Source organism: Pseudomonas sp. Lz4W, assembly GCF_000346225.2.
Taxonomy (GTDB): domain Bacteria; phylum Pseudomonadota; class Gammaproteobacteria; order Pseudomonadales; family Pseudomonadaceae; genus Aquipseudomonas; species Aquipseudomonas paraversuta.
Map to the genome: position 1 here is coordinate 2739691 of NZ_CP017432.1, position 705310 is coordinate 3445000.

620 protein-coding genes, 7 tRNA genes, 2 rRNA genes and 5 pseudogenes (2 of these 634 running past the window's edge) are annotated in these 705310 nt (G+C 59.1%); 287 read left to right on the top strand and 347 right to left on the bottom strand.

Annotated features, from left to right (window positions below):
• Positions 1 to 147 carry the 3' end of a FecR domain-containing protein gene (locus tag B195_RS12580; protein WP_003445867.1) on the top strand. 795 nt of this gene lie to the left of the window's left edge, so the window shows 147 of its 942 coding nt (coding positions 796–942); its start codon lies beyond the left edge, outside the window; its stop codon occupies positions 145 to 147.
• A gap of 114 nt (positions 148 to 261) precedes the next feature.
• Positions 262 to 2664 (top strand): TonB-dependent receptor, encoded by a 2403-nt coding sequence (locus B195_RS12585; RefSeq protein ID WP_003445872.1) that lies wholly within the window; start codon positions 262 to 264, stop codon positions 2662 to 2664.
• A 76-nt stretch (positions 2665 to 2740) separates the two neighbouring features.
• Here B195_RS12585 and B195_RS12590 read toward each other — a convergent pair whose 3' ends face one another.
• Positions 2741 to 3004 (bottom strand): hypothetical protein, encoded by a 264-nt coding sequence (locus B195_RS12590; RefSeq protein ID WP_003445874.1) that lies wholly within the window; start codon positions 3002 to 3004, stop codon positions 2741 to 2743.
• A gap of 338 nt (positions 3005 to 3342) precedes the next feature.
• Between B195_RS12590 and B195_RS12595 the strand changes: the two genes are divergently transcribed.
• From B195_RS12595 to B195_RS12605, 3 genes are all read left to right on the top strand, one after another.
• A complete protein-coding gene (locus B195_RS12595; protein WP_003445877.1) occupies positions 3343 to 3813 on the top strand; it encodes an arsenate reductase ArsC in 471 nt (156 codons plus the stop codon).
• Between the two features lie 9 nt (positions 3814 to 3822).
• Entirely contained in the window at positions 3823 to 4521 is a 699-nt protein-coding gene (gene arsH, locus B195_RS12600; protein ID WP_003445879.1) for an arsenical resistance protein ArsH, read from the top strand.
• A 280-nt stretch (positions 4522 to 4801) separates the two neighbouring features.
• Positions 4802 to 5596, top strand: coding sequence for a transporter (locus B195_RS12605; protein WP_255401995.1), 795 nt, complete (start codon positions 4802 to 4804; stop codon positions 5594 to 5596).
• Positions 5597 to 5689: 93 nt separating this feature from the next.
• On the opposite strand, the gene ycaC is transcribed toward B195_RS12605, so the two are convergent.
• From ycaC to B195_RS12655, 10 genes are all read right to left on the bottom strand, one after another.
• The gene (ycaC, locus tag B195_RS12610) at positions 5690 to 6316 is read right to left on the bottom strand and encodes an isochorismate family cysteine hydrolase YcaC (RefSeq protein ID WP_003445884.1); all 627 of its coding nucleotides are present in this window, start codon (positions 6314 to 6316) and stop codon (positions 5690 to 5692) included.
• Positions 6317 to 6722: 406 nt separating this feature from the next.
• Entirely contained in the window at positions 6723 to 7376 is a 654-nt protein-coding gene (locus tag B195_RS12615; RefSeq protein ID WP_003445885.1) for a hypothetical protein, read from the bottom strand.
• Positions 7377 to 8375: 999 nt separating this feature from the next.
• Positions 8376 to 10190 (bottom strand): gamma-glutamyltransferase, encoded by a 1815-nt coding sequence (gene ggt, locus B195_RS12620; RefSeq protein WP_003445887.1) that lies wholly within the window; start codon positions 10188 to 10190, stop codon positions 8376 to 8378.
• 161 nt (positions 10191 to 10351) lie between these two features.
• On the bottom strand, positions 10352 to 11017 hold the full coding sequence (locus tag B195_RS12625; protein ID WP_003445889.1) for a methionine ABC transporter permease: 666 nt from the start codon (positions 11015 to 11017) through the stop codon (positions 10352 to 10354).
• Positions 11014 to 11760, bottom strand: coding sequence for a methionine ABC transporter ATP-binding protein (locus tag B195_RS12630; RefSeq protein WP_003445891.1), 747 nt, complete (start codon positions 11758 to 11760; stop codon positions 11014 to 11016). The genes B195_RS12625 and B195_RS12630 overlap by 4 nt, the downstream gene beginning before the upstream one ends.
• Positions 11757 to 12572 (bottom strand): MetQ/NlpA family ABC transporter substrate-binding protein, encoded by an 816-nt coding sequence (locus B195_RS12635; protein ID WP_003445894.1) that lies wholly within the window; start codon positions 12570 to 12572, stop codon positions 11757 to 11759. Before B195_RS12635 ends, B195_RS12630 begins: the two co-directional genes overlap by 4 nt.
• 14 nt (positions 12573 to 12586) lie before the next feature.
• Entirely contained in the window at positions 12587 to 13624 is a 1038-nt protein-coding gene (locus B195_RS12640; RefSeq protein WP_003445896.1) for an isopenicillin N synthase family oxygenase, read from the bottom strand.
• A 229-nt stretch (positions 13625 to 13853) separates the two neighbouring features.
• Entirely contained in the window at positions 13854 to 15227 is a 1374-nt protein-coding gene (locus B195_RS12645) for a tripartite tricarboxylate transporter permease (RefSeq protein WP_003445898.1), read from the bottom strand.
• On the bottom strand, positions 15224 to 15682 hold the full coding sequence (locus tag B195_RS12650; protein WP_003445900.1) for a hypothetical protein: 459 nt from the start codon (positions 15680 to 15682) through the stop codon (positions 15224 to 15226). Before B195_RS12650 ends, B195_RS12645 begins: the two co-directional genes overlap by 4 nt.
• 146 nt (positions 15683 to 15828) lie before the next feature.
• On the bottom strand, positions 15829 to 17115 hold the full coding sequence (locus B195_RS12655; protein ID WP_003445902.1) for a hydroxymethylglutaryl-CoA reductase, degradative: 1287 nt from the start codon (positions 17113 to 17115) through the stop codon (positions 15829 to 15831).
• Between the two features lie 125 nt (positions 17116 to 17240).
• Between B195_RS12655 and B195_RS12660 the strand changes: the two genes are divergently transcribed.
• From B195_RS12660 to B195_RS12700, 7 genes are all read left to right on the top strand, one after another.
• Positions 17241 to 18614, top strand: coding sequence for a PLP-dependent aminotransferase family protein (locus B195_RS12660; protein ID WP_003445906.1), 1374 nt, complete (start codon positions 17241 to 17243; stop codon positions 18612 to 18614).
• Between the two features lie 211 nt (positions 18615 to 18825).
• On the top strand, positions 18826 to 20124 hold the full coding sequence (locus tag B195_RS12665; protein WP_003445909.1) for an amidohydrolase: 1299 nt from the start codon (positions 18826 to 18828) through the stop codon (positions 20122 to 20124).
• 167 nt (positions 20125 to 20291) lie between these two features.
• Positions 20292 to 21524, top strand: coding sequence for a tyrosine-type recombinase/integrase (locus B195_RS12670; RefSeq protein WP_003445911.1), 1233 nt, complete (start codon positions 20292 to 20294; stop codon positions 21522 to 21524).
• Between the two features lie 805 nt (positions 21525 to 22329).
• Positions 22330 to 22896, top strand: a complete 567-nt coding sequence (locus B195_RS12675) for an HNH endonuclease signature motif containing protein (protein WP_003445913.1) — start codon at positions 22330 to 22332, stop codon at positions 22894 to 22896.
• 102 nt (positions 22897 to 22998) lie between these two features.
• Positions 22999 to 23178 (top strand): hypothetical protein, encoded by a 180-nt coding sequence (locus B195_RS12680; protein ID WP_037001807.1) that lies wholly within the window; start codon positions 22999 to 23001, stop codon positions 23176 to 23178.
• 945 nt (positions 23179 to 24123) lie between these two features.
• The gene (locus B195_RS12695; RefSeq protein WP_003445918.1) at positions 24124 to 24540 is read left to right on the top strand and encodes a hypothetical protein; all 417 of its coding nucleotides are present in this window, start codon (positions 24124 to 24126) and stop codon (positions 24538 to 24540) included.
• A 103-nt stretch (positions 24541 to 24643) separates the two neighbouring features.
• Positions 24644 to 25687, top strand: a complete 1044-nt coding sequence (locus B195_RS12700; RefSeq protein WP_003445920.1) for a hypothetical protein — start codon at positions 24644 to 24646, stop codon at positions 25685 to 25687.
• A gap of 848 nt (positions 25688 to 26535) precedes the next feature.
• On the opposite strand, the gene B195_RS12705 is transcribed toward B195_RS12700, so the two are convergent.
• The gene (locus tag B195_RS12705) at positions 26536 to 27210 is read right to left on the bottom strand and encodes an MgtC/SapB family protein (RefSeq protein WP_003445922.1); all 675 of its coding nucleotides are present in this window, start codon (positions 27208 to 27210) and stop codon (positions 26536 to 26538) included.
• Between the two features lie 179 nt (positions 27211 to 27389).
• On the opposite strand from B195_RS12705, the gene alr reads away from it, so the two are divergent.
• Positions 27390 to 28619 (top strand): alanine racemase, encoded by a 1230-nt coding sequence (alr, locus tag B195_RS12710; RefSeq protein WP_037001820.1) that lies wholly within the window; start codon positions 27390 to 27392, stop codon positions 28617 to 28619.
• A gap of 252 nt (positions 28620 to 28871) precedes the next feature.
• A complete protein-coding gene (locus B195_RS12715) occupies positions 28872 to 30974 on the top strand; it encodes a TonB-dependent siderophore receptor (protein ID WP_003445926.1) in 2103 nt (700 codons plus the stop codon).
• 524 nt (positions 30975 to 31498) lie between these two features.
• Here the strand turns inward: B195_RS12715 and B195_RS12720 are convergent.
• A complete protein-coding gene (locus B195_RS12720) occupies positions 31499 to 31951 on the bottom strand; it encodes a carboxymuconolactone decarboxylase family protein (RefSeq protein WP_037001808.1) in 453 nt (150 codons plus the stop codon).
• Positions 31952 to 32063: 112 nt separating this feature from the next.
• Here B195_RS12720 and B195_RS12725 point away from each other — a divergent pair, with 112 nt between their 5' ends.
• The 4 genes from B195_RS12725 (at position 32064) to B195_RS12740 (ending at position 37143) form a co-directional block, all read left to right on the top strand.
• The gene (locus B195_RS12725; protein ID WP_003445930.1) at positions 32064 to 33464 is read left to right on the top strand and encodes a PLP-dependent aminotransferase family protein; all 1401 of its coding nucleotides are present in this window, start codon (positions 32064 to 32066) and stop codon (positions 33462 to 33464) included.
• A gap of 168 nt (positions 33465 to 33632) precedes the next feature.
• Positions 33633 to 34163, top strand: a complete 531-nt coding sequence (locus B195_RS12730; RefSeq protein WP_003445934.1) for a sugar dehydrogenase complex small subunit — start codon at positions 33633 to 33635, stop codon at positions 34161 to 34163.
• Entirely contained in the window at positions 34156 to 35778 is a 1623-nt protein-coding gene (locus B195_RS12735) for a GMC family oxidoreductase (RefSeq protein WP_003445936.1), read from the top strand. Before B195_RS12730 ends, B195_RS12735 begins: the two co-directional genes overlap by 8 nt.
• A 3-nt stretch (positions 35779 to 35781) precedes the next feature.
• Positions 35782 to 37143: a cytochrome c gene (locus tag B195_RS12740; RefSeq protein ID WP_003445938.1), complete on the top strand. Its 1362-nt coding sequence runs from the start codon at positions 35782 to 35784 to the stop codon at positions 37141 to 37143.
• Positions 37144 to 37544: 401 nt separating this feature from the next.
• On the opposite strand, the gene B195_RS12745 is transcribed toward B195_RS12740, so the two are convergent.
• From B195_RS12745 to B195_RS12765, 5 genes are all read right to left on the bottom strand, one after another.
• Positions 37545 to 38870 carry an OprD family porin gene (locus B195_RS12745; RefSeq protein WP_003445946.1) on the bottom strand — a complete coding sequence of 442 codons (1326 nt, stop codon included), beginning with the start codon at positions 38868 to 38870 and terminating at the stop codon, positions 37545 to 37547.
• Positions 38871 to 38938: 68 nt separating this feature from the next.
• Entirely contained in the window at positions 38939 to 40141 is a 1203-nt protein-coding gene (locus B195_RS12750; RefSeq protein ID WP_003445947.1) for a 3-oxoadipyl-CoA thiolase, read from the bottom strand.
• On the bottom strand, positions 40134 to 41693 hold the full coding sequence (locus tag B195_RS12755; RefSeq protein WP_003445956.1) for a 3-hydroxyacyl-CoA dehydrogenase: 1560 nt from the start codon (positions 41691 to 41693) through the stop codon (positions 40134 to 40136). The genes B195_RS12750 and B195_RS12755 overlap by 8 nt, the downstream gene beginning before the upstream one ends.
• A gap of 27 nt (positions 41694 to 41720) precedes the next feature.
• Entirely contained in the window at positions 41721 to 42908 is a 1188-nt protein-coding gene (locus B195_RS12760; RefSeq protein WP_003445966.1) for a CaiB/BaiF CoA-transferase family protein, read from the bottom strand.
• Positions 42909 to 43001: 93 nt separating this feature from the next.
• The gene (locus B195_RS12765; RefSeq protein ID WP_003445968.1) at positions 43002 to 44729 is read right to left on the bottom strand and encodes an acyl-CoA dehydrogenase family protein; all 1728 of its coding nucleotides are present in this window, start codon (positions 44727 to 44729) and stop codon (positions 43002 to 43004) included.
• Between the two features lie 113 nt (positions 44730 to 44842).
• On the opposite strand from B195_RS12765, the gene B195_RS12770 reads away from it, so the two are divergent.
• From B195_RS12770 to B195_RS12780, 3 genes are all read left to right on the top strand, one after another.
• On the top strand, positions 44843 to 45733 hold the full coding sequence (locus B195_RS12770; RefSeq protein ID WP_003445970.1) for a LysR family transcriptional regulator: 891 nt from the start codon (positions 44843 to 44845) through the stop codon (positions 45731 to 45733).
• A gap of 183 nt (positions 45734 to 45916) precedes the next feature.
• Complete coding sequence (locus tag B195_RS12775; protein ID WP_003445975.1) at positions 45917 to 47350, top strand: MFS transporter; 1434 nt, start codon at positions 45917 to 45919, stop codon at positions 47348 to 47350.
• A complete protein-coding gene (locus B195_RS12780; protein WP_003445976.1) occupies positions 47351 to 49033 on the top strand; it encodes an amidohydrolase in 1683 nt (560 codons plus the stop codon).
• Between the two features lie 558 nt (positions 49034 to 49591).
• Here B195_RS12780 and B195_RS12785 read toward each other — a convergent pair.
• Together B195_RS12785 and B195_RS12790 are read right to left on the bottom strand one after the other, a co-directional pair.
• Entirely contained in the window at positions 49592 to 50866 is a 1275-nt protein-coding gene (locus B195_RS12785; protein WP_003445983.1) for a glucarate dehydratase family protein, read from the bottom strand.
• Entirely contained in the window at positions 50863 to 52248 is a 1386-nt protein-coding gene (locus tag B195_RS12790) for an MFS transporter (RefSeq protein ID WP_003445984.1), read from the bottom strand. The genes B195_RS12785 and B195_RS12790 overlap by 4 nt, the downstream gene beginning before the upstream one ends.
• A gap of 106 nt (positions 52249 to 52354) precedes the next feature.
• Here B195_RS12790 and B195_RS12795 point away from each other — a divergent pair, with 106 nt between their 5' ends.
• Both B195_RS12795 and B195_RS12800 read left to right on the top strand, forming a co-directional pair.
• Positions 52355 to 53257: a LysR family transcriptional regulator gene (locus B195_RS12795; RefSeq protein ID WP_003445985.1), complete on the top strand. Its 903-nt coding sequence runs from the start codon at positions 52355 to 52357 to the stop codon at positions 53255 to 53257.
• Between the two features lie 185 nt (positions 53258 to 53442).
• Positions 53443 to 54537 carry a lactonase family protein gene (locus B195_RS12800; protein WP_238143929.1) on the top strand — a complete coding sequence of 365 codons (1095 nt, stop codon included), beginning with the start codon at positions 53443 to 53445 and terminating at the stop codon, positions 54535 to 54537.
• 21 nt (positions 54538 to 54558) lie between these two features.
• Here the strand turns inward: B195_RS12800 and B195_RS12805 are convergent, their stop codons facing one another.
• Both B195_RS12805 and B195_RS12810 read right to left on the bottom strand, forming a co-directional pair.
• Complete coding sequence (locus B195_RS12805; protein WP_003445987.1) at positions 54559 to 55854, bottom strand: EAL domain-containing protein; 1296 nt, start codon at positions 55852 to 55854, stop codon at positions 54559 to 54561.
• A 118-nt stretch (positions 55855 to 55972) separates the two neighbouring features.
• The gene (locus B195_RS12810; protein ID WP_003445988.1) at positions 55973 to 56377 is read right to left on the bottom strand and encodes a helix-turn-helix domain-containing protein; all 405 of its coding nucleotides are present in this window, start codon (positions 56375 to 56377) and stop codon (positions 55973 to 55975) included.
• Between the two features lie 80 nt (positions 56378 to 56457).
• Between B195_RS12810 and B195_RS12815 the strand changes: the two genes are divergently transcribed.
• A complete protein-coding gene (locus B195_RS12815; protein WP_003445990.1) occupies positions 56458 to 56952 on the top strand; it encodes a DUF2938 domain-containing protein in 495 nt (164 codons plus the stop codon).
• Positions 56953 to 57870: 918 nt separating this feature from the next.
• Here the strand turns inward: B195_RS12815 and umuC are convergent.
• From umuC to B195_RS22875, 3 genes are all read right to left on the bottom strand, one after another.
• Positions 57871 to 59145, bottom strand: a complete 1275-nt coding sequence (gene umuC, locus B195_RS12820; protein ID WP_003446002.1) for a translesion error-prone DNA polymerase V subunit UmuC — start codon at positions 59143 to 59145, stop codon at positions 57871 to 57873.
• Complete coding sequence (locus B195_RS12825) at positions 59135 to 59563, bottom strand: LexA family transcriptional regulator (RefSeq protein WP_003446004.1); 429 nt, start codon at positions 59561 to 59563, stop codon at positions 59135 to 59137. Before B195_RS12825 ends, umuC begins: the two co-directional genes overlap by 11 nt.
• 301 nt (positions 59564 to 59864) lie before the next feature.
• Positions 59865 to 60239: a hypothetical protein gene (locus B195_RS22875; RefSeq protein ID WP_148666177.1), complete on the bottom strand. Its 375-nt coding sequence runs from the start codon at positions 60237 to 60239 to the stop codon at positions 59865 to 59867.
• Positions 60240 to 60431: 192 nt separating this feature from the next.
• On the opposite strand from B195_RS22875, the gene B195_RS12830 reads away from it, so the two are divergent.
• The 4 genes from B195_RS12830 to B195_RS12845 all read left to right on the top strand — a co-directional run bounded on the left by B195_RS12830 (position 60432) and on the right by B195_RS12845 (position 64131).
• Complete coding sequence (locus B195_RS12830) at positions 60432 to 61223, top strand: ABC transporter permease (protein ID WP_100917183.1); 792 nt, start codon at positions 60432 to 60434, stop codon at positions 61221 to 61223.
• Between the two features lie 69 nt (positions 61224 to 61292).
• Positions 61293 to 61889 carry an ABC transporter ATP-binding protein gene (locus tag B195_RS12835; RefSeq protein ID WP_238143930.1) on the top strand — a complete coding sequence of 199 codons (597 nt, stop codon included), beginning with the start codon at positions 61293 to 61295 and terminating at the stop codon, positions 61887 to 61889.
• A gap of 54 nt (positions 61890 to 61943) precedes the next feature.
• Entirely contained in the window at positions 61944 to 63050 is a 1107-nt protein-coding gene (locus tag B195_RS12840; RefSeq protein ID WP_003446009.1) for an LPS biosynthesis protein, read from the top strand.
• Positions 63043 to 64131 carry a polysaccharide biosynthesis/export family protein gene (locus B195_RS12845; protein WP_037001841.1) on the top strand — a complete coding sequence of 363 codons (1089 nt, stop codon included), beginning with the start codon at positions 63043 to 63045 and terminating at the stop codon, positions 64129 to 64131. The genes B195_RS12840 and B195_RS12845 overlap by 8 nt, the downstream gene beginning before the upstream one ends.
• A gap of 107 nt (positions 64132 to 64238) precedes the next feature.
• Here B195_RS12845 and B195_RS12850 read toward each other — a convergent pair whose 3' ends face one another.
• Together B195_RS12850 and B195_RS12855 are read right to left on the bottom strand one after the other, a co-directional pair.
• Positions 64239 to 65372, bottom strand: coding sequence for an alpha/beta fold hydrolase (locus B195_RS12850; protein WP_003446011.1), 1134 nt, complete (start codon positions 65370 to 65372; stop codon positions 64239 to 64241).
• Positions 65373 to 65535: 163 nt separating this feature from the next.
• Entirely contained in the window at positions 65536 to 66648 is a 1113-nt protein-coding gene (locus B195_RS12855) for a right-handed parallel beta-helix repeat-containing protein (RefSeq protein ID WP_003446012.1), read from the bottom strand.
• A 613-nt stretch (positions 66649 to 67261) separates the two neighbouring features.
• Here B195_RS12855 and B195_RS12860 point away from each other — a divergent pair.
• Positions 67262 to 68194 (top strand): CatB-related O-acetyltransferase, encoded by a 933-nt coding sequence (locus B195_RS12860; protein ID WP_158525125.1) that lies wholly within the window; start codon positions 67262 to 67264, stop codon positions 68192 to 68194.
• A 246-nt stretch (positions 68195 to 68440) separates the two neighbouring features.
• Here the strand turns inward: B195_RS12860 and B195_RS12865 are convergent, their stop codons facing one another.
• A complete protein-coding gene (locus B195_RS12865; RefSeq protein ID WP_148666178.1) occupies positions 68441 to 70057 on the bottom strand; it encodes a glycosyltransferase in 1617 nt (538 codons plus the stop codon).
• A 497-nt stretch (positions 70058 to 70554) separates the two neighbouring features.
• Here B195_RS12865 and B195_RS23190 point away from each other — a divergent pair, with 497 nt between their 5' ends.
• From B195_RS23190 to kdsB, 6 genes are all read left to right on the top strand, one after another.
• Complete coding sequence (locus B195_RS23190) at positions 70555 to 71511, top strand: CatB-related O-acetyltransferase (protein ID WP_100917169.1); 957 nt, start codon at positions 70555 to 70557, stop codon at positions 71509 to 71511.
• 240 nt (positions 71512 to 71751) lie between these two features.
• Positions 71752 to 72147: a pantoate--beta-alanine ligase gene (locus B195_RS12875; RefSeq protein WP_003446016.1), complete on the top strand. Its 396-nt coding sequence runs from the start codon at positions 71752 to 71754 to the stop codon at positions 72145 to 72147.
• 103 nt (positions 72148 to 72250) lie between these two features.
• On the top strand, positions 72251 to 73273 hold the full coding sequence (locus tag B195_RS12880; RefSeq protein ID WP_238143931.1) for a CDP-glycerol glycerophosphotransferase family protein: 1023 nt from the start codon (positions 72251 to 72253) through the stop codon (positions 73271 to 73273).
• On the top strand, positions 73273 to 75522 hold the full coding sequence (locus tag B195_RS12885; protein WP_003446018.1) for a hypothetical protein: 2250 nt from the start codon (positions 73273 to 73275) through the stop codon (positions 75520 to 75522). The genes B195_RS12880 and B195_RS12885 overlap by 1 nt, the downstream gene beginning before the upstream one ends.
• A 126-nt stretch (positions 75523 to 75648) precedes the next feature.
• Entirely contained in the window at positions 75649 to 76491 is an 843-nt protein-coding gene (gene kdsA / locus B195_RS12890; protein WP_003446021.1) for a 3-deoxy-8-phosphooctulonate synthase, read from the top strand.
• 29 nt (positions 76492 to 76520) lie between these two features.
• A complete protein-coding gene (gene kdsB, locus B195_RS12895) occupies positions 76521 to 77807 on the top strand; it encodes a 3-deoxy-manno-octulosonate cytidylyltransferase (RefSeq protein WP_003446024.1) in 1287 nt (428 codons plus the stop codon).
• 103 nt (positions 77808 to 77910) lie between these two features.
• Here kdsB and B195_RS12900 read toward each other — a convergent pair whose 3' ends face one another.
• Complete coding sequence (locus B195_RS12900; RefSeq protein ID WP_003446027.1) at positions 77911 to 78843, bottom strand: SIS domain-containing protein; 933 nt, start codon at positions 78841 to 78843, stop codon at positions 77911 to 77913.
• A gap of 242 nt (positions 78844 to 79085) precedes the next feature.
• On the opposite strand from B195_RS12900, the gene B195_RS12905 reads away from it, so the two are divergent.
• The 8 genes from B195_RS12905 to B195_RS12940 all read left to right on the top strand — a co-directional run bounded on the left by B195_RS12905 (position 79086) and on the right by B195_RS12940 (position 89616).
• On the top strand, positions 79086 to 80162 hold the full coding sequence (locus tag B195_RS12905) for a phosphotransferase (protein WP_235972470.1): 1077 nt from the start codon (positions 79086 to 79088) through the stop codon (positions 80160 to 80162).
• Between the two features lie 147 nt (positions 80163 to 80309).
• On the top strand, positions 80310 to 82331 hold the full coding sequence (locus B195_RS12910; RefSeq protein WP_037001845.1) for a capsular polysaccharide biosynthesis protein: 2022 nt from the start codon (positions 80310 to 80312) through the stop codon (positions 82329 to 82331).
• Positions 82271 to 83584 carry a capsule biosynthesis protein gene (locus tag B195_RS12915; RefSeq protein WP_003446031.1) on the top strand — a complete coding sequence of 438 codons (1314 nt, stop codon included), beginning with the start codon at positions 82271 to 82273 and terminating at the stop codon, positions 83582 to 83584. The genes B195_RS12910 and B195_RS12915 overlap by 61 nt, the downstream gene beginning before the upstream one ends.
• Positions 83581 to 84357 (top strand): SDR family NAD(P)-dependent oxidoreductase, encoded by a 777-nt coding sequence (locus B195_RS12920; protein ID WP_003446032.1) that lies wholly within the window; start codon positions 83581 to 83583, stop codon positions 84355 to 84357. The genes B195_RS12915 and B195_RS12920 overlap by 4 nt, the downstream gene beginning before the upstream one ends.
• On the top strand, positions 84350 to 85864 hold the full coding sequence (locus B195_RS12925; protein WP_003446033.1) for an LTA synthase family protein: 1515 nt from the start codon (positions 84350 to 84352) through the stop codon (positions 85862 to 85864). Before B195_RS12920 ends, B195_RS12925 begins: the two co-directional genes overlap by 8 nt.
• Before the next feature lie 3 nt (positions 85865 to 85867).
• On the top strand, positions 85868 to 86446 hold the full coding sequence (locus tag B195_RS12930; RefSeq protein ID WP_003446036.1) for a GNAT family N-acetyltransferase: 579 nt from the start codon (positions 85868 to 85870) through the stop codon (positions 86444 to 86446).
• On the top strand, positions 86443 to 88569 hold the full coding sequence (locus tag B195_RS12935) for a capsular polysaccharide biosynthesis protein (RefSeq protein WP_003446037.1): 2127 nt from the start codon (positions 86443 to 86445) through the stop codon (positions 88567 to 88569). Before B195_RS12930 ends, B195_RS12935 begins: the two co-directional genes overlap by 4 nt.
• Positions 88570 to 88572: 3 nt before the next feature.
• The gene (locus B195_RS12940) at positions 88573 to 89616 is read left to right on the top strand and encodes a phytanoyl-CoA dioxygenase family protein (protein WP_003446039.1); all 1044 of its coding nucleotides are present in this window, start codon (positions 88573 to 88575) and stop codon (positions 89614 to 89616) included.
• 74 nt (positions 89617 to 89690) lie between these two features.
• Here B195_RS12940 and B195_RS12945 read toward each other — a convergent pair whose 3' ends face one another.
• Together B195_RS12945 and B195_RS12950 are read right to left on the bottom strand one after the other, a co-directional pair.
• Entirely contained in the window at positions 89691 to 91040 is a 1350-nt protein-coding gene (locus tag B195_RS12945) for an aminotransferase class I/II-fold pyridoxal phosphate-dependent enzyme (protein ID WP_029612964.1), read from the bottom strand.
• 20 nt (positions 91041 to 91060) lie between these two features.
• On the bottom strand, positions 91061 to 98572 hold the full coding sequence (locus B195_RS12950) for a type I polyketide synthase (protein ID WP_037001868.1): 7512 nt from the start codon (positions 98570 to 98572) through the stop codon (positions 91061 to 91063).
• A 947-nt stretch (positions 98573 to 99519) separates the two neighbouring features.
• Between B195_RS12950 and B195_RS12955 the strand changes: the two genes are divergently transcribed.
• Complete coding sequence (locus tag B195_RS12955; protein ID WP_003446052.1) at positions 99520 to 100038, top strand: GNAT family N-acetyltransferase; 519 nt, start codon at positions 99520 to 99522, stop codon at positions 100036 to 100038.
• A 192-nt stretch (positions 100039 to 100230) separates the two neighbouring features.
• Here B195_RS12955 and B195_RS12960 read toward each other — a convergent pair whose 3' ends face one another.
• From B195_RS12960 to B195_RS12985, 6 genes are all read right to left on the bottom strand, one after another.
• Positions 100231 to 101109 (bottom strand): serine hydrolase, encoded by an 879-nt coding sequence (locus tag B195_RS12960; RefSeq protein WP_037001870.1) that lies wholly within the window; start codon positions 101107 to 101109, stop codon positions 100231 to 100233.
• A 212-nt stretch (positions 101110 to 101321) separates the two neighbouring features.
• On the bottom strand, positions 101322 to 102965 hold the full coding sequence (locus B195_RS12965) for a GMC family oxidoreductase (protein ID WP_003446056.1): 1644 nt from the start codon (positions 102963 to 102965) through the stop codon (positions 101322 to 101324).
• 221 nt (positions 102966 to 103186) lie between these two features.
• Positions 103187 to 103372 carry a hypothetical protein gene (locus tag B195_RS22995; protein ID WP_003446057.1) on the bottom strand — a complete coding sequence of 62 codons (186 nt, stop codon included), beginning with the start codon at positions 103370 to 103372 and terminating at the stop codon, positions 103187 to 103189.
• A gap of 111 nt (positions 103373 to 103483) precedes the next feature.
• Entirely contained in the window at positions 103484 to 105190 is a 1707-nt protein-coding gene (locus tag B195_RS12975; protein WP_158525126.1) for a glycosyltransferase, read from the bottom strand.
• Positions 105191 to 105554: 364 nt separating this feature from the next.
• On the bottom strand, positions 105555 to 106856 hold the full coding sequence (locus B195_RS12980; RefSeq protein ID WP_003446059.1) for an SGNH/GDSL hydrolase family protein: 1302 nt from the start codon (positions 106854 to 106856) through the stop codon (positions 105555 to 105557).
• Positions 106857 to 107562: 706 nt separating this feature from the next.
• Complete coding sequence (locus tag B195_RS12985; protein WP_083912800.1) at positions 107563 to 109236, bottom strand: glycosyltransferase; 1674 nt, start codon at positions 109234 to 109236, stop codon at positions 107563 to 107565.
• A 1191-nt stretch (positions 109237 to 110427) separates the two neighbouring features.
• Here B195_RS12985 and B195_RS12995 point away from each other — a divergent pair.
• Positions 110428 to 111240, top strand: coding sequence for a hypothetical protein (locus B195_RS12995; RefSeq protein ID WP_003446062.1), 813 nt, complete (start codon positions 110428 to 110430; stop codon positions 111238 to 111240).
• A gap of 203 nt (positions 111241 to 111443) precedes the next feature.
• Here the strand turns inward: B195_RS12995 and B195_RS13000 are convergent, their stop codons facing one another.
• The 8 genes from B195_RS13000 to B195_RS13035 all read right to left on the bottom strand — a co-directional run bounded on the left by B195_RS13000 (position 111444) and on the right by B195_RS13035 (position 118230).
• Positions 111444 to 111875 (bottom strand): fimbrial protein, encoded by a 432-nt coding sequence (locus B195_RS13000; protein WP_236010179.1) that lies wholly within the window; start codon positions 111873 to 111875, stop codon positions 111444 to 111446.
• Between the two features lie 92 nt (positions 111876 to 111967).
• Positions 111968 to 112453, bottom strand: a complete 486-nt coding sequence (locus B195_RS13005) for a fimbrial protein (RefSeq protein ID WP_003446065.1) — start codon at positions 112451 to 112453, stop codon at positions 111968 to 111970.
• A 14-nt stretch (positions 112454 to 112467) separates the two neighbouring features.
• Positions 112468 to 112989: a fimbrial protein gene (locus B195_RS13010; RefSeq protein WP_003446066.1), complete on the bottom strand. Its 522-nt coding sequence runs from the start codon at positions 112987 to 112989 to the stop codon at positions 112468 to 112470.
• A gap of 10 nt (positions 112990 to 112999) precedes the next feature.
• Positions 113000 to 113179, bottom strand: a complete 180-nt coding sequence (locus B195_RS13015) for a hypothetical protein (RefSeq protein WP_029612784.1) — start codon at positions 113177 to 113179, stop codon at positions 113000 to 113002.
• A 39-nt stretch (positions 113180 to 113218) separates the two neighbouring features.
• Positions 113219 to 113968 (bottom strand): fimbria/pilus periplasmic chaperone, encoded by a 750-nt coding sequence (locus B195_RS13020; protein ID WP_029612786.1) that lies wholly within the window; start codon positions 113966 to 113968, stop codon positions 113219 to 113221.
• A gap of 114 nt (positions 113969 to 114082) precedes the next feature.
• Positions 114083 to 116644 (bottom strand): outer membrane usher protein, encoded by a 2562-nt coding sequence (locus tag B195_RS13025; protein WP_003446070.1) that lies wholly within the window; start codon positions 116642 to 116644, stop codon positions 114083 to 114085.
• 256 nt (positions 116645 to 116900) lie between these two features.
• Entirely contained in the window at positions 116901 to 117428 is a 528-nt protein-coding gene (locus tag B195_RS13030) for a fimbrial protein (RefSeq protein WP_003446072.1), read from the bottom strand.
• 502 nt (positions 117429 to 117930) lie between these two features.
• Entirely contained in the window at positions 117931 to 118230 is a 300-nt protein-coding gene (locus B195_RS13035) for a hypothetical protein (protein ID WP_037001848.1), read from the bottom strand.
• On the opposite strand from B195_RS13035, the gene B195_RS13040 reads away from it, so the two are divergent.
• The 4 genes from B195_RS13040 (at position 118229) to B195_RS22880 (ending at position 124363) form a co-directional block, all read left to right on the top strand.
• Positions 118229 to 118855 (top strand): response regulator transcription factor, encoded by a 627-nt coding sequence (locus B195_RS13040; RefSeq protein ID WP_003446074.1) that lies wholly within the window; start codon positions 118229 to 118231, stop codon positions 118853 to 118855. The genes B195_RS13035 and B195_RS13040 overlap by 2 nt on opposite strands.
• A 64-nt stretch (positions 118856 to 118919) precedes the next feature.
• A complete protein-coding gene (locus B195_RS13045) occupies positions 118920 to 122069 on the top strand; it encodes a transporter substrate-binding domain-containing protein (RefSeq protein WP_003446075.1) in 3150 nt (1049 codons plus the stop codon).
• A 133-nt stretch (positions 122070 to 122202) separates the two neighbouring features.
• Positions 122203 to 123099, top strand: coding sequence for an EAL domain-containing protein (locus B195_RS13050; protein WP_003446084.1), 897 nt, complete (start codon positions 122203 to 122205; stop codon positions 123097 to 123099).
• A 487-nt stretch (positions 123100 to 123586) separates the two neighbouring features.
• Positions 123587 to 124363 (top strand): hypothetical protein, encoded by a 777-nt coding sequence (locus B195_RS22880; RefSeq protein WP_148666179.1) that lies wholly within the window; start codon positions 123587 to 123589, stop codon positions 124361 to 124363.
• Between the two features lie 286 nt (positions 124364 to 124649).
• Here B195_RS22880 and B195_RS13055 read toward each other — a convergent pair whose 3' ends face one another.
• Positions 124650 to 125738 carry a hypothetical protein gene (locus B195_RS13055; RefSeq protein WP_003446085.1) on the bottom strand — a complete coding sequence of 363 codons (1089 nt, stop codon included), beginning with the start codon at positions 125736 to 125738 and terminating at the stop codon, positions 124650 to 124652.
• A 725-nt stretch (positions 125739 to 126463) separates the two neighbouring features.
• On the opposite strand from B195_RS13055, the gene B195_RS13065 reads away from it, so the two are divergent.
• Both B195_RS13065 and B195_RS13070 read left to right on the top strand, forming a co-directional pair.
• On the top strand, positions 126464 to 127231 hold the full coding sequence (locus B195_RS13065) for an NAD(P)-binding domain-containing protein (protein ID WP_003446087.1): 768 nt from the start codon (positions 126464 to 126466) through the stop codon (positions 127229 to 127231).
• A 667-nt stretch (positions 127232 to 127898) separates the two neighbouring features.
• Entirely contained in the window at positions 127899 to 129215 is a 1317-nt protein-coding gene (locus B195_RS13070) for an MFS transporter (protein WP_003446089.1), read from the top strand.
• Positions 129216 to 129400: 185 nt separating this feature from the next.
• On the opposite strand, the gene B195_RS23240 is transcribed toward B195_RS13070, so the two are convergent.
• The 3 genes from B195_RS23240 to B195_RS13085 all read right to left on the bottom strand — a co-directional run bounded on the left by B195_RS23240 (position 129401) and on the right by B195_RS13085 (position 131091).
• The gene (locus tag B195_RS23240) at positions 129401 to 129781 is read right to left on the bottom strand and encodes a hypothetical protein (protein ID WP_369826234.1); all 381 of its coding nucleotides are present in this window, start codon (positions 129779 to 129781) and stop codon (positions 129401 to 129403) included.
• Between the two features lie 215 nt (positions 129782 to 129996).
• Positions 129997 to 130548 (bottom strand): hypothetical protein, encoded by a 552-nt coding sequence (locus B195_RS13080; protein ID WP_037001850.1) that lies wholly within the window; start codon positions 130546 to 130548, stop codon positions 129997 to 129999.
• A gap of 240 nt (positions 130549 to 130788) precedes the next feature.
• Positions 130789 to 131091, bottom strand: a complete 303-nt coding sequence (locus B195_RS13085; protein ID WP_003446094.1) for a hypothetical protein — start codon at positions 131089 to 131091, stop codon at positions 130789 to 130791.
• A gap of 7 nt (positions 131092 to 131098) precedes the next feature.
• Between B195_RS13085 and B195_RS23095 the strand changes: the two are divergent.
• A pseudogene (locus B195_RS23095) lies at positions 131099 to 131242 on the top strand (integrase); the annotation flags it as partial.
• Between the two features lie 76 nt (positions 131243 to 131318).
• Here the strand turns inward: B195_RS23095 and B195_RS13095 are convergent.
• Together B195_RS13095 and B195_RS13100 are read right to left on the bottom strand one after the other, a co-directional pair.
• Positions 131319 to 131392 (bottom strand) — tRNA-Cys (locus B195_RS13095).
• A 213-nt stretch (positions 131393 to 131605) separates the two neighbouring features.
• Positions 131606 to 132169 carry a helix-turn-helix domain-containing protein gene (locus B195_RS13100; RefSeq protein ID WP_003446096.1) on the bottom strand — a complete coding sequence of 188 codons (564 nt, stop codon included), beginning with the start codon at positions 132167 to 132169 and terminating at the stop codon, positions 131606 to 131608.
• Positions 132170 to 132280: 111 nt separating this feature from the next.
• On the opposite strand from B195_RS13100, the gene B195_RS13105 reads away from it, so the two are divergent.
• The 7 genes from B195_RS13105 to B195_RS13135 all read left to right on the top strand — a co-directional run bounded on the left by B195_RS13105 (position 132281) and on the right by B195_RS13135 (position 139456).
• On the top strand, positions 132281 to 133192 hold the full coding sequence (locus B195_RS13105; RefSeq protein ID WP_003446097.1) for a DMT family transporter: 912 nt from the start codon (positions 132281 to 132283) through the stop codon (positions 133190 to 133192).
• A 179-nt stretch (positions 133193 to 133371) separates the two neighbouring features.
• Positions 133372 to 136302, top strand: a complete 2931-nt coding sequence (locus tag B195_RS13110; RefSeq protein ID WP_003446100.1) for a monovalent cation/H+ antiporter subunit A — start codon at positions 133372 to 133374, stop codon at positions 136300 to 136302.
• Positions 136302 to 136646, top strand: coding sequence for a Na+/H+ antiporter subunit C (locus B195_RS13115; protein ID WP_003446102.1), 345 nt, complete (start codon positions 136302 to 136304; stop codon positions 136644 to 136646). The genes B195_RS13110 and B195_RS13115 overlap by 1 nt, the downstream gene beginning before the upstream one ends.
• The gene (locus B195_RS13120) at positions 136643 to 138328 is read left to right on the top strand and encodes a monovalent cation/H+ antiporter subunit D (RefSeq protein ID WP_003446105.1); all 1686 of its coding nucleotides are present in this window, start codon (positions 136643 to 136645) and stop codon (positions 138326 to 138328) included. Before B195_RS13115 ends, B195_RS13120 begins: the two co-directional genes overlap by 4 nt.
• Entirely contained in the window at positions 138325 to 138813 is a 489-nt protein-coding gene (locus tag B195_RS13125; RefSeq protein WP_003446107.1) for a Na+/H+ antiporter subunit E, read from the top strand. The genes B195_RS13120 and B195_RS13125 overlap by 4 nt, the downstream gene beginning before the upstream one ends.
• Positions 138810 to 139088, top strand: a complete 279-nt coding sequence (locus tag B195_RS13130) for a K+/H+ antiporter subunit F (RefSeq protein WP_003446108.1) — start codon at positions 138810 to 138812, stop codon at positions 139086 to 139088. Before B195_RS13125 ends, B195_RS13130 begins: the two co-directional genes overlap by 4 nt.
• Entirely contained in the window at positions 139085 to 139456 is a 372-nt protein-coding gene (locus B195_RS13135; RefSeq protein WP_003446109.1) for a Na+/H+ antiporter subunit G, read from the top strand. The genes B195_RS13130 and B195_RS13135 overlap by 4 nt, the downstream gene beginning before the upstream one ends.
• A gap of 97 nt (positions 139457 to 139553) precedes the next feature.
• Here B195_RS13135 and B195_RS13140 read toward each other — a convergent pair whose 3' ends face one another.
• Both B195_RS13140 and B195_RS13145 read right to left on the bottom strand, forming a co-directional pair.
• Positions 139554 to 141044, bottom strand: coding sequence for a DASS family sodium-coupled anion symporter (locus B195_RS13140; RefSeq protein ID WP_003446112.1), 1491 nt, complete (start codon positions 141042 to 141044; stop codon positions 139554 to 139556).
• Between the two features lie 163 nt (positions 141045 to 141207).
• The gene (locus B195_RS13145) at positions 141208 to 142239 is read right to left on the bottom strand and encodes an Ldh family oxidoreductase (protein ID WP_003446114.1); all 1032 of its coding nucleotides are present in this window, start codon (positions 142237 to 142239) and stop codon (positions 141208 to 141210) included.
• Between the two features lie 133 nt (positions 142240 to 142372).
• On the opposite strand from B195_RS13145, the gene B195_RS13150 reads away from it, so the two are divergent.
• The 6 genes from B195_RS13150 (at position 142373) to B195_RS13175 (ending at position 147638) form a co-directional block, all read left to right on the top strand.
• Positions 142373 to 143248 (top strand): MurR/RpiR family transcriptional regulator, encoded by an 876-nt coding sequence (locus B195_RS13150; protein WP_003446115.1) that lies wholly within the window; start codon positions 142373 to 142375, stop codon positions 143246 to 143248.
• A gap of 13 nt (positions 143249 to 143261) precedes the next feature.
• Positions 143262 to 144011, top strand: a complete 750-nt coding sequence (locus B195_RS13155; protein WP_003446117.1) for a transporter substrate-binding domain-containing protein — start codon at positions 143262 to 143264, stop codon at positions 144009 to 144011.
• Positions 144012 to 144116: 105 nt separating this feature from the next.
• Positions 144117 to 144836: an ABC transporter permease gene (locus tag B195_RS13160; protein ID WP_003446119.1), complete on the top strand. Its 720-nt coding sequence runs from the start codon at positions 144117 to 144119 to the stop codon at positions 144834 to 144836.
• Positions 144833 to 145543 carry an ABC transporter permease gene (locus B195_RS13165; RefSeq protein ID WP_003446120.1) on the top strand — a complete coding sequence of 237 codons (711 nt, stop codon included), beginning with the start codon at positions 144833 to 144835 and terminating at the stop codon, positions 145541 to 145543. Before B195_RS13160 ends, B195_RS13165 begins: the two co-directional genes overlap by 4 nt.
• A gap of 48 nt (positions 145544 to 145591) precedes the next feature.
• Positions 145592 to 146833 (top strand): FAD-binding oxidoreductase, encoded by a 1242-nt coding sequence (locus B195_RS13170; RefSeq protein WP_003446121.1) that lies wholly within the window; start codon positions 145592 to 145594, stop codon positions 146831 to 146833.
• A gap of 79 nt (positions 146834 to 146912) precedes the next feature.
• Positions 146913 to 147638 (top strand): amino acid ABC transporter ATP-binding protein, encoded by a 726-nt coding sequence (locus B195_RS13175; RefSeq protein ID WP_003446122.1) that lies wholly within the window; start codon positions 146913 to 146915, stop codon positions 147636 to 147638.
• 185 nt (positions 147639 to 147823) lie between these two features.
• Here the strand turns inward: B195_RS13175 and B195_RS13180 are convergent, their stop codons facing one another.
• Positions 147824 to 149860: an NADPH-dependent 2,4-dienoyl-CoA reductase gene (locus tag B195_RS13180; RefSeq protein ID WP_003446124.1), complete on the bottom strand. Its 2037-nt coding sequence runs from the start codon at positions 149858 to 149860 to the stop codon at positions 147824 to 147826.
• Positions 149861 to 150070: 210 nt separating this feature from the next.
• Between B195_RS13180 and B195_RS13185 the strand changes: the two genes are divergently transcribed.
• Both B195_RS13185 and B195_RS13190 read left to right on the top strand, forming a co-directional pair.
• The gene (locus B195_RS13185) at positions 150071 to 151201 is read left to right on the top strand and encodes a carbon-nitrogen hydrolase family protein (RefSeq protein ID WP_003446126.1); all 1131 of its coding nucleotides are present in this window, start codon (positions 150071 to 150073) and stop codon (positions 151199 to 151201) included.
• A gap of 4 nt (positions 151202 to 151205) precedes the next feature.
• Complete coding sequence (locus tag B195_RS13190; protein WP_003446128.1) at positions 151206 to 152246, top strand: AraC family transcriptional regulator; 1041 nt, start codon at positions 151206 to 151208, stop codon at positions 152244 to 152246.
• A 255-nt stretch (positions 152247 to 152501) separates the two neighbouring features.
• Here the strand turns inward: B195_RS13190 and B195_RS13195 are convergent, their stop codons facing one another.
• From B195_RS13195 to leuC, 20 genes are all read right to left on the bottom strand, one after another.
• Positions 152502 to 153356, bottom strand: a complete 855-nt coding sequence (locus B195_RS13195; protein ID WP_003446132.1) for a DUF2242 domain-containing protein — start codon at positions 153354 to 153356, stop codon at positions 152502 to 152504.
• 316 nt (positions 153357 to 153672) lie between these two features.
• Positions 153673 to 153749, bottom strand: a tRNA-Asp gene (locus B195_RS13200).
• Between the two features lie 102 nt (positions 153750 to 153851).
• Positions 153852 to 153928: transfer RNA gene (locus tag B195_RS13205), tRNA-Asp, on the bottom strand.
• A gap of 56 nt (positions 153929 to 153984) precedes the next feature.
• Positions 153985 to 154060, bottom strand: a tRNA-Val gene (locus B195_RS13210).
• A 112-nt stretch (positions 154061 to 154172) separates the two neighbouring features.
• Positions 154173 to 154943 (bottom strand): SDR family oxidoreductase, encoded by a 771-nt coding sequence (locus B195_RS13215; protein WP_165439751.1) that lies wholly within the window; start codon positions 154941 to 154943, stop codon positions 154173 to 154175.
• A 5-nt stretch (positions 154944 to 154948) separates the two neighbouring features.
• On the bottom strand, positions 154949 to 156160 hold the full coding sequence (locus B195_RS13220) for an O-succinylhomoserine sulfhydrylase (RefSeq protein ID WP_003446136.1): 1212 nt from the start codon (positions 156158 to 156160) through the stop codon (positions 154949 to 154951).
• A 78-nt stretch (positions 156161 to 156238) separates the two neighbouring features.
• Positions 156239 to 157744, bottom strand: coding sequence for an amidophosphoribosyltransferase (gene purF / locus B195_RS13225; RefSeq protein WP_003446138.1), 1506 nt, complete (start codon positions 157742 to 157744; stop codon positions 156239 to 156241).
• A 41-nt stretch (positions 157745 to 157785) separates the two neighbouring features.
• A complete protein-coding gene (locus B195_RS13230) occupies positions 157786 to 158343 on the bottom strand; it encodes a CvpA family protein (RefSeq protein WP_003446140.1) in 558 nt (185 codons plus the stop codon).
• Between the two features lie 106 nt (positions 158344 to 158449).
• A complete protein-coding gene (locus B195_RS13235; RefSeq protein ID WP_003446142.1) occupies positions 158450 to 159067 on the bottom strand; it encodes an SPOR domain-containing protein in 618 nt (205 codons plus the stop codon).
• Positions 159051 to 160358 carry a bifunctional tetrahydrofolate synthase/dihydrofolate synthase gene (gene folC, locus B195_RS13240; RefSeq protein ID WP_003446144.1) on the bottom strand — a complete coding sequence of 436 codons (1308 nt, stop codon included), beginning with the start codon at positions 160356 to 160358 and terminating at the stop codon, positions 159051 to 159053. Before folC ends, B195_RS13235 begins: the two co-directional genes overlap by 17 nt.
• Positions 160355 to 161275: an acetyl-CoA carboxylase, carboxyltransferase subunit beta gene (gene accD / locus B195_RS13245; protein ID WP_003446146.1), complete on the bottom strand. Its 921-nt coding sequence runs from the start codon at positions 161273 to 161275 to the stop codon at positions 160355 to 160357. Before accD ends, folC begins: the two co-directional genes overlap by 4 nt.
• A 271-nt stretch (positions 161276 to 161546) precedes the next feature.
• Positions 161547 to 162170, bottom strand: a complete 624-nt coding sequence (locus tag B195_RS13250) for a phosphoribosylanthranilate isomerase (RefSeq protein WP_003446148.1) — start codon at positions 162168 to 162170, stop codon at positions 161547 to 161549.
• A 59-nt stretch (positions 162171 to 162229) separates the two neighbouring features.
• Entirely contained in the window at positions 162230 to 163054 is an 825-nt protein-coding gene (gene truA / locus B195_RS13255; protein ID WP_003446150.1) for a tRNA pseudouridine(38-40) synthase TruA, read from the bottom strand.
• 176 nt (positions 163055 to 163230) lie between these two features.
• The gene (locus B195_RS13260) at positions 163231 to 165591 is read right to left on the bottom strand and encodes a FimV/HubP family polar landmark protein (RefSeq protein WP_003446152.1); all 2361 of its coding nucleotides are present in this window, start codon (positions 165589 to 165591) and stop codon (positions 163231 to 163233) included.
• Between the two features lie 85 nt (positions 165592 to 165676).
• Positions 165677 to 166687 carry an aspartate-semialdehyde dehydrogenase gene (locus tag B195_RS13265; protein ID WP_003446154.1) on the bottom strand — a complete coding sequence of 337 codons (1011 nt, stop codon included), beginning with the start codon at positions 166685 to 166687 and terminating at the stop codon, positions 165677 to 165679.
• Between the two features lie 156 nt (positions 166688 to 166843).
• Entirely contained in the window at positions 166844 to 167956 is a 1113-nt protein-coding gene (gene asd, locus B195_RS13270) for an aspartate-semialdehyde dehydrogenase (protein WP_003446161.1), read from the bottom strand.
• A gap of 68 nt (positions 167957 to 168024) precedes the next feature.
• Positions 168025 to 169107 carry a 3-isopropylmalate dehydrogenase gene (gene leuB, locus B195_RS13275; protein WP_003446163.1) on the bottom strand — a complete coding sequence of 361 codons (1083 nt, stop codon included), beginning with the start codon at positions 169105 to 169107 and terminating at the stop codon, positions 168025 to 168027.
• 67 nt (positions 169108 to 169174) lie between these two features.
• Positions 169175 to 169942 carry a class I SAM-dependent methyltransferase gene (locus tag B195_RS13280; RefSeq protein WP_037001876.1) on the bottom strand — a complete coding sequence of 256 codons (768 nt, stop codon included), beginning with the start codon at positions 169940 to 169942 and terminating at the stop codon, positions 169175 to 169177.
• Between the two features lie 88 nt (positions 169943 to 170030).
• Positions 170031 to 170675, bottom strand: coding sequence for a 3-isopropylmalate dehydratase small subunit (gene leuD, locus B195_RS13285; protein ID WP_003446167.1), 645 nt, complete (start codon positions 170673 to 170675; stop codon positions 170031 to 170033).
• Between the two features lie 10 nt (positions 170676 to 170685).
• The gene (gene leuC, locus B195_RS13290; protein WP_003446169.1) at positions 170686 to 172104 is read right to left on the bottom strand and encodes a 3-isopropylmalate dehydratase large subunit; all 1419 of its coding nucleotides are present in this window, start codon (positions 172102 to 172104) and stop codon (positions 170686 to 170688) included.
• 133 nt (positions 172105 to 172237) lie between these two features.
• Between leuC and B195_RS13295 the strand changes: the two genes are divergently transcribed.
• From B195_RS13295 to B195_RS13305, 3 genes are all read left to right on the top strand, one after another.
• Positions 172238 to 173131 (top strand): LysR family transcriptional regulator, encoded by an 894-nt coding sequence (locus B195_RS13295; protein ID WP_003446171.1) that lies wholly within the window; start codon positions 172238 to 172240, stop codon positions 173129 to 173131.
• A gap of 63 nt (positions 173132 to 173194) precedes the next feature.
• A complete protein-coding gene (locus tag B195_RS13300) occupies positions 173195 to 175813 on the top strand; it encodes a bifunctional diguanylate cyclase/phosphodiesterase (protein ID WP_003446173.1) in 2619 nt (872 codons plus the stop codon).
• Between the two features lie 202 nt (positions 175814 to 176015).
• Positions 176016 to 177197: an acetyl-CoA C-acyltransferase family protein gene (locus B195_RS13305; protein ID WP_003446174.1), complete on the top strand. Its 1182-nt coding sequence runs from the start codon at positions 176016 to 176018 to the stop codon at positions 177195 to 177197.
• 102 nt (positions 177198 to 177299) lie between these two features.
• Here the strand turns inward: B195_RS13305 and B195_RS13310 are convergent, their stop codons facing one another.
• Entirely contained in the window at positions 177300 to 178166 is an 867-nt protein-coding gene (locus tag B195_RS13310; RefSeq protein ID WP_003446176.1) for a pirin family protein, read from the bottom strand.
• Between the two features lie 1280 nt (positions 178167 to 179446).
• On the opposite strand from B195_RS13310, the gene B195_RS13315 reads away from it, so the two are divergent.
• Positions 179447 to 181882 (top strand): TonB-dependent siderophore receptor, encoded by a 2436-nt coding sequence (locus tag B195_RS13315; RefSeq protein ID WP_003446186.1) that lies wholly within the window; start codon positions 179447 to 179449, stop codon positions 181880 to 181882.
• Positions 181883 to 182016: 134 nt separating this feature from the next.
• On the opposite strand, the gene B195_RS13320 is transcribed toward B195_RS13315, so the two are convergent.
• From B195_RS13320 to B195_RS13340, 5 genes are all read right to left on the bottom strand, one after another.
• Complete coding sequence (locus tag B195_RS13320) at positions 182017 to 183843, bottom strand: glycoside hydrolase family 15 protein (protein ID WP_003446187.1); 1827 nt, start codon at positions 183841 to 183843, stop codon at positions 182017 to 182019.
• Positions 183836 to 184636: a glucose 1-dehydrogenase gene (locus B195_RS13325; protein WP_003446188.1), complete on the bottom strand. Its 801-nt coding sequence runs from the start codon at positions 184634 to 184636 to the stop codon at positions 183836 to 183838. Before B195_RS13325 ends, B195_RS13320 begins: the two co-directional genes overlap by 8 nt.
• 200 nt (positions 184637 to 184836) lie before the next feature.
• On the bottom strand, positions 184837 to 186093 hold the full coding sequence (gene hcnC, locus B195_RS13330; protein WP_003446189.1) for a cyanide-forming glycine dehydrogenase subunit HcnC: 1257 nt from the start codon (positions 186091 to 186093) through the stop codon (positions 184837 to 184839).
• A 1-nt stretch (position 186094) separates the two neighbouring features.
• Complete coding sequence (gene hcnB / locus B195_RS13335; protein ID WP_003446190.1) at positions 186095 to 187492, bottom strand: cyanide-forming glycine dehydrogenase subunit HcnB; 1398 nt, start codon at positions 187490 to 187492, stop codon at positions 186095 to 186097.
• Positions 187489 to 187806 carry a (2Fe-2S)-binding protein gene (locus tag B195_RS13340; RefSeq protein WP_003446191.1) on the bottom strand — a complete coding sequence of 106 codons (318 nt, stop codon included), beginning with the start codon at positions 187804 to 187806 and terminating at the stop codon, positions 187489 to 187491. Before B195_RS13340 ends, hcnB begins: the two co-directional genes overlap by 4 nt.
• Positions 187807 to 187986: 180 nt before the next feature.
• Here B195_RS13340 and B195_RS13345 point away from each other — a divergent pair, with 180 nt between their 5' ends.
• Both B195_RS13345 and B195_RS13350 read left to right on the top strand, forming a co-directional pair.
• Positions 187987 to 188850 (top strand): LysR family transcriptional regulator, encoded by an 864-nt coding sequence (locus tag B195_RS13345; RefSeq protein ID WP_003446192.1) that lies wholly within the window; start codon positions 187987 to 187989, stop codon positions 188848 to 188850.
• 128 nt (positions 188851 to 188978) lie between these two features.
• Positions 188979 to 190223, top strand: coding sequence for an AGE family epimerase/isomerase (locus tag B195_RS13350; protein WP_003446193.1), 1245 nt, complete (start codon positions 188979 to 188981; stop codon positions 190221 to 190223).
• Positions 190224 to 190309: 86 nt separating this feature from the next.
• On the opposite strand, the gene B195_RS13355 is transcribed toward B195_RS13350, so the two are convergent.
• The 6 genes from B195_RS13355 to B195_RS13380 form a co-directional block, all read right to left on the bottom strand.
• Complete coding sequence (locus tag B195_RS13355; protein ID WP_003446196.1) at positions 190310 to 192742, bottom strand: TonB-dependent siderophore receptor; 2433 nt, start codon at positions 192740 to 192742, stop codon at positions 190310 to 190312.
• Positions 192743 to 192844: 102 nt separating this feature from the next.
• Positions 192845 to 193822, bottom strand: coding sequence for a FecR family protein (locus B195_RS13360; protein ID WP_003446197.1), 978 nt, complete (start codon positions 193820 to 193822; stop codon positions 192845 to 192847).
• Positions 193819 to 194331 carry a sigma-70 family RNA polymerase sigma factor gene (locus B195_RS13365; RefSeq protein ID WP_037001887.1) on the bottom strand — a complete coding sequence of 171 codons (513 nt, stop codon included), beginning with the start codon at positions 194329 to 194331 and terminating at the stop codon, positions 193819 to 193821. Before B195_RS13365 ends, B195_RS13360 begins: the two co-directional genes overlap by 4 nt.
• A gap of 168 nt (positions 194332 to 194499) precedes the next feature.
• The gene (locus B195_RS13370) at positions 194500 to 195246 is read right to left on the bottom strand and encodes an SDR family oxidoreductase (protein WP_003446200.1); all 747 of its coding nucleotides are present in this window, start codon (positions 195244 to 195246) and stop codon (positions 194500 to 194502) included.
• Between the two features lie 86 nt (positions 195247 to 195332).
• Positions 195333 to 197408, bottom strand: a complete 2076-nt coding sequence (locus B195_RS13375; protein ID WP_003446202.1) for a bifunctional diguanylate cyclase/phosphodiesterase — start codon at positions 197406 to 197408, stop codon at positions 195333 to 195335.
• 117 nt (positions 197409 to 197525) lie between these two features.
• A complete protein-coding gene (locus tag B195_RS13380) occupies positions 197526 to 198419 on the bottom strand; it encodes a LysR family transcriptional regulator (protein ID WP_003446211.1) in 894 nt (297 codons plus the stop codon).
• A gap of 163 nt (positions 198420 to 198582) precedes the next feature.
• Here B195_RS13380 and B195_RS13385 point away from each other — a divergent pair, with 163 nt between their 5' ends.
• The 6 genes from B195_RS13385 (at position 198583) to B195_RS13410 (ending at position 204850) form a co-directional block, all read left to right on the top strand.
• Positions 198583 to 200124 carry an MFS transporter gene (locus B195_RS13385; RefSeq protein ID WP_003446212.1) on the top strand — a complete coding sequence of 514 codons (1542 nt, stop codon included), beginning with the start codon at positions 198583 to 198585 and terminating at the stop codon, positions 200122 to 200124.
• 157 nt (positions 200125 to 200281) lie between these two features.
• On the top strand, positions 200282 to 200965 hold the full coding sequence (locus B195_RS13390) for a response regulator transcription factor (RefSeq protein WP_003446214.1): 684 nt from the start codon (positions 200282 to 200284) through the stop codon (positions 200963 to 200965).
• Positions 200943 to 202331 carry a HAMP domain-containing sensor histidine kinase gene (locus tag B195_RS13395; protein WP_010656928.1) on the top strand — a complete coding sequence of 463 codons (1389 nt, stop codon included), beginning with the start codon at positions 200943 to 200945 and terminating at the stop codon, positions 202329 to 202331. The genes B195_RS13390 and B195_RS13395 overlap by 23 nt, the downstream gene beginning before the upstream one ends.
• Positions 202332 to 202552: 221 nt before the next feature.
• Entirely contained in the window at positions 202553 to 203359 is an 807-nt protein-coding gene (locus tag B195_RS13400; protein ID WP_003446218.1) for an ABC transporter substrate-binding protein, read from the top strand.
• A 75-nt stretch (positions 203360 to 203434) separates the two neighbouring features.
• Positions 203435 to 204163 carry an amino acid ABC transporter permease gene (locus B195_RS13405; protein ID WP_003446219.1) on the top strand — a complete coding sequence of 243 codons (729 nt, stop codon included), beginning with the start codon at positions 203435 to 203437 and terminating at the stop codon, positions 204161 to 204163.
• Between the two features lie 3 nt (positions 204164 to 204166).
• The gene (locus B195_RS13410; RefSeq protein ID WP_003446221.1) at positions 204167 to 204850 is read left to right on the top strand and encodes an amino acid ABC transporter permease; all 684 of its coding nucleotides are present in this window, start codon (positions 204167 to 204169) and stop codon (positions 204848 to 204850) included.
• 95 nt (positions 204851 to 204945) lie between these two features.
• Here B195_RS13410 and B195_RS13415 read toward each other — a convergent pair whose 3' ends face one another.
• The 4 genes from B195_RS13415 to B195_RS13430 all read right to left on the bottom strand — a co-directional run bounded on the left by B195_RS13415 (position 204946) and on the right by B195_RS13430 (position 209486).
• Positions 204946 to 205281 carry a DUF3325 domain-containing protein gene (locus B195_RS13415; protein WP_003446223.1) on the bottom strand — a complete coding sequence of 112 codons (336 nt, stop codon included), beginning with the start codon at positions 205279 to 205281 and terminating at the stop codon, positions 204946 to 204948.
• Between the two features lies 1 nt (position 205282).
• A complete protein-coding gene (locus tag B195_RS13420; protein ID WP_003446224.1) occupies positions 205283 to 206821 on the bottom strand; it encodes a PepSY domain-containing protein in 1539 nt (512 codons plus the stop codon).
• Entirely contained in the window at positions 206818 to 207108 is a 291-nt protein-coding gene (locus B195_RS13425) for a hypothetical protein (protein WP_003446231.1), read from the bottom strand. The genes B195_RS13420 and B195_RS13425 overlap by 4 nt, the downstream gene beginning before the upstream one ends.
• A 119-nt stretch (positions 207109 to 207227) precedes the next feature.
• Entirely contained in the window at positions 207228 to 209486 is a 2259-nt protein-coding gene (locus B195_RS13430; protein ID WP_003446233.1) for a FepA family TonB-dependent siderophore receptor, read from the bottom strand.
• A 348-nt stretch (positions 209487 to 209834) separates the two neighbouring features.
• On the opposite strand from B195_RS13430, the gene B195_RS13435 reads away from it, so the two are divergent.
• The 4 genes from B195_RS13435 to B195_RS13450 all read left to right on the top strand — a co-directional run bounded on the left by B195_RS13435 (position 209835) and on the right by B195_RS13450 (position 212525).
• Positions 209835 to 210176 (top strand): FKBP-type peptidyl-prolyl cis-trans isomerase, encoded by a 342-nt coding sequence (locus B195_RS13435; protein ID WP_003446235.1) that lies wholly within the window; start codon positions 209835 to 209837, stop codon positions 210174 to 210176.
• Between the two features lie 40 nt (positions 210177 to 210216).
• On the top strand, positions 210217 to 211323 hold the full coding sequence (locus tag B195_RS13440) for a DUF1615 domain-containing protein (protein WP_037001888.1): 1107 nt from the start codon (positions 210217 to 210219) through the stop codon (positions 211321 to 211323).
• Positions 211324 to 211449: 126 nt separating this feature from the next.
• Positions 211450 to 211851: an MbcA/ParS/Xre antitoxin family protein gene (locus B195_RS13445; protein ID WP_003446239.1), complete on the top strand. Its 402-nt coding sequence runs from the start codon at positions 211450 to 211452 to the stop codon at positions 211849 to 211851.
• Positions 211851 to 212525, top strand: coding sequence for an RES family NAD+ phosphorylase (locus B195_RS13450; protein WP_003446243.1), 675 nt, complete (start codon positions 211851 to 211853; stop codon positions 212523 to 212525). The genes B195_RS13445 and B195_RS13450 overlap by 1 nt, the downstream gene beginning before the upstream one ends.
• A 34-nt stretch (positions 212526 to 212559) precedes the next feature.
• On the opposite strand, the gene B195_RS13455 is transcribed toward B195_RS13450, so the two are convergent.
• From B195_RS13455 to B195_RS13470, 5 genes are all read right to left on the bottom strand, one after another.
• Positions 212560 to 213162: a hypothetical protein gene (locus tag B195_RS13455; protein WP_003446245.1), complete on the bottom strand. Its 603-nt coding sequence runs from the start codon at positions 213160 to 213162 to the stop codon at positions 212560 to 212562.
• 711 nt (positions 213163 to 213873) lie between these two features.
• Positions 213874 to 214113 carry a DUF4225 domain-containing protein gene (locus B195_RS13460; RefSeq protein ID WP_083912805.1) on the bottom strand — a complete coding sequence of 80 codons (240 nt, stop codon included), beginning with the start codon at positions 214111 to 214113 and terminating at the stop codon, positions 213874 to 213876.
• A gap of 496 nt (positions 214114 to 214609) precedes the next feature.
• Positions 214610 to 214771, bottom strand: a complete 162-nt coding sequence (locus tag B195_RS22935) for a hypothetical protein (protein ID WP_156428477.1) — start codon at positions 214769 to 214771, stop codon at positions 214610 to 214612.
• Complete coding sequence (locus B195_RS13465) at positions 214768 to 214992, bottom strand: hypothetical protein (RefSeq protein ID WP_003446247.1); 225 nt, start codon at positions 214990 to 214992, stop codon at positions 214768 to 214770. The genes B195_RS22935 and B195_RS13465 overlap by 4 nt, the downstream gene beginning before the upstream one ends.
• A gap of 40 nt (positions 214993 to 215032) precedes the next feature.
• On the bottom strand, positions 215033 to 216409 hold the full coding sequence (locus tag B195_RS13470) for a PLP-dependent aminotransferase family protein (RefSeq protein ID WP_003446248.1): 1377 nt from the start codon (positions 216407 to 216409) through the stop codon (positions 215033 to 215035).
• Between the two features lie 85 nt (positions 216410 to 216494).
• On the opposite strand from B195_RS13470, the gene B195_RS13475 reads away from it, so the two are divergent.
• The 6 genes from B195_RS13475 to B195_RS13500 all read left to right on the top strand — a co-directional run bounded on the left by B195_RS13475 (position 216495) and on the right by B195_RS13500 (position 220746).
• Positions 216495 to 217460, top strand: coding sequence for a threonine dehydratase (locus B195_RS13475; RefSeq protein ID WP_003446249.1), 966 nt, complete (start codon positions 216495 to 216497; stop codon positions 217458 to 217460).
• Between the two features lie 56 nt (positions 217461 to 217516).
• Entirely contained in the window at positions 217517 to 217918 is a 402-nt protein-coding gene (locus B195_RS13480; protein WP_003446250.1) for a hypothetical protein, read from the top strand.
• A gap of 125 nt (positions 217919 to 218043) precedes the next feature.
• Positions 218044 to 218370: a hypothetical protein gene (locus B195_RS13485; RefSeq protein ID WP_003446251.1), complete on the top strand. Its 327-nt coding sequence runs from the start codon at positions 218044 to 218046 to the stop codon at positions 218368 to 218370.
• Between the two features lie 119 nt (positions 218371 to 218489).
• Positions 218490 to 219044 (top strand): UPF0149 family protein, encoded by a 555-nt coding sequence (locus tag B195_RS13490; RefSeq protein WP_003446252.1) that lies wholly within the window; start codon positions 218490 to 218492, stop codon positions 219042 to 219044.
• A 102-nt stretch (positions 219045 to 219146) separates the two neighbouring features.
• Positions 219147 to 219827, top strand: coding sequence for a hypothetical protein (locus tag B195_RS13495; protein ID WP_003446253.1), 681 nt, complete (start codon positions 219147 to 219149; stop codon positions 219825 to 219827).
• 67 nt (positions 219828 to 219894) lie between these two features.
• Positions 219895 to 220746 (top strand): CAP domain-containing protein, encoded by an 852-nt coding sequence (locus B195_RS13500; RefSeq protein WP_003446254.1) that lies wholly within the window; start codon positions 219895 to 219897, stop codon positions 220744 to 220746.
• Between the two features lie 78 nt (positions 220747 to 220824).
• Here B195_RS13500 and mqo read toward each other — a convergent pair whose 3' ends face one another.
• Entirely contained in the window at positions 220825 to 222471 is a 1647-nt protein-coding gene (mqo, locus tag B195_RS13505) for a malate dehydrogenase (quinone) (protein WP_003446255.1), read from the bottom strand.
• 839 nt (positions 222472 to 223310) lie between these two features.
• Here mqo and B195_RS13515 point away from each other — a divergent pair.
• Positions 223311 to 223670 carry a hypothetical protein gene (locus B195_RS13515; RefSeq protein ID WP_003446259.1) on the top strand — a complete coding sequence of 120 codons (360 nt, stop codon included), beginning with the start codon at positions 223311 to 223313 and terminating at the stop codon, positions 223668 to 223670.
• A gap of 6 nt (positions 223671 to 223676) precedes the next feature.
• Here the strand turns inward: B195_RS13515 and yghX are convergent, their stop codons facing one another.
• Both yghX and B195_RS13525 read right to left on the bottom strand, forming a co-directional pair.
• On the bottom strand, positions 223677 to 224561 hold the full coding sequence (yghX, locus tag B195_RS13520) for a YghX family hydrolase (RefSeq protein ID WP_003446261.1): 885 nt from the start codon (positions 224559 to 224561) through the stop codon (positions 223677 to 223679).
• A 65-nt stretch (positions 224562 to 224626) separates the two neighbouring features.
• Positions 224627 to 226819 carry a GAF domain-containing protein gene (locus B195_RS13525; protein ID WP_003446263.1) on the bottom strand — a complete coding sequence of 731 codons (2193 nt, stop codon included), beginning with the start codon at positions 226817 to 226819 and terminating at the stop codon, positions 224627 to 224629.
• A gap of 263 nt (positions 226820 to 227082) precedes the next feature.
• Between B195_RS13525 and B195_RS13530 the strand changes: the two genes are divergently transcribed.
• Complete coding sequence (locus B195_RS13530; protein ID WP_003446265.1) at positions 227083 to 227553, top strand: hypothetical protein; 471 nt, start codon at positions 227083 to 227085, stop codon at positions 227551 to 227553.
• 5 nt (positions 227554 to 227558) lie between these two features.
• On the opposite strand, the gene B195_RS13535 is transcribed toward B195_RS13530, so the two are convergent.
• Entirely contained in the window at positions 227559 to 229562 is a 2004-nt protein-coding gene (locus B195_RS13535) for a sigma-54-dependent Fis family transcriptional regulator (RefSeq protein ID WP_003446273.1), read from the bottom strand.
• Between the two features lie 202 nt (positions 229563 to 229764).
• Here B195_RS13535 and B195_RS13540 point away from each other — a divergent pair, with 202 nt between their 5' ends.
• From B195_RS13540 to B195_RS13550, 3 genes are all read left to right on the top strand, one after another.
• Positions 229765 to 230772: a Gfo/Idh/MocA family oxidoreductase gene (locus B195_RS13540; RefSeq protein ID WP_003446275.1), complete on the top strand. Its 1008-nt coding sequence runs from the start codon at positions 229765 to 229767 to the stop codon at positions 230770 to 230772.
• Between the two features lie 11 nt (positions 230773 to 230783).
• Entirely contained in the window at positions 230784 to 231578 is a 795-nt protein-coding gene (locus B195_RS13545; protein WP_003446276.1) for a TIM barrel protein, read from the top strand.
• 145 nt (positions 231579 to 231723) lie between these two features.
• Positions 231724 to 232650, top strand: a complete 927-nt coding sequence (locus tag B195_RS13550) for a sugar ABC transporter substrate-binding protein (RefSeq protein WP_003446277.1) — start codon at positions 231724 to 231726, stop codon at positions 232648 to 232650.
• Between the two features lie 9 nt (positions 232651 to 232659).
• Here the strand turns inward: B195_RS13550 and B195_RS13555 are convergent, their stop codons facing one another.
• A complete protein-coding gene (locus B195_RS13555) occupies positions 232660 to 233565 on the bottom strand; it encodes a LysR substrate-binding domain-containing protein (protein WP_003446278.1) in 906 nt (301 codons plus the stop codon).
• Positions 233566 to 233723: 158 nt separating this feature from the next.
• Between B195_RS13555 and B195_RS13560 the strand changes: the two genes are divergently transcribed.
• Entirely contained in the window at positions 233724 to 236795 is a 3072-nt protein-coding gene (locus tag B195_RS13560; RefSeq protein WP_003446279.1) for an FAD-binding and (Fe-S)-binding domain-containing protein, read from the top strand.
• A 136-nt stretch (positions 236796 to 236931) separates the two neighbouring features.
• Here B195_RS13560 and B195_RS13565 read toward each other — a convergent pair.
• Both B195_RS13565 and B195_RS13570 read right to left on the bottom strand, forming a co-directional pair.
• Positions 236932 to 237007, bottom strand: a tRNA-Asn gene (locus B195_RS13565).
• A gap of 64 nt (positions 237008 to 237071) precedes the next feature.
• A complete protein-coding gene (locus B195_RS13570) occupies positions 237072 to 238268 on the bottom strand; it encodes an amino acid aminotransferase (protein ID WP_003446280.1) in 1197 nt (398 codons plus the stop codon).
• Between the two features lie 334 nt (positions 238269 to 238602).
• On the opposite strand from B195_RS13570, the gene uvrB reads away from it, so the two are divergent.
• Positions 238603 to 240618, top strand: coding sequence for an excinuclease ABC subunit UvrB (gene uvrB / locus B195_RS13575; RefSeq protein ID WP_003446281.1), 2016 nt, complete (start codon positions 238603 to 238605; stop codon positions 240616 to 240618).
• A gap of 114 nt (positions 240619 to 240732) precedes the next feature.
• Here the strand turns inward: uvrB and B195_RS13580 are convergent, their stop codons facing one another.
• Positions 240733 to 241155, bottom strand: coding sequence for a RidA family protein (locus B195_RS13580; protein ID WP_003446282.1), 423 nt, complete (start codon positions 241153 to 241155; stop codon positions 240733 to 240735).
• A 148-nt stretch (positions 241156 to 241303) separates the two neighbouring features.
• Here B195_RS13580 and B195_RS13585 point away from each other — a divergent pair, with 148 nt between their 5' ends.
• Positions 241304 to 242455: an MFS transporter gene (locus B195_RS13585; protein ID WP_003446283.1), complete on the top strand. Its 1152-nt coding sequence runs from the start codon at positions 241304 to 241306 to the stop codon at positions 242453 to 242455.
• 178 nt (positions 242456 to 242633) lie between these two features.
• Here the strand turns inward: B195_RS13585 and B195_RS13590 are convergent, their stop codons facing one another.
• Positions 242634 to 243656, bottom strand: a complete 1023-nt coding sequence (locus B195_RS13590; protein WP_003444890.1) for an NAD(P)-dependent alcohol dehydrogenase — start codon at positions 243654 to 243656, stop codon at positions 242634 to 242636.
• Between the two features lie 105 nt (positions 243657 to 243761).
• Here B195_RS13590 and B195_RS13595 point away from each other — a divergent pair, with 105 nt between their 5' ends.
• The gene (locus B195_RS13595; RefSeq protein WP_003444892.1) at positions 243762 to 244643 is read left to right on the top strand and encodes a LysR family transcriptional regulator; all 882 of its coding nucleotides are present in this window, start codon (positions 243762 to 243764) and stop codon (positions 244641 to 244643) included.
• Between the two features lie 340 nt (positions 244644 to 244983).
• On the opposite strand, the gene B195_RS13600 is transcribed toward B195_RS13595, so the two are convergent.
• The 3 genes from B195_RS13600 to B195_RS13610 all read right to left on the bottom strand — a co-directional run bounded on the left by B195_RS13600 (position 244984) and on the right by B195_RS13610 (position 249050).
• The gene (locus tag B195_RS13600; protein WP_003444894.1) at positions 244984 to 247401 is read right to left on the bottom strand and encodes a TonB-dependent receptor; all 2418 of its coding nucleotides are present in this window, start codon (positions 247399 to 247401) and stop codon (positions 244984 to 244986) included.
• 159 nt (positions 247402 to 247560) lie between these two features.
• The gene (locus tag B195_RS13605) at positions 247561 to 248532 is read right to left on the bottom strand and encodes a FecR family protein (RefSeq protein WP_003444895.1); all 972 of its coding nucleotides are present in this window, start codon (positions 248530 to 248532) and stop codon (positions 247561 to 247563) included.
• Positions 248533 to 248555: 23 nt separating this feature from the next.
• Entirely contained in the window at positions 248556 to 249050 is a 495-nt protein-coding gene (locus B195_RS13610) for a sigma-70 family RNA polymerase sigma factor (RefSeq protein ID WP_003444897.1), read from the bottom strand.
• Between the two features lie 187 nt (positions 249051 to 249237).
• Here B195_RS13610 and B195_RS13615 point away from each other — a divergent pair, with 187 nt between their 5' ends.
• Entirely contained in the window at positions 249238 to 250005 is a 768-nt protein-coding gene (locus B195_RS13615; RefSeq protein ID WP_003444899.1) for an ATP-binding cassette domain-containing protein, read from the top strand.
• Positions 250006 to 250020: 15 nt separating this feature from the next.
• On the opposite strand, the gene fhuF is transcribed toward B195_RS13615, so the two are convergent.
• From fhuF to B195_RS13670, 11 genes are all read right to left on the bottom strand, one after another.
• Positions 250021 to 250785 carry a siderophore-iron reductase FhuF gene (gene fhuF / locus B195_RS13620; protein ID WP_003444901.1) on the bottom strand — a complete coding sequence of 255 codons (765 nt, stop codon included), beginning with the start codon at positions 250783 to 250785 and terminating at the stop codon, positions 250021 to 250023.
• 85 nt (positions 250786 to 250870) lie between these two features.
• Positions 250871 to 252220: a lysine N(6)-hydroxylase/L-ornithine N(5)-oxygenase family protein gene (locus tag B195_RS13625; RefSeq protein ID WP_003444902.1), complete on the bottom strand. Its 1350-nt coding sequence runs from the start codon at positions 252218 to 252220 to the stop codon at positions 250871 to 250873.
• Positions 252221 to 252293: 73 nt separating this feature from the next.
• Positions 252294 to 256352, bottom strand: a complete 4059-nt coding sequence (locus B195_RS13630) for a non-ribosomal peptide synthetase (RefSeq protein ID WP_003444903.1) — start codon at positions 256350 to 256352, stop codon at positions 252294 to 252296.
• A 1-nt stretch (position 256353) separates the two neighbouring features.
• The gene (locus B195_RS13635; protein WP_100917170.1) at positions 256354 to 268668 is read right to left on the bottom strand and encodes a non-ribosomal peptide synthetase; all 12315 of its coding nucleotides are present in this window, start codon (positions 268666 to 268668) and stop codon (positions 256354 to 256356) included.
• Positions 268665 to 273665 (bottom strand): non-ribosomal peptide synthetase, encoded by a 5001-nt coding sequence (locus tag B195_RS23100; protein ID WP_238143967.1) that lies wholly within the window; start codon positions 273663 to 273665, stop codon positions 268665 to 268667. The genes B195_RS13635 and B195_RS23100 overlap by 4 nt, the downstream gene beginning before the upstream one ends.
• Before the next feature lie 37 nt (positions 273666 to 273702).
• Positions 273703 to 276390: an amino acid adenylation domain-containing protein gene (locus B195_RS13645; protein WP_003444921.1), complete on the bottom strand. Its 2688-nt coding sequence runs from the start codon at positions 276388 to 276390 to the stop codon at positions 273703 to 273705.
• 48 nt (positions 276391 to 276438) lie between these two features.
• Complete coding sequence (locus tag B195_RS13650) at positions 276439 to 279585, bottom strand: amino acid adenylation domain-containing protein (RefSeq protein ID WP_003444923.1); 3147 nt, start codon at positions 279583 to 279585, stop codon at positions 276439 to 276441.
• Positions 279586 to 279595: 10 nt separating this feature from the next.
• Entirely contained in the window at positions 279596 to 284068 is a 4473-nt protein-coding gene (locus B195_RS13655) for a condensation domain-containing protein (RefSeq protein ID WP_003444934.1), read from the bottom strand.
• 49 nt (positions 284069 to 284117) lie between these two features.
• Positions 284118 to 285098, bottom strand: a complete 981-nt coding sequence (locus B195_RS13660) for a TauD/TfdA family dioxygenase (protein WP_003444936.1) — start codon at positions 285096 to 285098, stop codon at positions 284118 to 284120.
• A 39-nt stretch (positions 285099 to 285137) separates the two neighbouring features.
• Positions 285138 to 285896 (bottom strand): thioesterase II family protein, encoded by a 759-nt coding sequence (locus B195_RS13665; protein WP_003444937.1) that lies wholly within the window; start codon positions 285894 to 285896, stop codon positions 285138 to 285140.
• An 870-nt stretch (positions 285897 to 286766) separates the two neighbouring features.
• Positions 286767 to 288419 (bottom strand): cyclic peptide export ABC transporter, encoded by a 1653-nt coding sequence (locus tag B195_RS13670; RefSeq protein ID WP_003444944.1) that lies wholly within the window; start codon positions 288417 to 288419, stop codon positions 286767 to 286769.
• A 193-nt stretch (positions 288420 to 288612) separates the two neighbouring features.
• Here B195_RS13670 and B195_RS13675 point away from each other — a divergent pair, with 193 nt between their 5' ends.
• From B195_RS13675 to B195_RS13690, 4 genes are all read left to right on the top strand, one after another.
• The gene (locus B195_RS13675; RefSeq protein ID WP_003444946.1) at positions 288613 to 289524 is read left to right on the top strand and encodes an ABC transporter substrate-binding protein; all 912 of its coding nucleotides are present in this window, start codon (positions 288613 to 288615) and stop codon (positions 289522 to 289524) included.
• Positions 289517 to 291505, top strand: coding sequence for a Fe(3+)-hydroxamate ABC transporter permease FhuB (gene fhuB / locus B195_RS13680; protein WP_003444948.1), 1989 nt, complete (start codon positions 289517 to 289519; stop codon positions 291503 to 291505). Before B195_RS13675 ends, fhuB begins: the two co-directional genes overlap by 8 nt.
• A gap of 161 nt (positions 291506 to 291666) precedes the next feature.
• A complete protein-coding gene (locus tag B195_RS13685) occupies positions 291667 to 292686 on the top strand; it encodes a GNAT family N-acetyltransferase (protein WP_003444950.1) in 1020 nt (339 codons plus the stop codon).
• A 100-nt stretch (positions 292687 to 292786) separates the two neighbouring features.
• A complete protein-coding gene (locus tag B195_RS13690) occupies positions 292787 to 294958 on the top strand; it encodes a TonB-dependent siderophore receptor (RefSeq protein ID WP_003444952.1) in 2172 nt (723 codons plus the stop codon).
• A gap of 183 nt (positions 294959 to 295141) precedes the next feature.
• Here the strand turns inward: B195_RS13690 and B195_RS13695 are convergent, their stop codons facing one another.
• From B195_RS13695 to B195_RS13725, 6 genes are all read right to left on the bottom strand, one after another.
• Positions 295142 to 295345, bottom strand: coding sequence for an MbtH family NRPS accessory protein (locus B195_RS13695; protein WP_003444954.1), 204 nt, complete (start codon positions 295343 to 295345; stop codon positions 295142 to 295144).
• 107 nt (positions 295346 to 295452) lie between these two features.
• Entirely contained in the window at positions 295453 to 296772 is a 1320-nt protein-coding gene (locus B195_RS13700) for an MFS transporter (RefSeq protein WP_003444956.1), read from the bottom strand.
• 786 nt (positions 296773 to 297558) lie between these two features.
• Positions 297559 to 298989, bottom strand: coding sequence for an efflux transporter outer membrane subunit (locus B195_RS13710; RefSeq protein ID WP_003444958.1), 1431 nt, complete (start codon positions 298987 to 298989; stop codon positions 297559 to 297561).
• On the bottom strand, positions 298986 to 300050 hold the full coding sequence (locus B195_RS13715; protein ID WP_003444959.1) for an HlyD family secretion protein: 1065 nt from the start codon (positions 300048 to 300050) through the stop codon (positions 298986 to 298988). The genes B195_RS13710 and B195_RS13715 overlap by 4 nt, the downstream gene beginning before the upstream one ends.
• Positions 300047 to 301594, bottom strand: coding sequence for an MFS transporter (locus B195_RS13720; RefSeq protein ID WP_003444960.1), 1548 nt, complete (start codon positions 301592 to 301594; stop codon positions 300047 to 300049). The genes B195_RS13715 and B195_RS13720 overlap by 4 nt, the downstream gene beginning before the upstream one ends.
• Positions 301595 to 301784: 190 nt before the next feature.
• Positions 301785 to 302693, bottom strand: coding sequence for a LysR family transcriptional regulator (locus B195_RS13725; protein WP_037001729.1), 909 nt, complete (start codon positions 302691 to 302693; stop codon positions 301785 to 301787).
• A gap of 344 nt (positions 302694 to 303037) precedes the next feature.
• Here B195_RS13725 and B195_RS13730 point away from each other — a divergent pair, with 344 nt between their 5' ends.
• The 11 genes from B195_RS13730 to kch all read left to right on the top strand — a co-directional run bounded on the left by B195_RS13730 (position 303038) and on the right by kch (position 313962).
• On the top strand, positions 303038 to 304138 hold the full coding sequence (locus tag B195_RS13730) for an FUSC family protein (protein WP_003444962.1): 1101 nt from the start codon (positions 303038 to 303040) through the stop codon (positions 304136 to 304138).
• A gap of 471 nt (positions 304139 to 304609) precedes the next feature.
• Positions 304610 to 304912, top strand: a complete 303-nt coding sequence (locus tag B195_RS13735) for an urease subunit gamma (protein WP_003444963.1) — start codon at positions 304610 to 304612, stop codon at positions 304910 to 304912.
• A 54-nt stretch (positions 304913 to 304966) separates the two neighbouring features.
• A complete protein-coding gene (gene ureB, locus B195_RS13740) occupies positions 304967 to 305491 on the top strand; it encodes an urease subunit beta (RefSeq protein WP_003444964.1) in 525 nt (174 codons plus the stop codon).
• Positions 305492 to 305565: 74 nt separating this feature from the next.
• Positions 305566 to 307284, top strand: a complete 1719-nt coding sequence (locus B195_RS13745; RefSeq protein ID WP_003444965.1) for an urease subunit alpha — start codon at positions 305566 to 305568, stop codon at positions 307282 to 307284.
• Positions 307285 to 307391: 107 nt separating this feature from the next.
• The gene (ureE, locus tag B195_RS13750) at positions 307392 to 308078 is read left to right on the top strand and encodes a hypothetical protein (protein ID WP_003444967.1); all 687 of its coding nucleotides are present in this window, start codon (positions 307392 to 307394) and stop codon (positions 308076 to 308078) included.
• 21 nt (positions 308079 to 308099) lie between these two features.
• Positions 308100 to 308786: an urease accessory protein UreF gene (locus B195_RS13755; RefSeq protein WP_003444968.1), complete on the top strand. Its 687-nt coding sequence runs from the start codon at positions 308100 to 308102 to the stop codon at positions 308784 to 308786.
• 79 nt (positions 308787 to 308865) lie between these two features.
• Positions 308866 to 309513: an urease accessory protein UreG gene (ureG, locus tag B195_RS13760; protein ID WP_003444969.1), complete on the top strand. Its 648-nt coding sequence runs from the start codon at positions 308866 to 308868 to the stop codon at positions 309511 to 309513.
• Positions 309510 to 310472: an urease accessory protein UreD gene (locus B195_RS13765; protein ID WP_029612920.1), complete on the top strand. Its 963-nt coding sequence runs from the start codon at positions 309510 to 309512 to the stop codon at positions 310470 to 310472. Before ureG ends, B195_RS13765 begins: the two co-directional genes overlap by 4 nt.
• Before the next feature lie 144 nt (positions 310473 to 310616).
• Positions 310617 to 311609: an urea transporter gene (yut, locus tag B195_RS13770; protein ID WP_003444971.1), complete on the top strand. Its 993-nt coding sequence runs from the start codon at positions 310617 to 310619 to the stop codon at positions 311607 to 311609.
• Between the two features lie 27 nt (positions 311610 to 311636).
• Positions 311637 to 312695 (top strand): HoxN/HupN/NixA family nickel/cobalt transporter, encoded by a 1059-nt coding sequence (locus B195_RS13775; RefSeq protein ID WP_003444972.1) that lies wholly within the window; start codon positions 311637 to 311639, stop codon positions 312693 to 312695.
• A 91-nt stretch (positions 312696 to 312786) separates the two neighbouring features.
• Positions 312787 to 313962 (top strand): voltage-gated potassium channel protein, encoded by a 1176-nt coding sequence (gene kch, locus B195_RS13780; RefSeq protein WP_003444973.1) that lies wholly within the window; start codon positions 312787 to 312789, stop codon positions 313960 to 313962.
• 77 nt (positions 313963 to 314039) lie between these two features.
• On the opposite strand, the gene crcB is transcribed toward kch, so the two are convergent.
• Complete coding sequence (gene crcB, locus B195_RS13785) at positions 314040 to 314435, bottom strand: fluoride efflux transporter CrcB (protein ID WP_003444974.1); 396 nt, start codon at positions 314433 to 314435, stop codon at positions 314040 to 314042.
• A gap of 15 nt (positions 314436 to 314450) precedes the next feature.
• Positions 314451 to 314831, bottom strand: coding sequence for a CrcB family protein (locus tag B195_RS13790; RefSeq protein WP_003444975.1), 381 nt, complete (start codon positions 314829 to 314831; stop codon positions 314451 to 314453).
• 182 nt (positions 314832 to 315013) lie between these two features.
• Here B195_RS13790 and B195_RS13795 point away from each other — a divergent pair, with 182 nt between their 5' ends.
• Positions 315014 to 315289 carry a hypothetical protein gene (locus B195_RS13795; protein ID WP_003444976.1) on the top strand — a complete coding sequence of 92 codons (276 nt, stop codon included), beginning with the start codon at positions 315014 to 315016 and terminating at the stop codon, positions 315287 to 315289.
• Here B195_RS13795 and B195_RS13800 read toward each other — a convergent pair.
• From B195_RS13800 to B195_RS13810, 3 genes are all read right to left on the bottom strand, one after another.
• The gene (locus B195_RS13800; RefSeq protein WP_003444977.1) at positions 315286 to 317649 is read right to left on the bottom strand and encodes a DNA polymerase II; all 2364 of its coding nucleotides are present in this window, start codon (positions 317647 to 317649) and stop codon (positions 315286 to 315288) included. The genes B195_RS13795 and B195_RS13800 overlap by 4 nt on opposite strands.
• 14 nt (positions 317650 to 317663) lie before the next feature.
• Positions 317664 to 318017: a hypothetical protein gene (locus B195_RS13805; protein WP_003444978.1), complete on the bottom strand. Its 354-nt coding sequence runs from the start codon at positions 318015 to 318017 to the stop codon at positions 317664 to 317666.
• Between the two features lie 86 nt (positions 318018 to 318103).
• Positions 318104 to 318802 (bottom strand): FadR/GntR family transcriptional regulator, encoded by a 699-nt coding sequence (locus B195_RS13810; RefSeq protein WP_003444979.1) that lies wholly within the window; start codon positions 318800 to 318802, stop codon positions 318104 to 318106.
• Between the two features lie 327 nt (positions 318803 to 319129).
• Between B195_RS13810 and B195_RS13815 the strand changes: the two genes are divergently transcribed.
• Genes B195_RS13815 through B195_RS13825 form a run of 3 tightly spaced genes read left to right on the top strand, consistent with a single transcriptional unit; the run spans position 319130 to position 323475 of the window.
• Positions 319130 to 320470, top strand: a complete 1341-nt coding sequence (locus B195_RS13815; protein ID WP_029612923.1) for an MFS transporter — start codon at positions 319130 to 319132, stop codon at positions 320468 to 320470.
• Positions 320471 to 320498: 28 nt separating this feature from the next.
• Positions 320499 to 321848, top strand: a complete 1350-nt coding sequence (gene gudD, locus B195_RS13820) for a glucarate dehydratase (protein ID WP_003444981.1) — start codon at positions 320499 to 320501, stop codon at positions 321846 to 321848.
• Between the two features lie 43 nt (positions 321849 to 321891).
• Entirely contained in the window at positions 321892 to 323475 is a 1584-nt protein-coding gene (locus B195_RS13825; RefSeq protein WP_003444982.1) for an aldehyde dehydrogenase (NADP(+)), read from the top strand.
• A gap of 499 nt (positions 323476 to 323974) precedes the next feature.
• Here the strand turns inward: B195_RS13825 and B195_RS13830 are convergent, their stop codons facing one another.
• The 10 genes from B195_RS13830 to B195_RS13875 form a co-directional block, all read right to left on the bottom strand.
• On the bottom strand, positions 323975 to 324385 hold the full coding sequence (locus tag B195_RS13830) for an SRPBCC family protein (RefSeq protein WP_003444990.1): 411 nt from the start codon (positions 324383 to 324385) through the stop codon (positions 323975 to 323977).
• Positions 324386 to 324508: 123 nt separating this feature from the next.
• The gene (locus B195_RS13835) at positions 324509 to 325339 is read right to left on the bottom strand and encodes an amidohydrolase (RefSeq protein ID WP_003444991.1); all 831 of its coding nucleotides are present in this window, start codon (positions 325337 to 325339) and stop codon (positions 324509 to 324511) included.
• Between the two features lie 27 nt (positions 325340 to 325366).
• On the bottom strand, positions 325367 to 326656 hold the full coding sequence (locus tag B195_RS13840; RefSeq protein WP_003444993.1) for an MFS transporter: 1290 nt from the start codon (positions 326654 to 326656) through the stop codon (positions 325367 to 325369).
• A gap of 122 nt (positions 326657 to 326778) precedes the next feature.
• On the bottom strand, positions 326779 to 327510 hold the full coding sequence (locus B195_RS13845) for a GntR family transcriptional regulator (protein WP_003444995.1): 732 nt from the start codon (positions 327508 to 327510) through the stop codon (positions 326779 to 326781).
• Between the two features lie 123 nt (positions 327511 to 327633).
• Complete coding sequence (locus B195_RS13850) at positions 327634 to 327939, bottom strand: NIPSNAP family protein (protein ID WP_003444997.1); 306 nt, start codon at positions 327937 to 327939, stop codon at positions 327634 to 327636.
• A gap of 166 nt (positions 327940 to 328105) precedes the next feature.
• Complete coding sequence (locus B195_RS13855) at positions 328106 to 329065, bottom strand: isoaspartyl peptidase/L-asparaginase family protein (protein ID WP_003444999.1); 960 nt, start codon at positions 329063 to 329065, stop codon at positions 328106 to 328108.
• On the bottom strand, positions 329062 to 329838 hold the full coding sequence (locus tag B195_RS13860) for an amino acid ABC transporter ATP-binding protein (RefSeq protein ID WP_003445001.1): 777 nt from the start codon (positions 329836 to 329838) through the stop codon (positions 329062 to 329064). Before B195_RS13860 ends, B195_RS13855 begins: the two co-directional genes overlap by 4 nt.
• Complete coding sequence (locus B195_RS13865; protein ID WP_003445003.1) at positions 329835 to 330932, bottom strand: amino acid ABC transporter permease; 1098 nt, start codon at positions 330930 to 330932, stop codon at positions 329835 to 329837. Before B195_RS13865 ends, B195_RS13860 begins: the two co-directional genes overlap by 4 nt.
• A gap of 2 nt (positions 330933 to 330934) precedes the next feature.
• The gene (locus B195_RS13870) at positions 330935 to 332089 is read right to left on the bottom strand and encodes an amino acid ABC transporter permease (RefSeq protein WP_003445004.1); all 1155 of its coding nucleotides are present in this window, start codon (positions 332087 to 332089) and stop codon (positions 330935 to 330937) included.
• Between the two features lie 13 nt (positions 332090 to 332102).
• A complete protein-coding gene (locus B195_RS13875) occupies positions 332103 to 333140 on the bottom strand; it encodes an amino acid ABC transporter substrate-binding protein (RefSeq protein WP_003445005.1) in 1038 nt (345 codons plus the stop codon).
• A 155-nt stretch (positions 333141 to 333295) separates the two neighbouring features.
• Between B195_RS13875 and B195_RS13880 the strand changes: the two genes are divergently transcribed.
• On the top strand, positions 333296 to 334165 hold the full coding sequence (locus tag B195_RS13880; protein ID WP_003445006.1) for a LysR family transcriptional regulator: 870 nt from the start codon (positions 333296 to 333298) through the stop codon (positions 334163 to 334165).
• A gap of 170 nt (positions 334166 to 334335) precedes the next feature.
• A complete protein-coding gene (locus tag B195_RS13885; protein WP_003445007.1) occupies positions 334336 to 336039 on the top strand; it encodes an amidase in 1704 nt (567 codons plus the stop codon).
• Between the two features lie 1088 nt (positions 336040 to 337127).
• Here the strand turns inward: B195_RS13885 and B195_RS13890 are convergent.
• Positions 337128 to 338402: a Zn-dependent hydrolase gene (locus tag B195_RS13890; RefSeq protein ID WP_003442402.1), complete on the bottom strand. Its 1275-nt coding sequence runs from the start codon at positions 338400 to 338402 to the stop codon at positions 337128 to 337130.
• Positions 338403 to 338449: 47 nt separating this feature from the next.
• Positions 338450 to 339937, bottom strand: coding sequence for an NCS1 family nucleobase:cation symporter-1 (locus B195_RS13895; RefSeq protein ID WP_003442400.1), 1488 nt, complete (start codon positions 339935 to 339937; stop codon positions 338450 to 338452).
• 598 nt (positions 339938 to 340535) lie between these two features.
• Between B195_RS13895 and hydA the strand changes: the two genes are divergently transcribed.
• Genes hydA through preA form a run of 3 tightly spaced genes read left to right on the top strand, consistent with a single transcriptional unit; the run spans position 340536 to position 344676 of the window.
• Positions 340536 to 341975, top strand: a complete 1440-nt coding sequence (gene hydA / locus B195_RS13900; RefSeq protein WP_003442398.1) for a dihydropyrimidinase — start codon at positions 340536 to 340538, stop codon at positions 341973 to 341975.
• Positions 341976 to 342033: 58 nt separating this feature from the next.
• Positions 342034 to 343401: an NAD(P)-dependent oxidoreductase gene (locus B195_RS13905; RefSeq protein ID WP_003442396.1), complete on the top strand. Its 1368-nt coding sequence runs from the start codon at positions 342034 to 342036 to the stop codon at positions 343399 to 343401.
• Entirely contained in the window at positions 343402 to 344676 is a 1275-nt protein-coding gene (preA, locus tag B195_RS13910; RefSeq protein WP_003442393.1) for an NAD-dependent dihydropyrimidine dehydrogenase subunit PreA, read from the top strand.
• Between the two features lie 77 nt (positions 344677 to 344753).
• Here preA and B195_RS13915 read toward each other — a convergent pair whose 3' ends face one another.
• Positions 344754 to 345374 carry a TetR family transcriptional regulator C-terminal domain-containing protein gene (locus B195_RS13915; protein WP_003442391.1) on the bottom strand — a complete coding sequence of 207 codons (621 nt, stop codon included), beginning with the start codon at positions 345372 to 345374 and terminating at the stop codon, positions 344754 to 344756.
• Between the two features lie 143 nt (positions 345375 to 345517).
• On the bottom strand, positions 345518 to 345874 hold the full coding sequence (locus B195_RS13920; RefSeq protein ID WP_003442389.1) for a hypothetical protein: 357 nt from the start codon (positions 345872 to 345874) through the stop codon (positions 345518 to 345520).
• A 252-nt stretch (positions 345875 to 346126) separates the two neighbouring features.
• Between B195_RS13920 and csrA the strand changes: the two genes are divergently transcribed.
• Positions 346127 to 346321, top strand: coding sequence for a carbon storage regulator CsrA (gene csrA / locus B195_RS13925; protein ID WP_003442387.1), 195 nt, complete (start codon positions 346127 to 346129; stop codon positions 346319 to 346321).
• A 284-nt stretch (positions 346322 to 346605) separates the two neighbouring features.
• Positions 346606 to 347145: a DUF1269 domain-containing protein gene (locus B195_RS13930; protein ID WP_003442386.1), complete on the top strand. Its 540-nt coding sequence runs from the start codon at positions 346606 to 346608 to the stop codon at positions 347143 to 347145.
• A gap of 52 nt (positions 347146 to 347197) precedes the next feature.
• Here B195_RS13930 and B195_RS13935 read toward each other — a convergent pair whose 3' ends face one another.
• A complete protein-coding gene (locus B195_RS13935; RefSeq protein WP_003442385.1) occupies positions 347198 to 347518 on the bottom strand; it encodes a YbjQ family protein in 321 nt (106 codons plus the stop codon).
• A 297-nt stretch (positions 347519 to 347815) separates the two neighbouring features.
• Between B195_RS13935 and ppnN the strand changes: the two genes are divergently transcribed.
• The gene (gene ppnN / locus B195_RS13940; protein ID WP_003442384.1) at positions 347816 to 349189 is read left to right on the top strand and encodes a nucleotide 5'-monophosphate nucleosidase PpnN; all 1374 of its coding nucleotides are present in this window, start codon (positions 347816 to 347818) and stop codon (positions 349187 to 349189) included.
• A gap of 64 nt (positions 349190 to 349253) precedes the next feature.
• Here ppnN and B195_RS13945 read toward each other — a convergent pair whose 3' ends face one another.
• A complete protein-coding gene (locus tag B195_RS13945; RefSeq protein WP_003442383.1) occupies positions 349254 to 349787 on the bottom strand; it encodes a DUF3087 family protein in 534 nt (177 codons plus the stop codon).
• Between the two features lie 112 nt (positions 349788 to 349899).
• Positions 349900 to 350370 carry an Lrp/AsnC family transcriptional regulator gene (locus B195_RS13950; RefSeq protein ID WP_003442382.1) on the bottom strand — a complete coding sequence of 157 codons (471 nt, stop codon included), beginning with the start codon at positions 350368 to 350370 and terminating at the stop codon, positions 349900 to 349902.
• A 124-nt stretch (positions 350371 to 350494) separates the two neighbouring features.
• On the opposite strand from B195_RS13950, the gene B195_RS13955 reads away from it, so the two are divergent.
• Entirely contained in the window at positions 350495 to 351688 is a 1194-nt protein-coding gene (locus tag B195_RS13955) for a methionine gamma-lyase (RefSeq protein WP_003442381.1), read from the top strand.
• Positions 351689 to 351762: 74 nt separating this feature from the next.
• On the opposite strand, the gene B195_RS22940 is transcribed toward B195_RS13955, so the two are convergent.
• Together B195_RS22940 and B195_RS13960 are read right to left on the bottom strand one after the other, a co-directional pair.
• Positions 351763 to 351903, bottom strand: a complete 141-nt coding sequence (locus B195_RS22940) for a hypothetical protein (RefSeq protein WP_156428478.1) — start codon at positions 351901 to 351903, stop codon at positions 351763 to 351765.
• A gap of 108 nt (positions 351904 to 352011) precedes the next feature.
• A complete protein-coding gene (locus B195_RS13960; protein ID WP_003442380.1) occupies positions 352012 to 352932 on the bottom strand; it encodes a LysR family transcriptional regulator in 921 nt (306 codons plus the stop codon).
• 310 nt (positions 352933 to 353242) lie between these two features.
• Here B195_RS13960 and B195_RS13965 point away from each other — a divergent pair, with 310 nt between their 5' ends.
• The 4 genes from B195_RS13965 to metC all read left to right on the top strand — a co-directional run bounded on the left by B195_RS13965 (position 353243) and on the right by metC (position 357064).
• Positions 353243 to 353974 (top strand): DUF969 domain-containing protein, encoded by a 732-nt coding sequence (locus tag B195_RS13965; protein WP_003442379.1) that lies wholly within the window; start codon positions 353243 to 353245, stop codon positions 353972 to 353974.
• The gene (locus tag B195_RS13970; RefSeq protein ID WP_003442378.1) at positions 353971 to 354921 is read left to right on the top strand and encodes a DUF979 domain-containing protein; all 951 of its coding nucleotides are present in this window, start codon (positions 353971 to 353973) and stop codon (positions 354919 to 354921) included. Before B195_RS13965 ends, B195_RS13970 begins: the two co-directional genes overlap by 4 nt.
• A gap of 8 nt (positions 354922 to 354929) precedes the next feature.
• Entirely contained in the window at positions 354930 to 355571 is a 642-nt protein-coding gene (gene pcp, locus B195_RS13975) for a pyroglutamyl-peptidase I (protein WP_003442377.1), read from the top strand.
• Positions 355572 to 355894: 323 nt separating this feature from the next.
• Positions 355895 to 357064 (top strand): cystathionine beta-lyase, encoded by a 1170-nt coding sequence (gene metC / locus B195_RS13980; RefSeq protein ID WP_236010230.1) that lies wholly within the window; start codon positions 355895 to 355897, stop codon positions 357062 to 357064.
• A gap of 54 nt (positions 357065 to 357118) precedes the next feature.
• On the opposite strand, the gene B195_RS13985 is transcribed toward metC, so the two are convergent.
• Together B195_RS13985 and B195_RS13990 are read right to left on the bottom strand one after the other, a co-directional pair.
• Positions 357119 to 357580, bottom strand: a complete 462-nt coding sequence (locus B195_RS13985; RefSeq protein WP_003442375.1) for an Lrp/AsnC family transcriptional regulator — start codon at positions 357578 to 357580, stop codon at positions 357119 to 357121.
• 34 nt (positions 357581 to 357614) lie between these two features.
• Positions 357615 to 357995, bottom strand: coding sequence for a RidA family protein (locus B195_RS13990; protein WP_003442374.1), 381 nt, complete (start codon positions 357993 to 357995; stop codon positions 357615 to 357617).
• A 269-nt stretch (positions 357996 to 358264) separates the two neighbouring features.
• Here B195_RS13990 and B195_RS13995 point away from each other — a divergent pair, with 269 nt between their 5' ends.
• The 7 genes from B195_RS13995 to B195_RS14025 all read left to right on the top strand — a co-directional run bounded on the left by B195_RS13995 (position 358265) and on the right by B195_RS14025 (position 370180).
• Positions 358265 to 363337, top strand: a complete 5073-nt coding sequence (locus B195_RS13995) for an RHS repeat-associated core domain-containing protein (RefSeq protein ID WP_003442372.1) — start codon at positions 358265 to 358267, stop codon at positions 363335 to 363337.
• A gap of 389 nt (positions 363338 to 363726) precedes the next feature.
• On the top strand, positions 363727 to 364536 hold the full coding sequence (locus B195_RS14000; protein ID WP_003442370.1) for a response regulator transcription factor: 810 nt from the start codon (positions 363727 to 363729) through the stop codon (positions 364534 to 364536).
• A 104-nt stretch (positions 364537 to 364640) separates the two neighbouring features.
• Complete coding sequence (locus tag B195_RS14005; protein WP_003442368.1) at positions 364641 to 365756, top strand: ABC transporter ATP-binding protein; 1116 nt, start codon at positions 364641 to 364643, stop codon at positions 365754 to 365756.
• A gap of 39 nt (positions 365757 to 365795) precedes the next feature.
• Positions 365796 to 366938, top strand: a complete 1143-nt coding sequence (locus B195_RS14010; protein WP_003442367.1) for a PotD/PotF family extracellular solute-binding protein — start codon at positions 365796 to 365798, stop codon at positions 366936 to 366938.
• 30 nt (positions 366939 to 366968) lie between these two features.
• Positions 366969 to 367886, top strand: a complete 918-nt coding sequence (locus B195_RS14015) for an ABC transporter permease (RefSeq protein ID WP_003442359.1) — start codon at positions 366969 to 366971, stop codon at positions 367884 to 367886.
• A 1-nt stretch (position 367887) separates the two neighbouring features.
• On the top strand, positions 367888 to 368715 hold the full coding sequence (locus tag B195_RS14020) for an ABC transporter permease (RefSeq protein ID WP_003442357.1): 828 nt from the start codon (positions 367888 to 367890) through the stop codon (positions 368713 to 368715).
• A complete protein-coding gene (locus B195_RS14025; protein WP_003442355.1) occupies positions 368708 to 370180 on the top strand; it encodes an aldehyde dehydrogenase family protein in 1473 nt (490 codons plus the stop codon). Before B195_RS14020 ends, B195_RS14025 begins: the two co-directional genes overlap by 8 nt.
• 43 nt (positions 370181 to 370223) lie before the next feature.
• Here the strand turns inward: B195_RS14025 and B195_RS14030 are convergent, their stop codons facing one another.
• Positions 370224 to 371051: an aminoglycoside phosphotransferase family protein gene (locus B195_RS14030; protein WP_003442352.1), complete on the bottom strand. Its 828-nt coding sequence runs from the start codon at positions 371049 to 371051 to the stop codon at positions 370224 to 370226.
• 15 nt (positions 371052 to 371066) lie between these two features.
• The gene (locus B195_RS14035) at positions 371067 to 371756 is read right to left on the bottom strand and encodes an HAD-IA family hydrolase (protein WP_003442351.1); all 690 of its coding nucleotides are present in this window, start codon (positions 371754 to 371756) and stop codon (positions 371067 to 371069) included.
• A gap of 170 nt (positions 371757 to 371926) precedes the next feature.
• On the opposite strand from B195_RS14035, the gene B195_RS14040 reads away from it, so the two are divergent.
• Positions 371927 to 372280 carry a hypothetical protein gene (locus tag B195_RS14040; RefSeq protein ID WP_232286852.1) on the top strand — a complete coding sequence of 118 codons (354 nt, stop codon included), beginning with the start codon at positions 371927 to 371929 and terminating at the stop codon, positions 372278 to 372280.
• A 153-nt stretch (positions 372281 to 372433) separates the two neighbouring features.
• Here the strand turns inward: B195_RS14040 and B195_RS14045 are convergent, their stop codons facing one another.
• The 4 genes from B195_RS14045 to B195_RS14060 form a co-directional block, all read right to left on the bottom strand.
• Positions 372434 to 373219, bottom strand: a complete 786-nt coding sequence (locus tag B195_RS14045; protein WP_010656331.1) for an enoyl-CoA hydratase — start codon at positions 373217 to 373219, stop codon at positions 372434 to 372436.
• 395 nt (positions 373220 to 373614) lie between these two features.
• Complete coding sequence (gene catA, locus B195_RS14050; RefSeq protein ID WP_003442346.1) at positions 373615 to 374544, bottom strand: catechol 1,2-dioxygenase; 930 nt, start codon at positions 374542 to 374544, stop codon at positions 373615 to 373617.
• 51 nt (positions 374545 to 374595) lie between these two features.
• Positions 374596 to 374886: a muconolactone Delta-isomerase gene (gene catC, locus B195_RS14055; protein WP_003442344.1), complete on the bottom strand. Its 291-nt coding sequence runs from the start codon at positions 374884 to 374886 to the stop codon at positions 374596 to 374598.
• A gap of 10 nt (positions 374887 to 374896) precedes the next feature.
• Positions 374897 to 376045 carry a muconate cycloisomerase family protein gene (locus B195_RS14060; RefSeq protein ID WP_003442342.1) on the bottom strand — a complete coding sequence of 383 codons (1149 nt, stop codon included), beginning with the start codon at positions 376043 to 376045 and terminating at the stop codon, positions 374897 to 374899.
• Positions 376046 to 376167: 122 nt separating this feature from the next.
• Here B195_RS14060 and B195_RS14065 point away from each other — a divergent pair, with 122 nt between their 5' ends.
• Together B195_RS14065 and B195_RS14070 are read left to right on the top strand one after the other, a co-directional pair.
• Positions 376168 to 377052 carry a LysR family transcriptional regulator gene (locus tag B195_RS14065; protein ID WP_003442340.1) on the top strand — a complete coding sequence of 295 codons (885 nt, stop codon included), beginning with the start codon at positions 376168 to 376170 and terminating at the stop codon, positions 377050 to 377052.
• Positions 377053 to 377241: 189 nt separating this feature from the next.
• Entirely contained in the window at positions 377242 to 377478 is a 237-nt protein-coding gene (locus B195_RS14070) for a hypothetical protein (RefSeq protein WP_003442339.1), read from the top strand.
• Between the two features lie 86 nt (positions 377479 to 377564).
• Here B195_RS14070 and B195_RS14075 read toward each other — a convergent pair whose 3' ends face one another.
• Positions 377565 to 378137: a chorismate mutase gene (locus B195_RS14075; protein WP_003442337.1), complete on the bottom strand. Its 573-nt coding sequence runs from the start codon at positions 378135 to 378137 to the stop codon at positions 377565 to 377567.
• 259 nt (positions 378138 to 378396) lie between these two features.
• Here B195_RS14075 and B195_RS14080 point away from each other — a divergent pair, with 259 nt between their 5' ends.
• On the top strand, positions 378397 to 378942 hold the full coding sequence (locus tag B195_RS14080) for a DUF4410 domain-containing protein (RefSeq protein WP_003442335.1): 546 nt from the start codon (positions 378397 to 378399) through the stop codon (positions 378940 to 378942).
• Between the two features lie 293 nt (positions 378943 to 379235).
• Positions 379236 to 379868: a hypothetical protein gene (locus B195_RS14085; protein WP_003442334.1), complete on the top strand. Its 633-nt coding sequence runs from the start codon at positions 379236 to 379238 to the stop codon at positions 379866 to 379868.
• A 249-nt stretch (positions 379869 to 380117) separates the two neighbouring features.
• On the opposite strand, the gene rclC is transcribed toward B195_RS14085, so the two are convergent.
• Both rclC and B195_RS14095 read right to left on the bottom strand, forming a co-directional pair.
• Positions 380118 to 380693: a reactive chlorine resistance membrane protein RclC gene (gene rclC / locus B195_RS14090; protein WP_003442333.1), complete on the bottom strand. Its 576-nt coding sequence runs from the start codon at positions 380691 to 380693 to the stop codon at positions 380118 to 380120.
• A 178-nt stretch (positions 380694 to 380871) separates the two neighbouring features.
• The gene (locus B195_RS14095; protein WP_003442331.1) at positions 380872 to 381213 is read right to left on the bottom strand and encodes a carboxymuconolactone decarboxylase family protein; all 342 of its coding nucleotides are present in this window, start codon (positions 381211 to 381213) and stop codon (positions 380872 to 380874) included.
• A 109-nt stretch (positions 381214 to 381322) separates the two neighbouring features.
• Between B195_RS14095 and B195_RS14100 the strand changes: the two genes are divergently transcribed.
• Positions 381323 to 382228, top strand: a complete 906-nt coding sequence (locus B195_RS14100; RefSeq protein ID WP_003442329.1) for an AraC family transcriptional regulator — start codon at positions 381323 to 381325, stop codon at positions 382226 to 382228.
• A gap of 174 nt (positions 382229 to 382402) precedes the next feature.
• Here B195_RS14100 and B195_RS14105 read toward each other — a convergent pair whose 3' ends face one another.
• Positions 382403 to 382990: a TetR/AcrR family transcriptional regulator gene (locus B195_RS14105; RefSeq protein ID WP_191985184.1), complete on the bottom strand. Its 588-nt coding sequence runs from the start codon at positions 382988 to 382990 to the stop codon at positions 382403 to 382405.
• A gap of 149 nt (positions 382991 to 383139) precedes the next feature.
• Here B195_RS14105 and B195_RS14110 point away from each other — a divergent pair, with 149 nt between their 5' ends.
• The 5 genes from B195_RS14110 (at position 383140) to B195_RS14130 (ending at position 388239) form a co-directional block, all read left to right on the top strand.
• Positions 383140 to 384240 carry an alkene reductase gene (locus tag B195_RS14110; protein WP_003442325.1) on the top strand — a complete coding sequence of 367 codons (1101 nt, stop codon included), beginning with the start codon at positions 383140 to 383142 and terminating at the stop codon, positions 384238 to 384240.
• A 39-nt stretch (positions 384241 to 384279) separates the two neighbouring features.
• Positions 384280 to 385068, top strand: a complete 789-nt coding sequence (locus B195_RS14115; RefSeq protein ID WP_003442323.1) for an SDR family oxidoreductase — start codon at positions 384280 to 384282, stop codon at positions 385066 to 385068.
• 82 nt (positions 385069 to 385150) lie between these two features.
• Positions 385151 to 386020, top strand: a complete 870-nt coding sequence (locus B195_RS14120; protein WP_003442321.1) for an alpha/beta fold hydrolase — start codon at positions 385151 to 385153, stop codon at positions 386018 to 386020.
• 46 nt (positions 386021 to 386066) lie between these two features.
• Positions 386067 to 387065 (top strand): NADP-dependent oxidoreductase, encoded by a 999-nt coding sequence (locus tag B195_RS14125; RefSeq protein ID WP_003442319.1) that lies wholly within the window; start codon positions 386067 to 386069, stop codon positions 387063 to 387065.
• Positions 387066 to 387339: 274 nt separating this feature from the next.
• Entirely contained in the window at positions 387340 to 388239 is a 900-nt protein-coding gene (locus B195_RS14130) for an alpha/beta fold hydrolase (protein WP_003442318.1), read from the top strand.
• Positions 388240 to 388464: 225 nt separating this feature from the next.
• Here B195_RS14130 and B195_RS14135 read toward each other — a convergent pair whose 3' ends face one another.
• Both B195_RS14135 and B195_RS14140 read right to left on the bottom strand, forming a co-directional pair.
• Positions 388465 to 388839, bottom strand: coding sequence for a tautomerase family protein (locus tag B195_RS14135; protein WP_003442316.1), 375 nt, complete (start codon positions 388837 to 388839; stop codon positions 388465 to 388467).
• Between the two features lie 6 nt (positions 388840 to 388845).
• A complete protein-coding gene (locus B195_RS14140; RefSeq protein WP_003442314.1) occupies positions 388846 to 389181 on the bottom strand; it encodes a carboxymuconolactone decarboxylase family protein in 336 nt (111 codons plus the stop codon).
• Positions 389182 to 389289: 108 nt separating this feature from the next.
• Between B195_RS14140 and B195_RS14145 the strand changes: the two genes are divergently transcribed.
• The gene (locus B195_RS14145; protein ID WP_003442312.1) at positions 389290 to 390174 is read left to right on the top strand and encodes a LysR substrate-binding domain-containing protein; all 885 of its coding nucleotides are present in this window, start codon (positions 389290 to 389292) and stop codon (positions 390172 to 390174) included.
• A 105-nt stretch (positions 390175 to 390279) separates the two neighbouring features.
• Here B195_RS14145 and B195_RS14150 read toward each other — a convergent pair whose 3' ends face one another.
• Both B195_RS14150 and B195_RS14155 read right to left on the bottom strand, forming a co-directional pair.
• On the bottom strand, positions 390280 to 391911 hold the full coding sequence (locus B195_RS14150; protein WP_003442310.1) for a sensor domain-containing diguanylate cyclase: 1632 nt from the start codon (positions 391909 to 391911) through the stop codon (positions 390280 to 390282).
• Positions 391912 to 392269: 358 nt separating this feature from the next.
• Positions 392270 to 394669, bottom strand: a complete 2400-nt coding sequence (locus tag B195_RS14155; protein ID WP_085994786.1) for a membrane-bound PQQ-dependent dehydrogenase, glucose/quinate/shikimate family — start codon at positions 394667 to 394669, stop codon at positions 392270 to 392272.
• Between the two features lie 871 nt (positions 394670 to 395540).
• On the opposite strand from B195_RS14155, the gene B195_RS14160 reads away from it, so the two are divergent.
• Complete coding sequence (locus tag B195_RS14160; protein ID WP_003442307.1) at positions 395541 to 396833, top strand: carbohydrate porin; 1293 nt, start codon at positions 395541 to 395543, stop codon at positions 396831 to 396833.
• Positions 396834 to 397162: 329 nt separating this feature from the next.
• Here the strand turns inward: B195_RS14160 and B195_RS14165 are convergent, their stop codons facing one another.
• The gene (locus B195_RS14165; RefSeq protein WP_029612571.1) at positions 397163 to 398266 is read right to left on the bottom strand and encodes a GlxA family transcriptional regulator; all 1104 of its coding nucleotides are present in this window, start codon (positions 398264 to 398266) and stop codon (positions 397163 to 397165) included.
• A 372-nt stretch (positions 398267 to 398638) separates the two neighbouring features.
• Between B195_RS14165 and B195_RS14170 the strand changes: the two genes are divergently transcribed.
• From B195_RS14170 to B195_RS14185, 4 genes are all read left to right on the top strand, one after another.
• Entirely contained in the window at positions 398639 to 400468 is a 1830-nt protein-coding gene (locus tag B195_RS14170) for a DUF1302 domain-containing protein (protein ID WP_238143933.1), read from the top strand.
• Between the two features lie 28 nt (positions 400469 to 400496).
• Positions 400497 to 401801 (top strand): MFS transporter, encoded by a 1305-nt coding sequence (locus tag B195_RS14175; RefSeq protein ID WP_003442301.1) that lies wholly within the window; start codon positions 400497 to 400499, stop codon positions 401799 to 401801.
• A gap of 66 nt (positions 401802 to 401867) precedes the next feature.
• Positions 401868 to 402965 (top strand): M14 family metallopeptidase, encoded by a 1098-nt coding sequence (locus tag B195_RS14180; protein WP_003442299.1) that lies wholly within the window; start codon positions 401868 to 401870, stop codon positions 402963 to 402965.
• Positions 402966 to 403024: 59 nt separating this feature from the next.
• A complete protein-coding gene (locus B195_RS14185; RefSeq protein WP_238143934.1) occupies positions 403025 to 404662 on the top strand; it encodes a CapA family protein in 1638 nt (545 codons plus the stop codon).
• A 219-nt stretch (positions 404663 to 404881) separates the two neighbouring features.
• Here B195_RS14185 and B195_RS14190 read toward each other — a convergent pair whose 3' ends face one another.
• Complete coding sequence (locus B195_RS14190; protein WP_003442295.1) at positions 404882 to 406279, bottom strand: glutamate decarboxylase; 1398 nt, start codon at positions 406277 to 406279, stop codon at positions 404882 to 404884.
• 163 nt (positions 406280 to 406442) lie between these two features.
• Here B195_RS14190 and glsA point away from each other — a divergent pair, with 163 nt between their 5' ends.
• The 3 genes from glsA to B195_RS14205 all read left to right on the top strand — a co-directional run bounded on the left by glsA (position 406443) and on the right by B195_RS14205 (position 409995).
• Positions 406443 to 407396, top strand: coding sequence for a glutaminase A (gene glsA, locus B195_RS14195; RefSeq protein WP_003442294.1), 954 nt, complete (start codon positions 406443 to 406445; stop codon positions 407394 to 407396).
• A gap of 14 nt (positions 407397 to 407410) precedes the next feature.
• Positions 407411 to 408988, top strand: coding sequence for an amino acid permease (locus B195_RS14200; RefSeq protein ID WP_003442292.1), 1578 nt, complete (start codon positions 407411 to 407413; stop codon positions 408986 to 408988).
• A 383-nt stretch (positions 408989 to 409371) separates the two neighbouring features.
• Positions 409372 to 409995, top strand: coding sequence for a hypothetical protein (locus tag B195_RS14205; protein ID WP_003442289.1), 624 nt, complete (start codon positions 409372 to 409374; stop codon positions 409993 to 409995).
• A 149-nt stretch (positions 409996 to 410144) separates the two neighbouring features.
• Here B195_RS14205 and B195_RS14210 read toward each other — a convergent pair.
• From B195_RS14210 to B195_RS14230, 5 genes and pseudogenes are all read right to left on the bottom strand, one after another.
• Positions 410145 to 411367: pseudogene (locus tag B195_RS14210) on the bottom strand (multidrug effflux MFS transporter).
• A 17-nt stretch (positions 411368 to 411384) separates the two neighbouring features.
• Positions 411385 to 412677 carry a beta-ketoacyl-ACP synthase II gene (gene fabF / locus B195_RS14215; protein ID WP_037001512.1) on the bottom strand — a complete coding sequence of 431 codons (1293 nt, stop codon included), beginning with the start codon at positions 412675 to 412677 and terminating at the stop codon, positions 411385 to 411387.
• Positions 412678 to 412743: 66 nt separating this feature from the next.
• Positions 412744 to 415836: an efflux RND transporter permease subunit gene (locus B195_RS14220; protein ID WP_003442283.1), complete on the bottom strand. Its 3093-nt coding sequence runs from the start codon at positions 415834 to 415836 to the stop codon at positions 412744 to 412746.
• On the bottom strand, positions 415833 to 416939 hold the full coding sequence (locus B195_RS14225; protein WP_003442279.1) for an efflux RND transporter periplasmic adaptor subunit: 1107 nt from the start codon (positions 416937 to 416939) through the stop codon (positions 415833 to 415835). The genes B195_RS14220 and B195_RS14225 overlap by 4 nt, the downstream gene beginning before the upstream one ends.
• Positions 416940 to 417019: 80 nt before the next feature.
• Positions 417020 to 417634 carry a TetR/AcrR family transcriptional regulator gene (locus B195_RS14230; protein ID WP_003442276.1) on the bottom strand — a complete coding sequence of 205 codons (615 nt, stop codon included), beginning with the start codon at positions 417632 to 417634 and terminating at the stop codon, positions 417020 to 417022.
• 90 nt (positions 417635 to 417724) lie between these two features.
• Here B195_RS14230 and B195_RS14235 point away from each other — a divergent pair, with 90 nt between their 5' ends.
• The 5 genes from B195_RS14235 (at position 417725) to B195_RS14255 (ending at position 421891) form a co-directional block, all read left to right on the top strand.
• The gene (locus B195_RS14235; protein WP_003442273.1) at positions 417725 to 419173 is read left to right on the top strand and encodes an efflux transporter outer membrane subunit; all 1449 of its coding nucleotides are present in this window, start codon (positions 417725 to 417727) and stop codon (positions 419171 to 419173) included.
• Positions 419174 to 419355: 182 nt separating this feature from the next.
• Entirely contained in the window at positions 419356 to 419946 is a 591-nt protein-coding gene (locus B195_RS14240) for a trans-aconitate 2-methyltransferase (protein WP_083912787.1), read from the top strand.
• Between the two features lie 129 nt (positions 419947 to 420075).
• The gene (locus B195_RS14245) at positions 420076 to 420645 is read left to right on the top strand and encodes a DJ-1/PfpI family protein (protein ID WP_003442267.1); all 570 of its coding nucleotides are present in this window, start codon (positions 420076 to 420078) and stop codon (positions 420643 to 420645) included.
• Between the two features lie 425 nt (positions 420646 to 421070).
• A complete protein-coding gene (locus B195_RS14250) occupies positions 421071 to 421265 on the top strand; it encodes a hypothetical protein (protein ID WP_003442264.1) in 195 nt (64 codons plus the stop codon).
• A gap of 344 nt (positions 421266 to 421609) precedes the next feature.
• Positions 421610 to 421891: a hypothetical protein gene (locus tag B195_RS14255; protein ID WP_003442260.1), complete on the top strand. Its 282-nt coding sequence runs from the start codon at positions 421610 to 421612 to the stop codon at positions 421889 to 421891.
• Here B195_RS14255 and B195_RS14260 read toward each other — a convergent pair.
• Complete coding sequence (locus B195_RS14260) at positions 421888 to 422349, bottom strand: anti-virulence regulator CigR family protein (RefSeq protein WP_003442257.1); 462 nt, start codon at positions 422347 to 422349, stop codon at positions 421888 to 421890. The two genes, B195_RS14255 and B195_RS14260, sit on opposite strands and share 4 nt — an antisense overlap.
• Before the next feature lie 109 nt (positions 422350 to 422458).
• Here B195_RS14260 and B195_RS23105 point away from each other — a divergent pair.
• Both B195_RS23105 and B195_RS14270 read left to right on the top strand, forming a co-directional pair.
• A pseudogene (locus B195_RS23105) lies at positions 422459 to 422946 on the top strand (site-specific integrase); the annotation flags it as partial.
• Positions 422947 to 423230: 284 nt separating this feature from the next.
• Positions 423231 to 424528: pseudogene (locus B195_RS14270) on the top strand (tyrosine-type recombinase/integrase).
• Here B195_RS14270 and B195_RS23110 read toward each other — a convergent pair.
• The 4 genes from B195_RS23110 to B195_RS14290 all read right to left on the bottom strand — a co-directional run bounded on the left by B195_RS23110 (position 424525) and on the right by B195_RS14290 (position 427884).
• Complete coding sequence (locus B195_RS23110; RefSeq protein WP_369826390.1) at positions 424525 to 424647, bottom strand: hypothetical protein; 123 nt, start codon at positions 424645 to 424647, stop codon at positions 424525 to 424527. The pseudogene B195_RS14270 and the gene B195_RS23110 overlap by 4 nt on opposite strands.
• A gap of 328 nt (positions 424648 to 424975) precedes the next feature.
• A complete protein-coding gene (locus tag B195_RS14280) occupies positions 424976 to 426094 on the bottom strand; it encodes an MFS transporter (protein WP_037001522.1) in 1119 nt (372 codons plus the stop codon).
• Between the two features lie 119 nt (positions 426095 to 426213).
• Positions 426214 to 426933, bottom strand: a complete 720-nt coding sequence (locus B195_RS14285) for an alpha/beta fold hydrolase (RefSeq protein ID WP_003442251.1) — start codon at positions 426931 to 426933, stop codon at positions 426214 to 426216.
• 27 nt (positions 426934 to 426960) lie between these two features.
• Entirely contained in the window at positions 426961 to 427884 is a 924-nt protein-coding gene (locus B195_RS14290) for a LysR substrate-binding domain-containing protein (RefSeq protein WP_003442248.1), read from the bottom strand.
• A 506-nt stretch (positions 427885 to 428390) separates the two neighbouring features.
• Between B195_RS14290 and B195_RS14295 the strand changes: the two genes are divergently transcribed.
• Entirely contained in the window at positions 428391 to 429767 is a 1377-nt protein-coding gene (locus B195_RS14295) for an MFS family transporter (RefSeq protein ID WP_037001507.1), read from the top strand.
• A 62-nt stretch (positions 429768 to 429829) separates the two neighbouring features.
• On the opposite strand, the gene B195_RS14300 is transcribed toward B195_RS14295, so the two are convergent.
• From B195_RS14300 to B195_RS14310, 3 genes are all read right to left on the bottom strand, one after another.
• Entirely contained in the window at positions 429830 to 431284 is a 1455-nt protein-coding gene (locus B195_RS14300) for a sodium:alanine symporter family protein (RefSeq protein ID WP_003442242.1), read from the bottom strand.
• Between the two features lie 166 nt (positions 431285 to 431450).
• Positions 431451 to 432269, bottom strand: a complete 819-nt coding sequence (locus B195_RS14305; RefSeq protein WP_037001505.1) for an alpha/beta fold hydrolase — start codon at positions 432267 to 432269, stop codon at positions 431451 to 431453.
• 159 nt (positions 432270 to 432428) lie between these two features.
• A complete protein-coding gene (locus B195_RS14310) occupies positions 432429 to 433322 on the bottom strand; it encodes a LysR family transcriptional regulator (protein WP_003442236.1) in 894 nt (297 codons plus the stop codon).
• A 105-nt stretch (positions 433323 to 433427) separates the two neighbouring features.
• On the opposite strand from B195_RS14310, the gene B195_RS14315 reads away from it, so the two are divergent.
• The 14 genes from B195_RS14315 (at position 433428) to B195_RS14380 (ending at position 446311) form a co-directional block, all read left to right on the top strand.
• Positions 433428 to 434093: an RraA family protein gene (locus tag B195_RS14315; RefSeq protein WP_003442233.1), complete on the top strand. Its 666-nt coding sequence runs from the start codon at positions 433428 to 433430 to the stop codon at positions 434091 to 434093.
• Complete coding sequence (locus B195_RS14320; RefSeq protein WP_003442230.1) at positions 434093 to 434755, top strand: RraA family protein; 663 nt, start codon at positions 434093 to 434095, stop codon at positions 434753 to 434755. The genes B195_RS14315 and B195_RS14320 overlap by 1 nt, the downstream gene beginning before the upstream one ends.
• On the top strand, positions 434755 to 435393 hold the full coding sequence (locus B195_RS14325) for an RraA family protein (RefSeq protein WP_003442227.1): 639 nt from the start codon (positions 434755 to 434757) through the stop codon (positions 435391 to 435393). The genes B195_RS14320 and B195_RS14325 overlap by 1 nt, the downstream gene beginning before the upstream one ends.
• On the top strand, positions 435390 to 436604 hold the full coding sequence (locus B195_RS14330; protein ID WP_003442224.1) for a pyridoxal phosphate-dependent aminotransferase: 1215 nt from the start codon (positions 435390 to 435392) through the stop codon (positions 436602 to 436604). The genes B195_RS14325 and B195_RS14330 overlap by 4 nt, the downstream gene beginning before the upstream one ends.
• A gap of 173 nt (positions 436605 to 436777) precedes the next feature.
• Positions 436778 to 437317, top strand: a complete 540-nt coding sequence (locus tag B195_RS14335; RefSeq protein WP_003442221.1) for a thiamine pyrophosphate-binding protein — start codon at positions 436778 to 436780, stop codon at positions 437315 to 437317.
• Positions 437305 to 437901 carry a thiamine pyrophosphate-dependent enzyme gene (locus tag B195_RS14340; protein WP_003442218.1) on the top strand — a complete coding sequence of 199 codons (597 nt, stop codon included), beginning with the start codon at positions 437305 to 437307 and terminating at the stop codon, positions 437899 to 437901. The genes B195_RS14335 and B195_RS14340 overlap by 13 nt, the downstream gene beginning before the upstream one ends.
• Before the next feature lie 66 nt (positions 437902 to 437967).
• Positions 437968 to 439131, top strand: a complete 1164-nt coding sequence (locus tag B195_RS14345; protein ID WP_003442215.1) for an acyl-CoA dehydrogenase family protein — start codon at positions 437968 to 437970, stop codon at positions 439129 to 439131.
• A gap of 74 nt (positions 439132 to 439205) precedes the next feature.
• Positions 439206 to 440408: a CaiB/BaiF CoA-transferase family protein gene (locus tag B195_RS14350; RefSeq protein WP_003442212.1), complete on the top strand. Its 1203-nt coding sequence runs from the start codon at positions 439206 to 439208 to the stop codon at positions 440406 to 440408.
• Between the two features lie 62 nt (positions 440409 to 440470).
• Positions 440471 to 441220, top strand: a complete 750-nt coding sequence (locus B195_RS14355; RefSeq protein WP_003442209.1) for an electron transfer flavoprotein subunit beta/FixA family protein — start codon at positions 440471 to 440473, stop codon at positions 441218 to 441220.
• A 15-nt stretch (positions 441221 to 441235) separates the two neighbouring features.
• Complete coding sequence (locus tag B195_RS14360) at positions 441236 to 442165, top strand: electron transfer flavoprotein subunit alpha/FixB family protein (protein WP_003442206.1); 930 nt, start codon at positions 441236 to 441238, stop codon at positions 442163 to 442165.
• A gap of 25 nt (positions 442166 to 442190) precedes the next feature.
• Positions 442191 to 443036, top strand: a complete 846-nt coding sequence (locus B195_RS14365; RefSeq protein ID WP_003442203.1) for a MaoC family dehydratase N-terminal domain-containing protein — start codon at positions 442191 to 442193, stop codon at positions 443034 to 443036.
• A complete protein-coding gene (locus tag B195_RS14370) occupies positions 443033 to 443848 on the top strand; it encodes a CoA ester lyase (protein ID WP_003442201.1) in 816 nt (271 codons plus the stop codon). Before B195_RS14365 ends, B195_RS14370 begins: the two co-directional genes overlap by 4 nt.
• Positions 443849 to 443909: 61 nt before the next feature.
• Positions 443910 to 445301, top strand: coding sequence for an aldehyde dehydrogenase family protein (locus tag B195_RS14375; RefSeq protein ID WP_003442198.1), 1392 nt, complete (start codon positions 443910 to 443912; stop codon positions 445299 to 445301).
• 95 nt (positions 445302 to 445396) lie between these two features.
• Complete coding sequence (locus B195_RS14380) at positions 445397 to 446311, top strand: transporter substrate-binding domain-containing protein (RefSeq protein ID WP_003442195.1); 915 nt, start codon at positions 445397 to 445399, stop codon at positions 446309 to 446311.
• A gap of 170 nt (positions 446312 to 446481) precedes the next feature.
• On the opposite strand, the gene B195_RS14385 is transcribed toward B195_RS14380, so the two are convergent.
• From B195_RS14385 to thrS, 9 genes are all read right to left on the bottom strand, one after another.
• A tRNA-Pro gene (locus B195_RS14385) sits at positions 446482 to 446558 on the bottom strand.
• A 78-nt stretch (positions 446559 to 446636) separates the two neighbouring features.
• Positions 446637 to 446993: a MerR family transcriptional regulator gene (locus B195_RS14390; protein WP_003442193.1), complete on the bottom strand. Its 357-nt coding sequence runs from the start codon at positions 446991 to 446993 to the stop codon at positions 446637 to 446639.
• Entirely contained in the window at positions 446974 to 447276 is a 303-nt protein-coding gene (ihfA, locus tag B195_RS14395) for an integration host factor subunit alpha (RefSeq protein ID WP_002553164.1), read from the bottom strand. The genes B195_RS14390 and ihfA overlap by 20 nt, the downstream gene beginning before the upstream one ends.
• Before the next feature lie 3 nt (positions 447277 to 447279).
• On the bottom strand, positions 447280 to 449658 hold the full coding sequence (pheT, locus tag B195_RS14400) for a phenylalanine--tRNA ligase subunit beta (RefSeq protein ID WP_003442190.1): 2379 nt from the start codon (positions 449656 to 449658) through the stop codon (positions 447280 to 447282).
• 26 nt (positions 449659 to 449684) lie between these two features.
• The gene (gene pheS, locus B195_RS14405; RefSeq protein ID WP_003442187.1) at positions 449685 to 450701 is read right to left on the bottom strand and encodes a phenylalanine--tRNA ligase subunit alpha; all 1017 of its coding nucleotides are present in this window, start codon (positions 450699 to 450701) and stop codon (positions 449685 to 449687) included.
• Positions 450702 to 450810: 109 nt separating this feature from the next.
• Positions 450811 to 451167 (bottom strand): 50S ribosomal protein L20, encoded by a 357-nt coding sequence (rplT, locus tag B195_RS14410; protein WP_003442184.1) that lies wholly within the window; start codon positions 451165 to 451167, stop codon positions 450811 to 450813.
• 28 nt (positions 451168 to 451195) lie between these two features.
• On the bottom strand, positions 451196 to 451390 hold the full coding sequence (rpmI, locus tag B195_RS14415; RefSeq protein ID WP_003442181.1) for a 50S ribosomal protein L35: 195 nt from the start codon (positions 451388 to 451390) through the stop codon (positions 451196 to 451198).
• Between the two features lie 59 nt (positions 451391 to 451449).
• Entirely contained in the window at positions 451450 to 452001 is a 552-nt protein-coding gene (gene infC / locus B195_RS14420) for a translation initiation factor IF-3 (RefSeq protein ID WP_171970586.1), read from the bottom strand.
• Positions 452001 to 453923: a threonine--tRNA ligase gene (gene thrS, locus B195_RS14425; protein ID WP_003442175.1), complete on the bottom strand. Its 1923-nt coding sequence runs from the start codon at positions 453921 to 453923 to the stop codon at positions 452001 to 452003. Before thrS ends, infC begins: the two co-directional genes overlap by 1 nt.
• Before the next feature lie 363 nt (positions 453924 to 454286).
• Here thrS and B195_RS14430 point away from each other — a divergent pair, with 363 nt between their 5' ends.
• Both B195_RS14430 and B195_RS14435 read left to right on the top strand, forming a co-directional pair.
• Positions 454287 to 454589: a hypothetical protein gene (locus tag B195_RS14430; RefSeq protein ID WP_003442172.1), complete on the top strand. Its 303-nt coding sequence runs from the start codon at positions 454287 to 454289 to the stop codon at positions 454587 to 454589.
• 292 nt (positions 454590 to 454881) lie between these two features.
• Positions 454882 to 455094, top strand: a complete 213-nt coding sequence (locus B195_RS14435; RefSeq protein WP_003179963.1) for a cold-shock protein — start codon at positions 454882 to 454884, stop codon at positions 455092 to 455094.
• A gap of 70 nt (positions 455095 to 455164) precedes the next feature.
• On the opposite strand, the gene B195_RS14440 is transcribed toward B195_RS14435, so the two are convergent.
• Positions 455165 to 455473, bottom strand: coding sequence for an I78 family peptidase inhibitor (locus tag B195_RS14440; RefSeq protein ID WP_003442169.1), 309 nt, complete (start codon positions 455471 to 455473; stop codon positions 455165 to 455167).
• A gap of 160 nt (positions 455474 to 455633) precedes the next feature.
• Positions 455634 to 455939: a hypothetical protein gene (locus B195_RS14445; RefSeq protein WP_003442167.1), complete on the bottom strand. Its 306-nt coding sequence runs from the start codon at positions 455937 to 455939 to the stop codon at positions 455634 to 455636.
• A 162-nt stretch (positions 455940 to 456101) separates the two neighbouring features.
• On the opposite strand from B195_RS14445, the gene B195_RS14450 reads away from it, so the two are divergent.
• On the top strand, positions 456102 to 456302 hold the full coding sequence (locus B195_RS14450; protein WP_003442163.1) for a hypothetical protein: 201 nt from the start codon (positions 456102 to 456104) through the stop codon (positions 456300 to 456302).
• A gap of 17 nt (positions 456303 to 456319) precedes the next feature.
• On the opposite strand, the gene B195_RS14455 is transcribed toward B195_RS14450, so the two are convergent.
• From B195_RS14455 to B195_RS14485, 7 genes are read right to left on the bottom strand one after another with little or no spacing between them, the layout of a single operon-like run.
• Positions 456320 to 457348: a nucleoside hydrolase gene (locus B195_RS14455; protein WP_003442160.1), complete on the bottom strand. Its 1029-nt coding sequence runs from the start codon at positions 457346 to 457348 to the stop codon at positions 456320 to 456322.
• A 22-nt stretch (positions 457349 to 457370) separates the two neighbouring features.
• Positions 457371 to 457775, bottom strand: coding sequence for a D-ribose pyranase (rbsD, locus tag B195_RS14460; protein WP_003442157.1), 405 nt, complete (start codon positions 457773 to 457775; stop codon positions 457371 to 457373).
• The gene (gene rbsK / locus B195_RS14465; protein ID WP_100917173.1) at positions 457772 to 458692 is read right to left on the bottom strand and encodes a ribokinase; all 921 of its coding nucleotides are present in this window, start codon (positions 458690 to 458692) and stop codon (positions 457772 to 457774) included. Before rbsK ends, rbsD begins: the two co-directional genes overlap by 4 nt.
• A 10-nt stretch (positions 458693 to 458702) precedes the next feature.
• Complete coding sequence (locus B195_RS14470) at positions 458703 to 459737, bottom strand: LacI family DNA-binding transcriptional regulator (RefSeq protein ID WP_003442131.1); 1035 nt, start codon at positions 459735 to 459737, stop codon at positions 458703 to 458705.
• Between the two features lie 3 nt (positions 459738 to 459740).
• Positions 459741 to 460718 carry an ABC transporter permease gene (locus B195_RS14475; protein ID WP_003442129.1) on the bottom strand — a complete coding sequence of 326 codons (978 nt, stop codon included), beginning with the start codon at positions 460716 to 460718 and terminating at the stop codon, positions 459741 to 459743.
• Positions 460715 to 462268 (bottom strand): sugar ABC transporter ATP-binding protein, encoded by a 1554-nt coding sequence (locus tag B195_RS14480; RefSeq protein ID WP_003442127.1) that lies wholly within the window; start codon positions 462266 to 462268, stop codon positions 460715 to 460717. Before B195_RS14480 ends, B195_RS14475 begins: the two co-directional genes overlap by 4 nt.
• A 55-nt stretch (positions 462269 to 462323) precedes the next feature.
• Entirely contained in the window at positions 462324 to 463277 is a 954-nt protein-coding gene (locus tag B195_RS14485) for a sugar ABC transporter substrate-binding protein (protein ID WP_003442126.1), read from the bottom strand.
• Between the two features lie 416 nt (positions 463278 to 463693).
• Here B195_RS14485 and B195_RS14490 point away from each other — a divergent pair, with 416 nt between their 5' ends.
• From B195_RS14490 to lpxO, 5 genes are all read left to right on the top strand, one after another.
• The gene (locus B195_RS14490; protein ID WP_003442123.1) at positions 463694 to 464770 is read left to right on the top strand and encodes an asparaginase; all 1077 of its coding nucleotides are present in this window, start codon (positions 463694 to 463696) and stop codon (positions 464768 to 464770) included.
• A 204-nt stretch (positions 464771 to 464974) separates the two neighbouring features.
• Complete coding sequence (locus tag B195_RS14495) at positions 464975 to 465226, top strand: DUF1654 domain-containing protein (RefSeq protein WP_003442121.1); 252 nt, start codon at positions 464975 to 464977, stop codon at positions 465224 to 465226.
• A 4-nt stretch (positions 465227 to 465230) separates the two neighbouring features.
• Positions 465231 to 465920, top strand: coding sequence for an endonuclease (locus B195_RS14500; RefSeq protein ID WP_003442120.1), 690 nt, complete (start codon positions 465231 to 465233; stop codon positions 465918 to 465920).
• Positions 465921 to 466050: 130 nt separating this feature from the next.
• Positions 466051 to 466776: a GntR family transcriptional regulator gene (locus B195_RS14505; protein WP_037001474.1), complete on the top strand. Its 726-nt coding sequence runs from the start codon at positions 466051 to 466053 to the stop codon at positions 466774 to 466776.
• A gap of 228 nt (positions 466777 to 467004) precedes the next feature.
• The gene (gene lpxO, locus B195_RS14510; RefSeq protein WP_003442116.1) at positions 467005 to 467904 is read left to right on the top strand and encodes a lipid A hydroxylase LpxO; all 900 of its coding nucleotides are present in this window, start codon (positions 467005 to 467007) and stop codon (positions 467902 to 467904) included.
• Positions 467905 to 468019: 115 nt separating this feature from the next.
• Here the strand turns inward: lpxO and copD are convergent, their stop codons facing one another.
• Positions 468020 to 468871, bottom strand: a complete 852-nt coding sequence (copD, locus tag B195_RS14515) for a copper homeostasis membrane protein CopD (protein ID WP_003442114.1) — start codon at positions 468869 to 468871, stop codon at positions 468020 to 468022.
• Between the two features lie 4 nt (positions 468872 to 468875).
• On the bottom strand, positions 468876 to 469250 hold the full coding sequence (gene copC / locus B195_RS14520; RefSeq protein WP_003442112.1) for a copper homeostasis periplasmic binding protein CopC: 375 nt from the start codon (positions 469248 to 469250) through the stop codon (positions 468876 to 468878).
• Between the two features lie 135 nt (positions 469251 to 469385).
• Between copC and B195_RS14525 the strand changes: the two genes are divergently transcribed.
• On the top strand, positions 469386 to 469931 hold the full coding sequence (locus B195_RS14525) for a histidine phosphatase family protein (RefSeq protein WP_003442110.1): 546 nt from the start codon (positions 469386 to 469388) through the stop codon (positions 469929 to 469931).
• 1 nt (position 469932) lies between these two features.
• Here the strand turns inward: B195_RS14525 and bkdR are convergent, their stop codons facing one another.
• Positions 469933 to 470421, bottom strand: coding sequence for a Bkd operon transcriptional regulator BkdR (gene bkdR / locus B195_RS14530; RefSeq protein WP_003442107.1), 489 nt, complete (start codon positions 470419 to 470421; stop codon positions 469933 to 469935).
• Positions 470422 to 470627: 206 nt separating this feature from the next.
• On the opposite strand from bkdR, the gene B195_RS14535 reads away from it, so the two are divergent.
• From B195_RS14535 to lpdA, 4 genes are read left to right on the top strand one after another with little or no spacing between them, the layout of a single operon-like run.
• Complete coding sequence (locus tag B195_RS14535) at positions 470628 to 471860, top strand: 3-methyl-2-oxobutanoate dehydrogenase (2-methylpropanoyl-transferring) subunit alpha (RefSeq protein ID WP_003442106.1); 1233 nt, start codon at positions 470628 to 470630, stop codon at positions 471858 to 471860.
• A gap of 4 nt (positions 471861 to 471864) precedes the next feature.
• Positions 471865 to 472920: an alpha-ketoacid dehydrogenase subunit beta gene (locus B195_RS14540; protein WP_003442104.1), complete on the top strand. Its 1056-nt coding sequence runs from the start codon at positions 471865 to 471867 to the stop codon at positions 472918 to 472920.
• Entirely contained in the window at positions 472921 to 474201 is a 1281-nt protein-coding gene (locus B195_RS14545) for a dihydrolipoamide acetyltransferase family protein (RefSeq protein ID WP_003442102.1), read from the top strand. It abuts the gene before it with no gap.
• Positions 474202 to 474203: 2 nt separating this feature from the next.
• Positions 474204 to 475592, top strand: coding sequence for a dihydrolipoyl dehydrogenase (lpdA, locus tag B195_RS14550; RefSeq protein WP_003442100.1), 1389 nt, complete (start codon positions 474204 to 474206; stop codon positions 475590 to 475592).
• A 236-nt stretch (positions 475593 to 475828) separates the two neighbouring features.
• Here the strand turns inward: lpdA and B195_RS14555 are convergent, their stop codons facing one another.
• Positions 475829 to 477469, bottom strand: coding sequence for an AarF/ABC1/UbiB kinase family protein (locus B195_RS14555; RefSeq protein ID WP_003442099.1), 1641 nt, complete (start codon positions 477467 to 477469; stop codon positions 475829 to 475831).
• A 173-nt stretch (positions 477470 to 477642) separates the two neighbouring features.
• Between B195_RS14555 and B195_RS14560 the strand changes: the two genes are divergently transcribed.
• Entirely contained in the window at positions 477643 to 479019 is a 1377-nt protein-coding gene (locus tag B195_RS14560) for a nucleobase:cation symporter-2 family protein (RefSeq protein WP_003442097.1), read from the top strand.
• Positions 479020 to 479125: 106 nt separating this feature from the next.
• Entirely contained in the window at positions 479126 to 479449 is a 324-nt protein-coding gene (locus B195_RS14565) for a DUF6388 family protein (RefSeq protein ID WP_003442095.1), read from the top strand.
• 42 nt (positions 479450 to 479491) lie between these two features.
• Here B195_RS14565 and B195_RS14570 read toward each other — a convergent pair whose 3' ends face one another.
• Genes B195_RS14570 through B195_RS14590 form a run of 5 tightly spaced genes read right to left on the bottom strand, consistent with a single transcriptional unit; the run spans position 479492 to position 484241 of the window.
• A complete protein-coding gene (locus tag B195_RS14570) occupies positions 479492 to 480091 on the bottom strand; it encodes an ATP-binding cassette domain-containing protein (protein ID WP_003442093.1) in 600 nt (199 codons plus the stop codon).
• Positions 480084 to 480890 carry an ATP-binding cassette domain-containing protein gene (locus B195_RS14575; RefSeq protein WP_003442091.1) on the bottom strand — a complete coding sequence of 269 codons (807 nt, stop codon included), beginning with the start codon at positions 480888 to 480890 and terminating at the stop codon, positions 480084 to 480086. Before B195_RS14575 ends, B195_RS14570 begins: the two co-directional genes overlap by 8 nt.
• Complete coding sequence (locus tag B195_RS14580; protein WP_003442088.1) at positions 480890 to 481696, bottom strand: ABC transporter permease; 807 nt, start codon at positions 481694 to 481696, stop codon at positions 480890 to 480892. Before B195_RS14580 ends, B195_RS14575 begins: the two co-directional genes overlap by 1 nt.
• Positions 481693 to 482676 (bottom strand): ABC transporter permease, encoded by a 984-nt coding sequence (locus tag B195_RS14585; protein WP_003442086.1) that lies wholly within the window; start codon positions 482674 to 482676, stop codon positions 481693 to 481695. The genes B195_RS14580 and B195_RS14585 overlap by 4 nt, the downstream gene beginning before the upstream one ends.
• Positions 482661 to 484241: an ABC transporter substrate-binding protein gene (locus B195_RS14590; RefSeq protein ID WP_003442084.1), complete on the bottom strand. Its 1581-nt coding sequence runs from the start codon at positions 484239 to 484241 to the stop codon at positions 482661 to 482663. Before B195_RS14590 ends, B195_RS14585 begins: the two co-directional genes overlap by 16 nt.
• 285 nt (positions 484242 to 484526) lie before the next feature.
• Here B195_RS14590 and B195_RS14595 point away from each other — a divergent pair, with 285 nt between their 5' ends.
• The gene (locus B195_RS14595) at positions 484527 to 485018 is read left to right on the top strand and encodes a hypothetical protein (RefSeq protein ID WP_003442082.1); all 492 of its coding nucleotides are present in this window, start codon (positions 484527 to 484529) and stop codon (positions 485016 to 485018) included.
• Here B195_RS14595 and B195_RS14600 read toward each other — a convergent pair.
• Positions 484990 to 485775, bottom strand: coding sequence for an HNH endonuclease (locus tag B195_RS14600; protein ID WP_003442081.1), 786 nt, complete (start codon positions 485773 to 485775; stop codon positions 484990 to 484992). The genes B195_RS14595 and B195_RS14600 overlap by 29 nt on opposite strands.
• A 173-nt stretch (positions 485776 to 485948) precedes the next feature.
• Positions 485949 to 487280: a PLP-dependent aminotransferase family protein gene (locus tag B195_RS14605; protein ID WP_003442078.1), complete on the bottom strand. Its 1332-nt coding sequence runs from the start codon at positions 487278 to 487280 to the stop codon at positions 485949 to 485951.
• 98 nt (positions 487281 to 487378) lie between these two features.
• On the opposite strand from B195_RS14605, the gene B195_RS14610 reads away from it, so the two are divergent.
• Positions 487379 to 488275: a DMT family transporter gene (locus B195_RS14610; protein WP_003442077.1), complete on the top strand. Its 897-nt coding sequence runs from the start codon at positions 487379 to 487381 to the stop codon at positions 488273 to 488275.
• 11 nt (positions 488276 to 488286) lie between these two features.
• On the opposite strand, the gene B195_RS14615 is transcribed toward B195_RS14610, so the two are convergent.
• The 6 genes from B195_RS14615 to B195_RS14640 form a co-directional block, all read right to left on the bottom strand.
• Positions 488287 to 489618, bottom strand: a complete 1332-nt coding sequence (locus tag B195_RS14615; protein ID WP_003442076.1) for an LLM class flavin-dependent oxidoreductase — start codon at positions 489616 to 489618, stop codon at positions 488287 to 488289.
• Between the two features lie 83 nt (positions 489619 to 489701).
• On the bottom strand, positions 489702 to 490466 hold the full coding sequence (locus B195_RS14620; protein ID WP_003442075.1) for an ABC transporter ATP-binding protein: 765 nt from the start codon (positions 490464 to 490466) through the stop codon (positions 489702 to 489704).
• Positions 490467 to 490491: 25 nt separating this feature from the next.
• The gene (locus B195_RS14625) at positions 490492 to 491277 is read right to left on the bottom strand and encodes an ABC transporter permease (protein WP_003442072.1); all 786 of its coding nucleotides are present in this window, start codon (positions 491275 to 491277) and stop codon (positions 490492 to 490494) included.
• Positions 491274 to 492179: an ABC transporter permease gene (locus tag B195_RS14630; protein ID WP_003442069.1), complete on the bottom strand. Its 906-nt coding sequence runs from the start codon at positions 492177 to 492179 to the stop codon at positions 491274 to 491276. The genes B195_RS14625 and B195_RS14630 overlap by 4 nt, the downstream gene beginning before the upstream one ends.
• 3 nt (positions 492180 to 492182) lie before the next feature.
• Positions 492183 to 493286 (bottom strand): ABC transporter substrate-binding protein, encoded by a 1104-nt coding sequence (locus tag B195_RS14635; protein ID WP_003442067.1) that lies wholly within the window; start codon positions 493284 to 493286, stop codon positions 492183 to 492185.
• Positions 493287 to 493322: 36 nt separating this feature from the next.
• Complete coding sequence (locus B195_RS14640; protein ID WP_003442065.1) at positions 493323 to 494234, bottom strand: TauD/TfdA family dioxygenase; 912 nt, start codon at positions 494232 to 494234, stop codon at positions 493323 to 493325.
• Between the two features lie 482 nt (positions 494235 to 494716).
• On the opposite strand from B195_RS14640, the gene B195_RS14645 reads away from it, so the two are divergent.
• On the top strand, positions 494717 to 495772 hold the full coding sequence (locus B195_RS14645) for a fatty acid desaturase (protein WP_003442063.1): 1056 nt from the start codon (positions 494717 to 494719) through the stop codon (positions 495770 to 495772).
• A 79-nt stretch (positions 495773 to 495851) separates the two neighbouring features.
• Entirely contained in the window at positions 495852 to 496997 is a 1146-nt protein-coding gene (locus tag B195_RS14650) for an EstA family serine hydrolase (protein ID WP_003442062.1), read from the top strand.
• Positions 496998 to 497390: 393 nt separating this feature from the next.
• Here B195_RS14650 and B195_RS14655 read toward each other — a convergent pair.
• Positions 497391 to 497478: transfer RNA gene (locus B195_RS14655), tRNA-Ser, on the bottom strand.
• A gap of 123 nt (positions 497479 to 497601) precedes the next feature.
• Here B195_RS14655 and B195_RS14660 point away from each other — a divergent pair.
• The 8 genes from B195_RS14660 (at position 497602) to B195_RS14695 (ending at position 502134) form a co-directional block, all read left to right on the top strand.
• Entirely contained in the window at positions 497602 to 498273 is a 672-nt protein-coding gene (locus tag B195_RS14660; protein WP_003442061.1) for a Bax inhibitor-1/YccA family protein, read from the top strand.
• 110 nt (positions 498274 to 498383) lie between these two features.
• Positions 498384 to 498776: a sulfurtransferase complex subunit TusD gene (gene tusD / locus B195_RS14665; RefSeq protein ID WP_003442060.1), complete on the top strand. Its 393-nt coding sequence runs from the start codon at positions 498384 to 498386 to the stop codon at positions 498774 to 498776.
• A gap of 1 nt (position 498777) precedes the next feature.
• Positions 498778 to 499140: a sulfurtransferase complex subunit TusC gene (gene tusC / locus B195_RS14670; protein WP_003442059.1), complete on the top strand. Its 363-nt coding sequence runs from the start codon at positions 498778 to 498780 to the stop codon at positions 499138 to 499140.
• Positions 499140 to 499418, top strand: coding sequence for a sulfurtransferase complex subunit TusB (gene tusB / locus B195_RS14675; protein WP_003442058.1), 279 nt, complete (start codon positions 499140 to 499142; stop codon positions 499416 to 499418). The genes tusC and tusB overlap by 1 nt, the downstream gene beginning before the upstream one ends.
• On the top strand, positions 499415 to 499750 hold the full coding sequence (locus tag B195_RS14680) for a TusE/DsrC/DsvC family sulfur relay protein (RefSeq protein WP_003442057.1): 336 nt from the start codon (positions 499415 to 499417) through the stop codon (positions 499748 to 499750). Before tusB ends, B195_RS14680 begins: the two co-directional genes overlap by 4 nt.
• Entirely contained in the window at positions 499747 to 500748 is a 1002-nt protein-coding gene (locus tag B195_RS14685) for a glycosyl transferase family protein (RefSeq protein ID WP_003442054.1), read from the top strand. The genes B195_RS14680 and B195_RS14685 overlap by 4 nt, the downstream gene beginning before the upstream one ends.
• A gap of 88 nt (positions 500749 to 500836) precedes the next feature.
• Positions 500837 to 501835, top strand: coding sequence for a glutathione S-transferase family protein (locus B195_RS14690; protein ID WP_003442052.1), 999 nt, complete (start codon positions 500837 to 500839; stop codon positions 501833 to 501835).
• A 71-nt stretch (positions 501836 to 501906) separates the two neighbouring features.
• Positions 501907 to 502134: a YheU family protein gene (locus tag B195_RS14695; protein WP_003442050.1), complete on the top strand. Its 228-nt coding sequence runs from the start codon at positions 501907 to 501909 to the stop codon at positions 502132 to 502134.
• Positions 502135 to 502152: 18 nt separating this feature from the next.
• On the opposite strand, the gene B195_RS14700 is transcribed toward B195_RS14695, so the two are convergent.
• On the bottom strand, positions 502153 to 502485 hold the full coding sequence (locus B195_RS14700; protein ID WP_003442048.1) for a YnfA family protein: 333 nt from the start codon (positions 502483 to 502485) through the stop codon (positions 502153 to 502155).
• Between the two features lie 201 nt (positions 502486 to 502686).
• On the opposite strand from B195_RS14700, the gene B195_RS14705 reads away from it, so the two are divergent.
• A complete protein-coding gene (locus B195_RS14705) occupies positions 502687 to 502845 on the top strand; it encodes a DUF3309 family protein (RefSeq protein WP_177412975.1) in 159 nt (52 codons plus the stop codon).
• A 71-nt stretch (positions 502846 to 502916) separates the two neighbouring features.
• Here B195_RS14705 and B195_RS14710 read toward each other — a convergent pair whose 3' ends face one another.
• The 4 genes from B195_RS14710 to B195_RS14725 form a co-directional block, all read right to left on the bottom strand.
• Positions 502917 to 504995 (bottom strand): LTA synthase family protein, encoded by a 2079-nt coding sequence (locus B195_RS14710; protein WP_003442044.1) that lies wholly within the window; start codon positions 504993 to 504995, stop codon positions 502917 to 502919.
• Between the two features lie 565 nt (positions 504996 to 505560).
• Positions 505561 to 505752 (bottom strand): PLDc N-terminal domain-containing protein, encoded by a 192-nt coding sequence (locus B195_RS14715; protein WP_003442042.1) that lies wholly within the window; start codon positions 505750 to 505752, stop codon positions 505561 to 505563.
• An 85-nt stretch (positions 505753 to 505837) separates the two neighbouring features.
• Positions 505838 to 506368 (bottom strand): hypothetical protein, encoded by a 531-nt coding sequence (locus B195_RS14720; protein ID WP_003442037.1) that lies wholly within the window; start codon positions 506366 to 506368, stop codon positions 505838 to 505840.
• A gap of 70 nt (positions 506369 to 506438) precedes the next feature.
• Positions 506439 to 506972 (bottom strand): ankyrin repeat domain-containing protein, encoded by a 534-nt coding sequence (locus tag B195_RS14725; RefSeq protein WP_003442036.1) that lies wholly within the window; start codon positions 506970 to 506972, stop codon positions 506439 to 506441.
• A gap of 313 nt (positions 506973 to 507285) precedes the next feature.
• Between B195_RS14725 and B195_RS14730 the strand changes: the two genes are divergently transcribed.
• Complete coding sequence (locus tag B195_RS14730; protein WP_003442035.1) at positions 507286 to 507564, top strand: DUF3509 domain-containing protein; 279 nt, start codon at positions 507286 to 507288, stop codon at positions 507562 to 507564.
• A 111-nt stretch (positions 507565 to 507675) separates the two neighbouring features.
• On the opposite strand, the gene B195_RS14735 is transcribed toward B195_RS14730, so the two are convergent.
• The 3 genes from B195_RS14735 to aroC form a co-directional block, all read right to left on the bottom strand.
• Complete coding sequence (locus B195_RS14735; RefSeq protein ID WP_003442034.1) at positions 507676 to 508221, bottom strand: acireductone dioxygenase; 546 nt, start codon at positions 508219 to 508221, stop codon at positions 507676 to 507678.
• Positions 508222 to 508312: 91 nt separating this feature from the next.
• Positions 508313 to 509467, bottom strand: a complete 1155-nt coding sequence (locus B195_RS14740) for an MFS transporter (protein WP_003442033.1) — start codon at positions 509465 to 509467, stop codon at positions 508313 to 508315.
• 34 nt (positions 509468 to 509501) lie between these two features.
• Positions 509502 to 510593 (bottom strand): chorismate synthase, encoded by a 1092-nt coding sequence (gene aroC, locus B195_RS14745; RefSeq protein WP_003442032.1) that lies wholly within the window; start codon positions 510591 to 510593, stop codon positions 509502 to 509504.
• Positions 510594 to 510736: 143 nt separating this feature from the next.
• Between aroC and B195_RS14750 the strand changes: the two genes are divergently transcribed.
• Both B195_RS14750 and B195_RS14755 read left to right on the top strand, forming a co-directional pair.
• A complete protein-coding gene (locus B195_RS14750; protein WP_003442029.1) occupies positions 510737 to 511735 on the top strand; it encodes an alpha/beta hydrolase in 999 nt (332 codons plus the stop codon).
• A gap of 59 nt (positions 511736 to 511794) precedes the next feature.
• Positions 511795 to 512586 (top strand): hypothetical protein, encoded by a 792-nt coding sequence (locus tag B195_RS14755; RefSeq protein WP_003442026.1) that lies wholly within the window; start codon positions 511795 to 511797, stop codon positions 512584 to 512586.
• A gap of 45 nt (positions 512587 to 512631) precedes the next feature.
• Here the strand turns inward: B195_RS14755 and prmB are convergent, their stop codons facing one another.
• The gene (gene prmB, locus B195_RS14760) at positions 512632 to 513540 is read right to left on the bottom strand and encodes a 50S ribosomal protein L3 N(5)-glutamine methyltransferase (protein WP_003442023.1); all 909 of its coding nucleotides are present in this window, start codon (positions 513538 to 513540) and stop codon (positions 512632 to 512634) included.
• 273 nt (positions 513541 to 513813) lie between these two features.
• Here prmB and B195_RS14765 point away from each other — a divergent pair, with 273 nt between their 5' ends.
• The 6 genes from B195_RS14765 (at position 513814) to B195_RS14790 (ending at position 517472) form a co-directional block, all read left to right on the top strand.
• The gene (locus B195_RS14765; protein ID WP_003442020.1) at positions 513814 to 514404 is read left to right on the top strand and encodes a cysteine hydrolase family protein; all 591 of its coding nucleotides are present in this window, start codon (positions 513814 to 513816) and stop codon (positions 514402 to 514404) included.
• A 143-nt stretch (positions 514405 to 514547) separates the two neighbouring features.
• Positions 514548 to 514868 carry a hypothetical protein gene (locus B195_RS14770; RefSeq protein ID WP_003442017.1) on the top strand — a complete coding sequence of 107 codons (321 nt, stop codon included), beginning with the start codon at positions 514548 to 514550 and terminating at the stop codon, positions 514866 to 514868.
• Between the two features lie 63 nt (positions 514869 to 514931).
• Positions 514932 to 515489 carry a Smr/MutS family protein gene (locus B195_RS14775; RefSeq protein WP_003442014.1) on the top strand — a complete coding sequence of 186 codons (558 nt, stop codon included), beginning with the start codon at positions 514932 to 514934 and terminating at the stop codon, positions 515487 to 515489.
• Between the two features lie 77 nt (positions 515490 to 515566).
• Positions 515567 to 516112: a GTP cyclohydrolase I FolE gene (gene folE, locus B195_RS14780; protein WP_003442011.1), complete on the top strand. Its 546-nt coding sequence runs from the start codon at positions 515567 to 515569 to the stop codon at positions 516110 to 516112.
• Positions 516113 to 516212: 100 nt separating this feature from the next.
• A complete protein-coding gene (locus tag B195_RS14785; RefSeq protein WP_003442008.1) occupies positions 516213 to 516584 on the top strand; it encodes a glutathione S-transferase N-terminal domain-containing protein in 372 nt (123 codons plus the stop codon).
• A gap of 156 nt (positions 516585 to 516740) precedes the next feature.
• The gene (locus B195_RS14790; protein WP_003442005.1) at positions 516741 to 517472 is read left to right on the top strand and encodes a hypothetical protein; all 732 of its coding nucleotides are present in this window, start codon (positions 516741 to 516743) and stop codon (positions 517470 to 517472) included.
• A 121-nt stretch (positions 517473 to 517593) separates the two neighbouring features.
• Here B195_RS14790 and B195_RS14795 read toward each other — a convergent pair whose 3' ends face one another.
• On the bottom strand, positions 517594 to 518196 hold the full coding sequence (locus tag B195_RS14795; RefSeq protein ID WP_003442001.1) for a glutathione S-transferase family protein: 603 nt from the start codon (positions 518194 to 518196) through the stop codon (positions 517594 to 517596).
• An 11-nt stretch (positions 518197 to 518207) separates the two neighbouring features.
• A complete protein-coding gene (locus tag B195_RS14800) occupies positions 518208 to 519374 on the bottom strand; it encodes a PLP-dependent aminotransferase family protein (protein WP_003441999.1) in 1167 nt (388 codons plus the stop codon).
• Positions 519375 to 519456: 82 nt separating this feature from the next.
• On the opposite strand from B195_RS14800, the gene B195_RS14805 reads away from it, so the two are divergent.
• The 3 genes from B195_RS14805 (at position 519457) to B195_RS14815 (ending at position 522172) form a co-directional block, all read left to right on the top strand.
• Positions 519457 to 519897, top strand: coding sequence for a MarR family winged helix-turn-helix transcriptional regulator (locus B195_RS14805; protein ID WP_003441996.1), 441 nt, complete (start codon positions 519457 to 519459; stop codon positions 519895 to 519897).
• Between the two features lie 230 nt (positions 519898 to 520127).
• Positions 520128 to 521477, top strand: a complete 1350-nt coding sequence (locus B195_RS14810) for an NCS2 family permease (RefSeq protein ID WP_003441995.1) — start codon at positions 520128 to 520130, stop codon at positions 521475 to 521477.
• 68 nt (positions 521478 to 521545) lie between these two features.
• Positions 521546 to 522172: a LysE family translocator gene (locus B195_RS14815; protein WP_003441992.1), complete on the top strand. Its 627-nt coding sequence runs from the start codon at positions 521546 to 521548 to the stop codon at positions 522170 to 522172.
• Between the two features lie 127 nt (positions 522173 to 522299).
• Here B195_RS14815 and uraH read toward each other — a convergent pair whose 3' ends face one another.
• Positions 522300 to 522653 (bottom strand): hydroxyisourate hydrolase, encoded by a 354-nt coding sequence (gene uraH / locus B195_RS14820; RefSeq protein ID WP_003441977.1) that lies wholly within the window; start codon positions 522651 to 522653, stop codon positions 522300 to 522302.
• A gap of 372 nt (positions 522654 to 523025) precedes the next feature.
• On the opposite strand from uraH, the gene puuE reads away from it, so the two are divergent.
• From puuE to B195_RS14860, 8 genes are all read left to right on the top strand, one after another.
• The gene (gene puuE, locus B195_RS14825; RefSeq protein WP_003441974.1) at positions 523026 to 523955 is read left to right on the top strand and encodes an allantoinase PuuE; all 930 of its coding nucleotides are present in this window, start codon (positions 523026 to 523028) and stop codon (positions 523953 to 523955) included.
• Positions 523952 to 524467, top strand: coding sequence for a 2-oxo-4-hydroxy-4-carboxy-5-ureidoimidazoline decarboxylase (gene uraD / locus B195_RS14830; protein ID WP_003441971.1), 516 nt, complete (start codon positions 523952 to 523954; stop codon positions 524465 to 524467). Before puuE ends, uraD begins: the two co-directional genes overlap by 4 nt.
• Positions 524468 to 524528: 61 nt before the next feature.
• Entirely contained in the window at positions 524529 to 525524 is a 996-nt protein-coding gene (gene alc, locus B195_RS14835; RefSeq protein ID WP_003441968.1) for an allantoicase, read from the top strand.
• Between the two features lie 115 nt (positions 525525 to 525639).
• Positions 525640 to 526143 carry an ureidoglycolate lyase gene (locus B195_RS14840; protein ID WP_003441966.1) on the top strand — a complete coding sequence of 168 codons (504 nt, stop codon included), beginning with the start codon at positions 525640 to 525642 and terminating at the stop codon, positions 526141 to 526143.
• 49 nt (positions 526144 to 526192) lie between these two features.
• Entirely contained in the window at positions 526193 to 527482 is a 1290-nt protein-coding gene (locus B195_RS14845) for a urate hydroxylase PuuD (RefSeq protein ID WP_003441964.1), read from the top strand.
• A gap of 84 nt (positions 527483 to 527566) precedes the next feature.
• Entirely contained in the window at positions 527567 to 528931 is a 1365-nt protein-coding gene (locus tag B195_RS14850; RefSeq protein ID WP_003441961.1) for a nucleobase:cation symporter-2 family protein, read from the top strand.
• Positions 528932 to 529041: 110 nt separating this feature from the next.
• Positions 529042 to 529827: an outer membrane protein OmpK gene (locus B195_RS14855; RefSeq protein ID WP_003441959.1), complete on the top strand. Its 786-nt coding sequence runs from the start codon at positions 529042 to 529044 to the stop codon at positions 529825 to 529827.
• Positions 529828 to 530185: 358 nt separating this feature from the next.
• Positions 530186 to 530971: an outer membrane protein OmpK gene (locus B195_RS14860; protein ID WP_003441958.1), complete on the top strand. Its 786-nt coding sequence runs from the start codon at positions 530186 to 530188 to the stop codon at positions 530969 to 530971.
• 19 nt (positions 530972 to 530990) lie between these two features.
• Here the strand turns inward: B195_RS14860 and B195_RS14865 are convergent, their stop codons facing one another.
• Complete coding sequence (locus B195_RS14865) at positions 530991 to 531593, bottom strand: TetR/AcrR family transcriptional regulator (protein WP_003441956.1); 603 nt, start codon at positions 531591 to 531593, stop codon at positions 530991 to 530993.
• A 116-nt stretch (positions 531594 to 531709) separates the two neighbouring features.
• On the opposite strand from B195_RS14865, the gene B195_RS14870 reads away from it, so the two are divergent.
• Positions 531710 to 532909, top strand: a complete 1200-nt coding sequence (locus tag B195_RS14870) for an MFS transporter (protein WP_003441954.1) — start codon at positions 531710 to 531712, stop codon at positions 532907 to 532909.
• Here the strand turns inward: B195_RS14870 and B195_RS14875 are convergent.
• The gene (locus tag B195_RS14875; protein ID WP_003441952.1) at positions 532899 to 533840 is read right to left on the bottom strand and encodes a DUF808 domain-containing protein; all 942 of its coding nucleotides are present in this window, start codon (positions 533838 to 533840) and stop codon (positions 532899 to 532901) included. The two genes, B195_RS14870 and B195_RS14875, sit on opposite strands and share 11 nt — an antisense overlap.
• A 133-nt stretch (positions 533841 to 533973) precedes the next feature.
• Between B195_RS14875 and B195_RS14880 the strand changes: the two genes are divergently transcribed.
• The gene (locus B195_RS14880) at positions 533974 to 534579 is read left to right on the top strand and encodes a TetR/AcrR family transcriptional regulator (protein ID WP_003441950.1); all 606 of its coding nucleotides are present in this window, start codon (positions 533974 to 533976) and stop codon (positions 534577 to 534579) included.
• Positions 534580 to 534773: 194 nt separating this feature from the next.
• Here B195_RS14880 and B195_RS14885 read toward each other — a convergent pair whose 3' ends face one another.
• On the bottom strand, positions 534774 to 535214 hold the full coding sequence (locus tag B195_RS14885; protein ID WP_003441948.1) for a heme-binding protein: 441 nt from the start codon (positions 535212 to 535214) through the stop codon (positions 534774 to 534776).
• A gap of 267 nt (positions 535215 to 535481) precedes the next feature.
• On the opposite strand from B195_RS14885, the gene gcl reads away from it, so the two are divergent.
• The 7 genes from gcl (at position 535482) to B195_RS14920 (ending at position 544300) form a co-directional block, all read left to right on the top strand.
• Positions 535482 to 537257 (top strand): glyoxylate carboligase, encoded by a 1776-nt coding sequence (gene gcl / locus B195_RS14890; protein WP_003441945.1) that lies wholly within the window; start codon positions 535482 to 535484, stop codon positions 537255 to 537257.
• Between the two features lie 56 nt (positions 537258 to 537313).
• The gene (gene hyi / locus B195_RS14895) at positions 537314 to 538096 is read left to right on the top strand and encodes a hydroxypyruvate isomerase (protein ID WP_003441941.1); all 783 of its coding nucleotides are present in this window, start codon (positions 537314 to 537316) and stop codon (positions 538094 to 538096) included.
• 135 nt (positions 538097 to 538231) lie between these two features.
• A complete protein-coding gene (locus tag B195_RS14900) occupies positions 538232 to 539122 on the top strand; it encodes a 2-hydroxy-3-oxopropionate reductase (RefSeq protein ID WP_003441938.1) in 891 nt (296 codons plus the stop codon).
• A 157-nt stretch (positions 539123 to 539279) separates the two neighbouring features.
• Positions 539280 to 540191 (top strand): urea transporter, encoded by a 912-nt coding sequence (locus B195_RS14905; RefSeq protein ID WP_003441936.1) that lies wholly within the window; start codon positions 539280 to 539282, stop codon positions 540189 to 540191.
• A gap of 39 nt (positions 540192 to 540230) precedes the next feature.
• Positions 540231 to 541052 (top strand): ion transporter, encoded by an 822-nt coding sequence (locus B195_RS14910; protein ID WP_003441923.1) that lies wholly within the window; start codon positions 540231 to 540233, stop codon positions 541050 to 541052.
• A gap of 93 nt (positions 541053 to 541145) precedes the next feature.
• Positions 541146 to 542150, top strand: a complete 1005-nt coding sequence (locus B195_RS14915) for a sulfate ABC transporter substrate-binding protein (RefSeq protein WP_003441920.1) — start codon at positions 541146 to 541148, stop codon at positions 542148 to 542150.
• A 212-nt stretch (positions 542151 to 542362) separates the two neighbouring features.
• Positions 542363 to 544300, top strand: coding sequence for a DNA topoisomerase III (locus B195_RS14920; protein ID WP_003441919.1), 1938 nt, complete (start codon positions 542363 to 542365; stop codon positions 544298 to 544300).
• A 15-nt stretch (positions 544301 to 544315) separates the two neighbouring features.
• Here B195_RS14920 and B195_RS14925 read toward each other — a convergent pair whose 3' ends face one another.
• Positions 544316 to 545158 (bottom strand): PhzF family phenazine biosynthesis protein, encoded by an 843-nt coding sequence (locus tag B195_RS14925; RefSeq protein ID WP_003441918.1) that lies wholly within the window; start codon positions 545156 to 545158, stop codon positions 544316 to 544318.
• A gap of 173 nt (positions 545159 to 545331) precedes the next feature.
• Between B195_RS14925 and B195_RS14930 the strand changes: the two genes are divergently transcribed.
• Entirely contained in the window at positions 545332 to 546054 is a 723-nt protein-coding gene (locus tag B195_RS14930) for an SDR family oxidoreductase (RefSeq protein WP_003441917.1), read from the top strand.
• A gap of 47 nt (positions 546055 to 546101) precedes the next feature.
• Here the strand turns inward: B195_RS14930 and B195_RS23115 are convergent, their stop codons facing one another.
• From B195_RS23115 to ccmA, 12 genes are all read right to left on the bottom strand, one after another.
• Positions 546102 to 546233: a putative transporter small subunit gene (locus B195_RS23115; protein WP_003441916.1), complete on the bottom strand. Its 132-nt coding sequence runs from the start codon at positions 546231 to 546233 to the stop codon at positions 546102 to 546104.
• Complete coding sequence (locus tag B195_RS14935; RefSeq protein WP_003441915.1) at positions 546215 to 547900, bottom strand: sodium:solute symporter family protein; 1686 nt, start codon at positions 547898 to 547900, stop codon at positions 546215 to 546217. The genes B195_RS23115 and B195_RS14935 overlap by 19 nt, the downstream gene beginning before the upstream one ends.
• 364 nt (positions 547901 to 548264) lie before the next feature.
• Positions 548265 to 548660 carry a hypothetical protein gene (locus B195_RS14940; protein WP_003441914.1) on the bottom strand — a complete coding sequence of 132 codons (396 nt, stop codon included), beginning with the start codon at positions 548658 to 548660 and terminating at the stop codon, positions 548265 to 548267.
• A gap of 84 nt (positions 548661 to 548744) precedes the next feature.
• The gene (ccmI, locus tag B195_RS14945; RefSeq protein ID WP_003441913.1) at positions 548745 to 549947 is read right to left on the bottom strand and encodes a c-type cytochrome biogenesis protein CcmI; all 1203 of its coding nucleotides are present in this window, start codon (positions 549945 to 549947) and stop codon (positions 548745 to 548747) included.
• Positions 549940 to 550416: a cytochrome c-type biogenesis protein gene (locus B195_RS14950; protein ID WP_003441910.1), complete on the bottom strand. Its 477-nt coding sequence runs from the start codon at positions 550414 to 550416 to the stop codon at positions 549940 to 549942. Before B195_RS14950 ends, ccmI begins: the two co-directional genes overlap by 8 nt.
• Entirely contained in the window at positions 550413 to 550949 is a 537-nt protein-coding gene (locus tag B195_RS14955) for a DsbE family thiol:disulfide interchange protein (protein WP_003441908.1), read from the bottom strand. Before B195_RS14955 ends, B195_RS14950 begins: the two co-directional genes overlap by 4 nt.
• Positions 550946 to 552934 carry a heme lyase CcmF/NrfE family subunit gene (locus B195_RS14960; protein WP_003441907.1) on the bottom strand — a complete coding sequence of 663 codons (1989 nt, stop codon included), beginning with the start codon at positions 552932 to 552934 and terminating at the stop codon, positions 550946 to 550948. The genes B195_RS14955 and B195_RS14960 overlap by 4 nt, the downstream gene beginning before the upstream one ends.
• A gap of 3 nt (positions 552935 to 552937) precedes the next feature.
• Positions 552938 to 553393 carry a cytochrome c maturation protein CcmE gene (ccmE, locus tag B195_RS14965; protein WP_003441905.1) on the bottom strand — a complete coding sequence of 152 codons (456 nt, stop codon included), beginning with the start codon at positions 553391 to 553393 and terminating at the stop codon, positions 552938 to 552940.
• Positions 553390 to 553566, bottom strand: a complete 177-nt coding sequence (gene ccmD / locus B195_RS14970; protein WP_003441903.1) for a heme exporter protein CcmD — start codon at positions 553564 to 553566, stop codon at positions 553390 to 553392. The genes ccmE and ccmD overlap by 4 nt, the downstream gene beginning before the upstream one ends.
• Positions 553563 to 554321, bottom strand: a complete 759-nt coding sequence (locus tag B195_RS14975; RefSeq protein ID WP_177412974.1) for a heme ABC transporter permease — start codon at positions 554319 to 554321, stop codon at positions 553563 to 553565. The genes ccmD and B195_RS14975 overlap by 4 nt, the downstream gene beginning before the upstream one ends.
• Positions 554322 to 554405: 84 nt before the next feature.
• Complete coding sequence (gene ccmB, locus B195_RS14980; protein WP_003441898.1) at positions 554406 to 555074, bottom strand: heme exporter protein CcmB; 669 nt, start codon at positions 555072 to 555074, stop codon at positions 554406 to 554408.
• On the bottom strand, positions 555071 to 555706 hold the full coding sequence (gene ccmA / locus B195_RS14985; RefSeq protein ID WP_003441897.1) for a cytochrome c biogenesis heme-transporting ATPase CcmA: 636 nt from the start codon (positions 555704 to 555706) through the stop codon (positions 555071 to 555073). The genes ccmB and ccmA overlap by 4 nt, the downstream gene beginning before the upstream one ends.
• A 191-nt stretch (positions 555707 to 555897) precedes the next feature.
• Between ccmA and B195_RS14990 the strand changes: the two genes are divergently transcribed.
• Together B195_RS14990 and B195_RS14995 are read left to right on the top strand one after the other, a co-directional pair.
• Positions 555898 to 557469, top strand: a complete 1572-nt coding sequence (locus tag B195_RS14990) for a flagellar hook-length control protein FliK (RefSeq protein ID WP_003441896.1) — start codon at positions 555898 to 555900, stop codon at positions 557467 to 557469.
• Positions 557466 to 557786 (top strand): EscU/YscU/HrcU family type III secretion system export apparatus switch protein, encoded by a 321-nt coding sequence (locus tag B195_RS14995; protein ID WP_003441895.1) that lies wholly within the window; start codon positions 557466 to 557468, stop codon positions 557784 to 557786. The genes B195_RS14990 and B195_RS14995 overlap by 4 nt, the downstream gene beginning before the upstream one ends.
• 261 nt (positions 557787 to 558047) lie before the next feature.
• On the opposite strand, the gene B195_RS15000 is transcribed toward B195_RS14995, so the two are convergent.
• From B195_RS15000 to B195_RS15245, 50 genes are all read right to left on the bottom strand, one after another.
• Positions 558048 to 558440, bottom strand: a complete 393-nt coding sequence (locus B195_RS15000; RefSeq protein WP_003441894.1) for a DUF2802 domain-containing protein — start codon at positions 558438 to 558440, stop codon at positions 558048 to 558050.
• Positions 558441 to 558923 carry a chemotaxis protein CheW gene (locus tag B195_RS15005; protein ID WP_003441893.1) on the bottom strand — a complete coding sequence of 161 codons (483 nt, stop codon included), beginning with the start codon at positions 558921 to 558923 and terminating at the stop codon, positions 558441 to 558443.
• Between the two features lie 69 nt (positions 558924 to 558992).
• Positions 558993 to 559766, bottom strand: coding sequence for a CheW domain-containing protein (locus tag B195_RS15010; protein ID WP_003441892.1), 774 nt, complete (start codon positions 559764 to 559766; stop codon positions 558993 to 558995).
• Between the two features lie 84 nt (positions 559767 to 559850).
• Positions 559851 to 560639 carry a ParA family protein gene (locus tag B195_RS15015; RefSeq protein WP_003441891.1) on the bottom strand — a complete coding sequence of 263 codons (789 nt, stop codon included), beginning with the start codon at positions 560637 to 560639 and terminating at the stop codon, positions 559851 to 559853.
• A 50-nt stretch (positions 560640 to 560689) separates the two neighbouring features.
• Positions 560690 to 561580 carry a flagellar motor protein MotD gene (gene motD, locus B195_RS15020; protein WP_003441890.1) on the bottom strand — a complete coding sequence of 297 codons (891 nt, stop codon included), beginning with the start codon at positions 561578 to 561580 and terminating at the stop codon, positions 560690 to 560692.
• Positions 561581 to 561582: 2 nt separating this feature from the next.
• Positions 561583 to 562323, bottom strand: a complete 741-nt coding sequence (locus B195_RS15025) for a flagellar motor protein (RefSeq protein WP_003441888.1) — start codon at positions 562321 to 562323, stop codon at positions 561583 to 561585.
• Positions 562323 to 563453, bottom strand: a complete 1131-nt coding sequence (locus B195_RS15030; protein WP_003441887.1) for a chemotaxis response regulator protein-glutamate methylesterase — start codon at positions 563451 to 563453, stop codon at positions 562323 to 562325. Before B195_RS15030 ends, B195_RS15025 begins: the two co-directional genes overlap by 1 nt.
• A 48-nt stretch (positions 563454 to 563501) precedes the next feature.
• The gene (locus B195_RS15035) at positions 563502 to 565676 is read right to left on the bottom strand and encodes a chemotaxis protein CheA (RefSeq protein WP_003441886.1); all 2175 of its coding nucleotides are present in this window, start codon (positions 565674 to 565676) and stop codon (positions 563502 to 563504) included.
• 70 nt (positions 565677 to 565746) lie between these two features.
• Positions 565747 to 566535, bottom strand: coding sequence for a protein phosphatase CheZ (locus tag B195_RS15040; protein ID WP_003441885.1), 789 nt, complete (start codon positions 566533 to 566535; stop codon positions 565747 to 565749).
• Positions 566536 to 566555: 20 nt separating this feature from the next.
• Positions 566556 to 566927, bottom strand: coding sequence for a chemotaxis response regulator CheY (locus B195_RS15045; RefSeq protein WP_165439717.1), 372 nt, complete (start codon positions 566925 to 566927; stop codon positions 566556 to 566558).
• A gap of 207 nt (positions 566928 to 567134) precedes the next feature.
• Positions 567135 to 567878: an RNA polymerase sigma factor FliA gene (gene fliA / locus B195_RS15050; protein ID WP_232286857.1), complete on the bottom strand. Its 744-nt coding sequence runs from the start codon at positions 567876 to 567878 to the stop codon at positions 567135 to 567137.
• Positions 567875 to 568705 carry a flagellar synthesis regulator FleN gene (gene fleN / locus B195_RS15055; RefSeq protein WP_003441882.1) on the bottom strand — a complete coding sequence of 277 codons (831 nt, stop codon included), beginning with the start codon at positions 568703 to 568705 and terminating at the stop codon, positions 567875 to 567877. The genes fliA and fleN overlap by 4 nt, the downstream gene beginning before the upstream one ends.
• A 119-nt stretch (positions 568706 to 568824) precedes the next feature.
• A complete protein-coding gene (flhF, locus tag B195_RS15060; RefSeq protein ID WP_003441881.1) occupies positions 568825 to 570138 on the bottom strand; it encodes a flagellar biosynthesis protein FlhF in 1314 nt (437 codons plus the stop codon).
• Positions 570139 to 570149: 11 nt separating this feature from the next.
• Positions 570150 to 572279, bottom strand: a complete 2130-nt coding sequence (gene flhA, locus B195_RS15065; RefSeq protein ID WP_003441880.1) for a flagellar biosynthesis protein FlhA — start codon at positions 572277 to 572279, stop codon at positions 570150 to 570152.
• Positions 572280 to 572498: 219 nt separating this feature from the next.
• Positions 572499 to 573068, bottom strand: a complete 570-nt coding sequence (locus tag B195_RS15070) for a hypothetical protein (protein WP_003441879.1) — start codon at positions 573066 to 573068, stop codon at positions 572499 to 572501.
• Between the two features lie 72 nt (positions 573069 to 573140).
• A complete protein-coding gene (flhB, locus tag B195_RS15075) occupies positions 573141 to 574277 on the bottom strand; it encodes a flagellar biosynthesis protein FlhB (RefSeq protein ID WP_003441878.1) in 1137 nt (378 codons plus the stop codon).
• Positions 574278 to 574279: 2 nt separating this feature from the next.
• On the bottom strand, positions 574280 to 575062 hold the full coding sequence (gene fliR / locus B195_RS15080; RefSeq protein WP_003441877.1) for a flagellar biosynthetic protein FliR: 783 nt from the start codon (positions 575060 to 575062) through the stop codon (positions 574280 to 574282).
• Complete coding sequence (gene fliQ / locus B195_RS15085) at positions 575063 to 575332, bottom strand: flagellar biosynthesis protein FliQ (RefSeq protein WP_003441876.1); 270 nt, start codon at positions 575330 to 575332, stop codon at positions 575063 to 575065. It lies immediately after the preceding gene.
• 24 nt (positions 575333 to 575356) lie between these two features.
• Positions 575357 to 576100: a flagellar type III secretion system pore protein FliP gene (gene fliP, locus B195_RS15090; protein WP_003441875.1), complete on the bottom strand. Its 744-nt coding sequence runs from the start codon at positions 576098 to 576100 to the stop codon at positions 575357 to 575359.
• The gene (fliO, locus tag B195_RS15095) at positions 576100 to 576540 is read right to left on the bottom strand and encodes a flagellar biosynthetic protein FliO (RefSeq protein ID WP_003441874.1); all 441 of its coding nucleotides are present in this window, start codon (positions 576538 to 576540) and stop codon (positions 576100 to 576102) included. The genes fliP and fliO overlap by 1 nt, the downstream gene beginning before the upstream one ends.
• Positions 576541 to 577005 (bottom strand): flagellar motor switch protein FliN, encoded by a 465-nt coding sequence (fliN, locus tag B195_RS15100; RefSeq protein ID WP_003441873.1) that lies wholly within the window; start codon positions 577003 to 577005, stop codon positions 576541 to 576543. It abuts the gene before it with no gap.
• 58 nt (positions 577006 to 577063) lie between these two features.
• Positions 577064 to 578032 carry a flagellar motor switch protein FliM gene (gene fliM, locus B195_RS15105; protein WP_003441872.1) on the bottom strand — a complete coding sequence of 323 codons (969 nt, stop codon included), beginning with the start codon at positions 578030 to 578032 and terminating at the stop codon, positions 577064 to 577066.
• A 9-nt stretch (positions 578033 to 578041) separates the two neighbouring features.
• Positions 578042 to 578533 (bottom strand): flagellar basal body-associated protein FliL, encoded by a 492-nt coding sequence (fliL, locus tag B195_RS15110; protein WP_003441871.1) that lies wholly within the window; start codon positions 578531 to 578533, stop codon positions 578042 to 578044.
• A gap of 185 nt (positions 578534 to 578718) precedes the next feature.
• Complete coding sequence (locus tag B195_RS15115) at positions 578719 to 579990, bottom strand: flagellar hook-length control protein FliK (RefSeq protein WP_003441870.1); 1272 nt, start codon at positions 579988 to 579990, stop codon at positions 578719 to 578721.
• Between the two features lie 77 nt (positions 579991 to 580067).
• Positions 580068 to 580430 (bottom strand): Hpt domain-containing protein, encoded by a 363-nt coding sequence (locus tag B195_RS15120; RefSeq protein ID WP_003441860.1) that lies wholly within the window; start codon positions 580428 to 580430, stop codon positions 580068 to 580070.
• A gap of 30 nt (positions 580431 to 580460) precedes the next feature.
• Positions 580461 to 582158, bottom strand: a complete 1698-nt coding sequence (locus tag B195_RS15125; protein ID WP_003441857.1) for a fused response regulator/phosphatase — start codon at positions 582156 to 582158, stop codon at positions 580461 to 580463.
• On the bottom strand, positions 582155 to 582457 hold the full coding sequence (locus tag B195_RS15130) for an STAS domain-containing protein (protein ID WP_003441855.1): 303 nt from the start codon (positions 582455 to 582457) through the stop codon (positions 582155 to 582157). Before B195_RS15130 ends, B195_RS15125 begins: the two co-directional genes overlap by 4 nt.
• A gap of 136 nt (positions 582458 to 582593) precedes the next feature.
• Positions 582594 to 583046 (bottom strand): flagellar export protein FliJ, encoded by a 453-nt coding sequence (fliJ, locus tag B195_RS15135; RefSeq protein WP_003441852.1) that lies wholly within the window; start codon positions 583044 to 583046, stop codon positions 582594 to 582596.
• 6 nt (positions 583047 to 583052) lie between these two features.
• Positions 583053 to 584411 carry a flagellar protein export ATPase FliI gene (fliI, locus tag B195_RS15140; RefSeq protein WP_003441848.1) on the bottom strand — a complete coding sequence of 453 codons (1359 nt, stop codon included), beginning with the start codon at positions 584409 to 584411 and terminating at the stop codon, positions 583053 to 583055.
• Complete coding sequence (gene fliH / locus B195_RS15145; protein WP_003441846.1) at positions 584401 to 585168, bottom strand: flagellar assembly protein FliH; 768 nt, start codon at positions 585166 to 585168, stop codon at positions 584401 to 584403. Before fliH ends, fliI begins: the two co-directional genes overlap by 11 nt.
• On the bottom strand, positions 585169 to 586191 hold the full coding sequence (fliG, locus tag B195_RS15150) for a flagellar motor switch protein FliG (RefSeq protein ID WP_003441844.1): 1023 nt from the start codon (positions 586189 to 586191) through the stop codon (positions 585169 to 585171).
• Positions 586184 to 587965 (bottom strand): flagellar basal-body MS-ring/collar protein FliF, encoded by a 1782-nt coding sequence (fliF, locus tag B195_RS15155; RefSeq protein WP_003441841.1) that lies wholly within the window; start codon positions 587963 to 587965, stop codon positions 586184 to 586186. The genes fliG and fliF overlap by 8 nt, the downstream gene beginning before the upstream one ends.
• 15 nt (positions 587966 to 587980) lie before the next feature.
• Positions 587981 to 588313, bottom strand: a complete 333-nt coding sequence (fliE, locus tag B195_RS15160) for a flagellar hook-basal body complex protein FliE (protein ID WP_003441837.1) — start codon at positions 588311 to 588313, stop codon at positions 587981 to 587983.
• A 234-nt stretch (positions 588314 to 588547) separates the two neighbouring features.
• Positions 588548 to 589927: a sigma-54 dependent transcriptional regulator gene (locus B195_RS15165; protein ID WP_003441834.1), complete on the bottom strand. Its 1380-nt coding sequence runs from the start codon at positions 589925 to 589927 to the stop codon at positions 588548 to 588550.
• Positions 589928 to 589932: 5 nt separating this feature from the next.
• Complete coding sequence (locus B195_RS15170; protein WP_003441830.1) at positions 589933 to 591099, bottom strand: PAS domain-containing sensor histidine kinase; 1167 nt, start codon at positions 591097 to 591099, stop codon at positions 589933 to 589935.
• 239 nt (positions 591100 to 591338) lie between these two features.
• Positions 591339 to 592814 (bottom strand): sigma-54 dependent transcriptional regulator, encoded by a 1476-nt coding sequence (locus B195_RS15175; protein ID WP_003441828.1) that lies wholly within the window; start codon positions 592812 to 592814, stop codon positions 591339 to 591341.
• A 176-nt stretch (positions 592815 to 592990) separates the two neighbouring features.
• The gene (locus tag B195_RS15180; RefSeq protein ID WP_003441825.1) at positions 592991 to 593284 is read right to left on the bottom strand and encodes a hypothetical protein; all 294 of its coding nucleotides are present in this window, start codon (positions 593282 to 593284) and stop codon (positions 592991 to 592993) included.
• 24 nt (positions 593285 to 593308) lie between these two features.
• Complete coding sequence (gene fliS, locus B195_RS15185) at positions 593309 to 593698, bottom strand: flagellar export chaperone FliS (RefSeq protein ID WP_003441822.1); 390 nt, start codon at positions 593696 to 593698, stop codon at positions 593309 to 593311.
• Between the two features lie 96 nt (positions 593699 to 593794).
• Complete coding sequence (gene fliD / locus B195_RS15190) at positions 593795 to 595156, bottom strand: flagellar filament capping protein FliD (protein WP_003441819.1); 1362 nt, start codon at positions 595154 to 595156, stop codon at positions 593795 to 593797.
• Between the two features lie 95 nt (positions 595157 to 595251).
• Complete coding sequence (locus B195_RS15195; protein ID WP_003441816.1) at positions 595252 to 595602, bottom strand: flagellar protein FlaG; 351 nt, start codon at positions 595600 to 595602, stop codon at positions 595252 to 595254.
• 73 nt (positions 595603 to 595675) lie between these two features.
• The gene (locus B195_RS15200; RefSeq protein WP_003441813.1) at positions 595676 to 597406 is read right to left on the bottom strand and encodes a flagellin; all 1731 of its coding nucleotides are present in this window, start codon (positions 597404 to 597406) and stop codon (positions 595676 to 595678) included.
• Positions 597407 to 597693: 287 nt separating this feature from the next.
• Positions 597694 to 598623, bottom strand: coding sequence for a ketoacyl-ACP synthase III (locus tag B195_RS15205; protein ID WP_003441810.1), 930 nt, complete (start codon positions 598621 to 598623; stop codon positions 597694 to 597696).
• A gap of 354 nt (positions 598624 to 598977) precedes the next feature.
• Positions 598978 to 600567: a flagellar hook-associated protein 3 gene (locus B195_RS15210; RefSeq protein ID WP_003441807.1), complete on the bottom strand. Its 1590-nt coding sequence runs from the start codon at positions 600565 to 600567 to the stop codon at positions 598978 to 598980.
• Positions 600568 to 600581: 14 nt separating this feature from the next.
• Positions 600582 to 602630, bottom strand: a complete 2049-nt coding sequence (flgK, locus tag B195_RS15215) for a flagellar hook-associated protein FlgK (protein WP_003441804.1) — start codon at positions 602628 to 602630, stop codon at positions 600582 to 600584.
• 10 nt (positions 602631 to 602640) lie between these two features.
• On the bottom strand, positions 602641 to 603894 hold the full coding sequence (flgJ, locus tag B195_RS15220) for a flagellar assembly peptidoglycan hydrolase FlgJ (protein WP_003441801.1): 1254 nt from the start codon (positions 603892 to 603894) through the stop codon (positions 602641 to 602643).
• Positions 603895 to 603904: 10 nt separating this feature from the next.
• Complete coding sequence (locus B195_RS15225) at positions 603905 to 605017, bottom strand: flagellar basal body P-ring protein FlgI (protein WP_003441798.1); 1113 nt, start codon at positions 605015 to 605017, stop codon at positions 603905 to 603907.
• A gap of 18 nt (positions 605018 to 605035) precedes the next feature.
• Entirely contained in the window at positions 605036 to 605731 is a 696-nt protein-coding gene (flgH, locus tag B195_RS15230; RefSeq protein ID WP_003441795.1) for a flagellar basal body L-ring protein FlgH, read from the bottom strand.
• A gap of 16 nt (positions 605732 to 605747) precedes the next feature.
• The gene (gene flgG, locus B195_RS15235; RefSeq protein WP_003441792.1) at positions 605748 to 606533 is read right to left on the bottom strand and encodes a flagellar basal-body rod protein FlgG; all 786 of its coding nucleotides are present in this window, start codon (positions 606531 to 606533) and stop codon (positions 605748 to 605750) included.
• Between the two features lie 52 nt (positions 606534 to 606585).
• The gene (locus B195_RS15240) at positions 606586 to 607326 is read right to left on the bottom strand and encodes a flagellar basal body rod protein FlgF (RefSeq protein ID WP_003441790.1); all 741 of its coding nucleotides are present in this window, start codon (positions 607324 to 607326) and stop codon (positions 606586 to 606588) included.
• Positions 607327 to 607612: 286 nt separating this feature from the next.
• Positions 607613 to 609169, bottom strand: coding sequence for a sigma-54-dependent phenylalanine hydroxylase transcriptional regulator PhhR (locus B195_RS15245; RefSeq protein ID WP_003441784.1), 1557 nt, complete (start codon positions 609167 to 609169; stop codon positions 607613 to 607615).
• Between the two features lie 305 nt (positions 609170 to 609474).
• Here B195_RS15245 and phhA point away from each other — a divergent pair, with 305 nt between their 5' ends.
• The 6 genes from phhA to B195_RS15265 all read left to right on the top strand — a co-directional run bounded on the left by phhA (position 609475) and on the right by B195_RS15265 (position 613667).
• On the top strand, positions 609475 to 610266 hold the full coding sequence (phhA, locus tag B195_RS15250) for a phenylalanine 4-monooxygenase (RefSeq protein ID WP_003441781.1): 792 nt from the start codon (positions 609475 to 609477) through the stop codon (positions 610264 to 610266).
• 56 nt (positions 610267 to 610322) lie between these two features.
• On the top strand, positions 610323 to 610679 hold the full coding sequence (locus B195_RS15255) for a 4a-hydroxytetrahydrobiopterin dehydratase (protein WP_003441779.1): 357 nt from the start codon (positions 610323 to 610325) through the stop codon (positions 610677 to 610679).
• The gene (locus tag B195_RS15260) at positions 610679 to 611875 is read left to right on the top strand and encodes an amino acid aminotransferase (RefSeq protein WP_003441778.1); all 1197 of its coding nucleotides are present in this window, start codon (positions 610679 to 610681) and stop codon (positions 611873 to 611875) included. Before B195_RS15255 ends, B195_RS15260 begins: the two co-directional genes overlap by 1 nt.
• 171 nt (positions 611876 to 612046) lie before the next feature.
• Positions 612047 to 612178, top strand: coding sequence for a hypothetical protein (locus B195_RS23165; RefSeq protein WP_255401987.1), 132 nt, complete (start codon positions 612047 to 612049; stop codon positions 612176 to 612178).
• 84 nt (positions 612179 to 612262) lie between these two features.
• Positions 612263 to 612439 carry a hypothetical protein gene (locus B195_RS23010; RefSeq protein WP_003441776.1) on the top strand — a complete coding sequence of 59 codons (177 nt, stop codon included), beginning with the start codon at positions 612263 to 612265 and terminating at the stop codon, positions 612437 to 612439.
• 40 nt (positions 612440 to 612479) lie between these two features.
• Positions 612480 to 613667, top strand: a complete 1188-nt coding sequence (locus tag B195_RS15265; protein ID WP_003441767.1) for an MFS transporter — start codon at positions 612480 to 612482, stop codon at positions 613665 to 613667.
• A gap of 35 nt (positions 613668 to 613702) precedes the next feature.
• Here B195_RS15265 and arfB read toward each other — a convergent pair whose 3' ends face one another.
• From arfB to B195_RS15305, 8 genes are all read right to left on the bottom strand, one after another.
• Positions 613703 to 614116, bottom strand: coding sequence for an alternative ribosome rescue aminoacyl-tRNA hydrolase ArfB (arfB, locus tag B195_RS15270; protein ID WP_003441766.1), 414 nt, complete (start codon positions 614114 to 614116; stop codon positions 613703 to 613705).
• 87 nt (positions 614117 to 614203) lie between these two features.
• Positions 614204 to 615625 (bottom strand): amino acid permease, encoded by a 1422-nt coding sequence (locus tag B195_RS15275; protein ID WP_003441764.1) that lies wholly within the window; start codon positions 615623 to 615625, stop codon positions 614204 to 614206.
• A gap of 660 nt (positions 615626 to 616285) precedes the next feature.
• Entirely contained in the window at positions 616286 to 617482 is a 1197-nt protein-coding gene (gene rluB, locus B195_RS15280; RefSeq protein ID WP_003441763.1) for a 23S rRNA pseudouridine(2605) synthase RluB, read from the bottom strand.
• 144 nt (positions 617483 to 617626) lie between these two features.
• Complete coding sequence (locus B195_RS15285; protein WP_003441761.1) at positions 617627 to 617818, bottom strand: DUF1289 domain-containing protein; 192 nt, start codon at positions 617816 to 617818, stop codon at positions 617627 to 617629.
• A 99-nt stretch (positions 617819 to 617917) separates the two neighbouring features.
• A complete protein-coding gene (gene scpB / locus B195_RS15290; RefSeq protein ID WP_003441759.1) occupies positions 617918 to 618874 on the bottom strand; it encodes an SMC-Scp complex subunit ScpB in 957 nt (318 codons plus the stop codon).
• Between the two features lie 12 nt (positions 618875 to 618886).
• On the bottom strand, positions 618887 to 619585 hold the full coding sequence (locus tag B195_RS15295) for a ScpA family protein (protein WP_165439780.1): 699 nt from the start codon (positions 619583 to 619585) through the stop codon (positions 618887 to 618889).
• 128 nt (positions 619586 to 619713) lie between these two features.
• A complete protein-coding gene (locus B195_RS15300) occupies positions 619714 to 620343 on the bottom strand; it encodes an L-threonylcarbamoyladenylate synthase (protein ID WP_003441755.1) in 630 nt (209 codons plus the stop codon).
• Between the two features lie 13 nt (positions 620344 to 620356).
• Positions 620357 to 621220: a PHP domain-containing protein gene (locus B195_RS15305; protein WP_003441754.1), complete on the bottom strand. Its 864-nt coding sequence runs from the start codon at positions 621218 to 621220 to the stop codon at positions 620357 to 620359.
• 84 nt (positions 621221 to 621304) lie between these two features.
• Between B195_RS15305 and B195_RS15310 the strand changes: the two genes are divergently transcribed.
• The 5 genes from B195_RS15310 to B195_RS15330 all read left to right on the top strand — a co-directional run bounded on the left by B195_RS15310 (position 621305) and on the right by B195_RS15330 (position 624976).
• A complete protein-coding gene (locus tag B195_RS15310; protein WP_003441752.1) occupies positions 621305 to 621907 on the top strand; it encodes a septation protein A in 603 nt (200 codons plus the stop codon).
• A 1-nt stretch (position 621908) separates the two neighbouring features.
• Positions 621909 to 622208, top strand: coding sequence for a YciI family protein (locus tag B195_RS15315; protein WP_003441750.1), 300 nt, complete (start codon positions 621909 to 621911; stop codon positions 622206 to 622208).
• Positions 622209 to 622289: 81 nt separating this feature from the next.
• On the top strand, positions 622290 to 622967 hold the full coding sequence (locus tag B195_RS15320) for a response regulator transcription factor (protein ID WP_003441747.1): 678 nt from the start codon (positions 622290 to 622292) through the stop codon (positions 622965 to 622967).
• 167 nt (positions 622968 to 623134) lie between these two features.
• The gene (locus tag B195_RS15325; RefSeq protein WP_003441736.1) at positions 623135 to 623563 is read left to right on the top strand and encodes a Spy/CpxP family protein refolding chaperone; all 429 of its coding nucleotides are present in this window, start codon (positions 623135 to 623137) and stop codon (positions 623561 to 623563) included.
• 78 nt (positions 623564 to 623641) lie between these two features.
• Complete coding sequence (locus B195_RS15330) at positions 623642 to 624976, top strand: HAMP domain-containing sensor histidine kinase (RefSeq protein ID WP_003441735.1); 1335 nt, start codon at positions 623642 to 623644, stop codon at positions 624974 to 624976.
• Between the two features lie 112 nt (positions 624977 to 625088).
• Here the strand turns inward: B195_RS15330 and B195_RS15335 are convergent, their stop codons facing one another.
• Positions 625089 to 625649, bottom strand: a complete 561-nt coding sequence (locus B195_RS15335; protein WP_003441733.1) for a nitroreductase family protein — start codon at positions 625647 to 625649, stop codon at positions 625089 to 625091.
• A gap of 118 nt (positions 625650 to 625767) precedes the next feature.
• On the opposite strand from B195_RS15335, the gene B195_RS15340 reads away from it, so the two are divergent.
• The 3 genes from B195_RS15340 (at position 625768) to B195_RS15350 (ending at position 629038) form a co-directional block, all read left to right on the top strand.
• A complete protein-coding gene (locus tag B195_RS15340) occupies positions 625768 to 627222 on the top strand; it encodes a TrkH family potassium uptake protein (RefSeq protein ID WP_003441731.1) in 1455 nt (484 codons plus the stop codon).
• An 83-nt stretch (positions 627223 to 627305) separates the two neighbouring features.
• Positions 627306 to 628067, top strand: a complete 762-nt coding sequence (locus B195_RS15345; protein ID WP_003441729.1) for an AraC family transcriptional regulator — start codon at positions 627306 to 627308, stop codon at positions 628065 to 628067.
• Between the two features lie 77 nt (positions 628068 to 628144).
• Positions 628145 to 629038, top strand: a complete 894-nt coding sequence (locus B195_RS15350; RefSeq protein ID WP_003441727.1) for a DMT family transporter — start codon at positions 628145 to 628147, stop codon at positions 629036 to 629038.
• Here B195_RS15350 and B195_RS15355 read toward each other — a convergent pair.
• Positions 629032 to 629319 (bottom strand): SelT/SelW/SelH family protein, encoded by a 288-nt coding sequence (locus B195_RS15355; protein ID WP_003441726.1) that lies wholly within the window; start codon positions 629317 to 629319, stop codon positions 629032 to 629034. The two genes, B195_RS15350 and B195_RS15355, sit on opposite strands and share 7 nt — an antisense overlap.
• A gap of 70 nt (positions 629320 to 629389) precedes the next feature.
• Here B195_RS15355 and B195_RS15360 point away from each other — a divergent pair, with 70 nt between their 5' ends.
• The gene (locus B195_RS15360; RefSeq protein ID WP_003441724.1) at positions 629390 to 631573 is read left to right on the top strand and encodes a patatin-like phospholipase family protein; all 2184 of its coding nucleotides are present in this window, start codon (positions 629390 to 629392) and stop codon (positions 631571 to 631573) included.
• 79 nt (positions 631574 to 631652) lie between these two features.
• Here the strand turns inward: B195_RS15360 and B195_RS15365 are convergent, their stop codons facing one another.
• Both B195_RS15365 and recQ read right to left on the bottom strand, forming a co-directional pair.
• Positions 631653 to 632087 carry a MarR family transcriptional regulator gene (locus tag B195_RS15365; protein WP_003441722.1) on the bottom strand — a complete coding sequence of 145 codons (435 nt, stop codon included), beginning with the start codon at positions 632085 to 632087 and terminating at the stop codon, positions 631653 to 631655.
• Positions 632088 to 632206: 119 nt separating this feature from the next.
• Positions 632207 to 634336 (bottom strand): DNA helicase RecQ, encoded by a 2130-nt coding sequence (recQ, locus tag B195_RS15370; RefSeq protein WP_003441720.1) that lies wholly within the window; start codon positions 634334 to 634336, stop codon positions 632207 to 632209.
• Between the two features lie 272 nt (positions 634337 to 634608).
• On the opposite strand from recQ, the gene B195_RS15375 reads away from it, so the two are divergent.
• Positions 634609 to 635199 carry a YecA family protein gene (locus B195_RS15375; protein WP_003441718.1) on the top strand — a complete coding sequence of 197 codons (591 nt, stop codon included), beginning with the start codon at positions 634609 to 634611 and terminating at the stop codon, positions 635197 to 635199.
• A 37-nt stretch (positions 635200 to 635236) separates the two neighbouring features.
• A complete protein-coding gene (locus B195_RS15380; protein WP_037001476.1) occupies positions 635237 to 635602 on the top strand; it encodes a YbaN family protein in 366 nt (121 codons plus the stop codon).
• A gap of 80 nt (positions 635603 to 635682) precedes the next feature.
• On the opposite strand, the gene B195_RS15385 is transcribed toward B195_RS15380, so the two are convergent.
• A complete protein-coding gene (locus B195_RS15385; RefSeq protein ID WP_003441714.1) occupies positions 635683 to 636291 on the bottom strand; it encodes a tRNA-uridine aminocarboxypropyltransferase in 609 nt (202 codons plus the stop codon).
• A 16-nt stretch (positions 636292 to 636307) separates the two neighbouring features.
• Positions 636308 to 637201: a LysR family transcriptional regulator gene (locus B195_RS15390; RefSeq protein WP_003441713.1), complete on the bottom strand. Its 894-nt coding sequence runs from the start codon at positions 637199 to 637201 to the stop codon at positions 636308 to 636310.
• 282 nt (positions 637202 to 637483) lie between these two features.
• Between B195_RS15390 and speB the strand changes: the two genes are divergently transcribed.
• The 4 genes from speB to B195_RS15410 are packed head-to-tail and all read left to right on the top strand — an operon-like array spanning position 637484 to position 641818.
• Complete coding sequence (speB, locus tag B195_RS15395) at positions 637484 to 638434, top strand: agmatinase (RefSeq protein WP_003441711.1); 951 nt, start codon at positions 637484 to 637486, stop codon at positions 638432 to 638434.
• A 9-nt stretch (positions 638435 to 638443) separates the two neighbouring features.
• The gene (locus tag B195_RS15400; RefSeq protein WP_003441709.1) at positions 638444 to 638869 is read left to right on the top strand and encodes a nuclear transport factor 2 family protein; all 426 of its coding nucleotides are present in this window, start codon (positions 638444 to 638446) and stop codon (positions 638867 to 638869) included.
• A gap of 21 nt (positions 638870 to 638890) precedes the next feature.
• Positions 638891 to 640402: a cytosine permease gene (locus B195_RS15405; RefSeq protein ID WP_003441707.1), complete on the top strand. Its 1512-nt coding sequence runs from the start codon at positions 638891 to 638893 to the stop codon at positions 640400 to 640402.
• A 36-nt stretch (positions 640403 to 640438) separates the two neighbouring features.
• On the top strand, positions 640439 to 641818 hold the full coding sequence (locus B195_RS15410; protein ID WP_003441705.1) for a sodium:solute symporter: 1380 nt from the start codon (positions 640439 to 640441) through the stop codon (positions 641816 to 641818).
• Between the two features lie 122 nt (positions 641819 to 641940).
• Here B195_RS15410 and B195_RS23170 read toward each other — a convergent pair whose 3' ends face one another.
• Together B195_RS23170 and B195_RS15415 are read right to left on the bottom strand one after the other, a co-directional pair.
• Positions 641941 to 642066 (bottom strand): PA1414 family protein, encoded by a 126-nt coding sequence (locus B195_RS23170; RefSeq protein ID WP_003441703.1) that lies wholly within the window; start codon positions 642064 to 642066, stop codon positions 641941 to 641943.
• A 127-nt stretch (positions 642067 to 642193) separates the two neighbouring features.
• Entirely contained in the window at positions 642194 to 643096 is a 903-nt protein-coding gene (locus tag B195_RS15415; protein WP_003441701.1) for a LysR family transcriptional regulator, read from the bottom strand.
• Between the two features lie 104 nt (positions 643097 to 643200).
• Here B195_RS15415 and B195_RS15420 point away from each other — a divergent pair, with 104 nt between their 5' ends.
• A complete protein-coding gene (locus B195_RS15420; protein ID WP_003441699.1) occupies positions 643201 to 644382 on the top strand; it encodes an MFS transporter in 1182 nt (393 codons plus the stop codon).
• Here B195_RS15420 and B195_RS15425 read toward each other — a convergent pair.
• The 3 genes from B195_RS15425 to B195_RS15435 all read right to left on the bottom strand — a co-directional run bounded on the left by B195_RS15425 (position 644330) and on the right by B195_RS15435 (position 646591).
• Positions 644330 to 645259, bottom strand: a complete 930-nt coding sequence (locus B195_RS15425; RefSeq protein ID WP_003441696.1) for a DMT family transporter — start codon at positions 645257 to 645259, stop codon at positions 644330 to 644332. The genes B195_RS15420 and B195_RS15425 overlap by 53 nt on opposite strands.
• 69 nt (positions 645260 to 645328) lie before the next feature.
• Positions 645329 to 645733 (bottom strand): DUF2177 family protein, encoded by a 405-nt coding sequence (locus tag B195_RS15430; RefSeq protein WP_003441694.1) that lies wholly within the window; start codon positions 645731 to 645733, stop codon positions 645329 to 645331.
• A 21-nt stretch (positions 645734 to 645754) separates the two neighbouring features.
• Positions 645755 to 646591, bottom strand: coding sequence for a S1 RNA-binding domain-containing protein (locus B195_RS15435; protein WP_003441692.1), 837 nt, complete (start codon positions 646589 to 646591; stop codon positions 645755 to 645757).
• A 356-nt stretch (positions 646592 to 646947) separates the two neighbouring features.
• On the opposite strand from B195_RS15435, the gene B195_RS15440 reads away from it, so the two are divergent.
• Complete coding sequence (locus B195_RS15440) at positions 646948 to 647127, top strand: hypothetical protein (protein WP_003441690.1); 180 nt, start codon at positions 646948 to 646950, stop codon at positions 647125 to 647127.
• A gap of 188 nt (positions 647128 to 647315) precedes the next feature.
• The gene (locus B195_RS15445) at positions 647316 to 648038 is read left to right on the top strand and encodes a TorF family putative porin (protein ID WP_003441688.1); all 723 of its coding nucleotides are present in this window, start codon (positions 647316 to 647318) and stop codon (positions 648036 to 648038) included.
• 22 nt (positions 648039 to 648060) lie between these two features.
• On the opposite strand, the gene B195_RS15450 is transcribed toward B195_RS15445, so the two are convergent.
• Positions 648061 to 648453: a hypothetical protein gene (locus tag B195_RS15450; RefSeq protein ID WP_003441686.1), complete on the bottom strand. Its 393-nt coding sequence runs from the start codon at positions 648451 to 648453 to the stop codon at positions 648061 to 648063.
• A gap of 201 nt (positions 648454 to 648654) precedes the next feature.
• Entirely contained in the window at positions 648655 to 650001 is a 1347-nt protein-coding gene (locus tag B195_RS15455; protein WP_003441684.1) for a DEAD/DEAH box helicase, read from the bottom strand.
• Between the two features lie 192 nt (positions 650002 to 650193).
• Here B195_RS15455 and B195_RS15460 point away from each other — a divergent pair, with 192 nt between their 5' ends.
• The 4 genes from B195_RS15460 (at position 650194) to B195_RS22885 (ending at position 653766) form a co-directional block, all read left to right on the top strand.
• Positions 650194 to 651462, top strand: coding sequence for a mechanosensitive ion channel family protein (locus B195_RS15460; protein ID WP_003441683.1), 1269 nt, complete (start codon positions 650194 to 650196; stop codon positions 651460 to 651462).
• A 150-nt stretch (positions 651463 to 651612) separates the two neighbouring features.
• Complete coding sequence (locus B195_RS15465) at positions 651613 to 652446, top strand: hypothetical protein (protein WP_003441681.1); 834 nt, start codon at positions 651613 to 651615, stop codon at positions 652444 to 652446.
• A complete protein-coding gene (locus tag B195_RS15470; protein WP_003441679.1) occupies positions 652410 to 652901 on the top strand; it encodes a hypothetical protein in 492 nt (163 codons plus the stop codon). Before B195_RS15465 ends, B195_RS15470 begins: the two co-directional genes overlap by 37 nt.
• Before the next feature lie 568 nt (positions 652902 to 653469).
• The gene (locus B195_RS22885) at positions 653470 to 653766 is read left to right on the top strand and encodes a hypothetical protein (RefSeq protein WP_127196221.1); all 297 of its coding nucleotides are present in this window, start codon (positions 653470 to 653472) and stop codon (positions 653764 to 653766) included.
• A 14-nt stretch (positions 653767 to 653780) separates the two neighbouring features.
• Here the strand turns inward: B195_RS22885 and B195_RS15475 are convergent, their stop codons facing one another.
• From B195_RS15475 to B195_RS15485, 3 genes are all read right to left on the bottom strand, one after another.
• The gene (locus B195_RS15475; protein WP_003441677.1) at positions 653781 to 654341 is read right to left on the bottom strand and encodes an alpha/beta hydrolase; all 561 of its coding nucleotides are present in this window, start codon (positions 654339 to 654341) and stop codon (positions 653781 to 653783) included.
• 37 nt (positions 654342 to 654378) lie between these two features.
• Positions 654379 to 655239: a carboxylate/amino acid/amine transporter gene (locus tag B195_RS15480; protein WP_003441675.1), complete on the bottom strand. Its 861-nt coding sequence runs from the start codon at positions 655237 to 655239 to the stop codon at positions 654379 to 654381.
• Between the two features lie 251 nt (positions 655240 to 655490).
• Positions 655491 to 656090 (bottom strand): FMN-dependent NADH-azoreductase, encoded by a 600-nt coding sequence (locus tag B195_RS15485; protein ID WP_003441673.1) that lies wholly within the window; start codon positions 656088 to 656090, stop codon positions 655491 to 655493.
• Between the two features lie 178 nt (positions 656091 to 656268).
• Here B195_RS15485 and B195_RS15490 point away from each other — a divergent pair, with 178 nt between their 5' ends.
• The 3 genes from B195_RS15490 (at position 656269) to B195_RS15500 (ending at position 659899) form a co-directional block, all read left to right on the top strand.
• Positions 656269 to 657192 carry a LysR family transcriptional regulator gene (locus tag B195_RS15490; RefSeq protein ID WP_003441671.1) on the top strand — a complete coding sequence of 308 codons (924 nt, stop codon included), beginning with the start codon at positions 656269 to 656271 and terminating at the stop codon, positions 657190 to 657192.
• 162 nt (positions 657193 to 657354) lie between these two features.
• Positions 657355 to 657924 carry a peptidylprolyl isomerase gene (locus B195_RS15495; protein WP_003441669.1) on the top strand — a complete coding sequence of 190 codons (570 nt, stop codon included), beginning with the start codon at positions 657355 to 657357 and terminating at the stop codon, positions 657922 to 657924.
• 142 nt (positions 657925 to 658066) lie between these two features.
• Positions 658067 to 659899: an ABC transporter ATP-binding protein gene (locus B195_RS15500; protein WP_003441666.1), complete on the top strand. Its 1833-nt coding sequence runs from the start codon at positions 658067 to 658069 to the stop codon at positions 659897 to 659899.
• A 173-nt stretch (positions 659900 to 660072) separates the two neighbouring features.
• Here B195_RS15500 and B195_RS15505 read toward each other — a convergent pair whose 3' ends face one another.
• On the bottom strand, positions 660073 to 661179 hold the full coding sequence (locus B195_RS15505) for a GNAT family N-acetyltransferase (protein ID WP_003441663.1): 1107 nt from the start codon (positions 661177 to 661179) through the stop codon (positions 660073 to 660075).
• 264 nt (positions 661180 to 661443) lie between these two features.
• Between B195_RS15505 and B195_RS15510 the strand changes: the two genes are divergently transcribed.
• The gene (locus B195_RS15510) at positions 661444 to 662736 is read left to right on the top strand and encodes a putative porin (RefSeq protein ID WP_029612602.1); all 1293 of its coding nucleotides are present in this window, start codon (positions 661444 to 661446) and stop codon (positions 662734 to 662736) included.
• A gap of 68 nt (positions 662737 to 662804) precedes the next feature.
• Here the strand turns inward: B195_RS15510 and B195_RS15515 are convergent, their stop codons facing one another.
• From B195_RS15515 to hrpA, 4 genes are all read right to left on the bottom strand, one after another.
• Complete coding sequence (locus tag B195_RS15515; protein ID WP_003441658.1) at positions 662805 to 663038, bottom strand: anti-sigma factor; 234 nt, start codon at positions 663036 to 663038, stop codon at positions 662805 to 662807.
• Positions 663032 to 663640, bottom strand: a complete 609-nt coding sequence (locus B195_RS15520) for an RNA polymerase sigma factor (protein ID WP_003441656.1) — start codon at positions 663638 to 663640, stop codon at positions 663032 to 663034. The genes B195_RS15515 and B195_RS15520 overlap by 7 nt, the downstream gene beginning before the upstream one ends.
• Positions 663641 to 663732: 92 nt before the next feature.
• A complete protein-coding gene (locus B195_RS15525) occupies positions 663733 to 664854 on the bottom strand; it encodes a beta-ketoacyl-ACP synthase III (protein WP_003441654.1) in 1122 nt (373 codons plus the stop codon).
• Positions 664855 to 665030: 176 nt separating this feature from the next.
• The gene (gene hrpA, locus B195_RS15530) at positions 665031 to 668945 is read right to left on the bottom strand and encodes an ATP-dependent RNA helicase HrpA (RefSeq protein ID WP_003441652.1); all 3915 of its coding nucleotides are present in this window, start codon (positions 668943 to 668945) and stop codon (positions 665031 to 665033) included.
• 349 nt (positions 668946 to 669294) lie between these two features.
• Here hrpA and B195_RS15535 point away from each other — a divergent pair, with 349 nt between their 5' ends.
• Positions 669295 to 670197: a DMT family transporter gene (locus B195_RS15535; protein WP_003441650.1), complete on the top strand. Its 903-nt coding sequence runs from the start codon at positions 669295 to 669297 to the stop codon at positions 670195 to 670197.
• 67 nt (positions 670198 to 670264) lie between these two features.
• Here the strand turns inward: B195_RS15535 and B195_RS15540 are convergent, their stop codons facing one another.
• The 3 genes from B195_RS15540 to cysK all read right to left on the bottom strand — a co-directional run bounded on the left by B195_RS15540 (position 670265) and on the right by cysK (position 673641).
• Complete coding sequence (locus tag B195_RS15540; protein WP_003441648.1) at positions 670265 to 671128, bottom strand: DMT family transporter; 864 nt, start codon at positions 671126 to 671128, stop codon at positions 670265 to 670267.
• A 333-nt stretch (positions 671129 to 671461) separates the two neighbouring features.
• Positions 671462 to 672400 carry an aspartyl/asparaginyl beta-hydroxylase domain-containing protein gene (locus B195_RS15545; protein WP_003441646.1) on the bottom strand — a complete coding sequence of 313 codons (939 nt, stop codon included), beginning with the start codon at positions 672398 to 672400 and terminating at the stop codon, positions 671462 to 671464.
• Positions 672401 to 672666: 266 nt separating this feature from the next.
• The gene (gene cysK, locus B195_RS15550; RefSeq protein ID WP_003441644.1) at positions 672667 to 673641 is read right to left on the bottom strand and encodes a cysteine synthase A; all 975 of its coding nucleotides are present in this window, start codon (positions 673639 to 673641) and stop codon (positions 672667 to 672669) included.
• A 206-nt stretch (positions 673642 to 673847) separates the two neighbouring features.
• On the opposite strand from cysK, the gene B195_RS15555 reads away from it, so the two are divergent.
• Both B195_RS15555 and B195_RS15560 read left to right on the top strand, forming a co-directional pair.
• Positions 673848 to 674693, top strand: coding sequence for a MoxR family ATPase (locus B195_RS15555; protein WP_003441642.1), 846 nt, complete (start codon positions 673848 to 673850; stop codon positions 674691 to 674693).
• A gap of 21 nt (positions 674694 to 674714) precedes the next feature.
• Positions 674715 to 675893: a VWA domain-containing protein gene (locus tag B195_RS15560; RefSeq protein WP_003441640.1), complete on the top strand. Its 1179-nt coding sequence runs from the start codon at positions 674715 to 674717 to the stop codon at positions 675891 to 675893.
• 48 nt (positions 675894 to 675941) lie between these two features.
• On the opposite strand, the gene B195_RS15565 is transcribed toward B195_RS15560, so the two are convergent.
• The 6 genes from B195_RS15565 to B195_RS15590 form a co-directional block, all read right to left on the bottom strand.
• Positions 675942 to 676862, bottom strand: a complete 921-nt coding sequence (locus B195_RS15565) for a biotin-dependent carboxyltransferase family protein (RefSeq protein WP_003441639.1) — start codon at positions 676860 to 676862, stop codon at positions 675942 to 675944.
• Positions 676859 to 677563, bottom strand: a complete 705-nt coding sequence (locus B195_RS15570) for an allophanate hydrolase subunit 1 (RefSeq protein WP_003441637.1) — start codon at positions 677561 to 677563, stop codon at positions 676859 to 676861. Before B195_RS15570 ends, B195_RS15565 begins: the two co-directional genes overlap by 4 nt.
• Positions 677560 to 678312, bottom strand: coding sequence for a 5-oxoprolinase subunit PxpA (locus B195_RS15575; protein WP_003441635.1), 753 nt, complete (start codon positions 678310 to 678312; stop codon positions 677560 to 677562). Before B195_RS15575 ends, B195_RS15570 begins: the two co-directional genes overlap by 4 nt.
• A 159-nt stretch (positions 678313 to 678471) precedes the next feature.
• Positions 678472 to 679005: a DUF2937 family protein gene (locus tag B195_RS15580; protein ID WP_003441633.1), complete on the bottom strand. Its 534-nt coding sequence runs from the start codon at positions 679003 to 679005 to the stop codon at positions 678472 to 678474.
• A 12-nt stretch (positions 679006 to 679017) separates the two neighbouring features.
• A complete protein-coding gene (locus tag B195_RS15585; RefSeq protein WP_003441631.1) occupies positions 679018 to 679794 on the bottom strand; it encodes a class II glutamine amidotransferase in 777 nt (258 codons plus the stop codon).
• Between the two features lie 36 nt (positions 679795 to 679830).
• On the bottom strand, positions 679831 to 680325 hold the full coding sequence (locus B195_RS15590; protein ID WP_029612604.1) for a hypothetical protein: 495 nt from the start codon (positions 680323 to 680325) through the stop codon (positions 679831 to 679833).
• 100 nt (positions 680326 to 680425) lie between these two features.
• On the opposite strand from B195_RS15590, the gene B195_RS15595 reads away from it, so the two are divergent.
• Positions 680426 to 682471: a S9 family peptidase gene (locus B195_RS15595; protein ID WP_003441627.1), complete on the top strand. Its 2046-nt coding sequence runs from the start codon at positions 680426 to 680428 to the stop codon at positions 682469 to 682471.
• 47 nt (positions 682472 to 682518) lie between these two features.
• On the opposite strand, the gene B195_RS15600 is transcribed toward B195_RS15595, so the two are convergent.
• Positions 682519 to 682815 (bottom strand): hypothetical protein, encoded by a 297-nt coding sequence (locus tag B195_RS15600; protein ID WP_003441625.1) that lies wholly within the window; start codon positions 682813 to 682815, stop codon positions 682519 to 682521.
• 82 nt (positions 682816 to 682897) lie between these two features.
• Between B195_RS15600 and B195_RS15605 the strand changes: the two genes are divergently transcribed.
• The 3 genes from B195_RS15605 (at position 682898) to B195_RS15620 (ending at position 684647) form a co-directional block, all read left to right on the top strand.
• A complete protein-coding gene (locus B195_RS15605; RefSeq protein ID WP_003441622.1) occupies positions 682898 to 683584 on the top strand; it encodes a spermidine synthase in 687 nt (228 codons plus the stop codon).
• Positions 683585 to 683636: 52 nt separating this feature from the next.
• Positions 683637 to 684011 carry a YajD family HNH nuclease gene (locus B195_RS15610; RefSeq protein ID WP_003441620.1) on the top strand — a complete coding sequence of 125 codons (375 nt, stop codon included), beginning with the start codon at positions 683637 to 683639 and terminating at the stop codon, positions 684009 to 684011.
• Between the two features lie 165 nt (positions 684012 to 684176).
• A complete protein-coding gene (locus B195_RS15620; RefSeq protein ID WP_003441617.1) occupies positions 684177 to 684647 on the top strand; it encodes an RNA methyltransferase in 471 nt (156 codons plus the stop codon).
• A gap of 1 nt (position 684648) precedes the next feature.
• Here B195_RS15620 and B195_RS15625 read toward each other — a convergent pair whose 3' ends face one another.
• The 8 genes from B195_RS15625 to B195_RS15660 form a co-directional block, all read right to left on the bottom strand.
• Positions 684649 to 685698, bottom strand: a complete 1050-nt coding sequence (locus tag B195_RS15625) for an AI-2E family transporter (protein ID WP_003441615.1) — start codon at positions 685696 to 685698, stop codon at positions 684649 to 684651.
• Between the two features lie 73 nt (positions 685699 to 685771).
• On the bottom strand, positions 685772 to 686590 hold the full coding sequence (locus B195_RS15630; RefSeq protein ID WP_003441613.1) for a DUF4892 domain-containing protein: 819 nt from the start codon (positions 686588 to 686590) through the stop codon (positions 685772 to 685774).
• Between the two features lie 144 nt (positions 686591 to 686734).
• Positions 686735 to 687589 carry an alpha/beta hydrolase gene (locus B195_RS15635; protein WP_003441611.1) on the bottom strand — a complete coding sequence of 285 codons (855 nt, stop codon included), beginning with the start codon at positions 687587 to 687589 and terminating at the stop codon, positions 686735 to 686737.
• Positions 687590 to 687655: 66 nt separating this feature from the next.
• Positions 687656 to 688459, bottom strand: coding sequence for an alpha/beta fold hydrolase (locus tag B195_RS15640; RefSeq protein WP_003441607.1), 804 nt, complete (start codon positions 688457 to 688459; stop codon positions 687656 to 687658).
• 112 nt (positions 688460 to 688571) lie between these two features.
• A complete protein-coding gene (locus B195_RS15645) occupies positions 688572 to 689015 on the bottom strand; it encodes a hotdog fold thioesterase (protein WP_003441605.1) in 444 nt (147 codons plus the stop codon).
• Positions 689016 to 689092: 77 nt separating this feature from the next.
• Positions 689093 to 689542 (bottom strand): phosphohistidine phosphatase SixA, encoded by a 450-nt coding sequence (gene sixA / locus B195_RS15650; RefSeq protein ID WP_003441601.1) that lies wholly within the window; start codon positions 689540 to 689542, stop codon positions 689093 to 689095.
• Entirely contained in the window at positions 689539 to 689871 is a 333-nt protein-coding gene (locus tag B195_RS15655; protein WP_003441597.1) for a DUF4389 domain-containing protein, read from the bottom strand. Before B195_RS15655 ends, sixA begins: the two co-directional genes overlap by 4 nt.
• An 18-nt stretch (positions 689872 to 689889) precedes the next feature.
• Positions 689890 to 690915: an NAD(P)H-dependent glycerol-3-phosphate dehydrogenase gene (locus B195_RS15660; protein ID WP_003441594.1), complete on the bottom strand. Its 1026-nt coding sequence runs from the start codon at positions 690913 to 690915 to the stop codon at positions 689890 to 689892.
• A gap of 265 nt (positions 690916 to 691180) precedes the next feature.
• Between B195_RS15660 and B195_RS15665 the strand changes: the two genes are divergently transcribed.
• From B195_RS15665 to fabB, 3 genes are all read left to right on the top strand, one after another.
• A complete protein-coding gene (locus B195_RS15665; protein ID WP_003441591.1) occupies positions 691181 to 693079 on the top strand; it encodes a response regulator in 1899 nt (632 codons plus the stop codon).
• Positions 693080 to 693437: 358 nt separating this feature from the next.
• Positions 693438 to 693953, top strand: coding sequence for a 3-hydroxyacyl-[acyl-carrier-protein] dehydratase FabA (gene fabA, locus B195_RS15670; RefSeq protein ID WP_003441588.1), 516 nt, complete (start codon positions 693438 to 693440; stop codon positions 693951 to 693953).
• Between the two features lie 11 nt (positions 693954 to 693964).
• Positions 693965 to 695185 carry a beta-ketoacyl-ACP synthase I gene (fabB, locus tag B195_RS15675; protein ID WP_003441586.1) on the top strand — a complete coding sequence of 407 codons (1221 nt, stop codon included), beginning with the start codon at positions 693965 to 693967 and terminating at the stop codon, positions 695183 to 695185.
• Between the two features lie 116 nt (positions 695186 to 695301).
• Here the strand turns inward: fabB and B195_RS15680 are convergent, their stop codons facing one another.
• Positions 695302 to 696258 (bottom strand): amidohydrolase family protein, encoded by a 957-nt coding sequence (locus tag B195_RS15680; protein WP_191985185.1) that lies wholly within the window; start codon positions 696256 to 696258, stop codon positions 695302 to 695304.
• A gap of 185 nt (positions 696259 to 696443) precedes the next feature.
• On the opposite strand from B195_RS15680, the gene B195_RS15685 reads away from it, so the two are divergent.
• Both B195_RS15685 and B195_RS15690 read left to right on the top strand, forming a co-directional pair.
• On the top strand, positions 696444 to 696860 hold the full coding sequence (locus B195_RS15685; RefSeq protein WP_003441577.1) for an OsmC family protein: 417 nt from the start codon (positions 696444 to 696446) through the stop codon (positions 696858 to 696860).
• A gap of 72 nt (positions 696861 to 696932) precedes the next feature.
• On the top strand, positions 696933 to 697793 hold the full coding sequence (locus tag B195_RS15690; RefSeq protein ID WP_003441574.1) for a pirin family protein: 861 nt from the start codon (positions 696933 to 696935) through the stop codon (positions 697791 to 697793).
• Positions 697794 to 697808: 15 nt separating this feature from the next.
• On the opposite strand, the gene B195_RS15695 is transcribed toward B195_RS15690, so the two are convergent.
• Complete coding sequence (locus B195_RS15695; protein WP_003441573.1) at positions 697809 to 699128, bottom strand: Na+/H+ antiporter family protein; 1320 nt, start codon at positions 699126 to 699128, stop codon at positions 697809 to 697811.
• 1456 nt (positions 699129 to 700584) lie between these two features.
• On the opposite strand from B195_RS15695, the pseudogene B195_RS23245 reads away from it, so the two are divergent.
• Together B195_RS23245 and B195_RS23250 are read left to right on the top strand one after the other, a co-directional pair.
• A pseudogene (locus B195_RS23245) lies at positions 700585 to 700731 on the top strand (HAMP domain-containing protein); the annotation flags it as partial.
• A 102-nt stretch (positions 700732 to 700833) separates the two neighbouring features.
• On the top strand, positions 700834 to 701589 hold the full coding sequence (locus B195_RS23250; RefSeq protein WP_369826391.1) for a methyl-accepting chemotaxis protein: 756 nt from the start codon (positions 700834 to 700836) through the stop codon (positions 701587 to 701589).
• A 45-nt stretch (positions 701590 to 701634) separates the two neighbouring features.
• Here B195_RS23250 and B195_RS15705 read toward each other — a convergent pair whose 3' ends face one another.
• From B195_RS15705 to B195_RS15715, 3 genes are read right to left on the bottom strand one after another with little or no spacing between them, the layout of a single operon-like run.
• Positions 701635 to 702954 carry an ATP-binding protein gene (locus B195_RS15705; protein WP_003441570.1) on the bottom strand — a complete coding sequence of 440 codons (1320 nt, stop codon included), beginning with the start codon at positions 702952 to 702954 and terminating at the stop codon, positions 701635 to 701637.
• Complete coding sequence (locus B195_RS15710; protein WP_003441568.1) at positions 702951 to 703619, bottom strand: response regulator transcription factor; 669 nt, start codon at positions 703617 to 703619, stop codon at positions 702951 to 702953. Before B195_RS15710 ends, B195_RS15705 begins: the two co-directional genes overlap by 4 nt.
• Positions 703619 to 703933, bottom strand: a complete 315-nt coding sequence (locus B195_RS15715; protein WP_003441566.1) for a PepSY domain-containing protein — start codon at positions 703931 to 703933, stop codon at positions 703619 to 703621. Before B195_RS15715 ends, B195_RS15710 begins: the two co-directional genes overlap by 1 nt.
• A 209-nt stretch (positions 703934 to 704142) precedes the next feature.
• Here B195_RS15715 and queD point away from each other — a divergent pair, with 209 nt between their 5' ends.
• The gene (gene queD / locus B195_RS15720) at positions 704143 to 704499 is read left to right on the top strand and encodes a 6-carboxytetrahydropterin synthase QueD (RefSeq protein WP_003441563.1); all 357 of its coding nucleotides are present in this window, start codon (positions 704143 to 704145) and stop codon (positions 704497 to 704499) included.
• Between the two features lie 166 nt (positions 704500 to 704665).
• Here queD and rrf read toward each other — a convergent pair.
• Together rrf and B195_RS15730 are read right to left on the bottom strand one after the other, a co-directional pair.
• Positions 704666 to 704781, bottom strand: a 5S ribosomal RNA gene (gene rrf, locus B195_RS15725).
• 155 nt (positions 704782 to 704936) lie between these two features.
• Positions 704937 to 705310, bottom strand: a 23S ribosomal RNA gene (locus B195_RS15730); it runs 2525 nt beyond the window's last position.

The window sequence follows — 705310 nt, forward strand, 5'->3', positions numbered from 1 at the left end:
CGCTGTGCCCCGTCCGTTGCCAGCCTGCGGTTGAGTGGTGCATTCCGTATCGACGACACCGATACCATTCTGGAAAACCTCAGCCAATCCCTGCCGGTCAGCGTACGTTTCGTGACGCGTTACTGGGCCAGTGTCGAAGCGGCCTGAAGTTTTTTGCGAATTATTCCCATCCCGGGTTGCCGATTCCTATTTTCGTTCGGCCATGTACAGAAAGCAGCGTTTACGACTGCTTGCCTGCCCTGCCAACGGAAGGAAACCTGTATGTCACGATTCACCCTCAACGCCGCCCGGCCGCTTGCGCATGCCGTTCACCTGGCTGTGGCGCTTGGTGTATTTTCGGCCTTGAGCCTGGCGCCAACCCATGCGCTGGCGCAAAACCAGACCCACACTTACCAAATCAATGCGGGCTCGCTCGGCGCGGCGTTGAGCCTGTTCGCGACAGCGGCCAATGTCACGCTATCGTTCAACGCCGAGCAGACCCAAGGCATGACCACACCGGGATTGAGCGGCACTTATAGCACCGACGAAGGCCTGGCACGCTTGCTCGCGGGCAGTGGCTTGCAGGCTCAACGCCAGGCTAATGGTGCTTATGTGCTGGTGCCCGTGCCCAAGAGTGATGAGCTGCAATTGGGCGCTACAACCATCTCCGGCCAGGCCCTGGGCTCAATCAGCGAAAACACCGGTTCCTACACTACCAGCTCCATGAGTACCGCGACCAAACTGGCGGCCTCCATGCGCGAGACGCCGCAATCGGTCACGGTAATCACTCGCCAACGCATGGATGACCAGAACATGCAGTCTCTGGAGGACATTTCGACATACACCCCAGGCCTGACCATGCGCAAAACCGGTGGTGAGCGCCCTGAGTTCTATTCCCGCGGTTCTGCCATCGACAACATTATGATCGACGGACTGCCAGTCGCGTATGACAGCGACACCCTTGGCACCTCGACCCTGGCGATGTTCGACCGGGTTGAAGTTGTGCGCGGTGCGTCGGGCCTGATGCTCGGTGCCGGCAACCCGTCCGGCACCCTTAACCTGATCCGCAAACGGCCCACTGTCGAGCCGCAAGTTTCTGTCACCCTGGGTGCCGGTTCATGGGACAACTATCGCACCGAAATCGATGCCAGCAGTGCCCTCAATTCCAGCGGTTCGATCAGGGGCCGCGTAGTCGGTGCCTTCCAGGACAAAGACAGCTTTACCGATGGCTACAGCAGCAAGCGCCAGTTGTTGTACGGCATCACCGAGTTTGACCTGAGTGAAGCCACTACCCTGACCCTCGGAGCGTATTACAACCGTGAGGACAACCCGGGGGCCGACTGGTCAGGCATTCCGACCCGTGCCGATGGCACGTTCCTGCCAATATCCCGTTCGACGCGCATGAGCCCGAACTGGACCTACTGGAACAAGAAAAACACCAGCGCATTTGCCGAAATTGAGCACCGCTTCGACAACGACTGGAAACTGCGCCTCAATACCACGTGGCTGCGAGGCGACCTGGACATGCTGGGCACCAGTTTCTATCGACTGGATCCCAGTGCAGATCAGTTGAACCTGAACGTGGGCCGCTACACCTACCAGCACACGCAAAAAAGCGTCGACGGCTACGTTTCCGGCCCCTTCACCCTGCTTGGTGCCACCCACGAACTGGTGCTCGGTGGCAGTTATCGAAATGATAAAACCGACGATGGCCCCGGCGGTGGTTTCCTCAACGACCCGAATATCGTGCTCGATCCATCAAACTTCGACTATCACGGCGTAGAGAAACCGGCTATCAACTACAACTGGTCACGCAAGGGCAAGGTCGATCAATACAGCACTTACGCCACCGTACGCTTCCATCTGCGCGACGACCTAAAACTGATCCTCGGTTCACGCCTGGACTGGTACGAATACGAACAGAACACTATTTCCGGCGATTACACATTCGGCGCCGACTACAAGGCGACGCGGGAATACACCCCCTACGCCGGCTTGATCTACGACATCAACGATACCTACTCGGTGTACACCAGCTGGACCAGAATCTTCCAGCCGCAAGCGAACGTGGACTTCCAGGGCAGCCTGCTGCCGCCGGTCACCGGCACCAACCGCGAAATCGGGATCAAGGGCGAGTACTTTGACGGTGCGTTGAACGCCAGCCTGGCCTACTTCCAACTGAACCAGGAGAACCTCGCCCAAGGGCTTGATGCCTGTGCCGAGGGTGTTGCTTCCTGCTCCGTGGCCTCCGGCGAAGTGGAAACCAAAGGCGTCGACCTTGAGCTGCAAGGCATGCTTGCCCTTGGCTGGCAGGCCTCGGCGGGCTACACCTATGCCGGCGCCAAGAACGTCAAGGGCGGCAGCGGTCGCTTCGACAGCGACACGCCATACAACCTGCTCAAGCTGTCCACCACCTATCAATTGCCGGGCGATCTCGAAAAATGGTCGATCGGCGGTTCATTCCGCAGCCAGAGCAGCACATACACAACCTACGGCGTATCTCAGGGCGGCTACAGCATCGTCGACCTGATGACCGGCTACAACGTGAACAAAAAACTCAAGGTGCAAGCCAACCTGAACAACGTGTTCGACAAGCATTACTACCAGAGCATCAGTAACCCGGCGGGCGCAAACATCTTCGGCGACCCGCGTAACGTGGCCGTGACCATGAAGTGGAGCATGTAAGCTACGCACTTCTGAGAATGACAACATCCTGCTTGGGCAGGTGTTGTCATCCGGACGCTGAACCGCCCCGTATTCTCTAGACACCTTGCAAGCTCATTGCGTAACGTGCTTGGTCACGCGCTGCCAGCCACTGCTCAAGGGCAAAGCGCTTGCCCTGCTCGCCCGGCACTAACGCGGCATTGGCCAGATTTGTGCGCTCTGTTTGGAGGGCGGCGTCCTTGGCGGCCAGTCGCCGTTCATAAGCGTTGGCCTGCCATGCCCATGCGGCCCACGCGCTGCCAGCCATCAGGGCCAGGATGATCAGCAGCCCCCCGCCCCACTTCGCCGCATCGATCTTCACGCCAACACCTTGTGCGCCCGGGCGTACAGCGCCTGCCGATAGGCCGCGCCATCCTGGCCAACGTTGATGCGTTAATACCTGCTCAACAGCAGCCATTCCTGAAGGTGTGGGTTCGACCAAAATGGACGTTCAAGCGCTGGAGATGCGCAGGCGCATACATTCATGTATTGCCATAATATATGGAAATGCATATATTCGTTTATCCATATGTTTCGAGCTTTGAAGTGATGACTTCAAGGGCGGTACTCTGCTGACCTTCCCGGTTTAGTTGATCAGCCTTTGTGCCCTGGCTCGGCGCCTCAGCCTCTGACGTCCGCCTGAAGCGGAAGGATAAACCCATGCGAATTCTGTTCATGTGCACGGCCAACAGCTGCCGCAGCATTCTTTCAGAAGCCCTGTTCAATCACCTGGCACCGCAGGGTTTCGAGGCAGTGAGCTCCGGGAGTTTGCCCAAGGGCCAAGTGCTGCCACGCAGCCTGTCTACCTTGCAGCAGGCCGGCATCTCGATCGACGGTTTGTACAGCAAAGGTAACGACGCCTTCGAAGGCCAGCCGCCGGATATCGTGATCAGCGTCTGCGACAAAGCCGCAGGCGAAAGCTGCCCGGTGTATTTCGGCCCGGCACTGAAGTCCCATTGGGGTCTGGAGGATCCGTCCGAAGTGACGGGTGATGAATCTGCGATTGATGCTGCCTTCCGCGCCACGCTAGCGCATATCGAACGACGCTGCAAAGCCTTTCTCGAACTGCCCCTCAACCGCCTCAGCCGCGACGAGCTCAAAACCGAGCTCGATCGGATCGGCGTGCTTTAAGGAAAATGTATGTCTGAACATCTACCCAATCTGGACCTGACTCTGTTCGACGGCTCTCAGGCTTCTACGTCGGCATCGCACAAACCGCGCATCTTGTTGCTCTACGGGTCGACCCGCGAACGCTCCTTCAGCCGCTTGCTCGTGGAGGAAGCCGCGCGCTTGCTTGAGCACTTTGGTGCTGAAACACGCATCTTCAACCCATCGGGGTTGCCGTTGCCTGATGACGCCCCGGTGGATCATCCCAAGGTGCAGGAATTGCGTGATCTGGTGTTGTGGTCGGAAGGCCAGGTTTGGTGTTCTCCGGAACGCCACGGCGCGATGTCGGCGGTGTTCAAGGCGCAGATCGACTGGGTTCCGCTGGAGCTCGGCGCAGTTCGCCCCACCCAGGGCAAAACCCTGGCGGTGATGCAAGTATGTGGAGGTTCGCAGTCGTTCAACGTGGTCAATCAACTGCGCGTATTGGGGCGCTGGATGCGTATGTTCACTATCCCCAATCAGTCCTCGGTACCTAAGGCCTACATGGAGTTCGACGAAGAGGGACGGATGAAACCTTCGCCTTTTTATGACCGCGTCGTCGACGTGATGGAAGAGCTGGTGAAATTTACCGTACTGCTTCGCGACCGACAGGAGTTTCTGGTGGATCGCTATTCAGAGCGTAAGGAATCGGCCGAACAGTTGATGGCCAGGGTCAACCAGCGCTCAATCTAAGAGGTCGGCCAGTTGCGGCCCTTCACGCAAGCCAGCGGCGAAAAACGCAAATTGGCCTACGCTACTTCTCAGTGCGTTTCTGACTCGATTGCTCTACTCGTAAGAATCATCATCGTTCGCCTGAAAGAGCCCCCTGATGACAACAAACAGACTGATTGGCTTTATTGCCCTACTTACTGCTTGCACCGCCCACGCTGATGACGGTGGCATCAGTTTCTGGCTACCGGGCCAATTCGGCACACTAGCGGCGGCGCCCACTGCCCCGGGCTGAAGCCTGCCACTGGTCTATTACCACGTTAACGCCAGCGATGGCGGCAGCAAGCCATTTCCCAGGGGCGGCCGAACCACACTTGGGCTGGATGCGAAAGCTGATTTGTTATTTGCCAGTCCCACCTACACATTCGCCGAGCCGTTGCTCGGGGCTCAAGCGGCGATCTCGATGGTAGCCGCCGTTGGAAGGTCCGAAGCCAGCGTTGATGCAACATTGAGCGGCCCCCGTGGCAAAAGTTTTTCCGGTGGCACGGACGACAGTTTAAAGGGTGCAAGCGACGTTTACTTGCTGGGTACCCTGAAGTGGAACCACGGCGTGCACAATCTCATGGCGTACAGCATGGGTAACCTGCCGGTCGGTGCCTATGACCCTGACCGCCTGGTGAACATCGGGCTCGGCCATGCCGCGCTGGACGCCGGCGGTGGTTACACCTACTTCGACAAAACCAACGAGTTTTCCGTTGTGGCGGGCATGACCTACAACTGGAAGAACCCGGACACCCATTATAAAAATGGCATCGACGCCCACCTGGATTGGAGTGCTTCGCACTTCATCACAAGCCAGACTCAGTTGGGCGTGGTTGGCTACTTCTTCAATCAGATCACAGGGGATAGCGGCAGCGGTGCCACCCTGGGCGACTTCAAATCAAAAGTCAGCGCCGTAGGGCCTCAGGCCGGGCATTTCTTCAAGGTTGGCAAAGACCTCTGGTACGTCAACCTCAAAGGCTACTACGAGTTTGATGCAAGGAACCGTCCGGAGGGCTGGAACACCTGGTTATCTTTGGCCATACCTTTGCCTGGTTAATCGTGTTGCGTAACTGTCTGCTTCGGGGCGGTTGGCTTGGCGATTCTGAGTAACTGGCGTCAGTGGGCCCATTGGAACCCACTGACGATTGATTTACTTGGCCGTGGTGAGCTTGGTATAGCTAGTGATCAGGTTTCTGTAGTCAGGAATGTGGTTTGAAAACAACGCCCCCAGTCCTTCCACATCATTGCGCCAGTCTCGATGTAGCTCACAAGCCAGACCGAACCAGGTCATCAATTGGGCACCAGAGCTGGACATACGATCCCATGCCGAGTGCCGGGTGATTTCGTTGAATGTTCCGGAAGCATCTGTGACCACAAACACGTCAAAGCCTGCCTCCAGCGCAGAAAGTGCCGGGAACGCGACGCACACTTCGGTAACAACCCCAGCAATAATCAGCTGTTTTTTACCTGTAGCCTTGATTGCTTTTACAAAGTCTTCGTTATCCCAGGCATTTATTTGCCCTGGACGGGCGATGTAAGGCGCATCAGGGAAAATTGCCTTTAACTCAGGGACTAACGGGCCATTGGGACCGTCTTCGAAACTGGTTGTCAGAATCGTAGGAAGGTTGAAGTACTTGGCAAGATCGGCCAAAGCCAATACGTTATTTTTGAACTTGTCGGGGTCAATATCACGCACCAGAGACAGCAGGCCTGTTTGATGATCGACTAACAATACGGCAGCTTGATCTTTGTCCAGACGTTTGTATTTGACAGACATTCGATTTCTCCTAGACCACTGTGAAAGCCAAGGCAGCCTCCACGGTAAAGTTAGTTTCCTGTGAGTACGTTAGTGTCTTGCGTACCCTTGGAGTCCAGCTCTTCGTGATGCCTGACCACCTCCCGAGCTCCGATGTAGCGCTCGGGCGGCAGCTGATAATGAGTCATCGCGCGCGTGAACCTTAGCCTACTCGCCAGCATCTGGACGATTGCAACCCATAGTGACTGGCTGCAGTCGGCCCGAAGCCTGCGTGCATGGGTTACAGCTCAAAACTTGGGCTATCTTTCTGCGACTCAACTGCAAAAGGTGATCCAGTAAGCAAGCATGCCTTATGAGTCAGTCGCCCCATCGCCTGAACCTTTTCGCACTGATATTGCCCGGTGCATGGGCAACCACAACTCTGCGGCTACTGCGCTGAACATGATGTGCTGCTGATGGGTGCCTGGAACAACAAACCGGATCGCGGGAGCAGTGCGATCATTTGATCAAAGGCCGCCACCGCATATCTGCCATCAAGGCTTTTCACGGTGGGCATTTGTGCAGGAAACCCGAATCGCACTCTGCCGGGGAACACTTCATCCATAGCTGAGTACCAGCCAAGCAGAGCTTGCTGGAGGCGCACGTGCAGCTCGAACTTGCTCCGGCGGCGGGTGGTGTCGGACCTGGCTCGCTCGCGTGCGAGCCGAGGATCTATGGGGCCGACAATGTAACAGTCAGCAAAGCCGATACGTCCTTGGGCGATCGTTTCTCTTGTGGCCTCCAGCTCTATTCGCCAGTCGTGTTCGCTCGCCTCGCCGATCTGCCAAAGAGTCCAAATGTAGTGGAGCTTGAGGGGGTCACTGTCACACACCGCCCATGAATAAGCGGCCTCCATGGCCAGCGCCGTTTGCCAGCGATCCACGTTTCGCTCTGCCCAAAAAGCCGCTGCACCGGCTGGATCTTTTATCCGGTCCGGCTCGTTCTCAAAACGGCCGTTTTCAGGGATGACATGCTGCCCTCCATGCTGGGCGCACCAGGTGGTTTTCCCGCTGGCGCTGATACCTTCAACAACCACAATCATCGTTATGCCTACTCCGTTAACTACGCCATCCCTGCATGCAAATAAACCTGTAGAAAACAGTGCAGATCATTGCAATCAAGCTTCAATCAGATATGAAGGTTCCCATAGAACAACCAGCGCCAACGACAGCCTGTCGCTAACTGCCCGATCCCTCACGGGAGGTCGCATCGGAGTGTAATCTGAATGTCGTCCGGCAGATCGCACTCCGATGCAGACCTGGAAGCCTTGGCAAATTACCCAATTCCCCCCAGTTCAATGACCCCGGGTTTACGAGGCAGTCGTGGCTTTGTGCGGGAGGCCATGGTGCCGCATGCCGCGCCCAACCTGTGGGAGCTGGCTTGCCAGCGATGGCGGTGGGTCAGTCAATACATCCGGCAATGACATTACGCCATCGCGAGGCAAGCTCGCTCCTACAAATGCTGCTATCGCCCCTCCTCTGTGGGAGCTGGCTTGCCAGCGATGGCGGTGAGTCAGTCAATGTATCCGGCGCTGACATTGCGCCATCGCGAGGCAAGCTCGCTCCTACAAATGCTGCTATCGCCCCTCCTCTGTGGGAGCTGGCTTGCCAGCGATGGCGGTGGGTCAGTCAATACATCCGGCGCTGACATTGCGTCATCGCGAGGCAAGCTCGCTCCTACAAATGCTGCTATCGCCCCTCCTCTGTGGGAGCTGGCTTGCCAGCGATGGCGGTGGGTCAGTCAATACACCCGGCAATGACATTGCGCCATCGCGAGCAAGCTCGCTCCCACAAATGCCGCTATCAACCTGTGGGAGCTGGCTTGCCAGCGATGGCGGTGGGTCAGTCAATATATCCGGCAATGACATTGCGTCATCGCGAGGCAAGCTCGCTCCTACAAATGCTGCTATCGCCCCTCCTCTGTGGGAGCTGGCTTGCCAGCGATGGCGGTGGGTCAGTCAATACATCCGGCGCTGACATTACGCCATCGCGAGGCAAGCTCGCTCCTACAGTGGAGCTCCGCTCTTGTTCAACTACCAGCCTCAATCGCCCAATGCTGTACCTTCGCGGCGGGGATCGGCACCGGCGGCCCAGCCGTTCTGATCACGAACGATGATCTGGGTCCCGCTGGTCATTTCGATGGCGGACACCTCATGCCCGCGATCTTTCAACTGCTGTATCAGTGCCGGGCTGACTCGTCCGGCCTCGACCTCGGTGTCCACATTGCGACTGCCAAAGTTGGGCAGCCCGATGGCGTCCTGCGGGTTGAGCTTCCAGTCCACAAGCCCCACCACCGCCTTGTTCACGTATTCGATGATCTGCGAACCGCCAGGGGAACCAATGGTGGCAACCAGGGCGCCGGTGTTGCGATCAAACACCAGGGTCGGCGCCATTGAAGAACGTGGTCGCTTGCCCGGCTCGATACGGTTGGCAACCGGTTTGCCGTTTTCATCCGCAACAAAGGAAAAGTCAGTGAGCTGGTTGTTGAGAATGAAGCCGTTGCTCATGACATGTGAACCAAACGCCGATTCAACCGAGGTGGTCATCGAAATGGCGCCCCCCTGATCGTCGACAGCCGCTATTTGCGAAGTCGAAATGCGCAGCGGCGAGCGATCAGGCGCCAGCGCGAGATTGATTCCCGGTGGTGTACCGGCTTGCGCACGGCCCATGCTCTTGTCACCGATCAGGGTCGCCCTGGCCTCCAGATAGGCTCTGTCGGTCAGGCCTTTAACGTTCACCGGAACGAAGTCGCTGTCCGCCAGGTACTGCGCACGGTCGGCATAGGCCAGACGCTCGGCCTCTGCCATCAGGTGCACTGCAGTGGCCGTTGGCTGCAGGCCAACAGGAGGCATGGTGGCCAGGTCCAGGGCGGCAGATTTGCGTTGCAAGGCATCAAGAATGCCCAGTGTCTGCAACACGGCAACGCCACCGGAAGAAGGCGGCGGCATGCCGCACACACGCCACTGTTTGTAATCACCACATACCGGGTGACGCTCTTTGGCCCGGTAGCCACTGATATCGGCTAACGACAACGAACCCGGGTTGGGATGGGCGTTGACCTGATCAACCATCCCTTGTGCAACTGCGCCCTGATAGAACGCATCCACGCCCCGATCGGCAATGGCCTGGAGGGTTAGTGCCAGTTCCGGATTCTTCAGCAACGTGCCCACCGGCAAGGGCTGACCCTGGGCCGTGAGCAGGTATTTGGCCAGTGCCGGCGACTGGGCGATGAACTTGTCAGAGGCGATTTGCGCGTGCAAACGGGGAGACACCGGAAAACCGTCTCTGGCCAATTGGATCGCAGGCTGGAACAGCTCATTCCAGGGCAATTTGCCATGTTGGGCATGGGCCATTTCCAGCGCCCTCAGCACTCCAGGCACGCCCACCGACAGCCCACCGATCTGGGCGTCGGCAAAGGCCATCGGCTGGCCGGCCGGATTGAGGAACATGCGCCCGTCGGCGCCGGCCGGTGCCGTTTCCCGGCCATCGAAGGCCTGCACTTTGTGTCCGTCCCAATACATGATGAAAGCACCGCCGCCGATGCCGCTGGCCTGGGGTTCAACCAGGGTCAGTACCGCCTGCATGGCAATGGCCGCGTCGATCGCAGACCCGCCTTTGCGCAGCATCTGCTGTCCCGCCGCGGTTGCCAGCGGGTTGGCTGCCGCAGCCATATGACGCGCCGCATGCACAGGGACCATATCGTTGCGATAACCAGAGCCAATCTCGGGGGCAGGCGGCAATCCGGAGGTTTTTTCAAGCTCCGGACTCTCGCTGCGGCACCCCCCGATCAAGAGGGCCAGAGCCGACAAACCAATCACATAAAGATTATTTTTTTTAGCACACAGGGTAATGGTCAAAAGGGCTTCCTTCTTCCTTGCTTGGTAATGCGCGGCCCAACGGCCTGAACGCAAACCCTCAAAAGTCGCGACTTGAGAGGTACGGCTGGACGTGATCCTGCATCACATCGCCAGCCTGGCAAAGAAAAAATTATGGCCTGAGACTGCCTGCCCTCGATCCTTCAGCGCCGATGGGCCAGTGACCGCACCAGCCCGTCACCCAGGCTTTGCACGCTCTGTACCAGAATCACCAGCACCACCACCGTGGCCACCATCACCTGATTATTGAAGCGCTGATAGCCATAACGGATCGCCAGGTCACCCAGGCCGCCACCACCAATGACCCCGGCCATGGATGAAAAGCCGATCAGCATCACCAGGGTCAGGGTAATGCCCGCCAACAAGGCCGGCAGCGCTTCGGGCAATAGCACCTTGAAAATCACATGGCCAATGTGGCCGCCCATCGCCAGGATTGCTTCGATCCGGCCCTTGTCCACTTCATCCAGCGCGTTCTCGACAATCCGGGCAAAAAACGGAAAGGCCCCGATGGTGATCGGCACCACCGCAGCCGTGCTGCCCAGGGTGGTGCCCACCAGCAACCGGGTCAGCGGGATCAGGGCAATCAGCAGCACCACAAAGGGCAACGAGCGCCCCAGGTTGATCACCGCCCCCAGCACCCGGTTAAGGCGTGGCAAGGGAAACAACCCGTCGCGACGGCTGATGAACAGCAGCACCCCCAGCGGCAGGCCGATCAGCACGGTGAAGAGTGCGGCCAGCAGCACCATGTACAGGGTTTCGCCAGTGGCGGTGAGCAACAGTTGAAGAATGTCATGCCAGTCCGTTTTCATCCTGCCCTCACCACTTGCAGACCCGGAGCCAGTAAACGCCCCAGTTTTGACGACGGGTCAGCCTGCAACTGCACCAGGCTGCCGCTCTCCACTATGCGTCCGGCGGCCAGGGACACTGCGCTGTCGCAAATGGCCTTGACCACCTCCAGTTCGTGGGTGATCAACACGATGGTCACCCCCAATTGCCGGTTGATATTGCGCAGCAATTGCAGAATCGAATCCGTGGTTTCCGGGTCCAGAGCGCTGGTGGCTTCATCCGACAGGATGTAAGCCGGGCGTCCAGCCAGGGCCCGGGCAATACCGACCCGCTGTTTTTGCCCGCCGGACAGCTGCGATGGAAACGCCTGTGCCTTGTCGCTCAGGCCCACCAGATCCAGCAACTCGCGGACCCGGCTGTGGCGCTGCTCTTTACTCACCCGGGCAATCTCCAGGGGCACGGCCACGTTGTCGAAGACATTGCGTGAGTGCAGCAGATTGAAACCCTGAAAAATCATGCCGATGCGCTGACGCTGACGGCGCAGTTCAGCGTCAGACAGGGCCGTCAGGTCAGCACCATCCAGCAGAATGCGCCCGGAGCTGGGGCGTTCGAGCAGATTGAGACACCGCAGCAACGTCGACTTGCCCGCCCCGCTACGCCCGAGAATCCCGAAAATCGCGCCATCGGCAATGCTCAGCGACACCTGATCCAGCGCCGGCGGCTGCCCGGGCGCGTAGGTTTTGCTCAACTGCTCGACGACAATCATGGCTTGCTGTCCGGGACCGCGACCGCAAGCACCGAGCCCGAGAAAGTGTCGTTGATGTACTTGGCAACCTCTGGGGAAGTCAGGTCTTTGGCCAGCTGTCTGATTCGCGGGTCGTCCTGCAGTTTCGGGACGGTCACCAGAATATTGGCGTAGGGGTTACCCTCGGCTTTCTCCAGCCCCAGCGCATCCTTGGCCGGCACCAGGCCTGCTTCAAGCGCGTAGTTGCCGTTGATCACCGCCAGGTCCACATCATCCAGGGCGCGGGGAATCTGCGGCGATTCGATTTCCAGGATCTTCAGCTGTTTCGGGTTTTCGGCAATGTCCTTGAGCGTCGCCTGATCGCTGGCCGGGTCATTGAAACCGGACTTGAGCTTGATCAGCCCGTTGTCCTGCAGCAGGTACAGTGAGCGACTGAGGTTGGTGACGTTGTTAGGCACGGCGACCGTACCTTGTTGCGGCACCTCGGCGAAGGTCTTGTGACGATGGGAATAAATCCCCAGTGGCTCGATATGCACCGTGGCCGCCACCACAAATTTTTGCCCGAGGGCCTGCTCCTGGGTTTTCAGATACGGCAGATGCTGAAAATAGTTGGCATCCACCTCACCATGGGCCAGCAGCTCATTGGAGTTCACCCCATTGGGGATCTCGATCACCTTGAGATTCAACTGCGGATCGATTTTTTGTACATACGCCAGGATTTGCGCATGGGGTACCGGGTCCACTGCCACCCGCAACGGTTCCTGGGCCAGGGCACCGAAGGAAGTCAGCAACGCGCCAAGCACAGCCAGGGTCAAGCCAGTTTTTTTGAACATGGTGCAGTCCTTAATCAAGCGCTCAGCGCGTTGGGAATCAGGGCGTCGGCGTAGTAGCGCCGGGCAACATCAGGGTGCGAGCGCAGGCGGCCCTTGAGATAGTTCCAGCCCACATCACGGAACAACGGGTTATCCGGATCGCTGACCGGTCCCCGCGCCTCACGCAGCAATACCGTGGGCAATGGATACAGCGGCACCACGGCATCCAGTTGCGCGCCGAGGAAGAATGCAATCGACAGCCGCTCACTGCCCACGGGCGGTGACACCACCCGGTGCACCGTGGCACGCAGATAGCCGTTGGTGGCCAGCTCCAGCAGCTCACCGATATTCACCACCAGGGTGTTGTCCAGCGGCAGTGCATCGATCCAGCGCCCCTCTTCAATCTCCACTTGCAGACCGCCCTGGCGGTCCTGCAGCAGAAAGCTGAGGAAGCCCGAATCCTTGTGCGCCCCCACCCCCTGATTGCTTTGCTCTGGCGCCTGTCCCGGATAGCGCATCAACTTGACATGCTCATTGGGCTTATCGCCGTACAAGCGGTCGAAAGCGTCCTGCGGTAGCGACAACGCCTCGGCAAAGGCCCGCAGCAACCGCAGTGACATGCCGGTCATGGCTTGCTGCCAGTCAAGCAGCAACGGTTTCAGTTCGGGCAGCGCCGCCGGCCACTGGTTAGGGCCTTGCAGGCGAGCCCACCAGGGGCTGTTGTCAGCGCTGGGCAGCACTGCTCTTTCGGCGCCCACATCGAACTGCTCACGCAGATCGGGCTGACCCCGGGTGATCTCGGAAGCGGCGCGGTTGTAGCCGCGAAAGTGCGGTGAATTGATCATGCCCACCGCGGTTTTTTCGCTCTCCGGCAAGGCAAAAAATTGCCGGGCGCTGGCCTGTACCTGCTGCAACAACCCGCTGTCGATGCCATGCCCGGTCAGATAGAAAAAACCGACATCCCGCGCGGCGTGGCGCAGATCGTCAAGAAACCCCTGACGCTGGAGCGCACTACCGTCCAGCAAAGACAGATCCAGAATCGGCAAGGCGCTAATGTCCCGTGTATACGGCATGGCTCACTCCCCCCAAGAATCAACAAAAAGACGTTTACCGGTTTGTACCGGCGATGACTTAAAGCTAAACGATCTTAAAAAGAGTCAGCCAATAACTTATTCGCATTACCTTAGGCATAAAAAAAGCCCCGGGCGGGGCTTTTCGAATTTATGATTTTTTGCCCTTCCAACCTGTAGGAGCGAGCTATTTCAAGACCAGGAGCTCGCGAGCAAGCTCGCTTCTACAGAGTCATAGCAGCGCCGGCACGGTCAGTACGGCGGTGTAGTAGCCCATGAACTGCACACCGATGTTGAAGCCCAGAAAACGCGAGAGGAACCCGCCCAGCAGCCCCACGGTGACGATCACCAGCAGCCCCAGCAAGCCGCCTTCCCAAATGCCGATCACCAGTATCAGCCCCACAAAGGTGGCGATTACCGCCTCGTGGCTGATCTTGCGCGTGACCCAGGAAGCCGCACGGTAGGCGTAGTTCATGGTGAATGGATAGGCGATCAGAATCGCAACGATCACCGCCAGCATGCCGTAGCCGAAAAACTCCCAGGTGCTGAGCAGCGTGTGCAGGTTGTGCACCTCACCGGTGGCCGAGTCCACAGTAAAGCGTGGCGGTGCATTGAACAGCGGTGCTGCCGGGCCCGCCGCCACCGGGCTGAGGGGCAGTCCGAAGGCAATCAGCGGGATCAGCGCTTCGGCGATGTAGGTCGACTCCGTCACCCCGTTGCGCGCAGTGATCACCGTGGTCAGGCGATGGTAGACATGCTTGATTCTGGAGCCGACCAGTTCCCCCAGAATCACGGTCATGGCCACCGGGCTGAAGACAAAGGTGGCGCTGGAAATTACCGCAGTGATGGCGGTCCAGCGGCTTTGCTGGCTGTCGAGCACCTTCAACGGATTGGGGAAGTAGCCACCGGCGCTTTTGACATCCGGTGACAGGGAGAAAGTGCGCACTTCGCTGCGACGCATGCTGCGGCGCTCGTCAGGTGCAAGCAAGGCGAACAGGGCCGCGATCAACGGGCCTATGGCAATGCCCAGAAAGTAACTGACGCTGAGCTTGACCCCGAATTGCCCGGTGAGGGCTTGCAAACCGAGGATGATCAGCACAAAGGGAATCAAGGCCAGTACGGCCGCCAGCCGGCCCTTGGAAAACCAGGCAATGGCAATCGCCGCCGCCAGGAAAATCCACGGCGCACTGCGCTTGATGGCATCGCCGAACGGCGCCAGCATCACCGCGAACAACACGGCCATCGGCACCGCGATCAAGGCGGCGATCACCGCCCCCGAGATCATCTTGCGCAAGGCGATATGCGGCACCCCGAGCTTGCGCAACAGGTTGGCTTCGCGCATCAGCGGTGTGGCCAGGGTGTCGCCGGGGATACCCAGCAGTGCAGTGGGCACGGCGTGGGTCATGTGTTTGGCCACGGCGCCGGCGAGAAAAAAGGTCAGCACGCCGGGGGCCGGAACCCCGAGCAACACCACCAGCAGGGTCAAAGGGGCCAGGGTCGTGGTTTCATCGCTGCCGGAGATCAGCCCGATACCGGCAAAAATCACTGCGCCCAAAATGCCCATGCCCAGGGCGATAACAATCTGCTCCAGCAAGGGCGCGATCATGACCGGCTCCCACTGACACTCAGGCCACTGGCCGCATCAGCGACCGGGGCTGCAGCCAGGTCCTTTTCATAGTTGGCGAACAGATCGTAGAGGTCCATTTCCCGAAGCTCGGCCACGGTTTCTGGCGGCAAGTCAGCGAGCCGCCCGAGGTCGCCGAACTCGTTCTGCAATTCCACCAGCACTTGCGCGCGCCATGCCGGGTCAGCCTGATGTTCCACCACATGGCGCTTGGGTTTAAACAGGGTGGCACTGATGGCCCCGCCTGCCAGACAGCCGAGGATGCCCACCAGCATGGCGTAGGCCCGTGCCATCTGCGCCGACTCCACCCACATCAGCAGAAAGTGCTGGGCGACGAAAAATGCGCTGAGGCTGACCACTGCGCCAATGCCAATGGCGTACACCAGGTGACGGGCATCGACCGTGTCGCCCCATACTTCGTAGAGTTCGGGTTTCAAAGAGTTCTCCCACTTTTATTGTTATGGAGATGAAGAGATGGCGCCTACCCCGGCAGGGGCCATCTTGTCTGTAGGAGCGAGCTTGCTCGCGAGCTTTTTCAACCCGGCGACCAAGAGCTCGCTCCTACAGGGTTGGCGGGGCAGTCCTACAGCCCGCGCTTGTGTTTGAGCAAGGTGGCCGCATGGTCGGCACGCACATCACCGGCCTCGACCATTTGTGCCACCAGCCAGCTCACCTCTTCGCCACGGGCCCCCGCAGACAGGGCGATGTTGCGGGCGTGCAAGGCCATATGTCCACGTTGAATGCCTTCGGTAGACAGCGCCCGCAATGCGCCGAGGTTTTGCGCCAGGCCTACGGCCACGGCAATTTCGGCCAGTTCCTGGGCAGTCTTCACCCCCAGGATGCGCAACGATAGTTGGGCCAGCGGATGGGTTTTGGTGGCGCCGCCCACCAGGCCCACAGGCATGGGCATTTCCAGGGTGCCCACCAGATTGCCTGCGGTGTCTTTTTCCCAGGTGGTCAGGGAGCCGTAATGACCATTGCGACAGGCATAAGCGTGGGCACCCGCCTCCACCGCCCGCCAGTCATTGCCCGTGGCAACGATCAGCGGGTCGATCCCGTTCATGATGCCTTTGTTGTGGGTGGCGGCGCGGTAAGGGTCAACCACCGCAAAATTGTAGGCATCGAGAATGCCCTCAATCACGTCCTCGCCCTTGAACGAAGCCGTGGTCAGCAACTGCGGTGCCACGCGGATCTGGGCCCGGGCCAGACGCAGGTCGGCGAGGTTGGAAAGAATCCGCAGCCGCACCTTGCCGCCGGTGATCTCTTCCATCAACGGAGCCACGGCCTCGGCCATGGTGTTCACGGTGTTGGCGCCCATGGCATCGCGTACATCGACGATCAAGTGGGCAACCAGCATCGGCCCGCGCGGGCTTTGGGCGAAGGTATGCACCTCGATATCGCGGCAACCGCCGCCGAGCCTGTTGAGCAACTGATCCTTGCGGTTGGCCAGCTCGATGATTTCGTCCTTGCGCCGCATCAGACTCAGGCGGGCGTTGTACGGGTCCGGAACCTCGACAATCTGTACCTGGGCCCGCATCAGCGGTAGCGAACTTGAAGTCTGAAAGCCCCCGGCCTCGCGCGCCAATTTCGCCATGAAGGACGCCGCAGCCACCACCGAAGGTTCTTCCACCACCATCGGCACTATCACATCGCGGCCATTGATCTGGAAATTGCTGGCAACCGCGTAGGGCAGTTCAAAGGTCCCTATGACGTTTTCGATCATCCCGTCGGCGACTTCCAGCGCCAGTGCACCCGCATCGCTGAGCAGGGCAACGTCCTCGGCGCTCAGTTTGAGCACCTCTTGCAAGTGCCCCAGACGCGCGGACGGGGTCATGCTGCGGAACATCGGAAGGCGCGAATCAAGGCTCATAAACAAATCCTGTGGTCTTTATTGTTTGACCTGCACCCTAATTCGCCTTGGCCCCGGGTAAAAGGTACAGTTCGGACAAACAGTACCCAAGCTGTACCCTCCTCTGATTTCTGAGACTCCGGACCATGACGCGCCTGACACTCCCCCAGCAACTGGCTGCTTCGTTGTGCGAGCAAATCGGCAATGGGACCTATCGCGCCGGGGATCGGTTGCCGTCGCTGCGCGAATGCATGCGCCTGTTCGGCCACTCGAAAAACACGGTAATCAATGCCTACGAATCGCTGGCGTCCCAGGGGCTGGTCGAAGCCCGCCACGGGCAGGGATTTTTCGTGCGTCAGGGGGCGCTTGCCAGCCACGAAGCCGACGAACCCTTGCCCTACGCCAGGGCCATGGACACCGTCTGGCTGATGCGCCAGCAATTTGTCCGCGAGCCGGGGCATTCGCCCCTGGGTGAGGGCTTCCCGCCGGTGGAATGGCTGATGGATATGCGCCTGGACAAATTCACCCGACAGATCATGCGCACCGGCGTCAGCACGCTGTTTCGCTATGGCAACCGCCTGGGCAATGCCGGCTTGCGCCAGCATCTGGTGCAGAAACTGGCCAGCTATTCGATTAACGCCACACCCCGGCAAATCGTCACCACCCATGGCGCCAATCACGCACTGGACCTGATCATCCGGCGCTTCATTGCCCCCGGCGATACGGTGCTGGTGGAAGACCCCGGCTACTACCCGCTGTTCGGCAAGCTGCAACTGCAAGGTGCGCGCATGCTGTCGGTACCGCGGCGAGCCGAAGGGCCGGACATCGAAGTACTGGAGCAGCATCTGCGCCTGCACAAGCCCAGGCTGTTCTTCATTCAATCGGTGGGGCACAACCCCACCGGCTCCGATATCTCGCCAGGCATCGCCCATCGCCTGGTGCAACTGGCCCAGGCGCACAACTTGATTCTGGTGGATGACGATGCACTGGCCGACTTCAAGCCGGCTTCGGCCATCAAGGTATCGGCACTGGATCAGCTCAGGCACTCGCTGTATGTGGGCAGCTTTTCGAAATCGGTCTCGGCGGCGCTCAGGGTCGGTTTCATCGCCGGCAGCAAGGAACTGATAGACGAACTGGGTGACCTGAAGATGCTGTTGCATACCAGCTCATCGGAGTTCTGCGAGCGCACGGTGGATGTGATTTTGACCGAGGGGCATTTCCTGCGGCATCTGATCCGCCTGCAGGAGCGGCTCAAGGCTGCGACGGCGGCCGGCCTGCAGATGCTCGACGAGATCGGCGCCGAAGTATTCTGCCGTCCGGAGCAGAGCCTCTACCTGTGGGCCAGGTTCAAGCACATCGACGATGCCCGGGAGCTGACCCGGCAGCTGCTGCCCAAGGGTTTCATGATCGCCCCGGGGCACATCTTTTCCCCCGAGCAGTCGCGGATCAACCCCTGGACCCGGCTCAATGTGGCGTACCTGAATGACCCCTTGCTGATGGCCGTATTCAAAGACACCTGAGCAACATCGCGGCCCCTGCAGGAGCGAGTTTGCCCGCGATGGCAACGATGGTGGCCCGGCGCCAATGCCCGGTAATCGAACACTATCGGCCGGCTGCCTTTGAACCCCTCAGGGCAACCACATACCCTGAGCGGATCCACAACAACAAGAAGTGAACAGCATGCCCATGCCGCTACGACCTGGCCTCTTATACCTTGCATTGATCAGCGCAATGACTGCCACCACCACCCAGGCCGCCGACCTGAGCTGGGTTGACCCGGCGGTCGCCTCGGTCAACCAGGACGTCATCGATCTGCGCCACACCATTCACCAGAACCCCGAACTGGGCAATATGGAGGTTAAAACCGCTGCACTGGTGGCCGATCGGCTCAAGGCGCTGGGGATCGAAGTGCGGACCCAGGTCGGTAAAACAGGCGTGGTCGGTGTGCTCAAGGGCGGCCTCCCCGGGCCGGTGGTTGCACTGCGTGCCGATATGGACGCGCTGCCCGTCAAGGAAATGAACGACCTGCCCTATGCCAGTAAAGCCACCGGCATACGCCTGGGCAAAACCGTGCCGGTGATGCATGCCTGTGGTCATGACACCCATACCGCCATGCTGTTGGGTGCCGCCAGGGTACTGGCCGAGCATCGGGACCAGGTGGCCGGTACCGTGGTGTTTCTGTTCCAGCCGGCCGAAGAAGGCGCCGCCGATGTGGATGACTCGCAGACCGATACGCTGATCGGTGCCCAGGCCATGATCCGTGACGGCGCACTGGACGCGCCCAAGGTTGAAGCCATTTTCGGGGTTCACGTGATGGCGGGCTACCCCACCGGGCACCTGTACTACAAGGCCGGCACGGTGCTTAACAGCAGCGATCAGTTCCGCATTACCCTCAACGGTCAACAAACCCATGGCTCGGCACCCTGGAGCGGAGCCGATCCGATTGTTGCCAGCAGCGCCGTCATTGGTGGTCTGCAGACCTTGGTGAGCCGCCGTGCGGATCTGAGCCAGGGCATGGCCGTGGTCAGTGTCGGAACCATCAATGGCGGCTCGGCCAGCAACATCATCCCGCAGTCAGTCGAGCTCACCGGGACCATTCGCAGCAACAGCCCGGCGATCCGCGACACCATCCTGAAAAAAATGCCGCCACTGGTTCAGGGCATTGCCAGTGCCTATGAGACCCGGGGCGATCTCTTGCTGCTCAACCATACCCCGGTAACCGTCAACAACCCGGGCCTGACCGAGGCCATGGTGCCGGCACTGGAGCTGGCAGCACCGGGCAAGGTTGAGCGGCTGCCCGCCTCGCTGTCGCCCAGCGAAGACTTCTCGTATTACGCGCAAAAGGTCCCGGGGCTGTTCGTGTTTCTGGGGGCCACTCCCGCAGACCAGGACATGGCCTCGGCCCCCAACAATCACAGCCCCTACTTCACCGCCGATGACGCGACCCTGGCCACAGGGGTAAAGGCGCACGTGCAGTTCGTGCTCAACTATCCACCGCGGCATCAAAGGCCAGTAAACATGAGTGATTGAACCCAATGATGACTGCATCCCTTAAGTCCCCTGTTAGAACTCTGTTAGACCTTGCCACACCTTGGGTCTACCGTAGGGAATCTGGCCGGTACTCACTTAGGGTACGATTGAAGGGCACTAAGAGGACCTATACGCTTTCCCTTAAGACCACTGGACGCTCTACCGCTATGACCATCGCTAAACACCTTGTGAGCACCTTGAAGGCGTTTCACTTGGATAACCCTGAGGCATCATGGGATGACCTTAAAGCTCGCCTGATAGACATCGCTGAGGGTGCCCTATGGTCTCCCTCTGAGGACCCAATGGGTCTCGTATGGTCTGACCTCTCAGAGGACCTACAGGAGATCGCTAAGACGATGCCCTTAACGTTGGCTCAAGCGAAGGCCTTAACGGCTGCCCAAGAGGTCCTCAGAGGCTCTCAAGGCCGTATCCATGGGGATCTTAAAGGCCTTGTGGGGACCTTGGAGATGCTTAAGGGCCCTGAAAGGGCACCAACCGTACAGGCGTCTGTCCCTGCCTTGATCTGTAAAGCACCTCTGAGCTTTAAGGACCTCTCTGAGTCCTACCTGAAAGAACGCGGCGGTGACCTCTCGGTCTCTTCCCTGAAGGGATTCAATAGCAACACTACGACCATCGCTGAGGCTCTCAGTGAGTTGGACCTTAGGGCACACACTCGGGCTGACCTTGTGGGACTCCGTGAGAGCCTGCTGGTGGGTCGTAAGGCTTCCACTGTGAACAAGCTACTGGTCCACCTGTCTTCTGTCCTTACATGGGCTGTGAGTGTGGGTGAGCTGGCTGCCTCCTATGACAAGAAACTGACCATCCTTAAGGGCTCTGATAGCAGCCGTGCTGCATTCTCTGAGGACCAGCTACAGGCCTTGAAGGTGTCCGCTAAGGGCACACAATGGGAACAGGTAGCATTGGCCTTAGGTATCGCCACGGGGGCTCGCATTGGGGAACTCCACCAGTTGACCGGTAAGGACTTCTATAAGGTCAATGGGGTGTGGGCCATGAGCATTAATGATGATGGGGATAAGACCCTTAAGAACTCCTACAGTCGCCGCATGGTCCCTGTGGTGGGCATCCCTGAGGAAACCCTACAGGCCCTCTCTGAGACCACTGGGCCCATCTTTAAGCCTGCCTATACACGGTTCTGTTACATCCTTAACAACCTCATTAGGGCCACTCTGGGGACCACCACTAAGGGCTCCCTGTCGTTCCACTCACTGCGCCACTCACTGGCGTCTGACCTTAAGGCCTCAGGGTGCCCATTGGGGACGGCACAGGAGATCCTTGGGCACTCATCAGGGTCCATCAGCTATGACCTGTACGGTGGTGGCGCTGGGGTAGACCTTGAGAGGCTCGTCAAGGCTCTGTTGGTGGTCCGCAAGGCCGACTGATAGGCATGAGGTGGGTGAGACTGAAGGGTGCCTTAGGGTGCCCTTTCTTGTGTCTGAATCACCTCTTTAACACCATCACTCTAAATACCCTCACTTAGAGGGGAAGAACTCATGCCAATCCCCACCAGTGCCAGCCAGTGACCTCAAAGGTTGCTGAGCTGAGCAAGGCTTGAGCGTACAGTGACCACCATATCCAGACTCTCAAGCACCTAAGCAACGCTCCTAAGGGAGACCGTTGGGTCCAGCACTGGGGACCACCATAGCGATTCTGTCTGTCTGCCCTGAATGGGGTGTGATGGACCCTTGATAGGTTTGGGCCTCCTATCACTGATCGCATGGTCACAGGGCCTTTTACTTAAAGACCTTAAAGATACTCTAAGAGCAACTCTTTATATTATTCATTATATTAATCTTTAAGAAAGTAACTCTTAAAGACCATTAAGATAAAGAAACTGGCTCTATCGAACACAATTAAAAGAGCAACTTAAAGTCCACTCTTAGTCTCGCCAAGTCCAATCACTGGTCTTAAGGGTCTACCCGTCGAGGTCCTTAGAGGTGACTGCCCGGTCCTTAACTTAACTGAGATATCCAATCTGGCCTCAAAGATGACCAACTTAAATCCCCTCACTGAAACGGGAAGGATGCACACACATTCTTTACCTCTCAACTCACGACCTGTCGCAGGGTCATTAAATCCGTCAAGTCTTTCTGAATGCTCCTTGAGCCAATGTCGATGCCCGTAGTGGGGTCTTGACGGTCGGCAATGGGTGCGAACTTAGGGAGCATTCAAAAAGGAATCACTACCATGACAACTACTTCTGCTGTCAACTTCCACGAGCTGTTTGTAATCGACCCAACCTCTGAGTCTGGCCTTAAGTGGCTGGTCTCCGGCACAGGTCGGCGCCCTGATCTGCGCGTGGGCTCTAAGGACACTATGGGTTACTGGAAGGTCTGCTATAAGCGCAAGGCCTACATGGTCCACCGTATCATCTGGGAGATGGTTAACGGTCCTATCCCGGCTGCCCACGTTATCGACCATCGGAACGGTGATGTGACTGATAACCGCCGCGCTAACCTACGCCTCGCCACGACCATGCAGAACGGTCTGAACCAGTCAGGTAAAGGTAGGCGCTTCCTGCCTAAGTCTGTGTCCCTGTCCGATGTTGGTCAGGTGATTGTCACCGTGGATAAGGTGCGATTGATTAAGTCGTTCTCCATATTCAATGACGACTCCAGCGAGCTGATAAACAACGCCATAGCAATCGCCCATGACGCCATCCTTGAGGCACACGGTGAGTTTGCCAACGTGTCCAGCTTCTACAGTGCTGTCCCTGATGAGGCCGTTATGGGTCCCGATACAGGTCACCCCTGAGTCACCTTTAAGAATGCCCTGAGGCCCTTACGCCTTGGGGCTTTCTTTGAGTATCCGACTCTAAAAGTCTAAGAACCTCGCCTATACAGGAGACACCTGACCATGACAGCCGACCAATACCGCTATGCCCAACACAACACCCGTACAGGAACCCTATCGAGGTCTGAACGGAGCCGCCTTTACCTGTTCCTGAAGTTGGACCTTGAAGGTGCATCCCTTGAGGACATCAGGAAGGTCATTGAGAACCACGGCAAGGCCCGCAAGGCCTGCAAAGCAAACTAACCATCAGTCACTAAGGAGAACCTTGATATGACCTTTATAGAGCGCCTTAACACCATCGCTGCATCACCAGTAACTCGGGGCCGACTAATCGCCTTACGTCACGTTTGGCAGGCACCAATGCACCGACCACCACTTAAGGACCTTGAAGGTTTCGGGGTCAACTTAGAACGCCTTCAAGAGTACCTGACGAAGACCAACCCGGTACTGCTGAAGTTCGTAGACCTGATCATTGAATCGGGCCTGAGCTTAGATGCGGTCCTTATGGTCCCGTTAAGTATCCCTCTTGTTCGGTCCCACTCAATTTATATCGACATGCTCAAACTTGGGAGATCAACTAATGGGTCTAATAACCAACACTCTCACAATGGCTAACGCTGTAGGCCGTGAGGAAAGCAAGATAAGAGCCTTGACCATAGATGTGCTGGGTCGACTTGAGAGCGCCGGACTGGTGACCTGTGAGAACCCTGATGGTGTAAACCGAGTGTGGACCCACAAGGTCCCCGTTAAGGGTTCCTGCTGGCTGGCCCGTGAGATAGACCGTCGAGATGGACGTGGGAGAGCCGCTAAGGCCATTGAGGTAAACGAGCTGGTCCTTATGTCGATCATTACGTTAACCCACCGTGAGGACCATAGAGCGTCCCTTGCAGCGCTGATTGTAGGGTGACCGTAGAGTGGCCCTTAATGGTCCCTTTACCCCTCTTTAACACCATCACTCTAAATACCCTCACTTAGAGGGGGAGGACCCATTCTTTTCCCGACATTTGCCGTCCGCCATCGGCATCCAGTAGGTTCCCGCAAAGATCCACCACAACGAACCTAAACCAAACCTTAAACCAGAACCCATAAGAAAGACTTGAGGACACAGGGCGGCTTACTCCTTTGCCTCTGGTCTCTGTGCGCCTATGCGGCAAGTCTTCCTTATGTGTCTAATAGGAGACACTTACTATGAAACTGAATATCCAAAACAAAACCCCTGAGACTGTTGAAGTTCAAGGTCAAAACGTAACCATCGCATTTGCTGAGGGTGTAATGCTCTCGGGTCTTATGGCTGGCTGTGGATTCAACCGCATTAAGCAAGCAGCGATCATTGACCAATATATGGAAGCTGGTTTGTCTGTTGCTGCCTTCCCGGACATTGCCCGCAGTGTTGCCCGTGACCGTGCAGAGCAACGCCAACTGCAAGCCCGTCGTGAGCAAGAAGCTCGTGAACATGCTGAGCGGTTCGCCTCGTATGCATCTCCAAGTGCCCTTGAGGTCGCCCGTCGTCGTGCCAAGCGTGAAGCCCTTGAGGCCGAGATGCGTGCCCGTGGCGCTGCTGTACGTGCTGCCAATGGTCGTTCGACGTGGAACTCTTGGGACTGACCCCTTGAGTGACCTGATGACCCACATCGTTTTGCCTATGGTGACGCTGGCCCTTGCTGGCGTCTCTCTGAGCCCTTTCAAACTATCTTAAGGAGAACCCTATATGAACGCTTTCAAGACTACTGATCACCGTGACACCACCGACCGCCAGAAGGCTGTTACCCACTTCGACCAAGCCACTTGGGAAGACGGTACGTCCATCCAGTACAACACTCAGGCCACTATGCAAGGTCAGACCACTGACGTTAGCGTAGCCGTTGAGGCGATCACTGAGGCCCTTGACGAACACTTCAATGGTGGCGCATGGGAAGCTGAAGCCCACGAGGCAATCCCTTGTGAGGTCCGCCCAAAAGGCACTGAGCCAACCCCTGTGCAACTGGTCAACATGGCTAACCGCAATGTGGTGTTTGATCCTCGCAACTCCATCTATGACCGCTCGACCATCACTGAAGGTGAAGCTGTTGTCGGTGACCTGATCTTCACTGAGCCGACCAATACGGCTGCTCTCTTCTCGTCGCGCCTGACCCTTTTGGATGCCCATTTGGTCGCTGGCTTCACGTCGGCCTCTCTGGGTCAGATGACGGAGAAGTGGATGAAGGACTTCGAGAAGGACTGCGGTTCGACCATTGCGGACATCCTGATCAAGTCACCGTCGACCGAGAAGGTCACCATGACGGAACCCTCTAAGCTCCCCCGTGAGCGCGCCGAGGACATCATTGATGGTCTGACCGTCCACATGAACCAGTCCGTGGGTAACTCCCTGAGTGAGTTCGTGTTGCTGATGCACCAGTCTGAGCAAGGTGTCTTGGAGCGTGCTGCACACCGTGCTGGCGTAGAAGGTATTGATGACCTGCTGGGCTGCCGCACTCAGTTCTACTCGGGCACCAACCGTGGGATCTTTATGCTCCCTAAAGGCTTTGCCGCTCTGTCGTTCCGTCAAGGCAGCGATGGCGCTGTATGGCAACTCCACGCGACCCGTAACCCAGCCATCCAAGGATGGGACATTGAGGTAGGCGGTGTGGCTGACGTGATGGCTCAGGCCAAGGTCAAACTAAAGCTGGCTAACCCGGTTGACCCTAACGAGAAGCTGCAAGTTGAGCTTGTGGAGTTCCCATTGATCACTCAACTGGTCTTCACAGCCAAGTAAGACGATGTACCTACAGGGTCCCTTAAGGACCTTGTGGGCTTTGATAGGTCCTCTTAAAGGACACCGGGTAGCTATAAGGTTTCACCATCCCATATCTCAAGGACCCTGCGAGAGGACCTATCAAAGCCTACGTGAATCAGTACACAGACAACCCACTGGGCTGACCTTCTGGACTCCCTAAAGGGTCAGTTATCTTCTGCACATGAAAGCCCAGGCCAACACTGTGACCTAAAGGACCCTTTGTCTACGCCGTCACTGCTTAAAATGTGCTGGGAATGGCCCTGCTTAACTCTCAGATTTCACACAGGAGCGCTCTATGGACGCCAAGATTACACGGTTGGCTGTCCTTAAAGCCCTCTTGAAGTCTCCCGCAACGTGGAAGCTCATGGGGCTGGCCCTGACTCTCTATGTTCTGACCTATGGGGAAACCATATCGGACCTCTTAGGTGAGCTTGCTGGAACCCTTTAGGGTGTTGCCTTAATGGGTCACTTAAAAGTGCCTTAACGGAAGGCCACAGGGTCTACCAGAATATGACAAGAATTTTCCTGCACTGACCCTAAGCTCTTAGCGCTGTGAGGTTCCCCCCGGTGGGTGGCCGGACCCAGCCGTCTCGCAGGCACGATAAGGACCCACATGATGCGCGCGATAAGGACCCCAGTGAATTCTACAGGGGATTTCAGTCGAGACCCGATGGGATACCATAGGGTCGCCTGTTAGGGCCCGTTAGACATCGTTAGAAGTCCATGACACTATGGGCCCTCAACGGTGACCTGATGGATACTTGCAGTTCGTGCTCAATTATCCGGGGCGAGCCAACAGCAAGTCGTGACCGCTGCAAAACCGCAGGTTACTGAACAGACTGCTCTTCAGTAACCTGCGGTATGCCGAGGATGTCGTTGACGATGGCGTTGTACTCCAGCCGGGACGTGTTCCTGAACTCGATGGTGACGATTTCCGTGTCATGCACCGGCCCACGCTCAGTCACCAGATGCTTGATGTTATCGGCCCGGGCGCCCAATACCTCCTTGAGCCGGCTCATTGTCAGCGTAGCGGTCGGCGCCACCAGCCTGACCACATGCACCTTCAGGTAATCGCGGTACTTGCGCTCCAGCGGCCCGAGAATTGCCAGAATCACCAGGATCAAGGCTGCGGCCGCCACCGACAAGGTATACAGCCCGCCGCCCACCGCCAGGCCAATGGCGGCCACTGCCCACAAGCTGGCCGCGGTGTTCAGGCCCCTGATCACGGCACCACGCTGCAAAATTGAGCCCGCACCCAAAAAGCCGATGCCGGTCACCACCTGTGCCGCGATCCGTGAAGGGTCCAGCTGGGTACCGGGCATGGTCAGGGCCTGCTGGAAACCAAAGGCCGAGACCATCATGAACAGGCAGGCGCCGGTACACACCAGCATGTGGGTACGCAACCCTGCGGACCAGAACAGATGCTCTCGTTGCAGCCCGATCAGACAGCCCAGCAAGGCCGCCAATAACAAACGTAAACACATCTCCGGATCTGAAATCATCGCCCGCGTCCCCCCGCAAACTTTCGAGCATAGCCAAGCTTTGGGGATCGGCCACAGATCATCGGCATCACGACACAATGAGACAGATCCGCGGCCAGGGGAGTGACTTTAGCCAGCGTCAAATCTAGTATCGCCCCGCCCTATTACCTCCCTAAAAATAAAGTATGGAAACGCTGATGATGCCCTTCACTCGCACCCTGCTCGCCCTCTCTCTGGGTATGGCTCTGCTGCAAAACCCGGCCTTCGCCGCCCCGCCCCTGTCGATGACCGATGGTGTGGCACAGGTCAGTACCCAGGACAGCAATGCCTGGGTCGAAATCAACAAGGCTGCCTTCGAAAACAATATCCGGGTGCTGCAAGCCACTCTGGATGGCAAGTCGAAAATCTGCGCCGTGCTCAAGGCCGATGCCTACGGTCACGGTATCGGTCTGCTGATGCCGTCGGTGATTGCCATGGGCGTTCCCTGTGTCGGGGTTGCCAGCAACGAAGAAGCCCGTGTGGTGCGCGAAAGCGGCTTCAAGGGCCAGTTGATCCGCGTACGCACCGCCGCCCTCAGCGAGCTGGAAGCAGCGCTGCCGTACAACATGGAAGAACTGGTGGGCAACCTCGACTTCGCGGTCAGGGCCAGCCTGATTGCCGAGCAACACGGTCGCCCGCTGGTGGTCCATCTGGGGTTGAACTCCAGCGGCATGAGCCGTAACGGCGTGGAAATGACCACCGCCCAGGGGCGCCGTGACGCGGTGGCCATCACCAAAGTGCCGAACCTTGAAATACGGGCGATCATGACCCACTTCGCCGTCGAGGATGCCGATGACGTGCGCGCCGGGCTCAAGGCTTTCAACCAGCAGGCGCAGTGGCTGATGAACGTCGCCGGGCTCGATCGCAGCAAAATCACCCTGCACGCGGCCAACTCGTTCGCCACCCTGGAAGTGCCGGAGTCGCATCTGGACATGGTCCGCCCCGGCGGCGCGCTGTTCGGTGACACCGTACCGTCCCACACAGATTACAAACGGGTGATGCAATTCAAGTCCCACGTGGCCTCGGTCAATAGCTACCCCAAGGGCAATACCGTCGGTTACGACCGCACCTACACCCTGGGTCGTGACTCGAAACTGGCCAACATCACAGTCGGTTACTCCGACGGTTACCGTCGTGCGTTCACCAACAAAGGCATTGTGCTGATCAACGGCCACCGCGTGCCGGTGGTGGGCAAAGTATCGATGAACACCCTTATGGTTGACGTCACCGATGCCCCGGACGTGAAAAGCGGTGATGAAGTGGTGCTGTTCGGCCAACAGGGCAAGGCGCAAATCAGCCAGGCAGAGGTCGAAGACATCAACGGCGCGCTGCTGGCCGACCTGTACACCGTATGGGGCAACTCCAACCCGAAGATCCTGATCGACCAATAACAACCTGAACCCTGAACCCTGAACCTGTAGGAGCGAGCTTGCCTCGCGAGCTCTTGGCGATTTATGCGCCACGTACAAAAAGCTCGCGAGGCAGGTTCGCTCCTACCGTTGGGTAGACCGCAGCATGATCGCCCCTCCGGTAAACGCGAATCGTAAAGATTGGTAAATGGCATTGATTGTTATTTGCGAGAATGTAAAAATTTGTAACCAATTCTCGTTTACGCAGTTCCATGCCCGGAGTATTCGCAGATCATGCGCAAAATGTTCACCCTGCCCACGTCAGCCCTCACCCTGATCGCCCTGGGCATTCTCAACAGTGCCGTTGCCGACACCCTGGACCTGCCCACCACGAGCATCACCGGCGACGGTGAAGACGCGCCGCAGGGTTATCAGGCCAGGCCGAATGCCAGCACCACCCGCCTGAACCTCAGCGCCGGGCAAACCCCTCAAGGCGTGACCAGCATCAAGCGCGAGCAACTGGATGACTTCAAACTCAACAGTATCCGCGACGTGCTGGGCAGCACCCCGGGGGTCAACGTGCAGAAGATCGAGACCGATCGTACTTACTTCACCGCCCGCGGCTTCGACATCACCAACTTTCAGTACGACGGCATGGGTATGCCGTTGAACGGCGGGTTGCTGGTGGGCGATATCGACATGGCGCCCTATGAGCAAGTGGACATTTTGCACGGCGCCAACGGCCTGATGACCGGCAGCGGCAACCCCTCGGCCACGGTCAACTTTGTGCGCAAGCGCCCCACCTATGACACCGAAGCCAAGGTCAGTGTCAGTGCCGGGTCCTGGGACAAGCGCCGCGTCGACCTCGATGTCTCAGGGCCTCTGACCGACTCGGGAAATGTCCGTGGACGGGTGATTTATGCCAACGAGACGGGCAATTCCTACCTCGACCGCTATTCCCGGGAGAAGAATATTTTCAGCGGCCTGCTGGCCTTCGACCTGAGCGATAGCGACACCCTGACCCTGGGCATCGAAGACCAGAAGAGCAATGCCAACGGCGCCAGCTGGGGCGCGCTGCCGCTGACCGATGCCAGCGGCAAGGCGCTGCACTACAGCAGCACCCGTTCCAGCATCGCCCAACCCTGGGTGTACTGGGACGTGCATACCACCCGCGCCTTTGCCGAGTGGCAACACAGCTTCGCCAATGACTGGAAGTCGACGCTGACCCTGACCGCCATGGAGCACCGCGAAGACACCGACATGTTCTACGTGTATGGCAACAGCGGCTCGGCCACCGGGTTCACCGGTCTTGCCTCCAACTACAAGGGCAAGACCCGCGAGCTGGATGGCGACATTTCCTTCAGCGGGCCTTTTACCCTCGGCGGTCGTGAACACCAACTGACCTTCGGCGCCAACGTGGCCCGCTCGCGCACCCAGGAGACCTCGCTGTTTGGCTCCTCGTCGTACTACACCGACGTCTCGCTGCAAGATGCCCTCAACGGGGTAATTCCCAAGCCCACCTACAACATCGCCAATGCCGCTGATACCTCGAACTACACCGACCGGCAGAAAAGTGTCTATGCCGGCACACGTTTGAGCCTGGCCGACGATCTGCACCTGATCATCGGGGCGCGCATGCTCAGCGCCGACAGCGACGGCGAGAACTACGACTCGGCCCGGGATGTGAGCATCCATGGCAAGGTCACGCCCTATGCGGGCGTGGTTTACGACCTGACCGAGCAATACTCGCTGTATGCCAGCTACACCGAGATATTCAATCCCCAGTACTACCTCAACACCCAGGGCAAAGTGATCGACCCGCTGCAAGGCAAGAGTTACGAAGCGGGCATCAAGGGCCATTTGCTGGATAACAAACTGGATGTCAGCGCGGCGGTATTCCACACCAGGCAGGACAACGTGGCCACCTATGCCGGCTTTAATCCGGCGCTGGGCGGGTATCTGTATGACGGCATGTCCTACAAGAGCGACGGGATAGAGCTTGAGGCGTCCGGGGAACTGGCGCCGGGCCTGCAAATCAGCGGCGGCTACACCTATGTGTACATCACCGATGCCGACAATGACCGCGGGCGCAAATTCATCCCGCGCAATGCCCTGACCTCATCCATGACCTACAAACTGCCGATGGCGCCGAAGGTCAAGGTGGGTGGCAGCCTGAAATGGCAAAGCAAAATCGAGAACGACGATGCCCCGGCGGCCAACCAGGCGGCCTACGCGCTGGTGGGCCTGATGGCCAGCTACGACATCGATGCGCACTGGAGCACCCAGCTCAACCTGGACAACCTCACCAACCGCAAGTACCTGCAAAGCGTGCGCTACGGCCAAAGCAACTATGGCGATCCGCGCAACGTGACGGCGTCGGTCAGCTGGAAGTTCTAAGAAAGGCCTGGCCGACCCCATCGCCGGCAAGCCGGCTCCCACACAAGCCAGTTCTCACTGGTGGAAGGCACGCCTCCTCCTGTGGGAGCTGGCTTGCCAATGATGGAAGGCATCCCTCTTCCTGTAGGAGCTGGCTTGCCAGCGATGGAAGGTATCCCTCTCCTGTGGGAGCTGGCTTGCCAGCGATGGAAGGTATCCCTCTTCCTGTGGGAGCTGGCTTGCCAGCGATGGAAGGCATCCCTCTTCCTGTGGAAGCTGGTTGCCACTGATGGAAGGTATCCCTTCTCCTGTGGAAGCTGGTTGCCACTGATGGAAGGCATCCCTCTCCTGTGGGAGCTGGCTTGCCAGCGATGGAAGGCATCCCTCTTCCTGTGGGAGCTGGCTTGCCACTGGTGGAATGCATCCCTCTTCCTGTGGAAGCTGGCTTGCCAGCGATGGAAGGTATCCCTTCTCCTGTGGGAGCTGGCTTGCCAGCGATGGAAGGTATCCCTCTTCCTGTGGGAGCTGGCTTGCCAGCGATGGCATCAACCCCGGGCCGCTGCCGGGGTCATGCGAAAGGCCACACCGAAGCGGTTGAAGGCATTCATCAGGCCGATAGCATAGGTCAGGTCTGCCAGTTCCTGGTCGCTGAATTCGGCGGTTGCCCGTTCATAGTCCGCATCGCCAACGCCGGTTTGCTCGACCCGGGTGACGCTTTCAGCCCACCTCAATGCAACCCGTTCCCGTGCGCTGAACAACTCCCCCCCTTCCTGCCACACCGGCACCAGCACCAGTTTTTCCACGGCCATGCCGTGCTTGAGCAAATCCCGCGAGTGGAGATCGATGCAGTAGGCACAGCCGTTTATTTGTGAAACCCGCAGATACACCAGGTCGATCAGGGCTTTGGGCAGGCTGCTGTTTTGCACACAGGCATAGACATTGGCAAATGCCCGGTTGCCCTCCGGTGACGCCTTGGAGTAATCGATACGCTGACTCATGAACTGTCCTTGCAGTGGCACATTAGGTGGGGCCATAGTGCCGATTCTTGGCCCTGCCCAAAAGAGCCAAGAATCGTCTTTATCCATAGGCCATGATTCCTTCAGGCAGACCATGAAAACCACCGCGCCGCGCATTTCCCCCCTGGATCCGGGCTCCAGCGAACCCATCTACCGTCAACTTTATGAGCATTTGCGCGCGGCCATTGCCAGCGGCTCGCTGAAACCCGGTGAACGGGTACCCGCAGCACGGGCTCTGGCCAAAGAGTTGGGCCTGGCCAGAGGCACTGTGGACAGCGCGTATTCACTGCTGACCGGCGAAGGCTATCTGCAGGCGCGGGGTCAGGCAGGCACAGTCGTGACACCGGGGATCAGCCTCAATCCCGGACCGCTACCTGCCCTTGCCGCAACCAGCCCGGCCCTGCCCCGACTACCGGCAATCATGCCCTTTCAAATGGGCCTGCCGGCGCTGGACGTTTTCCCGCGAAAAACCTGGGCCCAGATCAGTGCTCGGTGCGTGCGCAGCGCCACCATCGAGGACATGGCCCTGCCTTCGGACCAGGGCCTGGAATCGTTGCGCACCGCCATTGCCGGTTACTTGCAGGTTGCCCGCGGGATTAGCTGCACGCCGTCCCAGGTGTTCATCACCTCGGGCTATCGGGACAGCCTGTCGCTGATCGCCCATGCCTTGCTCAAACCTGGGGAGCAGGTGCTGGTGGAAGACCCGGGGTATCCGCCGACCCGGCAGTTGCTCGAAGCCCTGGATATACAAACGGTCCCCGCCGCTGTGGATCAGGACGGCATGGCCCTGCCCGACGACATGGGCCAGGGATACCGGGCGGCCATTGTCACGCCGGCCCATCAAAGCCCGCTGTGTGTATCCCTGGCACTGCCGCGCCGCCTGCAATTGCTGGCATGGGCCAGCCGGCAACAGGCCTGGATTGTCGAAGACGATTACGACGGCGAGTACCGCTACAGCAGTCGTCCGCTGCCGGCACTCAAAAGCCTGGACCGCGATGGCCGGGTGATTTACAGCGGCACCTTCAGCAAAGTGCTGTTCCCCGGGCTACGCCTGGCCTATCTGGTGGTACCCGAAGCGCAAATCCAGCGTTTCGAAAGCATCAGCCAGGTTTTTCGCAGCGGTTGCCCGCCACTGACCCAGGCCATCGTCGCGGCCTTTATGAGCCAGGGCCACTTTGCCCGGCATATCCAGCGCATGCGCAAACTCTATGGCGAACGCCGGGCCATGGCCGTGAGCGGGTTGAGCAAAGTGCTGGGCGAACACATCCGGATTGATGCCAACCCCGGAGGCATGCATCTGATCCTGCGCCTGGCAGATCCGCAACCAGACCGGTTACTGGTACAGCGCATGCGCCAGCACGGCCTGTTCGCCGAAGCACTGAGCGAATGGAGCCTGCAGAGCACACCTCAGTCGGCTCTTCTGCTCGGCTTTGCCAACATCCCGTCACAAGCCAGCGCCGAAGCCCTGGGCCAGCGCATTCTGGCACTTATGTAGCAGCGGCCAGGGCACTGAAAGAATTAAAGATAGTTAGCTAAACATTTGTTATTCTTGCCTCCCCCTACCGCTGGCGACTAACCACCGCCAGCGTCCCCCCGCGCCATCACTTCGCTGATTGCGCAAGCTTCACTCCTATAACGAAAACCTGCCACGACAGGAAGTACCATGAATTGCCTGAATGAACTGAAGAAGCCTACGCGGCGCGTGCTGCTGCAAGGGCTCTTGACTGCTTATACCGCGTCCCTGATTCCCTTCGCCCTGGCCGAAACGGTCGACACGCCAGAACAAGGTGCCTTTGTGGCGCTGTCAGCGATCATCGCCGGGCGTCAAAGCCTCGATCCGGTGCTGGCCGGCATGCTGTACAAAGCCCTGGTTGAACAAGACCCCGGTTTTCCCCAGGCGGCCAAAGAGCTGCTGGCACTGATCAATCAACGCCAGATTGATCCCATGCAACTGCAAAAGACCCTGGACGACGAAAAATCCTCCCTGGCCAGCGTGCCGCGCAAAGTGGCCATGGCCTGGTTCATGGGCGTAGTCGGCAGCGGCGCCCAGGCCCGTTGCCTGGCGTACGAGCATGCACTCAATGCGCAGATCGTGGCTGACGTGCTCAAGCCACCGACCTATGCCTATGGCGCTTATGGAAGCTGGGCTCGCAACCCGACAGTCGAATTGAAAAAAGAGGTAAACAATGTCTGATCAACTGTCCGCGGACATCGTCATCATCGGCTCGGGTATCTGCGGCGCCATGGCTGCCACTCACCTGCTCAAGCAAGGCGCTTCGGTACTGATTCTCGAAGCCGGCGGTCCTATCGATCGCGGGCGTGTGGTGGCCGCGTTCCGCAACTCGACACGTAAAAGTGACTGGATGTCGCCCTACACCTGTAGCGACATTGCCCCGCACCCGATCTACAAGCCCACCGACAACGGTTATCTGGTCCAGGGCGGCCCTTACCCGTACCCGGCCGAATACATCCGTGGCGTCGGCGGCACCACCTGGCACTGGGCAGCGCAGGCATGGCGCCTGGTACCCGGCGACATGCGGATCAAGACCCTCTACAACCTGGGCGTCGACTGGCCCATGAGCTACGAAGAACTCGACCCTTTCTATCAGCAAGCGGAAGAGATCTGGGGCGTGTCAGGCGCCGAAAACACCGGTTCACCCCGCAGCCAGCCGTTCCCGATGGAGCCCGTGACCGAACCCTACGCCATGCGCCGCATCCGCGAACGCCTGGCCCCGGCGTTCCCGGTAGTGGGTAACACCACGGCCCGTAACAGCCGCGCCTATGACGGTCGCCCGGCCTGCTGTGGCAACAACAGCTGCCAGCCGATCTGCCCGATTGACGCGCAATACCATGGCGGCATCGCGATCCAGACCGCAGTGGACGCAGGCGCCCAACTGCAGGTCAACGCCGTGGTTTACCGCATCGAACATGATGACAAGGGCCATATCGTGGCCGTGCACTACTTCGACGCGGACAAACAGTCGCACCGGGTCACCGGCAAGACTTTCATCCTCGCGGCCAACGGCATCGAAAGCCCGAAACTGCTGCTGATGTCTGCCAGCGACAAGTACCCCAACGGCCTGGCCAACAGCTCGGGCATGGTGGGTCGCAACCTGATGGACCACCCGAGCACCTCGCTGACCTTCGATGCCGATGAAGAACTGTGGCTGGGTCGCGGCCCGCAAAGCCCCAGCTCGATCAATACCATGCGCGATGGCGAGTTCCGCTCTGAGCACGCCCCGTATCGCCTGGATTTCACCAATATTTCCCGGGTCAACAGCGCCACTGACGCGCTGATCACGGCCGGGGTCTACGGTGCCGAATTCGAGAAGCAGTTGCGTCACCGCGCCGCCTTTGAAATGAGCCTCAAGGACGTGTTGGAAGTACTGCCCAACCCTGAGAACCGCATCAGCCTGAGCGACCAGAAAGACAAGCTGGGGCTGCCAAAACCCAAGGTCAACTACGCCATCGACGAATACACCCGCAAGGGTGCAGCGCGGTCCCACAAAGACTTCGCCCGGATTGCCGAAATGATGGGCGGGACCAATCTGCGCTACAGCGCCGAAGGCAGCTTTGCCAACAACCAGCACATCACCGGCACCATGAGCATGGGCATCGACCCGAAGACTTCGGTCTGTGACAGCTATGGCCGTACCCACGACCACGACAACCTGTTCATTTGCAGCACCGGGGTGATGCCGACCTCCGCCACCATGAACTCGACCCTGACCGCTGCGGCACTGACCTTGCGCACTGCGCAACACATCCTGCCGAACCGGATCATTGCCACTGAACAGGGACGGGGTTGAGCCATGAACTGGAATCTTGTTTCCCTTAGCGCGCTGATGCTGCTGGCACTCAACGTCAATGCTGCCGATGACGCACAGATCAAACGTGGCCAGTACCTGTCCACCGCCGGTGACTGCGTCGCCTGCCACAGCGTGCCCGGTGGCAAACCCTTTGCCGGCGGTCTGGCGCTGCCTACGCCGATCGGCGAAATCATCGCCACCAACATCACCCCGTCGAAAACGGCGGGTATCGGCAACTACAGCCTGGAGCAGTTCAGCGATGCCCTGCGCAAGGGTGTGCGTGCCGACGGCCAGCATCTTTATCCCGCCATGCCTTACACCGCTTACGCCAAAGTCAGCGATGAAGACATCAAGGATATGTACGCCTACTTCATGAACGCCGTGGAGCCGGTGGACAGCCCGACCAAAGCCACCGAGCTGCCGTTTCCGTTCAACATTCGCCTGTCCATGGCGGCGTGGAACCTGTTGTTTCTCGACAACAGCACCTTCGTTGCCGATACCGGCCGCGACCCCGAGTGGAACCGTGGCGCCTACCTGGTTCAGGGCCTGACCCACTGCAGCACCTGCCACACCCCGCGCAATCTGCTGATGGCCGAAGTTTCGTCCAAAGAGCTGGCCGGTGGTGATGTAGGGACCTGGCACGCGCCGAACATCACCTCCGACCTCAACAGCGGTATCGGTGGCTGGGACAACGCGCAGCTGGTGGCGTACCTGAAAACCGGCGAAGCCCGGGGCAAGGCACAAGCTGCCGGGCCGATGGCCGAAGCGGTGGATCACAGCCTGCAGTACATGAACGACAGCGACCTCAAGGCAATTGCCGTTTACCTCAAGGCCCTGCCTGCTCAGCACAACCCGGCTGACAGCAAACCGGTGTATGCCCTTGGGCAAGCCACCGACGAGCTGAACAGCATCCGTGGCGTAGAGTTGCCGGCTGATGGCGACAAAATGACCGGTGCGCAGATCTACGATGCCTACTGCAGTTCCTGTCACCAGGCCCAGGCCCAGGGCAGCTTTGAAGGCGCCCTGCCTTCGTTGCTGCACAACACGGCGGTCGGACGCAGTAATCCGGCCAACCTGGTCATGGTGATTCTGGAAGGCGTGAAACGTGGCGCTGACGGTCAGGACATCCGCATGCAAGGTTTCGCCAAGACCCTGAGTGACCAGCAGGTAGCGACACTGGCCACTTGGCTGACCGAGCATTACGGCAACCCGCAGGTCAAAGTCAGCGCCGCCCAGGTCAAGCAAACCCGCGCAGGCGGCCCCGTCTCGCACCTGGCCGCACTGGCCCAGGGCGCGATTGCCGCCGGCGTCATTGTTTTGATCCTGCTGCTGGTATGGCGAGCACGTCGCAAACGCCGGGGTTAAGCCCAAACTTGTTCGCGATGGCCTAACCGCCATCGCTGGCAAGCCAGCTCCCACAGATCACCCTTTGTGGGAGCCGGGCTTGCCCGCGATGGCAGCACCGCGGGCCGGCAGTCATGTCGAATTGTCTGCATCGCTGGCAAGCCAGCTCCCACAGGTACCGGGGAGCCGCACCACTCCACCCTTTGTGGGAGCCGGGCTTGCCCGCGATGGCAGCACCGCGGTCCGGCAGTCATGCCGAATTGTCTGCATCGCTGGCAAGCCAGCTCCCACAAAGCCCGGGCGTTGTATACAACCTGTAGGAGCGAGCTTGCTCGCGAGCTTTTCAACACCGCAACAAAGAGCTCGCGAGCAAGCTCGCTCCTACAGGTTACTGGCCGCTCCCTCAAAGCTCGCGCCTACGTTCAGAACAACGCTAGGCTATAGCTGAGAATCAATCGGGTCTGGTCCTGATCGGGGGCCGCCTGCGAACGCAATGTTGCATACCGCGCCCCGAGCCCCAGCCCTTTGAACGTCCCCTCCTGGATCACGTAATCGAGCAACAGATCGCGTTCCCATTCCTTGTGCTCATCCCCTGAAACGGTGCGGATCCCGTCGCCCTTGAGGTAGACCATCGACGCCCGTAAACCCGGGACACCAACAGTGGAAAAATCATAGGCGTACTGCCCGAACCAGGTGTTCTCACCGGCCCGGTTGAAACTGGTCAGCAAGCGATCGGTAAACAGGTACAGGCTCGCACCTCCCGCGCCCTTGTCGGGCAATGAGCCCTGATTGAGCTGCACGAAGTTGCTGGCATCCGAAACGCTTTGATAACCACCGGTCAACCCATGGCCACCCAGGTTCCAGGTGAACATCGCACTCCAGGTGCGGTTGTCGATTTCACCTCTGCCATCGCGGGTATAGCCCCCCACCCGATAGCCGTCAGAACGACCACCGCCGCTGCCGTTCGCCCCGCTCGACCCGGTGTCGAAGTAACGCAGGTCGGTCTTGATCGACTGCCCTTCACCCAGTGCCCAGGTATGCTGCAAGCCGAAAAACTGCTGGGTGTAGTAGTTCTCCAGGTTGGCCGCGTAGTACTGCAGGAGCAGATCGCGGCCGGCCTTGTAATCGGCGCCGGCAAACACAAAGTCATTGCTCTGGCGCGTTCCGCCCGCCACGGCCAGCCCGGTGCGGTCACTTGAACCGCGCCCGGTGGCCTGTTCAATACGCCCGGCCGTAAGGGTCAGGTTGTCGAGGTCATGGCTGGTGAGCTGTACACCTTCAAAGGTTTGCGGCAACAGACGGCCATCGTTGGCCACCAGTACCGGCAATTTGGGCTGCAGAGTACCCACCCGGGCTTCGGTTTGCCCCAGCCGCACCTTGCCGGTCAGGCCCAGACGGCTCCAGTCACTGGCAACCCCCTGGCCATCGTCCGGGATCATGCTGCTGCCGCGATGCCTGCCTGCACCGCTGTCCAGGGTCAGGCCTTGCAGCACCAGGGCATCCACGCCAAACCCCAGGGTCCCCCGGGTAAACCCCGAGGTGAAATTGAGCATGAAACCCTGGGCCCACTCCTCGGTTTTAGCCTGCCCGGACGGTCCGCGCTGGTCGCGAAAGTCATGGCTGAAGTACAGATTGCGCAAGCCCAGGCTGGCATGACTGTCGCTGACAAAGTCGGCGTGTGCGGCCTGGCCGACCGCACAGCTCAAGGTCCCCAGAACCAGGCAGGACAGGGGTGAAGGTGTATTCATGGCAAAGTTTTCCCTTGGGCGGTTACACGCCCTGTTTTTATTTTAGGTTCGAGGGTATTGCGAAAAAATCACACGCGCTCGATCACCATCGCCACGCCTTGGCCGACACCTACGCACAGGCTGACCACCGCATAACGCTGTTGCTGACGCTGCAAGGTACGGCAGGCACTCAGTACCAGCCGCGCACCCGATGCGCCCAGCGGATGGCCCATGGCAATTGCCCCGCCGTTGGGGTTGACCCGAGGGTCGTCGAAACTCAGTTCCAGGGCCTTGAGGCACCCCAGCACCTGTGGCGCGAAGGCTTCATTGATTTCGATCAGATCGACTTGCTCCAGGCCGATACCGGCCCGCTGCAACGCCACCACTATCGCCTGGTGCGGACCAATCCCCATGATCCGTGGCTCTACCCCGACCACCGCCGAGGACAGAATCCGCGCCATCGGCGCCACGCCATGGGCAAGGCCAATCTCTCGGTTGCCCAGCACCAGAGCGGCCGCGCCGTCGTTGATTCCCGAAGCGTTGCCTGCAGTGACCACCCCGCCCTCAAACAGGGGCTTGAGCCGCGATAACGCAGAGAAGTCGGACTGGGCCCGTGGATGCTCGTCGACACTTACCTGACGGGACTCACCCTTGCGCGCAGAAGGCACGTCTACAGCCATGATTTCGTCGTCCAGCACCCCTGCCAGCAAAGCCGCCTGATAACGGGACTGGGAGCCGGCGGCGAAGCGGTCGGCCTCCTCGCGGCTGATGTCGTACAGCCGGGCAAGGTTGTCGCCGGTCTGCGGCATGCTGTCATTGCCATAACGCTGTACCAGCCGGGGGTTGGCGAAACGGGCACCGATGGTGCTGTCCGCGATCTCCTGGCTGCGACTGAACGCAGTCTCGGCTTTGGAAATAACCAGTGGCGCCCGAGACATGCTCTCTACCCCGCCCGCCAGATACCAGCGACCCTCACCACAGGTAATGGCCCGGGCGGCATCGATCACTGCCGACAGACCACTGGCGCACAGGCGGTTGACCGTCTGCCCCGGCACCGTCATGGGCAAGCCGGCACTGAGCAAAGCATTGCGCGCCAGGTTGCGGCTGTCCTCGCCGGCCTGGTTAGTGCAGCCCAGAATCACGTCTTCCAGTGCTTGCACGGGCAGGCCCGAGGTCTGCACCAGACGGGCCAGCAGCTCACCCACCAGATCATCCGGGCGCACCGCCGACAGGCTGCCGCCATGGCGGCCAAAAGGCGTTCGCAAACCGCTGTAAACATAAGCCTCAAGCATGATTTATCTCCTGCTGAACAAGGTGGGCTGCGGGCAGCGGGTTTTCCGTCTGGCACAGCGCGATTCCCAGTCGCGCCCGGCGCCGCAACCAGCCGCTGGGGCGATAACGCGGGTCGCCGGTCAAGGCATGCATGCGCTGCAAAATCTGCAGCACCCGCCCGACGCCCAGCAGGTCGCCCCAGGCCAGTGGCCCCTGCGGATAACCAAGACCCAGGCGCACCGCGCCATCAATGTCAGCCACCGAGGCAATGCCCTGCTGGGCGATGTCGCAACCCAGATTGACGATGCAAGCCAGGGTGCGCTGCAGGATAAAACCGCAGCTGTCACCGATTACCACCACCGTGGCGCCATCGGCACTGAACAGGGCGTGGGCGACGTGTTGCATATCGACCCGGGTCACCGGAGTGGGCATCAGGCATCGCAGGTTATCCAGTTCCAGCAAGGTGTCGACCGCCACCGTGCGCGCCGGATCGGTGCCATGGCGCAGGGCCGACTCGGTGCAGTCATCACCCAGGGGCGCCAGCAGGCACAGGGCCTCGGCAGATGGCTGCGGACCATGCTCGATCCTGGCCCCCAGTTGCTCGAGCAACCTCAGCAGCCGGATTTTGCCGGTTTCATCATCACCTGCCACCCACACGGGCGGGATCTGCTTGCAGTCCGGTACCGGCTGGGCAAAGCGTGGCGCACCCGCCTTGCCCTGGTAACGATAAAAGCCCTGCCCGCTCTTGCGCCCCAGGTGCCCGCCCGCCAGCATCTGGTGCAACAGCGGATGGGGCCGGTAGCGCGGTTCCTGATAAAACTGGCGATATACCGATTCCATCACCGGCAGGCTGACATCCAGGCCAATCAGGTCGAGCAATTCGAACGGCCCCATCGCGAACCCGGCGCCGACCCTCAGCACCGCATCAATCAGGCCCGGCGGCGCCACCCCTTCACTGAGAATACGCAGCGCTTCGGTACCGAATGCCCGTCCGGCGTGGTTAACGATAAAGCCCGGCGAGTCCTTGCAGATCGCCGGACAGTGGCCGACATGGCGCACCAGCGCCTGTAACTGATCAATCACCTGCGGCGCGGTGGCGATACCGCCAATCACTTCGACGATGCGCATCAGGGGCACCGGATTAAAGAAGTGCAGCCCAGCCACCCGCTGCGGATGCGCGCAGACCGAAGCAATTGCCGTGATCGACAGAGACGAGGTGTTGCTTGCCAGCAGTGTCGCCGGATCGAGCAGCGCATCCAGTTGCCGGAACAGCTGCTGCTTGGCTTCCAGGTCCTCGACTATGGCCTCGATTACCACCTGGCAATCGTCCAGTTCCTGCAGGCTGTTGACCACCTGTACCCGATCCAGCGCCGCGCTGGCCGCCTGGGGGGTGATCCGGCCTTTTTGCCGGAGCATGGCGAAGGTCGACGCCAGTTGTTCCCGGGCGTTGGTGGCAGCACCCGGGCGCGTATCGAACAGCGATACCTTCAACCCGGCTTGAGCCATGACCTGAGCAATGCCCTGGCCCATGGCGCCCGTGCCGACCAGACCGATGGGTTGTTGTAATTGCATGCGCAGGACTCCGGTATTGGTAAGGAATCAGCCGCGCACAATGCCCGCGGCATAAAGTTTTTCGATCATCTGCGCGTCCAGCCCCATGCCCTGCAACACCTGGCGGGTGTCCTGCCCCAGGGCCGGAGGCGCGCTGCGATAGGTGGCCGGGGTACGCGAGAGCTTCACTGGCGAACCAATGCCGCGATAGTCACCGATCTCCACCAGCAGACCGCGATGCAAGGTGTGCGGGTGCGCAACCACGGTGTCGATGGTGGCAATGGAGCCGCAGGGCACACCGAGCTGGATCAGCTGCGGCGCCAGCGTCGCCCCGTCGTGCCGGGCCAGGAGCTTTTCCAGCGCCTGTTTCAAGGCCTCGCGGTGCACCGAACGGGCGCCGTTGTCGATAAAACGCGGGTCTTGTGGCAAGTCCCCGGCGCCCAGTTGTTCGCACAGTCTGGCAAACTGCCGATCGTTGCCCACGGCCAGAAAAATCGGCTCGCTGGCGGTGCGGTAACTGTCATAGGGCGCGATATTGGGGTGGGCATTGCCGGTACGCTGCGGAACCTTGCCGGCCGCCAGATAGTTCGGCACATGGGGGTGCAGCAATGACACACCGCAGTCGTAAAGGGTGATGTCCAGCGACTGGCCCAAACCGCTGCGATGACGTTCATTGAGCGCCAGCAGCACCCCCGCCAGCGCATTGAGCCCGGTGACCATGTCGACGATAGGCAGGCCAATGCGCAACGGGCCGCCATCGGCTTCGCCGTTGACACTCATCAGCCCGGCCATGGCCTGGATCACTGCGTCGTAACCTGGCAGGCCGCCCAGCGGGCCGTCGCCGCCAAAACCGGAGATCGCGCAGTGGATCAGCCCGGGAAAGCGCTGGCTCAGGACATCGGCGTAATCAATTCCCCAGCGCTTGAGGGTACCGGGTTTGAAGTTCTCGATCAGGACATCGGCGTCCTCCAGCAATTGCATCAGCAACCCGATGCCTTCGGGGCGGGACAAGTCCACTGCAATCCCCTGCTTGTTGCGATTGACCCCGCGGAAATAGGACGCGTCGTCACCCTCGAACGGCGGGCCCCAGCCGCGGGTTTCATCGCCGCTCAAGGGTTCCAGCTTGATTACCTCGGCGCCATGGTCGGCCAGCGCCTGAGAACAATAAGGGCCGCCCAGTACGCGGCTGAGGTCGATCACTTTGAGGCCGTCGAGGGCCCCTTTGGGAGTGCTCATAGATACGCTCTGATGAATATCGAATTCAATCTGATTTCCTGTAGAAACGAGCTTTTGCGCGGTATTTCCAAATGCTCGCGAGCAAGCTCGCTCCTACAGGGTTTTGGGTAACAGCTGCAGGGCGTCGGCTTGCGTCAGCGGGCTTTCATTGGCCAGACGCGCCAGCAGGCCGGCCTCGATTTCCGGCTCCGGGCTCAGCGGGTCCCGTGGCAACAGCTTGTGTTGCAGCAACAGGTGCGCCAGAGCCAGACGCCGGTAATCACCCGCCTGCCGGCTGCTTTCCCAGGCCATGAATATCGCCGTGGCAATGTGATAGAGCGCGCTGCCCGCCAACCGCACCTGCTCGTCCCGTTGCTCATGGGCCACCTCGGCCACTCTGGCAACGGTGCGTTGCAGCACGCCCTCGAACAGACGCTGGCTGGCCGCAGGCAACTGCGCTTCGGCCAGCAGGTTGGCGAGAAACAGCTGCAAGGGTTCCAGCGCCTGCTCGCGGGTCACGGCACGGGCGATATCCAGCGCCACGATATTGCTGGTGCCTTCCCAGATCGAACCCAGGTGGGCGTCGCGTACCAGTCGGGCATCGCTCCATTCTTCGATGTAACCCACACCGCCACGCACTTCCATGGCATCGCCGGTGACCCGGCGGGCGTCGCGGCAAGCGCGGAATTTGATCAGCGGCGTGAGGATGCGCACGCATTTGCGGGCGGCCTCGTCGCCGGCATCGGCCTTGGGCAGCAGCGTGGCAATTTGCATGAACATCGAACGAGCCTGTTCGGTGGGCAGCATCATTTTCAGCAACTGGCGCTGCATCAAGGGCATTTCGATCAGGTGCCGGCCAAAAGCCCGGCGGTTACGGGCAATGTACAGCGACTCGTTGATACCCCGGCGCATCAGCCCGGCCGCACGTACGCCGTTGGACAGACGCGACATGTTGATCATGTCGGCCATCTGCTGGAACCCGCGCCCGACCTCCCCGATCAGATACGCCGTGGCGCCCTCAAGGGTGATTTCGCCACTGGCCATGGAGCGGCTGCCAAGTTTGTCCTTGAGCCGTTGAATCCGGTAGGCATTGCGCGAGCCGTCCGGGCGCAGCTTGGGCAGCAGAAACAGGCTGACCCCTTTCATGCCCGATGGCGCATCGTCGGGACGGGCCAGCACCATGGCCAGGTCAGCATCGGGGTTGGAGCAAAACCACTTTTCCCCGAACAACTGCCACTCGCCATCGATCTGCCGGGCCCGGGTTTCAGTGCGCGACACATCGGAGCCTGCAGCCTGCTCGGTCATGAACATGGCGCCCTGGAACAGACTGTCGAAATCCTGGGACACCAGCGACGGCAAGTAACGCGCCTGCAGTTGCGGGGAGCCGAACTTGCGCAGGGTGCGGGTCAGGGAATCGGTCATGCTCACCGGGCAGCACAGGCCGAACTCGGCCTGTACAAACAGGTAGGTCAGCGCGTATTTCGACAGCGCCAGTGTGCCGTCCTCACGGTGGCTCATGGCAGCCAGGCCCAGTTCGGCGTAGGCCACCCGCTCCAGCGCGACGAAGTCCGGGTGTTTTTGGATGCTTTGCAGGTCTTCACCACGGCGGGTGCGGGGCAACAGTTTCGGCGGATTTTTGTCGGCCGACAGCGCCAGCAGATCCAGTTCGCCACCGGCTCTGGCGCCCAGTTTGCGCCAGATCGGCAGCCAGTGGTCATAGACCGCGGCTGGCAGATACACCTTGAGCAGCGCGGCCAGCCCGGCATCGCAATCGAACAGGTTAAGCCCCCGGCTGTCGGGGATATTCAAGGGGTCGTAGGCGCGGTCTGGCTGGGTATCCATGGCAGTTCTCCTGATTCTTGTGGTCCAAGAGTAGGGTCGCCATCGATAAGTATCTAATACAAAGTTAATCAACTACGATAACCAAAAATTATCGTAAGCCGAGGCCAATCCCCATGGATCTCAAGCAACTGCGTTACTTTGTAGCTGTGGCCGAAGAGCTGCATTTTGGCCGAGCCGCCGCCCGCCTGTTTATCTCCCAGCCAGCCCTGAGCTTCGACATCAAAAAGCTCGAAAGCCAGCTCGACATTCAGTTGCTCAACCGCAACAACAAGTCAGTGAGTCTGACCAATGCCGGTCAGGTGCTGCTCGACGAAGCCCGCTACCTGCTGCTGCGGGCCGAACAGGCCAGGCACCTGACCCGGCGCTCGGCCCAGGGTTTTGTCGGGCGCCTGAGTGTCGGCTTCGTCAACTCGATCCTGCATCGCGGCCTGCCACAGGCGGTCAGGATTTTCGAGCAGCAGCACCCCGACACCGAAATCGTATTGATGGAAATGAACAGTGCCGAGCAGGTCCAGGCCTTGCAGCGCGGGCAGATCGATATCGGCTTCGTGCACCGCAGCAAATTCCCCGAAAGCATCTGCTGCGAGCCGGTGCTGCGCGAGCCGTTCCTGTGCTGCCTCCCCGACTCGCACCGGCTGGCGGGTCAGGAGCGAATCGATCTGCAGGACCTTGCGGACGAAGATTTCATTCTGTTCCCGCGCAACGTGTCTCCCCACTATCACGACCTGATCATTGCCCACTGCGTGGCCGCCGGTTTCAGTCCGCGAATCCGCCATGAAACCCGGCTCTGGCAAACCGTGGTGTCTATGGTGGCCTACAACCTGGGCGTGGCGCTGGTACCCCAGACCCTGGCTGCAACCTGGAAACAGGGGGTGCACTATTGCCAAATCAACGGCAGCGGCGCGCACTCCGAAATTCATGCCATTCGCCAGGCCACGTTGCCCTCGGCGGCGGCACAAAGCCTGCTGGAGCTGTTCAAGGCCCAGCAACAGAACTGCCGCTAAAGCCTTTCGACGATACGAAATCACGTATCAAACAATAAAATTTAATCATTATTTTTTTCAATTCTGCCTGTATAGGCTCCAGCCATCAGACCTCCTCGCCCGCCTGGAGGCTGATGTGCCGTGCAAGCCTCTCCAGGTGTTCGGGAGAGGACATAGACCAATAATAATGAGCAGGAAAAAACTATGAATGCCACCCAGGAAGTTGCCGCCCACAAAAGAGCCCGCAAGGCCGGAGTGGCCTCGTTCATCGGTACGACCATCGAGTGGTATGACTTTTATGCCTACGGCATTGCCGCTGCTCTGGTGTTCGGCAAAGTGTTCTTTCCCGCCGACCTGAACCCCGGCACCGCCACCATGCTGTCGTTTCTTACTTTGTGGGCCGGGTTTATCGCGCGCCCCATAGGCGGCATTATCTTCGGTCACCTGGGTGACAAGATCGGGCGCAAGACCACCCTGGTCATCACCCTGGTGATGATGGGCGTGGCCACCACCTGCATCGGCCTGTTGCCCACCTATCTGCAAATTGGTATCTGGGCCCCGATCGCACTGGTGGTGCTGCGGGTCATTCAGGGAATCGCGGTGGGTGGCGAATGGGGCGGTGCCATTCTGATAGCCAGCGAGAATGCGCCCAAGGGCAAGGGCATCCTGTATGCCGCTTTCGCCCAGCAGGGGTCCCCCGCCGGCAACCTGCTGGCGACCATCGTGTTCTTCGCCCTCAGCGCCCTGCCGGTCTCGGACTTCATGCTCTGGGGCTGGCGCATTCCGTTCCTGCTCTCCGCAGCACTGGTGATCGTCGGCATGGTGATTCGTCTCAAGCTCGAAGAGTCGGATGACATGAAGCGCCTGATGGAACAAAAGAAGACCGTCAAACTGCCCGTTGTGGCCGTGCTGCGCGACCACTGGCGGATTGTGCTGCTGTGTGCCGGCGTCCTGCCGATCATCCATGTCACTTACTTCAAGAGTACCTTTGCCCTGTCCTGGGCCACCAAGGAACTGGGCTACGCCCAAAGCACCTTTCTCAGCGTGATCATCATTTCTCTGGTGGTGCAGTTCCTGGTCCAGCCGTTCGGCGCGGTGCTGGTGTCAAAGATCGACATGCGCAAGGCCGTGGCCTTTATGGTGATCCCGGAGCTGTTGCTGATGCCGGCGATGTTCCTCGCGGTGGAAACCAAAATCTACTGGATCGCCGTGCTCGGCATGTGCCTGGCGACCATTCCCCATTCGATGTTTTACGGTGCAGTGGGCGGCATCCTGGCCCGGGCCTTCCCGACCAAGGTGCGCTACAGCGGACTGTCGGTCTCCTATCAACTGTGCTCATTGCTGGTGGGCGGTGCGACCCCGGTGCTGGCCCAGGGCATTCTCAACTCCACCGGCAGCATCATAGGCGTGGCGATTGCCTCGGCCTGCTACGCCCTGGTTTCGCTGGTGTGCATGCTGATGCTGCTCAAGCGTATTGGCCATACGGCCTCAGAACTGTCGACGGCCGAGCAGGCCGATGCCGATGAACTGGCACTTGATAGCGGCCCGGCACCCCGGTCGCAGCCGCGTACGGCGACAGACACCGGGGCAAAAAATGTCCTGACACCCATCGCAGCCACCCATACACCGGGGATTTGAATGAACGCCAACTATCTGCTTGCAGTGCTCGCCACGCTGACCGTCAACGCCAGCGCCGATCCGGCCAAAGTCGACGCCCAGGTGGTCTATACCAATGCCAATGTACTGACCGTGGACAAGGACAACAGTACGGCCCGGGCCGTTGCGGTGCGCGACGGGAAAATCCTCGCGGTGGGCGAGTCCGACGCCCTCGCCCGCTACATCGGGCCCGACACCCGGGTGGTGGATCTGCACGGCAAGACCATGATCCCCGGGATCTATGATGCCCACAGTCATTTTGCCAGTTCGAAAATCACCGGGACCTTTGTCGCCGACCTCAACAGCCCGCCCATCGGCGATGTGCGCAACATCGAAGATATCGTCGCGCGCCTCAAGGCCCAGCAGGCCAAGGTCGGCCCCGGGGACTGGATCAGCGGCGCCGGCTATGACGACACCCTGCTGGCCGAAAAGCGCCACCCGACCCGTGCCGATCTCGACCGGGTGTCCAGCACCCGGCCGATTTACATCACCCATGTCTCGGGGCATCTCACGGTCGCCAACAGTGCCGCTCTGGCCCTGGCCGGCATCACCGCCAGTACCCCCAACCCGCCGGGCGGGGTGATCCGCAAGGATGCCGACGGCCAGCCCAATGGCGTGCTGGAAGAGTCGGCCCTGGCCCTGGTGGGCAAACTGCGCCCGGCCCTGACCGAGCCCCTGCAACGGGAAGGCATCCGTCTTGCCGGCCAGTGGTATGCCGCCCACGGCGTGACCACCGCCAATCACGGCGCCGGCACCACCCCGGCACTGCTGAAAATGCTTGAAGATGCGGTGCAGGCCAAAGAATTGCCTATCCGGGTGATGACCTGGAGCAGCCTGGAAACCATGGACGCGGTGGACCAAGTTGCGCTGCCCAGCGGCATGATCAAGGTCGGCGGAGTCAAGGAGTTTTCGGACGGTTCAATTCAAGGCTATACAGGCTACCTGAGCGAGCATTACCACACCCCGTTCAATAACGACCTGACCTACCGCGGCTTCCCCCGTTTCAGCCGTGAGGAGCTGGCAGCCCGGGTGCTGGCCGTGCACAAATCCGGGCGCCAGATGATGATCCATGCCAATGGCGATGCGGCGATCGACGATGTGCTTTATGCCTATCGCAAGGCCCAGGAAACCTACCCGAGGGAGGATGCTCGGCAAGTGATCATCCACTCGCAGATGATGCGCGAAGATCAGCTCGACGAGGTCAAGCGACTCAATATAATTCCTTCGTTCTTCGTGCTGCACACCTACTACTGGGGCGACCGCCATCGCGATATATTCATCGGCAAGGACCGCGCGGAGCGCATCAGCCCCGCCCGTTCCGCCCAGGACAGAGGCCTGCGCTACACCATCCATACCGATACCCCCATCGTGCCGATGGAGCCGATGCGCCTGATCTGGTCGGCGGTGAACCGGGTGACCACCGGCGGCAAGGTGCTGGGTGCCGCGCAGCGTGTACCGGTGGCCGATGCCCTGCGCGCCACCACAATCAACGCGGCCCGGCAGAACTTCGAAGAGCAGGAGCGCGGCTCGATTGAGGTCGGCAAATACGCAGACCTGGTGGTCCTGTCGGACGACATTGCGACAGTCGACCCGATGAACATCAAGGACATCAAAGTGCTGGAAACCATCGTCGAGGGTAAATCCGTGTACCAGGCTCACGACTGATATTACTGGCCGCTCCCACCAAGCCCGGGCGTTGCACACAACCTGGATTACCCCGCGGTGGCCTCACCGCCATCGCTGGCAAGCCAGCTCCCACAGGTACCGGGGAGCCGCATCACTCCACCCTTTGTGGGAGCCGGGCTTGCCCACGATGGCAGCACCGCGGTCCGGCAGTCATGTCGAATTGTCTGCATCGCTGGCAAGCCAGCTCCCACAATGCCCGGGCGTTGCGCCCAACCTGGATTACCTCGCGATGGCCTAACCGCCATCGCTGGCAAGCCAGCTCCCACAGGTACCGGGGAGCCGCACCACTCTACCCTTTGTGGGAGCCGGGCTTGCCCGCGATGGCAGCACCGCGGGCCGGCAGTCATGCCGCGGTGCTGCCATCGCTGGCAAGCCAGCTCCCACAGGTACCGGACAGCCGCACCACTCCACCCTTTGTGGGAGCCGGGCTTGCCCGCGATGGCAGCACCGCGGTCCGGCAGTAATGTCGAATTGTCTGCATCGCTGGCAAGCCAGCTCCCACAATGCCCGGGCGTTGCACACAACCTGTAGCAGCGATCAAAAGCGCGGTTTGACTGCCTTCCACTCAGGCTTGTAACGCTGCATCTGCTTCACGTCATCGCGCTGGCGAATGCCGCAGCTGAGGAACTGGTCATGCAATCTGGCCAATTGCCCGTAGTCCAGTTCCAGCCCCAGACCCGGAGCCCGCGTGACTTTCACGCAACCGTCGACAATCGGCACTTTGCCACCCTTGATCACCTCTTCGTCCGGCTCCTGCCAGGGGTAATGGGTGTCGCAGGCATAGTCCAGGTTTGGCACCGAGGCCGCGACATGGGCCATGGCCATCAGGCTGATGCCCAAATGCGAGTTGGAGTGCATGGACACGCCCAGACCAAAGGTCTGGCACATTTTGGCCAGCACCTGGGTGTCACGCAGCCCGCCCCAGTAATGGTGGTCGGCCAGCACAATCTGTGTGCTGTTGAGGGCCACGCTGCGGCGGAACTCATCGAAGTCGGTGACCACCATGTTGGTTGCCAGTGGCAAGCCGGTGCGCCGGTGCAATTCGGCCATGCCCTCCAGACCCGGGGTCGGGTCTTCGTAATACTGCAGATCGTCACCCAGCAATTGCGCCATGCGAATGGCCGTTGGTAACGACCAGTTGCCATTCGGATCAATGCGCAGCGGGTAGCCGGGAAAAGCTTTTTTCAGCGCCTTGATGCACGCCACTTCCTGCTCCGGGGGCAGTGTCCCGGCCTTGAGCTTGATGCTTTTGAAGCCGTAGTCCTCAATCATGCGCCGGGCCTGGGCGACGATTTGTGCTTCGTTCAGTGCCTCGCCCCAGGCGTCGGCCTTGTAGGGTGAATCAATATGCTCGGCGTATTTGAAGAACAGGTAGGCACTGAAGGGAATCTCATCGCGCACCGCGCCGCCGAGCAGGTCCACCAGCGGCACCTTCAGGTAATGCGCCTGCAGGTCAAGAAACGCCACTTCAAAGGCCGAATAGGCGTTGCTCACCGCTTTGCTGGCATGGGAGCCGGGGGCCAGTTCCGCCCCCGCCATGCTCCGCGGTTTATTGGCCGCCACTGTGGCCTGCACAATGGCCCGCAACTGATTGAGATTGAACGGATCGAGACCTATGAGTTGCTCCTGCAACTGCTGCTGGATGGCCAGTGCCGGAGCATCGCCGTAGCTCTCGCCCAGGCCAATGTAGCCATTGTCGCTCTCGATCTCGATGATCGAGCGCAGGGCAAAGAGTTCATGAATGCCGCTGGCATTGAGCAGCGGCGGGTCCCGGAAAGCGATGGGGGTGACAGTGACGCGTTGGATTTTCAAGAAGCGGCTCCTGCTGGATCAGTTTTCAAAGGGTTATGCCGGGACGGGGTAATGGCTGCGCAGGCCTCGGGCTGGCTGGCAAGGGACTGATTGCGCGGGGTCATACGGACAAAAAAGATCACCGCTGCCGCCACCAGTGAGGTGGCCGCCAACCCGTACAGGCCGCCTTCGATAGAGCCGGTGCTCTGCTCCAGAAAACCGAACGCGGTGGGCGCCACAAACCCGCCCAGATTGCCGATGGAGTTGATCAGGGCAATTACCGCGGCAGCGATGCGCGCATCGAGGTAGCCCTGTGGAATCGGCCAGAACAAAGCCGAGGCGGCCTTGAAGCCAATGGCCGCAAAACAGATGGCAACGAAGGCGAATACCGGCCCGCCGATGGTGGACATGAACATGCCCAGCGCCGCGATTACCAGAGTCAGCGCCACCCAGGCCTGCTGGTGTTTCCATTTGCTGGCCAAAGCTGCGAAGCCGTACATCGCGACGATGGAAATCAGCCACGGAATCGAGTTGAACAGCCCGACTTGAAAGTCGCCGAAGCTGCCCATCTTTTTGATCATGCTCGGCAGCCAGAACGTCGCACCATAGATGGTCAGGGCAATCGAGAAATAGATAAAACAGAACAGCGCGATCTGTTTGTCGGCCAGCAATTTGAACATCGACGGCCTGACCGTCTGCACGCTTTCCCGGGCCTGCTGCTCCAGTGCAATGGCCCCCAGCAATGCAGCCTTCTCTTCTTCGCTCAGCCATTTCGCCTGGCGTGGATGCGACTGCAGCCAGAACCAGACGAAGGCACAGAGCACGATCGAGGCAAAGCCTTCAATCAGGAACATCCATTGCCAGCCATGCAGGCTCATGCCGCTGACATTGAGCAGCGCCCCGGACACCGGCCCCGAGATCACCGAAGCAATGGCCGAGCCGCTGAGAAAGATCGCCATGGCCTTGCCGCGTTCGGTCGACGGCAGCCATTGGGTGAAGTAGTAAATGATCCCGGGAAAGAACCCCGCTTCAGCGGCGCCGAGAATAAAGCGCAATACATAGAAACTGGTTTCGCCGCGCACAAAGGCCATCGCCATTGCCGCTGCGCCCCAGGTAAACATGATGCGTGTCAGCCAGGCGCGGGCGCCATAGCGTTGCAGCAGCAGGTTGGAGGGCACTTCGAATATCGCGTAACCAATAAAGAACAGCCCGGCCCCCAAGCCATAGGCGGCAGCGCCAATGCCCAGGTCGGTTTCCAGGTGGCTGCGGACAAAGCCGATATTGACCCGGTCGATGTAGTTGACGATGAACATCACCACAAACAGGGGCAGGACATGACGCTTGACCTTGGCCGCGGCGCGGGCAAGCACCGTGGGGTCTGGCAGACTCTGGAGGGTATTCAAGGGGGACTCCCGATCATTGTTTTTTTAGGGACAGGGCGATCATGGACGCGGACATTGTTCCCGGTCTAATCTAACTTGGCACTGGATTGATACCGGAATTAGATCAATGTTCGAACTGACCCAACTGCGTTGCTTCACCACGGTGGCCACCGAGCTCAACTTCCGGCGTGCCGCCGAGCGGCTGAATATGACCCAGCCGCCCCTCAGCCGACAGATTCAACTGTTGGAGCATCACCTGGGAGTCGAGCTGTTCACCCGTACCACCCGCAGCGTCGCCCTGACCGCTGCCGGGCGGGCATTTTTCATCGAAGCCCAGAACTTGCTGGAACGCGCCCAACAAGCCGCAATCACCGCGCGGCGCTTCGCTGAAGGCGACATTGGCACGGTCAACATCAGTTTCGTCGGTAGCGCAGTGTATGAATTTTTGCCCAAGGTCATCGCCGAGGCCCGGCTCAAGCAGCCCCAGGTCAAAATTGATCTGTCAGAGATGAACACCTATCAGCAACATGAAGCGTTACGCGCGTGGCGCATCGACCTTGGCATCGCCCGCGCGCCCCTGCTGGAGCCCGGCTACGCCACTGAATGCCTGGTGCGCGAGCCGTTCGTGCTGGCGGTGCCCGGTAGCCACCCACTGGCCAGCGCTGCTAGCGTGAATGTCAAAGACCTCGATGCACAGCCCTTCCTGATGTACTCCCATGCCGCCTACCCGCCCTTCAACGAACTGCTGACCGGCACCCTGCGCTCTGCCCGCGTGACCCCGCAGTACGTGCAGTGGCTGGGCTCGTCACTGACCATTCTGGCGCTGGTCAATGCGGCGATGGGCCTGGCCCTGGTGCCGCGTTGCGCCTCCAGCGTGGCGTTCAAGAATGTGGTGTTTCGCGATATCGATCTGGGCGAAGGGGTGCAGAGCGAACTGCATCTGATCTGGCGCGAAAACAATGACAACCCGGCATTCGCGATGTTGCTGGAAGGGATACGGCGGGCAGCGCGGGACGGCTGGGGCCTGTAGGCATTGAGGGACAAGACGCTACCGGCGATGCACCCTGACGGGCACCGCAAGCACCCATAAACTGATTGACAGGACAATGATAGCCACCTAACAATCCAACCAAGAGGTACGACAACATACAACAATAAGGAAACCTTCTGATGCTGCGAGCTACGCCCCTGAAAACCTTGACTGGCGCCGTGCTTATGAGCCTGACTCAGCTGAGCTGGGCCAGTACCTATGTCTACGTGTCCAACGCCACCGATGGCACCCTGAGCAGTTATACGTTGACTGCACAGGGTCAACTGCAGCCCCTGGCCACCACCGAAGCCGGCCCGGGGGTGATGCCCCTGGCCCTGAGCCCCGATCACAGCAAGCTCTATGCGTCCATTCGCGGCAAACCCTATGCCATGGCCACCTTCGCCATCGATCCTGAAAACGGGGCGCTCAAGCACCTGAAGAACTCGACCGTGGCCGACAGCCTGGCCTATATCTCAACCGACAAGAACGGCCACTACCTGTTTGGCGCCTCGTACGGCGAGGATCTGGTCAGCGTCAATTTGATCAATGCCGACGGCATCGTGACCGATGACGTGCAGCAGGTGATCAAGACCGGGCCTAACGCCCATTCGATCATTGTCGATGGCACCAACCGTTTTGTGTACGCCGCCAATCTGGGCGCCGATCGCCTGCTGGAGTTCAAATTCGATGCCGCCAGCGGCAAACTCACGCCCCTGGGTCAGGTTCAGTTGCCTGAAGGCAGCGGTCCGCGTCATCCAGTGATTTCGGCAGACAACCGTTTCCTCTATTTGCTTAACGAAATGGCCGGCAGCGTCACCACCTTTGCCATCGACCCGAAAACCGGACGCCTGACCGAGCTCGGCGATGTCAGTGCAATACCGGCGGACTCCGGCCTGGTACGCGGTGTCGCCCGCCCGATGATCAAACCCGGCCAGCCGACCCCGCCGCCACTGGCGTCCAATCTGATCTGGGCCGCCGATATCAAGCTGACCCCGGACGCACGCCACCTCTACACCTCCGAGCGCACTGGCAGCACGGTCAGCGTGTTTGCCATCGACAGCAAGACGGGGCTGCCCGGCTTTGTGCAGAACATTAAAGTCGAGCAACAACCACGGGGCATTGCGCTAGATCCATCGGGACAATGGTTGCTGGTGAGCGGGGAGAAAAGCGCGCAGGTCGGGGTGTACGCCATTAACCCTGAAGACGGCACCCTCTCGCGCCACGCCACTGCACCTTCGGGCAAGGGCGCGAACTGGGTGCAGGTGGTGAGCTACCCCTGATATTGCCCGGGCAGCGAGCCTTCAGATAAAGCTGCGGGGTTCACGCAACAAGGGTTCCAGTTCTCTTGCGGGTAACGGCCGGCAAAACAGGAACCCTTGCAACTGGTCGCAACCGTTGTCGCTCAAAAACGCCAGCTGATCGCGGGTTTCCACGCCTTCGGCGATGACTTTCATATCAAGACTGCGGGCCAGTTCAATGATGGTGCGGGCAATCGCCGCATCCTGCGGGTTACGGGTGATTTCGCGGATATAGGAGATGTCAATTTTCAGCTTGTCGATGGGAAAACGCACCAGCGAAGCCAGGCTCGAATAGCCCGTGCCAAAGTCATCGATGGAGATGTTGATCCCGATTTCCTTGAGTTTTAACAAGCTGGCGATGGTGCGCGGCGTATTCACCATCAGCGAGCTCTCGGTGAGCTCGACTTCCAGCCATTTGGCGTCAACCCGGTGCGCGCCGAGGGACTGCTGAATGTCATGGATCAGGTCGCCCTCGAGCAACTGCTGGGCCGATACGTTCACCGCCACCGGCACCACATCCAGACCGGCGCGCTGCCAGTTGGCAATTTGCCGGCACACCGTGTCGATGACCCACTGCCCGACCTCGGAGATGAGCCCCAGGCTCTCAAGCACGGGAACAAAAACCCCCGGCGAGATAGTCACCAGCCCCGGTCGGTACCAGCGCAACAGCGCCTCCACCCCGCAAATCTGACCGTCAGCCAGACCGATTTTGGGTTGGTAAACCAAATCCAGAGCCTGCTTGCGCACCGCGTCGCGCAATGCCGCTTGCATCTGCTGCTGCTCGATATCCAGCGCTGTGAAATGCTCGATCGCACTGGTGCGGTTGATCTCGGTACTGGCCTTATGACTCAGACCGAACCCGGAGGAGTCTTGTTCAACATGCCGTTCCAGCACAGGGTCAACCCGAAAATCGCCAAATGCCTTGAGCCTTAACTGGTTACGCACCCGCACCCACAGTTCGGTATTGGACACCGGCTTGCTGAGGAAGTCCTCGGCCCCGGCCTCCAGGCCAGAGATGCGGGCACTTTGATCCCCGGGCTCGGAAAGCATGATGATCGGGATATTGGCGGTCAAACTGTTGCTCTTGAGCTGGCGGGCAACTTCATAACCATCCATGCCCGGCATTTTGATATCCAGCAGGATCAGATCCGGTATGTGTTGCTGTGCGACAGTCAGCGCTTCTGCGCCACAACTGGAGGTAAGCGTGTAGTAACCCTGATTGAGCAACAGGGTGTCGAGCAAGGTGCGCATCTGGACTTCATCGTCAACGATCAACAGTGTGGCGGGCACAGTGGACATGTAAAGCCCTCAAGGGAAGAGGCTGTTTCTACCTCGCGGACTGCCTTGTCCATCGTTGAGAATCGCCGGTTAGAGAATGAGTAAAGCACCCTTGAGGGCATTACTCCACGGGCTCATCTCAATGTTTTGATCCTCCCCTGGCGGCAGTCTCCAGCAGCTGCTGAAAGCTCGGGCACTCCACATGACTGGCCGCAGGGCAGACCGCTGCACGCCTCAGTTCATCCCGTGCGGCACTGAGCCGGACAATCACCTGCTCCAGCTCATCGGCCTTTGCCAACAGCTGCGCGCGATCAAGCGCCGGCCTGCCATCGGCGCTGACCATATGTGCGATGTCATCCAGTGAAAAAGTCAGTGACTGGGCGAGCGCGATCAATGACAGTTTTTCCAGCACATCCGCGCAAAACACCCGGCTCAAGCCCCGTCGTCCTATGGAGCGGATCAGCCCTTTCTCTTCGTAGTAGCGCAAAGTCGATGCCGCGACACCCGAACGCCTTACCACCTCTCCAATGACCAGCTCTTTCATGCTTGACCTCAAGTCGGCTTGAACTTGCACACTTGTCAATTCAAGCAATCAGAAGACACGACAGGCAAGGGATAATTGAAATGACCATGGTTGAAATCATTATTAACGCAGCCGCCCTGGGTATAGGCGCGACCCTGTTCATGGACCTTGTGGCCGCGATCAAAACCCGCGCCTTCAAGATCCCGTCCCTCGACTACCGGCTCGTCGGCCGCTGGCTGGGGCATATGCTGCAGGGGCAATTCCGTCACACCTCGATTGCAGCCGCCGCCCCAACCCACAATGAACGCCTTGCGGGCTGGGTTTTTCACTACCTGACCGGCATCATTTTCGCCGCAGCACTGGTGGCCGTTGCCGGCAGCGCCTGGCTCCAACACCCGAGCCTGCTGCCCGCCCTGATTACCGGCGTCATCAGCGTCGCTGCGCCCTGGCTGATCATGCAACCCGCCTGGGGCATGGGCATTGCTGCTGCAAACACCCCCAAACCCTGGGTGGCGCGACAAAGAAGCCTGGTCACCCACCTGACCTTCGGCCTTGGGCTGTATATAACCGGCCTGGCCTTGGTCAAATACCTCTAAGACAGCAACCAACACCGATCACCTTTTGTGGGAGTCGGGCTTGCCCGCGATAGCTGCACCGCGGTCCGGCAGGCATGGCGAGTTGTCTGCATCGCTGGCAAGCCAGCTCCCACAGATCACCCTTTGTGAGAGCCGGGCTTGCCCGCGATGGCAGCACCGCAGTCCGGCAGGCATGTTGAGTTGTCTGCATCGCTGGCGAGCCAGCTCCCACAGATCACCCTTTGTGAGAGTCGGGCTTGCCCGCGATGGCAGTGCCGCGGTCCGGCAGGTATGTCGAGTTGTCTGCATCGCTGGCAAGCCAGCTCCCACAGATACCGGGGAGCCACACCATTCCACCCTTTGTGAGAGTCGGGCTTGCCCGCGATGGCTGCACCGCGGTCCGGCAGGTATGTCGAGTTGTCTGCATCGCTGGCGAGCCAGCTGCCACAGATACCGGGGAGCCACACCACTCCACCCTTTGTGGGAGCCGGGCTTGCCCGCGATGGCTGCGCCGCGGTCCGGCAGGCATGTCGAGTTGTCTGCATCGCTGGCAAGCCAGCTCCCACAGGTACCGGGGAACCACACCACTCCACCCTTTGTGGGAGCCGGGCTTGCCCGCGATGGCAGTGCCGCGATCCGGCAGGTATGTCGATTTGTCTGCATCGCTGGCGAGCCAGCTCCCACAGGTACCGAGGAACCACACCACTCCACCCTTTGTGGGAGCCGGGCTTGCCCGCGATGGCAGCACCGCAATCCGGCAGGTATGCCGAGTTGTCTGCATCGCTGGCAAGCCAGCTCCCACAGGTACCGGGGAACCACACCATTCCACCCTTTGTAGGAGTCGGGCTTGCCCGCGATGGCTGCACCGCGGTCCGGCAGGTATGCCGAGTTGTCTGCATCGCTGGCGAGCCAGCTCCCACAGATAGCGGGGAGCCGCACCTACGACACCCGCCACAGCTGATCCAGTCGGGTGGTGTAGCCCTGACTCATCAACTCCCGGCGCATGCCCCAGGCTGGATTCACCGGCACGCTGGCAGCCCGTAGCGTGCCCCTGCCCCAACGCTGATTAATCGCATCCAGCACCGACATCACCCGGGTCGCCTCCGCCGGCTGATTAAGCGCAAACAAATCATCGGAGAACTCTCCCGGCTGGCGCAGGTCCAGCAACATCACTTCAGCCTTGCTGTACCTGAAACCCGGCTGAAACACGCTATCCACAGCATCAACCGCGGCCTTGGTCAGCAGCCGTACATCATCGGTCGGGTATGGCAATGTCACTACCACCCCCTTGGCATACTTGGCTTCGTCAGGGTTGAACATGCCCGTGCGAATACTTACCCGCACCTTGGTGCAATAGGAGTTCTGCGCGCGGAGCTTTTCTGAAGCCCGCATCATATAAGTGGCCACCGCCTCTTTAATTGGCGCCACGCTGGTCAGACGCTTGCCAAACATGCGACTGCAGCAGATTTCCTGCCTGGGAGGATCAGGTTCGTCCAGCTCCAGGCACGGCGTGCCCGACAGCTCCCGGGCGGTTTTCTCGATTACCACACTGAACCTCTTGCGCAACATCCACGGCTCAGCGCTGGCCAGGTCCATGGCCGTGCGAATCCCCATCCCCTGCAGATGAGCCGTCATCCGCCGCCCTACTCCCCACACCTCGCTCACCGCCGTATTACGCAATACCCAGTGCCGCTGATGCTCACCACACAGATTGACCACCCCGCCGGTTTGCTCCTGTAAGCGTTTGGCCGTGTGATTGGCCAGCTTGGCCAGGGTTTTGGTGTGCGCAATCCCGACCCCGACCGGGATCCCCGTGCACTGCAGGACACGGCTGCGCAACTGGCAACCCATGGCGCTGGCATCGGCAATACCGGTCAAATCGGCAAAACACTCATCGATGCTATAGACCTCCACCGCCGGCACCTGCGCCTCGATCAGGCTCATCACCCGCTCGCTCATGTCGCCATACAGCGCATAGTTCGACGAAAATGCCACGATACCCAGCTGCTCCAGCCGGTGCTTGATCTGAAAGTACGGCTCACCCATCTTGATGTGGGGTTTGGCGTCATAACTGCGGGCGATGACGCAGCCATCGTTATTGCTCAGCACCACAATCGGCACTTTCGCCAGATCCGGGCGAAACACCCGCTCGCAACTGGCATAAAAGCTGTTGCAATCGATCAGGGCGAACACCGGATCGCACTTAATGGCCATGGTTGCGCACGCTATAGGTGATCACGCCCCAGATCGAAAGGTCATCGCCTTCCATCACATAGCGATCCGGGTATCTGGGGTTCTCTGAACCCAGAATGACCCTCTTGCCCCGCAGGCACAGACGCTTGCAGACCGGATCATTATTGAGCAGCGCGACCACCACATGCCCGTGGGCAGGCTCGATGGAGCGGTCAACCACTGCCACATCCCCGGCAAAAATCCCGACGCCCTGCATGCTGTCGCCATCGATCGTCACCAGATAAACATGCGGAGCCCGCACGTTAAGCACTTCATCCAGCGAGATTTGCTTATCCATATGATCCGTCGCCGGTGACGGAAACCCGGCAGGAATCTTGAACGAGCACATCGGCAGGCGAATGCCACCTTCAGCAAGAGGACCCAAAACAGTGAAGCCCATGACACGCGCCCTTTAGTTGACTGTATGTATATACAGTTAACTGTGTAGAGCGAATCCGGTCAATTGTTCAGGCCGAGATTTCGACGGATGGATCATGGCCACACCCCGGGCATCAGCCTTCAAGCAACGTAGTGGCCCGACTGAGATCGATTGCTGGGGGACCAACACAACACGGTTCCATGTACCGCAGACAGCAGTTGCGGGCTGTCATTTCCCCAAACGCAAAAATACCCGCGCAGACGGTCTATCCTCAGTAAGGAGCAAGGCGCAGGGGCCGTCGCAAGTTTGTAACTTTCGAGGGTTATACGGGTAGTACAGCAAAAGGAATCCAAAAATGATCTGGATCACCGTTATTTGCACTGTCGTCACCGTCACCCTCCTTGGCGCCCTGATAAATGCCTGGCGGATCCACCTCAATAAGAACGTGGAACTTCACTGACAGACGGGCACCCGTGAAAACTGCGACCGCAGTCATGCCGGCAGCCGAACTGTCTTTCGCTACACAGCAAAGCCTCAGCGCAAACCTGTTTTTCTCAAAACGGGCAATGACACCCAATAAATTCAAGAAAAAAACAACTCGAATCCAGCCCCGGCAGTGGTTTTTGGATATTGCGCTGAACTCTTTATAATTTCTTGTGTCTCGAGAAATCACCCGCCGCTTTAATATGCGATTCACAATAATTTTAGGAGCTGTCCTGTATACAAAGGCGCTTCTTTATTGACGCTCATACTACGAAACGATTAATCTCCCTGCCCCCAGAACATGGAAGACTCTCGAATCCCGGCTTTACCGCGCGGGGTTCTGCATTTCCTGAAAATGAATTCCCCGGCGCATTCATTTGCGCGGCTCTGCATTGCGGTAAACATATTGAAGCCTCGATCCTCGCTCCAGATTCAAAAATCGGTGATCTTCGCCCTGGTGCTGCGCGAAGCCCGGGCACGTTTTGGCGTGCGCCGCATGGGCGCCGTATGGACTCTCATCGAGCCCATATGCCACCTGCTTATCTTCAGTATTTTATTCGCGGTCATTCGTGGACGTACCGTCGCTGACGTTGAGTACCCGGTATTTGTCCTGGTCGCGATGGCTCCCTTCCTGCTCTACCGCAACACCGCCTTGCGCCTGATGGACAGCCTGCGGGAAAACCGCTCGCTGTTTGGCTACAAGCAAATCAAGCCTCTGGACACCTATGTCGCCCGGGTACTGGTGGAAACCTGCATCAGTGCCACGGTGTACGCGATTCTGGTATTTGCTTTCGCGTGGTACGGCTTCGACATGTCGGTGGCCAACCCGCTGATGTGGGTGACGACACTGGCCGTGGGCCTGTTGTTTGCGTTTAGCTTGGGCATGGTACTGGCATTGATCACCCATGCCCTGCCCAGCCTGAAGGTGGTCATTCGCATGGCCTTTTTCCCGCTGTATTTCATTTCCGGCGTACTGGTACCTGCTGCTTACCTGCCACAAGCGATGATGCCGGTGTTGCTGCTAAACCCTTTCCTGCACATTGTCGAGCTGATCCGCGCTGAGGTCTTGCCGCACTACACCCCTGTGGATGGCGTGTCGGAAGGTTACGTGATCTGCATCACGATAGTGCTGCTGTTTATTGCCATGGGTAGCTATCGCGCACGCCGCTTGCACCTGGTTTCCACGAAGAACGGATGAGTACAGGCCAACGTGTTCGAACTTAGAAACGTTACCAAATCCTACTTGACTCCGAAGGGACGTCGGTATGTGTTCCGCAACCTCTCGTTGTCGATTCCGCCAGGCAAGAATATCGGCCTTATCGGACGCAACGGTGCAGGCAAATCGACCCTGATGCGCCTGCTTGGCGGTGCCAATATCCCTGACTCCGGGTCCGTTGCTACAGACAGGAGTATTTCCTGGCCGGTAGGCTTGACGGGCGGTTTTCAAGGCAGCATGACCGGCCGGGAAAACATCAAGTTTGTCTGCCGCGTCTACGGAGCAATGGGCGACGACATGCGCGACAAGATCCGCTACGTTCAGGAATTTGCCGAAATCGGCGACTGGATCGACGAGCCCATCAAGACCTATTCCTCCGGAATGCGCTCTCGAGTGGCCTTTGGCCTGAGCATGGCCTTCGATTTTGATTACTACCTGATCGACGAAGTGATGTCCGTCGGCGATGCACAGTTCAAACGTAAATGTGCCGACGTATTCCAGGAAAAATTACAGCAGTCAAAAGTCGTGCTGGTGACCCACAACATGAATGAAGTTCAAAAAATCTGCGACATCGTACTGCTGGTTCGCAATGGCGAGATCCAGGTTTACGAAGACGTAGCCGAAGGCATCAAAGCCTACAACGCCTGACTTCATACTCTCTTTTATAAAGCAGAACCGTTCGACTTCAAGGATGCATCACATATGAGCAGCAAGGGTAAACTCAGACGCTGGCGCCTGGCTATCGGCCTGGTGATTTTGCCAATGGTACTGGCGGCCATTTACTACGGCATATTCGCCGCCGATCGCTATGTCAGCAGTGCACAGGTCGTCGTTCGTCAGGACGGTGGCAACCAGGCCGCCGCCATGCCTGGCCTGGCTACCCTGCTGACCGGCACCAACCCCGCGTCCAGGGAAGAGACGCTCTACCTGCGCGAATACATCGGGTCAATGGACATGATGTTGTTGCTCGAAGAGCGCCTGCACTGGATCGAGCAATATGCCGCCCAGCGCAGCGACATGTTCTTCTGGCTCAACAAGGACGCCTCGCGCGAAGACCTGCTCAGCTACTACCAGCGCATGGTAACCGCCCACTACGACGAAACTACCGGCCTGTTGCGGGTTGAAGTGCAAGCCTTTACCCCCGAGCTTTCGGAGCAAATGCTGCGCACCATACTTTCCGCCAGCGAGAACTTCGTAAACGAAGTCAGCCACAGCATTGCCCGCGAACAAATGACCTTCGCCAAAAGTGAGCTGGAAACCGCAAGGCTTCAATACGCCGATCGTAAAGCCGAACTGATCGACTTCCAGAACACCAACAAAGTGCTCGATGGCGCAAACACTGCACAAAGCCGTGCCACCATCATTTCCGACCTCGAAGCCCAGCACACCAAAGAACAGGCCGTGTTGACCGAGATGCAGTTCAAGCTTCGCGCCGATTCGCCGCAAGTGAAACAGCAGAAGCAAAGGGTTAGCGCCATCGCCCAGCAACTGGCCAAGGAAAAACGCCTGCTGGTGTCGTCAACGGACGGCTCCCAGCTGAACGTAGTCGCCTCAGCCTTCCAGCAACTGACACTGGATGCAGGCATCGCCGAAGCCAGCTACAAAACCGCAGTAGCTGCGCTCGACAATGCACGGATTGAAGCCAGCAAAAAGATCCGCACCCTGGTGACGGTCGTAAGCCCGAACACCCCGCAACAGGCACTGTACCCAGAGCGTCTGTATAACCTGGCAACTATCTTGCTCGGCCTACTGATGCTGTACGGCATTACTCGCTTCATCCTGGCTTCGATCGAGGATCACCGTGATTAAATCCCTTACTCTCTCCCACTCGTTCCACCTGAAACTGGCAACAGTGGCCCTGGCGATCCTCGGCCTCTCGGGCTGCAGTGGCGTGATATCCGGCGCTGGCCCTTACAAGGGTGCCATCGAGTCCGAGAACACGACCTACAATCTGGTGGAGATCAACGCCAACACCATCGCACCTTATATGCGTGGTGCCGTGCGCCCGATGCAAGCCAACATCGCAAAACCGCTCGCCCCCTCGGCGCGACTGATGCCCGGTGATGTCCTGAGCATCCTGATCACCGACAACGCACCGGAGGGCTCGGCGCTATTTGCCCCGCTGTCCACTGGCGGCACTCAGCTTAAAACACGCATCAACGACCAGGGCACGATTTCACTGCCCTATGTAGGCCAGCCTTTTGTGGCAGGCCTGACCCTCACCCAAGTTGAGGCATTGATCGTCAAGCAGCTCAAAGGCATGACCACCGACGTGCAAACCCACGTCGAACTGGTTGGCGACCTGTCAGGCTCGGTACTGGTTGCGGGCGCAGTCAAGTCCCCGGGGCGCTTCAGCACCCTGCAAGGGCCTTTGACCTTGCTCGATGCCGTCAACCAGGCGGGCGGACCGGTAATGGAACCGCATCTGGTCAACGTTACCGTGCGTACCGGTAGCCAGGTTCAACAGTTCAATTACGAAGACATTCTGGCCGGCAACAACATGGTGCTGCGCCCGAACTCGGAAGTCATACTCGAACGCGCCCGTCAGCGCTTCGTGGCCATGGGCGCCGTGGCTGAGCCAGGACTGAAAGATCTGCCAGCGCAAAATACCAGCTTGCTGGATGCCCTGAGCAGTGTCGGCGGATTGAAAGAAGGCAGCGCCAACCCTGAAGGCGTATTTATATTCCGCATGGGCGAAGGCAAACAGGCCAAACCTACCGTTCTGCGCCTCGACATGCGCGACCCGGCAGCGATCTTCTATGCTCGTCAGGTCGTGATCAAGCCGGATGACACCATCTATGTCACCAACTCGGCAGTGCATGAATGGCAAAAAATCATCAGCCCTGTTGTGCAGACGATGATGCTAGGCCGAGTAACAGGTATTCAGTAAACGGAAAAATACTGCCGTTAAACAAAAACGCCAAGACCCTAGGTCTTGGCGTTTTTGTTTGGAGAAATCCATTACAGCCCTGAAAAGGTATGGCGATGCCGTAACAATCAGGCCGCCAGCTTGGCCAGACGAGGTTCTATTTTCTCTGCATCCCCGCCATGCTCAAGAGCTTCGAGCAAGTACTGCCTTGCCATCTGAAGATTCCCCTCTCTCGCATATATATCCGACAGCATCATCAACACAGTGTGAGCCGTTGGATTACGTTTCAGATAGGCCATAAAGTGCACTTTCGCATACCCATGGCGCTTATTAAGCATCAATGCCCGGCCGAGACGATAACGCGCCCCCATGTAATGCGGTGCCGAGCCGACAGACATAAGCAATGGCGCCAGAGCCTCTTCTATCCGCTTGACCTCCAACAAACTTGTGCCCAGCAGATAGTTTGAGTATTCATGCCTTGGATCAAGCTTGAGCGCAACGGCTGCTTCGAGCTCAACTTTTAGCCAGTCCTTTTCCTGGAAGGCCAGAAACGTTTTATAGAGCGCCCTGACCAGAGGCCCGTTACTCACCGAGGCACCGGCCTCGATAATTTCCGGCAGCGGCTGATCGTCGGCCCACAGGGCAATAAACTCAGACAAACCATAATGATCTTTAATAAAAGGCGCACCACCATGACCAACACCCGTCAAGGTAATGGTCTTAACTTGCTTCATGTCCTGAATATGCGCAGCTGAAAGCAAATCAAGAGAGTCACACTCGCCTGCAATTTGCAAAATTTCAACTTTCGAGGCCTCAATCAGCGGACGCAGATCGGGAAATGCAAGGGGAACATTTTTAGGCATTCGCTTCAGACTGCGACTGCCCTTAATCTTCAGCTTGGTATCGTAACCAAAGGCCAGCACTTTTGCATCCAGGGCAGCGCCATATAAAACCGCACCATAACCACCCATGCTGACGCCCACAAAAAACACCTCGTCAACTTGTAAGTATTGAACAAGGGACTTTAGCTTTTCTACGGTGCCTTCATGGCTGTCACCAAAACCGGGGATCCCTTGTTGGTACCATTCGTTCCGACCGTTATTAAAGAACAACAAGTGAGACGACTGGGCATTCGCAACGTGCCAAAAATCAAATTTCCCGTCGGTTTTATCTGTACCCGCCAAAAAAACCATGAGACGCCTGGAGCCTGCACGCTCAACGATCTTGAAATGCTTACCTTCCATCTCCGAAAACGTGTCCATACCAACAAACCTATTATTTAATAAAAGTCGAGACCTGGAATGCATCTCTCATACGCACAAGCAGTTCACAGGCGTGTGAGCACCTGCCCTCACTCGACAAAGGAGACCTCCCCCCGAGAAGGTCTACCTTTTTACATCAAAACGGCAGGTTTCTCTACCGTCGTCACTTACCTTCAGGGGAACACTCAACGGTGTCATTACCTTCGACTGTGTTGCCTTGCGTGTTCTGGCCATCCGGTTTTTTTGTATATTTATAAGGTTCGAGCACAGGCTCTCGACTGGCGCCGCCAATACGATTCCTCATGATTTTATTGTTGTCACCCTCAACGCGAACAGCCGTCTTGGTATGACAAAACACATTATCCTCAACAACATTATTATTGGCGTAATCCTTGTAGTACTTTCCACTCGGATCCACAGCTGGATCACCGCATCCCCACTTGCTCAAGTCCTTACCTTGACGCGAGGCAATCCAGACACCGACACGTTCATTGGTAAAGGTATTATTCCGGACGGTATTAAAATCACTTGACTGCCAACGAAGTGCAGACTTTCCGGACAGAAAGTTTTCCCCGCAGTTTTTGTACATAAGTACCCCGCCGCGCGTATTCCCTATGAACCGGTTCCCCTCAATCGTATTATGCGCCGAGGAGTCAACGGACAAGCCTTCACGCTTCCCCGCCTTACCATTGCCCTGAATGGTGTTGTTGACAATATTCAGGCGCTGCGTCCCCTGCTCCAGATAGACACCGACGTTACCTGAGTCTTGAATAGTGGAGTTTTTTAGCGTGGAGTCCGTCGTATAGCTGTCAAAATACACACCACCACGACCGCTGTTTAACACAGTGACATTGTCGATCACAATATGACTGGGCGCCACGTCATAGTTCGCATTCCGGTCGGCAGAAAGGTCTTTGATACGAAAGCCGGAAGTAATACTGATGCCACGATTTTTGAAATTCTGAATACGGCAGTTTTCAACCGTTACATTCTCGATCTTCTTTTTACCCCCACCAATAACAATACCAATAGGGATATTATTCCCACCGTCCAGCGTAGCGCCCTTGCAGTTCAGATGCGTATTACTCGCAGGTAGACGCAAAGACTGGGTATAGGTACAAGAACCGTCCAGCTCGACCTGACCGCTCAACGCATTCTGCGCCGGCAGCCGGCAGGCCGCGCCTTCCCCGGCAAAGACTACAACCGGGCAAGTGACCAATAACGAAAAAAAACAGTTCAGACTTCGTTTCAATCCAGAACTTTTTTTCATTTTCATTGTCTCCGCTCAATGCCGCATAAGGAATTATTAGAATACACTCTGAAAAGCAGAGGCGTACCCCTTAAACATGGAAATTTGACTGCAACCCCTCCATTTTGCAATGAAGTCTCTGGTGGCGACCACGAATAAAATAACACCACCCCTCTACACGACCGATGCAAATCGAACGTATTCGGGACGCCGTTGAGATTGCAGTCAATTAGAATATTTACATGAGAACCGATGAAGATTCCGGGAACTTTTCAGTTCGACACATGTCTCTCGAAGTAATACCGCGACATGCTTTAATAGAACCGAAATCGCCCCGTCATCAGCACCCTTATTGCCCAGAATGGTTTTGCCGACCAAGAAGCAACCCGCCAGACCTGATCAGAACGAACAAGCCTCCCCGCGCGCCCTCCAACCCGCCACCCGACGAGGCAACAGTACTGCCGCCCAGTCACAGAACAGGCAACAGGCAACGCACCTCCTGCGCTTTCTCCGCCTTAACTCTGGAATTTTTTCCGAAAATAAAATAACATCCACCGCTTTTGAATGCATTGAACAACAGTCATACAAGACTTAGTTGAAAACCAAAGCATCTCCAACCATAAGTCATCCGGAGTCAGACTTGAACAGTTCCAGATATAAAAGCAAAAACATAATTGGCCCCGGCTGCAGGATATCGGAAGAAGCTACCCTCGTTGCCCCCGTACGGCTATACGGCGTAGTTGTGGTAGACAAGACTTCGACAATTGGCAAGTACACCTACATCGGAACAGGCTCATACGTACAACACACCCATATCGGCAACTATTGCTCGATAGCTCGAGACATTGAGATTGGTGCTAAAGCCCACCCACTGACCATGTTGTCATCGCACTCATTCCAGTACAACAACAACCATTTCGCCAATCAACCCGAATATCAAATAACCAAAGTAAAACAACCTCGCAAGAGGGACCATGTGACAGAAATCGGTAGTGATGTCTGGATCGGAACAAAATCCGTAATACGCGGAGGCGTCAAGATCGGTCATGGCGCAGTGATTGGCTCAAGCTCCGTCGTTACAAAAGACGTTCGACCTTACGCCATTGTCGCCGGAGCCCCCGCAAAAGAAATACGAATGCGCTTTGATGAGGACACGGTTTCGCGCCTGCTGGAGTCGCGCTGGTGGGAACTTGACCCTACCGACATGAACGGAGTCGACTTTAATGACATTGATGCCGCGCTCAACGAGATAGAGTCCCGCCGAGCCTTTTACAAGAAATTAATAAGCCAGTCACTGCTCACCACCCTCAAAAATTCGTCCACCAGCAAAAATGGCGTCATTTGGTTTGATATCGAAAAGTCATATGCAGAGCCAGAAATCCTGCGGGACTTTGACAGCGTGAACATCATCGAGTCAGGCTTCGGATCAGGAAATTTCAAGATTGAAAAGGCCTGGCATAACCCGGAAAAAAATCATTTCGCACTGAAAATCAATGGCGTCCCAAAAACCATTCCAGCAGGGACCGTGACCTTCACCTTCAAAAAAAACCCCGATCCCCAAGCTAAAAACTAACCCCAACACCCACGAAATGCAGTCACGCTACTGACTGCAATGACAAGCACCTGCCAAGTGCCATAAGCCAGCCCCTTAAATCACCAACCATGCACCACACAACCAAAGGGGCGAGGCATCTACTGCAACAGGGTCATCACCTCATCGAGAGCGAGTTACCAGAGTCAGAGGCAAGCATGGAATCAAACTCGCTCAACACCTGAAGCAAAAAAAAGATCCCCATCAACCAAGAGAGAGATCCCGCGCTCAAGAAAAGATGAATTTTATCGCGCGACTTGCAATCACACCCCGAAAAGAAACACCGTCCTTCATCAAGCGAAAGCGGTACCGCCCTTTAACCTCATCGAGAGCCATTTCGTCGATTTCGTACACCCCCGGAAGCACTTTGGCCACCCCCCCCATAAACTCACGCTCAGCAGAAACCTCCAGCACCCAGGCCTTCCTGGCCAATCGATAGGATTCGGCACACTCATCACTGACCCCTTCTGGCAGATAAATCCAGCCGACCTTACTTGACACCCTGTTCAGGAGAATTTCTCCTTCGGGCCCGGCATAACCTTGACGCCCGGTTGGCCCGCCCGCCAAGCCATCAAACAAATCAAGCCAAAGCTTAACGATCGCTTGAGACGCGAACCTTTGCGCACTGAGCTTGCCTTTACTACCCATGGACGAAACCAGAGCACTATTACTGAGCAACAGATTGATTTTTTCAACAAACTCATCTTCGGTATCTACGATAAACCCATCCTCCCCATCAGCCACAATCTCCTGTGGCCCATAGTTGGTTCGCGTAGAGACCAGCGGAGTGCCATACCCCAATGACTCAGCAAAGCTGATACCAAAGCCTTCAGTAACCGACATGCCCAAACTGACACTGGCTCGCCTGAAGATGCGGGATACACTGGTTGCAAACCCCATCACCTGAATGGAGTCCTGCATACCGAGCTTGAGAATCAATGCCTTTATCTCTTCCTCCTGATCTCCCGACCCCCAGATCTCCAGGCGCGCATCAGGGTTTATCGCTACAACTTTGGCGAACGCACTGACCATCGACTTGATACGCTTGACACCGTGAAGCCGCGACACGATGACAGCTAGATTAGCCTCACGCAGAACCGGCTCTTCCTGCGATTCAAGCGTGATCAGGTTGCCGATCACTGAATATCGCCCTGACGGAAACTGCAGCTGCATGTCGTGAAGCTGTCCCCGGGTCAAAAGAACCAGCCGATCACAGTTAGAAATCCCCCTGATAACACCGTGGTATTTCGGTGCAATAGCACCACCGACGCGGTACGGCTTAAGCAAATGATTACTGTGCATCATCAGCACCCTGTAAATATCATCGCCCTCTATGCTGCACACCGCATCCGCAGCACCAATTGAATCGGCAACGATAAAACTGGGCAAACACTCGACCGACAGGCACTTCAACCAGTATGCGTGGGCCGAGTCGAGCGAATTGAACTTGAGCGGCCTTTTACCGGGCATGGAAATCAAAACCATCACGCCACCCGTCAAATGATTCTGGAATTCCTCTAAATATACATAGCCCTTGACCGTCATATATCGAACAACACTGATATTCGCGCCATTAATATGATCAATGCGCCGGACGACCTTAACTTGCAGATGTTCAATATTCGAATCATTACGCGCTGCAGCGCCTGCACTTATAACTTCCAGAGCCTTGCAGGCAAACCACTTATAAAAATTAACAACTTTAAGTGTTTCAGGAATACGGCCCTGCTCAACAAGGTTGCCGATGGTTGCGTCCAGCCGCTCATCAAAGTCAAGTACGGCTATCCGCGCACTCACTCCCGCCTCTGCCAGCGCAGCGGTTCTGCCCAGCGAAACACGCGTCACCCCCCCTCCCTGCTCCGCCAACTCATACAAGACAGATATTACTTGCCGCACAGCAACCCCCTTTTAACCAAAACCACCCAGACCATCCATATCTCTCTATGGCTAGAACTTTTCGCACCAAAAACACCCAGCACTTTATCAGGACGCACCAGAGGCGACCACTCTATCCACTTGGCACGATAGTACTCAAACGAAGTTAATGGACTGCCCCGCTCAACCCTATGTCGGGATGGAACAACTCTGATTAACACCTTCATATAACGCTACCTTGTATGCACCAACACAGCGCTCAACGACTGCAATTACAGTTGCACCAGGCACCACCCCATCTACCTCATACATATCTTGACACACGCAGGACACACCGATAAAATCCGCGGCTTGCCAACCCCACACCAAAACATCTTAGAAGCACCCAATGAATATCCCTGGATAATCATGTAGCGGCACTTAAACATCTAAATGATGGCATTGCAATATTACGGAGCGCGTGGATTTTGGAAAACACTTTGATATCGAAACTTGCCAATATTTCTCCGGAAGCCATTTTAATGGAGCCAGTGAAACTTTATGGCGCTGTCACTGTCAACGCGAAAGCTCTGATAGGCAAGTACACCTACATTGGCAACGGCGGCTATGTTGGCCGGGGCGTAACTATTGGTAATTTCTGCTCCATCGCACGCAATGCCGAAATCAGCCCCATCAACCACCCAACCGATTACCTGAGCTGCCACCCCTTCCAATACAACACCAATCACTTCACCGACTTTAAAGACTACTCGACTCATCAGCGAGTAAAGGGCCCCACTGCCAACCCGGCAGTGATTGGCCACGATGTCTGGATTGGTGCCGGAGTGATGATCTGCCAGGGCGTAACTGTCGGTACTGGCGCCGTCATTGCCGGCGGCGCAGTGGTCACAAAAGACGTACCACCTTATGCCATCGTGGGTGGCATTCCCGCTCAAGTCATCCGCTATCGCTTCGACGAAGCAACCATTGAACGGCTTCTGGCCAGCCAGTGGTGGGATCTTGAACCTAAAGACATGATTGACGTCGATTTCACTAACGTGTCAGAAGCACTCGACAAGATCAGCGCAATCAAGCTGCATATGGGTCTGAAAAACCGCAGCGTCCTCGCTGGCACAGTCTCCAACTCTGCAAGCGGTACAAGCTCTGGCATTGTCTGGCTCACCACGCCTACTGCCTATGCAGACATGAATGCCCTGGACCGCTTTACCTCGATTGAGGTGGTTTCGCACGAAGCCGGATCAGGCAGCGCCTCACCATTGGTTGCGCCAGGCGTTTATCAGATCCAGAACACATCATTCGATGCAAAGCGTGGCTGGTATCGTCTGACTTTCCTCGTGGATGGCAAGCCTTTCAAAGGAAAGCTGGCCCGCAAAAAATTCAGCTTTAAACTCGGCACGACTTATGCTCGTGGCAGCGCAGAATAAAACCCATATCCGAACCACAAGAGCCCCCGGTAGAATGGCGGGCTTTTGTAGATGCTGCATGCCGGACCTTTTAAAAAGTGAGTCGAGCGCAGGCGCCACAGAATCAACACCCGACACTGAAGATGCCTGCATCCTCGCTGAGAAACGACGATTCCAAAAAGCTGAGCTTTCAAGACCAAGGCCTACCCCCCCTTTCTACCCGCCCCATGCGACGCAACCGCTTACGCGATAAGGATATATATGAGAACTATCATCACCTTCGGTACCTTCGACGTGCTGCACATCGGTCACGTAAAAATCCTGCAGCGCGCTCGCGCCCAAGGTGACCGGCTTGTTGTGGGTATCTCTTCGGATGCGTTGAACTTCTCGAAAAAACAACGCAACCCGGTTTACCCTGAAGGCGAACGTCGCGACATCATCGCCTCGCTCGGATGTGTGGACGAGGTTTTCATTGAGGAGTCTCTTGAGCTCAAAGGCGAGTACATCAAAGAGTTTGGCGCTCACGCTCTGGTCATGGGCAATGACTGGGAAGGACGCTTCGATGAATTCAAATCCCTGTGCGAAGTTATCTACCTGCCGCGCACAGAAGGTATCTCCACTACCCAACTGATCGCAGAGATCAAAAAGTATGGGTAAGTCACCCAGAATTGGTTTCGTTGGGTGGAACCCGTTTCAATTTCTTCACATTCAGAAGCTGGCCAGCACCTTCCCTGGCGCATGCTTTGTGATTGAAAAGCGAATGGATTTCATCGCTGAATTCAGTGATGACATCCTGAAAAACCCCCACACTCCGATAATGGTGTGGGATCGCGCGCAAATGGCCACACTCGATGGAGTCTTCGACATCATCGTTTGCCAGACGCCTTTTTCACGCATCGAAGTGTTTGAAAAATCAAAAATAGCCATGATCCAGTATGGCTATGCCAAAGAGCCGCATAACTACGGCCCATGGCGTGCGTTCGCAGATCTGTGCCTGACTTACGGCCCTTATGCTTCAGAGCGTATCGATTATTTCAGCCCGACGGCTTCCGTTGGCAATCCTCGTTACGATGACTGGCATCTGGAGAGTTTTCATCAGGCCGCCAAATCAAAACACGCGGCGAAACTGAATCCGAACAAAAAAACAGTGCTGTATCTGCCAACCTGGGGCGATCTGTCCAGCGTTGACCAGTTCGTGACCTCTATTTACGACCTGGCGGATAACTACAATGTTTTGATGAAGATGCACCACAACACCGAACTGCTCGAAAGCGCGCGCAAAGACAAGATGGACATGGGTGCCATTTGCCATTTCGGGGCCAATGACGACCTGCTGGAGCTGCTGTCCATCTGCGATGTCGTCATATCCGATTACAGCGGCGCAATCTTTGACGCGATGTATTGCAAGAAACCCATCGCACTGCTGGATACCGACCTGTCCGACCAGATGGGCGGTAAAAAAATCGACGGCTACAGCCTGGAGTATTCGCGCCGGAGCGAGCTGGGCCTGACGATCAAAACACCCGAGGCGCTGGCAGCCGGCATCACAGAGCTGGCCGAAAACAGCGAACAATACGTCCAGCTGTATGAACCGCTGCGTAGCTCTCTCTTTACCGACACCAAGGACTCATTGAGCCTGGCCCGGGATGCGCTGATAAAACTGTGGAACGGCGAGTTCACACCTACTCAACCTCAATCCTACGTGCGCAAGGAATTGAAAGAGTTCTACAAAACCAAGCGAGAGCTGGCGATCGCCAAGAAAAAGAAGAGCGTGAAAAAATAATGATATCCATCCAGCGACACATCATTGTTAAGGCAATCTTCCTGCTTTCAAAAATGGGGGCTCATCGTGCCAGCCTGGCTTGCACAGACAGATTGCTCCGGCTGAATGTCTCCTTGAGTCAATTGCGCCAGGCGGTAGTCACGGCCAATCTGCATAACAACCAGGCATCGGCACTGCGCTACGCGAACAGCGCGATTGAAAAGTACCCGTCCAACTCGTTCGGCTACATTGAAAAAGCCAAGATTCTGGCCGGTCGCGGCGACGAAGAAGAAGCCGTCGAAACGCTGAAGCTAGCCCCCTCGTGCAGCCAGGTTTCCGAAATACTCGCGCTTTATCGCTCGCCCCTGTTTGCACAACAACCTAAAGAAACCTTTTCCAAACCCAAGCCACTGGTTTCCACCAGCGACCTGGAAAAGTCATTTCTGCTGGCCGGTAACGACGAATCGTGGCTCAACATCATTGCTACCCAGGCTCATCAGGCTATCAAGTCCGACCCACTGAACCTGACCAACTTCAGCATCCTGACGCGCGTATACAGCCAGCTGAATCAGCATGAAGCACTGATTGAAACGATCAACTCGTTTCCCGAACACGTGTCATCAACACTTAACTACCGCCTGATGCTTTCCAAAGCCTATCAAATGGCGCGCAATCAAGAAGCGGCACTTGATGTGCTGCTGGCGGCGCAAGTCAATTACCCCTCCGAACGCAAACTGCTGATGCGGATCAGCGACATGTTGCGTGACGATGCTCAGGTCGCCCGCGCCTATTCCTATCTTTGTGCGGCCCAAGCCTGTTATCCGGCCTATGGATCAGTCAAGCGCCTGTCCTTCGAGATTGATCACGCGCTGTACGATGATGCGCGCAACACATTACTGGGCATTCTGAGCTTTCCTCGCGAAACGCTGATGAAGTTCATGCCCATGATTAACCGCGCGACACCTTTCTTTCCTGATTTGTACGAAAGAACCCAGGCTGCGCGAAATCTGGCCCAGTCACTGCTCTCAGCGGAAAAAGGCAAGAAAGGCATCAACCCGAATGAGCAGGTCAAGGTTGCAGTGAAGTGTCGCTGGCTCCACGAAGCACAGCAGATCATTGACCGGAACAAGAACGGCACCCAACCCGTTTCCGAGGAAAATCAGGCCTGGCTGGATGCCGTGATCCGGAATCTGGGTAAATCCCGAGTGCTTGCTGACATCGCCAATACCAACGAGGTGTCTCAGCATTTGTACGGTTGGAGCAATGGTTCGATCGTCGACATCGAACCCGACACCATGGATCTTTCGAAAGTCGTCGAAGTCTTTATTCCAACGGTCTTTTTCGCTGCCCCAAACGAAGAAAAACCAAGCTACGCGACTGTTCGCGAATTCCTGTCAAACGTGTACGGATACCTTCTGGCTCGTAAAGACCTGATTCTGGTACCACGCCACCAATGGAACTGGAGGAACTGTGATCCTCGAATTCCAGGCGCACGTATTGTCAGCTACCACACCAATGCCCCGCTGAACGCCGATCACCTGCACATCCAGGAAGTTCCGCTGGCAGGTCGATGCAGCATGGACCACCAGGGATTTGCGGGCTACTCCTCACTCGCCACGATCCATGCTCCGATTGAGCAATCGACTGCCGGTGTCGCAACAGAGGTGCTGGCGGCGAATGAAGAAGGGTTACGCGAAGCTTATATCCATCACAACGTCTCCAAATATGCGCAGAGCGCGGAGCGCATCACGTACACAGATGATTATGTTTTCGTAGCCCTGCAGATACCCACCGATACCGTTGCCGCCCTTGCCGCAATCACAGGCGCAGAATTGGTGCGTACTGTCGCCGAGTACTATGCCGGCACGACAACAAAAGTGCGGGTCAAGCGCCACCCGTATTGCAACAGCATGACGGTTCAAAAAACACTCGAAGCCCTTTCAAGCAGTGGAGCCATCGAGATGTCAAACGCCTCGGTCCACGACCTCATATCGGGCGCGAAAGCCGTATTTACCGTCAACTCCGGCGTTGGTCTGGAAGCGCTGCTGCATCGTCGGCCCGTTGTTGTCACAGGCGAATGTGATTACTCCTACGCCGTTGCTGCATACCCGCGCAGCATTGACGAATTGAAGACTCGCCTCAACAGCGAGCTCGTTTATGACGCGCAGCGTACCCAAAATCTTCTTCATCACTACGTTAATGCGTATTCGATGGCAGCCAATGACGAAGCCGGCATTCACAACAATCTCGCCCGCTGGTTAAACGGCTAAGCGCGATTTATGCCAGACCCGGTAGGGTTTTTTCATACCCGCGACGGGTGTCAGACACACGTGTTGTGATCTGACATCCGTACATTGCTTGACCTTTTTCATAATTTTCAAAATGGACTTGTAACCATGATCAAAATCACCCCTGCAATCGAATGCTCCAACAATGCCCCTTTCGTGCTGTTTGGCGGCATCAACGTTCTGGAATCCCGCGACCTGGCCATGCGCGCCTGTGAAGAATACGTGCGCGTGACCGACAAGCTGGGCATCCCGTATGTATTCAAGGCCAGCTTCGACAAGGCTAATCGCTCATCCATTCACTCGTACCGTGGCCCGGGCATGGAAGAAGGCCTGCGTATTTTCCAGGACGTCAAAGCGGCATTCGGCGTACCGGTCATTACCGACGTCCACGAAATTTATCAGTGTGCACCTGTCGCCGAAGTGGCAGATGTACTGCAATTGCCTGCGTTTTTGGCCCGCCAGACCGATCTGGTTGTCGCGCTGGCCAAGACTGGCAAGCCGGTCAACATCAAAAAGCCTCAGTTCCTGAGCCCGTCGCAGATGCAGAACATCGTGCACAAGTTCAAGGAAGCCGGGAACGACCAACTGATCCTGTGCGACCGTGGCACCTGCCTGGGTTACGACAACCTGGTCGTCGACATGCTCGGTTTTGGCGTGATGAAGCGCACATGCGACAACCTGCCGATCATTTTCGACGTGACCCACGCCCTGCAACAGCGCGATCCATCGGGCGCAGCGTCCGGCGGTCGTCGTGAGCAAGTGGTTGAACTGGCACGTGCAGGCATGGGCGTCGGCCTGGCCGGCCTGTTCCTGGAAGCTCACCCGAACCCGGATCAAGCCAAGTGCGATGGCCCAAGCGCCCTGCCGCTGGATCAACTGGAGCCGTTCCTGGCCCAGATCAAAGCACTGGATGATCTGGTCAAGTCGTTCCCAGCACTGAACATTGGTTAAACCGGCTTTCTGAAGCAAGGATTCTGAGCATGGCACGTACAGAACAACGGGTCGCGATTGTTATTCCGGCCCGCTACGGCTCGACTCGTTTGCCGGGTAAACCGCTCGCGGATATCTGCGGTAAACCAATGGTGCAGCATGTGTACGAACGCGCGCTGCAAGTGGCGCACGCTGACGTGGTTGTCGTGGCAACCGACGACGAGCGTGTGGCCCAAGCCGTAGAAGCGTTTGGCGGTCAATACATCATGACCTCTGCGGATCACCCGTCAGGCACGGACCGCCTGGCAGAAGTCATGGCGAAAGTTGACGCAGATATTTACATCAACCTGCAAGGCGACGAGCCGCTGGTTCGCCCGGCGGATATCGACGCCCTCGCTACAGGCATGCTGGCCGACGCACAGGTCAAGGTCGGTACGCTGTGCCATGTGATCGATGCTCACGAAGCCGCCAACCCCAACACCGTGAAAGTGGTGTTGGCTCACAACGGCAATGCACTCTACTTCAGCCGCTCGCCCATCCCATACCCACGGGATGGCGAGGAAGCCAGCTACCTCAAGCATGTCGGCGTTTACGGTTATCGTCGCGACGTGTTGGCGGACTACACCGGCCTGCCGCAAGCGATGCTGGAAAACGCCGAAAAACTTGAGCAACTGCGGCTTTTGGCTGCCGGCGTGTGCATTCGGGCATATGTTGTCGAGCCAACCGGGCCGGGTGTTGATACACCCGAGTGCCTGGAGCAGGTACGCGCACTGATGAGCGGAAAAACACCGGCGCCTCGCACTACGCTGAACGACATTCGCCTGGTGATTACCGACGTGGACGGCGTGCTGACCGATGGCGGCATTTACTACGACGCCACTGGCGAATGCCTGAAGCGTTTCCATGTGCGGGATGGCATGGGCATGCGTCTGCTGGAAGAGAATGGCGTGCGCGTAGCGGTGTTGTCCGGCCGTGACTCGCCCACGCTGCGCAAGCGCGTTGCGGATCTGGGCATTACCCTGTGTCAGTTCGGGGTGAAGGATAAACTGACTGCATGCAATCAGTTGATGGCCGAAGCCGGTGTCAGCGCTGCGAACACAGCGTGCATTGGTGACGACTGCATCGACCTGCCGGCTTTCGCAGCGTGCGCGCTGTCGTTTGCGGTCGCCGATGCTCCGGTGTACGTAAAGGCAGCTGCTACTCACGTACTCACGGCAGCTGGTGGCACGGGCGCTTTCCGCGAAGTGGCAGACAGTATTTTGTTTGCCCAGGGCAAGGACGCGGTATTGGGTACTGCGGCAGGTTATGCGCAGGTCATGGCCAAGATGGCGCAATAAGCCTACAGCTTGTGTCTGAAAAAAAACGGGGCCCTGGCAGGCCCCGTTTTTTTTATTCAACAGCGCCAGGCAGTTACCCATGCCCGACGCAGCTACACATCAATCAGTCGAAAATTTCAACCACACCCACGATCTCATTGGCGTGATTGGTCACGGCCAGGGCGCGGATTTTTTTGTCGATCATGTAGGCTTCCGCTTCGGACAGCTGCGACTCTTCCCTGATGGTGTGCGGGTTACGCGTCATGAACTGGTCAACCGTGCTGCCAGTGACGCCCTGGTTCTGCAGCAGTGCACGACGCAGGTCGCCGTCAGTAACGATGCCCACCAGCACACCCTGGTCCAGAACCACGGTCAGCCCCATGCGGCTTTCGGTCATGACCAGCAGGCAGTCGTGAAAACTGGTGGCCGGGGACACGATAGGTGCCGGGGAGTGCATCACATCGCTGACGCGAGTCAGCAATTTACGGCCCAGGCTGCCGCCCGGATGGTAGCGGGCGAAGTCCATCGGCTTGAATTGAATGGCTTCGATGATGGCGACGGCCAGTGCATCGCCCATGGCCATGGTGGCCAGGGTTGAAGTGGTCGGAGCCAGGTTGTTAGGACACACTTCGCGTTCGACGGAAATGTCGAGCCAGATGTCTGCATGCTTGGCCAGGGTCGACTTGCCATTCCCGGTCATGGCAATGATTTTGTTGCCAAAGGATTTCAGGCTCGGAATCAGCTTGATCAGCTCTTCGGTCTCACCGCTGTAGCTGATCAAGATCAGCACATCAATCGGCTTGAGCATGCCCAGGTCGCCGTGGAAAGCTTCAGCCGGATGCAGGAAGAAACTCGGGGTGCCAGTGGAGGCGAAGGTCGCGACCATTTTTTGACCGATCAGGCCAGACTTGCCCATGCCGCAGACCACTGTACGTCCTTTACAGCCGAGAAGCAGTTCGACAGCGCTCTGAAATTCACCATTGAGACGGTCAGCCATTTGGGTAACAGCTTGCGCCTGGGCGATGAGGGCTTCTTTTGCGATAGCGAGGTGATTCATCTTTTTGACTTTCGTCCTTGAAATGATGGAATTGGAGGGGCGGAGAATTTTAAGGGTTTTGTAACAATTAGCAAACTCACGATACATACGCCCGTTTAGTTTTGTTGATTGGAATTCTGTTCAGCCAAGAAAAATCGGTCTGACAAGTAAACTTTTCGTTGTACCTGAGTTCTCTATCACTCAGCATATTGCTACCAATACCGCAGTAAGTCGGACGTACGGCATTCGCCTAAGTTGAAACCATGAATTCGGATCTACACCCTCTGCAGGGTCGCAGAACACTTTACCGTTGGCAGCACGGTCAGTTGCAGGACCATTTACGTGCGCTATTGCCACAATGGCGAATACAGCCACTGACAATCGTTAGCCAGGATCTGGACTCCAATGCCTCTTTCGTCAACTACGTGCGCCACCATCAGATAACTGATCCCGGCACGGGTATGACCGTGGAACTGGTCGAAAAGTCCATTCGCAAGATGTTTTTTATTGGCAGCCAGGAAGCACGCTTTTATCGGCAGCGGGACATGCTCAATGCCAGCACGCAGTTTCAATACCCGGCCTGCCTGGGAGTGATTGAAACGCCGTGGGAAAGCCTGATCTTTACTGAATTTGTGCGCGGCAAGCCGCCGCGCATGCCAAACATTGCACCGCAACTGGCCCTTGGCATTGCCGAACAGGAAGCACTGAGCCACGACTACCTGAGCCGCCAATCCGCACACAAGGCCCCCCTGCTCTGGAGCATGGACTTTTACCGCCCGTGGTTTCTGCTGCGTCCGCGGTTCAACTTTGCACGCTGCCTGCCCGAACTTGAGCGGCTCGGACAGAGCGATGAGCGCTTCAGCGGCCTGGCGGACAAATTCAAGCCCTTCACTCCGCTGCTGGCACGGCTGAGCAAGGCAGCGCGTCGTAGCCCCAAATGCATTAGCCACATGGATTACCTGCGCAAGAACCTGTTTGTCGACAAAGGCCAACTGCTGTTGATCGACTGGAGCGAGGTCAAGGTAGGACGCGTCGGTTTTGACGGCGGGGCCTACTTGAGTGCGCTGTTCCGACGAAAGGATATGCCGCTGTTCCTCAAAGCCCAGCAGCAGTTTATAGACACTTACCGCCAGGCACTGCCCGCGCATTTCAACCCCGATGATGCGCTACGCAACCTTCACTATATATTCCTGCTCAATGCTTTATTTCACTGCTTGCGCTCAGAAACCATCAGCGAGTACCAAGAGAAGAAACGCATGCCTTTGCTGCGACAAAAGTATGACTACCTGCTCGGACTACTGGATAAACAAGAGCAAATCGCCACCATACACCCTCTCTGATTTTAGGATTTTTCCTACATACAACTGATAAAAATCAGGCTACCCGACCTTGATTTGTATTAATATCCGCGCTTCATATTTTGTCGTCCAGCCCTGCTCGACGGCTTATCCCGCAAGATACTTCCAACGGATTTCTGTTTCACGCTTATGGATGAAGCTATTCCTCTACCGCGCTTGCTAGTCCTGTCCAAAGGCGCTCAGGGCATACCCACCCTACCCGCGCTGCTGCCCGATTACGTGCTGCGAAACGGCACTGTGGCCGACATTCGCAAAGCCGATTGCGTGATGGCCTGGGGACGCAAGCCGAGCGCAATCAAAGCCCTGGCAATAGCCTCGCGCGCCAATTTGCCGGTCGTTACCCTGGAAGACGGTTTTTTGCGCTCCATGGGGCTGGGCGCTGATGAGCCGCCGCTGTCGCTGATTGTTGATGACCTGGGTGTTTATTACGACGCCAGCGCGCCCTCGCGCCTGGAACAGTTGATCGCTACCCCGCTCAGCCCGGCCGAAGCCATACGCGCCAGAGCGCTGCAGCAGCTATGGCAACAACAGCGGGTGTCCAAATATAACGACGCACGCATCGAACACCCTGAACTGCCTGATGATTGCGTGCTGCTGGCGGATCAAACCTTTGGCGATGCATCACTGCAAGGTGCCGACCCGCAAGCGTTCAACGCAATGCTCGAGGCGGCGCTGGAGCGCTACCCCACCAGCACAGTGCTGCTCAAGGTTCACCCCGACGTGGTCGCGGGCCGCAAGCAAGGGCATTTTGATCTGGCGGCACTGGCAACCCACCCACGGGTGCAAGTACTGGCGAACCATGTTCATCCGGCCGAATTACTGCCGCGCATGCGGGCCGTATATGTGATGACTTCGCAACTGGGCTTCGATGCCCTGCTGTGGAATGTGCCCGTACATACCTGGGGCATGCCGTTTTATGCCGGCTGGGGACTGACACAGGATCGCTTGCCACCACCTTCACGCCGCCACCCGGTCAGCCTTGAGCAACTGGTGCATGCCAGCCTGGTGCGCTATGCACGCTACGTCAGCCCCGAAACCGGGCAGTCATGCACGCCTGAGGTGCTGATGCACTGGCTGGGTCTGCAGCGCCGCCATCGCAGTGTGTTGCCGGCCTCGGTGCAGATGCTGGGCTTCAGCCGCTGGAAAGAACCGCTGGTCATGTTGTTTTTCAAGGGCTCGGCCATTCAGTTCGTCAAACCCGAGCTGCCCTTTGACCCGCTTCTGTCTACGGTGTCCTGGGGCTGTAAGCACGACACTGAACTCACGGAACACCCACACCCGGTGAGCCGGGTTGAGGACGGTTTTCTACGCTCGGTCGGACTCGGCGCGGGCAAGACCAGGCCTCTGTCCTGGGTCGTGGACGACCTGGGTATCTATTACGACGCTACTCGCCCGTCGCGCCTGGAACGCATCTTGCTTGACGATCCCTTTGAAGATTCGTTGCAGATGCGGGCACAGGCCCTGCGCGAGGCTATTTGCCGTACAGGGGTGACCAAATACAACTTGCCCGGCGAGCCCTGGGTGCGACCTGCCGAAGCCAAACGGGTGATTCTGGTCACAGGGCAAGTGGAAGACGATGCATCGATCCGCTTTGGCGCCAACCGCATCCGCAGCAACCTGCAATTGCTGCAGACGGTTCGCGAACGCAATCCCGATGCCTGGATTTTGTACAAGCCACACCCTGAAGTACTGGCCGGTACCCGTGCCCGTGGCAGTGACGAAGCGCAAACGGTGGACTGGTGTGACGAAGTAATCGGCAACACGCCGCTGCAGCACCTGTTTGAAATAGTGGATGAGGTGCATGTCCTGACCTCCCAGTCCGGCTTTGAAGCCTTGCTCCGCGGAGTGCCTGTAACCACCTATGGCCAGCCGTTCTATGCCGGCTGGGGCTTGACCCGAGACGAAGACCTGCATCCGGGTGTACAAGCACGACGCACACGGACCCTGAATCTGGATCAACTGGTGGCGGGTACATTGTTGCTGTACCCCACCTACGTCAGCCGCATTACCGATTGCTTTACCACCGCCGAGCAGACTCTTCACGAACTACAACACTGGCGCGCGTCACCGCAGCCTGGAGCAACTACCAAATGGCAGGATTTGATACAGCGCTTGAACAGTTTGTTGGGCAAAATGCGCCTGAGAAACTGAAGGCGCGCGTTCCAAATCCTTTGGTTGGTCCTGATTCTCGCAGTTTTCTGTTTCTACAAGGCGTCAGCTCTCCGTTCTTTGCGCGTCTGAACAAAACGTTGCGCGATAATGGCCAACAGGTGCAATGCGTCAATTTCAATGTGGGCGACGTGCTGTACAGCCCTGGCGCCCGTACATTTTGTCTGGCCCATGCAGCGGAGCTGGAGTCGTTTTACAGGCAAACATTTCACAGCCTTGGCGTCACCGACCTGGTGCTGTTCGGTGACTGTCGCCCCGTGCATCTCCCCGCCATCGCACTGGCGCGCAGCGCGGGCATCAGGGTTCATGTGTTCGAGGAGGGTTATTTCCGCCCCTACTGGGTCACCCTGGAACGCGGCGGGGTCAACAACCACTCGCAACTGCCCAGCGACCCGGACTGGTACCGGGAAGTCGGCAAGTTCGTTCCGCGCTACGACAACGGTACTGCGTTCAAGCAGTCGTTTGCAGCCCGCGCCACCCACGACGTGCTGTATCACTGCGGCGGCGCGCTGAATAAATTGTTCTTTCCGAACTACCGTACCCATGCCCCCTTCACGGCTGCCACCGAGTACGCAGGGTATATACGCCGTGGCGCGCGCCTGCTGCTCGCCGGGGCCCGCGATGACGCCGTGGTGGAAGAAGTGGCCCGCGAGCGCAACCCGACGTTCCTGCTCCCCCTGCAACTGGACAGTGATACACAGATCAAGGATCACTCCCCTTTCAACAACATGTCCGAAGTGATCGACCATGTGCTGGCTTCGTTTGCCGCCCATGCGCCAGGGGATGCACGGTTGGTGGTCAAGGACCATCCGCTGACACCGGGGCTGGTGAACTATCAGCGCATCACCAAAACCCTAGCCAAACACTATGACGTGGCCGACCGGGTGGACTTTCTCGACAGCGGGCATATGCCCACGCTGTTGTCGCATATTGCCGGGCTGATCACGATCAACAGCACGGCCGGCGCTTCGGCACTGTTGCACCAGCGACCGACTTTCGTCCTGGCCAACCCGATTTACGCCCTGCCCGGCCTGACGCAACCCGGAAAACTTGAAGATTTCTGGACCCATCCGGTCAAGCCGGACATGACCCTGTTTCATCATTTCCGCAATACGGTGATCCACACCACGCAGATCAATGGCGGTTTTTACTCGCGCAGTGGTATCGACATGGCCGTAAACAAATGCCTGGACGTGCTGATGGCAAAAACATCGAGAATCGAAAACTTCCTATGACCCAACGTTCTACCCCCCGCTGTATTTTCATCACTGGCGCTACTGGCGGCATCGGCGGCGCACTGGCTCCGGCCTATGCCGCACCAGGGGTGACCCTGATCCTGCAAGGCCGTCGCCTGGACCGTCTGGAAGAAATGGCCGCTGAATGCCGCGCTTTCGGCGCCCGTGTATTGCTTGAGCCGATTGACGTGCGTGAACTCGATGAATTGCGCGCCATGGTTCGCCGCATCAGTGACGCCGAGCAACCCGATCTGGTGGTGGTCGGTGCCGGAATCAATATCGATATCGGTGCTCAGGGCCAAGGCGAGCAATGGGATGAAACCCGCGCCTTGCTGGAAATCAACGTGATGGCTGCTTTCGCCACGGTGGAAGCCGCCTTGCCCGCAATGCGCGCCCGTGGCCATGGGCAGATTGCGCTGTTCAGCTCCCTGGCCGGGTGGCGCGGCTTGCCGGTGACGCCCAGCTACAGCGCGAGCAAAGCTGCGATCCGCGTGTATGGCGAAGCCATTCGCGACTGGCTGGCTCCGGAGGGCGTGAAAATCAATGTGATAGTGCCCGGTTATGTCGAGTCGAAAATGTGTTTTGAAATGCCCGGGCCCAAGCCATTTCTATGGAGCGCTGAAAAAGCGGCCAATCGTATCAAGCGCGGTCTGGCGGCAAATCAGGCGCGTATCAGCTTCCCCTTTCCGCTGAACCTTGGCACCTGGCTGCTGGGGGTGATTCCACAGCGCCTTTCTTCGTTTATCTTGCGCGGTCTGAATTACAGTGAGTGAGTTTTCCATCCTGCACATCAGTATTGTCGGCCTGCTGCTGACCATTGTTCTCGAACGCCTGCTGATTCCGCGACCCGCCCTGCGCCGCCCCTTGAGTTGCTGGTTGCTGCACACCGGTGTCTGGTGCGTAAGCCTGGCGGTGCTATACGCTTTGACCGCGCGCCCGCTGTTCAGCGCAATCAATGTGGTACTGGGGTGGTTGTTGATCGTGATGGTCAGCAACGCCAAGTACCACTCGCTGCGCGAGCCATTCGTGTGTGCCGATTTCGAATACTTCAGCGACGCCGTACGCTTCCCGCGCCTGTACCTGCCATTTTTCGGCATCGGTAAAGCCGCGCTGCTGGCAACCGGTTTTATCGCCTACCTCTGGGCAGGGCTGACCTTCGAGCCGCAAGTGGCCGGGGGCCGGCTGGATTCGCTATGGCTGGGGCTGGGCGGATTGATCCTGCTGAAACTGGGCCATCGCTCCAGCGTACCGAGCTTTGATGCCAACGCCGATATTCAGCGCTGGGGGCTGGTGGCCTGCCTGTGGCGCTATTTTTGGGCCGCCCGTAAACCGGTTGATCCGGCAGCGCTGGCCTCACCGTACAATCAGGGCAATATCGCAGCGCCTGCCGCGCCATTACCCGACCTGGTATCGGTGCAGAGCGAGTCTTTTTTTGATGTGCGTGAACTGTGGTCCGGCGTCAAGCCTCAGGTATTGACCGAGTACGATCGCCTCACGCAAGAAGCTCTGGCGCGTGGCAAGCTGCAGGTTGCCGCGTGGGGGGCCAATACCGTACGCACCGAATTCGCTTACCTCACGGGTATACCCGGTGAACGCCTGGGGGTTCACCGCTTTAATCCATACCGTGTGCTGGCGCGCAAGGGCTTGCCGAGTCTGGCCAGCCACCTCAAGACACAGGGCTATCGCACGGTGTGCATTCACCCGTTCCATGGCAGCTTTTATGGACGCAACAAGGTGTTGCCCGCGCTGGGTTTCGACGAATTCATCGACATACAAAGCTTTGATGAGTCACAGAAAGCCGGGCCGTTCATTGGCGATTGCGCCGTGGCGGACAAGATCCGCGAACTGCTGCAAGACCCGACCCGCACACAACCCCTGTTCATCCACGCCGTGACCATGGAAAACCATGGGCCGCTGCACCTTGAACAGGTTGAAGCGGCGCAGTTGCCGACCTGGTTTGACCAGCCACTGCTGCAAGGCATGGATGATCTCGCCCCCTACTTGCGCCATATCGCCAATGCCGACCTGATGCTCGGCAAGCTGCGCACGACCCTCCTGGAACAACCCAACGAAGCACTGCTGTGTTTCTTTGGCGATCATGTGCCGATCCTCCCCGATGTCTATCAAGCCATTGGCGAACCCGTGGGCGACACCGACTACCTGATATGGTCCAACCGCCGCCCGCTCAACGTCACCCCAAGCCCGCTGCAGGTCGACAGGCTGGCCTGTCATTTACTGGCCTGCGCTGCTCAAACACCCTCCACCCGCGGAGCCGCGTGAGGCATGGTCCCCATCGTGCAGGGTTCGAGCCTGACGCCGGACCTGCTCACCGATCCCGGGCTGTCACGCCTGGTGACAGAAGGCCGGGGCTCGCTGGCCTTCATCATCGGTAATGCCGCCTGCCGCCAACGCCTGCTTGGCGCCAGCATTCATTGGGACCGCATACTGCTGGCCTTTGAAGATGGACAAGCGGTGGGCTATGCCGCACTCAAGTATCACATGCGCGGGCCGTTTGCGTTGCGCGTCAAACCTTTTGTTCGCGAATTTGGCTGGCTCAGCGGCACACTGCGGTTCGCCGCGTTCTGCCTGAGCGAGTGCCGAGAATGGCGCTACCCGTTCCTGCTGTATGGCTTGCGGGTCAGCAGGTCGGCACGCAATCACGGCATCGCCAGCGCGCTGCTGCAGGCGTGCAGCAAACATGCCGCGACCCAAGGGTTCAGGGCTGTTTATCTGGAAGTACCGCTGGCCAATGACCGCGCTCGCCACCTGTACCTGCAAAACGGCTTTAGCCTGCTGCCCAAGCGCTGGGTACCATGGCCGCCCGTGCGCACCATGCGCCGTTATGTGGAGACTCAGCCGTGAACGGTCTGGACACCCCTTTCATGCCTTTGCAACCGTTGGTTGAAGGGCCCGGCTGGATCGGCATTATGTCGCAATGGGTGGCGTGGAAGGTCCTGCATTTACCGCAATTTCTCGCCCCGGAAGGGGAGCCTTTCTGGCTCTGGCAGCGCGGGCAACGTGCGCCCAAAGGCCTGAAAGCTATCGCCGGCATCGGCTATAAACAATCATCGGCTCATGCGCGGGTGCTGTGCCAGCGCTGGGGCCTGACCTACATCGCACTGGAAGACGGCTTTCTGCGCTCTTCGTCACTGGGTATCGAAGGCGACACACCGATGTCGATGGTGGTCGACCCGGTGGGCATCCACTACCTGGCAGATCGCCCTTCCCTGCTGGAAAACATTCTTCAGTCCCCCGACAGCCTTCGCCCTGACGAACTGCAAAGCGCCCGCCAGTTGATCGAATTGATGCGCCGTACCGGCATCGGCAAATACAACAACGCACCCGACCTCGACCCCGCCGATCCGCTGGGTCGCGAGCGGCCATTGATATTGGTCGTGGATCAAACCGCCGGGGATTACTCGATCCCGGGCGGCGGTCTGTGCGAAGCCGATTATGTACGCATGCTTGACGTGGCCATTAGCGAAAACCCGGACGCCGAAGTCCGTGTACGCATTCACCCGGACTGTATTGGCGGGCAAAAGCCCAGTTGCCTGCTCGCCGCAGCAACCGCAAGGGGCGTAGCGTTGGAGAGTCGGCCCGTGTCCTGGGCTTCGTTGGCACGGCGTGCGCGCCGGGTGTACATCGGCACCAGTCAGGCCGGGCTTGAAGCCTTGATTCAAGGCGTACCCGTGACCTGCTTCGGCCTGCCTTTTTATGCAGGCTGGGGCCTGACGGACGACCGCATGCCAATCCCGCGGCGTCGGGCACGACCAGATCTGGTGCAACTGGTGGCAGCCGCTTACATACGCTACAGCCGCTATGTCGATCCACTCACCAGCCTGCCGACCGATGCCCTGACCATTGCCCGTCAGCTGGCGCGGCAAAAAGCACAGGATGCCGAGTTTGCCGGGAACATCACGGTGCTCGGGATCAAACGGCATAAACAGCACAACCTGCGGCGTTTTTTCAGTAGCCGCTGGGGTCAGTTGAAGTTCAGCGCAGACAGCCCGATGCTGCTGGCAGAAGTGGCCGCCCAGAGCGGCACCTTGCTGGTATGGGCGGCCCGCGAACCGGCCAGCCTCAAGGCCCGGGCGCAGGCCTCGAACGTACCGGTGTTGCGCATCGAAGATGGTTTTCTGCGTTCCAACGGGTTGGGCTCGCTCAACGCCCCGGCGCTGTCACTGGTACTCGACCGCAGCGGCATTCACTACGATGCCAGCGCGCCTTCCGACCTCGAAACCCTGCTCGAACAGGGTGCTTTTGACCCCGCTACGCTGGCTGAAGCCGCCCGTTTGCGGGAACGGATCGTGGCGCTGGGCGTCAGCAAGTTCAACCTTAAAAGCAACGCCGATCACCTGGTACGGGCACGTCCGGGCCAGCGCCGGATTCTGGTACCCGGCCAAGTGCAGGACGATGCCTCATTGCGCTGCAGTGTCACCCACCTGCACGACAACCTGGCGCTGCTCAGGCATGTGCGCAGCAACGCTCCGAATGCCTGGATCGTGTACAAGCCGCACCCGGATGTCGAAGCGGGCAAGCGTCAGGGCAACCTGAGCGAAATGCTCTTGCACGAACTGGCGGATCAGGTGTTGCCCGGTGCCGACATCGCTCAGCTTTATGCCCAGGTCGATGAAGTGCATACCATCAGTTCCACGGCCGGCTTCGAAGCCTTGCTGCGGCATTTGACCGTAGTGACCTACGGCACCCCGTTTTATGCCGGTTGGGGGCTGACCCAGGACTCGCAGCCCTTGACCCGCCGAACCCGGCGCCTGAGCCTGGATGAGTTGGTCGCCGGCGTCCTGTTGCGCTATGCGCGCTACGCCGACCCGCACACAGCTTTGCCCTGCGATGCCTGGCATGCCCTGGCATGCCTGTCGAACCCTTCCCCGCCACGCCTGAGACTTCAGCCGCGTGTTCGGGCACTGCTCAATTACACCCGGACCATGCTCGGATTCCCCCGTGCAGCGGTTCCGCTAAAGGATTAGTCCATGCCTGCTTCATTAAAGGATCTGGGCCGTTATGCAGCGCTGCCATGGCATTGCCTGCAACTGCTGACCCACGCTAAATCGTTCGAAAACAACCCGGTGTTGGGCAGCCCCCGACTCAATGCCATGGGCTTGCACGTGCAACGTCGCCAGATTGCCATGGCCATGGCGGCCATGCGCCGCCGGGCACTGGCATCGCGAATGAACCCGGCCGAACAGGCAAGCTTCGAGGAGCAGGGATTCTTCGTGCGCGAGAACGCCCTGCCCGCCGAGCAATTTTCGGCCTTGCGGGCCGAACTGGGTGACTTGCGCAGCACCGGCTGGGAAATGCGTCAGGGCAAGGCGGTGACCCGCCGAGTAAGCCTGGACCAGGACGTGCTGGCACAAAACCCGGCCACCGCAGCCTTTATCGCTGACCGCAGCGTGCGTGATCTGATTTCCTATGCTTCATCCAACACCGGTGGCATCACCTATCAACTGCAGTCGATCGTGATCGATGCGGTGAATCCCGAGGAAGACCCGCAAACCCGCCTGCACACCGACACTTTCCATCCGACTGCCAAGGCGTGGTTGTTTCTGGATGACGTGGCCGACGATCAGGGGCCGTTCAGCTATGTGCCGGGGTCCCATCGCCTGACGCCCGAGCGATTGGCCTGGGAGTATCGTCAGAGCCTGGGCGCAGCCTGTTCACCCGAGCAAATGCACCGCGAGGGCTCGTTCCGGATTTATGAGAATGAATTGGCCGGGCTGGGTTTGCCGCCACCGCGGCGTTTCGCGGTACCCGCCAATACTCTGGTAGTGGCTGACACATCGGGTTTCCACGCCCGCTGCCCGAGTCTGCGCCCGAGCCACCGGGTGGAAATCTACGCAAGCCTGCGCCGCAACCCCTTTATCCCGTGGCGCGGCGCCCACCTGTTCGCCCTGCCATGGATTGCCAACCACCATATGCGCTGGGACATTCGTCTCAAACGCATGATGGGGTTTGATAAACGCAGCCATTGGCGGTTCATCGAACAGCTCAATGCCTATGAGAAGCCCTTTATCTAGCCTTTTTTGCGCCGCCTGAACCACCAGCCAGGCGGCTTGCTGCACAGCGTTTCAAGGTGCTGCAAGCCGGCAGCTCAATCCAGCCGTGCCAGCTCTTCTGCCACGATGGCCACGGTACGGCTGATCTGCTCTTGCGTGTGCTCACAAGACACAAAGAAGCGCACCCGCGCGGTTTTCTCCGGCACCGCCGGATAGAGGATCGGCTGAGCGTTGATCCCCCGTTCAAACAGGGCGCTGGACAGTTGCCCCGCCTTGAGCGAGCTGCCGGTAATCACCGGTATCACGGCCAGCCCGGTGCTGGTTGCCGTATCCAGCCCGGCCTCCCTGGCCAGTCGCAAAAACTGCTCGCCACGGGCCTGAACGGCCTGTACTCGCTCATGGTCGTTGATCAGGCAGCGCAGCGCCGCCAGGGCCGACGCAGTGACGGACGGAGGCAGGCCCACACTGTAGAGAAAACCGGGCGCCAGAAACTTCAAATGCTCCACCAGCGCCGTATTACCCGCAATGTAGCCACCGCAGCTGGCGAGGGTCTTGCTCAGGGTTCCCATCCAGATGTCTACGTCATCTCCGGCCAGGCCGAAGTGTTCACGTATGCCCCTGCCTGTCGCGCCCATGACACCCAACGAATGGGCCTCATCGACCATCAGGAAGATTTTGTGCTTGCGTTTGAGCTCGACAAATCGCGGCAAGTCCGGATAGTCGCCGTCCATGCTGTAAATGCCTTCGACCACCACCAGCACCCGTTCAAAATGCTGACGTTGTTCACCCAGAATGCGGTCCAGCGCTTGCCAGTCGTTGTGAGCAAAGCTCAGGCGGCGGGCACCCGAAAGCTGAATGCCCTGCAACACGCTGTTATGCACCAACTCATCATGCAGCACTAAATCCCGCGGACCGAACAGATAGCCGATGGTGGTGACGTTAGTGGCATGACCGCTGACAAACACAACAGCGTCATCAACTTCGTAAAAGCTGGCCAGCTCACGCTCCAGCTCGCGGTGCAACGGTCGATCACCGGACACCACGCGGCTGGCCGACACCGAAGTGCCGTAACGATCTATAGCGTCCTTCGCCGCCTGAACCACCACCGGATGCCCGGAGTAGCCCAGGTAGTTGTAACTGGCGAAGTTCACATAATCCTGGCCACCAATACAGGTTTGGGCACCTGCCAGCCCGTCATGCAGACGGAAAAACGGGTTTCCCAAGCCCATGCGTGCTGCACTTTGTTGCAGGAACTGCATCTGCTGATAGCCGGGATACAGATCGAAACGGTAAAACGCCTCGGGAACTTTCAGTGCCGCCTGCTGCGCTTGCTCAAGGGTCGCGCCATTACTGTCTCCTGCGCCGTTGCGACGGCGCTCCAGTGCTTGCTGGATCAAACGCTGCTTGATACCCCCACTCAGACCCCCGGGTGTTTTTGCACTTATCTCACTCAAGCAGGTATCACTCACTGAATCAATCGGTTAGGTGTTGCAACACTTTCGGCCACTGCGGCCACTTGTTCGTGGGTCATGTGCGTGCCGTGACTGGCCAGCACACTTTCGGCCATGGCAGCAGGTGCCGACGACTCGTTGGCCGGGGCCTCACCGCGCAGCAGGCTCAAAATACGCACGCTGAGCTTGTCTATGCTGGAGCTTTCGCTGAGCTCCATGACCGGCAGACGAACGCCAAAGCGCTCTTCCAGGGCCACGATCAGTTCGACACTCATCAATGAGTCCAGCCCCAGTTCCTGCAACGGCCGCTGTGTGTCCAGGCGCGCTGCGGGCAGGCGCAGAATTTCACAGACTTCGTGCTTGAGCAGTTCAGCAAAGCGCTCCAGCAGTTGGGCATCGTCCAGCTCCACAAGCATGCGCTGTATGTCTTCGGCGTCGTTATCGTCTTCCTGATCACCGCCGTGGGCGCGCACCAGTTCCAGGAAACGCGGGGACGCAGCGCTCGGCAGGAAACGCGATAAGGCTTTCCATTCCAGCTCCAGCACGCCAGTGCCGTCATCGCCGTTGAGCAACATCTGCTCCAGGTGCGACAACGCGACTTCGGCCCGCAGCGCAGCGCCGCCCATACGGCTTTGCAGCGCATCCTTGATCTGTTCGTTGCGGGCCAGAAAGCCGACATCGTCAATCGCGCCCCACAGCACGGCGGTGGCCGCCAGCCCTTGAGCACGGCGATAGCGGGCCAGCGCTTCAAGCCAATGGTTGGCCGCCACATAGTTGGCCTGTCCAGGGTTACCGAACAGAGTGGTGGCCGAGGAGAACATCACAAAGAAGTCCAGCTCCAGCTCACGGGTGAGTTGGTGCAGGTATTGCGCGCCCTTGGCCTTGGGTTCCAGCACGCGTTGCAATTGCTCGGCGTCGAGATTACGGATCAGGCTGTCATCGATGACGGTGGCCGCGTGCACCAGGCCCCGTAACGGATACGCACTGGTTGCGATGCGTTCAAAGACACTGCGCAGCTGAGCTTCATCGGTGATGTCGCACGCCACCGCCTGCACATCGATGCCTTGTGCATGCCACAGTGCCAGACTTGGCTGGACCTCGAGACTGGCCGCACCACGGCGGCCCAGCAACACCAGATGCCGCGCCCCCTTGTCCACCAGCCACTGTGCGGTACGCAGACCAAAGCCACCGACCCCGCCCGTGATCAGGTAAGTCGCTTCGCCACTGAGTTGCAGCCCCTTTGCAGGCTGGGCACGGGTTTCCACCAAGTGCTCGATGGGGTTGCCATAGGTCACGACGATCTTGCCGATCTGACGGGCCTGCTGCATGTAGCGGAATGCTTCGACCACTTGATTGGCGTCGAACTCGCGGTACGGCAGCGGGTGCAGGATGCCTTGCTCGAACAACTGCATCATGTTCCCGAACAGGCGTCGGGTCAGGTCCGGACGCTCGCTCATCAGTTGGTCAGCGTCGATGCCGAAGTAGCTGATGTTGTTGCGGAACGGGCGCAAGCCGATACGGGTGTTCTGGTAGAAGTCGCGCTTGCCCAATTCCAGGAAGCGGCCGAACGGTTTAAGGATTCGCAGGTTACGGTTGATCGCCTCACCTGCCAACGAATTGAGCACGACGTCGACACCACGTCCGCCCGTCACTGCCAGCACCTCATCGGCATATGCCAGCGAGCGGGAATCGAAAATGTGCTCGACGCCCAGCAAGCGCAGGAAGTCGCGCTTTTCGTCACTGCCGGCGGTAGCATAAATCTCGGCACCGCACCATTTGGCGATTTGAATCGCGGCAATACCGACACCACCCGCAGCACCGTGGATGAGGATTTTTTCACCCGGTTCCAGACGTGCCAAGTAATGCAAGGCGTAGTACACGGTGAAGAACGTACTCGGAATAGTCGCAGCCGCTTCGAACGACATGCCAGCCGGGATTTTCGCCACCGCGTTGGCGTTGGTCACCAGACGGTTAGCAAAACTGCATGGACCAAAGCCTACGACCCGGTCGCCCGGAGCAAAATCGCCCAGGACTTCAGCGCCCTTGCCTTGCACCACACCGGAAAACTCGAAGCCCAGGGTCGGGCCGGAGAAACCATTTTCAATGGCTTCATCGGACAACAGCCCCAACGCAAACATTACGTCACGGAAGTTCAGACCGGTGGCGCGCACGGCGATATCCAGCTCGTCCACGGCCGGCACAGCTGGATCGCGTACTTCCCAACGCAGGTTGCGCAACTGACCCGGCAGGTCAAAGCCCAGGCTGATTCGAGTGTCCTTGCCGTCTACTGCCTGGGCCTTTTGCGTCAGAACCCGCAGACGCGGCACATAACGTTGACCGTCAGCCGTGATTGCCATCTCGGTTTCGCCATCGGCATGCAACAGCGCAGGGATCACGCTGAGCAAAGGCGCGTTGAGTGCCAAGTCCAGCAGGCGGATGCGGCAGCTTGCAGACTCATTGGCCAAGGTCCGGCCAAAGCCCCAGAAGGCCGCATCGGCAATGGCGTTCACATCCGATGCGGGTTCGGCACCGTACCAATGACCGGCCGCACCACGGCTGAGCAGCCAGCAAGTCGGGGCCATTGCCAACGACTCGCAAGCCTGAACCAGCGCGGCCGCCTGCATGCAGCGGGCACCTTGTGCGTCCAGACCCTGTGCCGCGTCAAGCCCGGCCAAGTGCACAACATGTTCAGGGGCCTGAGCCAGCGCAAGCAATTGCTGCGCCACGGCCCGGGCATCGCCCGGCACCAGCAGGTTCACCACCTGGCCTTGCTCACGCAAGGCCGCCAGCAGTTGTTCAACGCCCCCATGCTGCTGTTCCGCCAGCAGCGCCCAATGCTGCACAGCCACTTCAGGTACAACCTTGCCCGTGGCTTCGCCTTTGCCGGCGAGCAACAGATAGCTGCCGCAGGCATTGCCCGGCAACGCCTCAAGGGTGTGGCTCAGGGTCAGGCCGTGACGTTGCAGTTCAACTTGCCAGAATGACGGACGCTGCTGTCGCGACAACGCCTGCTCAGGACCTTCCAGCCACCAGTCACTGCGGGCACCGAACACAAAGTCAGCACAGCGCGTCGGGTGCTGCGCCAGCACCACCACTTCGCCATGGGGGTTGAGATGGCTTGCAGCCTGGCGCAGCGCCTCGCCCACGGCATCCAGTGGCGCCAGATCGCTGGGCACCAGCACCCAGTCAAAGTTGCTGGCATCACTGAGTTGAGCAAAGTCAATCAGGTTCAGCGCCGGGCAATCTGCCCGCAGCATCTGCGCCAACTCAGGCTCTTGCACGCAGTAGCTATAGTCGACGCGATCAAAATCGATCCCGGCGTACAGTGACTCGGCAAACGACGGCCCGCCCAGGCCCAGCTCCAGCACCCGCAGACGCTGCCCGTCAGGCAACGCTGCCAGGCGCTGCGCGAGGGTATCGCGCACACCGGCCAACAAACGTTGTTGGCCAGCCGAACCCAGTACCTGTCGCAGCAGCATGGCACCACTGGTTTCGCGGGGCAGCAACTGCTCAAGGGTCTGTTGCCCGTCAAGCAATGCCCGCAAATGGCGACCGATGCGGCCCACCGAATGAATCAGTTGAAAATGCTCCGGATAGCTCTGGAACAGTTCTTGCCAAATAGCCTGGCTGGCAGGACGCTCACCGCTGTCGACGATGCTCACACCGCCGCCGGCATCGCGGCTCAGGCTGCCGTCTTCCAGGCCCTGACGCAGCAAGGTGCTCAGATAGTGGCTGGAAACACCATCCTGTTGCGACCACAGGCTGATTTGCTCAGCGCTGAGTTGACCACCCGCCTGCTCGATCAGGTCCTGCACGAAACTGGCGCACAATACATCCAGCAATGGCTCGACTTCGTTCAGGTAGCGCAGCTGCGCTGGCTCATCACCCAGGGTCTGAAAATGCGTCAGTAACGGCGAGCTGTCGATGGCAACCCGCTGCACCGGCGTGACCTGGCCAGGAGCAGCCATGCCCACGTGGGCCATGTGCTTGATATCACCGTTGCGGTCACGCTGCAGACGCACACCGCGAAAGCGCGCGTCCTTTATCGACAACACGGCAGCGCCAGTGGCGTCGAACAGGGTGAAATCCACCAGTAACGAATGCTCAGTGCGTTTGAGCTGGCGCACCTCGGCCAGGCACGGCACGCCGCCCGCCTTGCTGTAGGCAATACGCCCCAGCTTCACTGGAATAAACGCCAACCCCTTGTTCGTGCCGGGCTGGCCCACCAGCAATTCGGTAATCAGCTGGAACGCGCCATCCAGCAATGCCGGGTGCACGTACAGGTCGTCCATTTCAGGACGGATAACCTCAGGCACGCTCAATTGCGCGAGGATGCGGGCCGGCTCGACCCACACTGCCGCGACGGTTTGATAAGCCGGGCCGTAGTTCAGGCCCACGGCACAGGTCAGCGCCAAATGCTGTGCACCGGTAAAGTCCGCCGGGCGTGACGGCAAGGCCGGTGCACGCCCGTCCAGCATCACGCCTCGGGCTTCACCGGGAAGACGCGCCACCACGTGCTGTACCCATTCTTCGTGCTGGGCATGGCCGCGGGAAGCAATGTGCAAGGTGCCATCAGCCGGTTCGATATTGATGCGGATTTTTTTGCTGGCGTCATGGCTGAGTAGCAGCGGGTTATGAATTTCCAGCTCTTCGATGTCGACGAACTCGCCCGGCTGGTGCTGCAAGGCCGCCGCCAGCGCCAACTCGCTAAAGCCTGCACCAGGAAACAATACCGCTTCACCGACCTTGTGATCGCCCAGGCTAGGGAACAACTGGGTATCGAGGCGGTTTTCCCACGTCAGCGCACGATCAGGCAGCAAGTGACCCAACAAAGGGTGCACACGCTTGCGTTGCAGTACCCCGAGCGACTCGGCGCTGACCGGCAGGTAGAAGTGTTCGCGCTGCCAGCTGTAGTTCGGCAGATTCACGTGGCGCCCGGTCACCGGGAAATGCGTTTGCCACTGCGGTTGCGCACCGGCAATCAGCAGTTTGGCAACGCTGCGTTCCAGCAGGAAAACGCTGTGATCCTTGCGCAACAATGTGCCAATCACCTGGCCTGAGCGCTCGGCGCCCGTCAGTGCATCAGCCACATAGGAGCGCAAAATCGGGTGCGGGCCCACCTCGACAAACAGGTTGAAGCCCTGCGCCACCAGTGCATCCATCGCGCCCTGGAACAACACCGGCATACGAATGTTCTGCCACCAGTAGTGGCTGTCCAGACTCTTACCGTCCAGCTCGCCGCCAATCACGGTGGAATAGAATGGAAGAGTGGTACTGCGCGGGCGAATGTGCGCCAGATCAGCAATCACTTGCTGCTCTATAGGGTTCATGCTCGGGGAGTGGAACGCGTAATCCAGATCCAGCAGGCGGATAAACACCTGGCGCTCGCTCAGCACTTGCTCAAGCTGAGTCAAGGCTTCCAGCGGACCTGCCACCGTGGCGCCACGGCTGCTGTTTTCGCCCGCGATCACCAGTTGCTGGTCCAGCCCAAGTTCCACCAGCACTGCCGCAGTCGCTTCGGCGCACAGGCCGACAGCGGCCATACGGCCAGTACCACGGGTCAGCCCTTGCAAACGACTGCGATGGAAAATGACTTGAGTCGCGTCTTCCAGGCTCAGGGCACCACTGGCCCATGCGGCCGCTACTTCACCGACGCTGTGACCGATCACGGCGCACGGATGAAAACCTTGCGCCGCCAGCACGCGGGTGACTGCCACTTGCAAGGCAAACAGCGCAGGCTGAGCGATCTCGGTACGCACATAACGGTCGTCGCCGTTTTCACCCAGCAGCTCGGCCCGCAGCGAATAACCGGCCAATGGCTGGAACAGTGCATCGACTTCGGCCACGGCCTGTTCAAACACAGGGTCGCCGAGCATCCCCCGGCCCATGCCTTGCCATTGCGAACCGTTACCCGAATAGATAAAGACCGGGCCCTCGGCGTTGTCCAGGGCCTGACCTGCCTCGACCACTGAGCTCAATTCGCTCAGGCTCGGATCCTGGGCGTAGTCGGCCAGAGCTTGCGCAGCCTGGGCACAATCGGAGCCAATCAACAGCAGGCGATGGGTGTGAGCATCACGGCGAAACAGGGTTTGATAGGCGACGTCGTAAAAATCGGCCTCAGGCCTGGACGCCAGATAATCAGCGTAATCCTGAGCCGTAGCACGCAAGCCTTCGGCGTCTTTGGCGCTCAGCATCAACGGCAGGCGGCGCACTGGCGTTGACTCGCGGGAGGCTGCGACAGGCTCGGCACTTTGCAAAATAACGTGAGCGTTGGCGCCGCCAAATCCGAAAGAGTTGATACCGACAGTCAGTTGCCCTGCAGCTTTGAGTGGCTGATTGGCGGTGACTACCTGCAGGTTCAGGTCGGCAAACGGAATCGTCGGGTTGAGTGCGTCGCCGCCGATGGTCGCGGGTACCATCCGCTCATTCAGGCAGTTGAGGGCCTTCATCAATCCCGCCACACCCGATGCTGCCTCGAGGTGCCCAAGATTGCTTTTAACAGACCCTATCGGCAGCGGGTTACCGGCGCCACGGGCCTGGCCCAGTGACTCGCCGATGGCCCGACTCTCAATGGGGTCACCGACTGCGGTTCCCGTGCCATGGGCTTCAAGGTAATCCAGTTGCGAAGGGTCGATGCCGGCCTTGGCGTAAACGCCTTTAAGCAACGCTGCCTGAGCATCGGCGCTGGGCAGCGTCAGACTCGACTTGCGGCCATCGGTATTCACAGCGCTGGCCGCAACCACGGCCAGAATCGGGTTGCCATCAGCCAGGGCCTGCTCATAGTCCTTGAGCAAGAACAGTCCACCGCCCTCCGAACGCGCATAACCATCACCGTTCTGATCGAACGACTGGCAACGCCCCGTACGCGACAGCATTGAGGCCTTGGCAAAAATCATGAAGCCGAACGGGTGCATGTGCAGGCTGATACCGCCGGTCACGGCCTGGTCGATATCACCACTGAGAATTGCCTGACACGCCTGGTGGAAGGCAACCAGTGAAGAAGAACATGCGGTGTCGATGGCCATGCTCGGGCCACGCAGGTCATAAAAGAAGGACAGACGATTGGCGGCAATACTCATGGTATTACCAGTGGCCGTTGCCGCGTCGATGGATGCCATGTCATCGACCACACGGTAAGCCTGCTCGACGCTGGCAATACCCAGGTAAACGCCACAATTGCTGCCCCGCAGGCTAGACGGTTTAACCCCTGCGTTTTCGAAGGTTTCCCAGCACATTTCGAGCAACATTCGCTGTTGCGGATCCATCATCATGGCTTCGCGTGGCGAAATGCTGAAAAAGCCCGCATCAAAAGCAGTGATATCGCCCAGAGAGCCCGAGGCGAAGGTATACGTGGAGGCCGGACTGGCTTTGTCAGGATGTAAAAACTCGGCATGTTCCCAGCGGGAAGCATCGACCTGGGTCACCAGATCGCGCCCCTCTATCAGGTTCTGCCAGAAACTGCTGGCCGTGGAACCGGGGAAACGGAAAGAATTACCAACAATTGCTACCTGCCTACGTTTTGTCAAAACCATTCCTTAAAAATACTCATGACCACCATCCCATCCTATCGATGGCTGCATGCCGAGCATGTTCATTGCCGGCAAGTTGTGGAGCGTCGCCTGGAGGTTGTCGATATATTCGCGACTGACTTGCTGCACACACGGGACGAATAAAATCTATTGTCGTACTACTTTTAGGATTATTCCTAGATACATTTTGAATAATACTCGATCCGTGGCATCAGGGAAAACGTCTTGAGCACTGCGCGATGACTTCCCGCCCAGTGACACGCAGCAGGCAGACCAAAGCCCCGGCGGCACTGGACAAGCCGGTGAAGCGTCGAACTCCCTGACTTTCCCGCGCCCATAAAAAAACCCGCAGACTTGAATCTGCAGGGTTTTGAAGGTGCAGGTCGAAGCCGCAATCGAACCAGCACCGGCGATTTTCGATCCACAGATATTATCTTGAAAATCAGCCAGTTATTGAAGAAATCCAGCCCATGAATGGAGCAGATTTGCGAGCCGCTACGTCAGGCTGATCGCTGCGGCCAGTCCAGAGGCAGGTGTTTGTGGACAGTCGGGGGGGGGCTTTTGATTGCCGGGGGGATTCACATGCCGGCCATGGCACTGCTGCCATCATTTTGCTCGAGTTTTTCACCGGGCTTGATTTCAGTAAACATGCCAACTCCTTTGAACACCGGTAAGTAAGTCACTTTAAAAAGTAGCATATAGCCATACTGCAAACTTATTTAGCTCAAGACGTTTTGACTTGCCTGCCATTGCAACGAATGACAGGGATCAGGCATCTCCCGCCTCAACAATGGGGCGTTTTTTCGTAAGCTCGGGTTGTGATGAGTTCAGTGATCACCACAAGCACTCAACTTGATCATCCGGGCGCATGGTGCCTCCAACTATTATTCAATACTGGTTTTCCAGTATGACCGCCCTCCCATTCACATCACCAAGGACGACCCATGCCCGCGATTATCCGCCTTGCTGTACCGGAAGATGCACAATGCCTGCCCGCCATTGAAATCTGCGCAGCTCAAGCATTTCGCATGATTGACGAGTTGAGCTGGCTGGCTGATTCGCCCCCGATGTCCATCGAGCGCCATAACCAACTCATAGCGCTATCGACATGCTGGGTTGCACTTGATGCAGAAAGTCGACCGCAAGGATTTCTCAGTGCTGAGCGCCACGGCAATGATCTTCACATCCATGAATTATCAGTGATGCAATCGATGCAAGGACAAGGCACAGGGCGGCATCTGATTGAGGCCGCGAAGGATTATGCACGGTCAAACCGACTGGGTTTCGTGACGCTCACGACGTTCACAAACGTGCCATGGAATGCACCATTTTACGCCCGCACAGGCTTTCGGACTAAAGCTGCCACAGATCTGGACCCGAGGCTGGCGGCGATATTGCGCGAGGAGTACAGGTACGGATTCGCCCCGCACAGCCGCTGTGCCATGGTCTGGCCAGTGACTTGAATACAACCCTTTGAGGCTTCCTGGAGGCGCGGGCAATGTGAACGGCACAGTTTATTACTGGTAAATCAGCAAGTTATTGCCAATCAAATGCCGCAAAAGCTTTAGCTTGATGCGCCTGAACCCCGAGCCTGTTATGCAGTGATACGGCGATTATGAAGTTGGCGCCCAAAGGACTTGGACAACGTCATGCTCCTACCGCAAATCTTGTAACAGTTGCCCAACAACGAGGGCTTCGACAGCGCCTTCACTGGTGCCAGTGCAAAAAACAGCGCAACAAGCCGATGAATCACCTTTGCAGGTACGATACACAGCAATGACGCTACCAGGGCCGCAACCTGTATGTCCGCTGAGGGTAAAGCCCCCTTCGATCGAACCCAGCATCAACCCCAGGCCGTATCCCGGCGTCATCCATGGACGTCCCGGAATCGGGCCACCCAATGCTTTTGCTATCTGCATGTCCTGGAGCAAGCCCGAAGGGAGCAAATGCCCCGCGAGAAGCCGGTCGAGGAATAGTGCTGCTTGCGAAACAGGGCCGATCAGCAAGCCATGATAAACCCAGCCGGGGTCATAACTTGATGTGCTCCCAAGGCAGGAATCGGGTAAATCTGCCCGGGTTCTAGCGAAGCGAACGTTCGAGAGGCCCAGCGGCTTCAGTGTGTATCGACTCACTGCCTCTTCGAGCGACAGATCAGTCACCTGTTCAATAAGCCTGCCGATGAGCAGGTAGCCAACATTCGAGTAACGCCAACCGGCTCCGGGGCTATATCGAAGCCGGGCACCATCAAGGCGCTGCATCATCTCGTCGACTGTCCAGGCGGCCTCACCGTTGGCGACGGCGGCATGATAATCCGCAAGTTCGGCATAATCGGCGAGCCCTGCTTCATGTCGAAGCAGTTGTCGCAACGTGAAAGGCTGATCAAGAATCGAAGCGTCCAGTGCGACCCGGCCATCACGCACCAATGACAAGGCGGTAGCGGCCAGGACGGTCTTCGTAAAGCTCCACCAGGGCACCGCCGGCTCTGATCGACCGGACATTGATTGCTGACCATTTGATACACGTGAGCTCAGCATTGACTTCCCTGAATTGTTGAGCAGATTGACAGCCCAACAAGATATCCCATTCACCTCCACGCGGGAGGGTGAAAAGTCAGGCTCCGGCTTTTGCAATGTTCTGAGTGACTGGATTGTTTGGGCCAACCCGACATGGACATCCATCAGGTGATTCAGCGATGACTCCCACGCCCCTCTTGCACCATTTGCCAGCAGACTGAAGACAGTAGACGTCACAGATGCAGAGGCGCCAGCGGCGCGTGCCCCAAGACCAGATCGGCGCCCTTGTCGCCAATCACCACGGTCGTGGCATTGGTATTGCCGCAGATCAGATTGGGCATGACCGACGCATCGATTACCCGTAAACCCTGTACCCCGCGTACACGCAGATCAGGCGTGCAGACGGCCATCGGGTCATCAGCATGCCCCATACGGCAGGTGCCCACAGGGTGATAGGCAGTGGTGAGCAAAGGCTCCATCCAGTCCAGCCATTGTTTGTCGGTCTGCACCTGCGGGCCGGGTCGGACCTCAGTGTCGATCAATCCGGCCAGCGCCGGCTGTTTCGCCATGTCCCGTAACCAGCGCAATGACCAGATCAGCGCACGACGGTCACGCGCGTCGTGCAGATAGTTCATGGTGATCGCCGGGTGTTGATCCATGTCGCGGCTTTTGAGTCGTACATGGCCGCGTGAGAACGGCCGCCCCTGAAAGGGCCCCAGCGTCATGCCCTCGAAACGGTCCGGTTGCGCGGCCTTGTCGCTGTCGCCATCGCTCTGGCCGGTCATCGGCAGGCCGAATACCTGAATATCGTTATACGCCAGATCGGGATCGCTCTTGAGGTAGCAGCCGAATTCCGCGGGCGGGCTCGTCATCGGCCCGGTGCGGCTCGCCAGGTAACGCAGTACCGAGCCCGCCAGGCCCACGCCACGGAACCGGCTGTTCATCCCGCACACGCCCGGTTTTAACCTCCAGCACAACGGCGCACTCACGTGGTCCTGCAGGTTTTCGCCCACCCCGGGCAAGTCCACCACAACCGGGATACCCAGGGCCTGTAACTGCGAAGCCGGCCCGACGCCCGAGACCATCAGCAACTGAGGCGACTGTACGGCCCCGGCGCACAGCAATATTTCGCGCCGGGCCTTGGCGAGGTGGCGGCTGCCATCAGGCAGGCTGTATTCCACGCCGGTTGCGCAGAGCCCTTCAAAAACAATCCGCTGCACCATCGCCCGCATCACCAGATTAAAATTGGGTCGGCGCAGGGCCGGCTCGATCGCATTGCTGGCAATCGAGGAGCGCCGACCGTCACGGAAATTGACCTGAAAGACTCCCGCACCCTTGGCCTGACCATCATTGAAATCGTCGACCCGTTCCAGGCCCGCCTGTACGGCGGCGTCAACCATCGAGTGCGTCAACGGGTGCACTGCCGGCAGGTCGCTCGCCGAAAGCGGACCGCCCCGGCCATGCCAGGCATTATGAATGCGCTGCTGATCTTCGGTTCGCACAAAGTGCGGCAACAGCTCCGGCCAACTCCAGCCCGTGGCGCCCGCCGCGACCCAATCGGCGTAATCTTGCTGGTGCCCGCGAATATAGATCATGCCGTTGATCGAGGACGAGCCGCCGACGAGCTTGCCCCTGGGCATCTTCATGCGGCGGCCGCCGGCATACTTTTCCGGCTCGGTCTTGTGCATCCAGGAAAATCTGGGGCTGTACGTCATTGCTCCCCAACCTGCGGGCATTCGGACTAAAAAATGCTTGTGACTGCCGCCGGCCTCCAGCACCAGCACCCGGTAGCGGCCGTCTTCGCTGAGACGCGCCGCCAAGGTGCCGCCCGCCGAGCCGGAGCCCACCACGATAAAGTCAAAGGCGTCCGTCAACATTGATCTCCTTGTCATACGTTTAAAAAGCCCCCCTGCACTTCGCCGGATCGGCTCCTGCATGAACCCGGAGCCCGGGCCTTTCAATCCTTTCACAACCACCCCTGTCGGTACTTACCTCTTTCGGACTAACCGGGCTCAAGAGCACAGCGTGGGCCACCTGCCAGCGCATGGTATTTTCCACGGAATATTGCCAACACTCTGCGAAGGCTGAATAAAAGGCTTTACGCAGCTTGCCGCAAGAAACCGCAGCCGGTGTTCGAGGCCCTGGCTTCGCCATACTCGACATGGTTAGTCCGGCCGGCGAACTGGATCAGGCCACGCTCACGATGTTTCTGACCGGCGCCATCAGTCCGGGGCGTATTGCCCAAGTGCTTTGCCAGGGAGCCGGTGCTGCGTGGTAATGGCATTGCTTATCTCCAGGCAAAAAAAAGCCTGCACTCGGCAGGCTTGATGTTTATAGACAACACTGGGGGGGGGCAAGATCACATGAGCAAGCACCTACACCCACACAACGGCCCTTAACTGAGCAGTTTGAACGTCAGCGACTTTAGTGGGATGACACCTTTATGCTGTCGCCCGCCATGAGCAATCTTAATGGCATACCTGAATGAACCAGGTTCATGAGTTATGCTATGAACTCGGTAGACCCCCGGCTCAAGCTTGGAGTACTGGTCGTTGAACACTTTTGTCCTGTCTATACGAACGATCTCTACCCGCCTAACGCAATCAAGCGGGCGTCCGGCAATTTCGCTGGCAGAGATAAAAATACTCCCGGAACTACTGGAGTTAGTATTTTCAAATACGGTTCTCTCGCCAAAATCATTGTTATAGCTTTCTCCGCCGCTCAAATTTTTGACAAGCCCCAACCACTTTTGGCCTACCAAATCTGGCGAATAACGGTTTGAACTTTCAATTCCGCCTTTTGCCAAATAATCAAACAGTGAATTATCCTGCGCCAACTTAACGATTTTTGCAGCACACTCCTGCTCGCTATTCACAAGAAAACCGTTTTCACCGTTTTGAATAATTTCTTTAGGCCCATAATTGGCGTCAAACGAAATAACAGGTGTCCCAACAGACATCGACTCTAGCAAACTGAGTCCAAAGCCCTCTGACAACGAACTTGACAGCGACGCACGAGCCCGCCTGAAAACGGTGTCAGGGTTCCGCGTGTACCCCTTCATGAAAACACTACCTGAAAGGCCCAGCTCCAGAATCAACGCTTTTAGTTCACCCTCTAACGAACCGCGCCCCCAAATCTCCAGCACCAGTTCCGGATCACTCTCGACGGCAAGTTTGAAAGACCGGATAACACGACCAATACTCTTTACTGCGTCAAGCCTTGCAACCACCACAAACAGCTTCGGCTTTCTTTTGACAACAAAATCGTCTTTAAATATAGTTGTAGAATTTGGTATTACCGATATTTTCTGACTGTCCCCAAACTGCCGCCCTATGTCTACTTTCTGGCTCTCCGTCAACAGCACCAGGGAGTCACAGACCTTGGCATTATCAATGATCAGCTGACTTCTAGGTTTAACAGAGCTGCCATACACATAAGGATCGGAAAAGTGATTGCCATGCAGCGTCAGGACCTTTGAGGTCTTTTTAGACTTAATATTTGTTACCACATCACTGGCTGTGGAGGCATCTGCAATAACTACTGTATGAGAGCCATTCTCAGAAAGTTCTTCGAGCCAATGTGTACAAGCGTCTTCTCTTGCCTTGAATGTGTATGTCAGGGCAGGCGAAATATTCAATTGAAATGAAACCGAATTTCCGGCCTTGTCCAGAAGTTCACGAGCAAAGATGACCCCTGCACTATTGAAAAACTCAACGGACTGGAGCTCCGTCGCCCCGATGAACCTGGACCGGCGCACTGGAACCGGAAGCGCAGGCGTAACGGAGAGCTTGCTCAGCGGCGGTTTTTTCTTAAGCTTTGCGAGAGACTCAGACAAAGCGCCGTAATAGAAAAACAAATTAAATACAAGAACGTCCGGGTCAAGCCTGCCATCTCGTCTCAGCACTTCGACTGAGTTGGCCAACCCCGAATCATAATCAATTGACACAACATATGAATTCAGCCCACTTCTTCCAAGCACCCCAGCTCTATTGAGCGCTGCTCGCGTCACGCCGCCAGCCGTAGCAGACAATCTATTAAGAACCGATATCACTTGAGTGCCAGTAAGATCCGACCCTTTCCTTCCCAGCAATGCACCAAACATCTGCCCGCGCCCCCCCTGATCCATAGGTAATCAATCATTATGCCATCACTCCAGCCTAGGGCACAGCCACCAAAGCTTAATCCCCTCGCCAGGCGTTGATGAGGTTGTCTGTGACTACCCAAAAAATGTCGCCAAAAATAATTTTGAGCAACAACTAATATGGGCAGTCAACCCTGAGACCACTCACTCAACTGCCCCCCCCCATTACCACCACGTGCAGGCTACTCATTGCTTTTAAGCGCTCAAAATCACTGCACAATGGCGGTCGGAAAACTAGAAGGCACCGTTAAGAGGAGCGCTCACACAAGCCGTGAAATGTCTACCTTGCAGGGCGCGCAACTAAACAGATAATGCCCAAAAAACACTACGCCTGGTCTTGGTGTCCGGAGCTACCTTTATCGAGCAAACCCAAGGCTGCAGCACCGACAAAAGGCGCCATAGCCTTGTAGTAACCGTGCTGCGACGCACCGGAAGGGTGAATTGGATCTGCCCAGTTTCCTATTATGAAACCATCATTCCCGCTATCACTGGCGGGTACTTCGTATCCGCATTCAGGATTCGTCATTGCCCACAAAGGCGCCACGCTCAAGAGCGGATCACCGAGATCCTTTGCACAGGCACGCATCGCCCTGATGATTCTGGCGTAGCTATAAGTCCACAGTTTATTTCTAGCACTCGCAATCGCAGTCGCAGGAAGCGTCCTGATGATTCGAGCATTTGGCCAGGCGGTACGAATTTGACTATGGATAATCCTGTCGTTGTCATAGATGCAATCGTAAACATCGGATGTTGACCTATCTCTAGCGTCATTGGTGCCTAATGCATTGATAACAACATCAGGTGTATCGAGACCAAATCTGGCTTGGTAATACTCACAATCAAATACATACCCGTTGCGGACAAGATCAGCCGAGTCATCAGGCTTCGCGAGGCGTATGAAGGGGTTGTAGGTAACTCGCCCCCCCTTGCCCATCTCCAGAAACCCGGCCTCTTCACCTTCTGCAATTGGAAGGGCACGATCATTGATGGCAAAGGTATAATCTCCGCTTTCCCAGCCCGAGCGCCCCTCGCTTAAAAGCCCATCCGACAGGCCTTCCACACTCATGCCTTTGAGGAGCCCAACCATCTGTGGATCAAACCCTAGCGCGCGCAAAGACTCACTTAACAACCTGGCGCCATCACGATTAACAATACTGTCGCCGATCATCAATACTTTAATTGAAGTACCAGGCTGTCGAGGGACGCGAATAATGTTCAACGTCATGAAACGACGATCATCCACAGCATCAGACGGCCTTAAGTTGAGGACCGCCTTGCCTCCAAGATCTTGTGCTATTGGAAGCGCAGCGCCCATGTACGATCCCGAGGAACTTAATCCACTCAGAGTAAATACAACATCACTCGCAAGCTCTCTGCGGGTCAAGATATTTACCGGATAGATGAATGAGTGCTCTGCATCAGCCACTGCCACTGTCGGCTCGAATAGCAGCCCGCCTCTAAAAGGGTGATGACCCTTAACAGGAGGCGCTATGATCTTATCTGGCTCAGGTAACGCGCGGATTTTACGCAGCAGATGCACCGAGAGGGCAATCGCAACACATGATGTAATCCCAACGACAGCCAAAAATACAATTACAACTTCATCGAACAACAGAAAATCTTTCATCTAGCAGTCTTGCCCTTTTAAGAGATGAAACTTCAGGCAAGAGGAGAACAATACATGGAATATCTCCATGACGTTCAAGTCTAACCCTATGCCAATAATAGCAATACGCCACTGCATTGTAACTGACAATCCCTTATCTTTTAAAATTCGAGCAAAAAAAGCTATCAGCGACTAGGTATCGACGAGGCAGCAAACCACAATGCTGAGACTCATGGGCCTAGAACGAATCAGCAATTACCGCAATCTGCGAATCCATCAACTTTGTCAAGCAATGCCCCCCATAGGCGATATAGGCAGCGTGCCGGGCGGAGCACGTAAACTCGCCAACGGTTTAAACACAAACCTGGCAAATGGTCCGAGCTCAAGAGGCGATACTGCGATGAGCTGAAAAACCACCCGTACTGTCGGAGCTACAAAATATTTCACACCACCGAAGCTTGACGCTCACCTATGCGACCCAAGACCAGTCGACCAACGAAGCTGTGGATCTCAAGAAGATCCTTAACGGCAATTCAAGGCAAGAGTCAGGTCATTTTCCGCTGGCGCCCCCAGATGACCGCCACCTCTTGCGGGGCCTAAGCACTACTAATTCCTCTTTTCCTGCAAATTTTGGCCTACGCCCCGCTCTGCGACTCAAGCTCAATGAAAACGGGCTGAGGGACATGCTGCGGGGCGGCGCCAAAGATAGGCCGGCGAAGGGTAAGTATCAGGATAAAAGCTTGAATTCGACAGAATATCTTGGAACAACACCCTTATATACATTAGCCCCCTGAGCAAACTTCAGCAGTACACGCCCATCGTCTTCAAATTGAAGATGATGAATATTATATACACCCGGCTCAATCAGGCACGCCGCACCGCCTACCTTTTTCGATCGATCAACCCTGACGACCAGAAGCCTCCGGTAAATCGACAACTCCTCCTTGGTATACGACGTAAGTATAATATTTCCACCGACACTTGAAGCGGCATTACGAATACTGACAGAACCACTTGCCGTTTTCGCCCTCCATTCAGGCGCGGTCAACTTATGTATTAAACTGACCCACTTATCCGCCACCTTTGAAGGACTATGTTCATCAGCCGTTTCCACCCCAGCTGAAGACATCGACGCATGATTGACATCGTCTGCAGCCAGGCCAAGAATTTTTTCAGCCATTTCCTGCTCATCGCCTACCAAATAACCATTCACGCCATTTTTAATTAACTCTACCGGACCATAATTCGAAGACAGCGATATGACGGGACATCCAAATGCCATTGATTCAAGGATACTTAGGCCAAACCCTTCCGAAACCGAAGCGGATAGCGAAGCCCTGGCCTGAACAAAAACTTCAGACACCGGATTTGCATAACCTCGCAGGACGACCTGCTCACTCATGCCACTAGCGTCGATGAGAGCCTGGATATGCCCTCCCCTGCTTCCATGCCCCCATATATCCAGGCAAAGACTGTTATTTTTGGCCAACGCAATCTTGAATGCCCTGATAACCAATTCAATATTTTTAACGGATTCCAAGCGCGAAACAACGACAAATGTGTTGCCAGAGCGCGTCAACGGCGGCGGAGTATCCTTACTCACCGAGTTAGGTATCACTGCCAGATTATTTAGACTTGGGAACTGATTGACCAAATCCACCCTCTGGGCATCAGTTAAAACAACTAATGCGTCACAAAACCTGGCATTACTAATAATTTTCCCACTTAGACCTGTGACTTCACTGCCGAACACAAAGGGCCTGGCAAAATGATTGCCATGTAACGTCAGGACTGTTCTGGCATTGACTGCCGTTACCTTGGACACCGCATCAGATCGACTCGAGGCATCTGCTATAAAAATAGTGAATTCCCCGTAGCTCGATACCTCGTCAAGCCAATAGATATAAGCGTCATCCCTTGTCAAAAAATTGACTAGTTCTCTGCCCGGAATATCTAGCTGAATACTTACCACTTCACCGGTCGCATCCACTATTTCCCGTGCAAACACCCAGCCTTCCGAGTTCAAATACTCATTTGAGCGAAGTCCCGAAATCCCTACATACCTGGAACGCCTTGAAAACTCAGCCCCTTCCGGGTCAGCAAAATAGTCTGAAAGAGCCCCAGCCCCCACACCAGCCCTGGAGAGTTTTGCAAAGTAAATGAAAAAATTTAAAATTCCGACCGTACTACCCAGTCGCTCATCACTGCGCAGCGCTTTGATCGAATCAAGCAAGAGGGGATCATACTCTACCGTGGCTATTATCGAGCGAAAGCCGCGCTCAGCAAGTGATTTTGCCCTGGCCAAGGAAACTCGGGTTACTCCCCCCGACTGTGATGAAAGCTTATTTAAAACAGATATTATTTGAATATTATTTGGACGATCGAACAATAAACCGGACACTTAAGATCTTCCCTGAATGGTGTGATTTAGCATGCATTATGGCTAGATTGGGATCATAGGGGCAATAGCAGGCCGCCCATCATCCTTTTAACTCCTTGCTTTGTGGGGTTAAGCCTGTGGGTACCTGCTGAAGCTGACCACCCCAAAGGCGCAGAGCCGATTCGCCAACCCCGACTAATCGACCTGCTTCGATGAAGCTGTAGTTTTGCTTTAGTACGAGCTCCTCAACCTCGCGTTAAATTTCAGCTATAAAGACACGACGTAAATTGGTCATCTGACACCTCGATAGGGCGAGTATTGTCGTCTAAATGAGCGGCCGGAATCATCAGGCCACTATCCTTAAGCGTCTTCGTCAGACAAATTCAGGCAATAAAAAACCCGACACATGGGTCGGGCCCTTAAGGTAATCAATAGCGATTGGGTCAGGATATAGACGTATTCAAATCAAGGTAGTCATGACCTGACCAAGTCATCTGAATTAACCGAGCACCTTTGAATCCTTTGGACTCGCTGAGGTATCCAGCCTGCTTACACAAAGCCACGAGATAAAGGCACTCAGGCTCCTCCAGGGACTTACCGCTACCGCTAGCGGTCCACTTTTCCGCAAGATGATTAAACTGAATACCCTTATGATCAGCGTAAGCCTGCACCAGGGCCAAAAGATGCTTCACATGTTTCAAATTTCTTCTCATTCCAACTCCACTTACTTTTCCATCCGCAAAAATGCGGAAGCGCAGCATAACAGCACGGTATTAGCATGCACATAAAGTAAAAAATACAGCTTTCAGTTGGACCAAGATAAGTTCATAGCGCATAAATAACACGCATCAGCTAATTTACGAGGCAGTCAAGCGGTATCAATAAAAATTTCTTAGGCGTCAAATATCTCAGTGGCATGGATAACTGGACTACCCCAGTCTGGACACCTGACTTATCTATAGTGAATGGATATGCGCTCCCGCATGACTGGAAAAAGGGATTTTCCGCTTGGGATGATGTGAATCCATCGACCTCCACTTTGTTAAAAGCAAACCTACAAACTCCAACGGTTACCTCAAACCGCTCGCCAGACTACCTTTAACAGCCTTCAAGCCACCCTTGAAATCTAACGGCTGACGGCTAGTTTTTTCCTCAGCATCACCGTCCCACCCATACGTTTATCAACGATGCTTACCATGGAGAGGTTCAATTATGATTGCCCCTAAAAAAATCCCCACCCGCTCAAAAAAGGCTGGCGCGCACTTTGGGCCTGTTTGCCAATGTGTACCGGCACATAACCGGTGGAGCCCGGAAACCCAAAAGCAATTGGGATACCTGTCGAAGATGGGATTTAAATCCGAGTTCGTAGAGGTGGTGCCAAAAGGCTTCATCATCGAGCCAAACGGCCGCAGTATTACGGGTCAACACGTCGAGGAGTTATGGCAAAACTACCAAGAAAGTGAAGAGCATAAAAAAGGTCGGGCTTACATGGCTCCAGACCCTTGGTACATTGCCTCTCCCGCGGCAGTGAGCAACGTCAAAGTGTTTGTTGAAGATGTTTTCAATGCAGGATGGAAAGACTTTATCCCGGCGGCGCTAAACGAATGGAACAACCCCGACCTGGAGTCTTGTATCAATATTCAGTTTGTCGATACTCCCGATGAAGCCAACTGCCAGGTGTACATGTACTGGGCAGAGGACGGCCGTCTGGGTGAAGCCCAATGGCCATGGGGCTACGAGATCGGCGTGGAAATCGCTATAAATAACTTCTATTATGCGCAGTTCGGACCTGAAATTTATTACAACACCATCGTTCATGAAATGGGGCACGCCATGGGCCTGACGCACTCAGGAGGCGAGGATAGCAGCTTCCCAGTTGGTTTCCCTGACCTGTTAGTGCCCGGTACCAGCCCCGAGCCGAACCCCAATGACGTGATGTACACCTCCGGCCATGAGTGGAAAGGCTTTTCTGCTGATGAAAGAAAGGCGATCAAGCATTTGTGGCCAGCCTCCGGTAAACGTTGACGAGGTTGAGGGGCATATCCAAACGTGTGATATGCCCCTCATGTCCACCCCTGACTTGCTGCCGCCTAAAATCTGTTACTTAGCTGTTTGGGCTTGCGGGCCAATATTAGCCTAGGGCTGCGTATTACCAACTACCGCAAGCGGACGCTTGTAGCCTTTGCCGTCGATGCCAGACATACGCCGCCAGCCAATCACTAACAGCCTTATTCATATTCCAGGTTGAACGTGGCAATGCCACTGAACGGCCCACGCTCAATAGTCTTGTTGGCAATTGCATCGGGTTCACCCTGCACATAGGCCTGAACCGTCACAGTGTTATTCCCGTTAACCAACCGGACGCCCTGGCCGGGCTTATTCAGCGGCAACTTCTGACCGGCCGGGGTTTCCATGCCGATGGCAATGCCTTTGGCCTGGCTGGCAGCGTCGATCGCCAGCAATCCGCTCAGATGCGGGTTTTCAGTACCCCTGAAGGTCACCTTGACCGTTCTGCCCAGACTCACATCGCACTTCGCCAGGCGTATATCAACTGGCTGGCCGTGGGTGCGCTGGTTGGTATACAGGTACTTGTCTATCACCGTGCCGAAGTCCAGTGCCACGCTCTCGCCCCCTGGCGCAATGACGCAGGGTTCTGCCACCAGGACGCCGTGTAACCGAACATTGTCAGCCTGCGCCGGCGGGTTTAGCAGCAACACTAGCGCCAGGACATATACATGCCTGGTGCGCCGGCTCATTGGTACACCGCCCGCAGGGTCGCAGTGGCCTCAAACGGCCCTTCTATCAGCGTTGCTCCTGCCCGTTTGATCGGCACGGCCGACAGAACCGGCGGGCTGGCCAGCCTGATGGGGATCGGCTTGTTCAATTCAAAGGGCACGCCGTTTTGCTGGATCTGGATCGCCAGGTCGGTCACGTTGCTGCTCACTGCCGCGGCATCGTAATCCGCGGGGGTACCCATGATTTCCAGGGTCATGTCCCGGGCACTCACACTGGGATCACATTTGATCTGGTAATTCATCACTTGCAGATAGTTAACGCCATCCACTTTTTTCACACCCACCCGGTTACCAAAATCAACATCCACCTGGCCGTCGTTATTGATGGTGCATGGTGGCGGCTCAATCAGAGTACCGGAGAATTTCATATTGTCCGCCGCCATGCCCGGCGCACTCAATGCGCTAATAGCGAGTAACAACAGCATGCCTGCATAAAGCTTCATCACGTCGCACCTGTTCACCGGTACTCCACCTTCATGACTGCCCCCGCTGAGAAAACACCACCACTCAGAGTGGCGCCTGGACGCTTGACCGGTACCGCTTCAATTTGCGGCCAGTCCGGGTAGGTGAAGCCCTTAGAGCTGTTGATCGGCAGGGCTGTCCCGTTACTTGATATCGCAATGCCGAAGTCGGTGATGTTGGTCGTCAATACGTCGTGGTTAAACGCCGCGCCCGTGCCTTCTATGCGGATATTCATCGCACTGGGTGCATCAGGCGGGCACTTCACCGTGTACGGCACCGGCATTTTTTTATAGTTACCGTCTACCAGCGTGGTCAGCACGTCATTGCCGAAGTTGACTTCCATAAGCATGTTGCTGTTGATCTCGCACGGCGCTGCCGTGAGGGTGACCGTGACGTTGATGGTGCTGGATGAGGCCGCCAGAGCCGGGTGAGCTGTCGCCCCCAATGCGAACAGAGCGGCGTACAGGGCAACGTAGAGGACACGCCAGGTATACGGGCATGATTTTTCACTGGCCATAGCGCTCCCGTTACTCATATCGCATGCTCAGTCGGGCTATACCGGCCCTCGCTTGCGCGACCCGGGTGGCGTCCATGCTTTGCGGCTGAACAGCCTGGTTTGCCATGCCCATCTCCAGTGTCCGGGAACTGTCTGTCAACGCACCATACCCACGCAACACGCCGGTACTGCCTTTAGTTTGCTGTTGCATGTCTGGCTCCTTCATCGGGTCATGACACCGTTACGCCGGTTAAAATTCTTTCTTGGCGGGCTCGGCCTTGCATTCAGTTCCGCTACAGGTGAACTGCAGTTGCGGGCGACCGCCGTAGTCATTGACGTAGGTGAGCACCGGGTTCAGGCCCAGCACGGAAACCCCCAGGTTCAGAATCTCTTTTCCCTGTGGCGCCACCATCACCGGCTCAAACCCCACGGCGCCGGCGGGGCCGGGTTTGCTGCCGGCGTCGACTATCGTCACGTAATACGGGGTCGGGTTATTCACCTGGTATTTTTCGCCCTGCTTGCTCAACGTCAGTTGTTCCTGCCAGGGCACCATCCCGATGGTTGCGCCCAGCGCCTTGGGCCGATAAAACAGCTTGATGCGCGTCTGCAGTGCCAGCTGCAGGGTGTTGGGCTTTTCGCTCTTGGGCGGGATTTCACGCAGGTTGAAATAGAACAGCGTCTCGCGGTCCTGCACTAACTGATGGGCGGCCGGTAAGGCCTGAATCTTGACCTGGCTTTGAGCCCCCGGCTCCAGACGCTGCAGCGGAGGGAGTACGGTCAACGGGCTGGTAATCTTGTTGCCCTGCGCATCTTCCACCCAGCCTTGTGCCAGGTAAGGCAGTGTCTTGTTGTCATTGCTGATACTGAGGCTGATGGACTTTTCGCCACCGTTAAACACTGCCCGGGTACGGTCCAGCGCCACGGCCGCCTGCACCTGTTGCAGGCCCAGCAGGCCTAACAACAAGCCTCCAGTCACGCGAAAAAAAGGATTACTACACATGTTCATCTTTTATTACTCACTGTTTGTATCTCTGTAAAAACTTCAAAGGCAGGCCGCTAAAGAGAAGGCCGCAATGGCCTGCCACAGGGCAGCCGGTGTAGTTGTTGCAAGCAGTCAACCCGCTGCTTTCTCTGGCGAATCGCCAGCGGGTATCCGGGTGCACGGCAACACCAGCTCTGCCATGCTGCCCTCGGCAATCTGCGCAGGCATCTGCAGCGCACACCGCGCCTGGCCATTCCAGTGCACGCTCATTTGCTCGCCAGGGTTGATGCCGCTGAGGTAGGCGTTGCCATCGTCACTGACGATGCCCACCTCCTGCTCCTTGTGGTTTTTCACCGTGGCACCAAACGGAACGCTTGAACCATCGCCCAGCTGGATCACCACCATCGCTTTCTCACCGGACACCACCTCGAACCGTCGATAGCCAATAGCCCCTTCGGTCAAGGTGGCTTGCGTCACCGAGCGCCCTACTTCGGCGTTTTCCGGCAACTTGTTAACGTCAATGCTGAGCTGGTTGCGGTGATAACTGTTGACGTCGGTGACCACTGCTTTACCAAACCTGTTGGTGCGGATGGCTGAGCCGTAGCCCGAGATAGGGATGTCCGCGACGCCGTCGGTATCGACCAGGATTCGAGTGCCGCCAACCATGTTCGAGCGGTGCAGCGCAGCGCCTTTCAAGGTGGCCGTTGCCCCGCCTTGCAGCGACATACCCACCGAGGCATACCCCCCCTCCTGGTAGCTGGTGTTGGCATTGACCCGCGCCAGAGTTCCGTCATGGGTGTAGAAACCACTGGCGGTGGTGCCGTTACTGTTTCTGCCGCCATTGAGCTGATAGCTGTCGGCATTAGCCAAACGATCGTAATAGCCCACCTGATGACTGTTGGCATCGCGGTCATAGCTGCCGCTGTAGCTAACGGAACTGCTGCCGCCACCCAGTGGCATTGAGAACGAAACATACATGCCGTCATCATTGGCACCGCTGTACTTGTTGCGGTACGCCGTCATCGACAGGCTTATGCCCCTGAACTGACCGAAGCTCAGGCTCTTGGACAAGGTAAAGGTGTACCGGTCGTTGGCCTGGGTATCCCAATAAGTCTGATGGTCGTAGTTGAGGTAGGTACTCAACCCGCTGTCGCTGAAGTTCTGCCTGAAACTGATGTTGTACAGTTCTTTGCTGTTTTCATTGCGGGTGCCGAAGTTACGGGCATCCAGATAATCTCTCATGGACATGTAGTCCTTCTCCGAGAAGCGATACCCGGCAAAGGTCACCTGACTGTCGTATTTGTCGAAGTTTTTCGAATAGCGCAGCCGGTAAGAAGCACCGCTAAGTGTGTCTTGCGCCAGTTGAGGCAGTCGGGCCCGCGACTGGGTAATGTCAAACGACAATGCCCCAAAGGCCATCAGGTCCCGCCCTACCCCCAGGGCCAAGGCTTTGTAATCACCGCCTTCGACACCGCCGCCGTAAATCGACCAGCCGTTGCTCACCCCCCACGAAGCCTCACCGGTGATAAACATGGGCCCATCGGTACTGTGGCTGAAGTCCGAGGGGCGACCGCTGCTGACCTTGTAACGCACCGCCCCTGGCCGGGTCAGGTAGGGAACGCTGGCAGTATCGACGGTAAATGTCTGCACGCTGCCATCTTGCTCTTCTACCCGTACATCCAGTTGCCCGGAAACGGCATCGTTAATGTCTTGAATACGGAACGGCCCCGAGGCGACCTGGGTTTCATACAGCACCCGGCCCTGCTGGGTGATCACCACTTTGGCGTTGGTTCGTGCCACGCCTGCCACTTCGGGGGCATAACCACGCAGGTTAGGCGGCAGCATGCTGTCATCGGTGATCAGGCTGACGCCGGTAAAGCGAAAGCTGTCAAAGATGTCGGAATACAGGAAGTTTTCACCCAGGGAAAACTGCGCCCCAAGGGTCGGAATAGCCTTGTAGGCGTAGTAGCGGCTCCAGTCCCAGCTATTGCCCGGGCCCTGACCATTGCTCCGATGATCCAGCCGCGTTTGCCAGTCGGCACGTAGCCGCCAGGCGCCCATGTTAGCCCCCACGGTGCCGTTACCGCTCAGGTTGTAAGAGGTACCACCGCCATGCTCCTGGCGCTGGCTTTGGCCATTCATGTAATAGTCAACGAACAGCCCGGGGATGCCTTCGTCCCAACGCGACGGCGGATCCCAAGTGTCTACGGCATATTCGAGATAAGCCTGCGGTATGTTTACCATCAGGCTGGAAGTGCCCAATTCAGCACGGGCTGTTGCACCCGGCAGACTGTCCAGTGACAGGCATTGCCCCTGGTGCCACCACGTGAGTTTTTTGTTGATGTCCGGTATTAAACCAAACTGCTCCACCAGCGTCGGACTGAGACAGGCGGAACTCTCATTTGCATCCTGTTCTGAGGGATAAAAAACCACAGACTGTTCAGGCAGTTCCTGCCTGTTGATACGTACGAGCATCGTGTAATCGCCCGGCATGATATAAGCGCCACGGGAAAACTGGCCCAAGTCCATATTTTCGCGATCTTTAACATCCAGAACGTCAATATTGAATTGCACTTCCTGTGCGCTGGCTTGATACCCGACGCAACTGAATACACAGGTTATGGAAATGCCCAATATGCGCGGACGAAAAGGTGCAAGTGCCCAGTTCGGTGCACTCACGATTGAGGAGCCCATATCATTTATATTCACACCAAAAAGTACGCCAGCCACTGACGAGACATGACGCTCACTCAACCACCACCCACAAAAAAGCACAGGACTTGATTAAACGTCTCAGTTCGTGCTTTTTGTTGATTACCGAGTCAATGCCGAGAGCCGCTCAAATACCGCGACTTGCGCCAAGCCCTGTAGTTGGTAAAGCTCATTATTCAGATCAAAGATGCATGTGGGATGCGCCCACATGCATAGCCAAACCGGGCCCGGGAGCCGGTTAGTTATAGGACAGCATGAAGTTGGCCACACTGCTGAACTCACCCGGAATGATGGTCGTAGCATCACCACCGTTACCTTTGAGGTAGGCACTGAAGGTCAGAGTGGCGTTGGAGGCCCCGATACTTACCAACTGACCAGCAGTGGCTGTACCCAAGGTGATCGCAGTACCGTTACCATCGGTCAACGCAATACCCGCACCACGAGCGTCACCGGTAATACCGAGCAAACCACCTTGGCCTGCTGCACCGTTAAAGGTTGTTTTGACCGTGGCTGCAGTATCCAGACTGCATTTTTCCAGGCGAATTTCAAAAGGCTTCGGGGCTGAGTTGCCACCATCAACCAGTACCACGTTAGAGACCGAACCCAGCTCAACCGTCTGATCAACAGAGTTCGGATCAATAGAGCAAGGCGCATCAATAATAGAACCGGTAAACCGGACTACGCCATTACCTTCGTCTGCAGCCTGTACCGTTGTGATAGTACCGAGTACCAGCGCGGCTGCCAGAGCGATTTTATTAAGTTTCATATTAAGGATTCCTTTATGACAATTATAAGTTTGCGACCAAGCCTCTAGCTACAATCCTTTAATAGAGACAGTGCCCCATCAAAGTGGCGCACAATGGCATGCGGTCAAAGCCCCCGATATATCGATATCGTTGAACTTCGACCAGTATAAGAGTCAGGCCCATCAAGGTAACTGAGACGCTTCTTGAGGCAGACCGGGAAATTTCTCGATCGGTATCGGCGCTTTTTATATAACCCTTTTAAACCAGGGTATCGCGAGGCGAAACAACAACCTGCTTTGATAAACTCATTCGCGCAAATTATAAAACACACCAGAGCCGGAGGCGGCTTGCAGAGCCCCAGAAGTGAAGCCTCACGGACTTTCGCCCTGCACCGTTTATTGAGCGCCCCGGCATGCCCGATAGACAAAGCGGGGACTGTTACAGGCGCAGTCTTAATGCCTCTACCCTTGCGCGCAGCCTGCACCGGGAAAAGATAGCGTCCCGGCACAAATCAGCTAGCGTCTACTGGACAGTTTCTTTTGTTGCGCTGACTCGTGCTGATGCATTCAAGGTGCCTGCGCGCCAGCCAGAAATATCTTGCTTGCAGGCAAGAATGCTCTCGCCGATCAGCAGCACAAAGCTTGGTGACCATCGGGGCGGCTCCTGCAATAATCCCCCATGTAACAAAATGTAATATTTTATATACCCGGAAAATTCGAAAATGCTCAGCCAAGTCTTGTTCAGACTGAGCGGGTTGAGCGGTTGCTGTAGCCAGTCATAGTTGTCCTCCCGATGCATGCCCACAGGTGAGTCAAGATTCATGAGTAAGACAGTATTGATCGTCGATGATCATCCGGTTATTTGCATGGCCATCCGTAACGCTCTCGATGAGATCGGGTTCGAGACCGTTGGCGAGACGGCCGATGGGGTCGATGCCTTGCAAATGATCGATTCCCTTAAGCCAGACCTGGTAATTCTGGATATAAGTCTTGAAAAAATGGACGGGCTTACGGTGTTACAACGAATCGCCCGGGAAAAACTCGATACCCGGGTGCTCGTATTCACCTCACAGATGAAAGAGGCTTATGCCACTCGCTGCTTTCAAGCCGGAGCGAGTGGATTTGTGAGCAAACACGAACCTATTAGCCAACTGATCAAGGCGATCAATACCATCGCCGATGGCTATGTGTTATTTCCAAGGGATGCCATGCCGATCTACTCTGGCGGTGCTCAAACAGTTACCGCGGGCGACCTGGGCAATCTTACAGATCGCGAGATGCAGATCCTGAAGTTGCTGGCCGAGGGCTACTCCAACCGTGACATCGCAGCCAAACTCAACCTTAGTAGCAAGACGGTCAGCGGCCACAAGGTCAACCTTCTGATGAAACTCAGCGTGACCTCAGTGGTCGAGTTGGCGAACATTGCCAAACAGCACAACCTTATTTGACCTTGACGTGAAATCGACAATATCCCGACTCGGCGCCTTCGTTCTACTCACTATTTTGTCCTGTATGCCGGTCAGGTCCGAGACGGGCGATCTACAGCCCACCGCGCGACAACAACTGGATAACATTAAAGTCCAGCCCGACGATGTTGAGCGGGCCTGGCTCGATCAAAAGCAAGCGCTGATAGTCGGCGTGACCAGTGATTCCTTGCCGCCGTACCGCATCTTTAGTGAACACAATAGCTTTGAAGGACTTACCGCGGATTACCTGGCTGCTTTGCAGAGCGAACTGGCGATCGAGATCAAGGTGCGCCCGTTCACCACGGCCAATGCCGCCTTTGACGCCCTGCGTCAGGGGCAGATAGATCTGGTGGCCACCGCCACCTCGCAGGAGGCCAGCCATTTTGGCGTGCAACTTACGCCACCTTACGGGCAGTCAGAGCTGGCCCTCTTCGCAGACGGGGGGGATCTTCACGAATACAGCATCAGTGACCCCAAATTGCGCATCGCTGTGGCCAACAGCGCTGCGCTCTCGATGTACAGGCGCAACGGCGGCCAGGGGGCTTTCATCATGTATGCCACCCCCCTTGCAGCGATGGCATCGGTACTGACCGGTGATAATGACGTCTACCTCGGTGACACGCTCTCGACCTACTACCTGTCCAGCCAGCTATTCAGTGTGCAGTTTGAAATCAACCAGAGCACGCGCCTGCCCAAGGTGGATCTTTCTTTTGCCCTTGCAGCCAACAATCCGGTACTGGCTGGCCTCCTGAACCGCGGGCTGGGAAGTATCACGCATCGCCAGATGAACAATGCCCAGTATTTCTGGGGCGACTTTGAGAGTGGTGATCTAAGTGATTTTCGCCTGCACCTCAGCAACGCGGAACGCACCTGGATCAGCAATGCCGGGGTAGTCAACATTGCGATCAGTGAAGATCTTGCCCCTTACGCTTTTTTCAACAGCAATGGTCGCTTGAATGGCATTGCTTCAGATTTATTGGGCATCATTCGGCGAAAGACCGATATTCACCTCAAGATTATCCGTGTCAGCTCGTTGAGCGAAGTCAACGCTTTGCTGAACACTGGCAAGGCAAGTCTTGGCATCTTGACAGAGCCCAGTGAGTCTTCACTGTCATATCTGCATACCCGAACTCTGGCTGTCGCGCCCTACCTGTTTGTGATGCGCCGCAATGATCAAGCTCAGCTGGAAGCACAAAGCACTGCACCCGTAGCAGTTGCAAAAGGCTATCTGCAAAATGCGCTGATTGCCCGGCAATATCCCCATGTACGGATAGTCAATACCGAAACCATGGGCGAGGCGTTCAATCTTGTCCGTGACGGTAAAGCTGATTTTGTCCTGGCACCTGCCAACGTAGCGCGCTACTACCTCTCCTACAAATACGAATCAAGCCTGAAAATCGGCGGCATCCTCAATGTTGAGGATGCAAAAATCGTGTTCGCCGCCCCTGGAAACCATCCGGAACTGATCTCGATCATCAACAAGGCCATGATTGAAATCCCTCCGCGCAAGAACCTGCAGATCATCGGACTCTGGCGCGCCAATTCAGCTACCGATGAAAAGTACTGGGAAGGAATCGCCTCTAGTATCTGGAGATCTTTCGAGGTATTGGGCGCCCTGCTGGTGGTAGCCGGCCTGCTGATTGTGGTTCAACGCCGTCGCATTCTGAGAAAACGTCACGACCTTGAGCAGCGACAATTACTGCTGGACGAACTGCAGGTCGCCAAGGAGTCCGCGGAAAAGGCCAGCCGAAGCAAATCAGTCTTCCTGGCCACCATGAGCCACGAAATCCGCACCCCCCTCAACGCTATCATCGGCATGCTGGAACTGGTGCTCACTCGCAAGGACAACGCCGAACTCAACACGCAGTCCGTACACATAGCCTACGAGTCAGCGAATCACCTGTTAGCCCTGATCGGCAGCATTCTGGACATATCGCGCATCGAATCAGGAAAGCTTAGCCTGTCGCCTGAACCCACCCGCATCAAGGAACTACTGGAATCGACAAGCAATGTATTTTCCGGCCTGGCCCGGCAGAAACGCTTGTACTTGCGCCTGGACATCGCCCCGCTGGCCACGGAGCTGGTTTGGGTGGACGCGCTGAAGGTCAAACAAATCATCTCCAACCTCCTGAGCAATGCGATCAAGTTCACCGAACAGGGTGGCATCGAAATTCGTTGCCAGGTCAGCCCCGCGAGCAAAACCTCTCTACAGGTTGTTATAAGCGTGAGCGACACCGGGGTTGGCATCCCGGCGGCGCAAATTGATCAGATATTCAACCCCTTCTTTATTACCCGGGATGCGATCAACGATCCCAATGCTGGCGCTGGCCTGGGCCTGGCAATCTGTAAAGAGCTAAGCAACTTTATGGGGGGGCATCTGGAGGTAGAAAGCGATACGAAGTTCGGCACTCAGATGACATTCAGCATAGTGCTTGAGTGCGTCAGTGCCGAGACCCATGTCACTTCCCCGGTGTCCGGGTCGACTGCGGACAAAAGCCTCGATGTAGCCTTGACCCTATTGATTGTCGAGGACCACCTGCCGAGCCAGTACCTGTTGTACCAGCAACTCTCCTACCTGGGTCATCGTGTGGTAACCGCCAGCAATGGCCTTGAAGGCCTGGCGATGTGGCAAGAAAATGAAATCGACATTGTGCTCACCGATGCCAACATGCCGCAGATGAGCGGTATCGAAATGACCCAAAGCATCCGCCGGCTGGAGCAATCCCGGGGCGTTCGCCCGTGCATCATCATTGGACTGACCGCCGATGCCCAACGCGAAGCGCTTGAGCGCTGCCTGGCCAGCGGTATGGATCATGCGCTGACCAAGCCAATCACCCTGGCCGACCTGAACCGCTGGATCCCCAAGCTCGACACAGACGAGCAACAACTCAAAAATTTGCCGTCGTCGACGAGCACTATCCACGCGGCCTTGGCCGAACAGGTGATCGAAAGCAACAACAGCGAACTCGAAGCCTTGCAACGTGCATTGGACAAGGAAGACCTGAAGGAAATGGAACGCGTTGCGCACAAGCTCAAAGGCACCGCGTACATGCTCAACCACTCAGGACTACTGGAACAATGCATTGAGGTCGAAGAACTGTGCGCTGATGGAATGATGTCCATTAATACACTTGAAGCTGTGACGACCCTGATGCAGTCACTGGAGGCAATCAACCAGGCACTGCGACCGAGCTGATGTTCCGGGCTGGCGCCGAGAGTTATCTGCGCGCAGTTCCAGAAAAATCTCGGCAAAAATACAGATTCGTCTTTCGTGTCGCCAGGGTGAGGTCGCTTAGGCTCAGAGGCATACCCATTCAGGCTGCCCCACCATGCAAAAAACCTCATTGCACGCGCTCGTTGCGAGCCACACCTACCAACCAAAGCAAGCTCTGCAAAACCGGCCGGACAGTTCAAGCGCTCCGAAAAAACCAGCCCGACTGCCCAGTGCCGGGGAGGTAAAACGTGGTCTTCTACGCAGAGAGTTCAATGCGTACCTACAACCCAAATTCGATTTGCACACTGGTCAGGTCGACTCGGTGGAAGTCCTGGCACGCTGGCATCACCCTCTGTATGGCGTACTCAATCCAGCAACCTTCATTGCACTGATGGCCCGTGAAAAATGGCTCGATACACTGCTATTCGAATTGTTGGAGCAGAGCCTGGCCTTTCAGCTAAAGCTACTGGAACAAGGCAGATTCATAGGCATGGCATTCAACCTGTCTCTTGATCAATTGATGAGTGATGCACTCATCGAACGCCTGGAGACCCGCTTGCGCCAGCACGCGCTGCCACTCTCGTCCCTCACCTTCGAAATCACCGAGGACGGGGCCGGCGAAGCTTGCGCTACCAGCGTTAAACAACTGATTCGCCTGCATCATTTAGGTGTACGGCTGTCAATTGATGACTTCGGAACGGGCTATTCGTCACTCTTGCGCCTTTGCCAGGTACCGTTCAGTGAAATCAAACTGGCTGAAGAATTCACCCGATTTATCGATGGTCCCGGCCGGTACATTGCAGCCATTCGCCACACTGTAGCGCTGGCCGCCGAAATGGGCATGCATCTGGTAGTGGAGGGTATTGAAACCGCAGCTCAGCACGATCAGCTGTATGGGATGGGAGTCCAGTTTGGTCAGGGGTTTTTGTGTGCTAAACCGATGCCGATCGCTGTATTCGAAAACTGGATACAAAACCCATACCCATGCTCCCGGTCAACCGCAAGAACCTGATTCAGGACAGCCCTGACTTTCGGGCAGGAGTCAGCAGGCACAGCGAAATTCTGCTGTGACAAGGCGCTATGTTGGTGAGCAGAATTTGGCGAATGATCTACTCGTGAAAGAGTGGCGCTTTCGCGCCTGGTTCTGCAGTGCCAGAACCCGGTTTTTTCAGACAGCCTCTGCAATGCTGATGTTTGAAGCACGATCGGTAGCTCCCTATGTCAATCAAGAAATACCTTGCCCTGTCTAAAGAATTGTCTCGGATCCTTGTGCTCACCTGACTCGTATAATTGGCAGCCGCCCCTTGCCGCTACGGAGCGACATGCAAGGTGAGCCGGACGTGATATCTCGACAACATATTGAGCGCGGTTTGATCAGCGCAGCGCAAACTGCTATTTGAAATTTGAACAACATTCCACTCGAAATTCGATAGGGCACCGAGAACTATTAAACAGGTACGCAACACTGATTATCGATTGCTTAAAAACCAAGGAAGCTCATGTATCTATCAATCCTGAATGCCGTATTAATCATGCTGCTGCTCGCCCCTCAACAGTCAACGGCAGCTATCATTCGGGTGTCTGAAACAGGGCCTGGGTGTGGAAAACCAATGAGAGCAGGTTTATGTACCGGAACCATCTTATCCATCGACATCATGAGTGGTGAGATCAGGGATATTAATAGTAACAATCCCGTGCCGGGTTATCAGTTCTTCAAACTTTCGCGCCCCTACGCTTTTTTTGAATGCAACACGACTGGCACATCAGGTTGCCCTCGTCTTAATTTCATATGCCGTACTGAAGCAGAGGCAAGAGCCACACTTCAAAGCCTGGTGGGTGCTTCCATAAATCGGGTCAGTGCACCTGTGACAACTCGTGAATCTCTCGACTTCCGTTGTTTGAAGCCCGGAAGCTATGGTTGGTTCCAGCTCTCATACGATATTGCGACGACCCCTCCCATCCCACCGCCAGTCACATGCTCAGCAACTGCGACCAGCATATATTTAAGGGGTACAACCACTGAAGTTAATGCAGGCGGGGCTTATACTTATATCGAGTGCAGCGAAAACACTACCGTCAGCCTGCAGATCCCCAATCAGGGAGAAGTAGATTTGACAGGCGCGGGTACAGTTGTACTGGGTATCGCCGACGGCGGCTCTTCTGCAACACTCGATGTTCGAGGTTCCAGCCCGGTATGGATAAAGGCTTCTTACAAGGGACGTAAACCGCCTGGAACATATAGTGGATCGACAATACTTCAACTTAATGTTCTTTGATTCATTTAGTGAATTGGCGGACAAATTCTTTCTGAGGGTTTTGCACAACACGACACATCGCCGGCAGGTCGCCGTTACTACCATTAAGTATTTCCATCGAATGCAGTAAATACAGTGCTCGGCCGCCTGCAGGTCTTAGACGTGGCATTCGCAGGGTGGAAAAATGGCGATGTCGGCCTTTGGAAATCTCCAGGCAATAAAAACCCCGCTCGAGGCGGGGTTCAATCAAAGGGTCAGCGCTGGATCTACTGCCGTGCCTGCGAACGATTGCCCACAGGTTCAAGGGTCAGGAAACAGCTTCCAGCGCAGCTTTTTGCGCCTTGGCAATGGAGCGGCTGCGTAGCCAGTTGAAGCAAATAGCGAGAATCAGGGCGAAGCCGACATAGCCCAACAGTGGGTAAACAGTGCCTACCAGCTTGCTGAAGCCACCCAGGCTCAAGGCCAGGCCTATGCATACCGTGACTGCGCTAATCAACTTGAAGCGGCTGGTTTCAGGCTTGGCGAAGCGGGCGCTGAATGCAAAGAACATCCCCACCGCCGTGCTGTAGACCATGCAAACCAGTGCCACCGACATCACCACCGAAAGGATCGGCGAGATACGCCCTGCCAGTGCCAGGGAAGGCATTTCGATGCCTTCCAGCTGGTTGATGTTGGCAAACAGGCCGATGTTCAACAGCAGGATCAACGCACCCAGACCGAGACCACCGAGTACGCCACCCAGTGCGGCAGCCTTGGGTTGCTTGGTCATGCCACCAATGACAGCCAGCATCGGGAAGCCTACGGCGATGTTGAAAGACGCGTACAGCAAGGCGCCCACAAACCAATTGCCAGAAACTGTTTCGTTGTTCTCACGGGCAACCGCGTCGAGGGTCTCGATCGGGGCGTTGTAACTGAAGATCGAGTAAGTGGTGATGATAAGCACCATCGCCAACAGGAAAGGCATTACCGCGCTGATCAGGTCGATGATTCGCTTCACGTTCATGCACAACGTGGCGATCACCAATACCGTCATCAATACGCCACCGAACAAGGGCGGCAGATCGTACTGCTGGGCAAAGATCGAACCGCTGCCGGCCAGCATCACTACACCGACGCCGTACAGGAAGAAGGACAGCACCACATCGACGACCAGGCCGATGCGCGCACCGAACAGAATGTAGAGAACCTCCTTGTGCGAGCTCGCCTGCATCTTCGAACTCATTCGAGCGATCTGCATGCCGAGGAAGGCAAACATCAGGCCGCTTACCAGAGTGCCGACAATACCTATAAGCCCATAGCCGGTGAAAAACTGGAGTACCTCCTGCCCGGAGGCAAAACCACCACCAATCACGACGGACATGTAAGCAAGGGCAATCTGGATCGATTGTTTATTCATTAAACTATTTCTCATTCTTAGACTTATTAGATGCATGGAAATAGAGATGCAGTGCCGGCCTCTTCTTTCCATGGAACGACTCGCTCTGGGCAGCAGCGCAAATCAGTGCGATTTGTTGTGCTGCCCGGGTGTACGGACGCCGCCCGCAGTATAAGAACTGTCGGGCAGCTTTTTTCACCATATAAGCCGTTATATCCAGTGATAAAACTCGGTAAAAATACGTTTAGCACCACTAATCTCTCAAACATGGCGATAATGACCGCACAACCACCTGAAACATTCAGAAACAAGTAGTGATTTATAAATCAAGGACTTAGCGCACGACCACAGAATGCGCGGCCAGAGACTTGGCGCCCGCAGGCGAAAGGGCCGGTCAGGCACCGCGTGTACCTGTTCTGGATCAGACTTTGGATACCGTTGTCGCAGGCGGGGTTAAGCATGCGATCGCTGCGGCTGCGCGATTACAACCCAGTAATGCCGACAAGCCCGGATCCGCTCCCCGCAGAGACGACTCGCCCATGCCGAGTGAGCGACTGGCTTGGGTGAAGCTGTAATTTTGCTTGAGTACGAGGTCAGCGGCAGAGGGCTGAAGATGTCCAGGTGCTCTGGGCAGCGTTTCATGATTGGCCAGAGATGAAGGCTTTGGGTCGACTGGCCCTCCGGGGCAGGCTGCCACCCAGTTATCGTGAGACACTCTCTATTTGCTCAACACAGGAGAAGGTAGCGTGCTGAACATTGGAATTCTGGGTGTTGGCGAACTGACGGAGAAGATCGTTATTGGTTTGCGCCGAAGCGGATTTTCCGGGAGGGTTTTGCTTTCACCGCGCAACAATGATCGTGCCCGAGAGCTATGCAGGCTCTGGGCCTGTGAGATTGCGCAGAACAACCAGGGTGTGGTCGATGACAGCGACCTGTTATTTCTGGGCGTGCGACCCGATGCTGTTGAGCAACTTGCCAATGAGGTACGACTCAAGCCCGAACAGACGCTGGTTTCACTCGTAGCGGGTATGAGTATCAGCGAGCTGGAACAAAGCTTTCCCAAAGCTCGGCACGTGCGGGCGATGCTGTCCTATGCCGCTCAGATCAACCAATCAACTGTTGTCTTGACCCCAGGCGGCCAGCCTCATGAGCGCTTGCTCGGCGCCCTTGGATCATTGGTCGTGATCGACCAGGAGGACGCATTTGAGCTCGCCACCGTTGCGGCGTGCATGAACGGCTGGTTTTATTTCTTCCTCGGTGATCTTCAGGAGTGGTTTACCGGGAAGGGCCTCTCCCATGAACAGGCAGCACAGTTGGTGATGGGCAATATGCAGGATTGTCTGTCCAGTGCACGGCACCAACCTGACGTCAGCCTGGAAGTTCTGGGCGGTAGTATTGCAACACCTGGTACCTACACTTACGCCGGGTTAGAAAAGCTTCGAAAGAATGGGGCAATGCTGGCTTGGAGAGAGGCATGTGATGAGGTGTTCGCGCGCCTGAAAAAGGACGCTTAGCATCAGCGTTCGCTGATGCCTGCTCATGGCCGATAGTGTTGAAAACGCCCGGAAATCGACCGGTGAGAACTCCGTTTCTGCACGCGGCGACGAGAAATCTGAGGCTGAGAGCCTCAGTCAAAAGTAAGGATTTCAATCTCGGATTGCATACGCCTCTGCCGTGGAACCCAAGGCCGACTTTACAACAGGATCGGCCGAAAGCAGCCTGACCGGACTACAAGACAGGTCGACACCACCCTCCCCTTGTAACAGGACTCCTACTTGTCCAAACATTATGGTTATCCAGGATGACAGCATCGGGGATGACTAAAAGTTATCACTCAATCAGCAAGTGTCATTAGGCAGCAGCCTTTGGAAAAAATACAGTAACGCCCACGCGGTTTCTGAAGAACCGCCTACAACAATCGGGCAAAGTTCGGGTTACTTGGATAGCGCTGCCAGCCGAGACCAAATTCACCAGCAGAAAGTAGACGATCAGGCGGTCCGACCCACAACCCTAAGATTTTTTCAGTGGGGGGGTTAAAGGTGGTCGCACGAAGGCAGACAAGGCCGGCGATCGTTCGGAATGTTTCTACAAGGGCACCTGTCGCTTTGCGCGTAAAGGCAGGTGCAGTGGCACTCTCATGCTCTGTGCAACACCTTAAAAACAATAACCAATAGGTGCACCATGACTGCTGAAACCCTCTCGAGCGCGCAATCGCGGGTCGAATTGCTGGACGATGTCCTATACCGCAAAGTGAACTGGCGGATCATACCGCTGTTTATTATTTGTTTCCTGTTTGCTTACCTGGATCGCGTCAATATCAGCTTCGCCAAATTACAGATGCAAAGTGATTTGGGATTCAGCGACACCGTTTATGGTCTTGGCGCGAGCCTGTTTTTTGTCGGCTACTTTCTGTTTGAAGTACCGAGCAATATTCTGCTTCACAAGATCGGTGCCCGGGTCTGGATTGCGAGGATCATGGTGAGTTGGGGCATTGCCTCGGCGTGCATGATGTTTGTGAGCGACGAGTTCTGGTTCTATACCCTGCGTTTTCTTATTGGTGTAATGGAAGCAGGGTTTGTGCCGGGCGTACTGTACTACTTTACCCAGTGGTATCCAGGTAATCGCCGGGGTCGGGTCAATGCCTATTTCAAGAGCTCGATCTGCCTGTGCGGAATCGTCGGAGGCCCCTTGGCGGGCTTCATTCTGGGGCATTTCGACGGGATGTATGGCATGGCAGGGTGGAAGTGGCTGTTCCTGCTTGAAGGTTTGCCTTCGATAGTACTAGGCGTTGTGGTGCTGTGGCTGTTGAGTGACAAGATCGAAGATGCGTCGTGGCTAACGGCAGACGAAAAGCGCGTGCTGCTTGAGCGTATGGCGAGCGAGCCCAAACCTGATTCCTCCAGCCGCTTTTCGGATATCTGGAAGCACCCGGTCACCTACGTGATGTCGGCCATTTACCTTTGCCTGGTCATGGCCTTGACCGGCTTATTGTTCTGGATGCCGCAATTGATCAAAAGCGCCGGGGTGGCGGATACCTTCGATATTGGCTTGTTGACTATGATCCCGTATCTGATCGCGGCGGTAGGAAACCTGCTGATTGGCAGCAGCTCGGACAAACGTGGCGAACGTCGCTGGCATATGGCCGGTTGCGCGTCATTGACTGCTGGGGGGTATTTACTCTGCGCTTGGTTTCCTGGTCAGCTGTTGCCCCTGATGGCTGGGATGAGCATGATTCTCACCGGGATCATTGCCTGGATGCCGATTTTCTGGACCATTCCACCGCGTTTTCTCACAGGGCTGGCGGCCGCAGCCGGGATCGCCTTGATCAACTCATTGGGCCAATTGGGCGGAATTATCGCCCCCTTCATGGTAGGGCGGATCAAAGACCTGACGGGTAGTGCAACGCCTGCCCTGTACATGCTCAGTGCCGTCTGTGTACTGGCCACTGTACTGGTGATCTGGGGGATCCCTGCCCGCTACTACCAAGTTAAGCAATGAGCCGTTCAATTGGGTTGGACCTGGAGCCCCATCTGCTGATTTGAGTCTCCAGTTTTCGGACCATGCACACAGAAGCCTTGTGCACTTTTCCTGTGCCCCAAGGCCGCAAACACAGGAAGGAACTAACCGGCCTCGGACTGACTCAGCACAGTGCCGGTTGGACCTTTTACGTAATTGCATGGACTTCACTCCCAGCTGCTTCTGAAAGGCCGCTGTGAATACATTTGCGGGCCAGCTATTGGCCGCTTGCTGACGTCCATAACGCCGCCGGCGCCGGTGGTGGCTTGCACTCCTCCACTACCATTTGAGCCGATGGCGTCGAGCTGGACTGACAGCCGCAGGTCAGCAGTAGCAAGGCGATCACGCAGGCGTGCCTGTTTGGTTTGTTCATCGGTCAGGGCTCGGTAACGGGCTTGGTCGCTGGCTGCCAGCCAATGCTCCAGGGCAAAGCGTTTATCTTGCTCCTCGAGGACCACTGCTGAGTTTGCATTGGCCATATTCGCTAACTCCAATTGATACGCAGCGCTTAGGCCGACCAGTTGTTTTCCGTAGCGCCAAGCGTCCACTTTCCATAACGACCTTGACCAAAAAAAAGCTAAAGCGTTGGCGTTGACCTGTTGCCAGCCAACGAAGGACTTTGATTGGTACTCGGTGGGAAACGCGGTGGGGAATGTGAAAAACCAGGGGCCCGAGCTGGTCAGGCCGCTGAAGTCTTAACACGGGAATTTGCAGTGGCAGAGGTACTTCGCAGATTTAATGCATACTTCTTAACAGACTCGCTTTAACGCCCTTTTTTTACTCCATAACAGAATATATGCCCGTACTTATTTCCTGGAGTACCATCAGGCTTTAATGTCTCCTCAGCACATCGGTAGCCAAGTTCGACCATTCTGCTTTTGGCTACATTCCTGTACTGAGTGGAACCAGAATAAAAAACAGTCTTTCCGCCTGGTTTCAAAAGTTTGTCAGCTGCATCGATCCACAAACGTATATGCTGATCCGAAAAGGGCTGAGCCGGCCCGCGATTAAGATACTCAAAATCAACTTGATCAAATCTTCCGTAGCCATACTGGCCTAACTCGGTCCCCTGAAACGTTACCAGATCAATGACCAGATCAGCACCCGCATCAGCGCTAACGTCCAAAGTAAAGTCTCTACTGTGGGCCCTACCCAGAGAGCAGGCAATGCCAGGTATCGTCATTGCACCGCTTCCCATGGTTACGTGCTGGGGAGTGGTGCCACAACCGACTATGAGCACTTTCCGAGAGTTGGCCGGCCGGCCCAGATATTCGAGTACTGACCAACGACCACGCACTGCACTATCCAAAGGCATCAATATTCCTTAGTTTAAAAATAACACTCTAAAAAACTATTTACACATCATTCAAACACCAACAAGCGCGAGCACGGTACAGCAAGCAAACCTCAACACAATAAGAACACTCCTAAACACCAAGCCTCTAGTTGGCTTTTGGTTATAACTGATACCCAACTAACGTCCTGAAACTGCAGGCATTAGTGCGATATCGATACTTGGATTGAACGCTTAAGCTCCCAGTGTCAGTCACTACTTTCATTTCTTGCCTGAAACCTCTTTTGCGAAGGCCTGACAAGCCTGCAGCGCGATCAGTCCTTGATCGTCGTCGCCGGTGATCCCGATAATTCGTTGAGCATGCTCTGGGGCAAGTTGGGCTCTCGCGGTTCCATAAACCACGCCGCCGGCGCCGGTGGTGGCTTGCACTTCTCCACTACCATTTGAACCGATGGCGTCGAGCTGGACTGACAGCCGCAGGTCAGCAGTAGCAAGGCGATCACGCAGGCGTGCCTGTTTGGTTTGTTCATCGGTCAGGGCTCGGTCAACTTCTTCAGCCCTCACTCGTACTGCGCAGTTTCGTGATATCAGGCCAAAGGCTGCGTCGGGAGTTGCAGATATTTCGGAGGCGAGCGCGCTTCTTGGGCACTCAAAAGAATGGATTACGGAACGGGTTTACCGGCGTATCGGAGCAGTCGCCAAGCCCGCAAAGTGAAGTAGTTATGCAACACTTCACTTTCCTGCGGCCAATAAAAAACCCCGCAGACCTTGATCTGCGGGGCTTTCGAATGTGGAGGCCGAAGCCGGAATCGAACCGGCGTGGGCGGATTTGCAATCCGCTGCATAACCATTTTGCTATTCGGCCAATTGTGCGTGACGCTTCATGAGAAACATCAAATACAAAGGTTGCTGCTGCGATTTTATCGCTACAAGCATTTGATTCTTCAGCGATTCAGGTTGTTGCCCCGAGCTGATGGCGCGCATTATGTACTAGAAGATCGAAGCTGGCAACCCCCTGAATTCTAATAATTTTTAGTTATTTGACCAGCCCTCGCCATGGCTCGCCCGACGCCTGCGCTCATATCACTACGTTACGGATAAAGCGCACAACCACGTCGCCTTCGTTTCTGTAGGAGTGCGGTTTGTTGCTGGCGTACATGTAGAACTCTCCAGCGCTGAAACGTAATGCCTGTTCGCTTATGACCAGGGTCAAACACCCTTCGAATACGTACAGCTGTTCACTCCAACCCTCGGCATCGGCTTGGGACTGGTATTCCTCGCCCGGTTCCAGCGTCCATTCCCACAGCTCTACTTCTCTTGAAGCTACAGCCTTGGCTAATAACACGGCCTTGCTTCCCGGGGCGGTACCTGTCCAGGCCACTTCATTGATGCGGCTCGGGTCAGCAGAGCCCGGTGCCTGGATCAAGTCGCTGAAAGCAACATTGAGCGCTTCGGCGACCCGGTCCAGGGTGCTGAGGCTGACGTTCTTTTCGCCCGCCTCTATAGCTACCAGCATCCGCCGACTTACTCCCGACAACTCGGCCAGTGCACTTTGGCTGAGGTGTGCGACCAGCCTCAGGCGCCGGACGTTCTGGCTGACGTGTTGTAACACCGACGCACGTTGTGAATTTTCTTTGGGCACTATATTGCTCACCTTGTGGGACTGCGCAGTATACTGCTCAGCTTTGACGCATTGTGCGTCTCTCTTCCGGCAGCGTGCAAGGCTATGACAACGTTGAAACCTTCAAAATTGATGTCTTTGACCTCCCGTTTCAGCAAGGCCGAACGTGTGCTGGTGCTGATTACCATGGTTTGGGGCGTCACTTTTCTATTAGTGCAGCATGCACTGACGTCCAGCGGACCGATGTTTTTTGTGGGGCTGCGCTTTGCTGCCGCAGCGCTGATTGTTTCTCTGTTTTCAATTCGCAGTCTGCGCGGCATTACCCTGTTTGAACTCAAGGCCGGGGTGTTTATCGGGGTGTCTATCATGCTCGGTTATGGCTTGCAGACCATTGGCCTGCAGTCTATTCCCAGTAGTCAGTCGGCTTTTATTACAGCGTTGTATGTACCTTTCGTACCGCTGCTGCAGTGGTTGGTGCTGGGACGCCGACCCGGGCTGATGCCAAGTCTGGGTATTGTCCTGGCGTTCACCGGGCTGATGCTGCTGTCAGGCCCGAGCGGTGCGTCCCTTGACTTCAGCCCTGGCGAGATCGCGACACTGATCAGCGCCATCGCCATAGCGGCAGAAATAATCCTGATCAGCGCCTATGCTGGCAAAGTCGATGTTCGACGGGTCACGGTGGTGCAACTCAGTACTGCGTCGATTCTGGCTTTCCTGATGACTATTCCTACCGGTGAGACCGCTCCCGATTTCTCATGGCTTTTGTTAGCCAGCGCCGTAGGCTTGGGCGCTGCAAGTGCGGTAATTCAGGTAGCAATGAACTGGGCCCAGAAGAGCGTTTCCCCCACCCGCGCCACGCTCATTTATGCAGGTGAACCGGTGTGGGCCGGCATCGCCGGACGTCTGGCCGGGGAGCGTTTGCCGGGTATCGCTTTGTTGGGTGCGGTATTGATTGTTGCAGCGGTGATCGTCAGTGAGTTAAAAACAAAGGGTAAAGCGCCCGACCCGTTGGAAGACAAGCAAGGCAATGAAGCATGCGACTGAAGCGCACGCGCTGATACTGAAAGCAAAGACTCACACTCTGGAGTGTCCATACAGGGAAGATGCCGCGCCGCGCCACTTGCGTTTGCACACATTTTGTAGGATTCATCTACAGCTTCTTTGTTGGTGATATACAAGTCGCCACGTATGATCGCTCACAAACTCCTGCAGATTAGAAGCCTATGTCCCTGATAGTTCTACTGCTTCTGCCATTTATCGGCAGCTGTCTGGCGGCTGTTTTGCCGCACAACGCACGTAACAGTGCATCACTGCTGGCCGGTCTGATTGCTCTGATCGGTACCATTCAAGTAGCCCTGCTCTATCCGCAAATTGCCCATGGCGGGGTGATTCGCGAAGAGTTCATGTGGCTGCCCAGTCTCGGCCTGAATTTTGTGCTGCGGCTGGACGGTTTCGCCTGGCTGTTCTCGATTCTGGTGCTGGGCATCGGCACGCTGGTGTCGCTGTACGCCCGTTATTACATGTCACCCGAAGACCCGGTGCCGCGCTTCTTTGCTTTTTTCCTGGCGTTCATGGGCGCCATGCTCGGCCTGGTGGTGTCCGGCAACCTGATCCAGATGGTGTTTTTCTGGGAGCTCACCAGCCTCTTCTCCTTCTTGCTGATTGGATATTGGCACCACCGCTCAGATGCCCGACGCGGCGCCTATATGGCGCTGATGGTTACCGGTGCGGGCGGATTGTGCTTGCTGGCGGGGGTCATGCTGCTTGGCCATGTCGTCGGCAGCTACGATCTGGATGCAGTGCTGGTCGCCGGCGACAAGATTCGCGCCCACAGCCTGTATCCCGTTCTGCTCCCGCTTATCCTGATCGGCGCCCTGAGTAAAAGTGCGCAATTCCCGTTTCACTTCTGGCTGCCCCACGCGATGGCAGCACCCACTCCGGTTTCGGCTTATCTGCACTCGGCAACCATGGTCAAGGCCGGGGTGTTCCTGCTCGCCCGGCTCTGGCCCTCCCTGTCGGGCAGTGAAGAGTGGTTCTGGATTGTCAGCGGCGCCGGGGCCTGCACCCTGGTGCTGGGCGCCTACTGCGCGATGTTTCAAAACGACCTTAAAGGCTTGCTGGCCTATTCAACCATCAGCCACCTTGGCCTGATTACCCTGCTGCTGGGCCTCAACAGCCCACTGGCGGCGGTCGCTGCGGTGTTCCACATTCTCAACCATGCGACCTTCAAGGCGTCGCTGTTCATGGCGGCAGGCATCATCGACCACGAAAGTGGCACTCGGGATATTCGCAAGCTCAGCGGCCTGTTCAGACTCATGCCCTATACCGCGACCCTGGCCATGGTGGCCAGCGCCTCGATGGCAGGTGTACCGCTGCTTAACGGGTTTCTGTCCAAAGAGATGTTCTTCGCCGAAACCGTGTTCATCAACTCCACGGCCTGGGTTGAGATTGCCCTGCCCGTAATCGCAACCATCGCCGGTACATTCAGCGTGGCCTATGCCCTGCGCTTTACCGTTGATGTGTTTTTCGGTCCGCCTCCCACCGACCTGCCCCTGACTCCCCACGAGCCGCCACGCTGGATGCGGGCCCCGGTGGAACTGCTGGTGTTCACCTGTCTGATGGTCGGGATCTTCCCGGCACAAACCGTCGGCCCGTTGCTGGCGGCTGCCGCGCAACCGGTGGTGGGCGGCGAACTGCCTGAATACAGCCTGGCGATCTGGCACGGCCTGAATGCACCGATGATCATGAGTCTGATCGCAATGTCCTGCGGCATCCTGCTGTATGTGGTGCTGCGTAAACAGCTCAAACTCGGCCGTTATCCGCTGCCGCCGCTAATCACGTATTTCAATGGCAAGCGTTTCTTCGAGCGCTGCCTGGTGGTGATCATGCGCTGGGCGCGCCGCATTGAGCGACGCATCAGCACTCAGCGCCTGCAAACCCAGCTGTTCGTGTTGATTCTGGCTGCCGTGATCGCGGGCCTGATTCCGATGTTCTACAGCGGCCTGAGCTGGGGCGACCGGCCGAAAATACCGGGGTCGACTGTATTCGTGACCCTCTGGCTGCTGGCAATAGCCTGCGCCCTGGGCGCCGCCTGGCAAGCCAAATACCACCGTCTGGCAGCCCTGACCATGGTCAGCGTGTGCGGCCTGATGACCTGTGTGACCTTTGTCTGGTTCTCCGCACCTGACCTGGCGCTGACCCAGCTGGTAGTCGAAGTGGTCACCACGGTCCTTATCCTGCTCGGGTTGCGCTGGTTGCCGCGGCGGATAGAAGAAGTCTCGCCACTACCGGGGACATTGCGCAAAGCGCAGATCCGCCGTTTGCGTGACTTGCTGCTGTCGGCCGCAGTCGGCGGCGGTATGGCCATGCTGTCCTACGCCATGCTCACCCGCCAGACCCCGAACGACACGTCGTCTTTCTACCTGAGCCGGGCTTTGCCGGATGGCGGCGGAAGCAATGTGGTGAATGTGATGCTGGTGGATTTCCGGGGCTTCGACACCCTGGGTGAAATCACCGTGCTGGCAGCCGTGGCACTCACTGTTTTTGCCCTGCTGCGTCGCTTCCGCCCGCCCAAAGAGAGCATGCAGCTACCTTCCCAGCAGCGTCTGCTGGCCAAGGACGTAATGACCGATCTGGTCAACCCGCGCAGTGCCAGCGACACCGCCCTGGGCTTCATGATGGTGCCCGCGGTGCTGGTGCGCCTGCTGTTGCCGATTGCCTTCGTGGTGTCGATGTATCTGTTCATGCGCGGCCACAACCAGCCGGGCGGCGGCTTTGTAGCCGGCCTGGTGATGTCCGTGGCGTTCATCTTGCAATACATGGTGGCAGGCACCCAGTGGGTCGAGGCGCAAATGAGCCTGCGGCCGCTGCGCTGGATGGGCACCGGCCTGTTGTGCGCCACCCTCACCGGGCTCGGCGCAATTCCTCTGGGCTATCCGTTCCTGACCACCCACACGGCACACTTCAGCTTGCCGCTGCTGGGTGACATCCATATCGCCAGCGCCCTGTTCTTTGATATCGGCGTTTATGCCGTCGTGGTCGGCGCCACGCTGCTGATCCTCACGGCACTGGCTCACCAGTCGGTCCGGGCCCATCGCCCGAGCAATCAGCCTGCCTCTCAACCCGCCACTCAACCCAGGACGGGAGCTGCCTGATGGAAGAAGTCATCGCTATCGCAATCGGCGTACTCGCCGCGTCCGGAACCTGGTTGGTGCTGCGCCCGCGGACCTTCCAGGTGGTCATGGGCCTGTGCCTGCTGTCGTACGGGGTCAACCTGTTCATTTTCAGCATGGGCAGCCTGTTTATCGGCAAGGAGCCGGTGATCAAGGACGGTGTGCCCCAGGACCTGCTCAACTACACAGACCCGTTGCCCCAGGCCCTGGTACTCACCGCAATCGTCATCAGCTTTGCCATGACCGCCCTGTTTCTGGTGGTCTTGCTGGCCTCCCGGGGCCTGACCGGTACCGACCACGTCGATGGCCGGGAGCCTAAAGAATGAATTTGATGCCGCATCTGATCGTCGCGCCCATTCTGTTACCGCTGCTCACCGCAGCCTGCATGCTGTTGCTGGGAGAAAAACGCCGCCCGCTCAAAGCCCGGATCAACCTGATCTCGACTTTTATGGGCCTGGGCATCTCCGTGCTGTTGTTGTTATGGACCCAGCAGCAGCCGCTGCCGTCAGCGATTGGCGTGTACCTGCCCAGCAACTGGCAAGTACCGTTCGGGATCGCCCTGGTGGTTGATCGCCTGTCGGCGCTGATGCTGGTGTTGACCGGCATCATCGCCAGCTGCGCGCTGCTGTTCGCCATGGCCCGCTGGGACCGCGCCGGGGCCAGCTTCCACGCACTGTTCCAGATCCAGCTGATGGGCCTGTACGGTGCCTTCCTGACCGCCGACATCTTCAACCTGTTCGTGTTTTTCGAAGTATTGCTGGCCGCCTCCTACGGACTGATGCTCCACGGCTCCGGCAAGGCCCGGGTGTCTGCGGGCCTGCACTACATCTCGATCAACCTGCTGGCATCATCCCTGTTCCTGATCGGTGCGGCATTGATTTATGGCGTCACCGGCACCCTGAACATGGCCGATCTGGCGCTGAAAATCCCGCTGGTGCCCGAGGCAGACCGCGGCTTGCTGCATGCCGGCGCCGCCATTCTGGCCATCGCCTTTCTGGCCAAGGCCGGCATGTGGCCGCTGAACTTCTGGCTGGTTCCGGCCTACTCGGCAGCCAGTGCCCCGGTCGCCGCCCTGTTCGCGATCATGACCAAAGTCGGCATTTACACGGTTCTGCGCTTGTGGACCCTGCTGTTTTCCGGTCAGGCCGGAGCGTCGGCCTACTTTGCCGGTGACTGGCTGATATACGGCGGCATGGCGACCATCGTCTGTGCTGCCATTGCCATACTGGCCGCCCAACGCCTTGAGCGGATGGCCAGCCTGAGCATTCTGGTGTCGGCGGGCATCCTGCTGTCGGCCGTGGGTTTCGCCCAACCCAACCTGACCGCTGCCGCGCTGTTCTATCTGGTCAGCTCCTCCCTTGCCTTGTGCGCCTTGTTCCTGCTGGCCGAGCTGATCGAACGCTCGCGCTCCTCCAACGAGATGCTGCTTGAGGACGATGCCGGGCAACTGCCCGCCCTGATGGAGTCGTTGAATCCGCCGCGGGGCACCAATCTGGATGACGAGCAAAAAGCCGTGGTCGGCCAAATCATTCCCTGGACCATGGCCTTCCTGGGCCTGAGCTTTATCGCCTGCGCCCTGTTGATTATCGGCATGCCGCCGCTGTCCGGGTTCATCGGCAAGCTCGGCCTGCTCAATGCCCTGCTTAACCCGGCGGGCCTGGGTAACACCGCTGACGCTCCAGTCTCGACCGCTGCCTGGGGCCTGTTTGCGCTGCTGATCTTCTCGGGTCTGGCCTCTTTGATTGCCTTCGCGCGCATGGGTATCCAGCGCTTCTGGACACCCATCGAGCGCCCGTCGCCGCTGCTGCGTCGCTTCGAATACCTGCCCATCGTGTTGTTGATCGGACTCTGTGTGGTCCTGACGTTCAAGGCCGAGCCCGTATTGCGTTATACCCATGATGCCGCTGACACCCTGAACAATCCCGAGCGCTATGTGATGGCCGTTATCGGCACCCGCCCGGTACCCGGCCCCGAAGCCAAAGCGGCGCTACAGGAGGTACAACCATGAAGCGCCTGTTTCCGGCTCCCTGGCTGTCACTTGCGCTGTGGCTGCTGTGGCTGGTGCTCAACCTGTCATTGAGCGCCGGCAATCTGCTGCTTGGTGCTGCGCTGGGCTTTCTGGCCCCGTTGATGTTCGCGCCCCTGCGGCCGCTGCCCATCCATATTCGCCGGCCCGGCGTGGTCATCAAGCTGTTCTTTGTGGTGGGCCGCGATGTGGTGGCATCCAATATCGCAGTCGCCCGGGGCGTGCTCATGGCCGGCAAGAAACCGCCCCGCTCACGCTTCATCAAGATCCCCCTGGATCTGCGCGATGCCAACGGCCTGGCCGCCTTGTCGATGATTACCACCGTGGTGCCCGGCACTATCTGGTCGGAGCTGGCGCTGGACCGCAGCGTACTGCTGCTGCATGTGTTCGACCTGGATGACGAAGCGCAGTTTATCCGGCATTTCAAAGACACCTACGAACGCCCCCTGATGGAGATCTTTGAATGAGTGCCCTGCTCTCCAATGCCATCCTCACCAGCCTGTTCCTGTTCAGCCTGGCGATGGTCCTGACCGTGATCCGGCTGTTCAAGGGGCCGTCAGCCCAGGACCGGGTTCTGGCGCTGGACTACCTGTATATCCTCGCCATGCTGGTGATGCTGGTACTGGGTATCCGTTATGCCAGTGACACCTACTTTGAGGGCGCACTGCTGATTGCCCTGTTCGGCTTTGTCGGCTCTTTTGCACTGGCCAAATTCCTGCTGCGTGGCGAGGTGATCGAATGAATTCAGTCAGCGAGTTATCGCTCTGGATCGAAATACCGGTGGCAGTGCTGCTGGTTCTGAGCAGCCTGTTTGCCTTGTGCGGTGCTATCGGGCTGCTGCGCCTGAAAGACTTTTTCCAGCGCATGCACCCGCCGGCACTGGCCTCGACCCTGGGCGCGTGGTGCGTGGCACTGGCGTCGATCCTGTACTTCTCGGCACTCAAATCGACACCGGTGCTGCACGCCTGGCTGATCCCGATTTTGCTGGCGATTACCGTACCGGTGACCACCTTGCTGCTGGCGCGCACCTCGCTGTTCCGCAAGCGCATAGCGGGCGAAGATGTACCGCCCGAAGTCAGCAGTGGCGGACGCAGCGAAGGCGGAAACTAACCCGGGCCTGGGGGAGCGAGCTTGTCTCGCGATGTTTTGGGCGTCGCGAAGAAGAGCTCGCGAGCAAGCTCGCTCCTACAGGTGAGCTCGCTTCTGCTTACATCCAGCCCAGCCAGTTCCAGTAGGTTGCGCCAAACAGCAGCATCAGCAAATAACCCACCGCCGTGACGATCAACCCGACCTTGGCGAATTGTTTGGCGGTGAAGGTTTGCGTGCCCAGGCACACCATGTTTTGCGGAGCGTTGATCGGCAGGATAAACCCGTAGCTGACCACAAAGCCCAGAAGCATGGTCATGCCCAACCGGTTGAATTCACCCGGCAAGGTTTGCAGCACCGCAATCAGAATCGGCAGCAAGGCCGAGGTCAACGCAGTCGCACTGGCAAACCCCAGGTGAATCAAAATCAGGAACGCCCCCAGAATCGCAAAGATCCCCAGCGGTCCCACTTGATCCAGCCCGGTGTGGTTCACCACCTGCGCCCCCAGCCATTGCCCGGCCTGGGTGGTGAGCAAGGCGGTACCAAGACTGATCCCGACCCCGAATACAATCACCGTGCCCCAGGGGATTCGCGACTGCACGTCTTTCCAGGTCATCACTCCAAAACGCGGCAACAGCAAAAACACCAACCCGGCGTAGGTGGTCGAGGTGGTGTCGAAACTGTGCAGCTTGCCTTCGGTGGCCCAAGCCAGCAGCAAGGCCACAGAGACCGCCATCAGACGTTTCTGTGGCCCGGTCATCGGCCCCAGTTCGGCCAGGGACTTTTCGACCGCTTCTTTGCCGCCGGGAATGCTGTCGCTTTCGGGAGGCAGCAACTTGAGCACCACAAACAGCAACACCCCCGACATGATGATGGCCCAGGGCGCCCCGGCAATCAGCCAGTCGAGCCAGTTCACCCGCGCGCCTAGCATCTTGTCCATAAAACCCACGGTCAGCAGGTTCTGCGCTGCTGCGGTTTGAATCCCGACGTTCCAGATACTGGTGCCCTGGGCCACCACAATCATGATTCCTGCTGCGATATTCGAGCGCTTGTCCACACCAAACGCCAAGATCACCCCCATCATGATCGGCACCACACAAGCGCTGCGGGCCGTGGCGCTGGGTACCACCAGGCTGAGCAGGATGGTGACCGCAATCGCCCCCAGCAGGATGCGTCGGGTGCTGGTACCGATACGTGACAGGGTGACCAGGGCAATACGCCGGTCCAGCCCGGTATGGGTCATGGCCGCCGCGATAAACAGCGCACCGGCCACCAGCGCCAGCGCGGCATTGGAGAAACCGGTCAGGGCCATGGTGATGCCGGCAGAAGTGCCGTAAAGCTGCGACGGGTCTTGCAGGGTGGGCGCCATGCCAATCAGAAACGCCATCAGCGACGTGATCATGATGGCGCTGGCTTCATAGGACACCGCCTCGGTGATCCACACCACCACGGCAAACGCCAGAATCGCCAGCATGCGGTGGCCGGCAACCGGTAGATCGGCAGGCAATGGCAGCAGCAAAATACCTATCATCACCAGGACCGCAATCACCAGGCCTATGGGCAGTTTTGCTTTCGCCGTTACAGGCTCCGGGGTGGTTGCAGGGGCATTCATGGCCAGTTCCTTATGCTTGAAGTCCTGTGCAGCATAGGCCCGTGGCGCAAGGGAGGTGTTGATGCTTGTCAGCTGTATCTATATGCAGGAGCGAGCTTTTGGGTCGTAACGACCAAGAGCTCGCGAGCAAGCTCGCTCCTACGGGGTTTGGGTGTGCGGGGTATTACTGCGCCAGTGCGCGCAATCTGGCCAGTTCTTCGGCAGCCATCGGGATCCCTTCGCCCACCGATTTGGCGCGCTCGATAAAGCGCCGGTCACCCGGCATACGCTCAAGACCCACGGCATGCATCTGGCGCACCAGTTCTGCGCTGCGCTGGGCGAAGCTGTTACCGCCGGACTTGGTCGGGTCGATGACGATCAACAGTTGTCCGGTCCAGGGGGTTTGCGCACCGGGGTGTTGCTTCCAGTCGAACTCGAACGAGAAGTTGCCACCGGTCAACGCTGCCGCCAGCAGTTCGACCATCATCGACAGCGCCGAACCTTTATGCCCGCCGAAGGGCAGCAAGGCACCTCCGTCCAGAATCTCTTTCGGGTTTTGCGTCGGCTCGCCATGCTTGTCCACCCCCATGCCGGCCGGCAGGCTGTGGTCCTTGCGCGCGGCAATTTGTACATCGCCGTGGGCAATGGCACTGGTGGCCAGGTCAAAGACGATCGGGTGGCCGCCGGCACAGGGGGCGGCGAAGGCAATGGGGTTGGTACCGAACAGCGGCTTTTGCGCACCATGGGGCACCACGCAGGTCATGCTGTTGACCACGCTCAATGCCACCAGGCCTTCTTCGGCAAACGGCTCGACATCGGGCCAGAGCGCCGCAAAGTGATGGGAGTTGCGGATCGCCAGCACTGCAATCCCGGCACTGCGGGCCTTTTCCACCAGCAGTTCACGCGCCGCTGCCAACGCCGGCTGGGCAAAGCCGTTGGCCGCATCGACGCGGATAAAGCCCGAGGCCACGTCTTCAACCTGCGGCACGGCCTGGCCGTCGACCCAGTTACTTGCCAGGGAGGCCAGGTAACCCGGGATACGGAACACACCGTGGCTGTAGGAACCGTCGCGCTGAGCCCGGGCGCAGTTGTCTGCCAATACCTGCGCCACGGCCCGGGAGGTGCCGTGACGCTCAAAGATCTGTTGCAGCAAGGCGGTCAGTTCGCTGAGGTTCAGCGACTCCATAGCCTGGGACGAGGTAGCGGGCTGGGACATTCTGGCGCTCCAATCTAGTTATTTTTATGCTCGGCCAACTATCCTGCGATGACAGTTATCTGTCAATTCTTGACTTAATGACAGAAAACATTCACTTTCTGCAACGCGCTGAAACAACAACAGGAAAGCAGCCGTGAGCCAGTCGATTAAACAACGCCTAGAAAGCAGTCTGTCAACCGCCGCCCCTTCGGGCCGGGCGATTGCCAGTTATATGCTGGCCAACCTTTACGAGCTGCCGTTTCAGACCGCTGCCGACATTGCCGCCAGGCTGGGTGTCAGCGAGTCCAGTGTCGGGCGCTTTTGCCGCGCGCTGGGCTACAGCCATTTCAAAGACCTGAAGAACGATCTCAAGGATGACCTGGGCGACGGCCCGTGGCTGGTGGGTGATCGTCTGCAGGAATTCCGCCAGCAATCGAGCCAGGGGCCCCAAGGGTTACCGCGCAGCTTTGAGCTGGAAGTCGGCGCCCTGGTCAAGGTTTACGAATACAGCCTCACCCCGCAATGGCAAGCCGTAAGCCAGCGCCTGGCCACCCGGCGCAAGGTGTTCGTGGCCGGGTTCCAGACCGAACGCGGGATCGCCGCGTCCATGGTGCATTTGCTGCAATACCTGCGCGATGGCGTGCAACTGGTGGACGGCGCCGCCGGGCATTACGCCGACGTACTGCTGTGCCCACCCGAGGACTGCGCCCTGGTGGTATTCGAGGCCCGGCGCTATTCGCGCCACGCCCAACTGTTGTGCCGCAAGGCGCGCGCGGCTGGCATTGCCGTCACCCTGGTGACCGACACTTTTTGCGACTGGGCCGAGCAGAACGCCGACGAAGTGTTTCGTGTACCGACCGAATTCAATCTGTTCTGGGAATCCACCGCAGCGATGCTGTCGCTGGTGCACCTGCTGATCAACGAAGTGTGCAAACAACTGGGGCCGGACGTGGAGAAGCGTCTTGAGGCTACCGCGGCCTTACACAATGAGTTCGTGGGCTACACATCCTCACCCGGATCAAAACAATAAAACGAGGTGCTAGATGAAACACGTCATTCGCTTTGCCAGTGCATGTGCAATGGTTGTCGCCTTCGCGTCCAACGCCCAGGCCGACAAACTGACAATCGCCACGGAAGGCGCCTACCCTCCGTTTAACTACGTTGACTCCGACAACAAGCTGCACGGCTTTGACGTCGATATCACCGAAGAAGTGTGCAAGCGCATGGGCGCCGAGTGCACCATCGTGGCCCAGGACTGGGACGGGATCATCGCCGGCCTGATGGCGAAGAAATACGACGCCATTGTCGCGTCCATGATCGTCAACGAAGAGCGCAAAAAGAAGATCGCGTTCACCAATCACTACTACCGCACTCCGCTGTCCATTGCCGTGCCCAAAGACTCTGACATCACCGATGCCCAGTCCGACTTCGCCGGTAAAACCGTAGGTGCCCAGAGCGCCGCCACCCAAAGCATCTATGCCGAAGAGCACTACAAAAAGGCTGATCTGAAGCTGTATCCAACCCTGGATGAAGCCAACAGCGAGCTGGAAAACGAACGGGTCGATGTGGTGATTGCCGACAAATTCCCGCTGCTGGAGTGGGTCAATAAAACCGGCAAGGACTGCTGCAAAATCATTGGTGACGTCAACGGCACCATGGCCGATGCCTCGATTGCGGTACGCAAGGAAGACAACGCCCTGCGTGAGCGCTTCAACAAGGCGCTGGACGAGATCGTTGCCGACGGCACCTATAAAAAGATCTCCAGCAAGTACTTCGACTTCGACATTTACTGAGTCGCCCGCCCTCGGTTGAGGGCCTCCCTGCCAATGACCCGGCCCTGCGCACCTGGCGTGCGCGGCGGCTGAATTTCGGCCCTTTTTTTGCCCGGGGATTCGAGCATGCTCGATCAACTCTCACTTCTTTCCTTCGCCAGTGGCGGCTGGGGCTCGGCGCTGCTTGCCGGCTCGCTGGTCACCATTGCCCTGGCCCTGAGCTGCCTGCCCATCGGTTTACCGCTGGGCCTGCTCGTGGCCGTGGCGGCCCGTTCCAAAAATCGCTGGATGCGGGCCTGGGCAACAACCTTCTCTACGGTATTCCGTGGCCTGCCGGAACTGCTGACGCTGCTGATCATTTATTACGGCTGCCAGATCGCCGCGCAAAAGATCCTCGCCCTGATGGGCTACGACGCACAGTTCACGATCAATACCTTCGTCGCGGCGATGATTGCGTTCAGCCTGGTATTTGCCGCGTTTTCCAGCGAGATCTGGCTAGGGGCATTCAAGACCATTCCCAAGGGCCAATTCGAAGCGGCCTCGGCGCTGGGCCTGTCGAAGTTCACCACCTTTCGCAAAGTGGTGCTGCCACAACTGGCGCGCATCGCCCTGCCCGGCCTGTCGAACAACTGGCTGTCGCTGCTTAAGGACACGTCCCTGGTGTCGACCATCGCCCTGGTGGACCTGATGCGCCAGACCAACCTGGCGGTCAGCGTCACCAAGGACCCGATGCTGTTTTACACCGTGGCCTGCTTCATCTACCTGTTTTTCTCGGCGATTTCCGGGCGTCTGTTTGCCTTTCTTGAGCGCCACTTCAACCGCCATATACGGAGCGTGCAGCCATGAGCCTGGCGGAACTGCAAAACATGTTTCTCAGCCCCGAGCTGCTGGAACGCTACGGCCCGCGCTTTATCGACGGGCTGCTGGTGACCACCAAGCTGGTGGCGATTTCCTTCACCCTGGGCGCGGTGCTCGGCCTGCTGATTGCCCTGGGCCGCTTGTCCGGCAACCGCTTCCTGCGCAGTTTTACCGGCGCCTATGTGTACTTCTTTCGCGGTTCACCGCTGCTGGCACAGCTGTTCCTGCTGTATTACGGCCTGGGATCGTTCAAGGGTTTCTGGCAAGACGTCGGTCTGTGGTGGTTTTTCCGCGATGCCTGGTTCTGCACCCTGCTGGCCTTCACCCTGAACACAGCGGCCTATCAGGCCGAGATTCTGCGCGGCAGCATTCTGTCGGTAGCCCAGGGCCAGCGTGAAGCCAGCAAGGCATTGAACCTGTCGCGCTGGACCACCTTTCGCAAAATCATCCTGCCGCAATCGCTGCTGGTGGCCATCGGCCCGCTGGGCAATGAATTGATCCTGATGATCAAGGCCAGTGCCATCGCCTCGCTGGTCACCATTTACGACTTGATGGGGGTCACCAAGATGGTGTTCTCCCGCAGTTTCGACTTCCAGGTCTATCTCTGGGCCGCCGTGCTGTACCTGGTGATCGTGGAAATCGTGCGCCGCAGCCTGAAATTCATCGAAGGCCGTCTCGGACGGCATTTGCAGTAAACCCATTTTTCGGGCTGCAAATACGGCCCTCGTCTCAAGGATTTGTTTATGCATTGCGACACTATCGTTCTGGGGGCCGGCATCGTCGGCGTCAGTACCGCGTTGCAACTCCAGGCACGCGGGCGCAGCGTGGTGCTGCTCGACCGCGCCCAACCGGGTAGCGGCACCAGTCATGGCAACGCCGGGCTGATCGAGCGCGCCAGTGTTATCCCTTACTCGTTCCCGCGGGAAATCACCCGCCTGCTGCGCTATGGCCTCAATCAGCAATCGGACGTGCGCTACAGCCTCAGACACCTGCCCAAAGCCGGGCCGTGGCTGATGAAATACTGGCAGCAGTCGGGCAGCAAGGGGCTGGCCCATGCCACCCGGGCCATGCTGCCGCTGATTGAACAATGTGTCAGCGAACATGATCTGCTGGCCGAGCCGGCGGGCATGGGTCATCTGATCCAGGACAGCGGCTGGATCGAGGTTTACCGCACCGCGGACGACTTCGCCAAGGCCCAGCGTGATGCCGCCGATTTGAGCGAGTTCAAGCTCAACTATCGGGTACTGGACCAGCAACAGGTGCACGCGCTGGAACCCGGCCTGCATACCGATGTGATCGGTGGCATTCACTGGCTCGACCCCAAGACCGTCAGCGATCCGGGCGGCCTGACCCGGGGCTATGCCGAACTCTTTATCAAGCGCGGCGGCACCTTTGTGACCGGCGATGCCACCAGCCTGCGGCAAACGGCCGGGCAATGGCAGGTCGAGAGCAACAAAGGCCTGATCATCGGCAATGAAGTGGTGATTGCACTCGGACCGCAAGCCCGGGAAATTTTCCAGCCGCTGGGCTACCGGATTCCCCTGGCGATCAAGCGCGGCTACCACATGCATTACGCCGCCAAGGACGGTCATACCATGCAGCATCCGATTCTCGACTCGGTGGGCGGTTATGTCCTGGCCCCCATGGTGGGTGGTATTCGCCTGACCACAGGGATCGAATTTGCAGACAGTGATGACCCGATCAACGAAATCCAGCTACGCCGTTGCGAAGAGCGTGCCCAACGCCTGTATCCGCTGGGTCAGCGGGTGGACGCCGAACCCTGGCTCGGCCGCCGCCCCTGCCTGCCGGACATGTGCCCGGTGATTGGTCCCGGCAGCCGGCATAAAGGTTTGTGGTTCAACTTTGGCCATGCCCACCACGGCCTGACACTGGGCCCGGTCAGCGGCCGCCTGCTGGCAGAGATGATGACCGGCCAGACCCCGTTCACCGACCCGACGCCCTACAGCGCCGAGCGCTTTAACTGATCACTGGAGACGCACCATGCACGCTCAACCTGCTTACGTTCATAATCCTGTGTCGCCAGTCACTGACAACCGCAAGGTGGTGGTGGATATCGCCGGTCTGAACAAGTACTACAGCGCCTTTCATGTACTCAAAGGTATCGACCTTAAAGTGCACGAAGGCGAGCGGATCGTACTGTGCGGGCCATCGGGTTCGGGCAAGTCGACCCTGATCCGCTGCATCAACCGCCTGGAGATCGCCGAGCAAGGGCGGATTCTGGTGAACAACACCGACCTGTCCCAGGCCACGCGCGAAGCCGCCCAGGTGCGCAGCGAAATCGGCATGGTGTTCCAGCACTTCAACCTGTTCCCGCACATGAGTGTGCTGGACAACTGCATTCTGGCGCCGATGTCGGTGCGCGGCCTGTCGCGCAAGAAGGCGGTTGAACTGGCGCAGCACTTTCTGGAGAAGGTGGGCATTGCCATTCAGGCCAACAAATACCCGAGCCAGCTGTCGGGCGGCCAGCAGCAGCGCGTGGCGATTGCCCGGGCACTGTGCATGGAGCCGAAAATCATGTTGTTTGATGAACCGACTTCGGCGCTGGACCCGGAAATGGTCAGCGAAGTGCTGGATGTGATGGTCAAACTGGCGGGCAGCGGCATGACCATGCTCTGTGTCACCCACGAAATGGGCTTTGCCCGCCAGGTGGCCGAGCGGGTGCTGTTTCTGGATGGCGGCATGATCATCGAAGATTCACCGCCCGAAGACTTCTTCAACGCCCCGAAAAGCCCGCGGGCCAAAGCCTTTCTTGCACAGATAGTGCACTGACAGACAATTGCCTGTTCCTCTGCAGGAGCGAGCCCTGTGCGTTGCAACGCTCGCGAGCAAGCCAGCTGACAGCACATAAAGTGGGCCCGCTCCCGCTGCAGGAGCGAGCTTGCCTCGCGATACCGACGACCCGCTCATTCAAATGCACCGCAGCGATGTCATCGCGAGGCAAGCTCGCTCCTACCCTACAGCTGTGCGGCCAGACGCGAGCCCTGGTTGATGGCGCGCTTGGCATCCAGCTCGGCCGCGACGTCGGCACCACCAATCAAATGCACGTTCTGCCCGGCGGCAATCAGGCCGTCCTGCAGCTCGCGCAACGGGTCCTGACCGGCGCAGATGACGATGTTGTCCACCGGCAGCACTTGGGGCTCGCCTTCGCCAATCCGGATATGCAAACCGTCGTTGTCGATGCTCAGGTATTCAACGCTGTTGAGCATTTGCACCTGTTTGTTCTTCAGACCGGTGCGGTGAATCCAGCCGGTGGTCTTGCCCAGACCGTCGCCCACTTTGCTCACCTTGCGTTGCAGCAGGAACACCTGACGCGCCGGGGCATGCACCTCGGGCTTGATCCCCGCAACGCCGCCCCGGGCCTCCAGCCGGGTATCGATGCCCCACTCTTTCCAGAACGCTTCGCGATCCAGACTGGTGGCAACCCCTTGTTGCACCAGGAACTCGGACACGTCAAAACCAATGCCACCGGCGCCGATCACGGCAACCCTGGCGCCCACCGGCTTGCGCTGAAGAATCACATCCAGGTAGCTCAGTACCTTGGGGTTGTCGATGCCCGGTATGGCCGGGGTGCGCGGAGCAATCCCGGTAGCCAGTATGATTTCGTCAAAACCGCCTGCCAGTAATTGCGCTACGTCGACACGGGTGTTCAGGCAAACCTCAACCCCGGTGGTCTGCAGCTTGCGACCGAAGTAGCGCAGGGTTTCGAAGAATTCTTCCTTGCCCGGTACACGCTTGGCCACGTTGAACTGGCCACCAATCTCGCTGGCCGAATCGAACAGTGTCACTTGATGCCCGCGCTCGGCAGCCACGGTCGCTGCCGAAAGCCCCGCAGGCCCGGCACCGACCACGGCGATTTTCTTCACCGCAATGGTTGGCAGGTAGTTGAGCTCGGTTTCGTGGCAGGCTCGGGGGTTGACCAGGCAGCTGGTGAGCTTGCCGCCAAAGGTGTGGTCCAGGCATGCCTGGTTGCAGCCGATGCAGGTGTTGATTTCATCGCTGCGGCCAGCAGCAGCCTTGTTGACGAACTCGGGGTCGGCGAGGAACGGTCGCGCCATGGACACGATGTCGGCGTCGCCGTCAGCCAGAATCTGTTCGGCAATTTCCGGAGTGTTGATGCGGTTGGTGGTAATCAGCGGCACGTTGACCGAGCCACGCAATTTGGCGGTCACTTTGCTGAAGGCACCACGGGGCACTTTGGTGGCAATGGTCGGAATGCGCGCTTCGTGCCAGCCAATTCCGGTGTTGATCAAAGTCGCACCGGCCTGTTCGACGGCCTTGGCCAGTTGCACGATCTCGGACCAGACACTGCCTTCAGCAACCAGATCGAGCATCGACAGGCGATAGATAATGATGAAGTTCGGCCCCACCGCTTCGCGCACCCGGCGCACGATTTCCACCGCCAAACGCATGCGGTTTTCATAGCAACCGCCCCAGCGGTCGGTGCGATGGTTGGTGTGCGCGGCGAGGAACTGGTTGATGAAGTAGCCTTCGGAACCCATGATTTCAACGCCGTCATAGTTGGCGCTTTGAGCCAGCCTGGCGCAGGTCACGAAGTCGCTGATCTGCTTCTCGATGCCTTCTTCATCCAGTTCTTTGGGGGTGAACGGGTTGATCGGCGCCTTGATTGCGCTCGGAGCCACCTGACGGGGGCTGTAGGCATAACGCCCGGCATGGAGGATCTGCAGGCAGATCTTGCCGCCCGCATCGTGCACCGCCCGGGTCACCACCAAATGCTTTTCTGCCTCTTCGGCGGTACTCAGCTTGGCCGCGCCACTGTACACGCCGCCTTCGTCGTTGGGGGCAATGCCGCCCGTGACCATCAAGCCGACCCCGCCTTTGGCACGCTCGGCAAAATAGGCCGCCATGCGCTCAAAGCCACCGGGTTTTTCTTCAAGGCCGGTGTGCATGGAGCCCATCAGGCTGCGGTTGCGCAAGGTGGTAAAACCCAGATCCAGCGGGGCCATCAAATGCGGGTAGTGAGAGGCAGTCATCGGCGAGCTCCACAACAGGATAAATCACGGAACGCGGGATGCTCTGTGGCTCCCGTCGTTTATGCCAGCCACAGTAAAGATACCTCCGGGCTCACTCAATGACTCAAAGTGACAAATTGCTAACCTAAATGCGCAGCCCCCCTTGGCAAGCCGGGACCAGCACCCTACCCTAGTTGCCGAATCCCGCCCAAGGCTGTTGCTCTATTTCCAATGCGTAAATTATTTGCCTGCACCTTAATCGTCACCCTCATCGCCGCTACCGCCGGCTACTGGTTCTGGGCCCAGCAACGCGAGGTGGGCCACTACCTCTCGGACCTGCGCATCGAGCTGACCCTCAACGACGGCGTCAACCACGACCGTGGCAATCTGCTGGGTATCGAGCCGGACCTGTCACCCCGGGACTACCAAAGCCTGGATCTGGTGCGCCTCAAGCTTGCGGCGTATCTGGACAAAGCCCGGGATGCCGGACTGCTCAACGACAAGACCATCGTCGTGCTGCCGGAACACATCGGCACCTGGCTGGTGTTTCGCGGCGAAAAGAATGAGCTGTATCAGGCGGCCAATCTTGCGCAGGCCATGGACTGGCTGGTACGCAGCAACCCGCTGGCCTTCGCCAGTGCCTGGCTTCGCGCCGAGGGCGACAGCCGGGCCAACGATGCTCATCTGCGAATGAAAGCCAGGAGCATGGCCCGCGATTACCAGACCCTGTTTGGCGGGCTGGCCAAAGAATACGGGGTGACCCTGGTGGCCGGCAGCATCGCCTTGCCGGAGCCACGCATCGAGAACGGCAAACTGCTGCCCGGCTCAGGCCCGCTGTACAACAGCAGCATTGTGTTTGGCCGGGACGGTATGCCCCTGGGTACGCCGCAACGCCAGTTACTCCCCACTTACGAAGAACAAAGCTATATCCAGCCAAGCCCTGAACACCAATTGAACGTGATCGACACACCGGCCGGTCGCCTGGGCATTCTGGTCGGCAGCGACAGCTGGTATCCCGAGAACTACCGCACATTGAACGAGCAAGGGGCGCAACTGATCGCTGTCCCCGCGTTCATGATTGGTAAAAACACCTGGGATCAACCCTGGGGCGGCTTTAAAAGTGTCACGAGCCCCAGTGAAATCAGCCTCAAGCCCGGAGAAGTCAGCGAAGGCGAAGCCTGGCACCGGCTGACGCTGATCAGCAGCGTCCCCAGCAGTACAGCCGAAGCCGGCATCACGGTGTTCTCCCGTGGCAAATTCTGGGACAAGCACAGCGTCGGCTGGGGGTTTGTCAGCCGTAACGGGCAAACCAGCCCGGACCAGCCCGGCAGCGGTGCCCGCTTGCTGAACCTGTGGCTGTAAACCTGTGAAACCGCTGCCGATGCGTCTGGGGGATCTTTCAGTCGGGTTTGTTGAATGCCTGGCCGACGCGGTGCGCAGTTATGGCCACGACCCTCTGCCTTTACTCGCTCAATACGGACTCGATCCGGCCCGCCTCGGGCAACCGCTGGCGCGACTGTCGATCCCGCGCTACATGCGCCTGGGGCACGCCGCGATTGCCTTGACCGGCGACCCGGCCCTGGGTTTGCGCATGGGCCAGATGAGCAGGCTGCCCCAGACCGGCCTGGCCGGTGTAACCGCAGCCCAGGCACCCACGGTACGGGAAGCGGCACGCACGCTGATTCGCTTTGAAGCCCTGTATGCCTCCAACTATCGCGGCCAGTCGAGCCTGCACGAAGACGCTCAGGGCGCCTGGCTGCGCTTTTATTCCATCAGCCCGTATAACGCCTACAACCGGTTTGTGGTGGACTCGATCATTGCTGGCTGGCTGCAGCAGCTGTCATCTGTTGCGGCCCGGCCTTTGCTGGGTGAGCACATCGATATCGAGTTCAGCGAGCCGGAGTATGCCGAGCGCTACGCCATCCTGAGCCATACCTCGGTGAGCTTTCGGGCCGAGACCAACCAACTGCGGCTGAACCACGCCAGTCTGGATCTGCGTAACCCGCAGCACTGCCCCACAACCTGGGCATTCTTGCTGCAACTGTGCGAGCGCGAACTGGAGCAATTGACCCGAACCCGCAGCCTGCGCGAGCGGATTACGCAAATGCTGGGGCCATTGCTCAATGGCGGGCGCGAACCCGATCTGGAGGAAGTGGCGGTGCGCCTCAAGCTGCCAACCTGGACCTTACGCCGCAAGCTGGCAGAAGAAGGCACGCAGTTCCGGGCGATTCTCAACGATACGCGGCGTGACCTCGCCATGACCTATATCCGCGATACGGAACTGGCCTTTGGCGAGATTGCCTACTTGTTGGGGTTTGCCTCGGCAGAGGCCTTTCAGAGGGCGTTCAAGCGCTGGAACGCGCAGACTCCGGGAGAGTTCCGTCGTCGCCAGCGCAACACTGCATGAGGCGGTCCAGAGCCTAAAGCTCGGTTGCGTCGTCCGCAGGTTCCAGCGGGTCCAGCTCAAAAGCCTGATACTCAAGCAACTCTTCCTGATAGTCGTCCATTGCCACATCCCTTTTCGTTCTATTGGTTCAAGTCATGCCTGAGGGGCGCTGAAAGTGAGTTTAAAGCGCTCCCATGAAGGAAAAATGACACCTTGCGAGCACTCGACTTCACTGACTTTTTAAACGTAGCAGAGTTCATGGAAATTACTGCACGCTTATTGTGCCGGCAGCGCCTCTGGCACAACGGGTAGAGGGGTGATCGCCGGTTCCGGCGCAGGCACTGCGGGTGCGGCGGCTTTTTCAGGCGCCGAAGGTGTGGCCGGCGGTGTGGCTGGCGGTTCGACCGGCGCCGGAGCAGGCACGACTTCTGCCGGCAGCACCGGGGCGCTCTCCACTGGCGGTTGCAAGCTGGCAGGCTCGGCAGCCGCAGGCACCTCGACTGGCGCAGCCGGCTTGGGGGCCGCCTCGACCTTGGCCGGGACAACTTCAGGTACACCCAGATCGGTCTTGGGCTTTTCCGGAATATGCGCAGCCTTTTTCACTTCCTTGGGCAGGAACACTTCCACCAGCGCGAAAAAGCGATCATAGAACTGGGGCGAAGACACGGTTTCGCTGGCCACTTTCACCATCGAGTCATCGGAGGAGCCAATCGGCATCGACACCGAACCCAGCACCCCCACCCCGAGGCTGGCCGAGTTGTTGACCTTCTTCAGTGCGTAACGATCCTGCAGGGCGTTGGCAAACATGGTGGCGTGATGCTCCGAGCCGCCGTCGTCTGCGCAGACCACGTTAAAGCTGATCTCCAGATGGCTCTCGCCGGTTTGCTGGAAGCTCTTGTGGCCACTGATCATTTTTGCATCGTTACTGGTGATGATGTAGCCCTGGCTGAGCAAGGCGCGTCGTGCAGCTTCGCACGAGGCTTTATCGGTCACCGGATAATTACGCGAAAACGTTCCCGAATCATCGAAGTTCTCATGCTCGTAGATGGCTGTTTTCTTCGACGAGCAACCTGCGAGTCCGGCCAGCAAAAGGACGGCAACCAAAGCGCGCAAGGGGAATGACTTAAGCATTAAAGATCCTGAAGAGAACGGTGACGGGACGTATTGTGCATCAGTTGGCATTTTTTGCGCGCAGTTTGATTCGATCACATTGGCGCAGCAAGGCTGAAACCGCCCAAACCTGTAGTCGCTGCCAAAGGCTGCGCCCAGGGCCGCAGGGCCTTCCCTTGTCATTGAGACATGCAAAGGGGTCGCTTCACCGCCCTTCGCAGCCTACGGCAGCGACTGCGGAGCACGCAGGGTCATGAAGAAATCCGGGCACAAAAAAAGCGACCCTAAGGTCGCTTTCTTTGTAGCTCCAGAGAGTTCAAGGGCTCTGGAGCAAATATGGCGCAGCGGACGGGACTCGAACCCGCGACCCCCGGCGTGACAGGCCGGTATTCTAACCGACTGAACTACCGCTGCGTATCGCTCGGACTTGCGTCCGTTTGAAACTTTTAAAACCTGTGACTGAAAAGCTTCGGTGCTTTTCAAGCCCAAGCCAGGAAAACCTGACCTGTACAAATATGGCGCAGCGGACGGGACTCGAACCCGCGACCCCCGGCGTGACAGGCCGGTATTCTAACCGACTGAACTACCGCTGCGCGTCGGTTGGTTGTTCTTTTCAGAACCACCTTTCTCTTTCGAGAAACTCAAGAAGTGGTGGGTGATGACGGGATCGAACCGCCGACCCTCTGCTTGTAAGGCAGATGCTCTCCCAGCTGAGCTAATCACCCTTTGCTTCGTTGAGGCCGCGAAATTTACGCAGGTATTGAACCTAAGTCAAGGACAAGGTTGAGTTTTTTTCAAAATAAGCAAAAAACCCGAACCTCGCTCTCGCGGACTGCTTTATTCCCCGTAAACCATTTTCTTGCTCATGCCGCCGTCGACCACAAACTCCTGCCCCGTCACAAATCCGGCATTGCGCGACAGCAGCCACGCAACCATGGACGCAACGTCTTCCACGGTGCCTGCACGCCCTGCCGGGTGCTGGGCGTGATCCGTGTCGGTGAGCGGCTGCGCACGCCTCACAGAGGGGTCCCGGGCGTCAATCCAGCCCGGGCTGACCGCGTTGACCCTGATCTCCGGCCCGAGGCTGATGGCCAGCGCATGGGTCAATGCCAGCAAACCGCCCTTGCTCGCCACGTAAGCCTCGGTATCGGGCTCGGATTGACGGGCACGGGTGGAAGCCAGATTAACGATCGAGCCACAATGCGCACGCAAGTAAGGCGCGCAGTGTTTGGCCAGGAGCATGGGACCGGTGAGGTTGACCGCCAGCACACGGTTCCAGTGCTCCAGATCGAGGCTTTCCAGGGTCATGTTGTGCGGGTCGGCAATTGCCGCGTTACTCACCAGCGCGTCCAGACGTCCGAACTGCCCCAATACCTGGGCCACGCAACCGATGACATCGGCCTCGACCGACACATCCATGGTCACGAACCAGGCATTTTCACCCAGCACCCTGGCCACTTTAGAGCCCCGTGCACGGTCGATGTCGGTCAGCACTACCTGCCAGCCTTCACTGACCAGCCACGCGGCGATCCCCAGGCCAATGCCCCGCGCAGCGCCGGTTACCAGCGCCACACGGCCATTACCGGCAACAGGTACCTCAAGGATCATATCGTTCACAGTGCGGCCAGGCCTCGCGCCAGATCTGCTTGCAGGTCGGTGACATCTTCCAGGCCCACGGCGATGCGGATCAGACTGTCCTGAATGCCGGCAGCTGCACGCTCCTGCGGCGCCAACCGGCCATGGGAGGTGGTGGACGGATGGGTGATGGTGGTCTTGCTGTCCCCCAGGTTGGCGGTGATTGAAATCAGGCGCGTGGCATCGATAAAGCGCCATGCGCCCTCTTTGCCGCCCCGGACTTCAAAACTCACCACCGCGCCAAAACCGCGCTGCTGACGCTGGGCCAAGGCATGCTGCGGGTGGCTTTTGAGACCGGCATAGTGGACCTTCTCAATCCCGTCCTGCTGCTCCAGCCACTCAGCCAGGGCCTGGGCACTGGCACAGTGGGCACGCATGCGCAGATTCAAGGTTTCCAGCCCCTTGAGGAAAATCCAGGCGTTGAACGGGCTCAGGGTCGGCCCTGCAGTACGCAGGAAGCCTACGACTTCTTTCATCTGCTCACTGCGACCGGCAACCACCCCGCCCATGCAACGACCCTGGCCGTCGATGAATTTGGTGGCCGAATGCACAACAATGTCGGCACCCAGCTTGAGCGGTTGCTGCAAGGCAGGCGTGCAGAAGCAATTGTCGACCACCAGCATCGCGCCCTTGGCGTGGGCAATCTCTGCCAGAGCCGCAATATCCACCAGCTCGGCCAGCGGATTGGAAGGCGACTCAACAAACAGCAATCGGGTATTGGGCTTGATCGCCGCGTCCCAGCCAGCCAGTTCAGCCAGCGGTACATAGTCGACCTGCACGCCGAAGCGTTTGAAGTATTTCTCGAACAGGCTGATGGTTGAGCCGAACACGCTGCGCGAGACCAGAATATGATCGCCGGCACTGCACAGACTCATGACCACTGACAAAATTGCCGCCATGCCGGTCGCTGTCGCCACGGCCTGCTCCGCCCCTTCGAGGGCCGCCATGCGCTCTTCGAATGCTCGCACCGTGGGGTTGGTGTAACGCGAATAGACGTTGCCCGCCACCTCGCCCGAGAACCTGGCTGCTGCATCTGCGGCGGTGCGGAACACGTAGCTGGAAGTCAGGAACATCGCATCACCGTGCTCGCCTTCCGGCGTACGGTGCTGGCCAGCACGCACAGCCAAGGTATCGAACGCTACGCCCTCGAGGTCGCTATCCAGCCGTCCCGCATCCCAATCCTGACTCATGCTGCCCACTCCTTGCTGTGTATTTGCTTTGTATTGGAGAAACGCAAACCGGCCCATCAGGGCCGGTTTGGTGAACACTTAGTTGTTGTACAAGCCTATCGTTGCACCGACACCTTGAGCAACCACCTTGGAAGCATCGTTGCGCGCACGCTCGATTCTCTCCAGATAGTTGTCATCGATATCGCCAGTGACGTACTTGCCGTCGAACACTGCGCAATCAAACTTGTCGATCTTGATTTTGCCACCACCCACCGCTTCGATCAGGTCAGGCAGGTCCTGATAGATCAGCCAGTCGGCGCCGATCAGCTCGGCCACTTCCTGGGTGCTGCGATTGTGCGCGATCAGTTCGTGAGCGCTTGGCATGTCGATGCCATATACGTTCGGGTAGCGCACAGCCGGAGCTGCCGAGCAGAAGTAAACATTTTTCGCGCCGGCTTCGCGGGCCATCTGAATGATCTGCTTGCAGGTGGTACCGCGCACGATCGAGTCATCCACCAGCATCACGTTCTTGCCGCGGAACTCAAGCTCGATGGCGTTGAGCTTCTGGCGCACGGACTTTTTACGCGCAGCCTGGCCCGGCATGATGAAGGTACGGCCGATGTAACGGTTCTTGACGAAGCCTTCGCGGAACTTGACGCCCAGGTGGTTAGCCAGTTCCAGCGCAGCGCAGCGGCTGGTGTCCGGAATCGGGATGACCACATCGATATCGTGATCCGGGCGCTCGCGCAGGATCTTCTCGGCGAGCTTCTCGCCCATGCGCAGACGGGCCTTGTATACCGAAATGCCATCGATGATCGAATCGGGACGCGCCAGGTACACGTGCTCGAAGATGCACGGGGTCAGTTGCGGGTTAACAGCACACTGACGGGTGTGCAGCTGGCCGTCATTGGTGATGTAAACCGCTTCGCCCGGCGCCAGGTCACGGATCAGGGTGAAGCCCAGCACGTCCAGGGACACGCTTTCGGAAGCGATCATGTACTCGACGCCTTCGTCGGTATGACGCTGACCGAAGACGATAGGACGAATGGCATTCGGATCACGGAAACCGACGATACCGTAGCCGGTAATCATCGCAACCACGGCGTAACCACCGCGGCAGCGGTTGTGTACGTCTGTGACCGCTGCAAACACGTCTTCTTCGGTTGGCTGCAATTTGCCACGCTGAGCCAGCTCATGGGCAAATACGTTAAGCAGCACTTCCGAATCGGAATTGGTGTTGACGTGGCGCAGGTCAGATTCGTAAATCTCCTTGGCCAGTTGTTCAACGTTGGTCAGGTTGCCGTTATGCGCCAGGGTAATGCCGTATGGCGAGTTGACATAAAACGGCTGGGCTTCAGCTGAAGTCGAGCTGCCTGCAGTTGGATAGCGCACATGGCCAATGCCCATGTGCCCGACCAGACGCTGCATGTGTCGCTGATGAAATACATCGCGAACCAGCCCGTTGTCCTTGCGCAGGAATAACCGGCCTTCATGACTGGTCACAATACCGGCAGCATCCTGGCCGCGGTGCTGGAGGACGGTTAGCGCGTCATACAGCGCCTGATTGACGTTCGACTTACCGACGATACCGACGATGCCACACATGCGACGCAACCCCTACTTAATGGATCTGAACTGAACACCGCTTACCTGGCCAGATTGGCCGGCAAGAGATGCTCCTTGAACGGAATATCAGCAGGAACGCTGATACCGCTGGCCAACCACTGGCTACTCCACCCCAAAATGAGATTTTTCGACCAATCGGCAACCAATAGAAATTGTGGCACGAGCCTTGACCCCTGCCACCATGAGTCTTGCTGTACCGGCCCCAGGCTTAACAGCCCGACCGCCACAACCACCAGCAACGCGCCACGCGCAGCGCCGAAGGCCATGCCAAGAAAACGATCGGTCCCGGACAGTCCGGTGACGCGAATCAGTTCGCCGATAAGAAAATTGATCATTGCGCCTACCAGCAAGGTGGCGACAAACATGATGGTGCACCCAACGATAACGCGGGCGGAAGGTGTTTCGATATAACCGGTGAGGTATTGAGACAGTGAACCGCCGAACATCCAGGCGACGACCCCGGCAATGATCCAGGTGCACAGCGACAGGGCCTCTTTAACGAAGCCGCGCTTCAAGCTGATCAAAGCGGAGATGGCGATAATTGCAACGATCGCCCAGTCAACCCAGGTAAATGGCACAGTTCAGCCTACGGACAGATAAGGCGGCGCATTTTAGCAGAGCGCCGCCGCTCAGGTAAGGCGATTTATCAGTGCTTTGGCAATCAGGTGACACCTTTTTACCGACTCAGCCACGCTCAGGCTGAAAGCGCACCACAAAACCCTTGAGATTTTGCTGCTTGCCGAGCAGATCGCGCAGGCGATCGGCCTCTGCACGCTCAAGCAATGGACCGACAAAAACCCGATTCATCCCGCCCGAAGATCGGACATAAGCGTTATAACCTTGATTTCTAAGGGTTTTCTGCAGGTTATCAGCGCTTGCACGATTGGACAGACTGACCAGTTGCACCGACCAGCTAATGGGCAAGCCGTTAGGATCGAGACGTTTTTGCGTGGTATCGAGCTTGGCAGGTGCCTGCGCAACCGTTTGAGCCGGCGTGACAGCCGGTGGTTTTGGCGCCGTAACCACAGGCTTTGCCACCGCAGCTGCCGGTGCCTGCTGCGTGACGACTTCCTGCTCAGGCGGTGCAGGCTCTTCAGCGATTACCTGCGGCTCGGGCACCGCAACCGGCTCTACCTTGACCTCGGGCATGACCGGCATCTGGGGCGCAGTCGGCGCATCGACCTGAATCTGGCGCTGCTCATCTTCGCGCGAGAACAGCATCGGCAAGAAGATCACGGCCAGCGCCACCAGTACCAGGGCGCCCACCATCCGCTGCTTGTATACCTTATCCAGCAAAGCCATTTGCAGCCTCCTCCGTGGCACGCCGCTGCAACCACTCGAGCGCTTCAGCGACGCAATAAAATGATCCGAACAACAGGATTTCGTCTTGCCCGGTAGCCTGCTCGCACTGTGCCTCAAGTGCCGCCTCGACACTGGCGAAAACCGAGACCCGAGCCCCCAGATCCTGCAGCGAGCCCTGAAGCTCAGCCGCCGGCCGGGTCCGCCCGGTATTCAGCGGTGCTACCGCCCAATGCGCGACCACTGGCGCGAGCTGTGACACTACGCCATCCAGGTCCTTGTCGGCCAGCAGGCCGAATACCGCCAGACGCCTGCCCGCTATCGGACGCTGCTGCAGACGCTTGACCAGATACTCCGCTGCATGGGGGTTATGGCCCACATCAAGCAGCATATTCAAGGTTTTTCCGTGCCAGTTGAACTGCCGACGATCCAGCCGACCGGTCACTTGCGTACCCTGTAACGCTTCAATAATTCGTTCAGGCTGCCACGGCAGACCTGTCAATGCATAAGCCTGCAACGCCAGTGCTGCGTTTTCCATCGGCAAATCCAGCAGCGGCAAGTCGCGCAACTCCACCACCTGCCCTGCCGCATCCCGGCCCTGCCAGTGCCAGACGCTGTCAGCAGTGGCCAGGTCAAAGTCACGACCACGTACAAACAGCGGGCAACCCAACTCTGCAGCCTTGTCGAGCAAGGGTTGAGGCGGGTTCAAGTCGCCACAAAGAGCAGGCTTGCCCGGGCGAAAAATGCCGGCTTTTTCGTAAGCCACGGATTCACGGGTATTACCAAGGTATTCCACGTGATCCACACCGATACTGGTGACCAGTGCCAGGTCCGCATCTACCAGATTGACCGCATCCAGTCGCCCGCCCAGACCGACTTCCAGCACCACGGCGTCAAGTTGCGCACGCTCGAACAGCCAGAAAGCCGCCAGCGTGCCCATCTCGAAATAGGTCAGTGAAGTCTGGCCCCGGCCAGCTTCCAAAGCGCTGAAGGCTTCGCAAAGCTGCTCGTCCGAGACCTCAGCGCCGTCGATCTGCACACGCTCGTTGTAGCGCAGCAGATGAGGAGAGTTATAAACCCCCACTTTCAGACCTTGCGCCCGCAGCAAGGACGCTACAAACGCACAGGTCGAACCCTTGCCGTTGGTGCCAGTAACCGTCACCACCCGAGGCGCGGGCTTTTGCAGGCCCATGCGGTTCGTTACCTCGCGCGCGCGATCCAGGCCCATGTCGATGGCAGATGGATGCAGCTGTTCAAGATAGGCGAGCCACTCGCCAAGGGTGCGCTCAGTCATATGTTTGCAGGTACCGGCGGAACAACGATTGCTTCAACAGGCGGCGCCACGAACACAGGCGTAGGCAGGCCCATCATTTGTGCCAGCAGGTTACCCAGACGCGGGCGCAGCTCCTGGCGGGCAATGATCAAGTCGATTGCACCGTGCTCCAGCAGGAACTCGCTGCGCTGGAAGCCTTCTGGCAGTTTTTCACGAACGGTCTGCTCGATTACACGCGGGCCGGCAAAGCCGATAAGGGCTTTAGGCTCAGCCACGATTACATCGCCGAGCATCGCCAGGCTGGCCGAAACGCCGCCATAGACCGGATCGGTCAAGACCGAGATAAACGGAATGCCTTCTTCGCGCAGACGCGCCAGTACCGCAGAGGTCTTGGCCATTTGCATCAGGGAGATCAGGGCTTCCTGCATCCGCGCACCACCGGAGGCTGCGAAGCAGACCATCGGGCAGCGGTTTTCCAGCGCATAGTTGGCGGCACGTACAAAACGCTCGCCAACGATGGCGCCCATCGAGCCGCCCATGAAGGAGAACTCAAACGCAGACACTACCACCGGCATGCCCAGCAAGGTGCCACTCACGGAGATCAGGGCATCTTTTTCGCCGGTCTGCTTTTGCGCACCGACCAGACGGTCCTTGTACTTCTTGCTGTCACGGAATTTCAGACGGTCTACAGGCTCCAGATCGGCGCCCAGTTCGTTACGACCATCGACATCCAGGAAGATATTGATGCGGGCACGTGCGCCGATGCGCATGTGGTGATTACATTTGGGGCAAACGTCCAGGGTCTTTTCCAGCTCCGGACGATAAAGCACAGCGTCGCAAGACGGGCATTTGTGCCACAGGCCTTCAGGTACCGAGCTCTTTTTGACCTCGGAACGCATGATCGAAGGAATCAGCTTGTCTACCAACCAGTTGCTCATGCTTTCTTTCTCCAGTACCGGTGGCCAGAACGCTTGGGTTCAGGCCCCGTGTATGCCCTTGAGCTAAATTCATTAGGTATGCGGCGATGATTACCGGGGAGAAGCGGTCAGCACATGGCAAACCAGCGTAACCCCCGGACCCTCAGCCTTCCCGACAACACGCCCCAGAGCGGCCGCCAGTTTAATTTCTGCCCGTCGAACCACCGGGCCCGCCTGCTTTATACAGCGGTAATGATGGACGGTGGCAGACTGCCAACCGTCACATCGGGCATCAGTTTGTTGCCCGTACTGCCTGCATGAAGGCCCGAATCCTGTCGTGATCCTTGATGCCCTTGCTCTTTTCCACCCCGCCACTCACATCAACGGCATACGGCCGCACCTGAGTAATGGCCCGGGCCACGTTCTCGGCAGACAAGCCGCCTGCGAGAATAATCGGTTTGCTCAAATCCTGCGGTATCAATGACCAGTCAAAGGCCTGGCCGGTTCCCCCGGGCACCCCTTCAACGTAGGCATCCAGCAAAATACCGCTGGCACCGGCATACGCCTTGCAGGCGCCAGCGATGTCATCACCCGCCTTTACCCGCAACGCCTTGATATAGGGACGGTGGTAGCCCTCGCACTGCTCAGGGGTTTCATCGCCGTGAAACTGCAGCAAGTCCAGCGGTACGGCATCAAGTGTTTCGTTCAGCTCACAGGCCGTGGCATTGACGAACAACCCGACTGTGGTCACAAAAGGCGGCAAGGCGGCAATGATCGCGCGCGCCTGCTGCGCCGTTACTGACCGCGGACTTTTTGCGTAGAACACAAAGCCGATGGCGTCAGCCCCGGCACTAACAGCTGCCAGTGCATCATCTATGCAGGTAATACCGCAGATCTTGCTGCGAACGGCTGACATGTCGAATACACCTCAAGAAACGCGAAAGCCCCGGATGGTAACAAATGCTCATCCGGGCGTCAGCCGTCCAGTTCGGTAAAACCGGTCAAGAAATGTGGACCGATGTAACGTTGCGGCAATTGGAACTCATCGTGATATTCAACTTGCACCAGATACAGGCCATAGGGATGCGCTGTCACGCCACCGGAACGACGGACCCGGCTCTCCAGCACTTCCTTCATCCATTCCACCGGCCGCTCGCCAGTGCCGATGGTCATTAGCACCCCGGCGATGTTGCGCACCATGTGATGCAAAAAAGCACTGGCACGAATATCCAGCACAATCATCTGTCCATGACGTGTCACGCGCAGGTGATGCATTTCCTTGACCGGCGATTTGGCCTGGCACTGACCCGCACGAAAAGCGCTGAAGTCGTGCACGCCCAACAGGTAGCGCGCGGCCTCGGCCATCCGCTCGACATCCAGCGGGCGATGGTTCCAGGTAATTTCCTGATTCAGGTGCGCAGGGCGAATCTGATCGTTGTAGATCACGTAGCGGTAACGCCGGGCGATGGCTTTGAAGCGTGCATGAAAATGCGCCGGCATGACCTTGGCCCAACTGACACTGATGTCATGGGGCAAGTTGATGTTGGCGCCCATGACCCAGGCTTTCAGGGAGCGCTCGGCCATGGTGTCAAAGTGCACCACTTGCCCGCAGGCGTGTACACCCGCATCAGTGCGGCCTGCACAAAGCAATGAAACCGGAGATGCGGCGACTTTCGACAAGGCATTTTCCAGGGTTTCCTGGACCGTCAGCACACCACTGGCCTGACGTTGCCAGCCGCTATAGCGCGAGCCTTTGTATTCAACGCCCAGCGCGATTCGGGAAAAGCCTTCGGCGGCCATTTCGGCTGCCGGGTTATCTATATTTGCCAAGGTGCTACAGCCTGCTCGTAAACGCAAAGTCGGCCATTATAAGGCGCACCCGCAAAGACGCCACGAAACAAATCATGGCGGAGATAAATCAGCATCGGGTTAACAGATCAAGGGCCGGCAAGCCGGCCCCCACAGGTGACAGCAGATCAAGGCAAGCGCGACAACAGCTCCAGAGCTTCAGCCTGCTGCTCCGGGTTACCCTCCTCGACAACTTCGGTCAGGATATCCCGCGCGCCCTCGTCATCACCCATATCGATATACGCCTGGGCCAGATCAAGCTTGGTCGCCGTTTCATCGGCGCCCGACAAGAAGTCAAACTCGGGCTCGTCGGCAAAGGACGGGACTATCGATGGCTGCTCAAGGCTTTCGGACAAGCGCTGCAACTCCGCATTGACCTTGTCCAGCTCAAGCGCAAAGCTGTCCGGCTCAGCGGCCGGCGCAACCGGTTCGTCAGCCAGGGACAAATCGAAATCAGGCGGCAGGTCCAGATCGAAGTCGGACGTGTCGCTACCCGACGTCTCAGCCTGCTGCTTGAGCACGTCTTCAAAGCTCTGCTCGTCACCGGATTTCTTCTCGGGCGGCAAATCGGCAGGCGACGCCGCTTCAAGGTCATCCAGACTCAGATCAAAGTCCTGATCGAACTCGTCAACGGCCGGCCTGGCCTGTGGCTCAGGCTCCACTTCGCGATCATCGCGCATCATCTCTGTGACAAACTGCGCCTGTAATTGCGCAGCAACCGCAGCCGTGGCGATACCGGCTGCCAGTGCCATGGCCGGATAGCGATGCTTGAGCTGTTCAACCTCAGAATGATTCTTGCCGTTGGCAATCAGCTGCCGCTCCTGGGCAACAAAGGCATCACGCTCGCCCAGTTCACCATAGACCTGCATCAACTTGAGTCGCAGATCACTGCGTTGCGGCTCTTGCTCGATTGCACCTGCCAGCAGTTGCTCGGCCTCTTTGAGCTGACGCTGCTCAATCAACTGTTCAGCCTGGACCAATGCATCGGCCTGCGGGCTGACCAGCGTCTGAGCAACCACCACTGGCGCAACCGGAGGTACCACCAGTGCTGCCGCAGCTGGTGCCGCAGCTGGTGCCGCCTCGAGCTTGACGCTCGGCGGTGGAACTTCAAGCCCTTCGAAGCTGCTTTGCGGCATGTCCAGATCAGATGGGAACTCGGCCTCTTCCTCAAGCTCACGGGCCATCCGCGCATGCCTTTGCGCCGCCTGCAGGGCTTTACGGCGACGCACCAGCAGCAGCGCAAGCAGCAACAACAAGACCGCCGCGCCACCGACCAGACCCAGTAGCCAAGGGCTGTGCAACAAGTCCTGGATGCTGCGCTCTGCACGCGGAGTGGCACTATCGTCCTGCGCCGGAGCTGGCGGCACCGCCGTCGCCGGCGCACCTTCATCTGCCGGCGCGATGTCAGCTTCCGGAGCGTCCACAGCCTGCCCCGGCAGCGGGACCGCTATCGCCGCTGCCGGATCGACTGGCGCCGAACTGTCAGCCTGCAGCTTGGCCAATTGATTGTTTTTCAACTCGATCAAGCGTTGCAGCTTGTCCAGCTGGCTTTGCAAATCCTGCATCCGGCTTTGCAGCTCGGCATTTTCCCGCCGGGCCGAATCCAGCCCTTCCTGGGTCGTCGCCAGCTTGTCGCTGATATTTTTGGCATCGCCAACTGCACCCTTGCCATCGGCAGCGCTCGCCGCAACCAGGCTCAGGCTGTCACTACCGCCAGCCTTGGCAGGACTGGTAGCCGCAACCGGCTGCCGACCGGTCGCATCCAGCTGCTGGGCCAATGGCGTGGTACGACGCCCATTACGCCAGTCGGCATTCTGGGAAGCGACTTCATTGATGGCCTTGCCTTGGGACAGCTGGACACTTTGCGCTGCATCCGGCATGCGCAATACCTGACCGGTCTTGAGCCGATTGATGTTGCCGTTGATAAAGGCATCAGGGTTGAGCGCCTGAATCGCCAGCATGGTCTGCTGGACCGAGCCGCCATTGCGCGCCTTGGCCGCGATTTCCCACAGGGTGTCACGGGACGTGGTGGTGTATTGACCTGCATTTGCAGGCGCGCCAGAGGCAGCCGCAGCGGTTTGAGGAGAGAACTTGGCCGGGTCCAGCAATACGCTGTAGTCCCGCAGCAAGCGGCCGCTTGGCCACATCACCTGCACCAGAAACTTTACGAAGGGCTCGGACAAAGGCTGGCTGGAAGTGACGCGCAGCACGCTTTTGCCGTTGGCATTGATTACCGGCGTAAAACGCAGATCATCCAGGAATGCCGGACGCGGCACCCCGGCCTTGGTGAATTCGTCAGGCGGTGCCAGGCTCGGCACCACTTCAGCAGCGGTCAGATCCTTGACGTCCAACAACTCGATTTCAGCCAGCAGAGGCTGGTTCTGAGTCGACTTCAGGGTCAGCTCTCCGAGCCCGAGCGCCTGCGCCATACCGGATGACAGCGCCGAAGCGGCGGCGATTGCTAACACTAATTTGCGAACCTGAAGCATAGCCTCTTCCTTATTGGTACAGGCCTCGTCCCCCGAGGCCTGTATAGCTTCTGGAACCCTGCTGGAAATTGACGCCAAGTATCTTTTACAGAATATCTTTAATCAACAACTCAGCCAGTTGCACGGCATTCAAAGCGGCGCCTTTTCTTACGTTATCTGACGTCATCCAGAAATTAAGTTCAGAAGTGTCGTCTACAGCATGGCGCACCCGGCCGACATAAACCACGTCTTGTCCTACCGCATCGCCCACCGCCGTAGGATAGTCGCCCGCCTCTACCAGCTCGATACCTTCAGCGGCTTCAAGCGCCGCATTCACCGCATCCAGATCCACCGGCCCGGCAAGTTGCACGGCAACACTGAAGCTATCGCCAAAAAATACCGGAGCTTGAATGCAGGTCACCGAAACTTTCAGCGCGGGCATAGCCAACACTTCACGCAATTCTGTTACCAGGCGTTTTTCCAGTGGTACATGGCCTTGTGCATCAGGCTTGCCCACTTGCGCCAAGAGGTTAAACGCCATCTGGCGATCAAAAAAACTGGTCTCCAGCGGATGCAGATTCAGTAGTGCGGTGGTCTGACGCGCCAGCTCGGAAACCGCTTCACGGCCTTGGGCAGAAACTGCCAGACATGCCGTCACGTTGACCCGCTGAATATCCAGCAAGCCGCGCAGGGGCGCCAACACTACGGCAAGAGCGGTTGCCGACGGGCTCGGGCTGCTGATTTGCAGCGGCTTTGGCAACCCGGCCAATACTTGGGCATTGGCCTCGGGCACCACTTGCGGGGCCTGGGCCTCGGGCAATGCGCCCGACAAATCAATAATCGCGCACCCGCCAGCGCGGGCCTTGGCGGCAAAGCTCAGGGTCACGGCGGGGCCGGCAGCGAAAAACACCAGCTGCACTTTGCTGAAGTCAAACTCATCGACTTCACGCACTCGGACGTTTTTGCCCCGAAAAGGCACCGAATGCCCGGCTGACTCGCTGCTGGCCAGCAAATGCAAATCAGCGACCGGAAAATTGCGCTCTTCGAGAATTTGCACAATGGTTTCGCCGACAGTGCCGGTGGCGCCGACGACGGCGATATCAAAGGACTGGTTCATGCATCTACCTCAGGCGAAACGTGGGGAGCGGCACTGTACCGGGCGCAACCTTTGCAGGCAACGGACAGTGCCCGCCAGCGCGGCAGTAAAAAGCGCCACTCATTAAAAAGCCCGCCTCTCTTGCGAGAGGCGGGGCGTGGCTGCAACCAGGGCGGATTAACGCTCCAGCAGAATCCGCAGCATGCGGCGCAACGGCTCGGCCGCACCCCACAACAACTGGTCGCCCACGGTGAACGCACCGAGGAACTGCGAACCCATGTTCAGCTTGCGCAGACGGCCAACCGGCACATTCAGGGTACCGGTTACCCGGGTAGGGCTCAGTTCCTGGATGCTGTCTTCACGATGATTGGGCACCAGCTTGACCCAAGGGTTGTGCTGGCTGATCAGACCTTCGATGTCGGCAATTGGCACATCCTTGTTCAGCTTGATGGTCAAAGCCTGGCTGTGACAGCGCATTGCACCGATACGCACGCAGATACCATCCACCGGAACCGGGTTCTTGAAGCGACCCAGGATCTTGTTGGTTTCGGCCTGGGCCTTCCACTCTTCGCGGCTTTGACCGTTTGGCAGCTCTTTGTCGATCCACGGGATCAAGCTACCGGCCAATGGCACGCCGAAGTTCTCGGTCGGGTACGCGTCGCTGCGCATCGCTTCAGCGACACGACGGTCGATATCGAGGATGGCGCTGGCCGGATCGGCCAGTTGATCGGCCACAGCAGCGTGGGTCGAACCCATTTGCTTGATCAGCTCGCGCATGTTCTGCGCGCCGGCACCGGATGCCGCCTGATAGGTCATGGCGCTCATCCACTCCACCAGACCGGCCTCGAACAGGCCGCCCAGGCCCATCAGCATCAGGCTGACAGTGCAGTTGCCGCCGATGTAGTTCTTGGTGCCCGCATCCAGCTGCTGGTCAATCACCCGGCGGTTGACCGGGTCCAGAACGATCACTGCGTCATCCTGCATCCGCAGGCTCGACGCTGCATCGATCCAGTAACCTTGCCAGCCTGCCTCACGCAGCTTGGGGAACACCTCAGTGGTGTAGTCGCCGCCCTGGCAGGTCAGGATTACATCGAGGGTTTTCAACTCTTCAATGTTGTAAGCATCCTTGAGCGGGGCGATATCCTTGCCCACAGACGGACCCTGTCCACCGACATTGGAAGTAGTAAAAAACACCGGCTCAATAAGATCGAAATCCTGCTCTTCCAGCATCCGCTGCATGAGCACAGAACCAACCATACCGCGCCAACCGACCAGACCTACACGCTTCATCACAACGACACCTTTAACAAAAAGTGGGGTCGTTACTTCCACCAACAGGAAGTAACGGGCCAGAGAGATTACAGATTCTGTAGCGCCGCGACTACTGCATCGCCCATTTCCTGCGTTCCGACCCTGGTGCAACCCGCCGACCAGATGTCGCCGGTACGCAAGCCCTGGTCCAGAACCAGGCTCACGGCCTGTTCAATGGCATCGGCAGCGGCGGTCTGATTGAAGCTGTAACGCAGCATCATCGAGACCGACAAAATGGTTGCCAGCGGGTTGGCAATGCCCTGCCCCGCGATGTCCGGCGCCGAACCGTGGCATGGCTCGTACATGCCCTTGTTGTTGGCATCCAGGGAGGCCGACGGCAGCATGCCGATGGAACCGGTCAGCATCGACGCTTCGTCCGACAGGATATCGCCGAACAGGTTGTCGGTTACGATCACATCGAACTGCTTGGGCGCACGCACCAGCTGCATCGCGGCGTTGTCGACGTACATGTGGCTCAGCTCGACGTCCGGGTAGTCCTTGGCCACTTCCTCGACCACTTCGCGCCACAACTGGCTGGAAGCCAGCACGTTGGCCTTGTCCACCGAGCACAGCTTTTTACCGCGCACACGGGCCATGTCGAAGCCGACCCGGGCGATACGGCGAATTTCGCTTTCGCTGTAGGGCAGCGTGTCATAAGCCTGACGCTCGCCGTTTTCCAGCTCACGGGTGCCACGGGGGGCGCCGAAGTAAATGCCGCCGGTCAATTCACGAACGATCAGAATATCCAGCCCGGCAACGATTTCCGGCTTGAGGCTCGAGGCATCTGCCAGTTGCGGGTAAAGAATGGCCGGACGCAGGTTGCCGAACAGACCCAGTTGCGCACGGATTTTCAGCAGGCCGCGCTCAGGACGGATATCACGCTCGATCTTGTCCCATTTAGGGCCACCCACGGCACCCAGCAACACCGCGTCGGCGGCACGGGCGCGCTCCAGGGTCTCATCCGCCAGGGGTACGCCGTGCTTGTCGATGGCTGCGCCGCCGAGCACGTCATGGGTCAGTTCGAAGTCGAGCTGGAACTTGTCATTGGCCAGCTCCAGTACTTTTACTGCCTGGGCCATGATTTCCGGACCAATACCGTCACCTGGAAGAATCAGAATCTGCTTGCTCATGGGTCTCTCGCTACCTGTCAGTTGATCCCCCCTGAGGGGTATCCATAATTTTTATTGTCTGGTGCTTTTATTTTTCACACCAAAGAACCAATACGTCGGTACTAAACGAACCATCAGGTTCGATTTCAAAATAATCGCGCACTTCAGTGCCCATGGATTGCTGCAACTCGCGAATGGCCACGCTCATGCTCACCGGTGTACGCATGCGCTCAATCCAGGAGCCGAACTCTAAACGCAAACGCTGACGCTGTGTGCTGCGGGTATGCAAACCGGCCTCACTGACCTGGCGCAGCCACTCGCCTGCAGAATAATCACGCACATGACTGGTATCGCGCAGCACCTCGACACTTTGCAGATAAGTATCGAACAGCGGGCTACCGGGCGACATCACGTCGATAAAAGCCGCCACGCCACCGGGTTTGAGCACCCGCCGCACTTCGCGCAAAGCCTGGCCCAGGTCGCTCCAGTGGTGAGCGGAATAACGGCTGAGCACGTAATCGAACTCGCCATCGGCAAACGGCAGACGCTCCGCCGCACCGCGCTGGGTGCTGATATTGTCCAGCCCGCGATCCTGGGCGGCGGCGCTGACGACATCGAGCATTTGCTGCGACAGGTCGTAGGCCACCACCTCGTTAACCAGCGCCGCCACATGAAAGCTGACATGACCGGCACCGCAGCCCAGATCCAGTACCCGGGCATCCTGCTTGCCGGACAGCTCGGCCTGTAGCAGGCCGAACTCGGTGCCTTGCGCATGCACGGCACTGCTCAGATAGGCCGAGGCCTGTTCACCGAACTGCTTTTGTACAACCTGACTGTGACGGGCGCTGCTGCTCATGTTGAAGTCCCTTGTTTGATGGGCTGCCCTGATCGCTGCAGCAGCGATCAGGGCCGGCATTACGCGATTGCTGTAGGAGCGAGCTGATTCAAGCGTCGCGAAACAACCAGGGCTGGCTCGCACGGTGCTTGCTTTCAAAGGCGGCGATGGCCACATCGTCCTGCAAGGTCAGGCCGATATCGTCCAGGCCGTTAAGCAGGCAATGCTTGCGGAAGGCATCGATCTCGAATTTCAGCACCTTGCCATCCGGACGCGTCACGGTTTGCGCCTCAAGGTCGATACTGAGCTGATAACCCGGCTCGGCCTCGACCTGGGCAAACAGTTCATCGACCTCGGCGTCGCTCAAAATGATCGGCAACAGGCCATTTTTGAAGCTGTTATTGAAGAAGATATCGGCATAGCTCGGCGCGATGATGCTGCGAAAGCCGTATTCTTCCAGCGCCCAGGGCGCGTGCTCACGGCTGGAGCCGCAGCCGAAGTTCTCACGGGCCAGCAACACGCTGGCACCCTGATAACGCTCGGCGTTGAGCACAAAGTCCTTGTTCAACGGGCGCCGGGAGTTGTCCTGGTACGGTTGCCCGACATCCAGGTAGCGCCACTCGTCAAACAGGTTCGGACCAAAGCCGGTGCGCTTGATGGATTTCAGAAACTGCTTGGGAATGATCTGGTCGGTATCCACGTTGGCCCGATCCAAGGGAGCGACAAGCCCGGTGTGCTGAGTAAAAGCTTTCATGCGCAGCTCCTTAAACCAATTCGCGGACGTCGATGAAACGACCGTTTACAGCGGCGGCGGCGGCCATCGCCGGGCTCACCAGGTGAGTACGACCACCGGCGCCCTGACGGCCTTCAAAGTTACGGTTGGAGGTCGAAGCGCAGTGCTCGCCCGACTCCAGGCGGTCCGGGTTCATGGCCAGGCACATCGAACAGCCCGGTTCGCGCCATTCAAAACCGGCCTCCAGGAAAATCTTGTCCAGCCCTTCGGACTCGGCCTGGGCTTTAACCAGACCCGAGCCCGGCACCACGATCGCCTGCTTGATGGTGGAGGCCACTTTGCGGCCCTTGGCGACCACTGCCGCAGCGCGCAAGTCTTCGATCCGCGAGTTGGTGCACGAACCAATGAACACGCGATCCAGCTGGATATCGGTGATCGCCTGATTGGCGTTCAGGCCCATGTACTTCAAGGCACGCTCGATCGAACCACGCTTGACCAGGTCAGCTTCCTGCGCCGGATCGGGAACGTTCTGATCCACCGCCAGAACCATTTCAGGGGAGGTACCCCAGCTGACTTGCGGCTTGATCTGCGCCGCATCGAACTTGATCACGCTGTCGAAATGCGCGTCGGCATCGGAAACCAGATCCTTCCAGGCTTCCACGGCCAGATCCCACTCGGCGCCCTTCGGTGCAAACGGGCGACCCTTGACATAGGCCACGGTCTTTTCGTCCGCTGCAACCAGACCCACGCGGGCACCGGCTTCGATGGACATGTTGCAAATGGTCATGCGCCCTTCAACCGACAAATCGCGAATCGCACTGCCGGCAAACTCAATGGCATGACCATTGCCGCCTGCGGTACCGATTTTCCCGATCACTGCCAGCACGATGTCCTTGGCGGTCACGCCGAACGGCAATTGACCTTCAACCGAGACCAGCATGTTTTTCATTTTCTTGGCCACCAGACACTGGGTGGCGAGCACGTGCTCCACCTCGGAAGTGCCGATACCGTGGGCCAATGCGCCAAATGCACCATGGGTCGAGGTGTGCGAATCACCGCAAACCACGGTCATGCCCGGCAAGGTCGCGCCCTGCTCGGGGCCGATCACGTGAACGATGCCCTGGCGGATGTCGTTCATTTTGAATTCGGTGATGCCGTACTCGTCGCAATTGTCGTCGAGGGTTTGCACCTGCAAACGGGAAACCTGGTCGGTAATGGCCTCAATCCCGCCCTTGCGCTCCGGCGTGGTCGGTACGTTATGGTCCGGGGTCGCGATGTTGGCATCGATGCGCCAAGGCTTGCGCCCGGCCAGACGCAGACCTTCAAAGGCCTGCGGCGACGTCACTTCATGAATGATGTGACGATCGATGTAGATCAGCGCCGAGCCATCGTCGCGCTGCTTGACCAAATGCGAATCCCAGAGCTTGTCGTAGAGCGTTTTGCCGGCCATCAGACGGTTTCCTCATCAGCTACTTTTCTGTGCCAATAACCACTTGGCTTGTGAGGTCGATCCTATGGCGTTACAGTTAATAACTCAAATTCATAATTTTCATGCTTTGGATAACCAACAGGAATTCGAATAGATGGATCTCGCGAATCTCAATGCTTTTATCGCTATTGCTGAAACCGGGAGCTTCTCCGGGGCTGCCGAACGCCTGTTCCTGACCCAGCCGGCGATCAGCAAACGCATCGCCAGTATCGAGCAGCAACTCAAGCTCAGGCTGTTCGACCGGCTGGGCCGCGAAGTCAGCCTGACCGAGGCCGGGCGGGCCTTGCTGCCGCGGGCCTACCAGATCCTCAACGTCCTGGACGACACCCGCCGGGCGCTGAACAACCTCAACGGGGAGGTCAGTGGCCGCCTGACTCTGGCCACCAGCCATCATATTGGCCTGCACCGCCTGCCGCCCCTGCTGCGCGAGTTCACCCGCACCTACCCGAAGGTCGCGCTGGATATTCAGTTCCTGGATTCAGAAGTGGCCTACGAAGAAATTCTCCACGGCCGCGCCGAACTGGCGGTCATCACCCTGGCCCCGGAGCCCCATTCGCTGATTCGCGCCGTGCCGGTGTGGGATGATCCGCTGGACTTCGTAGTCGCCCCAGAACACACCCTCACCCGCCGTTCGAAGGTCAGTCTGGCCGACATTGCCCACCATCCGGCAGTGTTTCCGGGCGGTAATACCTTCACCCACCATATTGTCCAGCGCCTGTTTGAAGCCCAGGGCCTGACGCCCAATATCGCCATGAGCACCAACTACCTGGAAACCATCAAGATGATGGTCTCCATCGGCCTGGCGTGGAGCGTCCTGCCGCGCACCATGCTCGATGAGCAAGTGGCATCGATCGAGTTGCCCGGCATTCAACTGACGCGCCAGCTAGGCTACATCGTGCACACAGAAAGAACCCTGTCCAATGCCGCACATGCCTTCATGAAACTACTGGATGCCCAGGTCGACAGGGGTCACAGTGAGCAACCCTGAGATCGCTCCAGCGGTTCAGAAGCAAAACCGTCTCAATGGATCGAGATCCAAGGATCGCAGTCAATGCCATACCAGAGATATACCAGCCTCCCCCTAGACGGTTTGACTGAGGTTGACCCGATATCGCTGGAACACGGCAGGCAAAACAACGGGTCAGCGCAGCCCTGGTACTGGGACATTGAAACGGGGCTCATCAACAATGCAAGCCATCGGCGCACACGCCAGCAAGCGCTCAACAACTCAGAACAGCGCTTCGCCACACTCTTTCATTTATCGCCCCACATGGTGCTGCTGGTGCGCATCGAAGACGGGTTGATCAGTGAGGCCAACCATTGGTTCGAGAGCCTGCTGGGCTGGCCGTTAAACCAGGCAATCGGGCGTACGACCATCGAACTGGGGATCTGGCCAGATCCCCGGCAGCGCAAACAATTCATCAAGAACATACGCAGCAAAAATGCCTCGGTGAGTATGGAAGTCTGCCTGCAGGGCCGTGATGGACAACTGCACGACGGCATCCTCAGCGCACAAAAAGTCGAACTGGAGGGCGAGGCCTATCTGGTCAGTACCTTCCTGGACACCCGCAAAAGCAAAGAAGTCGAGCAAGCCTTGATCGACAGTCAGGAGCGCCTGGACCTGGCGCTGGACTCGGCACAACTGGGTACCTGGGACTGGCATATCCCCAGCGACAGACTCTACGGCTCGGCCCGTGCCGCCCAACTGCACGGCCTGCCGGCAGAACCGTTCAACGAGTCATTCGAAGCGTTCTTCGACGGTGTGCCCGAAGCCGAGCGTGACAATATGCGCGACACCTATCGCACACTGCGCGAAGGCCCCGCCGGGAGTTATCAACTGACCTATCGGGTGCCCGGCGAGAACGACACTTCACGCTACATAGAAAGTCGTGCCCGGCTCTATCGCGACGCTGAAGGTCTGCCCCTGCGCATGGCCGGGACCTTGCTCGACATCACCGAGCAAGTGGAGCGCGAACAACGCCTGAGCGCCTCCGAAGACAAATTTGCCAAGGCATTCCACTCCAGCCCCGATGCCATCACCATCAGCGAACTTGCCACTGGCAACTATCTGGAAGTGAATGACGGCTTCAGCCGGCTGACCGGATACAGCAGCGCCGAGGTGATTGGCCGCAGCCCTTACGAACTGGGGATCTGGGGGCATAGCTCACAGCGTCAGGCATTACTCGACGAGATCAAGGAAAAGGGCCGTATCCGCAACCGGGAAATACTCGGGCGCTCCAGACGTGGCGCCCTGCTCAACCTTGAGATATCCATCGAACCGATCACCCTTAATGACACCCCCTGCCTGTTGCTTACTGCCCGCGACATCAGCCAGCTCAAAGCGGCCCAGGCCCAGGCCAGCCACCTGGCCTACCACGACCCGCTGACCAACCTGGCGAACCGCTCGTTGCTGCTGGAGCGCCTGAACCATCAGACCGAGCTGCTTGAACACCATGATCTGCGCGGGGCGCTGTTGTTTCTGGATCTGGATCACTTCAAACACATCAACGACTCGCTCGGGCATCCGGTGGGCGACTCGGTGCTGAAAATCATCACCGCCCGGCTCGAAGCCAGTGTCCGCAGCGAAGACACCGTGGCACGCCTGGGCGGTGACGAGTTTGTAGTACTGCTGACCGGTCTCAAGGGTTCGCTGCAAGCAGTCACGCTTAATGTTCTGCGTACTGCCGACACCTTGCGCGAGCTGCTGGCCGAACCCATGTTTCTCGATGGCCAGCGCCTGCAAGTAACCCCCAGCATCGGCATTGCCTTGCTGCCCGACCACGGGATCACCGCGACAGACCTGCTGAAACGGGCCGACATTGCCCTGTATCGGGCCAAGGATTGCGGGCGTAATACCAGCCAGCTATTTGATTTTTCCATGCAGGCTGCGGCCAGCGAACGCATGAACATGGAAAGCGCTCTGCGCACAGCGTTGGCACGCAACGAGTTCAGCCTGCACTTTCAGCCCCAGGTCGACGCCCGGGAAAACCGCATCGTCGGCGCTGAAGCACTGCTGCGCTGGCAGCACCCGCAACTGGGGGCACAATCCCCGGCCGATTTCATCAAGATCCTCGAAGACAGCGGCCTGATTCTGGAAGTGGGCGCCTGGATTCTCGATGAAGCCTGCCGTTCGTTCGGCAAATTGTTGCGCGAAGGCCTGATCGACCCCCAGGCATTCAGCCTGTGCGTCAACATCAGCCCCCGGCAGTTTCGCCAAAGCGACTTCGTAGAACAGGTCAAGCGCAGCCTGTTGCACCATGACCTGCCCTGCTCGATGCTCAAGCTGGAAGTCACCGAAGGCATCGTGATTCAGAATCTGGAAGACACCATCGCCAAAATGCAGGCGCTCATCGCGTTGGGAGTGAGCTTTGCGATGGACGACTTCGGCACGGGCTACTCCTCGCTGACCCATCTCAAACGCCTGCCTGTGGACACCCTGAAAATCGACCAGTCGTTTGTGCGCGACGCCATTAACGCCCCCAACGATGCGGAAATCATCCGCGCCATTGTTGCCATGGCCCGCAGCCTGAAAATCAAGGTGGTGGCCGAAGGCGTCGAACAAGCGGCCCAGCTCCAGTTTCTGCAGAGTATTGGTTGCCATCTGTACCAGGGCTACCTGCACAGCCGGCCGGTGCCTCTGGCCCAGTTCCGCAAACTGCTGCAACACTGACCCCACCTGAAAACCCCGAAACCCCTGTAGGAGCGAGCTGTTCCAACCCGGCACGAAGGGCTATCGGGCACGTTCGCTCCTGCATCCCATGGCCCACATCCCATGAAGAGCGGATTTACCCTGCAAACGGACTACTCTGTGCCCCCTGGCCCCATGAAATAATCCAGCCTGTTACGAGTCAGAAAAATAATAAGGACCTACCATGCAAACCTCCGAGATTTTCATCCTGGGCGCCCGGCGCACCGCCATCGGCACCTTTGGCGGTGCACTCAAGGACGTTGCCCTGTGCGATCTGGCCACCACCGCAGTCAAGGCCGCCCTTATCGCTAGCCAGGTCGACCCGCAACGCATCGGCCACGTGGTGATGGGCAACGTGATTCCAACCGCCCCCCAGGACGCCTATCTGGCACGAGTGGCTGCAATCAACGCCGGCATCCCCAAGCAAACCCCCGCGTACAACGTTAATCGCCTCTGCGGCTCGGGCCTGCAGGCGATCATTTCTGCAGCCCATACCCTGATGCTCGGCGATGCTGATTTCGCCATCGGCGCCGGGGCCGAGTCCATGAGCCGCGGCCCGTACTTGCTGCCATCCGCCCGCTGGGGCGCGCGTATGGGCGATGCCCAGGTGCAGGATTACATGCTGGGCATTCTCCACGACCCGTTCCACGGTATTCACATGGGGATCACTGCCGAGAATATTGCGCAGCGCAACCATATCAGTCGCGAGGTACAGGACGCCCTGGCGCTGACAGACCAGCAGCGTGCCGCCCACGCCATCGCCCAGGGTTATTTCGACAGCCAGATCGCTGCCGTCGAGGTTAAAAGCCGCAAAGGCAGCGTCTTGTTCGACGTTGACGAACACCCGCGGGCTACCACCCTGGAACAGCTTGGGCAAATGAAGCCGGCGTTCAAAAAAGACGGCAGCGTGACGGCCGGTAACGCCTCGGGGCTCAACGACGGCGCCGCTGCGCTGGTGTTGGCCAGTGGTGCCGCGGTCAAGGCTGACAACCTCGCGCCTGTTGCACGCCTGGTGGCCTATGCCCACGCCGGGGTAGAACCTGAACTGATGGGGCTGGGCCCCATTCCGGCGACTCGTCTGGCGCTCAAGCGCGCAGGCTTGAAGATCGGCGACATGGACGTGATTGAAGCCAATATCGCCTTTGCGGCCCAGGCCTGTGCGGTGATGCAAGAACTGGAAATGGACCCGGCCCGGGTCAACCCCAATGGCTCAGGTATCGCTTTGGGCCATCCAGTGGGTGCCACCGGCGCGATTATCGCCAGCAAGGCCATCCACGAACTGCACCGGATAAAAGGCCGCTATGCGCTGGCCACCATGTGCATCGGTGGCGGTCAGGGCATAGCGGTTATTTTCGAGCGAGTCTGAACCCGTAAATGACCGTAGTCGCTGCCGAAGGCTGCGATGGACTGCGTAACGAAGGTCCTGCGGCCCTTGTCGCAGCCTGCGCCAGCGACTACGGCTGGCTTGTTACACCGGCATCCGGCCAAATTTCCCCGACTGGAAGTCGATGAAGGCCTGATGGATTTCAGCTTCGGTGTTCATCACAAACGGACCGTGCCCCACAATCGGTTCGTCGATGGGCTCACCGCTCAAGATCAACAGCACCGCATCGTTATTGGCCTCAAGACGAACCTGAGACCCGTCGCGGGCAAACAGCGCCATTTGTCCTTCGCGCACCACTTCCTGGCCATTGACCTCAACCGCACCGTGCAGCACCACCAACATGGTGTTGCGGCCCTGATGCAGATCGAGGGTGGTCGACTTGCCCGCGTTCAAGCGGATATCCCACACGTCGATCGGGGTGAAGGTACGGGCCGGGCCGCGCTGGCCGTCGAACTCGCCGGCGATCAAGCGCAGCCGGCCGGCACCGTCCTTGAGCGCCAGTTCAGGAATGTCGCGGTCGACGATACCCTGATAGCCAGCCTCCGCCATCTTGTCTTTGGCCGGCAGGTTGACCCACAGCTGCACCATTTCCAGGGTGCCGCCACTGCGGGCAAACGCCTCGGAATGGAACTCTTCATGCAGGATCCCCGACGCAGCGGTCATCCATTGCACATCACCGGGGCCGATAACCCCGCCATTGCCGGTGGAGTCCCGATGCTCGACTTCACCTTTGTAGACGATGGTTACCGTCTCAAACCCACGATGGGGATGCTGGCCTACACCACGACGCTCGGTAGTGGGCGTGAATTCCGCAGGCCCGGCGTAATCAAGTAACAAGAACGGGCTGACGTGTTCACCCATGCTGTCGTAGGAAAATAACGTACGAACCGGAAAGCCATCACCGACCCAATGCGCACGTGGAGCCGTATAGACACCCAGAATGTTTTTCATGTTGCACCTCCTGTAAATCATGGCAACAAGGATAGATTCGTATCACCCATAAGACTAGACGGTATAAATAGCACTCAGCGTTCCATATATAGAACGACCCTGCCACCCATATCCCTGTATGGCTCCGATACAAACCCGGGCCCGCATCGCTGGCAAGCCAGCTCCCACAGCAGCAGTCCCCACATACTCCTGCAGGAGCGAGCTTGCCTCGCGATGGCTCCGACACAAACCCGGGCCCGCATCGCTGGCAAGCCAGCTACCACAGTAGCTGTCCCCACATACCCCTGTAGGAGCGAGCTTGCCTCGCGATGGCTCCGATACAACCCCGGGGCCCGCATCGCTGGCAAGCCAGCTCCCACAGAAGCTGCCCCCACATAACCCTGCAGGAGCGAGCTTGCCTCGCGATGGCTCCGACACAAACCCGGAGCCCGCATCGCTGGCAAGCCAGCTCCCACAGTAGCTGTCCCCACATACCCCTGTAGGAGCGAGCTAGCCTCGCGATGGCTCCGATACAAATCCGGGGCCCGCATCGCTGGCAAGCCAGCTCCCACAGAAGCTGTCCCCACATACCCCTGTGGGAGCGAGCTTGCCTCGCGATGGCTCCGATACAAATCCGGAGCCCGCATCGCTGGCAAGCCAGCTCCCACAGAAGCTGTCCCCACATGACCCTGTAGGAGCGAGCTAGCCTCGCGATGGCTCCGATACAAACCCGGGGCCCGCATCGCTGGCAAGCCAGCTACCACAGTAGCTGTCCCCACATAGCCCTGCAGGAGCGAGCTTGCCTCGCGATGGCTCCGACACAAACCCGAGGCCCGCATCGCTGGCAAGCCAGCTCCCACAGAAGCTGTCCCCACATAACCCTGCAGGAGCGAGCTTGCCTCGCGATGGCTCCGACACAAATCCGGGGCCCGCATCGCTGGCAAGCCAGCTCCCACAGAAGCTGCCCCCACATAACCCTGCAGGAGCGAGCTTGCCTCGCGATGGCTCCGACACAAACCCGGAGCCCGCATCGCTGGCAAGCCAGCTGCCACAGTAGCTGCCCCCACATACCCCTGTAGGAGCGAGCTTGCCTCGCGAGCTTTATATCGAGCCCTGATTGATTGCCGAGCGAATGCGGGAATCTTGAAAAGCTCGCGAGGCTAGCTCGCTCCTACAGGGTTTGGGGATTGCTCTGCAAAATCAAATCCAGCCAATTCAGTCGCTTGTTTCCGGTTTAACCCGCGTGCTGCGTCTTATAACTATTCGCATCAATCATTCCCCTCCCGGAGCCTCGGCACGCAATGCAACGATCCAATTTGAACCGTACCCTGTTAAGCAGCGCACTGCTGGCCTCGGCACTGCTGGGCACACCCATGGCTCTGGCCGCGCCGGTCGTGTTGAATATCCCGGCACAACCGCTGGCCAGCGCCCTGAACGAGTTCGGCAAGCAGACCAGTCTGCAAGTGCTCTACAGCCCGGATCAGGTACAGGGGATCAGTTCGCACTCCGTCTCGGGCTCACTGGAGCCGATCAAGGCTCTGGAAGCCCTGCTGCAGGGTAGCGGCATTTCATACCAGCTCAATGGCGACACGCTGATTCTCAATGTCGCCCAAGGCCAAGGCCAGGGCCTGGAGTTGGGTGCCACCACCATTTCCGGCCAGGGCCAGGGGGCGTTGCTGACCACAGAGGACACTGGGTCCTACACCACTGCCGCCAGCAACAGCTCGACCAAACTGCCGTTGTCGATCCGCGAAACCCCGCAGACCGTGACCGTAATTACCCGCCAGCTCATGGACGATCAGGCGGTCCAGAGCATCGGCGATGTGCTGCGTAACGCGCCGGGCATTTCGACCCAGGCCTACGACAGCGACCGCATGGAATATTCGGCCCGCGGCTACGCCATCACCAACTTCCAGTACGACGGCGTGAACGCCCGCTATGACGGGGTGTTCGATGAGGGCGCGACCAAGGTCGACATGGCCCTGTATGACCGGGTTGATATCGTCAAAGGCGCCACCGGCCTGCTGTCCGGCTCCGGCGAACCCTCGGCTACGGTCAACCTGATCCGCAAAAAACCGACCCGCGAATTCAAGGCGTCGGTGACTGCCAGCGCAGGCTCCTGGGACAACTACCGAACCGAAGGCGATATCTCCGGCCCGTTGAATGAAGACGCCAGCGTGCGCGGGCGCCTGGTCGGGGTGTATCAGGATGCCGATTCGTATCTGGATCACTACTCGAAAAAGAATGATGTGTTCTACGGCATCCTCGAAGCCGATATCACTCCCGATACCCTGCTGACCTTCGGCATGGACTATCAGAACATCAAGCCCCGCGGCTCGTCCTGGACCGGCAACCCCTACTACTTCTCCAACTACAGCAAGACCGACTTCAGTCGCTCGTTCAACCCGGCCACCGACTGGAGCCGTCGCGATGTAGTCGCGCAGACCACCTTCGCCTCCCTGGAACACCGCTTTGCCAATGAATGGAAAGTCAAAGGCAGCCTGACCCAGCAAACCAACGACCACGACACCCAACTGGGATCGGCCGGTGGCGGCATGCCGGACCCGGTCACCGGCGACGGCATGTTCTTCTACTGGGGCAAGTGGGAAGGTCACCGGGTGCAAAACACCTTCGACCTCAATGCCAGCGGCCCCTTCAGCCTGTTTGGCCGCGAACATGAACTGGTGGTCGGTGTTACTTCGCAGACCTCCCGCCAAACCGGGGCAACCTTTGATGCCAGTGAATTCGGCAAGGTCCCCGGCAGCATCTTTGACTGGAAGGGTGATTACCCGAAACCCTACTTCCCGAAAAACGGCAAATACCAGACCAACGAAAACCAGAACAGTGCTTACCTCGCTGCGCGCTTCAGGCCGACCGACGACCTGTCGCTGATTCTCGGCAGCCGCGTGAGCGACTTCCAGTACAACGACACGCGCACGTACTACGTGCAAACCCCCACCTTCAGCGACAACAAGACCACCTCCAAACAGCACGGCAAAGTCACGCCCTACGCTGGCGTGGTGTATGACCTGAACGACACCTACTCGGCGTACGCCAGCTACACCTCGATTTACAAACCGGTCACCGAGCGCAGCAAGTCCGGCACAACCCTGGCGCCCACCGAAGGCAACAGTTATGAAATCGGTTTGAAGGGTGAATACTTCGACGGCCGCCTGAATGCCAGTGCCGCGGTGTTCCGCACCGAGCAGAAAAACCTGGCCGTCTATGCAGGCATCGACGCTGCCAACCAGACCTACTATGAGTCCGTCGACGGAGCGACCACCAAAGGCATCGAATTCGAGCTGGCCGGTGAACTGATGCCGGACTGGAACCTGATGGCCGGTTACACCTACGCCCAGACCAAAACCGCAGATGGCGGTCGTCTGTACGGCTACCCGCTGGAAACCACCAAGCCTGAAAACGTGGCGCGGGTATTTACCACCTACCGCCTGCCGGGGGTGTTGAACAAAGTTATCGTGGGCGGTGGTGTCAACTGGCAGAGCCCGTTCTACGGCAAGATCTACAACGATGCCAAGGGTGACTACGACATCATCGAGCAGCACAGTTACGCGCTGGTCAACCTGATGACCCGCTACGAGTACAGCGATCACCTGAGCTTCAACCTCAACGCCAACAACCTGTTCGACAAGAAATACCTGTCGGGCCTGGGCAACTTCAGCACCACCTACTACGGCGAGCCGCGCAGCCTGATGCTGACCAGCAAATACATCTTCTAAAAGCCGGCCCCGCATCGCTGGCAAGCCAGCTCCCACAGGTATTGGGTGCAGCGCAAGCCGTAACCCTGTAGGAGCGAGCTTTTCAAGACGCAGAGCTCGCGAGGCAAGCTCGCTCCTACAGGGTCAGGGGTGGGTCAGGGCTGCCACTGGGGCTTTTGGTGGTCGAGCTTTCGGTCCAGAAAGCTCGCCGCGCTGATCAGCGCCAAATGGGTCAAGGCTTGCGGGGTATTGCCCAAATGCCTGGCATAAAGGTCGAACTCTTCGGCATACAGCCCCAGCGGGTTGGCGTAACGCAATAACTGTTCAAATTCCAGATGCGCCTTTTCCACTTGCCCGGCCCTGGCCAGGCATTCCACGTACCAGAAGGAACAGGCGGCAAACGCACCTTCTGTGCCTTGCAGGCCATCCAGGCCACTGTCGTCATTGCGATAGCGATAAACCATGCCATCACGCACCAGACTCTTTTCAATGGCCGCAAGGGTCGCCAGCCAGGCCGGATCTTTCGCTGCGACAAAACGCACCAGCGGCATCAACAACATCGAACCATCCAGCGCCGTGCCGCCCTTGTACTGGACAAAATGGCCGCGCTCGGCATTCCAGAAGTTCTGCCAGATGTCAGTGTGAATCTCTTGCCGGGTCTCGTTCCAGCGGGAGAACGGCGCAGGCAACGAGCGCTTGGAGGCCAGGCGAATGGCACGATCCAGCGCCACCCAGCACATCAGCCGGGAGTGCAAAAAGTGATGCTTCTCGCCGCGCATCTCCCAAATCCCCACATCCTCCTCCTGCCAGGTCACGCACACGTGATCGACAATCTGGGTCACATGCTGCCAACCCTCATGGCTGATGGCCTCGCCGTATTTGTTGGTCAGGTACACCGCGTCCAGCAGCTCACCAAAAATATCCAGCTGCACCTGATCAAATGCGCCGTTGCCAATCCGCACCGGCCTGGCGCCGCCGTATCCGGACAAGTGGCTCAGTTCTACCTCGGGCAAATCATTGCGGCCGTCAATGCTGTACATGATGTTCAGCTTCAGGGGCTGGTCGCAGCACTCCCCTACCCGGCCACGCAGCCAGCGCATAAAGCCATTGGCCTCATCGACAAAGCCCAGGCGCATAAAGGCATAAACCGTGAAGGACGCATCACGAATCCAGGTATAGCGGTAATCCCAGTTACGCTCGCCCCCCGGGGTTTCCGGCAAGCCAAAGGTGGCGGCCGCAATGATCGCGCCCTCCTTGCGCGAGGTCAGCAGCTTGAGGGTCAGGGCCGAGCGGTTGATCATTTCCCGCCAGCGTCCGCGATAGATCGACTGTGCGATCCACTGCCGCCAGAATTGCAGGGTGCGCTGTAACGCCAGGTCGCTGGCGTCCACTTTCACCCGCTCATCGTCAACTGCGCCCAGTACAAACTCGGCCGTTTCGCCCTCCGCCAGGGTGAACGTGCTACAGGCCGCTTGATCCGCAACCGTCAAGGGAACACTGGAGGCCAGTCGAAGACCGGGCTGCCCCTCGGCGTCGAAGCACACATCCTCACCATCGGCACGGGCTTTGGTGGCCGCGCGGGCGTAGTCATGGCGAACCGCGCAGCGCAGCAAAAAGGTGGCGCTGCCGCTGACCACGCGCACGCGGCGCATCAGTAGCGGCAGTTGATCATCGTGGTCACTGACCGGCAGCAAATCGGTAATTTCCACCACCGCTTGCGGCGCCAGCCAGCGGGTCTGCAAAACGTTGGTGTCGGGGAGGTAAATTTGCTCGCGGCGGGCATCGGCTATCTGCGGGGCCAGTTGAAAAATCCCTGCCTGGGGGGTGTCCAGCAGTGAGCAGAAGATGGCAGGACTGTCGAACTCGGGCCAACAGAAAAAATCCACACTGCCCTGGTCATTGACCAATGCCGCAGTGCGCATGTCGCCAATAATGCCGTGTGCCTCGATCGAGCTTTGCAATTCGTCCTGGATGTTAACCATTGTCACGGAACTCCGGATAAAGGCTCATGCCGCCATCGATAAACAAGGTAGTCCCTACTACATAATCCGAGGCGTCGCTGGCCAGCCACACCACCGCGCTGGCCACATCCCCGGGCTCACCGACGCGACCATAGGGGATCAGTTTCAGCAGTTGCTTCTCGGCCGCGCCTTGGGTCACGTCACGATTGATTGCCGTGCGAATGGCCCCGGGGGCTATGCCGTTGACCCGGATCTTTTGCTCGCTGACTTCCTGCGCGAGGCTGCGCATCAGCATTTCAACGCCGCCCTTGGAGGCTGCATAGTTCACATGCCCGGCCCAGGGAATCAGTTGGTGCACAGAGCTCATATGAATGATTTTGCCTGCTGCACAGGACACGCCTTCACGAACGCCCTGACGGTTGAAGATCTTCAGGGCTGAGCGCGCGCACAGGAACTGGCCGGTGAGATTGACACCGATGACGGTGTTCCATTGTTCCAGGGTCATGTCGGTGATTGCGGCGTCTCTCTGCAGCCCTGAATTAGCGACCAGAATGTCGAGATAGCCGAAAGCATCCAGGGTTTGTGCAAACAGGCGTTCAACTTCAGCCTCTTTCGATACATCGGCGCCCAGGGCAATGGCTTTGCCGCCTGCGGCGTTGATTTCGTCTGCCAGTGCCTGGGCGGGAGCTGCCTGGGAGTTGTAGTTGAGGACCACCGAGGCACCGGCAGCCGCCAGGGCCCGGGCGCTGGCAGCCCCCAGCCCGGAACTGGCCCCGGTGACCAGGGCGACCTGATGCGCGAGAGAAATCTGCATGGTTGTCTGCGCCTGCTTTATGAATGGGCATAACGGCTGACCCATGCAGGGCTACAGGAGTTCAAAGCGCAATATTGGCGTTACCTGCACAACCCGCAATCACCGCAGTCGCTGCCGAAGGCTGCGATCCACGGCGCAGCCTTGGCAGATCGGGGATCGCAGCCTCGTTTTTCGTCAGCGACTACAAGCCCTGACGCCCTTCAGGCGCCTATCACTTTTTTTAACCCCACCGGTTGCAGGTTAAACCTGTCCGCCAGAAACGGCGTGACATCCAGCGGCAACGGTTGATCACGCACCAGCGCATCCAGCATGACCCCGGTGATCGCCGAGGTCAGGATGCCGGTACGGAAATGCCCGCAGGCGTTCAAGTACCCTTCAACCCCTGCCATCGGCCCCAAAATCGGCAGTTCATCCGGCGACCCCGGGCGCAATCCGGCCCAGGTGCGCTTGAGGTTGACGTCTTTGAGCTCTGGAATGCAACGCATCGCCCCCTGCACCAAACCGGCAATCTCCGGGAAGGTGGTGCTCACGTCGAACCCCTTGTCTTCGGTGGTACTGCCAATCAGGATTTCTCCATTGTCCTTTTGCGCCAGATAACAGTCGCTGGTGGTCAGGCAGCCGTTAAGCAGCTTGGGCATGCGCTCGGTCAAGACGATCTGGCCCTTGACCGGCGCCACGGGGATGCTCAGGTCCGTGGCCATCACGCTGAGTTCTGCGGCCCAGGCGCCGGCAGCATTGATCAGGGTCTTGCAGTGAAATGCACCCTGGTTGTCAGTTCGTACCCCCACCACCTTGCTGCCCTGACGCAGCACCTCGGTGACGTTGCTGTTGAAGTACAGGTCGACGCCATTTTGCCGCGCACCTTCGGTGTAGGCATCGGTCAGCCGGAACGGGCTCACCTGGTGGTCACAGAGAAATTCCAGCGCCCCCAGGGCGTCATGGCTGACGCTCGGCTCGGACTCGCGCAAGGCCGCCTGGTCAAGCCAGCGCACCTCGTCGCTCAGGTGCGGGATGTTGGCAACGATATGCTCGGCGTAGAGACGGTCTTCATCGTCGTAAATCACGTACTTGAGCCCGGTACGCTCGAACTTGAAGTCCATGCCGTGCTTTTCGATCATTTCCTGATGCAGGCCCGGGTACAGCGCATTGGACTGCAGGGCGAAATCAAAGAAACACTCCGGCAGGATATGGGGGGTGCTGGAGTCGACGATCACCGCCGTACCCTGGGCTTCACGCTTGCGCTCGGCAGACATCATGCGAAAAAAGATCACTCCGCAGCCAAGCCCGACAGACTCGCCGATGGCCCAAAGACCACCCGCCGACGCGCGGCTGGCATTGCCCGGGCGCTTGCAGTCGATCATCGCCACTTTCAGGTCTTTGCGACGGGACAGGTGGTAGGCACAGGAAGCACCGATAACGCCACCACCGGCGATTACAACGTCATATGTCTTGATCATGTCAGGCATCCTTGCAGGCATTGGTAAAAGCCGAAAACGGCACCGGTTCCAGCGGAAAACGCGGGCGCAACCAGCCCACATCCTGGCGGCCGGTGGACTCGCGCAGGCGATCACTGCAGTAGCCGACGCACATCCGGCCCTGACAGTCGCCCATGCTGACCCGCGTGCGCATTTTCAGGCTGGCCATGTCCTGCACCCCTTGGCTAAGGGCCTGGTCGATGTCGGCTCGGGTGACGTTCTCGCAGCGGCATACCACTGTGTCCGCCTGGGGCAATTCGATCTGGCGCGTACCGCGTTGGGTATAGCGATCGATGGCGCCACGAAAGCGCACGATGGTGTTGAGCCGTGAAAGATAAACCCGCCGCTGGGCCCGGGCCTGTTTCTCGCTCAGAACCCCGCGCTGGAGCAAAATCGATAACGCCGCGATCCGTCCGGTGAGCATCGCCGCTTCACCGCCGCGCATGCCGGTGACATCACCGGCCAGGTGGATGTGCGGCTGATTGCTGCGCTGCCAGGTATCGGCTTTGACAGCCAGATAGCCGTCGACGTTGTAGGCGTGATCAAGACCCATTTGCTGAGTCAGTTGCGTACGGGGGATAAAGCCGTAGCCCACCGCCAGCGTACGGGCCATGACCGGTTGCGCCTTGCTCAGGTCCGGTTGCCAGGTGCCGGAGTACGGCGCCACTATGACTTCGCTCAGCTCGCCGTCACCCCGCGCCTGCACTACGCCCCAACCGTAACGCACGGTCACGCCGTGGCGCTTGAGGTACATCAGCATGCTCAAGCCGTCGAGAAACAGCTGGGGCTGGTTCAGCAGCGCCAGGCTTTCCTTGGCAATCCGGGTAAATTCACAGGCCTCATACACACCGGCCACTTCAACACCCGCCGCGTGCAACTGGCACGCCACCAGCATCAACAGCGGCCCGGTGCCGACGATCAGCGTCGGCCCACGGGGTTTGACCACGCCACTTTTGATCTGCAGTTGCAGACCGCCCAGCATGATCACGCCGGGAATGGTCCAGCCAGGAAACGGCACGCTGCGTTCATGGCACCCGGCGCCCAGCAGCAGCTGGCCGAAGCCGACTTCCTGCAGACGTTCGTCCGGGTCCAGCACTTGCAGGCTGTGTTCGCCCTGCCCGCCGACTACGCGGTGGTTGAGGCGCACATCTACCGAGTGGGCAATGTCGGCAAACTCTGCGTGCAGTTTGTGCAGTGCATCCTTGTAGCGCTCCCCCAGATAGTCGAGCTCGACACCTTCACGCAATGGCCCGCGATAAACCACGCCACCCAATCTGGAGGCTTCTTCCAGCAAGGTGCTGCGCACTCCATGCTGCGCCAGCTCGATAGCTGCCGAAATAGCCGCCGGACCACCGCCGACAATCACCGGATCCGGGCTCATAACACAGCCTCTTGGGCAGTGACCCGGTTGGTCCCGGTTTCCACGCTCATCCCCGGCTGCACCAGGGTCTGGCAGGCCCGGCGTTTGTGCCGGCCATCGATCTTGACCAGGCAGCAATAGCACACCCCCATGCCGCAATAAGCACCATTCATTTCACCGTGATCATTCGGTGACAACTGGCGCACCCCCACTGCATTCAACACGCTGAGCACGGTCTCTCCTTTAGCTGCATTTACCGCCTGCCCATTGATCAGGATCGACATGTCAGCCTTTATCAAAGGTTGAATGTCGTACTGGCGGTTCAAGTCATCCATGTCTGGTATCCCTTTTTTGTGTGTGTTGCAGTTCGGCAAACTACTGGCACCCTGTGCCAGGGCAGGTGACGTTAGCTGAATATAAAAATCAGACATTGATGCAGGCCACTATAAGGTCGGTATTTATGTTTTTTGACCCGTTAGCCTTACACTGACGGCCCCTTGCAAACTGGCACGATCATGGACCTCGACCTGGCCCGGACCTTTCTCGAAATTGTTCGCTGCGGCAGCCTCGCGAGTGCCGCCGAGAAACTTCATGTCACCCAGACAGCCGTCACGGCCCGGGTGCAAAAACTCGAAAGCCTGCTCGGCGTGACGCTGTTCATTCGCAACCGCGCAGGCGCCAGACTGACCTGCGACGGGGAAGCCTTCGTGGTCTACGCCAATCAGCTGCTGCAGACCTGGGAAGCCGCACGACGGGATCTGCCGCGCCCCGAAGGCTTGCACCAGATGCTGCACATCGGCGGTGAAGTCAGCCTGTGCAACCCGCTGATTCTGAGCTGGGCCAAAGCCCTGCGCGAACACCTGGACACCCACGCCTTGCGGGTGCAGATTCGCGACGGCGAGCAATTGTTGGAGCAGGTTGAAATGGGCCTGCTGGACGCGGCACTGGTCTATCAGCCGGTGTATTGGCCCGGGGTGCAGGTGGAGCAATTGCTGGAGGAAAAACTGATTCAGATCCGCCGCCCCGCCATGCCCGAACCCTATGTGTATGTGGACTGGGGCGAGGACTTCCGCCGCCAGCATGACGCAGCACTGCCGGACCGGGCGCGGGCCGCCATCAGCTTCAACCTGGGGCCGGTGGCATTGCACTACATTCTGGAAAACGGCGGCAGCGGCTACTTTCGCACCCGGGTGGTTCAGAGTTATCTGGACAGCGGCGCGCTGGAGCGCGTTCCCAAGGCCCCCGAGTTCAGTTACCCGACCTATCTGGTGTATTCCCGCGAACGCGACGGTAGCGCCTTGCAACAGGCTATCGAACTGCTGCGGGAGGTGGTCAAGCGCGACAGCGACTGGTCCCAGCGCTGGATCCCGGAGATTTGACCGGCCGTTGCCACGGCCTGTGGCAGCGGGCTTGCCCTTGCCGTAATGAAAGGTTTCAGCTTTCTACTTTGCAGCCAATCCCTTAGGCTGCGAGCGCCAGATAATCACAAGAACCGCACAGGTGGCCCATGACCGATCTCACCCGGACCAGCGACAGCTGGCTGACCTCCGCCCCCCATCAACAGTGGCTGCACGCCCAGGGCCAGACCCTGCTGGATTTCGCCAAGGCCGCCCGTGTTCCCTCCGGTTTCGCCGGCCTTGACCGCTTTGGCCAGCGCGCAGACGATGCCCCGGCAGACACAGTAACCACCGCCCGTATGGTTCACAGTTTCGCCCTGGCCCATATCCAGGGCCTGCCGGGTTGCGCACCGTTGATCGACCACGGCCTGAAGGCACTGGCCGGGGCCTTGCGCGATGGCGTGCACGGCGGCTGGTTCGCCGCCCCCGACGCGCAGGATGGCAACACCCGCAAAGCCGCGTACCTGCATGCATTTGTCGCCCTGGCCGCCAGCTCCGCAGTGGTGGCCGGGCGCCCGGGCGCCAGTGCATTACTGGATGAAGCGGTAGCGGTGCTGGAAACACGGTTCTGGTGCGAAGACGAAGGTGCCCTGCTGGAGTCCTTCGCTAGTGACTGGAGCGACTGCGAAGCGTATCGCGGGGCCAACAGCAATATGCACGGCACCGAAACCTTTCTCGCCCTGGCCGACGTGCTCGACCAGGACCTGTGGCTGGAGCGCGCCCTGCGCATCAGCGAGCGGGTGATCCACCAGCACGCCGCGCAGTCCGCCTACCTGCCCGTCGAACACTTCGATGCCCGGTGGCAGCCGTTGCCGGAGTACAACCGGGACCATCCGTGCGACCCATTCCGCCCCTTCGGTAAAACCCCGGGTCATGCCTTTGAATGGGCGCGCCTGCTGCTGCACCTGGAAGCTGCGCGCAAGCAGCGCGGCCTGCCCGCGCCCGCCTGGTTGCTCGAAGACGCCCGCCAGCTGTTCCACAGTGCCAGCCTGCATGGCTGGAATGTCGATGGTGACACCGGCATTGTTTACACCCTGGACTGGGACAACCGGCCCGTGGTGCGCGAACGCCTGCACTGGACCCTGGCCGAAGCCTCGGCGGCAGCGGCGGCCTTGTTGCAACGCACCGGCGAGCAGGAATATGAAGTCTGGTATCAGTGCTTCTGGGATTACATCGACCTGCACCTGATCGATCGCCAGCACGGTAGCTGGCACCACGAACTGGGGCCTGACAATCAGCCTTCGGAAAAAATATGGCCCGGCAAGGGCGATCTGTACCACGCCTACCAGGCCACCTTGTTACCGCGCCTGCCGCTGGCCATCAGCCTGGCCAGCGCACTCAAACTGCGCCGTTGAAAGCCCATAACGGCTGCGATTAGCGGTGCGCAAAACCGGGGGGCAGATCAACCCTGCCCACCAAACAAGCCCGTAAAGCCCCGGTATCACCAGTCGTATTTGACTTCCAGCGCCGCAGTCCGTTGTTGGCCGTAGTAACAGCCAAAGCTGTAATTACACGACGAGACGTACTCGCGGTCGAACAGGTTTTGCACATTGAGGCTGGTACTCACCCCTTTGAACCCCGGGTCCAGCGCCGCCAGGTCATAGCTGAGGGTGGCGTCGTAGATCACGAATGACGGGGTTTTGAAGGTGTTGTCCGAGTCACCGTAATTCTTCCCGGTGTAACGCGCACCGCCGCCCAGGGTCACCCCCTGCAGCAGGTTGCCGGTGAAGTGGTAATCGGTCCACACACTCGCCGCCCATGGCGCCTGGGCTTCGCTGCGGTTGCCCTGGTTGCCATAGTTGGACTTGCTGTAGAACACATCCAGGTAGGACAACGAGGCAATCAGGTCAATATTGTTGAAGCTGCTTTTGCCTTCCAGTTCGATCCCCCGCGAGCTGACTTCACCTTCCTGAATCTGATACTCCTGGTACTGCAAGTCACCGGTCAGCACGTTCTGCTGCTTGATCTGAAACACCGACGCCGTGAGCAAGGTGCTGTCGTCAGGCTGATACTTGACCCCCACTTCATACTGCTTGCCCAATTGCGGGATGAACGCCTTGCCCCCACGCTCCGGAGCTGCGGTACCCACTGACGGCAGGAACGATTCGGTGTAGCTGATATAGGGTGCCAGCCCGAACGAGGTGACGTAGGTCAGCCCCACGCGCCCGGTAAACTTGTTGTCGTTTTGCATCTCCCGGGAATCGGCCAGCAGGTCATTGTTATCGACTTTGGCCCAGTCATGGCGCCCGCCAATGGTCAGGATGAAGTTGTCGAACTTGATCTGATCCTGCACATAGAAGCCGGTTTGCTTGACCCTGTTATCCCACTTGGTGGTCAGGGTCGGCACCCCCGTGGTGCGGTAGTTGGTGGGGTTGTAGAGGTCGATGATTTCACTGCCCGACAGGTTGTAGCCCTGATACTTGCGGGTGAAATCCCGGTAGTCCAGGCCCACCAGCAGGGTGTGCTGCAGGGGGCCGGTGGTGAAGTCGCTTTGCAGGTGGTTGTCGAAACTGTAGGAACTGTTTTGCTGGCGCCAGTCGAGCTTGGTGCGACTGGCGTGGGTGTCACTGATGCCCTCGGGGGTGGTGACAAAACGGTTGAGGTAAAAGCCTTTGTAGCGGTCGTTGACGTCGATATAGCTCAGGCTCTGGCGATAGGTCATGGCCTCATTGAAAGCATGGGAAAACTGATAGCCAAGCACGTATTGATCACGCTTGTAGTCGTTCCATTTCGAGTCGCCCAGAAACGTATCACGATCAATCCTGTTGCCCTGGGAGTTGCGATACAGGCTGCCCACCGCCGGCAAGGCCTGATAGTCGGCCAGGGCGTCATCGCGCTGGATTTGCGCATACAGCGTCAGCTCGGTGTCGTCGTCGGGCATCCAGCTGAAGCTGGGCGCCAGCAGCTGGCGTGAATCCTCGGTGTGGTCCACCTGTTCGCTGCCGGTATTGCCGACCCCGATCAACCGGTAACTGAGGGTTTTGGCCTCGTCCAGTGGCCCCGTGAAGTCAAACGCCAGGTTGTAGCGATCGAAACTGCCGGTGCCGACCTTGATCTGGTGCGCGGCTTCGGTACTCGGCCGCTTGGACACCATATTGATCATGCCTCCGGGCTGATTCTGCCCGTAGAGCACCGAGGACGGCCCTTTAAGAACTTCGATGCGCTCCAGGGTATAGGGGTCGATCTGTGGCGTGCCGCCCAGACTCCCGGCCGAGGGCAAATAAGCGCCATCGAGATAAAGCAGGGTCGGGGCAAAGCCGCGGCTGGTGATTTCATCGGCGATGGTGTTGCGGTCGGTGTAGCCATTGGTGCTCAGGCCCGGGGTGTAACGCAGGGCCTGGGTCAGATCGCGGGCGCCCTGGACCTGCACCTGATCCGCCGTCACCACGTTGATGGTCTGCGGGATCTCCAGAATCGGTGTATCGGTTTTAGTGGCCGTGGCCGATCGGGTGGCAACAAAACCGTCAACCGCTCCGCGAGCGTCCTCGGCGGTACGCCCCGATACTGTGGTTGCTCCAAGATTCAAGGTGCCCGTTGCCGCCAGCGGGTAAACGCTCAGGGCACCGCTCTGGGTCACGTTCAAACCCAGACCGCTGCCTGCCAGGGCACGCTCGGCGGCCTGCTGCGGGGTGAACATGCCCCGTACCGGGGCCGAGGTTTTCCCCTGCAACAAGGCAGGAGCTACCGACAGGGTCAGTTGGCTGTCACGGGCAATCCGGCTCAGTGTCACACCCAGCGGCGCCGCCGGCAGGTCAAAGGCACGCAGGGCGCTCTGTTCATTGGCCAGCGGCCCGGCCACCGCAGCCAAAGGGCAGGCAATGCTCAGGGTAATGGTCAGCGCCAGCAGGCAGGGTCTCAACGGGGCGTACGACATGGGGCATCCTTTCTCGTTGCAAGGTAGGCAGTTGTAACCTTGACCAACGAGCAGAGTTTTCCCCTCAGCTTATTTGTAAATAATTCCCATTCGGTGGAATTTTTACCCGCGCACATCAATCAGGGTCAACCAGGGCCCATAGCGCGTGACCTTGATCGGCAAGGTTTGCGCCAGAGTGCTCAAGGTCTGCGGTGTGTCGTCCAACGAGAAAACCCCGAACACCCGGACCCTGGCGGCTTCGGGACTGATACGCAGAACCCCGGCCTGATAAGGCCGCAGCGCCTCTACCAGAGTCGACAACGGCTCGTCATGCAGCTCGACCCGGCCTTCGAGCCAATCGGCCTGACTGCGTGCGGTCGAGGTTTGCGGGTCAATCTGGCTGGCGCTGAACGACACCGCCTGACCGGCATTGATGCGTCGCTGCAGACCATTGAGCGTATCCAGCTGCACGCTGTGCTGCTGCACACTGGCCAGGCTTTCGTCCGGTCCCTGGCGCACCATGAACCGTGTGCCCAGGGCCTGGACCTGGCCTTGGGCGGTCGCAACCACAAAGGGCCGCAGCGGGTCGGCGGCAACATCGACCTGCAACTCGCCTGCGCGTAATTGCACCCGCCGCTGCCCGGCGCTGAACTGGATATCCACGGCGCTGCGGGCGTTGAGTGTCAGGCGGCTGCCATCCGCCAGCTGTATGGTTTTACGCTCGCCGGTGGCGGTATGTTGATCGGCCATCAAGCCCCTCAGCGGGGTGACCCGGTCGACCACACTCGCGGCGCCCAACCCCAGCAGTAACAGCAACAGGCCGCCTTGCAGGGCTTTTTTGCCTGGGACCGTTGAACTGGCCAGCAGCGCCTTGCTCGCGGCATGCAACTGCCCGGGGTTGCGCCGTTCAACAGACTGCAAATCCGCCAGCGGGTTTTTCAAGACCCCGGCCACCCGCTGCCAGGCAGCCATATGCTCGGGTTTTTCCGCCAGCCAGGCTTTGAACACCTGACGTTCCGAAGGGCAGGCCTGCCCGGACTCAAGCCGCAGCATCCAGTCCACGGCGGCACGGGTGGCGGGATCAACTCTGACCTGGCTCATGGGCACTCCCGGGTTTGCGCCAGGCAATGGAAAAAGGCCCGGCGCAAATCGCGCTCAACGGTGGCCAGTGAAACACCCAGCAGAGTGGCGATGGCCTGCTGCGGCATGGCTTCGAGGCGATTGAGCAAAAACGCCCGCCGCACCCGCGACGGCAAGCCTTCCAGCGCCTGATCAATCGCTTCGATCGCCTCGCGTACCAGCGCAATGTCTTCGGCTGAGGGGGCATAATTCTGGGGCAGGTCTGCAAGCTGCTCCAGATAGGATTGCTCCAGCTTGCGTCGACGCCATAGCGAGCACAGCAGCCGCCGGGCAACGGTACTCAGATAGGCTCTGGGCTGTTCAATGCGCTCGAGTTGCTGCGCATCGAAAGCCCGCACGAAGGTGTCCTGAGTCAGATCGGCAGCATCCTGCGGGCAGCGCACCTGTCGCGACAGCCAGCCGCGCAGCCACGCATGATTGTCGTGATAAAGACTCGCCAGCAGGGCTTTGGGATCCACAGGACTAGACACGATAGATAACCAGGACTCAAATAGCAATAAGTCGCATTATCGATAGATCCCAGGGAAAAGCAACATGCATATCCAGGTAATACCGCCAGCCTTGCCAGCGATGCCATCGCGGGCAAGCCCGGCGCCCACAGAGGCCGGGCCTGTTGTTGGGTATCTAACGGGCCTGGATCAACGCCCGCCGCACAAATCGATAAAGGTACCAGTGGCGTAGGAAGCCTTGTCGCTGAGCAGCCAGATAATGGCTTCGGCGACTTCCTCGGGGCGTCCGCCACGGCCCATCGGGATGCTCGACTCCAGCTTGCTGACCCGCCCCGGGTCGCCGCTCAAGGCGTGGAACTCGGTAAAGATCAGGCCCGGGCGCACCGCGTTGACCCGGATCCCCTCGCCCGCCAGTTCTTTGGACAAGCCCAGCGTAAAGGTGTCCAGTGCGCCTTTTGAAGCGGCATAGTCCACGTACTCATTGGGCGAGCCCAGGCGTGCAGCCCCCGACGACACGTTGACGATATTGCCGCCCTGGCCGCCGTAACGCGGAGACATGCGCAGTACCGCATACCTGGAACACAGGATCGGCCCCAGCACATTGGTTCTCAGGGTGTGCAAAATACGCGATTCGGACATTTCGTCGACCCGGGACTTGAGGCCCACGGTGCCGGCATTGTTGACCAGCGCCGTGATCGGCCCGAGCTCTTCGTCAACCCGGGTAAACAGGCTGATGATCTCTTCTTCATTGCTGACATCGGCTTGCACCGCAATCGCCTTTGCCCCCAGCGCATGCACCCGGGCCAGCACTTCATGGGCGGCGGCGGCATCCGTCAGGTAGTTGATGCAAATCCGGTAGCCCTGCTGTGCTGCCAGGATCGCAGTTGCAGCGCCAATGCCGCGACTGCCGCCGGTGATCAAGATGACTTTGTCCATAAAAACGCTCTCCAGTTCGACGGTGCAAATGTGACCGGCAGAATAACCGCGAAAGCTTTGGTTTGTCAGGACGCTGGCGATTGGCCTTAACGCGACAGTTCGGCGCGATGGATATCCAGCATGAATTGCTCGGCCGGTAGCGGTTGCCCCAGCAGAAAACCTTGCAGGGCATCACAGCCCAGAGTGGTCAGGAAGCTTTGCTGGGTGTCGGTTTCAACCCCTTCAGCCACAATCCGCAACCCCAGTGCCTGGCCCAGAGCCACAATCGCCGAGACAATCGCGGCATCGTCGCTGTCATGCTCCAGGTCGCGGACAAACCCGCGGTCGATTTTCAGTTCATTGGCCGGCAGGCGCTTGAGATACATCAGGCTCGAATAGCCGGTGCCGAAGTCATCGATGGACAAATCCACCCCCATCTGCGACAGCTTTTGCAGCACGGTCATGCTCGCGTCCGCATCGCTCATGGCCGTGGTTTCGGTGATTTCCAGGGTCAGGCTGTTGGCCGGCAACCCGTGCTGCTCCAGCGACGCAACCACACTGTCGACCAGCCCCGAATAGCAAAACTGCAACGCCGACAGATTGACTGCAATGCGCCAGTGGCTATACCCCTGATCGAACCACATACGCATCTGGCGGCAGGCTTCATTGAGCACCCACTCGCCGATGGGAATGATCAACCCGGTTTTTTCCGCCAGTTCGATAAAGTGCTCGGGCAGCAACAGCCCCTGCTGCGGATGCTCCCAGCGCAACAAGGCTTCGGCCCCCACCGGCTGGCCGCTGGTGGCGTCAAACTTGGGCTGGTAGTGCAAGCGGAACTGGTTTTGCTCCACCGCCTGGCGCAAGTCCTGGAGCAGTTGCAGTTGTTTGCGGGCATTGGTGTTCATCGAGACATCGAAGAAGCTGTAACCGTTTTTGCCGGCGCCCTTGGCGTGATACATCGCCGCGTCGGCGTTCATCAGCAGCTCTTCGGCGGTCTGCCCGTTGCCTGGATACAGAGCAATGCCGACACTCGCGGAGATCTGCAAATCATGCTCATCAACCCGGAACCCCTTTGACAGCAGGCTGACCTGCCGCGCGGCGACCTGGGGCGCATCGTCCGGTTCGCTCAAGCGCACCAACAACACAAATTCATCGCCACCGATGCGCGCCAGGGTGTCCTGGCTGCGCAACTGTTCACGCAAGCGCAACGCCACTTCGCGCAGCAAACGGTCACCCAAGTGGTGACCAAAAGCATCGTTAACCGGTTTGAAGCCGTCCAGATCGATAAACATCAACGAGAAGCACCCGCCCTGCTCCGCCACTTTGGCCATGGCCTGGCTGATCCGGTCGGCCAGCAGGGTGCGATTGGGCAGGCCGGTCAGGGTGTCATGCAGGGCCAGTTGGGTCAGTTCTTCATTGGCCAGGGTCAGGGAGTTCGCCAGGGCCGCAGTACTTGCATCCAGCCGGGCGTCAAAAACTGAAGTCAACAAGGCAATGACCAACACCGCCAGGCTGGTCACCAGCACCAGATTATCCAGACCCTTGCCACTCAAACCGTCCACGGCCGCGCCGCAAAAACTGCCGACCGGGAAATTCGCCGCAGCCATGCCGGTGTAGTGCATGCCGACAATTGCCACGCCCATGATGATCGAAGCCCCGGCCCGCACCAGATGCACATAGGGGGTGTGCTTGCGCAGGCGGAACGCTATGGACAAGGCAGCGGCCGAGGCCCCTACCGCAATCACCAGGGACAGTCCCACCAGCGCCGGGTCGTAATCGATTCCCGGCTGCATGCGCAACGCCGCCATACCGCTGTAGTGCATGGCGCTGATGCCTGCCCCCATGACCAAAGCGCCGAACAATAATTGCAGGGCCGGCAAGCGTGGCTGGCTGACCAGCCACAAGGCGAAACCTGACGACAGAATGGCCACCAGCAACGACCACACCGTCAGCCCCAGGTCATAACCCAGCTCCAGCGGCAACTGCAGGGCGAGCATCCCGATAAAATGCATCGACCACACGCCAAAGCCCATTGCCAGCGCCCCGCCGCTCATCCACAGATACACGGTTCGGCCACGGGCCGTGGCGATTCGTCCGGCCAGATCCAGGGCGGTATACGACGCGAGTATTGCGACGCACAGGGAAATAAAAACCAGCGAAGGGGAGTAACTAGCAGAAACCATGGGCTTTCTCGTAAGCAGGTGCCGAACAGCATCCATGCCTGGTAAAAAGTGCGCGATTGTACTGGGTCTACAGGTAAACGCACCTATACCAAGCAGATATTCAGAAAGACCGGGTTGTTAGTTGGCAGCCGGCGTGAAGGTACGAAAATCATGTTTCACTTTGGCGATATAACGGGCCACCACCGGGGACTTTTCAAACCGGCGGTGAATCAGGGACAACCATGACGTTGCCGCGCAGCCCTCGATCGGCCGGTAAATCACATTGGGCAAACTGATATGCCCGACCACCGACTCCGGCACCACCGCCACCCCTTGCCCCAGCGACACCAGAGCAATCACCGCCACCAGGCCACCGGGCTGGGCGCCGAGCCTGGGGGCGTAGCCACCCTGGGCCGCAACCTGCAAAGTGCCGCTGATTTGTTCGGGCAGGATAAAGGTCTCGTTTTGCAGGTGTTGCGCGCTGATGCCTTTAAGACGCGTGAGCCATGAATCATCCGTCAGGGCCAGTACAAAACCCTCGGCATTCAGGCCAATCGCCTCCAGCTCCGGAGGCAAGGCCATGGGTGAACGCACGTAACCCAGGTCGAAGCGGCCTTCCACCACACTCAGCGGCAGGTCGGCCATCGGCGCTTCTTGCACATTGAGACTGACTTCGCTGCAGTCCCGGGAAAAAGCCTGCACCTGGCGTTGCAACACGCCGGAGTAAACCGCCGACGCAACGTAGCCCAATTCGATATGCCCCACTTCACCGCGCCCGGCCCGCCGGGCATTGCGCTGCGCCAGTTCGAACTGGCGCACTGTGGCGTCAGCCTCGGGCAGCAAGGCCTGGCCTGCTTCGGTCAGGCTGACCTGACGTTGCTGGCGAATAAACAGACGCACCCCCAGTGCATGCTCGAGGTCCTGGATTTGCCGGCTTAGGGTAGGCGGCGCAATCCCCAGCACTTGCGCGGCGCGGGTGAAGTTGCGCTGTCGGGCGACAGCCAGAAAATAGCGGAAATGACGTATATCCATACCAGCATTAGCTCAAAGGTAATGAAGTCAGGGTTAGCAGCTAACAGACTCTGCCATGCAGCGCGATAGTCTGTGGCCATCCCACACTAGAGAGAAGGGAACCTGCCCGTCAAACCAATTACCTGCAAAGCAATGTTGAGACTCATCATCCAGGAACTGCGCCATGAAAACTGTCAGCCCACGCCTGACCCTGCTGACTGCCAGCGGGGTGTGTTCGTTAATCGTGCTCGATACCAATATCGTCGCGGTCACCCTGCCCAGCATCGCCCGCGACCTTGGGGCCAACTTTGTCGATATCGAATGGGTGGTCAGCGCCTACATGTTGGCATTTGCGGCCCTGCTGCTGCCTGCCGGGAGCATTGCCGACCGCTTTGGCCGCAAGAAAACCCTGCTCTGGGGTTTAAGCATTTTCATCCTTGCCTCCATCGGTTGCGGCGCTGCCCCCAACAGCCTGTTGCTGGAGATCGCCAGGGCCGTCAAAGGGGTCGGCGCGGCTCTGTTGCTGACTTCAGCATTGGCCTCCATTGGCCACGCCTTTCATGACGAGGTCGAACGTGCCAAGGCCTGGGCGTTCTGGGGGGCGTGCATGGGCGTGGCGATGACGGCTGCACCGACCCTTGGCGGTCTGATCACCGAATCCCTGGGCTGGCGCTGGATTTTCTACCTCAACCTGCCCGTGGGCTTGCTGCTGATGCTGCTGGTCAGGCATGCCATTGCCGAGTCCCGGGATCCCCAGGCAGCCCGTCTCGACCCCTGGGGCAGCCTGGCCTTCAGCGCCAGTCTGCTGTGCCTGATCTGGGGCCTGATCGAAGCCAACCGCATTGGCTGGGACAGCCCGATGACCTATGCCCGCCTGAGTGCCGGAGCGTTATTGCTGGGCTTGTTCGTATGGGTCGAGGCGGTGCAACGGCGGCCCATGATTGACTTGCAACTGTTCCGTCACCCGCGCTTTATCGGTGCCCTGCTCGGGATGTTTGCCTACGCCGGTTGCGCACAAGTGATGATGACGCTGCTGCCGTTTTACCTGCAAAACGGCTTGGGCTTCAGCGCCGTCGCGTCGGGCCTGGGCATGTTGCCGTTTGCCCTGGCCATGCTGATCTGCCCGCGTATTGGTGCCCGCCTGGCCTCGCACGTCAGCCCGGCCAGCCTGATGGCGGCAGGCCTGACCCTGGTTGGCTGTGGCAACCTGCTCAGTGCCTGGGCGGTGGACCATGGTGGCTACTTGAGCTTTGCCCTGACCACTGCAGTGACCGGTGCCGGAGCCGGCTTGCTCAATGGCGACACACAGAAAAACATCATGGCCTGCGTACCCCGGGACCGGGTGGGCATGGCGTCCGGCATGAGTACCACCATGCGCTTCAGCGCCATCGTGCTGGCCATCGGTGTATTCGGTGCCTTGCTTGGCAGTCACACCGAGCAAAACCTGCAGGCCAGCCTCAGGCAGCAAGCGCGGCCGTGGCTTGAACAGAGCCACTTTATTGCCACAAGGGTGGTGGCGGGAGACATGCCGGGAGCCCTGAGCCAACTGCCAGAGGCAGCCCGCACACGCATTGAACCGCTGGCAACCCGGGCTTTTGTTTCCGGCTTCGGGGTGGTGCTGTGGGTGGCCGGGATCCTGGCCTTGCTGGGCGCACTGCTGGTGGGGACGCTGATGCGCAAACCGATACCGCAGATGGCAACCGCGCGGCCGGCCCTGCAGGAATGACCCGGTCTGCAGGCGCGAGCTTTTTCAAGATCAAAAGATCGCGGGCATGCTCGCCCCTGCGGGGCTAACCTTTCGAACATGAAGAAATATTCAGAAACGTTTCAGCTTTTTGTGGGCAAAATGTGCTCACTGCACAAAAGGCCCATCAGGTGACGGTATGACCCGGATTTTGACCATCGAAGACGATGCCGTAACGGCAAAAGAGATCGTGGCTGAGTTGAGCAGCCACGGCCTGGAAGTAGACTGGGTAGCCAATGGCCGCGAAGGTCTGGTGCGCGCCGTGAGCGGCGACTACGACCTGATCACCCTCGACCGCATGCTGCCCGAGCTCGACGGGCTGGCGATTGTCACCACCCTGCGCACCATTGGCGTCAGCACCCCGATCCTGATGATCAGCGCCCTCTCCGACGTCGACGAGCGGGTTCGCGGCCTGCGCGCAGGTGGCGATGACTACCTCACCAAACCCTTTGCCAGTGACGAAATGGCCGCCAGGGTTGAAGTCTTGCTGCGCCGCAAAAGCCCGGCCGACAAACACGAAACTTCGCTGCGGGTCGCCGACCTCGAACTCAACCTGATCACCCGCGAAGCCAGCCGCGCCGAGCAACAACTGAGCCTGCTGCCCACCGAATACAAGCTGCTGGAATTCCTGATGCGCAACACCGGGCAAATCCTCTCGCGCATGATGATCTTCGAGGAAGTCTGGGGCTATCACTTCGACCCGGGCACCAACCTGATCGACGTCCATATCGGGCGCCTGCGCAAAAAAATCGACCCCCAGGGCCAGGTGCCTCTTATCCGCACCGTTCGAGGCTCGGGTTATGTCATTGCCGAACCCCTCTAAGGGCTGGCGTTCTTCCAGTAGCCGTCTGCTGGCGCTGTACAGTTTTCTGTTCGTGGCCTGGAGCTGCATCCTCATGGGGGTGCTGTACTACGAGGTTTCGGATTACCTGGGCAACCTGGCCAAACACTCGTTGATGCAGCGCCAGCACCTGTTTGCCCGTTTTCAGGGCGAGCAACTGGACGAAGCGCTCGCCACCAGCATGACGTTCGATATGCGTGCAGTTGATGCTTATGGACTGTTCAATGCGCAGCACCAGCCCCTAAGCGGTCCGATACAAAGCATCCCCGAAGGTCTGCCACTGGATGGTCGGATCCATGAACTGAGTACCTGCATCGACTCCGATGATCCGAATCTGCCGCAAGACAGCTGTGATGCCGTAGCCACGCAGACCCGCGACGGCCGCTGGCTGATACTGGTGCGCGATAACGGTTCGCTGTTTGCCGTGACCCGGATCATTTTGCATGCCCTGCTCTGGGGGCTGTCGCTGACCATCATTCCGGGCATTGCCGGCTGGCACTTGTTGCGCCGACGTCCGCTGCAACGCATCAGGGCGATTCAGGCCAGCGCCGAAGCGATTGTCGCCGGCGATCTGACCTGCCGCTTGCCGCTGTCCAACCGCCGCGATGAGCTGGACATGCTGGCCGCCATTGTCAACGCCATGCTCGACCGCCTCGAGCGGCTGATGCACGAGGTCAAAGGGGTATGCGACAACATCGCCCACGACCTGCGCACCCCGCTCACCCGTTTGCGGGCGCAGCTGTACCGGATCCGGCAGCAAGCCGTCGAAGGCTCTGCCCAGGCCTTGCAAATGGATGAAGTGATTGGCGAAACCGACACCCTGATGGCGCGTTTTCGCGGGTTGTTGCGCATCTCCGAACTGGAAGACCACCAGCGTCGTTCGGGCTTTGTGCAACTCGACCCGCGGCCTTTACTCCAGGAGGTGTACGACTTTTACCTGCCCCTGGCGGAGGAAGGCCAGGTCACCCTGACCCTGGATATGCCCGAAACCCTGCCCGGGCTGACGGGCGACCGGGCGTTGCTGTTTGAGGCGCTGGCCAATCTGTTGAGTAACTCGATCAAATTCACCCCGCCCGGCGGTGAAGTGATCCTGCGGGCGGTGAACGATGAAGGCAGTCCGCGCATCGAAGTGCTGGATACCGGGCCCGGCATACCGCAAGCGGAACGGGTGGCGGTGTTCCAGCGTTTTTACCGCAGCGATGACAAACACGGCGGGTTTGGCCTGGGTCTGTCCATCGTCGCGGCCATCGTCAACCTGCACGGTTTCAGCCTCGATGTCGGCGACCGCGAGGGCGGCGGTGCGAAACTGACGCTGCACTGCCGACAAAGCCTGATCAAAGTGGGCTGAGCCGCCCACCACCCATCACCCATCACCCCCTGTAGGAGCGAGCTTGCCTCGCGAGCTTTTAGCGTTGTATTGCGGATCGCAAAAAGCTCGCGAGGCAAGCTCGCTCCTACAAAGGCGCATATACCCCAAGAGAATAACCAAATAGTTTTATATTCTTTTTTAAACTCTAAATTTCCTGCAAGACTCTCGTCATAAGCATTCCAACTCATGATGAGAACGAAATGAAAAAACTCACTGCCCTCACCGCTCTGACCCTGGCTGTTTTGTCGGGGCTGGCCCACGCCGATCGTCTGGATGACATCAAAAAGTCTGGCGTGCTGCGCGTAGCTTCCTTTGACAGCAACCCGCCATTTGGTTTTGTCGATGCCAAAAGCAAGCAGATCGAAGGCCTGGACGTGGACTACGCCAAGGCCATCGCCGACAAACTCGGGGTAAAACTGCAGTTACAGCCAACCAACCCGGCCAACCGCGTACCGCTGCTGGTCGCCAACAAGGTCGACCTGGTACTGGCCAACTTCACCATTACCCCGGAGCGCGCCGAACAGGTGAACTTCAGCATTCCCTACTTCGCCTCAGGCCAGCAGTTCATCGTCAAGAAAGGCACGCTCACATCCCCGCAGGAGCTGAACCAGTGGCGCGTGGGCGTGGACAAGGGCACGGTCAACGAAGGTGTACTGCGCGAGAAATTCCCCGGCGCCAAGGTGGTGGCCTATGACGATACGCCGTTTGCCTTCACTGCCCTGCGCAACGGCAACGTGCAGGCCATTACCCAGGACGGTCCGAAGCTGATCGGGCTGCTGGCCAATGTGCCGGACAAAGACAAGTACGAAGTGCCGCCGTTCACCATATCCAATGACTTGATCGGTGTCGGTATTCCAAAAGGTGAAGAGCGCCTGACCGAAGTGGTCAACCAGACCCTTACCGACCTCGAAGCCCAGGGCAAGGCCCAGGGCATCTATGACACCTGGTTCGGTCCGACCACCAAGACTCCGCTGACCCGTCTGTACAAGATTGGCGACAAGAGCTGATCAGACTTCGCAGCACCTTCAAGCCCGTCACGGTCAACCGGACGGGTTTTGTTCGTTTCTGGATGGACCCTGTTTATGTTTGGTGAACTGCTTGGCCCGAAATACCTGCACTGGTTGTTCGATGGTTTTGTACTGACCCTGATCCTCTCGCTCCTGACCTGCCTGGTGGCCACCGGGCTGGGTTTTCTGCTGTGCCTGGCACGCATCTCGCCGTCCCGTCTGTGGTCGTGGCCGGCGCGGGCCTACCTGGCCCTGTTTCGCAATACACCGCTGCTGGTGCAGCTGTTTTTCTGGTACTTCGGGGTCACTGCGATGCTCCCCGAGGGGCTGGTGATATGGCTCAATCAGCCGCGCAGCCTGGCATTGGGCCTGTTTGACATTGAATGGCCGTCCTTTGAATTCATTGCCGGGTTCTGGGGCCTGATGCTCTACACCGCCGCCTTTATTGCAGAAGAGTTCCGCGCTGGCGTCAGCTCGGTGCGGCTCGAACAGCGGGCGGCCGGTCTGGCCCTGGGCTTCACCCCGGCTCAGGTGTGGCGCTATATCGTGTTTCCCCAGGCAGTACGCACGGCCTTGGGACCGCTGCTGGGGCAATACATGAATGCGCTGAAAAACTCTTCGCTGACCATGGCCATCGGCCTGGCCGAGCTGTCCTACGCCTCACGCCAGGTCGAGACTGAGACCTTCAAGACGTTCCAGGCCTTTGGTTTCGCGACCCTGCTGTATGTGGCCAGCATTGCGCTGATCGAGGTGATCGGCCAAGGGCTGGCCCGCAGCAAGTGGTACAAACAGGGAGTGTTGTAGGCCATGGACTTTTCGGTAATTGGCGACAATCTGTCGTACTTTCTGCTCGGCGCCTACCCCGACGGCCCACTGGGCGGCGCGGCACTCACACTGCTATTGAGCCTGCTGTCGGGGCTGATCTCGGCGGTGCTGGGGCTGGTGTTGGGTATCGCCCTGGTGTTGATTGACGGCAAGGTGCGCTGGCTGCTGCTCGGTGTGCTCGGGTTTTTGCGGGCGATCCCGGTGGTCATGCTGATTTTCTGGAGCTACTTCCTGTTGCCCATCCTGTTCAAGGTTGACGTGCCGGCCCTGGCCACCGTGGTGTGTGCCCTGTCGTTGATCGGCGGCGCGTATCTGGCGCATTCGGTACATGCCGGCATCAGCAGCCTGCCCCCCGGGCAATGGGCGGCGGGCAAAGCGCTGGGGCTGAGCACCTGGCAAGTCCTGCGCCTGATCATCCTGCCCCAGGCCTTGCCGATGATGCTGCCCTCGTTCCTCAACCAGTGGATCACCCTGATCAAGGACACGTCGCTGGCGTATGTAATCGGCGTGGGCGAGTTGTCGTTCGTCGCCACCCAGGTGAGCAATCGGGTGATGGTGCATCCCACAGAAATCTTCCTGTTTGTGGGGCTGCTGTACTTCGTGTTTTGCAGCAGTCTGGACCTGATTGCCAACCGCTGGGTCAAGCCCGGGGCCAAGACCCGCTAACCCTGTAGGAGCGAGCTTGCCTCGCGAGCCTTTGAGCGGCCAACGAAGAGCTCGCGAGGCAAGCTCGCTCCTACAGGGGCTCGCTCCTACCAGGGTCAGGTCAGGGTGCTGATCACTGCCCACACCGGGGCAAATCCCAGGGGTAACCACACCGCCAGCCGCGGCCGGTATGGCAACAGCATCAGCAACCCGAAACCACTCAACGAAAGCATGCCGAACCAGCCGACAGGCCCCATGGCCCAGCCCCAGGCTTGCGCGCAAAAGTACAGGCTCAGCCCCAGGCTCAACCAGCCGGCCCCACGCAAGCCATGGCGCAATCCGGCCGGGGGCAGTTTGTGCCACAGCTGCTTGTAGTGGCGTTCAAGGCCCTGACAGAGCGCGAGCATGCCCAGGTAGGCGAATGCCCATCCAGCAAAAAAATCAGCCAGCATTTCAATTCACCTCGGCCATGACTGCAGTCTTTTTACGCGGCACCCGCTCCACCACCGGTTGCGAAACTTTCCAGCACGCCCACAACAGCATCGCCCCCAGCGCCATGGCCGTCAGTTCGACCCCCATGCGGCTGGGCAATGCCCATGGCCGGTCTACCGTCAAGACACTCAATAACGGCAAGCCCAGGCACATCAACCCGGCCAGCCCCAACTGCTCGCGCCAGGCCTGCATGCGCGGTCTGAGCAAGGCATGCACCAGACTCAAGGCCCATACCCCGAAGAACACGTTCAGCTCTGCATCTGCCCGCTCCTTGAGCCCCACCGGCAACAGGTGATTACCCCACAGCAAGCTGACGCAGGCCAGGCTCAAACCGGCCATGACCGTGACGTTGATGGCCTCCACCAGGCGATAGAACACCTGCCCGGCCCGGCTTTCACTGGCGTATTTACGTCGCCGCTTGACGGTGAACAACACCAGGCCGCTGGCGATCATGGCGCTGCTGATGAGCCCGCAAATGAAGTACAGCCAGCGCATCGGGTAGCCGCCAAACTGGGCGAAATGCAGGCCGGAAATCACCCGATGGGTAAGCACCGTCGCACGCATTTCGGTCGGCCCGGACAGTTGCTCACCGGTGACGCCATCAAAGCGCATGCCCTGGCCCTTGGTCAGGGCAATCCGGTTACCCAGAATCGGCCGGATCTGGATCTGGGCATTGCTCTGCCCGGGGTTGCTGATGTTTACCCCGCTCAATGGGCCCATTACCTCACGGGCCTTGGCCAGCAATGGCCCGATTGCCACCAGCGGCGCTGGCCCGGCCACTTGTGGGCGCTGGATCTCAAGGGCCGCTGGCGCAGAGTCCTGAGCCTTGAAAAAAGCTTCACGGTTGCCATCGAACAGCGCGTCCATGGCCGCAGGCATGTAAATCACCAGGAAAATCGCCAGTCCGCTGTAGGTGATCATCAAGTGGAACGGCAACAGCAGTACGGCGCTGGCGTTGTGGGCGTCGAGCCACGAACGCTGGCCCTTGGCCGGGCGGAAGGTGAAGAACTCCTTGAAGAATTTTTTATGAATCACGATCCCGCTGACCAGCGCCGCCAGCATGCCCATCGCCAGAGCGCCCACCAGGTAGATGCCGAGCATGCGCGGCATATGCAACGTGAAGTGGAACAGGAAGAAAAAACGACCACCCACCGTTTCGCGCACCGGCAAGACCTCGCCGGTCACCGGATCAAGGGTCACCGAAACTCCGTCCCGGCGCCCGCCCGTGGAGGCCTGCAACTGCGCAGAACGTTCGTAGGGCAAGCTGATGCCCCACTGTTTGGCGTCGGGCTTGTGGGCGCGCAAGTAATTCAGTGCGGTGTCCACCGCCTGCTCATTGCTCAGGTGGTGGGCGGGTAATTCGGGGTGCATCCAGTTGTCGATTTCCTGATCGAACACCGCGAGGCTGCCGGTCAGGAAGATTACGAACAATAACCAGCCGACCACCAGGCCGCCCCAGGTGTGCAGCCAGGCCATGGATTGGGTCAGAGTCTGCTTCATCCCAGGCGCTCCAGCAGTTGTGGCCAGAAACCGATAGCGCCCAGAGGGACCGCCAGTACGGCGCCCATCCAGGCCGACCATTGCTGGCGGGCAGCAAACGCCCAAAGGATGGCAAAGGTGTAAATCACAAACGACAGCAGGCTGGCGACGACCATCGAGTCCACGTTATCCAGCGGCAACAGGCGCGCCAGTGCCGCAGTAAAGGCATAGGTAAAGACGTAGCCGCCGACCAGTGCCGCCAGCGTACGAGACAGGATCGGCACCCAGGCCGACGTTGTGATGTTCATGTTTTAATCCTTGATCGAACCCCGGGTTTTCACCGGCACCAGATGCGACAACGGCGCGGCACCCGCGTGGGTGTCGCGCCTGTTAATGCCTGCTCGTGCCGAACAGGCCCGGGTTGTTATCAGAACGAACTGGTCACCGAGGCGAAGTAGGCACGGCCTGCCTCGTTGTAGGTTTGTGCGCCGGCTTCGTCAGCGTTGCCCTTGCGGTACAACTGCTTGTCGAACAGGTTGTTGATGCCCACCCGCACGCTGAAGTTTTTGTTGAATTCATAGCCGCTGCTCAACCCCACCAGACCATAGGGATCAACCGGTTGCTGGACCGACTTGTCCAGTTGTTCGTTGGCCCGGTTGTTGCGCTTGGGCGCTTCCTGTTTGCCGTAGTAAGTACCGCTGACCTGGAACGACAGTGCTTCGGTGGCGTACCAGTCCAGCGTGGTGTTGAGCGTGTACTTGGGGATGATGCTCAGCGGGTCGCCGGTTTCCTTGTCCTTGCTTTCGATCATGTAGGTCAGGTTGGTGTTCCAGTCCAGATCCTCGCGCAAGTTGACGAACAGATTGCCTTCGACCCCCTGAACGATGGCCTTGCCACTGTTTTCCCATTGCAGCACGCGACGCCCGTTGGGCAGGCGGAACGCCGACTCGTTGCTGGCGTTGATCTTGTTCTGGTAGTCGTTACGGAAATAGGTCGCGCTGGTACGCCAGGTACCTTTGTCGAACGCCAGGCCGATTTCTTTGTTGATGCTGATTTCCGGCTTCAGGTCCGGGTTGCCCACCAGGTAGCAGCCACCGATGTTGGCCTCGACCACGCTGCAACCGTTACCCCGGCTGTACAGCAGGTAGTTGGGGTTGGACTGGTACAGGTTCGGGGTTTTGTAAGCCCGGGCGATACCGCCCTTGATGCTCAGCTCGTCAGTGATCTGGTGCGAGGCGTTCAGGCTCGGGCTCCAGTTGCCGCCAAACTCATTGTGGTGATCGAAACGTACGCCCGGGGTGACGATGGTTTTGGCGCCGACTTCAATGTTGTCCTCGACGTAGAACGCGTAGCTGTTGGCGGTGGTTTTGGTCTGGCTACGGTCCTGGCCGGGAATCGCAGCATCGCCGTTGGCACCCGGGTCCCAGCTTTGCGGACGCAACGAGCCCGGATCATTCAGTGACTCGTACAGGTATTCGCCACCCACCGTCAGGACCTGGGCGGTGCCCATGGTCAGCGGCAAGTTCACTTCGCCGGTGGCGCGGGTATTGCGCAGGCGCGATTCGAACCGGCCGGCGCTCTCTGAAGGAGCGCCTTCACCATAACCGGCCAGGCCTTCGTTAAGGCGCGCGTTACGGGTCAGGTCGTGGCTCAGCGAGGCGGTGGTTGAGCCCCAGTCAAACGAGCCATTGTGGGTCGCCGAAAAGGTACTGCGCTGCAGCACGCTGGTTTCTTTGCCGGTGAGGCTGTTAACGAAGTCGCCACCGCTGTTGAGCATGGTGTCACCGGCAAAAATATTGCCCTGACGGCTGTAGCTGGCTTCCAGGTCCAGGCTTTGTTCCGGAGTGAACTGCCAGCTGAGCAAGCCGTTGACGTCCTTGTTGCGCACACCTTCGCGCCCCGCTACCACGCTGTCAGGCGAGGCTTGGGCGGCCGTATTGATGCCAGGATCATCGGCGTCGGTCTTGTTCACGCCGCCGTATACGCGGAACACCAGATCATCGGTGATCGGGCCGCTGAGGTTGAAGTTGGTACGCTTGCTGATGCCTTCGGAGTCGTCTTCAGGTGACAGGTAGTAGGCCGTGAGTGAGCCGCTGAGCTTATCGGACGGGCGCTTGGTAATGATGTTGACCACCCCGCCCATGGCCCCGGAACCGTAGCGGGCAGCTGCCGGGCCACGCAGGATTTCAATGCGTTCGACTTCTTCGGCCGGTACCCAGTTGGTTTCGCCCCGGGTGTCACGGTCGCCGCTCCAGCCGTAGCGCTGGGCGTTGCGCGAAGAAGACGGCTTGCCGTCAATCAGGATCAGGGTGTTCTCCGGGCCCATGCCGCGCAGGTCGATCTGGCGGTTGTTGCCGCGACTGCCGCTGGAGCTGTTACCGGTGAGGTTGACCCCGGGCTCTCGGCGGATGATGTCGGAGAGGTCGTTGGCCGGAGGACGCTTTTTGATGTCCTCTGCGGTAATGATCGAGACGCCTGGCGCCTGCTTCAGCTCTTGTGCAGCGGTACCCAGTACCCGGGTTTCCTCCAGTTGCACTGCTTGCCGGGTGCCATCGACCGGCAGGTCGCTGGCTTGCACCGGGACCTCATCGCGATCACGCTCCAGCGCGTCGGCGAGCAAGGTTGGCGAAGCAAGTGCGGCGACTATAGCCAGAGAAAATTGACTGCGTTTGAATCGAGACGACATGTCCAGTTGATCCCTTAACAATGGAGTGTGCTCAGCAGGCCAAAGGCTGGGATCGCGTGTGAACGGTCCGGATGGACCCGTGCTCGATTAGCGCTCCCCGGCACTGCCAGGGTCGCAATGATAAACAATCTCATTTAAGAGTAAAGCGCATTTGATAGTGATACTCGTTAAAAAGTTCCCTTGGGCCTTTGTTTTAGAGCCTTTGGCGGACAAAAAATATTAAATCGATTGCCGGATCCGTACCCTCTACAGGGCCAACAGTGCTCATTGCAGCGCCAAGAACATCACGGGCAAGCTCGCTTGGGCAGGGTAAACTGTTGCCCCTCTTCACTTTTTGAGTCCCGCATCATGGCTGACGAACTAAAGATCAATGACCTGGTACTGGGCGATGGCAAAGCCGTGGTCAAGGGCGCCTTGATCACCACCCAGTACACTGGCTGGCTCGAAAATGGCACAGTGTTCGACTCATCGTTCGAACGCGGCAAACCGTTCCAGTGCGTGATTGGCACTGGACGGGTAATCAAAGGCTGGGACATCGGTCTGATGGGCATGCAGGTCGGCGGTACGCGTACCCTGCAGGTTCCGGCACACCTGGCCTATGGTGAAAGAAGCATGGGCGCACACATCACGCCGAACTCGAACCTCAGGTTCGAGATCCAGTTGCTGGAAGTTCTGACCCGGGACGATTAAGTACCTTGCGCCGGGCCATTTTTTGAGGAGTCAAACCCTGTTGAACCGAGTCTTCCTGCAGTATTTGCTGCTTGCTCCATTAGCCGTGCTTGCCGGTTGCAGCAGCCAGGGCACTCAATCATTACCCGACCGGTCCCCGGAGCAGGTGCGGGCCAGGGTCGTGCAGTTGCTGCCGGCCAGCATTGCCGATCGCCAGGGCTGGGCCACTGATATCCAGGCCGCCTTTGCTGCGCAGGGCCTGGCCGCCAGTGATGAAAACCTGTGTTCGGTACTGGCCGTGGCCGAGCAGGAATCCAACTTCCAGGCCGACCCGCCGGTGCCGGGGCTGGCGAAAATCGCCCGCACTGAAATCAATCGCCGCGCCAGCAAATTGCATATCCCCGAATTTGTGGTGCGCAGCGCGCTGAACATCAGCTCGGCAAATGGCAAAACCTACAACCAGCGCCTCGACGCAGCCCGGACCGAGGGTCAACTGAGCGCCATTTTTGACGACTTCATCGGCATGGTGCCGCTGGGTAAAAGCCTGTTCGGCAATCTGAATCCGGTGCACACCGGCGGCCCGATGCAGGTCAGCATCGCCTTCGCACAAAAACAGGCGCGGGATTATCCGTACCCGGTTGCAGGCTCAATCCGCCAGGAAGTCTTCACCCGCCGCGGCGGTATGTATTTCGGTATTGCCCACCTGCTGGGCTATCCGGTGGACTACACGCAATCGCTGTACCGCTTTGCCGACTTTAATGCCGGCTGGTACGCCAGCCGCAATGCAGCCTTTCAAAACGCCGTGAGCCAGCTCTCCGGTATACCTCTGGCCCTGGACGGTGACCTGACCGTTCCCGGGTCCTATGCCCTGGGTTCTACCGAGCGGGCAGCGCGCGCACTGGGCAAGCAGCTCGACCTCAGTGACAACGCCATCAGAAACCAGCTGTTAAAAGGCGACCGCATTGAATTTGACCAGACCGACCTGTACCGCAAGGTGTTCGCCATGGCCGACCGCCAACAGGGCAAACCCCTGCCCCGCGCCGTACTGCCGGGCATTACCCTGCAAAGTCCGAAAATTACCCGCACCCTGACGACTGCCTGGTTTGCCAAACGGGTGGACGAGCGGCGTCAGCGCTGCATGAACCGGGCAAGCGCCTTGAAATCCTGAAGGGCCACGGGAGCCTTGTCGCAGCCTGCAGCAGCAAGCCCCCAGACTTATTCGCTTGCGAACATAATGATTGAAAAAGTTCATATGCGGAGTAAGGTAAGTATGACCTTATCCCAGGAGAACGCCATGGGTCTCGCCGCCAGAAACACCGAACCCGACATCACCACCGGTGATGCCGGCCGCGTCGCCCTGACCTTTTTCTTCAATCTCATGGAGCATTGGGGTTGCAGCAAAGAGCAGCAATGCACGTTGCTGGGGGCGATTGGCAACACCACCTATTTCAAATACAAAAAGCTGCCCAACGTGCGCTTGCCCCACGACACCCTGGAGCGTATTTCGTATCTCATGGGGGTGCACAAAGCGTTGCGCATCCTGTTCAGCAACCAGCCTGAGCGCGCCTACGAATGGGTGCACAAACCCAATGCCGCGGCGCCGTTCAATGGCCTCACGGCCCTGAGCTACATGCTCGGCGGTCAGGTTGTCGACCTGGCTGACGTACGCCGCTACCTCGACGGGGTGCGCGGCTGATGCCCGGGGTTTTGCCCGACTGGGACAAAGCCTGGCGCCTGATCAACAGTGCGTTCCCGCCGATCTCGGTGTTTGAAGACACCCTCGACCCGGCAGACCTCGAACTCGCCTATGCCCTGGAAGGGCTGACCAATGACCGCCTGCGCGATGAAGCCGGCCTGCTCGCCCGGGTCAGGCCTGAAGACCGGCTGTCTGGCCAGGGCTCAACCCCGGTGATGGCGGCCTTTACCCATATCGGCCGGGCCAGCCGTTTTACCGATGGCAGCTACGGGGTGTATTACTGCGCCAGCAGCCTTGAAGCGGCGATCGCCGAGACCTGCTTTCATCAGGAGCAATTCTGGCGAGCCACCCGGGAAGCCAGTATTGAAATCACCCTGCGCACCTATATCAACAAGGTGTGCCGGCCAATGCTCGACGTACGCGCAGAACCCTCCCTGCATCAGCCCTCTCCCGCCACTTACGGCATCCCCCAGGCCTTTGCCCGGCCACTACGGGAAGAAGGGGCATGGGGCTTGCTGTACAACAGCGTGCGCCTCGAAGGCCACGAATGCGTGGCCGCGTTTCGCCCGCCGGCACTGACGTTGCCGGTGCAGGGGCCGCATTTTCGTTATGTGTGGGATGACAAGAAGCAGGCAATCGCCTGGGTATTGCAGGTCAGCGAGGTGGTGTTTTAAACCGCCGGGGGTGACATCCCCCCGGCGTATTCACTTACAAGCCATCGCCAGGCTTGAGGGTGCGCTCGGCAACAGCTTCGGCGCTCTTTTCCTGCCATACCGGCCAGTACTCGGCACGTTTTTTCTCAACGCTGGCCTTGACCCGCTCGTACCAGGCCAGGGACTTGGGCGAGTTGGTCACCAGGTCAGTGTCTTCAACCCAGTCCTTGAAGTTTTTCGACTTCAGACTGTGGGACGCATCCGGGTCGTTGCTGACCGGCCACAGAGAGAAACGGGCTTTCCACAACCCCATACGCGGTGTTACCAGGGCGTAGTAGGTTTTGCCGGCCACCAGGTCAGCTTCCATAAAGTCAGCCGCCTCGGACACCACCATAAAGGTGTGCTTGCCCGCTGTGACCGGGTGCGCGATTTTCGTACCGTTGGCCATCACCCCAATAAATCGGGTCTTGCCATCCGTCACGTCATACAGCGACGAGGTAATCGCCTTACCGGTAAAGGCGTCGCGCATAAAGACCACTTGTGCCATGTCCGGGGCAGCGGCTGGCAGCGTCTGGTCGGCCACCGGGGTCATCGGGTTGCCGGCGCAGCCGGTCAACAACAGGGTGCCCAACAAGGCAAATACATATAACGCGCGCATCTACAGCTCCTTTGAGTCGCTATTTCCTTACCCGGCGTCTGCCAGGCCGGCGGCATTATCGGTACTCGTTGCCTTGAAGGGAACCTGTGAACTCTTCAGGCCGTCGCAACCCGGATCAACGGAGCCAGGGTTTAGGTGATCGCATTCAAATACTGCCCCGTATGCCACTGAAGCCTGCACCCACGGTCGGATTTGCTTTTTCATCCGAAACGTCCGAATAACTGAGCAGCCGCCTACTACGTCTATAGGAACCGTAGTTAATTGTGAACATAGCTATTCAAAAGACTTCCGCGTCTGGGACGAGGGGGTGGATACAGCAAAAAGCAGGTCGAGGAGCCGTTGAATAGAAAGCGCTTATCACTCGCGCTCACAAAACATCGACCCCTGCCATCTTAAACTTACCTGCGTGCAAACCAACGCTTCGACGGTGTCTTTCCGGGAACACACGCGACTTGCAGAACAGCGCCAACAAAAGCAATCCACCTGACTATAGAGTCACCCTCAAAGCAACCCTTGAAAGGCAAATACAATAAAATATAGCCATCGCGTGCCACACCAAGCTGGATGCCTCCCCAAAGTACGAGAAATATAAAGAAAAACCAAAACCTTCGAGGTGTAAGATTAGCACCCGAGAGGCTTCGTGAGATTGAGTAAAAGATCAGAAAGGCGCCCAGGGATAAAAGAAAATACACGACCACTGCAAAGAATTGATTACTGGTCACGACTGCTGGCCTCCACAGACAGGGTGTTTATTGTTGTGGCGTTGGAAATAACTTCAAATGTGAGTGCCGCCTTACTTGAGTGTTCATATCCACGCACAAAATCGGCGCGTACATACCTGAACAAGCGCCATGCATCCGGTCTTAATACAAGCCTGCCAACCCCATAGGCGGAAAGGCCCAAGTCGACGGCTCCATAGGCCATATCGCCTGCAAATTCTCCGCCACCCATTATTTTTGCGGCCCCTTGATAACCCTTTCTGAGGGGGGCCCTTTATATCTGAGCGGCCTCCCCATAAGTTACTGAATTTAGAGGTACCCTTTAGTTGACCCATCTTTCACTCCCAACAACGGTACCCGGCGCTCCCTGCCTGACAACCTTATGGTATCGAACAGCAAAGTATTCCTGCAGATTGACGTCATTAGCCAAGAGTGCGTGACCTTTACCGTCGATCGTCATGTAACAGTCATTATCCATATGCACCACGTCTTTTAATCAGCGGAGCATTCTATGACACGCAACTCATTCAGACCGTAGGATACATCCGAAAAACAACCTGCATAGTTGGAGATCAATAACAGCATATTATTGAAAGACCTGACCCGGTATTTTGCGGGCAGGCTATAAAATTGAATACTCACTTTGTGTTGCACTGTTGCCAAACCCGAAAGGTTTAACAACGGCGTAAACGGTACCTCTAATACCAGAATACTGATTTTGCTGGTAATCAATCCCCTTGGATATCACTGGCGTTGTATACGACATTCAATGCCTGATTTTCTTGCTCGATGGCAACGCTGAAAGACACCAGGCGAGCGCTGCAGACATGGAGCAGGCGGTGGACAGCAATGCCATTGCCGTCACCGATATCCGGAAGTGAATCCTTCACACAGTGTATTGCTTGAACAGCTCCTCCTTGATAATCAGCAACGCGTCTTCGTAGTAACGCTCGCCCCGGGCCTCGCTGAGCAATACTGAACGCACACTGCCTTCGCCTTCGCCAGGGGTGTGTTCGCAGGTCAGGTAGAACTCGGCCGTTTCGGGCCTGAATTCCAGGTAGTAAAACAACTCGCGGCCTTCGCGGTGCCAGTAGCCTATTTCTCTGCGCATGGGTGTCCCTGGTCGGTGTTTGCGGCTGATCGCGGCGATGCTATCGCGAGCACGCCCGCTCCTGGAGGTTTTTATCCAGGCGGATGATACCGGCGATGCGCTCCAGTGCCACTTTCAGGGTCAGGGCACTTTCGGCAGCCGTCAGGCTGATGCGCACGCCATTGATGGTGGTGGATTTCACCGCAAACACGTCCCCGGGCACTACATCCACACCGGCGCCGCGACAGGCCTCGGCGAGCGATACATCGCCCTCGGCAACGCTGAGCCAGATATGCGGCGACGGAGTGTCGGACTGGTACATGGCCGCCCCCAGCAGTTTTTTCGCCAGACGCCAGCGCCGGGTCACTTCAAGGGTTTGCCACTGCGCGCGCTCATGGGCCGTTCCATCGCTTATCCACTGGCAGGCAATGGCCACGCACAGCGGCGCAACCCCCCAGTGAGCGGACTGGGCATGGGGGTCAATGCGCTCCAGCAATGGCGCACTCGCCACGATCCAGCCCATGCGTACCCCCGCGGCGACAGTCTTGGACAAGCTGCTCACCAGCACCCCGAAATCCGGTAAATAGCGGTACAGCGGCGGACTGTCGGTCAGCGCCCCGTAGACATCGTCTTCGACCACCCAGACCCCGTGGCGCCGGGCGATCCGGGCAATCTCCTGTTTGCGCTCGACACTCATCAGCGCTGAAGTCGGGTTTTGCAGGGTTGGCGTGAGCACTGCAATTCTGGCGCCCGTGGCGCGGATCATGCGGTCAAAATCTTCCGGCACGATACCTTGGCAATCCATCACCACGCCGTGCATCGGCAGGCGTAACTGCGCGCAGGCGGCCTTGATTCCCGGTGCGGTAAAGGCTTCGACCAGGACCGGTTCACCGGCCTGGCATAACGACAGCAACACCGTGAGCAGGCCTTGCTGGGCACCGGTGCAGAGCATGATGTTGTCTACTGCCAGTTCCAGGCCCCGGCCCTTGAACCACAGCGCTCCCTGCACCCGCGCCCGCAGCAGGTCCGCGGCACTCAGATAACCTTGCAAGCGGATTGCCTGGCCGCTAGCCAGCAAGCCCGACAATGCCTGCGCATCGCTTTGGCCGATGTGATCAATGGCCGGGACATTGGTTCGCAGATCGATCCGGGCAGCCTGCTTGTCGACCTGCTGCAAACGAAACAGGGTCGCCTCCTGACTGCCCGCCAGCACATAGGTCCCGCGCCCGACTTCACCCGATACCAGGTGCCGGCGCGCAGCCTCGCGGTAAGCCTGCATGGTGGTGCTGGGGTTCCAGCCCAGGGCCCAGGCCAGCCGCCGTTGCGGTGGCAGGCGCGCCCCCGGCTTGAGATCGCCACAGGCAATGGCCCGGGCAATGGCCTCCACCAGCGCCAGATAGCGCGGTTGCGGGGATTCGCCGAGGTCAGGTATCCACATTTATTGTTGGCCATGCAATATAAGGGTCGGCCCATACAATGCCGCGCGCCTAGAATCGAGTCAAACCCCTGGATGACGGTGCGCCATGTTTGATTTGAACTCCCTTCGCCTCGCCGCTACTGATGTGTACCGCAGCATGGCGCCTACCCCGCAACTGGCCTGGCCGCTGCTGGCCGATCGCCTGGGTTGCACGGTGTGGGTCAAGCACGAAAACCACACCCCCACCGGCGCCTTCAAAGTGCGCGGCGGCCTGTTGTATGTGCAGGGCCTGCTTGCGCGCGAGCCCGCTATCAAGGGGCTGGTTACCGCAACCCGTGGCAATCACGGGCAAAGCCTGGCACTGGCCGCCAGCCGCATGGGGCTGACAATCAGCATCGTGGTGCCCGAGGGCAACTCCCTGGAAAAAAACGCCGCCATGCGCGCCATGGGCGCCACCGTGATCGAGTGCGGCAAGGACTTCGATGAAGCCCGCAGCAAAGCCGCCGCCCTGGCCCAAAACCATGATTTGCATCTGGTCCCGGCCTTCCATCCCGACCTGATTCGCGGAGTGGCGACCTACGCTCTGGAATTATTCGAAGCCGTAAGTGAACTGGATACGGTGTATGTACCCATCGGCATGGGCTCGGGAATTTGCGGGCTGATCCGCACCCGTGATCTGCTGGGGCTCAAGACCAGGATCGTCGGCGTGGTGTCGAGCCATGCCGATGCCTTTGCGCAAAGTTTTGAACAGGGCCGGGTCATCTGCACCGATACCGCGCACACCTTTGCCGATGGTCTCGCCTGCCGCCAGCCATTGCCCGAGTCGCTGGCAATCATCGCCAAAGGCGCGGCACGGGTTATTCGGGTGTCGGACCGGGAAATAGCCAACGCCATGCGCCTGTGCCATGAAACCACCCACAACACCGCCGAAGGCGCAGGTGCCGCCGCGCTGGCCGGCTTGATCCAGGAGCAGGCGCAGCAGCAAGGCCGGCGGGTGGCGGTGATTCTGAGCGGAGCCAATATTGACCGCCAGCTGTATGCCGGGATTCTGGACGAAGGTTTTGACGCATAAGCCCCTGATAGCGCTGCGTCTGGACGCCTGAACCGCAGCGCGACTATGCTGGGCCGATGACTCCTTCCCCGGCCGTGCGCTCTCCCTGCCCTCCCGGCGCCTGCAATTGCGAGCGGGAACAGCTGTTGGCGACGCCTGAGACCGACCTGCGCATCCTCAGCCTGACCCGCCAGGCTGAGAAAGTCCTGCTGCAACGGCTGGAGAACATTCAAAGCCTCAGCGACCTCGAACATATGCAGCGCCGGATGCACGAGCAGCTGGGCATCCGGGTGGCCATCGAGCCCGGCTTCAATGAGGTGCGGACCATGCGCGGGATCGACATCCGGGTGCTGGAGCAACCCGGCCTGTGCCGCAAAACCCGCCAGGAGATCCCAGCAGCCATCCGCCGTGCACTGCAAAAACACCCCGAAATTGCCTACAAGCTGCTGGACAGCCACGACCTGCTGCGCGACACCTGAGTCGCACCGCCCATGGGCTGTTTGATGGCAAAAAGGCCTTATTTGGTAACAGCACACTGAATTAGCTTGCCATCATCGGCGTAGCACCCTATAAGCGCGTCTTTCAAACCAATTAGAGTCTTAACATGAGCTCCGGATTCACCGAGGACGAAATGCGCAGAGCGCTCGGCCTTGACACTCCTGCCACCCCCGTTGCGCCCCCTGTCGTTGTGAAACCCGAGCCTGTCCCGGTCAAGCCTGCGCTGCTGTCGCCCAAGGAGCCGGTCAAGCGCCGCGGCCCGATGCTGCGCGTCACCCTGCAGGTGAGCAAAGAGTACGACGGAGAAGAAACCCGGTTCGTGCATGATGCCAAGACCTTGAGCCGGTTCGATGCGGAACAGGCCGCCAAAAAAGCCCTGGCCAAAGCCGGGTTTAAATACTTTGTGGTCGAGTCTATTGTTCAGGTTGATTGACTAGCAGACCCCAAAGGCAATTGGCTCTGGATTAAAGTCGCGGCAGAAGGCATTCTCCGCGACTTTTTAACGCTCAGCCCTGCGTCCCCAAGATGCGCAACCGGTCAAGGAACCTGCCCATGCAAACTCAACCGCTGAACGACGCCGATTTCGAAATCCTCGACGACATCCTGCTCAAACATGGCGACGACCACTCCGTGCTCAACACCTGCGAGCTGGATGGTTTCTTCACCGCGCTGGTCTCCGGCCCGGCACAGGTCGATATCGCTGACTGGTTCCCGGCTATCTGGGGCGGCCAGAACCCGAACTGGGAAAACACCGGTGAAGCCAAGCAGTTCATCGAGCTGAGTGTGCGCCACATGAACACGCTGGCCCGCCAACTGGCCGATGGCAGCGAAGTATTCGCCCCCCGTTTCGAACAAACCGAGCATAACGGCCAGCCCGTTACCCTTGCCGAAGAATGGTGCTTTGGCTACTTGCGCGGTGTCGCCGTGGCCAACTGGACACCCTTGCCTGCGGTTCAGGCGCAGCTGCTGCAGGGCATTTCCGAATGTGCCGAACAGGACAACTTCGAGCTGCCGCAGGATCTGGACGTGGCCGCCCATCAGCAACAGGTTGCTGAAATCGAGCCGGCAGCACGTGGCCTGCATGACTTCTGGTTGAGCCAGCGCTAAACCCGCCTGCGCAGTAGCAGCAAGCTTGCTCGCGAGTTGTTGAAGAGCTCGCGAGCAAGCTCGCTCCTGCAGATATATTGCGGCACCCGGAGACAATGATTCATGACCACCCTCACCCACTTCGACACCCCCTGCCCCGAGTCCGTCAACGGCCAGATCCTGCAACTGGTGGTCGACCACTTGACCGACATCAGTGCCATGGAGATTGCCCCGAGCAATCTGCTGTACAGCATCTATCAATATGCAATCGGCTTTGAAGTCCATCTGTACCTGGAAGCACTCGGCGGTGGCAAAGGGATAGCCGTTGAGCTGATAGTCGCCACCGATGACCAGGACCCGGAAAAAGTCACCGGTTTCGTGCTGTACCTGCCGGTCAAGGATGACCCGCAAGCCTGCGGCATCGCTTACATGGCAGAGCTGGCCAGTCATCGACACCTGGGAGTGACTCAGGCAATGGTCCGGGAAGTGGTGCGCCGTTACCCCCATTGCGAATTGACCTGCAGCGTGAGCAAGGTCGCGGCTTTTGAACAATCGGGGTTTCAGGTGCTGGGCACCCGCGGCCCGCAAGTACTGATGAACACCCGCGACCACAGCACTGATGGCCTGATGGGCGTGCTCGACGTGGCCGCCGTCTATAACTCGACCGAAGTGCGGCAGATCCATACCTATCTGCTGCAACGCAACGGCAAAAAAGCCATGCTCGATGCCGAGAAAAAGCGCGACCGCCAGATCGATCAACTGAGCGCCAGGGCCAGGGCTTTTGTGGCGCAGGTAAAAGGCTGATAAAGCGATTGCCCCTGCCGGGGTGAAATAACGCATCATGGGCGCACTCCGGACAGAGGAAACCTTTATGCGTGTTCATTTCACCCTGACCCGTTTTGCCGCCCTGGCCCTGGGGTTGGTATTGAGCGGCACGGCTGCAGCCAGCGAAGAGTCGCAACTGGTGGACGCGATCAACGCCTACCGTAGCCAGATCCAGCCCTGTGCAGGCCAGGCCTCGCAAGAGCTGCCGCCATTGGCCGCGGATACCCGCCTGATACTGCCGCCCACCCGCTTTGGTGATCTGCAGGAAGCCCTCGGGCGGGCGGCCTACCCCATGGTTAACGTGCAGGCGATCAATCTCTCCGGGCCACGTGATGCCCAGGCCGCCATGCAGGCCGTCCAGGAAAGCTTCTGCAAAGTGGTGCTGGACCCGCAATTTGTCGATATCGGCGTCAGCCATAACGAGCGCGACTGGCGCATCGTGCTGGCGCGCCCCTTGTTGACCGGGCGCCTGGGCGACGCGCAAGCCGAAGGCCAGAAGGTGCTTGAGCTGATCAACAGCGCCCGTACCCAGCCCCGCCAGTGCGGCACCCAGGCCTTCAGTCCCACGACACCCGTCACCTGGAACGCGACACTGGCCACAGCTGCCCAAACCCATACCCGGGACATGGCCAATAACAACTACTTCGATCACAAGGACCGCACCGGCGGCACGCCGGGGGATCGCGCCGAGATGGCGGGCTATATAGGTCAGCAAATCGGCGAGAATATTGCCGCTGGCCTGGACACACCGCGCAAGGTGGTCGATGGCTGGCTGGCCAGTCCCGGACATTGTGCCAATGTGATGAATCCGCAGTTCCGCGAATTGGGTGCCGCTTACGCGGTAGACCCGAAAAGTGACGCAGGGATTTACTGGACCGCGTTGTTCGGTACGCAGTGAGCTGAGCGAGGGGGATGTTGCGAGGGGTGATACGAAGAAAACAGCCCCGCCCGACCTGCGTCGGGCGGGGCTGATTTTTTACAGCGCCATGTCGGCCGCTGGATTGCTCGGCGCAGGCTTGGCCTGTGCGTCAGCAGGAGTTGCAGTGTGCGTTGCAGCCGGGATTGCCGGCGGCGGAGTCAGTTGCAGAACTTCGGCGGTGTAGGCCCATTCCTTGGCAACGCGATCCGGATCGCCATTGAGCTTGGTGCCATAGCTCGGCACGATCTGGTGCAGCTTGGCTTGCCACTCAGGGCTCGCAACCTTGTCCTTGAACACGGTTTCAAGCACGGTCAGCATGATTGGCGCGGCGGTCGATGCACCAGGCGAAGCGCCCAGCAGACCGGCGATGCTGCCATCTTTGGCGCTGACAATTTCGGTACCCAGTTTCAGCACGCCGCCCTTCTCTTCATCACGCTTGATGATCTGAACGCGCTGGCCGGCCTGCCACAGGCGCCAGTCTTCAGACTTGGCATCCGGGAAGTACTCTTTCAACGCATTGAAGCGGTCTTCGTCCGACAGCATCAGCTGACCGGCCAGGTATTCAACCAGCGGGTACTGTTCGATACCGACTTTGGTCATTGGCCAGATGTTGTGGGTGGTGGTGCTGGTCAGCAGGTCCAGGTACGAACCTTCTTTGAGGAACTTGGTGGAGAAGGTAGCGAACGGGCCAAACAGAATGACGCGCTTGCCATCCAGCACGCGGGTGTCCAGGTGCGGAACCGACATCGGTGGCGCGCCTACCGAAGCCTTACCGTAAGCCTTGGCCAAATGCTGCTGGGCAACAGTCGGGTTATCGGTCACCAGGAACGAGCCGCCAACCGGGAAGCCTGCGTATTCCTGGGCTTCAGGAATGCCGGACTTCTGCAGCAGGTGCAGTGCACCGCCGCCTGCGCCGATAAATACAAACTTGGCGTCGGTGGCAGTTTCAGAACCGTCTTTCAGATTTTTGTAAACCACATGCCAGGTGCCATCAGCGTTGCGGGTGATGTCCTTGACTTCACTCGACAGCTTCAGCGAGAAGTTGGGCTTGGTTTGCAGGTAAGCCGCGAACTGGCGCGTGATTTCGCCGAAGTTGACGTCGGTACCCAGTGGAGACCAGGTGGCCGCGATTTTCTGGTTCGGGTCACGCCCTTCCATCATCAGCGGAACCCACTTCTTGATCTGAACCGGGTCTTCGGAGTACTGCATGCCGGCGAACAGAGGGCTCGCCTGCAGTGCTTCGTAGCGCTTCTTCAAGAACTTGATGTTGTCATCGCCCCACACAAAGCTCATGTGCGGAGTGGAGTTGATGAACGAACGCGGATCTTTCAGTACGCCGTTCTTGACCTGCCAGGACCAGAACTGACGCGATACCTGGAAGGCTTCATTGATTTCAATGGCCTTCGGGATTTCGACGTTACCGTTCTTGTCTTCCGGGGTGTAGTTCAGCTCGGCCAAAGCCGAGTGACCGGTACCCGCGTTGTTCCAGCCATTGGAGCTTTCAAGGGCAACGCCATCGAGACGTTCAACCATCTCCATGGACATGCCGGGTTCCAGCTCATTGAGCCAGACACCCAGAGTTGCGCTCATGATGCCGCCGCCGATCAGCAGAACATCCACCTGTTTGGTCTCGGCAGCCTGCACGGACGTAAGTCCCATGGTCAGCGCCAGGCCCAGTAGCCCCTTATTCATTTTTTTAAACATTTTTGGTACCTAAGATAAAACGCCATCTACCCGGCACGCGGTTCATGACAGAGCTCGACCCGGTGCAGGCATGTGGCCTGCAATCGAACCGGTCTTCAAGCCTTGAACGGGTAGAGTTATAAGGCCTATGTACACTATAGACCTCACTTTTATGTACCTTGGGCGCTGATCTCTTATTGATTTTGGCTTCAGCTACTTGGGTGACATTCATGCTTGCAACTTATGCGATCCCTTTGCTCTGCGACCTGCCCGCAGCTCCTTCCGGGGAGCCTGCGTGGACCTTGTAGCCCGGGGCGGCCAGTCTGAAGCCGCGACATTCTACCTCAGGTGGCACTTTGGACGAAAACCGATATTTCAGCGCTGCGCCAGCGCCCGGATCGCCGGCAAGCCGGCTCCCACAACAAATGCCTCAAACCTGTTGCAGCGGGCTTGCCCGCGATGATTTCAGCGCTGCGCCAATGCCCCCATCGCCGGCAAGCCGGCTCCCACAACAACTGCCGCAAACCTGTGGGAGCGGGCTTGCCCGCGATGATTTCAACGCTGCGCCAGTACCCGAATCGCCGGCAAGCCGGCTCCCACAACAACTGCCGCAAACCTGTGGCAGCGGGCTTGCCCGCGATGATTTCAGCGCTGCGCCAATGCCCGAATCGCCGGCAAGCCGGCTCCCACAACAACTGCATCAAACCTGTGGGAGCGGGCTTGCCCGCGATGATTTCAACGCTGCGCCAATGCCCGAATCGCCGGCAAGCCGGCTCCCACAACATCTGCCTCAACCAGACCCAAAACTCCAAACTCACGTATGATTGGCCCTTTGCCCCGCCCGCCAACAGGATTCACCCATGTCTTTAAGCAAAGCCAACCAGGCCAAAATTGAACGCCGCCTGGTTAAAGCCCTGACCATTGCCTGTGAAAAGGCGAAAAATGAAATCCCGGGGTTTGTCTGGCTGACCCACACCGTCAACTATGAGGCCTTCCCTGCCAGCCTGAAGATAGTCTGGGTGTTCGATACCAAGGACAGCAAAGACTTTGCCCTGGCCGATGGCGAGGCGCACTTCATGGTCGAGTTGACCGACAAGGCCCTGGCTGACGCCGATGTGCGGGTGCGCAACGCCGCCACCCACGTGTATTACGATTCCGAAGAAGAATGCCAGCGGGCCTGTGGCGGCAATTGGCCAAAACGCCTGTCGAACAAAGGCTGAGGCCGGTTACGACAGGTACTTGCCAAACCAGTCCAGGGTTCTGCTCCACGCCAGCGTAGCGGCTGCTTCATCGTAGCGAGGCGTGGAGTCATTATGAAAACCGTGGTTTACATTCGGGTAGATAAACGCCTCGTAGACTTTCCCGTTGGCCTTTAAAGCCTGTTCATAGGCCGGCCAGCCCTCGTTGATGCGCGTATCCAGCCCGGCGTAATGCAGCATGACGGGAGCCTTGATCCGGCTCACTTCATTGGCGCCAGGCTGACGCCCGTAAAAGGACACCGCTGCCCCCAGCTCCGGATACGCCACCGCCGCCGCATTGGCCACCCCGCCCCCATAACAGAATCCTGTGATCCCGACTTTTCCGGTACCGGCATCGTGCTGCATCAACCATTCAATGGCGGCGAAAAAGTCATTCATCAGCTTTTCCGGGTCCACCGTCTGCTGCAGCGCCAGACCTTTTTCGTCGTTGCCGGGATAGCCCCCCACCGACGACAGGCCGTCTGGAGCCAGGGCGATAAAACCCTGCTTGGCCAGCCGCCGCGCAACATCCTCGATATAGGGGTTGAGCCCGCGATTTTCGTGAACCACTACCACCGCGGGCAACTTGCCCTGCGCCTTGGCTGGACGTACCAGATAACCGCGCACCTGCCCGTGCCCCTTGGGCGAGGGATACGTGATGTACTCGGCCAGGATGTCCGGATCGGTGAAAGCCACCTGCTCGGCAAGGGCATAATCGGGGCTGAGTGCGTTCAGTATCGAGAGTGCTGACACGCCTGCGCAAATGACCGCCGCCCGATCCAGAAACTGGCGCCGGTTGATTTTACCGTGGGCGTAATAGTCGTAGAGTTCAAGCAATTCAGGAGCAAAATCTTTAGCAGTGAGACGGGGCATCTGTGCGCTTCCTTTTGAACCTGGTTGAACGTGCATGAGCAAGCGCATCAACCCTGCGCCGGCAGTTATTTTTTTCTGATGGCCTTGAGCAAAATACGGGAAACCTGATCCGCCGAATACGGCTTGGCTAAAAACTCAACGCCCTCGCAAGCACTGCGGGCCAACTCATCACTGTAGCCCGAGGCCAGAATCACAGGCAGTTCGGCGCGCCGCAGACGCAGCTCCCGGGCCAGCGCCACCCCGCTCATGCCGGGCATGACCACGTCCGAAAAAATGGCATCGAACGCCATTGCGTCCGGGCCCACCATCAACAATGCCTCTTGCCCATTGGCCGCCCATGCGGTTTCGTAGCCCAGATCCTGGAGGATCTGATTGGCAAAACGCCCCACTTCAAGATTGTCTTCTACGATCAGCACCCGGTATTTACCCTCCTCTGCGGATGGCTCGCCCCACTGCTGGCCATCGGCAGGCAGCTCATCGACCCCGCTCCCGTCGACCTGGGGCAGATACAGGGTGAACCGCGCGCCCTGGCCGGCAATACTGGACACATCAACGTTGCCGCCTGACTGCTTGGCAAAACCGAAAACCTGGGACAGCCCCAGCCCGGTACCCTTGCCCACCTCCTTGGTGGTAAAAAACGGCTCGAAAATATGCTCCAGCACCCGGGCGTCAATCCCGCCACCGGTGTCCTGCAAGGAAATGGCGGTGAAGCTGCCCCGGGATCCGGCATGGCCACGGATTGGCGGCAACGCAACATTGTGGTCCAGACGAAGTGTCAGGCTGCCCTGGCCTTCCATCGCATCGCGGGCGTTCAAGGCAATGTTGATCAGCGCGGTTTCAAACTGGCTGGAGTCGGCACGGATGTAATACGCCTGCTCGGGCAACTGGACATTCACTTGAATACGCGCCCCCGTGAGCGTATTCAGCATGTCGCCAATATCCTGGATCCGCTGCCCGACATTGAACACCTGCGGGTTCAGCGGCTGGCGCCGGGCGAAAGCCAGCAGCTGGCTGGTGAGCTTGCTGGCACGCTCGACGGTGTCGGAGACCGCACTCATGTAACGCTCCCGGCGTTCGTCCGAGAGGTTGGGCATGCGCAGAAAGTCCACCGAGGAACGAATAATGGTCAGCAAGTTGTTGAAGTCATGGGCCACACCGCCGGTGAGCTGGCCGATGGCTTCGAGCTTTTGCGACTGACGCAGGGCCGCTTCGGCAACCAGCAGACGCGCGCTGCGCTCCTGTACCCGCTCCTCCAGGGTCAGGTTCAAGTGCTCCAGTGCGGCCAGCCCCTCACGCACAGCAGCATCGGCCCGGGCACGCTCAATATGGGCCCAGGAACGCTCGGCCACCTCACCCAGCAAAGCCAGCTCGTAAGGTGACCAGGTACGTGGCGCCTTGTCGTGAATGGCCATCAGGGCCGTCAGCTTGCCGCCCTTGATCAGCGGCAGGCACAGGGCGGAGACAATCCCGAACGCACGGAAAGTGGCTGCAACCCCGGGGGCCAGATCACTTGCAATATCATTGATCACCAGCGGCTGGCCGGCGCGAAGGCTGGCCAGCGGCCCCTCCCCGAAATCACCCAGGCGGTATTGACCGAACAGGCTGGTAGCGTCTTCGACGAGCCAGTTGTCACGAATGAAAAAGCCGTCTTCATCGTCCTCCATGTCCGCATAGGCGCAATGGGTAACCTTCAGATACCCGGCCAGTGTGCCCATGGTGGCCTGCATGATTTCCCGGGGGTCGCTGGTCTCGGACACGGCACTGCCGATGGCATCCAGCACCGCCAGGCGCTGGGTCATAAGAACCGTGACTGTGGTTTCAGTCACCGTGTTTAGCATCCCCACCACCTGGCCGAACTGATCGCGGATCGGGCTGTAGCAGAAGGTGAAGTACGCCAGCTCGGGCCGGACGCTGCGCTGAATCACCAGGGGAAAGTTTTCGATATAGGTGGCCTGCCCGGCAAATGCGTCATCGGCGATGCCACTGATTTCGCTCCAGGCCTCTTTCCAGACATCACTGAAGGGCCGCCCCAAGGCTTCAGGCTTGGTCCCGAGAATGGGCACAAACCCATCGTTGTAGAGGGTGATTAAATCCTCTCCCCAGACAATCGACTGCGGAAAGTGCGAAGCCAGCACCAGCGCCACGGTGGTTTTCAATACATCCGGCCACCCATCGAGGGGGCCAAGAGAGGTACTGGCCCAGTCATGATTTCTGATCTTTTGGGCCATTACACCGTCGTGCTGGAGCCAGTCAGCCATTGCGCTCTAATCCTGTTTACCACTGGTTGCCGGAAAGGCACCGCCAATTATGGGGCAGGCCATCAGGCCAGTAGACATATTTTGAAAATACTTGGTTCCACCCTGCACACCTAATGAATGCGCCGCGTCCCTGCCTGTCCGGCTCCGGGCGAACGGACGCCATGACTTTACCGCTGTCACCGCACCGGCCGCACAGCTACCATCCCCGCCGCGCAGGTCTGATGAGGCGCGAACACACAACCTGAATCAGGAGGGAGTAAACGGTGAAAATTGCACTTGTACTGCTGTTGAGCGCGCTGTCCATGCCGGCTTTTGCCGCCAACATCGGTGATCACCTGACACCCTGGACTCTGCAAGACCAGCATGATCAACCCTATACCCTGGATGCCCAGACCCGCGTGCTCCTGGTGGCGCGCAACATGGACGGTTCCAAGCTGGTGAAAGCCGCGCTGGAAAACCAGCCAAAGGGCTACCTGCAAGCCCGCGATGTTGCCTTCCTTGCAGATGTACAACGCATGCCATCGTTGATCGGCAAATTCATCGCCATCCCGGCCATGCGTGACTACAACTACCGCGTGATACTGGATCGCGATGGCAGTATTGCCGCCAACTACCCTGGCGCCGAAGACAAGGTGCTCTGGATGCAACTGGACAACGGCACCCTGGTCGCACAGCAGGAGTTTGCCAATGCCGATGCGCTGCGCGCAGCCCTGGAACAACTGCCGGCCCGTTGAAGGGGCTAATCGGCCCCCTGGCGATAGGCGTCGACGCTGAGCCCGAAGCGCTTGATCTTGTTGTACAGGCCTGCGCGGGACACCTGTAACTGCTGCGCGGCCAGGCGGATATTGCCTTTTGTATCTCGCAGCGCCGCGCAGATCGCATTCGCTTCCACGGCCCCCAAACCCGGCCCGGCGCCAGGCTCGGGCACATCTTCCAGCGCGGCCCGCGCTTGCCCCTGAACGATGTCCAGTGGCAGGTCGCCCACCTCGATGTGCGCGGTTGCGGCCAGATTGGTGGCGCGTTCGATCACGTTTTCCAGCTCCCGGACATTTCCCGGCCAGCTATGGGCCGTCAACATGGCCTGAGCCTGCGGGGATATGCCCAGCACCGCCTTGCGCAGTGAACGGGCGCAACGGCCGAGGAAATGCCGGGCCAGCAGCGCAATGTCTTCACGGCGCATGCGCAATGGCGGAACCGTCAGGTTAAGCACATTCAGGCGGTAATACAGATCCTCGCGAAAAGCTCCATCAGCCACGGCCTGACTCAGGTTGCGGTGGGTGGCGGCAATAATCCGCACATCCACCCGTTGCGACTTCCTGGCCCCCACCCGCGTCACTTCACCCTCCTGCAGCACCCGCAACAGGCTGACCTGGGCATCGAAGGACATATCGCCGATTTCATCCAGAAAAATGGTGCCGCCATCGGCCAGTTCGAACTTCCCCGCCGAGCCTCCACGCGCCGAGCCGGTAAAGGCCCCTTCGACATGACCGAAGAGTTCGCTTTGCACCAGATCACGGGGGATGGCGCCGCAATTGACCGCCACGAAGGCGCCACTGGCCCGCTCGCTGGCATTGTGGATAGCCTGGGCGAAGAGTTCTTTGCCGGTGCCGCTTTCGCCCAGAATCAGCGTGGTTGAATCGCTGCGGCTGGCAATCCGCCCCAGATGCAAAGCATCTTCAATAGCCCGGGACTGCCCCTCAATGGTGTCAAAGGTATAGGTCGCCTGGGTGCCGATGATGCGCCGGGTGATTTCACGAATTCGTCGGTGCTCGCGCAGCGACACAATGCGTCCGCCCTGCTCCAGGGAACACACCGAGACCAGACAGGCCAGGTGGCTGCGATCAGGCAGTACAAAGGTGCAATCCAGATCGCGCAGGCTTTCCCCTGAGTGGAGCAAAATCTCATCCGTCAGCTCGCTTTGCCCCAGCTGGCGGAACGGGCAACCCAGCACATCCAGCCCGACGCGGAACAATTGCCGGCCATAGCGGTTGATGGCCTTGATCCGGCCTTGACCGTCCAGCACCACCAGCCCCTCGTTGAGTACCTCGAGCACCGCCTGTTGCTGCTCCAGCAGTTCCTGCAGCGCCAACTGCCGCGATACCGCCTCGGCCGCCGCCTGCACCGTGCCCAGGGTGTGAAAGTGGAACCACCCCGGCTCGGCCGTCAGGGTCAGCATGCCCTGGGTCTTGCCCTGGGCATCGCGGATCGGTGCCGCAGCGCAGTGCATGCGGCGCTGGCGCAAAGCCGTGGCAAAATTTTCTTCAGCCAGTACATACACCGGACGGTCCTCGGCGATGGCCAGCCCGGTGCAGTTGGTGCCCTGCACCGTCTCCAGCAGGCGACTGCCGACCGGCGTCAGGTCCAGGCCACAAAAGTGCAAGGTCACGCCCTCGGCATCGGTGAGATTGATGTGCCCGCGGGGGTTGTAGGCCAGCAACCCGGTCATGACCTGTGCTGCGCCGGCAATCAGATGGCGATTGATTTCCAGCCTGGCGGCCAGCACCTGCGGGTCGACAAAACGGTAGGCGCAATCCTGCGGATCTATCCCGCAAGTCAGGCTGCGCTGCCACGAGTCCCAAATCACCTGCCTTACCCCGGCCGGCCGCGTTGCGCTACCACTGAGGCAATCCTGCCAGGCCTGCTGCACCTCAACGATGGGCCCCTCCCCCAGTGAGGCAGGCCCCAGGGCGGTAATGTAATTGAGGTCTTCGGAACTAAACGCCATCAGTTGATCAACCGTCATGTGCGGTCGCTTCCATGTCCATGTTTTAGACATGTCAGCATAGACATGTCTGAAATATGGACATGACTGCTTAAGCATTTAATTTTAAATCGTTATTTTTCAATGACTTGAACATTGGCACAGGCTTTGCTCCTGGGTCTGGTGAGCACCTGCGCTTCCAGCTGCTCAGCCAACCGCGAACAACAATAAAAGGAGTCATTACATGAGCACGCTTAAAACTATCCGCCTGGGCCTCATCGGTGCCGGGCGCATGGGCAGTTTTCATGGTCAGACGGCTGCCCTGCATATTCCAGGCGCAAGTCTGGTTGCCATCGCCGACCCGACCCCGGGCCAGGCTGCGCGATTGGCCGAGACACTGGGGGTACAACGGGTCTACAGCGATCCGCAGCAACTGCTGGATGATCCGCAAGTCGACGCCATCCTGATTGCCGCCCCCGCCCGCAGCCACGCCGAACTGGTGATCAGCGCCGCCGAGGCCGGCAAAAGCATTTTTTGCGAAAAACCCATGGCCATCACCCTGGAGGAAGCCGACCGTGCCATCGCTGCTGCCGCCAGGGCCAACGTGACCTTGCAGGTGGGTTTCAACCGCCGTTTTGTCCGGGGCTTTCGTGATGCCCACCTGGATGTACTCGCCGGCCGCATCGGCACTGTGCAATTGCTGCGTTCGCTGACCCGGGACCCCGGCCTGAGCAACCCGGCCGGGGTGCCCCAGTGGACGATATTCCTGGAAACCCTGATTCATGACTTCGACACCCTGCGCTACTTGAACCCCGGTGCCGAAGCGGTCGAAGTCTTCGTGATGGCCGACGCGCTGGTCGCGCCCGCCTACAAAAGCAAGGGCCTGCTGGACACCGCAGTGGTGACGATCCGCTTCGACAACGGTGCGATCGCCACCGCCGAGGCCAACTTCCAGGCCGTGTATGGTTATGACGTGCGCGGCGAGGTCTTCGGCAGTGGCGGCATGCTGACCATGGGCAGCATCGCCCGATCGGACAAGGTCGGCTACCTGGGCGACGGGATCCAGATAGAGACCCGGCGCCTCGACACTGAGCTGTTGCGCGATGCCTATATTGCCGAGCTCAATCATTTCGTCGACTGCGTTCGCACGGGCAGCAAACCACTGGCCAGCGGCGAAGACGCCCGCGCCGCGCTGGCCATTGCCCGCGCCTGTATCGAGTCAGTGCAACAGGCCGGACCTGTCCGCCTTTAAGGAGCAACAGCATGGGTTTTATTCCGTTCAAACTGGCGGTGAGTGCCGAAATGGTGTTTCTCGACCTGCCGTTCACCGAACGCGTCAAACGTATTCATGCCCAGGGCTTCAGCGTTGAAATCTGGGACTGGACCAACAAGGACATCGCCGCCCTGATTGCCACCGGCGCCGACTTCACCTCAATGACCGGCTACATCTCGGGCACCCTGACTGAACCCGAAGGCATTCGCCAGTTGCTCGACAGCGCCCGGGAATCACTGGCCGTGGCCGCGCAGCTGAACTGCCCGAGCCTCAACCTGCACGGCACCGGCCTGGGCGACCAGGGCTTGCCGGTCAAGCCGGTCAGCCATACCACTGGCCGCATGTGGCTGAGTGCCTGCAAGACCCTGGAGCAAATTGCCAGGCTGGGGGAAGCGGCCGGCAAGGTGTTCTTGCTGGAAAACCTCAACACACAGGTGGACCACCCCGGCACCCCGTTCGCCCGCGCCGAGGACACCCTGGCGTTGATCGAAGCCGTTGCCAGCCCGCACCTCAAACTGAATCTGGACCTTTACCATGCACAGATCGGCGAAGGAAACCTCATCGAGCTGATCCAGCGCGCGGGGCCGGCCATTGGCGAAATCCAGGTGGCGGATGTTCCGGGGCGCAAGGAACCCGGAACCGGCGAGATCCATTACCCGGCCATCGCCAGAGCCTTGCACGGCATAGGCTACAGCGGCGTAGTGGGACTGGAGGGCTGGGCCTCGGGCGACAGTGAGCTGGCCCTTGAGCGCTTCCGGCAAGCGTTCACCCTGCCCCGCCCGTAGTCGCTGACGAGGAACGAGGCTGCGAGCCGTTGCAATCGATGGATTCTATTACGGCTGCGGCGCCCCCGATCGCAGCCTCGCGACTCGTCAACGATTACAGGTTTCAACGTAAAGGCCTGTTCATAACAACAAAAGGAAAACCCCCATGCGCTGCCGCTCTCTTTTTCTTGCCCCGCTGCTATTGCTCGCCAGCTCACTGGCGCTTGCCGATTACCGTATCGGCGTGAGCATCGCCAAGGTCGACGATAACTTCATGACCTATATCCGCAGCGGCCTGCAAGACGCCGCCAGGCGGGAAAACATCCAGATCCAGTTCGTCGACGCCCAGGGCGATGTGGTACGCCAGCTCAATCAGGTGCAGGACTTTCTCAGTCAGCAGGTGGATGCGGTGATAGTGCTGCCGGCCGACACCGGCGGTACCGCACGCATGACCCGGGCGGCCGTCGAAGCGAAGATTCCACTGGTGTATGTCAACCGCCACCCCGACACCAGGGAGCTGCCCGCAGGCGTGGTCACAGTGGCCTCCAATGACATCGAGGCCGGCCAGCTACAGATGCGTTTTCTGGCCGAGAAGCTCGGCGGCAAAGGCAATGTGGTCATCATCAAGGGCGATCTGGCGCAGAACGCCACCCATGATCGTACCGAAGGGGTCAAGCAGGTGCTCAAGGATTATCCCGGGATCAGGATTATCGAGGAACAAAGTGGCGAATGGACCCGCAACAAAGGGATGGATCTGACCAGTAACTGGTTGCTGGCGGGCATCCCGTTCGATGCCATCATCGCCAACAATGACGAAATGGCCATTGGGGCCGCCATGGCGTTGCAGCAGGCCGGCAAGACCAAGGGCGAGATCCCGGTGGTCGGCATCGACGGCCTGCCCGACGGCCTCGCGGCGATCAAGCGCGGCCAGCTCGCAGCCTCCGTATTCCAGGACCCCAAAGCCCAGTCAAGCAAGGCCGTGGATGTCGCCCTGAAGCTGATCAAGGGCGAGCCCGTCGAGCCTGAAATCTGGGTGCCCTTCAAGCTGATCACCCCGGATCAGGTGGCGCTGTTTGAACAGAACTTCAACTAGGGGGCGCTCTCAATTGTCCGGAAACGGCAGGCTTTGCAGCCATTCACTGAAGGCAATCAGTGACGGCAGGTTCTGGTACCGGTTGGCATAGGCCAGGTAGTAGCTCCTGCCGCTTTCCAGGGGCTCGAACAGTGTCACCAGGGTGCCCGCCCTGATTTCGTCCTGCACCAGCACCCTTGGCACCAGGCCAATACCGATGCCTGCCACTACCGCCTGAATCAGATGCCCCGTCAGCTCGAAACCCGGCCCCGGACGCATCGCCCGATGATCCAGGCCGTGGCGCTCAAACCAGTCCGACCAGGCGTTGGGCCGCGACACCACGCTGAGCAGCGAATGACTGGCAGCAAGGTCTGCCGGACTCATCCCGGCGTATTCAGGCAGCGCGGCAGGACTGGCCACCACCACCAGTGTTTCAGTCAGCAGCTTGTGCGAGATAAAGCCCGGCCATGGCCCTGCGCCCGCCACAATGATCGCGTTCATCTCGCCCGCAGCGCTGGCCAGGTCGGCGTGCATGATGCGCGAATGGATATGCACCACGATCTCGGGGTGCCGGGTGTAGAAGTCATTCATGCGCGGCAGCAACCACTTCGAACCGAACGTGGGCAGAACCGCCAGGTGCAGTGTCCCGCCCCGGGAGCTGAAGGCAATGGTCTGCAGCGTCGCGCTACGAATTCGCCCCAGCGCCGCTGCCAGCTCATGTTGATACAGGGCTCCGGCAGCCGTCAGCTCGATACGCCGCCCTTCGCGATGGAACAGATCGACCCCGAGCAAAGCCTCCAGTGCCTGCACCTGGCGGCTGACAGCACTTTGGGTCAGTGACAGCTCATCCGCTGCCTTGGTGAAACTGCAATGCCTGGCCGCCGCTTCGAAAGCCACCAGTACCGACATCGAGGGGGTGAGGCGCCTCGGATTCATTCATAAACCTCATGCAAATACTGCGTGTTTTACGTTTGTCTGCCCAAGTCGTAGCCCTGACAATGGGGTTATACCCAATTTCGCTCTAAGCCCGACTGACAAACGAGCATACGTTAAGCGAATACAGAAACGAATTCACTCAGCAGGAAACGCCGTCAATGATCGCCCGCCTCGCCCCCACGAACAGCCCGCAAGACATCTACCAGGCTTTTGTGCAGCAACTGAAAAACGAAGGGTTCGAGGGCGAGATCGCCAGCGATCATGGTTCACGCACGGTGCTGGCCACCGACAATTCAATCTATCAACGTCTGCCCCGGGCCGCCGTGTTTCCAAAGCATGACGCTGACGTCGGGCGAGTGGCCAGACTCGCAGCCCAGCCCCGGTTCCGCTCGGTGGTACTGACGGCCCGCGGAGGCGGTACCGGCACCAACGGCCAGTCCCTCACCGACGGCGTGATTGTCGACCTCTCAAGGCACATGAACCGGATTCTCGAGATCAACGTTGAGGAGCGCTGGGTGCGGGTACAAAGCGGCGTGGTCAAAGATCAGCTGAACGCTGCGCTCAAGCCCCACGGCCTGTTCTTTGCCCCCGAGCTGTCCACCTCGAACCGGGCCACCATTGGCGGAATGATCAATACCGATGCCAGCGGCCAGGGCAGCTGCACCTATGGCAAAACCCGCGACCACGTATTGGCGCTGTCCACCATCCTGCTGGGCGGCAACAGGCTTGACAGCCAGGCCGTGGAGGCCGGCCATGCCCGGCAGCAAGCCAGCCGCCAGGACATGATCGGCGAGGTCTATCGCTGCACCCAGGAGATTGCCGACAACCAGCAACAGCTGATCCAGGACATCTTTCCCAAGCTCAATCGCTGCCTCACCGGCTACGACCTGGCCCACCTGCGCGAACCCGATGGCCGCTTCAATCTCAACAGCGTGCTGTGCGGTTCCGAGGGCAGCCTGGGGTTCATTGTCGAGGCCCGGCTCAATGTGCTGCCGATCCCCCGCCATAGCATTCTGGTCAACGTGGGCTACGCCGGTTTCATGGACGCGTTGCGCGATGCCAAGGCACTGATGGCGCTCAAGCCGCTGTCGATCGAGACCGTGGATTCAAAAGTACTGATGCTCGCGATGCAGGACATCGTCTGGCACGGCGTGGCTGAATATTTCCCCCAGGACCCCGCCCGCCCCACCCTGGGCATCAACCTGATCGAATTCAGCGACGATGACCTGCAGCGCCTGGAGCAGCGCGTGCATGACTTCACCCGGCACCTGAAGTCCGACACCAGCGTCAGCCGTCTGGGCCATACCCTGGCCGTCGGCAGCGAGGCGGTGAAACGTGTCTACAGCATGCGCAAACGCTCAGTGGGGCTACTGGGCAATGTCCAGGGCGAAGCCAGGCCCCAGCCATTTGTCGAAGACACCGCCGTGCCACCGGAGAATCTGGCGGACTACATCGCCGAGTTTCGCGACCTGCTCGATAGCCACGGCCTCGAATACGGGATGTTCGGTCATGTGGATGCCGGCGTCCTGCACGTCAGGCCGATCCTTGATATGAAAGACCCGCAGCAGGCGGCACTGATCCGCCCGCTTTCGGACGCCGTCGCGGCACTGACGAAAAAGTACGGTGGCCTGCTGTGGGGCGAACACGGCAAAGGCCTGCGCTCTGAATATGTGCCTGAGTTTTTTGCCGGGCTTTACCCCTCGCTCCAGGCCATCAAGGCAGTATTTGACCCGTTCAACCAGTTGAACCCGGGGAAAATTGCCACACCGGCGACGCTGGCTGCAGCCGCATTGACCCGGGTCGACGAAGTCCCGTTGCGCGGCGACCTCGATCGCCAGATAGATCAACGGGTGTGGCAAAGCTATCAGACCGCCGTTCAGTGCAATGGCAATGGCGCCTGCTACAACTTCGATCCCGATGACGCCATGTGCCCATCCTGGAAAGCCACCCGCAACCGCATCCACTCACCCAAGGGCCGCGCCTCCCTGATACGCGAATGGTTGCGCCTGCAAGGGGCCCAGGGCGTGGACGTACTGGGCAATCAAGCGCCAGCTTCGGCCCTCGGGCACTGGCTTGGCAAAGCCCGCAACACCCTCGCCCGACAGTTGGGGCAAAAGGATTTCTCCCACGAAGTCTACGAGGCCATGAGCGGTTGCCTGGCCTGTAAATCCTGCGCCGGACAGTGCCCGGTCAAGGTCAATGTCCCGGACTTCAGGGCACGCTTTCTTGAGCTTTATCACAGTCGTTACCTGCGCCCGCTCAAGGATTACGTGGTCGGCTCACTGGAGTTCAGCATTCCCGTTATTGCCCGCTTCCCGAGACTGTACAACGCCATGCTGGGCGCCAGGCCGGTCAAGTGGATGCTTGAGCATGGCGTCGGCATGGTCGATAGCCCGCTGCTGAGCCTGATGAACTTCGAGCAGCTGTGCGCCACATGGAAGGTGCAGACGGCGACGGTCAAAACCCTGTCCCGACTGACCCCGCAGCAGCGCAAGCGCAGCGTCATCCTGGTGCAGGATGCATTCACCCGCTACTTCGAGACGCCGCTGGCCGCACAGTGGATAGAGCTGATCGCGCGGCTTGGCTATCAGGTCTACCTCGCGCCGTTCTCGGCCAATGGCAAACCCCTTCAGGTGCAAGGCTTGCTGGGCGCCTTCAAGAAAGCCGCAACCCACAATGCCCGGGGCCTGCTGGCCCTGCAAAACTGCGGCGTGCCGCTGGTGGGACTGGACCCGGCGATGACCCTGGTCTACCGCCAGGAATATGCCAAGACCCTGGATCACGGCACGGTGCCCCAGGTTGCCCTGGCGCAGGAGTGGCTGGTGAGCGCCATGCCGATCCAGCCACCGGCCGCCCCGCAAAAGGTCTTTCACTTCTTGCCCCATTGCACCGAGCGCACCAATGAGCCCGCGAGCATTGATCTGTGGCAAAAGGTATTCGCAGGATGGGGGCTGAGCCTCAAGGTTTTGCCCAGCGGTTGCTGTGGCATGTCCGGCACTTACGGCCATGAAACACGCAACGTCAAAACTTCGCAGATCATCTACTCGCAATCGTGGCAGCCACTGGTAGAACAGCATCACGGCGACGGTACGCTACTGGCGGACGGGTATTCCTGCAGAAGCCAGGTCAAGCGCCAGGGCGGCAAAGAATTGCTGCATCCCCTGCAGGCGCTGCTTGGGCATTTGCGTGAGGGCGATCACCCCCCCCCGGTAATCGCCGGCCGGCGATGATCGACGATAAAACCCGTGACTGCTGTTGGACGCGGCGTTTTTCAGATCATCGCCAGGCAGGCCCGCTTCGACCCGGGCCCGGGCAAAAAATCACGGGCAAAAAAAAGCCGCTATCGCTAGCGGCTTTTTTACTATCTGGCTCCACGACCTGGACTCGAACCAGGGACCCAATGATTAACAGTCATTTGCTCTACCAACTGAGCTATCGCGGAATGGCGTCTATCTTACTGATATAAAAAGAGAAGTCAACACTTTCGATGACTTCTCAGGGATTATTCAGATGACCTGAACAATCGCATCGGTAACCGCTTCAATGTTGCGCTGATTCAAAGAAGCGACGCAGATACGGCCGGTGTCGAGGGCATAGATACCGAACTCGGTACGCAGACGCGCCACTTGCTCAACGGTCAGGCCGGAGTACGAGAACATGCCACGCTGACGCGCAACAAAGCTGAAATCGCGCCCCGGAGCCTTCTTCGACAGCAGCTCTACCATTTGCAGACGCATGCCGCGAATGCGCAGGCGCATTTCAGCCAGCTCTTCTTCCCACATTGCACGCAGCTCAGGGCTGTTGAGCACCGCTGCGGCGATGGTTGCACCGTGGGTCGGCGGGTTGGAGTAGTTGGTGCGGATCACACGCTTGACCTGGGACAGAACCCGGGCGCTCTCATCCTTCGACTGGGTGATGACCGACAATGCACCCACGCGCTCGCCGTACAGCGAGAACGACTTGGAGAACGAGCTGGAAACGAAGAAGCTCAGGCCCGACTCGGCGAACAGGCGCACTGCTGCGGCGTCTTCGTCAATGCCGTCGCCAAAACCCTGGTAGGCCATGTCCAGGAACGGGATCAGGCCTTTGGCCTTGACCACGTCCAGCACGTTCTGCCAGTCGGCCGCCGTCAGATCGACGCCGGTCGGGTTGTGGCAGCACGCGTGCAGCACAACCACGGAGCCAGCCGGCAAGGCGTTGAGGTCTTCGAGCATGCCGGCACGGTTTACGTCATGGCTGGCAGCGTCGTAGTAGCGATAGTTCTGCACCGGGAAACCGGCAGCTTCGAACAATGCGCGATGGTTTTCCCAGCTTGGATCGCTGATGGCGACCACAGCACCCGGCTGCAGCTGCTTGATGAAGTCGGCACCGATCTTCAGTGCACCGGTGCCACCCACGGCCTGGGTGGTGATCACACGGCCAGCGGCCAGCAGCGGCGACTCGGCACCGAACAGCAGCTTTTGCACGGCTTGGTCGTAGGCGGCGATGCCATCGATCGGCAGGTAGCCACGGGATGCATGCTGAGCAACCCGGATCGTTTCGGCTTCGACAACGGCACGCAAGAGTGGAATTCGTCCCTCCTCGTTGCAGTAAACACCGACCCCCAGATTCACTTTGCTGGTACGAGTATCGGCGTTAAATGCTTCGTTGAGGCCCAGGATAGGATCGCGTGGTGCCATTTCGACAGCGGAGAACAGGCTCATTATTACGGCGGCTCTGAATGGGGAATGGAGGGGGTGACAACGCTCCAGCCGATTGCACTAGAGCGGTGCACAAACGGGGAGCAAGTATAAAGGCGATAGCGATTCGGGCAACAGGGGATTCCCGGTTTTGGCCAAGTATTTGCCTTTATTTTCGAGCCACTGGTCCAATTGCATGCTTTGCTCCGATGTCCATGTCAGAACGGCGCCTTGAAACAGTCAGTCACGACCTCCATATTTAGCCGTATCCTGTTTTCTCCTGCGGCTTGCGTCGCATGCAGTCTTTCTCGATCTACCAAGGTCCAAGCCTTTGATAGATGCGACCCAGAGGTCCGTTATGCCCGATTTCCAGCTAGTTACCCGCTTCGAGCCCGCAGGCGATCAACCCGAAGCCATTCGCCAGATGATCGAAGGCATCGAGGCCGGGCTGTCGCACCAGACCCTGCTCGGGGTAACGGGTTCGGGCAAGACCTTCAGCATCGCCAACGTGATCGCCCATGTGAATCGCCCGACCCTGGTGCTGGCCCCCAACAAAACCCTCGCGGCGCAGCTGTATGGCGAGTTCAAGTCGTTCTTCCCGAACAACGCGGTGGAATACTTCGTCTCGTACTACGACTACTACCAGCCCGAAGCCTACGTGCCCTCCTCCGATACCTTTATCGAGAAGGACGCCTCGATCAACGACCACATCGAGCAAATGCGCCTGTCTGCAACCAAGGCGTTGCTGGAGCGCAAGGACGCAATCATCGTCACCACGGTGTCGTGCATCTACGGCCTGGGCAGCCCGGAAACCTATTTGAAGATGGTCTTGCACGTCGATCGTGGCGACAAACTCGACCAGCGTGAACTGCTGCGCCGCCTGGCTGACCTGCAGTACACCCGCAACGACATGGACTTCGCCCGCTCGACGTTTCGGGTACGCGGCGATGTGATCGACATCTACCCGGCCGAATCCGACCTCGAAGCCGTGCGCATCGAACTGTTCGATGACGAAGTCGAAAGCATCAGCGCCTTTGACCCGCTGACCGGCGAAGTCATCCGCAAGATGCCGCGCTTTACCTTCTATCCGAAAAGCCACTACGTGACGCCCCGGGAAACCCTGCTGGACGCAGTCGAAGGGATCAAGGAAGAACTCAAGGAACGCCTGGAGTACCTGCGCGCCAACAACAAACTGGTGGAAGCCCAGCGTCTTGAACAACGTACCCGCTTCGATCTGGAAATGATCATGGAGCTGGGCTACTGCAACGGTATCGAAAACTACTCGCGCTACCTCTCCGGTCGCGAGTCCGGAGCGCCGCCGCCGACCCTGTTCGACTACCTGCCGGCCGACGCCTTGCTGGTGATCGACGAGTCCCACGTCAGCGTGCCGCAGGTGGGCGCCATGTACAAAGGCGACCGTTCACGTAAAGAAACCCTGGTGGAGTACGGCTTTCGTTTGCCGTCGGCCCTGGATAACCGGCCGATGCGTTTTGACGAATGGGAACGCATCAGCCCGCAGACCATTTTCGTCTCGGCCACCCCCGGCAACTATGAGGCCGAGCATTCGGGCCGGGTCGTGGAACAGGTGGTGCGTCCGACCGGCCTGGTGGACCCGCAAATCGAAATCCGCCCGGCACTGACCCAGGTCGACGACCTGCTGTCCGAAATAGCCAAGCGCGTGGCGCTGGAAGAGCGGGTGCTGGTCACCACCCTGACCAAGCGCATGTCCGAAGACCTCACCGACTACCTGGCCGACCACGGCGTGCGCGTTCGCTACCTGCACTCGGACATCGACACCGTGGAGCGGGTCGAGATCATCCGCGACTTGCGCCTCGGGGTATTCGATGTGCTGGTGGGGATCAACTTGCTGCGTGAAGGCCTGGACATGCCCGAAGTGTCGCTGGTGGCGATTCTCGATGCCGACAAGGAAGGCTTCCTGCGTTCCGAGCGTTCATTGATCCAGACCATTGGCCGTGCCGCCCGTAACCTCAATGGCCGGGCGATCCTGTACGCCGACCGCATCACCGGTTCGATGGAACGGGCGATTGGCGAGACCGAGCGCCGTCGCGACAAACAGATCGCCTTTAACCTGGCCAACGGAATTACGCCCAAAGGCGTATTCAAGGATGTCGCCGACATCATGGAAGGCGCAGTGGTGCCCGGCTCGCGCAGCAAGAAGCGCAAAGGCATGGCCAAGGCGGCCGAGGAAAACGCCAAGTACGAAAACGAACTGCGTTCGCCGAGCGAAATCAGCAAGCGCATCCGCCAGCTGGAAGAAAAAATGTACGCCCTGGCCCGCGACCTGGAGTTCGAGGCCGCGGCACAAATGCGCGACGAAATCGGCAAGCTCAGGGAGCGGTTGCTGCAGGTTTAATCCCCGCCCAACCCTGACCCTGACCTGTAGGAGCGAGCTTGCCTCGCGAGCTTTTGATCTTGAAAGAGCTCGCGAGACAAGCTCGCGCCTACAGGTTGTGGTGTTTGCGGTGCCTCAGTCAGCCACCGCCGCCACCGCTTCTACCTCAAACAGCATCGCCTCCAGCGCCAGGCGCGGCACCGGAATCAAGGTGCAGGCCGGCGCCGGTAGCGCTCCCCAGACCCGCGCAATTTCCGCCCCCAGAATATGCAAGCGCTCCTGACTGTGATCAACGATCAGTACCGTCAGCTTGGCCACATCCTTGATCTGCGCATCGGCAGCGGCCAGGGCAATCTGCAGGTTGGCGAATGCCTGACGTACCTGCCCGGCAAAATCCGCCGCAAGCTCACTGTCGGCGTTCTCTCCCCCCTGACCCGCGGTGTAGACCAACCGCACATTCGGCGCCAGGCGGGCCACATGGGAATAGCCATTGCCCGAAGGGTCATACAGACCGGCAGGGTTCAGCAGTTGCACGGCGGGGTGAAGATTCTTGTCCATAAAAGTCGCACCTTGGGCAGTTGAATTTGCAAGCGCGCCATTCAACCACTGCCGCCCATGCCTGTACCAGTGCCCTCGCGGCACAGGTCGCAAATATGTCAGGATGATGCGCAGCTGCGCGACACAGACCCGACACCCAAGGATGAACATGACCGCCATCAACACTCAGACGCCTTTTGTTCCAGGGCGCCTCGAACAAATGTCGACCCGCATCGCCTTTTTTATCGCCGGTTTCGGACTGGCCGCATGGGCGCCACTGGTGCCCTACGCCAAGGCCCGGGCCGGGCTCGATGAAGCCACCCTTGGCCTGTTGCTGCTGTGCCTCGGCGCGGGCTCGATTCTGGCAATGCCCATCGCCGGCCTGCTGGCCACGCGCTTTGGCTGTCGCCGGGTGACGATTGGCGGCACCCTGCTGATTTGCCTGGCGCTGCCGCTCCTGGCCACCGCCAGCTCCATACCGCTGCTGATCGCCACATTGTTTGTATTCGGCGCAGGCCTGGGGGTCGTTGATTCCACCATCAACCTGCAAGCGGTGATCGTCGAGCGCGCCAGCGGTCGCAACATGATGTCGGGCTTCCACGGTCTGTTCAGTGTCGGCGGGATTGCCGGTGCGGCCGGTGTCAGCGCCCTTCTGGCGCTGGGGATGACGCCGCTGTGGGCAATTATGGTGGTGATTGTGCTGACCCTCGCCGCCTTGCTCAAGGCCGCGCCACACCTGCTGTCTTACGGCAGTGAGAGCGCCGGCCCGGCGTTTGCAGTGCCCCACGGCGTGGTGCTGTTTATCGGGCTGCTGTGTTTTACCGTGTTCCTGGCCGAAGGCGCGATGCTCGACTGGAGCGCGGTGTTCTTGACCACCGAGAAACAGATCGGCGAAGCCTATGCCGGGCTTGGCTATGCCGCCTTTGCCGTGACCATGACCGCTGGCCGCTTGACCGGCGACAGCATCGTCAGACATCTGGGGGCGCGCCGGGTGATAGTCCTGGGCGGTCTGTTCGCCGCAGCCGGGCTGGCGCTGGCAACCCTGGCGCCGGGCTGGGAACTGGCCCTGGCCGGCTATGCCCTGGTGGGTATCGGTTGTTCCAATATCGTGCCGGTGCTGTATACCGCGGTCGGTAAACAAACAGTAATGCCCGAGAACATTGCCGTACCGGCCATCACGACCCTGGGCTATGCGGGGATACTGGCGGGCCCGGCGGCCATCGGCTTTGTCGCCCATGCCAGCAGCCTGAGCATTGCCTTCCTGTTGATCGCCGCCATGCTGGTGGCCGTAGCCATCAGCGGACGGATCCTGAAGGTCTAAAAATAACCCCGCCCTCTGCAGGAGCGAGCTTGCCTCGCGAGCTTTTCAAGATCAAAAGCTCGCGAGGCAAGCTCGCTCCTACAGGGGAAATCCCCGTGCATTGGCCGAAGGTCCAAAAATGGCCCCGCCCAGGTTGCCGGCTGGGCGGCCAGTGTCACTGCTGTCGTGGTGATGAAAATCAGGCTTGTCGACCTGAAACATCCACCACGATTTTCCCCAAATGGTTGCCTTGAGCAAGGGCCTTCAGCGCCTCTGTGGCTTGCTCAAAGCCAAAGACGCTGTCAATTATCGGGTGAAGCCTGGCTATGCCTGCAAAGGCATTGAGTGCTTCGAACATCTCTCTGGAGCCCACCATCATCCCTCGCACAATCGCACTCGTTTGTAAAAGGCTCAGGGCATTGATCGTTTCGCCGGGAGGCACTCCAAGCAGACTGACAATACCCCCTGCGCGGGCACTTGCAATTGATTGAACGAGGCTTCCCGGCGCCCCCGTCTCAACAACATAGTCAGCGCCCAAGCCGCCTGTAAGTCGCAGAACTTCCTTGCTCCACTGCGGCGTCGTACTCGTATTGATGGTCTCTATCGCACCTAACTTGCGAACTTGAACGAGTTTTGCTTCTTTCGACGATGTAGTGATAACCCGGGCACCTGCGGCAAGGGCTATCTGGGCCGCAAAGATTGAGACTCCACCAGTACCCAGGGTCAGTACCGTCTGGCCGGGTTGTAGCGCTTTGAGGCCATATAGCGCGTTCCACGCCGTCACACCTGCTACCGGCAAGGTTGATGCCTCGCGATATGACATGTGCTCAGGGATCGCCACAACGCCTTGTTGATCGAGAACGACGATCTCCGCCAGCATTCCATCGAGCGAGCCGCTGAGCATGTTGTCAAAGGCATCGTCTGGTTGTCGTCCGCCAAACCAGTTCTGTACAAAGATTCCAGCCACACGGTCGCCGACTTCCCAGCGCGTTACACCTTCTCCGATTGCGATGATTTCGCCCGCGCCGTCAGAAGCCGCTATAGCCTGAGGGCTATGGACAGGGAATCCGTAGCCCTTGCTTGCCAGCAGCACATCGCGAAAATTGAGTGACACCGCGTGTACTCGAATCGCAACCTGTCCACGACCAGGCTCGGGATCGGGACGCTCTACCAGCTTCCAGGTATCAAGACCGCTTTGATCGCCAATTTCATAAGCTCGCATTTTTGAATCTCCCAACAATCAATCATCAATCGAAGGAGAGTCTACCCGTCCCGGGGTAGAATTTATGGCTCAACACATTTGATCCAATGGTGAGGAAAATTCAACATGAAAGCGAAGATGAGCGAGCTGTCTGCTTTCGTTGCTGTCGCCACACACCTCAGCTTTCAAAAGGCAGCAATTGAGCGCGGAGTCACACGTTCGGCGATAAGCCATGCAGTCAAAACCCTGGAGCAACATCTAGGCGTCAGACTGCTCAACCGCAACACCAAAGCTGTGACCTTGACCGAACCGGGTGAGGAATTACTGCAACGCCTCAAGCCTGCTTTCGATGAGGTTGCCAGTGCACTGGACGATCTTAATAAATTTCGCGGTACGCCCTCTGGCACGGTCAAGCTAACGGTGCCCCGGGCCGTAGCGCACCTGATTCTTGGTGGGGTCCTGGCCAAGCTCTTGCGTGAGAACCCCGGCCTTTGTGTTGATGTATCGTGCGACGACAGTCTGGTTGATATCGTGGCAGGAGGTTTTGACGCGGGCATCCGGTTTGGCAGGAGCTTGAGGCCTGACATGATCGCCATACCCTTGAAGCAAAACCTCGAATTTGTGGTTGTTGGCTCGCCGGAATATTTTCAAGGACATGACGTACCGAAAACGCCGGAAGACCTCTTGGCTCACAGTTGCATTCGCTACCGCCTCGCCAGTGGTGTGGTTTTTCCGTGGGAGTTTGCCAAGGGGAAAGAACAGGTAAGTGTCGAAACCAACGGCAGGCTGACGCTGGACGACCAGCGAATGATGATCGAGTCTGCCCTGGCGGGATCAGGATTGGCCCTGGTTTTTTCAGACCTTGTAAAAGCTGAAATTGAGAGCGGCCAGCTTGTCCGATGCTTGAAAGGGTGGACATGCTCAATTGGTGATCTTTACGTTTATTACAGCAATCGACGTCACGTCCCCGCAGCGTTGAGGGCACTGATCAACGCCCTGAAGCAATAGTAAGCATGGGGCATAAATAGCCCCGCATTCTGTAGGAGCGAGCTTGCCTCGCGAGCCTTTCAAGATCAAAAGATCGCGAGCAAGCTCGCTCCTACAGGGGTAAATCCCGTGTCCTGCCCGAAGATCCAAAAATAGCCCCGCACTCTGTAGGAGCGAGCTTGCCTCGCGAGCTTTTCAAGATCAAAAGATCGCGAGACAAGCTCGCTCCTACAGGGGTAAATCCCGTGTCCTGCCCGAGGTCCAAAAATAGCCCGCATTCCGTAGGAGCGAGCTTGCCTCGCGAGCCTTTCAAGATCAAAAGCTCGCGAGACAAGCTCGCTCCTACAGAGACGGGCGGGTTTCAGAAGCCCACGCTTGCCTGGACGAAGAAGGTGCGGGGTTCTCCGAGGTAGATCCCGGAGTTGTTGTCGCTGGAACGGGTGAAGTACTGCTGGTTGAACAGGTTCTTGATCCCCGCACCCACTTTCAGGTTCGACGCCTCAGGCCCGAAGTCGTAGCCCACACGGGTGCTCCAGGTCGCATACCCCGGAATGTCTCCGTATTGACCGTCCGCGGTCGGGTCGGTGATGTAGGTGCCGCCGGTACCCGGCGCATGCTGTTTGGACTGGGCAAACATGTCGAGGTTGTAGGTCCAGCGGTTGACCGCATAACGCGCCCCCAGGTTGGCCACCTGACGCGAATACAGCGGCAGGTCACGGCCCTTGAAGTTCATGATGTCACCCTCGGCCACCGCCTTGGTGTAGGTGAACCCCGCATTGACCGACAGCCCGTCAAGACGGGCATCCAGCGCCGCCATGTCGTAGTGGATCGAGGTCTCGATACCCTGGTGCCTGGTGGCTCCGAGGTTGGTCCAGCCCACATCGTTGCTGATGTATTGCAGCTCATCGGCAAAGTCGATGTAGAACAGTGTCACTTCACCGCCCCACACTCCATTGTCATAGCGCGTCCCCAGTTCATAGGTCTTGGCTTTTTCCGGACGCAAACCTGCCGCCGTCTGGTCCCCCGTGCCGCCCTGCCCCAACTGGAAGTACTGCAGGCTGCCAAACGAAGTCTCGTAGTTGGCAAACAGCTTCCACGCGTCCGAGAGGTGGTACATCACGCTCAGGGCCGGCAGCGCTTCGCTACTGTCGATGCTGCGGTTTTTCTCCGGCACCGGCACACCCTTGCCATCCAGCACCGGGCGGTCGTGCCAGTTGGTGCTGATGCGCTCGAAACGGATCCCCGGGGTGACCGTCCAGTTACCGACATCGATCTTGTCATCGATATAGAAGGCGTTGGCCTCCGTGCCCCCGGTTCGGTCCTGATACACATGACCGTCGCCTTTGGGCCCCGGCACCGGCACGTTATCCACCAGTTCCAGCATGCTCGCCTGCTCGTGCATCGCTTCCTTGAGGTAGCGATAACCGACCCCGACCTCCTGGGTCACCGGCCCCAGCGTGAAGACATGGGACACCCGTGGCTCGATGCCGAAGGTGTGATAGTTACGCGGGTAGGCCGACAGGGTTTGCAGGTTGCGCGCGGCAATATTGCTGCCACGGAAACTGTCGGTGTAATAGGTCAGGACTTCAAACTGGGTCTGGTCGTCGATCTGGCGCAGGTACTTGAAGGACACGTCCTTGCGCCGTCCGCTGAAGTTGTCGTAGTCGCGCACCGACTGGTACGGATCGGCGTCGAACTGCGCCTGGGTCAGGCCCCCGGGCATGTCCGCCGTGGCGTCGTAATAATGGAAGTTGAGGCTGAAATCATCCTGATCGGTGGGCGCCCAGTGGGTCTTGAGCAACACGTCAGTGATGTCGTTGTCATTGTTGCGTGCCCGATAGCCATCACCCTTGACCCCGGAGTACAGCAGCGCCGCACCGATACCATTGTCGGCGGTACCGCCCAAAAAGGCCGACTCCATGTGCTTCCAGCCACCACGCTCGGAGGTCTCCAGGGTGGTGCCGACTTCACCGGCAAAGGTTTCGGGAATCGCCCGGGTCACAAAGTTGATCACCCCACCCACGTTCTGTGGTCCGTAACGCACCGAGCCGGCACCGCGCACCACGTCGATGCTGTCCAGGTTGCCCGAGGAAATCGGCGCCATTGCCAACTGTGGCTGGCCATAAGGGGCGAAGGCCGCGGGCACTCCGTCAATCAACACCGTGGAGCGCGGCGACAGGCGCGAGGTCAGGCCACGCACCCCCACGTTCAGGGAAATATCACTGCCACCGGTACCATTGGGCGCCTGTACCTGGACCCCGGGGATCTTCTTCAGCACGTCGCTGACATTCATCGCGCCCTGCTCGACCATCGCTTCGCGGCGCACCACGGTACGGGCGCCGGGATGGTTCTGCACCACCGCCGCATTGGCATCACCCAGCCAGTCGCCCACCACTTTCACATCCACCGGGCCCAGTTCCAGCGGACCGGAAGCCGCTGAAGCACTGACCGCAGGTGCTGCCTGCAGGATCACCGCATCGCCGTTCAATTCGTAGCTCAGGCCGCTGCCCTGGAGCAATGCGTGCAATGCCTGCTCCGGCGACAAGTTGCCATCGACCGCCGGGGCCTGTTTGCCGGCCACCAGCTGCGGGCTGAAGAACACCTGCAATGAAGTCTGGCGGGCCAGCTGGCTCAGCGCTGCGCCCAAAGGCTGGGCCTGAATATGGATGGCACTGGAGGCAGGCTCACCGGCAAACGCAGCCGGCAACCCCGCACTGACGGCCAGGGCCAGTGCCAGCGGCAACCAGCGGCCTGGTTTAATCGAAAAAGAGCAGCTCAAAGGTGTTTCAAGCGCAGAAAGTCGCCCACGGAGATTGTTATTTTTCACGTCGAGTCTTGCCCTGTAGATCGCACTTGAGTGCGACTGTTAATGCAAACCAGTTGCAGTTGATCTAGAAGACGAAGAACTCGGAAAAAACCTGAATCCAGCAGCCAATTATTATCGGGCCACTATTTCCTGACTGCCGTCCGCACGGGTGTTAATGGCCACCGGCAAGATTCGCGGCAAGGCCTTGAGCAAGGCATCGGTGTCAGCGGTTTTGAACACGCTGGTCAGCCGTAGCCGGGCCACGGCCGGATCGGTGACGTGCAACGGCTGCTGACGATAGCGCGAGACCTCGGCGGCCACTTGCGCCAGGCTTGCATCATTGAACTGCAGTTGCCCCGTGCGCCACGCCGTCAGCGCACGGGTATCCACCGCCAGCGGTGCGTCTACCTGCCCCTGTGCATCGACCCGGGTGCCAAGGCCCGCGGTCAGGCTGACCGCGCCCGAGGCATCGCTACCCTGCACCCGGACATGCCCCGACTCCACCGCAACCCGGGCCTGATCACCGTCGCGACGGACATCAAAGCGGGTGCCGGTAACCGTCACCTGCCCGGCACCGGCGCGCACCACAAAGGGTCGGGACGTATCATGGGCAACGCTGAACATCACCTCGCCCTGCTCAAGCTCGACCCTGCGCTGCTGCCCCTCGAAGCTGACCTTGACCCGGCTGCGACTGTTGAGCTCGATCGATGAGCCGTCGGGCAACTGCACTTCACGGTATTCACCCGCCAGTGTGGAAAATTCGCCGTGATAAGCACCCGGCTCCTGCCATTGCAGGCTTAAACCGGCCCCCAGCGCCAGCAACAGGCTGGCGGCCAGCCCCCAGGCCATGACCGAACGGCGTTTGGGCGCTCTGTCCGGCAGTTCACACAGCGCCTGCAAGCGGGCTTTTGGCAGCAGATCGGTGGCCGACCACAGGCTTGCCAGCCATTGGTACTCAGCCTCATGGCTGGCATCCCGGGTGCGCCAGGCCTCGAATTCGGCCTGCTCGGCAGGGCTCAGGGACTGTGCCTGCACCCGCGCAAACCAGGTCGCGGCGGCATCGCGCACGCTCGCGCTGTCACCCGTACAGTCACGGCTATCCATCATCCTGTCCTTATCTGATGTCGTCACGGCGCCTCCACCCGCTCACGCAGATGGCGCAGCGTGCGGATCATATACTTTTCCACCATGTTCCTGGACAGCCCCAGGTGCTCGGCAATCTCGGCCTGGGTCAGGCCTTCGATCTTTTGCCAGACAAACACCTTGCGGCAATTGAGCGGCAGTTCCTGCAAGGCTCTTTCAACCGCCTCGGCCAACTGGTAAGCGCGCATGTACTGCTCCGGATCGCCCGTTTCGCACGAGCTTGGGGGAACGGCAGCCTGCTCCTTGGCATCGCGTAACTCTTCCCGGCGAAAACCGTCGACCGCGATATTGCGCGCGGTCTGATGCAAATAGGCACGGGGCTGCTCGACCGCATCCGGGCCGGATTCGAACACCCGGACAAAAGTGTCATGAGCCAGATCCTGCGCCTGCTGACGATTGCGCAGACGGCGGGTCCAGGTCCCGATCAACTCATCGTAATATTCAAGAAAACCCGCCCGGCGGGGCGCTTTACGAGTCATCGCTCTGGACTACAAAGGTGGGGGTGCGAATAGTAATGCTTCCTATTAATGCAGGCAATGACTTGCCCATGGCGCTGCCGCCCCCGCCTGCCCGACAACCGTCACCGGCAGCGGTTTACGCCATACAATCTTTGATAATGGTTCTTATTTGCTCTAGATTAGGCTCCTTTTGCCCCAGGACCCTCCCATGTTCGAGTTGCAGGCCGTCTCTTTCGACATTCCCGAGCGCACCCTCCTGTACCCGCTGGACCTGACCCTGCCCCATGGCCAGATCATCGGCCTGATCGGGCATAACGGCTCGGGGAAATCGACCCTCATCAAGTTGCTGGCCCGCCAGCAAGTCGCGAGCCAGGGCACAGTGAAACTCGATGGCGTGCCGTTGCCGGCCTGGAAAAACCGCGAATTCGCCCGCCAGGTGGCCTACTTGCCGCAACAACTGCCGGCCGCCGACGGCCTCACCGTGCGCGAACTGGTGCGCTTTGGCCGCTATCCCTGGCATGGCGCCCTGGGACGCATGAGCGAGGAGGATCACGCCCAGGTCGAACAGGCCATGGCACTGACCCACACCGGCGCCTATGCCGAGCGCCTGGTGGACAACCTCTCCGGCGGCGAACGCCAGCGGGTCTGGCTGGCCATGTTGCTGGCACAGAACAGCCGCTACCTGCTGCTCGACGAACCGACCTCGGCACTGGACATCGCACATCAGGTAGAGGTGCTGGGGCTGATTCGCGAACTGAGCCACAAACTGGATCTGGGGGTGGTGGTGGTGCTGCATGAAATCAACATGGCGGCGCGCTACTGCGACCACCTGGTGGCGTTGCACAGCGGCCGCTTACTGATCCAGGGGCCACCGGCAGAGCTGATGAACAGTGCCGTGCTGGAATCCATCTACGGCATCCGTATGGGCGTCATGCCCCACCCCCACGACGGCTCGGCAATCAGTTTTCATTACTGAACCGGTGGCGGATTTTTATCCCGCCCGCACGCAAGAAGGCTTGCCGGACGGCTTGACCTTCAACGGGCAGTTGCCGCACAGCTCGAGTTCCGGCAGCAGGTAGCGCACGCAACAGACCTTGCGCTCGCGGCGCATGGTCGGCTGGCCCTGTTCGTCGGTGACCGGCAGGTACTGCACCGGCTGGAACAGCGGGTTACGGCTGCCATCGGGGCGGACCCGGGTTTCCAGCAGCGCACGCCCCGCAGCCAGGCGTTCGGCGGGCATGCCGGCCCTGGCCATCAGGTTGAGCAGATTTTCGAAGTAGTTGCCGGCATTGCTCCACAGCACCTTGGGTGAAACCTTGACCTGGCTGGCCATGGCCTGGAACAGCGGCTGCAAATGGTCGTCCAGCAAGCCCGCGAACAGCTCGAACGGATCACTCACCTGGGGCGCGAACGGCTCGCCCTTGCCCGACAGGCGAAAGCCCTGGGGCAGATGCCCCTCGTCCAGCAGCACGGCGGTGTCGGCGAGGGCCAGCGGCAGGCGCCAGCGCAGCAATAACGTGGCGCCCATCACCGGCGGCAACAGCTTGACGATGTAGTGCTTGGCCCACAAAGACGCCAGGGCCCGCCGGTCGTCGCCGTTATAGCGCTGAGCAAAACCGCCCAGCACGTCGCTGAAGGCCGCAGGCGCCAGGAGCGCGTCACAGGGAATGGCCGGACGAGGATCGTCGGCCAGCACCAGCACCTCCCGGTAGGCTTCAAAATCACCGCGAAACAGCGGTGCAAGCACGTCGATCATCAGCCCCTGGCACCCTGTTCAAAAAGGTAAATGAGAAACAGCATCATTCACCCAGCATACCCGAACCGCCGCCGGGATTCAGCCATCAGGCCGAAACGCTGTGCAGGGCCCGTGCTTCCTGGCCCGAATGGGGCTGGCGAATGCCATCCAGACGTTGCTCCAGGGCGGCGGCAATTTCCCCCGAACGGGCCGGCAGCACGGACAACAGGGTGTCGCTCAGGCCATGGGAATGCTGGCTGAAGCCCTGGATAAACACCGGGGTTTCCAGTTCCGGGCGCGCCAGCAGTTGATAGTCGCGATCGACCCGAAAATCGTCCAGATAGTCCTTGAGCGGAGCCAGCAGCTCGCGATGGGAGCGACGTTCGTAGCCGGTCGCCAGGATCACCGCATCGTAACGCCGCGCCTCGCTGCTGCCGGTGGCCAGATCCCGCAGTTGCAACTGCACGCGGCCATCCACATCAATGGCGCTTTCGATCATGCGCCGGCAGAGGAAGGCGTGGCGCTCGCTGCCGCTGACTTTCTGGCGATAGAGAATGGCGTAGATGCGCTCGATCAGGTCCAGGTCCACCACCGAATAGTTGGTGTTGTGGTATTCGCGGATCAGCCGCTCGCGTTCGGTTTCCGGCTGATTGAATACCAGGTCGGTGTAATCGGGGCCGAAGATCTCGTTGACGAACGGGCTGTCGTCGGCGGGCTTGAGCACGGCCGCGCGCAGGATCATGTCGACCTGCACGTTCGGGTAGTTGTCACTGAGGTCGATAAAGGCCTCTGCGGCGCTCTGTCCGGCACCCACCACGGCAATCCGCATTGACTCGCCACGGTTGCACGCCTGGGTGGCCATGGCCGACAGGTAGCGCGCATGGTGAAACACCCGGGGGTCGTCCTTGAACCCGGCAAAGGCCGGGGGAATCTTCGGCGTACCGCCGGTGCTGACGATCACCGAGCGGGTCTGGCGGCTCACTTCACGGCCTTGCTGGTTCTGGCTGATCACATTCAGCCGCTGCACCCGGCCGTCCGCTTCCACCACCGGCTCGACACGCAGCACTTGCTCGCCATAGCGGCTCTGCTCGGCGAACTGCACGGCGACCCAGCGCAGGTAGTCGTTGTACTCCATGCGGCACGGATAAAAGGTGCCCAGGTTGATGAAGTCCACCAGTCGGCCATGGGCCTTGAGGTAGTTGACGAACGAGAAGCGGCTCGACGGGTTGCGCAGGGTCACCAGGTCCTTGAGGAACGAAATCTGCAGTTCGCTCTGGGCCACCAGGGTATTGCCATGCCAGTTGTAGTCGGGCTGGCGCTCCAGGAACAGCGCGTCGAATGCCTTGCCGCCCTGCTCCGCGCGCTCTTGCAGGGCAATGGCCAGGGCCAGGTTGGAAGGGCCGAAGCCGATGCCGATCAGGTCGTGGGTGGCCGTCGGGTTGAAGTGCTGGGTCATGGGACCGATTCCTTCCTGTAGAGAGTGAGAGAGCGGTGGCCGGACCCGGGTCCGGCCGCTGGAGAATGTGTCTTTAGAAGACGCTTGCGGCCTCGGCGAATTTAACCCCCTCTGCCTGGCCATTGAGTTCAAGAGCCGCCAGAGCCCGGGCAAAATCGGCCATGAAGACCGGGTGACGGATGATGTCCAGATGGTGCGCATCGGCCACACAGCTGTGCTCGATCACCTCCACCAGCGCGCTCCAGTCCCGCAGGCGCTCGCTGCGGGTCAGGGAATCAGCGGCCTGCCAGACATGGGCCGCCACCGGCAACGGCACGTGCACATGGCGGGCAGCTTTCAAGCGTTTGTCGAGCAAGGCCCATTGTTCGAATTCCCGGGACAGCAAGTCCGGTCCGTCGCTGGGCAATTGTCCGTCGTGGGCCAGCACATGCTCGGTCAGGGCATCACGCTCGCGCTCGTCCATCAGCGCGAATAATTGCCGCCACTGTCTGGCCATGGCCGAGCGTGCCAGCCAGCTTTCCAGCAACGGTTGTGCCCGGGCATGTGCGCCCTCGTCGAGGGCCTGGCGCGGGTGAAACGGCACCGACTCAAATACATCCACCAGGCCAAGGAACTCGACCTGCGCCCGTCCTTGCAGCAGGCGCGCGGTTTCCAGCGCCAGCTCGCCCCCGGACGACCAGCCGAGCAAGGCGCAGCGCCCGCCCTTGACCGTGCGCGCGATGTAGTCGGCGTACTCCCGGGCCAGCGCGGGCAGATCATAGCCACGCCAGCGTTGCTCGGTGTAGACGTGACTGACGAATCCATACACCGGCCGTGAGCCGCCCAGGGCATCCACCAGCGGCTTGAATTCACTGCTGTTGACGATCAGCCCCGGCAGGCAGAACAGCGGCACTCCGCGCCCCGAACGCGACAGGAACACCACCTCCGGGTCGTTCACCGGCGGTGGCGCCAGACGTTCGGCCAGCGCCGCCAGGCTCGGGGCATTGAGCAAGTCGGCCAGGGTCAGCTTGCGCTCACCCTGCAGGCCCTGCTTGCGGATGCGCGCCAGTAACTTGAGGCTCAGCAGCGAGTCGCCCCCCAGTTCGGTAAAGGAGGCGTCGCGGCAAATAACCGCCTGCCCCAGCAAATCGCTCCACAGCTGCGCCAGCGCCTCTTCCACCGCACCGCGCGGGCCCTCGCCCAGGGGCCGGACCGTTTGCGCCAGGGTCAGGGCGTGCCGGTCAAGCTTGCCGTTGGCAGTCAGCGGCAGCTGCTCCAGCACTGTCCAATGGGACGGCACCAGGGCGTCCGGCAATTGCCTGGCCAGGGACTCGCGCAGGGCTTGCACAGCGATGCCCGGCTCCAGCACCAGACAGGCATGCAGTTGATCGCCGCCCTCTTCCCCGGGCATGGCGATCACGGCCGCATCCCGCACCCCGGCCAGACGCCGCAGCGCGGCACTGACTTCGCCGGGCTCGACCCGATAACCACGGATTTTCACCTGGTCATCGCTGCGGCCCAGGTATTCCAGGCTGCCGTCATCCAGCCGGCGTACCCGGTCACCACTGCGATACAGGCGTGTACCGGGTGCGCCGAACGGGTCCGGCACATAGCGCTCGGCAGTCAGCCCCGGGCGGCCCGCGTAGCCCTGGGTAACACCCGGGCCGCCCAGGTACAGTTCACCGCTCACCCCTCGCCCCACCGGGTTCAGATAAGCATCCAGTACCCGGGCCACAACGGCGGCCAGCGGAGTGCCGACGGGCAAGGTGCGGGCGCGCAGCGGGTCGGCAGCGGCGGCGTCCTGGCACAGCGCCCCCACAGTCGTCTCGGTGGGGCCGTAGTGGTTGAACACCCGCAACTGCGGGGCCAGCTGGCGAATCTGCTGCAGCAGCCCCCAGGACGTGGCTTCGCCGCCGAGGATCAAGCTGTGCCGCGGCAGCACCCGGGCCGGATCGCGGGCGTTGAGCAAGGCCTGCAAATGACTGGGGGTGATTTTCAGCACGTCGGCTCCCTGTTCGCTTTGCCATTGGGCAAAAGCATCGGGGTCGAAGGCCTGATCATCGTCGGCCAGGTGCAGCAGCCCGCCCTGGCTCAGGGCGCTGAACAGCACCGTGTGCCCGAGGTCGGCGGCCACCGTCGAGACCATGGCGAAGCTGCTGCGGGCCGGCAATTGCAAGCGCTGGCTGAGCCCCGCGACATAGGCGGCCAGGTTGCCGCGACTGGCGACCACGGCCTTGGGCGTGCCACTGGAACCTGAGGTGTAGATCAGATAAGCGGGCAACTGCGGCACCCGGGCTGGCCAGGCCCTCAGCGCCGTGGGCAGGGTTAAATCCGCCTCCAGCGCCAGCCAGTCCAGACCCGGCACCCCGGGATCGGCACCCAGCACCAGACACGCCCCGCTGTCGGCCAGGACTGCCGAGCGGCGTTCGGCCGGCCAGCGCGGGTCCACGGGCACATAGGCGGCGCCACACTTGAGGGTGGCCAGAATGCCGGTCACCAGCCCCGCTGTACGTCCGGTCAACAAGGCCACCCGGTCACCGGGACCGACGCCCCGGGCCAGCAGCTGTTGGCCAAGGGCCTCGGCGGCGCGGTCAATATGCCCGCGGCTGAAAGTCAGACCGTTGCAGGTCACGGCTGCGGCGTCAGGGCTGAGCAGATGCTGGCGCTGCCAGGCATCAAGCACATCCTCAGTGGCGATTGCCGGTGCTTCGGCGTGGTATTCAGGCTCGACGGCAAGTTCCAGCAAGGGTTGCTCCGGCGCCAGACTCACGGCTTCGGCCAGCACCCGCAGCTCATCCGCCAGGGCTTCGATGCGCCCGGCATCGAACAGGTCGCAGGCATAGGCGATCAGCACTTCGATGCCATCGGCGCGGTCTGTGAAGTCCACACTCAGGTCGAAATGCACTTCCCCCGCCACCAGCCCGTCCAGCCCCATGGACAGATCGGCGAAGCGCTGCGGGCGGCTGGCCGACTGCTCGGTGCACTTGACCTGGAACAGCGGGTGAGTGCCCGCCTCGCGGGGTGGCGCCAGCGCTTGCAAGAGCTGGTCGAACGGCAGTTGGGAATGTTCCTGGGCCTGGAGCAAGGTGCCGCGCACCTGATGCAGCAGCGCAGTAAAACTGCAGCGCTCATCGACCCGGTTGCTCAACACGCTGAGGGTGGTGAAGTAGCCCACCACCCGTTGGGTTTCAGCCCGCGAGCGGTTGGCCAGCGGCGAACCGATGCGCACGCTGTCGGCGCCGCTGTGGCGGGCGAGCAACAGGTTGAGCAGCGCCAACATGGCCATGAAGGTGGTGGCGCCGCCGGCCTTGGCCAGGTTGCGCAAGCGTTGGCTGGTATCGCCGGGCAATTGCAGGCGCACACTGGCACCGCGTGACTCGCGAACCGCGCTGCGGGGGCGGTCCAGCGCCAGCGCCAGGGGCGTGTGATCGTCCCCCAGTTGTTTGCGCCAATAATCCAGTTGCCGGGTTTGCTCCCCCGCATCCAGCCAGCGTTGTTGCCAGCCGGCGTAATCGGCGTATTGCACGGTCAGCGCCGGCCATTGCGCGGCCTGCCCCTGACAGCGCGCGGCATAGGCCGTGGCCAGATCTTCGATGATCAGGCCGATGGACCAGCCATCGGCAAGGATGTGATGCAGCACGATCACCAGCCGGTGCTGCTGGGCATCAAGGCGATGCAGTTCCAGTCGCAGCGCCGGTTCGGCCAGCAGGTCAAACGCCTGGCACGTCAGCGCCTGGGCCCGTTGCCGCGATGCGCCCTCGTCCAGTTCCAGGCAGGCCAGTGGCTGGAATTGCTGCGGGTTGACCCGTTGCTGCGGCTCGCCGTCGGCGTCCTGGGTAAAGGAGGTACGCAGCGCTTCGTGACGGGCGCGCAAGTCGTTGCAAGCCTGCTCCAGGGCCTCGACATTCAGCAGCCCCCCCAGACGCAGGCCCCCCGCCAGGTTATAGGCCGGGCTGTCCGGCTCGCGCTGCCAGGCAATCCACAGGCCGCGCTGGGCGGCGGACAGCGGTGAGGCATCCGGCCGGGGCAGCGCGACCATCGGCAGGTCGGTAAAGCGGATGCCGTTTTCCTCGAGCCTGGCGAGAAAAGCCTGGCGCCGCTCAGGGGACAGTTCGGCGAAACGCCGGGCGATTTGGTGCGGATCAATACTCATCTCAAACCTCGATTTCATCCAGCCAGCGGGCCATGTCATCCAGGCGCTCGCGATGCTCGACCGCCGCAGCGAACAAATCGCCCGGCAGTTGTAGGGCCAACTTCTGCACGGTGACGTGATCGAAGAAGGCGTTGATCGGCAGGTGACAACCGTGGCGCTGCTGCAGTTGGGCTCGCACTTGCATGACGCTCAGGGAGTGCCCGCCCAGTTCGAAGAAACTGTCGGTGACGCCGATCTGCTCCAGCCCCAGTACTTCGAGCCAGATGGCCACCAGCGCCCGTTCGGCATCGCTGCCCGGCGCTACATGGCCGCTGCTCGCGCCCTGCCCTTCGGGTTGCGGCAACTGCTTGCGATCTAGCTTGCCGTTGGCCGACAGCGGCATCGCCGGCAATTGCAGCAGGCGCCACGGCACCATGTATTCAGGAACGTGCTGCCCCAGATGAAATTTAAGCGCCGCTTCGTCGACGTCGGTGCCGACCCAGTAACCGAGCAGTTGATTGTCCCGGGCTATCACCACGCATTCGTGCACCGCGGCATGGGCCAGCAACACTGCTTCGATCTCTCCCAGCTCGATTCGCTGGCCGCGCAACTTGACCTGATGATCGAGACGGCCCAGATAGTCGATGGCACCGTCGGCGCGCCAGCGCGCCAGATCGCCACTGCGGTACATGCGCTCGCCGGGAGCACCGTAGGGATTGGCGACAAAGCGTTCCCCGGTCAACCCGGGACGACCCAGATAACCCCGGGCCAGATTGACCCCGGCGATGTACAACTCGCCGGCCACCCCCACCGGCACAGGATTCAAATCGGCATCGAGAATATGGATTTGCGTATTGGCGATCGGGCGCCCGATCGGCACGCTGTTGCCGTCCTCGCGGCAGGCCCATGACGTGACGTCAATGGCCGCTTCGGTCGGGCCATAGAGGTTGTGCAACTGACTGGCAGTTTGCCCCAGCACCTGACGCTGCAACTCGGCCGGCAAGGCTTCACCGCTGCAAATAATCCGCTTCAGTGAGGTGCAAAGGGGCAGTTCTCCGGCAGACACAAAGGCCTGCAACATCGACGGCACGAAGTGCAGCGTGGTGATGCCGTGCTCGACGATCAATTCGCGCAATATCTGCGGATCACGGTGGGCACCGGGTGGTGCCATCACCAGGGCCGCGCCGCTGAGCAGCGGCCAGAAGAACTCCCAGACCGAGACGTCGAAGCTGTAAGGGGTTTTTTGCAGCACCCGGTCGCCGGGGTTCAGGCCGTATTCGGCCTGCATCCATTGCAAACGATTGAGCAGCCCGGCATGACGATTACCGACGGCCTTGGGCTTGCCTGTGGAACCCGAGGTATACAGGCAGTACACCAGGTTTTCCGGGCCGATATCGACCTTGGGTGCAGTCTGCGGCTGAGTCGCCAGCGCCAGGTTTTCCAGTGCATGCATCGGTACCCCGGCAGCGCCGGACCAGCTGTCCAGCAGGTGCGCCTGGGTCAGTAACAACGGGCTGCCACTGTCGGTCAGCATCCCTTGCAACCGCTCCCGCGGGTGGTCCGGGTCCAGCGGCAGATACGCGCCACCGGCCTTGATCACCCCCAGCAGTGCCACCACCAGCTCCACCGAGCGTTCGGCGCACACCGCCACCGGTACATCCGGGCCAACGCCCTGAGTTTGCAGCCAGTGGGCCAGTTGATTGGCCCGGGCATCCAGTTCGCCATAGCTCAGTTGCATGTCTCCATACACCAGTGCCAAGGCATCGGGGGTGGCGCGCACCTGTTCGCCAATCATCGCCGCCAGGTGCGGATGCTCGGGGTAGCGGTTGGCGGTGGCATTCCACGTCTGAATCTGGCGGGTCTCGCCCGGGCTCAGCAATGTCAGGCTGGCCAGGGCCCGGGTGCTGTCTTCGAACTGTTGCAGCAAACCGCCAAGGTGCTCGCTGAAGCGCACCACGTCGGCTTCGGCAAAGGCGTCCCGGCGATAGCTGAATTCGATCTGCAACTGCGCACCGGCATGGATCACCAGGGTCAGCGGGTAGTGCGTGGTTTCGTGGCGCTGCAGCGGCGAGAAAGCCAGACCGCTGGCTTCGCCAAGGGCCTGTTCCACCGGATAGTTTTCGAACACCAGCAAGGTGTCGAACAGGGCCTGCCCGCCCTGCCCGGCCCAGCCCTGAATCTCGAACAGGGGCGTGTGTTCATGCTCGCGCAACGCGCTGTTGAAGGCCTGCAACTGGCGCAGCCAATCCCCGAGGGGCTGTTGCGCCGGCGGCGTCTGGATCACCGGCAAGGTGTTGATGAACAGCCCCAGGGTACGTTCGGCATCCACCAGTTGCGCCGGTCGCCCGGCCACCGTGGCGCCAAACGCCACCGTGGCCTGGCCGCTGTAGCGTTGCAGCAACAGGCTCCAGGCACCTTGCACCAGTGTGTTGAGGGTCACCCGCTCGCGACGGGCGATGGCCACCAGCCGCGCGGTCTGCTGCGCATCGCACTGCCAGTGGTGCTGGCGGTGACCACTGCCCACGGCTGCACCCTCGACGCTATTGGCCAGCAGGGTCGGCGCGTCCAGCCCGGCCAGACGCTCACGCCAGAAGGCCTGACGCTGGGCCGGGTGACGCTGTTGCAGCCACTGCAGGTAATCGACGAAACGCCCCGCCACTTCGGCGGGCGGTGTGCCCCGGTAGTGCTGCAAGACCTCGGCGATCAGCCGCGACGAGCTCCAGCCATCGAGCAACAGGTGATGACTGCTGAGGATCAATTGGTAGCGCTCATCCTCCAGGCGCACCAGCAACACCCGCAGCAAGGGCGCCCGGGCGAGGTCGAAACCGTCCTCGCGCTCTTCCCGGGCCAGATCCTCCACCGCCGTGACCCGGTCGCTGCGCTCGCGCCAGTCGAGCAGGCGCACCGGCGACGGCACGCTGCGGCGCACGGCCTGCAATGGCTGGTCCAGTCCTTCCCAGAGGAACCCGGTACGCAATACGTCATGCCGGGCCACGGTGCTGTCCCAGGCCTGGGCGAAGCGCGTGGCGTCTAGGCCGTCGATGGCCAGGCTCAACTGGTTGAGATAATGACTTTCGCCGGGGGCCTGCAAGGCATGGAACAACATGCCCTGCTGCAAGGGCGACAGCGGATAGAGCAACTCGGTATCGGCGGGCAGTTGCAGGCGCTCCAGGGCCTCCTGATCCAGCGCCGCCAGCGGGAAGTCCGACGGCGTGAAGCGTTGCGCGTCGGGGCTCAGGCAATGTTCGATCAAGCCTTGCAACTCATCCCGGCAAGCAGCGGCCAGACCCTCGACCCAGGCCCTGGACAGCCGCGCGCCGCTGTATTGCCAGTTCATCTGCAATTCACCCTGGCGCACCTGGGCATTGATGATCAATTCGTTGCCCAACGGTGCATCGGCCGCCTGATCGTCACCGCCGCGCTCGGCAGCGATGCTGAACAAGGCCTGGTGATCCAGGCCGCGATCGGTCTGGCCCAGGTAGTTGAAGGTGATCGACGGTTGCGCGGCATCAGCCAGCTCGGCGCGCACCCCGGGCTCGCCGAGATAGCGCAGCAAGCCGTAGCCCATGCCCTGGTCGGGCACCTGGCGCAGTTGTTCCTTGATCCCGCGAATCGCCACCCCCGCAGCCACGCCCGGGTCGGTTTGCAGACGCACCGGATACAGGCTGGTGAACCAGCCCACGCTGCGGCTCAGGTCCACATCGCTACAGCCCGCCGGCACTTCGCGGCCATGGCCCTCGAGGCCGACCAGCAGGCTTTCGCCACCGGTTTCGCGCAGCACCACCCGGGTCAGAGCGGTGAGCAGCAGTTCATCGACGCGACTGCGATAGGCCAGCGGTGCGCGGGTCAGCAACTGCCGGGTCAACGACTGGTCAAGCCGCACCTGGCACTCGCGCACCTGATCGCGGCGGCGACTGCCCGCCGGGTCCAGCAAGGGCAGACTGACCGCCCCCGGGGCCAGGGTGGCGCGCCAGAAGTCCATCTCGGCCAGACGTGCTGGCACCTCGGCCTGCAGCACTTCGCCCCAGCGCTGGAAAGCACTGCTTTTGTTACCAAGATCCAGCGCCTGGCCGGCCTGCAACTGGCCATAAGCGCGCTGCAAGTCTTCCAGCAGAATGCGCCAGGACACGCCGTCCACCACCAGGTGATGGGCGGCCAGCAACAGCCGCTGGCCATCCCCGGTGTCCAGTAACAGACCGCGCAACAGCGGCCCCTCACTCAGGTTCAAGCCGGCCTGAACGATGCTGCAAACGCTGGCCAGTTGCGCCGGGGCGCTGACCCGTACCTGTTCAAGGGGTACCGCCGCCGTGTCGGCGTGACTTTGCTGCCACACCCCCTGGGCGTCCCGGGTAAAGCGCAGGCGCAAGGCATCGTGCTGGGCCAGCAGCGCTTGCAGGGCGCGCTCCAGCAGCAGCGGGTCGAGGTTTTCCCGCGGTTGCAGCAATACCGACTGGTTCCAGTGCTGGCGAACCGTGATCGGGCTGTCGAAGAACCAGGCCTGGATCGGCGTCAGGGCCGCCGGCCCGGTCACCGGGCCCTGGACCCGGGCCACACTTGGCGCAACCCTGGCCACCTGGGCCAGAGCACGAATGGTCTGTTGCTCGAAAACATCCTTGGGGGTCAACAGCACCCCGGCCTGACGGGCACGCCCCACCAGTTGCAGGGAAACAATGGAGTCGCCGCCCAATTCAAAAAAGTTGTCGCTGGCGCCGACCCGCGCCGTACCCAGCAACTGCTGCCAGATCCCGGCCAGCACGGTTTCCACTTCGCCCAGGGGGGCGACGAATTCGCCGTCCTGCACCTGCCAGTCCGGGGTCGGCAAGGCCGACCGGTCGAGCTTGCCGTTCGGCGTCACCGGCAACTGCTCCAGCCAGATCAGCCGGGCCGGAATCATGTAGTCCGGCAAATGCCCGACCAGGGCCTGCTTGACCCGCGCTTCCAGGCCCGGCTCGGCGGCCGGGGTGCTGGCCACGCCGTAGGCGACCAGTCGCGGGCCGGTGGGTGAAGGCAAGGCCAGCACCACGCACGTCTGCACCTGCGGGTGTTGCTGGATATGCGCCTCGACCTCCCCGGGTTCGATGCGATAACCACGGATCTTGATTTGCTGATCGATGCGGCCGACGTATTCGATCACCCCGTCGACGCCCCACAACACCCGGTCACCGGTGCGGTACATGCGCGCCCCCGGTGCGCCGAACGGGTCAGGCACGAAGCGCTCGGCGCTCATGGCCGGGTGGCGGTGATATTCCCGGGCCAGACCGCTGCCTCCCAGGTACAGCTCGCCACTGACCCCGGCCGGCACCGGCTGCAGGCGCGCGTCGAGAATGTAGGCACGCCGGTCGCCGACAGGACGGCCGATGGGTGCGTAGGCCGACAGGCAGGCCTGACTGGCCGGCACCTTCCACACCAGGGGGGTGACCACGGTTTCGGTGGGGCCATAGCCATTGATCAGGGTGCGCGGCGCCAGGGTCTGGCGGATCAGCTCGAAATTGGCCTGGGGCATGGCTTCACCGCCGAAGGAGTACAGATCCAGCGCCGGGGCACGGCCCCGGGCCCGGGCTTCGGCGGCCAGTTGGGTCAGATACACCGGCGGGAAGCCGGCGTTGGTGACCTGCTGCTCTTCCAGGGTCTGCAGGGTGCGCGCCGCAGACCACAGTTCTTCGTCGCGCAGCACCAGGCTGGCACCGCAGGTCAGTGCAGTCAGCCAGCGCTCATGGGCACCGTCGAAAGCAAAGGAGATAAAGTGGAACTCCCGGGATTCGGCGCTCATGTCGTACAGCGGCGCAGTGGCATCACAGTGCATGGCCAACGGGCCATGGGCCACGGCCACGCCTTTGGGCGTGCCGCTGGAGCCGGAGGTGTAGATCAGGTACGCGAGATTCTGGGCATGCACCTGAACCCCGGGCACCTGATCGCTGTAGTTGTCCAGATCCAGCCGGTCGAGGTCGAGCATGGCCAGACCCGGGGTTTGCGGCAGGCGATCCAGGGCCATCCCCTCGGTGAGCAACAGGCTCATGCCGCTGTCGGCCAGGACGAAACCCAGACGTTCGCGCGGGTAATCCAGAGCCAGGGGGACGAAAGCCGCACCGGCCTTGGCCACTGCCAGCAACGCCACCAGCAGGCGGTTGGAACGCTGCAAAGCGACCCCGACCCGAACCTCGGGTCCGATACCACGGGCGATCAAGGCATGGGCCAGGCGGTTGGCCTGTGCCTCCAGTTCGCCACGGCTCAACTGCTGCCCCTCGCAAATCAGCGCAATGCGCTGCGGATCGGCCGCGGCATGGGCAGCAATACGCTGCTGGACACTGGTGAAGGCCGGGGCCGCGTAGTCCGAGCGGCTCCAGGCCATGAGTTGAGCCTGTTCGCCCGCGCTCAGCGGGCTGAGTGCGGCCAACGGCTGCAGCGCATCGGCACACAGGCCAAGCAACAGCTGCTGCAGGTGTCCGGCCAGGGCCTCGACCCGCTCCGGGGCGAACGCATCACGGCGGTAGCCAAAGGTGATGTCCAGGGTCTCGCCGGCGAAGATCGCCAGGGACAACGGATAGTGGGTGGCTTCAAGGGTGCTGGAGGCTTCGATACGCACGCCGCTGCGCTGGCGCATGGCGTGATCGACCGGGTAGTTCTCGAACACCAGCAGGCTGTCGAACAGGCTTTGACCGCTGAGCCCCGCCCAGCGCTGGATATCGGCCAGCGGAGTGTGCTCGAACTCGCCGGCATCGGCACTGCTGGCCTGCAGCTCGCGCAACCAGTCGCCCACCGGCTGTGCCGGAGCACCGCCAGCGATCACCGGCACGGTATTGATAAACAGGCCCACCACCGCTTCGGCATCATCCAGGGCCGCAGGACGGCCCGAGACCGTGGTGCCGAACACCACCCGGGACTGGCCGGTGTAGGTTTGCAGCAGCAGAATCCATGCGCCCTGCACCAGGGTATTGAGGGTCACCCGCTGTCGCCGGGCAAACTGGCGCAGGCGCTGGCTGTCTGCCGCCGACAGACCGCCACGGATCACCCCGTGACCGAGGGCCTGAGCAAGGTCCCGGGTGTCCCGGGGCGGCAGGCTCTGGGCCAGCAAAGTCGGGCCATCCAGGGTTGCCAGACGCCCTTGCCACCAGGCCTCGGCCGCCTGTTCATCCTGGGCGCCGAGCCAGGCGATGTAGTCGCGATACTGGCTGCGGGGTGCCCGCGGCCGTTCACCGGCGTAATGTTGCAGCACTTCGCCGATCAGTCGCGCGCTGCTCCAGCCGTCCAGCAGGATGTGGTGGAAGGTCCAGATCATCCGGCAGCGAGTGGCGTCCAGACGTAGCAACTGCACCCGTTGCAGCGGCAAGCGGTCCAGCTCGAAACCTTCGGCGCGTTCGCGGCGGGCCCAATCATCCAGCTCTTGCTGGCTGAGCCCGCGGGCGTCGTGCAATTGCGCTACGGCCGGGCCACGGCGCAATACGGCTTGCAACGGCGTATCGAGCCCGCTTTCCCAGAGGAACAGGCTGCGCAAGGTCGCGTGCTGCTCAACCGTGGTTTCCCAGGCCTGCAGGAAGCGTTGCAGGTCGAGGCCTTCGAGCACCACGTCGATCTGGTTGACGTAGGCCGACCGGGCATCCCCTTGCAGGCTGTGGAACAGCAGCCCCTGTTGCAGCGGCGACAGCGGGTACAGGTCCTCGACATCGCGGGCCGCCAGGGGCAAAGCGTCGAGCCGGGCCTGGCTCAAGCCCGCCAGCGGCACATCGGCCGGGGTCAGCGCGGCGTTTTCCGGGATCAGACAATAGGCGCCAAGCAAGCTCAGCTCGGCGCGCAGGTCGTCCAGCAGGGCTTCCAGCTGCGCAGCGCTGTAGTGCCGGGCATCGGCGCGGCCGTCGAATTGCAACTGGCCTTCCACCAGGCGGGCGTTGAGGGTCAAGGCATGGCTCAGCGGTGCAGCATCGTCGCGCTGGCGGCCCTGGGGTTCGCCGGCCAGGGCAAACAGGCGCTGGCCATCGAGGCTGGTGTCGTACTGCCCCAGGTAGTTGAACATCACCTGTGGCCGCGGCTGTGCCTCAAGCAATGCCCGGGCAGACGCCGGGCCGAGATAGCGTAACGCGCCGTAGCCGATGCCCTTGTTCGGCACCTGACGCAGTTGTTCCTTGATCGCCTTGATCGCCGAGCCCAGATCCCCCGGGCCCGGGCTCAGACGCACCGGGTACAGGCTGGTGAACCAGCCGACGCTGCGCTCGATATCCAGGCCTTCGCCGAAAGGTGCGGGCAACGCATCGCGGCCATGGCCTTCGAGCTCGACGCTCAGGCCGTCCTGTGCGCTCTGGCGGCACAGGACCCGGGCCAGGGCCACCAGCAACAATTCATCCAGACGCGTGCGATAGGCCGCCGGCGCCTCTTTTTGCAAACGCCGGGTCAGTTCCGCCGGCAGGCGCAGGCGGCGCTCCACGGCCTGGCCTTCACAGCCCAAAGCCATTAGCGGCTGCCCTGCGGTCTGCGCGCACCAGTAGTGCAGTTCATCGAGCAGCGCCGGGCTGGCGGCGAATGCCTGCAAACGCTGGCCCCACTGGGCGAAGCTGGCGCCCACCGGTGCCAGGGTCACGCTCTGGCCGGCCGTCAGCTGGCGATAGGCCTGCTGCAAATCTTCCACCAGGACACGCCAGGACACGCCGTCCACCACCAGGTGATGAACCACGATCAGCAGGCGCTGGCTGCCATCCCCCAGGGTCAGCAAGGCGGCCCGCAGCAGAGGGCCGCGGCCCAGATCCAGGCTGGTCTGCAAGCGCTCGGCCTCGCGCAGGAACACCTCGGCGTCCGGGGCATCCACTTCCACCAGCCAGTCCTCGGCGCAGTGCTCGCTGTAGCCTTGTTGCCAGACGCCCATGGCGTCCTGTTCGTAGCGCAGGCGCAGGCTGGCATGCTGTTGGGCCAGGGCCGCCAGGCTGGCGCGCAGGGGTTCGACCTGCAGCGCCTGCAACGGGCGCAATAACGCCGACTGGTTCCAGTGCTGACGCTGCGGGATATCCTGGCCGAAAAAATACTGCTGGATCGGTGTCAGTGGCGCCGGGCCGACCGTTACCGCCTGCTGCAGCTCGCCACCCTGGGTCACGCAGCGCGCCGCCCGGGCCAGGGCCGCCAGTGTCGGGTGCAGGAACAGGTCGCGGGGGCTCAGTTGCCAGCCGGCCTGACGCACCCGGCTGATCACTTGCAGGGACAGGATGGAGTCGCCGCCCAGTTCGAAGAAGTTGTCGCCAAGCCCTACCTGATCCTGGCCCAGCACCTCGGCCCAGATGGTCGCCAGGGTCTGTTCGATTTCGCTGCCGGGTGCCAAATAGTCTTCGGTCACCTGCCCCTGGGGTTGCGGCAACTGCTTGCGATCCAGCTTGCCGTTGGCCGACAGCGGCATCGCCGGCAATTGCAGCAGACGCCACGGCACCATGTATTCAGGGAGGTGGCGGGCCAGATGGGCCTTGAGGACATCCTCCTCGATGGCAGCGCCCACCCAGTAGCCGATCAGCTTGTCGTCCCGGGCTATGACCACGCTTTCCTGAACATTGGCGTGGCTCAGCAACAGCGCTTCAATCTCCCCCAGTTCGATACGCAGACCACGCAATTTCACCTGATGATCGAGACGGCCCAGATAGTCGATGGCGCCATCGGCGCGCCAGCGTGCCAGGTCGCCACTGCGGTACATGCGCTCCCCGGGAGCGCCGTAGGGGTTGGCGACAAAGCGTTCGGCAGTCAGTGCCGGACGGCCCTGATAGCCCCGGGCCAGATTGACCCCGGCGATGTATAACTCCCCTGCCACGCCCACCGGCAGCGGATTCAGATCGGGATCAAGAATATGGATTTGTGTATTGGCGATCGGGCGGCCAATGGGCACGCTGTTGCCGTCTTCGCGACAGGCCCAGGAGGTGACGTCGATGGCCGCTTCGGTCGGACCGTAGAGGTTGTGCAACTCGCTGGCGGTTTGCCCCAGCACCTGACGCTGCAACTCGGCCGGCAAGGCTTCACCGCTGCAAATGATCCGCTTCAGTGAGGTGCAAAGGGGCAGTTCGCCGGCAGTCACAAAGGCCTGCAACATCGACGGCACGAAGTGCAGCGTGGTGATGCGGTGCGCGACGATCAGTTCACGCAAGGCCTGTGGATCACGGTGGGCACCCGGTGGCGCCATCACCAGTGCCGCGCCGCTGAGTAGCGGCCAGAAGAACTCCCAGACCGAGACGTCGAAGCTGTAGGGGGTTTTTTGCAGCACCCGGTCGCTGGCATTTAATCCGTATTCGGCTTGCATCCATTGCAGGCGATTGAGCAACCCGGCGTGGCGGTTGCCCACCGCCTTGGGCTTACCGGTGGAGCCCGAGGTGTACAGGCAGTACACCAGGTTTTCCGGGGCGATATCGACCTTGGGTGCAGTCTGCGGCTGGGTCGCCAGCGCCAGGTTTTCCAGTGCATGCACCGCTACATCGGCAGCGCCGGACCACTTCTCCAGTAAGTGATTCTGGGTCAGCAACAACGGGCTGCCACTGTCGGCCAGCATCCCTTGCAGACGCTCAAGGGGCAGATCAGGGTCCAGGGGCAAGTACGCGCCACCGGCCTTGATCACCCCCAGCAGTGCCACCACCAGTTCCACGGAGCGCTCGGCACACACCGCCACCGGTACGTCCGGACCAATGCCCTGGCCTTGCAGCCAGTGGGCCAGTTGATTGGCCCGAGCATCCAGCTCGCCATAGCTCAGTTGCGTGTCGCCATACACCAGCGCCAGGGCATCGGGGGTGGTAAGCACCTGTTCGGCGATCAGGGCTGGCAGGCTCGGGTACTGCGGATAGTCTTCGCGGGTGGCATTCCAGCCTGTCAGTTGCTGTTGCTCCGCCGCTGTCAGCGGCTGCAGTTCATGCAGCGCGCGTTGCGGCTGCTCCAGCAATTGCTCGAGCAGGTACAGAAAATGCGTGTGCCAGGCGTGCACGGTGGACGCTTCGAACAGGTCGGTGGCGTAACTGAAGGTGGCGGTGATCTGACCCTGAGGGTTTTCCTCGGTGGTCAGGGCCAGGTCCAGCTGAGCGGTTTCGGCAGCCTGCTCCAGGCGCTCGAACACCAGCCCGCCCGCCTGCAACTGGCTGTCGCCGCGCTGCAAGTGGTTGTACAGCACCTGGAAGAGCGGGTTGCGGCCAAGGCTGCGCTGGGGTTGCAGCGCTTCGACCAATTGTTCGAAAGGCAGGTCCTGATGGGCCTGGGCCTGCAACGCTTGCTCACGCACAGCCTTGAGCTGATCGATAAAGGATTGGCGGCGCGAGATCTGCAGCGGCCAGACCTGAGTGTTGACGAAGCAACCGATCAAACCCTGGGTCGCTTGCGCCTGACGATTGGCCACCGGGATCCCGACCCGCAATTGCCCCTGGCCGCACAGGCGGCTGAGCCACACACCGTAGGCGGCCAGCAGAACCATGAACGGCGTGGCCTGTTGCTCCCGGGCGAACTGGCGCAAGCGGCTGCTGGTGGCATCGGGCAAGGTCTTGCCGACCCGCGCCCCGCGGTAGCTGGGCAAGCCGGGACGCAGGTGGTCCACCGGCAACTCCAGCACCGGTTCCTCACTGCCCAGGCGCTCGCGCCAATAGGCCAGTTGCTGCTCGCTCTCGCCGGACTCCAGCCACAGCCGCTGCCAGCGCGCATAGTCGCTGTATTGCACATCGAGGTCGGGCAACGGGCTGGCGTCGCCCCCCAGGTGACGGGCATAACCGCTGGCCATTTCCTGGACAAACAGCTCCATCGACACACCGTCGGCAACGATGTGATGCAGGGTCACCAGCAAGGCGTGACGCTGCTCGGCGCAACGCACCAGGCACAGGCGCAGCAAAGGCCCCAGGGTCAGGTCGAAGGGTTGTCGCGCCTGATCCTGGGCCAGGCGCATCAAGGCTGCGTCCCGGGCCCGGGGCGACAATTCGCTGAGGTCTTCGCGAGCGAATACCAGCCCGCACTCAGCGGCGTCATGCACCCGCACCCGGGGCTCACCGCCCTCTTCGGGAAAGTCGCTGCGCAGTACTGCGTGGCGGGCGACGATATCGGCCAGGGCAGCGTCCAGCGCCGCCTCGTTGAGTTCCCCGGTGAGTTGCAGCCCGCCGGTAATGTGATAAGCGCTTGAGGTCGGTTCCAGTTGCCACAGCAGCCACAGCCGGTGCTGGCTGTAGGACAGCGCACCCGCAGCCCCGGCAGGTGCCGGGACTATTGGCAGACGCCGGGCATCGATGCCTTTTTCCCGCAGCTGTTGCAGGAACAGCCGCTGCTTTTCCCCTGGAAGAGCATTGAGCCGTTCGGCCAGCGGGCGCAACGGATCGTCACGGTGGCTGGGGCCTCGGGCTTGGCTCAGGTCATTCATTCAATGCGCTCCAGTTCATTCAGCAATTGGGTCATGGCGTCCACCTCATCTTCGGGGGCGTGCGCCGGAATGTGCTCCAGGTGCCGAGCAAGCGCCTCGACCGTCGGTGTTTCGAACACCGCGCCGAGGTGAATCTGTACGCCTAACTGGTGGCGAATCTGCGAGGCCAGGCGGGTCGCCAGCAGCGAGTGCCCGCCCAGCTCGAAAAAGTCATCCGTCACACCGACCCGCTCCACACCCAGCACCTCGGACCAGATTCTGGCCAGGGCGCGCTCGGCGTCATTGCGGGGCTCGACATAGCCAGTGGCAGCGGCTTGCGCCTCGACCTGCGGCAACTGCTTGCGATCCAGCTTGCCGTTGGCCGAGAGCGGCATCGCCGGCAATTGCAGCAGTCGCCACGGCACCATGTATTCAGGAACGTGCTGACCCAGATGAAATTTAAGCGCGGCTTCGTCGGCGTCGGTGCCGACCCAGTAGCCGAGCAGCTGATTGTCCCGGGCTATCACCACGCATTCGTGCACCGCGGCATGGGCCAGCAACACTGCTTCGATCTCTCCCAGCTCGATTCGCTGGCCGCGCAACTTGACCTGATGATCGAGACGACCCAGGTAGTCGATGGCACCGTCGGCGCGCCAGCGTGCCAGGTCGCCACTGCGGTACATGCGCTCGCCGGGAGCACCGTAGGGGTTGGCGACAAAGCGTTCGGCAGTCAGTGCCGGACGGCCCTGATAGCCCCGGGCCAGATTGACCCCGGCGATGTACAGCTCGCCCGCCACCCCCACCGGCACAGGATTGAGATCGGCATCGAGAATATGGATTTGCGTATTGGCGATCGGACGCCCGATAGGCACGCTGTTGCCGTCTTCGCGGCAGGCCCATGACGTGACGTCGATGGCCGCTTCGGTCGGGCCGTAAAGGTTGTGCAACTGGCTGGCGGTTTGTCCCAACACCTGACGCTGCAACTCGGCCGGCAAGGCTTCTCCGCTGCAAATGATCCGTTTCAGCGAAGTGCAAAGGGGCAGTTCGCCGGCAGACACAAAGGCCTGCAACATCGACGGCACGAAGTGCAGCGTGGTGATGCCGTGCTCCACAATCAGTTCGCGCAAGGCCCGTGGATCACGGTGGGCACCGGGTGGTGCCATCACCAGTGCCGCGCCGCTGAGCAGCGGCCAGAAGAACTCCCAGACCGAGACGTCGAAGCTGTAGGGGGTTTTTTGCAGCACCCGGTCGCTGGCATTTAATCCGTATTCGTCCTGCATCCATTGCAGGCGATTGAGCAACCCGGCATGGCGATTACCGACGGCCTTCGGCTTGCCGGTGGAACCCGAGGTATACAGGCAGTACACCAGGTTTTCCGGGTTGATATCGACCTTGGGTGCAGTCTGCGGCTGAGTCGTCAGCGCCAGGTTTTCCAGCGCATGCACCGGTACACCGGCAGCACCGGACCAGCTGTCCAGCAGGTGTGCCTGGGTCAGCAACAACGGGCTGCCGCTGTCAGTCAACATGCTTTGCAGGCGCTCCCGCGGGTGATCAGGGTCCAGCGGCAAGTACGCGCCACCGGCCTTGATCACCCCCAGCAATGCCACCACCAGTTCCACCGAGCGCTCGGCGCACACCGCCACCGGTACATCCGGGCCAACGCCCTGAGTTTGCAGCCAGTGGGCCAGTTGATTGGCCCGGGCATCCAGTTCGCCATAGCTCAGTTGCGTGTCGCCATACACCAGCGCCAGAGCATCGGGGGTGGCGCGCACCTGTTCGGCAATCAAGGCTGGCAGGCTCGGGTACTGCGCATAGTTGAACCGGGTCGCGTTCCACTGCGAGAGCCGCTGCTGTTCTGCGTTATCGAGCATCTGCAACTGGCCAAGGCGCACCTTTGACGGCCCCTGCGCCTCGGCCGCCATGGCCAGCAGCAGGTTCTGCAAATGCTCACCGAGGCGCGCCACGCTGGCAGGGTCGAAGGCACTCAACAGGTAACTCAATTGCAGGTCCAGGGTGTCACCCGCGTGGATCACCACAGTCAAGGGGTAATGGGTGGTTTCCCGCGAAATCACCTGGCCGAATTGCACGCCGCTGCCGCTGCGCAGGGCGCTGTCCACCGGGTAGTTCTCGAACACCAGCACAGTGTCGAACAGCGCCCGGCCACCCTGCCCGGCCCAACGCTGGATATCGAACAGCGGCGTATGTTCATGCTCACGTACCGCCAGGTTCAGCGATTGCAAATCCCGCAGCCAGTCCCCCAGCAAGCGCTGCGGCCCGGGCGCCTGAATGATCGGCAAGGTATTGATAAACAGCCCCAGCACGCGCTCGGCATCGGCCAGGGCGGTCGGGCGACCGGCCACTGTGGCGCCGAAAGCCACGCTGCGCTGCCCGCTGTAGCGCTGCAACAACAGGCTCCAGGCACCTTGCAGCAAGGTGTTGAGGGTCACCCGCTCGCGCCGGGCAAACGCCCCCAGCGCCGAGGTCACGTCCGGGGCCAGTTGCAGGCGCAGGTCACCATGCCCGCTGCGGGCCGGTACCGCCGGCAAGGCATCGGCCAGCAGGGTCGGTTGCTCCAGCTCGCACAGTTGCTGGCTCCAGAATTGCTGGCTCGACGCGCCCTCCTGACGGCCCAGCCAGGCCAGGTAATCGCGGTAGCGGCTGGCCCCCGCCGCGGGCGTTTGACCGCGGTAATGCAACAGCACTTCTTCGATCAGGCGCGCCGTGGCCCAGCCATCGAGCAGGATGTGATGGCGGGTCCAGATCAATTGGTAGGCGCTTTCGCCCAGACGCACCAGCAACACCCGTTGCAGCGGTGGCCGGCGCAGGTCGAAGCCCTGATCGCGCTCGGCATCGGCCAGTTCGGCCAGTTCCAGGCGCGCCTGTTCGGCGCCGCGTTCGCGCCAGTCAAGATGGCGCACCGGCGAAGGTAACTGGCGGTGGATCCATTGCAGGGGCTGGGGCAAGTCGCCTTCCCAGGCGAAACCGGCCCGCAGGATCCCGTGCTCATGGCTGACCCGCTCCCAGGCTGCGGCGAAGCGCAGGCCATCGACATCGCTCAGCGGCACGCAGACCTGATTGACATAGGCACTGCCCGCGGCGCCTTGCAGGGCATGAAACAGCATGCCCTGTTGCAGCGGTGACAAGGGGTAAAGGTCTTCGAGGTCGGCGGCGGCCACCGGCAGTGCGTCCAGTTGCGCCTGACTGATGCTCGCCAGCGGGAAGTCCGAGGGTGTGACCCCGGCAGCGCCGGGGCTCAGGCAATGGTCGATCAGCGTGCCCAGGCTCGCCAGGTAGTCCTCGGCCAGACCTTGCACCAGCTCGCTGTCGAAACGCTCGCAGCCATAGCGCCAGCTCAGTTGCAGGCAGCCGTCGCGCACTTGACCGGTGATCACCCATTCGCTGTCGGCATCGGCACTCGGGTCCAGGGACGCACCCAGGTGTTCCCCGGCCAGGTCGAACAGGCCGTCGGCCAGGCGGCCCGGGTCGAACTGCCCCAGATAGTTGAAGGTGATTTGCGGCGCCGTGCGGGACGCCAGCCGGCGGGCCAGATCGTCCTCGCCCAGATAGCGCAACACGCCGTAGCCCAGGCCCTGGCCGGGCACCTGGCGCACTTGTTCCTTGATCGCCTTGATCGCTTCACCGGGTGCGCGGCTGCCGGGGGCCAGGCGCAACGGGTACAGGGCGGTGAACCAGCCGACGCTGCGGCTCAGGTCCAGTTGGTCCGGGGCATCGGGCCCCGGTGTGCGGCCGTGACTTTCCAGGAGGATGTCCAGTGCCGGCTGACCACTCCATTGGCACAGGGTACGGGCCAGCGCGGCCAGCAGCAGTTCGTCGATCCGCGTGCGATAGGCCGCGTGGGCCGCCCCCAGCAAGGCGCGGGTCCGCGCCGGGTCGAGCTGCACCTGCACCCGGGCCGTCGCGCCGAGGGCACGGCTGCCTTGGGGCCGCGGCACCCGCAACGGGGTTGCCGTGGTCTCGGCATACGCCTGCCAGTAGGCCAGCTCGCTGTCGCCCAGCCCTTGGCGCTGCCAGCTTGCCAGGTGCTCGCCCCAGGCCTTGAAGCTGCTGGTACGCGCAGCCAGATGCAGCGCTGAACCGGCCAGCGCCTGGGTATAAAGCTGTGCCAGATCTTCGAGCAGGATGCGCCAGGACACGCCATCCACCACCAGGTGATGGGCCACCAGCAACAGCCGTTGCTGGCCATCGCCCAGTTGCATCAACACTGCCTTGAACAAAGGCCCCTGACCCAATTGAAAACCGCGCTGGGCCGCTTCGCATACGGCGCTGATCGCCTCGGGCCGGCTCAGGGTCAAGCACTCCAGCAACCCGGGGGCGTCGGTGCCATGACTGGCGCTCCACTGCCCGTCCAGCTGCCGGAATTGCAGGCGCAAAGCATCGTGGTGGGCGAACAGCGCGGTCAGTGCCTCATCCAGAGCAGCAGGCTCCAGGCTGTGCAGCGGGCGCAGCAATAATGCCTGGTTCCAGTGGCCCGCAACCGGCACCGCCTGGGCGAAAAAATGCGCCTGAATCGGGGTGACCGGGGCCGCGCCCTGAACCGGACCGCTGTCAGCGCTGGCCTGCTCCAGAGGCACAGCGACACGGGCCAGGGCAGCGATGGTTTGATGCTCGAACAGGTCCCGCGGATTGAGCTGCCAACCGGCGCGGCGCATCCGGCTGATCACTTGCAGGGACAGAATCGAATCGCCCCCCAGCTCGAAGAAATTGTCGCTGATCCCGACCTGCTCCTGACCCAGCACCTCGGCCCAGATGGTCGCCAGGGCCTGCTGGATTTCGCTGGCGGGTGCCACATAGTCTTCGGTCACCTGCCCCTGGGGTTGCGGCAACTGCTTGCGATCCAGCTTGCCGTTGGCCGACAGCGGCATCGCCTCCAGCTGCAGCAGACGCCACGGCACCATGTATTCAGGAAGGTGGCGGGCCAGATGGGCCTTGAGGGCATCCTCCTCGATGGCAGCGCCCACCCAGTAGCCGATCAGCTTGTCGTCCCGGGCTATGACCACGCTTTCCTGAACATTGGCATGGCTCAGCAACAGCGCTTCAATCTCCCCCAGTTCGATACGCAGACCGCGCAATTTGACCTGATGATCGAGACGGCCCAGGTAGTCGATGGCACCGTCGGCGCGCCAGCGTGCCAGGTCGCCACTGCGGTAACATGCGCTCTCCGGGAGCGCCGTAGGGATTGGCGACAAAGCGTTCGGCGGTCAGTGCAGGACGCCCCTGATAACCCCGGGCCAGATTGACTCCGGCGATGTACAGCTCACCTGCCACTCCCACCGGCACAGGATTGAGCTCGGCATCGAGAATATGGATTTGCGTATTGGCGATCGGGCGGCCAATGGGCACGCTGTTGCCGTCTTCGCGGCAGGCCCAGAAAGTGACGTCGATGGCCGCTTCGGTCGGGCCGTAGAGGTTATGCAACTGGCTGGTGGTTTGTCCCAGCACCTGACGCTGCAACTCGGCCGGCAAGGCTTCACCGCTGCAAATGATCCGTTTCAGCGAAGTGCAAAGGGGCAGTTCGCCGGCAGACACAAAGGCCTGCAACATCGACGGCACGAAGTGCAGCGTGGTGATGCCGTGCTCCACAATCAGTTCGCGCAAGGCCTGTGGATCGCGATGGGCACCCGGCGGCGCCATCACCAGTGCCGCGCCGCTGAGCAGCGGCCAGAAGAACTCCCAGACCGAGACGTCGAAGCTGTAGGGGGTTTTTTGCAGCACCCGGTCGCTGGCATTTAATCCGTATTCGGCTTGCATCCATTGCAGGCGATTGAGCAACCCGGCGTGGCGATTACCGACGGCCTTGGGCTTGCCGGTGGAACCCGAGGTATACAGGCAGTACACCAGGTTTTCCGGGGCGATATCGACCCGGGGCGCGGTCTGCGGCTGGGTCGCCAGCGCCAGGTTTTCCAGTGCATGTACCGCTACATCGGCAGCGCCGGACCACTTCTCCAGTATGTGATTCTGGGTCAGCAACAACGGGCTGCCACTGTCGGCCAGCATCCCTTGCAGACGCTCAAGGGGCAGATCCGGGTCCAGGGGCAGGTACGCGCCACCGGCCTTGATCACCCCCAGCAGCGCCACCACCAGTTCCACCGAGCGCTCGGCGCACACCGCCACCGGCACGTCCGGAGCAATGCCCTGGCCTTGCAGCCAGTGGGCCAGCTGATTGGCCCGGGCATCCAGCTCGCCATAGCTCAGTTGCGTGTGGCCATACACCAGTGCCAGGGCATCAGGGGTGGCACGCACCTGTTGCGCAATCAAGGCAGGAAGGTTCGGGTACTCGGGGTAGCGACTCGCTGTCGCGTTCCATGTAGTGAGCTGCGCCTGCTCGCCCGCGTCCAGCAACGGCAGGCTGAACACCGGACGGTCGGGCGCTGCGAGCATGCCCTGCAGCAACTGGCACAGGTGCTGGCCGAGGCGCTCAATGGTCGGGGCGTCGTAGAGCTCAGTCACATACTCCAGACGACAATCGATGGCGTCGGGGCCGGCGATAACATCCAGGGTCAGGTCGAAACGCGCGCTTTCCAGCTCGATATCCAGCACCTCCACCTCCAGCCCCGGCAACTGCAAGGGCTGGGCGTCCCGTGAGTGGCGGAAGTTGAACAGCACCTGGAACAGCGCCGTGTGGCGCAGGTCGCGGGTCAGGTTGAGACCGTCCAGCACGCACTCGAAGGGAAATTCCGAGTGTTCCAGGGCAATCCGGCTTTCATCCCGCAGGCGGCTGCACAGCTCGCGGGTGGTCAGTTGCGGATCGAGCCGGGCGCGATAGACCTGGGTGTTGACGAAGAACCCGACAATCTCCTGGACCTGGGCATGGCTGCGTGCGGCGTTGGGTACACCGACCGCGAAATCGCGCTGGCCGCTGTAGCGCGCCAGCAGTACTTGCCAGGCCCCCAGCAGTAGCACGAAGGGCGAGCAATGTTGCGCCCGGCACCATTCACGCAGCGCCCGGGCCACAGCGTCCGGCAGCCGGAGATCATGGCGCGCGGCCTGCAACCGTGGCGCTGCGCTGCGCGGGCGGTCGCTGGGCAATTCCAGCACCGGCACCTCCTGGCCCAGGTACTGGCGCCAGTAGCCCTGGCCTGCAGCAGCGCCCTGGCCAGCAAAGTGCTGGCGCTGCCAGGTCGCGTAGTCGGCGTACTCCAGGGACAAACCCGGCAACGACCGGTCATTGCCGTCCAGAGCCGCGGCATAGGCCCGGCCCAGGTCGGCGATCAGCAACGGGTTGGACCAGGCATCGGCGACGATGTGGTGCAGGCACAACAGCAACACCGCCCCCTCGCCGTCGCACAACAGGCTGGCCCGCAGCAACGGTGCGCAACCGAGGTCAAACGGCACGCCAACCCGCTGGCGCAGTTCGGCTTGCAGGTCGGCGCCGGCCGCCAGGGTCACGCATTCAAGATGAAAATCCACAGCGGGTTCGATGACCTGCAGCGGCTGCTCATCCACCAGCACGAAGCGGGTGCGCAGGCTGGCATGGCGCTCGATCAGGCGGCGCAAGGCGGCCTCCAGGGCCCCGACATCCGGCCGGCCCTGAATCCGCAGCGCCCGGGCCGAGTTATAGGCCGGGCTCTGTACTTCGTACTGCTGGAGAAACCACAAGCGGCGCTGGGCGAATGACAGCGGCGCCGGCCCCGGCTCGGTGCGCCGGCCCGGCCCGACGGGTGCGGCTGGCGCGTCATCATCAAGTAACAGGGCAAGCAATTGGTCGCGGTCGATATCGGTCATGGTCAATCCAGTGCGGAATAAAAAAAGCCGGCCTCAGCCGGCCTGTTTTCAGTGGGTCGTCAGGCCCCGGGCGGCGCGGGCCTGGGCCAGTAGCTCGGCGCGTTGTTGATCGCTGAGACTGTCGAGCTCGCGGCGCAGGCGAGCGATCTTTTCCAGGCGCAGGGGCTCTGCAAGTTCACCGAGGGCCTCGGCCAGACCGGCGGCACTGGGATGATCGAACACCAGCCCGGGGGCGACTTCGAGCTTGAACATCGTTCGCAGGCGTGCCACCAGCTTGATCACCAGCAGTGAGTGGCCACCGGCCTCAAAGAAGTCGTGGTCCACCCCCAAAGCGTCCGGCGGGCACTCCAGCAATTCGGCCATGGCATCGCGCAGGCAGGCTTGCAGTTCGCTGGTGGGGGCCCGTACCGGTTGCCGGGGTACCTGCTGGCCCGGATCGGCCAAGGCTGAGCGATCGACCTTGCCGTTGGCCAGACGGGGCAGGCTCGGCATGGCCAGCAAGCGCGCCGGGCACAGGGCTTCAGGCAGGCGCGCGGCCAGGGCCCGGGGCAACTGTTCCAGGGCACCCTCAGCGGCATCCTCGTTGAGCACCACATAGGCGATCAGGCTGGCCGCGCCATCGCCGGGCGACCACAGCCGGGCCACAGCCTGTTCGACCCCGGGCAAGGCCAGCAGCGCCGCCTCGATTTCACCCAGCTCGATGCGCTGGCCGCGCAACTTGACCTGCTGGTCCTGACGGCCAACCAGTTGCAGGCCGCCTTCGGCCCGATAGCGGCCCAGGTCGCCGGAGCGATACAGACGCTGCCCCGCCAGGAACGGATCCTCGATAAAGCACTCGGCACTGGCTTGCCCCAGGTAGCCACGGCATAGCTGGGCTCCGCCGATGTACAGCTCACCCAGGGCACCGGTGGGTACCAGTCGCAGGCGCTGGTCCAGCAGGTACACGCGATTGCCGTCAAGGACACGGCTCAGGGGCACCCGCTCATCGCGGTCCGGGGCGTCGGCCCGCAGGGGGTGAAACATCACCCCGACCGTGGTTTCGGTGGGGCCGTAGTGGTTGAACAGGCGCAAGCCCGGCGCCCGCTTCAACAGTTGCTCCACCAGACGTTGCGGCGTGGCTTCGCCCCCCAGGATCAGGGTTTCGGGCAACGGCGGGGTATGTCCTTCGAGCAAGGCCGCCAGGTGCGAAGGCACGAATTTCGCCACGTCCGGTCGTTCCCGAAGCAAAAAGCGGCTGAATGCCGCGCCATCCACAAGATCCTCCGCGGCGGCGATGACCAGCCCGGCGCCGACCTGCCAGGCGCCGAACAGCAAGGTGTGGCCCAGGTCGACGCTTAGCGGACTGGTGAGTGCCAGGCGCATGCCGGCTTGCAGACCGAGGGCTGCGCTGGCCGAGCGGGCGTAGTTGCCCAGCGCGCCGTGCTCCACAAGCACGCCCTTGGGTGCCCCGGTCGAGCCGGACGTAAATAGCAGGTACGCCAGGTGCCGGTCAGTCAGTTGCGGTGCCTGGAACGGCAATTCGGCATCCCTGCCCGCCTGTTCCAGACTGGCGCTCGGCCAGGGGCCACGAGCACTGCTGGACGCCGGATCGCACAGCACCAGTGCCGGTTCGGCGCGGGTCAACAGATCGTGACGGCGCTCCGCCGGCCAGGCCGGTTCCAGCGGCAAGTAGTAAGCCCCGGCCACCAGCACCGCAAGGATATGCAGCACCCCTTGCAACGAGCGCTCGGTCTCGATGGCCACGCATTGCCCCACGCCGACACCCTGCCCTTGCAACCAGCCGGCCATGCGCGTGACGGTCTGCTGCAAGCCGGCATAATCCAGCTGCTGGCGGCCATCGCTGAGGGCCATGGCCTGCGGGGTTTGCCGGGCATGCCGGGCCAGACACTGCGCCAGCCCGTCATTGCTCTGCACCGGCTGCTGCGGGGCCAGGCCCGACAGCCGCTGGCGCTCCTGGGCGCCCACCGGCTCCAGGTCGTCGAGGGTCACGGCGCCATCACCCGGCAGCTGTTGCAGCAGGGTGCGGTACTGCTCCAGCAGCACCTCGATACTGGCGGCGCTGTAGGCCGCGCCATTGGCCTGGATATTCAGGAACAGGGTCTGGCCCCGGACCCGGGCACTCAACAACAATTCGAAGGCCCCCCGGTGCGGATAGGCAAGCACCTGGCGTGGATCGATGTGCGCCTGTTCAAAGACAAACCCCGCCAGCAGCGGCGCGGCGCTGGTGGGCGCCTCGATCGGGCAGTACTCCTGCCAGCCCAGATGATCCCCCAGGCGTTCTTCGGCCTGTTGCAACCATTCGCCGAGATGGCGCGCCGGGTCCAGCTCGACCCGCAACGGCAGGATTTTTTCGAACACCCCCAGGGTGTTCTCGAAGTGGTCGTAGTCGCTGCGGCAATCATGCAACCAGCCAGCGACAAAACCGCGCTGACCGCTCAGGCGCCCCAGCAGCACCCACCACAAGCCTTGCAGCACCAAGTCCAGAGGCTGGCCGAGGAAGTCGGCCAGGGCCAGGGCGCCACCCAGATCCGACAGCGGCACTTCCAGCTGCAGGGTCTGACGCAGCGCCCCTGAGGGCTGCGGGTTGCCGCGCAGGCCCAGATGCAGGGCGTCACCCCGGGCCGGATCAACCCCGGCGTGTTGCCAATAGGCACGGCCCTGGGCAGCGTCTGCATCGGCGGCCATGTCCTGGCGCCATTGCACATAGTGTTCGTAGCCCACTTCGTTGAAGGTCGGCGCCTCACCATTGGCCAGCGCCAATACCTCAGCCACCAGTTGCTCCAGGCTCGGTGGGTCCAGGGCCAGGGCAGCGGCAACGAATTCCAGCTCGACCCCGCCGTTGGCCAGGGTACGCTGGCTGACCGCCAGCACCTCGTCCGGGGCCAGGCTCAAGGCCGCTGCCTGGGTGTCCAGCCCGACCCAGCGTATTGCCCCACCCTGATTGGGCAAGGCCTGACGCCAACCACGCAACCCCGGTACTTGCAGCCAGCAGGCGGCGAGAATCGGCTGGCTCGCCGAATAGCCTTGCAGGGCCGCCTGGATGTCCGCCGGCACCTGTGCCGCAGTCAGCGCCAGGCGCAGTCGATGGCTGCCGGCGTCAGCCCGGGCCGGATCATGGCCGAGCAGGCAGGCACGCTGCTCGGGGCTCAGGGCCAGGGTCTGTGGTGCGGTCAAATCAAGACTCAAATCATTCATCACAGTGTCCTTAAACAGGCAGCCCGGCCGATTGGCCCGAGCGCTCTTCGTTGTCTTGGGCAGCGTCATCGAACACGCTACGGTCGGTCATTTCGCCCATGGCCACGACGATCCGCCGCGGGCCTTCGAACGGGTCCCGGGCGTGGGCCACCAGCATGTTGTCGAGCATCACCACATCCCCGCGCTGCCAGTCAAAGCGCACCGCGCAGGCTTCGTAGAGCTGGCCCAGTTGTTCCATGACCAGGTCATCGATGGGCGTGCCATCACCGAAATACACCTGCCGCGGCATGAACCCGGCACCGACTATGCCCAGCAGGTCGCGGCGCACGTCGGCTTGCAGGCAATAGTCGTGGTGCAGCTGGACCTGGTTGAAAAAGGACTTTTCCCCGGTGTAGGGGTGGCGGATCACTGCCGGGCAAGGGGTGCGGGTCTGCAGGCCGCCATTGGCCAGCCATTCGAACGCCACGCCCTGCTCACGGCAGGTGGCCTCGACCACGGCACGCTGCTCGGTTTTGTAGAAGTCGCGCCAGTCCACATCGAAGCCCGGGGTGAAGGTGCGCACATACAACAGTCCCTTGCGTTCGAAGGTCTCTGCCAGCGCGGCCGGCAAGGCGCGGTACATCGCCCGGCAGTCGACGATAGGTGTGGCACCGCCCACCGGCGATGGCTGCTCGCAGAAGAACCACTGCTTGCGCGGCCAGCGTCGCAGGTGCGCGCTTTCGTTGTGGAACAGGATCATCTGCCGCTCGGGGTATGGCGTGGAGCGGTAGGTATTGCGCCCGCCCTCTTTCTTCGGCAAGTCGCCATAGGCGCCATACAGGCCCGGCTGGATGGCCTCGGCGAAGGCTTCGAAGTCTTGCGCGGTGCTCAGGCCGAAGCCACGGAACAGCAGGCCGGCATGCCGGCGCAGGCTGGTTTCAATGAACTCTCGGTTGAGGCTGGCCCACACGCAGGGGTCGAGATCGGCACTGACTGGCTCGATTACCAGCGGCAACTCGCAGCCGGCATTCAGCGGCGTGCAGCGCACGGCAGCCTCCGCCACCGACGGCGTGCTCGGACGGGCAAAGGACTTCAACTTGTCGCGCCTGGCCTCCAGCCGCGAGCGCCCGCTGACCGGCGCTGCAACCGCGGGCTGCAAGGCGCCGAGGGTCAGGCTGTCGAGGGAACGCTCGGGGTCGGCGAGGATTTGACCCAGCAGGTCGACCCAGGCCTCGACCCAGCAGCGCACCCGCGCCTCATCGAGGATCGCCGTGGCGAATACCCACTCGCCGCCCAGCCCCCGGGCGTTGGGCGTCAGGAACAGGGCCATGTCGAACTTCGAGGTCTGGGCGGGCGCGGCCAGCAGTTCGGCACTCAGCCCCGGCACCGCGAACTGACCCCGGGGCATGCTGTGCAGCACGAACAGCGCCTGCACCAGCGGGTTGCGCTGGCGGGGCACGGCGCTGGCATCGACGATCTGTTCGAAGGGCAAGTCCGCCTGTTCGAACAGGCTCAATGAATCCTCGCTGACCCGGGCCAGCCATTGGTTGAACGATTGCTGCGGGCGCACCCGGGCGCGCAGCGGCACGATGTTGACGAAGAAGCCGATGAGCTGTTCCAGCTCGGTTCGCGGTCGACCGGCGATATCGGTGCCATAGATCAAATCGTCCTGGCCGGTGAGGCGATGCAGCAGCCAGTCGAAAGCCCCCCGCAGGACCATGAACAGGCTGGCGCCGTGGGCACGGCCCAGGGCTTCGAGACGCCCGACCTGTTCGGCGTCGAGCTGGAAGGCCACGCTGGCCCCGCCAGTGTGCGGGGCCGAGGGACGCGCACGGTCAGTGGGCAAGGCCAGTTGCTGCGGGGCGCCGTGCAGATAGTCGGCCCAGAAATCGCGTTCGCGCTGGCGCTCGGCACTGCCGGCCCGGGCGTTCTGCCAGGCCGCATAGTCGCTGTACTGAATACTCAACGGCGCCAGCGCCGACTGGCTGCCGGCCAGTTGCGCCTGATACCCCGCGCCCAGTTCCTGGACCAGCACGCCGAACGACCAGCCATCGCCGATCAGGTGATGCATGCTCAACAGCAAGCGATATTCCTGAGCGCCCAGGCGCAGCAGGGTGGCGCGTAACAGCGGCGCGCGCTGCAGGTCGAACGGCTGCCCCGCCGCTTCGGCCTCGGCCACCGCCAGGGCGGTGGTTTGTTCGCCATCGCGCAGACCACTGAGGTCAAGCACCGGCAAGGCCAGTTCCACCTGACCCGCACAGTGCACCAGGGCCACGCCATCCGGGCCCGGCACAAAGGCACTGCGCAAACTCGCCTGGCGTTGCAGCACACCGGCCAATGCCGCTTGCAGGGCGTCCACCCGCAGCTCGCCACACAGACGCAACTGGGCAACCATGTTGTAGGCCGCCCCGGCCTGCTCCCCGCCCAGCTGCTGGGCCAGCCACAGGCTGCGTTGCACCGGCGACATGGCCTGCGGGCCGCTGACATGCAGCGCCTGCAAGGGTACGCCGGCGGCCAGACGTGGTGCAGCGTCAACCATGGCCGCCAGCCGGGCCAGGGGGCTGGCGGCAAACAGCGCGCTCAGGGGCAATTCGACGTTGAACTCGGTGCGCACCCGCGCCAGGACTTGCACGGCGGCGAGGGAATGCCCGCCTACGGCGAGAAAGATGTCGTCGCGGCTGATCTCGGCGCCTTCCAGCACCTCGGACCAGATCGCCGCCAGACGCTGTTCGGTGTGGCCCAGGGGCGCGACACCTGCCGGCGCGGCCCCACTGCGGCTCAATACGGGCCGGCGATAGACGTGATACGCGCCCAGTTCACCGGTCTCCAGACGCTGGCGGCAGGCCGAGCGTTGCAGCTTGCCGCTGGTGGTCTTGGGCAAGGCCGCCGGCTCGAGCAGGGCAATGACGCTGGCCGGTTCCTGCTGGGTTTCACTGACCACCCGGTCGATGGCTTCGATCAATACTTGAGGGTCGAATTTCTTTTGCACACTGCGCCCGATCTCGGCGGCGATGCCAATGCACTCGCGCCCGTCGACCTGCACCGGAAACGCTGCGACACGGCCCTTGCGCACCGCTTCGACGCCCTGCTCCACGGCTTTTTCGATGTCTTGCGGGTAACGGTTCTGGCCGCGAATGATGATCACATCCTTGGCCCGCGAGGTGATGAACAGACCGCCCTGATGCAGGAACGCCAGGTCGCCGCTACGCAGCCAGCGGCCGTCGGGCAGGTCGAGGAAGGTACGGGCGGTGGCCTCGGGGTTGCGCCAGTAGCCACGGGCCACACTGGGCCCGCGCACCCAGATTTCACCCACGCTGTTTTCAGCCACCGGTTGCAGGGTCTGCGGGTCCATCAGGCGCACCTGATCATCGAACAGCAAACCGCCGCTGCTGACCATTTCGCTGCCGTGCGGGTCAGGGACCACCCGGCCCAGGGCCAATTGCTCATGGTCCACATGCAGGGTGTAGTACGGGCCGCCACGGGTGTTGCTGGTGACCATCAGGGTCGCTTCAGCCAGGCCGTAGCATGGATGTACGGTGGTTGCCGCCAGCCCTGCCGGCGAGAAGCGCTCAACGAAGTCGGCCAGGGTGTCGGCCCGCACCGGTTCGGAACCGCAAAACGCAACCCGCCACTGGCTCAGGTCGAGCTCGGCAAGCAGGCTGTCGCGCACGCTCTCGGTACACAGGCGGAAGGCAAAGTCAGGGCCGCCGCTGAGGGTGCCGCCGTAGCGGTGGATCGCTTCCAGCCAGCGCGCCGGCCGGGCGAGGAAGTGCTGGGTGGTCAGCAACACCAGCGGCACCCCGGCATAGATAGGTTGCAGCATGCCGCCGATCAGGCCCATGTCGTGGTACAGCGGCAGCCAGCTGACAAAGACATCCCCCGGGCGGGTGCCAAAGCCCATTTGCAACAGGCGCTGATTGTCCAGCAGGTTGGCGTGGGTGACTTCGACGCCCTTGGGTTCGGAGGTGGAGCCGGAGGTGTATTGCAGCATGGCGATGGCATCGCCCGGCACGGCACGGGGTTGCCAGGCCCGGGGCGTTTGCGCTTCAAGATCCTGGACGCTGGCCAGGGCTGGCAAGGACGCCAGGGTCAGGCCGTCACGCAGCAACCGGGAAGCGTCGAGGGCAGCATGCTCGCAGAGAATCAACGAGGGCTCGGCATCCATAGCCATGCCTTGCAGGCGTTCGGTGTGGAACTGGCGATTGCGCTCCGGCGGATAGGCCGGCACCGCGATCAGCCCGGCATACAGGCATGCGAAAAAGGCCACTATGTAGTCCGGGCCGTTGGTCAGCAGCAGGAGCACCCGGTCGCCCTCCCCGGCGTGCTGCCCGAGGCAGGCGGCCAGGTGCCGGACCCGGGCATCCAGCTGGGCGTAGGTGTACAGCTCGGTGGTCTGGTTACCGTCACCGAGAAAGCGCAGGGCCAGTTGATCGCCTTGCTGCTCGGCGCGCTGCGCCAGCATCTCGATCAGGGATTGGGGTTGAGGCTGATGTGGGATGGCCATGGGGCGTCCTCCTGCAATCGCAAAAAGTCAGAAAAAAATCGGGGGGTACTCAGCGCACGTCGGCGCCGTGGGGTTCGGCCATGGCCACCACCACTTTGCGTGGCCCCTGAAACGGTGCGCGACCGTGGGCGGTGAGCATGTTGTCGAGCATCAGCACGTCATTGTCCTGCCAGGAAAATTCGACCTGTTCCTGTTGCATCACGCCGCGAATGTCCTCCAGCAGGCTTTCTTCCAGCGGGCTGCCGTCGCCGTAATAGACGTTGCGCGGCAAGTCCTCTTCCTCCACCAGATCGAGCAGGGTTTCGCGCACCTCCTCGGGCAAGTTGGAAACGTGGAACAGGTGCGCCTGGTTGAACCACACCGCGTCGCCGGTGCGCGGATGGGTGGCCACCGCCTGGCAAACCTGGCGCGTGCGCAGGCCGCCGTCGTCTTTCCACTCCAGGCTGATGCCGTGGGCCTCGCAGTAGGCGTGCACGACAGCGCGGTCCTGGGTGTTGAATACCTGCTCCCAGGACACGTCCAGGCCGTTGCCGTAGTTGCGGGTGTACATCAGGCCTTTGCTGGCGAAGCGCTGGCGAATCTGTTCACCGACCCGGCGATAAATTGCCCGGCTGTCACCAATCGGCGTGGCACCGCCTACGGGAGATGCCTGCTGGCAGAAGAACCAGATTTTCATTGGCCAGTCCCGGGTGTAGGCCTGTTCGTTATGCAGCGGGATGTGCTGGTGCGGCGGATATTCGGTAGAGGTGTAGATGCCGGCGGTGACGTTGCTGCGCGGCGTGGAACCGAACTCGTAGGTCAGCAGGTCCGAACCGAAGCCGGTGGCGAAAGAGCGAAAGCGCTCGGCGGTCTGCACCTCGAAGCCGCGCAGCAATACGCCACCGGCGACCAGCAGTTGCTGCTCGATCAGCGCCCGCAGCGCGGGCAGGCAGACCGCCAGTTCAAGACCGGGCTCGCGGGCTTCAATCAGCAGCGGCAAGGGGGTATCGGCATGGCGCAGGGGCCGGATATCGAAGCGTGAATCAAGCATGGAAGACTCCGCGAAAAAAGGACGGCGGTACGACCCGGATCAACCCAGGGCGCGCAATGAAGGGAGCGAGAGACGCGATGCCTGCTGGCGTAGATCCAGGCACAGCGCGAGCAGGCGCTGGAGGAACTCGGCGCGCTGGCGATGCAGGAAAAAGTGCCCGCCGTCGCAGATCTGCAAATGGAACGGCCCGCTGCATTCGGCTTCCCAGGCCGCCAGGGCACTGACGGCGACACTGTCGTCACGCCCGCCGAACACATGCAGGGCGCAAGGCAAAGGCCCACGGCGCGGCGGCTGATAGCGGTCACCGAGGAGGAAATCCGCGCGCAGCACCGGCAGCACCATGGCCAGCAATTGCGGATCGTCGAGTACTGCACGGGGTGTACCGTCGAGGCGCAGCAACTCGGCGATCAGTTCGGCATCGGTCATGGGTTGCGCATCGGGATTACCGTCGCGCTGCCCGGGGGCGGTACTGGCCACGGCGATCAGGGCTTCGGGCGGTTCGAGCCCCAGAGCGACCAGGGCGTGGGCCACCTCCAGGGCCACCACGCCGCCGACGCTATGGCCGAGCATCAGGTAAGGGCCGTTGATCATCGGCGCCAGTTCGGCCGCCAGGCTGGCGGCGAGGACGGGCATATCCACCTGCAACGGTTCATCGCCACGGCCCCCGTGGCCGGGCAGTTCGACCGGCTGCACATCGAGCCATGCCGGCAATACAGCCCGCCACGGGGCGAAGGCCATGGCACTCGCGCCGGAACAGGCGAAGCAGAACAGGCGGATGCGATCGGGGGCGACGGACACTGCGGATCTCCTTAAAAGCAGTCGACAAGCCGGACCGGCCTTGCCTGGAACACTGCTAATAAGAACGAAAGAAATACCTGGGGAATTAACTGTCTTTGATAAATATTGTTATTTGCAGGGCACCAGACCTGGCCTGGTCTGTAGTTGCTGGTGAGCTGTGCGAGGCGGCGATCGGGCAAAGCCCGCAACCCCTCAAACCGTGGTGTATCTGACACACTGCGGGGCGCGACTACAGGATCTGCTTTTGATCTTGATCTTGATCTTAATCTTGATCTTGATCTTGATCTTCAAGCCCCTTCGGGAGGCCGTACGCCGGGGCAAGGCCTTTTTGGTTCCTTTTGTGGCTGTTTGACAAAAGGGACTCGCCGTAAGGGCGAAACCCGTAGAAAGCCGTGATACATCAAACGGATATGTACGCGGTATTCCAGCTGCTTGAACTAAGTACATATCCGTTCAATGCGCAACGGCGATTTACGGGTTTCGCCCTTACGGCGAGGTACTTTTGGCAAACGCCGAGTGTCGGACCATCCCAAAAATACCCAAAAGGTCTGCGCCCTACCATACGGCCGAGCTCGCCTAGGCTCGCCCGGTACCCTCTCTCCGGCGCTGTTGTGGGGGCACGCCGTGACGGGCCATCCATGGCACGGCACGGCTGGCTCGGCGTCCTGCCTCGCCACCCCCACAACAGCACCTGCGTTCGGCCTCCTGTGATGGGCATCCACGTCGTTTCGACTATCGAGTGGCTGCAGGGACATCGTTTTCAAAAGCAAAAAGCAAACATCAAAACAGCGACTACAGGACTCTTCGGGAACATTGTGCAGTCGTTGACGAGCCCTACGAAGCTGCGATCGGGCAACGCCCGTAACCCCCTCACCCGCGGTGTACCTGACACACCTCAGGACTCGACTGGCGACTACTGGAGCTGACAATCTGCCCACGCTCAAGCTTGATCAACTGATCGGCCAGATGGAAATAACGGTCATCGTGGGAGATGACCAGCAACGTCTTACCCTGGGCCCGCAACTCAGGCAGCAGTTCGCAATAGAACACCTCACGGAACGCCGGGTCCTGGTCTGCCGCCCATTCGTCAAAGATGATCACCGGCCGCCCTTCGAGACAGGCAACGATCAACGCCAGGCGCTTGCGCTGGCCCTGGGACAGTTCACGGGTGGAAAACGAACCATTGCTGACGCTGACTTTGTGCTCCAGGTGCAGCTTGGCCAGCCAATCAGATGCCTGGCTGTCGAGGCTGGAATCCGGCGCTTCGAGCAGGGTGTCGAACAGGTGGAAGTCCGAGAATACCGCCGAAAACAGCTGGCGATAATCGTCCCGCCCGTCCGCCGCCACAGGTCGGCCATCGACCCGCACTTCGCCACTTTCCGGCACGTACAGGCCGGCAATCAGCTTGGCCAGGGTGGTCTTGCCGCTGCCGTTGCCTCCGACCAGGAAGGTAATCTCGCCAGGCTTGAGGGTCAGCGTGACCGGGCCAAGGGTAAAAACTTCATCCTCGCGCTCACTGAAATAACCATGGGTCAAACCATCCAGTTCAAGGGTAACGCCCTTGGCCTGCACCGCAGGCGCCGGCGTTTGCGAGCGGGCTTCGGCTTCCAGTTGCGCAAGGGTCGCTTCAATCCGTGCGCTGGCGACCCGTGCCTGACTCATCTGCGGCAGGTTCAGCAGCACGCCTTCCAGAGGGCCCATCATGTACAGGAAAACCATCACGTAGCCGGTGATCACCGCCGTGTCGGAAGGCACCCACAGGCGCAGGAACAGCACCACACCAATCAGCACCAGAAACAGCAAACGCCCCCAGCCACCGGTAATGGCGAACAGCATCAGGCCCTTGGCCCGGTTGCGGCGCACTTGCTCGACAGCGCTGACCAGTACTTCATCGAGAAAACGCCGGGCCTTGGAGCGGTTGAGTTTGAGTTCCTTGGCCCCCGAGACCATGGCGTCGAAATGACCGAAGAGTTCGTCCTGGCTGGCACCGGCCTTGCGGAAGTACTGCAGCATGTGGGAATGGCACAGGTGGTAGCCCAGGGAGCCAAGGCCGATGGCCAACACCGAAACCAGAAAGATCACCCACGACAGGTATGCCAGGTAGCCCAGGCAACCGAGTACCACCACGGCACTGGTCACCAGCATCGGGAAGCCGGTAAAGAAGTTCGACAAAGTGGTGGTGTCGTCGGCCAGGGCCGCCTGGATACGTCCACGTCCGGCCTTTTCCAGCCCGCGCAGGGGCGCCGCAACCACGTGCCGTGAAATGTGCATGCGCAGGGTGGCCAGGCCTTGTTGACTGAGGTAGGCGAACAACGCCCTAGACAGCACCTGGCTGCCCATCACCAGGGCTATCACCAGCACGAAGGGCAGCGCATAGCTGGCCAGGCCGTCCAGTGGAGCATTCAGGGCCTGATTGATCAGCGCCACCAGCAACACGTTGGCCAGACCGCAGACCAGGCTCGCGCCAATGGCCACGGCCAGCCGTGTGTGCGAGGTGCGAACCAGCATACCGAACAATGACATGGTGTCTCCTTGGGGGTCGGCTGGCGCAGGCCGTCACGCCGCCGCCATCGATAAATTGGGTTCCCGGAATAGACGAAGCCTGTGGCGGATTCTTTAGGACGCGGCATTATTGCAGGTATTGGGAATTAGGTGCTGTTGCTATAGACTCTCATTCTCGCCTGAGGGCGACCTGTCTGCTTCGGAGTCTGTTGCAATGCCCATTACCCGCCGTCGGGCCCTGACCGGCCTCGCATTGTTGCCGGTCGCGCTGTGCGGCTTGCCTGTGGTCCGCGCTGGCGATCCGACACTGCCGAAAGTCGATATTGTCAGTTTCGAGCCTGCCCTTACCGAAAGCCTGCTCGGCCTCGGCGTGGCGCCCCGGGCGGTGGTCAACGCCGGGTATTATCGCGAGTTCGTCGCCAGCCCGGAATTGCCCGACGATGTGCTGGATCTGGGCCCGAGCATCGAGCCCAATCTGGAGTACCTGCAACGCTTGGCGCCGGAGCTGATCATCGGCACCTCCTGGCAGCTGGAAGGCACCTTGCTCTCGCGTATCGCGCCGTTGCGCAGCTTCGATATCTATAGCGCGAACGCCCAGCCCTATCGCAATGCCGGCCAGGTAGTGCTGGAGCTCGGCGCTCTGGTGAACCGGCGCGCCGAGGCCCAGGCATTGCTGGAACAGACCGACCGCCTGCTCGAGCAGTTGCGCGTCAGGCTGGCACCGGTCAGCCAGCGCCCGGTGTACATCGCGCGCCTCAACCCGGACGGTCGCCACCTGTTGCTGTTCGGTGCCAAGGGCATGTATCAGGCCGTACTCGAGCGCCTGGGTCTGCGCAATGCCTATCAGGGCCGCACCAATGCCTGGGGCGGCAGCCCCGCGGTGGGCATCGAGACACTGCTTGAGCAACCCGACGCATCGCTGCTGTATTACACCAACCCCCGCGAAGCTCTGGCCGCCCAGCGCCGGCTGGACAACAGTCCGATCTGGCGCGCTTTGCCGATGATCCGCGAAGGCCGCGCCCTGGGGCTGCCACGGTTCTACCCCAGTGGCGGGTTGCTGACCGCGCAGCGCCTGGCCCTGTCCATCACCGAACAACTGCTCGCCATGGAATCCAACCGTGCCTGAACCCACTTCACCCCTGCGCCGGCAACCGGTCTGGCTGGCCCTCGGTCTGCTATTGATCGCCCTGGCCCTGAGCGTCCACCAGGGCAATTCGCTGTTGGCCCATGTTTCATGGAGCACTGCCATCGGCCCGGCGTCGCCCGAGGATCTGCCCGCCCTGCTGGTGCGCTACAGCTTTTTGCCACGGCTGGTGATCAGCCTGCTGGTGGGCGCGGCCCTGGCCCTGGCCGGGGTGATATTCCAGCAAGTGCTGCGCAACCCCATTGCCGAACCGACCACCCTGGGCGTGGCTTCCGGTGCCTACCTGGCCCTTTCCGCCTGCGCAATCTATGCCCCGGGCCTGCTGGACGGCGGCCAGGAAGGCGTGGCCCTGGCCGGTGCCGCCCTGGGCATGCTCGCGGTGCTGGGCCTGGCCTGGAGCCGGCGCCTGTCGCCGGTGGCGCTGATTCTCTCGGGGCTGATCATCAACCTGTATTGCGGGACCCTGAGCACCTTGCTGGTGCTGGCCAACCATGAAGTCTTGAGCAATCTGTTCATCTGGCAATCGGGCTCGCTGAACCAGAACAGCTGGCAGGATGTGTATCATCTGGCGCCACGCCTTGGGGTGGCTGCACTGCTCGCCGCACTGCTGGCCCGGCCGCTGCAACTGCTGGGCCTCAACGATGCAGCGGCCGGCAGCCTGGGCCTGTCGCCCAACCGCCTGCGCCTGATGGCCCTGGCCGTGGCCGTGGCCTTGAGTGCCAGCGCCATCGCCAGTGTCGGGGTGATAGGTTTTGTCGGCCTGGCCGCTCCCGCCCTGGCCCGCCTGGCCGGCGCCCGCACCCTGCGCCAGCGTTTGCTCTGGGCACCCTTGTTCGGGGCCTTGCTGCTGCTATTGGCCGACCAGGTGGTTCAGGCGTTGGCGCCGCTGCTGGGGGGCGAGATCCCCACCGGCATCCTCACTGCGTTCCTTGGTGCGCCACTGCTGCTGGTGCTGCTGAGCCGCCTGCATGAAACCCGCCTCAACCCGCCAGCCGCCCGCGCAACCGCTCAGGTCGCCCGGCTCAAACGCACCAGCTGGATATTGCTCGCAGTGCTGGCCATTGCCCTGTTCCTTGCGCTGACCTGGGGCCGCGGGCCGGATGGCTGGTATTTCAGCAGCGGCGCCGAGTTCGACGCCCTGCTGCCATGGCGCGCGCCCCGGGTTGCCGCGGCCTTTGGCGCCGGCATCCTGCTGGCCCTGGCCGGGACCTTGATGCAACGCATGACCGGTAACCCCATGGCCAGTCCGGAGATGCTCGGCGTGAGTTCCGGCGCCGCACTGGGCGGCATTTTTGCCCTGCTGCTGGTGCCCGGCTTCAGCCCTTTGCTGTTGTTGCTGTCGGCCACCTTTGGCGCCCTGCTCGCCTTGCTGGCCATCGTCGCCCTGAGCTGGCGCAGCGCCTTCGCCCCCGACCGCATGCTGCTCACCGGCGTGGCCCTGAGCACATTGCTCAACGCCTTTGCCGCGCTGTTCATGGTCAGCGGCGATTCCCGGGTACTGCTGATGCTCAGCTGGATGACCGGCTCAACCTATCGCATAGACGCCAGCCAGGCAGTGATCATCTGCGCCCTGGCCGCGCTGTTCCTGCTGGTCACGCCGTTGTGCAACCGCTGGCTGGCGATCATGCCGCTGGGCGCCGAACGCACCCGGGCGCTGGGGATTTCCCTGGGCGGCAGCCGTCTGCTGTTGTTGCTGCTGACCGCGGTGATGACCGCGGCGGCCACCCTGGTGGTCGGGCCGCTGAGTTTCGTCGGCCTGATCGCGCCGCACATGGCGCGCCTGCTGGGCGCACAACGGCCGGTCGCACAATTGCTGCTTTCGGCCCTGCTGGGCGGCACGCTGCTGGTGCTGGCCGACTGGCTGGGGCGCAACCTGGTGTTCCCGTGGCAGATCCCCGCCGGGATGTTCGCCACCTTCATCGGCGGCCCGTATTTCATGTGGTTGCTGGCGCGCAAGCGCTGATCCGGAGCAGGACAGAATCCGTCAAGAAATAAAATCTAAATAGTTCCGATTCCCATTCGTTACAGTTTTACCTAAGCTTCGCCTGCACCAACTGCGCCGGCCACTGCCGGTCAGTTGTTTTCGGGCCGGCATACGCGAGAAAACACTAACGGAGAAGCATCATGACCACGCCTAACTTCACCCTTCTTCTGGCTGACGGCCGCAGCGTGATCGCCCGGGTGGCGGACGATGGTAACGCCAGCCTGACCATCGAGGGTGTTGCCCCGGTGTATTTCCGCCGCCAGGATGCCCATGTGCAACTGGAAAGCCTGCCCGAAGCGTTCCCGGTCAGTGGTCTGCTGGCACTGCTGGGCCAGGTCTTCTGCAATTCGTCCCGCGTCCCGCTGCTGGAAGTCAGTGCCCCGCTCTCCCTCGACCGCGCACGGGATGCCATACGCCAGGGGGTGTTCGACACCCTGCTCGGTCATGACGGCCATACCGCACGCCTGGCCTGCTCGCGCAGCAGTTTCTGGCAACACCCGCTGCCCTGGCTTACTACCAGTTCCGCCGCCGGCATGCCGCTGCGCTACACCTTCAGCGGGGAAAAGCGCCACCCGCAGCGGCCACCCATTCCCCACGGCGAGGTCTATCGCCGCGAACTGCCCGGCCTGAACACCACCTTCAGCTTGCGCACCGTGGACATCGGTCTGGACCTGGAGCGTTTCAACCGCTGGATGAACCTGGAGCAGGTCGCGTTCTTCTGGGAGCAGACCGGCAGCCTGGATGAACATGCCGCGTACCTGCAACAGATGCTGGATGACCCGCGGGTGCTGCCACTGATCGGCAGCTACAACGACGAGCCGTTTGCCTATTTCGAGATCTACTGGTGCAAGGAAGACCGCATCGCCCCCTATTACGATGCACAGGACCACGACCGCGGCTGGCACGTGGTGGTCGGCGAGAGCAAGCACCAGAGCGCCGGCAAGCTCAAGGGCTGGTTCCGCTCGCTGATGCACTACATGTTCATCGACGAGCCGCGCACCCAGCGCATCCTCGGCGAACCGCGGATCGACCATACCCGGCAGATCGGTTTCCTTGAGTCCCAGGGTTTCGGCAGGCTCAAGACCATCACCCTGCCCCACAAGAAAGCCGCCCTGCTGCGCCTTGAACGCGAGACGTTCTTCGACGACTACCACCCCTGATCCATCGTATTTGGCCGCACGCTGCCTGATGGGGATCGGGTAGCGCGCGGCCTGCCCTTAATCAACTAAAAAAATAATCACTTCTCACTCCGGAACCTCCATGCACGCAAAAAACCTCTTCGCCTACCATCCCTTGGCGCTGGCCCTGTGTCTCAGTGGCCTGCCACTGAGCACCGCCTTCGCCGCCGAGCAACCCGCTACCGCAACGCCCGGAGGCGCGCTGATGCTGGAAGAAACCAGCATCAATGCCAAAGCCGTCGAGAACCCCACCGGCCATGTCAGCGGCCCGGTGGCGATGCGCAGCACCAGCGCCAGCAAAACCGACGCGGCGATCAAGGAAATCCCGCAGTCGGTGTCGATCATCACCCGCGATGAAATGGACCAACGCAAGGCCGATACCCTGGCCGAAGTCCTGAGCTTCACCCCGGGGGTGATTACCCAGCCGGGGGGGTTCAGCCGTGTGGGCGATGACTTCGTGATCCGTGGTTTCAACGTGGGCTCGGGCACCGGCGGTATTCTGCGCGACGGCATGAAACTGCAAGGCAGCGTGTATGACGGCGGCATCGAACCCTACGGCCTGGAGCGCGTGGAAGTGGTCAAGGGCGCGTCTTCAGTGCTGTACGGCCAACTGTCGCCGGGCGGCCTGATCAACACCATCACCAAGCGCCCGACCGATGTCCCGCTGCATGAAGTCAACGTCGAATACGGCAGCCATGCGCGCAAGCAGTACAGCTTCGACCTGGGCGGCCCGCTGGACGACCAGGGGCAGTTTTCCTACCGCCTCACGGGCCTGTGGCGCGACAGTGACACCCAGACCGTCGACGCTCCCGATGACCGTCGCTACATCGCGCCGGCCTTCACCTGGCGTCCGGACGAGGACACCTCCCTGACCTTCCTCGCCAGCTACCAGGAAACCCGCACCAGCTTCGCGCCGCCGCTGGACTACGACCTGACGACGTCATCCAGCACCCTTTACCCCAAGGTCGACCGCGATTTGTTCACCGGCGAGCGCGGCTTCGATCACTACAACAACTACTCGACCACCATCGGCTACCTGTTCGAGCACAGCTTCACCCCTGACCTGAAAATCCTGCATTCGCTGCGCCACTTCGATGCAAACCTGAGCTGGGACTACATGCAAATTGCCGATACCGGCAGCGCCGCCTTGCGCAATCAGGGACTGCTGGCCCGCAGGGCGAGCATCCGCCGTGAGCACTCCGAAGGCTGGACCAGCGACAATAACGTGCAATGGACCCTCAACAGCGGCCGCTGGCAGCACACTCTGCTGGCCGGGGTGGATTACTACCACAAGACCTACGACTCGCATCGCTATGCTGGCGCCACTTCGCTGTTCAACCCGGACGCACCGGTGTACGACGCACCGACCACCATTACCTCGGCCGATAGCGGATCGGACCTGCACAGTTCGCAGACCGGTCTTTACCTCCAGGATCAGATCAAGTTCGACGACAAGTGGATTCTGGTCCTGGGCGGTCGCCAGGACTGGGCCGAGAGCCGAACCTATGCCAATGCCACCGGCAAGCGCACGCCACGGGAAGACAAGAAAGCCACTGGCCGCATAGGCCTGGTGTATGAAGCAGACAATGGCCTGGCGCCCTACATCAGCTGGAGCCAGTCGTTCTTGCCGGCCAACGTGTTCAACGCCAACGCCGACACCTCGTTCGAGCCAACCGAAGGCGAACAGTACGAAATGGGTGTGCGCTACACCCCGCCAGGCATGAATGCGCTGTTGACCGCCGCGGTGTACGACCTCAAGCAGAAAAACTCCCTGAGCACCGACCTCACCGGCAACACCGTGCAGTTCGGTGAGACCCGCTCCCGGGGTGTCGAGCTGGAGGCAAAAGCCGAGATCACCGCCAACCTCAGCACCACCGCCTCCTATACCTACACCGATGCCAAGATTACCGAAGACTCCGTGGCCAGCCGGGTCGGTACCCGCATCGACGGCGTGCCTTACCACATGGCCAGCCTGTGGGCCGACTATCGCCTGAGCGCCCTGGGTCTGCCCAAGGTCGTGCTCGGCGGTGGCGCCCGCTACATGGGCACCAGCCGCACCTCCAGCTCGGACCTGGACGAGAAGGTTGACGCCTACACCCTGTTCGACGCGAAAGTCAGCTACGAAGTCGACGACAACTGGACCGTGGCCATGAAGGCGCAAAACCTGTCCAATGAGAAGTACCTGTTCTGCAACGTTTCTTGCCGATATGGCGACGAGCGCACGTTGATCGGTTCGGTCAACTACCGCTGGTAAACGAGGTACCGCATTCTGTAGGAGCGAGCTTGCTCGCGAGCTGTGTGCGTATGGCAAAGCTCGCGAGACAAGCTCGCTCCTACAGGAGGATCGGGTGTTGGATATGCAAAAACGCCGCGGTCCGTTTCGGGATCTGCGGCGTTTTTCTTTGTTTAAAGGCTCGCGAGCTGTGTCGGTCCAGCGTCAGGCCTGCATCGCCTCGCGCAGGCTGGCCGGGCGCATGTCGGTCCAGTTGGCTTCGATGTATGCCAGGCACTCGGCCCTGGAGGCCGCGACGCCTACCGCTGACCAGCCTTGCGGCACGGCCTTGAACTCGGGCCAGATCGAGTATTGTTGCTCCCCATTGATCACCACCAGAAACTGCGTGTCTTCACGGTCAAATGCCATCGGTTGTCTCCTGCAGATAGTTGGGCAGACCGGTGTCACAAACACAGGCCTGCCCATGGAAGACGCTCGACACAGCCCTGAAATTAGTCCCGCCCCCATTCGCCCCGTTACATTTCAGCCTTGGCCACCAGGCGCCGCTCAACCAGATTGTCACGGTTGAGGCCATAACGACGGGCCGTCAATACCCCGACCAGGCCCATCATCGCGCAGAACATCACGCACACCCATGCACTCCACGGCATCAGCGCAATCAGCAGCAACGGCGTGGTACTGGCCCACAATGCGTAGGCAATGTTGTAGGTGAAGGAAATCCCCGAGACGCGGATCGGCGCCGGAAACAGGCCGACCATGACCGAAGGCACCACCCCGACAATTCCGCAGGTCAGACCTGCGAAGGCGTATGCCAGGCCGGGCAAGGCCCATTGACCCACCAGACTGGCGTACAGCAGGCCAATGCCCAGCGGCAGCAGCACGCTGTAGAGCACGATGCTGCGCCATACGCCAATGCGGTCGACGATCAGCCCGGCCAGTACACAACCGATATTCAAAAACACGATGCCCAGACTGCTCAGGGCAAAGGTATGGCTGGCCGTCATGCCAAAGCGCTGCTGCATCACGGTCGGGGTGATCACCACAAACACCACCACGGCACTGGTCAGCACGCAGGTGAGCAATGCCGCCGGCAGCAATGACGCCCGGTGATCGCGCAATACGGTGCGCAGCGGGAACTCTGCCCGGCCCTCTTTGCGTTCGCGCAAAGCCAGAAATACCGGGGTTTCACTGAGCCAGCGGCGCAACCACACGCCAATCACACCAAACACGCCGCCGAGCAGGAACGGGAAACGCCAGGCGTAGTCGAGAATTTCTGCCGGGGTAAAGAGTTGTGCCAGCAGTGTCGCGGTCAAGGCGCCGATCAGATAACCGAAGGTCAACCCGGCCTGCAAAAAGCCCAGGGCAAAGCCCCGGCGCCCGGCCGGCGCGTGTTCGGCGACAAACACCCAGGCGCTGGGCACCTCGCCGCCGACTGCCGCCCCCTGCAGGATGCGCAGGGCCAACAGGATCAGCGGCGCGAAATAACCGATATCGGCATAAGTGGGCATGATGCCGATCAGCAGACACGGCAGTGCCATCATCAGAATACTGAGGCTGAACACCCGCTTGCGCCCCAGATGGTCGGCAAAGTGCGCCATCAGGATTCCGCCCAGCGGACGTGCCAGATAGCCGGTCACGAAAATGCCGAAGCTTTGCAGCAAGCGCAGCCATTCAGGCATGTCCGGCGGGAAAAACAGTTGACTGAGGGTCAGGGCAAAGAACACGAAAATGATGAAATCGTAGATCTCCAGCGCCCCGCCCAGAGCTGCCAGCCCCAGGGTTCGGTAGTCGGAACGGGAAAAACGCACCGTTGTGGCTTGGGTATCGGCAGACATAATTACGCTCAATGTGAACTGGACGCGCCTATGTTGGCGCTTGAAGTCGAGGGCGCGAGCATAGCAAATCTGCCCCTGTTCTGTGGCTGCCGGCTTGCCGGCGATGCTTCAGACAAACCCGGGCGCCCGCATCGCTGGCAAGCCAGCTCCCACAAGTGCACACAAGCCATGGGCCAATGCACCAATATGCCCATGTGGGAGCCGGCTTGCCGGCGATGCTTCAGACAAACCCGGGCGACTGCATCGCTGGCAAGCCAGCTCCCACAAGTGCACACAAGCGCTGCGCCAATACACCAATACGCCCATGTGGGAGCCGGCTTGCCGGCGATGCTTCAGACAAACCCGGGCGCCTGCATCGCTGGCAAGCCAGCTCCCACAAGTGCACACAAACCATGGGCCAATGCACCAATATGCCCATGTGGGAGCCGGCTTGCCGGCGATGCTTCAGACACACCGCAGCGCCTGCATCGCTGGCAAGCCAGCTCCCACAAGTGCACACAAGCCCTTGGCCAATGCACCAATATGCCCCTGTGGCAGCCGGCTTGCCGGCGATGCTTCAGACAAACCCGGGCGCCTGCATCGCTGGCAAGCCAGCTCCCACAACTGCACGCAAGCCCTTGGCCAATGCACCAATATGCCCATGTGGGAGCCGGCTTGCAGGTGCTGCTTCAGACAAACCCGGGCGCCCGCATCGCTGGCAAGCCAGCTCCCACAAGTGCACACAAGCCATGGGCCAATATTCCCCGTGGGAGCCGGCTTGCCGGCGATGGCTGCCCCGGCTGCATGCTATCCCTGCCAGCCTCCGCCCAGCGCGGCGTATACGTCCACCAATGACAACGACACCTGGGCCGTGCTCTCGACCAGCGCGGCCTGGTTGGCCAGCAATGCATTTTGTACGGTCAATACGTTCAGAAAATCCACCGTGCCCTGGGCGTACTGTTGATGAACACTGTCCAGTGCATGCTGGCTATGCTCCACCGCCTGTGTGAGGCTGTCGCGCCGGCGCTGACCGGCCTGATAGGCAACCATCGCGTCGTCCACTTCGTGCCAGGCCCGCAACACGGTTTTGCGGTAGGCAATGGCCGCCTCTTGCTGGCGTCCTTCCTGCAATTGCAACGCCCCTTGCAAACGTCCGCCCTCGAACAGCGGTACGCTCAAGCCCGGTCCAAAGGCAAAACTGCGCGAACCCCAACTGCCCAGATCCGACAGTTGCAGCGCCTGAAACCCGAGGCTGCCGGACAAGGTGATACGCGGATAAAAATCCGCCCGGGCCATCCCGATCGAGGCTGTAGCCCCATGCAGACGGGCCTCGGCACGGCGGATATCAGGACGCCGCTGCGCCAGTTCACTGGGCAGACCGACCGGTACATCAGCCCCAAAGGCCGGAACCGCCTGGGGTTCGCTCAGTTGCTGTGCCATCGCCCGTGGCTCTCGGGCCAGCAGCAGGCTGAGGGCGTTGATCAACTGCGCGCTGTGCTGTTGCAAAGGCGCCGTTCGCGCTTCGATTTCTGCCACCTGGGCCGCCGCTTCGGACACTTCCAGGTCGGTGGCCACCCCCTCTTTTACCTGCAACCGGGTCAACTCCAGGCTGCGCCGGGCAATCTGCAGGTTCTGCTGTACCACTGCCAGTGCCTGCTGGGTGGCACGCAACTGGATATAGTGCTGTGCGGTCTGCACGATCACCAGTAACTGCACGCCATGGCGGTCTTCTTCGGCCATCTGCACAGAAGCATCGGCCGCTTCCACAGAGCGTTTGACCCGGCCCCACAAGTCGGCTTCCCAACTGAGCCCCAACCCGCCATTCCACAGGTTGAACGCCTGTTTGCCACTGTGGCCCGAGGGGTCGTTCAAACCCTGCTGACTGTTGCGGCTACGGCTGTAAGCCAGGGACCCGTCAACCGCAGGCAGGCTGTCAGCCGCGATTTGCCGGCGAATGGCCCGGCTCTGCTCAAGCCGGCTGGCAGCCAGTTGCACATCGAAGTTGCTCTGCTGTGCTTCTTGCACCAGGGCCGATAATTGCGCATCGCCAAAACTGTCCCACCAGCGCGGGTCTACCGCCGACTCGACGGTGCGGCTATGACCCTGCTCACTTGCCACCGGAGCCCAACGCTCAGCCAGTTGCGGCACGGGGGCCTGAAAATCCGGCCCCAGTACACAACCACTCAAAGCCAGCGCGCTGTAACAGGCCACAGCGCAGACCAGAAAACCAGGCTTCATCGCACACTGACCTGTTCATTGGCAGTGGCTGTGGTGTCGATGGACGCATCCACCGACATTCCCAGACGCAGCCGCCCGGCTGACAATTGTCCCTGGTCCAGAGTGACTTTCACTGCAATGCGCTGCGCCACCTTGGTGAAGTTGCCCGTGGCGTTGTCCGGGGCAATGGCCGAAAACGTTACCCCTGTGGCCGGCGCAATACTGTCGACGACACCGAGCAGGGTTTCGCCGGGAAAGCTGTCGACCTTGATCGTGACCCGTTGCCCCGGGCTGACGTGGGTCAGTTGGCGCTCCAGAAAGTTGGCGACCACATACGCCTGGGCCAATGGCACCACCGCCAGCACTGAGTCACCCGGTTTTACATAGGCACCCAAGCGCACGCTGCGCCGGCCCACTACGCCATCGAAGGGCGCCACCAGGCGGGTGTGGGACAAGTCCAGCTCGGCCCGGGCCTGCAAGGCTTCGGCATGCTGTACCGAAGCCCGGGCAGCAGTGGTTTGCGCCACCAGCACCCGGGTTTGCTGGCGGGCAGCCTCCAGCGCAGCACGGTGTTGAGCCAGTTCGGCACGGGCGATCTGTGAGCGGTTTTTTGCCTGCTGCGAGTTTTGCAGCGTGCCCGCGCCCTGCCCGGCCAGATGTTCATAGCGCTGCAATTCATGCCGGGCAAACTCAACCTGGGCCAGATCAGCGTCAACCGTGGCACTGGCCTGCTCGATCAGCGAACGCTGACGCTCGAGCATGGCCAGCGCGTTGGCCAGTTGTGCCTGGGCCGTCGCCACATTGGCCCGGGTTGCTTGCAGATTGGTCTGGTAGTCCTGGGGATCAATGCGTACCAGCAATTGACCTGCCTTGACCGGCTGGTTGTCTTGCACCAGCACCTCATCGATAAAGCCTGCGACTTTTGGCGCGATCAAGGTGTAGTCGGCACTGACAAAGGCATCATTGGTGCTTTGTACTGTGCTGGTGGCAAAGATCAGTTGCCATAGCCCGTACAGCACGACTATCGCCACCAGGCCCGCACTGCCCAGTACCCAGGGCTTGCGCCCGATTGTTGTGGTCATTTCACTGCTCCAACAGCTGTGCCCGGCGGATAGATCCGCGTCGGGCCAAAAGGAATTAATACAATTAACAACAGCGCCAGACCGGCCATGTACAGATAGAGGTCTGAAGAGGTCAGGACCACCGCCTGCTGGTGTATGCGGTGTGCCAGATCTGTACTGCCAGCCACCAGCGGCGAGTTACCCAGGCGATCGATCAGCATCGTCGAGTGGAAGTGCTCGCGGTTGAGCGTCAACACCCCAAGAAGGCTGCCCGCGGCCGTTGCCGAAAAGCCTTTGACGGTATTGAACCAGGCCGAGGCAAACGGCCCGTCGGCCGGGTTCAGGCCACCGGTGGCCAACATCAACAAAGGAATCACTGCCATCGGCTGGGCGATGATTTGAATCGCCTGCAACGGGTAGAAGTTCTCCCGGCTCCACGCCGCCGTCACTTGTGAACCGATGCCACAGGCCAGTGCCAGCAACCCGAGACCTATGGCCAGAACCCAGCGGCAATCAACCCGGCGCAGGTTGCACAGGGCAACCACCAGCGGCAGCGCAAGCAATTGCGGCAGCGCCACCAGCAACATCACCGGAGCGGTTTCCAGCGGGCGATAGCCCTGGATCTGGGCCAGATAGCTGGAGGGAATCTTGATCACTGCCAGCAATACAAACAGCACCCCGCCCAGGGTCAGCAAGGCGTGGGCCAGATTGCGGATTTTCAGCAATTGCAACTTGAAGAACGGCAGTGGATGAAACCATTCGTTGATAAAGAACAGCACCAGCAGCGTGCCGCCGCCGAAGATGAAAAACCGGATCATCGGCGACTCCAACCAGTTCAGGCGCTGGCCCAGTTCCAGCGCCAGAACCAGCATGATCAGGCCCGGCAACCCCAGGAGCAGGCCGCGCCAGTCAAACTGTTTGAAGCGCTCAAGGCGCAGCGGGTCCTGCGGCAGACCCCAGGCCACACAGCCCATTGCCAGCAGGCTTAGCGGCACAATCTGCCAGAACGCCCATTGCCAGCCGGCATATTCCACCCACCATGCGGACAGCGGCGTACCGAAGCTGGGGCCGAAGGTTGCGGTCAACGCATAGCTGCCCAGGCCGTATAGGCGAATGCCCGGGGGTAAAAACCGTAGCGCCACCGACATCAGCATGGGCGGCAACGCGCCACCGGCAAACCCCTGCAAAGTGCGCAGCACCATCAGTACATCAACGTTAGGGGCAAACGGACAGAGGATGCCCAGCAGCAAAAAGGCACCTATGGCACACAGGGTGAAACGGCGCAGGGAGAATGTCGCAGCACACCAGGGTGCGAACGCCATGGCGCTGATCGACGTGGCGCTGTACACCGCCAGCAACCAGGTGCCCTCGTCATAGCCAATGCCCATGGCGCCACGGATATCGGGCATTGCCACCTTGGTCACGTTCTCGTTGAACCCCGAGACCAGCACCGCCAGCAATACCCCTACCAGCCCGGTAAAAATCCGCAGGCCAAAAGCAGCATTGGCAGGGGGGGATTTGGCTGACATCGCGGCAATCGTGGAACCGGCGGTCAGCGAGGTCATGCCCCGCCCTCCGGCGCCAAATGACGCCCACGTTTAAAACGCCAATACATGGCTGACTCCGTCTTTTAGATGACGAAAAGTTTAACCAGCAGGCAATGCTATAAAAATTGATAAATAGCTAACTATGGAGTGCGTCGGACGCAATCCACAGCCAGATCGAGAGCAAGCGTGTGCCTGAAGCGAGGATCTCTCAGGCCACGGCGTTATCGCAGAACGTCTTGAGGGTGCGGCGCAGCCAGCGGTGGGCATGGTCGTTGTCCAGACGCGGGTGCCAGGCTTGAAAGATTTCAACCGGTTGCAGGGGGATCGGCAATTCAAAAGGACGCAGTTTCAAGCCCATTGGGGCCAGGGTTTTGAGCAAGACCTGGGGCATCAGCGGCAAGATCAAATCCGCGCCGGCCAGGGCAAAAATCGCCGAGTAAAAAGTGGGCGTGGTAAAGGACACCCGGCGCTCCAGCCCCTGCTCGGCCAGCACCGTATCAATCGGCCCGCGAGCCCGGCCCCGGCGCGAAACGCTGATGTGGTCAAAGGCGATAAAGCGTTGCGCGGTGATGGGCTGATCGAAGATCGGATGACCTTCCCGCGCCAACCCCACAAAGGGGCAGGTAAACAGCCGCTGGACCTTGATGTCTGAACTGAATTTGTTGGTGGCACAGATGGCCAGGTCAATGCGCCCTTCGCTCAAGGCTTCATCATCGGTGAAGCCTTCAGGTACTACCCGCAGCGACGCCTTGGGCATCTCCAGGGCCATTTGCTGACGCAAGGCACCCCCGTACACACCGAAAAACACGTCATTGGCGCGAATGCTGAAGGTGCGCTCCAGCAGGCGCAGATCACTGTCCTGGCTCTGGGTGAAGACACCGTGGGCCAACTCCACCACGCCCCGCACCTGCTCGCGCAATTCCAGTGCCCGGGGGGTGGGCACCAGGCCACGTCCCGAACGCACCAGAATCGGGTCGTTCAAGGCATCGCGAATGCGGGTCAAGGTGCGGCTCATGGCCGGAGCACTCAGGTTCATGCGCCGGGCGGCGCCCACTACCGAGCCCTCTTCGAGCAAGACATTCAGGGCAACCAGCAGATTCAAGTCAGGTATTTGCATGGGGCCAAAGGGTAGCGTTTAACGCGCCGGATCGCTAGACGGGCAATTCTGCATTGTTGCATGACAGGTAAAACTGTATCGCCACTTGTTAGGTAGCTAACTAAGTTAAAGATTGATACATTGTTTCCCGTCAGGCCGAGGCCTGACGCTCTCTTTGGTTGAGATTTTTGGCCATTACCGGATCCCCATGATGGTAATGGCCTTTTTTATTTCTTGAACCACGCCACAACGCTTCCCCCGAATCCCCCCCTCTTATCGCGCCATGGCAACCCCGTTGCCGGTGGTGGCCTGACTGTTCCTGAACTACGCTCCGTGCGCATTCCATTACAGGGTTTGGGGGCTTTATGCAGCTAGGCAATAAAATTTCGAAACTGGAGCGGCTGCTCTGTAAATACAGCCGCTGGATTCATGCCGCGCGAATCAGCCTCGCCTTTCTGACTACCTTCGTTGCCATCCGCTATTTCAAACTCGACGGCGCGTCTTACGCCCTGATCACCATGCTGATCGTGATGGGGCCCCAGCCTTACTGGGGCAATGTGTCTTCCCGTGCCGTACAGCGCACCTTCGGCACCGTCATTGGTGCGCTGTCCGGGCTGGCGGGGCTGTACATGGAGCTCTACTCGTTTCCCGCGATGCTGGCGTGGAGCGCGGTCACGATGTTTATCGCCGGTTACCTGACCCTGGGTAAACACCCCTATATGGCCCTGTTGATCGGCGCCACCCTGGCGGTGGTCAGTTGCGCACCGCCCAACGACATGGAGTCGGCAATCACCCGCAGTCTTTATGTACTGGCAGGTTCGGTACTGGCCATGCTCTTCACCAGTATTTATCCGCAACGGGCGTATACCGACATGCGAATCAAATTCAGCGAAAGCCTGGGCAAACTCAGCGAGTTGTATGAAGCGTACTTCTCCCCGCTGGTGCTGGAGCGGCCCAATCTGGATGACAAGTTGAAAGACGAGCTGGACACAGTGGTCAAACTACGCAATTACGTGTCGGCGGCCAGCAACGAAAGCAATTTGAAGCCCGAAGTTTTCAACTCCATGCAGACCCTGCACCGCAATTTGTTCACCACCATGAGCCTGATGATTGATGCCTACTGGGCGTCCCATGAAGGGCATAAGCTGATTGAGAGCGAGCCCGCCCTGCGCGATCTTAATCGTTTGATCCCGCAGGCCCTCGAGTCGCTGCAGGACAAGCTGTGCAACGGTGTTTCGGATAACCAGATCAGCGGTGAACTGCGCCAGAAAGCCAACGACTTGAAAGAGCTGGTGCTCAAGTGCATCGATGGCAAGGTCAACGAAACCCAGTTTTATGCCTTTGTCTGGCTGAGTCTGCAAATGCTCCGGCAACTGACCGATCTCAACGACCAGCTGCATGCTGCGCTTTACCAAAAAGGCCATCGGCATCTGTTGCTGAAAAATCCCCTTCAAGCCCATAAATAGCGCCAGGCACTCTGGGTGCGCAATCGTCTATCTGGAGGCTAACAGGCGATCGGCCCGCTATTTTTCAGCAACCCATCACTCATTTAAATGACATATCGCACTAAAGATTAATAATTCTTCACTCAAAACAATGGGTTATCGGGTACCAAAGGCACTTCAAATCTCGCCAATACCTTCGTAACCCTCTGTTTTTTAAATAGTTATAAGAAGTCAACCAGACTTCTATCAATATCTGCCCCCCCTCCTCCAGCTTCTGGCCAGTCGGAAATTATGGTCTAGGCTCTGTTCGCGCCCGTCTGACAAGGATTTGAACGGTTGAGCCCCATGAAAACAAATCTCGCATTCGCCACCCCGCCACACCTTTTACCCACCTTCGCAAGCGTTCAACGTGCGCAGCGTTTTTGCCTGCACCTCTGCCCGACCGGCACTCCAGAACTTAAATTTTTTACCGCACTGTAGATAGGAGGGCTTATGCAGCTCACCCCGAGAGAAATCGACAAACTGATGATTTACACCTTGTCGGACGTGGCATTGCGACGCAAGGCTCGTGGCTTGAAGTTGAACTATCCGGAAGCAGTTTCGATTATCACCGTGACCGCACTGGAAGGCGCACGGGACGGAAAGTCGGTTGAAGACGTAATGAATGAAGCCAGCAAGGTGTTGACCAAAGACGATGTCATGGAAGGCGTCAGTGACCTAATTCCCAACGTTCAGGTTGAAGCGATTTTCACCGATGGCAGCCGCCTGGTTACGGTCCACGACCCGATCAAGTAAAGGCGCCCGCGACATCCGGCTAACGCAAGACAGACCCGTTTTGAGGAATCAGTCATGAGCAGCAAAAAATCCGCGACTCCCGCCAGTGCAGCAAGCCCGCACCAGGATACCCATCCGGATCACAAGATCCCCCATGCCAAAAACCCTGGCGGTGTGCATCAGGGTAATGAACAGGACGTGCCGCTAGGTGGCTGCATCTACGCCAGCAGCCCGATCGTGTTCAACGAAGATCGCCCGGTAACCAAGGTCAAGGTGCGTAACACCGGTGACCGGCCGATTCAGATCGGCTCGCACTTTCATTTTTTCGAAGTTAACCGTGCACTTGAATTCGATCGCGCAGAGGCCTTTGGCAAACGGTTGAATATTTCCTCAACCACTGCGATCCGCTTCGAGCCGGGTGACGAGATTGAAGTGTCGCTGGTGCCTTACGGTGGCAAGCAAACCCTGTACGGCTTCAACAACCTGGTGGATGGCTGGGCGCCGGACAAACTGACCAGCAACCATGAACGCCCGGAAAAACTGCAAGCGATCCAGCGCGCGCGCGATCACGGCTTCAAGTTTTCCAAGCCCGCCAAGTAATCAACGCATTCCCATACTTTGCACTCGCGCCGTTGAGTTATTGACGCCCGTGCGGCATTAGAAAGGAGCCACCGATGCCTACCATTTCACGCAAAGAATACGCCGGCCTGTTCGGCCCGACCACGGGCGACAAGATCCGCCTGGGTGACACCAACCTGTTTGTCGAAATTGAAAAGGATTTACGCGGTTACGGCGACGAGTCCGTATACGGCGGCGGCAAATCCCTGCGTGACGGCATGGGCGCCGACAACACCCTGACCCGCGATAACGGCGTACTGGACCTGGTGATCACCAACGTCACCATCATCGACCCGATCCAGGGCGTGATCAAAGCCGACGTCGGCATCCGCGACGGCAAGATTGCCGGGATTGGTAAAAGCGGTAACCCGGGCACCATGAATGGCGTAACCCCGGGCCTGGTGGTGGGTGTGAGCACCGACGCCATCTCCGGCGAACACCTGATTCTGACCGCTGCCGGGATCGACACCCACGTTCACCTGATCTCGCCTCAACAGGCTTATCACGCGCTGTCCAACGGTGTGACCACCTTCTTTGGCGGCGGCATCGGCCCGACTGACGGCACCAATGGCACCACAGTGACCCCGGGGCCCTGGAACATCCGCCAGATGCTGCGCTCGCTCGAAGGCTTGCCGATCAACGTCGGCATGCTGGGCAAAGGCAACTCCTATGGTCGCGACCCGCTGGTCGAACAAGTGATCGCCGGGGTTGCCGGGTTCAAGGTTCACGAGGACTGGGGCGCAACTTCAAACGCCCTGCGTCACGCGCTGCGTACTGCCGATGAACTGGACGTCCAGGTCTCGGTGCACACCGACAGCCTCAACGAATGCGGTTACGTCGAAGACACCATCGACGCTTTCGAAGGTCGCACCATTCACACCTTCCACACCGAAGGTGCGGGTGGCGGTCACGCCCCGGACATCATCAAGGTCGCCAGCCAGACCAACGTGCTGCCGAGCTCCACCAACCCGACCCTGCCCTATGGCATCAACAGCCAGGCCGAGTTGTTCGACATGATCATGGTCTGTCACAACCTCAACCCGAACGTGCCGGCCGACGTGTCGTTTGCCGAAAGCCGGGTGCGTCCGGAAACCATCGCCGCCGAAAACGTGCTGCAGGACATGGGCGTGATTTCGATGTTTTCCAGCGATTCCCAGGCCATGGGCCGGGTCGGTGAAAACTGGTTGCGGGTGATGCAGACCGCCCACGCGATGAAAGCCTCCCGCGGCAAGCTGCCGGAAGACAGCGCCGACAACGACAACTTCCGGGTGCTGCGTTACGTGGCCAAAATCACCATCAACCCGGCTCTCGCCCAGGGCATCAGCCACGTGCTGGGCTCGGTGGAAGTCGGCAAAATGGCCGACCTGGTGCTGTGGGACCCGCGCTTCTTCGGGGCCAAACCGAAGCTGGTGATCAAGGGTGGCATGATCAACTGGGCCGCCATGGGCGATCCGAACGCCTCGCTGCCAACCCCGCAGCCTGTGTACTACCGCCCGATGTTTGGCGCCCAGGGCAAAACCCTGCAAGACACCTGCGTGACCTTTGTCTCCCAGGCAGCAGTGGATGACGGCGTCAAGGAAAAAGCCGGGCTGGAGCGTCAGGTGATGGCGGTGCGCGGTTGCCGGACCGTCTCCAAAAGGGATCTGGTGCGCAACGATAAAACCCCGCATATCGAGGTCGATCCGGAAACCTTCGCCGTGAAGGTCGATGGCGTGCACGCCACGTGCAAACCCATAGATACGGCCGCGATGAACCAGCGTTATTTCTTTGGCTGAGACTGTGGGAGCCGGCCCGGCGATGCAGATCACGCGGTTGAGTCTGTGTCGCCAGGCCCGGCACCCGCAGGGTGTGGTCCGTAACAATCAAGGAAGGAGTTTGCAACGTGATTTTGATTGAACACATTCTGGGCAATGCCAAGAAAGACCCGGTCTGGAAACAGAAACTGGAAGGCGCCAACGTCGACCTGCTGGTGCTTGACCAGCGTGAAGCGCAAAAAAGCCGCTGCCGGCGCACCAGTATCGGCGGGCTCGATCTGGGGATTTCGCTGGAACGCAACGTAGTGCTGTCCGATGGCGATGTACTGATGTGGGATGAACCATCGCGCACCGCCGTGGTGGTGCAGTTGAACCTGCGCGACGTGATGGTGATTGACCTCAAGGAGCTGAAAAAACAGCCCCTGGACGTACTGATCAAAACCAGCTTCGAGCTGGGCCACGCCCTGGGTAACCAGCACTGGAAAGCGGTGACCAAGAACAACGAGGTGTACATCCCGCTCACGGTCGAAACCAAAATGATGGATTCGGTGATGCGCACCCACGGCTTCCAGCATCTGCCGTACGCCTTTATTGGCGGCGCCGAGATCCTGCCCAAGCTCACCACCTCCGAAGCACGCCTGCTGTTTGGCGGCGCCGAAGAAACCGACACCCACGTTCACGTCGCCAGCCCGCAAGACAAGCTCGATGCTGCCGCCCTCAAGATCCAGGGCCTGCACAGCCATGGCGACGGTATCAGCCACAGTCACGGGCATGACCACGGCCACTCGCACCACGATCACGACCATAAGCATTAAATCCGGCAAGAAGGCGCCTAGATGAACGCATCTGATCTAATTCGCATCATGCAGTTTGGCGATTCCGTATTGCCAGTGGGTGCCTTTTCGTTCTCGAACGGCGTTGAATCCGCCATTCAGAAAGGCATCGTCCACGATGTCGCGACCCTCAAAGGCTTTGTCCTCACCGCCCTCAAACAAGCGGCCAGTTGTGATGGCATGGGCGTGGTCGCCGCCCACCGCGCGGCCAGCAATGATGATCGTGACGGAATTTTGCGCGCCGACTGGGCCGTGAATAACCGCAAGCTCAACGAAGAAAGCCGGTTGATGGCCACGCGCATGGGCAAAAAACTGGCAGAAATGTCGATCCATGTCGTCGAGAAACCTCTGGTGCGCTGGTGGCTGGAGCAGATCAAGGCCGGTAATGCAGCGGGCACCTACCCCGTCACCCAGGCGGTAGTGATGTCGACCCAGGGCATTGGCGCCCGCGAGGTGGTGGTGATGCACCAGTACGGTGTGGCCATGACCATTCTCAGCGCCGCGATGCGCTTGATGCGGGTCACGCACCTGGACACCCAGCACATCCTGTTCGAACTCAACCACGACATTGAAGCGTTCTGCGACATCGCCGAAATCGGTGATATCGAGCAAATGTCGTCCTATGTGCCGATTGTCGACGTGCTGGCTGCCGTCCACGTCAAAGCCCACGTGCGGCTATTTATGAACTGATGCTGCAAGCGAATCCGGATCAACAGCGCTGACCTGAGTCGACGCTGAATCAGCTTCAATTTTTGTTAAGGAATTTATCGTGAAAAAGATTACTCGCATTGGTATTGGCGGCCCGGTCGGCTCTGGTAAAACCGCGATCATCGAAGTGATCACTCCGATCCTGATCAACCGTGGCTACAAGCCGCTGATCATCACCAACGACATCGTGACCACCGAAGACGCCAAACAGGTCAAGCGCACGCTCAAAGGCATCCTCGACGAAGACAAGATTCTGGGGGTCGAAACCGGTGCCTGCCCGCATACCGCAGTGCGTGAAGATCCGAGCATGAACATTGCCGCAGTCGAGGAAATGGAAGAGAAGTTTCCGGACAGCGACCTGATCATGATCGAAAGCGGTGGCGACAACCTGACCCTGACCTTCAGCCCGGCCCTGGCCGACTTCTACATCTACGTGATTGACGTGGCCGAAGGCGAAAAAATCCCCCGCAAGAACGGCCCGGGACTGGTGCAGGCGGACATTCTGATCATCAACAAAATCGACCTGGCACCCTACGTCGGCGCCAGCCTCGATGTGATGGAAAGCGACACCAAGGTGGTGCGTGGCAACCGCCCTTATATCCTCACCAACTGCAAGACCGGCCAGGGCATCGAAGAGCTGGTGGACATGATCGAACACATGTTCCTGTTCGCCCAGAAACCGGCGGCCAAGAGTGAGGTCACTGCATGACAGCCCAATGCCAGATCGTGAACAACCCTTCAAGGCTTCGCGCTCACTCATTGGGTAATGATGCGCCGGAGCTTGCGCAGTATCAGGACGAGCCGCCGCAAATGAGCAGCGGCGCCGTCGGCAAAAGTGGTTACTTGCGCCTTGGTTTTGAAAAACGCGGCAACCGCAGCGTGCTGGCGGACATGGAGCGGCGGGTTCCGTCGCTGGTGCAGCGGGCACTGTATTGGGACGAAATAATGCCCGAACTGCCCTGCGTGACCATGATTTCGACCTCGGGCTGCATCCTGCAGGGCGATCGCCTGGCCACTGATGTCAATGTCGGGGTGGGTGCCTGCGGGCACGTCACCACCCAGTCGGCGACCAAAGTGCACTCGATGAACGCCAACTACGCCTCGCAAATCCAGAATTTTCGGGTTGAAGAAGATGGCTACCTGGAGTTCATGCCCGACCCCTTGATCCCCCATCGCAATGCGCGGTTTATCACCGAAACCAGAATCAGTATCCACCCTACGGCTACGGCGATTTACTGCGAAATCCTGATGTCGGGACGCAAGTATCACCATGTCGACGAGCGTTTCGGCTTTGACGTGTATTCCTCACGGGTCACGGCCGAAAACCTTGAAGGCAAGGAACTGTTTGTCGAGAAGTACATTCTGCAACCGAAAGAGGAAAGCCTGGACGCCATCGGCGTCATGCAAACCTTCGATGTGTTCGGCAACGTCGTGTTGCTGACCCCCAAGGAGCATCACGACCGGATAGTCGAGCGCGTCCCTGCGATCTTCGACATGGAGGCAGGAATTGCCAGCGGTGTCACCCGCTTGCCAAACAACTGCGGGCTGATTTTCAAAGTGCTGGGCAATGACAGCGGTGAAGTCAAAGCGCAGGTGCGCGAGTTCTGGAAAGTCGCCCGTGAAGAGATTCTGGGCCTGACGTTGCAACCGCAATTTCTGTGGCGATAGGAAATACCAAATGGATCCTGTGGGGGCCGGCTTGCCCGCGATAAAGGCAAAGCGGTTTGACTGACACTGCGCAGTGATGCTTTCGCTGGCAAGCCGGCTCCCCTTGCGATGGATCTGGCCAAGTGCACAATCGGGAGAGTCAATATGGATGCTGCATCAGCCCCTACGTCCAAGTGGTCACAGCTGACCCAAGGTAACGTCTTTCTGGAGTTCGTAGACGTTACCCTGCGCGGTTGTGCCCAGGTCATGTTCCAGAACAATCCGCTGACCGGACTGCTGTTTTTTGCCGCGATTTTTGTCGGTGCCTATGGTGAGGGCAACCCCGCGGTGGCCTATGGCGCGGTACTGGGTACTGTGGTTGCCACCCTCACCGGCTTGAACCTCAAGGACCGTAAATCCTGGAAAGCCGGTTTGTATGGCTATAACGGCTGCCTGGTGGGGGCAGCCTTGCCAACATTTCTGGATGTCACACCGGCGCTCTGGCTGTGCATCATCCTCGGCAGCATGGTCTCGGTGATCGTCATGATTTGCATCGCCGACATTCTCAAGACGTGGAAAGTCGCCGCTCTTACCGCCCCTTTCGTGCTGGTGACCTGGATCATGTTACTGGCCAGCTATGCCTTTGGCGGCCTGAACAGCAGCGCCTTGCCGGTACCCAACCTGCCCCATGAGCTGGTCGCGGTGAACAGCAGCCTGTTCGACGGCATCCATTTGGTCGATGGCACCTTCTACGGCATTTCCGAAGTGTTCCTGTTCAGCAGTGTCATTGGCAGCGTGCTGCTGCTGGCGGGGCTGGCGGTGTCCTCGGTATGGGCCGCAGTGTTTGGATTGTGCGGTTCGCTGCTGGCGATTCTGGTGGCCACGGTGCTGCAGGCCGAACACACCAGCGTCAATAACGGGATGTATGCATTCAGTGCCGTACTGACGGCCATCGCCCTGGGTTCGACCTTCAACAAGCCCAGCCGGCGCGTGCTGATCTATACCCTGATCGGGGTGATTTTCACTGTATTTGTACAGGGCGCCTTGAATACGCTACTGGCACCCGTTGGCATCCCGACCCTGACCATGCCGTTTGTTCTGGCGTCATGGCTATTCCTGGTCCCGAACAAGGATGTGATGCCGCATCACCGTCAATAACGCCCGACTTTTACAGGGAATTTTTCAATGACAGCTATCGCCCGGTTAGCGCCCGCTATCGAGTCGTCCAGCACGACGCGGCGCGCCATCTATTTATTGATCGGCCTGATCGCTGCCAACCTGCTTGCCTGGGCCTGGGCTTTTATCGAGTTCGGCGCCAACCCGGTATTGATGGGCACCGCGTTACTGGCTTACAGCTTCGGCCTGCGGCATGCCGTGGATGCAGACCACATTGCCGCCATCGACAACGTCACCCGCAAGCTGATGCAACAAGGCAAAAAACCCATTGCCGTGGGTACCTGGTTCTCCCTGGGACACTCCACCATCGTGGTGCTGGCATCCTTCGCCATTGCAGCCACAGCCATGGCATTCAAGGACGACATGGCCTGGTTCCATGAAACCGGCGGCCTGATTGGCACCCTGGTTTCTTCCGCCTTCCTGCTGCTGTTTGGCCTGCTCAACCTGGTGATCCTGCTGTCGGTGTACAAGAAGTTCAAACAGGTCAAGGCCGGCCAGCAACTGGCCCCCGAAGAACTCGACCTGCTGGTCGCCAACAAGGGTGGATTGATGGCGCGGATCTTTGGCCGGCTGTTCAATCTGGTGGATAAAAGCTGGCACATGTACCCGGTTGGTTTTTTGTTCGGCCTGGGCTTCGACACTGCCACCGAGATCGGCCTGCTGGGTATCAGTGCCACCAGCGCCTCACACGGCATCAGCCTGTGGTCGATCATGGTGTTCCCGGTGCTGTTTGCGGTGGGCATGGCCCTGATCGATTCACTGGACAACTTCGTGATGATCGGCGCCTACGGCTGGGCCTTCTCCAAACCGGTGCGCAAGCTTTACTACAACATCACCATCACCGCCGCTTCGGTGGTGGTGGCCCTGTTTATCGGCGGGATCGAAGCATTGGGCCTGATCGCCGACAAGCTTGAATTAACCGGCGGGATCTGGACCCCGATCAATGCCATCAACGAAAACTTCGGCCAAATTGGCTACTGGATCATCGGCATGTTTGTGCTGTGCTGGCTGATCTCGGGCCTTAACTACTATCTGCGCGGTTACGACCAACTGGGAGCCAATACCTGATGAAATTTGTCACAGTGCGTGCCTGCTGCGGGCAGCCTGCGAAACCTGGCCTAAAATCCATCCACCTCTCAACAGACGCGTCGTAGGTACTATGACTTTATTACAGGACGTAAAAAATCGGCTTTCCTTTGCCTACGGGGTCGCCTTGCTGGTGGCCATCAATGGCTTTCTCTTGTTCTTGCCGGTGCTGCAACGGGGGGTTGCGCACTCCAATGAGGCTGGTGGCTCATTTGACACCTGGAAGGAGGCGCTAAGCTTTTTGGCCTTGCTGGAAATACCCGGGTTCGTGGTGGGCTTTGTTCTGGTGCTGATGTCACTGGGGCTGCTGATCAAGTCCCGCATCAGTTGGTTCTTCGCCCTGTTGCTGCTGGTGGCTACGGTTTGCGTTGATTTTTTCATTCTGAAAAAGCCCGACGGCATCACCTTCTTCTCGATCTTCACCATTGCGGTACTGGCCTTTTATTGGCGCCGGTTTGACCACTACAGCCTGGCCACCGGCAGCTTCTTTGCAGTGGTCAGCATCGCCTCGCTGATTGTCTACAGCACCCTAGGCACGCTTTACCTGGGCGAAGAGTTCGCACCGGCGGTGACAGATCTGCCGTCGGCGTTTTACTTCGCCATTGTGGTGATGTCCACCGTAGGCTTTGGCGACATAGTGCCGCACACCACCGATGCGCGTTTTTTCACCCTGACGGTGATCATTCTGGGCATCACCATCTTCGCGATCTCGGTGGCGTCCATTGCCGGCCCGCTGATCAGCAACAACATCCAACGAATCGTTAAAGGCAGGATTACCCATATGGCCCGTAAAAATCACTACATCCTTGTCGGCGTCGGCTCATTGGCCCAGAACATTTACAAGGGCCTGAGCGATCGTGGTGAGCATGTCACCGTTGTGTGCGCCACCGGCAGCCAGCACGAGCTACCGGAAAAGGCCGACATCATTGAAGGTGATCCATCGTCGGTAGCCACCCTCAAACTGGCCGGGGCCGCGGATGCCAAGTACATCGTGACCCTGTGCGACAGTGACGCCGAAAACGTCTTCACCATTCTGGCGGCCAAGGAAATAGCCGGTGACGACACCCAGATCATCGCGCTGGTCAATGAAACGCGGAACATGCCCAAGGTCAAACGCGTCAACCCGACCATGGTGCTGTCGTTGCCGCTGCTGGGCAGTGAGTTGCTGGTACGCACCCTTGAGGGGGATGAAATCAACAAGGACCTGATCACCGAAATGTTCTTTGGCAAACGTACTTCCCTGGCCTGACCCGGGCTGCAACTGCAGGAGCGAGCTTTTCAGGATCAAAAGATCGCGAACAAGCCCGCTCCTGCAGGGTCAGAGCTTTAATCTGTCGCTGGCAATGGTTTAACCCTGGCTCCGGCGAACAGGCCCAGTTCAACCGCGGCAAAACCTACCACCAGGCTGGCCACCAGATAGCAGATGGATAGCAGCACCCCGCCCGGATCTTTCATCATCTCCACCGCACCGAATACAAAACTGGAAAAAGTAGAAAGCCCGCCCATGATCCCGGTGCCGATCATTACGTGTACGTATTGATTGATCCGGTTGCTCTTGAACAGCGAAGTGGCGACGCCCAACAGGAATGCCGCGACGATATTGGCGACAAAAATATCCATGGGAAAACCGTCGGCCAGGCGTGGTATCGACAGCATTACAAACTCGCGGCACATGGCACCGAATGCCCCACCGACGAAAATCAGAATAATCAGATTCAGCATGTTCCCTGCTCCTTGTCAGCGCGCCAGCCAGGCGCCAAATGCGGCAGCGGCCAGACCCACCAGTACCGAAATGATCAGATAGCCGCCAGCCAGTGCACGGTCCCTGGCGTTGGCCAGTTTGGAGGCGTCCAGTTGCATGCTGCTGAACGTGGTATAGCCACCGAGAATGCCGGTGAGCACGGCAGCATTCATTACATCGCCATAACGGTCGCGCCAGTCCACGGCAAACAGAATGCTCAGGTAGCCGATAACAAAGGCACCGCTGACGTTGATCAGAAACGTGCCCAACGGAAATTTGCCTTTATAGAACTGCCCGACCCGCAGCCCGATCCACCAGCGCAGCAGCGAGCCCAGGCCACCTCCCAGCCCCACCCAAAAAACGTCCAGCGCAGTCATGTAGATCCCTCTCGTGTCTGTTGGTTTGGGGGGAACTCTAGTTCATAAGGTCAGTTGTCGCTGACGAGTCACGAAGCTGCGATGGACTGCGCAGCAGACCTTGACGCGACTACGCAACTGCAGGTCGCGAAGAAAAGGAGTAACCTGCCGTCCGGTTTTAATTCCCGCCCCATGGAACCCCTATGTTTCCCAACGCTGAACGCTACAACCACTCCACCGAATACGCCAACAAGCTGGTGGACCGCATTGGCCAGACTCCGGCCTGGATCGCCCAGCGCATCGGCGTGACGGAAAAGCGCATGCGCTACATCCTTGCCGGTTCGCGCACCATCAAGGGTGATACCACCGAGATCATCATGAGTTACGCCGAACAGTTTTGCCTGGAGTGCCTGGCCGCCGAAGCCAAGGCCGCCAAAGACCGCGCCAAGTCCAAGGCAACCCCGGCCAGCGACGCTTAAAACAAGCCCAGCTGCCCGCCCACCAGTGCGCTGAAATCATCGTCGACAAACGCCAGAATCGCGTCCGCCACCGGTTGTAGCTGGCGCGTCAGGTAGTGATCGTAATCCAGCCCGGCCGTGCGGTTCTCCAACGGCTGGGGGCCGGCCAGGGTGATCACGTAGCTGATGGTGCCGCCGTTCTGGTATTGCCGGGGGCGCCCCTGCCGGTCGTTGTACTCGTCCGCCAGCCGCGCGGCCCGCACATGGGGCGGCACGTTGCGCTCGTAGTCACTCAGCTGCCGGCGCAAGCGCTTGCGGTAGATCAGCAGCTCGTCATGCTCCCCGGCCAGGGTACTGCGCACAAAGTCACGCACGTAGTCCTGATACGGCTGGCGATTAAAGATGCGCAGGTACAACGCCTGCTGAAACTGCTGGGCCAGCGGCGACCAGTCACTGCGTACGGTTTCAAGCCCTTTGTAGACCATCTCCCGGCGCCCGTCCGCGTGCGCAACCAGCCCCGCATAGCGTTTTTTACTGCCCTCTTCGGCCCCGCGAATGGTCGGCATCAAAAATCGGCTGTAGTGGGTTTCGAACTGCAACTCCAGCGCACTGCTGAGCCCGTACTCGTCACGCACATGGGCCTGCCACCATTGGTTGACGTGCTGCACCAGTTCGCGTCCGATACGGGCCGCATCGGCCTCACTGTGCTCACTGCGCAGCCAGACGAAGGTGGAATCGGTATCGCCATAAATCACGCTGTAGCCCTGGGCTTCGATCAAAGCCCGGGTCTTGAGCATGATTTCGTGCCCGCGCAAGGTAATGGACGACGCCAGCCGGGTGTCGAAGAAGCGGCAGCCGCTGGAGCCCAGCACCCCGTAGAACGCATTCATGATGATTTTCAGCGCCTGGGACAAGGGGGCGTTCTTCTCCCGCTTGGCGACCTCGCGACCATTGGCTACCCGCTCGATAATGGCCGGCAAACAGTGCCGGGTCCGGGAAAACCTTGCCCCGCGAAAGCCCGGCACCGAGGTCTCGTTACCGGGTTCACGCAACCCTTCCACCAGCCCCAGCGGGTCAATCAGGAAGGTGCGGATAATCGACGGGTACAGACTTTTGTAATCCAGCACCAGCACCGATTCGTACAGGCCCGGCCGGGACTCCATCACAAAGCCACCGGGGCTGGCCTGGGGCGGGTTGTCTCCGACATTGGGGGCAACGAAACCCTGTCGGTGCATCAGCGGCATGTACAAATGATAAAACGCCGCCACCGAGCCGCCGCTGCGATCCGCCTCCAGCCCCGTCACCGAGGCCCGCTCCAGTAAAAAGGTCAGCAGCTGGGTTTTCTCGAAAATCCGCGTCACCAGCTCGCAGTCCTTGAGGTTGTAACGCGCCAGCGCGGGCTTGTCCTCGGCGAACATGCGGTTGATTTCGTCCATGCGCTGGTACGGCGTACTGATGTCCTTGCCTTCACCCAGCAGGGTCTGGGCAACGTTTTCCAGGCTGAAGGACGGGAACGACCAGGTCGCCGAGCGCAACGACTCAATGCCATCGATAATCAGCCGGCCCGCGGCACTGGCGAAGAAGTGGTTGTTGCGGGTGCCGTGCTCGCGCCACTGCATCTCGCTGGCGCCGCGGCCCAACAGCAAGGGAATACCCAGGCGCCGGGCATGCTCGTGCAACACCCGCATGTCGAACTGGACCACGTTCCAGCCAATGATCGCGTCAGGGTCGTGCAGGGCCATCCACTGGTTCAAACGTTGCAGCAACTCGCCACGGGTGGCGCAGAACTCCAGGTCGAAATCCACCGCCGCATCGGCCTCGGTGGCCTTGCCCAGCATATACACCTGACGCTGGCCGCAGCCCTGCAGCGCGATCGAGTACAGATCGCCATGGGCACTGGTTTCGATGTCCAGGGACACCAGTTGCAAATGCGGCCGGTAGTCGGGATGGGGCTTCATTCGGGTATTGCGCAGCGGCCCGTCAGCCGCACAGGTGCCGCCGAAGCTCACCGGTGCGGTGATAAAGCGCTCCATCAAAAAGCGCTCCGGGGGGCGGATATCGGCCTCGAACACCTCGACCCCGGCACGCCGCAGGCGCTGGGCGCTATCGATCAGGCGGGCGTGTTGCTGGCAGTAAATACCGAGCACCGGGCGTGATTGAAAATCCTGTAGCGCCAGTTCACGAAACTCAATGCCGGGCTCATCCTGCAGCAGCGCCTGCGCCTGAGAACGCTGGGCTGCCGGGATAAACATGACTGCAGTCTGATAAGGCAGGCGCACGTGCTGCGGCCCGTCATCGGTTGCCAGCCAGAATTCGACCTCAATGCCCGACGGCGTGTCGTGCCAATGCCGGGTGAGGACAAAGCCCTGTCTCAGGTCCATCCGTTACAGCCGGGTTACAGACATGTCGCCAGCATCGCCATACGGCGCATGGCTGCGCTGTCGTCCGGCTGTTTGGCGTAATAACTGACTGCCGTGCCCGTGCCCTGCGGCACCAGATCGGCAAAGGAACTGGCGTCACGGGTGTAAACCGTCAGTTCGCCGGACTTGCCGGAGTTGATATAAGCGCTGGCATCCACCCCGAACACCCCTTCGTCCTGCCACGAGAACTTGATGCACTCAGCCACCAGCGGGGTCGGTTTGGCCGAAGCCAGTACCCGGGTCGGGCTTTTGCTGCGGGCATCATTCATTGCAGGTGAAACGCAGCCGGCCAGCATCGCCACGCCCAAGGCACCGATCAGTAATCGCATTGCAAATCCCCTCGAAAAGTTGAGCACGATAACACGCTGCCTGACTGGCTTAGCGCCCGGATCCATACCCTGGCAAAAAGCGCTGATCACAGCGTCATCCGTTCCAGGCTGTTGCTCAGGTGCAGCAGCATGGCCGCACGCGCCGCATCAGGGTCCTGGCGGCGGATGGCGCGCAGGATGGCTTCATGCTCAAGCACGGCCATTTGCCCCAACTGCTGTAAATCGGCATCACCGCGCTCGTCAGCATTGATCCGGGTCCGCGGTATGACCGTACGGCCAAGCTGACAGATGATGTCGGTGAAGTAGGTATTGCCTGTGGCCTGGGCAATCAGCTTGTGAAAGCGCAGGTCGTGCTCGACGCTACCATCGTTATTGGCCAGGGCGTTCTGATAGTCATCCAGCGCCTGACGCATCTGCAGCAATTGTTCTTCTGTGCGCCGCCCCGCAGCCAGGGCCGCGGCCTGCGTCTCCAGCCCCATGCGCAACTCAAGAATGCTGCGCACGCTGGCGGCGGTGGCACTGGTCAGGTGTATGCCCTGGGGCTCTTCGCGCTCAAGAACAAAGGTACCAATCCCGTGCCGGGTCTCAACGAAGCCCGATGCCTGCAATCGGGAAATCGCTTCGCGTACTACCGTACGGCTCACCCCCTGCTCGCGGACGATGACCGACTCGGAGGGCAGCTTGTGCCCCGGAGCCAGTTGCCCCAACAGAATCTGCCGGGTCAGTTCGGCCACGATGTCGTGGGCCAGACCCGGCGTGCGCTTGCGTATCGGTTGATCTTGCATGGCTATTCCCTTCACCTGAGGCGGCTTAATACTATCACCTGGTTCGAGCCTGAGAGGCCTCAACTCGTATGACAACCTTGTTAAAACTCAACAAAATTTTAAAAACCCCGGATCCACTCCGCTCTCCCCAACTTCACACCGTCGCTAAAACCCTGCCTAACCCCCTGTAAATACACTTAAAAGTATTACAAACAGGCCATTTATAACTTATTGGTTTGTTTCCGGGCATTGCGAGGCGAAAACTCAACTCGTATGATGTCCGTCAACCGGTCGGCCAAGCCACCGGTCAGCCACACCCGCATAAAAATAATCAGTGGGGTCAGATTTGTGAACATTTCCAGCAACGTGTCTGCTGCGCCCGCCAACGATCCTGTTCTGGCGCGCGCGATCCAAAAAGTGAAGAGGCATGTACTGCCGCTCTTCGTCATCATGTTCATCGTCAATTACATAGACCGCGTCAACATCGGCTTTGTACGCTCACATATGGAGCATGACCTGGGCATTGGTGCCGCCGCCTACGGCTTTGGCGCCGGGCTGTTTTTCATTGGCTATGCACTGTTCGAAGTGCCCTCCAACATGCTGCTGCAAAAAGTCGGGGCCCGCATCTGGCTGACCCGGATCATGTTCACCTGGGGCATCACCGCCACCCTGATGGCCTTTATCCAGAACGAAACCCACTTCTATATCCTGCGTTTTTTGCTGGGCGTCGCCGAAGCCGGCTTCTTCCCGGGGGTTATCTACTATTTCACCCGCTGGTTGCCTGGCGCCGAGCGCGGCAAGGCGATTGCGATCTTCCTCAGCGGTTCCGCGCTGGCATCCCTGATTTCCGGTCCGCTCAGCGGCCTGCTCCTGCAAATTACCGGCATGGGCCTGCATGGCTGGCAGTGGATGTACATCATTGAAGGCATGGCCTCGGTGCTGCTGTGCTTCTTTGTCTGGTTCTGGCTGGACTCCAAACCCCATGACGCCAAATGGCTCAGCCGCCAGGAACAGGATGCGCTGGTCAACGAAATTGACCGCGAACAACGCGAGCGGGATGCCGTCAACACCGTCAAGCCAACCCTGGGCAAACTGCTCAAGGACCGCCAGATCATGTTGTTCTGTGCCATCTACTTCTGCATCCAGCTGACCATTTACGCGGCCACGTTCTGGCTGCCGAGCATCATCAAAAAAATGGGCGACCTGAGCGATATCCAGGTGGGCTTTTTCAACTCCATCCCGTGGCTGATCTCGATCATTGCCATGTATGCATTCGCGGCCCTGGCCAGCCGGTTCAAGTACCAGCAGGCCTGGATTGCAGCTGCCTTGCTGATTGCCGCGCTGGGCATGTTCCTTTCGACCACCGGCGGTCCGATCTTCGCGTTCATTGCCATCTGCTTTGCGGCCATCGGCTTCAAATCGGCGTCGTCGCTGTTCTGGCCGATCCCCCAGGGTTATCTGGATGCGCGCATCGCGGCAGCGGTGATTGCACTGATCAACTCCATCGGCAACCTCGGCGGCTTCGTTGCGCCCACCACCTTCGGCTTCCTGGAACAAACCACAGGTTCGATTCAGGGCGGGCTTTACGGCCTGGCCGGTACCTCGATCATTGCGGCCATCATCGTGTTCTTTGCCAAGACCAAACCCAAGCCCGCGGCTGTGATGCCTGCAGCTCTGCAACCCGCCTAGGCCCCTGACTCTTTTTAAGGAACACGACATGAATAACGAACACCAGCACCACGCGGCAAAAGCCCCGATTGTCACCAGCCTGCAGGTGATTCCGGTGGCCGGGCATGACAGCATGCTGCTCAACCTCAGCGGTGCCCACGGCCCTTTCTTCACCCGCAACATCGTGATTCTCAAGGACAGCAGCGGCAATACCGGGGTCGGCGAAGTGCCGGGCGGCGAACGTATCCGCGAAACCCTGGAAGATGCCCGCAGCCTGGTGGTTGGCCAACCGATCGGTAACTACCAGAGCATTCTCAATGCCATGCGCACCACCTTTGCCGCCCGCGACTCGGCCGGCCGGGGCCTGCAAACCTTTGACCTGCGCATCACCATCCATGCGGTAACGGCAATGGAAGCCGCCCTGCTCGACCTGCTGGGCCAGTTTCTGCAAGTACCGGTCGCAGCCCTGCTCGGTGAAGGCCAGCAGCGCGACGCGGTAAAGATGCTCGGTTACCTGTTCTACATTGGTGACCGCCAGCAGACCGATCTGGCCTATCGCAGTGAAGCCGATGCCGATGACTGGTTCCGCCTGCGTCATGAACAGGCAATGACCCCGCAAACCATCGTCCGCCTGGCCGAAGCGGCCCAGGCCAAATACGGTTTCAACGACTTCAAGCTCAAGGGCGGGGTATTGCGCGGCGCGGAAGAGATCGAAGCCGTCACCGCCCTGGCCGAACGCTTCCCCGATGCACGCATTACCCTTGACCCCAATGGCGCCTGGTCACTCAAGGAAGCCATCGGCCTGTGCCGCGATCAACACCATGTGCTGGCCTACGCCGAAGACCCTTGCGGCGCCGAAAACGGTTACTCGGGGCGCGAGGTGATGGCGGAGTTCAGACGCGCCACCGGCCTGCCTACAGCCACCAACATGATCGCCACCGACTGGCGCGAAATGGGCCATGCGATCCAGTCCCAGGCGGTCGATATCCCTCTGGCCGATCCGCACTTCTGGACCATGCAGGGTTCGGTGCGGGTCGCCCAGATGTGCCACGAGTGGGGCCTAACCTGGGGCTCGCACTCCAACAATCACTTTGATATTTCCCTGGCCATGTTCACCCAGGTGGCGGCCGCCGCACCGGGCGAAATCACTGCCATCGATACCCACTGGATCTGGCAGGACGGTCAGCGCCTGACCCGCGAACCGCTGCAAATTGTCGAGGGTCACATCAAGGTTCCGGCCAGACCCGGTCTGGGCGTGGACATTGACATGGACGCAGTGGCCAAAGCCCACGAACTGTATAAAGGCATGGGCCTTGGTGCACGGGACGACAGCGTCGCCATGCAGTACATTGTTCCGGGCTGGAAATACGACAACAAAAAACCCTGTCTTGTGCGCTGAGTTCCATAGCGCGTCTAAAGCCTATCTAGCGAGGATTGAACCGATGTCTACCGTAACAGGCCAAAACTTTATCGGCGGCAGCCGTAGCGCTGCCGGCACAGTCACCCTTGAAAGCCTCGATGCCAGCACCGGCGTTGCCCTGCCCTTTCGCTTTCATCAGGCCACGCCCGAGGAAGTAGACCGCGCCGCCAATGCCGCCGATCAGGCCTTTATCGAATTCCGCCAGCTCAGCCCTGAACGCCGCGCCGAATTTCTCGATGCCATTGCTGACGAAATCGACCAGTTGGGCGACGACTTTGTGGCGCTGGTCTGCCGTGAAACCGCACTGCCCGCCGGGCGTATCCAGGGCGAACGCGGTCGTACCAGCGGCCAGATGCGCCTGTTCGCCAAAGTGCTGCGTCGCGGCGACTTTTTAGGCGCCCGTATCGACCTGGCCATGCCGGACCGCAAACCGCTGCCACGGGTGGACTTGCGTCAATACCGCATCGGCGTTGGTCCGGTGGCAGTGTTTGGCGCCAGTAACTTCCCGCTGGCCTTTTCCACTGCCGGTGGCGACACTGCCGCTGCTTTTGCTGCTGGCTGCCCGGTGGTGTTCAAGGCCCACAGCGGTCACATGGCAACGGCTGACCAGGTCGGTTGCGCAATCATTCGCGCCGCGGAAAAAACCGGCATGCCCAAGGGCGTGTTCAACATGATCTTCGGCGCCGGCGTCGGCGAGCCGCTGATCAAACACCCGGCCATTCAGGCAGTGGGCTTTACCGGGTCGCTGCACGGTGGCAATGCGCTGAGCAAAATGGCTGCCGAGCGCGAGCAACCGATTCCGGTATTCGCCGAGATGTCGAGCATCAACCCGGTGATCCTGCTGCCCCAGGCCCTGGCCGCACGGGGTGGCAAGGTGGCAGGGGAACTGGCCGCATCCGTGACCATGGGCGGTGGCCAGTTCTGCACCAACCCCGGACTGGTGATCGGTCTGCGCTCCCCCGAGCTGTCGGCGTTCGTCGAACAACTCACGCAACAGATGGCCGAACAGGCGCCACACACCCTGCTCAATGCGGGCGGTCTGCGCAACTACGCCAAGGGCGTCGAGCACCTGCTCAGCCATAAAGGCATCACTCACCTGGCCGGCCACAGCCAGTCCGGCGCACAGGCCCAGCCACAGCTGTTCAAGGCCGATGTCAGCCTGCTGCTGAACAAGGATCCTTTGCTGCAGGAAGAAGTGTTCGGTCCGGCGACGATCATCATCGAAGTGGAAAATGACGCCCAGCTCAAAGCAGCGCTGCTGGCCCTGCGCGGGCAACTGACCGCCACCCTGATTGGCGAACCGGCCGACCTTGAGCAATACCAGTGGCTGATGCCGATTCTTGAGCAAAAAGTAGGGCGCATCCTGGTCAATGGCTACCCGACCGGGGTCGAAGTCTGTGATGCCATGGTTCACGGCGGCCCTTACCCGGCCACCTCGGATGCACGCGGCACCTCGGTTGGCTCACTGGCCATCGACCGGTTCTTGCGTCCGGTGTGCTACCAGAACTATCCCGACGCCTTGCTGCCGGCAGCGTTGCAAAATCGCAACCCGCTGGGCCTGCAACGTCTGGTTAACGGCGAGTGGAGTTCGAAAGCGATTGCTTAAGGCTTTATGACTGGACGACGGCGCCTGCAACGGGCGCCGTTTTTGTTTCTGCGCTTGTAGAAATTGGATCCGATATCAAATTTCAGGCAAAAAAAAGCCCAAGTAGCTGATGGAAACTTGGGGCTTAAAAATGCATAAACCGTGGTAGGTGAACGCAGGGCGATCTTACCCCAGTGTCACAATAAGTAACAAGTTATTTTGCACAATTTATTTCAAAGCAATACTGACCTAAGTCATTAAATAGTCACAAGTTTTCCAACCCGGACTGATTCTGGATGGCCACCATTTGCGGGTTTTTCGTTTTATTTCAAGGGTCTAGCTTGCCAATATCGACTTTATGAGCTTATGAGCAATATGCCACTACTGCTGCCCTGGTGAAAACTGCAGCAGCGAGCCTGCTCGCCGCAGCAGAGTGTCAGAACCCGATGCATCGACTGACCCACCGCCATCGCTGGCAAGCCAGCCCCCATTGGATACAGGCTCCTGCAGAATTGGGCTGTCAGCCCGGGAAATTGGCGCGCAGCGCTGTCAGGCCGACCTGGTAGACACCCGTGAACAGTTCCTGTGCCTCGCCTTCAGTGACACCGACCGCCGTGAAATGACCGGACCATCTCACTCGCGCGCCGTCACCCAGGGCCTCAACGCTCAAGGTCGCCAGATAGTCCTTCACCGGAAAAGGGGACTCGGTCAGGGAGTAGCTGTAGGTTTTAGCGGCGTTATCGAAGGTTTGCAGACGCTCGACAATCACCGTGCCATCCTCGGTGCGCAGGTTGCGCAAGCGCCCGCCTTCACTGAGTTCGCTTCGGGTGACGATCGGCAACCAGTCGGGCAGGCTATTGAAGCCACCGATCAATTGCCAGACCTGGTCGGCCGAAGCCGGGATGTCGATTACCGCTGATGCCGTTGCCATGTGATCTGTGTCTCCGGGTAACTGAAAAGGAAATGAAGCGCCATGCTGTCGACCCTACCACCGCAGCCCCGCAAGACCACGATTACACTGACAAGATCAAACTCGATACTGACCGATCTGCAGTCAAAACCCGAATAAGACTTTAGCCGCCTGCACCTGCAACGACTGCAGCAATGGCGCCGGGCATTGCAGGGCCTGCAACTGCTCAATCACCCGGGCATAGTCAATAGTGTGTTCATGCTGGGTATGCGGCCAGTCACTGCCCCACACCAATCGGTCCGGGCCAAAGTTCTGCACCAGCAAGGGCAATGCCGCCCGGGCAAACTCGAGGTTTTGCCGCTCGCTGCCACCCAGACGATAGATGCCAGAGACTTTCACCCATACCCGACCGCTGCGCCCCAGTTCGAGCATTTGCCCAAAACCGGGCTGATCCAGACCCAGACGTGCGTCCGGGCGGCCAAAATGATCAATCACCACTTTGACCCCGGACGCCAGTAGCTGGCGTGCAAGGTCCGGCAGGTCCTCGATCTGACGGTGCAACTCGACATGCCAGCCCAGCCCGGCAATGCGGCCCAGGAAGTCTTTCCAGACTGGCTCGGCCAGGTCCGGCAAGGCTTTGCCCATCAAGTTCAGGCGCACCCCGACCACGCCCTGGCGGGCCATGTCGTGCAGCACCCCGGGCTTGACCCCGGGTTCCAGCACCACCACCCCGCGCAGTTGCCCGGGCGCCTGTTCCAGCGCTGCCAGCAGGTAGCTGTTATCGGTGCCCAGAAAGCTGGGCTGCACCAGCACGCCGTGACTCAGACCGTGGTCGCCCAGGTATTTCAAGTACTGCGCCAGGGTCGCGTCATAGTCCGGGGTGTAACGCCGGGCCGCGCTCAGGCTCAGCTCGCGACAGAAAACATGGGCATGGCTATCGATGCCGGTCAGGGTTGTGGAACGGGGATCAGACATGGAGTTCATCTACAAAAGTAAGCGGCTTCAGGCACGGGCGCCCTCTTTGCCAAGGGTGTCGTCCGGGATCACGGACGTGGATTTTTCAAGGCTGCGGCCACGGGTTTCCGGCAAGCAAAGGGCGGCGAGAACGGCCACGCCATAGGCGATGCCGGCGTCGATGCCAATCGCCGAGCCCAGGGACATGGACTCGCTCATATGCCCGACCAGGAACGGGAACACCGCCGACAGCACCCGGCCAAAGTTGTAGCAAAAACCCACACCGGCACCGCGCACGTCCGCCGGGTACAGTTCGTTAAACAGGGCCCCAAGGCTTGCGGGAATACCGGCGGCAAAGAAGCCCAGCGGGAAGCCGAGAAACAGCATCTGGGTATTGCTCAGCGGCAGGAACACGTAGCACTGCACCGTGACCACACAGCACAACGCGAACAGCACAATGTTCTTGCGACGCCCGATACGGTCGATCAACAAACCGCTGACCACGCAGCCGCACCAGAAGGCAAAGATAATCACCGCCAGATAACCGCCGGAGTTGAGTACCGACAGGTTGCGCTCGGTTTTAAGGAAGGTCGGCAGCCAGGTCATGACCGCGTGGTAACCACCGTGGGCGCCCAGCCCCAGCAGCCCCCCGAACAGGGTTACGCGGATCAGTTCCGGGCGGAAGATGCCCGCCAGGGATTTGAAGAAGCTTTGGGGGATGACACGTTCCTTTTGCATGCGCTGGAAGCTGTCGGGCTCCTCGACATTGCGCCGCACCCAGATGATCAGGAACGAAGGCAGCAACCCGACCACGAACATCACGCGCCAGGCCATGTCCTGCGGTACCAGCGAATAGATCAGGGCGAACACCCCGACCGCCAGACCCCAACCGACCGCCCAGGCGCTTTGCACGGTGCCCATGACCTTGCCGCGATATTTCGGGTTGATGGTCTCGGCCATCAGTACTGCGCCGGCCGCCCATTCGCCACCGATGCCAAACCCCTGCAGCGCCTTGACGATCAATAGTTGATGGAAGCCGGTGACGAAGGCTGACAGAAAGGTGAAGAACGAGAACCAGAGAATCATCCACTGCAGCGTGCGCACCCGACCATAGCGGTCAGACAGCGTGCCGCCGACCCAGCCACCGATCGCCGACGTCACCAGGGTGACAGCGCTGATCAATCCTGCATCGCCCTTGGTCAAGGCGAAGGCGGCAATCAGCGCCGGAATCGCCAGACCGAACATTTGTACTTCCAGCGCGTCGAGGGACCATCCGCCGAAGCAGGCCCAAAACGTTTTTCGCTCCCGGGGAGTGACCTGCCGATACCAACTGAACATGATTCTTATCCTTATGGGTGGAACCTGAGGCAGCCGAACGCGAACCGCGCCGCTATCGGGCCAGTCATGACAAACACAACGATGAACCCCCTGCCGGCCAACGGGCCCACAGGGGTGGGGGGTTAACGGATATCCACGCTGTAACGGAAATGCTCGGCATGCCCGCGCGAGCGTCGCCACTCCAGCGGCGTACCGGCGTAATCCCGGGCCAGCCGCTCGATCACCACCACCGGGCTGTTGACCTCGACCTGCAGCAGCCGGGCATGCACTTCATTGACCGATTCGGCGGTCAGGGTTTCTTCGGCATAGGCCACAACCTGGCCGCACATCTCTTCGTAGATGGGATACAGCAACGGCCCCTGCTCACTCAGATCGATCTTGAGCAGCGGTTCGAAACGGCTGCGGGGCAGCCAGATTTCTTCGGCAAGCAGCGGCTGAACTTCCAGCAGGCGAATACGCACAATCCTGATCACTGCTGCATCGACAGCCAGCCCCAGCGCCTGGGCCACTGCCGAGGGCGCAGCCACGGGCTCGACGCTGAGGATGCGACTTTGCGGCACCAGGCGTTCGCCGGAGGCAGTCTGAAAGCGGAAAAACCGGAACAGCGAAGATTGAAACTGGGGACGGCGGACAAAGGTACCGCGACCCTGTTGGCGTTCCAGGACGCCATCACTGACCAGCATGTCTATGGCTTTGCGCACGGTGCCGGTGGACAGGTGATATTGCGCAGACAGCGCAGCCTCGGTAGGAATCGCCTCCCCCGGGCGCCAGCGGTTCCTGGCGATCTGCTCAGCCAGATGGTCACGCAGGCGTTGGTAATGCGGCAGGCGGGTATCACTGGAAAGAGCATTCATAGACTTTATGCGCCAAGTTATATAGTCATATATATGAATATTGGCGACGAGTATTTCCTCATCGCCAATGACTGTCAATATGGATCGGAATATTCACCCTGGTAATCCGTAGTCGCTGCCCGGTTACCGGAACACCGGACGCAGGAAGCTGCGCTCGTAACTGACAATGCAGCGGTTGTCCTCTGCCAGCTTGAACGCCGCGATACACTCGGGGTCGGTTTTAGAGCGCTCGCGGTAGTCTTCATAGGCTGCCAGGGAGGGGAACGAAAACATGGCCAGCGCTATGTTGTTGGCGCCTTCCGATGGCAGGAAGTAGCCGTGGTGGATGCCACCGAATTTCTCTACCAGCGGGATCCACAACCGTCCGTACGCTTCGAATTCGGCCAGTTTGTAAGAGTCAATCACATAGCGCAGATGGCAGGTAATCATGTCTTCAGTCCATGGCGTAAAAGGAGGCCGAGACTAAGCTGCGGCCTCCTCTGAGGTCAATATGCCATCACTGCGTCCCACCCGCCTTCCCCTGCAGGAGCGAGCCTTTGCAACCTGACAACAAAGAGCTTGCGAGCACGCTCGCTCCTACAGGGGGCGGTATGCGTCAAACAGCGTGCAGGCGGTCATCCTCGGCATAAATCGCCGTGTGCATACCACCCTCCGCATCCCGCCAGGCGCGGTACATGCCGGGGGTGTTGAAGCTCAGAACGGTCTCGCCCGAAGGGGATACCGCCACTACGCCGCCGCTGCCTCCCAGTTCCTTGAGCTCGCCCTGCACCACCGCCTCACAGGCCTGGTCCAGGCTCGATCCCACCAGGCGGATACGCGACGCGATGTTATGGGCGACCACGGTGCGGATAAAGAATTCGCCGTGCCCGGTGGCCGAGATGGCGGCACTGCGGTCATCGGCCCAGGTACCGGAGCCGATCAGCGGCGAGTCGCCTACCCGACCGTAGCGCTTGTTGGTAATGCCACCGGTGGAGGTGGCTGCTGCCACATGCCCGTTGCAGTCCAGGGCCACAGCGCCCACGGTGCCGAATTTCTTTTCAATGCCCCCCGGCTCCAGCATCAGGGTCTCGGGTTGCCGTTGCTGGGCGGCCCACTGCCGACGGCGCAAGGGCGTGTCATACCAATCGTTGCTGACATGCTCCAGCCCCGCTTGCTCGGACAGGAACAGATCGGCGCCGGTACCGGCCAGCAACACATGTTCACTGTGTTCAAGCACCGCCCGCGCTCCGCAAATCGGGTTGCGCACATGGTGCACGCCCGCCACTGCACCGGCCTCCAGGTTGGCGCCGTTCATGATCGCGGCGTCCAGTTCATGATCGCCGCAGTGGGTAAAGACAGCGCCTTTTCCGGCATTGAACCAGGGGCACTCCTCCAGCTCGACCACACTGGCCTGCACCGCATCCAGGCTGCTACCGCCGCGCTCCAGCACTGCAACCCCGGCCTTGAGCGCCTGCAACAACGCCTGGTGGATCGCCTGTTCGTCGTCTTCAGTCAGCATGCCGGGCATCAGTACGCCGGCGCCACCGTGCAAGGCCATGGCAATAGAAGGGGTCATTGTGCATGCACTCCGTGGTTGATGATCTGGCTCAAAAAACGCTGGGTTCGCGGGGATTCAGGGGCCGAGAAAAACCGCTCGGGCGGGGCCTCTTCAACAATTTCGCCCTGATCCATAAATACAATCCGGTCCGCGACCTTGCGCGCGAAACCCATCTCGTGGGTCACACAGATCATGGTCATGCCTTCATGGGCCAGACTGGTCATCACCTCCAGGACCTCGGCAATCATTTCCGGGTCCAGGGCCGAGGTCGGCTCATCAAACAACATGACTTTGGGCTGCATGCACAACGCCCGGGCAATCGCGATACGTTGCTGCTGGCCGCCGGACAACTGGGACGGAAACTTGTTGGCATGGTCGCGCATCTTGACCTTGTCCAACAGGCTCAGGGCGCGCTCGATGGCCTGGTCCTGGGGCACGCCAAGGTTGGAGGTTTGCGCCAGGGTGCAGTTTTTCAGCACGGTGAGATGGGGGAACAGATTGAAGTGCTGAAAGCACATGCCGACCTGACGACGAATGCGCTCCAGCCCCTTGACGCTGCCATTGAGCTCCTCCCCCAGCACCTCGACTGTGCCTTGCTGGTGTTGTTCGAGCTGGTTGATGCAGCGGATCAGGGTCGACTTGCCCGAGCCCGAAGGCCCACAAATCACCACCTTCTCCCCCGCTTCGACGTTCAGGGAGATATTTTTCAGTACGTGGGCATTACCGAACCATTTGTTCAATTGCTCGATGCGCACCATCAGGGCTGGATCGGACTTGGCTTTGCTGATCATGAGCGGCTCTGCTCCATACGTTGTTCAAGGTGTCGGGCGTAGCGCGACAGTGCAAAACAGATGACAAAGAAATAAATCGCCAGGAACACATAGATTTCGTGGCCGTACTCGACCCACTCAGGGGTGACGGCGGTGCTCATGGCAATGCCCACGATGTCCAGTACGCCGACAATCATCACCAGCGTGGTCTCTTTGAACAGGCCGATAAACTGCGTCAGCAACGGCGCAATGGATTGCTTGAGCACCTGCGGCAGGATGATCTGGCCCATGGTTTTCCAGTAGCCGAAGCCCAGTGCCTGGGCTGCTTCGTACTGGCCCCTGGGCAGATTCTGCAAGCCGCCACGCAGGGTCTCGGCCATGTAGGCTGCGGTGAACAGGATCAACACCAGCTGCACCCGCAGCAGGATGTCAAAAGCCGAACCCGGCGGCAGGAACAGTTGAATCATCAGCGACGCCATGAACAGCAGCGAGATCACCGGCACCGAACGCACCAGCTCGATGTACAGCACGCACAGCAGGCGGACCACCGGCAGTTTGGAGCGTCTGCCCAGGGCCAGCAGAATTCCCAGCGGCAAGGCGAAAATCATCCCGGCCGTGCCGAGGAACACCGTTACCAGCATCCCGGCGAACCTGGTCGAAGACACCTCCGGCAAACCGGCGCCGCCCTTGAGCAGCCACCACATCACGATGGGCAGCAACGCCAGGTAAGCCAGGAGCAGGCGACGGTCCAGGCGCTTGAAAAACAGCAGCCCGAACGCCGAACCCGCCAGCACAAATGACAGGGTCACCCGCCACTGTTCGGCCTGGGGATAGAAGCCATAGACAAACAGGTTCCAGCGCTGGGTTATCGGCAACCAGCAAGCCCCGGCAGGGTTGCAATCCCTGGCATGTTCGCCAACGAAGGTGGCATCAAAAACCAGCCAGTTGAGGGCCGCGGGCACGCACCAGCACAGCAGTGCAATCACCCCGAGGGTCAGCAAACTGTGGCCCGCGCTGGGGAACAGCTGGCTGCGGGTCCAGGTCAGCGCGCGCCGGGTCCAGGGCAGTCGTGGCGGCGCCAACGGCAGCGTCAGTGCTTGATTCATTGCAGTCATGTTCAGTGCCCCCTCTGGCCGATACGGTGGTTGTAGATGTTCATCCCCAGGGAGATCACCAGGCTGATTGCGCAGTAAGTGCCCATCACCAGGGCGATGCACTCAATGGCCTGGCCGGTCTGGTTCAGGGTGGTGCCGCCGGTGGACGACACCAGCTCCATGAAACCGATGACTACCCCCAGCGAGGAGTTCTTGACGATGTTGAGGTAGGTGTTGGTGATCTGCGGAATCATCGGGTAGATCGCTTGCGGCACGATCAGCTGGCGCATGGTTGAGCCGGACTTGAAGCCCAGTGCCCTGGCTGCTTCGTACTGGCCGCGATGAACCGACTCGATGGCGCCGCGCACGATTTCGGCGATGTAACTGGCGCTGTAGAACGACAGGGCCAGACACAGGGCGAGCATTTCCGGTACCAGGGTGATCCCGCCCTTGAAGCCGAAGCCACGCTGCACCGGCACCTCCCACTGCACCTGGGCCCCGCTCAAGGCGTACACCAGCAACGGCAGCAACAGGGCCCCGGCCAACAGTGCCGGCCAGCGCCGGGAAGCAAACCCGCGCCACGGCGCACGGGCATCCTTGACTCGACAAAACCCATAGCCCAGCAAGGTACCCAGGGCCATCAAGGTCAGGCCCCAACCCACCAGGCTGCCTTGCTCAAGCCAAGGCAGGGTGAGGCCGTTGTTGTTCAAAAACACCACGCCGGCCAGTGAAGCCGAGTGTTTGACCCCGGGCAACGCCAGGACCAGCCCGTACCACCACACCAGATGCACCACCAGCGGCACATTGCGCAGAAACTCGACGCAGGTGCCGCTCAGACGCTTGATCAGCCAGTTGTCCGAGACCCTGGCCAGGCCCAGTGCGCCACCCAGCAAGGTCGCCAGCACAATGCTCAGCACCGACACCAGCAAGGTGTTGAGCAGGCCCACCAGATAAGCCCGGGCGTAGGTCGCGTCCGGGGTGTAGTCAATCAGCGAGAAACTGATGTCGTAACCGGCACGCTGAGATAAAAAACCGAATCCCGAGGCGATATTCAGGTGCTTGAGGTTCAACGCGGCGTTACTGGCGAGCAAATAAAAGACTGCCGCAACCAGGGCCAGTACCAGCCCCTGCTGCAACACACTGGACAGACGCAGATTGGGCGAACGATGGGTCGACATAAGCGTAATTCCCTTAACGAATCGGCGGTGCATACATCAAGCCATGGTCTTTCCAGCTGCGGTTCAACCCGCGGGGAATGTTCAGGGCTGTCTGCTGGCCGAGGTTACGGTCGTAGATCTGCGCGTAATTGCCCACTTGCTTGAGGGCGCGGTATGCCCAGTCATTGTCCAGGCCAAAGGATTGACCGATGGTGCCTTCAGTCCCCAGCAAACGGGCGATATCGGTTGATGCCGTTTTACTGGTGCGTAACTGGTCGACGTTGTCCGAGGTCACGCCCAGCTCTTCACCGGTCATCAGCGCGTAGGCGGTCCAGGTCACGATGTTGCGCCAGGTGGTGTCACCCTGGGCGACGAAAGCGCCCAGAGGCTCCTTGGAGATCACTTCGGGCAGCAGCGCGTAGTCCTGGGGGTTGTTCATCAGCGCCAGGCGTGCGGCCAGGCCCGAGGAGTCGTTGGAGATGGCATTGCAGCGCCCGCGCTGGAAGGCCGCGTACAGCTCGGGGCTTTTCTCGATGACCACGGTTTTATAGGTCAGGCCACGGCGGCCGAAATAGTCCTCCAGATTCTGCTCGGAGGTGGTGCCCGGTGACAGGCAAAAGGTTGCGCCGTCCAGATCGGTGAGTTTTTCGATGCCGTCGGCGGCGTGGGTCATAAAGCCCTGGCCGTCATAAAACCAGACGGTGGTGAAATCCACCCCCAGGTTGGCTATCCGCTCGGCCGTCCAGGACGCGGCGCGGGACAGAATGTCGATTTCCCCGGACGCCAGGGCGGTAAAGCGGTTTTTGGCGGTGGTGGTCAGGTACTCGACCTTGTCCGCATCGCCCAGCACCGCGGCAGCCACTGCCCGGCAGAGATCCACGTCCATGCCGGTCCAGCGACCCTTGTCATCGATCAGGGAAAAGCCCGGTTTGTCGCCGGCTACCCCACAGCGCACAGAGCCATGGGCTTTGACTTTATCCAGCACACCTGCCTGGGCGGTTTGGACACAGGTGGCGAGCAGTGCCAGTACGGGCGCGCCAAGTAAAAGCTTCACCCTATTCAATTTGTGCATATCATTGCCCCTTTAAAAATTCTTCTTGTTATGCCTGACAACCACAGTTCAACGGCAGGTGGCGTGTTATGGGCACAATAAAGACAGAGCCACGGGCCGGATAGCGACTCTTGATCCACAATGCTGGACGCCCTATCGAATATTGGAATAACTCTATGAATATCGACTGGTATGAAGACTTTCTCGCCCTGGCCGATACCGGCAAGTTCACCGCGGCTGCCAGCATGCGTGGCTCGTCACAGTCGGCGTTGAGCCGGCGCATTCAGTTACTTGAAGGCCACCTGGGCGCGACCCTGGTGGACCGCGACCGCAACCCGGTGCGCCTGACGGCTGCCGGCGAAGCCCTGCTGCCGAATGCCGTGGAACTGGTGCGCATGGCCCGGGACTGCGAGCAGAGCGTAAGAGTGCTGAACCGGCCGCTGACATTCGCCTCGTTGCACACCCTGGCCTGCAACTTTTTCCCGGGCTGGATCAGCCGGCTCAACAGCCCTGAGGCGCCCCTGTTTACCCGGATCGATACCGGTTATCGCAGCACCGATGATTACTACATGGCGCTGATGTCGGGACGTTGCGATTTCATTCTGTTCTACCGCGACGCCAAGACTGCGCCCTACTCCCGTCAGAGCGAGTTCGAGGTCAAGTCCCTGGGCCAGGACGAACTGTACTGGGTCGCCACCCCGGCCCTGGCCGCGCACTGTGCGCAGACCGATGCGCCGATCCCGCTGTTGAGCTACTCGCGCAGTGCGCAACTGCATGAACTGTCGCGCACCCAGATCAACCGCCATCCACAACCACAGCGCCTGCTGCAGGTATTCGAAGCGACCGTATCCGAAGCCCTGAAACCCATGGTCGCCAGCGGCCAGGGCGTGGCGTGCATGCCCCACAGCATGGTCGCGCCCCTGATCGAGCGGCAGGAACTGGTGCGCTTGTACCCGGACATGGAATCGGACCATCTGGAAGTGATTCTGGTGCGCTGGCGGGATAACCGTAATCCCCAGGCCGATGCGTTTTGGCAGAGGTTGTAGCCAGGTCTACCGGCGCCACAGCCTTCAATATGGGCCCGGCAAAAAGCTCGCGAGACAAGCTCGCTCCTGCATGGGGCTGGAACGGGCAGGGTTTATCATCACATCGCTGGCTGAGCAGGTACGACTTTAGATAAGCTCTGCGTCCCCCATCAGCAACCAGCGGTAAGCGCATGTTTGAAGTCACCGAGGTCCCCATCGCCCAATTGCGCGCCGCGCTCGAGTCCGGACAGGTAACGGCGGTTGAGCTGGTGCAGGCTTATCTTGCCCGCATCGATGCCTATGACACGCCCGATACAGCCACTGCCCTCAATGCCGTGGTGGTGCGCAACCCTGAGGCGCTGGCCGAAGCGCAGGCCAGCGATACACGGCGGGCCAAGGGCAAGACCCTGGGACCTCTGGACGGCATCCCCTACACCGCCAAGGACAGCTATCTGGTGAAAGGGCTGACCGCAGCGTCGGGCAGCCCCGCCTTCAAGGACCTGGTGGCCCATCGCGATGCGTTTACCATCGAACGCCTGCGTGGTGCCGGGGCCATTTGCCTGGGCAAGACCAATATGCCGCCCATGGCCAACGGTGGCATGCAGCGCGGGGTATATGGCCGTGCCGAGAGCCCGTATAACGCCGACTACCTCACCGCGCCCTTTGCCTCGGGTTCATCCAACGGTGCAGGCACGGCAACCGCAGCCAGTTTTTCGGCCTTTGGTCTGGCGGAAGAAACCTGGTCCAGCGGACGAGGCCCGGCCTCGAACAATGGTTTGTGCGCCTATACCCCATCGCGCGGGGTGATTTCGGTGCGCGGCAACTGGCCGCTGACCCCGACCATGGACGTGGTGGTGCCGTTTGCCAGAACCATGGCCGACCTGCTTGAAGTACTGGACGTGGTCGTGGCCGAAGACCCGGACACCCGTGGTGATCTGTGGCGCCTGCAGCCCTGGGTACCGATCCCGGCAGTGGCCTCGGTGCGCCCTGCCTCTTACGCAGAGCTCAATGCCGGCGCTGACGCACTGGCAGGCAAGCGCTTTGGCATACCGCGCATGTACATCAATGCCGACCCCGAAGCGGGCACGGCCGAAGCACCGGGTATTGGCGGCCCGACCGGCCAGCGGATCATTACCCGGGCCTCGGTGATCGAGCTCTGGCAAGCCGCGCGTCAGGCCATTGAAGCCCGGGGTGGTGAAGTGATCGAAGTCGACTTCCCGCTGGTATCCAATTGCGAGGGTGACCGCCCCGGAGCACCCACCGTGTTTACCCGCGGTCTGGTGTCCAAAGAGTTTTTGCATGATGAGTTGTGGGAATTGTCGGCCTGGGCGTTTGACGACTTCCTGCGGGCCAATGGTGATCCGAAACTTGACTGTCTGGCAGCCGTTGACGGTGCACTGATCTTCCCCCACGACCCGGGAACCTTGCCCAATCGCGAAGATGAACTGGCGGCGGGCATGGATGAATATGTGCGCATGGCCGAGCGCGGCATTACCCCGTGGGACCGGATCAGTACCGTGCCGGATGGCCTGCGCGGCCTGGAGCAGACCCGCAGGATTGACCTGGAGGACTGGATGGATGGTCTGGGTCTGGATGCAGTGCTGTTCCCGACGGTTGCCGATGTAGGGCCTGCGGATGCGGATGTGAATCCGGTATCTGCGGATATTGCGTGGAGCAATGGGGTTTGGGTTGCCAACGGTAACCTGGCGATCCGGCATCTGGGTGTGCCGACGGTGACGGTGCCTATGGGTGTGATGGCGGATATTGGCATGCCGGTGGGGCTGACCTTTGCCGGTCGGGCCTATGATGATTCGGCGTTGTTGCGGTTTGCTGCGGCGTTTGAAGCCACCGGCAGCAAACGCTTGATCCCGCCGCGTACGCCGCCATTGGCATAAGTTTTGGTTTTGGCTTTGGTTTTGGCTTTTAAAGGCGATGTCCCTGCCGCCACTCGATAGTCGAAACGACGCGGATGCCCATCACAGAAGGCCGAACGCAGGGGCTGTTGTGGGGGTGGCGAGGCAGGACGCCGAGCCAGCCGTGCCGGGCCATGGATGGCCCGTCACGGCGTGCCCCCACAACAGCGCCGGAGTGAGGGTACCGGGCGAGCCTAGGCGAGCTCGGCCGTATGGTAGGGCGCAGACCTTTTGGGTATTTTTGGGATGGTCCGACACTCGGCGTTTGCCAAAAGTACCTCGCCGTAAGGGCGAAACCCGTAAAAAGCCGTGATACATAGAACGGATATGTACGCTCAGTTTTAACTGCGGTACCGCGTACATATCCGTTACCGACGTTTAACTGAAATATCGGTTTCGCTCTTACAGCGAGTCCCTTTTGTCAAACAGCCACAAAAGGAACCAAAAAGGCCTTGCCCCAGCGTACGGCCTTCGCTGCGCTCAGGTTCCCTCGCTCCGGTCCCGCTCCGTGGCCACGCCGTGACGGGCCATCCATGGCCCAACACGGCTCTCCCGGCATCCATGCCGGGAGGACCACTACGCAGAACCTCCTCTCGGCCTCCCGAAGGGGCCAGTAGATCAAGATCAAAAGCCAATCAAAAGCCAATCAAAAGCAGATCAAAAACGACCTGTAAGCGCTGTTTTGCTTTTTGCTTTTAAAAACGAGGCTCCTGCCGCCACTGGATAGTCGGAACGACGCGCATGCCCATCACAGAAGGCCGAACGCAGGTGCTGTTGTGGGGGTGGCGAGGCAGGACGCCGAGCCAGCCGTGCCGGGCCATGGATGGCCCGTCACGGCGTGCCCCCACAACAGTGTCGGAGTGAGGGCACCGGGCGAGCCTAGGCGAGCTCGGCCGTATGGTAGGGCACAGACCTTTTGGGTACTTTTGGGGCGTTTGCCAAAAGTGCCTCGCCGTAAGGGCGAAACCCCTAAAAAGCCGTGATACATAGAACGGATATGTACGCTCAGTTTTAACTGCGGTACCGCGTACATATCCGTTTGTGCATCCCAAAGACGCCAGCAACACCCCTTAGCGGGTTTGCGCAACTATCTGCGATGCCGCAAGCATCGCCTTGAGCAACACCGCACATCCCGCCGCCAGATCCCCCGGATCGGCATTCTCGATCTCGTTGTGACTGATCCCCCCCTCACAGGGCACAAAAATCATCCCCGCCGGACCCAGCTCGGCCAGGAAGATCGCGTCATGCCCTGCCCCGCTGACGATGTCCATGTTGGATAACCCCAACTCATTGGCCGCGTCGCGCACCGCATCCACACAATCCGGGTTGAAGTACAACGGCGGGAAGTCCGCAGTCGGGGTCAGTTCAAAACTCAGGCCATGCTGCTTGCAGGTGGCTTCGATCACTCCACGCACTTGCTCGATCATCGAGTCCAGTCGCTCCGGCAACAGGTGACGGAAATCCAGAGTCATGCGCACTTCGCCCGGGATTACGTTGCGTGACCCCGGATAGGCTTGCAGGCAACCCACGGTGCCACAGGCATGGGGCTGATGGCTCAAGGCGGCCTGGTTGACCGCGGCCACCACGGCCGCAGCGCCGACCAGGGCGTCTTTGCGCAGGTGCATGGGCGTCGGCCCCGCGTGGGCTTCTACGCCGCGCAGGTTGAGGTCGAACCATTTTTGCCCCAGAGCGCCAAGCACCACGCCTATGGTTTTGCGTTCGTCTTCAAGGATCGGCCCTTGCTCGATATGGGCTTCGAAGTAAGCACCCACCGGGTGGCCACTGACTTTGCGGCTGCCGGCATAACCAATGGCATTCAGGGCCTCGGCAACCGTTACACCCTGGGCGTCGGTCTTGGCCAGGGTTTCTTCAAGGGTGAATTTTTCCGCAAATACCCCGGAGCCCATCATGCACGGCGCAAACCGCGAGCCTTCTTCATTGGTCCACACCACCACTTCCAGCGGGGCTTGTGTCTCGATGTTGAGGTCATTGAGCGTGCGCAGTACTTCGACACCCGCCAGCACTCCGTAGCAACCGTCAAACTTGCCGCCGGTGGGCTGGGTATCGATATGGCTGCCGGTCATTACTGGCGGCAAGTCCGGGTTGAGCCCGGGACGACGGGCGAAAATATTGCCCACCGCGTCGACACTGACCGTGCAGCCCGCTTCTTCACACCAGCGTACGAAGATGTCCCGGGCCTGACGGTCGAGGTCGGTCAGGGCCAGGCGACAGACCCCGCCTTTGACTGTGGCTCCCAGTTGCGCCAGCTCCATCAGCGAGGCCCAGAGGCGCTCTCCATTGATGGACTGCGGGCGTTGCTGCTGAAGGTCTTGTACAGCGTTCATGGCGTTTTCCTCAGGCAGTTCTTATAAGAATTGATGGGGGGGGAATTTCAAATTGCACCTTTGACCACGGTCACCTGCGGGCGGCTCAGGCGGCACAATCCGTAGTAAATCGCAGCCCCCAGTAACGACCCGGTAAACCAGCCGTAATCGTAAAACCAGCTGAAGGCGCTGCTGCCCAGTGACAACAGGGTCAGCGCAACCGGCACGCCGAAGGCAATGAAACCGTTCCAGTTCCAGGCCGGGTACACACCATCGAGGTAGAGCCCCTCAAGGTCGAGTTTTTGCTGACGGATGATGAAATAGTCCACCACCATGATCCCGGCAATCGGCCCCAGCAGGCTGGAATAGCCCAGCAGCCAGTTGGAGTACACGGTTTCAAGGCTCACGTCAGAGACCAGCAGGCCGAGTTTTTTCAGCAGTTCATGGGCCATCAAGGCCAGCCCCACCAGACCGGTCAACATCACGGCCTTGGTGCGGTTGATCAGTTTTGGCGCGATGTTCTGGAAGTCGTTGGTGGGCGAGACAATGTTGGCGGCCGTGTTGGTGGACAGCGTGGCGATGATGATCAGGGCCATGGCCAGGGCCACCCAGCCAGGACTCTGGATGTGGCCAATGAGGCTCACCGGATCGGACACCGTGACGCCCACCAGTTTTTCCGAGGCAGCGGTCAGCACTACCCCCAGCGCGGCGAACAGAAACATGGTCAGGGGCAAACCGAATATCTGGCCCAGAATCTGGTCTTTCTGGCTTTTGGCGTAGCGGCTGAAGTCCGGGATATTCAGGGACAGGGTCGCCCAGAAACCGACCATGGCGGTCAGGCCGGCAAAGAAGTATCCGTACACGCTGGCACCCTCGGGGCGCTTGGGCGGTTGGGCCAGCAACTCGGTCATTGACACGTTTGGTAACGCCCAAACCAGCAAGCCGATACCGACCAGTACCAGCAGCGGGGCCGACAGGGTTTCAAGCCATTTGATCGACTCGGCACCGCGTAATACCACCCACAGATTGAGGGCCCAGAACACCATGAAGCCGATCACTTCTCCGGTGCCGCCGAGGCTTTTCCAGCCTTCAAATACCGACCCCAGGAACAGGTGAATGGCCAGGCCGCCGAACAGGGTTTGAATGCCGAACCAGCCGCAGGCCACCAGGGCGCGGATCAGGCACGGAACGTTGGAGCCAAGGATGCCGAACGAGGATCGCAGCAATACCGGAAAGGGAATGCCGTACTTGGTGCCCGCAAATGCATTGAGGGTCAACGGAATCAGGACCACGATATTGGCCAGAAAAATCGCCAGCAGCGCCTCGCCCACACTGAGCCCGAAGTAGGCAGTCAATACGCCGCCCAGGGTGTAGGTCGGCACACAGATGGACATGCCGATCCACAGCGCCGTGATGTGCCATTTGTTCCAGGTGCGCTCGTGAACTTTGGTGGGCGCCATGTCGTGGTTATATCGGGGACTGTCGAGAACGTCAGTCCCGGCCTCCAATTCGAACAACCCGTTACGTTCGGTGACTTGTGATCTGCTTGGCTGCATGCTCGTTCACTCTCTTGTTTTGGTGTTCTGGTAACAGGCGCTGCGCAATAACACAGTGCGACTCACTTGCCTGGTCCGGTGAATCCGGTTCTGGCAGCGACAATCAAGAACTGTGCCGTGTTAGTTGCCTCCCCCTGTCTATCGGCTTTCGGTACTTGCAACTGGCTGGTTTAAAAGGTTTTAACCATCAAGGCAAATGACACTCATTCCCGTTAAAGACCCTCTTTTAACTCGTTCCTCTTTTTTCATATAACAAAACGAAACAACTCGGTGCACGCTTATTTATTTTCCGCTTTAAGCTCCCGTTCGCTCAGGGCCTCAAGCGCCTGATTTAGCATAAGAAACTTCGCCTATATTTGAATCCTGTCAAGTGCGTCAAAATGGTGATGCCGTGCACTATTTTGGTGATTTAAATTAAAAATCTATATAAATCAGCTAGTTATATAAATATAAGTGCTTTAAAAATAAAGTTTGATCATTTAGCAACAACACTCTAGATTTCATTCCTGACACCAGTGACAGGAACCGATCCTGTACAGCGGTCGTAATAACAACACTTAGAACCGGTTATAGCCGGTCTGCCTGCGAGGAACTCGGTATGTCACTGTTAATCCGTGGCGCTACGCTTGTGACCCATGATGAAAGTTATTGTGCTGATGTTTATTGCGCTGACGGTCTAGTCCGCGCAATTGGAACTGATCTTGATGTTCCGGCCGGCTGCGAAGTGCTCGATGGCAGCGGTCAATATTTACTTCCCGGCGGTATCGATCCGCACACCCATATGCAATTACCCTTTATGGGAACTGTGTCCAGCGAAGACTTTTTCAGTGGTACTGCTGCCGGTCTGGCCGGTGGCACAACTTCAATTATCGACTTTGTGATTCCCAACCCTCAGCAGTCCTTGCTGGAGGCCTTTCATCAATGGCGCGGCTGGGCTGAAAAATCGGCTTCGGATTACGGCTTCCACGTGGCGATTACCTGGTGGAGCGAGCAGGTGCGCGAAGAAATGGCCGAGCTGGTCAGCCACCACGGGATCAACAGCTTCAAACATTTCATGGCTTACAAAAACGCGATCATGGCCACCGACGACACCCTGGTCGCCAGCTTCGAGCGCTGCCTGGAACTGGGTGCGGTGCCCACCGTGCATGCTGAAAACGGCGAGCTGGTGTATCACTTGCAACGCAAGCTCATGGCCCAGGGCATGACCGGGCCCGAGGCCCATCCGCTGTCGCGCCCCTCCCAGGTGGAGGGCGAAGCAGCCAGCCGGGCGATCCGCATCGCGCAGACCATCGGTACGCCGCTGTACATGGTGCATGTCTCGACCCGTGAAGCGCTGGATGAAATCACCTACGCCCGCAGTCAGGGCCAGCCGGTGTATGGCGAAGTATTGGCTGGCCATTTGCTGCTGGATGAAAGCGTGTACCAGAACCCCGACTGGCAGACCGCGGCCGGCTACGTGATGAGCCCGCCCTTCCGTCCTCGCGGGCATCAGGAGGCGCTTTGGCATGGCTTGCAGTCCGGCAATCTGCACACCACGGCCACCGATCACTGTTGCTTCTGCGCCGAGCAAAAAGCCGCCGGGCGTGATGATTTCAGCCTGATTCCCAACGGCACGGCCGGCATCGAAGACCGCATGGCGGTGCTCTGGGATGAAGGCGTGAACACCGGGCGCCTTTCCATGCAGGAGTTCGTCGCACTGACCTCCACCAACACCGCGAAGATTTTCAATCTGTACCCGCGCAAAGGCACGATCCGGGTCGGCGCCGACGCCGATCTGGTGCTGTGGGACCCCCAGGGCACGCGCACCATTTCCGCCAAAACCCACCATCAAAAAGTCGACTTCAACATCTTTGAAGGCAAGACCGTGCGCGGTGTCCCCAGCCATACCATCAGCCAGGGCCGCCTGGTATGGGCCAATGGCGATCTGCGGGCGGTGCGCGGCGCCGGTCGCTATATCGAACGTGCGGCCTACCCCGCGGTGTTCGACCTGCTGAAAAAACGCGCGGAGCAGCACATGCCCGTTGCCGTAAAGCGCTGACTATAAAAACCACTGCCCGACAGAGGCAGACGATCCCCACAACCGTGAGGCAACCAACGTGATCAAGTCCCTGAACCATTTGCCGCATTCCCACCAGGATGCGGTGGCGCTGGCCAGTCATTTCACTGATCTGGCACCGCCCCTGAACGCCCGACAGGCCGTACTGGAAAGCTCGCGCTGCCTGTATTGCTATGACGCCCCGTGTGTCAATGCGTGCCCCAGCGATATCGATATCCCGTCGTTCATTCGCAATATCCAGCAGGAGAATGTCCAGGGCGCCGCGCACAAGATCCTCTCGGCCAACATCCTGGGCGGCAGTTGCGCCCGGGTCTGTCCGACCGAGGTGCTGTGCCAGCAGGCCTGCGTGCGTAATAACGACCAGGAATGCGCCCCGGTCTTGATTGGCTTGCTCCAGCGGTATGCGGTGGACAATGCGCAGTTCAGCGAATACCCGTTCACCCGGGCAGCGCCCACCGGCAAGCGTATCGCCGTAGTCGGGGCGGGCCCCGCCGGCCTGGCCTGTGCCCATCGCCTGGCCCTGCTCGGGCATGAAGTCGTGATCTTCGAAGCCAGCGAGAAAGCCGGCGGCCTCAATGAATACGGAATCGCCAAATACAAGTTGGTGGACGACTTTGCCCAGCGCGAGGTGGATTTCGTGCTGCAAATCGGTGGCATCGAGGTGCGCCATGGCCAGCGACTGGGCAGCAATCTCAGTCTGAGCGAGCTGCATCTGCAGTTCGATTCGGTGTTTCTGGCCATCGGCCTGGCAGCCAGTCGCCAGTTGGGCCTGCCCGACGAAGACGCGCCCGGCCTGCTGGCCGCCACCGACTACATCCGTGAACTGCGCCAGAGCGACGACCTGACGCAACTGCCCCTGGCCGATCGCTGCATCGTGCTGGGCGCGGGCAATACGGCCATCGATATGGCGGTGCAAATGGCCCGTCTTGGTGCTCGCGAAGTCAATCTGGTGTACCGCCGAGGCCTTGAGGACATGGGCGCCACCGGGCACGAGCAAGACATTGCCAAGGCCAATCAGGTGCGGTTGATGACCTGGGCCCAGCCACAGGAATTGCTGCTGGATGAACAAGGCCGCGTGCGCGGCATGCGCTTTGCCCGTACCCGTCTTGAAGGCGGGCGCCCGGTGAGCACCGGTGAAAGCTTCGAACTGGCGGCAGATGCGGTGTTCAAGGCCATCGGCCAGACGTTCGATGAAAGCGCGCTGAACGATCCGCTGGCCCAGGCGTTGAAGCGTGCGGGTGACCGGATTGAGGTGGATGAGCAACTGCGCACCAGCGTACCCGGGGTCTATGCCGGGGGCGATTGCACCTCCCTGGGCCAGGATCTGACCGTACAGGCGGTACAACACGGCAAGCTGGCCGCAGAAGCCATTCATGCCCATCTCATGCTTAACCAGGAGGCAGCGTAAATGGCCGATCTCTCGATTGTTTTCGCCGGTATCAAGGCACCCAACCCGTTCTGGCTGGCCTCTGCGCCCCCCACCGACAAAGCCTATAACGTGGTCCGCGCCTATGAAGCGGGCTGGGGCGGCGTGGTCTGGAAAACCCTGGGTGAAGACCCGGCGGCGGTCAACGTGTCGTCCCGCTATTCAGCCCACTTCGGGCCTAACCGCGAAGTCATGGGCATCAACAATATCGAGTTGATTACCGATCGCTCCCTGGAGATCAATCTACGGGAAATTACCCAGGTCAAAAAAGACTGGCCGGACCGGGCGTTGATCGTGTCATTGATGGTGCCGTGCGAGGAGCAGGCGTGGAAATACATCCTGCCGCTGGTTGAGGCCACCGGCGCCGATGGTATCGAGCTGAATTTCGGCTGCCCCCACGGCATGCCTGAGCGGGGAATGGGGGCGGCGGTGGGCCAGGTGCCCGAGTACGTGGAGATGGTGACCCGCTGGTGCAAGACCTATTGCTCGCTGCCGGTGATCGTCAAGCTGACGCCCAACATCACCGATGTGCGACTCAGCGCCCGGGCCGCCCACCGCGGCGGTGCGGATGCAGTGTCGTTGATCAATACCATCAACTCCATCACCAGTGTCGACCTGGAGCGCATGGTGGCGCTGCCAATGGTCGGCAGCCAGAGCACCCACGGCGGCTATTGCGGCTCGGCGGTCAAGCCGATAGCCCTGAATATGGTGGCCGAAATTGCCCGCGATCCACAAACCCGGGGCTTGCCGATCTGCGGCATTGGCGGCATCGGCAGCTGGCGTGATGCGGCGGAATTCATCGCCCTGGGCTGTGGCGCGGTGCAGGTGTGTACCGCAGCGATGCTCCACGGGTTCCGGATTGTGGACGAGATGAAGGATGGCTTGTCGCGCTGGATGGACAGCCAGGGCTACACCAGCCTGGAGGATTTCTCCGGGCGCGCTGTGGGCAACACCACCGACTGGAAGTACCTGGATATCAATTACCAGGTGATCGCCAAAATCGACCAGGATGCCTGTATCGGTTGCGGGCGCTGCCACATTGCCTGTGAAGACACGTCGCACCAGGCCATTTCCAGCGTCAAGCTGGCCGACGGTACCCGTCGTTATGAGGTTATCGAGGACGAGTGCGTGGGTTGCAATCTGTGTCAGATCACCTGCCCGGTGGAGTCATGTATCGAGATGGTGCCACACGACAATGGCTTGCCGTTCCTGGACTGGAACCATGATCCACGCAATCCGTATCACGTGGCGTCCTGAAGCACGGGGCCAGCGGATAACCCCGTCGCGAGCAAGCTCGCTCCTGCAGGTCTGAGCCTGTGGGAGCCGGCTACCGCTCAGGGCTCCAGGCCGATCCCGCGCAGGATCACGCTGGTGACCGTCTGCACCGCCCGTTCGAACTGGATGTCCGACAGCGGCTGGTGATCGTTGAGGATGTTTACCTGATGGTCGAAGTCGGCGTAATGCTGGGTTGAGGCCCAGATCATGTACAGCACGCTGGCGGGCTCCACCGGCAGAATCCGCTTGTCCACCACCCATTGCCGGATCTTGGCTTCTTTCATCTTGGCCCAGTCATAGAGGCTGGCATCCAGCGCCAGGCCCAGCGAAGGAGCGCCGTGGATGATTTCGTTGGCCCAGACTTTCGAGCCGTAAGGCCGGGTGCGCGAATGGTTCATTTTGGCCCGGATATAACTGCTGAGTACCAGCCGTGGGTCGTCGTAGGTCTCGAAACACAGCGCATCCTGTTTCCACACGTCGAGCAGGCCCAGCAGCACTGCACTATAGAGCTCGGTTTTGGTGCTGAAGTAATAATGCAGGTTGGAGCGTGGCAGCTGAACTTCAGCGGCGATGTCCGCCATTGCCGCGCCCGCAAAGCCTTTTTCTGCAAAAATCTTCTCGGCGCCGAGAAGGATTTTTTCTACGTTCGCCCGGCGAATTTCAATTTTGTGATTGCTCATTGCTTATCGCCCTTGTCCTTGTGCTTCATCGATGAGCACCCTGACAATTCAGGCCCCCCCGCAGACGCAAAATATTCTCGCCCGAGGCGTCGCATAGCGCCTGTTAAGGCTACGCTTACGCTGCTACGCGACACTGAGGCAGTTTAATTCGCGGCGGGTAATTCAATCACGTCCGTTTCAATGCCATCGAGTTTGGGCTTGAGTTTCATTTTTTCCTGCGCCTCATGAGCCTGGGCTTCAGTGGCGAATGGTCCGACCAGGAAGTGTTTCACGCCCTCACGCTCATAAATATAAGGAGTGAAACCATTGTCAAGAAGCCTTCCCGTGGTGTCGGTGATAGTTGCGCGCTGGCCCTCGGTGATCTCCAGCGCCCAACGGGCAACCGGGGCCTGGACCGCCGTAGCTTCAGAAGCTGCTTTAGCCCGCTGGATTTTATCGTTAGACTCCTGACCGCAAGCCGTCAAGGCCAATATTGCTGTCATCACGATGACTTTACGCACTGCGTTTCCCCTGTCTGTTTGTGTGAATCGATTTTATCACTGGGGCACCAACCATTGCTCACCTTGAACAAATCCGATTCGCCCCAATTTAAGGCTCATACGCGAGAACTTTTCCCCTGTGGGGAATTAAGTCCCTGGCGCTGACGTCTGTAATGAGCGGCGCATTTATACGCACTAAGCAGTATTCTGTAGTCATGAACGAAGCCGCACCGTCTCAGAGACGTGCCTTACAAAGCCCTCAAGGAGAAAAAAATGCTGATTCTCACCCGTAAAGTTGGTGAAAGCATAAACATTGGTGATGATATTACGATCACTATTTTAGGAGTCAGCGGGCAACAGGTCAGAATCGGCATCAACGCGCCGAAAGATGTCGCTGTTCACCGTGAAGAAATTTATCAACGCATCCAGGCAGGTCTGTCTGCCTCTGACAAAAACGATCAACCGTAAACCTCCGAGGTATCAGCCCTTGGAATGAGTGTCAGGGCTGCCCGGCCAGCCCTCCTCAATCCACGACCTCAGAGGCAACCCGTCACGCCCTCCCCCTCGCTTGTTCAAGCCTGCTTCAGTACTGGATTATTCCTGCCTACTTGACCGTTCCAAGGTTTGCGACCACGCTCAGTCCGCGTAGAAAGCTGATACAGACTGAGTCACTGCACTGATGAAGGTCTGAAAGCGCCTCCTAATGTCAGCCCGGCAAAGGGCTGGACCTGTACCGTCAAGGAATGAAAGACATGTCCGATTTAATCGTAGTGGGATTTTCAGATACCGAAGTAGCAGATCGCGCCCTCACCAAAATGGTTTCGCTCAGCAAAGAGCACCTGGTAGAGCTGGAAGATGCGGTCATTGTCGTTCGTAACGCCGACGGCAAAATCCATATCAAGCAAAGCGTCAATCTTACCGCTCTCGGGGCTACTTCTGGCCTGGTCACCGGCGGCCTTTGGGGGGCACTGGTGGGCCTGCTGTTCCTCAACCCGCTGGCCGGTTTTGCCATTGGCGGCGCTCTGGGCGCAGGCACCGGCGCCCTTTCGGGTTCGTTGAGCGACTACGGGATTGATGACCAGTTCATCAAGTCCCTGAGCGAAACCATCCCCAACGATTCCTCGGCCCTGTTTTTGCTGCTGCGCAAATTCCAGCCGGAAAAAGTGCTGCAAGAGCTTGAAGACTCAAACTTCAAAGGCAAGGTCCTGCGCACCTCGCTGTCCCCTGAACAAGAGCAGAAGCTGCAGGACGCCCTGTCCAAAACCGCGGCAGTGGGTACTACAACCGTCTAAGCCCTTATTTGGGTTGCATCGGCCATTCGGCAGCCTTGATGGCTGCCGGATTCTAGCCCAGGCGCACTGCCGTGCCGGTGGCAAACACCACCAGCATCCCGCCACGCCCTGAAGGCATGCTGATTTCGAAGTTCAGCCCGACAATGGCATCTGCCCGCAAGCCTTGCGCCCTGTCGCGAATTTCATCCGTGACCTCGGCACGCGCTTCTTTCAGTGCCCGCTCCAGGGTCTGAGAGCGCCCGCCAAAGAAATCCCGCACTCCGGTAAAAAAATCCCGCACTACGTTGATGCCGTGTACCGACTCGGCACTGACCACTCCCAGGTACTCGGTGATCTGGCGGCCTTCTATTCGGTTGGTGGTGGTGATGATCATGGCGGTTCCTCAAATATTCGCGAGCGGGATGGTGATCCCTGATTGTGCAAAAGATTAACTCAAACCCCCGCACCTTTGCCGCGCCCGCTGCTCTAAACAGGGCTGCGCTGGCCTTATCCGCCTGCAGTGGTACTGTTGTCAAAGCTGTGACAGGCCCCACCCGGGGCTACTATGCTTAAAGCGAATAAATCTAAAGACGTAAGAGTTGGGACCTCTCGCTCGGCAGATGCAGATGGCTGATATGAACTCAATAGCTGCGCCAAGCCACTTTTCGATCCCGCTTACAGGAAGCCCATAATGGTTCAAAGACAAGTCATCAATGCCTCGGTCAGCCCGAAAGGCAGTCTGGAAACACTCTCGCAACGTGAAGTTCAGCAATTGAGCGAAGTCGGCTCAGGCAGCAGTTACACCCTGTTCCGACAGTGCGTGCTGGCGATCCTCAATACCGGCGCCCAGGTCGACAACGCTAAAACCATCCTTGAGGCCTATCAGGATTTCGAGGTGCGGATTCACCAGCAGGACCGTGGCGTTCGCCTTGAACTGCTCAATGCGCCGGCTGATGCATTCGTTGATGGCGAAATGATCGCCAGCACCCGCGAGATGCTGTTCAGCGCCCTGCGCGACATTGTCTACACCCAAAGCGGCCTGGACAGCCCGCGCATCGACCTGAGCACCTCAGCAGGCATCACCGACTATGTGTTCCACCTGCTGCGCAACGCCCGCACCCTGCGCCCGGGCGTAGAACCCAAGATCGTCGTGTGCTGGGGTGGTCACTCGATCAATACCGAAGAGTACAAGTACACCAAAAAGGTCGGCCACGAACTGGGCCTGCGCAGCCTGGACATCTGCACCGGCTGCGGCCCGGGCGTGATGAAGGGGCCAATGAAAGGGGCCACCATTTCCCACGCCAAACAGCGTTTGACCGGTGGCCGTTATCTGGGCCTGACCGAACCGGGCATCATCGCCGCCGAAGCGCCGAACCCCATCGTCAACGAACTGGTGATTCTGCCGGACATCGAAAAACGTCTTGAAGCCTTCGTCCGGGTTGGCCACGGCGTGATCATCTTCCCGGGCGGCGCCGGGACTGCCGAAGAGTTCCTGTATCTGCTCGGTATCCTGATGCACCCGGAAAACAGCGATGTGCCGTTCCCGGTCATCCTGACCGGGCCAAAGGAAGCAGCACCCTATTTGCAGCAGCTGCATGAATTTGTCGGCGCCACCCTCGGCGAGGCGGCACAGACCCATTACCAGATCATCATCGACAACCCGGCCGAAGTGGCCCGGCAAATGACCTCGGGGCTCAAGGCGGTGAAAATGTTCCGCCGCGAGCGCAATGACGCGTTCCACTTCAACTGGTTATTGAAAATCGATGAGGGCTTCCAGCGTCCGTTCGAGCCCACCCACGCCAATATGGCCAGCCTGCAATTGCGCAGCGACATGCCGGCCCATGAACTGGCGATCAACCTGCGTCAGGCTTTTTCCGGGATTGTGTCGGGCAACGTGAAGGAGAAAGGCATTCACTTGATCGAGCAGCACGGCCCGTACGAGATTCATGGTGACCCGGCAATCATGAAACCGCTGGATAAACTACTCCATGCATTCGTTGCCCAGCACCGCATGAAACTGCCGGGTGGCGCAGAATACGTACCCTGCTATCGCGTCGTAAGCTGAGCCTGTCCTGAGGGGCATGCCGGGCGGGCAAAAGCGCATTGCGCCCGGCTTGCCCGGCAAAGGATTACTTCAACGGTGCAAATTTTTTGACCGTTTCCAGCCAGGCCGGATCCAGCCGGGTCTGTTCGGTATCGATACCGAGCGCCTCCAGCCGTGCCTTATGCAGATCAATCTCGTGAACCATCTGGCTCAGCGCACTGGAATTGGCGTCCAGCTGGTACATCTGGGTAATCCCCAGGTGATAGAAGCGCAGCAGCTTCATGGCCGTCACATCGCCAGCCATCACCCCCGCCGTCACATGGTGCATGACGTTGGTGACTTTCATCAGACTGCGTTTGAGCTGCCAGCCATACACCGCCGGTGCCATCCAGGGCTGCGACCAGAAGTTGAACCGCACCAGGGCAATGGTGATGAGCAAAGCCACAATCACGCCGGCCAGGTTCAAACGGAAATTATCACCACCCTCGACTCCCAGCAGCATCACTGCCAACCCGGATACCAGTAGCGCCAATGCGGCAAAGGTCAGCGCGATGTACAGGGTGCTGCGCCGGGTCTTCTGGCGATAGATCTCGGGGCTGAGCGGTTTTATTTCAAACATCACTGTCACAAAACTCCTGGCTGATTATGAAAGTCCGAGGCGCATTATGCCCGTCCACAAGCCAAGGGGATTGAATCAATCAGCGTAACGCCCGGGGTGCGCTGATTGGCAGTCAGGGTTGCATCGGAATGACGCGATTGGGCTTGACCGCCTTGAACGAGAAACTTGAATAAATTTCCTTTACCGCGGGCAAGGTCTGCAGCACCTCCCGGGCAAATTCACCGAAGGACTCCAGATCTTTGGCCACCACTTCGAGCAAGAAGTCATAACGGCCCGAGATGTTATGGCAGGCAATAATTTCAGGGATGTCCAGCAAGCGCTGCTCAAAATCCCTTGCGGTTTCCCTGGAATGCGAAGCCATCATCAGACTCACAAAAGCTGTCACCCCGTAGCCCAGCTCCCTGGGTGAGAGAATCGCTTGATAGCCACAAATAAGGCCGCTTTCCTCCAGGGCTTTTACCCTTCGCCAACAGGGCGAAGTGGTCAACGAAACTTTCTCGGCCAGTTCGGCAATGGTCAGGCGCGCATTGCCTTGCAGCGCGCTAAGCAGGGCCTTATCGGTTCTATCCAGAGCAATTGGCATAATTTGCCTCCAACTTTCAGCATGACCGGCTTTTATGCCAATAAATCTGTATTTGGCTGGCCAATATGGAATTTTTATTGTTGGTTTTAAGCATAGCATCGGAGGAAATATCGGAGAGTCCGCCATGACTGACAAGAACAATGACTTCGGTTTTTCTACCCGCGCGATTCATCACGGCTACGATCCACTGCAGAATAACGGCGCGCTGATACCACCGATTTATCTCACCTCAACCTTTGCCTTTCCCACCGTCGAATATGGCGCAGGGTGTTTTGCCGGTGAGCAAAGCGGGCATTTTTACACCCGCATTTCCAACCCGACCCTGGCCCTGCTGGAGTCGCGCATGGCGGCACTGGAAAACGGCGAAGCGGGTGTGGCATTCAGCTCCGGCATGGGAGCGATTGCCGCCACCTTCTGGACCCTGCTCAGACCCGGCGATGAAATCATCGTCAACCGCACGCTATACGGCTGCACCTTTGCCCTTTTGCACCACGGCATCGGCGAATTCGGGGTCAAGGTCAAGCATGTCGACATGTCCGACCTGATCGAACTCGAAGCCGCGATCAGCCCGGCAACGCGCATGATCTACTTCGAATCACCGGCCAACCCCAACATGAAGCTGGTGGATATAGCCGCCGTTTCAGACATTGCCCACAAGCACCAGGACATTGTCGTGGCTATCGACAACACCTACTGCACCCCGTACCTGCAACGCCCGCTGGAACTGGGCGCCGACCTGGTCGTGCATTCGGCCACCAAATACCTCAGCGGTCACAGTGACATTACGGCGGGCATCGTCGTGACCAGTCAGGCCCTGGCAGACCGGATCCGCCTGCAGGGCCTCAAGGACCTCACGGGTGCAGTAATGTCGCCCCAGGATGCCTATCTATTGATGCGCGGCCTCAAGACCCTGGCCTTGCGCATGGACCGCCATTGCAGCAACGCTCAAGTCATCGCCGCTTGTTTGCAGGAGCACCCAGCAGTGGAATGGGTCGCCTACCCCGGCCTGCCCTCTTTTCCCCAGCACGCACTGGCATCCCGGCAAATGAAACTGCCGGGGGGCATGATCGCCTTTGAACTCAAGGGTGGCCTTGCCGCGGGCCAGCGGTTCATGAACGCCCTGCAACTGTTCAGCCGTGCAGTCAGCCTCGGCGGAGCAGAGTCGCTGGCGCAGCATCCCGCGAGCATGACCCACTCCACCTACACCCTGGAAGAACGGGAGCGGCATGATATTTCCGAGGGGCTGGTGAGACTGGCGGTAGGTCTGGAAGACATTGCCGATTTGTTGGCGGATATCGAGCAGGCACTGCGAGCCTGAACCGCATCTGGGCAGCGACTACAGAAAATGCGGTTGTTTGGTAAGCATGTGCACAGGTGTGAACCGATGCTGGCTCAACCCGGCGGGATCGTCGCCAAAATGCCGATGCCGATGGTCAACGCCAAAAAACCACCTAAAAACCATGCCATCTTGCCCATAACAATTGCCCTCAAACGTTCGTAATAAAACAGGCGCAGAACACCTGCCAGCACCATGGGAGTGATGCCCGGGGCTCACGCCCTTGCCTGTCTCGAAAGGTTGGGGGCAATTCTGCGCCGCGAACTGCACACATAACAGTCGCAGATAATGCGAATAAAAGCGGATCAGTTGTGCGGCAACACAAAGTGGGCCGGCGACACGCTGCGCTGATACTCGGCCACAACGGCCTGGCTCAGATTAACCACCGCCTCGTTCAACTCCAGGCCGGCACCGGCGCGCCAACTGGCATACACCGAAAAACCCGGAGCGGCCTCGATCGGCAAGGCGATCATCGCCCCGCTCTGCAATTCACGGCTGACCAGTACCGGAGGCAAGGCGCCGATGCCGAAACCGTCGGCTACCAGTTTGATAATGGCCGCCACCGAGTTGATACAGCTGACCCTCGGCGCCGCAATGGCGTGCTGATGCAGAAAGTTGAGCATGTCCTGATGGGGCCGGGAATGCCGGGAGAACGTCAGCAACCGTTCCTGACACAGATCCGCCAGGCTGGCGTAACTGCGATCCTGCGCGCCAGCACGGGCCACGACCCAGCTCAGCGGGTAACTGGCCAGTTGCACGTTGCGTACCCCGTCTGCCCGGAGCAGATCGGTCTGGAACACCAGATCCAGCTGCCCCTTGAGCAATTGCTCACTCAGGTTCAGCGCGGTATCGGCCGTCAGTTCGACTTCGACCTGCGGATAATCGCGGCTCAAGGCACTGATCAACTCGCTCAGCCAACTGTGAATCACGGTGTCCATCACCCCGATCCGCAAGCGCCCGGCAAAGCTGTCGGCCAGGCCCAGGGACTGCTGCAGCCGTTGCTGGGTGGCCAGCATTTCTTCGGCGTAACCCAGCACCTTGTGCCCCTCGCGCGTCAGGCTTACCCCACGCGAGTCACGCAGGAACAACTGCACACCCAGCTCGGTTTCGAGGACCGATATGCGACTGGATATCGCCGCCTGGGTGGTTGAAAGTTTCTCTGCGGTCAGGCGGAAACTGCCAAGACGCGCCACCCAGACGAACGTAAGAAGAAAACGCATGTTCATTAAGGGGGTTTTCTCCGGACCGGAACAAGTGCGTCACTCTAAACCTTTGCCGTGAACTCAATCCAGTCGGCTTAAGTCGGTGATTGGCAAAACTTTTTTGTTCGGGGGTGACAACTTTTTTTGACTGGACGCGTAGCTCAAAGCCACCAACCATATCGGCCAATGATGCTCCCTCATCGGGCGTCAAAAATAAAAAAACACGCTGAGTCCGGCAGCGTACCGATTTTGCGAAAGTGTGCCTGACCGCTTTCGCCTTGCCCGCACCAGCCTGCCCTGGTGTTGCGGCATTCAGCTAAGGGATTTCCCCCTCATGCAAACCGTCGTAAACCTGTGGCCCCTGATTGGCGTGTTCGTCATCATTGCGGGCTTTATACTGCGCTTCAATCCACTGCTGGTGGTGAGCGCGGCGGCTATCGTCACCGGCCTTGCAGCCCACTTCCCCCTGGAAAAAATCATTACCCTGATGGGCGAAGGCTTTCTCCAGACCCGCGCCCTGCAACTCATTCTGTTATTACCCCTGGCGGTGATCGGCCTGCTGGAGCGCCACGGTTTGCGCCTGCATGCACAAAACTGGATCGCCAGCTTTCAGCGGGCAACCGTCGGCCGGCTGCTGATCATGTACCTGTTCCTGCGTGAAGCCACCGCCGCGGTGGGCCTGACCAGCCTGGGCGGTCATCCGCAAATGGTGCGCCCGTTGCTGGCCCCCATGGCCGAGGGTGCGGCCGAGAACAAATACGGCAAGCTGCCGGACAAGGTGCGACACAAGGTGCTGGCCATGTGCGCCGCCACCGATAACATCGGCCTGTTCTTTGGCGAAGATATTTTTGTCGCCTTTGGTGCCATCGCCCTGATGCATACCTTCCTGCTGGGCTCGGGGCTGGATGTCGAGCCGCTGCACATTGCCTTCTGGGGCATCCCCACCGCCATCTGCGCCTTTATCATCCATGCATTACGCCTGTATCGCTTCGATCTGATGCTGTCGCGCAGTATGGCCGAAGTCGCTCAAGACGATGCTGACGCGGCGAAGGAGCTGGCACGATGATTATCTCTATCGAGTATTTCTACTGGCTGGCCGGCGCGCTGTTGCTGATCACCGCGGGCATGATCGCAACTGACCGCACCCACCCCAAGCGCTGGACCAGCAGCCTGTTCTGGGCACTGTTCGCCATGGTATTTCTGATTGGTGACCGGCTTTCGCCGTTCGTGGTCGGGGTTGGCGTGCTGGTGATGGCCGTTATTGCCGGCATCGGTGGCGTCGGTCGCGGCGCCCATGCCGAGTTGCACGTCAAAGCTGCACGGGCCAGCGCCGGCCGCTTGGGCCACAAGCTGTTTATCCCGGCGCTGTCGATTCCACTGGTAACGGTGATTGGCTCGGTGCTGCTCAAAAACGTCCAGATCGGCGGCGTACCGCTGCTCGACCCGAAGAACACTACCTTCGTATCGCTGGGCATCGGCTGCATGGTGGCACTGGTACTGGCTTGCATTCTGACCCGCGACACACCGCTGCAGGGCTTGCGCGAGTCCCGGCGTCTGACCGAAGCCCTGGGCTGGACCATGGTATTGCCGCAAATGCTGGCCATGCTCGGCCTGCTGTTCAATGACGCCGGAGTCGGCGCGGCAGTTGCCCACGTCACCACCGCCTACATCAACATGGACTACCGTCTGGTAGCAGTGATGGTCTACGTGCTGGGCATGGCCCTGTTTACCGTGATCATGGGTAACGGCTTTGCTGCATTCCCGGTGATGACCGGCGGTGTCGGGGTGCCAATACTGGTGGGGGTCTACGATGCCAACCCGGCAGTGATGGCGGCGATCGGCATGTTTTCCGGCTATTGCGGCACCCTGATGACGCCAATGGCAGCCAACTTCAACATCGTGCCCGTCGCCCTGCTGGAGCTGCCGGACAAATACGCCGTGATCAAGGCCCAGATGCCAACGGCGCTGCTGATGCTGGTGGTCAATATCGTCCTGCTTTATCTGTTGATGTGAGGCCCGCCATGCGCACTGTGCTGCTGACCGGTTTTGAACCGTTCGACCAAGATACGATCAACCCGTCCTGGGAGGCCGTGCGCCTTCTGGACGGCGTTTTGCTCAGCGATGATGTGCGCATCGTCGCCCGCCTGTTGCCCTGCGCCTTCGCCGAGGCGCCAGCCCGGCTTGCCGAGTTTCTGGCGCAACTGGCACCCGAGATGGTGATTGCCGTAGGCCTGGCAAGCGGCCGTGCAGACTTGTCGGTCGAACGGGTGGCAATCAACCTCAATGACGCGCGAATCCCCGACAACCAGGGCCTGCAACCGATCGACACGCCGGTGGTGGTGCAAGGGCCTGCAGCGTATTTCAGCACCTTGCCGATCAAGGCCATGGTGCGGGCAATCAAGGCTGCCGGCATTGACGCCTCGGTATCCCATACAGCCGGCACCTTTGTCTGCAATCAGGTGTTCTATAGCTTGCAGCACGCCCTCGCCGGCTCGGGAGTACGCAGTGGCTTTATCCATATCCCCACGCTGCCGCAACTGGCCCTGGAGTCCGGGGTGCCGTCCATGGCACTGGAGACTGTGGTTCAAGGGCTGCGGATTGCCCTGATCAGCGCGCTGAACACCGAACAGGATGTGCTTGAAACCGGCGGTCAGGTGAGCTGATCGCTGAATCCCGGCCCTTGGCGTCATGGGTGGCAGCCAGCCAGGGGCCTTGATGACAGCCCCCTGCGAGGGCAATTTCACCCGCCCTTGATTGAGCCCCCACGCTCGGCGCCCTCTGGCAGCAGGGCCATACTGCACCTCGCGCTCTAGAATCCTACGCAGCCATTCATTATGAGATTTGTTTTCTATTTATATGCATATTTATAGAATAACTTTTACCAAAAATCTGATAACAGGCAAAAACATTCAATATTTTTCGCTCCATTAGTCGGTACCATTTTCCTCACACTTTGCAGGAAGGTACCGCTGTAATGCATGACGCCATGACTCGCTACATACACGCCGGAAGAACCCCGCAGGCCTTCGGCGGGCTGGTCAACACCCCGGTCTTTCGCGGTTCGACCGTCCTGGCGGACAGCTTCGCCAGCTGGGAGGCGAGCAAAAAAAACGGCAATCCCTACTCCAACTATGGACGCTTCGGCACACCCACCACCCGCTCGTTCGAGCAGGCCATGGCCGAGCTTGAAGGCGGCCATGGCTGCCTGGTTTTCCCTTCGGGCCTGGCAGCCTGCACCCACGCCCTGCTGGCTTTTGTCAGTGCCGGCGATCATGTGCTGATGACTGACAACATCTACGGGCCCACACGTACGTTTGCCAGCAATGTACTGAGCCGCCTGGGGGTTGAAGTCGAGTATTTTTCACCGCTGATTGGCGCCGGTATTGCTGCCCTCATGCGCCCCAACACCCGGGTAGTCTTCACCGAATCACCAGGCTCGCTCACGTTCGAGGTGGCCGACCTGCCTGCAATCTGCGCTGCCGCCCACGAGGCAGGCGCCTTTGTGCTGCTGGACAATACCTGGGCATCCCCCCTGTACTTCAAGCCGTTTGAACATGGGGTTGATGTGTCCATCCAGGCGGCCACCAAATACATCGTCGGCCACTCGGACGCCCTGCTGGGCACGGCCACGGCCAACCAGAAGGCCTGGGAGATCCTTAAAGCCGGGGCCCATGATTTCGGGCAGACCGCCAGCCCGGACGACTTGTTTCTGGCACTGCGTGGCTTGCGCACCCTGCCGATCCGCCTGCAACAACACTGGCGTAGCGGCGTGGCACTGGCGCAAAGCCTGAGCGAGCACCCGGCCATCAGCCAAGTGCTGCACCCGGCCCTGGCCAATGACCCCGGGCATGACCTCTGGAAGCGGGATTTTCTGGGCGCCAGCGGCCTGTTCTCGATACGGGTCAAAACCCGGGACACAGCCGTGCTGGGGCGGCTGTTCGATAATTTGCAACTGTTCGGGATCGGGCTGTCCTGGGGCGGCTTCGAAAGCCTGGTGGTCCCGGTCGGCCAGCCTGTGCGCAGCTGCACCCGCCAGCCCGACGAAGGTTATTTGATTCGGGTACATGCCGGGCTGGAACACATCGACGACCTGGTCGAAGACTTCCATCGGGCTCTGGATATAGCGTTTAAACAATGCAGGGTTGCGGTGGCCTGAACCCATCGCGAGCAAGCTCGCTTCTACAAGTCTGCGCTGTGGCGACTACACACCTTATGGCGCATAGCGCAGAGGCAGCCGCGTGGAATACTTGATTTGCTCCATGGAAAAACTCGAGCTGATGTCGGCCAGACCCGGGATGCAAATCAACTGTTTGTAAACCCCGTCATAGGCCGCGACATCCGGCACTGCCACCCGCAACAGGTAATCCGTGTCACCCGCCATCCGATAGACCTCCACCACCTCATCCACTGCCGAGACCGCGGCGTGAAACTGCGCCAGCCAGTGCGCATTGTGTTGCGTGGTTTTGATCGACACGAACACCACCACCCCGACATTGAGTTTGTGGCCGTCCAGCAAGGCGACCCGGGCACGGATGATTCCGGACTCTTCCAGCTTCTGAATCCGCCGCCAGCACGCCGTGCTGCCCAAGCCAATCTGGTCGGCAATCTCGGCCACCGGCCGCGTGCAATCGGTTTGCAGAATTTGCAGGATGGCCCGGTCAAGCTTGTCCATGGAGGTCTTTACCTTGCTGGAAAAATGGAACGGCTCAGCCCTTGGCTGCCATTGCGGTCACTTCCACACGCATGCCTTCGACTGCCAATGCGGCTACACCCACGGCGGCGCGAACCGGCCATGGCCTGGCAAAGAAACGCTTGTACACCTCGTTGAATGCCGCGCGGTCAGCCATGTCCGTGAGGTAAATGGTCAGATGCAAGACCCGGTCCATGGAGCTGCCTGCGCGTTCCAGCGCGACCTTGAGCGCTTGCAGCGTGCATTCGCTCTGCTCGGTGATACCCCCCAGTTCCAGGCTGCCATCGGCACGGGTGGGAATCTGGGTGGAAACCAGCAGGCCGGCAAAACCGGCCACGTCGGACGAGATCGATTGGGTGTCTGGATCAGGGGTGAAGGTGATGTCTTGGTTGGCCATGTAAATCTCTTTTTGTTGGGGAACTGTCACGCTTGAAGCGCCACAGTTTACAGCCTCAGCGTCGGAACGTTGTTGATCGAGTCTTAAATAACCGCAACCCGTACCGTCACTGTGGCGACTTGCGCGGCAATCGCGCCAGTCAAACAAGCGCTCATCCGCACTTGCCGGGGTGACTTTTTGTCATGACATCCTCTACAGCTGCTGCTCATTGTCAGCCTCAAGCCTGCGCTCCTATTTTGCTATTTCGTTCCAGCCAAGGAGTAGCAAACATGCATCACTCATCTGAGCACACCCCCGACATCCAGTCCGCCGCCAGCCTGCTCAACAGCGGCGATGTGTATTCCGGCGCCTACAACTTTATGAGCAGCATCAGTGCCGGGGTCGATCCGCGCACCGGTGCGTTCTCGGCCTCGATCAGCCTGCCCACAGGCGCCGCCAATGATTTGCGCGGGCCCATCGGCCAATTGCATCTGAGCCATAGCCCGCTGATGACAGCCGACCAGGGCTTTGGTCTGGGCTGGATGCTCGGCACCACCTCCTGGGACGGTGTCAGCCAACAACTGCAGCTCAATTCCGGCGAGCGCTTTCGCGGTGAGATTGTCGGCCAGAGCATGCGTTTCCCCGATGTGCGCTTGCCGGTGGTAACGGTCACGGTGCAGCGCCAGGAAATGTGGATCCGGCATAACGACGGCAGCTGTGAACGCCTTATCCCCTTACCCGGACATCCAAGCCTGTGGGTGGTCAGCACCCTGGTGGGTGCCGATGGCAGCGCTCTGAGGTTTGACTGGCGTTCGGTTGGCAATGCGGCCTACCTGCAAAAAATCAGCGATGCCCAGGGCCGCACGGTGCTGGCACTGACCTACGAGGGCGTGCTGACCCATCTGACGTTGCAACCGGATACCCCCTCACAGGTGGTCATGTCTTTTCACCGGGTCTCCGGGCAGTTGCGCCGGGTGACGGTGGACGGCCTGCCCGGCAGTGGCTGGCAGTTTGAATACACCCGCAGTGATTCAGGCCTGTTGCTGCTGAGCAAATGCACCCAGCCCACCGGCAGCACCGAGGAAGTGACCTATAGCGAGGCAAACGGTCTGGCGTTGCCGCCGGGGGCTCCGTTCCCCCGGATGCCGGTGGTCAGTCAGACCCGCAAGGACCCGGGGGCCGGCCTGCCGGTGCAGCTGGTTCGCTATGACTACCGCCTGTACGGCAGCAACAACTATTTTGGCTGGCCGGCAGTGCGCCAGTGGCGCAACCGCGAAGACAATCTCTATCACCTGACCGGGGGCGGGGATTTCCTCTATGGCTCCACCGAAACCCTGATGGATGCCCGGGGCACCCCCCTGCAAACCATCAGCCGCACCTTTAACCGCTTCCACCTGCTGACCCGTGAACGCACGCAACAGGGCCAGACCCTGCAGGAAACCGAAACTACTTATTACGACGAGCCCTGGCTGCCCATTGCCCGGCAACTGCCGTATTTCCAGTTCCCGCATAAAGTCATTACCCGCAAGGCGCAGCTGGATGGCCAACGGGTACTGCGGGAGCTTGTTACCGAAGAAGAAACCCGCTACGACGAGCTGGGCAACCCGGTGTGGCACCGCAATGCATTGGGGGTCGTTGAAGAGTCCGAGTACTACCCGGTAACCGGTGAGAGCGACAACTGCCCGGCCGACCCATTGGGCCGCATCACCCGTCTGAAAAGTCGTACGGTCAGCCCCCCACCCGGCACCGAAGGCCCGGTCAAGCAGACCCGATATCGCTATCAATCCCTGCCCGTGCGTGGGGATGCTCCAGGGTTTGCATTGCCGACTTTTATCCAGAGCAGCGAAGAGCGGTTGCTGCTGGTTGAAGGCGATAAACCCACTGAATTGGGCCGTTCCAGCCAGACCTTTATCAATGCTCCGGCCTCACCCCATCACGGCCGTATGCTTAGCGAAACCCAAAGGGTACAGGGCAAAAGCACCACCCGGACCTACAGCTACACCCTGACCCAAGCGCCAGACGCACGCTCTCTTCAACGTGCCGTGCTGCAGGAAAATGTCACGATTACAGGTCACGATGGCCAGTCAACTGTTGCGCAATCGTCGCAGGATTTGTACTCCGGCCTGATGGTCACCGAGCAGACCGACGAGCAGTTGCGCATGGCCTTTGCCCACGATGCCCTGGGGCGTGTGACTCAGGAAGTCGCGGCTCCGGATTCAGCCTTCGAGGCCAAGGTCAACTGGGCCTATTCCTTGTCAGCGAACGAGCGCTGCCAGACCCGAATCGGCGCTTCCGGGCGTAAGGAAACTGTCTGGCTCGATGGCATGGCCCGGGAAATCCGCCGTGAAAAACAGACCGACAGCGGTGAGACCTATACCGCCTGGACCGCCGAATATGACGTGCTGGGCCGGGTGTTCCGTGAAACGACTTACGATCCCGGTAACGAAGACGTCCCGGCCCTGAGCCTGACCACTGAGCGGACCTTTGATGACTGGGGCAATGTGCTGACCGAAACCGGCGCGGACGGTGTCACCCAGCACACCCTGGCCGACCCGGTGGCCCTGACCGGCAGCAGCTGGCAGACCGACGCCAATGGCGTGGCCGGGGCCAGAACAGTCACCACCCACACCCTGGATGGCAAGCCGCTGACCGAGCGATTGTATTGCGCAGACGGCGTACTTCAGCACGAATTGAGCTGGACCTATGACGGGTTGGGCCGCTGCATCAGCCAGTCCGATGCCATGGGCCGGGAGACCCGGCAGGAGTGGGATGTACTGGACCGACTGGTATCCACCACCCTGCCCGACGGCAGTGTCATCAAGCGCACCTATGCCGAAGGCCATGACAGTGAATTGCCGACTACGGTATCGATTAGCCACCCTTCATTGGGCAGTAATGAAGTCCTGCTGGGCGAGCGCAAATATGACGGTCTGGGCCGACTGGTGTGGGAAAAGGTCGGGCAGAGTGCCTCCAAATGGGAATATGCCGAAGGAGAAATCCACGCCCATAGCCAAATCCTGCCCGACGGTACCCGGGTGCAGAGTGAGCGCCAACCGGAACTGGGCGACGCATTGCTGTCGCTGCAAGCGCCCGGGATCAGTGTGTTCAATAAATACGATCCGCTAAGCGGCCGTTTGCTGGAATCCCGGGGCAATCTGGGTCTGCAAAAAGATCACTGGTCTCCGTCCGGCCAACTGAGCAAAGCCGACTACGCCTGGCACGGCGACCAGCCGCGCTCGCAACAGCAAAGCACTACACCGGCGGGCACAGTGACGCGGCTGACCGATGCCGACGGCGCCGAACAGCGCTGCCAATACGACGAATTGGGTCGCTTGATTCAACAGCAAGGCCCTGACGTCACTATTAGCGTCACCTACGATGCAGCCTCGCGAATTCATCAGCAGCGCACGCAATCTATAGACGGCTCGCGGGACATGACCGTAACCCTGGGCTACGACAGCCTGGGCCGTCCGGCCCGCCGAGAAACGGCTACCCGCACGCCCACCCGACAGTCCCTTGAAATCCAGACCCAGCAATGGCGTAAAGACGGCAAGCTTGCGCAGCGTGAACTGACCCATGACGGTGTTCTGGTGCGTAGTGAAAGCTTCGACTACGACCTGCGCGGACGGATGATTGCCCATCGCCTTGCAGGCCCGTCGTTGCCCGAAGATGCCCACGGCAAAACCTACCGCGAGCAGCACTTTCAATACGACGCCCTCGACAACGTCCTGCGTCTGGAAACGGTCTTTGCCGACGCCAGCGTCAACAATGTCAGCGTATTCGGCTACAACCCCGCCGACCTTACCCAACTGCTTAGCGTCAGCCACAGCCGCGCCGATTACCCTGCACCGGTAACCCTGGAGTACGACGCGCTGGGCAATTTACTCAAGGATGAACGGGGCAATCCGCTGCACTACGATGCCCTGGGCCGACTCATTGGCGTCACCCTGCCTACAGGCGAACGCCGCTGGCACTACGGCCCGGCGGGCAACATCATCAAGACCGAGGACACTAATGGCCCGCGCTGGCGTTACCACACCGGCGGCCAGCTCAGTTGCGAGGTAGGTGAAAACACCCAGACCCGCTGGGTGCGGGCCGGTGACGTTCCGGTGGCTGAAAGCCGTCTTGCATCGGCAGTGCGCGAAGTGATTCTGCTGGGCACCGATGCCCAGGGCTCGATAACCACTGAGGCCAATGACGGGATTAACACCCCGGTCTACGGCGCCTACGGCCAGAGCCAGCCCGGCACCAGCCGACTGGGCTACGCCGGCGCTTTGCGCGAACAGGACAGCGGCTGGTATTTCCTGGGTGATTACCGCATCTATAACCCCGCACTGATGCGCTTCCACAGCCGTGACAGCCTCAGCCCCTTCGGCGAAGGCGGGCTCAATGGCTATGCCTATTGCGCCGGCGATCCGGTCAACCGCATCGACCCGTCGGGCCATTCGTGGCTGGACTGGCTGTTGCCGGCGGCCGGTCTCGCGCTGGCACTGGTCGGCACCGTGGCCTCCCTGGGTGCGTTGGCGGCGCCTACAGCGGCACTGACCGCCAGCTATGTAACGGCAGTCACTACTGCGACCTTGAGCGTGGTGTCGCTGGCAGCGGATGTGGCCTCGATAGCCTTGCTGGCCACCGGCAATGAAAACGCCGGGCGGATTCTGGGCTGGGTGGGCATGGCAACCGGGCTGGCTTCGGCGGCTCCGTCAATGGCCGGGGCTGCGGCCAAGGGAGTGAAGAGTGCAGGCAAGTTCGTGGGCAGCTGGCAGCACAAACTGCAACATGCAGGGGGGGTTACGAGAGGCCGCCGTGCATTACCCGGGGGAACCCAGCGAGTGACACCCATGCGCGACATGGATCTGTCCTATTTGCTGGAACAAACACCGATCCGGAATAGCTTTTTGCCGCACTTGTCCCGTAGTGATTTGCAAAGTTTAGGGCAAACCAATTCGGCTAACAGGCGCGCCGTTTATAGCAGGCCCCTGGAACTTCCGTCGGCAGCTCCCGTGAGCGTTATCTCTGACGGGAACCTCTATCTGGCTAACGGAGGGTTTCTCGATCACAACCCGGCCTACATCAGAGAAGTCAGACAAATCGTATCCGGCACTCATCCCCACTATTACCCCTGGCAGCTGGGGGAAGCCGGAATCAGCAACCCAAGTGCCTTGAGGATCGTCAGCAGAAGGGAATTAGACCGCTATACGGACCATATAGCCCGACATGGTCGACCAAGGCTGATGAGCCCACTGCAGGAATTGGCCGAAGCTGATTATCAATGGCTTCATTCTCGCACGGCGCAGCGGCCTGCCTCGCCTCCCCAGGAGGCCACTATAAGGCAGAGAACCCAGAGGTGCCGGATTCTGTAGTGCTGTACCTGAGTTAACTCCAGCAGAGTGACTCAGGTCTGTTTCGGCTCTATCTCGACTGCCATTGCGAAACTTTTATGGCGCCCCTGATGCGCTGCTGATTAAACCGCCGGGGCCAGGATCAAACCTGGTTCCGGCGTTTAGCGACTCACCTGAAGTCTTGTTCGAAGCAGCACTTCACTAGCCCCTGCCAGTACCCGGTCGGCCTCCTCCTGGCGCTGATCATCCGACAGCGCCTGCGGGCCATTGTGTAGCGCTCAGTAACACCCCTGCCCTTTTACTGTGCGCCCAGGCCTGGCCCATTCCTCCCGCCCCCCTGCCCGGCAAGGTCCGGCTCCCCGTGGCGTAATTCGTGCATTCAAATTCGACCCTTCTTGCCTGAATCCGCCATGCGCCCCAAGGAACTGAAACTCTGGACCACCGGTGTCGCCCATCTGCTGGCCTTGCCTGCCGGGCACGGGCGACTGGCGGGCTTGAGCCACTGGCTAAGGCAGGTCTGCCCGATCGATCACTTTGTTCTGTTCGTCTACGAAGGCAATCACCGGCCGCTGGCCCTGTTCGATACCTTCTCGGCGGACAAGCGTGCGGTGTATGTCGATGACTATCAGTGCGGGCCTTACTTGCTGGACCCTTTCTACCTGGCCTGCACCCGCGCGCAACCACCGGGGCTGTGGCGCCTGCGCCAGTTTGCACCCGACCATTTCTATCTCGGCGAGTACTACCTGACCTACTACCAGCAAACCGGACTGGCCGAGGAAGTGGCCTTTTTCGTCGACCTGGGCGAAGGCGCCATGGCCGTGCTGTCACTGATGCGCAGCACCGCCAGTTGCGCCTTCAGTCGCGATGAAATGCAGTTGATCGAGTGCGCACAAGCGGTGGTCGAGCAGGTGATCAATGAAGCCTGGCGCTTGCGCCAGACCGAGCAGCCGCGCCCGGCCCAGGATCTGGACTTCAAGATCCGCGATGTCTTCGATCACTTTGGCGCCCACATCCTCACCGTGCGCGAGCAGGAAATCGTGCAACTGCTGCTGCGCGGCCATTCCAGCGCCTCGGTGGCCGAACAACTGGGCATCAGCCCCGGCACGGTGAAGATTCACCGCAAGAACATCTACGCCAAACTGGGGATAGGCAGCCAGTCGGAATTGCTCGGGCTGTTTATCCGCGACCTCACCGGCCAGGAGCTGGTTGTCGAGCCCTGACACCTGATAACGACTCTATCCCCCAAGGGATATATACAGCGCAAAACCCCGATTGCTAGTTTGGCCCCCGACGCGCTGATTCATCACTGCAAGGGAGCCGGACCGTGAACGACAACCCGCCAAGCGACATCGAATTCTGCAATGTGGTCAAACGCTACGGCGAGGTATCAGCCGTTAACGGGCTGAACTTCGCCGTGCGCCGTGGCTCATTTCATTCTTTCCTCGGCGGCTCCGGCTGCGGCAAAACCACCACCCTGCGCATGATCGCCGGCTTCGAACAACCCAGCAGCGGCGAAGTGTTGCTGGCGGGCAAAAACGTGGCCGGCGTGCCTGCATTCGAACGACCGGTGAATATGGTGTTTCAGCATTACGCACTGTTCCCGCATTTGACCGTGGCGCAAAACATCGCCTACGGCCTGCGCTACCGCAACCCGCGGCCGGACAAAAAAACCCAGCTGCGCATGGCCGACGAGGCCCTGGAAATGGTGCGCCTGAGCGGCTTCGGCCAGCGCAAGCCCAGCGAGCTGTCCGGCGGCCAGCAACAGCGCGTGGCCCTGGCCCGGGCGCTGGTCAACAAACCCACGGTATTGCTGCTGGATGAGCCGCTGGCAGCCCTGGATCGCAAGTTGCGCAAGGAGATGCAGTCCGAGTTGCTGCGCCTGCAACGGGAGGTCGGCATCACCTTCGTACTGGTCACCCATGACCAGGAAGAAGCCTTGTCGATGAGTGACAGCATCAGCGTGATGCACAACGGCTCGATCATTCAGACCGCCACCCCGGAGCAACTCTACGAAGCCCCGGCCAGCCGCTACGTGGCCGATTTCATTGGCGAGTCCAACCTGTTCAACGGCACGGTGCGCCAGCTGCAGGGCAACTCGGTGGTGCTGCGCACCGAGCAGGGGCTGGAGCTTGAAAGCCCGCTGACCCCCACCGGCAAAACCTTGAGCGCCGATGCCCCGGGATGCATCGCCGTGCGCCCGGAGCTGATCAGCATTGCCGGCGCCAACGCCGACATGCTTCGCGAAGTGAAGCTGCCAGGCCGCGTGGAAGACCGCATCTATCTGGGCAACTGCACCGAATATCGCGTGCGCACCCAGGCCTTCGGGGTGATTTGCGTGCGTGTCCCACGCCAGCAGGATCACCCGGCCAATGCCTTCGAACACGGCGCAGCCGTGAGTGTCGGCTGGGATCACGCCAACGGCCTGGCCATGGCGTTGTAAATCAACGATTCGTTTCAACAACCGAATGTGGAGCGCGTTATGGACCAGAAGACATTTATCAAAAACCTGCGCAGCTGGCAGAACGGCTCGATCAGCCGTCGCGACTTCCTGGGACGCACCGGCCTGGGGGTTGCCGCAGCCGTGGTCGCCAGCAACATGCCCGGCCTGCTGATGTCCAGCGCCCAGGCGGGCGAGCAAAAACTGTCGAGCGATCGCCTGGCACTGGCCACCTGGCCGAACTATCACAGCCAGGAAAATCTTGACGACTTCGGCAAAACCAGCGGCGCACGGGTGTCCATGAGCGTGTTCGGTTCCAACGAAGAAATGCTCGCCAAGCTGCAAGCCGGCGGCAGTGGCTGGGACGTACTGGTGCCCACCAACTACACCATCAGCACCTACGTCGGCCTGGGCCTGATCGAACCTCTGGACCTGGCGCGCCTGCCCAATTTCGATGCCTCGGCCTTCCAGCAAAAGTTCATGGCCCAGGGCACGGTGGACGGCAAGGTTTACGCGGTGCCGAAAAACTGGGGCACCACCGGGATGCTCTACGACAGCGAAAAACTCAAGGACGGCCCCGCCAGCTGGAAAGCGTTCTGGGCCGCCGCCCAGGGTCCCGCCAGCGGCCGCACCATGGTCCACGACTACCAACTGACCGCCATTGGCAACGCCCTCAAAAGCTTCGGCTACAGCTTCAACTCTCTGGACCCGAAAGAGCTGGCAGATGCCGAGAAACTGCTGATCGAAGTCAAGCCGCACCTGTTTGCCATCAACTCCGATATCCAGCCATCGATGCGCAGCGGCGATGCCTGGCTGGCGATGTCCTGGACCGGTGACGCCTCGCAGCTGCACCGCGACCTGCCGCAGATGCAATACGAGCTGGGCAAGGAAGGAGGCGAACTGTGGAGCGACTTCTTCGCGATCCCCAAAAGCTCCGAGCACAAGGACGCTGCCTACGCCTTTATCAACTACCTGCTCGACCCACAGCACAACAAGCTCGAAGTCTTGAGCCACGGCTACCCCAGTGGTGACAAGCGGGTCGACGCCCTGCTGCCGGTCGCCCTGCTTGAAGACCCGATCATGTACCCGGCCGCCGAAGCCCTGAGCCCGCTGGAGTTCGGTGCCGCCGCCACACTCACCAGTCCGGCACGGGCTGAACTGATGGCCCGTTTCAAGTCCGCCTGATGCTTTGCCATGGCCATTGAGGAGCCCCCCATGAACGCCGCCGCCCACCCGCAATCGGTACAGCCGGGCACAGCCCTGTCAGTCGGGGCACGCCAGCGGCGCAGCCTCGGCCGGCGGATGACGCTGCTCATGCTGTTGCCATCGACCCTGTGGTTCCTGCTGTTGCTGCTGATGCCGCTGCTGATCATTCTGGTCTACAGCTTCGGCGAACGCAGTGCCGTGGGCGGCTATGCCGCCGGCTTCACCCTGGACAACTACCTGAACCTCGGTTCGCGGGCCGCCGCGTTCAGCAACACCTTGATCCTGGCGCCACTGGGCACTCTGGTGTGCCTGGTGGCGGCCTACCCGCTGGCGTACTTTCTGGCGCTCAAGGTGAGCAAGAACCGTTCGCTGCTGCTGACCCTGGTGATAGTGCCGTTCTGGACCAGTTTCCTGATCCGCACCTATGCCTGGATCTTCCTCCTCAGCGGCAAAGGCATTCCGGCGCTGCTGGCCAGTTTCGGCCTGGAAGACGTACGCCTGATCAACACCCCGTGGGCAGTGCTGATCGGCATCGTTTACGGCTACTTGCCGCTCATGGTGTTTCCGATCTATGTCAGCCTGGAAAAACTCGACAAGCGCCTGCTGGAAGCCTCCGCCGACCTGGGTGCCAGTGCCTTTGAAAGCTTTCGGCGCATCACCCTGCCACTGAGCGCACCGGGTGTGATTACCGGGGTGATGCTGGTGTTTATCCTGCTGATGGGCGAGTTCCTGATCCCGGCCATTCTCGGCGGCGGCAAAGTGTTCTTTCTCGGCAACGCGCTGGTCGACCTGTTCCTGCAATCGCGCAACTGGCCATTTGGCAGTGCGCTGGCAATGACTCTGGTGGCGATGATGCTGGTGATCATCGGTGTGTATCTGAAACTGGTGGCGCGCTATGGCGGCCGTCCTGTCGACTCGGGGGTGTGACATGTGGCTGCGCAGCTATTCGACATCGTTGTATCTGTTTCTCTACGCGCCGATTGCCCTGATCGTACTGTTCAGCTTTAACGCCGGGCGCAGCGGCCTGGCATTCGAATGCTGCTCGGTGCAATGGTTCGGTCGCGCCTTCGGCAACCCGTTCATCATGGAGGCGCTGGCCCATAGCGCATTCATTGCCTTGACCAGCGCGGTAATAGCCACCCTGTTCGGTACCCTGGCGGTATTCGGCCTGCAACGGGCCGGGCCCAGGGTGCGGCTGATGTTCGATGCCCTGACCTATTGCGCGATCATCGTTCCCGGGATCGTCATCGGCATCTCGACCCTGATTGCCTTCATCAGCCTGTTCGACTTCATCAACCCGTTGCTGGCCAGCTGGATACCTGCCGCGCCGCGCCTGAACATGGGCTTTGCCACGGTCATTGCGGCGCACTCATTGTTCACCATGGCGCTGGTCATGGTGATTGTGCGCAGTCGCGTCGACTCCCTGGACAAAGCCTTGCTGGAGGCCTCGGCCGACCTGTATGCGCCGCCGATGCAGACGTTCTGGCGGGTCACGCTGCCGCAGATCAGCCCGGCGATCATGGCCGGGTTCCTGCTGGCATTCACCTTCAGCTTCGACGATTTCATCATCGCCTTCTTTGTCGCCGGCTCCGAAACCACCTTGCCGATTTACATCTTTTCCTCCATTCGCCGCGGCGTGACGCCGGAGATCAACGCTGTCTCGACCGTCATTATTTGCCTGTCACTGTTGCTGCTGTTCACTTCCCGTCATCTGCAAAGCCGCCGTACCAACAGCCAGGAGTCTCAGCATGCGTGATCAGCTTTATATCAACGGCGAATGGGTGGGTGCGGACCTGGGGGGCTTGCTCGACGTCATCGATCCGGCCACCGGCCAGGTTTTTCACCGGGTCGCGGCCGGCACTGAAGAAGACATTGATCATGCCGTGCGCGCAGCTCGCCGCGCGTTCGACAGTGACTGGGGCAAAACCAGCGGCGCCGAGCGCGGGCAATGGCTCGACGCCCTGGCCGATGAACTGCAGCACCACCAGCAGGGACTTGCCGAGCTGGAAGTGCGCGATAACGGCAAGCCGCTGCCCGAAGCCCAGTGGGATGTTGGCGATGCGATTGGCTGCTTTCGCTATTACGCGGGGCTGGCCCGGGAACTGGATCAGCAACAGGATCAACCGCTGCCATTGCCCGACCCGCGTTTTCGCTGCCGGATCCGCCATGAACCGATTGGCGTGGCCGGGCAAATCATCCCGTGGAACTACCCGTTGCTGATGGCGGCATGGAAGGTGGCCCCGGCATTGGCCGCCGGCGCCACCCTGGTGCTCAAGCCCTCGGAACTGACTCCGCTCACGGCCCTTGAACTGGCCGCTGCCGCAGACCGTATCGGCCTGCCGGCCGGGGTCCTGAACATCGTTACCGGGCTTGGCACTGACGCCGGTAGCCCCCTCACCGAGCACCCGGCAGTGGACAAACTGGCCTTCACCGGCAGCGTGCCCACCGGCTCGAAAATCATGACGGCGGCGGCCCGCAGCATCAAGAACATCAGCCTCGAGCTCGGCGGTAAATCGGCCTTTATTGTGTTCGACGATGCCGATATCGATGCCGCCGTGGAATGGATTCTGTTCGGCATTTTCTGGAATCAGGGTCAGGTGTGCAGCGCCACCTCACGCCTGCTGGTGCAGGAAAGCATCGCTGCGCGGTTAATCGAGCGGCTGGTGGAGGAAACCCGAAAAATTACCATCGGCCCCGGCCTGCAACCCGGGGTGTTGCTTGGCCCCCTGGTGAGTCAGGGCCAATACGACAAGGTCCTGGGCTACATCGATCAGGGGCTCGCCAGCGGCGCTCGTCTGCTCACTGGCGGTCAGCGCCCCGGGCATCTGCAAGAGGGCTATTTCATCCAGCCGGCAATCTTCGACGAACCGGGGCATAACAGTATTCTATGGCGTGAAGAAGTGTTCGGGCCGGTGTTATGTATCAAGCGCTTCAAGACCGAAGAGCAAGCCGTGCAAATGGCCAATGCCAGCCGCTTCGGCCTCGCCGCTGCCGTGATGAGTGCCGACCTGCACCGCACCAGCCGGGTGGCCAACCAGTTGCGGGCGGGCATAGTCTGGATCAACTGCTCGCAACCGACCTTTGTCGAAGCGCCGTGGGGCGGCATGAAACACAGCGGCATTGGCCGCGAACTCGGCCAGTGGGGGCTGAACAATTATCTGGAAACCAAGCAGGTGACCGAGTACATCGATGACCGGCCGTGGGGCTGGTATCTGAAATAACCGCCATGGGCACCCTGCCTGTTGCAGGCAGGGTGCCCACGGCTCACTCGATCAGGCCCAATGCCGATCCCGCCAGTTTCGCCACTTGCATCACGCCACCCGGATCTTCATGGTCTTCAAGCATCCAGCTCGCGGACAGCCCTGCCCATGCAAGGACCCAGCGCAACAATCTGCTGCGCTCAATACCGCTGGCGGCTGCCACGATTTCCAGACGCCGGGCAAAGCGGCCTGGGGCCAGCGCACTGTGGTGATCGGGGTTGCAGAAAATGTTGGCGTAATCGAATCCGCGTTCTCCGTAGAGCCCCTTGGGGTCGATGGCCAGCCAGCCGGCCGCGCCGAAATCGAGCACGTTGCCATGGTGGACATCGCCGTGCAGCACCCCGACGTCCCGGGGACTGGCCAGCAGTTCGCGGGCGCTGGCGGCGCAAAGCTGCAGAATGCCGCCGTGGGACGCCGCTGCGCCCCATAGCGACTCGAAACGCTGTTGCAGCGGGACCAGAGCCGGAAGCGGCTTTGGCGACGGTTTATGCAAACGGCCGATAACCCTGCACAGAATGTGCGTGGCCTGATCATCGGCGCCGTCTGCGACCATTCCCGCAAGCGTGGCGCGGCCCTGGGCACGCTGCAACAGCAACGCCTCATGGTCATGGGCCAGCACCGGTGCCGCTCCCTCCCCCGCCCACCAGGCCATCAGCTGAGCACCGGCCTGCTCTTCGGGCTCTTGCGAGACTTTAAGCATGGCCGGCTGCCCGCCCTGGCTGACAGGCAACAAATAACCATTGCGCGAAGCAAAGGCCTCACCCTCGATGGTCAGTTGCCATTGCTCCAGCCAGGGCGTGAACAGGTCGTGATTCAATTCTGGATTATTCACCCGGGCTCCTGATTCTCAGCGCAATGGCGGCAAACCATAGGCGGCCAGATCAACATCCGCCAGCTTGCGCAAAATCTGGTCGGCGTGCTGGTATTTGCTGTCGGCCATGGCTTCGTCGGGCACCGCAATAGCGGCCATGTTGGCGGCCTTGGCGGCGGTCACGCCAAAGGGCGAATCCTCGAACACCAGGCAATCCTCGGGTGCCACGCCCAGACGCCGGGCAGCCGTCAGAAAGATGTCGGGCGCAGGTTTGGCGGCGCCGACTTCAGGGTCGTCAGCGGTAACAATGGTGTCGAACAAGTCAAACCATTCGCGGTGCAAGGTCGTCTTGTGCGCAAGGGAATGGCGCGACGAACTGGTGCCCACGGCAATCGGGATGTTATGCGCCTGCAAGTGCCGCACCAGCGCTTCGGCCCCCGGCATGCCCAGGGCCTTGGGGAAACGCTCGCTCAACAGCGGTTCGCGCACGAGCAGAAACTCGTCCACCGTGAGCGGCAACTCCAGGGCCTTGACCAGAATGGCCGCCAGGTCCCGGGCACCGCGACCGATGATTTGCTGCTTGATCTCCCAGCCATAGGTGCGCCCGTAGCGCGCGGCGATAATCTGTGTCACTTCGCTGTAGATACCCTCGGTATCCAGCAACAAACCGTCCATATCAAAAATTACGGCCTTGATCGGGCCCACAGCAGTACGCGGTGCGTTCATCACAACAGATCCATGCAAGGGACTAAAAGGATTCAGCACAATAACGGTCCGGCTTGCCTGAATGCCAGCGGCAACAGAAATAAGTCGCGGCTTCCATCGCTGGCAAGCCAGCTCCCACCAGGACTGGCTGCTCCACCGAACCTAATTCCCCGGCTACAGTCAGATAGTGCATGCATCTACAGTCAACCGGGGCGCATTTCATGGACACCTTCAAGCACTTGCTCAACAACTGGGAAGCAAAAGCCAGACAGACCGGCGAACGGGTGGAATACACCCTGACCCTGGATAAACATGACCTGATCAAAATCAAGGCGCTGGCCCAAGCCTATGGCCTGGATGAAGCGACCATCACTGAGGGGCTACTGCACTCAGCAGTCATGGAAGCAGAGAAATCCATGCCCTATGTACAGGGCTCGGAAGTGATCCGGGTTGAAGACGGTGAAGAGGTCTATGCCGATGCCGGCAAGACGCCGGCATTCGTGGCAGCGGAACAGACATTATCCAAAAGCATGGGCAGTAGCTGATAACAGCAGCACTGCAAAGGGCAGTTGATTGCGACTGCCTGCCGGGCAACACGGCTCAAACCCTCATTTAGTCATGCCAGGCTGTACTGTTGTGCAGCAGACCGGAGTGCGAAACGGCCTGGTACGCATTTCTGTTGGTGTGGAAGGCGTCCCTCACTCGCCGATAAAGTTGGCTTTACGCTTTTCCAGAAAGGCGTGGGCGCCCTCTTTTTGATCCTTAGAATCAAACAACAGCTGGAACGCCTTGCGCTCCAGGATCAATGCGCTGTCCAGCGACATGTCAGCGCCCGCCAGCATCACTTCCTTGATCTGCGCCACCGCCAGTGGCGGCAATGCGGCGATTTCTGCGGCCAGTTCAAGGGCCCGGGGCACTGTTTGAGCGTCGCTCACCACCTCGCTGACCATACCTATGGCAAGCGCTTGCGGCGCAGGCACCAGGCAGCCCGTGAGCGCGATGCGCATGGCCTGTACCTTGCCGACCGCACGGATCAGGCGCTGGGTACCGCCGGCACCCGGCATCAGGCCCAGCTTGACCTCTGGCTGACCGAAGCGCGCCGACTCACCGGCCACGATGATGTCGCAATGCATCGCCAGCTCACAACCACCGCCCAGGGCAAAACCGTTGACGGCAGCGATGATCGGCTTCGGACAACGACTGATGGCCTCCCAAAGGTATTCGGTGTGCCTGAGGTAGATCTCGATGGCGCTGGCGTGGGCGAACTCGCGGATGTCGGCCCCGGCAACAAAGCACTGCTCACCACCGGTCAGGACGATGGCGCGCACCCGCACATCGCTGGCCAGCGCACGAAAATGCACGGCCAATTGCTCGCGCACGGCACTGTTGAGAGCGTTCTTCGCTTCAGGACGGGAGATCTGCACCACTGCCACGCCATCATTGCGGACTTCCAGGGTCACGACCGGTTCTTGTCGGGAGTTCATTGTTGTTTTCCTCTCGATGCTGTTTCGCTATACGAAACTGGATACCAAAAAAGTCGCTCATCATAAGTAAGCTCTCAAACCGCTGTAAACCAACAGGTGGGCCGCCGGCCAGGCGAGTGTGTGTGCCCTGGCCAACAGGCATGGCCATGGGTGCATGTTTTCTGTGGCAGCCTTTGCTCAGTGCCGAAAATCGCCTGTGGGAGCCTGGCTTGCCAGCGTCGGGGTGGTGGCGCGATTGTCTTCGACGATGGGCCTGTACCTGGCAGCGGATTACAACACCAACACCCTGGAGGGTGTCGGTGCTAACGCGGGGGGTTCGCCTGAGCTGGTAAAGGGCAGAACCGGGTTCAGGGTTCTGCGAGATGCTGAACAGAGTCAGGGGACTTTTGAGGTGATCAGTCCTCTAGCGCGCGAACCCGCTCCTGACGCTGCTGCTCCTGGGGCTGAGCAGAGGACTGCAGGGTGAAATCGAATTCGATTTCGGCAAACTTGCCGCTCACTCCATGTTCGGCTGCGCGCTGCTGGTCATCGCTGAAGCTGATTTTGGCGATCAGTTCATCGCGTGTGGCGTAGGCAAAGTCGTCATGCAGGTACTGGTCGCCATCGAGGTTGATCTGGGTCGTGAGGTGACGATGATCCGCAGCAGAAATAAAGAAGTGGATATGCGCCGGGCGCTGCCCGTGACGGCCCAGTTGATCGAGCAGTTGCTGGGTCGGACCGTCCGGCGGGCAGCCATAGCCTGACGGCACGATGCTGCGAAAACGGTAGCGGCCTTCGGCATCGGTGACGATTCGCCGACGCAGGTTGAACTCCGACTGACTGGCATCGAAATAGGAATAGGTGCCGCCCGTGTTGGCATGCCACACATCGACCACCGCACCGGCAAGGGGCTCGCCAGCGGTGTTTTTCACCTGGCCCTGCATGAACAGCTGAACACCCGGGTCGACGCCGTCATCCAGTCGCGCCTCGAAGTTGGACAGTGGCGCGCCCGCTACATACAGCGGGCCTTCGATGGTGCGCGGGGTGCCGCCGGACTTGCCGGCCTGCTCGTCTTCGGCGTCCATCAACAGGTCCAGGTAATGCTCCAGCCCCAGGCCTGCCACCAACAGCCCGGCCTCCTGACGCGAGCCCAGGACGTTCAGGTAGTTCACGGCTTTCCAGAACTCTTCCGGGGTCACGGCGAGGTCTTCGATGATGTTCACTGAGTCACGCAGGATGCGGCTGATCAGGGCTTTGACCCGCGGGTCGCCCCCATCGTTGTGCAGACCGCTGGCCTCGTCGAGAAATTTACGGGCACTGGCAGTATGGGAAATTTTGGCGTTCATGGTGGTTCCTCATCTTGTAATTATTGGCGTAACTGACCGGGTTCCCAGGACTCAGCGGTCGTCCTCACGGATGGACGAAGGATGGCGACACATTGCAGTGACTTCGATAGCCATGTACGGGTACAGCGGCAACTGCATCAGCAGGTCGTGCAACTCCTGGACGCTGTCGACATCGAACACGCTGTAGTTGGCATAGAGCCCGGCAATGCGCCACAGGTGACGCCACTTGCCCTGATCTTGCAGGCGCTGGGCCAAAGCCTTCTCGTCTGCCTTGAGCCGGGCAGCCACCTCGGGGTTGATGTCGAGCGGCAGGTTCACGGTCATTTTTACGTGGAACAACATAAGGCTCTCCTTAGACTTGAGAAACGGCGGTGGCGGTTTTGTCGCGACGGAAAAACGCCAGGCGCTCTTCATCGAGGGTCAGGCCCAGGCCCGGGGTTTGCGGAACGTGAAGCTCAAAGTCGCGATACAGCAGCGGCTCACTGAGAATATCTTCGGTCAGCAACAACGGCCCGAACAGTTCGGTGTCCCAGGCCAGCTTGTTGAGGGTAATAAAGGCATGGGCCGAGGCCAGGGTGCCGATGCCGCCTTCCAGCATGGTGCCACCGTACAGGCTGATCCCCGCCGCCTCGGCAATGCTTGCGGTGCGCAGGACGGCACGGGGGCCGCCGTTCTTGGCGATTTTCAGGGCGAAAATCGAAGCAGCACCTTCCCGCGCCAGGTTGAACGCATCTTCCACGCTTTCGATGGATTCGTCGGCCATGATCGGCGCCGGGCTCATGCTGTTAAGGCGCACCATACCCGAGCGGTTGTTGCGCGAGATGGGCTGCTCGATCAGGTCGATGCCGTTGCTCCCCAGAATTGTGCAGGCGCGCAACGCCACAGATTCGTCCCAGGCCTGATTGACATCGACCCGCACACTGGCGCGATCGCCCAGGGCCTGTTTGATGGCAATCACGTGGGCCAGATCGCGGTTGACTTCACCGGCGCCGATTTTCAGTTTGAAGATGCGGTGGCGCCGCAGGTCGAGCATTTTTTCGGCTTCGGCAATATCTTTGCCGGTGTCGCCGCTGGCCAGGGTCCATGCCACCGGCAGTGAATTGCGCACCCGTCCGCCCAGCAGTTCGCTGACCGGCAGGCCCAGACGTTTGCCCTGAGCATCGAGCAGTGCCGTTTCAATACCTGATTTGGCAAAGGTGTTGCCGCGGATGCTGCGTTCAAGCCTCAGCATGGCAGCATTGATGTTGCTGCTGTCCTGACCCAGCAGCAACGGCGTGAAATGCCGGTCGATGTTGGTTTTGATGCTGTCCGGGCTTTCGTTGCCGTAGGCCAGGCCACCGATGGTGGTGGACTCGCCAATGCCCTCGATGCCATCGGCGCAGCGCACACGAATCAGCACCAGAGTCTGGTTCTGCATGGTGTGCATCGCCAGTTTGTGCGGGCGTATGGTCGGCAAATCGACAATTACCGTCTCGATCGATTCAATGGCTGTTGCAAGCATGTCTATACCCGTCAGATTCTTGAAATTCCGGGACTGATTCTGGTACGGCTTTTTTCCCGATACCAATATAGAATTGGTCTGACTTGATACCTTTAAGGTATGGGACCTGCTCTGGAGTTTCTATGGAACTGCGTCATCTGCGGTATTTCCAGGTACTGGCTCAAACGCTCAACTTCACCCGCGCCGCCGAGCTGCTGCATATTGCCCAACCGCCCCTGAGCCGGCAGATCCAGCAGCTGGAAGAAGAGTTGGGGGTGTTATTGCTGGAGCGTGGCCGACCGCTGAAGCTGACCGCTGCCGGGCGTTTTTTTTACGAGCACAGCACGGCCCTGCTGGAACAGTTGAGCAAGGTCTGTGACAACACTCAACGCATCGGCTCCGGAGAAAAAACCTGGCTGGGTATCGGCTTTGCGCCATCGACCCTGTATGGCGTGCTGCCGGAACTGATTCGGCGCCTGCGCGGCGGCAAGTCGGTGGAGCTTGAACTGGGGCTTTCGGAAATGACCACCCTGCAGCAGGTACAGGCACTCAAGGCCGGCCGGATAGACATCGGCTTCGGACGTATCCACATCGAGGATCCGGCCATCGTCCAGAGCATACTCACCGAAGACCGCCTGGTGGCTGCCCTCCCCGCCGGGCACAGACTGCTGGCAGGGCCCATCAGTCTGCGTCAGCTGGCAGCCGAGCCGTTTGTGCTGTACCCGGTCAATCCGCGGCCAAGCTACGCCGACCACGTGATTGCCCTCTTCGATTCCTACGGCGTGAACATCCATGTCGCGCAATGGACCAACGAACTGCAAACCGCCATTGGCCTGGTGGGCGCGGGAATCGGCGTGACCCTGGTACCGGCCTCGGTGCAATTGTTGCACCGCGACGATATTGGTTTTACCCCGCTGCTGGAGGCCAACGCGACTTCACCGATCATCCTCAGCCGGCGCGTGGGCGACGTGTCCCCCGGGCTCAATCATTGTTTGCAGGTGATTGAGGAACTGCTGCCGCAGCCTTGATCCGGCTGCCGGTTGCCCCTGTCACTTGCGACTAATGCCAAAGCACGAATTGTGCCGAGGCCCGGTAACGGGTATTGAATCCACAGTGGCAAACGATCAGGGATTATCAGCGGACAAGGGTTTGTCCAGTGCCAGGCAGCGGTTCATTGCCTGGGGCCTGATCCCGGAACCAACACCCAAGGACGCGTCATGGACAAGACAAGGATTGTACGAACAGATCTGTTCGAAGCCAGAAGCAGTACCGGCCGTATATACGAAATAGAGGAACTGACCACCCAAACCATGACCACCGGCGCGGATGGCGCAAACGCCGGGTGGACGCAGAGCAGCAGGCATTACCAGGTCAGCAGTGGCGGCCACGCCCACAAACTCAGCCATACCGAGTTTCATATTCTGGCGTCAGGGGAAGAGGCTGTACGCATTTGAGTCGTGCCGGACAACTTCGCGCAACCGGGCGCTACCCGACACCGCCCCTCCCCCGGCTGTATCGCCAGCCCCCGGTCACCCTGGTGTCATTTACCAGCGGTACACAGATCCCCGGTTGCCCGAATCAGTGCCAGTTCATGCAATTGATCCTTGGCCAGGCCTTTGCGCGCCTGAGCAACCCAGCGGCTGCAGTCCGGGGCATTGCGATACGCGGAGAAGGCACTGTAGTGCTGCAACAGCCGGGTTTGCAGTTGATCCAGCTGTGCCCGGATCTGCGTCGAGAGATCAGCCCGCGGGACGTCCGGAGCCTTGCCGGCAGCTTGCCATTCGGCCAGCAACCCATACTGCACCAGCTTGTTGCCTTCGATCTGGGCAGCCAGCAGCTCGGCCACAGCATCCGGGTCCAATTGCCTGGCCGTGGCCAGAACCCGGGCGTTACCAATGACTTGCGCTTCGCGCGCACCGTCCTGCACCGGCTTGCCACTGTCCCACTTACTCAGGGCAACCTGGTCTGCGATGTTCAATCGCTCATTCATGCTTGCCAGCAACAACGGCAACGACTCGGGAGGCGCTGAAGCCGTGCTGGCCTGGGCGCTACCGATAAACAGACTGAGGGCAGTAATGCCGAGCAGATGAAAAAAACCTGGGCGGTTAGACATGCAACTGATCCTTTTCGCTGAATAGTCAAAACTGCAGAACAATACCTCGCCACGCCAGAACATGCTGTGTTGTTGATTTAAACCCTGGGCCGTCAGCAGACACCATCGTTCAGGGTATGGTCAGATTGGGTGATGGCGGTATGATGGCCAGCGAATACTCTGCCTGATGAAAAAAACAACCAACTCCGCACTTTGGGCCCGGTGATCTGGCGCGGCGCAACCATTAGCTTTTTACTTTTTTTGTGAAGATGGAAGTTCAATGAACCTGACTAAACTCTCGCTTGCCCTGTCCTGCTGCGTAGCCATTTCGATGCTGGGCGGCTGCGCTGCCACTGTAAAAAGCAGCGGCACTGACACATTGGCAATCCGCGAAGCAGCCAAGCGCAACATCATCCTCGAGCTCCAGGGCAACACCAGGGTTGAGCAAAACAAGGACTGGCCGCGGTTGAAGGAAGAATGGAGCCAGGCCCTGCACGTTGAAGCGACCCAGGCCGGCTATGGCCTTGCCGAACCCCAGCCAATGAACCCTGTGGAAAAAGACGGTATCGGGCTCAGGATCAACGTGACCAACTTTCGCTACCTGACACCCGGTGCGCGTTATAGCGCCGGCGTTATGGTCGGTAATGCCTGGATCAACTCATCGGCAGACTTTACAGACTTGAAGTCAGGCCAGTTGATCGGGTCCCGGACCTACGACACTTCATCTTCAGCCTGGGAAGGCGTCATGTCGGCCATGACCGAAGAGCAGGTACAGGCTATCGCGCGGCAAATCATAAGTGACATCAAGCGTGCCAAGGCCCAGTGACCTGAACAGGCCCGGATCAACGCGCAGAGGTGGCGCAAAAGTCACACCCATGAAAAAGCCGCGACTCGCGGAAGTTGGACCTGATCATTGAACAACATGCTCTGGACCGAGTGATTTGAACACTCGGGCCCTTGCACCCAATGCCCTCGCACACGCTCATAAGTCATTGGATGTTTATAAAAAGCGAGGTCATTCAATTGATGATATTGATGTTTCCATTAGATAAATCTACACCTCTATCACGCACCGATTAAAATAAATAAAAATTTAAAAACCCTGCCTCAGGTGAACCCATGAAAAATAGTGTGATTGCATCTATCCTGTTCGGCTCCGCGCTTTCTTTACAGGTTTTGGCGAACGGACTGGAAGTCGAGCACAGACTAATTGAGCAGCGCTGGTACACGTTCGAAGACGTGATAGAAAAGAGAAAGACCTATAACAGGGTCGATATTTCGCGAGGGTACATCGAATACTATTTCGAGGGTGATAAATATACCCCCCAGTATCCCGAAGAGAAATTGTCGCCGCTACAAAAATTCTATTCCAATCATGGCAGCGTTGGAACATATGCGGCGGCTGATTATGAAACCGCGCTAGACAAGGCGTGCATAGATGTTGTCTCTGGTTCTTTAGGTACATTTATAGGCGACTATCAAACCTCCAAAAGACCTGACAGGCAGCAATATAAACGCATCGTAGTCGGCATAAGGTCTTTAACGTACAAAGGCCCCGAGTACAACTTCAAGAGCCTTTCATCCTGGTCGCCTGTCGCGTTACCCAAGCACAACAGAAGCCTTCTTTGTGACATTTATGAAGTCAGTAGCAAAGAGAGTGATATGAAATACATTGTTTATGCTGCTTCCGTGACAAGCGCCATGTTTGACGAAATTCATGGGGCCCCACCGCCAGATAATAAGGACGAGTAATTATAAGTCTTCGCTCTCATGCTGCGGCCCCCATTGCTGCGGCATTGGCTGGATCAACCTTGAGGCGGTGAACTGAATCATGGGTTTTGCGCAATTGGCTCAGCTACGTGACCGACTTCGGGCTGGGAAGGAGCAAGTGCTGTCTGGCACGAAGAGCGGCCATTGTCCGGAAGCGGCCCTCGTGACAGGCTGCTTACGGCCAGAGCAGCCGCTCAAGGGTGCCTGGAAAAACCGGGGCGATTCAGAAAATCAGGAGCGCCTCTCTTGCAACAACTGGCGAGCGGAATCAGCCATTACCGGTAGAGCGCCGGCCAGCATCAAGACGTCTTTGAGCACCAGACGTCCTGCACCAGACAGGAAGGGAAAGCCGTGTTCAGCATCACCAAGATCCGGCACCCAGGCTTCAGGTGTAGTGAGCAGGAAGGTCAAGGTCACCAGCGGCGTGCCGAACGCCAGTGCCCCTCCAAGCAGACCGGCGCGTCGCGAGATCGGGTTGGAAAGCACAAGCAGACCGATCAGAATTTCTACAAAGCCCAGTCCGGTGGAAAAGACGTAGGTGTTATTTGCGGTCTGCCAAACGCGCTTGTCCGCATTCAGTTCACCCTCGTGCGTGAGGTGTGCCTTGTAATCCTCGGGATGTTCGTAAAAAAACGACATGAACGGGCTGTTGGCGACAAATGGGGTAATGCTGTCGGCCTCGTAAGGCGCGAATTTGAGTGCCCCGATCCACAAGAAAACCATGGCGATCGCCAGTCTCATGAGGTGTGTGCCGAGGGTGTCGAGCTTGCTGATAAATTGCAGCCATGTAGTGAATGAAGCGGGCATCAGACTTATCCGAATATGTGGAATGTGGAGCCAGTCTGAGGCTTAGCCTCGAGACGCTTTTGTGCGTCATGCTCAAGTTATTGTTGGATCGTCTCAACAAGTTGCTGACGTCCGGAGGTATACAAGTAAGCCCCGGCACGTTGAAGTGTCCGGGGCCGGTGGAGTTATGGCGTGTGCACTATTTTTTCAAGGTGTCGTACGCTTCAAGCGCGCGCAGTGAAAAAATGTAAGCGGCACCTGCGTTCAACGAGATCGCAGTGGCCAATGTCGCGGCCACTTCCTCGCGGCTCGCACCAGCCTTGATCGCCGCATCAGTGTGAGCGGCAATACAGCCGTCGCAGCGTGTAGTGACGGCGACTGCGATGGAGATCAGCTCGCGGGTCTTGGCGTCGAGCACATCGTTTTCGGCAGAGGCATCACCGAGGGCCATGTAGGCTTTGACCATCTTGGGATTACTTTTGCCCAGCGCGCCGAAAGCTTTCTGGATGGAGGGCAACAAGTCGGACCAGTTATTGAACATCGCATTAACTCCTGAGGAGGTTGGGTGTAGTGTTTAGCCTCGTTTAGTGTATGCACTGGTCCGATTTTGATTAGTTCGATACGCTCTGTTTTTTATGCGATGCGCTCAAATGAATTCAATCGACAAGCTCATCAGCCTTGCCAATGTTCGTGGCAGTCTGGATTTACGTTGCCAATTTCAGGGTGACTGGGCTCTGGAGCATGAGCAGGAAGCGCTGGGTAAAGCGCCATACCACGTTGTGCTGTCGGGTGAGTGTCGGGTGGAGCTTCCAGACGGTCAGCGTCTTTCTATGTGCGCCGGCGACGTTCTATTGCTGCCCAGTGGTGGTGCGCACGTGCTGCATAGTCCGGGGAAAGATGTTGCGCCAACACCGCCAAAGCGCATCAGCGCTGGCGTATTGCCGATACATCGCATTGGCGGCGTGAGTGCGGATCTGGACATGCTCTGCGGCTGCTTTCACTTCAACCGGACTTCGCTGCTGTTTGCTTCATTGCCTGAGTACCTGTTGATTCCCAGCGGCGTGTTCCCGGCAGATGGGCCATTACCGTCGCTGGTCGATATGCTACGAGGGGAAGCAGACGGTGATCAGATTGGAGCAAGATTTTTGCTCGATGCTCTTTCTCAAGGGTTATTCACCCTGATCCTTCGCGCCTATCTAGTAAGCCATGGCCAAGACATCGGTACACTTGCCTTGCTCAGCGATAAACGTCTGGGACCCGCTTGGCAGGCGATGTTGGCTAATCCTGCGCACGAGTGGACCATCCAGAACCTGGCCGAGATCGCGTGCATGTCCCGTGCATCTTTCATGCGCACGTTCGTTCGTGTGGCTGGTGTGTCGCCGTGGGTATTGCTTACGCAAGTCCGTATGGAATTGGCGTTCAGTCTGCTGAGTCATTCGCATCTGGGTTTGAAAGATATAGCGTTGCAGGTTGGTTACCAATCGCAGGCGGCATTCAGTAAAAAATTCAAGGAGGTTTATGGGGCGCCGCCAGGGAGAGTGCGCCGCGAAATTTAGTGCTTAAACATAGACTGGAAAGACCGAAGATGGCCGATAGCAGCCTGTTACGCAGGGCTGATTCCGGCCAAAAGCTGTCATTCGCGCCCCATGGTTTTGGACTCAAATTGACTTTCTGCTCCAAGCACAAACATCGCACTTCTACTGAAGCTACTCTTTCAATGAGCGCCGTCTCTACACCGGTTCCACGTCATCGACCGGCAATGAAGCAATCATTTCTGCCCGGCACACCTCAAGTATTTCATCAGCAAGTGCGGAGTCATCCGGGCAGGCGCGCGACAAAATAATCGCGCCGACGGCACGTGAAAGCAGGTCGATCATTTTCTTTCTGCCCTCACCCGGCTCAGGATTCGTTCCTGTCGGGTATTTAGCTTCTAGCGTCTGCAGAATGTGTTCTATGCCTTCGGCAAACGTCGCTTTCACATCGTCCGCCTGACGCGCCGCGTCGCCACACAGCGCGGCCATCGTGCAACCACTGCCGCGTCCGTCGCGATGCTCTCTAGTCACGTAGACGTTGATGAAGCCCGGAACATCCAGCGCTTGGGCGGCGGTCAGCGATTTGGCCAGACTGCACGCCGATGCTTCAGCCATGAGGTCTGCTTTCGACCCGAAATGTTTGTAGAAACCACCATGGGTGAAACCAGCGGCCGCCATGAGATCAGCAACGCCGACGCCGTCAAAGCCCCGCTCACGGAACAGCTGTGAGGCGGTTTCAACGATGTGCTCTCGATTTGCCTGCGCCTGGGCCTTGGTTACTCTCACTTGCAATACCTCGTGTTTCCCGGGAAATCCTGAGTCCGATGATACATAGATGTTACCCATAATCAAAATTGTTGACAGTTTAGATTTCGATCATCATCCTAATTGCCTGCACCACTGATTTTCATCAACGGGCACGGAAGATTCATCAAATGACCAAGCGGACTCTGTTCACTCCTTACACCCTAGGCAGCCTCTCGCTATCGAACCGCGTCGTTCTCGCGCCGCTGACACGCAACCGCGCCGGTCAAGGCTTCGTCCCTAGCGAATTCGCGGCGACCTATTACAGCCAGCGCGCCAGCGCCGGCTTGCTGATCAGCGAAGCCACGCAGATTTCCCGGCAGGGACAGGGTTATCAAGACACACCGGGAATCTACACTCCGGCACAGATCGACGGCTGGCGCGCCGTGACTGATGCCGTGCATGCCAAGGGAGGAAAAATCTTTCTGCAATTGTGGCATGTCGGCCGCGTCTCGCACGTCGACCTGCAGGAAAACGGCGCTGCCCCCGTGTCCCCTTCCGCGCTGCGCGCCGCCACCAAAGTGTTCGTCAACAACCGCTTCGAAGACGTCTCCGAGCCTCGCGCACTGGACATCAGCGAACTGCCGGGAGTCGTCAGCGACTTCCGGCAGGCGGCGGCCAATGCGATCGCCGCTGGCTTCGATGGCGTGGAAATTCACGGTGCCAACGGCTACCTGCTCGATCAATTCCTCAAGGACAACGCCAATCTGCGCACCGATGCTTACGGCGGCTCGATTGAAAATCGTGCGCGTCTGTTGCTCGAAGTGACGGAGGCTGTGGTTAGTGAGATCGGTGCCGACCGCACCGGCGTACGCCTGTCACCAGTGTCGCCGGCCAATGGCGTATCCAGCAGCGATCCGCAGGCGCAATTCGATTACGTCGTAGAACAACTCGACGCCCTCGGCGTGGTTTACCTGCACGTGGTCGAAGGCGCGACCGGCGGCCCGCGTGACGTGGCGCCCTTCGATTTCGCCGCCCTGCGCCAGCGCTTCAAAAACACCTACATCGCCAACAACGGCTATGACCTCGATCTGGCCACCTCGCGGCTCGCTGAAGACCAGGCCGACCTGATCGCCTTCGGTCGCCCCTTCATTGGCAACCCGGATCTGGTGGAACGCCTGAAACGTGGCGCGCCGTTGTCCGCGTTCAATCCCGCCACCCTCTATGGCGGCGGTGCGGCAGGCTACATCGATTACCCGACACTGGCTGAATCGAGCGTCAGCGCAAGCTGAGCCCGTTCTGTTTCTCATATCCTGAAAGAGAGATACCCCATGAGCACTCGCCCAACTGTTTTGATCACTGGCGCCTCCACCGGGATTGGCGCCGTCTACGCCGAACGCTTTGCACAACGCGGCCACGATCTGGTGGTAGTTGCCCGTGATCAGGCGCGCCTGGATGCACTGGCCGCACGCTTGCGCAGCGAACACAACGTCACCGTCGATGTGATCCCGGCGGACCTGACTCAACCCGGCGATCTGAGCAACATTGAAAACCGTCTGCGCGACGACGCCCGCATCGGGATCCTCGTCAATAACGCCGGCGCTGCACTGTCCGGGCATTTCGTCGAGCAAAGCACCAATAAAGTGGCGCAACTGGTTGCCCTCAACACTACGGCGCTGGTGCGGCTCGCCAGCGCCATCGCTCCACGCCTGGCCAAGGCCGGTGAAGGCGCGATCATCAACATCGGTTCGGTTGTAGGCCTCGCACCGGAATTCGGCATGACAGTCTACGGTGCGACCAAGGCCTTTGTGCTTTTCCTGTCCCAGGGTTTGAGCCTGGAACTGTCGCCTCAAGGCGTCTACGTGCAGGCCGTGCTGCCGGCCGCAACGCGCACGGAAATATGGGATCGTTCCGGCGTCGACATCAACACCCTGAGTGAAATCATGGAAGTGGGCGATCTGGTGGATGCCGCTCTCGTCGGCTTCGATCGTCGCGAACCCGTGACCATTCCGCCGCTGCACGAAGCGCAGCGTTGGGATGCCCTGCAGGGCGCACGTCTGGGCCTGATCGGGCAAATCCGTCAGTCCGCGGTTGCTCAGCGTTACCAGACTCCAGAGTGATCTTCAGGCAGTGAGCATTTGGTGCGGATTCGATGCAAGCGCAAGGCGCTGCATCGAACCCGTCCAGAAATCGGGAGGCGTAATGAATTCAGCCCAGAAACATCCCCCTTCGGGTTCGCCAACGTCATTCATCAACGCTGCGAACCAATCGATCAGGGTCAACGGTATCCCATTCGCCTACCGCGATATCGGCCCCACTACCGGCGTGCCCCTTGTAATGTTCAATCATTGGGGCGCGGTGCTCGATAACTTCGATCCCGCAATCATCGATGGCCTGGCGCAAACCCGACGCGTCATCACCACCGACTATCGTGGCATCGGCGGCTCGGGTGGAACCGCGCCACTGACCGTCGGCGAGATGGCCGACGATGCCATTCAGTTGATCCGCGCCCTGGGGCTGGAAACCGTTGATGTGCTCGGATTCTCGCTCGGCGGCTTCGTCGCTCAGGACATCGCTCTGAAGGCGCCTGATCGGGTGCGGCGGTTGATTCTGACCGGCACCGGGCCGGCCGGCGGAAGCGGTATCGACAAGGTTGGCGCGGTGTCGTGGCCATTGATTGTCAAAGGCCTGCTGACCCTGCGCGATCCGAAATTCTACCTGTTCTTCACGTCTACGGCCCACGGCCGTCGATCTGCCGCGCAGTATTTGCAGCGCCTGCAAGCCCGCAAGAACAATCGCGACCAAGGCCCGACGCCCCGTGCTTTCCTGCGTCAATTGAAAGCGATCACCGCGTGGGGCAAACAACCGCCGCAAGACCTTGAACGCTTGCAGGCACCAGCACTGGTCGTTAACGGCGACACCGATATCATGGTGCCGAGCATCAATTCGTTTGAACTGGCCAAGCGTATCCCCAACGCAGAGCTGGTGATTTATCAGGATGCCGGTCACGGCGGGATTTTCCAGTACCACGTTGAATTTGTGGCCAGGGCGCAGGCGTTCCTCGATGCCTGACCACACACCGGCTACCCTCCCTACAACCGACAAGAGCCGTACCTCGATGAAAGCATTTCTTATTGATCGCTACGGCAAGCAACCCGGACGCCTCGGCGAAGCGTCAGCCCCTGAAGTGGGTGCCCACGACGTCTTGATCGAGGTCCATGCCAGCAGTGTCAACGTGCTGGACTCGAAGATCAGCACAGGCGAATTCAAGCTGATCCTGCCCTACTCGTTTCCGCTCATTCTGGGCAACGACCTGGCGGGGGTCGTGGTGACGGTCGGCTCGCAAGTGACACGCTTCAAACCAGGTGACGAAGTGTACGCTCGCCCGCCGCAAGCACGGATCGGCACGTTCGCCGAAAGGATTGCCGTGGACGAGAACGCGATCGCCCTGAAACCGGCCAATACCAGCATGGCGCAAGCCGCGTCCCTGCCTTTGGTGGCACTGACTGCCTGGCAAGTGCTGGTCGACACCGCCCGGCTGCAAAAGGGCCAGAAGGTGTTGATTCACGCAGGCTCCGGCGGCGTCGGCAGCATTGCCATACAGCTTGCCAAACACCTGGGTGCCTTTGTCGCCACAACCACCAGCACCGCGAATGTCGAATGGGTCAAGATGCTGGGGGCTGACGTGGTCATCGACTACAAAAAGCAGAATTTCGAAAATGTCTTGCACGGCTACGACCTGGTGTTGAACAGCCTCGGCACCGATGTCCTGGACAAGTCACTCGAGGTCCTCAAACCCGGCGGCCAACTGATTTCCATCTCAGGGCCGCCCACTGCGCTGTTCGCACAGGAGCAAGGGTTATCCTGGCCATTGCAGCAGGTTATGCGCCTGCTCAGCCTCGGCATTCGGCGCAGGGCACGCAAGCAGGACATCAGGTACAGGTTCGTGTTCATGCGCGCCAACGGCGCCCAACTGCAACAAATCAGCGCGCTGGTTGAGGCGGGCATCATCAATCCGGTGATTGATCGAACGTTTTCCTTTGAATCAACGGCAGAGGCTCTGAAATACGTCGAACAGGGACGAGCCAAAGGCAAGGTCGTCGTTACGATCAAATGACTAGCCGCCTATCAATGACAACTGTGCCCGAGCAATTTCAGCAGTAGAAATCGGGTTGCATGAGAGGCGTGCAAGTATGGCTAGCTCGGTATATCGCTGACGCCAAGGATCGCCGGTAGGGAGAGTTTCCTGATGCCTTTGTGCGCCGTTATAGTGGCCATACTTTTTCGGTCAAAGGAATGGCTATGAACCCGCCAAGCAGCCTGCCCGTCGGTGTAATCGGCGACCGTGACACTGTAAATGTCACGTCGCACTGCGCGAAAAGGGGAACGCCATGCGTGCAGGCGTGATCCTTGCCGGGATTGGCACCACGCTGGCGCTGTTGTCTGCATCGCCAGCCCAGCCTGCACCCCTGCCGCCAGTCACTGTCAACCAGGGTGGTATCTCAGTGCTGGTGCAAGGCTCGGGAACAGATATCATCTTAATTCCAGGATTTGCGTCGTCCTACGAAGTCTGGGCTGATTTGGCCTCCAGATTACGGCACAGCCACCGTCTCCATCTCGTTCAGGTAGCTGGCTTTGCCGGCTCGCCTGCCGTATCCAGTCCAGACGGGAGAGTCGTCGCGCCGACGGCCGAGGCGATCGCTGAATACATCCGCAGCCAGCGCATCGAGGCGCCGGTCATCATCGGTCATTCGTTGGGTGGTGAGGTGGCCCTGATGGTGGGTGCGCGTCATCCCGATCAAGTGGCACGCCTGATGATTGTCGATGCGATGCCCTTCTATACGTTGCTCTTTGACCCCCGCGCGACCAGTGAAACGGCGACCCCGCAGGCTGCTGCGATGCGCGATGCAATGTTGGCGGCAACGCCTGAGCAGGCGCACTCCATGCAGCTGGCCGCCATCGACCGTCTCGCTAAAACTGAAGCAGTCAGGCCAGGCCTGGTCGCAGCGGGGATGAACTCGGACCGAAAGACGATGGCCGATGCCATGTATGAACTGATGGTCACCGATCTCCGGCCTGAGCTTGATCGCATCAAGGTGCCTGTCGAGGTCGTCTATGCCTACGACCTGCTTTACGGCGTAGAGGCATCCCAGATTGATGCAATGTTCCATAACGCCTATGCCTCGACCCCAAACATCAGCTTCAGGCGCATTGACGGCAGTTTTCACTTCATCATGCTTGATCAGCCAGAACTGTTCGCCAGTGCTGTCATCAAGTTCCTGAACCGGTGAGCGACGGCGGGGTAGCTGGAGCGGTGAATCACCGTTAAAGGGCACAGGATTCGTTGCCGTGCTTGCAGGTCACCGATCGTGCCCTTTTGGCCGATTGCAGTCTTTCGTAACAGGCAGCAATCGGCGTGGGCGATCCCGGGCAATTTTCCGCCCTTTGTTGGAATCACGGAATCCCCGGGGAATTCAAAGATCTTCGTTCGCTCGCAGATCCCGTGATTGTTCCCGCTAGTTACCTCGCCCTCCTCCAAACGACCACTCATCGCCGGCCGTCGTGGTGATTATCACCATGACATCCTCTGCGTTCAGGCCCGTCGCCCGCCCCAACTTCTCGACCAGATCGCGATAAAAACGCTGTTTGATCTCAACACTTCGAGGACGGCCTGCGGTAATCGCGATGAGCACAAAGTCATGGCTGCGCGGCCCGCCCTGGTAGTGGGGATCAAAGATCAGCTCGCCGACCTCATGTTGGTGAATGGCTTGGAAGCGATCCGTCATCGGTACTTCGAAGCTCTCGACCAAGGCATCGTGCAAACCCGCAGACAACGCCTGTAAATACTCGGCCGATTTCCCGCGGTGCAGTGAAACTCGTGTAAACGGCATCAACGGTTACTCTTGATGTTCTGGAAGGCAAGCCTGACGCTCACTGAGCAACTTCAGCGCCGAGGCGGCTGTCGGCCAACCGGAATAAAACGCCAGGTGGGTGATAACTTCGGCCAGCTCTTCGACACTCAGGCCGTTGTCCAGTGCACGCTGCAAATGGAACGGCAATTGCTCAAGTCGGTACATCGCCACCAATGCGGCCACCGTCGCCAGACTGCGATCACGGGGCTTCAATTGTGGACGCGTCCACATGTCACCAAACAAGACATTGTCGGTCAGTTCGGCAAACTTCTGCGGGTAGTTACCCTGCTGTTCCCGCCCCGTGACAATAGATGCGCTCATGATGTTTTCCCCCTGATGTCTCAATTGATGGAGGAAAACTATCAAGTCGCAACACTTCCGAATATCAGATTTAATAGCACCCATCATCCCGAATTAGTGGACTATTAAATGCACCGACCAACCTTCGACCTCGACGTATTGCGCACCTTCGTCACTGGCGTGGAATTCAACAGTTTTGCCAAAGCGGCGGATCGTCTCGGTCGATCGACGTCTGCCGTCAGCGCTCAATTGAAAAAACTCGAGGAGCAGGTCGGTACGCCGGTCCTGGCCAAGTCCGGTCGCGGTTTGGTCTTGACTCCCACGGGAGAAACGCTGCTCAGCCATGCCCGCCGCCTGCTGGAGCTGAACGACGGCATTTTCCAGACTCTGTATGAAAGCCAGACAGCCGGGACCATCCGACTCGGGCTTCAAGAGGACTTCGGGGAGCACTTTCTGAGCGATATTCTGCGGCGTTTCGTCCAGGCTTACCCGAGGGTAAATCTCGAAGTCCGGATCGCCCGTAACGCCGAATTGCTTGCACGGGTCGAAAGCGCTGATCTTGACCTGGCCCTGACCTGGGACACCGGGCACCTGTCGCCTTACGCCACTCGCCTGGGTGAAGCACAGATGCACTGGATCGGAGCCAGCGATACGCCATTGCCGACGGACCTTCATCGCTCACCGTTGCCATTGATCCTGTTCGACTCGCCTTGCGTAATGCGCAGCGCCGCCACCCAGGCGCTGGATGCTGCGCAAATACCCTGGCGGATCGCCTTGACCAGTCCCAGCGTCGGCGGTATCTGGGCGGCCGTCGCCGCCGGATTGGGCCTGACGCTGCGGACCCGTATCGGGCTGCCGGGCCATCTAGCTGTAGTTTCTGGCTTACCCCCAGTACCAAGCCTTTGCTATGTGCTTCACAGCGGTGGCGATGCCCCTACAGCGGCCACCCAACAATTGGCCGTATTGATCAAAACGAGCCTGCAAGAACAGGCGTTTCGTTTCGCGATGACGTAATGATCGAAGCTGCCCGAGGGTTCAATTCGAGCGATACGGATGGAAAATAACCAATCAGTGAGGTGCTGGGCGGCCGCTTGGATATGTCCAGGATCAAGGGGCGACTCATTCGGATCCAGATTGAGGACTCGACTCCACGCGATTACGCCCCCCTTGTTTGGCACGATACAAGCATTCGTCCGCTCTCTTGAGTACGACCTCTGAGGTAGTAGATACGTTTTCACAAGTCGCGACACCGATCGAAGCCGTGATATGTCCAACACCCGAAATGTCGCATGTAGCGATTGCCTGGCGAATTCGCTCGGCAATCATGCTCGCCGAATCGATACCGGTCTCCGGCAAAATCAACAAGAACTCCTCTCCACCCGCTCGGCAAGCGAAGTCGCCATTGCGTGAATGACTGAGGAGTGTTTGCGCAACCTGCTTTATCGCAACATCACCTTTGTCATGACCGAAGGTGTCGTTTACCCTTTTGAAATGGTCTATATCCAGTGACAATATGGAGTATGTTCGGCCTGCCTGCTCCAGCCCCCGCAACTCATCATTCATTGCTCGACGATTTGCCAGACCTGTCAGAGGGTCGGTAAGCGCCTGCTGGCTTAGACGCCCCATCTTTGCTTGTAACAGGTACACACCGGTCAGCATCGCCTGACGGATAGAAAAGGCCTCTAGATACCATGCCTTCACGTTTCGAAGTTGGTCAGAGGCTTGCGTTGCAGCCAATTGCCCTGCGATCCTGGAAAGCTGGTGCAATGGCCGACAGATCATCAGAGCACCTATCCAAATCAGTACAAATCCGATCAATGCAGCAGGTAGCATTCCAAAAACCATGTCGCGCATCAACGTGTGCAAGGGTGCAAGGCTAATCTCGCGAGGCTGCTGTACGACGACGGCCCAACCGGCTCCAGGCACCTGAGCATATCCAGCAAGCATCGGTATGCCCTTGTAATTAGGCACGGCCACGGACCCGCTTTCGCCACGTAAAGCTGCATCCACGGTCTTGCTCCATCCGAGGGTCTCACCAATACGCGACGCATCAGGATGATAAAGTAGTTGACGATCCTGATCGGCGATGAAGGCAAATGTACCTTCATGGTGAAAATGCCGGCTGATTAACGTGTGAAGTACACTGTACTGCTGCAGGTAAATCGAACCGCCTATGATTCCAATGTAACGGTTAGAGGAATCATGAATGGGTTCTGAGACGAATACGACCAGATTACCGGCTGCTGATTCATAAGCTGAGCTAATGTAGGGACGTTTCGCATCGATGGCTTTTCGAATCGTATCCGATCGCAAAGTTGAACCATTGATTTGCAGTGTGTCTGGGTACGCCTCCAGAACTTTGGCATTAGTATCGATAATTGCTATCGAGTTAAAATCTTCGTCCTGCTTTTGTAGGCGTACAGCTTCGGCCCGCAGTGCCTTGGTATTACCCCACTCCTTGCCCAACTCTTCGGCGCTGTAACGCAGATGGCTTTGTGCCGAATGAATGAATTCAGAGAGGCTTGAAGCTACTTTTGACGCGTAAGCACTGTTTGATTGCAGCGCATGGTCAATCAAAGCATCCCGCTGCACTCTATATGCCGTGATCAGACTATTGCCCAACGTAGCCAGGACAGATAACAGTACGAGGGTGAAAATGAGCCAACGCAAGCCCAGAATCACTGCCGGCTGCCTCATGCTCACGTTCTCATCGGTGGACGAATCCTTGGGGTTGCCTGCTCTTGCCGTCATTGTCTACCGTGACACCTCTATTAGTGTATGCCTGCTGCGAATAGCAGCTCTGCCAATATAATCTCTTATACATTTCGCGCCCTAAGCGCGCTTCAGACACTATGCATGAGCCCCGGCACTCTCTTGAGCTCAACCGCTACGAGTTGAATCGCTCCAGATTTTCTAAATACATCGAAGTGACTGCTTCTGGCCGAAAGCAGACTACCGGACCTATGGGATCAGGCGAAGTCCTCTGCTCGTAACAAGCACCACATTCAAGGCGTTATTCAGGCCGAAGCCGAACAACAACTGGCCTGGAACAAAAAAGCCCGCCTGCTGGGGAGCAGGCGGGCCATTTCAGTTAACGTCAATCAAGGCGTTATTTCTGGGTGATGCTGTCCGGCAATGCATAGGCAATGATGTAGTCACCGACATCAGGCGAGTGGCTCATGCCACCTGCGGAGATGACCACGTACTGCTTCCCGGTGGCGGGTGATTTGTAGATCAGCGGGGCTGCAACCGCGCCAACCGGCAGGCGGGCTTTCCATACTTCTTTACCGGTGGCCGAATCCAGCGCTCGCAGGTAGTAGTCCTGGGTACCGGCGAAGAACACCAGGCCAGATGCCGTTGAGGTCGGGCCACCCAGTGTTGGCATGCCCAGCGGGATTGGCATGTGCGTTTTGATCCCCAGCGGGCCAGTGTCCTGGACGGTGCCCAATGGAACCTGCCAGACCAGTTTCTGGGTGTTGAGGTCAATGGCGCTCATGCTGCCGAAGGGTGGTGTGTTGCACGGTACGCCCAGTGGCGACTGCAGAATGTCGATTTTCACCCCGCCATAGATACCGGCGACTTGTGGGCGAATGGTTCCCATGAAGCCCGGGACTTCATCGGTCGACACGTTGAACTTCCTGGTGTCTTCCTTTTTGACCAGTTGCATCCGCAGCGGCATGCGCATGTCATTGACGAACATCATGCCGGTGTTTTCGTCGATGGAGATGCCACCCCAGTTCATGCCACCCAGCAAGCCAGGCCATTCGATGTAGGGTTTTTCACTTGGCGGTGTAAACGGACCCAGGTAGACGGAGTCTTTGAACATGATCCGGCAATACAGTTGGTCGAAAGTCGTCACGCCCCACATCGACTTCTCGGTCAGCGGGTCGACACCAATGGTCGGCATCCCGACCGAGAACGGTTGGGTAGGCGACAGGTGCTCGCCTTCTGCTGCTGGAGAGGTAGGAACCGCACGTTCTTCAACTTCTGTAACCGGCTTGCCGGTACGGCGATCCAGTACAAAAATGTTGCCGGTCTTGCTGGTCTGGATCAAGACCGGAGTCTTCTCGCCCTGGGCGTTTTTGATGTCATAGAGCACAGGCTGCGAAGGCAGGTCATAGTCCCAGACGTCGTGGTGAACGATCTGATAAACCCATTTGGCTTTACCGGTTGATGCATCGACTGCAACAACGGCCGTGCCAAACTTCTCTTTAACCTGGTTGCGATCACCCCCCCAGTAGTCGGGCGGGCCATTGCCCGTAGGCAGGTAGACCAGATTCAACTCTTTATCGTAGGTCGGAATTGTCCAGACGTTAGGCGTCTCCAGAGCGAACTGATGATCGTCTGCCGCTGTGTTCTTGCCCTCGGGTGCACCTACATCCCAGGCCCACACCAACGCGCCTGTCAGAACGTCGAATGCGCGCACGGCACCGGAAGGTTCGCCCGCCACAATGTCCCGTACCCAGCCACCGACCACGGTGAGGTGGCCCATGACAACCGGCAGCGAGGTGGGGTGATAGCGCTTGCTGTTTTCAGTCGGGCCCATGCCTTTCTTGAGATCGACATAACCGTTGTCGCCAAAGCTCGGGCACAGGGTGCCGGTATGCGCATCAAGCGCAAACAAACGGGCATCCACAGACGACACCAGAATACGCTGGCGGCACTGCTGGTCATTGCCATATGACGCCTTGACCCCAGCGCTCAGGCTGTCGTCTTTATCGATGTCGTAATAGCCCACGCCACGGCAGGTCACGTGCTCTTCGCTTTTGGCTTTGGGATCGAATTTCCAGAGCGGGGTCCCGGTATCACCGTCCAGGGCGGTTATCAGGTTTTCCGGGGTGCACGAGTACAGAACATTGCCGATCTGCAACGGTGTGTTTTCATCTACGCCCGCGCCGGCACCTGTGGTGCGACGACCTGTTCTGTAGGTCCAGGCAACCTGCAGATCCTTGACGTTGTCCGGGGTGATTTGCGTGTAAGGAGCAAACCGTGTGCCCGAGGCATTACGCCCAAAGAACTCCCAGTTTTCAGGGGCGCTGGAGGGCTCTTCGGCCTTGGGTGCGTCAGTGGCGGCGACCGGGTTCGAGATCCCGCCGTGCGGGTAGAACGCAGCAATAAATGTCGCGACCAGTGCCAGGAATACGGCAAAACCGAACCGGTTAGCGGCGCGCCGGGTGCTCAGGGACGTGTCCGGCAACGCGGCGCCGACCCACAGACTGAGTGTCAGGATGATGGCCGGAATGACCAAGCGTGGCAGCAGTTCCCAATAGCTGAACTGACCCACTTCATAAAAGGCCCAGGCACAGGTCGCAAGGAATATGGCAACAGAGAGGGTGATAGCCAAACACTTGCGCAACACAAAGAGTGCCGCCAGTGCCAGATAAGCCAAGCCTGCGATCAAGTAGTAACTTGACCCGCCCAGCGCCACTAGTTTGATCCCGCCATAAATCAAAGCCAGTGCCACGGCAAATACAAACAGGGAAAACAGCACCCTCGCGATAGTGCTCATTGAGCGTCTTGAAGTTTGAGATGGTTGGTCATTCGTCATTTCGTGAATGCTCTATGGGTGAATACAAAACTGCCCGCACGCTGTGCGAACAGCTGGGTCGAATGTTCAGTTCGACCCGTAAAAGGCTGGGCATGGCAGGTGTCGGAATCAGAACTACCGCCCTGCCGACAGCAAGCGAGCACCGGCAATCAGTGCATCAGGTTGCTGCAGTCGCAATGAATACGCCGAAGGCTCTACGAAACGCGGGGAGGTGTTTGTCCGGGCACTGCTGGCCCGACGTTCCGAGAGTGGGCTGGAGACGCTGAGCTAGTTTATACGGGCGCTTCTTGGGATAAATCCGAAGGTTTGAGAAACATTGTTGGTGAAACAGTAATAATCCATGGCAACGAGGGGGTTTCAGCCCCTTATGTTTTCTCTTTTTTTGACCTGTGACTGATCTCAAAAGCACTAAGCGTTGAACACTAACGATCGCCGTTTCTGCAAGCGAAAGTCCGGATATCGCCAGCGGATTATTACTGCCTGCCCAATAATGTTTCTTAGTTCCCTGGATTTATCTGAAAAAAACATCGGCATAAACTTAGCCTTACGGCTCACACAGGATGACATTCACCAGCCCTGCCACCTTCAGGGCCTGTTAGTTGTGTGAAGCGAAGACCCGAACGGCTTCGCGCATCAGCACCCCCGTCATAAACCCGCTCATGGACACCCCCTTGCACACCCAAGGAGGGACCAACTCGGCCCGGGATCAGGTGCTGACACCGCAGTTCTCAAGACGGTATCAGGCCAGAAAAGCCAGAGCAGGCCAGTTTCCAGCCCTGCCAGCGTGTCGTTGAGCGATACACCAACATTTTTTGCAACGGAGCACACCCCAATGTTTTTTTCTTTCCGCGCGCTGCTGACCACCAGCCTGTGCAGCGGTTTGTCGCTGTGTATCTTGAGTCCGTCTTCAGCACTGGCTGACACTTCCGACCTGATGAGTCGTTCGACACTCACCGGCGATTGGGGCGGTGAGCGCCAAAAACTGGCGGACAAGGGCATCACACTGACCGGTGACTACAGCTCTGAAACGATTTCCAACCTGCATGGCGGGATCAAGCGCGGTACGCGCTATGCGCAACAAATACGCGTGGGCGCCAAGTTTGATCTGAGTAAATTGCTGGACACCCCGGACGCCGGATTTGTGCAAATTCTGGTTAACGACCGTCGCGGCCATAGCGCCACGGAAGACTTGCTCGGCAACCGCCTGTCTGCGCAAGAAAACTACGGTGGCGAATACACGCGACTGACCGAGTTCAGTTACCAGCGCAATCTGTTTTCTGCGGACGTGTCTGCCAAAATCGGTTACATGGTGATGGGCACCGATTTTGGTGGCATGCCGATCCTGACCAACTTTGTGAGCGCCGGCTTTTGTGCGCACCCATTGACCATGTCCAGCGGCAGCGGGTGGGGCAACTACCCGACGGCTCACTGGGGAGCAGAGTTGCGTTACGACGTCAACGACTCACTGACGCTGCAAACCGCGGTATTCCAGGTCAACCCGGAGCACAACAGCCTTCGCTCCGAAGCGTTTTCCATGCCCAGCCACGACTCCACCGGGGCCATTCTGCCGCTGGAAGCCATCTTCAATAACAACGCCTTTCTCAATGGCCAATACAAAGTCGGCTGGTACTACGACAGCTCTGACTCGCAAAAAATTGGCAGCACAGAAAAAAGCAGCAACCGCACTGGGGCTTACGTGTTGATGGACCAGGCAATCTGGAGGGATGAGCAAGACCCTGAAAGCGTGCTGCGCCTGTTCGGCCAGGCAGCCACCAGCAACGCAGCAACCTCCCCCATGCGTCGCTGGTACTCGGTCGGTCTGGTCAAGCAAAAGCCTTTTGCCAGCCGCCCCCATGACAGCATTGCCTTGGGTTATGGCCGGGCCGTACTCAACTCCCGTACGCGGGATGTTCAAGAAGCAGCGGCGACCAGCTTCGGCGAATCCGAGATGATCGCCAACCTCGACAATGGCGAGCAGATGATTGAGCTTAACTATGGCGCCCAGGTCACTCCCTGGCTGCTGCTGCGTCCTGACCTGCAGTACTACATTGAGCCTGGCGCGTTCTCCGGCAAAAAAAGAGGCAACGCTTTGGCCGTGGGCTTACAGATCAAAGCAACGTTTTAAACAGAGGGATTGTGTGAGGTTCCAGCAAAAGCCTGCGGACCTTCACGATATCTCGACTTCAAGACTCAATGACCAAAGCCCCCCTCATCCAAGATCGAAGCAGGTGATCGCTGCCAGATCCATAAGTCATCTCAACGCCTGAAAAATAACTGGGTGATCGCACTCACCGGGAGAGCAAGGCAATTACAGCAGAGCAAGTCGAGGCAGAGGAATTGGGTTGATGCCCCCCGCCTCGACAGCCAGATCTTTGAGATCAAGGCCAACAGAAAATCACTTTGCTTATGGTGCAATCCATATCGTGGAAGACCGCCCGATTCATTGGTGCATTCTCACTGTTCTGACCTGTGGTCAGGCTCAATACTCAGTCCCTTGATCAAGTCATCGACTCTCTCCTTCGGCCCGGACTCGTCAGCCCGCCACCAACGGCTGGAAATGCGCATGGTGTAGCGACGACGGTACTCTGAAGGCGTTACTCCGGTAGCGCGTCGAAACAGGCGCCGGAAAGCACTGGCATCCTGATAACCGCAGTACTCCATCACTTCCGTTAGATCAACCAGGGTTACTTCCAATAATTGCTTGGCCCGCTCCACCCGAAGTCGGTGCAGATAGTCGAGCGGAGTCATGCCCTCCACTTCTTTGAAATGACGTAGCAAGGTGCGCGGGCTGGCTGCCGCTTCCTGGGCTACACGTTCCAGGCTATAGGCCGTCTGAATGTTCTGCTGAAGCCAGTGCTTGGCCCGGAACACCACGCTGTCCCGGGTCTTTACCGAAATGCCAGGAAAGTTCAGGCTCGAATGCTCAAAACGCATCGGGTGATAGAGCAACCCATTGGTCGCTATTTGCGCCATTTCTTCACCGGCAAAATGACGAATCAACTCCACCATCAAATCGCACACAGCCGCCGGTGCGCCCGCCGTAAAGACCAGCCCGTCAACCACCACCGGGCCCGCCATCGCCAACTGCACCTCAGGAAAGCTGGAGGCAAACCAATTGGCAATCATCCAGGTGACTGTCGCGCGCCGGCCGTCCAGCACACCGGCTCGGGCCAACATCACCGGGCCATTGAAACTGGCCGCGACGATGCGCCCTTGAGAGTGATAACGCGCGATGCAATTGAGCTCCTCGGCGCATTGATCGAGCACATGCTTCAGATCCGGCACGCTTTTCATCTGCACCCCCGGCACAAACAGCGCGGTCTGCGAGGGCCGCAACGATTTACGCCCACCGGCAGGCGACTGCATGCCTGACAACCAGTCCGCAAGCGGTAGCTCATTGCCCGCCGCATCAATCAATCGCCAGTGAAAAAAAGCCCCTCGTTTATCCGGATTGCGCATCTGCCACAGGTTATTAAAGGTGCGCAGAATATCGATCACACTGAACAGCGTTCCGGTCATGCCATGGGGGCTGTGCAATAAATCTATTCGGACGTTCATAGACCTGCCTGGCGTTATTGAATTTATTTTTGGCGATATTAGCCCTACTTCCAAATGCTGTCTGCCTGCAACTCGTACTGCCCGCCCTGCCCTGTGCCCCTTGTCGGAACACTCAATACAACAGCCTGTTAACCCACTTTTATTCAGCGAGCTGCGCAAGGGGGCTGGCTCCTGCAATTCGCTGTGCCTGGGCGAACAGCATCAGGCTATTCATGCCTGTTTATAGCTGGCGATATCGACCCTATTGCTGTCGGTATTCGCCGTATTAAAGGGGATGACTTCAGCGCTAGACTGAAAAACGCCTGGCATTCACAAGAGAAACAAAAACAAAGGTATTAGTCAGTGACAACAACAATAAGAAAGAAGTGGGCCGTGACCCGGACTCCCGTATTTGCGGGGTTGGCCACGTCTGTGTTGAGCGTTGCCATGACTGCTCCGGCAATGGCTGGCGAGCTGGTTTTCGGTGACCTCAAGTCAGGGTTGGGTAAAGGTATCGAGTGGCAGCAGGACGACACTCGCCTGAACCTCAAAGGTGCTCTGTCATTGGGTTCTGTGTGGCGCATGGACAAACCGAGCTACCGCTTGACCAGCTCCGAATACGGCATGAACCTGTTCAACGACGGCAACCTCAACTACAAGCGCGGCGATGCGGTTTCTACCTCTACCGAGGCCTACCTGCAGGCGGATCTGAGCCACCGTAATCTTGGCGTATTTGTAAGTGCCAAAGGCTGGTACGACTACACCCAAAAACACCAGAACGTCGACTACGGCAGCGTTCCAAACGGCTATCAATCCGGTGAACCGCTGAGCGATGACGGGTTTGACTCGCTGGCGCGTTTTTCCAATGCAGTCATCAACGACGCGTATGTTTACGGCACGTTCCAGCCTGGCGGGCACGACCTGCTGGTGCGACTCGGCGATCAGGCGATTCCCTGGGTCACGCCAACCACCATCGGCGGCGGTTTACAGGCAGTGAACGCTTTTGATTGGGCCGCGGCACGTCGAGCCACTTCAATTGCAGAAGCCCGTACCGTCGCGATGCCGACCCTTTACGCCAAGCTGGCGCTGACTGAAAACCTGTCGGTGGATGCATTCAACCAGTTTGAGTTCCGTCCCAGCGCTTATCCGGGGTGCGGGACCTTTCTATCGACCAGCGATTACGCTCAACCGGGGTGCGACCAGTTTCTTCTCAATGGCAGCATTTTGAGCTCCATGGCCGGGCGACCGATTTACACCACCGACGGCCAGGCCCTGAACAACCCTCTGGATTACGTGTCCCGTGGCCCGGACCATCGCCCCAGTAACAATCAGTTCGGCGCCAGCCTGCAATATTTATGGCAAGACGTCGGCATGTTCGGGCTGTATTTCGCTGACTACACCAGTCGTGAAGCAGTCACCCAGGCAGTACGTACTGGCCCCGGTGTTCTGACGCCGCCCGCCGCCAACCTCGGCCAGGCCAAACCAACGGGCATTGCCGCTTATTATCAACGCGCCTTCCCGACCAGCATCCGGATGTACGCCCTTAATTTCAAAACCCGACTGCCAGGCGGCACAGGTATCTACGCTGAATACAGCTATCGTCCCAACCAACCGATCGCCTGGAACGGTTCCGATTTCATTGCTGGCCTGTTAGGGGGCAGCGGGCCCATGGGCTACCTGTCCAAAACGCCCACAGGCTATGTGGCCAGCGGTTTCGACAGGTTTCGAGTGAGCCAGCTCAATCTCGGCGCCAACCATCCTTTGGGCACTGTATTGGGCGGCGAGATGAAGTTGTCAGCCGAGGCGGGATTCAAATATGTCCACGACCTGCCCGCCACTGACGACATCCGTTATGGGCGCCCCGGCTTCGGCAGCGCGCCCTACGGCAACAGTTCGAAATGCACAGGCCCGGCGGCAAAATGTGCAATCGATGGTTTCGTCACGCCTTTCTCGTGGGGAGCACGTTCCAAAGGGGAGATTCGTTATAGAAACGTCTTGCCTGGGCTTGACCTGACGCCTTCGTTAACCCTGGTGTATGACGTCAAAGGGCACGCCTATGACGGCGTGTTTTCCGAAGGGCGTTATGCACAGATTTTCGGACTGCAGGGGGAGTACAAAAGCGACTACAACTTTGAGCTCAACTACCTGAACACCGGGGGTGGCGATTACAACATGGTTGCAGACCGAAGCATGTTGGAAGCCAGTGTCGGCATGCGCTTCTGAAAAAGCTCCTCAATTAAAGGCCATACCCATGCATTCACTTCCCGATAAAAGACGTCCGTTCGTTGTTGCCTTGCTGATGACTGTGGTGATTATCAGCGTGCTGGATAAAACCATTTTTGCCTTCGCCGGCCCGCAGATTATTGACGAACTGAAACTGACGCCCGAGCAGTTCGGTTTTATCAGCAGCGCGTTCTTTTTTCTGTATTCGATCTCCGGGGTACTGGTGGGCTTTGTGGCCAACCGTATGCCAAGCCGCTGGATCCTTTCGGGCATGGCCTTGGTCTGGATGGCCGCGCAATTGCTCGCCGCCCTGTCCAGCAGCTTCGTCACCCTGCTCGTCAGCCGCGTCATGCTGGGCGCTGGTTGCGGCCCTGGCACAGCCGTCACCCAGCACGCCTGTTTCAAATGGTACGCCACCCGCGAGCGGGTGCTGCCTGCGGCGCTGATTCAAGTCGCAATCATGTTAGGCGCCATCGCAGGCGCCCTGGCCCTGCCGACCTTGATTGAGCAATACGGCTGGCGTACGGGGTATGTGCTGCTGGCAGGTGTTGGCCTGGTGTGGCTGCTGCTGTGGCAACTGTTTGGCCGCGAAGGCCAGCATGACGATACAAAAACCGCCAATGGCAGCCTGTTGCCCACACTGCCCTACAGCCGACTGCTGCTCAATCGCACGTTTGTCTGCATTACTCTGGTCGCTTTCTGTAGCTATCTGCCCAATGCCCTGCTTTACAGCTGGCTGCCCACCTACCTGCAAAGAGGGCTGGGGATGACGCCGATGCAGTCCGGGTATCTGGTGCTCGCCACCACCCTGGGGGTGATATTTATGAACTTGCTGGTGTCCTGTCTGGCCCAACAAGCGATGAAGCGTGGCGCCAGCATACGCAAGGCGATGGTTATTCCGCCCCTCGTGGCATGCCTGATCGCAGCCGTGGCTTACATCATCATGGGCTTTAGCTCGACATCCCTGACAGTCACGCTGGGGCTGTTTCTTCTGGGCAGTATCCTTCTCAACTTGCTGTCAGCCTTTGGTTTCAGCATCGTCGCCCACATCGCACCGGCCCGCCAGCGCGGAAGTATGCTGGCCATCCACATCGCCTTGTTGACTACAGCAGGCATGCTCGCACCTCTTCTGGTGGGTCAGGCCATCGGCTGGCAGGGAGGAGATTTAGTCACCGGTTTCGAACTGGCGATCGGCCTGTTCGGGATCGCACTTTTAGTGTTCACCGTACTTGGCCTGGTGCTCATCGACCCTGAGCGCACTCGTCGCGAACTTAACGCCATCCTTCCCGAGTCCGCCCCTTCAGCCGCCTGCCCGGCCCACATCGCGCAGTGACTACCCCCGCTCCCTGATCGCCAAATCTGGCACGACTGTTACACGACTGTTAATAGGACATCCATGATGGACGTATCCTGCTTTTCACAAAGCTACGCCGAAGCTCGGCAAAAATTCCTGCAGGCTTGCGCCAATGCCCATCTGGAAGTTGAATCCCGCGTCCACCCGTTACCCGGTCGCGATGGAGAAGAACTGGCACTTGATGTCGCACTTATCGGTTCGCCCACAGCGGCCAACCTGCTGGTAGTGAGCAGCGGTGTGCACGGCGTTGAAGGCTTCTGCGGCTCGGCTGTTCAGGTGGATCATCTGCGCAATCATGATTGGAGCAGGCAGTGCCGCGCTCAGGATATGGCTGTGCTTTTTCTGCATGCAGTCAACCCTTACGGCTTCTCCTGGCTGCGTCGGGTCAACGAAGACAATGTCGATATCAATCGCAACTTCATGGACTTCGATCAGCCGTTGCCCGGTAACCCCGAATACACCTCGATCGCTCCGTTACTGGTGCCACGGCGTCAACCGCCCACTCTGCTCAGTACCCTCGGGCTCCTCGGGTATGCGTTACGCCACGGCACCAAAGCCTTGCAGTCGGCCATCACCCGAGGCCAGCACAGCGACCCTGACGGCTTGTTTTTTGCGGGCACCCAGCCCACCTGGAGCAACGTACAAGTTCGCCAGATCATTCGACGTTATGGCGGCCAATGTCAGCGCATAGGCTGGATCGATGTGCATACAGGGCTTGGTCCCAGCGGCGTGGGAGAGCGTATTTATAAAGGACGCGATACCCCGGACGCGATTGCACGGGCACGAAGCTGGTGGGGTGAACAGGTCACCCTCAGCACACAAGGTACGTCTTCATCAGCGGTTTTAAATGGCACCCTTGATTTAGCCGTCATGCAGGAATGCCCCGACGCGCAATACAACGGATTGACCCTGGAGTACGGCACCAAACCCGGACCATTGGTGCTCAAAGCGCTACGTGCCGATCAGTGGTTGCACAACCAGGCCGCTGTCCCGACAGAACGGTTAATGCAGATCAAACGCCAACTGCGCGATGCCTTCTATATTGATACCGACCCATGGAAACGCCGGGTATTGCAGCAGGCGCAAGACGTGCTTGAGCTCACCCGGCTCGGGCTGGCCGGCACCTCGAAAGAACGCAGTTAAAACCGACTTGCGCTGTAATCATCAAGCAAACCAAGAGGATATTCAGGATGAATGCTTATATGTTTGAAGCCTTGAAGGAGCTTATACAGTCGATCAAATGCTGCCTCGACGGGCACGAAGCCGAGACCATCGACATACTGCGGCGCGTCGCTGATGGCGACCTGGAAATGGTCGAGACCATCAGCCCCGAGGAAGAGGCTTACGCGCGGGCGTTGTTCGGCTGGATTGCACAACAGGGTCCGAAGCGGGTCTTGGAGAGGCTTGAGCCGGTGCTCGCCGATCCTTCTCCATTACTCAAGGCGCAGATCCTGCTCGAGGATTTCCTGGTTGATCCCGGATTTGGAGTACTTCCCCCTGCCCTCAAGGACCCGATACACCAGCGCACCCTGCTCAGGCTTGGTCTTTTGCTGATGAGTTACATCTGCTATGAGCAGTTTCATTACCCGCAACCCGAAACAGGCGTGTATGACATCTCGGGCAATACTTTCCAGAAGACCAAGTGGGTTTACCGCTACTGGCTTAATCAACTTGAAGTTGCCGAAAAAGAGTCGGGGCTCGAAGGATTCTTCGCTAACCAGACCTTGAAGTTCCGTAACCTGAGTGACCCCTCAATTGAACAAGGGGGTGTGTTCCCGGTTATTCCCGTCCTCTCGGTTTCATGTGCGGGTGACTTGCTCGCGGTGGATGTGCTGACTCCCGAAAACACACCGCACCTGTTCGACGACATCACCGATTTTTACAGCAGCGCTGACATCGTTAGTGCCAACCTGGAGTCGACCGTTGATGAGAGCAAGCCTATAGGGCGCCATCAACAAACTGGCAAGCCGGCGCAAATGAACACCTCTGAAGCGATGTTCAACAAATTCCGCCATGAAGCGAAGATCAACTTCTTCAGCACAGCGACCAACCACGCGATGGACTGGGGCAAGGAAGGCGTGGAGGCCACACTCAAAGTGCTTGAGAAGTCAGGGGCCTACTACTCCGGCACTGCCCGTAGTCAGGCCGAGCAGGATGATGTCGTCGTCGTGGAAAAAAACGGCATCAAAGTGGCTCTCCTGTCTTACACCTTTGACCTCAACGGTCACTCACGGGACGGGGAGCTTTACCTGGCCAACGAAGTGAGATTCAACGACGTTGACCCGCCTACGGATTACGCCCTGATCAAAAAACAGGTCGCAGCCGCCAAGGCCAAGGGCGCCGACTGGATCATCGCCTACTGCCATTGGGGGTGGGAGTTCGAAATGTACCCCCATGAGAAAATTGTTGATGCCGCGCACAAGGTTATCGAGTGCGGCGTGGACACCATCCTCGGCAACCACGCGCATGTCAGCCAGCCAGCGCAAGTGATTCCACGCCATGGCAAGCAGGATGCGTTGGTCATCTACGCTTTCGGCGACTTTGTGAGCTTCCATCCAGAGAGTCGCAACTCAAAACTGGCCTACGCCGTAAAGTTCGATATTGGCAAAGCCCTTGGGGTGACCCGGCTGTATAACCTGAAGGTATTGCCCATCTATATCGTTAACGAAAAACGGGATACGACCGACTACAACTGTCGCATCGTCAGGTTCGAAAATGTCCTGAGCAACCCCGACCACTATGGCCTGACCGAGCTGGAAAAGAGTCAACTGCCTCATCTGCGCGACAAGGTGTGGAACGCTATTCTGTCGCCGCTTTCGGACCTTTATGCAGACCTCTAAATAGCGGCTCGGACAATATCCGTTGTCAGCCGTGCTGGCTGCGAACGGGGCCACATGGCCCTCAAGAACAGATAGCGCCAAAGATTTTTCAAATCTATAGAAAAGGCATATCAAAGAAAAACGTGGGCGCGGTTGAAAGGCACGAGATACTTTTGACCCTATGAAATAACTACTGTGCTCGGTTTTTTGACGAGCACAGTATATTTCGATTATCGCTTTCTACCGTCCGGCATGATTTCCCGCTTCAGCTTCACGGCCTTTAAAGCCGTGGGGCTGATGCTCAGCGAAGAATTGAATATCCCGCACAAAGTCGGCCAGCAACAATTTGGCCATGTCGATCGACATCCCCTGCTTGACCAGAATCCGCTGCACCACCACCTCTTCTACATTGGCAGGCAAGCTGTACGCTGGCACCAGCCAACCGCGGACGCGCAGGCGGTCCGCCAGGTCATACAGGGAGTAATTGGTTTTCGCCCCCGGCTTCAAACGCCAGGTCAGCGCCGGGATCCCCAATTGCGGATCACCGTTGTAGAGCATCTCGAACGGCCCGATCTTGACCAGCTCTCGCGCCAAAAATTGCGCTGTTTCGTAGCACGCAGAATGAATACGCTCATACCCCTCACGCCCCAGGCGCAAGAAGTTGTAGTACTGGGCAATGATCTGCCCGGCCGGGCGCGAAAAGTTCAGGGCGAAAGTCGGCATGTCGCCGCCCAGGTAGTTCACATGAAAAATCAGGCCTTCCGGCAGTTCCTTCGCATCGCGCCAAACCACCCAACCCGCGCCTATCGGTGCCAGGCCGAACTTGTGCCCGGAGGTGCTGATGGACTTGACCCGCGGTACACGAAAGTCCCAAAGAATGTCCGGTGCGCAAAACGGCGCCAGCATCGCGCCACTTGCACCATCGACGTGAAGGTCGACACTCAGGCCGCTGCTTTTTTCCAGATCGTCCAGGGCATCGGACAACGGTTTTACGGTTTCATACAGACCGGTAAATGTCTGGCCGAAGGTCGGTACCACCACGATGGTGTTTTCATCGACCCGCTCCAGCATGTCCTCAGGCCTCATGAACCAATGCCCTTCGGACATCGGTACTTCACGGATTTCTATATCCCAGTAACGGGCAAACTTGTGCCAACAAACCTGCACCGGACCGCACACCATATTCGGCGTAGTAGCAGCCTTGCCAGCCGCTTTGCGCACCGCACGCCAGCGCCACAACGCAGCCAGACCACTGAGCATGCAAGCTTCACTGGAACCTACAGTTGAAGTGCCGAGGGTGGTGGCCGCCGCCGGGGAATGCCATAGATCCGCCAGCATATGGATGCAACGGTTCTCCAGTTCCGCCGATTGCGGATATTCGTCCTTGTCGATCATGTTCTTGTCGATCGACAGGTCCATCAGCTTGTGAACTTCATCCTCTTCCCATGTTTGGCAAAAAGTGGCGAGATTCTGGCGGGCGTTGCCATCCAGGTACAGCTCATCGTGGACCAACTGGTATACATCTCGTGGCGACTGCTCCGCCTCCGGGAAGCCCTTGGTCACAGCGGCGTGAGCCAGTTCAGAAGAACCAAAAACGGGATCTGTGGCCGACTTGTGCTTGATGCGGTGCAACGCCATAAGAACTCTCCTTGAGTAATGCAGGGTCTGTTTTATTCACTTTGACTCAGCCTTCGCCAAGCCAGCATAGACAAGCATTTTGAGTCTGCTGTCCGATTCCCGACCACCGTGTATTTTCCGATCTATAGTTCCGTTTCTTTGAAGTACTCACGGAGCGAGCGCGATGAAGCAAAGACCCACGACCGCAGACAGCACGGTCAAACAGGCACTGGAGCAGGCACTGCAACGGTATTCAGGTAATCAGCACGGCAAGAATGCCAGCTACATTCCTTTCCTGGCCTCAGTGCCATCCCATCTGTTCGGCATCAGCATCATGTTCTGCGATGGCACCCATGCCGAGGTAGGCGACACGGATTACGCCTTCGCCATCGAGTCGATTTCCAAAGTATTCACCCTCTCCCATGTACTCGATGAGGTAGGTCCACAGGCCTTGCGCAGCAAGATCGGCTGCGACCCCACCGGTGAGCCATTCAACTCGGTGGTGGCCCTGGAACTGCACAAAGGCCGACCGCTCAACCCCTTTGTGAACGCAGGCGCAATGGCCACTGTCAGCCTGGTTGAGGCCGATTGCGCCCAAGCTCGCTGGGACCGGATACAGGCCACCTACAACGCTTTTGCCGGGCGCGAATTGACAGTAAACGACGAGGTTTACCAATCCGAAACCAGCAGTAATCAACACAATCGCGGCATTGCCTGGCTGCTGCAAAGTTACGGCTACATGTACGCCGACCCCATGCAAGTGTGTGATGTGTACACCCGCCAATGCTCGGTGGCGATTACCTGTCATGACCTGGTGACCATGGGCGCGTGCCTGGCCAACGGCGGCGTCAACCCGATTACTGGCAAGCAAGTCGTGGCAGCCAAACACGTGGCGCCAATCCTCTCCGAAATGACCTTGAATGGTCTGTATGACACCACAGGCGACTGGTATTACAAGGTCGGCCTGCCGGGTAAAAGCGGGGTCGGTGGCGGCATTCTGGCTGTGGTTCCCGGCGTTTGCGCTATCGCCGCCTTTGCCCCGCCACTGGATGTGGCCGGTAACAGCGTTCGCGGTCAACTGGCCGCCGAATACCTTAGCCGCACGCTCAATCTGAGCCTGTTGCACGAATTCGCGTAAGGGAGCGGGTACTCATGGCTACCACCAGCAAAGCTAAAACCTACATGTCTTGGCTCACCATCTGCTTCATGATGGTTGCAGCCGTTGCCAGTATTCGTTCACTGCCCAGCATGGCCGTGTATGGCCTGGGTTCGGTTTTTCTCTATGTCATCCCGGCACTGCTGTTTTTTATCCCGGTTTCCCTGGTCGCCTCCGAACTGGGCACCGGCTGGAACGGCGGAATCTATGGCTGGGTCAGGCAAGCCTACGGCGACCGCCCGGGCTTTTTCATCATGTGGTTCATGTGGGTACAAGTGGTGGTCTGGTACCCGATTGTGCTTGGGTTTGGCGCAAGCACCATGGCGTATCTGATCAACCCGGAACTGGCCAAAAGCGGTGTCTTTACTGCCGCGGTCATCATCGTTTTGTACTGGCTATCGACATTTGTGGCACTTAACGGGCTGACGGCACTGTCGAAGCTGACATCATGGTTCATGCTGCTGGGCACCGCATTGCCCGCCGCGCTGCTGGTTTTGCTCGGCGTGGCCTGGCTGGTGCTGGGGCATGAGTCAGCAACACCGCTGACCTGGGATGCCTTGATTCCGGCCATTTTCGATACCCACACCACAGTTAAATCGGGCTCGCGCAACCTGCACCCGGATTTTTGGCAGGAATTCACCGGCGCCGTCACTGGCCTGGTTCTGATTGTGAGTAACTTCCTGGCGTTTGCCGGTATCGAAATGAACGCCATTCACGCCCGGGAATTACGCGACCCGCAAAAAGAAATGCCCCGAGCGATTCTGTTGGCCTTCTTCATGATCCTGCTAGTGTTTATCCCGCCTACGGTGGCGATTTCGCTGGTGGTACCTGCTGACTCAACCAGCCTTACCGCCGGGGTTATCCAGGCTTATGCTGCGTTCTTCCAGGGTTTCGACATGCCTTGGGCAACCCCGATCATGGCCATATTGCTGATTATCGGTGCATTGGGCGGGGTTCTGGCCTGGACAGCCGGACCGTCCACAGGCCTGCTGTTTGTCGGCAAGGCCGGGATGCTTCCACCTGTAATGCAGGAGGTGAACAAGAAAGGCGTGCAGAAAAACATTCTGTATTTGCAGGCCATCATCGTCACCTTGCTGTCGACGATCTACATCTTTCTCGACAACGTATCCGACGCGTTCTGGATGATCAGCGCGATGGCTGCACTGATGTACCTGATCATTTACGTATTTATGTTTATGGCGGCCATGAAGCTGCGTAAAACACAGCCCAACGTAAAACGCGGTTATGTGCTCAAGGGGCTGCATGGCTGGTGCTATCTGGGGTTGTTTTCGACCTGTGTGGCGCTGATTTTCGGCTTTATTCCACCGAACAGCTTCAGCAGCATGCCATTTTTTGAGTATGCGGGGATTTTGTTGCTGGGGTTGATCGTGGCAGGCGTACCGCCGTTTATCTTCTATGCGTTGCGCAAGCCGTCATGGCAGATGGTACCCAAAGCCGAGTCTGATCAATATTCTGCAGCGCTGCAGGATCTTCAAGCCGCGGACGACAAGGCTGCGAACGCGAGCACCAGCACGCCGCCGCCAGCATCCGCTGCAGCTCCAAGCGCAAGTTAAGGCATGTAGCCGCTGCTGAGGAACGGGGGCTGCGAAGTCATCACTGGGGTTCAGCCGATACACCGCGTGATGCCTCTCGCAGTTTGCGAACCCCGGCAGACGCCCCAGGTCGGGGTGTTTATCGAGAAAGGTCCGGTCGCGGTAAACGACCGGGCTGACAGGCTTGCTGGTCATCGTTTCCTCCAGGCAAAAAATACCCGCTATATGCGGGTTAATGGATAACGACCAAAAGGCCATGGTCAGAGCCGGTTGCTTTCGTGCTGTTCACTCTCTCAAACGCATAAGTGAGCCAGGCGGTTGAGCTGCGTTTTGTCTTCTACACTCTTTTTCGGCCAGCTTTTGGACAAGCCTATGAAGGCCAAATATAAAAGGGAGTAACGATGATGGTTCGCAGAATTTTGGCCGTTGCGGCATTGGTACTGTTAGCCGGTTGCGCTATCAACAGGGCAGAAGTGGATGTTTTGCCGCCCGGCAAGACTCAGACACCTGCCCCCAGCAATGGCAAGAAGGTTTATATCCGCGCGGTTGATGATCGAGTTTTTCAGATCAAACCTACCAGCTTCGACATGCCTTCACTGAAGTACGACGAGATCGACGACAAGTCGATTACCGAGCGGGCGATTGCTCGTAAACGCAATAACTACAATATGGCCATCGGCGACGTGCTGCTGCCCAAGGGCCGTACCGTTTCAGAGCTGGTAGGAGATGCCGTAGCCAGCGCTTATCAGCAGGCAGGCTATGAGGTGGTTAGCGCTCCTGGTGCCCCTGATGTCCGTGAAGTCAAAGTGCAAATCATTGAATTCTGGTCATGGTCCATGACGCAGGGGGTGCTCGACAAAGTACTGCGCAACAAGTCGTTTCTTCAGATAAAAACCCTTGGCATGCCTGAACAGACCTTGAAAACGCTGGTCAGTGAAAACGTGAAAGTGACCACAGAAACCGACTGGAAGACAATCACCGAAGCAGGCCTTGAAGCCATTACTCAGGAAACCCTGAAGCAGCTCTAAGGGGCTCCTGAGCACTACAGGTCAGTGACCGTCTATTTCATGTACCAGCCCACGGTTGGTCATCGAAGTATTCGGTCACTCAATGTTTATGGTTACCAACCGCCTGCCCCCTGCCCGCTTTGCTTGGCAACACCAGTGGGATCGAATCTCTAAGGTCTAGCCGCCCGGCTTTCGATCTGTGTACCCGAAAAGAACAATATAAGCGCCACGAGCAAACCGAGGTCTGGATAACGCCTAAGGTCAACACCGGCGCATACGCCAGCACCGACACCAACCAGGTAGTAACCGCCGCCGCCCCCATGGTCAAAAACCCGAGCAATGCCGACGCAAGCCCCGCCTCCTTGCCGAATGGCCCCATGGTGATGGCCGTCCCCAGCGGGTTGGCGTGGCCCATGCCGCAGAGGAAGATCACCATCGACAGCGAGTACCAGCCAAGTCCTGGGTCGCTCGGCCCCATCAGCAGCAGGCAGCCGGCTAGCAACGCAGTGCTCAGCCCGACAGTAGCAACGGTACGACTGCCGAACCGGCGGGCCAGGCGTGGCGCGGACATGCCGGCGGCGAAGACTACGAATACCGTGGCGGCGAAGTACAGCCCCGTCTGCAAGGAGGACAAGCCCATGCCGTTGATCAGGATCGCCGGGGCGGCGGCGAAAGAGGCGAACAGTCCGCTCATCAGCAAGCTCACTGCGGCACCCGGCAGAATGAAGCGGCTATGCGCGAGCAGCCGGCCGTAGGCGCTTACTACTTGTGGGATCGACTGTGTGGTTCGGCGTTCAGCCGGCAGCGTTTCGCCAAGGCCGCGCGCGTAGAAAAACGCGATGACGACGGCAGCAATCCCCACCATCAGGAAAATTGCTCGCCAACCCAGCGCGGTGGTCAACAGGCTGCCGAGCAGCGGTGAAAAACCGGGAGCTGCTGCGGTGGCGATCATGGTCAGTGACAGTGCTCGCGCCAGGGTTTCGCCTTCGAACAGGTCGCGTGCAATGGCGCGGGCCAGTACGGCGGCGGCGCAAACACCCAGGGCCTGGATGACGCGTCCGGCGATCAGCATGTCGAATGAGCCGGCACAGCCAGCAACCCACGTACCTACGACGAACATAGAGAGGCCGCCGAGCACCAGGCGCTTGCGGCCGTAGCGGTCGGCCAGCGGTCCGACCACCAATTGCGCGAGCGCGAAGGTGATGAAGAAGCTGGAAAGCGTCAGGCCCAGCTCGCGAGACGACACGCCGAGCTGCTGGCCGATGTCCGCAAAGGCGGGAAGGATGATGTTGGTGGACAGGCTGCTGATCGCAGACAGCCCCGCCAGCAGCGCCACGATCTTGCCGGTCAGCGGCGTGCCGCTGTGCCCGGCTGCTACATTGCCGAGGGTCACGGTTTCACGCGCCGCCCTCACGTTGTGGCCTCCCAGCGGCGGAACAACACGCTGGCGTTCACGCCGCCAAAGCCGAAGCCATTGGAGAGCGCGTAGGTGATTGGCATTTTTCGGGCATTGAGCCCGACCAGGTCGAGCCCCGTCGCGGCTTCGTCCGGGTTGTCGAGGTTCAGAGTCGGCGGCACGATCTGGTCGCGCAGCGCCAGCACCGTGAAGATCGCTTCGATGCCACCGGCAGCGCCAAGCAAGTGGCCGGTAGCGGATTTGGTCGAGGTGATAGCTACGCCTGCATCGGCGCCGAACAGCGTCTTGATAGCGGCCAACTCGCCGTTGTCGCCAACCTGGGTGGAGGTGGCGTGGGCATTGATGTGCTGCACATCCTCCGGGCTCAGGCCCGCCTGCCGCAGCGCCTGTTGCATGGCGCGGCGAGCGCCATTGCCATCCTCCGGCCCGGCGGTGAGGTGATAGGCATCTGCGCTGGTGCCGTAACCCACCAACTCCGCCAGCGGTGTGGCGCCACGTGCAAGGGCGTGCTCCAGGGATTCGATCACCAGCAAACCGGCGCCTTCGGACATCACGAAACCGTCGCGGTCACGGTCAAACGGCCGCGACGCTTGCTGCGGGTTCTCGGCGAAGCCGGTGGATAAAGCGCGCGCTGCCGCGAAACAGCCGAGGGTTACACGGTCGATCGCCGCTTCGGTGCCGCCACAGATGGCGATGTCGGCCTCGCCACTTCTGATCAAGCGAGCCGCATCGCCAATCGCCTGGACACCTGCCGCACACGCGGTGACCGGCGCGCCAAGGGGACCTTTGAAGCCGTTGCGGATGGACACATGCCCGGCCGCCATATTGGCCAGGAACGACGGCGCAGTGAATGGCGACAGCCGGCGCGGCCCCCGTGAATCGGTGGTGCGCACCGCGTCGGCAACAGCGCCGAAGCCGCCCACACCCGAGGCGATGATGGTTGCAGTTCGAACCTGTTCGGCTTCACTGGTCGGGTGCCAGCCCGCCTGCTCCAGCGCCTCATGGGCGGCGATCAGGGCGAATTCGATGAAGCGGTCCATCTTCTTGCGCTCCTTCGGCGGGATGACCTGCTCGGGTTGGTAACCCGCCAGCGCGTCTTCCTCGAACGTGGGCACCTGCCCGCCTACTGTCACGCCCGTGCCTTCGGTGATGTGCGCCGGCAGTGTGCGAATGCCCGAGCGCCCGGCCAGCAGGCGTCGCCACACTTCATCCACACCACAGCCCAACGGCCCGACCATGCCGGTACCGGTGACGACGATGCGTATGTGCTGTTGAACGTTGCTCATTGGAACCTCTCTGTATCGTTCGGCGCTGTCCCGAGTTGCAGGAGAGCGCGTTGGTCGCAAGCGGCGTCAGGCGTTCGCCACAACGCTCAAATCATCGGCTTGGTCGCTTGGGCGGATCTTGAACCAGATGCAATACATTGCCGGCAGGAACACCAGGGTCATGACGGTGCCGACGAAAGTGCCGCCGATGAGGGTGTAGGCCAGGGTGCCCCAGAACACCGAATGGGTAAGGGGGATGAAGGCGAGAATCGCCGCCAGTGCCGTCAGCAATACGGGGCGTGCGCGCTGTACGGTGGCTTCGACCACCGCGTTGTACGGGTCCAGGCCCTCCTTCTCGTTGTGATGGATCTGCCCGATCAGGATCAACGTGTTGCGCATCAGTATCCCCGACAGCGCAATCAGCCCGACCAGGGCGTTGATGCCGAACGGTTGCTGGAACAACAGCAGCACCGGCACCACGCCAATCAAGCCCAGCGGCGAGGTGAGAAAGACCATGACCATCGCCGATATCGAGCGCACCTGCAGGATGAGGATCAGCAGCGTCAGGGCGATCATGATCGGCAGCAGCGGCACAATCGCCTGGCTGGCCTTGCCCGATTCCTCGATGGAGCCGGCCATCTCGATTCGGTAGCCAGCCGGCAAGGTGTTGATGATCGGCTGCAGGTCTTTCCACACCGCAGCCGAGATGTCCGGCGGTTGCAGCCCTTCGGCAATGTCCCCACGCACAGTGATGGTCGGCGTGCGGTCACGACGGCGCAGGAGCGGATCTTCCATGCGCACCTCAACCTTGCCGATCTGCGACAGCGGAATGCGCTGGCCAGCGGCGCCAACCAGTGTGAAGCCCTCGATCTTCGCCGGATCAAGACGGATATCACCGGCCGCGCGGCCGACCACCTGTACCGAACGGATGTCTTCGCGCACCGAGGTGATCGGCACGCCGCTGAGCAGAAACTGCAGCTGCTGCGCGACGGCGCTGGAGCTCAGGCCAACGGCCTGCAGGCGATCCTGATCCAGCGAAAAATGCAGCGTGGGCACCCGCGGGCCCAAGTCGCTGTTCACGGTTCTCATCATCGAGCTGGCGTGCAATACGCCTTGCACGCGCGTGGCGATTTCGCGCAGTTTCATGGGGTCCGGCCCCATCACTCGATAGGCCACCGGGTAGGGTGAGTACGGGCCGAAGACCAGTTGCGTCACGCGCACCCTGGCTTCGGGCACGAGCCCTTCGCAGACCGCTTCACGGAGGCGCAGCTTGAGCGCTTCACGGGCGTTCTGGCTGTCGGTCAGCACCACGATCTTGGCGAACGACGGGTCAGGCAGTTCCGGCGCCATGGCCAGGAAGAATCGCGGCGGGCCCTGGCCGATGTACGAGGTGACGATCCTGGCTTCTTCCTGTTTGCGCAGCCATGACTCGACCTTGATGGTCGCAGCCTTGGTCTGCTCAATCGAGGTGCCGTACGGCATTTGCACTTCGACCAGCACTTCAGGGCGGTCGGACGTCGGGAAGAACTGCTTCTTCACCAGCCCCATGCCCAGCACCGAAACCACAAACAAGATGATGACCGCGCCAGCCACCAGCCATTTATGGGTGATGACCCGCGCCAGCAGCCAGCGGAAACGGTTGTAGTGGCGGGTGTTGTAGATAGCCGCGTGACCACCTTCGACCTGCTTGATGTCGGGCAGCAACTTCACGCCCAGATACGGCGTAAACACTACCGCCACCACCCAGGAGGCGATCAGGGCAATGCCGACGATCCAGAACATGTTGCTGGTGTACTCACCCGCCGTGGACTGGGCAAAGCCGTTGGGCATGAAGCCGATGGCGGTGACCAGCGTACCGGAGAGCATCGGCGCAGCGGTGTGACTCCAGGCGTAGGCCGACGCCTTGAAGCGGTCGTAGCCCTCCTCCATTTTCACCACCATCATTTCGATGGCGATGATGGCGTCGTCCACCAACAGGCCCAAGGCAAGAATCAGCGAGCCCAGGGTGATGCGGTCGAAATTCTTGCCCGAGGCGGCCATCACCACGAACACGATAGCCAGCGTCAGCGGCACGGCCGCGGCAACCACGACGCCGACGCGCCAGCCCATGCTGATAAAGCAGACCAGCATGACCACCAGCAGGGCGACGAAGAACTTGACCATGAATTCGTCGACGGACGACGTGATGTTGACGGCCTGATCGGTGACTTTGGCCAGCGTCATGCCGAGCGGCATCGCGTCGTTGATGTTCGCTGTTTCAGCGTCGAGCGCCTTGCCGAGGTCGAGCCCGTTCCAGCCCTCGCGCATGATCACACCAAGCAGCAACGCGGGCTCGCCACCGTTGCGCACCAGAAAGGTGGCCGGGTCCTCATAGCCGCGCTCCACGGTTGCCACGTCGGCAAGCTTCAGCGTGCGGCCCTGCACGGTAATCGGTGTTTCGCGGATTTTCGCCAGTTTGTCGAACGCGCCATCCAGGCGCATGACCACTTGCGGCCCGCTGGTTTCCACCGAACCGGCAGGCGTCAGTACGTTCTGGCTGTTGAGTGCGGCGAAGATGTCCTGCGGCGTTACGCCCAGGGTTGCCAGCCGGTCGTGGGAGAAGGACACGAAGATGCGCTCGGCCTGTTCGCCGATGATATTCACCTTCTTCACCCCCGGTACGTGCAGAAGCCGCTGGCGCAGCGACTCGGCGTCACGCACCAGTTGGCGCTGCGGTTCGCCCTTGGCCTTCAGCGCATACAGCGCGAAGGTCACATCGGAGAATTCGTCGTTGATCATTGGCCCGATCACGCCGCTTGGTAGCGTCCTGGCTTCATCGCCAAGCTTCTTGCGGGCCTGATAGAACTCTTCCTGCACCTGCGACGGCGGCGTGCTATCGCGCAACGACACCATGGTGAACGCCAGGCCCGCGCGGGTGTAGGTTTCGCTGCGGTCGTACCACTTGAGCTCCTGCATGCGTTTTTCCAGCGGCTCGGCCACCTGGTCCTGCATCTCCTGGGCAGTGGCGCCCGGCCAGGCAGTGATGATGGTCATCTGCTTGACGGTGAAAGGCGGATCTTCGGCGCGGCCCAGCTTGAAGAACGCCAGCGTGCCTGCCACTGCGATCAGCAGGATCAGGAACAAGGTGATGGAGCCCTCGCGCACCGCCAGGGCGGAGAGATTGAAACGCCCCTCACTCATGGCTGACTCCCGGCAACCGGCGTCACCGCCGCCTGGGCAAGTCGCACTTGCTCACCGTCCTGCAGCAGGTGGGCACCGAGGGCGACCACTTGCTCACCGGCGTCGAGCTTGCCGGCGACACGCGCCGCATCATCACCGATACCGACTACCTGAACGGGGCGCCAGGCGACTCTCGAGGGCTCGCCGGCAATGACCCACACGCCCGTTCCGTTGCCGGGGTCGTAGAGCGCGGCGATGGGCACCTGCGCCACCTGACCCGCATTTTTACCCTCTGCGATGTTCAGGGTAATGGTGGCGCCGAGCGGTGCATTCGCCAGCGCACCGTCGAGCACATACCTGGCTTCGAAGGTGCGAGTGGTGGCATCGGCGGCCTCGGAGAGCAAGCGCAGTTTGGCCGCGACGGCAGCTGCGTCATTGCCATACAGGGAGGCTTGAGCCGTGGAGCCCGGCGCCGGGCGCAGGGTCTCGGGAAGATGCACTATGGCTTCGCGCTGCCCTGCCCGCGCCAATCGCACCACCGCCTGGCCGGCGCTGACCACCTGGCCGGGCTCGGCCAGGGTGTCCATCACCACGCCATCGGCGTCGGCCAATAACACCGCGTAGCCCGTGGCATTGCGTGCTACCTCGGCCTGGGCCTGGGCCGCGCTGAGCCGGGCTTTGGCAGAGTCTGCCGCGGCCTTGATTTGATCGTAGGCCGACGCCGACACCGCACCGGCAGCGACCAGCCCGCGATAACGCGACTCGTCGTCAGCCGTCTGCCTGGCCAGCGCACGGGCGGAAGCAACGGCCTCCTGCTGCGCACGCGCCTGCAATTGCAGGTCGATGGGGTCGAGGCGCATCAGTGGCTGGCCGCGCTTGACCGTCTCACCGGTGTCGACCAGCCGTTCGAGAATCTTGCCCGATACCCGGAAGCCCAGGTCACTCTGGGTACGTGCAACCACGACGCCGGTGAACGCACGAGACATCTCGGACGACCGCTCGACCGTCGCCGCCCTGACCAGCGGCGGCTTGTTGCGCGGATCTCTGTTGACTGACGAATCGCCGCACGCCACCAGGACGATAGGCAGCAAGCAAAACACGAAGGTGGCGGGCTTGAGGCGCATGGGTTCCGTTACTCAAGAGCAATGTAGGAACCACATTCTTAGACTAGTGACCAATTCTGTCAATGGTCACAGCCAATTATCTAAGGCGCGAGACTGCGCAATATCAGTGCTGGCAGATGCACTGCGGCCTCCGGCGCGGTGTCGAGGTTGTACTGCAACTGAGCCGAATCAACGTAGGGACGCAGGATCAGAAAGATCGCGTTAACCGCTTCATCGAGCGGCGTTTTGCGCTCGAACTCCCCGGACTCGCGGCCCTGGAGAACGATCTGCCGGATAAGTTCACGAATCCGCACTTCGTGGATCTTGACCGACGGCCACTGGTCACGTGAGGCGACTGCGGCGATGTCGTAGAGCTTGCGATCGTGGAAGAACAGATCGCTGCCGGCCTCTGAAATCGAGCGAAACAGGCGCCGCAGCCGCTCGGACGCGGTCGGTGCCTCGGCGATGGCGGCTTCGACGATCTGCATGATCATGGCCAGGCGGTTACTGCAAATCACCCCGCCGATGGCCTGTTTGGAATCGAAGAACTTATAGATATAAGCCTTGGAAAAACCAATGGCCCTGGCGAGGTCCGAAACGGTGGTCTTTTCGTAACCGTAATGGCCGAAGTGCTGCATCGCCGCGTTGATGATCTGGTCGCGAATCTCGTGATCCAGCGGCCCGCGTTGGGTCGAGGTGTTCATGTCTTTATTCATGTTCACAGCTTAACTCCGTGGTGAGCCGATTGACAGATAGTGACCAATCTATAATATGGTCACAATCTAAATCGGCCTTAGAGAAACCTCATGCCTGCGTTCCGTACTCTTGCTCTTGTGGTAAGCACCAGCCTGGCAGCAGGGTGCGCGGTTGGCCCGGACTACCATCGCCCGCAGGCTCCACTGGCCGAGCAATACATCGGCCGGCCAGCGATAGAGGCACGAACCGCGACGACCACGGCAAACTTCGTGACCTGGTGGGAAGGCTTTGGCGATCCTCAATTAAGTGCCCTGGTCAGCCAGGCTCTTGTGCAGAACCTCGACATGGCCCAGGCCCAGGCACGAGTTGCTCAGGCACGCGCCGCGCTGGGTGCAGCCGATGCCGCGCTGCTACCTTCCGCCACTCTCAATGGCCAGGCGGCGCGTGCTTACCAATCGCTGGAAACGCCGCTGGGTCAGGTACTTGACGCCACTGCGGGCTATAACCGCTACGGCAATAGCTACCAGGCCAACCTTGACGCGAGCTGGGAGCTGGATCTGTTCGGCGGTCTGCGCCGTGGCCGGGAAGCGACGCTGGCCGACTATCAGGCGTCCGAAGCCGGCGTCGTGGCGACGCGACTCGCAGTCGCTGCGCAAACGGCCGATATCTACACCACCCTTCGCGGCCTGCAGACTCGGCTGGCGATTGCACAGCGGCAGGTCGACACCCAGCAGGAGCTCCTTGAAAAAGTTCGCCTGCTGCATGGCCAGGGTCTTGCCGCTCAGTTCCAGGTACAGCAGACCGAAGGCCAGCTGTCTCAGGTCAAGGCCAGTGTCCCGGTACTGCAGACAGGCCTGGATGCGGCCATGAATGCGTTGGACGTGATGCTCGGCACCCCGCCCGGCACCCATCGCGCCGAGTTGTCTGGAGCAGGTGCCATTCCACGTGCGCCGCAACTGGCGTCCACTGGCTCGCCAGCAGATCTGCTGCGCCGCCGCCCCGACCTGATTGTCGCCGAACGCCGGCTGGTCGCGGCTAACGCACGTATCGGCATGGCGATCAGCGAGTACTACCCGACATTCTCCCTCAGCGCCCTGCTCGGCAGCGCCACCACTCAAGGTGGCAACCTGTTCAGCAGCGGCGCCGCGCAATCGGCCGGCGTCCTCGGGTTGCGCTGGCGACTGTTCGACTTTGCCCGTATCAACGCGCAGATCGATCAGGCCAAGGGCCAGCAAGCTGAAGCGCTTGCGGCTTATCGTCAGTCGGTTCTACGCGCCAGCGAAGACGTCGAAAACGCTTTTTCGGCGCTGGTCAATCGCGAGACTCAGACAGCCACCCTCACGGCCGGCGAAACCTCCCTGGGCAGTGCCCGACAGTCGTCCTTCGTGGCTTACCAGAACGGTGCCGCCAGCCTGATCGAGGTGCTCAATGCCGATGAAACCTTGCTGCGTGCGTCTGACGCCAAAGCTCAAGCCCAGACAGAATCGGCACGTGCTGCCATTGCCGCATTTCGAGCGCTGGGAGGGGGCTGGAGCCCGCAGCATCTGGCACTACGCTGAGTGATCAAAGAGGCTTGTATGCGTCTGTCCTCCTCCTTCAAGAACGGGAGCAAACGGCCAGGAGCTGACTTTCACCTGTCCACAGAAATACGCTCAACGTATCCTGCTCAAAGAAAACAATGAAAAGGAGTTCGAATGAAAACTGATTGGCGACAAATTCAAGAAATGATGATGTTTTATCCGTGACTAGCTGGGACGCTTTTTATGATGAGGCCGAGCGTCGAGGCCCATCCCTTATGTTAGCCCGAGCGATAAACCTTGCTGGTAATCTGTCAGTTGCTCGCCAGGCAGTAGATTTGGGGTGCGGCGCAGGAAAAGAAGCGCAGCAGCTTATGCAGTCGGGCTGGAACGTTCTGGCTGTCGATAATGAGCCAAAGGCAATTACTCGTACGATTGCAAACTGCTCAGGGGGTCATACCGGAACGCTGACTACCTGCCTATCGGATTTTGAATGTTTGCCTGCACTACCAAGATCAAACCTTATTCATGTCGGATTGGCCTTGCCTTTTTGTCGGCCGAAAAGTTTTAAGCAACTCTGGGATCAGGTTCTGTATGCCTTGGAACCAGGGGGAGTTTTTGTCGGGCATTTTTTTGGTCCCCAGCATGGCTGGTCGACGTTTGCTCACTTGACCTTCCACTCCGAGCTGGACATCCGTCGGATGTGCGAGGGGCTGGAAATAAATCTTCTTCGCGAGACGCAAACAATCACTCAAACGCCCTCTGGTCCACTCAACTGGCACCGTTTTGATCTGATCGCTCAAAAGCTTTATTAAATGTAGCAAGTGCCAGCTACAGCGGGTAGATAGCCGACGTTTACGAGTGACTGCTATCGATCCGGAACAACCCTTGAGGTCTGTTTGTGGTCCCCATATGCTATTGGCATTCATGGAGGATTCTGACTGATGGCACGTATAAGTTTGATACTGACCCCCGGCTTTGCAGACTGGGAATATGCTTTCATTGCTGGAACAGCGTCCCCGTTTTACGGTATCGACGTCAGGTTTTTTGCTCCGACCACGGGGCAAATCAACTCGCAGGGCGGACTGGCTGTAACTATCGATAGTGGCTTGCAACAATGTCTGGACTGGAAACCGGACGTTGTTGCCGTCATTGGGGGAATGGTCTGGGAAAGTGTAGAAGCGCCTGATATTCGAGACTTTCTTCATGCTAGTCGTTCAAATGGCGCGACGATTGCTGGTATCTGTGGGGGAACGCTGGCACTTGCGAGGGCCGGGCTTCTCGATAATATTCCTCATACCTCTAACAGCGCTGACTTCTTGCAAGAGAATGCCGCAAGTTATGAAGGGCACGCGCGTTATCAGAACAGTCGAGTCGCTGTGGTTGCAGACCGTATCATAACTGCTCCAGGCTCTGCCCCCGTTAGCTTCACCTGCACAGTATTCGAAGGTGCCGGGCTCTCTTCAGAGATCATTTCCCAGTTCAAGTCAATGTTGGCAGCGGAGCATAATTGACCGCTTAGTCCTACAAAGCAGGCGATCAGGTGATGGTGTTCGAGTGTCAGCTTTTGGCCTATAGCAGCCTGTCACGATTAGGGAAATGCTCATCCATAACTGCCAATCTGATCCGCGGAACTGCTGACGGTTCAAGCAGCATCGACACAATCGCACAAGACCTGCCGACACAACCCACATGCACTCTCCTCCGCGCCCAACCTGAAGGCGACCATGCCAGCACTGCGAAAGCTCAATTTGAGCATGACGAACTACTGCCGCCTGCGGTGAGCGAGAGCCCACTGGAAATTACTTGTGAGGAATGGATCTACAACGCAGCCGAGCAGCTTGTCCGTTGTAACTGTGATGTGATGTTTAAACGCCGAAGAGTTTCATCACTACAGCGCCTGGCTGCTTAAGGTCAGCAGGCAGCGCAAGGAGGCAGCATGAGTACATCCACAGTTACAACGCCCAGCGACGAGCAGCTCGACGATATTGAATCAAAGCTGGTCATGCAGGGCTATGGCCTGCCCTTCAACGAGGTGATTGGCCAGCCGCGAGAGCGCTCAGTTGCCAGCCTGCCAAAGCGCTTGGCAACGACCATGAAGGGCCGGCGAATTGCTGTCAGGGTTCGACCGTGACTTGCGCATTTATCTGCTCTCCCACCAACAGCACATTACTCACGTGGCGCTGTGGGACGCCCATCTTCGACTATCACGTCAATTGCCAGAGTTGCGGCCAAAAGGTCTATCCCGGAGCTGATGCAACAGTGCATCAGCGCCGCGTATCGCGCTGGAACATAGCAACCGAGGAGGCGAAATGACCTCCCATCAATTCAAGCGCCGCCGTCTGATCTGGCGCGGCGCTACAACCTCCCTCCTCGGCTGGACTGGCTGGCTGCTTCTGATAGCCCTGGCAGATCTGATCGCACCGAAGTAATCCGCAACCTTTTTTGACGCTGCGAGCATCGCGACAAGGATTCCCCATGTTCGCAAAACAGCAACTCATTACCATCGACGACATCAGCGCCGAAAATGCTCCAGCCATTTATGTATCCGGCGGCCTTGGCCACTTCCTCGAAGCAGTGACATCAACCACTGCTGAAAACTTGATCGACGCCGACTTCGACACTGCCGCCAAGACGCTTGAACCTGTCACGACACCTTTTGAGATCACTGAAAAGGTGTCGAGCAAATTCCGCAATGAACGCCTTCTGGTGATTCAGAAAGACTCTGGTGAGGAAATTATTGAGCCCCTCGCGCCTTAATCAAAGGCTCCGTTGAGCACCTCATAAATTATGCCGGAAGCAATTGCGACAAGTATTAAATCGGTTCCAGCCTGCTGCCATTCGTAGCCGTCGTAATGTGGCAGCCTGCCCAGCAATCGGCCATCCAGCTTCTTGGCAATACCCGGAGGAAGAGGCTTCCCCCTAGCCAGGTTCTTCTGTATTCCAGGCGGCAGTGAATGGCCTGAACTCCAGTAGTCACGGTGGCCGCCGAGTACCCCCAAGATGTTGCCTCGGTCAATGTTTGGACCGTGCGCCCAATCCCCGCCGCTCGAATTTTTTCCTCTATTACCCTGATTTCCATGTGCCTGGCCGCCTTGGGAGCTGCCTTTTCCATTGCCCTGGCCCTTTCCATTTCCGGGATCGGCCAGCGCAGACACAGGGCCTGCAGCCAAAGCAAGACAGGTAATAGCCACTACGAACAAGCGAGACTTAAGCATGACCGTCTTCTCCGAAAGGGAATACCCCTTGAAATGTAGACGGTATCACCGAGTTTAGTTCCGTTTAACCCGCCCTACTTGCTGCATCCAGACACCGAGAGCTGCGCCTGAGCTACCGGCACATCTCCAGACCATGACCATGTTCAAGGTCAACACGGGGTGCCGGGTGCAGGAGATTTGCAAGCATCAGTGGGCTTGGGAAATCGCGGTACCGGAGCGGGATACCATGGTGTTTTGGATTCCGGCCGGCTTCGGCGGACGAAGTGCAAGGTCTGGTGTGAATAACCGGGACGAGCGCCTGGTGATTCTCAGACGGCGAAGGCGACGAAACAATGGCAGGAGAAGTATTTACGGCCGGCACACGATGGGTTCGCCCGGATCCGCATTCACGACCTGAAGCACACCTTTGGCAGAAGGCAGCGTGCAGCAGGCGTGACTGAGGAGGATCGCAAAGCATTGCTCGGCCATAAGAACGGCAGCATCACCAGTCACTACTCCGGCGCTGAGCTGGGGCATCTGATAGAAGCTGCAAACGAGGTGTCAGTAACCGACTCGCGAGGCCCGGTTCTGACAATCTTGAAGAGGAGGCAGGGATGAAAGTCGGAAAAGCCCCGAAAATTTCCCGAAAATGAAAAAGGCCAATGTCATGGACATTGGCCTAAGTCATTGAAAAATATGGTCGGGACGGAGTGATTCGAACACTCGACCCCTAGCACCCCATCTCCTTTTTCATACTTCTTGAAAGACTCCAAAATTTCACTCTGGATTTTTCTAAGCTAGTATTTACTTGAGCTCCAGCGGTGTTCTGCTCTACGAGAGTCCAGTAACGTCCATCAAGAGCCGACGTTTTTGTGGGGGTAAAAGTAGGGGGAGTCTGATTTATGGCCAAAATTACCATCAAAGAACTCGAGTCGCTGACCGCCAACGATGCCGGCCGCATCCTCCGGGAAGATGGCAATCTCGCAGGTCGAATTTCCCTGCGTAAGGACGGCGTGTCGGTCAGCTTTTTTTATCGCTATCGGTGGGGCGACCAGAACAAAGAATACGCCTGCGGGTCCTGGCCACGCAAATCCCTGACGGACATCCGCAAGGCCCGCAACCAGGCACGGGCACTCATTGATGTGCAGATCAATCCCAACGAGCACAAGAAAACCGCCAAGGCACAGGCATACGCCGCGGCTAACGTTGAGGCCGAACAAGTAAAAACGACGAAGGTGCAAACACTGACGGTCCAAGATTTGGCGAAGGCCTGGCTGTTGGATGGCGTGGCGCGTAAAGATGGCAATGCTGAATTGCAACGACGCTTTAACAAGGACCTTTTTCCGGCACTTGGCAAGACCGCGGTGAACAATGTTTCAGAACACGATGTTCGGGTGCTGATCCGGGCCGTGGTCAACCGCGGCGCTTACCGGCAAGCCATCAGCTTCTTCGCCGACCTCACCCAGATGTTTAGCTGGGCTAGAAAACGTCAGCCCTGGCGGGCCTTATTGATCGAGGGTGATCCAACTGAGCTGGTCGACATCTCCCCCTTGATCCCTGCCGACTACGAAGCCGAAACCGGATTGGCGAGCTGCTCCAGTCCGAATGGAAAAATGTCGACCTGGACCGGCAGACCTGGTTCCTCCCGAGCGAAAACGTCAAAGGCGCCCGGGGCAAGAAACAGGACCACCACGTTTTCCTCTCCCCCTTCGCATTGCATTTCTTTCAGGAACTTAAAACCCTGACGGGCGACTCCCAGTGGTGCTTCCCCAACAAGCAGGATGATGGGCATGTGGACGTCAAAGTGGTGAGTAAACAGGTCGGCGATCGCCAGGCCCGGTTCAAAAACCGCAAGGTCCTCTCAAGAAGGCGTCACGACGACACGCTGGTCCTTGCCGACGGCCAAAACGGCGACTGGACGCCGCATGACCTGCGCCGCACGGGCGCGACCATGATGCAGGCTTTGGGGGTCAGCCTGGACGTCATTGATCGCTGTCAGAACCATGTGTTGGCAGGCTCGAGGGTCAGGCGCCATTACCTGCATCACGACTATGCCGAAGAGAAGAAGTGTGCCTGGAACCTGTTGGGCGATCGACTCAGTGCCGTGCTGTCCTCAACTTACGAGCATCCACCAAGCAAGTCGATGATGTCTTTTCCAGCGTACGCCTCCACTGAATCCTTGCCGCCTTCATCAGCCTAATCAGCTCGATTAGCCCGGTAGCATCCTTGGCCACCGCTGTGTCTGATCTCACGACTGATCTTAGAGTCTGCTCGCCCTAGCAGCGTGTCCATGGAACGGATCGAGTTACCTGCCACCACTGAACGCGAAATCTCTTCGCGTTCAGCCAACGTCAGGCCCAATCCGGACCTGCGCTGTACAGAGGGGCTGATACCGCCTATTTCCGTCAGGATGCGCTGTATCAATGAGCGGTTTCGTTCAAATAGTAGGGCGACCTGCTGGATAGTCGCCTTTTTACCAGTGATCCCACATCAATTTTTTCTGACTTTCGGTGTAATAGATCCGAGGTCTCTGCTTCATCTGTAACATTCCTTTTGCTTACACAGAATTTAATTGTGGTGCATCGACCGGTTGAATCCACAGTAGATAGCAGCCCTTTCATAACAGGCTGCAACGGACCAAGATTGGTCATTGTTTTCGAACTAGTTGTAGGAGGAACAACACCAGTATCACATTCAACATAGCCAACGAACTTAGCCCAGCAAGCACTCCGCCCGCCCCCCACGTTTGCAAAAGGTAACCACCAGCAAGAGGTGTGAGTGCCTGTCCAATAAGTGAAGGTCGAGACATGCGACCCATTAGCAAAACATAATGCGTTGGCGACATCAGCGTCAACGGTAGCAGCCCCCGAACAATCGCTCGCAAACCATTACCAGCACCATAAAGTACGAGGCCAAGACCCGTCATTGCCGGCGTCATGGTCACAACCGACAGACCGATTGCCACTAGTACGACAGAGATCAACGTCGTCCAAATTGGGTGTCGCTTTCGTGAAAATACTTGCAGAATCCGCGAGCCTACCTGACTCGGCCCCAGTAAAGCGCTGAATCCGATGGCAGCTGCAAGTGAATACCCCTGACCTTGAAGCAAAGAAATCAGCTGAACAGAGATTGCCGTCATGATCACTGCGCCCAACGCAAAAACCGTCGTGAGGAGCCAGTACACCCGTCGATCAATCGACAGACTTTCATCGTACAACGCGTCATTTTTTCTGAGTGAAACCGAGCCTCTCGGTAGCACCCACATATAAAGCGGTGCCACAGTCAGCACTAACAACGCTCCATAGGCCAAACACGTTGAGCTCCAACCGATGTAATCGATGACTAACGCAACCGCCGGCCAGGAAAGCGTTGTCGCAAACCCTGAGATCAATGTAATTCCTATAATCACACCGCCCGCTCGCTCACCGTAAAGTGAACCTAAACAGGCGAATAGTGCTTCATACAATCCAAGCGCCATGCCAATGCCGATGACTGACCAAGCCAGTAAAAAAAACGGCAATGACGTGGCATTGGCCATCAGAAACAATCCAATGGCGACTCCTAGACCACTGCTGGCAAGAATTGGGCGACCGCCATAGCGGGCAATCAGTCGACTGATCAACGGAGCCAACACCGCAGAAACAAGAATGCTCAGAGACAATGCGCCATAGACCCACTGGCTAGCCCAGCCTGTCTCTTCAATGATCGGATCGGCCATTACGGCCATAAGGAAGAACGAACCTCCCCAGACCAAAACTTGCAGTATCCCTAACAAGACGATGCCGAACTTTCCAGGTAGTGGAGTTTGATTTCTCAAAACAATGTCATCAAAGATAAGAAATGCATGCAAAGCCACGAACGCATAAGCGACTGGGCTCAAGGGTGTTAACTATCTTCAAGCCACCGACTCAATAGCAGAGTCGTCAGTTGCGGCTGCTCAAGCGGCGGCAGATGCCCACATTGAGGCACCACCACCAATCGAGAATGCGGTATGCCGCGATGGATTTCTTCGGACTCAACTGGAGGGGTGATTTCGTCGCTTTCACCAACAACGATCAAGGTCGGGACCACAATGCTCTTCAATAATGGTCGATAATCGGGACGCTCTATAATCGCCAATTGCTGCCGAACAAACCCTTCCTTTCCTACTGCTGCGGCCATTTCCTGCACCGTATCGGCAATCGCAGTTCCAATGCAGCGGGGATGCACAAGCTTGGGCAACAGTTGTGGTGTTACGCCCTTGAACCGGCCAAGTTGTGCAAGAGTCAGCAGGCCACGTCTCGCCTTGGTACGGGCTTCATCGTCCGGTCGCACCATCGTGTCTATCATTGCCAACTTCAAAACCCGCTCAGGTGCCTTTTTCATAATTTCCATGGCTACATATCCGCCCATGGACAACGCAGCGAGTGCAAAAAAAGGTGGTGCTTCATCCAGAGTCCGCTCCGCCATCTGAGCAATGCTGGAGTCAAGGGAGACATCAGGGATGCAGATATGCGTTGAGTTTTCCAAGACGGATTTTTGATGTGCCCAAAGGCGGTCATCGCAAAGCAATCCGGGGATAAGCACGAGCGGCGTAAGGTTGGAAGACAACGGGGTTTCCTTCATAGGTTCATGGTCGAGGATTGATGTTGTTCAAAGCATGTGCCCTGCCCAGATTTCGCGACCTACTAGATCGGCGGCAATCTCGATGAACGCATCTCCAACAAATTTTGCGGCGGGGCTGACTCGCCTGTCCGCGGGAAATACCTGGACCAATTTACGCATGGGAATAGGGTCGACCAAAGGTGCAGCACTGAGCACTCCCGATTCAATTTGCGTGTAAATCGATGCCAGTGGCAAAGCTGTCAAACCGAAGCCATTGCGAACCAGGTCAATCATCGCGCCGAAGGAGTCAGCTTCAACGCTGGTTTTGAGCTTGATGCCGACTTCTCGCGCACAATTATCCAGAATCACGCGAAGACTGTGGCGGGCGCTTGGCAACACCAATTGCTGCTCGGCCAAAGACTCGAATGACACCGGCGCATCCAGGCGCAGATTGGCACTGGCAGGTCCGACCAGCAGCAAGTTTTCCATCATCACCGGCACGATACGCAGCGTATGCAAGGGTTGGGGATCGTAAGAAATCGCGAGTTCCAATTCGCCACGCTGAACCCAATCCAGCAGGTAGCCGCTAAAGGCGGAGGAGAACCTGATGGCAAGATTCGGATGCTCTTCTTTGATTTTCCGCACCAGCGGAACGGTGACAATTTCCGCTACCGTCGGTGTTGTACCGATCATCACCGTGCCCCGAAAAGAAGACTTCCCGCCCACGACCGAACTTCGAATGGACTCCATCTCTTCCATGATCCGGGTGGCATGCGCCAAGACTTCACGGCCGGCATCGGTAATTTCCATGCCTCGTCCATGCCGATCAAAAAGGTAGGCCCCGAGTTCCTTTTCCAACAGACGAATTTGCCTACTCAGTGCCGGTTGTGCGATGTGAAGCCGGTCGGAGGCCTTGCTGAGACTGCCAAGCTCGGCCACATGAATTAGGGTCTTGAGTTGAACGACATCCATTACCAGGCCAGTCAAAGTCGGTCTCGGCGCGAAATGCGTCGAAAGTAGTATGAGTGTAAACGCATTAGCGTTTCCTGGAATGCCACAGGGCCCGCGTCGCATGGGGCCTAATGGCTTTCTAGCCGGCTGTATCCCCCAGCCCGTAGGGGCTGCAAGACAAGCTATAGAATTTCGGTATATCAGTTAGACCTGGCTGACGGCTTATTACCCTCGTCACTCTGCGGTAGCGTGCAATCAACGTCGACGCCAAGAGCGATCGACTGACTACAAGAATAAGATTCGAGGGCTTGCCGCCATGATTTACTACCTTTCTCGTTACCTGACCGACCCGCCTTATACAGTCAGCGAACAGCTGACCTCTCATATACACACCCCCGCTTCATGTGCCTTGGTCGTCGAAGGGTCACAGCACTTGCGTTAAGCACATCAACCCATCGAGCTAGCAACGTCGGACACGCATCAGCGTGCGCCTCGTATCGTCTCGCCTTGAAAAAAGGGTGAACAGAATGTCTGCATCAACCAGCGACTCAACACTCCACACTGAAAAGTCCGATCAGATAAAAAGTCCGAATCGCGTCAGAGCCATCATGGGTGCCTGCTCGGGCAATCTGGTGGAGTGGTACGACTTTTTCATTTACGCCTATACCGCCATCTATTTTGCGAGCTCGTTTTTCCCCAAAGGCGACACCACCAGTCAGTTGCTCGCAACCGCCGGCGTCTTCGCCGTCGGCTTTTTCATGCGGCCTCTCGGCGGCTGGATTTTCGGCTGGATTGCCGACACTCGCGGCCGCAAGGTCTCGATGATTATCTCGGTGTTCATGATGTGCGCCGGTTCCCTGCTGATTGCCGTCATGCCGACCTATGAAACCATCGGTGTGGCGGCGCCAGTTTTGCTTGTCGTCGCCAGGCTGATTCAGGGGCTGTCAGTCGGCGCGGAGTACGGCACCGGCGCCACCTACATCAGTGAAATCGCGACACCTGGGCGTCGCTGTTTTTATGGCTCCTTTCAGTACTTCACCATCATTGCCGGTCAGCTCATGGCATTGATGACCGTGGTCATTCTCCAGCAAACCCTCACCGGCGAAGAATTGCGCGAATGGGGCTGGAGGATTCCGTTCTTCATCGGCGCCCTGAGCTCTATCGTGGTGGTGTATTTGCGCCGCGCCATGCATGAAACCGCCACCAAGAAAGACATGAACCGCAAAGACGCCGGCTCGCTGCGCGGCATGTTCAAGCACAAACGGGCGGTCGCGCTGGTGGTAGCGTTTACCATCGGTGGTTCTTTGTACTTCTACACCTTCACCACCTATATGCAGAAGTTCCTGGTGATCTCAGCCGGTTTCAGCCCGGAAACGGTTAGTTTCATCATGACCGCGGCCCTGGTCGGTTTCATGTTCTGCCAGCCACTGTTCGGCTTGCTGGCGGACCGTATCGGGATCAAGGCGCACATGCTGATGTTTTCCGGGTTGGCGATGCTGTTGGTGATTCCCCTGCTCTATTCACTGCAATCGGTCAGCAGCCCGTTTACGGCGTTCCTGCTGGTGTTTGGTGGCCTGGCCATTGCGTCGCTCTACACCCCGATTGCCGGGATCGTCAAAGCTGAACTGTTCCCACCTGCGGTACGCGCATTGGGCGTAGGCTTTCCGTATGCCATCGGCAATGCGGCATTCGGCGGCACCGCCGAATACGTCGCCTTGTCGCTCCGGTCCCAAGGCATTGAGGAATATTTCTTCTTCTATGTCGCGGCCGTCGTGACCATCACTTTCATCGCCGCGATGCTGATGCCGAATCTTTCGCGCTATGGGTACATCAGCGGTTCCGGTGAGATCGAAGAGCGCACCGGTTTGAAGGGTTGCGCAAAGTCACACGCTGCGAGCGTTTGAAGCACTGACGATTACAGCAGGTATTTGAAAAGGGCCCATGAGATCCATGGGCCCTTTTTGCATCACTGGGTAGCGGATGCAGGTGCAACTTGAGTGATAGTTTCGGCGGGGACGTTGGCCGCGTGTTCCCGGTTCGGCCATGCCTGCAAATCAAGATCAAGATCCTTGAACTGACTTGAATCGAAGACAGGCGTCTTGATACCGGCTTTGCGTTGCTGGTCATAGTCGCGCAGCAAGCGCATGCCGACATTGAACAACAGCGCCAGGGCGATCAGATTCACGAAGGCCAGCAGCGTCATGGTGATATCGGCAAAAGCGAACACAGTGCCCAGATTTTGTACGGCCCCCCAAAGGATCAGCAGCAGCACCAAACCACGATAGACAATGACTGCAGCGCGCTTGTCGCCCAGCAGAAAGCGCAGGTTATTCTCGCCCAGGTAGTAGTTGTAGAGAATCGACGTGAAGACAAACAGAGCCAACGCCACGCTGATGAAGGTGCGTCCCCAGTCTCCGACCACTGCCGCCAACGCGTTCTGAGTCAGCACCAGGCCATCGCCTTCAAAACCAGCCGTGTAAAAGCCTGACAGCAGAATCAGCAGCGCCGTACAGGTACAGATCACAAAGGTATCGAGAAAAACGCTGAAGGCCTGAACCACCCCTTGAGCCGCCGGGTGATCCACTTTCGCCACCGCAGCTACGTTGGGAGCACTCCCCAGTCCCGCCTCGTTGGCAAACACCCCACGTTTGACGCCCATGACAATGGCACTGCCGACCAGGCCGGCAAACGCCTGATCCAGGCCGAAAGCACTTTTGAAGATGGTCATCAGCATTCCGGGAACATGATCAAACTGGAGCACGATCACATAAACGGTCACGCCAATGTAAGCCAGCGTTTTGACCGGCACCAGCAGGTCCGAGACCGCGGCGATGCGCTTGATGCCACCCATGAACACCAGGCCAAGCAATATGGCAATCGTAATGCCGGAGTAGGTCGTAGAGAAACCGAACGCATTATTCAGCGAGTGAGTCACGGCATGGGATTGCAGTCCGTTGAAGGCGAAACCAAAGGTCACCAATAGCAGTAACGCCATGACCTTGCCCAGCCAGGGTTGTTTCAGTCCGTACTGGATGTAGTACGACGGCCCGCCGCGGAACTGTCCGTTCGCATCACACCGTTTGTACAATTGCCCCAGGCTGCATTCAAAGAAGCTGGTGGACATACCCACCAGCGCCGTCACCCACATCCAGAACACCGCGCCCGGCCCGCCCAGCGTTACCGCCAACCCGACACCGGCGATATTGCCCGCACCTACGCGCCCCGCCAGGCTAAGCATCAAGGCCTGGAAGGAGCTGATCTGCCCGGCACTCTTTTGCACGCTATCGCGGAAGGCGCCGAACATATGCAGAAAATGGCGGAACTGGACAAAGCGTGAACGCACCGTGAAGTAGCCGCCCAGGCCTACGATGAGCACGATCAGAAGCTTGCCGGAGAGAAAATCATTAATGACATCAAGCATGGGTCGAACCTCTTGTTGTTATAGGTACACGGATTTCAGGCACGCACGCGCCTGCACACGTCGCCGCCCAAAGGCAGGAGAAGTGACTGAATCAGCTTTTGAATTTCAACTCCGTGGCCTGGCCAGGCTCCCGCGAATGATCAGGAAGCCCTCAGGACGACCGGGCTTACCCGGTAAGGCTGCTCACCTGGAAATCGGCGATCTGTTGCCACATCGCGATGGGGTTGGAATACATCGGGAAATGCCCGCAATCAGGAATGGGGGCCAGCCGGACACCTTCGGCCTGGATATGCGGCAGATAGGACAGTGACGCGTTCTGCTCGCCGTACATGAACATTCGTGGACATTTCAAGCCGAGGAATTTGCTCATCAGATCGGCATTATCTGAAAGATCTACCATCGACTGGAATATCCCCCGCACCGCACCGGCACGCACCTTGTGCCGCAAGCTCGCGGAATAGAGTGCACTGGCATAAGCAGGGGCGTGTCGGGCACGTTCGATGAAGGCGGCGAAAAACACCTCGGGATCGTTGCTCGGATAGTCGATGATCTGCCGGCTGAGGAAGCAGTCTTCCGGGGCGATATTGCCCTCGATATCGACGAAACTGAGCACCCGGTCCGGGAACTGGTGGGCCAGCATCAGCGCGGTCAGCCCACCCATGGAGTGGCCGACCAAATGGAAGCGTCCGATGCCAAAATGCGCCAGCACCTGCAACGCAGTCTGCAGCAGAAAGGGAATGGAGATTCTGGAAAGATCACTGCACTGGCTTTCGCCGCAACCCGGTGCGTCGTAAGCCACGAAAGGGTGACCGGCGAACGCGGGCTGCTGCACGATGTCGGCATAGTCCTCCTTGGTCGAACCAAAACCATGCAGGAACACGATCGGCGCAAGGACGCCGTCGCGATGGATGGCGGCCACGTTCAGTTGGACACCCTCCACCGTCAGAGGGAGTTGCACATGAGTGAACGTTTCTGGAGAAGACACGTTGTTGACTCCTTGAACGAAAAGGTACCGCCGAACCTGGGTTGCCGGCAGCCAGGCTCGCAATTTCAAGGGAATCGAGCCTTCTGTAAATTCCTAATACGGGAAGGCTTTCATACGCCAAACCTATAATTCTTGTTCACGCATAGGGCCTTGGTCGACTCACACACGGGACTGGAGACGGGTGACCAGCTCCTGCACCAGCGGATTGGGCCGATCTGCATTCCAGGCCACCGCAGTGGTCACGACATTGAGCTTCTGGATCAGTGCTCGGAATACCACATTGTCCGGTGCCAGTTTTTTCAGCGACGCTGGTACCAGTGCGATACCCTGGCCGCAGCTGACAAAGGCAATTTGCGAGGCGACCGAGCGCACTTCATGCAGCACGCGCGGGGAAAAACCGCTGGCGCGGCAAGTCGCGATCAGATTGTCGAAGTAGACCGGACTAACCTTTCGGGAAAACATCACCAAGGGTTCAGTGGCCAGGCTGGACAGGCTGATTCGCGTGCGCGCAGCCAAGGGGTGATCGCTGGGCAGGGCCACAACCAGGCGGTCCTGAGTCAGCGGCAGTGATTTGATCGAGGCCCCCAGATCACCGTCCAGCCGGGCGAAAGCCAGGTCGATATCCCCGGCTTCCAGCGCCGGGACCGCTTCGACGCTGTCGATCTCCCGTACAGACACGGTGAGGTGCGGGTAATCGCTCTTCAGTTGCTCGATCAAACCCGGCAAGACATCAAACATGGCCGTAGAAATCGCGCCGATGGTCAACATCCCCGACTGCCCCGCCACCGCCTCCTCCACGGCGAGTTCCAACCGCTCCAATTGGTCGGCGAACTTGCGCACGGCTGGCAGAATCGCCGCTCCCACCGGGGTCAGCTTCGCACCGCGTCGCGAGCGATCAAACAGCTTGACCTTGAGCGCCTGCTCCAACACTTGGATCTGCTCGCTCAGCGGTGGCTGGGACATGCCCAAACGCTTGGCCGCACGGCCGAAGTTCTGTTCTTCGGCCACCGCCAGGAACAACCAGAGATGACGAATCAGTCGAAAATTGATCATGATTAATCCATAGGTTTAACGTATCTAACGCATCTGTGATTAGTAATATACCTATCAAATTGTCTCACTGACACTGGGCGCCTCCGTCACCACTGGGGCTTTCCCATGATCAATAAGAGTTTGCTGGATCGCTTGGCGGCGCTGGATACCAACACGGTCTCCGATGCGCTCGACTTCCTCGGCCTGCCGGGTGCCACTGTTGGGCTGCGCCCACTGTGGAACTGCCCAAAGATTGTCGGCCGCGCCAGCACCGTACTGCTGGCTCCTAAATCCGACAATGTCCCCACTGTGCACCTGATTACCCCCGTGGTGGAACAGATCGACAGCGATGATCGTGTGCTGGTGATCGCAGGTGGAATCGAAGGCATCTCCTGCTGGGGAGATATCCTCGCCAATGCAGCGGCCAGCAAGAAAGTGCGCGGCACGGTAATCGACGGTTTCAGCCGCGACATCGACGGCAGCGAGTCGATTGGCTACCCGGTTTATGGCCGCGGGGTGACCATGATCAGTGCCCGCAATCGGGTGGTGCAGATCGATGCCGCCGTAACCATCAACGTGGCCGGCGTCGAGGTCAGCGAGAACGACTATGTCATCGCCGATACCTGCGGCACCGTGTTCGTGCCCTCAGCCTATATCGAGAAAGTGCTCGACCTTGGCGAGCGTATTGCCCGCCGCCAGGACGGCATGGTCGAGGCTGTCCGCAGCGGTCGCTCGGTCGCCGAAGTGATGCATGACACCCAATTCGAAGCGATCCACACGGAGCACGCCTGATGAATATCGAAGACAAAGAACTGGTCGCCTTGTTTGAAGGCCTGGACACCCCGGGCGTCTCCGATGCGCTGGACAAACTCGGCCTGCCCGGCCAATGCCTCGGAGTGGCGCCACTGGACAACTACAGCAAGGTCATCGTCGGTCCCGCGTTCACCGTGCAGTACGTCACGGCCAGCGTACCTCCGGGCACCGTGGGCGATTTCATCGAAGACGTGGCACCGGGCGACGTGGTGGTCATCGACAACGGCGGCCGCACCGACTGCACCGTCTGGGGTGACATCATGACCCAGTACGCCGGTACTCGGCAGATCGCTGCCACGGTCATCGACGGTGTTTGCCGTGACGTGAACAAAGCACTGGGCGATGGCTACCCGATCTTCAGCAAGGGCCGCTTCATGCGCACCGGCAAAGACCGCGTACAGGTTCAGTCGGTCAACCAGCCGGTGTCCATCGGCACCGTCCGGGTCTGTGCCCGCGACATCGTGGTCGCTGACGCCAACGGCGTGGTGATCGTCCCCCGCGCCCATGCGGCTGAAGTGGCGGCATGTGCCCGCCAGATCGAATCGGTCGAAGCCGAGATTCGCGCCCTGATCAGCCAAGGCAAAACCCTTAAAGAAGCCCGGGCCGCACTGGGTTACCACAACCTGCAGAGGAAAGTCTGATGACTATGCTCCCCCTCCCCCTGGATTCTTACGCACGGGCAAAAGTGCTTGGCAGTTCGACGCTGTATGAAGCATCTCATCTGTCTTGCGCGGTCGACAGCGCGATCCGCCCGATCTGGGACGGTGCCTTTATCTCCGCCCCCGCTTACCCTCTGGAATGCTCACCCGGCGACAACCTCGCCCTGCACCTTGCGATGGAACGTGTGCCCCGTGGCAGCGTGCTGGTCGTCGGTACGGGTGGTTTCATCGCCGGTTATTGGGGCGAAGTGCTCACCGTGGCGGCCGAAGCGGCTGGCGTGGTCGGGCTGGTGATCGATGGTGGCGTACGCGATATTGCGGCCCTAAAGAAACGCCAGTTCCCGGTGTTCGCCCGCGGCATCTCGCTGAAAGGCACAGTCAAGGCTAGTGCGCCTTCGGTGGGGCAGCCGTTCAATTTCAATGGTGCCTTCGTGACACAGGGCGACTGGGTGGTGGCCGACGATGATGGTGTGATCATCATTCCCAAAGCGGATGCCGCACGCACCCTGGCAGAAGGTGAAGCGCGGGCGGACAAGGAAGCGCAGATGATGCAGGCGTTGACCGAGGGCCGTTCGACCCTGGAACTGATGAACCTGACTGAGTGGAGAACTCGCGCATGAGCGCCGATATCCAGCGTCTAAATCAGCGTTTAGCCAATGCGCAGCCGTCCGCGACTTACCGAATCATGGATCGGGTGGCAGAACGCCGGGGGCAAGGCGCGAAAATTATTTCGCTGTGTGCCGGCGAGCCGGATTTCGATACGCCAAAGCATGTGCGTGAAGCGGCCATTCATGCCATTGAACACGGCCACACCCGCTACACCCAGGTCGCCGGTGTACGTTCACTGCGAGAAGCAGTGGCCGCCAAGTTCCGTCGTGAGAACGGTCTGGACGTTGCCTGGCAAGAGACCCTTGTCTGCAACGGTGGCAAACAGGTGATCTACAACGCCTTGGCCGCGACCCTCAATGAGGGTGACGAAGTTATCGTGCCGGCGCCGTACTGGGTCAGTTACCCGGAGATGGTTCAATTGTGTGGCGGTGAAGCCCGAATCGTTACTTGCGACGCCGACACTGGCTTCAAGCTGACGCCCTCGGCGCTGGCCGCCGCGATCACACCGCAGACCCGCTGGTTGATCCTCAATTCGCCGTCCAACCCGACCGGCGCGGTGTATAGCCGGGAAGAACTGCACGCCTTGGCTGAGGTGTTGTTGGCTCACCCTCACGTGCTGATTCTGGCCGATGACATCTACGAGCATCTGATTTTTGATGATCAAGCGTTCTACACCCTGGCCCAGGTTGAACCACGACTGGCACCTCGCACCCTGACCATGAACGGTGTGTCCAAGGCCTATGCCATGACCGGCTGGCGAATCGGTTTCGCCACAGGGCCGCGCTGGTTGCTGGAAGCCATGGAAAAACTGCAAGGTCAGCAAACCTCTGGCGCCAGCTCTGTGTCGCAACAGGCTGCGCTCGCGGCACTGGAAGGTCCCAAGGATTTCATCCGTGAAAGCCGGGTGGCATTCCAGAGTCGTCGCGATTTGATGGTGGCGCTGCTGAACGACACCCCAGGCCTTGAATGCGTCAGTCCAGCCGGGGCGTTCTACGCGTTCGCGTCCTGTGCCGGATTGATCGGGCGTACCTCAGCGGGTGGCCGGGTACTGCACACCGACGAAGATGTCGCGCATGCGCTGCTCGACGAAGCGGATGTCGCCGTAGTGCATGGCAGCGCTTTTGGACTTGGCCCTTACATTCGCATTGCCTACGCCCTGGATGACGCTTCATTGCGCCGGGCCTGCGAGGCGATCCGTACATTCTGCACCTCTCTGCGTTAATCATTTCCCTTCCCATAATGCGTGGCTATCGCCGTTGCCTGGCAGGCCACGCATTCACCCCACCTGCTATACAAAATGGGCATATCTCAAAGACAAAAACGGTAGTCGTAGTCCGCTCCCAGCACTCCCAGAATGTGTAAAAACACAAAAGCAGCACTGCTTGGGAGATTGGCATGTCAACAGAAGCTGAACACACCGTGGGACAGGATTGGCAGGAGGACGTGTTTCGCGTGCTCAAGGCCCACGACGTCAAACACGTGGTCTTCGTACCGGATGCAGGCCACTCGGCGGCGATCCGTATGTCGTATGCAGACCCGGACATCAAGGCCGTTGTCCTCACCACCGAAGAAGAAGGCATCGGCTATCTCGCCGGCGCATGGCTTGGCGGCGAGCGCGGCGCTCTCTTGATGCAGTCCAGCGGCGTCGGTAACTGCATCAATACCCTGGCACTTCAAGTCTGTGCCGGCTTTCCGCTGTTGATGGTGGTCACCATGCGCGGCGACTGGGCCGAATTCAACGCGTGGCAGAACCCGATGGGCCAGGCCACAGAAGCCTCCCTGAACCTGATGAAAGTGATGACCTGGCGCGCGGACGTCCCTGAAGACGTCGCCCCCCTGCTGCACGGTGCCGCGACCATGGCCTTCAACGGTGATTCGTCCACTGCCCTGCTGCTCGGTCAGCGCCTGATTGGAGAAAAGAAATGGGTCAAGTAAGTGCAAACCACACCCTGTGCCGCCGCGAAGTGGTCAAGGCCTTGCTGGCCGACCGCAAAGACGTGCTGGTCGTGACGGGTCTCGGTTCGGCGTCCTACGACGTCATGGCTGCCGGTGACAATGATCTGAATTACTACCTGTGGGCTGCCATGGGCAGCGCAATCACGGTGGGTCTGGGCCTGGCGAATGCGCAGCCAGACAAGTCGGTGGTGGTGGTCACCGGTGACGGCGAGTTGCTCATGGGCTTCGGCGCACTGGCCACAGTGGCACTGCAAAAGCCCGCCAACCTGACCATTGCAGTGCTGGATAACGGTCACTTTGGTGAAACCGGCATGCAAGTCAGCCACGCCGGTTTTGGTATTTCCCTGGACCAGGTGGCGAAGACTTGCGGCTTCAGCTGGACCGATGAAATCCGCGACATGGAAGGCGTACATGACCTGCGCGAGCGCTTTGCGAGCCGCGACGGCGTCAAGCTCGCGACGATAAAGATCAAAGCGGAGAACCCGCCTCGGGTGCTGCCGCCGCGCGATGGTCATTACGTCAAGAATCGCTTTCGTGCCGCCTTGGGTTTCAACCCGATCTGATTGCTATTTGCCCGGCCCCGGTCACGCAGGGCAGATGCCGTGCGTGACGCGTTGAGGAGAATAAAAATGACTGACCGTAACTCTGAAGAACTCAATGCCATCCGCGAGGGCGTACGCGCTCTGTGCGCTGAATTCGATGCGGCTTACTGGCGCAAAGTCGACGAAGAAAAAGGCTTTCCGGAAACCTTCGTCAAGGCACTGACCGACGCAGGTTGGCTGGCAGCGATGATCCCTGTCGAATATGGTGGCTCCGGCCTCGGGCTGGCTGAGGCCTCGGTAATCCTGGAAGAAGTGAACCGCTGCGGCGGTAATTCCGGCACCGTGCACGGCCAGATGTACAACATGTTCACCCTGCTACGACACGGCAGCGAGGCGCAGAAAAGCTACTACCTGCCGAAACTGGCCAGCGGCGAATTGCGCCTGCAATCGATGGGCGTCACCGAACCCACTACTGGTACCGACACTACAAAGATAAAGACCACCGCCGTGCGCAAAGGTGACAAGTATGTGATCAACGGGCAGAAGGTTTGGATCTCGCGCGTCCAGCACTCCGATCTGATGATCTTGCTGGCGCGTACCACGCCGTTGACCGACGTGAAGAAAAAATCCGAAGGCATGTCGATCTTCCTCGTCGATCTACGCGAGGCCATCGGCAACGGCATGACCGTGCAGCCGATCGCCAACATGGTCAATCACGAAACCAACGAACTGTTCTTCGACAACCTGGAAATTCCTGCCGATAGCCTCATCGGCGAGGAAGGCAAAGGTTTCCGCTACATCCTGGATGGCCTGAACGCCGAGCGCACACTGATCGCCGCCGAATGCATTGGCGACGGTCGCTGGTTTATCGAAAAAGCCAGCGCCTATGCGCGTGATCGCGTCGTGTTCGGTCGCCCTATCGGGCAGAACCAAGGCGTGCAGTTCCCCATCGCTGAAGCACACATTGAAATCGAAGCGGCTGACCTGATGCGCTGGCGTGCTTGCGAGGAATACGACAGCGGCATCAACGCCGGGGCCAGCGCCAACATGGCCAAGTACCTGGCGGCGAAAGCCTCTTGGGAAGCCGCGAATGCTTGCTTGCAGACCCACGGCGGTTTTGGTTTTGCCTGCGAGTACGACGTCGAACGCAAATTCCGTGAAACCCGTCTGTATCAGGTTGCTCCCATCTCCACCAACCTGATCCTGTCGTACGTTGCCGAACACCTGCTCGAACTGCCGCGCTCCTTCTAAAGGAACAGCGTAAAGCCCAGTGCGTCGGCTTAAGCCGGAGCGACTGGGGAGCCATGACAAGAGAGATAATAATCATGAGCCAACCCAAAGGCATCCGTCCCCTCGATGGCATTACCGTCGTCAGCCTGGAGCATGCGATTGCAGCGCCCTTCTGCACCCGACAATTGGCCGACCTTGGTGCGCGTGTGATCAAGGTCGAACGACCAGGCACGGGGGACTTCGCCAGAGGTTACGACCAACGCGTCAACGGTCTCGCCTCACACTTCGTCTGGACCAATCGCTCGAAAGAAAGCCTGACCCTCGATCTGAAACAAGATTCGGCCACCGAGGTGCTAGACAGTTTGTTGGCCACTGCCGATGTCCTGGTGCAGAACCTGGCGCCGGGTGCGGCAGCAAGAATGGGACTTTCATTTGAGGCTTTGCATCAGCGATTTCCACGCCTGATTGTCTGTGACATTTCAGGCTACGGTGCAGGCGGCCCCTATGAAAAGAAAAAAGCCTATGACCTGTTGATACAGAGCGAAGGCGGATTCCTGTCGGTCACCGGCGGACCGGGTGAAGAAGAAATGGCCAAGGCCGGTTGCTCGATTGCTGACATCGCGGCCGGCATGTACGCCTACACCGGAATTCTGTCTGCCTTGCTGTTGCGTGGACGCACTGGCGAAGGTAGCCACCTCGATGTGTCGATGCTGGAAAGCCTGGTCGAGTGGATGAACTACCCGATGTACTACGCCTACGATGGCGCTACACCTCCCCCTCGCGCCGGCGCCGCCCACGCCACGATTTACCCCTATGGTCCCTTCCCCATCGGTGACGGCACCACAGTAATGCTGGGTTTGCAGAACGAGCGAGAGTGGCAGCTGTTTTGCGACAAGGTACTGCTTACTCCTGAACTAGCGAAAGACGAACGCTTCTCTGCCAACTTCAAGCGCGTCGAAAACCGCCAGGCGCTGCGGGCACTCATCGTTGAATCGTTCTCCACACTCAATTTCGATGCCGTGTTTGATCGGTTGGAGCATGCGCAAATTGCTAATGCTCGGGTCAATGACATGCAAGGTGTTTGGGACCATCCGCAACTTCAGGCGCGTGATCGCTGGCGGGAAGTCGAAACCTCTGCTGGCACGGTTCCTAGCTTGATACCTCCAGGCAGCAACAGCGCATTCGAGCCACGTATGGATGCAGTACCAGGCCTCGGCCAGCACACCGAACAGGTGCTCAGGGAATTGGGGCTGGATAAGGATCGTATTGAACAAATGCGCGCAGCCGGGGCGATTTAGCCTTGAGCTGAAAACAAAAAGCCTGCCTGAAACGATCAAAGTTTTTGAGAGAACACTGCCCAATGAAGATCCTGGTAGCTGTGAAACGAGTGGTCGACTACAACGTGAAAGTTCGCGTCAAAGCGGACAATTCCGGCGTCGATCTTACCAACGTCAAGATGTCGATGAACCCGTTCTGCGAAATCGCAGTGGAAGAAGCCGTACGCCTGAAAGAGAAGGGTGTTGCGACTGAAATCGTCGTCGTCTCCATCGGCCCGTCCACCGCTCAAGAGCAACTGCGCACCGCGCTGGCTCTGGGTGCCGACCGCGCCATCCTCGTCGAATCCGCCGAAGATCTGACTTCCCTGGCCGTTGCCAAGCTGCTTAAAGCGATTGTCGACAAGGAACAGCCACCGCTGGTGATCCTCGGCAAACAGGCCATCGACAGCGACAACAACCAGACTGGCCAGATGTTGGCTGCGCTGACCGGTTACGGCCAGGGCACCTTCGCTTCCAAAGTCGAAGTGAGCGGCAACAGCGTAGCTGTGACCCGTGAAATTGACGGCGGCGCACAGACCGTTTCCCTGAAGCTGCCGGCCATCGTCACCACCGACTTGCGTTTGAACGAGCCGCGCTACGCGTCCCTGCCAAACATCATGAAAGCCAAGAAGAAGCCTCTCGAAGTGCTGACTCCTGACGCTTTGGGCGTTTCCACCGCCTCCACCAACAAGACCGTGAAAGTCGAAGCGCCTGCTGCACGCAGCGCGGGTATCAAGGTCAAGTCGGTGGCTGAACTGGTCGAGAAACTGAAAAACGAAGCGAAGGTGCTTTGAGTTAAGGAGCCAGAAATGACTATCTTGGTTATTGCAGAACACGACAACAAAGTGCTGGCCCCGGCCACGCTGAACACCGTTGCGGCTGCCGTTAAAATCGGCGGTGACATCCATGTGCTGGTTGCAGGCCAGGGCGCTGGCGCCGTGGCTGAAGCCGCAGCGAAAATCGCTGGCGTGGCTAAAGTGCTGGTGGCCGACAACGCCGCTTACGCTCACCAGTTGCCGGAAAACGTCGCTCCTCTGGTTGCAGAGCTTGGCGCTGGCTACAGCCACATCCTGGCTGCCGCTACCTCCAACGGCAAAAACATCCTGCCACGCGTTGCCGCGCAGCTGGACGTTGACCAGATCTCCGAGATCGTTTCGGTAGAAAGCGCCGACACCTTCAAGCGCCCGATCTACGCCGGTAACGCCATTGCGACTGTACAGTCCACTGCTTCGGTCAAAGTCATCACCGTACGTGCCACCGGTTTCGACCCGGTTGCCGCCGAAGGTGGTTCGGCTGCCGTTGAATCCGTCTCCGCTGCCCACGACGCTGGCACTTCCAGCTTTGTTGGCGAAGAGCTGGCCAAGTCGGATCGCCCTGAGTTGACCGCTGCCAAGATCGTCGTTTCCGGCGGCCGCGGCATGCAGAACGGCGACAACTTCAAACACCTGTACGCCCTGGCCGACAAGCTGGGCGCTGCCGTCGGTGCTTCGCGTGCCGCGGTCGACGCAGGTTTTGTACCGAACGACATGCAGGTCGGTCAGACCGGCAAGATCGTTGCTCCACAGCTGTACATCGCGGTCGGTATCTCCGGCGCGATCCAGCACCTGGCCGGCATGAAAGACTCCAAAGTGATCGTTGCGATCAACAAGGACGAAGAAGCGCCGATCTTCCAGGTGGCCGATTACGGCCTGGTGGCGGATCTTTTTGAAGCGATTCCAGAAATGGCCACCCTGGCTTGATCACTGACCGATTGGAGCAAAGAATATGAGCAGCAGTTCCGATTTTTCCGCCTGGATTGGACGACGTCAGGAAAGCCAGGACCGGATCAGTTTCACTCTGGTCAGACGCATTGCCGCGACATTGGGCGAGTCGGCACCACAACCCGGTGAGCCGCTGCCGCCCCTGTGGCACTGGGCATTTTTTCAGGAGCCGGTGGGTGCCAGCGAACTGGGGCCGGACGGCCATCCAGCGCTTGGGGGATTTTTGCCGCCGGCCCATAACCGCAATCGCATGTGGGCGGGAAGCCGAATTGAGTTTTTCAAGCCATTAAAAGTGGATGCTGAAGTGAGCTGTGTATCGACCATCCTCAACGTCGAGGAGAAGCACGGTCGCACGGGTTCCTTATTGTTCGTCACAGTACGCCATGAGTTTTTCCAGGACGGCAAACGCGCCCTACAAGACGATCAGGACATTGTTTACCGTGAACCTTCCCCGCCCAAACTGAACGGTACCGAAAAGCTACCTGAAGGCCAATGGCAGGAACGGATAGAGCCCACTCCAACCCTGCTGTTTCGCTATTCCGCAGTGACCTTCAATGGTCATCGTATTCACTATGACTGGCCGTATGTGACAGAGACCGAAGGTTATCCGGGGCTGGTGGTACATGGTCCATTGATCGCCACGTTGAATTTACGTGCCTTTACCAAAGCGCATCCAACTGCGCGCCTGGAGCGTTTCGCATTCCGCGGAGTACGACCTCTGATTTCGCCTCAGCCTTTCGAGGTGGGCGGACGTCTAATCGAAAACGGCAAGGCACAGGTCTGGGCTGGCAATCAGGACGGCACAGCACAGATCGGAGAGATCGAGTTCAGCAATGGAGCAACGCCATGAGCAAATCAATTGTTCGCTCCGCCCTGTTTGTGCCGGCCACTCGACCAGAGCGCATCTCAAAAGCTATTGCCACCGGGGCGGATCGGGTCATCGTTGACTTGGAAGATGCCGTGCAAGAAAACCTCAAGGAGCAGGCGAGGGGTAATCTCGACGCGTTCCTGACCGAAGCCTCGGATGCACGGATTCTGGTCCGAGTAAATGCCCCGGATCACTGGGCGCATGTTGCAGATCTGGATCTTTGCCGACGCCACGCCGGCGTTATCGGAATTCTGCTGCCCAAAGCAGAAAGCGCGAAACAGGTCACCACAGCTGCCGGTACCGAAAAACCGATTTGGCCAATCATCGAGAGCGCGAAGGGCTTGTCAGCACTCAACGAAATTGCCGGCACTCAAGGCGTTGAGCGCTTGTCGTTTGGTAGCCTGGATCTGGGTCTGGACCTGAACCTGTCTACTGGCAGCCCTGCCGCTGAAGAAATCCTTAGCCATGCGCGCTACGCCGTTTTGCTTGCCACCCGGGTTGCCGCGCTCGCTCCAGCGTTGGATGGGGTATTTCCGTCGATCCAGGACACCGCAGGGCTGCTACGTGCTGTTCATTTTGCACGCGACATGGGCTTTGGTGGCGCGCTGTGTATCCATCCAACCCAAGTCGCGATCATTCATCAGGCGCTAAAACCAAGCCAAGAAGAATTGCACTGGGCGCAACGCATTATCGAAGCCGCTCGTTCAGGTGAAGGCGTTTTCGTGCTGGATGGGCAAATGGTCGATGCGCCGGTCATTGGTCGCGCCCAATCCATTTTGGCTCGCGCGATCTGATTCAACACCGGCGCTGTTGCTTAGAAGCTATGCATCCATTCCCATCCTACAGGACGGTGTCATGACTAACGTTTCCAGCCTTACCCATGCCATTTCAATCAACCCCACCAATGGTGAGCAGATCGGCCACTACCCCTTCGAATCCGCAGCGGAACTGGAGGCGTCACTGTCACGTGCGATTACAGGGTTTTACACCTGGCGTAGCCAACCCGTCGAAATGCGTTCGCAAGCACTCATCGCTTTGGCAAGGGCATTGCGCGACAACGCAGAAACGATGGCGAAGATGATCACTCAAGAGATGGGCAAACCCAACACTCAGGCGCGCGGTGAGATTGAAAAGTGTGCTCAGCTCTGTGAGTGGTACGCCAAACACGGCCCCGCCATGCTGACTGCCGAACCCACACAGGTTGAGGGCGGAAAGGCACGAATTGAATATCGTCCACTGGGCCCGATTCTCGCCGTGATGCCGTGGAACTTTCCCGTCTGGCAGGTGCTGCGCGGCGCCGTCCCGGCGTTGATTGCCGGCAATACCTACGTCCTCAAACATGCGCCGAACGTGATGGGATGCGCCTATCTGCTGCAAGACGCGTTCAAGCGCGCCGGCTTTGCTGATGGTGTGTTCGAAGTCATCAATGTCACGCCCGACGGTGTCTCAACTGCGATAGCAGATCCTCGCATCGCAGCAGTGACGCTCACAGGCAGTGTTCGAGCTGGCATGGCTATTGGCGCGCAGGCGGGTGCAGCCTTGAAGAAGTGCGTGTTGGAACTGGGTGGCTCAGATCCATTCATTGTGCTCAACGACGCCGACCTAGACGAAGCCGTCAAAGCCGCTGTGATTGGCCGCTATCAAAACACCGGACAAGTCTGCGCGGCTGCCAAACGCCTGATTGTCGAGCAAGGCGTTGTCGAGGAGTTTACCCGCAAGTTTGTCGAGTCCACCTGCAAGTTGGTCATTGGCGATCCACTGGCCACAGACACTTACATCGGACCCATGGCCCGCTTTGATCTGCGCGATGAACTGGATCGTCAGGTCCGGGATACCCTGGAAGAAGGTGCGACCTTGTTGTTGGGAGGCAGAAAAGCCGAAGGCCCTGGCAACTACTACGAGCCTACGGTATTTGGTGATGTCACCGACCAGATGACCTCATTCAAACAGGAATTGTTTGGGCCCGTGGCATCGATCATCACCGCGCGGGACGCAGCACACGCACTGGAACTGGCCAACGACAGTGAGTTCGGGCTTGCCTCGACCATCTACACACGCAATGTCGAACTGGCCCAGAAGCTGGCGGGCGAACTGGAAACCGGAGGCGTATTCATCAATGGCTATTGCGCAACCGACCCACGCGTCACTTTCGGCGGCGTAAAGAAAAGCGGTTTTGGCCGTGAACTGTCGCATTTCGGTGTGCGCGAGTTCTGTAATGCACAGACCGTCTGGCTGGACCGTCACTAACATCAAGCAAGTCGCCAAGCCCAGCGAAAACGTCCGCTGAGCCAAAGATGGGCGAGTCAGAAAAAGACTCGCCCCACCCTTATGAGGAGCTTTTGATGCGAGTCTTCCCTGCAATGCTGGGCGCTACTCTGACTGCGGCGTTAACCTTCACGCCAGCGATGGCTGCCGAACTTACCGGTACACTTAAAAAAATCAAGAACTCGGGGACCATAACCCTGGGGCACCGAGACTCTTCAATTCCGTTCTCCTACATCGCCGATGCTTCCGGCAAACCAGTTGGCTACTCCCATGATATCCAATTGAAAATTGTCGACGCTATCAAGCAGGAACTTGAGATGCCCGAGCTGAACGTACGGTACAACCTGGTGACGTCACAAACGCGCATCCCGCTTGTGCAAAACGGTACTGTCGATCTGGAGTGCGGTTCTACAACCAATACCGCAGAGAGGGCGCAGCAAGTCGAATTTTCAGTCGGCATCTTCGAAGCCAGCACCCGACTGTTGGTCCGAAAGGATTCGACCTACAAAGACTTTGACCATCTCAATGGCAAGAACGTAGTGACCACTGCTGGCAGCACTGCCGAGCGGATGCTCAAGGTCATGAATGCCGAGAAAAAGATGAACATGAACGTCATCTCTGCCAAAGACATTGGTGAGTCTTACCAAATGCTCGAGTCCGGCCGCGCCATTGCGTTTATGCAGGACGACGCATTGCTGGCGGGCGAGATGGCCAAGGCAAAGAAACCGGAAGATTGGGTGGTGACCGGCACCCCGCAATCCAACGAAATTTATGGTTGCACCATGCGTCGGGGTGATCCGGATCTCAAAAAAGTCGTGGATGACTCGATCAAGTCACTTTTCGTCTCGGGCGAAATCAACGCCATCTACGATAAATGGTTTACTCAGCCCATCCCTCCCAAAGGCTTGAATCTCAAATTCCCCATGAGCGCAGAACTCAAAACAATCATCGCCCAACCCAACGACCAACCGGCGCCGGAAAAGGCTCTTTAACGGTCGTCCCCTTCTGCTCGAGCGACCAGGACACAACGAGGCACTCTCCTCGCGCCATGACCTTTGTATCAGCTGAAGATTCCACCAAGAGCCAGAGCTTTTGTAGGGGTAAAAACACCTAAAAATAAAAAGGGGTCGCGAGATAGAATCTCGCAACCCCTTGAATTATATGGTCGGGACGGAGTGATTCGAACACTCGACCCCTAGCACCCCATGCTAGTGCGCTACCGGACTGCGCTACGCCCCGACTAGGCGTTACAACTTGATGGAACGTCGAGGAATATACCTTAAGCTTTTGAAATACGAAAGTATTTTAAAGCCAGATTTATTTACGAAGAACCTGCAGAACGTCCTCCAGTTCGGAGATCGTCTGGCGGATCAATTGTTTGTATTGGGTGGTGTCGTCTTTGGCCTCATCCCCGGAAAGTCGCAGCCGCGCGCCTCCGATGGTGAACCCTTGATCATAAAGCAGTGCACGAATTTGCCGGATCATCAGCACATCCTGTCGCTGATAATACCGGCGGTTTCCGCGACGTTTGACAGGGTTGAGTTGAGGAAACTCTTGCTCCCAGTAGCGCAGCACGTGCGGCTTGACCGCACATAGCTCGCTGACTTCGCCTATGGCGAAGTAGCGTTTGCCCGGAATCGGCGGGAGCTCGTCGTTATGACTTGGTTCCAGCATAAGCCTCTACTCGGGCCTTCAACTTCTGCCCTGGACGAAAGGTGACCACACGGCGAGCCGTGATCGGGATTTCTTCTCCCGTTTTCGGATTGCGGCCAGGCCGCTGTCGCTTGTCACGCAGATCAAAGTTGCCAAAACCTGACAATTTGACCTGTTCATTGTCTTCAAGAGCGTGCCTGATTTCTTCGAAAAACAGCTCGACCAATTCTTTGGCTTCGCGTTTATTCAGGCCCAGCTCTTCATAAAGACGTTCCGCCATTTCAGCTTTCGTCAGAGCCCCCATACGTCACTTCCTTAACGTGGCGTTCAACCTTTTTTCGAGCGAGGTGAGGATGTTTTGTGTCGTGGTGTTCACCTCATCGTCATTAAGAGTGCGCGATGGATGCTGCCAGGTCAAGCCAACTGCAAGGCTTTTTCTATGAGGATCAATGCCTTTACCCTGGTAGACGTCAAATAACCTGAGGTCTGTGAGCCATTCACCTGCATTTTCACGTATTACTTCCAGTACTGCACTGGCAGCAACATCACGATCAGCCAGCAGCGCCAAGTCACGACGCACTTCAGGAAAGCGCGACAACTCCTGGAATTTAGGCATTTTGCCCAACGCTACTTCAGCCAGCACCAGCTCAAAAACGAATACTGGACGATCAAGACCCAGATTTTTTGACAGCTCAGGGTGGATGGCACCGATATAGCCAACTTCGCGACCATCACGTTCGATACGTGCAGTCTGCCCCGGGTGCAATGCCGGGTGCTTGCCCGCTACGAAGGTGAACGAGTCCAGAGCGCCCGCGAAACCCAATACGGCTTCTACATCCGCTTTGACATCGAAGAAGTCAACTACGTCGCGCCCTTGCGCCCAACCCTCAGGAAGACGGCTGCCACAAACCACACCCGACAGCATCGGCTCTTGCTTGAGACCTTCCAGCTGACCGACAAAGCGCAGGCCGCTTTCAAACAAGCGAACGCGATCTTGCTGACGATTCAGGTTGTGCTGCAACGATTTGACCAGGCCCGGCCACAAAGAGGCACGCATAGCAGCCATGTCGTTCGAAATAGGGTTGGCCAACAACAGAGGCTCAACACCCGGGCTGAACAGCTCGAACTGTTTCGGATCAATAAAGCTATAAGTGATCGCTTCCTGATAACCACGAGCTACCAGCAAACGACGCAATTCAGGCAAATCGCTACGTGCTTCAGCCTTGGCCTGCGGAGCCAGGCGGGCTTGCGGATAACGGACTGGCAGACGGTTGTAACCGTAAAGACGAGCCAGTTCTTCGATCAGATCAACTTCAAGGCTGATATCGAAGCGATGGCTAGGCACTTCTACACGCCACTGCCCTGCACCATCAGCCGAAATTGTCAGCCCCAAACCACTGAGCAGACGCTCGACTTCAGCGGAGTCCATTTCCATGCCCAGCATCTGGCTGATACGCGCAGCACGCAAGGTAATCGGCGCGATTGACGGCAGATACTGCTCGTTAACGGTCTCAATGATCGGACCGGCTTCACCGCCAGTGATTTCCAGCAGCAGGCCAGTAGCACGCTCCATGGCTTCACGGGCCAGTTTCCAGTCCACACCACGCTCATAGCGATGCGAAGCGTCAGTGTGCAGACCATAAGAGCGGGCCTTGCCAGCCACAGCAATCTGGTCGAAGAAAGCACTTTCGAGAAACACATCCCGGGTCGAAGCAGATACGCCACTGTGCTCGCCGCCCATCACACCGGCAATGGCCAGCGCACGGGTATGGTCAGCAATCACCAGCGTATCGCTACGCAAAGTGACTTCCTGCCCATCAAGCAATACCAGCTTCTCACCCTCTTCAGCCATGCGCACACGAATGCCACCGTTGATCTCGGCGAGATCAAAAGCGTGCAACGGCTGGCCCAGTTCAAGCATCACGTAGTTGGTGATGTCGACTGCGGCATCGATGCTACGCACATCAGCGCGACGCAGACGCTCAACCATCCATAGCGGAGCAGGCTTCGACAGGTCGACATTGCGAATCACACGCCCCAGGTAACGAGGGCACGCTGCAGGTGCAAGCACTTCTACAGAGCGCACTTCGTCATGCACTGGCGCAACGGTCGCCACTACCGGACGTGTAACCGGGGCCGCATACAACGCACCTACTTCACGGGCCAGACCAGCCAGGGACAAGCAGTCACCCCGGTTAGGGGTCAGGTCGACCTCAATGCTGGCATCTTCGAGATCCAGATAAACGCGAATATCTTCGCCTACCGGTGCATCTGCCGGCAGCTCCATCAAGCCATCATTGCCTTCACCCACTTGCAACTCTGCTTGCGAGCAGAGCATGCCGTTGGACTCAACGCCACGCAGCTTGGCTTTTTTGATTTTGAAGTCACCTGGCAGTTCGGCACCGATCATGGCGAACGGGATCTTCAGACCCGGCCGCACGTTTGGCGCACCGCATACGACCTGAAAAGTCTCCGAGCCATTGCTGACCTGGCAAACACGCAGCTTGTCAGCATCCGGGTGCTGCTCTGTGCTGAGCACCTCACCGACCACAACGCCACTGAATACACCGGCGGCCGGCGTAACGCTATCGACCTCAAGACCGGCCATCGACAGACGAGCAACCAGCTCATCGCGACCTACCTGCGGGTTAACCCAACCACGCAGCCATTGTTCACTGAATTTCATCCTGCTCTCCTAAGAATTCGTTACGACTAGCGAAATTGCGCGAGGAACCGCAAGTCGTTGTCGAAGAACAGACGCAAGTCGTTCACGCCGTAACGCAGCATGGCCAGACGCTCTACACCCATGCCGAAGGCAAAGCCAGAGAACTCTTCCGGGTCAATCCCGGACATACGCAGCACGTTCGGATGAACCATGCCGCAGCCCATAACTTCCAGCCAGCCAGTCTGTTTGCAGACCCGGCAACCTTTGCCGCTGCACATCACGCATTCCATATCCACTTCCGCGGATGGCTCAGTGAACGGGAAGTACGACGGACGGAAACGGACGGCCAGTTCTTTTTCGAAGAACACTCGCAGAAACTCTTCAATAGTTCCTTTAAGGTCGGCGAAATTAATATCGCGATCTACCAGCAGGCCTTCTACCTGATGGAACATCGGCGAGTGGGTGATATCGGAGTCGCTGCGGTACACACGGCCTGGGCAGACAATGCGGATCGGCGGCTGCTGCGATTCCATGGTGCGGACCTGTACCGGTGAGGTATGGGTGCGCAACAGCATGTTCGCATTGAAATAGAAGGTGTCATGCATCGAACGCGCCGGGTGATGGCCCGGGATGTTGAGCGCCTCGAAGTTGTGATAGTCGTCTTCAACCTCTGGGCCTTCGGCAATGCCATAGCCAATGTGGGTGAAGAACTGCTCGATACGCTCCAGAGTCCGGGTAACCGGATGCAGACCGCCGGAGGTCTGACCACGGCCAGGCAGGGTCACATCAATGGATTCGGCAGACAGTTTGGCGACCAGTTCGGCCTCTTCAAACAGTGCCTTGCGCGCATTGAGAACCTCTGTGACACGCTCCTTGGCAACGTTGATCAGGGCGCCGACCTGCGGCCGCTCTTCAGCCGGCAAATTCCCCAGGGTCTTCATCACCTGAGTCAATTCACCTTTTTTACCAAGGTATAGAACCCGGATTTGCTCCAGGGCATTGATATCTTCAGCGCTTTGCACAGCCTCTAGTGCTTGAGAGACCAGCGCATCCAGGTTTTCCATGTACAGACTCCAGATACAAAATAGGGGAAGAGCTTGAAGGCTCTTCCCCTATTTAAGACGTTTAGCACCTGGGCTCACATAGGTGAGCCCAGGTAACTGTCGGGGGTACTTAAGCCAAGGTGGCTTTAGCTTTCTCGACAATCGCAGCAAACGCCGCTTTTTCGTTCACTGCCAGATCAGACAGAACCTTACGGTCGATCTCGATGGAAGCTTTTTTCAGGCCGGCGATGAAACGGCTGTAGGACAGACCGTTGATACGTGCACCAGCGTTGATACGAGCGATCCACAGAGCGCGGAACTGACGTTTTTTCTGACGACGGTCACGGTAGGCGTATTGGCCTGCCTTGATTACCGCTTGCTTGGCAACACGGAATACGCGTGAGCGTGCGCCGTAGTAGCCTTTAGCCAGTTTCAGAATTTTTTTGTGACGTTTACGGGCGACAACGCCACGCTTTACACGAGCCATGAGTTACTTCCTCTATTCTTGACCGAAATTAGCAAAGGCGCAGCATGCGCTTCACTTTTGCCACGTCAGACGGATGCAGCAAGCTGCTACCGCGCAGTTGACGCTTACGCTTAGTCGACATTTTGGTCAGGATGTGGCTCTTGAAAGCGTGCTTGTGCTTGATGCCGTTAGCAGTTTTCAGAAACCGCTTAGCAGCACCACTCTTAGTTTTCATCTTTGGCATGTTCGGTACTCCGCATTCAGTTGATAAACATAATCAAAAGGCCTGCCGTGCCCTAGTGATTACTTCTTCTTTTTCGGGGCGATGACCATAATCAGCTGGCGTCCTTCCATCTTAGGATGCTGTTCGACGGTCCCGTATTCAAGCAGGTCACCTTCAACCCGCTTCAACAGTTCCATACCCAGCTCCTGGTGGGCCATCTCACGACCACGGAATCTCAACGATACCTTGGCCCTGTCCCCATCACTCAGGAAACGTACCAGGTTGCGCAGTTTTACCTGGTAATCCCCTTCCTCCGTCCCTGGACGAAACTTGATTTCTTTAACCTGGATCTGTTTCTGGTTTTTCTTTGCAGCGGCAACCTGTTTCTTCTTTTCGAAGATAGATTTGCCGTAGTCCATCAGCTTACAAACTGGGGGTACTGCATCAGCGGAAATTTCCACCAAATCCAGTTTGGCCTCTTCAGCTTTAAGAAGCGCGTCTTCAATTGACACAATCCCAAGCTGCTCGCCTTCAGCCCCAATTAACCGAACCTCGCGTGCCGAGATATTCTCGTTGATCGGGGCCTTCGGTGCAGCTCGTTTATCTTGTCTCATTTCACGCTTAATAATAATTACTCCGAATCATGGCGACCACGCCGGGAAACCGCTTGTGCGAGGAATTCAGCGAATTGCGCGACGGGCATCGAGCCCAGGTCAGCACCTTCACGTGTACGCACAGCGACAGTCTGCATCTCGACTTCCCTATCTCCAATAACCAAGAGGTAAGGAACCTTGAGCAAAGTATGCTCACGGATTTTAAAGCCGATCTTTTCATTTCTCAAGTCAGACTTGGCACGAAATCCGCTCTGATTGAGAGTTTTTTCAACTTCGAGGGCAAAATCTGCCTGTTTATCAGTGATATTCAGGATCACTGCCTGGGTTGGCGCAAGCCACGCAGGGAAGGCACCTTCGTAATGCTCGATCAAAATACCGACAAAGCGCTCGAACGATCCAAGGATCGCGCGGTGCAGCATAACGGGATGCTTACGACTGTTGTCTTCGGACACATATTCTGCGCCAAGACGGATCGGCAGGTTGAAATCGAGCTGTAAGGTACCACATTGCCAGACACGACCCAGACAATCTTTCAGAGAAAATTCGATCTTGGGACCGTAGAAAGCACCTTCACCCGGCTGTAAATCGTACGCCAGGCCAGCACTGTCAAGGGCTGAAGCCAAGGCGCTTTCAGCGCGATCCCACAACTCATCAGAGCCAACGCGCTTTTCAGGACGGGTCGAAAGCTTGAGTTCAATGTCCTTGAAACCGAAATCTGCATACACATCGAGTGTCAGCTTGATGAACGCTGCCGACTCGGCCTGCATCTGCTCTTCAGTACAGAAAATGTGTGCGTCGTCCTGAGTAAATGCACGAACACGCATGATGCCATGCAGTGCGCCCGATGGCTCATTACGGTGACATGCGCCAAATTCGGCCAGACGCAGCGGCAATTCACGGTAGCTTTTCAGCCCCTGATTGAATACCTGCACGTGACAAGGACAGTTCATCGGCTTGATCGCGTAATCGCGGTTTTCCGACTCGGTGGTGAACATGTTTTCAGCGTAGTTAGCCCAGTGACCGGACTTTTCCCACAAGCTGCGATCAACTACCTGAGGAGTTTTAATCTCCAGATAGCCGTTTTCGCGCTGAATCTTGCGCATGTACTGCTCAAGTACCTGGTAAAGCGTCCAGCCATTCGGGTGCCAGAACACCATCCCCGGCGCTTCTTCCTGGGTGTGGAACAACCCCAGGCGCTTGCCGATTTTACGGTGATCACGCTTTTCAGCTTCTTCAATACGCAGGACATAGGCTGCGAGCTGCTTCTTGTCAGCCCATGCAGTGCCATAGATACGCTGCAATTGCTCGTTTTTGGCATCGCCGCGCCAGTAGGCACCGGACAGCTTGGTGAGCTTGAACGACTTCAAGAAGCGCGTATTCGGAACGTGAGGTCCGCGGCACATGTCGACGTATTCTTCATGGAAGTACAGACCCATGGCCTGTTCGTTCGGCATGTCTTCAATCAGGCGCAGCTTGTAGTCTTCACCACGCTGGGCAAAAAGCTCGATCACTTCAGCACGCGGCGTCACTTTCTTGATGACGTCGTAGTCTTTTTCGATCAATTGCTGCATACGCGCTTCAATAGCGGCCATGTCATCCGGAGTAAACGGACGCTCATAGGCGATATCGTAATAAAAACCTTCGTCGATAACAGGTCCGATTACCATTTTGGCTGTCGGATACAGCTGCTTGACTGCATGCCCCACCAAGTGAGCGCAAGAGTGACGAATGATCTCCAGCCCCTCTTCATCCTTGGGAGTGATGATTTGCAAGGTGGCGTCATTTTCGATCACATCACAGGCATCAACCAGCTTGCCGTCGACTTTGCCGGCTACGGTGGCCTTGGCCAGGCCTGCGCCAATCGAAGCAGCTACTTCGGCTACAGATACTGGATGATCAAATATACGTTGACTGCCGTCGGGAAGAGTAATAGTTGGCATGGCGCCTCCTCTCCTAGTGGTGACCCCTACCAAAGGTCACGTGGGTTGGGATGAGCCAGTACGCGATTCGGAGGTATGCCTGCCTCACAGTGGCAGGAGCCTTGCGGCCAACCGTAAACCGAACCAGAGTGACTGGAGTTCAAATAAAATAGGTTAATGGCTCTGCTTCGCGGCTCGGGAGCACACAACAACAGAAAAACGCCAAGGGCGGCATGCTAGCACAGAAGAATGAACGCCGCCCTCTCCACCGCTGTTCACTGAAAGCAATAAGGCGGTTTTTGCAAAATGGTGAACTTGAGCTGCACTATCCCCTCAGATACTCAGTGAAACAAATACAGCTTTAACGCCTATAAGGAGAATCACATGCGCTTGACTCACCTGCTTGCCCTCGTTGCACCACTGGCATTCCTCTTACCCCTCAGTGCCCAGGCCGATAATTGGCCCGCCGGTGCAAAAGAGGCATACATGAAGGATTGCACTGCAGCGGCCAGCCAAAGTGTCGATCAGAAAACCGCCCAGCAACATTGCGCATGCGGTGCAGAAAAAATTTCCGAGAAGTTTTCGACTGCCGAGATCAAAGAGTTGATGAGCAAGACAAAAATGCCGAGCGTAGAGCTGCGGACCAAGGCTCTGGATGCTATTCAGGCCTGCCGGGCAACAAAATAGAGCCTGTTCAGGGGCTGATTTAAGCCTTGAGCAGAGCAAAAACGACCATAAAACGTCTTTTTGCTAAAAAAAATGCATCCTTTACTGCTTTTTTTCGAAGCTGCTTTAGCCATGAAACCCCCATAAAACGGGGACTTAAGGCATTTCAAGCGCCAGACAAATGCTAACAATGATGCAAACTGCCACTCAGGGGGGCTCCCAAACCGCACATTTCGACTATGATAGCTCGGTGTGCCCAGTTGGCCTGAGCAGCACAGTACTACTGAAAATATAAGTTTCTTGGAGATACACCATGTCTAATCGCCAAACCGGCACCGTAAAATGGTTCAACGATGAAAAAGGCTTCGGCTTCATCACTCCTCAAGGTGGCGGTGACGACCTGTTCGTACACTTCAAAGCTATCGAAAGCGACGGTTTCAAAAGCCTGAAAGAAGGCCAGACTGTTTCCTTCGTGGCTGAGAAAGGCCAAAAGGGTATGCAAGCTGCGCAGGTTCGTCCGGAGTAAATCTCCTTCGAACAAAAAAACCCCGTCCATGTGACGGGGTTTTTTATGCCTGCTCCAACGCTAAACGGGCTTAACCGCAGTTGACGCGGGTAATGATCGCGTTGTCATCTGCATTAAGATTCAAGCGGTCAGAGCGGTACTCAAGCGTCATGATGTCGTGTGGCAACAAGATCCGTGCATTCTGCGCGCCGGCCTTGACACGAGCCTGCTCCAGCAGCCCTGGCGACGCTTTCTGGCCGATCACAAATGCAGCTGCCTTAGCATCGCAACGACCACTGTTCGCCTCGGCGACAGGCTCTTTTGCTGTGCCCGGCGTGCTACAGCCAGACAGCGCTACAACCGCCAACAAAGAACCCAATGTCACTAGCTTCCAAGACATGAAGCCTCCTTAAGATAAATAGTCGAAACCTTTGCGACAGTAATTCCGCAGATAGGTTGCACAGAGTCTCACGGTAAAAAACATTAACCGCAGGGCACAAGATATTGCCCGAGCGAAAAACAAGTGCACAGACCTAATAGTGACGGAATGTGTACACCCGCTAGTAAACATCAATGTAATCAAAAGGGGGGCGCGGCCAGTTGTCCTTCAGGGCGTTGTGGATCTGCATCACCCAGACCTCATCGCTTGCAGCTATCTTCCCGACATACCCCGATCCCGCGGCCCAGGTTTCAAGCCTGAACAGTAGCTCGTCGATGTCTGTGCCACCTACGACACTTGACGAAATATAGGCAATGCCTGCCTTAGTCACGCGTAACTGAGTATGTACATCGTCACTGGCCGAGGCCAACAACCTGCGGACCGCATCAACCGTCAGCGCCTCAGGGTCGTTCAAATCAATTTGCATGTTCAGGTTCCGCCCTCAAAATCCCGAGTGTGGCACGCACACCGATCACATGCGAAAGTTGAAGCGCCAAAAGCTGCGGATCATGCTTAACTTTGAGCCCCAGATAGCATCAGCATGGCTTTTTGCTAAAATCGCGTTTCCCACCCCCCTCTTGAGATACCCATGACAACAGTCACCATCGATGCAGACATCAAAGCCAAATGGCCTCAAGGACAGTGCTCCTATAGCCCTGGAAGCCCGGAAGAGCTGGCCATCATCGGTATCGACCTGTTAGTCAAAGAGCTCGGCACCGAGTCGGCCAAAGCCTTTGTCAGCCAAATTTTCGAAAAGTACAAAGATCCCGACTTTACGAAAGTGACATAAGCCGACACAGGCTCAAGTCAGTTCAGCCGCCCCAGGCGCGCAGTCAGCAAATCAAAAAAGCCTTGGGCGTCGCCGTTCTCAACCCAAAAAGCGTTTTTTGGCTGTTTTAACGTGTCATACCAGTCTGAAATTGTTTGACCGAAGGTTGGGCCTTCGCGGGTATCGACGACCAAATTAACCTCTCGCCCGGAAAACAGCTCGGGCTTGAGCAGATAGGCAATCACACTGGCATCGTGTACCGGACCTCCTGGCAGTCCGTAATGCGCCATATCGTTCTTCACGTACTCATTCAAAATATCGCCAACCAATTTGCCGGCCGTATTGCCCAGCGAAGCAATTTGTTTCAGGCGTTGGTCGCTGGTCAGGATCTTGTGCGTCACATCAAGCGGGACATAAACCAGCTTGACGCCACTTTTCAGCACCACGTCTGCCGCATGGGGATCGGCGTAGATATTGAACTCGGCTACAGGAGTGATATTGCCGCCGTTGAAATGAGCGCCGCCCATGACTACGACTTCCTTGATGCCCTTGGTGATATCAGGCGCCTGAATCAAGGCCAGCGCCAGGTTGGTTTGTGGCCCGAGCATGGCAATAGTGACACTGCCAGGCCTGGCTGCGCGTAACGTATCGATCAGGTAGTTGACTGCATTGGCCTGCTCAAGCCCTTTCGCAGGCTCGTGCACCGGAACACCCGTAACACCTTCCTGACCATGAATGTTCTCGGCGTAGATAGGTGTGCGCACCAGGGGTTTTGGAGCCCCGGCATAGACGGGAACCTCTTCACGACCAGCCCACTCCCGGGCAAGACGTGCATTGCGCGAAGTTTTGTCCAGGCGAACGTTACCCGCCACAGTGGTAATCCCCAGCACATTGAGCTGCTCGGGCGAGGCCAGCGCCAACAGCAATGCAACGACGTCATCAGCTCCGGGGTCGGTGTCGATGATCAGATCAATTTTGTCGGCAGCTTGAACACTAGAAATACTGAGAACGGACAAAAACAAGACACTCCTGATCAGATGATGAAAAATTTGCATAAAACGCGACATGACTAACTCCTTGTATGATTTTTTAAAAAGTAACCCCTGCGATCAAAGCGATGTTGCTGTAAGGACGACACTCTCCCGTACGAACAATCACTTTTGCTTGCTGGCATAACTCCTTGAACTCACTGTGAGCGAGCAAATTCCTGCCCCCCAAATCGCCCCGACTGTTGTGCAGATCGATGCCTGACAATGCCGGGCAAGGCGCTAGCAGCAGCTCGTGCGCCAACACATGACTTTGCACCTGCATCTCACTGAGCACCGTGCTCAGCGTACTGCAAAAATCCGGCACCCCCTGCGTCAGTGCCAGATCAATCAGATCAACGCCCTTGGGCACTGGCAAACCGGCGTCAGCAATAATGACGATGTCACCATGCCCCAGCGAGGCAATAGCCCGGGAGAGCGCGATGTTGAGCAAAGGTGTTTTCTTCATGACGAGGCAAAGTCCTTTATATCCTGCAACCCGGGAATAGAGGGCTGCGCACCTGCACGGGTCACTGACAAGGCGGCCGCAGTCTGGGCAAAGCGGATCGCTTCGTCCTCCCCTTTGCCTGCGGCCAGCGCGGCCGAAAAGGCACCTACAAAGGTGTCACCGGCGGCAGTTGCATCAACAGCCTCTACCTTGGGGGCTGCAAAGTGCACGACCCGCTGCGCACTGACCAGCAATGCACCTTGCGACCCCAGCGTCACAATGATGTTGCTCGCCCCTAGCGCCATCAGGCTGCGCGCAGCCAATTCTGCGGACTCAAGGGAATCGACTGGCACCCCGCTGAGTGCCCGGGCCTCACTTTCATTCGGGATCAAGTAATCAACCAGTGCATACCATTGCACCGGTAACGGCCCGCTGGCGGGAGCTGGATTGAGGACGACAATTTTATCCAGTTCACGCCCGCGCTTGAGGACATGACCGACCGTATCCATCGGCACCTCAAGCTGGCAAATAATGACCTTCGCCCCTTGCAGCATGCCGTCAACCGTCATGATGTCTTGAGCGTCGAGACAGCCATTGGCACCCGGCACCACCACTATGGTGTTCTGACTGTCGGTATCCACCACGATCAGCGCGACACCACTCGCACCCTGCGCCACAGTACGCACCGCCTGACAGTCGATGCCCTCGGCCTCCAGCCCCTCACGCAGTTGCACGCCGTACGCATCGGTGCCTACGCACCCGACCATAGCCACGCTTGCACCCAGACGCGCTGCCGCCACCGCCTGGTTCGCCCCCTTACCGCCATGGACGGTGCCAAAGGCCTGCCCGAAAACTGTTTCACCCGGACGCGGCAGGCGCTCTGCACGGGTGACCAGGTCCATATTGAGGCTGCCAACCACCACTACATTTGCTTGCATGTATCGACACTCATCCATTGGATTTGCAGGAGGGTTGCACCGGCGCCCCGACATAGGCTGCTGTCGACTCTCGCAACACGATACTTGGCGTCACAATTCGCTGCTCCACCGCCCGCCCGGGCGATGCAATACGACGCAACAATAACTGCGCTGCCATTTCACCCAGTTGCAAAATCGACTGGCCGACGGTCGTCAGCGCCGGGTAGACATAGCGACTCATCTGCACATCATCAAAGCCTATGACTGACAGCTGGTCCGGTACTCGAATATTTCGCTCGGCAGCAGCCCGCAAAACGCCGATGCCCATCATGTCGTTGCAGGCGAAAATAGCCGAAGGCCGGTCGTTTTCCAGCAGCCTGACAGCCGCCTGATAACCCCCGACACTGCTGAAATCACTCTCGATCATCCAGGCCCCGGGCGCTGAAATTCCGGCTTCTGCCAACGCCCGCAGATAACCGGCAGTACGTAGCTGCGCCACACGGGTGATTGCAGGGCCACCAATACAGGCGATGGCCCTGTGCCCCAGATCGAGTAAATGACGGGTGGCCAGATAGGCCCCCAGCTCGTGATCGATCCGCACCAGATCGGCATCGATACCTTCGAGATTGCGATCGACGATGACCATGGGCGTTCGTACACCGACCAGACCGCTCGCCAGCCCGAGGTCTCCACCGGCCGAGGCCACAACCAGCCCATCCACGCGCTTCTCAAGCAATACCCGCAGATAATTGCGCTGCTTGTCAGGATCATCGTCGCAGTTGCACAAAATGACGCAGTAATTGTTGCGCTCGCAATAGTCTTCGATACCTCGCGCCAACTCGGCGAAGTACGGGTTCAGGCTGTTGGCCACCAGCAACCCGATAGTCGCAGTGGTCTTGGCCTTCAAGGAGCGCGCGACAGCACTGGGCACATAATCAAGACGCGCAATGGCCTCCTCCACCTTCAAACGCACCGGCTCACTCACCGGGCGCGTTTTGTTCAGGACATGTGAAACCGTGGTGTAGGAAATGCCGGCCATAGCAGCGACATCTTTAATGGTTGCCATTATTCAGTTCCGTCGCCGTGCACGTTGACTGCGGTAAGTATCCAGGACCACTGCCATCACTATGACAGCACCGGTAATAATACGCTTTGTCGGCTCGGTTGCGCCGATTTGAGCCAGCCCCGCGGCCAATACCGAAATGATCAGCACCCCAAAAAAAGTGCTGATGACGGAGCCGCGCCCGCCCATCAAACTCGTTCCCCCAATCACCACCGCAGCAATAACCTGCAACTCAAGCCCCGACCCCGCATTGGGGTCTGCGGCTTCCAGGCGCGATATCTGAAACAACGCAGCTACGCCTGCAAGCAATCCCATCAAGCTGAAGACCAGGATCTTGTACGGTTTGGGATTGATACCGGACAGGCGAACGGCTTCCTCGTTAGTGCCGATCCCGATCAGATAACGGCCAAACACCGTACGCGTCAGCACTGCCTGAGCCACGACAATGATCAGCAACGCAATGATGAAAGAAGGCGAAATGCCAAATGCAATCGGGTTCGACAACCAGGCGAAAGCATCGCCTATGTAGGCCGTACGTGAGCCCGTCATTTGATAGGCCGCGCCCCGGGCCATTTCCAGAACGCCCAATGAAACAATAAAGGAAGGAATTCGCCAGGCGACACTGATCGACCCCGTGATCGTACCTGCCAGCGCAGCACAAGCCATGCCCAGCAAAGCCGCAGGCAAAATGCCCCAGCCCCACCCCAGAATTGCCACACTGACCGCTGACGCCGCCAATGCCAGTACCGACCCTACCGACAGGTCGATTCCACCAATGATCAATACAAACGTCATCCCGACAGACAGCACCATCAAGTCCGGAATCTGATTGGCCAGCGTGCTCAACGTGTCGTAGGAAAAGAAGTGATCGCTAAGACTTGAGAACAGCACAATCATGGCCAGCAAGGCGCCAGCCAGCCCCAGATAAGTGCCGGTTCCGTAATAGTTGCGTGCACTTTTTTGCACGGCGGCGGTGGACTTCATGAGGCTTCCTTTGGCGTTGCTTCTGCGAGCAACGCATCTCGTGTTTGATAACCTGCAAAAGCGGCTGCCAGCAGCTGCTCCTGACTCCAGTTGTTACGCTCGAACGTTTCTATCAGGCGCCCTGCTGACAGCACACCGATACGATCACAGATCAACATCAGTTCACGCAGGTCACTCGATACCACCACCAGCGCCCTGCCCTGACGGGTCAGCTCACCAAGCAGACGGTAGATATCAAACTTGGCACCGATATCGATGCCACGGGTGGGTTCATCAAACAGCAAAACCGTACAGTCGCGTTCCAGCCAGCGGCCGATGACCACCTTCTGCTGGTTACCGCCGGAAAGTTGCGACACCACTTGCCCGGGCCCTGAACTGCGGATGCCCATCGCGTCGATCTGGCGTTGCGCCAGCGCAGCCTCCTGCACACCGCTCACCAGCCCCAGACTGGAAACCCGGTGCATATTGCCCAAGCCTATGTTGGCACTGATCGACTGGGTCAATAGCAGGCCCTCACCTTTGCGGTCTTCGGTAATCAGGGCGATCCCTTGTTTGACGGCCTGTGCCGGCGAGCGGATCTTGACCACCTGCAGCGGGGACCCGACTGCAACGGTGCCGCTATCTGCCAGATCAGCACCGTAGATCAACCGCAAGAGCTCGGTCCGCCCGGCTCCGATCAAACCTGAAATGCCAAATATTTCGCCCTTTCTGACTTCAAATGAGACATCCCGCACCTTGTCTGACCGACCCAGCGCCGAGACCCTGAGCGCTGTCTCACCCAACTGGCGCGTCCCGAGCTCCAATGCATCGCCCAGTTCGCGCCCTACCATCAGATGGACCAATTGTTCGCTGCTGTAGTTGGCTATCGGCTCAACACACACCAGGCTGCCATCACGCAGCACAGCAATGCGCTGCGCCACCCGCGCCAGCTCTTCCAGCCGATGGGAGATGTAAATAATTGCCACGCCGCGAGCCTGAAGCCGCTCGATCTGAACAAACAGCATCTCGACTTCACGGGCCGTCAGCATGGCCGTCGGCTCATCCAGGATCAGCACATGGCAATCGCCAATCAAATTACGGGCGATTTCCACCATTTGCTGGTGACCAATGCCAAGATCGCCGACCAATGTGTCAGGGTCTATGGACTCCAGGCCTACCTGGGCCATTGCTTCAATGGCGGACTTGCGCAATTGCCTGCGATTGATCCAGCCCAGGTGGCCGGGCAGATTATCCAGAAACAGGTTCTCGGCCACGGTCAGGGTGGGGAGCAGATTGAGCTCCTGCATGACCATACGCACCCCCTGTCGCTCAGCTTCTGAACGACTGCCTGGCGTGTAGGCATGGCCATTGAATTGCATCTGCCCCTGGGTCGGTAACTCCAGACCGGCGATGACTTTTGACAGCGTGCTTTTTCCGGCGCCATTTTCGCCCGTCAAGGCCAGCACTTCACCGCGATACAACGCCAGATCGATGCCCGTCAAAACGGGTTGCGTATAGGTTTTGCCGATCCCGCTGACTGACAGGACCACGCTGGCATTGGGAGCAGACATAAAACTTCTCCGGGCACCTGCCCGACCGGGCAGGTGTCTGTGACAGCGAATGGGACTATTTTTTGGTTATCAGCTCGACCGGAGTATCAATCACGCCATCCTTGAGGTTCTCCACCGGCTCGTTCTTGAGCAGCTTGAGCGCGGTCTGGATGCCATAAACGGCCTGTTCGGCAGCCGCCTGATCAGCCGTGGCAAGCACACGGCCGTCCTCCAGCATCGGCTTGATCGCATCAATATTGTCATAGCCCACGACTTGCACCTTGCCTGCTTTACCCGCCGCACGGATTGCCGACACTGCCCCTACGGCCATGTTGTCATTGCCCGCCAGCAGCGCCTTCAGGTTCGGATATTCACTGAGCATGGCCGCAGCTTTTTTGTTGCCACCGTCGATTTCCCAGTCGCCCGATTGCGTCGATACAATTTTCATCCCTGCGGCGTCCATTGCATCCTTGAAGCCTGCGGTACGCATTTGCGCATTGGTGGTGGTCGATACACCTTCAATGATGCCCACCTCATCGCCCGGCTTCAGCTGCTTCGCCAGATAGTCCCCGACTTCACGCGCGCCCTTTCTGTTGTTCGGGCCCACGAACGGTACTTCGATACCTTTGCTTTTCAGCACTTCGGGGTCGAGCTGGTTATCGATATTGACCACTACGATTCCGCGATCCCGGGCTTTCTTGATCGCCGAAACCAGTGCTTTGGAGTCTGCAGGAGCAATTACCAGCGCATCGACTTTGGCAATGATCATCTGATTGATTATGTCAATTTGACCGGCTGTGTCGGTTTCATTCTTGATTCCGTTGGAGACCAGATCGAAATCCGCAGAATGAGCCTTTTGATAGGCCTTGCCACCGTCCTGCATAGTGACAAAGAACTCGTTGGCCAACGACTTCATCACCAAACCCACCTTGGGTTTTTGAGCAGTATCGGCGTGAGCGACAGAGAGGGTCAGGGAGGCTGCGGCCAACATGGCGACAGCGAGAAGGCGTCCAGCAAAGGGCAGCTTCATGGCAGTAACTCCGATCTTATGATTATTGTGAGCAACGTCCGGCCCGGATAAAGCCTGAAAAAATACAGGGTCAGAGCCCAGAGAATACGGCTCTAAAAGCACCGCGCAAACGTTTGCTTGAACCTCACTATGTAAAGCGGTTGGTTTTTTGTCAACGTGAAAAACAGACTGTAACGAGCCGACAAGCGGTCGAGTCTCCGAACAAATAACCGCCCGCTGTTCGGAAAACCGTCCAGAACTGCCCAATGTAAAAAACAAACAATAATTTATTCATATAAATCAAATAGTTAGATGCATCAAAAATACACTTTGCAGTGGCACAGTTAGTGCTTTGTTAGGCAGCGCGTGCGCAAGAGAAGGCACGTGCGGTGCTCGATGTCGGTACATCAGCAAGCCCACCAATAAGAGAGAAAATAATGAAACCTGCTGTGTTAAAAACCATTGTTCCGGCCGCCCTGGCCTTTCTGTTGGCCATGCCTGCCGTTCAGGCACAAGAGACCACCAAACCTAACGTTGTCATCCTGGCAACCGGCGGCACCATTGCCGGCGCAGGTGCCAGCGCAGCCAACAGCGCGACCTACACCGCCGCCAAAGTGGGTATCGACCAACTGATTGCCGGTGTTCCCGAACTGAGCCAATTGGCAAACGTACGCGGCGAGCAAGTCATGCAAATCGCGTCCGAAAGCATCACCAACGACAATTTGCTGCAATTGGGCCGTCGCGTCGCCGAGCTGGCTGACAGCGAGGATGTCGATGGCATCGTCATCACTCACGGCACCGATACCCTCGAAGAAACGGCCTACTTCCTCAACCTGGTCGAAAAAACCGACAAGCCGATCATCGTCGTCGGCTCCATGCGCCCGGGCACTGCCATGTCCGCAGACGGCATGCTCAACCTGTACAACGCCGTGGCGGTAGCCGGCAGCAAAGAAGCACGGGGCAAAGGTGTACTGGTCACCATGAACGACGAGATCCAGTCGGGCCGTGATGTCACCAAATCAATGAACATCAAGACCGAAGCATTCAAGAGCCCTTGGGGCCCGCTCGGCATGGTGGTTGAAGGTAAATCTTACTGGTTCCGCTTGCCGGCCAAGCGTCACACCATGGATTCCGAGTTCGACATCAAAAACATCAAGTCCCTGCCAAACGTAGGCATCGCCTACTCCTATGGCAACGTCGACGACACTGCCTACAAAGCCTTTGCACAGGCCGGCGCCAAAGCCATCATCCACGTTGGCACAGGCAACGGTTCCGTGTCCTCGCGTGTAGTGCCTACCCTGCAGGCCCTGCGCAAAGACGGCATCCAAATCATCCGTTCTTCCCACGTTAATAACGGCGGATTCGTACTGCGTAACGCAGAACAACCTGACGACAAATACGACTGGGTTGTCGCCCACGACCTGAACCCGCAAAAAGCCCGCATCCTGGCCATGGTCGCCCTGACCAAAACCCAAGACAGCAAAGAACTGCAGCGGATGTTCTGGGAGTATTGATCTGATCCACGCCGGACACTGCCCAGTGCCCGGCGTTGAAACCACTCAACCTCCCCGGTGAGTGGTCCAATTAATTGATTTTTCTCCCCTTCTCGCACTAAACCGAAAAAACGCAGTCCGATCCGCAGCCAAATGAATTCAAACAGTTGCCAAATCCCATACAGTTAAATACTGTATGCCCATACAGCAACCAAGGATCGCATCATGGCTAAAAAACCGGTCAAAGCGCCACCCCTTCCAAGCCCCTACGAAATTTTCGGAACCCGCATACAAAAAATCATCAGCTCGCCTAAAGCTCAAAAAGACAAAATGGCGGTGCTTGAACGACTGGAGGGCGACAATCCCGAATTCTGGGAGCGCCTGTTAGAAGAGATCTCCGAAAACGACAATGTCACAATCGCCCATCGCGATGATGGCGGGGTCAATGTTTTCTGGACCGTACCAGAGGAAGATTGAGTCAATGAGGGTTCGTATACTGGCATTAGCCAGCCTCTTTACCGCTATAAGTGCCCATGCTGCGGCTCCGCAGACCTTCAGCGAAGCCAAGAAAGTCGCCTGGAAACTCTATGCACCACAGTCCACCGAGTTCTATTGTGGCTGTAAATACACCGGCAATCGGGTGGATCTCAAAGCCTGCGGGTATGTACCCAGGAAGAACGCCAATCGTGCAGCCCGTATCGAGTGGGAACACATAGTTCCCGCCTGGCAAATTGGCCACCAGCGCCAATGCTGGCAAAGCGGCGGTCGAAAAAACTGCACCCGCCACGACCCGGTCTACAAAGTGGCAGAGGCCGACCTGCACAACCTGGTGCCCAGCATCGGCGAGGTCAACGGAGACCGAAGCAACTTCAGTTTTGGCTGGCTCCCCGCGCAGGCGGGCCAATACGGTTCATGCCTGACCCAGGTCGACTTCAAGGCCAAGAAGGTCATGCCCCGGCCGTCAATTCGCGGCATGATTGCACGCACCTACTTCTACATGAGCAAACGCTACGACCTGCGCCTGTCCAAGCAAGATCGGCAACTGTATGAAGCGTGGAACAAGACCTATCCGGTCCAGGCCTGGGAGCGTCAACGGAATCAGGCCGTAGCCTGCGTCATGGGCCGTGGTAACGAGTTCGTCGGCCCGGTCAACCTCAAAGCCTGCGGCTGAGAGCATTGCCTGCGCCACGCCTTGAACCCTGAACACCGGCAGGGTTCAAGGCAGCTTGCACTCCCGTAACCGACCCCTTTCACCCGCTCATTTGTTGCTGAACCGGCATTGCTCAACTATTACTCAGGGAATGATAAAGCACCCACGATTTGACCAGAGACAACAGGTAGTCAACGAGCTCGTCCAGCGTATCGAAAGCGGTCTATTGGCAGACGGCCATCCCCTCCCCGGCGAAGAGCAACTAGCCTTGGAACTGCGGGTTAGCACCAGCACGCTACGCGAAGCACTGGCCGAGCTGGAAAGGCGCAGATACATCGCCATGCAGGCCGAAGGCAGCGCCATCGTCACCTACGACGGCATTACCCTCGACCAGAATAACGGCTGGACTCAGGCCCTGGCCAACACAGGCGCCAGGATCTGCACTGAGCTTCTGCAACTCCAGACCCAGGAGCGTCCGGAGCTGGCACCTCAATTTGGCTTGAGCCGATTCGTCATTCTGGTTCGCCGCCGCCGTGACAATGACACCGCCATTTCCCTGGAGCGCTCGCTCATGCCCGCCACCGGCGGCCTCGAAGGCCTGCCACGAACCGGACTGATAGATGACTCGCTGACTATCACTTTGGCCGCCTACGGCTTTGTAGCCGAGAGCGGTGATCAATGGATCAGCGCGGCCCCCCTCGGTGCAGAAGACGCGTTGCTCCTGGGACGAACCGCAGGAACCGTTTTCCTCAAGGCCCTGCGCACAACTTTCGACCGGCACGGGCGCTTTATGGAGCAGGTAGAAAGCTGGCTGGATCCTCAGCACTTCCGGATGTACCAGTCTCTGGGCGCCAAAGGCATTGATCACACCTGGTGATGCCCGTGAGCCGGTGTACTGCCTGCAAAAACCCCATCCGCAATCCGACCAAAGACTGCAAGTGAATCTCTACAAAAACTTCATGAAACGCTGGAAAAAGCCCAAAGTGCTGTTTTAACCTTACACTTTGGCTCCCCTCCAGAGACACCAGCGCCCGATACCTCCTGCAAGAGGTCGGGCTACTTGCGTGCATGCAGGGGAGCGCTCTCCTGACTTGTGACGATACTTTTGAAACTCATCATTATTGCTGTTTACGTTTTGTCCATTGCGCATGTGCACCTGCGGGGCAAAGTTCGCCATAAACTGGGGCGCCAGCTGAGCGATCACTCGACCTTCCTGGCGCCCATCAACTGCTTCCTGTATTTGTTCTCCAAAGTTCCCAGCCAGCCTTATTTGAAACCGGCAGATTTCCCGCAGTTACAACCCTTGCAGGATCACTGGATGGAGATCCGCGACGAAGCGCGCAACTTGATGCAGGCAGGCGAAATCAAACGATCTGAGCAACCGAATGATGTCGGTTTCAACTCGTTCTTCAAGAGTGGCTGGAAGCGCTTTTATCTCAAGTGGTATGGCGACAATCATCCGTCGGCAGTTGAAATGTGCCCACGCACCATTGAGCTGCTCAACGGTATCGGCATCATCAAGGCGGCCATGTTTGCCGAGTTGCCACCCGGTTCAAAGCTGGTACGTCATCGCGACCCCTATGCGGGCTCGTTGCGCTTTCACTTGGGCCTGGACACCCCGAATGATCCGGGCTGCTATATCAACGTCGACGGGCAGAACTACTCCTGGCGTGACGGCGAAGCCGTGATGTTTGACGAAACCTTCATCCATTACGCCGAAAACACCACCGCTGAGAATCGCATCATCCTGTTCTGCGATGTGGAGCGCCCCATGCAATATCGCTGGGCAGCAGCCTTCAATCAGTGGTTCAGCCGCACGGTCATGGCGTCGGCCAGCGCCCCCAACGATACCGGCGATAAAACCGGTGCCCTGAACCGCGCGTTTACCAGGCTGTACAAAATCCGCCTGCGCGGCAAGGAACTGAAAAAACGCAATCGCACGCGCTACTACCTGGAAAAATGGGCGATTTTCGGCGGCTTGATGGCGTTGTTTCTGGTCATCTAGCCCCCCTGCCTCGCGATGCGCTTGAGGCTATCGCGAGGCAGGCTCGCTCCTACCGAGCAGATGCCACCGCCACAAGGTGGCCAGCAACCCCGCCACGCACACTATGAGCAGGTACTCACCTGACAATCAGCGGTGGCAAGGTCCCCAGTAGTGAAACAGCAGCCACGGCCATCAAGCCAAATAACCACTCAAGCGCCACACTGTTGCGCAAGACAGCAAAGTGGCCAGCGCGGCTCATCAGCAGATTGAACAACGCCAGCAACAGCATCACGCCAACCAGGGCCACTTTAATCAGCAGGATCAGTGCGAAACCTTCGAACAGCGGCGTAGGCCAAAGTGCACCTGTCAGAACCCGGGTATTGATAAGACCGGTCACAATGATCCCGGCCACCAGCACAAACCCCAGATTGCTGAAGCGCCGCAGCACCCGATCCACACTTTGCCCGGCAGGACGAGTGAGCAGCAGCAACAACCCCGACAAGCCGCCAACCCAGGCCCCGACACACATCAGGTGAATGAACTGGTTGAGCATCAGCAGTTGACCGCGCCAGCCATCCAGCATCGCGCCATGCCCCACTGGCGCCAGGGTGGCCAGCAACAGCACGCTGAAGATCCACGCGGCCTTAAAACCGGAATTTGCATAAAGCGCAACGAGCAACAACACATTGAACAGCAGGTGCCCGGCCCAGACCTGACCAAAAAAAGTGCTGCCCAACACCAGCCAGAGAGTGTCGGGGTCCAGGGTCTCAGGCCAGCTGCCGGCCATCGAATGGGTGGTCAGCAGCAACCAGGCCAGGCCGCTGACCAACGCCAGCCAGGCCAGAGCGCAGCAAAATCTGTGCAACAGACCATCAATCGCAGGTGACGGCTTGATCGCCAGCAGCAAGGGCCTGAATGCGCTGACGCCAAAAATCAGCAGCACAGCGCAGAAATGCACAAATCGGCATACAACCATGTCGCTGACCATCAACTCAGTTGCCCACCGTGAAGCCGTACTGACCAGCGCTGTTATGGGTGTCAACCGACACGGCCTTCCAGTCCACGCTGTACTTGCCTGCTGGCAACGCTTGAGCCGGGGTCACAATCAGCACCTTCTTGTTACCGGGTTCTGTCTTGATGCTGCTTACAGCAACCGGCGCGCCGTCGTGGCTGAGGGTCACCTTGGTGAACTTTTCTTCAACCCCTTCGCTGAAGGTCAGGCGCACTTCATTGGCAGTGGCGACCGTGCTGTCGGCCGCAGGTGTCGACTGTTGCAGATGGGCATGGGCAGAGGCCGAGCCGGCACCGGCCAGCAGTGTCAGCAACGCAGCGGTATTAAGGATTTTTTTCAAGAGGACAGCAGACATGGCGAAGTACCTTGAGATAGAAATGCGCAGTGATAATACTCGCCTAATCTCAATTGAGGGGCACCCGCCCCCTGCAAATGCGAGCAACACAGGTGCCGCCTGTTACTGCAACGCATTACCCGCAAGGACTTCATCATGCCCATCCGCCTGAGTTTTATCTGTCATGCCCGCACTGAAGCCCAGCGTCTGGGCCGCTTTGCTCTGGATGAACCGGCTGACCCCAAGGGATTGCTGCAAGCGCAGGAAATGGCTGCGGCCTTGAAGAAGCCTGTGCGAATTCTTTGCGCCCCCGAAACCCGAACCTTGCAAACTGCCCAGGCGCTGGGTGACGACATCGAGATCGTGCCGGCGCTGGAGGATTACGACTTCGGCGAGTGGCGAGGCTTGCGCCTGGTCGACCTGCAGCAAAGTATTCCCCAGGTACTCGCCGACTGGACCAACAACCCCGGGTCGGCGCCCCATGCTGGCGAGTCGGTAGAAGCCCTGTGCCTGCGGGTCGGCGCCTGGCTCGATGAGTTTCGCGAGGAAGGCCATTTTGCGGTCGTGACCCACCCCTTCGTCATCCGCGCCGCCATCCTGCATGCGCTGGCCGCAAGCAGCGCATCCTTCAACCTGATTGATGTAGAACCACTGTCCAGGGTCGAGTTGCGTTTTAACGAACGCTGGCGGCTGCGGGTCTGAATCACTCCTCCAGCGTCAGCCCACCCGGCGGCAACGGCAGCGCCGTTTTGTAGCGCACCTGTTTCAGGGCGAAGCTGGACCGGATGTTCGCAACCCCGGGCACTTTGGTCAAAAAGTCCATCATGAAGCGTTCCAGCGCCTGAATGCTCGGCACCAGCACCCGGATCAGATAATCCGGGTCGCCGGCCATCAGATAGCACTCCATGACTTCGTGACGATCCGAGATCGCCGCCTCAAATTTTTGCAAGGCTTCTTCAACCTGTTTCTCCAGGCTGACATGGATGAACACATTCACGTGCAGGCCCAGCATGTCTGCGTCCAGCAAGGTGACTTGCTCACGAATCAGCCCGCGTTCTTCCATGGCCTTTACCCGATTGAAACAGGGTGTGGGGGACAAGTTGACCGAACGTGCAAGGTCCGCATTGGTGATGCGCGCATTCTGCTGAAGGCTGTTGAGAATCCCGATATCCGTTCGATCTAGCTTGCGCATGAGACAAAAGCACCTGTTTTTTGTGTTTATAAAGAATTCTTATCCTTAATCGCTGCAAAGCACAACGAACTACAGAGAAATATTCTTCACTGTCAGGAATATGATTGTTGTAGGACAAAATCCGGCTTGATCACCCGCCGGATTTTCGACGCAAAAACTAGCTCCCGCGCCTAATAAACACGACAAGATCGAGCGTAGAGAAAGCCATGACTGAATATGCACCGCTGCGCCTGCACGTTCCCGAACCCTCCGGCCGTCCAGGCTGCAAGACCGATTTCAGCTACCTTCGCCTGACCGATGCCGGTCTGGTGCGCAAACCCCCTGTCGATGTAGAGCCTGCCGATACCGCCGATCTGGCCAAAGGCCTGATTCGCGTGCTCGACGATCAGGGTCAGGCACTCGGCCCCTGGGCAGAAGGCGTCTCGACCGAGATCCTGCGGGCGGGCATGCGCGCCATGCTCAAAACGCGGATTTTCGACACCCGGATGGTGGTTGCCCAGCGTCAGAAAAAAATGTCGTTCTATATGCAAAGCCTTGGCGAAGAAGCCATTGGCAGCGCCCAGGCCCTGGCCTTGAACATCGACGACATGTGCTTCCCGACCTACCGCCAGCAGAGCATTTTGATGGCCCGCGACGTGCCTCTGGTGGATCTGATCTGCCAGTTGCTGTCCAACGAACGCGATCCACTTAAAGGCCGTCAGTTGCCGATTATGTATTCGGTCCGGGACTACGGCTTTTTCAGTATTTCCGGCAACCTCGCGACCCAATTCATGCAAGCGGTCGGCTGGGGCATGGCATCGGCGATCAAGGGCGACACCAAAATCGCCTCCGCCTGGATCGGTGATGGCGCCACCGCCGAATCGGACTTTCACACCGCCCTGACCTTTGCCCACGTCTACCGCGCGCCGGTGATTCTTAACGTGGTGAATAACCAGTGGGCCATTTCGACCTTCCAGGCGATTGCCGGTGGCGAAGCCACCACCTTCGCCGGACGTGGCGTGGGCTGCGGCATTGCCTCGCTGCGCGTCGACGGTAACGACTTCATCGCGGTGTACGCCGCCTCGGTCTGGGCCGCGGAGCGCGCACGACGCAATCTGGGGCCGACACTGATTGAGTGGGTCACGTATCGCGCCGGCCCGCACTCCACTTCTGACGACCCTTCCAAGTACCGTCCTGCCGATGACTGGAGCCACTTCCCGCTGGGCGATCCGATCATTCGCCTCAAACAGCACCTGATTGCCACTGGCAACTGGTCCGAGGAAGAACACGCAGCCGTCAGCGCCGAACTCGAAGCCGAAATCATTGGTGCACAGAAAGAAGCCGAGCGATTTGGCACCCTGGCCGGCGGCCAGATGCCAAGCGCGGCGACGATCTTTGAGGACGTGTACAAGGACATGCCCGAGCACTTGCGTCGGCAACGTCAGGAATTGGGGTTATAACCAGATGAACGACAACAATAAAATTCTGATGGAGAACGCCGTGAGCACCAGCACCATGACGATGATCCAGGCCCTGCGCTCGGCCATGGATGTGATGCTTGAGCGCGACGACAACGTGGTGATATTTGGCCAGGACGTGGGCTACTTCGGCGGCGTATTTCGTTGCACCGAAGGCCTGCAGGCCAAATACGGCAGCTCGCGGGTGTTCGACGCCCCGATCTCGGAAAGCGGCATCGTCGGCGCCGCCGTCGGTATGGGCGCCTATGGTCTGCGCCCGGTTGCCGAAATCCAGTTTGCCGACTACTTCTACCCGGCATCCGACCAGATCGTTTCCGAAGCAGCCCGCTTGCGCTACCGCTCGGCCGGTGAGTTTATCGCCCCCATGACCCTGCGAATGCCCTGCGGCGGCGGCATCTATGGCGGCCAGACCCACAGCCAGAGCCCGGAAGCCATGTTCACCCAGGTATGCGGCCTGCGCACCGTCATGCCGTCCAACCCCTACGACGCCAAAGGCCTGCTGATTGCCGCCATCGAAAACGATGACCCGGTGATCTTCCTGGAACCAAAACGCCTGTACAACGGCCCCTTTGACGGCCACCACGAACGCCCGGTGACCCCGTGGTCCAAGCACCCGGCCAGTGCCGTACCCGATGGCTATTACACTGTGCCGCTGGATTGCGCCGCGATCGTGCGCCCCGGCACTGAAGTCACCATCCTGACCTACGGCACCACCGTCTATGTGGCCCAGGTCGCTGCCGAAGAAACCGGCATCGACGCTGAAGTCATCGATCTGCGCAGCCTGTGGCCGCTGGATCTGGACGCCATTGTCACCTCCGTGAAAAAAACCCGCCGTTGCGTCGTCGTGCACGAAGCCACCCGCACCTGCGGTTTTGGTGCCGAGCTGATTGCGCTGGTTCAAGAGCACTGCTTCCACTATCTGGAAGCACCTATTGAACGCGTCACAGGCTGGGATACGCCTTATCCGCATGCTCAGGAATGGGCTTACTTCCCGGGCCCTGCACGGGTCGGTGCGGCTTTGCAACGGGTTATGGAGGTCTGAATGGGTACGCACGTTATCAAGATGCCGGACATTGGCGAAGGCATTGCGCAAGTTGAACTGGTGGAATGGTTTGTCAAAGTCGGTGACATGGTCAGCGAAGACCAGGTGGTCGCCGATGTGATGACCGACAAGGCCACCGTGGACATTCCCTCCCCGGTAGCGGGCAGAGTCCTGGCCCTGGGCGGCCAGCCCGGCGAGGTAATGGCCGTAGGCAGCGAGCTGATTCGTATCGAAGTCGAAGGCGCGGGTAACCTGCGCGAAAGTGCTCAGCCGGCCGCTGCTGCAGAACCGCAGGCCGCCGCCCCGAAAGCTGCGCCACAGGCCCGGGTCGAAGTGGCGCTGGTCACGGCCCCGGCAATCAAGCCTGCTGCGGCCCAACGGCCTGCACCTGTAGCCCGCGAAGCCAATGAACGTCCGCTGGCCTCCCCCGCCGTGCGAAAACGCGCCTGGGATGCCGGCATCGAATTGCGCTTTGTCATCGGCAGCGGCCCGGCAGGACGTGTGCTGCACGACGACCTTGAGGCTTATCTGGCGCAAGACAACACCTGCGTCGCGGCACCGGCCAGCGGTTATGCCAAACGCAACGATGAACAACAGATCCCGGTGATCGGCCTGCGCCGCAAAATCGCCCAGCGCATGCAGGAGGCCAAGCGCCGTGCCGCACACTTCAGTTATGTCGAAGAAGTCGACGTCACTGCCCTTGAAGAACTGCGCGCGCAGCTCAATCAAAAATGGGGCGAAAGCCGGGGCAAGCTGACCCTGTTGCCGTTTCTGGTACGGGCGATGGTGGTGGCCTTGCGCGACTTTCCGCAAATCAACGTTCGGTATGACGATGAAGCGCAAATCATCACCCGCTTTGGCGCCGCCCACATCGGAGTTGCCGCGCAAAGCGAAGGCGGCTTGATGGTGCCGGTGGTCCGACACGCCGAAACCCTGACCCTGTGGGGCGCGGCCGATGAAATCACGCGCCTGGCCAACGCCGTGCGCGCCGGCAAGGCGACCCGTGAAGAACTCAGCGGCTCGACCATTACCCTGACCAGCCTTGGCGCACTGGGCGGAATCGTCAGTACCCCGGTGGTCAACCTGCCCGAAGTCGCGATTGTCGGGGTCAATCGCATCGTCGAACGGCCAGTGGTAGTCAAAGGCCAGATCGTGATCCGCAAAATGATGAACCTCTCCAGCTCCTTCGACCATCGGGTAGTGGACGGCATGGACGCAGCGCAATTTATCCAGGCCATGCGTGGCTTGCTCGAACAACCAGCCACCCTGTTTCTGGAGTGAACATGCAGCCAACCCAACACACCACGCTGCTGATTATCGGTGGCGGCCCTGGCGGCTACGTGGCTGCCATCCGCGCCGGCCAGCTGGGAATTGCAACAGTCCTGATCGAAGGTCAGGCGCTGGGCGGTACCTGCCTGAACGTCGGTTGCATCCCGTCCAAGGCGCTGATCCATGTGGCCGAGCAATTTCACACCACCCAAGGCTACAGCAATAACAGTTCGCCACTGGGGATCAAGACCCAGGCCCCGACCCTCGACATTGGCCAGAGCGTTCAGTGGAAAAACGGCATCGTTGATCGCCTGACCAGCGGCGTCGGTGCGTTGCTGAAAAAGAACGGCGTCAAGGTCATCCACGGCTGGGCCAAAATCCTCGATGGCAAGGCGGTTGAAGTCGACGGCCAGCGGATCGAGTGCGAACACCTGTTACTGGCCACCGGCTCGAAAAGTGTCGACCTGCCGATTCTGCCCATTGGTGGCGCGATAATTTCCTCCACCGAAGCCCTGAGCCCCACCAGCATACCAAGGCGTCTGACCGTGGTCGGCGCGGGTTATATCGGACTGGAGCTGGGCATTGCCTATCGCAAGCTGGGCGCGGAAGTCACGGTGGTCGAGGCCCGCGACCGGATCCTGCCGACCTACGATAAAGATCTGACGCTGCCAGTTGCCGAGTCCCTCAAGGCATTGGGCATCACTCTGTATCTGGAACATAGCGTCGAAGGCTTCCAGGCCAGCAGCAAAACCCTGTCGATGCGCAATGCCCTGGGCGAAAGCCAGACTCTGGAAACCGACCAGGTCCTGGTCGCAGTGGGACGTCGCCCGCACACCCGGGGCTTCAACCTTGAGACCCTGGCGTTGGCCATGAACGGCCCGGCGATACGGGTCGACAATCGCTGTCAGACCAGCATGCGCAATGTATGGGCGATTGGCGACCTGACCGGTGAGCCGATGCTGGCTCACCGGGCCATGGCCCAGGGCGAGATGGTCGCCGAGATCATTGCCGGCAAACAGCGCGAGTTCTGCCCGACAGCCATTGCCGCGGTGTGCTTTACCGATCCGGAAATTGTCGTGGTCGGTAAATCCCCCGCCGAAGCCGAAGCGGCGGGCCTGGACTACATAAGCGCCAGCTTCCCGTTCAGCGCCAATGGTCGCGCCATGACCCTGGAATCAAAAAGCGGATTCGTGCGGGTTGTTGCGCGGCGTGACAACCACCTGATTCTCGGTTGGCAAGCAGTGGGCGCCTGTGTTTCGGAGCTGTCCACGGCCTTCGGCCAGTCGCTGGAAATGGGGGCTTGCCTGGAAGACATCGCCGGCACCATCCACGCTCACCCGACCCTGGGCGAAGCCGTGCAAGAAGCCGCGCTGCGTGCGCTGGGGCATGCACTACATCTCTAACCCGTAGGAGCGAGCTTTTAACGCTACAACCATAAGCTCGCGAGCAAGCTCGCTCCTACAGACAAGTCGCTCCTACACTGCGGCTCAGCTTCTGAACAAGCTCCACAAGAACGCCAACATCTCAAAAGCGCAGTAAAACCTGTAGGAGCGAGCTTGCTCGCGAGCTTTTTCAACGCTGCAACCATGAGCTCGCGAGCAAGCTCGCTCCTACAGACAAGTCGCTCCTACACTGCGGGTCAGCTTCTGAACAAGCTCCACAAGAACGCCAGCAAGCCGCCTAACGTCGCAATCCCCGCCAGCCAGCCAATCGCCGACAAACCCTGCCACACTGGCCCCGCTGCCGCTATTTGCGGACCAAATGCGATCAGCAGCGCGCTGATCAGCAGCGCCAGCGACAATCGGGTCGAGGCCAGTCGCAATGAGCGCTCCAACCGTTCCAGCCCCGGCATGTCCACCTTGAGATCCAGCACCCCGTGCTTGAGACGGTGCACCATCAGGCGCGTGAGCTTGGGCAGGTCGCTCAGCACCCCGCGCCCCAGTTCCAGACCGTCTATGCCCAGCCCCTTGGCCACTTTCCAGCTGAATTGCTCACGCAGCATTTTCTCGACTGCCGGCTTCGCCGTGGCGATCAAATCCAGATCAGGATCAAGTTGCGTCAATACCCCGTCAGCCGTGATCAGCGCCTTGAACAACACCAGTAAATCCGGCGGCAGCAACAAACGATATTCACGGATCAAACCGAGAAAATCAGTGATCAACGCGCTGATTTTCAATTGCCCCCCTGTGTGGCGCGCCATATATTCGCGGGCGGCCTGTTCGATCTGTGACAGGTCTTGCACGCGCTCCCCGCTCCAGTCAATCAGCACAGCCACAAGGAGCTCGGTACTGCCCTCGGTCAACGCGCGCATGAAATTCATGACCTCAAGGCGCCGTCGCTCATCCAGTCGACCCACCATGCCAAAGTCGATAAAGCCTACGCGGTTATCACTCATTGCCCGCAGATTGCCCGGGTGCGGGTCGCCATGGAACAACCCGTCCTCCAGCAGCATTTTGATAAAGGCTCGTGCCCCGCGGCTGGCCAGCAAGCCGGGATCAAGCCCTTGTTCGATCAGTGCATCCCGCGCCAAGGGGGTAAAGCTGGGCAAGAATTCCTGCACCAATAACCGTTGGCTACTGAAAGCCCAATAGATGCGCGGGATGACGATATGCGGCGTCTGCGCAAAGTTCCGCGCGATGCTGTCGCCGTTCTGCCCCTCCTGAGTGAAGTCCAGCTCCTCCAGCATCGCCCGGGCAAGCTGCCTGACCATCTGGCGCGGTTGATACACCGCCAGCGCGGCATTCTGCTCAACCAGCTGGGCCAGGCTTTCGAGCAACTGCAAGTCGGCGGTCATGGTGTGCCGCAAGCCGGGCCGTTGCACCTTGACCACCACCGCCTCGCCACTCAGTAAACGTGCAAGGTACACCTGGGCCATGGAGGCCGCGGCAAGGGGCTGAGTGTCGAACTCGGCAAATACCTGATCGAGACCGCAGCCCAAATCCTCCAGCACCTGTGCCTCCAGCTCGGCCCATGGCAGGGTTGAGGCCTGACTGTGCAAGGCCTGCAGTTCATTGACCCACTCCGGCCCCAGGATGTCGCGGCGGCTGGCCAGGATCTGCCCGCACTTGATAAACGTTGGCCCCAGCGCTTCCAGTGCCATGCGCACCCGCTGCGGCGTACTGGCCGGCAGCGATTCACCGGGCTCGGCATTGACGTCCACCAGCAAACGGCCCAAGCCCAGACGCAGCAGTACGTCCTGGGCACCGAAGCGCACCAGGGTGGCGACAATCTGATGAAGCCTGCGGTGGTGTTTCAAAGCCGTCCACGAGGAATCAAGCATGGTTACGCGTCCTGTTTAAAGTAGTGCCGGGGTCCGGTCAGACCAAGATTCGGACCTTCAGAGTCGCTGAACATTCGATTAATTAAAGTTCGCCTACGCTTGCAGGCAAGCAAACGCTGTGCGTGATGGCCCAAGACCAGTAGAATCGCGCTCTTTTTTCCAGGGCACTCGCCATGACCTCTCCCAAAACACCGCATGAAGCCGAGTCCCAGACCAGCGATCTGGTCTTTGGTCTCGAAGCCCGTCCCAAGCCATGGATCGCTTTCCTGGCAGCGCTGCAACATCTGCTGGCGATCATTGTTCCTATCGTCACCCCCGGCCTGCTGATTTGCCAGGCGCTGGGCGTCTCGACCCGCGACACCAACATGATTGTGTCCATGTCCCTGGTGATCTCCGGGATTGCCACCTTTGTTCAGTGCAAGCGCTTCGGGCCTTTCGGCGCCGGGCTGTTGATCGTGCAAGGCACCAGCTTCAACTTTGTCGGCCCGCTGATTGCGGGCGGCGCGTTGATGGTGAAACAAGGCACCCCGGTTGAAGGGGTGATGGCTGCCATTTTTGGCGTGGTGATTGCCGGTTCGTTTGTCGAAATGGGCATTTCCCGGGTACTGCCGTTTGTAAAACGCATGATCACCCCGCTGGTGACCGGCATCGTCGTACTGATGATTGGCCTGACCCTGATTAAAGTCGGCCTGATCAGCATGGGTGGCGGCTTCACCGCAATGGGCAACGGCACCTTCGCCAATGGCGAAAACCTGATGCTGTCAGGCGTGGTGCTGGCGATTATCGTGATCCTCAACCGCATCCCGCTGGTATGGATGCGCAGCTGCGCCATCGTCATCGCGCTGGCCGTGGGCTACGCCCTGGCGGGCTACCTCGGACGTCTGGACTTCACCGGAATGCACCAGGCCGAAGTATTCCAGGTACCGGTACCGCTGCACTTTGGCCTGGGCTTCTCGTGGGCCTTGTTCATTCCGATGCTGGTGATTTATCTGGTGACCTCGCTGGAAGCCATTGGTGATGTGACCGCTACCAGCAAGGTCTCGCGCGAACCCGTTGAAGGCCCGGTGTGGATGCAGCGCATCAAGGGCGGCGTGCTGGTCAACGGCGCCAACTCGCTGCTGGCAGGTATTTTCAACACCTTCCCGAGCTCGATCTTTGCCCAGAACAACGGGGTGATTCAGCTGACCGGCATCGCCAGTCGCCATATTGGCGTGTGGATTGCCGGCATGCTTGTGCTGCTGGGGCTGTTCCCCAGCGTTGCCGGTGCCATTCAGGCAGTGCCTGAGCCGGTACTCGGTGGTGCGGCCATGGTGATGTTCGGGGCTGTTGCAGCCTCCGGGATCAATATTCTGGCCAGCACTACACTGGACCGTCGTGCCCTGTTGATCATTGCGGTGTCGCTGGCGCTGGGTCTTGGTGTGTCACAAGTCCCTGAGTTCCTGGCCCACATGCCCGCCGCCCTGCGCAATGTGCTGGAGTCCGGTGTGGCCACAGGGGGTATTTGCGCCTTGTTACTGAACTGGTTCCTGCCGGAAGCAGAAAAGAAATAACCCGCAATACGACCATCAACGGCAGGATTGCCTTGAGCCATCCTGCCTGGCCTTGAACCGGGCCTGTACCCTGTACCGACCGTCCCTTTGTAACCAGGAGTCTGGCGTGACTGAACCCGGAATCAACCATCAGCAAGCCCTTGATCGCTTTCTCGGCGAGCACCCCGAACTGGCAGCCGAGCTTGAGAAGTTAAACCCCTTGGCCGCCCGTGCGGTGGGCCAATCGATGAAGGAATATCGCCAGGAACGTTTAAACGAAGCCTTCGAGGCCGAGGCTGAACGCCTGGGATTTTTTGCCTGGGAACTGACGCTGCAATTGACCAGTGCCAGCACCGAGGAGTTTGAGGCCCAACGTCTTGAGGTACACCGCGAGGTGGCACAAATGGCAGGTATGGACTGGGACGAATATTGCGAGCTGCATGGCCTGTAGGAGCGAGCTTGCCTCGCGATGCCAGCACACAGCTTGCGCGGATCAGCCGTCCCGCTGTGGCATCCAGATACTGGAACAGACTTTCTCCAGCAGCGCCTTGTTATGGCTGAACACAATCAGCCCCAGTTCACGGCGCTTGACCTCCTCCAGCAACACTCGCCATACCTGGGCCTGAATGTGAGGGTCAAGTTGCGCCGTCACCTCATCGGCAATCAGATAGCGCGTGCGCGGGTCCAGCGCCCTTAGCAAGGCGATACGCGCCAGTTCGCCGCCCGATAATTCATCCGGCCGGCGCGTCAGCCAGGCAGGATTCACTGCCATGCGTTCAAGCCATGGGGCATCCGGGGACCAGGCATCACGCAGGCTCTCACCCGTGGTGCGATAGGGATTGAAGGTCAGTTCGGGGTGTTGTGGCACTAGCTGGACCGGGCAGTAGCCCTTCTTCGACAGCGGTTTACCGCCCACTGTGACACTGCCCGAAGTTGCCGTTTGCCACTGCGCCAGCACCCGGCCCAGGGTGGTTTTCCCAAAACCGCTGGGGGCGGAGATGCCTTGACACTCCCCCAGCCCCACCTGAAAAGACACCGAATCCCAGAGTCGATGACCGTCTTGCACAATGCTGAGTTCGCGCACTTCAAGCATAAGAATCAGCCCCGACTTCCGGTACCCGCCGCGCCAGAAACTGTTGCTCGGGCAAGGCCGCCCAAAGCGACTGTAGCCACGGACTGCCTGCGCTTTCACGCAACTCTTTCGCGCTCAGGGTTTCGTGCAGTTCACCTTGATGCAACACCGCGATCTTGTCGGCAAAACGCGCCGCCAACGCCAGGTCATGGGTGACCCACAGAATGCCCCGCCCCTGCTGGCAAAAACCCTTGAGATGGGTCAGCAGCTGACAAGCATGCTCGTCATCCAGCCACGAGGTGATCTCGTCCGCCAGAATGTAGCGCGCGTGGGTCAGTGCCGCGCAGCTGGCCAGAACCCGCTTGGCCATGCCCCCGGACAACTTGCGCGGATATTCGTCCACCAGCCCGGGTTGCAGGTTGTATTGCTGCAGTTGCCGCGCCACAGCACCCGGCTCCAGGGTGACCCCGCTCAACTGCGCCGCCCTGTTCAACTGCGGGCCGACTTTAATCAGCGGGTTCAGGGCACTCACGCCCTGGGGCACATAGCACAGGCTTTTGCCGCGCTGGTCGACCTTGCCCGCAGCGCTCAGCACCTGCCCATCGAGCACGATATCGCCATGACAGCGCATGTTGTCCGGCAGCAAACCCAGGGCGCTCTGTAGCAACAGGCTTTTGCCCTCCCCGCTGGAGCCCACAAGTGCCACCAGCTCACCGGGGTTAATCTCCAGGGAGATATTGCTCAGCAGCGGATGCCAGGTTTTATGGCCCAGCCAGTGATAGTGGGCGATATCAATCGCAAACCGGTCGAATTTCAGCATCAGGTAATCCTTATCCAGAGCTGTTGCAGCGCTCGTGCAAATTGGTCGAATACCAGTACCAGACCCACCAGAATCAAACCCGGGAAGAACGCCATCCACCAGGCACCCGTACTCAAGTACCGTAGCGCATCCGCCAGCAACAAGCCCAGTGACGGATCATGGGGCGCCAGACCAAAGCCCAGAAAGCTCAGCGCCGCCGAATGCAACACTGCATGGGGGAACATCAGCAAGGTGCCGATGATCCACTGCGGCAGCAGCAACGGCAGCAAGTGATGGCGCCAGCGATAGAAGCTGCTGTTGCCCAGGCGATGGGAGAGCATGACAAAATCGGTCTCGCGTATGCGCAGGATTTCGGCTCGCAGGATCAGGGCCAGTCGCGGCCAGTGGGTCAGGGCCACGGCCAGGATCACTCCCTGTTTGCCGCCGCCCAGGGTGAAGCAAATCAACACCAGCAACAGCAGATGCGGCAACGCCAGCATGCTGTCGATCAGCCCGCGAATCAGGTAGTCCAGGGTTTTGTTCAGTGCACACAGGCTGGCGGCAAACATGGCCAGAAAACCGCTGCTAAAGGCGGCGGTCAAACCGATTTGCAGGCTGGTGGTCATCCCCTGGAAGCACCGCAGCCACAGGTCCCGTCCCAGGCTGTCGGTGCCGAACCAATACTCGGAAGAAGGTGGCAGGCGCCGCGCCAGCAAATCCATCGGAACATCAACGCTGACTATCGACAGGCCATACGCGATCAAAAGCAGCAGCATCAGCAGCGAGAGGCAAAGCCTGAACAAGGCACGATTGGGGTCGTAAGTCATGACTGGCGCGCCGCCCCGCGGTTGAGGCGCAGTAACAGCGCGTTGGCAATGCTGTTGCCGGTAAACACCAGCACCGCACAAAACATCACAATCCCCATCAGTAACGGGATATCACCACGCAAGCCGGCATCGATAGTGGCCTGGCCGAGGCCCGGATAAGCGAAGACTTTTTCCGCCAGCAGCGAACCGCCAATCAACTCCCCCACCGAAGCAAATTGCAGGCACAACGCGGGGGTTACCGCGTGACGCAAAATATGAAAGTTGATCAGCGGCCAGCCTTTATCGCCCTGGGCCTGGGCATAGCGAATGAACTCACTGTTCATCACCTCTGCCACCCGTGAGCGGGTGTGCAGCGCAATATTGCCGACCCCCAGAACCCCGAGGGCCAGCATGGGCAAAATCAGGTGCCTGAGCTTGTCGCCCCAGGTGGCTGTTTCGGCGCTGCTGCCGGGGGTCCAGGCACAGCAGATCGGCGCCCAGTTGAGGGTGACGGCAAACAGTGACAGCAACAACAGGCCAATCCAGAAGGTCGGCAGGGACGCCAGTACATAGGACAGGGTCGAGATCAACCGGTCCGGCCAGCGATTCAAGTAACGTCCGGCCGTAAGGCCCATGGCCAGACCGACAATCCCGGAAAACAGCCACGCCGACAATAGCAGCGCGAATGAGGTGGCAAAGCGCTCACCAATCACTTGCGACACCGGCGCGTTGTAGAGCATCGAGTAGCCGAAGTCGCCTTGCAGGATCTGGCTGAACCAGTGCAAAAAGCGCTCCCACAAGGGCAGATCCAGCCCCCAGCGCGCAGCAATCAGCGGGTATTGCTCGGGCGGCACGTGCAACAGGTCGTTGCCGATATAAGCCCGGATCGGGTCAACCGGAGAAAAGCTGAGCAAGGTAAACGTGCCTGCTGCCGTCACCAGCAGCAGGCACATCAAGCGCACAACATAAAGCGAGAATCCACGAATCACTTGCAGGTCCACTTCCAGCCATCAAGGCTATTGAGCAGCGACCAGGAACCGTGGATTTCCGGAGCGCCTTTGCCCAGGTCGATACACTCATCAGCCAAATACGTGTGCTGTACGTTCAGCAACCACGCCCAGGCTGCATCGCCCTTGACCCCGGCGCCGGTCTTGCCGTCCCACTCCACTTGCTGCCAGAACGGCACCGCCTGCTGCCAGGTCGGAGCATCCAGCGCCTGCTGCAAATGCTGATCGACTACAGGATTCTTGTAATAACCGGGGTTGTAGTACTCAACCCCGGCCGCCTTGCTGCTGTAGTGATGATAAAGCTCCATCGGGTCGAGGCTGCCCCAGCCAAACAGGGTCGGGTTGGCGTGCATGTTGCGTTCAACGGTTTCCCAACTGCCTGACTTCAAGTCCACCTCGATCCCGACCGGCTTGAGCATGGAGCGCACGGCCTGGGCCAGGTCACGTCGGGTCGCATCGCCACTGGCGTACCACAGGGTGAGTTTGGCCGGCACACCCTCTTTGGCACGAATGCCACTGGCGGTTTCAACCCAGCCGGCTTCATCCAGGATCTGTTTGGCCCTGGCGATATCGCCATCCTTGAAGGCCGCCTGCGGGTTATCCCAGGGCAAACCCTGGACCCCGGTGTAGGCAGGTATCGCATGCCCTTCGAGAATCTGGTCCGCCAGCAATTGGCGATTGATTGCGTAGTTGATGGCCTTGCGGATCGCCACATCGGCGGTCACATCGTTACCAACGGGGTAGCCATGGGCATCCTTTTTGCCTGCCCTGGTGGTGGGCAGCACAATGCCGCGATTCTCGACACTGGGGCGTACCCACAGCTTCATGCCCGGTGTCGGCGTCACTGCCAGCGACGGAGCGATTCGTACGATACCCAGCTGCTTGCTCTGGGCCGCGGCAAACGAGCTGTCCTCATCGAGGAATACAAACACCAGCTTGTCGAAATCGTTTTTCTGCCCCGCGTAATACGGATTGGCTTCAACAATCAACTGCTGCCCCGGCTGATAGCTGACCAACCGGTAAGGCCCGGCACCAACAGGCTTTTGCGCATAGGTTTTAGCGTCGTACTTGTCGGCCGAGACAATGCCCAGTGATCCCAGCACATTGACGAAGGTACTTTGCGGCGCCTTCAACTCAATGCGCACGGTGAGCGGATCTACCGCTTCGGCCTTGAGGAGGTTGCCCATATCGACCTTGCCGCCACTGGCCGCCGCATTGTTGTAGGTGTAGGCCACATCCTTGGCAGTCAGGGCCGAGCCATCGGAGAATTTCAAGTCGGGCTTGAGCTTCAAAGTCCAGGTTTTGCCATCGTCACTGGTCTGATAATCAGTGAGCAGGAAACTGCTCCAGGACAAGTCCTCGTTTTGCTTGAGCAACGGGCTGTGCAACAGCAGATAACTGCCGTGACTCCAGCCCAGCATGGGGTCAAAGCCTTCAGTGGGTTCATCGCCAATGGCCAGTTGCAGAGTTCGTGCCTGCGCTGAGTAAACCGGCGCAGCGAGCACACTCAACAAGGCAGCGGCCACCAGGGTATTGCGCATCCATGCAGGCTTTGACATCTATCCTCCTGAAATAAATAGCTTCGTCGGCAAATCCCGGAAAAACCATGCGCCAATTCTCGCGCCCAACAGTAATAGCACCCCAGTATCAAATATCCAGCAGTCATATGATTTTTTAGGGAAATCTTCATACCGGCGCATTATCTTGTAACAACATAAGAATCCCCAGCGACCGGGATCTCAACTTCCAGGCAACCTCTGAGAGGTTCAAGGACGCGGCTGTGCTATACCAAATGGGTACGATTGTTCAGACATGGCATGCAGATTCCACATACAGAGGTTCACATGTTCAAAGGATTAGCCGGTCACCTCAAAGACAAAAACATCCACTCGATCAATGCCCTGCCATCGAACAATATCGAACTGTTCGACTGCTACACCGGGCTGATCCTGGGCCACCTGTATCGCAATTTCCCGCTGCCCCTCACCCTCACCGCCGAGCGCTTTATCGATTACAAAACCCTGGGCGCCAGCAACCGCGACACGCTGGAAAAAGAAGAGGCCCTGTTCCTGGCCACCGTCAAATGGCTGGCCGACGTCGGCTACATCCACTTTGACGGACTGTCAGGGGTTTCATTTTTCGAAGTAGTGCTGACCAATAGCGGACTGCTGATTTTGCGCGCGTTCCCTGAAGGCAAAGACACAGCCCCTACCATTGGCGAGAAGTTGTCGCACTGCACCAGGGACGAAAATAATGGCGAACTACGGGCCCTGGTGTCAGAAGCACTGGGCCTGGGAAGCCGGATGATCAGCCCGATGACGCGCTCGGGGATTTGAGCCAGTCGCATTGATCCGCATGCCACTGCAACGTTTCAACACTGGCCTTCGCTGAAGCCGATGTTGGCGTAGCGAGTGGCATGCCTTCGTATTGGATGTAGTAGGAATTGTGTAGTTGAGGGGCCAGTCGGATTAACAGCGAAGCAGGATCGATTGCAATGAGATACAAATCGAACAGAGTATGAAGGTCAGCACGTAGCAACAAGCCGTTTGACACCACGTGAGTGTGTTCACCCTTATAAGGATGAATATGCGCAGCTTCTAACACCTCAGCTTGATCGCAACCACTGATCGCACATCTTGTTGCGTATGCTTCCAACAACTTCTTACGAAAAGCAGACTGTCCTCGACGGCGAACAATGCTGGCAACTACTCGCTGTCTAGCATCATCAACATTTCGAGGATCAAACACACGTTGTTGCTCGGCTTCGACTTCGGCTTTTTCGAGTTCATGAGCCACCCGACCGGGCTCGCTAGGAAGCTCATCTATCATTTCGATAAGTTTGGACTTAATGGCTTTACCGATATTTTTCTGAGGCTTTAGACCAACCACCCATTCAAGCTCTCGCTCTTCATAAATCGCAGAGATGTTTTGCATTCTGCGTTCAAAGGCACCCTCTTCGCGGCCAAAACGATTAGCCAACTCACGATACACATGAGCTTTAACAAACTTTGTGGTCGCTACCTGGTGACGCAACATTTCGCCATAAGCTTGAACTGATGCCTTCAGTTCCTCATTGCTCCATCCGTCCGACATTGCTCCCATCCTTTTTGATCCGCACCGAAGCACGCAAGGTAAGAGAATTTACCCGACCATGTAGGAAATAAATAATTTCTGTAGGAGAAATCCCAAACTAAAGCCGCCATCGAACCATTCAAAAAAGTGCTCGACGGCGTTCCATTGAGAAAGTGCAAGCCCGTCCCCAGCCACTAAGTACAGGCTTCAACCACCCACTTCACTTTCGCCAACGCCCCGCGCAATGCCCCCATGTCCACCGATCCCAGGGCCAGTCTGATGGCGTGGGGTACGTGGGTCGAAACAGCAAATGGCTGGGCGGTGGAGACCGATATCTGTTCGCGCAGCAATGCCGTGACGACCTGCTCTGCTCTGGCATCCTCGGCCAGGGGCAGCCACACAAAGTAGGAAAAGGGATGGCGCACACGGTGCAGCCCGGCCAATTGTTCGTCAGCAATGATCTGGCGGGCCTGTGCGTCCTGGCGCTTTTGCACTTCAAGTCGGCTCACCGTGCCGTCGTCGAGCCAGGCACTGGCGATCGAGGTCATTATCCCCGGGGTATTCCAGGCTGTGACCCGGATCATGCGCTCCAGTGCGGCAATGGTTTGAGGCGGCGCCGCGACGAAACCGACGCGTAAACCCGCAGCAACATTTTTCGACAGTCCGGATACATACACCGTCCTTTCCGGTGCCAGTTCAGCCAGGGGTGGCGGCGGATTTTCCACAAGAAAAGCGTAGGCCGCGTCTTCGATGATATGCAGATCATACTTGCGCGCGATTGCCACAAGCTGCTGACGCTGCTCGAGGCTCATCACCCAACCCAGCGGATTGTGCAGGGTCGGCATGCTGTAGATCGCTCGCACCGAGCGACTGCGACAGAGCTGTTCCAGGGCATCAAGATCCGGGCCACTTTCTGTAACCGGAATCGGCAACACCTCAAGATGCAGCGCCAGGGCCAAAGCCTTGAAGCCCGGATAGGTCAACCCATCGACCGCAATGACATCGCCGGGCTGGAGCAGCGACATCAAGGCCACAGTCAAACCGTGCTGGGCACCATTGACGATCAAGACCTGCTCGGCAGGTACGTTCAGGCCGCGAGTCTGCAAATGCCGGGCAAACGAAGCCCGCTCGTGCAGGCGTCCGCCATGGGGCTGATAGCGCAGCAGCGACTCCAGGTCGCCGGACAACGCGAGCTGGCGCAAGGCGCTGCGCAACAGTTCGGCCTGGCCGGGCACAGAGGGGTAGTTGTAATTGAGGTCCAGCATCCCCGCCGTCACGTCGGGCTGGTCGATGCCGTGGCCGGGTGGCAACGACGTCTCTCTGACGAAAGTCCCGCGCCCCGCCTCTCCACTGACCAGGCCCATGGCCTCAAGCTCGGCGTAAACCCGACTGGCCGTGACCAGCGCCAGCCCTTCTGATGCGGCCAATTGCCGGTGGGTGGGCAAGCGGGTACCGGGTGGCAAGCGTGCACTGCGGATATCAGCGGCAAAGGCGTCGACCAGCGACTTGTAGCGAGAGCGCGGCATCGGGACTTGTATCCATGACAATATTTTGATTGTCATCAATATTCGACCCTAGGATGCACTTTATGCAATCCCGCGATCAGCCTTGAGTGTGAAACTCGATGGAACGAACCTCCAACCTGCAAAATCCGGCAACCTCGCAAAACCTGAGCGGCTGGCTCAACGGGTTTATCGGCGTGGTTATTTTCAGCGGCTCGCTACCGGCAACCAAGGTGGCGGTGCTGGAATTTGATCCGGTTTTCCTGACCCTGGCCCGCGCCACCATCGCCGGGGTCATTGCCCTGTGCATGCTGCTGTTGTTGAAGGCAAAGCGCCCTCAGCGAAGCCAGCTTTTGTCCTTGCTGATCGTGGCCATCGGGGTTGTGGTGGGCTTTCCACTGCTGACCGCCCTGGCGCTGCAGCATGTCACTTCTGCTCACTCGATTGTGTTTCTCGGCCTTTTGCCCCTGGCGACTGCAGCCTTCGGCGTGTTGCGCGGCGGCGAACGTCCACGGCCGGCGTTCTGGCTGTTTTCAATCCTGGGCAGCGCGCTGGTGGTGACGTTTGCCCTGTCACAGGGTCTGACCGCCTCTGCCACAGGCGACATTCTGATGTTCCTGGCCGTGATCATTTGCGGCCTGGGCTATGCAGAAGGTGCAAAGCTGTCCAGAACCCTGGGCGGCTGGCAGGTGATTTGCTGGGCCCTGGTGCTGTCGCTGCCGGTGATGGCAAGCCTGGCGGTTTACTGTGCGCCCTCTTCGTTCGCCAACATCAACCCGCCAGCCTGGCTGGGCCTGGCTTACATCTCGTTGTTCAGCATGCTGATCGGCTTCGTATTCTGGTACCGCGGACTGGCCCAGGGAGGCATTGCGGCCGTGGGCCAGCTTCAGCTGTTGCAGCCTTTTTTTGGCTTGGCCCTGGCCGCTACCCTACTGCATGAGACCGTCAGCATCGGCATGTTCGCCGTGACCGGCGCGGTGATCCTGTGTGTGATTGCGGCGAAAAAATTCGCTAGATAAGGCCCCGTTGTTCAGGCAGTTTTCAGCGTAAAGCGCGAAGCCGGGCGGTTCAGGCCGTAGTGATCGCGCAAGGTACTGCCCGCGTATTCGGAGCGGAACAGGCCGCGCTGGCGCAGGATCGGCAGCACTTCATCAAGGAACACCTCAAACCCGTCCGGGAACGCCGGAGGCATCACGTTGAAACCGTCGGCGGCGCCACTGCGAAACCACTGTTCTATCAGGTCAGCAATCTGCACCGGCGTGCCTACCGGGACCCAGTGCCCTCGCGCACCGGCCAGGCGATTGATCAACTGGCGCAGTGTCAGGTGCTCGCGATCAACAATGTCGATGATCAGCTTGAAGCGACTGGACTGACTTTCACGGCTGTCGAAGTTGATCAGGTGCCGCGGAAACGGCGCGTCCAGGTCATGCCCGGACAGGTCGACCCCCAGCATGCGGCGCAACTGACCCAGAGAGATATGCGGCAGTACCAGCTCATTGAGCTCATCGAATTTGCGCTGGGCTTCAGCTTCGCTGCTGGCTATGTACGGGCTGATGCCCGGCAGGATTTTCAGCTGCCGCGGGTCGCGCCCCACCGCCCTGGCCCGGGCACGGATGTCGTTGGCGAACTCGGTCGCACTGTGCAGCGTCTGGTGCGCGGTGAAAATCGCTTCGGCATGGCGAGAAGCAAAGTCGCGGCCGTCCTCGGAAGAGCCCGCCTGCACCTGCACCGGCCGGCCCTGTGGCGAGCGCGGCGAGTTGAAGGGCCCCTTGACCTTGTAATGGGTGCCCACATGGTTGATCGCATGCACCTTGCTGGTATCGGCAAACACCCCGGCCGTCTTGTCCAGCACCAGCGCGTCGTCTTCCCAGCTGTCCCACAAGTCGGCCGTCACCTGCACGAACTCTTCGGCCTGGGCGTAGCGATCATGGGCCGATGGATGCTGGTCAAGGCCGAAATTGGCGGCAGCGTCGGCCATGGAAGTGGTCACGATGTTCCAGCCGGCGCGGCCGTTGCTGATGTGGTCCAGGGCGCTGAACGCTCGGGCCAGATTGTAGGGTTCGCTGTAGGTGGTACTGGCCGTGGCAATCAGGCCGATGCGCCGGGTGACTGCGGCAATGGCCGCCAGCCAGGTGATGGGCTCGAACCGGATACGCAGGCCCTCCCGCCCGCTTTCGGAAAGTGAGGGTGAATCGGCAAAGAAAATCGCATCGAGCTTTTCCCGTTCAGCGCGTAACGCCAGCTGCTGGTAATAGCCGATATCCATCGAGTGTTCCGGCACCGATTGCGGGTGGCGCCAGGCGGCTTCGTGATGGCCATTGGGGTAGATAAACAGATTGAGGCTGAGCTGGCGTTCGGACATTTTCCGCTCCCTGAAGAGAATAAACCTGACAAACATGGGCCCGCGCGCGGCGTCAGGCAGCAACCCGCGGCGCAGTAAAAAGATCAGTGCAGTTCAGCGAAATCACTCAGTACATCGTCGCGCAGGGCAATGAAACGGCTGTCGCTGCGGTTGCGCGGGCGTGGCAGGTCGACATCGAGAATACGGCGGATGCGGCCCGGGTTCGGTTGCATCACCACAACCCGATCCCCCAGGAAAACCGCCTCATCCACATCGTGGGTTACCAGGATCATGGTGATTTTTTCCTTGGCCCAAATATTTTGCAGCTCGCCCTGCAGACGCGCGCGGGTCAAGGCATCCAGGGCTCCCAGTGGTTCATCAAGCAGCAACACGCTGGGGCGATTGACCAGCCCGCGGGCAATCGCCACCCGTTGCGCCATACCTCCGGAGATCTGATGCGGGTAAGCGTCGATAAAATCCTGCAGGCCCACCAGTTCGATGTGCTCACGCACGGTGTCGCGTTTTTCAGCGCTGCTCAGCACCGAGTTCTTCAGACCTACCGCGACGTTCTGCTCCACGTTGAGCCACGGGAACAGGCGGTGATCCTGAAACACGATGCCGCGCTCCAGCCCCGTGCCGGCGATGGGCTTGCCATTGATCAGGATCCGCCCGTCATATTCCTCATCGAGCCCCAGAATCAGGCGCAACAACGTGGACTTGCCGCAGCCGCTGGCGCCGACAATGCTGATGAATTCGCCGGGGGCGATGTCGAGCTGAATGTTGTCCAGTACTTGCAGCTGGGTCGTGCTGCCCGGGCGGGAGGCAAAACGCTTGCTGATGTTTTCCAGGGTCAGGCCGTTGTTGAGCATGCTGCAGTCCTTCTGAAAGTGTTAATCAACGAGGGGCGATGCCATACAGACGCTGCATGCGCCGCTCACATACCCGTGCCAGTGCATTGAGGCTCCAGCCCACCAGGCCAATCACCACCATGGCGAACAACACCAGGTCCATCATGAAATGCTCGCTACCATCAATCAGCGTATTGCCGATCCCCTCCCCCGAAACCAGCAGGTATTCGGCACCGATGGTGGCCAGCCAGGAGTACACCAGCGCCAGGTACAGCCCGGTAAAGATCGACGGCAATGCGGCCGGCAACATGACCCCGATGATGGTTTGCCAGCGGCTAAAGCCGTATACCCGCGCCACCTCCAGCAAATTAGGCGGCACACTGCGCAAGCCATCGCAGGTATTGACCACCACCGGCACCAGCGCTGCCAGTGACAGAAAGGCCACTTTCGCCACATCACCCAGGCCGAACCACACCGAGATCAGCGGGATCCAGGCGAACAGCGAAATCTGTTTGAAGGTGTTGAAACTGGGCCCGACCAAACGCTCGAAATGCCGTGACAGCCCCAGCAGGCATCCCAGCACCAGACCCAGGCTGGTGCCGATAAAAAAGCCACTGAGATTACGCGTCAGGCTGGCGCATATGGCGCGCCAGAATTTGTCCGAGGTAATTTGCTCCCAGGCCGTGACTGCGACTTTCTCCGGTGACACCAACAGCCCCGACTGGCTCCAGCCCTGATGGGATGCCAGCCACCAGATTGCGATGGCGGCAATCGGTAACACCCAGCCACGATAGCGACGACTGCCCGGACTCACTGCAATCACGGCGCTCATGACAGTGCCCCCGCTGTCCCGGGGCGACCGCGATTGAGGCGGCGCTCCACATAATCAAACCCGCGATCGATCAACAGGCCGACTGCCCCCACGACCACCACGGCCGCCATTACCAGATCCAGTTGAAACAACTGACGGCCATACACGATCAGGTAACCCAAGCCCTCACTGGAGGCAACCAGCTCCACTACCACCAGCGACAACCAGGCCTTGGTGAAGCCCAGACGCAACCCGGTGAACAGCGTCGGGACCGCCGCCGGCAAGACAATCCCGACCACGCTTTGCCAGCGACTGAAACCATAGGCCCGGCCAACTTCCAGCAGCCCCTTGGGCGCCTGATGAAACGCTTGCAAGGTGCACAGGGTGATCGGCACTGTCGCCGCCTTGGCAATCAGCACGTACTTAAGGGGTTCGCCGATACCGAACACCAACAAGGCAAACGGCAGCCAGGCCAACACCGGGATCTGAACCAGCGCATTGAAGGTAGGCAGCAGGTAATCCTCGACGGTGCGCGAGAGACCCATGGCAGCCCCCAATACCACACCGATCGAGGCGCCCAATGCGAACCCCAGGACTACTCGTTGCATGCTGGCCAGGGCATTGATCCACAGATCACCGGAAGTGATCAGGTCCGACAGGGTTTGATACACGTAGGCCGGGGGCGGCAGCACCTGCTCCGATAGCCAGCCGCGCTCGACGCCCAAATACCACAGGCCCAGCAAGACCAGCGGCAACAGCCAGGGCTCGGTGTAACGACGCAGCCTGGCGAACCCCTGAGAAGTACGCGGTATCTCGACCTTGCGCACGGGCCGAATCGGCGCCGGCGGCAAGCGCTTGACGTTGTCCCTGGGTAACGCCGGAGCCGAGTACGGCTCCGGTCTGGCGGTCTGTGCCCTGGCCATGTGCTAGCTCCCTTGCTTGCTGGTCGCGACCGCTACCGCATCAGCGGCGGGCTGCTTGCCATCCGGGCCGTAGGGGGTCCAGTAGTGTTCAAGGCCCCTGCTTTTGAGAGCCGCCTGCAAATAACCGGGGGCGAACCAGCCCTCGACAGTCACCGGACGACGGATCAATTTTTCTGCCTTGGCTTGATCAGCCACGGCCTGATAGCGGCCTATCAGGAAGTTGTCCACCAGAGGCGAGACTTTGTCCCGCAGGCTGCTTCCGGCAAAGTCGGCGCGCAATGACTCCACCGGGTCATTGCTCTTGGCCCACTCGGCGAAGACCTGCTCGGCATGCCCCTCGTCCGAACTCCATTTCGCCGCATCCACCAGGGTGTCGACGACTTTCTGCACGTTCTGCGGGTGTTCCTTTTCATAATCGCTACGCACCACCAGCGCCGTCTGGCGGGTGTAGCGCACATCCTGCGAAGGGTTGTCATAGATAATGTCGATCAGGCCTTTATCCCGCAGCTTGAACAACTCGCGTCCACCAAAGGCTGCGTCCACGCCATTGGAGACCAGGGCCGCCTGGGTGCTGCCAGTGTCGAGGTTGATCACCTTGATGTCGCGCTCGGTCAGGCCACGCTCGGCCAGCAGGTTGATCGACACCAGGTGCCCGTTGGTACCGCGAAACACCGCTACTTTTTTGCCTTTGAGGTCATCGATGCTTTTGATGTCAGAGCCCTTGGGCACCGCCAGGTAAATGTTCGAGCGCACCCCCAGTGCCGCCAGCAATCTGGTGTCCAGCCCGTTGGAGCGGCCTACGACTGCAGGCAGGTCGCCCTGGTAGGCGAAATCCAGCTGCTGGTTGGACAAGGCTTCATTGACTGCCGGCCCTGCCCCTTTAAAGAAGAACCACTGCACCTCGGTGCCGCTGCCGGCGAAGGCTTTTTCCAGAAGTTGCTGATTGCGCACAATGCCCAGGGACGAACCACTGAACGTAACCGGGTCACCACCTCCGGCGGCGGCGACGCCAATGCGCAACACATCGGCCTCGGCCAATGGCGCAACCAGCAGCACCGCCAGCGCGGCCGCAATACGCCCTTTGCGAAACACTTTAAATGTAGCCATGTGGAGGTCTTCCTTGGATCGATGAGGATTGGTCTGTCAGGCGGCGAGGTGTTTTTTGTCGGCTTCGGTTTGCGGCGAGCGGGTTTCGGGGGTGGGTTTGAGTGCCTGGCTCAAGCGTCCGTCGACGCCAAACGGCACATCACCGTCAATGGTGGTACGGCGCACAATGCGCTGCGCATCGCCGTAATCGTTGATCGCAATATGCTGGGTGGCGCGGTTGTCCCAGATCACCACATCACCTTCCTGCCAGCGCCAGCGGACGGTGTTGTCGACATGGGTAATACGGTCGTGAAACAGACGGATCAGCTGTTTTGAATCATTGCTGCTGACCCCTTGAATCTGCTTAACGAAGTGCCCCAACAACAAACTTCTCTCGCCCGACTCCGGGTGTACGCGAACCAGAGGATGTTCAGTCTCGTAAACTTCGGCGGTGAACTGTTCGCGATAACGCTTGAGCCCCGATTCATCGGTATTACGCGGTGCGGCGTAGTCATAAAGATTGGTGTGCAAGGCGCGCAAACCATCGGCCAGCAGTTTTAAAGGTTCCGGCAGATCGGCATAGGCCGTTGCCGTATTGGCCCATACGGTGTCGCCGCCATAAGGCGGGATGACCACACCGCGCAGGATGGAAATCTTCGGGTAATTGGCCACGAACGTCACATCGGTGTGCCAGGAGTTGGCCCGGGTTTCCTTGGCATCCAGGTGCAGGATGGCAGTGCTTTGCTCGGCCGAACGCACGGTCGGGTGCGGTACTTGATTACCAAAACGTCGGGAAAATGCTTCGTGCCCGGCATCATCGAGATGCTGATCGCGAAAGAACAACACTTTGTATTTCAACAGTGCTTCATTAATAAACTCGAACGCTTGTTCACTGATATCACCGCCCAGTTTTATGCCGTCCAGTTGTGCACCAATTCGACCTGCGACGGGTTTTATTTGAATAGTCATCAAACCACTCCTGCCTTATGAACCGTTGTTGGCCAGATCATAAAGGCATAAAAGCAGCACTGACTAATCACAATTTAATATAAAGATATGCGAATCATCCGCTAGAACCAGGACGCTATAAAGCTTGATAAATCGTTATATAAGTCTGGTTGTAAGCTCATAACTTTTTCACTGGACCCTGGATAAACAGGTGGAGCCGGGGGTTGGAAAATTCACCGTCGCCACCACAGCTGCCCCCGGATTTACCTGAGTACCGCCGATTTTTAACCAAACAGGAGACGGCCACAGGGAAACAACGAGTGCCAGCTTTGACCCACATCATTCACCAAGCCACAGAGACAAGTTGATTGTCGGACAATACAACATTCTATATATCCACTCGTCAGATTAGACACTTAAAAAAACCGAAAACTTTGCTCTGTAAAATATATGTGCTTCTCTAGAGACGCTAACCCGACCCATCGTCTTCAAAGGATGAAGTGATGAATGCCTTATATAAAACCTCGACCAGTCCGTTATCAAAAACAGAGCAAGATTCAATCAATGAGGTCACTCAGAAAATCACCCAACACAGTAACGAACTGCGTAAAAAATACCCCCTGCTCGGGTATCAAAATGTTATAGGCGCTAGCGTGATGACACTGTCTATCGCTGGCATGATCCTCTCTGGCACGCTGTACATCAAAGGCATAATACCCGCATGGCTGTGTATTGTGATCAATGCTTTATTAACCTCCTTCATACATGAACTTGAACACGACTTGATTCATCGCTTGTATTTCAGAAAGCAGCCCATTGCACACAACTTGATGATGTTGCTGTGCTGGATAACCCGCCCGGGAATGCCGAGCCCCTGGTTAAGGCGAGAGCTGCACTTTCACCACCATAAAGAGTCGGGCACAGACACCGATGTTGAAGCATGGATTACCACCAGCGGCAGCAAGTGGGGCGCCAAGCGGCTCCTGAAACTCATCGATGGATTTGTCTTTGGCATTGTAAATGCCCTGTTTGCGCCTACCTGGCGGGAAAAGGTCAGATTGACCGTCAAGGTGCTGCGCTTGAATGCCCCCATGGGACTGTTGTACTGGGGCTGCTGGTATGTGTTCCTGGGGTATCACTTCTATACATGGACAAGCTCATTAATGGGTTTTGCCTATCAGCCATCGCCCACCACATCGATACTGATGAGCGTGATCAACAGCGCCGTGGTTATCATCGTCGCGCCAAATATAATACGTCAGTTCTGTCTATTCTTTGTCAGTTCAAATATCCATTATTACGGCGATGTGATGCCGCGCAATCCCTTGCAGCAAACTCAAGTCATGAATCATTGGTGGCTATGGCCATTCCAGTTGTTCTGCTTCAACTTCGGCAGCACTCACTGCATTCATCACTTCGTGGTTAAAGACCCCTTCTATATCCGTCAAATGACAGCACCCTTCGCCCACAAGGTATTAGCGCAAGCCGGTGTTCGCTTCAATGACTTCGGCACTTACAAACGCTCAAACCGTTACAACCTGACTCAACCGGACGCTTGAACCTGTGCACGGCCCTTTTAGAACAAGGGTATTTACGATTTAAACGATGGCACAACTTTAAACACATGGAGTGTGAAGCATGGAAGCTGAAGGGATATGTGCGAATCAATTTGAAAGCGTCAAGCATGCTTTTGAAAATATCTTTAATGATCCGCAGGAACGAGGGGGAGGACTCTGCGTAAAAATTGGCAATGAAACGGTCGTGGATTTATGGGCAGGCTCATCAGATCGTGAAGGTAATAAACCTTGGCTTAAAGATACGTTGATCAATACATTTTGCACGGTCAAACCATTCGCTGCAGTGGCGGCATTGATGCTGGTCGAAAAAGGTAAACTGGAATTAGATATCCCGGTGGCTCATTACTGGCCTGAATTTGCCCAGGGCGGTAAAGATAAAATCACCTTGCGCCATGTGATGAGTCATACCTCCGGGATTCCAGCGTTAAGGCTCCCCAACCGCAACCCGACGATGTATGACTGGGAGCATATGGTGAATGTTCTGGCTGCCGAGCCTATATGGTGGCAACCAGGTACCGAGCTGGGATATGGAACCACAACCTATGGCTGGATCATCGGCGAGCTGATCCGGCGAACTGACGGCCGCAACCCCTGCACCTTTATCCATGAAGAAATCACACAGCCCCATGGCCTGGAGGTTCATCTGGGCGTGGAGCAACAAGATTATTACCGCATTGGCCATTATGACGCGGCCAAGGGACGCATAGGTGACCCTTACTCGAAGAACTTGCGAACAGTAGTTACCACTCATTCGGAAGACATTTCGACCCTTGCCTTTACCAATCCGGGAATATCTCCCAAGCGTTCATCTGATCCAAAATGGTGGGCCTTCAAGCAGCCCGGTGCGTGCTCACATAGTACGGCAGCTGGTTTGGCCGGTTTTTACAGCGCATTACTGGCCGGGCAATTCATCGGCACAGACATGCTGAACGAATTCACCAAAGAGCAAAGCAACGGCATGGATCGCATCTGGAAGCGGCCAATGCGCTATGGCCTGGGTTGCATGATGGAACAAACGGCCGATCCGGATGCATCACACTGCATGGGGCCCAACACCTTTGGCCATATAGGGCTTGGCGGTCCAATTGCCTTCGCAGATGCTGATCGCGAGATCAGTTTCAGCTTTGTGACAACGACTTCAGGTGGGCACATGATGATTGATCCACGCGCACAGAACCTTGCAGCCCTTGCCTACGCGGCAATCTAAACACCCGAGGATCAACCTGGCACACAGAGAGGCCAGCCCCGCAGGCAACTGCACAAAACCGCGACAAGCGAAGCCGACTCGATAGCAAGTCACCCCGCTGCACCCGGTGTAGTGTGTTGTATTACACATCACTACACCGGGACCCCATGCCTACTATGTCTGCGCGCATGCATGGCCAAATGACTCACGCCCTCACCCACCTCGCCGAAGCCACTGGCCAAAGTAAAGCCTTTATGGCCATCAACGCCCTGCTCGGTTGCTTACAGCACATAAAAAGGAAAGGTCCTTCCAGGCAGCAAGAAAATGCGGCAAAGAAGAGAGTCTGCGCAGAGGTTTCCCAAACCCCAGAAACGACAAAGCCCGCCAAAAGGCGGGCTCTGCGGTGTAGCAATATGGCGGAGGCGATGGGATTCGAACTCATGGACCTGTTACAGTCGACGGTTTTCAAGACCGTTGCCTTAAACCACTCGGCCACACCTCCTAACGTTGTTGCGGGCGCCATAATACCTGAATGAAACACGTTGTCAAACTCTCTTGATCCCTTGTTTCAGAGCCTCTGCTATGATCTTTGCAACTTAACATTTCCGGACACAGGAGTATCGCCATGCGCGAACAGGATTACCCAGTTAATAGCAACGTGCAGGCCGAACAGCTAGAGGTTAGCCGTGTCCTGCGCAACACTTACGGTTTACTGGCCCTGACACTGGCTTTCAGCGGTGTAATGGCCTACGTATCTCAGCAGATGCGTGTCGGTTACCCAAACATTTTCGTGGTCCTGATCGGCTTTTACGGCCTGTTTTTCTTGACCAACAAGCTGCGTGACTCGGCATGGGGCCTAGTCTCTGCTTTTGCCCTGACCGGCTTTATGGGCTTCCTGCTGGGCCCGATTCTCAACCGCTACCTGGGCATGCAGGGCGGCGCTGAGGTCGTTAGCTCCGCATTCGCCATGACGGCTCTGGTTTTCGGCGGTCTGTCGGCCTATGTGCTGATTACTCGCAAGGACATGAGCTTCCTGGGTGGTTTCATCACTGCAGGCTTCTTTGTTCTGCTGGGCGCAACGCTGGCGAGCTTCTTCTTCCAGATCAGCGGCCTGCAACTGGCTATCAGCGCCGGTTTCGTGCTGTTTTCTTCGGTCTGCATTCTGTTCCAGACCAGCGCCATCATTCAGGGCGGCGAGCGTAACTACATCATGGCGACCATTAGCCTGTATGTATCGATCTACAACCTGTTCATCAGCCTGCTGCAAATCTTCGGCATCATGAGCCGCGACGACTGATTGACGACCGCTGTACAAAAGCCCGCTTCGGCGGGCTTTTTATTGCCTGTAGCAAGCATCTTTAGGCGTCTGGCTTTATCATTGCGTCAGATTTGCCGACAGAGCCCACCATGAAATTTGCCATTGCCCTTTATTCAGCAGCCCATGCGCCCTCCTCTCGCCGAGCCCTGCGCTTTGCCGAGGCGGCATTGGCGGGCGGCCACGAGATTGTCCGGTTGTTTTTCTATCAGGACGGCGTCCACAGCGCTTCGAGCAATATCGTGACACCTCAAGATGAACAAGACCTCGCACAGCAATGGTCAACCTTCGTCAGCAACAATCAACTCGATGGCGTGGTGTGTATTGCAGCAGCCTTGCGCCGCGGTGTGCTGAATAACGACGAAGCTGCGCGATATCAACGCCCGGCGGTCAATTTGCAAGCGCCGTGGGAATTGTCTGGTCTGGGACAGTTGCATGATGCAATTCAATCGGCCGATCGACTGATCTGCTTCGGAGGGCCTTGAGATGCCTAAGTCGCTTTTGATTATTAGCCGTCAGTCTCCCTGGTCCGGCATCAACGCGAAAGAAGCGCTGGATATCGTGCTGGCAGGCGGAGCGTTCGATTTGCCGATCGGTCTGCTGTTTATGGATGACGGTGTATTTCAGCTTATACCCGAGCAGAAAGCCGCCGCCGTCCAGCAAAAAAACCTGACGGCCAATCTGCAAGCTTTGTCCCTGTTCGGCGTTGAGGACCTGTTCGCTTGCGGCCACAGTTTGTCCGTACGCGGCATCTCGCCTGCCGGACTTGCAGTCGATGACGTCGAGCCGCTGTCGGCAGAAGACATACGCACACTTATTGACCGTTATGACCAAGTGATAACTCTCTGATGTCGACCTTACACGTTCTGAGTCACTCGCCCTTTTCAGACACGCGCCTGGATAGCTGCTTACGCATTCTGGGGCGCGGTGATGCCTTGCTACTCTGTGGCGATGCGGTCTATGCCCTGCAGCAGCAGAGCAGCACACTTGAAGACAAGACTGTCTTTGCCCTCGAAGAAGATCTGCAGGCACGCAATATCGAGTGCCCGCAGTGGGCGGTAGCGATTGACTACCCGGCCTTCGTCGATCTGTCTATTCAGTATGACAAGGTCAACAGCTGGCTATGAATGTGCTCACCCTCGATGGTAAAAACATCCCGCTGGATAAAGACGGTTATCTGCTCGACCTCAACGATTGGTCGGCAGACGTCGCTCAGGCACTGGCCGCACAGGCGGGTATTGAGCTCAGCCCCGAGCACTGGGAAATTCTTCAACTGCTGCGCGACTTTTATCAGGAGTTCCAGCTGTCTCCCGCTACCCGGCCGCTGATCAAATACACCGCACTCAAGCTGGGGACAGAGAAAGGCAACAGCCTGCATCTCAATCGCCTGTTCAATGGCACTCCTGCCAAACTCGCCGCCAAGCTGGCGGGCCTGCCAAAGCCGACCAATTGTCTATGAACATCCCTGCACCGCTGACCCTGGAAACACCCGCCGAGCACCCTTTTGCACAATTTGTCCGGATTCTGGGTAAAGGCAAGCGCGGCGCCCGCAACCTGACCCGCGAAGAAGCCCGCGAAGCGATGGGCATGCTGCTGGATGAGAAGGCCGAGGACACGCAACTGGGCGCCTTCCTGATGTTGCTGCGGCACAAGGAAGAAAGCCCTGAAGAACTGGCCGGTTTCACCGAAGCGGTGCGCGAGCGCCTGACAGCCCCCGGGATCCACGTCGATCTTGACTGGCCAACGTATGCGGGCAAGAAACGCCATTTACCCTGGTATTTGCTGGCAGCCAAATGCCTGTCGCAAAACGGCATACGCATCTTTATGCATGGCGGCGGCGCCCATACGGCAGGCCGTCTATACAGCGAACAGCTGCTGGATGAACTGGCCATACCACTGTGTCGCAACTGGCAAAGCGTTGAAGTCGCCCTGGACCAGGGCAATCTGGCATTTATGCCGCTGCAGGACTGGGCGCCACAGTTGCAACGCATGATCGATCTGCGCAATACCCTGGGCTTGCGCTCGCCAATTCACTCGCTGGCACGCATTCTCAACCCCCTGGGTGCACGTTGCGGCCTGCAGAGCATTTTCCATCCGGGCTATCAAAGTGTGCATCGCGACGCCAGCGGCTTGCTGGGAGACACCAGCATCGTGGTCAAGGGCGATGGCGGCGAAATCGAAGTCAACCCTGACAGCCTGAGCCATCTGTACGGCACCACCCAAGGTGTGAGCTGGGACGAAGAATGGCCGGCGTTGTCTGCGCAGCGCCACGTCAAACCGGCAACCCTGGAGCCACAACACCTCAAGGCTTTATGGCGTGGAGAGGTCGAGGACAGCTATCCGCAGCTGGCGTTGCTATCGACCATGGCCCTGGCCTTGCGCGGGCTGGGTACGCCCCGCGAGCAAGCCTTCGAACTGGCTCAGCGCTACTGGGACAACCGCAACAAATCGATTTAATCGATACTTGGCGCCCATGTTTTGCGCTTTTTGTTCGAACTCAGCCCTTTAGACTGAACTCCAATGCAAAATAGCCAAGGAGCCTCACATGGGCCTGTTGATCGAAGGGCACTGGCATGACCAGTGGTACGAAAGCAGCAAGGACGGGGCGTTTCAGCGCGAGCAGGCCCAGCGCCGCAACTGGGTGACCCGGGACGGCTCGCCTGGCCCGACGGGCAACCGTGGCTTTGCGGCCCAGGCGGGCCGCTACCACCTGTACGTCTCTCTGGCCTGCCCCTGGGCCCACCGCACCCTGATCACCCGCCAACTCAAAGGCCTGGAGTCGCTGATAGACGTGTCAGTGGTCAGCTGGTTGATGCTGGAAAACGGCTGGACCTTTGACAAGGCATTTGGCTCCAGCGGTGACCCTCTCGACCACCTGGATTTTTTGTATCAGCGCTACATTCTGGACACACCCGATTACACCGGCCGCGTCACCGTCCCCTTGCTCTGGGACAAACAGCAACAATGTATCGTCAGCAACGAATCGGCCGACATCATTCGCATGTTTAACACTGCATTTGACGACCTGACGGGCAACCCTCTGGACTTATATCCGCCGTCGCTGGCCACCCAGGTCGATAACTGGAATGAAAGGATTTACCCGGCCATAAACAACGGCGTATACCGGGCCGGATTTGCCACTTCCCAATCGGCTTACGAACAGGCATTCGATGAGATTTTCCGCGAGCTCGAACAGCTGGAAACCCATCTGACAGACCATCGCTATCTGGCCGGTGAGTATTTAACTGAGGCAGACGTACGCCTGTTTACCTCACTGATTCGATTTGATGCGGTGTATTACAGCCACTTCAAGTGCAATGAACGACGTATTGCCGATTATCCGAATTTGTCCAACTGGCTGCGTGAGCTATACCAGTGGCCTGGCATTGCGCAAACCGTGGATTTCACCCACATCAAGGGACACTATTACGCCAGTCACCGCACAATCAATCCCACAGGTATTATCCCGAAAGGCCCGGCGCTGGACTTCACCCGCCCCCATGACCGCAACCGCCTTACAGGCAAGGGCATCCAGCAACGCTAATACCTGCAAATATGCTGGCCGCACAGGCTTGCGGCCAGTAGCATCGCGCGCACTGTTTACGAGACTGCCTTATGCTTATTCCATACGACCAGCTTGAACCTGACACCCTCACCCGCCTGATTGAAGACTTCGTCAGCCGTGAAGGAACCGACAACGGTGATGACACGCCGCAGGAAACACGTGTGCTGCGAGTCCGCCATGCCCTGAGCAAAGGCCAGGCCGTTATCTTCTTTGACCTTGAGAGCCAGCAGTGTCAGCTGATGCCCAAGCATGCCGTGCCAAAAGAGTTCTTTGATTAAGCACAACTGCCCCCCTGATCAAGGACTGGAGAAGCGCGGCCCCAACAAAATAATGGTCGCGCCTATTACACACAGCCCTAGCCCCAGCCAGTCTGAACCCAGCGGCCGAATGCGCTCCACCACTGCCAGCCAGGCAATGGACGTCACGATGTAGATCCCGCCATAGGCCGCATAGGCCCGCCCGGCATAGACCGCCTCGACCTTGGTCAAGAGCAGGGCAAACACCACCAGGCTCAGAACTGCCGGCACCACCCACCAGGCACTCTTGCCCTGGCGCAACCACATCCAGAACCCATAGCAGCCAGCAATCTCAAACAAGGCCGCGAAAAAAAACCAAACGTAGTTAAGCATGCGAGAACTCTCCAAATGCGCAGCGCGCAACCCTACGCGTCAGCCCGTGGCCGATCAAGGCTGGAGGGGTTTGGGTGGGGATTAATAAAAGTTGAATTTTCCGCCGGCATCACCAGTCGGACTTTATAAGCACTGCCTATCCTCGTTCGTCAAACAGTGCCCTGAAGAACCTGCAAATTGGCAGAAAACATCAATAAGGAAATGATCATGACCACAATTCTACTCATCATCCTGATTCTGCTGTTAGTAGGCGGATTGCCTGTATTCCCGCACTCGAAAAGCTGGGGCTACGGGCCGTCAGGCATCATCGGCGTGGTTCTGGTTGTACTGTTGATTTTGCTGTTACTCGGCAAGATCTAGAACACACCCAGAGCACAACCCGCGCGCAATAAAAAAGAGGCCCTGAGGCCTCTTTTTTATTGCGCGGTTACTTACTTCGGATCTTCTACACCCGCAGTGTTATCCATCAAGCTTTTGGTGGCTGTTTGCAGGAAGGATTCGAGTTTCTTTTTAAGCTCGGCCTCATCCGGCGAATCGGTAACCACCTTGGCTTCAGGATTGGCGCCCAGCTTGTACTGCCAAACCTTGGCCGGCATATCCTTGGGCTGAACCAGCAAGTGGTCGCCGCTGATGACTGCCACTGTCTGGTCACTGCCGGACGGCTTGATCACGCCTGTACCCTTGTCGCCTTCAGGCAGGGTGAGCAGGTCACGGCCCCAGCATTGCTGACGGAACTCACCGCCCAGACGCCCCATGATGGTCGGCACGATATCAACCTGTGTCCCCACGGTGTCATTGCGCGCGCCAAATTTTTCCTGGATGCCAGGCCCGATCAACAGCAATGGAACGTTAAAGCGCCCCAGGTCCATCTCGGAAATTTGCTGCTCGTTACCGAAGCCGTGGTCACCCACCACCACAAACAGGGTTTCCTTGAAATACGGTTCTTTACGCGCTTTTTCGAAGAACTGACCCAATGCCCAGTCCGAGTAACGCATGGCCGTCAAATGCTCATTGAGCGATCCACGGTCAGTGACCGGTTCAACCGGCAACGGGGTCGGCAGTGCATACGGCGTGTGGTTGGACAGGGTCTGCAGCAAGGCATAGAACGGTTCTTTGCCTTCACGCTTCTTCAGCTCTTCCAGACCACGGTTGAACATGTCCTGATCGGACACGCCCCACGTAGGATCGGAGAACACCGGATCAACGTAATCGTTACGACCAACGAAAGTGGTCATCCCCTGATTACTGAAGAAACCCGACTGGTTGTCCCAGGCAAAATCACCGTTGTAGACATAGACGTCGTCAAACTTGCGTGCACTGAGCAGTTCCGGCAGGCCGGACAGCTTGTGGCTGCCTTCCGGGGTTTGCATCAGGTATTCAAAACCCGGCAGGTTCGGGAAACAGGCCATGGTTGCGAACATACCCTGGTGGGTATGGGTACCGTTGGAGAAGAAGCGCTCAAACAACAGGCCTTCTTTCGACAGGTTGTCAAAATACGGCGTGACATTGCCCGGACGACCCAGCGCACCCACCGAGTGACCGGCGAAGCTTTCCATCAGGATCACGACAACGTTCTTGATCGGCAGGGTTTTTTCCGCAGGTGGCGTGGTATCGCGGCGTACAGGCGCAGTGTCCGGATCGACCAGCTTGTCGTTCTCGGTCAGCAGCATATCGCGCACTGTCTGTTGGGCTACCGGATCTTCCAGGGTGGCCTTCCAGATATTGCTGCGCTCGTCGGAAAAGCGGCTTTTGGCAGCGGCAATCAGCGACAGGGAGCCGTTAAGACCCAGCTGGTTAGCGAAGTTGGAGTCTGTTGTGTAGGCATCGCCCCAACGTAGAGGAGGACCCTGGCGCAAGGTGCCGCGAGCAGCAACCACACACACCAGCAGTACCACCACAAACACCGCGACACGGCCATACCACGGCGCCACGGCGCGGGCGGTACCGGCAACGGCTGCGGTAGTCCGCGAACGGGTCAGGCGATCGGCACCACGAAATGCGAAGTACAGAATCAGCGTACCAACGGCCCAGGCCAACAAGTAGCGCACCACCGGGAAACCGTACCAGAGCATGCTCATGACGGTTTTAGGGTCTTCCTTGACGTACTGGAAAACCAGACCGTTAAGGCGCTGGTGGAACTCGCGGTAGAAGTCCATCTCCATCAGGCCCAAAAACAGCGCCAGGCTGCAAGCAGCTGTCAGCCACAAGCGCATCACTGCGCGCATGGTCATGGCTTTGACACTGAGAATCGCCAACAGTAGAGGAATGCTGAGATACACCACAATTCGCAGGTCAAATCGCAGACCGTTGGCGAATGCTTCGAGGAAGGTCGAAGCCGGGGTATCGAGGATCATTTCCCGGTTATAAACCAGCAGAGCAACCCGTAGCAGGGTGAACATCAGCATCATGATCAAGGCACACAGCAGCGTAAACGCCAGATGCGATTTGACCGTCGGTTGCAACACACGCGTAGCAGCGTGCTGTTGTTTTGGGGCGTCCGGGTTTGCCATGTCGTTTAAGAACCCATTTGTTCAAGTTGAAAAAGTAGTCAAGCCGAAATTTTGCTGGCGGATTGTCTTGAATAGATCGTGAAAATTCCGTGTAGAGCACATTTTGAAACATAAGAAAGGGCCTTTCGGCCCCTCTCGCTCAAGGTTCTGCTGGCATTGCAGTGTGCTAGCGATGCAGCCCACAACCAAACATCAACAGATCCCGGAAGATACCCGATCATTACCCGGCATGTTCACTGCCTGTAAAACATAGGCGGCAAAACGAAAGCTCATACATGGACTTCAGGCATGCCTGAAAGAAGTTTTCGCAGAACATCAGGTCACCCGGACCGAGAAGATCGGTGAAGCCCGGAATGATCGCATCGGATTTTTCTTTGGTTTTGGGCAACAGACGGTCACCCGCCCATGATCGACAGACAAACCCGGCGGCGCTATTGCTGCACACCCGTTCAACTGCCCAACAAAGACGCGCATTCTACTTCGGGGAGGGTGTCAGGTCGAACCCTGACGCAGACAAACTCAGCGGACCGCCACGACAAACCCGTCGCAGCCCGCTGATGATGGCTCAAACTCGGACATTGCCCCGTGGCCCGGCGATGGCCCAAATGATCAGACCCAGCACCGGCAGGAAGATAATCAGCAATACCCAGATGATTTTCGCCCCGGTTCCTGCACCGCTTTTGATCACATTGATGATGGCCCAAATATCCAGAGCCAGAATAATCAGGCCAATCAGACCGTTGAACGTGGACCCCATGATGACGCTCCTGAGTGAGTAACTGTTCACATAGGATAGTCAGCTGTGGCCAGGGTTCCGGTTTTTATTGCATGGACCGGGCCTGTCAGACGTGAACCGCTACTTTCAAGGCTTCCAGCGAAGGTGCAGCACTAATCCCGGCTTCGGCGCACAGCTCCAGAACGCGAGGCACGTCATTGCCGAAAACCAGCACCACCTGAATCTCGTCATCCATCGGCTGGCTCAGGTTCATCAGCACGTATCCGCCCTTATCCGGATTCATGCTCCCCATCTGGATCTGAATGCGGTTGAGGGCCGTCAGCGCCTCTGTTTTAGCCAGTTGCTTGGGTTTGATGTTGAATGCGACACCCGGACCAAACGACGCCACGATCTGTGCAAACAGCTCCATATAGGTATCGGCCTGAAACAGGACGGTGTCTGGCAGGCTCCCGATCACGACCCACTCACCCAGGGCAATCGGGAAGCTGTCGTCGTAATTGATATCCGGGTTGGCTGCCAGAAATGCCACCGGGTCTGCGTAAGCCTGGGCGGCTTCTGTGGCGATGGTGGCGATATCGTCGTCGTCCATGCACCCGGAGCTGATTTTGCTGATGAGTTCAACGAGAGTGGTTTTCATGGGCGAGGCCTGTCACGAGGAAAATTGAGGGCGCGCAGGATATATCAAATGCGCCCCCCGGGGTCCGAAATCAACCCGCCAGTTTCTCGAGCTGAGCCACGGCATCTGTGGCGCCCATGGTTTTGGCGGCATCCAGTGCAGTAATGCCATTGGCATCCTTGGCCTGCGGATCAGCCCCTTTGCTGATCAGGTAGTCGATGATAGCGACGCGATTGAACATCGCAGCCATCATCAGCGCAGTACGGCCATCGAACGAAGCGCCTTCAACCTGAGCGCCCCCCTCCACCAGCGCTTTGACCATCTCCAGGTCGCCTTTGAATGCTGCGCCTGCAATCGGGCTCTGACCGTTATCGTTGCGGATCTCGGGATCGGCTTTATGCTCGAGCAGAACCTTCACCGCTTCAACGTGCCCGTGATAGCTGGCGAGCATCAACAGGGTATCGCCCTTGTGATTGCGCAGATTGGGCGGCAAGCCCTTGCTCAGCAAGGCCGCCAGCATCGCCGCATCACCTTCGCGCGCCTTGTTGAACACCTGCTCGGCAAACTCCGCAGCCTCTTCCGGGGTCATCTGCCGATTTTGATCTGCTGGCTTGTCGTCTGACATATGAAGCTCCACGTTCGTTACAAAGAAATCCAGTTTCCTGAGACCGGCCCTGCGTGTCATCCCTTTTTTGCTCAAGTGCGCCATAGCGACAATCAATCGACTGGAATAATTCCATCCAACGGGAAAATAACCCGGACAAAATGGGCAAAATGCAGGATGCACGATGGCCAGTCATGCAGATTGCACGACTACCAGCTTGGCCTGAAATTACAAGCTGTTGATTTATAAGGATATTTTAAAAAATAAATAGTGGCACAATCACTGCAATACCTACTCCATGCAAGCCAGTCATGAGCCAATGGAGCTGAATCACATGAGCCTGATCCAAGAAAAATTCGCATCGTTGTTCTCTAACCACAGCGTTACTGTCAAACCCCGCCCGGATGGCGGCGTGTTGTTGACCCTGTGCGACAGCGATGGCAAACAGACACAACGCTCAATTTCCTATGCGCAATTGCACACCGCAGAACAACTGACCTGGGTGATCAGCGCGATTCGCCGCGACCTGGCCGGCACAGCCAGTGAACTGCCGACGATTTCGATGCTGCAAAGCCAGCACCGTTTTGCCCTGCCGACCTACCACTCCCGGTAATAACGCGGCATAAACCCGAAATACTAAAAAGCCAGCAGCCGCTATCAACGCGGCTGCTGGCTTTTGTCCATCTGGGTCGACTTTGCCCAAGCTCCTTGGGCAGGCGCGCCCTTAGTCTTCGAAACCCGGGAAGCGGCCGGCAATGTCCTGGCCGGTGTAACTCATCACCAGGGCTTCAGGATTGCTGAACAGGCGGATGGCAACAAAATGCGGATGCTCGCCCATGTCAAACCAGTGGGCAGTGCCCGCAGGGACTGAGATCAGGTCATTTTTCTCGCACAGTACCGCGTAAACATAATCCCCCATATGCAAGCTGAACAGCCCGCGCCCTGCCACCAGGAAACGCACTTCATCTTCCCCGTAGTGATGCTCGTCCAGAAACCTGGCGCGCAACTCGGCTTTTTGCGGGTGATCTCGATCGAGGCTGATCACATCAACCGCGATATAACCGCCCTCGGTCATCAAGTGGTCAATCTGCTCACGGTTGGCATCGATTACTTCTTCCTGGCTGGCACCCGGCCGGATCGGCGCGCACGCCTGCCAGCGATCAAAGTGCACACCCTGCTCGGCCAGAGTCGCAGCGATGTCTTCAAGGTGGGTCAGCACCTTGTTCGGCATTTCGGGGCTTGATACGTGATAAACGGACAGACTGCTCATTGGACGTAGTTCCTCGGCGTAGGCATGCCCTTACGGCTATTACAGGCCGCTCAGGCATCCTTTCAAATCAGGCTGCAAATTTACGGCGAAGTCAGGGTTGTGCCCTGTCCTCTTGCAGTCGAGTGGCAATGATAACGGCTGCCGCCAACGCTGCGACGCTTGCCATACTAAAGGTGATAGTCGGGCCCAGCGTGCTCCAGCTGTACCCGGCGTACAACGCACCGACCGCGCCGCCAATGCCGGCCAGGGTGGCATACAGCGCCTGCCCTTGCCCCTGCTGGCCCGGACCGAAGCTGCGCTGCACGAACGTCATGGCAGAGGCATGAAAACTGCCGAAGGTGGCGGCGTGCAGCAATTGCGCCAGCAGCAACAGCCACAGGTACTCGGCAACAGACCCCAACAGCAGCCAGCGCAATGCAGCCAACAGAAAGCTGAACATTAATACCCGGCGCACCGAAAATCTTTGCAGGATGCGGCGCATGGCCAAAAACATCAGCACTTCTGCCACCACCCCCAACGCCCACAGCAAGCCGATCACACCCCGGCTATAGCCGAGGGCTTCAAGGTGCAGGGTGAGAAAGGTGTAGTACGGTCCGTGGCTCATCTGCATCAACGCGACACAGACGTAAAACGCGATCACCCCGGGGCTGCACAACTGCTGCAAAAAGCCCCCTTCCAGCGGCTCTCGCCCCTGGTATGAGGGTTGGGCGTTTGGCACCCACAGACTGAACAGGACAATCCCGGCCATGACCAGGATCAGCGCGGCCGGATAGATGTCCAGGCTCAACCATTCAAACAAACGCCCCAGAAGCACGACGGCGAGGATAAAACCAATGGATCCCCACAACCGGATCTGGCTGTAGCGCTCCGGCTGCTCGCGCAAATGGGCGAAGGTGATGACTTCAAACTGTGGCAGCACGGCGTGCCAGAAGAACGCGTGCAATGCCATGACCAGCGCCAGCCAGGCGTAACTCTTGCCGAAGAAGATCAAGCTGAAGCTGAGCAGCGTACAGAGCGCCCCCAGTCGCACGATCAACAGGCGCTTGCCGGTGTAATCCCCCAGCCAGCCCCACAGATTAGGGGCTATGCAGCGCATCAGCATCGGAATGGCCACCAGCTCGCCTATTCGCGCGCTGGAGAACCCGAGATGATGAAAGTACAGCGCCAGAAAAGGCGCTGTTGCACCGAGCAAAGCGAAGTAAAAAAGATAGAACCCCGACAATCGCCAGTAAGGAAGTGGCGCCACCGTCGTCAGACCATGGCGCTCAACAGTCCTTGCATTACAACTGGCCCAGCACAGGCGTGCTGACACTCACATCGGCATTCTGCCCGCGATGGCGCAGCAGGTGGTCCATCAACACGATTGCCATCATCGCCTCGGCAATCGGCGTGGCACGGATGCCCACGCACGGGTCATGGCGGCCCTTGGTGATGACGTCCACCGGGTTACCGTCAACATCAATCGAGCGACCCGGGGTGGTGATGCTGGATGTCGGCTTGAGCGCCAGATGCGCAACAATCGGCTGACCGCTGGAAATACCGCCCAGAATGCCGCCCGCGTTGTTGCTGAGGAAACCCTGGGGCGTCATCTCGTCGCGATGCTCGGTGCCGCGCTGGGCAACACTGGCAAAACCCGCACCGATTTCAATGCCCTTGACTGCGTTGATGCTCATCAGCGCATGGGCCAGTTCTGCATCCAGACGGTCGAAAATCGGTTCGCCCAGGCCCGGAATGACCCCTTCGGCCACGACGGTAATTTTCGCCCCGACGGAATCCTGATCGCGACGCAGCTGGTCCATGTAGGCCTCGAGCTCGGGCACTTTGTCCGGGTCGGGGCTGAAGAATGCGTTTTCTTCGACCGAATCCCAGGTCTTGAACGGGATTTCAATCGGGCCCAGCTGGCTCATGTAGCCACGGATCACAATGCCCTGGGTCGCCAGGTACTTTTTGGCAATCGCACCCGCCGCCACGCGCATGGCGGTTTCACGGGCCGAGCTGCGGCCGCCGCCGCGGTAATCACGTTCACCGTATTTGTGGTGATAGGTGTAGTCCGCGTGGGACGGGCGGAACAGATCCTTGATCGCCGAGTAGTCCTTGGACTTCTGGTCGGTATTGCGGATCAGCAGGCCGATGGCGCAACCGGTAGTGCGGCCTTCAAAAACACCAGAGAGAATTTCGACTTCGTCGGCCTCCTGGCGCTGGGTGGTATGACGGCTGGTGCCAGGCTTGCGTCGATCCAGATCGTGCTGCAAGTCTTCAATGGACAGCTCGAGCCCGGGCGGGCAGCCATCAACAATGGCGACCAACGCCGGGCCATGGCTTTCGCCAGCGGTGGTGACAGTGAACAGCTTGCCGAAGGTATTGCCGGACATGCAGGGCGCTCCGCGAAAATCAGCCGATTGAATTCAGCCTCGATAACTATGCGCGCCAGTATACGCAGGCTGCCCTTGTAGTTCATCCTCGAACCTTACTCATCCGGGTTTGTCCAACCGGCACATTAGACAATGATGGCGTGATGATGCTGCGAATACTTTTTTTAGCCCTGACCCTGTTTGGCACCCAGGCCCTGGCGGCCCCCCCTTCTAATGTGTTGCTGCGGCCCATCGAGCTGGACACCGGCTCCGGCACGCTTTATGGCTCGCTGGTGCTGCCAAAGAGCGATAAACCCGTGCCCGTGGTACTGATCATTGCCGGCTCCGGCCCCACCGACCGCGATGGCAACAACACCATTGGCGGACGCAACGACAGCCTGAAAAAGCTGGCATGGCGCCTTGCCCAGAGCAATATCGCCAGCGTGCGTTTCGACAAGCGCGGGATTGCCCAAAGCCAGCCCGCCGGGCCTGACGAAAGCAAACTGAGCCTGGACCAATACGTTACCGATGCCGTGGCCTGGGGCGAAAAGCTCAAAAGTGACCCGCGCTTCGGCAAGGTGTTTGTCCTGGGCCATAGCGAAGGTGCGCTGATCGCCAGCCTGGCCGCGCCGCGCATAGGCGCCGCCGGGGTAATTTCGATTGCCGGCACGGGACGCCCGGTCGGCCAGTTGTTGCGCGAGCAGCTACAGCGCAATCACCTGCCACCGGCCATGCTCAAGCGCAGCTTCGAGCTGATCAGCACCCTCGAAGCCGGGCGCACCGATGACAATGTGCCCGCCGACCTTGAAGTGATTTTCCGTCCAAGTGTGCAGCCGTACATGATCAGCCTGCTGCGCTATAACCCGGCTACCGCTTTTGCCGCACTGAAGATGCCGGCCCTGATTATCCAGGGCACCCACGACATCCAGGTCGAGGTCAAGGATGCACGCCTGCTCAAGGCGGCCAAGCCGGATGCCGTGCTGACCCTGATCAACGGCATGAACCACGTGATGCGCATAGTGCCGATGGACATGAAACGCCAGATCCAGTCCTACAACGACCCCAATCAGCGAGTGGCGGGAGAACTTGGTGATCGAACTGTGCGCTTCATCACTAAAGTGAATGCCGCCCAGCCCTCCAGTCCTGGCACTAACGGCCGATAAGCCAGTGTCGACCGCCCAAATCAGGTCGACATACCGGGCTTGCACAGGACTCTGCCGTTATGAGCGACACCCCATCACAACCCGCCGGCCCTGAAGAGCCGGCAACGCCCGAGACGCCTGTGCGGCCTTGGGCAGATGTGCACCCCGAGCATTTCAAAATGCTGCGCCTGGCCCCCCTGCAGACTGACCGCAGCACCGGCGCGCGGCCTTTGCGCTTTGTGCAGTTCGGCTATGCCGAGCGCAACAACAAAGACCTCAGCCTGTTGCGGCTGGAGATCCTGCTGCCCGGGCAAAAGGTACGCAAAGAACAGAACCAGCTTGAGGTGTGGGTCGACCATGCCACCCAGCGGGTGAGCATCAGCCCCGAGCGCGGTTTGCTGGTTGAGCCCATGAATCGCGGCATCGGTCGTTTCCTGATGGCCCAGGGGATTGAGTGGGTACAGAAGAAATGGGCGCGTTACCATTTTGACAGCATCGACTTGCCCAGCCGCGATGCCCTCAACGAAGACACCCGCCTGCGCCGCGACCACTGCCTGCGCACCCAGGGCTTTGATGTGATCTATGAGGACGCACTGCAGCGTAAGGCGCGGATCGAAAAAGTGCAGGCCGGCGAGCTGTACAACACCTGGAACAGCGAAAAAATCCAGTTCGTGGAGATTCTCGAGGCCGCACAAATGCTTCAGCAAGCAGAACAAAATCTGCAGGCACAAGAACTGAAACTGCGGGAAAAAGAAGAACGGATCAGCAAATACCAGCGCGAAGATACCGGTTTGCGCTTCACCATCACCTGCCTGGTTGCCTTTGCGGTGTTCCAGGCAGCGCTACTGATCTGGATTGCGACTCACCGCTAAAAAACGGCAGGAGCCTGGCTTGCCAGGCGCCTGCCGATCCAGGGCTTAAACCCGCGAAGCAAACAGCGCTTGATGCTCACGGCATTGCTCGGCCGTAAGCATGAATACGCCATGCCCGCCGCGCTCAAACTCGAGCCAGGCAAAGTCGACTTCCGGATACAACGACTCGACGTGAACCTGGCTATTGCCCACCTCAACGATCAACAAACCCTTGTCGGTCAGATGATCGCCTGCCTCCGCCAGCATCCGGCGAACCAGATTCAGCCCGTCATCGCCGCACGCCAGGCCCAGCTCGGGTTCGTGCTGATACTCCGCCGGCATGTCAGCAAAATCTTCAGCGTCGACATAGGGCGGGTTTGACACGATCAAATCGAAGCGCTGCCCCGGCAGACCATCAAAGCCATCGCCCTGAACCGTGTATACCCGCTCATCAACGCCATGGCGCTCAATGTTCTGGTTGGCCACTTCGAGTGCTTCGTAGGACAGGTCGGCCAGCACCACTTCGGCATTCTGGAACTCATACGCACAGGCGATGCCGATGCAGCCCGAGCCGGTGCACAGATCGAGGATCCGCGCCGGTTCTGCACCCAGCCACGGCTCGAAACGCTTTTCGATCAGCTCACCAATCGGCGAGCGCGGAATCAACACGCGCTCATCGACGATAAACGACATGCCGCAGAACCATGCCTCGCCCAGCAGGTAAGCCGTCGGCACGCGCTCTTCAATCCGGCGCTTGAGCAGATGCTGCAGATTAACCAGCTCATCGTCCTCGAGGCGGCAGTCGAGATAGCTGTCAGCGATTTCCCAGGGCAGGTTCAATGCCCCCAACACCAACTGTCGGGCTTCGTCCCAAGCGTTGTCGGTACCATGACCAAAGAACAGCTCTTCCCCATGAAAGTGGCTGACGGCCCAGCGAATATGGTCGCGCAGAGTGCGCAGGCGGGAAGTGATCACGGTCTTACTCCTCAAAATCGACCGATGATTCTAACAGCCAAATCCCGACAGGGTTAAGGTTGTGCCCTACGGTCAGGCAAAATGCCAAGCCGGACGCACATAACAGCTGCGCAAAAACCCAAAATCACTCCATTTCGTACACTTGGGCACTCCGGCGCTCACCTCTGGCTGCGCTGTAGGCCAAGAACCACGTGGCTTACACGACTAGCCATTCACATAAGCGCCCGGCCAGTGGAGAATGTCGCAAAAGCCCCACTCAAAGGAGCCCCTCGAATGCCCGCTTTAAAGACGATGTTTCAACTCACTGGACGTGGTTATGCCGCTGCCAGCCTGAGCAACGCCAGCCTGCTGATCATCGATGCGCAAAATGAATACCTGAGCGGGCCTCTGGCCTTGTCCGGAATGGAAGCCGCCACCGCCAATATCGCCCTTCTGCTCGACGCGGCCCGCAAGGCCAAGCGCCCCGTGGTTCATATCCGCCATCTGGGCACGGTGGGCGGCATGTTCGACCCTCAAGGCGAGCGCGGCGCGTTCATCAAGGGCCTGGAGCCTCAAGGTGATGAGTTGATCATCGAAAAACGCATGCCCAACGCCTTCAATGACACCGGCCTGCAAAAAGCCCTGGAAAACCTGGGCTCCCTGGATGTGATTGTCTGCGGCTTCATGAGCCACTCCAGCGTCAGCACCACGGTTCGCGCCGCCAAAGACTATGGCTTGCGCTGCACCCTGGTCGAAGATGCCTGCGCCACACGCGACCTGCCTACTCCGGATGGCATTATCAGCGCCGCGCAGGTACAGAAAACCGAGATGGCAATCATGAATGACAACTTCGCCACCCTGACCCTGACCAAAAACCTGATTTGATCCCGTCCGCTCCTGATAGGCGGGCTGCTCAAGCCGCCTATCGAGACATTCCATTGCCAGCACGCTCCCCTTTTCAGCGCATCTCAGGAACAACCTGTCCATGTTCCTGTCGAAGGGCCGATACCCTTTAAGGAAAGATCGGAATGAAGATCGCCGATGGTTTTGACGCGCGACGTTTGCGTCCCAAGGCACACAGCAACTGGCGTTCGCGTCTGGTGCTGCTTTTTGCCGCCCTGCTGACGCTGTGCGGCGTGCTATTGCTACTGGCCGGCGCCAGTAGCCTGATTGGCCATCCAGAGGCGTTGGGCGAGCTCAACGCCAGCCCTGCCGGGGCGATCGTAGTGCTGGTATTCGGAATACTGATCAGCTGGCTGGGTGTCTGGCTTTGGCGCCGCCGCCGTCGCCGGATGCGCCAGCCGTTTGGGCTGAGCATGGCTGCGCACCTGATGAAAAAGCGCGACTGAGGCATATCCGCCGCCCGATTGTCGTCGACTTGGGTAAACTAGCCGCCCTTCGCGGAGGCTGACATGCAAGACGACGACTTTTCCCTGTTCAAAAACGAGACTCGCGGTGTAAAGCCGATCAAGCATGATCGTGCCGATACCGGCAAACCCAAATCCGACCGGGCACAACTGGCCAAACTGCGCCAGAACGCGACCGTGCGCACCAATGCCACGATCATCGACGGCCTGTCGGACCAGTTTGTGATTGATGTCGGCCCCGAAGACCAATTGAACTGGTCACGGGACGGCGTGCAAGAAAGCCAGATGCGCAAGCTCAAACTCGGCCAGATCAGCTTCGAAGGCAGTCTTGACCTGCACGGCATGACCGTCGAAAAGGCCCGCGAAACCCTGTGGGAGTTTCTGGGCGAAGCCTCCCGCCTTGAAGTGCGCTGTGTCCGCGTCACCCACGGCAAAGCCGTGCGCCTGGACGGCAAGCGACCAATGATCAAAAGTCACGTCAACACATGGTTGCGCCAACACTCGCAAGTGCTGGGGTTCTGCTCCTGCCAGGCCAGGCATGGGGGCGCCGGCGCGGTTTACGTCATGCTCAAGCGCACCATGATGGATGGTCGCGACGAGTAACACCCTATCACCACACTTGCAGCGCCGTGCCAGCCCCCGTACCCTTACTCTTTGCGAAAAATCCCACAGGTAGATTAATGTCCCTGGAACAAAACTACACCGCGATCCTCGGTCAACTCGGCGAAGACGTTTCCCGTGAAGGCCTGCTGGATACGCCAAAGCGTGCCGCCAAAGCCATGCAGTACCTTTGCCGCGGCTATGAGCAAACCCTGGAAGAAGTCACCAACGGTGCCTTGTTCAGCTCTGACAACAGCGAAATGGTACTGGTCAAGGACATCGAGCTTTACTCGTTGTGCGAACACCACTTGCTGCCGTTTATCGGCAAAGCTCACGTCGCTTACATTCCGAGCGGCAAAGTGCTGGGCCTGTCGAAAGTGGCACGGATAGTCGACATGTACGCCCGTCGCCTGCAGATTCAGGAAAACCTGAGCCGGCAGATTGCCGATGCGGTGATGCAGGTTACCGGTGCGCTGGGCGTGGCCGTAGTGATTGAAGCCAAGCACATGTGCATGATGATGCGCGGTGTCGAGAAACAGAACTCGTCGATGATCACCTCGGTGATGCTGGGTGAGTTCCGCGAAAACGCGGCCACCCGCAGCGAGTTTCTCAGCTTGATCAAGTAATATCCCCAGTCAGAAAGACCGGCGTTGATCGCCGGTTTTTTTTCGCCTGCCGATTTCAGGTAAGCTGCGCCCCTTCTTTCTCGCCCATGAGGCTTTTACTGTGTTTATCAAAGCGCTTCGCGTAGGCCTGGGTCAGCTGATCATCGCTGGCGATTTCATAACCCGTCCCGGCAAAAAGCAACGCCCGGCAGCGGCTCAGGCCCAGGTTGACGAGGCCGCCAAAAGCCTGACCCTGTACCAGTTCCATGCCTGCCCGTTCTGTGTAAAAACCCGCCGCACCCTGCGCCGCCTGAACGTACCAGTGGCACTGCGCGACGCCAAGAACAACGAACAGGACCGCCAGACGCTGCTGGAGCAAGGGGGCAAGATCAAAGTCCCGTGCCTGCGGATCGAAGAAGACGGCAAGACCACCTGGATGTACGACTCCAAAGTCATCATCGATTACCTGAACCAGCGTTTTGCCAACGTTTAACCTCCTGTGACCCGTACTCGCTGACGGGGAACCAAGGCTGCGAGCTCAGGTTTTGCGGGCTCCGCCCGATCGCAGCCCTGGTGTATCTTCAGCGACTGCGGGTTGCTTCTGGTTCAGTCAGCGTCATCACCGTCCAACCTTGTGCAGATAATCCCCATGCGAAAATTACTTGCCCTGAGCCTGATCCTGTTGGGCGGCTGCAGTCATGAGCCGCAAACGTCCGACATCAACGGACTATGGATCAATCAGGCGGCCATCGATTCAGCCGCCCAGGGCAGGCCCTTGCTGCAGGCCATTGATGCCCACGGCATGAACCTGGAATGGAACATCGACACCCGTAACGGCAAAGTACAATTTCGCAATGCATTCGAGCTGAACGAAGGCCAATTGCTGCCCAAGGCTCCCGGCACCTGGGCCATTTACCACGACGGACATTTGATCAACGAACTGCAACTGAATGGCAAACAACTGATCCAGCAACCCACAAAAACTTACGCAGCCCAGGTTTTCTCACGTCCGGCCCGGTCCGTCGCCGGCGCCAGGACGGACACGAATTTCCGGCAGGCATTGAACGCAGCCTATATGGGTGGTCAGTGGAGGATCGTTGAAGGCCCGGGTACCGGTAACACCGTTGCGTTCAAAGATGATGGCGGTGTGACAGGGCTGGGACAAAATGACCGGTATGAGTTGTGCCTGGGAGGCGATTGCGCCAATCAAGGTGCCGGCAATGACACCCTCTACCTGGGCAAGGGTGATATCGGGGAAGGATGGATTTTCGTCCGTCATGGCAAGCAGCTGGAGATTTTCAAGGCGATCAACCTGTCACTGCCCGACGAAATCCCCCAGCTCACTCCGGGTCCACGCCAATGGCTGCTGGAAAAACAGTGACGCAAAAAAGGAGCCCTTGGGCTCCTTACTGCTCATTCAAGGCCTGACACCCTACCTGTGGCGAGCGGAGGACTGCACAGCAGTCCAATTTACAGGGCCGGCTTTCAACCTGTCCTGTATCTCAATCAAGCATCCCCACATGCCGCGGATGGCTGGCCACCCGTTGCAGCCAGGCTTGAATGCCCGGATAGCCGCTCAGGTCAAATCCGCCCTGATCTGCCACGTGGGTGTAGGCATACAGCGTCACGTCCGCAATCGAATAGTGATCGCCCACCAGATACGGAGTGCGGGCCAGCTGCTGTTCCATCACGTCCAACGCCTTGTAACCGCGCTTTTGCAGTTTGCGGTATTCCTCAAGACGTTCCTCGGGCAACCCCAGGTACAACTGGATAAACCGCGCCACTGCAATGTAAGGCTCATGGCTGTATTGCTCGAAAAACTGCCACTGCAACACTTGCGTACGCAGCCGGGGCTCACCGGGCAAGAACTCGCTGCCGTCGGCCAGGTAGTTGAGAATCGCGTTGGACTCCCAAAGGCAGGTGCCGTCTTCGAGCTCCAGCACCGGCACTTTGCCGTTGGGGTTTTTCGCCAGAAATTCCGGGGTTTCAGTTTCGCCCTTGAGAATGTCCACCGCGAACCACTGATACTCAAGACCCAGCAAATGCAACATCAGCTTGATCTTGTAGCAGTTGCCCGAGTTGTAATCGCCATAGACCTTGAACATCGCAACTTCCTTCAGGCCGCCTGGGCGGCCTGTGCTTGACGAATCACGTTAGCCAGACGCTTGAGACCTTCGTGCAGGCGCTCAGGGTCGATATGGCTGAAGTTCAGACGCAGGCTGCCGACATTCTGATCCGGATTGGCAAAGAACGGTTCGCCCGGCATGAAAGCGACATTTTGCTCCAGCGCCGGCTTGAGCAAGGTACGGGTGTCAAACGGCTGCTTGAGGGTCAGCCAGAAGAACAGCCCGCCCTGCGGCACATGCCAGTCAGCCAGGTCCGAGAAATGCTCTTGCAGCGCCAGCTGAAAGCCATCGCGACGCACGCGATAGAAGTCCCGCAGCTCAGCCAGGTGGTTGCTCATTTTCTCGGTGCCGATCCACTGCAAGGCCTGCCACTGACCGACACGGTTGGTGTGCAAGTCCGCCGACTGCTTGAGGCGCAACAGATGCGGGAACAGGTCCGGGCTGGAAATCAGGAAGCCCACACGCAGCCCCGGCAACAGGGTTTTGGACACGGTGCCGGTGTAGATCCAGCTGGCTTTTTTCAGGCGGCTGACAATCGGCGTGGCGCTGCCGCCATCGAAATTCAGTTCGCGGTACGGCTCGTCTTCGATCAGGGTCACACCGAACTCGTCCAGCAATGCCGCTACGGCGTCACGCTTGGTTTCGCTGTAACGCACGGCAGACGGGTTCTGGAAGGTCGGGATCAGGTAGATGAACGCCGGGCGATGTTGCTCCAGCTGCACCCGCAGGGCCGCCAGATCAGGGCCATCGGCTTGCAACGGGAAGCTCAGGCACTCGGCGCCGAACAATTGAAAAATTTGCAGCGCCGCCAGGTAGGTCGGCGCTTCGAGCATGATTTCGGTGCCCTTGTCGATGTACAGCTTGGCCGCCAGGTCGAGGGCCTGTTGCGAACCGCTGAGAACCATCACCTGGCTCGCATCACAATCAACCCCCAGGGCGCGGGCTTCTGCGGCCAGTACTTCACGCAGGGCCGGCTCGCCTTCGCTCATGCCATATTGGCCCATCGAGGCCGGCATGTCGGTCCAGTCGACCTTGGGCAGCATGGCCTCGGCCGGTAGTCCGCCGGCGAAAGACATGACTTCCGGACGTTGGGCCGCAGCCAGAATTTCGCGAATCAAAGAGCTTTTCAGGCGGGAAACACGTTCGGAGAAGGCCATACAGATCACCGGTAGCGGAAGTAATTGGAAATAAGTCAAACTGATTGACCGAAATTACGCCGCGCAGCCTAGATACGTCAATATGCCTGACCTTAAAAATCCAACCACTCAGCGCGCCGCCATGGAAGCCTTCTTCTTTGGCTATCAAGCATTTACCGCCAAAGCCGATGAAATGCTGGCCCGCCGCGGGCTGAGTCGGGTGCATCAGCGCATCGTTTTTTTTATCGCCCACTACCCCGGGGTGAGCGTCAAGGAACTGCTGGTATTGCTGGGGGTCAGCAAGCAGGCATTGAATACGCCATTACGCCAGTTGATCGAGATGAACCTGGTACGCAGCGTTGCCCCCGAGACCGACAAGCGCAAGCGGCTACTGGAACTCACGGCTGACGGCGTCAGTTTCGAAAAAGCCCTGCGCCGCGAGCAAGTCAAATTGCTGCAACGGGTATTTGCCCAGGCGGGTGAAGACGCGGTCAATGGCTGGCTGGCGATCAATCAGGCTTTAGGCCAAAGCCGCCAGGCCTGACAGCTGCCTATCTGTAGGAGCGAGCTTTTCAATGCAATAACGCAGAGCTCGCAAGCAAGCTCGCTCCAACAGAGCTTATATTTCGATCACAATCCGAAAAACATTATTTGCTTTTTTTGTATACAAAAGCATAATCCTCGTCACACACAGATTTCTGACTCAAAGGTCAGGAAAAGCATCGCCCGCCTCAAACAGCGCCCTTACAAAAATAAAAGCCTGAGGACATCACCGTGGACAGCCAAAAGTCAGAAGCACCCGCCCTGGATCTTTCACCGCCCGCCTCCCGAGGCTGGCTGGAGCGCCTGTTCAAACTGTCGCTGCATGGCACTACGGTCAAAACCGAGCTGATTGCCGGGTTGACCACCTTTATCACCATGGCCTACATCATCTTCGTCAACCCCAACATCATGGCCGATGCCGGGATTGACCATGGCGCAGCCTTTGTCGCGACCTGCATCGCCGCTGCGCTGGGCAGCATGCTGATGGGGCTTTATGCCAACTGGCCGGTAGGCCTGGCGCCAGGCATGGGCCTCAACGCGTTCTTTACCTACACCGTGGTCGGCACCATGGGCTATAGCTGGGAAACCGCCCTTGGTGCAGTGTTTATCTCCGGCGTGCTGTTTTTGATTCTGACCCTGTCACGGGTCCGCGAATGGTTGCTCAACAGCATCCCCGCCAGCCTGCGCTACGCCATGGGTGCCGGCGTCGGCCTGTTTCTGGGAATCATCGGCCTGAAAACCTCGGGCATCATCGTCGACAGCCCGGCCACCCTGATCAAGCTCGGCTCACTGCGCGACCCCGCTCCGCTGCTGGCCGCCGTGTGCTTTCTGATGATCGCGATTCTCAGCTATCACAGGGTGTTCGGCGCAATCCTGATCAGCATCATCGCCGTCACTCTGGCGGGCTGGGGCCTGGATCTGGTGCACTACAACGGCATCATGTCCGCCCCGCCCAGCCTGGCACCGACCTGGATGGCGATGGACCTCAAGGGCGTGTTCAACGTCAGCATGATCAGCGTGGTCCTGGCCTTCCTGTTTGTGCACATGTTCGACACCGCCGGCACCTTGATGGGAGTGGCCCAGCGCGCCGGACTGGTGAAAGCGGATGGCAAGATCGAAAACCTGTCCCGCGCCCTCAAGGCTGACAGTGCGTCCAGCGTATTTGGGGCAGTGGTCGGTGTACCGCCCGTCACCAGCTATGTCGAAAGTGCCGCAGGCGTTGCGGCCGGCGGACGTACCGGGCTCACCGCCGTGACCGTGGGCGTACTGTTTGTCGCCGCGATGTTCTTTGCCCCGCTGGCTGGCATGATTCCCGCCTATGCCACTGCCGGAGCGCTGATCTACGTGGCCATGCTGATGATGGGCGGCATGGAGCACATCAACTGGAGCGAACCTACCGATTGCATCCCGGCGATTGTGACCATGATCATGATGCCCCTGACCTTCTCGGTGGCTGACGGTATAGCCCTTGGCTTTATCAGCTACGTTGCACTCAAGGCCGGCACGGGCAGGTACCGCGAGATATCCGTGAGCCTGTGGGTGCTCTGCGCCATTTTCATTGCCAAGTTTATTTACCTGTAAACAGGGCAATATCGACCTGCCCCGCCCGGTGCGGGGCGTTTGCTTTTTTAGAAGAGGGAGAGCACGTAATGAGTCTGGAAACCTGGCTGCTGTTCAGCAGCGCGGCACTGGTGGTGATCCTTATCCCGGGGCCGTTGTCGTTACTGATGATCAGCAACAGTTTGAACTACGGCCTGCGCCGCTCGTACCCCGCCTTTCTGGGTGGCGTGATTGCCTCGATTTGCCTGCTCAGCGCTTCGGCACTGGGGCTGGGGGCCCTGCTGCTGGCCTCGGAGCAGTTGTTCAGCGCGCTCAAGATCGTCGGTGCGCTGTACCTGTTCTACCTCGCCTGGCAAAGCTGGAAGCAATCGCGGCAACCGGCCACCGCCGTCAACGTACCGGCCGCCGCACCAAAACCGCGCTTCAGTGCCCTGTTTGGACGCGCGTTCGTACTGGGCGCCAGCAATCCGAAAGACATTCTGTTCTTTGCCGCATTTCTGCCGCAGTTTCTTGATCCCGATCAGCCTTTCCTGGCGCAGTTACTGGTGATGATTGCCACCTGGACCGTGCTGGACCTGCTCTGCAAGCTGGCCTACGGCCTGGGCGCACACGGCGCGGCGGGCTACCTGCGCAGCGGCAAGGGCCAGAGCTGGTTCAACCGTATCAGTGCCGGCCTGTTCGGCGTGGCGGGCACCGCGTCTTTGCTGAGCCGCTAAAGCCGGCAATAACACCTGTAGGGGCGAGCTTTTTAACAACCCGCTCCTACAGGCTTGGCGCACATTGCGGGCAAAAAAAAGCCCGCAGTGCGAGCGGGCAAATAACCACATGCGCAGATCGAAAAACCTAGCTGCCGCGATACGTCGAATAGCTGTACGGCGAAATCAGTAGCGGCACATGGTAGTGATCCTGCTCGGCACTGATACCGAATCTGAGCACCACCACATCCAGAAATGCCGGCTCCGGCAACTGCACACCCCGTGCGCGGTAGTAGTCACCGGCACTGAACTGCAACTGATAAACCCCTGAACGGTAAGTGTCACCCTCCAGCAACGGTGCGTCGCAACGGCCATCGCTATTGGTCTGCGCCGTGGCGACCAGTTGCAGCTGCGAACCTTCCACCCGATACAGCTCGACCTTGATCGAACTGCCCGGACAACCGTGTGCGGCATCCAAAACGTGCGTAGTCAAACGTCCCATTGCGTGTGCGACCTCCCCGAACCGGTAAATAAAACTGGCGCTGCACCCTTTTGACCCGTCAAAAGATCCGGCGCAGCCTGGATTAAGACATTTATTAAAAAAATTGTACACAATTAAAAACGCAAATTACCCCAGGCCACAGCGCATAAGGCCTGGACCCCGTATTCCTTGAACACCGCTGCAGCCAAAGACTTTATATTCATAAGCTGACCAATCAGGCAAGTTTTTTGCAAGTACCTTTCCCGCACAAAGCATGGTAAAAATGCGCAAAAGCAGGGTTACAAACGTATTGCAAAGTTGTATACAATCAGGCCATCACAGTGACGCCAGGTCTGGCCAATCGACTGTTAACTAAACAATAAGGAAGATTGAGTGAGCGCTGACTACCCACGCGACCTGATTGGTTACGGTCCCAACCCTCCGCATCCGCATTGGCCGGACAACGCCCGCATCGCCCTGTCTTTCGTACTCAACTACGAAGAAGGCGGCGAGCGCAACATCCTCCACGGCGACAAAGAATCAGAAGCCTTCCTCTCGGAAATGGTTTCGGCGCAGCCGCTGCAGGGCGAGCGCAACATGAGCATGGAGTCCCTGTACGAATACGGCAGCCGTGCCGGCGTATGGCGCGTGCTCAAGCTGTTTCGCGAATTCGATATCCCGCTCACGGTGTTCGCCGTAGCCATGGCGGCCCAACGTCACCCTGACGTAATCCGGGCCATGGTTGCCGCCGGACATGAGATTTGCAGCCACGGTTATCGCTGGATCGACTACCAGTACATGGATGAAGCCCTCGAGCGCGAACACATGCTCGAAGCCATCCGCATCCTCACCGAAATCAGTGGCGAGCGTCCGCTGGGCTGGTACACCGGCCGCACCGGCCCCAATACCCGGCGGCTAGTGATGGAAGAAGGCGGTTTTCTGTATGACTCTGACACCTACGACGATGACCTGCCCTACTGGGAACCCAACAACCCCACCGGCAAGCCGCATCTGGTGATCCCTTACACCCTGGACACCAATGACATGCGCTTCACCCAGGTGCAGGGTTTCAACACCGGCGAGCAATTTTTCCAGTACCTCAAGGATGCTTTCGATGTGCTGTACGCCGAAGGCGCAGAGTCGCCGAAAATGCTATCGATCGGCCTGCATTGCCGCCTCATTGGTCGCCCTGCGCGTCTCGCCGCCCTCAAGCGCTTCCTTGAATACGCCAGGGGCCACGAACAGGTCTGGTTCACCCGCCGCGTGGACATCGCCCGGCACTGGCACGCCACCCACCCTTTTGTTGCAGAGACCGGCCAATGAGCACCTTCAAAACTCTCAAGCCTTCAACCCTGAGTCGTGAAGCGTTCGTGGCAGCCTTTGCCGATATTTACGAACACTCGCCCTGGGTCGCCGAAAAGGCTTACGACCTGGGTCTGGACAGCAGCGTCGACCAGATCGAAACCCTGCACCAGCGCATGAGTGACATTTTGTTGAGCGCCGATCACGCCAGTCAGCTGGCACTGATCAATGCTCACCCGGACCTGGCGGGCAAAGCTGCCGTACAGGGCCAACTGACCGAAGCCAGCACCCATGAACAGGCTGGCGCCGGTATTCACCAATGCACGGAAGAAGAGTTTCAGCGCTTCACCGAGCTGAACGAGGCCTATAAAGCCAAGTTCAAGTTTCCCTTCATCATGGCGGTAAAAGGCAGCGACCGGCACCAGATCCTCGCCGCGTTCGAGACCCGCATCCACAACCCGGCAGACGTCGAGTTCAAATGTGCGTTGGCGCAAATCAACAAAATAGCCCTGTTCCGATTACTCCAGCTCTAAGCCGAGCCGGCACCTGCCGGTCACGCATCTCCAGCCACTTATTTAAAGGCAGACCAGAAGAATGAAAGCTTACGCCGTACCTTTCGAGAAGTTCGTCAACCTGGCCGATGCCCGTCTAGGCACCAAGATTATCTCGGTGACCGATGACTGGTTCGCTGACGCCAACCGCATGTTCCAGCCGACCCCGGCCGTATGGAAGGAGGGCGTTTTCGATGACAACGGCAAGTGGATGGACGGCTGGGAGTCCCGTCGCAAGCGCTTCGAAGGCTATGACAGCGCGGTGATCCGCCTGGGCGTACCCGGCTCGATCAAAGGCGTGGACATCGACACTTCATTCTTCACCGGCAACTTCCCGCCGTCTGCTTCCCTTGAAGCCTGCTTTCTGGCCCAGGGCGAGCCCAACGAAAACACCCAGTGGGTTGAAGTGCTGTCCGCGGTCGAACTGCAAGGCAACAGCCACCACTACCACGAAATCAGCAATGACCAGGCCTTCAGCCACTTGCGTTTCAACATCTACCCGGACGGCGGCGTAGCCCGTCTTCGCGTGTACGGCGTGCCGTTCCGTGACTGGTCGGCAGTGGGCGACAACGAACAGGTCGACCTTGCCGCAGCCCTGAACGGTGGCCGTGCCCTGGCCTGCTCCGACGAACACTTCGGCCGCATGAGCAACATCCTCAACCCGGGCCGCGGCATCAATATGGGCGACGGCTGGGAAACCGCACGCCGCCGCACCCCGGGTAACGACTGGGTGATCGTGGCGCTGGGGCATGCCGGCGAGATCGAAAAAATCATCGTCGACACCCTGCACTTCAAGGGCAACTACCCGGACACCTGCTCGATTCAGGGCGCGTTCGTCAAAGGCGGCACTGACAGCCAGATCGAAACCCAATCGCTGTTCTGGCGTGAACTGCTGCCTGCACAGAAGATGGAAATGCACGCCGAGCACAGCTTCAGCGAGCAGATCAAAGCCCTGGGCCCGATCACTCACATTCGCCTCAACCTGTTCCCGGACGGTGGTGTAAGCCGCCTGCGTATCCTGGGCAAGGTCGCTAAATAAGGAATAACCCCGTCGCCGGTCAACCGGCTCCCACAGGCATATGCCAATGCGGGAGCCGGCTTGCCAGCGACAACAACAGATCCAACACCACAGAATCCGGAAAAGAAGACAGACCATGCGCACATTGCAGATTGAACCGCTGACCAAAGAAGCCTTCGCCCCCTTCGGTGACGTTATTGAAACCGACGGCAGCGACCACTTCATGATCAACAACGGTTCGACCATGCGCTTTCATCGTCTGGCCGAAGTCGAAACCGCGCAGCCGGAAGACAAGGCCATCATCAGCATTTTCCGCGCCGATGCGCAGGACATGCCGCTGACCGTGTGCATGCTGGAGCGCCATCCGTTGGGCAGTCAGGCTTTCATCCCGCTGCTCGGCAACCCCTTTCTGATCGTGGTCGCGCCACTTGGCGATGAACCTGTATCAGGCTTGGTCCGCGCCTTTGTCAGTAATGGCAGGCAGGGCATTAATTACCATCGCGGCGTTTGGCACCATCCGGTGCTGACGATCGAAAAGCGGGATGACTTCCTGGTGGTTGATCGCAGTGGCACAGGCAATAACTGCGATGAGCATTTCTTCAAAGAGGATGAGCGATTGATCCTCGCCCCCCACCAATAAGAGAAGGTCTGATCACTCACGCAAGAGTGACAGGCAAGAGGTAGAGACTGTGGAAGCACATCTGATGGAATGGCTGAATCTGAGCGTACGCTGGATTCATATGATTACCGGTGTGGCCTGGATCGGCGCGTCGTTTTATTTTGTCTGGCTGGAAAACAACCTCAACCGCAACAACCCAAAAGAGGGGCTGGCCGGCGACTTGTGGGCCATCCACGGCGGCGGCATTTACCACCTCGAAAAATACAAGCTGGCCCCCCCTACCATGCCGGACAACCTGCACTGGTTTAAATGGGAGGCCTATTTCACCTGGATGTCGGGCATCGCCCTGCTGTGCCTGGTGTTCTACTTCAACCCGGCACTTTACCTGATCGCTCCCGGCAGCAGCCTGAGCGGCCCGCAAGCGGTGGCCATCGGCATTGGTTCATTGATTGCCGGCTGGTTCATTTACGACTTTCTGTGCGATTCGGCTCTGGGCAAACGCCCGGCGCTGCTCGGCCTGATCCTGTTCGTACTGCTGGTAGCTGCTGCATTCGGCCTGAGCAAGGTGTTCAGCGGCCGAGGCGCCTATCTGCATGTGGGCGCCATTATCGGCACCATCATGGTCGGTAACGTGTTTCGCATCATCATGCCGGCCCAGCGGGCTCTGGTGGCCGCGATCAAGGAAGGCCGTACGCCCGATCCGGCCCTGCCGGCCAAAGGCCTGCTGCGTTCGCGTCACAACAACTACTTCACCTTGCCGGTGCTGTTCATCATGATCAGCAACCACTTCCCCAGCACCTACGGCAGTGCCTACAACTGGTTGATCCTGGCCGGGATTGCGGTGCTGGCAGTATTGGTACGCCATTACTTCAACACCCGCCATAACAGCCACAAATTTGCCTGGACCTTGCCGGTCGCGGCCCTGGGCATGATCTGCCTGGCATACGTCACCGGCCCCAAGCCTGCACCAACCGCCCCCGAAGTGGCCAAGGTGATCAAGTATCAGCCCATCCCTGAAACCGCAGTCAGTGGCGCCAAACCCGCTACCGCGCCGGCGCCTGTCACTGCACCTGCTGCAGCGCCAGCACCGGTGGCCAGCGTCGATTTCGACAAGGTGCACGCCGTGATTCAGGAACGCTGCGCGGTCTGTCATTCGGCCACACCCACCAGCCCGCTGTTCAGCGCGGCCCCCGGGGGCGTGATGCTCGACACCGCACAACAAATCCAGTTGATGGCACCGCGGATTCAGGCCCAGGCCGTCGCCAGCCAGATCATGCCGCTGGGCAACATCACCCAGATGACCCAACAGGAACGTGACCTTCTGGGCGCCTGGATCAACACCGGAGCCCGCACCAACTGACGCACACCTTCTGTGACCGCAGCCATGGCGCGGTCACAGAAACACACCACAAGCTCACAACAATAAAAATGAACGAGGTGTTGCATGTCCGAATTAACCGAACCACGCATACCCGCCATAACCGCTCCGCCTCCCCTGGCGCGGTTGCCGTTGTTGCAATTGATTCTGGTCGGCTTGCAGCATGTGCTGCTGATGTATGGCGGCGCCGTTGCCGTACCGCTGATTATCGGCCAGGCCGCGGGCCTTAGCCGCGAAGAGATCGCTTTCCTGATCAACGCCGACCTGCTGGTGGCCGGGATCGCAACCATCGTCCAGTCGATGGGCATCGGCCCCATGGGCATTCGCATGCCCGTGATGATGGGCGCCAGTTTCGCTGCAGTCGGCAGCATGGTGGCCATGGCCGGAATGCCGGGTATCGGCATGACCGGGATTTTCGGCGCAACCATTGCTGCCGGTTTTTTCGGGATGATCATCGCGCCCTTCATGTCCAGGGTGGTGCGCTTCTTCCCGCCGCTGGTGACCGGCACCGTGATCACCTCCATTGGCCTGTCACTGTTCCCCGTGGCAGTGAACTGGGCCGGTGGCGGCAGTGCCGCGGCACAGTTCGGCTCACCGATGTACCTGGCCATCGCCGCACTGGTGCTGGCCACCATCCTGCTGATCAACCGTTTCATGCGTGGCTTCTGGGTCAACATTTCGGTGCTGATCGGCATGGCCCTGGGTTATATATTGTCCGGCGCACTGGGCATGGTCGACCTCAACGGCATCGGTCTGGCGCCGTGGTTCCAGGTGGTCACCCCGCTGCACTTCGGCATGCCTGAATTCCATCTGGCACCGATCCTGTCCATGTGTCTGGTGGTGGTGATCATTTTTGTCGAGTCCACCGGGATGTTTCTGGCCCTGGGCAAAATTACCGGCCAGGAGGTAACCCCGCGCATGCTGCGCCGCGGCTTGCTGTGCGATGCCGGGGCTTCGTTCCTGGCCGGCTTCTTCAACACCTTTACCCACTCCTCCTTCGCCCAGAATATCGGTCTGGTGCAAATGACCGGCGTACGTTGCCGCTCGGTAACCATCATGGCCGGGGTATTCCTGATTACCCTCAGCCTGCTGCCCAAGGCAGCCTATCTGGTGGCCTCGATTCCGCCAGCCGTACTGGGCGGCGCAGCCATCGCCATGTTCGGCATGGTGGCAGCCACGGGGATCAAGATCCTTCAGGAAGCGGACATTGCCGACCGACGCAATCAATTGCTGGTGGCGGTAAGTATCGGCATGGGCCTGATTCCGGTGGTACGGCCGGAGTTCTTCGCCCACCTGCCACTGTGGATGGGCCCCATCACCCACAGCGGCATTGCCATGGCCGCCGTCAGCGCGGTCAGCCTGAACCTGTTGTTCAATGTGCTGGGCGGCGCCGGTCGCGCTGCCATGAGCGGGCACGTGCATCAGCACTGATGCCCCATCTGCCTGTCTGTAGGAGCGAGCTTTTAACGCAGCAACGAAAAGCTCGCTCCTACAGTGCATCGGCGCATCGGTATTAAAAATAATAAAAAAGGGAATTACCCATGAACTGCAAACACTGGGGCATCACGCTCGCGGGTGGGTTTCTGGCTGCCGGCCAGGCCATGGCCGGTGATCTGTTTGTATGGCAAACCAACAGCCTGACGTATCTGTACGGCAAGAATTTCGCGATCAACCCTTCGATCCAGCAAACCCTCACCTTTGAACATGCCGATAAATGGAAATACGGCGACAACTTCCTGTTTGTCGACCGGATTTTCTACAACGGCAAAGCCGACCCCAACAAAGGTCCGCACACTTATTACGGCGAGTTCAGCCCGCGGCTGTCGTTCGGCAAGATATTCGAGCGGAAACTGGAGTTCGGTCCGGTCAAGGATGTATTGCTGGCCATGACTTACGAGTACGGCGAAGGCGACAGCGAGGCCTACCTGATCGGCCCGGGCTTTGACCTGGCGGTACCCGGGTTCAATTATTTCACCCTCAACTTCTATCGCCGTCACACCGAAGGGCCGCGTCCCGGCACCGGAACCTGGCAGATCACTCCGTCGTTTTCCTACACCCTGCCCTTGGGCCGCTCCAACCTGCTGATCGATGGCTACATGGACTGGGTGGTGGACAACGACCGCAACTCACGGGGCACTTACCACGCCAACCTGCACTTCAATCCGCAGATCAAGTACGACCTGGGCAAAGCCCTCAATCTGGGTGAAAAACAATTGTATGTCGGCATCGAATACAGTTACTGGAAGGACAAGTACGGCATCGATAGCAGCAGCCGTCTGGACACCAATCAGAACACTGCCAGCGCCCTGGTGAAAGTGCACTTCTAGATCAAGCCTCTGCGATGCCCTGTGATTGCCCGACATGCGCAATGACAGGGCACTTGAGTACCGGCCCCGGAGCCCGTATCCTGCGCGCCCGCTCACGGGTGAGCGTTGTTCAAAGCTGACTTCAAAGCCAACTTAATACAGTTAAACCAAGGGTTTACGGCCGCCTTAGCGCTCTATCCACTCAACTGTCAGACGACAGCCGAGGGATTTACGTTGGCCGCCAAACCGCCGTGGCCCGGCACTTGCTACAGGTATTAAAGTTGACCGAAAGGGCAAGTTTTAAACAGAGGAATCAAGGCGCCGGAACAGAGCGTTACGTTCTTATCAATGCAGAATTTTTAATTTTTGGAGCAACCGAATGAAGCGCATTCTGACCAGCCTGATGCTTGCGGGGAGCATGCTTGGCGGGGCACCGGCAGTTGCCGGCGACCTGCTGCAATGGCAAACCAACAGCCTGACTTACTTGTACGGCAAGGACTTCCAGGTCAACCCGAAAATTCAACAGACCCTGACCTTCGAGCACGCTGACAGCTGGAAGTACGGTGACAACTTTCTCTTCGTCGACCGTATTTTTTACAACGGTAAAAAAGATGGCAACGTAGGCCCGAACACTTACTACGGCGAGTTCACCCCGCGTTTGTCGATGGGCAAGATCTTCGACCAGAAGTTTGAGTTCGGTCCAATCAAAGACGTGCTGCTGGCCATGACTTACGAGTTCGGCGAAGGCGACACCGATGCCTACCTGATCGGTCCGGGTTTCGACCTGAACGTACCGGGCTTCGACTACTTCCAGCTGAACTTCTACCAGCGCTTCCCTGAAGGCAACCGTGCCGGCCGTGGCGTGTGGCAGATCACCCCGGTGTGGTCCTACACCCTGCCCCTGGGCAATTCCGATGTGCTGATCGACGGCTACATGGACTGGGTGGTCGACAACGACCAGAACTCGCGCGGCACCTACCACGCCAACCTGCACTTCAACCCGCAGATCAAATATGACCTGGGCAAGGCTTTGAGCTGGGGCGCCAAGCAGTTGTACGTCGGTATTGAATACGACTACTGGAAAAACAAATACGGCATCGAAGACAGCGGCGCGTTCAAAACCAATCAGGACACTGCGAGCCTGCTGGTCAAGTACCACTTCTGATACCCGGGCCCCGGGCGCTTCACTGCGCCTGGGGCGCCAGCAGCAACCCGCGCAGCATCAGGTCCAGGCTGTCCAGAGACGCCGCCAGACGCTGTGGCGGGTTGTCGGCCCCGGCAATCCAGAACGACAGGTCCATCAAGCCACCCTGAATCAACCGTGCCAGGGCTTCGGGATCGGTGGCCTGAATCACCCGGGTGTCCATCAAGCCTTGTAGCATCGCCGCCATTGAAGCGCTGCAGTCCGACTGGCTGCTCTGCAGGTACTGCGACCCCAGCACCGACGGCGCATCGCGCAGCATGATCCGCTGCACCTCCACCTGCAGTGCCATTTCCAGAAACATCCGACAACGCCCTTTAAAACCGTCCCACGGGCTCGCCGCCCGGGCAAAGGCCTCTGCCAGCTGTACATCCAGCTCGGCATCGACTTGCTGCACCACGGCCTGCAACAACCCCTTCTTGTCGCCAAAATGGTGATACAGCGCACCCCGGGTCAGCCCCACCGAAGCAGTGAGTTCATCCATCGACGTCTGCGCATAACCGATCGAGCCAAACGCCTGACGCGCTGCATCGAGCAGCTTGCCACGGGTTTGTTCAATCATTTGTGACCGCACTTTGGGCGCCATGCCTGTCCCCCTACTTTCAGATACGTCGCGTATGTTAATTGACATACGCAGCGTATGCGTATATTTCTGCATACGCCGCGTATGTGACGCGGTCAGATGACTGTTCCGGAGCTTGTATGGCCAACCCTTATCGCGAGATTTTCAGCGCCCCCGGCACCAAGGCTTTCAGCGGTGCGGGCCTGCTCGCCCGCATGCCGATTTCCATGGTCGGGATCGGCATCATTACCATGCTGGCGCAACTGCGCGACTCCTACTGGCTGGCTGGTGCCGTGGCAGCAACCTTTGCCTTGTCCATGGCATTGCTGGCACCGCAGATCTCGCGCTGGGTCGATCAATACGGCCAGGGCCGCGTGCTGCCCGGCATTAGCGCCATCGGCGTGGGGGCGTTGCTGGCATTGCTGCTGTGCAGTCATTTCGCGGCGCCGGACTGGACTCTCTTCGTCTTCGCCGCGCTGGCCGGCTGCATTCCCAGCATGTCGGCGATGGTCCGCGCACGCTGGACCGAGTTGTTTCGCGGCTCGCCCAAACTGCATACCGCGTTCTCGTTCGAATCGGTACTCGATGAGGTGAGTTTTATTATTGGCCCGCCGATTTCCGTGGGGCTGAGCGTGGCGCTGTTTCCCCAGGCCGGCCCTCTGGCGGCCGCCATTTTCCTCGCGATCGGGGTCACTGCATTTGTACTGCAACGCAAAACCGAGCCACCCGTGCACCCGCGCAGCGCCGACAACAACGGCACCGTCCTGAGTCAGGGTGCAGTGATGATATTGCTCCTGGCATTGCTGGGGCTGGGGACGATTGTCGGCACCGTGGATGTGGTCAGTGTTGCCTTCGCCCAACAGCAAGGCCAACCCGCCGCCGCGAGTATTGTGCTGTCGGTGTACGCATTGGGATCGTGCATCGTCGGACTGGTGTTCGGCACGCTCAAGCTGAACATGCCGTTGCCCAAACTGTTCCTGCTGGGTGCGCTGGCCACCGCATTGACCATGGTGCCGCTGATGTGGGCCGACAGCATCGCCACCCTGGCCGGCGCCATGTTTGTCGCCGGGCTGTTCTTCGCCCCGACCCTGATTACCGCCATGGGCCTGGTGGAAAACATAGTGCCGCCGGCCAAGCTCACCGAAGGCCTGACCTGGATGATCACCGGCCTGGGCATGGGGGTTGCCCTGGGCGCCGTGCTTGGCGGCTGGGTCATTGATGCTTACGGTGCCCAGGCCGGGTTTGGCGTATCGCTGGCGGCGGGGAGCGTGATGCTGCTGGTTGCCGTACTGGGTTATCGCTTGTTGCAACGCAGCACCACGGTTCGTCCTAGCCTTTGATGGCGCGCCAGACCTTGCTCACGCCCGCCACCACGGCCAGCACCACCGCGCCGGCAACAATGCCGGCCACGGCATTGAGCAGGGTCGGGACTATGGCCGAGACCACACCCAGCCACTGGGCGCTGCTTGCAGCCACGCCTTCGATCCAGTGATGGGCCGCAGGTACGCCGTGGGTGAGGATGCCGCCACCGACCATAAACATGGCCGCGGTGCCGATCACCGACAGGCTTTTCATCATGTACGGCGCGGTACTCAACAAACCGCGGCCGAAACTGCGCTGGAAACCTGACCACACACCATCACCGGTTTTCTGGCTCAGGTACAGGCCGGCGTCATCCAGTTTGACGATGCCGCCCACCAGGCCATAAACCCCCACCGTCATCACGATGGCGATACCGCTGAGCACGACGACCTGCTGCAGCAACGGCGACTCGGACACGATTCCCAGGGTGATGGCGATAATTTCGGCCGACAGAATGAAGTCGGTGCGTATGGCCCCCTTGACCTTGTCTTTCTCGAAAGCCACCAGATCGACTTCTGCATCGGCCACCGCCTGTTGCAACGCCTGGTGCTTGCCCTGATCTTCGGCCTTGCTGTGCATAAACGGATGGGCGAGTTTTTCAAAACCCTCAAAACACAGGTAAGCACCGCCCAGCATCAACAGCGGCGTCACGGCCCACGGCGCAAACGCACTGATGGCCAGCGCCGCGGGCACCAGAATCAGCTTGTTGCGAAACGAGCCTTTGGCTACCGCCCACACCACCGGCAACTCCCGGTCGGCCCTTACGCCAGAGACCTGCTGCGCGTTGAGTGCAAGGTCATCCCCCAGCACCCCGGCGGTCTTTTTGGCGGCCACTTTGGTCATCAGCGCGACGTCATCAAGGACTGCGGCGATATCGTCGAGCAACACCAGTAAACTACTGCCTGCCATGGGCAAACTTCCCTTCCAGATTGAATGGTGCCAAGCATAGCGCGTGCCAGCCCTCAGGCTGCAATCTTGAGCAGCTCGCAAGCCCGGTGCTACCATGCCCGACCGCCCAACCAGGCAAGGAAATATCGGGTTTATGAGCAGTATCCGCGAGCGTAATAAAGAACTGATTTTGCGTGCCGCCAGCGAAGAGTTCGCTGACAAGGGTTTCGCCGCCAGCAAAACCAGCGACATCGCCGCCAAGGCAGGCTTGCCCAAGCCCAATGTCTACTACTACTTCAAATCCAAGGAGAACCTCTACCGCGAGGTCCTCGAAAGCATTATCGACCCTATTCTGCGCGCATCGACCCCGTTCAATGCCGACGGCGAACCCAATGCCGTGCTGAGCAATTACATCCGTTCCAAAATCATGATTTCCCGCGACCTGCCCTTTGCTTCAAAAGTGTTCGCCAGCGAAATCATGCATGGCGCCCCGCACCTGAGCGAGCAGCAGGTGCAATTGTTGAACGTCCAGGCCAAACACAACATTGACTGCATCCAGACCTGGATCGACCGTGGCCAGATTGCGCCGATCGACCCCCATCACCTGATGTTCAGTATCTGGGCAGCGACCCAGACCTATGCCGACTTCGACTGGCAGATCTCGGCCATCACCGGCAAAGCCAAACTGCAAGACAGCGACTACGAAGCCGCGGCCCAGACCATCATCCGCCTGGTGCTCAAGGGCTGTGCACCGGACTGACCACCCCCTGCCCCTGCCCCTGCCCCTGCCCCTGCCCCTGTAGGAGCGAGCTTGCCTCGCGAGCTTTTAAAACAGACGCGAGGCACAGGACTGCCCACCCCCTGCCCTCTGTAAGAACGAGCTTGCCTCGCGAGCCTTTAAAACAGATCGCGAGACAAGCTCGCTCCTACAACAAGCGGCGAGCCAATAGCGGACTACACCGCCACCCCCGCATCCGCCCGCAAACCCTGGGCTTCTATCGCACTGATGGCGCATTGCTCGTCAATATCCGAGGTATCGCCGCTGATACCCATGGCGCCTATCACCTGCCCCTGAGCATCGCGAATCAGTACCCCGCCCGGCGCAGGCACCACGTCACTCTGGCCCATGCCGTTCAGCGCGGCGAAAAACGCCGGGCGCTGCTGTGCATCCAGCGCCAGCAAACGCGAGCCCTTACCCAGTGCAATCGCGCCCCAGGCCTTGCCAATGGCAATGCTGGGCCGTAGCAGGCTGGCGCCATCTTCGCGCTGCAGCGCCAACAAATGCCCGCCGCTGTCCAGCACCGCCACGGTCAATGGGGCGGCGCTTATCCGGCGCCCTGTGTTCAAGGCCTGTGCGGTCAGGTCTAAAGCGACTTTCAAGGTTAAAGCACTCATGGTTGCCGTCCTTATTTTGTTATTGGAAAGCCTTTCGCGCGCCTCTATGGGCGAACTCGATGCAACCAATAGAACACAATAAATAATTTATTTGTATACAATTTTTAAAAGGAAAACCCTAAATCATTAGGCCTTGTGCCCTATTACAAGGGGGATCGGCTATTACAAACTGATTCTACAAAACCCATTGACCTGCGCACCGGAGCATGAATACACTCGCCAAACAGCCACTTGTATACAATTATAAAACGTAAGAGGCACAAAACGATGAGCAAAATGAGAGCAATCGAAGCCGCCGTTCTGGTGATGCGTCGCGAAGGTGTCGATACCGCATTCGGTATCCCGGGCGCCGCGATCAACCCGCTGTACTCTGCCCTGCAAAAGGTCGGTGGCATCGATCACGTCCTTGCTCGCCACGTCGAAGGCGCCTCGCATATGGCCGAGGGTTATACCCGCACCAAAGCCGGCAACATCGGCGTGTGCATCGGCACCTCCGGCCCCGCCGGGACCGACATGGTGACCGGCCTGTACAGCGCCTCTGCCGACTCGATCCCGATTCTGTGCATCACCGGCCAGGCCCCGCGTGCGCGGATGCATAAAGAAGACTTCCAGGCCGTGGACATCACCAGCATCGTCAAGCCCGTGACCAAGTGGGCAACCACGGTCATGGAGCCGGGCCAGGTGCCTTATGCCTTCCAGAAGGCCTTTTACGAAATGCGCTCCGGGCGTCCCGGCCCGGTGCTGATCGATCTGCCGTTTGATGTGCAAATGGCAGAAATCGAATTCGATATCGACGCCTACGAACCGATGCCGCTGTCCAGGCCGACGGCGACCCGGATCCAGGCCGAGAAAGCCTTGCACCTGCTCAACCAGGCCGAGCGCCCGCTGCTGGTCAGTGGCGGTGGCGTGATCAACGCTGACGCCAGTGAACTGCTGGTGGAGTTTGCCGAGCTGACCGGGATCCCGGTCATTCCAACCCTGATGGGCTGGGGCACCATTGCCGACGATCACCCGCTGATGGTGGGCATGGTCGGCCTGCAAACCTCCCATCGCTACGGCAACGCCACCCTGCTCAAATCCGACCTGGTGCTGGGCATCGGCAACCGCTGGGCCAACCGCCACACCGGCTCGATCGATGTCTACACCGAAGGCCGCAAATTCATCCACGTCGACATTGAACCGACCCAGATTGGCCGGGTATTTACTCCCGACCTGGGCATCGTTTCCGACGCCGGCTCGGCGCTCAGGATGTTCCTTGAAGTAGCCCGGGAATGGAAAGCCGCCGGCATCCTGAAAAACCGCAGCGCCTGGCTACAAAACTGCCAGCAGCGCAAAGCCACCCTGCACCGCAAGACCCACTTCGACAACGTGCCGGTCAAACCGCAACGGGTGTACGAAGAGATGAACCAGGTGTTCGGCAAAGACACCTGCTACGTCAGCACCATCGGTTTGTCGCAGATTGCCGGTGCGCAATTCCTGCACGTGTACAAACCGCGCCACTGGATCAACTGCGGTCAGGCCGGCCCGCTGGGCTGGACCATTCCGGCAGCCCTGGGGGTGGTCAAGGCCGATCCGCAGCGCAATGTCGTGGCCCTGTCCGGCGACTACGACTTCCAGTTCATGATCGAAGAGCTGGCCGTCGGCGCACAGTTCAACTTGCCGTACATCCATGTGGTGGTGAACAACTCCTACCTGGGCTTGATTCGCCAGGCACAGCGCGGGTTTGAAATGGACTACTGCGTACAGCTGTCTTTCGATAACCTCAATGCTCCGGAGCTCAACGGCTATGGCGTCGACCACGTAGCCGTCGCCCAGGGCCTGGGCTGCAAGGCACTGCGGGTCTTCGAACCGAACGACATCCAGCCGGCACTGCGCAAGGCTCAAGAGCTGATCAAGGAGTTCCGCGTACCGGTGGTGGTGGAAATCATTCTGGAGCGTGTGACCAACATTTCGATGGGCACTGAAATCAACGCAGTCAATGAATTTGAAGACCTGGCGCTGGTAGGCAACGACGCGCCGACCGCCATTTCGATGCTTGACTGACTGACTGCGCCCCTCTCACTTCGGGGAGGGGCATCCCCTTTTCACAGGAGTTCACCATGCCGCGTTTTGCCGCCAACCTGTCCATGCTGTTCACCGAACAGGATTTCCTTGTCCGTTTTCAAGCGGCTGCCAATGCTGGTTTCCACGGCGTTGAATACCTGTTTCCTTACGACTACAGCTCCGCCGAGATCAAGGCACAGCTCGACGCCAACAAACTGACCCAGGTGCTGTTCAACCTGCCGGCCGGTGACTGGGCCAAGGGCGAGCGCGGCATTGCCTGCCACCCGGACCGGGTTGAAGAATTTCGCGCGGGGGTCGATCTGGCCCTCGCTTATGCACAAGTCCTGGGCAACGACCAGATCAACTGCCTGGCCGGAATTCGCCCCCAGGGCGTGGCCGAGGCCGAGGTCGAAAAAACCCTGGTCAGCAACCTCAAGTACGCCGCCGACAAGCTGCAGGCGGCGGGGATCAGGCTGGTGATGGAGTCGATCAACACCCTCGACATTCCGGGCTTCTACCTGAACAACACCAAGCAGGCACTGGCCATTCAGGACAAGGTCGGCAGTGCCAACCTGTTCCTGCAATACGACATCTATCACATGCAAATCATGGAAGGGGATCTGGCCCGCACGATGCAGGCGCACCTGCCGCAGATCAACCACATCCAACTGGCCGACAACCCGGGGCGCCACGAACCCGGCACCGGCGAGATCAATTATCGCTTCCTGTTCGAGCACCTTGACCGTATTGGCTATCAAGGCTGGGTCGGCTGCGAATACAAGCCGCTGACCAGCACCGAAGCCGGTCTTGCGTGGCTCAAAACCCACAACGCGGTTTAAGCGCGACTACGGGTCTTTTGTGGGAGCCGGCTTGCCAGCGATTGGATCACCCGGCGAAAACGGAAACACCGCATCGCTGACAAGCCAGCTCCCACGGACCTGCATCAGCTGCAAATAAAAACAAGAGGATTTGTCATGGCTAAAATCGGATTTATCGGCACCGGCATCATGGGCTCACCCATGGCCAGCAACCTGCAAAAGGCCGGGCACAGCCTGTTCCTGTCCACCCACCACGGTGCAGCTCCTGCCGATCTGGTGGCCGCTGGCGCGGTCGCCCTGGCCAGCCCGCAAGAAGTCGCCCAGGAGGCCGAGTTCATCATCGTCATGGTCCCGGACACCCCCCAGGTCGAGGACGTGCTGTTCCGCGAGGACGGCATCGCTGCCGGCCTGAGCCCGAACAAAGTGGTGATCGACATGAGCTCGATCTCCCCCACTGCGACCAAAGCCTTCGCCGCAAAGATCAACGCCAAAGGCGCGCAATACCTGGACGCGCCGGTCTCCGGTGGTGAAGTCGGGGCCAAGGCAGGCACCTTGAGCATCATGGTCGGCGGCGACGAAAAGACCTTCGCCCGCGCCCTGTCCCTGCTCCAGAGCATGGGCAAAAACATCACCCTGGTCGGCGGCAACGGCGACGGTCAGACCGCCAAAGTGGCGAACCAGATCATCGTCGCCCTGAACATTCAGGCGGTGGCTGAAGCCTTGGTGTTTGCCGCCAAAAACGGCGCTGACCCGGCCAAGGTTCGTGAGGCCCTGATGGGCGGTTTTGCCTCTTCGAAAATCCTCGAAGTGCATGGCGAGCGCATGATCAAAGGCACTTTCGATCCGGGCTTCCGCATCAGCCTGCACCAGAAAGACCTCAACCTGGCGCTGGCCGGTGCCCGCGAGCTGGGGATCAACCTGCCCAACACCGCCAACGCACAACAAGTGTTCAGCACCTGCGCCGCCCTGGGTGGCAGCAACTGGGATCACTCGGCACTGATCAAGGGCCTGGAGCACATGGCCAACTTCTCGATCCGCGACAAATAAACCTGACGCTGACGAGGCACGAAGGCAGCGATGCGGGCCGCAGGACCGCGCTTGGCGGTTAGCAGTTAACCGCTAACCGCCAAGCGCTGACCACCAAGAGCTCGCAGCCTTCGTGCCTCGGCAGCGACTACCCCCTCCGCGTGCCACGGAACTCATCATGGGCTCAAACCAACTCAGTCCTGCATGCCCTGACTGGGCCACCGCTCTGTGCGCGGGGTTCAGTCAGATCTTCCTCCAGCGCCAGCCGCTGTGCGGGGTTTTGTGCTTGCTGGCAGTTCTGGTCAGTGCCCCGGGCCTGCTCAGTGGCGCGTTGCTGGGAGGGATTGCCGGGCTCTTGACTGCGCAACGCCGTGACTATCCCAAGGCCGAACGCCAGGCAGGCCTCTATAGCTACAACGGCATTCTGTTGGGCATGTTGCTGAGCCACCAACTGCAATGGTCGGCCCTGTTGCCGCTGCTGATCATCGCCAGTGCCGGCCTGAGTACCATGCTGATTCACCAGTGGCTCAAACGCGCGGCAGACGGGCAAAGCCTTCTGGCCTATACCGCGCCCTTTGTCGGGCTGGGCTGGATCCTGCTACACCTGCACAACCCGCCGGCCCAACCCCTGAATCACGACCTGCCACTCAATGGCCTGACCCTGGGTCTGGCCGTGCTCAAAGGCATTGGCCAGGTCATGTTGCTGCAACACCCCGTGGCCGGGTTGCTGATTGCGCTCGGGCTGTGGCTGAGCAGTTGGCGGGCCGCAGGCTGGGCATTGGCGGGATCGCTGGCAGGTCTTTTATTCAGTCTGTATCAACAGGACACCAGTGCCGCACTGAGCGGGCTCGGCGGCTACAACCCGGTGCTGGCCGCCCTGGCCCTGAGCCAGCAGCGACGTCGACCCTGGCTGCCATTGATCGGTATCGTCGTGACCCTGATCCTGACCCCCGGATTCATTGCCCTGGGGCTGCCCCTTTTAACCGCTCCATTTATTCTCGCCTGCTGGCTGGTGCATTCCAGTGTGCGGGTACTCAGACCCGCCGCGGCGAAATCCGAAGAGCAATGCAGGTTGCGCATTGAGCGTTAATCCTTGAACCTTCTGTCATTTAAGGCTCGAGCAACCTACATGAATAACAAGGATTGGCGTCAACGCCTGTACGTCATGGTCTTTCAGGCTGACACGCCTGCCGGGCGGCGCTTTGACACCACGCTGTTACTGATCATTCTGTGCAGCCTGGTGGTGGTGGTGCTCGACAGCATCAACAGCATTCACCGCGACTACGCCGATCTGCTGGCTTACATCGAGTGGGGTTTCACCTTTGTCTTTGCCGTGGAGTACGGCCTGCGCCTGTATTGCTCACCCAGGCCCCTGCGCTATGCCTTCAGCTTTTACGGGCTGGTGGACCTGCTGGCGATCGTACCCGGCATTCTGGCGATTTATTACAGTGACGCGCAGTACCTGCTGATCATCCGCATCATCCGCATGCTGCGCATCTTTCGGGTGCTCAAGCTGGTGCCGTACCTCAGCCAGGCCAACTACCTGCTCTCGGCCCTGCGGGGCAGCAAACAGAAAATCATCGTTTTCCTGGTCGGTGTATCGACCCTGGTGACCGTGTTCGGCACCTTGATGTATGTGGTTGAAGGCCCGGAGAACGGCTTTACCAGCATTCCTGTGAGCATCTATTGGGCCATCGTGACCCTGACCACTGTGGGTTACGGTGACATCGTGCCGCAAACCGTCCTCGGGCGAGTCATCTCGGCCATGGTCATGATCACGGGCTACTCGATTATCGCCGTGCCAACCGGTATTTTTACCGCCGAACTGGCCAACGCCATGCGCGGCGAGCAACTGCAGCACGACTGCCCGGCGTGCAAGAAACAACGTCACGAACAGTCCGCCTCATTCTGTTCACGCTGCGGCAATGCTCTATATGCTAAAAATGCATAACCAAAGTGCTTTTTAATCTTTTAAGACCTATGCGGCAGCGACTATAGTCGCTGGCAATTTGCCCCTATTGCTCCCTATAACAAGGAATGCGCAGTGAAAAAACTTTTTAGTGCCTCAATCCTGGCCGCTGGCCTGGCCCTCGGCAGCATTGCCCATGCAGCCACCCCGCCGCCATTGCTAAACGTGTCCTACGATGTGATGCGCGATTTCTACAAGGACTACAATGCCGCGTTCCAGAAACACTGGGAAGCCGAGCATGGCACCAAGCTCAATGTGCAAATGTCCTTTGGCGGTTCGAGCAAACAGGCCCGATCAGTGATTGATGGCCTGCCGGCTGACGTGATCACCATGAATATGGCCACCGACATCAATGCCCTGGCTGATAATGGCCAGCTGGTTCCGCAAAACTGGGTGACCCGCCTGCCGGACAACAGCGCGCCTTTCACTTCGGCCACCGTGTTTATTGTGCGCAAAGGCAACCCCAAAGCCCTGAAAGACTGGCCGGACCTGCTCAAGGATGGCGTGCAAGTGATAGTGCCAAACCCGAAAACCTCGGGTAACGGCCGCTACACCTTCCTTTCGGCCTGGGGCTATGTTCTGAAGAACGGCGGCGATGAAACCAAGGCCAAGGAGTTCGTCGGCAAACTGTTCAAGCAGGCTCCTGTACTGGACACCGGCGGCCGTGCAGCCACCACCACCTTTATGACCAACCAGATCGGCGACGTGCTGGTGACCTTCGAAAACGAAGCGGAAATGATCGCCCGCGAGTTCGGTCGCGACCAGTTCGAAGTGATCTACCCGAGCGTGTCGGCCGAAGCCGAGCCGCCAGTGACCGTAGTCGACAAGGTGGTGGACAAAAAAGGCACCCGCGCAACGGCCGAAGAATATCTGAAGTACCTGTGGTCCCCTGAAGGTCAGGAAATCGCCGCCAAAAACTACCTGCGTCCACGGGACCAGGCAATCCTGGCCAAGTACAACGACCGCTTCCCGAAAGTCGATTTCCTGTCGGTTGAGAAAACCTTCGGCGACTGGCGCGACGTGCAGAAAAAGTACTTCAACGACGGTGGCGTGTTCGACCAGATCTACAACGGTCAATAACCCCCACCCACGAGCTGGTCTGTAGGAGCGAACTAGTCTGTAGGAGCGAGCTTGCTCGCGAGCTTTTTCAACGCCACAACGAAGAGCTCGCTCCTGCAGGTTGGTTGGCAACCACCTCAAAGCTGTACAAAAACACAGTAAAAACAGTTGCCCTTCAGCCATTCTCTGCCATGCTGTGCACCTTCTGTGCGGCATGATGAATGAGTGGAGCTATGCGGCTGTTTCTGTGCGAAAAACCTTCCCAGGCCAAAGATATTGCGGCCGTGCTCGGTGCCAGCCGACGCGGTGATGGCTGCTGGGTGGGCCCCGCTGTCACCGTCACCTGGTGCATCGGTCACTTGCTCGAAACCGCCCCGCCCGATGCCTACGACGAGCGCTACAAGCGCTGGGTGCTGGCCGATCTGCCGATCATTCCCGAAAAGTGGAAAATGCGCGTCAAGCCCAAGACCGCCAGCCAGTTCAAGGCCGTCAAACGCCTGCTCGGCGAAGCCAGCGAACTGGTGATCGCCACCGACGCCGATCGCGAAGGTGAAATGATCGCTCGTGAACTGGTCGAGCACTGCCGCTATCGCGGGCCGATCCAGCGCCTGTGGCTGTCAGCCCTGGATGACGCGTCTATTCGCAAGGCCCTGGCCGCCCTCAAGCCGGGCAGCGAAACCTTTAACCTCTATCACTCGGCCCTGGGCCGCTCGCGGGCCGACTGGCTGATCGGGATGAACATGAGCCGCCTGTTCACCCTCCTCGGGCGCCAGTCCGGCTATCAGGGCGTACTCCCGGTGGGCCGGGTACAAACCCCCACCCTGCGACTGGTGGTCGACCGCGATCGCAGCATCAGCGACTTCGTACCCGTGGCTTACTGGGCCATCGACGTGCAGCTCAAACACGACGGGCAGTTGTTCATCGCTCAGTGGCGGGCCGATCCCGACACCTGCGACGAACAGGATCGCTGCCTCAATCAGGCCCATGCCCAGCAGGCGGCCGACGCCATCAACAGCGCCGGCAGTGCCCGGGTGAGCAAATTGCGCACCGAACGCATGCGGGAAGTCGCGCCACTGCCATTCGACCTCGGCACCCTGCAAGAAGTGTGTTCGAAAAAGCTCGGCCTCGGCGCCCAGGAAACCCTGGACATCGCCCAGGCGCTGTACGAAACCTACAAGGTGGTCACCTACCCACGCAGTGACTGCGGTTACCTGCCGCAAAGCCAGCACAGCGAAGCAGCATCGATTCTGGCAGCCCTGCAGCAGGCCGACCCGAGCCTGGCACCGCTGGCCGGACACCTCGACCCGCAACGCCGCTCCCGGGCCTGGAACGACGCCAAAGTCAGTGCTCACCACGGCATCATTCCTACGGCAGCGGCGAAAAACCTGGAACGCCTGACGGGCAAACACCGTGCGGTGTATACCCTGATTCGCGCACGCTATCTGGCGCAATTCCTGCCCAACCACGAATACGATCGCACCCAGGCCGACTTCGATTGCGCCGGCCAGGCCCTGCGGGCCGTGGGCAAGCAAATTGTCGAAGCCGGCTGGAAACGCGCCCTGCCCGAGGCCCTGGCTCCGGCCAGGGGTCGCGAAGCTGCGGCCCCGCAACCATTGCCGATTTTGCGCGAGGGTCTGGACTGCGCCATTGCCAACGTCCACCTCAAAGACCTGTGGACCCAGCCACCCAAGCCTTTCACCGAAGGCGACCTGATCAAGGCAATGAAAAACGTCGCCAAACTGGTGCAGGACCCGCTGTTAAAACAAAAGCTCAAGGACACCACCGGCATCGGCACCGAGGCCACCCGCGCCGGGATCATTCAGGGGCTGCTGGATCGTGGCTACCTGATCAAAAACGGCAAGGCCCTGGCCGCCACTGCGCCGGCCTTCAGCCTGATCGATGCGGTGCCCCGCGCCATCGCCGACCCCGGCACCACTGCCATCTGGGAACAAGCGCTGGACATGGTGCAAAGCGGTGAAATGACCCTGGAGACCTTCGTCGCCAAACAGGCGGCGTGGATGAGCAAACACATCGCCCGCTGCAGTGGCATGACCATGACCATCAGCGGCCCGGCCAGCCCGGCGGGCATGGCGCCGGCGTGGAAGAAAAAACGTAAGGCAGCGCCCGCCAGGGCAAAGCCAAAGCGGGCGGTGAAAGCTAAAAGCACTTGAGCCGGCGGCTGCCGGTCAAAGCGTCAGCGAGCCGTTGATGCAGGTCACTGCGGCACCGCCGACCCAGATATCGGCGCCGACTTTCTCAATCGATACCCGCCCTTCCCGGCCCATGGCCGTGCCCTGGCTGGCCACATAGCGCGACGGAGCAATACCCGCGCCAATCAACCATTGCGCCAGCCCGGCATTCAGGCTGCCAGTCACCGGATCTTCCGACATGCCGTCACCGGCAACGAAGGCACGGACTTCAAATTGCGCTTCAGTGCCGTCGCGCTCGGGGTTCCACGGGGCGACTACGCCGACCACCCGATTATGCAACTGTGAAAAGTCCGGCTTCAGCGCCAGCACCTGTTCGCGATCGCGCAGCAGCAACCCCAGCCAGCCGGGACCATTGTCGATCCAGCGGGCCTGCACCACCGCCCGGGTGTCGATCCCCAGGCCACGGCAGATGCGCTGCAGCAGGTCGTCATCCAGGGCTTCGTCGCGCAGCAGAGGCGGTGCAGTGAAAGCCAGCTGTCCATTCTGGCGACGAACCCGGATCAGGCCCACGGCGCATTCCTGGATGATTTCTTCACCCCGCGGCTTGCCACCTGCTTCCAGCCAGGCATGGCAACTGCCCAACGTCGGGTGCCCGGCAAAGGGCAGCTCCCTGAGGGTGGTGAAAATCCGCAGGCGGTAATCTGCTTCCGGGTTTTGCGGTTTGAGGACGAAAGTGGTTTCACTGAGGTTGGTCCAGCGCGCAAAGTCGGCCATTTGCTGATCGCTCAGACTGTCCGCGTTCAACACCACCGCCACCGGGTTGCCTTTGAGGGCAACCGTGCTGAAAACATCCACTTGTTTGAATTCAAATTGGCTCACTGCGACCTCCTGTTTTCGAATAAATCGCAGCCTACCATGGCCCCCGTACTGTAGGAGCGGGCTTGCCCGCGAGCTTTTACAACGCAGCAACAAAAAGCTCGCGAGCAAGCTCGCTCCTACAGGGTCAATGGCAAACCGGTATCATCGCTGCAGATTTAACTCAGGAGCACAGCATGACTGCACGTACCTTCCTCATCACTGGTGCCAGCAAAGGTATCGGTCGCGCCCTGGCAACCTGGCTGGCGCAAGCCGGGCATACCGTGGTGGGCATCGCCCGCAATGCCGATGACCCGAGCTTTCCCGGCACGCTGGTGGCGCTGGATCTGGCCGACCGCGAACGCAGCGCCCAGGTGCTCAGGGAACTCAGCGAACGCTTTGCGTTTGACGGGCTGGTGAATAACGTAGGGCTGGTTCGCCCTCAAGCACTGGGTGAGATCGATCTGGATGCGTTTGATGACGTAATGCGGGTCAACCTGCACTCGGCGCTGCAAGCCACCCAGGCTTTGCTGCCGGGGATGCAGGCACGGGGCTGGGGCCGGATTGTCAATATTTCCAGCCTGACGGTGCTGGGCATCGCTCAACGCACCGCCTATGCCGCGGCCAAAGCCGCACTGGTCAGCTTCACCCGTTCGTGGGCACTGGAGCTGGCGCAAAGCGGGATCACCGTGAACGCCGTGGCCCCGGGCCCTACCGAAACCGAACTGTTCCGTGCCAATAACCCGCCGGGTTCGGCAGGCGAAGCCCGCTATCTGGCCGGAGTGCCGATGGCACGTCTGGGACAACCCGAGGAAATTGCCTCGGCAATTGCCTTCCTGCTCTCGGAGAACAGCGGCTTCATCACCGGCCAGACCCTGTTTGTCGACGGCGGTGCCTCGGTAGGCAAGGCCGCGTTTTAATGCGCATGCGGGCAAGCGCACGGCACTTGCCCGCACCACGGAACGATTTACACCAGGTCGGTGCCGTCACGTCTGGCCTTGCGCATATCGCGGTACACGCTGACGCACAGGGTGATCATCACGCCCGCCGCTATCACCGGCCAGATCATTACATAAAGGGTTAACGCGTAGCTGGACATGGGGAATCTCCTTGTTCAATTGCAGGTTTATCCGAGGTTTCGGGCACAGGGTTGTAGTGGAAGGCCACCACACGCTCATTGATGCAGTCGAAATCAAAGTTTTCGTTGGACAGCAAACTCACCAGTACACAGACCACGGTGCTGATGCCGTAGGCAGTGAGTGAACTGAGCAAAACCGGGTAGTCGCGCAAGAAGCCAAAGGCAAAGGGTGCAAGCACCAGAAACGCCAAGCCGCCCAAGGTGAATCCGACCTTGCGTCCGAAGAAACCAAAGGCCATCAAACCTATGACTACCCCGCCACCGACCGATGCAAAGAGTTCGAAGAACAGGGCCACCACTCCCTGCAGTTCCAGCAGTTCGAAGCGCGCCACCAGAAACATGACAAAACCGGCAATGGCCGCACTGGTGAAGGCGGCATTGGTGATGCGCCCCCAGTACAGGCTGGCGATTACCGGGAACACGATGGCTCCCCACAGTGCGCCGACAAAAATCAGCATGGTCAGGATGTCCAGCTTGAGACTGGCGAAAACCACCGCGAGCATCGTCGCCACCACCATGGTCATGCGCCCGACGAACAACATGGTTTTAGGATTGGGTTTGCCCTTGGCCATATTTTTGCCATAGACGTCGGTCATCACCAGCGCCGACAACGCCGACAGATCCGAATCGGCAGTGGACGACAGCGAGCCAATCACCATGATGAAAAACAGCCCGACCGCAAAAGGTGGCAAGTAGGTCGAGGCCATCTGCGGGATCAGGTTGTTAAGGTCGCCGTCCACCGGTTGCACGCCGGCCAGCAAAGCCAGAAAACCCAGCATGCCAAGGCCGATCACGATCGAGGCATAGCCGATGGTGGCCGTGACAAAGGTCGATTTCATCAGGTCTTCACGCACCGCGAACAGCCGCTGGGCGATGGTCTGGTTACCAATGGCATACGCCAGCACCGCGACAAAATAGGGGGCGCCCTGCTCCAGAATCGCGGTTTTCGAGTAAAAACTCGCTTGTTCGGCAGAAATATTCGGCATGCCCCGGGCAAATAATTCCGGGCCGCCGAGCTGGAAGAAAATAATCGGAATAATCACCACGGCCGCGAAGATCATGGCGATCAACTGACCGAAATCCGTCAGCACCGAAGAGCGAAAACCCGACCAGATGGTGTAGCCCAGAATCCCGAAGCCTGCGATCAAGACCCCGTGGATAAAGCTCAAGGGCGAGAGTACCGCCACCAGCGCCCCGGCGGCGGTGAAGTTGACCATCAGGCTGATCATGCTCCCGACAATATTGGAGCCCGCCAGAATCATCTGGCTGGAGCGCCCGTGCCGGGCATGCATGATTTCCGCCAGGGTATGGGCCTTGGGTGCCAGCTCGCGAAAACGCCGGCCGAAGGGGTAGATAAACAGAATCATCAGCGCGCCCCAGAAGCCGTAATGCAGCGCCCCCGAAAGACCGAACTTGTAGCCGGAGCTGGCAGCGGCATAGAACGAGGCCGCCCAGATCCAGGTGGCGGTCATGCTGGCAGCCGCCATGCCGAAACCAATGGAATTATTGGAGACCATATAACCGTCGACGTTTTCGTCCTTGCGCCCGACGCGCAACGACACCAGAAAGGTCAGGCCATAGAAACAGAACAGAAGCAGCAACACGGTGGGGGTGGAAAGTTGAAACATTCCTTTCTCCTTTTTATGTGCGCCACAGTCGTCACAGTCGCAACGAAAGGCCGATAAAGGCAGGCGCAAAACAACCCGGGTTTCCTGACAGGCAGGCAGCGACGGACAGCGGTCCGCTGGGTTGTTTTCATGAAGGCTGACAAGGGACGGGACGCAAAGGGCGACCCAGGTCCAAAGGTAAAGCGTGCGCCAGCACGTTGAACCCTGTGCTTGCAGCAATGGCCGGCAAGAGCCGGAAGATGAGTCGGTATCCAAGGCACAAGGCCTGACACCGACAGCCGGGAATTATAACAGGCTTGGGGCGGGGATTGCCGGTTGCAGTCCCACAAACAAAAACGGCGACCCGAGGGCCGCCGTTACTACATCACTTGAACTGCCGGCTCAACCCCGGCGGAACACCGCTGGTGTCGGTCTCTTCCCACGGGCCATTGGGGCTGACTGCCCGGCTCCAGCCATTGTCCCAACGGTAGTAGGCACGCTGGCGATAGAAGATGTTGGTCTGGTCATCCAGCACATAGACCCCCATGCGCGCATCCCAATGGCTCGGGCCACCGGGTGGCGGCGCGAAGGTGGCCGAAGTCCGCGGCAGCGGCTTGGGCGGCTTGGGGATGGGCATGTCCGGCAACGGCTGACCCGAAGGCTGCGGCGCCGGTTGCGGAGCCGGCGTCGATGGCGCCGAGGGTTCATAGGGCTGATGAACCGCACAGGCACTGAGGCCTAAAACCAGACTGAGCACAGTGATGCGTACAAGGACGGCCATGGATAATTCTCTTGTCATTGATTGCCCTGCAGGAGCGAGCTTTTCGTTGCCGCTTTGAAAAAGCTCGCTCCTGCGGGTTCCCGGTTATTTGTCCGGACTGTCGATGGTCAGCTGTTGCAGCTGCGTGGTGCTGCTGGACAGCGGTTTGCCCCGCCCTATCCACTCGCCGGCTGTTGGCTGGCCGGCGCGGGAGATGCGTGCCATGAGTTGGACTTCAGGAAAGTTGGACAGTTTCAATTGCGGCATCATTGCGTCGACATCACCCAGTTCAACGGTGATCGGCAGGTCGGCCACGGTCACGCGCTTGACCGCCAGAGGTGCCGGCGGGCCTGAGACTGCACGGGCGAAGATGAAGACGCTGTCACCCGGCAGGACCTGGGCCTTGACTGCATCAGCCAGATCGACACTGACCTTGATCGAAGCCCGGGCCTTGGCCGCAGGGGCCTCTTCGACTTTGCCACCACTGGCCAGCAACTGCTGACGAGCACGTTCGATGCCGCCTTCCAGCGCTTCACGGGACTTGTCACCCTGGGGCAGTTCGTTGAGCAGACGCTGCCAATAGGTGATGGCTTCCTGATAACGCTTGCCTTCAAAGGCGGCGATACCCAGCAGACCGAGGCTGGTGACTTCTTTCGGATCGGCCTTCAGGGCTTCATCGGTCAGCGCCTGGGTCTTGTCGCTCCACTGTTTGTCATCGGCAAAGTACTGCGCCTGGGCCCACTGACCCAACAACTCCGGCTGACGGCCGGCCAGGGCCACGGTGCGCTCAAACACTTTGGCGGCGTCGGCCGGGCGGTTTTGCGCCATATAGGCACGCCCCAGGAAATACAGGCCTTCGGCCGAGTCCGGCTGCGCTGCCGCAGCACGCTCCAGGCGCGCGACCATCTCTTCAAGGGATTGCGGCGGTTGCGAGAATTCGCGGGTCAGCTCGACTTTATCGCTGGAGCCATAGTGCAGGTACAGGCCCAGACCCAATACCGGAACCATGATCGCTGCCAGCAGTGGCAAGGCTTTGCCCAGGCTGGAAACCCGCGCCGGGGCCACGCCTTCAGTGTCTGCCAGCAATTCCCGGGCGGCTTCGGCACGCCCGGCTTCCAGCTGCCCGGCGTTCAATACGCCCTCTTCAAGCTGCTGCTGCAATTCAGCCAGACGCTCCTGATACAACGCCACGTTGAGCGCGGTACGGTCTTCTTCACGCTGGGCACGACGCCCGCGCAGTACCGGAATCAATAAAAAACTGAGGGCAATGAGTAGCAGCAAGCCTGCTGCGAGCCAGAAATCAATCATCTTTGGTTTTATCCAGCAAAGTGTCGAGGCGCTGACGCTCTTCGACAGAAAGTGTGTCCGAGCCTGCAGCCTGCGGGGCTCGACGACGGCGACCGACAATCACCCCGATCAGCACCAGGCCACCGAGTAGCAAGGCGAACGGGCCAAACCAGAGCACTGCGGTCTTGCTGGTCAGGGCCGGCTTGTAGAGCACGAAATCGCCGTAGCGCGCGACCATGAAGTCGAGGATTTGCTGGTTGTCCTTGCCCTCGCCCAGCATGCGGTAGATCTCGCGCCGCAGGTCGGTGGCGATCGGTGCATTGGAATCGGCAATGTCCTGATTCTGACACTTGGGGCAACGCAGTTCCTGGGTCAGCTCGCGAAAACGCGCGCGTTCGGCATCATTGGCAAACTCATAGGTGTCGATGGCCCCCTGGGCCACGCCGCTCAGGGCCAGGCCCAGGGCTGCTGCCGCTAACCAGCGCTTCATGGCTTGGCCTCATCAACCAGCGCCTGATAGCGGCTGGCCAGTTGTTCGCGCCAAACGGTTTCATCGATCACACCGACAAACTTGTGGCGAATGATGCCCTTGCTGTCGATCAGGAAGGTCTCGGGCGCACCGTACACCCCGAGGTTCAGGCCCAGCGAGCCGTCTGCATCGTTGATGTCCAGCTGGTAGGGATTGTGAAAGTCCTTGAGCCATTTTTTGGCGTCGGCATTCACGTCCTTGTAGTTGACGCCGTAAATCACCACACCCTGCTCGGCCAGTTTGGTCAGCACCGGGTGCTCGACCCGGCACGAAATGCACCAGGTGGCCCACACGTTGACCAGCGCCGGCTTGCCCTTGAGGTCGGCCTCGGTCAGGGTCTTGTCACCCTCGACCGCTGGCAGGCTGAAGGCCGGGAACGGTTTGTCGATCATTGCCGAGGGCAATTCGGTGGGGTCCAGGTACAGGCCTCTGTAGAGAAACCACGCCATGCCCAGAAATACGGCCAGCGGAACCAGCATCAACCAGCGCTTCATACGGTGGCTCCTGTCATGCCCAATGCTTCACGCACGCGGCTTTTAACCTTGACCCGATAACGCCGGTCCATCGCTGCCAGCAAACCGCCAAAGCCTGTGAGCAGGCCGCCGAACCAGATCCAGCGCACGAACGGTTTGACATGCACCCGTACGGCCCAGGCACCGTTATCCAGCGGTTCACCCAGTGCTACATAGAGGTCACGGGTAAAGCCGGCATCGATCCCGGCTTCGGTCATCATCGAGTTCTGCACCGTGTACAAACGTTTTTCCGGGTGCAGCACGCTGACTTCCTTGCCGTTACGGATCACCCGTACCGTGCCTTTGTCCGATGTGAAGTTGGGGCCCTGGTAATGCTTGGCACCTTCAAAAATGAAGTGATAACCACCCAGTTCCATGGACTCGCCCGGCGCCAGACGCAAGTCGCGCTCGGCACTGTTCTGGCTCGACAACACCACGCCCAGCGCGCAGACCGCAATCCCCAGGTGGGCGATCTGCATGCCCCAGTAGCTGCGGGTCAGGCTGCGCATGCCTTTGATCAGGCCTTTGTGACGGGTTTTGTCGCCAATGTCGCGCACCCCGGCCAGCAACACCCAGGCCGCCAGCATAAAGGTGGTGATCACCGCCCAGTTGAAGTCGCCATAAGCTACGCCGGCAATCGCCGCCAGCGCCGCACTGCCCAGCAGCACCGGGGTCAGCATGCTCAGCAGCCATTTGACCGGAGTGTCTTTCCAGCGCACCAGCATGCCGACGGCCATTACCACCATCAGCAAGCCCATCAGTGGAATGAACATGGCGTTGAAATACGGCGGGCCGACCGACATCTTGGCGCCACTGATGGCATCCAGAATCAGCGGATACAAGGTGCCCAGCAGAATCATCGAAGCGGCCACCACCAGCACCAGGTTATTGCCCAGCAGCAAGGTTTCGCGGGACCACAGCTTGAAGCTGACGTGGCTCTTGACCACCGGTGCACGCAACGCAAACAGGGTCAGCGAACCGCCTACGACAAACAGCAGGAAAATCAGGATGAACACCCCGCGCTCGGGGTCGGAGGCAAACGCGTGGACCGACGTCAGCACGCCGGAACGCACCAGGAAGGTCCCCAGCAGGCTCAACGAAAAGGCGGCAATCGCCAGCAACACGGTCCAGCTTTTGAACACTCCGCGTTTTTCGGTCACGGCCAGCGAGTGAATCAGCGCAGTGCCCACCAGCCATGGCATGAACGAGGCGTTTTCTACCGGGTCCCAGAACCACCAGCCGCCCCAGCCAAGCTCGTAATACGCCCACCACGAACCCAGGGTGATACCGATACCGAGAAAGGCCCAGGCAACGATGGTCCACGGACGCGACCAGCGGGCCCAGGCAGCATCCAGCCGACCGCCGAGCAAGGCGGCAATGGCGAAGGCAAAGGCCACCGAGAAACCGACATAGCCCATGTACAGCATCGGCGGGTGAACGATCAGACCGATGTCCTGCAGCAGCGGGTTAAGGTCATTGCCGTTTGCAGGAATTTGCGGAAGCAGACGTACGAACGGATTCGAAGTCATGATCAGAAACAGCAGGAAGCCGATACTGATCATGCCCATGATCGCCAGCACCCGGGCAAGCATCACTTGCGGCAACTGGCGCGAGAAGATCGACACGGCGAAGGTCCAGCCCCCCAGAATCATCGCCCACAACAGCAGCGAACCTTCGTGGGCGCCCCACACGGCGCTGAACTTGTAGTACCAGGGCAGCGCGCTGTTGGAGTTGCTCGCCACGTACGCCACCGAGAAATCATCACTCATAAAGGCGTAGGTCAGGCAACCGAACGAAAACAGCAGGAAGGCAAACTGGCCCCAGGCGGCAGGTTGCGCCAGGCTCATCCACAACTTGTCGCCGCGCCAGGCACCCAGCAGCGGCACGATGGCCTGCACGATGGCAAAGCACAGGGCCAGAATCATGGCCAGCTGGCCCAATTCAGGAACAAACAGTCCAAACGTCATTACTTAACCCTCTTTAGCCGGTACAGGCGCGGACTGGCCACTTTCATTCAACGCTTTGGTCACTTCGGGCGGCATGTATTTTTCGTCGTGCTTGGCCAGCACTTCATCAGCCACCACCACACCCTGAGCGTTGAGCTTGCCCAGGGCGACGATGCCCTGCCCCTCACGGAACAGATCCGGGAGGATGCCGCGATAAGCGATGGTTACGGACTTGTTGAAATCGGTGACCACGAACTGCACGTCCAGCGAGTCGCCAGAGCGTTTCAGCGAACCGGCTTGCACCATGCCGCCGGCACGAATGCGGGTGTCCAGCGGGGCTTCGCCATTGGCGATCTGGGTCGGGGTGTAGAACAGGTTGATGTTCTGCTGCAGGGCACTCAAGGCCAGGGCAACGGCAATGCCTACCCCCACCAGAATTGCCAGGATGATGATCAAACGTTTTTTGCGCAGCGGATTCACTTCGAGTTCTCCCGGCGCAAACGACGCGCCTCTTGTTGCAGATAACGCCGGCGCGCCACAATCGGCAGCGCTACGTTCAACCCCAGCACTGCCAGGCAAATGCCATAGGCCGACCAGACATATACCGCGTGATGGCCCATGGCGATAAAGTCGCCGAAAGACGCAAAGCTCATCGCCCACCCTCCAGCGCTTTCAATACCAGAGCCTTGACCCAGCTACTGCGGGCCTCGCGTTTGAGTACTTCGAGGCGCATGCGCAACAACAGCACGGCGCCAAAGAAGCAATAAAAACCCAGCACCGTCAGCAGCAATGGCAACCACATTTCCATCGGCATGGCCGGTTTTTCGGTCAGGGTGAAGGTCGCGCCCTGGTGCAGGGTGTTCCACCACTCGACCGAGTATTTGATGATCGGGATATTGATCACGCCGACAATCGCCAATACCGCGCAGGCCTTGGCCGCGCTGTCGCGATTGGTGATGGCATTGCCCAGGGCAATGAGGCCGAAGTACAGAAACAGCAGGATCAGCATCGAGGTCAGGCGAGCATCCCACACCCACCACGAGCCCCACGTCGGCTTGCCCCAGATCGCACCGGTGAGCAGCGCCACGGCGGTCATCCAGGCACCGATGGGCGCTGCGCACTGCAGGGCCACGTCGGCGATTTTCATCTTCCAGACCAGGCCAACCACGCCGCACACCGCCAGCATCACATAACAGGACTGGGCCAGCATCGCCGCCGGCACATGGATATAAATGATCCGGAAGCTATTGCCCTGCTGGTAGTCGGGCGGCGCAAATGCCAGGCCCCAGACTACCCCGCAGGTAATCAGCAGCGCTGCCGCAATGCTTAACCAGGGCAGCAGGCGCCCGCTGATGGCATAGAACCATTTGGGCGAGCCGAGTTTGTGAAACCAAGTCCAGTTCATCACGCTGTTTCCATCACGGTGCTTTGCCACGCCCGAGGGTCGTTGACAAAGCCAGGGTCTTTACTGGCCCCGTGGGGCCAGACCTCATTATTCGCCGACGCTGATTTTCAGGCCGGCGGCTATAGCAAAAGGTGTCAGGGTTACTGCCAGGGCGGTCAGGCTTGCAAGCCAAAGCAGATAACCCGTCGCAGGCATGCCTTGCAAGGCCGCCTGCAACGCGCCGCTGCCAAGAATCAGCACCGGGATATATAAAGGCAGAATCAGCAGGGCCAGCAGCAGGCCACCCCGTTTGAGGCCCACGGTCAGCGCCGCGCCAACAGCGCCGAGCAGGCTCAAGACCGGCGTACCCAGCAACAACGACAGCAGCAAGACCGGCAGGCAGGCCACCGGCAACCCCAGCATCAAGGCCAGCAGCGGCGACAGGATGACCAGGGCCAGACCGGAAAACGCCCAGTGTGCCAGCACTTTGGCCAATACCAGTAGAGGCAGGGGGTGCGACGAAAGGACCCACTGCTCCAGTGATCCGTCCTCGAAATCACTGCGGAAAAGCCCGTCCAGCGAGAGCAAAACCGATAACAGGGCAGCTACCCAGAGCAGCCCCGGAGACAAGGTTTGTAACAACTGAGTCTCGGGTCCGACAGCCAACGGGAACATGGCGATCACAATTGCGAAGAACACCAGAGGGTTGGCCAGTTCCGCCGGACGGCGAAACAGCAAACGCGCTTCACGTGCCACCAAGGTTGCGAACACACTCATACAGCCCAATGCCCCAGGTCGATATCGCGGTAACCGGCCGGCATCCGGGTCAGGTTGTGGTGAGTGGTCAGTACCACCATGCCACCGCGTTCGCAGTGACTCGCCAGGTGCTCTTCGAGCTGGGCCACACCCTGTTTATCGAGCGCGGTAAACGGCTCATCGAGAATCCACAACGGCGGGCTGTCCAGATGCAGCCGCGCCAGAGCCACACGCCGCTGCTGACCTGCGGACAAGGTGTGGCACGGTACATCTTCAAAACCCTTGAGCCCCACTGCAGCCAGCGCTGCCCAGATAGCGTCACGGGAGGCCGGGCGATGCAGGGCACAGAGCCAGGCCAGGTTCTCTTCCGCGGTGAGCAAATCCTTGATACCGGCAGCATGGCCGATCCAGAGCAGATTACCGGCCAGTTGCGTTCGCTGACTGCTCAACGGCAGGCCATTGAGCCGGACTTCACCCGCCGTCGGCTGCATCAGGCCTGCCAACAAACGCAACAGGCTGGTCTTGCCGCTGCCGTTGGGCCCGCTGATTTGTAACATGTCGCCGCTGGCGAGTCGCAATTCGAGATTCTCGAACAGCATCCGCCAGTCGCGCTCACAGGCGAGTGCTACGGCTTCTAAAAGAGGGCTGGTCACGTAATTGAGGCCTTCACGGTTCAAGTCGGCTGAGGCGCGGCCGTTAAAATGATGCAGGATAAATGCTTTGGCGACCTGTTTCAGAGAGCTGGGTCAAACAATAGCGATGTTTTCACCCGCTCTGAACGACGGGGCAGCATTATACATGCCATGCCCTACTCTAAATGAGCCAATTTCGACAGGCTGTTACGATGAAAGGCGACATGACAATTCCACCCGTCCTGCCCGCTGCGCCGACCGCCGTACGTCCTGGCATTACGGGCGGTGAAACGCTCAAATTGCTGCAGCCTCTCCCGGGCCTGATCGGCCCCGGCCAAAGTGCACAGGCACAAGTGTTATCACTTAAACAGGGGGATGCGGCCTTCCAGCTGCTGCTCCGATTGACCCTCGATAGCGGGCGCCAGACCAATGTGCAAGTCAGCAGCCTCCAACCCCTGCCCCTGGGCACCCTGCTCGCCGTGAGCCAGCCCGGCCCCGGCAGTCTGGCCATCAGCCTGCAGCAAGCCCTGAGCAGCGGCGTGGCCAGCCTCACCCGGCTTGACCCGCAACAATTGCCGGCGGGCAGCCTGCTGCAGGGCAAAGTGCTGACCACCCAGCTGCTGGCCCAGAGCGCTGGTCAGCCTGCGGTCTATCGCTCAATGGTCACACTGCTCAACAGCGCCCTGAACGGCAGCACCCTGACTGTGGACAGCCCCCAACCCTTGCGCGTGGGCAGCTTGCTGAGTGCACAGGTGCAGGATGCACAGACCCTGAATTTTGTCCCGCTGAGCGGTCGTCAGGATCAACTGGCGGTGGCGCAACAACTGGCCATGCAGCAAGGTCGCCAGGCTTCACTGGAAGGCCTGCTCAGCGCCCTGCAAAAACTCCCGGCCAGCAACAACATGCCCGACGCGTTGCGCGCCTCCATCGACAAGCTGTTGGCGGGCTTGCCTACGCCAGCAGAGTTGAGTAACCCCAAAACATTAGGAGCGGCCCTACTCAACAGCGGCGCTTTTCTGGAAGCCAGACTGCTGAACGGCCAAACCCAGGCCCTGGCTCCAGACATGAAAGCCACATTGCTGCGCCTGATTGCACAGATCTTGCCGGGCGTACCTGCAAACTCCGCTTTCACCCCCGCCATGGCCGTCAGCAGCCAGGCCCAGGCCATGCCGACCTTTGTCCGCAATGCCCTGGGGATGCTCGGCCAGGTCAGCGCCAAACCCCAGCCTGGCGGCTTTCCGCTGCCCAAGCGTGGACTGCCCGGTGGCGAAGACGAAGACAGCCTGGAACATTTGCTGAAACTCGCAGCGGCGGCCATTTCGCGCCTGCAAAGCCATCAACTGTCCAGCCTGGAGCAAAGCGGACGAACCGCTGATGGCAACCTGCTGACCACCTGGCAACTGGAAATACCGATGCGCAACGCCCACGACGTAGTTGCGCTGCAGATCAAGTTTCAGCGTGAAGATCCGGGAGAGAAACAAGCCCAAGACACGGCCGAAAGCCGTGAAGTCAAAGATCAGCTGTGGCGGGTGGAACTGGCCTTCGACCTGAGCCCGCTGGGCCCCTTGCATGTACAGGCGCAATTGCTTCGCGGCAACCTGTCGGGCCAGCTCTGGGCGCAACGGGCCAGTACCGCAGAACTGATCGCCAGCCAGCTGAGCACGTTACGCCAGCGTCTCAACGATGCCGGGCTGAGCGTGACCGATCTCGATTGCCACCAGGGCATCCCGCCGCAAGGTGGCCACACCCCACTGGAACAACGCTGGGTCGACGAAACCGCATGAGCACAGAGCCCGAAACGCGTCAGGCGATTGCCCTCAAATACGACGGCAAACAAGCGCCCACCCTCACAGCCAAGGGTGACGATGAACTGGCCGAAGCCATTCTCAAACTGGCCCGCGAGTACGAAGTGCCAATTTATGAAAATGCCGAGCTGGTGAAATTACTGGCGCGCATGGAACTGGGGGACAGCATCCCGCAGGAGTTGTACCGCACCCTGGCGGAGATCATTGCCTTTGCCTGGCAGCTTAAAGGCAAATTCCCGGAGGGATTCGATCCCGATGCCGGGCCGGTGGAACGGGATATAACCCCGCCGAAATAAGGCCGCTCACAAGGCACCTGTAGGAGCGAGCTTGTCTCGCGAGCTTTTCAACCAAACCCCAAGAGCTCGCGAGACAAGCTCGCTCCTACAGGGGTTGTGCTGTGCAGAAATGCGGGAGATTGCAGACTTCACCGTCCAGGCCGGCAGGCACCCCATGCAGGAAGCTGCTACCGCATCTGTAGGAGCGAGCTTGTCTCGCGAGCTTTTCAGCAAAACCGCAAAGAGCTCGCGAGACAAGCTCGCTCCTACAGGTTTGGCGGTTCAGCCTTTATGCATCTTGCTCATCAACTCGGCCTCGGCCTGGGTCAGGCCGCAGGACTGGGTCAGTTCGTCAACGCTGGCACCCATGCCCACCAGACGCGCTGCCTGGTTGAACGACAGGCTCGTGGGGTCGCGCTGTTCCAGCTGGGTCAGCTTCTCGGGCAGCGGCGCTACCACGGCGCGCAGTTCGTGCAGATCTTCGCCCATCTGCACGCTGCCGTTCTGGTAGGTGTCCAGCCGCCGGGTCAGTTCCTTGAGGCGCCGGTCACGCAGTTCGTCCGCCCCCGCCTGCTGTGCGGCACTCACGCGCTGGCGGCGGATATAGGTCACCAGCACCCACAGTGTCGCCACCCAGAGCAGGCCCAGGACGATTACCGCCGCCTCAAGGATCAATCAGATGTTCTCCAGGTCCGACCACTCTTCTTCGGTCATCATCTTGTCCAGCTCAACCAGAATCAGCAGCTCGCCGTTCTTGTTGCACACACCCTGGATAAATTTTGCCGACTCGTCATTGCCCACATTGGGCGCCGTTTCGATTTCAGACTGACGCAGGTAAACCACTTCCGCCACGCTGTCGACCAGAATCCCCACCACTTGCTTGTCGGCTTCGATGATGACGATCCGCGAGTTGTCAGTAATCTCGGCACCCTGCAAGCCAAAACGCTGACGCGTGTCTATCACCGTCACCACATTGCCGCGCAGGTTAATGATGCCCAGCACGTAAGACGGCGCACCAGGAACCGGGGCGATTTCGGTATAACGCAGTACTTCCTGCACCTGCATGACGTTGATGCCGTAGGTCTCGTTGTCCAGCTTGAAGGTGACCCACTGCAGGATCGGATCTTCGCTGCTCTGTTGTGCCGCTGCCTTGCTCATACCCAAACCCCTGAAGAAATACCGTCGATGCGGTGTGTACTGTCTGACCGCGGCCAAAGGCCCGGTGGTTTATTTGTCGGTTGCCCCGGCGGCGGCACTGGCCATGTGCTTGACCGCACCACTGCTGATCAACTCTGCCAGCTGCGCCACGTCCAGCAGCGCACACATGTGTTCAATCACAGTGCCCGCCAGCCACGGTCGCTGCCCGCGCCGGGTCCGCCATTTGATCTGTTCGGGGTCCAGGCGCAGTGAGCGGCTGACTTGATGCACGGCCAGCCCCCAGTCATAACCCTGGACCGAAATAACGTATTGCAGGCCCTCGCGAAAATCATCGCGATAGCGGTCGGGCATTACCCAGCGCGCGGTGTCCAGCACATTGAGGTTGCCACTGTGGCTCGGCAGAATGCCCAGGAACCACTCCGGCTGACCGAACAGGGGAGTCAATTCCCGCCCCTGCAGTGAATAAATCGAGCCCAGGCACACCAGCGGCACCGCCAGCGTCAGCCCGGCCACGTCAAACAGCAGACATTCGAAAGGCTCGTCGGCCCAGGCCGGGCGGCCGTCGGTCTGCGCCGGCAATGGAGCCGCCGCGGCGCGCGGCCGGTGCACCTGCACCAGAGGGTGGGCGAACGCTTCGGTGGCCACCCCCACGTCTGCCAGCTCCAGCGGCATGGCAACCGCCGGTTCTTCAGCCTGCACCTGCCCGTCAAGGGCAACTGCGGACAGCTCGTCCGGCTGTGGTTCAGCCTGCTGCAACCCTTCTGTGGCATCGAACAGCAAGTCGTCGAGATAGGACTGCAAAGCCAATTGCGGGCCGTGGGAAAGCGCTGTCGCCTGTTTCATAAAGTGCCCCACTCAACTGCCTCGCGACTGAGGCCTTGAGACGTTATCGGCCGCACCCGGCGGCTACTTGAATGCACGCGCACCTCAGACCGCCTGCGGCGCGAGCTGGCGGGTCAATACATGCTTGAGCAAGGCGCGATAGGCGATCACCCCACGGCTTTTTTCATCGAACTGCGAGGGCGTCTGCCCTGCCCGGCTGGCATCACGCAAACGCGTGTCCACCGGGACAAAGCCCTGCCACAGGGTGTCGGGGTACACATCGCGCAAAACCCGCAAGGTGCTCATCGAGGCCTGGGTGCGGCGATCGAACAAGGTCGGCACGATGCAGAACGGCAGTTCCTGCTGGCGCGAGCGGTTGATCATGCGCAGGGTGTGAACCATGCGTTCCAGGCCCTTGAGGGCCAGATGCTCGGTTTGCACCGGGATGATCAACTGCTGGCTGGCCGCCAATGCATTGACCATCAGCACCCCCAGGATCGGCGGGCTGTCGATGATGGCGTAGTCATAATCCTGCCACAGCTGCGCCAGACTGCGGGCGATGACCAGACCCAGGCCGCTCTGCCCCGGCGCCTGACGCTCCAGGGTTGCCAGCGCAGTGGTGGCTGGCAACAAGGCAATGTTCGGATGGCTGGTGGACAGCAGTAATTGCGCAGCCAGGCCTTGCGGCACCTGGCCCTGGTGCAAAAACAAGTCGTAAACGCTGTGCTCGAGGGCGTCCGGGTCGTAACCGAAATAGCTGGTCATGGAACCGTGCGGGTCGAGGTCGACCACCACCACGCGCTTGCCCGCCTCAGCCAGCAAACCGGCCAGAGCGATGGATGTGGTGGTCTTACCGACTCCACCTTTTTGATTGGCTACTGCCCAGACTCTCATTTTGTTGTTCCTCCCGGCTGCGGACGTGCCGGCCGAGAATTGACATGCACTTATAGGAGCGGTGACGGGGAATTGACGGCATTCCCACGAACCGGCGGCTTTGTTGGAGGCGGTGCAGTTTGTGTGCCAGCCCGCTTCAGGGCGGCATCCGGTGTTGCGTGAGCGGTGCCCACGCCAGTCAGGCTGCGCCTTACTTCCAGATTGCGCGACACCACCAGTACCACCCGGCGATTGAGGGCGCGCCCCTCAGGCGTCGCGTTATTGGCCACCGGTTGAAACTCGCCGTAGCCCACCGACGCCATGCGCCCGGGGTTGACCCCCTGCATCGCCAGCATGCGCACGATGCTGGCCGAGCGTGCCGACGACAGCTCCCAGTTGGTCGGGTACTGCGCGGTACGTATCGGCAAATCGTCGGTAAAGCCCTCGACGTGAATCGGGTTGTCGAAGGGTTTGAGGATCGCCGCCACCTTGTCGATGATACTGAACGCCATATTGCTGGGCATGGCGTCGCCGCTGCCGAACAACAGGCTGGAATTGAGTTCGATTTCGACCCATAACTCGTTACCGCGCACCGTCAATTGTCTGGACGCAATCAAGTCACCGAAGGCGGTGGTGATGTCATCGGCAATGGTTTTAAGCGGATCATCAGGAGACTGCCCCAGACCGGCGTCGGTGTGTTCGCTGTCTTTGATCAACGGCTCTGCCGGGGTCGTCGTCAGCGGGCGCTCATCGCCGACGGGGATTGGCTTGACGCTGCGCTCGCTGTCATTGAAAACCCCGACCAGGGCCTGGGAAATCACCTTGTACTTGCCTTCGTTGATCGACGAAATCGAGTACATGACCACAAAAAAGGCAAACAGCAGCGTAATGAAATCCGCGTAGGACACCAGCCAGCGTTCATGATTGACGTGCTCATCGGCGGAGCGGCGACGGCGACTCATAGTTAACCCACAAAGCCCTGGAGCTTGAGTTCGATGGAGCGCGGGTTTTCGCCTTCGGCAATCGACAGGATGCCTTCGAGCATCATCTCGCGGTACAGCGACTGGCGCAGGGCAATCGCCTTGAGTTTGCTGGCAATGGGCAACAGCAACAGGTTGGCACTGGCCACCCCGTAAATGGTCGCCACAAACGCCACGGCAATGCCGCTGCCCAGTTGCGCCGGGTCGGCCAGATTGCCCATCACGTGGATCAGGCCCATCACTGCACCGATGATGCCGATGGTCGGCGCATAGCCGCCCATGCTTTCAAAGACTTTGGCGGCCTCGATATCGCGACTTTCCCGGGTCATGTAATCGACCTCCAGCACGCTGCGAATGGCTTCGGGCTCAGCGCCGTCCACCAGCAATTGCAGGCCTTTGCGCGAATAGCTGTCGGGCTCGGCATCGGCCACGCTTTCAAGGCCCAGCAGGCCCTCCTTGCGCGCGGTAAGGCTCCAGTTGACGACCTGGTCGATGCCGGCAGCCATATCGATGCGCGGCGGAAAGATAATCCAGGCCAGGGTTTGCATCGCCCGCTTGAACGCACTCACGGGCGACTGCAGCAACGCCGCGCCCACTGTACCGCCCACCACAATCAAGGCCGCCGGGCCATTGACCAGGGCGCCCAGATGGCCCCCTTCCAGGTAGTTGCCGCCGATAATCGCGACAAAGGCCATGATGATGCCGATCAGACTGAGCACATCCATCAGTGACAGGCCTCCACCAGGTACCGGCCGACATCATCGAGGCTGTACACCGCATCCGCCAGGTTGGCTTTGATGATGGCCATGGGCATGCCGTAAATCACACAGCTGGCCTCGTCCTGGGCCCACACCGTACTGCCGCTCTGCTTGAGCAAACGTGCACCTTCACGGCCATCCGCGCCCATGCCGGTCAATACCACCGCCAAAACTTTGTCGCCGTAGGACTTGGCAGCTGAACCGAAGGTGATATCCACGCACGGTTTGTAGTTCAGACGTTCATCGCCTGGCAGGATTCTTACCGCGCCACGCCCGTCAATCATCATCTGCTTGCCGCCCGGAGCCAGCAATGCCAGGCCGGGGCGCAAGATATCGCCGTCTTCGGCTTCCTTGACGCTGATCCGGCACAGCTTGTCCAGACGCTCGGCAAAGGCTTTGGTAAAAGCCGCTGGCATATGCTGGACCAGTACGATCGGCGCCGGGAAATTACCCGGCAACTGGGTCAGGACCCGTTGCAAGGCCACCGGGCCGCCAGTTGAGGTGCCGATGGCCACCAGTTTGTAGGCTTTGCGCTTTGGCCCGGGGGACGTCACTGGCGCGGCCGTACGACTGGCAATCGGCGTGGTGCGTGCCGGAGCCGGTATGGCTGCAGGCGGCGCAAAACCACCCGCTGCCGGCCGGCTGACAACAGGCGCCGGTATGCCGGGGGCTGGTGCGCTGTAGCCGGACAAGCGACGGTTGCTGCGGGAGATGCTGTGCACCTTTTCGCACAGCAATTGTTTGACCTTGTCCGGATTACGCGAGATGTCTTCAAAGTTTTTCGGAAGGAAATCCACCGCCCCGGCGTCCAGCGCATCCAGGGTGACCCGGGCGCCTTCGTGGGTCAGCGAAGAGAACATCAGTACCGGAGTCGGACAGCGCTGCATGATATGGCGCACCGCCGTAATGCCATCCATCAACGGCATCTCGTAGTCCATGGTGATCACATCGGGCTTGAGCGCCAGCGTCTGATCAATCGCCTCCTTGCCGTTGGTGGCGGTACCGATCACTTGAATTGTTGGATCAGCCGACAGAATTTCCGAGACGCGGCGGCGGAAAAAACCGGAATCATCCACCACCAGGACCTTGACTACCATAAACACTCCGTTAGGCGGTATGAGGTGCAACCGCCGGTGCCACCAGAATCAAATACGCCGCGAAGCGTAGTGCTTGAGCATGCTCGGAACATCCAGGATCAGGGCAATACGGCCGTCACCGGTGATGGTGGCGCCCGACATGCCTGGCGTGCCCTGGAGCATTTTGCCCAACGGCTTGATCACCACTTCTTCCTGGCCCACCAGTTGATCGACCACAAAGCCGATGCGCTGGGTGCCCACCGAAAGAATCACCACATGCCCTTCGCGCTGCTCTTCATGGGCCGCCGAGGCCACCAGCCAGCGCTTGAGGTAGAACAATGGCAACGCCTTGTCCCGCACGATCACCACTTCCTGGCCGTCGACCACATTGGTGCGCGACAGGTCGAGGTGGAAAATTTCGTTGACGTTGACCAGCGGGAACGCAAACGCCTGATTGCCCAGCATCACCATCAGGGTCGGCATGATGGCCAGGGTCAGCGGCACCTTGATCACGATTTTCGAACCGCGACCCAGGGTCGACTCAATGCTCAGCGAGCCATTGAGCTGGGCGATCTTGGTTTTCACCACATCCATGCCCACGCCACGCCCGGACACATCGGAAATCTCGGTTTTGGTGGAGAAGCCCGGGGCAAAAATCAGGTTGTAGCAATCGTTTTCGCTCAGGCGATCGGCTGCATCCTTGTCCATCAGCCCTTTTTTCACTGCAATGGCGCGCAGCACATTGGCGTCCATGCCTTTGCCGTCATCGGAGATCGACAGCAGGATATGGTCGCCTTCTTGCTCGGCCGACAGAATTACCCTGCCGCAGCGCGGTTTACCGGCTGCTTCGCGCTCTTCGGGGGTTTCACACCCGTGGTCAACCGCGTTGCGCACCAAGTGCACCAGCGGATCGGCCAGTGCCTCGACCAGATTCTTGTCGAGGTCGGTTTCTTCGCCCACCAGCTCCAGGCTGATTTCTTTTTTCAACTGGCGCGCCAGATCGCGCACCAGACGCGGAAAACGGCCGAAGACTTTTTTGATCGGCTGCATCCGGGTCTTCATGACCGCGGTCTGCAGGTCGGCAGTCACCACGTCGAGGTTGGACAATGCCTTGGCCATCGCTTCGTCGTGGCTGTTGAGGCCCAGGCGCACCAGACGGTTACGCACCAGCACCAGCTCGCCGACCATGTTCATGATGTCGTCCAGCCGCGCAGTATCAACCCGCACCGTGGTCTCGGCTTCAGAAGCCTGGGGCTTGTCGGCGCTGGCAGCCGGGGCCCGGGCGGCCACTGCACGGGCGGCCTCGGGCGCACTGGCTACCGGCGCTGGAGCCGGGGCCGCAACAACGGCTGCAACCGCAGGGCTCTGGACAGAAAACTGGCCCTTGCCGTGCAGCTCATCGAGCAGTGCTTCAAATTCGTGATCGCTGATGTGATCCGGGCTGACAGGCTCGCCAGCCTGGTCTGCCGGCACAACCGGAGCTGCGCCCAGCGCATCGGTATTGAATGAACCTTTGCCATGCAACTGATCAAGCAAGGCTTCGAATTCGTCGTCGGTGATTTCATTGCTCACCGCCTCTGTCATCACAGGTGCCGACTCTGGCGCCACGCTGGAGGCCGTGTCGGGGCGAAACTGCCCCTTGCCGTGCAACTGGTCGAGCAGCGACTCGAATTCGGCATCGCTGATTTCATCACTGCCTGCAGGCGCTGCAACTGCCTGCACGGGCTCGGCAGCAGCAGCCTTGACTGCATTCAGGGAGTCCAGCAGCAGTTCAAATTCGTCATCGGTGATATCGCTGCTGTCGCTGGCCACAGGTTCGGCGACCGCCACCGCAGCGGCGACTGTCGGCACCGAAGCTGGCTCGGCCAGACGTGCCAGCGCCGCCAGCAGCTGCGGGGTTGCCGGCGTAACCGGGCGGCGCTCGCGCACCTGGGTAAACATGGCGTTGACCGCGTCCAGGGCCTCAAGAACCACGTCCATCAATTCCGAGTCGACGCCACGCTCACCCTTGCGCAGGATGTCGAAAACGTTCTCGGCGATGTGGCAGCACTCCACCAGCTCGTGGAGCTGGAGGAAGCCGGCGCCCCCTTTTACAGTGTGAAAACCGCGAAAAATTGCATTGAGCAAGTCCGCATCATCCGGTCGGCTTTCAAGCTCGACCAGCTGTTCGGACAGCAGCTCTAGAATCTCGCCGGCTTCAACCAGGAAATCCTGAAGGATTTCTTCATCGGCGCCGAAGCTCATGTACGTGCTCCTTGAAGTAGGACCTTTCGACGCCGGGACGGGTAACCCTTACCGCGCGCCTACTCAGTACCTAGAAACCTAAACTGGAAAGCAAATCGTCTACATCATCCTGGCCGGACACGACATCATCACGTTTATCGGCATGAATCTGCGGACCTTCACCCTTAGTCAGGTTTTTTTGCGAATTATTTTCTGCGAGCAGTGCCGCACGGTCGTGTTCGATCCCGGCAAAGCGATCGACCTGACTGGCCATCAGCACCAGCTTGAGCAAATTGCTTTCCACATCGGTCACCAACTGGGTGACACGCTTGATCACCTGACCGGTGAGGTCCTGGTAATCCTGGGCGAGCAATATGTCAGTGAGGTTGGCGGACACCACATGGTTGTCGGCTTCGCTGCGCGTCAAAAAACTGTCAACCCGCCGCGCCAGTTCGCGAAACTCCTCGGCGCCTACTTCGCGCCGCATAAAGCGGCCCCAGTCTGCGCTCAGGGCTTTAGCCTCGCTGCCCAGGCCATTGACCAGCGGCGTGCTGTTTTCTACCAGATCCATGGTTCGATTCGCCGCAGCTTCCGTGAGCTTCACAACATAAGCCAAACGCTCGGCTGCATCGGTGATCTGCGACACTTCTTCAGCGCGCGGCATGTTCGGATCGATGTGAAAGTTGACAATCGAGCTGTGCAACTCACGGGTCAGCTTGCCGACTTCCTGGTACAGGCCGCGATCGCGAGTCTGGTTCAGTTCATGAATCAGTTGCACGGCGTCGCCAAACTTGCCTTTCTCAAGGCTGTCGACCAATTCGCGGGCATGTTTTTTCAGGGTCGACTCAAACTCGCCCTGTGTCGCTTCTTGATGCTCCATAGCGCCCCCCGGGAAACCGTTCAACCGATGCGATCAAAGATTTTTTCGATCTTGTCTTTGAGTGCAAGGGCCGTGAACGGCTTGACCACATAGCCGTTGACCCCGGCCTGGGCCGCCTCGATGATTTGTTCGCGCTTGGCTTCAGCGGTCACCATCAGCACGGGCAGGTGCTTGAGTTTTTCGTCGGCACGCACATGGCGCAACAACTCGATACCGGTCATGCCCGGCATGTTCCAGTCCGTCACCAGAAAGTCGATGTGCCCCTGGTTGAGGATCGGCAACGCCGTGGTGCCGTCGTCCGCCTCCACCGTGTTGGTGAACCCGAGGTCACGCAACAGATTTTTAATGATCCGTCGCATCGTTGAGAAATCATCAACGATGAGGATCTTCATGTTCTTGTCCAATTCGACCTCCAAGCAGTCTTAAACGCGTTCAGTCTCTGGACGCGCCATTCAATCAATTCGATTTCGCACACGCCATAAATCAACTGTGGGAGCGGGCCTGACGCGATGCAGGCAACGCCGGTTAACTGATCCACCGCGTCGCGCCCATCGCGGGCAAGCCCGCTCCCACAATGAATCAGCGATTGCCCGCTGTTTTCAGTTCGCCCGCCACTGCCCCAGGCGTGCCCGCAGGCGGGCGGCGCACTGACTGTGCAGCTGGCTGACACGGGATTCGCTGACCCCCAGCACCTCGCCGATTTCCTTGAGGTTCAGTTCTTCGTCGTAATACAGCGCCAGGACCAGTCGCTCACGCTCCGGCAACAGGCTGATCGCGTCGGCCAGTGCTGTCTGGAAGCGTTCATCTTCCAGGTCCCGCGAGGGTTCCGGGTGAGCACTGGCACCATCCTCATGCAACCCTTCGTGCTCGCCGTCCTGCAACAGGTCGTCGAAACTGAACAGGCGGCTGCCCAGGGTGTCATTCAAAATGGCGTAATAATCATCAAGGCTTAACTGGAGTTCGGCCGCAACCTCGTGATCTTTAGCGTCACAACCGGTTTTTGCTTCAATTACCCGAATTGCGTCACTGACCATGCGGGTATTGCGGTGCACCGAGCGCGGCGCCCAGTCGCCCTTGCGCACTTCATCGAGCATCGCACCACGAATGCGGATACCGGCGTAGGTCTCGAAACTCGCGCCCTTGGTCGCGTCGTATTTGGTCGACACTTCGAGCAGGCCGATCATCCCGGCCTGGATCAGGTCGTCCACCTGCACGCTGGCGGGCAAACGCGCCAACAGGTGATAGGCGATACGCTTGACCAACGGTGCGTAGCGTTCGATCAGCTCATACTGGCTGTCACGCGACGCTTTGCTGTACATGCGATAGCCGCTGGCGGTCATCAGGGACGCCCTCCGCCTGCCTGTTGCACCAGGCGCTCGACAAAGAACTCCAGATGCCCCCGGGGATTGGCCGGCAGCGGCCAGGTGTCAACTTTCTGGGCGATGGCCTTGAACGCCAGGGAGCACTTGGAACGCGGAAATGCCTCGTACACGGCGCGCTGTTTTTGCACCGCCTTGCGCACACTCTCGTCGTAGGGAACGGCGCCCACGTATTGCAGGGCGACATCCAGAAAACGGTCGGTAACCTTGGTCAGTTTGGCGAACAGATTGCGCCCTTCCTGCGGGCTCTGGGCCATGTTGGCCAGCACCCGGAACCGGTTCATCCCGAAATCGCGGTTCAGCAGCTTGATCAGCGCGTAGGCATCGGTGATCGAAGTCGGTTCGTCACACACCACCAGCAGGACTTCCTGGGCGGCGCGCACAAAACTCACCACTGAGTCGCCGATCCCGGCTGCGGTATCGATCACCAGCACGTCGAGGTTATCGCCCAGGTCACTGAAGGCCTGGATCAAACCGGCATGCTGGGCCGGGCTCAGGTTGACCATGCTCTGGGTGCCCGACGCCGCCGGTACGATCCTGATCCCGCCAGGGCCCTGGAGCAGTACGTCGCGCAGCTCGCAACGACCCTCGACCACATCGGCCAGGGTGTACTTGGGGGTCAGCCCGAGCAGCACATCGACGTTTGCCAGGCCCAGGTCGGCATCCATCAACATGACGCGTCTGCCCATTTCGGCAAGCGCGATAGACAAGTTGACTGACACGTTAGTTTTACCGACGCCACCCTTGCCGCCGGTCACTGCGATCACCTGTACGGGATGCATGCTGCCCATGATCATTTTTTACCTTGTCTTTCTTAGACGCGGCTACAAAGGTTGGCTGCACGTGCCCCACTGGCACAACACCTTGCAGACCATCGATGTAGGTACATTGCTACGTAACCTTGAGTACCTCAGCCGACCTGTTTGGGAGGGCTTTGATAGATATCAGCGAACATGTCGGCCATGGCCTCTTCACTGGGTTCTTCCTGCATTTGCACACTCACGGCCCGGCTCACCAACTGGTGACGACGGGGCAAGTGAAGATCATCGGGGATCCGCGGACCATCCGTGAGGTAAGCCACCGGCAGCCCGTGCTGGATCGCCAGGCTCAGCACCTCCCCCAGACTCGCGGTTTCATCCAGCTTGGTCAGAATGCAACCGGCCAGCCCGCATCGTTTGTAACTGAGGTAAGCCGCCGTCAACACCTGTTTCTGACTGGTGGTCGCCAGTACCAGATAGTTGCGTGCCTTGATCCCGCGCCCCGCAAGACTTTCAAGCTGCAGGCGCAGTGCCGGATCGCTGGCCTGCAGGCCGGCGGTATCCACCAGCACCACGCGCTTGCGTACCAGCGGCTCAAGGGTCTGGCCCAACGACTGGCCAGGCGCAACGTGGGTCACGGGTACATTGAGAATTCGGCCCAGGGTCTTCAGTTGTTCCTGGGCACCGATACGAAAGCTGTCCATGCTCACCAGGGCAATATTTTGCGCGCCGTACTTGAGGACATAACGCGCTGCCAGCTTGGCCAGGGTAGTGGTTTTGCCCATGCCCGCAGGCCCCACCATGGCAATCACACCGCCCTCTTCCAGGGGTTCAAGCTCCGGGGTCGCGATCATCCGCGCCAGGTGGGCCAGCAACATCCGCCACGCCTGACGCGGTTCTTCAATTCCAGCCACTTGCGCCAGCAGATCCCGCGACAGCGGCCCGGACAAGCCAATGCGCTGTAAACGGCGCCACAAATTGGCTTGTGCAGGCTTGGCGGCCTGCAACTGGTTCCAGGCCAGCGAGCCCAACTGCACTTCGAGCAATTCGCGCAGCACATTGAGTTCCGAGCGCATGTTGTCAAAGGCGCGCTGGTCCATCGACGGCGCGGCCACAGGAGCAGGACGCGCCGGTTCCTGCGGCGCCGGCTCGGTCAACGGCTCGGCGGCGGTCAGCGGCAGACCGGCAAACAACTGGCGGCTGACATCGGCATCGCCATCCCCGCGCAAACTCAGTTCGGCCCGGGCCGAAACAATGCTGGACTGGGTTTTGCGCAGCTCTTCTTCCAGTTCCATATTCGGTACCCGCGGTGCCAGCGCCGACAGCTTGTAGTCCAGGGCGGCAGTCAGCTCCACCCCACCGGCGATCCGGCGGTTACCGATAATGGCGGCGTCGGCCCCCAATTCATCACGAATCAGCTTCATGGCCTGACGCATGTCGGCGGCGAAAAATCGCTTCACTTGCATAAATCAAACCCTCAGCCGTTAGGGCCTACTGTCGCAACAATCGTGACTTGCTTGTTATCAGGAATTTCCTGGTACGAGAGCACATGCAGGTTAGGCACCGCCAGGCGTCCAAACCGCGAAAGCATTGCACGTACCGGGCCTGCCACCAGCAAGATCACCGGGTTGCCTTGCATCTCCTGACGCTGGGCGGCGTCGATCAGCGAGCGCTGGAGTTTTTCCGCCATGCTTGGCTCCAGCAACACGCCCTCTTCCTGGCCTTGTCCGGCCTTTTGCAAACTATTGAGCAATATTTGTTCCAACCTTGGTTCCAAGGTGATCACAGGCAGCTCGGAGTCAACGCCTACAATACTTTGCACGATTGCGCGGGACAGTCCGACCCGGACCGCAGCAACCAGCGCGGCAGTATCTTGACTCTTATGGGCATTGTTCGCGACGGCTTCGGCAATGCTTCGAATGTCGCGCACCGGTACCTGTTCTGCCAACAAGGCCTGCAACACCTTGAGCAACTGCGACAGGCTCAACACCCCCGGCACCAGCTCTTCGGCCAATTTGGGCGAGGCCTTGGCCAGCAGCTGCATCAACTGCTGCACTTCTTCATGACCGATCAGTTCATGGGAGTGCTTGTACAGAATCTGGTTCAAGTGGGTCGCAACTACAGTGCTGGCATCCACTACGGTATAGCCCAGCGATTGCGCCTGACTGCGCTGACTGATCTCGATCCACACGGCTTCCAGACCGAAGGCCGGATCTTTGGTGGTAATACCGTTAAGTGTGCCGAACACCTGCCCCGGGTTGATCGCCAGTTCGCGATCGGGGTAGATCTCGGCCTCGGCCAGAATCACCCCCATCAAGGTCAGGCGATAGGCGCTGGGGGCCAGATCGAGGTTGTCGCGGATATGCACGGTGGGCATCAGAAAGCCCAGGTCCTGGGACAGTTTTTTGCGCACGCCCTTGATCCGTGCCAGCAACTGGCCGCCCTGATTGCGGTCCACCAGCGGGATCAGACGATAGCCGACTTCCAGCCCGATCATGTCGATGGGCGTTACGTCATCCCAGCCCAGCTCTTTGCTCTCCTGGGCCCGGGCCGGCGATGGCAGCAACTCTTGCTGACGCTGCACCTCTTGCAGGGCCTGGACCTTGACCACATTCTGCTTTTTCCACATCAGATAGGCCACGCCACCCGCAACGGCGGCCAGACTCAGGAAGGAGAAGTGCGGCATGCCCGGCACGATCCCCATGACCGCCATCAAACCGGCCGACACCGCCAGCGCCTTGGGCGAGGCAAACATCTGGCGATTGATCTGCTTGCCCATGTCTTCGGAGCCGGACGCGCGAGTGACCATGATCGCGGCAGCGGTGGACAGCAACAGCGATGGCAACTGCGCCACCAAACCGTCACCGATGGTGAGCAAGGCGTAGACCTTGCCGGCCTCGCCGAACGTCATGCCGTGCTGGAAAATACCGACGGCCATGCCACCGATCAGGTTGATGAACAGAATCAGCAAGCCGGCGATGGCGTCACCGCGCACGAACTTGCTGGCGCCGTCCATCGAGCCGTAGAACTCTGCCTCCTGGGCAACTTCCTGACGGCGCTGCTTGGCCTGGGGCTGATCGATAAGACCGGCATTGAGATCGGCGTCAATTGCCATTTGCTTGCCGGGCATGGCGTCGAGGGTGAAACGGGCGCTCACTTCGGAAATACGTCCGGCACCCTTGGTCACCACCACGAAGTTGATGATCATCAAAATCGCGAACACCACGATACCGACTACGTAGTTACCGCCGATCACCACTTCACCGAAGGCCTGAATCACCTTGCCGGCGGCCCCGTGGCCTTCCTGGCCGTGAAGCATGACCACCCGGGTCGAAGCCACGTTGAGCGCCAGACGCATTAACGTGGCGACCAGCAAAATGGTGGGGAATACGGCAAAATCCAGCGGCCGCAGGGCATAGACACAGACCAGCAACACCACAATCGACAGCGCGATATTGAAGGTGAAAAACACGTCCAGCAGAAAGGCCGGGATTGGCAGCATCATCATTGCCAGCATCACCAGCAATAACAACGGCACGCCCAACTGTCCATGCCCCAAACCGGCCAGACCGTTGCGTGCGGTGTTGATTAACTGAGAGCGATCCAATGACATTGCGACAAACCTTTAGCAAACTTTTGACGCCATATGCGCCGTAAAGCCTGCCTGTGCAAGAAGCCTTCCAACTTTGGCAAATGGCCATGTCTATATTTCAGAGCTGCCGGGCGGCAGCCATATATACATAACCCTGCAGGAGCTAGCTTGCTCGCGAGCTGTTTGTCTGCAGATTGAACAGCTCGCGCCTAGGGTCAAACGGGGCGCCGGTACTCAGTTCCAGCGCCACTCCCCAAGGTCGATCACCAGACACGCGCTGCTGCTGGAGCGGAACACCACATCCAGCTTGCGATTGGGCTCGTAGCGCTCAGATCCGCGACCACCGATCAAAATCGCACCACAGCGCCCATCGCCGATGTGCGGGCGCTCTTCCCACACCGGCACGCTGTCCAGCTGCAACTGGCGTATCAGCTTGTAGAGGATGAAACTGCGCACGCAGCGGCCATTGATGCCTTCGAAACTCAACGACTTGCGCAGAAAAGACATGATGGAGTCCCGCTCTTTGTAGCAGCGCTCCATGATCCCGGCGTAGTACTGCTCCCGGCCCAGGCCGTGGGGCACGGTGGGCAACGAGATCACCGCCAGCAAGTTCGAGCCCTCGGTACTGAAGCCGACAATATGCCGCCCCTGCAATTGTTCCAGCCAGAAAATGGCAAAGGTGCCGTCCAGAGCAGGGAATTTCGGAAACAACCCTTCGAGATCGACGCGAGCAATGTCACTCGAATCACTTAGCGCATAGGTTCTGATCGAACTTTCAGGAATAAGGGTTAACTCAATCGGCATAGCACTCTCCATTGCCTGCGCGCGAACTAAAAAGACATCGCATTCCAAGTTAAGCAGGTTTGGGGCAAGCCTCTACTGATCACGCCGTAAATCCGCCGGAATCGGCAAATCCTTGAGCGGATCCGGGCGCTTGCCCCGGCCCGCCTGATACTGGCGTATCTGGTACACATAGGCCAGAACCTGGGCCACGGCCAGATACAACCCGGCAGGAATCTCCTGATCCAGCTCCGTGGAGTGGTAGATCGAGCGCGCCAGGGCCGGAGACTCCAGCAGCAAAATATTATGCTTGGCACCAATCTCGCGAATCTTGAGCGCCAGAAAATCGCTACCCTTGGCCAGCAGCATGGGCGCCGCGCCCTTCTCCGGATCGTATTTCAACGCCACGGCGTAGTGCGTCGGGTTGGTGATAATCACGTCGGCGTCGGGAATGGCACTCATCATGCGCCGCTGGCTCATTTCCCGTTGCAGTTGGCGAATCCGCTGTTTGACCTCGGGCCGACCTTCCTGATCCTTGTGCTCATCACGCACTTCCTGCTTGGTCATGAGCAGTTTTTTGTGGCTTTCCCACAGTTGCACCGGAACGTCCACCGCCGCAATCAGGATCAACCCGCAGGCCATCCACAGCGCACTCCAGGCAACCACTTGCACACTGTGGATTACCGCCAGTTCCAAAGGCTCATGGGCGATTCGCAGCAGGTCGTCGATGTCGGACTGCAACACCAGCAAGGCCACGATCAGGATGATGAAGAATTTGGCCAGCGCCTTCAGCAGTTCCACCAGCGCCTTGGCCGAGAACATGCGCTTGATCCCGGCAGCGGGGTTCATGCGGCTGAACTTGGGCGCCAGGCTGCCGGCAGCGAACAGCCAGCCCCCCAGGGCAATGGGCCCGACCAGGGCAGCAATCAGCAAGGTCACCAGAACCGGCTGCACGGCAATCAGCGCAACCTTGCCCGAGTGCAGCAAAAAAAGGCCCATGGAATCGGGATTGAGCAGGGTTTCGCGACTGATGCTGAAGTTGTAGCGCATCAGATCCATCATGTCCCGCGCCAGCGCGCCGCCAAAAATCAGCAGTCCGATAGAACCCGCCAGCATGATGGCCAGGGTATTCAGCTCTTTGGAGCGTGCGATCTCGCCCTTTTCCCTGGAGTCCTTTTTTCGCTTCTCCGTGGGGTCTTCTGTTTTATCGGCACCGCTCTCGCTTTCTGCCATGGCTATCGCGCCTGTGCCAGCTCACGTAAAAACTGCAAGGCCTCGGAGGCCAGCGGTTGATACTGATTGAGAATATCCGCCAGGCCGATCCACAGGATCACCATGCCCAGCACCAGAGTCAGCGGAAAACCGATCGAGAAGATATTGAGTTGCGGCGCCGCCCGGGTCATCACACCAAAGGCGATGTTGACCACCAGCAATGCAGTAATGGCCGGCAGCACCAGCAACAATGCGGCACCCAGCACCCAGCCCAGCTTGTTGGCGATTTCCCAGTAGTGATTGGTCAACAAGCCACCGCCCACCGGCAAGGTAGTGAAGCTCTCGGTGAGCACCTCGAAGACCACCAGATGGCCGTTCATGGACAGAAACAACAAAGTCACGAGCATGGTGAAGAACTGCCCGATGACCGCCACGTTGACCCCGTTGGCCGGGTCGACCATGGACGCGAAGCCCATGCCCATCTGGATTGCGACAATTTGCCCGGCCACCACGAACGCCTGGAAAAACAGTTGCAGCGAGAAGCCCAGCAATGCGCCGATGATGATTTGCTCGGCAATCAGCATCAGGCCACTGAGGTCCAGCGGGTTGACGGCCGGCAGCGGCGGCAGGCTGGGCAGGATTGCCAGGGTGATGGCCAGCGACAGAAACAGCTTGATGCGCTTGGGCACCAGGGTCGTGCCGATGATCGGCATGGTGGTCAGCAACGCGCCCACCCGGAACAGCGGCAGCATGAAGCTGGCGACCCAGGTGCTGATCTGCGCGTCCGTCAAAGCGAGCAGCGACATTTAGCCGATCAACTGCGGAATGCTGCCGTACAACTGCAGGATGTATTCCATAAAGGTCTGCACCAGCCAGGGCCCGGCAACGATCAGGGTGACCAGCATCACCAGCAACCGCGGAAGGAAGCTCAGGGTCTGCTCGTTGATCTGGGTAGCCGCCTGAAACATGGCCACCAACAGCCCGACCAGCAAACTGGGCACGACCAGCACCGCGACCATCACCGTGGTCAGCCACAGCGCGCTGCGAAACAGGTCAACCGCGACTTCTGGGGTCATTGCGCATTACTCCCGGTCATGGGGTCAAACTCCGCCGAAACTGCTGGCCAGGGTGCCGATAATCAACGCCCAGCCATCCACCAGCACGAACAGCATGATTTTGAACGGCAACGAAATGATCAGCGGCGAGAGCATCATCATGCCCATGGCCATCAGCACACTGGCCACCACCAGGTCGATGATCAAAAACGGGATGAAGATCATGAAGCCGATCTGGAATGCGGTTTTCAGCTCCGAGGTGACGAAGGCCGGCACCAGAATGGTCAGGGGCGCGGCATCCGGAGTGGCGATGTCGGTGCGCTTGGACAGGCGCATGAACAGTTCAAGGTCGCTGGTGCGGGTTTGCGCCAGCATGAAGTCCTTGAGCGGCACTTGCGCCTTGAGAATGGCGTCCTGGGCCGAGAGTTTTTCTGCCAGGTAAGGCTGCAAGGCGTCCTGGTTCACCTTGTCGAATACCGGCGCCATGATGAACATGGTGAGGAACAGCGCCATGCCGGTGAGAATCTGGTTCGACGGCGTTTGCTGCAACCCCAGGGCCTGGCGCAGAATCGAAAACACAATGATGATCCGCGTGAAGCTGGTCATCAGCATGACGAACGCCGGAATAAAGCTCAGCGCGGTCATGATCAGCAAAATTTGCAGGCTGACCGAGTACTCTTGCTGGCCGTTGGCCCCGGTGCCCAGGGTGATCGCCGGAATCGACAGCGGATCGGCCCCGAACGCTACTGGTGCGAGCAACGTCAACAACAGCGCGACGACTAAACGCATTACGGCTTGTCCTTTTGCTGACCCAATACTTCCATCAATCGTTTGGCAAACTCGGGGGTTGCCGACTGCGTGGTACCCGGCACCTGCACCGGCTCCTTGAGCACGTGCAAGGGGGTGATACGCCCGGGCGTCAGGCCAAGCAGAATCTGCTCCTCGCCCACTTGCACCAGCACCAGCCGGTCGCGGGCACCCAGGGCCCGTGAACTGATCAACTCAATCACCTGCCCCTGTCGCGACCCGGTTTGCTGTACCCGGCGCAGTAGCCAGGCCAGGGCAAAGATCAGCCCCAGCACCAGCAACAAACCCAGCACCAGCTGTGTCAGCTGCCCGCCGATGCCACTGCCGATCACAGGTGCAGCAACAGGGGTGGCGCTGGCCAGCGGCTCGGCCGCCAGCACGCTCAGGGGTAAAGCCAGTAAACCGCCGAGAAGCCGCTTCACTTAACGCAGCTTCTTGATGCGTTCGCTTGGACTGATCACGTCAGTCAGGCGGATACCGAACTTTTCGTTGACCACCACCACTTCACCATGGGCAATCAGGGTGCCGTTGACCAGCACGTCCAGCGGCTCGCCGGCTAGACGATCAAGCTCGATGACCGAACCCTGATTGAGTTGCAACAGGTTGCGGATGTTGATGTCGGTGCTGCCCACTTCCATGGAGATGGAAACCGGAATATCCAGAATCACATCCAGGTTGGGACCATCCAGGGTGACCGGTTCGTTATTGCGCGGCACGCTGCCGAACTCTTCCATTGGCAAGCGGCTGGAGGCCGGCTTGGTGGCTGCATCGGCCGCCAGCAAGGCGTCGATATCCGCCTGCCCGACGTCGCCGGTTTCTTCCAGGGCCGCAGCCCATTCATCAGCCAGGGCCTGGTCTGCAGCACTTGTATCGTGTTCGGTAGCCATCGGGGAGTCCTCGGCGAGCAGTCAATCATTAACACAGCAATTTGGGGTGGACCGACGCCTAGCGCCGTCCGATGGGCTCGATCACTTGCAAGGCCAGATTGCCTTTGTGCGAGCCCAGTTTGACCTTGAACGCAGGCACGCCGTTGGCGCGCATCACCAGTTCGTCTTGTAGTTCGACGGGAATCACATCACCCGGCTGCATGTGCAAAATGTCACGCAGACGCAATTGCCGGCGGGCCACGGTGGCGCTCAGCGGCACGCTGACATCCAGCACGTCCTCGCGCAAAGCCTTGCTCCAGCGTTCGTCCTGATCGTCGAGGTCGGACTGAAAACCGGCATCGAGCATCTCGCGTACCGGCTCGATCATCGAGTACGGCATGGTGACGTGCAGGTCTCCGCCACCGCCATCGAGCTCGATGTGAAAGGTTGACACCACGATCGCTTCGCTGGGGCCGACGATATTGGCCATTGCCGGGTTCACTTCCGAGTTGATGTACTCGAAATTGACTTCCATGATCGCCTGCCAGGCCTCCTTCAAATCGATGAAGGCCTGCTCCAGCACCATGCGCACCACCCGCAGTTCGGTGGGGGTGAATTCACGGCCTTCGATCTTGGCGTGACGGCCGTCACCGCCGAAGAAGTTGTCCACCAGCTTGAACACCAGCTTGGCATCGAGGATAAACAGCGCAGTGCCGCGCAACGGCTTGATCTTGACCAGGTTGAGACTGGTGGGCACGTACAGCGAGTGCACGTATTCACCGAATTTCATGACCTGTACCCCGCCCACCGCGACGTCCGCAGAGCGGCGCAGCATGTTGAACATGCTGATGCGGGTGTAACGGGCGAAACGCTCGTTGATCATTTCCAGGGTCGGCATGCGGCCCCGGACAATCCGGTCCTGACTGGTCAGGTCGTAACTTTTGACACTGCCGGGTTCGGCAGCTGCTTCGGCCTGTACCAGGCCATCATCGACACCATGCAACAGCGCGTCGATTTCATCCTGGGACAGCAGGTCTTGCACGGCCATGTCGTGATCCTACTGCAATACAAAGTTAGTAAAGAGCACCTGATCGACAACCACTTTTCCGAGTTCTTTCTGCGCCACTTCCTGAACGCTGGCAGTAGCTTTCTGACGAAGTATTTCCTGCCCCACCGGCGTCGCCAGGTCATCGAAGGTTTGCCCGGAGAACAGCATCACCAGATTGTTGCGGATCACTGGCATATGCACCTTGAGGGCGTTGAGGTCATTCTGGTCGCGCGCCTGCAAGGTCATGCTCACTTGCATATAGCGCTGGCGGCCATTGGCGTTGAAATTGACCACGAAGGCCGGCGCCATGGGTTCATAAATCGCCGGGAGCTTGATGTTTGCGTCAACCACAGGTGCGGACTCGCTCTTGGGGCCGCTCAGGAAATACCAGGTGGCGCCCACAGACAGGCCGATCGCCAGCAACACTGCCACTGCGACCAGGATGATCAGCTTCAATTTGCCTTTCTCGGCAGGGTCCTTCACTACGTCGCTCGTCGCCATGCCAATAATCCGTCGCTTTTCGGTTTTCACAGATGCTTGGGTAGGCAGAGCAAGTGTTATGCCAGAAGTGTCGGGATGTGGCAGAACACTGTAAGAGCACACCTGTGCAGGCGTGAGCCTGCTCGCCTGCACATTGAAAAAACCCGCGAGCAAGCTCGCCCCTAGAGGGGGAGCGAGGCTGTGGCTCAGGCGTAGTAATCCACCGCGCTGGAGCCGATAACCACACTCGGCGCTACGCTGCCGGTGGTCGCGATTGCCGGCTCATCTTCGCCGGCACCTTCAAGCCGGTGACCACCTGAGGGGTTCTGCGCCTGCTGCTCCTGGCCCTGCCCCTGCCAGTTGCGCGACTGGTCCGACACGTTGACGTCGACCTGCCCCATGCCCTGCTGGGCGAACATTTCACGCAAGCGGTGCATCTGGTTGTCCAGCGCCTCGCGCACCCCGGCGTGGGCACTGACGAAGTTGACCTGCGCGCTCTGGTCGGGGGCGATGTTGACCCGGATATCCAGCCGCCCCAACTCCGCCGGCTGCAACTGGATATCTGCCGATTTCAGGTTGGCGCTGGACAGGTACATCACACGATTGACCACCTCTTCGGTCCAGCCGCTCTGATGCATGGCCAAAGGCTGGTTGACCGGCAATGCATTGGCGGTTTTGGGTACCGCCGCCTGGGTGAGTGCAGCCAGGCGACTGGCGAAGTCATCCACCCGGGTATCGCTGGACGCGCTCTTCAGGTCTTTGAGACCATCATCGAGCAGCCCCTTGAATGCCTCCTCCCCCCCCTCGCCGGACGCTGAACCGTCGGCTTTCGGGTCGATCAGCATGGCAACCGCAGCGGTTTGCCCCTGAACAGTGGCCGGGGAATTCTCCAGTGCCGCATTTTTCCCCGGCGTCTGGCTACCGGCCGAGACATGCCCGCCCTGCTCCATGGCCAGGCGCACCGCAGGCATATCGTCCAGGGGATCGGCCTCAGGATCGAAACTGTCATCCTCCACCGGTGGCGGCTGCAGCTGTGCTTGCGCCGCAGCGGCCAGTTGCGCGGCTTGCACCTCGGGCTGCGCCGGCTCTACCGGCACTGCAGCTTCAGCCGCAGGCGGCGCTACCACTGCCTGCACCGGCACAGTCGCCTCGTCGCGTACCCCGTCAGCGGCATCTTGCTGACTTGCGCTGCCGGTGTCTTTGGTCTTGCCAGCAGGCAAGGTCTTGCCGCTATCGGCAACCGCCGGCGGTCTTTCAGACGCCTGGTCGCTGCCCTGATTACGCCTGGCTAGCGCTCCCGCAGAGGGTTCCCGCACATGACTCAAGGGCTTGGTTTCAGACGCTTTCGCATACACCCTGGAAAAGGGTTCAGCTCCGGATTTAGCGGGCTCGGTGCCAGACAGGGGAGTTTTGACCGCAGGCGTTTTGGACGCAGCAGTACCGGAGGTCTGAAGAAAGGGATTGGCGGCAAGGGGCATTAACAGGTCTCCACTGTACGGCTGGCATAGGTACAGGTGGATGAGTCAGAGCAAGGTTCGGGCCAGCTTTGGCCGAATCAGCCGGAGGCAAAGTTCGACGGATTGAAACGCTGGCGCTCGGCACGATAAAGACGACGCACCATCTGGTATTCATCGTCGATTTTGACGACCAGCTCCTTGATACCGGCCAGCGGCTTCTTTTGCGCGCGTTCTTCAAGCAGGCCGCACAGATGCGCCAAACGAATGGCACCCATGTTGCTGCTGCTGCCTTTGAAGCTGTGGGCGACCAGACTCAGGTCGTGGGCTTCGTGTGTGCTGCGCAGTTGATCCAGGCGCTCTTCGGAATCAGAAAGAAAGGTGTCGAGCAAATCCTCAAACCCGCCTTCCATTACGTCCCGCAACGCACTGACTACCTTTGGATCCATATGAATGTCGGACACTTGTTCACTCCTTGATCAAGAATGATCGGATTATGCCAGAGCCTCCCATGAAAACTCTACGGTCGCACTGCGACCATCGGCGGACCATTGCGCTGCAGGGCACAGTTGGCGTACCAAACTCACCCCACGCCCCGACAGACGGTTCAGGTCCAGCGGTCTGGACATCACTGTTGCAACATCAAAACCCTCACCACTGTCGTCTACCTGCAGCAATAAGCGCCCGCCCCGTGGCACAGGTTCGACCTGCACCCGCACCCGCACAAACCCGCTTCGCAGCGCTGCCAGACGTTCATTACGCAACTGGTAATAGCGGGCAAACCCCCGGGCATCTCGCTTGAGCCGTGAATCAAGGCCCAGAACGCCGTGCTCCAGGGCATTGCTGTAAAGCTCGGACAGTACCGCATGAATCACTGCACCCCGGGCCCGCAAGCCGTGAACCTCCATCAGCAATTGCAACAGATAGGGCAGCGGGTTGAACCGTTGCAGCGTGGCCCCGCGGAATTCAAAGCTGGCCGACCAGTCCAGCGGGCTGCACTGGTCACTGTCGGAATAAGGCATGACCGGCACATCCAGAGGCTGCGGCAACTGTGACGTGATCTGCACCATGCTCACATCATCACGGGAATGGCCCTGGAAATCGTGCAGGGCCTGTTCGACCTCGGCAATCAGCATGTGCGGCTGGCGATTGGCATCCAGTACCTGCTGCAAGCGCTCAACTCCGAACAGCTGCTCATCCGGGCCGCTGGTGTCGATCACACCATCGGTCAGTAAAAACAGCTGGTCACCGGGCAGCATTGGCCATACACGGGTGGAGTGATCGAAGGCTTCGGCACGCAATACGCCCAACGGCAGGTGCTGCGAGGTCAATGCCCTGCGCTGCCCCGTGGCCCGGGCTTGCAGATAGCCATCGGGCATGCCGCCGTTCCAGACTTCGACACTGCGCCGCTGGGCACTGATGCACAGCACCGTGGCGCAGCAAAACATGTCGACGGGCAGGATGCCCTGGAGCTTGGCGTTCATTTCCCGGAGCATTTCGGCCAGCCCGTAGCCTTTGGCCGTCATGCTGTAAAACACTTCTGCCAAAGGCATGGCACCAATCGCAGCCGGCAGGCCATGCCCGGTAAAGTCGGCCAAAAGAAGATGGGTATCTCCGGTCGGGGTGTAGGCCGCCAGCAATAAATCTCCATTGAACAAGGCATAGGGCGATTGCAGGTAACTGATATTCGGCGCGCTCAGACAGCCCGCGTGTGCCACCCGGTCAAACACGGCCTTGGCCACCCGCTGCTCGTTGAGCAAGTAATCGTTATGCCGGGCGATCTGGTCGCGCTGTTGCAGCACGGTTTCCTGCAGACGCCGCATCCGGTCCATCACGGTGATTTTCGCCGCCAGCAGCATGGGGTTGTAAGGCTTGCTCAGCACGTCGTCGCCGCCGACCTCGAGACTGCGGGCCAGGGCATCGGCCTGATTCAGGGACGTGAGAAAAATGATCGGTACCAGCACCTCGCCCGCCAATGCTTTGATCTGGCGCGCGGCCTCGAATCCGTCCATCACTGGCATCACAGCATCCATCAACACCAGCTGTGGACGCTCCCGGGCAAACAGCGCTACGGCTTCAGCACCATTGGCTGCCAGCAGCACTTTATGCCCCTGAAGCTGCACAATGCTCGACAACAGCAGGCGGTCAGCGCTGCTGTCCTCGGCAATCAACACGGTCAGGGAGGTGTTCACGTGATATCGAACAGTTTGTCGAAGTTGGAAATATTGAAAATCTTGAGCACATCCGGGTTGCTGTTGATCACCCTGATTTCTGCGTTGTCGCCGCCGGCATGGTCGCGCAGCAACAACAGCATGCCCAGTGCCGAACTGTCGACGTAGGTCGCTTCCTTCAGATCCACCACGCATTCGGTATCAGAGTCGAGCTTTTCGTACGCCTCACGAAATTGCTGATGCTTGGCAAAGTCGAACCGGCCTTTGATCGCGATCGTCAGCTTGCGGCCATCTGCGGAGATTTCAGACGTCACTGCCATGGGGGAGCTCCCGTGTCGGGTTTCGGGTTGACCCGCAAACTATAGACGCTCTGAAACCCAGGGAGTGACGCCGCACAAACTCTGTAGGAGCGAGCCTGCTCGCGAGCAAGCTCGCTCCTACAGGAGAGGGGGGATTTCAGTAAGGATTGTTACGCGGTAAACGCTGGGACAGCTCGTCCATCAGTTTTTGCTCGCGCTTGTCTTCCAGCTGGCGGGCTTCTTCGGCGTAACGCTGGACCAGTTTGCGCAGCCCTTCCACCCGGGCATAGGCCTGTTGCCAGGTTTCGCGGGCCTTGTTGAGGTTGTTCTCATGCCAGACCAGGCTTTGGCGCTGCTGCCCGACGGCGGTTTCAAGCTGGTTGAGGAAGTATTGATAGTTGCGCAACCATTGCCCGGTGACGCCCTGGCTGCCGCGCTCAATCCATTGCGACTGGTATTCCCCGCGGAAGTTTTCCAGGTCGCCGAGTTTGCTGTTGGCCAGATTGACCTGGCCCTGGAAATGCCCCAGCCGCTGCGCTGCGGCCTTCTCGGTTTTTTCGGCCATGTCCACCACCGGCGCCAGACGCGCTGCCCTTCCATCACTGGCCATGGTCGATTAACCGCCCGCGGCCGGAGCGAAGATTGTCCCCAGATGACCAGCACTTTCACCCAGGCTGATATTGTCGTTCAGCCCCTGGCGCAGGTACGCCACCATCGCTGGCTGCAAGGCAATCGCGGTATCGGTTTCGCGATCGCCGCCGGGCACGTATGCCCCCACGCTGATCAAGTCCCGGGCCTGCTGGAAGCGCGACCACAACTGCTTGAACTGCTGGGCACGACGCATGTGTTCCGGGGTAACCACTGACGGCATCACCCGGCTGATGGACGCTTCAATGTCGATCGCCGGGTAATGACCCTCTTCGGCCAGACGCCGGGACAGCACAATGTGCCCGTCAAGCACGCCCCGCGCCGAGTCAGCGATCGGGTCCTGCTGGTCATCGCCTTCGGACAGCACGGTGTAAAACGCAGTGATCGAGCCGCCCCCGGCTTCGGCGTTACCGGCCCGCTCCACCAGCTTGGGCAACTTGGCAAATACCGAAGGCGGATAGCCCTTGGTGGCCGGAGGCTCGCCAATGGCCAAGGCAATTTCACGCTGGGCCTGGGCAAATCGGGTGAGCGAGTCCATCAACAGCAACACGTTCTTGCCCTTGTCACGAAAGTATTCGGCAATACGCGTGCAGTACATGGCCGCGCGCAGACGCATCAGCGGCGCATCGTCAGCCGGGGATGCCACCACCACAGAACGCTTGAGGCCCTCCTCGCCGAGGATGTGCTCGATGAATTCCTTCACCTCGCGACCCCGTTCGCCGATCAGCCCGACCACGATGATGTCGGCCTCGGTAAAGCGGGTCATCATGCCCAGCAGCACACTCTTGCCCACGCCAGTACCGGCAAACAGGCCCAGACGCTGTCCACGGCCGACCGTCAATAAACCGTTGATGCTGCGAATGCCCACGTCCAGCGGCACGCTGATGGGATCACGCTTGAGCGGGTTGATGGCCGGGCCATCCATCGGCACCCAGTCTTCGGCCTTCATCCCGCCCTTGCCGTCCAGCGGCCGCCCCGCACCATCGAGTACACGACCGAGCATGCTCATGCCCATTGGCAAGCGACCGTTATCGGCCAGGGGCACCACCCGGGCACCCGGGGCGATTCCGGCGACACTGCCAACGGGCATCAAAAAAATCTTGCTGCCCGAAAACCCCATCACCTCGGCTTCGACTTGCACCGGGTGAAAACTGTCATCGTTGATCACCAGACAGCGACTGCCCATGGCCGCGCGCAGGCCTTCGGCTTCCAGGGTCAGGCCGACCATGCGCAACAGGCGGCCTTCGACTACCGGCTGCGCGGGCAATGCGACCACCGGGGCATAGGCGCCCAGGCGCCTGGCGAAGCTGGTGCGCTTAAGGTGCATCGGGCTGGTCCAGATCGACGTCGATGTCCGGCGGCGCCGGGTGCAATGCCTGCTCGTGAAGCTGATCGAACAGCTGACTCATTGCCTGTTTGATCCGGGTTTCGATACTGGCATCGATGCGACTGTGTTCGGTTTCGATACGGCAGCCGCCCGCTTGCAGGCTGTCGTCTTCGACGATTTTCCAGCGTTCGTCGTGACGCTCGCGCAAGGCCTTGATCTGATCGAAGTCTTGGGGATTGATAAACAGGCGAATGTTATCGGCACCCATGGGCAACAGCTTCAGGCCCTCGCGCAATACCTGTTCGATCTGCCTGGAATCGGTTTTAAGTTCGCGCTGGATCACTTGGCGGGTCATGTGCTCGACCAGGCCGACCATGGCTTTTTCCAGCTGCTGGTCCTGCTCGGCCAGCGGCGCCATCAGGCTGCTCATCAAGCGTTCAAGGCTGGCCACCCTGGCCGCCAGAGCGACCTCGGCTTCCTGGCGCACCTTGAGCTGAGTGCTGTGAAAGCCTTCCTTTTCACCCGTGGCAAAGCCTTCGTTGTAGGCTTCCTGGCGGATGCTTTCGAGCTCCTCAAGGGTCAGCGGCTGGACTTCATCCAGCGGCACCTCCTGCATCTCGACCGGCGGCTCCTCGACCACCTCGGGCTCAACCTCGAGCGGCTCGCGCCACGGGTCAAAGCTGGGCAGGCCCCATACGTCGAAGGCCCCCACATCCTTGGCGCGAATCACATCTCCGGGCGACTCACCATTGCTCACTTAGATCATCTCTTCGCCGCCCTTCCCGCCGAGAACGATTTCTCCGGCTTCGGCCATTCGGCGGGCGATGGTGAGGATTTCTTTCTGTGCGGTTTCGACATCGCTGACCCGTACCGGGCCTTTGGCTTCCAGGTCGTCGCGCAGCAATTCGGCGGCACGCTTGGACATGTTCTTGAAGATTTTTTCCTGCACGTTCTCGTCGGAGCCCTTGAGGGCCAGTACCAGCACGTCCGAGGACACTTCGCGCAGCAGCGCCTGAATGCCGCGGTCGTCGACATCCGCCAGGTTGTTGAAGACAAACATGAGGTCTTCGATCTGCCCGGACAGGTCTTCGTCGATGTCGCGAATCGAGTCCATCAGTTGAGATTCCATCGAGCTGTCGAGGAAGTTCATGATGTCGGCCGCCCGCTTGATGCCGCCCAAAGAGGTGCGCGCAGCGTTGGAGTTGCCGGAGAACTGCTTTTCGAGGATCTGGTTCAGTTCTTTAAGTGCCGCCGGCTGCACAGTGTTGAGCGAGGAAACGCGCAGGATGATGTCCAGCCGCGCCTTTTGATCAAAGTGGCCGAGCACTTCGCCCGCCTGATCGGGGTCGAGATAGGCCACCACAATGGCCTGAATCTGCGGGTGTTCAAAACGGATCACGTCCGCCACGGCACGGGGTTCCATCCACTTCAGGCTGTCGAGGCCGCTGGTGTTGCCACCCAGCAGGATGCGATCGATCAGGCCGTTGGCTTTGTCTTCGCCCAGGGCCGAGGTGAGCATTTTGCGAATGTAACTGTCGGAGCCGACCCCCAGGCTGGTCTGGTCACCGACGATCTCGACGAACTCGCTCATCACCTGTTCAACCTGCTCGCGGTGCACGTTGCGCATTTGCGCCATCGCCACACCCACCCGCTGGACTTCTTTGGGCCCCATATGGCGCAGTACCTGGGCCGCATCAGACTCGCCGAGGGACAGCAGCAAAATGGCTGCCTTGTCGACCCGGGTCAGCTTGGCGTTGGCAGCAGCTCGGTTATCACTCATCAGCGTTGATCCACTCTTTTACCACCTGAGCCACACGGCCCGGGTCTTCAGCCACCAGACTCTTGATGGCGTTCAACTGCGCGTCATAGCCTTCGCTCGGGCTCGGCAGCATGATGCTTTGCGGGCCCCCAAGGCTGACGCGATCGTTGGCCAGTTCGCCATCCAGGCTGCCCATCTCGGCATCACTGCCAATACCCGCCACCTGCTTGTTGCGGCCATGGCCGGTGATGTTGTTCAGCACCGGACGCAACACCCCGAACACCAGCACCAGAATGAACAGCACACCCAGCACTTGCTTGAGCACATCCCAGAACCAGGGCTGGGAATAGAACGGAATATCGGCAACCACTTCCGCGCGTTCGGTGGAGAACGGCACGTTGATCACGCTGACACTGTCGCCACGACTGGCATCAAAACCCACCGCGTCCTGCACCAGCCGGGTAAAACGTGCCAGTTGATCGCTGGTCCATGGCACCTGGGTAACTTCACCGTTGGCCGGGTTGATGTTGACCTTGTCGTCGATCACCACCGCCACGGACAGGCGATTGACCCGACCCTGCTGCTGCTTGGTGTGGCTGATGGAGCGGTCCAGTTCAAAGTTGCGGGTCGATTGCGAGCGCTTGTCTGCCGGGTACGGGGCCAACATCGGCTGGCCGGTCGCCGGGTCCATGATTTGTTGACCATTGGCATCCAGCAGCGGTTGGCCGGGCTGAATCATGCCCGCGCCTGCTGCACCGCCCTGGGCGGTTTGTTGCGGCGCCGACGCCGGGCTCGGGGGCTGATTGCTCAGCGCCCCGGGAACGCCCTGGGGGCCATTGCTGGCGGTGCGCTGCTCGCTGGTGGATTGCTCGCTGCGCAGGGCCGGCTGATCCGGGTTGAACTGCTCGGAGGTGGACTCGACTGCGCTGAAATCAACATCGGCAGACACTTCCGCCTTGTAGCGGTCATTGCCCAGCACCGGCTGCAGGATGTTGTGCACCCGCTGGGTCAGCATGCTTTCCATGCGTCGGCTGTAGTCGAACTGCTTGCCGGCCATGGTCAGCTCGGAGTTTTGCGCCTGATCGGACAACAGGTTGCCTTTCTGGTCGACAACCGTGATCTGCGACTTGTTCAGCTCCGGAACGCTGGTGGCCACCAGATTGATGATCGCCTGCACCTGGCCCGGCTCAAGCGAACGGCCGCCGTACAGCTCGACCAGCACCGAGGCGCTGGGCTTGCGCTCATCGCGCACGAACACCGAGCTCTTGGGGATCGCCAGGTGCACCCGGGCGCCCTTGACGTTGTTGAGGCTGGAAATGGTGCGCGCCAGTTCGCCTTCCAGGCCACGGCGATAGCGGGTAGCTTCCATGAACTGGCTAGTGCCCAGGCCCTGGTCTTTATCCAGGATTTCAAAGCCGATATTGCTGTCGGTAGGCGTAACGCCGGCGGCGGCAAGTTTTAGCCGGGCACGGGAGACGTCATCGGCCTTGACCAGCAAGGCGCCAGAGTTGGGCTCAACGGTGTAGGCAATGTCGGCGGCGGCCAGGGTTTCCATGACCTGCTTGGCATCCATACCGGCCAGGCTGCCGTACAGCGGCCGGTAATCGGGTTGTTGCGACCACAGCACCACGGCAAAGCCAATCGCCACGCTCGCAGCCAGACCGACCATAAGGCCGACCTGACGCAACATGGTCATTTCGGCCAGATTGTCCAGAAAAGACAACCCGAACAGCGGCGCTTTGCCGCCGGCCGGGCCTGGATTGGCCGGAACGTTATCCGGGAGTGCATCAGCCATGACTTAATATCGTCCTTAAACCGGCATCTGCATGATGTCTTGGTACGCCTGAACCAGCTTGTTACGCACTTGGGTCAATGCCTGAAAGGAGACGCTGGCTTTTTGCGACGCAATCATCACGTCAGTCAGATCAACGCCGGTTTTGCCAATTTCGAACGCGTTCGACAACTGACTCGACGCCTGCTGCGTCTCACTGACCTTGTTGATCGCATTGCCGAGCATGTCGGAGAAGCTGCTGGCACCCGCTTCGGGAACGGCCTGCACAGCCGATTTCGGTTGGGCCATGGCGTCCATTTGCATGGCCCGCATGTCCAACATCAATCGATTAAATTCAATACCTTGGCTCATGGACGACTGCCTCCGACGACCCGCAATTTTTTGACACTTTCACAACGCATCCTGGGGTGTAGCAACAAGGGTGCCAGCTCTTTGTCGTTTTCGAAGAATTAACGTTACCAATCGTCGCAGACAGAAACTCCCGTCGTCGCTGAAGAGGCACCAAGCTGCGATCGGATGCGCAGCGGCCGCGAAGCCAGCACAACGCCATCGCAGCCTCGTCAGCGGCTACAGCCACGGCCCCGGTTACGTCGCGGCAAACAGGCAGGCCTCGACATCCATCCCGGCATCGCGCATTTGCGCCAGCTTGTAGCGCAATGTGCGCGGGCTGATGCCCAGGCGCTCGGCGGCCTCTTTGCGACGGCCGCGCTCGGCGCGCAAGGTCTCGATGATCATCTCGAACTCGCGGCGACGCAGATCATCACCCAGCGCTCCCGACGACTCGGCCGTATCAAGCGGCAAGGATTCGACCAAAACCGGCAATGGCGCGCACGCCACCGGACCTGCCAGGCAGAAGTCCGGCGCTTCAATCAAACCGCCCTGCTGCAGGATCAGCGCCCGCTGAATCGCGTTGTCCAGCTCCCGTACATTGCCCGGCCACGCATAGGTGGTCAGACAGGCCCTGGCCTGGGGCGAAAAGCGCACTGCGGTGTGCTTCATTTTGCTGATGTACTTGGCCAACAAGCGCTCGGCCAACGGCAGGATGTCCGCGGTGCGCTCGCGTAACGGGCGCCAGGCCAGAGGAAAGACCGAAAGCCGGTAGTACAGGTCCTCGCGAAAACGCCCCGCTGCCACCTCCCCCGCCAGATCACGGTTGGTGGTGGCGACTACGCGTATATCCAGCGCAATCGGCTTGCGCCCGCCGACCCGCTCGACTTCGCGCTCTTGCAGCACCCGCAACAATTTGGCCTGCAACCCCAGGGGCATTTCGCTGATTTCGTCGAGCAGCAAGGTGCCGCCGTCCGCCTGTTCGAACTTGCCCGCCTGCGCCGCAATGGCCCCGGTAAACGAGCCTTTTTCATGGCCGAACAAGGTGGCTTCGAGCATGTTGTCGGGGATTGCCGCGCAGTTGATTGCCACAAACGGCTGACTGCTGCGGTGCGAATGCTGGTGGATGTAGCGCGCGAGCACTTCTTTGCCGGTGCCCGACTCGCCCGAGATCAGCACCGTGGAGTCGCTGCGGGCCACTCGCGCCGCCAGATCGAGCAATTGCAGGCTGGCCGGCTCAACCGCCACCGGTCCCTGGCTGTCTGCCGCCCCAAGGCTACCCAGCGCATGCCGGGCGACCAGATCCAGCAGCGCCCGGGGCTCAAACGGCTTCACCAGATAGTCCGCCGCACCCTGGCGCATGGCATCCACGGCGCGCTCGACGGCGCCATGGGCGGTCATCAGCAACACCGGCAATTGCGGCTGGCTGACACGCAACCGGCCAAGCAATTGGTGCCCGTCCATACCAGGCATATTGACGTCGCTGATCACCAGGCTGAATGACTCGCCAGCAACTGCCTCCAGCGCTTCTTCGGCCGATGCCACCGCGCGAAAACCGTGCCCGGCCAGCAACAGGGTGTCCGCCAGGGCTTCACGCAGAGCGCGATCGTCTTCGACCAGTAAAACCTTGATTGCCATCGCCATCAGTTTTCCTGCGCCTCGCCTGGAATCAGCGGCAAGCTGAGCAAGGCACAAGTGCCGCGCCCCGGCCGCGAGTGTAAAAGCAGCTGACCCTGATGGGCCCGGGCCACTGCATTGACCACCGCCAGGCCCAGCCCGGTACCGGTGGCCCTGGTGGTGAAAAACGGCTCGCCCAGACGCTCCAGCACCTTGGGCTCGATGCCGCTGCCGCTGTCACTGACGCACAGGCGCAAGGTGTTGTCACGGGCGTACAGATGAACCTTGAGCCGCACCTGAGGTGTACCGGCTTGCAGGGCATTTTCGATCAGGTTGAGCAATGCACCGACCAGGGTGTCGCGGTTACACAACACAAGACCGCCATAAGCGTCGCACTGCCAGCGCATCGACACGCCCTGAACATGGGTCTGGGCTGCGGCTTGCAGGGCCTGCATCAAGGCCTTGGGAGCAACTTTATCGGTCAGCGGCAGCTCGCCACGGGCAAACACCAGCATGTCGCGCACCTGGTGCTCCAGCTCATGCAGACGTTCCTTGAGACGCCCGGCAAAGCGCTGCTGGGTTTCGACGGGAAGCACCTGTTCAGTCAGATGGCTGGCGTAGATCAGTGCCGCCGACAGCGGCGTGCGGATCTGATGGGCGAGCGAAGCGACCATGCGCCCCAACGAAGACAAACGCTCATGGCGGGCGAGTTGATCTTGCAGGCGCCGGGTTTCTGTCAGGTCGTTGAGCAATACCAGTTGCCCGGGCTCAGCATCCAGCGATCGGGTGGCAATCGACAGGCGCCGCCCGTCTTTGAGCGATACCTCGTGCCCGTCATCTTCACGGGGGGCAAAGCAGCGGGCGATCACGTGGCGCCACAGCTCGCCCTCCAGGGGCAAGCCAAGCAGCTCGCTGGCCGCAGGATTGGCCTCGCGCACAAGGCCGCGGTCATCAATCACGATGACCCCGCCCGGTAATAGATCGAGGAGGTTTTGCAGGCGGTTGGCCAGCCGTTCTTTCTCTGCAAGTTCCGCCATGCGTTGGGCGCTGACAAATGCCAGTTCGCCTTTAAGCTCGGTGACCCGGGCTTCGAGCAGACTGTAGGAATCGGTCAACTGGGTCGACATTTGATTGAACAGCGAGAACGCGTGCTCCAGTTGCGCCGGAGTAGACGGCGTAGCCCCCAGCGACATGGCTTGCCCTGCGAGATCAGGGCCAGAGGACTGTTGGGCTATGTGCGGCATGGGGCGTTCTCGCTTGGCTGACCGTCATAAAACGGTTCGTTGACCCAAGCGGTGCAATACCCGTGCCTAAAGAAGCGGCTTGAAACTGTACCGGCGCAAGCCCGCGGGTGATGGCGGCTTCCGGGCATCCTGGAGCAACAGGCTCGCGAGCTGGCTCGCTGCTACAGAGTCAAAAGCAGCAGCAGGCGTCAATCCTCCGCCGGCTCTTCCCCGTCGCGACGGCTCATGCCGTATTTGCGCATTTTCTCGACCAGGGTGGTACGGCGAATGCGCAGGCGCTCGGCGGCGCGGGCGACAATGCCATTGGCGTCATCCAGCGCTTGCTGGATCAACCCTTGCTCCAGACCACCGAGGTAGTCCTTGAGGTCCAGGCCTTCAGGGGGCAGCATCGCCGTGGCGCTGAAGTCCTGGGTGCTGTTGTTGATCGCCACCCGCTCTTCCATGTCGCTGAACAGGGTGTCGACCAGGTTCTCGTCTTCGTCGTCCACGTAGCGAAATTTCTTCGGCAGTTCGGCGACGCCAATCACCCCGTACGGATGCATGATCGCCATGCGCTCAACCATATTGGCCAGCTCGCGGACATTGCCCGGCCATGCATGACGGCAGAGCGACATGATGGCGCCGGAGTTGAAGCGGATGGAGCCGCGTTTTTCGTGCTCCATGCGCGAAATCAGCTCGTTCATCAGCAACGGGATATCTTCGACCCGCTCGCGCAGGGGCGCCATTTCGATCGGGAAGACGTTGAGGCGGTAGTACAGGTCTTCGCGAAAAGCGCCGACTTCAATCATGCTTTCGAGGTTTTTATGGGTGGCGGCGATGATCCGCACATCAGCGCTTTGGGTCTTGTTGCTGCCCACACGCTCAAAGGTTCTTTCCTGCAGGACGCGTAGCAGTTTGACCTGCATCGGCAACGGCATATCGCCGATTTCATCGAGGAACAGCGTGCCGCCATTGGCCAGTTCAAAACGCCCGGCGCGGCTGGTGATTGCGCCGGTGAAGGCGCCCTTCTCATGGCCGAACAACTCGCTTTCAAGCAACTCTGCGGGAATCGCCCCGCAGTTAACCGGCACAAATGGCGCGTCGCGGCGTTTGGAGTGGTAATGCAGATTGCGTGCGACCACTTCCTTGCCGGTTCCGGACTCGCCGAGGATCAACACGCTGGCGTCGGTATCGGCCACTTGCTGCATCATTTGCCGCACATGCTGAATCGCCCGGCTGGTGCCCACCAGGCTGCGGAACAAGTTGGGTTCGCGATGACGGCCGCGCTCGCGGGCCTGGTCATACATCTCGCGATAGACCTGGGCACGGTGCAGGGAATCGAGGAGTTTGCTGTAGCTGGGGGGCATTTCGAGGCTGGATAAAACGCGGCGGCGCTGGTCTTCCGGCAGGTCGACCGCAGAAATTTCACCTAAAAGCATGATCGGCAGGAACTCATCCCACCCGGCCAGTGTCTTAAGCAAGCTGGAAACACCGCCAGCGATGCTGACAGTACCTACCAGCACGCAGAGCACTTCGCGACTGGACGACAAACAGCTGACAGCCTGCTCCCACTCAAGGCTGGAGCTGGCCAAATTTTCTTCACCCAGAAAATTCAGAATCACCGCTAAATCGCGGCGGCGGACGCTATCGTCATCGATCAGCAGAATTTTGGTTTCACGCCACATGCAATAGCAACTTCCCTAGTCAACTCAATGCCCCGAAACGCAGGGCATATTTAGTCGCCCCAACCTGTTGGATATCTAAGACGACTGAAAAAGAATACAGCACTAGTTAAGTCAAAAGACATACATAGTCAAATTTATGGCGCGCATGTGTCAATTAACCACATATTCCTTATGCCTTAACGGAACAGATGGTAAACCTTTGATGCGCTTTTTGCTTGATTGATCTGTGACATTTGCTCGACCAGCAGTTGGCGCTCGTCGGTGGCCGCCTCCAGCAGCATGCGATAGACCACCAGCAACCCTTCCAGATTCTCGCGCAACACCGCCTCATCCACAGGCGCCTCATCCAGCACACTCTCGACACACACCCGGCAGGCTGAATCCAGCTGGCCGATGGCATCCCAGTTGCGTTCAGCCAGGGCATCGATCAGTGCTTCACGGGTTTCTTGAATTCGTTGCAGTTGGCTCATGACGCACTCCTCGGGCCTTCAATTTTATTGTGGTGCAATCTCGTCCCAACCACTTTTGACCGTGATCAGCAGGCGGGCCACTTCGTCGATGATTTCGGGATCGTTCTGCACATTGGCCTGGGTCAAACGGATGGTCATGTACTCGTACAGGCTGTCCTGGCGCTGGAAGGCGACCTTGTCTTCAGCCTTTGATTCATCCATGCCCTGGCGCAAGCCAGTGATGATGTCGATAGCCTTGGTGATCAACACCACCTTCTGCGGGATATCACCACGGCTCATCGCGCCCTTGGCCTGGGCCATGCGATCCAGACCGCCTTCCATCAGCATTTGAATCAGGCGGTGGGGGCTGGCCTCAGAGATCTGGGCGTGGGAATTGACCTTCTGATACTGACGAAGGGCGCGCATCGGGTTCATGTTGCTACCTCATTACGGTGACAGGCAAAAATGGCCAGGACTTGATCTTTATGTCGACTGTCACGGCTAAAACTTTAGTGATCCGGCTGCGGGAAATCAGCTGGATTTAGGGTTATTCAGCGAGTTCAGAGTGGTCATGATGCTGGAGCTGCTGGCGTTGATCTGGGCGATAAGGGTGTCCATCGCGGTGTACTTGGACGTCAGGGAAGTCTTCATGCTCTCCATCCGTCGATCCAGATCCGCCTGCTGCGTTGTCAGATCCGTCAGCTTGGTATTCAAGTCAGTGACTCGACTCGCCAGCAGCCCGGTGGTACCGACATAGCTGTCTGTGGCCTTGGTCATACGCGCAACCAGACCGGTGTCACCGGTAAACACCTTGCTGATTTCCAGCGCACCATTGGGGGTTGCCACTGCGGCATCCCACTTCTTGTCATCCAGGGTCAGAAGCCCGGTTTTCTGATCGGTACTGATACCCATCTGGGACAGACTGCCCATGCTCGACGAACTGCTGTTCTGCAGCAGCTCGTTACGAATACCGTTAACCAGTTGCCGCATCGAGGCATCACCGGTAAGGGCGCCCGAGGTGGTGGTTGCGGCATCACCGGTGGCGGTGACTTTGGTTTGCGTGTTGATACTGGTCAGCAGCGCGTTGTAAGCACTGACAAAGGACTGGACCGAGGTTTTCAGGGTTGCCGTATTGGAGGCCACGGTAATGGTCGACGCCTTGGTATCAATCAACTCCAGCGTCACGCCGCTGATGGCCGAAGTGATCTTGTTGCTCGACGACTCCATGGCGATGCCATCAATGGTGTAAATGGCATTCTCTGGAGCTTTACCGGCGTCATAGCCGGTCGACAACTCTGAGTCACCACTGATGGTGATGTCGGTACCCTTGCCCGTGGTTTGCGAACCGATGACCAGGCGCGACCCGTTGGCATCGGTCAAAACGTTGGCACTGATGCCCTTGGATTGCAGCTGGGTGTTAATCGCTTCACGGGTTTGCTGCAGGGTAGCGCCAGCCGGGACCGATACATTGTAATCATTGCCGGACTGCGAAATGGTAAGGGTCGTGGGCTCGGTACCCGAGTTGACCACTGACGAGGTCCCCCCCTCAAATACCTTGCTGGTAACTTTCGAGGCGGTCGCCAGCTTGGTCACATCCAGCGCGTAGGTACCGCTGGAGGCCTTGTCATCAATGGTGACCTTGGAAATTTTTTCGTCTGACGAGGTAGCCGCCAGGCCGTTGAAGCTGGAGACACTATTGAGTTTGGCAATGGCTGCGCGATAGGTTTCAAGCGCGCCTTTTACCGTGCCCACAGCGGACAACTGAATCGTGGTGTCTTTTTGTTGCGCAGTAATCTGGGTTTGCTTGGGCGCTTTTTCAGCATCCACCAACGCTTTAACAATACCGATGGTATCGAAACCCGAACCAACACCCGTAATCGTAGAACTTGCCATCTGTATTCTCCTTATCCGGGCTGCCGCTTTATGGGCTTACGCTTTTTTGACGAGCAAGGCCGAGGAAGCAGACAGCATCACAATTCATGCCACCTTCAGGCTTTGCCCTGAAAAAGCAGGCTGTGGGGATCAGCCAGGTTTTGCGCCAGCTTGAGGGCCATCTCTGAAGGTAACTGGCGAATCACCTCTCCGCTGTCGGAGGCAATCACCTTGACCACCATCACGCCGGTGGTGTCATCAATCGAAAAGTCCAGCTTGCGCTGGTTCGACTGTGCGAATGCTTGTATGTCACTAACAGCCTTTTCCAGCTCCGCACGCTCAGGCGGCTTGCCTGTCACCGGGGTAGAAACCGCTCCTGCCTGAGTGGTTGCGACCGGTGCCGGCGCGGGGTTCGGCACCGCTGCAGGGCTCGGGTAAGCGGTGTTCAGCTTGATGCTCATGTCCATGCCATCACCTCAAAACTGAAAAAAACGAAAGGGCACGTAAACGCGCCCTTCCGTTGTCAACCGAGGGCTGAAATTACTGAAGCAGTTTCATCACAGCGGACGGCAGCTGGTTCGCCTGGGACAGGATCGCGGTAGCGGCCTGTTGCAGGGTTTGTTGCTTGGTCAGCTCTGCGGCTTCGGATGCGAAGTCGGTGTCCTGAACGCGACCACGGGCAGCAGTCGAGTTCTCGGAGATGCTTTGCAGGTTGGACACAGTGCTGTCGAAACGGTTTTGCACGGCACCCAGCTCGGAACGCTGAGTATCGATCTGCTGGATTGCGCCAGTCAGGGCCTGGATCGATTGTTGAGCGCCTTCGGCGGACAAAATGCTCAGGCTGGCTACGCTGGTTTCAACAGTGTTGGAACTTGTGGTTTTCGCAGTCAGACCCAGGGAGTCCAAGCCAGTACCGGCGCTACCGTCACCAACAGTGATGTCCTTGGTGGAGAACAGCTTCAGCGTGTTATCAGCATTTTTGCTGGCGGTTACGCCAGTGCTTGCACTGTTGATCGAAGAAACGATGGAGTCCATCGAGTCGCCTTTTTTGAACTTCACTTCAACGCCGTTCATGGTGACTGAAGTATCAGCTGTCAGCTTAGCCTCGGTCTTGCCTGCGGCCAGACCCAACTGCGCCAAAGCACCTTTACCTTCAGGCGTATCTGCCTGGTCGGTCAGGCTCACAGCCTTGCCGTCCTGGGAGGTCAACACCAAACGACCATCCTGAGCGCTTGCCGTAACACCCGTTTTACCGGCGGCAGTCGTCTGCGCGTTGATTGCCTCAATGACTCCGCCAGCGCCCTCAAGCTTCATGCCGGCAGTCAGAGAAATTTTCGTACCGTTAACGTTGATATCAGCGTCTTTGGCCAACCCGGTAACAGGTGTACCAGCAGTCGAAGTAGCAGCAGCAGTTTTGAAGTTACCGCCATCCGCAGCAACGCTACTGGCAACTGTGAAGGATGCAGTGGAGCTCAGTTCCAGCTTGCCCGCATTATCTTTTGCAGTAACGCCCGTGGTACCTGACGACAGGTTGATTTTATCGGCAGCCTTCGCTGCGGAATCTTCAGCAGCAGTAAGGGTTACGGTGCCAGTACCAGCGCCGCCAAAGGTAAGAACTTCGGTGGCAGCAGGCGCAGCATAGGCCGCAGCAGTGGCAAGTGTATTCGGGGTTGTTGTAGCGCTCAGATCAATCGCGCCACCAGTAACCTTGGCAGCCAGTTGCGTGATCCCGCCAGTAGCATTCGCCTCACCGAAAGAACCTTTCAAACCGGTAGCACTGATATCGGTCATGCCGAACGAGATGGTCTGGTTGGCATCGGCACCGACCTGGAAGGACTGGTTCTGGAACGAACCGTCCAGCAGGTTGCGGCCACCGAAGGTGGTGGTCGACGAAATACGGGTCAGCTCACCGACTTTGGCGGTGAATTCTTGCTGCAGGGATGCACGGTCATCAGCGCTTTTATCACCGTTCGCGGACTGCAGGGCCAGTTCACGCAGACGTTGCAGAATGTTGGTCGATTCTTGCATCGCGCCTTCAGCTGTCTGGGCAATCGACGAGCCGTTGTTGGCGTTGGCGATGGCGACAGTCATGCCTTTGACCTGGGAGGTCAGACGGTTGGCGATCTGCATGCCGGCAGCGTCATCTTTGGCGCTGTTGATTTTCAGGCCGGAAGACAGACGGGTCATCGAGGTGCTCAACGAGTCGCCGGCTTTGTTCAGGTTCTTCTGAACGGTCTGGGACGTGACGTTAGTGTTTACTGATAAAGCCATGACGAAATCCTCATTGGATGAATACTGCGGCTTCCGGCCCTGGCAACCGCCGGGTGTGGCCTAGAGAACCTTCGTAATAGTTATCGTCGTGAATGCAGGTTGCTTGAGGGGTTTTTTAATTTTTTTTACTGGCAGGGGGCCAGCCCTTGTGTTTCAAGGGGTTACACAGACCCGGAGCTGATCTGTTTGCCTGTGGGAGCTGGCTTGCCAGCTCCCACAGTGGGGACGCCACAACGCAAAACGCCCATGGCTTCTGGCCATGGGCGTTTTGTGGTTCAAGCCTCAGCTCAAGGGCGATAGATGATCGCCGAGCCCCATGACAGGCCTACGCCGAAGCCGCTCAGGGCCACGCGCTTCCAGTCAGGGGTGTCCATCACGTGCTTTTCCAGCAGCAACGGAATGCTCGAGGACACGGTGTTGCCGGTCTCGACCATGTCCTTGATGAACTTCTCCGGCTCGCCTTCGAAGCGCCGAGCAACCGCATCAACGATCGCCGCGCTGCCCTGGTGGATGCAGAAGGCGTCGATGTCCTGGGAGGTCAGTTGCGACTCGTCCATCAACTCGTGCAAGTGTGCAGGCACTTTAAGCAACGCGAAGTTGAATACCTGGCGGCCATTCATAAAGAACACGCCGTCGCTGACTTTCAAGTGCGGGGCACCCGAACCGTCGGTGCCGAACTTGGCCTTGCCCAGCTGCCAGGGTGCGTCTTCGCCCATCCAGGTAGCGGTAGCGGCGTCGCCGAAGAGCATGGTGGTGTTGCGGTCTTCGGGGTCGACGATTTTCGAATACGGGTCGGCGGTGATCAGCAGGCCGTTTTTCAGGCCCGTGGCTTCCATGAAGCCTTTCATCGCGTAGATGCCGTAGACATAGCCCGAGCACCCCAGGGAAATATCAAAGGCGGCCACGTGGGTCGGCAGGCCCAGTTTGTCCTGGACGATGGCAGCGGTGTGGGGCAAACCTTCTGCGTCACCGTTTTGGGTCACGACGATCAGCGCGTCGATGGATTCGCGCTTGAGCTGCGGATTGTTGGCAAACAGTGCGTTGACGGCCTCGACACACAGGTCCGAGGTTTCCTGGTCAGCATCTTTGCGCGGCAGAAACGCCGAGCCAATCTTGCCCAGAATGAAGTCTTCGTCCTTGGAGAACTTCGCGCCCTGGGCATAGTTGTCTACACCGTTTGCAGGCACGTAACTGGCGATGCTTTTAATGCCAATCATTGTGGCTTCCCAATACTAATAGCTGGAGATCACCCGCTCGAACAATCAAGGGGCGCTGACAATAAAAGGGCTTAGTCGCGCAAAAAGCGGCGAATATGGGTGCATGAAAATAGACAAAACAGCCTGAAAAAGGCCCGGCACCCGCCCGTACGTTTCACACGATACAGTGAAGATGCGCGTTATGACTCATAGGTCACTCGATTTGGTGCGGTTTTTTACAAAACGTTTCGGGTAAACCGAGGATCAAGTGGGAGTCGTCTTGCCGGCGATAGCATCACCCTGCCCCTTCAGACAGGCCGGTTTTGCCGGTATCGCTGGCAAGCCAGCTCCCACAGGTATGTTGCAAATTCTGCATTACAGCTGATTGAACAGGCTCAGCTGGGAGATCTTGACGAAGGCCAGTTGCGAGGCTTCAAGCATGGCTTTCTGGAATGCCAGGTCGATCGAAGCACCGGCCATGTCTGTGTTGCCAATGGCGGCAGTGGTGGAATCGTTGGCCAGGCCCATGCTGATGTTTTCGTCGGTCTGGATATCCACCGCCTTCAAGCGCGCACCAATCGAACCCCGGGCACTGTCGACCCCGGCACTGGCGTTTTTCAGATTGCCTATGGCCGAGTTGATGGCGTCTTTCTGGATCTGCTGGGCCGCCGGATCTTTGTCGCTGGGGATCACCAATGCTTTACGCAGCTGGCTGATGGTGTCCAGCGCACTTTGACTCTGGTGGTTGTTGCTGTTGACCACAAACTGGTCACCAGCCGCGCGCGCGCCGGTGAAATCGAAGGTAACCCCCATGGCGCTGAGCGTGTCGCCGGTCATGCTGCCGGTGGCAATCGACTTGCTGCTGGCAGTCACTGGCTGGGCGTAGATTTCGTATTCGGTGTCACTGGTGAATTTGATCACCGCACCATTGCCCGGAAAGCTGTCGCTGTAGGCCTTGGCATCCGCCACGCCAGTACCGGTGATCTGTGCCGTCGAGGTATTGCTCGGGGTACGGGAGGTGTTGAAGGTGTCGGGTTTGGCCTCGAGGGTGAAAGAGTGCCCCGCCACCGCCGCATCCTGATCGGCTGCCGGGATGTCCTTGAGATTCAGGTTGATGTCGAACGATGCGCCGCGCAGGCTGATGCTGTGAGCACCCTCCTTGGTGGAATCGAAGACACCATTGCCTGGCACTTCAGATGTCACGTCCTTGCCCTGGGCGTCAGTCAGCTTGTACTGGGTGCTGCTGGTGAATTCCAGGGTGTAGGGCTGACCCTCGGCAAAGCCTTTATTGAACACCGGGCTTGAGGTGATCAAACCGGCGGACAGCGAAACCTTGCCATTGTCCGGGATAACCGCACCGGTTGCGTCTACCACCGGCAGTGCAGTGACCTGTGTACGCCCGGTATTGACCGAGTTTTCCATAAAGCTTTTGGCCGTGTCGCTGCCGGCCAGGCTCAGGGTGTCCGAGACCTTGAGATTGAGCTGGGTATCGTCGCCCTGATAGCTGTAAGTGCCATCGTTGTTGCGGGTATAGGGCGGCGTATCGGTCTTGGAGCCCGAGAACATATAGTTGCCCGCGGCATCCTTGCTGTTGAGCAGGCTGAACACCTGGTCTTCGATACTCCCCAGTTCGCTGGCAATCGTCGCGCGATCGGCATCGCTTTTCCCGCTGCCAGCCCCCAGAGCCAGCTCACTGGCCTTTTGCAGGGCGGTGTTGATGCTGTCGAGGATGGTTTCCTGACTGCCCAGCGACGCCTTGATACCGTTCATGTTGGTGGTGTACTGACCCAACATGTCTTTTTGCTGCTGCAATTGCAGCAGGCGCGCGGCACCCACCGGATCATCGCCAGCGGTCTGAATGCGCACGCCGGAGTCGATCTGGCTCTGGGTCTTGATCACCGACGAGAAGTTGTTCTGGTAGGTGGCACTGGTCGACTCAAAAAACTGGGAAGTAGAGATACGCATCGTCGAGGACTCCCTTAAAGACTGTTGATCAGCGTGCTGAAGGTTTCTTGCGCCGCTTTGATGATCTGCGACGATGCGGTGTAGTACTGCTGAAACTTGACCAGGTTGGAGGCCTCTTCGTCCAGGTTGACCTGGGACACCGAGCTGCGGGTCTGCGTGGCATACGCCAGCGCGGCGGTGTTGGCCGTGCCGTCGACGGCGGCCTGACTGGCCTGGCCACCCACTTTCGCCACCAGCTGGCTGTAGGAAGAACCCATGCTGACGCCGCCGGTGCCGTCCTTGCCGACGCCGACCGTGGCTTTGGTTTGCAGGCCCAGCAACAGGTTGGCGTTGGTGTTGTCCGCCTTGCCGTCTTTGTTGAACTTGATGTCGAAGCTGTCGCCCTTGGCCGGCGACCCGCTGATGGTGGTGTCAAAGCCAATGGTTTTCGGCGTGCCGTCGGCGTTTGTGACCGGCAAGCCCGCAGCGTCCAGCACCGGCAGGTTGATCGTGACCTTGTTGTCCTGGCCCGGCACTAGGGTGCCTTTACCGATTTCCTCGCCTTTTTCGTTCAGCACGCGGTAGCCCTGGGCGCCGTTTGCAGCTTCGTCAAAAGCAATCCGTACCGGCATTGCGCCTTCAATCTGCGACTGCGCCAGGCCGAGGTCGGCACCCGCGTAAATATCCAGCGCCGAGGACAGGCTCGGCGTGCTCAAGGCCCCCGTACCGCTGTTGGAGCCGCCCTTGCCTGCCACCAAAGGGCCGGCGAACGCCAATTTACTGGCATCGCTCATCTGTACGCCGATGTTGCTGGCGCCGTTGCGGGTCGGGCTGACCTTGAATTGATCACCTTTGCTCAACGCACCACCGTTAAGGTCCATGGTGAAGCCGTCGATGACCGCAGCAGGCTTTTGATCCAGATTGAAGGCCCCCATGCTGGTGCCGTCCGAGCGTCTGACCGTGTAGTCCTTGTCGCTGGTGAACGTCACCTGATAGTCGTAGGCAGTCAATGCGCCACTGTCGGTAATGCTGACGTTCAGGTTGCCCGAACCCGGGCTGTTACCGGTCGCGGCAAGGCTGCGCTGGCTGATAGCCTGCGCGCTGTTGATGCTGTTGAACATCGACGAGCCAAACTCGCCATTGGCATCCAGGCCCTGCCCCAACTGCTTGTTGATCGCGTCGGCGACCACAATCGCAGTGCGCCCCAGATCGTTCATGGCCGGTGCCAGCACGTCATCGCGATAGCGCAACAGGCCGCCGATCTTGCCGCCGGAGATGACCGAGGTCACGTCGGAGCTGGACTGCGCGTAGTTGATCTGAATGCTGAACTGGCTTTTATCGACCTTGCCCGGCACCGCCGACAGGGTATTGGAGGTATTGCCCTGCACCAGCGCCTGCCCCGTCCCCAGGGTCACGTCATAGACGTTGTCGTGTTCCTGGACCGTTACTCCGACCAGTTCATTCAGGGTACGCACGGCCTCGTTGCGGGCATCCAGCAAGTTGTTCGGCGTATTGCCGGCGGTGGTGGCCTGGGCGATCTGCTTGTTCAGCGAGGCAATGGTGGCCGTGTGCTGGTTGACCATCGAGGTCAGGGTGTCCAGCTGGCTGTTGATGCCTTCGTTTTGCTGGTTGAGCTGGGTCGAGATCGAGTTGAAGCGGTTGCTCAAGGCTTGTGCATTGGTCAGCAGCAACTGGCGGGCGGACGCGTCGCCGGGGGCGCCGGCCGCCGTTTGCAAGGACGAGAAGAAGCTGTTGAGTACGGCCGAGACACCGGTACTTTTATCTGACAGCAGCTTGTCCACCGAACCTATCTGGTCGAGGTAAGCCTGGGCATCGCCGTTCAATGAAGTGGTGGTTTGCAACTGCGCATCGAGGTAGGAGTTGTACACCCGGCGTACGTCAGCCAGGGTGGTGCCGGTGCCGATAAACACCCCGCCCACTTGCTGCGAGCCGGCACTGCCCTGCACGATCTGCTGGCGCGAGTAGCCCGAGGTGTTGGCGTTGGCAATGTTATTGCCGACCGTGGCCAAAGCCCCCTGGCTGGCGTTCAGCCCCGACATCCCGATGTTGATCAAACTCGCCATGGTTCAAACCTTATAAATGCGTGAAAGAACCCGTCGAGACGTAGCTCTGGTAGGTCTTCATTTGCTTGGCAATCTGCGAAATCTTGCTCGCGTACTCAGGGTCGGTTGCATAACCGGCCTTCTGCAACTCGCGAACAAACTGCTCTGGTTTATCGGCTGCGTTCAGCACTTCTTTATAACGATTGTTGCTTTGCAACAGCGTGACCAAATCGTGGAAGCTGTCCTGATAGGAGTCGTAGGAACGGAAGTCCGCCGTCTCCTTGACCATCTGCCCGCCCTTGAACTCGCTGGTAATTGCCCGAGCCTGCGGCCCCTGCCAACTGCCAGTGGCCTTGATGCCGAACAGGTTGTGACTGCTGCTGCCGTCCTGCTGGCGCATCACCGACTTGCCCCAGCCGGTTTCCAGTGCCGCTTGCGCCACCAGATACAGCGGATCGACACCGATACGGTCGGCGGCCTGCTGCGCCATCGGCAACATGGTGGCCACAAAGGCGTCCGGCGACTCGAATGCCTGTTTGGCCGGAGCCAATGGCGGTTGCGCCACGGCACGCCCGTAAATCTGCATCCGCCCTTGCACACCGCCGGCGCTGAGCATGGGGTGACGGCTGCCTTTGATCACCGCATCCAGCGACGGGCTGGTGCGCCCGGGCACCGTACCGGTATTGAGGGTTGAGCGGGCCGCATCGGCCGAAGGCACGATCCCGGCCAGCAAGCGATCGGTCAGCTTGCTCGGCAAGGCCAGACGACGCTGATTGAGCATCGCCACATCGTTTTTATGGCCGCTTTCCACGGCGCTGGTGGCCACCCGAGAAGCCCACAGCGGACGCTGGCCGCTGGAGCGCACAAACGGGCTGTCGATCGCAGGGGCGACCGGGGCAGGTGTTTTCACCTCAGGGTTCAAGGCAACCGTTGCGGCCTCCCCCGGCACTGCGGACTTGTTCTTCGACATCTGGCGCATCAGCACATCGGCCAGACCGATACCGCCGCCCTGACGGGACAAGGTCACCGACAGTTGCTGGTCGTACATCTCCTGATACTGCTTGGCCGCCGGGGTGTTGAGCGGGTTGTCCTTGCCCAGCACTTCGTTCGCCGAGCGCATGGACTTGAGCATCTCGTTGAGGAACAGCGACTCGAATTCCTGCGCCACCTTGCGCATGTTGCTGTCGCTTTCGCGGTCGCCGACCTTCAGCTTGTTCAGACGATTGAGGTCGGTAAAGGCGCCCGAATCGCTGCCACTGACCGCACCGCTCTTACGCATATCCATGATGACGGCCTCAGATCACTATCAGGTCGGCTTGCAGGGCGCCGGCCTGTTTCAACGCTTCGAGAATCGCCATCAAGTCCCCTGGCGCCGCGCCAACCTGATTCACCGCCCGGACAATTTCGTCCAGCGTGGTGCCCGGGCCAAATTTGAACATCGGCTTGGCTTCCTGCTGTGCATTGAGCCGCGAACGCGGCACGACAGCGGTCTGGCCGTTGGACAACGGGCCCGGCTGGCTGACGATCGGGTCTTCGGTGATGGTGACGGTCAGGCTGCCGTGGGTCACGGCCGCAGGCGAAACCTTGACGTTCTGGCCGATCACTATGGTGCCGGTGCGCGAGTTGATGATGACTTTGGCCACTGCCTGCCCCGGGTCGACTTCGAGGTTTTCCAGGATCGACAGGTAGTCGACCCGCTGGCTCGGGTCCAGTGGCGCAGTGACACGCACCGAGCCGCCATCAATCGCCTGGGCGACACCGGGGCCGAGCAAGTCGTTGATCTTGTCGACCACGCGCTTGGCCGTGGTGAAGTCCGAACGGTTGAGGTTCAGGGTCAGGCTGTTGCCCTGGTTGAAACCGCTCGTCACCGCACGCTCTACCGACGCTCCGCCGGGAATGCGCCCGGCCGAAGGCACGTTGACGGTGATTTTCGAACCGTCGCGACCTTCGGCATCAAAACCGCCCACCACCAGATTGCCCTGGGCGACCGCATAGACATTGCCATCGATACCCTTGAGCGGTGTGAGCAACAGCGTGCCGCCGCGCAGGCTTTTGGAGTTGCCGATGGAGGAAACGGTGATATCGATCACCTGCCCCGGCTTGGCGAACGCCGGTAAATCGGCACTGATGGACACCGCGGCGACGTTTTTCAGCTGCACGTTACCCGAGCCAGGCGGCACCTTGATCCCGAACTGCGAGAGCATATTGTTGAACGTCTGCAGGGTGAACGGGGTTTGTGTGGTCTGGTCGCCCGTACCGTTAAGTCCGACCACCAGGCCATAACCAATCAATTGGTTGGAGCGCACGCCAGAAATGCTGGCGATGTCCTTCAACCGCTCGGCGTGAACGCCCAGGGCGGTCGACATCAGCAGTACGGCTGCCAGCAAGTGCTTGAGATGGGCGGTCATCACTAAATGGACTCTTTATTAGAAAGGAAACAGCGGGCTAAGGAAGAAGCGGTCAAACCAGCCCGGCTGACTGGCATCGGCAAACGAGCCGGTGCCCGAGTAGGTAATGCGCGCATCAGCCACCCGGGTCGAGGACACGGTGTTATCGGTGCTGATGTCATCGGCGCGGACCAGGCCGGCAATCCGTACCAGTTCGTCACCGGTGTTCAGCGTCATCCACTTCTCGCCACGTACCGCGATGATGCCGTTGGGCAATACATCGGCCACGGTCACGGTGATCGAACCGGTGAGGCTGTTGCCCTGCCCGGCCTTGCTGTCACCCTTGGTCGCGCGGCTGCCGCTGTAGCCGGCATCTAGGCTCAGATCGCCACCGCCCAGCGGGTTGTTGGTGGTCAGGCCGCCGCCAAACAACGAGGTCAGGCCGATGCTGGTATTGCTGTTTTTACCGATCGCCGAGTTGGCGTTTTTGCTCGCCTGAGTTTTTTCGTTCAGGGTGATGGTGATGATGTCACCAATGCGAAACGCCTTGCGGTCGCTGTACAGGTTCTGTTCAAAGCCAGCCTGGTAAATCGAGCCGTTATTGGCCGCTGCCGGCAGCGGTGTACGCGGCAGGACAGGTGCGTAATACGGGTCGTTGGGCCGTGGTGGCGGGCTGACGCAACCCGCCAGAAAGGTGACGCCGGCCAAGGCCAGAACAGAACAAAAAGGTTTCATGACGGCTCCTGCGTACTTACAGATTTTGCGTGACAAACGACAGCATCTGGTCGGCGGTGGAAATCACTTTGGAGTTCATCTCGTAAGCGCGCTGGGTGGTGATCATGTTGACCATTTCTTCCACGGTGCTGACGTTCGAGGTTTCCAGGGTGCTTTGCATCGTGGTGCCAAAACCGTTGAGGCCCGGGGTACCGATCTGCGGTGCGCCGCTGGACGCGGTTTCCAGGAACAGGTTGCCGCCCTGGGACTGCAAACCGGCCGGGTTGATGAAGTCGGCGGTCTGCACGTTACCTATCACTTGTGCGGCCGGGTTGCCGGCAATCGTTACTGACACGGTGCCATCCTGCCCGACCGTAAAAGTCTGGGCATCGGCCGGCACCACAATTGCCGGTTCCAGGGCAAAACCGCTGGCGGTGACGATCTGGCCGTTGGAATCCAGGTGAAAGGTACCGTCGCGGCTGTAGGCCGTGGTGCCGTCCGGCTGCATGATCTGGAAAAAGCCGCGGCCATTGATCGCCATATCCAGCGGCTGGTCGGTGGTTTGCAAGCTGCCGGCCGAGAAGTTCTTTTGCGTGCCGACAATGCGCACCCCGGTGCCGACCTGCAGGCCCGACGGCAGTTCGCTGTCCTGGGTCGACTGGGCGCCGGGCTGGCGTTTGATCTGGTACAGCAAGTCCTGAAACTCGGCACGATCACGCTTGAAACCGGTGGTCGAGACGTTGGCCAGGTTGTTGGAAATGGTGGTCAGGTTGGTGTCTTGTGCAGCCAAACCTGTTTTTGCAACCCACAGTGCCGGAAGCATGGTGCTCTCCTCGCGCGCCGGTCAGGGCGACACGTTTAAGTAATAGGCCGAGTTAGCTCATCGCCAGGACGCGAGTCATGGCCTGGTCGTCTTCTTTGGCGGTGTTCATCATTTTGATATGCAGTTCGAACTGCTTGGACAGCGCCAGCACCGAGGTCATCTCGTCGACGGCATTGACGTTGCTCGCCTCCAGAAACCCCGAGACCACGCGCACGTTGGCGTCGGCCTGGGCCGGCTGGCCGTCGTTGGTGTGGATCATGCCGTCCAGCCCCTTGCTCATGGTTTTCAGGTCCGGCTGAACCAGCTTGATGCGGTCCACTTGCGCCATCACCCGCGGGCCTTCGCCCATGGCGCGGATGGAGATGGTGCCGTCTTCACCGACTTCGATTTTTTGCTCGGGCGGCACGGCAATCGGCCCGCCGTTGCCCATCACCGGCATACCATTGCCAGCACGCAGAATGCCCAGGGCATCCACATTCATGCTCGCGGTACGCACATAGGCTTCACTGCCGTCAGGAGACTGCACGGCCATCCAGCCATCACCGGCCACGGCCACATCCAGATCGCGCCCGGTTTCAATCATGGCCCCGGGGGTGAAGTCAGTGGCCGGGCGCTCGGTCAAGGCAAAGGCACGTGCTGGAAAGCTGTCACCGAACACCGGCATCGAGCGGGCCTGTTCCAGGTCTCGCTGAAAGCCGTTGGTCGAGATGTTCGCCAGATTGTTGGCATGAGCCTTTTGCGCCAGTGCGTTCTGGCTGGCGCCGGTCATTGCCACATAAAGGTACTTGTCCACAGTCTTTCCTCTGTCTGACGGACGCTTGCCGCCCACCGCTGTACTGCAGAGCATCTAGCAATTTGCGCACCAACTTTTTTTTGACGGTGCCAATGGCCGCGCTGCGGGGCCTGAAGACGGGTCGGGGGAGGTGCAAGCACAGGTTGAAGACGTAAAAACGGCGCTATTGTGCCGGTAGCGGCAAGGCATGGCCTGTGCCGTCGGACGCGGCAATCAAGAGCTCGCGCCTGCAGGGCGAGTGAAATACACACTCACCCTGCGGCAGCCGGCTTGCCGGCGATTGGGCCTAGGCCGGCTTGATAATGTCGTGCTCACGCAGCTTGTTGGCGATGGTGGTGTGGGAAACCCCCAGGCGCTTGCCCAGCAACCTGCTGCTTGGATACTCGGAATACAGCTGCTCCAGCACTGACTTCTCGAAACGTCCGACAATCTGTTCCAGCCCGCCTTCCAGGGAAAACTCCCCCAACGGCTGGCGCACGCCGTAGTCCGGCAGGCGGATATGCTCGGCCTTGACCATGCCGCCATCGCACAACGAAACCGCCTGAAACAGCACGTTTTCCAGCTGCCGGACGTTACCCGGCCAGTGGTAGTGGCTCAACCGCGCCATGGCCGCAGGTGCCAGGCGCGGCAACGGGCAACCGATTTGCCGGCTGGCCTGATCCAGGAAATGCTCGACCAAAGGCTCCAGACCGTCCAGGCAATCACGCAACGGGGGGATATGCAGCGACAACACATTGAGCCGGTGATAAAGGTCCTGGCGGAACTCGCCCCGGGCACACAGCTCGGACAAGTCGACCTGGGTGGCGCACATCACCCGCACATCGAGGTACACCTCTTCATCACTGCCGACACGCCGAAAGCAGCCATCCTGCAAGAAACGCAGTAATTTGACCTGCAGGCGCGGGCTCATTTCCCCTACGCCATCGAGAAACAACGTGCCGCCCGAGGTCAGTTCCAGCAGACCGAGCTTGCCTTCCGCCCGCGCGCCCTCAAAGGCCCCGGGGCCGTAACCGAACAATTCGGTTTCGGCCATCGATTCGGGCAGACCGGCACAGTTGAGTGCCATCAGCGGCGACTGTCCCCGCGGGCTGGCCAGGTGACAGGCACGGGCCAGCAGCTCCTTGCCGGTGCCGGTTTCACCTTCTATTAATAGAGGAGCGTCGAGGGGTGCCATGCGCCGGGCCTCGCGGACTACCGCAGCCATGACTTTCGAGCTTTGGAAGATGCTGTCGAAGCCACGCAGCTCCTGTTTGCGCACGTTGTAGATCTGCTCGCCCACCCGGTCCGCGCGATGCAGGGTCAGAACCGCCCCGGCCATGGCCTCGCTTTCATCGTGCTCCAGTTGCAACGGGGCGATGTCGGCCAGAAATACGTCGCCCTTGATCTTGACCCGCAGGCCGTTGATCCGCGACTTGTTGGCGCGTACCAGCTCGGGCAAGTCAAAGTCTTCGGCATAGCGCGACAGGGCAATCCCCGGGACTTCATCCACCCGGACCCCGAGCAACTGCGCGGCGGCACGGTTGGCCGCCACAATGCAGCCCCCCATGTCGATGGACAGCACCGGAAACTCCAGGGCCCCGAGCAAGGCGTTGAGTTCCATGTGCCGGCGCTCGCTGGGCATCAAACCCACCCGCTTGACCCCGAAGACCCCGGCAATGGTTTCAAACTTAGGACGCAGGGCCTGGAACTGCAGATTGATCAAGTTCGGACAATACAAATAGATCGCGTTGCCCTGATCGCCACCGACCTCCCCGCGCTTGACGTTAATGCCGTAGGCAACCAGCAGGTTAAGAATGTCGCGAAGGATGCCAATCCGGTTTTGGCAGTGGACTTTGATACGCATGGGGCAGGCTCGGGAAAAATAGCGTGGCTGGGACAATAAACAAGGGTGGGAGCCGATAACCCGGCTGCCACAGGTGCAGAAATTTGAAAATCGGGCATTTCAGCGTCACGATTATTTGACAGTTTAGCCGTCACACACTCAAGAGTGACGGCCCAACCATACAAGCGTAACGAAAACTTTACGAATAAGCCGCATCATCCCAGTAATACTGGCTCAAGGCTAGGGGCATGACGCACTCAATTGGGGTATCACTAAGGCATCGCAACAACCCGAATAATAAAAACGATTTCATTGCGGAGAGCCCCATGAAGCAAACGAAATACGTCGCCCGCGAGCCGGATGCCAACGGCTTTATCGAGTACACACCCGAAGAACACGGGGTGTGGAATACCTTGATTACCCGCCAGCTGAAACTGCTGGAAGGCCGCGCCTGCCCCGAATACATGGAAGGCATCGAAAAACTCGGCCTGCCCCACGATCGCATCCCGCAATTAAGCGAAATCAATCAGGTATTGGGCGCCACCACTGGCTGGCAAGTTGCCCGCGTTCCCGCGCTGATTCCGTTCCAGACCTTCTTTGAATTGCTCGCCAACAAGCAATTCCCGGTAGCGACCTTTATTCGCACCCCGGAAGAGCTGGATTACCTGCAAGAACCCGATATTTTCCACGAGATTTTTGGTCACTGCCCGCTGCTGACCAACCCCTGGTTCGCCGAATTCACCCACACCTACGGCAAACTCGGCCTGCAGGCATCCAAGGAGCAGCGCGTGTATCTGGCCCGCCTGTACTGGATGACCATCGAGTTCGGGCTGGTCGACACCCCGCAAGGCAAGCGCATTTACGGCGGCGGGATTCTCTCGTCACCCAAAGAAACGGTTTACAGCCTGTCGGCAGAGCCTGAACATCAGGCCTTCGACCCGCTGGAAGCCATGCGCACGCCGTATCGCATCGACATTCTGCAGCCGCTGTATTTTGTCCTGCCGGACTTGAAGCGGCTGTTTGATCTGGCCCACGAGGACATCATGGGCATGGTCGAAAAAGGCATGACCATGGGCCTGCACGCGCCCAAGTTCGCGCCCAAGCCGAAAGCGGCTTGACCGGTCTTTTTGAACATTTTTTCCACAAGAAGAACAACTGACTTCAGGAATACACCATGAACACACTGAACCAAGCCCACTGCGAAGCCTGCCGCGCCGATGCTCCACAGGTCAGCGATGAAGAGTTGCCGATCCTGATCAAACAGATCCCGGACTGGAACATCGAAGTTCGCGACGGCGTCATGCAACTGGAAAAGGTTTTCCTGTTCAAAAACTTCAAATTCGCCCTGGCCTTTACCAATGCAGTCGGCGAAATCTCCGAAGCTGAAGGCCATCACCCGGGCCTGCTCACCGAGTGGGGCAAAGTGACCGTGACCTGGTGGAGCCACTCGATCAAAGGCCTGCACCGCAACGACTTCATCATGGCCGCACGCACCGACGAAGTGGCGAAAACCGCTGAGGGTCGCAAGTAATGCACTTCGCAGCCATTGGACGGGTCCCTGGCGACCCGATTCTCGGGTTGATGGACGCTTACAACCAGGACCCCAACCCGAACAAGTTCGACCTGGGCGTGGGGGTCTATAAAGACGCCAATGGCCTGACGCCGATCTTGCAGTCGGTGAAGAAGGCGGAACAGCGCCTGGTGGATCAGCAGCAGACCAAAACCTATATCGGCGGCCACGGTGACAGCCGTTTTGGCCAATTGATCAGTGAGCTGGTGCTGGGTGCCGACTCCTCCTTGCTGGCAGCCAGCCGTGCCGGTGCAACCCAGACCCCGGGTGGCACCGGTGCCCTGCGCCTGAGCGCAGACTTTATCGCGCAGTGCCTGCCGGGCCGCGGAATCTGGCTGAGCGATCCGACCTGGCCGATTCACGAAACCATCTTCGCCGCCGCGGGCCTGAAAATCAGCCACTACCCCTATGTGGGCAGTGACAACACACTCGATGTTGGCGCCATGCTTGCCGCTCTTGAGCAGGCGCCCAAGGGCGACGTGGTGCTGCTGCACGCCTGCTGCCACAACCCGACCGGTTTTGACCTGTCCCGGGCTGACTGGTTGCAAGTGCTGGAGGTCGTGCGCCGCCGCGAACTGCTGCCACTGATCGACTTTGCCTATCAGGGCTTCGGCGACGGACTGGAAGAGGATGCATGGTCCACCCGCCTGTTCGCCCGGGAGCTGCCGGAAGTGCTGATCACCAGCTCCTGCTCGAAGAACTTCGGCCTGTATCGCGAACGGGTAGGTGCCTTGATCGTATGCGCCAACGACGCCGAAAAGCTGACTGACATCCGCAGCCAGCTGGCTTACCTGGCGCGTAATCTTTGGTCCAACCCGCCGGATCATGGCGCGGCCGTAGTCGCGACCATTCTCGGTGATTCCCAGCTCAAACAAGAGTGGGCCGGGGAAGTTGAGGCCATGCGCAGCCGTATCGCGCAGTTGCGCAGCGGGCTGGTTGAGGCGTTGACACCGTTCGGGCTGGCCGAGCACTTTGCCCATATCAACCAGCAACGCGGGATGTTCTCTTACACCGGCCTGACTGCCGGGCAAGTGCAGTTGCTGCGTGAAAAGCACAGCGTGTACATGGTCGGCTCCGGGCGGGCCAATATGGCCGGGGTCGATGGCACACGCCTGAGCCTGCTGGCCAAGGCCATCGCGCAGGTGTGTACCCGCTAGTCCCACCACAACCTGCAGGAGCAAGCTCGCTCCTGCAGGCTCTGGCTGCGACAACGAAAACATGAAAAGTTCGACATAATCCCCGCCAGACCCAAGAAAAAGACAAATTGTCACACTCCCTCCTGTATCCTTAGCAAGCTACTTAAAACACACCTTGCGAGGAGCGCGACGATGCACGAAATCCCAAACCTCCCCTTCCCAAGCCTGCAAGAAGCTCAGCAGCCAATCCCGGAACACACCAGTGGCGAAAACCCCGCACTGGAAGAGGCCCCTGAAAGCCTCATGGCCGACAGCGAAGACTGACGGCTTCATCAGGCGGTGTGAAAAAGCATTGGTTTTTTCACAGCGCCTGACACAATCGCTTCACCCCCCTCCCAGGATTACAGCGTGACCGATACCTTCAGCGAAACCCAAGCCAGCGTTTTGATCGGCACCGCCGAGAAAATGATCGTCCTTTGGGAGCGCCTCACACCAGAGAAGCAAGCCACCTTGCTCAAACGTTTTGGCACCAAGGAAAACGCCCTGGCCGCCCTGATCGCGACACAACTGGTTGCGCCGCTATAATCAATCTGCACCCAACCGCACCCCGCAGGACCCCTACCCCATGCCTGAAACACAGCGTCCAATGGCGATCACGCTACAAGTGGTTTCCATCGTTCTGTTTACCTTTATCGGCTATATGAATATCGGCATTCCGCTGGCTGTATTGCCCGGATACGTACACAACCACCTGGGCTACGGCACAGTCATCGCCGGACTGGTGATCAGCGTGCAATATCTGGCCACGCTGCTGAGCCGTCCTTATGCCAGCCGCATCATCGATAATCGCGGCAGTAAACGCGCCGTCATGTATGGCCTGGCCGGCTGCGGCCTGAGCGGTGTATTGATGCTGGCGTCCACGTGGACGGCGGCCATGCCGGCCCTGAGCCTGACCTGCCTGCTGATCGGCCGGCTGGTGCTGGGCAGTGCTGAAAGCCTGGTCGGCTCAGGGGCCATCGGCTGGGGCATTGGCCGGGTCGGCGCACAAAACACGGCCAAGGTGATTTCCTGGAATGGCATCGCCAGTTATGGCGCCATTGCCATAGGTGCACCGCTGGGCGTGCTGATGGTCAGCCATTGGGGTATGTGGAGCATGGGCGCGAGCATTATTGCCCTGGCCATAGTTGGCCTGCTGCTGGCCTGGCCGAAACGCGCCGCGCCCATTGTCAGCGGCGTGCGCCTGCCGTTCCTGCATGTCCTGGGCCGGGTACTGCCCCACGGCGCAGGCCTGGCGCTGGGTTCGATAGGATTCGGCACCATCGCCACCTTTATCACCCTGTACTACGCCACCAACCAGTGGGACAACGCCGTACTGTGCCTGAGTCTGTTCGGGGCCAGCTTTATCGGCGCCCGACTGCTGTTCGGCAACCTGATCAACCGTATCGGCGGCTTTCGGGTGGCAATTGCCTGCTTGAGCGTCGAAACCCTGGGCCTATTGCTGCTGTGGCTGGCACCCAGCCCCGAGCTGGCACTGGCCGGCGCGGCACTCAGCGGTTTCGGCTTCTCGCTGGTATTCCCGGCACTGGGGGTTGAAGCCGTGAATCTGGTGCCAGCCTCCAGCCGCGGGGCGGCGGTGGGTGCTTACTCACTGTTTATTGACCTGTCACTGGGCATTACCGGGCCACTGGTCGGCGCTGTAGCCGCAGGCTTTGGCTTTGCCTCGATCTTTCTGTTCGCGGCAATGGCGGCGTTTGGCGGGCTGTTACTGAGTGTTTACTTGTACCGTCAGGCCAAGCGCTTAAGGCCTGCGTAAAGGTTGCAGCAGCTCAAGCGATAGAAGTGACGGGTTCAGAAATCCACCTTGCCCCGCCCGGCCTTGATGCTGCCACGCTTGGTCTTGGACTCCAGCCGCCGCTTTTTCGAGCCTAAGGTCGGCTTGGTCGGGCGGCGTTTTTTCTCGACCTTGGTGGCGCTGATGATCAATTCTGCCAAGCGCTCCAGGGCATCCGCCCGGTTCTGCTCCTGAGTGCGATATTGCTGTGCCTTGAGGATCAGCACGCCATCGCTGGTAATGCGGCTGTCACGCAGCGCCAGCAGCCGTTCTTTATAAAACGGCGGCAAGGACGAGTTGGCTATGTCGAAGCGCAAGTGCATCGCGCTTGAGACTTTATTGACGTTCTGCCCGCCTGCGCCTTGAGCACGAATGGCTGTCAGCTCGATCTCGTTATCGGGAATATGAACGTTGTTGGAAATCACCAGCATCAAAAATGGGTCCGTCTTCAGGGCTTGCAGGATACCCCACAAACCAAAAACCCGGCGCAATGGCCGGGTTTGGGTTTATCGCTCAGCTTACTTGGCAGCCGGGCTGCAAGCTGCTGCCGATGCCTGCAGCGCGCGCTTGTTCTTGATCAGGTAACACAGCCACATGAAGGCTACCCACACCGGAATCGCATACACCGACACGCGAATGCCGGGGATCAGCAACATGATCACCAGAATGAACGCCACGAATGCCAGGCAGATGTAGTTGCCGTATGGATACCACAGCGCCTTGAACAGCGGCGTTTGCGCGGTATTGTCCATGTGCTGGCGGAACTTGAAGTGCGAGAAGCTGATCATCGCCCAGTTGATCACCAGCGTGGCCACTACCAGCGACATCAGCAGTTCCAGCGCATCGTGGGGCATCAGGTAGTTGAGCAGAACCGCAATTACCGTCACCGCTGCCGAAGCCAGAATCGAGTTGACCGGCACGCCGCGCTTGTCGATTTTTGATAGCACTTTAGGTGCATCACCCTGCTGCGCCATACCCAGCAACATCCGGCTGTTGCAGTAGGTGCCGCTGTTGTACACCGACAATGCAGCGGTCAGGACCACGAAGTTGAGGATGTGTGCAGCGGTGTTGCTGCCCAGCATCGAGAACACCTGCACGAACGGGCTGCTGCTGTAGCTGTCGCCACCGGCATTCAGGGTTTCCAGCAACGAATCCCACGGGGTCAGGGACAACAGAACCACCAGAGCACCGATGTAGAAAATCAGGATGCGGTAGATCACCTGATTGATCGCCTTGGGGATTACGGTACGCGGCTTGTCGGCTTCTGCTGCGGTAAAGCCGAGCATTTCCAGGCCGCCGAAGGAGAACATGATAAAGGCCATGGCCATTACCAGACCGGTGATGCCATGGGGGAAGAACCCGCCGTGCTCCCACAGGTTGTTCACCGATGCCTGGGGGCCACCGCTGCCGCTGACCAGCAAATAGCTGCCCAGGGCGATCATGCCGACAATGGCCACCACCTTGATGATTGCGAACCAGAACTCGGCCTCGCCAAATACTTTGACGTTGGTCAGGTTGATCGCGTTGATCAGGACAAAGAAGGCTGCTGCCGAAGCCCAGGTCGGGATCTCGGGCCACCAGTAGTGCACGTATTTACCGACAGCTGTCAGCTCCGACATGCCCACCAGGATATACAGCACCCAGCAGTTCCAGCCCGACATAAAGCCGGCAAAGCCGCCCCAGTATTTATGGGCAAAGTGGCTGAAAGAGCCGGCTACCGGTTCTTCGACGATCATTTCGCCCAGCTGGCGCATGATCATAAAGGCAATAAAGCCGCAGATCGCATAACCCAGAATCATTGACGGGCCGGCCGATTTCAGTACCCCGGCAGAACCGAGAAACAGGCCGGTACCAATCGCGCCACCAAGGGCAATCAGCTGGATATGACGATTTTTCAGGCCGCGTTTAAGCTCGCCCGAATGCGAGGTTTGTCCACTCATTGAAAGGGTCCCACACAAGGTTTGATGTGATTCAGTGCGTTGTAACTTGAGCACCAGAGGCAGTGATCGAAAGGTCTACAACACAAATCAAACCCCAGCGCAGACGCCAGGAATCCAAGGTTGTTTCACGAGTCATGCGTCACCTGTTTGTTTTTATCTGTGACGGAATCGAACCCGCAACGCTTGTGGCATTGCGGAGTTAACAAGGCGGGTTAGCCTCGAAGTTTTGGCCCATCGGCATATCGTCGATGTGGCGCAAAATGCGCGGGTACGCAATTGGGTCACAGTTAAAACGCGGCGCATTGTACACCCGCACGTAGGCAAGATCCCATCACACCGCTGTTGGCAACACTAAACAAGCCGGTTTTTTGCCGAAAATGCGGCGAACGGTTCTTTTTACGGAAAATTTTCGTTACACCAAGCCATTTTCAGAAGTAATTCGCCCATAAGCCATTGATTTCGTAGCATTCACTTTACGACCCGTAACGAAATCTTTCCATTTTAAAACCATTATCTTCAGGAGCATCCTGCCTCGCGATTGCAAAAATCAAAAGATTGCGAGACAAACTCGCAGCTGCTGCATCCGCGGTTAATTGCAGGCATAAAAAAACGCCAACCCCGAAGGATTGGCGTTTTTTGTACCGCGTTACAGGTTAACGCTTATTGCGGCTTGCGACGACCGAAGCCCGGGCGCTGACCCGAACCTGCCGGTGCGCCACGGCGCTTGCCCGACGGTGCATCGTCGACCAGCTTGGGGCCCGAACGGGTTGGCTTGGGCGAACGCTTGTTCACTTCGCTCGGACGCTCTGCAACCGGCGCGCCGCGACCCGCAGGTACACGATCGGTACGACCGGCCGGCTTACGGGCCGGACGGGCTGCTTCATCACGGGCCGGACGCGCCGGGCGCTCGCCTTCGATGTGCGGCTGGCGTGCTGGACGCGGAGCCAGTGGCGCACCTTCGGCCGGACGCAGGGTACGGGCAACGCGATCGGTACGGGCCACAGGGCGCGACGATTTACGCTGCATACGCTCAAGTTTGTCTTTGCTCTTGGCGTTCATCTGCGGCATGGCAACCGGCGTGAGGCCGACTTCAGCACTGAGGATATCAACCTCGAACTGGCTCATTTCGCGCCAGCGACCCATCGGCAGGTCGGAGTTGAGGAACACCGGACCGAAACGCACGCGCTTCAGGCGGCTGACCACCAGACCCTGGGATTCCCACAGACGACGCACTTCACGGTTACGACCTTCCATCACTACGCAGTGGTACCAATGGTTGAAGCCTTCGCCGCCCGGAGCCTGCTTAATGTCGGTGAAACGCGCCGGGCCGTCTTCCAGCACAACGCCGGCCTTGAGGCGCTCGATCATCTCGTCATCCACTTCGCCACGTACACGTACCGCGTATTCACGGTCCATCTCGTAGGAAGGGTGCATCAGGCGGTTAGCCAGCTCACCGTCGGTGGTGAACATCAGCAAGCCGGTGGTGTTGATGTCCAGTCGACCGATGTTGATCCAGCGGCCTTCTTTTGGACGCGGCAGTTTGTCAAACACGGTCGGACGGCCTTCAGGGTCGTCACGGGTGCAGATTTCGCCGTCGGGTTTGTTGTACATGATCACGCGGCGAACCGATTCGGCTGCCTCTTCACGCTTGATCACTTTGCCATCAATGGAAATGGCGTCATGCAGGTCTACGCGCAGACCCAGGGTTGCATCCTTGCCATTGACCTTGATCCGGCCCTGGCTGATCCAACTCTCTACGTCGCGACGCGAACCCACGCCAATACGGGCGAGAACTTTTTGCAGTTTTTCGCCTGCTGGGCCAATTTCCTGGCTGTCTTTAGGGTCTAGATCACTCATCTGGGCACCTCCCGGTGTGTCAACTCAGGCAATAGCTGAGGTGTTGAAAATGGGGTCTCTCAGCTCGAGCGAGCGTTTGAGGGTCGCGAATCATACGCTGATGTGGCGCATAACGCATCAAAGCCTAGTCATGAACTGCAAGACTTACTTCTTTTTCCGCCGACCGGTGGCGTCCAGGGCCAGCAATCGCAAGGCCGACTCGGCCAGCACGATGCGCTTGTCTTCCTTGTCGAGCTTCTTCCAGGCCCTGATTTCACGCTTGGTGCGACCGCAGCCGATACAGATATCGTCGTTGAACTTACAAATATCGATGCAGGGGTCTTTGGTTGAACTCATGCAAAGTCCTCGGGATTGGCCCTGAAGGAGCGAGCTTACCTCGCGATCTTTTAAAAGCTCGAAAGATCGCGAGGCAAGCTCGCTCCTGCAGAGGGGGCGTCAGTCTTCCTGTTCGCGGCGTTCTTGTTCGATGGCTTCGGCCAAGGCCCGGGCCTCGAGCTCTTCCTCGCTCAGGGTTGACCGCGCTTCCAGTGCCGCCACGGCAGCGCGCAACCGTTCACGCGCCAACTCGGCGGCGCTAAGTCTTGGCTCTGGCTCTAGCTCTGGCTCCGGCTCCGGCTCCGGCTCCGGACTTGATTCAAACACTTCAACTGCAACCAGGGCTTCTTCGACAGGAGCGCCATCGCGAAGCAGGTCATCAAAGTCGGTTTTAAGACCCTCCTCCATGGTGTCCAGTTCCACCAGCAAGGTACGGAAGCTGGTCTCATCCTTGGGCTCTTCGGGCTCGGCACTTTCATCGGCCAGGGCCTGCAGGTGGGCCGGCACCGGGGCGTCATCGAAGTCGAGGATCGGGTCCGGTTCCAGCTCGCGCAACTCGGCCAGGGGCGGCAAGTCGTCGAGGTTGCGCAGGTTAAAGTGATCGAGAAAGCCTTTGGTGGTGGCGAACATGGCAGGTTTACCCGGCACGTCCCGGTAGCCCACTACACGGATCCATTCACGCTCAAGCAAGGTTTTGACGATATGGCTGTTAACCGCCACGCCACGCACATCTTCGATTTCGCCGCGGGTGATCGGCTGACGATAGGCAATCAGCGCCATGGTTTCGAGCATGGCCCGCGAATAGCGCTGCGGACGCTCTTCCCACAGGCGCCCGACCCAGGGTGAAAACTTCTCGCGTATCTGCAGGCGGTAGCCCGACGCTACTTCCTTGAGTTCAAAAGCCCGTCCGTCGCAGGACTTGCGCAACAATTCCAGAGCTTTTTTGAACACGGGCGGCTCGGGACGCTCACCCTCTTCAAACAGTTCAAACAACCGCTCAAGGCTTTGCGGCTTTCCCGAGGCCAACAAAAAGGCCTCGAGCAAGGGCGCCAGCTCGCGGGGTTCAGTCAAATTCATGGTTTCAGCTCTTTATTCGGCTCTCGCCCGCACATGGATTGCCGCAAAGGGTTCATTCTGTACCAACTCGACCAGCGACTCTTTGACCAGTTCAAGAATGGCCATAAAGGTTACAACCACACCCAGACGGCCCTCTTCGGCGGTGAAGAGTTCGACAAACGGTACAAAGCCGCCGCCCTTGAGGCGTTCCAACACATCGCTCATCCGCTCCCGGGTCGACAGGGCTTCGCGGCTGACCTGGTGATTTTCAAACATGTCAGTACGGCGCAAGACTTCGGCCATCGACATCAGCAACTCTTCCAGCGCTACATCGGGCACCAGCTTGCGCGCCCGGGCTTCGGGCGCATCGAGCTTGGGCACAATCACATCGCGCCCTACCCGGCTCAACCCATCCAGCCCCTCAGCCGCCGCCTTGAACCGCTCGTACTGCTGCAAACGACGGATCAATTCGGCCCGTGGATCGCCCTCGTCCTCCTCGATCTCGGCCGAGCGCGGCAGGAGCATGCGCGACTTGATCTCGGCCAGCATGGCAGCCATGACCAGGTATTCGGCAGCCAGCTCCAGGCGCACGGTTTTCATCAGCTCGACATAGCCCATGTACTGGCGGGTAATTTCCGCCACCGGGATATCGAGAATGTTGATGTTCTGCTTGCGGATCAGGTACAGCAGCAAGTCGAGAGGGCCTTCAAAGGCGTCGAGAAACACCTCCAGGGCATCCGGCGGAATGTACAGGTCCAGCGGCATTTCGATGACGGCCTGGCCATATACCATGGCAAACGGCAATTCCTGCTGGGCACCGGCCTGGGCATCAACGCCTTCTATGGTTTCGACGTCAGACATCAGGCCTCGACCATAAACGGCGTCGGATCGCCGCAACCCACGCGTACCACTTCAGGTTCGAGGTCGATCAGGCTGATCACGGTCGAGGCTTTATTGCCGCCGAATCCGCCATCGATGATCAGGTCGACCTGTTTCTCCAGGGCATCGCGAATTTCGTACGGATCTTCCATCGGCTCTTTTTCACCCGGCAGGATCAGGGTCACGCTCATTAGCGGCTCCCGCAGCTCCTCAAGCAGCGCCAGGGCAATCGGATGACTGGGCACCCGCACGCCAATAGTCCGGCGCTTGGGGTGCAGCAGCAGCCGCGGAACGTCACGGGTGGCGTTCAGAATAAAGGTGTAGGGCCCCGGTGTATGGGCCTTGAGCAGCCGAAACACACCGGTTTCAACCTTGGCAAACAAACCCAGTTGCGACAGATCGCAGCACATCAGGGTGAAGTTGTGTTTGTCGTCCAGATTACGCAGGCGCTTGATGCGCTCGATGGCGTGCTTGTCGCCCATCTGACAGCCCAGGGCATAGGATGAATCGGTGGGATAAATCACCACCCCGCCCTTTTTGATAATCTCGACGGCCTGTTTGATCAGCCGCGGTTGCGGGTTTTCCGGATGAATCTGGAAAAATTGGCTCACAGAGTTTCCCTGTTCAGACGTTGGCAGCGGGCTGGTCATATTTGAATCGACGCCAAAGTGGCGGCAAATCTTCGGGGATCGGGCGATATTCGCCGATCTCGGACCAACCTCCAGGGCCATGAAAATCACTGCCGGCACTGACCAGCAGACCGAACTCACGCGCCAGGATCGCCAGGCTGCCGACCTGCTCGGCCGGCTGATGCCCGTTGACCACTTCAATCGCGTGACCCCCGGCTTGAATATAGTCGCCAATCAGCCGGCGGCGCTTGCTGCGGGTGAAATCGTAATGCGAAGGATGCGCCAGGCTGACCCAGGCCCCGGCGGCGCGCAAGGTGGCGACCGTGTCTTCAAGGGTCGGCCAGTGCAGTTTGACGTCACCCAGCTTGCCGGCCCCCAGCCATTTGCGAAACGCCTCGGCGCGATCCTTGACGAAGCCGGCCTGAACCAGGAAATCGGCAAAGTGCGGGCGGGCCGGAGCATTGCCGCTGTCGCCCAGGGTCTGCTGTATGGCTCGCGCACCTTCAAGCGCTCCGGGCATGCCTTTGAGCTCAAGCTTGCGGCTGATCTCCTGCGCCCGAAGCCAGCGCCCATCGTGGAGCCTGGCTATGGCCTCAACCAGCGCCGGAGCATTGACATCGAAGCCGTAGCCCAGCACATGAATCGTCGCTCCACCCCAGGTGCACGACAATTCAACGCCATTGATCAACGTCATGTTCAACGCCAGCGCCGCTTCGCGGGCTTCGTCGAGACCTTCAAGTGTATCGTGATCGGTCAGGGCCAGGACTCGCACACCTTTCTCGAACGCACGCGCAACCAGTACCGCCGGCGCCAGGGCGCCATCAGAAGCTGTGCTATGGCAATGCAAGTCAATTTCCACGGGAATTTAATAACCTCTAGCTGACGCTTTCGCTGTCATTGATGTTTGTTATTATGCCGCCACATCCTGCTTCTGGCTGCCACTGTGAAACAATTCATCGACTTCATCCCGCTGTTACTGTTTTTCATCGTCTATAAAATCGAACCTCGCATCGTCGAAATCGCCGGGCACAGCTTGTCTGTGGGCGGTATCTACAGCGCTACGGCGATGCTGATCATCAGTTCACTGGTGGTTTACGGCATTTTGTTCATCAAGCAGCGCAAGCTCGAAAAGAGCCAATGGCTGACCCTGATTGCCTGCCTGGTGTTCGGTAGCCTGACCCTGGCTTTCCACAGCGAAACCTTCCTCAAGTGGAAAGCGCCAGTCGTAAACTGGCTGTTTGCACTGGCATTTGCCGGTAGCCACTTTATCGGCGACAAACTGTTGATCAAACGCATCATGGGCCATGCACTGACCCTTCCCGATGCGGTGTGGACCCGCCTGAACCTGGCCTGGATCGTATTCTTCCTGTTCTGTGGCGCTGCCAACCTGTTCGTTGCCTTCACCTATCAAAGCATCTGGGTCGACTTCAAGGTGTTCGGCAGCCTGGGCATGACCGTGCTGTTCCTGATAGCCCAGGGTGTTTATCTGTCGCGTCACCTGCATGACACCGAACCTGCACCGACCAACTCAAAAACCGAGGACTGACATGCTCTACGCAATTATTGCTACCGACGTCGCCAACTCGCTCGATGCCCGCCTGGCTGCACGCCCGGCCCACCTTGAACGCCTGAATCAACTCAAGGATGCAGGCCGCATCGTGCTGGCAGGTCCGCACCCGGCCATCGACAACAATGACCCTGGCGCAGCCGGCTTCAGCGGCAGCCTGGTCGTGGCCCAGTTCGACTCCCTGAGCGCTGCCCAGGCCTGGGCCGACGCGGATCCTTACGTCGCAGCCGGCGTATATGCCAATGTGATCGTCAAGCCGTTCAAGCAAGTACTGCCGTAACCCCTACGGCACAGTGTGATTGCAGTATCTTTGCCAGTGACCGACCTGTACCCCGTCGGCACTGGCTAAATCGAGTAAGCCATGAGCGACCTGTTACTGATAGATGATGACCAGGAGCTGTGCGAGCTTCTGAGCAGCTGGTTGAGCCAGGAAGGCTTTCAGGTCCGCGCTTGCCACGACGGTCAGAGTGCCCGCAAGGCGTTGAGCGAATCCAGCCCCGATGCCGTGGTGCTGGATGTGATGCTGCCTGACGGCAGCGGTCTGGAACTGCTCAAGCAACTACGCCAGGATCACCCCGAATTGCCGGTGCTGATGCTGTCAGCCCGCGGCGAACCCCTGGACCGTATTCTCGGGCTCGAACTGGGCGCCGATGACTATCTGGCCAAACCCTGCGACCCCCGCGAACTGACCGCCCGTCTGCGGGCTGTATTGCGCCGCAGCCACCCGACCGCAGTATCCAGCCAGATAGAACTGGGAGACCTGTGCTTCAGCCCGATGCGCGGCGTGGCCACTATCGACCAGCACGACATCACCCTGACCGTTTCCGAAAGCCGTTTGCTCGAGGCCTTGCTGCGCCAGCCGGGAGAGCCGCTGGACAAGCAGGAGCTGGCACAGATCGCCCTGGGCCGCAAATTGACCCTGTACGACCGCAGCCTGGACATGCATGTCAGTAACCTGCGCAGAAAGATTGGCCCCCACCCCGATGGCCGCCCGCGCATCGTCGCATTGCGCAGCCGGGGTTACTTCTATAGCGCATGAAGCACCACGTTTCTCTGTGGGAGCCGGCTCCCACATAAGCCTGTTATGTAAATCCGCAGCAATACCCTCTTTACCCAAGCTTTACCCTCGCCTGACAGCGATTGACCTTGATCTCCCTACACTGAGCACATCCGGATTCACCGGAACTGTCATGAAGGAGACACACCATGCGTAAGACTCTAATTGCTTTGATGTTTGCTGCTGCCCTGCCAACCGTCGCAATGGCCATGCCTGGTGGCGACGGCCCGATGGGTCCACGACACGGCGGTGAGCACGGTCGCGGCGACGCCCCTTACAGCCAACTGGACCTGAGCCGCGAACAGCGCCAGCAAATCGGCAAATTGATGGGCCAGCAAATGCATGATCGCAAGCAACTGGTCGAAAAATATCTGGAAAAACTGCCGGCTGCCGACCAGCAAGCCTTGAAAGACGAGATCAAGGCCAAGCAGGACAAAACCCAAAGCGAGATCCGGGCCGTGCTCAAGCCTGATCAGCAGAAGACCTTCGACGAGATGCAAAAGAAACGTGCCGAGCGTCAGGCAGAGTGGAAACAGTTCAAAGAGTGGAAAGCACAACAGGCTCCAAAAGCGCAATAATTCGCGCAACCCTCAAGCCCAACGACCCCTGGCCGTTGGGCTTTACGCGTTCTGATCAATTAACTGCGAGGAATTACCGTGCGATCACTGTTTTGGCGCATTCTCGCCAGCTTCTGGCTGGCGATTGCCCTGGTCGCAGGGCTGTCGCTCCTGCTGGGGCACATGCTCAATCAGGACGCCTGGATCCTCAGCCGGCATCCCGGTATCGCCAATCTGGCGCAGCAGTGGACTGAACGCTACGAAACCCAGGGCGCCGATGCCGCGCAAGAATTCCTCGAGAAGCGTAAACGCCGTTATCACATTGACGTACAGGTCCTTAACGAAAGTGGCGACCCTGTGGTACGCGGTACGTTTCCACGTCGGGCTGCCGCATGGGAAGCACGCCAGCATCCCGGTGAAGAACAGCTGCCGTGGCGCCGCCTGACCGTCGAGTACACCAGCCCGAAAACCGCTGAAACCTATTTGCTGATTTATCGCATCCCGCACCCGGAACTGGATGCCTGGCATCGCCAAAGCCTGATCTGGCCGCTCAGCGCGCTGGGAATTGCACTGGTGGTGCTGACCCTGTTCAGCTTGCTGGTCACCCTGTCGATCACCCGCCCGCTGAGTCGCCTGCGCGTAGCTGTACATGACCTGGGGCAAACCACCTACCAGCAAAACAGCCTGGCGCGACTGGCTTCACGGCGCGATGAGTTCGGGGTGCTGGCCACCGACTTCAACCGCATGGGCGCACGCCTGCAAAGCCTGATTGGCAGCCAGCGCCAATTGCTGCGTGATGTGTCCCATGAACTGCGCTCGCCACTGGCCCGGCTGCGTATCGCCCTGGCACTGGCAGAACGCGCCGGGCCCGAAGAGCGCGAGAAACTCTGGCCGCGCCTGACCCGCGAGTGCGACCGCCTGGAGTCATTGATCAGCGAAATTCTGGCCCTGGCACGGGTTGATGCCGACCAGGCCAGTGCCGAGCCCATCGAGCTCAACGGGCTGCTCCAGGCGGTACAAAAAGATGCCTCGCTGGCGGCTCCCGAGCAATCGGTACAACTCACGGCAGAACCTGGCTTGAGCCTTGGCGGGTGGCCGACAATGATCGAGCGCGCGGTGGATAATCTGCTGCGCAATGCGCAACGTTTCAGCCCGCCCGGACGCCCGATTGAATTAAAGGCCTGCCGTGAAGGCGAGCGCATCAGCATCAGCGTGCGGGATTACGGGCCCGGAGTGCCCGGGGAATATCTGGCGCAATTGGGCGAGCCGTTCTTCCGTGCGCCCGGCCAGACGGCGGCCGGACATGGCCTGGGCCTGGCCATAGCCCGTCGCGCTGCAGAACGCCATGGCGGCAGACTGGTGCTGAACAATCATCCGGACGGAGGATTTGTTGCCACGCTGGAGTTGCCACTGGAGCCGAACGGCACTCTTTAGACCCGCGAATCAATAAACCCTTGAAGCGTGCTTGCTCGCGATTGCATCACCTTGGTGTCTCAGAAAAACCGAAGTGTCTGCAGCGCGAGACAAGCTCACTCCTGCAAGGAATTCACGCCGACCACTGCTGCACAAACTCAGCCGTATCCACCTTCGGCGCAGCACGCAGTTCATTCTGCGCAGTTCCCAGGTACAGAAACGCAACCACCTGCTCGTCCTCTGTCAGCCCCAGGCCTTTGGCCACTTGCGGTGCATATGACAGCTCACCCGTGCGCCATACCGCACCAATGCCCTGGGCGTAGGCCGCCAGTTCAATGGCGTGAGCCGCGCAACCTGCGGTGATCAACTGCTCGGCCCTGGGCACTTTGAAGTGGTCCTGCAGGCGGGCCACCACCACAACCACCAATGGCGCGCGCAACGGCATGGCCCGGGCTTTGTCCAATGCTGCCGGGGTCACCTCACCGCCCTGGGCCTGTACGGCTCCGGCGAGGATTTCACCCAGCTGATGCCGCGCATCGCCTTCCACCGTCAAAAACCGGTAAGGGCGCAACTGGCCGTGGTCCGGCGCACGCAAAGCAGCCGCAAACAGTACTTCACGTTGCTCAGCCGTTGGCGCCGGATCGAGCAGGCGCGGGGCAGAAACACGGTTGAGCAAAGCGTCGAGAGCCTCCATTGGCCACCTCCTGAAGAAAATGTGCGGCTATTCTAACGGTATCTAGCCAAGGGCTGGCGGTTTACATACCCCGCCCCACAGGTAGAATGGCGCCCCTCTTTCATCCCGAGCTGACTTCATGGCGTTGCCGACCTTACGCATCATCGGTTTCATTATCGGCATCTTCCTGATTACGCTCGCGATCAGCATGGCCGTACCTATGCTGACACTGGTGATTTTTGACCACATGGGCGATCTGCCGTCCTTTCTGTGGGCCAGCCTGATCACCTTTCTGGCCGGATTGGCACTGGTCATTCCCGGACGCCCCGAGCAAGTACACCTGCGCCCCCGGGACATGTATCTGCTGACCGTCTCCAGCTGGGTAGTGGTGTGTGTATTTGCCGCCCTGCCGTTTTTGCTGACACAGCACATCAGCTACACCGACTCGTTTTTCGAAAGCATGTCCGGCATCACCGCTACCGGCTCAACGGTACTCAGCGGTCTGGACACCATGTCGCCCGGCATCTTGATGTGGCGCTCGATGCTGCACTGGCTCGGCGGTATCGGCTTTATCGGCATGGCGGTAGCGATTTTGCCGCTGTTGCGAATCGGCGGCATGCGCCTGTTCCAGACCGAGTCGTCAGACCGTTCCGAAAAAGTCATGCCGCGCTCGCATATGGTGGCCCGCCTGATTGTGGCCACTTATGTCGGCATCACCATTCTTGGCAGCCTGGCCTTCTGGTGGGCCGGAATGAGCGTGTTTGATGCGATCAACCATGCCATGTCGGCAATTTCCACCGGCGGCTTTTCAACCTCGGACAAGTCCCTGGCCAAGTGGTCACAGCCTGCGGTGCACTGGGTCGCTATCGTAGTCATGATCATGGGCAGCCTGCCCTTTACCCTGTACGTCGCCACCCTGCGCGGCCATCGCAAGGCGCTGATCAAGGATCAGCAGGTACAAGGCTTGCTCGGCCTGTTGCTGGTCACCTGGCTGGTGCTCAGCGCCTGGCTCTGGTGGACCACCAACATGCCGTGGGGGGACGCCTTTCGCCATGTGGCGCTGAACGTAACTTCAGTGGTGACGACGACAGGCTTTGCACTGGGCGACTACAGCTTGTGGGGCAATTTCTCGCTGATGCTGTTTTTCTACCTCGGTTTTATTGGTGGCTGCTCGGGCTCCACCGCAGGCGGGATCAAGATTTTCCGCTTTCAGGTTGCCTACATTCTGCTCAAGGCCAACCTCAACCAACTGATTCACCCGCGGGCAGTGATCAAGCAGAAGTACAATGGCCACCGCCTCGACGAAGAAATCGTGCGCTCGATCCTGACCTTTTCGTTCTTCTTTGCCATCACCATTTGCGTGATTGCCCTGGCCCTGTCGTTGTTGGGGCTGGACTGGATGACCGCCCTCACCGGCGCTGCCAGCACGGTGTCCGGTGTAGGCCCCGGGCTGGGCGAAACCATCGGGCCTTCCGGCAACTTCGCCAGCCTGCCGGACGCGGCCAAGTGGATCCTGTCACTGGGCATGTTGCTCGGGCGCCTGGAGATCATTACCGTGTTTGTACTGTGCATCCCGGCGTTCTGGCGGCACTAAAAGATGAATCGGCATACCCTGCAGGAGCGAGCTGTTCTGATAAAGGCTCGCTCCTGCAGACCACTTACAGAGACCAGATCACCATGGGCCAGATCCTGTCACTGCGTAATTACCGCCAAGAGGTGATCGCCCATAGCCATGAGCACCCGCAGGTGGTGATCAGCCTCTCAGGCAAGCTCGATTTCGAGGTGGATGGCCGCGCCAGCAGACTGCATCGGCAACATCTGATGGTGGTTCCGGCAGGCGCCCATCACACCTGCGAAAGCGAACAAGGCAGCCAGTGCCTGGTACTCGATGTACCCGGCGAAGAAGACTGGCTAGGCCAATCGCTGGGCCAGCACGCCGACGCCAGCCGCCGGTTGCTCGACAGCGCCGCACAGCTGTCTCTGGACCCCATGCAGCATCAATTGGTCAACTGGCTGGCCAGCAGTGCGGTCAGCGACCCGCTGATCTCCCGTCAGGGGGCAATCCTGTTGCTGGCCAGTTTAAACACGCTCGCCCCTGCCGCGCCGCCCCCCAAACGCCTGCCCCTGGCAGCTCTGGATGCCTACATCGACCAAAACGCCGCCTACCCGCTGCAGGTGGCTGATCTGGCACGTATCGCAGGGTTATCCAGCACGCGCCTGCACAGCCGCTTTATCAGTGAATGCGGGCAAACGCCGATGGATTACATTCGCCAACGCCGCCTGCACAGTGCCCTAAGCCTGCTGCGCCGTAGCATGCTGCCCATAGGGGAAGTCGCCTGCCGCGTCGGCTATACCTCGCAAAGCGCCTTTGCTGCCGCCATGCTCCGCGAGTTCGGGGCCTCGCCTTCGGCACTGCGGCGCGAGTCTGGCGACAACTGACGCGAGTCTGGCGACAGACGGGCCTGCCCCCCGCACCTTAGACTGCAGGCCTTGCCCGTATTGATTCAAGGACTGCAATGACTCCGCGTACTGCCCTGGGCGCCCTGCATATTGGCGCATTGATGTTCGGCCTGACCGGCGTGTTCGGCAAACTGGCCGCCGCATCGGCCTCGATTATCGTGTTCGGCCGGGCAGGTTTTGCAGTGCTTGCCCTCGCCTGCTTTGCCGGGCTGGCCAGACACACGGTGTGGTGCAAGCCGACATTGCGCGACGTGCGCGGTCTGCTGCTCAGCGGCTTGCTGCTGGCCGGGCACTGGGTGAGTTTTTTCATCTCGGTAAAGATTGCCGGGGTGGCCATTGCAACCCTGGGCTTTGCCAGCTTTCCGGCGTTTACCGTGATCCTTGAAGGGCTGATTTTTCGCGAACGGATCCGGCTCAACGAAATCATCCTGGTGATACTGGTCAGCGTCGGGCTGATCCTGGTCACCCCGACCTTTGATCTGGCCAGCCAGGCCACCGAAGGCTTGCTCTGGGCGATTGCCTCGGGCCTGCTGTTTTCGTTGCTGTCCCTCAATAACCGGGCCTGCTCGGGACGGCTGCCTGCGGTGCAGGCGGCGATGTGGCAGAACGCCGTGGTTGCCCTGTGCCTGCTACCCTTCGCCGCGCCTGGCCTGGGTCAAGTGCGGCCATTGGACTGGCTGTGGATCGGCCTGTTGGGGGTGTTCTGCACGGGCGTGGCCCATAGTTTGTTTGTCGCCAGCCTGGCGGTGATCAAAGCCCGCACCGCCGCCGTAGTCTTCGCCCTGGAGCCGGTGTACGGCATCACCCTGGCCTGGCTGTTGTTTCACGAGACGCCGACCTTGCCCATGCTGCTGGGCGGGGTGCTGATCATCGTCGCGATTGTCGTGTCGAGCCGCATGGCCAGCGGACCTGCACCGGGCAAGCCCGTATTGGCGACCAACCCTCACTGAACCCGGTCGTTGTGCCCCAGATCACGTTGCGGATCAATTTGGTCGCGCACCCGTTGCTTGAGCACTTTAGCTTCGGGAAAGCCGCCATCCACCTTGCGCTCCCAGATCTGCACGCCATCGCAGGTAATACGAAACACCCCGCCGGTGCCCGGCTGCAACGCCACCTGCGCCAGGTCATCGGAAAATGTGCTGAGCAACTCCTGGGCCAGCCATGCCGCACGGAGTAACCACTGACACTGCGTGCAATAGGTGATAACAATTTCCGGTTTGCTGACTGCCATGTTTCTCGGGCTCCTGAAGTGAAAGGCGCCGCTATAATAGCCACCTTTGTCGCTTGCCCAGAGATTCATGATGCGCCGCCTGCTGATTTGCCTGCTTTTGTGTTTATCCCCGCTGGTACTGTTTGCCGCCGAAAATCCACACCCCAAGATCGGCCTGGTGCTTTCCGGTGGCGCGGCCCGTGGCCTGGCCCACGTCGGCGTGCTCAAGGCACTTGAAGAACAGGGCATTCACGTCGATGCCATCGCCGGCACCATCATGGGCGCAGTGATCGGCGGCCTGTATGCCTCGGGCTACAAGATCGACGAACTGGAAAAGCTCGCACTGGGGATCGACTGGCAAGAAGCCCTGTCCGATGCTCCGGCCCGGGCAGACATCCCGTTCAGGCGCAAGCAGGATGACCGCGACTTCCTGGTCAAACAGAAACTCAGCTTTCGCGACGATGGCAGCCTTGGGCTGCCATTGGGAGTGATTCAGGGGCAAAACCTGTCGCTGCTGCTCGAAAGCCTGCTGGCCCACAGCAGCGACATCCGTGATTTCGACAAACTGCCGATCCCCTTCCGGGCTGTGGCTACCGACATCGTCAATGGCGAGAAAGTGGTATTTCGTAAAGGCCACTTGCCTCAGGTGATCCGCGCCAGCATGTCGATTCCGGCGGTGTTTGCCCCCGTAGAAATCAACGGTCAACTGCTGGTCGACGGCGGCATGGTCGACAACATCCCGGTGGACGTAGCCCGCGAAATGGGGGTGGACCTGGTCATTGTGGTGGATATCGGCACGCCGTTGCGCGGGCGCAAACAGCTCAACACCGTGTTCGACATCCTCAACCAGTCCATCACATTGATGACCCGCAGCAACTCCGAGGTGCAGCTTGCGTCCCTGAAGCCGGAAGACATACTGATCCAGCCTGCGCTGGCCAGTTTTGGGGTCACCGATTTTGGTCGTTCGCAAGACATTATCAACGCTGGCTATCGCGCCACCCAGGCCCTTGAAAAACGCCTGGTCAGCCTGCGCCAGCCCGGGGACAAGCAACTCGATGCCGCCCGCTCACCTGAGGAGCGCACCCCGGTAATCACCGCGGTCAAGATCGAGAATGATTCGAAAATAGACGACTCGGTGATCCGCTATTACATTCGCCAACCGGTGGGTGAACCGCTGGACCTGGGCCGTCTGCATCGGGATATGGGCACGCTGTACGGGCTGGACTATTTCGAACAGGTGCAATACCGCGTGGTGCACAAAGGTCAGGACCGCACTCTGGTGATCAGCGCCCGGGGCAAGCGCAGCGGCACTGACTACCTGCGGCTGGGGCTCAACCTTTCAGACGATATGCGCGGCGACAGTGCGTTCAACATCGGTGCCAGCTATCGGGTCAACGGCATCAACCGGCTGGGTGCCGAGTGGCTGACGCGGGTACAAATCGGCGATCAGCAAGAGTTGTACAGCGAGTTCTATCAGCCACTGGATGCCGGCTCGCGGTATTTTGTTGCGCCCTATATCAACGCCCATTCGCAGAACGTGGAGTCGATCCTCGATAACGATCCAATCGCCGAATACCGCCTGGAACGCTATGGTTTTGGCTTGAATTTTGGTCGTCAGATCGGCAACAGCGGTGAAATCCGCCTTGGCGTTGGCGAGGCCTGGGGCGAAGCCAATGTGCGAATTGGCGAACGCGACTTGCCGAGCACCAGCTTCAATGAAGGCTTTTATGACCTGAAATACTCGTTCGATTCGCTGGATAACGTGTACTTCCCCCATGAGGGTGAGGACATCAGCCTGAGCGTGCGCCAATTTGAGCCGGGGATTGGCTCTGATGAGCGTTATCGCCAGTGGGAGTTTCATCTGGACAAGGCGTTGAGTTACGGGCCGAACACCTGGATTCTGGGCGGGCGCTACGGGCGCACGCTGGACAAGGCCAACGTGGTGACATCGAGCTTCTTGCTGGGTGGTGCACGACAGTTGTCGGGCTTCAGGGAAGATGCGATTTCCGGGCAAAACGTCAGTTTGATGCGCGCGGTTTACTACCGCCGCCTCACTCCACGTTCGTACTTGCCGTTTGATTTCCCGCTGTATGCCGGCGCGTCACTGGAGCGCGGGCGGGCCTGGAACAACGACAATGAATTCGACAGCGGCTACATCAATGCCGCGAGCATTTTCATCGGCTTCGACACACCCCTGGGCCCGCTCAACTTCAGCTATGGCTTTAACGATGATGATCAAACAGCGCTGTACCTGAATCTGGGCCAGACGTTCTAAGGAGTACTAACCCTGCAGGAGCGAACTTGCTCGCGAGCCTCTAGAGCTCGCGAGCAAGCTCGCTCCTGCAGGGTTGTGATCAGTGTTTTTCGAGGTTATCCAGGATGCGCTGGTGAACACGCATGCAGATGCGCTGCTCTTCTTCGTCTACACCCACAAACAGTTCCTGGCGCAACGCAGTGGCAATGGCTTCGATCTGGGCGATCAATGGCCGGGCGGTATCGCTCAATACAATTTTCTTGGCGCGCCGGTCTTCGGCCACAGCATGACGCTGCACCAGCCCCTGAGCTTCAAGACTGTCAAGCAAGCGGGCCAGGGTCGGCCCTTCAACCCCGACACTCTGGGCCAGTTCGCGCTGGGTAGGCACATTTTCAAAACGTGCCAGGTGCAACAGCACCAGCCAACGTGCTTGCGACAAACCAAGACCAGCAAGACGACGATCCAGCTCGGCACGCCAGCCACGGGACATTTGGGCCAACTGCATGCCAAAGCGGTGTTGATCGGTTAAAGGCATAAAAAACTCAATGGTTAGACTGAAAAAGAGTGAACCTAATTGTTAGCCAGCTAAGCATGGAGCTTGCACATAGGCAAGACCTATAAGTCAATCAATTCGTTACATATCAATAACCAGCACTACATTTCGAACTCGGCCTGCAGTGCCGCACGCACGCAATACAGCACGCCTTCAGGTACCCGGCCTTTGAACTGCTCGGCAATGCTGGCCACACTTGGCAGCTCGCCCTCACCATCCAGGAACGCGTCCTGCACTTCGCCCATCAGCTCCTCGGGCAAGTCCAAAGCCTGCTCAAGGGACAATTCCTGACGGCCGATTGCTTCAGCCAGCATCGTATAAACGTTCTTTTCAGAACATTGCAGCTGCCCGGAAATCTGCAATGGCGTCATGCCGGCGCGGGCCAGGCTGATCAGCTCGTGACGGATGTCGGCCACCACTTTCGGGGTTTCGGCCTGCCCACCCAGAACCTCGAGGAAGGCCTCGCCGTAGCGCTCCAGCTTGCGTGCACCTACGCCGCTGACTGCTGCCATCTCGGACAACGAGGTGGGCTGGCTGCGCAACATTTCCAGCAGGGTCGAGTCGGGGAAGATGACGTAAGGCGGCACCCCGTGCTCTTCGGCCAGTTTGCGCCGCAAGGCCCGCAGGGCCTCCCACTGCTCGCGCTCTTCGCCACGCACCAGTTGGCTGGCCGGGCTGGCGGAACTACTCTTGACCGTGGTTTGCGGCTTGAGCTCGCGGCGCAGTTCCAAAGTCACTTCGCCGCGCAACAACGGCCGGCAGCTGTCGCTTAATCGCAAACCGCCGTAGCCTTCGATATCAATATCGGCCAGACCACGGGCCACCAATTGCCGGAACAGTGTGCGCCACTCGCCTTCAGCACGGGCTTTGCCGACACCGAATACCGACAAATGCTGATGACCCATGCTGCGGATTTTTTCGTTTTCGCGGCCCAGCAACACATCGATCAAATGACCTGTGCCATAGCGCTGACCCGTGCGATAAATCGCCGACAGCGCCTGGCGCGCAGGCTCGGTGGCATCCCAGGTTTGCACGCCATCCACACAGTTGTCGCAGTGCCCACAGGGTTGCGGCATGTCTTCGTCGAAATAGGCGAGCAAGGTCTGCCGGCGGCAGCGGGTTTCTTCACACAAAGACAACATGGCATCGAGCTTGTGATGTTCCAGACGCTTGTGCCGCTCATCTCCCTCGGAGTTTTGCAGCATTTGCTTGAGCATCACCACGTCTTGCAGGCCGTAGGCCATCCAGGCGTCGGCGGGCAAGCCATCGCGCCCGGCCCGGCCGGTTTCCTGGTAATACGCCTCAAGGGACTTGGGCAAATCCAGATGCGCGACAAAGCGCACGTTGGATTTGTCGATCCCCATACCGAACGCAATGGTCGCCACCATGATCAGCCCCTCCTCATTGAGAAAGCGCTTCTGGTTGGCTGCACGCGTCTCGCTGGGCAGGCCGGCGTGATACGGCAGTGCCGGGAAACCCTGATCACACAGGAACTGCGCCACTTCATCGACTTTTTTGCGCGACAGGCAATAGACGATGCCCGCATCGCTGCGGCGTTCGGAAAGGAAGGCCAGCAACTGCTTGCGCGGCTGCTCTTTAGGCACGATGCGGTAAAAAATGTTGGGGCGGTCGAAACTCGACAAAAACCGCTCGGCGTTCTGCAAGTGCAGACGGGTAACGATTTCTTCGCGGGTGCGCTTGTCCGCCGTGGCAGTCAGGGCAATCCGCGGCACATTGGGAAACACTTCGGCCAGCTGGCCCAGCTGCAGGTATTCGGGACGGAAGTCGTGGCCCCACTGGGACACGCAATGCGCTTCGTCGATGGCAAACAGGGCGATGTCCAGGCTCTGCAAAAACGCCATCATGCGCGGCTGTACCAGGCGTTCAGGTGCCAGGTAGAGCATTTTTATTTCACCGCGCTTGATCCGGTTCGCCAGGTCGCGCTGTTGCTCGGCATTCAGCGTCGAGTTCAAGGCCGCTGCCGCCACCCCGAGCTCTTCAAGGGTTGCCACCTGATCGTCCATCAATGCGATCAATGGCGACACCACCACCGCCAGGCCATCGCGCAGGAGCGCCGGAACCTGGAAACACAAGGATTTGCCGCCGCCGGTAGGCATCAGCACCAAAGCGTCGCCACCACTGGCCACGCGCTCAATAATGTCACCCTGACGGCCACGGAAACTGTCGTAGCCGAAGATGTCCTTGAGTACGCGTTGAGCCTGTTCGAGCATAAAAACTCCAGAAATCGCCGAAACACCCCTGCACAAGCGGCATCCGGCGCGGCCTCAAGCTGATTCGACAGCTCGGGCGCAGGGCGCGGGATCCGCTGCATTCACTGCAGGGCATCACAAAACGCGGCAGTATACCCGAGCACTCCCCCCCGCAGGGCGCTGTGATTGCACTACCGATCACCGGGAAGTGAGGCCAAATGTGCCCTGCGACTGGCCTGTACGCTCAAGAAAGCCTAGAATTCGTTATTGTTTATTTTCTAGGTAGTCCTTCAATGTCCTTCGCTGAGCAACTAACCCGCCTGCAAGTCTTCCTCGACGCCGACGAGCTGCATGACGAGGCGCTGGACTACGTGGCCACCCACGGTTTTCTGACAGCCCTTTCCATCTGCTCCGAAGCAGTACCTGAGCGCGAATGGATTGACGCCATCTTCTCTGAAGAAGCGCCGCACTACAAAGACGACGCCCAGCGTGCCGAGATCGAAGCCACCCTGATTCAACTCAAGGCCCACATCGCGCGCCAGCTGGCTTCCGACGAAGAATTCGAACTGCCTTGCGATCTGGATCTGGGCGACGAGCCTGATGATTCCGACCTGCGCGGCTGGTGCATCGGTTTTATGGAAGGCGTGTTTACCCGTGAAGCGGCCTGGTTCGAAACCGCCGAAGAAGAAGTCAGCGAAATGCTGCTGCCAATCATGGTGGGTTCCGGCCTGTTCGATGATCAGCCAGAGTTTGCAGACATCGCCCAGGATGCCAACCTGATGGACGACATGATCGTGCAGATTCCCGAAGCGCTGACTGCTTTGTACCTGCTGTGCAATGCACCAGACGAAAAACCGGCGATCCTCAAGCCTCGCCACCACTGATTCAGTGATTCAGCCCCCTGTCGGCAACCGTTCGCGGTTGCTGCGCTACGCACTGTTTGCCATCGGCTGGCTGAGCGTAGCGCTGGGGGTTATCGGTATCTTCCTGCCGGTATTACCCACCACCCCCTTCCTGCTGTTGGCTGCTGCCTGTTTCGCCCGCAGTTCGCCGCGCTTTTATCAATGGCTGGTCGAGCACCCACGGCTCGGGCCATGGATCCGCGACTATCTTGATGGCAACGGCATCCCGCTCAAGGGCAAGGTATACGCCATTGGCCTAATGTGGCTGAGTATTGGCTTGTCCTGCTATCTGGTGCCTTTACCCTGGGCCCGGGGCTTTATGCTGACCAGTGCCGTGCTGGTGAGCATTTACATCCTGTGCCAGAAAACCCTCGAAAAACCCTGAGACACATCCAACACCTGTAGGAGCGAGCTTGCTCGCGAGCTATTGCCGTTTTGACAGAACAGATCGCGCCTACGGTTTTTTTATACGGTTTTATCGCCATGGTTACGCTGATAGGTGTCCGCGCCCATCGCCTCGATCTGGCCCTCAATCAGCGCTTCAAACGGGCGCAATAAAGGCGCAAACGAGGTTGGCGTCTCCAGGATCTCCAGCGCCTGCACTATCGCTTCCAGGGTCGACAATGCCCCCGGCCCGGGAGCCTTGCGCAACCGGTAGCGCGATACCGCGCCTTCAGGCAGCGTGACCCTGGGCAGTTGCGCCAGCAACGGGTTCAGATGCAGCAGCTTGCGCGCCTTGCGCCACGTACCGTCCGGCACCACCAGCAGCCATGGCAGGCTTGCATCAGACGGCCTGGCAGTGCCGATCAGTTGTGCATCTTCTCCCGGGAACAACAACCGCGCCTGATATCCCGGAGGATTGAGCAAAGTGGCCAGATCCTCAAAGACCTCCCCTACCCGCAGCTCAGCGTTAAGCAGACCAAGATCCGCCAAGCGCGCCGTATTGAGCGCATGGCCTACCTCGCTCGGATGCTGTAACAGCAGCACCCGGGTACGGCTGTCCAGCTGCGGGATCAGGGCGCACAGGCAATGGGTTTGCGGGCGCAAGCAGCAAGGGCATTGGGCTCGGGACATGACAATAAAATCTCGTTCAGGGTTGATTAAGCTGCGCTTTGAGCAGGTCGCGGAATGTTTGAATCAACGGCTCGCGGCTGCGACCACGGCGCACGATCATCGAAAACGGAGCCTGATAACCAAAGGTCGCCGGCAACAACACACGCAAATCCCCCTTCTCCACCCAGGGCTCGGCGTAGTGTTCCGGCAAATAGCCGATATAGGCGCCCGACAACACCAGAATCAGCTGCGCTTCCATGCTGTCGACTGTCGCCGCGCTGTGCTTGAAGCCGTGGCGCGCCAACTCGGCCTGACTCCAGTAACCGCGACCGACCATGCGTTGCTGAGTAATGACCGGCTCAGGAATACGTCGCTCAGCGAACAAAGGATGCCGCGTGCTGCAATACAGCCAGTGCTGCTCGCGATACAACGGCTGATAGACCAGACCGCTCATGCGCGTCGAGAACGCCCCGATGGCCAGATCCAGGCGGTTGTCCTGTACCCCGAGCTGTAATTCATACGGGCTCATCACTGACAGGTGCAGGTGCACCGCCGGGTGCTCCTGGCTGTAGTCGCCAATGGCCTGGGCAAAAGGCAGCGCTTTATCGCTGACCGTGGAGTCGATCACCCCCAGATTCAGGGTGCCGCGCAACTCACCCTTGAGCGCTGCGGCATATTGCTCAAACCCCTCCAGCTCGCCCAGCAGGCGCAATGTTTCCTGATGGAACAACTCGCCCTTGCTGGTGAGGCTGAACCCGCCGCGACCGCGATGACACAGCACCAGCCCCAGATTGGATTCGAGCTGGCTCATGTAGGTACTGATGGCCGAGGTAGACAGGTTGAGTGCCTGCTGGGCATTGGCAAACCCCTGGTGTCTGACCACGCTGGTAAAGATTCGCAATAGTTTTAGATCAGGTAAAGCGTTGGCCATGAAAAACTCACATGATTAGGCGGAACAAAAATCGCACTCAACCTGCAACAACCGGCTTGCCGGCGACAGCATTACCTCACACCTCTAAAAACCGGTTGTCTGCATCGCCGGCAAGCCGGCTCCCACATCAGTCCCCCATGTTTGACGAAGCAAATTCTACCCCGAGCCCCGGCATTAGTTTAGAAAAACATGAACTAAGTATTTGCCCATAGGGATTCTTCCCGCCTGCCTCCTTTCGCAGAATCCCTCGCCATACCCATAACAAACAACGAGGCCTCTGCCGTGGACAAAATTCTTCATCAACCATTGGGCGGCAACGACATGCCGCGCTTTGGCGGCATAGCCACCATGTTGCGCCTGCCCCACCTGCAATCGGCCAAAGGCCTGGACGTAGCATTTATCGGCGTCCCCCTGGACATCGGTACCTCGCTGCGCCCGGGCACCCGTTTCGGACCTCGCGAAATCCGCGCCGAATCGGTGATGATCCGCCCTTACAACATGGCCACCGGCGCCGCACCGTTCGACTCGCTATCGGTGGCCGATATCGGTGACGTGGCAATCAACACCTTCAATCTGCTGGATTCGGTGCGCATCATCGAAGAAGCCTACGACGAGATTCTTGAACACGACGTCATCCCGCTGACCATGGGCGGAGATCACACCATCACCCTGCCCATTCTGCGGGCGATTCATAAAAAGCACGGCAAGGTCGGACTGGTCCACATCGATGCCCACGCCGATGTGAACGACCACATGTTCGGCGAGAAAATCGCCCACGGCACCACCTTCCGCCGCGCTGTGGAAGAAGGCCTGCTGGACTGTGACCGTGTGGTGCAGATCGGCCTGCGCGCCCAGGGTTACACCGCAGAAGACTTCAACTGGTGCCGCACCCAGGGCTTTCGTGTAGTACAGGCCGAAGAGTGCTGGCACAAATCCCTGGCACCACTGATGGCCGAAGTCCGCGAAAAAGTCGGCAACGGTCCGGTGTACCTGAGCTTTGACATCGACGGTATCGATCCTGCCTGGGCACCCGGCACCGGCACCCCGGAAATCGGCGGCCTGACCACCATTCAGGCGATGGAGATCATTCGTGGTTGCCAGGGTCTCGACCTGGTGGGCGGAGATCTGGTAGAAGTCTCGCCGCCTTACGATACAACCGGTAACACCTCATTGCTGGGGGCTAACCTGCTCTACGAAATGCTCTGCGTAATGCCCGGCGTCGTGCACCGCTGAGGGTTGACCATGAGCCAACGCGATGAGGTTTTGCGTGCCGCAGCCGACCTGGTTTCGGCTTTTGCGCGCAATGATCGCGAAGCCTATTTCGGCGCGTTCAGCGCCGATGCCAGCTTCGTTTTTTATACCCTGGCCCAACCACTTCTGAGTCGCGATGCCTATCAGGCGTTGTGGGACAGCTGGCGCCTGGAGGAAGGATTCGAGGTGCTTTCATGCATCTCGAGCAATGCCTTTGTCAGCCTGCAAGGTGACGTGGCGGTCTTTGTGCATGACGTGGCCACCGAGCTGCGCATGCAAGGGGAGCAATTTTTTAGCCAGGAACGCGAGACCATTGTCTTCAAGAGGCAAGGATCCCGCACACAAGAACAACAAGGCCTGTGGCTGGCCTGTCACGAACATTTATCCGCTATGCCGGAAGGGCTGCCGCCCCCTTAGCCAATGTGACCGGAGCTGATCATGAATAATAAAAACAAGCAAAATAATGTGCGTCAAATAGAAACCCACGGCGTCGAGCAGATTCCGGACCATGAACGCAGCGCCAGACCCGGCGATTTGTTTCGCCTGATCTTCGGCGGCGCCAACACCTTTGCCACCGCCGTGCTGGGCAGTTTTCCCGTACTGTTCGGCTTGTCGTTTCAGGCCGGGGCCTGGGCGATTGTGCTCGGCGTGTTGCTGGGCTCGCTGATTCTGGCGCCCATGGGCTTGTTCGGCCCGCTCAATGGCACCAGCAACGCCGTGTCTTCCGGTGCGCATTTCGGTGTGCACGGGCGGATTGTCGGCTCGTTCCTGTCGCTGCTGACCGCCATCGCCTTCTTCTCATTGTCAGTCTGGAGCTCCGGCGATGCATTGATCGGCGGCGCCAAGCGCATGATCGGGGTTCCGGAAACCGACCTCAGCCTGGGCCTGGCCTACGGCGTGTTCGCGATTCTGGTGCTGACGGTTTGCATCTACGGCTTCCGCTTCATGTTGTGGGTCAACCGCATTGCAGTGTGGGCCGCCAGCCTGTTGTTCCTGCTGGGGGTCTTCGCTTTTGCCCCGGCATTCGACAGCCAGTTCGCCGGCAGCGTCGCACTCGGTCAGACCGGGTTCTGGGCGGCCTTTATCGGCGCTGCGCTGGTGGCAATGAGCAATCCGATTTCCTTTGGCGCATTCCTCGGCGACTGGTCACGCTACATCCCCCGCGCCACCCCCAAACGCCGGATCATGCTGGCGGTGATTGCCGCTCAGATTGCAACCCTGATCCCGTTTCTGTTCGGCCTGGCCACTGCAACCATAGTGGCGAGCAAAGCACCGGACTATATCGCGGCCAACAACTATGTCGGCGGTCTGCTGGCCGTTTCCCCGAGCTGGTTTTTCCTGCCGGTGTGCCTGATTGCGCTGATCGGCGGCATGTCCACCGGGACTACTTCGCTGTATGGCACCGGCCTGGACCTGTCCAGCGTGTTCCCACGCGTGTTGTCACGGGTAAAAGCGACATTGCTGATAGGGGTCATGTCGATCGCCTTCATCTTTATCGGACGTTTCGCGGCAAATCTGGTGCAAAGCGTCTCGACCTTCGCCGTCCTCATCATCACCTGTACCACCCCGTGGATGGTGATCATGATCATTGGCCTGATCAAACGTCGCGGTTTCTATTGCCCGGATGACTTGCAAGTGTTCACCCGTGGCGAAAGCGGCGGCCGCTACTGGTTCACCCGCGGCTGGAACTGGCGCGGTCTGGGTGCCTGGATTCCCAGTGCGCTGGTGGGCTTGTGCTTCGTCAACCTGCCGGGCCAGTTCGTGGGACCGCTGGGCAATCTGGCCGAAGGCATTGATATCAGCCTGCCGGTCACCCTGGGACTTGCGTCGCTGGTGTATCTGGCCCTGCTCAGCCTGTTCCCGGAGCCGGCTTCAGTGTTCGGCCCCCTCGACCCACGCAGCAAGCCCAAGACCGCAGCCGTTAACACCGCATTACCTCAAACCGCCTGACCGCCCCATAAAAAAAATAATTGGAGACTCGCCATCATGGCTTTAGATCTACTGGTCGTCCTGATCTACGCAGCAGCAATGCTGGTGCTGGGTTACTACGGCATGCGCAAGGCAAAAACCCACGAAGATTACCTGGTGGCCGGCCGTAACCTGGGCCCGACCCTGTATATGGGCACCATGGCTGCAACCGTACTCGGCGGTGCCTCCACCGTCGGCACCGTGCGCCTGGGCTATGTACACGGCATTTCCGGTTTCTGGCTGTGCGCCGCACTGGGCTGCGGGATCATCGCGCTCAACCTGTTCCTGGCCAAGCCGCTGCTCAAGCTGAAAATCTTCACCGTGACCCAGGTGCTGGAAAAGCGTTACAACCCCATGGCCCGCCAGGCCAGCGCAGTGATCATGCTGGCCTACGCGCTCATGATTGGTGTGACCTCGATTCTGGCCATAGGCACCGTTCTTGAAGTGCTGTTCGACCTGCCGTTCTGGATTTCAGTGCTGCTGGGCGGTGGCGTGGTGGTGGTGTATTCCACCATTGGCGGCATGTGGTCGTTGACCCTGACCGATATCGTGCAATTTGTGATCAAGACCGTCGGCCTGATGTTCGTCCTGCTACCGATCTGCCTGTACCGTGTCGGCGGCTGGGATGAACTGGTGAGCAAATTGCCCGCCTCGAACTTCAGCTTTACCAGCATCGGCTGGGACACAATCATCACTTACTTCATGATTTACTTTTTCGGCATCCTGATCGGCCAGGACATCTGGCAACGGGTTTTTACCGCCAAAACCGCCAAGGTGGCCAAGTATGCCGGTACGTTCGCGGGCTTCTATTGCATCCTTTACGGCCTGACTTGCGCCCTGATCGGCATGGCCGCCCATGTACTGATCCCGGACCTGGACAACGTCAACAACGCTTTCGCGGCCATCGTTAAGGTTTCGCTGCCGGACGGCATTCGCGGACTGGTGATTGCAGCGGCACTGGCAGCCATGATGTCGACCGCCAGCGCGGGCCTGCTGGCCGCCTCGACCGTACTGACCGAGGACCTGCTGCCCAAGCTGCGCGGTGGCAAGCAATCGAGCCTCAACATCAATCGTCTGTTCACTCTGTTGACCGGGTTTGCGGTGCTGGCCATCGCCCTGGTGGTAAACGATGTGATCAGCGCCCTGACCCTTGCCTACAACCTGCTGGTTGGCGGCATGCTGGTGCCATTGATCGGGGCAATTTTCTGGAAACGCGCCACCACTGCCGGGGCAATCTCCAGCATGAGCCTGGGTTTTGTCACTGCACTGGTGTTTATGTTCAAGGATGGTCTGGAAGCCAACACGCCGATTTACTACAGTCTGGCTGTAGCCTTGGTCAGCTTTGTGCTGGTAAGCCTGCTGGATAGACGCCCTGCCACATTGGCCAGCGCTATCTGATTGAGGTTTTATTGAAGGGGGTACGCGGGTCGTACCCCTTTTTTCGCAACAGCACCCTGGCCGCCTTGCAGCCAAGGATCAGTACAACGCATGAACGCCTGCGCAAACGCGTAATCGCAGCCTTAGCGACGACGCTGTGGCCGGCGACGCGGATCCTCGACAGGGATCGGTACGGGTTGCAGTGGCGGCTCGATCAGACCCAGCGCAACACCGACGTCATGAAGCCATGTTTGCAGTTTGTCTTTCATATATCCCCCTTGGGGTCACTCTGGCGACTGGAATTCTGTTGTCGCTTCATACAGATAATAGTCCTAACTCCTACAAGATGCTTGCTTAAGACCCATGAACTTTAGGCTAATCGAGCACATTTCTGATTTAAGCCGACGCCTTTAACTTCGTCGAAATAACATCGTTCGGCGGCCTCTGTGCCTGTTGCAGCGCTATCCACGCATTCAGGTTGGCGCCGGTCATGCCTTTTCGCCACATCAACCATGTTGTGGTACTGGCAAAAGGTTGTTTCAAGGGGTGTACGCCGACATTTTCATGCCCCGGCAAGCTAGCCAGCATCGATGCCGGCATCAAGGCCACACCCGAGCCCGCCACTACGCACGCCAACATCCCCTGATAGGATTCGATTTCCATCACTCGCCCCATGGCCGCACGGTCGCTTGCGTACCAGGCCTCAAGCCGGGCCCGATACGAACAACCCTGGCGAAAGGTAAAGACTTCGCGCCCCTGTACATCCCGGGCCCGAGTAACAGGCGGATGATCCAGATCGCTGATCAACACCAGACTCTCATCGCAAAATTCGATACCGTCCAGCCCGGCCAGCTCCAGCGGGCCGTCCACCAGCGCTGCATCCAGACGCCCGGTCAATAACCCTTCCAGCAATTCGCCACTGGGAGCCGACTGCACGTGCAGGTTCACTGCCGGGTAGGTACGGTGATAATGCGCCAGCATGCGCGGCAAATGAGTTGCCGCCGTGCTGTACATCGTCCCCAGGGTAAATTTGCCGCAGGGCACCCCGCCCTGTACCGCACTCAACGCTTCATCGTGCAGGGCAAACAGGCGCGCAGCGTAATCGAGCAGCACCTTGCCCGCCGGAGACAACTGCAGGCGCTGGCGCTCGCGCATAAACAATTCGACCCCCATCTGCTCTTCCAGTTGCTTGAGTCGCGTCGACAGATTGGAGGGCACACGGTGCAGACGCTCAGCCGCACGGGTGATGGAACCTTCTTCGGCCACGGCCTGAAAAATCCGTAATTGACTGAACTCCACGCCATTCTCCAAAACAGAACAAGTAGGTCACTATTATTCATTTTTAAGGAAAGTCAATCTCCTCTAGCCTGACGGTCAATGCCTTCTCTTGAGGAAACAGCTGCATGTCGCCCTTCATTCGCCTGCTCGCCAGCTTTATCGCGCTCATCATGGCCATGGGTATTGGCCGCTTTTCCCTGACCCCACAACTGCCGCACCTGATCAGCGAGGGCCAGATTGACCTGACCGGCGCCGGCCTGATCGCGGCCGCCAACTATCTGGGGTATTTGCTCGGGGCACTGGACGCCATCCGCGCCAAACGTCCGGACCAGGTGCAAGGCCGCCTGCACGCCGGGCTATGGCTGTGCGTAGTACTGACCCTGATTTCAGTCCTGGCCCAGGGCTTCTGGCCGCATCTGCTGTTGCGCTTCGGCACAGGGATTGCCAGCGCCTGGGTCATGGTGATGATCACATCCCTCAGCCAGCACCTGGCCGTGACCGCCAATCGCCCACGCCTGGGGGCACTGGTCTTTGCTGGCCCCGGGGTGGGTGTCCTGCTCACAGGCTTGCTGGCTCTGGTTGCAAATCTTTGGGGACAAAATTCGGCCACGCTCTGGCTGATTTACGCCGCTGCGGCACTGATCATGGTGCTGGCGATCCTGCCGATACTGCCGCAACCGGCCACCCTGCCGGCTGCAACGCACATCTCGCAGCCAGACACCCGCCAGCCCGGAATTGGCCGCCTGGGAGCGATTTATGGGCTGTATGGCCTGGGCTATATCATCCCGGCGACATTCCTGTCACAGATGGCCAGTGCCCAATTTCACGGGCAATGGCAAGCAGACTTGTTCTGGCCCGCCTTCGGATTGTGCGCAGCCATTGGTGTCGTGCTGATCAGTTTGCGCCGCCCCACACCCGGTACCACGGGCTACTGGTTGATGGGCGGGCTATGGATACAAGCACTGGGGGTGCTGGCGTGCCTGCTGCCGAGCAGTACCGGCCTGGCGCTGGGGGTAATCCTGTGCGGGACGCCGTTTTTAGCCTGCATGCCGCTGGTCATGCAACGCTCCAGGGAGCTCGCCCCTCACGCAACGCAGCGTAATGCAGCCTTGCTGACGGCCTGCTTTGCCGTGGGACAACTAGCCGGGCCATTGCTGGCCGCGCTCAGCAGCCATTTCAGTGGAACCCTGCACCCGGCGCTACTCATCGCTGCCAGCGGACTGATGCTGGCCGCAATGCTGGCCTGGCGCTCGGTCAGTGTCCCAGCAGTGCCCGCAGCCTGCGACGCATCCACTGCTCCGCGCTGACAAAGGTGATGCCGAGCAGTACCAGCACTGCGCCCACCACGAAGTTGAAGCTCAAGGGCTCGCCCAGAATCAGCACCCCGAACGTGACTCCGAACAAGGGCGTCATAAACGAGAACACAGCCAGATTGGAGGCCATGTAGCGCTTGAGCAGCCAGAACCACACCAGGTAGCTGAAGAACGACACCACCAGCCCCTGGAACAGAACGCTGGCCACCGCCACGCCGGTAAGGCTGACATGGCTGATCTGTCCGCTGGCGGCGGCAATCACCAGCAGCCCCACAAAGCCGACAATCAGCTGGTAGAACAGGGTCAGCGTGACCGGCGCCTCGGATAACCGGGAGCCACGCACCACTACCGTGGTCGCGCCCCAGGCCATGCCCGCCAAAATACCGTAGGCGTCGCCCAGCAACATGTTGCGATCCATGTCGGCAAATGAAATCCCGCCGGCAAAGGAAAAAGCGATGCCCAGAAACGCGAGGAAAATACCCAGCCACTGCAGCGGACGCAAACGCTCGCTTGGCAATAACCAGTTAATTCCCAGCGCAGTGAAGATGGGCGCGGTATAGAGAAACACCGACATATGTGCGGCGCTGGTCAGTTGCAGGCCTTCGGCAATAAAGAAGAACTCGAGCCCGAACAGGCTGCCCGCCAGTAATCCGCCGCGCCAGGTGGATGGAACCTGGTCCCACCCGCCCTTCCAGCAGATCAGCAGGCCCACCAGCAGCGCCGCAATGCCGGAACGTGCCGCGGCCTGCATCACGGGCGCGATGTCAGGTGCTGCCGTTTTGATCACGACCTGTTGTACACCCCAGATTAGGCACAGGCCCAACATGACTTGCAGTGCGAAAGCATCCGTTGCTCGCCGCGTAACACTCATAGCACCACCTGAAAAAACCACGCCCGGGAAAGATCAAAAAACTCATTGCTCAGGTTTTACCGACCAGGCTCAGGTCGCCAGCTTGCGGGCCACCCAATAACCCGACAGCGAAGCAAGACAGGTCAGTAACCCGCCCCATGCCATGTCCATCAAGGCCAGTTGCGCAGACCAGCCCTGCAGGGTCGCCCAGTTGCTCATGTCATAGGTGCCATAAGCCACCAGGCCGAAGAAGGCACCGCTCAGCGCGGCCCTGAGCGCACTGCCCCGACCCAGGGCCGGCAGCACGACAAAGAACACCAGGCCCGCCACGTACAGCAGGTAGAACGCAACAGCAGGCCCCCACTTCGGCTGCGCCAGCATCAGCGGGCCCAAAAGCTCCTTATAGGTAGAGCTCATGAGCACGCCCAGCCAAAGGCCGTCGAGCACCAGAAAAGCCAATAACGCACCGGCATACGCCCATACAACTCTCCTCATGTCGCGGCCCCTTGTGCTGGATCAGATCAGTTCGATGCGGTCCGGGTGAATCGCAATTTTGCCTTCCTTGTACAACGCGCCAATGGCTTTTTTGAAGTTGCCCTTGCTGACGCCAAACAGGTTGCTGATCGCTTCCGGTGCACTCTTGTCGCTGACCGGCAACACACCGTTGTTATCGCGCAACTTGCTGAGGATCTTCGAGTTAAGGCTGCTGGCAGCTTCTTGCCCGACCGGCTGCAGGCTCAGGCTGATCTTGCCGTCAGCCCGAATTTCCTTGATGTAGCCTTTTTCTTGCTTGCCGGCCCGCATGAACTTGAAGATTTCGTTCTTGTGGATCAAGCCCCAGTGCTTGTTGTTGATCACGGCTTTGAAGCCCATGTCCGTGGCTTCGGCCACCAACAGATCAACTTCCTGCCCCACCTGATAGTTCGGCGGGGTTTTGTCCAGGTAGCGGTCCAGACGCGCAGTGGCAGTGATACGGCGCGTGTGCTTGTCGAGGTAGACGTGTACCACGACGTATTCGCCAGCGGTCATCTGGCGTTTTTCTTCGGAATACGGCAACAGCAAATCTTTCGGCAGACCCCAATCGAGGAAAACACCGATGCTGTTAACTTCAACCACTTTAAGACTGGCAAACTCGCCAACCTGAACTTTTGGTTTTTCCGTGGTGGCAATTAACTTGTCAGCACTGTCCAAATAAACAAAGACGTTGAGCCAGTCTTCGTCTTCACTTGGAATATCTTTGGGAATATAACGGTTGGGCAACAGGATTTCGCCGTCCGCCCCGCCGTCCAGATACAAACCAAAGTTGGTGTGTTTAACCACTTGCAAACTGTTGTAGCGACCGATTAAAGCCATGTTCAATACCCTCATTACGTGGGCGGCATTCTACCCGAGTTTAGGTGTGCGAATTGGAGCGCCGCGGCCCGGCAGGCAAAAAATCTGTGACAGGCATGATTTATCAGGTTTTTTTTCCTCTGCGGGGGTGCCACTCGTCAGCCTGTAGGCGGCTGCCCCGCGCGCGCCCTGCGCCCCGCTCAGTTTCTAAAACCCTGATGTAGTGAATTAAAACAGCGAGTTAGGGAACTATTAGAGCTTCAATCAGATTGATTAATACCACCGTTTATTATTTTAGGAAGATATTTAACAAGCAATTGTCAAGCATTTCAGGTACTATCGCTGGCCAAGTTATTTTCTACAGGTCAATAGCCGCCATGCGTGTAAAAGCATCCGCCAGCAAAGCAAAGCCAGCTCCCGCTGTTGAAACCAGTGATTCAATCAATGCGCAAATTGAAGCATTCTTGAAATCCGGCGGCGAGATTCAACAAATCAACAAAGGCGTCAGCGGCCAGACTTTTGGCCCGTCCAAGCAAATCACGCTCGGCAAAAAGTAATACCCCTCGCGTCATCTGGTCCTCAGGCGCTTTGCCTTCCAAAGCGCTAGGACTATCGAAACAACCCCCGCTGCAGCCGCCTGATCCAGAACCCCAGCAAAAATAGACGAACGGCAATCAATCGCCGGCATTCATCCGTATCCTCTAAAGCCTCTAGATCAAGCCTTCCAGCCATCAGGGAGTGAACCATGCTGACACAGGCGTTACTGCTGGCCGGCACATTACTGGTCAGCACCATGGCCAATGCACAGGTATTTTCCCGGGAGCTGGGCGACTTTGACCTCAAGCTGGCCACCCAGCCAAGTCGCACCATGGCCCAGGGCCTGGTCAAGCCCACCAGCTCCGGCTCGACCTTCCATGGCGGCCTGGACCTGAGCCATGACAGCGGCTGGTATGCAGGGCAATGGGCACCGACCATGGGCATCAAGCCTGGCAGCAACCTCGAAGTTGATTCCTACCTGGGCTACAAACATCCTTTCGACCAGACCCTGAGCTACGAGCTGGGGATGATTCACTACAGCTATCCCAAACTCAACGAGCTCGACAGCCAGCAGATTTTTGCCGGCCTCACGATTCTGGGCACCCGTTTTGGCGCAGCGTTCAGTAACGATCCGGACCGCAAGGACAGCACCCTGTTTGCCGACCTCGGCGTCAACCAGCCTTTTGGCATCGGCATCAGCTTGAAATACACCACCCACCAACTGGGTACACCGGTATCCATTGCCGATGGCAGCAGTATCCACGCCTTCAATGACTGGTCAGTGAAGTTCTCGCGCCCCTGGATGGGCATCGACCTGAACCTGATCTATAGCGACTCAAGTCTCGATGGCGGCGAATGCTCGGCATACTCCGGGCAAAACAGCCAGTGCGACGGGTTGCTGACGTTCAAGGCCGAACGGACATTTTACTGATACTGGCTGGCACAACGCCGAATCAAGCAATTTGAACCTTGGCTGCCACGCCATCAAAGGTGTCCGGATCCAGCGCATCTTCTTGCTCGTCCAGTACCTGCAGCGGATGGCTGTTGCCCGGGATACTGCTGTCGATCAGGCTTAGCAGGCTGGCGCCTCGCGGGGTCAGGATGAAGTTCTCGCCATTGCCACCCTCATCTTCCGGACGCGTTTCGATAAAGCCGCGCTTTAGCAGCAAGGCTTCATAATCGGCAGCTTGCATCTTCAGATCATCCAGATTGCCAATCGGTTGCCCGGCGGCAGCTTGAGCAGCCGCGAGCTGTTCGGCATAGGCACGCGGCGCAAAATTTTCACCGGCGCTATTTTGCACTTCATGCAGCAGACGTTCGATCAGTGGCCAGTTGTAGGTAGTCATCAGCTTTTCGCTCCGTACGGTTCGATGAAATGAGCCCTCATCTGTAGTGACCGGCGCAGCGAGTGGACGTTCAGCTTTATGGCCGACCGGTGACCGGGCACTGACGAAACAGCATAAAGATGCCATCGCGAGCAAACCTTGCACCTGCCAGCACAAAAAAACCCGGCCTGGGCCGGGTTTTTTTGAGGTTACGCCTGGGCTTTATTCAGCGGCCGGGGCTTCTGGCTTGCGACGCTTGAGCGGTGCCATACCGTCCTTGCTGACCAGCGACAGGGCGTCGGTCTTGGGGCGGTTAGCGATTTTACGCTTGGTCGGCGCCTTGGCTCCGGTCTTCTTCTTGACGCCCTTGGCGTCGGTCTTTTTCTTCTTCACGCCAACGGCTTTGCCCGAGGCCTTGACGTTTTTCGGTCCGCCGTAGGTGCCTTTGACTTCCTTGATGGTGCGGCGCTCGAAGCTTTGCTTCAGGTAACGCTCAACGCTGGACATCAGGTTCCAGTCGCCGTGGCAGATCAGCGAGATCGCCAGACCATCATTGCCCGCACGGCCAGTACGGCCAATACGGTGGACGTATTCGTCGCCGCTGCGTGGCATGTCGAAGTTGATCACCATGTCCAGGCCGTCAACGTCCAGACCACGGGCCGCCACATCGGTGGCCACCAGAATCTTGACCCCGCCCTGCTTCAGGCGATCGATCGCCAGCTTGCGATCCTTCTGGTCTTTCTCACCGTGCAAGACAAACGCCTTGTAATCCTGAGCCACCAGGCGACCGTAGATACGGTCTGCCATGGCACGGGTATTGGTGAAGATAATGGCTTTTTGGTAAGTCTCGTTGGCCAGCAGCCAGTTAACGATTTGTTCTTTGTGCTGGTTGTGATCAGCGGTAATGACTTGCTGACGCGTAGTGGCGTTCAGCTGGCTGACCTGGTTGAGCTGCAAATGCTCGGCATTGTTCAGAACCTTGCCAATCATCTCGCGCAGACCGGAACCACCGGTGGTGGCCGAGAACAGCATGGTTTGCTGACGGTTCGGGCACTCATCCACCAGACGCTGAACGTCTTCGGAGAAGCCCATGTCGAGCATGCGGTCGGCTTCGTCGAGCACCAGCACTTCAACTTCTTTCAAGTCGAGGTTGCCGGCATTCAATTGCTCGAGCAGGCGACCCGGAGTACCGATCAGGATGTCCGGCACCTTGCGCAGCATGGCAGCCTGCACCTTGAAGTCTTCACCACCGGTTATCAGACCGGACTTGATGAACGTGAACTGGGAAAAGCGCTCAACTTCTTTCAGCGTTTGCTGTGCCAGCTCGCGGGTCGGCAGCAAAATCAGCGCTTTGATGCTCACGCGGATTTTCGCTGGACCAATCAGGCGATTAAGGATCGGCAGAACGAAAGCAGCGGTTTTGCCACTCCCGGTTTGAGCTGTAACCCGCAGGTCACGCCCTTCGAGCGCGAGCGGGATAGCCGCTGCTTGCACAGGCGTAGGCTCGACAAATTTAAGCTCGGCCACAGCTTTAAGCAGGCGTTCGTGCAGGGCGAAATCGGAAAACACGGGTGCTACCTCGAAGAAATACAAAAAATCAGCGGCATAGATTAACCGTTTCGAGCGCCAAGGCCGAGTTTCTTTGTACAAACGGCATGAAACAAATGATTTTTTAGGGTCTTTAGTCCAACGAGAGCCCTTAAATCGCTCTGAAGTGCTCTAATCCCAGGGATATTTCTTCTTGGGGTAACGCTTTAACTTATGGAAACTCAAACACTCTGGACCCAAATTCAGGATCTTTACGCCAACCTGGACCAACATCCCTGGGTATCGACCATCCTCGGCCTGATCGTGCTGGTAAGTATCGCCCTGCTGGCCGGGCACGTTGCACGCATCATTATTCTGCGCATCACCAAGATCCTTGGCCGCCAGCCTGCCCTGCACTGGATCAGCGACCTGCGCCAGCACAAGGTGTTCCACCGCGTGGCGCAACTGACGCCCTCGCTGATGGTGCAGTTCGGCCGCAACCTGATACCGGAGATGAGCGAAACCGGTCGCCACTTCCTCGGCAACCTGGCGCTGGCCATCACCATCTTTGTGCTGACCCGTGTCATCAGCGCGCTGCTGGATGCCCTGCTCGATATCTATTCGCGTACCAACTACGCCAAGACCCGCCCGATCAAAGGCTACATCCAGCTGACTAAAATGCTGCTGTATGTGTTTTCCGCCATCATCATTGTCGCAACCCTGATCGACCGTTCGCCGATGCTGCTGCTTTCGGGCCTGGGCGCGATGTCTGCGGTCATCTTGCTGGTCTACAAGGACACCCTGTTGTCTTTCGTGGCCAGTGTGCAATTGACCAGCAACGACTTGCTGCGGGTCGGTGACTGGATCGAAATGCCCCAGGTCGGCGCCGATGGCGACGTGATCGACATCACCCTGCACACCGTCAAAGTGCAGAACTTCGACAAGACCATCGTCTCGATTCCAACCTGGCGCCTGATGTCCGAGTCGTTCAAGAACTGGCGCGGCATGCAGCAGTCCGGCGGACGCCGAATCAAGCGAAGTCTGTTTATCGATGCCGGCAATATCGGTTTTCTGACTGATGAACAGGAACAACGTCTGGAGCAGGTACGCCTGCTGAGCGACTACCTGCATCGCAAGCAGGCCGAACTCAAAAGCTGGAACGAAGCACAGGGCAATGTGGCCGCTCTGTCAGCCAACCGTCGACGCATGACCAATATCGGGACCTTCCGCGCCTATGCGCTGGCTTATCTCAAAAGCCATCCCGAAATCCAGCCAAACATGACCTGCATGGTGCGTCAGTTGCAGCCCACGGCCCAGGGCGTACCGCTGGAGGTGTACTGCTTTACCCGCACGACGGTGTGGAGCGACTATGAACAAATCCAGGGCGATATCTTTGACTATCTGTTGTCAGTCATGCCCGAATTCGGCCTGAGCATCTATCAGCAACCGAGCGGCAATGATCTGCGCAACGGGCTGATGCCCGCCCTGACCAAAGAAGCCTGATCAACCGGCGCGGCTCCAGGAGTCGCGCTTCCCTGAAAAAGAATGAATAGTGTCTCGGTCATTAACACTGACGTCTTCAAGTGCACAACGCTAAACCGGCATAATCCAGGTGCACGCGGCCAGGCTTAAGTGACACAAGGAACAAAACAGGTGAAACAAACAGACGCTGAATCAGCGCAACGCGGGATGGAGCCTGCTTGCTTGTATGATCCAGAGTTGATGCAACTCACCAGGGACGAAAAAACCGTACAGTTAGGCAGTAACGAAAGCGACTTTTTGCTCGCACTGATAGATGGCATATCAGACAAGGAATTACTTATCAGCCGGGTGTGGGGCGAGCGCGGTCTCGTGGTCTCGGATGGCAGTTATTACAAGACCCTGCATACATTACGGACGCACTTCTCGGCCATCGGATTGCCCCGCCACGCCATAAAAACCCTGCCCAGAAGAGGGGTGCTTCTGCTGTGCTCTGTCACCCTGAGCAGTCAACGTGAATCCCATGACGACAGTGTGCAGATCGAACCCGTTACTGAAAACACCCCCGTTCAACACCCCACGCAATCAAGCGCACCGACTTTACTGAAGGCGCCCGAGCCCTCAAACGCTCAGACTCTTGTGATCCCGGCACCCGTTCCACAACCCCGTAACTTCTTCAGAATCATTGCGGGCTATGCCGTCGTGCTTGGCGGGCTGTTGATGCCAGTGGTTTATGCCTGGCTAGTGCTCAGCGGCCCTCCGGAACTTGAAGGCTGGAAAGCCATCTGGAGCGAGAACGGCCATACGCTGTATGTCGAGTCCAGCGAGACAATATCCAGAGATGACATTGCAGAACACATGAAACCTTTTGACCCCGGCCTGCTGTTTTCAGGCACCAGTTATTACATCAGAAAGCCATTGTCACAGTTGGTGATCAGTTGCGAAAAGCCTGAAAGTAAAGGAGAGGCCATATGCACCAATTACCAGAACGTTGGCAAAAAACCCTAGTCGGTGCAGGCCTGTTGTCCCTGCTGGTTTTTGGCTGCCTGAGTGCGCGCCATGCCTGGATTATTTACAAGGACATTCCCAGAGCGCCGTGTTACGCCTCTGTTTATTTCAACAATGTGGAATACAGCACTGGCAGATGGTCCGGCGCAGGCGATATCACCATTTCGCCCAAGGAAGATGCCATCTATGTGTACTACAAAATCAAAAGCCCGGATGACATCACCTACATTTACAATCGGAAATTTGAAGTTTCGACTAAAAAACTCGACACCTCGAGATTCCTCTTTGAAACCACCAATGTGGTGACTTTCGATAACGACACGGCTGGCAAGAACACACCCTTCATGTCCAGGGGAATGCATGGCGGCCTGATGACGTTCAATTATTTTTCCGATAACGAGTACTACTACAACATTAACAATTTTCTGACCGGCGTATGCCATGTACCCCGGTAGGTGCCATGCAAGTGTCTGTCGCAAAACACCCGGGCCAGGTCGCCGGGTGTTTTGCCAGTCCTTTGAGGTAGAGCGTTTACCCGCCAAGGTGGGAGAAACAAGATAGAGACAAACGCACAACCGGGTACACACCGACGACCACACTATTGTTAATTGCAAAAAACCCGGCATTTCCCGCGCTCAAAGCGGCCGGCACCAAACCCGTCAAACTTCAGTCGCCCTCGATTGAACCATTGTGTTTTTGACTGGAAATCGACCCGCATTATGGTTGCGTAAGGTTAATTAAGACTGCGCACAAGCCCCCCTTCCCCCCCTGCGCTACCGTGCCTCCCTTAAGTCAGCCCCATGAGCTTATCGAATGACACGCCCGCACTTACACCGGTTGCTCCGGCACTGCCAGAGCCTGTGCCTGTTTTGCACAGCCACGTGCCAGAGACATTTTCAGCCCGCCGCTACTCGCCCAGCCGCAGACCCGGACGCTGATAAATGAACGCCCCCGGCAACACCCCCTACTCATTGCCACAGCCGTCCAATACAGCACCCGCCCCATAACATGGAGATATATTCCGTGGCCCGCCCTATACGCTGGATAAAACCCACCTGCAAAAGAACACGTCACTTACCCGTCTGGAAGCGTTCATTAGCACTGACAGCGGACGGCACTCTATTTATGGCTGCGGCCATGGGAGGTTCGGAAAAAGAAGTCAGCTTTGCATCATTACACGAGAAAGTACCGAGCCTTATTTGTTTTGATCATGTGTATGTGCCTGCTGACTGGCTGCAACAGAGCTTTGGCGCGGCTAACCCCTGGTGCGATTCATTGATTAAAGCCGCACACCCTCATGTCTTGGATCAGGAGGGTTAATGCGGCTTGTAACATCATTGGGATTTAAATTGCGGATCGCCGGTGAGTTTGAATAAGAGCCCGATACCTTGCGGCCATATACCGTAACCGGTATCACCATTGATATGCCCCGCCTTTTGCAACCACACCAGTTCGCTGCCCCAGGCATCGCTGAAGGCACTTGCCCGGGCGCTGGAGACATAGGGGTCGTCCGTGCTGGCAACGGTAATCGAGGGGAAAGGCAGGCGATTGAGCGGCATGGGGGTAAAACCCGAGGTGCCCGGCGGGTAACTGTCGGCTTCGGTATCGCTGGGCGCTACCAGTAACGCGCCGCGCACACGTTCCGCCGCTTGCGGGTGCTGCTGTGCCCAGCGCGCAATCAGCGTACAGGCCAGGCTATGGCCCACCAGGACTACAGGGCGCTGGCTGCCTGCGACTTTCTCTTGCAGGCGCTGCACCCAATCCGTGCAGGTCGGGGTTTCCCAGTCCTGCTGTTTAACCCGGTGCAGCCCGCTGTAACGCTGCTCCCACTGCGATTGCCAATGCTCTGCCCCTGAATTGAACAGGCCCGGCAAGATCAACACCCTGACTGTCATCTCTGGTCTCCATTAGGTGGATGGGTTGCCGAAAACCTTAGACCGTCGCAGCCCTGCGGTCTAGCCGGCTAAGCCAGACGGCAAACAGAATCACCAGCCCCCCCAGCAACAGCCGGCCCAGAGGCTCGTGCTGGTTCCAGATCAGCAGGTTGAGCAATAAACCCACCGGCACATGCAAGTTGTTCATCACCGCCAGGGTGCCACCGGTGACCAGGCAGGCCCCCTTGTTCCACCAGTACATGCCCAGGGCCGTGGAGACCAGCCCCAGGAACACCAGCACGGCCCATTGCAAAGGCGCGTCGGGTAAAAAGTCGGCTTTGCCGAATGCCAGGAAGGCCGGCAATACCACCGCCAAAGCGCCGAGGTAAAAGAAACCGAAACGCCGGTAATGCGGCAGCTCGCTCGGATAACGCGCCACCAGACGCCTGTAAAGCACCTGACCGGCGGCATAGGTGAAGTTGGCCAGTTGTAACAACAGGAAGCCTTTAAAGAAGTCCCCGCTGATGCTGTCGAAGCGAATCACGGCCGCCCCCGATACAGCCACCAGCGCCGCCACCAGTGCCCATGGGTTGAAGCGCCGGTTAAGGGCATCTTCGATCAGGGTCACGTGCAACGGCGTGAGGATGGTGAACAACAGGACTTCGGGCACCGTGAGCACGCGAAAGCTCAGGTACAGACAGACGTAGGTAATGCCGAACTGCAAGGCGCCGATCAGCAGCATGCCGCGCATGAAACCGGGTTCCACCTGGCGCCAGCGGGTCAGCGGAATAAACACCAGCCCGGCCAGTACCACGCGCACCAGTACTGCAAAGTAGCTGTCGACGTGTCCAGCCAGATACTCACCGATCAAGCTGAAGGAAAACGCCTGAATCAGCGTCACAATTAACAGATAACCCATGAATGTCTCGCCCGGAATGTCGTGATTGCCTGACAGCAGATACGGCCGCCGGCTTGTTTCGCAGGGCGCGACATTAGCGGTTTTGCGCCGCTGGCGAAATGCCTGTCAAAAAAAACCCGGTCCAGCGTTAAAGCTGACCGGGTGTGAGCACTCAGGAGAGAAGTGCAAAGGGAGGTTCGATGCGCGAACCGCATGCTTGAAGGAGCAATGAAACGATTTAGCCAGCCGCCGATTATCTGTCGATTAACAGCCTATGCGACTTCAGAAACCCGGGCCTTGGCCTGGTTCAAACCTTTTTCCTGAAAATCACCGCCCAGGTTCATCCCTTCGGCATGGATAAAGGTCAGGTCATGAATGCCGATAAATGCCATCACCTGACGCAGGTAGGGTTCCTGATGGTCCGCCGGGCTGCCGGCATAGATCCCGCCACGCGCCGTCAGCACGTAGGCTTTCTTGCCGGTCAGCAGCCCCTGGGGCCCGGTGTCTGTGTATTTGAAGGTGGTGCCGGCCCGCAGAACATGGTCAAGCCAGGCTTTGAGGGTGCTGGGAATCGCAAAGTTGTACATCGGCGCCGCCATCAACAGCACATCAGCCGCCAGCAGCTCATCGGTGAGCTCGTTGGAGCGCTGCAGAGAGGCTTTCTCGGCTACAGAACGTTGTTCTTCGGGCTTCATCCAGCCACCCAGCAGGTCAGCGTCCAGATGCGGTACCGGGTTCAACGCCAGGTCGCGAACGGTGATCTGATCATCAGGGTGGAGCGATTGCCATTGACTGATGAACTGCCGGGTCAGCTGGCGGGAAAATGAATCCTGCTGACGGGCACTGCTTTCAATGATCAGAACTCGTGACATGCTGGCTAGACTCCATCGGTAAATGCAGTAAGGCGATGGAGGTAAGATTAGAGTGCATAGGTTCGATGAAAAAGCGCAAAAAATTGCTACAACCTATCTATAATCCTGTTTATATAGCGAAAACCTGTAGCCATTGCTGCAGATCGCAATAACACAGACTCCGGCAAAGGAATTCATCGTGAAGGCGCCCCGTGTAACCCTTGATCAATGGCGCACCCTGCAAGCGGTGGTCGACCACGGCGGCTTCGCTCAAGCCGCCGAAGTTCTGCATCGCTCGCAATCATCGGTCAGCTACACCGTAGCCCGCATGCAGGATCAACTCGGCGTGCCGTTGTTACGGATCGACGGGCGCAAGGCAGTACTCACCGAAGCCGGTGGCGTATTGCTGCGCCGTTCCCGGCAACTGGTCAAACAGGCCAGCCAGCTCGAAGACCTGGCCCACCACATGGAGCAAGGCTGGGAAGCCGAAGTGCGGCTAGTGGTCGATGCGGCCTACCCCAATGCACGGCTGGTACGCGCCCTGACCGCGTTCATGCCGCAAAGCCGCGGTTGCCGTGTGCGCTTGCGCGAAGAAGTGCTGTCGGGCGTTGAAGAAGTGTTGCTGGAAGGCGTGGCTGACCTGGCCATCAGCAGCTTCAACATCCCCGGCTATCTGGGCGCCGAGCTCAGTGCCGTGGAGTTTGTTGCCGTAGCTCACCCTGATCACCCGCTGCATCGCCTGCAGCGCGAGCTGCATTTCCAGGATCTCGAAAGCCAGCTGCAGGTAGTGATCCGCGACTCGGGACGCCAGCAACCGCGCGACATGGGCTGGCTGGGAGCGGAACAGCGCTGGACCGTCGGCAGCCTGGCCACGGCTGCAGCCTTTGTGGGCAGCGGCCTGGGATTTGCCTGGTTGCCGCGACACATGATTGAACGCGAGCTCAAGGAAGGCGTGCTCAAACAGTTGCCTCTGGATCAGGGCGGCAGCCGTCACCCGCTGTTCTTCCTGTACTCCAACAAAGACAAACCCCTGGGCCCGGCCACACAAATACTTGTCGAACTATTGCGCACCTTCGATACCGCGCCCCTGGACGCGCCTTTTGCTGCCCCTCTGCAAGGCTGATCAAGCTTGCTCGGGCATGACAACGGTGGGCAGGAACAATGATCGCGAATATCCTGTCCAAGGTTGGCGGCCAGTCTGAACTCACTGGCGCCGTCATCACCCTATTCCATCGCGCGTGAGTTACCTCGCGCAGTTGCTCTCACTGTCCAGGATCCTGAACCCATGCTGAAAAAAATCGCCCTCGCCGCCGGTGCCCTGCTGTTCGCTGCCAACCTGATGGCGGCCACCACCGCACCGACCAAAGCGCCCCATGTTGTGCTGGACACCAGTTTCGGCCAGATCGAAATTGAACTGGACCCGGTCAAGGCTCCGATCAGCAGCAAAAACTTTCTGGAGTACGTCGACAGCGGCTTCTACAACAACACCATTTTCCACCGTGTGATTCCTGGCTTTATGGTGCAAGGCGGCGGCTTTACCGAACAAATGACCCAAAAGCCGACCCGCGACCCGATCAGGAACGAAGCCAGCAACGGCCTGCACAACGTGCGCGGCACCCTGTCGATGGCCCGTACGTCCAACCCGAACTCCGCCACCAGCCAGTTCTTTATCAACGTGGCTGACAACGCGTTTCTGGATCCGGGCCGTGACGCCGGTTATGCGGTATTCGCCAAGGTGGTGAATGGCATGGACGTGGTTGACCAGATCGTCAACTCGCAGACCACCACCAAGCAAGGCATGCAGAATGTCCCGATCGATCCCGTATTGATCAAGTCCGCCAAGCGCGTTGACTGAGGCAATGGTTCACACAAGGACTTTGACCGAACACTGAACCAGCAAGAGCAAGCTTTCGGGTCAATTTCTGGAAGCTCGCTCCTGCAGGAGGGTGCGGGGTCATACCACTAAAGGAGAGCCCGCACTGCGGGCGTCAGTGCCAATGCTTTATCGCTATTTTGAAAAGCTGATCGATATTTTCCGCGAAGCACCCACGCCTGCTCCACCCAGTACCGTCTGGGCGTTTTATTACTACTACCTGCGTCAGGTGTGGCCGATCTTTGCCGCCCTGCTGGTGGTCGGGCTGATTGCCGCCTTGATCGAGGTCTCACTGTTCAGCTACCTGAGCACACTGATTGACCTGACCCAGGGCACACCCAACACCGACTTCTTCAAGATCCACAGCAACGAACTGATCTGGATGGCAGTCGTCGCACTGATCATCCGCCCGATTTTCTTCGGCCTGCATGACCTGCTGGTGCACCAGACCCTGAGCCCGAGCATGACCAGCATGATCCGCTGGCAAAACCACAGCTACGTGCTCAAGCAAAGCCTCAACTTCTTTCAAAATGACTTCGCCGGCCGGATCGCCCAGCGCATCATGCAAACCGGCAACTCGCTGCGTGACTCGGCGGTGCAGGCGGTCGATGCCCTGTGGCATGTATTGATCTATGCCATCAGCTCGCTGGTGCTGTTTGCCGAGGCTGACTGGCGTCTGATGATCCCGCTGCTGACCTGGATCGCCTGCTATATCGGCGCCCTGTACTACTTCGTGCCCCGGGTCAAAGAACGCTCGGTGGTGTCCTCCGATGCCCGCTCCAAACTGATGGGCCGGATCGTTGACGGCTATACCAATATCACCACCCTCAAACTCTTTGCCCATACCAACTTCGAGCAGCAATACGCCCGCGAAGCAATCATCGAGCAGACCGAAAAAACCCAGCTGGCGAGCCGCGTAGTGACCAGCATGGATGTCACCATCACCACCCTCAACGGCCTGTTGATCGTCACCACCAGCGGTCTGGCATTGTGGCTGTGGAGCCAGTCGCTGATCAGCGTGGGAGCCATTGCCCTGGCCACAGGCCTGGTGATTCGCATCGTCAACATGTCCGGCTGGATCATGTGGGTAGTCAACGGCATCTTTGAAAACATCGGCATGGTCCAGGACGGCTTGCAGACCATTGCCCAGCCTGTGGCCGTGACTGACCGCGAACAGGCTCCGCGCCTGAATGTAGAGCGCGGCGAAGTGCGCTTTGAGCACGTGGATTTCCACTACGGCAAACGCAGCGGCATCATCAGCGACCTCAATCTGGTGATCAAACCCGGCGAGAAAATCGGCTTGATCGGTCCTTCCGGCGCGGGCAAGTCAACGCTGGTCAATCTGCTGTTGCGCCTGTACGACTTGCAAGGCGGAAAAATCCTGATCGACGGTCAGAATATCGCCCAAGTGACCCAGGAAAGCCTGCGCGAACAAATCGGCATGATTACCCAGGACACCTCGCTGCTGCATCGTTCGATCCGCGACAATCTGCTGTACGGCAAACCGGATGCCACCGATGAAGAGCTCTGGGAGGCCGTACGCAAGGCCCGCGCCGACGAGTTCATCCCGAACCTGTCGGATGCCCAGGGCCGTAGCGGCTTCGACGCCCACGTGGGCGAGCGCGGGGTCAAGCTCTCGGGGGGCCAGCGCCAGCGCATCGCCATTGCCCGGGTACTGCTCAAGAATGCGCCAATCCTGATCATGGACGAGGCCACCTCGGCGCTGGACTCCGAAGTTGAAGCCGCCATTCAGGAAAGCCTCGAAACCCTGATGCAAGGCAAAACCGTGATTGCCATCGCTCACCGGCTGTCCACCATCGCCCGCATGGACCGCCTGGTTGTCCTGGAAAAAGGCCATATTGCAGAGTCCGGAACCCATGCCGAACTGCTCGCCCATGGCGGTTTGTACGCGCGCCTGTGGCAGCACCAGACAGGCGGTTTTGTCGGTCTGGACTGAGTTAAAAAAGCAGCTCTGCAACGCCACTGATACACAGCGCCAGCGCCCGGTTTTTAAGGGCTCTGGGGTTTTTCAGGGCGTTTGCCAATCCTTGGCGCCCTGGTGTATTTCAATAATCCCGGGGCGGGTGTGCGAAATGCTGAAGACGGCGATGTTGATCATCCCGGCGAGGATCAGGCCTGCCGGTAAGGCAGAGCCGACCTCGCCTCTTCGGCATACGCCAGCACCCCCACTCGCTCACGCGCCAGAAAATCACTCACTGCCGCTTTCAATCCCTGATGGCGCAAGTAATGCCAGGAGTGAGTGATGACCGGCTCAAAGCCGCGTATCAGCTTGTGCTCACCCTGGGCACCGGCGTCAAAGCGCTGAATACCACCTGCGATGGCGTAGTCCATACCCTGATAGAAACAGGTCTCGAAGTGCAATCGGTCGAACTCGCCCAGGCACCCCCAGTAGCGACCATACAGGCTGAAGGCCATTGCCACCGGGCTTGAGCCCTGTCTGGCCAGCACCACACGAATGGACTCGGGCATGCGCTCGGCCAACAGGCTGAAAAATTCACGGGTCAGATACGGGGTTTGTCGACGCACTGCGTAGGTGTTGGCGTAGCAGGCATACACGAAATCCCATTGCGCCTCGCTCACCTGCTGACCTTCGAGCCATTCAAACTCGAATCCCTGCCCCGCCACTTGCTCGCGCTCTTTGCGCATTTGCTTGCGTTTGCGCGAGCTCAAACCATCGAGAAAGTCCTGAAAGTCACGGTACCCGCGATTTTGCCAATGAAACTGGCAGCCCAGCCGCTGCAGCCAGCCGGGCTGCTGTGACAAGGCCGTATCGGCCAGCGCATCGGTGAAATTGATATGGGCGCTGGAGAGCCCTTCTATCTCCAGGTAACCGGGCAATGCAGCCAGCAGTTCAAGCCCGTCGGCGCTACTGGCCGCCAGCAATCGCGGGCCGCTGACCGGGCTGAACGGCACCGCCGTCAGCAGCTTGGGGTAGTACTCGATACCCGCCCGCTCGCAGGCATTGGCCCATTCATGATCGAACACGTATTCGCCGTAGGAGTGCCATTTGCGATAACTGGGAAGCGCTGCCAGCAACTGACCATTTTCATAATGCAGCAGGTGCTCGGGCTGCCAGCCGGAATGGGGGCCCAGGCTGGCACTGTCTTCCAGTGCACTCAGAAAAGCATGGCGCAGGAACGGTTGCGCCACTGGCACCAATGCATCCCATTCGTGGGCCGAGATGGCGGACAGGCTGTCCAGGCGGTGTAACGGCATTGGTTGTCCCCGGAGTGCGACGTAGAGCGGCGATGGTAGCACCTGATGCCCGGTGCGAGCTGCTGGCTGGCGAAACCGCTGTCACAGATTCGATATCACTTTGCCACTTTTCTGTCATGTCCAGCCGCGATACTGGCGCCGCTTCTTAGAACGCAGGGTTATGAGCGGTTTGTTTGCAACAGGCTCAAGCCTCATTAACGCGAGCCCATCAAGGGCCGATTTTTCCTGAGATGGCCAGGGCCATCTCAACACTGGGAGTTTCATATGCGTCTTGTATCTACACGGGTTGCGGCGGGACTGTGTGGCGGACTGGTACTGGCCATGAGCGTCCCGGCCAGTGCCGGAGTCGATGCCAAACTGCTCGAAATGCTTAAAGCCAACGGCTCCATTTCACCGGCCCAATATGCCGAGCTGCAAACCGAACTCACCAGCGAAAAACAGGCCCAACAAGAAGCAGCCGCCAATCAGGTGAAAAAATCGGACCTCAGCGCCTTTGAACAAAAAGTGGCCTGGGCGGCCAAGACCGAATTCAAGGGCGACGTCAGGGTTCGCCAGGAAACGGTCAAGATCGATGGTGAGTCCGATGGTAAAAACAAGGATCGCCAACGAATTCGTGCTCGTCTGGGCGCCTACACCGAAATCAACCCGCAAGTGAATACCGGTATCCGTATCGCCACCGGCGGAGGCGACGATGCCCGCTCCACCAACCAGGATCTGGACAACTACTTCGACAAGAAACAACTGTGGCTCGATCAGGCCTACATCGATTATCACCCGACAGCCGTCAAGGACCTGCACCTGATTGGCGGCAAAATGCCCCAGCCGTGGGTCAGCATGGGCGACGTGATCTGGGATAGCGATATCAACCCGGAAGGTCTGGCCGCCACTTACAAGCACAACCTGGGTAACAGCGGCGTCGAGATGTTCGGTAGCGCCGGCTACTACACCCTCAAAGACAACGTCGACGGCGAAGGCGTGCAGTTTCGCAACGACTTGAGCCTGTATGCCGGTCAGCTGGGCGCCCGTTTCGCACCCACCGACAGCCTGAAAGTGACCCTGGGCGGCAGTGTTTACAGTTACAACAATGACAAGGACAGCGCCTGCCCTACTACCGGCACCAAGACCACGCCATGTGCGCTGGCAGTCAACGGCAACAGCACTGACGAGTTCCGCCTGTACGAAGGCTTCGGCCAGGTCGATATCGCCAACCTGCCAGTGCCGCTGTCGCTCTACGGTCAATACGTACATAACGCAGCCACCGACAGCGATCAGGACAATGCCTGGCTGGTGGGTTTCAAAAGCAAGCTGAACGCCTTCAGCCTGGACTACAACTACCGCGATATTCAGCGTAACGCGGTGGTGGGGGCATTCACTGACTCTGACTTTGCCAACGGCACTACCGGTTCACGGGGGCACAAGATCAAACTGGGCTACGAGATCGACAAGAACTTTGGTCTGGGCGTGACGTACTTCCTGACCAAGGCTGACTACGCAACCTCCACGCAGAAGGATGCCAATGCCAACACGCTGCAACTGGACGTAGAAGCCAAGTTCTAAGAGCAATCTGTTGAGCGCAGGTCGCGTCGATCCCCTCTTATCCGTCGACGATGCCTGCGCCCAACGCTTTATTGCCCGCCTGACTGCTCGCGCATCATCCGCTTGACCGTCATCTCAAGATCGACCGGTGGTGGTTCCGGCAATGTTTTAAGCGCGGTTCCCATCAACCGCATTTGCCGGGTAAAACGCCTGCAATTGGGGCAAAACAGCACATGGTGGCGCATCTGCAGGCGCTGACGAAATGTCAGCTGACCATCCAGGTAGTCGCTCGATCGGGCAACATATTGTTTGCAGGTCAACATTCCCCGGTTTCCTCGAAATGCTCCACGGTGGCGAAGACTTTAAGTCGGGCACGATGCACCAGCACCCTGGCATTGGAGAGCGATATCTGCAAAAGATTACAAATCTCCTCCAGCTCAAGCCCCTGACGATCGCGCAGTACCAGCACACTGCTTTGCAACTGCGGCAGACTGAGCAGCGTTTGCTCCAGGCATTCGCGCAACTCATGCTCTGTGAGCAGGGCTTCGGGGGTGTCCTGATGCCAGGCCAGGGGCGCCAGCAGCCAGTGCCCGTCAGAAGAGAACCGATCATCGTCGATCGTACCGTGGGGCGAAGGTAAATCGTCGAGCAGCACTTCCCGACGATTTTGCTTGTAGCGGTTTTTGGCAGCGTTGGCGGTGATGGTCAGCAGCCAGGTTTTAAGGCTTGAACGGGATTCAAAGCTGACAAGATTGCGTACCACCGCCAGCCAGGCATCCTGAACCGCTTCGTCGGCATGACGATTGCCCACAATGGCATAAGCCACGGCACGCATGGCCCCCTGATAGGTGCTGACCAGCTCCCGAAAGGCCTGCTGTTCACCGGCCAGCAGACGTTTGAGCAACTCAGTGTCGTCAGCAGCCATTGATACCTCGTCTGTTGTGAATCTGCAGGAGCCAGCTTGCTCGCGAGCGCTTTAAAAGCTCGCGAGCAACCTCGCTCCTGCAGGATCCGGGATCAGCGTTTACGCAGAATTATGCTGCCAATCGAATAGCCCGCACCGAACGAACTGAGCACCGCCAGCGAACCGCCTGGCAGATCGTCCTGATACTTGTGAAAGGCGATTACCGAGCCTGCCGAACTGGTATTGGCGTAGGTGTCAAGAATCACCGGTGCTTCTTCGACCGAGGCTTCGCGACCCAGCAGGCGTTTGACGATCAGGTGGTTCATGCTCAGGTTGGCCTGGTGCAGCCAGAAGCGCTTCACATCGGCCACGTCGAGCTGGTTCTCTTGCAGATGCTGGGCAATCAGCTCGGCCACCATCGGGCACACATCGCGGAATACCTTGCGGCCTTCCTGGACGAACAGCTTGTCGGGACTGTCTGGCGATTCGTCAGAAGCACGATTGAGGAAACCGAAGTTGTTGCGGATGTTGTTGGAGAAGGTGGTTAGCAGTTTGCTGCCGACGATATCGAACTGGTGCCGGGAAGTGGCCAGATCGGCACGCTCGACCAACACCGCAGTCGCCGCATCACCAAAGATGAAGTGACTGTCGCGGTCACGGAAGTTCAGATGGCCGGTGCACACTTCGGGGCTGATCAACAGCACCGCGCGGGCCTGCCCCAGCTGGACGCTGTTGCTGGCGGTCTGAATGCCGAAGGTCGCCGAAGAACAGGCCACGTTCATGTCAAAGCCAAAACCTTGAATGCCCAGCGCCTGTTGCACTTCAATGGCAATGGCCGGGTACGGGCGCTGCAGGTTGGAGCAGGCAACGATGACCCCGTCGATGTCGGCAGCGGTTTTGCCCGCTCGCTCAAGCGCCTGCTTCGCGGCGCCAACGGCCATTTCACAGAGCACCGACATTTCATCGTTGGAGCGTACAGGCAACCGTGGACGCATGCGCTGCGGGTCAAGGATGCCGTCCTTGTCCATCACAAAACGGCTTTTAATGCCTGAGGCCTTTTCGATAAAGGCGGCACTGGACTCGGCCAGAGGCTCGATTTCTCCGGCCTCGATGGCGGCGCTGTTATCCGCATTGAACTGCTGCACATAGGCATTGAAAGACTGCACCAGCTCTTCGTTGGAGATGCTGTTGGCCGGGGTGTACAGGCCGGTGCCGCTAATGACGACGTTATGCACGGTCGTTCCTCTTATTCTGTTCAAACAGAAGATATTGAATTCATTTCAGGCAGTGATAGCAGCGAAGTTTGCCATAAACGCCAACATTTGGCGTTACTTCACGATCGTCCATCTGTGCAGGAGCGAGCTTTCAAGCCGCCAGACAGCTCGCGAGCACGCTCGCTCCTGCAGGGTATTCAGGCGTCCACCTGGCTCCATTGTTTGCTCAGGCGTTTGTCCGAAATCGGCACTTTGGTCCCCAACTGCTGGCCGAACAGCGACACGCGATATTCCTCCAGCCACCAGCGATACAGCTCCAGCTGCGGGTCGCGCTTGCCTTCCTGGGCATGCTTGGTGGCCCGGGCCTGGTACTGCGCCCACAAACCGCTCAGCTCGCCACTCCAGACCCGGTCTTTCTGGACCTGGCCGGGGAGTTTCTCCAGGCGCATTTCAATGGCCTTGAGGTAGCGCGGCAGTTCCTTGAGCCAGACTGCCGGGGTTTCCCGGACAAAACCCGGATACACCAGATTGCCGAGCTGCTGCTTGATGTCATTCAGGGCAACCGCTTGAGCCAGATCGATCTTGCCCTTGAAGCGCTTTTGCAGCCCGTGCCACAGCTTGAGAATATCCAGCGTCAGCCTGGCCAGCTTTTCGGCATGCTCGGTCCAGGCCCCGCGCTTGCGCTCGGCAAGTGCAGCCAGGCCCGCACCATCGCGCGGCAGCACGGCTTCGCCTTCAAGGATGCAGCTGTCGAGGCTGGCCAGCAGAATGTCTTCCACCAGACTCTCGACCCTGCCCAGCTCGCGGTACAACAGGCCCAGTTCGGTCAGCCCCGGCAGCTTGGCGCGCAAGAATTTGGCCGGCTCGGCCAGTTGCTGCATCAACAACCGCTGGAGCGCCCGACGATGCTGATACTCAGCCTCGGCCGGGGTCGAGAAACGTCCTTCCTTGACGCTGTTGCCCTCTTCTACCAATGCCGGATAAACCGTCATCGACAACCCGGCAATCTTCTGCTGGGTTTTTTCGGCCACCGGGGCAAACACCTTGGCCTCTACCGGCTGCTGGTTTTTCGCTGTTTGCGGCACCGCCAACGCGGCCTGACTGGCCTGGGCAAAGCGTGCTGTCAGCTCGGCCAGATCGCGGCCTTCGCCGAGAAACTTGCCCTCGCCATCAACAATTTCGAGATTCATTTTCAGGTGGTTTTCCACCTGCTGCGCAGCTTCGGCCCAGGCTTCGTCACTCACCCGCGCCCCGGTCATGCGCAACAGCTCGCGACCCAGTGCCTGGGGCAACGACCCTTCGCCGTAGGCCATACGCTGCAAGGCGGCCTTGACGAAGTCCGGCACCGGCACAAAGTTTTTCCGTAGTGCCTTGGGCAGGCAGCGCACCAGAGCAATGCACTTGGCCTCGATCATGCCCGGCACCAGCCATTCCAGACGCTCGGGCGGCAACACCGAAAGCAACGGCGCAGGTACTTTGAGCGTCACCCCGTCACGGGGATGGTTGGGCTCGAAGTGATAACTCAGCTCCAGGGTCAAATCCCCCAGATGCAGGGTGTCCGGGAAATGCTGGGCGGTGATTTCAGTGGCTTCACGGGCCAGCACGTCTTCTTCACGCATGATCAACAGCTGCGGATCTTTCTGGCTGTTGATGCGATACCAGCTGTCGAAGGTGGCAGTCTGATGAATTTCAGCAGGCAGGCGCGCGTCGTAGAACCCGTACAGGGTTTCTTCGTCGGCCAGAATATCGCGGCGCCGGGCCTTGGCCTCCAGCTCGTCAAGTTGTTCCAGCAGTTGGGCATTGGCCGTCAGGCACTTGGCCCGCGACTGGATTTCGCCCCGCACCAGACCTTCGCGGATAAACAGCTCGCGGGACATCACAGGGTCAATCGGCCCGTAATGCACGGCACGCCGACCGACCACGATCAGGCCGAACAAGGTGATCTGCTCAAAGGCCACCACTTGTCCGCGCTTCTTCTCCCAGTGCGGCTCAAAGTAGTTCTTTTTGATCAGGTGCCCGGCCAGCGGCTCGATCCAGTCCGGCTCGATCTTGGCCACCATTCGCGCATAGAGCTTGGTGGTCTCCACCAGTTCGGCGGTCATCAGCCATTGCGGGCGTTTTTTACCCAGGCCGGAAGAAGGATGAATCCAGAACCGGCGCTGACGTGCGCCGAGGTAATCCCCCTCTTCAGTCTTTTGCCCGATCTGGCTGAGCAAGCCGGACAACACCGCCTTGTGCAGCTTGGGGTAGTCGGCCGGTTCTTTATTGACCGTCAACTGCATGTCGCGGCAGATCAGACTCAATTGGCGGTGTGAATCGCGCCATTCGCGCAGCCGCAGGTAATTGAGGAAGTTCTTGCGACACCAGCTGCGCAACGGACTGGCGGTCAAGGCCTGGCGCTGCTCTTCAAAGCCGCGCCAGACATTGATCAGCCCGGCGAAATCGGAGTCAACGTCTTTCCATTGGGCGTGGGCCTGATCCGCCGCTTGCTGGCGCTCGGGCGGACGCTCACGGGGGTCCTGTACCGACATCGCACTGGCAACAATCAACACTTCCTGCAAACTGCCGAGCCTGGCTGCTTCCAGCAGCATGCGACCCATGCGCGGGTCCACCGGCAAGCGCGCCAGTTGACGCCCCAGCGGTGTGAGCTGGTTCTCGCGGTTCACTGCCGACAGTTCTTGCAACAGGTTGAAACCGTCAGTGATGGCCTTGCCATCCGGCGGTTCGATAAACGGGAACGCAGTAATCTCGCCCAGACGCAGATGCAACATCTGCAAGATGACGGCGGCAAGGTTGGTGCGCAGAATTTCCGGATCAGTAAATTCCGGGCGCCCGTTGAAGTCTTCTTCGGCGTACAAACGCACACAGATACCCGGTTCAACCCGACCGCAACGGCCTTTACGCTGATTGGCGCTGGCCTGGGAAATCGCTTCGATGGGCAGGCGCTGAACCTTGGCCCGATAGCTATAGCGGCTGATACGGGCGGTGCCGCTGTCGATCACATAGCGAATGCCCGGCACCGTCAGCGAGGTTTCAGCCACGTTGGTTGCCAGCACCACGCGGCGCCCCGGGTGCGACTGGAAAATGCGCTGCTGCTCGGCAGGTGACAATCGCGCATACAGAGGCAGAATTTCGGTGTGCTTGAGTTGCGCCTTGCGCAGCATCTCGGCGGCGTCGCGAATTTCCCGCTCACCGGGCAAGAACACCAGCACATCGCCGGGGCTTTTGCGTTCACTGCGCTCAAAGGCGGCAATTTCATCAAGGGTGGCAATGATCGCCTGGTCGACGCTCAAATCTTCCTCGACACTGTTGCCCTCTTCATCCTGCTCCGAGGTCAGCGGTCGATACCAGGTCTCGACCGGGAAGGTACGGCCCGACACCTCGACAATCGGCGCATCGTTGAAGTGCTTGGAGAAGCGCTCCAGATCGATGGTGGCCGAAGTGATGATAACTTTCAGGTCCGGACGACGCGGCAGCAGGATTTTCAGGTAGCCCAGCAAAAAATCGATGTTCAGGCTGCGTTCGTGGGCTTCGTCGACGATGATCGTGTCGTAGCGTTCCAGATAACGGTCGTGCTGGGTTTCGGCCAGCAGGATACCGTCAGTCATCAGTTTGACCAGGGTGTTGGAATCGCTTTGATCCTCAAACCGCACCTGGTACCCCACCAGCGCGCCCAACGGCGTGGCCAGTTCTTCGGCCACCCGGCTGGCTACGCTGCGCGCCGCAATTCGACGGGGCTGGGTATGGCCGATCAAACCGTGTTGACCGCGACCGATTTCCAGACAGATTTTCGGCAACTGGGTGGTTTTACCCGAGCCGGTTTCACCGGCCAGAATCAGCACCTGATGCTTGAGCAACGCGGCCTTGATCTCATCGCGCTTGGCGGCGATCGGCAGGTTTTCGTCATAACGAATCAGCGGCACACTGGCCGCCCGCGCTTTCACCTGCGCGCACGATGCCTGCACCCGCTCGGCCCACGCGGCCAATTTGGCCACGTCGTCAGGCTTTTTGCGCAGCTCATGCAATTGCCGACGCAGTTTATGGCGGTCGGCAATCATGGCTTGATCAAGGTTTTTCAACAGTTGGTCGATAGCAGGCGATTCGTCAGTCATCAGGCGCGCAAAAGTCTTCGTAAATGCAGGGGGCGGATTGTCGCAGATTTGGCCCCACCCCGTGAACGGGATCTACAGCTGGATATGGCATCCATGCCAAAGGCGCCGTTACTCGGAGGCGGGCAGCTGCCGGCCGGTGGCCTGAGGTTTTCCCGCCACCGCCACCGCCAGTTCCAGAACAGCCAGGGCCACCAGCCCCCAGATAAACCAGGTCTTGCCGGCAGTCACCAGTAGCCAGCCCCCCCGGCCTCGAGCGTTGTCCGTGCACAGGGATATTGCGCCCGGGCAGCCATTGCCTTGCGCGCTGTATCCCCTAAACTGCCCGGCTCAAACCTTGTAAGGAATCACCGTGAGACTTGTCGATATTGCACGGATGCTGTCACTGGCAGGCATTTGGGGCGCCAGCTTTCTGTTTATGCGGATTATTGCGCCGGTGATCGGGACCATTCCTACCGCGTTTTTTCGAGTATCCATAGCCGCTACCGGCCTGGTGGTGATTCTGGCGCTGATGCGCGTGAGCTGGAATTTCGGCGGTAAGCTCAAGGTGATTTTGATCCTGGGGGTAATCAACTCGGGCATTCCGGCCACGTTGTATTCGGTGGCGGCCCAGGTATTGCCTGCTGGTTATTCATCAATATTCAACGCGACCACACCGCTGATGGGCGTGCTGATTGGCGGGTTGTTCTTTAGCGAAAAACTCACTGCGACCAAAATGGCCGGTGTGTTTTTAGGCTTGTTCGGTGTCGGCATCCTGACGCGTGCCGGGCCAGTGGCATTTGATATGGATCTGCTGATGGGCGCCCTCGCCTGTCTGCTGGCCACCACCTGTTATGGCTTTGCCGGTTTCCTGGCGCGCCGCTGGCTGGATCAGCAAGGCGGGCTTGACCCCCGTCTTTCGGCACTGGGCAGCATGCTCGGGGCCACGCTGTTTCTGTTGCCACTGTTTGCCCTGAGCGCCATCAACCAGCCGCCGGCCAGTTGGGGCGGAGCAAGCGTGTGGCTTTCCCTTTTGGGCCTTGGACTGGTCTGTACGGCGTTTGCCTACATTCTGTACTTCCGCTTACTGACCAGCATTGGTCCGGTCAAATCCATGACCGTGACCTTTATGATTCCGCCATTTGGCGTGCTGTGGGGCGCGTTGTTTCTGGATGAGCCGCTGTCAATGGCACATATCTACGGCGGGTTGCTGATCGCTGTAGCGGTATGGCTGGTGCTCAAGCCTGCTGCAGTGGCAAAAGCTGTAAACCCGTGAGTTCACGGATCTGCAGGAGCGAGCTGTATCGCGGGACAAGTACAGCTCACTCCTGCAGGTCAGGGTGTCAGGCCGTTTTACGGAACACGAACACCAGCCCGATGATGATCAGCGCCATGCCCAGCAAGCTCAAAGCCGCCAGTTTGTTGCCGAAAATCAGATAGTCCATCACCGCGGTCACCGCCGGCACCAGATAAAACAGGCTGGTGACGTTGACCAGATTGCCTTTGGCGATCATCCGGTACAGCAGCAAGGTCGCCAGTACTGAAACCACCAGCCCCATCCACAACACCGGCACCACAAACCCGGCACTGTGTTCGAAGTGAAATGGCTGAAACGGTACAAACACCGCACATACCAGCAACCCTGCAAGGTATTGCAGCGGCAGCGTACCCAGCGGGTTTTGGGTGATGCGCTTTTGCATCAAGGTGCCCGCCGTCATGCTGGCCAGTGCCAGCAAGGCATACAGCATGCCGGTCCAGGACAAACCTGCCAGACCGATGCCCTGGTAGACCACCAGGATCAAACCGCCCAGCCCCAGCAGCAACCCCAGAGACCGACTGAAGGAATGCCGCCGCTCCATGATCACGGCGGTCAGGATCGGTTGCACCCCCATCACGGTGGCCATCACCCCCGGGGTTACTTTCAGATCCAGCGCCAGCAGGTAAAAAATCTGATAGGCGCCCAACAGCACTACACCGGTGGCCAGTGCATAGCTGATCCCCTTTACGCCACGGGGCAGTTGAAACTTCATCAACGGGATTATCAGCACCAGCGCCAGCAAGGCGATGGCAAAACGGATCAACAAAAAGGCAAAGGGCGATGCATGGGCCAGCCCCCACTTGGAGAAGATGGCGCCACTGCTCCACAGCAGAACGAACAGGCTCGTGGAAACAGCCGCCAGCGCGGACTCTTTAGAAATCGAAAACATGGGTAACACCTGTCATCAGGCAAAAAAGCCAACTCAGCCAAAGCTGAAGTTCAGAGGTTTTTCAGGCGGGTACGGGCAGCTGAAAGATCAGTTCAGCCCGCGACAACAACACCTGGTGGCGACGCCACAGTGCGGCTGACAGGAGGGGGATAGTGACTGATCTGCGCAGGCTGCTGGTTTGCGCACGGCACCACGCCAGCAGAGACTGCTGAAACGACAACGCTGTGGGAGAGGCAAACCGGCATGGGCTGATCTTTTTTGGAGAGAAGATGCGGAGCGCTTGGGCTCATCGAGCGCTGACTATAACCAGCGCCCGATACAAATTGCAATGCTTTAACCGAACAACCAGCGCCACAACAACAGCAGCACGATCACGGCCAATATTGGACGGGCCACGCGGTAAAGTTTGGGGTTACGGCGCTTCCATTGTTTGACCACACCACTGAAACGGTCGCTGAACGTCTTGCTCCAGGCATAGGCCTTGTTGATGCCGCCTACGCGCTCGTCATCGGTGTTCTGTGGAGCGGTGGCTTTGCCCAGCTGAGCGCTGACCCAGCGGTTGATGCGCGTCATCAGGGGGCTGGTGAGCGGCCGTTCGATGTCACAAAAGAGGATGACGCGGGTGATGTCGGTTTCATTCTTGACCCAGTGCACGTAGGTCTCGTCGAACATCACGTCCTCGCCGTCGCGCCAGGAATACTCTTCGCCATCAACGAAAATCCGGCAAGCATCCGAGTTGGGTGTCGACAGGCCCAGGTGATAACGCAACGAACCTGCGAACGGGTCACGGTGCGGGTTGAGGTGGCTGCCCCCCGGCAACAGCGCAAACATCGCGCCTTTGACGTTGGGGATGCTGTTCACCAGCTCGACGGTCTTGGGGCACAGCAGTTCGGCTGATGGCAGCGCTTTGTCGTACCACTTGAGGTAAAAACGCTTCCAGCCTTTTTTGAAGAACGATCCAAAACCGGCATCGTTGTTCTTTTCGGCGGCGCGGATATAGCCCTCATCGAACAGGTGCATGGCTTCTTCGCGAATCACTTGCCAGTTGTCTTTAAGAACATCCAGCTCGGGAAACTTGCTGCGGTCCAGGTAGGGCCGGGACGGGACGCCGGAGAACAGATACATCAAGGCGTTATAGGGCGCAAAGAACGCGGAGTGGTTGACGAACTGGCGCAACACCGGCAGGCGCGCCTTGCCGCGCAAATGCACGTAAAGGATGCTGCCGACAAACAGCAGTATCAACCCTGCCTTGATGGCGAAGGATAAGGTCATGCAACAACTCCTCGAAAATAGGCAACCTGCCCCGGTCTGTCATGCAACGTGGCAGCCGGCCATGATAAACACTCCCGGCCCCGGGCAAAACCCGCCTGATCCAACATTCAGCGTTAAGGAAGACGTAATAACGAGTCAATAGTGCATAAGTCGCAGCTCTGAGAGCTTGATTTGGGTCAGTTGCATCCGTCTGGCGGGGGCCGGCTTGCCTGCGACAGCACCACGATGCCTGAATCGCTGGCAAGCCTGAACCCTGGGAAACGGGCTTACTGCTGTAATTCCTGCTCGCTGAACATATCGCTGAACAGGTAGCTCGACAGGTAGCGCTCACCCGAGTCGGGGAGGATCACAACGATAGTCTTGCCCTGCATTTCCGGGGTTTCAGCCAAACGTACTGCCACAGCCATTGCCGCGCCGCATGAGATCCCGCACAAGATGCCTTCTTCGTGCATCAGACGCAGGGCCATGGCCTTGGATTCGTCATCACTGACCAGTTCGACTTTATCGAGAATCGACAAATCGAGGTTTTTCGGTACAAAACCGGCACCGATGCCCTGGATCTTGTGGGGCGAGGGTTTGATCTCTTCACCGGCCAGCGCCTGGGTGATGACCGGCGAGGTGATGGGTTCTACCGCAACCGACAGAATCGGCTTGCCCTGGGTGTGTTTGATATAGCGGGAAATTCCGGTAATGGTGCCACCGGTTCCCACTCCAGCCACCAGCACGTCAATGCCGCCGTCAGTATCGTTCCAGATTTCCGGCCCGGTGGTTTTCTCATGGATTGCCGGGTTGGCCGGGTTTTCGAACTGCTGGGGCATGAAGTACTGCTCAGGATCGCTGTTGCAGATCTGCGCAGCCTTGTCGATGGCCCCTTTCATGCCCTTGGCCGGCTCGGTCAGTACCAGTTCGGCGCCCAGCGCCTTGAGCACCTTGCGCCGCTCGATACTCATGGAGGACGGCATGGTCAGCATCAATTTGTAACCGCGGGCAGCCGCGACAAAGGCCAGACCGATACCGGTATTGCCCGACGTCGGTTCAATGATGGTCATGCCGGGTTTGAGCACACCACGGCTTTCGGCGTCCCAGATCATATTGGCGCCGATCCGGCACTTCACCGAATAGCCCGGGTTACGGCCCTCGATCTTGGCCAGAATAGTCACGCCACGGGGCGCAATACTGTTGATTTGTACCAGAGGCGTGTTACCGATGGAGTGCGCGTTATCTACAAAAATGCGGCTCATGGCGGGGTCCTTATTCACCTTTTGGGAAGGCCTCAAGGGTAGGCCTCGTGTTCCCGGGCGTCCAGTCATGGCGTGACGCGCCATTCAGAGACTGAATGGCGCGTCTGCGTTCACCTCGGACGGGCGTCGCGTTATAGTCGGACATACTTTTTTGTTCTCCCGCCCTGCCCCTTGCAGGGCCCGGGTCTTGGTTTGAGGAATTGCAGATGAAGTTTGAAGGCACCCGCGCCTACGTGGCCACCGATGACCTGAAACTGGCGGTCAACGCGGCCATCACCCTGGAGCGCCCGCTGCTGGTCAAAGGTGAACCCGGCACCGGCAAGACCATGCTCGCCGAGCAACTGGCCGAATCCTTCGGTTGCAAGCTGATCACCTGGCACATCAAGTCCACCACCAAGGCCCATCAGGGCCTGTACGAGTACGACGCGGTCAGCCGTCTGCGTGATTCGCAGCTGGGGGTCGATAAAGTCCACGATGTGCGCAATTACCTGAAAAAGGGCAAGTTGTGGGAAGCCTTCGAAGCTGAAGAGCGGGTCATTTTGCTGATCGACGAAATCGACAAGGCCGACATCGAGTTCCCGAACGACCTGCTGCAAGAACTCGACAAGATGGAGTTCTACGTTTACGAGACCGACGAAACCATCAAGGCCAAAGTGCGCCCGATCATCATCATTACCTCCAACAACGAAAAAGAACTGCCGGATGCCTTCCTGCGCCGTTGCTTCTTCCACTACATCAGCTTCCCGGACCGCAGCACCCTGCAAAAGATCGTCGACGTACACTTCCCCGACATCAAGAAAGAACTGGTCAGTGAAGCGCTGGACGTGTTTTTCGACGTACGCAAAGTGCCCGGCCTGAAGAAAAAGCCTTCGACCTCCGAGCTGGTGGACTGGCTGAAACTGCTGATGGCCGACAATATTGGCGAGGCCGTGCTGCGCGAGCGCGATCCGACCAAAGCCATCCCGCCACTGGCCGGCGCTCTGGTGAAGAACGAACAGGACGTGCAATTGCTGGAGCGTCTGGCGTTCATGAGCCGTCGCGCTAATCGCTGATTTTTCCAGAAGGCGATAAGCATGCTGCTTAATCTGTTCAATGAAATGCGGGCGGCCAAGGTGCCGGTTTCTGTGCGCGAGTTGCTGGACTTGATCAACGCGCTGAAGCACCACGTGACCTTCGCCGACATGGACGAATTTTATTATTTGGCGCGCACCATCCTGGTCAAGGACGAGCGTCATTTCGACAAGTTCGATCGCGCATTCGGCGCCTACTTCAATGGCCTGCAGAACCTCAACGAGCACCTTGAGGCCCTGATTCCCGAAGACTGGTTGCGCAAGGAATTCGAGCGCTCGCTGAGCGACGAAGACCGGGCGCAGTTGCAATCGCTGGGGGGCCTGGACAAGCTGATTGAAGCGTTCAAACAGCGTCTTGAAGAGCAAAAGGAACGCCATGCCGGTGGCAACAAATGGATCGGCACCGGTGGCACCAGCCCGTTCGGCTCTGGGGGCTATCACCCTGAAGGCATCCGGGTGGGCGACGCCGGCGCGCGCCAGGGCAAGGCCGCCAAGGTCTGGGAGCAGCGCGAGTACAAGAACCTCGACGATCAGGTCGAACTGGGCACGCGCAATATCAAGGTGGCTCTGCGGCGCCTGCGCAAGTTTGCCCGCCAGGGTGCGGCAGAAGAGCTGGATATCGATGGCACCATCGACCACACCGCCCGCGATGCCGGCCTGCTGAACATTCAGATGCGCCCTGAACGGCGCAACAACATCAAACTGCTGTTGCTGTTTGATATTGGCGGCTCGATGGATTCACACGTGAAGATCTGCGAGGAGTTGTTCTCGGCCTGTAAAACCGAGTTCAAGCATCTGGAGTACTTCTACTTTCATAATTTCATTTATGAGTCGGTGTGGAAGAACAACCAGCGTCGTCAGGTCGAACGTATTTCCACCCAGGATCTGCTGAACAAATACGGCGCCGACTACAAGGTGATCTTTATTGGCGACGCGGCCATGGGCCCCTATGAAATCACCCACGCGGGGGGCAGTGTCGAACACTGGAATGAAGAGCCGGGTTACAAGTGGATGCAACGCTTCATGGAGAAATACAAAAAGCTGATCTGGATTAATCCTTACCCGAAAGACACGTGGAACTACACCGCTTCGACCGGGATCGTACGCGACCTTATCGAAGACCGGATGTACCCCTTGACGCCGGACGGTCTGGAACAAGGGATGCGGTTTCTGGCCAAGTAATGATGCCCCCTGCAGGAGCGAACACCCTCGCTCCTGCAGGCTGGGTTGTTATTCGGCAAACCGCTGCATGAACGCCACCTGCTGGCGCTGCGCCGCATCCTGGGTGGTCGGACGCATGTACACCACTTCCCCCGGCAAACACTGGGCCAGACGTGCCAGCGCCAGCGGGGTCAAGGCGCCGAGACGCGGGTAGCCGCCAATGGTCTGACGGTCATTGAGCAATACAATCGGCTGGCCATCCGGCGGGACCTGAATCGCCCCCTGCGGGATACCTTCGGAAATCATCGGCGCGCCCTGATAGACCAGTGCCGGCCCCAGCAGGCGGATGCCCATGCGGTCGGCGCGACTGTCGAGGGTCCATGGATTATTGAAGGCGTCAAAGGTGCTTTGACCACTGAAAGCACCCATTTGGGCACCCAGCACCACATCCAGCAACGGCTTGGGACTGAACTCGGGCAGGTACCGGGACGGCAGTTCACGCAACGGCTGCGCAGCCCCGCCATAACTCAGCTCATCGCCTGCCGCCAGCGCCCGGCCAAAGCCATCGGGGCCGCCGAGCTGCTCACGAACCACGGTGGAGCAACTGCCCAGCACTTGAGGGGCGCTAAAGCCTGCCGGTGCGGCCAGATAGGTGCGGGCACCGCTCATCGGCTGAGTGAAGGTCAGGGTCTGGCCTTTTCTCAGAGAGAAACTGCGCCAGGGCTTCAAGGCTTGTCCGTCTACCGCTGCTGCCAGATCTGCGCCGGCCAGAGCCAGCGTGCAATCGTCCCGGGCGATAACAGATAAGCCGCCGAGGGTGATTTCGATGACCGCCGCGTCTGGCGAGTTGCCCAGCAGCCAGTTGGCCCAGGCCATGGACATCCAGTCCGCAGCCCCGCCCTGGGTCACGCCCAGGTGCCGTACGCCGAAACGACCGGCGTCCTGCAGCAGGCAAAACGGATTACTGGCCTGAATCAGTAAACGGCTCATGCCAAGGCCTCCTGGGGCGTGTCATCACCGCCTAGACGGATAAACTCAGCACGGCTGACAGCGGCGAATTGCACCCTGTCGCCAGGCTGCATGAGGCTGTAACCCTCGCGCTCGCGATCAAACAATGCGCTCGGGGTACGGCCGATAAGGTTCCAGCCGCCGGGCGACTGCGCGGGATAGGCCGCGGTCTGGCGCTCGGCAATCCCCACGCTGCCGGTGGCGACACGTTTGCGCGGGGTGGCCAGGCGCGGTGCGGCCAGGGCTTCTTCGACCAGCCCCATAAAGGCAAAACCCGGGGCAAAGCCCAGGGCGAAGACCTGATATTGATGCTCACTGTGACGACGGATGACTTCGCTCACCGACCAGCCGGTGCGCTTGGCCAGCAAGGCGAGTTCCGGCCCCACACTCAGGTCGTACCACACTGGCAGTACGTGACACTGGCCAAGGTTTTGGGTTTCCGGGCGCAGGTCAGTCAAAGCCTGGGCGATTCGCTCCCGGGCCTGGGCCGGCGTCAGTGCCAGGCCGTCGTAGTGCACCATCAAGGTGGTGTAGGACGGCACCAGATCGGTCAGATACTCGGCGAAGCAAATGCGCAGGCGCTCGCTGGCAGCCAGCATCCACGGCATGTTGGTTTCTGCAATTTCATCGAACAGACGCAGCATCAGGCAGTCGATGGCCACCACTTCAATGCGCGGCTTCATCCCTGCGCCTGCTGGCTCAGGGCCTGGCGAATCCGTTGCACGGCGGCGACCGAGCCGGCGTTGTCGCCATGCACGCACAGCGTGTTGGCGTGCAGGTGCAAGGCACTGCCGTCATTAGCCACCAGAGGCTGGCCAGCCGCAATGGTCAGGGCCTGTTGCACGATAATCTCGGCGTCGTGATGCACCGCCCCCGGCAGTTGCCGTGAAACCAGGCGCCCGGCACTGTCGTAAGCGCGGTCGGCAAAGGCCTCGAACCACAGAGTCACGCCGAACTCATCACCGATGGCTTGCGCCGCGCTGTTGTCGCGGGTGGCCATCAGCATCAGCGGCAAGCCCGGGTCGTAAGCGGCCACGGCCTGCACCACCGCCCGCAACTGTGCGGGGCTGGCCATCATGTCGTTGTACATGGCGCCGTGGGGTTTGACGTAGCTGACTCGCGTGCCCTGGGCGCGGCAGATGCCGTCCAGAGCGCCGATCTGATAGTGCAGCAGGTCTTGCAGCTCTTGCGCCGAGTAGGCCATGGAGCGTCGACCAAAGCCGGCGAGGTCTTGATACGCGGGGTGGGCGCCGATTTTCACATCATGGGCCAACGCCAGACCTACGGTTTTGCGCATGATGCCCGGGTCGCCTGCGTGAAAACCGCAGGCAATGTTGGCGCAATCAATAAACGGCATGACCTCGGCATCCAGGCCCATGGTCCAGCTGCCAAAACTCTCACCAATATCGCAATTCAATAACAGGCGGCTCACGGCGATGCTCCTGTGGTCTTTTTATAGTTTAGGTGCAGGCATTTTTGGACAGCAGCACGCCGTTCGTCCAACTAATAAAAGCCGGACTCAGGGATAAGAAAAAGTTGATTGCTTAAATTTCTGCCGGGCCAACCGCTGTTCTGCAGGCCCAGGTCAGGATTAGCTGTCGCGTGCTCGGCGGGCAATTCTCTCGCGCTGGCGTTTACCGCCCAGGACGACCCAGTCCACCAGGCGCAGGAAGCCTTCGATGATGAAGGAAAACAACAGGGCCCCGGCCATCGCCCAGCCAATGGCGGTCGGTGACAGCAGCACCTGATAGCTGTAGGTGTCGATGGTTTCCTGACGAATTGCCGGATCGGCCGCGTAAGCCACTTGCAGTGCACGCATGTACCACGGCCCCTGCATGGCCTGGAACTGATCGTCGAGCAGACGCTGGCGGCTGAGCAATGTGCCCAGGCTGTTGGCATCGCTGCGAAATACCGGGTCGTCACTGGCCCGGTAATGCGCAACCAGCGCTTGCAGATCGCCTTTGAAAAACTGGTTGGCGGTGTTCTGGAAACCCGCCAGCCCGGTTTGCGCTTCGATCAGGTGAGCTTCGACGCGGTTGGCGTAATCATTGATAAACCCCGGCACTTGCACGCCGATCAACAGGCCCAACGTAAACAACACCAACCGCAGATAGCTCAGAAACATGCAGGCGCATCCTTATTCGGTTGTGCCCTGGCTGACGCATTCACCGCGTCGCCACAAGCTCCATTGACCCGGTTCGTAACGCGTCCAGGTTTCGTTTTCTGTCAGCGGTTCGGTGGCAATCACGGTGACTACATCGTTCGGGGTTGTTTCTGACTGAAAATCCACAATCACGTCGACATCTTTCAAACGTGCCGGGCCAAAGGGCGCACGGCGCGTGATCTGTGCCAGCTTGGTCGAGCAGTAGCAGAACAGCCAGTCACCGTCGCTGAGCAGGCAGTTGAACACCCCTTTGCTGCGAAATTCGGCGCAAGCGGCGACCAGCACCGGCAGGATAGTTTCGACGTCGACCGGTTCGGGGAAGGCCTGGCGAACCCGGTTCAGCACATCGCAGAACGCGGCTTCACTGTCGGTATCACCGATCGGACGGTAAAAGCTGGTACTCGGGGAGAAGTCGGCCAGCTGGCCGTTGTGCGCGAAGCACCAGTTACGGCCCCAGAGTTCACGGACAAACGGGTGGGTATTGGACAGGCAGACTTTGCCGACGTTGGCCTGACGGATATGGCCAATGACCACTTCGCTTTTGATCGGGTAGCGCTGCACCAGCAACGCGACCTCGGAGTCGCAGCTGGCAGCCGGGTCCTGAAACAGGCGCAGGCCACGGCCTTCATAGAAGGCGATGCCCCAGCCATCGCGATGCGGGCCGGTACGCCCGCCACGCTGCATCAGACCGGTAAAGCTGAACACAATATCGGTCGGGACGTTGGCGCTCATGCCCAATAATTCACACACGCTCGCACTCTCGCATTCAAGCTCAACGGAAAAGGATTACAACCGCGGCTCAACCCGCGACGGGCCCGCAGCACGGGGTGCTGCCGGGCGGACAAAACGGTCATCGCCAGCAGGGCCGAAAGGCTGGTCGTCTTCAGGGTCGCTGTGGTGCGCCTGCTGGTTGGCGGCGGCTTGCGCCTGACGCGCCTTGCGGGCACGCTCGATGGGCCAGCGAATCAGCACAAAAACCGCATACAGGCACAGTGCAAAGATGGCGTACATCAACAGGTCCGACACCGCGCGCCAGGCGTTATTGCCCACCTTGAACGCAAGGTCCAGGGCAGTGATGGCCACTGCAGGAGCAAATTTTTCTTTTACCGGGTCGATAATGGTCGGGCTCAACAGCAACACCGCCATTAACACGCGTAAAGGCTCACGCAACCAGCGCCACATAAAGCGGGTCAGGCGCCACCATACGAGCAGGCAGCCCAAAGCGGCAAAGGCATAAAGGCCCCAGGCGATCAGATAGTCGTTCTCGGTCATGGTATCCATGGTCGGCAGGCAATGAGGCGCTATGATAACGGCTTTTAGGCAATGCGGCTGCACCGCCGTCAGCGTCACTTCTTTTCATGCAGGTTTCAGAGAACGCTCAATGACCGAATCAGCCTACGCAAACAGCGCCCCTGTCGCACATAAGGTCCAGGGCTCAGACCCCTATTCGTGGTTACAAAATCGCGACAGCGAAGAAGTTTTAGACTACCTGAAAGCCGAAAACGCCTATCAGGAAGCGCAGCTGGCCGACCAGGCGCAACTGCGTGAGGCACTGTTTCAAGAGATCAAGGGCCGGATTCGCGAGACTGATCTGTCACTCCCCTCCCCCTGGGGTCCGTATCTGTATTACACGCGCACCATCGCCGGCGACGAGTACGCCCGCCACTACCGCTGCCCGCGCCCGGCTGACGGCAGCCAGCAGGTTGACGAAAACGCCGAACAGTTACTGCTGGACCCGAACGCCCTCGCCGATGGCGGCTTTATTTCCCTGGGCGCCTTCAGCATCAGCCCAGATCAACAGCGTCTGGCCTACAGCCTGGATACCAGCGGCGAAGAAACCTACCGCCTGTTCGTCAAGGAGCTGAGCAGCGGCGCAGTCAGCGAGCTGCCGTTCACCGACTGCGATGGCAGCATGACCTGGGCCAACGACAGCCAGACCCTGTTTTTCGCAGAACTGGACGAGACCCATCGTCCGCACAAACTGTGGCGCCATACCTTGGGCGAAACCGCTGCGCATGAAGTGTTTCATGAGCCGGACGGGCGTTTTTTCCTGCATTGCTATCGTTCGAGCTCCGAGCGCCAGCTGATCCTGCTGCTTAACAGCAAAACCACTAGCGAAAGCTGGGTGCTGGATGCCGATCACCCGCAACGGGCTTTCAACTGCCTGGCACCCCGGGTCGAAGGCCACGACTACAGCGTTGACCATGGGCTGTACCAAGGGCAATGGGCCTGGTTTGTGCGTACCAACCAGGACGGGATCAACTTTGCCCTGTATTACGCGTTTGGCGATGTACCAACGCGCAACGAATGGCAATTGCTGATCGCCCATGACGACAGTGTGATGCTGGAAGGCTTGAGCCTGAACGCCCATGCCTTGTGCCTGAGCCTGCGCGAAGGCGGTCTGCCGATCATCGAAGTCCGTCCCGATGGCTTGCCGGCCTATCGCGTGCAATTACCGGACGCGGCCTACAGCCTGTATGTGCAAGACAGCCTGGAATTTGACAGTCAGCATATGCGCCTGCGCTATGAGTCACTGAATCGCCCGGCACAAGTGCGCCAGCTCACCCTGGCCACCGGCGAGCAAAGCGTTCTCAAGGAAACCCCGGTTCTGGGACCGTTCAATGCCGATGACTATGTAAGCCAGCGCTTGTGGGCCACGGCACCGGACGGTACGCAAGTGCCGATCAGCCTGGTGGTCAAACGTAATGCGCTGGGCAAACCTGTGCCGCTTTATCTATATGGCTATGGCGCCTATGGCGAAAGTCTCGACCCATGGTTTTCCCATGCCCGCCTGAGTTTGCTCGAGCGCGGGGTCGCTTTTGCCATTGCCCACGTGCGCGGCGGCGGGGAACTGGGCGAAGCCTGGTATCGCGCCGGCAAACAGGAATACAAGCACAACACCTTCAGCGACTTTATCGCCTGTGCCGAACACCTGATCGACAAAGGCCTGACCCGCTCGGACCAGTTGGTGATCAGCGGCGGCAGCGCTGGCGGTCTGCTGATTGGCGCAGTGCTCAACCAGCGACCGGAACTGTTCAAGGCAGCCATAGCCGAAGTCCCGTTTGTCGATGTTCTCAACACCATGCTCGACCCTGAACTGCCGTTGACTGTCACTGAGTACGACGAATGGGGAAACCCGCAGGACCCCGAGGTGTATGCCCGCATCAAGGCCTATGCGCCCTATGAAAACGTCGCACCGCAGGCATACCCGGCGATGCTGGTGATTGCCGGCTACAACGACAGCCGTGTGCAGTACTGGGAAGCGGCCAAATGGGTGGCCAAGCTGCGCGCCACCAGGACCGACGACAATCTGCTGCTGCTCAAGACCGAACTGGATGCCGGCCATGGCGGCATGAGCGGGCGCTATCAAGGCTTGCGCGACGTGGCACTGGAGTACGCGTTTGTGTTCAAGGTGCTGGGGATTTAACAGACACAGTGAGCGCTGGTTTGCCAGTGCTCACAGGCAATCTGTGATCAGTCGGCCGGGGCTTTGGATTTCGGGTCTTTAGGCTCCAGCCCCGGCAGCGGCTGGTCTTTGGGCGGCGGCTGCGGCAGCTCGATCGGAGGCAGTGCAATCAGGCTGCCACTCCCGCTGACAGGCTTGGGCACGGCACGTGGCGTGATTTGCGGATAGGGTGTTGGCGTAGCGGTACCCGGTGAACCCGGTGCAGGCGTCACTGGCGCACTCGGAACGATGGTCGGTTCAACTGCATGGGCCGCACTTATCGAGAGCGCACTCCACACAATGACCGTTAGAATAGTGCGTTTCATCAATCACTCCGTTGCCAGACCGGCTTGTCTGCCTTCAGGCTACTCGTAACCAGTTGTTTTTGTCCCCTTCTATGAGACTTCCATGAAACGTTTTGTTCTGCTCGACACCATCCCGATCCCTGAAAACGGCGGTGCCTTGTGCCTGTTCGAGTACGGCGAAGACTTCGTGATCAAAATTCAGGGCGGTGACGGCGGCCAGTTGATGAACACCCGCATGCACGGCTCCGAAGATGCACTGGCCGAAATCCCTTGCCGTAAAGTCGCCGGGCGCCCGCAATCGCGGGTGTTGATCGGTGGCCTGGGCATGGGTTTCACCCTGGCCTCGGCCCTCAAGCATTTGGGCAAGACCGCCGAAGTGGTGGTGGCCGAGCTGGTGCCTGGCGTCGTGGAATGGAACCGCGGCCCCCTGGGCGAGAAATCGGGCAACCCGCTGCAGGACCCGCGCACCGTTATCCGCATGGAAGACGTGGCCAAGGTGCTGCAAGCCGAGCCCAACGGCTTTGATGCGATCATGCTCGACGTCGACAACGGCCCCGAAGGCCTGACCCAAAAAGCCAACAGCTGGCTGTACTCGGCGGGTGGCTTGAGTGCCTGCGCCAAGGCCCTGCGGCCAAAAGGCGTGCTGGCGGTATGGTCAGCCAGTGCTGACAAACAGTTCTCGGACAAGCTGCGCAAAGCCGGCTTCAAAGCCGAAGAAGTCCAGGTATTCGCCCATGGCAACAAGGGCACCCGGCACACGATCTGGATTGCTGAAAAAATCAAAGGCTGATCAACAGCTAAACTTCACGACATAACCGTCATTCGTCCTAAAAGGTGAACCCATGAGTTCGGCCAACCCACCGTCCCACACTGCCAAGCTGGATCGCATCCTGGCCGATGCCCAGCGTGACCGCGAAATGGGCTATCGCGACAAAGCCCTGAAAATGTATCCCCACGTGTGTGGCCGCTGCGCCCGTGAGTTTGCCGGCAAGCGCCTGAGCGAACTGACTGTCCACCACCGCGATCACAACCACGACAACAACCCGCAAGACGGTTCCAACTGGGAGCTGTTGTGCCTGTACTGCCACGACAACGAACACTCGCGTTACACCGATCAACAGTACTTTTCGGAAAGCTCCACCAGCAGCCCGAAAATCGCCAAGGCGACCCACAACCCGTTTGCCGCGCTGGCCGGGCTGATGAAAAAAGACGAGTAGTGCCTGTGCGGGAGCTGGCTTGCCAGCGATGGCTGCGCCCCGGGATGACAGTCAAAACCGAGGGCTTGCATCACTGGCAAGCCGGCTCCCGCAACAGACCACGTGCCCCCCGATCCACAGACAATGCCGGTATACTCGCGTCTTTTTTCTGAAGGGCAACGGCACGTGGCAAACAAACGGTACAGCTGCATTGGTTTGTATAACCCCAAATCACCGGAAAACGTCGGCTCGGTGATGCGTGCGGCTGGTTGCTACAACGTGGCGTCGGTGTTCTACACCGGAAAACGCTATGAACGCGCCCGCGACTTCGTCACCGACACCAAGAAAATCCATCAGGACATCCCCCTGATCGGTATCGACGACCTGAAAAAGATCATCCCGCTGGGCTGCATTCCCGTCGCTGTCGAAATGGTAGAGGGCGCCCGCTCCTTGCCGGAGTACACCCACCCGGACCGGGCGATCTATATTTTCGGCCCGGAAGACGGATCGCTGGGTAAAGATGTGCTGGAGTGGTGCGAAGACGTTATTTACATCCCGACCACTGGCTGCATGAACCTTGCAGCCACGGTCAATGTGGTGCTTTACGACCGTTTGGCCAAGGGCAATAACACCCGCTCCGGGCCAAAGTTCGGCTAAGTCAGACCTTGCCCTTGTTCTGCTGGCTGGCACTCCAGTCCAGCAGCAGGCTGTAGGCGATAGCCAGCAAGGTAGGACCGATAAACAGACCGATAAAGCCGAATGCTATCAACCCGCCAAACACTCCGAGCAGGACGATCACCAGCGGCAGGTTGCCGCCCCGGCTGATCAGGTACGGCTTGAGTACGTTATCGACACCACTGATAACCAGCGTGCCCCAGATCCCGAGGAAAATCGCCATCCCGTAGTCACCCTTCCAGGCCAGCCAGGCGGTGGCCGGGATCCAGATCAGCGGTGGCCCCATGGGAATCAGACTGAGCAGAAAGGTTGCCAGGCCCAGCACCAGCGCACCCGGAACCCCGGCAATCAAAAAGCCTATGAGCGCCAGCAGCGCCTGAGCGGCCGCGGTGCCAATCACACCGTTGACTACACGCTGGACCGTGCCCGCCACCAATTCCTGGTAGTAGTCGGCACGGTCGCCGATCAGTCGTTCCAGCAGACGGTGCACGAAACTCGCCAGGCGCGGGCCGTCACGATAGAAAAAGAACACGAACACAATGCTCAATGTCAGTTCCAGGATGCCGCCGCCAATCTGCGCGCTGCGGGCCAATAGCCAGTTACCCACCTGCCCCAGATACGGTTTTACCGCCATGAGCATGGCTGCGCCCTGCTCATCGATGGTGTTCCAGAGCCCCACCAGGCGTTCGCCGACCAGCGGAATGCCGGCGAGCCAGGTCGGGGCCTCCGGCAAGCCTTCGAGCTGAACATCCTTGATCAAGGTGGTAGCGTCGCGCACATGGTCTGCCAGGTTGAACCCCAGCCATACCAGCGGCACTGCCACAAGCAGCATCCAGCCCAGGGTCAGGATGCCCGCAGCCAGCGACTCACGGCCCTTGAGCGCCCGTGTCAGCAGGCGCATCAGGGGCCAGCTGGCAAACGCCAGCACCGCGCCCCAGAACAAGGCCGACCAGAAAGGAGCCATCACCCACAGACTGGCACCGAACAACACCAGAAGCAGAATCTGCACCAGCAGGCGATCGTTATTGAGCATGTGTGTTCCGCAGAGAATTGAGATGAAAAGAGGGACGGCGATTACCTGGAGTGTAACCGCCGCTTACAAATTGTTAACGCAGTAATTCCACATGCAGCCCCTGGGTCTGGCTGTCGCCAAGCTCAATGCGCGCCGCCCGCACCCCGCTCTTGATCAGGGCATCACGCCAGGCCGCGGCCTGGTTTCCGGTCAAACTGACCCGGGAGGTAGTATCGAGATTCAATGCCCGGGATATCAACGTAAGCCACGGTGCATCGGGCTCACCGGTGAGGGTGGGCAAATCCAGCCTGCCGGTGCTTTTGAGCTGGCGCTGCAAGGTGGCCGAAGTGGGCAACAACTCGCCCAGATCGGCACTCGATTCAAGCTGCTCGACATGCAGGTAGGCTTTGCGCGACCCGCGATTGATGCTGTACAGCGCCACAAGCTGGTTCTGATCCGGAGCCGCACGGCGCAGCAACAGATAGGACTGTTGCTCGTCGGAGCCTACCAGCTTGGAGTTGCCAAATACTTCATTGGCCCAAAGGCTGCTTTCACCACAATCGCGCGCCTGACACCAGAACAGCAACTCGGCGCCCTTGGCCTGCAAGGCTTCACGGGCAGCAGTGAAGGCTTCATTGGCCGAGTGTTCAGCGGGCAGCTCATAGGTGATGGCGGTCGTCTGCCCGCGGGCATTGACCTGGCCTTCAAATCGGAGACGGCCACTGATTTTCCGGATCGAACCCAGCGGATAGATGCGCTCGATATCAGGTTGCACGGTGTAATCGACAATTTGCGCATCTGCCAGCCTTGGCACATCTTGCAAATCATGACTGCCGGGCACATCGGCAGCCCACAGTAGCGGGCTCAGGCAGCTCAGGCCCACAGCCAGAAACAAACGATTGGGTAGCTTCATCGGCGTACTTCGCACAGACGCAGGGTGTGGTTCAGCATCCTCACGATAGAGACCGGATGGCCTTTCGGGGTCGCAGCGGTGTAGAGATCTATCATGGTTGTCTCCCTTTCATCCCGCCAAGCCTCGGCAGTTGACCGCCGCAAGTCAAGGAACGGAGAAGAACCGATTGAAACAGTCTGCAACAAGGACTGCCCCCGACTCGTCATTCAGGTGCAAATGATGGCCACCGGGTAACCGTTCCAGGTTGAAAGGTAGTTGATCCAGCAGCCCGGAATGACTGGCCAGCATGCCCTGTTCTGCCACCACCAGGGTCCCCGGACAATTCACCCGCCGGATGAAGGACATGGCTTGTTCATCGGTCAGACGCAATGGCGACGGCAAGGTCAGGCGACTGTCGCTACGCCAGCTATAACCACCGGGGACGGGCATCAGACCGCGCTGAGCGAGTAGTTCTGCCGCCTCGCGGCTAACCGCCACCATGCCCTTCATCCGCGCCTCAATGGCTCGTTCGAGCGTCGGATGCACCGACTTGCGCTTGTGCTGCAGATCAAGCTGCGCTTGCAGGGCCTGGCCCATGCGCTCAGCCGTACCCTCTACCGGGCCGTTGCGCAACATGATCCCGTCAATCAAGGCCAGGTGCGTGACGCGCTCGGGAAACGAACCCGCAATCACCACCGAAACTATCGCCCCCAACGAGTGCCCCAACAGGGCGAACCGTTCCCAACCCAGCTGCTCGGCCACGCACAGCACATCAAAGGCGTAATCGGCCAAGCTATAGCCCGCCCCGCGCGGGCGGTGATCTGAATGACCATGGCCGGCAAAGTCCAGTGCCGCGATGCGCAAGCCCGGCAGTTTTGGCGCCAGCCGGGCGAAGCTGTTGGCGTTGTCCAGCCAGCCGTGCAGGGCAATTACCGGCAGACCGTCCGGCGGGCCAGACATGTGCGCAGCCAGTTCAATATGCGGCAGGCTCAGACGTACTTCTTCAACCACAGGACTCATGGGACATGCTCTTCAAAGACTTGAGGTTAAGGGCGATGCGACGCCGTTGCGGCCATGACCCGGACACTACGAAACTGCAACAGCCCCGGGCTCCCAGCGGGCAAAAATCTGTTTGAGCAATACAGCGGTGTCTTGCGGCTGCTCCAGCGGGAACATGTGCCCGCCCGGTACGCTCAGTGACTCACCGTTGGGCATGCGCGCTACGGCCTTGGCATGATGGCTCATGACTACCCGGCTGTCGCGCCCACGCACGACCGTCAGCGGCACTTGCAACTGGAGGGCGCGCCCGGGGCTGGTGTGGGGGACGCCCCGGTAAATATTAATCTCGGTCGCCGGGTCGAAGCTCAGGCGCAAGCGATCGTCGACGGCCTGCAAACCGTGCTCCAGGTACGCTTCGAAACAGTCAGGATCAAAACTGCGAAACAGCGACTTGCCCGCAAAGTAGGCACGGGCGGTCTCGCGATCGGCGAACTCTTCACGCCGCCCCAAAGTACGTCCCGCCGGAGTCAGGCGATCAATCAAGCCAAAACGCTTGGCGGCGCGAATCACCCACCGGTCGGTAAGCGTCAGCACCGGCGAATCAAGCATGACCACGCCTTTGTATAAATGCGGACAACGGATTGCCGCATGCAGGTGCAACATCCCGCCCAAAGAGTGGCCAACGCCCAGTACCGGTCCGGCTTGCTGCTGCAGGTGGAAGATCAGCTCATCGACCAGGTTGTGCCAGTTGTCATCCACCGGAAAACGCGGGTCATGCCCGTGCTGTGGCAGGCATGCCACGTTGAAGTCCGGGGTCAGAGCATCGAACAACTTGCCATAGGTAGCAGAAGGGAAGCCGTTGGCATGGGCGAAAAAAATCTGCCTAGACATACAAGGCGTCCATAAGTAGAGAGTCCAGCTTATTGTCTGCAGGAAAAATACTCATATCAATGACCGTATGCGCCATGAGTGACGCCACTACGGCCATTATCTGAGCATTTGATCAGCGCACGGGCGGCGCTTCACCCAAGGGCACTACCGCGATGGTCAGGCGGGAGATGCAGCTGAACTTGCCGCTGTCGTCCGTCAGGCGGATATCCCACACATGGGTGGTACGGCCCATATGAACCGGGCGAGCCACCGCAGTCACACGCCCGCTGCGTACACCACGCAAGTGGTTGGCGTTGACCTCAAGACCGACGCAATAAAACTTTGAGGTGTCGACACACAAGAAACTGGCCATTGACCCCACCGTCTCGGCCAGCACTACCGAGGCGCCACCATGCAACAAGCCGAAAGGTTGATGGGTACGGTGATCCACCGCCATGCTGGCCGTGATCGACTCATCGTCGAAGGCGTCGAACGTAATGTCCAGCACGTCGCAAATAGTGTTTTTGCGCAGAGAGTTGAGCTTTGCAAGGTCCGGCGTGGTGGTCCACGAGATCATGGTTCATTCCTTGGGTCAGAGAGCATGGCTGGCCGGCTTGCCACAGCGCAGCCCCATGCAGATTTTTTGTTTTGTACTCAGGGATGCCACAGGTTGCACAACGTCATGCTGCCCGCCAGCGGCCACTCACCCTCAAGTTCCGCCAGGCTGGCCGTATGCATTGGCTGCGGCTGGCGCATATGGCCATGCATTAACAGGCTGATCAGGTCACCCACAAAAGGCTGATGGGTAACCAGCAGCACATTGCCGCTATCGGGAAGCTGGCTCAGGGCCTGCCGTGGATCGCTATCGGGAGTCAGCCACGGCACGCTGATGAGTTCCGGGGCGAAACCCAGGGCATTGCGTACCAGCTCAGCGGTTTGCTGAGCCCGAACGTACGGGCTTGCCAAAATGCTGTCCAGTGGCTGATCAAGCAACCGGGCAGCACTGTGCAAAACCTGTTCACGCCCTTTTACGGTCAGTTCGCGCTCGGCATCACGTCTTGCGTGGGGCTGGGCCTCACCATGGCGCAAGATCCAGATTTTCATGGCTTGGTCTCTGCGCCGCCAGTGGGCGCCACGTACGGAGCCTCGCCTTCTGGCGCACGCGGGGCGGGCCAATCGGCAAACGGCCAGGGCTTTTGCTCGGTGTGAAAGCTGCCGAAGCGCCCGATTTGTGCGAGGTAAAGGCTCAGGCTATCGCCAAAGTTCATCAGCCCGGCGTTAGGTGCACCGTAAACCAGACGGTAAATCAGTTGCACCAGCACCAGCCCGCCAAGCACCAGTTGCGCGACCTGCCAGACCAGAAGAAAGACCAGCATCCAGAACACGCGCAACACAATGGACTCGTACTTGGGTGCATTTTTTGTATCGTTCATATGCTGCTCCTGTCGGGCTCAGTTGAAACCACTGGTGGAGATAAAGTCGACATCGGTTTTAGGCTCGGCGCGCATCAGCAGCTCAATTACCTGATTGAGGGTGCGGCCCTCAAACAGGATTGCATGCAAGCCTGCGACCAATGGCATATAAACATTCAACTCCTGGGCCTTGACCTTGAGCACCTTGAGCGTATTCACGCCTTCTGCCACTTCGCCCAGGCGGGTAACGGCCTCTTCCAGACTCAAACCCTGGCCCAGGGCAAACCCGACCTGATAGTTGCGGCTTTTGGGCGATGAGCAAGTGACGATCAAATCACCTACCCCGGCCAGTCCGAGAAAAGTCATGGGGTTGGCGCCCTGACTGACTGCAAAACGGGTCATTTCTGCCAGGGCACGGGTAATCAGCATGCTCTTGGTGTTTTCACCCATTTCCAGTGCCACGGCCATGCCGGCAATGATTGCGTACACGTTTTTCAACGCCCCGCCCAACTCCACGCCGAACCGGTCAGCACTGGCATAGACCCGAAATGTGCGGCCGTGCAAAGCCGCTTGTACCCGAGCGCAGAGCTCTTCGTCGGCACTGGCGACCACTGTGGCCGTCAATGCATGTTCGGCAACTTCACGGGCCAGATTGGGGCCGGACAGCACGCCGATTCTGGCTTGCGGAGCGATTTCCTCAAGAATCTCGCTCATCAGCTTGAAACTGTGAGCTTCAATGCCTTTGGTCAGGCTGACCAGCATTTTGCCGCTCAGGCGTTCGGCATGCTCTGCCAACACATTGCGCAAGGCGCTGGAGGGCAATGCCACAAAGCACAGTTCACAGGCTTCAAGCGTTGCCTGCAGGTCGGTGACCGGTTCAACCAGGGGGTGAATCTTGATGCCCTTAAGGTAGCGAGGGTTCTCGCGATTCAGGCGAATCGCCTCGGCTTGCTCCGGATCCCGCATCCACTGGCGCACTGGATGACCGTTTTCTGCCAGCAAGTTGGCCACGGCGGTGCCAAAACTCCCGCCTCCCAAGACCGCAATAGCGTGCTGTTCAGTCATATGCAATCCCGTCATCTATATAGCAGTGGCAATACCGGCATTATACGGAGCACATCCCTCAAGGCGAGACCTTGAACGATTGATTGCACGGAAAAGAGTCGGCGGCGACTGGAAAAGCGAAACAGCTCAGTTACCATGCCGCCTTGCGGTTCACACTCCAAGGCAATATTGCTGCGCACAAGAATGGCGACCTCAAGTCAGGGATGGCAGTACACATGGGCTATACCTCCAGTACCAAGGGCAAGACTGATGGAGCACCGCCCCCATGAGCGTTCGCAGTCGCTGGAACATACATACCCGCACGCAAATGATGAGCCTGGGCCCAGCGTTGCTCCTGACGTTGCTGTTAATCAGTCTTTTTACCTTTATTCGCATCCAGGACTTGCGCCAGGAGCTGAATCACACCGGCCAGTTGATTGCCAACCAGCTGGCGCCCGCCTCGGAGTACGGGATTTTATCCGGCAATACCGAGATGCTGAACAGCCAGGCAAAGGCCTCGCTGAACACGCCACATGTGCAATTTGTACAAGTGCAGGACCCTGCCAACAACATGCTGTTTCATGCCGAGCAACCGGCTTCCGGTGCGGACCGGGAATCACATGCCGAGATATTCCAGGCACCGGTTCGCATGCAGCGAAACGGCTCCGGTGATTACCTGGTCACCCGCGACCTCCAGGCAACGCTGCCGAGGGAAGGCTATCCGGGCCGGGTACTGGTCGGCATTTCCAATGAGGCATTCGACAAGCGCCAGCAAGAAATCCTGCTCAAGGCATTGATCCTGGCGCTGTTTGCACTGGGTTTTACCTACCTGCTGGCCCGTCGCCTTGCAACCAACCTGTCCAAACCCATCATCGATATGAGCAATGCCGTCAAAGCCATTCAGCAAGGCGATTACAAAATGCATTTGCCTGTGGTCGACGACAGCGAACTGGGCAGTCTGGCCCGGCATATCAATAACCTTGCCGACGGCCTTGAAAAAGCCAGTCGCGAGCAGGAAGCAACCATCGCGCAACTGATTCAGACACGTGAAGAGGCTGAACGGGCCAACCGCGCAAAAACAGATTTCCTGGCGATGATGAGCCACGAGCTACGCACCCCGATGAATGGCGTACTGGGGATGCTGCAATTACTGGAAACCACTGAGATGACGCCGGAGCAGATCGAGTATGCGGCTCTGGCCTCGGAGTCTACCGAGCACTTGCTCAAGGTGATCAACGACATCCTCGATTTCTCGAGAATTGAGCGCTCGATTCTTGACCTCGAACGCATCCCCTTCAATCTGGCCGAACTGGTCAGCAACTGCGCCCAGGCTTTTCAGCACAATGCCGGACAGCGCGGGTTGCTGTTGCAGCTGTCGATCCCTGATGGCTTGCAGGACTTGCACGTACTCGGCGATCCGACCCGCATCCGGCAGATTCTGGTCAACTTGATTGGCAACGCCTTGAAGTTTACCGAGTATGGACAAGTCAGCATCGAGCCGCTCTGGCAGCCCCTGGACCATGAACTTATCTGGTTCACCTGCACCGTACGCGACAGCGGTATCGGGATCAGCAGCGACAAGCTGGACTCGATGTTTAATGCCTTCCAGCAAGCCGACAGCTCGATTTCACGTCGTTATGGCGGCACCGGACTGGGATTGCCCATTGCCCGCACGCTGGCTGAACGCATGGGCGGCACGCTGCATGCCAAGAGCGAAGAATCCCTCGGCTCGGTATTTACCCTGGAGATCCCGCTGGAACTGCACCATCCCGTTCCCCAGCAGCACCAACCGGAGTTGGCGACTGAACCGATGCGTACCAAGGGCCGTAAAATCCTGCTGGTGGAAGATAACCGGGTCAATCAGACAGTCATTGAGGCCGTGTTGAGGAACCTGGGGTATGAGGTGAGCGTAGTCAGTGACGGTGCACAGGCGATTCACCATGCCAACACCGAGAACTACGCGGCCATTTTGATGGACTGCCGGCTACCGATCATTGACGGCTATGAAGCTACCCGGCAAATCCGCCAGTTATCAGGCTGCACCACGGTGCCCATCATTGCCCTGACAGCCAACGCCCTGCAGGGGGACAGGGAAAATTGTCTGCAAGCGGGAATGAACGATTACCTCGCCAAACCATTCAAACGCACTGACCTGGAGCAAATTCTGCAGCGCTGGGTGCAGTAACCTGTAATCAGGGGCTGTTCCGGTTTCCCGGGGACGGCGCTGTCCGCAGCCCCTGCGCAGTGACCAAAGCACTCTGGCCGCGGCAACATCCCGGCCCGACGAAACCTGAACAGGGCTTGTAGAACCACCTGCGACTGGCGTTAAAGGCAAAAGTGCGGCAGTCTTAGACACCCGAATGGGCCCCTGAACCGGCCTGATTTAAATTTTCAGTGCACAAGTGTACATTCTTGCCCTTTGCGCTGTGACTTTCACTACAACGCAATAGTCTATGTGTAGGCTGGCGAACTGGAACGCGAACGTTCCGGTTGGTCGGGAAGATTTGCCCCACCCTGCCGCATGGGATTATTGAGGAGCTCGCATGACCAAACAAAACGCCTTTACTCGGGAAGATTTGCTGCGCTGTAGCCGCGGCGAGCTATTCGGCCCAGGTAACGCGCAACTGCCCGCCCCGAACATGCTGATGGTGGATCGCATCACCCATATCAGCGAAGAGGGTGGCAAGTACGGCAAAGGTGAATTGGTCGCCGAGCTGGATATCACCCCTGACCTGTGGTTCTTTGCCTGTCACTTCGAAGGTGATCCGGTGATGCCGGGCTGCCTGGGCCTCGACGCCATGTGGCAGCTGGTTGGCTTTTTCCTGGGCTGGCAAGGCTTGCCGGGCCGCGGCCGGGCCCTGGGTTCGGGCGAAGTGAAGTTTTTCGGTCAGGTCTTGCCGACCGCCAAGAAGATCACTTACAACATTCAGATCAAACGTGTCCTTCGCGGCAAGCTGAACCTGGCAATTGCCGATGGTTCCGTCAGCGTCGACGGTCGCGAGATTTACACCGCCGAAGGCCTTCGGGTCGGCGTTTTTACTTCCACTGAAAACTTCTAAGGGTTATCCGCATGCGCCGCGTCGTTATCACTGGTCTGGGCATCGTTTCGTGCTTGGGCAATGACAAAGAGACCGTCTCCGCTAACCTGCGTGCAAGTCGCCCTGGCATCCGATTCAACCCGGAATATGCCGAAATGGGTCTGCGTAGCCAGGTTTCCGGCTCCATCGACCTGCCTCTTGAAGAGCTGATCGATCGCAAGATCTATCGCTTCGTCGGCCACGCGGCGGCTTACGCCTACCTGGCCATGAAAGACGCCATCACCGATTCCGGCCTGACCGAGGAGCAAGTCTCCAACCCGCGTACCGGCCTGATCGCCGGCTCCGGCGGCGCGTCGACCTTGAACCAGATGGAAGCGCTGGACATCCTGCGCGAAAAAGGCGTCAAGCGTGTAGGTCCTTACCGCGTTACGCGGACCATGGGCAGCACCGTTTCCGCCTGCCTGGCCACCCCGTTCAAGATCAAGGGCGTGAACTACTCGATCTCCTCTGCCTGCGCCACCAGTGCCCACTGCATCGGTACCGCAGTAGAGCAGATCCAGCTGGGCAAGCAGGACATCGTATTTGCTGGCGGCGGTGAAGAAGAACATTGGAGCCAGTCGTTCCTGTTCGACGCCATGGGCGCCTTGTCCACTCAATACAACGACACACCAGAGAAAGCATCTCGCGCCTACGACAAGAACCGTGACGGTTTTGTCATTGCAGGCGGCGGCGGCATGGTTGTGGTTGAAGAGCTGGAACACGCCCTGGCCCGTGGCGCCAAGATCTACGCCGAAATCGTCGGCTACGGCGCGACGTCCGACGGCTATGACATGGTTGCCCCAAGCGGCGAAGGCGCCATCCGCTGCATGCAGATGGCAATGGCTACCGTTGACGGCCCAATCGACTACCTCAACACCCATGGCACCTCTACTCCGGTAGGCGACGCCAAGGAAATGGAAGGTGTTCGTGCGGTGTTCGGCGACAAGGCTCCAGCCATCAGCTCCACCAAAAGCCTGTCGGGTCACTCCCTGGGCGCCGCAGGCGTTCACGAAGCGATCTACTGCCTGCTGATGATGGAAGGCAACTTCATTGCCGGCTCTGCCAACATCGAAGAGCTGGACCCGGTTGTCGCCGACATGCCGATCCTGACCAAGACCCGCGAAGACGTCACGCTGAACAACGTGATGAGCAACAGCTTCGGCTTCGGTGGCACTAACGCCACTCTGGTTCTGAAGCGCTGGACTGGCAAATAAGCCTTCCGCTCGCGAAATGAAAAATGCCCCGACCGGTTCGGGGCATTTTTTTGTCCGGAAGAATCTGGCGAGAGTTGCTCCGGCGACACTGACTTACAAGCAAACGCCAGCAGTCCCTAGCGCTTTTTCGGCAACACCGACAGGAAATTATCCCTGGCCACCTTGCGCGCAACGCTTTCAGGCAAGGCATCCAGAAACGGATCAAAACTGCGTAACTCTTGCCCCACTTTGTCGAAACGCCCCACCACATCGGATCCCAGCATAAAACGCTCCGGGAAGCGCTCTACAAGCGCGACCCACTCAGGCCTGGCCTTGCCCTGCTCATCCAGCAGATACGGCGTGAGCATGCTCCAGGACAGGTCCACGTAGAGATTGCGATGCTGGGCCAGAAGTCGTGTCAGTTCGGGTAACAGAAAGGGCATCCGGGTCTGGTGCCTATGGATTTCGACGCTGCTGCCTGCATGGGCCCAAATAAACCGGGTATCCGGGAACTGCGCCAGCGGCTCTTCAATTTCGGCCAGATACAGCGGGTTCCTTTCCCGTTTCGAAGTGATGTTGGAGTGCAACAGAACTGGCAGATCCTGCTCCCCTGCCAATTTGTAGACCTTGGACATGGCCTCGTTATTGGCCCGCGGTGTGTCCCCGGAGATGAGCGCCGTCAGGTCGTCATGGCGGGTGAAAACCTCGCCAATGCCTTGCCACAAACCGGGGTTGAGGTCGAGCATGCGCTGAATGTGCTCGGCAGAATTTTTGTCATTGGGATTAAAACCGGACAGGAACGGATGAAAGTGCTCACGCTGTGCTGCTGTCAGCTTGTTGACGGCTGCAGCCACCCACACATCGGTCGCGCTATACCAATAGGCATCAGCGTCATCGCCAGCGTAGTAACGCGGGCGCTTGGGTTCGTCTTCATGCCATTTTTTGGCCACGGGGATTCCGGAAATCATCACGTGGTCGATTCGATTGCTGGCCATTTCCTGAAGCAATGCGTCCATTCCGGCGGTTTCCTGGAAGAAATCGACGTAATGTAAATGTGCATCGCTGTAGGCATAGTCGCGGGCCTGCGCCCACATGCTGGTCGTCGCAAGGGCCCAGGCCACAACGTAGTGTCTTATTCGCAACCTGAATCTCCTCTCTGTTGACTCCAATAGACCCGCCAGCCTGTTCAAGGGTTCAGCCTGTGATCAAAGTGAACGCATAACGCCCGGCATGTTCTATAAAGATCAGGACCTTTATCACTGCCAATCTGAGGTTTGCCATGACTGTTACCGTTAATACCGAGTCCCACGAAGGCTTTCGTCACAGCATTAAAATCGACGATCACGAAGTGTTCACCGATTTGCCCAAAGCAATGGGCGGCGAAAGTTCAGCGCCCTCGCCCCATGATTATTTCGATGCCGCCCTCGGTGCCTGCAAGGCGCTGACGCTCAAGCTCTATGCGCAAAAGAAAGATATTCCGCTGACTGGCGTCACGGTCGAGATCAAACACGACGCCAGCGAAGAGCAGCTCGGCAAATACGCACTGCACGTCAAACTGACGCTCAAGGGCGTACTCACCGACGCCCAGCGCCAGGAGCTGCACCGGGTGGCCGACAAGTGCCCGATCCACAAGCTGATGACCACTGCAGACGTCACCATCGAGACTCACTTGTCTGAAGGTGCTTTCAGCCAGTAACGTCTCGGGAGTACGGGGGCACATGACAGCGTTGGGTTATGCTCAACGCTTCTCCATTGCCGGGACCGCACCATGCATGAACTGACCGTGATTCGCCCCCGCGCCGAGGATGTCGAAGGGCAACCCATCCTGCGCCCCCTGCCGTCAGCAAAATGTCGCAGTGTCGGCCCTTTCGTGTTCTTCGATCACATGCTGCGTACCGACTATCCGCCCGGCCACGGGATGGATATCAGGCAGCATCCGCACATTGGTCTGTCTACCCTGACCTATCTGTTCGAAGGACAGCTGCAGCACAAGGACAGCCTGGGCTCTGACCAGCAGGTAGGCCCCGGTGAAGTCAGCTGGATGACCGCCGGCGCAGCCATTGCCCACATCGAACGCACGCCTGCCCCGCTGCTCGCCCGGGGATCAACCCTGCATGGCCTGCAAGTGTGGCTGGCATCCCCCAAAACCCGGGAGCAAGGTCCGGGGCACTACAGCCATCACCTGGCGGACAGCTTGCCAGTCAGCGATAGCCTCGGGGTAAGGATTCGCATGCTGGCAGGTACCGGGTTCTGTCTGGCCTCACCGGTGCCCGTGCTGTCACCGACCCTGTATGCCGAAATACATATGCAAACAGCCACCACGCTGCTTATCCCGGCAGAACACCAGGAGCGCGCGCTGTATGTGCTGGAAGGGCAAGCGCAGCTACAAGGCCAGGCCATTGAGCCACGCAGCCTGGTGCTGTTGCCCACCGCAGAGGAACTGACCTTGTGCGCCGACAGCGACTGCCACGCAGTGTTGATAGGTGGCGCGCCGCTGGATGGCCCCCGGCGCATGAACTGGAATTTTGTTGCCAGTGATCCAGTGCTTATCGAGCAGGCCCGAGCGCGCTGGGCTGCCGGAGACTGGCCGACCGTTGCCGGAGAAAGCGGTCGTATCGAACTGCCCTGAACAGCCGCCGTGCCCTTACAACACCATTGCTGCAACCCAGCCAAACGCCAGCAATGGCAGGTTGTAATGCAGGAAGGTGGGCACCACGGTATCCCAGATATGGTGATGCTGGCCGTCCACGTTCAAACCGGAAGTCGGACCCAGGGTTGAGTCCGAAGCCGGCGAACCGGCATCACCCAGGGCTCCGGCGGTACCGACGATGCAAACGATGGCCATCGGACTGAAACCCAGTTGCACACACAACGGCACAAAAATCGCCGCCAGAATCGGTACTGTCGAAAACGACGAGCCAATGCCCATGGTCACCAGCAACCCGACCAGCAACATCAGCAATGCCCCGACACCCTTACTGTGGTTGATCATGCCTGCAGACGCCTCAACCAGGGATTTCACTTCGCCGGTGGCTTTCATCACCTCGGCAAAACCCGATGCGGCAATCAGGATGAAGCCAATCATGGCCATCATTTTCATGCCTTCGGTGAACAGGTCATCGGTCTCACGCCAGCGCACAATCCCCGACGCCGAGAAAATCAGAAAGCCTGCCAGTGCTCCGATGATCATGGAGCCCAGCCACAGCTGAATGATAAACGCGGCAGCGATGGCAACTCCGGCCACCAGCAGGGTTCGCGGGTTGTAGCTGATAGCCACTTGCTCGACCTGCTCAATCTTGGCCAAATCATATTCACGCTTTTTGCGGTAACTGATGAATACAGCCACCAACAACCCGAACAACATGCCTAGCGCCGGGATCGCCATTGCGTGGGTGACATTGACCTGGCTGACATCCACCCCGCTCTTGCTGACGTTGGCGAGCAAAATCTGGTTGAGAAAGATGTTGCCGAAGCCCACCGGTAAAAATATGTATGGCGTAATCAAGCCAAAGGTCATGACACAGGCGATCAGGCGCCGGTCAATTTTCAACTTGGTGAGCACGTACAGCAGGGGCGGAACCAGCAAGGGAATGAAGGCGATATGAATCGGCAAGATGTTCTGCGAAGAGATTGCGACCACCAGCAACAAACCGATCAGTAGCCACTTGAGGCGATTGCCGCCGACAGCCTGTTGTCTATTGACCATGATCAGGGCCTTGTCGGCCAGTGCATGGGCCAGGCCGGACTTGGCGATCGCCACCGCGAAGGCACCCAGCATTGCATAGGACAAGGCGACCTGCGCGCCGCCACCCAAGCCGCTGTTGAACGCATCGAGCGTTGCTTCGATGCCCAGCCCGCCCACAAGGCCGCCGACGACGGCACCCGTGATCAGGGCGATCACCACATGCACACGGGACAGACTGAGCACCAACATGATGCCGACCGCGGCAATTACTGCATTCATCATTACAACCTCTTAGCGCGCACTACGATAAAACACCGTAAAGCGGAAAATTTCGGGCAAAAGGCTGCTGTTCCAGTCGCCGGTCTGAAAGGGAGTGCTTATTTGGGGGCGCACACTTTGCAGCAGCATTGACGCCTTGTCAAAGCACACGCCAAAGGCCTGCGGGGATCATCGCCTGAATGGGGATACCCTTAATTCTGACAGGGTTTAATCTTTTTAAAATTTGAAAACGTAACCTCTAAATACAGATTTCCCCATAAAGAAAACTATCGGCTGGCCGCTAACAGACAAAGCCTCTATTCAGGATGTCTCCATGTCGCTCAGACAGCTTTCCATCCAATGGAAAATCACCCTCCTCGCCGGACTCTGCCTGCTGGGTATCGTCGCTCTTCTGGTGGGACTTTCCCTCTATCGCATGGATTACACGGCCGATCTGGTGGAGGCCTCAAGCACGCAGATGCTCAATGAGTCCGCACAGGCCCGTATTGAGGCCCAGGGCGAAGCCCAGGCGTTGGCCATCAGTCGCCAATTTATGGACGCCTATCAATACGGCAACGGGTTTGCACGACAAGTCCTGTTTTTACGTGAGCAATCGGAAAAGCGCTTTCTGGATGCTTTCGATCTGCGTGAAGATCTGACCCGACAGGTGAAAGCGGCCCTGCAGGCCAATCCCGACTTGCTTGGTTTGTCCCTGGTGTTTGAAGCCAATGCGCTGGACGGCAAGGACCAGCTGTTCGACCATCAATCAGAGCTGGGCAGCAACGACAAGGGCCGTTTTGCCCTTTACTGGTCGCAACCGACGCCGGGCAAGCTGACGTCGATGGCACTGCCTGAAACCGACATGACCGATACCAGTACCGGGCCCAGCGGCCAGGCGAATAATTCATGGTTTACCTGCCCGCGTACGACGCTCCAGCCGTGCATTATCGAACCTTACTTTTACGCGATCGATGGGCAAAACGTTTTATTGACCAGCATCGTTTTTCCGCTGATGGTCAAGGGCAAGGTCATCGCCTCGCTCTCGGTTGATATCAACCTCAACAGCCTGCAAACCATGAGCCAGCTTGCCAGCCAGAAGCTTTACGACGGGCAGACCAGCGTCAGCATTGTCAGCTCGGCAGGCATATTGGCCGGCTTTAGCAGCGACGCGAGCAAGCTTGGCCAACGTCTGGATCAGATTGACGCCGACGATGGTGCCCGGTTGAGTCAACTGATGGCCAGCGGCGGTGAGCCCCAGAGCATTCATGGTCACCAGCGGTTGAAAATCCTGACCCCGTTCCTGCCGATCCCGGGCAGCAAGCCGTGGGGGGTGTTACTCGATGTGCCGGAAAAGGTACTGGTCGGGCCGGCCCAGGCGCTGCAAGCAGAACTGGACGAGCGCAATAAGGCAGGCACCCTGATTGAGCTGTGCCTGGGCTCTCTGGCAGCAATCATCGGCCTGCTGCTGGTATGGCTGATGGCCCGCAGTGTGACGCGACCGATTCTGGGGGTAGCGCGCATGCTTGAGGACATTGCCAGCGGCGAAGGCGATCTGACCCGACGCCTGGCCTACGACAAGCAGGACGAACTGGGCCAGCTGGCAGGCTGGTTCAACCGCTTCCTCGACAAGCTGCAGCCGATCATCGCCGAGGTGAAACATTCGGTTCAGGATGCCCGCAATACGGCCGATCAATCGGCGGCCATTGCCACCCAGACCAGTGCCGGCATGGAGCAGCAGTACCGCCAGGTCGATCAGGCTGCCACTGCCTCCCATGAAATGAGCGCTACGGCGCAAGATGTCGCACGCAGTGCGGCGCAGGCTGCTCAGGCAGCGCGCGATGCCGACCAGGCGACACGCCAGGGGCTGACCATCATTGACCGTACAACGTCCAGCATCGACCACCTGGCTGCCGACATGAGCGTAGCCATGACCCAGGTCGAAGGGTTGGCGGCCAATAGCGAAAAAATCGGTTCTGTACTGGAAGTGATTCGCGCGATTGCCGAGCAGACTAATTTACTCGCCCTCAATGCTGCGATCGAGGCGGCCCGAGCAGGCGAAGCCGGGCGCGGTTTTGCCGTGGTGGCTGACGAAGTGCGCAATTTGGCGCGACGAACCCAGGAGTCGGTGGAAGAAACCCGACAGGTGATTGAACAACTGCAAATCGGCACCAAGGATGTAGTGACGTCCATGGGCAACAGCCATCGCCAGGCCCAGGGCAGTGTCGAGCAGGTCGGTCAGGCAGTAACGGCATTGCAGCAAATCGGTGATGCCGTGAGCGTGATTACCGACATGAACTTGCAGATTGCCAGTGCCGCCGAAGAGCAGAGTGCAGTGGCTGAAGAGATCAACAGCAATGTGGCCACCATCCGCGATGTCACGGAATCATTGTCCGGACAGGCCAATGAGTCGGCACGGGTCAGCCAGTCGCTGAACTCACTGGCCAACCAGCAGCAAAAGTTGATGGATCAGTTCCGCGTCTGACCTGAAGTGGCATGATTGACGGCGGCCCCGGGGCCGCCGTCATTTTCAGCTCCTGCGGGCGGGTAGCCTGATCATCACCGACAAGCCGCCCAGCGCCCCCGTTTCAAGCTGCATTTCCCCACCCCAGACATCCACGATATCTCGCACAATGCCCAGGCCCAATCCATGGCCACTGGTTTGCTCGTCCAGCCGTGTTCCACGGCTGATGACCTGGTCGCGCTCTGTCTCGGGTATGCCCGGCCCATCGTCCTGGACTTCAATCTCATACCCGCCCGCGGTCTGGCGGATGTTCAGTTCTACTTGCGAATCCGCCCATTTGCAGGCGTTGTCCAATAGATTGCCGAGCAATTCGAGCATGTCTTCACGGTCCCAAGGCATGTGCAGTCCTGGACTGGTGTTTAGCCTTAACGCCAAATGCCCGCCGTGAATCATGCCAAGGGTCGCCATCAACCCCGGCATTTCGGCGTCGACATCGAATTGAGCGCCCGGCAAGGCATCGCCTGCCAGACGGGCACGATTAAGTTCCCGACTCATACGCTGCTGCATCTGCTCTAACTGATCGCGCAGGGTTTTCTGTATCTGGGGATAAGCATCCAGCCGGCTGTCCTTGGCCAGGCTGATTAATACTGCCAACGGAGTTTTTAACGCATGTCCCAGGTTGCCCAAGGCATTACGTGAACGCTTCAGATTGTCTTCAGTGTGGGCCAACAGGTGGTTTATCTGAGTGACTAAAGGCTCAAGCTCAAGGGGCACCTGGGCGTCGAGTTTCGAACGTTGTCCGGCCTGTAACTGTGCGATCTGCTTGCGGGCCGTTTCAAGTGGACGCAAAGCCCGATTAACCGTGAGCCGTTGCAGCAGCAAAATAACGATCAGGGCGAACACGCCAATGGCCAACCCTATGCGCTGAACCTGCATGAAGCTTTCGCGTATGGGTGTGTAGTCCTGGGCCACACTGATGGAAACCGCGTGGCCAAAACGCTGATAGTCACTGCGCAAGACCAGCAACATCTGCCCTTCGGGCCCCTCTTGCAACTTGCTGTCCAGGCCCGGATGACTGGGTCGCGGCAATTGAGCGTCCCAGAGTGAGCGCGAGCGCCAATGGATGTCACCAAACTGGATACTGAAGTAATGCCCGGAGAAAGGTCGATGGTAAGCCGGGGATAATCTGCGCTCATCCAGCTGCAAACCCTGGGGGCCCCGGCTCAAGGCAAGCAACAGGTTCTCGCTCTCGTTCTGTAGCCCCGACTCCAGATAGCGCTGAAGACCATTTTCAAATAGCCAGAGACTGACCTGACCGACCACCAGACCGGCAATCAACAGGACACTGATCAGACCCAGGCTCAAACGCCGCTGAATGGACTTCACTGGATGCCGGTACCAAAGATGTAGCCCTGCCCGCGACGAGTTTCGATCACTGTACGGCCCAGTTTTCGACGCAGATGGTTCACATGAACCTCCAGCACATTGGAGTCGCGCTCGGTCTCGCCATCATAGAGGTGCTCAGCCAGGTGGCTTTTGGACAGAATCTGTTGAGGATGCAGCATGAAGTATCGCAAAAGACGAAACTCGGCGGCGGTGAGCTGTATTTCAGCCCCCTCATTGATGACACATTGGCGCGACTCATCGAGTTGCAGTCCCGCGGATTTCAATAGCGGTTGATTCGACTGGCCATGGGATCGCCGTAATAACGCCTGCACCCGCAGTTGCAGCTCTTCTGGATGAAAAGGCTTGGTTACATAATCATCGGCACCGGCCTTCAGGCCATCAATGCGCTCCGACCAGGAACTGCGGGCGGTCAAAATCAGTACCGGTGTTGTCAGCCCTGTGGCACGCCATTGTTTAAGCACATCCAGACCTGGTAGCCCAGGTAGACCCAGATCGAGAATGATCAGGTCATATGGCTCGCTCTGCCCCTGATGCAAAGCATCACGACCGTCGGCCAGCCAGTCGACCGCATAACCCTGGCGAGTCAAGGAGGCCATCAGTTCATCGGCCAAAGGAACGTGATCTTCAACCAGCAACAAACGCATTAATCATCGACCTTATCTTTGAGCAATTGGCCATTACTGGCATTGAGCTTGATCTCTCGCACGACGCCACTCGGCGTTAACAATTCGACCTCATAAATATAAATGCCGTCATCCTCTTCCAGCTCTACCTCCAGCAGCTTTGCCCCTGGATGGCGCTGGAGAGCGCTTTGCAGGAGCTGCTCCAGAGGCAGTATTTCACCTTGCTCACGTAAACGTAATGCTTCGTCCTGCCCCAAGTCCCGCGCCAGGGTCAAAGAACAAAACGCACCAAGCATCAACGCTACAACCGTGCCCACTCGCACATGTACTCTCATCGCTAGCCTCAACGGCCTCTCCGGTGTATGTGTGTTTTCCCGCTACAAATGCGTAAACCATAGCGTTGCAGGCTTAACTGAAGCTGAATTGCTCACTCCGCTGGATAGGTGGCAGAGCGCTATACTCGCTCATGTCGAGTTAACTGTTAAACTGGCGGCCTGCATTCATCGCCCAGGCGATAGCCACCTTTTCAAGAGCTATAAACACTGTGGAAATTTTCAAAGAGTTTACCTTCGAATCTGCGCACCGCCTGCCTTTCGTTCCGCAAGGGCATAAATGCGGTCGTTTACATGGCCACTCGTTCAAGGTTGCAATTCACTTGAGCGGTGACATTGACCCCGCAACAGGCTGGATTCGCGACTTCTCGGAAATCAAGGCTATTTTCAAGCCGCTTTATGAGCAACTTGATCATAACTATTTGAATGATATTCCCGGTCTGGAAAACCCGACCAGTGAAGTATTAGCCAAATGGATCTGGCAACAGCTGAAACCTTTGCTTCCTGAACTGTCAGCGATTCGAATCCATGAAACCTGCACCAGTGGCTGTATTTATTACGGTGACTAAAAAGTTCGCATAAAAAAACCACCTTTATTGGTGGTTTTTTTATATTTGAAATTTGGCGGACTGCACTGACCCGGGCAAAATCCCTGTAGCACTGTCGAAACAGGCTTTTCTCGGCACAAAAACAAACCCCCTGTCTGCGTGAGCAGACAGGGGGTTTGGAATTTAATCTTGACGATGACCTACTCTCACATGGGGAAACCCCACACTACCATCGGCGATGCATCGTTTCACTTCTGAGTTCGGGATGGGATCAGGTGGTTCCAATGCTCTATGGTCGTCAAGAAATTCGGTAGCCAGCGCGTTTTACCTTGCGGTCAACGTTCCAGCGAATGGGTATGTAATAGATTTGTGTGTTGTGCAAACTTTCGGTTTGTATCGTCTTCACACACCGCAACTTGTCTGTTCTTGCAACCAAGAACGCAAATTGCTTGGGTGTTATGGTCAAGCCTCACGGGCAATTAGTATTGGTTAGCTCAACGCCTCACAGCGCTTACACACCCAACCTATCAACGTCGTAGTCTTCGACGGCCCTTTAGGGAACTCAAGGTTCCAGTGAGATCTCATCTTGAGGCAAGTTTCCCGCTTAGATGCTTTCAGCGGTTATCTTTCCCGAACATAGCTACCCGGCAATGCCACTGGCGTGACAACCGGAACACCAGAGGTTCGTCCACTCCGGTCCTCTCGTACTAGGAGCAGCCCCTCTCAAATCTCAAACGTCCACGGCAGATAGGGACCGAACTGTCTCACGACGTTCTAAACCCAGCTCGCGTACCACTTTAAATGGCGAACAGCCATACCCTTGGGACCGGCT

What these genes read in the sequence shown, in the direction of transcription:
- B195_RS12585 (WP_003445872.1), top strand. Translation starts at nt 262, where the DNA reads ATGTCACGATTCACCCTCAACGCCGCCCGGCCGCTTGCGCATGCCGTT.
- B195_RS12595 (WP_003445877.1), top strand. Translation starts at nt 3,343, where the DNA reads ATGCGAATTCTGTTCATGTGCACGGCCAACAGCTGCCGCAGCATTCTT.
- arsH (WP_003445879.1), top strand. Translation starts at nt 3,823, where the DNA reads ATGTCTGAACATCTACCCAATCTGGACCTGACTCTGTTCGACGGCTCT.
- ycaC (WP_003445884.1), bottom strand. Translation starts at nt 6,316, where the DNA reads ATGTCTGTCAAATACAAACGTCTGGACAAAGATCAAGCTGCCGTATTG.
- B195_RS12615 (WP_003445885.1), bottom strand. Translation starts at nt 7,376, where the DNA reads ATGATTGTGGTTGTTGAAGGTATCAGCGCCAGCGGGAAAACCACCTGG.
- B195_RS12625 (WP_003445889.1), bottom strand. Translation starts at nt 11,017, where the DNA reads ATGAAAACGGACTGGCATGACATTCTTCAACTGTTGCTCACCGCCACT.
- B195_RS12630 (WP_003445891.1), bottom strand. Translation starts at nt 11,760, where the DNA reads ATGATTGTCGTCGAGCAGTTGAGCAAAACCTACGCGCCCGGGCAGCCG.
- B195_RS12635 (WP_003445894.1), bottom strand. Translation starts at nt 12,572, where the DNA reads ATGTTCAAAAAAACTGGCTTGACCCTGGCTGTGCTTGGCGCGTTGCTG.
- B195_RS12640 (WP_003445896.1), bottom strand. Translation starts at nt 13,624, where the DNA reads ATGCCGTATACACGGGACATTAGCGCCTTGCCGATTCTGGATCTGTCT.
- B195_RS12645 (WP_003445898.1), bottom strand. Translation starts at nt 15,227, where the DNA reads ATGATCGCGCCCTTGCTGGAGCAGATTGTTATCGCCCTGGGCATGGGC.
- B195_RS12655 (WP_003445902.1), bottom strand. Translation starts at nt 17,115, where the DNA reads ATGAGCCTTGATTCGCGCCTTCCGATGTTCCGCAGCATGACCCCGTCC.
- B195_RS12660 (WP_003445906.1), top strand. Translation starts at nt 17,241, where the DNA reads ATGACGCGCCTGACACTCCCCCAGCAACTGGCTGCTTCGTTGTGCGAG.
- B195_RS12665 (WP_003445909.1), top strand. Translation starts at nt 18,826, where the DNA reads ATGACTGCCACCACCACCCAGGCCGCCGACCTGAGCTGGGTTGACCCG.
- B195_RS12670 (WP_003445911.1), top strand. Translation starts at nt 20,292, where the DNA reads ATGACCATCGCTAAACACCTTGTGAGCACCTTGAAGGCGTTTCACTTG.
- B195_RS12675 (WP_003445913.1), top strand. Translation starts at nt 22,330, where the DNA reads ATGACAACTACTTCTGCTGTCAACTTCCACGAGCTGTTTGTAATCGAC.
- B195_RS12680 (WP_037001807.1), top strand. Translation starts at nt 22,999, where the DNA reads ATGACAGCCGACCAATACCGCTATGCCCAACACAACACCCGTACAGGA.
- B195_RS12695 (WP_003445918.1), top strand. Translation starts at nt 24,124, where the DNA reads ATGAAACTGAATATCCAAAACAAAACCCCTGAGACTGTTGAAGTTCAA.
- B195_RS12700 (WP_003445920.1), top strand. Translation starts at nt 24,644, where the DNA reads ATGAACGCTTTCAAGACTACTGATCACCGTGACACCACCGACCGCCAG.
- B195_RS12705 (WP_003445922.1), bottom strand. Translation starts at nt 27,210, where the DNA reads ATGATTTCAGATCCGGAGATGTGTTTACGTTTGTTATTGGCGGCCTTG.
- alr (WP_037001820.1), top strand. Translation starts at nt 27,390, where the DNA reads ATGCCCTTCACTCGCACCCTGCTCGCCCTCTCTCTGGGTATGGCTCTG.
- B195_RS12715 (WP_003445926.1), top strand. Translation starts at nt 28,872, where the DNA reads ATGCGCAAAATGTTCACCCTGCCCACGTCAGCCCTCACCCTGATCGCC.
- B195_RS12720 (WP_037001808.1), bottom strand. Translation starts at nt 31,951, where the DNA reads ATGAGTCAGCGTATCGATTACTCCAAGGCGTCACCGGAGGGCAACCGG.
- B195_RS12725 (WP_003445930.1), top strand. Translation starts at nt 32,064, where the DNA reads ATGAAAACCACCGCGCCGCGCATTTCCCCCCTGGATCCGGGCTCCAGC.
- B195_RS12730 (WP_003445934.1), top strand. Translation starts at nt 33,633, where the DNA reads ATGAATTGCCTGAATGAACTGAAGAAGCCTACGCGGCGCGTGCTGCTG.
- B195_RS12735 (WP_003445936.1), top strand. Translation starts at nt 34,156, where the DNA reads ATGTCTGATCAACTGTCCGCGGACATCGTCATCATCGGCTCGGGTATC.
- B195_RS12740 (WP_003445938.1), top strand. Translation starts at nt 35,782, where the DNA reads ATGAACTGGAATCTTGTTTCCCTTAGCGCGCTGATGCTGCTGGCACTC.
- B195_RS12745 (WP_003445946.1), bottom strand. Translation starts at nt 38,870, where the DNA reads ATGAATACACCTTCACCCCTGTCCTGCCTGGTTCTGGGGACCTTGAGC.
- B195_RS12750 (WP_003445947.1), bottom strand. Translation starts at nt 40,141, where the DNA reads ATGCTTGAGGCTTATGTTTACAGCGGTTTGCGAACGCCTTTTGGCCGC.
- B195_RS12755 (WP_003445956.1), bottom strand. Translation starts at nt 41,693, where the DNA reads ATGCAATTACAACAACCCATCGGTCTGGTCGGCACGGGCGCCATGGGC.
- B195_RS12760 (WP_003445966.1), bottom strand. Translation starts at nt 42,908, where the DNA reads ATGAGCACTCCCAAAGGGGCCCTCGACGGCCTCAAAGTGATCGACCTC.
- B195_RS12765 (WP_003445968.1), bottom strand. Translation starts at nt 44,729, where the DNA reads ATGGATACCCAGCCAGACCGCGCCTACGACCCCTTGAATATCCCCGAC.
- B195_RS12770 (WP_003445970.1), top strand. Translation starts at nt 44,843, where the DNA reads ATGGATCTCAAGCAACTGCGTTACTTTGTAGCTGTGGCCGAAGAGCTG.
- B195_RS12775 (WP_003445975.1), top strand. Translation starts at nt 45,917, where the DNA reads ATGAATGCCACCCAGGAAGTTGCCGCCCACAAAAGAGCCCGCAAGGCC.
- B195_RS12780 (WP_003445976.1), top strand. Translation starts at nt 47,351, where the DNA reads ATGAACGCCAACTATCTGCTTGCAGTGCTCGCCACGCTGACCGTCAAC.
- B195_RS12795 (WP_003445985.1), top strand. Translation starts at nt 52,355, where the DNA reads ATGTTCGAACTGACCCAACTGCGTTGCTTCACCACGGTGGCCACCGAG.
- B195_RS12800 (WP_238143929.1), top strand. Translation starts at nt 53,443, where the DNA reads ATGAGCCTGACTCAGCTGAGCTGGGCCAGTACCTATGTCTACGTGTCC.
- B195_RS12805 (WP_003445987.1), bottom strand. Translation starts at nt 55,854, where the DNA reads ATGTCCACTGTGCCCGCCACACTGTTGATCGTTGACGATGAAGTCCAG.
- B195_RS12810 (WP_003445988.1), bottom strand. Translation starts at nt 56,377, where the DNA reads ATGAAAGAGCTGGTCATTGGAGAGGTGGTAAGGCGTTCGGGTGTCGCG.
- B195_RS12815 (WP_003445990.1), top strand. Translation starts at nt 56,458, where the DNA reads ATGACCATGGTTGAAATCATTATTAACGCAGCCGCCCTGGGTATAGGC.
- umuC (WP_003446002.1), bottom strand. Translation starts at nt 59,145, where the DNA reads ATGGCCATTAAGTGCGATCCGGTGTTCGCCCTGATCGATTGCAACAGC.
- B195_RS12825 (WP_003446004.1), bottom strand. Translation starts at nt 59,563, where the DNA reads ATGGGCTTCACTGTTTTGGGTCCTCTTGCTGAAGGTGGCATTCGCCTG.
- B195_RS12840 (WP_003446009.1), top strand. Translation starts at nt 61,944, where the DNA reads ATGAGCAGCAAGGGTAAACTCAGACGCTGGCGCCTGGCTATCGGCCTG.
- B195_RS12850 (WP_003446011.1), bottom strand. Translation starts at nt 65,372, where the DNA reads ATGGACACGTTTTCGGAGATGGAAGGTAAGCATTTCAAGATCGTTGAG.
- B195_RS12855 (WP_003446012.1), bottom strand. Translation starts at nt 66,648, where the DNA reads ATGAAAATGAAAAAAAGTTCTGGATTGAAACGAAGTCTGAACTGTTTT.
- B195_RS12875 (WP_003446016.1), top strand. Translation starts at nt 71,752, where the DNA reads ATGAGAACTATCATCACCTTCGGTACCTTCGACGTGCTGCACATCGGT.
- B195_RS12880 (WP_238143931.1), top strand. Translation starts at nt 72,251, where the DNA reads ATGGATTTCATCGCTGAATTCAGTGATGACATCCTGAAAAACCCCCAC.
- B195_RS12885 (WP_003446018.1), top strand. Translation starts at nt 73,273, where the DNA reads ATGATATCCATCCAGCGACACATCATTGTTAAGGCAATCTTCCTGCTT.
- kdsA (WP_003446021.1), top strand. Translation starts at nt 75,649, where the DNA reads ATGATCAAAATCACCCCTGCAATCGAATGCTCCAACAATGCCCCTTTC.
- kdsB (WP_003446024.1), top strand. Translation starts at nt 76,521, where the DNA reads ATGGCACGTACAGAACAACGGGTCGCGATTGTTATTCCGGCCCGCTAC.
- B195_RS12900 (WP_003446027.1), bottom strand. Translation starts at nt 78,843, where the DNA reads ATGAATCACCTCGCTATCGCAAAAGAAGCCCTCATCGCCCAGGCGCAA.
- B195_RS12905 (WP_235972470.1), top strand. Translation starts at nt 79,086, where the DNA reads ATGAATTCGGATCTACACCCTCTGCAGGGTCGCAGAACACTTTACCGT.
- B195_RS12910 (WP_037001845.1), top strand. Translation starts at nt 80,310, where the DNA reads ATGGATGAAGCTATTCCTCTACCGCGCTTGCTAGTCCTGTCCAAAGGC.
- B195_RS12915 (WP_003446031.1), top strand. Translation starts at nt 82,271, where the DNA reads ATGGCAGGATTTGATACAGCGCTTGAACAGTTTGTTGGGCAAAATGCG.
- B195_RS12920 (WP_003446032.1), top strand. Translation starts at nt 83,581, where the DNA reads ATGACCCAACGTTCTACCCCCCGCTGTATTTTCATCACTGGCGCTACT.
- B195_RS12930 (WP_003446036.1), top strand. Translation starts at nt 85,868, where the DNA reads ATGGTCCCCATCGTGCAGGGTTCGAGCCTGACGCCGGACCTGCTCACC.
- B195_RS12940 (WP_003446039.1), top strand. Translation starts at nt 88,573, where the DNA reads ATGCCTGCTTCATTAAAGGATCTGGGCCGTTATGCAGCGCTGCCATGG.
- B195_RS12955 (WP_003446052.1), top strand. Translation starts at nt 99,520, where the DNA reads ATGCCCGCGATTATCCGCCTTGCTGTACCGGAAGATGCACAATGCCTG.
- B195_RS12960 (WP_037001870.1), bottom strand. Translation starts at nt 101,109, where the DNA reads ATGCTGAGCTCACGTGTATCAAATGGTCAGCAATCAATGTCCGGTCGA.
- B195_RS12965 (WP_003446056.1), bottom strand. Translation starts at nt 102,965, where the DNA reads ATGTTGACGGACGCCTTTGACTTTATCGTGGTGGGCTCCGGCTCGGCG.
- B195_RS22995 (WP_003446057.1), bottom strand. Translation starts at nt 103,372, where the DNA reads ATGCCATTACCACGCAGCACCGGCTCCCTGGCAAAGCACTTGGGCAAT.
- B195_RS12975 (WP_158525126.1), bottom strand. Translation starts at nt 105,190, where the DNA reads ATGTTTGGTGCATTGCTGGGAAGGAAAGGGTCGGATCTTACTGGCACT.
- B195_RS12980 (WP_003446059.1), bottom strand. Translation starts at nt 106,856, where the DNA reads ATGAAAGATTTTCTGTTGTTCGATGAAGTTGTAATTGTATTTTTGGCT.
- B195_RS12995 (WP_003446062.1), top strand. Translation starts at nt 110,428, where the DNA reads ATGATTGCCCCTAAAAAAATCCCCACCCGCTCAAAAAAGGCTGGCGCG.
- B195_RS13005 (WP_003446065.1), bottom strand. Translation starts at nt 112,453, where the DNA reads ATGAAGCTTTATGCAGGCATGCTGTTGTTACTCGCTATTAGCGCATTG.
- B195_RS13010 (WP_003446066.1), bottom strand. Translation starts at nt 112,989, where the DNA reads ATGGCCAGTGAAAAATCATGCCCGTATACCTGGCGTGTCCTCTACGTT.
- B195_RS13015 (WP_029612784.1), bottom strand. Translation starts at nt 113,179, where the DNA reads ATGCAACAGCAAACTAAAGGCAGTACCGGCGTGTTGCGTGGGTATGGT.
- B195_RS13020 (WP_029612786.1), bottom strand. Translation starts at nt 113,968, where the DNA reads ATGTGTAGTAATCCTTTTTTTCGCGTGACTGGAGGCTTGTTGTTAGGC.
- B195_RS13025 (WP_003446070.1), bottom strand. Translation starts at nt 116,644, where the DNA reads ATGGGCTCCTCAATCGTGAGTGCACCGAACTGGGCACTTGCACCTTTT.
- B195_RS13030 (WP_003446072.1), bottom strand. Translation starts at nt 117,428, where the DNA reads ATGAAACTTAATAAAATCGCTCTGGCAGCCGCGCTGGTACTCGGTACT.
- B195_RS13040 (WP_003446074.1), top strand. Translation starts at nt 118,229, where the DNA reads ATGAGTAAGACAGTATTGATCGTCGATGATCATCCGGTTATTTGCATG.
- B195_RS13035 (WP_037001848.1), bottom strand. Translation starts at nt 118,230, where the DNA reads ATGAATCTTGACTCACCTGTGGGCATGCATCGGGAGGACAACTATGAC.
- B195_RS13045 (WP_003446075.1), top strand. Translation starts at nt 118,920, where the DNA reads ATGCCGGTCAGGTCCGAGACGGGCGATCTACAGCCCACCGCGCGACAA.
- B195_RS13050 (WP_003446084.1), top strand. Translation starts at nt 122,203, where the DNA reads ATGCAAAAAACCTCATTGCACGCGCTCGTTGCGAGCCACACCTACCAA.
- B195_RS22880 (WP_148666179.1), top strand. Translation starts at nt 123,587, where the DNA reads ATGTATCTATCAATCCTGAATGCCGTATTAATCATGCTGCTGCTCGCC.
- B195_RS13055 (WP_003446085.1), bottom strand. Translation starts at nt 125,738, where the DNA reads ATGAATAAACAATCGATCCAGATTGCCCTTGCTTACATGTCCGTCGTG.
- B195_RS13070 (WP_003446089.1), top strand. Translation starts at nt 127,899, where the DNA reads ATGACTGCTGAAACCCTCTCGAGCGCGCAATCGCGGGTCGAATTGCTG.
- B195_RS13080 (WP_037001850.1), bottom strand. Translation starts at nt 130,548, where the DNA reads ATGCCTTTGGATAGTGCAGTGCGTGGTCGTTGGTCAGTACTCGAATAT.
- B195_RS13105 (WP_003446097.1), top strand. Translation starts at nt 132,281, where the DNA reads ATGTCTTTGACCTCCCGTTTCAGCAAGGCCGAACGTGTGCTGGTGCTG.
- B195_RS13110 (WP_003446100.1), top strand. Translation starts at nt 133,372, where the DNA reads ATGTCCCTGATAGTTCTACTGCTTCTGCCATTTATCGGCAGCTGTCTG.
- B195_RS13115 (WP_003446102.1), top strand. Translation starts at nt 136,302, where the DNA reads ATGGAAGAAGTCATCGCTATCGCAATCGGCGTACTCGCCGCGTCCGGA.
- B195_RS13120 (WP_003446105.1), top strand. Translation starts at nt 136,643, where the DNA reads ATGAATTTGATGCCGCATCTGATCGTCGCGCCCATTCTGTTACCGCTG.
- B195_RS13125 (WP_003446107.1), top strand. Translation starts at nt 138,325, where the DNA reads ATGAAGCGCCTGTTTCCGGCTCCCTGGCTGTCACTTGCGCTGTGGCTG.
- B195_RS13130 (WP_003446108.1), top strand. Translation starts at nt 138,810, where the DNA reads ATGAGTGCCCTGCTCTCCAATGCCATCCTCACCAGCCTGTTCCTGTTC.
- B195_RS13135 (WP_003446109.1), top strand. Translation starts at nt 139,085, where the DNA reads ATGAATTCAGTCAGCGAGTTATCGCTCTGGATCGAAATACCGGTGGCA.
- B195_RS13140 (WP_003446112.1), bottom strand. Translation starts at nt 141,044, where the DNA reads ATGAATGCCCCTGCAACCACCCCGGAGCCTGTAACGGCGAAAGCAAAA.
- B195_RS13145 (WP_003446114.1), bottom strand. Translation starts at nt 142,239, where the DNA reads ATGTCCCAGCCCGCTACCTCGTCCCAGGCTATGGAGTCGCTGAACCTC.
- B195_RS13155 (WP_003446117.1), top strand. Translation starts at nt 143,262, where the DNA reads ATGAAACACGTCATTCGCTTTGCCAGTGCATGTGCAATGGTTGTCGCC.
- B195_RS13160 (WP_003446119.1), top strand. Translation starts at nt 144,117, where the DNA reads ATGCTCGATCAACTCTCACTTCTTTCCTTCGCCAGTGGCGGCTGGGGC.
- B195_RS13165 (WP_003446120.1), top strand. Translation starts at nt 144,833, where the DNA reads ATGAGCCTGGCGGAACTGCAAAACATGTTTCTCAGCCCCGAGCTGCTG.
- B195_RS13170 (WP_003446121.1), top strand. Translation starts at nt 145,592, where the DNA reads ATGCATTGCGACACTATCGTTCTGGGGGCCGGCATCGTCGGCGTCAGT.
- B195_RS13180 (WP_003446124.1), bottom strand. Translation starts at nt 149,860, where the DNA reads ATGACTGCCTCTCACTACCCGCATTTGATGGCCCCGCTGGATCTGGGT.
- B195_RS13185 (WP_003446126.1), top strand. Translation starts at nt 150,071, where the DNA reads ATGCGTAAATTATTTGCCTGCACCTTAATCGTCACCCTCATCGCCGCT.
- B195_RS13195 (WP_003446132.1), bottom strand. Translation starts at nt 153,356, where the DNA reads ATGCTTAAGTCATTCCCCTTGCGCGCTTTGGTTGCCGTCCTTTTGCTG.
- B195_RS13215 (WP_165439751.1), bottom strand. Translation starts at nt 154,943, where the DNA reads ATGATCCTTGAGGTACCTGTTGCCGGTAATGGCCGTGTGGCGCTGGTA.
- B195_RS13220 (WP_003446136.1), bottom strand. Translation starts at nt 156,160, where the DNA reads ATGAGTCAGGATTGGGATGCGGGACGGCTGGATAGCGACCTCGAGGGC.
- purF (WP_003446138.1), bottom strand. Translation starts at nt 157,744, where the DNA reads ATGTGTGGCATCGTCGGTATCGTCGGTAAGTCGAACGTCAATCAGGCG.
- B195_RS13235 (WP_003446142.1), bottom strand. Translation starts at nt 159,067, where the DNA reads ATGGCTTTGCTGGATAAGGTATACAAGCAGCGGATGGTGGGCGCCCTG.
- folC (WP_003446144.1), bottom strand. Translation starts at nt 160,358, where the DNA reads ATGACTGAGCGCACCCTTGGCGAGTGGCTCGCCTATCTTGAACAGCTG.
- accD (WP_003446146.1), bottom strand. Translation starts at nt 161,275, where the DNA reads ATGAGCAACTGGTTGGTAGACAAGCTGATTCCTTCGATCATGCGTTCC.
- B195_RS13250 (WP_003446148.1), bottom strand. Translation starts at nt 162,170, where the DNA reads ATGTCAGCCGTTCGCAGCAAGATCTGCGGTATTACCTGCATAGATGAT.
- truA (WP_003446150.1), bottom strand. Translation starts at nt 163,054, where the DNA reads ATGGCCGCCGAAGGCTTTTCCCGAATCGCGCTGGGCGTTGAATACAAA.
- B195_RS13260 (WP_003446152.1), bottom strand. Translation starts at nt 165,591, where the DNA reads ATGCTTCAGGTTCGCAAATTAGTGTTAGCAATCGCCGCCGCTTCGGCG.
- B195_RS13265 (WP_003446154.1), bottom strand. Translation starts at nt 166,687, where the DNA reads ATGAACCAGTCCTTTGATATCGCCGTCGTCGGCGCCACCGGCACTGTC.
- asd (WP_003446161.1), bottom strand. Translation starts at nt 167,956, where the DNA reads ATGAAGCGTGTAGGTCTGGTCGGTTGGCGCGGTATGGTTGGTTCTGTG.
- leuB (WP_003446163.1), bottom strand. Translation starts at nt 169,107, where the DNA reads ATGAGCAAGCAGATTCTGATTCTTCCAGGTGACGGTATTGGTCCGGAA.
- B195_RS13280 (WP_037001876.1), bottom strand. Translation starts at nt 169,942, where the DNA reads ATGAGCAGCAGCGCCCGTCACAGTCAGGTTGTACAAAAGCAGTTCGGT.
- leuD (WP_003446167.1), bottom strand. Translation starts at nt 170,675, where the DNA reads ATGAAAGCTTTTACTCAGCACACCGGGCTTGTCGCTCCCTTGGATCGG.
- leuC (WP_003446169.1), bottom strand. Translation starts at nt 172,104, where the DNA reads ATGGCCGGCAAAACGCTCTACGACAAGCTCTGGGATTCGCATTTGGTC.
- B195_RS13295 (WP_003446171.1), top strand. Translation starts at nt 172,238, where the DNA reads ATGGATCTCGCGAATCTCAATGCTTTTATCGCTATTGCTGAAACCGGG.
- B195_RS13300 (WP_003446173.1), top strand. Translation starts at nt 173,195, where the DNA reads ATGCCATACCAGAGATATACCAGCCTCCCCCTAGACGGTTTGACTGAG.
- B195_RS13305 (WP_003446174.1), top strand. Translation starts at nt 176,016, where the DNA reads ATGCAAACCTCCGAGATTTTCATCCTGGGCGCCCGGCGCACCGCCATC.
- B195_RS13310 (WP_003446176.1), bottom strand. Translation starts at nt 178,166, where the DNA reads ATGAAAAACATTCTGGGTGTCTATACGGCTCCACGTGCGCATTGGGTC.
- B195_RS13315 (WP_003446186.1), top strand. Translation starts at nt 179,447, where the DNA reads ATGCAACGATCCAATTTGAACCGTACCCTGTTAAGCAGCGCACTGCTG.
- B195_RS13320 (WP_003446187.1), bottom strand. Translation starts at nt 183,843, where the DNA reads ATGGTTAACATCCAGGACGAATTGCAAAGCTCGATCGAGGCACACGGC.
- B195_RS13325 (WP_003446188.1), bottom strand. Translation starts at nt 184,636, where the DNA reads ATGCAGATTTCTCTCGCGCATCAGGTCGCCCTGGTCACCGGGGCCAGT.
- hcnC (WP_003446189.1), bottom strand. Translation starts at nt 186,093, where the DNA reads ATGATCAAGACATATGACGTTGTAATCGCCGGTGGTGGCGTTATCGGT.
- hcnB (WP_003446190.1), bottom strand. Translation starts at nt 187,492, where the DNA reads ATGAGCCCGGATCCGGTGATTGTCGGCGGTGGTCCGGCGGCTATTTCG.
- B195_RS13340 (WP_003446191.1), bottom strand. Translation starts at nt 187,806, where the DNA reads ATGGATGACTTGAACCGCCAGTACGACATTCAACCTTTGATAAAGGCT.
- B195_RS13345 (WP_003446192.1), top strand. Translation starts at nt 187,987, where the DNA reads ATGGACCTCGACCTGGCCCGGACCTTTCTCGAAATTGTTCGCTGCGGC.
- B195_RS13350 (WP_003446193.1), top strand. Translation starts at nt 188,979, where the DNA reads ATGACCGATCTCACCCGGACCAGCGACAGCTGGCTGACCTCCGCCCCC.
- B195_RS13355 (WP_003446196.1), bottom strand. Translation starts at nt 192,742, where the DNA reads ATGTCGTACGCCCCGTTGAGACCCTGCCTGCTGGCGCTGACCATTACC.
- B195_RS13360 (WP_003446197.1), bottom strand. Translation starts at nt 193,822, where the DNA reads ATGAGCCAGGTCAGAGTTGATCCCGCCACCCGTGCCGCCGTGGACTGG.
- B195_RS13370 (WP_003446200.1), bottom strand. Translation starts at nt 195,246, where the DNA reads ATGGACAAAGTCATCTTGATCACCGGCGGCAGTCGCGGCATTGGCGCT.
- B195_RS13375 (WP_003446202.1), bottom strand. Translation starts at nt 197,408, where the DNA reads ATGGTTTCTGCTAGTTACTCCCCTTCGCTGGTTTTTATTTCCCTGTGC.
- B195_RS13380 (WP_003446211.1), bottom strand. Translation starts at nt 198,419, where the DNA reads ATGGATATACGTCATTTCCGCTATTTTCTGGCTGTCGCCCGACAGCGC.
- B195_RS13385 (WP_003446212.1), top strand. Translation starts at nt 198,583, where the DNA reads ATGAAAACTGTCAGCCCACGCCTGACCCTGCTGACTGCCAGCGGGGTG.
- B195_RS13390 (WP_003446214.1), top strand. Translation starts at nt 200,282, where the DNA reads ATGACCCGGATTTTGACCATCGAAGACGATGCCGTAACGGCAAAAGAG.
- B195_RS13395 (WP_010656928.1), top strand. Translation starts at nt 200,943, where the DNA reads ATGTCATTGCCGAACCCCTCTAAGGGCTGGCGTTCTTCCAGTAGCCGT.
- B195_RS13400 (WP_003446218.1), top strand. Translation starts at nt 202,553, where the DNA reads ATGAAAAAACTCACTGCCCTCACCGCTCTGACCCTGGCTGTTTTGTCG.
- B195_RS13405 (WP_003446219.1), top strand. Translation starts at nt 203,435, where the DNA reads ATGTTTGGTGAACTGCTTGGCCCGAAATACCTGCACTGGTTGTTCGAT.
- B195_RS13410 (WP_003446221.1), top strand. Translation starts at nt 204,167, where the DNA reads ATGGACTTTTCGGTAATTGGCGACAATCTGTCGTACTTTCTGCTCGGC.
- B195_RS13415 (WP_003446223.1), bottom strand. Translation starts at nt 205,281, where the DNA reads ATGCTGGCTGATTTTTTTGCTGGATGGGCATTCGCCTACCTGGGCATG.
- B195_RS13420 (WP_003446224.1), bottom strand. Translation starts at nt 206,821, where the DNA reads ATGAAGCAGACTCTGACCCAATCCATGGCCTGGCTGCACACCTGGGGC.
- B195_RS13425 (WP_003446231.1), bottom strand. Translation starts at nt 207,108, where the DNA reads ATGAACATCACAACGTCGGCCTGGGTGCCGATCCTGTCTCGTACGCTG.
- B195_RS13430 (WP_003446233.1), bottom strand. Translation starts at nt 209,486, where the DNA reads ATGTCGTCTCGATTCAAACGCAGTCAATTTTCTCTGGCTATAGTCGCC.
- B195_RS13435 (WP_003446235.1), top strand. Translation starts at nt 209,835, where the DNA reads ATGGCTGACGAACTAAAGATCAATGACCTGGTACTGGGCGATGGCAAA.
- B195_RS13445 (WP_003446239.1), top strand. Translation starts at nt 211,450, where the DNA reads ATGGGTCTCGCCGCCAGAAACACCGAACCCGACATCACCACCGGTGAT.
- B195_RS13450 (WP_003446243.1), top strand. Translation starts at nt 211,851, where the DNA reads ATGCCCGGGGTTTTGCCCGACTGGGACAAAGCCTGGCGCCTGATCAAC.
- B195_RS13455 (WP_003446245.1), bottom strand. Translation starts at nt 213,162, where the DNA reads ATGCGCGCGTTATATGTATTTGCCTTGTTGGGCACCCTGTTGTTGACC.
- B195_RS13460 (WP_083912805.1), bottom strand. Translation starts at nt 214,113, where the DNA reads ATGGGTGGCGGAGAATTTGCAGGCGATATGGCCTATGGAGCCGTCGAC.
- B195_RS13465 (WP_003446247.1), bottom strand. Translation starts at nt 214,992, where the DNA reads ATGCGCAGAGAAATAGGCTACTGGCACCGCGAAGGCCGCGAGTTGTTT.
- B195_RS13470 (WP_003446248.1), bottom strand. Translation starts at nt 216,409, where the DNA reads ATGTGGATACCTGACCTCGGCGAATCCCCGCAACCGCGCTATCTGGCG.
- B195_RS13475 (WP_003446249.1), top strand. Translation starts at nt 216,495, where the DNA reads ATGTTTGATTTGAACTCCCTTCGCCTCGCCGCTACTGATGTGTACCGC.
- B195_RS13480 (WP_003446250.1), top strand. Translation starts at nt 217,517, where the DNA reads ATGACTCCTTCCCCGGCCGTGCGCTCTCCCTGCCCTCCCGGCGCCTGC.
- B195_RS13485 (WP_003446251.1), top strand. Translation starts at nt 218,044, where the DNA reads ATGAGCTCCGGATTCACCGAGGACGAAATGCGCAGAGCGCTCGGCCTT.
- B195_RS13490 (WP_003446252.1), top strand. Translation starts at nt 218,490, where the DNA reads ATGCAAACTCAACCGCTGAACGACGCCGATTTCGAAATCCTCGACGAC.
- B195_RS13495 (WP_003446253.1), top strand. Translation starts at nt 219,147, where the DNA reads ATGACCACCCTCACCCACTTCGACACCCCCTGCCCCGAGTCCGTCAAC.
- B195_RS13500 (WP_003446254.1), top strand. Translation starts at nt 219,895, where the DNA reads ATGCGTGTTCATTTCACCCTGACCCGTTTTGCCGCCCTGGCCCTGGGG.
- mqo (WP_003446255.1), bottom strand. Translation starts at nt 222,471, where the DNA reads ATGTTTAAAAAAATGAATAAGGGGCTACTGGGCCTGGCGCTGACCATG.
- B195_RS13515 (WP_003446259.1), top strand. Translation starts at nt 223,311, where the DNA reads ATGTCTTTAAGCAAAGCCAACCAGGCCAAAATTGAACGCCGCCTGGTT.
- yghX (WP_003446261.1), bottom strand. Translation starts at nt 224,561, where the DNA reads ATGCCCCGTCTCACTGCTAAAGATTTTGCTCCTGAATTGCTTGAACTC.
- B195_RS13525 (WP_003446263.1), bottom strand. Translation starts at nt 226,819, where the DNA reads ATGGCTGACTGGCTCCAGCACGACGGTGTAATGGCCCAAAAGATCAGA.
- B195_RS13535 (WP_003446273.1), bottom strand. Translation starts at nt 229,562, where the DNA reads ATGACGGTTGATCAACTGATGGCGTTTAGTTCCGAAGACCTCAATTAC.
- B195_RS13540 (WP_003446275.1), top strand. Translation starts at nt 229,765, where the DNA reads ATGAGCACGCTTAAAACTATCCGCCTGGGCCTCATCGGTGCCGGGCGC.
- B195_RS13545 (WP_003446276.1), top strand. Translation starts at nt 230,784, where the DNA reads ATGGGTTTTATTCCGTTCAAACTGGCGGTGAGTGCCGAAATGGTGTTT.
- B195_RS13550 (WP_003446277.1), top strand. Translation starts at nt 231,724, where the DNA reads ATGCGCTGCCGCTCTCTTTTTCTTGCCCCGCTGCTATTGCTCGCCAGC.
- B195_RS13555 (WP_003446278.1), bottom strand. Translation starts at nt 233,565, where the DNA reads ATGAATCCGAGGCGCCTCACCCCCTCGATGTCGGTACTGGTGGCTTTC.
- B195_RS13560 (WP_003446279.1), top strand. Translation starts at nt 233,724, where the DNA reads ATGATCGCCCGCCTCGCCCCCACGAACAGCCCGCAAGACATCTACCAG.
- B195_RS13570 (WP_003446280.1), bottom strand. Translation starts at nt 238,268, where the DNA reads ATGAGCCTGTTCTCCGCTGTCGAAATGGCACCACGCGATCCTATCCTG.
- uvrB (WP_003446281.1), top strand. Translation starts at nt 238,603, where the DNA reads ATGCCCGATTTCCAGCTAGTTACCCGCTTCGAGCCCGCAGGCGATCAA.
- B195_RS13580 (WP_003446282.1), bottom strand. Translation starts at nt 241,155, where the DNA reads ATGGACAAGAATCTTCACCCCGCCGTGCAACTGCTGAACCCTGCCGGT.
- B195_RS13585 (WP_003446283.1), top strand. Translation starts at nt 241,304, where the DNA reads ATGACCGCCATCAACACTCAGACGCCTTTTGTTCCAGGGCGCCTCGAA.
- B195_RS13590 (WP_003444890.1), bottom strand. Translation starts at nt 243,656, where the DNA reads ATGCGAGCTTATGAAATTGGCGATCAAAGCGGTCTTGATACCTGGAAG.
- B195_RS13595 (WP_003444892.1), top strand. Translation starts at nt 243,762, where the DNA reads ATGAAAGCGAAGATGAGCGAGCTGTCTGCTTTCGTTGCTGTCGCCACA.
- B195_RS13605 (WP_003444895.1), bottom strand. Translation starts at nt 248,532, where the DNA reads ATGGATAGCCGTGACTGTACGGGTGACAGCGCGAGCGTGCGCGATGCC.
- B195_RS13610 (WP_003444897.1), bottom strand. Translation starts at nt 249,050, where the DNA reads ATGACTCGTAAAGCGCCCCGCCGGGCGGGTTTTCTTGAATATTACGAT.
- B195_RS13615 (WP_003444899.1), top strand. Translation starts at nt 249,238, where the DNA reads ATGTTCGAGTTGCAGGCCGTCTCTTTCGACATTCCCGAGCGCACCCTC.
- fhuF (WP_003444901.1), bottom strand. Translation starts at nt 250,785, where the DNA reads ATGATCGACGTGCTTGCACCGCTGTTTCGCGGTGATTTTGAAGCCTAC.
- B195_RS13625 (WP_003444902.1), bottom strand. Translation starts at nt 252,220, where the DNA reads ATGACCCAGCACTTCAACCCGACGGCCACCCACGACCTGATCGGCATC.
- B195_RS13630 (WP_003444903.1), bottom strand. Translation starts at nt 256,352, where the DNA reads ATGAGTATTGATCCGCACCAAATCGCCCGGCGTTTCGCCGAACTGTCC.
- B195_RS13635 (WP_100917170.1), bottom strand. Translation starts at nt 268,668, where the DNA reads ATGAATGACCTGAGCCAAGCCCGAGGCCCCAGCCACCGTGACGATCCG.
- B195_RS13645 (WP_003444921.1), bottom strand. Translation starts at nt 276,390, where the DNA reads ATGACCGATATCGACCGCGACCAATTGCTTGCCCTGTTACTTGATGAT.
- B195_RS13650 (WP_003444923.1), bottom strand. Translation starts at nt 279,585, where the DNA reads ATGAATGATTTGAGTCTTGATTTGACCGCACCACAGACCCTGGCCCTG.
- B195_RS13655 (WP_003444934.1), bottom strand. Translation starts at nt 284,068, where the DNA reads ATGGCCATCCCACATCAGCCTCAACCCCAATCCCTGATCGAGATGCTG.
- B195_RS13660 (WP_003444936.1), bottom strand. Translation starts at nt 285,098, where the DNA reads ATGCTTGATTCACGCTTCGATATCCGGCCCCTGCGCCATGCCGATACC.
- B195_RS13670 (WP_003444944.1), bottom strand. Translation starts at nt 288,419, where the DNA reads ATGTCATTGTTCGGTATGCTGGTTCGCACCTCGCACACACGGCTGGCC.
- B195_RS13675 (WP_003444946.1), top strand. Translation starts at nt 288,613, where the DNA reads ATGCCCATTACCCGCCGTCGGGCCCTGACCGGCCTCGCATTGTTGCCG.
- B195_RS13685 (WP_003444950.1), top strand. Translation starts at nt 291,667, where the DNA reads ATGACCACGCCTAACTTCACCCTTCTTCTGGCTGACGGCCGCAGCGTG.
- B195_RS13690 (WP_003444952.1), top strand. Translation starts at nt 292,787, where the DNA reads ATGCACGCAAAAAACCTCTTCGCCTACCATCCCTTGGCGCTGGCCCTG.
- B195_RS13695 (WP_003444954.1), bottom strand. Translation starts at nt 295,345, where the DNA reads ATGGCATTTGACCGTGAAGACACGCAGTTTCTGGTGGTGATCAATGGG.
- B195_RS13700 (WP_003444956.1), bottom strand. Translation starts at nt 296,772, where the DNA reads ATGTCTGCCGATACCCAAGCCACAACGGTGCGTTTTTCCCGTTCCGAC.
- B195_RS13710 (WP_003444958.1), bottom strand. Translation starts at nt 298,989, where the DNA reads ATGAAGCCTGGTTTTCTGGTCTGCGCTGTGGCCTGTTACAGCGCGCTG.
- B195_RS13715 (WP_003444959.1), bottom strand. Translation starts at nt 300,050, where the DNA reads ATGACCACAACAATCGGGCGCAAGCCCTGGGTACTGGGCAGTGCGGGC.
- B195_RS13720 (WP_003444960.1), bottom strand. Translation starts at nt 301,594, where the DNA reads ATGACCTCGCTGACCGCCGGTTCCACGATTGCCGCGATGTCAGCCAAA.
- B195_RS13725 (WP_037001729.1), bottom strand. Translation starts at nt 302,693, where the DNA reads ATGCAAATACCTGACTTGAATCTGCTGGTTGCCCTGAATGTCTTGCTC.
- B195_RS13730 (WP_003444962.1), top strand. Translation starts at nt 303,038, where the DNA reads ATGCAGCTAGGCAATAAAATTTCGAAACTGGAGCGGCTGCTCTGTAAA.
- B195_RS13735 (WP_003444963.1), top strand. Translation starts at nt 304,610, where the DNA reads ATGCAGCTCACCCCGAGAGAAATCGACAAACTGATGATTTACACCTTG.
- ureB (WP_003444964.1), top strand. Translation starts at nt 304,967, where the DNA reads ATGAGCAGCAAAAAATCCGCGACTCCCGCCAGTGCAGCAAGCCCGCAC.
- B195_RS13745 (WP_003444965.1), top strand. Translation starts at nt 305,566, where the DNA reads ATGCCTACCATTTCACGCAAAGAATACGCCGGCCTGTTCGGCCCGACC.
- B195_RS13755 (WP_003444968.1), top strand. Translation starts at nt 308,100, where the DNA reads ATGAACGCATCTGATCTAATTCGCATCATGCAGTTTGGCGATTCCGTA.
- B195_RS13765 (WP_029612920.1), top strand. Translation starts at nt 309,510, where the DNA reads ATGACAGCCCAATGCCAGATCGTGAACAACCCTTCAAGGCTTCGCGCT.
- yut (WP_003444971.1), top strand. Translation starts at nt 310,617, where the DNA reads ATGGATGCTGCATCAGCCCCTACGTCCAAGTGGTCACAGCTGACCCAA.
- B195_RS13775 (WP_003444972.1), top strand. Translation starts at nt 311,637, where the DNA reads ATGACAGCTATCGCCCGGTTAGCGCCCGCTATCGAGTCGTCCAGCACG.
- kch (WP_003444973.1), top strand. Translation starts at nt 312,787, where the DNA reads ATGACTTTATTACAGGACGTAAAAAATCGGCTTTCCTTTGCCTACGGG.
- crcB (WP_003444974.1), bottom strand. Translation starts at nt 314,435, where the DNA reads ATGCTGAATCTGATTATTCTGATTTTCGTCGGTGGGGCATTCGGTGCC.
- B195_RS13790 (WP_003444975.1), bottom strand. Translation starts at nt 314,831, where the DNA reads ATGACTGCGCTGGACGTTTTTTGGGTGGGGCTGGGAGGTGGCCTGGGC.
- B195_RS13795 (WP_003444976.1), top strand. Translation starts at nt 315,014, where the DNA reads ATGTTTCCCAACGCTGAACGCTACAACCACTCCACCGAATACGCCAAC.
- B195_RS13800 (WP_003444977.1), bottom strand. Translation starts at nt 317,649, where the DNA reads ATGGACCTGAGACAGGGCTTTGTCCTCACCCGGCATTGGCACGACACG.
- B195_RS13805 (WP_003444978.1), bottom strand. Translation starts at nt 318,017, where the DNA reads ATGCGATTACTGATCGGTGCCTTGGGCGTGGCGATGCTGGCCGGCTGC.
- B195_RS13810 (WP_003444979.1), bottom strand. Translation starts at nt 318,802, where the DNA reads ATGCAAGATCAACCGATACGCAAGCGCACGCCGGGTCTGGCCCACGAC.
- gudD (WP_003444981.1), top strand. Translation starts at nt 320,499, where the DNA reads ATGAATAACGAACACCAGCACCACGCGGCAAAAGCCCCGATTGTCACC.
- B195_RS13825 (WP_003444982.1), top strand. Translation starts at nt 321,892, where the DNA reads ATGTCTACCGTAACAGGCCAAAACTTTATCGGCGGCAGCCGTAGCGCT.
- B195_RS13830 (WP_003444990.1), bottom strand. Translation starts at nt 324,385, where the DNA reads ATGGCAACGGCATCAGCGGTAATCGACATCCCGGCTTCGGCCGACCAG.
- B195_RS13835 (WP_003444991.1), bottom strand. Translation starts at nt 325,339, where the DNA reads ATGTCTGATCCCCGTTCCACAACCCTGACCGGCATCGATAGCCATGCC.
- B195_RS13840 (WP_003444993.1), bottom strand. Translation starts at nt 326,656, where the DNA reads ATGTTCAGTTGGTATCGGCAGGTCACTCCCCGGGAGCGAAAAACGTTT.
- B195_RS13845 (WP_003444995.1), bottom strand. Translation starts at nt 327,510, where the DNA reads ATGAATGCTCTTTCCAGTGATACCCGCCTGCCGCATTACCAACGCCTG.
- B195_RS13850 (WP_003444997.1), bottom strand. Translation starts at nt 327,939, where the DNA reads ATGATTACCTGCCATCTGCGCTATGTGATTGACTCTTACAAACTGGCC.
- B195_RS13855 (WP_003444999.1), bottom strand. Translation starts at nt 329,065, where the DNA reads ATGACCCCTTCTATTGCCATGGCCTTGCACGGTGGCGCCGGCGTACTG.
- B195_RS13860 (WP_003445001.1), bottom strand. Translation starts at nt 329,838, where the DNA reads ATGATCAGCAAAGCCAAGTCCGATCCAGCCCTGATGGTGCGCATCGAG.
- B195_RS13865 (WP_003445003.1), bottom strand. Translation starts at nt 330,932, where the DNA reads ATGACTGCAATGAATCAAGCACTGACGCTGCCGTTGGCGCCGCCACGA.
- B195_RS13870 (WP_003445004.1), bottom strand. Translation starts at nt 332,089, where the DNA reads ATGTCGACCCATCGTTCGCCCAATCTGCGTCTGTCCAGTGTGTTGCAG.
- B195_RS13875 (WP_003445005.1), bottom strand. Translation starts at nt 333,140, where the DNA reads ATGCACAAATTGAATAGGGTGAAGCTTTTACTTGGCGCGCCCGTACTG.
- B195_RS13880 (WP_003445006.1), top strand. Translation starts at nt 333,296, where the DNA reads ATGAATATCGACTGGTATGAAGACTTTCTCGCCCTGGCCGATACCGGC.
- B195_RS13885 (WP_003445007.1), top strand. Translation starts at nt 334,336, where the DNA reads ATGTTTGAAGTCACCGAGGTCCCCATCGCCCAATTGCGCGCCGCGCTC.
- B195_RS13890 (WP_003442402.1), bottom strand. Translation starts at nt 338,402, where the DNA reads ATGAACGCTGTACAAGACCTTCAGCAGCAACGCCCGCAGTCCATCAAT.
- B195_RS13895 (WP_003442400.1), bottom strand. Translation starts at nt 339,937, where the DNA reads ATGCAGCCAAGCAGATCACAAGTCACCGAACGTAACGGGTTGTTCGAA.
- hydA (WP_003442398.1), top strand. Translation starts at nt 340,536, where the DNA reads ATGTCACTGTTAATCCGTGGCGCTACGCTTGTGACCCATGATGAAAGT.
- preA (WP_003442393.1), top strand. Translation starts at nt 343,402, where the DNA reads ATGGCCGATCTCTCGATTGTTTTCGCCGGTATCAAGGCACCCAACCCG.
- B195_RS13915 (WP_003442391.1), bottom strand. Translation starts at nt 345,374, where the DNA reads ATGAGCAATCACAAAATTGAAATTCGCCGGGCGAACGTAGAAAAAATC.
- csrA (WP_003442387.1), top strand. Translation starts at nt 346,127, where the DNA reads ATGCTGATTCTCACCCGTAAAGTTGGTGAAAGCATAAACATTGGTGAT.
- B195_RS13930 (WP_003442386.1), top strand. Translation starts at nt 346,606, where the DNA reads ATGTCCGATTTAATCGTAGTGGGATTTTCAGATACCGAAGTAGCAGAT.
- B195_RS13935 (WP_003442385.1), bottom strand. Translation starts at nt 347,518, where the DNA reads ATGATCATCACCACCACCAACCGAATAGAAGGCCGCCAGATCACCGAG.
- ppnN (WP_003442384.1), top strand. Translation starts at nt 347,816, where the DNA reads ATGGTTCAAAGACAAGTCATCAATGCCTCGGTCAGCCCGAAAGGCAGT.
- B195_RS13945 (WP_003442383.1), bottom strand. Translation starts at nt 349,787, where the DNA reads ATGTTTGAAATAAAACCGCTCAGCCCCGAGATCTATCGCCAGAAGACC.
- B195_RS13950 (WP_003442382.1), bottom strand. Translation starts at nt 350,370, where the DNA reads ATGCCAATTGCTCTGGATAGAACCGATAAGGCCCTGCTTAGCGCGCTG.
- B195_RS13955 (WP_003442381.1), top strand. Translation starts at nt 350,495, where the DNA reads ATGACTGACAAGAACAATGACTTCGGTTTTTCTACCCGCGCGATTCAT.
- B195_RS22940 (WP_156428478.1), bottom strand. Translation starts at nt 351,903, where the DNA reads ATGGTGCTGGCAGGTGTTCTGCGCCTGTTTTATTACGAACGTTTGAGG.
- B195_RS13960 (WP_003442380.1), bottom strand. Translation starts at nt 352,932, where the DNA reads ATGAACATGCGTTTTCTTCTTACGTTCGTCTGGGTGGCGCGTCTTGGC.
- B195_RS13965 (WP_003442379.1), top strand. Translation starts at nt 353,243, where the DNA reads ATGCAAACCGTCGTAAACCTGTGGCCCCTGATTGGCGTGTTCGTCATC.
- B195_RS13970 (WP_003442378.1), top strand. Translation starts at nt 353,971, where the DNA reads ATGATTATCTCTATCGAGTATTTCTACTGGCTGGCCGGCGCGCTGTTG.
- pcp (WP_003442377.1), top strand. Translation starts at nt 354,930, where the DNA reads ATGCGCACTGTGCTGCTGACCGGTTTTGAACCGTTCGACCAAGATACG.
- metC (WP_236010230.1), top strand. Translation starts at nt 355,895, where the DNA reads ATGACTCGCTACATACACGCCGGAAGAACCCCGCAGGCCTTCGGCGGG.
- B195_RS13985 (WP_003442375.1), bottom strand. Translation starts at nt 357,580, where the DNA reads ATGGACAAGCTTGACCGGGCCATCCTGCAAATTCTGCAAACCGATTGC.
- B195_RS13990 (WP_003442374.1), bottom strand. Translation starts at nt 357,995, where the DNA reads ATGGCCAACCAAGACATCACCTTCACCCCTGATCCAGACACCCAATCG.
- B195_RS13995 (WP_003442372.1), top strand. Translation starts at nt 358,265, where the DNA reads ATGCATCACTCATCTGAGCACACCCCCGACATCCAGTCCGCCGCCAGC.
- B195_RS14000 (WP_003442370.1), top strand. Translation starts at nt 363,727, where the DNA reads ATGCGCCCCAAGGAACTGAAACTCTGGACCACCGGTGTCGCCCATCTG.
- B195_RS14010 (WP_003442367.1), top strand. Translation starts at nt 365,796, where the DNA reads ATGGACCAGAAGACATTTATCAAAAACCTGCGCAGCTGGCAGAACGGC.
- B195_RS14015 (WP_003442359.1), top strand. Translation starts at nt 366,969, where the DNA reads ATGAACGCCGCCGCCCACCCGCAATCGGTACAGCCGGGCACAGCCCTG.
- B195_RS14020 (WP_003442357.1), top strand. Translation starts at nt 367,888, where the DNA reads ATGTGGCTGCGCAGCTATTCGACATCGTTGTATCTGTTTCTCTACGCG.
- B195_RS14025 (WP_003442355.1), top strand. Translation starts at nt 368,708, where the DNA reads ATGCGTGATCAGCTTTATATCAACGGCGAATGGGTGGGTGCGGACCTG.
- B195_RS14035 (WP_003442351.1), bottom strand. Translation starts at nt 371,756, where the DNA reads ATGAACGCACCGCGTACTGCTGTGGGCCCGATCAAGGCCGTAATTTTT.
- B195_RS14040 (WP_232286852.1), top strand. Translation starts at nt 371,927, where the DNA reads ATGCATCTACAGTCAACCGGGGCGCATTTCATGGACACCTTCAAGCAC.
- B195_RS14045 (WP_010656331.1), bottom strand. Translation starts at nt 373,219, where the DNA reads ATGAACTCCCGACAAGAACCGGTCGTGACCCTGGAAGTCCGCAATGAT.
- catA (WP_003442346.1), bottom strand. Translation starts at nt 374,544, where the DNA reads ATGAACGCCAAAATTTCCCATACTGCCAGTGCCCGTAAATTTCTCGAC.
- catC (WP_003442344.1), bottom strand. Translation starts at nt 374,886, where the DNA reads ATGTTGTTCCACGTAAAAATGACCGTGAACCTGCCGCTCGACATCAAC.
- B195_RS14060 (WP_003442342.1), bottom strand. Translation starts at nt 376,045, where the DNA reads ATGCTTGCAACAGCCATTGAATCGATCGAGACGGTAATTGTCGATTTG.
- B195_RS14065 (WP_003442340.1), top strand. Translation starts at nt 376,168, where the DNA reads ATGGAACTGCGTCATCTGCGGTATTTCCAGGTACTGGCTCAAACGCTC.
- B195_RS14070 (WP_003442339.1), top strand. Translation starts at nt 377,242, where the DNA reads ATGGACAAGACAAGGATTGTACGAACAGATCTGTTCGAAGCCAGAAGC.
- B195_RS14075 (WP_003442337.1), bottom strand. Translation starts at nt 378,137, where the DNA reads ATGTCTAACCGCCCAGGTTTTTTTCATCTGCTCGGCATTACTGCCCTC.
- B195_RS14080 (WP_003442335.1), top strand. Translation starts at nt 378,397, where the DNA reads ATGAACCTGACTAAACTCTCGCTTGCCCTGTCCTGCTGCGTAGCCATT.
- B195_RS14085 (WP_003442334.1), top strand. Translation starts at nt 379,236, where the DNA reads ATGAAAAATAGTGTGATTGCATCTATCCTGTTCGGCTCCGCGCTTTCT.
- rclC (WP_003442333.1), bottom strand. Translation starts at nt 380,693, where the DNA reads ATGCCCGCTTCATTCACTACATGGCTGCAATTTATCAGCAAGCTCGAC.
- B195_RS14095 (WP_003442331.1), bottom strand. Translation starts at nt 381,213, where the DNA reads ATGTTCAATAACTGGTCCGACTTGTTGCCCTCCATCCAGAAAGCTTTC.
- B195_RS14100 (WP_003442329.1), top strand. Translation starts at nt 381,323, where the DNA reads ATGAATTCAATCGACAAGCTCATCAGCCTTGCCAATGTTCGTGGCAGT.
- B195_RS14110 (WP_003442325.1), top strand. Translation starts at nt 383,140, where the DNA reads ATGACCAAGCGGACTCTGTTCACTCCTTACACCCTAGGCAGCCTCTCG.
- B195_RS14115 (WP_003442323.1), top strand. Translation starts at nt 384,280, where the DNA reads ATGAGCACTCGCCCAACTGTTTTGATCACTGGCGCCTCCACCGGGATT.
- B195_RS14120 (WP_003442321.1), top strand. Translation starts at nt 385,151, where the DNA reads ATGAATTCAGCCCAGAAACATCCCCCTTCGGGTTCGCCAACGTCATTC.
- B195_RS14125 (WP_003442319.1), top strand. Translation starts at nt 386,067, where the DNA reads ATGAAAGCATTTCTTATTGATCGCTACGGCAAGCAACCCGGACGCCTC.
- B195_RS14130 (WP_003442318.1), top strand. Translation starts at nt 387,340, where the DNA reads ATGCGTGCAGGCGTGATCCTTGCCGGGATTGGCACCACGCTGGCGCTG.
- B195_RS14135 (WP_003442316.1), bottom strand. Translation starts at nt 388,839, where the DNA reads ATGCCGTTTACACGAGTTTCACTGCACCGCGGGAAATCGGCCGAGTAT.
- B195_RS14140 (WP_003442314.1), bottom strand. Translation starts at nt 389,181, where the DNA reads ATGAGCGCATCTATTGTCACGGGGCGGGAACAGCAGGGTAACTACCCG.
- B195_RS14145 (WP_003442312.1), top strand. Translation starts at nt 389,290, where the DNA reads ATGCACCGACCAACCTTCGACCTCGACGTATTGCGCACCTTCGTCACT.
- B195_RS14150 (WP_003442310.1), bottom strand. Translation starts at nt 391,911, where the DNA reads ATGACGGCAAGAGCAGGCAACCCCAAGGATTCGTCCACCGATGAGAAC.
- B195_RS14155 (WP_085994786.1), bottom strand. Translation starts at nt 394,669, where the DNA reads ATGAGCACTATCGCGAGGGTGCTGTTTTCCCTGTTTGTATTTGCCGTG.
- B195_RS14160 (WP_003442307.1), top strand. Translation starts at nt 395,541, where the DNA reads ATGTTTTTTTCTTTCCGCGCGCTGCTGACCACCAGCCTGTGCAGCGGT.
- B195_RS14165 (WP_029612571.1), bottom strand. Translation starts at nt 398,266, where the DNA reads ATGAACGTCCGAATAGATTTATTGCACAGCCCCCATGGCATGACCGGA.
- B195_RS14175 (WP_003442301.1), top strand. Translation starts at nt 400,497, where the DNA reads ATGCATTCACTTCCCGATAAAAGACGTCCGTTCGTTGTTGCCTTGCTG.
- B195_RS14180 (WP_003442299.1), top strand. Translation starts at nt 401,868, where the DNA reads ATGGACGTATCCTGCTTTTCACAAAGCTACGCCGAAGCTCGGCAAAAA.
- B195_RS14185 (WP_238143934.1), top strand. Translation starts at nt 403,025, where the DNA reads ATGTTTGAAGCCTTGAAGGAGCTTATACAGTCGATCAAATGCTGCCTC.
- B195_RS14190 (WP_003442295.1), bottom strand. Translation starts at nt 406,279, where the DNA reads ATGGCGTTGCACCGCATCAAGCACAAGTCGGCCACAGATCCCGTTTTT.
- glsA (WP_003442294.1), top strand. Translation starts at nt 406,443, where the DNA reads ATGAAGCAAAGACCCACGACCGCAGACAGCACGGTCAAACAGGCACTG.
- B195_RS14200 (WP_003442292.1), top strand. Translation starts at nt 407,411, where the DNA reads ATGGCTACCACCAGCAAAGCTAAAACCTACATGTCTTGGCTCACCATC.
- B195_RS14205 (WP_003442289.1), top strand. Translation starts at nt 409,372, where the DNA reads ATGGTTCGCAGAATTTTGGCCGTTGCGGCATTGGTACTGTTAGCCGGT.
- fabF (WP_037001512.1), bottom strand. Translation starts at nt 412,677, where the DNA reads ATGAGCAACGTTCAACAGCACATACGCATCGTCGTCACCGGTACCGGC.
- B195_RS14220 (WP_003442283.1), bottom strand. Translation starts at nt 415,836, where the DNA reads ATGAGTGAGGGGCGTTTCAATCTCTCCGCCCTGGCGGTGCGCGAGGGC.
- B195_RS14225 (WP_003442279.1), bottom strand. Translation starts at nt 416,939, where the DNA reads ATGCGCCTCAAGCCCGCCACCTTCGTGTTTTGCTTGCTGCCTATCGTC.
- B195_RS14230 (WP_003442276.1), bottom strand. Translation starts at nt 417,634, where the DNA reads ATGAATAAAGACATGAACACCTCGACCCAACGCGGGCCGCTGGATCAC.
- B195_RS14235 (WP_003442273.1), top strand. Translation starts at nt 417,725, where the DNA reads ATGCCTGCGTTCCGTACTCTTGCTCTTGTGGTAAGCACCAGCCTGGCA.
- B195_RS14245 (WP_003442267.1), top strand. Translation starts at nt 420,076, where the DNA reads ATGGCACGTATAAGTTTGATACTGACCCCCGGCTTTGCAGACTGGGAA.
- B195_RS14250 (WP_003442264.1), top strand. Translation starts at nt 421,071, where the DNA reads ATGAGTACATCCACAGTTACAACGCCCAGCGACGAGCAGCTCGACGAT.
- B195_RS14255 (WP_003442260.1), top strand. Translation starts at nt 421,610, where the DNA reads ATGTTCGCAAAACAGCAACTCATTACCATCGACGACATCAGCGCCGAA.
- B195_RS14260 (WP_003442257.1), bottom strand. Translation starts at nt 422,349, where the DNA reads ATGCTTAAGTCTCGCTTGTTCGTAGTGGCTATTACCTGTCTTGCTTTG.
- B195_RS14285 (WP_003442251.1), bottom strand. Translation starts at nt 426,933, where the DNA reads ATGAAGGAAACCCCGTTGTCTTCCAACCTTACGCCGCTCGTGCTTATC.
- B195_RS14290 (WP_003442248.1), bottom strand. Translation starts at nt 427,884, where the DNA reads ATGGATGTCGTTCAACTCAAGACCCTAATTCATGTGGCCGAGCTTGGC.
- B195_RS14295 (WP_037001507.1), top strand. Translation starts at nt 428,391, where the DNA reads ATGTCTGCATCAACCAGCGACTCAACACTCCACACTGAAAAGTCCGAT.
- B195_RS14300 (WP_003442242.1), bottom strand. Translation starts at nt 431,284, where the DNA reads ATGCTTGATGTCATTAATGATTTTCTCTCCGGCAAGCTTCTGATCGTG.
- B195_RS14310 (WP_003442236.1), bottom strand. Translation starts at nt 433,322, where the DNA reads ATGATCAATTTTCGACTGATTCGTCATCTCTGGTTGTTCCTGGCGGTG.
- B195_RS14315 (WP_003442233.1), top strand. Translation starts at nt 433,428, where the DNA reads ATGATCAATAAGAGTTTGCTGGATCGCTTGGCGGCGCTGGATACCAAC.
- B195_RS14320 (WP_003442230.1), top strand. Translation starts at nt 434,093, where the DNA reads ATGAATATCGAAGACAAAGAACTGGTCGCCTTGTTTGAAGGCCTGGAC.
- B195_RS14325 (WP_003442227.1), top strand. Translation starts at nt 434,755, where the DNA reads ATGACTATGCTCCCCCTCCCCCTGGATTCTTACGCACGGGCAAAAGTG.
- B195_RS14330 (WP_003442224.1), top strand. Translation starts at nt 435,390, where the DNA reads ATGAGCGCCGATATCCAGCGTCTAAATCAGCGTTTAGCCAATGCGCAG.
- B195_RS14335 (WP_003442221.1), top strand. Translation starts at nt 436,778, where the DNA reads ATGTCAACAGAAGCTGAACACACCGTGGGACAGGATTGGCAGGAGGAC.
- B195_RS14340 (WP_003442218.1), top strand. Translation starts at nt 437,305, where the DNA reads ATGGGTCAAGTAAGTGCAAACCACACCCTGTGCCGCCGCGAAGTGGTC.
- B195_RS14345 (WP_003442215.1), top strand. Translation starts at nt 437,968, where the DNA reads ATGACTGACCGTAACTCTGAAGAACTCAATGCCATCCGCGAGGGCGTA.
- B195_RS14350 (WP_003442212.1), top strand. Translation starts at nt 439,206, where the DNA reads ATGAGCCAACCCAAAGGCATCCGTCCCCTCGATGGCATTACCGTCGTC.
- B195_RS14355 (WP_003442209.1), top strand. Translation starts at nt 440,471, where the DNA reads ATGAAGATCCTGGTAGCTGTGAAACGAGTGGTCGACTACAACGTGAAA.
- B195_RS14360 (WP_003442206.1), top strand. Translation starts at nt 441,236, where the DNA reads ATGACTATCTTGGTTATTGCAGAACACGACAACAAAGTGCTGGCCCCG.
- B195_RS14365 (WP_003442203.1), top strand. Translation starts at nt 442,191, where the DNA reads ATGAGCAGCAGTTCCGATTTTTCCGCCTGGATTGGACGACGTCAGGAA.
- B195_RS14370 (WP_003442201.1), top strand. Translation starts at nt 443,033, where the DNA reads ATGAGCAAATCAATTGTTCGCTCCGCCCTGTTTGTGCCGGCCACTCGA.
- B195_RS14375 (WP_003442198.1), top strand. Translation starts at nt 443,910, where the DNA reads ATGACTAACGTTTCCAGCCTTACCCATGCCATTTCAATCAACCCCACC.
- B195_RS14380 (WP_003442195.1), top strand. Translation starts at nt 445,397, where the DNA reads ATGCGAGTCTTCCCTGCAATGCTGGGCGCTACTCTGACTGCGGCGTTA.
- B195_RS14390 (WP_003442193.1), bottom strand. Translation starts at nt 446,993, where the DNA reads ATGCTGGAACCAAGTCATAACGACGAGCTCCCGCCGATTCCGGGCAAA.
- ihfA (WP_002553164.1), bottom strand. Translation starts at nt 447,276, where the DNA reads ATGGGGGCTCTGACGAAAGCTGAAATGGCGGAACGTCTTTATGAAGAG.
- pheT (WP_003442190.1), bottom strand. Translation starts at nt 449,658, where the DNA reads ATGAAATTCAGTGAACAATGGCTGCGTGGTTGGGTTAACCCGCAGGTA.
- pheS (WP_003442187.1), bottom strand. Translation starts at nt 450,701, where the DNA reads ATGGAAAACCTGGATGCGCTGGTCTCTCAAGCACTAGAGGCTGTGCAA.
- rplT (WP_003442184.1), bottom strand. Translation starts at nt 451,167, where the DNA reads ATGGCTCGTGTAAAGCGTGGCGTTGTCGCCCGTAAACGTCACAAAAAA.
- rpmI (WP_003442181.1), bottom strand. Translation starts at nt 451,390, where the DNA reads ATGCCAAAGATGAAAACTAAGAGTGGTGCTGCTAAGCGGTTTCTGAAA.
- thrS (WP_003442175.1), bottom strand. Translation starts at nt 453,923, where the DNA reads ATGCCAACTATTACTCTTCCCGACGGCAGTCAACGTATATTTGATCAT.
- B195_RS14430 (WP_003442172.1), top strand. Translation starts at nt 454,287, where the DNA reads ATGCGCTTGACTCACCTGCTTGCCCTCGTTGCACCACTGGCATTCCTC.
- B195_RS14435 (WP_003179963.1), top strand. Translation starts at nt 454,882, where the DNA reads ATGTCTAATCGCCAAACCGGCACCGTAAAATGGTTCAACGATGAAAAA.
- B195_RS14440 (WP_003442169.1), bottom strand. Translation starts at nt 455,473, where the DNA reads ATGTCTTGGAAGCTAGTGACATTGGGTTCTTTGTTGGCGGTTGTAGCG.
- B195_RS14445 (WP_003442167.1), bottom strand. Translation starts at nt 455,939, where the DNA reads ATGCAAATTGATTTGAACGACCCTGAGGCGCTGACGGTTGATGCGGTC.
- B195_RS14450 (WP_003442163.1), top strand. Translation starts at nt 456,102, where the DNA reads ATGACAACAGTCACCATCGATGCAGACATCAAAGCCAAATGGCCTCAA.
- B195_RS14455 (WP_003442160.1), bottom strand. Translation starts at nt 457,348, where the DNA reads ATGTCGCGTTTTATGCAAATTTTTCATCATCTGATCAGGAGTGTCTTG.
- rbsD (WP_003442157.1), bottom strand. Translation starts at nt 457,775, where the DNA reads ATGAAGAAAACACCTTTGCTCAACATCGCGCTCTCCCGGGCTATTGCC.
- rbsK (WP_100917173.1), bottom strand. Translation starts at nt 458,692, where the DNA reads ATGCAAGCAAATGTAGTGGTGGTTGGCAGCCTCAATATGGACCTGGTC.
- B195_RS14470 (WP_003442131.1), bottom strand. Translation starts at nt 459,737, where the DNA reads ATGGCAACCATTAAAGATGTCGCTGCTATGGCCGGCATTTCCTACACC.
- B195_RS14475 (WP_003442129.1), bottom strand. Translation starts at nt 460,718, where the DNA reads ATGAAGTCCACCGCCGCCGTGCAAAAAAGTGCACGCAACTATTACGGA.
- B195_RS14480 (WP_003442127.1), bottom strand. Translation starts at nt 462,268, where the DNA reads ATGTCTGCTCCCAATGCCAGCGTGGTCCTGTCAGTCAGCGGGATCGGC.
- B195_RS14485 (WP_003442126.1), bottom strand. Translation starts at nt 463,277, where the DNA reads ATGAAGCTGCCCTTTGCTGGACGCCTTCTCGCTGTCGCCATGTTGGCC.
- B195_RS14490 (WP_003442123.1), top strand. Translation starts at nt 463,694, where the DNA reads ATGAAACCTGCTGTGTTAAAAACCATTGTTCCGGCCGCCCTGGCCTTT.
- B195_RS14495 (WP_003442121.1), top strand. Translation starts at nt 464,975, where the DNA reads ATGGCTAAAAAACCGGTCAAAGCGCCACCCCTTCCAAGCCCCTACGAA.
- B195_RS14500 (WP_003442120.1), top strand. Translation starts at nt 465,231, where the DNA reads ATGAGGGTTCGTATACTGGCATTAGCCAGCCTCTTTACCGCTATAAGT.
- B195_RS14505 (WP_037001474.1), top strand. Translation starts at nt 466,051, where the DNA reads ATGATAAAGCACCCACGATTTGACCAGAGACAACAGGTAGTCAACGAG.
- copD (WP_003442114.1), bottom strand. Translation starts at nt 468,871, where the DNA reads ATGGTCAGCGACATGGTTGTATGCCGATTTGTGCATTTCTGCGCTGTG.
- copC (WP_003442112.1), bottom strand. Translation starts at nt 469,250, where the DNA reads ATGTCTGCTGTCCTCTTGAAAAAAATCCTTAATACCGCTGCGTTGCTG.
- B195_RS14525 (WP_003442110.1), top strand. Translation starts at nt 469,386, where the DNA reads ATGCCCATCCGCCTGAGTTTTATCTGTCATGCCCGCACTGAAGCCCAG.
- bkdR (WP_003442107.1), bottom strand. Translation starts at nt 470,421, where the DNA reads ATGCGCAAGCTAGATCGAACGGATATCGGGATTCTCAACAGCCTTCAG.
- B195_RS14535 (WP_003442106.1), top strand. Translation starts at nt 470,628, where the DNA reads ATGACTGAATATGCACCGCTGCGCCTGCACGTTCCCGAACCCTCCGGC.
- B195_RS14540 (WP_003442104.1), top strand. Translation starts at nt 471,865, where the DNA reads ATGAACGACAACAATAAAATTCTGATGGAGAACGCCGTGAGCACCAGC.
- B195_RS14545 (WP_003442102.1), top strand. Translation starts at nt 472,921, where the DNA reads ATGGGTACGCACGTTATCAAGATGCCGGACATTGGCGAAGGCATTGCG.
- lpdA (WP_003442100.1), top strand. Translation starts at nt 474,204, where the DNA reads ATGCAGCCAACCCAACACACCACGCTGCTGATTATCGGTGGCGGCCCT.
- B195_RS14555 (WP_003442099.1), bottom strand. Translation starts at nt 477,469, where the DNA reads ATGCTTGATTCCTCGTGGACGGCTTTGAAACACCACCGCAGGCTTCAT.
- B195_RS14560 (WP_003442097.1), top strand. Translation starts at nt 477,643, where the DNA reads ATGACCTCTCCCAAAACACCGCATGAAGCCGAGTCCCAGACCAGCGAT.
- B195_RS14570 (WP_003442093.1), bottom strand. Translation starts at nt 480,091, where the DNA reads ATGCTTGAAGTGCGCGAACTCAGCATTGTGCAAGACGGTCATCGACTC.
- B195_RS14575 (WP_003442091.1), bottom strand. Translation starts at nt 480,890, where the DNA reads ATGCTGAAATTCGACCGGTTTGCGATTGATATCGCCCACTATCACTGG.
- B195_RS14580 (WP_003442088.1), bottom strand. Translation starts at nt 481,696, where the DNA reads ATGACTTACGACCCCAATCGTGCCTTGTTCAGGCTTTGCCTCTCGCTG.
- B195_RS14590 (WP_003442084.1), bottom strand. Translation starts at nt 484,241, where the DNA reads ATGTCAAAGCCTGCATGGATGCGCAATACCCTGGTGGCCGCTGCCTTG.
- B195_RS14595 (WP_003442082.1), top strand. Translation starts at nt 484,527, where the DNA reads ATGTTCAAAGGATTAGCCGGTCACCTCAAAGACAAAAACATCCACTCG.
- B195_RS14600 (WP_003442081.1), bottom strand. Translation starts at nt 485,775, where the DNA reads ATGTCGGACGGATGGAGCAATGAGGAACTGAAGGCATCAGTTCAAGCT.
- B195_RS14605 (WP_003442078.1), bottom strand. Translation starts at nt 487,280, where the DNA reads ATGCCGCGCTCTCGCTACAAGTCGCTGGTCGACGCCTTTGCCGCTGAT.
- B195_RS14610 (WP_003442077.1), top strand. Translation starts at nt 487,379, where the DNA reads ATGGAACGAACCTCCAACCTGCAAAATCCGGCAACCTCGCAAAACCTG.
- B195_RS14615 (WP_003442076.1), bottom strand. Translation starts at nt 489,618, where the DNA reads ATGTCCGAACGCCAGCTCAGCCTCAATCTGTTTATCTACCCCAATGGC.
- B195_RS14620 (WP_003442075.1), bottom strand. Translation starts at nt 490,466, where the DNA reads ATGCTCAACAACGGCCTGACCCTGGAAAACATCAGCAAGCGTTTTGCC.
- B195_RS14625 (WP_003442072.1), bottom strand. Translation starts at nt 491,277, where the DNA reads ATGAGCGCCGTGATTGCAGTGAGTCCGGGCAGTCGTCGCTATCGTGGC.
- B195_RS14630 (WP_003442069.1), bottom strand. Translation starts at nt 492,179, where the DNA reads ATGGCCAGGGCACAGACCGCCAGACCGGAGCCGTACTCGGCTCCGGCG.
- B195_RS14635 (WP_003442067.1), bottom strand. Translation starts at nt 493,286, where the DNA reads ATGGCTACATTTAAAGTGTTTCGCAAAGGGCGTATTGCGGCCGCGCTG.
- B195_RS14640 (WP_003442065.1), bottom strand. Translation starts at nt 494,234, where the DNA reads ATGACTATTCAAATAAAACCCGTCGCAGGTCGAATTGGTGCACAACTG.
- B195_RS14645 (WP_003442063.1), top strand. Translation starts at nt 494,717, where the DNA reads ATGAATGCCTTATATAAAACCTCGACCAGTCCGTTATCAAAAACAGAG.
- B195_RS14650 (WP_003442062.1), top strand. Translation starts at nt 495,852, where the DNA reads ATGGAAGCTGAAGGGATATGTGCGAATCAATTTGAAAGCGTCAAGCAT.
- B195_RS14660 (WP_003442061.1), top strand. Translation starts at nt 497,602, where the DNA reads ATGCGCGAACAGGATTACCCAGTTAATAGCAACGTGCAGGCCGAACAG.
- tusD (WP_003442060.1), top strand. Translation starts at nt 498,384, where the DNA reads ATGAAATTTGCCATTGCCCTTTATTCAGCAGCCCATGCGCCCTCCTCT.
- tusC (WP_003442059.1), top strand. Translation starts at nt 498,778, where the DNA reads ATGCCTAAGTCGCTTTTGATTATTAGCCGTCAGTCTCCCTGGTCCGGC.
- tusB (WP_003442058.1), top strand. Translation starts at nt 499,140, where the DNA reads ATGTCGACCTTACACGTTCTGAGTCACTCGCCCTTTTCAGACACGCGC.
- B195_RS14680 (WP_003442057.1), top strand. Translation starts at nt 499,415, where the DNA reads ATGAATGTGCTCACCCTCGATGGTAAAAACATCCCGCTGGATAAAGAC.
- B195_RS14685 (WP_003442054.1), top strand. Translation starts at nt 499,747, where the DNA reads ATGAACATCCCTGCACCGCTGACCCTGGAAACACCCGCCGAGCACCCT.
- B195_RS14690 (WP_003442052.1), top strand. Translation starts at nt 500,837, where the DNA reads ATGGGCCTGTTGATCGAAGGGCACTGGCATGACCAGTGGTACGAAAGC.
- B195_RS14695 (WP_003442050.1), top strand. Translation starts at nt 501,907, where the DNA reads ATGCTTATTCCATACGACCAGCTTGAACCTGACACCCTCACCCGCCTG.
- B195_RS14700 (WP_003442048.1), bottom strand. Translation starts at nt 502,485, where the DNA reads ATGCTTAACTACGTTTGGTTTTTTTTCGCGGCCTTGTTTGAGATTGCT.
- B195_RS14705 (WP_177412975.1), top strand. Translation starts at nt 502,687, where the DNA reads ATGATCATGACCACAATTCTACTCATCATCCTGATTCTGCTGTTAGTA.
- B195_RS14710 (WP_003442044.1), bottom strand. Translation starts at nt 504,995, where the DNA reads ATGGCAAACCCGGACGCCCCAAAACAACAGCACGCTGCTACGCGTGTG.
- B195_RS14715 (WP_003442042.1), bottom strand. Translation starts at nt 505,752, where the DNA reads ATGGGGTCCACGTTCAACGGTCTGATTGGCCTGATTATTCTGGCTCTG.
- B195_RS14720 (WP_003442037.1), bottom strand. Translation starts at nt 506,368, where the DNA reads ATGAAAACCACTCTCGTTGAACTCATCAGCAAAATCAGCTCCGGGTGC.
- B195_RS14725 (WP_003442036.1), bottom strand. Translation starts at nt 506,972, where the DNA reads ATGTCAGACGACAAGCCAGCAGATCAAAATCGGCAGATGACCCCGGAA.
- B195_RS14730 (WP_003442035.1), top strand. Translation starts at nt 507,286, where the DNA reads ATGAGCCTGATCCAAGAAAAATTCGCATCGTTGTTCTCTAACCACAGC.
- B195_RS14735 (WP_003442034.1), bottom strand. Translation starts at nt 508,221, where the DNA reads ATGAGCAGTCTGTCCGTTTATCACGTATCAAGCCCCGAAATGCCGAAC.
- aroC (WP_003442032.1), bottom strand. Translation starts at nt 510,593, where the DNA reads ATGTCCGGCAATACCTTCGGCAAGCTGTTCACTGTCACCACCGCTGGC.
- B195_RS14750 (WP_003442029.1), top strand. Translation starts at nt 510,737, where the DNA reads ATGATGCTGCGAATACTTTTTTTAGCCCTGACCCTGTTTGGCACCCAG.
- B195_RS14755 (WP_003442026.1), top strand. Translation starts at nt 511,795, where the DNA reads ATGAGCGACACCCCATCACAACCCGCCGGCCCTGAAGAGCCGGCAACG.
- B195_RS14765 (WP_003442020.1), top strand. Translation starts at nt 513,814, where the DNA reads ATGCCCGCTTTAAAGACGATGTTTCAACTCACTGGACGTGGTTATGCC.
- B195_RS14770 (WP_003442017.1), top strand. Translation starts at nt 514,548, where the DNA reads ATGAAGATCGCCGATGGTTTTGACGCGCGACGTTTGCGTCCCAAGGCA.
- B195_RS14775 (WP_003442014.1), top strand. Translation starts at nt 514,932, where the DNA reads ATGCAAGACGACGACTTTTCCCTGTTCAAAAACGAGACTCGCGGTGTA.
- folE (WP_003442011.1), top strand. Translation starts at nt 515,567, where the DNA reads ATGTCCCTGGAACAAAACTACACCGCGATCCTCGGTCAACTCGGCGAA.
- B195_RS14790 (WP_003442005.1), top strand. Translation starts at nt 516,741, where the DNA reads ATGCGAAAATTACTTGCCCTGAGCCTGATCCTGTTGGGCGGCTGCAGT.
- B195_RS14795 (WP_003442001.1), bottom strand. Translation starts at nt 518,196, where the DNA reads ATGTTCAAGGTCTATGGCGATTACAACTCGGGCAACTGCTACAAGATC.
- B195_RS14800 (WP_003441999.1), bottom strand. Translation starts at nt 519,374, where the DNA reads ATGGCCTTCTCCGAACGTGTTTCCCGCCTGAAAAGCTCTTTGATTCGC.
- B195_RS14805 (WP_003441996.1), top strand. Translation starts at nt 519,457, where the DNA reads ATGCCTGACCTTAAAAATCCAACCACTCAGCGCGCCGCCATGGAAGCC.
- B195_RS14815 (WP_003441992.1), top strand. Translation starts at nt 521,546, where the DNA reads ATGAGTCTGGAAACCTGGCTGCTGTTCAGCAGCGCGGCACTGGTGGTG.
- uraH (WP_003441977.1), bottom strand. Translation starts at nt 522,653, where the DNA reads ATGGGACGTTTGACTACGCACGTTTTGGATGCCGCACACGGTTGTCCG.
- uraD (WP_003441971.1), top strand. Translation starts at nt 523,952, where the DNA reads ATGAGCACCTTCAAAACTCTCAAGCCTTCAACCCTGAGTCGTGAAGCG.
- alc (WP_003441968.1), top strand. Translation starts at nt 524,529, where the DNA reads ATGAAAGCTTACGCCGTACCTTTCGAGAAGTTCGTCAACCTGGCCGAT.
- B195_RS14840 (WP_003441966.1), top strand. Translation starts at nt 525,640, where the DNA reads ATGCGCACATTGCAGATTGAACCGCTGACCAAAGAAGCCTTCGCCCCC.
- B195_RS14850 (WP_003441961.1), top strand. Translation starts at nt 527,567, where the DNA reads ATGTCCGAATTAACCGAACCACGCATACCCGCCATAACCGCTCCGCCT.
- B195_RS14855 (WP_003441959.1), top strand. Translation starts at nt 529,042, where the DNA reads ATGAACTGCAAACACTGGGGCATCACGCTCGCGGGTGGGTTTCTGGCT.
- B195_RS14860 (WP_003441958.1), top strand. Translation starts at nt 530,186, where the DNA reads ATGAAGCGCATTCTGACCAGCCTGATGCTTGCGGGGAGCATGCTTGGC.
- B195_RS14865 (WP_003441956.1), bottom strand. Translation starts at nt 531,593, where the DNA reads ATGGCGCCCAAAGTGCGGTCACAAATGATTGAACAAACCCGTGGCAAG.
- B195_RS14870 (WP_003441954.1), top strand. Translation starts at nt 531,710, where the DNA reads ATGGCCAACCCTTATCGCGAGATTTTCAGCGCCCCCGGCACCAAGGCT.
- B195_RS14875 (WP_003441952.1), bottom strand. Translation starts at nt 533,840, where the DNA reads ATGGCAGGCAGTAGTTTACTGGTGTTGCTCGACGATATCGCCGCAGTC.
- B195_RS14880 (WP_003441950.1), top strand. Translation starts at nt 533,974, where the DNA reads ATGAGCAGTATCCGCGAGCGTAATAAAGAACTGATTTTGCGTGCCGCC.
- B195_RS14885 (WP_003441948.1), bottom strand. Translation starts at nt 535,214, where the DNA reads ATGAGTGCTTTAACCTTGAAAGTCGCTTTAGACCTGACCGCACAGGCC.
- gcl (WP_003441945.1), top strand. Translation starts at nt 535,482, where the DNA reads ATGAGCAAAATGAGAGCAATCGAAGCCGCCGTTCTGGTGATGCGTCGC.
- hyi (WP_003441941.1), top strand. Translation starts at nt 537,314, where the DNA reads ATGCCGCGTTTTGCCGCCAACCTGTCCATGCTGTTCACCGAACAGGAT.
- B195_RS14900 (WP_003441938.1), top strand. Translation starts at nt 538,232, where the DNA reads ATGGCTAAAATCGGATTTATCGGCACCGGCATCATGGGCTCACCCATG.
- B195_RS14905 (WP_003441936.1), top strand. Translation starts at nt 539,280, where the DNA reads ATGGGCTCAAACCAACTCAGTCCTGCATGCCCTGACTGGGCCACCGCT.
- B195_RS14910 (WP_003441923.1), top strand. Translation starts at nt 540,231, where the DNA reads ATGAATAACAAGGATTGGCGTCAACGCCTGTACGTCATGGTCTTTCAG.
- B195_RS14920 (WP_003441919.1), top strand. Translation starts at nt 542,363, where the DNA reads ATGCGGCTGTTTCTGTGCGAAAAACCTTCCCAGGCCAAAGATATTGCG.
- B195_RS14930 (WP_003441917.1), top strand. Translation starts at nt 545,332, where the DNA reads ATGACTGCACGTACCTTCCTCATCACTGGTGCCAGCAAAGGTATCGGT.
- B195_RS23115 (WP_003441916.1), bottom strand. Translation starts at nt 546,233, where the DNA reads ATGTCCAGCTACGCGTTAACCCTTTATGTAATGATCTGGCCGGTGATA.
- B195_RS14935 (WP_003441915.1), bottom strand. Translation starts at nt 547,900, where the DNA reads ATGTTTCAACTTTCCACCCCCACCGTGTTGCTGCTTCTGTTCTGTTTC.
- B195_RS14940 (WP_003441914.1), bottom strand. Translation starts at nt 548,660, where the DNA reads ATGGCCGTCCTTGTACGCATCACTGTGCTCAGTCTGGTTTTAGGCCTC.
- ccmI (WP_003441913.1), bottom strand. Translation starts at nt 549,947, where the DNA reads ATGATTGATTTCTGGCTCGCAGCAGGCTTGCTGCTACTCATTGCCCTC.
- B195_RS14950 (WP_003441910.1), bottom strand. Translation starts at nt 550,416, where the DNA reads ATGAAGCGCTGGTTAGCGGCAGCAGCCCTGGGCCTGGCCCTGAGCGGC.
- B195_RS14955 (WP_003441908.1), bottom strand. Translation starts at nt 550,949, where the DNA reads ATGAAGCGCTGGTTGATGCTGGTTCCGCTGGCCGTATTTCTGGGCATG.
- B195_RS14960 (WP_003441907.1), bottom strand. Translation starts at nt 552,934, where the DNA reads ATGACGTTTGGACTGTTTGTTCCTGAATTGGGCCAGCTGGCCATGATT.
- ccmD (WP_003441903.1), bottom strand. Translation starts at nt 553,566, where the DNA reads ATGAGCTTTGCGTCTTTCGGCGACTTTATCGCCATGGGCCATCACGCG.
- ccmB (WP_003441898.1), bottom strand. Translation starts at nt 555,074, where the DNA reads ATGAGTGTGTTCGCAACCTTGGTGGCACGTGAAGCGCGTTTGCTGTTT.
- B195_RS14990 (WP_003441896.1), top strand. Translation starts at nt 555,898, where the DNA reads ATGAAAGGCGACATGACAATTCCACCCGTCCTGCCCGCTGCGCCGACC.
- B195_RS14995 (WP_003441895.1), top strand. Translation starts at nt 557,466, where the DNA reads ATGAGCACAGAGCCCGAAACGCGTCAGGCGATTGCCCTCAAATACGAC.
- B195_RS15005 (WP_003441893.1), bottom strand. Translation starts at nt 558,923, where the DNA reads ATGAGCAAGGCAGCGGCACAACAGAGCAGCGAAGATCCGATCCTGCAG.
- B195_RS15010 (WP_003441892.1), bottom strand. Translation starts at nt 559,766, where the DNA reads ATGAAACAGGCGACAGCGCTTTCCCACGGCCCGCAATTGGCTTTGCAG.
- B195_RS15015 (WP_003441891.1), bottom strand. Translation starts at nt 560,639, where the DNA reads ATGAGAGTCTGGGCAGTAGCCAATCAAAAAGGTGGAGTCGGTAAGACC.
- motD (WP_003441890.1), bottom strand. Translation starts at nt 561,580, where the DNA reads ATGAGTCGCCGTCGCCGCTCCGCCGATGAGCACGTCAATCATGAACGC.
- B195_RS15025 (WP_003441888.1), bottom strand. Translation starts at nt 562,323, where the DNA reads ATGGATGTGCTCAGTCTGATCGGCATCATCATGGCCTTTGTCGCGATT.
- B195_RS15030 (WP_003441887.1), bottom strand. Translation starts at nt 563,453, where the DNA reads ATGGTAGTCAAGGTCCTGGTGGTGGATGATTCCGGTTTTTTCCGCCGC.
- B195_RS15035 (WP_003441886.1), bottom strand. Translation starts at nt 565,676, where the DNA reads ATGAGCTTCGGCGCCGATGAAGAAATCCTTCAGGATTTCCTGGTTGAA.
- B195_RS15040 (WP_003441885.1), bottom strand. Translation starts at nt 566,535, where the DNA reads ATGGAGCATCAAGAAGCGACACAGGGCGAGTTTGAGTCGACCCTGAAA.
- B195_RS15045 (WP_165439717.1), bottom strand. Translation starts at nt 566,927, where the DNA reads ATGAAGATCCTCATCGTTGATGATTTCTCAACGATGCGACGGATCATT.
- fleN (WP_003441882.1), bottom strand. Translation starts at nt 568,705, where the DNA reads ATGGGCAGCATGCATCCCGTACAGGTGATCGCAGTGACCGGCGGCAAG.
- flhF (WP_003441881.1), bottom strand. Translation starts at nt 570,138, where the DNA reads ATGCAAGTGAAGCGATTTTTCGCCGCCGACATGCGTCAGGCCATGAAG.
- B195_RS15070 (WP_003441879.1), bottom strand. Translation starts at nt 573,068, where the DNA reads ATGCCGATTGAGTTAACCCTTATTCCTGAAAGTTCGATCAGAACCTAT.
- flhB (WP_003441878.1), bottom strand. Translation starts at nt 574,277, where the DNA reads ATGGCAGAAAGCGAGAGCGGTGCCGATAAAACAGAAGACCCCACGGAG.
- fliR (WP_003441877.1), bottom strand. Translation starts at nt 575,062, where the DNA reads ATGTCGCTGCTCGCTTTGACGGACGCGCAGATCAGCACCTGGGTCGCC.
- fliQ (WP_003441876.1), bottom strand. Translation starts at nt 575,332, where the DNA reads ATGACCCCAGAAGTCGCGGTTGACCTGTTTCGCAGCGCGCTGTGGCTG.
- fliP (WP_003441875.1), bottom strand. Translation starts at nt 576,100, where the DNA reads ATGCGTTTAGTCGTCGCGCTGTTGTTGACGTTGCTCGCACCAGTAGCG.
- fliN (WP_003441873.1), bottom strand. Translation starts at nt 577,005, where the DNA reads ATGGCTACCGAACACGATACAAGTGCTGCAGACCAGGCCCTGGCTGAT.
- fliM (WP_003441872.1), bottom strand. Translation starts at nt 578,032, where the DNA reads ATGGCCGTGCAAGACCTGCTGTCCCAGGATGAAATCGACGCGCTGTTG.
- fliL (WP_003441871.1), bottom strand. Translation starts at nt 578,533, where the DNA reads ATGGCGACGAGCGACGTAGTGAAGGACCCTGCCGAGAAAGGCAAATTG.
- B195_RS15115 (WP_003441870.1), bottom strand. Translation starts at nt 579,990, where the DNA reads ATGCCCCTTGCCGCCAATCCCTTTCTTCAGACCTCCGGTACTGCTGCG.
- B195_RS15130 (WP_003441855.1), bottom strand. Translation starts at nt 582,457, where the DNA reads ATGGCAGTGACGTCTGAAATCTCCGCAGATGGCCGCAAGCTGACGATC.
- fliJ (WP_003441852.1), bottom strand. Translation starts at nt 583,046, where the DNA reads ATGGCCAGTGATGGAAGGGCAGCGCGTCTGGCGCCGGTGGTGGACATG.
- fliI (WP_003441848.1), bottom strand. Translation starts at nt 584,411, where the DNA reads ATGCACCTTAAGCGCACCAGCTTCGCCAGGCGCCTGGGCGCCTATGCC.
- fliG (WP_003441844.1), bottom strand. Translation starts at nt 586,191, where the DNA reads ATGAGTGATAACCGAGCTGCTGCCAACGCCAAGCTGACCCGGGTCGAC.
- fliF (WP_003441841.1), bottom strand. Translation starts at nt 587,965, where the DNA reads ATGGCTGATGCACTCCCGGATAACGTTCCGGCCAATCCAGGCCCGGCC.
- fliE (WP_003441837.1), bottom strand. Translation starts at nt 588,313, where the DNA reads ATGAGCCAAGGTATTGAATTTAATCGATTGATGTTGGACATGCGGGCC.
- B195_RS15165 (WP_003441834.1), bottom strand. Translation starts at nt 589,927, where the DNA reads ATGGCAATCAAGGTTTTACTGGTCGAAGACGATCGCGCTCTGCGTGAA.
- B195_RS15170 (WP_003441830.1), bottom strand. Translation starts at nt 591,099, where the DNA reads ATGTCGCTGGGGGCTACGCCGTCTACTCCGGCGCAACTGGAGCACGCG.
- B195_RS15175 (WP_003441828.1), bottom strand. Translation starts at nt 592,814, where the DNA reads ATGTGGCGTGAAACCAAAATTCTGCTGATCGATGACGATAGCGTCCGC.
- B195_RS15180 (WP_003441825.1), bottom strand. Translation starts at nt 593,284, where the DNA reads ATGAGCCAACTGCAACGAATTCAAGAAACCCGTGAAGCACTGATCGAT.
- fliS (WP_003441822.1), bottom strand. Translation starts at nt 593,698, where the DNA reads ATGAACCCGATGCGCGCCCTTCGTCAGTATCAGAAGGTCAATTCCCAC.
- fliD (WP_003441819.1), bottom strand. Translation starts at nt 595,156, where the DNA reads ATGGCAAGTTCTACGATTACGGGTGTTGGTTCGGGTTTCGATACCATC.
- B195_RS15195 (WP_003441816.1), bottom strand. Translation starts at nt 595,602, where the DNA reads ATGGACATGAGCATCAAGCTGAACACCGCTTACCCGAGCCCTGCAGCG.
- B195_RS15200 (WP_003441813.1), bottom strand. Translation starts at nt 597,406, where the DNA reads ATGGCTTTATCAGTAAACACTAACGTCACGTCCCAGACCGTTCAGAAG.
- B195_RS15205 (WP_003441810.1), bottom strand. Translation starts at nt 598,623, where the DNA reads ATGATTGGCATTAAAAGCATCGCCAGTTACGTGCCTGCAAACGGTGTA.
- B195_RS15210 (WP_003441807.1), bottom strand. Translation starts at nt 600,567, where the DNA reads ATGCGTATCTCTACTTCCCAGTTTTTTGAGTCGACCAGTGCCACCTAC.
- flgK (WP_003441804.1), bottom strand. Translation starts at nt 602,630, where the DNA reads ATGGCGAGTTTGATCAACATCGGGATGTCGGGGCTGAACGCCAGCCAG.
- flgJ (WP_003441801.1), bottom strand. Translation starts at nt 603,894, where the DNA reads ATGGATATGCGTAAGAGCGGTGCGGTCAGTGGCAGCGATTCGGGCGCC.
- B195_RS15225 (WP_003441798.1), bottom strand. Translation starts at nt 605,017, where the DNA reads ATGACCGCCCATCTCAAGCACTTGCTGGCAGCCGTACTGCTGATGTCG.
- flgH (WP_003441795.1), bottom strand. Translation starts at nt 605,731, where the DNA reads ATGAAACCTTTTTGTTCTGTTCTGGCCTTGGCCGGCGTCACCTTTCTG.
- flgG (WP_003441792.1), bottom strand. Translation starts at nt 606,533, where the DNA reads ATGCTTCCGGCACTGTGGGTTGCAAAAACAGGTTTGGCTGCACAAGAC.
- B195_RS15245 (WP_003441784.1), bottom strand. Translation starts at nt 609,169, where the DNA reads ATGCGTATCAAAGTCCACTGCCAAAACCGGATTGGCATCCTTCGCGAC.
- phhA (WP_003441781.1), top strand. Translation starts at nt 609,475, where the DNA reads ATGAAGCAAACGAAATACGTCGCCCGCGAGCCGGATGCCAACGGCTTT.
- B195_RS15255 (WP_003441779.1), top strand. Translation starts at nt 610,323, where the DNA reads ATGAACACACTGAACCAAGCCCACTGCGAAGCCTGCCGCGCCGATGCT.
- B195_RS15260 (WP_003441778.1), top strand. Translation starts at nt 610,679, where the DNA reads ATGCACTTCGCAGCCATTGGACGGGTCCCTGGCGACCCGATTCTCGGG.
- B195_RS23165 (WP_255401987.1), top strand. Translation starts at nt 612,047, where the DNA reads ATGCACGAAATCCCAAACCTCCCCTTCCCAAGCCTGCAAGAAGCTCAG.
- B195_RS15265 (WP_003441767.1), top strand. Translation starts at nt 612,480, where the DNA reads ATGCCTGAAACACAGCGTCCAATGGCGATCACGCTACAAGTGGTTTCC.
- arfB (WP_003441766.1), bottom strand. Translation starts at nt 614,116, where the DNA reads ATGCTGGTGATTTCCAACAACGTTCATATTCCCGATAACGAGATCGAG.
- B195_RS15275 (WP_003441764.1), bottom strand. Translation starts at nt 615,625, where the DNA reads ATGAGTGGACAAACCTCGCATTCGGGCGAGCTTAAACGCGGCCTGAAA.
- rluB (WP_003441763.1), bottom strand. Translation starts at nt 617,482, where the DNA reads ATGAGTGATCTAGACCCTAAAGACAGCCAGGAAATTGGCCCAGCAGGC.
- B195_RS15285 (WP_003441761.1), bottom strand. Translation starts at nt 617,818, where the DNA reads ATGAGTTCAACCAAAGACCCCTGCATCGATATTTGTAAGTTCAACGAC.
- scpB (WP_003441759.1), bottom strand. Translation starts at nt 618,874, where the DNA reads ATGAATTTGACTGAACCCCGCGAGCTGGCGCCCTTGCTCGAGGCCTTT.
- B195_RS15315 (WP_003441750.1), top strand. Translation starts at nt 621,909, where the DNA reads ATGCTCTACGCAATTATTGCTACCGACGTCGCCAACTCGCTCGATGCC.
- B195_RS15320 (WP_003441747.1), top strand. Translation starts at nt 622,290, where the DNA reads ATGAGCGACCTGTTACTGATAGATGATGACCAGGAGCTGTGCGAGCTT.
- B195_RS15325 (WP_003441736.1), top strand. Translation starts at nt 623,135, where the DNA reads ATGCGTAAGACTCTAATTGCTTTGATGTTTGCTGCTGCCCTGCCAACC.
- B195_RS15335 (WP_003441733.1), bottom strand. Translation starts at nt 625,649, where the DNA reads ATGGAGGCTCTCGACGCTTTGCTCAACCGTGTTTCTGCCCCGCGCCTG.
- B195_RS15340 (WP_003441731.1), top strand. Translation starts at nt 625,768, where the DNA reads ATGGCGTTGCCGACCTTACGCATCATCGGTTTCATTATCGGCATCTTC.
- B195_RS15345 (WP_003441729.1), top strand. Translation starts at nt 627,306, where the DNA reads ATGGGCCAGATCCTGTCACTGCGTAATTACCGCCAAGAGGTGATCGCC.
- B195_RS15350 (WP_003441727.1), top strand. Translation starts at nt 628,145, where the DNA reads ATGACTCCGCGTACTGCCCTGGGCGCCCTGCATATTGGCGCATTGATG.
- B195_RS15355 (WP_003441726.1), bottom strand. Translation starts at nt 629,319, where the DNA reads ATGGCAGTCAGCAAACCGGAAATTGTTATCACCTATTGCACGCAGTGT.
- B195_RS15360 (WP_003441724.1), top strand. Translation starts at nt 629,390, where the DNA reads ATGCGCCGCCTGCTGATTTGCCTGCTTTTGTGTTTATCCCCGCTGGTA.
- B195_RS15365 (WP_003441722.1), bottom strand. Translation starts at nt 632,087, where the DNA reads ATGCCTTTAACCGATCAACACCGCTTTGGCATGCAGTTGGCCCAAATG.
- recQ (WP_003441720.1), bottom strand. Translation starts at nt 634,336, where the DNA reads ATGCTCGAACAGGCTCAACGCGTACTCAAGGACATCTTCGGCTACGAC.
- B195_RS15375 (WP_003441718.1), top strand. Translation starts at nt 634,609, where the DNA reads ATGTCCTTCGCTGAGCAACTAACCCGCCTGCAAGTCTTCCTCGACGCC.
- B195_RS15385 (WP_003441714.1), bottom strand. Translation starts at nt 636,291, where the DNA reads ATGTCCCGAGCCCAATGCCCTTGCTGCTTGCGCCCGCAAACCCATTGC.
- B195_RS15390 (WP_003441713.1), bottom strand. Translation starts at nt 637,201, where the DNA reads ATGGCCAACGCTTTACCTGATCTAAAACTATTGCGAATCTTTACCAGC.
- B195_RS15400 (WP_003441709.1), top strand. Translation starts at nt 638,444, where the DNA reads ATGAGCCAACGCGATGAGGTTTTGCGTGCCGCAGCCGACCTGGTTTCG.
- B195_RS15405 (WP_003441707.1), top strand. Translation starts at nt 638,891, where the DNA reads ATGAATAATAAAAACAAGCAAAATAATGTGCGTCAAATAGAAACCCAC.
- B195_RS15410 (WP_003441705.1), top strand. Translation starts at nt 640,439, where the DNA reads ATGGCTTTAGATCTACTGGTCGTCCTGATCTACGCAGCAGCAATGCTG.
- B195_RS23170 (WP_003441703.1), bottom strand. Translation starts at nt 642,066, where the DNA reads ATGAAAGACAAACTGCAAACATGGCTTCATGACGTCGGTGTTGCGCTG.
- B195_RS15420 (WP_003441699.1), top strand. Translation starts at nt 643,201, where the DNA reads ATGTCGCCCTTCATTCGCCTGCTCGCCAGCTTTATCGCGCTCATCATG.
- B195_RS15425 (WP_003441696.1), bottom strand. Translation starts at nt 645,259, where the DNA reads ATGAGTGTTACGCGGCGAGCAACGGATGCTTTCGCACTGCAAGTCATG.
- B195_RS15430 (WP_003441694.1), bottom strand. Translation starts at nt 645,733, where the DNA reads ATGAGGAGAGTTGTATGGGCGTATGCCGGTGCGTTATTGGCTTTTCTG.
- B195_RS15435 (WP_003441692.1), bottom strand. Translation starts at nt 646,591, where the DNA reads ATGGCTTTAATCGGTCGCTACAACAGTTTGCAAGTGGTTAAACACACC.
- B195_RS15440 (WP_003441690.1), top strand. Translation starts at nt 646,948, where the DNA reads ATGCGTGTAAAAGCATCCGCCAGCAAAGCAAAGCCAGCTCCCGCTGTT.
- B195_RS15445 (WP_003441688.1), top strand. Translation starts at nt 647,316, where the DNA reads ATGCTGACACAGGCGTTACTGCTGGCCGGCACATTACTGGTCAGCACC.
- B195_RS15450 (WP_003441686.1), bottom strand. Translation starts at nt 648,453, where the DNA reads ATGACTACCTACAACTGGCCACTGATCGAACGTCTGCTGCATGAAGTG.
- B195_RS15460 (WP_003441683.1), top strand. Translation starts at nt 650,194, where the DNA reads ATGGAAACTCAAACACTCTGGACCCAAATTCAGGATCTTTACGCCAAC.
- B195_RS15470 (WP_003441679.1), top strand. Translation starts at nt 652,410, where the DNA reads ATGCACCAATTACCAGAACGTTGGCAAAAAACCCTAGTCGGTGCAGGC.
- B195_RS15475 (WP_003441677.1), bottom strand. Translation starts at nt 654,341, where the DNA reads ATGACAGTCAGGGTGTTGATCTTGCCGGGCCTGTTCAATTCAGGGGCA.
- B195_RS15480 (WP_003441675.1), bottom strand. Translation starts at nt 655,239, where the DNA reads ATGGGTTATCTGTTAATTGTGACGCTGATTCAGGCGTTTTCCTTCAGC.
- B195_RS15485 (WP_003441673.1), bottom strand. Translation starts at nt 656,090, where the DNA reads ATGTCACGAGTTCTGATCATTGAAAGCAGTGCCCGTCAGCAGGATTCA.
- B195_RS15495 (WP_003441669.1), top strand. Translation starts at nt 657,355, where the DNA reads ATGCTGAAAAAAATCGCCCTCGCCGCCGGTGCCCTGCTGTTCGCTGCC.
- B195_RS15500 (WP_003441666.1), top strand. Translation starts at nt 658,067, where the DNA reads ATGCTTTATCGCTATTTTGAAAAGCTGATCGATATTTTCCGCGAAGCA.
- B195_RS15505 (WP_003441663.1), bottom strand. Translation starts at nt 661,179, where the DNA reads ATGCCGTTACACCGCCTGGACAGCCTGTCCGCCATCTCGGCCCACGAA.
- B195_RS15510 (WP_029612602.1), top strand. Translation starts at nt 661,444, where the DNA reads ATGCGTCTTGTATCTACACGGGTTGCGGCGGGACTGTGTGGCGGACTG.
- B195_RS15515 (WP_003441658.1), bottom strand. Translation starts at nt 663,038, where the DNA reads ATGTTGACCTGCAAACAATATGTTGCCCGATCGAGCGACTACCTGGAT.
- B195_RS15520 (WP_003441656.1), bottom strand. Translation starts at nt 663,640, where the DNA reads ATGGCTGCTGACGACACTGAGTTGCTCAAACGTCTGCTGGCCGGTGAA.
- hrpA (WP_003441652.1), bottom strand. Translation starts at nt 668,945, where the DNA reads ATGACTGACGAATCGCCTGCTATCGACCAACTGTTGAAAAACCTTGAT.
- B195_RS15540 (WP_003441648.1), bottom strand. Translation starts at nt 671,128, where the DNA reads ATGTTTTCGATTTCTAAAGAGTCCGCGCTGGCGGCTGTTTCCACGAGC.
- B195_RS15545 (WP_003441646.1), bottom strand. Translation starts at nt 672,400, where the DNA reads ATGACCTTATCCTTCGCCATCAAGGCAGGGTTGATACTGCTGTTTGTC.
- cysK (WP_003441644.1), bottom strand. Translation starts at nt 673,641, where the DNA reads ATGAGCCGCATTTTTGTAGATAACGCGCACTCCATCGGTAACACGCCT.
- B195_RS15555 (WP_003441642.1), top strand. Translation starts at nt 673,848, where the DNA reads ATGAAGTTTGAAGGCACCCGCGCCTACGTGGCCACCGATGACCTGAAA.
- B195_RS15560 (WP_003441640.1), top strand. Translation starts at nt 674,715, where the DNA reads ATGCTGCTTAATCTGTTCAATGAAATGCGGGCGGCCAAGGTGCCGGTT.
- B195_RS15565 (WP_003441639.1), bottom strand. Translation starts at nt 676,862, where the DNA reads ATGAGCCGTTTACTGATTCAGGCCAGTAATCCGTTTTGCCTGCTGCAG.
- B195_RS15570 (WP_003441637.1), bottom strand. Translation starts at nt 677,563, where the DNA reads ATGAAGCCGCGCATTGAAGTGGTGGCCATCGACTGCCTGATGCTGCGT.
- B195_RS15580 (WP_003441633.1), bottom strand. Translation starts at nt 679,005, where the DNA reads ATGTTTCTGAGCTATCTGCGGTTGGTGTTGTTTACGTTGGGCCTGTTG.
- B195_RS15590 (WP_029612604.1), bottom strand. Translation starts at nt 680,325, where the DNA reads ATGGATACCATGACCGAGAACGACTATCTGATCGCCTGGGGCCTTTAT.
- B195_RS15595 (WP_003441627.1), top strand. Translation starts at nt 680,426, where the DNA reads ATGACCGAATCAGCCTACGCAAACAGCGCCCCTGTCGCACATAAGGTC.
- B195_RS15600 (WP_003441625.1), bottom strand. Translation starts at nt 682,815, where the DNA reads ATGAAACGCACTATTCTAACGGTCATTGTGTGGAGTGCGCTCTCGATA.
- B195_RS15605 (WP_003441622.1), top strand. Translation starts at nt 682,898, where the DNA reads ATGAAACGTTTTGTTCTGCTCGACACCATCCCGATCCCTGAAAACGGC.
- B195_RS15610 (WP_003441620.1), top strand. Translation starts at nt 683,637, where the DNA reads ATGAGTTCGGCCAACCCACCGTCCCACACTGCCAAGCTGGATCGCATC.
- B195_RS15625 (WP_003441615.1), bottom strand. Translation starts at nt 685,698, where the DNA reads ATGCTCAATAACGATCGCCTGCTGGTGCAGATTCTGCTTCTGGTGTTG.
- B195_RS15630 (WP_003441613.1), bottom strand. Translation starts at nt 686,590, where the DNA reads ATGAAGCTACCCAATCGTTTGTTTCTGGCTGTGGGCCTGAGCTGCCTG.
- B195_RS15635 (WP_003441611.1), bottom strand. Translation starts at nt 687,589, where the DNA reads ATGAGTCCTGTGGTTGAAGAAGTACGTCTGAGCCTGCCGCATATTGAA.
- B195_RS15640 (WP_003441607.1), bottom strand. Translation starts at nt 688,459, where the DNA reads ATGTCTAGGCAGATTTTTTTCGCCCATGCCAACGGCTTCCCTTCTGCT.
- B195_RS15645 (WP_003441605.1), bottom strand. Translation starts at nt 689,015, where the DNA reads ATGATCTCGTGGACCACCACGCCGGACCTTGCAAAGCTCAACTCTCTG.
- sixA (WP_003441601.1), bottom strand. Translation starts at nt 689,542, where the DNA reads ATGAAAATCTGGATCTTGCGCCATGGTGAGGCCCAGCCCCACGCAAGA.
- B195_RS15655 (WP_003441597.1), bottom strand. Translation starts at nt 689,871, where the DNA reads ATGAACGATACAAAAAATGCACCCAAGTACGAGTCCATTGTGTTGCGC.
- B195_RS15660 (WP_003441594.1), bottom strand. Translation starts at nt 690,915, where the DNA reads ATGACTGAACAGCACGCTATTGCGGTCTTGGGAGGCGGGAGTTTTGGC.
- B195_RS15665 (WP_003441591.1), top strand. Translation starts at nt 691,181, where the DNA reads ATGAGCGTTCGCAGTCGCTGGAACATACATACCCGCACGCAAATGATG.
- fabA (WP_003441588.1), top strand. Translation starts at nt 693,438, where the DNA reads ATGACCAAACAAAACGCCTTTACTCGGGAAGATTTGCTGCGCTGTAGC.
- fabB (WP_003441586.1), top strand. Translation starts at nt 693,965, where the DNA reads ATGCGCCGCGTCGTTATCACTGGTCTGGGCATCGTTTCGTGCTTGGGC.
- B195_RS15680 (WP_191985185.1), bottom strand. Translation starts at nt 696,258, where the DNA reads ATGTGGGCGCAGGCCCGCGACTATGCCTACAGCGATGCACATTTACAT.
- B195_RS15685 (WP_003441577.1), top strand. Translation starts at nt 696,444, where the DNA reads ATGACTGTTACCGTTAATACCGAGTCCCACGAAGGCTTTCGTCACAGC.
- B195_RS15690 (WP_003441574.1), top strand. Translation starts at nt 696,933, where the DNA reads ATGCATGAACTGACCGTGATTCGCCCCCGCGCCGAGGATGTCGAAGGG.
- B195_RS15695 (WP_003441573.1), bottom strand. Translation starts at nt 699,128, where the DNA reads ATGAATGCAGTAATTGCCGCGGTCGGCATCATGTTGGTGCTCAGTCTG.
- B195_RS23250 (WP_369826391.1), top strand. Translation starts at nt 700,834, where the DNA reads ATGGAGCAGCAGTACCGCCAGGTCGATCAGGCTGCCACTGCCTCCCAT.
- B195_RS15710 (WP_003441568.1), bottom strand. Translation starts at nt 703,619, where the DNA reads ATGCGTTTGTTGCTGGTTGAAGATCACGTTCCTTTGGCCGATGAACTG.
- B195_RS15715 (WP_003441566.1), bottom strand. Translation starts at nt 703,933, where the DNA reads ATGAGAGTACATGTGCGAGTGGGCACGGTTGTAGCGTTGATGCTTGGT.